This is a genomic window from Massilia litorea, assembly GCF_015101885.1.
Taxonomy (GTDB): Bacteria; Pseudomonadota; Gammaproteobacteria; order Burkholderiales; family Burkholderiaceae_D; genus Telluria; species Telluria litorea.
Genome location: NZ_CP062941.1, coordinates 4,259,780 through 5,169,400 on the forward strand (window position 1 = coordinate 4,259,780; position 909,621 = coordinate 5,169,400).

A 909,621-nucleotide genomic window follows, 5' to 3' on the forward strand; every position below is an offset into this window, starting at 1 on the left:
ACGAGCGTGCCCTGCACGATGAAGATCTTCATGATCGAACGCGGCGAGGCGCCCAGCGTGCGCAGGATGGCGATATCGGATTGCTTGTCCTTCACCGTCATCACCAAGGTCGAGACCAGGTTGAAGGCGGCGACCGCGATGATCATCGCCAGGATGATGAACATCATGCGCTTCTGCGACTGCACGGCGGCGAACCAGACGCTGTTCACCTGCGACCAGTCGCGCAGCACGAGTTCGCCGGCCAGGCTGCGCCGCAGTTCGGCCGCCACGCGCGGCGCCTGGTGCATGTCGCGCAGGCGCAGGCGCACGCCGGCGGGCCCCTCGATGCGCGCAGCCTGGATGGCATCGTCAATGTAGGCAAAGGCGAGCGTGGAATCGAATTCGTAGTGACCGGCTTCGAAGACGCCGACCACGGTGAAGGTCTGGGTCCGCGGCGCGGCCGGAGCGCCGCCAGCCTGTCCCACGCTGCCGAGCAACATGGTCACGCGTTCGCCGACCGTCACGTCCAGGGATTTCGCCAGCGCGCTGCCGAGCACGATGTTCATCGATCCCGGCGTGAGTTTGTCGAGGCTGCCCTGGCGCATCTGGTGCGCCACTTCCGACACCTTCGCTTCCTCGGCGGGCAGGATGCCGCGCAGCAGGGCCGGCTTCATCACGCCGTCGCGCAGCAGCATGCCCTGGACGTCGGCAAACGGTGCGACGGCCGCCACTTGGGGGTTGCGCACGGCCTCGCGCCCGACGGCGCGCCAGTCGGGCATGGCGCCGCGCACGTCGTAGACCTCGACGTGCGCCAGCACCGACAGCATGCGGTCGGTGACTTCTTTCTGGAAGCCGTTCATCACCGACAGCACGACGATCAGGGCCGCCACGCCGAGCGCGATGCCGGCCACGGAAATCATCGAAATGAAGGAAATGAAGCGGTTGCGGCCGCTGCGCTTGCCGGCGCGCGTATAGCGCAAGCCGACCAGGGCCTCGTACGGCAGCTTGTAGATGATGCTCATGTATTTAAGTGTTTGACAACCGACCCCGCAGTTTGCCACAAGAAGCTCATCCGTGACAGCACGCCACGCGTGGAACTTCATGCGCGCAAGACCTGTCGAACGGGTCAGTCCGCACCGAGGACGCACTGGAGCGCACCCGAGATGATGCCTCAAGCGACCGGCGAGCCGTATTTCGACCCGCACAAGCGGTGTGGCCTGGAGAGCACGCCCCGGCCTTCCGGAAGGGCGATCAATTACGCCCCGACAGCCCATTTGGCCTACAATCACGGGATGTCCCAGATTACGCTCGTCCTGCCCTTCGCCCTCCCGATTCCCGAATTCGCCCCCGACCTGGTGGGCGCCCTGCAGGCGCCGGCCCTGTCGGCGCTGCTGTCGCGCACCAGCAGCCATGCGCGCCTGCCGGCCAACGACGCGGTGCGCGCCCTGCCGCACGAGCAGTGGCTGGCGCGGGAGCTCGGCCTGGCGAACGGAGGCCGGCCCGCCTTTGCGGCGGCGGCGATGCGCGCGGCCGGCGTCGAAGCCGGTATCGAGCCCCTGGGCGGCACCTGGTTCATCGTCAACCCCATCCATATCGAGATCGCGCGCACCCACCTGATGATGGGCGACCTGCGCAATCTCGGCTTGACGGAGCCGGAGAGCCGCGCGCTGTTCGAGACGGCCCGGCCCTATTTCGAAGAGGCCGGCCATGCCCTCGTGTATGGCGACGCCGGGACCTGGTTCATGCGCGCCGACGACTGGGCCGGGCTCGACACCGCCACGCCCGACGCGGCGCTCGGCATGGACCTGACGGACTGGATGCCGGAAGGCAGAAGCGCCGCGGCCTTCCGGCGCCTGCAGAACGAAGTGCAGATCCTGTGGCATACGCATCCGGTGAACGCGGCGCGCGAGGCGCGGCGCCTGCCGCCGGTGAACGCCTTCTGGGCATGGGGCGCGGCCGAAGCCGGGACGCTGCCTGCGCCGGATGCACCGACCTTGAAGACTTTCGACGCGGGCGGCGCGGTGCAGGCGCTGGCCGGCGCGCAGCCCGATGCCCTGCCGGACTTCGGCACGCGCCTGGACGGCGACACCATCCTCTACTGCGGCAGCGCGGCTCCCTACGCGGTCGGCGCCGACTGGGGCGGCTGGGTCGCCCAGCTGCAGCAGCTTGAAGCGGCGCTGTTCGCACCCATCTTGGACGCATTGACCAAAGGCCGCGTACGCGAAGTAAGACTGGTGCTGAGCCACCGCGACGCGCATGCCGAGTTCACCACCACCGCCCTGGCGCAACGCAAGTTCTGGCGCCGCCCTACCCTGGATCGACTGCTTTGAAAACCCGTATCGCCACCCGCCCCTGCCCGTTCCGCCAGTCCGAAATGCTGCGCCAGGGCGGCGTGCACCCTGTCCTGGCCCGCATTTATGCCGCGCGCGGCCTGCTGGACGTGCGTGAACTGTCCTGCGAACTGACGGCCCTCGTGCCACCGAGCGGCCTGAAACACATCGACGCCGCGGCCGTGTTCCTGGCCGACGCGATCGCCGCGAATAAAAAGATGACGATCGTCGCCGACTACGACTGCGACGGCGCCACCGCCTGCGCCACCGCCCTGCGCGGCCTGCGCGCGATGGGCGCGAACGTCGACTACATCGTGCCCGACCGCGTGGTGCACGGCTATGGCCTGACGCCGGAAATCGTCGAGCTGACGGCGCGCGAAAAGGCGCCCGACATCATCGTCACCGTCGACAACGGCATCGCCAGCGTCGACGGGGTGCTGGAGGCGAACCGGCGCGGCATCGAGGTGGTCGTCACCGACCACCACCTGCCGGGCGACGCCCTGCCGCCGGCGCGCGTCATCGTCAACCCGAACCAGCCCGAGTGCGGCTTCCCGAGCAAGCACCTGGCCGGGGTCGGCGTGGTGTTCTATGTGCTGCTGGCCCTGCGCGCGGAACTGCGCCGGCGCGGCGTGTTCGACGCCCAGAGCCAGCCCAAGCTGGACAACCTGCTCGACCTGGTAGCCCTCGGCACCGTGGCCGACGTCGTGAAACTCGACGCCAACAACCGCATCCTGGTCGCGCAGGGCATCAAGCGCATGCGCGCCGGGCGCATGCACGCCGGCGTGGCGGCGCTGTTCCGCGTCGCCGGGCGCGAGGCGCGCTGCGCTTCTCCCTTCGACCTGGGCTTTGCCGTCGGCCCGCGCCTGAACGCGGCCGGCCGCCTGGAAGACATGGCGCTCGGGATCGAGTGCCTGACCACCGACGACGAGGGCCGCGCCTGGGCGATCGCCCAGCAGCTCAACGAAATCAACCTGAAGCGGCGCGAGATCGAGGCCGAGATGCAGGACACGGCCCTGCTGCACCTGGATGCCTTCGAGCCGAGCGACTCGAGCACCATTGCCGTCTTCGACGAAAGCTGGCACCAGGGAGTGATCGGCATCGTCGCCTCGCGCCTGAAGGAGAAATTCTTCCGCCCGACGATCACCTTCGCGCCCGGCGGGCCGGGACTGATCAAGGGCTCGGGGCGCTCGATCCCCGGCTTTCACATGCGCGACGCGCTCGACCTGGTGTCCAAGCGCGTGCCCGGCCTGATCGAGAAATTCGGCGGCCACGCGATGGCGGCCGGCCTGACGATCAGGGCGGAATCCTTCGACGCCTTCCAGCAGGCCTTCGAGGCGGTCGGGCGTGCCTGGCTGACCCAGGCCCAGCTCGAGCGCGTGGTCGAGACCGACGGCCCGCTCGAGGACGAGTTCTATTCGACCGCCTTCATCGAGCTGTGCGATGGCCAGGTCTGGGGCCAGGGCTTCGCGCCGCCGGTGTTCTGCGACGAATTCCGCGTGCTGAGCCAGCGCATCCTGAAGGAAAAGCACCTGAAACTCCTGCTGGAACGGAACGGGCGCCGCTACGACGCCATCTGGTTCGGCCGCACCGACGGCCTCGGCGAGCGCGCGCGCGTCGCTTTCCGGCTCGATGCCAACGAGTACAACGGGGTGACCAAGGTGCAGTTGCTGGTGGAGCATGCCGAGCCGGTGTGAGGCCGCGGGCCATTTGCAGGCCTTGCGGCTTGCCGGTGCGCCGTAGGGTGGGCTCTCGAGCCCACGCGTTTGGTATGGACGCACATCCGCGGCGCCGCTCATCAACCGCTATCAACATGCTAATATCGACCCGTGCCGGGTCATGTGGCCCGGCTGGTTCGAGGAGCTGCATGCATGAGCGAAGCACAGCAAGTTACCCTGGTCACGGGCGGAAGTTCCGGCATCGGCCGCGCCATCTGCGAAGCCCTGCTGGCCGAGGGCCGCACCGTCCTCAATCTCGACATCAGGGCGCCCGACTGGCGCCATGAACGGCTGATCTCGCTGCAGGCCGACCTGACGCGACAGGACCAGGTCGAGGCCATCGCCCGCGACATCGCCGCCCGCTACGCCGTCACCGCGCTCGTCAACAATGCCGGCGCCACCCGCCCCGGCAGCATCGACAGCGCGACCATGAGGCAGCTCGACGACGTCGTCGGCCTGCACCTGAAAACCCCGATCACCCTGGTGCAGGCCCTGTTGCCGGCGCTGCGCGCATGCGGCCATGGACGCATCGTCAACATCTCCTCGCGCGCCGCGCTGGGCAAGCCCGAGCGCATCGTGTATTCGGCCACCAAGGCCGGCCTGATCGGCCTGACGCGCACGCTGGCGCTGGAACTCGGTGGCGACGGCATCACCGTGAACGCCGTGGCGCCGGGTCCGATCGCCACCGAACTATTCAGGAACAGCAATCCGGAAGGCGCGCCGCAGACCCGGCGCATCCTCGACAGCATCGTCGTCAAGCGCCTCGGCACGCCCGAGGACGTCGCGCGCGCCGCCCTGTTTTTCCTGGCGCCGGAGAACGGCTTCGTCACCGGCCAGGTGCTGTATGTCTGCGGCGGCACCACACTCGGCGTCGCACCGATCTGAATTCGCAGTCCTTTCCAACACAACAACATCCCGGAGACCCACCATGCACACTCTCGTACCGAAGCGCCGCAAGCTCGCCCTGTCCATGCTCGCGACCGGCGCCCTCGCGCTGGCGCCGTTCGCCGCCCAGGCCCAGGCCTTCCCCTCGAAGGCGCTGACCATCGTGGTGCCGTTCTCCGCCGGCGGCACGACCGACATCCTGGCGCGCGTGGTCGGCCAGTACATGGCCAAGGACCTGGGCCAGCCGGTCATCATCGACAACCGCGCGGGCGCCGGCGGCAACATCGGCGCCCAGATGGTGGCGCGCGCCGCGCCCGACGGCTACACCCTGCTGATGGGCACCGTCGGCACCCACGCCATCAACCAGAGCCTGTACAAGAAGATGCCCTTCGACCCGATCAAGGACTTCGCACCGATCACGCGCGTGGCGCTGGTGCCGAACCTGCTGGTGGCGAATCCGTCGCAGCCCTTCAAGACCGTCAAGGAACTGATCGCCTACGCCAAGGCCAACCCGGGCAAGGTGAGTTTCGCTTCCTCGGGCAGCGGCACCTCGATCCATTTGTCGGGCGAGATGTTCCAGCAGATGGCAGGGGTCGAGATGCAGCACATCCCGTACAAGGGCAGCGCGCCCGCCCTGACCGACCTGCTCGGCGGGCAGACCGCGATCATGTTCGACAACATGCCCTCGGTGATCAGCCACGTCCGCGCCGGCAAGCTGCGCCCGATCGCCGTGACCACGCCGACCCGCTCGCCGGCCCTGCCGGACGTGCCGACGATCGCCGAGTCGGGCGTGCCGGGCTACAGCGCCACCTCCTGGTTCGGTATCCTGGCGCCAGCAAACACGCCGGCGCCGGTCATCGCCAAACTGAACGCGTCGATCCTGAAGGCGCTGGCCGATCCGGAAGTGAAGAAGAAGCTGGCCGAGCAAGGTGCGGAGCCGCATGGCGAGAAGCCGGAGCAGTTTGCGGAGTTCATTCGCAGCGAGACGGCGAAGTGGGGGCAGACGGTGAAGGTGTCGGGGGCGACGGCGGATTAATCAAAAACGCGTGGAGCCGGGAGGCTCGGCGCCCTCCACCCGACGTATCGCGATAATCGTAGGGTGGAGTCCTGACTCCACGCGTTACGACGCCGGCAAAAATCAGCGCCCGCAATCGCACCCGCGATCGAACACCACCCTCCAGGTCCCCGGCCCCTCCAGCCGCCAGACCGAATTGAAACGCCCGATCTGCTTGCCCGCCGCATCCCGCACCGGCCCGCTGGAAAACGCCAGCGTGCCTGAGGCCAGCACCTCGACATCGACCGGCTCCCAGGAAAACGGCGCCGCCGGCTTGTCGAAATTAGCGCGCCAGGCCTGGGCCACGGCGTCCTTGCCGCGCGTCGCGCCGCCCGGACTCATGAACACCGCCTCGCGCGACAGGTAAGCCGTGAAGGCCTCGAAGTCGCGCCGTGCCATGCTGGCGGCGAAGCCGCGCTCGGCCTCGACCACCTGCTGGCGCAAATTGCCCGGCGCCATGCGCGAGCCGCGCGCCATGCCGATGGCCGCTGCCGCCACGCAGGCCACCACCAAAAAAAGAAGTCCCGCCGACCGCAACCTCATAGGTTAACCTTTAAGTTCGAGAATTTTCCTTTCGACAACTCGGCGCCAATTCTGTCACGCCGCACACGCCTTGACAACCGTCAGTTGCGAGCACTCCGAAAACAGAGTATAAATACTCCGAAACTGGAGGAAACAATGAACCTGGCCTATTCCTATCCGAGAAGCCGCTTCGAGCCCGCGGTGCTGGTCGACCTCAATTCCCGCGCCGAACGCGCGCGCCTGTCGAAGTCGGCGCTGACGGGTTTCTTCAAGCTGGCCGCCGCCTGGCAGCTGCGCGACGAAGATGCGCGCGAGCTGCTTGGCGGCCTGTCGCCCTCGTCCTTCTACGACTGGAAGAAGAACCCGGACCGGGTGCTCGAAGTCGACCGCATCACCCGCATTTCCTACCTGCTCGGCATCTACAAGGCCTTGCACATCCTGTACGGCGACAAGCTCGCCGACGAATGGGTGACGCTCCCCAACAGTAATCTCATCTTCGGCGGACGCACGCCGCTGGCCCATATGCTGGGCGGCGGCCTGCTGGCCATGCAAACGGTGCGCCAGTTGCTGGACGCACGCCGTGGGGGCCTGTGATCTTGGCGGTACTTCCGAAACTCACGAGCCTGCGCCAGTTCGACACCTGCCGCCTGCTCCCCTCGCGCTTTGCCGACTTCGAGGATTCGGTGCTCGCTCCCCTGGCCGACAACGACGCCACCCTGCGCGACCTGTTCGACCTCGATAACGCGACCAACGAGCGCCTGCGCGGCGAAGCGGGCCTGCTGCCCGGCATCGGCATGGACGAACTCGTGTTCGGCGTCCCGAATTTTCGGATCATTAACGCGGCATACACGTATGCGCGTCCCGAGGGCAGCCGCTTCAACGATGGCCGGCGCGGCGCCTGGTATTGCGCATTCGAGGCCGACACGGCGCTGGCCGAGGTGAGCTTCCACAAGACCGTCGAATACCAGGAAATCGGCCGCTTCGACGACAGCGTCACCTACCAGGCGATGCTGGCCGATTTCAACGGCAGCTTCCACGACATCCGCGGCGTGCGCGGCTTCGCCAGATCGCTCGATCCGCGCAGCTACGTCGCCTCCCAGGAACTGGCGAATACCCTGCTCGAGCTCGGCTCGATGGGCGTCATCTACCCGAGCGTCCGGCATCCGGGCGGCACCAATCTCGCCTGCTTCCGCCCTGCCCTGGTGGGCAATGTGCGCAGGGGCCAGGCGTATCGGTTAACATGGGCGGGGTCGCCCGTTCCGACCGTCGAGATAATCTAAGTAAATACATACCAGCATGAAAACCAAGCCCGAAAACGATACCGAATTACATGACAAGATCAACCGCGAAACCGGCCGCATCCAATGGAGCGACCTGGAACGCCATTTCGCCCAGGGCAATGTAATCTATGTCAGCGAAGAACTGGACCTGATCGACGTCGCGGTGCGCGTCTCGCACGACGACAAGGAGAACATCGCGCGCTGGATGAATGAGGGCAAGGTTGCGAAAGTCTCGGACCTGCAGGCGCAGACCTGGGCGGCCGGCGAAATCGCGCTGTGGGCGGCGGTCGTCCATCCCTTCATCCTGGTGCAGCCAGAAAAGAAGCAACTGCACTGATCCGCCCTGCCGGCGGCGCCATCCGCGTGCCGCCCTCCCTGCACTATTGCATCAATACAATTATTCCATGTTGCAATTTTGCTGCATAGCATCATTTTTTGCTCCCGTGCTGGTATACTCCCTCTAAACAGCCGAGCTCAGCTGCAGTCCAGCTCCACTTGCGCCGGCCGGTCCCCGACCGTTCCGTCTTCAACCGCGGCCACCGCCGCTCATTCATCAGGAATCCAACGTGAAGAACCTCAAGATCGGCGTCCGCCTGGGCGTCGGATTCGCCATCGTCCTCGCATTGCTGCTGGCGGTCACCGTCACCGCCCTGCTGCGCATGCAGGAAGCGGGCGACATGACGAACCGGCTCGTGCAAGTGAGCATGAAGAACCAGCGCGCCGTGGCCGAATGGGGCAAGCTGATCGAACTCAACCGGGCGAGCCTGGAAACCGCCTACGTGACCGACGACAGCGCCGTGATCGAACGCGTGAGCGCGCGCATGAAGGAAGTCTCGGCGCGCTCCACGGAACTGCAGAACATGATCGAAAGCTCGCTGCGCAACGAAGCGGTCCGCGCCCAGTTCGCCCATGTGAAGACGGCGCGCGATGCCTACCTGAAGGCGCGCACCGCGCTGCTGGACGCCAAGCGCGCCGGCGATGTGCAGGGTGCAGACAGGATTTACACCGGACAGCTCACCCCGCAAAGCGATGCCTTCCTGGCCGAGATGAACAAACTGGCCAAGATGCAGATCGAAGCCTCCGACGCCGTTGCGGCCTCGATCCTCGAGTCCTACTCGAACACCCGCGTGATCCTGATCGCGCTCGGTGTGACGGCCCTGCTGCTGGGCGTCGCCTGCGCCTGGGTCATCACGCGCTCGATCACGGTGCCGCTGCGCCATGCCGTCGGCTTCGCCCAGCGCGTGGCACGCGGCGACCTCACCAGCCGCGCCGCCGCTACCGAGCGCGACGAAACCGGCGACCTGCTGCGCGCCCTCGGCAGCATGTCGAAAGCACTGGCCGAGATCGTCGGCCACGTCCGCAGCGGCACCGGCGCGATCGCCACGGCCTCGAATGAAATCGCCAGCGGTAACGCGGACCTGTCCGCACGCACCGAGCAGCAGGCCGGTTCGCTGGAAGAAACCGCGTCCTCGATGGAAGAGCTGACGTCGACCGTGCGCCAGAACGCCGACAACGCCCGCGAAGCAAACAAACTGGCCCGGAATGCCGCCGCCATCGCCGGCGAAGGCGGCGCGGTGGTGGCTGAAGTCGTGGCCACCATGGGCTCGATCAACGCATCTTCGCGCAAGATCGTCGACATCATTTCGGTCATCGACGGCATCGCCTTCCAGACCAATATTCTGGCCCTGAATGCGGCCGTGGAAGCGGCGCGTGCCGGCGAACAGGGCCGCGGCTTCGCGGTCGTCGCCGGAGAAGTGCGCAACCTGGCCCAGCGCTCGGCCGGCGCGGCGAAGGAGATCAAGGCGCTGATCGACGATTCGGTCAGCAAGGTCGCCGCGGGCACCGGCCAGGTCGATCGCGCCGGCGCCACCATGGGAGAAATCGTGCGCAGCATCGAACACGTCACCGGCATCATGGCCGACATCGCCAGCGCCAGCGAAGAGCAAAGCGCCGGCATCGAGCAGGTCAACAGCGCGATCGTCGACATGGACAGCGTCACCCAGCAGAACGCGGCCCTGGTCGAGGAAGCCGCGGCCGCCGCGGAATCGATGCAGGAACAGGCCGAGCGCCTGGCGCAGGTGGTCAGCGCCTTCAGGCTCGACGACCTGGCCGGCGCGCCGTCGCGCCCACGCTCGGCTGCCGCTGCCGGCGCACAGTTGGCGCTGGCCGCCGCCTGAAGCGGTGCTCAAGGTGCCGGCAGCGAGCTTGCTGACCGGCCCTTCGATCTGGCAGGGCCGCGGCTGCGCGAAGGGTTGCATTGATGAAATCGGTGCGCGCCCTGAGGGGCAAGTGCCTTTTTGGTAATGAAAATTGCGTAAATTGTTGTCTCGATCATCATATTTTTCCGATAGAAACGAATCCGCAGATAGATTCATCAAATCGGCTATACTTCCATAAACTGTAGGAATATTGATGAACAGCAATTTAATCGAAGAGGACCCGATCCTGACCACCAGCGCCGCCGCGCGCCTGCTCGGCGTGGCGACCAGTACCGTCCAGCTCTGGATGGAAAGCGGTGCGATCGAATCGTGGAAAACCCCGGGCGGACACCGCCGCACGCGCGAGAGCCATATCCGCGCCCTGATGAACAAGGTATCCGGCCAGTCCGGCAACCTGGAGCGCCGCCTGCCGCCGACGCCGACCGATCCGGAATTCCTGCCGAATCCCGACCCGGGCTTCCCGGTGCCGGAAGAGGAAGCGCAGCGCCTGGCCGCGCTGGCCGCGACCCGGCTGGTGGACAGCTTGCCGGAAGAGCGCTTCGACCGCATCGTGCGCCTGGCCTCGAAAGTGACCGAGTCGCCGATCGCCCTGATCTCGCTGCTGACGGCACGCCGCCAGTGGTTCAAGGCACGGGTCGGCCTGCCCGCCCAGCAAACGCCGCGCGAATGGGCCTTCTGCACCCATGCGATCCTGCAGGACGGACCCTTCGTGGTGGAAGACGCGCTGACCGACGGGCGCTTTACCGACAACCCGCTGGTGCTGGCCGACCCGCACATGCGCTTCTACGCGGGCGTGCCCTTGCGCGACCCGTCGGGCATGGCGATGGGCACCCTGTGCGTGATCGACCGCGAGCCGCGCAAGCTGCGCGCGTCGGAATTGCAGGCGCTGATGGACCTGGCCGCGATTGCCGCGAGCGAGATCGAGGCCTCGGGCGAGCATTAAGCCTGGTGGTCGCCCACAGTTGACCTGAGCATGTGTTTGGTGGGCGGGGGACCGCCCACCCTACCGGTGCTGCAGCGCATGCGCCGCCTGGCGCATCAACAGCTCCGCCTTGCGCGGATCCGGTTCGCGCAAGGCCAGTTCCTGCAGGGCCGCCGGATAACCCAGCGCGGCCGCCTCTTCCAGCCAGCGCCGTGCCGCCGCGTCATCCTGCTGCACACCCTCCCCCGCCGCCAGCATGTTCGACAGCGTGAACATCGCGGCGGGCACCTGCGCCCGCGCAGCCGCCTCGATCAGGCGCGCCGCCCGGACGGCGTCCGCAACTACACCTGTACCGTTCCGATACTTCAGTCCCAGCCGGTAATCAGCCTGCGCATCGGCGGCCTGCACGGCGCCGCAGCATACGATGGCCAGCAGCAGCGCAGCGCCTTTCATTTCGCCAGGTCCAGCGCGTACAGCGCAAACCCCTTGCCGAGGCCATCGTCGGCGCGCACCTGGCTCAGGTTGTCGAGCCCCGCGTCCTGCGCCAGGCCGAGCATGCCGGGCGCCGAATGGAACACGACCGGCCCGGCCGTCTTCACCTTCGTGAAGCGCCAGCTGCGCGTCGCGCCATGCGCCGCACGGGTCAGCTGTTTCACGTCGCGGATATAGGCGATCAGGACGTCGCGGCTGGTGTCGGGCGAAGCGAGGACCGTCTTGCTGCCGTCCAGCCCCGGGAAATTGCCGCCGCCGCTGGCCCGGTAGTTGTTCGTGGCGACGATGAATTCCTGTTCCGGCGTCACCGGCACGCCGCGCAGGGACAGCTTGCGGATGCGCGCGCCCGGCGCCTGGGTGACGTCGATCTCGTAGCTGATCTCGCCTGAAGTCGGCGTATCGAAGTTATAGCTCGGCACCGCGGCGTTGACCAGCTCCTGCGGCTCAGTCCTGCCCGGGTCGATCGTATTGAAGCGGCGCGCCGAGGTCTCGAGCCAGGCTTTCAGGCCGGCGCCGTCGATCTTCACCGCATACAGCGCATTCGGATACAGGTAGAGGTCGGCGGCGTTGTTCAGGGCGAGATTCCCGGCCGGGACGTCGGTGAAATCGAAGGCGCCGGCCAGGCCGCTCTTGAACGGCGCCGACATCGACAGCACCGGCAGCTTCGCGTACTGTGGCAGGTTGGCCGCCACATAGCTCTTCACATACCGGGTCTGGGCCGCGTTCACCACCTGCAGCGCCGAGGGGTCGCCGACATCGGCGAAATAGGTCGTCATGCGGAAGTCGGTGCTGCCGACCGGCGTCTTGACGTAGCCGATGGTAGCCTCGTGCTCCTCGCGGACCAGGTCCGACACCGCCGGGTCGGGCGCGACGAAGCTTTTATCCGCGTTCTGCGCGGCGCGCGCCTCGACCACGGTCTTGTCCTTCTCGACCGTCCAGCCCTTGCCGCTCGCCCGCAGCTGCAGCGCGATCACGCCCAGGTGCTTGCCCCACAAATTCGCCATCACGGTCGGTACGCCGTGCACCAGGCCCTTCGCCTTGTCGACGCCCGGCAGGTTGAACTGCGGCGCCGTGCTGGCGGCGTTCGGAAACAGCTGGTGCGAATGGCCGAGCAGCATGGCATCGACGCCCGGCACCTGCGCCAGGTACCAGCCGGCGTTTTCCATGGCCGGCGTGTACGGATTGGCATCGAGCCCGCCGTGGGCGATGGCGACGACGATGTCGGCGCCCTTCCTGCGCATCTCCGGGATGTATTTCAGGGCCGCTTCGCGCACGCCCGTCGTGTAGACCTTCCCCTCGAGCCAGCGCTTGTCCCAGGACATGATGGTCGGCGGCGTGAAGCCGATGATCCCGACTTTGACGAGCGCCTCGATCGGACGCCCGCTTGCGTCCGTCGCCTTGATGCGTTTTTCGATGATGCGCCAGGGTTCGAAGATCGGCTTCTTTGTCTTCACGCTGTAGACATTGGCCAGCACCTGCGGGAAGGCGGGACCGGCGCAGCGCCTGGGCTGGTCGACGCCCGCCACCTGGAAGCGCTTGCCCGTCACCTGGCTGAGGTAGGCCAGGCCATAGTTGAATTCGTGGTTGCCGATCGAGGCGCCGTCGTATTTGAGGGCGTTCATCACCTTGTAGATGCCCAGCGTCTGGTCGCAGCGCAGCGGTTTTACCAGCGCCTGCCAGTCGGCCAGCGCATTGCCCTGGATCGTGTCGCCGTTGTCGAACAGGATTGTGTTGGCGAATTCTTCGCGTGCCTGCGCGATCAGGCGCGCCGTGCGGTCCAGGCCGATCGAGGGCTCGGCGGCGAGCTTGAAATAGTCGTAGCCGACCACGTTCGAGTGCAGGTCGGTGGTTTCGAGCACGGCGAGGGTCGCGCTGGCACCCTTGGGGGCGGATGTTGCGGCCAGGGCGGGGGCGGCGAGGACGGCGCAGAGGCCGGCGATGCCGATTTGACAAGGGATGGAGTGGTGCATGAGGCTGCTTTGGTTAGAAGTTCAGATGTGATGCGCCCAATGATACGGTGGCGGCACGAACCGGGGCAAGCGCCTGGGGTATAATCGAAGGTTCGATTCAACTCATTCAAATTGCCAAGATCATGGAAGCTGAACGCATCAACGCCATCGCCGCCCTGCTGAACGACCTGACCGGTCGCGAGGCCGAACTTCGGAGGTATCTTTGACTTCGATCGGAAGGCAGAGAAACTAGAGCAGGTCAACGAAGAACTCGAGGATCCGACCGTCTGGAACGACCAGAAACGGGCGCTGGATCTCGGTAAAGAGAAAAAGGCGCTGGAAGGCGTCGTGCTGACGCTCGAGAAAGCGAAAGCCGATCTCGCCGACGCATCCGACCTGTTCGAGATGGCGCGCGAGGAAGGCGACGACGACACGATCGAAGCCGTCAGCGCCGACGCCGACGCGATCGCCAAGGTCATCGAGGGCATGGAATTCCGCCGCATGTTCGGCAACCCGATGGACCACGCGAACTGCTTCATCGACATCCAGGCCGGCGCCGGCGGGACCGAAGCCCAGGACTGGGCCTCGATGCTGCTGCGCCAGTACCTGCGCTATTGCGAACGCAAGGGCTTCAAGGCCGAGATCCTGGAACAGTCCGACGGTGAAGTCGCCGGCATCAAGACCGCGACCATCAAGGTCGAGGGCGAGTACGCCTACGGCCACCTGCGCACCGAAACCGGCGTGCACCGCCTGGTGCGCAAGTCGCCGTTCGACTCGGCCAACGGCCGCCATACCTCGTTCACCTCGCTGTTCGTGTATCCGGAAGTCGACGAATCCTTCGAGATCGAGATCAACCCGGCCGACGTGCGCATCGATACCTATCGCGCATCCGGCGCCGGCGGCCAGCACATCAACAAGACCGACTCCGCAGTGCGCCTGACGCACGCGCCGTCGGGCATCGTCGTGCAGTGCCAGAACGACCGTTCCCAGCACCGCAACAAGGCCGAGGCCTTCGACATGCTGCGCGCGAAGCTGTTCGAACTCGAGATGCGCAAGCGCATGAGCGAACAGCAGAAGCTGGAAGACTCGAAGACCGACGTCGGCTGGGGCCACCAGATCCGCTCCTACGTGCTCGACCAGTCGCGTATCAAGGACCTGCGGACCGGCTTCGAGACCGGCAACACGAAAAACGTGCTCGACGGCGACCTGGACGATTTCATCTCGGCCTCGCTGAAGCAGGGCGTAGGCGCAGGCGCAAGCGCATGACGGCACGCACCACGGCTCCTGACAAGCGCGCCCTGATCTTCGACATGGACGGCACCATCGTCGACAACATGGCCTTCCACACCCAGTCGTGGATCACCTTCTTCGAGCGCCGCGGACGCGCCATCGATGCGGACGAATTCTTCCGCACGACGGCCGGCCGCCAGGGCAAGGAGATCATCCGTTCCCACATGGGCGAGCACCTGGAAGACGACGAAGTGGCGCTGCTGAACCACGAAAAAGAGGCCGTCTACCGCGAGCTGTACGCGCCGCACCTGAAGGCGGTCGACGGGTTCGAAGACCTGATCGCCGACGCCCGCTCGCAGGGCATCGCCCTTGCGGTCGGCACGGCCGCGCCGCCGGCGAACGTCGAGTTCACCCTCGACGGCCTGGACCTGCGCCGCCATTTCGAGACCGTCGTCGGCGCCACGGACGTCCCGCGCGGCAAGCCGCATCCGGACGTGTTCCTCGAAGCGGCCAAACGCTGCGGCGCGGAACCCGCCCACTGCATCGTGTTCGAAGACGCGCCGCTGGGCGTGGAAGCGGCGCGGCGCGCCGGCATGCGCGTGGTGGTGATCACTACCACCCTGCCGCGCGAAGCCTTTGCCGAATTCGACAACGTGATCGCCATCGTCGACGATTTTTCGAGCCTGTCGCTCGAGACGCTGTTCGCCTGAGTTTGGCGCGACCATACACCAACAAGAGTTGAACCAACCATGACTACGGAAAACCAAGAGAACACGCCAGTGCCAGCAGTGGCAGCGGCCGACGAAAACAAGATCATGACCGAGCGCCGCGCCAAGCTGGCTGCCATTCGTGAACAAGGCGTCGCCTTCCCGAACGACTTCAAGCCCCAGCACAAGGCGGCCGAGCTGATCGAAGCCTACGGCGCCCTGACGCGCGAAGAGCTGGAAGAGAAAGCGATTCCCGTGGTGCTGGCCGGCCGCATGATGCTGAAACGCGAAGCCGGCAAGAAGGCGGCCTTCGCCACCCTGCAGGACGCCTCGGGCGTGCGCGCCGACGGCCGCATCCAGATCTACGTGACCCTGGACGCCACCGGCGAAGCGGCAATGGAAGCCTTCCGCAGCTACGACCTGGGCGACATCCTGGGCGTCGAGGGCACGCTGTTCAAGACCAAGGTCGACGAACTGACGATTAAGGTGTCGAAGCTGCGCCTGGTCACGAAATCCCTGCGCCCGCTGCCGGACAAATTCCACGGCCTGGCCGACCAGGAGACGAAGTACCGCCAGCGCTACGTCGACCTGATCATGAACGAAGAGACGCGCCGCACCTTCAAGGCGCGTACCGCCGCGCTGTCGTCGATGCGCCGCTTCATGGAAAAGAACGGCTTCATGGAAGTCGAGACCCCGATGCTGCACCCGATCCCGGGCGGCGCCGCGGCCAAGCCTTTCATTACCCACCACAACGCGCTCGACATGCAGATGTTCCTGCGCATCGCGCCCGAGCTGTACCTGAAGCGCCTGGTGGTCGGCGGCTTCGACCGCGTGTTCGAAGTGAACCGCAACTTCCGCAACGAAGGCGTCTCGATCCGTCACAACCCTGAATTCACGATGATGGAGTTCTACGCGGCCTATACGGACTACACCTGGCTGATGGACTTCACCGAAGCCGTGATCCGCCAGGCCGCGGTCGACGCCCAGGGCACGGCCGTGCTGTCGTACGGCGGCCGCGAGCTGGACCTGTCCAAGCCCTTCCACCGCCTGACCATCGTCCAGGCGATCAACAAGTACGCGCCGGGCTACACGGACGAGCAGCTGAACGACGCCGAGTTCATCAAGACGGAACTCAGGAAGTTCGGCGTCAAGCCGTTCGCGAATGCAGGCCTGGGCGCGCTGCAACTGGCGCTGTTCGAAGAGACGGCCGAAGCGCAACTGTGGGAGCCGACCTATATCATCGACTATCCCGTAGAAGTCTCGCCGCTGGCCCGCGCCTCGGACACCCGTGCCGGCATCACCGAGCGTTTCGAGCTGTTCATGGTGGGCCGCGAAATCGCCAACGGCTTCTCGGAGCTGAACGATCCGGAAGACCAGGCCGCGCGTTTCCTGTCGCAGGTCGAGGCCAAGGACGCCGGTGACGAAGAGGCGATGTACTACGACGCAGACTATATCCGCGCGCTGGAATACGGCATGCCGCCGGCCGGCGGCTGCGGGATCGGTATCGATCGCCTGATCATGATTTTGACGGACTCGCCGAACATCCGCGACGTGCTGCTGTTCCCGCACTTGCGGAAAGAGGACTGATCTTCTTGATCAATGAAAAACGGGGCGCTGCGGCGCCCCGTTTTTGTTGTTGGCCGCGACGCGACGCCGTGTTTATTGCACGATCGTATAGCAAGGCACATACGCCTTGCCCGGCAACTTCATCCGGCTCTGCTCGACGAACGATGCCAGCAGCGCGTCCATCGGCACCATGATGTCGCTGTCGCCGTGGATCTCGTACTTGCCGTGCTTCTCGATCTCGCGGATCCCCTCTTCCTTCACGTTGCCGGCCACGACGCCCGAGAACGCGCGGCGCAGGTTTGCGGCCAGCAGGTGGGTTTCCTGGTTCTTGTGCAGCGACAGGTTGCGCATGTTCTCGTGGGTCGGCTTGAAGGGCTTCTGGAATTCGTGGTCGATTTTCAGCAGCCAGTTGAAGTAATAGGCGTCGCTCCTCGCCTTGCGGAATTCGCGCACCTGCTTGATCCCGGCCTGCATCTCGCGGGCGACCGCGTCCGGGTCGTCGATGATGATCTTGTAGCGCGCCTGGGCGCGCACGCCGAGGGTCTGGGCGATGAAGTCGTCGATCTGCTCGAAGTATTCGCGGGCGGTGGCGGGGCCCGTGAAAATCAGCGGGAACGGCATTTCGGCATTGTCCGGATGGAGCAGGATGCCGAGGATGTACAGGATTTCTTCGGCGGTGCCGGCGCCGCCCGGGAAGACGACGATGCCGTGGCCGGTGCGGACGAAGGCCTCGAGGCGCTTCTCGATGTCCGGCATGATGACCAGGTCGTTGACGATCGGGTTCGGCGACTCGGCCGCGATGATGCCCGGCTCGGAGATGCCGAGGTAGCGCCCGACCGCCAGCCGCTGCTTCGAGTGGCCGATGGCGGCGCCCTTCATCGGGCCCTTCATCGCGCCCGGGCCGCAGCCGGTGCAGATATCGAGTTCGCGCAGGCCGAGCGCGTAGCCGACCTGTTTCGAATAGTTGTACTCGACGCGGTTGATCGAGTGCCCGCCCCAGCAGACGACCAGGTTCGGGTTGCGCTGCGGCTGCAGGATGTTCGCGTTGCGCATGATGTGGAACACCGCATCGGTGATCCCTTCCGGCTTGGCGAGGTTGAATTTCGGGTTGTCGGTGACTTCGAAGTGAACGTAGACGATGTCGCGCAGGACGGCGAACAGGTGCTCGTGGATGCCCTTGATCATCTTGCCGTCGACGAAGGCGATCGACGGCGCGCCGCGGATATCGAGCTTGATGCCGCGCTCGCGCTGGATGATGCTGATCTCGAAGCTGCTGTAGCGCTCGAGCAGTTCCTTGCCGTCGTCGATCGAACTGCCGCAGTTCAGGACGGCGAGCGCGCACTTGCGGAATATGTTGTAGAGGCCGCCCTGGCTGGTGTCGAGCAGCTTGGCCACCTCGGCCTTGGACAGGACTTCGAGCCGGCCTTCGGGGGAAATAAGGGTGTCGACGACTTCGTAGTTCATGCAGGTCTTCCTTTCAAATGCGCCGGAAATAAATGCTTCCGGAAATAGTGCTGGCTGTTTCACCAATATACGACAAAGGCGCCGCGCATGCCTGCGCTTGTGTGCGCCAATGGTGCAAGCTGGCAACGCCTTGCACCGCCCGCGCGCGTGTTTACCACAAGGCCAAATATTTTTCTTATGGTAAGAAATTTCCACTAAAATGCGTCCCAACTGGAAAGTCCGGCTGATCCCGGATTCCAACAAAACGGACATTCTCAAAACACTATTTTCGGGAGAACCCGCATGAGCGGTGCAGCAGTTTCACCAGGCAAAGAGGTTGCCATTCCAGAATTCAAACAGATCATGGGCCATCCGGCGCCGCTGTGGATGCTGTTCATGACCGAGTTCTGGGAGCGTTTCGCTTTCTACGGCATCCGTTGGGCGCTCGTGCTCTACATCGTCGCCCAGTTCTACGGCGGCGCAGCGGTCGGCCAGGCCGACGCCAACCTCACCTACGGTTCCTACCTCGCCCTGGTGTATGCCGGCGCCGTCTTCGGCGGCCTGATCGCCGACCGCGTCATCGGCTACCAGCGCTCGATCCTGATCGGTGCCGTCTTCATGGCGGCCGGCCTGTTCATGATCACGCTCCCGAACCCGGACATCTTCAAGCTCGGCCTGGCGACCATCATCGTCGGCAACGGCATGTTCAAGCCGAACATCTCGACCATGGTCGGTAAACTCTACGCGCTGAACGATACCCGCCGCGATTCCGGCTTCACGATCTTCTACATGGGTATCAATGCGGGCGCCTTCATCGCCCCGATCCTGACCCAGATCCTGGCGCAGAAACTCGGCGACGGCACGACCCCGGCCTACAAGGTCGTGTTCTTCGCAGCCGGCGTCGGCATGCTGGTCAGCCTCGTGTGGTTCTACATCGGCCGCAAGACGCTGCAGGGCATCGGCGCACCGGACGCCAACGCACGGGGCACCGGCCGTCCGATCGCCGTCATCATCGGCAGCGTCATTGCGATTCCCGGCGTGTACTTCCTGCTGAAACTCGGCGCCAACACCCTGCAGGTCATCCTGACCGTGCTCTTCGTCGCGCTGGCGCTGATGCTGATGATCGAAGGTATCCGCAACGGTAAGGTTGCGCGCGACAAGACCATCGCCATGATGATCATCTTCGCCTTCAATATCCTGTTCTGGATGTTCTTCGAACAGGCCGGCAGCTCCTTCACCTTCCTGGCCGACCAGATCGTCGACCGCAACCTGGGCGGTTTCATCTTCCCTGTGGCCTGGTTCCAGAGCGTGAACTCGATCGCCATCATCGCCTTCGCCCCGATCATCGCCGCCATCTGGGTCATGCTGGGCCGCCGCAACGCGAACCCGTCGATCCCGCGCAAGTTCGGCCTCGGCCTGATCTTCAACGGCCTCGCTTTCGGCCTGCTGATGTACGCGCTGTCGACCCTGGTCGACATGAACGGCAAGATCCCGTTCTGGACCCTGTTCACGGTCTACTTCATCCAGTCGGTCGGTGAGCTGTGCCTGTCGCCGATCGGCCTGTCGATGGTCACCAAGCTGGCGCCGGTGCGCCTGGTCGGCCTCGGGATGGGCGGCTGGTTCCTGTCGACCGGTATCGGCAACAACCTGTCCGGCATCTTCGCCTCGCACGTCTCGGGCGAATCGGGCATGTCGGTCGCTTCGGCGCTGGGAGGCTACACCTTCGGCTTCTGGTCGCTGGTGGGCGGCGGCGTGCTGCTGTTCCTGATCGCACCGCTGATCCAGAAGCTGATGCACGGCGTGAAGTAAGCGCTTTCGCTCGACACAAATAACGGCAGCTTCGGCTGCCGTTTTTTATTGTGCGTTCACGAGGACCTGGGCTTCCTGTCCAGTGCCAGCTCCATCTGCGCCATCTCCTCCTCGATCCAGGCGCGGAAGCGCTGCACCTTCCCCATGTTCTCCTTGTGCGGGTTCGCCAGGAAGCGGTAGCCGCTCTCGAAGCGCGCGCTGCGGCAGGCGATCTGGCGCAGCGCGCCCGAGGCGATGTCCTGGCAGGCGATCCCGTAGGGCACCAGCGCCACGCCCTGCCCCGCCACCGCCGCCTGCACCAGCACGCCCCAGTGGCTGTAGGCGCGCGAGAAATCGTAATTCCCCTTCAGCGCGCGATTCTCGTTGAGCAGCTGCAGCCAGCGCTCGGGCGACTTCTCGTACAGCAGCGGCCAGTCCTTGATGTCGGCCAGCGTCAGCTCGGCCTGGCCCGGCGCCAGCAGCTCCGGACTGTAGACCGGCACCAGCCGCTCGCGGAACAGGGTAGCCGGGTCGCCATCGCGCACCGGGCCGTAGCGGATCGCGACGTCGGTGCTGTCGGCCTCCATGTCGACCGGCGCGTCGTTGGAATCGATGCGGATGTCGAGTTCCGGATACAGCTTGGTAAAGCGGTGCATGCGCGGCACCAGCCACTTGATCGCGAACGAGTGCGTGGTCGAGATGCGCAGCACCGATTCCTCGTCGCCGCGCTGCAGCGCCGCCACCTTGCCGCGCAGGTCGGCCAGCATGCGGCCCACCGCGATCGCCAGTTCCTGGCCTTTCTCGGTGAGCGCGATATGGCGCGGGTGGCGCACAAAGAGCGCGAAGCCGATCGCCTCTTCCAGCTGCTTGACCTGCAGGCTGACCGCCGCCGGTGTCTTGTGCAGCTCGCGCGCGGCCAGCTTGAAGCTGCCCCAGCGCGCCGCACAGTCGAAGTCGATCAGGCCGGACAGGCTGCGCAGCGGCTTCATGCGGCCCCCATGCATAAATTTATCTTATTCATAGCGCTCGGTTTTTCTCGGTTGTGCGTTTCCACTGCTGAGCAGAAAATATACTCGATTCGTCAAGGAGAAGCCATGCACAAGGATATATTAGTGATCGGCGGGACCCGCTATTTCGGCAAGCTGCTCGTGCAGCGCCTGGTACGCGCCGGCCACCGGGTGACGATCGCCACCCGCGGCTACGCCCCCGACCCGTTTGGGGCGCGCATCGAACGCATCCGCATCGACCGCCGCAATGAGACCGCCATGCGCGGCGCCTTCGCCAATAAACGCTACGACCTCGTGTTCGACCAGATGTGCTACAGCCCCCTGGACGCGGCGATCGCCGTACGCACCTTCGCCGGCAAGGTCGGGCGCTATGTCATGACTTCCACGATCGACGTCTACCGCGGTATCCAGCCGTCCGGCGGCGCCCTCCTCGAAACCGACCTGCCTGTGCTGGCGCAGCCGATCGACACCGGCTATCCCTGGCACGATCCGAAGCGCGCCGTCGAAAGCTATGTGGCCGGCAAGGTGCAGGCCGAGGCCTACCTGTACCGCGACGGCTCGCTGCCGCTGGTGACGGCGCGCCTGGCGCACGTGCTGGGCGGGCCGGAGGAGTTCACGGGGCGGCTGTCGTGGTATGTCGACGCGTTGCGCTCGGGGGTGGCGCTGCGCTATACGGATGCGCAGGCGAAGCTGTCGTTCCTGGGCACGCAGGAGGCCGCGGCTTTCCTCGACTGGGCCGGCGCCCAGTCGTTCACCGGGCCGGTGAATGCGGCGTCGCACGGGGCCTTGTCGGCGCACGATCTGTTCGGGCGGGTGGCCGACGTGCTCGACGCGCGCGCACGCACGCAACAGGTTGGCGGTGCGGCTCCTGGGGTGTTGTCGCCGTTCGATGCGGGACAGGCGACGGTGCTCGATACGGCACGCGCGTCGTCATTGGGATTCAAGTTCAGCCAGACGGACGAGTGGCTGGATAACGTGATTCGCCAGCACGACCTGGCGTTTGTGTAGGCCGCGTATGCTCGAACGGTGAACCACATAAAAGAACGGGCGCCTCGAGCGCCCGTTTCACTTACTGCTGCGGCTTCTCGCGCGCCACCCAGTACAGCAGCAGCACGATCGCCGCATACGGTATCAGGGACAGCAGATCCGCATGCGCCCCCGCGAAGAACGGGTTCGACGACTCGGCCCACTTCGCCATCATGCTGTCGAAATTCGTCATCACCCCCGCCGTGATCGCGATGATGATGCCCGCCAGCGCACCGCCGGCGATATAGCCGGAAGCCAGCAAGGTGCCCGAGCTGCGGTCCCCGGCAGCGGTGCGCTCTTCGTCGTTCAAGGCCGCGTACTGCGGCAGCTTGTTGTTGCGGCGGTCGGCCGCCCAGCGCACCGCGCCGCCGACCGCGATCGGCAGCGTCGACACCAGCGGCAGATACACGCCCACCGAAAACGCCAGCGCCTGGATGCCGGCCATTTCCAGCACCACCGAGATCATCACGCCGAACAGCACCAGGGTCCACGGCAGCTGCTGGTCGAGGATGCCCTTGATGATGTAGGACATCAGCACGGCCTTCGGCGCGTCGTATTTCTTCACTTCGGTGCCGTCCGGACGCGTGTGGTGGTGGCCGTTGATGCCCGGGTCGACCAGGTAGGCCAGTTTGCCGTCTTCGCCCACCAGGTATTTGCCTTCCGGTCCGCCGGCGGTGCCGACCTTGCGCCAGACTTTATAGGTCTTATTGTCGCTCTCGGCCTGCGGGCCTTGCAGCTGCGCCGTCTCGGTCAGCTTCGACGCGTCGACCGTGATGCCTGGCGCAACCTGGGCGGCCGGCACGTAGACGGTGCCGGCGTCGTTCAGCTTCAGCAGGATCGGCCCCAGGATCAGCGCCGAGGCAAAGGCGCCGCACAGGATGGCGTACTGCTGCAGGCGCGGCGTCGAGCCGACCAGGAAGCCGGTCTTCAAATCCTGCGAAGTCGTGCCGGCGTTGCTGGCCGCGATGCAGACGATGGCGCCGACCGACAGGGCGGTGACGTAATAGCGTCCGCCGGTCCAGCCCATGACCAGGAAGATCAGGCAGGTGAACAGCAGCGTGGCCACGGCCATGCCGGAAATCGGGTTCGACGAGGAGCCGACTTCGCCGGTCAGGCGCGAAGAGACGGTCGCGAACAGGAAGCCGAACACGAGGATCAGGAGTGCGCCCAGCAGGTTCATGTGCAGCGGCGTGGCGAAGGTGATGATGGCGATGATGGCCAGGCAGCCGATCGCGACCCATTTGAACGGAATGTCCTGGTCGGTACGCAGCGAAGGATCAGCTCCGGCTGCAGCCGTCGTCTTCTTTGCGCCCATGCCCGCCAGGCCGCCCTTCAGGCCATTCCAGATCGACGGCAGCGAGCGCACCAGCGAAATCAGGCCGCCCGCAGCCACGGCGCCGGCGCCGATGTACAGCACATAGGCGTCGCGGATGTCGTCGGGCGACATGTCCTTGATCAGCATCGTCCCGGGCGACAGCGGCACCGTCAGCAGCTCGCCGAAGAACTTGATCATCGGGATCAGCAAGAGATAGGACAGCACGCCGCCGGCCGCCATGGTAAAGGCGATGCGCGGACCGATGATGTAGCCGACGCCCACCAGCTCGGGCGAGATCTCGGCACCGGCCGAACCGGCCTTCAGCGGCGCGCCGAATTCGAAATTGGCGACATCCTTCCAGCCCTTGAACGAGACGTTGGCCACCTTGTACAGCAGGCCGAGGCCGAAGCCGCCGAAGATGATGGCAGCGCGGCGCCGGGCGTCGCGCGCGGCGTCGGACCCCGCTTCGCGCACCTCGCCCGCCGCTTCGCGCGAGGTTTCGGTGGCGGCCGCCTTCAGCACTTCGGCGCAGGCAGTGCCTTCCGGGTATTTCAGTTCACGGTGGGCGTCGACGATCATCGTGCGCCGCATCGGGATCATCATCAGGATGCCGAGAAGGCCGCCTAGCACGCCGACCAGCATGACGCGCGAGATCTCGAGGTCGAAGCCGAGGATCATAATCGCCGGCATGGTAACGCCCAGGCCGAAGGCGAGCGACTCGCCGGCCGAGCCGGCCGTCTGCGTGATGCTGTTCTCTAAAATGGTCGACTCGCGCCCGCCCATCTTCTTGAACATGCCGAACAGGGTGATGGCGATCACCGCCACCGGAATCGAGGCGCTGACCGTCAGGCCGACTTTCAGGACCAGGTAGAGCGAGGAAGCACCGAAGATCATGCCCAGCACGACGCCCATGACGAGGGCGCGGATGGTGAATTCGGGGAGGTTCGAGTTGGCCGGTATGTACGGCTTGACGGCGGCGGGAGCGGGATCGTAGGGCATCGTATTCCTGGGTTCTTGGGGCGCCGGGCAGTCGCAGCAGACTTAAGGCAGCCTGAAGGCGTGACTATGGCATAGCCGGAGGGCGAAAGAAAGCGGATTATAATGCGCGGCCGGGCCTGCCTTTTGCGCAGGCCCACAGCAGGAGAACACTGTCTTGACCAAGTCCCCACGCGCACCGCGCCAGCTCCGCCGTTTTAACAAGCAAGGCGGTTTCATCTTCTTCATCCTCGCCGCCATCGTCCTCGCCGTTGCCTGCGCCGCAGTCTGGTTCCTCATGACGATCGTGCCGAACGTGCCTTCGATCGACGCCGTCACCGACTACAAGCCGAAGATCCCGCTGCGCATCTACACCGCCGACAACCAGCTGATCGGCGAATTCGGCGAGGAGCACCGCGACTTCGTCCCGATCGACCAGATCCCGCCGATGATGAAAAAGGCCGTGCTGGCCATCGAGGATGCGCGCTTTTATGAGCACAAGGGCATCGACTGGGTGGGCGCCGCGCGCGCCGTGAAGGCCAACGTGACGGGCGGCTTCGGCTCCGGCGGCGCCTCGACCATTACCATGCAGGTGGCCCGCAACTTCTTCCTGACGAAGGAAAAAGTCCTGTCGCGCAAGCTCAACGAAATCGTGCTGGCTTATAAAATCGAGGATGCGCTGACCAAGGACCAGATCCTCGAGCTGTACATGAACCAGATCTATCTCGGCCAGCGTTCCTACGGCTTCGCCAGCGCCGCGCGCAGCTATTTCGGCAAGAAGCTCGACCAGCTGACGATCGCCGAGACCGCGATGCTGGCCGGCCTGCCGCAAAACCCAGCCCGCCACAACCCGGCCGTGAACCCGAAGCGCGCCAAGCTGCGCCAGGAACAGGTGCTGCGCCGCCTGCGCGACCTCGGCGACATCGACGAGGCCCAGTACGCAAAGGCCGTCGCCGAGCCGCTGCGCGTGCATTCGAAGCCGCAGGAATTCGGCACCCATGCGCAGTACGTGGCCGAGCTGGCGCGCCAGGCCGTGTTCGCCCAGTACGCCGAAGAGTCGTACACGCGCGGCATCAAGGTGATCACGACGATCGATTCGAAAGCCCAGGAAGCGGCCTACGATTCGGTGCGGCGCAATGTGATCGCCTATGACAGCCGCCATGGCTACCGCGGCCCGGAAGCGCGCATCGAGCTGCCGGCGGATGCCGAAGAACGCGAAGACGCCATCGTCGAGGCGCTGCAGAAGCGCCCGTCCAGCGACGGCCTGGAGCCGGCCGTGGTGGTTGCCGCTTCCACGAAATCGGTGAAGGTCGAGACCATCGACGGCGACGCCATCACGATCACGGGCGCCGGCCTGAAGTTTGCGGCAAGCGGCCTGTCCGAGAAAGCCAAAGAGGCGCAACGCATTGCGCCCGGCGCCGTGGTGCGCATCACGAAGGCCGGCAAGGCCGAATGGGGCATCACCCAGGTGCCGCTGGTGGCGGCCGCCTTCGTCGCGCTCGACGCCGACACCGGCGCCTACCAGGCCCTGGTCGGCGGCTTCGACTACAACCTGCAGAAGTTCAACCACGTGACGCAGGCCTGGCGCCAGCCGGGTTCCGCGATCAAGCCCTTCGTGTATTCGGCAGCGGTCGAAAAGGGTTATTCGCCAGGCACCCTGATCCTCGACGAGGCACTGACCATGCCTGGCGAGAACGCCGGCGCCGACTGGTCGCCGGGGAACGACGACGGCGTCTTCAGCGGTCCGATCACGATGCGCTATTCGCTGGCGCACTCCAAGAACGTGCCGACCATACGCCTGCTGCGCGCACTGGAGGTGCCCTACACCCACGACTTCCTCGGCAAGTTCGGTTTCGACCTGGCGCGCCATCCGAAGAACATGACGCTGGCGCTCGGCACCGGCGCCGTGACGCCGCTGCAGATGGCGGGTGCGTATGCGGTCTTCGCCAACGGCGGCTATGGCGTCAAGCCCTACCTGATCGCGCGCATCGAGGACGGCGACGGCAAGGTCCTGGTCGAGAACAAGCCGCCGGCCGCGCGCCAGGAAGCCGCGCGCGTGCTCGACCCACGCAATGCCTTCGTCACCGATTCCATGCTGCGCGACGTCACGCGCTACGGCACCGGCGCCGCCGCCACCAAGCGACTCGGCCGCAGCGACATCGCCGGCAAGACCGGCACCACGAGCGACGCCATCGACGGCTGGTTCGCCGGCTATGGCGGCAATATCGTGGCCGTGGCCTGGATGGGCTATGACGAACCGCGTTCGCTGGGCGGCCGCGAATTCGGCGCCACCCTGGCCCTGCCGATCTGGATCGACTACATGCAGGTGGCGCTCGCCAAGCGGCCGGAGGCGGAGCGTCCGCAACCGGAAGGCATCATGCGCGAGAACGACGACTGGGTCTATGCGGAGTTTGCGGAGCGGCCGGAGCTGCACACGATCGACATCGATCCGGCGACCCTGAATGCACCGCAGCCCTACCTGACGGACGACGAAGAAACCGGCAGCGAGCATCCGCGCGCGGACGGTTTCGCGAAGCCGCCCGAGCCACCGGCGGCGCCGGTATTCGTGCCGGCGCAGCAGTGACAGGGCGAGCGATGCGACCGGCACTCCCGGCGGCCGGTCCGGGATGATCCCGGAACCGGCCGCCTGCCGCCTTCATCGATTGACCAGGCTAGGCGGCTGCAACAAGGCAAGCACCGAGCCCAGCAACAACGCAGCGGACACGACGTACATGCCTGCATCCGTGCTGTTGGTCACGTCCTTCATCCAGCCGATGATCGATGGGCTGACGAAGCCGGCAAGGTTGCCGATGGAATTGATCATGGCGATGCCGGCAGCGGCGGCCGTGCCGCCGAGAATGGCGCTCGGATAGGTCCAGAAGACCGGCATGGTGGCCAGCAGGCCGGCCGTACCGAGCGAGAGCGCGGCCATGGCCAGCGTGACGTTATTGCCGTAGATGGTGGCCAGCAGCAGGCCCAGGCCGCCCAGGGCGCTGGCGATGGTGAAGTGCCAGCGGCGCTCACGGGTGCGGTCCGCGCTTTTCGCGACCGCCAGCATCGCGACCACGGCGCAGCCGTAAGGAATGGCGGTCAGCAGGCCGACGTTGAGCGCATCCTTGACCCCGGCCGCCTTGATCAGCGTCGGCAGGTAGAAACCGACGCCATACAGGCCCATCATGCAGCAGAAATAGATCGCCGCCATCAGCCAGACACGGGGGTTGCCGAAGACGCCGGACAGCGCGTGATCCTCTTTCCCGGCGTTCTCCTTCGCGATATTGTCTTCCAGCAGCCGTTTCTCGTCGTTGCTCAGCCATGAAGCAGCGCGAATGCTGTCGGGCAGGTAGAAGAGCGTGACCACGCCGAGCAGCAGCGAGGGCACGGCTTCGACCAGGAACAGCCATTGCCAGCCCGGCATCCCGTGGAAGCCGTTCATGGAATTCAGGATCCAGCCCGACAGCGGCCCGCCCACCACGCCGGCCACCGGGATGCCGATCATGAACAGCGCATTCATGCGGCTGCGCCGCTGCGCCGGGAACCAGTAGGTCAGGTACAGCACGATGCCGGGGAAGAAGCCGGCTTCGGCCACACCCAGGAAGAAGCGCAGCACGTAGAACACGGTCGGGCTGCTCACGAAGATCATGGCGCCGGACAGGATGGCCCAGGTGATCATGATGCGGGCAATCCAGACGCGCGCCCCGACCTTGTGCATGATGATGTTGCTCGGAACTTCGAACAGGAAGTAGCCGATGAAGAAAATCCCGGCGCCAAGTCCGTACACGGTTTCACTGAACTGCAGGTCGCTCAGCATCTGCAACTTGGCGAAACCGACGTTGACGCGGTCGAGGTAAGCCGCGACGTAGGAGACGAACAGGAAGGGCAGCAGGCGCGCAGTCACCTTGGCATAGGTGGTGGTTTCCAGCTGCTCCCGCTGCGCGATGCCGGCCTCCTGCGAGAGGGTGGGTGAATCCATTTTATTGACCTCGCTTGATCGGATGAACAAAGCGCCGGCGGCCAATGCGGTCGCGGCGACTACACAACGCAGTGTAGAACGCCTGTTGCCATCCCAGCAAGCGGCGCACCGCAGGAAGCGCCCGGTCCCGGGCCTGTCGTTCCCCGGGCTTGCGCAGTGTGCCCTCACGGTGTCGCGGGCGGCATCTTCGCAGTACTGCGCTTCCGGATTTCCCGGTTGACCTGGTTCACCAGGAAGGCGCCGGCAATCGTCGTCGCCACCAGCACCCACCCTACCCTGTTGAATCCGTGCAGCCTGCCATCCGCCCCGATACTGACGAGATGCCCGGCAATCACGGCCGCGACGCCACCCGACAACTGCTGGATGGACGCGCTGATCGCATTGAAGGAACCGCGCATCCGCGGTTCGGGCACCGAGGCGGACATCGCCTGGTAGGGAATCATGCGTGCGAAAATTCCGAGGAACATCGTGACGTTGACCAGGACCAGTACCGGCAGGGACACGCGCCCCAGGTTCGTGTACACCAGCACCATCGCGATGCTTAACCCGCTGCCGGCCAGGAAGACCGGCATCCGTCCGACCGCATCGACCATTTTCCCGACCAGGGGCGCGGTCAGGATGGTGCACAGGCCGGTCAGCAGGTAAATGGTCGGCAAGTCCGTGCTGGCCAGGCCGACATTGTTGACGATGAATACGCTGCTGAAGGGCATGATCATGAAGCCGCCCGTCGTCAGCAGGACGGTGGTGGCAAACGCAGGCAGATGACGCCGCGACACGATCGTGTCGACCAGATGCCGGACCGGATGGACCTCGTGCGCACCGTCCAGATGGGCCGTGACCGGCTTCAGGCGCCACCCGACGAGCAGTCCTCCCAGCGCGCCCAGTCCGACCAGCAGAAAGAACGGCGCATGCCAGTCCCAGCGGGTGGACGCCAGCAGCGCCAGCGGCAGGCCCAGCACCTGGCTGGCGGAGAACGCCGTCTGGATGATCCCCATGACCCGCCCGCGCAGCGCAGGCGCGAACAGGTCGGTTGCGATGGCCAGCACCACCGAGCCGATCACGCCGCCGAACAATCCCGTCACGATACGCGCCAGCAGCAGGGACGGAAAGGTTTGGGCCAGGCCGCACCACAGGGTCCCTGCGAGAAAGCCGACATAAAAGAACAACAGCAATTTTTTGCGATCGAAGCGGTCGGCGAATCCGGCCGCCAGCAAGCCGCTCAGGCCGGCGCTGAACGCATAGGCCGAGACGATCATGCCGAAGCGCGCCGGCGTGATAGCGAGTGCGGGAATGATCAGCGCGCCAAGCGGCGCCATGACCATGAAGTCGAGGATCACCGCGAATTGCAGGAAGGCGAGCAGGCCCGCCACCAGCTTCTGGTAGCCGCTGAACTTGCCGGCGGTGGCCGGCTCGATTGTCGTTTTCGGTGCGTCGGGCATGGTATTCCTTTCAGTTCCAGGCGTCGATGATCCAGTCCGCCGCCTTGCCGCCCGGTCCGCGCGGCAAGGCGGGGCCGAAGGAAAACGCGGCCGGCCGCTCGGGCGGGCTCAAGCGTTCGGCGATCCAGCCGTCCAGTTCCTGGCGCAGTGCCGCCGTCGCGACGCCCTCGCCCGCCACCACGAAGGCTTTCAGGCGGGCGCCCTCGTCCGGACGCATCGGGCGCACGACGCATTCGCGCACGTCCGGATGCAGCGCCAGCACCTCGGCCACATAGGCTGGATACACGTTCGTGCCCCCGACCTGCACCGCCTGGTCGATGCGCCCGTCCGGCACGAAGCGCTCGGCGTCGATCCACTCGAGCCGGTCCTGCAGCGGAAAACCCTGGTCCCCGCGTTCGATCGTATTCTCCTGCGCACCCCGGCGCCAGTACGGGAGCAAGCGATACGGCGCACCGGCCTCCTCCCTCCACCCGACGCCCGCCGTCTCCGAACTGCCGTAGACCTGCAGCAGGCGCATCCCGGTTGCGGCAAGCGTGCGTGCCGTCGCATCCGCACACGGCGCGCCGGAACTGACGCCGGCCACGTCGCCGGGAAAGCCCGGCGCCAGCGCCGCCACCTGGTGCCAGAAGTCGGGATGCGCCACCACCAGGTCCCCCGGCGCCAGCTGCGCGGCCAGGGCCGCCGGCGAGGAAGCGCGCAGGTCGAGCACCGGCAGCGGCGCCGCCCCATCCTGCGGCAGCAACACGGTGAACAGGAAACCGTAGATATGATGGGCCGGCACGGCCGCCAGCACGCGGCGCCGGCCGGGCAGCAGGCGCGCCAGTTCGTCGACTTCGCGCCACAAGTCCGCGAGCGTATGCGCACAGCGCTTCGGCGCGCCCGAGCTGCCCGAGGTGCGGAAGGTCAGCACGCCGTCCTCGCGCGCCAGGCTGGCCCGGGCACAGGCGATCCAGTCGGCCAGCCCGGTCTGCGCCAGCAAGGCGTCCTCCATGCCGGCGCGCGCAAATCCCAGCAGGTCGGCCAGGCTGGTCGCGGCGCCCATCAGGTCGAGCGAATCGGCGCCGAGATCGGCCACCAGGTCGAGGCCGGGAGGCCAGGAGGACGGGACAGGAAGCGGCCGTCCGGGCCGCGCGGCCGCCAGTTCCGCCGCGACGAGGTCGCGCACGAGGCGGGCGAGTGCGGGTTCGTGCCGCCACCAGCGTGTCTTTACAGGCGCTTGCATTTGCTTCTTTCGCGACAGTTCGGGGCTGGCGATGGTGCAGCGGGCCGCCTTTTCTGTCAACATCGTGACCGCAAGCGCCCTGCACGATTGACACCCGCGCTCGTGCATGCCAACATTTGTTTCTCAAAATCAATTCGCAAATTCGTCAATTCACCAATTCGGCCATCCGGCGGAGATCCAACATGACCAGTGCACCCCCCACCTTCGACACGCGCGGCCTGGCCGACATCCTCGACGCCAGCAGCCAGGAACAGCTCGACACGCTCGACTTCGGCGTGATCGGCTTCGACGCCGACGCCAGGGTCCAGCGCTACAACGCCTTCGAATCGCAGGCCGCCGGGCTGTCGCCGCAGCGCGTGATCGGCGAGCCGCTGTTCACCAACGTCGCGCCCTGCCTGAACAACTTCATGGTGGCCCAGCGTTTCGAAGACGCCGCCTTCGACGCGGCCGAACTCGACGACACGATCGACTACGTGCTGACCCTGCGCATGCGTCCGATCAAGGTCAAGCTGCGCCTGCTGGCCAGCGCCGCCAGCGGCACCCGCTACGTGCTGGTCCAGCGCCGGTGATCGACTTCTCCAACGACGTGGACGCGAACGCGGAAAGCCTGCGCGCCGAGCACGAAGCCCTGATGCAGTTCCTGTACCTGGCCCCGGTCGGCCTGGTACAAGCCGGCATCGACGGCGAGATCGTGATGATCAACCCGATCTCGGCCCAGCTCCTGATGCCGCTGTCGCCGGACGGCAGCCTGACGAACCTGTTCACCGCGCTGGAAAGCGTGGCGCCCGACCTGCGCCTCCAGTGCGCCCAATACCCGAAAGCCAACGGCATGGTCTTCGAAGGCGAGCACATCCACCTGCGCGCCGACGACAGCATCCGCGGCACGCCGCAGATCCTGTCGCTGACCCTGCTGAAACTGGACGCCGCGCGCGTCATGGCCGTGATCCAGGACGTGACGGCCGAAGTGCGGCGCGAACGCCAGCTGCGCCAGAGCGACGCCTGGCTCAACGCCATCCTGACCCGCATCAGCGACTACGCCCTGGCCGCGGTCGATCGCGCGGGCCGCCTGTGCGACTGGAACGAGAGCATCGCGCGCGTCACCGGTTTCGGCGAGCACATCGTCGGCTCGCCCTATTCCATCTTCTATCCGCCCGACGCGATGACCGGCGAGCACCTGCTCGACCGCCTGCGCGAGGCCGACACCAACGGCTGGAGCATGGACGAAGGCCTGCGCCTGCGCGCCGACGGCAGCCAGTTCTGGTGCAGCGCGCTGATCGCGCCCTTGCCGGACCGCGAAGCCTTCGGCGACGATCCGGCCGCACCGCGCTACTGCCTGATCCTGCGCGACATCAGCGACAAGCGCGCCGCCACCGAGAAGCGGCGCCAGGCCGCCTTCTGCGACCATCTGACCTCGCTGGCGAACCGGCGCGCCTTTTTCGAAGCCGCCGAGCTCGAACTCGACCGCGCGGCCCACACCCCGCGTTCGCTGGCCCTGATCGTGTTCGACGCCGACCACTTCAAGCACATCAACGACCGCTACGGCCACCCGGCCGGCGACCGCGTGCTGTGCGACCTGGCCAACGTCCTGCGCGACACCTTCCGCGCGGTCGACACGGTGGCGCGCCTGGGCGGCGAGGAATTCGCCGTGCTGCTGCCCTCGACCGGCATCGAGCAGGCGCTGGCCGGCGCCGAGCGCCTGCGCGCGCTGGTGGCGACCCGCCTGGTCGCGGCCGACGGCGCCGAGATCGCCTACACCGTCAGCGCGGGCGTGGCGATCCTGGACGGCACGGCTGGCGGCATCGACCTCCTGATCAAGCGCGCCGACGAGGCGCTTTACCAGGCCAAGGCGCAGGGACGCAACCGCGTCGCGCCCTGGACTCCCGAACTGACTCTTCATGAAAACACTCCACAGCGAAGCCGCAATGCGGATTGAGCAGATCGACGCCTACGAGGCCCTGGTGCAGTTCCTGTACCGGGCCCCGATCGGCCTCGTGCAGACGGGGCTCGATGGCGCTGTCGAGATGCTCAATCCGATGGCCTCGAACCTGCTGATGCCGCTCGCCCGCGACGGCGGACTGGATAACCTGTTCGCGACCCTGGAAGCGGTTGCACCTCAGCTGAAACAGCTGGCGGACGCCTTCGACCAGCCTTCGGGCGTGGTCTGCGAGGCGCTGCGCGTGCCGCTCGGCGACGACCACAGCGCGCCCGGCGCGCCGCAGGTGCTGTCGATCAGCCTGTTGAAACTCGATCCGGAACGCCTGATGGCGGCGCTCACCGACGCCACCCTGGAGATGCAGCGCGAGCAGGAAAACCTGCGCCGGCGCCTGCGCAGCGCGGCGCGCACCGACGCCCTGACCCGGCTGCCGAACCGCGCCGCGGCGCGCGAGCAGCTGCAAGGCCTGCTCGACCGCGGGGCGAGCGCGGACCGCTTTGCGCTGCTGTTCCTCAATTGCGACCGCTTCCGCCAGATCAACGACACCCTCGGCCAGAGCGCGGGCGACCGCCTGCTCACCTCCATTGGCGACCGCCTGCTGGCGGCGCTGGCCGACCGCATGCGTGCCGGCGGCCTGCCCGCGAACGGCCGGGTCGACCCGGCCGCGGGCGGGACCGGCCTGGTGGCGCGCGTCGGCGGCGACGAATTCGTGGTGCTGCTGGACGGCCTGCGCCATCCGGACGAAGCCGAGCGCCTGGCCCTGCGCCTGCTCGACACGCTGGCGCGGCCGCACCAGGTCGACGGCCATGAAGTGGCCTGCCGGGCGAGCATCGGTTTGTTCTGGGGCGGTGAGCCTGGCAAGGACGGCGAGATCGCCGGCGACGCCGACGCGGCGATCGGCGACGCCAGCATCGCCATGATCGAGGCCAAGCGCGCCGGCGGTGCGCGCCACGTGATGTTCGAGGCGGCCATGCGCGAGCGCGCCGCGCGCCGCGCCGACATCGAGGCGCAGCTGCGCACGGCGCTGGCGGAAGAACAGCTGTTCGTCATGTACCAGCCGGTGGTCGGCCTGAATCCCGACGGCTCGACCGACCACTCGGCCGGCGTCGAGGCCCTGGTGCGCTGGCAGCATCCGACGCGCGGTCTGGTGCCGCCCTTCGATTTCATCGGCGTGGCCGAGGAATGCGGGCTGATCGACCAGATCGGCGACTTCGTGCTGGAACGCTCCTGCGTCGACTTCATGCGCTGGCGCGCGCAGCTGGGCGGGGCCGCGCCGCGCCTGATGGCCGTGAACCTGTCGCGCGCCCAGCTGGCCCAGCCCGACTGGACGGCGAAAGTGGCGAACGTGCTGGCCCGCACCGGCATGCCGCCCGAGAGCCTGCAGCTCGAAGTCACCGAAAGCCTGGCCGCCCAGGACGAGCAGATCCAGGTGCGCCTGCACGAACTGAAAAGCCTCGGCATCAAGCTGGCGCTGGACGATTTTGGCACCGGCTATTCCTCGCTGTCGAGCCTGCACCTGTTGCCGGTCGACACCGTCAAGATCGACCGCTCCTTCGTCTGCAAGGCCGATACCAGCCATCACCACCGGGTGCTGATCGAAGCCACGGTCAAGGTCGCGCAGAGCCTGGGCATGAACACGGTGGCCGAAGGCATCGAAACGGCCGCCCAGCTCGACGCCGTGCGCGCCCAGCTCTGCGCCAAGGGCCAGGGCTATCTGTTCAGCCGGCCGCTGGTGTCGAATGCGCTGGTGGAGTGGATCGGCGCAAATCGCTGACACCGAGGGCGGCACCGGGGCTGACGCTGTCCGGCCCGTCCTACACGGCGGGCCTCCCCCTTCCTATGGCGCCCCTTTGCGCGCCGTCGCATCATGGCAAGCGCCATCCACCGGGGGCGCGGCCATGAATCAGGCGCGCCGCGCTGACATGCGGTCACCGCTGCACATTAACTGTCCGGTATCTCCTACACGTATTAACGTTCCCTTCCTATGGCGGCGGCAAACGGGTGCTCGCATGATAAAGACCTCAAACCAATCTGGAGGGAAAAGAATATGAAACGAACCACACTGAGCATCATCCTCGCCGCCTCGATGGGCCTGGGCCTGGCCGCCTGCAAGTCGACCGACACGATGGACAGCTCGTCGGGCAGCAGCACGATGGGTTCGACGAAGAGCGGCAGCGGCGCCATGACCGAACGCGGCAACCCGACCACCGGCGCTACCGGCAGCACGCCGACCACCAGCTCGACCGGCACCACCACGGGCTCCGGCGCCTGGGGCAGCGGCACGGCGGGCGCAGCCGGCACGACGGGCACCAGCGACACCAGCGGCACCAGCGGTACGACGGGGACGACCGGCACCACCAGCACCCCGCCCACGACGGGCACGGGCACCGGCCGATAGTTCGGCTTCACCCGCGGCTTGACCGGCACGCCTCCCCTGCGAGGAGAAGTGCCGGCAGAGCGCCGGTCGCCGGCATGGCGACCGGTGCCCTACCCCAGCAAGCCATGCTCGATCGCATAGCGGGTCAGCTCGGCGTTACTTTTCATTCCCATTTTGTCGAGCACCCGCGCACGGTAGGTGGTCACCGTACTCGGGCTCAGGTGCAGCTGCCCGGCGATCCTGACCAGGCTCTCGCCTTCCGCGAGCCGCTTCAGCACCTCGAGTTCGCGGTCGGACAGCAGCGCGTGTGATCCCAGCCGGTCGCCGCCGAGCATGCCGGCAAACCGTTCCATCGTCTCCGGCGTCAGGTATCTGCCGCCGGCAGCTGCTTTGCGGACCGCGGCAACGATGACGTCGGTGCTGCTGTTCTTGTTCAGGTATCCGGCCGCGCCCTGCCTGAAGGCGCGCAGCGCGTAGGTTTCCTCGGGATAGGCCGTCAGCACGACGGCCGCGGTTTCCGGCTTCAGCGTCCGCAAGCGCTTGATGAGATCCAGTCCGCTTTTGTCGGGCAAGTTGATGTCCACGAGAACGACATCGACGTCGTGCTCGTTCGCGAACTGCAACGCGTCCTGTGCCGTCTCCGCTTCGCCGACCACTTCGATGTCGTCGGCCGTTCCCAACATCAGGCGTATGCCGTTACGCACGACGCGATGATCGTCCACCAACAAAATGCTGATCCTGTCAGTGCTCATCCGTTTCACCCCTCCCACACCCAGCTGCTCCCCGCATCATTCCGCCCACATCACTCCCCGGCCAGCTCGATCCGGTTGCGCCCGCCCGCCTTGGCGCGATACAGCGCCGCGTCGGCCAGCTGCAGCAGGCCGCTGCAGGACATGCCCTGGCCGGGGCCGGCGGCGGCGACGCCGATGCTGAGCGAACTCGGAATCGCGCCGAACCCGGTCTGTACCGGTTGCGCGGCCACCGCCGAGCGTACCCGTTCGGCGACCTCCATCGCACCGGCGGCATCGCAGGCCGGCAGCACGATCAGCAGCTCCTCGCCGCCATAGCGCCCAAGGGAATCATAGGGCCGCAGGACGCCGCCCACGCGCCGGGTCACTTCGCGCAGCACCGCGTCGCCGGCCAGGTGGCCATACACGTCGTTGGTGCGCTTGAAATGGTCGAGGTCGCCGAAAATGACCGCCACCGGCTGGTGCTCACGGCCCAGGCGCACCAGCTCCTTTTCGAGGATATCGATGACCGCGCCGCGATTGTAGATGCCGGTCAGCGCATCATGGCTCGCCTTGAGCCGTAATTGCTGTTCCAGTTCGCTGATCCGGCGCCCGGCCCGTATCCGCACCTGCAACTCCTCGACGTTGAAGGGCTTGCCGATGAAATCGTCGGCGCCGGCGTTCATTGCCTCCACCACGAACTCGGTTTCGCTGCGCGAGGTCAGCATGATCAGGTAGACATAGCGGTCCTTCACGCGGCTGCGGATCAGCCGGCACACGTCGATGCCGTCCATGCCCGGCATCATCCAGTCGATGATGGCCAACATCGGCGCGTCCGGCTCCTGCAGCCGGTCGCAGGCGCTCTGGCCGTCGGCGACGGTCTCGACCTCGTAGCCCCAGTCTTCCAGCGTGTCCTGCAAATACAGCAGCGAGAGCCGGTCGTCGTCTGCGATTAATACTTTCATAGGTCTTTCTCCGTAAGCTGTGCCAGTTCGGTGGTCAATTCCGCCGCGCGCGCCTGCAAGTCCCTGACCGCTTCCTGCACGCGCCCGGGTTCCCTGTTCTTGCCGATCTGTTCGAGCCGGTTCGCCGCCTCGGCCAGCGGCTCGGCGCTGACGGTGAACGCGGCGCCCCTGAGCCGGTGCGCCAGCCGTTCGATGGCGCGCATGTCGCCGGCGGCAATCGCCAGCTGCAGCTCCGCCAGCGAATCGGGCAGGTCCTGCAGGAACAGGGCTGCCAGCTGTTTCAGCAGCGTCAGCTTGCCCCGGGTCCGTTTCAGGGCCGATTCCAGGTCGAAGGCCGTCGGTGCGCCCGTGGGCGCGGATGGCGCAGGCAAGGCCTCCGGGCCTGGCTTGCCGGGCCTGCGCTGGGTAGCCTCCAGCCGTTCGATCAGCTGATCGGTGTCGATCGGCTTGGTCAGGTAGTCGTCCATGCCGGCGGCCAGGCAGACTTCCCGGTCATCCTTCATCGCATTCGCGGTCACCGCGATGATGTGCAAATGCCTGCCGCTCAGCTGCTCGCGGCGCCGGATCTCGGCAGTGGCCTGGTAGCCGTCCATTTCCGGCATCTGGCCATCCATCAGGACCACGTCGAATGGCTGGCCGGGCGGCTCGTGCTCGAGCAACTGCAAGACCTCCAGGCCGTTCCTGGCGATCGAGAAGGAATGGCCCAGCCCGGACAGGATGGCCGCGATCAGTACCTGGTTGATGTGGTGGTCTTCGGCGACGAGCACATTCAGTTTGCGCGCCGGGACCGCGCGCAGCGGCAATGGGTGCTCCGGCGCCCCGCCCCTGCCGGCCGGGGCGGCGCTGGCGGCCGAGGCGATCGCATCGAACAGTTCCGACTGCTTGACCGGCTTGCGCACGAAGCGGGTCACGCCCAGGGCGTTGCAACGGGCGATTTCCGCCGACGCGTCGCTGGAGGACAGCATCATCACGGTACCGCCGGCCAGGACCGGCGACGCCTTGATTGCCTTCGCCAGCTCGAAGCCGTCGAACTGCGGCATGCCGGCATCGAGCAGGACCAGCGGGAACGGGGTGCCGCGCGCCGCCTGCTCGCGCATTTCCGCGAGCGCCTGGCGGCCATCGGCCGCCAGCACCGGCTGCATGCCCCAGCTGACCAGGATCTCGGCCAGTATCAGGCGGTTCGAGCGGTTGTCGTCGACCACCAGCACCGGCATGTTCTTCAAGGCCGGCGCCTGCTGCCCGATGCCGGGGGCGGGCTGGTGTTCAGGCAGCCCGAGGCGCACCGCAAGATGGAAGGTGGTTCCCTTGCCGGGTTCGCTTTCGACCCGGATCGTGCCGTCCATCAGTGCAACCAGCTGGGAAACGATGGTCAGGCCGAGCCCGGTTCCGCCGTACTGGCGGGTGGTCGAACTGTCGGCCTGGGCGAAGGCGGCGAAGATGTGGGCCTGCTGCTCGGGCGACATGCCGATCCCGCTGTCGGCCACGCTGATATGCAACAGGGTGCCCGCGTCCCCTTGCGGCTCGCCGGCCACGCGCACCACCACCTCGCCCTGCCTGGTGAATTTGAGCGCGTTGCCGGCGAGGTTGACGATGATTTGCGCCAGCCGCCCGGGGTCGCCCACCAGCAGGGCCGGCACGTCGGGCGCGACGTGATAGGCCAGTTCGAGGCCCTTTTCGCTGGCGCTCGCCGAAAACGTCTTCAAGGTATTGCCGACCGCCTCGCGTACGTCGAACTCGACCGCATCGAGTTCCAGCTTGCGCGCTTCCATCTTGGAGAAGTCGAGGATGTCGTTCAACAGCCGCAACAGCGAATCGGCCGACGATTTCATCAAGCCCAGGTATTCGCGCTGCTGCGCGGACAACTGCGTGTTCAGCACCAGGCTGGTGAGCCCGATCACGCCGTTCATCGGCGTGCGGATCTCGTGGCTCATGTTGGCCAGGAACTCGCTCTTGGCCTGGTTGGCCGCTTCCGCCTTGTGCTTGGCATCCTCGAGCTCCTGCTCGTAACGCTTGAGCAGGGTGATGTCGTGATCGCTGCCGCGATAACCAAGCAACTTGCCGTCTTCGCTCAGCATCGGGACCGCACTCGACTGCGTGTAGCGGTCGCTGCCGTCCTTGTGGCGCCAGCGCAAGACCAGATTGGTCCAGGTGCCCTTGCCCGCGGCCAGCCTCGACAGTTCGGTGGCGACTTCCCGTTGCGCGTCCGGATGCAGGCAATCGACAATCGTCGTGCCGATCAGTTCTTCCGGCTGGAAGCCGAGGATATCGGTGACCGCCGGGTTCGCATACAGGACGCGTCCCTGCGCGTCGATCGACCAGATCCAGTCCATCGTGGTTTCGACGATCGAACGGAATTTTTCTTCGCTCTCGCGCAAGGCCTCCTCCGCGCGCTTGCGTTCGGTGACGTTCGTCAGGAAGCAGAACAGGTGCGCCTCGCCCTCCAGTTCGACCAGGTTCACCGAGATCAGCAGATCGAGCACCCTGCCGCCCTTGGCGCGCGCGCGCATCGGGAAGTCCCGGACCGAACCACGGGCCTGGATCCGCGCGACCATGGCCGCGCGTTCCTCGGGCGACAGCCAGAAATCGATGCTCAGCGACGTGTGGCCGATGACTTCGTGGCGCTCATAGCCGAGCATTTGCAACAAGGCATCGTTGACGTCGAGGAAGCCGCCGTCGGCAACACGGGTGACGGTGATTGCAACCGGGCTCAGATTGAAGACTTCGGAAAAACGCGACTCGGACTGGCGCAGGCGCGCTTCGGCCTCCTTGCGTTGGGTCACGTCCATCATCGCACCGATCGCCCTGGTCGGGTTGCCGTCCTCGTCACGGATGATGTAGGCGCGGTCGTGAATGTGCATGTAGCTGCCGTCGGCCCGGGCGAAGCGGTAGTCCTGGGCCCAGAACCGGCAGCCGCTCGCCAGCTCCCGGTCGACGACGGCCAGCAGCGCCTCGCGGTCTTCCGGATGGACCCGGTCGCGCCACCAGGCCGGGCCGCTCTCGACCTCCTCCGGCCTGTAGCCGAACTGATGGATGAGGCCTTCGTTCCACCACGTCTGTTCGGTCGCGAAATCGAGATCCCACACCACGTCGTTGGTCGCCTGCGACACCAGCCGGAAGCGCTCTTCGGCCTTGCGCATCTCCTGTTCGGCATGCCGGCGCCGGCTGATGTCGCGCACGATGCCGACGAACAGGCGCTGGCCTTCGACCCGCATTTCGCGAATCGCAATTTGCATCGGGAACTCGCTGCCGTCCTTGCGCTGGCCGTGCACGTCGATCGCCGCGCCGCCGATGATGCTGGCGGTACCGGTGCGTGCATAGTCGGCCATGATCCGGGCATGGTTGCGCCTGAAGCGCGCCGGGATCAGCATCTCGAAGTGGCAGCCCGCGGCCTCGTCCAGCTCGTAGCCGAACATTGCCGCGGCGGCCGGGTTGATCGACTCGATCCTGCCCTGTTCGTCGATGGTGATCAGGCCGTCGGCAACGTTGTCGACCACCGAGCGGATCCGCGCTTCATTGATGTCGGCCTTGCGTTTGGCTGCCAGCAAGGAGGTCACCAGCGGCACCAGCTGCCAGCGCAGCAACAGCAGGCTGGCGGCCACCAGCAGCGTCAGCAGCACCAGCAGATCGGTCATCTGCGCCCTGATCTGCGCAAACAGTTCGGCCGTATCCTGCTTCACCACCACGCCCAGGCCGAAGCCGCGTACCGGGCCGTGGGCCGCGATCACCTGCTGCCCGCGCCCGTCCGCCAGCGTGACCACACCGGCCTGCCCGTCCAGCGCACGGCTGGCGGGCCACGGCTGGCCTTTGGTTACACGGTCGATGACGGGATAGCCGGACAGCACGAGGCGGGTCGGCAGGCAGCGCATCTGCCCGGCGCTGAGCGCCGCGCACATGATGATGTCGCCGGTTTTCCCCAGCAAGCTGGCATCGGCCAGCAATTTGTCGATCGCCGGCATGGCGTTCTGCAGCACCAATGTTCCGAAACGCTTGCCCTTGTAAATGACCGGCACATCCACCTGCATGATCGCGTGCTCGTCCCAGAGCAGGGTCGCCCCCTGGCGCAAGGGCAGGGCCAGGCGCGCCTCGCGCACCAGGTGGCCGCGCTGCAGGATGGCCGCGCCGTCGGCCGCGAGCACCGCCATGCCGGCGTCCATGTCCCCCATGACGTGCAGGTCCATCTTTGCCAGCGCTGCGGCGCGGTCGCGCGCCGGGTGGGCCGCGATCTCCTGCAGCGAGGCCAGCAGGGACGGGTCGGACGCCAGCGCACGCGCCAGCTTGACCCGGTCGTCGAGGACGATTTCCAGCAATTGCGTGCGGTTGGCGAGCGCCGCTTCCAGGTTCTGCTTGAGCGACGCCTCGGTGCGCTGGATCGACAGCACGAATCCCGCCAGTCCGCCGGTGAAGGCGAGCACGAACAGGATCAGGGTGGCGAATGCGGCAATCCGCTTGTCCTCGCGGTCGGCATACACGCCGTTGAGCTTGAGTGTGCGGAACCAGAGCGCCCACAGTCCGGCACCGAGCAGGATGAAACCGATCGCCGTGTGCGGCGCCATGCGCGCAAACCGGTACCAGTTATAGAGCAGTTCGAGCTTGAGCGAATAGCCGACCAGGCTGAAGATCCCGGCCGCGAGGATACCGTGGACCAGCACCTGGAGGGCGAGCTGGGCCGCCCGCGACGAGCGCAGCCGCTGCATCAGCATCAGGCAGGCGCCGGTCAGGATGAAGCCGGCGCTGGTCAGCGGCGCCATCCGGCCCGGGTGCGGGTTGCCGTCATCGAACCACTGGGTGACGAACAACTGGTCGATGCCGAAATCCGTGCCGAGAACGTCCTGCAGCCCGATTGTGGCGGCAAGGGCGGCAACCAGCAGGCCGGCCGCCTGCTGGCCCCTTTCGCGCAGACCCGGTCGCGATTCCGGCAACACCAGCGCGCCGCCGGCCACGAAGAAGCTCAGGGCGACGTTGAACAGCATCGGGAAATAGTTGGGCGTGAGATGGACCAGGCGCGTCTGGCCGGTCCACCAGCCCGCCATGACCACCAGGCCAAGCAGTGAAACCAGGATACCTGCCGCCTGGTGCGGCCGAAGCTTGCGCATGGAGTGTACGTTTGAAATCAGGTTGGCGTGACCGACCACCGGCGCCCATCCTGAAAGGCGTGCACAGGCAGTCGGTCCACAGCGCGGAAAACACTTGCCGCGGATGATGAAGAAGGGACAGCCGTCGGTAAAGACGTCCCGCATTTTGCCCCAGCGGCCAACAAAAAGATAGCCGCAGGGCAATTTTGTAATATTTTATTCGCAGGCTTTGTAACCATTGGTGGAATGCCGGCACCGGCCCCGCACCGGCTGTCACCCCCGACCCGGCAGCATGTGCTGCGGAACAGGGACCGAAAGTAGCACCCGTTTGTTGCGGTGCAACAACGGCTGCGTCCCGCCCGATGCAATGCGGTGCGCGCCGCTAGCGCGTCCGCGCCCCCATGAAGGCGTCGATCAGGTCCGCTGCAAGTGGCCGGCTGAACAGGTAGCCCTGGAACGCGTCGCACTGGTGCTGCGCCAGGAAATCGCGCTGCGCTTCGGTCTCCACGCCTTCCGCGATCACCGCCAGCCCCAGGCTCTTTCCCAGCGTGATGATGGTGCGGGCAATCGTGGCGTCGTTGCCGCCGGCCAGCACGTCCCTGACGAAGGACTGGTCGATCTTCAGCTGGTCCAGCGGCAGCCGCTTGAGGTAGGCGAGCGAGGAATAGCCGGTGCCGAAATCGTCGAGCGAGAAGCCGACGCCCTGCGCTTTGAGCGCGATCATCCTGGCGACCGTCTCTTCGACGTTGTCGATCAACAGGCCTTCGGTCAGCTCCAGCTTGAGGCGGCGCGGGTCGGCGCCGGTCCGTTCGAGCACCGCCAGCACCTGGCGCACGAAATCCGGATGGCGGAACTGGCGCGCGCTGACATTGACGGCCATGGTCAGGCCCGCAGTCCCGGGGCGCGCGCCCCAGCTTGCCAAGTGGGTACAGGCCGATTCGAGCACCCACTGCCCCAGCGGCAGGATCAGTCCGGTTTCTTCGGCCAGCGGGATGAACTCCGCCGGCGAAACCAGGCCGCGCCGCGGGTGCCGCCAGCGCACCAGCGCCTCGGCGCCGGTGGGATCGCCCCGGGCATCCACCTGCGGCTGGTAGTGAAGCAGGAACTCGCCGCGCTCCAGGCCAAGGCGCATGTCCGCCTCCAGCGCGGCACGCGTGGCGATCGCGGTCTGCATGTCAAGGTCGACAAAGCGCAAGCTATTCTGCCCGGCCGCCCTGGCCTGGTACAGCGCGAGGTAGTGGACCGGGAGCACGCTTCCATTCTTGCTCCAGGAAACATCAGCGTCGCACCGGCCGCGACGGCCGGTGTGCGAAGCCTGGTCGCTGGGGCAGGCATGGACCGGATACGGGTCGCCATGCGCGTGCTGGTAATCCGTCACCGCGCTGTCGAACAGGCGGGCCAGGCGGCGATACTCGAGCGCCACCATCACTTGCCGTGCGAGTGTGGACAGGGCCGCGGTTTGTGCTTCGGTGAGGGTGCGCGGCACGCGGTCGATGACGGCGATGGTGCCGAGCGCGAACCCGTCGGGCGACACCAGGGGCATGCCGGCATAAAACCGGATGCCGGTCGTGCCGGTGACGAGCGGGTTGTGCGCAAACCTCGGGTCCTCATATGCGTCAGGCACCTCGAACAGTCCGGTGCCGGCAATGGCATGGGCGCAGAATGCGATCGCGCGATCGGTTCCTGCCATATCGAGTCCCGTCACGGCCTTGAACCATTGGCGCCGTTCGTCGACAAAGGTGATCGCGGCAACCGGCGCCTCGCAGATCTGGGCGGCCAGGCGCACCAGCTGGTCGAAGTCGGTCTCCCGCGGCGTATCGAGGATAGCGTATGACTTGAGTACATTCAGGCGACCTTGCTCGTCGCGTACGGCTTGGATCATGGGTCGATGCTCGCTTCAGGTTGGGCCTTGCTGCAGGCAACTCGAGCCAGGCCCGGCTCCGGCCCGGCGGCGTAGCGATTGGCGGCAGTATGCGCGCACCGGCCAGGGACCGGTATCGGCGATCCAACGACGTTTTGTAGTGGTTCAGCTACAAGCGATCTCGCCGCTGCGATCGCGCTCCTGTCGGGTAGAATCGGGGTTTGCTGGCGCCGACGGATAGCTGACGATGAAAAAATGGCTTGCACAATGGTTCGGCGGGACGCACTCCGTCCCGGTGCCTGCGGCCGTCCCCGCACCCGCGCCCCGGGCGGCGGCGCTGCGCGGCGCCGGCGCCGAGGTCGGCATCGCCTTCCTGAAGTGGCTGGCCGGCCCTGCGGCCAACGAGGCCCAGGCGCCCGCCGCGCGCCTGGTTCTCGACGAGCTCGCGCGCCTCGCGCACACGCCATCCGCCGCGGCCGGCCTGGTGCCGCGCGTCCCGGCCGTCATTCCCCAGCTCCTGCGCAGCCTGCGCGACGACAGCGTCTCGGCAGCCGACCTGTCGCGCCAGCTCTCGCAGGACGTGGTGCTGGTGGCCGAAGTGATCCGCGAAGCCAACAGTCCGTACTACCGTTCGTCGACCCCGGTGCGCACCATCGAAGGCGCCGTCGTGATGCTGGGGCAGAACGGGATGCGGATGCTGCTCGCGCGCGTTGCCTTCCGCCCGATCATCAGCATGCAGACGGGCCGCCTGGCGCGCCAGGTCGCACCGCAGGTCTGGAGCCAGTCCGAGAAATGTGCGCTGGCCGCCAGCCTGCTGGCACCCGCGCTCGGCGCCAATCCCTTCGAGGCTTACCTGGCAGGCTTGATGAAGAACGTCGGCCTGATCGTCGCCTTCCGCGTCATCGACCAGGCCGGTCCCGGCGACAGCTTGCCGCAGTCGGACGGGTTCCTGGGCGCGCTGCTGGTGTCGGCGCGCGCGCTGTCGGCTGCGATCGCGCGCGAGTGGGAATTTCCGCCCGGGGTGGTGCAGGCGATCGGGCAGGCCTGGGATGCGGAGGCGCCGCCGCTGGCGCAGGCACTCGCGCAAGGCGATCGGCTGGCCACCCTGCGCGTGCTGGCCGATGGCGGCGTGCTCGGCGACGACGACCCGCAGCTGGTGGACGGTATGGACGCCGTCCAGCGCAGCTGTTTCGACAAGCTCCATGACAAGGAAAACGATGCCGTTCCCGATTGAGCACAAGCTGGTCATTGGCGTCGCCTCCAGCGCCCTGTTCGACCTCTCCGAATCGCACCAGGTCTATCTCGACAAGGGCCCCGAAGAATACCGGCTCTACCAGGAAGCGCACCTCGACGCCATCCTCGGCAAGGGCGTGGCCTTTCCCTTCATCCGGCGCTTCCTGAACATCAATGCCTGCTTCCCGGACGAGTCCCCGGTCGAGGTGGTGCTGTTCTCGCGCAATTCGCCGGAAACGGGACTGCGCGTGATGCGCTCGATCGCCCATTACGGGCTCGACATCTCGCGCGCCGCCTTCATGGCCGGCAAGTCGCCGTACAGTTACCTGCCCGCCTTCAACGCCTCGCTGTTCCTGAGCGCGAACGAGGAAGACGTCAGGAGCGCGATCGCCGTGAATTATCCGGCCGGCCTGGTCCTGCCTTCGCAGATCGACGACGGCGAGGAGGACCTGGAACTGCGCGTGGCCTTCGACTTCGACGGCGTGCTGGCCGACGACGAATCGGAAGCCGTCTTCAAGCGCGACGGCCTCGACCGGTTCCACGCCCACGAGACCCTGCACATGGAGCGCCCGCACAGTCCGGGGCCGCTGGCGAACATGTTCCAGAAACTCGCGATGATGCAGCGCCTGGAAGAGCGCGCGCAGCGCCGGGACGCGGGCTACCGCCGCATCGTCCGCATCGCCATCATCACCGCGCGCAGCGCGCCCTCGCACGAGCGCGTCGTGACGACCCTGAAGAGCTGGGGCGTGTCGGCCGACGAAACGTTTTTCCTGGGCGGGATGGACAAGGCGCGCGTGCTCGAGGTGTTCCGGCCGCATATCTTCTTCGACGACCAGCTGACCCATTTGCGCGCGACGCCGGGCGGGACGATCCCGATGGTGCATGTGCCCTTCGGGGTGGCGAACCGCGCCGCGGCGCCCGGGCCGGAATCCTCAGTCGCCTGAGGCGACGATGCGCTTGCGGCCCTCGCCCTTGGCGCGGTACAGGCGGCGGTCGACCAGCTCGATGAAGGCCTCGGGCGCATCCTGCCCGCCAGGCACGATCGTCCCCACGCCGATGCTCACCGTCAGCACGTCGTCCACGCGCGAATTACGGTGCGGGATGGCCGCACGCGCAAGCAGGCGCGCGAAACGTGCCGCGATGGCATGCGCCGCCTCCGCATTGGTGGCCGGCAGCAGCATGACGAATTCCTCGCCGCCGAGGCGCGCGCACAGGTCGCGCGTCCGGGAAGCCGTGTCGTCGAGCAGGCCGGCGACCTGCTGCAGGCACAGGTCGCCCTGCGGATGGCCGAAGCTGTCGTTGTACTGCTTGAAGAAATCGATGTCGAGCATGACCAGCGACAGCGGCTCGCCGCAGGCGCGCGCCTTGCTCCACTCGACGTCGAGAATCCTGTCGAACATGCGGCGGTTGGCGATGCCGGTCAATGCATCGCGGTAGGACATCGTCTCGAGCTCTTTCTGCAGCTGCAGGATCTTGTCCTCGGCCGCTTTTCTCTCGGTGATGTCGAACATGAAGCCGACCAGGCAGTCGACGCTGCCGTCCGGATGGCGCTTGACGTGCACCACGTCGCGGATCCACACCAGATCGCCGTCGCGGGTCAATGCCTGGTAGTCGGCCTCGTGGTCGACGCCCTGCATCGACTGCGCCACGCAGAAGTCCACCGTCTTCTGGCGGTCGCTTTCATGGATACGGTCGGCCCAGTCGTTCACCGTCTGCCAGCTGTCCTGGCGCCAGCCGAGCAGCGTCTCGATCTGCGGCCCGATATAGGTGAAGCGCATGCTGGCCCAGTCGATCTTCCAGGGAATGGCCTTGGTCGATTCGAGCAGCGTGCGGTAGACGCCGGGGTCGTCGTAGGTGGGGCTGGAGTTCATGCGGCCTCGTGGCAAGCGGTTGGCTGGAAGCTGCCGTCGGCGAGCAGGACACGGGCAACATCGAGGAGTGCGGCGGGAGCGTCCATGCGATAGAGTCCGTGAGAATCCATGCATGTTACATCATGATAATGACAAATTCTTACAGTGAGGCAATCACGCCACACTCGGGCGCCGGAGGCGGCGCGCAAGGCCTGCCAGGACTGGTTACGACGCCGGTGCACCCGGCGCTCGCGTATGATACCCATCTTTATACGGCCCACCTTCCATTTCTTTTCGCTCCATGACCACCGATTCATCCAGCCAGGACCTCAGTTTCGACGAGATCGCCTCCGCCGCTTCCGCCCTGCAGGGCGCCGGCACGCCGGTCACCCTCGACGCCCTCGTCGACGCCCTCGGCGCCGCGCCGAGCGCCATCGGCCGCCACCTGCGCGCCTGGCGCCTCGAACACGAGCAGCCGCCCGCGCCGGCCCCGGCCGAACTGCCGCCCGCCCTCCTCGCCGACCTGGCGAAATGGGCGCAGCAGCACGCCGTCGACGCCGGCGCCGGAGCGCGCGCAATGCAGGCGCGCCTCGAAGCCGACATGGACGACCTGATCGCCGCCGGCGAGCGCCTCGAAGCCGAGCGCGCCGACCTGTCCGCGCAGGTCGAGAGCGCCAGCGACGCGCGCGACGCGGCGCAGGCGGTCGCCGATGAACGCAACGAAGAAATCGAGCGCCTGAACGCCGAACTGCGCAACGCGCGCCAGGTCGCGATGGACGCCCTGGTCAGCAAGGCCAAGGACCAGCTGGCGATCGACGGCAAGGATGCCCAGCTGGCCGACCTGCGCGGGCAGCTCGAGCGCAGCGTCGCCGCTTCGTCGGCGCAATCGGATGCGCGCCTGGCAGCCGAGATGGAACTGGTCGGCGCGACCACTGCGCGCGACAGCCTGGCGCTTGAAGTCAAGGACTTGCAGGCGCAGCTGGCGGCGGCGAAAAGCGACCGCGGCGCGCTGCGCATGGAGCTGGACGCGCTGCGCAAGAAGGCGAAATAAGCCAGGCAGGGTGGGCTCCGCCCACCCTACGGCGTCACCGACACCGTCCGCTTCAGGCAGCGCAAGGTGAACGTCGAGCGCGTGTGCTTCACGCCCGGCAGTTTATATAGCTTCTGGCGCAGGAAGCGTTCGTACCCCTCCGTCCCCGACACGGCTACCTTGATCAGGTAGTCGTATTCCCCCGACAGCAAATACGCTTCCATCACTTCCGGCAGCTCGGCCAGCGCGTCCGAAAAAGCCTGCAGGATCTCATCGTCATGACGGTCGACCGTCACCTCGATGATCACCGTGTCCGGCACGCCGAGTGCGCGCTGGTCGAGCACCGCGACGTAGCCGCTGATGTGCCCCGCTTCCTCCAGCGCCCGCACCCGGTGCCAGCAAGGCGTCGGCGAGAGGTTCACCGTCTCGGCCAGCTTCTGGTTGCTGATGCGCCCGTCGCGGCTGAGCGTACGCAGGATCTTCCTGTCGATCTCGTCGAGTATTCCTTCCTTCATCGGCAGCGCCTCCTGTCTATACGAGCATAAATGGACAATCCTCCTGCATTTTATCCGATTCGAAGAAGGACCATCCACATCGGCCCGCTTTTGGCCGGGTGAACGAAAGAATATTTTTTGTGCGCTGCAGTAAAATTCTTGTTCGCCATCCCAGCAGGATGAAGCCCCGCAATCCGACGCCAAAAGCATCGTTTTGCCCGCAATGCAGCAACCAGAATTCGGAGTAGTCGTGTCGGAAGCAGTTTCACGCGCAGGTCTGGGCTACCGGGATGATTCCCTCGGTGCCGAACTGCCGCTCATGTTGGTCACCCCCGCCCTCTTCGCCGCCAACCTCGTCGTCGCCCGCTGGGCCGAGAGCGCGGCGCTGCCGCCCTTGTTCCTGGCCTTCGGGCGCTGGGCGCTGGCCTTTGCGATCCTCCTGCCGAGCGTCGGCCCGCGCCTGTGGGCGTTGCGCGCCACGATCATGGCGAACTTCCCGCGCCTGATGCTGCTGGCCGGCCTCGGCATGGGAATGGCCGTCGGCCCCCAGTACATCGGGGCGCGCCACACCAGTGCCGCCAACATCGCCATCATCTTCGCGGCATGTCCGGCGCTCGTCATGCTGCTCGAAACCCTGGTCTGGAAGGCGCCGCTCGCGCGCAGGCAGGCCGGCGGCATGCTGCTCGCCGTGTCCGGCGTGCTGGTCGTGCTCTCGAAAGGCGACATTGCCGCGCTGGGCGGCCTGGCCTTCGGCACCGGAGATTTGTGGGTCGTGCTGGCCGCCTGCGGCTGGGCGCTCTACACGGTGCTCGGCAAGCGCCTGCCCTTGCCGGCGCTGCCGAGCACCGTCAAGCTGGCGGCCCTGATCGGCGGCGGCGCGTTGGTACTGGCTCCGTTCGCGGTGCTGGAAGCCTCGCTCGGCGACGTCGCCAACTTCCACGATCCGCGCCTGTACATCGCGCTCGGCTTTTTGGCGGTGGTGCCGAGCCTGGGCGCCTATTTCTGCTTCGACCGCCTTGTTTCGATCGCCGGTCCGGCACGGGCCAGCTTGTCCGTGTACCTGATCCCGCTGTTCGCGACGCTGGCCGCCTGGCCGCTGCTGGGCGAAGCGCCGCGGCTCTACCACGCGGCGGGCTTCGCCATCATCCTCGGCGGCGTCGCCTTCGCGGCGGGACGGCGCCGCTGAAAGGCTGGCGTGCGCGGGGGCGCGGCCGTATCGGTTCGTCTATAATGAACGACCCATCGGCCCGACCTCATACCGCACGCCTGCATGCCTTTCGATCTCAAAAAGCACCTCCCCAAGCCCGGTAACCGTTTCGTCCTGCCTGCGCTGGCGGGTTCGTCTGATGCCTATGCGCTCGCCGTCGCCGGCCTCGAATGCAAGGTCAGCAAACAGATGCTCACCGTCGTCGTGGCGAATGCCAGCGACGGCCAGCGCCTGCTCGACGAAATCGCCTGGTTCGCCGACGGCAAATTGTCCTGCCACCTGCTGCCGGACTGGGAAACCCTGCCTTACGACGCCTTCTCGCCGCACCAGGACCTGGTCTCCGAGCGCCTGGCGACCCTGCACGAGATCCGCAACGGCCAGTGCGACGTGCTGGTGGTGCCGGCGACGACCGCCCTGGTGCGGCTGGCGCCGCCCTCGTTCCTGGCGGCCTACACCTTCTTCTTCCGCCAGGGCGAGAACCTGGACGAAGCGAAACTCAAGGCCCAGCTGACCCTGGCCGGCTACTCGCACGTGTCGCAGGTGATGTCGCCCGGAGAATACTCGGTGCGCGGCGGCCTGATCGACCTGTTCCCGATGGGCTCGGCTTTGCCCTACCGCCTGGACCTGTTCGGCGACGAGATCGAAACCATCCGCACCTTCGATGCCGACACCCAGCGCTCGCTGTACCCGGTGCGCGAAGTGCGCTTGCTGCCGGGGCGCGAATTCCCGATGGACGAGGCGGCGCGTACCGCTTTCCGCAGCCGCTGGCGCGAAAGATTCGAAGGTGACCCGTCGAGGGCTCCGGTGTACAAGGACATCGGCAGCGGCATCGCCTCGGCCGGCATCGAATACTATCTGCCGCTGTTCTTCGAAGAGACGGCGACCCTGTTCGACTACCTGCCGGAAGACGGCCCGCTGGCCCTGGTCGGCGACATCGACGGAGCCATTGCCCGCTTCTGGACGGACACCGAATCGCGCTACCGCTTCCTGAAGAGCGACCGCGAACGTCCGCTGCTGGAGCCGCGCGAGCTGTTCCTCTCCAGCGAGCAGTTCTTCACCTGCGCCAAGCCGCACGGGCGCTGGAACATTCCGCGCGACCCGAACGCGCCCGCATCGGAACTGTCGGCGCCGATTCCCGACATCGCCGTCAACCGCCGCCTGGACGACCCGCTGGCCCCCCTGCGCGCCTTTATCGCACGCACTGGTTGCCGCGTGATGATCTGCGCCGAGTCGAACGGCCGGCGCGAAACGCTGCAGCAGTATTTCAACGAGTACCACCTCGACATCGTGCCCGTGGAGGGCTTCGAGGGCATGCGTGCCAGCGATGCCAGGGTGGCGCTCGGCGTGGCGCCGCTGCAGGCGGGCTTCGAGCTGCTGGAGGAATCGAGCGGCTGCATCGCCTTCATCACCGAGACCGAACTGTATGCGGGCTCCGGCCGGCGCGCCGGCAAGAAGAAGCAGGAAGCGACGAGCCAGGTCGAATCGATGGTGCGCGACCTGTCCGAGCTCAAAATCGGCGACCCGGTCGTGCACATCAACCACGGCATCGGCCGCTACATGGGCCTGATCTCGATGGACCTGGGCGAAGGCGAGACCGAGTTCCTGCACCTGGAATACGCGAAGGACACCAAGCTGTATGTGCCGGTGTCGCAGCTGCATGTGATCTCGCGCTATTCGGGCACCTCGCCGGAAGACGCGCCGCTGCACTCGCTCGGCTCGGGCCAGTGGGACAAGGCCAAGAGAAAAGCGGCCGAGCAGGTGCGCGACACCGCGGCCGAACTATTGAACCTGTATGCGCGCCGCGCTGCCCGTACCGGCCACTCGTTCGAGTATTCGGCGACCGACTACGAGAACTTCGCCCAGAGCTTCGGCTTCGACGAAACGCCGGACCAGGCCGAAGCCATTTCCAACGTCATCAAGGACATGACCTCGGGCCGGCCGATGGACCGCCTGGTCTGCGGCGACGTCGGCTTCGGCAAGACCGAAGTCGCGCTGCGCGCCGCTTTTATTGCCGTCATGGGCGGCAAGCAGGTGGCGATCCTGGCGCCGACCACGCTGCTGGCCGAACAGCATGCGCAAACCTTCGCCGACCGCTTCGCCGACTGGCCGGTAAAAATCGCCGAGCTGTCGCGTTTCCGCACGGGCAAGGAGATCAACAACGCGATCAAGGGCATGGCCGACGGCACGCTCGACATCGTGATCGGCACCCATAAACTGCTATCGCCGGACGTGAAGTTTACGCGCCTGGGCCTGGTCATCATCGACGAGGAACACCGCTTCGGCGTGCGCCAGAAGGAAGCGCTGAAGGCCCTGCGCGCGGAAGTCGACGTGCTGACGCTGACCGCGACGCCGATCCCGCGCACGCTGGGCATGGCTCTGGAGGGCCTGCGCGACTTTTCCATCATCGCCACCGCGCCGCAGAAGCGCCTGGCGATCAAGACTTTCGTGCGCAGCGAAGACGGCTCCATCATCCGCGAAGCCTGTTTGCGCGAACTGAAACGCGGGGCCAGATCTACTTCCTGCACAACGAAGTCGAGACGATCGAAAACCGTTATTCGATGCTGCGCGAGCTGCTGCCGGAAGCGCGCATCGGCGTGGCCCACGGCCAGATGCACGAGCGCGACCTGGAAAAGGTGATGCGCGACTTCGTGGCCCAGCGTTTCAATATTTTGCTGTGCACGACCATCATCGAGACCGGCATCGACGTGCCGACGGCGAACACGATCATCATGCACCGCGCCGACAAATTCGGCCTGGCCCAGCTGCACCAGCTGCGCGGCCGTGTCGGCCGTTCGCACCACCAGGCCTATGCCTATTTGCTGGTGAATGACGTGCAGAACCTGACCAAGCAGGCGCAGCGCCGGCTGGACGCGATCCAGGCGATGGAAGAACTGGGCAGCGGCTTCTATCTCGCGATGCACGACCTCGAGATCCGCGGCGCCGGCGAAGTGCTGGGCGAGAACCAGTCGGGCGAGATGCTCGAGATCGGGTTCCAGCTCTATTCCGACATGCTGAACGAGGCCGTGCGTGCCCTGAAAGCCGGCAAGGAGCCGGACCTGGCCGCGCCGCTGTCGACCACCACCGAAATCAACCTGCACGTGCCGGCCCTGCTGCCGGCCGACTTCTGCGGCGACGTGCACGAGCGCCTGTCGATCTACAAACGCCTAGCCAATTGCGAAAGCCAGGGCAAGATCGACGACATGCAGGAAGAACTGATCGACCGCTTCGGCAAGCTGCCGGAACAGGTCAAGGCCCTGATCGAGACCCACCGCCTGCGCGTCGCAGCGAAAACGGTCGGCATCGTCAAGATCGACGCCCACAGCGAGGCGGCAAGTCTTCAATTCATGGAAAAGCCGCCGATCGATCCGATCAAGATCATCACGCTGATCCAGAAGAACCGCCACATCAAACTGGCCGGCCAGGACAAGCTGCGCATCACCGCCGCCATGCCGGACCTGGCTGCGCGGGTGCTGCAGGTGAAGCAAACGATCAAACAACTACTGGCATGACGTATATGAATCTCGTGTTACAGGGGCCGCAGGCCACGCAGGACGGATTGAACTCCATCGCCGCGCTGGCGCGTCCGGCGCGTGCAAGCGCATTGTCGGCGCACGCGCTGCGTTGCGAAGATGTCGCCTCTTCGCCCGAGGTGGTGGAGGCGGTGCATGCGGCGGCCCTGGCTGCGCAGGTCGATGCGACCTTCATCGAGGCGGGCCGTTCGCTGTCCGACTTCGCGCTGGTGGCGATGGACATGGACTCGACCCTGATCACGATCGAGTGCATCGACGAGATCGCGGACATGCAGGGCCTGAAAGCCCAGGTCTCGGAAATTACGGAAGCGGCGATGCGCGGCGAGCTCGATTTCGCGGCCAGCCTGACGCGGCGCGTGGCGCTGCTCGAAGGGCTGGAAGCGACGGCCCTGGAGCGCGTCTACGGGGAACGCCTGCGGCTGTCGATGGGCGCCGAAAGCATGCTGGCCGCGGTGCAGGCAGCCGGCCTCAAAACCTTGCTGGTGTCGGGGGCTTCACCTTCTTCACGGACCGCCTGAAGCCGCGCCTGGGACTGGACTACACGCATGCGAACGTGCTCGAGATCGAGAACGGCCGGCTCACGGGGCGCGTCGTTGGCGGCATCGTCGATGCCGAGGAAAAGATGCGGACCGTGCAGCGCGTGTGCGCCGAGCTGGGCGTGCCCACCTCGCGCGCGATCGTGATGGGCGATGGCGCCAACGACCTCAAGATGATGGGCGTCAGCGGGCTGTCGGTGGCGTTTCGCGCGAAACCGGTGGTACGGGCGCAGGCGGACGTGGCGCTCAATTTCAGCGGGCTCGACGGGGTGCTGGCGGTGCTGGGCTAGCAAGCGTCCGCGTGGGCGGGGGACCCGCCCACCCCAGGTCTCTCCGGGCCTATTCTCATCCATTTCTGCGCCAGCGCAAATCCCCTGCCGTGCGTCCCTTGAGTCTCCCGCCTCTCCCCCTTTAGATTGGTCACTGTGCCGGCACCCGTACGGCGCATGTATCAGTCCAACCCCAGGTGTAACAAGCTGTAATTCCGCGCCAAAATGGACACGAAAAAACTATCATGGCGACATCAGGAGGACCGCCATGAAAAAACTTATTGTTGTATTTGCCTCAGTTGCCACCGTGGCCGCCCTGGCCGGCTGCGCCGTGCCGGGTCCGGGCCCGGCCAACTACGGCACCCGTGCCTATGCCCAGTCCAACGATCCGGACGGCTGGCAAACCGTGTCAGTGACGCCGGTGCCGATGGGTACCGGTGCCCGTGCGGGCGACGCCGGTGTGGTGACCAGCTCGAATGTCGTCGTCAACCCGGCCCCGGTCTACGCGGGTCAGCCGGTTTACGTGGCGCCGCCGGTCTACGTCGCCCCGCCGGTCTACGTGCAGGATCCGTTCTGGTACCCGCCGGTTTCGATCGGACTGGGCTTCAGCTTCGGGCGCAGTTGGGGCGGCCACCGTCATCACGGTGGATATCGCCACCGATAATCGGCAGCGCCGGCCGCGCGATCCATCGCGCTGCCGCAAAAATGCACCAGAACAGGGAGGCCGCACGGCATGTGCGGCCTCTTTTATTTTGTGCGTCCATACGCTCTTTTCCTTACCGTTTTCTTACGCTGATTTATCTGTGTTGCATGGTGCGATGCATCATAGCAATCGATTGCTGTTGGCCAATTGCTAACCTACAATGGGTCGGTCGATGGCATCGCACATGGGTATTTTCCCCCGCGGTACAACGTACGGCATGACCAAAAACACACTACGGAGACGGCAATGAATTTCAAGCTGAAAGCATTGGTTGCAGGGGTAGCACTGGGTTTTTCGATGTCTGGCATGGCCGCGGAGCCGATCAAGATCGGCGTGTCCGGTCCCTTCACGGGCGGCTCGGCGCCGATGGGCGTCTCGATGCGTGACGGCGTCAAGCTGGCCGTCAACGAGATCAATGCCGCCGGCGGCGTCCTCGGCCGCAAGCTCGAAGTGGTCGAGCGCGACGACGAGGCGAAGAACGAACGCGGCGTGCAGATCGCCCAAGAGCTGATCAACAAGGAGCACGTCGTCGCCACCGTCGGCTACATCAACACCGGCGTGGCCCTGGCCTCGCAGCGCTTCTACCAGCAGGCGCAGATCCCGGTGATGAACAACGTCGCCACCGGCTCCGTCGTTACCCAGCAGTTCGCCACCCAGCCGATGAATTTCGTCTTCCGTAATTCGGCCAGCGACGCCATCCAGTCGCAGATGATCGTCGACGAGGCCATCGGTCGCCGCGGCTTCAAGAAGGTCGCCATCCTGGCCGATTCGACCAACTACGGCCAGCTCGGCCGCGCCGACCTCGAGAAAGCGCTGGAGAAGAAAGGCATCAAGCCGGTCGCCGTCGAAAAATACAACCTGCAGGACGTCGACATGACCTCGCAGCTGCTGAAGGCCAAGCAGGCCGGCGCCGAAGCCGTGCTGACCTACGGCATCGGCCCGGAACTGGCGCAGATCGCCAACGGCATGGAAAAGCTGGGCTGGAAAGTGCCGATGATCGGCAGCTGGACGCTCTCGATGGCCAACTTCGTCGACAACGCCGGCAAGAACGGCGAAGGCACGCGCATGCCGCAAACCTTCATCCAGGATCCGAGCACGCCGAAGCGCAAGGCCTTCATCGACGCCTACGTCAAAGCCTACAACCCGCCGGGCGGCCGCATGCCGTCGGCCGTGTCGGCAGCCCAGGGCTACGACTCGATCTACCTGCTGGCCGCGGCCATCAAGCAGGCCAATTCGACCGAAGGACCGAAGATCGTCGCGGCGCTCGAGAACCTGAACACCAAGGTCGATGGCGTCGTCACCACCTACGACAAGCCGTACAGCAAGACCGACCACGAAGCCATCAACTTCAACAACACCGTGTTTGGCGAAGTGCGCGGCGGCCGCGTGGTGCAGGCCAAGTAAGGCAGCTGCAGTAACTGCCGATCGTGGCCAGCCAGGACAGTCCTGACTGGCCATTTTCTTGTTGACCGGAGGCGCGGGGGTGCAATTCCCGGGCGCCTTCTTCGGGTGAGAATCATGGATATCCTTTTGCAGCTGGTCTTCAGCGGAATCGCGCTCGGCATGATCTATGCCGTCGTCGCATTCGGCTATCAACTTACGTTCGCCACTTCCGGCACCCTCAATTTCGGCCAGGGCGAGGCGCTGATGCTCGGCGCCCTGGTCGGCCTGTCCCTGGTCGGCGGCATCCACGGCGGCCCCTACATGAGCTACTGGCTGATGATCCCGCTGGTCATCGCCTTCGGCGCTCTGCAGGGCATGTTCGTCGAATGGATCGGCGTGCGGCCGGCAATCCGCATCAAGTCCGAATTCGGCTGGATCATGTCGACCATCGCGCTCGCCATCATTTTTAAAAACGTCGCCGAGAACATCTGGGGCAAGGACGTGCTGCCCTTCCCGTCGCCGCTCTCTTCCACCCCATTCCAGTTCATGGGCGCGAACGTGCAGCCGATGCAGGTGGCCGTGATCATCGGCGCCCTGGCGATCATGCTCGCGGTCGAGCTCTTCAACCGCAAATCGATCTACGGCAAGGCCGTCGTCGCCACCTCGAACGACCGCGACGCGGCCGGCCTGATGGGCATTAACACGGGCCGCGTGATCACCTTCTCGTATGCGCTGTCCTCGGCCACGGCCGCCTTTGCGGGCGCCCTGATCGCACCCCTGACGCTGACCAGCGCCACCATGGGCGCCTCGCTCGGCCTGAAGGCCTTTGCGGTGGCGATCATCGGCGGCCTGACCTCGGGCATGGGCGCGATTGTCGGCGGCCTGATCCTCGGCATCGCGGAAACCGCGACCGGCTATTACATTTCGACCGGCTACAAGGAAGTGCCGGGACTGATCCTGCTGCTGCTGGTGCTGGCGGTGAAACCGTCCGGCCTGTTCGGCAAGGCCGCGATCAAGAAGGTCTGACATGACTAAATCGAAACCCCTCCTCATCGCCAGCGTGCTCGGATTGATCGTGCTGGCCGTGTTCCCGCACGTGTTCACCAATCCGTATTACATCCACCTAGCCGAAACCATCCTGATCTACGCGATCCTGCTGTTCGGCCTGGACATCGTGGTCGGCTACACCGGCCAGGTCTCGCTCGGACACGCCGGCCTGTTCGGCGTCGGGTCCTATGTCACGGGCGTACTGGTGATGAAGCTGGGCGCGCCCTGGTTCCTGGCGATCCCCGCCAGTATCGGCATCTCGGCCCTGTTCGGCGCGGTGCTCGCATTGCCGGCGCTGCGCGTCACCGGCCCGTACCTGGCGATGGTCACGCTGGCCTTCGGCACCATCGTCCAGATCATGATCAACGAGATGACCTTCCTCACCGAAGGCCCGCTCGGCATCATGGTCCCGAAGCCGAAAGTGCTCGGCGCGGACCTGAGCGAGACCCAGTATTTCTACATGGTCGCCGTGTTCATGGTGCTGTCGCTGGTGGTCGTGCACCGCCTGCTGAAATCGAACATCGGGCGCGCCTTTGAGGCGCTGCGCGACAGCCCGATCGCCTCGGACTGCATGGGCGTCTCGGTGTACCGCTACAAGGTCTACGCTTTCGTGATCAGCGCCGGTTTCGCCGGCCTGGCCGGCAGCCTGTACGCGTATTCGGAGCAGTACATCTCGCCGAATACCTATAACTTCGAGCTGACGATCCTGTTCCTGCTGGCCGTGATCATGGGTGGACGCAAGACCCGGGTCGGCGCCATCCTCGGCGCCATCATCGTCGTCATGCTGCCCAGCCTCTTGTCCGACATCGCCCTGTTCCGCCAGATCGCGGTGGCGGCCGCCGTGCTGGGCCTGATCGGCTCCGCAGTGGCGCTGGCAAAGAAACGGGCCACCCCGCGCAAGGTGCTCGTTCCTCTGGTCGCCACGATCGGCCTGGCCTTCTGGTCGTACCGGATCCAGAACATGACCGACTGGCGCCTGACCATCTTCGGCCTGATGACGCTGTTCGTGGTCTACTACCTGCAGGACGGTATCGTCGGCTTCTTCCGCCAGCTGCTCGGACGCCGCGTTGCGCATACGAAGTCGGTCGGGCTCGACGCGACGGCCGATGCCTTCGAGGGCGTGGCGAAAGTCGAGGCGGGCGGCGACCTGCTGCGCGCCGAAAAAATCCTGATGCAGTTCGGCGGCCTGAAAGCCCTGAACCAGGTCGACCTGAACGTCGCGCGCGGCACGGTGCACGGCCTGATCGGCCCGAACGGTTCCGGCAAGAGCACGATGATGAACGTCCTGACCGGCATCTACAAGCCGACCGCGGGCGGCGTCGTGTTTGCCGGCCAGCCGATCACGGGCCGCACGCCGTCGCAGATCGCGCTCGGCGGCGTGGCGCGCACCTTCCAGAACGTGCAGCTGTTCGGCGAGATGACGGCCACCGAGAACGTGCTGGTCGGCCTGCATCACACCTTCCGTTCGACCGTGTTCGACGCGATGGTGACCACGCCGCGCATGCGCCGCGAGGAAGCGGCGGCAAGGAAGCGCGCCGCGGCGATCCTCGACTTCGTCGGTCTCTCGGACCTGGCCGACGAGGAGGCGCGCAACCTCCCCTACGGCAAGCAGCGCCTGCTGGAGATCGGCCGCGCGCTGGGCCTGAACCCGCACCTGCTGCTGCTGGACGAACCGGCGGCGGGCCTGACGGCGCCGGACATCCGCGAGCTGATGGCGATCATCCGCAAGATCCGCGACCACGGCATCACCATCATCCTGATCGAGCACCACATGGACGTCGTGATGTCGATCTCGGACACGGTCACCGTGCTCGACTTCGGCCAGAAGATCGCCGAGGGGATCCCGGCACGCGTGCAGGCCGATCCGAAAGTCATCGAGGCCTATCTCGGCGGCGCCAGCGAAGCCACCCCACCGGCCGCGGCCGCGGTATAAGGAGACCGATCATGTTATCGATTCAAAACCTGGAAGCGGCCTACGGCAAGGTGCAGGTCCTGCACGGCATTTCGCTGGAAGTCCCGCAGGGCAAACTGGTCACGCTGATCGGTTCGAACGGCGCCGGCAAGACGACGACCATGCGCGCCATCTCGGGCATGATCAAGCCGAAGGCCGGCAGCATCACCCTCGGCGGGAAGGACATCACGGGCCTGGACTCGCACCGCATCGCACGCGCCGGCCTGGCCCATTCGCCGGAAGGCCGGCGCGTGTTCGCCACCATGAGCGTCACCGACAACCTGCTGCTGGGCGCCTTCCCGCGCTTCACGCGGGCCCGTCCGAAAGGCGACGTGCAGCGCGACCTGGAAAAGGCGATGGAGCTGTTCCCGCGCCTGAAGGAGCGGCGGAACCAGCTGGCGGGGACGCTGTCGGGGGGCGAGCAGCAGATGCTGGCGATGGCGCGCGCCGTCATGCTCAACCCGGACGTGGTGCTGCTCGACGAGCCGTCGATGGGCCTGGCGCCGATCCTGGTCGAGGAGGTGTTCCGCATCATCACGCGCCTGAAGAGCGAAGGCGTGACGATGCTGCTGGTCGAGCAGTTCGCCGCGGCCGCGCTGAACGTGGCCGATTACGGCTATGTGCTGGAGAACGGTCGCATCTCGGTGCACGGCCCGGCGGAGAGCCTGAAAAACGACCCGAAGGTGGTGGCGGCCTACCTCGGCGGCGGACAGGCGCACTGATGAGCCGCATCGATGCGTGATGCCGGGGCGCTCGAGGGCCGCGATTACGCCGCCGCCCTGTGCGTCGTGCTGGTCTGGGGCACCAACTTCGTGGCCATGAAGCTCGGCCTGCGCGAAGTCACGCCCTTCCAGCTCGGCGCCGGGCGCTACTTCTTCGCGCTGCTGCCGCTGCTGCTGTTCGTGCGTCCGCCCAAACTGGCGCCGCGCTGGGTGGTGCTGTACGGCCTGTTCCAGGGCGTTGGCCAGTTCGGCCTGCTGTTCCTGGCGCTGCGCGCCGGCATGTCGGCCTCGCTGGCGCCGGTGATGCTGCAGATGCAGGTGTTTTTTACCGCCCTGTTTGCGTGGGTCGTATTGAAAGAGCCCGTCAGCGGGCGCCTGCAGGCGGCGATGGGCATCGCCGCAGTCGGTCTTGGCTGCCTGTGCGTCGACGCGTTCGGGCGCGGCTCGGCGGTCACCTTGACCGGTTTCATCCTGAGCATCCTCTCGGCCGCGATGTGGGCAGCCTCGAACATCGTCGTGCGTATCGCCCAGCGCAGCACACCGCAATTCGACGTGCTGCCCTTCATGGTCTGGAGCTCGATGGTGCCGATCCTGCCCTTCGTCCTGCTCTCGCTCGCCTTCGACCCGCCGTCGACCAGCTGGAACTGGCGCGCCGTGTCGGGCACCGCCTGGGCCTCGATGGCCTACCTCGGCTGGTTCGCCACCATCCTCGGCTATGCGATGTGGACGGGCCTGCTGAAGCGCCACCCGGCCAACCGGGTCGCGCCCTTCTCGCTGGCGGTGCCGCCGGTCGGCATCGCGGCCGGCATGCTCGGCCTCGGCGAAGCGGTCACGCCCTGGCAATGGGCCGGCATCGTGCTGGTCGTGGCCTCGCTGGCGCTGGTCATGTTCAGGCCGCGGGTCCGCGCCGCCGCCCCGCAATGAATGCACCCTTATAATGCGGTTTTGACAGCAGGCTCCCGATGACGACTTCCAAATTTTCGCGTTACACGGCCTCCCGCATTTTCTGGTTCCTGTTCGGATGCGGCCTGGGCAGCATGGGGCTCTGGAGCGGGATGCGGCAGAACCTGATCGGCGAGACTTTCATCGGCGTCGGCCTGCTCCTGCTCGGCATCCAGGGCCTGCTGCGCCCGGTCGTATTGAGCCGGGCCGGCAAGATGAGCAAGGAAGAAATGACGCGTGAAGTGTCGATCGGTTCCGACGTCCTGCACGGCGCCCTGTCGCTGGCGATGGCGGCCTCGCTGCTGGTCGGCTTCGTGCTGAAATACGTGGTCAAGATCTGAGACGGCACAGCGGCCGGCAAATTATGCATCCTTGCCGGTAAGGTAAAGTTTCCCCGCTCGACCTACTATTTCCAGTAGCCAATTTTTCTCGACATTCCGTCGTATTTCCCCCACGACATATGCGCTCGTCAGTAAAAAACTGATGAGTTTGCCGACCAGCCGTAGATAAGCCTGCCACGATGCCGTACTCTGTAGGACATCTCCTACCCGAGGCTGCGCATGGACCGTTCGTATCCGTTTTCCCGTCGTATCGAGCAGCGTGTGCACTTCCGGCGTCGCGCGCTGGCGGCCACGTCCGCGGGAATAGCTGCCTGCGCGGTAGCGTACGGGATGCTGCCGGCGCAGGCGCCCTACGCGCCCTTGACGCTGGAGTCCGGTATGGCGGCCCTCCAGCCAATGACGGTCCCGGTCTCCGATCCCCTGCCGATGGCGCGCCGCGTCTACCGCTACTCGGTCGTGCCGGGCGGCGCGGCTGACCGGGCCGAGCTGGAACGCATCCTGCGCACCGACAAGGTGGTCGCAGCCCACTACGCCGGCTTCGAGGTGGCCCGCGCCCGTGCCGTGACGGTGTCCGCGCCACGGGCGGTGTACGTCTCCTATCGCAAGGGCGACCGGATTTACTGGACCAGCAGGAAGGTCATGCTGCAAGTGGGCGAAACCCTGCTTACCGATGGCCGCAACGAGATGCGCGCGCGTTGCGCGAACCGTATCTCGGATGTGCCGCGTTTTCCGGTCGAGCCGCACGCGCCCAACCCCGACGAGCTCGATGAGCCGGTGGACGCCACCGAGGGCGAGCTCACCCTTGTCAACGCACCCGAGCCGGATGTGGATCCGCCGGAGCTGACGGGCCAGCCCTTCAAACTGGTGTGGCCAGCCAACTCGCCCCCGACCGGCGATCCAAGGCCTGGCCGCAGGCCCTTCGGCAACGAGCCTGCGCCAGGTCTGCCATCGCCGCAGACGGGCTGGCTCGGCAGCGCGAGCATTCCGCCGCTGGCGCGTGCCACGCCAGGAGATCGGCTGCTCGCTTCGAACACGCCGCCGCCCCTGTCGCGCGCCATCACGGTGCTCCCCGAGCCGGGTGATTCCGCGCCCGGGATGCCGCCGCCCGTTACCGACATCGACCCCTTCGTCCCGCGGCCCGACCCGAGCCAGCCGGCTACGCCGTCGAACCCGCCGCTCGATGAGCAGCAGCCGGCCGATGTGCCCGAACCGGCCAGCACATGGCTGTTTGCAGGGGCACTGCTGGCGATGCTGGTGCGGCGCAAGAGGCGCTAGTTCGACCCGGCTAGTCCGAACCGAACAGGTTGCCCGCGTCCAGGATGGCCCAGGCGATCTCGGGCTTTTCCTGCAGGCGCTTGCGGACTGCCGCCGGTACCGATTGCCGCACCTTCTTGCACAGCCCCGGCTTTTCCTCGAGCACGATGATGATGCCGCGCATCGTGCGCACCTCGTTCGGCCCCGGCGCGATGCGCAGCTCGGCACCGATGTTCCGGCGGATGAGTTCCTGCACGTGCTGCAGGTCGGCATAGCTGTCGATGCGCTCGATGCGCTCGATCAGTTTCATTTCCTGCTTGCGGTCGAGCGCCAGCGGCCGGATGTCGGCACCCGGCTCGGCCAGCAGGCGCTCGCGCTCGCAGACGCAGGCGCCGGGCGGGCACTCGGCACGGATCGGAAACGGCAGTGGGGGCAAGGAGGCGGTCACGGGCGCTTGTCTGAAAATTCGCTCTTGGTGGGAGACCCTGACGATTCTAGCGCGTTCGCTGCGTCGAGCATCGCCAGCATGCGCTTGTGGTGCGAGCCTTTCCAGAATACGCGACCACAAGCGTCGCAAGTGGTGAACTCGGTGTGCTGCTCGCGCACGGATTCCGGCAGGCGCTCCAGCACCTCCTCCCTGGCAACCGGCCGCAGCGGCAGGTTGCAGTGCAGGCACAGCGTGAACGGCCGGGCCAGGGCAGCCAGTCCAAGCCGCTCGAACAGTTCCCGCAATTGCGCCTCGGGCCGGATCGTGTGCAGGTAGCAGCCGTGTTCGACCTCGCGCCGTTTCAGGAGTTCGCGGTCGCGCGTGAGCACGGTGCGCGTCTCGCGTCCGGCAATCGCCGCGATTTCCTCGTCCTGATACCCGTTCTCGTAGAGCGTATCGAAACCGGCCATGCGCAAGAGGCGCGCCAGGCCGCCGAGGTGGGCGTCGGCGACGAAGCGGATGCCGGCCGCCGCACTATCCCGAAGCGGACAGACGAGGACATCGTCGCCGTCTTCCAGCAGCCGGTCGAAGCGGCTCGCCTCGCCATTCACGAGGATGCGCCCGACTTCGGTATGCGGCACGCCCAGCGCCTCGACCATGTGCTTGGTCGTCGCGGCCCGCGCGCAGGGCGTGGCAAAGGCGCGGTCCCTGCGCTCGCGCGGCAGGAAGTCGTTCAGTTCCCCGACAAAGCGGAAGCTCGCCTGGACCATGGAAGATTCACTGCGCCGTCAGCCGCCGCCGGTGGCGCGCAGCACGTCGAGCGCGTTCGGCACCGCCTCGCCGGCGGCCGTGTTGTCGAAGATGCACCATACCTGGCGCCCGGCGGCGCGATGCACCTCCAGGTCGCGCACCAGGGCGTCCAGGTAGTCCTGCGAATACGAGGAATAATAGATGCGCGGCGCCCCGTGCAGGCGCACGTAGATGTCGTTCGTCGTCGGCACGTGCGGCCCCGGCTGGCCGGCCGCCGGATCGGCGATCACGCGCGTCACCTGCCGTTCGCGCAGCACCTCGGTGGCGATGTCGCTGAACCAGCTCGGATGCCGCCCCTCACAGGCGACCATGCAGCCGAAGCTGTCCTGCAGTTTCTGGAAGAACGCGCGCGCGGTCTCGTCGTGGAAACCGAGCTTGGGCGGCGTCTGCACCAGCAGGCAGCCGAGCTTGTCCTTCAGTTCCTTCACTTCGCCCGCAAAGCGCGCCAGCAGCTCGTCGATGTCGCGCATGGCCGCATCGTGCGTGATGGCGCGCGGCACCTTGACCGCAAAGCGGAAATCCGGCGGCACGCTCTCGGCCCAGCGCGCATAGGTCTTGGGCTGGTGCGGCTTGTAGAAGGACGAGTTGATTTCCACCACCGGGAATACGGCGGCGTAGCGTTCGAGGTGGCTGCCGGCCGGCGGAAAGGCGGCGGCGGCTTCCTTCGGGATGTTCCAGCCGGCGCAACCGATGAGGGGCGCGGCATCGCTCTGATTCATCATCGAGGCTCTTGCAATAATGTTACGCCGATTGTACGCCGCCCTTGCTTGCCGGGGCGCATGGTTGAGCCAGGGCGGCGGTCAGGCACGGGACGCCGCCCGCCTCCGGTCCGTCTTACAATAGCGCCAACGCGTTCTTTTCAAGGAGTACCCCGTGTCAGATGCCATCCACATCGTCTGCCCTGCCTGCGACGCCGTCAACCGCCTGGCCCCGGCGCGGCTGGCCGACAATCCCGTCTGCGGCAAGTGCAGCGCGCCCCTGTTTGCCGGGCGCCCGCTCGACGTCACGTCCGAACGCTTCAATAAACACATCGGCCGCAACGATATCCCCGTGCTGGTCGATTTCTGGGCCGAATGGTGCGGCCCCTGCAAGATGATGGCCCCGGCCTATGCCCAGGCGGCAACGCGGCTCGAGCCGCGCGTGCGCCTGCTGAAAGTCGATACCGAGCGCGCCCAGGACCTGTCGGCGCAGTTCGGCATCCGCAGCATTCCTACCCTCGCCCTGTTCCGCGGCGGCCGCGAGGTGGCGCGCCAGCCAGGAGCCATGGACGCCGGCAATATCGTGGCCTGGGTCCAGTCGAAGCTGTAGGCTTGCAACGTTAACGAAAATGCCACGAATGGCTGCTACAATGGCCCACAAGCGGGGTCGTCCCGCCGGTAGCACACAAGGGAGCCATTCATGTCGCAACAACTCGTTATGGACAGCGGTACCGAGGACGCCAAGCAGATGGCGCGCATCCTCTACCTGGTCCACGCCTGCACCTTCTTCTTTTCGCTGGGCATGCTGTCCTTCCTGCCGCTGATCGTCAACTATATCAAGCGCCCGGACACGAACGGCACCATCGTCTACAGCCACCACAGCTGGATGATCCGCTCGTTCTGGTTCTACGTGATCTGGATGGGCGTCGGCTTTGTCTTGTTTGCAACGATCATCGGCATCCCCGTCGCCTGGCTGGTCTGGGCCTTGGCGTGGTTGTGGAAGGCGTATCGTCTGATTCGTGGTTTTTTGGATCTGAACAGCAACAAACCGATGCCGGTCTGAGGCTTGTTCTGCGCTTTTCGGCAATTTCACGGCTAGAATACTTTCCTGATGGCACCACCACTATTCGGGATGAAATATGAAATCGGTTCAGCAGGAAGTCGACGAGCGCAGCAATCTGACGGGCACCAACAAATTCGAGCTCCTGCTCTTCCGCCTCGGCGGGGATGAGAACGGCGAGCGCAGCGAGCTGTTCGGCATCAACGTGTTCAAGATCCGCGAAATCGTGGCGATGCCGCAGATTACGGCCGTGGCCGGCTCGCCGGCCCACGTGCTTGGCGTTGTCAACCTGCGCGGCCAGATCATCCAGGTGCTGGACCTGCCGGCGATCGCCGGCGTCAAGCCCAAGACCGGCCTGAACATCATGCTGGTGACCGAGTTCGCGCGCACCACCCAGGCCTTCGCGGTCGAGAGCGTCGAAGAAATCGTGCGCCTGGACTGGAGCCAGGTGATGTCGGCCGAAAAGAGCGCCGGCAGCGGCATGGTCACCAGCATTGCACGCCTCGAAGGCGAGAACGGCGAGCCGGGCCGCCTGGCCCAGGTGCTCGACGTCGAGACCATCCTGCGCAACATGAATCCGGATTCGGGTCCCGAGATCAGCCAGCAGTCGGTCGGCGCGAAAATCCAGATCAAGCCGGGCTCCGTCGTCCTGGCGGCCGACGATTCGGTCGTCGCACGCGCCCTGATCGAACAGGGCCTGGACGCGATGGGCCTGCCCTTCATCATGACCAAGAGCGGCAAGGAGTGCTGGGACCAGCTGAACACGATCGCGAACGCGGCCGAAACCGAAGGCAAGAGCGTCTACGACCGCGTGGCCCTGGTGCTGACCGACCTCGAGATGCCGGAGATGGATGGTTTTACGCTGACCCGCAACATCAAGAAGAACGCGCGCCTGGCGAATTTGCCGGTGGTGATCCACTCCTCGCTGTCGGGTACGACCAACGAGGAACACGTCAAGAACATCGGCGCCGATGCCTATGTGGCGAAGTTCTCGGCCGAAGACCTGTCGACGACGCTGCGCCGCGTACTCAAGCAGTAAGCGAACGCTCGATCAGGACAAAGGACGCGTGGAGTTTTGCTCCACGCGCCCTTTTCGTTTTGCCGCGCCGCCCGGCGCTTGTCCTCAACGCTCGCGGGCCGCTTCGTGCCAGGCCTTCTGCATCGGCGACAGCAGGTATTCGATCACGGTGCGGGTGCCGAGCAGGATTTCGGCGTTCGCCTGCATGCCGGCGCTGAGCGGGAAGCGCGTGCCGTCGGCTTCGAGCGCCGAGGCGTCGAGCGCGACCAGCGCCTTGTAGGTCGAACGCGGCGTGGCGCCGGGCGCGGCGGCCGGCGCCCCCTCCTGCGCGGCGTCGACCGCATCGGCGCCGATGTGCTCCACCCGCCCCTGCACCATGCCGTACTTCTGGAACGGGAAGGCGGCAAACTTCATCCTGACGGTCTGCCCTTCCTTCACGAAACCGATGTCGTCGTTCGACAGCCAGACTTCGGCGCGCAGGCTTTCGTTACGCGGCACCAGGGTCAGCAGCACGGTGCCGGGCTGCACGACGGTGCCGATCGAATGGGTCGCCAGGTCCTTGACCACGCTGTCCTGGGTCGCCTTCAGTTCCATCAGTTCCTTGCGGTGGGTCTGCTTGGCCAGCTCCTGCGACAGCTGGTCGACGGCGCGCTGGGCCTCGCCGCGCTCGACGTGCAGCTGGCGCCGGTAGTCGGAGTCGATCTGGACCAGCTTCATCTCCGATTGCCGCACGCCGGCCCGTGCCGATTCGATCATGTGCGACTGGGTCGCGAGCTCCTGCTCCTTTTCGATGCGTTCGCGCCGCTTGTCGCTGACCAGCACGCCGTTCGCGAAACCGTCGCGGCCGAGCTTTTCGAAGGCTTTTTCCTGTTCGCGGTAATGCGGGAGGATGGCGCTGAACTTGTGCTCGACCTCGAGGGCGGCTGCCAGGTCCTGGCGCGCCTTGGCCAGGCGGCTGCGCTCCTCGGCCAGTGCCGCCTCGAAAGCGGCGCGGTCGGCCCGGTACTGCGCCTGCGCGGCGGCGGCGAGGTGGGCCGAATCGCCCGCCTGGCTGTGGAAAGGCGCATCGGCCAGCTCGGCATCGATACGGCGCAGCGCCAGGCGCTTGCCCTGCAGGTCGGACTGCACGGAGTTGGCGTCGGCGTCGGTCAGCAGCGTATCCATGCGCATCAACACCTGCCCGGCGCGCACGCTGTCGCCTTCGCGCACCAGGATCTCCTTGACGATGCCCGACTCGGCGGGCTGGACGATCTTCACATAGCTCTGCGGCACGAGCTTGCCCTCCGCGACCGCGACGATGTCGAGGCGGCCGACGATCGACCACACCGCCATCCCGGCCAACAGCAGCAGCAAGGCCCATAGCACCTTGCGGCCGAGCGGATTCGGCGCCTCGCCTTGCAGGCGCAGCAGCGGCGGCGAGAAATCGAGTGCGTTGGCGGGGTAACCGGACCACGCGCTGGTTTTTTTGCTGTTCACGGACGATGACTCATCTGGTTAATGTAAGGTGGCCGGGACCCGCGGTCCCGGCCTTCCGGACTTACTTGATTTTCTTCGTACCCTTGCCGAGGCCTTCGAAGCCCTTCAGCTCGACGCCGCCGATCGCGGCCAGCGAGGCCTGGCCGCCGCCGAAGGCGGTGGTCGAGCCGAGGAAGCCGCTGCTCGCCTGCGCCAGCACCGTGGTGTCGACGCCATTGCGTTCGTCGGCCCAGGTCAGCGTCTTGCTGTCCGCCTGCGCCTTCGAGACCGCGAGATCGACCGCCAGCCAGGCGCCGAAGGCCTGCGCCGAGGTCGTGTTGGCGACAACCGGGGCGGGCAGCGCGAACTCGGCGACCTTGTTGAAGTTCAGGTAGCTCGGCACCGCCGGGCCGCTGGCAGTGCCGGCAGCGGGCGCTTCGACCGCGGCGGCAACCGCGAGGGTCGCCACGCCGTTCGACGCCGTGACACCAGCCGACAGCGACAGCTTCTTGCCGCCGGCCGAACCAGGATTGCCCGGCGACGTGCCCGGGCCGTCGTTCTGGTTCGTGTCGTGGCCCGCCGGTGCGGCGTCCTCGCCATTGCCCAGGCCTTCGTTGCCGTGGCTGACCGCCAGCGTGAACACGTCCGAGGCCGACAGGCTGCCGGCCGTGCTGCCGTCGGCAGCAGCGTCGGTGGCCGTGACGCGCACGTCGATCTTGCCGACCTGCTTGGGCGAGGTGCCCGAGAAGGTGCCGGTGGCCGCGTCGAACTTCAGCCAGGTCGGCAGCGCCGTACCGTCGGCCAGGGCGGCCGTGTAGCTCAGCGTGTCGCCCTTGTCGATGTCCTTGAAGCTGCCGGCCGGGAGCGCAAACGAGAAGGCCTTGTTGAAGGTGACGTCATGGTCGGCCAGCTGCGTCACCACGATCGGTGCGTCGTTCACGCCGGCGACAGTGATGTCCAGGGTCGAGGCGGCGCCGGCGATGCCGTCGCTGGCCTTGACCACGAAGCGCTCGGTGACGCTCGCATTGCGGCCCAGCGACTGCGCAGCGGCGGTGTCGAGCTGGTAGCTGTAGCTGCCGTCCTGGGCCAGGGTCAGCTTGCCCAGGCTGCCGGTCACGGTGCCGGCGTTGGTCAGCGCCAGGCGGGTGCCGGCGTCGACATCGCGGTCGTTGGCCAGCAGGTTGCCGCTCACGCCGGCCGCGTCTTCGGTCAGGCGCGCGCTGTCGGCGGCCAGCACCGGCACGTCGTTGGTGCCGGTGATGGTGACCGCGAACTGCGAGGCGGCATTCGCCTGGCCATCGGTGGCGAGGTAGCTGAAGCTGTCGACCACGGTCTGGCCCGCGGCGAGGGCCTGCACGACCTGCGAGCCGTTGTCCAGGCTGTAGGTGTAACTGCCGTCCTGGGCCAGCACCAGGCTGCCGTAGATGCCGGCATAGGTGCCCGGCGCCGCCACTGCCAGCACGGAGCCGGCGTCGACGTCGTGGTCGTTGGCCAGCAGGTTGCCGCTGGCGACGAGCGTGCCGTCCTCGCCCACCTGGGCGGTATCGGCGCTGACCAGCGGCGCGTCGTTGGTGCCGGTGATGGTAATGGCCAGTTCCGATGCCGACTGCGCGCCGCCGTCGGTGGCGAGGTAGCTGAAGCGATCGACGACCGTCTGGCCGGCGGCCAGCGCCTGGACCGCCTGCAGACTGTTGTCCAGGTTGTAGCTGTAGCCGCCGTCCTGCGCCACCACCAGGCTGCCGTAGATGCCGGCATAGGTGCCCGGTGCCGCCACGGCCAGCGCGGTGCCCGCGTCCGCATCGCGGTCGTTGGCCAGCAGGCTACCGCTGACCGCCGGGGCCAGGTCTTCGCTGACCTGCGCCACGTCGGCGCTCACCGCCGGCGCGTCGTTGGTGCCGGTGATCGTAATGGCCAGTTCCGATGCCGACTGCGCGCTGCCGTCGGTAGCGAGGTAGCTGAAGCGGTCGACGACCGTCTGGCCTGCGCCCAGCGCCTGCACTGCCTGCAGGCTGTTGTCCAGGGTGTAGGTGTAGCCGCCGTCCTGCGCCACCACCAGGCTGCCGTAGATGCCGGCATAGGTGCCCGGTGCCGCCACGGCCAGCGCGGTGCCCGCGTCCGCATCGCGGTCGTTGGCCAGCAGGTTGCCGCTGACGGCCGGGGCCAGGTCTTCGCTGACCTGCGCCACGTCGGCGCTCACCACCGGCGCGTCGTTGGCGCCGGCGATCGTGATGGTCAGGTTCGCTGCGCTGCCGGCGATGCCGTCGGTCGCCACGTAGGCGAAGGTGTCGGTCACGGTTTCGCCCGCGTTCAGGGCCTGCACGTTCGCGGCCCCCGCGTTCAGGGCGTAGCTGTAGCTGCCGTCCTGGGCGATGGTGAGATTGCCGTAGACGCCGTCATACCTGCCCGGCGCGGCCACCTGCAGCACGGTGCCGCGGTCGATGTCGCTGTCGTTGGCCAGTACGTTGCCGGTCACCGCGGCGGCATTGTCTTCCGCCGTGGCGGCGCTGTCGCCGGCCGTCACCGGACCGTCGTTGACGCCGACGATGCGCACGTGGGCCGTCGCGGTCGAGGTTTCGCCCATGGCGTCGGCGATGGTGTAGGTGAAGCTGTCTTCCACAACCTCGCCCGCCGCCAGGCTCTGGTAAGCGTCGCCGATTTCGTAGCCGAGCATGCCGTCCTGCAGGCTCAGGTCCACGCCGAGCGCCGACTGGCCGACCGCGATCACGGTCACCACGTCGCCGGCGTCCGGGTCGGTGTCGTTGGCCAGCAGCCGGGTCACGGGGACGTTCAGCAGTCCGTCGTCTTCGCCCAGCGCCAGCAGGTCGTCCGCTGCGGTCGGCGCCGCGTTCAGCAGGCCGGCGATGCCGCCATGGTCGAGCGTGGTGCCGTCGTCGAACACGATCTCCGTCACGCCCTCGGACTGGACCAGCCAGTCGGCCAGCACGATGCTGTCGCCGGTGGCGACGATGGTCAGGACGAGGTCATTGCCGGACTGCCCGGCATGGAGGTCGGCGGCGGTGAGTCCGCCGCGGATGGCGAGCGTGCCGCTGCCTTCCGAATCGATCACGCGGTCGTTGCCGTCGCCGGCGCCGAACAGATAGGTATCCTTGCCCGCGCCGCCCAGCAGCAGGTCGTTGCCGGCGCCGCCGGCCAGGGTGTCGTTGCCGGCCATGCCGGACAGGAGGTTGTCGCCGCTGTTGCCGGTCAGGACGTTGTCCGAGGCGTTGCCGCTGCCCTGCAGGTTGGCGCCGCCGGTCAGGACCAGGTTTTCCACGTTCGCACCCAGCACGTGGCTGGCGCTGGCGTAGACCGTGTCGACGCCGTTGCCGGCCGCTTCGACGACGGTGTCGCCGGCGTTGTCGACCAGGTAGACGTCGTTGCCGGCGCCGCCCTGCAGCATGTCGGCGTCAAAACCGCCGTCCAGGCGGTCGTCGCCCGCGCCGCCCAGCAGCGTATCGCTGCCGGCGCCGCCATTCAGGATGTCGTTGCCCGCGCCGCCGTCGATCAGGTTGGCGCCGCCGTTGCCGGTGATGGTGTTGTCGAGCGCATTGCCGGTGCCGTTGATGTTGGCGCTGCCGGTCAGTACCAGGTGCTCGACGTTCGCCGACAGCAGGGTCGTCGCACTGGCCAGCACGGTGTCCACGCCCTCGCCCGCCGCTTCGATCACGACGTCGCCGGCGTTGTCGACGATATAGGTATCGTCGCCGGCAGCGCCGGCCAGGGTATCGGCGCCGAGGCCGCCGTCAAGGACGTTGGCGCCGCTCGTGCCGAGGATGCTGTTGGCCAGCGCGTTGCCGGTGCCGTTCAGGTCGCCAGTGCCTTGCAGCACCAGGTTTTCGACGTTGGCGCCAAGGGTGTAGCTGAAGCCCGCGCGCACCGTGTCGGTACCGCCGCCCGCCGCCTCGACGACGGTGTCGGCCGTGTCCACTTCATAGATGTCGTCGCCGCTGCCGCCCTGCAGGCTGTCCGCGCCGGCGCCGCCGACGAGGGTGTCGTTGCCGGCGCCGCCGACCAGGGTGTCGTTGCCGGCGCCGCCGTCGAGAACGTTGTTGCCGCCGTTGCCCGTGATGAGGTTGTCGGCATCGTTACCGCTGCCGTCGAGGTTGGCGCTGCCGGTGAGGGTCAGGTTCTCGAGCTGTTCGCCCAGCGAAGTCGAGAAGCTGGACTGGACCGTGTCCACGCCCTCGCCCGCGTTCTCGACGATGCGGTCGGCCGCGTTGTCGATGACGTAGGTGTCGTTGCCGCTGCCGCCGATGAGGACGTCGTTGCCGACGCCGCCGTCGAGCGTGTCGTTGCCGGCGCCACCGAGGATGGTGTCGTTGCCGGCCATGCCGGAGAGAACATTGGCCGCGTCGTTGCCCGTGATCAGGTTGTCCTGCGCGTTGCCGGTGCCGTTGATCGCGGCGGCGCCGGTCAGGACCAGGTTCTCGACGTTGTTCGAGAGCGTGTAGTTCGCGCTAGCATAGACGATGTCGGTGCCGGCGTTTGCCGCTTCCGTGATGAGGTCGGCCGTGTTGTCGGCGATATAGGTGTCGTCGCCGGCGCCGCCGGCCATGGTGTCGATGCCTGCGCCGCCGTCGATCAGGTTGTTGCCGGCGTTGCCGGTGATGCTGTTGGCCAGCGCGTTGCCGCTGCCGGACAGGTTGGCGGCGCCCGTCAGCACCAGGTTCTCGACATTGGCCGTCAGGGTGTAATCGATCGAGGACTGCACGGTGTCCGTGCCGGCGCCCGCGCCCTCGACGACGGCATCCTTCGCATCCTCGACCACATAGGTGTCGTTGCCGACGCCGCCCTGCATCAGGTCGGCACCGCTGCCGCCGTCGAGGATGTCGTCGCCGCCGTTGCCGACCAGCGTGTCCATGCCCGCGCCGCCGTTCAGGGTATTGGCCGCATTGTTGCCGGTGATGACGTTGTCGAGCTCGTTACCGCTGCCGTTGATGACCGCGCCGCCGGTGAGCACCAGGTTTTCGACGCTGTCGGTCAGGGTATAGGTGATCGAGGACTGGACCGTGTCGCTGCCCTCGCCCGCGTTCTCGACAACCAGATCGCCCGCATTGTCGACGACGTAGACGTCGTCCTCCGTGCCGCCGGCCATGCTGTCGGCACCCACGCCGCCGTTGAGCAGGTCCTTGCCGGCGTCGCCCTGCAGGCGGTCGTCGCCGAGGTCGCCGTTGAGGGTATCGTCGCCGTCGCCGCCGATCAGGGTGTCGTTGCCGAGGTTGCCGTTGATGGTGTCGTTGCCGGCCTTGCCGTCGAGGACGTTCGCGCCGGTGTTGCCGTTGATGATGTTGGCCAGTTCGTTGCCGTTGCCGTCGATGTCGAGCGTGCCGGTCAGGGTCAGGTTCTCGACATTGTCGGTGAGGGTGTAGGTGATGCTCGACTGGACCAGGTCGGTGCCCTCGCCCGCCGCTTCGACGACCAGGTCGCCGTTGTCGTCGACCACGAAGGTGTCGTCGCCCAGGCCGCCCGCCATGCGGTCCGCGCCCGCGCCGCCGTTCACGATGTCGTTGCCGGCGTCGCCGAAGAGCTGGTCGTCGCCCGCCTCGCCGTAGAGAACGTCGTTGCCGTTGCCGCCGCTGATGCTGTCCTTGCCGGCACCCGCGTAGACGGTGTCGGCGCCATCGCCGGCGGCGGCGGTGTTGTTGCCGCTGTTGCCGGTAATGATGTTGTTGAGCGCGTTGCCGGCGCCGTTCAGGTCATCCGTGCCGGTCAGGGTCAGGTTCTCGACGTTGGCGGTGAGCGTGTAGTCGATGCTCGAATACACGGTGTCGGTGCCGGCGCCGGCCAGTTCTTCCACGACGTCGCCCGCATTCTCGACGATGTAGGCGTCGTCGCCGTAGCCGCCCTGCATCAGGTCGGCGCCGAGGCCGCCGTCGAGGGTGTCGTTGCCGTAGAGGCCGGCCAGCGTGTCCTTGCCTTCGAGGCCGAACAGGCTGTTGTTCGCGTTATTGCCGGTGACCGTGTTGTCAAGCTCGTTACCGGTGCCGCGCGTGCCGGCGCCGCCCGTCAGCACCAGGTTCTCGGTGTTGGCGGTGAGGGTGTAGTCGACGCCGGACTGCACCGTGTCGAGGCCTTCGCTTGCGTTCTCGACCACCAGGTCCAGCACGCTGTCGACGATGAAGGTATCGTCGCCCAGGCCGCCGGCCATGCGGTCGTTACCCGTGCCGCCGTTGAGCACGTCGTTGCCGGCGTCGCCTTGCAGCTGGTCGTCCCCGCCGTCGCCGTTCAGGGCGTCGTTGCCTTCGCCGCCGATCAGGGTATCGTTGCCGAGACCGCCATTGAGGGTGTCGTTGCCTGCCAGGCCGTCGAGGACGTTGGCGCCGGCATTGCCGTTGATGATGTTGTTCAGCTCGTTGCCGGTGCCCGCGATGTCCTGGGTGCCGGTCAGGTTCAGGTTCTCGACGTTGTCGGTCAGCGTATAGCTGATGCCCGCGTTGACCAGGTCGGTGCCTGCGCCCGCGCCTTCGATGATCAGGTCGCCCGCATCGTCGAGGATGTAGGTATCGTCGCCGCTGCCGCCTTCCATGCGGTCGGCGCCGAGGCCGCCGTCGAGGAGGTCGTTGCCCGCTTCGCCCAGCAGCAGGTCATTGCCGGCGCCACCGTTGAGGGTGTCGTTGCCGGCGCCCGCCGCGAAGCTGTTGTTGCCGGCGTTGCCGGTCATGACGTTGGCCAGCGTGTTGCCGATGCCGTCCAGGTCTTCGCTGCCCAGTAGCACCAGGTTCTCGACGTTGTCGGTCAGCGTGTAGCTGATGTTCGAGCGTACCGTGTCGTTGCCGACGCCCACCGCCTCGGTGACGCGGTCGCCCGCCTGGTCGATCACATAGGTATCGTCGCCTTGCCCGCCGTCCATGGTGTCGGCGCCGAGGCCGCCGTCCAGGGTGTCGTTGCCCGCGTTACCGAAGAGGACGTCGGCGCCGTCCATGCCGAACAGCAGGTTGTTGCCATTGTTGCCGCTGATCGTGTTGTCGAGCTCGTTGCCGGCGCCGGTGCCGGCACTGCCGGTCAGCGTCAGGTTCTCGACCTCGGCGCTCAGGGTGTAGTTGACGCCCGCCAGCACCTTGTCGATGCCTTCGCCGGCCAGTTCGCTGACCACGTCGGCGCTGTTGTCGACCACATAGGTGTCGTCGCCGCTGCCGCCTTCCATGCGGTCGACGCCGGTGCCGCCGTCCAGGGTATCGTTGCCGAGGCCGCCGACCAGGCGGTCGTCGCCGCCGTTGCCGTTCAGCGTATCGTTGCCCTCCAGGCCGTACAGGACGTTGGCGCCGCTGTTGCCGTTGATGACATTGTCGAGCGTGTTGCCGCTGCCTTCGAGCACGGCGCTGCCGGTCAGCACGAGGTTCTCGGTGTTTTCCGTCAGGGTGTAGCCGATGCTCGACTGCACGGTATCGACGCCAGCGCCGGCCGCTTCGACCACCAGGTCGCCGCCGTTGTCGACCACATAGGTGTCGTCGCCACTGCCGCCTTCCATCGTGTCGGCACCCAGGCCGCCATCGATCAGGTCGTTGCCCGCTTCGCCGACCAGGCTGTCGTCGCCGGCCTGGCCGTTGAGGATGTCGTTGCCGTCGCCGCCGAAGACGAAGTCGTTGCCGGCGCCGGCATTGACGGTGTCGGCACCGGCGCCGGCCTGCACCGTATTCGCGCCGCTGTTGCCCGTAATGAGGTTGTTGAGCGCATTGCCGCTGCCGGCCAGGTCGGCCGTGCCCGTGAGCGTCAGGTTCTCGACGTTGTCGCCCAGGGTGTAGTCGATGCTCGACTGGACGGTGTCGCTGCCGCCGCCCGCCGCTTCGATCACGCTGTCGCCGGCGGCATCGACCACATAGACGTCGTCGCCGGTGCCGCCGCTCATGGTATCAATGCCGGTCCCGCCGTCGAGGGTGTCGTTGCCGGCCGCGCCAATCAGGGTGTCGTTACCGTCCAGGCCGCTCAGGATGTTGGCGCCGTTGTTGCCGGTGATGACGTTATCGAGGGCGTTACCGGTGCCGTTGACGGAACCGGAGCCGGTCAGGGTCAGGTTCTCGACGTTGTCACCCAGGGTGTAGGTCACGCTGGACTGGACCGTATCGGTGCCTTCGCCCCCGTTCTCGACCACGCGGTCGCCGGCGTTGTCGACCACATAGGTGTCGTCGCCGGCCGCGCCGATCAGCGTGTCGGCGCCGCCGCGGCCATCGAGGACGTTGGCGCCGCTGTTGCCGGTGATCGTGTTGTTCAGCGCATTACCGGTGCCGTTGATGTCGGCACTGCCCGTCAGGATCAGGTCGTCGACGGTGGACGACAGCGTGGTGGTGACGGACGAATTCGTGGTGGTCATGGGTTTCCTCTTGTTTTACGTCGGAAGGCTGGGGAATCAGGCGGCGGGTGCTTGCGCGGCGGGCGGCACGACCTGCATTTTTGCTGCGGGATGGCTGCGGGTTGCGGCGGAGCGATCGAAGCTGAACACTTCGTCGACCTGCAGGCCACGCGGAATCTGGTGCGTGATGAAGACCATCGTGACCTTGCCCTTCAGGGAGTTCACGGTACGCGCGAAGCCCTCGGCGGTCTGCTGGTCGAGGTTCGACACGGCTTCGTCGAAAATCAGGATGTTCGGGTTGCGCAGCAGTGCGCGCGCGATCGCCAGGCGCTGGCGCTGGCCGCCGGACAGGCCGGTGCCGCGCTCGCCGATCTCGGTCTGGTAGCCCTGGGGCAGCTTGTCGATGGTGTCGTGGATCTCGGCGGCCTTGCAGGCGGCGATGACGTCGTCGAAGCTGGCATGCGGATGCGCCATCACCAGGTTGTCGTAGATCGTGCCGGAAAACAGCACGGTCTCCTGGGGCACGACGCCGAAGCTGCGGCGCAGTTCATTCGCGGCCAGGAAGCGGATGTCGCGCCCATCGAGCAGGACCTGGCCGTCGCCCGGCTGGTAAAAGCCCAGCAGCAGCTTGGCGAGGGTGCTCTTGCCGCAGCCCGAAGCCCCCATCAGCACGGAGAGGCGCCCCGGCTTGAACGACAGGTTCAGGTTGCGGTACAGCCAGGGGTGGTGCTCGGAATAGCGGAAGGCCAGGTTGACCAGCTCGAGCGCGCCCTGCCCGCGGGCTTCGCGGCTCGGCACCATCGCGTGGGGCTCGGTCGGCATGTCCATCATGTCGCCCAGGCGCTTCACGGCGATGTTCGCCTGTTGGAACTCCTGCCACAGGCCGGACAGCCGCAGCATCGGCTGGCTCATGCGCCCGGCGAACATCTGGAAGGCGACCAGCATGCCGATGGTGAAGCCGTCGTTGCGCATGACCAGCAGCGCGCCCACCAGCAGGATGGACAGCGTCATCACCTGCTCGACCGCATTGGCGGCGACGTTATAGGTGTTGCCTACCTGCTTGGTCGAGAAGCCGGCTGCCAGCGACTGGGCCAGCAGGTCGCCGTACTTGCGGTCGACGTCCGGTTCCATCTGCAGCGATTTCACGGTGCCCATGCCGGCCAGGTATTCGGTCAGGAAGGCCTGGTTGCGCGCGCCCAGCATGAACTGCCTGTTCAGGCGATCGCGAAACAGCGGCGTGACCAGGATGCCCATCACGGCGATGACGCCGAGCAGGCCGAGCGCGATCAGCGAGAGCTGCCAGCTGTAGCTGAACATCACGGCCAGGAAGATCAGCAGGAAAGGCAGGTCGAGGATCAGCGTGACGGCCGCGCCCGAGATGAATTCGCGGATCGTCTCGACGCCATGCAGGCGCGCGACCAGGGTGCCGGTCGGACGCTGCTCGAAGTAAGGCAAGGGCAGGCGCAGCAGGTGGCGGAACACCTCGCTGCCGAGCACGGCGTCGATCCGGTTTCCCGTATGCAGCACCAGGTATTGGCGCAGCCAGGTCATGCCCGAGGTAAAGACCATGAACATCAGCAGGCCGACAGCCAGCACGGCAAGGGTATTCTGGGTCTGGTGCACGACCACCTTGTCGATGATCGCCTGGGTGAACAGGGGCGTCGCCAGGCCGACCAGCTGGATCGCCAGCGAGGCGAGCAGGATGTCGCGCCAGATCGCCTTGTGTTTCACCAGCTCGGGCAGGAACCAGCGGAAGCCGAAGGGCTTTTGTTCGCTGCTAAAACCGGCGATCTCCGCGTCCGGGCCGGCTTCGATCGTCGTTTCCTTGCCGAACAGGAGCAGCTCGGGCGCGAAGCGCAGGCCGGCCTCGTCGATCGCGATCGATTCGGCGAGGTCGGAACCGGCACGAAAACAGCTCAGGGTCTGGCCATCGGTCTTCAGGATGAGCAGCAGGGAATGCACTTCGCTGCCGTCCGCCTGCGGCGTGCGCAGGAAAGCGATGGCAGGCAGGGGAAGCTGTTGCCAGTCGAGGCCGGCGACGGCGCAGCTGCCCGTGCGGATGCCGACGGCGCGCGCCATCTCGTGGAAGCTGGCAACGCAATATGGGGGTGGAAATTGCTGGGCGACCAATCCACTGTCGAATGGGAGCCGATACAGGCCGCACAGGCTCCCCAATGCCCACAGGACTTCCTCACGCCGAACGATGTCGGTAAGCGCCATAAACCCCAGTTTCTCTCTGCGTTGAATGCGAAGACCATGCTGTTTCGACAAGCGGTCTTTCTAATGAGAAATATTTTATCATGGAGTTGCCGTATGGCAATGGTCTTCCTCAAGGCGCCGGGCGTGCGCGCCACCTGCCGGAGGAATGTGTTGCGCGGAGCAGACAGTGGGAAATCTAGCGAGCCGGGCCCAATGTAAAAAAACCACCGCATGCGGTGGTTTCCTTGTCCAGACCAGGTTGCTTACTTCTGCAGTTGGCCGAGCGCCTGCTCGATGTCGGCAATCAGGTCGTCCGTACTTTCAAGGCCGATATTAAAGCGTACCAGGGTCCCCTTGCCTTCCCAGTTGCGGCGGATCGCCGCCATCCGGTAGGGCATCACCAGGCTGTTCGCGCCGCCCCAGCTGTAGCCGAGGCCGAACAGCGCGAGCGAGTCGACGAAGCGGTCGGTCTGCTCCTCCGTGTAGCGCTCGTCGAAGATGACCGAGAACAGGCCGCCGGCGCCGCTGAAGTCGCGCTGCCAGGTGGCGTGACCCGGGCAGTCCTCGAAGGCGGGATGCAGCACGCTGGTGATTTCGGGACGCGCCTTGAGCCAGGCCGCGACCCGGCGTGCGCCGGCATCGTGGGCCTCGAAGCGCAGCTTCATGCTCGGCAGGCCGCGCATCACCAGATACGCGTCGTCCGCGCTCACGCCGAGGCCGAGGCGCATGTGGGCCATCGCCAGCTTGTCGTGAACGGCGCGGTCGCGCGTCATCACGGCGCCCATCAGGACGTCCGAGCCGCCCGACTGGTATTTGGTCAGCGCCTGCATGATGATGTCCACGCCCAGGTCGAAACCGCGCAATGCGAGGCCCGCCGACCAGGTGTTGTCGAGCGCGACCAGCACGCCGCGCGCATGCGCCGCGGCGCAGATCGCAGGCAGATCGGGCACTTCCATCGACACTGAACCCGGCGCCTCGGTCCAGACCAGCTTCGTGTTCGGCTGGATCAGGTCGGCGATACCGGCGCCGACCAGCGGATCATAATAGCGTGCGGTGATGCCGAAATCGTTCGACAGCCAGCGCCCCAGTTCGCGATTCGGGTTGTAGACGTTATCGGGCAGCAGGACGTCGTCGCCGGTTTTGAGCAGCGCGAAGTCCACCATCGCGATCGCCGCCAGGCCCGAGGGCGCGAGCAGGCAGTGGCGCGCGTCCTCGATCTCGGCCAGGCGCGCTTCCAGGGTGAAGGTGGTCGGCGTGCCGTGCAGGCCGTAGGTATAGGCGTTCTTCTCTTTCCACTCGCCCGAGCGCATCGCCGCGACGCTCTCGAACAGCACGGTGGAGGCGTGGTGGATGGCCGGCGGGAAGGCGGCGAAGCCGCCCGGGGCCGTGTAATCCGTGTGGATGATCTGGGTCTGGAGCGACTTCTTCGTCATGGTCGGCGCGTCCTTTAGGCCAGGGTGGCCCACAGGTCGTGGGCGTCCGCCTTCGTGACGACCACGTCGGCGAACTGGCCGACGGCCAGCTTCGATTTACCCGGCACCAGCGAGCGCTTGATGTGGACCACGCCGTCGATTTCCGGCGCGTCGGCGCTCGACCTGCCGATCGCTTCGCGCGGACCGACTTCGTCGACCAGCACGCGGATGGTCTTGCCGACCTTCGCCTGCAGGCGCTTGAGCGAGATCTCTTCCTGCAGCAGCATGACGCGCGCACGGCGCTCTTCGCGCACTTCCTGGGGCACCGGGTTGGCCAGTTCGTTGGCGGTCGCGCCTTCGACCGGCGAATAGGCGAAGCAGCCCAGGCGGTCGATCTGCGCTTCGCGCAGGAAGTCGAGCAGGTATTCGAACTCGGCTTCCGTCTCGCCCGGGAAGCCGGCGATGAAGGTCGAGCGGATCGTCAGGTCCGGATTCATCTTGCGCCAGGCCAGGATGCGGTCCAGGTTCTTTTCGCCGGAAGCCGGACGCTTCATGCGCTTCAACACGTCCGGGTGCGCGTGCTGCATCGGGATGTCGAGGTAAGGCAGCACGTGACCGTCGCCCATCAGCGGGATGACCTGGTCGACGTGCGGATACGGGTAGACGTAGTGGAGGCGCACCCAGGCGTCGTACTGGCGCGCCAGCTGGCCCAGGGCCTCGGTCAGTTGCGTCATGTGGGTCTTGATCGGGCGGCCGTTCCAGAAGCCGGTGCGGAATTTCACATCGACGCCATACGCGCTCGTGTCCTGCGAAATCACCAGCAGTTCCTTGACGCCGGCCTTGAACAGGTTTTCGGCTTCGATCAGCACTTCATGGATCGGGCGCGAGACCAGGTCGCCGCGCATCGACGGGATGATGCAGAAACTGCAGCGGTGGTTGCAGCCTTCGGAAATCTTCAAATACGCGTAGTGCTTCGGCGTCAGCTTGACGCCATGGTCCGGCATCAGGTCGATGAAGGGATCGTGCGGTTTCGGCAGGTGCAGGTGCACCGACTCCATCACTTCGGCCATCGCATGCGGGCCGGTCACGGCCAGCACCTTCGGGTGCACCTTGGTGATGATGTCGTCGCCCGCGGCGTCCTTCTTCGCGCCCAGGCAGCCGGTGACGATGACTTTACCGTTTTCGGCCAGGGCCTCGCCGATCGCGTCGAGCGACTCCTGCACCGCGGCATCGATGAAGCCGCAGGTGTTGACGATCACGAGGTCGGCACCGGCATACGACTTGGCGGTCTGGTAACCCTCGGCGCGCAGCTGGGTCAGGATCTGTTCCGAGTCGACCAGCGCCTTCGGGCAGCCGAGCGAGACGAAACCGACCTTCGGTGCGGCGGCTGGGGCAGCCGAAGGTGCACCAACTGCGGTCTCAGGGTTGGCGGCGGGGACGGGATTGCGGCGGAGTTCGAGCATGGGCAGGAGGCGACAAAGTAAACGGGCAATCTGCGATTGTACCTGAACGCACACGGGGGGACCACCGGGTGGGCGTTTCGCGGCTGTGGATTTCCACAGCTGGTGCCAGGGTGTCGTTTTCTGGAAACCACTGATACTTTCCATGTGGATATACTTTCCGGTTCCCGAACAGCCTACTCTCACCGGTTTCTCCACATGAATATCAATAAACTTGGCGTCGGCAAGCGTCTTGCCCTCGCCTTTTCCATCATGCTCGTCATCATGGTCGGCATGGCCGTCGGCAGCCTGGCCCGCATGGCCACCATCCAGGGCAAACTCGACCGCATCGTCAGCCATGACAACGTCAAGCTCGGCATGATCATGGAGATCCGCCAATCGGTCATGAACGCGATCATGAACGGCCGCAACATCGCCCTGATGCACGACCCGGCCGAGATCGAGGCCGAAAACAAGCGCCTGGCTGCGAACCGCGCAGTCTATGCCGACACCTTCAAGCGCCTCGAAGCCCTGGCCACGACGCCTGAAGAAAAAGCGGCGCTCGACAAGATCACCGCCAGCCGCGCTGCCGCGGTCGACGTGGTCACGAAGATGACCACGCTGGTCAAGGCAGGCGAGCGCGAAGCCTCGAACCGCGTGCTGCTGCTCGAACTGCAGCCGCTGCAGGCCAAGACCATCGAGGCGATGGACGCCATGGTGAAGCACGAGGAAGGCCTGGTCGCCGAAGCCGCCCGCGAAGCCGGCGCCGCCCACGAGGCCGCGCGCGTGCAGACCGCGCTGATCACCCTCGGCGCGCTGGCCATCGGCGCCCTGCTCGCCTGGACCATTACCCGCGGCCTGCTGCGCCAGCTGGGCGGCGAGCCGCTGTATGCTGCGACGATCGCCGAACAGATCGCGCAAGGCGCCCTGAACGTGCCGATCGCGGTGCGGGAAGGCGACACGGGCAGCCTGCTGTTCGCCCTGCGCACCATGCGCGACAACCTGGCCAGCCTGGTCGGCCAGGTCCGCGTTGCCACCGACAGCATCGCCCAGGCCTCCGCCGAAGTCGCCGGCGGCAGCGCCGATCTCTCGAGCCGCACCGAATCCCAGGCCGGCACCCTGGAAGAGACGGCCTCGTCGATGGAAGAACTGACCGCGACCGTGAAGCACAATGCGGACAATGCGGCGCAAGCCGACACCCTGGCGCGCGCCGCCTCGAAGGTCGCTGAACGCGGCGGCAGCGTCGTGCTTGACGTGGTCGGCACGATGGGCGCGATCAACCATTCCTCGAAGAAGATCGTCGACATCATCGGCGTCATCGACGGCATCGCCTTCCAGACCAATATCCTTGCGCTGAACGCGGCCGTGGAAGCGGCCCGCGCCGGCGAACAGGGCCGCGGCTTTGCGGTCGTCGCCAGCGAAGTGCGCAACCTGGCCCAGCGCTCGGCCGCCGCGGCCAAGGAAATCAAGGGCCTGATCGCCGATTCGGTGGACAAGGTCGACGCCGGCAGCAAGCTGGTGGACGAGGCCGGCAGCACGATGCACGAAATCGTCGACAGCATCCGCCAGGTGGCGACGCTGGTGAAAGGCATCACGGTCGCGAGCGGGGAACAGTCGCGCGGCATCGAGCAGATCAATGTCGCACTGATCGAGATGGATGGGGTGACCCAGCAGAATGCGGCCCTGGTCGAGGAAGCGGCGGCTGCGGCGCAGGCGATGCAGCAGCAGGCCGGGGCGCTGGCGCAGCTGGTCAGTGTGTTCCAGTTGGGGAATGAGACGAAGGCGCTGGGCCGGGCGGTGTCGCCGCAGCGGCAGTTACCGGCAGTGAAAGCAGCGCCGGCCCGCAAGGCGGTCGCGGCGGGTGCCGACAGCTGGGAAGAGTTTTAATTTATACGAGCGATAACGGGGCTGTTGCCTGCACCGTTATCGTTTTTTTGACTCCGCGTGGGCTCGGGAGCCCGCCCTACGGTTGAGGTCACGGGCTCGCGGCAGCGCCCGTCCGCGGCGTTTTCCGTAGGGTGGGCTCTCCGAGCCCACGCGGATCATGCGGACCAGGAATACCCCACGCAACAGCGCCGCGAAGTCCGCAGACGAGCTTACTTCTTGTCCGTCGGCGGCACCGGCGGAAACGGAAACGCGCTGAACAACACCTTGCTCTGGTTCTGCATCTGCTCCTGCATCTGCATGAACAGGTTCTTGCTCTGGTCGATGTAGTTGTTCATCATGCCCTGCATCATCGGGCCTTGCACGTTCATGAACTGGGTCCACATTTCCGGGCTGAAGGGTTTGCCTTCGAGGGCGCCGGCGGCATTGCTGGTGAACTTGTTCTGGATGTCGGTGAAGGCCTGGACGTTCTTTTCCAGGTAGGAACCCATCATCCCCTGCATCGCATGGCCGTAGTAACGGATGATCTGGGCCAGCACGGCGCTCGAGAACATCGGCGCGCCGTTCGCTTCCTCTTCCAGGATGATCTGCAGCAGGATCGCGCGGGTCAGGTCTTCATTCGTCTTGGCGTCGACCACCGTGAACTCGTCGGCGTCGAGGACCAGCTGCTTCACGTCCGTCAGGGTGATGTAGGAGCTGGTCTGGGTGTCGTAGAGACGACGGTTCGGGTATTTCTTGATCAGGCGTTCAGTACTGTTTTTTGCACTACTCATCTCAAGTTCCATGTTGCGTCCGCCTTATGGGCGGCGCTGCGAAGATTGTTCAATAGGCCGGCGTCGGTGCGTCCAGGAGGCCATGGATGTTGCCCAACAGGACGAACCAACTAAAAATACCACGTTCGATGCGCAGGTGCAGCAATTATCGCTTTTGCCACTGAATTTATTTCAAGGCAAGACACACCTGGGTCTCGCAGTTTGTCCGTTCAGTCCGCCCTTGCCTTCACATAACGGCCCGGTGCCGGTTCGGTCGGCTGGTATTGCGCATTGCCGAATGCAGTCGGCGCCGGCACTTCTTCGCCACCATTCTCCTGCAGGAAGCGGGCCCATTCCGGCCACCAGCTGCCCTTGTTTTCCTGCGCGCCGGCGAACCATTCGTCGGGCGACAGCGGCCCCTTGCGGCCCTTCTTCTCGTTCAGCTTGTCATTCACCCAGTAGCTGCGCTTGCCCTTCGAGGCCGGATTGATCACGCCGGCGATATGGCCCGAGGCGCCCAGCACGAAGCGGTTCGCCTTCGGCTTTTTCGGGTTCAGCAAATTCATCGAGGCGAACGCGGCCGGCCACGGCACGATGTGGTCTTCCTTGGAGCCGTAGACGAAGACCGGCGCCTCGATGCGCCCGAGGTCGACCGGCACGCCGCAGACCGTCAGTTGGCCCGGCACCCTCAGTTTGTTCTCGAGATAGGTGTTGCGCAGGTACCAGCAGAACATCGGTCCCGGCAGGTTCGTGCTGTCGGCATTCCAGTACAGCAAGTCGAATGCCGGCGGCACCTTGCCCTTCAGGTAGTTCTGCTGGACATAGTTCCACACCAGGTCGTTCGGACGCAGGGCCGAGAAGGTCGTCGCCAGGTCGCGTCCCGGCATGATGCCGCCCTTGGCCAGCGAGGCTTCGCGCCGCGCCACCTGGTCTTCATCGATGAAGACCTCCAGCACGCCGGTGTCGGAAAAGTCGAGCAGGGTCGTCAGCAGCGAGAGGCTGGCGGCCGGCTGCTGGTCGCGCGCGGCGAGTACCGCCAGCGCGCTGGCGGCGATCGTGCCGCCGACGCAGAAACCGAAGACGTGGATCTTGTCCTGGTTACTGATTTCGCGCGTGACCCGGATCGCCTCGATCGCACCGCGTTCGACGTAATCGTCCCAGGAGAGGTTCGCCATCGATTTGTCCGGATTGCGCCACGAGACCATGAACACGGTATTGCCCTGCTCGACGACATAGCGCACCAGCGAGTTTTCCGGCTGCAGGTCGAGGATGTAGAACTTGTTGATGCACGGCGGGATCATCAGCAGGGGACGGGCGCGCACGGTCGGCGTCGCCGGGCTGTACTGGATCAGCTGGAACAGGTCGTTTTCATAGACCACCTGGCCGGCGCTGGTGCCGACGTTCTTGCCCACCTCGAAGGCCGATTCGTCGGTCTGCGAAATGCGCCCCTTGCGCAGGTCTTCCAGCATGTTCTGCAGGCCCCTGGTCAGGCTCTCGCCCTTCGATTCGATGAGCTTGGCCTGGGCTTCCGGATTCGTTGCCAGGAAATTGGCGGGCGACATGGCGTCGACCATTTGCTGGACCGTGAAACGGATCTTCTGGCGCTCGCGCGGACCGGCCTCGACCGCGTCGGCCAGGGCTACCATGAATTCGCTGTTGAGCAGGTAGGAGGCGGCCGTGATGGCGGCGAAGGGCGTCGCCGTCCATTCGGAACTGGAAAAACGCTTGTCCTGCAGTTGCGGGGTCTTGCCGACGATGAAATCCTGCCACAAGCGCCCTGCTTTCTGCAGGTAATCCTGGCGCAAGGTGTCGAGCTTGGCCGGGGCGATCGTCACGTTGAAATCCTTGAACACGCCGGCCAGCGGATTGGCGGCGGCGGCCTGCATGCCACCGGCCGCGGGCAGGTTCAACCACCCCTGCCACGCCGAGGGATCGGTGAACTGGTTCATCCAGGTGGTGGCGAAAGCTTGTGGGTCGGGCATATTCATGTCGGCGTCCGTTAGAATCGGCTTGGTTAAGTCGCGTAGTTAAAGTCTGGCAATCAACTGGAGAAACGTATGTGGATCGTCGCAATCGGCTGGAGTTATGTCGTCATCCTGATGGCAGCGACGGAAACGTCCTTCGTCGCGGGCGTGATGACTTTCCTCGTGTACTGCATGATACCGCTGTCTGTACTTTTTTACATCACCGGTGGCAAGCGGCGCCGGGCCCGGCGTGCCGCCGCTCAGGCGGCACCGGACGCTGGACGCCCCGGCGAGCGCGTGGAGACCGGGGAGCAAACTGAGAAGTATTGATGACGCGAAAAAACGTCACTTGAGCCAGATCAAACTCGCCTGGCGTCCCGTCACGCCGTCGCGGCGATAGGAATAAAAGCGGCCGGTCTCGGTGTGCGTGCAGCGATCGCCGCCGGCGACACTGGCGACGCCAGCGCGCCCCAGCATCAGCCGCGCCAACGCAAACATGTCCGCCAGGTATTTCCCTTCGATGCCGGGACGCGGCACGAAGGCGAAACCGACGTCCACGCCCGGGAGCGCCGCGGCGAAACTGTCGAACACATCCTGCCCGACCTCGAAGGCCTGCGGCCCGATCGCCGGTCCCATCCAGGCGGTGATCTCGCCGGCGCCCGCCGCGCGCATGGCGGCCACGGTCTGCCCCAGCACGCCGCCGGCCAGCCCGCGCCAGCCCGCGTGCGCCGCCCCCACCACCTTGCCGCCGCGGTCGGCGAACAGCACCGGCAGGCAATCGGCCGTCAGGATGGCGCAGACAATGCCGGGCGCGGTCGCGATGCTGGCGTCGCCCGTGCGCACCGGTTGATCGGGGCCGACGGTGGCGGCATCGACCACGTCGGCGCCGTGCACCTGCGCGATCCAGGCCGGGCGGCCCGGCAGCAGGCCTTGCAGCCGGGCGCGATTCTCCGCCACGTGCGCCGGATCGTCGCCCACGTGCAGGCCGAGGTTGAAGCCGCCGCCGCCGCGCCCGTCGTCATACGGACCCTGCGACACGCCCCCGCGCCGCGTGCTGGCCAGCGCGCCGATATTGGCCGGCGCATCGGGCCAGTCGGGAATGACGAGCTCGGGTGCGTCCATCACACCGATTCCGGCTCGGGGATGCCGGCTTTTGCGATCAGTTCCGCAAAATCGGCGGCCAGCGGCACGACCCATTCGCACTGCTCGCCCGTGGCCGGATGGACCAGGCCGAGGCGGCGCGCCTGCAGCGCCTGGCGATGGAAGACCGGGGACAGGTGGGTTTTGCCGTAGACGGAATCGCCGACCAGGCCGAAGCCGATCGACAGCATGTGCACGCGGATCTGGTGGGTACGGCCCGTCTCCAGGCGGCACTGCACCAGGCTGACCGGGCGGCGGTCGAGCATGCCTTCGGCGACGCGGGTGTAGTGGGTGATCGCCGGTTTCGCGCCCAGGCTGGTCGAGACCGCCATCTTGACGCGGTCTTTCGGATGGCGCCCCATCGAGGCGTCGATCGTGCCCGACAACTGCGGCGTGCCCCAGACCAGGGCAAAGTATTCGCGCTTCACGGTACGTGCCTGCAACTGGCGCACCAGGTCGGTCTGGGCGGCCAGGGTCTTGCCGACCACCATCAGGCCGCTCGTGTCCTTGTCGAGGCGGTGCACGATGCCCGCGCGCGGCACCGAGGCCAGCTGCGGCGCATGGTGCAGCAGGCCGTTCAGCAGCGTGCCCGACCAGTTGCCGGCGCCCGGGTGCACGACCAGGCCGGCCGGCTTGTTGATCACGAGGATGTGCTCGTCTTCAAACACGATGTTCAGCGCGATTTCTTCCGGCGCGAATGCGGTGTCCTCGGGCGCCGGTTGCGGGCGCACTTCAATGGTTTCATCGCCATAGGCCGTGTCCTTGCCGCGCGCGGTCTTGCCGTCGACCAGGATGTGGCCGCCGTCGAACCAGAGCTGCAGGCGGCTGCGCGAGAACTGCGGCACCAGGGTGGCGACGACCTTGTCCAGACGCTGGCCGCACGCCGTTTCGTCCAGGTGCAGGGTGATCGGGGAGAGGTCGATGCCGCTGGGGGCAAGGAACGCAACTTCGTCGGCATCGATTTCATCGTCGAAATCGGGGTCCAGGGGCAAATCCGCCGAAATCGGCGCAGGAGTTAATATCACGTCAGTCCCATCGGCTATAATCAGCCGTTCGTTGAATCTCGGTAAAACTTTTCTGCAAAAAGCTATGCAAAAAAAACTGTTGGTGGTGGTTGCTATGAGTGCCCTGTTCGGTCTGTCGGGCTGCGGGCTCTTGCCTGAGAAAACCGACGAGACCGCAAAGTGGTCAGCGGAGAAATTATACGCTGAGGCACGCGAAGAGATGGCCGGCGCCCATTACGAGGCGGCGATCAAGTTGTTCCAGCGCCTCGAAGCGAGCTATCCGTTCGGCACCTACGCCACCCAGGCGCAGATGGAAATTGCGTACGCGCAGTACAAAGCCCAGGACCAGGCCGAAGCCCTGGCCTCGGTCGAGCGCTTCATCAAGCTGCACCCGAACCACCCGCAAGTCGATTACATGTACTACCTGCGCGGCCTGATCAACTTCAACGACCAGATCGGCTTCCTGAGCGTGATCTATTCGCAGGACCCGACCGAGCGCGACCCGCGCGCGACGCGCGAAGCCTTCGCCGCGTTCAAGGCCCTGGCCGACAAGTTCCCGAACAGTAAGTATGCGCCGGACGCGATCGCCCGCATGAACTACCTGATCAATGCGATGGCGTCCTACGAAGTGCACGTGGCGAATTACTACTACCGCCGCGGGGCCTACCTGGCCGCCGTCAACCGCGCCCAGAACGCCGTGTCCGATTATGCCGAAGCACCGGCACGCGAGGAAGCGCTGTTCATCATGATCCGCAGCTACGACAAGCTCGGCATGCTGCCGCTGCGCGACGACGCCCAGCGCGTGTTCACCCTGAACTACCCGAACAGCCGCTTCCTGAACCCTAACGCCAGCGGCGATGCGCCGTGGTGGAAGTTCTGGTCGAAGTCGGGACCGAAGCCGGCGCCGAAGGATGCGTTGAAATAATCCGGGGACAGGTTTCGCAAATGGGCACGCCGTGCCCATTTTACGTTTACACGCCTTCCTTGCGGCGGAACAGCCAGCTGCGTTCCGTTGACCCTTCGGGGACGAAGGCATAGCCGTCGACATCGAATTCCTTTAACGCTTCCGGATCCGTGATCGCCTTCTCGATCGCAAAGCGCGCCATCATGCCGCGGGCGCGCTTGGCGTAGAACGAGATGATCTTGTACTTGCCGTTCTTCCAGTCCTCGAACACGGGCGTGATCACCGGCGCGGCCAGCAGCTTCGGCTTGACCGACTTGAAGTATTCTTCGGAAGCCAGGTTGACCAGTGCGTCCGATTTCGTAGCGGCCAGCTCGGCGTTCAGCGCCTGCGTGATGGTCTCGCCCCAGAAGGCGTACAGGTCCTTGCCGGCAGGCGTGGCCAGCTTCGTGCCCATCTCCAGCCGGTAGGGATGGATCAGGTCGAGCGGCCGCAACAGGCCATACAGGCCCGACAGGATGCGCAAATGGCGCTGGGCGAAGTCGATGGCGGCGGGTTGCAGGCTGCGTGCATCGAGGCCGTTGTAGACGTCGCCATTGAAGGCCATCGCGGCCCGGTAGCCCTCGGCATGGTCAAGCGTCCAGCTCGCGTAGCGCGCCACGTTCAGCGTCGCCAGCTGGTCCGAGATGTGCATCAGGTCGCCGACCTGGCCGGGCGACAGGTCGCGCAGCACGCCAATCAGTTGCGCGGCGCGCTTCGTGAAATCCGGCAGGGTGTGTTCGGCGGTCGGTGAAGGAGTGTCGAGGTCGAGCGATTTGGCGGGCGATAGGACAAGCAGCATAAACATTCGTAAGGCAACAAGATCCAGCATGATACCAACTTCCGCACAGCCCATCGTCATCGACACCAATGTCTGCCTCGACCTGTTCGTGTTCCACGACCCGCGCTGGGCCCCGCTGCTGGGCGCCCTCGAACGCGGCGACCTGAAGGCGGTCACGCGCGCCGATTGCCGCGACGAGTACCGCATCGTGCTGCACTACCCGCACCTGCCGCTCGACGACGACAGCCGGGCTGCCGCCGCGGCGCGTTTCGATGCGCTGATCACGGTCGTCGCGCCCGACAGCAAACCGGTCCGCCTGCCCGTCTGTACCGACCGCGACGACCAGAAATTCCTCGAACTCGCGCGCGACGCAGGCGCTTCGATCCTGATCACCAAGGACAAGGCGCTGCTGAAACTCGGGCGCAAGACCCTGCAGGGCGGCCTCTTCCGGATCATGCTGCCCGAGGCCTGGGTCAAACTGCAAAGCGCAGCCGCGCTAGAATAGGCGTTTCGCAACCTGTCATTGACTCCATGAGCACCCCTGCCCTGCAATCGCGCCTGCCGTCGGTCGGCACCACCGTTTTCACCACCATGTCGGCGCTGGCGGCCCAGCATGGCGCCGTCAACCTCGGCCAGGGTTTCCCCGACTTCGGCTGCGATCCGAAGCTGCTCGATGCGGTGAACGAGGCCATGCGCGCCGGCCACAACCAGTATCCGCCGATGACGGGCGTGCCGGCGCTGAGGGAGGCGATTGCGGCCAAGATCGGCCAGCTGTACGGCCATGCCTACGACGCGGCCACCGAGATCACCGTCACCGCCGGCGCCACCCAGGCCGTGACCACCGCCATCCTGTGCTGTGTCCATCCGGGCGAGGAAGCCATCGTCATCGAGCCTGCCTACGACAGCTATGCGCCGGCGATCACGCTGGCGGGCGGCACCGTGGTGCCGCTGGAGATGGAAGTGGGCGAGGACGGCTACAGCGTCCCCTGGCAGAAGCTCGCGGCCGCGGTCACGCCGCGCACCCGGCTCATCGTCATCAACTCGCCGCACAACCCGACCGGTTCCATCCTGCGCCGCGCCGACCTCGAGCAGCTGGCGGCGATCGTCGCCGGCACCGACATCCTGATCCTGTCCGACGAGGTCTACGAGCACATGGTCTACGACGGCGAGCGCCATGTCTCGGTCGCCAGCCATCCGCAGCTGGCCGAGCGCGCCTTCGTCGTCTCGAGTTTCGGCAAGACCTATCACGTGACCGGCTGGAAGGTCGGCTACGTGGCGGCCCCGGCCGTGCTGTCGGCCGAGTTTCGCAAGGTCCACCAGTACAACGTGTTCACGGTGAATACGCCGATGCAGCATGGCCTGGCCAACTACATGGCCGACCCGGGGCCTTGGCTCGGGCTCTCGGATTTCTACCAGCGCAAGCGCGACCTGTTCCGCGCCGGACTGGCGGGCACGCGTTTGCGCCTGCTGCCGGCCGACGGGACGTATTTCCAGTGCGTCGACTACCGCGCGGTGTCGGATTTGCCGGAAGCGCAGTTTGCGCAGTGGCTGACGACGGAACTGAAGGTGGCGGCGATTCCGGTGTCGGCGTTCTACAGCAGCGCCAGGGAATCGGGGATCGTGCGCTTCTGCTTTGCGAAGCAGGATGAGACCCTGCGCCTTGCGCTCGAACGCCTGGCCGCGATTTAACCTGGGCTACTGCGTGGGCGCGGGGCGCCCACCCTACGACAGCGACCAGCCAGGCGTAGGGTGGGCACCCCGTGCCCACCCTGCGGCGACCAGCCAGCATCAGCGTGCCACCTGCTGCAGCCTGCGCTCCACAAAGGCCTGCAAATCGGGCGATAAAGTACCGAGCGCCTTCGCCTGGCGGAAGGCGTCCGCCGCCTCCGCGTTGCGCTTCTCCCCTTGCAGCGCCATCCCGAGCCCCATCCACCACACCGCGTTGTTCGGCGTCGTGCGCAGCGCGGTCTGGTACTGCTCGGCCGCTTCGTGAAAGCGGTTCTGGCGTTGCAGCGCGCCGCCGAGGAAGGCGTGATACTCGCCGCTGCCGGCGGCGTAAGGCAGCGTGCGCAGCAGTGCTTCGATGCCGCTCTTGCCGCGCTCGATCTGCAGGCGCGCCAGCAGCATCGCCAGCGCCGGCTGGCGCGGGTCGAGCGTCAAGGCCTGCTGGAGCTGGGTCATGGCTTCGTCGCCGCGGTTGTTTTCGATGAGCAGGCCGACCAGGGTCTGGCGCGCCGCCTCATGGCGCGGATTGACCCGCAGCGCCGCCTGCAGGCCGGCCATCGCTTCGCTCACGCGCCCGTCCTGCAGGGCGGCGAGGCCGCGCCGGTAGGCGTTTTCGGCATGCTGGCTCTCGGTCTCCATCCGCCCCTGGTTGCGGCCCGCGGCCGCGGGCGCAGGCGCCGGTGCGGCCGCCGTCCCGTCCGCCGCTTCCTTGCGCTCGAGCGCAGCCAGCCATGTCGCTTCCGCTTTCGCCTTGCTCGCGGCGCGCGCCTGTTCCTCGCGCAGCTTGCGTTCGCCCGCGCGGCGTTGCGGCGCTGGCAGCGCCGCAAGGCGCGCTGCCTCGGCCTTCCAGCGCTTGTCCAGGCGTGCCTGTTCGGCGCGGGCGCGTTCGCTGGCGACGGCCCAGGAGGTGGTGCTGCCTGCGGATTGCGGCTCGGGGTCGGCAGCCGGCGGCGCCGGGCGGACGCGCAGGGCCGGCGCGGGCTCGGGCGCGGCTTCCTTCCGGCTCGCCGCTGTGCCGGCCTTGTGCGGCTCCGTGGTCTTCTCGCGCGCGACGGGCGGCGCTTCCGTGTCCGCTTCCAGCGCGCGTTGCGCCGGTTTCTCTTCGCGCACAGCGGGCGCCGGCGCCACTTCGGCGACGCTCACCGGCGCCGCAGGTGCCGCCTTCGCCACCGGCGCCGGCTGTACGTCATAGCTCTTGCCCTTGAGCGGAAACACGACCCAGGCCGCCGCACCCAGGGCGAGCAGCACGCCGCCCACCACAAAGGCGATGCGCCGCACCGGCAGGCGGCGTTCGCCGGCCGCGACGGTCTTGATTTCCGGCGGCACCCCTTCGGCGCGCGTGGTGCCGCGCGCATCGAGGTCCTGCAGCATCTTGTTAATCAGGCTCATCGCAGGCTCATCGAGTAAACGTCCAGGCAAGCGAGGCCGCCATCCCGGCCAGCGCACCCGCACCGGCCAGCCAGGGCCACAGGCGGCGCTTGGGCGCGACCGTGTCGCGCGCGGCGCCATTCACATGGGTGGTCGCCACCTGTTGCCTGCCCTCGCCGTAGGCCAGCATCAGCGCCTTGTGCGCCATGATGTTGACCAGGCGCGGGATGCCGCCGCTGGCGCGGTACAGGGCCTTGACGGCGCCGGGCGAGAACAGGCGCGCGCCAGTGTAGCCTGCCACGCGCAGGCGGTGCGCCAGGTAGAAATCGAGGTCGTCGCGCGACAGCGGCCCGAGATGATAGTGGAAGGTGATGCGCTGGGCCAGCTGGCGGATCGAATCGAGTTCCAGCTTGCGGTTCAGTTCCGGCTGGCCGAACAGGACGATCTGCAGCAGCTTCCTCTTTTCCGTCTCCAGGTTGGTCAGCAGGCGCAGCGCTTCCAGGCTCTCGACCGGAATCGCCTGCGCCTCGTCCAGGCAGAGCAGCACGCGCTTGCCCTGGCGCGCCAGGTCGAGCAGGCGCTGCATGATCGATTTCAGCAGGCGGTGCTGGTCGACGTTGCGTTCGAGCGGCACTTCGAGTTCGTCGGCCAGCGCCAGCATCAGGGTGCGCGGCTCGAGGAAAGGGTTCGGGATATAAGCGGTGACGAAATCGTCGCCCAGGGTCGCCATGAACTTGCGGCACAGGAGGGTCTTGCCGGTGCCGACTTCGCCCGTGATCTTGATGAAGCCTTCGCCGCTACGCGCGGCGATCAGCAAGGTATTGAGCGCTTCCTGCGAGCGCGGACTGCCGAAAAAGAAGCTCGTGTCCGGGGTGATCCCGAACGGCAGTTCGCGCAAGCCGAAATGCGCCGCGTACATTACTTGCGCTCCAGGGTACGCGGGTCCAGCGTATCGATGCGGCGCGTCGTGTCCAGCAGGTCCTGGCTCCAGTTGCTGGCGCTGTCGACGATGGTCGGCTTGATCAGCACGACCAGCTCGCGCTTCTGGCTGACCTTGTTCTTGTTGCGGAACAGCGCGCCCAGCACCGGCACCTTGCCGGCGCCCGGCAGCTGGCTGGTGTCGTCGGTCGCGGCCTGGCGCATCAGGCCGCCCACGGCCACCACCTGCCCGTCCTGGCCGCGGACGATGCTGTCCAGTTCCGAGGTCGAGGACGCGGCCAGCGGCAGCGTCAGCGAACCGGCCGAACCGAGATTGATGCCCTTGGTGATGGTCGTCACCTGGCTGACCGACGGGTGCACGTGCAGCAGGATGTTGCCCTTTTCGTCGATCTGCGGCGTCACGTCCAGCACCACGCCCGAGAAGAAGGGCTGCAGCGTCACGCTCGGCGTCACCGTGTTACCGGTGGTGCTGGTGTTGGTGGTGGTAGTCACGCCGGTCACGAAGAATTCGTCGGTGCCGATCTTCAGCACGGCCTTCTGGTTATTCACCGCGGCCACGCGCGGGCTGGAAAGCACGTGCACCGTGCCCTGCTGCTCGAGCAGCGAAATCAGGGCCGCGAAATTATTCGTCTGGAAGGCAAAGCCGAACAGCGAGCCGGCCGCATTCGCCGCGTTCGAGAGCGAGAAGCCGGTGCTGGCGGCCAGGCCCTGGCCGTTGCTGATCACGGGCGGCTGGCCGCCGTTGAAGGGCAGCGGCGACAGCGAGCCGCCGGGCGAGATCACGCCGGTGGCGACGCGGTTGCTGCGCGAACTGCCGAGCGCCGAGAAACTGGCCCAGTTGATCCCGCTCTGGAACTGCTCGTTCAGCTCGACCTCGAGGATCTTCGCTTCCAGGATCACCTGGCGGTCGACCGACAGTTGGGTCGCCTTCAGGTACATGTCGACGTTGCGCAGCTCTTCCGGCATCGCGCGGATCACCAGCACGCCCGACTGCGGGCTGACGACGACGCTGCGCCCGCCCTCGGTCGAGCCGACGATGGCGCCGATCGCGAGTTTGAGGTCGCCCCAGAAATCGCTGTCGGACAGCATGTTGACGTCGGTGCTGGCGACCTGCGAGCTGTTGCCGCCGTTCTGGTTGCCGTTGTTCCCGTTCTGGTTGTTCTGGTTCGGCTGGTTGCCCTGCTGCCCCTGGTTGTTGCCGTTGTTGTTATTGTTGGCGGCATTCGCCACCGAGGTCGAGGTCACGCGCAGGTTCGAGGAGCCGCGCCGGCTGCCGACCAGGTAGTTCACGTGGAACATCCGGGTCTGCATCGTCAGCGGGCGGATCGTGATGCGGGTGCCGTCGACCTTGTAGTCGTAGCCGTACATCTCGCGCACGGCATCGAGCGTTTCAAGCAGCGTCACGTCCTTCAGGTTGGCGCTGATGCTGCCGCTGACGTCGGGGTGGACCAGCATGTTGTAGCGGGTGCCGGCCACGATCGAACGGAAGAACTGCTGGGCGGGCACGTTGTTGAAGGCGACGTTGAAGCGTTCCTCCAGCGCCGGCCGGGCTTTCGGCAATTCCCTGGCGAGGGCGCTCGCCGGCGGCAGCAAGGCATTCGCGACCGCATCGTCGACCGGCGCCGTGGCGCGGCTGGCCGCGCTTGCGCTGGCCACTTCGCGTTTGATGGCGTCGTAGGTCTGGTGCGGCGGCGTGCTCTGGCAGCCGGCGAGGAGCGCGCCGCTTACCAGGGTCGCCAGCAGGGATTGATGTCGCATGGGTGTCCTGTCCGTCATTCGTTTTTGAGCCGCTCGATGCCGCCGGCGTGTGCCGGCGCGGCCGTATTCAGTTTCAGGACCTGGCGCGTGCGTCCGCGTACCAGCTCCACTTCGTCCTGTCCGATGCGCGCCACGCGCGCACCCTTGTAACTGTCGCCCACGCGCAGCGTCTCGCCGTCGATCACGGCCACATGGCGCCCGCCCGGCTGGCGGGAAACCAGCACCGACTGCAGCTGCGGCGCGCGGTTCACCGGCGCCGCGGCCTCCTGGCCGCCAGTGCCCTGCCCTGCCATCAAGGACGCGGGCGGGCGGGTCGGGTCCTGCAGCGCCTGGGCGCCCGCCAGGTTCGCCACTGCGAACATCAGGCAAAGGCAGGCACGCTTCATAGCTTCATCCATTTCGCGTCCAGGCTCAAGGTGTACAAGGTCAGCGTGAGGCGCGAGTTCGGCCAGGTTTCGGCCTCGAGCCGGGCGCCGCCCCAGAACAGCTGGGTCGGCATCGATTCGAGCGCCGCCATGGTGCCGATCATGTCCAGGTAATTGCCGCGCACCGTCACTTCGACGCCATGCCGATACAGCAGCGCGGCGGGCTTCGCGGCAGGCTGTGTGTCCGCAGGCGGCGTGTTCGCGGCCGGCGTGCTTGCCGGTTTCGCCGCGCCCTGCACTGGTTCGACCGGCAGCGTGCGCAGCGACACCAGCTGCAGGCGGCCGTTGGCGCGCAGGATGGCCTCGACCAGCGGCGCCATGCGCTCAGGGGGCACCAGGCCGTTCTGCATCGCGCGCAGGCTGGTTGCGAGGGCCTCGGTTTGCGCGCGCACGGCGGCGATCCGTTCGCGCGTCGGCGCGTCCGGATCGACTTGCGCCGCCTTCACCTTGTCGCTGATCTCGCTGTCGATGCCTTCGAGGTTGTTCTGCTGCTGGACGATCTGGGTGCGCAGCAGCTCCTGCTTCGCAAACATCGGTCCCAGGCTGAAGAAATGCATGAGGAAGACATAGAGGGCGGTAATCGCCGCGAACAGCAGCACCCGCTCGCGCAGGCTCAGGGCGTCGACGCGGGTGGCGAGGCGCGCAAGCTGCTGCTTCATGGCCTGGCTCCTTCCGGCGTCGACAGCAGGCTGAATTCAATATACGGCGCCGGCGCCGCAACCGTCTTGCCGTCCTCGATCCGGCTGCCGGCGCTGCCCTGGCCGATCTGCAGGCTGCCGAAGGCCTTGCCGCGCATGATGGGTTCAGCCGTCAGGCGGTTCAGGTAGCCGGGCACGCGCTGCGGATCGAGGGCGCGACCGCGCACGCCGATGTCGACGCCGGCGCCGGCGATGCTGACGCCGGTCAGCCACAGGCCGTCGACGTGCTGGCGCGCCAGGGCGCGGAAGTATTCGGCATAGCCTTGCGTGTTGCCGAGTTCTCCGCGCGCGAGCACGCCCGAGACGTCGCGCAGTGCGGCAAGCTGGCTCTCCGCCTCCGCCAGTTCGGCGTCGACCGCGGGATCCTTCTGGCGCGGCGCGAATTCGGCGGCGACGCTCGCCAGGCGCGCCTGCTTCTTCGCCAGTTGGGCCGCGCCGGCGTCGGCCTGCTTCTGCAAACCCTGCAGGCGCAGCTTGCCGACCATGTCGAGCGCGGCCACGCCGATGATCAGCAGCAGCAGCGCGCCGCCCATGGTACGGGCGGAAAAAATCTTCTTCTGCTGCAGGAAGACCGGGTTGAACAGGTTGATCTGCTGGCTCACAGCACCGTCTCCTCGTGGCGCAGGGCGGCGCCGAGCGGCACCAGGAAACGCTGCTGCAGGAGCTTGTCCGCCAGTTCGGGCGTACGCTCGAAGTCGAACAGGCTTGCAAGGTCCAGGGTATCGACCGGCGTGTAGAGGTTGCTCGACAGGTATTCGTCCAGGCCCACGACCGGCGACGGCGCCAGCACCAGCTTGGCCACGCTGATGAAGGAATACTGGCGCTCGAAGTTGTCGAGCGAGCGCTGCAGTTCGAGCGTGACGCGGTCAAAAGCACCGTTGCGGCGCTCGATGTCGTCGTCGAGCAGTTGGTCGAGCCCGAGGTCGATGCGCCGGGCCAGGTACAGTTCGCCGCGCCAGGACACGGTCAGGAGGCCGCCTTCGTCGCGGAAGGAGAGCATCGCCACGCCGCGGCCCGGCGGCTCGACCAGGGCCGAGATGTTCCGCTGCGCCATCTCCGGGATATCGATCACGGCCAGCTCGACCTTCGCCGAGGTGAACATTTTCTGCCGCGCTTCGATGACGCTGTTGCGCGCGGCGATCGCGAACATCGAATGCTGGGCGCGCACGGCCGCGTTCGGGTCCACCGGCAGGTCGAGCACGTCGATGGTCGCGTCGTCGACGTGGAAATCGAGCATATCCTTCAGGCGCCAGCGCACCGCGGTTTTCAATTCGTCCGGCGCGACGTTGGGCGCGTCGACGGAAAGAATCTGGTATTCGCCCGCGTTCAGTACGGTGATCGAGCGGTAGGCGTGGGCGTGGAGTTCGCGCCCCGCTTTCTCGAGCAGCTCGGCGGCGCTTTTGCCCGGATAGAACACGGCCTGGCGCACCTGCGGCTTGATGTCGGGCGCGGTCTGCATGCTGACGGCGACCAGGCCGTCGCGCTGGAGCGCGATGGCGAGCCACCCTTCTCTTTTCTTTGCTTTTCTAAAAAAACGCATGCGGACCGTTGTCGATGTGGAGCGAGGTCGGATGGTTTGACCCTAAAAGCTTGATTATATTCAAGAACGGGTGCTTGCATCCAAAAAATCGACAAGCGTCAATACGGCTGTGCAACGGTCCGGAAAGCGGGCCGAAAAACCTCAGAAATACAGCTCGCGCACGTAGATCACGGGACTGCGATGGCTGCCGAAGTTGACGCGGCCGGTCGTGCTCGGCAGCCAGGTCCAGCCGCCGAATTCGACGCTGGCGCTGCCGCCGCGCGCCCTGCCGTTGGCCAGCTTGCCGGGCGCGCGCAGCCACAGCACGCCCGCGCCCTTTGCCAGCTTCACGAGCTGTGGGGCCGAGGCACCGATCACGTCCGCGCAAGGCTTGCCCCCGGCGAAATCGGCCGAGCACGAAACGATCTTCGTATTGCCGTTGCCGGCATCGGCTCCGAGCGGATCGGCCAGGCCTGGATTGACCAGCCAGCCGGCCGCAGCGCCTGCCCAGTATTCCGCGCGCAGGCCAAGCGGCGTGCGCAGCACGTCGGTGCCGAGCGCGTTCGGGACCTTCAGGCGGCCGTTCAGCACCAGGATGGCGCCCTCGTCCGACACTTCTCCGTTGCGCAGCGAGCTGATGACGACGGTTCCGCTCACATTGGCATCGCTGGCGACTGCGCGCACGAACACGTTCGTCGGATTGCTGGCGCCGGTGCCACGCGGCTGGGCATTGTCGTAAGCGGCAGCCAGGCGGTAGACCACCGCGTCATGGACGCCGCTCGGCTTGTCGACGATCGTCTGGGCGGCGCCGGCCGGCGGGACGAAGTCGACCGCCAGCAGCGCTTCGCCGGCGCCGCCGGCCGCATGCAGGGTGACCGGGCGGAACCAGGCGCCCGTGAAGTTCTGCAGGCGCTCGTTCCTTGCGTTGTAGGCCTCCACCGTGACCTGGAACGGCTGGCGCGAATACACGGCGCCCCTGGCGAGGCGCGGGCAGGCGTAGGCGGCGGGCAGGCTGGCCGGGCAATCGAAGGGACCGGCGACGACGGTCTTGAAATAGGACGGATAGAAGCGCCCCACCGCCACCGCTTCGCCCGGCGTCGCCACGCCGAGATAGAGACCGCTCTTGCCGGCATCGCTCGGCACCTCCGGGTCGACTAGGCCAACCGTGAAATTGATCGCACCGACTTCGCTCCACGAGGCCGTGGTTGTCAGGATGCCCTTGAGCCAGCTGCGCGTGCCGCCCTCGACCAGTTCGCCCTGGCTGACGAGGGCGACGCCGTCGATCTCCGAGCGTCCGAGGGCGATGCCGGGCCGCGTCTTCTCGTTGCCGAAATTCGGCGCATAGTCCTTTCCGCCCTCCAGCTGCGCGCCGATCTCGAGCGTCAGCGGCGCGCCGGCGGCGGCGAAGCCGGTGCCGGCGGCCGTGGTCGTGCCGGGGTTGGCGTCGGCGCCATTCCGGATGCTTTTGTAGCCGATCTTCAGGGGCGCGCTAACGAACTCGCCGGTAAAGGCCAGCTTGCCGTTTTCGTTCAGGATCAACCTGACCTGGCCGACGTCCTTGTAGACCAGGGTCTTCTCGACCGACACCACGTTCCTCAGGAAGGGCACGTCGACCGCGCCCGACCACGCCGGCGGCTGGCCGCCGGCGGCGCAGGCGGGAAGGTCCGCGCCGGCATAGGTCGACGGTACCGTACCGGCGACCGGATTGACGCATTCGAGCGCGAACCGCAGCGACGCCTTCGTATCGGCCGTCGCGCTGATCGCGGCCGGCACGCCGTTCGACAGGGCCGTGATCCAGATCGTCGTCGGGCGCCCGCCGACCGTCGACGCACTGTAGGCATTGCACTGGCCGGCGCTACCGATGGCGACGCCCGCATTGCACTTGCTGTCGGTGAAGGCAAAGGCCGCCGCTCCGGCCGACGCGGCGCCGGACGACCCGTCGGCATTGAGCGCCATACCGGTATCGGACGCGCTGTTATTACCGGCGTTGTCGTCGTTCGTGCCCTTGACGCTCGCGCTGACGGTCTTCTCGCCGCTGCCTTGCACGAGGGCCTTGACGGTGAGCGCCGGTGCGCTGGTGCCCGGCACGATCTTGCCGGTATAGGTACAGGTGCCGGTTGTGCCGCTCGCGCTGCAGCTCCAGTTGGTGCCGCTGCCGGAGACATAGCTCATGCCCGCTGGCAGGGTGCTGCTCACGGTGATCGGACCGGCCTCGGTATACGGCCCGTTGTTGGTGACGGTCACCGTGTATTCGGCATTCGAGCCGACCCGCAGCGTGCCTGGGCGCGTGATCGCAATCGACAGGTCGGCCACCGCCATGGTCGGTACCAGCAGCACCTCGGCGTTCAGCAGGACCAGGTCCTGACCGGTCCTGTATTTGGTCGTGACGGTCGCGTCGTAGCCGGACCACAGGACGACCGTGGTGTCGTAGGCGTCGAAGTCGATCCCGTAGGAGGCACTGTCGTTGTTGATGTTGCTCTTCGAGTTGAACTGGTTGCCTTCCGGGTTGTACGCGTCGGTCATCTCGTTCCCCTCGAACAGCAGGCGTTCGCCGTCGGCGGCCAGCGTCGAATCACCTTCCCAGGAGATGTGGCCGACACGCGCCTTTTCCTCGACCGGGACTGCGGTACGGTTCCAGCGGAAGTTGTTCGCTTCGACGACCACTTCGCCGTTCTGCACGTAGGTGAAGCCTTCGTAGAGGTTCAGCACGCGCTCGGGCTGGTTCGGATGCGCGTACACGACCAGCAGCGAAAAGCCGCCGAGCACGCCCTGCGCGCTGCACCAGGGGTCGCCGTTCGAGACCGTCAGGCCCGAAAAACTATAGGTGCCGCTGCCCTTGGCCTGGACGATCGCCGTCACGTCGGCCGCCCCGCCGAAGTAGTTGTAGTTGCCGACGGTGGCGGAGCTGTACTTGCGCTCGGCCGCTACGTTCTTGCCCTCGAAGGTAATGGCGTTGTCGCTGGGGCCGGAGCCCGCCCAGTACAGCTGGGCCGAGAGGACCGTCGCGCCGGAGGGGACACTCAGGCTGGCCTGGCGGATCGTGTCGGGTGTGTAGACCGAGCAGGACTTGTTGTTGCCTTTGCCGTTGCTGTTGGCCTGGGCGCGAATCGTCACCTGGGTGCCTGCAAAGTTGACCCGGCCATCGAACGATTTCCAGAGCGTGATCGGCGTGTCGGCACGGGCCACGCCGGCGGCCGCCAGCAGCAGCATGATGGCCAGCAAGCGCAGCAGCTTCATATCTGCACCTCGATATCGCGCCGCACGTAGTCGGGATTGTTCCAGTTGTCCGGGCAGGCGCCGTTCTTCGCCGGCGCGCAGGCCGTCACGCGAATGACCCAGCGGTCGAGTTTCGGCTCGCCGTCCGGCACGGCCGGCCCCTCGATCATCCTGCAATTGACGGTGACCGTGAAGCCGCCCAGCACCTCGCCTGCCAGCGCGACCGGATAAGTCGCGCCGTCGGCACAGGCGTTGTCGCGCAGCCGATGGTACAAGCCCCACTCGATGCCGGCGCGTGCCGCCTGGCCGGCACGCACACCCTGTTCGTCGAGCGCGATCGCCTGCTGCTGGCTGGTGAAGATGGTGACCAGGGCGACGCCGAGGCCGGCCAGTACCACCAGCAGGAAGATCGCGGTGACGAGGCCGACGCCCCTGCTCCTGCGCCGGCCGCGGATGATGGAAATGGATGGATGGATCATGGCGTGTTGTCGACGTGGACCTGGTGAACGAGACGCACCGCGCCGTTGCCGGCTTCGCCGGCGCCGCGCGTGTGCAGGCTCAGCGCGAGCAGCACCAGGGCGCTGCGGCGCAGTTCGACGTCGGCCGCGCCATAGCTGAACAGGTTGGCGCAGTTCGCCACGCGGCGCGCCAGCACGCCGGAGCTGGCCCCTGCCATCGGATCGGTGATCTCGGCACGGATCGCATAACCGGCGTAACGGGTCAGCACCAGGGTGCCGTTCCTGTTTTCGCAGGCGAAGGTGACCGGGGTGGCGACGACCTGGAAGCGGCGCCCCGGCGAGGGCATCGGGTCGTCGCGCGCAAAGGGGTTGTCACGCAACTTGAGCAGGGTCGCGCCGGCCTCGGCCCGTTCGCTGACCCGGGCGATATTGCGGCTGGCGCCGTTGAAGCCATAGGCGTCGCTCGGCGCCATGCCGGGGCCGAGGTTGTACACGACCACATACTCGTCCTGTTCGACGGCGGCCTGGAGGCCGCCCACGACGGTGAACTCGGTCTTCGCGGCATCGACGAAGTCGAGCACGGGCTTGTCCGGCACCGCATCCTCGACGGCGAGATAGCGCCCGCCTGTCTTGGTGAGCATGAATTCGATGGCGCTGCCGTCGTCGTTCACGCGCACGCTGTTGGGCAGCGCCAACCGGATCTCGCGCGCCATGCGGCGCAGCGCCAGGTCCGCCTCGTCGCTCGCCTCGGCGCGCGCGACGCTGTCGGCATACCCCTGGATCGGGGCGCGGATGAAGACCGCGACGATGGCGCCGAGGATGCCGATGATGACGATCACGACGATCGCCTCGACCAGGGTAAAGCCGCGCGCGCGGCGCTGGCGCAAGGCGGGACTCATTCGGACCTCGGGATCGGCGCGTAGCGCGCGCGGTAGCCGTCGAGCACTACCGGGACATCGCCGGCGAAGCTGACCGTCACGCGGATGCGCAGCGCGTCGCTGTCGGCGCCGGCCCCGGCGGGGATGTCGCCGAGCGCAGCGGGGATGACGGCGACCGTGGCGCTGTAGCCGGTCACGTCCATGCGCCGCCCGAGGGCATCGGCCAGCGCGCCGGTTCCATCGTTGAACGAGGCCACCGCCGCGCCGGCCGGGGCGCCGTAGTCGTTGACGTTGTCGAAGGGCCGCAGCGCGGAAGTGCCGGGTTCAATGCCGAAGTCTTCCTTCAGCACGCAGTCGGCGGTCTTCTGGGCCGTGTCGGCATTGCTGGAAGTGGGGTCGCAATAGGTAAACCCGGCCTGCCGCACTTCTTCCAGCAGCGCCTCGGCGATCATCAGGGCCTGCTTGCGGCGCAGCGGGTCGGCGCTGTTGGCGGTGGTCATGCGCATGACCTGCAGGATGCCGGCCAGCGCGATCGAGACGATCACCATGAACATGATCAGTTCGACCATGGTGACACCGCGCTGGCGCGCCGCGTTGATCGACATGACCCCGTTAGTCGACATAACCCGTCTCCGCGTCGATGCCGATCGTTTTCGTGATGCCGTCGCCCTTGATTTCCAGGCGTCCGCCGAAGCCGACGCTCATGCTTGCCCGTCCCAGTCCGTCGAACCTGACGCTTCCAGGCGCTGCCGCCGCATTACCCGGCAAGCCCATCGTGACGCCGGCCGGACGGCCTTCGCACATCCAGGTGCTTGAGCCACAGGCGGCGCGCGTCGACGTTGAGCCGCTGTTGGTGCCGCCGGGCGCGCGCAGGCGTGCATCGTCGCTCGCGCAGGCCGCATCGGCATCGAGGCAGACGGCGACGCGTTCGAGGGACATGTGGACGTAGACGGACCGGTTCTGGGCGAGCGCCACCTTCTGCGCATAACGCAGGGTCGATTTCACCTGTTCGGTCCAGGCGACGGTATCGAAAGTGGAGCGTTCGAAGAAACGGCCGGCGGCGATGGTGCCGAGGATGCCGATGAGGACGATGACGACGATCAGTTCCACCATGGTGAAGCCATGGTGGAACCGGGTGCCGCGGCTGGACGCAGGACGCAAGGGTCGGGAATGCGGGCCAGCCACGGGCGGTGGGGGATTACTCGCAGTCGGCGACGGCGGTCGGGCTGGTCGGGCTGCCGACGGTGATGGTCGGCGCCGTGTTGGCGGCGGTCGGCGCGGTGAACAGGACGAAGCACTTCTTGGCCGTCTTGGTGTCGACGACGCTGTTCGGGACGACGGCGAACTGATTGGCAACCACAGTCGGCTGCGTGGTGCCGCTGCCGGTGATGTACACCTTGTAATCGGCGGTCGACAGGCCGGCGGCCGCGGCCAGGGCTTCAGCCGAGGCCTGGTCGGTGACGGCTGGATAGCCCGAGGTGGTGTTCATCGACACCGCGACGCCTTCGACGGTCATGGTGGCGTTCGGCGCGACCAGGTATTTACCGTGGGTCATGGCCGCGGTGGCGTTCAAGGCACCCTTGGCTGCGTTCAGGCTGGCCAGGCGGGCTTCGCCGCTCAGGCTGGCGAACTTCGGCAGCGCGGTCGCGGCCAGGATGCCGAGGATGACGATCACGACGATCAGTTCGATCAGGGTAAAACCGCCTTGCGCTGCTTTGATGCTCTTGTTCATTACTTTTTCTCCGAGAAATGTAGGCGCGGAAGGGACCCCGCAATATTGTTTGAAGCAACCGCCTGATAGCCGGCCTGCTCGCTGGGCTGCTGATCGATTTCATTGAGAACCAGGCCAGCGCTGCCCTTTTCCTGTCGCGCTGCATTGACCGGACCGGACACGCGAACCAATTTTACCTTGAAGATCAGAACTTTTTGTATCCCAGAAGAAAAAGATTTCTGCGCAGCAGGCAGGTAAACCAGGGTCTGGGCACTGCGGTCGAAATACCAGTTTCCGCGCGGCAGCGCGTCGTTTTGGGGCGAATAGTATTCGCCGAGGTAGTTCTCGGGGCGTTTCTGTAGCCAGGACACCGGATTTTGATGTGCAAGTGCCAATAAACCGGCTTCGCCCCTTGTCGAAATGACTTGGGCCGAGCGCACCGCGAGGGCCGTACGCAGCGAACTGATGAGTTGTTTTGCCGCGACGCGCTCGCTCTCGCCCTGAACGCTGATGATGCTATTCAGCAACACTCCGGCCAGCAGGGCGGCCAGGATGGTGGCCAGGGCCAGTTCCAGCCGGGTCGCCCCGCCCTCCCTGCGAGCGCATGGCGTCTTCATCGATGCAGGGCCGCCTTGCCCAGGTCCCAGATCGGCAGGAAGATACCGAGCGCCATCACCAGCACCATCACGCCGAGGAAGGTGATCAGGATCGGCTCGATCTGGGCCGACAGGGTTTTCAATTCGTAGTCGACTTCGCGCTCGTACATCAGCGCGATCTCGTCCATCAGGTCGTCGAGCGAACCGGTCTCCTCGCCCACCGCGATCATCTGCAGCACGATCGGGGTGAACACATTCGCCGCGGTCGAGGTGCGCAGGATGCTCTCGCCGCGTTCTACGCCGTCGCGCATCTGCTCGATGCGGGCCGCCAGGTAGGCGTTGTCGGCGGTCTGGGCGACCACGGTCAGGGCCTGCACCACCGGCACGCCGCTGCGCATCGAGAGCGCGAAGCTGCGCGCGAAACGCGCCATGGTCGCCTTCAGCAGGATCTTGCCGGCGATCGGAAAGCCCAGTTTGCGCTTGTCCCAGCTGTAGCGGCCGGCCGGCGTGCCGAGCCAGGAGCGGAAGGCGACGAAGCCCCCCACCGTGGCGCCGGCCAGCAGCGGCCAGTAGTCGAGCGTGAAACGCGAGGTCGCCATCAGGATGCGCGTCATCAGCGGCAAGGTCGCGTGGAAGGTCTCGAACACCTTGGCGAACTGCGGGATCACGAACATGTTGACGATGACCAAGGCCAGCACCATCGCGATCATCACGAAGCTCGGGTAGCGCAGCGCGGCCTTCACGCGGTCGCGCATGTCGCGGTCGAATTCGAGGTGGTCGAACAGGCGCAGGAACACCTCTTCCAGGCGGCCCGTCATCTCGCCCACGCGCACCATCGACAGGTAGAAACTGCTGAAGCATTCGGGGTGGCGCCGCATCGCGCTTGATAATTCGCGGCCCGAGTCGAGCGACTCGCGCAAGTCCTTGATCACGCGCGCGAAGGCGGGGCTGGTGCTCGAGTCCTGCAGGCCGCCCAGGCCGCGCATGATCGGTACGCCCGACTTGAGCAGGGTATGCATCTGGCGGCTGAACAGCTGCACGTCCATCGACGTGACCTTCTTTTCTTTCAGGCGGCGCCAGGTTTCCCCCAGCCCGCCGCCGGTGCTGGTCCTGCGGGTCGCCACGATCTCGACGGGCGTGACGCCGGTGCCGAACAGCTGGTCGGCAATTGCGCCGCTGTCGGCGCCTTCCAGCACGCCCTGCATCAGTTCGCCGCGCGCGTTGCGGCCCTTGTAGGCGAAGAAGGGCATCTCAATCGTCCATCTGGTTACTGATGCGCATCGCTTCGCCGACCGTCGTGCGCCCCTGCACGGCCAGCGCCACGCCATGGCGGCGCAGCGTCTCGCCGCCCATTTCCTCGTGCGCGACCTTCAGGAAGTGGGCCGGATCGGGGTGGTTCGCTGCATCGGTGACGGCGCGGGTCATCTCCAGTAATTCGTACACGCCGGTACGGCCGCGGAAGCCGGTGCCGTTGCAGTGCGAGCAGCCTTTGCCGTGGAAGAACCTGGCCTGCTCGACGAAGGTGCCGAGCTCGGCGCGCAGCCAGGTCTGCTCCGGCGGGGTCGGCTGGTAAGTGGTCGAGCAGCTTTCGCAGATCACGCGCACCAGGCGCTGGGCCAGCACGGCCTGCAGCGAGCCGCCGACCATGTAGCGCGGCACGCCCATGTCCATCAGGCGCAGCGGCGTGCTTGCGGCATCGTTCGTGTGCAGGGTCGAGAGCACCAGGTGGCCGGTCATGGCGGCACGCAGGCCGATCTGCGCCGTTTCCTGGTCGCGCATCTCGCCGACCAGCACGATGTCCGGGTCCTGGCGCAGCGCCGAACGCAGCACGCGCGCAAAGGACAACTCGATCTTGTCGTTCACCTGCACCTGGTTGATGCCCTGCAGCCGGTATTCGACCGGGTCCTCGACCGTGATCAGCTTTTTTTCCACGGAGTTGAGTTCGGCCAGCGCGCTGTACAGGGTGGTGGTCTTGCCGCTGCCGGTGGGACCGGTGACCAGCACCAGGCCGTTCGGGCGCTGCACGATGGCGCGGAAGCGCTCCAGCATCTTGCGCGGCATGCCGATCGATTCCAGGCGCAGCGTATTGCCGGCCTGGTTCAGGAGACGCATCACGACCGATTCGCCGAACTGGGTCGGCATGGTCGAGATACGCACGTCGATACGCTGGTTCTTGACTTTCATGGCGAAGCGGCCGTCCTGCGGCAGGCGCTTTTCCGAGATGTCGAGGTCGGCCATCAATTTGAGGCGCAGGGCGAGCGGCGTGGCGATCTTGATGTCAGCCTCGGTCTGCAGATGCAGCACGCCGTCGATGCGAAAGCGGATCTGCAGGCGTCCTTCCTGCGGCTCGATGTGGATGTCCGAGGCGCGCACCTGGGTGGCGTCGTCGAACACCGATTGCAGCAGTTTCACGACCGGCGCTTCTTCCAGCCCCGGATTGGCGGTCATGGCGCCGAAGTCGACGAAGGCGTCGCCGATGTCGGCCTCGACCTCTTTCGCGAAGTCGGTGATCTCGCCGGTGCGGCGGTAGATGCGGTCGATCGTGTGCAGCACCTCGGTCTCGTTGACCACGGCCAGCTCGACGTTCCGGCGAAGCAGGCGCGCGATCTCGTCGTACGCGAACAGGTCGGTCGGATCGGACACGCCGACCAGCAGGCCGCCCTGGCGCTCCTCCAGGACGACGGCGCGGAAACGGCGCGCGGCCGTTTCCGGCAGCAGGCGCACCAGGGCGTCGCTGATGTTGTAGAACTTGAGGTTGATGTAGGGGATATTCAGCTGGCGCGCCAGCGCGCCCGAGATCTGTTCTTCGGTAACGAACCCGTTCTCGACGAACACGCGTCCAAGCTTGCGCCCGGTGCGTTTCTGGTCTGCGAGCGCCTGGGTCAGCTGCTCCTCGGACAGCAGCTTTTGCTGCACCAGGATTTCGCCGAGCCGGACTTTTTCTGGCCTTGCCATGCTACCCCTTCGATTGCCTACAAAATGGGAAATCATTTTAAGGCAGAACGGAGCAATATTTACCGTTGGAATTTGTTTTGTGGTTGAAAGGCAGCGCTCGGCAGCGGAGGCCGTGTAATATGAATAAGATTCGAAACGCGAGAATTGCCGAGGAGAACATGAACGACCAACCCAGCGCGCGCCGCCGCGTCTTCCTGATGCGCCACGGCAGCGTCACCTACTTCGACGCCGCCGGCCGCCCCGTCCTGCCCGAACAAGTCCCGCTGAACGAGCTCGGGCGCGCCCAGGCCGATGCCGCCGGCGCCGCCTTTGCCGCCGCCGGCATCAGCTTCGACCGCGTCATCGTCTCGGGCCTGCCCCGCACCGTCGAGACGGCGGCGCGGGTACTCGCCGTCACAAAACAGGACATCGAACCCGAAACCTGGCCCGAACTCCACGAAATCCGCGGCGGCCGCCTCTCCACCATCCCGCAGGACGAACTCAAGCGCGCCTTTACCGGCGTCTTCGAGGGCATGGTCGAGCAAGAGCAGCGCTTCCTCGGCGGCGAATCGGTGGGCGAGATGATGGACCGGGTCCACCCGGCGCTGGACCGCCTGCGCGCCGATCCCGGCTGGGACACGGTGCTGCTGGTCCTGCACGGCGGCGTCAATTGCGCGATCCTGTCGCTCGCCCTCACCGGCCAGCGCCTGTTCCTTGGCAACCTGGCCCAGGAAGCGGGCTGCATCAACGCCCTCGACGTCGGCGCGGATCCGCTGGACTGGGTGGTACGCTTCGTGAACCACGTGCCGCCCTCGCCGCTGCTGCCCGACGCCCGTAGCACGACGATGGAACAGCTGTACAGCCAATACAAACGCGCCTGACATTGTCAGCAAAATAAATAGTACGGTCGTTCGCTTCATCAGCTAAAATCGATTGCCAATGAGTTTTGAAAACAACACAGGAGGAGACGCCAGTGTACGAAGAAATGATGGGGACCAAGCCGGTCTCTGAGCGCCAGAAATTCGATGTCGAGGCGCTGGCCGGCTGGCTGCGGGCGAACGTGCCGGACTTCCCGGCCGGCCCCTTGGAAGTTGAACAATTCAAGGGCGGGCAATCGAACCCGACCTTCAAACTGCGCGCGGGAGACAAACAGTACGTCCTGCGCACCAAGCCGGGCCCGGCGGCGAAACTGCTGCCTTCGGCCCACGCCATCGACCGCGAATTTCGCGTCATGAACGCGCTGCACGGGGCCGGTTTCCCGGTGCCGCGCCAGATCGCCCTCTGCACCGACGAATCCGTCATCGGCCGCGCATTCTTCCTGATGGACTTCGTCGAAGGCCGCGTGCTGTGGGAACAGTCGCTGCCCGGCATGACGCCGGACGAACGGGGCGCCATCTACGACGAGCTCAACCGCGTGATCGCGCAGCTGCACACGGTCGACTACGCCGCCATCGGCCTCGCCGATTACGGCAAGCCCGGCAATTATTTCGCGCGCCAGATCGAGCGCTGGACCAGACAGTACCAGGCCTCCGCGACCGAACAGATCGAAGCGATGGACCGCCTGATCGAATGGCTCCCCCAAAACATCCCGCCCGGCGAAGACACCTCCATCGTGCACGGCGACTTTAGGCTGGATAACATCATCTTCCATGCGACCGAGCCGCGCGTCCTGGCCGTGCTCGACTGGGAACTGTCGACGCTCGGCCACCCGCTCGCCGATTTCTCCTACCACTGCATGAGCTGGTATATCGAGCCCGGCAAATTCCGCGGCATCGGCGGCCTCGATCTCGCCAGCCTCGGCATCCCGGACCTGGAAACCTATGTCGCGCGCTATTCCGAGCGCACCGGCAAGACGATCCGGCTCGAGGATTTCAATTTTTATCTTGCCTATAACATGTTCCGGCTGGCCGGCATCATGCAGGGCATCATGAAACGCTATGTCGACGGCACCGCCTCGAGCGCGCAGGCGCTGGAAAACGGCAAGGCCGCCCGCCCGATGGCCGAGATGGCCTGGCAATTCGCGAACCCTCAGTTGTAACTCCTAGGAGAAATTCAATGGATTTCGATTATTCCGACCGTTGCAAGGAACTGCGCAACCGCCTGCTCGCCTTCATGGACGAGCATATCTACCCGAACGAAAAAGCCTATAAACAGGAAATCGACGCCAACGGCGTGGCCGGCAACCGCTGGGTGCCGACCGAGATCATCGAGCGCCTCAAACCGCTGGCACGCGAACAGGGCCTGTGGAACCTGTTCCTGCCGAAGTCCAGGCGGGCGCCGGAAGGCCTGTCGAACCTCGATTACGCGCCGCTCTGCGAAATCATGGGCCGGGTCGGCTGGGCGCCCGAAGTGTTCAATTGCGGCGCGCCCGATACCGGCAACATGGAAACGCTGGAACGCTACGCCTCCGAAGAGCACAAGACCCAATGGCTCGAGCCCCTGCTGCGCGGCGAGATCCGTTCCGCCTTCGCCATGACCGAACCCGACGTCGCCTCCTCGGACGCGACCAACATCGCGACCCGCATCGAGCGCGATGGCGATGAATACGTCATCAACGGCCATAAATGGTGGATCTCGGGCGCCGGCGATCCGCGCTGCCAGATTTATATTGTCATGGGCAAGACCGATCCGACTGCCGCGCGCCACCAGCAGCAGTCGATGATCCTGGTGCCGGCCAACACGCCCGGCATCACCGTCAAGCGGCCGCTGCCCGTGTTCGGCTACGACGACGCCCCGCACGGCCACTGCGAAATCCTGTTCGAGAACGTCCGTGTGCCGGCCGCCAACATGCTGCTCGGCGAAGGCCGCGGCTTCGAGATCGCCCAGGGCCGCCTCGGGCCGGGCCGCATCCACCACTGCATGCGCGCCATCGGCGTGGCCGAGCGGGCCCTCGAACTGATGTGCAAGCGCCTCGATTCGCGTGTCGCCTTCGGCAAGAAGATTTCCGAACAGGGCGTCTGGCGCGAGCGCATCGCCGAGTCGCGCATCCGTATCGACACCGCGCGCCTGCTCACTCTCAAAGCCGCCTGGATGATGGACACGGTCGGCAACAAGGTGGCGGCGGCCGAGATCGCGATGATCAAGGTGCTGGCGCCGAACGTGGCCCAGCAGGTGCTGGACTGGGCGATCCAGGCGCACGGAGCCGGCGGCGTGTCGGACGACTTCCCGCTCGCTTACCAGTGGGCGGGCAACCGCACGCTGCGCCTGGCCGACGGTCCGGACGAGGTACACCGCAACGCGATCGCCAAGGTCGAGCTTGCCAAATACCTATGATTTGTTGCTGAGCATCTACAGATAAGGGGAAGGCGGCGGCGCGTGCTACCACCTTCCCCCTGTCTTCGATACCATGGCCGCTGGCGGCGCAATCGCACTGCCCCGACCTGGACACGATTTGCCACTGTTTCGCCGCACTTCCCTGCCTTCGATCCGCTCGAAGCTGTTCACCCTCGTCCTCGCCAGCGTGCTGCCGCTCCTGTTCGCGTATGTCGCTTTCGTGCGCGACGCCGGCCAGCGCGAGGCCGGGCACGTGGCGCGCGACGCCGCCACCGTCACCCGCGCGCTGGCGGCGGCGCTCGACCGCGAGCTCGAGAGCGCCGAAACGGCAGGCCGGGTCGCGGCCGCCTGGCCGACCCTGGCCCCGGGCACGCTTGCGCAGTTCCACGCCGAGTCGCGCCAGCTGCTGCTGCGTCCGGAATTCCCGGCATCGAACTTCACCCTGAGCGGTGCCGACGGCCGGCCCCTGCTCGACACCCATTGGGCCTTCGGCGCCGCCTTGCCGGCCACGCCGAACCAGGAATCGGTCGATGCCGTGCTGCGCCGCGGCGACGCCCGGATTTCCAGCCTCTACTCCCCTGGACCGGGCCAGGGCTTCGTGTTCTCGGCCGACGTCCCGGTCTGGCGCGACGGCAAGGTTGCGTATGTGCTCTCGACCCAGGTGCGCCCCAGGCGCGTGGCCGACCTGCTCGGCGCCCAGCAATTGCCGCCGGGCTGGGTGGCCGAGGTGTTCGATGCGCGCGGCCTGGTGGTGGCCCGCAATATCGACAGCGCCAGCTATGTCGGCACCCCGATGAACGGCGTGCTGGCTTCCAACGCGGCGGCCAGTCCCGAAGGCCTGGCGCACCTGCCCGAGGACTACGACGGCATGCGCCAGCATGCGGCCTGGATGCGCTCGAACAGCCATGGCTGGATCGTGGCGGTCACCTATCCGGACGACGCCGCGCGCGAACTGCTGGGCCATGCCTTGCCGGCCACCGTCGCCGCATCGAGCGCCCTGCTCGGCCTCGGCCTGCTGCTGGCCTGGATCATCGGCGGTACCATCGCACGCTCGGTGCAGGGCCTGGTCGAACCGGCCGCCGCCTTGGGGCGCGGCGAACCGCTTGGCCTGGCCCCGCCGGAAATCCGCGAGACGGCGACCGTGGCCGACGCGCTGCGCGAGGTGGAACGCGAACTGCTGCGCTACCGCAGCGACCTGGAAGCGCGTGTCGCCGACCGCACCGCCGAACTCGAACGCCTGAACGTCCGCCTGGAGACGGTGTATGCCACGGCGCCGGTCGGCCTGTGTTTTGTCGATCGCAACCTGCGCTTCGTGATGATCAACGACTGCCTGGCGGCGATCAATGCCGTGCCGGCGATCGGCCACCTCGGGCGCACCCTGCCGGAGCTGCTGGGCGAAGTGGGCGTCGCCTTCGAGGCGCCCTACCGCCGCGTGCTGGAAACCGGGCGCGCCCTGCGCGACCTCGAGGTGGCCGGCGAGGTGCCGGCCGAGCCGGGCGTGACGCGCTACTGGCTCTCCAGCTATTACCCGGTGTTCGGCCCTGAACACGAACTGGTGGGCATCAACGCGGTCGTGATCGACATCACCGAGCGCAAGATGCTCGAGCGCCAGAACCGCGACAACGAAGCGATGTTCCGGGTCCTGTTCGAAGGCTCGGGCGACGCCCAGGCGCTGCTGGCCTATAACGCCAACTTCGTCAGCGCGAACGCGGCCGCGGCCACGCTGTTCGGCTACAGCGTCGAGGAGTTGGTGATGCTGTCGCCAGTCACCGTATCTCCCGAATTCCAGCCGAACGGACGCCGCTCCGAGGACATGGCCGCGGAGCTGATGCGGCGCGCACTGGACGAAGGCGGCGTCCAGTTCGAATGGGTGCACCAGCGCCGCGACGGCAGCAACTTCCACGCCGATATCCGCCTCACCAGCGTCGACATCGGCGGCCGCGGCATGATGCAGGTGACGATCCGCGACATCAGCGAACGGGTCGCGGCCGATGCCGCCCTGCGCGCCAGCGGCGCCCAGCTGCGCCAGCGCGAGCGCTTCATCCGCACCGTCACCGACAACCTGCCGGCCCTGGTCAGCTACTGGGATGCCGACGAACGGCTGCGCTTTGCCAACCGGCCGGCCCTGGCCTGGTTCGGCGTCGTCGACGACGCCGACGCGATCGGGCGCTATGCGGCCGAACTGGTCCCGGCCGACATCCGCGCGCAACTGCTGGTCTACATACGCGGCGTCCTGGCGGGCACGCCGCAGAATTTCGAGACCGGCCTGTGCAGCCGGGACGGCACGCCGACCCACATCTGGGGCAGCTACCTGCCCGACATCGACAAGGCGGGACGGGTGCGCGGCTTCTACGCGCTGCATGCCGACGTCTCCGAGCTGAAACTGACCGAAGGCCGCCTGGTCGAGGCCCTGCGCGAAGCCGAACAGGCCAGCCGCGCCAAGAGCGAATTCCTCGGCAACATGAGCCATGAAATCCGCACCCCGATGAACGCCATCATGGGCCTGGCGCGCCTGCTCGAGGAAGCCCCGCTGGGCCGGCGCGAGCGCGCCCACGTCGCCCACATCAGGCGCGCCTCGGCGTCCCTGCTCGGCATCCTCAGCGACCTGCTCGACTATGCCAGGTCCGATGCCGGCCAGCTGGAGCTGGAACACGTGCCGCTGCAGCTCGACGCCACGCTGCAGGGGGTCGCCGTGCTGAGCGTACCGAACGCCCGGGCCAGGGGGATCGAAACCGTGTTCGCGGTGGGGCCCGGCGTGCCGCGGGTGCTGCGCGGCGATCCGACCCGGCTCGAACAGGTGCTGCTGAACCTGGTGGGCAATGCGGTCAAGTTCACCGAACGCGGCGAGATCGTCCTGTCGGTCGAGGTGGCCGCGCGCAGCCCGGGACGGGTGCGCCTGCGCTTTGCCGTGCGCGACACCGGGATCGGCATCGCGCAGGAAGACCAGGCGCGCCTGTTCGAACCCTTCTCGCAGGGCGACAGCGCGACCGGCCGCAAGTACGGCGGCGTCGGCCTCGGACTGTCGATCGCGCGCCGGCTGGTGGCGCTGATGGGTGGCAGCCTGGTCGTGGAGAGCAGCCCGGGACTGGGTTCGACCTTCCACTTCGAAGCCGGGTTCGGCGAACCCGAAGCGCCGGCCGCAGCAAGCCCGGCGCCCCTCGCGCCGCTGCGCGTGCTGGTCGCGGACGAGAATGCCAGCGCGGCCGCGGCGCTCGGCAGCGACCTGCGTGGCCGCGGCTGGGAAGTGGAATGCGCAGCGAGCGCTCCCGCAGCGCTGGCGAAGCTGGGCGGCGCACCGTTTGACCTGGCCTTCCTCGATGCCGGCCTGCCGGGCCTGGCCGGCGCCGCCGGGCTGCCGCCGACGGTGCTGCTGGTGGCCGATGCCGACGCCGCGGCGCCGGTGCTGCCGGCCGCGCCGCGCCTTGCCCTGCTGGCCAAACCCTTCACCCGCAGCGCACTCGATGCCGTCTTCGTGGAACTGGAAGGCGCCGCCGCACCCGGCAGCCCGCCGCGCACGCCGCTGGCTGCGTGCCTGGCCGGCCTGCGCGTGCTGGTGGTGGAGGACAACGCCATCAACCAGGAAGTGGCGACCTATGTGCTGACCCACGCCGGCGCGCTGGTGGCGGTGGCCGCCAACGGCCGCGTCGCGCTCGGCATGCTGAACGCGCCGGACGCGGCCTATGACGCCGTCCTGATGGACTTGCAGATGCCGGTGATGAACGGCTATGAGACGACCGAAGCGATCCGGGGGATGGGCCTGCATGCGCTGCCGGTGATCGCGATGAGCGCGAATACCCTGGACGAAGACCGCCGGCGCGCCTTCGAGGCCGGCATGGACGACCACCTGTCCAAGCCGGTCGACGTCGACGAGCTGGTGGCGACGCTGGCGCGCCTGACCGGACGCGCGACCGCGCCGGCGGCCCTGGCGGCGTCCGGCGCCCCCCTGCCGAAGCTGCCCGGCATCGACCTGAAGGCCGCGCTGCCGCGTTTCGGCGGCGGCGTCGAGGCCTTCGCCGCCGTCTTCGCCCGCTTCGCGGCCGGCGCCGGCGCCAGCGTCGAGCAGTTGCATGCGCACATCGACGCGGCCGAGCATCTGGAGGCGCTGGTGCTCGCGCACCGCCTGCGCGGCGTGTCCGCGAACCTGGGCGCGGTCGATCTCGCCGCCCACGCGCTTGCGCTGGAAGCGGCCCTGCGCGCGGGCGACGACGCGGGGGCCGCGCGCCAGCTGGCCCTGCTCGACGCCGCCCTGGCGCCGCTCCAGGCCGCCGCGCGCGACCTGGCGCCCGCGGCGCCGGCAGGGTCCGCTCCGCAGGCCGATCCGCGCGCGTTGGCACAGCTGCTGGAATTGCTACAGAATAACAATATGAAGGCGCTGGCGGTGCATGCCGCGCTGGCGGACCGCCTCGCTGCGCTGTTGGGCAGCGCGCACGCGCTGGCGCTGGCCGAGGCGGTCGGCACGCTGCGCTTCGAACACGCGGCATCGCTGCTGGAGGCTATACTGGATCAAAAGGGAGACGCATGAGCTGGAGCGAGTTGGCCCTGAACGGGCGCATCCTGGTCGTCGACGACGCCATGGAAAATATCCAGATCCTGCACGCGGCATTGCAGGACGAGCACGAGGTGCTGTTTGCCCTCGACGGCAGCAAGGCGCTCGCGCTCGCCGCCAGCCAGCGCCCGGACCTGATCCTGCTGGACGCCGTCATGCCCGGCGTGGACGGCTACGCGGTGCTGCAGGCCCTGCGCGCCGCGCCCGAGACCGGCGACACCCCGGTCATTTTCGTCACTGCCCTGTCTTCCCCGGAAGACGAAACGCGCGCACTCGACGCCGGCGCGGCCGACTTCATCAGCAAAACGGTGAACGCCGCCGTGGTGCGCGCCCGCGTGCGCACGCAACTCACCGTGAAGCGCCAGGCCGACGCGCTACGGGCGCTGACCCTGACCGACAGCCTGACCGGCGTCGCCAACCGCCGCGCCTTCAGCGAACGGATCGACGCCGAATGGCGCCGCTGCGGGCGCGGCGGGCTGCCGCTGTCGCTGATCCTGGCCGACATCGACCACTTCAAGCTCTTCAACGACCATTACGGCCACCAGGCCGGCGACGCCTGCCTGGAGCAGGTCGCGCGCGCCATGTGCCGCGCCGCGAATCGCGCCCAGGACCTGGTGGCGCGCTACGGCGGCGAAGAATTCGCAATCCTGCTGCCCGAGACGGATGCAGCAGGCGCCGAATGCGTGGCCCGGCGCGTACTGGACGAACTGGCCGCGCTGGCGATCGCGCACGCGGTCTCGCCGACCGCCCCGCTGCTCACCGCCAGCATGGGCATTGCCACCCTGGTGCCGGACCGCGCGCAGGCCAGCGCCTCGCTGATCCGGGCGGCCGACGCGCTGCTGTACCAGGCCAAGGCGGCTGGGCGCAACCGGTATTGCGCGGCGCCCGGGCTTACTGGATCTTGAACACGCCTGCGTCGATCAGTTCGGCATTCGAACGGCGCATGGCAGCGGCATAGCGTGCATTATGAAAGGCGAGCTCGAACCGGGCGATGTGCTTGTCGCCGATCCAGGCCTCGGTGAGCTCGACGGGCTGGTAATAGGTGCCGCCTGCCCGCTTCGGCTTGCGGGTCGTATAGTAGCCCGCCGTCAGCAAGGCGGACAGGATCAGCGCGCTGTAAAACAGGCTGCCGGCGACGAAACCCGGCAACAGGGCGTGCGACATCACCAGGCCCAGGAATGCGCACGAGGTGACCAGGCAATACACGATGCCTTTGGCGAGCCAGCCATGGCGCGCCCGTTTTGCCGAGCCTTTGCACCCGGCGCAATACGGGAACGATTCGGTCAGCGTCAGCTCGGTGCCGAACACGAAGAAGAAGCGCACCTGTTTCATTGGCGTGTCGACAAATTCGAGCTGCCCGTGCCCGCCGCAATTGCAGCAGCAATCCGGCGGGGTCGTCAGCGCCAGCCTGGCCGACGTATAGCTTCCGACAAACATGAGGTTCTCCCTTGACTGTTATTAGTGGTCACACCCTCCGAAGTCTACGGCAGAAGTTTATTTATAGCAACATTATGCTGTGATTCGCCAAAAGAATCACTGCGTCCGAAATCGCATATTGGACATATCATTGCCCATCCGGCATCCTGAAGCCTTCATTCGCCCGCCGCCTTCAGGAAAAACCATGCCGACTTACCGTTCCCACACCACCACCCAGGGCCGCAACATGGCCGGTGCCAGAGCCTTGTGGCGCGCCACCGGCATGAAGGACGGCGACTTCGACAAGCCGATCATCGCCGTCGTCAATTCCTTCACCCAGTTCGTGCCCGGCCACGTGCACCTGAAGGACCTGGGCCAGCTGGTGGCGCGCGAGATCGAAGCGCATGGCGGCGTGGCCAAGGAATTCAATACCATCGCGGTGGACGACGGCATCGCCATGGGCCACGGCGGCATGCTCTACTCGCTGCCCTCGCGCGACCTGATCGCCGACTCGGTCGAGTACATGGTCAATGCCCACTGCGCCGACGCCATGGTCTGCATCTCGAACTGCGACAAGATCACCCCGGGCATGCTGATGGCCGCGATGCGCCTGAACATCCCGACCGTCTTCGTCTCCGGCGGTCCGATGGAAGCGGGCAAGGTCGTGAAAGTCGTGAACAACGAGCGCAAGGTCATCAAGCTCGACCTGATCGACGCCATGATCAAGGCCGGCGATTCGACCGTGTCGGACGCCGACGTGCTCGAAGCCGAGCGCTCGGCCTGCCCGACCTGCGGTTCCTGCTCCGGCATGTTCACCGCGAACTCGATGAACTGCCTGACCGAGGCGCTCGGCCTGTCCCTGCCCGGCAACGGCACCATCGTCGCAACCCACGCCGACCGCAAGGAACTGTTCCTGAACGCGGGCCGCCTGATCGTCGACATCGCCAGGCGCCACTACGAACAGGACGACTACTCGGTCCTGCCGCGCTCGATCGCCACCAAGGCGGCCTTCGAGAACGCGATGGCGCTCGACGTCTCGATGGGCGGCTCGACCAACACCGTCCTGCACCTGCTGGCCGCCGCCCACGAAGCGCAGGTCGAATTCACGATGGCCGACATCGACCGCATTTCGCGTCTGGTGCCCTGCCTGTGCAAGGTCGCGCCGATGACCGACAAGTACCACATCGAGGACGTGCACCGCGCCGGCGGCATCTTCGCCATCCTCGGCGAACTGGCGCGGGCAGGTTTGTTCGATACCTCGCTCCCGACCGTACACAGCCCGACCTTCGAAGCGGCGATCGCGAAATACGACATCCGCGTCAGCGACGACCGCGCCGTGCACCAGCTGTTCCGCGCCGCACCGGGCGGCGTGCCGACCCAGGTCGCGTTCTCGCAGTCGGAGCGCTTCGATTCGAACGACATCGACCGCAGCCTGGGCTGCATCCGCGACCGCGCCCACGCCTACTCGCAGGACGGCGGCCTGGCGGTCCTGTACGGGAACATCGCCGCCAAGGGCTGCATCGTGAAAACCGCCGGCGTCGACGAGAGCATTCTGAAATTCTCGGGCAAGGCGCGCGTCTTCGAAAGCCAGGACGCGGCGGTGGAAGCCATCCTGGGCGACAGCGTGCACGCAGGCGACGTCGTCATCATCCGCTACGAAGGCCCGAAAGGCGGTCCCGGCATGCAGGAGATGCTGTATCCGACCTCCTACATCAAGTCGAAGGGCCTCGGCAAAGCCTGCGCCCTGTTCACGGACGGCCGCTTCTCGGGCGGCTCCTCGGGCCTGGTGATCGGCCACGCCTCGCCGGAAGCGGCCGAAGGCGGCGCGATCGGCCTGGTGGAAGAAGGCGACATGATCGACATCGACATCCCGGCGCGCACCATCAACCTGCGCGTGGGCGATGGCGAACTGGCGCAGCGGCGCGCCGCGATGGACGCACGCGGCGCCGACGCCTGGCAGCCGGTGGGCCGCGAACGTTATGTCTCGCAGGCGCTGCAGGCGTATGCGGCACTGACCACATCGGCCGACCGCGGCGCGGTGCGCGACCTGGCGCAGCTCAAGCGCTGAACCGGGAACGGAGGGGCGCCGCCCTGGCGCTCCACATAATTGGTCGTGCGCAATGGCCCCGTCAGGCTGTTGTTCGCGTGCGACGAGTGGCGCCAGCTAAAGCGGCCACAGCAAAAAGTTTATTCACAGGGCATAAACAGTGATACATTGCATTTATAGCACCGACTAACGGTTACATACGGTTGGTGCATGTCGATCCGGTTCGAATGCCCGAGCCGTGCAGGATTGCCGATAGCCAGTTTCTATCAACCTTTCCGACTGACGGTAATGAAGCCGAGCGATGCTCTTGCCCAAGGAAACGACCAGTGGACGCTGCCCCGTGCGGCCACGCGAAGCGACGATCCCCTTTTACAGTGTCTTGTCGAGCTGACGCGGCTGATCGACAAGCCGGTATCGGCCGAGACACTGACGACCGGTTTGCCGCTGGAGGACTCCGGCCTTACTCCCGAGCTCTTCATTCGCGCCGCAGCACGGGCCGGATTGCACGCCAGGCTGGCCAGGCGGCCGCTCGCAAAGATACCCGACCTCACCCTGCCCGTCGTACTGCTGCTGCGCGACCGGCAGGCCTGCATCCTGCAGGGTAAAGCGGGAGAGACGGCCTGGATCATCCTGCCCGACACCGGCGGCGTGCAGGAGATCGGACTGGCGGAACTGGAGCAGCAATATGCCGGTCACCTGCTCTTCGTACGCCCCGAGCACCGTTTCGACGCGCGCACGCAGGACAGCGCCGTGCCCAGGCCGGCGCACTGGTTCTGGGGCGTCGCGGTGCGCTCCTGGCCCGTGTATGCCGAGGTCCTGCTGGCCTCGCTGCTGATCAACCTGTTTGCGCTGGCGATGCCGCTGTTTTCGATGAACGTCTACGACCGCGTGGTACCGAACCATGCGATGGAAACGCTCTGGGCATTGTCGTTCGGCGTCATGCTCGTCATCGTCTTCGACACGCTCATCCGCGCACTGCGCGGCTACTTCATCGACGTCGCCGGCAAGAAGCTCGACGTCGTGCTCTCCGCGAATATCTTCGAGCGGGTACTGGCCATCCGCATGAGCGCCCGCCCCGCTTCGGTCGGCGCCTTTGCCAGCAACCTGCAGGAATTCGAAGCCTTCCGCGAATTCGTCACGTCCGCCACCATCACGGCGCTGATCGACCTGCCCTTCGTCGTCCTGTTCGTCGTCGCCATGTTCTGGGTCGGCGGCCCGCTCGGTTGGGCGCCCCTGCTCGCGATGCCGCTCATCATCGGCGCCAGCCTGGCATTGCAGGCGCCGCTGGCGCGCCTGGTACAGACGAGCTCCAGGCTTGCAGCCCAACGGCAGGCGACCCTGGTCGAAAGCCTGGTCGGGCTCGAAACCATCAAGGTCATGGGCGCCGAGGGAGCAGTCCAGCGCAAGTGGGAACAACTGATCGGGCAATTAGGCAAACTCGCCTTGCGCTCGCGCTTCCTTTCCGCCTGTGCCGTCAATTTTTCCTCGTTCGCTCAGCAGGCCGCTTACCTGGCGGTGATCCTGGTCGGTGTCCACCTGATCGCCGAGGACAAGCTGACCATGGGCGCCCTGATCGCGTGTTCCATCCTCACCGGCCGCGTACTGGCGCCCCTGTCGCAAGTGGCGAGCCTGCTGACGCGCTATCACCAGTCGCGCGATGCCCTGGCCTCGATCGACCGGCTGATGAACCTGCCGGTGGAGCGCCCCCCGGGAAAGGATTTCGTGCATCGCCCCGCCCTGCAAGGCGGCGTCGAATTCAGGAACGTCAGCTTCGCCTATCCGGAACAGACGGCCGAGGCGCTCAGCGAGGTGTCCTTCACGATCCGGCCCGGCGAGCGGGTCGCGATCATCGGCCGTGTCGGTTCCGGCAAGACGACCGTGGAAAAGCTGATCCTCGGGCTCTACCCGCCAAGCGAAGGCGCGGTGCTGATCGACGGCACCGACCAGCGCCAGATCGATCCGGCCGCCCTGCGCCGCGACATCGGCCACGTTCCCCAGGACATCCTCCTGTTCTACGGCAGCGTACGCGACAACATCGTGCTCGGCGCGCCGCATGCCGACGATGCCGCGGTCCTGAGGGCGGCCGATATCGCCGGCGTCACCGAGTTCACGAGCCGCTCGGCGCAGGGACTCGACCTGCCTGTCGGCGAGCGCGGCGAGAAGCTGTCGGGCGGGCAGCGCCAGGCGATCGCGATCGCGCGCGCCGAACTGATGGCGCCACCGCTGCTGCTGCTCGATGAACCGAGCAGCGCGATGGACAACCGTTCCGAGGAACTGTTCAAGGCCCGCCTCGGCGCCGAACTGGCCGACCGCACCCTGATCCTCATCTCGCACCGGGCCTCCTTGCTGAGCCTGGTGAACCGTTTGATCGTGCTCGACCAGGGACGGGTGGTTGCCGACGGTCCCAAGGAAGCCGTTCTCGCAGCGCTGGCAAAGGGGAAGCTCCATGCAGCAAGCCAATGACACTGCACACAGCGCCGGCCTGCGCGGCCTCGCGCGGCGCGCCGTGGACGCGCTGAAGCCATCGATCGACGACACCGGATTCATGCGCGAGAGCAGCGCCGCACTGCTCGAGGGCCCGCGTTATTTCACCCACTGGATCCTGTGGCTCACGCTGCTGTTCTTCATCCTCGCCCTGTGCTGGGCGGCGCTGGCCACGGTCGACGAGTTCACGGTCGGAGAAGGCAAGGTCATTCCTTCGAGCCAGGTCCAGGTCGTCCAGAACCTGGAAGGCGGGATCGTTTCGGAAATCATGGTGAAGGTCGGGGAAGTGGTGCGCAAGGACCAGCCGCTGATGCGCATCGACGACACCCGCTTCAACGCATCGTCGCGCGAGGGCCAGGCCCGCGACCTGGCCTTGCAGGCGCGCATCGCCCGCCTGTCGGCAGAAGCCGGGAACACGCCCTTCGCGCCGCCCGCGGCCCTGGAGCGGACGGCCCCGAAGCTGGTGGCGGAAGAAAAGACCCTGTTCGCCAGCCGGGCGCGCGAATTGCAGGTGAACCAGGGGGTCTTGCGCCAGCAGGCCGAGCAGCGGCGCCGGGAGCTTGCCGAAAAACGCGGGCGGGAAACCCAGCTGCAGCAAAGTTACGACCTGATCGCCAGGGAACTGGCCATGATGCGGCCGATGGCGCAGCAGGGAGCGGTGTCGGAAGTGGACCTGCTGCGCCTGGAGCGGCAGGTCAACGACCTGCGTGGCGAGCTCGACGCGACCAGGCTGGCGCTGCCGCGCCTGGAAGCGGCGTACCGCGAGGTCCAGCAGAAAATGGAAGAACTGAGCGCGCACTTCCGCGCCGACGCCATGAAGGAGCTGAATCTCGCGCGCGCCGAACAGAGCGCGCTCAGCGCCGCCAACACGGCCCTCGACGATCGCGTCACGCGCACGCTGGTGCGGGCGCCGCTGGCAGGCACCGTCAAGCAAATCAAGGTCAACACCGTCGGCGGCGTGGTCCAGCCGGGCATGGACCTGCTCGAGATCGTGCCCCTGGACGACACCCTGCTCGTCGAGGCGCGCGTGCGTCCGTCGGATATCGCCTTCCTGCGGCCGGGCCAGGAAGCACTGGTCAAGCTGTCGGCGTACGACTTTTCGATCTACGGCGGCCTGCCGGCGACGCTGGAACACATCAGCGCCGATACGCTGATGCCCGAGCGTCCCGGAGAACGGCAGGAAAGCTTTTACCAGATCCGGGTTCGCACCAGGCAGGCCAGGCCGGAGGGGAGCGCCAGGCCGTTGGCGATACTGCCGGGCATGGTCGCGACGGTGGATATCAAAACCGGCAACAAGACCGTGCTCCACTACCTGCTCAAGCCGATTATCAAAACCAAAGAAATGGCGCTTCGTGAACGATAAAAGGAGATGCCCATGATTCTGCTCGCCGGTCCAACATCCGAACTGCTGCGCTACTGGAAACAGGGGCTCGACGGTTTTCCCACAGCCACCTCGGTCGGGAACATGGAAGTGCTACTGGCGGACATGGCGCGTATCAAGCCGGACGTACTCATGCTCGATATGGACTTGCCTGATCTCGACGGTGCCAAAGGTGCCGCCCGCCTGCTGAAACTCCATGCGGCGACCAAAATCATCGCGCTCGCCAGCGAACCGTGCGACATCCGGGAACTGGGACTGTTCCGGATTGGCGTACGCGGCTGCTGCTGCCACGACATCGCACCTGATCGGGTGAAACTGGTGATCAAGGCGGTTCAGCAAGGCGAACTGTGGATCCGCAGGACGCTGACCCCGCGCCTGCTCGATGAACTGGGCGCGCGCATCCGGGCCGACAACGAAGGCCGGCGCGCCGCCATGGCCCGCCTGGCCGACCTGACGCGGCGCGAGCGCGAGATTGCGGAACTGGTCGGCAACGGCGAGTCGAACAAGCAGATCGCGCGCGAATTGACGATCACCGAGAGTACCGTCAAGGCCCACCTGACCGAGATATTCCGCAAGCTCGGCATCGCGGACCGGCTGAAGCTGGCGCTGCTCATCGTGGAACTGGCCGAAGTGTAGCAAGTCGTCCACACCGCCTTGCATCCGGCATGCGCGGTCCCGCGCATGGTTCCCTGTCGATCGGCGCCGGCGCCACGCCGGGTCCCCCGCATCCTCCCTCCCGCTGCGTCGAAACAACGAAGCGCCCTCGACTTAAGTCGGGGGTGTACCAAAGTCTACTAGTCCGCGTATTGACATTCATTTAGCCTGACTTACGGCCGACTCCGCTAATGACTTCCGACGCTTCGATCGGGAGCACGAAGACCGGCCTGGGGAAAACTGAATGCACACAACATCGCAGGAGACTACCGGCGCCCCGCCAGCGGGCGGCGGCGAAGCGGTCCGCCGGTCGGCGCCCTTCATTTCGGTTGCGGGAAATCGATCCCCCCTGCGGCAACCATCTCCTCCTATTTCAGAGCAGGGCCACAGCTTCTGCGGCACCTTGCCATCCTTCCAAAACTACCAGGAAAAGACCATGACCCAATCCCGCGAAATCGTTTTCATCGATAGTGCCGTCCCTGACCTGAATGACCTGCTTGGATGGATGCTTCCCGGTGTCGAGAAAGTCGTACTGCCGGCCATGCAGCCTCCGGTCGCAGCGATGGCAAACAGCCTGCGCAACCGCAGCGGCATTGACGCCATCCACATCATCGCTCACGGGCAGCCGGGCGAGATCGCCTTCGCATCCGGCCCGCTCTCGCTCGATACGCTCGAAGAAGCGGTCACGGACCTGGGCACGATCGGCGATGCGCTCGAGGATGGCGGCAAGGTGCTGGTGTGGAGCTGCGGCACGGCCAAGGGCGAACGTGGCGGCATCTTCCTCGATGCCCTCGCCGCCGTGATCGGGGCGCCAGTGGCGGCGGCAACGGGCCTGGTCGGGTCGGCCGAGCGCGGCGGCCGCTGGGACCTCGATGCATGGTCGGACTCGGCTGAACTGGCAGCCTCGGCACCGCTGACGCGCGCCGGACGGGAAGCCTACGCGGGCATCCTGGGTGCCAACAAGATCGTCTTCGACCTGAACGGTGCGGCGCCCGGGGTGAACGGGAGCGTGAACTACGTCGAGCAGGCCTCCGCCATCTTCCTGGCGGCGAACGCCACCGTATCGGCGTCCGGCAATTTTGCTGGCCTGAGCTTGACGGTGTCGGGCCTGTTGTCCAAGGAAGTGATCGGCCTTGCCGCCGGCGACGGCCTGACAATCTCCGGAAGCACCATCCTCATCGGCGGCAAGGCCGTCGCCACCTTCTCGGGTGGGAACGGGACGAATTTTGTCGTCAGCTTTAACAATCAGGCCGCCGCCGCCGAAGTGGCGACGGTCCTGCATCGCATTACCTATTACAACGGCTCCGATAGCCCGGTCACGCACAGCCTGACCTTTGACCTGGCCGGTATCCAGGACACGGACCTGATCAATATCACGCCGGTGAACGACGGGCCGCTGATCGGGACTGCGACCTTGACGGGCGCTGTGACGGAACAGACCGCGCCGGCGGGCAACCTGACCAGCAGTGGCAACATGGCCTTCACGGATGTCGACCTGACCGACACCCACACGGTAACGGCGGTGTCGGTCGGGACCACGCTGGGCACGATGAATGCGATCAAAACCAGCGACACCACCGGCACCGGCACCGGAGGGGCGCTGACCTGGACCTACACCGTGGCGGACAGTGCGGTCGAATACCTGGCGGCAGGCGAGACGAAGGTCGAGCAGTTTACGGTCACCGTCGACGACGGCCATGGGGGACAGGTCAGCCGGACGGTGTCGGTGACGATTACCGGTACCAATGATGCACCGGTCATCACATCGCACGGGGGTGGCGCCGCTGCGTCGATCAGTGTGGCCGAGAACACCGCTGCGGTGGGCGTGGTAACGGCCACCGATGTCGACCATGGGGCGACCCAGACATTCACGATCGTGGGCGGCGCGGATGCAGCAAAGTTCAGCATCAACGCCCAGACCGGAGCCCTGTCCTTCGTATCGGCGCCAGACTTCGATGCGCCTACGGATGCAGGAGCCGATAACGTGTACGACGTCATCGTCCAGGTGTCGGACGGAACCGCCACCGACACGCAGGCGATCGCGGTGACGGTCACCAATCTGAACGACAACGCCGTCAGCGCCGTCACCGACAGCAATGCGGCCCCCAATAGCGTAGCGGAAAACGCTGCCGCTGGAACGGTGGTTGGGGTGACCGGCTTCGCCAGCGATGCCGACGCCGGCGCTGTCGTTACCTACAGCCTGAGCGACAATGCCGGCGGCCGCTTCGCCATCAACGCCTCGACCGGCGTTGTGACCGTCGCCAATGGCGCCCTGCTCGATTACGAGACGGCAACCAGCCACAGCATCACGGTCGTCGCCAGCAGCTCGGACGGCTCGCCTCCCACCAGCCAGACATTTACGATCAGCCTCACCAATGTGAATGACAATGCCGTCAGTGTGGTCACCGACAGCAATGCCACCGCCAACAGCGTTGCGGAGAACGCGTCGACCGGCGCAGTCGTCGGCCTGACCGCCTTTGCCACCGATGCCGACAGCGGCGCTGTCGTCACATATACCTTGAGCGACGATGCCGGCGGCCGCTTCGCGATCAATTCCACGACCGGTGTCGTAACCGTTGCCGACGGCACGCTGCTCGACTACGAGACGGCGACCAGCCACAACATCACGGTCCTGGCCACCAGCACCGACGGCTCAACCAATAGCCAGGCGTTCACCATTGGCGTCACCAACGTCAACGACAACGCTGTCAGCACTGTATCTGACACCGATGGTGCCACCGGCGGAAGCGTGGCAGAGAACGCCGCGACCGGCGCCCTCGTCGGCGTGACCGCCTTCGCCACCGATGCCGACAGCGGCGCTGCCGTTACCTATACCCTCAGCGACGATGCCGGCGGCCGCTTCGCGATCAATTCCACGACCGGTGTCGTGACCGTTGCCGACGGCACGCTGCTCGACTACGAGACGGCAACCAGCCACAACATCACGGTCCTGGCCACCAGCACCGACGGCTCCACCAATAGCCAGACGTTCACCATTGGCGTCACCAACGTCAACGACAACGCTGTCAGCACTGTATCTGACACCGATGGTGCCACCGGCGGAAGCGTGGCAGAGAACGCCGCGACCGGCGCCCTGGTCGGCCTGACCGCCTTCGCCACCGATGCCGACAGTGGTGCCGTTGTTACCTATAGCCTCAGCGACGACGCTGGCGGCCGCTTCGCCATCAATTCCACGACCGGTGTCGTGACCGTTGCAGACGGCACCCTGCTCGATTACGAGACCGCGACCAGCCATAACATCACGGTCCTTGCCACCAGCACCGACGGCTCCACCAATAGCCAGACGTTCACCATTGGCGTCACCAACGTCAACGACAACGCTGTCAGCACTGTATCTGACACCGATGGTGCCACCGGCGGAAGCGTGGCAGAGAACGCCGCGACCGGCGCCCTCGTCGGTGTGACCGCTGCCGCCACCGATGCCGACAGTGGTGCCGTTGTTACCTATAGCCTCAGCGACGACGCTGGCGGCCGCTTCGCCATCAATTCCACGACCGGTGTCGTGACCGTTGCCGACGGCACCCTGCTCGACTATGAGACCGCAACCAGCCACAACATCACGGTCCTTGCCACCAGCACCGACGGCTCCACCAATAGCCAGACGTTCACCATTGGCGTCACCAACGTCAACGACAACGCTGTCAGCACTGTATCTGACACCGATGGTGCCACCGGCGGAAGCGTGGCAGAGAACGCCGCGACCGGCGCCCTGGTCGGCCTGACCGCCTTCGCCACCGATGCCGACAGTGGTGCCGTTGTTACCTATAGCCTCAGCGACGACGCTGGCGGCCGCTTCGCCATCAATTCCACGACCGGTGTCGTGACCGTTGCAGACGGCACCCTGCTCGACTATGAGACCGCAACCAGCCACAACATCACGGTCCTCGCCACCAGCACCGACGGCTCCACCAATACCCAGGTCTTTACGATCGGTGTCACCAACGTCAACGACAATGCTGTTAGCGCCGTAGCCGACAACGACACTGGCACCAATAGCATCGCTGAGAACGCAGCGACTGGCGCCCTCGTCGGTGTGACCGCTGCCGCCACCGATGCCGACAGCGGCGCTGTCGTCACCTATAGCCTCAGCGACAATGCTGGCGGCCGCTTCGCGATCGATTCCTCTACGGGGGTTGTAACGGTTGCCGACGGCACGCTGCTCGACTACGAGACCGCGACCAGCCATAACATCACTGTACTGGCTACCAGCACGGACGGCTCCACCAATAGCCAGACGTTCACCATTGGTGTCACCAACGTCAACGACAATGCTGTTAGCGCCGTAGCCGACAACGACACTGGCACCAATAGCATCGCTGAGAACGCCGCGACCGGCACCCTCGTCGGCGTGACCGCCTTCGCCACCGATGCCGACAGCGGCGCTGTCGTTACCTACAGCCTCAGCGACGACGCTGGCGGCCGCTTCGCCATCAATTCCACGACCGGTGTCGTGACCGTTGCAGACGGCACCCTGCTCGATTACGAGACCGCGACCAGCCATAACATCACGGTCCTTGCCACCAGCACCGACGGCTCCACCAATAGCCAGACGTTCACCATTGGCGTCACCAACGTCAACGACAACGCTGTCAGCACTGTATCTGACACCGATGGTGCCACCGGCGGAAGCGTGGCAGAGAACGCCGCGACCGGCGCCCTCGTCGGTGTGACCGCTGCCGCCACCGATGCCGACAGTGGTGCCGTTGTTACCTATAGCCTGAGCGACGACGCTGGCGGCCGCTTCGCCATCAATTCCACGACCGGTGTCGTGACCGTTGCCGACGGCACCCTGCTCGACTATGAGACCGCAACCAGCCACAACATCACGGTCCTGGCCACCAGCACCGACGGCTCCACCAATAGCCAGACGTTCACCATTGGCGTGACCAACGTCAACGACAACGCTGTCAGCACTGTATCTGACACCGATGGTGCCACCGGCGGAAGCATCGCTGAGAACGCAGCGACCGGCGCCCTCGTCGGCGTGACCGCCTTCGCCACCGACGCCGACAGCGGTGCTGTCGTTACCTACAGCCTCAGCGACGACGCTGGCGGTCGTTTCGCCATCAATTCCACGACCGGTGTCGTGACCGTTGCCGACGGCACCCTGCTCGACTATGAGACCGCGACCAGCCACAACATCACGGTCCTGGCAACCAGCACCGACGGCTCAACCAATACCCAGGTCTTTACGATCGGTGTCACCAACGTCAACGACAATGCTGTCAGCGCTGTCGCCGACAACGACACTGGCACCAATAGCATCGCTGAGAATGCCGCGACCGGCACCCTCGTCGGCGTGACCGCCTTCGCCACCGATGCCGACAGCGGTGCTGTCGTCACATATACCTTGAGCGACGATGCCGGCGGCCGCTTCGCCATCAATTCCACCACCGGTGTCGTAACCGTTGCAGACGGCACCCTGCTCGACTATGAGACCGCAACCAGCCACAACATCACGGTCCTCGCCACCAGCACGGACGGCTCCACCAATACCCAGGTCTTCACCATTGGTGTCACCAACGTCAACGACAATGCTGTTAGCGCCGTAGCCGACAACGACACTGGCACCAATAGCATCGCTGAGAACGCAGCGACTGGCGCCCTCGTCGGTGTGACCGCTGCCGCCACCGATGCCGACAGCGGCGCTGTCGTCACCTATAGCCTCAGCGACAATGCTGGCGGCCGCTTCGCGATCGATTCCTCTACGGGGGTTGTAACGGTTGCCGACGGCACGCTGCTCGACTACGAGACCGCGACCAGCCATAACATCACTGTACTGGCTACCAGCACGGACGGCTCCACCAATAGCCAGACGTTCACCATTGGTGTCACCAACGTCAACGACAATGCTGTTAGCGCCGTAGCCGACAACGACACTGGCACCAATAGCATCGCTGAGAACGCCGCGACCGGCACCCTCGTCGGCGTGACCGCCTTCGCCACCGATGCCGACAGCGGCGCTGTCGTTACCTACAGCCTCAGCGACGACGCTGGCGGTCGTTTCGCCATCAATTCCACGACCGGTGTCGTGACCGTTGCAGACGGCACCCTTCTCGATTACGAGACCGCGACCAGCCATAACATCACGGTCCTGGCCACCAGCACCGACGGCTCCACCAATAGCCAGACGTTCACCATTGGCGTCACCAACGTCAACGACAACGCTGTCAGCACTGTATCTGACACCGATGGTGCCACCGGCGGAAGCGTGGCAGAGAACGCCGCGACCGGCGCCCTGGTCGGCCTGACCGCCTTCGCCACCGATGCCGACAGCGGCGCTGTCGTCACCTATAGCCTCAGCGACAATGCTGGCGGCCGCTTCGCGATCGATTCCTCTACGGGGGTTGTAACGGTTGCCGACGGCACGCTGCTCGACTATGAGACCGCGACCAGCCATAACATCACGGTCCTGGCCACCAGCACCGACGGCTCCACCAATAGCCAGGCGTTCACCATTGGCGTCACCAACGTCAACGACAACGCTGTCAGCACTGTATCTGACACCGATGGTGCCACCGGCGGAAGCGTGGCAGAGAACGCCGCGACCGGCGCCCTCGTCGGTGTGACCGCTGCCGCCACCGATGCCGACAGTGGTGCCGTTGTTACCTATAGCCTGAGCGACGACGCTGGCGGCCGCTTCGCCATCAATTCCACGACCGGTGTCGTGACCGTTGCCGACGGCACCCTGCTCGACTATGAGACCGCAACCAGCCACAACATCACGGTCCTGGCCACCAGCACCGACGGCTCCACCAATAGCCAGACGTTCACCATTGGCGTGACCAACGTCAACGACAACGCTGTCAGCACTGTATCTGACACCGATGGTGCCACCGGCGGAAGCATCGCTGAGAACGCAGCGACCGGCGCCCTCGTCGGCGTGACCGCCTTCGCCACCGACGCCGACAGCGGTGCTGTCGTTACCTACAGCCTCAGCGACGACGCTGGCGGTCGTTTCGCCATCAATTCCACGACCGGTGTCGTGACCGTTGCCGACGGCACCCTGCTCGACTATGAGACCGCGACCAGCCACAACATCACGGTCCTGGCAACCAGCACCGACGGCTCAACCAATACCCAGGTCTTTACGATCGGTGTCACCAACGTCAACGACAATGCTGTCAGCGCTGTCGCCGACAACGACACTGGCACCAATAGCATCGCTGAGAATGCCGCGACCGGCACCCTCGTCGGCGTGACCGCCTTCGCCACCGATGCCGACAGCGGTGCTGTCGTCACATATACCTTGAGCGACGATGCCGGCGGCCGCTTCGCCATCAATTCCACCACCGGTGTCGTAACCGTTGCAGACGGCACCCTGCTCGACTATGAGACCGCAACCAGCCACAACATCACGGTCCTCGCCACCAGCACGGACGGCTCCACCAATACCCAGGTCTTCACCATTGGTGTCACCAACGTCAACGACAATGCTGTTAGCGCCGTAGCCGACAACGACACTGGCACCAATAGCATCGCTGAGAACGCAGCGACTGGCGCCCTCGTCGGTGTGACCGCTGCCGCCACCGATGCCGACAGTGGTGCCGTTGTTACCTATAGCCTCAGCGACGACGCTGGCGGCCGCTTCGCCATCAATTCCACAACCGGTGTCGTGACCGTTGCAGACGGCACCCTGCTCGATTACGAGACCGCGACCAGCCATAACATCACGGTCCTTGCCACCAGCACCGACGGCTCCACCAATAGCCAGACGTTCACCATTGGCGTCACCAACGTCAACGACAACGCTGTCAGCACTGTATCTGACACCGATGGTGCCACCGGCGGAAGCGTGGCAGAGAACGCCGCGACCGGCGCCCTGGTCGGCCTGACCGCCTTCGCCACCGATGCCGACAGTGGTGCCGTTGTTACCTATAGCCTCAGCGACGACGCTGGCGGCCGCTTCGCCATCAATTCCACGACCGGTGTCGTGACCGTTGCAGACGGCACCCTGCTCGATTACGAGACCGCGACCAGCCATAACATCACGGTCCTTGCCACCAGCACCGACGGCTCCACCAATAGCCAGACGTTCACCATTGGCGTCACCAACGTCAACGACAACGCTGTCAGCACTGTATCTGACACCGATGGTGCCACCGGCGGAAGCGTGGCAGAGAACGCCGCGACCGGCGCCCTGGTCGGCGTGACCGCCTTCGCCACCGATGCCGACAGCGGCGCTGTCGTCACCTATAGCCTCAGCGACAATGCTGGCGGCCGCTTCGCGATCGATTCCTCTACGGGGGTTGTAACGGTTGCCGACGGCACGCTGCTCGACTATGAGACCGCGACCAGCCATAACATCACGGTCCTGGCCACCAGCACCGACGGCTCCACCAATAGCCAGGCGTTCACCATTGGCGTCACCAACGTCAACGACAACGCTGTCAGCACTGTATCTGACACCGATGGCGCCACCGGCGGAAGCGTGGCAGAGAACGCCGCGACCGGCGCCCTCGTCGGTGTGACCGCTGCCGCCACCGATGCCGACAGTGGTGCCGTTGTTACCTATAGCCTGAGCGACGACGCTGGCGGCCGCTTCGCCATCAATTCCACGACCGGTGTCGTGACCGTTGCAGACGGCACCCTGCTCGACTATGAGACCGCAACCAGCCACAACATCACGGTCCTGGCCACCAGCACCGACGGCTCAACCAATAGCCAGGCGTTCACCATTGGCGTCACCAACGTCAACGACAACGCTGTCAGCACTGTATCTGACACCGATGGCGCCGCTGGCGGAAGCATCGCTGAGAACGCCGCGACCGGCGCCCTGGTCGGCGTGACCGCCTTCGCCACCGATGCCGACAGCGGCGCTGTCGTCACATATACCTTGAGCGACGATGCCGGCGGCCGCTTCGCGATCAATTCCACGACCGGTGTCGTAACCGTTGCCGACGGCACGCTGCTCGACTACGAGACGGCAACCAGCCACAACATCACGGTCCTGGCCACCAGCACCGACGGCTCCACCAATACCCAGGTCTTTACGATCGGTGTCACCAACGTCAACGACAATGCTGTCAGCGCTGTCGCCGACAACGACACTGGCACCAATAGCATCGCTGAGAATGCCGCGACCGGCACCCTCGTCGGCGTGACCGCCTTCGCCAGCGATGCCGACGCCGGCGCTGTCGTTACCTACAGCCTGAGCGACAATGCCGGCGGCCGCTTCGCCATCAACGCCTCGACCGGCGTTGTGACCGTCGCCAATGGCGCCCTGCTCGATTACGAGACGGCAACCAGCCACAGCATCACGGTCGTCGCCAGCAGCTCGGACGGCTCGCCTCCCACCAGCCAGACATTTACGATCAGCCTCACCAATGTGAATGACAATGCCGTCAGTGTGGTCACCGACAGCAATGCCACCGCCAACAGCGTTGCGGAGAACGCGTCGACCGGCGCAGTCGTCGGCCTGACCGCCTTTGCCACCGATGCCGACAGCGGCGCTGTCGTCACATATACCTTGAGCGACGATGCCGGCGGCCGCTTCGCCATCAATTCCACGACCGGTGTCGTGACCGTTGCCGACGGCACCCTGCTCGACTATGAGACCGCAACCAGCCACGACATCACGGTCCTGGCCACCAGCACCGACGGCTCAACCAATAGCCAGGCGTTCACCATTGGCGTCACCAACGTCAACGACAACGCTGTCAGCACTGTATCTGACACCGATGGCGCCACTGGCGGAAGCGTGGCAGAGAACGCCGCGACCGGCGCCCTGGTCGGCGTGACCGCCTTCGCCACCGATGCCGACAGCGGCGCTGTCGTCACATATACCTTGAGCGACGATGCCGGCGGCCGCTTCGCCATCAATTCCACGACCGGTGTCGTCACCGTTGCGAACGGAACTCTGCTCGATTATGAGTCAGCAAGCAGCCACAACATCACCGTTGTGGCCAGCAGCTCCGACGGTTCGCCCGACAGCAGCCAGAGCTTCACGATCAATCTTGCCAACGTCAATGACAACGCCGTCAGCGCGGTCTCCGACAGGGATGCCAGCGCCAACAGCGTGGCCGAAAATGCTGCGGCGGGAACCGTGGTTGGCCTGACCGGCTTTGCGACCGACGCCGACAGCGGTGCCACCGTTACGTACAGCCTGGCTGACAACGCTGGCGGACGCTTTGCCATCGACGCCACGAGCGGCATCGTCACCGTCGCCACCGGCGCGGTACTCGACTACGAGACGGCTACCAGCCACAGCATCACCATCGTCGCCAGCAGCTCCGACGGCTCCCCAGCCGCCAGCCAGAACTTTACGATCAATGTCGCGAACGTCAACGACAACGCCGTCAGCGCGGTCTCCGACAGCGATGCTGCCGCCAACAGCGTGGCCGAGAACGCCGCATCTGGCACGGTAGTGGGCCTGACCGGCTTCGCGACCGATGCCGATGCCGGTGCCGCTGTCACCTACAGCCTGAGCGACAACGCCGGCGGCCGTTTCGCCATCGATGCTTCGACCGGCGTCGTCACCGTCGCCAATGGCGCCGTGCTCGATTACGAAACCGCTACCAGCCACACGATCACCATCGTCGCCAGTAGCTCCGACGGTTCGCCCAACAGCAGCCAGAGCTTCACGATCAACCTCACGAACGTCAACGACAACGCCGTCAGCGCGGTCGCCGACAGCGATGCCAGCGCCAACAGCGTCGCAGAAAACGCAGCGACTGGTACTGTCGTAGGCATCACCGGCCTGGCCACCGATGCCGATGCCGGTGCGCTTGTCACTTACAGCCTGAGCGACAACGCGGGCGGCCGCTTCGCCATCGATGCCGCCACCGGTGTCGTCACTGTCGCCAATGGCAGCCTGCTCGATTATGAGGCCGCAACCAGCCACACGATCACCATCGTCGCCAGCAGCACCGACGGTTCACCCAACAGCAGCCAGAGCTTCACGATCAACCTTACCAACATCAACGACAACGCGATCAGTGCGGTTACTGACACCAATGCCGCCGCCAACAGCGTTACGGAGAATGCCGCGGCCGGAACTGTCGTCGGCGTGACCGGCTTTGCGACCGACGCGGATGCCGGCGCCGTGGTTACCTACAGCCTGAGCGACAACGCCGGCGGCCGCTTTGCCATCGATGCTTCGACCGGCGTCGTCACCGTCGCCAACGGCGCCGTGCTCGACTACGAGACCGCGACCAGCCACAACATCACCATCGTGGCCAACAGCTCGGATGGCTCGCCCGGCAAGAGCCAAACGTTCAGCGTCGCTGTCAACAACCTCGACGAGGTGGCGCCGACCATCACCTCCGGGGCGACGGCCACGGCGATCAACGAAAACAGCGGGGCCGGCCGGGTGGTGTACACGGTGGCCGCCACGGACACCGGCGACATCAGCGGTGGCCTTGGCTACAGCCTGAAAGCGGGAGGCGATGCGGCAGCATTCAGTATCAACAGCGCCAGCGGCGCGGTGACCCTGATTGGCAACCCCGACTTTGAAACGAAGTCCGCTTACACGTTCACCGTGGTGGCGACCGATGCCGCCGGCAATCACAGCGAGCAAACGGTCAGCCTTGCCATCAATGACGTCGACGAGGTCGCGCCAACCGTCACCGCGGTGACCGACAACGTGAGCGGTACGGCCGCGCTGGGCCAGGCCATCACCTTCACCGTCAGCTTCAGCGAAGCCGTCACGGGCGTGAACGCAAGCAGCTTCACCGCGACCAATGGCAGCGTGGCCAGTGTGACGCAGGTCGGCGCCAGCAATAACTATACGGTGGTGGTGAACCCGACGGCCGGCGTGGCCGCGGGAACGGTCGCCCTCAGCCTGGCGGCCGGAGTGACAGACACGGCAGGAAACGCCGCCGCTCCGGGCAGCCTGGCCAGCTTCGACAGTCAGCCGATCGACACGCTGGCGCCCGACGCACCGACGGCCATCACGCTGACGCCGGTGGGCGGCACCGTTGTCGCCAATACCGTGAACGGCACCAACACGTTCCTGAACGCATCGGCAACGATCGTCGCCGGCCAGGCCACGGGAGGAAGCGCCGCACTGTATGTAGGAAACACGCTGGTTGCCACCGATACCAGCATCGTCAGCGGCGACACCTCGGTGAACTTCACCACCAGTGACGGCAGCCCAACCAACGCCGAGCTCCAGGCCAGGATTGCGGCCGGCGGTGTGGTCAGCATCAAGCTCTTCGACGCCGCAGGCAATGTGACGACGAGCACATCGGGCAACCCGACGCTCGTCGCCGACTACAGCGCACCGGCGATTACGGCGGTGACCGACAACATCACCGGCACAGCCAAGGCCAACCAGGCGATCACCTTCACCGTCAGCTTCAACGAAGCGGTGACGGGCGTGTCCACCGGCAGCTTTACCGCGACCAATGGCACCATCACGAGCGTGGCGCGGTTTGGCAGCACCAATAACTACACGGTCGTGGTCAGCCCGACGGCCAACGTGGCCGCGGGCACGGTGGCCCTGAGCCTGGCGGCCGGCGTGACCGATACCGCAGGAAATGCGGCCCCGTCGGGCAGCCTGGCAGGCTTCGACAGCCAGGCGATCGACACGCTGGCGCCCACGGTGACCAGTGTCACCTCCGGCGGAAACGGTGGCAACCGGACCGTCACAGTGACCTTCAGCGAAGCTGTGACCGGCTTCGACAGCGCGGACGTGCAGGCGCCAGGTGCGACGATCGGCGCCGTCTCGGTGGTGTCGGGAACCTCGGGTACGACATACACGGTGGCCGTCAGCGGCATTAGTGGCGGGGGGAACAACCAACCCTTCAATATCCTCGCAAGTGGAAGCGGGTCCGCATTCTGGACCGATGCGGCAGGCAACGGGGGCGTCGGCTTCGCAGTAACCAACATCAAGCCGGCAGGTATCGCAGGACAACCCATCAACCTGGGCCTGGGTGTTCCAACCGCCGAAGTCAGCGGCATGGTGTCCATCACGGTTGCCGGACTTCCGCCGGACTGGACCCTCAATGCGGGGACACGTGCGGCCGACGGCAGCTGGACCGTGCAGGTGGCGGATCCCGCCACCCTGACGGTGACCACGCCCGCCACCTACGCCGGCGCGGCCGTGCTCAACATCACCCAATCGTGGACCGCCCAGGACGGCAGCGCCCATATGGACTTCATCGCCGACAACGTCGAAGCCTACGCGCCAGGTTCGCCGATCTTCGCGGTCTCCTCCGACGACAATCTCACCGGCTCCTCCGGCGCCGACCTGTTCGTCTTCGCCCAGCCGATCGCCACCGACACCGTGCACAACTTCGACGCCGCTGCCGACAAGATCGACCTGATCGGATTCGACGGCTTCACCAGCTTCGCCGCCGTCCAGGCCCATCTCGCAGACGACGCCAGGGGCAATGCGGTGCTGACGCTGAACAACGGCGCGACGATCACGGTGGTCGGTGTCCATGCCGCGGCACTGAGCGCGAACAATTTCGTCTTCAACCAGGAGCCGGTGACGGTCAACAGCGGCACCCTGACCATCAGCGACGGCGCAATCATGCCGTTCAGCGGTGTCATCGAGAATACGGGCACCATTGCGCTCGCGTCGACCGGCAGCGACACGAGCCTGGAAATCCTGGTGCACAGCGTCACCCTGCAGGGCGGCGGCGACCTGCGCCTGTCCGACAGCAGCGGCAACATCGTTTTCGGCGGCACCGCCGCCGCCACGCTGACCAATGTCGACAACACCATTTCCGGCGCCGGCCAGATCGGCAATGGGCAGATGACGCTCGCGAATGCCGGCACCATCCTCGCCGATGGCGCCCACGCACTGGTCATCGACACGGGCAGCCACGCGGTCACCAATACCGGCACGCTGGCAGCGACCGGTAGCGGCGGCCTGGTCATCAACGGCGCGCTCGACAATGCTGGAAGCCTGTGGGCCAACGGCGGCAACGTCACCGTCCACGGCGACGTCGGCGGCAACGGCAGCGCGACGATCAGCGGCACCGCCACGCTCCAGTTCGGCGGCGCCGCAAACGGCCATACGCAGTTTGCCGCCGACGGCGACGGCACGCTCGTGCTCGACCATTCGGCTGCGTTCACCGGTACGGTCGCCGGGTTCAATGCCGGCGACTCGCTCGTGTTCGGCGATCTCTTCGGCGACGACGTCAGGCTTGCCTACTCCGCCAATGCCACCGGGACGGGCGGCACCCTGATCCTCAGCGATGGTGCCCATACCGCCAGCATCGCCCTCGAGGGCCAGTACACCTCGGCAGGTTTCCACGACCTGCTCGGCCAGGGCAATGTAAATATCGTCAACTACAGCGCCCATGCCGGCGACCAGCTCCAGTATGGCGGCAGCGGCGACGATGTGCTGGCGGGCGGCGCGGGCAGCGATATCCTGGTCGGCGGCGCCGGCGACGACCTGCTCACCGGGGGTCTGGGGAACGACACCTTCGACTTCAACCTGGCTTCCGATGCCGGCGCCGCCGGCGACGTGGTCGGGGACTTCAGCAAGTCGGGGACCAACGGCGCGGACGTGCTCGACCTGCACGACCTGCTGCAGGGCTTTGCCGGCTACGACGGCACGAACGCGTTCACGGGCGGGTACCTGAAATTCAGCTCCGATGGCGCCAATACTGTCGTCCAGGTCGACAGCAACGGTGGCGGAGATTCCTTCGTCACGCTGGTCACGCTGAACAACGTCCTGATTACCGAGGCCGATACGCCCAATTATTTCATCTGACCGGTCATGTAGCGAAGGGGAATGGATCGGGGGCCGGGCACATGTCCGCTCCCTGATCCGGCAACCGGACATGAGCATTCATGAGGAATCCGCATCATGGAACCTATTACCGTGGCAATCGCGGCCCAGGATGGCACCGGCATGGCGCAATGCAGGAACACGCTGCGCCACGACGGTGAGATCATTGTTTTACGGCAATCGATGAATAGCGAAAACCTGGTTACCAGGATGTGTCGCCTGAAACCGCGCATCCTGTTGTTGAGCGCCGACCTGTGCACCGACGCCGAGTGCTCGCTGCTGCAAGCCTTGCGCCGCAAGTGCCCCGGGACGCTCGTCATGCTGGTCGGACCGCATGCCATCGAGGATGACCAGCTGGCCAATGCCCTTTTGGTAGGCGCGCGCGGCTATCTCGAGCAGGGCGACCTCGAGCGCCTGCTGGCAAGGGCGGTGCATGGGGTCGACCGGGGCGAAGCCTGGGTGACGCGCAAGATGCTGGGCAAAATCATGGAAATGAGCCTGTCCTAGCACCATGGCGGGCCCTGGCGTGCGATTTGGATTGAATGCGCCTTCCATCCTGTGTATTATTTTCTTGGCATCAATCGAAGACAAACAAGGACGACCCTCTGGAGCGACATGAAACGACGCACCGTCTTGCCAACGCTCGCGCTCGCATGCGGGCTCGCTGCATCCTCCTGTGCGGGGGCCGAGACGCTGCGCGACGCCGTTGCCCAGGCTGTTCACACGAATCCCGAAGTGCTGGCCGCGGCAAGCCGCCGCTATGCGGCCGATGAAGGAGTCAAGCAGGCGCGCGCGAACTATTTTCCGCGCATCGACCTGAATGTGGGCACGGGGCGCGAACACCTCGATACGCCGGACACGCGGCTGCGCGACTTGAGCGATGCGGGCTTCCGCCAGCGCGACGCCACCGTGACGCTGTCGCAAATGCTGTTCGACGGCCTGGCAACACGCAGCCAGGTGGCCGGCCAGACCGCGCGGGTCGAGTCGTCGGCCTATGGCGTCGCGGCGATCGCCGACGAGCTCGCCCTGCGCACCGTGGCCGTGTACCTGGAAGTGCTGCGGCGCCAGGAAACCGTTGCTGCCGCCGTCGACAACCTCGATGCCCACCAGCGCATCTACCAGCAAATCAAGTTGCTCAGCGAAGGAGGCGTCGGCCGCAGGGCCGACCTCGACCAGGCGGAGAGCCGCCTGGCCTTGGCGAAAGCGAACCTGCGCCAGGAACAAAGCAGCCTGCGCGATGCCGAACTTGGCTATCGCCGCCTGGTCGGTGCCGCACCCGCTGCGCTGCGCGCGCCCGAGCCGCTCGACAGGCAGCTCCCGGCAAGCGAGACGCTGGCGGTCGACGCGGCCCTGGCCGGCCACCCGTCGGTGAAATCCGCCGAAGCCGACGTCGCGTTCGCCACCGCCCTGCAATCGGGCGCCAGGTCGGCCCTGTCGCCACGCGTCGACCTCGAGCTGGCAAAGCGGCGCGCGGACGACATCGTACGCGGCTCGACGAGCGACCTGAGCATCATGCTGCGTCTTCGCTATAATTTTTCGCGCGGCGGCGCCGACCTCGCGCGCATCCGCGAAGCCGGTTTCCAGATCGAGGAAGCGCGCAACATCCTGGACCAGACCCGGCGCCGCATCGAGGAAGACGTGCAGCAGGCCTACAACGCCAACCGCACCGCCCGTGAACGGCTGGACCTGCTGAACCAGTACGTCAGCGCCGGCGCGGCCACGCGCGAATCGTACGCGCGCCAGTTCAGTATCGGACAGCGGACCTTGCTGGACCTGCTGAATGCGGAAAACGAGTATTTCAATGCCCGGATCGCCTACATGACGGGACAATACGCGCTGCTGCTCAGTGGCTACCGCATCGCTGCAGGCATGGGGCAGCTGCTCCAGCAACTGCAGATCGCCCTGCCGATCGACAGCGTCAAGGTGAGCGGGCGCCAGGGCTAGACTGGCGCCGCGGATCCGGGGGAGCCGCTCGCTGCAGCGGCAACGGCAACGGCGTCCAGCGCCCCGGTGTCGCCTGTCTCCACCATATGCCGCCGGATTTGCTGGGCCCGGGCCTGCTGGTCGTAAGTCCGGGCGATGTCGAGCGCGGTGAGCCCGGACTCCGTGGCTGCGTTTGCGTCGCTGTGGGGCAGCAACAAGGCCACGCAGCGCTCGCTACCGCTCGAGGCCGCCCACATCAGGGCAGTCCAGCCGTCCCCGTCGCGGGCCATGGGTTCACTCACCGGCAACAGCAGTTCGACACAACCGGGGTGTCCGAAGGATGCCAGCATCAGCGCCGTCTCGCCATCCCTGTCGGCGGCCATCGCGTCGCTGCATGGAAGCAGCAGCCGCACGAAGGCCTCCTCCCCCTCGATACACGACAGCATCAATGCCGTGCGTCCCCAACAATCGGTCCTGCGGGCGGCAAGCGGATCGCTTTTCAGTATCCGCTTCAGCTCGCGCAGGTTCTTCCGTTCAACCGCCGAAAAAATGTCCACCTTGTCCACCCTTCGACGCCAGCGCCGAGGCTGCCGTCCATTTCACAATAGTCGCTGCGGAGCGACTTGCAAGGGCAGCGGAGCGATAACCGAAACTCCCGAACGAAGCGCAATATTTTCTGGACAGTTAAACCACGGCTGCGCTGAACGGCTCGGGCCGACTCGCAAGCAGATGCGACAGCCGTTGAAGTCCCGCCTGCAGGCGTCCACGGTCCTTGATGCTCCCCAACGAGATCCGGATTGCATTCACCGATCCGCTGCCCGTTGCGAAGGCCTCCGCCGGCGTGACTGCGATGCCGTCGCTGGCGGCTGCACGCGCAAGCTGCGCGGAGTTCCAGTACGCCGGCAACTCGAGCCATATGTGCAGGCCGTCGCCAGGGCCGCTGTACCGCCCCGCCAGGATATCCCGCGCCATCCGGTGGCGCAGGCGCGCTTCCTTGCGCACGCCTGCCAATAATCCGTCAGCCGAACCGTCGAGGATCCACTGGGTGGCCAGTGCGGCCGTCAGCGGAGCGGCCATCAGCGCAAATGACCTGAGTGCGGCCAGGAAGCGTTCGCGTTCGTGCGGGTCGCGCACGAGCACGAAGGCGACCCGCAAGCCGGGCGTCAGGCATTTCGACAGGGTCGAGATGTAGACCACCTGTTCCGGGGCAAACCTGGCAACGGGCGGTGGCGGTGCATCGGCAAGGAGCCAGTAGGGATCGTCCTCGACGATGCGTACCTTGCAGCGCTGCGCGATGCCGGCGAGCTCCCTGCGCCGGCGTTCCGGCATGGTGACGGCGGTCGGGTTCTGCAAGGTCGGATTGAGGTAGACCAGCCCGGGCTTGTGCCGGCGGCACGCTGCCTCGAGCATCCCTGGCATCATCCCGTGCCGGTCGGCTTCCACTGCAATGATCCGCCGGCCGAACTGGGTCGCGGCGGCACGCAAGCCGGGATAAGCCGCCGGCTCTGCCAGGATCACATCGCCAGGCTGCGTCAGCGCAAGGATCAATGCGGCGATCGCCGCTTGCGCACCCGGACAGACAACCAGCTGCCCGGGATCCAGGTGTCCGAACATCGGCTCGAGCCATTTCGCGCCGGCCTGACGGTCGGAGTCGCTTCCCCCGCCCAGGTGGTAAGTCATCAGCGATGCATTATCAGACCTCATCAGTACTTGGGACAAACCCTGTTTCAACAGGTCGTCGAAGTCCACGCCATCCGGCGGCGGCGGGGTATTCATGCTCAGGTCGAGGACCGGGCTCAATTCGGCTTTCGGCGCCGCGACATAAGTACCTCGGGCGCCGCGGCCCTCCAGCAAGTTGCGGCGCCTGGCTTCGTCGTAAGCGCGCGTGATCGTCGTCAGGTCGACGTCCAGCCGTGCTGCCAGCAGGCGTTGCGTTGGCAGGCGGTCACCCGGCTTCAGCACTCCCTCTGCCACCGCCGCCTGCAAGGCATCCGCAATCTGCAAGAAACGTGGCCCGCCATGCACGGCCAGCCGCGGCAGCCAGGGTGGCGAATCTTCGTCTTGTATGGTTTTCAACTGGGACATTTTGTCTCAATGTATGGATTTTGCTTTTGAGTAGAATGCCTCAGAACGTGCAGTAAAACCATCCTCGCATGGCAGGCGCTGACGTTTTTTCCCCTCTCATCCGTATTCGGCACTTAGCCGGGAAATACTCGACATCATGGATTGGTTCCCTATCGTTGCCGTTACGTTCAAGGTTCTCGTATTAGGCACGGGCATGTTCTTCGCCATCAAGTGGCATTACGATCAGGGGGAGAAGCAGAAGGACAAGGAGCAGGAAAAGCGCGCGGTGCTGCGCGCGGCCGGCAAGGTGGCCGCAATCTTCGTGCTGTCGCTGCTGGCACTGGGGCTCGTCACCTACCTCCTCCTCAGCAGGCTCAGTCTGGACTTGCGCTTGCCGTGATGGGAACGAACGGGGTCCCTCCCCGCAACGGCAGCCGCAGCGACACGAAGGACGCGGCCAGCAGCAGCACGCCCGCGCTGCCGAAGGCCGGCAAGTGGCTGCCGAAGTGCTCGTAGCCCCAGCCGCCGAACCAGGAGCTGAGCATGGCGCCGACCTGGTGCCCGAGGTAGGCGGTGCCGTACATGACGCCGACCAGGCGCACGCCGTAGATATCGGCCAGCATCGCCGACGAGGTGGCGATGCTGCCGGCCCAGACCATGCCGCCGATCGTGGCGGCGATGTACAGTTCCCAATGCGTGCCGACCGCGAGCAGCGCGAAAAAGCCGAGGCCACGCACCAGATAGATCACGCCGAGGATGTTCCTGCGGGGGAGCCGATCGGACAGCCGGCCTAACACCAGCGTGCCGAGAATGGCGACCAGCCCGATCAGGCCGATGCCGTAAGAACTCGTCATCGCATCGAAGCCGTGGTCCATCAGCATCGGCACGCCGTGTGTGCCGAGCAGGTTCATGCTGAAGCCGCAGGCGAACAGGCCGGCCACGATCTTCCAGAAGGGCGAGGTCCGGATGGCGGCGCCGAAGGACAGGCTCGCCGGCGCCGCCCTGGGCGCCGCCGCCTGCGCGCCGGCCTGTTCGGGCAGCAGGTCGGTGCCAGGGGGCGCATGGTCGCGCATGACGAACAGCGCCGCCGGCACGGTGACCACGGTAAAGATGGCGGCAAAGGCCAGCAAGGTCGACTGCCAGCCGATGGAGCCGATGGACAGGGTCAGCGCCGGCGTCAGTACCGCCATCCCCGCCATCGAACCCGTGGACAGGAAGAACAGCGCCATGCCGCGCTGGCGCGTGAACCAGCGGCTGATGACCGGCGTGAGCGCCACCGGGCTGGTGAAGCCGAGACCGACCGACATCGACACGCCGAAGGCCAGCAGGAAGGAGAGCGGCGTGCGCGCGTTCACCGTCCAGATCACGGAAAGGACGACGATCGCCGTGCCCAGCAGGAGCACGAAGCGGGTGCCGCGGCGCGCGACCAGGTAGCCGGCGAGCGGCATGGCCAGCCCGTAGCACAGCATGCCGATGGCGATGATCGAGGCCAGCAGGCTGCGGCTGAAGCCGAGGTCCTGGCCCATGGGCAGGAAGAAGGGCCCGATCCCGAGGCGCATGCCGACGGTGAGCGTGGTCAATACGGTGGCGGCGGCAACGATGTTCCAGCCGAAGTACCAGGGGCGGCGCGTCATAGAGAAAAGCCAAAGGAAAAGACGAAAGGCGGGGCCGATGCAGGCCGACTGCGACGATTGTAGTCGAAGCCCGGGACCAGGCCCCGCGGCCTGCCCCTTTGCGCCGCCTAGCGCTTGGTCGACAGCGCCACGACTGCTGCCCCCGCCGCAAGGACCAGCGCGTCTTCGATCAGTCCGCTGCGGGTCTGGCCGATGCGCGCCATGGCCCGTTTGCGGCCCGCAAGCGTCAGGTAGGCGAGCGGGACAGCCGTGGCGACTGCGACCGCCGCGCCCGCCTTCTCGCGGCCTTTCGGTGCCAGGGCGGCGCCGGCAATCGCGGCGCTCGCCACGCGCGCCAGCAGGCCCAGGAAGACGGTACGGTCGGGCGCGGATTTCATCTTGTCGCCTGCCAGTTCGCCGGCGCCCATGGCCAGCGCGCCGTACTTGAACAGGGGCCGGTCGAGGAGGAACAGTTCGCCCGGTGTATCGCGGTGGGCCAGGCGGGCCGCGGCGATGGTGGCCATCGGCGTCATCGAGCGCGCGCTGGCGACGGCCCCGATCAGGGCGGAAGGAAGCAGGCTGGGTGTGTTCATCTTGTTTCTCTTTTCTAAAATTGGCATGAGCCGGCCTCTTCTGTGGCGGCTGTCCGATTGTATCGAGCCACCTGCGGCAATGGCGCCACACACGCGCGGGCGCCGGGCAGGGTCGCCGGCTGCGGATGCGTCAGCATTGAGGTTACAATAACGTTACCATATGGCAATGCAACAAGGATTCAATCGGTAATGGCCAGCACGAAAGAAAGAGCAATAAAGCAAGTCGGCTACGTCGCCATCACGACGCTCGTATTCCTTGCGTTTAACTGGGTCAACGAGCTCCTGTTCATTCAGTTCGAACAGAGCAATGGGATCAACTGGGTATTCATTCCCGCCGGGATCCGCCTGCTGGCCACGCTGCTGTTCGGGTTCGCCGGCTTTGTCGGCTTGCTGCTGGCCAGTTTCTACCTCAACTTCCATCACTTCGTGTTCCCGGATGCCTTTCGTGCATTGAGCGGCGCCATGGCGGGTGCGGGCGGCCCTTATCTTGCCTACCTGTTCGCCAAACACTGGTTCGACTTGCAGCCGCGTCTTGGCGGGCTGACCGTCCAGCGACTGCTGTTCACGGGGGTGCTGTGCGGGCTCATGAGTCCCGTCTTTCACCACGCACTCCTGTGGGTTCAGACAGGGCTGGTGGACTGGCTCGCGCTGACGGCGATGATCGTCGGCGATATCGTCGGCATCCTGATCGTCCTGTCCCTGGCAAAGGGCCTGCTCGCGCTGTCCGACCGCTTCGGCCCCGCCGCCCGCATCAAAACCCGGTGGACGCCGCGAGGTCCATCGGATCCGTACGATCCCTGAGACATTTTGTAACGTTTCTTACATGGACAGGCTGGTTGGGGCCAGGCTTTTCGTCTGTAATGAAAGGATTGCCCAATCCGTTCACGACGCCGATGATGACCTTCCCGCCCTTCCCTACAGTGCCCGCCTCGGTCCATCCGCATGAAAGCGACCCTCATCACGCCGTCGGTTCCGAAGCGGGGCAGTGTCGTGCCGGATGACATGAACGAGGGCGCCGAGCAGCGCTACGTGCGCTGCAATCAAACGATGTCGAGGCTGGTCTACCGGGCGCAGGTTGTCCGGCAGGTCTTCGGGACGAACGTGGCCAGGATCTTCATGCGCCTGATGCGGGTCGATGCCGGCGTGGCACGGCGCGTATTGCGCTCGCCCTCGTCCAGGCTCAGGCGCTAGCTCGTCGGCAGGCATGCGGACGCTGGCTCATATAGCGCCGACCCCTGCTCCTGCTAACTTAAGCCAATCTTATCGCGGCATATTGTTACCGACCGGATACGCTTTTGCCAATTCAGCCATGCTACACTGCGCGCCGACCATGAACAGTCCCTCTCTTTACCAATTCCTGCCGGCGCCCTGATCCTTGCGGTCGCGCCGGTGCATACCTGCGCAGGCCGATCATGCCGCTGAAATTTTTCCGCCGTCTCACCGACAACGCCACCCTGAAATCGCTGGGCCCGGGCCTCATTACCGGCGCCGCCGACGACGACCCATCCGGCATCGCCACCTATTCGCAGGCCGGCGCCCAGTTCGGCTTCAATACCCTGTGGACGCTGGTGCTCACCTATCCCTTCATGGTCGGGATCCAGCTGGTCTCGGCGCGCATCGGCCGTGTCACCGGGCGCGGACTGGCCGCCAACATCCGGCGCGCGTATTCGCCGTGGCTGCTGTACATCATCGTCGCGCTGCTGCTGGTGGCCAACGTGATCAACATCGCGGCCGACATCGCCGCCATGGGCGAAGCGGTGCGCCTGCTGACCGGCACCGGCTCCGGCCATCTGTACGCCCTCGCCTTCGGCCTGCTGTGCCTGTCGCTGCAGGTATTCCTGCCCTATGCCAGCTATGTGCGCTACCTGAAATGGCTGACCCTCGGCCTGCTGTCGTATGTCGCCACCGCTTTTGCCGTGCACATGCCCTGGACCGAGGTGCTCGCGCGCACCGTCTGGCCACATTTCACGTTCACCAAGGAATCGGTCGCACTGGTCGTCGCCGTATTCGGCACCACGATCAGTCCCTACCTGTTCTTCTGGCAGGCCTCGCAGGAAGTCGAGGAGATTCGCAATGCGCCGCACACACGCGCGCTGCGCACCCGCCCGCACGACGCCGTCGCCCAGCTCAGGCGCATCAAGGCCGACACCTTCATCGGCATGGGCTTTTCGAACCTGGTCGCCTTCTTCATCGTCCTGACGACCGCGGTGACCCTGGGCGCGCACGGCATCACGGACATCACCTCCTCGAGCCAGGCGGCCGAAGCGCTGCGTCCGGTGGCCGGCGAATTCGCCTTTCTCGCGTTTGCGCTGGGGATCATCGGCACCGGCATGCTGGCGGTGCCGGTGCTGGCCGGATCGGCCGCCTACGCGGTCACCGAGAGCTTCCGCTGGCGTAACGGCATGGACCTGAAAGTGGTCGAGGCGCGCGAGTTCTACGCCATCATCGCGCTGGCGACCCTGGGCGGCGTCCTGCTCGATTTCGCCCCGATCGACCCGATCGCCGCCCTGGTGCTGTCGGCCCAGATCAACGGCGTCATCGCCGTGCCGATCATGGTCGTCATGATGATGCTGGCCCATAACCGCAAGATCATGGGCAAGTACACGCTCAGCACGCGCCACACGCTGCTCGGCTGGTGCGGCATCGCGATCATGCTGGTGGCCGTGGTGGCGATGTTCCTGACCTTGTAGGGCCTGGTATGTTAGGACGCGAACAGTTGGCCCCCGCTGGAACGCTTACTGTGGACCATCAACTTACACAGGGAGAGCAGTCATGCGCACGAAACTTACACTTGCCATCGTATCGGCAGCATTGGTAATGGCGGCCGGTACGGCCAATGCCGGCTGCGGCAAGGGAGCACTGGCGGGGGGCGTGGTCGGTCATGTCGCCGGAAAGCATGGGGTTGCCGGCGCGGCGATCGGTTGCGTGATCGGGCACCATGCTGAAAAGAAGAAGGAAAAGCAGGCTGCGGCGGCGGCGGCAGCGCAGAACAACGCAACTGCGCAAAACAACGCAGCGGCGCAGCAACAAGTCACCAAGCCAAAGAAGTAATGTGACTGGGGAGGCCGTGTCCGGAAGTCGGACAGGGCCTCACCCCTTCCTTGCAATCATCGAAAGACGATCAAGCCTTCGTGTTGCGCTTGCGCATGACGGCGCCGGCGCCCAGCAGGGCGATGCCGAACAGGGCCAGCGAACCCGGCTCTGGCACGTCGACCGGCGGCAGGCCGTTCTCACCCAGCTTCAGTTGGCCATTATTGCTAACGAAGAAATAGCCTGGCGTATTCGCATATCCCTGGCCATTGCAACCATTCCCGCTGAAATTGGCGTACTGGCAAGCCACTTCGTCGACCAGGAGATCGGTCGGATCGCCGACCGTATTGGCGTTGGTGAAGGCAAAGGCCAGGATCGATTCCGTCGACAGGTCGGTGCCATTTTCGCGGAAGAAGTAGCCTGCATCCAGGCTCCCTTGGGCTGCCGACGCCAGCACGGTGATCTGGCCGTTATTGGTTGGCGAGCCGCTCGCATCGACCCGGCCGCCGCCGCCTGCCAGCACACTGAACTCGGCGATCTGGTTGCCGAGGTTGGCGCCATAGATACCGGCTGCGGTGCCGTACTGGTTGGTCGGGTTCTGGAACATGCGGATGGTACCGCCGGTGAACGAGAAGGCGCCGCCGAAGCTGCCGGTGCCGGTCGCTTCAAAGGTCGCGGTGATGTTGCCGCCCGGGTAGTTGATCGGGAACAGCTGGCTGTTGCTGTCGGCCTGCACGATGTTGAACACGCTGTGCTCGGCAAACGAGAAGCTGCTCGCGCCCGTCGGATTGATCTGGATGAACGAATTGCCATTCACGTCCAGGTACTCGTTGACCGTCTGGCCGGACGCAAAGCCGCCACCAGTCGGATTAAACACCCAATTGTTCAGGACGGTTTCCGCATGTGCGGCCCCGGCCATGGTCATCGTCATGGCGGCAGCGGCGCCCAGTGTTTTGAGGAGTTTCATAGATCGGCATTCCTTGCTTGAGTTGGTTGTGCACATACACAAATGTAAACAAGCAAGCGCCATGCCAATTTTTCGCAACTCATAAAAATCAATGACTTGCGCTCAATCGTTACGTGTTTCCCTGAGGAAGTGTAAAGTATTCCGGCATATCATTTAACAAATAATTCGGTGGTGAAACAGGCCGGACAACCCGGAAACGCGTGACGGGCTCCGGCCAGTGGGGCGCTCAGCGCTTGTCCTGCAAGCTCCGCCACTGCACCTTCCCCGTCCCCGACTTCGGCAGGGCCTCGCGGAACTCGACGATGCGCGGACTTTTGTACGCCGCCATGTTCGCATGCGACCAGTCGACGATGTCCTGTTCGCTGACCCGACCGTGAAAGCCGTCCTTCAGCACCACGACCGCCTTCACCGTCTCGCCGCGGCGCGCGTCCACGCCCGACACCACGCAGACCTCGCGGATCGCCGGATGGCGGTACATCAGCGCCTCCACTTCCGCCGGCCACACCTTGTAGCCCGAGGCATTGATCATGCGCTTGAGACGGTCGGTCATGAAGAAATAGCCGTCCTCGTCGACCTTGCCGATATCGCCGGTGCGGAGAAAACGCTTGCCGTCGATCTCGATGAAGGCATCCCTGCTGGCCTCTTCGTTGTTCCAGTAGCCCAGCATCACTTGCGGCCCGTGCACGACGATTTCGCCGACCTCGCCGACGGCCAGCGTGGCGAAAGTATCGGCATCGATCACGCGCGCATCGACGTCCTGGATCGGGATGCCGAGGCATTGCTTCTTCGGGCGATCCGGCGGGTTGATGTGGGTCGGGGCGATCGTCTCCGACATGCCATAGCCCTCGATGTAGTCGATGCCGAGCAGCTCGTGCATCTTGCGGGCAATGGCTTCGGGCATGGCGGCGCCGCCGCCGCTGAGGCGCTTGACGGTGGAGAGGTCGTACTCCATCACACGCGGACTCGAGAGCAGGTCGATCACCATGGTGGAAATCAGCTGGGCTGCGTTCACGCGGTGGCGGCGGATGCATTCGGCGGCCATGTCGCGGTCCCAGCGCGCCAGCAGGACGATGGTGCTGCCGAGGAAAATCGGACCGTTCATGCCGCCCTGCATGCCGGTCACGTGGAACAACGGCAGCACGCTCAGCGCAATCGAGTCCTGCTGCGTCCCGAACCACTGCTGGCCGGCCAGCGCGTTGTACATCACGCTGCGGTGGGTGTGCATGCAGCCTTTCGGCAGGCCGGTGGTGCCCGAGGTATAGGGCATGGCGCACAGGTCGTCCGGGCCGGCGCTGAGCGGCCCCGGACGGCAGCCGCGCGCCAGCATGGCGCTCCACAGGACGACGCCCTCGCCTTCGATGGCGCGGCGCGGGGCGGCGACGAATTCGGGCACGGCGAGATCGGTCGGCGTCGTCAGGTAGTCGGAATAGGCCGCGACCAGCAGGTGGCGCAGGCCCTCCTCGCGCAGCGGCGCGGCCTGCGCGTATAAATCCTGGGGCACGAAGATGGTGGTCGCGCCGGTGTCGCTGACGTAGTGGCGCAGTTCCTCGGTCAGGTTCATCGGGTTGACCGGCACCACGACGGCGTTGGCGCGCAGGATGGCGTAGTAGGCGATGATGAACTGCGGGCTGTTCTGCATGTAGAGCAGGACGCGGTCGCCCGCCTTCACGCCGCACTCCTGCTCGAGGTAGCCGGCGACGCGCTCGACCTGGTCCTTCAGTTCCGCGTAGCTGAGCGGCGTATCGTAGAACAGCACGGCCGGTTTGCCCGGGTAGCGCGTGCTGGAGACATCGAGGTTATAAAACAGGTTCGTTTGCGGGATGGTCAGGTGGCGCGGCAAACCGCGCGGCCAGAAATCGACGTGACGCTCGTGCATATCGGTGTGTCTCCTCGGCTCGTTCGATGCGGCGGGCCATTCCGGCGCCTGGCCGGAATGGCCCGCCGCAAGCTTGCTGCGTTTGCTGCGCTTATTGCCCTGCGCCTTGCGGACGGCGGCGGAACATCGCCATGCCGTCGATCGTGCACACGGGCTCGCCATTCTGGTTGGTCGCGACCCAGGTCGACTTCACGACCCCGCGGTCGGGCTTGGAGCTCGAGGGCTTGACTTCCTTCGTCACATAGCGCACCTGCAGGGTGTCGCCGGCGCGCACCGGCTGCAGCCAGCGCACGCCGTCCAGGCCGGGCGAACCCATGCTCGCTTCCTCGCAGCCCATGCCGTCCAGGACGATGCGCATCATCATCGCGCAGGTGTGCCAGCCGCTGGCGATCACGCCGCCGTAGATCGATTTGGCGGCGGCTTCCTTGTCGATGTGGAACGGCTGCGGATCGAACTGGGTGGCGAAGGCGATGATTTCCTCTTCCGTCACGGTACGCTGGCCGAGTTCGATTTCCTGGCCCGGCACGAAGTCATCGAAATACCATTGCTTTTTCATGCGGCCGTCCTTTCCATGAAACCTGGCTGGGCGATGAAGCGCGCCAGGTGGTGATCGCTGTCGCCCAGCGTCAGTTCGATCGTCGCCAGGCGCTTGAAGTAGTGGGCGGCCGGCAGTTCGTCGGTCACGCCCATGCCGCCGTGCAGCTGCACGGCTTGCTGGCCGACATAGCGTGCGGCCTGGTTGATGCGGTACTTGGCGGCGGAGACGGCGCGGCGGCGCTCGGTTGCTGCACCCTCGGCATCGGGCGAGGCCAGCTTGACGGCCGCCAGCAGCGCCATCGAGCGCGCCTGCTCCAGGTGGATGTACATGTCGGCCATGCGGTGCTGCAGGGCCTGGAACTTGCCGATCGGCGCGCCGAACTGCTGGCGGGTTTTCAGGTATTCCAGCGTCGCTTCGAAGATGGCTTCCATCGCACCCAGCGCTTCCGCGCACAGGAGGCCGGCGCCGTAGTCGAGGGCGGCGTCGAAGATGTCCGCGCCCCTCCCCTCTGCTCCCAGCAGGTTCGCACGCGGAACCTGCACCTTGTCGAAGCGGACGTCGGCGGCGCGCTGGCCGTCGAGGGTGCGATAGTCGGACACGGTGATGCCGGCCGTATCGGCAGGCAGCACGAACAGCGAGACGCCGTCCTGGCCGCGCTGCTCGCCGCTGCTACGGGCGGAGACAACCAGCATCCCGGCCTGGCCGCCATGGAGGACGACTTTCTTTTCGCCGTTCAGGACCCAGCCGTCGCCGTTCGCGTCGGCGCGGGTGGCGATGTCGAACATGTCGTGGCGCGACTGGCGCTCGCCCAGGGCGCAGGCCAGTTTCAGTTCGCCCGTTGCGACTTGCTCGAGCAGGTCGCCGCGTCCGCCGGCCAGGCGCAGGAATTCGGCGCCGAGCACGGTGGCAAAATAGGGCTCGACCACGAGGCCGCGGCCCAGTTCCTGCATCACGACGAACATGTCGACCGCGTTGCCGTTGAAGCCGCCGTGTTCTTCCGGCACCGGCAGCGCCGTCATGCCGAGTTCGGCCAGCGTGGCCCAGGCGGTATCGGAGGTGCCGGTATCGGAATGGATGATGCCGCGGCGGGTCTCGAAGCTGTAATCGCGGCCGATCCAGCGTTTCAGTGCATCCGCGAATTGCAGTTGTTCCTGGTTGAAATTGAAGTCCATGCCTTCTCCTTACAGGCCCAGGATCATCTGGGTGATGATGTTGCGTTGGATCTCGTTCGAGCCGCCGTAGATGGAGGTCTTGCGATAGTTGAAGTAGTGCGACAGCAGCGGCGCGGCGTCATCATCGTCCACCAGGCTGTGCTCGCGCTCGCCCTCGAGATAGGCCGGGTCGAAAGGCAGCGCCATCGGGCCGACGGCTTCGACCATCAGTTCGGACAGCTGCTGCTGGATGTCGGTGCCGCGCACCTTCAGCACCGAAGCTTCCGGACCCGGCCCCTTGTCGGCGCGCGACAATACCCGCAGGACCGTCGTCTCGAGCGCCATCAGTTCGATTTCCAGGCTGGCCAGTTTGGCACTGAACAGCGGGTCTTCGATCAGCGGCCTGCCGTTTTTCCGTTCGCGCGCGGCCAGGGTTTTCAGGAAGGCGAGTTCGCGCTTGCTGCGGCCGACGGCGGCGATGCCCGTGCGCTCGTGGCCGAGCAGGTATTTGGCATAGGTCCAGCCCTTGTTTTCCTGCCCGACCAGGTTCGCCACGGGAACGCGCACGTTGTCGAAGAAGACTTCGTTCACTTCGTGGTCTTCGTCGAGCATGATGATCGGGCGCACCGTGATGCCGGGGCTATGCATATTAATCAGGAGGAACGAGATGCCCTCCTGCTTGCGTACGCCGGTATCGGTGCGCACCAGGCAGAAGATCATGTCGGCGTGCTGGGCCAGCGTGGTCCAGGTCTTCTGGCCATTGACGATGTAGTGATCGCCGTCGCGAACTGCGGTGGTCTTCAGCGAGGCGAGATCCGAGCCGGCGCCCGGTTCCGAATAACCCTGGCACCACCAGTCCTCGCAGGACAGGATGCGCGGCAGGTAATGGGCTTTCTGTTCGGGGCTGCCGAAGGCCATGATGACCGGGGCGACCATGTTGACGCCGAAAGGCATGATCTGCGGCGTGCCGGCGCGCGCGCATTCTTCGTCGAAGATGTGGCGCTGGACCGGGGTCCAGCCCGGACCGCCGAACTCGACGGGCCAGCCGGGTGCAACCCATCCTTTGCTTGCCAAAATCTTGTGCCAGCGTACGCTGTCTTCCTTGTTCAGGCGCAGGTGATGGCGCACCTTGTGCTGCAGGTCCGCAGGCAAGGCCTCCGCCAGGAAGGCCCGCACTTCATCGCGAAATGCCAGGTCGTCGTCCGTGTAAGTCAGGTCCAATTCGGTCTCCTCGTTATTCGTCGCGCCGGGTGAAAAAGCACGATCGTTCACCAAAGATTCTACCCGAAAAAAAGGCGGACTTATCAAATAAAAAAGAGGATGCGATTACCCGGCGGGCAGGACTCCGTAGGGTGGGCTCCGCCCACGCGGTCGTACGTATGCGATCCGATACATGGTTCGTACAGATACCAGTGCATATCGACGCCCAAAAAAAAGAAAGCTCCCGCAGGAGCTTTCTTTGACGACCTTATTTTGCCGCGATTTACTTCTTGACCACGTCCGGGCTGGCCGGCCCCGGCGCCGCCATGTACGGCATCGTGCGCGAGGCCATGCGCGTGTCGGTCTTGAGCATGCCGGCCTCGTCGGCCAGGATGTGGGCCGCTTCCTGCAACAGCACGTCCTTCGCGTCCTTCGCTGCCTTCTCGGCGGCGATCTCGGCCGACAGGGCGCGTTCGTCGGCCTGCAGGCCGTCGTCGCGCTGGCGGCTGCTCGATGCGATCACGGTCTTGGCGGGACGGGTCGGCTCCGGCACCTTGCTGCGTGCTTCCTTGCCGCCCGGCGCCGCCGCCGGTTCGTCCGGGGTGGTGGCGCCCTTGCCTGCCGCCAGGCGTGCTTCGCGCATCTTGGCTTTCGCATCCTGGGCGTCGCGCTCCTTGCGGCGCACGGCTTCGTTCAGCGAGATCGCGTTTTCCTTACGCAGCTTCATCACTTCGGCGATGTCTTCGCGCAGGTCCTGGAATTCCTTGTCCTTGGCGATGCGCGCTTCGTGACGCTTCTGCAGCGGGGCAACGAGTTCCTTCAGGTCGCCCGAGGGCACGTAATTGGCCGGCTTGATCGACACCCAGGGCAAGGCGTTGTCGAACGAGGATTCGCCGAAGCTTTCCGGATCGGTCGTCACCGGCAGCTTGATGTCGGGCGTGACGCCGCGCAGCTGGGTGGTGCCGCCGTTGATGCGGAAGAACTGGGCGATCGTCATCTTGAGTTCGCCATAACGCGTTTTATCCGACTGCGAGAAGCGGTCGAGGTCGATCAGGGTCTGCACCGTGCCCTTGCCGAAGCTCGGTTCGCCGATGATGAGGCCGCGGCCGTAGTCCTGGATCGCGGCGGCGAAGATCTCCGAGGCCGAGGCCGAACCGCGGTTGATCAGGACGCCCATCGGGCCATCCCAGGCCAGGCCGGGCGCGGTATCGCTCTCGACCTCGACGCGGCCTTCGGCGGTGCGCTGCTGCACGACCGGGCCCTTGTCAATGAACAGGCCGGTCAGTTCGACGGCTTCCACCAGCGAACCGCCGCCGTTGTTGCGCAGGTCGATCAGGACGTTGTCGACTTTTTCCTTCTTCAGTTCGCCCAGGATGCGGGCGACGTCGCGGGTGGCGCTCTTGAAGTCCTTGTCGCCCTTGCGGCGCGCTTCGAAGTCCTGGTAGAAGGTCGGCAGCGAGATGATGCCGATGCGCTTGGCGATGCCGTTTTCCTTGACCTGGATGATCGACTTCTTGGCCGCCTGCTCTTCCATGCTGATCTTCTTGCGCACCATCGAGACGGCCACGTGCTTGGCGTCGACGCCCGCGTCGCCGGGGATGATGTCCAGGCGCACGGTCGAACCCTTCTCGCCGCGCACCAGCTGCACCACGTCGTCGATGCGCCAGCCGAGGATGTCGGTAAACGGGCCGTTGCCCTGGGCCACGCCGACGATGCGGTCGCCGACCTTCAGCTTGCCGGATTTGTCGGCCGGGCTGCCCGGCACGATTTCGCGAATCACCGTGTAGTCGTCGCGCGCCTGCAGCACGGCGCCGATGCCTTCCAGCGACAGGCGCATCGCGATGTCGAAATTGTCGGCCGAGCGCGGGCCGAGGTAGTTGGTGTGCGGCTCGATCGCGGTGGCGTAGGCGTTCATGAACATCTGGAACACGTCTTCGTTGTTCAGCTTCTTCATGCGCGAGATGTAGTTCTCGTAGCGCTTGTCGAGCGTCTCGCGGATCGCCTTTTCATCCTTGCCGGCCAATTTGAGGCGCAGCCAGTCGTTCTTGACGCGCTTCCTCCACAGGTCGCGCACCTCGTCCTCGTTCTTCGCCCAGGGGGCTTTTTCGCGGTCGAGCTGCAGGGTTTCGTCGACCGTGAAGTCGAGCTTGGTCTTGAGCAGGCTGCGCGCATAGTTCATGCGGTCGCCAAAGCGCTGCTGGTAGAGGTTGTAGATCGCGAAGGGCTGGGTCAGGTCTTCGTTATTGATGGCGTCGTCGAGCTTGGTGCGCAGTGGCGCGAAGCGGTCGATGTCGGCCTGGGTGAAGTAGAGCTTTTCGCTGTCGAGCGTCTGGAAGTAGTTGTCGAAGATCTTTTCCGACATCGCGTCGTCGAGCGGGGTCGCCTTGTAGTGGTAGCGGCCCAGCACGCGCGAGGCCCACAGCGCGGCTTGCGTCTGCGCGGCGACCGGCTTCATCTGGGTGGACGCGACTTTTTCCGGCTGGGCGGTGACGGCATGCGTCGAGACGGCGCAGGCGGCAGCCAGGGCAAGGATCAACATCTGCTTCTTCATGTAATCGTTCTCCGAACGTGAACTTGATTGACTGCTTGCGCTCGATACCGCAGGTATCCAAAGCGCGCGAACCCATTCTACAGGAACGCGGGCGCGCGTCGAGCCGGCTTGTGCGGGGCGTCGTGACAATATTAAGGCTCCCTTAAGGCTGGGTGATCAGCCTCGTACCAGGCGCAGCAATGCGTCGTGCCAGAGGTATATAGCGCCGGCCACGCCAAGTACAAGGACCCAGGGCCAGGAACGCGCGGCCAGACGCCAATCGACCGGGGACGGCCAGAAGGACAGGAACTGCGGCGCCAGCAGCACCGCCAGCAGCAGGTCGAGCGGCGCGAAGCGCCAGCCGGGACCGGTGCGCCAGGCGGCGACCGCCAGCGGCAACAATAAAATCAGCAGCGGCGCCAGCGCGGCCGGGGCGGCGTTATACCAGCGCAGGTTGGAAAAGGTGACGGAACCGAGCTCCCAGACCTTGCCCTTGCGGCGCGGGAACAGGCTGATATTGGTCGGCTCGGCATTCGTCAGCAGGCCGACGCCGAAATGCGCCAGCTCGTGGCACAGGGTACCCGGCGCGGTGAGGAGAAAAAAGGCCGGGTGCGCGCCGGACAGCATCCAGAACAGGAAAGCCGTCGCCAGCGAGGGCACCAGGTAGAGCAGGAGATCACCGTGGCTGCACAGGAATACAGGCAGGTAGGCCGTGCAGGCGGGCAGGCTCATCCTTGAATCGCGGTGTTACCGGGCGCGCTTATTGCGCATAGAAACAGCGCCCGCAAGCCTGGCGGTAGCTTTCGTTGCCGCCGATGCTGACCTGCTCGCCTTCGCGGATGCGGCGCCCGGCTTCGTCGACGCGCACGTTCATCGTCGCCTTCTTGCCGCAGGTGCAGATGTTCTTGATTTCCTCGATGTCGTCGGCCAGCGCCAGCAGGTAGGCCGAACCGGGGAAAGGATCGCCGCGGAAATCGCTGCGCAGGCCGTAGCAGATGACGGGCACGCCGCGCACCTGCGCCACCTGGTGCAGCTGCTGCACCTGTTCCTTGCTGAGGAATTGCGCCTCGTCGACCAGCACGCAAGACACCTTGGGTGCGGCGGCGAGGAAATTGGTGCCGCCATCGAAGGTATCGACCTCGCGTTGCGGGCCCAGGCGCGAGGTGATCAGGCCGACGCCGTAGCGGTTGTCGATCGCCGCCGTATACAGCTTGACGACCTGCCCCTGCTCTTCATAGTTGTGCGCCACTTGCAGCAGAGCCGTCGACTTGCCGGCGTTCATCGCCGAATACCTGAAATAGAGTTTTGCCACTGCCCTGCCCGTGCGCCAATTGGAATCCGGAAATTATAGCGGTGCAGCGGCGGTGGCGCCAGCTCAGCCGATGCTCAGTCGTTGAGGACCCTGGCAGGATTGCCGGCCACCGTCGCTCCGGCCGGCACGTCGCGCGTGACGACGCTGCCGGCGCCGACGATGGCATCGTCGCCGATGCTGACACCAGGCAGGATGATGGCGCCGCCGCCGATCCAGACGTTCTTCCCGATCGTGACGGGCACACCCTTCTCCAGGCCGCTGCGCCGGACTGCCGGGTCGCGCGGGTGATCGGCCGTGTAGATCTGCACGGCCGGGCCGATACGGGTGTCGTCGCCGATCGACACCAGCGCCGTGTCCAGGATCACGCAGTTGTAGTTGAGGAAGACCCTGGCGCCGAGGCGAAGGTTGAAACCGTAGTCGCAGTAAAAGGGAGGACGCACCATGACGCCCTCGCCTGCCGCCGGCACCCGTTCCTGCAGCAGCCGGTGCCAGACATCGGCCGGCTCGCCCATCGCCGCGTTGTAGCGCGCCAGCCAGGCGGCGCAGGCTGCGAGTTCCACCTGCAGCTCGGGAGCGCTCGGGTGATACAGCTCGCCCGCCAGCATCTTGTCCTTTTCGCTGCCTTCCATTTATTGCCCCGGCCGATAGCTGCGCTCGAGCTGTTTCTGGATGTCTTCCTTGTAGAACAGCACGTCCTTGAACTCGCCGCGGCTGTACATCTCGGCCTGGTCGGCGAAGTGTTTCGAGGCCGGATTGCCGCTCTGGCCGCCGGCCAGGATGCTCTTCGCCTTGAGCTTTGGACCGAACTCGACGACGGCGACAAAGCTGTTGCCGCGGTCGCCGTAGATGCGTTTGGTCTTCTGTTTCGCCACCATGCCGAAGGAAGCGAGCGAGCCCCAGTTGGCCGAGGTGAAGGCCACTGGCCAGCTCGGCTTGCTGTCGTCGTATTCCTGCTGCACATCGCCGCTGATGCGCTGGAAGCGGTTGATCTCGCCCCACGGGGTTTTCCAGGTGCCGAAGTCCTTCGTCAGTTTTTCGCTGGCGCGGCCCAGTGCTTCGAGGCGCTCGTCCGCGGTCAACCTGGTCGTGATGAAGTCGACGGTCGGGATATTCGCTGCCTTTGCCCGCGGCGCGTTCGCCGTCACCATTTCCTGGCCCCAGTAAACCGCCAGTGCCGTCGGCACCGAATTGGCGGCCCAGCGCAGGTCCCAGCCGCGCAGGCTGGCGACCTGCTCGGCAAGCGCCGTCTTGCGCGCGTCGCCGGCCGGCAAGGCGTCGAAGTCTTTCGCCAGCTGCGGCACCAGCGGCTCGAAGGCCGTCAGGTAGGGATCGTAGGCGGTGGCGATCAGGCTGTCGAGGGTCAGGTTCTTCGCATCCTTCAGCACCCGTTCGGCGTGGCGGCCGCGCGCGTTCTCGGGCAGCGACCACATGTAGGCCGGATAGTCCTGCAGTTTCGGGCTGTTCGCGCCCGAGGAGCTGAAGGGCCAGTTGTTGGTGTTCGAGATATAGCCGCTCGCCGGGTTGAACAGCGTGATGGTGTCGCGGATTTCGTGCAGCCCCTGCCATTCGGTAGCCGGGTTGCTGCCGTCGACCGGCTTCGACCAGTCGAACCGCGGGTCGCGTTTCGGAATGAAATTGCCGTGGAAGTAGGCGATATTTCCGTCGGCGTCCGCATACACGGTGTTGTTCGAGGAATTCGTGCGCAGCTCCATTGCCTTGTAGAAGGCGGCGTAATTCTTCGCCTTGGTGCGCGAATACGACTGGGTCAGCGCCTTCACAGGCTCGTCCATCATCCTGACTGCCACCCACTTGCCGTCCTGGCCGCGCACGATCGGGCCGTGGTGGCTGAAATAAGCGGTGATGCTGCGGCTGCCCATGCTGCCGTCCGGCTTCCTGAAAGGCAGCGTCAGCGGGACGGCGCGCAGGGCCCGCTCCTGCCCGCCGTATTTGTAGAAATACTTGCCTTTGCGCTCGACCACCGTTTCCAGGTATTCGTCGATCACGTCGCCGCCGCCCGAGGTGTGCATCCAGCCGGCGCGCTCATTGAAACCCTGGTAGATGAAGAACTGGCCCCAGGTCACGGCGCCGTAGGCGTTCAGGCCCTGCTCGCTCACCATGTGGATCTCGGGGCGGAAGTAGAAGGAGGTATGCGGATTAATCAGCAGCAGCGGATGGCCCGAGGCGGACAGTTTGGGAGCGATCGCGAAGCCGTTCGAGCCGCGCGGCTCGGCGTCCAGCAGATTCCGGTTGTCGGCGAGGGTCGGCTGTAAGGCCTTGCCGTAGAAGGCTTCCAGCTCCTTCAGGTCGATTTCCTCGATGTCGCCGCCGATGCTGCCTTCGCTGAAGGAGAGCGCCATCCACGGCTCGAAGCGGCTCAGGAGCTTCGGTTTGACTTCCGGATGCGTGTGCAGGTAAAAATTCAGGCCGTCGGCCCAGGCAATCATCAAGTCCTTGAGCCAGGCCGGGCTGGCCGCGTACTTCGCCCGCATGTCGTCCGGCCGGATGTAGAGCTTCATGCGCAGGTCGCGCCAGACTTCCTTCTCGCCCTCGACTTCGGCCAGGCGCCCCATCGCGTTGATGTAGTTCAGTTCGACGCGGTTGAAGTCGTCCTCGGCCTGGGCATAGACCATGCCGAACACGGCATCGGCGTCGCGCTTGCCGAAGACGTGGGGAATGCCCCATTTGTCGCGCATGATCGTGACCCGCCCTGCCGTCTTTTGCCAGCGCGCCAGTTCCGCGGCATTCGGCGCCGTTTTGGCGGCGACACCGATCGGCGCATCCTGCACGGCCCAGGCCGGCAGTGCCGCTCCGGCAAGGGTCAGGGCGAAGGTCGAGGAAACGAGGCGGGACAGGATCATGCGGATTCTCCGTGTGGTGATCGCTTTGGACGATCAGGCTGCGTTGTTGGCGAGCTTCTGCTTCAGTATTTCGTTCTCGGTCAGCAAAGTCGCCATGCGGTCCTTCAGCGCGGCGATCTCCGCTTTCAGGGCGGCCTTTTCGTCGATCGGCTCACCGTCCGGCCCGAATTTCTTCGGCTTCGCGGCCGCCTTCTGCTCGCGCACCTGGCGCGCGGCCTGCTGCAACTCCTTGCGTCCACCGGCGACGGCGGCAATCTGCGCCTCCTGCGGCAGCGAGGCCACGTTGGCGGCGGCGTTGATCGAGATCGTGCCGGAACGCACTGCTTCGACCAGCTGGGGCGTGGCCGCCTTCTGGATGCGTTCGATCTGGCTGATGGTATTGCTCGACACCCGCGCCGCCTTCGCGACTTCCTCGCGCGTGTTCCACGGCGGCGGCGGGCGCGTATCCATGTCGTCCGGGTTCGGCACCGGCGGCTCGTCGGCCATCTGCTGCGCCATGCGCGCGGTCACGATTTCCTTTTTCTTCAGCGCGAGCATGCCGCGCTGGAAATCCGAGACGCTGCGGCGCGCCAGGTGGTTGTCGATCATCCACAGCATGACGTCTTCGATGGACTCGAAGTTGTTGTTGTGGACGGTACGGAACGGGATGTCATGGCGGCGGCAGATCTCGTAGCGGTTATGGCCGTCGATCAGGACGTCGCGCCAGAGGACGAGGGCATCGCGGCAGCCTTCCGCCAGCAGGCTGCGCTCGAGCGCTTCGTATTCGATGGCGCTCAGCGGATCGACGAAGGCGCGCAGTTGGTCATTGATGGTGATATTCAAAATTCGGGTCCTTGCAGCTCTTGTAACGGCGCGCATTGAAGGCTTCTCTGCGCCGGGGAGCATGATACGCCATTCGATGGCTCGGCCATAGGGTGCGGATGCGAGGCCGCGCAGCGGCACAAAAAAACCCGCGTTGCCGTCGGGGCAAGCGGGTTTCGATGTGTGGTACGGCGCCATGCATTACTGGTGCCCGGAGCCGGGATCGAACCGGCACGCCCTTGCGAGCACGGGATTTTAAGTCCCGGGTGTCTACCAGTTTCACCATCCGGGCAGCGCGGCAGGATTCTAGCACAGGCGTGATATGCCGGGGTCAAAATTGCAAGTTTACCCCCGTCGACACGAGCGGCACGTCGTCGCCGTGCCGGCCCGTGCCCTGGTCGGCGCCGCAGGGCGGCTGCAGCCGCGCCCGGTCGTGCGTGGCGGCCGGATCCGCGGCGCGCCAGGCCGCGCGTGCGGGCGACGGCGAACGCGCCGGCCGCCGCGGCGGACGCGCCCGCGGGGCAAGCGCGCTGCGCTCGCGGGTACAGGCTTGAGCGCCCGTCGCGCTCATCGCGGGCCCGCCAGCGCCAGCTGGCGCGCACCGGCAGGTGCAGGCTGGACAGCACCGCTTTCCAGCTTGAACTCCCCCACCAGCGCCACCAGGGTCGCTGCCTGTTCCTGCAGGCTCTCGGTGGCCGCCGCCGCCTCTTCCACCAGCGCCGCGTTCTGCTGGGTCGCATCGTCCATCTGCACGATGGCCTGGTTGACCTGGCCGATGCCCGTGCTCTGTTCGGCGCTGGCGGCGCTGATTTCGCTGACGATATCGGTCACGCGGCGCACGCTCTCGACGACCTGCTGCATCGTCTGGCCCGCTTCGGCCACCAGCATCGAGCCCATGCCGACCTTGTCGACCGAGTCGCCGATCAGGCCCTTGATCTCTTTCGCGGCGGCCGCGCTGCGCTGGGCCAGGTTGCGCACTTCGGTGGCGACGACGGCGAAGCCGCGTCCCTGCTCGCCCGCACGCGCCGCCTCGACGGCCGCGTTCAGGGCCAGGATATTGGTCTGGAAGGCGATGCCGTCGATGACGGAGATGATGTCCACCACCTTGCGCGAGGAGGCGTCGATCGAGGCCATGGTCTGGACCACCTGGGCCACGACCTCGCCGCCGCGCAGCGCCACTTCCGAGGCCGAGGCCGCCATCTGGTTGGCCTGGCGCGCATTGTCCGCGTTCTGGCGCACGGTCGAGGTCAGTTCTTCCATCGACGCCGCCGTTTCCTCCAGTGCGCTGGCCTGCTGCTCGGTGCGGGCCGACAGGTTGGCGTTGCCCTGGCGGATTTCATTGCTGGCGCCGGCGACGCTGTCCGAACTCAGGCGCACTCGCGCCAGCACGTCCTGGATTTTCGCAACAAACGTATTGAAGCCGGAGGCAATCGTGGCCAGCTCGTCGGTGCCGCGCACTTCCAGGCGGGCCGAGAGGTCGGCGTTGCCGCCGGCAAGGCCGGTCATCGTCGCCGCCAGCGCGCGCACCGGGCGCATCAGCCGGAACAGCGTGGTGACCATGACGGCAGCGGCCAGCAGCGCGCACGCGCTCGATACCATCAGCGAATATTTCACGAGTTCGCGCGCCGAGGCGGTGGCGACCGCATGCGGGAAGCTGAGCTGGACCGCCCAGGGCGCCATCTCCGGGTGTGGACGCAGCGGCTGCAGCAGGCGCACCATGCCGTGCTCGTCGGTAAATTCGTAGGGCTTGCCCTGGCGGATGCTTTCCAGGCCGGCGGCCGGGATGTCATCGGCCTTCTTGCCGTTGCGCGCGGCAACCGGATTGCTCGCGTACAGGCCGCCGTTCGACACCAGGGTCAGCACGCCGCCTTCGATCGGCTTCATGCCGGCCAGGATGGCGGACAGTTTGGAAACCATCATGTCGCCGGTCGCCGCGCCCTTGAATTTGCCGTCGATCACGATCGGTGCCACGAGCGAGGCGATCAGCGCATCCTTGCCATTGATCGGGTAGGAATACGGTTCGGTCAGGAAGCGCTTGCCGGTGCTCTTCGGTACGTCATACCAGTCGTTCGCTCCCGGCACGGTGGTGAACACGATCGGCTCGACCCCGATCTTGCCGCCCTCGCCGCGCGTGTAATAGGGCATGTAGCGGCCGCTGGCGTCGTATTCCGGCTTCTTGCCGGCAAACTCGGCATCCTTGCCGTCCAGGGCATCGGGCTCCATGGTGACCGAGGCGCCGATCAGGTCCTCCGAGCCTTGCAGCATCGACCGGGTCACCGTGCCGACCTGGGCACGGGCCAGGGTTTCGCCCGCCGCGCCCGTCGCGCGCACGGCGTCGGCGACCGTCGAGACCGCCTTCAGGTTGGCGCCGATGCGCCCTTCGAGCACGCCGGCCGTCTCGCGCGCTGCCGTGCGGGCCAGGCGCATCGACGCTTCTTCGGCGTCGGCGCTGCCCTTGACGCCGATGAAGGCGGAGGTGATCCCGAGGCTGAGAACGACCAGCACGGTGGCGGTAGCGCTGATGCGGGTGTTGAGCGAGAACGCAAAGCGTGGGGACGGTGTGGGGCGTGGAGTGGTGTCGGAAGTCTTCATGGGAGTGCGGGAGAAATTAGAAGGTACGCACGAGGGTCAGCACGAAGCTGCCCCTGGCCGGGTTCGAGTAGGCGATGTGCCCGGCGGCATCGGGCACGCCGGTCGTGTAGCGGTCATAGGCATGGGTGGCGCCGTACGCGCGCGTATAGGCTCCGGCCACGCTCCAGCCCCCGGCCAGGGTATGTGTCAGGCCGACCTTCACGTCGCGCCAGTTCCAGTAATCGTTGCCGGCGCCGGCCACCCGGCCCTCGCCCGCGTGCAGGTTGAGCACCGTGGCGTGTCCGAGGTCGAGGTTGGCGCCGCCGTCGAAATAGCCGGTGCCGCGCGCGTTGGCGATGCCGAAGAAGTCGCGGGTGAACGTGTAGTTGTATTTGGCGTAGAGCGATTTATAGCTGAGGCCAGCCGACAGTTCGCCGTAATCGAAGCGGGTGCCGGTGGCCTTGACGACCGCGCCCGGATACTTGTAATAGAGCACGTTCAGGCTGTAGCCGGCTTCGCCCAGGCTGCCGCTGTAGCCGCCGTACAGGTCCCATTCGAGCTTGCCGTTTTCGATGTAGCGGTCGCTGACGTTCGAGACCCAGCTGCCGGCGCTCCAGCCGCTGCGGTGATTGATGTCGACGCCGGCCTGGACGGCAGGCTTGCCCCAGGTCTGGCGAAAGCCGCGCGAGATATATTGGGAGGCGAGGCCGGCGTTGCCCGTGACGGTCCAGGCCTTGTCGCTGCCTCCAGGGGCGGGTTCATCGGCATGCGCGGAGAGCGCGCACAGGAAAAGACAGGCGAGCGGCAGCTGCCGCAGGGCGAACATGGTCATGGTGGTGGTGGTGGAGCGTGGCGCTCGGTCGAGGTCTGAAAGATTCCGTAGGGCAAATTTCCTACAGGAATTTTATGCCCTCGCTTCAGCCGATCGGCGAATTGATGGCAGGATGAAAACGAGATTTATGTGTGCTGAATCATTCGCGCCACAAAGTGGCCAGAATGGCATTCGAGATTGATAACGCGGATGTGCAAACGGCGCCGCAAGGGGCGCCGTCGGGTTGCCGGCGTGCTGCAGCCTAGCTGCCCTGGTAGATCAGTACCGCGCAGGCGGCGGCGCCGATGGCGAGCAGGCCGTAGAGGAAATAACGCATCGCGGTGGCGAGGCCGGCCACCGCCTTGTCGGCATCCTTGCCGAGCATGCCGCGCTTGCGGCCGGAGTTCATCAGCATCGCGACCAGCACGAAGCCGAAGAACAGGATCAGGACGAATTTCATGGCTGCGCCTTCAGAGGGTTCATCAAGTGCGCGCCAGCACCAGGGCCAGCGCCACGAGGCCCAGCACGCCGGATGCCGCGGCGACGAAACCGATGAGGGTCAGGCGTTCGCGCGCCGCCTGCAGTTTCGCGATCAGCTGGGCGTTCTGGTCGGCCAGTTCCGCGATCAGCTTCGACGCTTCGCGCACCTGGCCATGCAGCTGGGCGATGGCGACGTCCTGCTGTTCCACCTGGGCGGCGAGCATGGCCAGGCCGTCGTCTGCCGGCATGTGCGCCACTGCTTCGTCGAGCTCGGTATTCGGCATGGGCGCGCCCTTGCGGCCGACGGTCTCCCACAGCCTGCGGGCGCTGTTCGCGACCTGCGGCGCGGCCGAGATGACCTCGCCCCAGGGAACCGATTTCAGTACTTTCAGCCAGGCAGCCGCCATGTCCCTGCTCCTTCGTTATCAGACCTGCAGGATAGCACCACCCTGCGCCTTGCCCTGCCCTGCTGCCCCGTTGCCAATCGTGCGCTGCGGGTTTTGCAGTACCATGCTTCCATGTGTGGACGATTTGACCAAAGCCAGACGGCACGATACTACGCGAGCGTATTCGGCTGGGCCGATGCCGTGTACGACAGCGAATCGGCGCCGGCCTACAACGTGCCGCCGGGGACGTATCGCCCCGTCATGCACATCCAGGACGGCGAACGCCGCATCGACGATGTGTTCTGGAGTTATCGCGCGAAATGGGCCGAGGACAAGCTGCCGATTTCCATCAACGCCCGCCTCGACAAGCTGACCAACCGCTACTGGAGCCGGCTGCTGAAGAACGGCCGCGCGATCGTCCCGGCCGAGGGCTGGTACGAGTGGACCGGAGAGAAGGGGAAAAAGCAGCCCTGGCACATCCACCGCAAGGACCGTGCGCCGCTCTACATGCTGGCGCTGGCCAACTTCGGCAGCTTTACCGAGAACCGCGCCGAGGCCGGCTTCGTGCTGGTCACCGACGACGCGGCCGACGGCATGCTCGACGTCCATGACCGGCGCCCGGTCGTGCTCGAGGCGGCCGACGCCGCCCTCTGGCTGGACCCGGACATCAGTCCCGAGCAGGCGCTCGAACTGGCGCGCCAGGCGGCCTTGCCGCCCGAGGCCTTCGAATGGTTCAAGGTCACGCCGCAAGTGAACCGGGCGGGGGCCGACAGCCCGCAGATGGCGACCCCGCTGCCCGATTAAAAGCGGCTATTCAAGCATCGTCAGCAACGCCACCAGGCCCAGGGACAAGCCGATCAGCACGCCGGCGCGGCTGCGCAGGCGCTGGCCACGCTCGACCAGTTGCTGGGCGATACGGCGGCGCGGACGGCGGCCGGCTTCGACGCCGATATTGTCTTGCGATTCGTTCGTGTTCATTTCTACAGTATCCATTGTGTACATTTCCGAAAACGGACAGTGATTGCGGGATTGCGGCCGCGACGTGGCGGCAGCGTGATCGGGGAAGCTCGGGCGCGACGCGCTGCGTCGGCCGAGCTCAGGCAAGCCGGGCGGAGTGCCCTGGAATGCGGGTACCGGCGGTGTCCGGTCGGGGTCGGCCGCGGACAGGCGCCGCGCCGTGCAAGGACGTGAAACTGGTCGACTCGTGATGCGCGATGCGTGACATGCCAGGTACCGTGTTCGATCTGTTGTCGGGAACGCCGGAATCAACCGCGCGCCACCGGGACGTCCGCCCCGACCCGCAACATGAAGCAATCGATTCTACACGATGGTGTTGACTCTGCAATGTACATTTGCCGGGCGGATTTGCGCCAGATCATGCCGCCTGGCTTTTGACCTTCCACCGATGCATCCGCACCACGTTCACGGAGCCTGGGCACGTAAAAAAGCCCGCGCGCCTTGCGGCTGCGCGGGCTAAACGGAAATTGCTCGGGACCTGCTGGTACGGCTCGGTACTGATTAGTGCTGGTAGGCGCCGATGTCGAAGCCGGCGCCCGCGTTACGCGCGCGGCCGTCGATATCGGTCGCTGGGGCATAGGTCGCGATGCCGCGGCCGATCACCGGCGAGCTGGTGCTCGGACGGAAGTTCGGCATGGCCGCGCTACGCGAGTAGCCGGCGAGCAGCGGGTCGGACGAAATGGTGCCGGTGTGGGTCAGGCCGTTGCGCAGCTGCCAGTTATAGGTCGTGTTCTTGTAGACCAGGTTATTCTTGTAGCTGTTCGCGGTGCCGGTCTTGCCCTGCTCCGAGATGCCATACTTGTTGTCGTAGACGATGTTGTTGTACACGGCGACATTGTTCGCGCCGGCCGAGGTGAAGTAATAGTCGCCACCGCCGACGATGATGCCGAACACCGAGGAGCTTACCGTGTTGTTGACGATCTTCAGGTTGTTGGCATCGTGCCAGAGGTGGATCGCGGCCGAGCCCACGCGGTAGACGACGTTGTTCTTGATCGTGCCCGAGGTGCTGTGATAGATGCCCTGGACATAGGTGCAGCCGGCCGGGCCGATATCGTGCACGACGTTACCGATGACGTCGCCCATCAAGCCCTTGTAATAGCTGTCGACGCCGATCGCCGAACCGCCGGCGCTGCTGCATGGAATCGTGTTGGCCGTGTGGTGGACGTGGTTGCCTTCGATGACGTTGTACGAACCGCCGGTGTAGATGCCGAGCGTCCACTTGGTGCCGGCCGCGATCTTGCTGCCGTCGACTTCGAAACCGATGATGCTGACGTAGTGGCCGCGGTTGTCCCAGGCGGTCTTGTTGGTCGAGCTCGCCGGCGGCACGATCTTCGCGCCCCATTTCGTGGTCGACACCCAGTAGATGCGGCCGCTTGCAGTACCGTTACCGGTGGTCTTGAAGCCGCCCGCGTAGGTCCCTGGCGCCACGAACACAGTCGTGCTCGGCTTGATCGCTGCCTTGGCGGCGCGCGCCAGCGTCCTGAACGGCGCAGCGCTGGTGCCGGCCGCGGTGTCCGAGCCGGTCGGCGACACGTAGTAGTTGTACGTGGTGCCGGGAACGGTGGTCATGCTCTGGGTGCCAGGGGTGGCGCTCAGGCTGTCGTAGCCGGACAGGGTGACGGAGGTTTGGGCGCTGGCGCCGGCGGCGATGGAGGCGATCAGGAGGACTGCGGCATTGCGAAGGATGGCGTTGGAGGCTTGTTTTTTCATGCGAAAGTTTCCCTAAACAAAAAATTGAATACGTACCTTTGAGATGCGGAAACTTCCTTAGTTCAACCTTTTTGCAGATTAATTTCTTCAAGGTATTAGAGTTACAAACATTGTTTAACGCTAGAAATAGCTCTAGGGAAATGGAGGTCTGGCCGGCCGAGCGGCGCCACGGCCGCCGCCTGGCCGCGACAAGGCCCGCGCCCCTTCCGGCTGGAGTCGCTTGTCTTCGTGGAGGAGAATTCGAACAGCTTCCTGATCTATATCTAGCCAGCCAGGCAACTAACACGCCGAGGCCGGTGTCATACCTGCAGACCGGATAACCCGATACCGACGCGCGAGGACACCGATGGGCATTTATATGCAATTACGAGATACGCTGAAGGAAGGCGAACATTACGCGGGCATCATCCTGGGCAAGGATGGGGGCCCCGACCACCACCTGATCCTGCTGCCCGGCGACGCGGCCGACGTCGGCTGGCCCGGCGCGCTCGACTGGGCTGCGGCCCAGGGCGGCGAGCTGCCGAACCGGCGCGAGCTGTCGCTGCTGTTCGCCAACCTGCGCGAGCAGTTCGAGCGCGAGTGGTATTGGTCTTCCGAACCGCACGAAACGCGTGCGCAACTGGTCTGGGGCGAGAATTTCGCCAGCGGCATCCAGACCGTGTACGGACGGCCGTTCCGGGGCCATGCCCGCGCCATCCGGCGCGTGCTGATCGAATGAGGGAAAACCGCTGCGGAGGGAAAGGCGGCAAGGCGCAAGCGGGAGTTCAGGTCGGCATCGTCGCATCAGCCTGCACGAGCCTCTGCGGCGCAGGCATGGCCGCAGAGGCCCTTGCGTGGCGGGGCGTGCAACGGTCCTTGCGATGCGCGTGGGCATCGATACCGCGCCGGGATGAACCGGGCACAGGGATCGAGCCCGCGCGGGGATGGGTGCCACGCCCGGATGGGTGCCGCGCGGGCATCGCTGCCGCGCGCGGATCGACGCCTGTTACGCCGTTGCGGAACCTGCTTCGCGGCCCGCGCTGCGCGCACCGCCGTTCTTGCGGCCGGCCGCCATCACACCGACGCCCAGCAGGGCCAGGCCGAGCACGGTGCCGAGGGGCGAACGCGGCATCCAGCGCATCGCCGCGTTCGTGACCCGGATCGGCGACTCGCGCTGCGGGTCCGAATGCCTGCGCCGCAGCGCGCCCTTGCTGGCCGGGCCGCCCGCGTACAGCTGGATCATCTCGCGCACGAAGGGGACCATGTCCTGCGGGCCGCGGCTGGTCACCAGGTTACCGTCGCGTACCACTTCCTGGTCGAGCCAGGTGGCACCCGCGTGCACCATGTCGTCGCGGATGCCGGGCCAGGAAGTCAGGGTCCGGTCCGCCAGCAGGCCGCTCGAGGCCATCACCCAGGGGCCGTGGCAGAGCGTCGCGATCGGTTTGCCGAGCTGGTCGAAGTCGCGCACGAAATCGCGGGCCTCGCTCGACTGGCGCAGCACATCGGGATTGATGAAGCCGCCAGGAACGAGCAGGCCGTCGTAGTCGCGCGCGCTGACCTGGTCGACGGTCCAGTCGACAGGGACAAGGTCGGCCGGCATGTGCAGATTCATGCCGCGGATCTTGCCCCGGTGCAGAGAGACGATGTCGACCTCGGCGCCGGCGGCACGCAGGGCCGCCACCGGCGCGGTGAGTTCCACTTTCTCGAAGCCATCGGTCGCGAGCACGGCGATGCGTTGTCCCATCAGTTTCTTCCGTCCAGCCATGGTGTCCTCCGTTGAGCGTTGGTGAGCCAGCGCAAAAGTCTACCCGAATGCGCCGGCAGGCCGCGTACGCGCGACATCGCTGCCACCAGACAAGAGAACGGTGGCAGCTTTTGCCGAAGAAGCACCCGCGTGGAGGAAACGGCGGCAGTGGCCGCGGCGACGCAAGCCGCCCGGCCGCCGCCCTGCCTTAGCGCGCCGGTACCACGGCGCGCCCGATCGGTTCCTCGATATTGGCCAGGAACCAGGCCGTGGCCGACATCAGGGCCACGTTGCGGCGCAGGAAGTCGGGGTCGACCTTGTCGAGCGTATCGGCTGCCGTGTGGTGGTAGTTGAAATAGGCCGAGGTGTCGAGCAGCGGTGCGAAGCTCGGCACGCCAAGCTTTTCCAGGCCCGACAGGTCGCCGGTCGAGAGCGCATCCTGGCGCTGGAAGACGCCGGCGCCGATCGGCTGCAGGGCTGCCTGCAGCGGTGCGAACAGGCGGTTCGAGCTCGCCGGCACGCTTGCGCGCAGGCCGAACGGGCGCCCCACCCCGTTGTCGCTTTCGATCGCGGCGACGTGGGTCGCGGCGTTGGCGGTGTTCGCCTCGAGATAGGTGCGCGCGCCGCGGGTCCCGTTTTCCTCGTTCATCCAGGCGATCAGGCGGATCGTGCGGCGTGGTCGGTAGTCGAGCTTTTTGAGCGTGTCGAACACGGCCATGGCACTGGCGACCGCAGCCGCGTCGTCGTGGGCGCCGGTGGCCAGGTCCCAGGAATCGAGGTGGCCGGACACGATGACGACTTCGTCCGCCTTGTCGGTCCCGGTCAGGTCGGCGATCACGTTGTAGCTGTCGGCATCCGGCAGGATCTGCGGCGTGAGCACGAGGCGCATGCTCAGCGGGCCGCGTTTCGCCAGGCGGCTCATCAGCATGGCATCCTCGACCGTGACGGCGGCCGCCGGAATGCGCGCGCCGTCCTGCAGGTTGGTCGCACCCGTATGCGGCAGCCGGTAGTTCGCGCCGCCCACCGAGCGCACCAGTGCCGCCGCCGCGCCCAGTTCGGCCGCCATGCGCGGACCGTTGGTACGGTAGTTCGAGCCGGCGCCATAGGCCTGGCCGGCCAGGCCGCGGTCCGCCATGTCCTGGTCGAAGGGCACGTCGAACAGCACGATGCGGCCCTTCACTTCGCTCGCGCGCGCCTTCAGTTCGTCGAAGCTCGAGACCACGATCACGGGAGCGGTGAGGCCCGCCGCCGGGGTCGCGCCCGAGCCGCCGAGGGCGCTCAGGACCACGCGCTGGCTGATGCCGTTCGGCCTGCCGCGGTAATCGACCAGTTCGCCCGTCTCCTGCCCGCGCACCCAATGCGGCACCTTCACCGGCTGCAGCGTCACCTTCGCGCCCAGCTTGCGCATGGCCTCGGCCACCTGGGTCACGGCCGCCGCCGCACCGGCCGAACCGGACAGGCGCGGACCGATCAGGTCGGTCATGTCGGCCGTGCGTTCCCAGGCGTAGTCGCTCTGCAGCGCGGTGTCGCGGATCTTCGCCAGCGCGGCCGGATCATTGCCGGGGCTGGCGGCATGGGCACTGGCGGCAAACAGGGAGGCGACAAGGAGGCCGAGGCCGGGAGGGCGAAGACGGTTCATGCGGACTATCCTTCAAATGTTGAGGATGAGAACGATAGCGCATACTGCAAGATTTGGCTGTCTTTACGCGCTTGCAGGCACCAGCCGCACCAATGTGATTTCCGACGGCGCCCCGAAACGCTTCGGCGGCCCCCAGTATCCCGTCCCGCGGCTGGTGTACACCCATAGCTGGCGCACCCGGTGCAGGCCGGCGACGAACGGCTGCTGCAGCGGCACGAACAGGTTCCAGGGGAAGAACTGGCCGCCGTGGGTGTGGCCCGACAGCTGCAAATCGAACCCGGCGTCCGCCGCGGCCGGGGCGCTGCGCGGCTGGTGCGCCAGCAGGATGCGGACCGCGAGTCCGAGCGGCGCGCCGGCGGCGGCGGCCACAGGGTCGCTGCGGTGGGCGGGATTGAAGTGATGGGCCGAATAATCGGCCACCCCGGCGATCATCAGCGAGGCGCCGCCGCGCTGGCGCACCACGTGCTGGTTCAGCAGGACGGTCAGGCCGAGGCGGCGCAGCTCGACGATCCACTCCTCGGCGCCCGAGTAATATTCGTGGTTGCCGGTGACAAAGAAGGCGCCGTCCGGAGCCGACAGGCGCGCCAGCGGCTGGGTATGCAGGGCCAGGCGCTGCACGCTGCCGTCGACCAGGTCGCCGGTGACCGCGATCGCGTCGGCCTCGAGCGCGTTGACGCGGTTGACGATCGCGTTCAGATAGGGACGCTTGATGGTCGGGCCGACATGGATGTCGGAAATCTGTGCGATCGAATAGCCGTGCAAGGCCTCGGGCAAGCCATCGATCGGCACCTCGACCGTCTTCACGCGCGCCACGCGCCGCGCGTTCACGAAGCCGATGAAGGTCACGCCCAGCGCCAGCAGCGGCACCGCCAGCGCGCTGTAATGGATGAACCCGGCGCCGGCGAGGCCGGCCAGCTTCGCCACCAGCAGCACCAGGTCGCGCACGAAAGTCGACACCAGTAAGGAAGAAAACAGGCCCATCGCCAGCAGGCCCATCCAGGCCAGCTGTTCCGACCAGCGCCGGCGCCGCAGCGAGGAAGACAGCAGGCCCACCGGCACCAGCACGGTCGAGAGGACGAGGAAGACGGTGCCGGCCAGCATGCCCGCCAGTCCGAGGCCGAGGTCGGGCATCAGGCGCAGGCCGATGTACACGTGCAGGAGGGCCAGCAGGGAAAGAACGACGAACAGGTTACGGCGTGCGGACATGAAGGCTCTTGGAAAGGGTAGTCACCCGACCCACATGGGGAGTCATGGCCGATCTGCAAGGCTTGCAAAATGAATATCAGTAAGGAAGACGACAGAGGAATGTTACAGACTGCGGATCAGTTGTAATAATCTGTATTAGCAGATGGCGATCGCGGCGAGCAGGTCTATAGTTCACTTCATGCCCCGGCGTCGCAGTGATCATGTCGATCCTCGTTGAGGCAAAAAAGGAAAAGCCATGTTGAATAAAAAATGCTTTGGTGCGGTGATCCTGGCCGCTGTCGCCGTCTCGCCCTCGGCATTCGCTGGCGACCGCGGCACCAATACGGCGGTCGGCGCGGTGCTGGGCGCGGCAATTGGCGCCAGTGCCGGTGGCGGGGGCGGTGCCCTGGTGGGCGGCGTCCTCGGCGCAGCCGTCGGCAACTCGATTGGTGGCCACGACGACCGCCGCTATTACAACAACCGCGGCTACGCCTCGGTGGGTTACTACCAGCCGGCACCTGTCTACGTGCAGCCGCGTCCGGTCTATGTCGAGCCACGTCCGGTGTATGTCGAGCCACGTCCGGTATATGTCGAGCAGCCGCGCTACTACCGCGAGCCGGCAGTCGTGTATGTCGAACCGCGCGGCCGTCACCACGGCTGGGATCGTGGCCATGACCGCGGCTGGGACCGTGGCGACCGCGGCTGGGATCGCGGCGACCGTGGCTACCACGACCGCGACGGCTATCGCCGCTGATCCGGCCCTGCTGTCCCGGCAAACAAGAACCGCGTCCCCGGACGCGGTTTTTTTGCGTCCAGCGCTTTCTGTTTCCCCCCGCTAGGCCTGGGCGGCGGCGTCCTGGCCGCGTTCTTCGGGGAAAAGCATGGTGCAAAGCGGCGACATCGTGACGCTCAAGGCGGGCCACTACCGGCTGCGCGCGCAGCTGGCGGGTTCGAGTTACGGTACGGTCTGGCGCGCCGAGCGCGACGGCCACGCGCCCGTCGCCATCAAGCTGGTCAACCGCGAGCAGATGGCCCGCGCCGAACCCGCCCTGCAAGCACGCTGGAGCGAATGCTCCGCGCGTGAAATCGCCTTCCTGAGCGCCCTCGCACCCTGGGATGCGCGCCACATCGTGCGCCTGCTCGACCACGGCAGCCACGATGGCCTGCCCGCCATGGCCCTCGAACTGCTCGACGGCGACCTCGCCGCCCACATGTCGGCGCAAGCCGCCGCCGGCCGCTGCATCGGCCTGGCGCAGGCGCTGGCCTGGATCGCCCAGGTGAATGCGGCGCTCGCGAAAGTGCACCAGCACGGCTGGCGCTACCTCGACCTGAAACCGGCCAACCTGCTGCTCGACGCCGCCACCGGCAGCCTGAAACTGGCCGACTTCGGCACCAATCGCAGCCTGGCCGACGCGGGCGCGCACTCCTACGCCGGCACCGCCAGCTGGCAGGCGCCGGAACAGTTCTTCCCTGCCCTGCCCGATGCGCCGCTGGGCTACCTGACCGACGCCAGGGCCGACTATTTCGCGCTCGGCGCCCTGTTTTATTATCTCGTCAGCGGCGGCGCGACCCTGCGTTATTCCAGTACCTGCGGCGAGGCCTTCCGGGCGCACGGCCGCGAAGGCGCGCTGAAACTGCGCGCCGCCTCCCTGCCGATCCTGGGCGAGGACGAAGCCGCGCGCTTTCTCGCCTGCGCAGCGGACGAAGGCGATGCCGGCGCCGCATTGCGCCTGCTGCGGCTGCTGCTCGCGCGCCGCCCGCAGGACCGGCCGCCGCACGCGCTGGCGATCAGCCGCCTGGTCGCGGCGGCCCAGGGGACCCGGCTGCGGAGGGCCGCGTGATGCGCGCGCACGGCCTGCGCACACTGGCCGCGGCCGCGCTCGCGCTGCTGTGCACCCTGCAGGCGGTGGCCCTGCTGCGCACGCCTCCGGCCTGGCTGCCCGCATCGATCGAGGTCGCCCTGGCACCCGATGCCGCCACTGTGCTCGGACGCGCCGAGCTGGCCGCGCCGCAGGCGGCGGCTGCCCACCTGCGCCTGCGCCGCGATGCCCAGGGCGCCTGGTTTGCCGCCAGCGCCGGCGGCATGCAGGGCCTGCGCTTCGAGCGCGGCACGCTGCGGCTGCGCAGCGGGACCCGTGTCGTCCAGGCCGGCCAGGAATTCCAGCTGGGCGCGACGCATTACCGGATCGACGCGGCGGAGCGGCACATGGTCGCCTTCAGCGATGGCCTGCACGCCTGGTCCTACGATGGCGCCAGGCTGCGGCGCGATGGCGCGCTGCTGGCCGCGTGCCCCGGTGCAGGCCCTGGCGCACGCCTGCTCGGCCTGTGGAACCGCTGGGCGCCAACCCCGCTGACCATACAACGTCCCTTGCGCTTCGGCGGCAACCTGTCCTGCGGCACCGGGGTCGGCAACGCGGACGCGCCGGCCGGCAGCGCGCAGCTCGTCTTCGAGGACGGCGTCCCAGTCCTGGCAGCGGCCACCGGCGTCGAGCGCGTGCCGCTGCTGGTCGACGAGCACGGCCTGGGGCTGGACCCAGCGGCGGACCTGGCGCTGGCGGAACAGCCCCTGGCCGGCGTCACCGCGCTGACGGTCGGGCGCACGCGCATGCTCCTCCAAGTCGAACAGGGGCTGCTGCGCCTGCAGCCAGGCGGCCGGGTCGCGCTCTTTCCGGAGGCGCGCACCGAACTGCCGCCAAACCTGCGCTGGCACTGGGAGCGGCGCGATGCCTGGGCCTGGCCGCAGGCCGCAAGCCCGTGGGCCGCCTTCTGCGGCATCGCGGGTCTCGTGGCCGCGTTGTTCGTTGCCCGCACCGGCCATCGCAAGAACCCGTTCGAAGCCGCCCGCCTGGGCGCCGCCGTCGCCCTCGCCCTGGCCGGCCTCGGCCTGCTGCTGGCCCAGCGTGCGGGTAGCGCGCCGGGCGTGGCGGTGTCGCTGCTGCTGACCTGGGCGGCCCTGTGGCATGCCTTCGGCGCACGCGGCGCCGGCGCCGTGCTGCGGATCGGCGTGCTGCTGCTCGCCAGCGGCCTGCTGCTGCAGCTGGAACTGGGCAGCGGCGCGCCCGATACCTCCTGGCTGCGCCACTTTCAGAAGACGGCCGCCGCCGCCACGCTCGGCCTGGGCCTGCTGGGCTGCGTCGGCCTGTTCGCCGGCGCCAGTTTGCCGCGCCAGGCCGGTGTCGAGTCGCTCCTGCTGCTGCTCGCCGGCGCCGCGCTCGCGGCCCTGCTGCTGCAGGTCGGCTGGGGCAACGAGACCGGCGTGTTCGACCTGCAGCCCGTGGAATTCGCGAAACTGGCCTTGACGGTGCTGACGGCGCACTGCGTCGCCCTCGGCCTGGGCACGGGCACGATCGATGCCCAGCGCAAGGGGGGCGCCATCCTGCTGCGCTGGCTGCGCCTGGCCGCGCCGGCCCTGCTGTTCGTGCTGCTGCTGGCGGTCGCCCTGGTCCAGGTGGACGACTACTCTCCCCTGATCCTGCTGCTGGTCTGGGGCGCGGCGATGCTGCTGGCCTGGTCCTGCGCGGCGCGCCAACCCGGTCCCGCCCTGGCCGTGGCGGCACTGGCCGGCGCCTGCCTGGTCGGTCTCGTCGTCCTGCGCGGCGCGGCCCCGGGCGAGGTTGCGCAGTGGAGCTTTTATGGCGAGCGCTTCGGCGTCTGGCTCGATCCGCAGGCGCATCCGCACACCGGCCAGCAACTGCTGCTGGGCGCGCAGGCGATCGCGGACGGCGGCTGGCTCGGGGCCGACGGGCGCTTCGGCCTGGCGGCGCTCGGCCAGGGCGCGCTCGAGGCGCTGGCGATCCCCGCGGTACAGGACGATTTCGCACCTTCCTTCCTGCTGCAGCGCCACGGCCTGGCGGCGGCGCTGGCGCTGTGGGCGCTGCAGGCGCTGTTCCTGTGCGCGCTGCTGGGAGCGGCATGGCAGGCGTGGCGGCTTGGGGCCACGGCGCGCGACTACCGGCAGGCCTGGCTGGGACGCTTTCGCTGCTTCGTGCTGTGCGGCGGCGCGGCCTTCGTGTTCGGCCACTTCCTGCTGTCCTGGGGCACCAACCTCGCCTTCTTCCCGATCATGGGCCAGCCGATGAGTTTCCTGTCCGCCGGCGGCTCGCACCTGCTGTTTTTCATCTTCCCCCTGCTAGCCCTGGGCAGCACAGCCCACACAATCGAGGAGAACCCGCCATGCCGGTCTACGTCCAACACGAAACCCTGAACCGCGTCAGCGACGTGTTCAATGCCGAAGCGCTGTGGCAGGCGCCCGGCCTGGCCCTGCTGAACCGCCGCCCCTTCCTGCGCGACCTGCTGGAACGGGCCCCGCGCGAACAGCGCGGCCGCGCCGCCACCCGCTGCTTTTCCCACGTCACCCTGGTGCTGCCGCAGGACGAGGTCGACGACGACCGCCACCTGACCCGCGGCGCCCGCGTGCGCGACCTGGCGCAGACCCTGCAGGCCCTGCACCAGAAGGATTTCGGCGACCTGCTGGGACAGGACGAGGTGCGCTACCACGTACTCGGTTCCGACGACCTGGAGCCGGGCCAGGTCGAAGTCAAGTTCGGGCACGCCGTCTACTTGCCGGCGCCGGGCGAAGAAGTGCTGTACACGGCCAGCGTCTCGCGCGACAGCGCCATCTGGCAGCCGGTCTGCCCGGTCTATCCGAACCAGCGCCTGACCGTGCTCGGCGCCGACAGCGCCCGCGCCACCCACGCCGTGCCGGGCTGGCCGTTCGCCGCGGACGGCAACATCCTCCTCATCAACGACGGCCCCGATGCGCCGCCCGAAGTGCAGGTCCGCCCAAAAGAAGCATTCGACTGCGCTTTCGACGCCGCCGGCGGCTACTACACGATCCGCGCCCGCGGCACCGAGACCGCGGGCGCGCCGGCCCGGCTGCTGCTGAAGCTGACGCCTGCGCGGCCGGTGCCGCTCGCCGTATCCTTACAGCCATCGCCGTCCGTGGGCGCGCCGCCGGCGCCGCGCACGCCCGCCGTCTGGAAGACGCGCGCCCCGACCCTGGACGATGCCGAGCTGACCGCGGTGCCGGTCCTGCACCGGGCTGCGGCCGCCGCCGCGCCGGTCCCGGTCGGCCAGGACGCCACCTACGCGCCGGTGATGCGCCAGCGCGTCAGCCTGGCCGCGCTGGCCCTGCCGCGCCTGTCGCGCTACCGCGACACGGGCGCCGCCGCCATCGAATTCGGCATCACGCGTGACCTCGCCGTCGGTCCCGTCGCCGCCGACGGCCTGCTCGGCTTCGCCCTCGATGCCAGCGACGCGGTCCACGCGATCACGGCCGACGGCCGCCAGCGCATCCCGGTGCCGAGCCGCTTCGCGCCGGTGGACGGGGTCGACGTGCGCGTGCTCGCCCCAGGCCCGCAGATGGCGGAGCGCTACAGCGCCATCGTCTGCCTGCCGCAGGCCCCGGGATTGCCGGTGCTCGGCGGTACGCGTCACGTCTTCGGACGGGCCGTGCCGATGCTGGCCGGCCTGCGCGTGCTCGACGCCGGCTGCCTGCGCAGCGCCGACGGCGTGGACGCGGGCGGCGCCGACCGCCTCGGCCTGTCGCGCAATGCCTTCGGCTTCGAGGCCAGCCCCGAGGGCTACCGCGTGACGCGCGAGTCGGCGACCCAGGCCCTGTACCACCTGGACGAGCGTTTCGGCTTCGTGGCGACGATCGAGCCGGCGCCGGGCGAAGCCTATGTGCTGCCGCTCGGGCACCACATCGTGGCCGGCCATTACGTGCTGCGCGTCGAGGCCTGAACATGTCCGCGCCCTCGCATCCGCCCCTGCTTCTGCTGGCTTGCGGCGGCGCCGCCCTGCTGCTGACGCTGGTGCTGGCGGCACGCTGCACGCCGCGCGCCTGGTGGCGCCGGCCGAACGCGCGCGCCTTGGCGGTACTGGTGCTGGGTACGGGCCTGATCGGCGGCGCGCTCTGGGCCTGGCTGGCACCGCGCGCGCCTGTGTCTGTGTCTGCGCCTGCGCCCGTGCAGGCCGCGCTTGCCGTGCCGGCCGCCGGGCACAGCTATCGGGTGGCCGACGCGCTCAACCTGCGCGCGGCGCGCGGGACTGGCGCCAGGCGCGTGCTCGTGCTGGCGGCCGGCTCGACGGTGCAGGCAACGGGACAGCGCGACGGCGACTGGTGGCAGGTCACGGCGAACGCGGACGGCCAGCGTTACGAAGGCTGGGCCAGCAGCCTGTGGCTGCGCCGCGCCGACGAGCGGCGGCCTAGCGGGGAATGAAGCGCATCGGGTTGAAGTACAGGCCCTTGACGCACTGGGTCGGGGCCGTCCGTTCGAAGCCGAAGGCTGCATAGACCGGCACCGCGTAGTTCGACGCGTTGACCGTGAAGACGCCGCTGCCGCCGCGTGCCAGGCTGGCGGCGCGCGCGACCTCCCATAGCCGGCGCGCCAGTCCCTGGCGATGCCAGCGCTTGTCGATAAACAGGTGGAAGACGTGGCTGTTGTCGCGGATCGCGATGAAGCCGGCGATGTCGTCGCCGTCGACGGCGACATGGTAGACGTGGCCGGCGGCGATATAGCCGCGCATGCCCGCTTCGTCGTTCTCGCGCAGGAAGGTGCATGCGCCTTCCTTGCTCGATTCGTGGACAATGAATTCGCTGGCGCTTGCGCGCAGCAGGCGTGCACAGGCGGGCAGGTCGGCGATGTCGAGCGGGCGAATCAAGGTGGGGCAGGTCACGATTGCGTGCGGGCTGTGCTAAAACGATAACTTACCATACGATATGCCACCGATGGGGACCGAAACAATGCTTGAAAGCGTGAACGGCGGGCGCTGGCTGGACCTGGCCGCGGGCAGCCGGATCGGCGCCGGCCCGGTGCAAAGGCAGGAAAACCAGGACAACTACCTGGTCATCAACGGTGCGGGCCGCGCCGACTTCCTGCGCAGCGGCCAGGGCGCATCGGCGCAAGTCGGGGGCTGGCCGCCGGGCCAGCTGCGCCTGGCCGTGATGGACGGCATGGGGGGCCACGGCCACGGACGCGAGGCGGCCGAACTGGTCGCGGCCGGCCTGCTCGCGATTCCGGCCTGTAGCGAGCTCGCCGCCCTCTCGCATCATCTCGAGCAGCTGCACTTCGCACTGCAGGGCCGCTTCGACGCCCTGCACGAAGCCGGCCCCCGTCCCGGCACCACGCTGACCATGCTCGAGATCCCGCCGTCCGGCAGCCCCCTGCTCTGGCATGCGGGCGACTCGCGCCTCTACGAAATCACGCAGGCGGCGGCCGCGCCGCTCACCGTGGACCACGTGCCGGCCACCGTGCTGGCAATGGCGGGAATGCTCGACGAAGCGGCCTGGTGGCGCCACGTGCACGGCAGCCATGCGCCCCAGATTGCCCAGGCCTTCATCCTCGGGAATACCCTGGTCGATCCCGCGCGCCTGGACGATGGCCTGGTCGGACTGGACGCCGCCACGCTGCCGCCCTGGCTGCGCGCCCTGCCCGACCGCCGCGCGATCGAACTGCGGCCCGACGCGACTTACCTGCTCGCCACCGACGGCTTCTGGTCCTGCCGCGATCCGGCGGAATTCGTCGCGCGCTGGCCACGGCTGTTCGCGCGCGGCGATGCGCAGGCCGGGCTGGAGGCCCTGTTCGCCGAGATGGAAGAACGCCCGCCGGTGGGCCTGCAGCCGGACAACCTCACCGCCATCGTGCTGCGCCTGCGCCAGGGCGGGCGCGACGAGACCGCGCTGCCGGCTTAGGTAAAGCTCGGCAGTTACTTTACAATATGAAATAATGCGTTAAATCAACTTCAAGCGGCCGCTAGCGCGCGCCACGGCTGGGCGAATCCGCGTAAGCTTCCCCGGTCCACAAGGCCCTTCCATGAACCGTTGCAGCCATCCCGATCATCCGCATTGCACCGTCTGGGTGATGCCAGGAGAGAGCGCCTGCGCGCACGGCCATCCTCAGCTGCCTGCGCAAGCCGACGCTCCCGAGGCGGACGCAGCGCTTGCCGCCCCGGCTGCCGTGCGTCCGCACCTGCACGCGAGCGGTTTCGATCCGCGCGCCGCCGGCGGCCGCCAGGTGCTGAAACTCGAGCTGCGCGGCATGCCGCCCGACTGCGCGCCCCAGGTCACCCTGCTGGCCAGTTCGCGCCTGCAGCTGGAAAACGGCGAGCGCCACACTTTCAATCGCACCGTGCGCGGCGAATGGCTGCCGGTCTTCCTCGAATTTTCCTCGCGCGGGCTGGAACACGGCCAGTACCGCATCGAAGTCGAGCTGCACAGCCGCGCGCAGGCCCCGGGCGGCAGTGCGCGCACCTGGATTGCGACCCTGCTGATCCTCGCCCCGCGCGCCGACGCCAGCCTGAGCGAAATCCACCAGACCTTCCTTGCAACCCACAAGAACGTGCGCGTGCAGGCGGACGACGCCTCGATCGCGCGCGTCAAGGCGCGCACCGGCGGCGGCCGGCTCGACATCGACCTGCGCGCGACGAACGCCGGCATCGCCCACCTCGACCTCGATGCCACCGCCGCCGGCAAGATCGACCTGGGCTTTTCCAGCATCGCCTGGGACGAAGACCTGCTCGAGATCGACGTGCCGGCCCAGGCCGCGGCCCACCCCTGCCCGGCGGCCACGGCCTGCCTGGTGCTGGGAGAAACGCCCGATGTGCAGCGCCCGCGCTACCTGCGCCTGTTCGCGCTCGACGAATGCGTGCTGGGACGCGATGAATCGGGCTTGAACGGCGCCGGTGCGATCGATGCCGACATCCGCCTGATGCACCATGGCGAAGCCGGCCTCATGCCCGAGGGCCTGACGCGGCGCATCTCGGGCCGCCACGCGCTGCTCCGGCGCGGACGCGAAGGTTTCGAGATCGAGGACGTGTCGCGCTATGGCCTGCTGGTCGACGGCGTCTGGCCGGGCAAGCATGCGCCGGTGGCCCTGCGCCCCGGCATGCGCATCGAATTCACCGCCAGCATCCCGGGGGTGGCCGTGCTCGAAGTCACGGCGGTGCTGCCGAACGCCATCATCCTGCAGCGGCTCGACGCCGGCATGGATCTGGAAGCCTTTTACCTGATGGACCCGGAGCGCAAGCCGGACATCGCGCCGCGCCTCGGCGCGCTCGGGCTGCCGCTGCTGTTTCACCGCGACGGCGGCTTCTGGCACCTCGATCCGGCCAGCGGCATCGAGACGCCGCTCACGCCGACGCTGGCAACCGGGAACCTGAGCGCCTGGCCGGCCGGGGCGCGCTTTGCCGCCCGGCCGTATCCGGAACACCGGAACGGGCCGTCCACGCTGGTGCTGCGCCAGCAGGAACGCAGCGCGCACGGGCGCCGCGCCAGCGCCTGAGGCGCCTGCGCTTCTGCCGCCGCGTCTACACTGCTAGTGCCCTTGCGTCAGCATCACGACGAAGATCAGGCCGCAGCCGGCAAGCAGCGCCGCCTGTAGCGCGAAGACAATCGCGGGGATGCGCAGCTCTTCGGGGATTTTCATGGCGCCCTCCTGGGTGCGATAAAAAGACCTTTTACACCCGATTAGCCTACTCTTGCCAGCTCCCGACCCGCGCACGCTAGCTGCAGGAAACAGCCGTCAGGACGGCTCCCCTTCGTCTGGATCCTGGGGCAACTCGCGCACGACCCGGAAACCCACGATATCGTTCGCCATCACGGCCGAAAAGCCGTTCCTCAGCGCCGAGCGCAGGTAGCGCGGGTTGTAGAGCCAGGAGCCGCCGCGCAGGATGCGGCGCGCGCGCTCGCCTCCGGTTTCCCAGGCGCTGCCGTCGAGCGGCGCGCCTTCGTAGCTGTCGTGCATCACGTCCTGCACCCATTCCCAGACATTGCCGTGCATGTCGTGCAGGCCCCAGGGATTCGGTGCGAACAGGGTGACGGGCGTGGTGCCGCGCCGGTACTCGCCGCGCGCGCCGCCGTTCCAGGTGAAATTGCCGTCGTAGTTGGCAAGCGAGGTGTCGATCGCGTCGCCGAAGCTGAAGGCGGTTCTGGTGCCGGCGCGGCAGGCGTATTCCCATTCCGCTTCGCTCGGCAGGCGGTAGCGCCGGCCGGTGCGCTCGCTGAGCCAGGCAAGGTAACGCTGGGCGTCGCCCCAGGTCACGCCGACCACCGGGTGGGCATCGGTCTGCGCGAAGCCCGGCGCGGCCCAGTCGACTTCGCCGTCGGGCTGCCAGCCGGTCGCCTCCACGAAGGCGCGCCATTCGCCGACCGTGACCGGGTAGCGCCCGATGGCGAAAGGCCGCGCGATGCCGACCCAGTGCTGGGGCGTCTCGCGCGCCAGCCAGTTCTTCTGGGCGCCGCAGGCCATGGCGATCCTGCGCTCGTGTTCCGGTGAGCCCATCTGGAAGCGGCCGGCGCGCAGCACGACCAGTTCCGGTCCCTCGCCCTCTCCTTCCAGGAAGCGGTCGCGCAGCAGCGTGGGCGGCTCGATCGCAGGCCGGGTCGGCGCGGCCGCTTCCTGGGGCGCGGGCTGGGTGCGCGACCGTTCCTGTTCGGCCAGGTAGGCCGCGGCCGCCCTGGCCTGCAGGGCCTTGCGCTGGGCCTCGTCCTGGGCCTGCCGCGTCTTCGCCACTTCCTCGGCGCGCCGTGCGGCGAGCTGCTCGCGCAGGGCTTCGCGGCGCACGCGGCGCGCGACTTCGGCTTCCGCGCGTTCGCGCTTCTGCTGTTCGCGCAGGCGCTGGCGGGCGGCCTGGGCGGCCGCTTCGATGGCCTGCCGGGCAGCAGGTTCGAGGGCCGGATCGGGTGCCGGGGCCGCAGGCGCTGCGTTCCCTGGCACGGTTTCTTCGGCCGGCGCGGCGGTCGAAGGCAGGCTTTCCTCAGGCGCCTGCGCCTGCGCGCCAAGCCGCTCGAGCAGCACCGAGACGCTTTCCGGGCGCGCCGCCGGGTCCTGCGCCAGTCCGCTGCGCAAGGCTTCCCATTGCGCGTCGTCCAGCAGCTCGGGACGCGCCGCTGCGCCGCTCGCCGGCGCCGCCATGCCCGACACCATCTGGTGCACCATCACCGCCACCGAATACACGTCCAGCGCGCGCGAGGGCACGGCGCCCGGCCTGCCCGCTTCCGGCGCGCGGTAGCCCGGCGTGCCCGACAGCGCCGGTGCCTCGGTCAGCGTGCGCCCGCCGGCACGCGCACGCGCCGCGATGCCGAAGTCGAGCAGCTTGACGTCGCCGCGCGCGGTGACGAATACATTGCCCGGCTTGATGTCGCGGTGGACCAGGCGGTGCCGCTCCCAGGCATAGTCGAGGGCGGCGGCGACGGGACGCAATATCTGCAGCGTGCGCGCCAGCGGCAGCGCGCCCTCGCGCGCCAGCAGGCTGTCGAGGTCTTCGCCCTCGAGGCATTCCATGATCACGAAATAGCTGCTGGTAGCCGGGTCCTGGGCCCAGTCGTAGACGCGCACGATGTGTTCGTGCGCCAGGCGCCGGGCGCGCGTGGCTTCCTGCACCAGCAGGCGGGCGTGGCCCGAACTTTCCGTCAGTTCCGGCGACAAGATTTTCAATGCGACCTGGGCGCTGTGGCCCAGCTCGGCGTGGGTGGCGAGATCGGTCGCCTGCCAGACCTGGCCCATGCCGCCCAGCGCGATCAGGCGCTCGAGGCGGTAGCGGCGGTTCGGCGGGCCCACCTGCTGGCCCGCCATCAGCCCGAGTTCGGTGCCGCGCGCGGGCGCGGATGCGGCCGCCGCTGCGCCTTGTGGCGAACTATGGGCGGCGTCGAGGATGGCGTTCTTGCGCTGGTCGAACTCCTGGCGGCTCAGCAAGCCGTCCTCGTGCAGGGCACGCAGTTCGCGGATCTTGTCGATGGCTGTTTGCATCGGGCCTGGGTCAGTGCAGCGGCGCGCCGCAGGCGCCGCAGAAGCGGTCCTCGCTACGCACCGGGTGGCCATGGGTGCATTGCCGGGCCTGCGCGACGCCGCTTGCGACCTGCGCCTGCGCGCCGAGGGCCGCCTTGTTCACGTCGTTCTGCAGCGCCAGCAGGTCGAGCTGGTGGCGCCGGTCCTTGTCGACCTCGATCTCGCGCCGCACCCGTTCGCGCTCGAGCGCCTCCTGCGCCAGCCGCGCCGCGTCCAGCGCGCTGACGGCGCCGCCGGCGGCCACCACCCCGGCCAGGGCCGCCAGCTGGTCCGCATCCATGGTCGCGTGCACCCGGGTTTTCAGGTAGTCGGCCAGCACGGCCGCATTCGGGGCGGCGGCCACGGCCAGCTTGGTCGTGTCGTCGAGCTGGCCGAGCGATTCGGCGCGCGCGATCTCCATCCGCGCCAGGTCCAGCGCATGCGCCAGCTGGGCCGCGCGTTCGGCGCGTTCGGCGCCCATGCGGCGCAGTTCGTGCTGCCAGTTCGCTTCCTGCTCGGCGCGGCGCTGCTGGTGGCGGCGCTCCTCGCCCAGCAGCTCCACCTCCTTCTCCGCGCGCGCCTGGCGCTGCTCGGCCTCGATCGTGCGCAGCAGCTTTTCGTGCTGGGCGAGCGCTTCCTGCTGGCCGCCGTCACGGCGCAGCGCCGCGATCTTTTGCCGGACGCCTTCCGCTTCCAGGTCTTCGCCGAGCACCTGTTCACGTACCCGGGCCTGGCCCTGCAGCTCGAGCCATTCCTCTTCGCGCTCGAGCGCGCGGCGGCGCGCCGTGTTGGCCAGCACGACCAGCTCGAACTGCGCCTTGTGTTCCTCGTCGTCGAGCGCGCGTGCCCGGCCCGCGGCGGCTTCTTCGGCTGCGCGCAGGCGTGCCAGCTCCGCACGCTGGCGCGAGGCGTCCTCGATTTCCCTGGCCTGCTCGACCTTGTTGCGGATCTGCTGGGTGAGCAGCTGCTGCGCAAAGCGCTGGCGCGCCAGGGTGCGCGCCTGCAGCGTTTCCTGCTGCGCCACTTCGAGCGCGCCGCGCATGCGGATGCCGGCCAATGCCTGCAGGTGCGCCCACTCGGCCTGTTCGCCCGCGCGCTGGCCGCGCTTCTGCGCCAGTTCGTGCTCGAGTTCCGCCAGGATTTCGCCGGCCCCGCGCTCGACGGCTTCGCGGCGCGAGGTCGATTCCGCGATGCGCGCATACAGGTCGAGTTCGCGCGCACGCACGGCCTGCGCGCGCTCGGCATTCGCCAGTGTCAGTTCGGCGCGGTCCAGGGTCTCGTCCTGGCGCAGTTCCAGGCGGCGCAGGCGCAGGCGCGCGGCCTGCTCTTCGCGCGTGATCCGGTGCCACTCGTTTTCGTCATACAGTTCTTCGAGCCGGCGCGCATGTTCCATTTTCACGCGGCGTTCGTCGGCCGCCAGCCACAGGGTGCCGATGCGCGCGCGGTTGGCGTCGAATTTGTCGTGGCGCAGGGCCAGCGTGTCGACTTGCACGACGCCGAGCCCGTAGTCAGCCAGCAGCATGCGCAGCGCGCCCTGCAGGAGCTCGTCGAACTCGGGGCGCAGCGAGTCCGTTTTCGCCATCTCGCGCAGCGAGCGGGCGCCGACGAATTCGGCTGCCAGCTGCCGCACGGCGGGCAGCAGCAGTTCGCGCAGCTGGGCAACGGTCACCGTGCCCGGCATGGTCATGAAATGGCGCGCAAAGGCGGGTACGTTCTCGATGCGCAGGCTGACGCTGAACCGGGCGCCGACCGCCAGGTGTTCCGCAGTCTGCAAATCGTCGAAGCTGAACTCGACCGGCAGCGCGTTCGTGCGCGTGACCAGGATCTCGGCGTGGCCGTCGCGCAGCAGGTGGTTCAGGCGCGAGAAGAAGCCTTCGATTTCGTACTCGCCCTGGGGCACTTCGGTGGCCTGGTCTCCCTGCAGGATATAGGCGCGCGCCGTGGCCGGCACGCGCAGGGTTTTCACGAAGATGCCCGACAGCGCGCGCACGCCGAAGAACACGGCCAGTTCGTCGGGGCCGGCGATCCAGCGGTTCTCGACCAGCACCGGCGTGCGCGGCGCGCCCAGCGTGATGCCGCAGGCCGCGCAATAGCCGGCGCCGCCCGCATTCCGGTGCTCACAACGCGGGCATTTGCTGCCGCCAAAACCGAACATCTGGACCATGATCCGACTCCATCTTCAGGTGATTTTGATTCCGAGACCGCCTGTCCGGCGCTCTAAATGATCCCGATCCGCTCGACGCAGACCAGGCTCGCGCCTTTCGCGCGCAGCGCGTCGGCCAGGCCGGGGGGCAGCTGCGCCTCCCAGGCGCGCGGCAGCAGGACGCGGTCGCCCGGCTGGGCTTCGCGCTCGATCAGCGCGCACTTGAGTCCCAGTCCTTCGACCGCCTCCACCAGTCCCGCATGCCAGGCCTGCGATGCGCCGCTGGCGACGATGCGCCCGCGCGGCACGAACTCGCGCCCGCGCGCCAGGCGGTCGGCGAGCACCAGGGCCAGCTCGTACGAGGCGCCGTGCAGGCCGTCCTGGCCGAAGCGCACCGTGGTGCGCCAGCGTGCATGCTCCTGGCCGTCGAAGTGGCGCGCGCCGCTCAAGGCCTGGCGCACGGCCTGCTGGCGCACCCCATCCAGGCCGGGCGCGGCGATCGCATCGTCCTCGATCACCTCGCCCTCGGCCAGCGGGTAGACGCTGACCTCGACCCAGCACAGGCTGTCGTTGATCCCGCCGCTGTGCAGCGGGAACCAGGCGCACGCGCTCGACACCGAGGCCGCCGCATCCGGCTGACCGGACAGGGCGCCGAGATGCTGCAGGTGGCCGGGCCCGCCGCGCAACGCCCCGGCAGGGAGATCGGGGACATCGTGCCCGTCGATGCGGCCGCGCTGCCAGTCTTCCGACCAGCCGTTCGCGACCATGCCCGGGGCCGCCGCCACCAGGCCGCGCACTGCGCGGTCGGCCAGCACCACGGCCAGTTCCCAGTCGCGTTCCTGGGAACCGGGCGCGCGGTCCATGCTGATGACGACCTGGTCGCGGCTGTCGTAGCGCGCTTCGGTATGGCGCGCCAGGCGCGCGACCAGCGCCATGCGCGCCGCCAGCTGCGGTGCGCCGGGTGCGCTGCACTTGACCTCGGCGCGGCCGGCGCGCGGCCGCCGTGTGGCGGTGACGGTGACGAAGCTGCCGTCCCGCAGGCGGCTGCGCAGGTCGACGGTGTCGGGACGTCTCGAGGCCGGGCCGTTCATGCGGCCTCCTCGTCGAGCGTCACCCGCTTGCGTTCGGCGAGCGCGCATTCGAGGTTGGCGACGATGCGGTCGGCTTCGTCGAAGAGCAGGTCCAGGCCTTCGTCGTCGGCCCGCTCGAGCCGTGCCAGCAGGGCCCAGGCTTCATCCAGCGCAGCTGCGGCACGAACGCTGTGGCGGGCCCGGCGCGCCTGGCTGTCCAGGTCGAGCGGCTGGCCGGGTGCGCCCAGGCCGAGCGCCGGCATGGTCGATGCCGCCAGGCAGACCAGGTCGAGCCGCTGCAACAGGGCCTGCTGCTGGCGGAACAGGTCCTGCCCCTGCGGCAGCGCGGCCTGGCGCACGCGGCACATGACGCAGGGCAGTTCCAGGAACAGGCGGCGCAGCGCACGCGCGTCCGCGCCGCTTGCCTCGGCCACTCCGGGCGCCGAGGCCGTAGCATGCCAGGCTGGCGCGGGCGGCACCGTCACTGCGCCGGCGACGGCACGTCCGGCGAGCTCGCGCGCGTAGTCGCGCGTCCCGGCCAGGTCGACCGGCACGCAATCGTCGACGGTGAGGCCGAAGCGGGTGTAGAGCAGCTGGTTGAAGCCGGCGCGGAAGGCGTTCCACTCGTCGAGGGTCGTGCAGGGCGGCAGTTCCAGGTTGCCTTGGGCGAGTTCGCGCTGAAGCGCCGCTTCGATGCCCGCGGCCAGCGCAGCGAGCGCCAGCTCGCCCGCCCCTTCGCTGGCCAGGAACAGGTCGAAGCGCTGCTGGGTCATGCGCGGATCCGGGCTGTCGATCGCGAAATGCAGGCGCAGCCCGATCTCGGGCGCGGCGGCAAACGGCACCAGGTCGCAGCCGTAGGGACCAGGATGGAAGCACCAGCCGGCTTCTCCTGCGGCCAGCACCATGCGCCCGCCGGCGCCGATGCGGCGCGTGTGGCCGCTCGAGGAGACCGCGACGCCGACCGCGCCGGGCGGCACGCTGCAGCCGGAAGCAATCGGACGCGCGATCGCCTCCACGCCGAGTCCCGCCGCATCGAAGGCCGGCGCGCGCGCCATGCGTTTGAAAATATCGAGCATCGTCAATTTGCCGCCTGTACGCTGAAGATTGCGCCGTGGCGCTGGAAGTGGGCGGCCGGCTCGTCCGCGCAGGGCCAGGCCGCTTCGAGCTCGCCGTCGCTGTCGAGGCGGCCCGCCAGCAGTTCGGCCCCGGCGCCGTCGACCACGCGCAGCAATGCAGCCGCGCGCAGCAGGCGGGCCGCAAAGGGCGCCTCCGGCATCAGCTGCAGGATCACGCGGCGTTCGGCCCCGCTGCCGACGAAATGCAGGCGCCAATGGCCGTCGTCGGTCGCCAGTTCGGACAAGGCCTGGCCGCTGTCGGCCGCGCGCAGCATGCCGACGCTGCCCTGCCAGGCGTCATGCGCGGCGGCGCGGCGCTCGAGCGCCAGGGTACGCAGGCGGCGCGTGGTCAGCGGCGAGGCCTGCAGCGCGGCGCGTTCGGCCGGCCGCAAGGGACGGCTGCCGTCGAGCGCGGCGCGCAGCACGGCGTCGGCCAGCATCAGGCGGTCGCCCTCGACTCGCGGCGCCAGCAGCAGGCGCTCGCGCAGCTTGCCATCGATATCGCTGGTAGTCTTCATTCGTTTCTCCCTTTCGAGGGTGCGGCTGCGCTCAGGCGCGCGATGGCCGCGTCGCGCCGCTTGCGCAGGGTCGGCAGCGAGACGGCATCGAGCGCCGCCAGCTGGGCCATGGTCGGCAGGCCATTCGTGGCGGGGTCGCGCCATGCGTCCGGATAGCTGTCGTCGTCCGGCCCGAGCAGCTTCAGATAGACCGCCAGGCGCACCGCCAGCGAGTCGTCCGCCAGCATGCGTGCACTCCAGCTGCCCGGGTCCTGGGCCGCGCCCGCCACGATTACAAAGTGGGGGGGCAGTGAAACCGACTGCGCACGCTGGGCGTGGAGCGGCTCGCCGTCGGCCGCCCCGGCCGGTTCAGCTGGTTCGGCTGCCCGCGCCGCGTCGGGTTCGTCCTCCAGCGCGTCCAGGATCAGGTCCGGCCCCGGCGTGCCGCATGCGCCAGACCCGGCCTCCGATTCGTCCAGCACCCGCCAGTAATCCTCGAGCCAGGCGGCCGAGGTGTCGGCGTCCTGCAGCCAGTCGCGGTCGCGGTTGGCGGACAGGGTTTCGTATTCGCCGATCTCGGCCAGCATCTCGCCGATCTTGACTGCATTGTCCTTCAGGCTGTCGAAGCGCTTCGAACGCGTGTGCAGCGGACCGGGCGAGCCCGTGAACCGCTCCAGCGTCGCGCTCCAGCGCAGGATCCATTCGGGACGGCAGCCGGCGATCGAGGCCAGCTGGCGCACTTCGATCGGCAGCGCCGTCTCGAGCGGCCGCCCGAGGATGGCGCCGACCTGGACCCGGTGCTCGCGCCAGTTGCCGAACAGGCGGGCGATCTCGCCATAGGCCGTGTCGAGCATGCGGTAGGCGTAGATGCGGTTCGGGCTGCAGGGACGGCCGCAGGCGGCCTGGTAATTGTCGGCGTCGACCTTGTCGCGCAGAAGCGCGAACATGTCGTTGACCTTCTTGCGCAGCAGCGCTTCGCCGCCGGGCTGGCGCCAGAAGCCGGGCACGCGTGCGTGTTCGCCGGCCAGGGCCGTTCTGAACGCCGCCCAGTCGGACGGGCGCGCCGCCAGTTCATAGGCCAGCAGCAGGGCCAGCTCGGCGACGCTGTCGCCATAGCTGTTGCCGGCCGCCTGGGCACGCACGCTGCGGCCCGCAGCGTGCAGGCATTCGGCCAGCAGGTCGACGTACAGGGCCAGCGCCTCGCCTGCGGGCGCGGGCGCCAGCAGTTCGCCCGGATCGCAGCGCTTGAAAACCTCGAGCGAGCACTGGCCAAGCAATTTGCGCACCTGTTCCCACCCCGGCTCCTGATACCGGGTTCCCGGCAAACGCATACCTTCCTCTTGTGTTGATGGCGTATCCACCCGATAAGGGATTTTGTAAATCATGCCACAGAAACACAAAAACAAGGCGCGCTGGAGAGGCTCAGTTGCCTTTCTGTTCGCCCTTTTGGGCGAGCGCGCGTAGCAGCGCCGCCACGACTGGCGCGGCATGCTCGCCACCGGTCGCCTCCGAACGGCTGACAAAGGCGGCAAACGCCAGGCGCCGGGTCTCGCCAGGGATGCTGCCCGGCTCCAGCCAGCCCGTGAACCAGACGGTGGCCTGGCCCTCGCTCCCGACGGGCGCGGTGCCGGTCTTGCCGTACAGGCCAGGACGCAGGCGGTCGAAGGCGGCGCCGCGGAAGGCGCTCGCCGCGGTGCCGCCTGCGACGACGCCATGCAGGCCGGCGCGGATGCGGTCCAGGCGAACGCCGAGCGGCGCGCCTTGCTGGGCCCCGGCCCGGCGCCCGTCGAGCGCCAGCAGCAGCCGGGGCGCGATCGCCCTGCCCTCGCCCACCGCGCCGGCGGCGAGCGCCATGTGCAGCGGGGTGGCCTGCATGCGCAGGCCGATCGCCATCTGGCGCAACTCGTGGCGCGAGCCGATCGGATCGAAGCCGGCGACGCTGGCCTGCAGCGCATCCCAGCTGCGCCAGTCGAAATCGGCGGGCAGCAGGCCGCCGTCGAGCGGCAGCGTGCGTTCGAAGCCGAGCCGGTGCGCCATGTCGAGGATGGGCCGTACCCCGCCGAGGGCCGTATCGTCGAGCGCGCGCAGGCTGGGCGCCCCGCCCTGCGCCTTGCCGAACAGGCTGCCGTCGCTCAGCTCCGCGCTCCAGGCGAACCAGGTGTTCAGGCTGTAGGTCAGCGCCTGGGCCAGCCCGAGCTTGCCGTCCTGGGCGCGGCGGTCGAGGGTCCCGTCGCGAAAGTTCGTGATGCGGGCCCCGGCGCCCTGGTAAGGATAGGTCGCGCCGTCGGTGCGGAAGGGGAAGCCGCGCGCCGCCGCCAGGGCGTTGATGTCGGCCAGCGGCATTCCGCCCAGCAGGGCGTCGAGGCGCGGATCGCGCTGGGCGGCCAGCTCGAGGCCGAGGGCGCTGACGATCTTGAAGGTCGAGCCCGGACTGCGCTCGGCGCCGCCGTCGTGCTGGAAAGCCGCCTGGCGCAAGGGACTGCGCGCCGGGTCGACGCGGTCGAAGTCGCGCAGTTCGCTCCAGTTGCCGTCCGCGAGCGGCGCGGCGCTGCTGCCGGCGGCGGCCAGGATGTCGCCGCTGCCGGTATCGATCAGCACCAGGCCGGCCTGGCGCGCGGCCGGCGGCGTCAGGCCGCCGCTACAGCGCGCGCCATCCCACTGGCCGCGGCGCATGCCGACGCAGTCGAGCACCGCCTGTCCAAGCCGCTGGAGAGGCAGGTCGAGGGTGAGCCTGGCTTCATGGGGGCGGCCGTCGGGCGCGGGCAGGCGCGCCAGCACGCCGGCCACGCTGTTCGCCTGGCCGGCATGCAGGCCGAGCAGCGTTGCCAGGCCCGCCTCGCGTGCGCCGGCCGTCGCGCTGCCTGCCTGCCACAACGGCGCGCCGCTGCGATCGGCCAACAGTACCGGCACCGGGACCACGGTGGCGGACCGCCCCGGCTGGGCAATCGCCTGCCAGGCCAGCCGGCCTTGTTTCACCTGCAGATGCCGGTACGGTGCATCGCCGCCCCCGCTCATGGCCGCGAGATCCAGCGGCAGCGCTTCGATCACGACCTGGCGTGCGCCAGGATGCGGCGCCAGCACCAGCTCGCGCACGTCGTCCGGCTCGGCACAGGCGCGCCCGGCGCAGGCCGCACGCCCGCCGGCGAGCGCGGCGCCGGCGATGGCGCGCACCCGTCCCGCCAGCATCAGTTCGATGCGCTCGTCGCCGCGCGCCGGCCGCGGCAAGCTCAAGCTCAGGCGCACGGCGGTCGCATGGCCCGCGCTGGCCGGCCAGTCGGCCAGCCGCTGCCAGGGCGCCCAGCCCTGCGGCAGGCTGGCGAACAGCCGGGCCAGGCCCAGCGGCATTGCCTCGCTGCTGCTCGCGGCACTCGCTCCGGCCTGCGCCTGCCAGGCTCCGGCGGCACCCGGCCGCACGCGCCAGGCCAGCAGGCGCCGTTCGCCATTGAAGACCCGGATCTGTTCGCGCACATAGGCGCCGTCGGCGCGCGCGTGCAGGCGCTCGAGCAGGCGCCGCCCGGCGTCGTCGAGCACGACGCCGTCCCAGGCATGCAGGTCGGCCGTGCGCTGGCCCTTGTCGGCCGCACGCCATTGCACCAGGTCGCGCGGCGCGGTCTCGATCATGCCGGACGGGGAGAGGCGCACCAGGCCGCGCGCCAGCAGGCTGTCGAACAGGGCGCCGTCTTCCAGTGCCGGCGCTGCGTCGAAGGGCACGCGATAGTCGCCGGGCGCGAGGCGGCTCGCCAGTGCCCGGCCGTGTTCGGGAAAGGCAGCGACGATGGCGCCGGGCGCGGTGCCTGGCAGGGCCTCGTACGAAGTCAGCACCAGCTCGCCGCCCTGCGCGCAGGCGGCGCCCGGACGGCGGTCGACGCGCAGCGCCCCTTTGTCGCCCCACACCAGCCAGCCCTCGCGTCCCAGCAGCGCCCTGCCCTGCACGCCGCGCGCGATGCTGCCGGCGCTGGCGTCGCCGATCCAGCGCGCGTCACCATGCCAGGCCAGCTGCAGGGACGAGCCCAGCGAGCCCGTGATGTCGACCTGGGGCATGCTCGCCCCCGCCAGCACGACATTGCGCAGGGTGACGGGACTGGCCGCCGCCGCATTGCCTGCCGCCCAGCGCGCTACATCGTGGAAGCGGTAGCCGATGCGTAAAGGCGCCAGCCGTCCGCCCGATCCTGCGAGCGCCTGGCTGCACAGGTCGATCACGACCGGGCGCCGGGCACGCATGCCGGAGACGACCAGCAAAGCGCCGCCCGGCTGGGCGCCCAGGCTCACGCCCGGTTCGCGCGGCACGCTGAAGGAGACGCCGGGGAGCGCGGCCTGGAAGGCCGGCAGCGTACGCACCGGTCCGCCGCCGGTGCTCATCCGGCCGGCCGCGGCGGCGCCCAGGGAACGCGCGTGGACTGCGATCAGCACGGCGCCGCCGGCCACGAAGCCGAGCGCCAGCAGTGCCAGCCAGACCCGCGGCCCCGCCTGCCAGCGCGTGCCGCGTACGGCTGGCAGCACCCGCCGGCCGCCCGCACGCAGGTTGCGCGCCCGGCGCCAGGCGCGGCCGTTGGCGGCCAGCCCGGCGCACACCGTGGCGAACATCTCCCCCATCGATTCCTCCTTCGCCGCCGGGATGGCCGCGTCCGCCCTGTCCTAGCGGGGGGAAGCGAAAAGCCGGGTGAAGCCGTCGGGTTGAGCGAACTTGAACGTTTCGTATCGCACCCGGTTTTGTGCAGGCCATCCCGCTTTTCATGCGCCCCGTCGCAATCCGATGGAGGTCCGCGGGGGCTTTGACTACAGTGGACACATCGCCACCCCACCCGCAAGGAGAAGCACCGTGAACATCGCCAAGCACATGGAAGCCGTTTTCGTCGTCGCCCTCGCCGCCGCCGGTTCCGCCCACTTCGTCGCCGACCAGCTGCCGCAAGCCCAGGCGCGCCCGGCCGCCATCCAGGATTCGAGCATCGCCACCGAAACCAGAATGGCCGTCGTCGTCGTGAAAGGCAAGCGTCCGGGTGCCGGGAAGCCGGTCGTGCTGGCCGCTCGCAGCGGTGCCGGGAGCCGCATTTGATTACCCGTGTGCACCGGGCCGCCTCCTGAGGCGCGCCCGGGCACCCGCCCTCGCATTTCCCCGCTTTCCCCCTCCTCATCCGCTGTTGCAACTCTGCTGCTGCAATCCTGTATCAGATGTAAGCACATGCGTCAAACGCACCATTTCACTCAAGCGATTGATATATTGAATCATCCGCTTTTGGAGATGGAGAACACCATGAAATCCCGCCTCACTCTGGTTGCCCTTGCCGCCATCGGCGCCGCTGCCTATGCACCGCTGCCCTCGATGGCCCAGAACGTCGAACTGTATATCGGCTCGGCCCCGCCGGCTCCCCTGTACGAACGCGCGCCCGCCGTGCGCCGCGGCTATGTCTGGTCGCCAGGTTACTGGGCGTGGCAGGGCCACCGCCACTACTGGGTTCCGGGCTCGTATATCGTCGAGCGTCCCGGTTATGTGTATGCACCGCCGGCCTGGCAGGAGCGTGGCGGCCGCTGGGTCATGCAGCAGGGCTACTGGAGCCCCCGCGGCGGCGACCGTTACTATGCCGGCGAGGGCTATCGCAGCCAGGGCTTCTACGACGGCGGCCGCAGCTATGCCTACCGCGACGGATACGGCTACCGCGACCGTGACCGCGACGGCGTGCCCGACCGCTACGAGCGCCATGGCGGCCGCCGCGACGCCGACCGTGACGGCATCCCGGACCGCTACGACCGCGACCGCGACAACGACGGCGTGCCCAACCGCTACGACCGCGACCGCGACGGCGACGGCGTCCGCAACGAGCGCGACCACCGGCCGGACAATCCGTACCGCCGCTGATTGCAGCCTGCACAAGAAAAGCGCCCCGCGGGGCGCTTTTTCATTGGGGCCCGCGGATTCATGAAACCGGTAAAAGCGGTTATGCTGGCGTCATGACCGAACTCGACCGCCTGCAAGGCGCCGCCAACCGCACCGAACTCGCCGCCAGCCGCAAGCTGGCCCTGCAGCGCAGCCTGCCGCTCGAGGAAGCGCTGCGCATCACGCTCGCCGCCAGCGCCGGCCCGGCCGGCCTGCCCGCGCTGCTGGCCGAACGCGGCGCCCTGCGCCAGGCCGAAGCGGCGCGCGCGCTGGCGCGGCGTTCGGCACGAGCCGCGGCACTGACCTTGCGCCAGGCCCGGCACGAGGGCGCGCCGACCGCCTGGCGCGCCTGGTTCGACGGTTCCGCGCGGCCCAACCCGGGGCGCTGCGGCATCGGCGCGCGCCTGCTCGGTCCGGAAGGACAGCTGGTCGAGCTGTCCGAGCCGGCCGGCTACGGCAACAGCAGCGAAGCCGAATACCTGGCCCTGGCCGCCGTGCTGGAAGCGGCCCTGGCCCAGGGTGCGCGCGAACTCACCGTCTACGGCGACAGCCGGGTCGTGCTCGACGACGTCGCCGCAGCGGACGCGGACAGCGCCCCGGTGCTGCGCCCCTACCGCGTTCGGGTGCAGGCCCTGCTCGCGCAACTGCCGGGCACCGTCCTGCGCTGGGTGCCGCGCCACAAGAACCTGGACGCCGACGCCCTGTCGCAGCGCGCCAGCACAGCGCCGGCGATGGAGTCGGCGATGGAGTCCCATGCAGTCCTCGTCTCCTGAACTGTCGGCCTGGCAGCCGCGCCTGGCCGCGCTTGCTGCCGCCCACGCCGGCAACGACGGCGCCCACGACGCCAGCCACCTGGAACGCGTCTGGCGCAGCGCCCGGCTGCTGCTCGATCGCCACGCGCAGGCCGATGCCCTGGTCGTGATGGCCGCCTGCTACCTGCACGACCTGGTCAACCTGCCGAAGAACGATCCGGACCGGGCCCAGGCATCGCGCCGTGCGGCGCGGCTGGCGCGCGAGGAGCTCGCGCGGCTCGGGTTCCCGGCCGAACGCCTGGACGGTGTCGCGCACGCGATCGAGGCGCACAGCTTCTCGGCCGCGATCGAACCGACGACGATCGAAGCGAAGATCGTGCAGGATGCCGACCGCCTCGATGCGCTCGGCGCGGTCGGCCTGGCGCGCATGTTCTATGTCGCGGGACGCATGGGCCGGGCGCTGGCGCACCCGCTCGACCCGCTGGCGCTCGGACGGGACCTGGATGACGGCGCCTGGACGCTCGACCACATCATGGTCAAGCTCGCGCAGCTGCCGGGCATGATGCAGCTCGATGCCGGGCGCGAGCTGGCCGAGTCGCGCCTGGCGCGCCTGCTGGCCTTCCGCGACGAATTCGCAGCCGAGTGGCTCGGAAACGGCCCGTGACCGGTGCCCAGTGCCGTCGGGCGCTTGCCGCATGGCGAAGCGCACCGGCATCGGTCTGCGGACGACACAAAGTGTGAGGGAAAATTAACAATTAATTCCTGTCGGAAAATTTTACACTCAGCAAGCATAACTTTTTTACTGCCTTCGCAAACATATGATTCGTAAGGAATTCCTCTAGCTGGCACGAGTGTTGCTTATAGGGTTGCATTCTATTAACAACACTTGGGATAAGAAAAATGACCTTTCTGAAGAAACTCGGCTGCGCTGCAGCTTTCGGCCTCGCCGCCGGCGCCTCCCAGGCATCGATCATGAATGACTGGACCTTCAACCCGGCCGGTTCCGGCCAGGCCAAGGGTCAGGAAATCAACGAGTACCTGGACGTGAACGGCAACGCCTTCATCGAGCTGAACGCGACGAGCAAAACCTCGTTCAACTTCGTCGAGCATGCCGTCTTCAACCTGTCGCAGGCAGACAGCAACGGCCAGCTGTTCCCAGTCAATTACGCGGGCGGCAACATCACCGCCACGTTTGAAGGCTATGGCGCCGGCACCTTCGGCGGCGCCTTCAAGTTCACCGGCGGCACGATCAAGATGTATCAGAATCCTGCGAACGGGCAGTACGGTTCGGTGTCGGGCATCTATGGTGCGAACCTGGGTAACCTGATCGGTACCTTTACCGTGCTGGCCGGCGGCGGCGGTACCGTGGACGGCAAGGGCAATCCAACCGACAATGGCCAGGTGAGCATTTTCCTCAAGGCCAGCAAAGGCGCCCTCGCCGCCAACTACTTCTTCGACGACCTGGGTCAGGACATGTCGGGCTTCAACGTCGAGGCATTCGCCTTTACCAATGCCAACACCGTCGGGGCGCCGACCAATCGCCTGGTAAAAGAAGTCGCTTGCCAGTTCGCGGGCTTCACTGGCCCTGGCTGCGCAGGCAACAGCCCGTACAAGAACGTCGCCGGCGATCACTTCTTCGTCAGCAACAACGGCCAGTTCAAGTTCAACGAAATCCCTGAGCCAGGTTCGGTTGCCCTGTTCGGCATCGCCCTGTTCGGCATCGGCGCACTGCGCCGCCGCGTGAAGTAAGCTTCAACGGCAGGACCCGAAACATGGCCTGGCTTTGCCGGGCCATGTTCGTTTACAGGAGCAGCCGATGAGCGCTTCCGTCATCGCCGCCGTCCTGTGCGCGGCGCTCCTTCATGCAGGATGGAATATCTTGGTAAAGATCCACGCCGCCAGCGGCGTACCGACCATGCTCGTCGTCGCCGGGTCCGGCCTCCTGTGCGCCCTCGGCCTGCCCTTCGTCGCCGCGCCGGCTCCCGCCAGCTGGCCCTTCATCGCCGCTTCCGCGATCGTCCAGACCCTGTATTACACCGTGCTTGCCGCAACCTACCGCGGCGGCGACCTCAGTCACGCCTATCCGCTGATGCGCGGCTGCGCGCCGCCGCTGGTGGCGCTCGCCGGCCTGTTCATGGGCGAGCACCTGAGCGCGCACCAATGGCTGGCGCTCGGCCTGGTCTGCGCCGGCGTGCTGACCATCTTCCTCGATGCCTCCCGGACCGCACGGGCGGCGCGCCGCACCACGATCCTCGCCCTGTGCACGGCCTGCGTCATCGCGACCTACACGCTGATCGACGGCGCCGGGGTACGGCGCTCGGGCGCGCCGGCCGGCTATACGATGTGGATCTTCGTCGCGACCGCCGTGCTGCTGCTGGCGCTGTCCTGGCGCCGCGAAGGCCAGGCCCTGCTCGCGTTCGCGCGGCGCCGCCCGGGCATCCTGCTGGGCGGCGGCGCGATGTCGGCCGGTTCGTACGGGATCGCGCTGTGGGCGATGACGACGGCGCCGGTGGCCCTGGTGGCGGCGCTGCGCGAGACCTCGATCCTGTTCGCCACCGCCATCGCGGCGCTGGTGCTGCGCGAGCGCCTCAGCCCGCTGCGCCTGCTGGCGGTCGGGCTGATTGCGGCCGGCGCGGCAGCGATGCGGCTGGCTTAAGGCTTCAGAATTTCAGCTCGAGTGTCGCGCGCAGGCTGGGCCCGGCCTCGATGCGCGCCTCGCGCAGCACCAGGCCGCGTCCTTCCTCCGCGAAACTGCCGCGGTTGACGAAGTCCTGGCCCAGCAGGTTCGACAGGGCCACGCGCAGCTGCTGCTTCGGATTGAATTTATACAGCGCATAGGCTTCCAGGTCGCGGCGCGCCTGGAGCGTGGTCGTCTGGCGCTCGGACACGCGGATCTGCCCGCCCTGCTTCCAGGCGAAGCTCGCGCCCGTGGTCAACGCGGCGCGCTTGTAGTCGATCCCGAGGTTGCCCGCCAGCGGGGCCTGGCCGTCGAGCCGGTTGTCCGGACCCGGCACGCCGTCCACGCGCGACCAGTTGGCCGACAGGCTGGCGCGCAGGTCGATCGCCGGCGCATCTTTCATCACCGCCTTCAGCGGGAACTTGGTTTCCAGTTCCACCCCGCGGGTCACGGCGCGGCCTGCGTTCATCGGCATCGCCACCCAGCGCGCGCCGTCGAAGTCGACCAGGTAGCGCGTGTAGCCGTCGATGCGGCGCGTGGACGCGCTGAGCGAGAACAGCGCGCCTTCGGCCCAGTAATGTTCGTACGAGGCGTCGAAGCCGAGCGCCAGTTCCGGCTGCAGGTCCGGGTTGCCGGCGTAGTCGGGGTCGGTCGAGCGGTTGTCGATCGAGGTCTGGCGGCGCGGGATCAGTTGCTGGAAACTCGGCGCCTTGTAGGTGCGGGTCACGGCGAAGCGGACCTGGTCGCCCTTGGTCTCCGGGATCTTCCACAGCGTCTGCAGCACCGGGCTCCAGACGCTCGAACGCGAGCGGCCGGTGGCGAAGGTATTGCCGCTGGTGGTGGTGCGGATGCCCTCCCAGCGCGCGCCCAGGTAGAGCGACCAGCGCGGCGTGAGGTTCCACTCGTCCTGGGCGTACAGCGCCAGGCGGCCGACGCGCGACTCGGATTCCTCGCCCTTCGGCAGGGCCGGGAAGACGCGGTTGCCGGCCTCGAATTCCTCGCGGCTGTCCGTACGCCTTGAGTAGCCGCCATCCCAGCCCATGCCCAGCGCATGGTCCTTCATGATGGTCTTGCTGAACTTGCCGACCGTGGTCGTGCCGCGCTCGTCGGCTTCGAGGTGCACCAGGTTGTCGATTGGGCGTGCCGCGCCGGGCGGCGTCCATCTCCGGTTGTCGGTCGTGTTCTGGCCGCCGATCAGGCTGGCCTTGACGTCGAGCTTGGCGCCGTCGGCCATCTTGTGCACCCAATTGAGTTCGGTGCGCAGGACGTCGTTGTCGGAACGGACCGCCGAGTCCAGCACCGGATAGGGTGTGGCGGGACCGAGACTGGTCGTGTTCACGTCCTGGTTGTGGTTGCGGAAGCGCGCGGAATTGACGAAGCTCTGCGAGGTCAGGGTGTCGCCACCCTCCAGCGTCCAGTTCAGGCGCGGGGCCAGGTTGAACAACTTGAGGCGGCCGTCTTCATGGCCGTCGGCGTGGCGCACCTGCACCGGCTGTCCGGCTGGGTCGAAGGCCTGCTCGTCGCTGACGCCGCGGCGGCTGAACTGCTCGGCCATCACGCTGGCGGCGACCGAATACGACATCGTGCCGAGCTTGTCCGACAGCTGCAGGTTGGCCGTCGGCCCCTGGAAACCGCTGCCGGTGCGCGCGCCTAGCTTGAATTCGCGCTGGCCGCTGCGGACCGTCTTTTTCAGGACGATGTTGACCGTGCCGGCCACCGACTGGGTCGAGAACTCGGCGCTCGCCGCGCGCAGCACCTCGATGCGCTCGATCACGTCGGGCGACAGCGAATCGATCGTGAAGCCGCCCGGCGCCCGTTCGCCGTTGATCAGGATTTGCGTGTAACCGGCGCCGAGGCCGCGCATGCGGATTTCGCCGCCGCGTCCGTTCGGCGTGCTGACGGTGATGCCGGGCACGCGCTTGAGGACGTCGACCACGCTGGTGTCGCCGTATTTCGCGATCTCCACCTGGGTGACGACGATTTTCGTCGCCGTGTCGTCGCGCCGCGCATCATAGCTGTCGGCCGTGCCGCGTACCTCGACTTTTTGCATTTTCTGGTCCGCCGCAGCGTCGGCTTTCGGTGCCGCGCCTGCGGTCTCCTGGGCCAGGGCGGGGAAAGCGCTTGCCAGCGCGGCGGCAAGCAGGGTCATGCGGAGCGATGAGAGCATATACATATCAGAAAGCCAAGTTTATGAGAATGTATTGTCCTTTAGTTCCGGCATATTTAGATGCTCATGAGAATATATTTTCGATATGCATGTATTAAGGGGATCCTGCCCGGCCCGGTACCGACGGCTGCGTCCTGGGGCGATGCGCTACACTGGGCGGGCCCTGCCAGCGAAAACAAAGATATGCACGGGCACGCCCCTTATTTATAATTCGCCATCATCACCAGCAATAAAGGTCCGCCACCGTGTCCGATCGTTTCAAAGTACTGCCGCAATATGTCCTGCCCAAGCAGGCGCTGACCTCGTTCGCCGGCCGCGTCGCCGGCCACCGCGGGGGCAAGATGACCACCCGCCTGATCCGCTGGTTCGTCGGCAAGTACGGGGTCAACATGGACGAGGCGGCCAATTCGGACATCGCCAGCTACCCGAGCTTCAACGAATTCTTCACCCGGCCCCTGAAGGACGGCGTGCGTCCGCTGGCCCAGGCCGACTTCGTCTGCCCGGTGGACGGCGCGATCAGCCAGTTCGGCGCGATCGACGACCACCACATCCTGCAGGCCAAGGGGCACAAGTTCACGACCACCCAGCTGGTCGGCGGCGACGCCTCGCTGGCGGCGCACTTCCAGCACGGCAGCTTCGCCAACCTGTACCTGAGCCCGAAGGACTACCACCGCCTGCACATGCCCTGCGACGGCCGCCTGACGCGCATGATCTACGTCCCGGGCGCCCTGTTCTCGGTGAACCCGACCACCGCGCGCGGCGTGCCGGGCCTGTTCGCGCGCAACGAGCGCGTGGTCTGCGTGTTCGAGTCCGAGGAATTCGGCACCTTCGTCATGGTGCTGGTCGGCGCGACGATTGTCGGCAGCATGGCCACGCCCTGGCATGGCGTGGTCAATCCGCAGCGCACCGGGCGCGTTTCGGAATGGACCTACGATTCGCACCCGGTCGTGCTGAAGAAGGGCGAAGAGATGGGCCGCTTCCTGCTCGGCTCGACGGTGGTCATGCTGTTCAAGGAAAAGACCATCGCCTTCAACCCGGAGTGGGCGCCGGAGCGCAAGGTGCGCCTCGGCGAAATGATGGGCAACCGGCCGGCCTGACCTCGCTCGCGGCGATGCCGCCGTGCCAGCGTCCGCACACGAAGCGGCACTATGTTAGGCAGTACACGGTCAAAACCCGTATCGCTCCCTACAGTGCTACTTCAGTGGCTGCGCTTCGCGAACGAGACGGCAAATGGCTTCGAGTGGTTCCCCATTCATCTTTGCGACCGGCATAGAAAACAGCATCCCGACCATCGCCGCCGGCAAGGTGCGCATGGACGAGATGGAAAAGTGCGGCCACTACCGCCACTGGCGGCGCGACTTCGACCTGGTGCAGGAGATCGGGATCCGCTTCCTGCGCTATGGCCCGCCGCTGCACAGGATGCTGCTCGGCGCGCGCCGCTACGACTGGTCGTTTGCCGACGAAGTGTTCCCCGACCTGCACCGGCGCAACCTGGTGGCAATCGTCGACCTCTGCCATTTCGGCCTGCCCGATTTCCTCGGCGATTTCCAGAACCCCGATTTTCCCGACATCTTCGCCGAGTACGCGCGTACATTCGCACTGCGCTACCCCTGGCTCCAGCTGTACACGCCGGTCAACGAGATGTCGATCTGCGCCCTGTTTTCAGCCCTCTACGGCTGGTGGAACGAGCAGCTGCACGACGACAAGGCCTTCGTCACCGCCCTCAAACACCTGGTCAAGGCCAACCTGCTCGCCATGCGCGCGATCCTGGAAGTGCGTCCGGATGCCCTCTTCATCCAGAGCGAATCTTCCGAGTATTTCCATGCCCAGTCGCCGGCCGCGATCGGCCCGGCCGAGACCATGAACGCGCGCCGCTTCCTGTCGCTGGACCTGAACTACGGCCGCCGCGTCGACTCCACCATGTACGAATACCTGCTCGACAATGGCATGACGCGCGAGGAATACCATTTTTTCCTGAACAACAACCTCAAGCATCACTGCATGATGGGGAACGATTACTACCAGACCAACGAGCACCACGTGGCGGCGGACGGCACGACGCGTTCATCGGGTGAAATCTTCGGCTACGCGGTCATTACCCACCAGTACTACAACCGCTACCGCCTGCCGGTGATGCACACGGAAACCAACCTCTGCCAGGGTCCCTGCGGCGACGAAGCGGTGCGCTGGCTGCGCAAGGAATGGGCGAACGTGCTGCGGGTGCGCAACAACGGCGTGCCCATCGTCGGCTTCACCTGGTATTCGCTGACCGACCAGGTCGACTGGGACACGGGCCTGCGCGAAAACAATGGCCGCGTGAACGCCCTCGGACTGGCCGACCTCGACCGCGAGCTGCGTCCGGTCGGACAGGCCTACCGCGAGCTGATCCGCGACTGGACCGAAGTGCTGCCGACCCAGAGCGTCTGCCTGCAGGTGCCGATCGCGCTGAATGAGGATTACCCGGGGCTCGACGCCCATCCTTCCAGCCGTACGCAGGACTCCGCCGTGGCCACGGGCGCGCCCAGGAACACGGAATAAGGATCGGGGATGCGGTTTACGGACAAAGTCGTGCTCGTCACGGGCGCCGCCAGCGGGATCGGCCTCGCCGCATCGATTCGTTTCGCCGCCGAGGGCGCCCATGTGGTGCTGGTCGACCGCGATGCGGCCGCCTTGCCGGCGGCGTCCGCCAAACTGCGCGAACAGGGGCCCGGGGAAACGATGGAACTGGTGTGCGACGTCAGCGCCGAGCAGAATGTCGCGCATGGCGTCGACCAGGTGATCGCCCGCTTCGGCCGGCTCGACGCCGTCGTCAACAACGCCGGACTGATGATCTTCAAACCCCTGGAAGAACTGACCGGCACCGACTGGATCGGGGTGCTGCAGGTCGACCTGCTGGGCGCTTTCTTCTTCATCAAGCAGGCCTTCCTGCACATGCGGCCCGGCGCGGCGATCGTCAACGTCTCCAGCGTGCACGCCCTGGAGACCGAGCCGAACGTGGCACCCTACGCCGCGGCCAAGGCCGCCCTGCTGTCGCTGACCCGCTCGGCCGCGCTGGAGGGCATACCGAAAGGGATCCGGGTGAACGCCATCCTGCCCGGCGCCATCGACACGCCCATGCTGTGGAATAACCCGCAGGTCAGGTCGGGGGCGGAACACATCGATCCGGCCGATGTCGGGCAGCCGCAGGATGTGGCCGGCGCGATCGCGTTTCTTGCGTCGGGCGAGTCGGCCTTCATCAACGGGGCCTCGCTGCTGGTCGATGGCGGGCGCTTGTGCCGGCTGTAGAGCGTCCAACAGAACCCCGCCCCTCCCTCGGGCACCGGGAACGGCGTCAGAACAGGGCGCCCTGCGGACTGGTAAGGCGCGCGAAACTGTCGCCGACAAAAGGCAGGATGCCGTCGGCAACGGGTTCCAGCTGTTTGACCAGGTAGTGTTCGTAGTCGATCGGCGAGCGCTTCTCTTCCATCCAGGCTTCCATCGGTTCGGGACCGGCGGTCGTCATCAGGTAGCGGATCCAGCCGCCGTTGCGGTATTGCGCTCCGCGGCCCCGGGCGATATGGAAGTCGTCGGCGATGCGGGCGGCACGCACGTGGGGCGGCACGTTGCGCTCGTATTCCTGGAGCGGCCGGCGCAGGCGCTTGCGGTAGACGAGCAGCTCGTCGAAGTCCCCGCGCAGCGTGCATGCCACGTAGTCGCGCACGTAATCCTCGTAGGGTTCGCGCCGGAAGATGCGGCCGTACAGGCCCTGCTGGAACTGCTGCGCCAGCGGAGTCCAGTCGGTGCGCACCGTCTCCAGGCCCTTGTACACGATCTCCTCGCCGCCGCCGGGCGTGCCGGCCAGGCCGGCATAGCGCTTCTTGCTGCCTTCGTCGGAGCCGCGCACGGTCGGCATCAGGAAGCGCCGGAAATGGGTGTCGTACTCCAGCTCGAGCGCACTCTCGAGCCCGAGCTCCTCGCGCAGGTGCGTGCGCCACCAGCCATTGACGTGCTCGACCAGTTCGCGCCCGATGCGCAGCGCATCGCTGTCGGCATGGGCGCCACCGAGCCACACGAAGGTGGAGTCCGTGTCGCCATAGATGACCTGGTAGCCGCGCGCCTCGATCAGCTCGCGCGTGCGGTGCATGATCTCGTGGCCGCGCATGGTGATCGAGGAAGCCAGCCGCGCATCGAAGAAGCGGCAGCCGGTGGTCCCGAGCACGCCGTACATGGCGTTCATGATGATCTTCAGCGCCTGCGACAGCGGCTGGTTCCCGGCACGCTTGGCCGCCTCCCTGCCCTCCCACACGCGCGTGACGATGCCGGGCAGGCAGTGCCGGGTGCGCGAAAAACGCGCGCCGCGAAAGCCCGGCACGGTATCGGCGTCAGGCTCTTCCAGCCCCGCCACCAGCCCCACCGGATCGATCAGGAAGGTGCGGATGATCGACGGATAGAGGCTTTTGTAGTCGAGCACCAGCACCGAATCGTAGAGGCCCGAACGCGAATCCATGACGAAGCCGCCCGGGCTGTCCGCGCCGGGCACGTCGCCGATGTTGGGCGCCACCCTGCCCAGGCGGTGCATCAGCGGAATGTAGGCGTGCTCGAACGCGGCGACCGATCCGCCGCTGCGGTCCGCCGCCAGGCCGGTGACGCTGGCGCGCTCGAGCAGGAAGGCCATCAGGTCGGTCTTCTCGAAAATGCGCGTGACCAGTTCGCAGTCCTTCAGGTTGTAGCGCGCCAGGGCCGGCTTGTCCTGCGCGAACATGCGGTCGATGGAGGCCATGCGGTCGTAGGGATTGTCGATCGATTTGCCCTCGCCCAGGAGGCTTTGCGCCACGTGTTCCAGGCTGAACGAAGGAAAGCTCCAGGTGGCCGAGCGCAGCGCCTCGATGCCGTCGATGACCAGCCGGCCCGGCAGGCCCGCGAAGTAGTGCGCTTCGCGGTCCGTTCCGGCCTTCGCGTTGGTGCGCCACTCCATCGGCGTGCCGCCGCGGCCGATACGCAGGGGATGCCGCAGGCGTTCGGCGTGCTCCTGCAGCACGCGCAGGTCGAACCCGATCACGCTCCAGCCGATGATGGCGTCCGGATCATGGCGCGCCATCCACGCTTCCAGCTTCTCCAGCAAGGCCAGGCGGCTGTCACAATACTCGAGCTCGAAGTCGAGCCCGGTCGGGTCGCCGTTCGGCGGCCCCAGCATGTACACCTGGCGCTGGCCGCAGCCTTCCAGGCCGATCGAGCGCAACTCGCCCTGCATGGTGGTCTCGATGTCGAGCGAGACGGTGCGCAGCCTTGGGCGGTAGCCGGGCGCCGGTTTCACCTGTGCGGCCAGCAGCAGCGCGGGGTCGCCAGGGGCCGGCGTGCCGGTAAACGCCACCGGCGCCGTGATGAAGCGCTCCATCAGGTAGCGCTCGGGCGGACGGATATCCGCCTCGTAGACGTCGATCCCGTGCTCGCGCAGGCGCTTCTCCAGCCGCAGCAGATGACGGTAGTGGCGGCAGTACAGCCCAAGCACAGGACGCCCGCGGAAGTCGCACAAGGCCAGCGGGCGCAGTTCGACACCGCGTTCCCGCTGCAACAGGCTCGTCACCGCCGCCTCCTGCCCGGCCGGGACAAAGGCCACCGCCTCCGCCGCCGGCAGGCGCAGGCGGCAGGGACCGTCGTCGGTGGCGAGCCAGAGCTCGACTTCGACGCCGCCGGTCCCATCGCCGTGGTTGCCGGTATCGCGCCAGTGGCGCGTCAGCAGGAAGCCCTGCCTCGGTGTGTCACTCATGGGTTTTATGTGATGCGGTGTGATGCGAGCCACCGGGGCAAAGGCGGGAGTTTATCAAATCCCCTGGAACGAACCAGCAAACCGTACGCCATGCCAGTCTGCACCCGCTCACGGCAAGAAGCGCTGCGCATGCATGGCGGAACCAGCCCAGGCGCGCCTCGCGGCAATCAGCATGCTCTTGAAAACGGTGCCCATACGCGCGAAGCCTTGGCAACAACGCGTGGGGCGGTCCGTTCTACGCGCATTAAGGGAATTGATCGAGAACGTCAGGCACGTGACATGCGTTTCGCCACGACCCACGCATTCTTCGCAGTCATCCTCGTACGCTGATCCAGCGCTGCTGGCGCTACGTTTAGTGGCGTCAGAAGGTACTTGGCCGGAAGCGCTAACGCCAGCCCGCCATTCGTTCCAATAATGCCTGCACTTCCAACCCTGGAGTCATGCCATGCACCCTCTTCACGTCAACTCGCTCGTCAACGACATACACTCGGCGCTCAACGCCACATGCGTTGCCGCCATCCACCAGCCCCGTTGCGTCGCCGAAATCCGTGATTGCATTGCGGACGCGACGCGGCGCGGCGTGTCGGTGGCGATTTGTGGTGGGCGCCATGCCATGGGTGGCCAGCAATTCGCTGCCGATGCGGTGCTGCTCGACATGCGGCACATGCGCCGCGTACTGGCTTACGACGACAAGGCCGGCCTGATCGAAGTGGAGGCCGGCATCGAGTGGCCCGAATTGATCGATTATCTCGAAACCGCGCCAACGCTACATGGCAGACGCTGGAGCATTCGTCAGAAGCAAACCGGCGCGGACAGGCTGTCGCTGGGTGGCTGCCTTTCGGCGAATATTCACGGACGTGGCCTGCGCATGCGCCCATTCATTGGCGACGTTGAATCCTTTACCCTGGTCGATGCAAACGGCGAGGTGCAGCATTGCAGCCGGACCAGGAACCGGGAGCTGTTCGCGCTGGCGATCGGTGGCTATGGCCTGTTCGGCGTTTTCGCCAGCGTCACGCTGCGCCTCGCGCCACGCCAGGTATTCCGGCGTGACGTGACGCTGCTTCAGCTGGACGAACTCATGGCCGCGTTCGAGCAGCGCATCGCCGCTGGCTATGCGTTCGGCGACTTTCAGTTCGCCATCGATCCCCAGAGCAGCGATTTCATGAATCGCGGCGTCTTCTCGTGCTACGTGCCGGTGACCGATGCCGAGGCGCCGGCCGGTGTGGCCAAAGAGCTGTCGGAACAAGACTGGCGCCATCTGCTGCATCTTGCGCACATCGACAAGACCAAGGCTTTCGAGTGCTATGCGCGCCACTACCTGGCGACCGACGGCCAGTACTACTGGAGCGACCGGCTGCAGCAGAGCACCTACCTGGACGGCTACCATTTCGGCATCGACCGCACGCTGAACCATTGCGGTTCCGAGGTAATCAGCGAACTCTATGTGCCGCGCGAGCGCCTGGTGGACTTCATGCACGCGGCTGCGGCTGACTTCAGGCAGCACGGCGTGGACCTCATTTACGGGACAATTCGCTTGATTGAACGCGATACCGAAAGCTTCCTGCCGTGGGCCCGCCAGGACTACGCCTGCATCATCTTCAACCTGCATACACGGCACACACCCGACGGAATCGATGCCACCCACCTGGCTTTTCGCCGGCTGATCGACATGGCCATCGCGCGCGATGGCAGTTTCTACCTGACTTACTCAAGAGCTGCCAGTGCAGAGCAGGTGCACGCCTGCTATCCGAACTTTGCCAGGTTCGTCGAAGCGAAACGCAGATTCGATCCACAGCAGCGCTTCCAGAGCAACTGGTATCGTCATTATTGCGCGTTGCCGACTTGCGCCCAGACGGACCTGGCGGCATGAAGCCAGATAAGCCGAGCAATACGGCCCTCATCGTTGCAGCCGGACTTCAACTGGCGCGCGGAAATGCGGCCTTGCCGGCTGACCTGATGCCGGCTGAGGCGCTGCGCTGCGGCGAACAACTGCTGCAGCGCGTACATCCACGACTGGCCGGCCTGCTGCGCAAGACGTGGTTTCGTCGCCTCTGCAATCTGCTTGAACGGGCAACGCTGCCGGGCATTTGCCTGCACTTCACGCTGCGTAAACAGATGGTGCGCCAACAGGTGCGCGCTGCGATTGCCGGTGGTTGTACCCAAGTAGTCGTGCTCGGCGCCGGACTCGACACCTTGTGCACGGAACTGAAAGCAGCCCGGCCGGAACTGTGCTGCATCGAAATCGACCACCCGGCCACCCAATCCGCGAGACGAAACGGCAGTGACGACACTGATATCGAATTCATTGCAGCCGATCTCAGGCAGCAAGAGCTTGGAGCGATGTTGAAAGCGCATCCCAACTTCTGCCGAATAGCTTCCACCCTGTTCGTGGCCGAAGGATTGCTGATGTATATGCCTCTCGATGCAGTGCGTGCGCTGTTGACACAGATGGCCGCGGCCGCACCGCACTGCGGAGTGACGTTCACGTGGTTTGAGCCGCTCGAACACGGGCTGGCCTTCCCCCATCGTCACGGACACTTCCGTTAGGCGCATTTTAGGTTTTCAAACTGTACCGGGCTGATATACCCGAGAGTGGAATGACGCCGGCGTGGATTGTAGAACCTTTCGATATAGTCGAACACGTCTGCCCGTAAATCATCCCTGGTCCGGTAGTGCTTTTTGCTCAGCCGCTCGGTTTTCAGCGTCGAAAAGAAGCTTTCCATTGCAGCGTTGTCCCAGCAGTTGCCGCGACGGCTCATGCTGCAAACGATGCCGTGCGATTCGAGCAAGCGCTGGAAGTCTTCGCTGGTGTATTGCGAGCCCTGGTCCGAGTGATGCAATACTGCCCGAGGCCGGCCGCGGCGGAAGATGGCCATCAGCAGGGCATCCATTACCAGCTGCGCTGTCATGGTCGGTTGCATCGACCAGCCCACCACACGCCGCGAGTACAGGTCAAGGACGACAGCGACAAACAGCCAGCCTTCGCCAGTCCATACGTAAGTAAAGTCAGCAGCCCATTTCTGGTTCGGGCCTGGCGCTTCAAATTGCCGGTCCAGCAGGTTCGGCGCGATGGCGTGGACTGGCGAATCGAGCTGCCCAGGTGCGCGGCGACGCTTGTGGCGGGCCTTGATGCCGGCAGCTTTCATCAGCCGTGCCACGCGGTTCTCACTGCAGGCAAAGCCAGCATCGATAAGGTCTCGCACTACGCGCGGCGAACCGTATGTGCCATCGCTGGCTTCGTGGCTGTGCTTGATCGCCTTGAGGAGCTGCGCATTCTCACGTTCATGCGCACTTATTGGTCGGCCGAGCCAGTCGTAAAAACCACTGCTCGACACACCAAGCAGACGACACATCGTTCGCGTTGGCCAGATGGCTCTATATTTGGCGATGAAGCCGTACTTCACTTGAGGTCGGCTGCGAAGTAGCCGAGCGCCTTTTTTAAGATGTCGCGCTCCGTCTTGACCTTTGCCAGCTCGCGCCGCATGCGCTCATATTCCTGGGTCGATACCTTCTCGCCCCCGCCCGTAACCTCTGCATCCACGTTGGCGTCTCTGCACCACCGCCCCAGCAAATTGGCGCCAATGCCAAGGTCGCGGGCGATCGCCGCCTTGCTTGCACCAGGCTGGCCTACCAGCTTGACTGCCTCGCGCTTGAACTCTTCTGAAAACAACCGTCTTTCACGTGCCATGTAACTCCTCCGATAGGGACATCATACCTATCGAAAGTGTCCGCGCTGGTGGGGGAATGCCAATATGCTCTTGCCAAAGCGGGATGCGACTGAAGTTCAGCGCATAACAGAGGGCACGCCGAACAGGCCGCCCGGGTTTGCTAAAACCGGCGACACGAGCGCACCATGGCAATCCACAGCGCGCTCACATAGCCGGCAATTTCCGCGCACTCTGAGGCGCCCTTGGATCAGGGGCGTGAACTCGTCGGGAACGGCCATTCTGCAGAGGCGATGACAGCCTTTGTGCTGACAGGCTTTGCATTGACAGGCGCCGATGCCAAGGGGCGTTGCATGGGCGGAGGATTGCCCGGCGGGAGGTATCCGGGTAGATCGCCCTGCAGAATCTCGGCCGCACGCTTCAACAGCGACTTTTCGGTAGGCATGCGAATCTTTTTGCGACGCTTGATCGCCTCTTCGACCAATGGACGGATCAACCAGCGGGCGTATTGCTCAGGACTTACGGACGCGAACATTTCGCGCATCTGTTCACGCAGGTCCCACTTGGTCTGCAGCTTTTGCATGACCTGGTCAGCTTCGGTCTGGGTCAGCAAGTAGTCTTGGGCTTCCTCGACGAAGACGCGCTCGAGGTGATGCATCATCTCTACCGCATCGTCCTCGATCAGGAGGTCGGTGACATGCCGTGACACCGTGCTGGCCGCGGAGCCGCCGACAACGCTTCCGATCACAGCACCTACAGCGCCACCGACCAACGCTCCGCCTGGAATCCAGCCGAGATAGGCCGCTCCCTGGGCCATACCGACCGCCCACCCGGCCATGCCGCCACCGACGCCGGCGGCGGTGTTCGTCACGTTCTTGAAGAGCTGCGCTTTCGAGATGTGACCGGTAAAAACGTTACATAGGTCGTTGGCGGACAGGACAGCGGTAGTTGCTGCGGCTGCGATCACATTCGACGAGACGGCCTTTGTAAGAAAGGTTTCGGCGGCTTTCCCGGTCACCTTGCGGCCGCTCTGCTGCAGAACCTCGGTCCCAAGGCGTTGGCCAGCGCCAAGCGTGTTGGCGATCGTCAGCGAGGCCTTTGATCCCAGTTGTTTTACCATCCAGCCGCTGCTTTCGTGGACCACGCTCTGGACCGCGCTCTTGCCGAGCTGGGCGGTCAGTACGGACGACAGCCATGCGACGCCCCCCACCTTCAAGCCAGTGGCGCAGGCAACACCCAGGGCCTCTTTCGCATCTTCGCCGTTCCACAAGGCCTGTGCATATGCGACAGCCACCGAGACGCTGCCGGCGACCGCGGCTGTAATCGTGCCGTTTGCGGCATCGAACTTCAGACTGTCGATGTTCCCAAACGCCACAATACGACGTGCGGTATCGTAATCAATATTGCCTTCGACGAGAATGCTCTTAGCTTGCTTACGGGCCAGCGCCGCCGTCACATCACCGGTTTGCAATTTCTTCGCCATCAACTTCAAGGCCTCGGGATACTGGTCCTTCGGCACCTCGATCTTCATGGCGCGACCACGGGTTTGGTAAATAAGCTTGCCGTTGCGGGCAAAACACGCGTCGACACTCGCCCGTGCGCTCGCGCAATACTTTGACTGGATCGCCACGCCGTTCACTGTTCGGTCGGGCCCCGCCTTTGCGAAGTCGTCGCCGACCAGGCGCGTGCGCTTGCCCTTGACGGTGTCGATCATATGATTCGCCCGCTCGGCAGCGAAACCGTGTCCTTGCCTTGCCCGTAGCAGCGCGTTGCTCTGGTGATCCACCGCAGCACCGGCCGAGCCAATACTATGTTCTTTGCCCTTGCTCGTCGTGGTTTTCTTCGTTGTCATTTTCGGTCTCGTACAGATCATTTAGTTGCCTGTGTGCACCGATTCTATTTTTATTTCCCGAAAGTAACAAGTGGTTTCAAACTGGTTTTCGCCACCTCTGGCTCCGGGCATTCTGAAAACGGCTTGCTTCGCATGACGACGTCGAAAACACGGGTCTTGAACAGCAAGCTTGCGTGGAGTGGATGCCTGCTTCTGGCCGATTGCGAACGATCAGAATAGCTCAGTGTGCGAGCTAGCTGCCATCACAGCGAGGAAGGGATCTTGCCAGGCTGTCCTAAGCCGGGCGACCTGCTTCGCTGCAAAACATCTCGTCCATCATGTCCAGGAAGGCGCGCGTCTTGGCCGGCATCAGGCGCCGTCCGGGGAACACGGCCCAGCCGTTGGCAGGCGGCAGATCCCATTCCGGCAGTACCCGCACCAGCTCCCCCTTCTGCACCAGCGGCTGGGCGAACAGTTCCGAACTGGCGGCTATGCCCGCGCCGCTGCATGCGATGCGCGCCAGCAGGTCGGGCGAATTGGCCGTCAGGCGCGCCGGCAGCGCGCGTTCCCAGATCACCTTGCCGCGACTGAGAATCCAGGGCGAGGGCCCGCCGCTCCGGCTGAGCAGGCAGAGCAGATCGTGGCCCAGTAGATCGTCCGGATGCTCGGGCAGGCCGCGCACGGCCGTGTAGCACGGCGATGCGTACAGGCCGAAGCGCTGCAGGGTGACGCGCCGGGCGGCCAGCGAAGCGTCGTCCGGCAAATCGCCCATGCGGATCGCGATGTCGAAGTTTTCCGCCACCAGGTCGACCCGGCGCGGCGACAAATCGAGCTCCACGCTCACCGCCGGATAGCGTTCCAGGAAGCGCCCGATCATCGCGCTCATGCCGAGATTGGCGAAATCGGCCGGCAGCGAGATGCGCAGGCGCCCGCTGGGTGCGGCCTGGCGGTGCTGGGCCAGCGCGCCGGCCGCCTCCGCTTCCTCCACCACTTTGCGCGCATGTTCCAGCAGGCTGGCGCCGAACTCCGTCACCATCAGTTTGCGCGTGGTCCGCTGCAGCAGGCGCTCGCCCAGGCGCGCCTCCAGCAGCGAGATGCGGCGCGAGACGGTCGACTTCGGCAGATTGACGCGCGTTGCCGCGGCGCTGAAGCTGCCGGCCTCGACAATGCGGGCGAAGAGCAGCAGGTCGTTCGGTTCGACTTCCATGATTGTTCCACTGACTGAATAATGTTATCCATTCTAGCGTCTTCCGACTTGATTTTGGAACTGCTAAAGTGTCTCTCATCGAAACACCGAACATCACCGAATTTCAAATAAAGGAAGACATACATGAACATCCTGCACATCACCTCCAGCCTGCGCGGCGCCGAATCCGAGTCGAGCCGCGTTACCAACAGCGTCGTCGCCAAGCTGGTCGCCGCCAACCCCGGCGCCACCGTCGTCACCCGCGACCTGGCACGCGATCCGCACCCGCAACTCGACGAAGCAGCCCTGGGCGCCCTGTTCACCCCGGCGGAATCGCGTACCGCCGAGCAGGCAGCCCGCGTCGCCCTGGACGACGCCCTGATCGCCCAGGTGCAGGCAGCGGACGCGGTCGTGATCGGTGCGCCGATGTACAACTTCGGCATCCCGGTGCAACTGAAGGCCTGGTTCGATGCGATCGCCCGTGCCGGCGTGACCTTCCGCTACACCGAGACCGGTCCGGAAGGCCTGCTGAAGGGCAAGAAGGTGTATGTCGCCACTGCGCGCGGCGGCATCTACCCGGCCGAAGCCGATCCGCAAGTGCCGTTCGTGCGCATGCTGCTGAACTTCCTGGGCATGACCGACCACACCTTCATCCACTCGCCGGCGCAGGCGATGGGTCCGGAAGCATCGGCCAAGGGCCGTGCGGAAGCCGACGCCACGATCGAAGCCGCGCTGGCGTAATGCCGTCGGGCGGCGCAAACAAAGGAGAACGAGATGAATGCAGTTGTTGAAATGCGCGTGGCGCGTCCACGCGGAGTGGAACGTGTCATCAGCGGCCAGTTCGTGATGGACGGCGCAGGCGTGAAGATCAACCGCGTCCTGACCCAGACCTTGCAGCGCCGCCTCGACCCCTTCCTGATGCTCGACGCCTTCGGCAGCGACAAGGCCGGCGACTACATCGCCGGCTTCCCGGAGCACCCGCACCGCGGCTTCGAGACCGTCACCTACATGCTGGCCGGACGCATGCGCCACCGCGACAGCGGCGGCAACGAGGGCTTGATCACGGACGGCGGCGTGCAGTGGATGACGGCCGGGCGTGGCGTGATCCACTCCGAGATGCCCGAGCAGAACGAAGGCCTGATGGAAGGTTTTCAGCTGTGGCTGAACCTGCCGGCCAAGGACAAGCTGCGCGACCCGTGGTATCGCGACATCCCGAATGCCGAGGTGCCGCGCTTCACGACGGACGCCGGCGCGACGGTGCAGGTGATCGCAGGCGTTGCCCACGGCGTCGAGGGCGCGGTCCAGCGCGAAGGCACCGAGCCGCTGTATCTCGACATCGCGTTGCCGGCCGGCGCCAGCTTCGAGCAGCCGCTGCCCGCCGGGCACAATGCCTTTATTTATGTGTTCCGCGGCGAGGCGGTGGTCGGCGGCAAGGTTGTGCCGCAGACGAAGATGGCGATCCTCGACAATGCCGAGGGTGCCGACGGAGTCGTCGTCAAGGCCTCCTCGAGCCCGGCGCGGCTGCTGCTGATCGCCGGCCGTCCGCTGAAGGAGCCGATCGCGCAGTACGGTCCCTTCGTGATGAATACCCAGGCCGAGCTGCATCAGGCCGTCGGGGATTTCAGGGCCGGTCGTTTCGCCTCGTAAGTCTTGAAGTTTTAGCGCGCCTGGGCGGTCGATGGATCGCCCGGCGCGCTTGCGTTACACTGCGAAGATGCCCCTGCTTCCCGTCCTGCTCGACCTGTTGTCGAAAGCCAGCCACAAGCTCGGTTTCGAGACGATCGACCGTTTTCCCTCCAACCACGTCCATGCGCGCACGCAGTGGGACCGCCGCTATTTCGATATCGCCTCCGACCTGAAACCGGACGCCATCGAACGCTCGCTGTGCGCCTCGATCGCGAATACGCCCTCGGTCTTCGCCCACATCGTCAACCCGACGCCGGCCATGCAGCGCACTTTATTGGGCGTGATCGATACCCGCCTGCGCCGCTCCTGCGGTGCGCCGTCCGACCTGGCCGCCCTGCTGATCGATGCTTACGACAGCCCTTCTACGCTGGAAGCGCGGCCCGGCCTGCGCGCGGCGATCGAGGCGACCGCGGGAATGGAGATGCGCGAACGCGTCCACGCGGTGCTGGCCTTCCTCGGCACGATGCCGGTGGCCTTCGACGTCATCGAAGCGCAGGACTGAACATGGGCTGTGCCAGGTTGCTCGGCACATAGCGCTCGCGTAGCGCCATGAACGGCGTCTCCACCAGCCGGTACAGCAGCCAGCCCACGAGCACCGACAAGGCCAGCAGGCTCACGATCGCCACCGGCGTCTGCGGGCCGTAGCCGAGATCCTGGATCGGGCCGGCCGCAATTTCTCCCACCGCGCGATGGGTCAGGTAGACCGCATACGACCACACCGCCAGCTGTCCGGCGCCCGGGATGCGCAGGTCGCGCAGGAGCGAGCGCTGCGACAGCGCGGACAGGATCAGCAGGCCGAAACCGATGCCCAGCAGCGGATAGCCGAACACGGTCGCGGCAAAACCATAGTGATTGTCCAGGAACAGCCAGAAAGTCGCGCCGGTCACCAGCAGGCCTGCCGCGAAGCTGCGGTTGCCGTGCCCTGTCAGGCGCGTCCACAGCGCCGGGTGCTGGTTCTTCAGCAGCGCCAGCGCGACCCCGGCCACCAGCTCGTCGAGCCGGCACAGGCTCGCGTAATAGATGAGCTTGTAATAGAAATAAATCCCGTACTTGTGGGCGTCGACATGCCCGAACCATAGCCCGGCGCGGATCGCCATGCCGGCCAGGATCACGCAGGCGATGAAGGCCCAGGCCATAGACATGCGCAAGCGCAGCGCGGCACCAAGCAGGGCCAGCGCCGGCAGCAGCAGATAAAACTGTTCCTCGATCGCAAGCGACCAGCTGTGCGAAAAGGCCGTGCCCGGCGCCAGGCCGAGGTTCTGGGTAAACGTCAGGTAGCGCCACAGCGGCGCCAGCGGCGCGTCCTCGCCCACGGCGGGCCAGGCAACGTACATCGCCAGCACCACCAGGTAATTCGGCAGCGTGCGCAGCAGGCGCCGCGCGTAGAAGGCTTTCAGGGAGAGTCCGGCGTTTGTCTTCAACGCGGCGAAGATCTGGTTGCCGATCAGGTAGCCCGACAGCGCGAAGAACAGGTCGACCCCGGCCCAGCCGATGCGTCCGATCCAGCCGAAGGTGTCGTCCTCGTTCGAGACGAACAGCGTGTAATGGTGCAGGACGACCAGCGTCACCGCGAGCGCGCGCAAGGTGTCGAGGCCATGCAGGCGGACGCTACTGGACTGGTTCATGGGATGCAGGTAAGTGAACAGTGGCGGATCATGCCACGCCCTCCCCGCACGCGCAAAGGTTTCCCGATAAAATGACGGCACCGATATTTCTCTGCGCACTTTTTTGGATATTCTCGCAATGGCTTCCGCACCGAATCTGCAGTTCAAGTTTGTCAACTATACCGGGCTCGAAGAAGGGCCGAGCGTGATCATCATGGGCGCGACCCACGGCAACGAGATCTGCGGTACCGAGGCGATCCGCCGCGTCATGGCCGAGCTCGACAGTGGCGAGCGCAAGATCGCCGCCGGCAGCGTCACCTTCGTCCCGATCGTCAATCCGCTGGCCTATTTCAAGAACGAGCGCAACGGCGACCGCAACCTGAACCGCAACCTGTTCCCGAAGGACGATCCGCAAGACTTCGAGGACCGCATCGCCAACTGGCTGTGCCCGCTGCTGGCCCAGCACGACGTGCTGCTCGACCTGCACTCCTTCAATGCCGCCCACGGCGAGCCCTTCGTGATGGTGGGCCCGGTCAACAACGACGGCCCGCTCGAACCCTTCGTGCACGCCGACAAGGAACGCGCCCTCGCCCGCCGCCTGGGCGTGCGCCGTTTCGTGACCGGCTGGATGGCGGCCTACGGCGGGGGCGTGCAGCGCCGCTCGCGCAGCAATGCGGCCGAGCTGGAGACGATGCTGCGCTACGGCGTCGGCACCACCGAATACATGCGCACCACGGGCGGCTATGCGCTGACGCTGGAGTGCGGCCAGCACATCGACCCGAAGGCGCCGCAGGTCGCCTATGACGCCATCATCAACACGCTGGCGCACCTGAAACTGATCGAGGCGCCGGAGCCGGAACCGGTCCCGTTCGAGGAAATGGAAGCGCTGCACATGGTCGCCGTGTACGACAAGCTCGATGCGAAGGACAGCTTCTCGCGCAGCTGGGCCAGTTTCGATCCGGTCGCCGAGGGCGAGCAGATCGGCACGCGCGCCGACGGCACGCCGGTGCTGGCGGAATTTTCAGGCCGCATCCTGTTTCCGGATGCCAAGGCGGGAGCGAATTCGGAGTGGTATTACCTGACGCGGGCCAATCCCGAGTTCGGGCGGTGATAACGAGGTACGCGGGCATGCGAACCCCGATCCGTCTGCGCAGGTCGCTTTTTCTGCTGCCCCTGCTGATGGGTGCCGCCGCAGCGCAGGCGGCAATCTCGTCGCCGTACTGCGACGTGGGCGAGCGGCTGGTCCGCGCTGGTAGTTTTACGGAGGGTGCCACGCTGCTCTCGACCTGTCTTGCTACCCCGGAGCTCGCAGCACCGGACCGGCGCTATGTGTTGCTGCTGCGCGCTTCAGCCTATTTCAACCTGCATGAGAATGCACTGGCCTTGCTTGACCAGGAGGCGGCGTTTGCGATCGCTGCGCCCTCCACCGTCGCGGAATACATCAATTACGGTTCCTACCTGCGGCGTGTTGCACGTTTCGAGGAAAGCCTGCAGGCGCTGCGCGGTGCCGAAGCGCTGGCGAAGCAGAAGCAACAAGTTGGCATGATGGTCCTGTTCAACCTGGGCTGGACTTTGCTGGAGCTGAAGCGTTACGACGAAGCGATCGATGCGTTCACACAGGGAATTGCGCACCAGCCCGACTTTCCCTTCTCGTACTGGCGCCGTGCCCTGGCCTATGAGGCATTAGGACGTGAAGGCGAGGCGCGCGCGGACATTGCCGCCGCGGCACGGTTCCTGCTGACTGGGAGTACTAAATTTCCAGAGGACGCGTCGGTCGCGGCACTTCGGGTGAAGGTACGCCAGTACGGCTTAGACCAGCAGTACGTTTTCTGAATGCCAACCTGGATCATCGTGCGCCGTTGTCCGCACCGCCGTTCTAGTGGATAATTCGCCACCATGACTGATACCGCAACCCTCCCCCCACTCCCAGACCGGCTCTCGATCGATCCGAGCAGCCCTTTCCACAACCGCGAAGTGTTCCAGAACGAAATCGGCATTCGCTTCAACGACAAGGACCGCCATGACGTCGAAGAGTATTGCTTGAGCGAAGGCTGGATCAAGGTCGCCGCCGGCAAGACCCTCGACCGCAAGGGCAAGCCGATGCTGATCAAACTGAAGGGCAAGGTCGAGGCGTTCTACCGCTGATCGATCCGCCGGCGCGTCACGCCTGATCGCCGGCATTTTCCACCGTTACGCTTTCCGAACCTGGCGCAGCCGCTGCGCCAGGTTTGTTGCTCGCCTGTCCACATGGCGCCCAGTCAACGCGGCGCGCCTCCCGTTTCCCTACCTGTTTCCAGCCTGATAAGCACCCTGTCGCCCTGCCACAACAGATCGCGCAAAGGGTGGCGATAGCGCTTGCCCGCCCCGATACCGGACACTAAGATGGCGCCACTGATTGCCGTACGGCAATGCTCGCCCTCAGCCTGCGCTGAATTACTGGAATACAGATGAACGCCACCAAAATTGTTTCTATCCTACTGGTCGCCTGCGCGGCCGGTTCCGTCCAGGCCCGTGAGGTCGCCGCAACCGTCGACCTCGGCACCACCGGCCTCGGCCTGCATCTCACGACCCCGCTCGCCGCGAAACTGAACGGCCGTATCGGCGTCAACATCGCCAACACGTCGTACGAGGGCAGCACCTCGGACCTGGATTACGACTTCAAGCTGAAGCTCAAAACGATCGATGCCCTGCTCGACTACCACCCGTTCGACAGCGCCTTCCGCCTGACCGGCGGCGTGGTTCACAACGGCAACAAGATCGATGCGCGTGCCAAGCCGAGCGGCGGCACCTATACCATCAACAACGTGCCCTACAACGCCGCCACCGTGGGTGACCTGAGCAGCAAGATCGAATTCCGCAAGGCGGCGCCTTACCTCGGCATCGGCTGGGGCAACGCGGTCAAGCAAGCCGGCTGGAGCTTCGGCACCGACCTCGGCGTCATGTTCCAGGGCACGCCGAAAACCCAGCTGGCGTCGAACAATTGCACGGCCTTGCCGATCCTGTGCTCCCGGCTCGCCAGCGACGTCGCTGCCGAGAACGTCAAGCTGGGCGAAGAAGTCAAGGATTTCAAGCTGTATCCCGTGATCCGCGTGGGCGTCAGCTACCGCTTCTGACGCAAGTTGCAGGAAATAAAAAAGCAGGCCGCGGCCTGCTTTTTTTACGTCCGCGCCAGGCTCAGGCCGGCGTCAGCAGCTTCAGGCCAGCGATCCCGAGGGCGATCAGGCCGATCGAGCCGATGCACAAGGCGCCGGCCGGTTCGCCCAGCATCATCATGCCGAACACGGCCGTCCCGATCGTGCCGATGCCGGTCCAGACCGCATAGGCCGTGCCGAGCGGCAGGTGGCGCAAGGCAAGGCCGAGCATGCCGACGCTGAGCAGCATGGCCAGCAGCGTAAACGCGGTCGGGATCGGTTTCGTAAAGCCTTCCGTGTATTTCAGTCCGGCCGCCCAGGCGACTTCCAGCAGCCCCGCGATTACCAAATAAATCCAGCTCATTCCATGCTCCCCGCGGGCTTGCCCGACTGCCAAAAAGTGGCCGGAAGTATAGCACCGGCCTCGGCCAAGCCTGGCTCGATGGCAAATCGAGGCGGCCTCGGCAGGAATCCTGCGCATCCCGTAAGATGCCGCGACTGACAAAAGGAATCCAGATGACCACTTTATTTGACCCGATCACCATCGGCGCCCTCGAGCTGCCGAACCGCATCATCATGGCGCCGCTGACCCGCGCCCGCGCCGTCGGCCCGGACCGCGTGCCGAACGCCCTGATGGCCGAATACTATGTCCAGCGCGCCAGCGCCGGCCTGATCCTCTCGGAAGCGACCTCGGTCACGCCGATGGGCGTCGGTTATGCCGACACGCCGGGCATCTGGTCCGACGAACAGGTGGCAGGCTGGAAAACCGTCACCGAAGCCGTGCACGCGGCCGGCGGACGCATCGTCCTGCAACTCTGGCACGTGGGCCGCATCTCCGACCCGGTCTTCCTCGACGGCGCCGCCCCGGTCGCGCCAAGCGCGGTGAAACCGGCCGGCACCGTGAGCCTGGTGCGCCCGAAGCGCGACTACGCCACGCCGCGCGCGCTGGAAACGAAGGAGATCGCCGGCATCGTCGCCGCCTACCGCAAGGGTGCCGAGAATGCGAAGAAGGCGGGCTTCGACGGCGTCGAGATCCACGGCGCCAACGGCTACCTGCTCGACCAGTTCCTGCAAGACAGCACCAACCAGCGCAGCGACGAATACGGCGGCCCGATCGAGAACCGCGCGCGCCTGATGCTCGAAGTCACGGACGCCTGCATCGCCGTCTGGGGCGCCGACCGCGTCGGCATGCACCTGGCACCGCGCCGCGACGCCCACGACATGGGCGATTCGACGCCAGCCGAGACCTTCGGCTACGTCGCACGTGAACTCGGCAAGCGCAAGATCGCCTTCATCTTCGCGCGCGAAGCCGTCGGCGAGGACAGCCTCGGCCCGCTGCTGAAGGAACAATTCGGCGGCGCCTTCATCGCCAACGAGAAGATGACGGTCGAGACCGCCGAGCGCCTGCTCACCGACGGCAAGGCCGATGCGATTGCCTTCGGCCTGTGGTTCATCGCCAACCCGGACCTGCCGCAGCGCCTGCAGCAGGGTGCGCCGCTCAATCCGCTGCGTCCGGAAGTGATCTACGGCAGCGGCGCCGAGGGCTATACGGATTACGCGGCCCTGCAGCAAGCCTCATAAAAAGTCCTCTGCTCGCATGAAGGCCGGCCCGCAAGAGCCGGCCTTTTTCATGTCCGGCGCAGCGAACGGCGCCCGTATTGACAGCATATGTACAAAATATGCATGCCTCGCTGCCCTGTTCTTTTGCCCCTGTAATTGCTGTTGCGCCCATGCTATTCTTTCGCGATTCGCAAGGTGCGCCGGCTGGCGGCGCACACAATAAAACCGGGACACATCTTGACTATTTTTGCACCACGCGCGATGACGCTCGCCATCGCGACCGCTTTCGCCGCCTCCGCTTTCGCCTTCGGTAACGCCCACGCCGCCGCTGCGGCCCCGCGCGCCGAGAACGCTTTCCTTTCGCAGGCTGACGCCGCCGCACGGTCGGCGCGCGTGTCGAACGTCGACTACGCGCTCGAATTCACGCTGACCGGCAAGGAAAGCTTCAGCGGCGTGACCACCGCCACCTTCGACCTGAGCGACAACGCCGCGCCGCTGACGATCGACCTCGACAAGGCGACCGTGAAATCGGTCACGGTCAACGGCAAGCAGGTCGACGCCAAGTACAACAACTGGTTCCTGACGATCGCCGCCGCCGACCTGGCACAGGGCCGCAACACGGTCGTCATCGCCTACGAGCGCCTGCACAGCACCAACGGCGAAGGCCTGCACCGCATGGTCGATCCGGTCGACGGCCGGGTCTATACCTACTCGCACTTCGAACCGGCAGCCGCGCACCAGATGTTCGCCGTCTTCGACCAGCCGGATCTGAAGGCAACTTACCAGGTCACGGCGACCGCGCCCGCCGACTGGCAAGTGGTCTCGACCACGCGCGAGACCCGGATCGAAGAAGCTGGAACGAGCAAGCGCTGGGTCTTCCCGAAGTCGAAAAAGCTGAGCCCGTATAACTTCTCGCTGCATGCCGGCCCCTATAAAGTGTGGGAAGACAGGAGCGGCAAGTACCCGATGCGCCTGCTGGCACGCCAGTCGGTGGCCGCCCAGGTCGCGCCGGAAGACTGGTTCCGCTACACGAAGGACGGCCTGGCCTTCTTCGACAATTACTTCGGTATCCCTTACCAGTTCGAGAAATACGACCAGCTGCTGGTGCCGGACTTCCTGTACGGCGCGATGGAAAACGCCGGCGCGATCACCTTTGCCGAGGGCGGCTTCCTGCACAAGGCGAAGATGACCGACGCCCAGCGCCAGTCCCTGGCCTCGGTGATCATGCACGAGATGGCGCACCAGTGGTTCGGCGACCTGGTGACGATGAAATGGTGGAACGGCCTGTGGCTGAACGAAAGCTTCGCCTCCTTCATGGGCACGCTGGCGACCGCCGAGGCGACCGAGTTCAAGGACGCCTGGCAGCACTTCTACTCGACCGGCAAGCAGGCCGCCTACGCGCAGGACCAGAAGTCGAACACGCACCCGATCGAAGTGCCGGTGCCGTCGACCGCGAACGCTTTCGACAACATCGATGCGATCACCTATTCGAAGGGCGCCTCCACCCTGATGCAGTTGCGCCACCTGCTGGGCGCGGAAGTCTTCCGCAAGGGCGTGCACAACTACCTGACCAAATATTCCTACCAGAACGCGAAGCTCGACGACTTCATCGGCAGCCTCGGCGAAGCGGCCGGCCGCGACCTCTCGGGCTGGACCAAAGAGTGGCTGTACCAGCCGGGCGTGAACACGATCGCCGCCAAGTTCAGCTGTGCCAACGGCAAGGTGAAAAACTTCACGCTGCAGCAGAGCGCGCCAAGCAAGGCCCTGCCGACGCTGCGCGAACAGCGCGTGCAGGTCGCGACCTTCAGGATCGAGAGCGGCAAGCTGGTGGCCCTGCAGACCGTGCCGGTCACCTATTCCGGCGTGACGACGAAGGTGCCGGCCTTGGCGGGCAGCGCCTGCCCGGACCTGGTGTATCCGAATTACCAGGACTGGGGCTTCGTGAAGGTCCAGCTCGACAAGCGCTCGTTCGACACGGCGCGCGCCAGCCTGGCCAAGGTGGACGACCCGCTGCTGCGCACCATGCTGTGGCAGAGCCTGTGGGACGGCGTACGTGACGGCAAGCTGCCGCTGAACGAATACCTCAAGACGGTGCTCGCCAACGCCCCGCAGGAAAAGGATTACACGCTGCTCGGCGACATCCTGGGCAAGGTCGCGATCTCGAAGGAATACCTCGACCTGATGGACCTGCGTTCGGCCTGGGCCACGCAGACCGGCACGGCGCTCGAGGAGATGGCGTGGAACGGCACGCTGGCGAACAAGGGCAACGAGAACTTCCAGCGCCGCTGGTTCAACACCTACCTCGGCCTGGCCAGTACCCCGGCCGCGCTCGATCGCCTGGCAGGCATCCTGGCCGGCACCGTGACGGTCGATGGCCTGGCCATCAACCAGGACCTGCGCTGGAGCATCATCGCCCGCCTGAACCGCTACAACCACGCCGGCGCGGCCGCGCTCGTCGAGCAGGAAGCGCAGCGCGACAAGTCGGACAGCGGCCAGGCCGCGGCGCTCGCCGCCACCGTCGTGCGTCCGGATCCGCAGGTCAAGGCGCAGTGGCTGGGCACGGTGGAGGACCTGAAGACGAAGCTGCCGTTCTCGAAGATCCGCACCGCGATGAACAGCCTCTATCCGGCCGAGCAGAAGGCGCTGGCCGAACAGACGGCGGCGCGGCGCCTGGCGCAACTGCCGGCGATCGACAAGGCAGCGGGCCCGGTCTACATGCGCAGCTATGCCTACTCGATGATCCCGGCCAGCTGCACGCCGGCCAGCGTCAAGCGCCTGAGCGCGGCGGCAAGCACGATGAAGGAGCTGTCGGCCGGCACCCGCCGCGCCCTGCTCGACGCCCAGCAGGAAGACCAGCGCTGCGTGACCATCAAGCAGGCCATGACGGCGCCGAAGTAAGTCTCGATGCGCGCGGCGGTCGCTTGCCCGTCGGCGCGGCCATGGACGCCGCTCGCGCTGACGCTGGGCCTGCACCTGTTGCTGGTGCTGGCCTGGCTGGCCGGCGCGCGCGGCGCCCCCGGGCGTGAGCCGGCAAGCAAGCTACCGCCCGCATCGGTCCTGGTGCTGCTGCGGCCGCCCTCCCTGCCGCGTGCCGCGCCGGGGCCGCCAGCCGCCACCGGTTACCGTTCCCTCCATCGCCGCTGCCGACGCCACCCCGGCGCCGGCCGCCTTGCCCGGCGACCTGCTCGCCACGTCGAAAGCGATGGCGGGACGCGTCGACCGCGCGCTGCGCAAGGGCGCTTCCCCCATCACGGCCGAGCCCGACCGCAAGTGGGAACGATTCGCCGACGCCTTCGCCGCTGCCCGCAAGGGCGGTTCCCGCACCGTCACGCTCGACAGCTATGCGGCGCCCGACGGCGTCATCGTGTACCGCAAGACCGTGGGCGGCCCCGGCGCTGCTGCTCGGCGATTTCAACATCCTGCCCGGTTCGCCCGAATACGCACGCCTGCTGGCCCCGTTCGAGGACGGCACGCCCGCCCTAAGCGATGCCTGGCACCTGGCCCAACCCGGGCAAGTCCACGCGCCCACGGTCGGCCTGCACGACGACGCACCGGGCGCGGGGCCGCCGTTCACCTTCGACCATGCCATCGTGACGGCCGGCCTCGGGGCGCGGATCAGGCAGCTGCGCGTGGATGGCGTCGAGGGCGGGTCGGATCACCGGCCGCTGGTGCTGGAACTCGACGAGGGAGCGCTGCCAGCGAACGCGGGCTGAGGCCGCCCGACGCGACGGCGAGCGCGCCGTCCGGCTAGAATGGCGCTTTGCCGGCGCCGTGCCGGGAAGGACCTGAATTGAACTGGGATTATCCGCAACCCTACCTGTTGCCCCTCGCTCCGAACGCCGAAGACATCGATGGGCTGAACCACACGAACAATGCCGTCTACGTGCGCTGGTGCGAGCAGATCGGTTGGGCGCATTCCGAATCGCTCGGGCTCGGCATCGAAGATTACCGGCGCCTGGACCGCGCGATGGCGATCCGGCGCGGCGAATACGATTACATCCTGCCGACGCTGCTCGGCGAAGAGCTGCTGCTCGCCACCTGGCTGGTCGGCGGCGACGGCAAGCTGTCGATGGAGCGCCGTTTCCAGCTGGTACGGGCCAGCGACGGGGCGACGGTCCTGCGCGGACGCTGGGAACTGGTGTGCATCGACATCAGCGGCGGCCGGCCGCGCCGCATGCCGCCCGAATTCCTCGATGCCTACATGCCACAGGTCGTGACGGCAAGCTGACAATGCACTGAGGCAAGCTCGGCCATGCACGCGCCTGCGCGACTCACGTTGCGCGCGCTCAAAGGCAAACTTGAGCAAACCGGGCCGGGCGACGTTCGGAGCGCGCGACACTGGACCGGTATCCGCCGTCCACGAGGTTTGCCATGTCCGGTCCATTGAAGCGCCCCGATTATTTACTGCTCGTAGCCATCTGCTGCGGCGTACTGCTCGCGCTGGGCGGCTGCCGCCTGCGCGAGGGCTCCTCCGAGCAGCTGGTCGTCGCCGAAGTCGTGCGCACCAACCTGTTCGTCGCTCCCACCGGCTCGGACGCCAATCCGGGCACCCAGTCCGAACCTTTCCGCACCATCGGACGCGCGGCCCAGGTCGTCACACCGGGCACGACCGTGTATGTGGCGCCCGGCCAGTACACGGGCGGCTTCCGCAGCACCGTCGACGGCACCCCGGAGGCCCGCATCATCTTCATGTCGTCCGAGCGCTGGGGCGCCAGGATCGTTCCGCCGCTCGATTCACGCACCACCAGCGCCTGGGACAACCGCGGCAATCATGTCGACATCATCGGCTTCGAGATCGACGGTTTTCAGTACCAGGGCGGTACCAAATGGCTCAGCGGCATCTACAACGGCGGCTCCTACAACAGCATCCGCCACAACCACGTGCACCACGTCGCGCTCGACGTGGCCTGCGAGTCGCTCGGCGGCGCGGGCATCGGCGTGGACAGCTATTACAAGGGCAAGGGAGCCGAGGTCATCGGCAACAACGTGCACGACATCGGCCCGCCCGAGTGCCGCTACCACCACGGCATCTATGTCAGCACCCAGGCGCGCATCCGCAGCAACGTGGTCTACCGGGTGTCGGGCGCCGGCATCCACCTGTGGCACGACGCCGAGCACGTCGACATCACCGGCAATACCGTGTCGTCCTCGGGCTCGGGCATCGTCGTCGGGGGCGGCGACTTCTATCATTCGAAGGGACCGAACGACCATACCTTCGTCGCCAACAACATTGTCTTCGACAACAAGTACGGCATCCTCGAGCAAGGCGCCACCGGCCATAACAACCGCTATGTCCACAACCTCGTGTCGCAGAACGTGATCAGCGACTGGCGCCTGGCGCCTGGCCGCGAGCATGAAGGAACGATCGCGGCCGAACCGGCCTTCGTCGAATACAGCCGCACCGGCACGCCGGATTTTCGCCTCAGCAGCCGCTCGCCCGCGATCGGGCGCGGCTTCGTGGTCGATGCGCCGGAACCCGACTTCGAGGGCAAGCCGCGCAGCACGGAATCCGGTTTCGACATCGGCGCCTACCAGCATGAGCGCCTGCCGGACGGAGAATTGCCGGCCAGCCAGGATCCTGAGGCAAGCCGCTGAGTGCCGTGGCCGCCGGCGAGATGCCGGCGACATGCCGGCGAGCTGCCGGCAGCTCCCTACAGGATCTCGTGCACGGTCTCCGGCGGGCGGCACAGGCGGACACCCTTCGGCGTCACCACGAAGGGACGGTTCAGCAGGACCGGATGCGCCAGCATCGCATCGACCAGGGCGTCCTCGCCGATGTCCGCGGCGTCGAGGCCGAGTTCCGTGTACAGGCTCTCCTTGGTGCGCATGGCCTCGCGCGCGCGCAGGCCGGCGGCGGCCAGCATGCGCAGCAGTTCAGCGCGCGCCGGCGGCGTGTCCAGGTAGTCGACGACCTGCGGTTCGAAGCCGGCTGCGCGGATTGCTGCGAGGGTGTTGCGTGAATTACTGCAACGCGGATTGTGGTAGATCGTGATGTCCATGATGATCATTCTGACAAACAAGCCGCCATGATACGACCCGACCCCGCAACAGACCAGTTTTTTTGCTTGTCGCTCTTGCCCTAGCGCTATAAAATCCTCCGCTTCGTTTTCCGCAAGGTAACGCTTCGCCCATGCGTGGCGCCAGCTCCTTGCGCGAGCCAATACCCAGAACAAGATGGCCGCCCAGCTGGCGGCACGACGGAGAAAGAATGAGCGACACCCTGATGCATCCGGCGGCCCTGCCCACCTGGGGCCAGCGCACCGCCTTGCGCCTGCTGAACATGATCGGCTGGAAGCTGCACTACCGCCCCCTGCCCGGCCCGCACGGCATTGCCGTGGTCTATCCGCATACCTCGAACTGGGACTTCCTGATCGGCCTGCTCGGCAAGTGGGCGCTCGGCCTGCAGTTCCGCTGGCTGGCCAAGGATTCGCTGTTCCGCGGTCCGATGGGCGCAATCATGCGCTACTGGGGCGGCGTGGCGGTCGACCGCCGGGCGCCGATGGGGGCGACGCGCCTGCTGGCGGACCGCATGCTGAGCGAGCCCTGGTGCTGGGTCGCGATCACCCCGGAAGGCACGCGCAGCTATCGTCCGCACTGGAAGAGCGGCTTCTACCACCTGGCCATGGCCGCCAAAGTGCCGCTGGTGCTGGTCTACATCGACTACAAGAAGAAGGAACTGGGCGTGGTCGACATCGTGCGCCTCTCCGGCAACCAGGATGCGGACATGGCCGCGATCGCCGCCGTCTACCACGAGCGCCAGGCCCTCCATCCGCAGGACGCGGCGCCGATCAAGCTGGCACCGCCCCACATCGGTCCCGACCGCAGGAAGGCCTGAGCCGCCATCACGCCTGCGGCCTGCCCTTGCGTTCGCGCAGGAACAGGGTTTTGTAATAGATCGCGGTGGCGCGCCAGGCGCCATCCGGCGTAGCGCAGTATTCGGGCAGTTCGCCCACCCGCGTATAGCCGAGCCGCATGTAGAAGGCTTCGGCGCCGGAACCGGCTTCGGTGTCGAGGAACAGCAGGCCGCGGCACAAGGCCAGCGCCTGCATTTCCAGCGCCTCCATCAGGGCCGTGGCCACGCCGCCGCGGCGCGCGACGCTGTGCACCAGCAGTTTCTGCACTTCGGCCCGGTTGCTGCCGTTGGGCTTCATGCACAGGTCGAGCTGCACCGTTCCCACCAGCACATGGTCGCGCCAGGCAACCAGCAAGATCCGCGAACCGGCCTCGACAGAACGTGCGACATCGCGCCAGTAGGCGTCCGCCACCGCCTCGGAAAGCGGCATGACGAACCCGACCGAGGCCCCGTGCGCGACCGCGTCCAGCAACAGCGCGCGCAACTGGGCCGCGTGCGCCGCGGCGCCGGCGGCATCCAGCATCCTTATCTGCATGATCCCCTCCTCCTGGTCGACAACAGGAGTGTGCAGGATTCGTGCCCGCCTTCCCAGCCAATCGCGCCGCAGGGCTGCACCATGCGGGTGCGGATCAAGCGTGCGCGCACCAGAACGCGCACCTCAAGAGCGCACGGCGACGGATTGCCATGCTCATTGCATCACTTCGCCGGAAGACAGTTCATTCCAGGCCATCGCCGTGCTCAGGAACAGCTTGCCGTTCAGCGCTCCCAGCAGCTCGCTGTGTTTCAGGCGGTCCATGACCGGCCCCTTCACTTCGGCCAAGTGCAGGCCGATGCCGCGCGTGCGCAGCGTTGCGTTCAGCTCGGCCAGGGCAAACAGGGCCGAGGTATCGATCGCATTCACGGCCGACAGCACCAGCACCAGGTGGCGCGTGCCGGGATGCGCGGCGATCTCGTCCTCGATGCGCTCGTTGACCGCCTCGGTATTGCCGAAAAAGAGCTGGGCATCGACCCGCAGGATGAGCAGGCCGGCGGCGGTGTCGGCCGTATAGCGCTCGATGTTGCGGAAGTGCTCGGTGCCGGGGATGCGTCCCAGCACCGCGATGTGCGGACGGCTGGCGCGCCAGATCAGCGCCCCCATCGAGAGCGCGACGCCGACCACGACGCCGGCTTCGACACCGAGCGCCAGTACGCCCGCGGCGGTCGCCAGCAGGGCCGCGGCATCGACCCGGTCGTAGCGCCACGCGGTGCGCAGGGTGGTGGTGTCGAGCATGCCCAGCACGGCCACGATGATGGTCGCGGCCAGGGTCGGCAGCGGCAGCAGCGCCAGCCAGCCGGTGGGCGCGACCAGGGCCAGCGCCAGCAGGCCGGCCGTGATCAGGCTGGCGAGCTGGCTGTTGGCGCCGGCCGCGAAATTCACCGCCGAGCGCGAGATGCTGCCGGTGACGGGAAAGCCACCGGTCAATGCGCTGCCGACGTTGGCCGCGCCCAGGCCGATCAATTCATAGTTGCTGTGCAGTTTTTCGGCGCGCTTCAGGGCCAGGGTCTGGGCGCCGGACATGCTGATCAGGAACACCATGAAGCCGATCAGGAGGGCCGGCTGCAGGAGCGCCTGCCAGTGCGCGTTCGAGGCCGCCAGGTGCAGGAAAGGCAGCCCGGCCGGCACGCGGCCCGTGGTGTGCACGCCGAGCGCCTCCAGGCCGAGGACCGGCACCAGCGCGGTCGCGCCCAGCACCACCACCATCGGCGCGAGCTTGGCGCCGATGTCGGCCGTGACGGGTTTGAACCCGAGGCGGCGCAGCAGCGGCGCCAGCCGGGATCTTGCCAGCAGGAGGAGCGACAGGGAGGCGAGGCCGAGGACGGCGCTCGGCAGGTGCACGGCCGGCAGGCGCGCGCCGAGCAGGGCCGGCAGCTGGCCGAGCGCGATCACGATCGAGGAGCCGATCGTGAAGCCGCTCATCACCGGGCGCGAGAAGAAGTTGGCGATGAAGCCGATGCGCAGCAGGCCGCAGGCCAGCAGCACCAGTCCGGACAGGAGGGCCAGCTGGGCGGCCAGGGTGGTGTACAGGGGGCTGCCGGCGGCGGCGAGCGGCGCCAGGCTGGAGGCCGTCATCAGCGAGATGATGGCCATCGGGCCGACGGACTGGGTGCTGCTGGTGCCGAACAGCGCGTACAGGGCGGGCGGCACGATGCTGGCGTAGATGCCGACCACCGGCGGCAGGCCGGCCACCAGGGCGTAGGCCATGCCCTGCGGGATCATCATCATCGCCACCACTATCCCGGCGCTGATGTCGCCAGGCAGCATGGCGCGCCGGTAGTGCCTCAACCAGTGCAGCATCGTGTTGCTCGTTTGTTTCAAAAGCGCAAGAGTAGCACGGCGGGGGTGGGCGTCGGGAGGAACGCGAGGGACGGGGGCGTTGCCTGATCCGTATGTGGTGTCTCCAATCCGCGTGGGCTCGGAGAGCCCACGCTACGCACCACACTACCGGCTCAGCCCTGCGGGCCTCGATCATGGAGGCCTGCGACGTTTCCCGTAGGGTGGGCTCTCCGAGCCCACGCGGATCATGCACAACAACAAGGGCACAGGCAACAGCCCCGACACCGTCGGCACACCCTAGCCCATCGCCAGCTCCACGCAATTGCGTCCCGCCCGCTTGGCCCGCCCCAGCGCCGCATTCACCCGCACCGTCAGCGAATCGGCGCTCTCGTGCTCCCCCAGCTGCGCCACCCCCAGGCTGATGGTCACCTGGTCGACTCCGGGCATCGACGTCCCCTCGATCGCCGTGCGCAGCTTCTCGGCCATTTTCAGGCCGTCGATCGCGCTCGTGTGCGGCGCGATCACCTGGAATTCCTCGCCGCCCGCGCGCACCAGCACGTCGCTGGCGCGCACCAGTTTCTGGGCGGCGTCGGCCACGGCGCGCAGCACCATGTCGCCGACCGGGTGGCCGTAGCGGTCGTTGACGCCCTTGAAGCGGTCGATGTCGAAGGCGATCAGGGCCAGCGGCAGCTTGTAGCGGCGCGCCCGCCTGATCTCCTGTTCGAGCAGGGTCTCGCCATGGCGCCGGTTCGCGATGCCTGTCAAGGCGTCGAGCGTCGACAGGTGGGTCACGCGCACCAGCATCTCTTCGCTCTCGCGGTTCAGGTCGGCCATACGCAGGCCTACCGCCGCCAGGTCCGATATTTCGGCCAGCGCATCGAGTTCGTCGCGCGAGAAGCTGCGCGCTGCGCGGAACAGCAGGCAGAGCGAGCCGCGCGGCGAACCCGGACCGTCGGACGGGATCGGCAGCGCCAGCACCATGCCGACACCGTGTCCGCGCAGGGCGTCGGCGAGCTGCGGCTCGCCCGCCTTATCGAGGTCGTCGAGTAGCGCGATCGTGTTCGCGGCCGCCGCCAGCAGGCCGGGGAAGGCATGCCGCAGCGGCGACTGCAGCAGGCGCTCGGCGCGTCCCAGCACCTTCGCCAGGTTCAGGTTGCGCTCGCCCGCCTGCGCCTGCAGCTGCAGGTCGCCGCCCGGCTGCAGGTAGAACAGGGCGGCGTGCAGCACGCCCGGCCAGCCGCACAGGGCCTGGCACAGGCGCTCGGCCAGCGCCGTCAAGTCCTCGCTCTCGCCCAGGGCCTGGCGCACGCGCGTGCGCAGCGCCGCCAGGGCGTCAAGCTCGCGTTCGCGCGGGCTGGGTTCCGCCTGCGGCGTCCGGCCGCCTGCCAGGCGCGCCTCGATTGCATCGGCCAGGTCTGCGTCGTCCAGCGGCGCGATCGCGTACTCGACCGGACCGCAGGCCATCAGGGCCGGCAGCCAGCGCGCGTTCGCGAAGGGGCAGACGACAAAGGTCGGGGCGCCGGCGCGCGCCGTCACCAGCCGCGCCAGGCCGGCGTGGTCGAGCTCGGGGTCGAAGTGGTCGAGATCGATGACGAGCAGGTCGACCGCCTCGATGCCGGGCAGCGCCAGCGCGGCGTCCGCACTGTCGACCAGCGCCAGGTGGGCGAACTGGCCACCGCAGACGGCCTCGAAATCGGCGCGGCGCCCGGCTGCCGGGTTGACGAACAACCCGGTACGAAGGCCTTCCGGCGCGACCTGCTGCGGCATGGTTTTCTCCTTGGCATGCATATTTGTTACATAACGATGCGAATTCTGACATAAATGACCGTCACCGAACAGGCGATCTGTGTGTGGCACCGCACCGTCGCGTCCAGGCGTGCGGCCGATACTGGTTCGACGACGAACATGCACGATGAAAGGAAGCGCGCGATGGCCAACCAGGACGATGTAGCGAACCACCAGAAGGCGATCCAGAACCGCCAGGACCAGCACGACGCCAGCGGCGACAAGGATGAAGGCCAGATGCCCGCGCAGATCGGCGCCGAGCAGCCGGTCCCGCCGATGCCCGCCCAGCACCTGGCCAAGCCGGGCCTGGAAGCGCAGATGGACGTCAAGCCGCGCTTCATGGCCGAAAGCTACAAGGGCAGCGGCAAGCTGGAAGGCCAGGTGGCGATCGTCACCGGCGGCGACTCCGGCATCGGCCGCGCGGTCGCGGTGCTGTTCGCGCGCGAAGGCGCCGACGTCGCCATCCTCTACCTGAACGAACACGAAGACGCCGCCGAGACCCAGCGCTGCATCGAGGGCGAAGGGCGCCGCTGCGTCACCATCGCCGGCGACGTCAAGGACATGGACTTCTGCCAGCAGGCGGTCGACACCGTCGTCGCCCAGTGGGGGCGCCTCGACGTACTGGTGAATAACGCTGCCTTCCAGGAGCATGCCGACTCGCTGCTCGACATCACCGAGGAACGCTTCGACGAGACGATGCGGACCAACATCTACGGCTACTTCCACATGGCCAAGGCCGCCCTGCCCTACCTGAAGCGCGGCGCCGCGATCGTGAATACCGGTTCGGTGACGGGCCTGAAGGGCTCGAAGCTCCTGCTCGACTATTCGAGCACGAAAGGCGCGATCCACGCCTTCACGATGTCGCTGGCAGCGAACCTGCTGGACAAGGGCATCCGCGTCAATTGCGTGGCTCCCGGCCCGGTCTGGACGCCGCTGAACCCGGCCGACCAGTCGCCGGACAAGATCGTTCACTTCGGCGAGAGCACGACCTACGGCCGCGCGGCGCAGCCGGAAGAACTGTCGCCGGCCTATGTGTTCCTGGCCTCGAACGCCTGCTCGAGCTACATCACGGGCATCGTGCTGCCGGTGACCGGCAGCGTCGGCGAATGAATCGCGTCGGACGATAAGGAGGAAGGCATGGCACGCAGCATGTGGAAAGGCGCGATCAGCTTCGGGCTGGTGCACATCCCGGTCGAGATGTATCCGGCAGTGAGCGACAAAGGTCTCGACCTGCACATGCTCGACCGCCGCGACTTTTCCCCGATCGGGTTCAAGCGCTACAACAAGAACACCCAGAAGGAAGTGGGCTGGGACGACATCATCAAGGGTTACGAATACGCCGAAGACGAATGGGTGGTGCTGTCGGACGAAGACCTGCGCCGCGCCAACCCGGAAGCGACGCAGACGATCGACATCCTGGCTTTCGTCGACGCCGCGGAAGTCCCCCTGATCTACTACGACCAGCCCTATTACCTCGCCCCCGGCAAGGGCGGCGACAAGGTGTATGCGCTGCTGCGCGACACGCTGAAAAAAGTGGGCAAGATCGGCATCGCCAACGTCGTGATCCGCGTCAAGCAGCATCTCGCTGCCCTGCACTGCGTCGGCAATACCATCGTGATGAACACCCTGCGCTACGCCGACGAGATCCGCGACCCGGGCGAACTCAAGATCCCGGGCAAGAACGCGAAGACGGCGATCAGCGACAAGGAACTCAAGATGGCGATGGCCCTGGTCGAGGGCATGAGCGAGGACTGGGAGCCGGAGCAGTACCACGACACCTACCGCGAAGACGTGCTGGCCCTGATCGAGAAGAAGGTCAAGGCCAAGCAGACCAAGACCATCACCATGCCCGATCCGGAGGAGAAGCCGGCCAAGGCGACCAACGTCATCGACCTGGTCTCGCTGCTGCAGGCCAGCCTGGGCAAGAAGCCGGACAAGGGCGCGGGCAAGGCCGCAGCCGCGGACGACGACGACGACGAACCGCCGCCGCCGAAGCGCGCGGGCAAGCCCGCCGAGGAGGACGAGGAGGAAGAACCGGCGCCGCGCCGCAAGACAGGCGCCGCCAGCCGCGAGGCGGTCGCCGCCAAAGCCGCGCCGAAGCGGGCGGCTGCGAAGAAGCCGGCCGCCAAGACAGCTGCGAAGACGGCCGCGGCCAAGGCGCCCGTTCGCCGCAAGAAGGCGGCCTGACGGATGGAGGAATTTCTCGACTTCCTGCAATGGCCCGCGATGGCGGTCAGCCTGTATGCCGCCTTCATGATCGGATCGAAGAACGCCCGCAAACGCATCTTCGGCTTCTGGATGTTCATCCTCAGCAATGTCATGTGGATCGTCTGGGGCTTGCACGACGAAGCATGGGCGCTGATCTCGCTGCAGGTGGCGCTGATGGCGATGAACATCCGGGGGATTTTCAAGAACGAGTCGCCGGGCTGAGGGCATCGGCGTCCCGCAAGAGCAGTACACATTCAACCGACGGCAAAGCGCCGTTCACACCAAGGAGGTTTTTATGCGCAAGATGATCATGATGGCAATCGCCGGCTTCGTCTGGAAGAAAATCCAGGCCAAGATGTCGAAGCAGACCTATAACGGCACCACCAGCGCACCACGCCGTTACTGATGTGCCACGCCGCGGTGGGAAGCCGCGGCGTTTCCTCTGCCGGTAGCTGTTAGTCAATCCCTATCGTAACAATCAAATCAATTAAGTTTATCTTTTGCTGAGCCGTACGTAGAATCTCCTCATCAATTTCATCACGCAATGAGGAGAACGCATGACCCGCATGACCACCGCTTCCGGTATTCCCGTCGCCGACAACCAGAATTCGCTCAGCGCCGGCCCGCGCGGCCCGCTGCTGCTGCAGGACTTCCACCTGATCGAGAAACTGCAGCACTTCAACCGCGAGCGCATTCCGGAACGCGTGGTCCACGCCAAGGGTTCGGGCGCCTACGGGACCTTCACCGTCACCCACGACATCCGCCATTTCACCACCGCGAAACTGTTCGGCGCAATCGGCAAGCAGACCGAAACCTTCCTGCGCTTCTCCACCGTCGGTGGCGAGAAAGGCAGTGCCGACACCGAGCGCGATCCGCGCGGCTTCGCCCTGCGCTTCTATACCGAGGAAGGCAACTGGGACCTGGTCGGCAACAACACGCCGGTCTTCTTCATCAAGGACCCGATCAAGTTCCCCGACTTCATCCACACCCAGAAGCGCCTGCCCGACAGCAACCTGAAGTCCGCGAACATGATGTTCGACTTCTGGAGCCGCGCCCCGGAAAGCCTGCACCAGGTGACGATCCTGTTCTCCGACCGCGGCACGCCGGATGGCTACCGCCACATGGACGGCTTCGGCAGCCACACCTATAGCCTGATCAATGATGCGGGCGAGCGCGTCTACGTGAAATGGCATTTCAAGACCCGCCAGGGCATCCGCAACCTGAGCAGCGCGGTTGCGACGCGCATCGCCGGCACGGACCCGGACCACGCCCAGCGCGACCTGTTCGATGCGATCGCCGCCGGCGACTTTCCGCAGTGGGACGTCAAGGTGCAGGTGGCGACGCCGCAGCAGCTGGCCGACTGGGAAGCGCGCACCGGCTGGAACCCGTTCGACCTGACGAAAGTATGGCCACATGGCGACTTCCCGCTGCAGCCGGTCGGCGTGCTGGAACTGAACCGCAATCCGCTGAACTACCACGCCGAAGTCGAGCAGGCCGCCTTCTCGCCGGCCAACGTGGTGCCGGGCATGGGCTATTCGCCGGACAAGATGCTGCAGGGCCGCCTGTTCGCCTACCACGACGCCCAGCTCTACCGCGTCGGCACCAATCACCAGCACCTGCCGGTGAACGCGCCGCGCTGCCCCTTCCACAACCAGCAGCGTGACGGGACGATGGCGATCAACAATGGCGGCGCCGCGCCGAACTACGCCACGATCGATGCGGTCGGCAAGGGCGGCACGGGCATGGGCCATGGTGAGCAGGAGCTGCCCCTCGAAGGCGGCGCCGGCCGCTTCGACTTCCGCGGGCAGGAAGACGATTACACCCAGCCAGGCAATCTGTTCCGCCTGATGACGGATGAAGCGAAGCAGAAGCTGTGCGACAACCTGGCCGGACCGCTGTCGCAGGTGACGGACGAGATCCTGGAGCGCCAGCTGCGGCAGTTCGACAAGGCCGATCCGGGCTATGGGCGTGGTGTGCGGGCGTCGCTCAAGCGCCTGGGGCGGAACGTCGACTGAGTTGCTGTACTGGGGGCTTGCCCGAATCCTTGGTGGCATGCGAACGCCGCGTGGGCTCGGAGAGCCCACCCTACGGTCGACGCCGCGGGTTCGGCAGGCCTTGCCTCGACGGGTTATGGCCGGGATGTAGCTCGTAGGGTGGGCTCTCCGAGCCCACGCGGACGATGCCTACCACGAGCGGCGCAGGCCACAGCCCCATCTGCCCGCGACCTTCCTAATCTTCGTAGCCCAGCTTCTTCATCGCCGCCGTCAGCGTCCTGGCGGCTTTTGCATAGCCCTCCCACGGATCGTTGCCCTTGTCCAGCCGCGTATGCGCGTTCTTGACGTTCCACTGGTCGCTGGCCTTCATCTTGTCGAGTTCATCCCAGGCGAGCGGCACGGAGATGCCCAGGCCCGGCCGTGCCCGCACCGACCAGGCGCAGACGGTCGTCGCGCCCTGGCCGTTGCGCAGGTAGTCGATGAAGATCTTGCCGACCCGGTTCTTGGCGCCGCTCTTGGCCGAGAAGCGGTCCGGCAAAGTCTTCGCCAGGTGGGTCACGATCGCCTGCGCAAAACCTTTCACCGTGTCCCAGTCCTTGCCGCCCTTGATCGGCACCACCACGTGCAGGCCCTTGCCGCCGCTGGTCTTGAGGAAGCTTGGCAAGCCGAGTTCGTCAAGGAAGGCATGCATGACCTTGGCCGCTTCCTGCATCGCCGGCCATTCCACGCCTTCGCCCGGGTCGAGGTCGAACACGATGCGGTCCGGCTTGTCGTAGGCCTTCTTCGTCGCATTTTGCGTGTGGAACTCGATCGCATTCCACTGCGCGGCCGACAGGATGCCAGCGACATTGTCCACTTCCAGCATCGGCGGGTGGTCGGGATCGAGCGCCTGGTCCATGTGTTTCACGCCGGGCAGTTTCTTGATATCCGCATGCTTCTGGAACACCAGCTCGGCCTTGATGCCTGCCGGCGCGCGCACCAGCGAGACCGGGCGGCCCTTCAGGTGCTCCATCATCAGCTCGCCGACCAGGGCGTAGTAACGCACCACGTCCATCTTGGTGGCGCCGCTCTGCTCGTCGACGACGCGGTCGCCGTTCGTGATTTTCAGCGTCGCAGGCAGTTTTCCTTCCGGCGATTCAGGTTCCTTCGAAGCGGCTTTCTTCGGGACGGGTTCGGCGTCTTCTTTCATTTCGACTTCCTTCACAGGTGTAGGGAGTTCGCGCGTGATGCCTTTGGCCGGCTTGTCGGTGCGCAGGCCCTGGAACACCGGATGGCGCACCGAGCCGGTATTCGTCCATTCCGAAAAGCTGACCTCGGCGATGAGTTCGGGCTTGACCCAATGGTGCTTGCGTCCCGGGACCGAGCGCGGCGGGAAGGGGCTGACGTCGGTATCGAGGGCTTTCAGTTTCGCCGTGACCTCGCGCAGGCTCTCCGCATTGAAGCCGCTGCCGACATTTCCCGCATAGCGCAGCACGCCTTCCTTGTCGTAGGTGCCCAGCAGCAGCGAGCCGACGCCGGTGCGCGAACCCTTGGGGTCGGTGTAGCCGGCGATCACGAATTCCTGGCGCTGGCCGCATTTCAGCTTGATCCATTCCGGCGAGCGACGCGACACATAATGCGAGTCGCGCCGCTTGCCGATCACGCCTTCCAGGCCGATCTTGCAGGCGGCGGCGACCAGCCCTTCCGGGTCGGTGCCGAACTCGTCGGAAAAACGCACCAGTTTCGAGGCCCGCGCCCCCTTCAGCGCCCCTTCCAGCAGCGCGCGGCGCTCGACCAGCGCCACGTTGCGCAGGTCGTAGCCGCCCAGATAAGGGGCGTCGAAGATGAAATACATGATCTCGGCCCGGTTGCTGCCGTCGAAGGCGAGCTGCAGCAGGCCGAAATTCGGGCGGCCGTTGGCGTCGTGGACGACGATCTCGCCGTCGTACCAGCCGTCGGGCAAGCCCATGTCCTCGAGCTCCTTCTGCAGCGGCACCAGCTTGTCGGTCCAGTCATTGTTGTTGCGGGTAATCAGGCGCACCTTGCCGTTCTCGATGCGGGTCAGCATGCGGTAGCCGTCGAACTTGACCTCGAACACCCATTCCTCCGGGTTGGCGGGCGGGCTGTCGACCAGGGTGGCGAGTTCGGGCGCGAACTCCTTCGGCGGCGGCGCCTCCACCGCGCCTTCGGGCAGGCTGGCGTCGCGTGCCTGGTCGGCGGCCTTGACGGCCGCGGCGTCTGCCTTCGCCTTGGTTGTCCGGGCCGACTTTGCGGCCGATCTGGCAGCAGGGCCGGCGGCGTCGCCCGCCTTGGCTTTGGCGGTGCGGCCGGCGTCCTTCGCCTTGTCCTTCACCTTCGCCGGCACTTTCTCGTCGGTGCCCGGCATCGGCAGCGACTTGACGCTGTCGGGCAGCTCGTCGACCACCGAGAACTCATCGGCCGGGCGCGCGTATTCGTCCTTTTCCTTGATCAGGAGCCAGGGTTCCTGCTTGTCGTCGCCGCGGCCCTTCATGCGCACCAGCACCCAGCGGCCGTGCATCTTGTGCCCATGCAGCTGGAATTTCAGGTTGCCCTTGCGATAGCCGTCGTGCGGGTCGCCTTCCGGTTCCCAGGTGCCCTTGTCCCAGATAATTACCTTTCCGGCGCCATACTGCTTCTCGGGAATCGTGCCTTCGAAATCGGAGTAGGAGATCGGATGGTCCTCGACGTGCACGGCCATGCGCCGGTCGTGGGTGTCGTAGCTTGGCCCCTTGGGTACGGCCCAGCTTTTCATGGTGCCGTCGAGCTCGATCCGGAAGTCGTAGTGCAGGCGGCTGGCCCAATGTTTCTGGATCACGAAGGTCAGCGCGTCCTTCCCCGGCTGGCCGCCTTCCGCGGGCTCGGAAGTGATCGAAAAATCGCGCTTGGCTTTATAGAGTTTGAGGGCGTCGGGCATGGGAACTCCTGCGTTTTCCGGTACGGCCAGTGTAGGCGGAGGGGCGCGGTGCGACTGTTCGGCAGCTAACGGTCGCGCTTGGCCCCGAGCTTGTAACCGGATGTAAAAGGACGTCAACCCTTCTGAAGCGGCCAGCGTTATCGGCACAGCAGCACCGGAACGCGTCCCAGGTTCCACTTATATTTCCACTCCTGAAGGAAAGACCACCATGAGCAAAATCGTCGCTACCCTGATCGCCGGCCTGTTCGCTACCTCGGCATTCGCCCAGACCGCCACGCATGCGACCGCACCGGCCACCAAGGCAGAAGCCAAGGAAGCCAAGGAAGTTGCGAAAGCCGATGCCAAGGTAGAGAAGGCCAAGGCCGACGCCAAGGCCGACGTCGCCGAAGCGAAAGCGGACGCAGCGAAGGACAAGGCCAAGGCAGTGAAAAAGGCCAGCAAGAAGAAAGCGGATGTAAAAGCCGACGCCGCAGAAGCGAAGGCGGAACACAAGGCAGACGCCGCTGCGCACACGACGCACACCACGACCGCCGCTGCCACCACCAAATAATTACACGCCGCTCGAGCCCCGCCATAGCCCCAAAAAAGACAGGGTCCGCCCTGTCTTTTTTTCGTCCGCCGCCACGGCCGGCAAGCCCGAAAGCAATGCGCGTTTTACCCGCAGCGGGTAAGCTGGCATCCCCGCCATCCGGGCTCGATCGAGCCGATTTCCCGTCCCATCGGGCGCATGCTCTACAATATGCGCTCCCCTCCCCCCTGGAGCGCGCCATGCACAAGATCGTCTTCCTCGACCGCGACAGCCTGCTTGCCGAGGTACGCCGTCCCGCCTTTGACCACGACTGGCTGGACTATCCGGCCACCGCCCCCGACCAGGTCCTCGAACGCCTGCGCGGCGCCACCATCGCCGTGACCAACAAGGTGCCGCTGCGCCAGGACGTGATCGAGCAGTTGCCGGAACTGCGCATGGTGGCGGTCGCCGCCACCGGCACCGACAACGTCGACCTTGCCGCCTGCCGCGCGCGCGGCATCGCGGTCGCCAACATCCGCAATTATTCGGTCGTCTCGGTGCCCGAGCACTGTTTCACGCTGATGCTGGCCCTGCGCCGCAACCTGCGCGCCTATGTCGCGGACGTGGAAGCCGGCCGCTGGGAGCATTCGAGCCGCTTCTGCCTGCTCGACCATCCGATCGGCGACCTGGCCGGCAGCCGGCTCGGCATCGTCGGCTACGGCGCCCTCGGACGGCGCGTGGCGCAGATCGGCCAGGCCTTCGGGATGCGCATCGCCACCACCTCGCGCTCGCCGGTCGAGGAGCCGGGCGTGGAACAGCTGGAGCTGGACGAACTGCTGGCCACCTCCGACGTCGTCAGCCTGCACCTGCCCCTCGTCGATTCGACGCGAAACCTGATCGGCGCGCGCGAGCTGGGCCTGATGAAGCCGAGCGCGCTGCTGATCAATACCGCGCGCGGCGGCCTGGTCGACGAGGACGCGCTGGCCGAGGCGCTGATGCGGCGCACGATCGGCGGCGCCGGTTTCGACGTGCTGAGCAAGGAACCGCCCTCGCAGGACAATCCGCTGCTGGGCCTGCGCCTGCCGAACTTCATCCTCACCCCGCACGTGGCCTGGGCCAGCAGCGGGGCGATGCAGACGCTGGCGGACATGCTGGTGGACAATATCGAGGCCTGGGAAGCGGGCCGGCCGACGAATCTGGTGGGTTAAGCCAGCATTATTCCAACCGGATCGCGACGTCGAAGATCCAGGTCCGGCGAATCTCGACCACGTCATACTGGCGCGCCAGGACCGGCGGGAAGCGTCCGTACGGCGCCTGGCTGGCCACCACGTTGCGGATCGCCTCGTCGAGCGCCGGGACGCCGCTGGACACCTCGAAGGTCAGCTTCTCGACCGATCCGTCCGCCCGCACCGCCACCGTCACCACCGGCTGGACGCGGGCCTGCTTCACCAGCTCGCGCACGGTATCGAAGGTCATGTTCATTTCGATCTTGCGGCTCATGGCCTGCGCGTAGGCGACCAGGTCGGCGTTGGCATCGGCGCGGCCGAACAGCCAGCCGCGGCGCAGGCTGCTGACCGTGGGCGGGAGAGCTGCGGCAGCGTCGCGCGCGGCCTTTTCCGCGTCGAGCTGCTTGCCGATCGCGCGCAGGCGCTCTTCGCGCTGGGCCTCCTGTTCGGCCTTCTCGCGCTGGGCCTGGGCCTGTTTTTCCTGCGCCTGGCGGGCCGATTCGAGCTGCGCCTGCCGGCCTGCTTCCTGGCGGGCCAGCTCCTGGCGGGCAGCTTCCTGGCGGGCGGCTTCCTGGCGCGCTGATTCCTGGCGTGCTGCATCGAGCTGGGCCTGCCTTGCCTGTTCCTGGCGGGCCTGCTCCTGGCGGGCAGCTTCCTGGCGGGCCGCCTCCTGCCGTGCCGCTTCCAATTGCGCCTGCCTTGCCTGCTCCTGCCGTGCCGCTTCGTTGCGCGCGGTTTCCTCGCGGGCTGCCTCGGCGCGTTCGCGTTCCTGGCGCGCGGCCTCCTGGCGTGCCGCGTCGGCCAGCCTTGCCTGCTCCTGGCGCAAGGTTTCCTGGCGTGCGAGCTCCTGGCGTTCGGCCAGGCGTGCCGCCTCGAACTGCGCCTGCCGCGCCTGTTCCTGGCGTTCCGTTTCCCGGCGTGCGGCATCCAGGCGTTGCTGCTCCTGGCGCATCAGTTCCTGGCGCTGCGCCTCCTGGCGCGCGAATTCCTGGCGCTCGGCGGCCGATCGCGCCGCGTCGAGCTGGGCCTGCCTTGCCTGTTCCTGTTTTGCCTGTTCCTGCCTTGCCGCTTCCTGGCGCTGCGTTTCCTGGCGGGCCAGCTCCTGACGCTCGGCCTGTGCACGGGTCGCCTCCGCTTCCGCCAGCCGCATCTGCTCCTGGCGCGCCTGTTCCCGGCGCTCGCTCTCCTGCCGGGCCAGCTCCTCGCGTTCGGCCGTCAGGCGCGCGGCTTCGCGCTGCGCGTCGGCCTCGAGCGCCAACTGGCGCAGGTGTCGGGCGCTCGCCTCTTCCTGTTCGCGGGCGGCCGCTGCGACCCGCTTCTGCGCCTCGGCATCGATATCCGGGGCCGGGTTTTCTTCGGACCGCACCTGGGCCCTCATGACCGGCGCCGCAGGTGCGGCGGCGATGACGGGCGCCGGCGCGGGAGGTGGTGCGGGCGCGGGCGGTGGTGCGGGCGCGGGAGCTGGGGCAGCAGGTTCAGGCAGGGGCGCCGGCGCTGCGGCGGCTTCGCTGCGCGCAGTGGTCGGAGCCGGGGCGGCCGGCGACGCTGCCGGCGCCCTGGCTGCGGGCGGCCGCTTCTGCGGCGCAGGCCGCGCCGCAGGTGCGCTTTCGACAGGCGGGGCGGGCGCCGGCGCAGGCGCCGCGGCCGGCGCGAGCTGAACCCGGAGCGCGCTCGGCGCCAGCCGCCGTTCTTCCCAGGGAAAGTGAAAACCGGGCAGGCCAAGGGTCTCGCCGCCCACGGCAATGCTGAGCAGCAGCACGTGCACCACCAGCGACACCATGAAGGCGGTGTTCAGGCGCGAAGTGAGCCGGTCGATGGAAAACGCGCGTCCCCAGCTGAAAGCGCCCTGCGCGGGCGCGAACTCAGCCATGAAGACGCGCGTCCTGTGCCGGCGCTGCGAAGGAAAACGATGTGGCCATGTCGATCAATGCAAAGATGCCGAAGAGGCAAGGAACCCGGCGATGCTATCACAGGCTTGATTCAACACATCGTTCCGTACGGGAAATGCCTTCCGTCCGCTCACCAGGTGCCGGGCAGCAGGATGTTGCGGTCGACGTCGCGCACGTCGCGCAGGCCGCAGAAGGCCATCGTCAGGTCGAGCTCGTTGCGGATGATCTCCAGGCAGCGCGCCACGCCCGCCTCGCCCATCGCGCCCAGGCCGTACAGGAAGGGCCGGCCGATGTAGACGCCCTGCGCGCCCAGCGCCAGCGCGCGGATCACGTCCTGGCCGGAGCGGATGCCGCCGTCCATGTGCACTTCGATTTGACTGCCGACCTCGTCGACGATGGCCGGCAGCGCGCCGATGCTCGACTGGGCGCCGTCGAGCTGGCGTCCGCCGTGGTTCGAGACGATCAGCGCGTCGGCGCCGGTGCGCACGGCCATGCGTGCGTCCTCCGGGTCCATGATGCCCTTGATGATCAGCTTGCCGCCCCAGCGGTCCTTGATCCAGGCCACGTCGTCCCAGGACAGGGCCGGATCGAACTGCTGCGCGGTCCAGGACGAGAGCGAACGCATGTCCGACACGCTGGAGGCATGGCCGACGATGTTGCCGAACCGGCGGCGCGGCGTGCGCAGCATGTTCCAGCACCAGCGCGGCCTGGTCGCCAGGTTCATCATGTTCGGGATGGTCAGCCTCGGCGGCGCGGTCATGCCGTTGCGGATGTCCTTGTGGCGCTGGCCCAGCACCTGCAGGTCCAGGGTCAGCACCAGCGCCGAACACCGCGCCGCCTTCGCGCGGTCGATCAGGCGGTTGATGAAATCGCGGTCCCGCATCACGTACAGCTGGAACCAGAACGGCCTCGTGGTACGCGCCGCCACGTCCTCGATCGAGCAGATGCTCATCGTCGACAGGGTGAAGGGCACGCCGATCTTCTCGGCCGCGCGCGCGGCCAGGATCTCGCCGTCCGCATGCTGCATGCCGGTCAGGCCGGTCGGCGCCAGCGCCACCGGCATCGCCACGTCCTGGCCGACCATGGTGCTTTTCAGGCTGCGGTCGGCCAGGTTCACCGCCACCCGCTGGCGAAACTTGATCTTCGCGAAATCGGCCTCGTTGGCGCGGTAGGTCGATTCGGTCCAGGAACCGGCGTCGGCATAGTCGTAGAACATGCGCGGTACGCGGCGCCTGGCCAGGACCCGCAGGTCCTCGATCGTCGTGATGATGCTCACGCGTGCATGCTCCTCTCCTCGGTGTGTGCCGGATGGCGCGCCTCCGCCGCCCTCAAGGGCAGCTCGAGGATGAAGATCGTGCCCTCTCCCGCCGTGCTCTCGACGCTGATCGCGCCGCCCAGGAGCGAGGTGGCGATGGTGTGCGCGATGTTCAGGCCAAGGCCGGTGCCGCCCTGCCCCATGCGCGTGGTGAAGAAGGGATCGAACACGCGCGGCAGGTGCTCGGGCGCGATGCCGCGTCCGTCGTCGCGGAAGGCGATGCGGACCCAGTCGCCGTCCAGCAGCGTGGCCGACAGGCGCATGCTGCCGCCGGGACCGTCGAAGGCATGCAGCAGCGCGTTGTTGACGAAGTTGATCAGTACCTGGCCGAGCGGGCCCGGGTAACTGTCCATCACGATCCCCGCCGGCACGTCCAGTTCCAGCACATGGCCGGCCAGGCGCACCTTGTTCATCAGGGTGGCGACGATTTCCTGGCAGGCGCGCGCCAGGTCGAAGCGGCGGCGCTGGGCGCTGGCCTGGTCGACCGAGACCTGGCGGAAGCTGTTCACGAGGTCGGCCGCCTGGTGCAGGCTGCGCATGATCAGTTCCGACGCCTCCTTCGCCGAACCGATGTAGCCGGCGAGCTCGGAGCGCCGCAGCGCCGCCGTGTCGAGCGCGGTCGCCAGGTCCACGGTCTTGTCGTGCAGGGTGCTGGCCATCAGCAGGCTGTTGCCGATCGGGGTATTCAGTTCGTGGGCGACGCCCGCCACCAGCGAGCCGAGCGAGGCCAGCTTTTCCTGGGCCGCGAGCTGGCCCTGCACGTCCTTGAGCCGGCGGTAGGCCTGCGCATTGTCGAGCGCGACGCCGACATACGCGGCCAGGGTGCGCAGCATGTCGAGGTGCACGCGCTGGTAGGCATGCGGCGCAAAGCTCTGTACGCTCAGGGCACCCAGCACGCGCTGGCCGACCACGACCGGCACGTAGAGCAAGGAGCGCGGCGGCCCGTAGGCCGGGGCCGCCTCCGGCGCGAAGGGCAGCGCCGCGGCCGCGACGTCATCGGGGTCGAGGCCCGGCAGGTAGCGCGCCACGTCGGCCGCCAGCTCGTTGATGAAGACTTCGCGTCCATGTTCGATGCACCAGGCGGCCAGCTGGCGCGGGTCGCCCCTGTCGCCCCCATTGCGCCCCTCGGATCGTTCGCGCGCCGGCGCGGCGCAGCGCCGGCCGTCGATGACGGCATACGGGAAATCGGGCTGCGCGCCGTCGCCGCGCGCCACCGCCACCGCGAACACGGGCGCGTCCATCAGCACCTGCACGTGTTCGTACAGGGTGTTCATGATCGCCTCGGTGTCGAGGTTGGCGGTCAGGCGGCGCCCGATGTCCGACAGCAGCGCGATGTTGCGGCGCGCGCCGTCGGCCGCCTCGCCCTGCTCCTCGGCCTCGCGCTTGCGCCGTTCGGCCGCATCCTTCTGCAGCACCAGTTCGGCGGTGCGCGCGTTGACTTCGCGCGCCAGCATGTCCTTCTGCTGGAGCAGCGCGCGGATGCGCAGGCGGTAGCCGGCCACCACGACGACGACGACCGCGGCCAGCGCCAGCAGGCGGAACCACCAGCTCTTCCACCAGGGCGGGGTGATCGTGATCGTCAGCGCCGCCGGCGCCTCGCTCCAGACGCCGTCCTTGTTACTGGCGCGCACCCGGAATACATAGCTGCCCGGATCGAGGTTGGTATAAGTGGCGAAGCGCTTGCCGGCGTCGGTATCGACCCAGCCCTGGTCGAAGCCTTCGAGCCGGTAGGAATAGCGGTTGCTGGCGGGGGCCGCGTAGTGCAGGCCGGCGAATTCGAGCGAAAACACCGATTCGCGGTGCGACAGGGTGATCTCGCGGGTGAGCTCGATCGGCGCGGGCAGGCGCTGCGGCTTGTTAAAGACGAGGAAGTCGGTGATGCGGACCAGCGGCGCATACGGATTGTCGCGCAGCGCATCGGGCATGAAGGAACTGAGGCCGTTCACGCCGCCGAAATGCATTTGCCCGTCCGGCCCGCGCGCGCTCGACCCGACGAAGAAGGTGCCGTCGATCAGGCCGTCCTTGGCCGTGTAGTGCTTGTACTGGCCGGTTGCCGGGTCGTAGCGGCTGATGCCGTCGGTCATGCTGGCCCACAGCCGGCCGCGCGCGTCTTCCAGCACGGCGCCGATCGGCAGCGGTCCGGGCGCATCGATCAGCTTCACCAGGCGGAAGGCGGGCTTGCCGTCCTTGCCTCTCTCCATGCAGTGCAGGCCGCCGGCGGTGCCGACCCACAGCGTGCCGCTGCGGCTCAGGGCCAGGCCATAGATGCGGTTGTGGCGCAGGCTGGACGGGTCGAGCGGGTCGTGGCGGTAGTGGGTGAACAGGCCGCTCTTGCGGTCGAAGCGGTCGAGTCCATTGTCGGTCCCGATCCAGAGGATGCCCTGCGCGTCCTCGACCATCTGGAACAGGGAATTGTCGCCGATCCCCTCGGGCCGGCGCGGCTCGTGGCGCCAGACCTGGCGCACGCTCAGGTCCTCGTTCAGCTGGTACAGGCCGGCGCGCGTGACCGCCCACAGCGCGCCGTCGCGGGTGCGCTGCACTTCCTGCACCGGGGCCGTGCCCAGGCCCGGCAGCTCGACCCGGTGGAAGCGGCCGCCGCGCACGTCGCTCCAGGCCAGCGCGCCGGCGCTGCCGACCCACAGCCGCCCGCTTTCGATGGAAAGGCTGTGCACCACGTCGTTCGGCAGGGTGTCGTCGCGGCCGTCCTGGTGGCGCAGCTGTTCGGTGTGGCCGGTCTCGGGATTGAGCAGCACCAGGCCGCCGCCGCTGGTGCCGACCCAGAGCTTGCCGTCCGGACGCACGGCGACGTCGCGCGCCTTTTCGTAGCCGACCCGATAGCCGTTCTCGGGACGGAAGCTGAAGTTCGAGAAACCGCCGCTGGCGAGGTCGGTACGCGAGAGGCCGCGGAAACGGGTGCCGACCCAGAGCGTGCCGCTGCGGTCGATACGGATCGAGCCGACCTGGTTGTCGGACAGGCTGTGCGGGTCGAGCGGCCGGTTGCCATATGAGACAAACCGTCCGCTGGCCGGGTCGCGCCATTTCACGCCCTCGGAATCGGTGCCGACCCAGAGCGTGCCGCCGGCGTCGTGGTACAGCGCCATCACGCGCACGCTGCCGATGCCGTCGGCAGCGCCGAGCGCGCGCCGGCGCGGCGTGCCGTCGGCGAGAATCCAGGACTCGAGGCCGGCGTCGGTGCCGACCCAGAGGGTGTCGCGCGGGCCCATCGAGAGCGAATTGATGCGCGCGCGGTGCGGATCGTCGTCGAGCGGCGCGAAGTGTTCCAGGTGCGACGCACCCGGCGCCAGCCGGCCGACGCCGCGCGCGGTGCCGGCCCACAGCACGCCGTGCCCGTCGAAGGCCAGTGCAGTGACGGTGTCGCCGCCGGGCGCGCCGTCGTCGCCCGGATGGCGGATCGTGGTAAAGGCGCCGCTGCCCGGATCGAAGCGTTTCAGGCCGTCGCTGGTGCCCAGCCACAGGATGCCCTGGCGGTCGGCGACGATCGCGTTGACGCTGCGGTTGGCGTCCTGCGACTGGCCAGGCTCGGCCAGCGGGTAGCGCACGAACCTGCCCGCGGCCTCGTCGAAACGCGCCAGCCCGCCTTTGGTGCCGAACCACAGGCGTCCCTCGGCGTCTTCGAAGGAGGCGTTGATGAAGCTGTCGGGGAGCGAACCGGGGTCTTGCGGATCGGTGCGGTAGACGGTCATCTTGTAGCCGTCGTAGCGGTTCAGGCCGGCCTGGGTGCCGAACCACATGAAACCCTGGCGGTCCTGCAGGATGTTGAGCACCGATCCCTGCGACAGGCCGTGTTCGATCGACACATGCTCGAAACGCAGGTTACGTGGCGCGGCCGCGGTGGCGATGCCTCCCAGCGCCAGCATGCCGAGCAGCGCCGCCAGCAAGGTGCGCGCCGCGGTTCGCCCTCGGCGCAAGGTGTTGCCCAGCATAGTGTCTTGGAATCGGATACAGAGCCTCCAATCTACCAGAGGAACCCATGGAGTTGTAATAAATTAAGACTTCCGCAATGCCGACGCCGCTGCTATAATGCGTCTCACGGGCGGCTGTAGCTCAGCTGGATAGAGTACTTGGCTACGAACCAAGGGGTCGTGGGTTCGATTCCTGCCAGCCGCACCACGAATATGAAGGCCAGATCGCGAGATCTGGCCTTTTTCGTTTGGGCGGCCGATCGACCGGCCGCCCTCCTTTCCTTCTCGCAAGCAGCCCTTCCCATTTTGCCGAGGCCCCGCTATAATGCGTGCTTCGGGCGGCTGTAGCTCAGCTGGATAGAGTACTTGGCTACGAACCAAGGGGTCGTGGGTTCGATTCCTGCCAGCCGCACCACGAATACGAAGGCCAGATCGCGAGATCTGGCCTTTTTCGTTTGGGCCGCGCTTCCTGGTTGCGCCTCCCCGGGCGTGCGTTGAACGCGTGGACGGCGCCGACTTGAACAAGAACCATGTGCCCGGGTATCGCCGCCGCCACGCTCTTCCCATTTTGCCAAGTCCCCGCTATAATGCGTGCTTCGGGCGGCTGTAGCTCAGCTGGATAGAGTACTTGGCTACGAACCAAGGGGTCGTGGGTTCGATTCCTGCCAGCCGCACCACGAATACGAAGGCCAGATCGCGAGATCTGGCCTTTTTCGTTTTGGCCGTCCTCGACTGCCAGGAAGCCGCCGCAACCGGCCCTTCCCATTTTGCCAAGGCCCCGCTATAATGCGTGCTTCGGGCGGCTGTAGCTCAGCTGGATAGAGTACTTGGCTACGAACCAAGGGGTCGTGGGTTCGATTCCTGCCAGCCGCACCACAGTTTCAAGAAAATGGCTCAGAAGAGATTCTGAGCCATTTTTCTTTTCCGCTTCGTTTTTTCCGACACCACTCCCACCCTCAGAAGACCTGGTCGACCATTCTGCTTTGTCGGCAACAGCTTTGACGCCGGCAACAACGGAAATACCTGCGCCGACTGCTTCACGTTTATCGTTCGCCCCGCCGCAGCCGATCAGGTCCGCAGCTTCTTGATGATGCTGCGGTTGCCCAGGATTTCCTCGATCTGTTCGAAGCGCACCGGCTTGACCATGTGGTGGTCGAATCCGGCCTCGAAGGCGAGCTGGCGGTCCTTTTCCTGGCCCCAGCCGGTGACGGCGATCAGCACCGTCATCGGGCCGCAGGAAAGCTTGCGGATGCCGCGCGCCAGGTCGTAGCCCGACATCTGCGGCAGGCCGATGTCGAGGAAAGCGTAATCCGGACAGAAGCGCGCCGCCGCCGCCAGCGCGTCCGGGCCGTTGTGGGTGATCACCACGCTGTGGCCCATGGCGGTGAGCAAGGCGCCGATGCTGTTCACGAAATCGACGTTGTCGTCGGCCAGCAGGATGCGGTAGGTCTCGGTGCTGATGAAGGCGGCCGGGGTCGGCTTGGTCGGCAGTTCCGGCTCGACCACGATCGGCAGGCGCACGGTAAACCGGCTGCCACGGCCCAGGCCTTCGCTCGCGGCGGCGATCGTGCCGCCGTGCAGTTCGACCAGCTTGCGCGCCAGCGACAGGCCCACGCCCAGGCCCGCATTCGTGCGCTCCAGGGTCGAATCGACCTGCACGAACATTTCGAAGACCGAATCGAGCATGCCTGGGGCCAGCCCGATGCCGGTATCGCTCACCTCCAGCACCAGGGTCTTCTCTTCCACGTGCGCGGACAGGGTGACGCGTCCGCCGCGGTTGGTGTACTTGGCGGCGTTGTTGAGCAGGTTCGACAGGATCTGCGCCAGGCGCGTGGCGTCGCCGTGCAGGAATACCGGCCGGTCCGGCAGGTCGATCGCCAGCTCGTGCCCGTGCAGCTCGATGTAGGAACGCACCACCTCGAGCGCGTCGTTCACCACCGCCTTCAGTTCGACGCGGCCCATCTTGATCGCGAACTTGCCGGTATTGATGCGCGAGACGTCCAGCAAATCGTCCACCAGGCGCACCATCTGGCGCAGCTGGCGTTCCATGATGTCGGTCGCGCGCTGGGTGGCCTGGGCATCGCCGCTGCGGATGCGCAGGATATCGAGGCCGGTGCGGATCGGGGCCAGCGGGTTGCGCAGTTCGTGCGCGAGGGTCGCGAGGAATTCGTCTTTCCTGCGGTCGGCCACGATCAGGGCGTCTTCGGCCTTCTGGCGCACGTCCATCTCGTGTTCGAGGGTGCGGTTGGCCGCCTGCAGCGCTTCGGCGCGGCGGCCGATCTCGGCCAGCATGTCGTTGAAGGCTTCGACCAGCACGCCGATCTCGCCGCTGTTATTGCCCGGCACCCGCAGCGTGAAATCGCGCTGCTGCATCACCTGGCGCGCGACATTCGTCACCGCTTCCAGCGGGCGGGTGATGGCCGCCTGCAGGCGCGAGGCGACCAGGGCCGCGATCACCAGCGCGCCCAGCATCACGCCGCCGAGGATGGCGCCGTAGTTGAGCAGGCGGTCGACCAGGCCGTAGCGCGAGCGCAGGAAGACGGTACCGACCGCTTCGCCGTTCTCGACGATGTTGTGCCAGACCTCGAGTTCGCCGCGCTCGATGCGGTAGCCGGCCGGCTGCGGCCGCGGCGGCAGGTTCTGCTCGGTGCCGGCCTTGGCATAGGTGGCGAAGCGGGCGCCGGTGTTCGCGTAGACGGCGCCGGCCAGGATCTGCGGACGGGCGCGCAGCACGGCCAGCTGCTGCCGGGCCGTCACGGCATCGTTGAAGGCCAGGGCCGGCGCGGTGACGCTGGCCATGATGTCTGCTTGCGTGGTCAGGTCGTCGACCCAGTAGCGCTGGAAGGTGCGCAGGTCGAGCAGCAGCATGGCGATCGAGGCCGACAGCAAGGCTGCCAGCGTGGTGAAGACGGCCATCTTGATCAGTTTGCTGCGGACGGAACCGCTGTCCTGGGAATGCTGGCGGGACTGCATCAGCTGTTTCCCTTTACCACGCGGTTGGCGACTGTAAGCAGGCGCGAACTGAGTTTCACGTTATTCCTCTCTGCCGAGTCGAGCGAGACATCGAACCGCACCCGCTCCTCGATAATCCTGAAATTGATGACGCTGCCGTTCTGCAGGCCGAGTTCGCACTCGGTGACGGGCAGCAAGGCCGTAGGCGCCGAACGCAGGATGCGCGCCGTACGCGCGCTGTCGCTGCCGGCGACGAACAGCAGATGGACCTGGACCGGATCGCCTTCGCGCAGCGTGCGCACCACGATCGGCCGCCCGCGCACCTGGCGCCCCGCCACCACCCGCGCCAGCTCCTCCGCCATGTCCTCGGAACCGATCACGCCGATCACGATCGGTGCGGCGCCGTCGGCAAAGGCGGCGGCCGGGAAGTCGGCGTAACCGAGAAACTTGTAGAGAAACGCAGCCTTGACGCGGCGCTCGAGCGCCTGGTTCGACGCGCCCTGCGCGAAGGCCGTGGACGGCGGCACGGCCACGCCCACCAGCAGCGCAGCGGCACAGGCCAGCGACCAGCCGGCCAGGCGGCCGACCGCCAACCGGCGCGTGCGCACGGTGGACGACAGCTGCGGGGTGCGGGAAAAGCGGTGTCGAATCATTGGCCGGGGTTAAGTTTGCAAGTGGCGCTCATTGTCGATGCGCCCGAACGCCTGGCGCACACCCGGGTCGCCAGACCCGGCACCCGCGTCGCAGAAATCCAACGCCGATGCCGCCATGGGCCTCGCGGCCCGCCACGCGCCGTCCATCACGCGCGTCGAGCTCATGATATCCCGGCACGGACAATTCCGACAGTGCGGGCATGGGGACGCGGCCGCACCGGACCCCTGCCGATCTCCGCCATGGCGAAGCGCGCGCGCACCCGGCACGGCTTTCCATGCTGCAAAGCCGTGAATTGTTTCGTGACATGTGTCCATGGTAAAACATTTTCTCTGATGCACCAAGCAGGTGCACGTCCCGTGCGCGGATGCACCAGCCATACGGCCCATCAATGACTGTCATCAGAAATCTAAATTGGCAATCGGTATTGCATTGCAGCATAATTCTTCCTGTCTCCTCTATTCTCTTCCAAGAAAATAGATTCAGCCCGCTCCCCTGGAGCGGGCTTTTTTTTGCCCGCTTTCTTTTTGACTGTTACGGTCCAGGCAAGCTTGCTATCATTACATCGACGCCCCAGCGGCGCAGTGGAGAGCGAGCGATGACACAGCATGGAAGGGCTCCTGCGGACCTCGAGTTCTGGTTCGAGTTCGGCAGCAACTACAGTTACCTGGCCGCGATGCGCGTCGAGGCGCTGGCGCGCGCCGCCGGCGTCCGTGTCCTCTGGCGCCCTTTCCTGCTGGGCCCGGTTTTTCGCGAACTCGGCTGGAGCACCTCGCCGTTTGTGCTGCAAGCCGCCAAAGGCCGCTACATGTGGCGCGACATGGAACGCGAAGCTGCCAAGTATGGCATCGCATGGCGCCGCCCGAGCGTCTTTCCACGCACGGCCCTGCTGCCGATGCGGGTCGCCACGCTCGGCGCGGAGGCGCCGTGGATCGGCGAATTCACCCGGCGCGTGATGCACCAGAACTGGGTCGAGGACCGCGAGATCGACGACGCGCCCGCAGTACGCGAGGCCCTGGCGGGCCTGGTTCCCGACCCGGAGGCGGTGCTCGCCGCCGCGCTCGCTCCAGACAACAAACTGCGCCTGCGCGCGAATACCGGGCTGGCCGGCGCGCGCGGCATCTTCGGCGCGCCGACCTTCTTTGTCGGCGACGAGATGTTTTGGGGAAACGACCGGCTCGAGGACGCGATCGCCTGGGCTGCGCCGGGCCAGGGGCGTGCGTGACCAGGGCCCGCGCTCTAACGCGCCGACAGGAGCCGGGCAATTAGTGTACGATTCGGCCATGTTTTTGAATACACAACAGGCCGTTTCCATGTCCGCTTCCGGTAAGTCCGCCCGCACCGCCTCCTCCTACGACTGGAGCGCCAGTGCGCTCGGCGACCCTGCCCTATGGCCGCAGCCGCTGCGCCTTGCCGCCGACCTGATGTTCAACACCCCGCTGCCGATGCTCCTCTCGTGGGGCGCGCAGCCGCTGGTGCTGTGCAACGAAGCCTACGGCGCGCTGGCCGGTCCCGCCTTCAGCCGGGTGCCCGGCGGTTCAGTGCCGGCGGTGCTGCCGCCGCCCTTCGCCGCGGCCGACGACGCCCTGGCCCGCGCCCGGCGCGGCGAGGCGGCCTTTGTTGCCGGAGCGAATGTCAATTTCGGCGCCGCCGGCGAGCGCTTCGACCTCTACTTCACGCCCATCGGCGAAGGCGGCGTCCTGTGCGCCCTGGCGCCGGCGACGCAGGAGCAGCCGGCGGCCGTCGAGGAACCGGGTATCCTCAGCATCCTGGTGGTCGAAGACAACCTCGATTCCCAGTATCTCGTGTGCGAAATGCTCAAGGCCTTCGGCTACGAGGCCGACGGCGTAGCGCATCCGGACGATGCGCTGGCCCACCTGGCCGCGCGCCACTACCACGTGCTGTTTACCGACGTCAGCCTGCCCGGCATGTCCGGCGTCGACCTGGCGCGCCAGTCCCTGGAACGCTACCCGCACCTGAAAGTGATTTTCGCGTCGGGCTATGGCGACATGCTGCTGCGCCATCTCGACTTCCCCTACCAGTCGCTGCAAAAGCCTTACGAGCTCGATCAGCTGCAAGACGCACTCGGCAAGGCGACCAGCGCGCTGCGGGCGGGCACCTGAGTGGGCTTCACCCGTGTGCAACCAAACGGGGCGGCCGGGCTAGAATGGCCAGGTGCCGCGCAGCGGCGTGCCTTCGCACGCCCTGTCCCCGCGTCCGCTGCCCCTGCGCCCCTTGCCCCCAGGTCACTTGCCCATATTCAGCCAAGCTCCGGTCCTTTCATGATCCCTGTTGAATCGATCCCCCGCCGCTTCTGCGTCCACGGAGGCGCCGCGTGAGCGAGAACCGCGACGACCTCGAACTGATGCGCTCGGCGGCGCTGCGCAATGCCGACCCGGAGCTGGCCGCGCGCCGCGAAGCCGAGGCCGAGCTGGTGGCGGCCAAGGAAGCACTGCGCCAGGCCAACGCGCGCATGGAAAACATGCTGGAAAGCCTGACCGACGCCTTCTGCGCGGTCGACTTCGATTGGCGCATCACCTATGTCAACGGCCGCGCCCTGCAACTGCTCGCGCCCCTGAACAAGACCCGCGAAGGCCTGCTCGGCAAACGCCTGTGGGACGAGTTCGAGGAACTGAACGGCAGCAACCTGGCCACCGAAATGGAGCGCGCGATGCAGTCGCGCCAGACCGGCAGCCGCGAATTCTTCTATCCCCGTCTCGCCGTGTGGATCGAGGCGCGCATGTACCCCTCGCCCGACGGCCTGACCCTGTATTTCCACGACGTCACGCGGCGCCGCGCCGACCAGCAAGCCTTGATCGACGGCAACAGCCGGCTGCAGGTGGCGCTCGCCGCCGGCCGCCTGGGCGACTGGCGCTGGGATTCGGCGAGCGACCGCATCAGCCTTGGCGAGCGCGCCGCCGAAATCCTCGGCCTGGCGCCCGAGGAGCCGCTGGCCTGGCCCGAGCTGCGCGCGCGGCTTGACGAACCCGACCGCGAAACCGTACGCCGCGAGGTGCTGCACGCCTTTGCCTCGCACACCGACCTGAACATCGAATGCCGGCTGCTGCCCGACGGCGGCCAGGCGCGCTGGATCGCCCTGGTCGGACGGGCCGACTACGCCAATCCCGCCCTGCGCGACAGCGTCACCGGCATGACCGGCGTGATGCAGGACATTTCCTCGCGCAAGAACGCCGAGGACAGCCTGCGCCAGAGCGAAGAAGTCCTGCGCGCGCTCGCCAACACGATTCCGCAACTGGCCTGGATGGCGCAGGCGGACGGCGCCATCGTCTGGTTCAACGAGCGCTGGTACGAGTACACGGGCACCACGGCCGAGAGCGCCGCCGGTTGGGGCTGGCAAGACACGGTCGAGCCGGACGCCCTGCCCGCCATGCTCGAACACTGGCGCGCCTCGATCCGCAGCGGCGCGCCCTTCGAGATGGAATACCCGATCCGCGGCGCCGACGGCCAGTACCGCTGGTTCCTGACCCGGGTGAACGCCGTGCGCGACCGCAACGGCAAAGTGGTGCGCTGGTTCGGCACGAATACCGACGTCGACCAGGTCAAGCGCGTCGAGCAGGCCCTGCGCGAAGAATCGAAAGTGCTCGAGCTGCTCAACAGCACCGGCGGCGCGCTGGCATCGACCCGCGACCTGCGCTCGCTGCTGCAGGTCGCCACCGACGCGGCCAGCGGCATTGCCGGCGCCCGCTTCGGCGCCTTCTTTTACCACGGCAAGGAGAGCGAGGGGCCGAAGTTCTCCTTGTATACCCTGTCCGGCGGCACGGCCAACGAATTCCAGAGTTTCGGCGAGCCGCAGGCGACCGCCCTGTTCGGGCCGAGCTTCCGCGGCGCCGGTGTGATCCGGTCAAGCAATATCCTCGACGACCCGCGCTACGGCCCCACCCCGACGCAGTTCAGTTTGCTCTCGGGCCAGCCGACGGTGCGCAGCTACCTCGCCGTGCCGGTCACGGCCGGCTCCGGCGAAGTATTGGGAACCATGTTCTTCGGCCATCCGGAAGCGGGCGTGTTTACCGAACGCACCGAGCGCATCGTGCGCGGGATCGCCGCCCAGGCGGCCGTTGCGCTCGACAATACCCGGCTGTACGAGGCGGCCCAGCAAGCGGCCGAGGAACGCAAGATCTTGCTCGAAAGCGAACGCGAGGCACGCGCCGAAGCCGAGCGCTCGAGCCAGATGAAGGACGAATTCCTGGCGACGCTGTCGCACGAACTGCGCACCCCGCTCTCGGCCATCCTCGGCTGGGCTCAGGTGCTGCGGCGCGGCGGCAAGGACGAAAACGACCTGCAGCGCGGCCTGCAGACGATCGAGCGCAATGCGCGCGCCCAGGCCCAACTGATCGAAGACCTGCTCGACATGAGCCGGATTACTTCGGGCAAGGTGCTGCTCGACATGCAGACCCTGAACCCGCAGGGCTTCCTCGACGCCGCCATCGAGACCGTGCGTCCGGCTGCCGACGCCAAGAACATCCGCATCGAGAAGCGCTTCGCGGTCCATCCCGGCATGCTGGTCGCGGGCGACCCGGCGCGCCTGCAGCAGGTGGTGTGGAACCTGCTCTCGAATGCGATCAAGTTCACGCCGCGCGACGGCCTGGTCACCGTCGATCTCGAGGGACGCGACGGTTCGGTGGTGGTCACGGTGCGCGACAGCGGCGCCGGCATTCGCCCGGAATTCATTACCCATGTGTTCGAGCGCTTCCGCCAGGCCGACGCCTCGATGACGCGCCGCCACGGCGGCCTCGGGCTGGGCCTGGCCATCGTCAAGCACCTGATCGAGCAGCACGGCGGCACCGTGCGCGCCGAGAGCCCGGGCGAAGGACTGGGCTCGAGCTTCTCGTTCGAACTGCCGCTGGCCAAGGCACAAACCCGCGCCGAGCGCCGCGCCAGCATGATTCTCGGCAGTACTCCGCCGCCGGCCGCGCCCGACCTGACGCTGCGCGACCTGAACGGCGCCTCGGTGCTGGTGGTCGACGACGACCGCGACGCGCGCGAGCTGATCGCCCGCATCCTGACCGACTGCCACGCCAAAGTGCGCATCGCCGCCAGCGCGCGCGAAGCGTTCTCCGCCCTGCAGCTCGAGATGCCGGACCTCCTGATCAGCGACCTCGGCATGCCTGAAGTCGACGGTTTCGAGTTATTGTCGTGGGTACGGGCCCTCCCGCGCGACCGCGGCGGCCTGCTGCCGGCCGTGGCCCTGACCGCCTTTGCCCGTTCCGAAGACCGCTTGCGGGCCCTGGAAGCGGGCTTCAGTTCCCATATTTCGAAGCCGGTCGAGCCGAGCGAATTGATCGATGTCGTCGGTTCGCTAGTACGTTCGACGGGTAACCGAAAACGATAATGAAGTTCCTACTATCGGACGCGGCGCTGTCCTACAAGAAATTTTAGAGCCTTTTGCTACACTACTTGAAGTGGGAAAGTTGGATTACTTGAATGAAATTTGTTTCCATCCAGTACCTATTTCGACGAGAAGAAGCATGCCGAGCAGACAAGAAATTTTGAACGCCAAGATCCTGGTCGTAGACGACTCGCCAGACAATATCGAATTGATGGAAGAGATATTGCGCGAGGAGGGCTACGCCAACGTCAGCTCGACCATGGAGCCGGAGCAGGTCTGCCCGCTGCATCGCGAGCACAATTACGACCTCATCCTGCTCGACCTGCAAATGCCGGGGCTGAACGGTTTCCAGGTCATGAAGAGCCTGAAGGAAATCGAGAAAGGCGGCTACCTGCCGGTGCTCGCCCTGACCGCCCAGCCGAGTTTCAAGATCGCGGCCCTGGAAGCAGGTGCGCGCGACTTCATCAGCAAGCCGTTCGACCTGCTCGAGGTGCACAAGCGCATCCACAACATGCTGGAAGTACGCCTGCTCTACAAGGAACTGGCCCAATACAGCCGCGCCCAGCAGGAACTGGCCCTGCACGACGCCCTCACCGGCCTGCCGAACCGGCGCCTGCTGGAAGACCGCATCGAGACTGCCCTGCAGCACGCGAACCGCAGCCATGCCAAGGCCGCGATCATGTACCTGGACCTGGACGGCTTCAAGGCGATCAACGACACCTATGGCCACGCGTATGGCGACGAGATCCTGAAAATGGTCTCGCAGCGCCTGCTCGCTTCGTCGCGCAAGGAAGACACGGTCGCGCGTCTCGGCGGCGACGAATTCATGGTCGTGCTGGGCGACATCCACAGCCTGGCCGACGCCCAGGGCCCGGCCGCGAAACTGGTCGAGGCGCTATGCGAGCCCTTCTTCATCAACGACCTGACGCTGCGCCTGTCGACCTCGATCGGCATCAGCATTTATCCGGACGACGCCGAATCGGTCGACGCCCTGATCAGCATCGCCGACTACGCCCTGTACGAAGCGAAGCGCGCGGGCAAGAACCGCTACTGCTCGACGGGCAGCAAGCCGCAGCAGGCGATCAAGACGCCGACCAAGCAGCCGGCACCGGAGCTGGTGCCGCACAGGTAGGGAGTACGCAAACAATAAAGGCCCAATCCGTCGCATCGGATTGGGCCTGTTTGCATTCCACGATCGCATCGATCTTGTTGTCGGCCTTCGGTATTTCGCCGCAAACGATAAGGGCATACACCCGCGTTATAGCAGGCGTATGCCCCAGGACCGTTCCCGAATCAAGCCGTCCCGACATCCTTCGACGTCTGCGCAGTGCCGACATTGGCGTGCCCGCAGGCTTCTTCATTGTGCGCGGCGATCGCGCCGGCGCCCTGGTGGTCGCGCGCGGCTTCCACCTTTTCCGGCGCCACTTCGATGCGCGTGATGCCGGCGTCCACCGAGATCGGGTCGCTGGCCGGGAAGGTCATCTCGACGGCGTCGTCGAGCAGGGTTTCCTTGGCCGTTTCGGACGCCGACAGCGAGCCGGGAGCCGCCATCATCTCGATGGCGAACGCATTGGCAATCACCTGGTGCCGGGCCAGCTGGCCAATGGTGGTCACGTTGAACGCGTCGGCGAGCGCCTTCGCCTCTTTCTCCCCGATCCCGCACAGGGCGGTCAGCGGACTATCGACCAGTTCGTGGAGCGATTTGCCCTGGTACTGCTCGGTAACAATCGTGTTCATGTTCATTTTTTGTCCTCTCAAGTAAGCAGCCTGTCCCCGGGGCGATGTGTCGCCGGGAGTCGCGTCCACTATCGCATGGACGCCTGAAGCAGTATGTGCGCTGGCGAACACGCAACACTGCGCACGATTGCGGGGCGATTGCCCATAAACACGATAAATTGCCGTGCTATCATTCGTTCGCTTCAATTGTGTCTTTACTTTGGAAAACACAGGCGCTCTGCTATCCTTTCAGTCCCGCAGAAATCTGGCCCATTACGACGAACGCAGCAGGAACGACGTGCCAACTACCGACAAACCAAAGATTCTGGTCGTCAATGACGATGCGGCCAGCCTGCTGGCCCTCACCAGCCTGCTGGACCAATGGGCCGACGAGACCGGCTATACGGTCCTGGCCGCGCGCTCCGGCCAGGAAGCGCTGCGCCAGGTGCTGTTGCATGACTTCGCCGTCATCATCCTCGACGTCAACATGCCCGGCATGGACGGCTTCGAGACGGCCGAGGCGATCCACCAGCGCGCCCGCTCCGCCGACATCCCGATCATCTTCGTGACTGCCTTCCTGGCCGACGAGATCGACCGCCTGAAGGCCTACCAGCGCGGCGCCGCCGACTTCCTGTTCACGCCGGTCATCCCGCAGATCCTGCACGCCAAGGTCTCGGTGTTCGTGGCCCTGGCCAACAAGAACGAGCAGCTGCGCCGCCAGACCGAAAAGCTGTCCCAGCGCACGCTCGAGCTGACCGCCACCAACGAGCGCCTGATGAGCGAGATCGAGGAGCGCCAGGCGGCCGAGCGCAAGAGCCACGCCAAGGACGAATTCCTCGCCATGCTGGGCCATGAGCTGCGCAATCCGCTGTCGGCAATCAGCAGCGCCGCCGCGCTGATCGACATGCCGGGCGCGCACGCCGAGATGGCCTCCAGGGCGCGCCAGATCATCCAGCGCCAGACCCAGCATTTGTCGCGCATCGTCGACGACCTGCTCGACCTGTCGCGCGCGATGTCGGGCAAGATCCTGCTGGCCAGGAAACCGGTCGACATGGCCAGCCTGGTCGGCGCCTGCCTCGACACCTTCCGCGCCACCGGCCGCACCGGCGGCTACCGCATCAACGTCGACCTGGCGCCGAACTGGGTCGACGGCGACCCGACGCGCCTGGAACAGGTTGCGACCAACCTGATCGACAATGCCCTGAAGTACACGCCGGCCGGCGGCACCATCGACATCACGATCGGCCTCGAAGGCGAGGAAGTGCTGCTGACGGTGCGCGACACCGGCGTGGGCATCGCCCCCGACCTGCTGCCGCACGTGTTCGACGTCTTCGTGCAGGGCTCGATCAGCCTGGACCGCGCACAAGGCGGCCTGGGGATCGGGCTGTCGCTGGTGCGGCGCCTGGTCGAGCTGCATGGCGGCAGCGTCAGCGCCACCAGCGGCGGCGCCAGCGAAGGCAGCGCCTTCACCATCCGCCTGCCGCGCGCTCAGGCGCCGGAGGCCGCGGCGACGCCGCATGCCGCCCAGCCTGCCGAGGCGGCCGGCAAGCCGGCGGTCCTGCTGATCGAAGACAACGAGGACGGCCGCGAAATGATGGCGACCATGCTCGACGTGTATGGCTACCCGGTGCTGCAATCGGCCGACGGCCTGGACGGCGTGGCGCTGGCCACCGCCCACCTGCCGAACGTCGCCCTGGTCGACATCGGCCTGCCCGGCATCGACGGCTACGAGGTCGCACGCCGCCTGCGCGCCAATCCGGCAACCTCCGCCATGCGCCTGATCGCCCTCACCGGCTACGGCCTGGCCGAAGACCAGCGCCGCGTGCTGGAAGCGGGTTTCGACATGCACCTGGTGAAACCGGTCGACATCGCCCAATTGCTCGGCGCGCTGGGCGAGCCGGCGCCGCTGCCCACTGCCGCCGGCTGATCAGGCAGCGCGCGAATAAAAAAGCCGCACAGTACACTGTGCGGCTTTTTTTCGTCCTGTGGCGGCCGTGGCGGCCGTGGCGGCGCGGCGGCCGCCATCCGGCACCGGCTGCGGGGCTCGCTTATTGTGCGGCTTCGATCTCCTGCTGGCGCGCCTTCATTTCCTGGCCCAGCGCTTCCAGGTCCAGCTTCAGCTCGCGCGTCTTCGGGAACATCTCTTCTTCCTCTTCCTTGACGTGGTGCTCGACCAGCTCGCCCAGCACCTTGACCTTGGCGTCGTACAGGTCGTCGCCCGGGTCCATTTCCATGATCTGGGCGATCAGGTCCTTGGCCGAGGCGTGCTCGACGACGGCCTCATCGACCATGTCTTCCGTTTCTTCGCTCGCTTCGCGGGTGGCCGGGTAATAAATCTCTTCCTCGATCGTCGTGTGCATGATCAGCGCATTGCAGATCTCGTCGGCAAGCTTTTTCTTGCTGACCTTGGCGCGGTCGGTCATGTTCTCGAAGCGGTCGAACATTTCCTTGACTTCGCGGTGTTGCTGGGTCAGCAGCTCGATTGCGTCGATGCTTCCGTTTGGTTTGGCCATGAGAACTCCCTGAAAAGTTTGTGTATTTGGTAATGCATCCAGGGCTCCAGCATCGTCCGAAACGGCGCGCCGTACTGTACGGCAGCGCACGCAGGCGCGGATGCCGATGCGCCGGCGTGCGCACTTCCGGTGCGAAGCTGTTGTATGATTTGGGAAACATTCAACCGAGCCCACGATGACCGCACCGGACCCGCATCACCTCGACCCGGACCTGGAACGGCTGGTTGCCGAACGCACCGCCGCACTGACCGAACTGGTCGCCCACCTGATGAGTTGCTGGGACGACGAGCGGCGCCTGCTGGCACGCAAACTGCACGACAGCCTGGGCTCGTCGATGACGGCGCTGACGATGCACCTGGGCCTGCTGTCGAAGGGCCTGAGCGACCCCAAGGCCCTCGAACGCGCGGGCCAGATGAAGACACTACTCAACGGCATCATCGAGACCAACCGCACAGTGCAGCTGGGGCTGTGGAACGACAAGCTCGAGTTTTTGGGGATCAAGGCGGCACTCGCTGAACTCGTGGCCGAGTTTGGCCAGGAGCACGGCGTCACGGCGCGCGTCAGCCTGCCGGACGACGACGACGCCTACCCGCGCGAACAGGGCGTGGCGCTGCTGCGCTGTGCCGAGGAAGGCTTGCGCAACGCCTTGCACCATGCGAAGGCCGGTTCGGTGGACGTGATCCTCGACGACGATGGCGAGCAACTGATGCTGACCGTGCGCGACGACGGCGTGGGCCTGCGCCAGCCGCCGGTGCCGGAGTCGCTGCGTTGCCATGGGCTGCGCCTGCTGCGCGAACGGGCGCGGGCGCTGGGGGGGAGCGTGACCTTGATGCAGTTGGACGGGGGCGGGACGGCCTTGACCATGATTTTGCCGAGGCATCGGGCCGGGTAAGATTGTCCGGGCGTTTCACGGCCCGTAAACGCGTGGGCATGCCCACCCTACGTTACGCCAGCGCCACCGTAGGGTGGGCATGCCCACGCGTTTTACGTACCAATGCGCACCGCACCGCTCAATGCAACTTGACCAGTGGCGTCGTCCTGCGAATCAGGAACCGCGCAATCGCCAGCACCCCGGTCCGCATCGCCCCCAGCACAGCCTGGTGGTGCATCAGGTGCAGGCTCGTGTACATCACGCGCCCGACCATGCCTTCGACGAACCAGCTGGCGCCGCTCAGCGAACCCATCAGGCTGCCGACGCTGGTGGTCTTGCCGAGCGAGACCAGCGAACCATAATCCCGGTACTGATACGGCTTGTCATTGTGCGGCTTGCCGGCCGCGCGCCGCACGAATTCCTTCAGCAGGTAGTCGGCCTGCTGGTGCGCCGCCTGGGCGCGCGGCGGGACCGGCTTGCCCGCGGCGTCGATGCAGGCGGCGCAGTCGCCCAGCGCGTACACGCCGGGAACGCCCTTCACACGCAGTTGCCCGTCGACTTCGATCTGGCCGCCCTTGTTGACCGGCAGGCCGAGCGTGCCGAGGAATTCGGGCGCGCGGATGCCCGCTGCCCAGACGCACAGGCTGGCCGGATAGACATGGCCGTCGTGATCGAGCACGCGGTCGGCCTCGATCTTCGTCACGCGGCAGTTGTTGACGACGCGGATGCCGCGTTCGTCCAGCAGTTTCAGGGCCGCATTCGAGACCCGTTCCGGCAGCGGCGCCAGGATGCGCGGCGCGCCCTCGAGCAGGGTGATGCGCACGTCGCGCTTGACCTGCAGGCGCGAGAACCCGTAAGTGGCATACACGCCCGAGGCCTCGCGCAGTTCGGCCGCCAGTTCGACGCCGGTGGCGCCGCCGCCGATGATGACGACGTCGAGGGCCGCCTCGGCGTCCTTGCGTTCCTCCCGCGCCTGCTCGGCGACCGCCATCAGGCGCAGCATGCGCAGGCGGAAGCGCTCGGCGTCCTCGGTGGCGTTCAGGGAAATCGTGTGTTCGCGCGCGCCGGGCACGCCGAAATAATTCGAAGTGCTGCCGACCGCGATGACGAGCGAGCCGTAATCGATGTGGCGTTCGTGAAGCACGTCTTCGCCATCGAGCGCGCGCACGGCGCCGACGGTGATCCGGCGCGCCACGTGGTCGAGCGCCGTCATCGGGCCGTAGATGAAGGTGAAACCGTTATCGTGGGCCAGCATCTGGTAAGAGAGGCCCTCCTGGTGGATGTCGAGGGTGCCGGCCGCCACCTCGTGCAGCGAGGGCTTCCAGATGTGGTACAGGCGGGTGTCGACCAGCATGACCCTGGCGGGACCCAGCTTGCGCCCCAGTTTGCAGGCCAGCTCCAGTCCGCCCGCTCCTCCACCTACGATGACGATTTCGCTTTGCAAGCCATCCTCCATTCGTTGCGCCGGCGGCGGTGCCGCGTATTGGCTACATGGCAAGTGTACACCCGGAGGAGAAACGGCGTGCGCGGCAATGGCCGCGCCGGAGGACGGGCAGCGGCTTCAGTCGCCGTGGCCGCGGCCGTGGCCTTTTCCGTGGCCGTTGCCATGACCGTTGCCGTGCTTGTCGTGCTTGTCGTGCTTGTCGTGCTTGTCGTAGCGGTCGTCATCGTCACGGCGCTCCTCGACATAGCGCACCTCGCGCACTTCGCGCACGACCGGACGCTGCTCATAGTGGCGCTCGCGGTAGCGCGGCGCATAGGTATTCGTGTACCAGTCGTCGCGCACGAACATCACCGGACGGCCGCAGGCGTCGTAGCGGCCGCAGTAGCGCGACCACTCATGGCGGTGCCGCGGCGGCACGCGCAGGTAGACCGGTTCGCTGCGCACGTGGCGCACTTCGCGCACGATGATCGGCTGCTCGGTGTAGACGACCGGGCGCTGGGCGAAATCGCCGAGATCGATGCGGCCGTAGAAGCCGGGCTGGCCGATATTGATGCTGACGTTGGTCTGCGCCAGCGCAGGAAGGGCGGCGGCAACCAGTGCGGCGCCGAGGAACAGGGAACGGAGCGGGGATTTCATGATGGGTCCTCTCATGGTGATGTCGGACGAACTTTATCATTTGCAATGCAAAATCTTTGTTCGCTGCAACACACATTTACAACTTCCCCTATCACTTTCTGCACGGATCGAAGATGCCTCGCCGTGCGCGCACCGAACCGAAAGCTCGCTATCATGGAGGAGAAGGAGGAACCGCCATGACCAAGCGTGCCCTGCGCTTCGGCGCCGTTGCCCTTGCCTGCTTGCTGGCCAGTGCCTGCAAGGGCCGCCAGGAACCGGTCAAGCCGATCGCCGCCCTTACCCTTACGCCCATCGTCTGCTTCATCGACTACTAGCGGGACTGGGCGCATCAAATTGTCCGCCGCGGCGCCGTGCGAGGTAAACTGGCGGCTGTTCATTTGTCCAAGGTTCACATGTCGTTTTCCTCGCTCGGCCTGATCGACCAGATCGCAGGCACCCTCGCTACGCTCGGCTACAGCACACCGACCCCGGTCCAGTCGCAGGCCATTCCCGCCGTCCTGGCCGGACGCGACGTCATGGCCGCGGCCCAGACCGGTACCGGCAAGACGGCCGGCTTCGCCCTGCCGCTGATCCAGCGCCTGGCCATGAAAGGCCAGCTGTCCCCCAACGCGGCGCGCGCCCTGGTGCTGGTGCCCACGCGCGAACTGGCCGAGCAGGTGCACGAGAGCGTCAAGGCCTACAGCGCCGGCCTGCCCCTGCGCACCATGGTGGCCTATGGCGGGGTCAGCATCAATCCGCAGATGATGCACCTGCGTAAAGGCGTCGACCTGCTGGTCGCCACGCCCGGCCGCCTGCTCGACCTGGAGCGCCAGAATGCCCTGAAACTGAACGGCGTGACGATGCTGGTGCTGGACGAAGCGGACCGCATGCTCGACCTCGGCTTTTCACGCGAACTCGACCAGATCCTGGCCGCCCTGCCGAAGACACGCCAGACCCTGCTGTTCTCGGCGACCTTCTCGGATCCGATCCGGGCGCTGGGCAACAGGCTGCTGCGCGACCCGGTCCGGATCGAGACGGCGCCGCGCAACACGACGGTCAAGGCCATCAAACAGTGGGTAGTGCCGGTCGACAAGAAGCGCAAGCCCGAACTCTTCCTGCACCTGCTCAAGCAGCACGGCTGGGGCCAGGTGCTGGCCTTCGTCAAGACCCGGCGCGGGGTCGACGAACTGGTCGAGCTGCTGGCGGCGAAACGCATCGATGCCGATTCGATCCACGGCGACAAGCCGCAGCCGGCGCGCCTGCGCGCGCTCGAGCGCTTCAAGGCGGGCGAGGTCCGGATCCTGGTGGCGACCGATGTCGCCGCGCGCGGGCTCGACATCGACGACCTGCCGGTGGTGGTGAACGTCGACCTGCCGATCGTGGCCGAGGATTATGTGCACCGTACCGGGCGCACGGGGCGGGCCGGCGCCTCCGGCGAGGCGGTGTCGCTGGTCTGCGCCGACGAAGTCAACCAGCTGGCGGCCATCGAGCAGCTGACCGGGCAGACCCTGCAACGGGTCGAGGAACCCGGCTTCGCGCCCGATCACCGGGTGCCGGAGACGAATGCCAGCGGCCAGGTGGTCAAGAAACCTAAAAAGCCGAAGAAGCCGAAGGGCGATGCGAAGGTGGTCAGCGAGGACGTGCGCTTCCGGCGCTGAGTTCCAGGCTGCGTCAGCGCAGCGTCAGCGTCAGCTTGCGCACGCCCTCCTCGCCCGAGGGCGAGACCGTGAAGCCGAGCTTGCGCACCAGGGCGATCATGCGGCTGTTCTGCGGCAGGACCTCGCCGACGATCTCGCGGGTGCCGCGCACCCGGCAGTAATCGATCAGCTTCTGCATCAGGATCCGGCCCAGGCCATGCCCTTTCAGGTCCGAGCGCACCGTCACCGCGAACTCGGCGCTGACGTTGTCCGGGTCGGCCACCACGCGCCCTACCCCAAGCGTCTCGGGCAACCCGTCCGGCCCGGTCCTGGTTGCGATGAAGGCCATCTCGCGGTCGTAGTCGATCTGGGTGAAGCGCGCCAGCTGCGAGGGCTGCAGTTCGCGCACGCGCACGAACATCCGGTAGCGCACGTCGTCCGGCGTCAGCGCGTCGAACAGCCGCAGGTGGGCCGGCCCGTCCTCGGGCCGCACCGGCCGCAGCAGCAGCGGCGCGCCGCACCAGTCGATGGTCTCTTCCAGTTCGCGCGGATAGGGCCGGATCGCGAGGCGGTCGAGGGTGCTGCCGGAACGGTCGGCCAGCGCCAGGCGCATGCGGGCGTCGAGCACGATGGCGCCATTGGCGTCGGCCAGCAGCGGGTTGATGTCGAGTTCGACGATTTCCGGGATGTCGCACACCAGGCGCGAGACCTGCACCAGGGTCGCGACGATCGCATCCATGTCGGCCGGCGGCCGGTTGCGGTAGCCGGCCAGCAGCCGCGCCACCCGCGTGCGGTCGATCATCTCGCGCGCCAGCACCGCGTTCAGCGGCGGCAGCGCCACCGCGTGGTCGTCCGCCACCTGCGCCGCGATGCCGCCCTGGCCGAACAGGATCACCGGCCCGAACACCGGGTCGGTCGCCGCGCCCAGGATCAGCTCATGCCCTTCCGGCCTGCGCGCCATCGCCTGCACCGAAAAGCCCTCGAAGCGCGCATCCGGGCGCATCTCGCCGAGGCGCTTGCGCACGCGCTGGGCGGCGGCGCGCACCGCCTGTTCGGAGTCGAGGTCGAGCGCCACGCCGCCGACGTCCGACTTGTGCATCACGTCCGGCGAGAGGATCTTGACGGCCACTGGAAAGCCGATGCTGCGCGCGGCGGCCACCGCGTCGTCGACGGTCTGGGCCGCGCGCGTCTCGACCAGCGCCATGCCGTAGGCACGCAGGATCGCCTTGGTCTCGGGGTCGGACAGCAGGTAGCGGCCCGCGGCCAGCGCTTCGCGCACCAGCGCGCGCGCCATGCCCCGTTCGCTGGCGGCGATGCTCGAGACCGAGGGCGGTACCTGCATCAAGAGGTTCTGGTTCTGGCGGTAGTGGACGATCTGCAGGAAGCCCGCGACCGCGTCTTCGGGCGTGTCGAAGGTCGGCATGCCGGCGCTGGATGCAATCTCGCGCGCCTCGAGGACCGAGTCGCCGCCCAGCCAGCACGAGAGGACGTTGCGCGAGGCGCCTTTCGCCAGCGGCGCGATCGCGCGCGCGACGTCGGCGCTGTCGACGGTGGCGGTCGGCGCGTGCACGACCAGCACGGCGTCGGCGTTCGGGTCCTGCAGCAGGATCTCGAGCGCCTGGCGGTAGCGTTCGGGTTCGGCGTCGCCGTGCAGGTTGACCGGATTGGCATGCGCGACCCGGCGCGGCAACACGGCGGCCAGGCGCTCGATCGTCGCCGGCGCCAGGGTCGCGGCGACGCCGCCGCCGCAGACCAGGGCGTCGAAGGCGAGCACGCCGGGACCGACGCCGTTGGCGAGGATCGCCAGGCGCTCGCCGTGCAGCGGTCTTGCGTGCGCGAGGGTCTCGACCGCTGCGAACAGCTGCTCGGTGGTGAACACACGCAGCATGCCGGCGCGCCGGATCGCCGCGTCGAACACGTCGTCCATGCCCGCCAGCGCCCCGCTCTCGCTGGCGGCGGCGCGGGGCTGGCCGAACCTTGCGGCACCGGCGCGCCCGGCCTTCAGCACCAGGGTCGGCTTGCTGCGTGCCGCCGCGCGCGCGGCCGACATGAATTTACGGGCATAGCGCAGGTGTTCCACATAGAGCAGGATCGAGCTGGTTCCGCCATCGCTGGCCAGGTAGTCGAGCACGTCGCCGAGGTCGACGTCGCTCGAATCGCCGAGCGCAATGAAATGCGAGAAGCCGATCCCGCGCGAGCGTGCCCGGTCGAGCACCCCGGTCATCAGCGCGCCCGATTGCGAAACGAAGGCAATCCGTCCAGGCAGCGCGCCGCTATTGGCGACGCTGGCGTTCAGGCCCAGGCCGGGCGCCAGCAGGCCCGCACTGTTCGGCCCGAGGATGCGCAGCAAATAGGGATTGGCCGCATCGAGCATGGCCTGCTTCAGGGAGCGGCCGCGCTCGTCGCGGGCCTCGGCCAGGCCGGCGCTGAGCACGATGGCCGCGCGCGTCCCTTTTTCGCCCAGCTGGCGGATGATCGTCGGCAGCGTTGCCGGCGGGGTGCAGATCACGGCCAGGTCGGGCGCGGCCGCCAGGTCCGCCACGCTGGCCACGGTGGGCAGTCCGGCCAGTTCGGTGTAGTTCGGATTGACCGGGTGGATGCTGCCGCGAAAGCCGCCTGCCATCAGGTTGTGCAGCAGCGTGGTGCCCAGGCTGCCGGGACGGTTCGAGGCGCCGATCAGCGCCACCGAGCGCGGCGCGAACAGTTTATTCAGGTTGCGGACGCTCATGGCGCAGCCGTGCCCGGTGAAAACGGCGAATTCGCTAGACTGGACACCAAGCTGACCTCCTGTTCGAACACGACCGAAAACAATGAACGAAACGAATGAACGAAACCGATAACGACACCAAGCCCGCCACCGACAGCAAAAAGGTGATCTATGCCGCCATCGTCGCCAACCTCGGCATCGCCGCCGCCAAGTTCGTCGTCGCCGCGTTCACCGGCAGCGCCGCGATGCTCGCCGAAGGCATCCACTCGGCGGTTGATACCGGCAACGAGCTGCTGCTGCTCATCGGCGAAAAGATCAGCGCCAGGAAACCGGACGCGCGCCATCCCTTCGGCTACGGCAAGGCCGTGTACTTCTGGGCGCTGGTCGTCGCGCTGTCCGTGTTTTCGCTGGGCGGCGGGCTGTCGATCTACCACGGCATCCAGAGCCTGCGCGCGCCGGAAGCGCTGACCGACCCCACCTGGAACTATGTCGTGCTGGGCGTCGCCTTTCTTTTCGAAGGATACAGCTGGAACGTATCTCGCCGCGCACTGAACGGCAAGCGCCGTCCCGGCGCCTCGCTCTGGCAGACGGTCAAGGCGAGCAAGGACGCGTCGACCTTCACGGTCTTCATCGAGGATACGGCGGCGCTGATCGGCATCGTGGTGGCGGCGGCCGGCATTTTCCTGGGCCACCTGTTCGACAACGTGTATATCGATCCCGCCGCCTCGATCGCGATCGGCCTGCTGCTGGTGGGCGCTTCCTTCACGCTGGCGCGCGAGACCGGCGCCCTGCTGCTGGGCGAAAGCGTCGGCGTCGAACAGACCGGCAAGCTGAAGGAACTGTTTCGCGCCGACCCGGCCATCGAGAGCGTCGGCCAGCTGATGACGATGCAGCTGGGGCCGCAGGACGTGCTGCTGACGGCGGCCGTGCGCTTCAGGCGCGGCATGCGCATCGACGAGGTCGACGTGGCGATCGCCCGGCTCGAGCGCGCGGTGGAGGAATTCGACCCCGCGATCACGCGGGTGTATTTCGAGGCCGCCGCCCTGCGCTCGGCGATGCGCTAGCCGCCCTTACGCCGCCGAGCGCGCCGTCACCGGATAGCCGGCTTCGTCGATCGCCGCCGCGATCCGCTCCAGCTCCGCGCGGCTGTCGATCCGCACCTTCTTGCTGGCCAGGTCGATGTCCACCTTCGCGCCGGCGTCCAGTGCCTGCACGGTTTTCGTCACGCGGCCCACGCAGTGGCCGCAGCTCATGCCTTCCACAGTCAGTTCATACATCGTTTTTTCTCCTGTCGATTGGGGTGCCGCACGCTCAAACTGCGTGCCGGCGGTTTTAAGATTCGTCGGCGCCGGCCGCCAGCCGCGCAGCAGCAGCGCGTTGGCGACCACGCTCACCGAACTGAGCGCCATCGCGGCGCCGGCCAGCATCGGGTTGAGCAGGCCGCAGGCGGCCAGCGGGATGCCGACCAGGTTGTACACGAAGGCCCAGCCCAGGTTCTGGCGGATCTTGCTCCAGGTGCGCTGCGAGACCGCGATGGCATCGGCCACCAGGCGCGGATCGCCGCGCATCAGGGTGATGCCGGCGGTGTGCATGGCGACGTCCGTGCCGCCGGCCATCGCAATGCCGACGTCGGCCGCCGCCAGCGCCGGCGCGTCGTTGATGCCGTCGCCGACCATCGCCACCGTGCCGCCGGCCGCGATGGCCGCACGCACGGCCTCGGCCTTTTCGCCGGGCAGCACCCGGGCCGTGTAGCGCGCGATGCCGAGCGCTTCGGCCACGGCCCGCGCCGCCCCCGCATTGTCGCCGGTTAGCATCATGGGCGTCACACCCATCGCTTTCAGGCGCGCGACGGCCTCCACAGCGCCTTCCTTGATGCGGTCGCCGAACGCGAGCAGGCCCAGGACCTCGGGTGCGCCCTGCCCGCCCTGCGTGCCCTTTGCCAGCCACGACACCGTGCGTCCGTCGGCCTCGTACCGGTCGGCGGCGGCGCGCCAGGCATCGGTATCGGCGTTCAGCTCCTCCATCAGGCGCGCGTTGCCGAGATAGACGGTCGCGCCGTCGACCTCGGCCTGCACGCCGCGCCCCGGCAAGGCACGCGCCGCGCCGGCCAGCGGTATCGGCAGGCCCTGTTCCCGTACGTGGCCGGCGACCGCATGCGCCAGCGGATGTTCGCTGTGCTGCTGCACCGCCGCGGCCAGGGTCGCCACCGCTCGCGCATCATGGCCCTCGACCGCAACGACCCGCGGCCGGCCTTCGGTCAGGGTGCCGGTCTTGTCGAACACGACCGTGTCGACGGCGTGCGCCCGCTCCAGTGCTTCGGCGTCGCGGATCAGGATGCCGTGGCGCGCGGCGGCCCCGGTGCCGACCATGATCGCGGTCGGCGTCGCGAGCCCGAGCGCGCAGGGACAGGCGATCACCTGCACCGCCACCGCATTGAGCAGGGCCGCCTGCCAGTCGCCGGTGGCCAGGCCCCAGCCGAGCAGGGTCAGCAGCGAAATGAGCAGCACGACCGGCACGAACAGCGCGCTGACGCGGTCGACCAGGCGCTGCACCGGCGCCTTGACGGCCTGCGCGTCCTCGACCTGGCGGATGATTTTCGAGAGCATGGTCTCGGCCCCGACCGCCGTCACCTCGACCAGCAGCAGGCCTTCGCCATTCACGGCACCGCCCGTCACGCGCGCGCCCGGGCCTTTCGCCTGCGGCAGGCTTTCCCCGGTCAGCAGCGACTCGTCGAGGTGGCTGCGGCCATCGAGCACGCGCCCGTCGGCGGCGACGCGCGCGCCGGGACGCACGACCAGCACGTCGCCGACGCGCAAGCTGTCGAGCGCAATCGCGGTGTCGACGCCGCCGCGGCGCACGATGGCTTCGCTCGCGCGCAGCGCTTCGAGCGCGCGGATCGCTTCCACCGTCTGCCCCTTGGCGCGGGCCTCGAGCCATTTGCCGAGCAGGACCAGGGTGATGACGGTCGCCGACGATTCGAAATAGAGGTGCGCGCTGCCGGGTCCGCCGCCCCTTGCCAGCAGCCAGACCGACAGTCCGTACGCCGCGCTGGTGCCGATCGCCACCAGCAGGTCCATGTTGCCGCTGCCGGCGCGCAGCGCTTTCCAGCCGGCCCGGTAGAAGCGCGCGCCGAGCCAGAACTGCACCGGTGTGGCCAGCAGCCATTGCAGCGCGCCCGGCAGCGACCAGTCGCGGCCCACCAGATGGCCCAGCATCGGCGCCGCCAGGGGCGCGGTGAACAGCAGCGCGAACGCCAGCGGCCACCAGGCCGGCGCGGTCCTGGCGCCTGCCGCCGGCCTGGCGGCGGGCGTCACGCTGCCCTCATAGCCGGCCTTGCGCACGGCCGCCAGCACGGCATCGGGCGCCGCCGACCCGCGCACGCTGGCCCGTTCGGTCGCCAGGTTGACGCCGGCATCGAGCACCCCGGGCACCGCACGTATCGCTTTCTCGACACGCGCGACGCAGGAGGCGCATGTCATACCGGAAATATCAAAGCTGGCCACGCCTGCATCGGCAAGCTGATCGGTTTTCTTGTCCATGGTTTTTCCTTTCGATCCACGCCAGCATAGACCTTTCCACCATGGGAAGGTCAAGCGAAAGCTCAGCCCCTCGCCCCGAGCGGGGCCATCGGCAGCACGAGGTAGCGCATGTCGGCCCGGTCTGCCTGTGCGGTGCTGCTGACGAGGAAGCTGTCGCGTCCGAGGCGCGCCGCCGCTCCTGCAGGCCCGGCCAGCTGGACAGGCCGCACTTCCTGCGCGCGCAGCACGAGCTGCACTTCGAAGCCGACCGTGGGTTCGGCGAACCTGCGCAGGATCGCACGCAGCAGCGCACTGCCGGCGCCGCTGGGCAGGAAGTGGGCAAACGCAGCCGCATCGAGCGGACCGATGCGCAGGCGCGCGCGCAGGTCGGGCCGCCAGCTGCGCGCGCCCAGCAGGACGTTTTCGCCGAGCTCGGCATTGACGCCCAGCGCGGCCTGTTCATCGGCATGCAGGCGGTCCCAGTAGCCGACCGCTTCCTCGAGTTCCACCGCGACGCCGAGATAATCGGACAGCAGGCGCGCCAGCACCACGCCCGGGCGCGGACGCTGTTGCAGCAGGCCGGCGAAATGGGCGATCAGGCCATCCGGCACCGGCGGCGCACCCGGAGGGCGGCCGGGCGGGCAACCGGCCAGGGCCAGCAGCAGCGGCCGGAAGCGGTCCGGATCGCCCTCCCTGCCGGCGGCCATGTGCTCGACCCGGCTTTTCTGCCAGGCGCGGTAGAACAGCGCCAGCATCCGGTTCGACACCAGGTCGAGGAAGGCGCGCGGCGCAGCATCGTCGCGCCCGCCCTGCCAGGCGGCGATGCGTTCGGTGACGTGCAGGGGCAGCGCGCCGTGCACGCCGAGCAGGCCCATGAAGGCCGGGGTCAGGCTGAAGCGGTCGCCTTCGGACCCGTCCGGAATGCGGGCGATGGCCTCGATCTCGGATGCGGGAAAACCCAGCCCCAGGCTGTTCTCGAAGCGCAGGCGCTCGCGCAGGGCCTGCCCGGACGGTACGCCCCGCTCGGCCAGCCAGGCCAGCAGGATCGATACCGCCTGGACGAACTCGAAGGTGTGCGGCGCCGCCAGCAGCCGCTCGATCAGGGGCGCAATTTCTCGACGCTGCGTGGGGGGCATGCGAACATCTCCTCTCCGCTCTGGTGCGAGACGATCTCGAGCCGGGTGAAGCAGTTGAGCTGGCTGTTCAGGGAAAAATAGCGGTCCATCACCTGCGCGAACACGTAGAGCGAACTGCCGGCGAAAGCCTCTTCGTCGACCGTCATGCGGATGCCCACCCCCGGCATCAGCGAGGATACCGGCCGGGTCCTGAGCCAGGCGCGCACGCTGCCGTGCTCGAGGCCGACGATGCCCGCGATCTGGCGCCGCGCGACCGGAGAACGCGGCAGGTCGTACAGGGCCAGCATCTTCTGCAGGTCCGGCAGGCCGGCCGTCGTCAGTCCCCCATGGTTCAGGGCCAGGTGCGCGATCAGGCGCCAGTGGGCGCAGTCGCTGCCGCTACCGCCACCGAAGCGCCAGCTCGGGGTCGGCTTGCGGAGCAGGCCGAAGGGCACGGCGCCGCTCGAGGATTCGGCCAGCAGGTCGCCGGCGGGCTGGCCGATGCGCAGTTGCAGGGGCAGGTCGCGGTTCGAGCAGGTCAGGTCGGTCGAGATCGTGGCGCTGGACGCCTCGTCCGCACTGAATTCCGGATCGACCAGGGCCAGCTTGAGTTCGTGCCCGGGACTGATCCGGGCCAGCGTCTCGTCGCGGCGGGCCACCCAGAAGCGGCCCGGCGCCGCTGCCGCTGCCGCTGCGCCCTCGTGGCGCACCGCGTACAGCGGGCCGAATTCGGTGACGCCGGTGTGTCCGCGCGCCTCGCGCACGACGCATACCTTGTCGATGCTGTGGATCTCGAAAGCGGCGGCGTGGGCGCCATCGGCCGCGAGCCGGTATTCGGCGCGCGTGTGCGACAGCTGGATCGGGTCGCCGGCCTTGCGAAACAGGTTCACCACCGGCGTGCAGCCGAGCAGCAGGTGGCGCGCCGCCAGCGGCGCCAGTACGCGCGCGGCATCGCAGTCGCCGCTCATGCCGGCCAGCCCGACGTGCAGCGTGCAGCGCTCGCAGCCCGGCGGCAGGCGCCCGGCAAGCGCGCCCAGGTCGATATCGATGAAGTTGAATTTTTCCGGATAAGTGAAATACTCGGTGAGCAGGCGGAAGGCCGGATGCGAACGCGCCGGCGCCGGCAGCAGCGCCTCGTCCTCTTCCAGGCCGGCCAGGCCCAGCGGTATCGTGTCGAGCGCCAGCCAGGGTTTGCCATCGCCGGCCTCGACCCAGGCGGCACGCGCCCGCATGAACAAGGCATCGATCAGGGCGGCGCGCAGCGAGGGCTCGCCGTCGACGAACACACGCAGCCGGCCCATTCCCTGGCGGCACAGGGCGGAGAGCGCCCCTTTCCATTCCAGGCAGATCGCCACGCCCGCGGTCACGCCGCGCGGCAGGCCCGCTGCGCGCGATGTTCCAGCGGGCAGCGCGAACGGGACCGCGAAGGCCGCGCGCACGATCTGGAGCGGGCCGGTCAGCACCGGATAGACGGTGCGGAACTGGCAGGCCGTGCCGCCGACCGGGCTGCTGCGCAGCGGCGTGCCGCGCGCGATGGCGGCGAACTCCCCCGCATCGCGGCCGGACTGGACAATCCGGGCCACAGAATAGGAAGGCAGCGGACGCAGGTAATGGGGATACAGGCTCTCGAGCAGGGACTCGGTGAATTTCGGATGGTCGTCGTCGAGGCGCTTGTGGATGCGCGCGCTGAGCAGCGCCACCGACTGGATCAGGCGCGCGACGCTCGGATCCTCGTAGCTCTCGCCGGCGATATGGAGCTCGCCCGCCGGCTTCGGAAAGCGGCTGCGGAACTCGCGCGCATACTGGCCGAACAGTCCCAGCTCTTCCTCGAAATACCGTAATAGCTCATCCATACGTTCTCCGCGCTTGCTGGAAACGAACCATGCTCCCATTGCGTTGCCCCTGCGGCTTTGACTGGCGATAAGAACTGCTGCGGGCTCATGCGAGGGGCGCAGCGCCACCGGACGCAAATAGCGGCAGGTTTCGCCGGGCGCCGCTTTGAGATAGCGCAAACTTGATATCGGTAGTGGAGGCACACTGGCCTGGATTCCCCCGCGCTGGCGAAGTTCCGATGGCCCCGCTCTCCTCGTCCTCCCCGCACACGGCAGCAAGCGCCCTGCGCCGCGCGCGCAAGCTCCTGTTCGTTCGCATCCACGCGCTCGCCTGCCTCCCGGACGCCGGCTTCTGTGCCGGATTCGATGCGATCGTCACCGCGATCGAGGCCGACCTGGCGCATGAGCAAATCGTCATGGAAACCCTGGCCTTCGACGGCCTGCGCGAGCGCCTGGCCGAGAATGCACTGTTGCTGGCCTCGCTGCACCGCATCGTGACCCAGGTCGAAGCCGGCAACGCCGAACTCGGCCGTGTCGCCCTGGCAGCCGCGGCCGACCTGCTCTCGCTGCATCGGTTGACGACCGACCTGGCGCTGGTACTGGCGCGGCCGGCGAGTCCTGTCCCGAATCATTCCCACGCGGCCAGACCTCCGAAGGCCGGTCCGGGGCGCAGGCGCAAACCGTGACGATCGGGACATTGCCGGCCTGAGCAGCGGGCGACGTACAGGCGGCCTGATCAGGTAGCATACGAGCAAACCCGAGATCGGAGAGCCATGCATATGTCGCGAGGTATACGGGCGGTCGCCCTGCTCGAGGGGGCCAAGGGGGCCGTCGTCCTGCTGGCCGGATTCGGCCTGTTTTCGCTGGTCCACCGGGACGTCCAGCGTTTTGCCGAGATCCTGGTCACCCATGCCCACCTGAACCCGGCATCCCGCGTGCCGCGCGTGTTCCTCGCTTTCGCGAACCGGCTCGACGATGCGCGGCTCTGGCAGCTTGCGGCGGGAGCGATGGCCTATTCGGCGGTACGCCTGGTCGAGGCGTACGGCCTGTGGTACGGGCGGAGATGGGGCGAGGCGTTTGCCGCGGCAAGCGGGGCGGTGTACGTTCCCTTCGAGGTGAGGGAACTGATTCACCGGCCCGGTCCGCTCAGCCTGGCGCTGCTGCTTGTCAATCTCGGGATCGTTGGGTACATGCTGTATGCCCTGCGGCGGCGAACGGCGCGCTGATCTCTCGGGGGTGCGAACCGGTCTGCTCCGTTCGCCGTACAGCCGAAGCGACAGCTTATTCCGGAGATCGGCCTTCCGCAGGGGCCATCTGTCCGTAGCGTGCCCGCAAGTCCTGCTCGAGCTTGCGGTCGCGGCCGTAGACATCCCTGGCAAAGCGCGGCATCCCTTCACTGTCGACGCTGGCAGTAGCGTAGAAAATCACGACGGGAATCGCGTGGACCAGGTCGACGTGCCGGGTCGGCCCCGCCTGCAGCGCGTCCTGGATCGTATCGGCATTCCATTGCCGCTGCTGGCTGAGCACGAACTGGGCCAGAGCGGCCGGATGCTCGACCCGGATGCAGCCGTGCGACAGGTCGCGCCGGCTGCGCTGGAACAACTCGCGGGCCGGGGTCGAGTGCAGGTAAATGTCCATTGGATTAGGCAGCGCGAACTTGATCGCCCCCAGTGCATTTTTCGGCCCAGGGCGCTGGCGGACGCGCGCCCGGCCGGCCCGGAGATCGGCCGCGCTGGCGCCTGGCGGCACCGTCTCCATGTCGTTCTGCGTGAGGTAGGCAGCGTTGCGCTCGAGCTTGGGCAGCATTTCCTTTTCGAGAATGCTGCGCGGGACGTTCCAGTAAGGGTTGAACTCGACATAACGCATCTGGCCGACGAAGAGCGGGGTTTCGGTCTTGACCGCGGAGCCAATCACGACGCGCATCTCGAGCGGCGCCTCGGTGCTGCCCTTGTTCAGGGCCCACAAGCGGTAAGCCGGCAGGTCGACCACGATCAGCGGGCCAGGGCCGAAGTCGGGTAGCCAGCGCAGGCGCTCGAGCGTCAGTTCGAACTGGCGCACGCGCTGGGCCGGGGGGACATTCAGCGCGTCGATCGTGCCGCGGCCGAGCACGCCGTCTTCATCCAGGCCGTGACGGGCCTGGAAGTGCCGGACGCCCTCTTCGACCGGGTCGCTGTAGATTCCCTCGGGCGGTGGCGGCGCATCGGCCGCCAGGTCGCCCAACAAGACCAGGCGCGCATACAGCGCCTTCACGGCCGGATAAGCCCCGCCGGGCAGGACCTTCGCATCCGGTCGCGGTAGCGCCGGATAAGCCTGCCCCGCCAGCTCGCGGTACTGCGCCAGGGCCGCCTTGACCCGTCCGTACTGCCAGATTTGCGGCTCGGCCGCCTGCACCGCAGCCTGCAGCTTGCCGGCGGCGAGCCCGGTACGCAGGCGCTCGACCGGGTCGTATTGCCTCAGCCGCGGATCGGGTGCGCGGCTGTGATATTCGGAGCGCACGCGGCCGACGCGCAGGTCGGCCAGGTAATGGAGCATGGCCGAGGTCAGCGCGACGTCGAAGCGGGCGGTATCGGCTTCGCCCGAGCGCAGCTGCCGCTGCAGGGAGTCCGCGCCGTAGTCGGCCGGGTTCAAGCCCTGCAGCGCGGCCCGGCGCAGCACCCACAAGGCCGCCGCGGCGGTCGACGCATTCCAGGCTGGCGCATAGTTGCGGGGGGCGTAGAACCGATCGAGCCAGCCACGTTCGTCGTAGGGACCCGCAGGCAGCGACGGAGACTGCGAAGCCTGGACCGTCAAGGCATGGATTGCGGCGGGAGCCGGCTGCGCGAGGCCGCTGGCGGGGGCGAGCGCTGCAATCGCACAAAGCGCGAGCGCAGCGCGGATTGTCTGGGTGAGCTTCATGATACTTTCGAACTTTGGGGCCTGGCTGACCGATTCGGCGGTGGTGAACCAGGCGAAAAAAGGCGGCTTGCGGTGACTGCAGCGCTGTGCACGGTGGGATTCGCCCACGTTCCGCGGGCCGCGGTTGCGCGAGTACGCGCAACCCTTCGAATCCCACCCGGAGAGCGCGCAGGCGCTCTCCTCGTCTCCGCCGAGTTACAAAAGAAAAAGCCACCTTTCGGTGGCTTTTTCTTTTGTAACCTGGCGGAGACGGTGGGATTCGAACCCACGATACGGGTATAAGCCATATGCATCCTTAGCAGGGATGTGCCTTCGGCCACTCGGCCACGTCTCCAATCAACTCCAGCAAACTGCGCTAGCGCTGAGTGCAAGCATCTTAATGGGCGGTGCCCGATTGGTCAAGGCAACGCACCCAAAAATATGGAAAAAGTTAAGCTTTTTCCAAGTCAAAAGCTTTATGCAGGGCACGAACGGCCAGTTCCATGTACTTCTCGTCGATCAGCACCGAAATCTTGATCTCGGAGGTCGAGATCATCATGATGTTGATGCCCTCGTCGGCCAGCGTACGGAACATCTGCGAGGCGACGCCCACGTGGCTGCGCATGCCCACGCCGACCGCCGACACCTTCGAGACCTTGGCATCGCCGACGACGCGGGTGTAGCCCAGCTCTTCGCGCTGGCTTTCCAGCACCGCCAGCGCACGCTGGTAGTCGCCGCGCGAGACCGTGAAGGTGAAGTCGGTCTTGCCGTCCACCGACTGGTTCTGGATGATCATGTCCACTTCGATATTGGCGTCCGAGACCGGGCCCAGGATGTGGTAGGCGACGCCCGGCTTGTCGGGCACGCCGAGGACGGTAATCTTGGCTTCATCACGGGTGAATGCGATACCGGAGATGACGGCTTGTTCCATGTTGGTTTCTTCCTCAAACGAAATCAGGGTGCCGGAGTTGGCTTCCTCGTGCAGCGGCATGTGCGGATCGGTCAGCGACGACAGCACGCGCGTCGGGACCTGGTAGTTACCGGCGAACTCGACCGAGCGGGTCTGCAGCACTTTCGAGCCGAGCGAAGCCAGTTCCAGCATTTCTTCAAAAGTAATCTTTTCCAGGCGGCGCGCCTCATCGACGACGCGCGGGTCGGTCGTGTAGACGCCGTCCACGTCGGTGTAGATCAGGCATTCGTCGGCCTTCAGCGCGGCGGCGATCGCCACGGCCGAGGTGTCCGAACCGCCGCGGCCCAGCGTCGAGATGTTGCCCTCTTCGTCCATGCCCTGGAAGCCGGTGATGATGACGATCTTACCCGCGTCGAGGTCGGCGCGCACACGCGTGTCGTCGATCGACTGGATGCGGGCCTTGGTGAAGGCGGAATCGGTGCGGATGCCGGCTTGCCAGCCGGTGTAGGACACGGCGTCCTTGCCGATGGCCAGCAAGGCCATCGCGAGCAGGCCGACCGAGACCTGTTCGCCGGTCGAGGCGATCATGTCCAGTTCGCGCGGGTCGGGCTGGTCCATGATCTGTTTGGCCAGGCCGATCAGGCGGTTGGTCTCGCCCGACATCGCGGACGGCACCACGACGATCTGGTTGCCGGCGTCGTGCCACTTGGCGACGCGGGCTGCGACGTTCTTGATGCGGTCCGTCGAACCCATCGACGTACCACCGTATTTGTGGACAATTAATGCCATAACAGGAAGCTTCCCAGCGTGGAGAGGATAAAAGGGAACACCTACTCTAGCATGTTGCACTGCAAGATCGCAATGAGGGAAGGCCGAAAAGCTATACGAAAAGAAAATAAAGTAATACGCTTTTCGAATAGAAACTATTCAGGCCTGGACTCCCAGCGCAGGGCGACGGCATCGAGCCCTGCCGCGGCAAAATGCTGGCAGTCCATGCCCAGGCCCGCCGCGAACAGCAGGTCGCGCCCGCTGCTGACGACCGGCAGGCGCACACGCTCCCAGGCCGGAATGTCGGCCGCCTGGTAATGGGCTTTCAAAGGACGGGTCGGCCGGTTGGCGGCCAGCTTGAGGCGCTCGCCGCCCTTGCGGAAATCGATGACGAGGGCGCGCTCACGCAACCAGTCCGGATCGAAACCCGGGCCGGTCCCTGCCGGGTCGAAGTGCAGCACGCCGCCGTAGGCCGGGAAGGCCAGCTGCGCTTCGCCCTGCCAGCGGAAGCTCTCCCCTTCTTTCTCCAGCACGCCTTCGTCGTCCGGGTCGCGCATGCCGGAGAGAATGGCCAGCTTCGGCGTGACGTACAGGCGGTCGCGGTGGCGCCGCAGGTGGCAGGCCGGGTGCGTCACCAGGAGCTGGGCGTCGTGGCGCGCCTCGATCAGCTGCGCCACCAGTTCCGTCAGCCAGGCGGTCGAGGGCATCGCCAGGTTCTGCTGCGCGAACCAGTGGCGCAACAGGTTGAAGACGCGGTCCAGGCTCATGGCGCGCAGACGGGCCACGTCGATGGCGCCGTCGATCAGGGTTGCCGCCAGGTCTTGCGCCGCCAGTTCGTTCAGGAGGCGCTGGGCCGACTGCGCATGCGCGGCGCTGCGCGCAAAGCGCTGCTGGAAACCGGGAAAGGCCTGCGCCAGCGCCGGCATCACCTGATGGCGCAGCGCATTGCGTGCATAACGGGTGTCGCCGTTCGATTCGTCCTCGACCCAGGCCAGCCCGTTCGCAAGCGCATGGGCTTCGAGCTCGGCGCGCGACAAGGGCAGCAAGGGCCGCGCCATGACGAGGTCCGGGTTGCCCAGCAATTCGGGCGCGGCGTTGGCCGCATCCATGCCGGACAGGCCGGCCGGACCCGAGCCGCGCAGCAGTTGCAACAGCACGGTTTCGGCCTGGTCATCGAGGTGGTGGGCGGTCAGCAGCAGGGTCGCGCCGTGCGCGCGGCACATCTCTCCCAACGCGCGGTAGCGCAGCTTGCGTGCGGCCGCCTCGGTTCCGGAGCCGCCGCCGTCGACCTGTACCTGGCGCACGTCGAAGCGCAGGCCGAGCGCGGCGCTGCTGTCCTGGACATGCCGCTGCCAGGCGCCGGCATGCGCGCTGAGACCGTGATGAACGTGGAAAACGAGGAGAGAGCTGGCTTGCGCCTGGCACCAGTTCGACGCCAGTTGCAGGAGGACCATCGAATCGAGGCCGCCGCTACAGGCAATGGCGATCGTGGAGGGGGAAAACTGTGCGCGCAGCCCGTCAAGGGCGCGCGCGAAGATGGCCGGGACGGACCCGGCTTCGCATCTACCAACTGCGCTACTCACTGATGACAACTCACTCGTCGGTCGGCGTCGTTTCCTTGAACTTACCGTAAGCCATCAGTTTTGCGTGACGGGCTTCGAGCAAATCCTTGGTCTTCATGCCCTGGAACTGGCGCAGGGTATCGGCCAGCGCGCGCTTGAGCATCTGCGCCATGTTCTTCGGATCGCGGTGGGCGCCGCCCAGCGGCTCGGTAACGATCTTGTCGATCACGCCCATTGCCTTCAGGCGATGCGCGGTCAGGCCCAGTGCGTCGGCGGCGTCGGCCGCGCGCTCCGAGGTCTTCCACAGGATCGAGGCGCAGCCTTCCGGGGAAATGACCGAATAGGTCGCGTATTGCAGCATCAGCACGGCGTCGCCCACGGCAATCGCCAGCGCGCCGCCGGAACCGCCTTCACCGATGATGGTGGCGATCAGCGGCACTTTCAGCTCGGCCATGACATAGAGGTTGTGGCCGATCGCTTCCGACTGGCCGCGCTCTTCGGCGTCGATGCCGGGGAACGCGCCCGGGGTATCGACGAAGGTGAAGATCGGCAGGTTGAACTTTTCGGCGACCTTCATCAGGCGCATCGCCTTGCGGTAGCCTTCCGGTTTCGGCATGCCGAAATTGCGCATCGCGCGCTCTTTGGTGTCGCGGCCCTTCTGGTGGCCGATGACCATGCAGGCCTGGCCGTTGAAGCGCGCGAGGCCACCGATGATCGACTGGTCGTCGGCAAAGGTGCGGTCGCCGTGCAGCTCGTGGAAATCGGTGAAGATCGCGTTCACGTAGTCCATCGTGTACGGACGCTGCGGGTGGCGCGCGATCTGCGAGACCTGCCACGGGGTCAGCTTGGCGTAGATGTCTTTCGTGAGCTGCTGGCTCTTCTTGTCGAGGCGATCGATCTCTTCCGAAATGTCAACGGCGGAATCGTCCTGGACGAAACGCAGCTCTTCGATTTTCGAATCGAGTTCGGCAATAGGCTGCTCGAAACTGAGGAAAGTTGTTTTAGTCATTGTACCTCCGGGGGTTATTCTGTTGCCATGGCGCAAGGCGTTCGCGCGGCGATTTGGCGTTATTCTACCGTACCGGAGGCCGCTGCGGACGCCAAACCTGAGGCAGCGCCGGGATCGAGACTGCGCCACAGATACCAGGTGGCGACGGTGCGCCAGGGCTCCCAGTTGGCCGCCACCTCGCGCGCATCGCTGCGCGAGACGGGCTCTCCGGAAAAATAGTTCTGGCTGATGCCCTGGATCAGGCCCGCGTCGTCGAGCGGCAGGACGTTCGGACGCAGCAGGTTGAAGATCAGGAACATCTCGGCCGTCCAGCGGCTGATGCCGCGGATCTGCACGAGTTCGGCAATGACGGCCTCGTCGTCCATCTCGGACCACAGGTTCGTGTGCACGCGCTTGGCCTTGAAATGGTCGGCCAGGTCGAGGATGTATTCGGTCTTGCGTTTGGACAGGCCGCAGGCGGACAGCTGCTCGGCGCCGAGCTTGATGATCTGGCCCGGGGTCAGCTTCGGACAGCACGCGTTCAGCTTGGCCCAGGCGGCGTCGGCCGCTTTCGGCGTGACCTGCTGGCCGACGATCGAGCGCGCCAGGGTCGTGAACGGATCGGGATGCCCCTTCAGGTGCATGTCGCCGAACTGCGGAATGAGGCGCTTCATGATGCGGTCGCGCTTCATCAGCTCGGCTTTCGCCTCGGCCCAGTACGCGGGCACCTCGAGTTCCGGCGTGCCGTTGCCGCCGTTGTCCTTTTCCGCTGCCATCATGCGCGACGCCAGTTCGTCGTCCCGTCCGGTTTGTCTTCCAGGATGATCCCGGCGGCCAGCAGCTCGGCGCGGATGCCGTCCGCTTCCGCGAAATTGCGCGCCTTCTTGGCGGCGGCACGGGCCGCGATCAGGTCGGCGATCTCGGCTTCGCCGAGGCCGCCCTGCCCGCTGCCGGCACGCAGGAATTCCTGCGGCGCACGCTGCAGCAGGCCGAGCACGCCGGCCAGGGCTTTCAGCTGGCGCGCCGTCGCGACCGACTTTGTGCGGTTGACTTCGCCTGCCAGGTCGAACAGCTCGGCCACGGCCAGCGGCGTGTTGAAATCGTCGTCCATCGCTTCGCGGAAACGGCGGGCATGGGCCTCGCTCCAGTCGACGGCGGGCGTCTCGCTACCGAGGTCGACATCGCCGAGGGCCGTGTACAGGCGCGTGAGCGCACCCTTGGCGTCGTCGATGTGCACGTCCGAATAGTTCAGCGGGCTGCGGTAGTGGGCGCGCACGATGAAGAAGCGGATGACTTCGGCATCGTATTTCTTGAGGACGTCGCGGATCGTGAAGAAATTGCCCAGGGACTTGGACATCTTCTCGTTATCGACGCGGACGAAACCGTTGTGCACCCAGTAGTTCACCATCGGCACGCCGAAGGCGCCTTCGCTCTGGGCGATCTCGTTTTCGTGGTGCGGGAATTGCAGGTCCTGGCCGCCGCCGTGGATGTCGAAGTGTTCGCCCAGGTGCGCGCAGGACATGGCCGAGCACTCGATGTGCCAGCCCGGACGGCCGCGGCCCCATTTCGAATCCCATTTCGCTTCCGCGGGTTCGGATTCCTTGGCCGCTTTCCACAGAACGAAATCGAGCGGGTCGCGCTTGCCGGTGTTGACGTCGACGCGTTCGCCGGCACGCAGGTCGTCGAGCGACTTGCCCGACAGCTTGCCGTAGTTCGGGAAGCTGCGCACCGCGTAGTTGACGTCGCCGTCCTCGCCCTGGTAGGCCAGGCCCTTCTCTTCGAGCTTTTCGATGATCGCCAGCATGCCGGGCACGTGCTCGGTTGCGCGCGGAACGACGCTCGCCGGCAGCATGTTCAGCGCGGCGAAGTCTTCGTCCATGTACTGGGTAAACCGCGTGACGAGCGAGGACAGCGTCTCGCCGTTCTCGACCGCGCGCTTGATAATCTTGTCGTCGATGTCCGTGATGTTGCGCACGTACTTGACCTCATACCCCGATTCCATGAGCCAGCGATAGATGACGTCGAAGGCCATCATCATGCGCGCGTGGCCGACGTGGCAGTAGTCGTAGACGGTCATGCCGCAGACATACATGCCGACCTTGCCGGCCTCCATCGGGACGAATACCTGTTTCTCGCGCGCCAGCGTGTTGTAGATCTTTAATTGGCTCATGGGTGGTGATGTTTCGAGAGGGGATCGGAAGCCCGGAGCAATACGAATCCCGAGCGCGTTCGCTATACAGCGCGCGCCGGGATTCGCTCTTGCGTCGGGACCGTCAGCCCTCTTTGTTGTTCTTGGATACCAAATTCTTTTGATAGAATGAGACGTTCTGCGCAAAGTATAGCATTGATAAAAACCCGGCTGGCCGCATATGGCTCAGGTTTATTTTTCTGCAAAAGACTTGACAGGCCTTGCGCCACGTCCACCGAGGAGACGCCCCATGCACGCACAAAAACAATCCCGCCGCGCCCTTCTGACGCACCTGGCCGCGGCCGCGCTGGCGATCGGCTTTGCCGGCCACGCCTTCGCCGCCGACAATCCGCAGGTGGCGATCAAGACGACGATGGGCGAGATCGTGGTCGAACTCGACGCCGAACACGCGCCGAAGAGCACGGCGAACTTCATGCAATACGTAAAGTCCGGTTTTTACAAGGGTACGGTCTTCCACCGCGTGATCGACGGCTTCATGATCCAGGCCGGCGGCTATACCGAGAAACTGGTCGACAAGCCTGGCGTGCGCAAGCCGATCCCGAGCGAGTCGAAGAACGGCCTCTCGAACAAGCCCTACACGCTGGCCATGGCGCGTACCGACAACCCGAATTCGGCGACCTCGCAGTTCTTTATCAACGTCAACGATAATGCCGGCCTCGATTATCCGGGCCAGGACGGCTACGGCTATACCGTGTTCGGGCGCGTGGTGAAGGGGCAGGAAACGGTCGACAAGATCAAGGGCGTGATGGTCGACGACATGCGCGGCATGCAGAATGTACCGGTGACACCGATCGTGATCCAGTCCACCACCGTCCTCGGTGGCGATCGGCTTGTAAAGTGAGTCCTTAAATAAGCTGTAAAATACCGGTCTTGCATTCTTCTTCAACAAATAGAACAGGATTACCCATGACCTCCGTACTGCTGACCACCAACAAGGGCAACATCACCATCGAACTCGACGCCGAGAAAGCGCCGAAGACCGTTGCCAACTTCCTGGACTACGTGAACAAGGGTCACTTCAGCAACACGATCTTCCACCGCGTGATCAAGGACTTCATGATCCAGGGCGGCGGTTTCGAGCCAGGCATGAAGCAGAAGCCGACCGACGCGACCGTCGAGAACGAAGGCAAGAACGGCCTGAAGAACGACAAGTACACCGTCGCCATGGCCCGCACCTCGGCCCCGCATTCGGCATCGGCCCAGTTCTTCATCAACACCAAGAACAACGACTTCCTGAACTACCCGGGCCAGGACGGCTGGGGCTATGCCGTCTTCGGCAAGGTCACCGCGGGCACTGAAGTCGTCGACGAGCTGAACAAGGTCGCCACGTCGCGTGCCGGCATGCACGCGGACGTGCCGGTCGAGCCGATCATCATCGAAAAAGCCGAAGTCATCTAATTAGTACCGTCTAGTACCACCCCTCGCGCGGGAGAAAGTTTTAATATGTCCACTCCCGCGCGCACGGCCGCGCTTTTCATTTCCGACCTGCACCTGCAGGAATCCCATCCGCTGACGGCAGAAGCCTTCTTCCGCTTCCTCGACGAGCAGGCGGCGCATGCGGACCAGCTCTATCTCCTTGGCGACATCTTCGAATACTGGGCCGGCGACGACGACCTGGACACGCCCTTCCACGCGCGCGTGATCGCAGCCCTGCGGGCGCTGGCCGATCGTGGTGTGGAAGTGTTCTGGATGGCGGGCAACCGCGACTTTCTCGTCGGCGCCGGTTTTGCGCAAGCGGCCGGCTTGCGGCTGCTGGACGAACCGCACGTGGCCACGATAGCCGGCCAGCGCATCGCCCTCGTGCACGGCGATGCCGAATGCACGCTCGATATCAAGTACATGGAATTTCGCGCGACGGTGCGCAATCAAGCCTGGCAGGAACAGTTCCTGGCCATGCCGCTGGCCCAGCGCAAGGCGATCATCGCCGGCCTGCGCGAAGGCAGCCGCGAAGCGCATACGACCAAGTCCTACGAGATCATGGATGTCACGCCCGCTGCGATCGACGCCCTGTTCGAGACCCTTGGGGTCGAGGTGCTGATCCACGGCCATACCCACCGCCCTGCCCTGCACCTGCATGGCGGCAAGCGCCGCTACGTGCTGCCCGACTGGGAGCTGGATGTCCAGCCGCCGCGTGGCGGCTGGATCGCCGTCGATGACCATGGCTCGGTAACGAGACATGGCATCGACGGCTCGCCCGTCCTGTCCTGATTACAGGCTGGACTGCAGCAGCGCGTAGCGCGTCATGCCGTACAGCTTGCCGCCCAGGACCGCGACGGCGCCGATGTCGGCATTGCCCCAGCCGTAGGTCGGCGACGACACCACACCTGCCGGGCTGATCTTGCGCACGCTGCCCTGGCCGCTGAGGTACAGGTTGCCCGCGTCGTCGATCGCCATGTGGTCGATTTCATAGAAACCGAGGGTAGCGACGCCCACCGCACCGTCGATATTGCCGGTTTCATTGAACGGCGTGCCAGCGAAGACGCTCAACACACCCGCGGTCGAGTACTTGTAGACGGCTGCCGTGGCGGTATCGGCAATGTAGATATTGCCGGCGGCGTCGACGACGACCGATTGCGGCGTGAACTTGACGCCGGTACGGGCAGGGAACAGGGCCGCGATCTGCGCCGTGTTGACCAGCACGGTGCGCGCGCCGGCCGGGGTAACGCGGATCACTTCGCCTGAGTTGGTACCGGTCACGACCACTGCGTTGCCGCTCGGCTCGACCGCGAGGTTGACTGCCTTGATCGAGGCATCCGGGGTCGTCACCTCGTTGTTCAGGATGCGGCGCACGCCATCCGTTTGCGCGATCCACAGGCTGCCATCCTTGCCGGCCGCGATGCGTTGCGGCGTGTTGAAGGTTGCCGTCGCCAGCGCGCCGTTGTCGTTGCCCGGCGTGCCAGCCTTGCCGCCAACCGTCGTCACGAAGCCTGCCGGCGTTGCCTTGCGCACCACGTGGCCGGCCGGGTCGACCGAGTACAGGTTGCCGTCGCTACCAGCGGCCAGCGAGCTGAAGGAGCCGAAACGTGCAGCAATGCCTGGACCGTCGACGCTGGCGCGCAGCGCCGGGGTGGATTTCACGGTGCTTACCGCGCCGGTCAGGCTGACCTTGCGCAGGATTTCCTGGCCACTGTCGACGACGATCAGGTCGGTACCGTCGAAGGTAATCGACAACAGGGTACTGAAGGACGCTGCGGCGCCTTGTCCATCCACACTGGCGCGGTTGTCGTTGCCGGCCAGGGTCGTCACGACGCCTGCGCCGGTCACTTTGCGCACCTTCGCCAGGTCGGTCACATACATGTCGCCGTTCGCGAAGGTCATGCCGGTGATGGCGCGGAAGCGTGCATTCGCGCCGGTACCGTCTTCGTACGACAAGCCGCTCAGTTTGCCGACAAACAGGACCAGCGCGCCATTGACGTCTTTCCAGATACGGTTGTTCGAGTCCGAGAAGAACAGGCCACCGTCCGGGGCGCGTGCGACCCGTTGCAGGGTGATCGTCGCCGACGGATCCGGTTGTGGGTAGGTACGGGTGGTCACCACGCCGGCTGCGCTCACGAGGCGCACGGCAGGCTGCGAAGTCTGGGAGTCGATCACGATGACGCCGCCGGCGCCGTCGGAGACGAGCGAGCCCGGGCGTTCGAAGCGGGCAGCGGTGCCGGTCGCATTGACCTGGCCCATGCTGGCCGTTGCCACGTTCTTGCAGACGACCGTGCCGCCGCCGGCGAGGGTCGAGACCGTGCCGTCCGGCGCGACTTTACGAATTTCGCCGTTGCAGCCGTCGGACAGGAACAGGTTGCCCTGTGCATCGACGACGGCGCCGCCGGCGCCGCCCAGCCAGAATTGGGCTGCGGCAGCTGCGCCGTCGGCCGTACCCGGCTTGCCGGTGCCGCCGGCGAAGGTGGAGATCTGCTGGCTGGCCTTGTCCAGCTTCAGCACGCTGTGCGGACCCGCGTCGAGCACGTACACGTTGCCGTTGGCGTCGGCGGTGACGGCGAGCGGTTCCTTCAGTGCGGTCGACAGGCCGGCGACCTGGCCCGCCACCTGGTTACCCAGGACCGGCGCGCAGGCGATGGTCGCATTGTTGAGGTTGGCGTTGATCGTGCCCGAACCGTTGCCGACCTGGCAGGTATAACCCGCAGGCGCGATCGCCTCGATGTTGTAGCTGGCACCGGCATTGAGCTTGGTGTCGAGGGTGAACGCGCCGTTGGAGGCAATGATCTTCTTCTCGCCACCGTTGGAGACGGTGACCGGCGTGCCGGCTGCCAGGCCGTACACGGTGCCGCCCAGCGTGTACTGGGTTGCAGGCGTGGTCGGGTTCGTGCCGCCGGTCGATCCGCCGCCGCCGCCGCCGCCGCCCCCGCCTCCGCCGCAACCAGCCAGTAATACGACCAGGGCCGTGGCAACTGCAAATTCAAATCGTTTGAGTTTCAATTTATTCTCCTTGAGCACTTATTGGGGCGAACTACACCGTTCGCCTATGCGACACGCAATGTGATGATGCAAAAAATACAAGAAATTTTGATAATTGATTTTCACACATTTTTCTCAACAGCGGCGCTCGATACGATTCATGCTGGAAACGTACCCAAATGAGATGAAACAATTTCCCTGCGGGGATAACGAAGCCTAACTGTTTCCTAAACGAACCTTTTGAAGCAGATTCATGTGCATATTGGGGGTAGCCTGCCAGCCTGCGTGCTGGTGCCATTTGTAACAGTTCGTTAGTTTTTAACAAGAAATTTTCTCTATCATGTCGGCATGCGCGAGCCATGAGCGCGCCGCACAGCCTGATGGGCACGGCCGGGTTGTGCGTCGAGCACTGTCGCGTTCGGCTTGCCATGCGCTTTGCGCCGTTCAGTGCCGCTTTTTTGCAGTTCATCGCATTCCGGTTTCGCCGAAAAGTGCTGGTGTCATACTTCACTACAACACCACCGCATTCGATCAACACAGGAGCCAGAGATGATTGAGCATGCTGCAGCAGCCGAGCGACAGGGAGGCCATCCATGAACATCGGCTGGAACGACAACGCACCCATTTACCGCCAGCTGAAGGACCGGGTCATCGATATGATGCTCGACGGCATCCTGAAGGCCGGCGACGCCCTGCCCTCGGTTCGCCAGATCGCGGCCGAGTACCAACTGAACCCGATCACCGTTTCCAAGGCATACCAGGAACTGGTGGACGAAAACCTAGTAGAAAAACGAAGGGGGATTGGCATGTACGTGACTGAAGGAGCGAGCGAGAAACTGCTTGCAAGCGAACGCGAGCGCTTCCTGCGCGAAGAGTGGCCGGCCATGGTGGAACGCATCCGCCTGCTGGGCCTGAACGTCGAACAGCTGCTGCACACCACGCAGCCGGGAGGTTCAGCATGAGCGCCGTGATTTCCGCCCGTGGCCTGACCAAGCGCTACGGCAAGCAGACCGCCATCGACGGCATCGATTTCGATATCCCGGCCGGACGCATCGTCGGGCTGATCGGCCCCAACGGTTCGGGCAAGACCACGACCCTGAAGGCGGCGCTCGGCCTGATCCCCTTCGACGGCGAACTGACGGTCATGGGCAAGGATCCGCGCACCCAGCGCGACGCCCTGATGCAGGACGTGTGCTTCATCGCCGACGTCGCCATCCTGCCGCGCTGGCTGCGCGTGATGGACGCGATCGACTTCGTGGCCGGCGTCCATCCGCGCTTCGACCGCTCGCGGGCCGAAAAATACATCGCCAACACCCGCCTGCGTCCGACCATGAAGGTCAAGGAAATGTCGAAGGGCATGATCGTCCAGCTGCACCTGGCCCTGGTGATGGCGATCGACGCCAAGCTGCTCGTGCTCGACGAGCCGACCCTGGGCCTCGACATCATCTACCGCAAGCAGTTCTACCAGAACCTGCTGGAAGACTATTTTGACGAGAACAAGACCATCATCATCACCACGCACCAGGTCGAGGAAGTCGAGCACATCCTGACCGACCTGCTGTTCATCCGCGACGGCAAGATCGTGCTGGCCGCCTCGATGGACGAAGTCGGCGAGCGCTATGTCGAAGTGATGGTGGCGGCCGACAAGGTGAATGCCGCCAACGCGCTGCAGCCGCTCGACCAGCGCACCGTGTTCGGCAAGAACGTGATGCTGTTCGACTCGGCCCGCGCCGGCGGCGTCTCGCGCGCCCAGCTCTCGGCCCTCGGCGAAACGCGCAATCCGAGCGTCGCCGACCTGTTCGTGGCAACCATGAAAGGAACCTACGCATGAATACGATGAAATGGCTGCTCCGCCGCGAGTTCTGGGAGCACAAGGGAGGGTTTGTCTGGGCGCCGCTGATTGCCGCGATCATCATGGTGGTGCTGGTGGGCGGCGTGCTCGGCTACGGCGTCGCAAGCGGCAAGATGGCCGCCGACAACGTCAGCATCCGGGTCGACGGCGAGGAAGTACACCACACCTCGATCGCGAACGTCATGACGAGCGAGAAGCGTGCCGAGGTGGCGAGCATGGCCGCGAATAACTACATCGCCGTCGGCGCGCCGATCTTCGTCGTGTTGCCGGTCGTGGCCTTCTTCTACTGCCTGGCCGCGCTCTACGACGACCGGCGCGACCGCAGCATCCTGTTCTGGAAGTCGCTGCCGATCTCGGACGCCGATACCGTGCTGTCGAAGCTGGTCACGGTCCTGGTGGTGGCGCCCATGATCACGATCGGCGTGGCGACCGCCGCGGCGCTGGCGATCTGGTTCCTCGGAGCGCTTGCGGCAAGCCATCTCGGGATCAGCCTGTTCGGCCCGGTGCTGACCAACGTGAATTTCTACCTCGCACCGCTGTACCTGGTCGGCATGGTGCCGGTCTACATCCTGTGGGCGCTGCCGACTGCCGGCTGGCTGCTGCTGGTGTCGAGCTGGGCCAAATCGAAGGTCTTCCTGTGGGCCGTCGGCGTGCCGCTGATCACCGCCGTGCTGCTGAAGTGGCTCGAATACCTGATCGCGATGACCTACCAGGGGCCGGCCCTCAACATCGGCCATGCCGTCCAAAAGGTGCTGGAGGCGATCCTGCTCGGCTTGATTCCCGGAACCTGGTTCATGAACGCCGGCGGCGACCTGCCGATGCCGACCCATCAAGGCGTCGACATGATGACGATGCTCGCCTACTCATGGTCGACGCTGTCCAAGCCTGAACTCTGGGCTGGCGTGCTGGCCGGCGTGGCGATGATCTTCGCGGCGATCCGCCTGCGCCGCTGGCGCGACGAGGGTTAAGCATGCGGCGCACATTGCTTGCATGTGCGCTCGGCTCCCTGCTCCTCTGCGGCCCGGCCGCGGCGGTGCCAGGGGTCGATGAGCCCTCGACGATCCACGTCAACGCCCTGCGTCATCCGGAGCTGCGCAAGTACAAGGCGATCCTGGCAGGCCTCGACAGCTTTGAGCGGCACCATGCGCTGGCCCCGAACATTCCTGCGCTGCGTTTCCGGATCGAAGCACGCCATGATTCCGGGCTGCCCGAACAGCCGACCGTACGCATCGAACGCGAGCACGATTTCATCCTGCCGCTGGCGCTCGACACCAGTAACCGCTTCACGGTGCCCCGCAGCGAAGCGGCGCTCGACGCCGGGGGCGAACTGGTGCTGAACCAGAAGCGCAAGGACTATCGGATCGTGCCGGAGGTGCGTACGCCCGGCTTGCCGGACAATATGCGGCGTCTGGGCGACCTGCGCCTGGAATGCAAGGTCACGGTTGCGATCGCGAAGGAAGAAATTCCCCTGTTCTGGGTGCTGACACTGAACAGCGTGCTGTTGAACCGGGACTGGTGCAACTTTTTCTCGGAAAAGGAACGCCGCGCAGGGTTCCGCTTTAATACCGAGACATCGATCCTCGCAGCCACGTTGCGCGAAGGTGGGCGCAGCATGGTACTGGAGACCGGAAAAAAACACTTCCTCGTAGGCCTGAGCGACGCCGAATGGAGCGACGAGGCGCTGGTGGAACTGGAATTCGGCACGGCCCCGCCCGCCTCGCCCGCGGCGCCTACTGGAACTGCTGGCGAAACGCCTCGAACTGCGCCTTGAGCTCTTCAAGTTCGGCGCGCACTGCGGCGACTTCCTCTTCCAGCTGGCCGATGCGGGAGGATGGCGCCGCCGGGGCGGCGGCGCTGCCGAATGCCGAGTCGTCGCGGGCGGTGGAGATCTCGCCGCCCAGCAGCTGGCCGTAGCGCGATTCCTTGGTGCCGGGCGCGCGCTCCAGTTTCGCCACCAGCGGCGGATATTTATCGATCAGGAACTGCAGCGTCGCCTCGACGTCGGCCACCGACTTGAACTCGTGCAGGCGGCCGGTGCGGGTGCGGATCTCGCCGGCGGTCTGCAGGCCGCGCAGCATCAGCACGGTCAGGACCGCCACCTTGTCCTGCTCGAGCGTCCATTTGATGCGCATCCGGTGCTCGTATTTCGTGACCCGGGCGCCGGCGGCGCTGATGCCGCTCACCAGGCGCCGCTCGATCAGGCGCTGCAGGGTGTCCTGCACCGTGTCTTCGGACAGCTGCATCACCGGATCGCGGCTCGACAATTGATTGCAGCCATTCACGATGGCGTTGAGCGACATCGGATAATTGTCCGGCGTGAGCGCCTCTTTTTCGGCCAGCACGGCCAGCACGCGGATCTCGAACGGGTCGAGCACGGGCGCCGTACCGACGCCGGCGATTGTTTCTTCAGTCATGGCTTCCTTAATCGACGAGCCGGTTCAGTTCGGCTGAATCGAGTTTATCACCCTCGAGCATGTTCGGGCAGGCGATGCCGGCCGCCTTGATGGTGGCCGTCAGGCGTTCGAGCTGCTCGTCCTGGCGCGCCACGTGATCGATCAGGCCGCGCAGGGCTTTCGAAACGGGATCGTCTCCGTTCGCCGCGACGCCGTAGGCCGCGAACATGCGCGCGCTGCGCGACTGGTCTTCCTTGCGGATGATGTGGGCCGGGTTGCCGACCGCGGTGGCGCCTGCCGGGACCGGTTTCACCACCACGGCATTCGAGCCGACTTTCGCAAATTCCCCTACCGTGAACGCGCCCAGCACCTGGGCACCGGCGCCGACGATCACGCCGCGCTCGAGCGTCGGATGGCGCTTGGTGCCGGCCACCAGCGTGGTGCCGCCGAGGGTGACACCCTGGTAGATGGTGCAGTCGTCGCCGACGACGGCGGTTTCGCCGATGACCACGCCGAAGCCATGGTCGATGAAGACGCGCCGGCCGATGGTCGCGCCGGGGTGGATTTCGATGCCGGTAATGACGCGCGCGAGGTAGGAAATGAAGCGGCCGAGCCACTTCAGGTTCAGGTTCCAGCAGGCATGCGCCCAGTTGTGCAGGACGATCGCGTGCAGGCCTGGATAGCAGGTCAGCACTTCCCAGCCGTTACGGGCGGCCGGGTCGCGTTCGATGATGCTCTTGATATCTTCGCGCAACGAGGAAAACATAATAAGTACAGAAGGAAAACAGGGGCAAATGGTAGCTTATACGGCTACACATTGCTTGGGAGGGGGTCAATTTGGAGGGATTGCCCGCGACGGCGGGCGTGGCCGTTGCCGGCGCATGCGTTGTGCGCTGATACGCGTGGGCTCAAGAGCCCACCCTACGTTACGCGACAGCCAGCGACTGTTGTGCACCGTAGGGTGGGCTCTTGAGCCCACGCGTCAAACAGTGCTTGCAACGAGGCTAAGGATTTAGCACCGGCTTTCAGACATTGATACCGCGCTGGCGGCGCGCTTCGTACAGGCAGACGCCCGAGGCGACCGAGACGTTCAGGCTCTCGACCGAGCCGAACATCGGGATGCTGACCAGCAGGTCGCAGGTCTCACGCGTCAGGCGGCGCATGCCCTCGCCTTCGGAACCCATCACCAGCGCCGTCGGGCCGGTGAAGTCGGCTTCGTACAGGCCCTTGTCGGCGTCGTCGGACGTGCCGATCAGCCAGATGCCGCGGTCCTTCAGCTCGCGCATGGTGCGCGCCAGGTTCGTCACCGTGATGTAGGGAACCGTCTCGGCAGCGCCGCTGGCGACCTTGGCGGCGGTGGCGTTCAGACCGACCGCGCGGTCCTTCGGCACGATGACCGCGTGCGCGCCGACGCCGTCGGCCACGCGCAGGCAGGCGCCCAGGTTGTGCGGATCGGTGATGCCGTCGAGGATCAGCAGCAGCGGCGGACCTTCGATTGCATCGAGCAGCTCGTCAAGGTTGCGCGCCAGCGCCAGCTGGCTGGCGAAGGCGATCACGCCCTGGTGCCGGCGGGTGCCGACGATCTTGTCGAGGCGCGCGGCCTCGACCGGCATGACGCGCACGCCCGCCTCTTTCGCGTTGGCGATCAGGGCCTTCATGCGGGCGTCGTTGCGCTCGGCATCGACGAAAATTTCTTCCACCGACTGCGCCTCATGGCGCAGGCGCGAGGTCACGGCGTGGAAGCCGAAAATCATTTTATTCTTCATGCGTTACTTTTCTTCTTGCTGCTCGTTTTGGATGGTGCACTCGCCGTCTTGGCGGCGGGCTTGGTGGCGACACTCTTTTTGGCGACACTCTTTTTGGCGACGCTCTTTTTTGCTGCCGGGGCGGGCACGGCAGCTTCCACTGCCGGCGCTGCTTCGACCTTGACGGCACGGGCGCGGCGCGGCTTGGCTGGCGCCTCATCCGCTACGGCGACCGGCGCCACGGCTTCGGCTGCCTTGGTGCGGCGTGCGCGTTTCGGTGCTGCTTCGGGCTCGGCCTGAACGACAGCAACTGCCTCGACCGGCGCCTCGGCGACTGCCTTGGCTTTGCGCGGACGCTTGGCGGCAACCGGCGCAGCTGCAGGCTCAGGTGCCGGCGCCTGCTCCAGGACCGGCTGCGGCGCTACCACGGCGCCCATGTCGAGCGCGGCCGGCAGTTTGCGCGAACGGCGGGCGGGCTTCGCTTGCGCGGCATCGGCGATCGGCTCAGCGGCTTGCACCGCTGGCTGCTCCACCGGGGCCGGTGCAGCATTCGCCAGCTCGCGCGCGGCGGCGCGTTCCTTGCGCTCCTTGCGCGAACGCTTGGATTTACCGCCGCCCGTCACCTCGACGCCGTTGGCGGCAGCGTCGAATTGTGGCTGGGCTGGGCTCTGGTCCTGCTCTTGCTCTTGCCCGGCTTGCGGCAGTTGCGCCGCAGCTCGCGTGCTGCCGCGCGCTCCTTGCGTCCGCGGCGCGAACGCTTCGAGCGGCTGCCCTTGCCTTCTTCGGCCAGGGCATTGCCGCCCTGGCGCGCCGCCGGCGCTGCCGCTGCTGCCGGCTGCGCGTTCGCACCGCGATTGCGGTCCGACTTGTTCTCGCCACGACGGCTTGAGCCGCCCTGCTCGCGTTGCTGCACAGGCGCCGCGCCGGCATTGGCGTCCTGCGCCAGCACCAGGTCGATCTTGCGTGCTTCCAGGTCGACCTTGGCCACCTGCACGGTGACGCGGTCGGTCAGGCCGAAGGTTTTACCCGTACGCTCGCCGCGCAGCAGGTGGCGCGCTTCGTCGTACTGGAAATAATCTTCGCCCAGGCCCGTCACGTGGACCAGGCCTTCGACATACAGCTCGTCGAGCTGGACGAAGATGCCGAAGGTCGTCACGCCGGCGACGATGCCGGTGAAGGACTCGCCCAGCTTGTCCTGCATGAAGTAACACTTGAGCCAGTTCTCGACGTCGCGCGACGCCTCGTCGGCGCGGCGCTCGTTGGCCGAGCAGTGCACGCCGAGCGCGTCCCAGATCGTCAGGTCCTTCTCGTCCTTGGCCTTGCCTTCGGCCTTGTCTTTCGCCTTCTGCTTGCGCGTGGCGTTCGACACGTTCGTGTTCAGCTTGGCGAGGTCGATTCCTTTCGGCTCGTATTTCTTGCCCGCCAGCACGGCCTTGATGGCGCGGTGGGTCAGCAGGTCGGGATAACGGCGGATCGGGCTGGTGAAGTGGGCATAGGCCTCGTAGGCCAGGCCGAAGTGGCCGACGTTGTCCGGGCTGTAGACGGCTTGCTGCATCGAACGCAGCAGCATGGTCTGCAGCAGGGTCGCGTCCGGACGCTCCTTGATCTCGCGCATCAGGGCTGCGTAATCGCTCGCCTGCGGCTTCAGGCCGCCGCCCAGGTTCAGGCCCGTCATCTTGAGGAAGGTACGCAGCTGGTTCAGCTTTTCCTCGGTCGGCGTGGCGTGGATGCGGAAGGTGCCCGGGTGCTTGTGGCGGATCAGCAGGTCGGCGGCGCAGACGTTCGCGGCCAGCATGCACTCTTCAATCAGGCGGTGCGCATCGTTGCGGGTGCGCGGGATGATCTTTTCGATCTTGCCCATCGCATTGCAGACGATATAGGTCTCGGTCGTCTCGAAATCGATGGCGCCGCGCTCCTGGCGTGCCGCCAGCAGGGCATGGAACACGCCGTTCAGGTTCTGCAGGTGCGGCACGATGGCCGGACGGCGGCCCGCCTCTTCGCCGCGCGGATCCTTGAGGATATCGGCGACCTGGTTATAGGTCAGGCGCGCGGCCGAGTGGATCACGGCCGGATAGAACTGGTAGGCCTGCACGACGCCATCGCTGCTGACGACCATGTCGCAGACCAGGCTCAGGCGGTCGACCGCCGGGTTCAGCGAACACAGGCCGTTCGACAGCTTTTCCGGCAGCATCGGGATCACGCGGCGCGGGAAATAGACCGAGGTGCTGCGCTCAATGGCGTCGACATCCAGGCCGTCGTTCGGCTTCACATAGTGGCTGACGTCGGCGATGGCGACCAGCAGGCGGAAGCCGTTCTCGCGGCCGATCTTGACCGGCTCGCAATACACGGCATCGTCGAAGTCGCGTGCGTCTTCGCCGTCGATCGTCACCAGCGGCACGTCGCGCAGGTCGACGCGGTCGGCCAGGTCGGCATCGACCACTTCGTTCGGCAGCTTGTTCGCCTGCTTGAGCGCGTTCGGCGAGAACACGTGCGGCACGCCGAACTTGCGCACGGCGATCTCGATTTCCATGCCCGGGTCGTCCAGTTCGCCGAGCACTTCGACGATGCGGCCGGTCGGCTGCTGGAAGCGGGCCGGCTGCTCGATCAGCTCGACGCTGACGACCTGGCCGGCCTTCGCCTTGCCCGGCGAGCCGGCGACCAGGATGTCCTGGTTCATGCGCTGGTCTTCGGGAGAGACGACCCAGACGCCGCCTTCGTTCAGCAGGCGCCCGATGACATGGGTATTGGCGCGTTCGACGACTTCGACGATCGTGCCTTCCAGGCGCCCGCGGCGGTCGGTACCGGTGACTTTCGCCAGCACGCGGTCGCCATGCAGCACTTTCTGCATTTCCTTATCGTTCAGGAACAGGTCGTTGCCCGGCTCGTCGGGGATGACGAAGCCGAAGCCGTCGCGGTGGGCGCTGACCTTGCCGGCGATGAAGCCGCTCTGGTCTGCCAGAGAATAAGTGCCGTTGCCGCCGCTGCGGATCTGGCCATCGCGTTCCATCGCATTCAGGCGGCGGCCGAGGACTTCTTCGGCGGCGCTCTTGACGTTCAGGGCACGTGCGAGCGTGGTCGCATCGAGCGACGTGCCTGCATCACGGAACACGCCGAGAATTTCCTCTCGGCTAGGAATAGTATGAGTAGGTTGCTTCAAATCGTTTTCTTGAATTTCTTATTAATGAGGTTCCGGACCGGCCGGCACCCTGGTTGGATTGACACCTTGTCAGGCGTAGTGTAACGGAGGACGACAGGATTCGCCTAACGAAGCGTGCCCGCGTCGATGCTGCGGCCTCGACAGGCGGGTCTTTGACTTTTGCAAACCTTCCGCTATAATCTCGGCTCTTTCGCAACGACAGTATTGTGAAGCGAAGGAAAAGCAGCGGCAGTAAAAGGATTTCTGCGCTGGAGCGACGAAAGTTGATCTAGCGAAAAACAGGAAAGCCTGATATTGTATCAGCTTCACCGTTTGACGACGTAGCCTGTGCTCCCGAGCGCAGGACTCATCACCCGAATGGTGTTGGCTGCAGCAGCAGAAATGCCCACGTGGCGGAATTGGTAGACGCGCATGGTTCAGGTCCATGTGCCGCGAGGTGTGGGGGTTCGAGTCCCTCCGTGGGCACCACTCTACTGGCAGTAAGTCCGCAGCAGTATCAGCATGTAGCCTGTGCTCCCGAGCACAGGACTGCAAAGGTAGCATGTAGTTAGATTGAGCAGTACCAGTGCCCACGTGGCGGAATTGGTAGACGCGCATGGTTCAGGTCCATGTGCCGCGAGGTGTGGGGGTTCGAGTCCCTCCGTGGGCACCATCTACTGGCAGTACTCCGCAATATCTTGTTGTACCTGGTTGTATTTGTAGGCCCACGTGGCGGAATTGGTAGACGCGCATGGTTCAGGTCCATGTGCCGCGAGGTGTGGGGGTTCGAGTCCCTCCGTGGGCACCAAAGTTTTCTGGTTGATGGCTGACCGGCGCAAAACGCCGCAATCCTTGCAAAAGGTTTGCGGCGTTTTGCGTTGTGCGCCCTCTTTCTATCCTGCCGCCAGGTCGTCGAGAATCGGGCAATCGGCGCGCTCGTCGCCGTGGCAGGACGCCGCCAGCTTGGCCAGCGTGCGCTTCATTGCCTCCATCTCGGCAATTTTCTTTTCCAGCTCTCCGATATGGCTGCGCGCCAAGGCCCGTACGTCGGCGCTGGCGCGCGCCTTGTCCTGCCACAGGGCCAGCAATTCCCGGATCTGTTCCAGCGAAAAGCCCAGCGCCCGCGCGCGGTGGATGAATTGCAGCACCTGCACATCGCGCTGCGCATACAGCCGGTAGCCGGCATCGGTGCGCCGGGCGGCATCGATCAGGCCGATGGACTCGTAATGGCGGATCATCTTGCTCGATACGCCAGAGGCTTTGGCCGCTTCGCCGATATTCAATACTTCCATGTTCGCTCCTGTTATCGGAAAGCAGGATACACCTTCCCATCGTGGGAAGCGCAAGCCAAAGCCCGGTCTGCGCAGGATATGGAGTATGCTCGGGGCACGATGAAGGCATTCGGAGCCCCTATCGGGACAGCCGTTGCGAAAAGCTCATCGTTGTTAAATAATAGGTTTAGAGCACCTAACAAAACCGTCAGGGCAAGGCGCATCGTCGAAGACAGTACGCTGGTACGGCGAGACGAATGCAACGCAGCCATGGCGGATTTGTTAGGCGCTCGTGTTAGTCCGCAGGTCGCCGATCGCTTTAACGACAAAACCGAGGAGACATTGATGTTCACGAGTCCGGAACAATTCGCATCCGCTACCAAAACCCTGTTTGACCTGCAAATGCAGACCTTCGACATGCTTGCCAACAAGACGGTGAAGGGTTTGGAGCAGGTGATGGCCCTGAACATGGCCACCGCCCGCAGCACCATGGACAAGACGCTCGAGGCCAGCCGCGACCTCTCGCAGGCACGCGACGCCCGCGCCGCGTTCGACGCACTCTCGGCGCGCATGACCCCGGATATGTCCGGCGGCGTCGAGTACCGCGACCAGATGAAGGTGATTATCGAGGAGATGCAAAGCGAATTCCGCCGCGCCGCCGACGTCCACGTGGCCGAGGCGAAAAGCACGCTGTCGGCGCTGATCTACGACGTCACGCAAAACGTCAAACCGGGTTCGGAAAACGCGGTCGAGATCATCAAGGCCGCGATCGAGAATGCCTTCAAGGGCTACGAGCAGGTGACCCAGGCCACGCGCGACGCGGTCAAGAATGTCGAGGAGCAGATCGCCAAGGCTTCTTCGCTCGTCACGCCGGGAGCGGACAAGGCCGCTTCAGGCACCCAGCCAGGTGCACAGCAAGGCGACAAGCCTGCGCAGTAAGAGATCGTCAACCGACAGGGCGGCTTGCGCCGCCCTGTCTTCCTCGTTCACCCCTGCTCTTCCCGCACGATTCCCAGCAGTTCCTCCACATGGGCCAGCGCGCCCGCGTCCTTCACGACTGCTTTCAGCCACAGGTGCAGCGGCTGCTCGCCCCAGTGCGCCGCCTTCTCGGCCAGGTAGGCGACCGGGCTGTGCGGCTCGGTCTGGCGGAAGTAGTCGGCCACCGCGCGCAGCTGGCCCAGCGCCTGGGCGCGACTCGCGATTACGCCGGCAAAGGCCGGCAAGGCCGCTGCCGCCGGAACGACGGCGCCTGATGGCGCCAGCGCCGCCGGCGCCGTCGCAGCAGCGGCAAGGACCGCGCCCGCGGCTGGCGTGACGAAATGCGCCAGGTTCTGCAATGCCGTGCGTGCGCCGCTGAAGCCGGGACCGTCGGCGCCGAGGCGCGTGTCGACCGCTTTTTCCAGCTCGGCCAGCGCAGCCAGGCAGTGGTCGCAGTCCTCGAGCAAGGCTTGCTGGAAGCCTTTCGAGGTCTTGCCGCGCGCCGCCTCGACATTGGCGATCGCCTCGGCGCCATGGGCACGCGCCGCTTCGATGTCGCGCATCGAAATGGCCGTGCCTTCGGTCACCGGACATTCGGTCACCAGCTGCGGCACGCGCGCCGCGATCCAGCACAGGTTGCCGATGCGCCGCTCGTAGCCGTCTTCGTCGGGCTGCGGATACAGACCGCCCCAATAACGCTCGCACAGGGCGGCCACGACCGACAGCGCGTCGCCGAGGCTGCGCAGCCCGCCCGTCTTCGCGCCCGCTTCGGCCAGCCAGACGGCCAGCTGCAGGTCCTTGCTGCGCGTCTCCAGCAGCAGCGCGCAGCGTTTGGTCACGAACTTCCAGTCCGCTTCCTTGAGCGTCGTGACCCAGGCGCCCTGCTCGATCGACGGATCGTCGGCCTTGCGCGCCTGGGCGATCGCGTCGATTTCGGGCGAGAACGCGAGGTCCTCGCCGCAAGGGGAAGCGGCGCTGACCGGCTTGAGTAAAGTGTCGACCTTGAACATGTTCGCTCCCTGCCTCAGGCCGCTGCATCGATCGCGTACTTGAACTTGCCCGCCCTGGTCGCCCCGACCTTGATGCGCGCGATCGCCCCGCCCTCGGCCATCTTCGCCAGCACGCTGTCGGCGATCTCGGGCAGCAGCGTGCCGTTCAGGATGGTGTCGACATTGCGTGCGCCGGAATCGACCTCGGTGCAGCGCGAGAGGACGGCATTGACCAGCGCCTCGTCATATTCAAACGTCGCGCCATGGTTGTCGCGCACGCGCTGGCCGATGCGGTTCAGTTTCAGGCGGATGATGTTGGCCAGCACCTCGTCCGCAATCGGGTAGAAAGGCACGGTCGCCAGGCGTCCCAGGAAGGCCGGCTTGAACTGCTTCATCAGCTGGGGACGGATCAGCTGCGCCAGTTCGTCGGGCTTGGGCATCTCGGCCGGCGTCTTGTTCAGGCAAGCCTGCATCATCGTACTCGACGCCGTGTTCGAGGTCAGGATGATGATCGTGTTGCGGAAATCGATCTGGCGCCCTTCGGCGTCGTCCAGTACACCCTTGTCGAAGACCTGGAAGATCAGCATGGATTTTCCCGGAGCGTTTCTAATCGAGGCAGGAACGTCCATCTTAGGAGGTATGCCGTGCGCCCTACAGACGAAAATCAAGCAGGCTCGACAAGACCAAACCTGATGTCGTCGCGCCGCGGCGCTGGAGAAGAGAATATTCTCGCGATGCTCGAACGCGATTCGGCGCGCCGCATGGGCACCCGCATGTCGGGCGTGCGGCTGGCCTGGTACGGAGCGGCGGCGGCGCTGGCCGGCGTCCTCGCCGGGGGCATCGCCTGGCTCGCCTGGGACAACCACAAGGGCGTGCAGGAGCTGCAGGCGCGGCACGACGCGGTCGTGGCGCCGGCGGCGATGACCGACGCCGTCCCGCCGCCGCAATCGCCGCCGGCGGCCGCACCGGCGCCGGTCGTCGAGGCCCCGCGCACGGCCGTGATCGTCGACGAGTCCGCGCGCAAGCGCGATACGGCGGTCGCCAGCACCGTGCCGCCGCTGGTGATGCTGCCGCCGCAGGAACTGAGTGGCGCGAAACCGGTCGCGCCGGCGCCCCGTCCCGCACAGGAAAGCGTGGTGGAGAAACCGGTGAAGGCAGAACCGGCCCGCACCGCACCGCGCAGCGCCGCCGAGAAAAAGCCCGGGAAGGCGGCCAGGCCGGCACCGCATCCTGCGAAACCGGCACGCGCCGGCAGCGTGGTGAAAGCCAGGCCGGAAGCCAAACCCGAGGCCAAACCCGCACCTGCGGCCAGGGCGCGCAAGGCCGCAACGGGCGCCGAGGCCCCGGTCGACAGCGACGTCGCCCTGATCTCGGCCATCATCCAGCAGTCCGAGCGCCACCGCGGCGAGCGGGAAGCGGCCGGCGCCTGCAAGGGCGCCAAATGCCCGCCCAAGCCCACCCGCCCCTGATGTGGCAAAAAACCACGGCCGCCCGGCCAGGCGGCCGAAAGGCTTGGGTCTTCACGCACTCGGGGTTATACTGTACATAAGCACAGTTGTAGCCTCAAAAAATGAACAGGGTTCTGGAAAACGAGTTTTATTACCTGGATAACTTCCAGAGTGTCCTGGATTGGATCGTCAAGCGCTATCGCGACTTGCTGACCGACGAAGAGCAAGCCTTCATCGCCGCCTTCCCCACGCTGCCCCAGCCAGCGCGCGCCCTGTTCGTGCGCATGGTCATGCGCAAGGGCGAGCTGTTCCGGGCCAGCAAAATGCAGTACGCGGAAATCGGCTGCCCGGTCGAGGCCGCGCACGCCTTGCTGCCCAGCGGCTGGATCGAACTCGACCCCGTGCTCAGCCTCGACGAACTGTTCGACCTGCTGGCCAAGCCCGAGATCGCCGCCGCCTTCGGCGCCCATCTGCAGCAGAAAAGTGCGCGCAAGGCCGAGCAGCTCGAAGCGCTGCGCGCGGCCTTCGGCGAGAGCCGCGCCTTTTCCAGCTGGTACGCCGGCTGCAGCGACGTCGCCCTGCGCATTTTGGTCAAGCCGCTGTGCGATCGCCTGCGCCTGATTTTCTTCGGCAACCTGCGCCAGGACTGGACCGAGTTCGTGCTGGCCGACCTCGGCGTCTACCGTTTCGAACAGGTCGAGTTCTCTCCTGCCTCGCGCGGCTTTCGCGACCGGCGCGACATCGAGCATTACCTGCAGCTGCACGCCTGCAAGGAGCGCTTCAACGCCGGTCTCGAACCGATCGAGGACGTGTTGAAGGAACTGCCGATCGACGCCTTCGACAATGACTGGCTCGACAGCCGGCGCCTGAAATTCCTGTTCCAGGTCGGCCAGCATTTCGAGAAGCAGCAGGACTGGACACGCGCCATCGAGGTCTATACGCGCTGCGGCTATCCGGGTTCACGCGGTCGCGCGATCCGGGTGCTGGAAAAGGCCGAGCGCTATCTCGACGCCTGGCAGCTGTTGCAGCAGGCCGAACGGGAACCGGAGAACGACGCCGAGCGCCAGCACCTGTTGCGGATAGGCCCGCGCCTGGCGCGCAAGCTCGGCCACCCGAAGACCATCGCCCGCCGTCCGGCCGCGCCGGTGCGCCTGGATGTCTGCCTGCCGGTGCCGGGCGATGGTCCCTGGGTCGAAGGCGCCGTGCGCGACCACCTCGGCAGCGAGGCCGCGCCCGTCTTCTATGTCGAGAACACGCTGGCGAATGCCCTGTTCGGCCTGCTGTGCTGGCGCGCGGTCTTCGCCGCCATTCCCGGCGCCTTCTTCCACCCCTTCCACCGCGGCCCGGCCGATTTGTACAGCCTCGACTTCCAGCAGCGCCGCGCCGCGGAATTTGCCGACTGCCTGGCCCAGTGCGACGATGGCCGCTACCGCGCCACCATCCTCGCCCACTTCGAGGAAAAGGCCGGCATCTCGTCGCCCTTCGTGTCGTGGGAATACCTCGACCGCGCCCTGCTGGAACTGGCGCTCGAGTGCATCCCGGCCGCCCACGTGAAACGCTGGTGCGAGCGCATCCTGGCCGACGTGAAGGCAAACCGCAGCGGCTTCCCCGACCTGATCCAGTTCTTCCCCGGCGAAGGGCGCTACCGCATGATCGAAGTAAAGGGGCCGGGCGACCGCCTGCAGGACAACCAGCTGCGCTGGATCGACTACTGCGCGGCGCACGACATGCCGGTCGCCGTGTGCTACCTGCAGTGGGAGCAGGCCGCTTGAGTTATGTCGTGGCGGTGCGGGCGCTGTGCGAATTCACGGCCAAACGCGGTGACCTCGACCTGCGCTTCACGCCTTCTCCCACCGCCCAGGAAGGCATCGCCGGCCACGCCGTCGTCACCGCGCGCCGCGGAGAAGGCTACCAGACCGAGGTCACGCTGGCGGGCGACCATGGCCCGCTGCACGTGCGCGGCCGCGCCGACGGCTACGACCCGGCGCAGAACCTGATCGAAGAGATCAAGACCTACCGCGGCCAGCTATCCTCGATGCCGGACAACCACCGCCACCTGCACTGGGCCCAGCTGCGCGTCTACGGCCACCTGCTGTGCGCCGCGCGCGGGCTGGAGCAAGTCAACCTCGCACTCGTCTACTACGAAATCGGCAGCGGCCTCGAGACCTCCCTGCGCGAAACGCGCAGCGCGCTTGAACTGAAAACCATGTTCGAGGAAGCCTGCGGACGCTTCGTCGAATGGGCCGAACAGGAACTGCGCCACCGTGAAGCGCGCGACGCGGCGCTTGCCGAGCTGCGCTTTCCGCACGCGGACTTCCGCCCGGGCCAGCGCCAGCTCGCTGAAACCGTATTCAAGGCGAACGCTAGCTCCCGCTGCCTGCTGGCCCAGGCGCCGACCGGCATCGGCAAGACCATCGGCAGCCTGTTCCCGGTGCTGAAAGCGGCGCCTGCCCAACGGATCGACAAGATATTCTTCCTCGCCGCGAAGACCCCGGGCCGCCAGCTGGCACTCGACGCCGCCGGGGCGATCCGCGCCCACGCCCCCTATCTGCCGCTGCGCGTGCTCGAACTGACCGCGCGCGACAAGGCCTGCGAGCACCCCGACAAAGCCTGCCATGGCGACTCCTGCCCCCTGGCGCAAGGTTTTTACGATCGCCTGCCCGCCGCGCGCCAGGCAGCGTTGAGCGTACCGGTGCTCGACCGCGCCGCCCTGCGCGAGGTCGGCCTCGCGCACGACGTCTGCCCCTATTATCTCGGCAGCGAGATGGCGCGCTGGACCGATGTCGTCGTGGGCGACTATAACTATTATTTCGACGGCAGCGCGATGCTGTACGCGTTGGCCCAGGCCAACGGCTGGCGCGCCAGCGTGCTGGTCGACGAGGCACACAACATGGTGGCGCGGGCGCGTTCGATGTACTCCTGCGAACTCGATCGCGTGGCCCTGCGCGCCGCCCGCGCGGCGGCACCTCCCCTGATCAAAAAGGCCTTGAGCAAGATCGGAAAGGTCTGGAGCGAGATCGACGAAGCCGCCCCGCTGCCCTACCAGGTGCTCGATGCGCCCGGCGAGAAGCTGCTCAACGCGCTGACCAACGCGACCAGCACCATCAACGACTTCGTCGCCGAACAACCGGGTCCGCTCGACCCGGCCCTGCAGCGCTTTCATTTCGATGCGATGCAGTTCGCGCGCCTGGCCGAATCCTTCGGCGAGCATTCCCTGGTCGACCTGACGCGCACGGGCAAGGACAGCGTGCTCTGCATCCGCAACGTGGTGCCGGCGCCCTTCCTGAAGCCCCGCTTCGAGGGCGCGCACTCGGTGACGCTGTTCTCGGCCACGCTCAGCCCCTGGCATTATTTCGCCGACCTGCTCGGCCTGCCCGGGAACACGGGCTGGGTGGACGTCGAGTCGCCCTTCCGTGCCGGCCAGCTGAAGGTCCACATTGCGGCCAGGATCTCGACCCGCTACCAGCACCGCACGGCTTCCCTGGCGCCGATCGCGCACCTGATGGCCGGCCAGTATGCGCAGGCGCCCGGCAACTACCTCGCCTTCTTCAGCAGTTTCGACTACCTCGAGCAGGCGGCAAACCTGTTCGCCGAGCTGCATCCCGAGGTGCCGGTCTGGCGCCAGGAACGGCGCATGAGCGAACTTGAGCGCGCGGCTTTTCTCGACCGCTTCCACCCCGACGGACGCGGCATCGGTTTCGCCGTGCTGGGCGGCTCCTTTGGCGAAGGCATCGACCTGCCGGGCGCGCGCCTGATCGGCGCTTTCGTTGCCACCCTCGGCCTGCCGCAACTGAACCCGGTGAACGAGCAGCTCAAGGCGCGCATGCAGGCGATGTTCGGCGCCGGCTACGATTACACCTATCTGTATCCGGGCCTGCAGAAGGTGGTGCAGGCCGCCGGGCGCGTGATCCGCACCGAGCTCGATCAGGGCGTGGTCTACCTGATCGACGACCGTTTCGACCAGCCGGCGGTGCGCGAGCTGCTGCCGCGCTGGTGGCAGGTCGACCGGCTCCTCACCTGATCAGGCAATCAGGTCGCGCACCTTCTGGTAGCCGCTGCGGCTGACCGGCACCCGTTTGCCGTCCTTCAGGACCGCGCACCAGCTGTCCTTGGTGGGCGCCTCGATGCGCTCGATCGCGCCGACCTTGACGATATACGAGCGGTGCACGCGCACGAACAGCGACGGATCGAGCCCCTGCTCCAGTTCCGCCATGCGCCCGTTCTTCAGGTAGGTACGCCCGCCGGCGCTGATCGAAACGTAGTCGTCCTGCGCCTCGATCCAGTCGATGCCGGCGCTCGGCACCACGTGCACGCGCGCGCCGTCGCGGATCAGGATCCGCTCCAGCGGCCCGTGGCGCCGCGCCGCCTCCTGCGCCACCGCTTCGACCTGCGCGGCCGGCGTCGCGCGCTCCCTGGCGCTCGCCAGGGCCTGTCCCAGCCGCTCGCGGCTGAAGGGTTTCAGCAGGTAGTCGATCGCGCGCACCTCGAAAGCCTTCAGCGCGAACTGGTCGTAGGCGGTCACGAACACGTACTGCGTGCGTGCGCCCGCCAGTTCGACGACTTCAAATCCGTCGAGCTTCGGCATCTGGATGTCGAGGAAGACCAGGTCCGGCTGCAGCTCGCCGATCGCCTTGACCGCCTCGAAACCGTTCGCGCATTCGGCCACGATCTCGATGTCGGGATAAGCAGCCAGGTATTCGCGCAGCAGCGCGCGCGCCAGGAATTCGTCGTCGACGAGGATGACACGCATGGCTCAACTCTCCGTAATCGGTTCGGTCTGGATCGGCAGCGCGATATCGACGCGAAAGCGCGCGTCGAATCGGGTCCAGTGCACGCTCGCCTCGTGGGCATAGGTCGCCGACAGGCGCTGGCGCACATTCGCCAGGCCGATGCCGCAGCCGGCTTTGGCATGCGCCGCATTGCCCTCGGCCTCGTCCGCGTCGGCGTCGTTCTCGACGCGGATGCGCAGCAGCGAGCCGTCGCATTCGGCGGCGATGCGCACCGTGCCGCCATCGAGCCGGTTGCCGATGCCGTGCTTGACGGCGTTTTCGACCAATGGCTGCAGCAGCATCGGCGGCAGCAGGCACTGCCCGGCCCCGGTGCCGATCGCGTCCTCGAAACGCAGGCGCTCGCCGAAGCGCACCTGCTCGATCGCGAGGAAGGCACGCACCAATGCAATCTCCTCGTCAAGGGCGACCTTGCGCTGCGCATCCATGCCCAGGCTGCGGCGCAGGAAGTCGGACAGTTGCAGGGTCATGCCGCGTGCGCGCGCGGGATCGATCGACGTCAGCGCACTGATCGAGTTCAGGCTGTTGAACAGGAAGTGCGGGTCGATCTGGGTGCGCAGCATGCGCAGTTCCGCTTCCTGCGCCGCCAGTTTCATTTCCAGCTCGCGCCGCTCGAGGCTGCGCGCGCGCTCGAATTCGAGGGCCAGGTAGTGGGCCACGGCGGTCAGGCCGTACAGGATGACGCCGAGGCCGAACATCAGGGCCGCGAACGGGCGCGTCATCGCCGGCATGCCCGGGACCAGGCCGCGCAGGGATTCGGCGAAACCGCCGCCGGCCGCGGTCCAGAGCGCGCTGGCGCACACGGCCGAACAGGTGAACACGCCCAGCACCGTCACCAGCGGCCTGGCCGCGAGCGGATAGGCGCGGCACAGGTAATACGAGGAAAACCCGCTGGCGCATCCGTAGACCAGGGCCAGGGGCACGGCGAACAGCAGGCTCGCCGTCCAGGGCGCGTCGCCGGCCGTCACCATCAGGCCGGCCAGCAGCGTCCCGAGCAGCGCCCAGGCCGCCAGGTAGAGCGCCGTGCTGCGCGCGGTGCCGGGCGCGCCGATCATCAGTTGCGTACTTCCACGCCGCCCATGATCGCGTAACCGCGCACGACCAGGCGCTTGCTGCCATCGGGCGGCTTCACGGTTTTCTCTTCGAAGCCGCCCAGGATCGGCGTGCCTTCCAACACCACGGTCCAGTCGGGCGGCACCTTGAGCGTGACCCCGCCCCAGAAGGCGAACACATGGATCACGGCTTCGCCCGTTATCGAGGCCTCGCGCAGGTCGAGCGCGCAGCCGCCCATCACCGCGGTCACCTCGCCGCCGCGGAAATCCGGGCTGTGCACACGGCGTTCGAAGCCGCCGAGGATCGCGGTCACGTCGACCGTCTGCCTATCGCCGGCAAGCGCGTCCGGAACGCCGTCCTTGCCGTCGACCACGGCCACGCCAAAGCGCACCGAGCGCTGGCCGGTCATGGCCCGGTACACCACCAGCGCACCGACCGCGATCAGGATCAGCGGCCAGGCGGCGCGCCACGAAAAATAGATGATGCCGAGGCGGTGCAGGATCATCGTCACGCCGACGCCGATGCCGGCCAGGCCGACCAGGTAGCCGTTCGGGCTGGTGGTGTCGAGCAGTTTGGCGACGCCGGCGAAGATGAAGACCAGCGGCCAGAAGGCGAGCGCGTCGCGCACTTCGATGATGTCGAGGTTATCCAGCAAAAACAGCAGGCCGATGGCGATCACCAGCACGCCCATCAGGACCTGGCTGGTCATGCCGCGGTCCGCACGGCGTGCGGCACGGCGGGCCTGGCGCGCAGCACGGCGGTCGTCGATCGTATCCTTAAGCATGGTCATTCTCCTTCGATTGCGGGAAGCGGCGGCGGAAGACGGGGGTGAGCACCAGCAGCACGCCCCACATCAGCAGGAACAGCGGCCAGCTGTTGCGGAAGGTCAGGCCGAACAGGCCTTCGAACACCGCGAACAGCCACAGGCCGGTGAAGATCGTCCACAGCCCGTTGCGGAACTGGCGCGCGCTCGGATAGCCGATCGTCTGGTTGATGCCGGCCACGACCAGCAGCAGCGGCCAATAATGCCATAGCGACTCGGCCTCGATGATATCCATGCGGTCGAGCAGGAATACGACGCCGACCACGATCAGGACCAGGCCCCACACCATCTGCTTGCGCGTCGTGTAACTGATTTCGGAACTCATCTCGTCCTCCGTGTTGTGATGGAAGGACGATAACGGGGAGCGGAGAAGAAGGAAAGCGCCTTTCGGCGAATGGCGGCGCCGGGTCGGCGAATGGCGAAGGGATCGGCGAACGGCGCTGCCGGGCGCCATCGGTCAAGAAATAAAAAAAGCCCGCCTCGGAAGGCGGGCTGTTCGCTGCCTGGAAGGAATCAGGCGGCCGATGCGGACAGGCTCATTGGCGGCTGGCCCTTGACCTGGTTGCGGTATTTGGCGCGCGCGGTGGCCTGCTTGACGGCCTCGCGTTCGATGTTGGTGCGGCGGATGTCGAGACGTTCGTCCTTGCCGCGGTGCTGTGCTTCGTGTTTGTTGCCGATACGCTTGGTCATGTGCTTCTCCTCTGTGAAATCTGTCGGTTCGAAAGCGTACGCTAGGAACGGTTGGTGGCCAGCTTCAGGTCCGCCGGCATCAGCATCCCCCACCCCAGCTGGCGCCGGATTTCCTCGGGCGTCGGCGGCGGTTGCGGATCGCGCGACCGGCGCGCGAGGTATTCGCGCACCAGGTGCTTCGGGGGATTCTTCGTCGTGGCAGACATTGGGCCTCCGCTTCCGGATTGTCATTGCCGTCGCTACAAAGCGCCGGCCTGGATCTGGTGCCGATCCTCGAGGCGACCGGCTAACCTGTTGAGGTATTTGGCAGGCCTGCAGAACGAATTCGCTGGCGCCTCACTCACACGGCTTCATCATATCGATTGCATAAGATCCGGACCGTTAGGTGGCGCACACAGGCATGGCGGATGAGCTGCCGATGCGGCGCGAGATATTGTAGGACTGGACATACACGAGTGGCTTGGACGCGAAAAAGGGGAGCCGGCGCTCCCCTTTTTCTGGTGCTGCGCTGCTACCCGATCAGAACTTGTACTTCAGGTTCAGGTAGAACTGGCGGCCGCTGACGTCCAGTTTCTGCTGCTCTTCTTCGCTGTAGCGATAGTAGGCGCGCTTGACGTTGGTCAGGTTGGTGGCGTCGAACGAGACGATCAGGTTGGGCGAGATGTTGTAGCTGGCATTGAAGGCCAGCGTCGTCACCGGCGCCGCCATCGTCGGCGCGGCGAACATCAGCTTGCCGTCGACGAGCGACTTGTTGTTCGTCGAGTTCGGCGTCGGCGCGGTCGTCGTGTTGACGTACTCGCTGCGGTAGTTCGCCACAAGGCGGGCCGAGACGCGGTCGTTCTCGAAATAGGCGCCGAGGTTGGCGCCGTATTCCGAGGCGCCGGTCATCGGACGGCCGTCGTCGACCTTGGTTTTGGCGCGGCTCACGTTCGACGTGAAGCCGAACGGGGTATTGCCGAACGGCTGCTCGTAGGACAGTTCGATGCCGGCGATCTTCGCACCCTGCTGGGTCGAGGTGTTGACTGCGAAGGTCTTGACGATGCTGTCACGCGGATCGACCAGCTGGACGGTGTCGCCGCCGGCCGAACCGGTCTTCGGATAGCCCGCGATCTTCGAGTAGAACACGTTCACGCCGACCATCGAACGGCGCGCGAAATACCAGGCCCACGAGGCGTCGATGTTCTTGGCGACCATCGGTCCCAGGTTCGGGTTCGGGCCGTTCACGGTGCAGCCCGAGACGAGGCAGTTGGCGCCGCTGTAGCCGGCGCCCAGCAGGTTGTAGTTCTGGCGGCCGACCGTCTTGCTGGCGCCGAAGCGGGCGATCATGTCCTTGTCCAGCTCATAGCGCAGGTTCAGGCTCGGCAGGACGTTATTGAAGGTCTCGTCGGTTGGCTGCTTGTAGTAGACGACGCCTGCCAGCGGGTTGAACACGGTGTCGTCATACAGCTGCACGCCTTCGCCCACCGTGGTCAGCGCAGTCGGGAAAGCCGGGCAAGGAATCGCGGGCTGGCCCGGCGCCGAACGGGCGCAGGCGCCGGTCGGCAGCGGGATCGGGACCTGAGCGTTGACGCGGGTGCGCACGAAGCGCAGGCCGACGTTGCCGGACAGGCGGTCCAGCTCCAGGTTGGCCATCACGTACGCGGCGCTCTGGCGCTCACGCATGTCGAGTTCGGTTGCGGCGCGGCGTTCCCAGTCGGCCGAGGTGGCCTTGCTGTTGGCGGCGAAGTAGGCCTTCAGCGCATCCGGGGTCAGGGTCCAGCTGGTGTTGTCCCAGCCGGCCGGGCCGTCCAGGCCGGCGCCGAAGTCCGACGGATACGCCTTCCAGGTGTCCGGACCTGTCGGCGCATTCACCGACAGGTTGCTGCTGCGCAGCTGCGGGAAGCGGCGCGCGCTGTCGCGGCGGTGGTCGGCGTAACGCACGCCGGCTTCGAGCGACTGGAACAGTCCCTTCTCGAGGCGGTATTCGGCATCGAACTGCAGGCTGTGTTCCTTGTCGGTCGTCTTCACGCCCGAGGCGGCGCGGCCGGTCAGCTTGTAGCCACTGCCGTCGGCATTCATGCCAGGGACGTTCGGACCGGTACCGTAGTACTGGACGAAAGGCGCATCGCGCAGGCTGCCCAGCGCATACGAGACGCCGGTGCCGTAGCGGGTATAGGTCAGGCCCTGGTCGAGGCCGGTCTCGCCGACGCCGCGCGTGGTCGAGAACAGGGTCTTGACCGTCAGGTCCTGGTTGACGCGGTATTTCGCGTCCAGGTCGAGGAAGGCGCTGCTCGACTTGGCCCCGTCGCGGTAAGCGCCCTCGGTCTCGCCGATATATTGTGGCGGCGTGCCGGCCGGGTACAGGATGTCCGCACTCTTGAGCACGCGCAGCTGGTCGCCGTAGAGCGTCGTTTCGTTGACGATCACCGGATTCTTGATTTGCGCATAGACGCGCTGGCCGTTCACCGAGGTCGGGGTGGTGCCGCCGGCCGGTCCTGCCTCGCCGCGCAGCATGCTGAACATCGCGCCGGCATTCAGGCGGCCGAAGTTGTTCGCTTTCATGCCCGAGTGGAAGCCGGTCATGGTCATGTCGAGGTCGTTGTTCGGCTTGAACTGGAGCGAGAACATGCCGCCCTTGCGGTCACGCACGCTTTCGACGAATTCCGTGCTCATCGAACCAGGCAGGCGCACGCCCTCGAGGTCGGCGGCCTTGTAGCCGCTGCCGGCCAGCGAAGCATCGGTAATGCCAGGCATTTTCGCGAGATTGATCACATCCCAGCCGCTGCCGCCGGCATAAGCGAAACGCGACGCGGAATCGCGCCGTACATAGCGCTTCTCGGCAAAGCCCTGGACGATCACGCCCACCGTGCCGGCCTCGTTCTTCCAGTTGACGCTGGCATTGAAGTCCGGCGCGGCCTTGCCCGGCAGCTCGGCATAGCTCATGCCGCCGCTGATGACGCCCGAGAGGCGCTCTTTCTGCGACAGCGGCTTGCGCGTGGTGACGTTGATGGTGCCGGCCAGGCCGCCGTCGACGAGGTTTGCCTGCGAAGTCTTGTAGACCAGTGCCTGGTTCAGCACGCTCGAAGGCATCAGCGACAGGCTGGTCGAGCGGCTGCTCGAGAGCTGGTCGGCGACATACCAGTCGCCGCCCGAGACCGTGTGGCCGTTGAAAATGATCAGCGTCATGTCGGCATTCGTACCGCGCATCGACACCTTTTCCGCCTCGTCGTAGTCGGTACGCACCGCCACGCCGGACAGGCGCTGGAGCGAGTCGGCCAGGTTCTTGTCGGGCATCTTGCCCACGTCTTCCGCCGTGATGACCTCGACGTTGGCGGTCGCATTCTTCTTCACGTTCAGCGATTTGGCCATCGAGGCCCGGATGCCGGTCACCTCGACGGTCTGCATCGGGGCTTCCGCTCCTGCCGTCTGCGCCATGGCGGGCAAGGCGGTCAGGCTCCACAGTGCCATCGAAACGGCGGCGGCCAGCGGCTTCTGTTTGAACATTCTCTCTCTCCTGGATATAAGTATGGTGTGCTGCGGGCGGCGGACGAGCGCTGCCATATTGGTAGTATTAGCTATAAGTTAATGACTGGAAAATTACTTGTCGTCCCGCAGCTATAACTTGAAGGAATGTTTGAGTTACGCAACAGTTGGTTATGGATGGGCGACAAATTGGTATTGTCAAATCCTGCGCGGCCGCGTTAGCGTCTTGAAAACACTACAAGGAGACCTGTTTCCATGCGCTTTGCTCCCCTGCTGCTCGTTGCGGCCACCCTCGGCGGCTGCGCCAGCCAGTCCACCCTGCCCGCTCCCGCCAGGCCGGCAGCGCCCGCCCCGCTCGCGATCGAGGCCGTGCTGCAAAAGCAGATCTATCAGATGACGCCGGTCGAAGCCGGGCGCTACATCGCCTGGGCCCACGCAGCCGAGCCGGACCTGCGCAAGCGCATCGCCGCGATCGGGCGCAAGAACCTGGGCCAGCCCTATCTGCTGAACCTGCTGGGCGAGTTTCCCTTCGAGGTACACGACGATTTGCCGATGTTCAGCCTCGAGCGCAGCGATTGCGTCGTGTTCGCGGAACACACCTATGCGATGGCACTGTCGCGTTCGTGGGAAGAATTCTTCTGGATGCTGCAACGGATCCGCTACCGCGACGGCGTGATCGGCGTCGCCACGCGCAACCACTACACCGAGATGGACTGGAACGTCGCCAACAGCTGGCTGGTCACCGACATCAGCGCGCAGCTGGCTGGATCGAATGGCCCAAGCTACGCGATGCGGGTCGACCGCGCACGCTTCCTGAAAACCCGCCACAACACCGAGCGCGCCATCCCGGTCGAGACCAGCCGCCAGAGCTATGTGCCGAAGGAACAGGTCGCGGCCATCGCCAGCCAGCTCCAGGAAGGCGATTTCGTCAACGTCATCTCGACCCGCGACGGCGAGCACTGGGCCTCGCACGTCGGCCTGGTCGTGCTGGGCGCGGATGGCGAACGCCACCTGCTGCATTCGCAGGAACCGAAAGTGCGTGAAGAAAGCTTCGACTCCTTCATCGCGCGCGCCGCCGAACGCGAAGCGCGCAATGCCCGGGAAGGCAGGAATGGCCAGCGCCTGGCCGGCTTCAAGTTCCTGCGCCTGAACGACAACATCGTGGTGCCGCCGATGGCGCCGCAGCCACGCCCGGGCAGCTGATCCGTCCTGTCTCCCGCGCGTGCCAACGGTGCGCGCCGAAGTCCCCTCCCCTCGGGCGGCATCGCGCTGCCGTCCTCGCCCGGCCCTGAGCGCGCCTGTCGCGCCTCTCTCCCATGCATCCGCGCCGGATTGCGCACGCCGGCCGCGCATAGTCGGCCCTGCCGCAACATTCTCCCGATTTATTATTTCCTGACTTTTATATTCCAATCGGAAATGTATTGCCAACTCGACTGCAATTTATTTCCGAATTACATTTCCTCAATTAAATAAATAGCCGACTTCATTTTAATTCGCAATTTTCGGTTGAGCAGGGTCAAACTCAGCAATCCGACCGGGACAGATAATTAATTTACTCAACAACGGCCAGTTCATTTTCCGCATCGGCTTCATATACGAATTCCACACCCCTTATTTCATTTCAGGCCACATTTCAGACGGTTGCTTTCTCAATTCATCTACATTCCATTTACTGCCCACCGCTTATACCACTCTTATCGCAACCACTCGATCAAGTAATGCGCGCCATGCAAACTTTCCCGCACCGAGTATTAAGCCAGTTCTGCGCCGGAATGGTATCGCTGCATCGGACTACGAAAATAGCGCTGATGATCTGCATCGACCTGGTGGCATTGCCCTTATGTTTTCTGGTCGCGATGTTATTGCGGGGCGGCGACCTGAAACTCGCGGCGCATTATGGTCCGGCCTCGTATTTGATTGTCGCGCTGGTGACGATCGCCGCCTTTTCGATGTCCGATCTTTATCGCGCGGTTATTCGCTTCATCGACGGCCGCTTATTGAGCGCCACCGGCCTGGCGCTCGGTATTGCGGTGTTGTGCGCCTATGTCGTACTGTTTGCGATTAACGACGCCATGTTTCCGCGCAGTGCGCTGGCCATTTACTGGTTCATCGCCTTTTCCTATGTGGTCACCTCGCGCATCGGCATGCGCAATTTCCTGCGCAACCACGGCAGCCGCCGGGGGAGTTCGGACGCGGTGGCCATCTACGGTGCCGGCGAAGCCGGCGCCCGCCTCGCGCAAACCATGCGCAACAGCGACGAATACCGGCCGGTCTGCTTCTTCGACGACAAGCGCGCGCTGAACGACCGCACCATTGCCGGGCTGCGCGTGTTCCAGACCGGCCGCCTGGCCGACCTGGTCGCCGCGCATGGCATCCGTACGGTCGTCATCGCGGTGCCTGGCATGCCGGCCGAACGCCTGCGCGACATCATGCAGCGCCTGGCCGGGGCTGGCGTTACCGCCAAGATCCTGAGCCGGTTGGTCGACCTGGCCGATGACCGGGCCCGTCCGCGCGACTCGATCCGCGAACTGAAGTTCGAAGACCTGCTCGGCCGGCCGGCGGTGCCGCCGCGGCTCGACCTGTTCGCCCGCTGCGTGCGCGGCAAGACGGTGCTCGTCACCGGCGCCGGCGGCTCCATCGGCAGCGAACTGTGCCGCCAGATCGTCACGCTCGGCCCGAACCGCCTGCACCTGCTCGACCACTCCGAATTCGCCCTGTACACGATTCGCCAGGAGCTCGGCACGCGCTTTCCCGAACTGCGCATCGACGCCCACCTCGGTTCGGTCTGCAATGCCGACCTGGTCGAGCGCATCCTCGCCGAAAGCCAGGTCGACACGGTCTACCATGCCGCCGCCTACAAGCACGTGCCTCTGGTTGAGACCAACATCGTCGAAGGCCTGCGCAACAACGTGCTCGGCGCCCAGGTCATCGCTGCGGCCTGCGCCAGCCACCACGTCGAAACCTGCGTGCTGATCTCGAGCGACAAGGCGGTGCGTCCGACCAATATCATGGGCGCCAGCAAGCGTATTGCCGAGCTTATCTTCCAGGCCGCGGCCGCCAAGCGCGGCACGCAGACGACCTTCTGCATGGTCCGCTTCGGCAACGTGCTCGGCTCCTCCGGCTCGGTGATCCCGCTGTTCCAGCGCCAGATCGCGCGCGGCGGACCGCTCACCATCACCCACCCCGAGGTGTCGCGCTACTTCATGCTCATTCCCGAAGCGGCGCAGCTGGTGATCCAGGCCGGCGCCATGGCCAAGGGCGGCGACGTGTTCGTCCTCGACATGGGCGAACCGGTACGCATCGTGGAACTGGCGCGCACGCTGCTGGCCATGTCCGGCCTGACCGAAAAGACGCCGCAGAATCCGGGCGGCGACATCGAAATGAAATTCGTCGGCCTGTTCCCGGGCGAGAAGCTGCACGAAGAGCTGCTCACCGATGGCACCGTCTTCCCGAGCGAACATCCGCGCATCATGCGCATGAAGGAAAACGCGCTGCGCCCGAGCGTGCTCGAGACCTGCATCACCTGCCTGATGATGGCCTGCGAAACGCACGAGCGCGGCATGATCGAATCGATGGTCAAGGCCATCGTCAGCGAGTACACACCCCAGTTGCCGGCCACCGCTCCGGCGCAACTACCCGAACCCGAAGTCGAATCGGGCAAGGCACGGCTTAGTCTCATCCACAGGTTCGTGCCCTTTCGCATCTAGCGGCTGCAACCATCTCCACCCACCCACCTACAGTTGGCGAGGAACACATGCGCGACGAAAATCAATCAGCCCACCTGCAACGGCTCACGGCCAAACTGCGCGACCGCACCGCGGTCATCGGCATCATCGGACTCGGCTACAGCGTGTTGAAATGCCCTTTCAGGTCGACCGCCGGTTCGTCGGCGCCGGCCAGGGCCGGCCGTGGATCGAAGGGGACACTCAGGATCGGCGGACTATGCGCGACATGATGCGTCAGCGGCAGGTGTTCGGCAGGCTTGGTCATGGTTTTCTCCGATGCTCACTCGCGTTCAGTGGCGCTGATTGACGCTCATTGTCTGTTGGTGACACCGACCGCGTTGGTCAGCGCGCCGGGGAATAGCAGGCTCAGTTGGCGGTTCCAGTTGGCCAGCGGCGATGCGGCGACATAGACCACGTCCTTCGGCCGCAGCTCGAAGGACTCGGCCATCGCCAGCGAGCCGGCCAGGCGGGCGTCGAGCTGGAACACGCGCGTGCGCTCGGGCGTCTTGCGCACGACGTAGATCTGGCGCGCATCGCCGCTGAGCGGGCTGATGCCGCCGGTCTCGCCCAGCGCTTCGTTCAGGGTCAGGCGGCCGTCGTGCATCGTCAGCGCCCGCGGCGTGACGACTTCGCCGGAGACGAAGACCTTGCTTTCGTCGCGCGAGTGCACCCGCACGACGTCGCCCGGGGCCAGCATGATGTTGCCCGGATTGATGCCCTTCTGGACCAGGTCGCGCAGGTTGACGCGGTAGCGCGCGTCGCCCCGTTCGACGGCGATGCGGCTCTGGTCGGCCGTGGGCAGCAGCCCGCCGGCGCGGTTCAGCGCTTCGACCAGGGTCATCGGGATGTCGTTGATCGCCTGCAGGCCCGGCTGCTTGACCTCGCCGTCGATGTAGACGCGCTTGCTGCGGTAGGACTGGACCCGCAATGTGATGTTCGGGTTGGCGATGTAGCGCGCCAGCTTCTGCGTCAGCAGCGCGCGTGCCGCCTCCTCGGTCAGCCCCTCGACCGGCAGCAGGCCGGCGAACGGGAACTGGATCCGGCCCAGGTGGTCGACCACGAAGCCCGGCTGCGGCGCGTTCGCGTTGACGCTGGCGCTCATGCCGCTGGCGTCGGCCGCGGCGGTGGCGGCCGTCATGCCGCCGCCCGCCAGCTCGGGATGATCCCAGACGACGATCGACAGGATATCGCCGCGCCCGATGGCGTAAGGCGGGGGATTCGGCACCATCAGGCGCGACAGGTCCTGCTCGGCCGGCCGTCCGCTTGCCTGCTTCTCGGCCGCGATCAGCTGCTCGGTGATCATCTCGGTCGGCGGCGGGGGCTCAGCCTTGCCCTGGCTGTCCTGTGAATTGAACTGCAAACCGGTGGCGCATCCACCCAGTAGTAGCGAAAGGAACGCAGTTGCCGCGGCGACTAAACGCCAACGCAAAATTTCTATTGGAAAATTCATGGCTTGACCTGTGAAATAGCTGCCGTTCTCTGGCTGACCGACTCAGCGTACGGCGTCCATCACAGGCGGCTTTTGCTGCATATCAAACGGCAGGCTCTGGCAACTCCGGTGCGGGCAGTTCGCACCTGCCCGGTCCATGCTTGAGTGCCGATCGTAAATGGCGTAGCCTCAACGCACTTCTTCGAGCAGCCTCAGGTTCTCGGCAAACAGCCAGATGCGGCGGATTTCGATCACGTCGAAGCGCGCCGCGACGTTCGGCGGAAAGGCGGCGTAGCGAGCATTCAGGCGCACGATGCGGCGCACGGCCTCATCCAGATCGGCGCGGCCGCTCGAGCGCACGATGGTCACGTCGTCGACGCTGCCGTCGCTGCGCAGGGCCACGCTGACCAGGGGATCGGAACGCCCCGGGCCACCTGCCAGTTGCATGCGGATCTGCGCGGCATTGCGCTCGATTTTCTGGCGGAAGCTGTCGACGTACAGGCGCAAGGGCACGTCGCGCTCGAGCGTATCGACCACGCGCCGTCGGGCGTCCGCCATCTGCTGGGCCGGCCGCAGCGCTGCAGGCGGCGTACTGGGCAAGTCGATGCCGCGCAACAGTTCGCGCGCCCTGCTCCCCAGGCTGCCGCGCTCGAGGGTTCCACGCGGCAAAGTGCCGCCGGCACCGGCGCCATTCCCCGGCACGCTACCCGGCGCGCCGCCCTCGCCCCCGTTCGCGGGCCCGGACGCCTGCGCCGCCTGGCGCGCACCATCCTTCTCTGCGGCTTCATTCGCGGCCTGCTGCGCTTGCCGGCGCGCCAGTTCCTCCTGCACCGCCTGCGCCGCCACTGCCTCGGCGCGTTGGCGGCGTTCCCGCTCTTCTTCCTCCTGCCGGCGCGCCAATTGCTGAGCGCGCTCCCTGGCGGCCTCCTCGGCCAGCCGGCGCTCACGTTCAACCGCGACCCGCCGGGCAGCCTCCTCGGCTACGAGCCGCGCGGCCTCGCGTACCCGATCCTCATCGAGTGCGCGCTGCTCGGCGAGAGCGCGGGCACGCGCCTCGTCCTCGGCAAGCCCTTGCTGCCGTTCCCGCTCCTGGCGCAACTGTTCGTCCTGGCGCCGCCGGGCTTCTGCGTCGCGCTCGGCGGCCAGCAAGCGCTCGCGCGCCGCCGCTTCGTCGAGCCGGCGCGCCCGGTCCCGCTCGGCCCGCTCCTGCTCCCGCTTCTGCTCCCGCAGCGCGGCCGCAGCTTCCTCGGCCAGACGTTGCTCCTGCGCGCGCTCGGCGGCCTGGCGCCGCAGCGACTCCTGCTGTTCCCGCTCGCGCGCTGCGCCGGCCAGGCGTTCGCGCTCAGCCTCTTGTTCACGCAATTGCGCCAGCCGCCCCGCTTCCTCGGTGGCCGCCCGTTGTTCCTCCGCACGCGCGCGGGCGGCGGCGTCCTCGTCCACGCGCGGCTCGGGTTCGGCCAGCGCCGCAGCCAGCTGAGCCGGCTCAGCTGGCTGCGGCGCTACCGGTTCCGGCTCGGCCTGCGCAGCGGCGAGCGGTACCTTGAATCTGGCGTCAGGATTGTCTTGCCGGACGATGACCGGCGTCGGTTTCGCATCGGTACGCGGCGGCTTGGGCCGGCGCAGGACACGGCGCCGCCTGGGCGGTGTTGCTGCGGCCTGGGGAGGCGGCGGCGGTGCCGACGGCGCCGGGTCGAACAGGCGGAAGCCCGAGCCAGGCGGCGGCGACGGCGCGGGTGCGGCGACTACCGCAGGTGCCGGTTCGGATGGCGCCGGGAGCGCGGGTGCCAGCAAGGGCGGCGGCGAGGATGGTGGCAGGGGCGCCAGGCTGACCGTGATCGGCACGCCGCCGCCCGCCTGCATGCCGCGCAGCCCGAATTGAATCGACAGCACCAGCGCGTGCGCCAGGAGCGACAGCAGCAAGCCGATGAGCATCCGGCGATTGGCGAGGTCGGGCGCGGATGGCTGAACGGTCGGCATGCTGGCGGCCAGTTTGACATTGTTGAGTTGACAGCATAGCGTTAACCGAACGAGCGCGTGCGCACGCTAGCAATTGACGTTGCAGTGGACGATACTGGTCAAGATCGACACGGATGGAGGCGGCAGATGCATGCAGGTTTCATTTTCGCAACGGGGATCGAGAACAGCGCACCGACCATCGGGGGCGGGCGCATCCGCATGGACGAGCTCGAAAAATGCGGTCACTATAAGCACTGGAAGCTCGATTTCGACCTGGTGCAGGAACTTGGCCTGCGCGTCTTGCGCTACGGCCCTCCCCTGCACCGCACCTGGCTCGGCCCGACCCGCTTCGACTGGGAATTCGCCGACCTCGCCTTCGCCGACCTGCAACGACGCAACATCGCGCCCATCGTCGACCTCTGCCACTTCGGCGTGCCCGACTGGATCGGAAACTTCCAGAATCCGGATTTTCCCGAATTGTTCGCGGGCTATGCCGCCGCCTTTGCCCGGCGCTATCCCTGGGTGCAGCTGTACACGCCGATCAACGAGATGTGGATCTGCGCCGTGTTCTCGACCCTGTACGGCTGGTGGAACGAGCAGATGCGCAACGATGCCGCCTTCGTCACCGCGATCAAGCACCTGGTCAAGGCGAATATCCTGGCCATGCACGCAATCCTGAAGGTGCGTCCGGATGCGCTGTTCATCCAGAGCGAATCGACCGAATACTTCCACGCCGAATCGCCCGACGCCATCGGGCCGGCGGAAATGAACAATGCACGCCGTTTCCTGGCGCTCGACCTGAATTACGGACGGCGCGTCGATTCCGACATGTACGAGTACCTGCTCGACAACGGCATGACGCGCGAGGAATACCATTTCTTCCTGCAGCACAATCTCAAGCATCATTGCATCATGGGCAATGACTACTATCAGACCAACGAGCATTACGTCTCGGCCGACGGCATGACGCGCGCGGCCGGCGAAATCTTTGGCTACGCGGTCATTACTCACCAGTACTACAACCGTTACCGGCTGCCGGTGATGCACACGGAAACGAACCTATGCCAGGGACCGGGCGGCGACGAGGCGGTGTTCTGGCTCAAGAAGGAGTGGGCGAACGTGCTGCGGGTACGCAACAACGGGGTGCCGCTGATCGGCTTCACCTGGTATTCGCTCACCGACCAGGTCGACTGGGACAGCGCGCTGCGCGTCAATAATGGCAACGTGAATGCGCTCGGGCTGTTCGACCTCGATCGCAAGATCCGCCCGGTAGGCGTGGCCTACCGCGAACTCGTGAAGGCCTGGGAAGCCGTGCTGCCGACCAAGAGCATCTGCCTGCAGGTGCCGGTCGTCATGCCGCACGAGTTCGGCGCCGAGATCACCTCGGTCGACCCCGAGGCGCCAACCAGCGGCGCCATCCAGGGTTAAGGACCAGCTTAGCGCTTGCGCGGCGTAAACGTATAGGTGTCGCCGTGCGCCAGGTAGACGACGCTGTCCTCCAGCCCCGCAGCCTTGACTTCGCGCGCAAACTCGGCGAGCGGCGACTTGAAGACGTCGTAATCGTTGTAGTGGATCGGGATGGTCTTCTTCGGTTTGACGATCTGCATCATTTGGACCCCGTCCTTGCCGTCCATCGTCACCTTGAACACGCCCAGGATACGGGTGCCGCCCAGGTGCAGCAGGGCCAGGTCGATGCCGGGGAAGCGTTGCGGAATGCTGCGGATATCGTCGTAGACCAGTGTATCGCCGCTGATGTACATCCGGTAGTCGGGCGCGTCGGCATTCGCGCCGAAATCGAGCACGCTGCCCATCACCGTCGGCAGCAGCACCGAGACCCCGGCCGCGCCATGGCGCCCGGGCACCGAGGTGACGCGCACCCGTGTGTCGCCCTTGGTCACCTCCAGCTTGTCCCAGTCGGAAAGTGCAAAACGTTGCTGGAAGCCGAGCCGCTTGAGCTTTTCGCTCGCTTCGCGCGTCGTGACGATTGGCGTGTTGCGGTTCAGGCGTTCCTGTACCAGCTTGTCGAAGTGGTCCTCATGCATGTGCGAGAGGATCACCAGGTCGATCGGCGGCAGCTTGTCGAATTCGATGGCGGGATTGGTCTGGCGCTGGGAGGTCAGTCCATAGCCGAGGTGCACGTGGTCGCCCTTGTGCAGGAAATTCGGATCGGTCAGGATGGTCAGACCCTGGTAGCGGATCAGCACCGTCGCGGTGCCGATGAACTGCACGGTGCCAGTTCCCGCGTTTGCCGTCGCCGGCTCCCCGGCCGGGAGCTTGAGCGTATAGGTATCGCCCTGGGGCGCCATGGCCTGCGGCCCGTTCTCCGCCCGGGCTGGACCGGCGAACGACAACCCGAACGCGGCCAGCAAGACGGCACGGCCCAGCAAACGATCAACACGCATACACACTCCATAAATGGCCGGGCCCGCCGGTAGCGGACCCATAGATACCAGACGTTATCATAAAGACCATCCCGGCGTCGTTCGTTTCCAAACAGACAACATACGCGAGCGCAGCGACGGACGCGCATGCATTCTGGTTCCCGAGCGCAATGCGCAGCGTTATACTCCGATGGCTTTGTTACTTCATCAACTAACGAAAACGCTTAGGCATCCACTCATGTCCCTGTCTCAACGCCTGCTTCCCCGCACCCTGTCCGCCCTGCTCGGCCTGTCGCTGGCCCTGCCGCTCGCCGCCGCTCCCGTACCCGCCGAGGTCGCGCCCGTGCTCGAGCGCATCTCGGCCGCTTCGATGCGCGGCAACCTCTCTTTCCTGGCCTCGGACGCACTCGAGGGCCGCGGCACGCCGTCGCGCGGGCTGGACATTGCCGCCGAGTTCATCGCTTCGCAGTTCCGCGCAGCCGGGCTCGAGCCGCTCGGCGACGACGGCTATTTCCAGACGGCCGACTGGAACCTGATCGATCCGAAGCGCGCAAAGAACCCGCCGGCAACACCTGCAGCCCCGGTCAAGGTGCGCAATGTGGTCGGCGTCCTGCGCGGCTCGGACCCGCAGCTGAAAGACAGCTATGTGCTGGTGACGGCGCACTACGACCACGTCGGACTGAAGCCGGGCCAGGGCGACGGCATCTTCAATGGCGCGAACGACGACGGCAGCGGGACGGTGTCCGTAATCGAGCTGGCCAGGGCATTCAGCCAGAACAAGACGCGCCCCAAACGCAGCATCGTCTTCATGACGGTGTTCGGCGAAGAACACGGCCTGGTCGGTTCGCGCTACTACGGCGCCCATCCGCTGGTGCCGATCGAGAAGACGATCGCCGGCATCAACCTGGAGCAAGTTGGACGCACCGACGACAACGAAGGCGCCCAGGTGCGGGCGGTCGGCGTCACCGGCTTCGATTTTTCGGACGTCGGCGCCATCCTGAAAAGCGCCGGCGACGACACCGGCATCCGCGTCTGGAAGCATCCCGTCAACAGCGACAAGTATTTCGCCCACAGCGACAACCAGGCGCTGGCCGACCAGGGCATCCCCTCGCACACGATCAGCGTCGCCTACGCCTTCCCCGACTACCACGGGGCGGGCGACCACTGGGACAAGATCGATTACGAGAACATGGCCGCGGTCGACCGCGCCGCCGCGCTGGCGATCTGGAACATCGCCAACGGCAGCAACACGCCGAAGTGGAACGCCCAGAATCCGAAGGCGAGCAAGTACCTGGGTATCTGGCAAGGCCGCAATACGAAGTAAGCCCGTGCCACGTTTTGCTCACTCGAGTGATAAAAATGCTCCGAACTGCGAACTGGCTAACGGACTGATGTAACAATCGGGTCGACAATTCCTCCATGAACAGCGGAGGCCCGATGGCAACGATACGACACACCTTTACGACGACAGTCCCAGCTTCCGCCGAGGAGGTCTGGGCCTGGTCGACTTCGATCAAGGGCATCAAGGCCGAGATGTGGCCTGTCCTGAAGATCACCTTCCCGAAGGGCATGACCCACATCGGCGAGGACACCACCCTGGACAAACCCCTGTGCCGCTGCCAGTTCCTCCTGCTCGGCCTGTTCCCGATCGACATGTCGAAGCTGACCTTCGTCGAACTCGAACCCGGCCGCCGCTTCGTCGAGCAATCTCCCCTGCTGTCGATGCGTTCCTGGCGCCACGAGCGCATCGTCACGCCGACGGCGGGCGGCACCCTGGTGACCGACAACCTGACATTCAAGCCGCGCGTGGCGGGGCCGATCGTCGGCTGGTTCGTGAAGCTGTTTTTCGAGCACCGGCATGCGGTGCTGGCGAAGGCGTTTGCGAAGGATGCGGCAAAGCCGGCGCCGGGGCCTGCGGTCTGAACGTCAGGGATTCCATTGGCCTGCCCAGCTGGGTTCGAACCAGCGACCCTCAGCTTAGAAGGCTGATGCTCTATCCAACTGAGCTATGGGCAGAAAGAAGCGTCGACGAATGTTGACGCAGAAATGAAAACGGGCCGTCGAAGACGGCCCGTTCGTAATGCTTGGTCGGAGTACAAGGATTCGAACCTTGGACCCCCTGGTCCCAAACCAGGTGCGCTACCGGGCTGCGCTACACTCCGAATGACTTCATTTTACTATCCCGAAGATGCCGCGTCAATGCAAGCACCCCGGGAAGGGAATTTAAAGCTCAGGCAGCCAGCTTGTCGGCGATGCGGCGCGCCATGCTGTCGGCCATTTCCGCATTTTTCGCTTCGACCATGACGCGGATCAGCGGCTCGGTGCCGGATGCGCGGATCAGCACGCGGCCGGTATCGCCCAGCTCGCGCTCGACGGCTTCTTTTTCCGCAACCATCGCCGCATCCTTGGTCCAGTCGAAGCCCGGGGTGACGCGCTTGTTGATCAGCGTCTGCGGATAGAGGGTGAGCTCGCTGCAGCAGGCTTCCAGCGACTTGCCGCTGCGCTTCAGTGCGGACAGCACCTGCAGCGAGGAAACGATGCCGTCGCCGGTGGTATGCTTGTCCAGTGCCAGCAGGTGGCCCGAACCTTCGCCGCCCAGGATCCAGCCGCGTTCCTGCATCACTTCCAGCACGTAGCGGTCGCCGACTTTCGCGCGGGCGAAGCCGATGCCGAGTTCCTTGAAGGCCACCTCCAGCGCCATGTTCGTCATCAGGGTGCCGACGGCGCCAGCCACTTCGCCGGTCGCCATGCGATCGCGCACCATCAGGTACAGCAATTCGTCGCCGTTGTAGACGCGGCCGTTGGCGTCGACCATGATCAGGCGGTCGGCGTCGCCGTCGAGGGCGATGCCGAGGTCGGCCTTGTGCTCGATCACGGCGGCGGACAGAGCTTTCGGGGCGGTGGCGCCGAAGCCGGCGTTGATGTTGAAGCCGTCCGGGGTGGCGCCGATCGAGACGACTTCGGCGCCGAGTTCATGGAACACGTGCGGGGCGATGTTGTAGGCGGCGCCGTGGGCGCTGTCGACGACGATCTTCAGGCCGCGCAGATCGAGTTCGTTCGGGAAGGTGCTCTTGCAGAATTCGATGTAGCGGCCTTGCGCGTCGCGCAGGCGGGTGGCGCGGCCGAGCTTGTCGGACGGAACGCAAGCCATCGGCTGGTCGATCGCTTCTTCGATGGCCAGTTCGACGCTGTCGGGCAGCTTGGTGCCGTGCGCGGAGAAGAACTTGATGCCATTGTCCTGGAATGGGTTATGCGAAGCCGAGATCACGACGCCGGCCTGCAGACGCAGGGCGCGCGTCAGGTAGGCGATCGCCGGGGTCGGCATCGGGCCGGCCAGCATGACGTCGACGCCGGCGGCGGAAAAGCCCGCTTCCAGTGCCGCTTCGAGCATGTAGCCGGAAATGCGGGTGTCCTTGCCGATCAACACGGTCGGACGGCTGCTGCTGGCGTAGTCCTTGGCCAGGACCATGCCGGCGGCGTAGCCGAGGCGCATCACGAAGTCAGGCGTGATCGGCGCAACGCCAACCTGTCCGCGAACACCATCCGTACCAAAATATTTGCGTGCCATGCTTGTTCTCTTTGTTGTCAATTTAATCAATAGTGGCCGCGCGCCAAACTTTCAGCGCGTCAACCGTCTCAGCTACATCATGTACCCGCAGGATTTTAGCGCCATGCGCCACCGCAGCCAACGCGCCAGCGATGCTACCGGGCAAGCGGCCTTCGACCGGACGACCAGTAACGGCGCCGATCATCGATTTGCGCGACAGCCCGATCAGTACCGGGAATCCCAGTTCTTCCTCGATGCGTGCGGTCGCGCGCAGCAAGGTGTAGTTATGTTCGACCGTCTTGCCGAAACCGAGGCCCGGATCGACGCAGATGCGTTCACGCTCGATGCCGGCCGCCAGCAAGGCCTCGATCCGTTCGCGCAGGAAAGCGGTCACCTCCCCCACCACGTCGCCGTAGACCGGTTCGGCCTGCATGTCCTGGGGCGTTCCCTGCATGTGCATGATGCACAGGCCGCAGTCGCTGCCCTGCACGGCCTCGATCGCGCCCGGCGCGCGGAAGCCGTTGATGTCGTTGATCATGTCGGCGCCGGCGATGATCGCTTCGCGCATGACCAGCGGTTTGCAGGTGTCGACCGAGAGCGCGCGCCCCACTCCCTGCAGCGCGTAGACGGCCGGCATTACGCGGCGTAGTTCTTCCTCGACCGGGACGCTCGGCGAGCCGGGGCGGGTCGATTCGCCGCCGATGTCGATCAGGTCGACACCGTCGCGCACCATCTCTTCGGCGCGCGAAATCGCGAACTCGAGCGTGCCGTAGCGGCCGCCGTCGGAAAACGAATCGGGCGTGACATTCAGGATGCCCATGACGAGGGGTCGCTGTTCCAGCCGGAAGCTGAAGCGGCCGCATTGCAGCAGTTGACGCATAAGTGATGGAGGGAAAGTCGAAGGGAAACGCGCGCGCCTCGTTAACGAGCAAAAGACATCCGGAGGGATGCCTTTTGCTGGAGAGGTGCTAGTCGATCAAGCGCGTTGACAAATCAGGACCGCGAATCAAAACCGCGGATCAGGCCGGTGCCGGCGCGTTGGTGGCCACGCCGCCCGAACCGCTGTCGCCAGGCGGCGTGCGCTTGGTCAGCAGGCCGGCTTTCGGCGGACGCGGCTCGCGGCCGGCCATGATGTCGTTGATCTGCTCGGAATCGATGGTTTCCCACTCGAGCAGGGCCTTGGTCATCATCTCGACCTTCTCGCGATTCTCTTCCAACAGACGGCGCGACAGCGCGTACTGGGTGTCGAGGATTGCGCGGATTTCAGCGTCGACCTTTTGCTGGGTCGCTTCCGAAATGGTCTTGGTGGCGCCGCCGAAGAAGCCTTCGTTCTCGCTGTCTTCGTAGACCATCACGCCCATCGTCTCGGACATGCCGAAGCGGGTCACCATCGAGCGCGCCAGCTTGGTGGCACGCGAGAAGTCGTTCGAGGCGCCGGTCGACATCTGGCCGACGAAGATCTCTTCGGCGATACGGCCGCCGAACAGGATCGAGATTTCTTCCAGCATCTTGTCCTTGTAACCGGACAGGGCATCGTGCTCGGGCAGCTGCCAGGTCAGGCCGAGGGCGAAACCACGCGGCATGATCGTGACCTTGTGCACCGGGTCAGCCTTTGGCAGCAGCTTGGCGACGACCGCGTGGCCCGACTCGTGGTAGGCCGTGTTGCGGCGCTCTTCCTCGCGCATGACCATCGACTTGCGCTCCGGACCCATGTAGATCTTGTCCTTGGCGTCCTCGAAGTCGTTCATCTCGACCAGGCGCTTGTTGCGGCGCGCGGCGAACAGGGCTGCTTCGTTGACCAGGTTGGCCAGGTCCGCACCCGAGAAGCCGGGGGTACCGCGGGCCAGGATGTCGGCCTTCACGTCGGCGCCGATCGGCACCTTGCGCATGTGCACGTTCAGGATCTGCTCACGGCCGCGGATGTCCGGCAAACCGACCATCACCTGGCGGTCGAAACGGCCCGGACGCAGCAGCGCCTTGTCCAGCACGTCGGCGCGGTTGGTGGCGGCGATCACGATGACGCCGGAGGTGGCTTCGAAACCGTCCATCTCGACCAGCAGCTGGTTCAGCGTCTGTTCGCGTTCGTCGTTGCCGCCGCCCATGCCGGCGCCGCGGTGGCGGCCGACGGCGTCGATCTCGTCGATGAAGATGATGCAAGGCGAGTGCTTCTTCGCGTTCTCGAACATGTCGCGCACGCGGGATGCGCCGACGCCGACGAACATCTCGACGAAGTCGGAACCGGAGATCGAGAAGAACGGCACTTTCGCTTCGCCGGCGATGGCACGCGCCAGCAGGGTCTTGCCGGTGCCCGGAGGACCGACCATTAGCACGCCGCGCGGGATGCGACCGCCCAGCTTCTGGAACTTGGTCGGGTCTTTCAGGAAGTCGACGATCTCGCTGACTTCTTCTTTCGCTTCGTCGCAGCCGGCGACGTCGGCGAAGGTGACGCTGTTGTTCGTTTCATCGAGCATGCGCGCCTTCGACTTGCCGAAGGAGAAAGCGCCGCCCTTGCCGCCGCCCTGCATCTGGCGCATGAAGAAGACCCAGACGCCGATCAGGAGCAGCATCGGGAACCAGGAGATGAACACTTGCTGCAGGAAACCAGGCTCTTCCGGCGGCTTGACGTCGAAGCGCACGCCGTTCTCGCGCAGGTCGCCGATCAGGCCGCGGTCGAGCATGGTGGCGGTGGCGCGTACCTTGCTGTCGTCGGTGCGGGTGGCGGTGATGTTCGCGCCTTCGATCACGACATCCTTGACGCGGCGCGCTTTCACATCGTCGAGCAGCTCGGAATAAGCGATGGTCTTGCTGCCACCGGCCGGGCTATGGTTGTCGAACTGCTTGAACAGCATGAACAACAGCAGTGCGACGACCACCCAGATGGCGGATTTGGAAAACATATTATTCACGAAAACTCCTCCGATGCGCTCCGCACCAATACCGATTTGATTTTGCCGATTTTACTCGCGATGCCACACGCGATTTTACTCGTGATTTCACTAACAGCGCGCAGGGCGTGCCATGCACAGCCCCACATGATGCCATATTGCCACCTTTTCCACACCGACAAGCGCGCGGGAAGGTTCCGGACGCATCCGAACGGAGGCGTCACGCGGTGCATGTGCGGCTGCGATCTCAAATATCAAGGGCCGCGCCGCGTTCGGATCCCGATTTGTACTCCACCGGATTCTTCAGACCGCGCCCGAGCAGGAAAATTTCCGACGATTTGTCGCGGCTTGCCTTGGGCTTGATTTGCTTGACGGTCTTGAACTCGGTGCGGAACTTCTCGACAATTTGCGTGAAACCCATATCCTTAAAGCACTTGACCAACAATGCTCCACCGGGTTTCAGGTGCATTTGAGAAAACTCAATAGCGAGATCAATCAAATGTTCCATCCGCGCAGCGTCAGCCGTTGGAATCCCCGACAGATTGGGCGCCATGTCGGAAAGGACCAGGTCTGTCTTGCGGCCTTCGAGCACGGTCGCTAGTTGGTCCAATACAACATCTTCGCGGAAGTCGCCCTGGATGTAATGGACGTCGGCGATCGGCTCCATCGGCAGCAGGTCGAGGCCGATGATGGTGCCCGTGATGCCGCCGCCCTCCTTGCCGGACAGTTTGCGCCGCGTGTACTGGGCCCAGCTGCCGGGCGTGCAGCCGAGGTCGACGATGACCTGGCCCGGCTTGATGAGTTTTTCCGCTTCGTCGATTTCTTTCAGCTTGTAGGCGGCGCGGGCGCGAAACCCGTCTTTTTGCGCCTGCTTCACGTACGGGTCGTTAATATGGTCGTGTAACCAGTTTTTGTTTAATTTGTTCTTGGCCATTCGCGTAGAATACTGCTTTTATAGGTACATCAAAAAATTATTATGCTTACACTTACACCCGGCGAACGCAGCGCGTTGCGCGCGGAAGCCCATGGCCTGAAACCTGTGGTCATGGTCGGCGAATCGGGCCTGACGGAATCCGTCATGAAGGAAATCGCCGGCAGCCTCGACGCACACGGCCTGATCAAGGTCCGCGTTTTCGGCGATGACCGCGAAGCGCGTGTCGCCATGTACGAACAGATCTGCAGCGACCTCGACGCGGCGCCGGTCCAGCACATCGGCAAGCTCCTGGTCCTCTATCGTCCGAAAGTCGAGACGGTCAAGGAACGCAGCAGCAAGGCCGGCAAGGGCATGCGCGAAGTTACCATCGTCAAGGCCAGCGCCAGCGGCACCAAGAAGCCGAGCGTCACCAAGGTCATGATCAAGGGGAATGAACGCGTTACCGCCGGCGGCAACATCAAGCGCGCCAAACCGCGCCAGGCCAGCACCAAGAAGAATGCACTGAACAAGTGATCGAAAAACCGGAGCCTGCCTCCGGTTTTTTTTTGCTTGCCGCGGTTCAGACGCCGGACCGCGTGGGCGCAGCCCGGTGAACCCGTCATCGAGGCCATTGGCCTTGACGACCCCTGCAACACCAAACGTCAGCGGCTCTTCACCACCAGGATTGCCGCCAGCACGCTTTCGATCACGTGGAACAGCTGCGACACGCCATGCAGTATGGCGAACTTCGTCCACAGCGGCGAAGCGCGGATGCCCAGCGGCCCGGCTGCCTCGCGCATCTGCGCCATCGCCGGCTGCAGGCCGACGAACATCACCAGCGCACAGGCCAGCATGGCCAGCACCACCAGGTTCAGATAGCGCCGGCGCCCTCTTTCGAGCTCGGGCGACACCTGCACCAGCACCAGCATCAGGACCGCGCAGACGATGCTGACCAGGGCCAGCCGGTGCAGCAGCACGCGCACGATGTCGCCCGCGACCGGTCCGCTCGCAACCCCGAACACGGCCGGCGCGGCGATATAGCCGAGCACCCACAGGGCGCCCGCCCACAGTGCGGCCACCAGCAGGCGTGCCGCTGCGATCCGGCTCACCGCGCGGCTGGCCAGGGCCGTCATCAGACGTAGCGTACTTCGAGGATTTCGTATTCGCGCGGGCCGGACGGCGCCTGCACTTCGACCACGTCGCCGGCGTACTTGCCGATCAGGGCGCGCGCGATCGGCGAGGTCACCGAGACCTTGTTCAGTTTGAGGTCGGCTTCGTCGAGGCCGACGATCTGGTAGCTGACCTTCTGGCCCGAGTCCAGGTCTTCGAGGTCGACGGTGGAAGCGAAGACGACACGGCCTTCGGCGTCCAGCGTGGCCGGGTCGATGATCTGGGCGGCGCTCAGTTTGCCTTCGAGTTCGGCGATGCGGCCTTCGACGAAAGCCTGGCGTTCCTTGGCGGCGTCGTATTCGGCGTTCTCCGACAGGTCGCCGTGCGAGCGCGCTTCGGCGATGGCGTCGATGACGATGCGGCGTTCCTTGGTCTTGAGCTGGTGGAGCTCCTGCTTCAGGAGCTCGGCGCCGTACTTGGTCAGTGGGATCGTATTATTCATAAATCTCTACTTAAAAAATATCGATAAACCTACTGCGCGTCGGATTGTCGGCCTGCGATGCTCGCTGTACTCAGGTACAGCGAGCATTGTCCCCTTGGGGGCTCGGCCAACACTCCTTCCGCTCGCTACGGTTTCTCGAATTTTTTGGTTATTCGTGGACGTACCAAGCGAAAACCACAGAGGCGCGCGACGCAAGCCGCGCGAGCTCTGTGGTTTGACGGGGTACTCGCAGTGCTACTTAACTGCGCTTAGTTTAAGGTTTTATGCAGCCCTTGTAAATCATAGACCCGAATCTCGTCCAGATGGCGCATGCCCTGGATCGCCGCCTCGGCACCGGCGATCGTGGTGTAGGTCACGACGCGTGCCAGCAGGGCCGAGGTACGGATGGTACGCGAGTCGGTGATCGCACTGCGCTTTTCCTCGACCGTGTTGATGACCATCTCGATCTCGTGGTTCTTGATCATGTCCACGACGTGCGGACGGCCCTCGATCACCTTGTTCACCGCCAGCACCGGCAGGCCGGCCGCGGCGATCACCGCGGCAGTACCCTTGGTCGCCGCCAGCGTGAAGCCCATCGCCACCAGGTCGCGCGCCACCTGCACCGCGCGCGGCTTGTCCGAGGCTTTCACCGACAGGAAGACGCGGCCCGAGGTCGGCAGCTTGATGCCGGCGCCGATCTGCGACTTGACAAACGCTTCGCCGAAGGTCTCGCCCACGCCCATCACTTCGCCGGTCGATTTCATTTCCGGTCCGAGGATGGTGTCGACGCCCGGGAATTTCACGAACGGGAACACGGCTTCCTTGACGCTGTAGAACGGCGGCGTCACCTCTTTCGTGATGCCCTGCTGTGCCAGGGTCTGGCCGACCATGCAGCGCGCCGCCACCTTGGCCAGCTGGATGCCGGTCGCTTTCGAGACGAAAGGCACGGTGCGCGAGGCACGCGGGTTCACTTCCAGCACGAACACCGTGTCGACCGTCTTGCCGTCGACTTCCGACTGCTGGATCGCGAACTGCACGTTCATCAGGCCGACCACGTTCAGGCCTTTCGCCATCAGCGCGGTCTGGCGCTTGAGCTCATCGATCGTCTCTTGCGAGAGCGAATACGGAGGCAGCGAGCAGGCCGAGTCGCCCGAGTGCACGCCGGCCTGTTCGATGTGTTCCATCACGCCGCCGATGAAGGTCGTTTCGCCGTCGGAGATGCAGTCGACGTCGACTTCGATCGCGTCGTTCAGGAAGCGGTCGAGCAGCACCGGCGAATCGTTCGAGACCTTGACCGCTTCGCGCATGTAGCGCTCGAGGTCGCGCTGCTCGTGGACGATTTCCATTGCGCGGCCGCCCAGCACGTAGGAAGGACGCACGACCAGCGGGTAGCCGATTTCCTGGGCCAGGGCGAGCGCTTCGGTTTCGGTGCGCGCGGTACGGTTCGGCGGCTGGCGCAGTTTCAGGTCCTGCAGCAGCTTCTGGAAACGCTCGCGGTCTTCGGCCGCGTCGATCATGTCGGGCGAAGTGCCGACGATCGGCACGCCGTTCGCTTCGAGATCCAGCGCGAGTTTCAGCGGCGTCTGGCCGCCGTACTGGACGATCACGCCGACCGGCTTTTCCAGGTCCACGATCTCCAGCACGTCTTCCAGGGTCAGCGATTCGAAGTAGAGTCGGTCCGAGGTATCGTAGTCGGTCGACACGGTCTCCGGATTGCAGTTGACCATGATGGTCTCGTAGCCGTCTTCGCGCATGGCGAGGGCCGCGTGCACGCAGCAGTAGTCGAACTCGATGCCCTGGCCGATGCGGTTCGGACCGCCGCCCAGCACCATGATCTTCTTCTTGTCGGTCGGCGCCGCTTCGCATTCCTCGTCATAGGTCGAGTACATGTAGGCGGTGTCGGTCGAGAACTCGGCGGCGCAGGTATCGACGCGCTTGTACACCGGGCGGATACCCAGCGCGTGACGGCGCTCGCGCACCGCGGCTTGCGTGGTGTGCATCAGGAAGGCCATGCGCGCATCCGAGAAGCCTTTTTGCTTGAGCTTGTACAGGGTCGGCTTGTCCAGCGATTCGAGCTTCTGGTGATCCAGCCACAGTTCGATGTCGACGATTTCCTTGATCTGGATGAGGAACCACGGATCGATCTTGGTCAGGTTGTGCACTTCTTCCAGGGTGAAGCCCTGGGCAAAGGCATCGCCCACGTACCAGATGCGTTCCGGACCCGGCTCGCCGAGTTCTTCTTCGATGACTTCGCGGTCGCGCGTCTTTTCGTTCAGGCCGTCGACGCCCACTTCCAGGCCACGCAGGGCCTTCTGGAAGGATTCCTGGAAGGTGCGGCCCATGGCCATCACCTCGCCCACCGATTTCATCTGGGTGGTCAGGTGCTTGTCGGCCGCCGGGAATTTTTCGAAGGCGAAGCGCGGGATCTTGGTGACGACGTAGTCGATCGACGGCTCAAAACTGGCCGGGGTCGCGCCGCCGGTGATTTCGTTGCGCAGCTCATCAAGCGTAAAACCAACGGCCAGCTTGGCCGCCACCTTGGCGATCGGGAAGCCGGTCGCTTTGGACGCCAGTGCGGAGGAACGCGACACGCGCGGGTTCATCTCGATGACGATCATGCGGCCGTCCTGCGGGTTGATCGCGAACTGCACGTTCGAGCCGCCGGTGTCGACGCCGATTTCGCGCAGTACCGCGATCGACGCGTTACGCATGATCTGGTATTCCTTGTCCGTCAGCGTCTGCGCCGGCGCGACCGTGATCGAGTCGCCGGTGTGCACGCCCATCGGGTCCAGGTTTTCGATCGAGCAGATGATGATGCAGTTGTCGGCCTTGTCGCGCACGACTTCCATCTCGTACTCTTTCCAGCCCAGCAGCGATTCCTCGATCAGCAGTTCGCTGGTCGGCGAGGCTTCCAGGCCGCGCTTGCAGATGGTCTCGAACTCTTCTTCGTTGTAGGCGATGCCGCCGCCGGTGCCGCCCATCGTGAAGGACGGACGAATAATGGTCGGGAAGCCCAGTTCGCGCTGCACCGTGCGTGCCTCGTCCATGCTGTGCGCCACGCCCGAGCGCGCCGAACCCAGGCCGATCTTGGTCATCGCATCCTTGAACTTCGAGCGGTCCTCGGCCTTGTCGATCGCTTCCGGCGAAGCGCCGATCAGTTCGACCTTGTACTTGTCGAGGATGCCGTGGCGGTGCAGGTCGAGCGCGCAGTTCAGCGCGGTCTGGCCGCCCATGGTCGGCAGGATCGCGTCCGGACGCTCTTTCTCGATGATCGCCTCGACCACCTTCCAGGTGATCGGCTCGATGTAGGTGACGTCCGCCATCTCCGGGTCGGTCATGATCGTCGCCGGATTGCTGTTCACCAGGATGACTTTATAGCCCTCGTCGCGCAGGGCCTTGCAGGCTTGCGCACCCGAGTAATCGAATTCGGCCGCCTGGCCGATGATGATCGGGCCTGCGCCGATGATCAGGATGCTGTTGATATCACTACGCTTTGGCATTTATTTCTTCTCCTGGGCTTGCATCAGGCCGATGAAGCGGTCAAACAGATAGGCGACGTCGGTCGGGCCGGGCGAGGCTTCCGGGTGGCCCTGGAAGCAGAAGGCCGGCTTGTCGGTGCGGGCAAATCCCTGCAGCGAACCGTCGAACAGCGAGACGTGGGTGACGCGGCAGTTGGCCGGCAGGGTCTCGGGATCGACCGCGAAACCGTGGTTCTGCGAGGTGATCAGCACCTTTTTCGAATCGAGGTCCTGCACCGGGTGGTTTGCGCCGTGGTGGCCGAACTTCATCTTCATCGTCTTCGCGCCCGAGGCCAGCGCCATGATCTGGTGGCCGAGGCAGATGCCGAAGGTCGGGATGCCCTTCTCGATCAGTTCCGCGGTGGCCTTGATGGCGTAGTCGCACGGTTCCGGGTCGCCCGGGCCGTTGGCCAGGAAGATGCCGTCCGGGTTCAGCGCCAGGGCGTCGGCGGCGGTCGATTCCGCAGGCAGGACGGTGACCTTGCAGCCGCGTTCGGCCAGCATGCGCAGGATGTTGCGCTTGACGCCGTAGTCGAAGGCGACCACGTGGTATTGCGGGTTTTCCTGCTTGCCGAAGCCCGAACCCAGCTTCCACTCGGTCTCGGTGAACTCGTACGGTTCTTTTACCGACACGACTTTTGCGAGGTCCATGCCGGCCAGGCCCGGGAAGGAGCGTGCCAGTTCCAGCGCCTGCGCTTCCGACGGCTGGTTGCCTTGCGTGCCGGTGAGGATGGCGCCGCCCTGGGCACCCTTCTCGCGCAGCAGGCGGGTCAGCTTGCGGGTATCGATGCCGGCGATGGCGACGACGTTCTCGGCCTTCAGGTAGTCGGCGAGCGATTGGGTGGAACGGAAGTTCGATGCCAGCAGCGGCAGGTCGCGGATGATCAGGCCTGCGGCGTGGACTTTGGTCGCTTCGACGTCGGCGGCGTTGACGCCGTAGTTGCCGATGTGCGGGTACGTCAGCGTGACGATCTGACGCGAGTAGCTTGGGTCGGTCAGGATTTCCTGGTAGCCGGTAATGGCGGTATTGAATACCACTTCACCGGTCGTGTGGCCGGCGGCACCGATGGAAACACCTCGAAAAATCGTTCCGTCTGCGAGGGCCAGGATGGCCGGGACGGCTGGGCCAGAAAAAAATGGCGGCAAGGGTAACTCCCAATAAAGTTACCGTAGCTGCGCCACGTCAGACCGGCATCCAAAACCTGCGGACGCGTTAAGCGTTCATAGGGTGGAAGTCGTTTTTGAATGAGGAATGGAGGGTAGGCGCTACGGCAAGTAAGTGAATGGCTAAACCTCTCAATTATAGCGCGGATTAAGCTTTGCGGCAATGCACCATCGCGGGATATCGGGGCAAAATCGCCAATTCACCTGACGGATGAGCTGTGTTTTCCTGACCGCAATTGCGCTGGGACCGTCCATGATACGACGCTTGAACGCGCGCATGGCGCACGCGTTCAAGCTCCGGGCTTCAGTCCGGCAATCAGGCGCCGACCGTGGCGATACCTGCCCTGGCGATCTGCGCATCCTCGTTCGACTTCACGCCCGACACGCCGACCGCGCCAATCACGTTGCCGTCGACGATGATCGGCACGCCGCCTTCGAGCATGCCCTTGAGGTCCGGCGCCGACAGGAAGGAGACGCGGCCGCCGTTGATGACGTCCTCATACGATTTCGACTCGCGGCGGCCGAGCGCGGCGGTGTTCGCCTTGGCCGGCGCGATGTGGGCCGAGATCGGCGGCGCGCCGTCCAGGCGCTGCAGCCACAGCAGGTGGCCGCCGTCGTCGACGATCGCAATGGTGACGGCCCAGTTGTTCTGCAGGGCTTCGGCTTCGCTGGCTGCGGCGATCTTCTTGACGTCGTCCAGGGTCAGCATCGATTTGGTTTTCATGGATTCTCCGGTTGGTTGTTAGGGTTGCTGCTTGGCTTTCAACTTCGCTTTAATTTGCGGCATCACTGCGGCGGCCGCCTGCTCGCCCGCGAGGATCGCCAGGTTGCGGCCGTTGAAGTCGGCGCTGCCCATCTTGCCCAGCGCCGGCGTGATCACGATATCGGCCTCCTTCAGCTCGAAATGGTTCAGGCGCTGGCCCATGATGCTGAAAGTCTGCATCAGCACGTCGAGCGAGCTGACCGTGGCTTGCGTGTCGGCCTGGGTCGAAATATTGACCGCGATGACGAAGTCCGCACCCATTTTATCGCGCGTGAATTTGACGGGCACCGGCGCCACCAGGCCGCCATCGACATAGGTCTTGCTGCCGATCTTCACCGGCTGGAACACGGACGGCACGGCGGACGAGGCACGCACGGCCATGCCGGTATTGCCCTTGTCGAACATGACGGCTTCGCCGGTCTTGAGGTCGGTGACGACGGCGCCGAAGCGCTTCGGCAGTTTTTCCATCGGGCGGTTGCCGACCGCCTTGTTCACGTAATTCTGCAGGGCCTCGCCTTTCAGCAGGCCGGGCGAACTGGAAAACAGCGGCATGGCCCAGTCCGAGATCGTCGCCTCGTCCATGTCCATCGCGATCTTCTGCAGCGCGAAACCGCTGTAGCCCGAGGCGTACAGGGCGCCGACCACCGAGCCGGCGCTGGTGCCGACCACGATCTCCGGCACGATGCCCTGTGCTTCCAGCGCCTTGATCACGCCGATGTGGGCGAAGCCGCGCGCGGCGCCGCCGCCGAGGGCAAGGCCGATCCTGATCTTCTTCGGGGGCGCCGGCGGGGCCTGGACCACGACCGGCGCAGGAGGCGGTGGCGGCGTGCTGCCGCAGGCGGCCAGCAGCAAGGCGCCGAGTGCAATGAGGGAGGTACGTCGAGAGAGCATGTGCGGGATTGTCGAGAGCAATTCCCGATTGTACCGCGCAATCCCGGGGACTGGATGAGACCGGGCTTAGGCGGACAGGTCCGGGATCGTCTACAATCGACGGCATCATCACGGAGGACGACCTTCCCCATCCGGGAACACGTTCGGGACGGCCCGCTTTTCAGGAGCGCCGCCATGGCCTGGATCATGCTGATCGTCGCCGGACTGTTCGAAGTCGTCTGGTCGTATTCAATGAAGCTGTCGAACGGCTTCACCCATCTTGCCGCTTCCGCCGTCACCATCGTCATGATGATGGCGAGCTTCGGCCTGCTGTCGCTGGCGATGCGCACGCTGCCGCTCGGGACGGCCTACACCATCTGGACCGGCATCGGCGCGGTCGGGGCCTTCGTGGTCGGGGTGGTATTCCTGGGCGAGCAGCTCAGCCTCATGCGGGTGTGCGCGGCCGTGCTGATCGTTGGTGGGCTGGTGCTGATGAAGCTGGCAAGTGGGCACTAGGCGCGCCCGTACGGTGCCCGACGGTCAACCTTGAAGGGATGTATTCGGCAGGGACGCAATGAACGTACTGCCCTCCCCCGGCGTCGAGCTGATCTTGAGCCTTCCACCATGGCGCAGCAGCACGTGCTTGACGATCGCCAGCCCGAGCCCCGTGCCCTGCGTCTCGCGCGAGCGGCTCTTGTCGACGCGGTAGAAGCGCTCGGTCAGGCGCGAGATGTGCTGGGGGTCGATGCCGATGCCGCTGTCGGCGACCGCGAACTGCAGGTCGTCCTCGCCGCGGCGCCATGACAGCGCAATCTTGCCGCCCTCCGGCGAATAGCGGACCGCATTCGAGGCGAGATTCGCAAAGGCGCTGCGCAATTCTTCCATGCTGCCCATCAGGTCTGGACCGTCGATCTCGACCGTGATCTCGTGGCGGCCGCCCGACAGCGCGCGCGCTTCCGCCGCCACCGACTCGACCAGTGCGGCCACGTCGACCCGTTCGCGGCGCAGCGGGAATTCGTCCGACTCCAGGCGCGACAGCGTCAGCATGTCCTCGATCAGGCGCTGCATGCGCTGGCCCTGCTCCGTCATCAGCTTCAGGTGCGCTTCGCGGGTAGCGGCGTCCAGGCCCGGATCGAGCAGCGCGATCTCGAGGAAGCCGACGATCACGGTCAGGGGCGTGCGCAGTTCGTGCGAGGCGTTGGCGATGAAGTCGCGCCGCATCGCCTCGACGCGCTCGCTATCGGTGGCGTCGTGGGTCACCAGGATCTGGCGCCGGTTTTCGAACGGGATGATGCGGCATTCGATCTTGCGTCCGCGTAGCGACAGGGTCAGCGGCTGCTCGTAGCGGCCGAGGATGATGTAGTCGATGAAGTCGGGGTGGCGCACCAGGTTGGTGACGCGCAGGCCCCTGTCGCGTTCGATCGTCAGGCCCAGGTGGCGCTCGGCCGCCGGGTTGCACCATTCCAGGAACAGGACGTCGTCCATGATCGCCACGCCTTCGGGCAGCAGGTGCATCGCCTGCCGAAAGCGCGCGAGCCATTCGGTGAGCTCGTTCTGGTTGCGCTCGTCCTCGCGCCGCAGGCGGTACAGGCGCGCGAAGACATCGGTCCAGGCGCCCCAGCCGTCGGGCAGGCGCCCGGACTGGGGGTCGTTCAGCCATTCGCCCAGCTGGTGCAAATACGTTAACTGGACGAACAGCGCGACGACGGCGCCGGCCAGCGCCAGGCCCAGCGCGGGGACCGGCCCGGCCATCCACCAGACGACGGCGGCGGCGACGAAGATGGAGCCGAGGCGCAGCAGCGCCGGCACCCAGAACAGCAGCTTGGGATTCATCGGACCCTGGGAATCGGTTATTTTTCGGACAGCATGTAGCCGACGCTGCGCACCGTGCGGATCAGGCCCTCGGCGCTTTTGAGGGCTTTGCGCAGGCGCAGCACGTGGACGTCGACCGTGCGCTCTTCGATGACGGCGTGGTCGCCCCAGACTTTATCGAGCAACTGGGCGCGCGAAAACACGCGCTCGCGATGCGCCAGCAGGAATTTCAGCAGCTTGTATTCGGCGTTGCCGATGTCGGCGTTCTGCCCCTCGATCGTCACTGTGCAGCTGCTCGGGTCGAGCACGACGCTCCCGGCGCGCAGCGGCGCTTCGGCCAGGTGCGGGCTCTTGCGGCGCAGCAGCGCGCGCGCACGGGCCAGCAGTTCGCGCGGCGAGAACGGCTTCGTCACATAGTCGTCGGCGCCCGTGTTCAGGCCGGCCAGCTTGTCCTCTTCCATGCTTTTCGCGGTCAGCATGATCACCGGGATGTCCTGGAAATCGCGGTCGGCGCGCAGCCGCGCCAGCAGGCGCAGGCCGCTCTGGTCGGGCAGCATCCAGTCGAGCAGCAGCAGGTCGGGCTTGCCGTGGCGGATGCTCTCCCAGGCCGCGCTCGTGGTGCCGACCGAGGAGATGCTCCAGCCGGCTTCGCGCAGCGAATAACTCACCAGTTCGACGATCGCCGGCTCGTCCTCGACCAGCAGTACGCTCGTAGTCGACATGCCTCAGCCTTCCTGGATTGCCGGTTTGCTGTGGCGGATGTCGCGTCCTTCGACCACGTAGATCACGTATTCGGCGATGTTCTTCGCGTGGTCGCCGATGCGCTCGATCGCTTTCGCGACCCACAGCGTGTCGAGCGCCGACGAGATCGTGCGCGGGTCTTCCATCATGAAGGTGATCAGGTTGCGCAGGATGGTGCGGAACTCGTGGTCGATGATCTCGTCGCCGGCGATGATCTGCATCGCCTGCTTGCCGTCGAGGCGGGCAAAGGCGTCCAGTGCATCGTGCAGCAGGTCGGAGGTGCCCTTGCCGATGGTGCGGATGATGTCGTAATGGGCAAAGCCCGTCACGCCGCGCTCGTGCAGGCTTTTTGCCGTGCGCGCGATCTTGCTGGCTTCGTCGCCGATGCGTTCGAGGTCGGTGATGACCTTGATCGTCGCCATCACGGTGCGCAAATCGTTCGCGGCTGGCTGGCGCTTGACGATCAGGTGGCTGCAGGCGTCGTCGAGGGAAACCTCGAGCTGGTTGACGGCGTGGTCGTCCGCCATCACCTTGTCGGCGGCGGCGATGTCGCCGACCCGGAAGCAGTTCAGGGCCTGCTCGAACTGGGTTTCCACCATGCCGCCCATCAGCAGGACCTTGGAGCGGATCGCCTCCAGTTCCTGGTCATACTGTTTTGAAGAGTGCTCGCCAATCATAACTGCTCCCTAGTGTCTTTTTTTATTGGTCAACCGAAGCGACCGGTGATGTAATCCTGCGTTTCCTTCTTGTGCGGATTCATGAACAGCTGGTCGGTCTCGCCGAATTCCACCAGTTCGCCCAGGTACATGTAGGCAGTGTAATCCGAGCAGCGCGCGGCCTGCTGCATGTTGTGGGTCACGATCGTGATCGTGTACTCCTGCTTCAGTTCGCTGATCAGTTCCTCGATCTTGGCCGTCGAGATCGGGTCCAGCGCCGAGGTCGGCTCATCGAGCAGCAGCACGTCCGGCTTCACCGCCACGCCGCGTGCGATGCACAGGCGCTGCTGCTGGCCGCCCGACAGCGACAGGCCGCTCTTGTTCAGCTTATCCTTGGCCTCTTCCCACAGCGCCGCCTTCTTCAGCGCCCATTCGACGCGCTCGTCCATCTCGCCTTTCGACAGGTTCTCGTACAGGCGCACGCCGAAGGCGATATTGTCGTAGATCGACATCGGGAACGGGGTCGGCTTCTGGAACACCATGCCGATCTTGGCACGCAGCATGTTGACGTCGACGCCCGGCTCGAGGATGTTGCGGTCGCGGTAGACGATCGAACCTTCGGCGCGCTGTCCCGGGTACAGGTCGTACATGCGGTTCAGGGTACGCAGCAGGGTCGATTTGCCGCAGCCGGAGGGGCCGATGAAGGCCGTCACCTGCTTTTCGTGGATGTCGAGCGAGACGTTCTTCAGGCTTTGCGTCTTGCCGTAGAAGAAATTCAGGCCGGAGATCTCGATGGTCTTCGTTTTTGCAGCATTTGCCGCCGCGACCGGGGTTGCCATAGCTTGAGTCATGGTTATCAGTATGAATTAACGAGGGGTCTTCTGGGTGAAGACCGTGCGCGACAGGATGTTCAGGAACAACACGGTAAAGGTCACCAGCAATGCGCCGCCCCAGGCCAGGTTGCGCCAGTCGTCATAGGGGCTCATCGCGAACTGATAGATCACGACCGGCAGATTCGCCAGCGGCGCGTTCATGTCGGTGCTGTAGAACTGGTTGTTCAGGGCCGTGAACAGCAGCGGCGCGGTCTCGCCCGAGATGCGGGCCAGGGCCAGCAGCACGCCGGTGATGACGCCCGCCTTCACCGCACGCAGGCGCACCAGCATCGCCACCTTCCAGCGCGGTGCGCCGAGGGCGAACGCCGCCTCCAGCAGGCTGTTCGGCACCAGCCGCAGCATGTTGTCGGTGGTGCGCACGACCACGGGAATGGCGATCAGCGACAGCGCAATCGTCCCGGCATAACCCGAGAAATGCTTCACGTTGGCCACGTACAGGGCGTAGACGAACAGGCCGATCACGATCGACGGAGCGGACAGCATGATGTCGGTAACGAAGCGCGTCAGCTGGCCGAAGCGGCTGGTGGCGCCGTATTCGGCAAGATAGATGCCCGCCAGGATGCCGATCGGGGTACTGATCAGGGTCGACAGGCCGACCATCATCAGGCTGCCGACGATGGCATTCCTCAGGCCGCCGCCCTCGCCGCCCGGCGCCGGGGTGTCGCCGGTGAACATCAGGGCCGAGATTGCGGACAGGCCATTGGCCAGCAGGGTCCACAGGATCCAGGCCAGGAAGGCCAGCCCGATCGCCATCGCCAGCACCGACAGCGCGATGCCGATGCGGTGCCCGAGCAGGCGCTTGCGGTAGACAGGGTTGGTGACGTTCATTTCGTGCCTTCCTTACGGGACATATTTGCCAGCATCAGTTTCGCGGCCGAGAGCACGACGAAGGTGATGCCGAACAGGATCAGCGCCAGCGCGAACAGCGAGGACACGTGCAGCGGCGAGGCGGCTTCGGCGAATTCGTTGGCCAGGGTCGAGGAAATCGAGTTACCGGCCGAGAACAGCGACCAGCTCAGCTCATGCGCATTGCCGATGACGAAAGTCACGGCCATGGTCTCGCCCAGCGCGCGTCCCAGGCCCAGCATCACGCCGCCGACCACGCCGTTACGGGTATATGGCAGCACCACCTTGCGCACCACTTCCCACTTGGTGCAGCCCAGGCCGTAGGCCGATTCCTTGAGCACGGCCGGCACGATCTCGAACACGTCGCGCATCACCGAGGAAATGAAAGGAATGATCATCACCGCCAGGATCAGGCCGGCGGTCAGGATGCCGATGCCCATGGTCGGGCCCTGGAACAGCTGGCCGATCACCGGCAGCTGGCCGAGGGTGTGCTTCAACGCCGGCTGGACGTGGTCGGCGAACAGCGGCGCGAACACGAACAGGCCCCACATGCCGTAGATGATCGAGGGCACGCCGGCCAGCAGTTCGACTGCGGTGCCCATCGGGCGGCGCAGTGGCGTCGGGCAGATTTCGGTGAGGAACAAGGCGATGCCGAAGCTGATCGGGAAGGCGACCAGCAAGGCGATCAGCGAGGTGGCGATCGTGCCCCAGATCGCGATCAGCGCGCCGAACTTGTCTTCGACCGGATCCCATTCGACGGTGCTGATGAAGCCGGCGCCGAATTCCTTGAAAGCGGGCGCCGCGCCGATCGCCAGCGAGACGATGATGCCGACCAGGGCCAGCAGCACGCTGGCCGCGAACAGCAGGGTGATCTTGTGGAAGAGGAAGTCCTGGATGCGCTGGTTGCGCATGGTCTTGCGCAGGGCGGCGTACTGGGGGTCGACGGCGCCAGCGTCGTGGACTGCCGGCTTGTCGATGGCGACGGAAGGAGGTGCGCTCATGTGCTGTTCTTATGTGTGTGCTGCGAGGAAAGCCGCCGCAGCGGGGCCGCGGCGGCGTCCGACTGCCGGGCGTGTTACCAGATCGGCTTGCCGGCGGCGTCCTTCATGTTCGCGCGCCAGGCGTCCTGCACCAGTTTGGTGACCGCGTCGGGCATCGGCACGTAGTCCAGCTCGGCCGCGGCAGCATCGCCGTTTTTGTACGCCCAGTCGAAGAACTTCAGCACTTCCTTGCCTTTGACGCCATCGGCCTGGGCCTTGTGCACCAGGATGTAGGAGGCGCCGGTGATCGGCCAGCTGGCCTTGCCCGGCTGGTCGGTCAGCACCACGGCGAAGCCCGGGGCCTTGGCCCAGTCGGCGCTGGCGGCGGCGGCCTTGAAGGCCTCGTCGTCCGGCTGCAGCCAGGCGCCGTCGCGGTTTTGCAGCTGGGTGTGCGCCATCTTGTTCTTCTTGGCATAGGCCCATTCGACATAGCCGATGCCGCCCTTGATGCGCTGCACGTTGGCGGCCACGCCTTCGTTGCCCTTGCCGCCCACGCCGGTCGCCCACTTGACGGCGGTGCCAGCGCCGACCTTCAGCTTCCAGTCGGGGCTGGTCTGCGACAGATAATTGGTAAAGAGGAAGGACGTGCCCGAGCTGTCGGCGCGGTGCACGACCGTGATGTCCTCGGCCGGGAGCTTGACGCCCGGGTTCAGCGCGGCGATCGGCTGGGCATTCCACTTGGTGATCTTGCCGAGGAAGATATCGGCCAGCACGGCGCCGGTCAGTTTGACCTGCCCCGGACCCACGCCCGGCAGGTTGACGACCGGCACCACGCCGCCCATCACGGCCGGGAACTGGAACAGGCCCGCTTCGTTCAATTCATTCGCAGGCAGCGGCATGTCGGAAGCGCCGAAGTCGACGGTCTTCGCCTTGATCTGCTTGATGCCGGCGCCGGAACCGACCGACTGGTAGTTCAGGCCATTGCCGCTCGCCGCCTTGTACATTTCCGCCCACTTGGCGTAGATCGGATAGGGGAAGGTGGCGCCGGCACCAGTGATGTTCACGGCCTGGGCCGAGACAGCGAAGGTGGAGGCGGCAAGTGCGATCGAGATCAGCCAGGGCTTCATACGCATATCAGTTCCTTTCAGTGGAGGCGCAGACCGCGCGCCGTGATAGCTGCGCAGTCTAGCGGCCGATTATGACAAGTTCATGACAGGGCCGGTCTGGCATGTCATCGAATCGATGACATGCGGCGCGTGCCTGTCATATTCATGTTTCAGTTCGATGTCGGGCCGATGACCTGCCCGCGTATTGACGGTGGCGTCATATTGCCGCGATGTGCGGACTACCGTCACACAATTGATTCGCCCCCAACAGACGGGCAGGAAAACGAGGCTCCAGGGTAGAGCGAACCCGGCCGCAAATTTACGGGCTGGCCACTCTTGTAAATACACCGGCGGCTGCTATGCTCAAGATGTAGTCATCGCAATGGAGGGGATGCTGAAGAGCGTTTGGTATCTATGTGGAATATTTTTGTGTTTGCTATTTTATCGGGCATGGTCGGCCTGATCGCCTACGAGATTTTCCAGGAGGTCGGTGGCAGTTCCGAAGCCCTGCATGACCACTATCACGAATAGTGCCCAACCCGCTACGCGGGAAACATAAAAAAGCGGCGAGGCCCCAAGGGCGCTCGCCGCTTTCATTTTGACAAGGGCTGTTAGCGCAGGAAGCGCGACAGCGCCGTCATCGCGCTGAGTTCAAGGTTCAGGAACTGAAGTCCAAGCTTGAATTCGCCATTGCTGAGAATGCAATATTGCGTGCGGGCCCTGGCCTGGATCGGGACCACATTGCCTTCGACCAGCAGGTCGAAGCGCATCTGGACCGTTTGCCCGACACCGAGCGGCTGGGGCACGCTGACGCTGACGCCGTTGGCGCTCAGGTCGGTGGTGCGCCCCATCACCCGGTCGCCGGCTTCCGGGACCAGCATCGCGCGGGTTTTCAGGATCTTGCGCGGGGACTGCCTTTGTTCGCTGTGCACGGTAACGCCATGGATGAGAAATTCAGGTCGCGATTATATGCAAGATGGGTTCACCCTGCCGGCCCGGAAGCGCTCTCCTAGTCGAGCTCGCGCAGCTTGGTGAACGCCTGGTCGATGCGCTCGACCCCGATGATGTTCATCCCCTCGATCTTCTGCTTCGGCACATTCCCCTTCGGGATCATGGCCACCGAAAAGCCCAGCTTGGCCGCTTCCTTCAGGCGCTCCTGGCCGCGTGGTGCGGGGCGGATCTCGCCCGCCAGGCCCACTTCGCCGAACACCACCAGCCCGCGCGGCAGCGGCTTGTTGCGCATCGACGAGTTGATCGCCAGCAGGACCGCGAGGTCGGCTGCCGGTTCGGCGATCTTCACCCCGCCCACGGCATTGATGAAGACGTCCTGGTCGAAGGCGGCAATGCCGGCGTGACGGTGCAGCACGGCCAGCAGCATCGCCAAGCGGTTCTGCTCGAGGCCGACGGACAACCTGCGCGCGTTCGGCAGGTGGCTGGCGTCGACCAGGGCCTGGATCTCGACCAGCAGCGGCCGGGTCCCCTCCTGGGTCACCATCACGCAGGAACCGGGCACCTGGTTGTCGTGCTGCGACAGGAACAGGGCCGAGGGATTGGACACGCCTTTCAGCCCCTTTTCCGTCATCGCGAACACGCCCAGTTCGTTGACGGCGCCGAAGCGGTTTTTAATAGCGCGCACCAGGCGGAAACTGGACTGGGTATCGCCCTCGAAATACAGCACGGTGTCGACGATGTGCTCCAGCACGCGCGGACCGGCCAGCGCGCCCTCTTTCGTCACGTGGCCGACCAGGATGATGGTGACGCCGGTCTGCTTCGCCACGCGGGTCAGTTGCGCGGCGCATTCGCGCACCTGCGACACCGAACCCGGGGCCGCGGTGAGGGCATCCGAATACAGGGTCTGGATCGAGTCGATCACCGCCACTTCGGGCTTCAGGTCGGCCAGCGTGCCGAGGATCTTCTCCAGCTGGATCTCGGCCTGGAGCTTCAGGTCCTTCGCCTCGACCTGCAGGCGGCGCGCACGCAGGGCGATCTGGGCGCCGGATTCCTCGCCGCTCACATATAAAGTACTGCGCGTGGCGGCGAGATTCGCCAGGGCCTGCAGCAGCAGGGTCGACTTGCCGATGCCGGGGTCGCCGCCGATCAGCACCACGCCGCCCGCCACCAGGCCGCCGCCCAGCACGCGGTCGAATTCCTCGATGCCGGTGCCGAAGCGCGGCACGTCGGTGGCCTCGATGTCGGCCAGGGACAGCACCGGCGCGGTCTGCGCCAGCGCCTTGTGGTTCACGGTCTGCGACATGCGGTTCACGCCGGCCGTCTCGACGGTCTGCTCGACCATCGTGTTCCAGGCCTTGCAGTCGGCGCACTGGCCGGTCCAGCGGCTGGAAACGCTGCCGCATTCGCTGCAGACGAACTGGGTCTTTGCCTTAGCCATGGGTGCCCAACCTTCCTTCCGTGACGCGCACGCGCGGGGCGAGTGCGCACATCAATTCATAGCCGATGGTGCCCGCGGCGGCGGCCACTTCGTCGATCGGCAGGCCGTCGCCCCAGAGCGTCACCTGGCTGCCGACGCGGGCATTCCGGACCGGCGTCAGGTCGACCGTCATCATGTCCATCGAGACCCGCCCGATCACGCTGGTGCGCACGCCGTCGACGATCACCGGGGTGCCGTGCGGCGCGTGGCGCGGGTAGCCGTCGGCATAGCCGCAGGCGACCACGCCGACCTGCATCGGCCCCGTCGCCTCGAAGCGGCTGCCGTAGCCGACGGTGTCGCCGGCGACGAGCTGCTGGATCGCGATGATTTCGGAGGTCAGCGTCATCGTCGGGCGCAGGCCGAAGTCCTGGGCCGTGCGCCCGCCAGGCGTGCCGCCGTACAGCATGATGCCGGGACGGACCCAGTCGTTCTGCAATTCGGCGTGCAGCACCGCCTGGTGCAGCACGCCGCCGGAATTCGACAGGCTGCGCTCCCCCTCCAGCCCTTCCGCCCCGCGCTGGAAGCGCTGCACCTGGTCGGCAATCGCCAGGCGCGGATGTTCGAGCTCGTCGGCATTCGCGAAATGGGTCATCAGGGTGATGTTGCGGATGCCGGGAATCGCGCGCAGGCGTTTATAGGCAGCCGCATATTCGCCGGGCTTGAAACCGAGCCGGTTCATCCCGGTGTTCATCTTCAGGTGCACATCGATCGGGCGGTAGAGCTGGGTGTACTCCAGCATCTTGATCTGCTCCACGCAATGCACGGTGCTGTTGATATTGTGTTCGGCCAGCAGCGGCACGTCGGACGCGTCGAAAATCCCCTCCAGCAGCAGGATCGGCTTGATCCATCCCAGTTCGCGCAGGCGCAACGCGTTTTCCGTTTCGATCAGCGCCAGGCCGTCGGCCGTCGCAAAACCCTTCATGCCGCGCTCGAGGCCATGGCCATAGGCGTTCGCCTTGACCACGGCCCAGACCTTGGCTTGCGGCGCGCAGCTGCGTGCACGGGCGAGGTTATGCTGCATCGAATCGAGATGGATGGTGGCGCAAAGGGGGCGTGGCATGGCGAGATTCGGTGAAAAAGCCGTCTAGGCGAAAGCTTCTATTTTACTGGATGGGCAGGGTTCTTGCCCGTCCGTTTCTTTGGCTTGCCGTTCTTTCATGGTATAAAGCAACCCACACTTGTTTTCAGACTCACTCGAATGAATCGTGGTTTTTATACCATCATGGCGGCGCAGTTTTTCTCGTCGCTGGCAGACAATGCGCTGCTGCTTGTAGCCATTGACGTGCTGGTGTCGATGCACGCGCCGGCCTCGCTGACGCCGCTGCTCAAGCTTTCATTCGTCCTGTTCTACGTCCTGCTGGCCGCCTTCGTCGGCGCCTTCGCCGATTCGCTGCCCAAGGGCCGCGTCATGTTCATCGCCAACCTGATCAAGGTCTTCGGCTGCGCATTGATGTTCCTGGCCGTGCACCCGCTGGTTGCCTATGCCGTCGTCGGCTTCGGGGCAGCCGTGTATTCGCCGGCGAAATACGGCATCCTCACCGAACTGCTGCCGCCCGAAAAGCTCGTGGCCGCCAACGGCTGGATCGAGGGCCTGACGGTCATGTCGATCATCTTCGGCACCGTGATGGGCGGCGCCCTGGTCAGCGTCAAGGGCTCGGCCCTGCTGCTGAGCTTTGACATCCCCTTCATCGACACCGGTATCGACACCACCAGCGAAGCGGCGATGGCCGTCGTGGTCGTGATCTACCTGGCGGCGGCGCTGTTCAACCTGCGCATCCCGGAAACCGGCGCCCGCTACGAACACCAGGAACGCAATCCGATGAAACTGGTCGCCGATTTCGCGAACTGCTCGGCCACGCTCTGGAAAGACAAGCTGGGCCAGATCTCGCTGGCCGTCACCACCCTGTTCTGGGGCGCCGGCGCGACCTTGCAGTTCATCGTGCTGAAGTGGGCCGAGCGCTCGCTGCACATGCCGCTCGACAAGGCCACCAGCCTGATCGGCGTGGTCGCAATCGGCGTGGCGATCGGCGCCGCGCTGGCCGCCAGGGTAATCCCGCTGAGGAAATCCTTGACCGTGATCCCGATGGGCATCCTGATGGGCCTGGTCGTGATGATCATGGTGTTCGTGCGCGACGTAATCGTCGCCTACCCTCTGCTGGCGCTGATCGGCTTCCTCTCGGGCTTTTTCGTGGTACCGATGAACGCCCTGCTGCAGCACCGCGGCCATGTGCTCATGAGCGCGGGCCACTCGATCGCAGTGCAGAACTTCAACGAGAACCTGTCGATCCTGACCATGCTGGCGCTGTACTCGATCATGATCACCCTGAACCTCGACCTGGACATGATCATCGTGATGTTCGGGCTGTCGATCGCGGGGATTACCTGGCTGATCATGAAGCGGCATCAGCGCAACCAGGCGCAGCATGATTCGCTGGCGCTGATCGGCGAGCACAAGCATTGATGCCGGCGGGCGCCGCGCGCCCCTGGCTTACCAGACGATATTGCGCATATCGTCCTGGGCGCTTCTCGCCTCCGCGCGCTCACGCCAGTCGTTCGGCACGATGAAGCCACGTTCGATCTCTTCCACCAGACCCGGCGTTTCGCGCACCACCGCCACCAGCACCGGCGAGGGATTCGTCTCGAACTGGGCTTCCAGCTCGGCATGCAGCTGGGCGCGGTTCAACAGCCATGCCGCCTGCGCCGCGCGGAAGGGCGCCAGCCATTGCAGCTTGGGCAGGACCAGGAAGGCGTCGGCGCCGAGCGAGTCGAGTTCGCCCAGCGCGCACCAGAAGCCGCGGCAGTGCCCGGCCGTGATGCCGCTCATCGCCGGCCAGCTGCCGGCTGGATAGAACAGCCAGCCTTTCACCAGGGCGCGCGCCGAGGTCACGGGGCGCGGCAGCAGCGGCTGGGCCGCGGGGTGCGTGCCCAGCTCCAGCTGGCGCCCGAAAATCTTGCGCATCTTCGCGCCCAGGCTGTCGGCCAGGTTGGGCCCGACCAGGGCGTCGAACTCCTGCCCGGCTTCGCCTTGCAGCAGGTAGAACTTGGTGGCGAACTCGATGTGTTCGAGGGCGTCGGGGCCATTCTCCAGCAGGAAGTCGAACTCGCCGACCGTGTCGTTGCGGTTGGCGCGGATCTGCAGGCCGTGGGCGACCAGGCGTCCCTGCTCCTGGAAATAAAAGGCCATCAGCTTTTCGGCATACAGGCCGAGGCGCCGGTAGACGCGCGGGCCGAGGGCGGCGTCGAGGCGGGCCGGATCGAAGTCGAGGTCGCGCAGCCAGCGTTCGACTTCGGGCGTCACCGGCCCGGTGGAGGCGATGCGGCCCTGCCAGTGCGGCGCGGCGGCGTCGAGCAAGTCGGGCGAATCGAGCAGCCAGGCCAGGGCGCGCACCCGGGCGCGCCGCAGGTGCCCCCAGCGGCGGTGGAAGGCGGCCTGGTAGCTATCGGCCCCGTCCTGCATTCAAACCTTCTGCATTCGAAGCTCGCGCATTCGGCGCGCCCGCGGTACGCGCACGGCACAGGTCCGCCCAGGCCAGCGCCTTGTCGGCGCCGCGGCGCAGCAGCTCGCCCGGATGCAGGGTCGCCACCAGCGCCGCCTTGCCCAAGGCGTGGGTGGTGCCGCGGGTGCCGGCCAGCGGCTCCTGCAGCGGTTTGCCGAGCAGGCCGTTGGCCGCGATCTGGCCCAGGGTCAGGACCACGCCGGCGCCGGTGAGGGCCAGTTCGCGCTCGAGGAAGGGACGGCAGGCCGCCGCTTCCTCGGCGGTGGGCGCGCGGTCGCCGCCGCTGGCGGACAGCGGACGGCATTTCACCAGGCTGGTGACGTAGACGTCCTGCTCGCGCGTCAGGTCGACCGCGCACAGCATGTTGTCGAGCAGCTTGCCGGCCTCGCCGGCCAGTGGCGCGCCCTCCGCTTCATCGGCCGCACTGGTGGCGCCGGCGGCGACCAGCCAGCGCGCCTGCAGGGCGCCGGCGCCGTACACCGGCTTGCGGCCGGCGCAGTCGCCGCAGCGCGTGCAGCGGGCGATCGCGGCGCGCAGTTCGTCCCAGTCCATGGCGGCGATCGCCTCCGGGCTGTCGCCCTGCTCTTCCTCGACCGCCGGGGGAGCGGGCGGGGTCCATGCCGGCGGCGGCGGCGCGGAGGTCATCGGGATCTCGCCCCAGGCCGGGTCGCGCGGGGGCGGCGGGATGACACCGGGAGCAGGCGCAGGTGCGCGCGCTGATTGCGCTGCCGGCTGCGGCGCCGTGGCGGCGACCGCTGCCGCTGCTTCCGCCTCGACCGGCGCGGAGTCGTCCGCAGGTTCGCGGCGCAGCCGCCACAGCGGCGTGATGCCCATCTCGGCCAAAAATACTTCGTCGCGTTCGCTCGGGTTCATAGTGCATGCCTCATCACGATGGCGTCCTCGCGCTTGCCCTCATGGGCCGGATAATATCCCTTGCGCCGGCCGATCTCGGCAAAGCCGTAGCGCTTGTACACGGCCAGCGCGCGCTCGTTCGACGGGCGCACTTCGAGCAGCACGGATTCGGCGCCCATCTCTTTCGCCCGCGCGCACAGGGTATCGAGCAGGTGCCGTCCCAGTCCGGTGCCGTGGCGCTCGCCGGCCACCGCCACGTCGAGCAAATGGGCTTCGTCCAGCGCATACATCAGCAGAAAATAGCCGGCCAGCTCGCCCGCGGCATCGCGCAGCAGCCAGGCGTCGTAGCCTGCCTGAATGGAATCGCTGAAGTTGGCGCGGCTCCAGGGATGGGGGAACACGCTGCATTCGAGCGCGTGCACCGCGTCGACGTCGTCCATCGTCATCCGCACCAGGCTCAGGCGGTTCGCTACGCTCGCGTCCATCATGCCTTCGAGCCCTCGGCCTTGGCGGCATTGATCACCTGGCGCTCGGCGCTGGTGTAGGCGACCTTGTTGCGCAGGTAAAGCGGCTGGGCCTGCGCCGCCGGCACGCCCTGCCCGGCCGCCAGCGCGGCTGCGCCGATGGCCGCCAGGTCGCGCGCATGCGGATTGACGCCGGCATCGGCCGCGGCCGCGAAGCCTTTACCGGCAAACGCGTCCGGATAGGCGGAGAAGCCGTTGCCGCAGGCGGCAAGGCCCGCGGCGGGCTGCGGCGCCACCGCCTCGGGGCCGGACAGGGTCGGCGCAACGACGACTTGCCAGGCCCCGTCGAACCGGTATTGCGCCCAATAGACTTCGTTCATGCGCGCGTCCAGCACGGCCAGCACCTCGAGCGCGCCGCTCTTCGCGCGGCACGCCTCCGCCATCGCCTCGAGCGTCACCAGGGGCAGCACCGGCAGCTCGGCCCCGAAGGCCAGGCCCTGGGCCACGCCGCAGGCAGTGCGCACGCCGGTGAACGAGCCGGGCCCGGCGCCGAAGGCGATGGCATCGACGTCGCTCAGGCGAATCTGCGCCTCGGCCAGCAGTTCCTGCACCATCGGCAGCACGGATTGCGAATGGGTACGCACGCCGCCGGACTCGCGCGACAGGACAGTGCGGCCGGCGGTCTTGCCGGGCGTGTCGCCGATGAGCAGCGCGCAGGAGGCGAGTTCGGATGAAGTTTCGATGGCAAGGATGATAGGCATGCGCTATTTTAACCCGTCACGCACGGCCCCGGCCATGGCCGGCGTGGCCCCGATTGCTGTCCCGAGGTAGAATCCGCTCATGCATTCCCTGACACTTGATACGAGCAACCGCGACCAGCTCGCCGCCTCCTTCGGCGGCGGCCGCTGGATCGTCGCCTGCCTGTGCGCCGCCTGGTGCGGCACCTGCGGCGGCTACCGCAGCGCCTTCGAAGCCCTCGCCGCCCGCCATCCGGACAAGACCTTCGTCTGGATCGACATCGAAGACCAGGCCGACGTGGTCGGCGACCTCGACGTCGACAACTTTCCGACCCTGCTGCTGCAAAAGGACGACACGGTCGCCTTCTTCGGCACCATGCTGCCGGACGCCGCCCTCGCCGAACGCCTGGTCCAGGCCCAGGCTGAACTCGCGCCGGAGGAACTGGCGCGCCTGGCCGCGTCCAGCCAGCAACGGCGCGACTGGCAGCGCGACTGCAATTTGCGAACGCTGCTGGGCCAGGCAGGTCAGCAGTGATCCGAGCGACCCGCAGGGTGGATTGAGCGTCGGGCCGGCCGGCCTTACCCCAGGCGCAGCGGCAGGCTGCGCAGGCGCCTGCCCGTCAGCTTGAACACGGCCGCCGCCACGGCCGGCGCCACCGGCGGCACGCCCGGCTCGCCCACGCCCTCGGGCGGCTCGGCGCTCGGCACGATCACGGTTTCCACGATGGGCGCGCGGTCCATGCGCAGTACCGGGTAGTCGCCGAAGTTCGACTGCTGGACCCGCCCATCCTTGATCGTGATCTCGCCGCCCAGCGCGGCGGACAGGCCGAACACGACCGCCGACTCCATCTGCTGGGCCACGATGTTCGGGTTCACCACGATGCCGCAATCGATCGCGCAGACGACGCGGTGCACGCGGATGTCGCTCCCCTCGACCGAGACCTCGGCCACCTGGGCCACGATGCTGCCGAAAGACTGGTGCACGGCCACGCCGTGGGCGCGGCCTGGGGCCGGGGCGCCGGCCTTGCTCACGGCCGCGTCGAGCACGGCGAGGTGGCGCGGGTGATCCTTCAGCAGCGTGCGCCGGTACTGGACCGGGTCCTGGCCGGCCGCATGCGCGACCTCGTCGAGGAACGCCTCCTTGAAGAAGGCATTGTGCGAGTGGCCGACCGAACGCCAGTAGCCGAGCGGCACCGCGCTGTCGACGATCACGTGGGCGATGCGCTGGTTGCGGATCTCGTACTGCATGTCGTACTCGCCCTCGGCCGTCGTCTTGTCCGGGCCCATCCCGGGCAGGCCAAGATTGCGGGGGAAGTACTGGTGGCCGATCGCGCCGCTGGCGGACTTGTTGTCCCAGGCCAGCAGGCGGCCTTGCGCGTCCAGCGATGCCTTGAAGCGCGCCAGCGCGGCCGGGCGGTAGACGTCGTGGGTAGTGTCGTCTTCGCGGGTCCAGATCAGCTGCACCGGTTTGCCCTTCGCCGCCAGCGCCACGGCCACCGCCTGCGCCACCATGTCGCCCTCCAGGCGCCGCCCGAAGCCGCCGCCGAGCAGCATCACCTCGATCGTCACGTCTTCCCGCGCGACGCCGGCCACCTTGGCCGCAACGTCGACCGCGATGCTCGGCACCTGGGTCGAGGCCCACAGGCGGACCTTGCCGTTCGCGACCTGGGCGGTACAGTTCACCGGCTCCATGGTCGCGTGGGCGAGAAAGGGCGCGCGGTATTCGGCCGTGATCGTTTTCGCCACACCGCCCACGTCCTGGGTGCCGCTTTCGTAATAGGTGAATCCGGATTCCTTGTCGAGGGCGGCGGCAAAGCCGGCGAAGATCGATTCCGACGACAGCCCCCTTCCCGCTTCTTCGTTCCACTGCACCGGCAGCGCGGCGGCGGCGGTCTTCGCCTGCCACCAGCTGTGGGCGATCACGGCGACGCCGGCGCCGGCGCCGGCATACGGCCCGAGCGAAGCCGAGACATCGGCGATGCCGACCACGCCCGGCATGGCCTTGACCGCAGCCGCGTCGAAGGAAACGACGGTGGCGCCGACGACGGGCGCCATCTTGACGGCTGCGTACAGCATGCCAGGCGGACGGGCGTCGATGCCGAAGCGCGCGCTGCCGTCGACCTTGCCCGCGGTGTCGCGGCGCGGCACCGGTTTGCCGATCAGGCGGAATTCGCGCGGCTCCTTCAGGCGCACGTCGCCGGCGTCGATGCCGGCACCGACTTCAGCGGCGCGCGCGGCCAGGCTGGCGTAGGAAGCGCGCCGGCCGTCCTTGTGGATCACGACGCCGTTCTGGGTGCGGCAGTCGGCGGCGTTCGACTTCCAGCCCTCGCATGCCGCTTTCACGAGCATGGCGCGTGCGACCGCGCCGGCTTCGCGCATCGGCTGCCAGGCGTCCTTTACGCTGGTCGAGCCGCCGGTGAACATGATGCCGAGCTCGCGCCCGACCTTGGCCAGCATCCACTGGGCGCCATCCTTCACGTTGCCGCGATCGTCGGGGTGGAAGGGCAGGTTCTCGCGCAGGACGGCCAGGTTGCCGAAGATCTTGTCGATCGGGGCCGCGGCAATGCGCACGGAATCGAGCGCGGCGTCGAGCTCCTCGGCCACCAGCATCGGCAGGGCAGTGTGCACGCCCTGCCCCATCTCGCTGCGCGGCACCACCACCGAGACCGTACCGTCGGGGTTGACCGCGATCCAGCCGTTGAGGGCGACGGCGCCGTTCGCGACGGGGAGCGGTGCGCTCGTGTGCAGGCGCTGGCGCGGCGGGCGCGTGCCCCAGCCCACCAGCAGCGCGCCGCCGGCCACCAGCCCGCCGAGCAGGAAGCGGCGCCGCGAGCGGCGTTTGCCGCGCGTTTGCCCGGGTACCGCGTCAGGTGCCGGTTTCGCGTCCGGCGTGTTCGTGTCTCTCATTCTTCTCGTTTCCCCATTCTTCGAGCAGCACGCCTGGCGCCACCGGCCGGCCGTACAGGTAACCCTGTGCACGGGTGCAGCCGTGGCGCAGCAGGAATGCCGCCTGTTCTTCGTTCTCCACTCCCTCGGCGATCACCGAGAGGTGCATGCTTTTACCGAGCTGGATGATCGCGATCGCGATCGCCTCGTCGTCCGAATCGACGGCGATGTCCTTGATGAAGCTGCGGTCGATCTTCAGGACGTCCACCGGCAGCTGCTTCAGATAGGCCAGCGACGAGTAGCCGGTGCCGAAATCGTCGATCGCCAGCCCCACGCCGATCGCATGCAGCTCGTGCACGAAAGCCAGCGCGTCGCCGGTATTCATGATCACCGACTCCGTCACTTCCAGCTGCAGCCGGCGCGGCGCCAGGTTCGTCGCCGCCAGCGCGCGCGAAACCAGCGGCGCCATCGCCCCGCGCTCCACCTGGCGCACCGACAGGTTCACCGCCATCTTCGGAACCACCAGGCCTGCCTCGTCCCAGCGCACCATCTGGCGGCAGGCCTCGAACAGCACCCATTCGCCGATCTGGTTGATGAAGCCGGTGTCCTCGGCCATCGGGATGAAACGCACCGGGCTGACCTGGCCGAGTTCGGGATTATGCCAGCGCACCAGCGCTTCGACCCCGATCAGGCGCCCACTGTCGATTTCGACCTGCGGCTGATAATGGAGAAAGATCTCCTGGCGCTCGATCGCGCGCCGCAGCAGCGCTTCCATGCGCAGGCGTTCGACGCCCTCGCCGTCCATGTCCCTGGAGTAGAACTGGTAGCCGTTCCTGCCGCGCGACTTGGCCTGGTACATGGCCACGTCCGCATTCCTGACCAGCAGGTTCGCATCCTCGCCGTCCTGCGGGAACAGGCTGATGCCGATCGAGCCGGTGACGAACAGCTCGTGGCCGGCGACGGTGAACGGCTGCTCGAACAGCGCCATCATCTTGGCCGCCACCTGGCCCGCGCCGTAGCTGCCGTCCACGTTCTCGAGCAGGACGATGAATTCGTCGCCGCCCAGCCGCGCCAGGGTGTCGCCGTCGCGCAGCCGCGCGCCGAGCGCGGTCGCCACCTGCTTCAGGAGTTCGTCGCCGACGTGGTGGCCGAGCGTGTCGTTGACGTTCTTGAAGCGGTCGAGGTCGATGAACATCACTGCCAGCTGCTGGCCTTCGCGCGCCGCGCGCCCGATCGCATGCAGCAGGCGGTCCTGGAACAGCAGGCGGTTGGGCAGGCCCGTCAAGGGATCGTGGTGCGCCAGGTAGTCGAGCTGTTCCTGCGACTCCTTCAGGCGCGTGATGTCGCTGAAGACCCCGACGTAATGGGTAACCCTGCCCTCGTCGTTGCGCACGGTCGATACCGTCAGCCACTCGAGGAAGGTCTCGCCGTCCTTGCGCGCGCTCCACAATTCGCCGCGCCAGAAGCCGGTATCGTTCAGCTGGCGCCACATGGTCCAGAACAGGTCCTGGTCGTCGCGTCCGGTATGGGTCACGCTCCACGGCCGGCCGACCACTTCCGGGGCGTCGAAACCGGTGATGTGGGTGAAGGCGGGATTCACGGTGACGATGGTGCCGTGGACGTCGACCACCATCACGCCGTCGGCGATGTGCTCGATGACGGTGGCGGACAGGCGCAACTTTTCCTCGTTCTGCTTGCGCTCGGAGATGTCGGCGAAGACCCACACATTGCCCGCTTCCGGGCGGCCGGCATCGATCGCGCTGCCGCTCACCAGGCACCACAGCAGGCTGCCGTCGCGGCGCCGGAACTGGCGTTCGTGGCTGGCGTCCTCGCCGCGCGCGAGCACCGGGAAGAATGCGTTCTCGGCCCTGGCATGCTCGCCGTTCGAGACGAACAGGATTGATGCCGGCAGTCCGACCATGCTGCCCTCGGGATAGCCGAACAGCTGCTCGGCGCGCCGGTTGACCGACACGATGTGCCGCTCGCGCGTAAACAGCACGCCGAACATGACGTTGTCGAGGATCGCGCCCTGCTCGGCCAGCAACGCCCCGATCCGCATCTCGTTGTGCTTGCGCTCGCCGATGTCGGAGATGATGCCGTCGACCCAGACGCCCTCCTCGCCAGGCAGCCGTTGCGGCTGGCCGCTTTCGAGCACCCAGCGCTCCTTGCCGTGGGCGTCAACGATCCGGTATTCGACTTCATAGCTTCTCCCGGAGGCGATCGCATCGCGCATGACCTTGCGCTGCCGCGCGCGGTCCGCCTCGCAAATCAGGTGGTACCAGGCCTCGGTGGCGCCGCGCATGATCTGGCTCGCCGGGTAGCCGCAAATACCTTCGATCGCCTCGCTGACGAAATCGATGGCGCCGCCCGGGCGGGCGCGGAAGACGGCGCCCGGCACTTGCGTGACGATCGTGCGGAACTGCTCCTCGCGCCGTGCCACGTCGACGAACAGGTCGCGGATCGCGACCCGCATGCGCTCCATCTGGGTGCCCAGGCGCCCCAGTTCGCCGTCCACGTCGAGGTCGAGGGGGGTGTCGAAATCGCCGCGCGAGAGGCGGTCGGAAAAGCCGGCAAGGGTGCGCAGCGGCGCATGCAGGCGCCGCCGCAGGAAGGCAAGGATCAGCAGCAGCGACACCGTGACCTGGACCGCCAGCACCAGCGCATAGTTGCGCTGCTTGCGGTGCAGGTCCTCTTCGCTGCGCAGGTCGTCCATCTCGATCGTCAGCTCGCCGATGCGCTCGCCCTGCACCACGATCTCGCGCCGGGCGCGCAGCACGTGGCCGCGCGCGCGCTCTGGGGCACGGGCGTCGATGAAACCGGTGCCCGGCTGGCCGCGCACCTGGATCCGTACCACCGACGGGTCGCGCATCACCGAGTCCACCAGCGAGCGCGCGGCCTCGGCATTCATGTTCCAGAGCGGCTCCTGCATTCCCAGCGCGAGGATCTCGGCATTGCGCTGCAGGGTTTCGTTGAGTTCGGCGACCGTGTTCTGGCGCTCCTGCACCACCAGCAGGAAATAGCTGGCTACCAGCGCCGGGATCATCAGGCCGCCGACGACGACCATCAGCATCGCCCCGTACACCGACTTCGTGTACAGCCGCCTGATGCGCGACGCGAATCCGCGCAGGGGTTCGCTTAACTGGGTCCGTGACATCGTCGTGGCCGCAATGGTTGGAGCCGGGCTTGCCGGCCTGGATCGGGGGAATGCTGACGCTTGGGATTATGCATGCAAATGTTGCACAGCCGCGCCCGCCGTGACGGCGGGCTTCCAGGCGGGTTCAGGTATTGCGGCGCGGGTAGCCTTCGGCCAGGATGCGCTGCCAGACGCGCTCCTTCTGTTCAGCCGGCATCGATACCCAGTGGGCCACTTCCGCCACGGTGCGCCCGCAGCCGCGGCAGACGTCGTCGAAGGTGGTCGAGCAGACGGCGACGCAGGGTGTGTCGGGACGTGGTGGAAGCACCGGCGGGTCAGCGGGCTGGTCCGACATCGAGCTTGTCCCAGCCGTCGTGGCCCAGTTTTTCCATGGTCTCGATATTCTTCTCGAAGATCTCGGCCGCGTCCGGGAAGGCCTCGACGGCGCGCTCGATGCTCTCCTCGCGCAGGATCTGCAGGATCGGGTAAGGAGCGCGGTTGGTGAAGTTCTCGATATCGTTCTTGTCGGTGTCGGCGAACTGGTAGTCCGGGTGGAAGCTCGCCACCTGCAGCTCGCCATCGAGGTGCATGTCCTCGACTGCGGCGTCGGCGACATCGAGGAACTCGTTATAGTCGAGGAAATCGTCGAGCACGAAGGGGTGGATCAGCAGGGTCGTGTCCACCTGCTCGGCCGGGGTGTCGGACAGGTGTTGCAGCTCGTCCATCAGCTGCTCGAGCAGCGCCTCGGGCGTGCGCGCCGCGGAGACGACGTAGCGCACCTGCTCTTTTACATAGACGGATTTGGCGAATGGACACAGGTTCAGGCCGATGACGGCCTTTTCCAGCCAGCGGCGGGTGGCGGCGACGATGGCGTCATCGTCGGCGTTCAGGTTGGCGGTACTCATATATATAGGTCGGTGTTCTCGGTGAGGAAGCGCGGTACAAGTCGGATTGTACGCACAGTTTGCGTGCGCTCATAGGTCAGGCATTCCAGGCGCGTAAGTTGAAGACGTGTCGGGCAGGAACGGAAAAGCGGCCGTTCATTGATAACTCGACAATATTCGGAATGGCTGAGTTGTTTCTGTGCGGAATGTATTGCCGATAGGCCAATTCGATATACACCGGGGCAGTATGCGCTTTTCAGAGGAACCGCCTCCTATGAAAATGGTCGCGGCGAACAGGATACCCCTGGCGTTTGTTATCAAATTAGTTTCATGTTGACAAAAAGGATAGACAGGAAATTTTGTAACCGCCCGGGATTAGCGCTTGACTGGCTCGTCGGCTGCTCCTTACACTGCCCCCTTAACGTCAGTCCTGCCGTTCCTGGACGCAACATACTGGAAAGCTATGTACGACATGACCCGCCAACCTTCTATCGCTGCCGCGCTGGTGCTTTTGCTCTCGGCCCCATTCGCCCACGCCATCGACAATGCGCCCGTCAACGCGCTGCAAAGCGCCGTCGCGGCACGTCCGGCCGCCGTCAACGCTCCGGCCGCTTTTGCCAACACTGCATCGCTGAAAGTCGACGACTACAAGGAAACCGATGTCTGGGGCCGGATCCGCAGCGGCTACGCGATTCCCGACATCAGCAACAACCTGGTCGAGCGCCATGTGCGCTCCTACAGCGCCAAGCCCGACTACATGGCCCGCATCTCCGGCCGCGCGTCGCTCTACCTGTTCCACGTGGTGCAGGAGCTGGAAAAGCGCGGCATGCCGACCGAGCTGGCCTTGCTGCCGGTGATCGAATCTGCCTTCAATCCGCAAGCCCTGTCGACCGCCAGCGCGGCCGGCCTCTGGCAGTTCGTGCCGGGCACCGGCAAGGACTACGACCTCAAGCAGAACATGTTCAAGGACGAGCGCCGCGGCGTGCTGGCCTCGACCGATGCCGCCCTGACCTACCTGCAGCGCCTGTACACGATGTTCGGCGACTGGCAGCTGGCTCTGGCCGCCTATAACTGGGGCGAAGGCAATGTTCAGAAGGCGATCAAGAAAAACCAGGCGCTCGGCAAACCAACCGATTTCGAAAGCCTGGCCGACCTGATGCCGGCCGAGACGCGCAACTACGTGCCGAAGCTGCAGGCCGTGAAGAACATCGTCGCCAACCCGAGCCAGTACAACGTCACCCTGCCGGTGATCGACAACCAGCCTTACTTCACGACGGTCGACAAGACCAGCGACATCGACCTCGCGATCGCCGCCCAGCTGGCGGAAATGTCGGTCGACGAATTCAAGGCCCTGAACCCGCAGTTCAAGCGTCCGGTCATCACCGGCGACGACCGCACCAAGATCCTGCTGCCGCAAAAGAACGCCGAGAAATTCCACCTGAACCTGGCGCAATGGGGCCAGGCGCTGTCGACCTGGACCACGCACAAGATCACGGGCGCCAAGGAAAGCATCACCTCGCTGGCCTCGAAATTCGGCACCACGCCGGAAGTCATCCGCCAGGCAAACAACATTCCGATGCAGACCCGCCTGAAGGCCGGTTCGACCATCCTGGTGCCGAAGACCTCGGCGTCGGTGGGCAACGACATCGCCGAGAACATCGTCGACAGCGCCGTCATGGCACTCGAGGCGGACCGTGGCGAGCCGCGCAAGTCGAAGGCGACCGCCGCGTCGAACTCGCGCATTTCGCGTAATACCAACAGCCGCCGCAAGCATCGTTGATCGGCGCCGGTCCCGGGCCTGTGCGCCCGGGACCGTGTTTCCTCCCTACTCCCTCCCGCTGCCACCGCGCACTGCAAGCCACACTTTGTGCCAGATCAAATTGGCTGGTCTGTGCAAGCATTCCCAAACTACTGTATAGTGTCGTTTGTGCGCTGCAATAAAGCGACAAACTGTCGACAGACAGCGCATCCAGAAGTATCCAAGCTAGTAACAACAAGCAGCATCGCAGCAAGGCCTGCCAAGCATGGCAGCCTTCCATAAAGCCCTCCCGCCCTGTGTGTCGACCTTTGACACCGTCCCGGCGCAAAGCTTTTGTGCCGAAATTTCTTTCATTTCTGAGTCATTTCGTTCTGTTGGTTCGCGTTGCTATTTCGCATTCCTATTTCTGCGCTCGTAAAACTATTGAGCGCTGATCACTACCGAAAGTTAGAAAACAATGAGTTTTGAAGCACTAGGCCTCCACGCCACGATCGTCAAAGCAGTCAACGAAGCCGGTTACACCGTCCCGACCCCGGTCCAGGCACAAGCTGTTCCTGCCGCCATCGAAGGACGCGACCTGCTGGTCTCGTCGCAAACCGGCTCCGGCAAGACCGCAGCCTTCATGCTGCCGGCCCTGCACAAGCTGGTCAGCGCCGAAGTCGCGCCGGCCCCGGCCCGCACCCCTGCGCAAGAAGCGCAGTCGGCCCGTTCGCGCGGCGAGCGCGTCCGTTTCACCGCAGCCAAGCCGAAGATGCTGGTGCTGACCCCGACCCGCGAACTGGCCCTGCAGGTCACCACCGCGACCGAAAAATACGGCAGCTACATGCGCCGCATCCGCGCCGTCTCGATCCTGGGCGGCATGCCTTACCCGAAGCAGATGCAACTGCTGTCGAAGAATCCTGAAATCCTGGTCGCCACCCCGGGCCGCCTGATCGACCACATGGAGTCGGGCAAGATCGACTTCTCGGAACTGCAGATTCTGGTGCTGGACGAAGCCGACCGCATGCTCGACATGGGCTTCATCGACGACATCGAAAAGATCGTCGCCGCTACCCCGGCATCGCGCCAGACCATGCTGTTCTCGGCCACGCTGGATGGCGTCGTCGGCAACATGGCACGCCGCATCACCAAGGACCCGATGGTGATCCAGATCGCCAGCGCCTCGAACCGCCACGAGAACATCTCGCAGCGCGTGCACTTCGTCGACGACCTGTCGCACAAGAACCGCCTGCTGGACCACCTGCTGCGCGACGAGTCGATGGACCAGGCAGTCGTCTTCACCGCGACCAAGCGTGACGCCGACACCATCGCCGACCGCCTGAACATCGCCGGCTTCGCAGCCGCCGCGCTGCACGGCGACATGCACCAGGGCGCCCGCAACCGCACCCTGGACAGCCTGCGCCGCGGCCAAGTACGCGTGCTGGTGGCAACCGACGTCGCCGCGCGCGGCATCGACGTGCCGACCATCACCCACGTGGTGAACTACGACCTGCCGAAGTTCCCGGAAGACTATGTGCACCGTATCGGCCGTACCGGCCGCGCCGGCCGCAATGGCCTGGCGATCTCGCTGGTAAACCACGCCGAAAACATGAACATCAAGCGCATCGAGCGTTTCACCAAGCAGCTGATCCCGGCGACCGTGGTGGAAGGTTTCGAGCCGAAGCGTTCGGCGCCACCTGCCCGTACCGGCGCCCGTCCAGGCGGCTGGAAACCAGGCGACGGCCGTAGCGCCGCCAAGCCGGGCCAGCGCAGCTTCAGCAAGCCATCGGCAGCACCGCGCGAAGGCGGTTACAACCGCGACGCTGCACCACGCGGCCCGAGCAGCGGCGCCCCACGCCGCGAAGGCAGCGGCGGTGGCTACCGCGGCACGAACCCGCGTTCGGCCGACGGCGCCCGTCGCAGCTTCGGCGACCAGTAACCGGTCCTTGTAGGCGAATGAATGAGAACGGCTGCTTCGGCAGCCGTTTTTTTTCGCCTGGCGCTCGCGTGTCTGCTGTGGCGATGCCGCGCTTCTGCACAATCAACCGTTCCCATATGCCCGACGTATAATTCCCCTCCCCGTCCAGCTCCCCTTATCTCCAGATGGTCCGCAAGCGCATCCTCATCGTCAGCCCCGCCGCCGCCCGCGACAACAACGGCAACTGGCAAACCGCCAGCCGCTGGGCGCGTTTCTTGCGCGGCCGCCACGCGGTCGACGTGGCGGGCGGCTGGAGCGCGGATGAACCCGCGCCCGACCTGCTGATCGCCCTGCACGCGCGCCGCTCGGCGCAGGCGCTGGCCGCCTTCAAGACAGCGCACCCGGAGCGCCCCGCCCTGCTGGCCCTGACCGGCACCGACCTGTATCGCGACATCGACAGCGCGCCCGAAGCGCGCGCCTCGCTCGAGACGGCCGACGCCCTGGTCGTGCTGCAGGAAGCCGGCCTGGCGCGCCTGGCGCCGCACCTGCAGGCGAAGGCGCGGGTCATCTACCAGTCCGCGCCCGCGCTGCGTCCGGCACCGGCCGCCGGCCGCCACGTCGACATCTGCATGATCGGCCACCTGCGACCGGAAAAGGATCCACTGACCTTCATGCGCGCCGCGCAGCTGGTCACGGCGCCGCGCCTACGCCTGCTGCACATCGGCGGCGCCCTCGATCCGGCGCTGCTGGAAGCGGCGCGCGCCACCGAAGCGGCCTGCCCGCGCTACCGCTGGCTGGGGCCGATGCCGCATGCGCAAACCCGCCAGCGTTTGAAACGCTGCCGGGCGATGGTGATCGCATCGGCCATGGAAGGCGGCGCCAACGTCATCATCGAGGCCGTCACCAGCGGCGTACCGGTGCTGGCATCCGATATCGACGGCAACCTCGGCATGCTGGGGCGGGACTACGCCGGCTATTTCCCGCTGGGGGACGCCGCCGCGCTGGCGCGCCTGGTGGACCGCTGCGTGGCGGAGCCGGCCTTCGACGCACTGCTGCGCCGCCAGTGCGCCGTGCGCGCCGCGCTGTTCGCGCCGCATGCCGAGCATGCAGCACTGGCCGACTTGGTGGATAATCTGCTGCTCCCGGGATTCCCACTATCCCCGCAGCCCGAACACTCATAAAGAATGGAACCGAACATGACCGCGCCTGACCACACCATCAAACTGACTTCCTTCTCGCACGGCGGCGGCTGCGGCTGCAAGATCGCGCCCGGCGTGCTCGCCGAAATCCTGAAGAAGTCGAGCGGCTTCCCGGTGCCGCCCCAGCTGATGGTCGGCATCGAGACGGCCGACGACGCCGCCGTCTACAAGCTCAACGACGAGCAGGCCCTGATCGCCACCACCGATTTCTTCATGCCGATCGTCGACGACCCGTTCGACTTCGGCCGCATCGCCGCCACCAACGCCATTTCCGACGTCTATGCGATGGGCGGCACGCCGATCATGGCCCTGGCCCTGGTGGGCATGCCGATCAACAAGCTGCCGCTGGAGACGATCGGCGAGATCATCCGCGGCGGCGAATCGATCTGTGCCGAAGCCGGCATCCCGATCGCCGGCGGCCACACCATCGATTCGGTCGAGCCGATCTACGGCCTGGTGGTCATGGGCCTGGTGCACCCGGACCGCGTCAAACGCAATGCCGACGCCCGTGCCGGCGACGTCCTCATCCTCGGCAAGCCGCTGGGCGTGGGCGTGCTGTCGGCCGCCTTGAAGAAGGACCAGCTGGGTGCGGACGGCTATGCCGCGATGATCGCCAACACGACCAAGCTGAACAAGCCGGGCCAGGCGCTGGCCGCGATGGACGGCGTGCATGCGCTGACTGACGTCACCGGCTTCGGCCTGCTGGGCCACCTGCTCGAACTGGCGCGCGGCGCCAAACTCTCGGCCGAACTCGACATGGCCGACATCCCGCTGCTCCCCGGCGTGCTGCAACTGGCGCAGGACGGCTTCTTCACCGGCGCTTCCGGACGTAACTGGGATGCCTACGGCAAGGACGTCGCGCTGTCGGAAAACATCACGCCGGCGCAGCAGGCCCTGCTGACCGACCCGCAGACCTCGGGCGGCCTGCTGGTCTCCTGCGACCCGGCGGCGGCCGAGTCCGTGCTGGCGCTGTTCGCGCGCGAGGGCTTCGGCGACGCAAAAGTCGTCGGCCGCATGGCCGCCGGCACGCCGGGCGTGGTCGTCAAGGCCTGATCCAGCCGCCGTTCCGGGAGTACGCGGCAGCGCAACGCGTTGCTGCGTAAACATTTATTTTGTCTCTATAAAACAATCCATTGCTTTTTTAAGAATTGTCGGTTGTATAATGCGGTTTGCCGGCGCAGACCGGTCTTGCAAGCCAACAACGAATTCCAGAGACAATGCCCACGCAACAGGCCGCTACGGCGGCGCTCGACTCGCCGCAACTCCCCGGACTGACCACCCGCCTGGCCGACGCCCTCCTCGGCGACGACAGCCGCCAGCGCCTGACACTGGCGCTGCTGGGCCTGGCCGCCCTGGTGACCGCCACCGTCGTCCTGCTGCTCCTGTATGCGGCCAGGATCGGTGCGGCGGACGTCCAGCAGGTCGGCGTGCTGACGGTCCTGTACTTCGTTTTCATCGGTGGCTTCTACGGCCTCATTCGCAGCGGCCTGAACCGCCACTGCGCCGACCCGACGCTGGCCATGCCGCAAACCCTCATCGCGCAGTCGCTGATCGGCGCCTCGTACGCGGTCACGGGACCGGTGCACGGGGCAACCCTGATCATGCTGTCGCTGGTCATGGTGTTCGGTATGTTCAGCCTGCGCCCGGCCTCGGTGCGCATTGCCTGCGTCTACACGGTCACGCTGATGGGGATGGTGATGGTCTGGTGCGTGCAGCACCAGCCGCTCCATTATCCGGCGCGCCAGGAAGTCTTCAATTTCGCGCTGACGGCGATCGTGATGCTGGCCATTTCCCAGCTCTCCGGCCAGTTGTCGGACATGCGCACCCGCCTGAAAACGCAGAAGATCGCGCTCGAGCAGGCGCTGGCGCACATCAAGGAGATGGCCGCGCGCGACGAGCTGACCGGGCTGCCGAACCGGCGCCGCATGATGACCCTGCTGCAGGAACACGCGACGCGCCACGCGCGCGGCGGGCCGCGTTTTTTCGTCTGCATCATCGATCTCGACCACTTCAAGAGCATCAACGATACCTACGGCCACGCTGCCGGCGACGCCGTGCTGCGCGCCTTTGCGACCCAGGCGCAGGTCGTGCTGCGCACCACCGATATGATCGGGCGCTGGGGCGGCGAGGAATTCCTGCTGCTGCTGACGGAAACCCCGCCGGGCGACCCGACGCTGGGTGTGGCGCGCCTGCGCGAGCGCCTGGCCGAGCTGCCGGCCAGCCCGGCGCTGTACGACCTGCGCGTGCGTTTCTCGGCGGGCTTTGCGCGCTACGAGGATGGCGAGCCGATCGACCAGGCTATCGAGCGGGCCGACCGCGCCCTGTATGCCGCCAAGTCGGCCGGTCGCAACCGCAGCGTCGTGCTCTAGAACCGGCCTAGTCCGGCCTGGATGGTCCCTTGTGCGGAACCGGAGGATGGACGCCGCGCCGCACGACCGCGGGCCGGCGCAGTTTGTGCAGCTGGCGCGCCAGCAGGATCAATCCGGCCAGCAGCGCGACGAATGCCAGCATCGCCGGCAGTTGCAAACCCAGGACTTCGCCAGTTTCCATCACAGCTCCCGTTCTCACGTTTATTGCCCGGCGTTATGCCGGCGCAAGAGCCTACTGTGCCACTGGCTTTCCTATATGAAATTGAGATAGAACAAGAGAAGCAACCGTCTCTTCAGGCGGTCGTCAGCGGCGCATGACCCTCGAGCTTGCCGCGGCCGACGCGCTCGTATTCGGCAATCACCTGGGCGCCGAACAGGAGCAGCGTGGCGCCGATCTCGAGGCTGAACATGACGACGATGGCCGTCGTCATCGAGCCGTACACGACGTTCACCTGGGACAGGGTCGAGAAATACCAGACCAGCACGTGGCGCGCGATTTCCCACAACAGCGCCGCCGTCACCCCGCCCACCAGCGCATGCGACAGCGACAGGCGCCCGACCGGCATCACGAGGTAGATCGAGGTCAGCACCAGGATTTCGCCGAGGAGGCCCAGCAGATATAGCAGCGCGCCCGAGACGCCGTTCAGCGACCAGGTGGCGCCGAACAATTCCACGCTCTCCCTCCCCATCACCTGCAGGGTGCCGGCCACCACCGTCACCAGCAGCACGCCCACGCCCAGCGCCAGCATGTAGCAATAAGGCAGCACGGCCGAGACGAGGAAATGACGGCGCCGCACCGCCACCCGGTGGATGAAGATGACGCTCATCGCGTTCTCCAGCACCGTGAACGCAAACGAGCTGAAGAACAGCATGGTCACGCCCAGCACCCAGGTGATCAGGTCGCGGTTGTCGAGGAAGTTGGCCACCTCGCCCACGATCGAGGCCGACTGGCCGGGCACCAGCAATTCCAGGTAGCGGCGCATCGTCACCAGCAGTTCGGCCTGGTCGATGAAATGCGAGAGCGCGACGACGACCAGCATCAGGAAGGGCACGATCGAGAGCAGCGCGTAATAGGCGACTGCGCCGGCCAGCAGCAGGCCCTGGTTGGCCCGGAAGCCCTTGATGACGCTGAGGCTGAAGGCGAGCGGATGCAACAGGATATAGGCGTTGGCGCGGCGGTTCAGGATCCGCACACGCAGGCTGCGCAAGCGCAGGCGCCGCAGGCGCAAACGGCTCAGGCCGCTCATCGCGCGAGCCTGATGCCGGTAAATTGCCAGCGCGCGCCTGCCGGGAAGAAATTGCGGTAGCTGGCACGGGCGTGGCCGGACGGCGTCGCGCAGGACGAGCCGCGCAGCACGTACTGGTTGACCATGAACTTGCCGTTGTATTCGCCGATCGCGCCCGCTGCCGGGGCATAACCGGGATAGGGTGCATAGCTGCTGCTGGTCCATTGCCAGCAGGCGCCGAACATTTGCGTCAAGCCATCGCCGGCGGAAGCGCCCGGGTGCAGGCGGCCTCCCTCGATGCTGGCCAGGCGGGCCGCGAATTCCCATTCGGCCTCGAGCGGCAGGCGCGCGCCGCACCAGCGTGCATAGGCGTCGGCTTCGTACAGCGACAGGTGGGTGACCGGGCGCGCCGGGTCGAGCGCGTGCTCGCCGTGCAGGGTGAATTCGTCCCAGCCGCCCTCCGGCCGGCGCCGCCAATACAGGGGCGCGGCCAGTTCGCCAGAGGCCACCTTGTCCCAGCCTTCGGCCAGCCACAGGGCCGGGTCGCGGTAGCCGCCGGCCTCGATGAAGGCGGCGTATTCGCCGTTCGTCACCAGGCGCGAGGCCAGCGTGAACGGGGCGACATAGCTGCGGTGGCGCGGCAGTTCGTTATCGAAAGCGAAGCCGCGCCCGTCGTGGCCGATCTCGACCAGGCCGCCGTCGAATTCCAGGAAATCCATGGGCAGCGGCGGCGCCTCAGGCGCGATTGGTTCGCCGTCGTAGGCGGGCGCGATCGGATTCTGGGCCAGCAGGTGTTTTACGTCCGTGAGCATCAGTTCCTGGTGCTGCTGTTCGTGCTGCAGGCCGAGCGTGACCAGAGCGGAAAGCGCCCCGTCATTTTCGCTCTCGAGCAGCCTCAGCATGCGTGCATCGACATCCGCGCGGTAGGCCTTGACCTCGTCCAGCGAAGGCCGCGTCAGCAGGCCGCGCTGGGCGCGCGGATGCTTGGCCCCGACGCCGTTGTAATACGAATTGAACAGTACCCGGAAGGCGGGATGAAAGGGAGAAAAGCCGGCCTCGCGCGCTTCCAGGATAAAGGTCTCGAAAAACCAGGTCGAGTGCGCCAGGTGCCATTTGACCGGGCTGGCGTCCGCCATCGACTGGGCGCAGCAGTCCTCGCTCGAGAGCGGTGCAGCCAGCTGCAGGGAACGCTGGCGTACCGCCTGGAAATCATCGCGCAACATGGCGGAATTCAGGCGATCGCCTGCGCATGAATGACCGCGAACGGGCAGCGTGGATCGGTCCACACCCGGGTGGCCTCGAAGCCCGACTGTTCGAGCAGGCCGATGGCGTCGGCCTGGCGGTATTTATAGCTGTTTTCCGTATGGATGCGTTCGCCCGCGGCGAAATCGCGCCCGCCGCCCGGCCAGCGCACCGATTGGAAACGCTTTGCCTCGAGGTGCATCTCGACCCTGCCCGCCGCCTCGTTGTAGAGGCCGACGTGGCGCCAGTTGCGAATGTCGAAGTCGCTGCCCAGCAGGCGGTTCACATGGCGCAGGACGTTCAGGTTGAAGGCGGCCGTGACGCCGAGCGCGTCGTCGTAGGCGGCGTCGAGGATGGCCTTGTCCTTCGCCAGGTCGATACCGATCAACAAGGCGCCATCCGGACCGCAGCCCCTGCGCAGGCGCGTCAGGAACACGCGTGCCTCGGGCGGCGTGAAATTACCCAGCGACGAGCCCGGATAGAAGAACAGGCGGCGCTCGGCGCGCACGCTCTCCGGCAGTTCCAGTCCGCTGGAAAAATCGAGCCCGAGGGCCTGCATGTCGATGTGCGGGAAGCGCAGCCGCAGCCTGGCGAGCGCTTCGCTGACGAATTCGGTGGAGATGTCGACCGCCACGTACTGCGCCGGGCGCAGCAGCGGAAACAAGGCCGCCGCCTTGGCGCAGTTGCCGGCGCCCAGGTCGATCAGCGTGCTGCCGATGCCGCAGGCGTGGGCGATCTCGCGGCCGTGGCGCTCGAAGATGCCGGCCTCGGTGCGGGTCGGGTAATACTCGGGCAGCTCGCAGATCGCCTCGAACAGTTTCGAGCCGAGCGCGTCGTACAGGAACTTGGGAGAAATCGCCGCCTGGCGCGCGCCAAGGCCGTCGAACAGCTCGGACGGCACGTGGGCGCTGCCTGTGCATGGCACATCGAGCTTCTCGGTTGTGCAGGTCGTCAGCATAAGGTTTATCATTCGTGCCGCCGGAGCACCCGATGCGCCCTGGCTAGGGAGGAAGTTGCTGTTTTTGCTATCATAGCGGAAGTTGCGAATCCTCCGCGCCGGGCAGCCGCCAAGCGTGCTCGCCTTCGCCCCCGTGCTATTTACAACAAGAAAGCCCCTTATGTCTCCCATGTCCGCCCTGAAGTCGCTGTTCGCCGCCTCCAGCGTCGCCCTGCTGCTGGCCGCCCCTGCCTGCGCCCAGAACACCCCGGGCGTGCTGCGCGTCTCGGCCATTCCGGACGAAGCGCCGACCGAACTGCAGCGCAAGTTCAAGCCGCTGGGCGACTACCTGGCCAAGGCGACCGGCCTGAAGGTCGAGTTCACGCCGGTGACCGACTACGCGGCCTCGGTCGAGGGCCTGATCAACCACAAGCTCGACATGGTCTGGTTCGGCGGCTTCACCTTCGTGCAGGCGAACGTGCGCAGCAAGGGCCAGGTCGTGCCCCTGGTGCAGCGGGCCGAGGACGAGAAATTCCGTTCCGTGTTCATCACCACGCAACCCGGCATCAACAAGCTGGAAGACCTGCGCGGCAAGACCCTCTCGTTCGGTTCCGAATCGTCGACTTCGGGCCACCTGATGCCGCGTTCGTTCCTGCTGGGTGCGAAGATCAACCCGGACACCGACCTCAAGCGTGTTGCCTTCTCGGGCGCGCATGACGCCACCGTCGCCGCGGTCGCGGGCGGCAAGGTCGATGCCGGCGCCCTGAACATCTCGGTCTGGGAAAAGCTGGTCGAATCCGGCAAGGCCGATCCGAAGACCACCCGCGTGTTCTACACCACCCCGGGCTACTACGACTACAACTGGTCGGTGCACGCGAGCATGGCCCCGGCCCTGCAGAAGAAGATCCGCGACGCCTTCCTGGCGCTGGATGCCTCGACTCCGCAGGGCAAGGAAATCCTGGACCTGCAGCGCGCGACGAAATTCGTGCCGACCCGGGCCGAGAACTACAAGGCGATCGAAGCGGCGGCGAAGAACGCCGGCCTGCTGAAGTAATCGCGCTGGTGGATCGACAAGGTTCCAACCGATGACGTCAAAGCCGATGAGTTTCAAGCTCGACAAACTGACCGTGCGCCACCTCACCGGCACCCGCACGGCCGCGCTGCACGAACTCGACCTGGATATCCAACCGGGCGAGCAACTTGCGCTCATCGGTCCCTCGGGCGCCGGCAAGACCACCTTGCTGTCGACCCTGGCCTGCGCCCACCAGCCGGCCGCAGGTGTGCTGGCCGTGTTCGGCGTCGATCCCTGGGCGCTGCCGCAGAAGGCGCGCCACGGCTTGCGCGCGCGCCTGTTCCTGGCGCCGCAGACGCCGCCGCTGCCGCCGCGCCAGCGCGTCGTCACCGCCGTGCTGGCGGCGCGCCTGCCGCACTGGAGCCTGGCCAGGGCACTGCGTTCCCTGTTTACGCCGGTCGACCCGGATGCCGCCTTCGAGGCCCTGCGCCGCTTCGGTCTCGGCGACAAACTGTATGCGCGCGTCGACCGCCTGTCGGGCGGCGAACGCCAGCGCTGCAGCCTGGCGCGCCTGCTCCTGTCCAGTGCCGACGCCTTCCTCGTCGACGAGCCGATCTCCGCGCTCGACCCGGCCCTGGCCCGCATCACGCTGGCCACGCTGCAGGAAGAAGCCGCCAACCGCAAGGCCACCCTGGTATGCAGCCTGCACCAGGTCGAGATGGCGCGCGCGCATTTCGGCCGCATCGTCGGCCTGCGGGACGGCCGTATCGTGTTCGACCTGCCGCGCGAGCAGGTGACCGATGCGATGATCGCCGCGCTCTACGAAAACGAACAGATCGAACCGCACCCGCCCGCCGCGCACGAGCCGCCCGAGCGCCTCGCCGTCGGCGCCTGCTTCTGACCGATGGCGGCAACCCTCCTGCACCCCGATCCGGCCTGGCGTGGCCGCCTGCTGGCCTGCGCCGCCGCGCTGCTGCTGCTCTGGCCCGCGCTCGTCTACAGCGAATTCAAGCCCTGGATCCTGTTCGACCTGCAAAGCCTGGCGGCGGCCGGCACCTTCCTGGGCGACTTCCTGCACCCCGCCCATTCACTCGAATTCCTCGCCATGGTGCTGCGCGAAACCTGGATCACGGTCGCGATTGCGACCTGCGGCCTGGTGCTGGCCCTGCTGGGCGCGATACCCGCGACGCTGCTGGTGAGCGAGCGGCTGTCGATCTCGCGCCTCGGCACCGGCCGCGTGCGCTGGCCCGCGGCGCTCGTACGCCAGGGCGTGCGCTGGGTGCTGGTGCTGCTGCGCAGCGTGCCGGAACTGGTCTGGGCGCTGCTGTTCGTGCGCGTGGTCGGCCTCGGCCCCACGGCAGGCGTGCTGGCGATTGCCCTCACCTATTGCGGCATGCTGGCCAAGGTATATGCCGAAATCCTCGAATCGAGCGACGCCCATGCCACCGATGCGCTGCTGGCGAACGGCGCCGCGCGCCTGCCGGCCCTGCTCTACGGCGCCTTGCCCGAGGCCGCAGCCGAACTGGTCTCGTACACGATCTACCGCTGGGAGTGCGCGATCCGCGGCTCGGCCATCATGGGTTTTGTCGGCGCCGGCGGACTGGGGCAGCGGATGGACGAATCGACCAGGATGATGGCCGGCGGCGAAGTGGCGACCATGCTGTTCGTCTTCGTGCTGCTGGTCGCCGCGGCCGACCTGGTCTCGACCCTGCTGCGCCGGAGGCTCGGATGAACCGCCCCCTGCCGCCGCCCCGTTCGTGGAGCACGCCGCTGCTGCTGGTGCTGCTGCTGATACTGGTGATCGCCAGCTTCGCCACGCTGCGCCTGGACCTGGCCGCCTTTTTCACCCCGGAAGCGGTCGGCACCACGATGGAATTCCTGGGCGGCTTTGCCCCGCCCGAGACGGCCACGCCGTTCCTGATGAAGACGCTCAACGCGGCGTCAGAGACGCTGTCGATGTCGGCGCTCGGCACCCTGCTGGCGGTGTTTGCCGGCCTGGTCATGGCGCTGCCCGCGGCCGGGCGCTGGGGAGGATCGGCACGCGCCGCCGTGCGCGCCGTGCTGAACGTCCTGCGCTCGATTCCGGAACTGGTCTGGGCCGCGCTGCTGCTGGTGGCCGCGGGCCTCGGTCCCTTCGCCGGTACCCTGGCGCTGGCGGCGCACACCTCGGGCGTGCTGGGGCGGCTGTTCGCCGACGCGCTGGAAAACGCCGAGCCGCAGCCGGAAGCGGCCCTGCGTACCAACGGCGCGCCCGCGCTGGCGGCCTTTTTCTACGCCACCCTGCCGCAAACGCTGCCGCAGATGCTCTCGTATACGCTGTACCGCTGGGAGAACAATATCCGCGCCGCCGCCGTGCTGGGCGTGGTCGGCGCCGGCGGCCTGGGGCAGATGCTCAAGTACCACCTGTCGCTGTTCCAGATGCAGAGCGCCGCGACCGTGGTGCTGGCGATGCTGCTGCTGGTGGCCCTGGTCGATGCGGTCAGCTTTGCGCTGCGGCGCGTCCTTACGCGTTAAGCCGATGCTGGAACTATCGAAGCTCACCAAGACCTATGGCGGACGCACCGTCCTGTCGGACCTGTCGCATGTCTTCGAGGCCGGCCGTTTCGTCGCCATCATGGGCGAGTCGGGCGTCGGCAAGTCGACTCTGCTGAACCTGATCGCAGGCCTCGATGCGCCCGACAGCGGCGCAGTCATCGTCGACGGCACGGCCATGGCCGCACTCGACGACGATGCCGCCACCCGCCTGCGGCGCACGCGCATGGGTTTTATTTTCCAGGCCTTCCACGTGCTGCCGCATTTGACGCTGCAGCAGAACGTGGCGCTGCCTTTACTACTGAATCAGGAAAATGCGCGTGAAGGCGCGGCGCACGCCGAGACCATGCTGGCGGCGGTCGGGCTGGCCGGGCGTGGACAGGACTTCCCGCGCCAGCTCTCGGGCGGAGAATTGCAGCGCGTGGCGATCGCGCGCGCCCTCGTGCACAAGCCGGCCCTGCTGCTGGCGGACGAGCCGACCGGGAACCTGGATCCGGAAACGGCGGGCGGCATCCTGCGCCTGCTGCGCGCCGAGATCAAGGCCAACGGCGCCGGGGCCATCATGGTCACCCACTCGCATGCGGCGGCGGAAATGGCCGACGAAATCCTCATCCTGAGCCGCGACGGCCTCAAGCGGGCGTGAGATTTAACGTAAATTCCGCGCGGAAATAAGCACGTTAGACACCGTTCGCGACGAATAGTGCGGCGCCAGCCGCACGGGCGTAGTAATATCACAACGACCCGAACGCGACAGCGTTTAAGCGCGACAGCAATCAGAACAATCGGGCGTCTTCCAAAACGGTCCTGTCCCCTCAACCAAAAAAGCAAGTTGGAGGAGTACATGAACGTACGCCAAAAAAAACAGGAAATGCTGGCGGCGATGCACCGCGCCCGCGCCCTCGAACCGTCGAGTTTCGTGCCGAACAAGCTGCTCGACACGCTGATCGAAAAAATGCACCTCAAGAATGATGCGGAACTGTGCCGCGTGCTCGAAGTGCAGCCGCCGATCATCAGCAAGATCCGCCACCGCAAGCTGAACGTGGGCGCGACGATCCTGCTGCGCATGCACGAGAAATCGAATATCCCGATCCGCGAACTGAAGGAGCTGACCTCGGCGGCGCTGCACTGAGCCAGGGTGACGCGAGCGTCCGCATGGGCACACCTCCGACCGCGGCCCGGCCACCCTACCCTGGCGGACGCCCGGTTTTCAGCTGCGGCAGGCTGTCGAGCACCTGGCGCAGCGTCGCCGTATCCAGGCGACCCACCAGCGCCACGCCGATGCGCAGCAATTCGCTTTTCTTGATCTCGAAGCCGGCCTTCAGGCAGGCCTGCTTCACACTCGCCAGCACCGCGTACTCGCCATCGGGCATGGTGAAGCTGTCGCGTACCAGCACCGGGCGTCCGGACTGCGGCGCCGGAGCGGCCTGGACAGCGCGGCTGCGGCCGGCCGCAGGCGTTTCCTTCGCTGCCTTGACGAGCGCCTTCGCCGCATTCTTCAGGGCGACTGCCGGACTCTTCGCGGCGACGGCCTTCGCAGCCGGCCTGGCCGCAGCCTTCGCCGCTGTCTTTGCCGGTGCTTTCGCCGCAGCCTTGACCGCGGTTTTCGAAGCAGGCCTGGCTGCAGGCTTCGGTGCCGCCTTGAGCGCGACAGGCTTCGCGGCCGCGCGCGCGACGGTCTTCGCAGCGGCCTTCACGGCAGCCGCCTTCACCGGCACGGACCTGGAGGTTTTATTGGCGCTGCCTGGCATGGCGGCGGTTTTCGTGCTTCTGGAAGCTGCCTTGGCGGGTGCCGAGGCAACTTTTGCCCGCGTCGATGCGGCTGCGGCCGCGCCCGTTGCGGGAACCGGTTTTCTGGTCATTGGGTATTCCACTGCTTAACAAGGTAAACAATATAGTCGATCAGGCGGATTCCGGGAAGGGTGCATCCTGCCGTGCGCGCCGGTGCAGCTCGCGGATCACGCCGGCGCGCAGGCCCGCCCCGACCGGCACCAGCTCCTCGATATGCAGTTCCTCGACCAGGGCCAGCAGCAGCGCGAGCCCGCCCGCCATCTGCGCCGCGCGCAGCGGCTGGTTCGACAAGGCGGCGATGCGCATGAAGCCGCCCTCTTCGACCAGCGCATGGCGCAGCGCCAGCAGGCCGGCCGCATCGGCCGCATCGGCCGCATTGGCACCGAGCGCCCCGGCCGCGTCGCCGCCGGCCAGTTCGAACAGGGCGCGCACCGTACCCGAGGCGCCGTAGGCACGGTTCCAGCCGGCCCCGCCGGCGAGCATGCCGGCGTCGGCGAAGCGGCTGCGCGAAGACGCCAGCGCGGCGTCGAAGGCGTCCGGCGAAATGCCGTCGCCGAAGAAGGCCAGGCCCTGGCGCAAGGCGCCGACACCGTAGGACTGCACCAGCTCGACGGTGTCGCCGCGGCCGACCGCAATCTCGGTCGAGCCGCTGCCGACGTCGAGCACGAGGCGGCGCTCCCCTCCATCCGGCAAGGCGCCGGCCACGCCCAGGTACACCAGGCGGCCCTCCTCCTCGCCGCCGAGGACCTCGACCGGATGCCCGATCGCGGCCTCGGCCGCAGGCAGGAAGGCGGGCGCATTGCAGGCCACGCGCAGCGCGGCGGTGGCGACCACGCGCACGGCGCGCACTTCCCACCGGGCCAGCGCCTGCCTGAACTGGCGCAGGCAGTCGAGCGCGCGGCGCACGGTCTGGCCGTCGAGGCAGCCGTCAGGCCCGATGCCCGCGCCCAGGCGGATCGGTTCGTTCAGGGTATGGGCCAGCACCATGGCGCCGTCCTCCCAGCTCGCCACGTGCAGGCGGAAGCTGTCGGACCCGAGTTCGACGGCGGCATACAGGGGAGCGGAGTGTGCGCAAGCTGGCATGGTGTGCCCTGGTTGGAAGACCCGCGCAGTATGGCCATGCTTTGTGACGCCCCGATGACGGCGCCCTGCCGCCGGTTCAGGCCTCGGGCACGGTCTCGCGCGGCGCCAGGCGGATCGCGTTGCGCCCTGCTTCCTTGGCAGCGCGCATGGCGGCGCCGGCGCGGCCGAACAGCGTCACGTTGCTGTCGTCGGGGCGGATCGTGGTGACCCCGAAGCTGGCCGTCATCGAGATCAGCGCGCGCTCGGTCTTGACGGGCGTGGCCTCGATCGCGGCGCGCATGCGCTCGGCCACCAGCATCGCTTCCTCGGCGCCGGTGCGCGGCAGCAGCAGGGCGAATTCGCCGCCCACCAGGCGCCCCAGCAGGTCGCTGTCGCGCAGCTGGCGCTTGCACAGGTCCGCCACGTGGCGCAGCACCACGTCGCCGGCCGGATGGCCGTAGCCCTCGTTCACGCGCTTGAAGCTGTCGAGGTCGAGCACGACCAGGGCGGTCGGCGAGCCGGGCCGCCGTGCCAGCGCCATCCAGGGCGCCAGCGCATTGAAGAAGCCGCGCCGGTTCGGCGCTTCGGTCACCAGGTCCAGCGTTTCCAGGCGCGCCAGGTCGGCCTGCAGGCGTTCGCGCGCCAGCAGCAGCCAGCCGAAGCCGTTCACCAGCATGAGCAAATAAAAAGCAATGGTCGAGAGCTGGCGCAGCAGGTCGTGCGAGAGCCAGCGCCAGCCGTCGGGCATGACCAGCACCAGGATGCCGCGCGCGGCCACCAGCAGCGCCAGCAGGGCCGTGACGACCGCCAGCGCGCGCTGCAGCATGCTCGCCCGGTGCCAGCCGCGCGCCAGCGCCGCCGCGCCCAGCAAATAAAAGGCGCCGAGGATCAGGGCTGCGGCCAGCGTGCGCAGGCCGAGCGGATCGATCCAGTAGGAGACGAGGAAGATGAAGACCGCGCCCAGGGCCAGCGGCACCATGGCGCGCTGCAGGCGCCGCCGGTGCGCGGTTTCCCACAGGGCCGCCGATTCGAGCGCGACGCCGCCGATCAGCAGGGCCCAGCCGCCGGGCAACGCCAGCGGTTCGGGCACGACGCGCGCGCCGCCCAGCGCGAGCAGGATCCAGGCCGCAGCCTGCACCTGTTTCGACAGGCCCCAGCTGGCCAGCGCGGGCGCACGCGGTGCGCCATAGTCGAAGAAGAACAGCATGCTGCACAGCGCCAGGTTGCCCAGCGCCAGCACCAGCACCATCGTGGTCGAGTCCATGGTCAGCATCGCGCCGCTCAGCATTCGTGCTCCACGTTCTCGGTGCCGTCGCCGACCTTGCTGGCCCAGGCGCGGGCGAAATAACGACGCTCCGCCTCGTCCGGCACCTCGTTCCAGAACACGATCAGCGTTCCCTTGTGATCGTGCAGCTGGGTCAGCTTGTCGACGAAATGGACCTTGCCGGCGCTGTCGGCCAGCGCCATCGCATAGCCATAAACGCGTTCGAGCCGCTCGATGCGGTCGGGCTCGACGTCGCTGTTGGTGGCGGTGATGGCGGGATGATCGAGAAACATGAAGAGCTCCGTGTGGCGGCATGGACCAGCTTATCAGAGTTTCATGCCTGCGAACAAGACGCAACAGGAGCGCAAAACGGCGGAGAGCGGCGGGCGAAGACGAGCGCTTTCTCTTCTATACTGGCGCCATGCCGCCGCGCTCCGAACCGACCGATCCGCCACCTTCCTCCGTGCCCCGCGTCCGCACGCACGGCAACCGGCGCACGCTCGAATTCCAGCCGGGCGACATCCAGAGCGAAATGCTGCTCTCGCACCCCGACCACCTGGTGCTCGAGTATGCGCGCGCCATGATGTGCTTCGCCCTGTTCGCGCCCCATCCGCGCCATATCCTGATGGTCGGCCTGGGCGGCGGTTCGCTGGCCAAGTTCTGCTACCGCCACTTTCCGCAGACCCGCATCACGGTGCTCGAGATCAGCGCCGAGGTGATCTCCCTGCGCGAAGCGTTCAAGGTGCCGCCGGACGACGCCCGCCTGCGCATCATCCATGGCGACGCCGCCGATTACATCCGCGCTGCGCCCGCCAGTTGCGACGTGATCCTGGTCGATGGCTTCGACGCCGCCGGCATGCCGGCCGCCCTCGGCAGCGCCGCCTTTTATCGCCATTGCCGCCAGGCCCTGCGCGAGGGCGGCGTGCTGGCGGCAAACATCCTCAGCTACGACCCCAGCCACGACGCGCTGGTCGGGCGGATTGCGCGTGCCTTTCGCGGGCGCGTCTGCGACTTTGCCGGCATCGCCGGCAACAACCACCTGCTGTTCGCCGTCCGGGCCGACGATGGCGGCAGCCGTGCGGCACGCCTGCAGGAATATGTCGCGCGTCGCCGCGGCCTGGGCTTTTCCTTCCTCAACCGGCTACTGGCGCGGGCGCTCGTTGCCTGGCTGGCATGGCGCCTTGTCTGATCGCGGCGACACGCCCTTGATCCTGGGTTCGCACGCAAGGATTTGTTTGCGCAAACGGGCCGAAAATGACACACTTGGCTGCTTTGGTGCTTTCGGGCAAATAAATTTTGGGAACAGACATGTTGCGTCGCCTGCCGTTTTCACTCACCCGCGCGGCGGCCCTCACGCTGGGGGCCGGGCTGGCCGCCTCGAGCGCCCTGTTCGTGGGCGTGAGTCACCTCGAATACGACAATCTGGCCTTGTCCTTCAACCAGCGCGCCGACCAGCGCGTTGCGACGGTGCGCCAGGGCCTGCATGATGCGGTCGAGGTTGTGACGGTCACCAACCAGCTGTTCGCCCTCGGCGCGCCGGTCACGCGCGCCCAGTTCCAGGATTTCACCACCCCGCTGCTGCTGCGCCACCCCTTCATCAAGGCATTCAATTACCACCGCATCGTGAAGGACAGCGAGCGCGCCGCGATCGAGGCGGAGCTGGGGCGCGTCATTCCCGGCACCGTCATCAGCGAGGAACGGGGCGGCCGCCGCGTACCCGCCGAGCGGCGCGCCAGCTACAGCATCGTCGACTACCTGGTGCCCCTGAAAGGCAACGAAGCCGCCCTCGGTTTCGACGCCGGGACCCGGGCGCCGATCAACGCGGCGCTGGCGCGTGCCCATGCCGAACGGCGGGTCGCCGCCACCCCGCTGTTCCCGCTGGTGCAGGACCCGAGCCCGCAGCCGAGCTTCCAGGTGATCCTGCCGGTCTACGACGCCAAGGGCCGGCTCGCCGGCGATACCGCCGTCGTGGTGCGCGCCGAGGAACTGGTGAGCATGGCGCTGGCCGGCGCCGGCCTGCTCGACGACAGCCAGATCGTGATGTCGGTGTATGCCGGCGCGCGTGCCGAGGCATCCGACCTGGTGTTCACCACCAGCGCCGGCGGCGTCCACCCCCGCCATGAACTGCTGGGCAGCTGGATCGCGCCCGAACACGCAAGTTATGTCGCGCGCACCCTGGACGTCGCCGGGCGCCCCTGGCTGGTCGAAGTCGCGGCCAAGCCGCGCCCGTTCGCGGCCGACCACCTGGCCTCGCTGGCGATGCTGGCCGGCGGCATCCTGCTCAGCCTGATGACGGCGGCCTGGGTCCAGGCTTCCGGCGCGCGCGCCCGGCGCGTGCAGCAGCTGGTGAGGAAACGCACCGCCGACCTGAAGCGCACCAACCGGCGCCTGGTCGACGACATGGTCGCGCGCGAACGCACCGAAAAGGCCTTGCAGCAGAGCGAGCAGCGCTTCCGCCAGCTGGTGTCCATGTCCTCGGACTGGTACTGGGAACAGGACAGCCATTTCCGCTTCACGATGGTGACCGGCGGCTTCAGCGAAAAGGCCGGGATCCTGGTCGAGCACCTGCTCGGCAAGACGCGCTGGGAATTCATCCCGACCCTGGGCGACACCGAGCGCGGCCGCACCCACATCGCCCAGGTGCGCGACTTCCAGCCCTTCAACGATTTCGAGTACCAGCTGCTCGACGACACCGGCCAGACGCGCTGGTTCCTGGTCAACGGCCAACCCGTGTTCGACGAGCTCGGCCAGTTCTCCGGCTACCGCGGCACCGGCAGCGACATCACCGAACGCAAGCTCACCGAACAGCGCGTGCACCACGTGGCCCAGCACGATGCGCTGACCGGCCTGCCGAACCGCTCGCTGCTGCAGGACCGCCTCGGCCAGGCCGTGGCCCATGCGACGCGCAGCGGCAGCCCGGCCTGGGTCATGCTGATCGACCTCGACCGTTTCAAGTTCGTCAACGACAGCATGGGCCACAAGGCCGGCGATGTGCTCCTGATGACGGTCGCGGCGCGCCTGCGCTCCTCGCTGCGCGACGCCGATACCGTGGCGCGCCTGTCGGGCGACGAATTCGTCGTCATCGTCTCCGAGAGCGGCGACCAGCAGCTCACCCCGGACATCGTGCAGCGCGTGATGAATGCGGTGGCCCAGCCGGTCATGCTCGGCACCAAGGAATTTTTCGTGACCTGCAGTATCGGCGTTTCCGTCTACCCGAGCGAAAGCACGGATGCCGATACCCTGATCGAGCATGCCGACATCGCCATGTACCGCGCCAAAAAACTGGGCCGCAACAACTTCCAGTTCTATACGCCGGCAATGAACGAGGAGTCGCTGGAACGGGTGCGCATCGAGAGCGCGCTGAGGAATGCCGTCGAGCGGGACGAGTTCGTGCTCTACTACCAGCCCCAGCTCGACATCAAGACCGGCAAGATCGTCGGCATGGAAGCCCTGATCCGCTGGCAACACCCGGAGCTGGGGACGGTCCCCCCAGGCCGCTTCATCGGCATCGCCGAGGAAACCGGGATGATCGTGCAGATCGGCGCCTGGGTGCTGCGCAGTGCCTGTGCCCAGAACAAGGCCTGGCAGGACGCAGGCTACGGCAAGCTGCGCGTGGCCGTGAACCTGTCGGCGCGCCAGTTCGGCGCCGCCGACCTGATCGAGAACCTGGCCAGCGTGCTGGAAGATACCGGGCTGGAGCCGGAATACCTCGAGATCGAGCTCACCGAGAGCCTGTTCATGAGCGACATCACGCCGGCCGTCGACCTGCTGCACCGCATGAAGGCGCTGGGGGTGAATTTGTCGATCGACGACTTCGGCACCGGCTATTCGAGCCTGTCCTACCTGTCGCGCTTCCCGATCGACGTGTTGAAGATCGACCGCTCATTCGTGGCCGACATCACGCGCGACGCCAACGACGAGGCGATCGTCACCTCGATCATCGCCCTGGCGCACAACCTGAAGCTGGCGGTGATCGCCGAAGGCGTGGAAACGAGCGAGCAGCTCGACTACCTGCGCCGCCACGGCTGCGACGAAATGCAGGGCTATTACTTCAGCCGGCCGCTGCCGGCGCGTGAGTTCGAGCAGCTGCTGATCGAGGGCCGCGGCCTGGCCCCCGAAGAGATGATTGCGCCCGAGCCGGCCCCTGCCCTTGCCTGAAGGATTATTCCTACAAGAATGTGGCATTTCGCACATCCTTGCTCTACAATAGTCGTGTCTCTATTGCAACGCCCAGGAACATGATGAACACGGAAGAAGTACAAACCCGCCCAGCGGCAAACTCGCGCGTGCTGAGGACCGATATGCGCACGCGCGATCTGGTGAACCAGGCGGTGGCTTCGATCCCGACGCTCGGCCTGCAGCGCGCAGCCGAGTTTCTTGCGGCAATGAACGTACCGGCCGAGATTGCCGTGCGCACGCTCGTCTACCCCAGCCGCCGCCGCCGCAACTAGCGCGTCCGAGAAAGCGCTGAGGCACCACGGCGCAAACCCTTACTATTACTTCTTCGGTTCCTGCGCCTGGATGTCGGCCAGCGACTCCAGGCCACGCGCAGTCACCTCGAAGCCGCCTTCCTCGCGCGGCGCGATGTGCGACTTGCGGACCAGGAACTGAGCGACATCGCCCGCTACCGGCGCCGCAGGATCCTGCGCAAGGCTCGTCAAGGCTTCGACACAGGCGCGCAGGAACAGCACCTGCTGGCCCTTCTCCGTCATCTCGACCTTGCCGTCACGCCCATAGGCGATCATCTTCAGGCCGGCCAGGCGCTTGGCGTTACGCCCGACGCAGGCATTGACCCGGTCGGTGCGGGCGCCGCGGCGGATGAACTCGAGGGCGTTGTATTCGTCGGTCGTCAGTTTTTCGTTCTTCATTACGGCTCGTATGGTGTCTGGGCCGTCATGGTAACCGCCGGGACAGACGGCGGCAACAAATGAAGTGCAAACCTTAGCGCATCGTGCGCAATGCTATCCACAGCAGGCCGGCGCCAACGATGGCGCCGACGGCCAGCACGCCCTGGAAACGGCGCGATGCGAAACCGGTGCTCCGGCCCAGGTAAATCTTGTTATGCAGCGAATTGCCCATCTGAGTCTCCGTCGATACGATCCAAAACCATGAGCTGATATTATAAAAAAACTCACACATTGGGAACGTTCGGCAGCGAACATAATTGTAACTTTGTGTGTAATTCAGCAAGATCGCCACACTGTCGTACTGCGCGCCGAAGGCAGGGCGCGACTGTTAGGATTGTCCCAATATTCGACCAGGGAGGAAGCACCATGACACCATCGCGACAACCGCAAGATCCGGCAGAAAAAGGCGGGGCCATCCTGCATGAGGACGACATCGGCAGCGGCGAAAAAACACCGGCGCAGAAGGAAACCGAAGAGATGATCAAGGAAATCCCGCCGCTCAGGAGCAGCACCGAGCCGCCGCAAAAGGGCTGAGGGGAGTGGTCCATTCCAACTGAAAAGCGCCACCCGAGGGTGGCGCTTTTGCTTGGGGAACCTCCATCATCCGGCGCGGATCGGCGGCTCGGGGATGACGGGTTCCTCGACGGGAGCGTGCGCCGGATCGGGCACGTCGTCGGGTACCGGAATGGTGGGTGGCGGCTGCTCGGGATCGGGCGTCGAATGCGCCTGGAGCGCGCCCCGGCCGCCGTCCTGCGGATCGGTCATGTCCATCAGCGTCCTCGCTTCAGATGGTCGTGAATAACAAGGGCGCGGCCGGGAGGACCGCGCCGTCGAGAAAGTCAGGGCGAGACAGACTGCCTGCCCTGCGACCTGTCAGTGGTTCTGCTTCTGCTTGGCACCGCCGCCGGCGCCTTCATTGGTGCTGGCCTTCTCGCGCGACATATGGTCGTGGCTGCTCTTGTGCTCCTTGCCGGCGCGCTGTTTCGCCAGATCTTCTTCCGACATATGGTCCGACTGCTTGCTACCGGTATCGTTCGCTTTCGATTCGTTCATGGAGATTCTCCCGTGGTGGTTGAAAACATTGACGTTTTGCGCAGACTAGCATGGAAGAACGGAGCAGGTTTTCAATCGTGCGCAGCGCCAAAAGATGCGTATAGTTCATGTTTTCCGTATCGGTTCCCTATGAAAATCCGACTTTTCCTGCTTGCCACTCTCATTCCGGCCCTCGCGTCGGCTGCCCCCATGAAACTTGCCGACTACATGGCCCTGAACGGCCCCGCCCCCACCGAGCACGTCGCCTACGGTCCCGCTCCTTCGCAATACGCGGAGCTGTTCCTGCCGCCGGGCGCCGGGCCCTTCCCGGTCGCGGTGCTGGTACACGGCGGCTGCTGGACGGCGGGCTTCGGCGGCATCAGCCAGCTGCGCAACATGGCCGGCGCGCTCGTCAAGCGCGGCATCGCGGTCTGGAACGTCGAATACCGCCGCGTCGACGAGGCCGGCGGCGGCTATCCGGGCATGTACCAGGACATGCACGCGGCGCTCGACACGCTCGCCGCACAGGGCAAGGTCCAGCCGCTCGACCTGGAGCGGGTCGTGGCGGTCGGCCATTCGGCCGGCGGCCAGCTGGTGCAATGGATCGCGGGCCGTGCGCGCATCCCCGCCGCCAGTCCCCTGCACCGCACGGCCATGCTGCCGGTGCGCGCCGTGGTGAGCCTCGGCGGCCTGGCCGACCTGCGCCGCGAACGCGAACTGATCAAGACCAGCTGCGGGCGCGATACGCCGGAGCTGGCCGGCCTGCCGAGCGCCAGGCGGCCGGACGTCTATGCCGACACGAATGCAGCCGAGCTGATGCCCAACGGCAGCCACACGATCCTCGTGACGGGCGAACTGGACACGATCTCGCCGCCGCGCGTGGCGCACGACTATGCGGCGCGCGCACGCGCGGCGGGCGACAATGCGGAAGTCGTGATCTTGCCGGGCGCCAGCCACTACGACGAAGTCGCAGCCAGCTCGCCTTCCTGGCCGCTCGTGGTCGCCGCCATCGAGCGCGCGCTGGCGAGCACTGCCGGCAAGGCAGAGCTCAAACCCGCCGCTTCGCCAGCGGCGCGTTGACGACCAGGTCGCTCGTCGGCACGGCGACACAAGGCAGCAGGTAGTCGTCGCGCTTTTCTTCGATCGACAGGCCGGGCCAGTCGACGAGATAGCGCACGCTGCCGGATTCGAAGCGGCACAGGCAGGTGCGGCAGGTGCCGTTGCGGCAGGAGTTGGGCAGGTCGATCCCGGCCGCCTCGAGGGCCTGGAGTACCGTGCCGGCGCCGGCGGCAACGCTGGCGCCGAGGGGCAGGAGGGTGATGGTGAAGACGTCGGCGTCGGTGGTCATGGACGCGATTGTAGCGCTGCGCGCAGCAGCACGATGCGGCTGAGCCTGAGTTCGTTTGCGCACAGACCGCCGGGTGGTGCAGCTCTACGCTGGGGTCTCCCTTAGCAAGTATTGCAGGTGCCACATGAAAAAAATCGTCGCTCCCCTCCTTCTGGCCGCCCTCTCCGGCGCCCTTCCCTTCACCGCCCACGCCGGCCAGCCTGCGCCGCAGGCGGCACCGCAAACCGCAACCCAGCAGCCGGGACAGGCCGTCAACGCGCCGGCCTCCGGTGAGCGCGCCGAATTCGAGCGCCTGCTGCGCGCCCAGGTGCTGCTCGACCGCCTGCACTTTTCGCCGGGCGAGATCGACGGCGCCTTCGGTTCGAACATGCGCCAGGCCTTGAGCTCCTTCCAGAAGTCGCGCAACCTGCCGGAAAGCGGCAAGCTCGACGAAGCGACCTGGAACGCGCTGAACGGGGACACGACGCCGACCCTGACGAATTACGTCCTGACCAACGAAGACGTGGCCGGCCCCTTCCAGCCGATTCCCGAAGACATGATGGAAAAAGCCAAGCTGCCCAAGCTCGGCTATGCGAGCCCGGCCGAAGGCCTGGGCGAGAAATTCCACGCCAGTCCAGAGCTGATCACGCGCCTGAATCCCGGCAAGAACCTGGCCAAGGCCGGCGAAACGATCGTCGTGCCGAGCGTGCACGGCGGCCCTGCCCTGCCGGCGGCGTCGAAAGTGGTCGTCAGCGACAGCCGCAAGGTGCTGATGCTGTTCGACGCATCGGAACGCCTGATCGCGCAATATCCGGCCTCGACCGGCAGCGAACACGATCCACTGCCGATCGGGAACTGGAAGATCGACGGCGTGCACCCGAACCCGACCTATCACTACAACCCGAAACTGTTCTGGGATGCCGAGCCGGGCGACAAGAAGGCGACGATTGCCGCCGGCCCGAACAATCCGGTGGGCGTGGCCTGGATCGACCTGTCGAAGCCGCATTACGGCATCCACGGCACGCCGGTACCGAAGTTCATCGGCAAGACGGAATCGCACGGCTGCATCCGCCTGACCAACTGGAGCGCCGCGGAAGTGGCGGCCGTGGTCGCGGCGGGCACGCAGGTCGTATTGCAGGAGTAATTATCCACGAGCGCCTGACAGAACCTTCAGGGCAAGGCGTGGCGCCGAAGACAGTACGAAGGTACGGCGAGGCGCCGCAACGCGGCCATGGCGATTCTGTCTGGCGCTCTAACCAAGGGGAGTGTTGCACATGAGATGGTTGATCGCTTTTCTGCTGGGCGTCGTGGTCGGTGCCGGTGGCTTGTTCGTCTATTTGCGCGAGATCGCCGACGCGCCCAATCCGATCATCACCGACGGCGGCGCGCTGCCGGCGCCGCCGAACGATGTGCCGGCAGGAGCCGCGCAGGCCGCGTCCGCGCCAGCCGGCGGCACGCCGGTCGACCGGCTCGTGCAAACCGACCTGTCCGACGCCGACCTGCCGATCCGTCCAGCTTCGCAATCGACGACGGCTACCCCGGCCAGCCCGGAATTGACGGCCGGCGGCAGCATGCCGGCCAAGTTGCTGGTGCCGGTCGAAGGCATTCCGTACGCAAAACTGACGGACACCTTCGACCAGCCGCGCGGCCAGGAGCGCCATCACGAAGCGCTCGACATCATGGCGCCGAAAGGCACCCCGGTGCGCGCGGCCGGCGACGGCAAGGTCGCGAAACTGTTCGATAGCAAGCCCGGCGGCATCACCCTCTACCAGTTCGATCCGAGCGAGCAGCACGCCTATTACTACGCCCACCTCGACCGCTACGCCGACGGCATCAAGGAAGGCATGCAACTCAAGCGCGGCGACCTGCTCGGCTATGTCGGCGCGACCGGCAATGCCGATCCGAACGCGCCGCACCTGCATTTCGCGGTCGTCGCGCTGACGCCCGAGAAGCAGTGGTGGAAGGGGACGCCGGTCAATCCGTATCCGATGTTGGGGGATTAGGTGCTGCGGGGGCAAACGAAGTGCGGATTTCGCAGTCCTGCGCTCGGGAGCGCAGGCTACGGTGCTGCGTTGGCAAACGAGTTGCAGATTTCGCAGTCCTGCGCTCGGGAGCGCAGGCTACGATGCTCTTTGGGTTAACGCATTTCAGGGCGCAGGTTCGTCGACATCCGCGCCGACGTTGATCGCGGCATAGGCCCGCTGCACGGCGATCGCTTCGCGGCTGCCGGCACCATATAACTCTTGCGCCGCTTCGACCATCTTCGCGCGTGCGTCGGCATAGTTGGTGCTCGAGGTGAACTTGGTCGTGTTGGCCTTGAACCAGATCCGGAACGCTTTATCCGTGCCGATACCGGTCATGGCGGCCGGCGCCTTGACCAGGTATTTGCTGTAGTAATCGCCCGCCTTGTCCGCCTTCGAACCCATGGCCAGGAAATAGAACATCCTGTTGTTGGGGCCGCTGCTGTAGTGCACATCGAGGCGCTTGAGCGAGCTGCTCCAGGCGTCCGGGCTGCTGCCGTCCTTGCTCGGGCGATACATCCAGCGCAGCGGCTGTCCGTCGCGGGCGATCTCGGTGCCGAGCATCCAGTCGTTGCCGTTCAGGGGAATACTCTCGCCCTTGCCGCCGGCGCGCGCATAGGCTTCCACTACTTCCCCGCCGATATCCGAACTCGATTCGTTGAGTCCGCCCGATTCGCCCGAATACACGAGGCTTGATGTGGCCGCCGTCACCCCGTGGCCCATCTCGTGGCCGATGACGTCGACCGAACCCAGGCTGTTGAAGCTCGACCCGTCGCCGATGAACATGCAGCGGCAGGTATCGCTGTAATAGGCGTTGTCGTAGGCCGTATTGACGTGCACGGCGATATAGGTCGCCGTATTCTTGCCGTCCAGCGAATGCCAGCCGAGCGCGTTCTTGAGCGCGTCGTACGTGTTCATCAGGCCCCACATGGCGTTCACCGCCGCGGTCTGGCCGTTGGCATCAAGCGTACTGCCGCCGCGGATGTACTGCCTGCCGTCGCCCCAGGTATTCTCGGTGTGCGTGTACATCTTGCCGGCGTTGCTGGTCCCGTTCGCATTCGTGATCGCCATCGCGCCATAGGTGCCGCCGGTGCCCCGTTCCGGATCGAGCATGCGGTAGCTGCCGTCGGCAAAGGTCGTGCTGATCGGCACTTCGCCGTTGTACTGGCTCTTGCCCACACCGATCACCGTCTGCAGCGCGCTCCAGCGGTCGAGGATGCGGCCGTCGTTGGCGCTGACGATGGTGTCGTGGTAGTAAGGATGGTCGCCGCGCACCATGCGGGTACGCACCAGGTAGGCCAGCTCGTAGTGGTCGACGACGTCCTGCACATCGAGCGCGTTCAACTCCTCTTCCGGCTTGGCGGCGGCGCCGGCGACGCGCTCGGATTTCATGACCGGATAGATCAGCAGTTCGGCGCTGGGCGGGGTGACGTGGGTAGCGTCCGGCCCGGCCGCGGCCAGCGTGGCGCCGACGGCGGCGTCGATCGCGGTCTTTGGCGGCATCGACGGTTTCACCCTGAAGTCGGCGGTGGCCGCGCCGAGCCGGTTGGCGGCGCCACGCCCGAGGTGCAGGCGGCGCTCGGAAGCGGATTCGGAGACGATGCTCCCTTGCGCATCGACCACCACCACCGACTCCGAGCCGAACACGCGCAAGCCTTTATAGGTATGGGCGGCGCGCACCACTTGCGTGCCCTGCACGCCCGGATGCTGCTGTGCCACCGTGAAACCGTGGTTGTTGTCGAGGCCGCGCGCCGCACGTCCCTGGGTCAGCTTCGATACCAGGGCGGCGGTGGCCGACACGGATTGCGCGGCGGGTGCACTCATCATGGGTGTGCCGACGGCGGGCGTCGGCGCGGCCGGGGGTGCGGCAGCGGCGCAGGAACTTGCGATCAGGACGCCGAGGGGCGTGGCCAGCAAGCGGGTAGGCAGCTTCATCGTCTCTCCATTCGAAGGTTCCCGGCTGCAAGAATGGGCCGGAGATCATCGAAGTGTGGACGAGCCTCAAAAAAGGAACTTGCTCAAACGCAAGAAGCCCCGCACCGTGCGCGAGTACGCAACGGGCGGGGCTGTCAGAATCGAGCTGTGCGGATCAATACCGCTCGTCGCGGTCCTTCAGCAGGAAGTAGGCCGCGGCGCCGATGGCGCCGGCAATGGCGACCTTCGTCGCCAGCCCCTTCTTGTTGTGCTCCCATTCGGCTTTGATCCCCATTTCGCCGAGGATGTTCGGCACGTGGCCGTGGGCCAGGTCATCGACGATGCCTTCGACCACATTGATGCGGTCGGCGCCGAGCAGGATCAGCCAGTGGCGGATATCGTTCTCGGTGAACTTGAAGGCGGCGCGCCGCAACATGCCCGACAGCCCGGATGGCGGCTGCCTGCTGCCGTGGAGCTGGGTGATGCCGGGGCGCTCGTTCGACACCAGGACTTCGACCTTCTGCACCTGGGCCTGGGGCGTGGGCATGTCGGCCGGCGTATAGCGCGGCGGCGTGCGTTCCATCGGCACGCCGGGACGGTTCTTGTGGTCGAGGTCGGCACCCCAGCCCTTGATGTGCGTCAGCTCCTCGCGCGACTTGCGTTGCTGTCGCAACTCGGGCTGCACCTGGTGGTGGGTGTGATCGTGGGTGTTCTCGAAGTCGTGGTCGTGGTCGGGATTGTTGTCGTGCTTGACCAGGGCGGTTCCATTATCCATGCGGTCCTCCTTATTTGGCGACGCTGGCCGCCACCGCGCGCACTTCGTGGGCGCGTGGCGGGATCAGGATCGGCTTGATGCAGTTGTCGAGCTTGCTCGAGAAGATGTGATAAGCGTCTCCCACGTCTTCCAGCGGGATGCGGTGGGTAATGATCTGTTTCGGATCGATGTGCCCGGCGCGGATGTGCTCGATCAGGCGCGGCACGTGGCGCTTGACGCTGGCCTGGTTCATGCGCATCGTGATGCCCTTGTTGAGCGCATTGCCGATCGGGACCGCATTGAAGGTTGGGCCATACACGCCGACGATCGAGACATTGCCGCCCTTGCGTACCGAGTTGATACACCAATGCAGCACGGTCGACGCGCCGGCCTGCATCTTCATCAGGCGCCCGGTGACGGTCTGCGCCATGCTGCCGGCCGCATCGCCGCCGACGGCATCGATGCAGACGTCGGCGCCCAGCCAGTCGGTCATTTTCTTGATGTGCAGCGCCATGTCGCCGACGTCCTTGAAGTTCACCACTTCGCACTGGGCGAAGCGCTTCACGAATTCGAGGCGGTATTCGACTTCGTCGACCACGATCACGCGGCCGGCGCCGAACAGCCAGGCCGATTTGGCGGCGAAGATGCCGACCGGACCGGCACCGAACACGACGACGGTATCGCCCTCCTTGATGTCGCCCATTTCGGCGGCCTGGTAGCCGGTCGGCAGTGCATCGGTGAGCAGCACGGCGTCATCGTCGACGATGTCGTCCGGGATCTTGATTGGAGCCACGTCGGCCATCGGAACACGCACGTATTCGGCCTGGCCACCGTCGTAGCCGCCCGCGGTATGGGAGTAGCCGTAGATGGCGCCGACCGCCGTCGACATCGCGTTCACGTTGTGGCAGTTACCGTAGAGTTCTTTCTGGCAGAAATAGCAGGAGCCGCAGAAGATGTTGAAGGGTACCAGCACGCGGTCGCCCACCTTCAGGGTTTGCACCTGGGAGCCGACTTCCTCGATGATGCCGATGAACTCGTGGCCGAAGGTGTGACCGACCCGGGTATCCGGCACCATGCCGTGGTACAGGTGCAAGTCGGAACCGCAAATGCAGGAGCGCGTCACGCGCACGATAGCGTCGCCCGGATGTTCGATCACGGGGTCTGACTTGTGTGTCGCACGGACGCGGTAGGGCCCCCGATAGTTCATTGCCAGCATAATTCCTCCTCGAAAGTTTGCGGTGCTTACCAATGGTGGTAAGTGCGAAAAAACTAAATTTATGTCAAAACGCTATCGAATGCGATACGCGCACGGAAATGAATTCGTGTTTTTTAGCGCAATTTAAGAGCAGGATGGCATTACGTTCGCAGCAGGAAACGTGATGTTCCTGCTGGAACGCGAATAATTGCCTGGTGATTACAACTGGCGCGCTTCGAAAGTATTGCACTGCTGCGGGTCGCCGCTCTCCATCCCTTGCTTGAACCAGCGCACGCGCTGCGCGGAACTGCCGTGGGTGAACGAATCGGGCACCACCGTGCCGCGCGACTGGCGCTGCAAGGTATCGTCGCCGATTGCCGTGGCCGTGGCCAGCGCACTCTCGACGTCGCCCTGCTCGAGGAAGGCTTCCTTCTGCTGGGTGTGGTTGGCCCAGACGCCGGCAAAGCAGTCGGCCTGCAGTTCCAGCCGCACCGACAGCGCGTTGCCTTCGGTCTCCGATGCGCGCGACTGGGCGTTATGGACCTTGTCCGATACGCCGATCAGCTTCTGCACGTGGTGCCCCACTTCGTGCGCGATTACATAGGCCTGGGCAAATTCGCCGCCGACGTGGAAGCGCTCCTGCATCAGGCGGAAGAAGCTCAGGTCGATGTACACCTTCTGGTCGCCCGGGCAATAGAAGGGCCCCGTGGCCGCGTTGCCGGTACCGCAGGCGGTCTGGGTACGGCCTTCGAACAACACCAGTTTCGGCGGTTGGTAGGTTGCGCCCTGGGCCTTGAAGATCGGACCCCAGGCATCCTCGGTATAGCCGAGCACGGTGCGCACGAAGCGCGTTTCGCGGTCGTTGGCCTGGGGTGCGCTCGGGTCGCGCTGCTGCTGCACCTGGGGCGCCGGCCCGCCGCCGCCGCCGAGCATGCCGATCACCGTGCCCGGATCGACGCCGAAGAAGATCGATGCCACCAGGGCGATGGCCACGGTGCCGAGGCCGATGCCGCGGCCGCCGATATTGAAGCCGCCGCCTCCCCCGCCACCGCCGCCGCGCTGGTCTTCGACATTACTGCTCTCGCGGTCGCCTTCCCATTTCATCGCGCCCTCCGCAGGCTGGACGAATTCATGCTCTCGCGCGCATCCTTCATGCGAAATTCGTCGTCAAGTGCGAGGCCGGCACGGGCGTCGTCGTTGAGGGTGCGTTCATGACGCTCGCGTTCGACTTCGCGGTCGACGCGGGCGTGTTCCTGGTCCTGGAAAGTTGGCTTCATGGCTGTCCTGATTATCTGCTGAGTCTGGGTTTGTTCCTGCGTCGGCACCGTTGCCAACTTGAACATGCCTGCAGTATGGACGTATCGCACGAGCCAGTATGTTCGGGTATTCACATAAGGGGCGCGCCGCTTCGTATTCTGTACGTCAGCGTACAGAGGAGGCGCAGGCCATCGGCGATGCTCACGGCATGACCGCCATCCTCCACGATCCCGATGCCCTGCTCGCGCTGGGCCAGGCCCTGCAGCAGGCAGGCTACCAGTTCACCACGGTCACACCGGCCACCCACCGCCGCGTCAACGGCCGGCCGGAGAATGCCATGGCGCGCGACTTGCGCGGGGTATTCGGCTGGAGCCGGCCATTCCGCGAAGCGACGGTGCCGGCGGCGATGCTGGCGCTGATGCGCCGCGCCGGCGTGCTGAACGAGCGCGGGGACAGGCTGTGCGCCACGGTGCGCGCCTCGACCATCGGCACGTGCCTGTACTTCCACTCGGCCTTTCCGACCCATGACGAGGATGCGGTCTTCTTCGGGCCGGATACCTACCGCTATGTCGCCGCGCTCAAGCGCGCGATGGCGGATCTGGCGCCGCCGCGCCGGGCGGTCGATATCGGCGCCGGCGGCGGGCCCGGCGCGATCGAGGTCGCGGCGTATTTCCCCGCTTGCGAGACGGTGGCGGCCGACATCAACGACCGCGCCCTGGCGCTCGCCGGCGTCAACGCGCGCCTGGCCGGAACGGCGAACGTCCAGGTGCGCCACAGCGACTTGCTCAACGACCTGGACGGCGAATTCGACCTGGTGCTGTCGAACCCGCCCTATATCCTCGACCCCGATAAACTGCGCTACCGCCATGGCGGCGAGATGCGTGGCGCCGGGCTGTCGCTGCAGATCGTCGACGCGGCCCTCGAGCGCCTGGCGGCGGGCGGGACACTGCTGCTGTACACGGGCATCGCCATCGTCGACGGGCGCGACGAATTCCTGGACACGATCCGCCCGCGGCTGGAGGCGGCCTGCGAATCGTGGTCTTATGAGGAACTCGATCCGGACATCTTCGGCGGGCAGCTCGATTGCGAGGGATACGAAGAGGTGGAGCGGATCGCGGCGGTGTGGCTGCGGGCGACGAAGCGCGGCTAAAGAATGGTAGAAATAAAAAAGGCTCCCGAGGGAGCCTTTTTTATTACTTCTGGCGGAGAGGGTGGGATTCGCCCACATCCCGCGGGCCGCCCCCGCGCTTGCAAGCGCGGGTCTTCGAATCCGACACGGGAAGCGCGCAGGCGCTTCCCTCCTCTCCACCAGTAAATAAAAAAGGCTCCCGAGGGAGCCTTTTTCATTTACTGGCGGAGAGGGTGGGATTCGAACCCACGGTACGATTTAACGTACGCCTGATTTCGAGTCAGGTACATTCGACCACTCTGCCACCTCTCCTGAATCGGTGTTGCGGTCGCTGCAAGGCTGGCATTATAGCGAGCGATCCTGTGTTGTGCAAGGGAACGATGCCAGAGGCATACAAAGACTTTAGGCAACAATGATCGGCGTTTCGCTGGGCACAGGTGCCCAGCCTTCCGTAAATGAAAAAAGCTCCCAGAGGGAGCTTTTTTCATTTACTGGCGGAGAGGGTGGGATTCGAACCCACGGTACGATTTAACGTACGCCTGATTTCGAGTCAGGTACATTCGACCACTCTGCCACCTCTCCTAAATCGGTGTTGCGGTCGCTGCAAGAGACCAACATTATAGCCACCCGCTGCCAAAAACGGAAGAGCTATTTATCCTCAGAACTCAGGCAGCCGGCGCCAGACGCTCCAGCCCGCCCATGTACGGACGCAGCACTTCCGGAATCACCACGCTGCCATCGGCCTGCTGGTAGTTCTCCAGCACCGCGACCAGCGTGCGCCCCACTGCCAGGCCCGAGCCGTTCAGCGTGTGCAGCAGTTCCGGCTTGTTCTGGGCGTTGCGGAAACGGGCGCCCATGCGGCGGGCCTGGAAGGCTTCCATGTTCGACAGCGAGGAAATCTCGCGATAGGTGTTCTGCGCCGGCAGCCACACTTCCAGGTCATAGGTCTTGGCCGCGCCAAAGCCCATGTCGCCGGTGCACAGCAGCATCACGCGATACGGCAGGCCCAGGCTCTGCAGGATGAACTCGGCATGGCCGACCATCTCGTCCAGCGCGGCATGCGACTGTTCCGGATGGGCGATCTGCACCATCTCGACCTTGTCGAACTGGTGCTGGCGGATCATGCCGCGGGTGTCGCGGCCGTAGCTGCCGGCCTCCGAACGGAAGCACGGGGTGTGCGCCGTCATCTTCATGGGCAGCGCGTCGAGCGGGACGATCTCGTCGCGCACGACGTTGGTCAGCGTCACTTCCGAGGTCGGGATCAGGTAGAAGGTCTCGCCCTCGCCTTCCGCGCCGCCCTTCTTCACCGAGAACAGGTCTTCTTCGAACTTCGGCAGCTGGCCGGTGCCGCGCAGCGAGTCGGCATTGACCATGTACGGGGTGTAGCATTCAAGGTAGCCATGCTTGTCGGTATGGGTATCGAGCATGTACTGGGCCAGCGCGCGGTGCAGGCGCGCGATGCCGCCCTTCATCACCGAGAAGCGCGAGCCGGTCAGCTTGGTCGCGGTGTCGAAGTCCAGGCCCAGCTTTTCGCCGATGTCGACGTGGTCCTTCACTTCGAAGTCGAACGACGGCGGCGTGCCGATCTTGCGCACTTCGACGTTGCCGGTTTCGTCAGTGCCGGCCGGCACCGATTCGTGCGGCAGGTTCGGGATCGCCTCCATGAACTCGGCCATCTTGCGCTGGACGTCGGCCAGCAGCCCTTCGTTGGCTTTGAGTTCATCCCCCAGGCCCGCTACTTCCGCCATCACGCTGGAGGTGTCCTCGCCCTTGCCCTTCAACATACCGATCTGCTTGGACAGCGAATTGCGCTTGCCCTGCAGTTCTTCGGTGCGGGTCTGGATCGCCTTGCGCTCGGCCTCGATGGCGTTGAAGCCGGCCACGTCGAGCTGGAACTTGCGCGCAGCCAGGCGCGCGGCGACGGTGTCGATGTCTTTGCGGAGAAGTTGGATGTCTATCATTGTCGGGCTATCGTAGTATGGGGCGGGACAGCAGTATGTCGCGCAGTTTGTCTAATCTGCAATTGTACCAAGCGGGCAGCGGATTTCGATGGCGAGATTTACGTCTCGCCGGCGTCCTCATCCAGCTGGCGCAGGAAAGCCAGTTTCTCCGCAATCTTCGCCTCCACCCCGCGCGGCACCGGCTGGTACCAGCGCGGCTCCGGCATGTTCTCGGGGAGGTAGGTTTCGCCGGCCGCATAGGCATTCGGCTCGTCGTGGGCGTAGCGGTATTCGTGGCCGTAGCCGAGCTCTTTCATGAGCCTGGTCGGGGCATTGCGCAGATGTACCGGCACTTCGCGCGACTTGTCCTTGCGGACAAACGCCATCGCCGCATTGAAGGCGTTGTAGCCGGCATTGCTCTTGGCCGCGATCGCGAGGTAGACGACCGCCTGCCCGAGCGCCAGTTCGCCCTCGGGAGAGCCGAGGCGCTCGTAGGTGGTCGCGGCATCGTTGGCGATCTGCAGCGCGCGCGGGTCGGCCAGGCCGATGTCTTCCCAGGCCATGCGCACGATGCGGCGCGACAGGTATTTGGCATCGGCCCCACCATCGAGCATGCGGCACAGCCAGTACAGCGCCGCGTCCGGATGCGAGCCGCGTACGGATTTGTGCAGGGCCGAGATCTGGTCGTAGAAATTGTCGCCGCCCTTGTCGAAGCGGCGCGAGTTCAGGGTCAGCGCGTTGTCGACGAATTCGCCGGTGATCGTGGTGATGCCCGAGGTTTCGGCCGAGGTCTTGGTCTGCTCGAGCAGGTTCAGGAAGCGGCGGGCGTCGCCGTCGGCGTAGCCGATCAGGGTCGAAATCGCGATCTCGTCGAATTTCAAATGGGCCAGCACGCGCTGCTGCGCACGGGCCAGCAACTGGCGCATCTCGTCGTCGTTCAGCGCTTTGAGCACATATACCTGCGAGCGCGACAGCAGCGCCGAGTTCACCTCGAACGAGGGATTCTCGGTGGTGGCGCCGATCAGCGTCACCAGGCCCGACTCGACGAATGGTAGCAAGGCGTCCTGCTGCGACTTGTTAAAACGGTGGATCTCGTCGATGAAGAGGATCGTGTGCTTGCCGCGCGCCAGGTACTGCTCGGCCTGTTCGACCGAGGCGCGAATGTCCTTCACGCCCGACAGCACGGCGGACAAGGCGATGAATTCGCAGTCGAAGGCGTAGGCCGTCAGGCGCGCCAGCGTGGTCTTGCCGACGCCGGGCGGCCCCCACAGGATCATCGAATGCGGTTTGCCGGATTTGAAAACCAGGTTCAGCGGCTTGCCGGGGCCGAGCAGGTGGCTCTGGCCGATGACTTCGTCGATGGTGCGCGGGCGCAGGGCTTCGGCCAGCGGCGCGGCCGGCTCGTTCTTGAAAAGGTCATCCACGGCGGACTCCAGCGGCGCGGCTGAAACAGAATGAAAAGTTGTGCATGCGGCTAGTGTAGCTGATGCGCCCAGCACCCGCGCGCGCAGGCGCCGCGCGCGGCGGCGCATGGCCGACTATTGCTTGTTGACTTCCGCGCCCTTCGGCATCTCGAACCTGAACTCCTGCGCGCCCAGCGATGGGTTGCGCTGGAAGCTGGTGAATTTCAGTACCGAGGTCTGGCCAAAGGTGTCCTTCAATTCCATCGCTTCCGGCGTGCCGTTCTTCAGGCCGATGCTGATCTGTTCGAAGGTCGTGTCCTTCGCTTTCGGCACGGCATTAAGCCATTCGAGGCCGTCGCGGGTGCCCGCCTCCGACAGGGTGAAGTTCTTTTCGAGGTCGTTGCTGCCGAACAGGATGGCGGCCGGCGAGGAGCCGAGGGCGTTCCCGAGTTTTTTCACGGTGACCTGGTTCAGGTCCTTGTCGTAGATGTAGAGCTGGTCGCCGTCGGCCTGCAGCAGCTGGTCGTAGGGCTTGGTGTAGTTCCAGATGAATTTGCCGGGGCGGGCGAAGACGAAGCTGCCGCTCGAGACGGGCGAGATCTTGCCGGTCTGGGATTTGCGCTGCTGTTGCTGGGTGAACTCGCCTTTGGCGGCCTTGGTGGTGGCGACAAAAGATTTGAACTGCTCGAGGGCGCTTGCGTGGGCGGCGCCGGAGAGTGCGAACGCGACAGTGGCGATCAGGGTGGCGATGTTCTTTTTAGCGATCATTGGGGTCCTTTTTCAGTGTGCGGTGTGCATAGGCACGAACGCGTGGGCTCAGGAGCCCACCCTACGTTACTCCGCTGTATCGGTCGGTGCGGAAGCGAACGGGTCGCTTACTCTGCCTGGGTGGCGGGCACGAGGATGTCGCGGTTGCCGTTGCTTTGCATCGGCGAGACGACGCCGCTTTGCTCCATCTGCTCGAGCAGGCGGGCGGCGCGGTTGTAGCCGATGCGCAGGTGGCGCTGGACCAGGGAGATCGAGGCGCGGCGGTTCTTCAGCACCACGGCCACGGCCTGGTCGTACATCGCGTCGGACTCGCCCCCGCCTTCGCCGGCCGGCATGCCGTCGCCGCCGGTGGCGCCCTCTTCCAGCGTGCCGCCTTCCAGGATGCCTTCAATGTAATTCGGCTCGCCCAGCGACTGAAGATGTTTTACAACTCGATGCACTTCGTCGTCCGACACGAAGGCGCCGTGCACGCGCACCGGCAGGCCGGTACCGGGCGGCATGTAGAGCATGTCGCCCATGCCGAGCAGGGCTTCGGCGCCCATCTGGTCGAGAATCGTGCGCGAGTCGATCTTCGAACTCACCTGGAACGCGATGCGGGTCGGGATGTTCGCCTTGATCAGGCCGGTGATGACGTCGACCGACGGACGCTGGGTCGCCAGGATCAGGTGGATGCCGGCGGCGCGCGCCTTCTGCGCGATACGGGCGATCAGCTCTTCGACCTTTTTACCCACGACCATCATCAGGTCGGCCAATTCGTCGATGATGATGACGATCGTCGGCAGCTTTTCCAGCGGCTCCGGATTGTCCGGCATGATCGAGAACGGATTCGGGATGTGCTCTTCGCGCTTGGCCGCATCCGCGATCTTGGTGTTGTAGCCGGCCAGGTTACGCACGCCCAGCTTCGACATCAATTTGTAGCGGCGCTCCATCTCGTTCACGGCCCAGTTCAGCGCGTGGCCGGCCTGGCGCATGTCGGTCACGACCGGCGCCAGCAGGTGCGGGATGCCTTCGTAGACCGACATTTCCAGCATCTTCGGGTCGATCAGGATCAGGCGCACGTCGGCCGGATCGGATTTGTACAGCAGCGACAGGATCGTCGCGTTGATGCCGACCGATTTACCGGAACCGGTGGTACCGGCCACCAGCAGGTGCGGCATCTTGGCCAGGTCCGCCACCACCGGTTTGCCGGCGATGTCCTTGCCCAGCGCGACCGTCAGGTTCGAGGCGCTGTCGTTATAGACCTTGGAGCCGACGATTTCCGTCAGGCGCACGATCTGGCGCTTCGGGTTCGGCAGCTCGAGCGCCATGTAGTTCTTGCCGGGGATGGTTTCCACGACGCGGATCGAGGTCAGCGACAGCGAACGCGCGAGGTCGCGCGCCAGGTTGACGATCTGGCTGCCCTTCACGCCGGTGGCAGGCTCGATTTCGTAGCGCGTGACGACCGGGCCCGGGAAGGCGGCCACGACCTTGGCTTCGACGCCGAAGTCGGACAGCTTCTTCTCGATCAGGCGGCTGGTGAATTCGAGCACGTCGACGGAGACCGTTTCCTGCGCCGGCGGCGGTTCGTCCAGCAGCGACAAAGGCGGCAGCGGCGAGTCGCCCGGCAGGTCGCGGAAGAGCGGCGTCTGCTGCTCCTTGACGGCGCGCTCGCCTTTTGGCACCGACATCATCTGCGGTTCGATCTTGATCGGTGCAGGCATCGACCCAGATTCAGCCGCCATCGTCTGGGCGGCAACGGCCGGTGCGCCGGCGGCAGGCGCGCCCAGCGAAGGCGCGGCACGGGCCGGGGCCGGCACATGCAGCGGTTCGTCGTCGTCGAGCTGCGGCTCGGCGCGCCGCGCCGGCGCAGGCTTCTCGATTTTCGCCCGTTCGGTCACCACGGCTTCGTCGCGCTGTACGGCCGCCGCTTCGCCCTGGCGCCGGTCTTCGCGGTCTTCGACCCGCATGCGGAACCAGTCCATCGTGCTTTCCGCGGCCTCGCCGATGCGCTCGGCCACGGCCAGCCAGGAGACGTGGAAGAACAGCGAGAAACCGAGGCCGAACAGCAGCAGCAGGAGCAGGGTCGCGCCCGTGAAACCGAAGGCGACCTGGGCGGCGTGGCCGAGCAGCTGGCCCAGCACCCCGCCCGGGGCGCGCGGCAATTCGACGTCCCAGGACCACATGCGCAGGTATTCGAGGCCGACGCTGCCGGCGAACATCAGGCCGAAACCGATCCAGCGGACGATGAATTCGTCCTGGTGCTCCGGTTCGGCCGGCGTGGGCAGCTTGTCGGTCAGTTTGCGGTAACCGCGCCAGACCGCGCGCATGAACAGGGCGCCCCACCACCAGGCGGAAAAACCGAAAATGAACAGCAACAGGTCGGCCAGCCAGGCGCCGGCCTTGCCGCCCAGGTTGGAAATGCTGGCGACGGTATTCGCGTGCGACCAGCCCGGATCGGCCTTGTTGTAGCTTAGCAAAATCATCACGAAATACAGGAAGCCGACGGCCATCGCGATCCAGCGCGCCTCCAGCAGGAGACGGGCGAGACGGCGCGGCATCGGCGATCGCGGGGACGGATGACGGGGTGGTGTCGTGGGCTGTGCGGGACTCTTCTTGCTCATGCTGCTGGCTGCTGATGTGTTCGCCGTGGCGGAATCCGACCATTCTAAAGCATGTCGCGTTGCGATACCCCATGATTCATGCTCGGACGCATCATCGTCTATAATCGCTGCTGTTTTCGGCGACTTGATATATGTCCGTCCTGCCCCCAGTTTCCCCTTTCTTCTCTTACTACCTCGCACCCCATGACCACTAAGAAACACGCCAAAGTCCTGATCCTCGGTTCCGGTCCTGCCGGCTACAGTGCCGCCGTCTACGCCGCGCGCGCGAATTTGAGCCCGATGCTGGTGACCGGCGTCGAACAGGGCGGCCAGCTGATGACGACGACCGATGTCGAGAACTGGCCGGGCGACCCGCTGGGCGTGCAAGGTCCGGAGCTGATGGCGCGCCTGCTGCAGCACGCCGAGCGCTTCAATACCGAGATCGTGTTCGACCACATCCACACGACCTACCTGAACGAAAAGCCGATCCGCCTGGTCGGCGACTCGCACGAATTCACCTGCGACGCCCTGATCATCGCCACCGGCGCCTCGGCCCAGTACCTCGGCCTGGAATCGGAACAGGCCTTCATGGGCCGCGGCGTCTCGGCCTGCGCCACCTGCGACGGCTTCTTCTACCGCAACCAGGAAGTGGCGGTCATCGGCGGCGGCAATACCGCGGTCGAGGAAGCCCTGTACCTGGCCGGTATCGCTTCGAAAGTCACCTTGATCCACCGCCGCGATAAGTTCCGCGCCGAGCCGATCCTGGTCGACCGCCTGATGCACAAGGTCAAGGAAGGCAAGATCGTGCTGGAACTGAACCACACGCTGGACGAAGTCGTGGGCGACAACAGCGGCGTCACCGGCCTGAAAATCCGTTCCACCGGCGACGGTTCGGCCAAGGACCTGACCGTGCACGGCCTGTTCGTGGCGATCGGCCACAAGCCGAACACGATGATCTTCGAAGGCCAGCTCGACATGCACAACGGCTACATCAAGACCCGCAGCGGCAACGAGGGCATGGCCACGGCCACCAGCGTGCCGGGCGTGTTCGCGGCCGGCGACGTGCAGGACCACATCTACCGCCAGGCGATCACCAGCTCGGGCACCGGCTGCATGGCCGCGCTCGACGCCCAGCGCTACCTGGAAGCGCTGGAAGACGGCCAGTAACAAGGAGCCCGATGGCAGGCATGAAAGACTTTGCCGAACTCAAATCCCTGCGCGACCGGCTGCAGGAAGAGGAACGCCTGCGCGCCATCGAGCAGGCCGAACGCGAAAAGCGCGAACGCATCGCCCGCGAACGCGCGGTCGAGTTCCGCAGCGCCATGGACGGCGTCAAGAAGATGCCGGAGTCGAACCGCTACGTCTATCGGCCGGTGCAGGAAGCGCTGCTGCGCGAGCAGCCCGCACGGCGCGTCCTGTCGCAGGAAGAAGACGACGCCCTGGTGCTGCAGCAGTCGCTGTCGGACATGTTCGACGTGGACGGCCTGCTCGACGACGACCCGACGCTCTCCTATTCAAAAGACGGCGTCGGTCCCGACGTCGTGAAAAAGCTGCGCAAGCGCCACTGGCCGCTACAGGACGAACTCGACCTGCACGGCATGACGCGCGACACCGCACGCGGCCAGGTCGGCGACTTCGTGCGCCGCTCGGTCCGCCGCGGCGTGCGCTGCGTGCGCATCATCCACGGGGTCGGCTACGGCTCCCCGAACGGCGAGCCGGTATTGCGCTCGGTCGTGCACAGCTGGCTGGTCCAGCTCGACGAAGTCGTCGCCTTCTGCGTGGCAAACCGGGCCGACGGCGGCAATGGCGCGCTGATCGTGCTGCTCAAGCCGGCACTCGACCGTTAATGCGGGGCGGATACAACACTCACCGCGTTGCAATACTGTCGAGGCGACATCCCTTTGTCGGCACGTTGTAGAATTGCGCCGACCCGCCGTCCATGCAGCGCCTACCATAAGGGAAGTCCATTGAAGTCCAGTCCGATCGTTCCCATGTCCGCGGCGCCCCTGGTAGACCTGCAATCCTGCGCGGACGAGCCGATTCACATTCCCGGATTCATCCAGCCCCACGGCTTCCTGCTGTTCTTCGGGCTGGACGGCAGCGTGGAAGGCTGGAGCGCGAACATCCCGGCCGAACTGGCGAACCTGCAAGCCGGCCAGCATTTCGACCACCTGCCCCTGCCGGCGCTGGCCGCCGAGCTGATCGAAGAATGCGTGGCCGGCCAGGTCGACGGCGAATGCGCGCCGGCCTTTATCGCCGTCGAGCTGGGCAAGGTCCAGTACGACTGCATCGTGCACGCCACGCATGGCCGCGTCATCGCCGAATTCGAATCGCGCCACGTGCCCGCCGACACGGTCGCCCTGTTCGCCGTCAAGGCGCACAGCTCGATCGAACGCGTGCGGCGCCAGAAGAGCATCGACACCCTGCTGGAAACCGCCGTGCGCCAGGTGCGCGAATTCACCGGCTTCGACCGCGTCATGGCCTACCGCTTCCGCGAAGACGACAGCGGCGACGTCGTGGCCGAAGCGCGCCGCGAGGACCTGACGCCGTACGTCGGCCAGCGCTACCCGGCAGGCGACATCCCGGCCCAGGCGCGCCGCATGTACATCCTCACGACCCTGCGCATGATCGCCGATGTCGGCTACCAGCCGGTGCCGATGCTGGGCGCGCCCGGCGCGCTGCCGCTCGACATGAGCTACGGCGTGCTGCGCAGCGTCTCCCCGGTCCACATCGAATACCTGCAGAACATGGGCGTGGGCGCGTCGATGAGCGTCTCGATCGTGATCAACGGCCGCCTGTGGGGCCTGCTGGCCTGCCACCACATGGCGCCGAAACAGGTGCCCTACTCGATCCGCATGGCGGCCGACGTGCTGGCCCAGGTGATGGCCTCGACCATCCAGAGCATCGAGGCGCGCCGGGATGCCGAGCAGGTCGAGCAGGCCGCGCGCGTGCGCACCAGCCTGGTCGAGTCGCTGCTGATCGACGAGGAACCGCTCGACGCCCTCGCCCGGCATGCCGAGGCCTTGCAGGAAGCGACCGGCTCGCATGCCTTGGTCTGCGTCCACAACGGCAAAGTCATCAGCTTCGGCGCGATCGAACGCGCCACGGCCGAGGCCATCGTGCGCTCGCTCCCGCTGGATGCCAGCGACCTGGTCGTACGCGATGCGCTGGACGAATGGCCGGTGGACGTGCAGCCGGTCATCGGCAAATGGGTCGGGATGCTGGCCCTGCCCTTCGACCCGCCCGGCGGCGGCTGGTGCCTGCTGCTGCGCACCGAACAGATCGAACAGGTGGCCTGGGCCGGACGCCCGGAAAAGACGAGCAGCCACGGTCCGCTGGGCGCGCGCCTGACCCCGCGCGGGTCCTTCGACGCCTGGCACGAAACCGTACGCGGACGCGCCCAGCCCTGGGAAGCGCCGGTGCAGTCGAATGCGCGGCTGATGCTGTCCGAACTGCTGCGCGCCTCGAACGCACGCCGCGCCCAGACCGAATCGACCCGCGCCCAGCTGCTGGCCATGCTGGGCCACGACCTGCGCGATCCGCTCCATTCGATCAACATGGCCGGCACCCTGCTCGAGCGCGGCAATGGCAATGGCAATGCGCAGCCGTCGCTGGGCAAGCGGATCCAGTCCTCGAGCAATCGCATGCAGCGCCTGATCGGCCAGGTGCTCGACATGAGCCGCATCGACGGCGGCCTGGGCCTGGGCATGACGCTCGATCCGATCGACCTGGCCTCGCTCACCGAAGACCTGGTCGACGAGATGCGCCTGGCTTATCCGACGATCAGCTACGAATATGCGAGCCCCGGCCCGACCATGGTGCGCGCCGACGCCGGGCGCATGGCGCAGGTGCTGTCGAACTTGCTGAGCAATGCGCGCCACCACGGGCAGGTCGGGCATCCGATCCGGGTGGCCCTGCACGCCGCCGCCGGCTGGGCGACACTCGAGGTCGCGAACAAGGGTTCGCCGATTGCCGACGACCTGGCGGCCACCCTGTTCAACCCATTCAAGCGCAGTTCCCTGCACAATCCGCTGAACCGCACCGGCATGGGGCTGGGCCTGTACATCGTCGCCACCATCGTGCGCGAGCACGAGGGCGAGATCAGCTACCGCCACGAAAACGGCCAGGTGATCTTCAGCGTGAAGCTGCCGCTGGCCGAGACCGAGCGCGCCGGCCCGACGTAGGGTGGGCACTCCGTGCCCACGCGGTTTCACCGCTCGTTTTGTGGCAACGCGCAATGCGTGACGTGACGCATGCGCACCATCAATTGCAATGCCGCCGCCGCTCATGTGCCGTACCGCGTGGGCACGGAGTGCCCACCCTACAAGGGTGGGTCCCGTGTTAGGCTAGCAACATGCCAACAGAATAGTCGCTGCATGACCCTTATCAAGTTCATCGAAATCATGGCCATCCTGGTCGGGGCGTTTTCCGGCTTCATCGAGGCGCGCCGCAAGCGCATGGACCTGGTCGGCGTGTTCACGGTCGCCTTCATCGCCGCTTTCGGCGGCGGCACCCTGCGCGACATCCTGCTCGACCGCCGTCCGCTGTTCTGGGTCACGCACCAGGAATACGCGATCCTGATCTTCGTGCTGGCCCTGATCGCCTCCCCCCTCATCCGCACCCTGCGCCACATGGTGTCCGAACGCCTGATCGTGATCGCCGACGCCGTCGGCCTCGGCCTGTTCTCGATCGCCGGGGTGTCCTCTGCCCTGGACGCCAACATGCCGCTCTTCATCGCGTCGATGATGGGCGTGATCACGGGGATTTTCGGCGGCGTGCTGCGCGACATCGTCTGCAACGAGGTGCCGATGGTGTTCCGGGACGGCAAACCGTACGCGATCTGCGCCTTCCTCGGGAACTGGATGTTCCTGCTGATGGGACTGTACACGAGCGTGTCGCACGACTTCGCGCTGTGGACCAGCGCGCTCTTCATCAGCGTGCTGCGGCTGGTCACCTGGAAATTCGACATTCAAATGGGGCGTTGACCGCCCCATTTGAACTGGTATTACACCGCGTCCGCGCCCGTCTCACCGGTACGGATACGAATCACCTGCTGCACGTCCTGCACGAAAATCTTGCCGTCGCCGATCTTGCCGGTGCGCGCGGCCTTGATGATGGCGTCGACCACCTGGTCGACCACGGCGTCGTCCACCACCACCTCGATTTTGACCTTCGGCAGGAAGTCGACCACGTATTCGGCGCCGCGATACAGCTCGGTATGGCCCTTCTGGCGGCCGAAGCCTTTCACCTCGGTGACGGTCAGGCCGGTGACGTTCACGTCGGCCAGGGCTTCACGCACTTCGTCGAGTTTGAAGGGTTTGATTACGCAGGTAATCTGTTTCATGTGTGCTCCTGTTTTGAATGGATGATTTTATTGTTGGTCGGGGATGTTCGCCAGGTCGTCGAGCCAGACCGTCGCTTCCGAGTCGCTCGGGGCGCGCCAGTCGCCGCGCGGCGAGAGCGAGCCGCCGTTGCCGACCTTCGGGCCGTTCGGCACGCAGCTGCGTTTGAACTGGCTGGTCTTGAAGAAGCGGAACAGGAAGATCGACAGGTTGCGCTTGATCGCGTCGAGTTCGTATTCGTTGCGCGCGCCATGCTCGTCCGGCCAGCGGCCCTCGTTCTTCGAGCGCCAGGCCGAATACGAAAGAAACGCTACTTTCGACGGCGTGAAGCCGTAGCGCAGGATGTAGTACAAATTAAAATCCTGCAGCTCGTAGGGGCCGATCACGCTTTCCGTGATCTGGGCCGGCTTGTCGTCGCCTTCTTTTCCCGGCACGAGTTCCGGGCTGATCTCGGTGCCGAGCACGTTCAGCAGCACTTCCGCCCCGCCCTTCACGACGGCCCCGGTTTCGGCGACCCAGCGCACCAGGTGCGTGATCAGGGTCTTCGGCACGCTGGCGTTCACGTTGTAGTGCGACATGTGGTCGCCCACGCCATAGGTGCACCAGCCCAGCGCCAGCTCCGACAGGTCGCCGGTGCCGATCACGATCGCGCCCAGGTGGTTCGCGAGCCGGAACAGGTGGTTCGTACGCTCGCCCGCCTGCACGTTCTCGAAGGTGACGTCGTACTGCTCCTTGCCTTCGGCATAGGGGTGGCCGAGGTCCTTCAGCATCTGCAGGCAGCTCGGGCGGATGTCGATCTCCTTCGCGCTGCAGCCGACCACTTCCATCAGCGCGTGCGCCTGCTGCAGGGTGCGGCCGCTGGTGGCGAAGCCGGGCATCGTGTAGGCCAGGATGTTCGTGCGCGGCAGGCCCAGGCGGTCCATGGCGGCGGCGCAGACCAGCAGCGCGTGGGTCGAATCGAGCCCGCCGGAGACGCCGATCACCACCTTCTGGATCCCGCTCGAGGACAGGCGCTGGATCAGGGCCTGCACCTGAATGTTGTAGACCTCGGTGCAGCGCTCGTCGCGCAGCGCGCGGTCGGCCGGCACATAGGGGAAGCGCTCGATCTCGCGGTTCAGGGGCAGCGTGGTCTCGAAGGGCAGCGCCAGTTTCACGCGCTGGACGCGGAAACTCGCCACTTCCTGCGCATGGCGGCGCGCCGACTGGGCGAAGGTGGTGGCGCGCATGCGCTCCTGCGACAGGCGTTCCAGGTCGACGTCGGCGAAAATGATGTGCGACTCGTCCAGAAAACGTGCCGATTCGGCCAGCATCTCGCCTTTTTCGTAGATGATGGCCTGGCCGTCCCAGGCCATGTCGGTGGTCGATTCGCCGCGCCCGGCCGAGGTGTACAGATAGGCGGCCATGCAGCGCGCCGACTGCTGGCTGACCAGCTGGTGGCGGTAGGTGCTTTTCCCGACGAGAACGTTCGAAGCCGACAGGTTCACCAGCACCGTCGCGCCGGCCATCGCCGCGAACGAGGACGGCGGCACCGGCACCCAGACGTCTTCGCAGATCTCGACGTGGAAGCGCAGCAGCGGCAGGTTCTCGACCTCGAACACCTGGTTCGGGCCGAAAGGAACCGACTCTCCGAACAGTTCGATTGCGTCGACGGCGGCGCATTCGGCCGCAGAGAATTGGCGCGATTCGTAGAATTCGCCGTAGTTCGGCAGGAAGCTTTTCGGCACCAGGCCCAGCACGCGTCCGCTCGCGACCACGGCCGCACAATTGAACAGCTGGTGATTGACCCGCAGGGGCAGGCCCACTACCATCGCCACAGGCAGCGTGTTCGATGCCTCCACGACGGCCGCCAGCGCTTCCTCGCAGGCGTCGAGCAAGGCCTTCTGGTGGAACAGGTCGTCGCAGCTGTAGGCGGACAGGCCCAGTTCCGGGAACGCGACCAGGGCCGCGCCCTGCTCTGCGGCCTGGCGCGCGAGGGCCACGGTCTGCTCGACGTTATAGGCCGGGTCGGCGATGCGGCAACGAGGAATGGCCACGGCCACGCGCGCGAATCCGTGGGAATAGAGATTGAAAAATCGGTTGTTCATGTAGTGCCCTGAATAGGTATAAGAGCAATTTTGAATTATCGCACGCATATCGCTTCTTCCCTGTCCGAGATCGGCGAACAAGCCTGGAATGGCCTGCTGGCGCAGCAGGAGGAAGCCAACCCCTTCCTTTCCTACGCCTTCCTGCATGCGCTGCACGAATCCGGCAGCGCCGCCCCCGAGACCGGCTGGCAGCCGCAATACATCGCGCTCTATGAGGACGTGGCAGGGCGCGGCGCCACGCTGGCCGCGGCCCTGCCGCTGTACGTGAAAGGCCACTCCTACGGCGAATACGTGTTCGACTGGGCCTGGGCCGACGCCTACCAGCGCCATGGGCTCGACTATTACCCGAAGCTGCTGGCCGCCGTCCCCTTCACGCCGGTCGCCGGTCCGCGCCTGCTGGCGGTCGACGATGCGGCGCGCGCGGCGCTGATCGCCGTCCTGAAAGCGACCCAGCGCGCGACCGAGGTGTCGTCGACCCACATCCTGTTCCCGCCGGAAGCGCATGCGCGCCAGTTGCAGGAGGCCGGCTTCATGCTCAGGAGCGGCGTGCAGTTCCACTGGCTCAATCCGGGCTATGCGGACTTCGAGGAGTTCCTCGCCACGCTGGAGCAAAAAAAGCGCAAGAACATCCGCGCGGAGCGGAGAAAAGTGCGCGAAGCCGGCGTGACCCTGCGCCGCGTGCGCGGTGCGGACGCGACGGACGCCGACTGGAAGCTGTTCAACCGCTGCTACCGCCACACCTATGCCGCGCACTATTCGACGCCCTACCTGAACCTGGATTTCTTCCGCCGCATCGGCAGGACCATGCCGGACAATATCCTGCTCGTGATCGCCGAGCGCGAAGGCCGGCCGATCGCTTCCTCGCTGGTGATCCACAGTGCCGACACCTTGTACGGCCGCTACTGGGGCGAACTGGAACACGTGCCCTGCCTGCACTTCGAGGCCGCCTATTATCAACCGCTCGAGTTCTGCATCGAGCAAGGCATCAAGACCTTCGAGGGCGGCGCCCAGGGCGAACACAAGATGGCGCGCGGCTTCCTGCCGACGCGCACCTTCTCGGCGCACTGGCTGGCGCATCCCTCGTTCGCCGACGCGATCGAACGCTTCCTCGAGCGGGAAGCGGGCGGGATCGATGATTACATCAGTGAGCTCAATGAAAGGAACCCATTCAAGGGCTAGAACCCGGAGCGCTTTGCGTAGGGTGGGCTCCGCCCACGCGGTGATACGCACCGGCTCCGTGTTCGTGCGCGATGATCTTGCGGTTACGTATCACCGCGTGGGCGGAGCCCACCCTACGTTACGCAACTGCCCGTAGTATCGCCAGCGCGGTCTCCAAGCGCTCAGCCGTCAGAACATAGCGCCCATATGGCACGCTCCTGATCGGCGGCAGGTCGCTATCGCGCTCGAATCCAATCGCCGTGTACATCCGCAGCGCCGAGGCCATGACGGGACTCGTATGCAGCCCCACGACCGGCGCGCCCGCGTCGCGTGCGGCTTCCAGGCAGGCCGCAACCAACAGCCGGCCGATACCGTGGCCGCGCCAATCGGGCGCCACGACCAGCATCCTGATCACCGACCAGTCATCGGGAAAGATCGCACTGCGCGGCCGCCCCGGCCCGACATGGACCACCGCACCCGCAATCACGCCATCGCGCTCCGCCACGAACAGGTCGCCATCGCCGGCGAGATCGGCCATCCGTCCGATGCCTCCGATGAAGCTGGGCCAGTCCGCGTAATGCGCCGCGTACTCGGCAAACGCGGCGCGTGCAATCGCGTTGACGGGATCCTTGTCCGCTGGCGCGAAGCGCCTGACCGCGACCTTCATACGAACAGCGAGGGCTGGCTGTCCGCGTAATCGCGCAACAGGTTCCACACCACCTTCACGCGCCGCAGCCGGTATAAATCGGTCGGCGCCGCCAGCCAGAACGAGCGCTCGGCGAAGAAGCCCGGCAGCACCGGCACCAGCTTGCCGTCGTCGGGCACCGCATACGGCGGCGCCATCATCAGGCCCATGCCCAGCGCGGCCGCCTCGATCTGCGCCGTCATGCCCGAGCAGCACAGGCGCCGGCGCGGAGTAAAGCCGAGTTCGTCCAGATAGGACAGCTCGCGGCTGGCCAGGCGGTCCTGCACGTAGTCGACGAAATAATGCTGGGACAGGTCGGACTGGTGGCGGATCGGCGGATGCCGGGCCAGGTAGTCGGGCGAGGCGTACAGGTAGAAGCGGAACGAGGCCAGGCGCGTCACCATGTAGCGCCCGGTGGTCGGGGGATCGAGCATCACGCCCAGGTCGGCCTCGCGGTTGGCCAGGTTGGCGAAGCTCGGCAGCGCCAGCAGATCGATCGTCAGCTCGGGATTGGCGTCGAGCAGGCCGACCAGCAGCGGCGCCACGACCTTTACGCCGAACACCTCCGGCACCCCGAGGCGCACCACGCCGTGGGCCGCCACTTCCGCCCCGCCGAGCTGCTCGGCCGCAGCCAGGGCCGCGCCTTCCATTGCCTCGGCATGGGGCAGCAGCGCAAGGCCCATTTCGGTCAGCTCGTAGCCCTCGCGCGAACGGTCGAACAGGGTAGTGCCCAGTTCTTTTTCGAGGCGGTCGATGCGCCGCGCCACCGTCGTGTGCTCGACATCGAGCCGGCGCGAGGCGCCCGAGAGCGTGCCGGCGCGCGCCAGCTCGAGAAAGAATCGAAGGTCGGTCCACTCAGGCAAGCTATTCATCGGCACATTGTTTGATATCAATATCCCTATTGTGCACCAGTGCACATTCATCCCGCAATCGATTCCCATATGCATGTTTGAGGGCACACAAATTGTGCAGTTGCAGCATTCCACATGCATTTTCCCTCTTTGCATAACGCACCAGACCAGTGCGCCGGCCTGTGCATCCACGCACAAGGGGTGGGCGCATTGTTATCTTTTCAGCCAGACCGAACCCGTGCACACTGCTCTGCGTGCGATTCCGAACGCATCGCCACCACCATAATTAGGAGACAAGAAATGCGCCTGACAGATAAAAAAATGAAATTGATCAATCGTTCCGCCATTTCCACCGCCGTTCTGCTGGCGATCTACGGTGGCCCGGTCGGAATCGCACACGCCCAGCAAGCCCAGGAAGCCCAGGCGAGCGGCGACACCGCCGCGGCCACCGACGGCGCCATCAACAAAGTGATCGTGACCGCCCGCCGCCGCGCCGAACTGATCCAGGATGTCCCGGGCGCCGTCACCGCGCTCTCGGGCGCCGATCTCGAAAAGCAGGCGATTCCCGACCTGACCGCGCTGACCGAAAAGGTCCCGAACACCACGCTCAAGGCCTCGCGCGGCACGAACACCACCCTGACCGCGTTCATCCGCGGCGTCGGTCAGCAAGACCCGGTTGCCGGCTTCGAACAGGGCGTCGGCATCTATCTCGACGACGTCTACCTGGCGCGTCCCCAGGGCGCCCTGACCGACATCTATGACCTCGAGCGCATCGAAGTGCTGCGCGGTCCGCAGGGCACCCTGTACGGCCGCAACACCATCGGCGGCGCGGTCAAATACGTGACCCGCAAGCTGGCCTCGAAGCCGACCTTCGACGTCAAGGCGACCGTCGGCAACTACGGCGAAAAAGACCTGGTCCTCAAGGGCAGCACCCCGGTCTCCGACATGCTGCGCCTGGGCGCTACCGTCGGCACCTTCAACCGCGACGGCTTCGGCAAGAACGTCGTCAACGGCCGCGAGAACTACAACAAGGACGTGCTGGCCGGCCGCTTCAGCGCCGAGCTGACCCCGACCAGCGACCTGTTCGTGCGCTTCACCGCCGACAAGACGGTCGACAAGTCGGAACCCAAGCAGGGCTATCGACTGACCCCTGGCCCGGCCCCGGCCAGCCTCGCACCGCTGAACGACTTCTACGACACCCGCGCCAACCTGTATGCGGTCAATGGCCACGAACAGAAGGTGACGACCGAAGGCCAGGCCCTGCTGCTCGAATACACGATCGACCCGACCCTGTCGGTCAAGTCGATCACGGCGCATCGCAAATCGCTGTCGTACGCGCCGATCGACTTCGATTCGCTCAACACGCCGACCTGGGAAGCGCCGTCGATCTACAGCGACAAGCAGACCAGCCAGGAATTCCAGCTGACTTATACCGGCTCGCGCTGGCAGGGCGTGGCCGGCCTGTTCTACATGAAGACGAATGCCTTCAACGAATTCGACGTGCTGTACAACGCACTGGGCGGCCTGTCGCTGCTGACCCGCGACGACATCGACACCAAGACCTGGGCCGTCTTCGCCGACGCCAGCTACAGCCTGACCGACACCTTCAACATCACGCTCGGCGGCCGCTACACCAGCGACGAGCGCAGCGCCGCCATCTTCAAGCGCACCTACCTCGGCCTGGCCGGCTCGCCCAACCTGGGTAATCCCGCCGCTGTCCCCCTCGCCGCCCCGAACACGGACCTCGGCCCGAACGACCTGCACCGCACCGACAAGAAGTTCACGCCGAAGGTCGGCTTCGGCTGGAAGATCGCGCCGGAACATAATATCTACAGCACCTACGCCAAGGGCTTCAAGGGCGGCATGTTCGATCCGCGCATGGACCTGGTGGCAACGGGCGGCCCGAACAGCGCCGCTTCGCTGCAGAAGCGCCAGGGCGTCGATCCGGAAGAAGTCAGCACCGTCGAACTGGGCCTGAAGTCGGCGCTGAACGGCGGCCGCGTGCAGACCAATGCCGCCGTGTTCTATACCGACTACAAGAACGTCCAGGTCCCGGGTTCGATTCCGACCTTCGGTGCGAACGGCGCGGTGAACGGCTTCGCCGGCAGCCTGACCAACGCCGGCAAGGCCAAGATCAAGGGCGTGGAACTGGAAGCGATCGCCTACCTGACCAACCAGTTGAGCATGAACGCGATGTACAGCTACATCGACGCCAACTACAAGGAATGGTTCGTCGCGAACACCACCGGCCTGGTGAACATCGCACCGCATACCGAGTTCCAGAACACGCCGAAGAACGCCGCCAACCTCGGCGTCACCTACGACTGGCCGTTCGCGGTCGCGGGCCGCAGCGGTTCGCTGAGCCTGACCAACAGCGTCTCCTACAAGAGCAAGGTGTACCAGACCGAGATCGTGAGCGCGCCCGGCATCGCCAGCCTGGACCCGACCGTCCCCGGCAACCTGGCGCTGGCCCAGAGCGGCTATTCGCTGTGGGATGCGGGCCTGGTGTGGACCAGCGCCGACCGCAAGATCCAGGTCGGGCTGCACGGCCGCAACCTGGCGGACAAGCGCTACAAGGTGGCCGGCTACAATTTCTCGGGCTTCTTCAACACCGTCACCGCGTTCTATGGCGACCCACGCACCGTGCGCGCGACCGTGAACGTGAAGTTCTGATCCGCCCCGCGTAGTAAAAAGAGGCGCACGCCGAGGTGCACGTAAATGCGCCGGCGTGCGCGTCCACCTCATCGATTACGGGGTCACATGTCCACCTACACTGAAACCAGCTTTACGAGCGACGATGGCCTGCGCCTGTATGCGCGCGATTACCCGGCCAGTGGCGGTCCGGCGCCGGTGCCGGCGCATTTGCCGGTAGTGTGCCTGCACGGCCTGACGCGCAACTCGGCGGACTTCGACGAACTGGCGCCCGAGATCGCCCGCTGGGGCCGGCGCGTGCTCGTCCCCGACGTGCGCGGCCGCGGCGACTCGGCGCGCGACCCGAATCCCGACAACTACAACCCGGTCGTGTATGCGAACGACGTCGTCAAGCTCCTGCACGACCTCGGCATCGCGCGCGCCGTGTTCATCGGCACCTCGATGGGCGGCCTGATCACGATGACGCTGGCCGTGCGCCACATCGAGCTGATTGCCGGCGCCGTGATCAACGACGTCGGGCCGGTACTGTCGGTCAAGGGCCTGGCGCGCATCGCCGGCTATGCGGGACGCTGCAGCACCCTCGCTTCCTGGATCGAGGCCGCCGCCTACCTGAAAGACATCAACGCCTGCGCCTTTCCCGACGCACCGGAGGAGGAATGGGGCAAGTGGGCACGCCGCGCCTTCGAGGAAGACGCATCGGGCAAGCTCGCCCTGCGCTACGACCCGGCTATTGCGATAGCATTGCAAACAGGTAAACTAAGACCGACTTCGCTGGCCGGCCGCCTCGCCTTCAAGCGTCTCGCGCACAAGCGCCCGACCCTGCTGGTGCGCGGTGCCCTGTCCGACCTGCTCGAGCCGGACCAGGCGGCGTGGATGCGGCGCGCCGCGCCGGCCATGCAGTACACCGAAGTGCCGAACGTCGGCCACGCCCCGATGCTCACCGAACCGGAAGCCCTGGAGGCGATACGCCAGTTCCTGGCGCAGCTTCCTTAAAAACAGCAATCAGGAGACAGCATGCACCATCTCATCAAACCCCTCAGCGCCGCCCTTCTCGTCGCCTTCGCCGCCACTGCGGCGCCGTATGCGCTGGCGGCCGGCCCCGATCTGAAAATCGCCCTCATCGCCGGCAAGACCGGCGCGCTCGAGGCCTATGCCAAGGAAACCGAGACCGGCTTCATGCTGGGCCTGGAATACCTCACCGGCGGAAAGATGGAGATCAATGGGCGCAAGCTGAAGGTCATCGTCAAGGACGACCAGAGCAAGCCGGACCTCGGCCGCACCCTGCTGGCCGAAGCCTATGGCGACGACAAGGTCGAGATCGCGGTCGGCACCAGCTCTTCCGGCTCGGCGCTCGCCATGCTGCCGGTGGCGAAGGAATACAAGAAAGTGCTGATCGTCGAGCCGGCCGTGGCCGACGCCATCACCGGCGACAAGTGGAACAAGTACATCTTCCGCACCGCGCGCAACTCGATGCAGGACGCGCTGGCCGCAGCCACCACCCTGAAAGGCGGCAGCGTCGCCTTCCTGGCCCAGGACTATGCCTTCGGGCGCGACGGCGTCAAGGCCGGCAAGGAAGCCCTGGCGGCGACCGGCAGCAAGGCCACGGTGGTGCACGAGGAATACGCGCCGGCCGCCGCGACCGATTTCACCGCGCCGACCCAGCGCCTGTTCGACGCCCTGAAGGACAAGCCGCAGCCGCGCGTGCTGGGCATCGTCTGGGCCGGCCCGAACCCGATGAACAAGATCGCCGACATGAAGCCGGAACGCTTCGGCATCTCGCTGGCACCGGGCGGGAACATCCTGCCGGTGATGAAGACCTGGAAGAACTACGCCGGCACCGAAGGCACGATCTATTATTACTATGCCTTCCCGAAGAACAAGATGAACGACTGGCTGGTGGCGGAACATACCAAGCGTTTCAAGGCACCGCCCGACATGTTCACCGCCGGCGGCTTCGCCGCCGCCAGCGCGGTGTTCAATGCGCTTTCCAAGGTCCCGAGCGGGAACGGGGACCAATTGGTCGCGGCCATGGAAGGCATGAGCTTCGAGACGCCGAAAGGCCCGATGAGCTTCCGCAAGGAAGACCACCAGGCGCTGCAGTCGATGTACCACTTCCGCATCAAGAAGGACCAGAAGAACGAATGGGACCTGCTGGAACTGGTGCGCGAAATCCCGGCCGCCGAGCTGCCGCTCCCGGTCCGCAACAAGCGCTGAGATGGCAAGCGTTCCAGTACAGCAGCCGTCGCTGTCCACGCGCGACCTGACGATCCGCTTCGGCGGACACGTCGCGGTGAACGCGGTGACGGCGGACTTCTACCCGGGCACGCTGACGGTGATCGTCGGCCCGAACGGGGCCGGCAAGACGACCTATTTCAATCTGGTCTCGGGCCAGCTGCCGGCCACCTCGGGCAGCGTGCTGTTGAAGGGCGTCGACGTCACCCGCGCCGGCGCTGCCCGCCGCACGCGGCTCGGCATCGGGCGCGCGTTCCAGCTGACGAATCTGTTCCCCAACCTGACGGTAATGGAAAACGTGCGCCTGGCCGTCCAAAGCCGGGCCGGGCTCGGCATGAACATGTTCTCGGTCTGGTTCGGCCACAAGGAACTGATCGAGCGTGCCGGACACTACCTGGAACGGGTGGCGATGGCGGGCAAGCGCGAAGCCCTCGTCGGCTCGCTCTCGCACGGCGACCAGCGCAAGCTGGAAGTGGCGATCCTGCTGGCGCTGGAACCGGACATCCTGATGTTCGACGAGCCGACCGCCGGCATGAGCGTCGATGAGGTCCCGGTCGTGCTCGACCTGATCCAGGCCGTGAAGCGCGACGCCAATAAGACCGTGCTGCTGGTCGAGCACAAGATGGACGTCGTGCGCCAGCTGGCCGACCGCATCATCGTGCTGCACAACGGCACCCTGGTCGCGGACGGCATGCCCGGCGAAGTCATGCAATCGAAGATCGTACAGGAAGCCTATCTTGGAACACCCGAAAGCGAACATGCGTGACGCGAACAGGAGCGAGGCCGCAGGACAGGCCCCACTCTTGACCCTCTCCGGCGTCCACACCCACATCGGCCAGTACCACATCCTGCAAGGCGTGGACCTGGCCGTGCCGCGCGGCGGCCTGTCGGTGCTGCTGGGCCGTAACGGCGCCGGCAAGACCACCACCCTGCGCACGATCATGGGGCTGTGGAAGGCGAGCGCCGGCGCCATCACCTTCGACGGCCAGGACATCACGAAACTGGCCACGCCCGACATCGCGCGCGCCGGCATCGCCTATGTCCCGGAAAGCATGGCCGTGTTTTCCGATCTGACCGTGCGCGAGAACCTGCACCTGGCCGCGCGCAGCGGCCCGATGGACCAGGCGCGGGTCGACTGGATCTTCGGCTTCTTCCCTGCGTTAAAAAAATTCTGGAACTACCCGGCCGGGAACCTCTCGGGCGGCCAGAAACAGATGGTGGCGATCGCCCGTGCGATCGTCGAGCCGAGAAAGCTGCTGCTGGTGGACGAGCCGACCAAGGGCCTCGCTCCCGCCATCGTGCAAAGCCTGATCGCGGCCTTCCGCGAGCTGAAGGAAACCGACACCACCATCCTGCTGGTCGAGCAGAATTTCAACTTCGTGCGCTCGCTGGGCGACACCGTCAGCGTGATGGACGACGGCCGCGTGGCCCATGCCGGCGCGATGGCGGCGCTGGCCGGCGACGACGAGCTGCAGCAGCGCCTGCTCGGCCTGTCGCTCGACTCCCACCAATAGGATTCAACGATGAGTGCAAGCCTCCCCCTCGTGCAGCCGGCCGACACGCCGCTGCCCAGCGCCCCGCGCGACATCGCGCCGCTGCTGCTCATTCCCGTGCTGGCTCTTGCGATGCTGCCGCTGGTCGGCAGTTTCCCGACCTGGGTGACGCTCACCGTCGCCGGTCTCGCGATGGGCATGATGATCTTCATCATGGCCAGCGGGCTCACGCTCGTCTTCGGCCTCATGGACGTGCTGAACTTCGGCCACGGCGCCTTCGTGTCGGTCGGCGCCTTTACGGCGACCCTGGTGCTGCTGCCGATGCGCGGCTGGCTGGAAGCCGATTCGCTGCTGTTGAACCTCGGTGTACTCGGCCTGGCGGTGACGCTGGCGATGGTCGTCACCGCCCTCCTCGGCTGGGCCTTCGAGCGCATCATCATCATGCCGGTCTACGGCCAGCACCTGAAACAGATCCTGATCACGATGGGCGGCATGATCGTCGCCGAACAGCTGATCAACGTGATCTGGGGCGCGGAAACGATCCCGCTGCCGCTGCCGGCTTCCCTGCGCGGCGCCATCTTCATGGGCGACGCCGCGATCGAGAAATACCGGCTGCTGGCGGTGGTCGTCGGGCTGGTCGTGTTCGCGGTCCTGTTCCTGGTTCTCAACCGCACCAAGATCGGCTTGCTGATCCGCGCCGGCGTCGAAAACCGCGACATGGTCGAGAGCCTGGGCTACCGCATCCGGCGCCTGTTCGTCGCCGTGTTCGCGGCCGGTTCGGCGCTGGCCGGCCTGGGCGGCGTGATGTGGGGCCTGTACAAGGAAACCCTGTCGGCCGCGATGGGCGGCGAGACCATCGTCATGATCTTCATCGTCATCATCATCGGCGGCCTGGGCTCGGTGGGCGGCTGCTTCATCGGTTCGCTGCTGATGGCGCTGGTGGCCAACTATGCCGGTTTTCTCACGCCGAAATTCGCCCTGGTCTCGAACATCGCGCTGATGATCGCAGTGCTGATGTGGCGTCCGGCCGGCCTGTATTCGACATCGCGGAGTTAAGCCAATGACCCGACTTCTTTCCGGCGACCTGCCGCGCAGCCGCATCCTGACCCTGGTCCTGCTGCTGGTCTTCCTCGGCCTGGCATTCGCACCCTTCCTCACCAGCGGCGCGCGGCCGCTGAACACGGCGGCCACGATCTGCGTCTACATCGTGCTGGTCGCCTCCTACGACCTGCTGCTCGGCTATACCGGCGTCGTCTCCTTCGCGCACACGATGTTCTACGGGATCGGGGCCTATGGCATCGGGCTGGGCTTGTCCTCAGTCGACGAGCCGACCTGGTCGGCCGCGCTCACCGGCCTCGGCCTGGCCCTGCTGCTGGCGCTGGCGCTGGCCTTCGTCGTCGGCCTGTTCGCGCTGCGCGTACGCGCCATCTTCTACGCGATGATCACGCTGGCTGTGGCTTCCTCGTTCGCCGTGCTGGCCTCGCAACTGTCGGATTTCACCGGCGGCGAGGACGGCAAGACCTTCAGCGTGCCCGAGCTGCTCTCGCCCGGCTTCACGCTGATCGAAAACGCGGTGTTCGGGCGCGCGATCGACGGCAAGCTGCTGACGTATTACCTCGTGTTCTTCGGCTGCCTGCTCCTGTTCCTGTTCCTGCTGCGCCTCGTGAATTCCCCCTTCGGGCGGGTGCTGCAGGCGATCCGCGAGAACGAGTTCCGCGCCGAGGCGCTGGGTTACCGCACGGTCGTCTACCGCATCTGGGCCAACTGCCTGGCGGCGCTGGTGGCGGCGCTGGCGGGCGCCCTGATGGCCCTGTGGCTGCGCTATGTCGGCCCCAAGACCTCGCTCGGCTTCGAGGTGATGACCGACATCCTGCTGATCGTCGTGATCGGCGGCATGGGCACGATGTATGGGGCGGTCGTCGGCGCCGCCCTCTTCATCCTGGCGCAGAACTATTTAAAGGAACTCATGGCCCACGGTTCCGCCGCGATGGAAAGCGTGCCGCTGCTGGCCGCCGCCCTGCACCCGGACCGCTGGATGCTGTGGCTGGGCGTGCTGTTCGTCCTGTCGATCTATTTCTTCCCGATCGGGATCGTCGGCAAGCTGCGCCTGCGCAGCTATCTCGCCCGGCGCTAGTATTCCCTGCCGCGGACGGCGTCCTGCCGTCCGCACCGTTTTTCCTTCCGCTCGTCTTCATGCACCGGCACGGCAGCGAACTGTCCCGCCAGGGCCGCCACGCACATTGAATGCACATCAAGGTTCCTGATTCTTCAGCTCATATGATGAATTGAGCCCGTCCGAACCTGCCTCACTGCGGGCGGTCCTAGTCATAGGGGTGGTGTATTCGCGGCGGCGCCGTGCGTGTTGCTGCGATTGCTGGCCCCTGGCCTCGGCGCCTAAGCCCATGCGCCGCAAGCCGTCGATCTGAAGCCTGAGCGGAGATCTCACCATGTCCTACATGAAATTACTCACAGTCTTGCCGTGTGCCGCCCTGTGCGGCGCCCTGCCGATATCGGTCCATGCCCAGCAGGAATCCGGGATGGTCGTCGTGCGCGATGCCCAGACCGGCGAGTTGCGCGCCCCCACGGCGGCCGAAGCCCGCGCACTGGCGCCGGCGCCCGCCGCCTCCGCGGCGATGCGCGCCGCGCCACCGGCCATGGTCACCCACCCGGACGGCGGCCGCCAGGTCAAACTCGGCGAACGCGGCCTGGTCTATACAGTCGTCACGCGCGGCGCCGACGGCAAACTGCAAGACCAGTGCGTACAAGGCGCGGCGGCGGCCGAGAAAGCCGTCCACTCCCCTGCGCCGGCTTCCTCTTCGGCCGCCGCCCATGGGGAGCATGGCCATGACTAAGTCCCCAGTGCGCCGCATTGCCGCCTTGCTGCTGTCCTGCGCCGTCCTTGCCGGCGCCGAAGCGGCGACGATCACCATCGTCAACCAGAATGCCCCCGGGATCGGATTCAACGATCCGACGCCCGCCGCACCGGTCGGGGGCAACCCCGGCACCACGGTCGGACAGCAGCGCCTGATCGCCTTCCAGCATGCGGCCGACATCTGGGGCGCGACCCTCACCAGCAGCGTGCCAATCCGCATCGGCGCGTCCTTCGTGCCGCTGTCCTGCACGGCCGACAGCGCCGTGCTGGGCTCAGCCGGCGCCAACGAGATCTGGTCCGATTTCACGAACGCGCCGCGCCCCAACACCTGGTATCCGAGCGCCCTGGCGAGCAAGCTGGCCGGCGTGGACGTCGCCACGCCGGGCGAACCTCACATCATCGCGCGCTTCAATTCGCGCCTCGGCCTGTTCCCGGACTGCCTGCCGGGTCCGGGCTTCTACCTTGGGCTCGACAACAATGCCGACAAAGCCCTTGACCTGGTCACCGTCCTGCTGCACGAGATGGCGCACGGCCTCGGCTTCCAGACCTTCACCGACGACGAGACCGGCGCCGAAATCAACGACGTCCCCTCGATCTGGGATCACTACCTGGTCGACAACCGCACCGAGCGTACCTGGGTCCAGATGACGCCCGAAGAGCGGGTGGTCTCGGCCATCAGCGACCACGGCCTGTCCTGGAACGGCCCGATCGTGACCGCGGCCGTGCCTTACGTGCTCGATCCACGCTCGCGCCTGCGCGTCTTCGGCAAGGCCGCCTCCGGCAACTACGATGTCGGCGACGCTTCCTTCGGCCCGCCGCTCGGCCGCGTCCCCGTGACCGGGGAGCTGATGCCCGTGATCGACCAGCCCGATGGTTCGGGCCTGGCCTGCGCGCCGCTGAGCCGTTTGAACGTACGCGCCGTCCGCGGCAATATCGCCTTCGTCTCGCGCGGCACCTGTCCCTTCGTCGACAAGGCGCGCAACGTGCAGGCAGCCGGCGCCATCGGCATGATTGTGGCCGACAATGCCCCTGGCCCACTCACCGGCCTGAGCGGCAGTGATCCGGGCATACGGATACCGTCGGTGCGCGTCACCCAGGCGGACGGCATGAAGCTGCGTTCTGCCATCCAGAACCGCTGGCGCAACCACTCCGGCGTGATTGCCAGCCTCGGCATCAACCGGCACCGTCTGGCCGGCGCCGACGAACGCCATCGCATCCTGATGTACACCCCGAACCCCAACCAGCCGGGTTCCTCGGTCTCGCACTACACGACGGAGGCGAAGCCGAACCAGCTGATGGAGCCTGCGATCAACTCGGACCTGACGCACACGGTGACGCCGCCGCGCGACCTGACCTTCCCGCTGCTCCAGGATATCGGCTGGTAGGCGCACCCGATAAAAGCCGCAGGGCGGCGTTGCACGGTTAGTGCGCAATAAAAAAGGCCCGGCCACCGATAAGGTGCCGGGCCTTCTCATTCGCATACGAACGATTACTGCTGTTCTTTTGCCTTGTACGCTGCGACGCCGTTGACGATTTCTTCCTTGGCGGCTTCAGGGCCTTCCCAGCCTTCGATCTTGACCCACTTGCCTTTTTCGAGGTCCTTGTAGTGCTCGAAGAAGTGCTGGATCTGCTGCAGGCGCAGGTCTTGCAGGTCTTCCGGCTTTTGCCAGTGGCTGTAGATCGGCAGGATCTTGTCGACAGGCACGGCCAGGATCTTGGCGTCGCCGCCGGCTTCGTCGGTCATCTTCAGCACGCCGATGGCGCGGCAGCGCACCACGACGCCAGGGATCAGCGGGAACGGGGTGATGACCAGCACATCGCATGGGTCGCCGTCGTCCGACAGGGTTTGCGGCACATAGCCGTAGTTGCACGGATAGTGCATCGCGGTACCCATGAAGCGGTCGACGAAGATCGCGCCGGTGTCCTTGTCCACTTCGTACTTGATCGGATCGGCGTTCATCGGGATTTCGATGATGACGTTGAAGTCGTTCGGCACATCGCGGCCGGCTGGGACGTTGTTCAGGCTCATGGGTTGGTCCTTGGTTGCTGAAGATTCAATAAAGGGGAGCATTATATCGAATAGGCATGAGCTTGTGCGGTGCAGCAGCTTGCCGTGCGGATCGATCGGTGCTTGTGTGCGGCGAGTCCAGTCGAGGCGCCTCGACCGTTCGAATGGCGTTACATGGCATGCACGTCGACACGCATCGCGTTGACGCCCTCGCCGAGATCCCGCTTTTAAAGCATCGTCGCCAGCGCACTCTGCCGATAATGATTCGCCGCCGGCTCCTCCTGCCCCAGCGCCTCGTGCAGCTGCGCCAGCTTCAGGTGAACGTCGCGCACCATGCTCGACTGGGTCGCGTCCGACAGCGCCTGCTCCAGGTAGCGCTGGGCCTTGCCCCAGAGTTTCTGGCGCAGGCAGAGGGAACCGAGCGTGAGCGCCAGTTCCGGGTCGTTCGGGCGCTCGCGCAGCCAGGCTTCGCAGTGTTCGATCTGGGCCAGCAGGGCCGGCGAACCGGCCGGTCCGGCGGCGTCGCGGTAGGCGCGCACGACGCGCTCGTCCCAGCCTGCCTTCAGGGCGTCTTCGGCGATCACGCGCGCTTCATCGTGCAGGCCGCTGGCATTGAAGGCGCCGGCGGCGCGCGCCGCGATGTAGGGCTTGGTGCGGTCGCTGGCGGGCACGCCGGCCCAGACGCGGCGGATCGCTTCCGGATCGCGTCCTTCTTCCGACAGCAGCGCCTCATAGGCCAGCTCGCGCAGGCGCGCGGCGAGCGCCGGATGCAGCGCCTTTCGCTTGTCCAGGATGCGCACCAGGCGCAGCACTTCCGGCCAGTTGCGGGCCTGCTGGTTGGCCTTCATCGACCACTGCAGCGCGTGGATGTGGCGCTGGCCGCTGGCGTTCAGTTCGGCGACCGCCGCCAGGGCCTCTTCAGGCTGGTGGTCGTCGACCAGCAGTTCGATGATCGTCATCAGGCGCGCCGTTTTCAGGGCGTTGTCGTGGGCGACGCCGGCCAGCCAGGCGTCGCGCCGGGCCGGTTCGCGCATGCGGTGCGCGGCGCGGGCGCCGATCAGGGACGCGAGACTCGCGTTCTCGGGCAGTTCGGCGGCGCGCATCGCGGCCTTTTCGGCATGGCCGAAGCGGCCTTCGAACAGGGCTTTCAATGCGTCACGCAGGCCCTTGTTGCCTTCGCGCTCACGCTTGCGCTGGCGGTAGGCGGCCACGCGCTCGGGCATGCGCAGGGTCGCATTCACCGCGCGCGCCACGCCGTACAGGATCAGGAACAGCAGCGCCAGCAGCACCACGAACAGGTTCAGCGACATGTCGATGCGGTGCGGCGGATAGAAGAACACCACATTGCCCGGATTGAAACGCGCCGTCACGGCGATGCCGATGGCCGCGGCCATCAGGGCGACTAACCAGAGAAGTAGACGCATAAATTATTCAGGGCTTCTTGTAATTGCGCACGGCGTTCAGGCTGTCGGCAAGCGTCGGCATGTCGATCGCAAGGTTGTTCGCCTGCACCTGGCGCAGCGCCGACTGGGCCTGCTGCGTGGTGCGGGCGCGCGTGTCGAAATACTTGTCCAGCGTTTCCTGGGCCGCAGTCAGGTCGCTGGCGAAGGTCGTCTCGTCGCGCGACAGCAGGGCCAGGCGCGCGTTCAGCAGGCGCAGCTTGAGGTTCTCGCGCACGAAATAATTCTGGTCGGGCGAGAGCATCAGCGCTTCCGGCGTGTTGACGCTGCGTACCCGGATCAGCTGGCGTACGTCGTCCCACATCTCCTCGCTCCAGTTGCGCCAGGTGGCGACCATGCGCTCGCCGATGCCGAGGGGCGCCGCGGGCGCGGCGGGCGCACCGCGCCGTTGCGTGTCCCGCTTCATCTCCATTTGTGCGCGCTGGCTGCGCACTGGCGCCGCCGGCAACAGCGGTTTTTCGTCCGACAGCAGGGGCAGCGTGTCGACCTGGGCGATCACGCTGTCGAGGCGCACTGCCACGCCGGCCAGGTCAACGGCCGGCGTCGCCTTCAGTTTTTCCATGTCGCCCGCAATGGCGCGGCGCACGGCGATGAATTGCGGCTTGTCCGAGCGTGCCAGCGAGCGGTCGGCGTTCTGCAGCGCGATCAGGGCGCCCTGCACGTTGCCGGCCAGCTGCAGCTGCTGGCTGGCGGTCGAGAGCACTTGCTCGACTTCCGACAGCGCCCACTCGTCGCGGCTCTTCGACAGGTCGGCATACAGCTGTTCCAGTGCCAGCTGCTGGGTCTGGTTCTCGAGCTGGCGGCTTTCCAGCACGCCGACTTTCAGCTGCAGCGCCTTCGACTGCTCGGCGATGTCGCGCGCAAGGGATGCGGTCTGCGACGCGGTTTCATTGCCCTTTTGCAGGCTGCGCGCCATTTCCTGGCGCAGCGTGTTGATGCGGCTGTGGCTCGACCAGGTTTGCGCCGCCAGCAGCACGGCCAGCGCCATCACGGCCAGCGGCAGGGGGCGTGTGAGCTGTTCGCCCATGCCCGGCCCTGCCCGGCGCTCGGGAGCGCGCGGACGATAGGATTCGGGGCCCGGGGCGGCAGAGGCCGATGCAGTTGCAGCGAGCTCGGCAGGGTGGGTGGCGGGCGGCTGCGTCGGTGGCAGCTCTGGATTGTTCGGCAGTTCGTTCATTTTTGAGATTGTAACGCGGCAAGCAATCGCTCGTCGCCCGAGCCGGTAAGCGTCACCCGCGCCAGCCCGAGTGCCTGCGCGGTGGCGGCGATCCGGGCGTGCGGCACGATGACGTGCTGCTGTTGCATCTGGTCTACCCGAGCATCGCCAAGCTGGCGCAGCAGGTCGAACAGCCCCCGCAGCGCTTCCGAGCTCGTGATTATCCAGTCGTTCTGTGTGTCCAGCAAGCTACACAAGGTCGCGCCGAGTTTCGGGCTCAAGGCCGGGCTGCTGCGCCGATAGGCCGGCACGACCGTCACCTCGGCGCCGGCGGCGCGAAACCCGTCGGCCATCAATTCGCGCCCGGACTCGCCGCGCACGATCAGGACCCGCTTGCCGGCCAGGGCAGCCAGGTCGAGCGAGGCCAGCAGGTTCTCGGAATCGCTGCGCGTCGGGTCGAGCGGGCCGAGGATGGTGGCGTTTGTGCTGTCGAGTCCATGCCGGGCCAGCGCGGCGCGGCTGCCCTCGCCCAGCACGGCCAGCGCCACCTGGCGCGGCCACTGGCCAATGTGCGCAAACGCCGCGTCGATCGCATTCGGCGACACGAAGGCGGCCAAGGCATACGCTTCCAGGCCGGCCAGCGTCGCGGCCAGCTGTGACTGGTCGGCCAGCGGCGCAATCTCCAGCAGCGGCAGCACGACCGGCGTGCGGCCGAGCGCGGCGACTGCCCGCGCCAGGCCGTCGGCCTGGGCACGGGGACGGGTGATGACGACGGACCCGGGCATCAGCGTGAAAGGCAAAGCTCAGGCATCGAGCGCGGCGTCCTGGCGGCAGACGGCCAGGATCGCCTGCGCGTCCTGCCGCTCCAGCAGCGCGGACACCTGCTCTCCCAGCAGTTCCGGCTGGTCCGCCGGCCCCGTCAGCTCGGCAAAGGCGCTGCGCGTGCCGTCCGGTGTCGCCACCATCGCGCGCAGGTGCATGCTGCCACCGTCGACGGTCGCGTGCGCCGCCAGCGGAATCTGGCAGCTGCCGCCGAAGATTTTCGAAACTTTGCGCTCGGCCAGCACGGCATGGCGCGTATCGATGTGGTTCAGCGGCGCAAGGATGGCTTGCAGGTCGACCTCGTCCGAGCGGGCGCCGCTCGCGATCTCGATCGCCATCGCGCCCTGGCCCGCGGCCGGCAGGCTCAGTTCGGGCGCCAGCACGCTGCGGATGCGCTGCGGCAGCCCGAGACGGATCAAGCCGGCGGCGGCGAGGATGATGGCCGCGTATTCGCCGCGGTCGAGTTTTCCAAGGCGGGTATCGAGGTTGCCGCGCAGCGGCTTGATGACGAGCTGCGGGTAGCGCGCGGCGACCAGGGCCTGGCGGCGCAGGCTGCTCGTTCCCACGACGGCGCCGGCCGGGAGTTCGTCGAGGCTGGCGTAGTCGTTCGAGACAAAGGCGTCGCGCGGGTCTTCGCGCTCGAGCACGGCGGCCAGCTCGAAACCTTCCGGCAGGTCCATCGGCACGTCCTTCAGCGAATGCACGGCCAGGTCGGCGCGGCCTTCGGCCATCGCGACTTCGAGTTCCTTGACGAACAGGCCCTTGCCGCCGACCTTCGAGAGCGTGCGGTCGAGGATCTGGTCGCCACGCGTCGTCATACCGAGGATGCTGATTTGGCAATCTGGATATAATGCGGCGAGACGATCGCGCACGTGCTCGGCCTGCCACATGGCGAGGCGGCTCTCGCGCGAGGCGATGATCAGCTGTGATGGCAAGCGTACTGCTGGCTGCGTCATGTCTTTGCTTTCAAAACGGATTCTTTCACTGTCGTTGCGCCGACCGGGCCAACCCAGTAACAGCTTCACTAAGGCTTCTTGCATAAGATCACAAATTTTAGCATGCGGCCTCCCCTACAACATGGCCGATCGCCATGCCCGCTTGGTGTACCTGACAATCGAGATTAGTGGCTAATATGGATAAACCCGTCGCACCCGAAACGAATGCCAGCGTCGACAAGGACGCCCCGCTGAAAGAAGACATCCGCCTGCTCGGCCGCCTGCTCGGCGACGTGCTGCGCGACCAGGAGGGCGACGCCGTGTTCGACGTCGTCGAGACCATCCGCCAGACCGCCGTGCGCTTCCGCCGCGACGCCGACCGCGAAGCGGGCGAAGAGCTGACCACGCTGCTGCACCGGCTGACGCGCAACCAGACCATCTCGGTGGTGCGCGCCTTCTCGTATTTCTCGCACCTGGCGAACATCGCCGAGGACCAGCACCACAACCGCCGTCGCCGCGCCCATTTGCTGGCGGGCTCGCGTCCGCGCGAAGGCAGTGTCGGCCACGCGCTGGGCAAGCTGCGCGGCGCCGGCGTCGACCAGAAGACGGTCGAGACTTTCCTGCGCAATGCCCTGATCGCGCCGGTGCTCACCGCCCACCCGACCGAGGTGCAGCGCAAATCCATCCTCGACGCCGAGCACGACATCGCGCGCCTGCTGGCCGAACGCGATTCTCCGCTCACGCCCAAGGAACAGGTGCGCAACCTGCAGCTGCTGCAGGCGCGCATCGCCACCCTGTGGCAGACGCGCATGCTGCGCTACACCAAGCTGACGGTGGCCGACGAGATCGAGAACGCCCTCTCCTACTACCGCATCACTTTTCTCCGCGAACTGCCCTCGCTGTACGACGACATCGAGGACGAGATCGGCGCGCAGTACCACGGCAGCGCGCCGCAGATCGACGACGCGGCCTACCTGCAGATGGGCAGCTGGATCGGCGGCGACCGCGACGGCAATCCGAACGTGAACGCCGACACCATGCGCCACGCGACGATGCGGCACGCCACCACCATCCTCGACTACTACCTCGACGAAGTGCATACGCTGGGCGCCGAGCTGTCGACCTCCACGCTGATGGTCGACGTCACGCCCGCCATGCAGGCCCTGGCCGAACGCTCGACCGACCAGTCCGAGCACCGCGCCGACGAGCCTTATCGCCGCGCCCTGATCGGCATGTATGCGCGCCTGGCCGCCAGCGCGCGCGAGCTCGGCGCCACCAACATCCTGCGCAAGGAAGTCGGCCACGCCGAGCCGTATGCCGACGCCGCCGAATTCGCGGCCGACCTCGGGACCATCGCCGAATCGCTCAAGCTCAACCACGGCGCCATGCTGGTCGCGCCGCGCCTGGCGGGCCTGATGCGCGCCGCCCACATCTTCGGCTTTCACCTGGCCTCGCTCGACATGCGCCAGACCTCGGACGTGCACGAGCGCGTGCTGGCCGAGCTCTTCGAAAAGGCGAAGGTCGAAGCCGACTACGCGGCCCTCTCGGAAGACGACAAGGTCAAGCTGCTGCTGCTGGAACTCGCCCAGCCGCGCCTCCTTTACTCGCCGTACGAAGCCTACACCGACGAGACGCAATCGGAACTGGCGATCGTGCGCGCCGCGCGCGAAATCCGCCAGCGCTACGGCGCGCGCGCGATCCGCAACTACATCATCTCGCACACCGAGGCCGTGTCCGACCTGCTGGAAGTGCTGCTGCTGCTGAAGGAAGCGGGCCTGGTGCGTCCGTCGGCGGGCGTCTCGGACGTGATGGTGATTCCGCTGTTCGAAACCATCCCCGACCTCCAGCGCGCGGGCGAGATCATGGAAGCCTGGATGGCTTTGCCCCCGGTGACGCGCATCGTCCACAACCAGGGCCGGCTGCAGGAAGTCATGCTCGGCTATTCGGATTCGAACAAGGACGGCGGCTTCCTCACCTCGAACTGGGAGCTCTACCAGGCCGAACTGAAACTGGTCGAAGTGTTCGAGCGCGCCGGCGTCAAGCTGCGCCTGTTCCACGGCCGCGGCGGCACCGTCGGCCGCGGCGGCGGCCCGAGCTACCAGGCGATCCTGGCGCAGCCGCCGGGCACGGTGAACGGCCAGATCCGCCTGACCGAACAGGGCGAGATCATCGCCTCCAAATTCTCGAATCCGGAAATCGGCCGGCGCAACCTGGAGTTGCTGGTGGCGGCCACGCTGGAGGCGAGCCTGATGCCGCACGAGCTCGAAGGCGACAAGGCCGAGCGCCTCGCCGTCTTCGAAGGCGTGATGGCCGAGCTGTCGCAGCGCGCCTACACAGCCTACCGCGACCTGGTCTACGAGACGCCGGGCTTCACGGATTACTTTTTTGCCGCGACTCCGATCGCCGAGATCGCCGAACTGAACCTCGGCTCACGTCCGGCCTCGCGCAAAAAGACGCGCCGCATCGAAGACCTGCGCGCGATTCCCTGGGGCTTTTCCTGGGGCCAGTGCCGCCTGCTGCTGCCGGGCTGGTACGGCTTCGGCTCGGCGGTATCGGGCTGGTTGAGTGAAGATACGGGCGGCGAGCGCCTGAAGACGCTGCAGGCCATGTTCGCCGAATGGCCTTTCTTCGCCACCCTGCTGTCGAATATGGACATGGTGCTGGCCAAGACCGACCTCGCCATCGCCTCGCGCTATGCGGGGCTGGTGCCGGACGTGGCGCTGCGCGAACGGATTTTCAAGCGCATCGCCGCCGAACACGGCGAGACCTTGCGCCAGCTGGAGGCGGTGACCGGCGCCAAGGAGCGCCTGGCGGCCAACCCGCTGCTGGCGCGCTCGATCCAGAACCGCTTCGCCTACCTCGACCCGCTGAACCACCTGCAGGTCGAGCTGATTCATCGCCACCGCGCGATGTCGCGCACGGCAAGCGAGGGCGGCGAGATGGATCCGCGTGTGCATCGGGGGATTCATTTGTCGATCAATGGCGTGGCGGCGGGGCTGCGCAACACGGGGTGATGCTGGAACGATCGCGTCATCCGCCGCAGGGCGGATGACGCGCCCCGTCGGGCCTGCGCCTTACTGGCAAGCGCCCGGCGTCTCACCCTTGGCAATGAACGCCTGCACCGCGCCCGGCGCCACGCAGATGGTGCCGGCACTGCCCTGACCCGGCTTGTGGCACACCGCCACTTTGCCGTCGCCGCAGCGCGCGTCGATCACGGGGACCGTCACGCTGGCCACGGCCGGACAACCGTTTTCACTGAAAGCCTGCACGGTGAACGTATAGCTGCCTGCTGCGGTCGGCGTAAACGTCGCCGTCGCGCCGTTCACCGCCAGGCCCGCGGCCGGCACCCACGCAAAGCCGGTGCCGGCGCCCGCATCGCTCGCCGTCAGCACCACACTCTGCGCACCATACCCCAGCGTGATGGCATTCACGCTCGCAGCGATTGCAGGCTGCGGCACGCGTCCGATCACGGTCACCGTGGCTTCGCCCGAGGCGCTCAATCCAGCCTTGTCGATGGCGCTCAGCACCACCTTGCGCACGCCGATGTCGCCGCAGCTGAAACTGGTCTGCGATGCGCTCAGCGATTCGATCCCCCAGTTGTCGCCCGTGCCGCCGTCGATGTCGGCAGGCTGCAGGCTGGCCGCGCCGTTCGCCAGCGTCACCGACACGTCGCGCGTGCGCACGGTCGGCGCTTCGAAGTCGTTGCTGACCACGTTCGATGGCGCGCTCTCCCGGCTCAGGCGGTTCAGTGCCGTGACCGTGTAATAGTAATACTTGCCCGCCTCGACCTTCGTGTCGGCGAAGGCGTTGCTCGCATCGTGCGTCACGCCGATCAGGTTCTGCGGCGCCTCGATGTCGATCGTGCGTTCGGCCGAACGGTAGACCGCGAACTGGCGCACCTTTTCCAGCTCGTCGCGTGCGTCGCTGCCGGTCCAGCTCAGCACGAGCGCGCTCTCGCCCTGGGTTGCCGCCAGGGCGGAAGGCGCGAGCGGCGCGACGGAGCCCTTCCACGGCATCGCGGGCACCAGGGCCGGGCGCTTGTAGACGTTCTGCTGCAGGTCCGTGCGATAGCCCAGCGGGTTCGCTTGCAGGAAGGCGTGGCGGAAGTGGATCTGGCCGGCGATATGGGTTTGTGCGCGATTCAACGCGATCTGGTTGGCGACCTGTTTCGCATCAAGCCAGCCGGCGGTGCCCATCTTGTAGTCGGCGATCCCGATGTACATGTGGCGGCCGTAGGCGTTCTCGTTCCACCAGGGGACCAGCAGCTTGTAGTCCGAGCCCGCCTGGCCCATGTACCAGTAGACCTGGGGCGCCAGGTAGTCGACCCAGCCTTCGCGCAGCCAGCTGCGGGTGTCGGCGAAATTGGTCACGAAGTGCTGGGACGCGCCGCTTGACGTCGGCGAACCGAGCGCCGGATCCGTGCTGCTGCGGTAGATGCCCGAGGGTGACACGCCGAACTTGACCCAGGGTTTGACGGCGCGGATGCGCTCGCCGACGCCGGCAATCAGGAGGTTGATGTTGTCGCGGCGCCAGTCGGCACGGCCGGCGGCGGTGGCGGGAAAACCGCGCGGGTCGGCCGCATAGGCCGCGTCGTCGTTGATGGTGCCGGCCGGGTAGAAGTAATCGTCGAAATGGATGCCGTCGACGTCGTAGCGCTCGACGATGTCCATGATCACCTTCGTCACGTGCTCGCGCACCGCCGCCAGGCCCGGGTTCAGGATTTTCACCGTGCCGACCGTCAGCATCCACTCGGGATGGGTGCGCGAGACGTGGTTCGCCGCGTACTGCGCGGTATTCGTTTCAGTCGCCGTGTTCGCCACCGCGCGGTAGGGATTGATCCAGGCGTGGAATTCGAGGCCGCGCTTTCTCGATTCGGCGATCGCGAACTGCAGCGGGTCCCAGCTCGGGGCCGGCGCACTGCCCTGGTTGTTGGTCAGATAGTAGGACCAGGGTTCGAGTTCGCTCGGATACAGGGCGTCGGACTGGCTGCGCACCTGCAGGAAGGCCGCGTTCATGCCGGTCGCCAGGTTGTGGTCGAGGATGGCGGCCAGGGCCGCGCGCTGCTGGTCCGGGGTCTGGGTACGGTTCGGCCAGTCCAGGCTCAGGTGGGTACTGATCCATACGCCGCGCAGTTCGCGTTTCGGCGACAGGTTGGCCGTATCGGCGTGCGCCAGGGACGCGGCCAGCAGAGTGGCTGCCGCGGCAAGCAAAAGTTTTTTCATGTTCTGTTTTTTGCGAGGGTTAAATGGACGCATTTGACAATGCGCCGGTGGCGGTCCCATGACGCCTCTCCACGCGTCACAGTGTTGCCATCCGCTCAACAGATTACGCGTGCGAAATCACGCCAACCAATGAAATTGGGTGCGTGTCGCATAACTTGAAAGCATGAGGCCGGCATGCCCCTGGAGCAAACTCAGAGCCGGAAAGACAATCCTACCGTCCAGCTCGCATACGGCGTGCGGTGGTTCAGGCCGCGCGAGAACATGGTGTCGATCTGGACGTCGTTCGACAGCAGCCAGGCGGCGCCGACGTCGAAACTGGCTTGCGTGCCGCCGTGGCGGCTGCTCGCGATTTGCGGCATGGCGACTTCGACGAGGCCGCGCAGGCGCCGGTTGAAGGATTTTTCGAGGACGACGCCGAGCAAACCGTAGGTGTAGCGCCCCGTGTCTTCCTGGCGCTCGACGGCAATCCCCGGCATGACGCCGAGCTGCATCTCGCCCGGCAAATCCCATTCGCCGACCACGCGCAGCGACGGCCGTACGCCGACGCCGCGCAGGCCACGCGATCCGGTCGGCAGTTCGGCGTCGACGACCACACCGACCGAGGGCCGCATGCCCTCGCCGTCCTGCGCATGCCACAGGAAGCCGACCGCGGTATCCGCATAGCCGGCCAGCGTGCTGCGCTCGCCGCTTGCCTTGTCCCGGGTGTGCTGCACTGTGCGCCCGTCGCTCTCGATGCGCAGTTCGAGCGCGTCGTTCAGCCCGAAGCGCAGCATGGACGGCATCGAATAGGTCCGCTGGCGCTCTTCGGCACTGCGCTCGCGCTCGACGAGGAAACTGGTCTCGACCTGGAAGCGGCCCTTGCCGACGGTCTCGCTGGACTCGACGAAATCGGGCCGGTCGGCATTGATCGGCTCGTCCTGTTTCGACTGTTCCTGGGCCTGGACCGGCAGCCAGGCCGCCGCCAGCAGGACAAGGGATACGTGGGACAGGCGGGATGCGAAGATTCGGGACATGCGCGGCTCCTTGGGCTCGGTCAGGCGGCGGCTCCAGCCGCCGGATGACCCGATTTTACCGCTGCCGGCTCAGCAGCCCCGCCCGATTGGGCTCATGCCGGCAGTAGGGCGTGGCCCGGTGCCGGCAGCGCAGCAGCTTCGCGCGCCTCTTCGAGCTTGAACACGCCGACCACCTGCGCCAGGGTCGCGGTCTGTTCTTCGAGGGCGCCGGCGGCGGCCGCCGCTTCCTCGACCAGGGCAGCGTTCTGCTGGGTCGCGTCGTCCATGGTCGCGATCGCCTGGTTGACCTGGCCGATGCCCTGGCTCTGCTCGGTACTGGCGGCATCGATCTCGCGCATCAGGCCGGCCACGCGGCCCACCGCCTGCACGATGCCGTCCATGGTCGCGCCGGCCGTATCGACCAGGCGTGCGCCGGTCTCCACCTTGTCGACGGAATCCTGGATCAGGCCCTTGATTTCCTTCGCGGCGGCGGCCGAGCGCTGGGCCAGGTTGCGGACCTCGCTGGCGACGACCGCGAAGCCGCGGCCCTGTTCGCCGGCGCGCGCCGCCTCCACGGCGGCGTTCAGGGCCAGGATATTGGTCTGGAAGGCGATGCCGTCGATCACGCCGATGATGTCGGCAATCTTGCGCGAACTCTGGGTGATCGAGCCCATGGTGGCCACGACTTCGCCCACCACCTGGCCGCCCTTCTGGGCCTGGTCGCTGGCCGACTCCACCAGGGTGTTGGCCTGGCGCGCGTTGTCGGCATTCTGGCGCACCGTGGAGGTCAGTTCTTCCATCGCGGCCGCCGTCTCTTCGAGGCTCGAGGCCTGGGCTTCGGTGCGGCTCGACAGGTTCATGTTGCCGGCCGCGATTTCACTCGATGCGCCGGCAATCGCATGCGTGCTGCGGCGCACTTCGCTCATCGTGTGGTTCAGCGAAGAGACGAAGCGGTTGAAGGCGTCCGCCAGGGCCCCGACCTCGTCGCTGCTCTCGACCGGCATGCGCCGCGTGAGGTCGCCCTTGCCGTCGGCGATCTCGCCCAGCATGGCCGCGGCACGCGCGACCGGCGCGGCGATCGCGCGGCTGACCAGGAAGATCACGAACAGGCCGATGCCGCCGCCGACCACGCCGGCTACCAGGGCCGCGATCATGGCCGAGCGCGCCAGGTCGCCCAGCACTTCGTCTTCCGGCACTTCGGCGATCACGTACATGTCGAGTTCCGGCACGTAGGAGGACGCCACGATCAGCTTGCCCTGCGGCGAATCGTGGGCCGCGTGGGTGAACTGCGCCTTGTTGAACAGGGTCGCAATCAAGGCCGGCGAAAACCCCGGCAATTCCTTCATGTTGTGATCGCCATCGGCCAGTTTGGCCTCGCGGTGCAGGATGATGGTGCCGTTCGGGCGCACCAGGAACACGTGGCCCGACTTTCCCACCTTGTGGGCGCGCACGGTGTCGGCCATCGCCTTGACCGACAGGCCGAGGCCGGCGACAGCCAGCTTGCCTTCGCCCGCTTCGACACGGGCATTGATGAACAGCTTCATCTCGCCCGTCTTCGGATCAGGGTCGAGGTTCAGGGCATACGGTTTGCTGGTGGCGAGGAATTCATCCATCCACTTGTCGCGCGGATTGCCCTTTTCCATCATGTAGGAGAGACCGGTCTGGTCCATGAACTTCATCTGGCTCGGCGAAGCCCAGAACACGGTCATGGCCTTGTTCAGGTCCTTCATCCGGGCCGCGTAGGCGCGCCAGGCATCGAGCCCGCTGTCGGCCAGATTGTCGCGTTCCCAGGCCTGCAGGAAGGTGTTGTGGGCCACCGCCAGCGAAGCCGTGGCGGGACCGCCGATCTGGCGCAGGATGTCGTTGCGGATTTCGCCGATCACGGCCGGCAGTTCCTGGGTGACCGCGCGCTCGCTCAGGCTGCGCCCGGTCAAGGTCACGCTAAGGGTGGCGGAAATGACAATGAACAGCAGCAGGCAGGCGGCCATGCTGAGCATGAGTTTCGTCTTGATCGACGAACGGCGAAGGAAGTGGGCGAGCATGGGAGTGTGGGAATTGGTGAGAATCGGCACAAATATTGCCGTAGCGCATGTTCACCCGGGGGTCCCAGCTCGTCAACGGGTTTACGAACAAGTGTTTATACAGTGGTAATGAACTGTTGCGATTGTGTCTGGCTGAATGAGCAACGTGGACGATTACGCAAGGTTCGGGCAAAAAAAATGCCGCTCGGTGAGCGGCATTCTTGTCAAGCAGACTAAAACTTATTTGTCGTGCAAGAAGGTCTTCAGCTTGTCCGAACGCGAAGGCTGGCGCAGTTTGCTCATCGCCTTGGCTTCGATCTGGCGGATACGCTCGCGCGTCACGTCGAACTGCTTGCCGACCTCTTCCAGCGTGTGGTCGTTCGACATCTCGACGCCGTAGCGCATGCGCAGCACTTTCGCCTCGCGCGGGGTGAGCGAGTCCAGCACTTCCTTGATCACGTTGCGCATCGAGGCATGCAGCGCGGCGTCCAGCGGGGCCAGGGTCGTGTTGTCCTCGATGAAGTCGCCCAGCTGCGAATCGCCGTCCTCGCCCATCGGGGTTTCCATCGAAATCGGCTCTTTCGCGATCTTCATGATCTCGCGAACCTTGTTCTCCGGCATTTCCATCTTCACGGCCAGGGTCGCGAGGTCCGGCTCGCTGCCGGTTTCCTGCATGATCTGGCGCGAGATGCGGTTCATCTTGTTGATCGTCTCGATCATGTGCACCGGCACGCGGATGGTACGGGCCATGTCCGCGATCGAACGCGTGATCGCCTGGCGAATCCACCAGGTCGCATAGGTCGAGAACTTGTAGCCGCGGCGGTATTCGAATTTATCCACCGCCTTCAGCAGGCCGATATTGCCTTCCTGGATCAGATCCAGGAACTGCAGGCCGCGGTTGATGTATTTCTTCGCAATCGAGATCACCAGGCGCAGGTTGGCCACCGTCATTTCGCGCTTCGCGGTGCGGGCGCGCTTTTCGCCGGCTGCCATCTGCTTGTTGATCTTGCGCAAGTCCGCCAGCGGCAGCGCGACGCGGGCCTGCAGGTCGATCATGCGCTGCTGCAGTTCCTTGATGGCCGGCAGGTTACGGCCCAGCACGGCGCTGTACGGATAGGCGCAGTCGACTTCGCGGTCGCCCCAGGCCAGGTCGGTTTCGTTGCCCGGGAAGACCTTGATGAAGTGGGCGCGCGGCATGCCGCAGCGGTTCACGCAGATGTCCAGCACGGCGCGCTCGATGGCACGCACTTCGTCCATCTGGTGGCGCAGGGTGTCGCACAGCTTCTCGACCACTTTCGCGGTGAAGCGGATGCCCAGCAGCTCGTTCGAGATGATTTCCTGCGCCTTTTCATAGGCGCTCGAGCCGTAACCGGTGGTCTTGAAGGCATGGCCCATGCGGTCGAACTGCTGTTCGATCAGCGCGAACTTTTCCAGCGCGCTCTTGCGCAGCTGCGCCAGCTGCTCGGTCGAATAGCCGGCCGCGCCGCCCGCGGCGTCGCCGTCTTCTTCCTCGACTTCTTCCTCTTCCTCTTCCTCGTCATCCGAGGCGGCCGCAGCCACGGCAGGCGCGGCCGGAGCGGGCGTGCCGCTGTCGTTGTGGTCGACGAAACCATCGACCACTTCGTCGATCTTCATCTCGTCCGCGGCGATCTTGTGCGACAGCGCGATGATTTCCGAAATCGTGGTCGGGCAGGCCGAGATCGCCTGGACCATGTCCTTCAGGCCCTGCTCGATACGCTTGGCGATCTCGATCTCGCCTTCGCGCGTCAGCAGCGACACGGCGCCCATTTCGCGCATGTACATGCGGACCGGGTCGGTGGTGCGGCCGAAGTCGGAATCGACGGTCGACAGTGCGGTCGCGGCGGCGGCCTCGACTTCGTCCTCGCTGGTCGGCGTCACGGCGTTGTCCGACAGCAGCATCATTTCCGCTTCCGGAGCGCGCTCGTAGACGGCGATGCCCATGTCGTTGAAGGTCGCGATGATGCCTTCGATCGCTTCCGGATCGATGATGTTTTCCGGCAGGTGGTCGTTGATCTCCGCATGGGTCAGGTAGCCGCGCTCCTTGCCCATGTTGATCAGGTTGCGCAGCTGGGTGCGGCGCTTTTCGAGTTCCGCTTCCGAGAAGCCGGTCTCGGTGCCCAGCGTCGGCATGCCCTTGGCCTTGCGCTCGCGCGCCTTCGACACCGCCTTCAGTTCGGCGCGCTCGACGGCGTTGAGTGCCGCCACTTCGTCGTTCTCGGGCGTGAATTCGCTCGGCTTGCGGCCGCGGCGGCCCGGCACCTTGACTTGCGGCAGCAGGTAGCCGGTGGTGTCGATCGCGGCCAGGGTGGCGGCGTCGGTGGTCTTGCTGACCGAGCTGCCGGCCGTCTGGATCACGGTCGCGACAGGATCGATGCGGCGCGCGACGCGCGGCTTCGCCAGCTTCGGCGCTTCCTCGACGGCGGCTTCAGGCTCGGCCAGGTCGGCGGCGGGCGCGGCGGCCTGGGCGTTTTCGACGGCCTTCAGGGCGGCCAGCTTCGAGCTGCGCTTGCGCACGATGACCGGCGCAGGCGCAGGGGCTGCAGCAACAGCCGGCTCGGCTTCGAATGCCTCGGCGACGTTTTCCTGGACAGGCGCTTCGACGACGGCGGCCTCGACGACCGGCGCAGCGGCGGGCACAGCAACAACCTCGGCTTCGGCCGCGGCTGCATCGGCTTTGGCGCCGGCCGCGAGCAATTCGTCGGCCTGGGCTTTCAGCGTCGCCAGGCGCGAACGCGTCTTGACCACCGTAACCTTGGCCGCCGCTTCCGTTTCGAGGAAGTAGGAGGTCGCGGTTTTAGGCACCGCCAGCTGCGCTGCGGCGCTCTTGGCCGGCGCTTTCTTTGCTGTCAGTGTCAATGTCTTGGCGGTGTTCTTCATAAAGCAACTCTCCTGTCGAGGCGGGTGCGCGCCTGCGAGGTCAAAGATTCACCACGGCCTGTCTGGGCCGGGGGAAAGGGATCGGGAAGGGCCCTAGCTAAGGGCGGACAAGCCGTAAATCAAGCACGCCTCACCTGCGGCGGCATGCGGCAGGGCCGGATGCGTCGTTGGCAGGATGAATCAAGGCAGTGGTCAGGATCGCGGTGTACATGTCGAAACGAAAAAAAGCCCGTCGGCTGGGGCGGGCTTGCATCTGGCTCTGTCGGGTTGAAGAGACGGGACAGGCAGCATTATGCCTTAAGGCAAGAATTGGTGATAATTGATATATCGGATAAGCGATATAAGCAAACCACATACTGTTGTTTTCTAGTCCACGAACGGGTCTTCGATCCGTCTGCGCCGACGCAAGCCGCGCGCAAGGCAAGAGGCGGATCATACACGATTTCGCGATTCGGGGCGCCGCCTTGCACGCCAGCATCCCGGCAACGGGCGGTCACCCTCCCGTGCTCAGCAGAAGTCACACGATTGGCAGCGCACTAGTGCGGGCCAGCATGCTATCCTTCGGATTCCTGTTATTACCATGAAGTCAATGAATACCATTAGTTCTGCCGCCGAGTCCGTCGACGCCACCACCCCTTCCCCAGAGACCCCAGCAACGGAGGCGACGAGCATCCCGGAAACCGTGTCGACTACCGCAACGGATAGCGTGCCGGACAGCGCCGCGGCCGACACGCCGGCGGCTCCGGCAGCAGCGGGCGCACCAGCACAAGGCGACGCGGCCGCTCCGGCCCCGCAGTCCGCACGTGCCCTCCTCAAACAGCTGCAACAGCAATTCCCGGCCTTCCGCGATTGCCTGCCGCTGGCGATCGGCATCGACAAGCAGCTGCTGTCGCGCGTCCCGGGCCTGGACCGCAAGACCATGCGCGCCGCGCTCGGCATCCATACCGGTTCGATGCGCTACCTGCGCTCGATGGAAAAAGCCACCGTGCGCTACGACCTCGACGGCGTGGCCGGCGCGGAAGTGACCGACACCCACCGCCTGCACGCCAAGGAACAGCTGCAACTGCGCTTCAAGAAGGAAGCCGAGCGCAAGAAGCTGGAGAAAGCCGCGGCAGCCGAAGCGGAAGCAGCCCGCCTGCGCCAGGAAAAGCTGCAGCAGCTGGCGTCGAAGTTCTCGCGCGGCTGACGCGGTCCAGGCGCAGCTGCCGATGAGTGCCGTTCCGGAAGAAGAAGACCTGCCGCCGTACGAAGGCATCACGCTCGACGACATCGTGCTGGTGAAGACCGAGGCCGAGGCGGCGCAAGCCCTTGCGGCCTTGTCGAACGCCGACGTCGTCGGTTTCGACACCGAATCGAAACCGACCTTCACCAGGGGCGAGGAATCGACCGGCCCGCACCTGGTGCAGCTGGCCACCGAGAGCAAGGCCTACCTGTTCCAGGTCGGCGCCAAACCGCAGCCTGCCCACGTCGACGTGCTGCGCGCGGTGCTGGAATCGCCCGCGATCCTGAAAGTGGGCTTCGGCCTGGGCGACGACCTGCGCCGCCTGCGCGCCAAGCTCGGCATCGAGACGCAGAACGTGGTCGACCTCTCGACCACCCTGCGCCGCCGCGGCGAACGCAACACGCTCGGCGCCAAGACTGCCGTGGCGCGCTTCTTCGGCCAGCGCCTGGCGAAATCAAAACGCATCACGACCACCAACTGGGCCTTGCCGCGGCTGTCGGAGCAGCAGATCCGCTACGCGGCCGACGATGCACATGTGGCCTTGAAGATCTACCGCCACTGGCGGGCCAATCCCCCGGCATGACCCGGCAGGCGGACCTGGGTTATCATCCTGATATTGATAACCTGGAAGCCGCATGCCGATCCCTGCACCGCTCCGTTTTTCATCCATCCTGCTGTGCGCCCTGCCCCTCATGGCCGGCGCCCAGAAACCCGTTCCCGATACCCTCGAGCAGCGCGTCGCAGCCTGCATCGCCTGCCATGCGCCGAAGGACACGCAAGGCAGCAGCATCGGCGGCGTCTACTTTCCGCGCATCGCCGGCAAGCCTGCCGGCTACCTGTACAACCAGCTGGTGAACTTCCGCGACGGCCGGCGCCAGTTCCCCTTGATGACCTGGATGGTGACCCACCTGCCCGATCCTTACCTGCACGAGATCGCCGATTATTTCTCGAGCCAGCATCCGCCGGTCCCGGCGCCGGCCGCACCGACGGTGGACGCCGGCGTGCTCGCGCGCGGTGAACAGCTGGTGCGCCGGGGCGACCCCGCATTGAAGGTACCGGCCTGCATCGCCTGCCACGGCGAGCGCCTGGCCGGCGTGGCGCCTGCGATTCCGGGCCTGCTGAACCTGCCGCGCGATTACGTCAATTCCCAGTTCGGCGCCTGGCGCAACAAGGTGCGCCGCGCCCATGTGCCCGACTGCATGGCGACCATTGCCGAGCGCCTGGGACCGGGCGACGTCGCCGCCATCTCGGCCTGGCTGGCCGGCCAGCCGACGCCGCCCGATGCGCGTCCGGCCGAACGCCTGACGCACCCCCTGCCGATCGCCTGCGGGAGCGTGCCATGAAGCGCGTCTGGCTTGGATTGCTCGTCCTGCTGATCGTGGCGGCGGCCTTCGTCGCGGCGGCCTGGCCACGCGAAGAGTTCATCGCCTCGGCCTCCAGTGCCGACCAGGCGTCCTCCGAGGCGAATATCGCGCGCGGTGCCTACCTGGCGCGCGCCGGCGACTGCATGGCCTGCCACACGGCGCGCGGCGGCGTGCCTTATGCCGGCGGCCGCGCGCTCGACACGCCCTTCGGCCGCCTGGTCGCCCCCAACATCACGCCGGAACCGACGAGCGGCATCGGCAACTGGACGGCCGACGATTTCTGGCGCGCCCTGCATAACGGAAAGTCGAAGGACGGCCGCCTGCTGTATCCGGCCTTCCCCTACACGAATTACACCAAGGTGACGCGGCCCGACGCCGACGCCCTCTTCGCCTACCTGCGCAGCCTGCCACCGGTGCGCCAGCATAACCAGCCGCACGACCTGGCCTTCCCCTACAACCAGCAGATGACGCTGGCCGGCTGGCGCCTGCTCTATTTCAGGCCCGGCGTGCAGCAGCCGGACAGCAAACGCGACGCCCGCTGGAACCGCGGCGCCTACCTGGTCGAAGGACTCGGCCACTGCAGCGCCTGCCACAGCACGCGCAACAGCCTTGGGGCGACCGAGGGCGGCCTCGGCGGCGGCCTGATCCCGATGCTTGGCTGGTATGCGCCCTCCCTGACCTCGGACGCCGAAGCGGGCCTCGGCAACTGGAGCGAAGCGCACATCGTGCAGCTGCTGGGAACCGGTGTCGCACCCGGCGCCAGCGTGACCGGGCCGATGGCGGAAGTGGTGGTACAGAGCCTGCAACACCTGACCAACGAGGACCTGGGCGCGATGGCGGCTTACCTGAAGTCCCTGCCTGCGGGAGCGCCTGCCGACCGCACAGCCGCGCCGCGTCCGTCCGAACAAACGATGCGCGCGGGAGAAAAGCTGTATGGGCAACACTGCGCCACCTGCCACGGCGAGCGCGGCGAAGGCAAGGGACCGTATCCGGCCCTGTCGAAGAACCGCGCCCTGGCGCTGGCCGAGCCGGTGAATGCGATCCGCGTCGTCCTCAACGGCGGCTTCGCGCCGGGCACCGCAGGCAATCCGCGCCCCTACGGCATGCCGCCTTTTGGTCACGTGCTGAAGGACGAAGAGGTGGCGAACCTCGTCAGCTTCCTGCGCGCCAGCTGGGGCAATGCCGCGCCCCCTGTGTCGAGCGCCGAGGTGAATCGTTACCGGAGCGTGCCGCTGGATTAGGAATGTTTATTCGACACGGGCCAAGGGGACAGCCGCTGTCGCCCCGAAGCGGACTGTCACTGGCGGCAGTGACAAGTAAGGTTCCACCGATGGAAGGTACTCATCGATGTGCGCGACGTGAAGCGGCTGATAGAAGTCAGAATCGGTGGCAAGTGCCATCCCAAGCTTGGTCCCAGGGTCTCGGGGGCTTGGCATTACGCCGAACCTTGAACACACTTCCTCTTGAGTTTCCACGGATGCTATGCAAGCTTAGACCGGGTACGTTGAACGGTTGCTCTTGGCCGATTGCAGACCCGGTGTAACGTCCGCTTCCGACCGTAAGCGGACTTTTCCAACCACTCAGTTAAGGCGGGCAGCGCTGCTGTCCCGCTTTATCACCCAGGTTAGGGAACGTAGACCATGTAGACGGTTACAAGAAATTCACTGTCCACTTCTGATACGTGCACCTGCAGCACAAGGTCGCTACTTCCTTCCTCTTCCGTCCAGAGATCAATCAGGGCGTCCCAGTGATCGCCCATCCAGATACGCACCGATGTAGCCCACGACTCTTGTGGAAGTGAAACCAGCTTCGCACCGTACTCTTGAATGTACGTACGAATCTGCGTCGCGGTCTCCTCCGATACCGGAGCGACTCCGGCAAGTCCATCTGCAAGACAGTAGTCATCACGAACGAAGGCATCAACGATGTTCTGTAGAGTCGGTCGCCATGCTGACGGTATCGGCCCTTCATTTTCCGGATCTTTGGTTACCTGAACTTCGGTGTGCTCATTGAATAGTCGCATCCATGCGTCCTTGGAAAACAATAGCGGTTGGCTTGCCGCACGTCCGCTTCCAGCCGATTACGGACCTGCTGTAGCGTCTGCTTACGCCCCAAAGCCGTCGGTCGTCTTATCGGAAGTGCATGCTTAACGTGAAGGTCGCCGGTGGAGCGCTGCATGCGCGGAGTCAACGTGAACCGTAAGGTTAGGTGCTACCGAAGCTGAGATTCATTTTTCATTATTGTTTGCATGGCTTGAAAGGATCACGTTGTCCCATGTAAAGCGGGGTGGTACAGGCGAGGGTAAAGTTTGACGTTCCGGAATTTCTCGATGCCACCACAATCGCATAGATAGTCTTCGTTCCGTAAACACCAATATCGTAAGTAACCGAGCCATTTCTCGCTGTTGTGTAAGAAACCAAGTCGACCTTTCCATTTCCACCGACCTCCTGCATCACTGTCTCGTTTTGCTTAACAAAATCCAGGGCTCGCCTCTTTTCATCCTCAGCATTGATTTTGTTTTGATTCCCAGCGATGAGACTCAACGATCCCGCGACAAAGGCAACTATTGAAAGTACTGCGACCTTGCTACTTTTCTGACTTTCAGTTTTCTGGTCATTATCATTTAGATTGCCAGGAAACATTGTTGCGTACAAAAATGCAAACACATAGACAACTAAAGACCAAAACAAGACAACGAAAAATACCGCGCCTTCGGATGCGATGCCAAGCAATTTGGCGGTATTGCCAAGAATGGCTGCGCTTAGATGAGTAACGCCGGGCGCAGTTCCATCGCCACCCACCATGAGAATGGTGGAGAAAAGGAAAAGAAAGAATATGGGCGCAAAGATAACTGCGCACTTACCCGCGGCAGCAAACGCTTTTAAAGTACGTAACAGCATAGAGACTCAATCAGTTTTATAATTGCATTATGAAATTATCGTAGTCTATGCAGTGAGCATGTTTATGTCTCCAGGCAAGATGGGATATCCGGTTTGATCTACCTTCTGGCGGATTGCAGACCTATTGTAGCGTTAGCTAACGACCCAAAGCGGACGTCCCGATAGCGACCGATTGATGCGATTTCGAAATCGAGACTGCTGGACAGGCGTTCAAGACGTCCCAACTCATAGTCAATGCCAGCCGTGACCGTTCTTGGCCGATACCAGACGGTTGGTATGGCTTAGTGTACGAGCTAGTTGCTGCCATGACAATCCGCAGTGCCCGGTAGCTCTTAGTTGTTGTGGCACTTTATCGGTTCGTGGCGGACTTTATTAACGTTCCACGGACTTGGACGTTGCCGATGCGCTGACGCCATTTGCAATGCGACACGGTCGTCCTGCAATCGTCAAACGAGGACGCACTGGGGCTCAGATGGCGATAAAGTAGCGCCGCCTCCTGAATGTCTGGCCAGCTCACGCCCTCGCCCGGATTTGCGTCGAAAATCATTCCGTCCGGCTCGCCATACCTGGTGCCGAAGGCATTTTGCGTGTGGTACTCGATCACGTTCCATTGCGCCGTAGCGATTAGCCCTTCTTTAGTCCGATCAACAGCATCGGAGGGTGGCCGGGAGGAATTTCGGTGGCATACCACGGGATCCCCTTGAGCTTGGCTGATTCGGCGTGCTTTTGGAATAATAATAGCTCGCCATCGACGCCTGCAGGCTTGCGCAGTAGACGGCACGGCCGCCTGGGCCGTATCGGCTGGTGTGCCGGACTATTTTTTGTCTGATTTCTGAGCTTGCGGTACTGCCTGGCTCTGCATGTTGCCTTGTGATGAGGCACGTTTGGCCCGGCTTTCAGAATGCATGCTCGTGCCGGCGACTTCAGAGCAAGTCTCAGCACCTCCATTGCCGCGCGTAGCTTTGCCGCCTTGCGCGCTATCCTGCTGGAGCGGACAGCGGAAACTCTTCAGTACTTCTTCTTTCTATTGCACGTCACGACCGGCTGCTTCCACCGAAACACGTGCTACCTCGTCCGCCAGTGCCTGGGCCGTATGGGACGTTTCCCGCCCGTGCAGCCGGATAACCCGTGCCAGGTCCACCTGCGACCCTGCTGCGATACTGGAAATTTTCCGCTGATAGGCGCGCATATGTTCTGACGACGGTTGCGTGTCGCGCAGGACGGTGCCAGCCACGCCGTTGGCTTGCCCGCTTGTCAGCATGCGCCGGCCGGCGCTAAGGGTTTCCTCAATCACATTCTGACTGAGCCTCAGATTCGCCTGGCATACGCTTTGAAATGAACCCGACAGCGACTGCGACAGATAGTTGAAGAATGCGAGCTGCGAGTCCAGGTGCAAGCGCAGGGCTGGGTTAAGGGATTGGTTAAATGAAAACATGAGGTACCCTTTCAGTGTTGAGTCGCACAAAATGCGCTCACTTGAAGAATAACTTGGTGGATGCCTGGCGCGCCAGGAAGGAGGCAGCGACTCGCTGCTCGGATACAGGATCTCGAAGGATCGTGCGAACAAGTCCACTATGCGCTTGTTGAAGGGCGCATCGGACAAAATAAGAAAACTATTTACGCGCAGTGGTTTTCAGCAAGTACTGCGAAATGTTGCTGCCATCGCTTGCACGCCTTATCCATAGGAATCCTTGTCCCACGATCCCCCATTTTTTTTCCTCGACGAATAACCGGCGCGAGCTTCCAACGGCGTGCTTGCCGCTACGTCGCGCCTGTACGTAGAACGCACGCAGTGCGGCAGACATCTGCTCTTGGCGCGCGATAGGGTCATGGCGCCGACAGGATCAGAGACTGTCTTGAATGGCAAGCCCTTTCGACTGGTAATGGCCGCTGCTTACAGGTGGCATAGTCGCCGCACCGTACTGACACGCTGTCGGGAAGTTCGATGTGAAGAGCCAGACTCGACCCTCGGCCTGCCGGCCAGTCTTCAGCGCTTTTCCTTGTTGATCTGCTGCAGCAGCTTGAAAGCCTCGCGCTCGATCGCCGGTTCCGCCCCCGCCAGTTCCTTGCTCGCCTGGACATACGCAGCGCGCTTGCGCTCCTTCTTCTCTTCCGGCGGGACGGCCGCGGTCATGCCCGGCATGCTGAGCTGCACGCCGCTGTTGTACTTTTTGTGGATGACCTGCTTGCCGTAGGGCGTGTTATAGAAGCGGGTCATCTCTGCGGCGGTGTCGGCGGAAATGACGGGCGCCAGCGCCGGCGCCAGGCGCTGGTAGACCTCGGCCGGCGGCGTCTTGTCGAGCTTGGCGAACACGGCCTGGCGCTGGGCGTCGCTGGCGTAGCGGCTGCGGCCGGCGACGCCGCGCAATACATTTTCAACGTGCATCGCGCCGAGCAGGTCCTGCACGGCTTTCACGTGTGCGGGACCGGCGGCCGCGGCCGCGGCTGCGGGCGCCGGGACTGCGGCAAAGGCGGGGGCGGCGACGGCCAGGGACAGGGCGAATGCGGCGTGGACTGCAAACTTCATGGGTTTCCTTTCAAGCGTGGATGGTGGCAAGTTGCGCCGATTCCACATCCTACCCTAGACCAGGTCGGCAAAGCCCACGCGATCCGTGGTCGCCGCGCGCGCATCCTCGACGCCGATCTTGTGGCTCGACAGCAGGCGCTCGAGCGAGCTGTTCATCGTGTGGCAGCCGGGATCGCGCCCGCTGTTCATGTGCTCGCGCAGGGCGCCGAGGTCGCCCTCCTCGATCAGGCGCGCCACCGTGGCGCTCGGGGTCAGGCATTCGGTCGCCAGGTGGTAGCGGTTGCCCTCGACGGACGGCAGCAGCGCCTGGCACAGTACGCCGCGCAGGGCGTGCGCCAGCGCCTGGGCCTGGGCGTCCGAATTGCCGAGCAGGCGCAGCATCTTCTGCAGGCCCATCTCGGTCGAGCGCGCATGCAGGGTCGCCAGCACCAGCGGGCCGGATTCCGCCAGGGCCAGGGCTTCCTGCGCCGTCTGGGCGTCGCGGATCTCGCCGATCATGATCACGTCCGGGCGCTCGCGCAGGGCGTCGAGCGCGCCCAGGTAGTAGCTTTCGACGTCGCCGTCGATGCCGACTTCGCGCTGGGTGATGATCGATTTACGTTGCGGAATCAGGGTTTCGACCGGGTCCTCGATGGTGATGATGTGGCCCGAGCGGCGCTTGTTGATTTCGTCGAGCATCGACGCGATCGTGGTCGACTTGCCCTGGCAGGTGTCGCCGATGATCAACACCAGGCCACTGGTGGCGCGCGCGAATTCCTGGGCGTCGGCGTCGAGACCGAGTTCGCTGAGGGGCATCGGTTCCTTCGGGAAGCGGCGGATCACGCAGCCCAGGCGCTTCTTGCCCTGGAAAGTAAAACAGTTGGCGCGGATGCGCGCCGTATGCAGGTCGATCGAGCGGTCGAAGGCGCGGTCGGCGATGCGCTCGGCCCAGTTCGGCTCGATGACTTCAAAAAATTCCTCCAGCTCCTCGCGCGTGATCGGCGAATCCGTGACCGCCACCAGGCCTTTCGGCTGGCGCAGCATCAGCGGGCTGTTCTGGTGGATGATGATGTCGGAAAACACCAGGCGCGAGTTCAGCAGGTGCAGGATCTGCTCGACCAGGGTGCCGAAGACCGGGTGGTCTTCGTTTTCGACATACGACAGCGTAGGGATTTGCGAGGACTGGTGGAATTCCATCTGGCGTGGTTTCTCTGATATTGGAAGTGTCGTTCAGACAATGCCGATCATTATAGAACCATGCTCGTCAGAAATTGCAGCTGCAATCGAGAAATTATTTACCGTCCCAAAGCAGCAACAATCCGGTCGCCGAACAAGGTCAGCGCGACGCCTGCCACCACCACCAGGGCACCGGCCATGCGGATCGCCGAAACCTTGCGGACCGCCATCTGCACCAGGCCGAAATTATCAATCGCCATCGACATGATCAACTGGCCGGCGATCACCAGCACCACCAGGTTCAGCAGGCCGATGCGCGGCGCCAGGAACACGGTGCCGAAGACGAAGGCGGCGCCCAGCATGCCGCCCGTCAGCTTCCACAGCGGCTGCTGGCCTATCAGCGCGAGCGACTCGCCCACCCCGCCGCGGGCAAAGGCGGCGATGCCGAGCACCACGGTGCCGACGGAAAACGAGATCAGGGCCGCCACCACCGAATTGGCGTGCAACGCCCCGGCCAGCTGGCTGTTGACGGCCGCCTGGACCGAAATGAAGATGCCGACGCAAAAGGCCAGGACAAACAGGGCCGCATTCATAATTACTTCCTTACCGGTGAAGCCGGAAACAAAAAGGGCAAGATTGTAGTGGAAGTGGGCCGGACGCGCACTGTACTGGTGCATCGTGCCGGCCCCGCCGCGCTGCAGTCTGGTCGCGTTCCTGCGCAGTCTGTCGCAATCCCGGCCCGTCCGGCCCGGGATTTGGTTACCTTCTCACCATCGACAACCGTGAGGACAACATCATGAACAAGGCTTTCTCCACCTTCGCCCGCCGCACCCTGCTTGCCGCCTGCATCGCCGCCGGCGTCGCCGCCAGCGCGCAAGTCGTCGCGGCGCCCGGGTTCTGGGGCGGCGAGCAGGTGCAGGGCAGCGGGCGCATCGTCAAGCAGGTGCGCCAGGTCGGCAATTTCAGCGGCCTCTCGCTCGGCCTGCCCGGCCATCTGGAACTGCGCATCGGGAACACCGAGGGGGTCACGATCGAGGCCGACGACAACCTGCTGCCGCTGGTCGAGACCGTGGTCGAAAACGGCACCCTGAAAATCCGCTCCACCCGGCGCAACCTGAACCTGGAATCGAAGTCGATCCGCATCGTCGTCCAGGCGCGTTCGATCGAGCGGCTGTCGCTGGGCGGCTCGGGCAGCATCGACGCCGACGCGCTGCGCGGACGCAAGCTCGACATCGACCTGGGCGGCTCGGGCTCGATCAACCTGAAAGGGGTCGAGAGCGAGACGCTGGCGGTGTCGCTCGGCGGCAGCGGCGACCTGAAGGCGGGGGCGGGAACGACCGGCAAGCTGACGGTATCGATCGGCGGCTCGGGCGACGTCGACCTGGGACGGGTCCAGGCCCGGAGCGCCAGCGTGACGATCGCCGGCTCGGGCGAAGCGACGGTCTGGCCGCGCAACGAGTTGAGCGCGACAATCGCCGGTTCGGGCGATGTGAATTACTACGGCGACCCGCAGATCAGCAAGACGAGCGTGGGTTCGGGCGGCGTGCGCCGCCTCGGCGCCGCGCCGCAGTAAATCGCGTTCGCAGGGCGGGCGTCAATGGTGGTGCATTGCCCCCGCCTGCGGCGCCACATAGCTCAGCGGCTTGACCTGCGCCTCGACCGTCACGCTGCTCTTCCTGTTCGCCGCATCCTGTACCACCAGCGTCACCGGCACGGTCTCGCCTTCCTTGAGCTGGCGCTTCAGGTCGAAGAACATCACGTGATAGCCGCCCGAGGCCAGGTTCACCGGCTTCCCGGCCGGCAGCTCGAGGGCGTCGACCTGGCGCATCCGCATCGTGTTGTTTTCCATCGCCATCTCATGGATCTCGGCGCGCCCGGCGACCGGAGTGCTGACGCCGACCAGGCGCGCGGCACTTGCCGACTGCACGCGCATGAAGGCGCCGGACGCCTTCTGGTTCGGCACGGTCGCGCGCACCCACGGGTCGAGGACGGTGACTTGCGCCAGCGCGCCGGTGGAAAACAGGCCGGCGGCCAGCAGGGAAAGAAGTCGGGTCATGGCGGATTCCATCGATAAAAGGAGTTCAGGCAGCGGCCTTGAAGGTCTCGCGCTCGACCAGCACGGTGTCGACGCTGTCGGTCAGCCACAGCTGCCCGTCCTGGATCGTGCACTGCAGCTGCATGGCGCGCTTGGCCAGCTTTTCCAGCGCGGCGCTGGTCTCGCTCGGGATGTTGATGACGGTGAGGTTGCGTGCGCGCTCGAGCTTGTTGGCGATGCCCTTCCACCAGATATGGCTGGTCGCGCTGTAGCAGTACACATACACGTGCTCCGCGCGGCCGCAGGCTTTCAGCAGGCGCTTCTCGTCGGGCTGGCCGACTTCGATCCAGGTGTCGATCGCGCCCGTTAAATCCTTCTGCCACAGGTCCGGCTCGTCGGTATCGAACAGGCCTTTCGTGAACGAGAGGGCCTCGTTGGCGTGCAGGGCAAAGGCGAGCACGCGGATCATGACGCGCTCGTCGGTTTCGGACGGGTGGCGGGCGATGGTGAGTCCATGCTCCGCGTAGTAGTTGCGGTCCATGTCCGCAATCTGGAGGTCGGCCTTGTAGATGGTCGCTTTGAGTGCCATGAATACTTCTTGAGCCTATGGTTATTTGAAGACCACTGTCCGGTGGCCGTTTTGCAAAATGCGGTGTTCCACGAACCACTTCACCGCGCGCGCCAGCACCACGCATTCGACGTCGCGACCGATCGCGGTCAGCTCGTCGATCGTCATCGCATGGTCGACCCGCTCGACGTCCTGCTCGATGATCGGGCCTTCGTCGAGCTCGCCCGTGACGAAGTGGGCGGTCGCGCCGATCAGCTTCACGCCGCGCGTGTGGGCCTGCGCATACGGCCGCGCGCCCTTGAAACTCGGCAGGAAAGAGTGGTGAATATTGATCGCCCTGCCCTTCAAGGCTTCGCACAGTCCCGGCGACAGGATCTGCATGTAGCGCGCCAGTACCACCAGGTCGATCCTGTGCATGTCGAGCAGCTCGATGATGCGCGCTTCCTGCGCCAGCTTCGCTTCCTCGCTCGCACCGGCCGCCAGGGGCAAGTGGTGAAACGGGATATTGTAACTTGCCGCGAGCTGGTAGAACTCCATATGGTTCGAGACGATCGCCGGAATCTCGACCGGCAGCAGGCCGCTCTTGTAGCGGAACAGCAGGTCGTTCAGGCAGTGGCCGATCTTCGAGACCATGATCAGCACGCGCGGCTTGGCGTGGGCGTCGTGCAGCTGGCCGCGCATCGCGTTCGCTTCGCACAGGGCGGCGAAGGCGGTGCGCAGGTCGGCATCGGGCACGCTCGGGTCTTCCAGCGCGAAGTGCACGCGCATGAAGAACAGTTGCGATTCCGGATCGCCGAACTGGGCCGAATCGATGATGTTGCAGCCGTGTTCGGCCAGGAAACCGGCCACGCGCAGCACGATACCGCGCTGGTCATGGCAGGACAGGGTCAGGATGTATTCCGGGTGCGTCATGGTGGGAAGGAGGTCATGGTAGAGGTCTCCGCCATTGTCGCATGCCTTGCAAAAACAGCCAGGCGGCGCCATCGATTTTAAAAACGCACGACCGTTTGTTTTTCGGTATAGTTGGCAGCTCCAACAACACGAGGGAGACACCCATGACACAAGCGACGAACGACCAATTCCTGCTGGCGGCCCGCCCCGTCGGCCTGCCGAAGGACAGCGACTGGCAGCGCGCGACGCCGCCCCTGGGCGAACTTGCCGACGGCGAAGTGCGCGTCAAGATCCTCTACATCTCGCTCGACCCGGCCATGCGCGGCTGGATGAACGATGCGCGCTCCTACGTGCGCCCGGTCGCCATCGGTGAGGTCATGCGTGCCGGCGGCGTCGGCGTGGTGGAGGAATCGAAGTCACCGAAGTTCAAGGCGGGCGACCATGTGATGGGCGTGATGGGCGTGCAGCGCTACTGGACCGGCCCGGCCGAGGACAAGGGCGCGATGCTGGCCAGGGTCGATCCGAACCTGGCGCCGCTGCCGACCTGGCTCAACGTGCTCGGCATGCCCGGCATGACCGCCTACTTCGGCCTGCTGGAAGTCGGCCAGCCGAAGGCGGGCGAAACCGTGGTGGTGTCGGGCGCGGCCGGCGCGGTCGGGATGACGGTGGGGCAAGTCGCGAAACACCTGGGCTGCCGCGTGGTCGGCATCGCGGGCGGCGAAGACAAGTGCCGCTTCGTGGTCGAGGAACTCGGTTTCGACGCCTGCATCGACTACAAGGCCGGTCCCGTGCAGGCCGGCCTGAAGCAGCATTGCCCGCAGGGCGTGGACGTGTATTTCGACAACGTGGGCGGCGACATCCTCGACGCCGTGCTCACCCGCATCAACATGAAAGCGCGCATCGTCATCTGCGGCGCGATCTCGCAGTACAACGCCACCGAAGCGGTGAAAGGCCCGGCCAACTACCTCGCGCTGCTGGTCAACCGCGCGCGCATGGAAGGCATGCTTGTAACGGACTACGCCGCCCGCTATCCTGAAGGCGTGGCGGCGCTGGCGCGCTGGATGAAGGAAGGCAGCTTCAAGAGCCGCGAGCACATTGTCGAGGGTTTCGAGACCTTCCCTTCCACGCTGCTGATGTTGTTCCGCGGCGAGAACCTCGGCAAGCTGGTGCTGAAGGTCGCCGACGCCTGAGGATTTGTCAGGTTCGCTTGCGCCAGTCGCTGGCGCAAGCGCTTTTCCTGAACTTGCACGAGTCTGGAGCGTCTACTGATACTTTATATACGCCGAGGATCTCATGCCCGCTTTTTCCCCTTCCCTACCCGACCTGCGCTCGCAACTCGGCGCCCAGGTCGATTTCCTGAGCCAGGTATCGCATCATGCGATCGACACCGCCCGCCAGCTCAGCGAACTGAACGTGCGCGCGGCGCGCCAGCTGGTCGACGACGGCGTCAGGCTCGGCCGTGCGCTGGCAAGCTGCGACGATCCCTTCCAGATCGGCACCGTGGCAATGCGCGAAGCCTCTTCCACGGCCGAGGATTGGCAGAGCTGGCAGAATTCGCTGATGGGCGTGCTCAGCGCCGGCACCGCCACCTTCGCCCACGACGCCAACGACGGCAGCTGGCAGGCCGCCCGCAGTGTAACTGCCGGCGCCGCGGCCGAGGACGTCGGCGCGGCCCACAACCCCACCTGACCCATACACTATCGAGGAGGAGCCATGGCAGCCACCGGCAAGGACCAGGATGGGGCGGCGGACGCGCTTGCACTGCTGCGCGCCGAGCATGAGCAGGTGAGCAGGATGTTCGCCCAGTGCGCGAACCTGCGCGGCCTGGAAGACGCGGAAGAAACGATCGCCGAACTGGTCGACGACCTCTGCGACGCGCTCATCATCCACACGATGCTCGAGGAAGAACTGTTCTATCCGGCGCTGCGCGCGGCGTTCGGAGACGACGAGCTGATCGATGACGCCGAGCTCGAGCACGCGGGGGCGCGCGAACTGATCAGCCAGCTCGAAGCCATGTACCCGGGGGACGAGCATTTCGATGCGACGCTCGCCGTGCTGGCCGAGGAGTTCGCGCACCACGTCGCGCAGGAAGAGACGGAGATGTTCGAGGGGGCGCGTGCGGCCGGCCTCGACCTGGTCGAACTCGGGCACCGACTGGCGCTGCGGCGCGCCCAGCTCGACGACGACATGGCGGCGCCCCCGACGAGCTTCGACGGCGCCGAACCACACGACGGCAGGCGTACGCCGCCGCGGGCACCGGACTGAACGGACGCTGCGCCGCCCTTCGAAAGCGCGGCGCAAGCGAAGTCCTCAAGAGGGAAGGAACTAACCCGGAAGCGGTCTCTCTAACCGGACGAGTGTGGCAATGCTGCGCTTACCCTTCACACTGCAGGGCAACCAGGAGAACGACATGGCGACAAGCAAGGAGAGCGGCAAGGGCGCGGGCAGCTCCGGCGGCAGCGCGCAAAAGAGCGGTGGCGGCAGCGGCAGCGGCCCTGCCAAACGCGGTTTCGCGGCGATGGACCAGAACCAGCAGCGCGAGATCGCCAGCAAGGGCGGCCAGGCCGCCCACCAGAAAGGCACGGCGCACGAATTCGATTCCGAAGAAGCGCGCCGCGCGGGGCAGAAAGGCGGGGAGGCGGTCAGCCGCAACCGTGCGCACATGGCCGATATCGGCCGCAAGGGAGGCGAGAGCCGGCAGTCGGCCAGCCGGGCGGCCGCCAGCGGTGGCGGCACCGGCACCGCCGGCAAGAGCGGCAATCGCCAGGGCGGCAAGGACGAATAGCCTTCCTGGCCGGCAGGGCGTGACGGGGCGGACTTTCCGTCCCGTTTTTTTTTGACGGCAGGCGTCCGCCCGCAAGGCCTCCTGCGACTGCGCCGCCGCTGTGGTACATTCCCGCCCCATGTCCGAACTTCGCTACCTCACCGCCTATCCCGACCAGTTGCGCCAGCAGGCCGCCTCGCTCCTGAAAGAGGGACGCCTCGGCGCCCTGTTGCGCTCGCGCTACCCGAGCCCGCACGGCCTGCGCACCGACCGCGCCCTGTACGACTACGTGCAGGACCTGAAGGACGACTACCTGCGCAATGCCGAGCCGGTGGCGAAGGTCGCCTACGACAGCAAGATCCACGTCGTCCAGCACGCGCTCGGCCTGCACACCGCGATCTCGCGCGTGCAGGGCAGCAAGCTCAAGGCCAAGCACGAGATCCGCATCGCCAGCGTGTTCCGCGACGCCCCGCTCGAATTCCTGCGCATGATCGCCGTGCACGAACTGGCCCACCTGAAGGAAAAGCAGCACGACAAGGCCTTCTACAAACTGTGCTGCTGGATGGAGCCCCAGTACCACCAGTTCGAACTCGACCTGCGGCTGTATCTCACGCATATGGAACAGACGGGCGAGCGCTTGTGGAGCGAAGGCTGAGCGTCCTGACTCCACGCGCTGCACCATCACCTCACTCGCAATGCTTCAGGCACCATGATTCGATGATCGTTGAATTATCGTAGCATCCGATATATCATCGTCCCATCCTTCTTCACGGGCACCTGGCATGAACACGCAATCGGCATTGGCAGCCCTCTCCGCGCTGGCGCAGGAAAGCAGGCTCGCCGTCTTCAGGCTGCTGATCCAGGCCGGACCTGACGGCCTGGCGGCCAGCAAAATCGCCGAACAGCTGGACATCGCCCCCTCCTCGCTCTCCTTTCACCTGAAGGAGCTGTCGCATGCCGGACTGCTCGCCTCAAAGCAGGACGGGCGCTTCGTGATCTATTCGGCCAAGGTGGAAGCGATGAATGGACTGATCGGATTCCTGACCGAGAACTGCTGCGGCGGCCTACCTTGCGCTGCCACCGACAAGAAATCATGCTGAGACCAACGACATGAACATCCTTTTCCTCTGCACCGGCAACTCCTGCCGCTCCGTCCTCAGCGAAGGCGCCTTCAACCACCTGGCGCCGGCCGGCATGCGCGCACTCAGCGCCGGCAGCCACCCCACCGGCTGGCTCCATCCGCGCGCCGTAGCGCTCCTGCAGCGCAAGGGCATCTCGACCGAGGGTTACTTCAGCAAGTCCTGGGACGCACTGCCGGTCACGCCCGACATCGTCGTCACCGTCTGCGCCAGCGCCGCCGGCGAAACCTGCCCGGCCTATCTGGGCCCGGTGCTGCGCACCCATTGGGGCCTGGACGACCCGAGCCATGTCGCCGGCACCGACGAGGAAATCGAGGCCGCCTTCGAGCGCACCTGGGCCATCATCCTGGCGCGCATCCAGGCCTTCCTGGCGCTGCCGCTGGACGAATTGAACACCGACCGCGCGCGCCTGCAGGCGGAACTCGACCGCATCGGCACGCTGCAGGCATGATGCGCGCGACGAACGGAAGCGCATTCTGCGGGGTGCGGCCATGACCCTGGCCCGGCGCCTGGTGGCCGAGGGGCTCGGCAGCGCGCTCCTGCTGGCGGTGGTGGTCGGCTCGGGCATCATGGCCGAACGCCTGGCCGGCGGTAACGTGGCGATCGCGCTGCTGGCCAATACGATTGCCACGGGCGCCGGGCTGGTGGCCCTGATCCTGATGTTCGGGACGCTCTCGGGCGCGCACTTCAACCCGGCGGTGACCCTGTCGGAAGCCTGGCAAGGCAATGTGCCGGCGCGCGAAGTGCTCCCCTATATCGCCGTGCAGGTGGTTGGCGCCTTCGCCGGCGTGGCCGCCGCGCACGGCATGTTCGGCGAGGCGCTGTTCTGCGCATCGACCCATGTGCGCACCGGACCGGCGCAGTGGTGGAGCGAATGCGTGGCGACCTTCGGCCTGCTCGGCGTGATCATCGGCTGCTCGCGCAGCCGGCCCGCCATCACGCCGTTCGCGGTGGGGGCCTATATCACGGCGGCCTACTGGTTCACCGCCTCGACCTCGTTCGCCAATCCGGCCGTTACCCTGGCGCGCAGTGCCAGCAATACCTTCGCCGGCATCCGCCCGGCCGATGCGCCGGGATTCATCCTGGCCCAGCTGGCGGGCGCTGCGGCGGCCACCCTGCTGTTCTGCTGGCTGTATCCGGCGGCGCCGGCCGCGGCCACCGTGGGCGGCACCGTCGCCCCGGGCGACTTTGCCGACACGGCCGGCCTCACCCATCTCCCCGAAGCGAGCGAATGATGCCCCTCCACGATCTACCGAATATTCAGGAACACCTGCTCGACGTGCCCGACATGGACAAGCTCGCGCCACAGGGCGACTTCTCTCATGCGCCGCGCATCCTGCTGCTCTACGGCTCCCTGCGCGAGCGCTCCTTCAGCCGCTTCCTGACCTTCGAGGCCGCGCGCATCCTCGAACACTTCGGCGCCGACGTAAGAATCTTCGACCCGATGGACTTGCCGATGGCGGGCAGCGTGCCCGAGACCCACCTGAAAGTGGTCGAGCTGCGCGAGCTGTGCCTGTGGTCCGAGGGCCAGGTGTGGTGCAGTCCCGAACGCCACGGCGCGGTGACGGCCGTGATGAAGAACCAGATCGACTGGATTCCGCTCGAGATGGGAGCGATCCGCCCGAGCCAGGGCCGCACCCTGGCCGTCATGCAGGTCTGCGGCGGCTCGCAATCGTTCAATGTGGTGAACACGCTGCGCCTGCTTGGACGCTGGATGCGCATGTTCACGATCCCGAACCAGTCCTCGGTACCGATGGCCTACAAGGAATTCGACGACGCAGGCCGCATGCGCCCCTCCGCGTATTACGACCGGGTGGTCGATGTCATGGAAGAGCTGTTCAAGATGACGCTGCTGCTGCGCGGCCGCACCGACTACCTCACCGACCGTTACAGCGAACGTAATGAGCGCGCGCGCAAGGCCATCGACAAGCAGCTGCAACAGATCTGAGCGGCAGCCCCGGAGTTAATGTCGATGCAAGCTTCGTTGCCGTCTCACAACGGTCAAGACCGCTAAATTCGTTTCCAACCGTAAATATATCGACTCCACAGGGATCGCTCGCTTACAGTCCCGTCATGCGTGCGCCATGCATGCAGCCGGCCCGGTTCCGGCACGCCAGACCCGATTGAAAGCGATCCATGTTTTTCCCCTCCACCGCCGTATCCCTTCCCGCTGCTTGCGCCGGCGCCGTCCTGCTTGCCTTCATTGGCACCGCCGGCGCGGCCAGCGCTGAAGCGACCAGTTCCACCTGGACCTTTTCCGGCTTCGGCACGGTCGGCGCGGTGCACTCCGATGAGCGCCAGGCAGACTACACCGCCTCCATCCTGAAGGCCGACGGTGCCGGCCGCACTTCGCACTGGAGCGGCGACGTCGACAGCAAGCTGGGCGGCCAGCTCGACCTGCATATCGATACGCGCTGGTCGGCCGTGCTGCAGGTCGTGACCGAGCAGCGCCTCGACTACAGCTACCAGCCGCGCGTGGAATGGGCGAACCTCAAATACCAGGTGACGCCGGAGCTGGCCTTGCGCCTCGGCCGCATCGCCCTGCCGATGTTCATCGCCGCCGACTACCGCAAGGTCGGCTATGCCTATCCCTGGGTGCGCACGCCGCTCGAGGTTTACGGTGTCCTGCCGCTCACTAACAGCGACGGCGCCGACCTCAGCTGGCAATGGAACGGCGAAGCGCTGCGCAGTACCACGCAACTGTTCTATGGCCGCACCAACATCCCCTTGTACGACGGCGCGCGCCTGCGCGGCCGCGGCATCGCCGGCGTGTCGCACACGGTCGAGCAAGGCGCGTTCAGCGCGCGCGCGTCGATCATCACCGCGCGCCTGTCGGTCGGCCTGTTTCCCGCGCTGTTCGAGGCGTTCGACGGCTTCGGGCCGCAAGGCCGCGACATCGCCCGCCGCCTGCGCGTGGACGACAAACGCGCCTCGGCAATGAGCGTCGGCCTGAACTACGATCCGGGCCAGTGGTTCGTGATGAGCGAAGCCGGGCGCAGCAAGGTCGACGGCTATCTCGGCAGCACGCGTTCCGCCTATCTGAGCGGCGGCTGGCGGCACCGCAACCTGACGCCGTATGCCACCTGGGCCCGGGTCTGGGGCCGCCTGCCCGATGGACCGACCGCGCTGACGCTGGACGGCCTGGCTCCCGCCTATGCCGCCGGCGGCGCCGCCTTGAATACGTCGCTGGCGGCGATGATGCGCGCCGTGCCCTCGCAGTCGACGCTGGGCGCCGGCCTGCGCTGGGATCTCGCGCCGAACTTCGCGCTCAAGCTGCAGCACCAGCGCGTTACCACGCGCAACGGTTCGCGCGGCATGTTCATCAATTCGGTGCCCGACTACCAGTCCGGACGCACGGCGCAGGTGACCAGCGCCGCCCTCGACTTCGTGTTCTGAGGGGCAGCCATGCGATTTCGATCCGCGAGGCTGCTCGCCTCCATCCTGCTTGCATGCTGCGCCGCCCTGGCACAGGCCAACGACCTGGTGGTGGTCGTCTCGGCACGCAGCCCGGTCGAGGCGATGCGCGCCGACCAGGTGGCGGCCATCTTCCTCGGCCAGGCCCCGCGCTTCCCGAACGGCGCCGTCGCCACCGCGCTCGACCAGCCGCTCGGCTCCGCGCAGCGCGACGAGTTCTACCTGCGCGTGGCCGGCAAGACCCCGGCCCTGTTGAAGGCCTACTGGTCGAAGATGGTGTTCACCGGCCGCGGCCAGCCGCCGCGCGAGCTGGCCGGCAGCGCCGCCGTGCGCAAGGCGGTGGCCGAGGATCCGGCCCTGATCGGCTATATCGAGCGCGAGGCACTCGACCCGTCGGTGCGCCAGGTCCTGCTCGTGCATTGAAAGGACACGCATGCTATCGCTTCCCTCCCCTCCGCGGCGCAAGGCGCCAGGCTCCCGGCTGGCGCGCTGGCTCGGGCGCGGCCTCGACACGCATATCTCGCTGCCGCTGTTCGCCGTGCTGCTGGTCATCGGCTTGTGGATCCTGACGCTGCGCGTGATCGACGCCGACCGGGCCGCCGCGACAGCCGCGGTGCATGCGGCCACGCTCGAGCGCATCGAGACCTACGAAGCGCAAATGTCGCGCAGCCTGAACGGCATCGACCAGACCCTGAAGGTGCTCAAGTACGCGGTCGAACTGAACGGCACGGCCGGCGCCCTGCCGGCCCTGCGCGAACAGGGCCTGCTGCCGCCGGGTTTGGTGTTCGTGGTGGCGATCGCCGACCGCGACGGCCGCGTCGTCGCCAGCAATCCCGAGGCCAGGGCGCACGACGTCTCGGGCACCGCCTATTTCCTCTATCATCGCGACAATAACCTCGGCCTGCCTTTTGTCGGCGCGACCGTCGGCGACAGCATCAAGTCCGAGCCGCACCTGCATTTCACGCGGCGCATCAACGATCGCGCGGGCCGGTTCGCAGGTATCGCCATCGTCGAAGCCGATCCGTCCTATTTCACCAGCGCCTACGAGCGCTCGCGCGACGGCGAGCAGGGCATGCTGGGCCTGGCCGGCCTGGATGGCCTGATGCGCGCGCTGCGCGTCGGCGACAGCGTCAGCTGGGGCCAGCGCATCGAACTGGGACATACGGATGGCGGTGTCGCCCTGCACAAGGGTCCGGACGGCGTGCTGCGCTATACCAGCGTGCAGCGCCTGCACGGCTTCCCGCTGGCGATCGTCGTCGGCCTCGCGCGCGACGAGCAGTTCGCGCCCTTCAACGAAAAGCGCCAGACCTTCCTGGCCGCAGCCAGCGGCGCCAGCGCCCTGCTGCTGCTGGTGGTGGCCGTGGTCTCGGGCTGGGCCTGGCAGCTTGCGCGGGTGCGCCGGCGCGCACGCCGCGCCCAGGAAACCTATGCCGCCGCTTCCGAAGGCAGCCTGGACGCCTTCTTCGTGCTGCGCGTGGTGCCGGGTCCGGGCGGCACGGTGGCCGACTTCGCGGTCGAGGCGACCAACTCGCGCGCCGAAGGCATCATCGGCCTGCCGCGCGCCGAGATGCAGGGCATGCTCCTGTGCGACATGCTGCCGCATTACCGCACCAACGGCATCTTCGACGACATCGCCCTCGTGGCCCTAGACGGCAAGCCGCGCGAAGGGGAGTGGCAGGCTTCCTCGCGCGAGGCGCGCGGGCGCTGGCTGCACCGCCAGGTGGTGGCGGTCGAAGACGGCGTGGTCGTGATCGTGCGCGACATCACCGAGCGCAAGCAGGTCGAGGAACGCATCTTCCACATGGCCCACCACGACGAGCTGACCGGCCTGCCGAACCGGAACCTGATGCACAACCGGATCGAGGGGGCGATCCGCAATGCCGCGCGCCAGGGCAGCGCGGTGGCGCTCGCCTTCGTCGACCTGGACGGCTTCAAGCTGGTCAACGATGGCCTCGGCCACAAGGCCGGCGACGAGCTCTTGAGGGTGGTCAGCAAGCGCATGGGCGCCTGCCTGCGCCGCAACGACACGCTCGCGCGCTTCGGCGGCGACGAGTTCGTGATCCTGCTGCCGGACCAGAGCCACGATCCGCAGGCGCTCGCGCCGCTGCTGGAAAAGATCCGGATCGCCGTCACCGAGGAGATCGAAGTCGCGGGCCAGGCGGTGCAGGTCAGCTGCAGCATGGGCGTGGTGATGTACCCGCGCGACGGCATGGATGCCAGCGCCTTGCTCATGAACGCCGACGCCGCGATGTACCGCGCCAAGGACCTGGGCAGCAACAACTTCCAGTTCTACGCGCGCGAGATGAATGCCAGCGTCGAGGAAAAGCTGGTGCTGCTCGATGGCCTGCGCAATGCCGTGCAGGCGACCTTCGAGGGCGCCGACAACAACGGCTTCCGCCTGCTGTACCAGCCGAAGGTCGACCTGCGCACCGGGCGCCTGTTCGGGGTCGAGGCCCTGATCCGCTGGCAGCATCCGGAACACGGCATGGTGCCGCCGCAGCGTTTCATCGGCCTGGCCGAAGAAAGTGGATTGATCGTGGAAATCGGCGACTGGGTGGTGCGCGAAGCCTGCCGCCAGGCGCGCGCCTGGATGGACGCCGGCCTGCCGCCGGTGACGATGTCGGTGAACGTCTCGGCGCGCCAGTTCGAGGAATCGCGGCTGGTCGATCGCGTCGCCGCCGCCCTGCGCGACAGCCGCCTGGCGCCGGAACTGCTGGAACTCGAAGTGACCGAAAGCCTGATCATGCGCGACCTGCAGAAGTCGGTCGCGAAGATGCGCGAGCTCAAAGCGATGGGCGTGTCGCTGTCGATCGACGACTTCGGCACCGGCTACTCGAGCCTGTCCTCGCTGAAGACCTTCCCGATCAGCCGCCTGAAGATCGACAAATCATTCGTGAGCGAACTGGCCGACAACCCGGACGACCAGGCGATCGCGATGGCGGTGATCTCGCTCGGCCACAAGCTGAACCTGCGCGTGATTGCGGAAGGCGTCGAGACCGAGCAGCAGCGCGCTTTCCTGCGCGAGAACGAGTGCGACGAGATGCAGGGGTATTTGTTCAGCAAGCCGGTGACGGCCAGTGCGATCGAAGATATGCTGGAGGCGTACGCGCTCGAACTGGAGATGTAGGGGTCATTGAGGCCACTGGCCTCAATGCCCCCTACGGTGCGCAACCGTCTCGTAATTTTTTCACCAGCGCATCCGCATCTGCATCCACGTGCATCAGGCCAGCATGCCCTTCACGCACGAAGCCCTCGTCCACCTGGTGCTGGGCGAATTTCACCAGTCCATCGTAGAAGCCGTCGACATTCAGCAGCCCGATCGGCTTGGCGTGAATTCCGAGCTGCGCCCAGGTCACCATCTCGAACAGCTCTTCCAGCGTACCGAAGCCGCCCGGCATGGCGATGAACCCTTCGGACAGCTCGGCCATCATGGCCTTGCGCTCGTGCATGTCCTTCACCACGAACAGCCGCGTCAGGCCGGCATGCCCCACTTCGCGCTCGACCAGGGCGCGCGGGATGACGCCCGTGGCTTCGCCGCCCAGCCGCAATACTTCGTCGGCGATCACGCCCATCAGGCCGACCTTGCCGCCGCCGTAGACGAGGGCGATGTTGTGCTCGACCAGCACGCGCGCGAGCTCGCGGGCGGCGTCGGCATACAGGGGTTTGGCGCCGTTCGCGGCGCCGCAGTAGACAGCGATCGATTTCATGGGTATCCGGTCATCAGACAGGCTCGCGGCCTTCGTCCGGCAGTTTTTTAAGGTATTCCTCGCTCAGCTTCTCGAACAGCAGGCTGGTATCGCCGCGCAGGTAAGGACCGAGCATCGACAGTACCTGGTAGCAGCCGCGCGCGAGGGCGTCGGCGATGGCCTGCTGCTCGCTGTACTTGCGCGGATTGCGCACGTATTCGTAGGACAGCCAGTAGGTCGCCACCACCACCATGTTGGTCGCCATCGCGCCGATCTGCTGGTCGCTTGCTTCGAGCGATTGTTCGCTGCGCAGGTCTTCGCACAGCTGGCGCGCGACCTTGATCTTGTGGGCGAGGATGGCCTTGAAGTGCAGTTCGAGCTTGCGGTTGCGCGACAGCAGGTCGTTCAGGTCGCGGTAGAAGAAGCGGTAGCGCCAGATCAGCTCGAACATCAGGTGCAGGTAGAGCCAGACGTCTTCCATGTTCGAGCGCCGTCCCGCCGGCACCGTCAGGATGCGCTCGATCTCGGCCTCGAACTGCACGAAGATCGAGTTGACGATGTCGTCCTTGTTGCGGAAATGGTAGTACAGGTTGCCCGGCGAGATATTCATCTCCTCGGCAATGACGGTCGTCGTGATGTTCGGCTCGCCGAACTCGTTGAACAGCCTGAGCGAGAGCTCGAGGATGCGTTCACGGGTACGGCGTGGAGCTTTTTGTAGCATGGATGGCGGTCTGAATAGGGTCACCCGCAAGCATATCATCGAACCGCACCCCAACGGCAGTGCGGCCGGGCATGGCTAGCCGGCGGTGCCGCGCTTCGCGGCGGCGGATTTGGTGGTGGGGCGCTTCGCTGCGCTCGTCTTGGCCGGGATCCTGGCGGAAGGCTCGGCGGGCGCTTTCCTGGCGGCCGGCGCCTTCTTCGCCGCGGCCTGGCGCATCTGCTCGCCCGCCAGCTCGGCCAGCATCCGTTCCAGCTCGTCGATGCGGTGGTTCAGCGCTTCCATTTCGCTGCGCGCCGGCACGCCGATGGTGGCCAGGGCGCGCGCCACGCGCTCCTCGAACACCTGCTCCAGCTTGCCCCAGGTACCCGATGCGCGCCGGCTCGAACGCTCGGCCTTGCGCGCGACGGTCTCGGTCGCATCCTCGACACTGCGCGCGCGCTTCTGCAGCTCGCTGCCGTCGCGCACCAGACGCGTAAATTCACGTCCACCCGCCTGCTGGGCCTTGGCAAAGGCGCCCAGGCCCGCCTGCCAGATCTGCTGGGCCGAGCTGCGCACCGCGCGCGACAGCTCTTCCTCTTCCTGCTCGAGTTCCTTGATATTCTTCGTCATCGCTTCGTCATCGCTTCGTCGTCAATTCGGGGCATTCATCCGCATTTTAAACGCTGGGGCGCGCTTCAAGGGCTTCACGCAGCAGCGCCAGCAAACGATCCGCGCGCCAGGGCTTGCCAACGAAGGCGTGCGCAGAGCCGTCCGTCAGCGCCGCGGCGATCTCCGGATCGTCGCCCGCGCCGGAAAGCAGGATCCGGAAAGCGCCGGGCGCCAGGCGGCGCGCCTGCGCCAGCAGCGCGGCCCCGCTCATACCCGGCATCAGGTGGTCGCTGACGATGGCCGCGACACGCTCATGCGCCAGCAGGTCCAGCGCCGCCGCGCCGGAGGCAGCCGTCAGCACGCGCCAGCCCTGCCCCTGCAGCGCGTCGGACAGCATCTCGAGCATGAAGGCGTCGTCGTCGACCAGCAGCAGCACCGGTTCCGTCTCGGCACGCGGCTGCAGCCGGCCCAGCTCCTCCATCACGGTATCGAGCACGCGGCCGTTGCAGCCGAGCGCCACATGGCCGACGCCGCCCAGCGCGATGTTGCGCGCGCCCTCCAGCACGCTCGAGGTCTGCGGCGAGACGATGTTGTCGTGGTGGCTGAAGATGGAGGTGATCAGCGCGCGCCGCGCCGCGTCCTCGCTCGCGCCGAGTTCGCGCAGCCAGTCGTTGGCCTCCCCCTTGGCACGCCGCATCTGGGCCGCGTTGGCGCCCGGTCCGAAGTTGGCGAGGCTGGTGCCGTGGTGCGGCGTGCCCAGCGTGATCAGGCGCGCCACGCGTGCGCTGCCGTGTGCCCGCATCCAGGCGCGCGCCACCAGGCCTCCCATGCTGTGGGCGACGATTGCCACCTGCGTCGCGCCGGTAGCCGCGCACAGCTCCTCGACCGCGGCCTGCAGCGCCGGCACGTAGCCGTCGATCGGGCCGCCCACCGGTTCCAGGTCGACGCTCGCATGGCTGATCGCGTTGCGGTCGAGGCGCGGCACCAGGTAGCCCCAGATGCCGCTGTTGCAGCCGTAGCCGTGCACCAGCAGCACCGGCACCGCACGCGAGTCGGGATAAATGCGGCGGCAGGCCGTGGCACGCGGGATCAGCCAGGAGGTGCACAGCATGCTGGTCCGGAATTCTTCCGCCAGCAGGCGCAGGCGCGCCGCCGGGGTCAGGTGGAAGTCCGGCGGCGTCGGGCTGGCGAAGCAGGCGCTGAGGACAAAATTGTTCATGTTGATCGCCAGCCGCACCAGCATCACGCAGGCCAGGCCGAGCGCCAGCGCCGTCCAGGGCGCGGCGCCCCACCAGTGCCGGGCCGCGAACGCGATGCCGGCGGCGCCGGCGAGCTGCAGCAGCAGCAGGCATTGTGCGATGCGGCGCGCGCTCACGTTTTTGCTCACGCTGATGCGGAGACCCGCAGTGCGGGCTTGCCGGTCAGGCTGGCCGCCAGGACGCTCGCCAGGCGCGCCGTGATGCCGTAGATCGAGAGCTGGGGATTGGCGCCGATCGAAGTCGGGAACAGCGAGCCGTCGTGCACCGACAGGTTGGCAAGGCCCCGGTAGCGGCCGTCCGGCGCCGTGACGCCGCGCCGCTCGTCGCCCGCCATCGTGCAGCCGCCCATCACGTGGGCCGACGCCACGCGCGTCATGTGCAGCTGCTGCGGCAGGGCGGCGATCTCGCGCTTCGCCTCGTTCCAGCTCGCATACTCGCGCGCCGTCTCGTGCGCTGGCCGCACGGCCCTGGCGCCGGCCGCGAACTGGATCTCGGCCATCGTCAACAGCGCGCGGCGCGCGCCGTCCCACAGGAAATCGTTGAGCGGATAGTCAAGCACCCCTGCCCCGTCCTTCAGCTGCACCGCGCCCCCTGCCGACTGATCGTGGAAGCCGTCGCGCAGCAGCGCCAGCATGCCCTGGATGTGCGGGAACTGCTGCATGAGCGCGGCATGCCCCTGCCCGAAACCGTTCAGGGTCGTCGACAGCAGCACCGGATGCAGCGGCGGCGCTTCCAGTTTGTAGCCGATGGCGCCGTCGATCGGCGCCGTGTGCAGGAAGTGATCGGAATATACGGTCTGCGGCGCGCCGGCCCAGGCGTCGACGCGCTGCGGGAAGATGCCGGCCGAGATCAGGGTCGGGTGCAGGAAGGTGCGTTTGCCCAGCAGCCGATGCGGATCGGGCGCGCCCGAACGCATCAGCAGGGCCGGGGAATTGATCGCACCTCCCGCCACCACGAAGTGTTTCGCGCGCAGCCGCAGCACGCGCCCGGTGGGCGCCACGCCGTCCGCGCCCAGTGCGCTGCACAGCAGTTCGTCGGCACGCCCGCCGCGCAGGACAAAGCGCTCGGCACGTGCACGCGTGACGAGGGTTGCGCCATGGTCGAGCGCCGATGGAATCGTCGTCACCAGCATCGACTGTTTCGCATTCGTCGGGCAGCCCATGCCGCAATAGCCCAGGTTCCAGCACCCGTTGACGTTGCGGCGGATGAAGCCGGACTTGATGCCGAGTTTATCCGCGCCGCGTTTCAACAAGTCGTTGTTCTCGTTGGGCGGCGCCTGCCAGTCGCCCACGTGCAGGCGCGCTTCCATCATCGCGAACCAGGGGGCGAGGGTCTCGCTGTCGTAGCCGTCCAGGCCGAAGTGCTCGGCCCAGTAGTCGAGCGTCGGCGCCGGCGTGCGAAAGCTCGAGGTCCAGTTGACCGTGGTCGAGCCGCCGACCGTGCGCCCTTGCAGGATCTTGATCCCCTTGTCGAGCGTCTGGCGCGCGGCCGACTCCTGGTACAGGCCAGGATAGGCATCGGCCTCGCGCATCCTGAAGTCGGACGACGAGCGCAATGCGCCCTCCTCCACGATCAGCACCCTCAGGCCCGCCAGCGTCAGGATCTCGGCCGTCACGCCGCCGCCGGCGCCGCTGCCGACGATGACGACGTCGGCCTCCAGCGTGCGGTCGGTGTCGAGCTGCGCCGCGTCGACGATCTTCCAGCCGCGCGCGAGGCCGGCGCGCACCGGGTCGGGGATGATGCCCTTGGCCACAGTCAGGGGAATGGATTTTGCGCTCATGTCAGGACAGTTCCTTCATCGGGCCGGGATAGCCGATCGCGGCCCAGGCGGCCGGCTGCGCATACCAGGCGCCGAGCGAGAGGTCGTGCAGTGCGCTGTAGGCGGTGCGCAGCAGGGCGAAGCGGTGCAGGCGCCAGTCCTGCAGGAAGGAGGCGACCTGGTGCGGATCGGCGTTCTCCCAGCCGCCGGAGACGCCCGTCAGCAGGCGCCGCGCCGGCGCCAGGGCCAGCAGGCCGAACAAATCCTGCACTTCCTTCTGCACCGCGAGCGGCAGGTTCGAAATCGCCGTATGGACGCCCTCGATGGTGCCGGCGACGGCCGCCTTGCGCCCGGCCGGGTCGAGCGGCAGCGCACCCGCCAGCATCGCCGGGACGATGGCCCCGAGCGCGGCGCGCGCTTCGCCGTCGAGGACGAAGCGCTGCGGGCGCGGCGACTGCACGGCGCGGTAGATGCCCCCGCCCGCGGCCAGCACCAGCGCGCCGAGCGCGCCGGCCTTCAGGAAGGATCTGCGGTTGGTCTCCATCTGGCGTCCTTGTTGTTGTGGACGTAGTGTACGACAGCCGGCCGCGATCGCGACGGGGCCAGACTAGAGGAAATCGTCGAGATGCGGTCAAACGGCGACGTGCAAATGTGCTGTGCATACGCCCCCGCGCCTTGCACATTTTGTTTGCATACTGCCACCGGCGCCGGATACCGCAGCGTACAAGCCTTCTCAGCGGCGCCATGGGCTTGTACCATAGCGTCATTCAGCTCGACTACGAAAGCCTTTCATGATCATCAATTCCCGCCTCAGCCTCCCCTTGCGCGCCGTTTGCCTCGCCCTCTTCGCTGCCGCCTGCGCCCTGCCGGCCCAGGCCGCGAGCACCGCGGCCTCCTCGGCGTCCAGCGCCGGCTCGGCCTCCTCGGGCAGCGTGTCCGATTCGATCGGTGCGTCGAGCAACAGTTCGGGCGACGATAAACGCGTGGCCGCCGGCCGGTACCGCGTGATCGACATCGCCGCCGCGCCCGGCAAACCGGGCACCACGCGCATGACGCTGCAGGCAGCCGACGCGGGCGCAAAGGACGCCATGCGCGAATTCACGCTCGACGTACCGAACCGCGCACTGGCGGCGCGCGAAGTGAGTAAAGGCGAACTGGTGCAGGTCAATGCGCGCGAATACGGTTACGAGTTCGCGCACGCCGACACGAAGCAATCCTTCTTCCTGGCGCTGGAAGACAGCTGGTACCGCGAACTGGGCTCGCAAAAAGTCGCGATCTGATGCCTGGACGCCTGCGGCCGCTCATTGCCGCCCTGGCCTTCTGTGCCGGCGGCAGCGCCTGGGCCGGCATCCCGACCTTCTGCGAACGTGGCAAGGAAATCAGCGCTGCCGACCAGGACCGCGTGCTGCGCTTCGCCGGCGTCGTCAAGCGTGAGCTGGAACGTTCCGGCAGCAAGGTCGCCCTGGTCTCGCGCGCCGGGCTCGACCTGAGCCGTTTCGGCCTGCTGTATTCGCATGCCGGGATCGCCCTGAAAGACAATCCCGGCAGCCCCTGGGGCGTGCGCCAGCTCTATTACGCCTGCGACGAATCGCGCCCGCGCCTGTTCGACCAGGGCGTCGCCGGTTTCGCCCTTGGCGCCGAGGCACCCGGCAGCGGCCACATGTCGCTGGTCTTCCCGCCGGATGAAGACGGCGCCCTGCTGGAACGGGCGGCGCTGGACAAGCCGCTCGCCCTGTCGCTGCTGGCCGGCCGGTACAGCGCGAACGCCTACGCCTTCGGCACGCGCTACCAGAACTGCAACCAGTGGGTGATCGAACTCCTCGCCAGCGCCTGGGGCAGGATGGACGGCGGCGGCGGCGACGCGCGCGCGCAGGCCCAGTCCTGGCTGCGGGACCAGGGCTATGCGGCCGGCCCGGTGAAAGTGCCTTCGCACGCGATGATGTTCGCCGGCCAGTTCGTGCCGCTGCTGCACGTGGACGACCATCCGCTCGACGATGTCTACGCGCTGGCGCTGCAGGTCAGCGTGCCGGCCGCGATCGAGGCCTTCGTGCAGCGCCGGCTGCCTGCGGCCAGGCGAGTGGAGCTCTGTCACGACAAGGGCCGTATTGTCGTGCATCGCGGCTGGGAGCCGCTCGGCGCCGACTGCCGTCCGATGCCCGGCGATGAGGTGATCTCGCTTGAGCCAGATCAAGTTGAAGCGCAAGTCGGGCAGCCCTGAGAGAACGCCGGCCCGTGCTTAACGGGATCTTCACACCGCGCCCCGCAGGCTGTGGCTTTTCCTCGCAAGAGACGACGCCATGAACAATCTGCAAAAGAAATACGTCGACGCGCACATCAGCCAGCAGAACGCGGACTGGACCTTCGAGAACATCAGCGCCAATTTCGACGAGCACATCCTCAAATCCATCCCCCTGTACCGCGAAGGGCACCAGCTCGTCTCCTACTACAGCGATTTTTTCCTCAAGTCCGATAGCGTGGTGTACGACATCGGCTGCTCGACCGGCACCATGCTTGCCCAGCTGGCCGGACGCCATCCGCTGAAAGAACAATTGCAGCTGATCGGCATCGATTGTGTCGCGGACATGATCGACCGCGCGAGCCGGCTGACCGAGCGCGACCCGCGCCTCTCCTTCATCGAGGCCGACGTACTCGATGTCGAGTTCCTGCCCTGCGACATGATCATCGCCAACTACACCGTCCAGTTCCTGCCGCCCCGGGTCCGCCAGGTCCTGATCGACCAGATCTATCGGGCCCTGAACTGGGGCGGGGCATTTTTCATGTTCGAGAAAGTGCGTGCGCCCGACGGGCGTTTCCAGGACTACGCGAGCCAGGTGTATGTCGAATACAAGCTGGACCAGGGCTTCACCGAAGCGGAAATCCTGAACAAGTCGCGCAGCATCAAGGGGGTGATGGAACCGTTTTCGAGCCAGGGCAACGCCGACATGCTGCGGCGCGCGGGATTCGAGGACCTCGTCACCGTGCACAAATATGTGTGCTTCGAAGGTTTCCTTGCGATCAAATGAGCAAACTGAATGTCCGCGTCGGGAACTTCCTGTTCCGCTACCGTAACGGCCTAGGCCCCCTCCTGTTCCTGCTGGCCCTGCTCGCAGGCCGGCCCGGCTTCCCCGGCGGACGCGCCGACCTGAACCTGCTGCTCGACTGTGCCGGGATCGCGCTGGCTCTGGCAGGCCAGCTGCTGCGCATCGTCACCATCGGTTTCGAATACATCGAACGCGGCGGACGCAACCGGCAGGTGTATGCCAGCAAACTGGTGCAGGGAGGGGTCTTCGCGCTATGCCGCAATCCGCTCTACCTGGGCAACCTGCTGCTGGCCGCCGGACTGGCGCTCGTCGTCCATTCGGTGGCCTTCTATCTGCTGGTCCTGCCGCTGGTGAGCTATGGCTACGTTGCGATCGTCGCCGCCGAGGAAGCGTTTCTTGGAGAGAAATTCGGTGCCGAGTATGCGCAGTATTGCAGGCGCGTCAACCGATGGCTGCCCCACCTGCACGGCTGGCGCGCGGCGGTCGGGGGCATGCGCTTCAACTGGCGCCGCGTGCTGGTGAAGGAGTACAACACGGTGTTCGTCGTGCTGTTGACGCTGGCCGCCGTCAAGCTGTGGGCGGACTACCAGGTGCTCGGCAGCCCTGCCCTGCCCCCGCCGGCCGGCATGGTAAGCGCCTTCATCGCCTGGCTGGGAGGCTATCTGGCGGTGCGCACGGCGAAGAAAACGGGCTACGTCAAACCCTGAACGGGCCGGCCCGGCGCTTGCCTCGTTATCGCCTGCGCTCGCTGAACGACGAGGACACAACCCGGTTGATCAGGGGAGCGTCGGCGCCGGCAAGCACCAGGAAGGTGCGCGCTGCCTGGGCGCCGGCGATGCGCCGGATCGCATCCGCCCGGTACACGGCTTGTGCCAGTGCATAATTTTTTCGGGCATAAGAGGAAGCGATTGGAGGCGCTTGACTGATTAGATGAGCGCCTTGGTTGGCGGCCGGGTTATAACTTGCTGTTTCCAGCTCCAGCGATAGTGCGTTCATAGCCATGTCGATGTGTTAGCCGTTAAGCCGTGGTGTTCGGAAGTTGAGCCGATTTACAGGCCCGGCAGGTCATCGAAGACAAGGCCTGCCAACTCAAAATCGAGCGCAACCGGAAACGCCGCCTGGTCCCAACCGGCTTGCCAATCAAGCCTTGTCGGGGAGCCAGACGTCGTGTGTTTGCCGGATGATAATAGTTGAGTTTTTCGAAACGCGGCGCGCGTTTGGCAGGCCGGAACATGCCGCTAGCGCTTGAGGATCTGCCTGGCGATCCCGCGCAGGATATTCACCTCTTCCGTCTCCAGCTGCGTGCGCGAAAACAGCCGTTTCAGACGGGGCATCAGCTTCTTCGGATTGTCCGCATTCAGGAAGCCGATCGATACCAGCGCTTCTTCCAGGTGCGCATACATGCCCTCGATCTGGGTCAGGCTGGCGGCCTCGCCGTGGAAGCCGACCGGGGTCTCGGGCACGGCGTCGCCAATGGCGCCCATCCGGCACTCATAGGCGAGCACCTGCGCCGCCTGCGACAGGTTCAGGGAGGAGTAGGCCGGATTGGCCGGAATGTTGATCAGCACATTGCACTTCTCGACGATGTCGTTCGGCAGCCCGACCCGCTCGTTGCCGAAGACCAGCGCCGGCCGCAGTTCGACCTGCCCTGCAACGTGTCCGGCAAAGGCGCGCGGCGTCCATACCGGCGGAGAGAATTCGCGCAGGCGCGCCGAGACCGCGGCGGCAAAGTTGCAGCCTTCGAGCGCGTCGGCCATGCTGCCGACGACCCGCGCATTGGCGAGCACGTCGCCCGCGCCGCTGGCAAAGGCGACCGCTTCCGCATCGTTCAGGAAGTCGGTGCAGCGCGGCGTGACCAGCACCAGGTCGGTAAAACCCATTGTCTTCATGGCACGGGCAACCGAGCCGATGTTGCCTGCGCGGCTGGTCTCGACGAGCACGAAACGGATGCCATGAGGCAGGCGATTGAAAAGAGACGTGTCGGTTTCGTTCGGGTTCATTTAAAATAGCGCTATCGCGCGGCGACGAGCAATTGAAATTTCGGCATCAAGGGCCGGGATTTTACCTACTTCGGCGCCGCCCTGCTCTTTAATTCAATTCATACTCGATGGCTCACGGCGTTTCATGCGCGGTGGGCGTCAGCGTTTTTTCAGGGAAAAAGCTAACATGCATCCAATGCTCAATACGGCCATCAAGGCCGCACGCCGCGCCGCCACCGTCATCAACCGCTCGTCCTTCGACCTCGACCGGATCGAAATCTCTGAAAAACAACACAATGATTTCGTGACCGATGTCGATGTGGCGTCCGAGCAGGCAATCGTCGAGACGCTGTTGAAAGCCTACCCTGACCACGCCATCCTCGGCGAAGAGTCCGGCCCGTCGCGCAACCTGAACGACGACAGCGAGTATGTCTGGATTATCGACCCGATCGACGGCACCACCAACTTCCTGCACGGCTACCCGAACTACTGCATTTCGATCGCGCTGCAGCACAAGGGCGTGATCACCCAGGCCGTCATCTATGACCCGGTCCGCAACGACCTGTTCACCGCCACCAAGGGCGCCGGCGCCTACCTGAACGACAAGCGCATCCGCGTCAAGAACCACGACCGCATCGGCAAGGCCCTGATCGCCGCCGGCCATGGTGCCGATCCGCGCGCGCTGGCCGAATACCTGCGCATGTATGAAGTCGTCGCCTCGCGCTGCCATGGCGTGCGCAGCAGCGGTTCGGCCGCGCTGGAACTGGCCAACGTGGCCGCCGGCCGCGTCGATGCCTATTTCGAAAAAGGCTTGAAGATCTGGGATATCGCGGCCGGTTCCCTCTTGGTGACCGAAGCGGGCGGCATCGTCGGCGAGTTCAACGGCGAGTCCTCGTACCTGAACAAGGGCGACATCATCGCCGCTGGTCCGAAGGTGTTTGCACAGATGATCCCGCTGATGGTCCCTTTCGCCTGATTAGCGTAAAATAGCGTTCTACCTTGCCGCCGTGACGCAGTGCACACGGCGGTATCCCATGCCTTCCAGTATTTCCACTGCGCAACAAAATCACTATAATGCTCCGGCTTGACGGCTGACCGCGCTTTGCGTGGCCCGCATGCCCTGCACCCTTTCCGATCCTGGCGCCGCTTGCGCCGGCGGCGGAATCAACCTCATCAGAAGAAGCTCACTAATGTCATTTGCTACCCTCGGCTTGTCCGATGCTATCGTTCGTGCCGTCACCGAACAGGGCTACACCGTTCCGACCCCGATCCAGGCGCAAGCCATTCCCGCCGTGCTCGGCGGCGGCGACCTGCTGGCCGGCGCCCAGACCGGCACCGGCAAGACCGCCGGCTTCACGCTGCCGCTGCTGCAGCGCCTGTCGACCGACGCCGTCGGCGCCGCGCAGAAAAGCAAGAACTCGCCGCGTGCGATCCGCGCCCTGGTCCTGACCCCGACCCGCGAACTGGCGGCCCAGGTCGAGGAAAGCGTGCGCCTGTACGGCAAGTACACCAACATGAACTCGGCCGTGATCTTCGGTGGCGTCGGCATCAACCCGCAGATCAAGCTGTTGAAGACGGGCGTCGACGTCCTCGTCGCCACGCCGGGCCGCCTGCTCGACCACGTCGGCCAGCGTACCGTCGACCTGTCGAAAGTCGAGATCCTGATCCTGGACGAAGCCGACCGCATGCTCGACATGGGCTTCATCCACGACATCAAGAAAGTGCTGGCCGTGCTGCCGCCGAAGCGCCAGAACCTGCTGTTCTCGGCCACTTTCTCGGACGAGATCAAGGCCCTGGCCGACAAGCTGCTGAACAACCCGGCGTCGATCGAAGTGGCCCGCCGCAACTCGACCGTGGAAGTCATCGCCCAGAAGATCCACCCGGTCGACCGCGACAAGAAGCACCCGATGCTGTCGCACCTGATCAAGGAAAACGACTGGAGCCAGGTGCTGGTGTTTACGCGCACCAAGCACGGCGCGAATAAACTGGTCGAGCAGCTGGGCAAGGACGGCATCGGCGCGATGGCGATCCACGGCAACAAGAGCCAGACCGCGCGTACCAAGGCCCTGGCCGAGTTCAAGGACGGCAGCCTGCAGGTGCTGGTCGCGACCGACATCGCCGCGCGCGGCATCGACATCGACCAGCTGCCGCACGTGGTCAACTACGACCTGCCGAACGTGCCGGAAGACTACGTGCACCGCATCGGCCGTACCGGCCGCGCCGGCGCCACCGGCGAAGCCGTATCGCTGGTCTGCGTCGACGAGCACCAGATGCTGAAGGATATCGAAAAGCTGATCAAGCAGACGCTGCCGCGTCACGTGATCCCGGGCTTCGAGCCTGACATGAACGCCAAGGCCCAGCCGATCCAGCTGCGCAGCGGCGCGCCTGGTCACGGTAACCGCGGCGGCCGTCCAGGCGGCGGTGGCGGCCGTAGCCAGGGCCAGGGCCAGCCGCGTAGCGCGGCAGGCGCCGGCGGCGGTGCACGTCCTGCGGGCAATGGCGGCGGCCGTCCGGCGGGTGCCGGCGGCGGCGCAGGCCGCAGTGGCAACGGCAATGGTCCGCGTCCGGCGTCCGCGCCGCGCACGGGTGGCCGCGGCCGCTAAGCCCGACGCTTTTGGCAGGAACGACAGCCCGGCATTGCCGGGCTGTTTTTATTTGTGCATGCGCCGTGACGCACGATTGCGGGTTCGGGCGCGCTTGGCGGCGTGGTGCTACGATAGCGGGCTGTCAACATTCGAGACTGCCATGCCCAAATTCGCCGCCAACCTGAGCACGCTGTTCACCGAGCTCAGCTTTCTCGACCGCTTCGCCGCGGCGCGCGAGAACGGGTTCGACGCCGTCGAATTCCTGTTTCCCTATGCCTGCGAACCGGAATGGATCACCGGCCGCCTGGCGCGCTACAACCTCGAACTGGTGCTGCACAATCTGCCGCCGGGCGACTGGGCGGCGGGCGACCGCGGCATGGCCTGCGATCCGCGCCGTATCGGCGAATTCCAGGACAGCGTCGAACTTGCCCTCGATTACGCGGAAGAACTCGGCGTCAAGCAACTTCACTGCATGGCCGGCAAGCTGCCGCCGCACGTGCCGCGCGAACGCGCCCACGCCACCTATGTGACCAACCTGCGCTTCGCCGCCGCCGCGCTGAAGGAAAAAGGGATCGCCCTGCTGATCGAGCCGATCAACGACCGCGACATGCCCGGTTATTTCCTCACCGGCTCGCGCCAGGCCGCCGCCGTCATCGCCGAGTGTGGCGTCGACAACCTGTTCCTGCAATTCGACATCTATCACATGCAGCGCATGGAGGGCGACCTCGCCCACAGCCTGCGCGAACTGCTGCCGCTGATCCGCCATATCCAGCTGGCCGACGTGCCGGGCCGGCACGAACCGGGCACGGGCGAAATCAACTACCCCTACCTGTTCCGCCTGCTGGACGAGCTCGGCTACGACGGCTGGATCGGCTGCGAGTACAACCCGCGCGCCGGGACGCTCGAGGGACTTGGCTGGCGCGATGCCGCCAAGGCCTGGACAGGCGGCACGGCCTGAGGCAACATTGTCTTCTTATAAATAAGGAGATCATCATGATCCAGGGACTGCGCACCGTCATCTATCCGGTCACGCAACTGAACGAGGCGACCGACTGGTACCGCCGCGTGCTCGACAAGGCACCGTATTTCGAGCAGCCCTTCTATGTCGGCTTCGAGGTCGGCGGTTTCGAACTGGGCCTGATTCCCGACGGCGTGCCGGGCAGCACGGGCGCGACTGCCTACTGGGGCACCCCGGATGCCGCGGCCGAGCTGGCGCGGCTGGAGGCGCTCGGCGCCACGGTCGAGTCGCCGCTGGCGGATGTGGGCGAAGGCATCCGCGTCGCCACCGTGCGCGATCCCTACGGCAACCTGTTCGGCATCATCGAAAATCCCCGCTTCGATCGCAACAAGGTCGCCTGAGTTGATCCATTGCAACGCCGCCCCGTGCGGCGTTTGCCAGAATGGGGTCTTTCCGTCCGGCATCATTGCCGCTTCGAGAGGACCCGATGAGAACCTTCCGCCTTGCCCTCGCGCTCTGCCTGTTCAGCCTGAATCTGCTGCTGGCAAGCTGCGCTTCGACCGGCGGCCCGGTCAGCCTGCAGGAAGTGCGCGAATTCGCGGACGCTTCGGCCAAACTCGGCGGCTATGCCGAGCTCTCGCGCCGCTATCGCGACACCTATGAACGCGAACAGCCTTATCTCCCTGCCTCGGCCGACAAACTGGCGCGCGAAAACGACGCCAAACGGCGCGCCGTGTACGAGGACTTCGTCAGCGTGCAAAAGGCCGTCGTGCTCTACATGCAAACGCTCAGCCTGCTCGCCGGCGATACCCGCTACGACCTCACCGAACGCATCGACGACCTCGGCAACGGCCTGAAGGCGAATGCCGAATCGGGCTTGCAGCAACGCCATATCGCCGCCTACACGGGCCTGACGCGCCTGCTGACGCGGGTGATCGCTTCCGGCTACCAGAACCGCAGCGTCGAGACCATGGTGCGCGACGGCGACGCCGACGTGCAGGTGCTGCTGGAAGCGATGATCTCGCTCACCCGCCTCTACTACAAGACCAACGAGAATGAAAAGAAGACCATCCTCGGCATCTTCGATGTCGAGTTGCCGCTCACCAAGGGTAGCAATGAACGCATGCTGGTCACCCTGGCCAAGGTGCATTACCTGAACAAGGCCAGCGAATACAAGCTGATCGACCGCCGCTACGACCTGGCCTTGCAGGGACTGACCAAGGTGGCGCTCGGGCACCAGAAGCTGCGTGAAAACCTGCACAAGCTGACGCAGGAGGATGTGAAGCGCATGCTCGGCAATTACGGACGCGACCTGCGGATGATCCGCGACGGCCTCGCGGCAGAGTGATTTTCAGGGAGGCGGCATGGGAAGCGATGCGAAGGGAAAGGTCGATCCGGCGGATGCGGCAATCGATGTGCTGGCCGGCGCGGTGGCGGGCGCGGCGACAGCCGACACGGGCGAAGCCGCCGCCGGCACGCCGGCCACCGCGGCAAGCAGCGCGAGCGAGGCGCCGGCCGCGCCGGCCGCGGGCGGCGCCAACGGCGGCCTGGCCAGCGTGCCGCAGATCGTCGAGCTGGCCGACCAGCTCTCGGCCTGCGCCGACCAGCTGCACGAGCGCATCATGCGCGACATCCGCGCCTGGGACGGCGGCATCGTGCCGGCCCATGTGCAGGCGTGCGCGCGTGCCCTGCTGGAAGACGAACTGCTGCTGCGCCAGCGCGCCAACGGCCTGTACGCCGATGCCGCCACCTTCGTCGTCAAGTCGCTCGGCAAGTCGCAGGCGGGCGTGGTGGCGCTGACCACGGCGGCCGCCGAGAAGATCCGCAAGATCGCGCTGATCGGGGACGTGACCGGCCTCGTCGCCGGCCTGTTGAGCCTGGCGGGAGCGGCGTCGACCGGGCAGGCCGCAGCCATCATCCTGGCGCTCGACAAGATCCACACCCACATCAAGGACATCGAGACCCACCGCAAGCCTGCCACGCCCGGCACCAAGAGCCTGTCCCGGTAGGTGGGAGGAACGACTCTCACCTGCCGGGATAGGCTCCAGGCCGGCTTGACCGGCGCACGCGTGCGCCCATGTTCTTCCGGCGCGCATCGCGCTACACTGGTCCCACATCAGTTCATGTGGGAGTAAGCAATGAACGGCTTTCTTACATTCCGGCCAGGCGCGCGGTTTGTCGCCGCGCGGCCATTCCCATGAACGCCCTCGATGCAGGCCAGCTGGCCCAGTTGCGCGCTGCGCTCGAGGCGCAACTGGCCGCGCTCAGCCGCACCGACGAGCCGGCCGAGGCGCATAGCGCGCGCGACCTGCCCGTCTCGGAAGTGGAAACCTCGCCGGCCGACAAGGCCACAGTACGGCTGCTGAACGATCTCGCGCTCGAGGCCGCCGGCCACCATGCGGCCCGCATGCAGGTGCTGCGCCATGCACTGGCGAAGTTCGAAGACGGCAGCTATGGGCAATGCGAGGAGTGCGGCGGCGACATCGGTTTTTCGCGCCTGCAGGCGCGTCCCGAAGCGCGCCTGTGCATCGCCTGCCAGACGCGCTACGAAAAACGCTAGAGCAGTCTGCGTCAGCGAACGATTTCGGGAGGAATCGAGGCGTCGAAATCGGCCCAATCGCCGTCCACGATATTGCCGCGGGCGCGCTCGATCTGGATCGCGCCGAGGCGGCGCAGCACGTCCACCGCGCGCGACTCGTCGCCGGTATCGTCAAAGGCAACGGCCACCAGCATGCCGGCCTTGCGCTGCTCGACCGGCGCCCGCCCGCCCTGCTCGCCTTCGCCGGCTTCCTTCATTTTGGTAAAGCTGAACAGCGAGCCGACGTGGGCGCCCACCAGGCCGCCGACGATGGGGCCGGCCGGCCCGGTCAGCGGCGCCGTCGCAGCGCCGATGGCAGCCCCGACCGCGCCACCGGTGGCGCTGCCCTGCACCACGCCCATCGGCGTTTCCTTGGCGCCCGGGGAATGAAGGTTGTCGCCGCCGATCGGGGTCATGTCGTGCTGTCCCGCCTGGCTCAGGTAAAACGTGCTGACACGTTCCCGCGTGAAGCCGGCCTGGGCCAGTGCCTGGGACGCGGCATCGGCATCGGCCTGGGTTTCAAAATGCCCTGCAATGATGGTGGACATGGGTTTCTCCTGCATTGTTGGTTACCCGAAGCATGCTCCTGCTGGGTTGCTGCCTCTGTACGCAAACGCACGCAGTCTATTGCCACTGCCCGTAGGCCATGTTTCCAAAATCCGGTTCCGGCTCCGGCGCCTGCCAGGCGCGCGGATCGACCCGGTAGTATTTGAGGAACTCCTCGTACAGGGCGGGATGGCGCGCCGCCAGGCGGTGCGGCTGCTCGAAAAAGGCTTCGGTGGCAACCGCGAAGAATTCGGCCGGGCTGGTCGCGCCGTAATGGTCGAGCACGCCTTCGTGGCCGAACCAGGCGTCGTGGCGCAGGGCCGCGAAGTCGCGAGAGAGCACTTCGGACCAGCTGCGATAGCGTTCCTGGCTGCCCAGGTAGGGGGCGCCGTTGGTAGTCCCCGATTCGCTGTCGAGCTGGTGGGCGAATTCGTGCAGGACCACGTTGTGGGAAGGCGGCTCGACCATGCCGGCGCGGCGCACGTGGTCCCAGGACAGGATCACACGGCCGTCGCCCCAGGATTCGCCCAGCAGGTCCTGGCGTTCCTCGGTAACGACGCCGGCCGCGTCGACCTGGCGCCGCGGCACCAGGAAGGCGCCCGGATAGACCAGCACCGCGTTCAGGGTCGGATAGACGGCGTCGCCGCGCGCGCCCATCAGCAGCAGGCAGGCCTGGCCGGCAATCGTCAGGCGCATCTCCTCGGTCATTTCCAGACCGGCGCAGCCGACAAAGGTTTTTTCGTGGAGGAAGCGCCGCACCAGGCGTTCGAGGCGGGCGCGCTGGCCCGCGTCCATCGCCCGGTACTGCGCCACGTTGCGTTCGAGGATGGCGAGCTCGCCGGCCGCCAGCGGCCGCGCCAGGGCGCGCCGCAGGCGCCAGCGCGGGACCGCCCAGGCCAGCAGGCCAGCCGCTGCAAGAAACGAGACCGTCAACAAGGCTTCCATCAGGCGGCTCCTGCCAGGAGAGCAAGCTTCATGCGCCGGCCAGGTGCGCGTCGAGCTCGTCGGCCCCGCCGATCAGGCGCCCGCCGATGAACACTTGCGGCCAGGTCATGCGGCCAGTGATGGCGCGCAGCACGCCGCTATTGATCTTCTGGTCCTGCGAGATATCGGTATAGCGCAACTGGCGTTCCGACAGCGCCGCCTTGGCACGCGCACAGAACGGGCAGCCGGGACGCGAGAACATGACGATCGGCTCGGGTGCGCGCGCCTCCGGATTGATATGGCGCAGCATGGTGTCGGCATCCGAGACCTTGAACGGATCGCCCTCGCCCTCTTCCTCGATGAAGACCTTCTCGATGATGCCGTCACGCACCAGCATCGAATAGCGCCAGGACCGCATGCCGAAGCCGAGATCGCGCTTGTCGACCAGCATGCCCATGCCGCGCGCGAAATCACCGTTCCCGTCAGGGATGAAGGTGATGCCGTCCGCTTCCTGGCCCTGCTTCCACTCGTTCATCACGAAGGCGTCGTTGACGGACAGGCAGAGGATGTCGTCCACGCCATTTTCGCGAAACACCCCGGAGAGTTCATTGAAACGCGGCAAATGGGTCGAGGAACAGGTCGGCGTGTAGGCGCCCGGCAGGGAGAACACGACGACGGTCTTGCCCTTGAATAGCTCGTCGGTCGTGAGGTCGCGCCACTGGTTGTCGGGACGCGCCTTGAACGTGACCTGCGGTACGGGTTTTCCTTCCAGCGATTCGGCAGTTGGCAGCATGGGGACTCCTCATATGGTCGGTGATGCGGCCAGGTTGACCGCTTCGCCCGCAGTTGGGGCCTGTTGCCGGGTTTTCAATGTTCCCCGTTCGGCGCCGGCCACGCGAACAAGGACGTAAACGGCAAACGCCGCGCAGTGCGCGGCGTTTGCTTTGACGACAGCGATCGTCGGTTACGGAAAGGCGCCCCGGGTCTCCACCGCGGCGTCTTCCGGCAGAGATTTATTTGGCGATCTGGCTCGGTGCCGGGCCAAACAGGGCGGCGACCAGCGGATCGCGGGTGACCGGGCTGCGGTTCACGCGGATGGCGTAGTGGGTGTCGTCGGCCAGGATGTGGAAGTGGCGGCCGCTGCCGGCCATGCTCTGCTCGCGCAGGCCTGGACGTTCCTTGCGCGGGGCGACGCCTTCGCGCTTCGGCTGGCAGATCGCGGCCAGGAAGGCCTTCACGCGTTCCTGGTCGGGGCAGATCTGGTAGACGGCCTTGCCCAGGTAGGTGGCGGTGCCTTCGATGTAGCGGGCCAGTTCGATCACGCCGGCTTCGCGCAGGTCGCGGATGTACTTGCGTGCGCCCGACGGCGAGAATTTCAGGAACCATGCGATTTCGTCGGCCAGCATTTCGTGGGTCGACAGTTCGTTGATCAGCTTTTGCATGTTCTCGATCCGACGCTGCGTGGCAGAGGTCGACCGCACGCGCTCGATCGGCGCCAGCGAAATGGGCGCGCGTTCGGTTGGCTGTGGCGGGACGCGTTCGATCAGCGCTGAATTGCTAGAAGTGTGCACTGCGCCGATGTCGCTTTGCACCGCGTTGTGATGAGTCGTTGCATGCATGTTGGTGTACTCCAAAAATTGAGAGAGACAGGGAGGTCCGGGTCGCTGTGTGTGGTCTGACACTCCGACAACACCTCGGGTTCCGCTTAACTGGCCTCAAGATTGCCTGCGTCAGCCCTGCCGGTCTGTGCGCCATCCCACATTGCCAAAATTCCTTTAAGCATTTTTTTAAAAATGCTTTGAGGAAACTCATCCTGGTCTTGCAAGCCGCTCAATTGTCGTAAATAAACAACATTTCTGAAAAAATATTTTACTCTCCGAAATAAATTATTCAACTGACATTTCAAGCACCCTCTATATAGAGCGATTTTTCGCCACGAACATTCTGTTGTAAATTTGTCACTCATCAGTAACCCTGAGTGCGCTAGCGCACCGATGCTTGGGAACCCAGCCTCGTATTATTCGTCCAACATCACTGTCAAGCACGCGATGTAACCCTACCTTTTCAACTAATGGGAGTTTCCTGTGAACAATACGAAGAAGATCGCCCTGGCCGTGGCCATGCTGTGCGCCGCCGGTTCCACGCTGGCCCAAGAAATCAACCCGTCCTGGTACATCCAGCCGAGCGTCGTCGGCATGAAGCCGGACGCGGACTTTGGCGTGGACGACAAGGACTGGGGCGGTGGCCTGAAGTTCGGTAAAGCCATCAACCAGTACTGGGACGTCCAGTTCGGTGGCACCCACGTCCGTACCGAAGACGGCCCGGCCCGCTATCGCCAGACCCTGGTCGGTGTTGACGGCCTGCTGATGCTGTCGCGCAACAAAGTTCGTCCGTTCATCCTGGTCGGCGCCGGCGTCGAGCGCGACAAGGTGGAAAATCCTCTGCGTAACGTGAGCAAGAACTCGCCATACTGGACCGCCGGCCTCGGCGTCCAGGCGACCCTGACCCCGCAATGGTCGCTGCAGGCCGACATCCGTTCGGTGCGCAGCAACCTGCGCCACGACGAGCTGTATGGCTTCAACAAGCCAAACAACAAGTACGTCACCATCGGCCTGAACTACGCGTTCAACCCGCCGCCAGCGCCACCGGCACCAGTGATGGCACCGGCACCAGTGGCCGAAGCCCCGGCTCCGGCACCAGCACCGGCACCGGTCGTGCCGCCACCGGCACGTTTCGAGAAGGTCACCCTGTCGACCACCGAACTGTTCGCCTTCAACAGCGCCGAGCTGAGCATGCCGCAGCCTAAGCTGGACGAGATCGCTGCCGCCCTGCAAGCCGACCCGAGCATCACCGACGTCGACATCACCGGCTACGCCGACCGCCTGGGTTCGGACAAGTACAACCTGAAGCTGTCGCAGCGCCGCGCCGACGCCGTGCGTGCTTACCTGGTCGGCAAGGGTGTCGACGGTGGCCGCCTGAAAGCCTACGGCAAGGGTGAAGCCAACCCGGTCGTGACCTGCACCGAGAAAAACCGTGCCGCTCTGATCAAGTGCCTGGAACCGAACCGCCGCGTCGAAGTCGAACAGATCACGATCGAAAAGCGCGTTCAGTAATCGGCATCTCAGCCGCCACTCCGTCCCTGCGGCGGAGCGGCGCACTGTAATGTGGCCTGAGGGGTACTCGGCCCGCTCAACCTCGCGTTGTACGACGACAGGTTGAAACGGGGCTCAGTGCCCCTTTTTCTTTTTTCGGAGAATCGGTATGGATACGGTCGATAATGACAAGAAACAGTGGTTCCCCTTCTCCCGCCAGATTGCCCACATCATGAAATGCGCGGTGACGGAGTGGATGGCGCACCGTGCCGCCAGCAAGGGCGCGGCCCTCGCCTTCTATACGCTGTTCTCGATGGCGCCGATCTTGGTGCTGGTGATTGCCGTCGCCGGCTTCTTCTATGGCGCGGAAGCGGCGCAGGGGCAGCTGCTCAACGAGTTGCGCGGGCTGGTCGGCAAGGAAGGCGCGGAGACGATCCAGGCCATCCTGGCCGGCGCGCGCAACAAGGAAAGCGGCAAGATCGCCACCATGATCGCGACCGGGCTGCTGCTGGTCGGCGCCACCAGCGTGTTTGCCGAACTGAAGGACAGCCTCGACGAAATCTGGGACGTGCCGGCGCCGAAGGATGCCAGCTGGTGGGACACGGTGCGTACCCGCGTGCTCTCGTTCGGCCTGATCCTCGTGCTGGGCTTCCTGCTGCTGGTGTCCCTCGTCATCAGCGCGGCGATGGCCGTGGTCGAGAACTATCTCGGCGGCATGTGGAAGGACTCTGCCGTGATCATGGGCTGGATTTCCTCGTGCATCGGTTTCCTGGTGATCGCCACGATGTTCGGGGTGATCTACAAGCTGCTGCCGCGCATCAAGCTGTCCTGGCATGACGTGATCATCGGCGCGCTCGGCACCGCGGCCATGTTCACGCTCGGTAAGTTCCTGATCGGCCTGTACATCGGCAACAGCGGCGCCGCCAGCAGCTTTGGGGCGGCCGGTTCGCTGATTGCACTGTTGCTGTGGGTGTATTACTCGGCCCAGATCTTCTTCCTCGGCGCCGAGTTCGCCCGCCAGTATGCGCTGCAGCTGGGGAGTTTGCGGCACAAGCCGGACCGTGAAACCGGGGCGAAGCACGTCGAACGGATGGCGTGAACGCCTGGATGGATTGAAAACGGCGCGGATCCAATGGGTCCGCGCCGTTTTTGCACGTTGGCGGAGAAGGTGATCGCCCCCCTACTCGCCCAACAACTCCGCCACGACCTCCATCCCCTCGACCCGCTCGGCCACCGTCTTGATGATCATGACGACCGGCACCCCGAGCAACAATCCCCACATCCCCCATAGCCAGCCCCAGAACAGCAGGCTGACAAACACGGCCGCCGGATTCATCTTGGCGATCTTGCCCGTCATCCAGGTGGCGACCACCATGCCGACCAGCGTGGCGATGGCCATCGAGGCGCCGGCGACCAGGATCACCATGCGCAGCGATTCGAACTGGAGGAAGGCGACCAGGCCCGTGGCAGTGGTGATCAGGAGCGGGCCGAAGTACGGCATGATGTGCGTGACGCCGGCGAAAATGGCCCAGGCCCCGGCATTCTCCAGGCCGATGGCACGCAGCGCTACCCACATCATCAGCGCCAGCAGGATGTTCGTGACCAGAAGCATGAACATATAGTTCTGCACGGTGGTATTGATGTCGTCCAGGATGTGGACCGTCACTTTTTTACGCGTCAGCGAGGGACCGGTCAGCTTGACCAGCTTGCGCTTGAAGGTGTCCCCGGCGAGCAGCAGGAAAAACACGAGGAAGAGCACCATCGTGGCCTGGGTGATGAAGGAGGCCAGGCCCACGGAGCCCGCGAGCAGCCAGTCGGTGACGCGGAAGGCCGGAGCATGCGGTTGCGACACGGTCGGGCGGCGCTGGACCAGGCGTGCGTCCTTGTTCTGGCCGACGCTGGCAGTGGCCTGTTCGATCTCGGCCGCCGCCTTCTGCACCTGCTGGATGGTCGACTGGCCGGTGGCGACGGACGCGAGCAGCTTGGTGACCTTGTGCGTCAACGTGGGCAGCTCGTCGATGATGTTGAAGAATTCGTCCTGCACGCGGTACATGGTGGCCCCGAGTCCACCGATCAAAACGGCGGTGACGAGGGTCGCGCCGATGGCGCGCTTGATATGGATGCGCTCGAGCCAGCGCACGAGGGGGCTGAGCGTGTAAGCGATGAAGATGCCGAGCAGGAGGGGCACGAAGAATTTCTGTGCCCATTGCAGGGAGAATACGAAGGCGACGGTGGCCAGGATGCCGAGCGCGACGCCGCGTGCGTTGACGTGGATGGGCAGGCGCAGGCTGCCGGATTGGAGGGCAAGTTCGTCGCCCGCGCCGGAGTGGGTCTCCGGCTGGACGATGTCGGCCACGACGGCCGACGGTGCCTCTTGGGCGGCGGGGTTGTTTGGCTCGGTGGAAACCGAGCCTGGACTGGCGAGATGCATGTGTTTGCCGATAAAAAGTTGCCAGACCGCCGCCCAGCGGCGGGGATTACTTCACGCGGATGTCGTTCTTGACCGAGGTCACACCCTTGACGCCGCGAGCGACCTGAACGGCGCGCTGCGCATCGGCTGGCTGCGACACGAAGCCCGACAGCTGGACGTCGCCCTTGAAGGTCTCGACATTGATTTCGGTTGCCTTGACGGTTGGGTCGGCAGCGAAGGCGGCCTTCACCTTGCCGGTGATGACGCTGTCGTCGACGTATTCGCCGGCGCTTTCCTTCGTTGGGCTCGATGCGCAACCGACCATGGTGAAGGCGAGCGCGCCGGTGAAGATGGCGGTGGCGAGACGTTGGGTGATTTTCATGATGTATCCCTTTCTTTCGTTGGTCAAAGTCAATTTGCTCATGTGAGCGAATCCGGTACGTTACTTGCCGTACGCGGTTTTTGCGGCGTCGACGCACTGGTCTTTCGCCGCGCCGGCAAACGCGTCGCACTTCTCGAGTGCGACCCGGTATTCCGCCGTCAGTTTGTCTTCACGCGCATTGCTGCGCGCTTCGATCATCTTGCGATCCGCGGTGGCATCGGCCTGGGCGGCGATCAGGGTCGCCTTGGCCTGCTTGATGCACACGTCACGGTTGTTGCCCGTTACCGCGCCGCAGCGCGCCTTGTCGCGATCGTAGTTCGCGTCGGCGATGCGCATGCGGGCCTGGGTATAGGCTTTCAATGTGTTCTTGTAGGCGGCGCCCGCCTCTTCTTCGACGCGCACGCGCTCGGCTTTCGCCTCGGCTACGCAGACGTCGCGCGGATTGCCGGTGACGAGGTCGCAGCGGGCACGCGCCGCCTTGTAGTTCGCGGCCGCCGTGTCGCGCGCCGTGTTGTAGGCGGTCTTGGCGTCGGGAACCGTCTGGGCCCGGCCATGCGCAGACCACAGCAGGGCTGCGCCGATGATCAGTAAAGCGTGGACATTTCTCATTTTCGTTGTCATGTTCTTGTTCTCCCGATTCTGCTTTGTTGCGTGACCTTGATTGATGTTTTACGCCGATCCCGTCGCGTTCTCTGTTCGCTGTCGAACACAACAGAACATGTTGTTTAGATAATGCCAATCTGGCAATTCACGGTGCGTCATCGCACAGACCCCCATCTTGCGCAGTCGTATTCTTGACTCACACCTTTTTGCCAGGAGAACAATATGAAGACACCACGTACCCTCGCCGCCACCGCCGTCGCCGCCGCCGCCCTACTCTCGGGCTGCGCCAGCTCGCCCTCGTACAACGATAGCTACGGCAACAATGGCTACCGCAGCGGTTACAACAACACCGCGTCGATGGGCTACGGCGTCATCGAATCGATCCAGGTGACCCAGGCCGACGGCGCACGCACGAGCGGCGCCGGTGCCATCGTTGGCGGCCTGGTGGGCGCGCTGGCCGGTAACCAGGTCGGCAGCGGCACCGGCCGTACCGCCGCCACCGTCGCCGGCGGCGTTGCCGGCGCGGCCATCGGCAACAACGTCGAGAAGAACCGCAATGCGGGCGGCGGCCAGGAGATGTACCAGGTAAACGTGCGCATGGACAACGGCGAATACCGCACCGTGGTTCAGGACAACGTCTACGACCTGCGCGTCGGCAACCGCGTGCGCCTGGTCGACGGCCGCGCCTACCGCTACTGATCGGGACGGAGCGTGCAGCCAATACCAGGCACTGCGTACGCTGCACGCATCGCTTGATGCATTGACGGGCCGGCCTTGCCGGCCCGTTTCATTTCGTGGAGGTGAAGATGGATGCATGGACCAATACCCGCCGCATGCTGGCGGCCTGCCTGTTGACCGGCGCATGCGCCATGGCCGGCGCGCAGACCAGCAACGACGCGCTGGTCGCGCCGGCTGCGGCAAGCAAACAGGCGCAGGAAATCGCACGCGGCGATCCGGCGCGCTGGTACCGGGAAGACGCGACCGCCCAGCAGCAGTGGAAGACGCGCCAGAAGGAAATCGGCGCCGCGCTCGACGAGGCGAAGCGCGCCTGCCGCCAGGAGCCGGCCGCGCAGCGCGCCGGCTGCCTGAAGGCGGCGCAGGAGACATACAAGGAAGAAATGGCCAGCGCGCGTACGGAAGCCGGCGCGCAGGCGGGATCGACAACGCGTTAGCAGCGGCGCCAGGCTGCAGGCCAGGAACGCGGTCCACAGGCGCGCTCGACAAAAAAAGACGGCGTCCAATCAATTGATTGCGACGCCGCTCAAGCCCCACCATATTCTGTGCAAAACGCGTTCGGTAGCAGCAAATCATACCAACTGCACACACCGCCTGCGCTCACTGACCTGCGTTACCGGCAAAATCTTTCGGATGACAGCCAAGGCCGCCATCCGGCCATGCTCAGATTTCCTGCTGCGCGCGGCGCCGCTTCATGTACCAGCCGGCGACACTGGCCAGCACGACACCCGCGAGCGCCTGCTTGCCCATGCGGCGCTGGCGCACGAAATTGAATGCGGTCAGCGCATACGGCATCAGCACCGAGATACTCGTGCCTGTGGGTTTCAGCAGAGCATCAGCCCGGGCCCGCAAAGCCCATGTCGCATGGTCTAGAGCAGAATGTAACATGACTTCGGGCCGCGCGCCGTGCTTTACCTGTGCCTTCGCGTAGGTGACGCCGGCACGGTAGAACTCGCCTTCGCGCAGCAGCTCGGCCTTGCGCGTCGCCGGATCGCGGCTGTGCTTGTGGCCGGCCAGTCCGGTCGGCTCGTCCCGGTCGTGCTTGTGATCGTGCTTATGATCGTGCTTATCCATGTTCCCTCCCCTGTAAGTGCCCGCTCACAGCAGCGCGTCGCGGTCGTGACGAAGTTCGTTCATCGTTTCCGGGAAGGCGAGCTTGCCTTGCTTGAGCATGGCCATTCCCTTCATCACGAGGACGATCGTGATCACCAAAAACACCAGGAACATCACCAGCAGGATCTTCCAGCCCCAGCTATCCCAGGCCAGCATCACGATAGTCGCGGTGCCATAGGCCAGCGCGAACCACACGGCGAGAACGGCGCCGGCGAAGATCGCCAGCAGCTCGATCACGTGGTTACGCACTTCCGACATCTCGAGTGCCGCCAATTCCACGCGGGACACGACGAGGCCGAACAGGTTTTTCGCCAGGCCGGAGATGCCGCCCATGAGTCCGGGACCATGCACGACGGTTTCGGTCTTTTCCATGGCGTTCTCTCCGGCGCGAATTATTTACGACCCAGGTAAATGCCGACCAGCAGGCCGACGCTCGCTGCGGCAGCGACGGTGCGCCACGGGTTGTCTTTAACGTAGACATCCGCGGTCTCTGCCAGTTCCTTGCTCTTGATGACGGCTTGACCCTGGTACTGGCTGGCCTTGCCCATTGCGCGGTCCAGCAATTCCATGCCGCGGGTGCGCAGCTCGTCGGCCTTGACGCCGGTCAGCGAAGCGGCGGCGGTCAGCAGCGCCTGGGCGTCCTTGACCAGGACCTTCATGTCGGCGCCTGCGGCCTGGATGCCGTCGTCGATCGAGCGGCTGGTGCGGGTGGTATCTAGCATGGTGAACTCCTGTTGTTGGTTATGGTTTGAAAATGAAATCGGTGTCCGGCGAATCAACGGACAAGAAAGTCGTGCATGTCGTCGGCGTGCTCTTCCTCGACCGCAAGGATCTCGATCAGCATCTGCTTCGTGGTCGGATCCTTGTCGCCGATCGCCTGGATCATCTGGCGGTAGGACTCGATGGCGACGCGCTCGGCGATCAGGTCGGCGCGCACCATGGCCTGGGTGTCTTCCGAATCGTCGTACTCGGCGTGCGAACGCGCGGTCAGCGTGGCCGGGTTGAAGTTCGGCGAACCGTTCAGCTGGACGATGCGCTCGGCGATGCGGTCGGCGTGGTCCTGCTCCTGCTGGGCATGCTCGAGGAACTCGGCCTTCAGGGCGCCGTTGTTCGGACCGCTGACGGTGAAATAGTGACGCTTGTAGCGCAGCACGCACAGCAGTTCGGTGGCGAGCGCGTCGTTCAGCATGGCGATGACCGCTTCGCGGTCGGCCGCGTAACCCTCGGTGACGGCGCCGTCATCGAGGTTGGCCGCGGCGCGGCGGATCGCCTCGATGTCGAAGCCATGCGCCAGGGGCGTCTTGCTTTGTTCCATGATGTTTCCTTAAAAGTGCAGATTGATCTTCAGCGGTTGGCCGAACGCGGCGGGATCGGCGCGTTGTCGTTCGACAGCACGATCTCGACGCGGCGGTTCAGCTGGCGGTTCGATGCCGTATCGTTGGCCGCAACCGGGAAGGCTTCACCATACGCCTTCATCGCGATGCGTTCGCGCGCCACGCCCATGCTGCCCAGTGCCATGGCGACCGCATTCGCGCGGCGCTGCGACAGGTTCTGGTTGTAGCTCGAGCTGCCGGTGCTGTCCGTAAACCCTTCGACCAGTACAGTGCGCTCCGGGTTCTGCGCCATCACGTCGGCGAGCTTGCGCAGGGTCGACATTCCGTTTGGTGTCAGGTTCGCCTCGTTGGTGGCGAACAGCACGTCGCCGATGGTAACGACCATGCCACGCTCGGTTTTCTTGGCGTTCAGATCGACCAGCAGGGCTTCGAGCTTGGCGGCGCGTTCGGCCATCATGCGGGTCTGGTCCTGGGCCGTCGCGGCCTGCTGCTGGGCAGTTGCCGCCTGCTGCTGGGCGGCGGCGGCAGCGGTCTGGGCTGCGGCGGCTTCGCGTTTCGCACGCTCGGCCTCGGCAGTGCGCGCTTCGAGGCTGATCTCGGTGCGCTGGCGCGAGGCGTCCGCGATGTTCGCTTCGGCGGCCTTGGCGCGCGCCACTTCCTGGGCAGTTGCGATCTTCTGCTTGGCGATATAGGCCAGGCGGTCGATGTCGCTCAGGCTTTCCTTCTTGGCGGCCGCGGCGTTGGCACGGTCGAGCGCATCGCTGGCTTCCTTGAACTGGAGCGGCGCATAGCTCGAGATCTGCGGATTGTTATTGGCGGCGACGAAATCGGCGCGTGCCTGGTCCAGGGTCGGCGTGGTGGTCGGCGTGGTGCTGCAGGCGGCCAGCAGGATGGCGCTGGCAAAGACGGCCGGCTTCAGGAAACGTGGTGTCATGCTCTTCCCCTTCATGTTTGGCGCGCACTGGGCGCGCCGGCGTTCTTGTGGATGCGGTGCGGCGCGCTGGCGCCGGGCACCGCGGCAAATGCGTGACGCTTACTGCGAGTTGGCGCGGTCGACTTCCTGGCGCAGCACGCGCAGGTCTTCATTGAGCGCGTTCGAGGCGGCGGTGGCCTTGGCGGACGCGGCCTTGCTCTGGGCCAGCTGGGCATCGGCCTGGGCCTGGGTCGCCAGTTCGCGCGCCAGCTTGTAGTCCTTGGCGGCCAGCGCTTCGTTAGCGCGCATCATCTTGGCGCGCGCCGCCGTGATTTCTTCCGGCGCCAGGTCGGCGGCGCCGGCCTGCACTGCGTTGGCCACTGCATTGCGCGACACCGCGACGTCGGCCGTGGCCGGTGCCTTCTGGCTGGCGCAGGCGGAGAGCGCCAGCACGGCGGCTGCCACTGCGACGCGGCCAAGCTGATGCATCGAGCGATTCATGTCCATGTCTTTCTCCTGTAGATTGTAGATGTAAGCAAGTTGTTAACGTTATAAGCCTGTTATCAGCCGAGTTCGGTTCGGTGCCGCACATAGACCGCACATCCCGCCGATGGGACCGTGCCCATCCGGCGCACCGTGCGACACCGCACATTGATGACCACCCCTTTGCGCTAAGCTTGGGCGCAAGACCGATACTCTATGAAGGATCGTCATGCCCGATACTACCGCGCAGCAAGACGCCAGCCACAAGCACGGCGGCAAGAAAAAGAAAATCCTGCTTGGCCTGCTGGCCACCCTGATCGCCATTCCGGTCATCGCCATCATTTTCATCCTCACCTTCGACTGGAACAAGGCGCGTCCCTGGCTAAACGCGAAGGTGAGCGAAGCGATCGAACGGCCGTTCGCGATCCGCGGCAACCTCGCGGTGCAATGGGAAGTGCCGGCCAAGCGCATGGCCAAGGCCGACCGCCACCTGCGCGACTGGCTGCCCTGGCCCCATCTCATCGCCAATGACGTGCACGTCGGCAACCCTGCCAGCATGAAGCAGATGGACATGGCGCGCGTGCGCCAGTTCTCGTTCTCCCTGAATCCCTTCGGCCTGCTGCACCACACGATCGGGATCCCGGTGCTGCGGTTCGAAGCGCCCTATCTCGAACTGCAGCGCACCGACAGCACCCACTACAACTGGGTCTACAGGAAGAAAGAGGAAAAATCGAAGTGGGAGCTCGACCTCGAGCGCGTGGTACTCACCGACGGCGTGGTGCGCGTGGTCGACGCCGTCACGAAGGCCGACATCACGGCCAACGTACGCACGCTCGATAACGATGCGAAATACGGCATCGGCTTCAAGGTCACCGGCACGTATAACGGCGCGCCGGTCACGGGCGGCGGCAAGGTCGGCCAGGTGCTGTCGCTGAAGGATCAGAATACGCCCTACCCGGTCCAGGCCGACATGCGCAGCGGCCCGAGCCGCATCGCAGTCGAAGGCACGGTCACCAGTCCCGCCAAACTGAAGGCGGTCGACCTGCAGCTGGAACTGGCCGGACGCAGCATGGCGCGCCTGTACAACTTTACCGGCATCACGCTGCCCGAGACCCCGGCCTTCTCGACCTCCGGCCACCTGAAGGGCGAGCTCGACCGTGAGCACGGACGCTGGACCTACGACAAGTTCAAGGGCAAGGTCGGCTCGAGCGACATCAACGGCAAGCTGGTGTTCGAGGGCGGCAAGCCGCGTCCCAAGCTGACGGGCAATGTATCGACGCACCAGTTGCTGTTTACCGACCTGGGTCCCCTGATCGGCGGCGACTCGAACGAAAGCAAGAAGGCGCGCGGCGTCGACGCCGTGCAGCCGGGCGGCAAGGTGCTGCCGGTCGAGGAATTCCGCACCGAGCGCTGGACGGCGATCGACGCCGACGTGCGCTATACCGCCGAAAAGATCATCCGCGAAAAGACACTGCCCATCAGTAAACTCTCGACCCACCTGGTCATGAAGGACGGCGTCATCACCCTCGAGCCGCTCGAATTCGGCGTGGCCGGCGGCACGCTGCGCTCGACCATCCGCATGGACGGCAGCGGCAAGGGCAAGAACACGATCGCGGCGACGGCCAAGGTCCAGGCGCGCCACATCCAGATCAAGCAGCTGTTCCCGACCATCGAAAAGATGCAGGCCACCGTCGGCCAGATCAACGGCGACGCCCAGCTGTCGGCCACCGGCAGTTCGGTCGCCGCCCTGCTCGGCTCCTCGAACGGCGAAGTCAAGGCGCTGATCAACCAGGGCACGATCAGCAAGATGCTGCTCGAGGAGATGGGCCTGAACGTGGGCAATATCATCGTCACCAAGCTGTTCGGCGACAAGCAGGTGCAGCTGAACTGCCTGGCCGCCGATTTCGACGTCAACAAGGGCGTGATGCAGTCGCAGGTGTTCGTGGTCGATACGGAGGAAGCGATCATCCGCGTGAACGGCACGGTGAGCCTGGCGAACGAACAGATGGACCTGACGATCAAGCCCGACACCAAGGCCCTGCGCCTGTTCACGCTGCGCGCCCCGCTCTACGTGCGCGGTCCGTTCAGCAAGCCCGACGTCTCGGTCGACAAGGGCGTGCTGGCACTGAAGGCTGGCGGCGCCGCCGTGCTGGCCGCGGCCGCAGCGCCGGTGGCAGCCCTGATCCCGCTGATCAACACCGGACCGGGCGAGAGCAGCCCCTGCGGCCAGCTGGTCGCACTGGCGAAACAGAAGCCGACTGCGCCGCCGCCGGGCAAGGCGAAAGCGCGATGACAGTCGCTTACAAACACTTACATCTACTGATGAGCGAAGGCGTGCATGTGTGTGTTGTCGAACAGACTCTTCCGTCGCTCCGTTTTATTCTGGAGTCATCGCTGAAACAGGTACACGGCATCAAGGACGAAGCATGACGCATTGGAAACCGGCCCTGGCCTTGCTGGGGGCTCTCATGTACGGGGGCACCCTCGCTGGCTGCGGCGGCACCGGCAGCCTGCTGGCACCAGCCGCGGCGGTGGACGATTCCACCATCACGGCCGGCGTGAAACAGGCAATTGGCCGGAGCACGGAACTCAAGGCGGCAGACATCGATGTCGCGACCCGTGAAGGTATTGTCCAGCTGAGCGGCTATGTCGGCTCGGCGGAAAACGTGGCAACCGCAGCATCGGTTGCGCGCACAGTGAAGGGCGTGAAATCGGTCAGGAATGACCTGCGCCTGAAGTAAAACCCACCCAAGGAGATCATTATGAAAAACATCAAACACCTGGCAGTGAGCGCTACCCTGGCTACCCTGGCACTGGGCCTGACCGGTTGTGCCGGCATGTCGCATCAGGACAAGGCCACCGCAGTCGGCGCCGGCGCCGGCGCAGTGATCGGCGGCGCCCTGACCGGCGGCAGTGCAGCAGGCGTGGTCGGCGGCGCAGCTGTCGGCGGCGTGGTCGGCAACCAGGCCGGCAAGACCAACTAAGTTTTCACCACGTAGCACCCCAGGCAAACACACACGAAACGCCCCGCTTGCGTACTGCGCAAGCGGGGCGCGACGTTTGTGGGGATGGTTTCATGCGTGATGGTCCGGGGCGGTGTGCCGTTGCGCATGCGCCGTACCGCGTGGAGTCGGGACTCCACCCTACGATCCGTCGCTGTTCGTAGGGTGGAGTCCTGACTCCACGCGTCAACCTTAGCGCTGTCGAGAAGCCGTTTCGACGGTGACGCTAAACGAACGCGCTCGACAGCGCCCCCGCCCCCGCATCCTTGACGATTTCGTAGCAGGTACACGCCGCCGCCGCCAGCCCTTCGGCATCGAGGATCTCGATATTGCCGCGGCTGTAGATGATCAGCCCCTGCTGCTGCAGCGCGCTGGCTGCCTTGGTGACGCCGACGCGGCGCACGCCCAGGGCGTGCGCCAGGAACTCGTGGGTCAGGTGGAATTTGTCGGACTGCAGGCGGTCGCGGGTGATCAGCAGCGAGCGCGCCAGGCGCGCCTCGAGCACGTGGAAGCGGCTGCAGACGGCGATCTGGATCGCCTGCGCCAGCAGTGTGTCGGTATACCGGTAGAGCACCCGTTGCAGGGCGCCGTTGCGCGCGAATTCGGCGCGGAAGGCGGCGCTGTCCATGCGGCTGGCGCTGCCGGGACGCTGGACCACGGCGCGCACCTGGGCCGTTTCGTGGCCGAGGGCGACGGTGGCGCCGAGCATGCCTTCGCGTCCCACCAGGCCGACCTCGAGCGTCATGCGCCCGCCTGCCACGCCCAGCAGCGAAATCAGGCAATCATGCGGAAAATAGATATACCGGATGGGTTTGCCCGCTTCGCCCAGCACTTCGCCGGCCTCGACGTGAACCTGGTCGAGCATCGGCAACACCTGGGCGAGCTCCTGCGGCGGGAGCGCGGCCAGCAGCAAATTGGCGTTGTGCTCGGCGACGTCGGGAGAAGCTGCAAAGTTCATCGAACCCTCGCGGTAAATGGCAAGCCCGGCCGAAGCCGGGGCGGAAATACGGATACATTTGCAAACAATTTCGATCAGGTTAAATGCTCTGATAGGGGAAGTATGTTCGGTGACGCACGGAATACCTTGTTGTTCCTAGGGACAATCCTTCGCATCGGCCGGCGCCTCGCAGGCCGCCGCGGAAGGCAGACGCCCCACCGCAATTTCACGGAGCACAAGCCATGAACAACACTTCCCCTCCACGCGCCCAGCACCATCCCTTGCTGCTGGTCGCCGCACTCGCCGTCCTGCTGTTCTGCCTGATCGGTACCGCAGCCATCATGGGCTGGATCCCCTCTTCGATCGGCGGCAACACGAACCGTCAGCTGAGCGAAGCCGACCGCGCCGCGCTGGCAGCAAGCATGCCGCCGACCGGCCAGGCCGCGCCTGTCGCGCCCGCCGCCGCCATGGCGCAGCTGGGACCGCAAGGCCCCGCCTACCCGGCCGCACCGGCAGCGCCCGCCTACCCGTCCCAGCAACTGGCCCAGGGCTATGCCCCAGCCCCAAGCCAGGCCTACGCACCCGAACCTGAACCGGCCCCGGCACCACGCACGACCGTGAAACCGAAGCCGGTGCAAATGGCGGCTGCGGAGCCGAAGTCGAACTGGTGCGGCAACTGCGGCAACATCGAATCGGTGCACGCGATCAAGCAGCGCGCCCAGGGCAGCGGTGTCGGCGCGGCCGGCGGCGCCATCCTCGGCGGCCTGCTGGGCAACCAGATCGGCGGCGGCCATGGTCGCCAGCTGGCCACCGTCGCCGGTGCGGTCGGCGGCGCCGTCGTCGGCAACCAGGTCGAGGGCAACATGAAAGCGACGACCAGCTATGAAATCCGCGTCCGCCTGGACGACGGCACCCTGCGCACCTTCCACCAGTCGAGCCAGCCGCAATGGCGTAGCGGCGACCGCGTGCGCATCGTCAAGGGCCACCTGCGCTCCGCCTGATCCCGCTTCAGCTGCACGCCAGAAGCCGGCGCTGCCGGCACCACGATCGAGACCGGCCGTCCCCTGGACCGCCGGTCTTGATTTTTTCCTCAGTGCAACGTGCGCCAGCGCACGGAAATACTGCTGAGCTACCCCGACAATGCGTTTTACGGTAACGCGACCATACGCTGCCGCAATTGACAACTTCGCCAATAACACAATAAGGGGAGCATCATGAACAGCCTTGCATGGATCGGCATCATCGTCTGGGGTCTGCTTATCACTGCTTTCGGACTCGTCTCGGCCACGCCGCCGCTCGAACAGACGGGCGAGCTGGCTGCGCACGACGTCTTTTTCCTCGTCAGCGGGGGGCTGCTCACCTGCCTGATCGGGATCGTCGGCCTGCTCGGTTTCATGGGCTGGATTCCGGGCCTGCAAAGCGCCGGCCGTGCGCAGCGCGGACTTGCGAAATAAACAAAAATTTTGCGCTTAATGTACGCTAGCGAACGGTTGGGTTGAGCAGTGCGGGGGATACTGGATTCACGGCGCCACACCGGCGCAAACCCCCAGTGAGGAGACTCATCATGCTTTACACCATTGCCATTGTTCTGATCGTTTTATGGCTGCTCGGCCTGGTTACCTCGTACACCGTCGGCGGCTTTATCCATATCCTGCTCGTGGTTGCCGTCATCATGATCCTGGTGCGCCTGATCAGCGGTCGAGGCATATAGCACGCCGCATGCAATACCAAATCGGTTGTACCGGGTCTTGTGGAGCGCTAAGCTTCGCATTACCGGGTACCGACCCAGCACCACCGCAGTAGTTGACCAATCCGTTTCGCGGTCGTGCCCGATGGGCGCGCCTACGAAACGGATTTTTCTTTTTTAGGAGAAAATTATGTATTCGAAACTGACCAAATCCGCCATCGCCGCCACCGTCCTTGCCCTCGGCGTCAGCGGCTGTGCCGACATGAACGCCACCCAGCGCGGCACCGCGACCGGCGCCGGCGCCGGCGCCGCCCTCGGTGCGCTGATCGGCGGCACCACCCACGGCGGCGGCGGCGGCCGTGCCGCCAAGGGCGCAGTGATCGGCGGCGCCGCCGGCGCGGTGATCGGCAATATCTGGTCCAAGCGCATGGAGCAGCAGAAGCAGGCAATGGAGCAGGCGACCCGCGGCACCGGCGTGCAAGTGAGCCAGACCTCGGATAACCGCCTGAAACTGGACATCCCGAGCGATGTCTCCTTCGACACCGGCCGCTCCGACATCAAGCCGAACTTCCAGCCGGTGCTGGAACGCTTCGCCACCACCCTGAACGAGAACCCGGCCACCAACGTGGTCATCATCGGCCACACCGACAACACCGGCGGCCCGGGCGTCAACCAGCCGCTGTCGGTCGACCGCGCCGCGCGCACCCGCGACTACCTGGCCGGCCGCGGCGTCAATCCAAGCCGCATCACGATCGAGGGCCGCGGCGAGCGCGAGCCGATTGCCAACAACAACGACAACGCCGGTCGCGCACGCAACCGCCGCGTCGAGATCTACGTCGCCGAACCAGGCCGCGGCTGATCCGCACCCATCGGCAGTGACATGGAAGCCGCCCGGTGACGCCGGGCGGCTTTTTTTACGACGTCAAAACTGTCGTATTGCTGCAAACCCTGCAGCTGCACATCACGAACGAGGACTGAACGCAAGAACGAGAAGACAGGGCGGCGGGATAGTGTTGCTTCGTTACGGCAACATTTACTCTCACCTTCATGCCCGACACCTGCGCTCCGTCCTTGCCTGACAGCGGCCACGAACCGCCTGCCCTCTGGCGTCCCTCCGCGGTCGCGCTCTGGAGCCTGTTCTTCACGCCCGTGTTCGGGTCCTGGCTGCTGATGCACAACTGGCGCGTGCTGGGACAGGCACATGCGGCCAGGGGCGCCCGCCGCTGGCTGCTCGCCAGCCTGGCCGTGCTGGCGCTGGAACTGCTGGCGGGCGCGATTACCGAGCGCGTCAACGGCAATGCGCCGTTTGCGCAGTGGCTGGCCCTGGCCTGGCTCGGCCTGTGGCTGCTGGGCGCGGCGGCGCCGCAGTGGCGCCTGGTGCGCCGCCGCTTCGGCCGGCGCTATGCGCGGCGCGGCTGGAACGGCGCACTGGGCGTGGCGGTGGCCTGGGGCCTCGTTTGCTGGGGCGCGGGCGCAACATTGACCGGCTTGCTGCTGGCGTTCACTTAAGCCTGTCTGGCAATTACCCCTACACGTACGGCCAATCGTTCTCTCATCAAGCACAGGCGTCCCTCATCGACCGAATCTGTACGCTGCCGTACCAAGCTCGGGCGGCCTCAACGCGTACACTATCGTCCATGAGGAAACGGATTTTGTATGCTTGACATTCTTGAACGCATCGACCCGCACAGCGACAGCACCGACCTGCTGATCGAGCTGGTCGACTGCCTGCGGCCGCGCCGGCGTCATCGCGGCCACGCGAGCGCAGCGGTGCGCACGCTGACGCAGCTGCTGAGGGGGAACCCGGCGCAGGCCTGGGCGCTGCGCAGCTATATCGTCACCCTGCTGGAAAAACGCCGCCACACCAGCCTGTACAGCGACATCGGCATCCTCTCGAACGACGGCTTCTTCACCGAGCTGAAGCGCCGCATTGCCTGGCGCCTGCTGCCGCCCGCGCTCGACGACCTCTACCTGTCCGATGCGCTCGACCAGGTGCTGTATGCGGAAGAGGATTACTACTGGATCCGCTCGGTGCCGGACGCCGACTGGCTGGCCCTGTTCGACGTCGTGGCCGAGGCGCGGCCGCCGCTGGACGCCGCGCCCGACCGCGCGCGCCTGGTCACGACCATGGGCATGCTCGACGCCATCCGCACCCTGTCCTGCCGCGTCTGCGCGCTGGGCCTGGAGCCGCGCCTGGTGCACAGCTACAGCGAGATCGAGGATTTCGATTCGCCCTTCCTGATGCAGAACATCGAGGTCAACCACTACCTCGACGAATACGGGCGCTTCCTGGAAGGAGCCATTCCCCGCCCCGACGATCCGCGCCACCTGCTCGTGATGCTCGACCAGTGCGACGAGGTCGTCGCCAAGATCCGCCGCAATTCGCTCTCCTTCGGCACCAGCGTGGCGCTGACCTATGTGCTGGTCGCCATTACGCAGAGTATCGAGCGGCTGCGCAAACTGCTGTTCCTGGTCGACGTCAGCGAAGCGAGCGGGGAAAGCGCGACCGCCTTGCTGGCGGCCCCGGAACAGGAAGCCGCGCGGGAAGCCGAAAGGGATGCCGAAAGCGCACCCTGCGCCAGCCGGGAGCTCGTGACCATGCCGCAGCCGGCAGGACCGCGCCCGGTCACGCCCCGGCGTGCGGCGGCGCTGGCACTGGCCCAGGAACTGGTCGAGGGCCACAACACCAAATACCGGGTGCGCGGCCTGTTCCGCGACAATATCCACCTGCTGGCCCGCAACGTCACGGAAAACGCCAGCCGTACCGGCGAGCACTACATCGCCGAGAGCCGGTCCCAGCTGCGCGACATGTTCAAGGCCGCGGCCGGCGCCGGCCTCATCGTCGGCTTCATGGCGACCTTCAAGATCCTGCTGTCGTATTTGCGTGCCGCGCCCCTGGTCGAGGCCTTCCTGTTCAGCATGAACTATTCGCTCGGCTTCATGCTCGTGCACATGCTGCACTGGACCATCGCCACCAAGCAGCCGGCCATGACGGCCCAGCGCATCGCCGCCGGCCTGCACAGCCGGGACGGGCGCAGCATCGATTTCGACAGCATGGCCGAGCTCGTGAACAAGGTATTCAGGACCCAGATCGTCTCGGTGCTGGGCAACGTCGTGGTCGCCTTCCCGACCGCGCTGGTGATCGCGATCGCCTACCAGCAGATGATGGGCCACCACCTGGTGACGCCGGAAAAAGCCATGCACCTGCTACACGACATCGACCCGATTCATACGCCGGCCCTGTTCTATGCGGCGATTGCCGGGGTCTGGCTGTTCGTGGCCGGGCTGATCTCGGGCTACTACGACAACAAGGCGCTCTACACCCGCATGGGCCAGCGCGTGCGCCAGCTGCGCTGGCTCGGCAGCCTGATCGGCATCGAGCGGCGTGACCGCGTGTCGCGCTATGTCGAGAACAATCTCGGCGGCCTGATGGGTAACTTCTACTTCGGTATCCTGCTCGGCACCACCGGCACCGTCGGCTACCTGCTCGGCCTGCCGCTCGATATCCGCCACGTGACCTTCTCCACCGCGAACTTTGCCACCGCCCTGGTCGGCCTCGATTACCGGATGAGCTGGGAGATGGCCGCCAACGCCACGCTCGGCGTGGCGCTGATCGGCGCCGTCAATTTGCTGGTGAGTTTCAGCCTGGCCCTGTGGGTGGCGCTACGCGCCCGCAAGATCCAGTTCAAGCGCAGCGTCATGCTGCTGCGCGCACTCGGCCGGCGCTTCGTGCAGGCGCCGCTCGACTTCTTCATCGGGCCAAGGGACGTCGAAGTGATCGACATTCCGGTCTTCACGAAAGAAAACAAATGAACAAACAACGGATCACACGGTGGTTGGCCTTCCTGCTCCTGGTCGGCGTGATGGCGTCCTGCCGCACCCTGCCCGACGCGGACAAGCTGCCCGATACGCCGCAGAAGGCGAACCCGACGGTGGAGACGGCGAAGGGCACCCTCCAGAAAGCACAGGCATCGCAGCTGCTGCAGCGGCGCTGGGCGAACGCGACGGGCGACCTGAAGCAGCTGGCGGTGCTGGAGGAACAGGCCACGGGCCTGCCGCTGATCGCCGGCAACCGCGTGCAGCTGCTGTTCGACGGCCCGGCCACGATGCGCGAGATGATGGCGGCCGTTCGCGCCGCGACCACATCGGTCAACCTGGAAACCTATATCTTCGACCAGGACCCGATCGGCCTGCAGTTCGCCGAACTGCTGATGGAAAAGCAGCGCCAGGGCGTGACCGTCAACATCATGTACGACAGCGTCGGCACCCTCGGCACGCCGCAGGAATTTTTCGACCGCATGAAAGCGGCCGGCATCCACATGATCGCCTTCAATCCCGTCAATCCGGCCAAGGCCCGGGGCAACTGGTCGATCAACAACCGCGACCACCGCAAGCTGATGGTCGTCGACGGCAGCATCGCGTTCACGGGCGGCATCAACATCAGCAGCGACTACGCCAACAGCTCGCTGTTCCGCTCGCGCAGGAAACCGGCTAACGTCGACAAGAGCAAGGTCGGCTGGCGCGACACCCACGTCAAGATCGAAGGGCCGGCGGTGGCGACGCTGCAATGGGCCTTCGTGAACAACTGGGTGCGCCAGGAAGGCGGCGAACTGGCGGCGCGCGATTACTTCCCGCGCCTGGCGCCCGTCGGCGACAAGTTCGTGCGCGTGCTGGCCACCGATCCGGGCAGCAATTCGGAGATCTACAAATCGCTGATGGTGGCGATCAACGAGGCGAAAAAATCGGTCCACATCACCTCGGCCTATTTCGTGCCCGACCAGCAGGTGGTCGACGCGCTGATCGCTGCCGCGAAGCGCGGGGTCGACGTGAAACTGGTGCTGCCGGGCGTGTCCGACCACGGCCTGGTGATGTATGCCGGCCAGGGCTTCTTCGAACAATTGCTCGCGGGCGGAGTCAAAATATTCCAGCTGCAGGTCGCGGTATTGCACGCCAAGACGGCGGTGATCGACGAGGCCTGGTCGACGATCGGCTCGGCCAACATCGACCGCCGCAGCTTCATCCACAACTACGAACTCAACGTCGTCGTCATCGACCCGGCCTTCGGACGCGACATGGAAAGCGCCTTCAATGAGGACCTGCGCGACTCGAAGGAAATCACCCTCGACAAATGGCGCGACCGGCCCTGGGCGGACCGCATCAAGGAATGGGCGGCGCGCCTGACCGAATACTGGATTTGATGTCCTGGAAGGCCGGCTGCATGCCGGCCTTTTTTTTTATAAACCGGCCGCCAGCATGCCCTCGGACGCCGGCGCCCAGACATTCCCGCTGCGCAGGAATTTCTCGGTAACGATGACGCGGAAGGTATTCGTCAGCATGTCCCAGCCGTAGCGGTCGACTTCGACCCGCTCGTGCTCGACGCGCAGCAGGTTGAAGGAATTGACTTCCCCCCTGCCCCGCGTCGAGGTCGCCGTGCCGGCCTGCACCACCAGGGCCGCATAGGCGTCGATCTGGTAGCGCGACGCGGTGCTGGCCGCATGGCTCACGTGCATGTGGCCGGCCAGCAGCACGTCGACGCCGCACTCCGCGAACACTTCCATCGCCATCGGCGCGCGGTCGACCAGGTCTTCTTCCTCGAAGGTCGTCGGCAGGTCGAAGGGGTGATGGGTGACGACGATGCGCGTGATCTTCGGATCGAGCCCGGCCAATTGCTCGCGGATTTTGGCGACCTGTTCCTTGTTCACGCGGCCGTCCTTGATCGTCAGCGAGCGCGCCGTGTTCACGCCCACCACCGCGATCTCCTCGTCGACATAGATCGGATCGAGGTCGTCGGTGATGTAGCGCTTGTAGCGGTCGAGCGGTTTGACGAAGCGCCGGAACACGTTGTACAGGGAGATGTCGTGGTTGCCCGGCACCACGATCTGCGGCCCCGGCAAGGTATCGAGGAAGGCCCTGGCCTCTTCGAACTGCTCGCTGCGGGCGCGCTGGGTCAGGTCGCCCGAGATCACGACAACGCTCGGTGCGATCGAATGGATCAGGTCGCGCAGCGGCCCCAGCAGGGCCTGGTCGACGCGGCCGAAATGCAGGTCGGACAGGTGGATAATGGTTCGCATCGGTATTCCTCGGTCATGAATAGTCGGATCGTCGTGCGCGCGCGGCCTGGCGCCGGCGCAGCGTCGCCACGCCGGTGACGCAGATCGCCAGCCAGGCGCAGCCTTCGAGCATGGCCGCCAGCACGTCGGTCAGGTAATGGGCGCCCAGGTAGAGGCGCGAGCCGGCTACCAGCAGCACCATGATGCAGGCGGCAAGCACGATCGCGGCGCGCGCCTGCCAGCTGCGGGCGTGGCGCACCAGGTAGCAGGCCAGCACGCCGTAGAGCACGGTCGCCGTCATCGTGTGGCCGCTCGGGAAACTATAGGTCGTCAAGCTCAGGATCGGCGCGTCGAAATGCGGACGCGCGCGCACGAAGGTGTGCTTCAGCGCCACGTTCAGCAGCATCCCGCCCGGCACCGCGCTGACCAGGGTCAGCATCCAGTGGCGCGCACCGCGCCGCGCCAGCCACCAGCCGGCAAGCGCCGTCAGGCCGAGGGCGCCGGGCGTGCTGTGCAGTTGGGTGATCCCGAACAGGAAGCTGCGCAGGAAGCTGCTGTCGTTCGCGTGCTGGTGCAGCCAGTTCGCCAGGCGCAGGTCCAGCAAGGTAATTGGCGCCCCTGTCAAGACCTCCTCCGCGATGCGCGCGAAGCCGGCCATCGCCAGCAGCAGCACCAGCACGCCAAGCGTCAGGTGCAGGCCGAACTGCTCCTGCGGCGAAAAGCGGGCGACTGTAAAACGGTGCAGGCGGGTCGTCAGGGAATCTTTCATCAAGCAGGGCAGCAATGGCAAAAAAACTACAGTTGAAAATTTTTACTGTTGTTATGTACAGTACCTGTGGATTTATACAGTAGTTGTGCTATCCTGTTTTCACTGACCAACATAATTCAAACAAGGGAAACGTCAATGACCACTCTGAACAACTCTTTCGGCCTGGAATACGCTCCTGCACCTTTTCTTATGCGCATCGGACGCCGCGAAATTCTGATCACCCGTGACTTCCGCAAACGCTTCTACCCGATCAACCCGATCATGGAATGCGATACCGGCGTCGAGCCTGGCCACGTCGAAGTGCTGCTGTTCGGCCGCTGGCTCCTGATCCTCTCCAAAGCGCACTGATAGGACCTCGAGAAACCTACTGCGCGTCGGATTGCCGGCCTGCGATGCTCGCTGTACATTCGTACAGCTGCGCTTCTTAGCCAGCACTCCTTCCGCTCGCTACGGTTTCTCAAGGCCCCGTTACGTTCCAGGCCTGCAAAGGCCATTCCAAGCACTAAAAATCGCATAACCATAGCTGAAATCATTCGTTTTCTTCGGATGGGTGGAGCCCTACCCTAGCGGTAACCCAACACCACTCATCCGGAAGAAACGCATGTTCAAGAAAATCGCCCGTTCGCTGGTAGCCGCCGCGCTGCTGGCCCAGTCCGCCGCATTTGCTCCCCTTGCCCTTGCAGCCGATGTTTCGCTGCTGAACGTCTCGTACGACCCGACGCGGGAGCTGTACCAGGATTACGACGCCGCCTTTGCCAGGTACTGGAAAACCAAAACCGGCGACAACGTCACGGTGAAGCAGTCGCATGGCGGCTCGGGCAAGCAGGCCCGCGCGGTAATCGACGGCCTCTCGGCCGACGTTGTCACCTTGGCACTGGCTTACGACATCGATGCTATCAGTGAACGCGGCCTTATCGCGCACAACTGGCAGGATCGCCTGAAGTACCGCAGCGCGCCTTACACCTCGACCATCGTGTTCCTGGTGCGTAAAGGCAATCCGAAAGGCATCAAGGACTGGGGCGACCTCGTGAAACCGGGCGTCTCGGTGATCACGCCGAATCCGAAGACCTCGGGCGGCGCCCGCTGGAACCATCTCGCGGCCTGGGGCTATGCACTGCGCCAGCCGGGCGGCAGCGAGGCCACCGCGCGCGAGTTCATCAACAAGCTGTACAAGAACGTGCCGGTGCTCGATTCGGGCGCACGCGGCGCTACCACCACCTTCGTCGAACGCGGCATCGGCGACGTGCTGCTGGCCTGGGAAAACGAAGCGCTGCTGGCGCTGCGCGAACTCGGTCCCGGCAAGTTCGAGATCGTGGCGCCGTCGGTGAGTATCCTGGCCGAGCCGCCTGTCGCCGTCGTTGACAAGAACGCGGAGAAGCGGGGTACCAGCAAGGTGGCCCAGGCTTACCTCGAATACCTGTACAGCGACGAAGGCCAGGACATCATCGCCAAGAACTACTACCGCCCGGCGGTCGAGAAGTTCTCGCGCAAGTATGCCTCGCAGTTCCCGAGCATCAAGCTGTTCACGCTCGACCAGGTCGCCGGCAACTGGACCACTGCCCAGAAGACCCACTTCGCCGATGGCGGCGTCTTCGACCAGGTTTACCAGCCGGGCAAAAAATAACTTGAAATACAGGGCATGGCCACGACTGTGTTGATTTGATATTCGTGGCCTGCCCGCCCAGGCGCCGTCCAGGCGCCCGATGCGGCAGTCCTTCCCGTACCACCCCAGGAAAGGAAGCCGACATGTCAGCAAAACTCCGCAACATTAACGAACAAGTCATCGTCATCACCGGCGCCAGCAGCGGCATCGGCCTCACCACGGCCCGCATGGCGGCCGAACAGGGCGCCAAGCTGGTGCTGGCCGCACGCAACGGCGAGGCCCTCGACCAGCTGGCCAGCGAACTGCGGCGCCAGGGTTGCCAGGTAGCGACAGTAGCCGCCGACGTCGGCAGTGCGCCCGATGTCGAGCGGATTGCCCAGACCGCGCTCGAGCGCTTCGGCCGTATCGATACCTGGGTCAACAACGCGGGCGTCGGCACCTTCGGCCGGCTGGAAGAGGTGTCGCTGGAAGACCACCAGCGCCTGTTCCAGACCAATTTCTGGGGAGTCGTCAACGGTTCGCTCGAAGCCGTGAAACGCATGAAGCAGCGCGGCGGCGGCGCCCTGATCAATGTCGGCAGCGAAGTGTCGGACGCCCCGGTGCCGCTGCAGGGCATGTATTCGGCCTCGAAGCATGCGGTGAAAGCCTTTACCGACTCGCTGCGCATGGAACTGGAAAAGGAAGAGGCGCCGATTTCCGTCACGCTGATCAAGCCGGCCGCGATCGACACCATGTTCGCCGTGCACGCGAAAAACTACATGGACAAGGAAGCGGTGCTGCCGCCGCCGGTGTATGCGCCCGAGATCGTGGCGAAAGCCATCCTGTACTGCGCCCAGCATCCGAAGCGCGAAGTCTATGTCGGCGGGGCCTCCAGGTTCATCTCCGCCAGCCGTGCGCGCATGCCGCACCTGATGGATCGCTATGTGCGCGCCACCATGTTCAGTCAGCAAAAGTCGAAGCACGACAAGATGCCCGGCCGTCCGGATGCCCTCCACGCGCCGGACCCGACGCATGCGCTGCGCGAGCGCCAGGGGATGACCGAGCGCAGCGTCAAGGAAACGTCGGCCTATACGACGCTGAGCCTGAACAAGACGCCGCTGGTGACAGCCCTGTTGGGTGGCGGGGCGCTGCTTGCGGCCTGGAAGCTGGCCGGACCGGGGGTGGCACGACGCAGGCTGGGACGCGTGTAAGCTGTCTCTGCATTCGGAACGAAAAAGACGCGCCGTGTGCGCGTCTTTTCCCGAATAACGTTGGGTGGGCTCCTGAGCCCACGCGGTGCTGAACGTGCCTGTCGAAAAATGTGCGGCGGAACGGCCGCATGGACTCAGGAGTCGACCCTATGTACTGAGCGCTCCTTGTCGATATGCACGCGTCGTACCGCGTGGGCTCGAGAGCCAACCCTGCTGTCACTTCTCCTTGCCGATCGGCGGCCGGCTGGCCAGGAAGTCCGTATCCTCTTCCGTCAGCGGCAAATCGGGAATCGACTCGATGCGGTCGGTATCGATGTCGGCGCCATCCTTGGCGACCGTGTCGCGGCCGGCCGCGGCGCGCTCGCCGGTGCCGCCCATGTCGCTGTCGCCGGAGAAATCGGCGTCGCCGACGTCAGGTCCCGCGGTGTCGCCGGCATGGCTCGCTTCCAGGTCGGAAGTCGTGCCTTCGTCCAGATGGATCAGCTGGTCGTCGTCGAGGTTGGTCGAAAAGCCGGGGCCGCCGACCACGTCGCTGCCGGTGTCGGAGATATCGCTCGGTCCCAGTGCGTCCGTGCCATGGCCCTTGCCAAGGCTACGGTCTGGACTTTCCGGGAAGTTGTCCGGATCAAGTGTGCTAATGCCAGTCATGATGCCTCCGTGAAGATGGTTGTCGGATAGTTCAGGATAGTGTCAGGCTACAGCCATTCGGCCGGGCACGTCGCAGCGCAGGGAGTGCCGCGCGGGCGCTGCCTAGAAGGCGTGGCGCATGCCGATATTGATGGCGGAATTGCCGTTTCCGCGGGTACTGGCGTTGCCGACCGTATAGCCGGCGCCGTTGCGGTTCTCGATATGCGAATAGGCCGCGTAGAAATCGGTCCGGCGCGATACCGCGTAGCTGGCGCCGAAGGCGGCCTGGATGGCGTCCTGGTTGGCCAGGTCGCGGTCGTCCTTGACGATATACGAGGCAAGCAGGGTCGTGCGCCCGCTGAGGGGCACCGCCAGGCCGAGCAGGACGTCGCGGCTGTCGGTCGAGGCGGTACGCGCGAGCCCGGCGCCGTACGGATTGTCGGGATTGAACAAGGGAGAGCTGGCCCAGCCGCGGCTCAGGCTGTAGGCCGCGTAGGCGGTGCCCCAGCCCAGGCGCAGGTTCGCCGCCAGGATCGAATTGCGCGCCACATTGTCGTTGCTGGTCTTGCTGTTGAGCTGGACGCGCACGGCGTTCAGGCTCTGGTGGGCGGCGCGCACCGTCAGCGGTCCGGCTTCGATACCGACCGTCATGCCCCAGGCACGCCCGGCCGGCGAGGTGTCGACCTTCTCCTTGAAGGCATACGAGGCGCCGGCCGAGATGCCGCGCGCCAGGGCGCCGTAGTACTGGACGCTGTTGTCGACCCGGCGCCCGCCACCGATGAGGTTGCCTGCGCTGCCGGCCATGCCGCCCTTGAACGGATCGGCGACGTCGGTCAGCGCCAGGTATTGCAGGTTGTACTGGCGTCCGATCGTGATCGCGCCGAATTCGCCGGACAGGCCGACGAAGGCCTGGCGTCCGAACGCGCGCTCGTGCTGGTCGGCGCGGCCGGTATCGACCCGCACGCCCGTCTCGAGCGCGAAGATGGCCGAGGTCCCATTGCCGACCGGCTCCCTGCCGTGGATGCCGATATGCGATTCCGATGCCACTCCGCTGCCGACCTGGGTCGCGCACGTGTTGCCGCATCCGCCCTGCCCCACCACACCGGCATCGAGCACGCCATAGGTCGTGATCCCGGTCTGCGCGCAGGCAAGCGCGGCACTTCCTCCCAGTATTGCAAACGTTATGAACGGCTTGAGCATCGGCGTATCCTCTCTACGCCTCTACATTACCCCTCTAAAGCGAGTTCATCTGTCGAATGTCGCACATACGGCTGACCATTCAGGCTCGTCTTTGTGTAGGCCGGCTCCGACAATCTTGTAAAAAAGCTCAGGCAGCGAGCGCCACGGCGTTCTTGCCGCCGCGCTTCGCGGCATACATGGCACCGTCGGCACGGGCCAGCCAGGCGTCGAGGTCCTGCGGGTCGCCGGGCAGGTGCAGGGCCACGCCGATGCTCGCGCCGACGCTCACGCCGGCGCGTTTCAGGACGTACGGGGCGCGCAGCACGGCCAGCAGACTGTCGGCTTTCTCATTCGCATCCTGGGCGTCGCTCAGCCCTTCCAGCACCACCACGAATTCATCGCCGGCCAGGCGCGCGACCATATCGGTCTTGCGCACGGCCTCGAGCAGCCTGGCGCCGAACTGGCGCAGCAGCTCGTCGCCCTCTTCGTGGCCATGGGTGTCGTTGACGCCCTTGAAGCCGTCCATATCGAGGAACAGCAAGGCGCAGGGTTTATGGGAACGCGCGGCGCGGTGCATGGCGTCGGGCAAGGTCTGCATCAGGGCGCGCCGGTTCGGCAGCCCGGTCAAGGCATCGTGCAGCAGCAGGGCCTGCAGCTCGGCGGTGCGGGCCGCGACCGTGCTCTCGAGCTGCTGGTTCATCGTTTCCAGCGCGCTGCGGTGCGCCTCTTCGCTGCGCACCAGTTCGCGCATCGCGCGCGACAGGACCTGCGCTTCTTGGAAACCGTGCACCACCGGGATGTCCTCCGCACGGGCGCCGGCACGGGTCGCATCGACCGCCTGCTCGATCGCGCCGGCCAGCGCATCCATCGGACGCGTCAGGCGCCGCGCCAGCATCGCCGCGCAGCCCGCCAGCACGCCGGCCATCAGCACGCTCAGCCCGATCATGCGCCGCTCCAGTGCGCGCGCATCGGCCAGCGCCGCGTCTTCCGTGTGGCGCACCAGCACCGCCCACCCCAGTGTCGCCGGGTCGCCGGCGGTGCCGGTCCGGCTGTAGCCGGTGAGATAGGCCTTGCCGTCCGGTCCCTCCTCGCGCAGCGAGCCGGTTTCGCCCGCCAGCGCCAGGCGCAGGCTCGGGCTGTCGAATTTCTTCTCGACCATCGCCTCCGGCCCCAGCAGGACGGTGCCGTCCGCGCGCACCACCAGCACCTCGGCGCCGTATTCGCGCAGGGCCGGCGTCAGCAGCTGGCGCGCGCGGTTGCGCACCCATTGCCAGCTCATGTGCACCCCGACCACGCCGCGCACGACGCCATCGTCGCCGGCCAGCGGCGCCGACATGTCGATGAAGCGCCACGGCTCGGCGGCCTTCGGCAGCAGTTTATTCAGCAGCAGCGCCGGATGATAGTCGGTCGCCCGCACGCCTTTGATGCCGGCCTGGAACCAGGGCCGGGCATCGACTTGCGCGCCTTCGAGCATGCGGCCGGTTGCCGCCACCACCTTGCCGTTCGCATCCGCCACGCCGATCCAGGCATAGTCGGCCACGGCGCGCTGCAGGGATTCGAGCACGCCGCGGGTCGCATCCGGATTCCCGAACGAGCGCACCTGCGGCAATTCGGCCAGCAGCCTGACGGTGACGATGGCGTTGCCGGTCACCCGGTTGAGCGAATCGCGCATCTGCCAGGACAGCTGTTGCAGGCGCAATTGCGCTTCCTTGCGCGCTTGATGGTGGGCGAAATGGCTGACCAGGGCGAAGTGCAGCAGGACCGTCAGGGTAACGGCGATGCTGACCGTGAGCATGGCCAGGGTTGCCAGGCGCAGGGGACGGCGCGTTGGGGCGCGGACAGGGCTGCGGGCCGGGTTGTTCATGCGATAGTGTTTATTAATGGCAATCGCGAATGATATCCCTGAGGTGCCATCAGAACAACGCCATTAGTGCCCAGAAGCACATATGTTGTGATATTTCGATAGAAAGTTAAAAGTTGCTGTCATAAAACCAACGGATCTTTTCGTCGTGGCGTAGCGATTTGACATATGGTTCGGTTCTGACGAGCAACCGGATCGCGGACTGAATGAAGGAGCTTGCTTCGACGTACAATCCATGAGTCAACAAAAGCTACCGAAACTCACGCGCAGACCATGGCCCATTACGAACAGAACGCAGAACAGCTAGTTGGCCAATACGAGTCTCTACGCTTCGAGGATGTGCACCCGATGCTGCTCGACTCCTTGCCACCGCCGGGTGCAACGATCCTTGACATCGGCGCCGGCTCGGGCCGGGACGCTGCGTGGTTCGCAGCCAAGGGATACGATGTGGTGGCCGTCGAGCCTTCGGAAGCAATGCGCACGCTCGCCCGCCAGCGCCACCCCTCGCCGCGCATCCACTGGGTGGCCGACAGCCTGCCTGATCTGGCTCAATCAAGGCGGCTCGGTCTCACCTTCGATCTGATCCTGCTGTCGGCGGTGTGGATGCACCTGCCGCCGGCCTCGCGCCAGCGCGCGCTGCGCAAGTTGGCCACCTTGCTATCACCGAACGGCCGTATCGCCATCAGCCTTCGCATCGGCCCGCCCGATCCCGATCGCGCCATGTATGAGGTGACGCTGCCGGAACTATCAGCCCTCGCCCAGCAATTCGGTCTGCGGCTGGTACGCACGCACGAAAGCCCGGACAAACTGGGGCGCGCGGGTATCTCTTGGACGACTGTGGTGTTGGGCCTGCCTGACGATGGCTTGGGTGCACTTCCCCTCCTGCGTCACCTGGTGCTGACGGACGGGAAGGCATCGACGTACAAGATTGCACTGCTGCGCATCCTGGCCAGGATCGCCGATAGCGCGGCAGGGGCGGCGCGCCACGAACCGGAGTTCGTCGTCCTGCCGATGGGACTCGTGGCCCTCTTCTGGCTGCGCATGTACAAGCCGCTCATCGAAGGCGGGTTGCCGCAAATGCCGATGAACAAGGCGGGCAAAGGGCCCGGCTTCGTGACCAACAGCTTTACTGCCTTGCGTCTCGTCCGACCGGTCGATCTTCGTGCGGGGATGGAGTTCAGCGACGACATCGCGCGACATCTTCACGGCAGCCTGTGGGAGATATCCAGGCTGATACGCGAGATGCCGGTCAAGTACCTGCGCTGGCCGGCCAGTGACGAGAACATCTTCCACATCGCGCACTTGCGGCGCACGCCGACACCGTCGACGCTCCGGATCGATGAACCATTCCTGTGGAGCTTTGGCGAATTCCATGTTCCGCTCGGTATCTGGGATGCGCTTAGCCATTACAACGTGTGGGTCGAACCTGTCCTCGTCGAGGAATGGGTTCGGCTAATGGACTCCTACGCCGGGCGACTCGCCCCGGACATCCGGCAAGTCGCGTATTCCCTCCTCGCATGGGCAGATCCCGAGCGCGATACCAGATTCGCGCGCGCTGCAGTCGAACGGCTCCGCACGGGAGGCAAGTCCGTCTACTGTGTGTGGTCGGGGCAGCGGCTACGGGATGACTATGACATCGACCACTGTTTTCCGTTTGCTGCCTGGCCCTGCGGGGACGCCTGGAACCTGATGCCGGCATCGAAACGGATCAATAACGAAAAGTCGAATCGCCTGGTAACGCAGGCGGCCCTGGAACGGGCCAGCGAGAGGATTACCGAATGGTGGGAGCAGGCGTTTCTGTCGACCGGGACGGATGTGCGGGATCGGTTTTTCGTCGAAGCGGAGCAGACCTTGCCAATGCTGCAGGGCTCTGCGTCGTCGCCGGAGCTGATCGATGCGATGAAGGTGCAGCGTATTCGGCTGGCGAAGGATCAGGGCTTGCGAGCTTGGGAGCCGCTGCAGTTTGCCTGAGCCAATACAGCTAGCCAGAGTTATCACGCGCGCCCTTGGCGCGCGGCGCTGCCCGCCTGGCGGGCAGCAAATGGGCGATTCGAGGAGGGCTGGGCGAAGTACGCCCAGCCCTTCGAATCTCACACGGGAAGCGCGCAGACGCTTCCCTCGCTTCCGCCAGGCCATAAAAAAACCGCCCGAGGGCGGTTTCTTTTATTTCCTGGCGGAAGCGGTGAGATTCGAACTCACGAACGGGTTCCCCCGTCGGCAGTTTTCAAGACTGCTGCCTTCAACCACTCGGCCACGCTTCCTGAAGTCCGGCATTATACATAAATCACTCTGCTGACGGCAGGCAATCGACGGGCGGCGGGACAATAAAGGAAGCACAGCGGCAAGCAGCGCTATCGATGCCGGCACGGGCCAGACGACTCGACATTTGCCTGTCACCGCGTGGGCGGAGCCGTCCGCGGCCCGGCCCACCCTGCAAAAGCGAACCGCGCCCTACTCTACCAGTAACCAGTTATCCCGCAGCCCCTGCTCGAAGCGCGCCGCCGGCAGCGGCGCCGCATACAGGTAACCCTGCACCTCGTCGCAACCCGAATCGCGCAGGAACGAGAGCTGGTCGAGCGTCTCCACGCCCTCCGCGATGACCCGGTGCCCGAGCTGGCGGCCGATGCTGATGATGGTGCTGGCAATCGCGCAGTCGCTGGCATCGAGCGGAATCCCGGTCGTGAACGAGCGGTCGATCTTCAGCGTGTGGATCGGGAAGCGTTTCAAATACGAGAGGCTCGAGTAACCGGTGCCGAAATCGTCGAGCGAGAGCGCCACGCCGAGCGCGTTGATGCGGTCCATGATACCGATCACGCGGTCGATGTCGTGCATCAGGGTGCTCTCGGTGATTTCGAGTTCGAGCCAGCACGGGTCGAGCTCGTAGCGTTCCAGGGTCGCCGCCACCCGCGTCGGCAGCGACTCGGTGAATTCGCGCGCCGAGACGTTCACCGCGAGGCGGAACGGGCGCAGGCCAGCGCGCTGCCAGACGGCCGCCTGGGCGCAGGCCTGTTCCAGCACCCATTCACCGACCTGCACGATCAGGCCCGTGGTCTCGGCCAGCGGGATGAATTCGGAGGGCGGCACCAGGCCGCGCTCGGGATGCAACCAGCGCACCAGCGCCTCGGCGCCGACGATGCGGTCGCTGCCGATCTCGAACTTCGGCTGGTAGTACAGCAGCAGTTCGCCGTGGCCGAGCGCATGGCGCAGGCCGGATTCGATGCGCATGCGTTCGTGCATGCCCTGGTTCATGTCGAGGCTGTAGAAGGCGACGCTGTGGTCCGGGTCCGCGTGGCCCTCTTTCGCGCGCGCCATCGCGATGTCGGCCATGCGCAGCAGCGCCTCGGCCTCCATGCCGTCTTGCGGGAACACGCTGATGCCGACGCTGGCGCCGACGCGCAGGTCGTGGCCTTCGATCAGGAAAGGCGCATCGAGGGCCAACTGCAGCTTCTGGGCCACCGTGGTCGCCTCGAAGTGCTGGCGGATGTCGAACAGGCCGACCGCGAATTCGTCGCCGGCCAGGTGGGCCACCACGTCTTCCTCGCGCAGCGTGCTGCGAAAACGCGCGGCGACCTGGCGCAGCAGCTCGTCGCCGACGCGCCGGCCGAGGGTGTCGTTCACCAGTTTGAACCGGTTCAGGTCGATGAACAGCACGCAGCCGGTTGCCTCGTTGCGCTGCGCGACCATCAGCGCCTGGTCGACCAGGCGCGCGAACAGGGTGCGGTTCGGCAGGCCGGTCAACTCGTTGTAGTAGGCCAGGTGGTGCAGCCGCTCTTCGGCGCGTTTGCGCTCGGTGATGTCGGTGAGGTAGGCGATCAGGCCGACCGGCCGCTCTTCCAGGTCGCGCAGGGGCGACAGCGACAGGCTGGCCCAGAACACCTCTCCCGATTTTTTCCTGCGCCGCACTTCCATCAGGCGCCCGCCGCCTTCCGCGAACACGTCCGGAATGCTCTCGTCTTCGTCGACGTACAGGAACAGGATGCTTTTGCCGACCGCCTCCAGCGAGGAGTAGCCGAACAGGCGCTCGGCGCTGCCGTTCCAGCTGGTGATATAGCCCATCAGGTCGAGCGTCAGCACCGATTCGTGGATCTGATCGAGGATCTGCGACTGGTGCGCCAGCTGCGCTTCGATGCCGGCGTAGGCGTGCGTCGCGCGCCGCGCCAGCGAATGGACCTGCAGCAGGGTGCCGGTGAGCGCCGCCAGGCCCGCCAGGTGACGACGGTCCTGTTCGTCGTAATCGATGCGGCCGCCGATTTCATAACGGCCATAATAGGCGCCGTCGGCATGGATCTCGTGCGCCAGCACGCCGGCAGGCGCCCTGAACGGCTCGAGGCCGGTCGGCGCCAGCGGGTCGGCGGCGACGAAGCATCCGTCGGGACTGGCCAGCAGCGTGCGCGCGATGCGTCCGAGTTCTGCGCACAAGGCGTCGCCGCGCAGGCGCATGACGGCCTCGCTCAGCGCCGCGCTGCAGGCGACGAAGTCGCCGCTGTGGCCGACGGCTGCGTCAGGCATCGTGTCAGACATTGCGGCCCACCTGGATCGCCCAGTGGTGCGCGTGCAGCTGGCTGTCCCACCAGGTGCCGGCATCGACGCCGGCGCGCGCCAGCGCCGCGGCATCCGGAGCCTCCTCGGCCAGCAGGAGGCGCTGGCCCAGCACCCCCTCGCGCCGCAGCAGCGCCGCACACAGGTGTTCGGGCAGGCACAGGTCGGCCAGGATCTCGGCCATCGGCATGCCGAGCAGGCGGTCGAGCAGGGAGAAGGCGCCCGTCATGAAGGCCAGGTCCTGCTCGTCGCGCTCGCCGCCGTCGCGCTTGCACAGCAGCTCGAGCTGGGCGGCGCGCAGGGCGGCCAGGGGCAGCAGCAGGTTCGGCAGCCCATCGGTACTGCTGCGCGCATACAGCAGCAGTTGCAGCCAGCGCTGCAGCTGGCGCCGGCCGAGCAGAGCGATCGCCTGGGCATAGCCGGTGATCGGGGTGTTGACGGCAAAGGCGGCCGAATTGACCAGCTTCAGCAGGTGGTAGGAGAGCGCGGGGTCCTGCTTGAGCAGCAGTTCGATGTCGCGCGAATCGGCATCGGTGACCAGCAGGGCCAGCAGGGCGAGCAGGCGCCGGCGCGAGGTGCCGTCCTGGCCGTGTCCGCCCGCGCCCATCGCCAGCGGATAGTCGCCGCAAAACCAGGTGAAGCCGGCGCGCTCGCATTCGAGCAGGCGCGCCGCGCTGTCGACCCCGCGCGCCAGGTGCGGCCCGAACAGCGCCAGCAGGCTGGCGGCGGGCGGCGCACCCTCGCGGCAATCCATGGACACGGCGCGCAAATTGGCGGGACGCGCCACGCCCGGCGGCAACGGGCCATCGAGCATCAGGCGGTAGCCGCCGTCGATCAGGCTCGAGAACTGCTGCGCCGTGCCCTCCTGCGCCAGCGCGGCGGCGGCAAAGGCCAGCACCACCCGGTTCGGCGGCAGCAGCGCCAGCAGCTTGGGCGTGAGCTGGCCCGGGTCGGCCAGCAGGAGCACGCAGTCGAGGGGAGCGATTGCCGCCAGCAAGTCCGGCGCACCGAACAGCGCCTGCACGGCCTCCGGCACGCCGTTCGCCCCCAGGTCCATTCCGAGCGCCACCCACTCGTTGCGCCCATTGGCGACGGGGTGCAGGCGCACGGTTGGGGCGGGGGGAAGGTCCAGCAAAGCCATCGGCGTCTTTTAGGTGTCGGACAATATTAGTCGAGCAATATTAGTCGACCAAATGATCAAAAGCAATGAAAATGTTTCTTTATGGATACATTTACGTTGTATTTACTACGTGTTATTACGTAGGCGAATTGGTATGACCGGCAGTTAGAATCATGCGCTTGCCGTTTCCATAATAAGGCAAGATATGGGTCGGATTGCCATCCGCCGCGCTAGCGAACTGAACAGCGTGGCGGATGCGCCGCACCCTCCGAAAAAATCTAAGGAGCCACCAATGAATCGTCTCGGAAATCGACTCGGCTGGGCGGCGCTCTCACTCCTCGGCGCCGGTGCGCTCGCTTACGTTGCCTTGCGCCGTGGCGAGTCCATCAACGCCGTCTGGGTGGTGGCGGCCGCAGTCTGCGTCTACCTGATCGCCTACCGTTTTTACAGCCTCTACATCGCCACCAAGGTGATGGGCCTCGACCCGGGCCGCCAGACCCCCGCCTATAAATACAACGACGGCCTCGACTATGTGCCGACGAACAAATACGTGCTGTTCGGGCACCATTTCGCTGCCATCGCAGGCGCAGGACCGCTCGTGGGGCCGGTCCTGGCCGCGCAGATGGGTTATTTGCCGGGCATGATGTGGATCCTGGCCGGCGTCGTGTTCGCCGGCGCGGTACAGGACTTCATCGTCCTGTTCATGTCGATGCGCCGCGACGGCCGCTCGCTGGGCGACCTCATCAAATCCGAAATGGGCGAAATCCCGGGCATCATCGCCCTCTTCGGCACCTTCATGATCATGGTCATCATCCTCGCGGTGCTGGCGCTGATCGTCGTGAAAGCCCTGACCGGCTCGCCCTGGGGCAGCTTCACCGTGATGGCGACGATCCCGATCGCGCTCTTCATGGGCGTCTATTCGCGCTATGTGCGCGTCGGGCGCATCGGCGAAATTTCCTTCATCGGCTTCATCCTGCTGATGCTGGCCATCGTCGGCGGCCAGTGGGTGCACGACTCCCCTACCCTGGGCCCGATGTTCACCTTCACCGGCACCGAACTGACCTGGATGCTGATCGGCTACGGCTTCATCGCCTCCGTGATTCCGGTCTGGCTGCTGCTGGCGCCGCGCGACTACCTGTCCACTTTTCTTAAAATCGGCACCATCTGCGCCCTCGCCATCGGCATCCTGCTGGTCGCCCCGCACATGCAGATGCCGGCCGTGACCCGCTTCGTCGACGGCTCCGGCCCGGTCTGGTCGGGCAACCTGTTCCCCTTCCTGTTCATCACCATCGCCTGCGGCGCCGTCTCCGGCTTCCACGCGCTGATCTCCTCGGGCACCACGCCGAAGATGATCGAGGACGAGACCCACGCCCGCTTCATCGGCTACGGCGCGATGCTGATGGAATCGTTTGTCGCCATCATGGCGCTGGTTGCCGCCTCGACCATCGACCCGGGCGTGTATTTCGCGATGAACGCGCCGGCCGCCCTGCTTGGCACCACGGCCGAATCGGCTGCCGCCGCGGTATCGAACTGGGGCTTCGTCGTCACGCCCGAGATCCTGACCCAGACCGCCAAAGACGTGGGCGAGCACACCATCATCTCGCGCGCCGGCGGAGCGCCGACGCTGGCAGTCGGCATGGCCAACATCCTGGCCAATGTCGTGGGCGGCAAGACGATGATGGCCTTCTGGTACCACTTCGCGATCCTGTTCGAGGCCCTGTTCATCCTCACCGCCGTCGATGCGGGCACGCGCGCCGGCCGCTTCATGCTGCAGGACCTGCTGGGCGCCTTCGTCCCGGCCCTGAAGCGCACCGAATCGCTGCCGGCCAACCTGCTGGCCACGGGCCTGTGCGTCGCGGCCTGGGGTTACTTCCTGTACCAGGGCGTGGTCGATCCGCTGGGCGGCATCAACACCCTGTGGCCGCTGTTCGGCATCGCCAACCAGATGCTGGCCGGTATCGCCCTCGTGCTCGGCACCGTGGTCCTGTTCAAGATGAAGCGCGGCCAGTATGCCTGGGTCACCGTGGTGCCGACCATCTGGCTGCTGATCTGCACCCTGAGCGCGGGCTGGCAGAAGATCTTCCACGAAAACGTGAAGATCGGCTTCGTCGCGCACGCCCGGAAGTTCCAGGCCGCGCTCGACCAGGGCCAGGTACTGGCGCCGGCCAAGTCGCTCGACCAGATGCGCCGCATCATCTTCAACGATTACGTCGACGCGACGCTGGCGGGCTTCTTCATGGTCGTCGTGCTCGCGGTGCTGTTCTATGGCATCCGCACGGTGCTCAATGCCCGCAATGACCGCAACCCGACGGTCAAGGAGTCGGCCTTCGTCGCTGCACCGGCCGCACAGGTGCAGTGATGTTCGCCACCCTCGCCCAGGCCGGCCGCTACCTCGGGCAAAGCATGCGCCTGATGGTCGGCCTGCCGGAGTACGACACCTACCTCGCGCACATGGAGCGCGAGCATCCGGACAAGACGCCGATGACCTACGAGGAGTTTTTCCGCGAACGGCAGGAAGCGCGCTATGGGTCCGGCCGCAGCGGGGGATGTTGCTAGCACAGGGACCGCATTGACCCTTGGGGTGGACGGCAGCGCCGTCCACCCTTCGTCCCGGCAACCCTCTGTTGCCGCGCCGTTGCCAATTCATCCCCTTCCCTCCTGCCTTGCGCCACCGCAAGGTCACCCCCTCCCCAGCACCGTAATATTTTTTCCTGCAGGAATTTGCATTTCTGCAAGGAGGGCATGCGCTCGCTCAACGGCGCCGGCCCGTGCCGCCATGCCGCTTCCGCAGATCGCATCCATGCTTCTATGCTGAATTCCGCGCGCTCCAGCCTGTACCGCAAGCTGACGACGATGTTGATGCTGTCGACCGGCGTCGCCCTGGCCTGCGTCTTCGTCGCCTTTACGGTCGCCTCGGTGCTGAACGGGCGCGCAAACGAGGGCCGGCAGCTGTCCTCGCTGGCCGGCGTGGTGGCCGCCAACAGCGCCGACGCGCTCGTGTTCAACGACCGCAGCCTGGCGCGCACCCTGCTCGCCTCGCTCGAAGCGAAGGGCGAAATCTCCCAGGCCGCGCTGTACGACCGCAAGGGCAAGCTGTTCGCCGCCTACAGCGCCCCCGCCCACGCCGGAGGGGACCCGGCGGCCACCCTCGAAACGATCGACGAGGAAACGCTGGCACTGGCGAACCTCGACACCGCCCGCCTGTGGTCGCCGCGCATGCGCCTGTACCGGCAGGTGGCAGGCGCCAAGGCCCAGGTCGGGGTGCTGGTGATCGAAGCCGACCTGCGGCCGATGTGGCGCGACATCCTGCGCAGCGTCGGGGTGCTGGGCGCGGCGATGTGCGCATCGCTGCTGGTATCGCTGGTGCTGGCGCGGCGTTTAACCCGCAGCATCGCGGCCCCGGTGACGAAACTGATCCAGACCGCGCAAGAGGTGTCGAGCAGCCAGAACTACACGCTGCGTGTGCCGCACGAACGGCGCGACGAACTCGGCACCCTGATCAACAGCTTCAACGACATGCTGGCCCAGATCGAAGGCCGCGGCGCCGCCCTCAGCCTGCACCGCGACGAACTCGAACGCCAGGTGTCGGTGCGCACCGAGCAGCTCGAGCGGGCCAAGAACGCCGCCGAGGCGGCCAGCCGCGCAAAAAGCGCCTTCCTCGCCACGATGAGCCACGAGATCCGCACCCCGATGAACGGCGTGCTGGGCATGACCGAGATGCTGCTCGGGACCCATCTCACCGAGGTCCAGCGCAACTACACGCGCCTGGTCAAGCGCTCGGGCGAGCACCTGCTGGTGATCATCAACGACATCCTCGATTTTTCGAAGATCGAGGCCGGCAAGCTCACCATCGAATACATCAATTTCAACCTGTGGGACCTGCTGGACGACATCCACACGGTCTACACGCCGCAGGCCCAGCACAAGGGCATCGCGCTCGACTTCGACATCGCCAACGACATCCCGGTCGCGATCTGCGGCGACCCGAACCGGCTGCGCCAGATCATGGCCAACCTGCTCGGCAACGCCATCAAGTTCACCGAGCAGGGCCGGATCGAGGCGCGCGTGCGCGTGGCGAGCGAAGACAGCCAGGCGGTGATGCTGCGCTTCGAGGTCCACGATACCGGCATCGGCATTTCGCGCGAAGCGCGCGGACGCCTGTTCGAGGCATTCTCGCAGGCCGACGATTCGACCACCCGCAAGTTCGGCGGCACGGGCCTGGGCCTGGCGATCTCCAGGCAGCTGGTGGAACTGATGGGCGGCGCGATCGGGGTCGACAACGGTGCCAAACAGGGGTCGGTGTTCTGGTTCACCGTCAGCTTCGACAAGCGCCGCGTCGATCCGGACGCGCCCGGCGGGCAGCAGCACCCCCTGAGCGGCATGCGCGTGCTGGTGGTCGATGAGGACGAAACCACGCGCGTCGCCCTGGCCCGCCACCTGGCGGACTGGGAGCTGGTGTGCGAGGAAGCCGCCAGCGCGCGTGCCGCCCTCGAGCGCCTGGCGAGCGACGCGCGCGCCGGCAAGCCCTTCGATGCCGCGGTGCTGAACATGGAGCTGAGCCAGTCGAGCGGCCTGCTGCTGGCCGCGACCATCAAGGCCGACCCGCTCACGCGTCCGACCCGCATCATCCTGCTCAGCCCCGAACGCCTGGCGGCCGACCCGGTGCAGCGGCGCGAAGCGGGCGTGGCCTACCAGCTGATCGAGCCGGCGCGCGCGGCCGACCTGTTCGCCTGCCTCGGCACCCGGCCGCGCGGGGCGACTGCGCCGGCGCCGCAGTTCCTGCCGCCGCCGCAGACGAAGGTCGAGCGCGGCGAAGGATCGGGACGCGTGCGGCGCGTGCTGCTGGCCGAGGACAATCCCGTGAACGTCGAAGTGGCGAAAGCGATGCTGGAGAGCCTCGGCCTGCAGGCGCAAGTAGCGCAGAACGGTCTCCAGGCCTTGGAGGCCGCGCGCACCACTCGCTTCGAGGCGGTGCTGATGGATTGCCAGATGCCGGTGATGGACGGTTTTGCCGCCACCGCGGCGATCCGGCGCGATGAGCAGGAGGCGGGCCGCCCGCGCACGCTGCCGGTCATCGCGATCACCGCGAATGCGCTGCAGGGCGACCGCGAAGCCTGCCTCGCGGCCGGCATGGACGACTACCTGTCGAAACCGTTCACCCAGGCCGAACTGGCCGGCGTGATTGGACGCTGGATCGCCATACCGCTGGCGGCCAGCGTGCACCACGACGAGGCCGTGCCGACCCTGCCGCCGGAAGTCCGCGAAGTGATCCAGCGCGACGTCATCAACGCCAGGGCGCTGGAGAACATCCGCGCGCTCAGCCAGCAAGGCGGCGACGCCCTGGTGCAGAAGGTGATTGCCGCCTATGTCGGCGACACCCCGCAGCACCTGCGCGCCCTGCGCCAGGCCGTCGGCGGGGAGGACGCCGATACCGTGCGCCGCGTCGCGCACAGCCTGAAGTCGGCCAGCGCGAATGTCGGCGCCGAGACGCTGGCGCGCCTGTGCAAGGACCTCGAACAGATGGGCCGCAACGCCAGCGTCGACGGCGCGGCCACCCTGCTGACCGACATGGAAGAAGAATTCCTGGCGGTGCAGCAGTCACTGAACACCATGCTAGTGAAGGAAACATGATGCCAGCCTCCCCATCCCTACAACGCGGTGTCGTGCTGGTGGCCGACGACGATCCGGTGATGCGTCTCCTGATGCTCGAGATGCTGCAGCAGGTCGGCCTGGAGGGCATCGAAGCGGCGGACGGACGCGAGGCGCTGGCCCTGGCGATGCAGCGCCGGCCCGACCTGATCCTGATGGACGTCGAGATGCCGCACCTGGACGGCTTTGCCGCCTGCCGCGCGATCCGCCGCAGCGAGGGTGCGGGCGCTTCGGTGCCGATCGTGATGGTGACCGGCGGCGACGACATCGAAGCGGTGACCAGCGCCTACGAGGCCGGCGCCACCGACTTCGTCTCGAAGCCGATCAACTGGCCGATCCTCGGCCACCGCGTGCTCTACGTACTGCGCGCCAGCGACGCCATCGCGCGCCTGAGGATTGCGGATGCCCAGAACCGCGCCGTGCTGGCGGCGATTCCGGACACCTTCTTCCGCATGAACCGCGACGGCTTTTATCTCGATTACGAACCGGGCCGCGGCTTTCCCAGCCGCGAGCGCGACGGCGCGGTGCCCTTCACCAGCGAGCGCTGCGTCGGCCGCCACATCTCGGAGGTGCTGCCGAAGGAGATCGCCGGCCGCGTGATGGAGCAGCTGCAGGATGCGCTCCGTACCCGGCAGATCCGCTCGATCGAATATGAATTGATTCGCTTCGGTGCGACCCAGCATTTCGAGGCGCGCCTGGTGGCGACCGGACCATCCGAAGTGCTGGGCCTGGTGCGCGACATCAGCGAGCGGAAGCGCAGCGAAGAGCAGATCCGGCGCCTGGCGTATTGCGACAGCCTGACCGGCATTCCGAACCGCCAGGCCTTCCTCGAGACGCTGGAACGCGAACTGCAGCGCTCGAAAGTCGGCAACAAGAAGTTCGCGGTCCTGTTCATGGACCTCGACGCCTTCAAACGCATCAACGACACGCTTGGGCACAACGTCGGCGACCACCTGTTGAAGATCGTCTCCGAGCGCCTGCGCGAGACGATCCGGCCGAGCGACCTGGTCTCGCGCAGCGAAGCGCTGCCCGAAGAGGTGAACAATGAGGTTCCCGCCCACGTGTCCTCGGCCACCAACCTGGCGCGCCTGGGCGGTGACGAATTCACGATCCTGATTCCCGACCTCGAGCGCGTCGAGCATGCCCTGAATGTCGCGCACCGGGTGAAGGAAGCGATGCGCCGCCCCTTCCTCATCGACGGCAACGAGATCTTCGTCACCGCCAGCATCGGCATCTCGCTGTTCCCGGAAGACGGCGACGACTGCAATTCGCTGCTCAAGTTTGCCGACACGGCCATGTACCACGCCAAGAACTGCGGCAAGAACAACGCCAAGCTGTACAGCTCTTCGCTGACCATGCAGATCATGAGCCATGTGAAGCTCGAAGTCGGCCTGCGCAAGGCCTTGCAGAACAACGAGCTGTACCTGCTGTACCAGCCGCAGCTCGACGTGCGTTCGCTCGAGATCGTCGGCGTCGAGGCCCTGGTGCGCTGGCGCCATCCGGAGCGCGGCATCATCTCGCCGACCGAATTCATTCCGCTGGCCGAGGAAACGGGCCTGATCGTGCCGATCGGCGAATGGGTGCTGCGCACCGCCTGCAACCAGGCGCGCGCCTGGCAGCGCGCCCTGCACCGTTCGGTGCGGATGGCGGTGAACCTGTCGGCCAAACAGTTCAAGGACGAGAACCTGTCGCAGATCGTGCTCTCCGCACTCGACGAGACGGGGCTCGACCCCAAACTGCTCGAACTCGAGCTGACCGAGGGCACGCTGATGGACGACGCCAAGGCGACCCTGGCCACGCTCGAGCAGCTGCGCGGCATCGGCGTCTACCTGTCGATCGACGATTTCGGCACCGGCTACTCATCGATGAATTATTTGAAGCGCTTCGATGTGCGCGCCCTCAAAATCGACCGCAGCTTCATCTGCGGCCTGCCGCAGGACTCGGAGAACGCGGCGATCACGCGCGCCATCATCGCCATGGCCCATGGCCTGAAAATGGCGGTGGTGGCCGAAGGGGTCGAGACCGACGAGCAGCTGGTGCTGCTCGAAGAGTACGGCTGCGACCTGGTGCAGGGCTACTTCCTCGGCCATCCGTCGAGCGCCGACACCATCACCCAGATGCTTGGCCAGCTCAAAGCGACACTGCCGGCGCTGCCGGCACTGCCATCGCCGTAGGCTGAGCGGCTCCACCCGGACGCCCGGCACCTGCGCCTGGCGCCGCCCACGCGTTAGCGCGGCAGGGTGACATCGCGCGCCGGCACCAGCGTCAGGGTATGGCGCGCCGGCCCGGGCAGCAGCGGCACGGGCCGGCCCTGCACCCAGTCGGCATGCCCGTGCAGGAAATAAGGCGACAACGGATGGCCGCTCTGCCCGCCGGGCATGTTGAACAGTCCCTCCTCCTCGTGTCCGGGCGATACCGTCATCCGTTCCGACTGTCCGAACTTCGGCCCGGCCACGCGCGGCATGTGGGCGTCGCCGGCCAGCTGGTCGGGCGGCACGCCGAGCCAGGCGCCGAGAAAGGGCAGCGCCAGCGCGATCGGATGGGCAAACGCCGCCCGGTTGCGCGCGCCCCAGGTCGCCCGCTCGAGCGGCACGCCCGCGGCCTCGAGCTCGGAGAGGACGCGGTCGATCGCGGCCAGCTGCAGCGCGCGCCAGCTGCCCTGCCCCGGCGGCAGCCAGCCGGCCGGCCCTTCGTCGAGCAGGCGCGCAACCAGGGCCGGCCAGCGCGGATTGGCCAGCGCCATCGCCGCCTTCGGGTCAAGATTCGCCAGTTGCGCATCGAGGCCTTCGAACAGGATGTCGTGCAGCGCCCACATGAAGTTGCGCGCCAGCCGGTAACCGACCGAATCGACGTCGGCATGGCCGTTCCAGCTGGTCTCCAGCAGGCGGCGGAAGGCGGCGCGGCGCGGGTGGTCCGCGATCGCCGCCTGGTCGAGCACGGCGAGCGCGCGCCGGCGCCAGTCCGCGATGAAGAGCGCGCGGTCGTCGAGCGCCACCGCAAAGGCGCCCTGTTCGTCGGTGCGCGGGCCGAGGCGGCGCAGGCGGTCGCGCAGCTGGCTGCCGCGCGCCCCGAGGTCGAAGCCGCCGTCGCCGAGCAGTGCGCTCTGCGCTCCCATCAACTGGCGATTGTTGGCCGTCGAGAGCTGGCCGTCACGCGGATTGACCACGCGCGGATAGCTTTCCGGGGCCAGCAAGCCATCCCAAGTCGGCGTGGCGGCGCCGGCGGCCAGCGGGAAGCTGGCGCCGTACGCATCGGCGGCGCGACGCGGCAGGCGGCCGGCGATCGTCCAGCCGATATTCCCGGCGGCGTCGCCGGCGACGAAATTCTGGGCCGGGATGCCGTCGCTCGCGGCGATCGCCAGCGCCGCCTCGAGCGAGGCCGCCTCCTCCAGGCGCAGGTGATTCAGGTTGACGGCGCCCGGCGCGTGCGCGACCCAGTGCAGGGCCCAGGTCTTGCCGCCGGCCTGGCGCAGCGGCCCGAGGCCGGTCTCGCGCACGGTCAGCTGCTCGGCCGGCGCGCCCTTCACGGCGATCGTCTCGACGCGTTCCACCGGCTGTTCCCAGCCCTGGGGCGTGCGCACCTGCCCGGGATGCGCGGCGTCGAACCCGACTTCGACCAGGTCCAGGTAATCGCCATAGCTGTTGGTGAAGCCCCAGGCCACCTTGCCATTGCTGCCGGCGATGACCAGCGGCGGCGCGCCCGGCAGCGTCACCCCGACCAGGCGGCGCTCGCCGCCATGCCCGTCCGGATACACGAACGCCAGCCGGTACCAGATGTTCGGCAACTGCAGGCCCAGGTGCATGTCGTCGGCGACGATCGCCGCACCCGTCGTGCTGCGGCTGCCGGCGATCGCATAATTATTGCTGCCGACGATATCGCCGCGTCCCAGCAGGGCCAGCGGCGCTGACTGCGCCGGCCTGGCGCCCCACCAGGCGGGTGCCCTCGCCGGCAGCGGCGCTTCGGAAGGTGCGCCGGCGGCATCGAGCGGCGCGTCCCAATGCGTCGCCTGCGGCAGCAGGAAGGCCAGCTGCGCGGCATCGCTGTGGTCGCGCAGCCAGCCGCGCGCGAGTTCGCGCGGCTCCTGGCTGCCCTGCAGGTCGATGAACATCGCCCACACCGCCAGCAGCGAGTCCTCGGCGCGCCAGGGCGCCGGTGCGGTGCCGGTCAACAGGTATTCGAAAGGCCGCGCACCGAGCGCGCCCATGCCTGCGTTGACGCCGGCCACGTAGCGGTCGACGAAGGCGCGCTCGGCCGGCGCCAGGTCGGCGAGCGCGCGCGCGGCACGGGCGCGGAAGCGGTGCAGGCGGCGCGCGCGGTCGAGCGGCAGCGCGCGCGGTCCGAACAGCTCGGCCAGCTCACCGCCGGCGGTGCGGCGCAGCAGGTCCATCTGGAAAAAGCGTTCCTGGGCATGGACGAAACCGGTGGCCCAGGCGACATCGAGGCGGCTGCTGCCGCGGATCAGCGGTACGCCGGCTTCGTCGCGCGCAACCGTGACCGGGCGCGCGATGCCCGCCACCTCGCGCCTGCCGTCGCCTTGCGCCAGGCTGGCGCGCAGCAGGAGCCAGGCGCCGAGGCAGGCCAGCAGCGCCAGGCCAGGCAGGATGAGCGCCAGGCGCCAGGTCCAGGCTTTCCAGCGGCGTGCTCGCATCGCTCCCCCGGTGTGTTGTTTGTCCGGATGATCTTGCCAGAAAAACCACACTTGAGATAGCCATGGCCGCGATTCCATGCGCCGCGCATGAACCTTGAAAGGTGCGCGTGAAAGGGGCGCCCGATTGGAGCGGATCGAGCAGTGTTCTGCTTCTTGCGCTAAGCTCGAATCCGGTGAAGTGTTCACCGCAAAGGAGCTCGCAATGCGTACTTACATCGTCCTTTCGGCAGTGCTACTGCTGAGCGCCTGCGCCACTCCGCAGGAACGGGCGGCGCGCAAACAGGCGGAAATGGCGGAGATGATCGCCATCTACGGACCGGCCTGCGACCGGCTCGGCTATGCCCAGCAATCCGACCAATGGCGCAACTGCATCATCAGCCTGAGCGCCAAGGATGAGATGCAGCGTTACGGCAACGGCTATCCCGGATATGGTCCGGGCTGGGGCGGACGCTACTGGGGCGGCGGATTCTGGGGGCGCGGCTGGTAAGCAGCAGGATCATCCTGGGCGCCTGACCCGGCACCCGGAACGCCAAGGTAAGGTATGCCTTCCTACGCCTGATACAGCGGCGCCGGCGACAGCGCCAGCAGGCGCCGCGCGCACTCGGCTTTCGTGACCGCCTCGCGCGTGGCCAGCATGCGCTCGACCAGGCGCTGGGCATGCGCGACCAGGTGCGGATGGCGCACGTCCGGCGGGTGCAGCGACAGGCGCATCAGCGGCCCGCCTGCCAGGCAGCGCGCGGCCGCACTCGCCAGGACCGGCGACACGGCCCTCCCCGTCCGGTTCCTCGCCGTGTACACGAGCGAAGGCGCGAACACCGAGCGGCCCTGGCGCAGCAGGTGAAAGCGCGTAAACGTGGTCGTGTACGAAAACGCGAACTCCGGCAGCACACGCCAGGCGGCCTCCCCGAGCAGCCAGGCCGGCGGCACGAAGCCGGCGACCGGCCAGTCGCGCTGGCGGAACCATTCGAGGCCGAGCGCGATCCGCTCGCGCGCCTCCTCGGCGGCCAGCGCCGCGAACTCGCCTTCGCGCTGGGTGTAGACGCCGCGCAGGAAACGCTGGCGCAAGCCATCCGCCCTGCGCGCGGTGTCGAGGTGGGTATAGCCGTGCAGCGCAAGCTCATCGCCGCGCTCCAGCGCCGCATCGAGCCCACGGCGCATCGCGTGCTCGTCCTCGACACGGTCGTGGTAGCGCGGCACGACCAGCCAGGTCAGGCGCATCTCGGCGACGCTGCGCATGGCCCGCGCCAGGCGCGCGCACTCCTCCCAGGTGCCGGGCGCGACATCGTGGATCGACACGCACAGCATGGGTGCTTCCTCGGCCGGCAGACGGCGTTCAATCGGTGACACAGATGCTCCTCGCTCCGGGTTCGTCCTGCCCGCGTGTGCCGAGCACGGCGTGGTAGCGCCGCATCACCTGCGGCAGGATCTGGTTCCAGTCGTAACACTCCGCCGCCTTGCGCCGCGCGTTGGCCCCCATCGTTCCCAGGTCGCGCGCATAGGCGGCTTCGATGGCGCCGGCCAGGCTGTCGACGCAGTTCGGCTCGGCCAGCAGGCCCGTGTGCTCGTCCACCAGCTCGGCCACGCCGCCGCCGCTGGTGGCCACGACCGGCAGGCCGCAGGCCATCGCTTCCAGCACGATCAGGCCGAAGGTTTCGCGGTCGCCCGGATGGACCAGCACGTCGCAGCTGGCCAGCAGGCGCGCCAGGTGGCGCTGGTTGCGCTTGAAGGGAACATAGGTGATCTGCGGGTAGCGCGGCAGTTCGAGTCCGCCGCCGATCATCAGCAAATGATACGGCCGGCCGAGTTTGCGCACTGCGTCGATCAGCAGCGGCAGTTTCTTCTCCGCCGTGAATCGCCCCGCATACACCAGCAGGCGCGCATTGTCGGGCAGGCGCAGGTGCGCGCGCAGGGTCTCGACCCGGCGCGCCGGATGGAAGACGCTGCTGTCGATGCCGAGCGGCTGGTGGCAGGCGTCCGGCACGCCCATCGCGTGCAGCTGCTCGACCATGACGCGGCTGGGCGCGAGCACGAGGTCGAACTGGCGGTATAAATGGGACAGGTATTTGCAGGTGACGCCCTCCGCAGTGTGGCCGAAGCGCGGCCCCACCAGGCGCGGCAGGTCGGAATGGTAGAAGGCGATCGCCGGCACGCCGAGGCGACGACGCAGTTGCAAGGCGGCCCAGGCGCTGTGGCCGGCATCGCCGGCTTCGATCAGGTCGGGTTTCGCCTGGCGCAGCAGGCGTGCGGGCGCGCGTACCGAGGTCGGCATGCGGAAGCCGTTGATGCCGGGTAGCGCAAAGGCCGGCACGCGCACCAGCGCCGGCGCATCGCCGCCGCTGTCGACGTTCGGGCTGAGGATGGTGTGCCGGACGCGGCTGTTCCGCGCCAGCCAGCGTGCCTTGGCGTTCAGGTAGGTGCTCACGCCGTTGCCTTCGGCAGCGTAGAACATCGTGATGTCGACTAGGTGCATGCTCGCAGGTCCGCTTGGATTCAGCCCACGATAGCAGCGGACTTTCGATCTGGATTGCGCGCACGCAAACGCCACTGGCGCCGCTGCTTAGTGGGATTTGTTCAAGATTATGCGCTGCGGCGGTCGAGCATGGCGCGCGCTATCGTGCCGGCGTCGACATACTCGAGCTCGCCGCCCACGGGAACGCCGCGCGCGAGGCGGCTGACCTTCAACCCGCGCGCCTTCAGCATTTCGCTGATGTAGTGCGCGGTCGCTTCGCCTTCGTTCGTGAAATTGGTCGCCAACACCACTTCGACGACGACGCCGTCCGCCGCGCGGCCGACGAGTTTGTCGAGGTGCAGGTCCTTCGGCCCGATGCCGTCCAGCGGCGACAGGCGCCCCATCAGCACGAAGTACAAGCCCTTGTAGGTCAAGGTCTGCTCGATCATGATCTGGTCGGCCGGGGTTTCGACGATGCACAGCAGCGAGCGGTCGCGCGCATCGTCGGCGCACATCTCGCAGACCTCCGTGTCGGCGAAGGTATTGCACATGGCGCAGTGGTGCACCGAGTCGACCGCCTGGTAGAGCGCGCGCGACAGCATCGCCGCCCCTTCGCGGTCGTGCTGCAGCAGGTGGAAGGCCATGCGCTGGGCGGACTTGGGACCGATGCCCGGCAGGCGGCGCAGCGCCTCGGTCAGGAAGTCGAGGGATTTGGACACGCTAGACCCCGCGCCAGGCGTCGAAGGCCTCGGCCGTCATGGTCGGGGTGAATTCGGTGATCTCGTAGCGCGCCAGGTCGGCCAGCGCGAACGGGTCTTCGCTCAGGATCCGCTCCAGCGCCCCGCGGCTGGGCGCGCGCGCGAGGATGATGCCGCCGTCGCGCGGCACCCTGGCGCCGGACATCAGAAAGATGCCGGCCGCGTACTGCCCCGCCAGCCACTCGCGATGCGCGGCCAGGCGCGCATCGATCTTGGCGAGCGGCGCGGTATAGGTGAGCGAGACAATAAACATCAGGCCGCGATCAGAACGGCATCTTGAAGCCGGGCGGCAGGCCAGGCATGCCGGCGGTCAGGCCGCTCATCTTTTCGGCGGAGGTCGCTTCGGCCTTGCGCACGGCGTCGTTGAAGGCGGCGGCGACCAGGTCTTCCAGCATGTCCTTGTCGTCGGCCAGCAGCGACGGATCGATCTGTACGCGCTTGACGTCGTTCTTGCAGGTCATCGTGACCTTCACCAGGCCGGCGCCCGACTGGCCTTCGACTTCGATGAGGGCCAGCTGCTCTTGCGCCTTCTTCATGTTGTCCTGCATGGCTTGCGCCTGTTTCATCAAGCCTGCGAGCTGGTTTTTCATCATGGTGTGGTTCTCCAGTAAATCGATTGAAAGTGGGTGTTCAGACCGGCGGACGCACCGAGCCGGGCACGACAAAGGCGCCCAGCACGCGTTCCATCTCCTGCACGAAGGGATCGCCGGCGACGATGGCTTCGGCCAGGCGCTGGCGTTCTTCGCGCGCGGCCTTGGCTTCGGCGCTGGCCGTGTACCAGACCGGACCGATCTCGGTCTCGACCGTGATGCGCTTGCCGGCAAAAATCTCCTGCAAGGCCGCCTGCAGCTTTTCGCTGTTGCCGCTGGCGCGCAGGGTGTCGACCGGCACGCGCAGGCGGAACAGGGCCGAACCCGCATCGGCATGGCAGTCGATCAGTTCGGTCTGCAGGGCCAGCTGCTGCGACACGCCGCGCAGCGGCAGCGTGGCGGCCAGCGCCGGCCAGTTACCGTCCCAGTCGAGCGCCGGCACCGGCGTGACCACGTATTCGTGCGGTGCTTTGGCTGGCGCGCGGCTGCTTGCCGGCGCGCTGACCGGTGCAGCGACGGCAGCGGCTTCGTTGGCGACGGCGGTGTCGTCGGAAAATTCGGTGACCCAGGATGGCGGTCCATCGTCGTCGCGCTCGGCCTGCTGCTGGCCCTGTGCCTGCGGACGGGCAATAGCCTGCGGCTGCTGCGGCTGAGCTCCAGCCCACGGCGGGGGCGGTGCAGCCGGACGCGTGGCCTGCGCCGCCGGCGCGGACGGCGCCGGGCCGGCGCCAGGCTGGCCGCCGGCAGGAGCGACGTTGATCGGACGCGCCGTTGCTGCCGGAGCCGAAGGCGCCGCAGGTGCTGCATCGGCGCCCGGGCGCTTGGCCGGCGCACGCTGGCCGGAGGCGGCACGGGCCGCTTCCAGCGCGGCATTGATCGCGGCGCGCGCCGAATTCATGGCGGGTGCCGGATTGGCCGGCGCCGGGCTGGCTGGTGCAGCCGGACGCTGAGGCGCTGCGGCCGGGGTGGCTGCGGTGGCTGCCGCAGCGGCCGGGCTGGCACCAGCCGCCGACGCGGCACGCGCCGCCGGTGCCGCCGCCCGTGGCGCGGCCGCGGCAGCCGGCGCAGCAATGCGCTCGGCCCCGCCCTGCCCCGGCCGGAAGGCCAGCATGCGCAGCAGGGTCATGGTGAAACCGGCGTACTCGTCCGGCGCGAGGCCGATTTCGTTCCGGCCGTGCACGGCGATCTGGTAGAACAGCTGCACTTCCTGCGGATCGAAGGCCTCGGCCAGGCGCAGGATGTCGGCGAGTTCGGGCAAATCCTGCGGCACCGCGGCCGGCACCGACTGCGCCAGCGCGATCCGGTGCAGCAAGGTGCCGAGGTCCTGCAGCGCACCGTTGTACGACAGGCTGCGGCTGGCCATCTCGTCGGCCACGGCCAGCAGGTCGGCGCCGTTCTCGTTCGCCAGGGCATCGAGCAGGCGCACCAGGTAGGACTGGTCGAGCGCGCCGAGCATGCCCTGCACGGCTTCCAGCGTCACGGCGCCGGCGGCATAGGCAATCGCCTGGTCGGTCAGCGAGAGCGCATCGCGCATCGAGCCGTGCGCGCCTTGCGCCAGCAGGCGCAGCGCCGGCTGTTCGAAGTTCACGCCTTCCTGGCCCAAAATGTTTTCCAGGTGGCCGACGATGTGGCCCGGCGGCATCTGCTTCAGGTTGAACTGCAGGCAGCGCGACAGCACCGTGACCGGGATCTTTTGCGGGTCGGTGGTGGCGAGGATGAACTTGACGTGCTCGGGCGGTTCCTCGAGCGTTTTCAGCATCGAGTTGAACGCGTGATTGGTCAGCATGTGCACCTCGTCGATCATGTAGACCTTGAAGCGTGCATTGCTCGGTGCGTAGACGGCCTGCTCGAGCAGCTGGGCCATCTCGTCGACGCCGCGGTTGGAGGCGGCGTCCATCTCTATATAGTCGACGAAGCGGCCGGCGTCGATCGCGCGGCAGGCTTCGCACACTCCGCAAGGCTGGGCCGTGATGCCGCCCGTGCCGTCAGGGCCGGTGCAGTTGAGCGACTTGGCAAGGATACGCGAGAGCGTCGTCTTGCCGACGCCGCGGGTGCCCGTGAACAGGTAGGCGTGGTGCAGGCGGCCCGTGTCGAGCGCATGGGTGAGCGCGCGCACGACGTGCTCCTGGCCGACCAGCGTTTCGAAGTTCTTGGGGCGGTATTTGCGGGCGAGGACTTGATAGGACATACCGCGATTTTACCGCAGTTGGGCCTCGGCGCGAACAATCAAGGAAGAGGTCCACTCATGCCAGGCAGACATGGCCACGCGGCAGGCGTGCAGCGGCAGCAACAGAACAGCAAGGGAATGGAGAGAGATGAAACGGAAGAGAAACGAAGGAGGCGAGCCTGATCTGCGGCACTTGCGGTGAACGGCTTTGGCTGCTTCGTTCCCGACCTGACCAGGTAAACCATGCCACAATGCGCAGGGGCCCGCCAGCGGCCATTATAACCGACCCCGCGCGTTTTGGGGCCGGTCTTTGCAACTGCCTCAGCGCCCCTGTTTCAGCAGCGCCAGCAGGGCATGCGCGCCGGGCTCGGACGATGCCGGATTCTGCCCGGTAACGAGCAAGCCGTCGGTGACCACATACGGTTCCCAATCCCCTGCCTTGCTGTACTGGCCACCGTTTTTCACCAGCATGTCCTCCACCAGGAAGGGCACGATCTCGGTCAGGCCGACGGCGGCCTCTTCCGTATTAGTAAAACCGGTGACGCGCTTGCCCTTCACCAGCGGCGCGCCATCCGGACCTTTCACGCGGCCCAGCACGCCCGGCGCGTGGCAGACGGCGGCGACCGGCTTGCCGCTGGCGGCCATCGTTTCGATCAGGCGGATCGAATCGGCATCCTGTGCCAGGTCCCACAGCGGACCGTGGCCGCCGGGATAGAAAACGGCATCAAAACTCTCTGCCGATACGCCGGACAGTTTCACGGTGGTCGCCAGCGCCTTTTGTGCGGCAGGATCGCCGCGGAAACGGCGGGTCGCCTCGGTCTGCGCATCCGGTTCGTCGCTCTTCGGGTCGAGCGGCGGCTGGCCGCCCTGCGGCGAAGCCAGGGTCAGGGTCGCACCGGCGTCCTTGAATACATAATAGGGAGCGGCGAACTCTTCCAGCCAGAAGCCGGTTTTCTTGCCGGTGTCGCCGAGGCGGTCGTGCGAGGTCAGCACCATCAGGATATTCATCGAGCCTCCTTGAGCGTTCATGATCAAAGGTCGAGTCTACCCGGACGGCGTCCCGCGCGACGCACGCAAGGCGCTCTCGTTACAAGCCCCGCCTTACAGTCCCCGCCTTACAGTCCCAATTCCTGCCAGATCGCATCCACCCGCGTCTTGATCTCCGGTGACATCACGATCGGCGTGCCCCACTCCCGGTTCGTCTCCCCCGGCCATTTATTGGTGGCATCAATACCCATCTTGCTGCCGAGGCCGCTGATCGGCGAGGCGAAGTCGAGGTAATCGATGGGCGTGTTATCGACCAGTACCGTGTCGCGCGTCGGATCGACCCGGGTCGTGATCGCCCAGATGACCTCTTTCCAGTCGCGCACGTCGACATCTTCGTCGACCACGACGATGAACTTCGTATACATGAACTGGCGCAGGAAACTCCAGACCCCGAACATGACGCGCTTGGCGTGCCCGGCGTACTGCTTCTTCATCTGCACCACGGCCATGCGGTAGCTGCAGCCTTCCGGCGGCAGATAAAAGTCCGTGATTTCGCTGAACTGTTTTTGCAGCAGCGGAATGAAGACCTCGTTCAGCGCCACGCCCAGCACGGCCGGCTCGTCAGGCGGTTTGCCCGTATAGGTCGAGTGGTAGATCGGGTCGCGCCGCATCGTGATGCGGTCGATCGTGAACACCGGAAAACTGTCCTGCTCGTTGTAATAGCCGGTATGGTCGCCGTACGGCCCCTCCAGCGCATGCTCGAAGCCCGACGGGTGGTTCGCATCCGGATAGATATGGCCTTCCAGTACGATCTCGGCCGAGGCCGGCACGCGCAGTTCGCTGCCGATGGCTTTCGTCAGCGTCGTACGCTGGCCGCGCAGCAGGCCCGCAAACTGGTATTCCGACAGGCTGTCCGGCACCGGCGTGACCGCGCCGAGGATGGTGGCCGGGTCGGCGCCCAGGGCGACGGCCACCGGATACGGCTGGCCCGGATTGGCGATCGCATGTTCGCGGAAGTCGAGCGCGCCGCCGCGGTGGGCCAGCCAGCGCATGATGACCTTGTTCGGCCCCAGTACCTGCTGGCGGTAGATGCCCAGGTTCTGCCGTTTCTTGTTCGGACCTTTCGTGATCACCAGACCCCAGGTGATCAGGGGCGCGATGTCGCCCGGCCAGCAATGCTGGATCGGCAGGCGAGCCAGGTCGACGTCATTCCCTTCCCAGACGATTTCCTGGCACGGGGCGCCCTTCACTTCCTTCGGCGCCATGTCCCAGACTGCCTTGACGAGGGAGCCGAGGCCCATGATGTCCCTGAAGCCGCGCGGCGGCTCGGGTTCCTTCAGGCGCGCCAGTACGTGGCCGATGCGGCGCAGTTCGCTGACGTCGTCCGCGCCCATGCCGAGGGCAACGCGCTGCGGCGTGCCGAACAGGTTGGCCAGCACCGGAATCGTATGCGCTACGCCGCCCGGCCCGGTCGGTTTTTCGAACAAAAGGGCCGGTCCGCCGGCGCGCAGCACGCGATCGGCCACTTCCGTCATCTCGAGATGGGTCGAAACCGGCATAGTTACGCGCTTTAGATCACCATTTAGTTGCAGTTGGGACATAAAATCCCGAAGATCTGAATATTTCATCAAGTTTTGCTTGTTTTTTCGATTGCTTGCGGTTAATCAAATTGCGCCGCCAAGTGTTTGATTTGGCAAGGTATTGCTGAGCTGTGGCTAGAAAAGTCAGATCTAAAAGTTATAAGGCGCGTTCGTGCTAGTATTGACTTGGTATAAACGACCTCCTACAATCGCACCTACTTGATGAGACGGCCATTTAAAAAGCAGATTGTAGCCGCTTCTCATAACTTCACGGGGTCGGGGCCCCAACGACATTTTTAAGGAGTGTTTCCACCAGGCGTCTGCCTGAACCCCCGAGACAGTTGTTGAGCCACTGGACCGCACCCGCCCTGGGACAACGGCCAGCTGAAGCAAAGCAATGACGGCGTTTTGGTCTTCCGCACTGGAAGCCCTGACGATTTTTCTGATGCACGGCATTGGTACCTCCGTAGCGCTCCATGCGCCGCGACGGGATCCTTTTCGCCGCGACAAAGGGGACTTCGATGATCAATCGTTTGTTCGGTTCGAGCGCAAAGCTCGTCCAATTGGCCAGCCAGCCAGTCACGTTTTCACAAGTGGCAAAAACGGCGCGTGGTTTGTTGACCACAATGCAGCACACCCTGACCGTGTTCGGTCTCTCGGCAGTGGCAGTACTGACCCTGCTCTACACGAACCCGGATGCAGCAAAAAAAGTTTCGGAACTGCTGCATTCTGAAACCGTCGCCGCCGCACCTGCTGGTGCAACCGTCGCGACCGCCACCCCAGCGCCGGCCAAGGAGGCCGCACTGGACGCAACGCAAGACCGGGCCGAGCTCAAAGTCCTCGCCAACAGCAAGCAGCAGCAGAACGTCACCTCCTGGCTCGCCAAGCGCTACCGGGTGGCCGGCGACGCGGCCAACATGCTCGTTTCGACGGCCTACACGACGGCCCATGAGATGAAGCTCGATCCCCTGCTGATCCTGGCCGTGATGGTCATCGAATCGGGCCTGAACCCGTTCGCGGAAAGCCCGATGGGCGCCAAGGGCCTGATGCAGGTGATGGCCAAGGTCCACCACGACAAGTTCGAGGAAGTCGGCGGCGCCGAGGCGGCCCTGGATCCGGTCGCCAATATCCGTGTCGGCGCGCAGATCCTGAAGGACTACGTGAAGCGCACGGGTTCGGTCGAAGGCGGCCTGAAGACCTATGTCGGCGCGGCCGACATGGAGGACGACTCGGGTTATGGCGCCAAGGTGCTGGCCGAATACAAGCGACTGAAAATGGTTGCAGGTGGCAAGAAGGTCCCGACGGTGACCCCACCGGCACCGACGCAGATGGTCGTCAAGGCGGCGCCTGCCGCGCCGGCGGCCCCGAAAGCCGCGGAACCGGCTGCGGAGCCGAAAACGGAGGCGCTGGCGACGCTGTAAGGTGAAGCTCGTACGCTCCTCACGCCACCGCTTGCGGTGGCTTTTTTATTGATGAGTCGGGACGATCGCGCACCGTAGGGTGGGCTCTTGAGCCCACGCGTTCCGTGCAGACGAATACCCATAGCTCGTGGATACTCGCCGCGGCATTTGTGCACCCATTTGTGGCCTCGCAGATACGTTATACCAATGCATGAGCACGAACGCGTGGACTCAGGAGTCCACCCTACGGTGCGCTGCTGTCAACAAAGAGCGAATACGACATCGCCTTTTCGGAGCCCACAAAAAAGCCACCGCGCCTTTCGGCAACGGTGGCTTTTCGCCAGCCCTACTATATATACAGAGGGAAATTAACGCCGCGCGTCGGCGCCGACTTCTTCCGGACGCAGTTTCGAGGCCAGTTTATCGAGCACGCCGTTGACGTACTTGTGGCCGTCGATGCCGCCGAAGGACTTGGTCAGCTCGACCGCTTCGTTAATCACGACGCGGTATGGGATTTCCGGGTGGTTCTTCAGTTCGAAGGCGCCCAGCAGCAGGACGCCGTGCTCGATCGGCGACAGTTCGCTGACCGCGCGGTCGATCAGCGGAGCGATCGTTTCGCGCAGCTCGACCGAGGTCGTGATCGTGCCGTTGAGCAGCGACGAAAAATACTCGCCGTCGGCCTTGTCGAAGCCGTGGGCGGCGCGGATGTTGTTGGCCACCTGGGTCGATGGCTCGTTATTCAGCAGCCATTGATACAGGCCCTGGAGCGCGAACTCGCGCGCGCGGTGGCGCGGGGTGCGGTTCTTGCTCGGGTTGGCGTGGGTGGTCTTGTCGGTCATGTTCGTCCTTCGATTACTCTTCTTCTTCCTCGGGGTGCAGCTCTTCCAGCGCCAGCAGCAGGTTGGCCATCTCGACCGCAACCTTGGCCGCATCGGCGCCCTTTTCCGCCATGCGCACTTCGGCCTGCTCGTCGGTCTCGGTGGTCAGCACGGCGTTGGCGATCGGGATGCCGTAGTCCAGGCCGATGCGGGTGATGCCGGCGCCCGACTCGTTCGAGACCAGCTCGAAGTGGTAGGTTTCGCCGCGGATGACGGCGCCGAGCGCGATCAGGGCGTCGAACTGCTGGGTTTCGGCCATCTTCTGCAGGGCCAGCGGGATTTCCAGCGCGCCCGGCACGGTCACGTGCAGGATGTCCTCGTCGGCCACGCCCAGGTGCTTCAGTTCGGCCAGGCAGGACGACAGCAGGCCATGCCCGACGTCGGCATTGAAGCGCGCCTGCACGATCCCGATGCGCAGGTCCTCGCCTGTCATGTTGCTCTCATAAGTTCCTACCGTCATGGCTGCCCTCTTCTTAGTGTGTTCGTATTAATAGTGTGTATGGTACCGCGTCAGGCCGATGGACTGGCGATGTAACCGGTGACCTCGAGATCGAAACCGGTCATCGACGGCATCTTGCGCGGATTGGCCAGCAGCTTCATCTTGCCGACGCCGAGGTCCTTTAGGATCTGCGCGCCGATGCCGTAGGTGCGCAGATCCATCGTCGCCGCACGGCCGGTCGGACGCGCGCCCGGCGCATCGAGCGACGTGAATTGTGCGAACAGCTGCTCGGCCGTCTCGCCGCAGTTCAGCAGCACGACGACGCCCGATTCGCTCTTCTTGATCGCTTCCATCGCCGAGGCCATGGTCCAGGAGTGGGTCGTGGCGCGGTGTTCCAGCACGTCGAGGATCGAGACCGGCTGGTGCACGCGCACCAGGGCCTCGTTGTCGCGCCCGATCTCGCCGTGCACCATCGCCAGGTGGGCGCAGCCGCTCGGCTTGTCGCGGTAGGCGACCAGCTTGAATTCGCCTTGGGCCGTGTTCAGGGTGCGCTCGGCAACGCGCTCGACCAGGCTCTCGTTTTCGCTGCGGTAGTGGATCAGGTCGGCGATGGTGCCGATTTTCAGGTTGTGTTCTTTCGCGAACTCGATCAGGTCCGGCAGGCGCGCCATGGTGCCGTCTTCCTTGATGATCTCGCAGATCACCGAGGCCGGGGTCAGGCCGCCCATTTCGGTCAGGTCGCAGCCGGCTTCGGTGTGGCCAGCGCGCATCAGGACGCCACCCTTCACCGCGCGCAGCGGGAAGATATGGCCCGGCTGGACCAGGTCGTCCGGTTTGGCGCCTTTCGACACCGCCACCTGGATGGTGCGCGCCCGGTCAGCCGCCGAGATGCCGGTGGTCACGCCCTCGGCCGCTTCGATCGAGACCGTGAAATTGGTGCCGAAGGAAGTGCCGTTGCGGGTCGTCATCATCGGCAGTGCCAGCTTGTCGCAGATTTCTTCGGACAGGGTCAGGCAAACCAGGCCGCGCGCGTGGCGGATCATGAAATTGATCGCCTCCGGGGTGACGAAGTCCGCCGCCAGGACCAGGTCACCCTCGTTCTCGCGGTCTTCTTCATCGACCAAAATGACCATGCGGCCGGCGCGAAGTTCGGCAACGATTTCCTGGGTGCTGGAGATAGACATTCGAAATTCCTTGAAACGATGACGCATCGTGCGCAATCCGCTATTTTAAAGGATTTACCGCGTTTCAACCGAGTCGATGCAGGGAACTCGGCAGAAGAAATAGAAACGGGAAGCAATATACGGAATATATCGATCGTTGCACCACTGCAACAAAGTGCCTTTGTTTAAAATAAATTGTTAAATATTATGTTTTAATAAGCAACTTTGTGGTGTTTGCGACATCCAGAAGAATATGATTCATCACAGTCAGATCTAAAGCGTCCGCGTGCTGCCGCCGGCGCATTCATGGAGTTGTCATGTTGGTTCCGATTTTTACCCGCCAGTGCACCGCCGCAGCCCGGGAGACGCACTGATGGCCACCATTCTTATCGTCGACGACCGTCCGAGCAACCGGGCCTACCTGATGGCCCTGCTCGGTTTCACCGAACACCGGCTGCTGGAAGCCGAAGACGGCGCCGCCGCCCTGCAGCTGGTGCGCGCCGAGCGTCCCGAACTGATCATTACCGACATCCTGATGCCGACCATGGACGGCTACGAGTTCGTCCAGCGCCTGCGCGCCGACCGCGCCCTGGCCGCCACCCGCGTCATCTTCTATTCTGCCGTCTATGCCGAGCGCGAGACGGTGGCGATGGCGCGCAGCTGCGGGGTGCAGACGGTGCTCAGCAAACCGTCCGACCCGCAGGACATCATGGCGGCCGTGAATGCCGAGCTGGGACTGTCGGCGGCGGCGGCTCGGGACGCACAGGTCCGGGTGCGCAGCGTCTCCGACGCCTTCCTGCCGGCGCCCGTCGCACCAGCAAGCGAGAGCCGCCTCGGGGCACGCCTCGCCGCGATCGAGGAGATGTGCCTGCACCTGGTCAACGAACGCCAGGTGGAAGGCCTGGTCGACGTTTTCCTGAAGGCCGCGGCACGCATCCTCGACGCCGACCAGTTGGCGCTGTGCCTGCTCGAAAACGACGAACGTACCGTGAGCCACCTGAATGCGCGCGGTCTCGATCCCAGCCTGCTGGCGGTGCATGCGACCGGGACCCGCCTGCCCGGCGCCCTGCTGCTGTCGCGCGAGCCGATCCGGCTGGCCGAAGGCGATCCGCTGCTGGGTACCTTGCCAAGGGGCCTGCCGCGTTGCGCTTCCTTCCTCGGCCTGCCTGTGCGCTGCCTGCGCAACCTGTACGGCTGGCTGTACTTCGTGCGCGCGCCGAGCGCCACCCACTTTTCGGCAGAGGATGAGCGCTGGGCCTCGGCCCTCGCCGCGCACCTGGCGGTGGCCTACGAAAACCTGAACCTGTATGGCGTGGTGCAGCGCCACGCGGCCCAGCTGCAGCTGGAAGCGACGGCGCGCGCCGAGGCCGATGCCGCGCTGCGCGAGAGCGAGCACCGGCTGGAACTGGCGCGCCAGGTCTTCGACAGCACCCAGGAAAGCATCATGATGACCGACGCCTGCGCGAACATCGTCGCGGTCAATCCGGCCTTCGAGCAGATCACGGGATTCCGCGAGGCCGAAGTCATTGGCCTGAACCCGCGCGTGCTGCGCTCGGGACGCCACGAAGCACCCTTCTACCGCGCCATGTGGGACAGCCTGGAACAGGACGGCCAGTGGCGCGGCGAGATCTGGAACCGGCGCAAGAACGGCGAAGTCTATCCGGAGCGCACCAGCATCAGCGCGGTGCGCGACGAAGCCGGCAAGCTGACCGCCTATGTCTCGGTCTCGACCGACCTGTCGGCGCTGAAGGCCGCCCACAACAAGCTCGACTTCCTGTCGAACCACGATGCCCTGACCCTGCTGCCGAACCGTTCGCTATTCCACGACCGGCTGCAGCAGTCGATCGCCGCGGCCCGCCGCGACGGCAGCCAGCTGGCCCTGCTGCTGGTGAACGTCGACCGCCTCTCGCGCATCAACGACAGCCTCGGGCACGCCGCCGGCGACGCCCTGCTGCGCGAAGTCGCGCGCCGCGCCAGCGCGATCGCCGGCCCCGCCGACACGGTGGCGCGCCTGTCGGGCGACGAGTTCGTGCTGCTCACCGGCTGCGAGGACACTGAGGACATCATCTTCGCCGCCCAGCGCCTGATCGAAGCCATCGCCCAGCCGTTCTCCGTCGGCGGGCACGACGTGGTCGTCACCGGCAGCGTCGGCATCAGCGTCTTTCCGCGCGACGGCAATGCGGCGGGCGACCTGCTGAAGGCCGCCGACGCCGCCCTGGCGCACCAGAAGGACGCCGGGCGCAACGGCTTCCGCTTCTTCAAGGGCGAGATGAACGACCAGGCGATGCGCTGGCTGGCGCTGGAAACGCGCCTGCGGCGCGCCATCGGCCAGGCCGAACTGGCGCTGCACTTCCAGCCGCAGGTGGCGCGCGAGGATGGCCGCGTGCTCGGCATGGAAGCGCTGCTGCGCTGGCACAGCTCGGAACTGGGCCGCGTCTCGCCGGCCGATTTCATCCCGCTGGCCGAGGACACCGGCCTGATCCTGCCGATCGGCGACTGGGTGATCCGCCAGGCCTGCCAGCAGAACAAGGCCTGGCAGGACGCCGGGCTGCCGCGGGTGCCGGTGGCGGTGAACGTCTCGGCGCACCAGTTCAAGGCGGGCACAGTGCCGCAGGTGGTGCGCGCGGCGCTGTCCGAATCCGGCCTGGAAGCGCGCTATCTCGAGATCGAGCTGACCGAAAGCGTCATGATGGGCGATACCACGGCCGCCGAAGCCCAGCTGGCCGAGCTGCGCGCGATGGGCGTGTCGCTCTCGCTCGACGACTTCGGCACCGGCTACTCCTCGCTCGGCTACCTGTCGCGCTTCTCGCTCGACAAGCTCAAGATCGACCAGGCGTTCGTGCGCAACATCACCACCGATCCGCGCAGCGCGGCGATCGCCCAGGCCACGATCGCGCTGGCCGAAGGCTTGTCCTTGCGGGTGGTGGCCGAGGGCGTCGAGACCCTGGCCCAGCGCGATTATCTCGGCAAGATCGGCTGCGAGGTCCTGCAGGGCTACCTGTACAGCCGGCCGGTGCCGGCGCGCGAGATGGCGCTGCTGCTGCAGAAGGGGCGCGTGACGGTGTGAACAAAGACGCGAGCGGCCAGTACAATGGCGGCTCGACGCCTTACAACGGAAGCCCCGATGTTCAGCCAATTCCTTCGCCACGCCTGTCTCGCCTGCACCCTCCTCCTCCTTCCCTTCGGCGCCGGCGCCGCCCTGAAACTCGATGCGCCGATTCCGGTCGGCCCGCAGGTCAAGGTCGGCAAGCTCCCGAATGGCCTGACTTACTACATCCAGAAAAACGCCCGCCCCGAGCGCAAGCTCGACCTGCGCCTGGTCGTGAAGGCCGGCTCGATCCTCGAGGACGAGGACCAGCAGGGCCTGGCGCACTTCGTGGAGCACATGGCCTTCAACGGTTCGACCAACTTTAAAAAACACGAGCTGGTCGACTACCTGCAATCGATTGGCGTCAAGTTCGGCGCCGACCTGAACGCCTACACCTCCTTCGACGAAACCGTCTACATCCTGCCGATCCCGCTGGACCGCCCGGAAAACATCGGCAAGGCGTTCCAGGTGCTGGAAGACTGGGCGCACGGTCTCTCTTTCGACGAGGACGTCATCGACAAGGAGCGCGGCATCGTGCTCGAGGAACTGCGGCTCGGCAAAGGCGCGGGCGACCGCATCGGCAAGCAGATCTGGCCGAAGATCTACAACGGCTCCCGCTACGCCGAACGCCTGCCGATCGGGAAGGAAGAGGTGCTGCGCAACTTCAAGCCCGAGACCCTGAAACGCTTCTACCGCGACTGGTACCGGCCCGACCTGATGGCGGTGGTGGCGGTCGGCGACATCGACCCCAAGGCCATCGAAAAACTGATCAAGGCGCACTTCTCGAAGCTGTCCAATCCGAAGCCGGCGCGCCCCCGCGTGTATGCGGAGATCCCGCGCCGCGAGGAGACCGAAGCGGTGGTCGTCACGGACAAGGAAGCCGGCGGCAACAGCATCCTGGTGCGCTACCCGGTGCAGCCGGTACGCGAGCCCGACACCGTGCGCGGCTACCGCGAGCAGCTGGTCGAGGGCCTGTTCACCGGCATGCTCGGCGCGCGCCTGCAGGAACTCTCGCAGCTGGCCGAACCGCCTTTCCTGCGCGGCGGCAGCGCCCTGGGCAAACTCACGCCCTTCTATAAATCATTCAATACCAGCGCCGTCATCGGCCCGGGCGGGGCGCCGAAGGCGATCGACGCCCTGGTGCGCGAGAACGAGCGGGCGCGCCGCTACGGCTTCGGCCAGGCCGAACTCGATCGCGCCCGCAAGAACATGCTGCGCAGCTTCGAGCAGCTGTACAACGAACGCGAGAAAACCGACTCCGGCGCCTACGTGGCCGAGTACCTGCGCAACTTCCTGCAGCAGGAACCGATCCCCGGCATCGCCGCCGAATACCGCTACGCCACCGAAATGCTGCCAGCCGTGACGCTCGACGAAATGAACGCCTACGCGCGGCGCACGATCCCGGCCAATTCCGGCAAGCTGGTGATCTATACCGGCATCGAGCGTGCCGACAGTCCGCCGCCGCAGGGCGCGGCGCTGCTGGCCGCGCTCGCCGCGGCCGAGCGGGCCGAAGTCGCGCCGCACGAGGAAAAGGTATTGGGCAGCCAGCTGATGGCGCAGCCGCCGAAGGCCGGCAGCATCGTGGAAGAGCGTGAAGACAAGGCGCTCGGCCTGACCTATCTGACCTTCTCGAACGGTGTCAAGGCGATCCTGAAGCCGACCGATTTCCGCAACGACCAGGTCATGATGAGCGCGGCCCGCTTCGGCGGCCAGAGCCTGTACGGCGACGCCGACATCCTCAACGCGCGCTACGCCAATGCCATCGTCGCCAGCATGGGCCTGCAGGACTATTCGCCGCTCGACCTGTCGAAAGTCCTGGCGGGCAAGGCGGCCGCGGTGACCATGGGCCTGGCCGGCTACAACGAAGTGCTCGGCGCCTCGTCGGGCGCGACCGACATCGAGACCATGTTGCAGCTCCTGTGGTTGCGCTTCGACGCCGTGCGCCGCGACGAAGACCTGTTCAAGTCCTTCATCGGCAAGCAGGTCGAAGCCGCGCGCAACCGCCTTGGCCAGCCCAGCGCGCGCTTCGGGGACACAGTGGTCGCCACGCTCTACAACAACCACCCGCGCGCACCGCGCCCGCTGCTTCCCGAGGAATTCGGCCAGATCAGCCTGGACCGCAGCATCGCCATCTACCGCGAGCGCTTCTCCAGCGCCAAAGACCTGACCTTCGTGATGGTCGGCAGTTTCGACGTCAACAAGGTCAAGCCGCTGCTGGCCACCTGGCTCGGCAGCCTGCCCACGCCCGCCATCCCGACCGAATGGCGCGACGTCGGCCTGCGTCCGGTGAAGGGCGTGGTCAAGCGCGCGGTCTACAGCGGTACCGAACCGAAGAGCACGATCTCGCTGACCTTCACCGGTGAGGCGGCGTTCTCGGAGCTGGAACAGATGCGCCTGCAGGCGCTGGTGGAGGTGCTCAACATCCGCATCATCGAGGTGCTGCGCGAGCAGCTGTCCCTGATCTACGGCGGCAACGCCGGCGGGCAGCTGGGCCGCATCCCCTACGGCCACTACAGCCTGTCGGTGACGCTGCCGACCGGACCCGAGAACGTCGACAAGGTATTGAAGGCGACCTTCGACGAATTCGAACGCCTCAAGCGCGAAGGCCCGCTTGCTGGCGACCTCGCCAAGGTCAAGCAGAACTGGATCCAGAACCACCGCAAGGCCCTGCGCGAAAACGGCTACTGGCTGGGCCGCATCCAGTCGGCGCTGCTCGACGGGACCGATCCGAAGGCGATCCTGACGCACGAGGAGCGGGTGAATGCGCTCACGGCGGGCGAAGTGCAGGAAGCGGCGCGGCGTTACCTGAACACGGAGAATTACGTGCAGGTGGTGCTGTATCCGGAGAAGAAGGCGGAGGCGGTGCAGGCCGCGAATTGACACGTAGGGTGGGCGGCTTCCCCGCCCACGCGGTGATCGTTGGCAGCAAGATCAACGCGCACGATAGCGGAGCCGGTAACAATCACCGCGTGGGCGGGAGACCCGCCCACCCTACATCTACTTCAGATACCTCTCGAACCATTCCACCGTCCTGCGCCGCTGATCCAGCTGATGCTCCGGCTTGCGAATCGCATGCCCTTCCCCATCGTAGATCACCAGCGCCGTCGGCGTCCCTACCGCACGCAGGCCGTGCCAGAACTCCATCGACTGCACCGCCGGGGTCTCGACGTCGCGCTCTCCCACGTACAGCAGGGTCGGCGTGGTCGCGTTCCGGATCGATTCGATCGGCGAGGCCGCGCGGTAGATGGCCGGGTCCTCGTACATGGTCGCGCCGAAGAAGGGCACCATCCACTGGTCGATGCCGTTCTGGCCGTAATAGCTGATCCAGTTGGCGATGCCGGCGCCCGCCACCGCCGCCTTGAAGCGCTTGCTGTGGGTGACGCCCCACATCGTCATGAAGCCGCCGTAGGAATGCCCCATCAGGCCGAGGCGCGCGCCGTCGACCGGCGCTTCCCTGAGCACGGCATCGACGCCGGCCAGGATGTCGCGCCAGTCGCCGCCGCCGAAGTCGCGCCGGTTCGCCATGCCGAAGGCCATCCCCTGGCCATAGCTGCCGCGCGGATTCGGCTGGAACACGTAAAAGCCGCGCTCGACCAGCTCGCGCACCAGCGGGTTGCCGAATTCGCCCGCCGCGACGAAGCGCGGCGTGGCGGCCGCTGCCGGCCCGCCGTGGACGATCACCACCATCGGGTGCCTGAGGCCGGCCTGCGGCTTGCGTGGACCGACCAGCCAGCCCTGGCTGCGCATGCCCTCGTTGGTCCAGCTGATGCTGCGCGCCGCCACCTGGGGGGCGAAATCGACGTTGTCGCGGGTGATCGGCCCGAGTGCGGGCAGGCGGCCGGCGACGATGCGCGGCGCCTGTTCATAGGTCTCGTGCACCGAGACGGCCGAGCTGCCATCGAGACTGAATACGAAGCGGCCGTCGGCCGAACCGTTAGCCGACACCGCTCCGCTCCACAGCGTGCGCGCCGTGCGCGCCTGGGGGTCGATCGCAAGCACGGCCATCTCGCTACCCTGCAGGCTTGAGGCCAGCAACTGCGGCCCCTTCCAGGCCAGGCCGTTGAACGAACCGGCATGGTTCGGCGTCACGTCGACCGGTTCGCCGCCTTCGAAGGGCACCGTGAACACGTCGCCGCCGACCGAGCCGAAGTCGCTCATCAGGCCGCCGACGAAAGCGACGCTGCGCCCGTCGGGCGACACGTGCGGCAGGCTGATTTGCATCTTCGGCGCCGCGATCGTCCGCAGCGCGCCGCTGGCGAGGTCCACGTGCCCGAGGGTGGCGACCCACCAGTTGTTGTCGCCGTTTCCCTTCGCGCTGGTGGCGACGAAACCGCGGCCGTCCGGCGTCCAGTCGTATTCGTAGACAAAGGAATCGGGCGGCGACACCAGGCGCAGCACCCCGCCGGCGGCGGGCGCCAGCGCGATGCGCTGCGCATCCTCGTCGACGCCTATTTCTCCGACCTGGCGCGCACCGGCTTCGACCGCGCCGGTCTGTTTCTTCGCGCCGACGGTGGCGAGCAAGGCGATGCTGGCGCCGTCCGGCGACCAGCGCGCGGTATTTGCCACCCCCTTGACGGTGGCGGCGGCCGTCAGCTTGCCGCCCTGGGCCACCCACAGGGTCGCTTCCCCGGCATCGCGGTTGGCGCCGATGAAGGCGAGGCCCTTGCGGTCCGGCGACCAGGCCGGGAAATCATAGGAACAGGTGGCGCAGGGATCGTATTCGGCAGTGATCCTGCCGCTGGCGGCGTCGCGCACGACGATGTGTCCGTGTGCGCGCCGCCCCGGAATGCCGGGGTCGCTCGATTCGATCGCGGCGACCGACTCGCCGCCGCCGCTGATCGCGACCGAGCGGTATTCGCGCATCTGCGCGCCCTGCGCGGCCGCGGCGGCCATGGCTGTCAATAAGACTGTGAATCGGGCTGCACCCAGCAGTGGCCGCAAACCTTCCTTGACGCTCATTTCTTCTCCTCGTGACGGCAGCCTTGTGCAGCTGAGTCGATGCAGGGCTGGCTCATGTTTATTGTGGGGGAGCAGTCTACGCCGTTTCTTGTGAGTCGGGAGCGCAACAGTTTGTATGCGGTATGAATAATCTTGCTCTCACTTAATAAATACGGGGTCGGACAGTTGACCCAAAGCTAGAGTGAAAGTTCGACCTCAGCAGGAGTTGACAATGATCTACAAGGACAGCGACAACAAAATGCCCGTAGTCGCGATACTGCAGCGCATGCTGGCGCTCGCCAGCCCGGACAAGAAGCCGCTGCTCGAGCGTGAACTGCGCATGATGCGGGCGGGGATGCTGGCCGAACGCGAGGCCGTCGGCCTGATCGACATCTACCTGAAGGATTCCACCAGGACCGCCGTCGTGCACGACCTGCGGCTGGTGTCGAACGACGGCCGCGCGGCGCAGATCGACCACCTGCTGATCCACCGTTCGCGCCGCTTCTACCTGCTCGACACCAGGTATTTCTCGCAGGGCCTGAAAATCACCGAGGACGGCGACTTCCTGCGCTGGGACGAACCAAACAAATGCTACGTACCGATGCCCTCGCCTCTGGCGGCGCAGGCGCGCCAGGTCTCGGTGCTGCGCGATGCGCTCGAGCCGTTCGGCCTCGACGACGCCCCGGTCGACACCCTGGTGCTGCTGGCCCCGAACGCGCGCATCGAGCGCCCGCGCCGCTTCGACAGCGCGCGCGTGATAAAGGCGGACCAGTTCATGGAAAGGCTGAACAACGGGATGGACAATGCGCCGGCCCTGGCGACGCTGGGCAACCTGCACCGGACAAGGATGTCCGCTTCGATCGGCGACATCGCGCTCAAGCTCGTTGCGCTGCACCGGCCGTCGACGGCGGACACCCTGGCCCGCTTCGGCCTGCAGCGCGCGTTCCCGCCGCAGCCAGCGCCGAGCGTCCCGCTAGCGCACAACGCGGCCGTCGGCAGCACGGAATAAACACGCCAGACGGACGCCCGCGCGTGTGCGGCCGCTGCCGCTAGGCGGCGACGCCACGCAGTATTTCCTCGAGCTCATCGACCCGATACGGCTTGGTCAGGCTCGCGTATCCATGGGCGCCCGGGCCACCCTCGGCTCGCCCGACGCCGGATGCAATGACGACCCGCAATCCAGGCTGCGCCTTGCACAATGCATCGGCCAGCGCCAGACCGGATATCCCCGGCAGATTCAGGTCCGTCACCAGTGCGTCGAACAGCCCGGGGTGGAAGGCCTGCAAGCCGTCCTCGCCGCTGCCGACGGCCGTTACGCGGTGGCCGAGCATGGTCAGGATTTCCTGCAGCAGCGAGCGGTTGTCCGGGTCGTCTTCCACCACCAGCAGGCGCAGCGATTGCGCGTCGACGGCCACCCGGCCGGCGACGTCGGCGCTGTCCTGGCGCATGCGCTCGACCTGGCGGGTATTGGCGAACACATGACGGATCTTGCGTGCCAGATCTTCTCCGCGGTAGGGTTTGCTGATGAGTTCGACGCCAGGATCGAGCCTGCCGCCGTGGACGATGGCGTTGCGCGTGTAACCCGACGTAAACAGCACTGAAATGCCGGGATGCAGCGACTTCGCAAGGCGCGCCAGTTCGGGACTGCGCACGCTGCCGGGCATGACGACATCCGTGAACAGCATATCGATGTCCTTGTGCTCGTTCAGGATGATGGCCGCCGCGTCGCCGTTGTCCGCCTTCAGCACGCGATACCCCAGCTGGGACAGCATGTCGACCGCCGTGGCCTGGACCGCGAGGTCGTCTTCGACGACGAGCACCGTTTCCGAGCCGCCCACGACCTCGCCCGCCGTCATGTCGAATGCCTGCTCTTCGGCACTGTGCGAGCGCGGCAGATAAATCTTGATGGTGGTGCCCGAACCGACTTCGCTGTAGATCTTGATGTGGCCACTGCTCTGCTTGACGAAGCCGAATGCCATGCTCAGGCCGAGGCCCGTGCCTTCACCCTCGCGCTTGGTGGTGAAGAAGGGCTCGAAAGCGCGGGCCAGCACCTCGGGCGCCATGCCGCAGCCGGTGTCCGAGATCGCCAGCAACACGTATTGGCCGGCCACGACCTCCGGTTCGACGGCGGCATAGTGGTCGTCAAGCATCGCGTTGCCGAGTTCCAGGGTCAGCTTGCCGTGCCCCTTCATCGCGTCGCGTGCGTTGATTGCCAGGTTCAGTACGACGTTTTCAAGTTGATTCGGGTCGACCAGGGTGTTCCACAGGCCTCCGGTCACCGCAGTCTCCACTTCGACGCTTTCGCCCAGGGCGCGGCGCAGCATGTCGTCCATGTCGCGCAGGACCCGCCCGAGATTCGTCGGCGCCGGTTGCAGCGGTTGACGTCGTGCAAACGCCAGCAATTGCGACGACAATTTTGCACCACGTTCGGTCGCAAATTTGGCAGTCGAAAGGCGACGCTGTGCCTCGGCATTGTCCGGCAAGGTCATCGCAAGCAGTTGCAGGTTGCCGGCGATGACCTGCAACACGTTGTTGAAGTCGTGGGCGACGCCACCGGTCAATTGGCCGATGGCCTCCATTTTCTGCGCGTGGTGCAGCTGCTCGTTCGCTCGCTGCAGTTCCAGCGAGCGCGCCGCAATGCGCTCCTCGAGCGACAGGTTCAAATCGCTCATGGCGCGTTCGACCCGGGTACGCTCCTCGACCTCATGGGTGAGCGATGCATTGCTCTGCTCCAGTTTGGCGGCGTGCTGCCCGATCTCCGACAGCATGGTGTTGAACGCATCGACCAGCATGCCGGTTTCGTCGTCGGTGGTCTTGTTCACGCGTTTCGAGAAGTCGCGCTGCGCAATCAATTCGCGTACCGCGCCGGTCATTGCCTTCACCGGCCTGGTGACGGCGGACTGCAGCCACGCCGCGACCAGTCCGGCAACGAGCAGGCTGAGCGCCAGTGCCGCGCCAAACATCTTGAGGCCACGTTCGATGCGGGCATCGAGCGGATAGGCCGAGCGCAGGTAGATCGTGCCGAGTTTTTCCGAACCGCGCTTTATCGGACGAAAAATATGCATCACGTTACCGTCGATGATATGCGCCTGTGCGCTCGGCCGGCCCGGCGGCGCCAGCAATTGCGACTGCTCGCGCCCTGTGTAGGTCACGAACAGGCTGCCATCGGCGCGGTAGATCGCGGCCGACTGCACGCTCGGCCTTGCCTGCAGGCGCCCGAGCGTCGCCTCCGCACTTGGCTTGTCTTCGAACTCCAGGGCGGCGATGCTGACCTGTGCCAGGATGTCCGCCTGGGACGTCAGTTCCTCGAGTACGCCGGTGCGGAAGTCCTCGATGTCATAGGCCAGGTTCGCCAGTCCGGAAACGAACACCGCGGTAAACGTCGTCGCCATGACGGCAACCATGAATTTGCGCGAAATCGAGCGCCGTATCGAACTGAACATTATTTGCGTTTTTCCCTGATGACGGTCGCGGCAAGCGCCAGCAGTTGTGAACTCAGTCGCAGGCCGGCTTTTTCGGCAGACTCGAGTGAAATATCGAAGCGGATCCGTTCGTCCAGCAGACGGAAATTGATGACGCTGCCGCGCGAGAGCGCATCGTCCGATTCGGTGACGACCAGGATCGAGCGTGACGCCGCCTGGTCGATCATGGCGCCGGCCCGGACGGCGTAGCCATCGCCCAGGTACAGGATATGAATATTGTCGAGCGCATCGCCGTTGCGCAGGCGCCGCACGGCGATCGTACCCTTGACCGGATCGCGCACGGCCGACATCTGGGACAGGCTGTTGGCCACGTCGTCGGCACCGACGATACCGATGACGATACGGCCGTTGGGCGGCGGCGCGGCACGAACCGGCCACTCGACATAGTTGCCCAGCTTCGACAGGTAAGCGGCCTTGACGACGCTTTCCGACGGCGGGCCGAGTTGCGCGCAGGCGTCGTGCGCCGGCAAGCCCGCGAGCACAAACGCGAACACGAGCGCGAGGGGCGCCACCAGGAAACGGCGAACCGGGCCAGCGAGCAGCCCGGTGCATGAACGGAGCATGATTACAGGCGCCACACCAGGTTCACCCCGACTGCGCGTTCATACACGCTGCGGTTCGCCCCACCGCCGAATTCCGGGTGCGCGGAGTCGAGCAGGTTGCGTCCGTTGACCGAGAGATCGAGGCCGGGACTGACGCGCCAGGTGTAGTTGATATCGAGGGCTTCGTAGGCGGGCACCTCCGGACGGCTCAACTTGCCGTGATGGCGAAGCAGCACGTCGAGGGTCTGGCCCCGGGCGACATCCCAGGAAGCGCGCAGGTTCCAGTAGTTGCTCGGGTCGCTGGTCGCCAGGCCCGTTGCCGCACTGGCGTCCCTGCTCTCCGGTTCGGTCGTGGTACGGACGTGTTGCGCCACGAAGCCGGCCGACAGCCGCAGCGCCTCGGCCGCCTCCCAGGTCGACCACATCTCGATGCCCCTGGTACGGCCGTTGGCGAGATTGCTGAACACCGATCCGGGGCCGCGCGTATTCGGTTCGAGCGTGCGCAGGCGGTCATAGTCGCTGGCAAAGGCGGTGACTGAATACGACAGTGCCGGCGTGGCCTGGATGCGGTAGCCCAGTTCGAGCACAGCGGCCACTTCCGAGCGGAAGTCGGGCCCGCCGGCCAGCGCGTAACGCGGCACGCCGCCCACGACCGGGGGATTGGACGGGCTGTAGAAATCGCGGTCGATGCGCGACGGCGCCCGTACCGTGCGCGATGCCGACGCCCAGGTGAGACTGCTTCCGGTAGGCTTCCACGCGAGCCGCAAGGTCGGCAGGAATTCGAGGCCGGTGTAGTTATTGTGTTCCAGCTTGGCGCCGGCGATCAGGCGCACGGTATCGGTCACGTCGATTTCGTCCTGCACGAAGACATTCCCCCAGTGCAGGTTCAGGTCGCCCGGCAGGAAGGCGAACGCGGCGCCATTGTCGATGCGATCGAAGGCCTGGCGGTAACCCGCGCCCCATACGACGCGGTGGCGCTCGGCCAGCATGACCGAACTTTGCAGTTGGACGTCGATCGTATTCAGATGCTCGATGAAAGCGCCGGGCTGGTTGCGCTCGGTAAAATCCCAATACGCCTGGGCAGTGAGCTCCGAGCCCCCGGACAAGCGAATCGACTTGCGGCCGAGCAGGTTCGCACCCGCAATGCGGATGTCGCGTGTGCCCTGCTGGTGCAAGGCGCCGGTGTACGCATCGCCCTGGACAGTCGCCGTGTCCGTCCCCTGCCCCCAGTCGGCGCGGAACCCGGCCTGCGAGCGTTTCCATCCGGTCGGGCTGGCCGAGCCGTTTTCGCGTCCGATGTCATCGTGCCCGGACGACTTGAGGTAGGTCCGGTAGCGAAGGCCGCCGGCAAGCGCACCGCCATACCGCACCGAGCCCGTTACCAGGTCGCGGTCGTAGCTGGCGCTGACCTGCGTGCCCTGGGTTGCGCCCGCGCCTTTGGTAATGATATTGATGACGCCGTTCACGGCGTTGGCGCCCCACATGGTTGCACCCGGACCGCTGATGACCTCGATGCGCTCCACATCTTCCAGCACCACATCCTGCGCGTCCCAGAATACGCCCGAAAACAGGGGGCTGTAGACGCTACGGCCATCGATCAGCACCAATAACTTGTTCTCGAAGGCGCTGTTGAAGCCGCGTGCGGTGACGGCGTAGTTACGTGCATCGACACGCGCAACCTGCAGGTTGGGGGCAAGCCGCAAGGCCTCCGGCAAGCTCGATGCGCCTGCGCGCCGGATACTTTCCCCGGAGATCACGAAAATCGAGGCGGCCGCATCGGCTACCGGCTCGGACCGGCGCGAGACCGAGGTCACGCGGACATTCGACAAGGCCTCGAGACTCAGACTGGCGATATCGTCGGGGTCGGTTTCCCTGGCGTGGCAAGGCAAGGCGAGCACAGTGGCTGCGACGACGACTGCTCGGCAAAAATTTTCCATAACGGGGCGAATCGATTCTTTACGATAGTGGCAGTGCAAAGGCAGTTACGGCAGGAGGTAACCGCGAGCAGGGTTCGCCGGACAGGACCGATAGCCGGCGAGCAGGTATGAGGGTGAGCCAATACAACTTGCCATTGTAGCAGTTGTATTGATAATTTAATGAAACTTTCCCAGCGGAACGGACGATGCGAGCCGCCCGGCGCTGCGAAAGCGCCGGCACGAACGCAAGCGTGAGGACGTCAACCCCGGACGCGGGGCGGGGGCGTCCGGGCGCGTGCTCCGCAGGCGGAAAGCGGGAGCGCCCGGCCGCTTGTTATCTGGCGCCGGCGGACGCCGACAGCATGCGCTCGACGTAACGCGCGATCAGGTCGATCTCGAGGTTCACCTGCGAACCGGCGCGCAGGTGTTTCAAGGTCGTGACTTCGATCGTGTGCGGAATCAGGTTGATCGAGAAGCGGCACACACCGGCGCCGTCCACGCTCAGGTCTTCCACGCGGTTGACGGTCAGCGACACGCCGTTCACCACGATCGAGCCTTTATAGGCGAGGAACTTGCCCAGCTCCTGGGGGGCGTCGATCACCAGTTCACGCGATTCGCCGACCGGCTCGAAGCTGTGCACGCGGCCCAGGCCGTCGACGTGGCCCGATACCAGGTGGCCGCCAAGGCGCTCGGCCAGGGTCAGCGCCTTTTCCAGGTTGACTTCGCCCGGCGCGTCCAGGCCGACGGTCTTGCTCAGGCTCTCGCGCGACACATCGACCGAGAAGCTCGACCCGGTCTTCTCGACCACCGTCATGCAGGCGCCGTTGATGGCGATCGAGTCGCCCAGCGCGACGTCCGCCAGCGGCAGGCCGCCGGACTCGATCTGCAGGCGCACGCCCGCGTCCAGGCCACCCGCCAGCGGCGCGACCGAATTGATTTTGCCGACAGCGGCGACGATTCCAGTAAACATGCTTAGTCCTCAGTATGGTTCTTGTTCAGTCTTGCCAGGATGCGCAGGTCGGCGCCGACCTGCGTGACGGCGTGGAAGCGCAATGCGACCTTGTCCGCCAGGCGTTTCAAAGGCGGCAGCGCGAACATGCCCTGCCCGCTGCCGATCAGGCTTGGCGCGAGATACACCAGCAGCTCGTCGACGCAGCCCTCGCGCACCAGCGAGGCGTTCAGTTTCGAGCCCGCCTCGACGTGTACTTCGTTGATCTCGCGCCGGCCCAGCTCCAGCATCAGCGCCGGCAGGTCTACCTTGCCATGCGCGTTCGGCAGCAGGATGACCTCGTGGCCAGCCGCCCGCAGCTGCGCTGCCTTCTCCGGATCCGGTACGGCCGCCACGATCCAGCAGGGATCGCCCTGCAGGATGCGCGCGTCCATGCCGATCTCGAAGCGGCTGTCGACGATCACGCGGCGCGGCTGGCGCGCGCCTTCCACGCCGCGCACCGTCAGCTGCGGATCGTCCGCCTTGACGGTACCGATGCCGGTCAGGATGACATTGGCGCGCGCGCGCCAGGCATGGCCGTCCTGACGGGCTTCGGGGCCGGTGATCCACTGGCTCTCGCCGTTCTCCAGCGCCGTCATGCCGTCCAGGCTGGCCGCCGTTTTCAGACGTACCCACGGACGGCCATGGCGCATGCGCGAGAAGAAGCCGATGTTCAGTTCATATGCCGCGTCGGCCAGCAGGCCGGATGCGGTCGCGATACCGGCCGCTTCCAGCTGCGCCATGCCGCGCCCGGCGACCAGCGGGTTGGGATCGCCCATCGCGGCCACCACGCGGCCCAGGCCCGCCTCGACCAGCGCCTTCGAGCAGGGGGGCGTGCGGCCGTAGTGGCTGCACGGTTCCAGCGTGACGTAGGCCGTGGCGCCGCGTACGTCGTTGCCGCGGGCGGCGGCATCGCGCAGGGCCTGGATCTCGGCATGCGCCTGGCCGGCGGGCTGGGTGTGGCCGGCGCCGATGACTTCGCCATCGCGCACGATCACGCAGCCCACGCGCGGGTTGGGCGCAGTGATGTACATGCCTTTTGCGGCCCATTCGAGGGCCAGCGCCATCGCGTCGGTATCGTTCGTGATCTGCACAGTGTTCTTGATTGGTTCTAGCCGGGTGCCGCCGTGCCGTCGCAATTGGCGTCGCGTTCCGGATCACAGGTGCGCGCCCGGCCCAGCATGTTAATTTTTATACGGCGGATCGCCCCGCCCTGAAACAGCGACAGCGTGCCCCAGCGTGCGGTGGCACTACCGGTTGCGCCGCAGCTGCGCCCGGCGCCATTGTAGGCGATGTAATACGGGGCTGCAGGACTCGTGAAGGCAAAGGCCGCCCTCACCCCGGCGGGCAGCGCCTCGTGCACGGACAGGATGTCGTCCCCGGCGCCTGGCGCCCCGTCGCCGTCGCGGTCCGCGAACACGGTCCAGCCTTGGGTCCAGTCGATGCCGCCGGCGTCGCGCGGCAGCAGCAGGATGCGCTGGTTGCGGGCGATCGCCTGCGCCCGCGCCAGGCTGATCGCGCCGAACAAGTCGTCCGTCGCCGCGCGCAGCTGCCGGGCGCGCAGCAATCCGGCGAGGTCGGGCAAAGCAAGACCCAGCAGGACGGCAGCGATGGCAAGGACGGTCAGCAGTTCGGGCAGCGAAAACCCCTGCCGGGCGGACGTTCGCTTCATGGCCAGCAACGCGTCGACTGCCCGCTCGCGCCCTGCTCGCCCCTGCTGCTCAGGGTCAGCGTGCCGCATTCCGGATCGGTGAAGCGGGCATCGACGTTCCCCGTGCCGGGCCGCGCCCGCAGCCGCACGCAGTCGCGCAGTTCGCTGCCCGGACAGGCCTCGGCGTCCAGTTCGTAATAGCTGGCGGCGGCGGCACTCCCCGACCACCACGGGAGTCCGTCCACCGGCTCCGCCTTCGAGAAGGCGGCATAGGTATGGTGGGTGGCGTGGTACTGCTCCTGCTGAAGCATGGCCGCGACCAGTGCGACTTTCCCCTCCATGCGGCGCGTGCGCGTCAGGTAGCCGGCATAGCTCGGCCAGGCCAGGCTGGCCAGCACGGAGACGATGAGGAGCACGACCATCGCTTCGATCAGGGTGAAACCGCGTCCCATGGCGCTCTCCTCGGTAGGGTCAATGCGATGCGGCCTGGTGCAGCTCGGGCCAGTTGGCGATCTCGCGCCAGCCCAGGCGTTTGCCGGCGGCGCCCCCGGCGGCACGCCGGTAGTAGCTCTGCAGGACGACGATCGTCGCCGGGTCGGCGCCGACGCCCAGCGCGGTGACGCGAAACACCGGATGAGTCCCCGGCAGCAGTTCGACCAGGTAGCGTGGCGCGGCGGCCGGCAGTGTGCCGGCACCCGTCGGCAGCGCGCGCCCGCTGAAGCGGCCGTATGCGACGCCGGCGCCGCCTGCCAGGTCGGCCGCCTGCCAGGCGGGCGGTGCGGCGCCGCTCGCCGCCTTGCACAGACCCGTCTTCTCGGCCCGGCCGGCGCAGCGCTCGACAAAGGCGCTTCCGTCGGGCGCGCTGAACATCGCGGTACGCGGCGATGCGGCCCCTGCAGCGCCTTCGATATCGCGTTCGGCATCGAGCAGCGCCGCTTCGGCCGCCGCGTGCGCCACCTGGCGGTCGCGTTCGTAGCGTGCCGACCGGGCGCCGGCCAGCGCGGCGCGCGTGCTCGAGAGCGACATCATCAGGAGCGCCAGCATCAGGAACAGCATGGTGATGAGCGCCGCGCCGCGCTCGCGTCGGAATGGCCTCATGGCTGGGCTACCGCAATCGCGAATACGGCCGTGAACAGCCTGCGCGCCCGTGCCGGACCTTGGCCGCGCAGCTCGGCCTGCGCCAGCTGCACGCCCTGGTCGCTCGCCCCGTGCGCGGCACTGTAGGCCAGACCGAACAATGCATAGCCGTCCGGCTGCGGCGCCGCCGACGGGTGCTCGCCATGCAGCAGCAAGGCCACCTGCACGCTGGCGACACGCTTCCACCAGGTCTTTTCCTTGCGCTCGGCGGGCAGCAGCGCGGCATCGAGCGCGGCGATCGCGCCGGCGTTCACATAGCGGTTCGGGATGCCGTCCGGCGGCGTATCGCTGTCGAGCCCATACAGCACCTGGAAGCCGTCGACGCCGGCGACGACCGCGTCCGCGCTCCAGTTGGCCGCACCCCGGTATTTGCAGCGCAGCTCGGCCAGGCCGTCGGCGTTGCGGGCGACATAGAAGATGCTCCAGCCCTCCTTCGCGCCATGCACGGGAAAGCCCGCGCAATCGATCACGCTGCCGTCGCCGTCGGGCGCAGGGCCGGCGCCCGGGTAGCGCACCGCCAGCACGTCGCTGCCGTTGACCGCATTCGCCAGCGGACCGTCGATGGCGGCACTCGTTTTGACCAGCGAACGGCTGTCGAGGCCCGCCAGCGGCGCTGGCGCGTCCTTGTCCAGTCCCGCGCTGCCATGGCTCTCCCAATCGACAAAGGCGCCCTGGCGCACCGCGCGCCCGATCAGGGCCAGCGCATAGCGGCCCCCATCGTCGACGCCGGCCGCGTCTTCATGGGCGACATAGGCCTTGTTCGCGCCCGTCATCAGGACGGCGCCGGCCAGCAGCACGCCGAGACCGAGCGCCAGCGCGACCAGCAGTTCGGCCAGGGTCATGCCGGCCTGGCGCGGCGTCGGGCGGCGCATACTCATCCCGCAACCACCATCGTCACGAAGGGCGCCGCCGCGGAGCTGCCGGGCGCGCGCCAGCCCAGCTTGACGACTACCGGCGCATTCGCGCCGCCGGTGCAGCTCCACTCAACAGCCTGCAGCGCCGCATTCCAGCCGCCGCCGTCGCGGCAGATGGCAATTCGCCCGCCGGGAAAGGCGCCCTGCACGATGCGTGCCGTGTCGTAGAGGTCGAAGGCGGCCAGTTGGGCGGGATCGCAATCGGCGCCGCCGAAGCACTGGACGGGCGGCGCGGCCGGATCGCCGCCGGCCGCGTCGTAGTCGAACTGGAGATAGGGATTGGATGCATCCGGCAGCGCCATCTGCGCCGTGTTGACGCGCATGCGCGCGCCGAGCGAGGCGGCCAGTTGCACGGCTTCCGACTCGAGCGCGGCCTGCTGGCGCAGGCGCGCCGCCGCTACCTGCGTGCTCGCGGCGCCGGCCACGCCGAGCGCCAGCACGCACATGGCGACCAGGACTTCGACGAGCGTGAAGCCTTCGATGCGGCAGCCTTGCAAGGATCACCTCCACAGTTCAGGCGCGTGAATTCGCGCGAGCTGAGAAGTTATCAGTACGTCCTCAGGCGCTCCTGCGCTGGCTCAAACGTGCGCGGGCTACGCCAACCAGGCTGATGTAGAGCGGCCTTGGGTGTCCCAGAAATATAAAAGGGGACCTAAGTCCCCGTCTAACTGCACGTTACTAAGCTTGCTTAACCTTGGCCGTCCTTATCCTGACGGTCAAGCTGAGCTTCAATTGCTGCGATACGTTCAGGTGATGGCGGCGGTCGCACTTCAACAACCAGGTTCGGATATGCACGGAACTTGTCAGGGTACGAATTGTTCAGCATCATCAACACCCACTTGCCGATCATGGTTGCCGCCTCGTCCTGGCCGCGCTCGTTCAATGCTGCCAGGCTGCTGAGGGTATCCTCGTACTCGGGCCTTTTCCGTTCAAGGGCACGACGATCAAGCAGTGTGGTATGCAGCGCATCGTCCTTCCCGTCACGGAGACTAAAGGCGATGAATGGTACATCTGGTCTCATACAACCTCCGTTCGTTAGTTTATTTAGGCCACTTCGCCTCGGCCTCTGCGCGGCAATTCTCCCACCGTTGCGCCACCTTTTTCATGCAAGCGCTGAACTCGGTTCTGGCCTCCCGGTGACGCTTGCGCTCGCCGGGTGTCAACTGCAGGCGCGCCGCCGCTACCTGCGTGCTCGCGGCGCCGGCCACGCCGAGCGCCAGCACGCACATGGCGACCAGGACTTCGACGAGCGTGAAGCCTCCGATGCGGCAGCCTTGCAAGGATCACCTCCACAGTTCAGGCGCGTGAATTCGCGCGAGCTGAGAAGTTATCAGCGAGGCGGAGCCCGCCCCTGCGCTCGCTCAAGCGTGCGCAAGCCGTCCAACGGTGTTTGATTTATTTGCGGGAGTGCCCGACTTCAGCCAGGGCCTGCTGGAACTCTGCCAGGTCCTTGAAGTCTTTATAGACGGAGGCGAAGCGGATGTAGGCGATTTCGTCGAGGCGCTTGAGCTCCTGCATCACGAGTTCGCCGACATAGCCGGTATCGACTTCGCGCCGGCCGCTGGTGAGCAGCTTTTCCTCGATCGAGGCGACGGCGGCGTCGATGGCCGCGGCCGGGACCGGGCGCTTGCGCAGCGCCAGCATCAGGCTGCCGCGCAGCTTGCTGCTGGCGAATTCGGTGCGGCTGCCGTTTTTCTTGACGATGATCGGCATCGACAGTTCGATGCGTTCGTAGGTGGTGAAGCGCTTGTCGCATTGCACGCAGCGGCGCCGGCGGCGGATGGCGTCGCCCTCCTCGGATACGCGCGTATCGAGGACCTGGGTGTCTTCATGCTGGCAGAACGGACATTTCATGGGCGCCGGTGGTACTTGGATGATGCTTGGGTGATGCTTGGGTAATGCAAAGGAACGGCACCCGTCAAACGGATTGCCGTTCCTGAACTCTACTACGTTTGCAACTGCATGGTGATTCTGCTTACTTGGCGTACACCGGGTACTTGTCGGTCAGCACTTTCACTTCCGCCTTGACGCGCTCGATGGTCGCGGCGTCGTGCGGATTGTCCAGCACGTCGGCGATCAGGTGGCCGACTTTCGTCGCGTCTTCTTCCTTGAAGCCGCGCGTCGTGAAGGCCGGGCTGCCGAGGCGGATGCCCGAGGTCACGAACGGCTTCTGCGGGTCGTTCGGGATGCCGTTCTTGTTGCAGGTCATGTGGGCCTGGCCGAGGATGGCTTCCGCTTCCTTGCCGGTGAGGCCTTTCGAACGCAGGTCGACCAGCATCACGTGCGACTCGGTACGGCCCGAGACGATGCGCAGGCCGCGTGCGATCAGCGCGTCGGCCAGGGCCTTGGCGTTCTTCACGACTTGCTGCTGGTAAGCCTTGAATTCCGGCTGCAGCGCTTCCTGGAAGGCGACGGCCTTGCCGGCGATCACGTGCATCAGCGGGCCGCCCTGGATGCCGGGGAAGATCGCGGAATTGATCTGCTTTTCGAACTCGGCCTTCATCAGGATGATGCCGCCGCGCGGACCGCGCAGCGATTTATGCGTGGTCGAGGTGACGAAGTCGGCGTATGGGACCGGATTCGGGTATTCGCCGGCGGCGATCAGGCCGGCGTAGTGGGCCATGTCGACCATGAAATACGCGCCGACTTCCTTGGCGATCTTCGCGAAGCGCTCGAAGTCGATGCGCAGCGCAAACGCCGAAGCGCCGGCGATGATCAGCTTCGGCTTGTGCTCGCGCGCCAGGCGTTCCATTTGCTCGTAGTCGATGTCTTCCTGCTCGGTCAGACCGTAGGAAATAACGTTGAACCATTTACCGGACATGTTCAGCGCCATGCCGTGGGTCAGGTGGCCGCCTTCGGCCAGCGACATGCCCATGATGGTATCGCCCGGCTTCAGCATGGCGAAGAACACGCCCTGGTTGGCCTGCGAGCCCGAGTTCGGCTGGACGTTGGCGGCTTCCGCGCCGAACAGTTGCTTGACACGGTCGATCGCCAGCTGCTCGGCGACGTCGACGTATTCGCAGCCGCCGTAGTAGCGCTTGCCCGGATAGCCTTCGGCATACTTGTTCGTGAGCTGGGAACCCTGCGCTTCCATGACGGCCGGCGAGGTGTAGTTCTCGGACGCGATCAGCTCGATGTGATCCTGCTGACGGGTGTTTTCCTTCTGGATGGCAGCCCACAGTTCCGGGTCAACCTTGGCCAGCGTGTAATCTTTTGCAAACATGAACAAAACTCCAATCGATAAGAGAACCGGACAACGGCTGTGTCGGATCGGCGCGCGGCCCAGGAAACAAACAGCTGCAGCCAGCCGCGCTGCAATGCACGCGAACCATTGTCGGCTGCCCAGGCGAACGGCGGATGAAATCTCACGTTCCCCGGTGGGTGCCCACCTTTCCCGCATCGCTGCGGTTTTCGCCAGTTACGTGAGACATAAATGGACTGGGGATTGTATGTGAAGTGCCCGCTGAGGGCAAGAAAAGCCCTGCCAGGCTGGCAACTACCTCGACCGATCTGGAAAGATGGTCTTTTCAGCTACAATCTCGAAGCACCAGCCACCAGAGGACACTTACCATGATCGTTTTCATCACCGGCGCTTCCGCCGGATTCGGCGCCGAAATGGCGCGCACCTTCGTTCGCAACGGCCACCAGGTCGTGATGGCGGCGCGCCGCATGGAACGCCTCGATGCGCTCGCGGCCGAGCTGGGCGAATCGGCGCTGCCGGTCGAGATGGACGTGACCAGCAAGAAATCGATCGACGAAGCGCTGGCCATGCTGCCGCAATCCTGGCGCCAGATCGACGTCCTGATCAACAATGCCGGCCTCGCGCTGGGCACGGCGCCAGCGCACGAGGCCCCGCTGGACGACTGGGAAACCATGATCGCCACCAATTGCCAGGGCCTGGTGACGATGACGCGCGCCCTGCTGCCGGCCATGGTCGAGCGCGGCAGCGGCCTGGTGATCAACCTGGGCTCGGTGGCCGGCCACTACCCCTACCCTGGCGGCAATGTGTACGGCGCCACGAAAGCCTTTGTCGAACAGTTTACGCTGAACCTGCGCGCCGACCTGGTCGGCACCGGCGTGCGCGCGACCAACCTGGCGCCGGGCCTGTGCGGCGGGACCGAATTCTCGAACGTGCGCTTCAAGGGCAATGACGAGGCCGCGGCGAAAGTGTATGAAGGCACGACGCCGCTGACCGCCAAGGACATTGCCGAGACGGCGTACTGGATCGCGACCCTGCCGCCGCATATCAACGTCAACAGCATCGAGATGATGCCGACCTGCCAGGGCTTCTCGCCGTTCAACATCAAGCGCGCCTGATTCGTCGCACCGGATGGCCGCAACCCGGTCAGCCGGGATGCTGCTCGACCAGGTTCCTGGAGCCGAGGGCTTCGAATGCGCGCTGCAGGAACAAGCGTGTCAACAAATACCCGCCCAGCAATCCGATCACGCCAAAATAGGTCAGGGTCGCCAGGGCAAGCGAACGGCTGCCGGGACCACCGAAGGAAGCGGCCATCTCGTTGCCGACGCCGAGCATCGCCTGGCCAACCCGGTCGCTGTTAACCAGGGATACGCCGACGATAATCTTGGTCAACCAGTCGGAAATTTGCTCCAGGTTCGTGTTGACCGCGGTTGAAGGCGCCCGGGTGTGCACGGGTTCCGGACGCGCGCCGCCTGCCGGGTTGACGGATGGCAGCGCTCTCTGGTCTTTCCCGGCAATTGCCTCGGCGTTTTTCAGTGCGTTCGTCTTCTCCAGCAAAACAGCCTCGGCATTGCGTTTGTTTTCGCGAAGTCCGGCAAGCGCCTTGCTCGAGGCCAGGACCTGCGGGTCTCCGTCCGCTCCGGCTCCGGCCGCGGTGCGCAGGCGCGCCAGGGCGGCCTCGGCGTCGGTCACCTGTTTTCCGATTCCGTCCACTTCCCGCGCCGCCTCCTCCTTTTCTCTCGCAGCAAGAGCGACTGTCCCTCTGGCCGCTGGACTCTCGTTCCAACGGGTTGAGGCCGCAACCGTCGTGCGCGCCGTGTCGGACGAGAGGGAACGCGGAATGCCGAAAATGAAGCCCAGGAAGGCGCCGACGGCGCAACAGGCAAAGGCCCACAGCAATCCGGCCCAGCGCGCCGCGTTCCTGGTTTTTCCCTCTGTAACAAGCCGTGCACGGACCGATTCGGCCTGCGCCGCCATTGCCTTCGGATCCGGCACCCTTCCCGCAGTGCCGGCCGTTCCGCCGGCCGGCGTTGCCGCCGGGGCCGGCTTTGATTCCGCCGCGGACTTCGTCGCGGGCGCCGCCACACCTGGGCCCGCCGGCGTCCCGGCAACGGTGGCCGGCACGACGACTTCGATCGAGAAAACGAGGAACAGGCCTCCGAGGAACAGGGCGCCGAGCATGGCAACCATGACATACCAGACACTTTCGTCCACACTGCCCGGCAGCATTTGTCGAACTTTCATGGTGCCTCCGCCAGTCGAGACTACCTGTACATAGTGGCGCTGCGCGCGGCCCGACGTCAATTCCGGACGCCACCGCCATCGTCGTTCTCAGGCAGAGCGCGAATGAACTCGCGAGAGTGTCGCCTTATGCAAACACTGTTTTGCCGATCAATTTCCCGCGGTTAGGTGCTGCGCCGCCGCCCTGCGCCAGTGCAGCCCCACCCACACACCCTTATCCGCATGTGCGCTCCGGATACGATAATTGTGAGAAAGTGTTACAGTTATTGTCCTGACAGCGTTGTCTCTCGTCTACTACGCCGCGCTCCACGGATTTCCGATCGAACACACCGCCGCGCTGTCCCCGGCGGTGTGTCTGCTAGCGCACATTTGTGGCGATAGCGTAAAATGTTTCTTTTTATCACTTATGGCAGAGAAGATGCCGGCGCTTTTCACCTGGACGGTACGGGTTTATTACGAAGATACGGACGCGGGCGGTATCGTGTTCTACGCGAATTACCTGAAATTTTTCGAACGTGCGCGCACCGAATGGCTGCGCGCCGCCGGCGTCGACCAGCAAGCCCTCATCGAGCGTGACGGCGTCGGCTTCGTCGTCAAGCATGCCAGCATCGATTACCACGCGCCTGCCCGCCTCGACGACGAATTGACCCTGACGCTCACCATTGAAAAGCTCGGCCGCGCCTCGGTCCAGTTCGTCCAGCAGGCCTGGAAAGGCGACTCCTTGCTGGTCGAAGCGCAGGTCAAGGTCGGCTGCGTCGACCTCGCCACCGTACGGCCGCGCTCGCTACCTGGCGACGTGGCTGATAAAATGCGTGCCGCTTGACCCATTCAACAATATTGCATATCAGATGACACCAACCCACGACCTTTCCTTCCTTGCCCTCATCAGCAATGCGCACGCGATCGTGCAGCTCATCATGCTGCTCCTGCTGGTGCTGTCCGTGGTCAGCTGGTCGTACATCTTCCGCAAACTGTTTGCCATCCGCGCCGCCCGCCGCCAGACCGAGCAGTTCGAGCGCAGCTTCTGGGCCGGCGGCAACCTGCATACCCTGCACCAGTCCGCTTCCGCACAACGCGACCAGAGCGGCCCGCTGGCCCGCATCTTCGAAGCCGGCATGGGCGAATTCATCAAGGGCAAACAAGCCTCGCGCGACGCCCTCGACATGGGCGCCGTGCTCGACGGCTCGCGCCGCGCCATGCGCGCCGCCTTCCAGCGTGAACTCGACGGTCTCGACCTGCACCTGAACTTCCTGGCCTCGGTCGGTTCCGTGTCCCCGTACATCGGCCTGCTCGGCACCGTGTGGGGCATCATGAATGCCTTCCGCGGCCTGGCCAGCGTCCAGCAGGCGACGCTCGCCGTGGTCGCGCCCGGCATCGCCGAGGCGCTGATCGCCACCGCAATCGGCCTGTTCGCCGCGATCCCGGCCGTCGTCGCCTACAACCGCTTCACGCACGACATCGACCGCCTCGCGACCCGCTTCGAGAGCTTCGTCGAGGAATTCTCGAACATCCTGCAGCGCCAGTCGCGCTGATCCGGGGAGTCGACCATGGCCTTTTCCAGCAGCATGCGCGGCGGACGCCGCAGCAAACTGAAATCCGAAATCAACGTCGTGCCGTATATCGACGTGATGCTGGTGCTGCTCATCATCTTCATGGCGGTGCCGGCCAACCAGACCCCGAACGTGGTCAACCTGCCGAACGCCGAGAAATCGGCGCTGCCGCCGGACACCTATATCCACATCACGGTGAAACCCGACGCCACGCTGTCGATCGGCGTCAGCGGCAAGGAAACGGTCGCCGCCGAATCGCTGCCGGACCGCGCCGCCCTCGTCGCCCGCCTGCGCGAACTGCACGAGAGCAATCCGGATTACCCAGTGATGATTTCCGGCGACCGCGACAGCAAATACGCCGACGTGATCGAACTGATTTCGGAATCGAAGAAGCTCGGGATTAACCGCGTCGGTCTCGCAACGAAGTAGGTAATAAAAACAAGCAATGTCTGCAATGAAGCCAGCCACCCACGGCAGTCCGTACACGGTACCGCCAGAACCGAACCGCGTGCCAGCCATCGTGCTGGCGGTGGCGGCGCACGCCCTGCTGCTGGCCTTCCTGTGGATCGGCATCAGCTGGCAGAACACCGAACCGCCCGCGGTCGAGGCCGAGGTCTGGGACATGAAGGTGCAGTCGGCCGCCGCGCCCGCATTGCCGCCTCCGCCGCCACCGGAAGCCGTCGAACCCGAGCCGCAGCCCGAGCCGGCGCCCGTCACCCCTCCTCCTCCTCCGCCGAAGGTCGTGGAACCCGAGCCCGTGAAGCCGGCCGCACCGGACATCAATCTCGAACGCGAGAAGAAGCTGGCCGAGCAGAAGAAGCAGCGCGAACGCGAACAGCTGGAAAAGAAGGAACGCGAACGCGAGCTGGCCGAACAGAAGGAACGCGAAGAGCTGAAGGCAAAAGAGTTGGCCGACAAGAAGTTGGCGGACAAGAAGAAGCTCGCCGAGAAAAAGGAACTCGAGAAGAAGGAACTCGAGAAGAAAGAGCTGGAAAAGAAAGAGCTCGCGAAGAAAGCCGAAGCCGAGAAACTGGCCGCCGAAAAAGCGGACGCGGAGAAGAAGAAAAAAGTCGCCGCCGAGAAAGCCGCCAAGGCGAAAGCCGAGGCCGCCGAGCAGGCCAAGCTCGACAAGCTGCGCGATGCCGAACTCAAGCGCATTACCGGCGCCGCCGGCAGTGGCGGCGAGGCGCAGAAATCGAGCGCGCCGAAGATCGACGCCGGCTACATCGGCAAGCTGACGGCCCTCATCAAGAGCAATACGACCTTTGCCGGCAGTACCGATGTGCCCGGCAATCCGAAAGCCGTGTTCAAGGTCGAGCTGCTGCCGACCGGCGAAATCTTGTCGGTGCGTCTGAGCAAGAGCAGCGGCGTGCCGCAGTTCGACGATGCGGTGGAGCGCGGCATTAACAAATCGTCACCACTTCCTAAAAAGAAAGATGGTACGGTGGAACGCACAATCGTGGTCAATTTCTCCATGAAAGACCTGGACTGATCGCATCTGAACAATCTTTGCCGAGAAAAGAACGCATGAAAAAACTTCATTATTTGTTATTTTCCGCCACCCTCCTGATCGGGTCGGCAGCCAATGCACAGCTGCAAGTGGAAATCGCCGGCGTCGGCAGCAACCAGATCCCGGTGGCGGTCGCCGCCTTTGCCGATGAATCGATGGCGCCGGAACAGATCTCGGCCATCGTCCGTGCCGACCTCGAGCGCAGCGGCGTCTTCAAGGTCATCAACGCCGGCCAGGCCATCAGCGACAGCGCCAGCATCGACGCCAGCAGCTGGAAGGCGCGCGGCGCCGATGCACTGGTGGTCGGCAGCGTCCAGAAGCAGCCCGACGGCCGCTTCGCCGTGCGCTATAAACTCTACGACACGGTCAAGGGCGGCCAGCTCTCGCAGCTGGGCAACGAAGTGCAGCCGCGCTTCACCCGCCTGCAGGCGCACCGCATCGCCGACGACGTCTACGAAAAGCTGACCGGCACGCGCGGCATCTTCTCGACCCGCATCGCCTACGTGAAGGAAAACCGTGCCGGCCGCGACTTCGTGCTGGCCGTGGCCGACGCCGACGGCGAGAACGAAATCATCGCCGCCCATGGCCGCGAACCGATCATCTCGCCGTCCTGGTCGCCCGACGGCGGCAAGGTCGCCTACGTGTCCTTCGAGGACCGCAAGCCGGTCATCTACATGCAGGACCTGGTCACCGGCAAGCGCCGCGTGATCGCCAACGAAAAGGGCAGCAATTCGGCGCCGACCTGGTCGCCGGACGGCAGCAAGCTGGCGATCGCCCTGTCGAAGTCGGGCAACTACCAGGTGTACATCGTCAACGCCGACGGTTCTGGCCTGCGCCGCCTGTCGAACAGCAGCGGCATCGACACCGAACCGCATTTCTCGGCCGACGGCCAGAGCATCTATTTCACGAGCGACCGCAGCGGCGGCCCGCAGATCTACAAGATGAGCGTCGCGGGCGGCAACGCCACCCGCGTCACCTTCAACGGTAATTACAACATCAGCCCGCGCGTGTCTCCGGACGGCAAGACCCTGGCCTGGATTTCCCAGCGCGACGGCGGCTATTCCCTTTACGCAAAGGACCTGGCGAGCGGCCAGGAACTGCGCCTGGCCGATGGGGCCTCCGAACCGAGTTTTTCGCCGAACGGCAAATACATCATGTATGCGAACAAGTCTGGCGGGCGTGTCGCGCTGGCGGTCGTATCGACGGATGGTCGGGTCAAGCAGCGCTTGTCCACCAAAGCGGGAAACATCAGGGAGCCCAGCTGGGGTCCCTTCATGAAGTAAAAGAACCAAGTTAGCACCCCCATCACCAACCCAAAACCAGGAGAAAAACCATGCGCAACGTTAAGAGTGTGTCCTTCATCATCGCCACCGCTGCCCTGCTCGCAGCCTGCAAATCGCCAACGCCAGTCGCCGAGCCGACCGTTGTCGAGCGTGCCCCGACCGCAGCGCCGACCACCGACCCGCGCGACGTGCGTCCAGTCGAAACCGCGACCGTCGATCCGCTGAACGATCCAAAAGGCGTCCTGGCAAACCGCAGCGTCTACTTCGACTTCGACAGCTACGTCGTGCGTGAAGACGGCAAGCCAGTGGTTGCCAACCACTCGCAATACCTGAACCAGAACAAGGGCCGCAAGATCCTGATCCAAGGTAACACCGACGATCGCGGCGGCAGCGAATACAACCTGGCCCTGGGCCAGAAGCGCGCCGAAGCCGTGCGCCGTGCGATGGCAAGCCAGGGCGTGGCCGAGAGCCAGATGGAAGCCGTCTCGCTGGGCGAAGAAAAGCCGAAGGCAACCGGTTCGGGCGAAGCCGCCTGGGCTGAAAACCGTCGCGCCGACATCGTCTATCAGTAATCCTTAAGCGTCAGTGAATTGACAGCGGGGCGGGTGCAGTGCAGACTGCTACCGCCCCGTTTTTCATTGCATCATTTGTAAAGAAAGAGCCACGACATGCCTAAATTGTTGTCCCCATCCCGCCTCGCCTGCCTGATGCTGGCCGCCTGGCTGCCGCTGCAGGCCTCCGCCGGCATCCTGGACGACGATGAAGCGCGCCGCGCGATCCTCGACCTGCGCGCGAAAGTCGACGCCATCACGCGCGATCTCACCACCCGCCTCGACGCCAAGGCGGACAAGAACGCCACGCTCGACCTGCTGAACCAGAACGAGCAGATGCTGGCCGAAGTCGCCAAGCTGCGCGGGCAGATCGAGGTGCTGGCCAATGAAGTGAGCAAGGCCCAGAACAACCAGCGCACGCTCTACTCCGACCTCGACGCCCGCATCAAGAAGCTCGAACCGCGCGCGGAAACCATCGACGGCCAGACGGCGCAGGTGCTGCCTTCGGAAAAGCAGGCCTACGACAGCGCGATGGAAGTCTTCAAAACCGGCGACTACAAGCGCGCCGCGGGCGCCCTGCAGGACTTCGTCAAGCGCTTCCCGGACTCGGCCTACGCCGCCAACGCCCAGTACTGGCTCGGCAACGCGTATTACGCCCAGCGCGACTACAAGAACGCGATCGCCGCCCAGGAAGTCGTGACCACGACCTACGCCAGCAGCGCCAAGGCACCGGACGCGATGCTCAATATCGCCACCAGCTACGCCGAGCTCAAGGACAAAGTCAAGGCGAAGAAGACCTTGCAGACCCTGGTCTCGAAGTTCCCCGATTCGCAAGCCGCGCAGTCCGCCAAGGACCGCCTGGCCACCCTGAAATAAGGTTCTTCGGCAACATCTGGACGCTGCACGTTTGACAGCACGGCGACGACGCCCTATAATCTTGCTTCTTTCGGGTCGTTAGCTCAGCTGGTAGAGCAGCGGACTTTTAATCCGTTGGTCGCAGGTTCGAATCCCGCACGGCCTACCAAGTTTCAACAAAACGCCAACCTTCGGGTTGGCGTTTTTGTTTCTGCAGTCTTCCCGTTCATTCATTTCCACCTTGCGCACCTGACGCAAGATGCCCACCCTCGCCTTCCCAGTTGGCGACCTCAGCGGCCATGTTTTGGCCCGGTGGACGATAGGTCACGGTCTTGGTGACGGCTGCATCGATTTCCTGGGGCGTCAGCAGCACCGTCGTCTTGCACGTGGTGACGCCGGAGGCATCGACCCTGAGCGCCAGCGCCGCGGCAGTGGCGTTGTCGGGAAGCTCGCCGATGATAACGACATCCCTGTCGCCGAAGACGAAATAAAAGGCTTCGACCTTCCCGCCCAGCGAGTGGAATAATTGATCGACAGCCTCGCGCCGCCGCGTGCCGCCTTCCTTCAGCAGCCCGTTGATTCCCTCGCTGAGATAGCTCGCTTCAATCAGATACCTGGCCATGTGAGGTCCTTCCAGAATGATGTTCCCGACGGAAAGATTCACTTCATGCACCTGCCAGCGGCCCTAGATCGCCGCCGTGTCGCCCGGCCGCCGGTTTGCGTGGACGATGTTTGACAGTTCGCTGGGCCCGGCGGTTCAACCGGCGCGCATGCGAGCAAAAAGTTGGAACAAAAACCGTATCATCGTGAGCGTTACTGGCAAGTTTACTCCGTTGGTCGCAGGTTCGCATCCCGCACGGCCTGCCACGAATACACAGAAAGCCCACGAATTTGCGTTCATGGGCTTTTTGCTTTTCAGAGGTCCGTCAGGCGAGCGCTGGCAGCGACTGCCGAGGCATGCCGGCCAGCTGGAAGCGCGACACCACCGCCGTCAGCTGCGCGGCCTGTTCCTGCAAGGAGGCGGCGGCAGCGGCAGCTTCCTCGACCAGGGCGGCGTTGCGCTGCGTGGTCTCGTCGATCTGGACGATGGCCTTGTTGATTTCTTCGATACCGGAATGCTGCTCGACACTGGACGCCGAGATCTCGCCCACCACGTCGCGCACACGCCGCACGCTGGCCACGACCTGCTCCATGGTCGTGCCGGCCCGCTGCACCAGCACCGTGCCTGAATCCATCTGCTGCACCGAATCGTCGATCAGGCCCTTGATCTCCTTGGCCGCCAGCGCGCTGCGCTGCGCCAGGCTGCGTACTTCCGATGCGACGACCGCGAATCCGCGTCCCTGTTCACCCGCGCGCGCAGCCTCGACCGCCGCGTTCAGCGCCAGGATATTGGTCTGGAAGGCGATGCCGTCGATGACGCCGATGATGTCGACGATCCTGCGCGAAGCGGCGCTGATGGCGCCCATGGTCGTGATGACCTCGCCCACGACCTTGCCGCCGTCGGCGGCCACGTTCGATGCCGACTGCGCCAGCTGGTTGGCCAGGCGCGCATTGTCGGCATTCTGGCGCACGGTGGCCGTCAGCTCTTCCATGGCCGACGCGGTTTCCTCGAGCGAGCTGGCCTGGCCTTCGGTGCGGGCCGACAGGTCCATGTTGCCGCTGGCGATTTGCGCCGATGCCGTGGCGATCGCATCGGTCGAGCCGCGTACCTGGCCTACCACCAGCGCCAGGCTCCGGTTCATGTCGCGCAGCGAGCTCATGACCATGCCGGTTTCATCGCGGCTGTCCACCTCGATCTGCGCCGTCAGGTCGCCGCCCGCAACCCGCTTCGCCACGCTGACCGCTTCCCTCAGCGGCCTGGCCACCATGCGCGCCATCCACACGGCCAGCGCCACGCCGACGCCGACCAGCAGCAGCAATGCACCGATGATCAGCTTGCGCGACATGTCGAACACCTGCCCGGCCACCTGTTCGGATGCACCGCTGCCCTCGTCGTTGTATTTGGCGAGCGCTTCGAATCCCTCGTTGATCTTGCGATAGACCTTGTTCGACGCGCCCTTGAACAACGCCCGCGCTTCGTCCTTGCTGCCGGCGTGCGAGAGCGCGGTCAACCTGGCGCTTTCCGCCATGTAGGCAGCCAGGTTTTCCTGTAACTCTGCATAGATGCGCTTTTCCTCGGGGTCGGACACGAGCGCAGCCAGCGCTTCCTGTTGCCTGCCCATGGTGTCGCGCCGGGTCGCGAGCGACTTGTCGACCGTCTTCATGTCGGCCTCGTCGTCCTGCAGGATGTGCGTTGCTTCCGAAATCCTGAAGCGCGCCAGCGAGGTCTGCACCTCGCCGATGTGGCGGATGGCCGGCATCCAGTTTTTGGCAATATCGCTGGATGAATTGCCGACTTTTACCAATTGAACGATTGAAAATACGCCCAACAGGCAAGTCATGCCAATGACGAGGGTAAACGCGACCAGCAGCTTGCTGGCAATCTTGAGGTGCTGGAACCAGCGCATCGATGTCTCCGATCTTGTTGATGAGGCTTTTGTTATGTAAGTGCTGACTTCGATTATTGGGGCCCCAGCCTTTCAGTTCGGTTTCAATTTCCTAAAAACAAGAAAAACGCCAACCGCGGGTTGGCGTGTCGATCTCGTTTCCCATCATCGGTTAATTGCTCATGCACAATATTGCCCCATGGAATTTCTCTACACTGGGAACCAGGGCGCCGAGACAAGCAGATCTGCGAAGTCATCGGCACCACCTCCCCCACCACTCACTGGAGACCCGCATGCCCCACTCGATCCGATTTCTGCTCGCCGCTGCCCTGCTCGCCTCTGGCGTCGCCAATGCAGCTTCCCCCGCGCCGGCACAGGCGCCGCTCCGGCCCACCCTGGAACAGATGAGCCAACTGGAAGGCGTGTACAGCCTTGCCAACGGCAAGCGGGTGCATATCGTCCAGGGGGACGACCGGCTGTATGCCGAGCTGAACAAAAACGAGCGATTCGAGCTATTCGTTGCCGGACAGGACACGCTGGCTTCGCGCAACGGCCGCGTTACCGTCCGCCTGGCGCAGCCGGGCAATGCCGAGCCCCTGCTCGCGCTGCGCCCGGCGGACGCACCCCAACTGCTGCTGACTTCCCTGTAAGCTGCGCCCGCGCCGCCTCGAAGCAAAAACGCCAACCACCGGGTTGGCGTTTTCATTTTCGTTTTCAGCCCCTCATGCCGCCTGCGCCGCCGGGTGCGCCTGCTTCCGGTACAGGAACTCCAGCACGGCGCTGCGGTGCGCCGTATAGCGTGGATCCTGCGCCAGCGCGACGCGGTCGCGCGGACGTTCCAGCCCTACCTCCTCGATCTCGCCGATGGTGGCGGCCGGCCCGTTGGTCAGCATGACGATCCGGTCCGACAGCAGCACCGCTTCGTCGACGTCGTGCGTGACCATGACCACGGTGGACTTCGTCGCGGCGACGATCTTGAGCAGCTCGTCCTGCAGGTGGGCGCGCGTCAGCGCATCGAGGGCGCCGAAGGGTTCGTCCATCAGGAGCACCTTCGGCTGCATCGCCAGCGCGCGGGCAATGCCGACGCGCTGCTTCATCCCGCCCGAGATCTCATGCGGCCGCTTGCCTTCGGCGCTCGTCAGGCCGACCAGCGCCAGCGCGTCCAGGGTACGCTCGCGCAGCCGGGCCCGCGTTTCGGTACGGCCGAAGACGCGCTCGACGCCGAGGTGGATGTTCTCGTAGCAGGTCAGCCAGGGCAGCAGCGAGTGGTTCTGGAACACCACCGCCCGCTCCGGCGAGGGTCCGGCGATTTCGCGATTCGCGCACAGCAGCACGCCCGCCGTCGGCTTCAGCAGGCCGGCGATCAGGTTGAGCAGGGTCGACTTGCCGCAGCCGGAATGGCCGATCAGGGTGATGAACTCGCCCTTGCGCACCGTCAGGTCGATGCCGCGCAGTGCCTGGAACACGCCCTTCTTCGTGGCGAACGCCATTTCCACGTTGGTGATGTCGATGAATTTTGGATGGTCCATGGTCGGCCTCTTTCAGTTGGCTGTTTGTTCGTGGGTGAGCGCACGGGCCAGCGCCATCAGCGCCTGTTCCAGCAGCAGGCCGACCACCCCGATGATGACGATGGCAATGATGATGTGCGCGACGTTCAGGTTGTTCCACTCGTCCCAGACCCAGAAGCCGATGCCCACGCCGCCGGTCAGCATTTCCGCGGCGACGATCACCAGCCAGGCGGTGCCGATCGCCAGGCGCACGCCGGTCAATATGTAGGGCAATGCGGACGGCAGCACGATCTTCGTCACGACCTTCCATTCGGACAGGTTCAGCACGCGCGCGACGTTCATGTAGTCCTGCGGCACGCGCTGGACGCCGACCGCGGTATTGATCACCATCGGCCAGATCGAGCAGATGAAGATCGACCAGATCGCCGCCGGGTCGGCCGACTTGAAGACCAGCAGGCCGATCGGCAGCCAGGCCAGCGGCGACACCGGCTTGAGCAGGCTGATGATGGGACCGAACATGCTGGCCGCAAAACGCACCCGGCCGATGACGAAGCCCAGCGGAATGCCGATCAATGCGGCCAGGCCGAAACCGAGCGCCACCCGTTTCAGCGAGGCCAGCACGTTCCAGCCGATACCCTGGTCATTCGGGGTATTGCGGTAGAACGGATCGGCGAACAGCACCAGCGCTTCCCTGAAGGTCGCCAGCGGCGACGGGAAGGCGCTGTTGCGGGCGGCAATGATTTGCCAGGCCAGCACCACCAGGGCGATGCCGGCCAGCGGCGGCAGGACCAGTTTCACCGCCGCGGAGAACGACCGGCCCGGCAGCGGGCGGCGCGCTGCCGGGGACGCCGGCCGCGGCGCCGCAGTGGACGCTGGAAGGGGCCGGGCCGGCTGCCCTGCGTTCATGGCGAGGATATCGGCTGCGGTGACCGCAGGCGGCAGTTCCTGCGCTTCGGATTTCAGCATGGCGCTCATGGTGTTTCCGTCTCTGGCGGGATCATGGTCAGACCTTGATCTTGAACGAGGCGGCGTAGGCTTTCGGGTTCCTGCCGTCCCAGACGGAGCCGTCCATCAGTTTCGAGCTGCGCAAGGGACTTTTCGGCACCGGCGTGCGCGTCATGGTGGCGGCTTCCTTGTACAGCTCGACCTGGTTGACCGCCGTGGCCACGGCCAGGTAGTCCGGATCGTCCTTCAGCAGGCCCCAGCGGCGGTGCTGGGTCATGAACCACATGCCGTCCGACAGCCAGGGGAAGTTGACGGCGCCCTCGTTGTAGAACTTCATGTGGTTCTGGTCGTCCCAGGTCCGGCCCAGGCCGTTCTGGTAGCGGCCCATGATGCGCTGGTCGATCGCGTCCTTGCTGGTGTTGACATAGGACTTGGCGGCGATGACCTCGGCCATCTTGTTCTTGTTGGCCAGCGAAGCGTCGATCCATTTGCCGGCTTCGAGGATGGCGGCCATCATGGCGCGGCAGGTATTCGGATTTTTTCTGGCGAAGTCCAGCGTGCAGCCCAGCACTTTCTCGGGATGGTCGCGCCAGATGTCCTGGGTGGTGGCGGCCGTGATGCCGATGCCGTCCATGATGGCGCGGTGCCCCCAGGGCTCGCCCACGCAGAAGCCATCCATGTTCCCGACCCGCATATTGGCGACCATCTGCGGCGGCGGCACCGTAATGACCTTGGCGTCCTTCATCGGATCGATGCCGTTGGCCGCCAGCCAGTAGTACAGCCACATCGCATGGGTGCCGGTCGGGAAGGTCTGGGCGAAGGTGTAGTCGCGTTTGTCCGTCCGCATCAGCTTCGCCAGCGAGGCGCCGTCGGTCGCGCCCTTGTCGGCCAGCGCCTTCGACAGCGTGATGGCCTGGCCGTTGTTGTTCAGGCCCATCAGCACCGCCATGGCCTTCGCCTGGCCGCCGATCCCCATCTGGACGCCGTAGAGCAGGCCGTACAGCACGTGGGCGGCATCCAGGTCGCCGTTGGACAGCTTGTCGCGCACGCCGGCCCAGGAGGCTTCCTTGCTGAGCACGAACTTGACGCCGTATTTTTTATCGAGGCCCAGGACCGAGGCCATCACGACCGACGCGCAGTCGGTCAGCGGGATGAAGCCGATCCTGATTTCCTCTTTTTCCGGCTTGTCCGAGCCCGCTGCCCACACGCCGCCGCTTGCCAGACCCAACAGGCTTCCTCCCACCAGCAGGCCTGCGCCATGCATGAGGTTCCTGCGCGTGGTATTCACCTCGTCGGCGCCCGCTGGCACGGTGTTCTTCTCTTGAAGCTTCTGATTTTCCATCGCAAATCCCACATGTAGTCACGGCAAAAAAAAACGTCCACCCCAACACGAACGGATTCATGTTTCGGTAGACGTCGTTGTCCTGTGGACCTGCCGCCATTGGCAGGACACACGTGCGCTTCATTGCGCTCGTGGTCAATATGCAATGTTCGTGCCACTGCGCTTCATACAGGAGAGCGGCATGCGGCCACCGGGCCGGCGCACCGCGCGCTTGCGCCGACGCCGCACCAGGATTGCGCAGCGCATCATTTTGGACGGGAGCTTTCCGCTTCCACCTGGGTCAAACCGCATGCACCCGTAGCGCTCCACCTTCACCGAAGGAGACTGCCATGCGTACCCTGCTCTGCCTCGTCTTCGCCTGCACCCAGGCTGCCGCTGTCGCCGCCGCACCGATCGACCAAGGAGAGGCCGAAGACCTGAAACACGATATCGCCGGCGAGTACCGGCTCGAGACGGGACGCAGCGTGCGCCTGTCGGTTCTCGATGGGACACTGTATATCGACCTTGACAATGCCGGGCGCAAGGCACTGCATCCGGTTGCGCCGAACCTGCTCGCCTCGCGCGACGGGTCCCTGACGGTGGAATACCTGCCGGCGGGTTCGGTCGAGCGCATCCGGATCCGGCACGAACGTTTCCCCGCCGGGCAACGGCTCGGTATGCTTCGCACCGCCGGACGCTAGCCCTGCGGCGGGCATCCGCCGGCAGCCACGGCGGGCGCTCAGGCGTCCTCATGGAGGGCCATGCGGCTGCGGGCGCAGTTCTTGAGCGGAACTGTTCTGTTTTCGCGTGCCGCCCTTACGCGCCTTATTGCATAATCCGGATACGTGCGCGGCTCCGCCGTGCCCTCGCTTTCCAACGCACTGACGAAGCCACATGACCCGGTTCCCACGCCTACGAGGCCAAACGATGCGTCCGAGATGACCGATCGCCACCCTTCCGCGCCCTCCGCAGCGCCGCCTCCGAAGCCCGGTCCGTATCCGCCGGCCAGCCTCAGCGCCCTCGTGGTGTTGCTGATCCTGACCCTGGTCCTCGGCACCGCGGCCATGCTCAAGGTCAGCTACGAGGACACGATGCGCCAGCAGAAAACCACGCTGCGCAACCTGGCGATCGCGTTTGCCGCGCAGACCGAAGTCGTCGCCCAGGCCGTCGACGAGACCATTCGCCAGGTCCAGCGCAGCTATGCGTCGGCATCGGGCCAGGCGCCGGTGCGGCTCGACTATTTCGACGGCCAGGGCGTCGCGCGCGAATACCTGCTGGGACTGTACGTCTTCGACCTGAACGGACGGCCGCTGGCAAGCGCCACGCCGGCCGGTGCCGCTGTGCGCGCACCCGCGCCGGCCGCTCCTGTCGCCGCGGTCCTGCGCGACGATGCGATGCACGTCGCCATCACCTCGGTCGACAAAGCGACCGGCCGCGGCGTGATCAACGTCGCCGGGCCGCTCCGCGACGCGGCCGGGCGGCCCGCCGGTTCGGTGCTGGCGCAGGTCGATTCGGAGCGCTTCGAGGACATCTACAGCCTGGTGGAACTGGGCAAAGGCGGCTCGGTGACCCTGTTGCACCGGGATGGGACGATGCTGGTGCGCGGTCCGACCCTGCCGTCCAACATCGGGCGCTCGTTCATCGATACCCCCCTGTTCCAGCAGCAGCTGCCGGCCAGCCCGCGCGGCGCGTTCGAGGCGGCGAGCCCGGTCGACGGCCTGCACCGCATCTACGGTTACGACGCCGTCAGGAATCATCCGCTCGTGATCATCACCGGCATGAACAAGTCGGTCGCGCTGGCGTCCTGGTACGGCCGGCTGTGGACGGCCGTGTCGCTGGTGGCGCTGATCTGCCTGACCCTCGTGTTCCTGGCCTGGCGCGTGGCGCGCGATACGCGGCAACAGCATGCGCTGATCGCCCGGCTGGAGGCGAGCGAGGCGCGCGCCGGCCGCAGCGCCGGTTACCTGGCGGCGATCTTGAATGCCGTGCGCACGCCGATCTGGGTGCTCGACAGCGCGCGCCGGCTGGTGATGTGGAACGATGCCTTCACCCGCTTCGTCGGGCGCGCGCCGGCGGAGATGGCCGGGCATCTCGAAGGGCAGGTGCTCGACCCGGGCGGCGCGGCCGAGCGCGAGCGGCGCTACGCGCTGGTGATGGGTAGCGGTCGTACCGACGAGGCGCTCGCCACGGTCAGGGACGGCAGCGGCGACGCGCGCAGCGTGATCCAGCAGACCGCGCAGCTGCTGGACGCGTCCGGACAGGTGCAGCTCGTCAACTTGCTGACCGACATCACCGAACGCGAACGGGCCGAGGCCCACCTGGCCTACCTGGCGAACTTCGACGCACTGACCGGGCTGCCGAACCAGAACCATTTCCGCCACCTGCTCGGGGGCGAACTGGCCGATGCCGCCGCCAAGGGCACCCTGCTCGGCACCCTGGTGGTATCGCTGGCGCGCCTGCACGAGATCAGCGACCTGCTCGGCCACGAAGCGGGCGAGGCCGCCCTGCGCGAGGTCGGCGCCCTGTTCCAGTCCCAGCTGCCGCGCGCGGCCGGCGTGGCGCGCATCAAGGGCAACGAGTTCGCCGTGGTCGTGCATGCTCACCACGGACGCGGCGAACTGGAGGAATTCGCGCAAGCGCTGCACCGCCGGCTCTCGAGCGCGCTTACCGTCAACGGCCGCGAGTTTTTCCTCGGCCCGCGCTTCGGCGTCTCGGTCTTCCCCGAAGACGGGCAGACGGCGGACGAATTGTTCCGGCGCGCCGAGAGCGCACGCAACCGCATCGACCTCGAGGGCGACGCCATCCATTTCTTCTCCGAGAGCGCACAGATCGACCTCGACGAGCGCCTGACCGTCGAGGCCCAGCTGCGGCGCGCCCTCGAGCGCGGCGAATTGCGCATGGTGTACCAGCCGAAGGTGGCGCTGGCGTCCGGGCGCATCGTCGGCTTCGAGGCGCTGCTGCGCTGGCAGAACGCGGAACTGGGCGAGGTGTCGCCGGTGCGCTTCATTCCGCTCGCCGAACGCACCGGACTGATCGTGCCGATCGGGGCCTGGGTACTGCACGAGACCTGCCGCCAGCTGGCGCGCTGGAACGCGGGCGGTGCGCGGCTGAGAGTGGCGGTGAATTTATCGCCGCGCCAGTTCGACCAGAAGGACCTGGTGCCGATGATGCAGCGCTGCATTGAGGAGACCGGCGTCGATGCCGGCTGCCTGGAGTTTGAAATTACGGAAACGGCCCTGATGAGCCGCGAGGTGGAAGTGGACGCCCTGCTGCACGCGATCCGCGCGCTCGGCGTCGAGCTGTCGATCGACGATTTCGGGACCGGCTACTCGAGCCTGGCGGCCTTGAAGCGCTTCCCGGTGCAGCGCCTGAAGATCGACCGCGCCTTCATCCGCGACCTCGGCCGCGACGAGGACAGCGCCGCCATCGTGCGCTCGATCGTCAACCTGGCGCGCAACCTGAAACTGGCAGTGGTGGCCGAAGGCGTCGAGACCGAGGAGCAGCTGGCGATCCTGCGCGGCCTCGCCTGCGACGATTACCAGGGCTTCCTGTTCAGCCGCCCGGTCGAGGCCGACGTGGTGCCGGCGCTGATCGAAGCGAACCGCGCGGTGCTCGCCTGAGCTCCGGCGAGCACGCCCTGCTTGCTTAGAACTCTTCCCAGCCGTCGGCCGCGGTCGTTGCGGCCGCTTCCTTTTGCAGCGGACGCGGCTGCGCGCGAACGGTGGGCGCGGCCGGTTTCGCGAGCTGGGCGCGGGCCGGCGCCTTCGGGGCCGCCGCACGCGCCGGCGCCGCTGCCGGTGCCGCTGCGGGCGCGGTCATGCTGCCTCCGATCCGGAACGCGCCCACCGTGCGCGCCAGCGCAGCCGCTTCGTGCTGCAGCGACTGCGCCGCCGCCGAGGCCTGCTCGACCAGGGCCGCATTCTGCTGGGTGGTCTGGTCCATCTGGACGATCGCTTCGTTGACCTGGGTGATGCCGGCCGTCTGTTCCTGGCTGGCGGCGCTGATCTCGGCCATGATGTCGGTGACGCGGCTGACGCTGGCGACGATTTCCTTCATCGTCGCGCCGGCCTGGTCGACCAGCGCCGAGCCATGCTGCACCTTGCCGACCGAATCGTCGATCAGGCTCTTGATCTCTTTCGCCGCCGCCGCGCTGCGCTGGGCCAGGTTGCGCACTTCGCCCGCCACGACCGCGAAGCCGCGGCCCTGTTCGCCGGCACGTGCGGCTTCGACGGCGGCGTTCAGCGCCAGGATATTCGTCTGGAAGGCGATGCCGTCGATGACGGCGATGATGTCGACGATCTTGCCGGCCGAGGCGTTGATGCCGCCCATGGTCTCGACCACCTGCGCCACGACTTCACCGCCCTTGCCGGCGATCGCCGATGCCGAGCCGGCCAGCGCGTTCGCCTGGCGCGCATTGTCGGCGTTCTGCCTGACCGTCGAGGTCAGCTCTTCCATCGAGGACGCGGTTTCTTCGAGTGAACCGGCCTGCTGCTCGGTACGCGAAGACAGGTCCAGGTTGCCGTCGGCGATCTCGCTCGATGCGGTGGAAATCGTGTCGGTGCCGGCGCGGACCCGGGTGACGATGTCGACCAGCGACCCGTTCATGTCGCGCAGGGCGGCCATCAGGCGGCCGGTTTCGTCATTAGCGCGCACTTCGATGCGCTGGGTCAGGTCGCCCTGGGCCACGGCGCCGGCAATCTTCACTGCCTCTTCCAGCGGACGCACGATGGCGCGCACCAGCAGCCAGCCCAGCCAGGCGGCCATCGCCAGGCCGAACACGAGGCCGGCGAAGCAGACCAGGCGCACCAGCTCCACGACTTCCTGCGAGCGCTTGAAATCCGCGGCGGCGACGTCGGTCTGGATCTTGACCAGGCCGGCCAGATGCTTGCCCATCGGGATGGCCAGGCTGTGCATCGGTCCATTCATGCGGGCGGTGGCGCGGTCGACGTCGCCTTCCTTCAGGGCGGCAACGATCGGCTTCATGGCCTGCTCGAGGAAGCGCGCGCGCGATTCCGCAAATTGTTCGCTCAGCTTCTTCTCGTCGTCGTCCATTTTGGTGAGGGCGTAGGCTTGCCAGGACTTGTCCGCCGCGGCCGTGTTCGCCTCGACCTGCTCCAGGATCGGTGCCGCCGGCGCCCCGGTCGAGATCGCCTTGGCGACCAGGATCTGGTTCAGCATGATCGAGCGCTCCACGTCTTCGAGCTGCGACAGCGCGACCAGGCGGTCGTCGTACATGCTCTTCATGGCGTCGTTCGACTTTTCCAGGTTCAGGATGCCGACGGCAAAACCGGCAATGAGTTCGATCGCGAGGAAGCCGATCACGAAGATCAGGCGGGTCCTGATGGTGAGGTTCTTGAACATGATTCGCTTGCAGTAAGTTGTCGTAGGAGGGCACGCGGCCCTGGTAATTGAATTATAGAAACTTCCGAATCTCTCAGGAAAGAGTATCCATTTTCCGTACGTGATTCCCCGTATTCGTCGTCTGAGGACAACGAAACGATAACAAGCCGGCATGCGCCCTGAACAAAACGGCAAGCCTGTCCGCCTGCGGCGTCGTGCGTTTGCCTATAAAATGCTGTGAATAAATTTCTATCGCGCCCCGCGCATAAAGGCCGTCCATGACTTTGCCCCTGATCCTGAACCTCGTCGTCGCCCTGCTGGTCTGCGCCCTGCTCTACCGCATGCAAACGAGCCACGCCTCGTTCACCAAGCGTGTGTTCACCGGCCTGGGCCTGGGCGTGCTGCTGGGCGCAGCGCTGCAGGCGGTGTATGGCGCCGGCTCACCCGTCATCAACGCCACCAACGCCTGGCTCGACGTGCTGGGCAGCGGCTACGTGAAGCTGTTGCAGATGATCGTGATTCCGCTGATCATGGTCTCGATCATCGGCGCCATCCTCAAATTGCGCGACGCGGCCTCGCTCGGCAAGATCAGCGCGCTGACGATCGGCATCCTGATCGCCACCACGGCGGTCGCCGCCATGATCGGCATCCTGATGGCGAAGCTGTTCGGCCTGACTGCCGTGGGATTGACGGCCTCGGCGGCGGAGGTGGCGCGCGGCGAATACCTGCAAGGCTCGCTGTCGACCGCCCAGGACATCTCGCTGCCGAAGATGCTGCTGTCCTTCATTCCGGACAATCCCTTCCTCGACATGACGGGCGCGCGCAAGACCTCGACCATCGCGGTCGTGTTCTTCTCCGTGTTCGTCGGTATCGCCGCGACCGGCATCGCGCAGAAGAAGCCGAACGAGTTCGCTTCCTTCAGCCACTTCGTGCACGTCGCCCACACCATCGTGATGCGCATGGTCACCCTGGTGCTGCGCCTGACGCCCTACGGCGTGTTCGCGCTGATGACGAAAGTCGTGGCCGGCTCCAGCCTGCAGGACATCCTCAACCTGCTCGGTTTCGTGCTCGCTTCCTACAGCGCCCTGATCCTGATGTTCTGCGTGCACCTGCTGCTGGTTGCCCTGTCGGGCCTGAATCCGGCACGCTACCTGAAGAAGATTTTCCCGGTGCTGGCCTTCGCCTTCACCTCGCGTACCAGCGCCGGTTCGATTCCGATGAGCGTGGCGACCCAGACCACGCGCCTGGGCACGCCGGAAGGCATCGCCAACTTCGCCGCCTCCTTCGGCGCCACCATCGGCCAGAACGGCTGCGCCGGCATCTATCCGGCCATGCTGGCGGTGATGATCGCGCCGACGGTCGGCATCGACCCATGGACCGCAAGCTTCATCCTGCCGCTGCTGGCCATCGTCGTGTTCGGCTCCATCGGCGTGGCCGGGGTCGGCGGCGGCGCCACCTTCGCGGCCCTGATCGTGCTGTCGGCGCTCGACCTGCCGGTGGCCCTGGCCGGCCTGCTCATTTCGATCGAGCCGCTGATCGACATGGGGCGCACCGCACTCAACGTGAGCGGCTCCATCACGGCCGGCACCCTGACCGCGCGGGTACTCGGCGAAACCAATATCGCGGTATTTAATAGCGACGTGGAAACCAATCTGGATAGCGAAGAACAAGCCGCCTGAGGGACAAAAAAAGTTAATAGTTTGCGCACGGAATCGTGCGCGGCCCACTTGCCGAATCTGTCTATGATGATGACATGTCAACATCAACGGCGGGCAGGTAATGGAACAGAAGTGGCCACAGGAAATCTGGCTGATCAGGCATGGGCAAAGCGCGGGCAACGTTGCACGTGACGTCGCCGAAGCCGCTGCCGGGCACGAAATCGACATCGCCGAACGCGACGTAGACGTCCCCCTGTCCGAACTGGGCATCCGCCAGTCCGAGGCCCTCGCCTCCTGGTTCGCAAGCCTGCCGCAGCACGAACGCCCGAACGTCGTCCTGCATTCGCCCTATGTGCGTGCGGCCGAGACCGCCAAGATCCTGATCCGCCGCCTCGAGCGCGAGTCGCTGCTGGCGATTAACGCCGACGAGCGCCTGCGCGAAAAGGAATTCGGCATCCTCGACCGCCTCACCACACACGGCATCGCCCACAAATATCCCGACCTATACGCCCAGCGCCAGCACGTCGGCAAGTTCTATTTCCGGCCGCCCGGCGGCGAAAGCTGGTGCGACGTCATCCTGCGCCTGCGCAGCGTGCTCGACACGCTCAGCCGCGACTGGTGCCACGAGCGCGTCGTGATCGTTGCCCACCAGGTGATCGTCAACTGCTTCCGCTACCTGATCGAGCGCCTCGACGAAGCGAGCATCCTCGCTTTCGACCGGGCCGGCGACGTCCCGAACTGCTCGGTCACCTCGTATTCCTTCGATCCGATCCAGGGCAAGCACGGCCGGCTGGTCGTGCGGCTCGTGAATTTCGTGGCCCCGCTCGAAAACACCGGCACCCCGGTCACGGTCGGCAAAGACGTGCCGACCGCACCGAAGGCCTGAGGCTCCCACCATGAATGCCATTCACGACGCTCCCGCCGTGCACGAGGTCACCACGCAGCTGCTGCGCGACTGGCCGCTGCCGATGCCCGGTGCCGAGGGGGACAAGGAAGAGCGCGGCCATGTGCTGGTGCTTGGCGGCTCGCGCGAAATGCCGGGCGCCGTGATCCTGGCCGCCACCGCCGCGCTGCGCGCCGGGGCCGGCAAGCTGACGGTGGCCACCGGTGCCAGCGTCGCCCAGCTGGTCGCGCTGGCCATGCCGGAAGCGCGCGTGATCGGCCTGGCCGAAACCGAGGCCGGCGGCTTCCTGCCGGAGGCAATCGCCAGACTCGACCCGCTGGCCGACCGCGTCAACGCCATCCTGATCGGACCGGGCATGCAGGACGAAGCAGCCGCCGCCGAACTGGTGCACGGCCTGCTGGAACGGATGCAAGGGAGTGATACGGCCGTGGTGCTCGACGCCTGCGCCATGGGCACGCTGCTGCATGCGCCGGCCGGCTGGGCGCCGGGCGAAGCCTTCCGCTTCCGGCAGCCGGTGATCGTCACGCCGCACTGCGGCGAGATGGCCCACCTGACCGGCATCGAAAAGGACGACATCGTCTCCGGCCCCGATGCGCGGGCGCTGGCATCAAGCGCGGCCTGGAACGCGGTCGTGGCACTCAAGGGAGCGCGCACCGTGATCGCCTCGCCGCAGGGAGAAATGTGGGAACACGAAGGCGGCAATGTGGGCCTGGCCATTTCCGGCTCGGGCGACACGCTGGCCGGCATCATCGCCGGCCTGGCCGCGCGCGGCGCAACGCTGGAACAGGCCGCCTGCTGGGGCGTGGCCCTGCATGCGCGCGCCGGCGAACGCCTGGCCGAGCGCATGGGCGTGCTCGGCTACCTGGCGCGGGAGATCCCGAACGAGATCCCGGCGCTACTCGAATCTGTTGCCGGCCGCGAGGCGGGCAAGTCAAAGGAGCCCTGAACAAAGAGGGCTTCTGCAAAGGCCATCCGGCTGAACGCCGGGGGACCGGATGGACGGGAAACCGTTTGACCGGTATCAAACTCCGCAAGCAGTATCGCGGAACAAAGCAAGAAGGTCACGTTTCGACGAACTGTCGGTAGTCACGACAGTCTAAATTTTTCAGTCGAATTCGTGCACTGAATTGGGGCCGCGTGTTGCGTCGGTTCCCTGGTGGCTCGGCCAATGAACACAAGGGTGCATCGATGGCGATGTTTCCGACAGAGGTTCATGGTCGAGCCGAACTAGCGTCGTTGATCTCCACCGCCTCACCTGGAGACTTCGGCACAAGATAGACGTGAACGAGGAGTGTACACAATGAACGCAATGACCAAAGCACCAAAAATCCTGTTGACCGCAGCCCTGCTGGCATCGATGCTCGGTGCCTGCAAGAAGCACGACACCGCTGGCACCGCCGGCAGTGGCGACACCTCGGCAACCTCGCCGAGCTCGACGTCGGGCACGAGCGGCACCACCGGCACCACCGGCAGCACCGGCACCACGGGTGATACCGGTACCGGCGCAACCGGCACTGGCGCTACCGGCACCGGCGCAGCAGGCACCACCACGACGACGACGACCACGGGTACCGGCACCACCGGCACCATGACCGACCAGTCTGGCGCCGGCGCAACCGGCACCACGGGCACGGGCGCAACCGGCACGACCGGCACCTCGGGCACCAGCGGCACGTCGGGCACCACGGGCACCACCACCTCGGGCGGCACCACCGGCAACACCGACTCGTCGGGCACCGGCACCACCGGCACCGGCACCACGGGTACCGGCCGCTAATCGGCTTCTCCGCCCACAAACCGGAGCCCCACAACGCGGGCTCCGCGTTTGCGCCTGGCCGGCGGCTTTCTGCCGGCGTTTTTCTGCCGGCGTTCCGCAACAACGCCAGCTTTCGGGCCGGTCCTGCTTCGCCCTTCCGTTTCGCCTTTCGATTTCCCCACGTTGCGCCTTCGCTCTTGTGGTGGCCGTTCGCGCCACGGCCGCGCACCCTGTCGTTGCGCCGCCACCCTTTCCTTCCCTTCCTGCCGCCTGCGCCGCCTTTGCTGTGTCGCTCTGTCAAACAGCGCACAGTGAATCGCACACGGCCCATGACACAATCAAACCCAGTCCCCCGCGCCGCCTGCCTTGACGCATGCGGCAGCGGCAAGCCATCGAACAAGGAGTCCCACCATGCGCACCATGAATACCCTGCCGAAGATCGTACTGACCGCTGCCTTCCTCGCCGCCACGCTCGGCGCCTGCACCAAGAAGGACTCCGGCCTCGGCGGCAACGGCGACGCCGCCCACGTGACGAGCCGGACCGAAGGCTCGGGCACCGGCGCGGCCGCCGGCGTCAGCGGCGCCACCGGCAATTCCGGCAACGCCGGCCTGTCGTCCACCGAGTACAACACGAACAACACGCCGCGCACCGTCGGCAACGGCGAGAGTACGAAGGAAACCAGCCTCGGCGCCAGCGGCGGCGCCAGCGGGGTCGACGGCGTCAAGCCGATCGACGGCAGCGGCAACACGACCGGCGGCGCCAATCCGGGCGGCTCGCCGATGCAGGCGGCACCGGCCGCGGGAACGCATACGGCCGGCCACACCGGCAATACCACCGGCACCGGGCCGGCGTCCACCAAGCCGGGCGCGGGCCAGTGACCGGCAAGCACACGATGCCATTAAAAGAAAAGCCTGCTTGCGCAGGCTTTTCTTTTTCCGTCAGGCCGAGTCCCGGAGCGGGAACCGGATCGGCCTTCAGACCCCTTCGGTCACCTTGGCAACCGGCGCCTTCGCCAGCGGCACCGTGGCCGGGTGGCCGCGGCCGGTGGCCTTGTGCACGCCGCGCATGATGACGCGGAAGATCAGGCGCACGAATACCAGGGTCAGCACCGCTTCCACCAGGGTCGCCAGGAAGGCCGGCAGCGCGTGCCAGCGCTCGGCCCGGCGATGGAACTTGGCCACCATTCGGTCGCGCGCGATCTCGATGCTGTCGTAGAAGGTCGGCACGACCAGCAGCGTCAGGAAGGTCGAGGTGATCGTGCCGCCGATGATGGCGACGGCCAGCGGCTGGTAGAACTTGCCGTCCGGGCCGAGGGCCAGCGCGACCGGCAGCATGCCGGCGATCAGCGCAAAGGTCGTCATCAGGATCGGACGCAGGCGCATGCGGCCGGCCTTCATCAGCGCGTCCTCGCGGTCGTAGCCTTCCGCTTCCAGGCCGCGCGCCGCATCGAGCAGCAGGATCGCGTTCTTCGCCACCAGGCCCATCAGCATGATGATGCCGATAAAGCTCATCAGGTTCAGCGTGCCGCCGGTGATCAGGAGGGCCAGCACGACGCCGATCAGGGACAGCGGCAGCGACAGCATCACGCCCAGCGGGGCCGTGAAGGAGCCGAACTGCATCACCAGGATCAGGTACATCAGGCCGATGCCGCCGAGCAGCGCGGTGAACATCGCGCCGAACAGTTCCTGCTGGTCCTTGCCCGCGCCGCCCAGCGCCAGGCCATAGCCCGGCGGGAAGTCGAAGGTCTTGGCCAGTTTCATGGCGTCGGCCGTGACTTCGCCGGAGGAGCGTCCCTGCGCGTTGGCCGAGACCGTGATCACGCGCTTGCCGTCCTTGTGCACGATTTCCGACGGACCTTTACCCATGTTGATGCGGGCGATCTGCTCCAGCGGCACCATCATGTTGGTGCCGGCAATCGCGATCGGCAGGCGCTCGATGTTCTCGATGTTGACGCGGTCTTCCGGATGCAGGCGCACCGCGACGTCGCGCGTCTCGCCGGTCGGGTCGACCCAGTCGCCCACTTCGATGCCGGCGAAGGCCACGCGCAGCGCGGTGGCGGCGTCGCCGACCGACACGCCCATCGAATTGGCCAGGCCGCGGTCGAGTTCGATCTGCAGCTCGTTCTTCGGATCCTGCTGCGACAGCGTGACGTCGACCGCACCGGGCACCTGGCGCAGCTTGTCCATATAGGCCGTGGTCAGCTCCATGAGCTTGCGCGAGTCGGAACCCGTGAACTCGATCTGCACCGGCTTGCCGCCGCCGTTCAGGTCGTCGAGCACGGTGTACTCGGCGCCCACCAGCTGGGCCACCTTGGTGCGCAGTTCGGCGCCGATCGCGGCCGCCGTACGCTGGCGGGTGTTGCGCTTGCCGATCTCGATATAGATCGAACCGCCGTTCGGACGGATGACGCTGTCGGTGGCGCGGGTTTCCGGGATGGTACGCGCCAGTGCCGCGGCCTGTTCCATCTTGAGCCTGGCGTACTGCAGGCTCGACGAGGCCGGGGTGCGCACGTCGATCATGATCTTGTTGCCGTCGCCCTTGGGCAGGAAGCTGGTGCCGCCGGCCTTGACCTGCAGCCCGATCGCGGCAGCGAAGCTGAGCACGGCAATCGCGCCCATCCAGCGGCGGTGGTGCAGCGCCCAGGCGATCACGTTGCCGTAGCGTGCGGCCTGGCGGTCGAACCAGTCGTTGAAGCGTCCCAGCACCTTCGAGATGCCCTTCTTCGGCGCATGGTGGTGGCCCGGAGGGTCGCCCCAGTAGGCCGACAGCATCGGATCGAGCGTGAACGAAATGCCGAGCGAGACCAGCACCGAGCAGGTGACCGTGAGCGCGAACGGACGGAACCATTCGCCGGCGATGCCCGGCATGAAGGCCACCGGGATGAACACGGCCATGATCGAGAAGGTGGTCGAGGCGACCGCCATGCCGATCTCGGAGGTACCGACCAGTGCCGCCGTGCGGCGGTCGGCGCCGTTTTCCATGTGGCGCACGATGTTTTCCCGCACCACGATGGCGTCGTCGATCAGCACGCCGATCGCCAGCGACAGCCCGAGCAGGGTCATGAAGTTCAGCGTGAAGCCGCACAGCCAGACCGCGATGAAGGCCGCCAGCACCGAGGTCGGCAGCGAGAGCGCCGTGATCAGGGTCGAGCGCCACGAGTTCAGGAAGGCGTACACCACGAACACGGTCAGCACGGCGCCGAACACCAGCGACTCGATCACGTTGTTCAGGCTGCTCTGCGCTTCGTTGCCGCCGTCGCGGGTGATGCTCAGGGTGCTGCCCTTCGGCAGTTCCTTGTTGATCTCCTCGACCAGCTTGCGCACGTCCTTGGCGATCGACACGGTCGAGGCGTCGCGGGTACGGACGATCGAAATACCGACGTTCGGCGCGCCGCTGTGGATCGAGGCGCTGTCGATGTCGGCGAAGCCGTCGCGGATCTCGGCCACCTGGTTCAGGCGCACGATGGTCTCGCCGCTGCGCTTGACGACGACCTGCGAGAAGTCTTCCGGACGCTCGATGCGGCCGATCAGGCGGATGCCCTTCTCGTCGAGGGTGCCGCGCACCTTGCCCACCGGCGCATTCGTGTTCTGGTTGCGCAGGGCATTGGCCACTTCGCCCACCGAGACGTTGTATTCGCGCAGTTTATCCGCGCGCAGCAGGACCGACAGCTCGCGCCGCAGCGAACCGTTGACGTTGACGGTCGAGACGCCGTTGATCGCACGGAAGCGGTCGGCCAGCACGTCCTCGGCCAGGCGCGACAGCTCGGCGTGCGACTGGCCGGTCGAGGACAGCGCCAGCTGCATGATCGGCTGCGAGGCCGGATCGACGCGGCGCAGGATCGGCTCGCGCATTTCCGTCGGCAGCTTGTAGCGCACCGCCGAGATGGCGTTGCGCACGTCGTCCGAGGCTTCGATCAGGTTGCGCTTGAAGTCGAACTGCAGCACCAGCGTGGCGCTGCCCTCGTTCGCATACGACTCGACTTCGGTGACGCCCGGTACGCTGAGCATCTGCTTTTCCAGGCGGTTGATGATCTCGCGCTCGCTCGTCTCGGGCGAGGCGCCCGGATACGGGATGTTGACGACGATGACCGGGATCTCGACGTCCGGGTTCTGGTTGACGCGCAGTTTCGACAGGGCCAGCAGGCCCATGGCCATCATGCCCAGGATCAGCACGACCGTCGCGATCGGCTTTTTGACGGAGAAATTGGAGAGGAACATGGCTTAGTTTCCCTCAGTTACTTTTAGCCGGCGCATTGGTGGCGCTGGCGACGGTCTTGCCGGCAACAGGGGCGCTGGCCGCGAAGACGACCTTCTGGCCGTCCTTCAGGTTCGAGCTCGGGTTGCGCAGCACGGTGTCGCCGGCGGCCAGGCCCGCCTTGATCTCGATGTTACCGGTACGCTGGTCGCGCACGCCGGTCTGCAGGTCGACTTTCGACAGCTGGTTGGCCTTGACGCGCCAGGTGTAGGTCTTGTCGCCGGCCTTCACCAGCGCACTCTCGGGCAGCATCAGCACGTTCGAGCTCTCGGCGTCGATGCGGCCTTCCGCATACAGGCCGGCCACGCGCGGCTGTTCGCCGGTCAGGCCGACCAGCACTTCGACCTGGCGCGTGATGTCGTTGGCCGAGGCATCGATGCGGCGCACCACGCCGGTGAACTGCTGGGTGCCGTAGCCGTTGATGTGGTACGAGACCTTCTGGCCGACCTTGATCGTGCTGATCTTGTCGGTCGAGACGCGCCCTTCGAAGCGCATGCTGGTCGGATCGATGACTTTCACCAGTTCCTTGCCGACCGTGGCGGTGTCGCCGCTCGAGACCTTGCGGTCGCTGACGATGCCGTCGAACGGCGCGCGCACCATCGTGCGCGCGATCTGCTGGCGCGCCAGCGCCGCACGGCTCTTCGCGGCCGACACTTCGCTCAGCGCGGTATTGCGGCGCACTTCGGCTTCGTCCTGGGCCGCGGCCGAGGTCATGCCCGAGGCACGCAGGGTTTTCAGGCGCTCGAGCTGGCGATTGGCCTGGTCAAGGGCCTGGCCGGCCGCGCGCACGGCGGCGTCGGCGGAGACCAGGGTGTCGCGGATCGCCGTCTCGTCGAGTTTCACCAGCAGGTCGCCGCGCTTGACCGGCTCGCCATTTTCCTTGAGTACCTGCAATACCACGGCCGACACCTCGGCGCGCAGGTCGGCGCGCCGTTCCGGCTGGATCGAGCCCGTGATCACAGGACCGGAGGCCAGCGCATCGCTCGAGACCGTCAGCAGGTCCTGCGGAGCGACCAGCAGCTGGCTCGGCCGGGTGTCCTTCTGGTTGGCGCCGGCGACCGCCTTGTCGTCGGGCTTGGCCGGATCCTTGGCCTCCTTGCTGCAAGCGGCCAGGGCGGACGCGATGGCAAGGACAAGTAGAGTGTTACGCAGCATTGAGGAATCTCCCGAATTGGACCGACGACGTATTTATAAAATTTAGATGAAACCTGTCAGCGCGCAGTATCCCGGAGGCGGCCCCACCCGTCAATTGAGGATCCCGTCCGTTGCTATTTTGGATGGATGAACTGCGAAATGCTGCGACGAACTGCAGACGCTCACGATTAAACGCCCGACCGGCAGCGATATGGCGCCCTGGTTAACATCCGTCGTCCCCGTGGGGACGACCCAGGGCACCGCCCCGGACTGGAACGCTGATTACCCGCCGAACAAATTGAACACGAGGAAACCCATGCCGATGCCGGTGGCGATGCCGCCGCAGATCTCGACCAGGGTATGTCCCATGCGTTCGCGCAGGGTGGTGTGATCCGCGGCACCGGCGGCGAGGCGGTTGATGGCGGCAGCCTGGCGGCCCACGTGCTGGCGCAGGCTGTTGGCGTCGATCATCACGATGAAGCAGAGCGTCACGGCAACGCCGAAGGCCGGGTGGCCGATCCCCTCGCGCAGTGCGATCAGGGTCGCCATGCTGGTGACGACCGAGCTATGGTTGCTCGGAAAACCGCCATTCCCGACGAGGTTGAAGGCCCAGCGCCGCTGGCGCGCGCTGTTGATCAGGAATTTGATGGGGCCGACGATCAGCCAGGTCAGGAAGGGGGTGATGAGGTAAGCGTAGTCCATGGAATCCTTGTCGCTAGATAAGTGCATATGCCGGCCGGAATTATCGCAGAAGCAATGCTCTACGGCGAACTGCGCTGCGCCACAGCACCCCGGCTGCGGTTAAGATACTGAAAACTGTGGCATTTCAACCAATATTAGAATTTCGGGGAAACCAATATGCGTCATTTCAGGCTGTCGTTTGCCGTTACCGTGGTGCTGATGTGCCTGTCGGGCTGGTGGGGTTACCAGCACGGCGGCACGGCCGGGCTGGTCAACGCCTTGTGGATCACGGCGGTACTCGGGGTGCTCGAGGTCTCCCTGTCCTTCGACAACGCAGTCGTCAACGCGTCGGTACTGCGCCACTGGAACGAATTCTGGCGCAAGCTCTTCCTCACCGTCGGTATCGTCGTCGCCGTGTTCGGCATGCGCCTGCTGTTCCCGCTCGTGATCGTCTCGGTGGCGACCGGCCTTGGCCTGCTCGACGTCTGGGACATGGCGATCCAGACCCCGCAGGAGTATTCGCGCCACCTGACCGAGCACCATGCGGAAGTGTCGGCCTTCGGCGGCGCCTTCCTGCTGCTGGTCTTCCTGAACTTCCTGTTCGACGAAGAAAAGGAGCTGCACTGGCTCGGCTGGATCGAGCAAAAGGTGGGACAGTACGGTTCCGAAGGCCTGGCCATCCTGCTGACCCTGCTCGCCGTGTTCGGCGCCATGAGCCTGATGCCCGAACAGCGCAAGCTGGCGGTGCTCGTTTCCGGCGTGGTCGGGGTACTGGTGTATGTCGGCGTCGACTGGATCAGCGGCCTGCTCGAGGAAGAGGAAGAAGATCCGACCATCGGCAAGATGATTTCCCAGGGCAGCATCGGCGGTTTCCTGTACCTCGAAGTACTGGACGCCTCGTTCTCCTTCGATGGCGTGATCGGCGCCTTCGCGATCACCAATGACGTCGTCATCATCATGCTGGGCCTGGCGATCGGCGCGATGTTCGTGCGCTCGCTGACCGTGTTCCTGGTCTACAAGGGCACGCTGCAGGAATTCGTCTACCTCGAGCACGGCGCCCACTACGCGATCGGCATCCTGGCGCTGATCATGTTCGCCAGCGTGCATTACGAGATTCCGGAATGGTTCACGGGACTGTCCGGGGTGGCCTTCATCCTGGTCTCGCTGTGGTCCTCGATCCGGCACCGCAGGCGCGTCGCGCTGGAAGAGGCGCACGACAGGGCCGAGATCGCCTGATCGGTGCCCCTCCCCCTTAAGCGGTACTTAAAAGGCGGGGCCGGTGTGCCCTGCCATTTTGACAATCGAGGCGTGCGTGGCAGAATGGGGCCGACCGCGCCGCTGAGCGCCCCTTTTACCTGACCGAACCGGAAATCATGCCGAAAGCCCTGCCGCAACGCGCCATCGCCATCCTGCTGTCCCTCGTCGCCGCCCTGGTCGTGATCGGCGGGCTGTACACCTGGTTCACGCTGACCTGGTCGTACTCCGAGGGCACGCGCGCCGGCTACCTGCAGAAATTCTCGAAAAAGGGCTGGCTGTGCAAGACCTGGGAAGGCGAAATCCTGCTTTCGAGCATGCCAGGTGCGATTCCCGAGCGTTTCGCCTTCACCGTGCGCGACGATGCGCTGGTGCGGAAACTGCAATCGACCATGGGCCAGCGCGTCGAGATCGGCTACAAGCAGCACAAGGGCGTGCCGACCAGCTGCTTCGGTGAGACCGAGTATTTCGTGAATGAGGTCAACACCGGGCCGGCGTCGCCGGTAGCGCCGAGCGACGCGCCGAACGTGGCGCGCTGATGCGTCAATCGTAGGGTGGGCGGGTCTTCCCGCCCGATGAAACCGTAAGCGAGGCCATTGGCCTCGCTCCCCCCCTACTCGCTCGACTTCCTCTGGTTCATGATCACCTCGGCCAGCCGTGCAGCGGCCTGCTGTGCCGATGGCATGTTCTTGAGCCGCCCCAGCACTTCGCGCGTAATGTTTTCCGAAGCGGTACGCTGACGCGCTTCGGCCTTGCGCTCGTTGACGGCGTCCTCGGTGGCCGACAGCTCGGCCGCCTGTTCTTCCAGCCGTTTCGTTTCCAGGGCCAGGAGCTCGCGCCGGGCGTCGGCCATCTGCTGGGTAGTGGCGGCCGTGCGGCGCTGCATCTCGGCGTGGGCCTGGGCGTGTTCCAGCAGGGCGCGCTGGGCGTCGCGCTTTTCCAGCGCGGCCTGCGCCGCTGCGGACTCGGCCTGCTCCTGCTCGCGCGCCAGGCGCGCCGCTTCTTCCTCGGCCTCGCAGCGCACGCGTGCGGCCAGCGCGGTTTCTTCTTCGGATGCGAGGCGCGCCGCCGCCGCGGCGTTGGCGCGCGTGTCGAAATCAAGCTGCTGGCGCTGCGCCGCCAGTTTCTGTTCGGCCAGCGCCAGCGCTTCGGCCGCGGCCGCGGCCGCCTCGCGTTCGGCCTCGAGCGCCGCTTCGGTTGCCGCCAGGCGCGCCTGTTCGGTGGCGGCCCGCTCGGCCTGCATGCGCGCCAGTTCGCTTGCTGCAAGCGCCTGGGCCTGGGCGGCGGCAGCGGCGGCTTCTTCGCTCGCTGCCGCTTCAAGCAGGCGCGCGCTCTCGGCCCGTTGCGCTTCCAGCGCCGCCTGCGCGGCCCCGGCAGCGCGCCGCTCGGCCTCCAGACCCTCGTGCAAGGACGCCATCTGCCCTGCTTCGGCCTCGGCGCGGGCGTTGGCGGCCTCGCTCAGGGCACGTTCGGCCTGCAAGGTTTCCTGCGCCTGCGCCAGCGCTGCGCTTTCGGCGTCGAGGCGGGCACGCTCGGCGGCAGCCAGTTCGAGGGCTTCCGCGGCGCGGCGTTCGGCCAGCTCGGCTGCGGCCTGTTCGTGTTCGAGGGCGGCGCTCGCCTGCGCTACTTCGGCTTCCTGCGCCGCATTGGTCCTGGCCCGGGCATCGGCCGCGGCTTGCGCCAGCATTGCGCGTTCGGCGGCCAGCGCACGTTCGCGCTCCTGCTCGCGCGCATCCTGCTCGGCCGCCGCTGCCTCCAGGCGGTCGGCCTCGGCGCGCGCGCGGGCGTGTTCGGCGGCCTCCGATTCGGCCTGCAGGCGGGCTTCGACCTGCATGCCCGCTTCGTGTTCGGCTTCGGCGCGGGCCAGCGCGACTTCGCGCAGCTTGCGGTCGGCCTCGATCCGCGCTTCGGTCGCGGCGGCGATGCGGGCCTCGGCCTCGCGCCGCGCTTCGGCGGTGGCGGCGGCGCTTTGCTCCAGGCGTTCGCGGTGGATCGCGGCGTCGCGCAGTTCCTTCTCCAGCTGCAACCTGGCGCGCAGGGTGTCGGCGGCGATCCGGGCCGAGTCGGCCTGGGACTGGGCGATCGATGCGCGTTCGTGTTCGACGTGGGCCAGGGCGCGCGCTTCTTCCAGCGCGCGTGCCTCGGCGGTGGCGCGGGCAAAGGCCGAGCTGAGGGCGACCTGGTCGGCGCGCTCGCGCTGCAGGGCCAGTTCCAGCGCTTCGGCTTCGACCTGGGCCAGTTTTTCGGCGGTCTGGCGCGCGGCCTTTTCGGCGCGCTCGCGCTCGCGCGCCAGCACGGCGACCCGGGCGTCGGCGCTGGCGCTGTGCAGCACTTCTTCGCGCGCGGCCTGGACGGCGGCGACGCGCTCGGCCGCCTGGCGCCGGGCTTCCTCGGTCTGCACCAGCAGCGCTTCGGCCGCCTGCGCGGCTTCCTGCGCCATCGCGGCCTCGGCTTCGATCTGTTCGGCGGCGCGGCGCCGCGCTTCCTCGGCCGCGCGCGAGCGCGCTTCGACCGCGAGGCGCCCTTCGGTGTCGGCCTGCACCCGCGCGCGCAGCTCGGCCGTCTCGAGGCGCATCGCCTCCAGCCGTTCGTTCGAGGCCTGGGCGGCGGCCTTCAGGGTTTCCAGGCGGTCGCGGTTGAGTTCGATGACTTCTTCCGACGCCTCGGCATTGGCCAGCGCAGCGGCCGCGGCGGCGGCGTCGAGCGCGGCGCGCTCCTCGGCCAGCGAGCGGGCGCGCGCTTCGGCATGGGCGCGCGTCTCGGCGGCCACATTCGCTTTTGCCTCGGCTTCCACACGGGCGATGCCTTCCTTGATCGCCATCTTCTCGACGGCGCCGCGGTCGGCCGCCGGTAGCGCCGGGATGACCGGGGTGGCCTTCCCTGCAGGCAGGTCGATCGTGAAGTCGGTATCGTCGTGTGGTACTGGTTCCATGGTGGTTCTCTGATCTACAGGCATTGCGAAGCGCGCATCTGCATTATCAGGCAAACCCGACAATCACGGCACGCCGAACTGCGCGATCAAATGGGCGCAATTCCCCGCTTAGACCGGCCAGAGCGGCGGCTCATCCATTAACGCGACCTGCTCGCGCAGCTCGAGGATCCGGTCCTGCCAGTAGCGTTGCGTGTTAAACCAGGGGAAAGCCGCCGGGAAAGCGGGGTCGTCCCAGCGCATCGCCAGCCAGCCGGCGTAATGGATCAGGCGCAGGGTGCGCAGGGCTTCGACCAGGTACAACTGGCGCGGGTCGAAATCGCAGAAGTCCTCGTAGCCGGCCAACACGTCGCTCATCTGGCGCACCATGTCGATGCGCTCGCCCGAGAGCAGCATCCACAAATCCTGGATCGCCGGCCCCATGCGGCTGTCGTCGAAGTCGACGAAATGGGGGCCGTCGCCGGTCCAGAGCACGTTGCCGCCATGGCAGTCGCCGTGCAGGCGCAGCAGGGGCAGGCTGCCGGCCCGCTCGTAGCAGCGCGCCACGCCGGCCAGCGCCTGTTCGACCACGCTGGCATAAGTGGCGCGCAGCTCGGGCGGAATGAAGTCGTGCCTGACGAGATACTCGAAGGGCTCGCGCCCGAAGGTGCGTGGATTGAGCTCGGGCCGCAGCGCATACGGTTTCACTGCGCCCACGGCGTGGATGCGGCCGATGAAGCGCCCCATCCATTCCAGGGTGTCCGGATCGCCCAGCTCCGGCGCCCGTCCGCCGCGGCGCGGGAAGACGGCGAAGCGGAAGCCGTCGAACTCATGCAGGGTGCGCCCATCGATGGTCATGGCCGGCACCACCGGGATTTCGTGCTCGACGAGTTCGGCCACGAACGCGTGCTCTTCCAGGATGGCCGCATCGCTCCAGCGCCCGGGGCGATAAAATTTGACCACCACCGGCTCGCCCTCGTCGCGCCCTACCTGGTAGACGCGGTTTTCATAGCTGTTCAGGGCCAGCAGGCGGCCGTCGCCGTGCAGGCCGACGCTGTCGACGGCGTCGAGCACGCGTGCCGGATCGAGGCGGGAGAACGGGTGCGCCGCATTTGTGTCGGAAGAAATAGACTCGTTGTGCATATCGTCATTGTACGGCGCGGCGCGTTATTTCGTATGCCTGGCGCCCGAGAGGCGTTAAACTGCCGGACTTCACAGAAAAGAGCACCCCATGCAACTCGAACAGCCCCTCACCGAAAAAGAATTCGACGAACTCGACCAGTTCCTCCTCTCCGAGCGCAGCCCGGAAGACGCGATGACGATGGACACCCTGCACGGCTACCTGACCGCGATCGCGATCGGCCCGGAAACCATCATGCCGGCCGAATGGCTGCCGCGCGTCTGGGGCCAGGAAGAAGGCGCCGCGCCGAAGTGGAAGAACGCGAAGGAAGAAGAACGCATCATCAACCTGATCATGCGCTTCATGAACGAAGTCCTGATCACCTTCGAAGTCGCACCCAAGGAATTCGAGCCGCTCTACTGCGAGCACGAGCACAAGGGCCAGACCTTGATCGATGCCGAAGCCTGGTGCTGGGGCTTCTGGGAAGGCATGGAATTGCGTCCGGGCTCCTGGGAGCCGATCTGGAAATCCGAAGTCGCCGAACTGATGCGCCCGCTCTATCTGCTCGGCGCCGACGAGATCGAGGAAGCCGAACTGCCGCTGGTCGAAGACCCGGTCAAGGCACATCATCTCGCGCTCGAGATCGAGGCGAACCTGCCGGCGATCTACAAATATTGGTTGCCGCTGCGCAAGGCTGCGGTGGAAACGGTGCGCCACGAGACACCGAAGGTCGGCCGCAATGACGACTGCCCTTGCGGCAGCGGCAAGAAGTTCAAGAAGTGCTGCGGCGCGGAGACGACGTGACGACATAAACCGGGGCAACCCGGTTTTTTTTCGCGAATCGTCCGGGTTTACACGCAGGCACGCCCGTTTTGCGCCGCAACATCGCGTGCGCGGCCGCCGGGCGCGTATGATCGTTTCTTTCTTTTTCGACCAGACTCCCATCCGATGAACGCGCCCTTGCCTGCCCGTACCGACCTTGATCGCCTTGCGGTGCTGAACGCCTACGGCATCCTCGATACGCCCCCGGAACGCGCGTTCGACGACATCGTCCGCCTCGTGGGCCAGCTGCTCGAGGCGCCGATCGTCGCCGTCAACCTGCTAGCCGAGGGCCGCCAGTGGTTCAAGTCGGAGATCGGGCTCGGCACGCGCGAGATGCCGCTGGACGACTCGATCTGCAAGTTCGCGCTGCTCCAGCAGGGCCGGATGGTGGTGCCCGATACCCGCCTCGATGCCCGCTTCAATTGCAACCCGCTGGTGACGGGCGCGCCGGGACTGCGTTTCTATGCCGGCGAATTGCTCACCACTCCCGAGGGCGTGGCGCTCGGCACCCTGTGCGTACTCGACCTGGAACCGCGCCCTCAGGGCTTGACGGCGCAGCAGGAAGCCGTGCTGGAAACGATGGCGCACCAGGTGATGCGCCTGATCGAACTGCACAAGGCCTTGAGCGACCAGCAACGGCTGCTGGAGCAGCAGCAGGCGATTCAGGAAGAACTGCAGCGCGAGCGCGAAGCATTGCGCGACAGCCAGGCGCAGGCGCTGGCGGTGGCCGGCCAGGCCGAGCGCGAACGCCGGCGCCTGGACGCCCTGCTGCAGGCGGCGCCGGTCGGCATCATCGTCGCCGAAGCGGGCGGCGCCGTGGTGCACGTGAATGCGGAAAACCGCCGCATCTGGGGTGCGCATCCGATGTCGCGCGACATCGCCGCCTACGCCGAATGGAAAGGCTGGTGGGCCGACGGCTCGGCGCGGCACGGACAGCGCCTGCGCGAGGACGAATGGGCAATGAGCCGTGCGCTGGCCGGCGAGGACGCGCCGCGCCACGTGATCGAGATCGAGTCCTTCGACAGGCCCGGCGTGCGCCGCATCATGCTCAATTCCGGCGCGCCGATCCGTAACGAGACCGGCGAGATCGTCGGCGCGGTGGTGGCGCAGATGGACGTCACCGAACGCGTGAAGGCCGAGGAAGCGCTGCGCCAGGCCGACCAGAAGAAGGACGAATTCCTGGCCATGCTGGCGCACGAGCTGCGCAACCCGCTGGCGCCGATCACCTCGGCCGCGGCGATCCTCTCGAACCACGCGGTCGATGTGGCGACGGTGCGCCGTACCAGCGCCATCATCGCGCGCCAGGCGAAGCACATGACCGGCCTGATCGACGACCTGCTCGACGTGTCGCGGGTGACGCGCGGCCGGGTCGACCTGACGACCGCGGAACTGGACATCAAGGACATCATCGCCGACGCCATCGAGCAGGTGCGTCCGCTCGTCGAGAAGCACCAGCACCGGCTGCTGGTGCAGCTGGCGCCCGCCCCTGCCATCGTGCTGGGCGACCGCAAGCGCCTGGTGCAGGTGATGACGAATCTCCTCAGCAATGCCGCGAAATACACGCCGCATGGCGGAGCGATCGATGTGCTGCTGGAGTCGGGATACGGCGAACTCGCGGTCACGGTGCGCGACAACGGCATCGGCATGACGCCGGAACTGATCGCCGACGCGTTTGAACTCTTCTCGCAGGGGAAACGCGGGCTGGACCGCAGCCAGGGCGGCCTCGGGATCGGACTGGCACTTGTCAAAAGCCTGCTGCAACTGCACGGCGGCACGGTGAGCGTGCATAGCGAAGGACCGGACCGCGGCAGCAGTTTCGTGGTGCGCCTGCCCGCCGTGGCGCGCAGTGCGGAAGCGGCTGCGGGGACGCCGGCACTGCCGGCCGGCGCGGCGCCGGGGCTGCTGCGCATCGGCATCGTCGACGACAACGAGGATGCGGCGGCGACGCTGTCGATGTTCCTGCAAGCCTACGGCCACGAGGTCTCGATCGCGCACTGCGCAGAACACGCCCTGGAGCTGCTGCCCGCCTTTGCGCCCGATGTCTGCCTGCTCGACATCGGCCTGCCGGAGATGAGCGGCTTCGAGCTGGCGCGCGCCCTGCGCTCACAGCCGTCCCTGCGTAGCGCGGTGCTGGTCGCGATCACCGGCTATGCCCAGGAAAAGGACCGCCAGGAGGCGCGCGGCGCCGGCTTCGACGACCTGTTCGCCAAGCCGGTCGACCTCGGCGCCCTGAACGCCCTGCTGACCCGGGTCGCGCAGCACCGGCCGCGCTGATGAGCGGCTGAGGTTCCTGAACAGGGCCGGTCTAGGCAGCCGCTTCCAGCCGCTCCTCGCACAGCGCGGCCAGCAGGTCGGACTGGCTGACGAGCCCCACCATCGCCCCGTCCCGATCGATGATGGCCACCTGGTGATAGCCGCCGTCGCGCAGCAGCGGCACCAGTTGCGCCAGCGGCGCGCCGGCGTCGAGCGCGACCACGCGCTGGCGCATGGCGTCGGCCACGCGCAGCGCGGCGCCGGGCACCAGTTGGCGCAGGCGCGCGCCCCAGCCGGTGTGGCGCAGCAGGTCTTCCTGGGCGATGACGCCGCGCAGGTGGCGCGTTTCGTCGAGCACCGGCAACGACTGCAGGCGGTAGCGCAGCAGCAGTTCGCGCGCGTGCTCGAGGGTGTCGTTCGGCGCGGCGAAGACGATGTGGGTCGACATCAGTTCGGCGCAGGTGCGTTCGTTGAAATGGCGGTGCAGCGCCAGCTGGCGCGCGTCGTCGACGATCGCCAGCAGGTCGTCGCGGCTGACGTCGAGCACCTCGCCATAGCGCGCCAGCGCCGCTTCCAGGTCGGTCTCGGTAATGCCGAGGCGCGCACCCGGCGCCGGGTCGCCGGTGGCGTGGACATTCCGGTCGGCCGCATGCTGGGCGTGCGGATAGCGTCGTCCGGTGAGGTTGTTGTAGAGCAGCGCCGCGATGACGATGATGATCGAATTCAGCGCCACCGGGCTGAGGGCGAACAGGAAGCCCGCCTCGTGCACGGCCTGCCCGCCGAGGACCGTCGTCAGGGCCACCGCACCGCCGGGCGGATGCAGGCAGCGCAGCGCGAACATGGTGCCGATCGCCAGCGCGCCGGCCAGCGGCGCGGCCAGCAGCCAGTCGGGAACGAGATGGACGCAGGCGACCCCGATCAGGGCCGACACGGTATTGCCGCCGACCACAGACCAGGGCTGGGCCAGCGGACTGGAGGGCACGCAGAACAGCAGCACGGCCGAGGCGCCCATCGGGGCGATCAGGTAAGCCGCAAGGTCCGGGGCCAGCATGTGGGAGGCCAGCGCGGTCACGAACAGGCCGATGCAGGCGCCGATGCCGGCACGGACGCGCTCGGTGTTGCCGGCAGGGAGAGGCTGCGGCAGGAAGCCGTGCAGCCATTGGGTGAAGGTGGCGCGCATAAAGATGAAACCGCGTTGAAACAGGCAAAGACTGCAATTACACCACAAGGACTCCTGCCCTGCAGGCGCGGCCGTACTTCCGGCGCCCCGGCACGGACTGCTGCGTCGTCAATTTCGTCAATGCGCGTCAACGCACGGACGGGAATATTTTCATCTGCGACCCTGATCGTCAGTAATCACGGGCGGCGCGCCGCGCTGCATGATTAAAAATTGACGAAAAGGAGTCTTTCATGAAAAAAGCCCTGCCATTGACGCTGCTCGCCGGCGCTGCCCTGCTCGCCACCAGCGCCTGGGCCAAGGACGCGGCCAAACCGCCGAAAGCCGAACCGCACATGCAGAAGGTGCTCGACGCCCACGCGGCGCTGAACCCGAAACCGATCGAGACGCTCACGCCGGAAGAAGCGCGCAAGCAGCCGACCCCGGCCGATGCGGTGAAAAAGGTCCTGACCGACATGAAGAAACCGACCGCGCCGGAACCGGGCGTGACGGTCAAGACGATGACGGTCGGCAGCGGCGCCGCCGGCTTCCCGGTCCATATCTACACTCCGGAGGGCAAGGGCCCGTTCCCGGTCATGATGTACTACCACGGCGGCGGCTTCGTGATCGCCGACACCAAGGTCTACGACGCCAGTCCGCGCGCCCTGGCGAAGATGGCGAACGCAATCATGGTTGCGGTCGACTACCGCCAGGCGCCCGAACACCCCTTCCCGGCCGCGCCGGACGACGCCTTCGCGGCTTACCAGTGGACGCTCGAACATGCGAAGGAGTTCAATGGCGACCCGACGCGTGTGGCGGTCGGCGGCGAGAGCGCCGGCGGCAACCTGGCGACCGTGGTCTCGATGATGGCACGCGACAAGAAGGTCGCCCTGCCCGTGCACCAGCTGCTGGTGTATCCGGTCGTGAACGACGACATGAACACCCCTTCCTACCAGAAGAACGCGAACGCCAAGCCGCTCAACAAGGCGATGATGGGCTGGTTCTTCAAGCACTACCAGGGTGACCCGAAGAGCCCGTATGCGCTGCCGATGAAGGCGGACTCGCTGAAAGGCCTGCCGCCGGCCACCATCATCGCGGCCGAGATCGACCCGCTGCTGTCCGAAGGCAAGGCGTATGCGGACAAGCTGAAGAAGGATGGCGTCGCGGTGAGCTACAAGGAATACACGGGCGTGACGCACGAGTTCTTCGGCATGGGGGCGGTGGTGCCGAAGGCGAAGGAAGCGGAGCAGTTTGCGGCGGACGCGTTGAAGAAGGCGTTTGCGGCGAAGAAGTGATCGCCCCGGCGTGAATGGCGCAGCGCGCGGCGTCCCGGCGCCCGCGCGCTGCCGGCTCTTGCATGCCATCGCCTGCCTTGATGTACGATATGTAAGCCTGTCATTTCGACCATCACTTCATCTACGGAGAACGAATGAAACACACCGCCCTGTCCCTGCTCATGGCCGTCTTGGTCGCCACCCCCGCCTACGCCGCCGCGCCGATGGCGAAAACCCAGGCGCCCGGCTATTACCGCATGATGCTGGGCGACTTCGAAATCACGCCGCTGTCCGACGGCACGGTCGACCTGCCGGTCGACAAGCTGCTGACGCAAAAGGCCGACAAGACCAATGCGGCGCTGGCGAAAGCCCACCTGAAGGCCCCGCTCGAGACCTCGGACAACGCTTACCTGATCAATACCGGCAGCAAGCTGATCCTGGTCGACACGGGCGCCGGCATCCTCTTCGGGCCGACCCTCGGCAAGCTCCAGGCAAGCCTGAAGGCGGCCGGCTACACGCCGGAACAGGTCGACGAAATCTACCTGACGCATATGCACAGCGACCACCTGGGCGGCCTCCTGGTCACGAAGGGCACGCCGGCTTTCCCGAACGCGGTCGTGCGCGCAGCCAAGGCGGAAGCCGACGAATGGCTGAGCCAGGCGAAGATGGACAAGGCAAAGGAAGACGACAAGGGTTCCTACCATAATGCGATGGCCGCGCTCGACCCCTACGTCAAGGCCGGCAAGTTCAAGACCTTCGAGGGCGACGTCGAGCTCGCGCCGGGCATCCGCGCCCAGGGCGGGCATGGCCATACGCCGGGCCACACGACCTATGTCGTCACGAGCGGCGGCCGGAAGATGGTCATGATCGGCGACCTGATCCACGTGGGCGCGGTGCAGTTCGAGGACCCGGCGGTGACGATCGGCTTCGACGGCGACCAGAAGGCGGCAGCGGCGGCGCGCAAGAAGCTGTTCGATGCGGCGGCCAAGGATGGGGCGCTGATCGGGGGAGCGCACCTGCAGTTCCCGGGCGTGGGCTATCTGCGCACCGAGGGTAAAGGTTACCGCTTTATCCCAGTGAACTACACCCGCATGCCATAAACTGTAGGGTGGGCTCCGCCCACGCGGTCGTACCCTTGCATACCACGACGCTTCCAGAAGCCATTGCGGTTTGCATAGGCCGTACCGCGTGGGCGGAGCCCACCCTACAAAATCAGGCGCTCTTCAGGTGCGTGGCCCGGCGCACCGTGGCCAGCACGGCACTTAGGCCGTCGAGATCCACCGGCTTCACCATGTGATGGCTGAATCCCGCCTCCAGCGCCGCCCTGCGGTCGCTCTCCTGCCCATAACCCGACACCGCGATCAGCACGCTGTGCGCCGTCTCCGGCTGCGCCCGCAGGCGCCGCGCCAGTTCGTTGCCGTCGATGTCGGGCAGGCCGATGTCGAGCAGGCAGGCGTCGGGCCGGGCGCTGCGTGCCAGTTCCAGCGCGCGCAGCGATTCGTGTTCGATGTAGACCGCGTGGCCGGCGGCTTCGAGCAGCATCGCCAGCGTCGTGGCGGCATCGACATTGTCGTCCACCACCAGCAGGGTCAGTCCCGTCGCGCCGGCGGCGCCCGTTCCCGGCGCTGGCTGGCTGGCCGCCGCCTTCGCCGCCAGCGGCAGCGTCACGGTGAAGGTACTGCCCTGCCCCAGGCCCGGACTGGCGCAGGTGACGCTGCCGCCGTGCAGCTCGACCAGGTTGCGCACCAGCGCCAGGCCCAGCCCCAGGCCGCCCTGGGAGCGGTCGGAGCTGCGCTTGGCCTGGGCAAACAGGTCGAAGGCGCGTTCGGTGAGCTCGCGTTCCATGCCGATGCCGTCGTCGCGCACGGCCAGCACCAGTTTGCCCCCGTCTGCCCCGGCATCCACCTCGATCGCGCCGTCCTCGGGCGTGTACTTGACCGCATTGCCCAGCAAATTCGACAGCACCTGCACCAGGCGCGCGCGGTCGCCCTCGACCACCAGCGGCTGCGCCGGCACATGCAGGGCCAGGCGCTGGCGCCGCGCCGCCAGCTGCGGGCGCACCTGCTCCACGGCTTCGTCGACGATGGCGCGCACGTCGAGCAGGGTGCGATCGAGTTCGATCAGGCCGCGCGTGACGCGCGAGACGTCGAGCAGGTCGTCGACCAGGCGTGTCATGTGGCGCACCTGGCGCCCGATGATGGCGCTGCTCTGGCGCACCCGGGTTTCGTTGAGCGCGCCCATGTCGAGCAGCATGGCGGCCGCGCTGATCGGCGCCAGCGGATTGCGCAGCTCGTGCGCCAGCATGGCAAGGAACTCGTCCTTGCGCTGGTCGGCCATCTTCAGGCCTTCCTCGGCCAGCTTGCGGTCGGTGATGTCGCGGAAGAACACGGCGATGCCGCCGTCCTGGGTCGGAAAGGCGCGGACTTCGTTCCAGCCCCCGCGCCCATCGGTGTCGGACAGCCGGTGGTCGACCGCGCCGGCCGCGCGCGTTTCCATCGTCCGGTGCAGCATGGCGGCGACCTCGGTACCGGCCACTTCGGGGAACAGGGCCCAGTAGTTGCGGCCGATGACCTGGTCGGCCGCCATGCGGCAGATGCGCAGGCCTTCGGCATTCATGGTGGCGATGGTCCAGTCGGCAGCCATCAGTCCGAAGCCCTCGGCAATGGTATCGAAGATGTAGCGGCTGCGGTCGCGCTCGGCCCGCAGTTCGGCCTGGGCGCGCGCCGTTTCCAGTGCGGCCCAGGTGCGTTCGGCCGTCGCGCGCGTGAAGCGCACCTCGGCGTCGCGCCAGTGGCCGGGCTGCGCGCGGTTCAGGCTGAGGAAGCCGGCCAGGCGGCCGCCGCGCATCAGCGGCACGGTCAGCACGGCGGCCGCCCCTTCCGCGCGGAAGAGCGCGCGGCAATCGCTGCAGCGCGGATCGGTCTCGACATCGTCGACGACGAAGATTTCGCCGGCACGCGTGAGCGCGGCGATCGTCGGGCCGAAGCCGTCGAGCGGGTACACCGCGCGCGACAGTTCGTGGGCGCCGCCGGCGTTCCACTGGTGGCGCACGGTAAATGCACGGCCCGCGTCGTCCACCTCGGCATAGGTGGCACGGCTCAGTCCCAGCTCCTCGCCCAGCAGGGCACTGGCCGTGGCCAGCACCTCGTCGGGCGTGCCCAGCGGGTGCAGGGCATCCGAGAGCTTCAGCTCGAGCGCGGCGCGCCGTTCGGACTGGACCCGGCTGGTCGTTTCCATGACCGTGCAATACATGCCGGCCACGCGCCCCGCGCCGTCGTGCAGCGGCGAATACGAGAAGGTGAAATAGCCCTGTTCCGGAAAGCCCTGGCGGTGGATCACCAGCGGCAGGTCTTCGTGGAAGGCGGATTTGTTCGACAGTGCGCGGTCGATGATCGGCACCAGGTCGGTCCAGATCTCGGCCCAGATCTGCCGGAAGGGCTGGGCCAGCGCGGCCGGATGCTTGGCGCCGAGGATGACCGCATAGGCATCGTTGTAGAAGAAGCGCAGGTCCGGCCCCCAGGCCACGAACATCGGAAAGGCGGAATTGAGCGACATGCCGACGGCGGTCACCAGTTCCGGCGGCCAGGTGTCGGGGTGTCCGAGCGGACAGCTGCGCCAGTCGTGCGCGGCATACAGCGCGCGCACGCCCGTCAGTGGGGTGCTTGGGTCGTTGGGGAGGAAGCCGGGCATACCCCGATTGTCCCACAGTCAGACAATTGCCGGAGCATAACTAGCTCCGGCTCGTGGCGCCGATTACAGCCTGCGCATTACAGCTTGCGCATTACAGCTTAATGAAATGCTCGCGGTAGTACTTCAGCTCTTCGACCGACTCGATGATGTCGGCCAGCGCCGTGTGTTTCTGGTGCTTCTTGAAACCGGACGCCAGTTCCGGCTTCCAGCGGCGGCACAGTTCCTTCAGCGTCGACACGTCCAGGTTGCGGTAGTGGAAAAAGGCTTCCAGCTTCGGCATGCCGCGCGCCATGAAGCGGCGGTCCTGGCAGATGGTGTTGCCGCACATCGGCGATTTGTTCGCCGGGACGAAATTCTTCAGGAAGGCGATCAGCGCCACTTCGGCGTCGGCTTCGGTCACGGTCGAGGCGCGCACGCGGTCGATCAGGCCGGACTTGCCGTGGGTGCCCTTGTTCCAGTTGTCCATCTTGTCGAGCGTTTCGTCCGACTGGTGGATCGCGAAGACCGGACCTTCGGCCAGCACGTTCAGGTGCATGTCGGTGACGACGACGGCGACCTCGATGATGCGGTCGGTGTCCGGGTCGAGCCCGGTCATTTCCATATCGACCCAGACCAGGTTCATGTCGTTGGGACGCTGGGCGGTGGAGGAGACTGCGGAATCGGTTGGGTGTGACATAATTCTCTCTTTGCCTAATCAATCCTGCATTTTCTCACAGGCACTGAATGTCTTCACTCGCGTTTTCGGTTTTGTTCGTCGTTTTCTTCGTGCTCACGCTCGGGCTGCGCTTCTGGCTGGCCAACCGCCAGATCCGCCACGTGCTGCGCCACCGCGCCAGCGTGCCCGCGGAGTTCGCCCCCAAGGTCTCGCTCGAGACCCACCAGAAGGCGGCCGACTACACGGTCGCGAAAACCCGCTTCGGCATTGCCGCCCTGCTCTGGGGCGGCCTGACCCTGGTCGGCTTCACCCTGCTCGGCGGCCTGCAGGCCCTGTCGACTGCGCTGCTGCACGTCGCCGGTCCGGGAATGCTACATCAACTCCTGCTGGTGGCCGCGTTCGCGATCCTCACGGGCCTGCTCGACCTGCCCTTCGACTGGTACCGCCAGTTCGTGCTGGAACAGCGTTTCGGCTTCAACAAGATGAGCGTCAGGCTGTGGCTCGCCGACATGGTGAAAGGCGCGCTGGTGGGCATGGTGATCGGCCTGCCGCTGGTGTGGGTTGTACTGAAACTGATGGAATCGGCCGGTTCGCTCTGGTGGTTCTGGACCTGGCTGGTCTGGAGCGGCTTCCAACTGCTGATGATGGTGCTGTACCCGAGCGTGATCGCGCCGCTGTTCAATAAATTCACGCCGCTCGCCGACGAAGGCCTCAAATCGCGCATCGAGGGCCTGATGGCGCGCGTCGGCTTCGCCTCGAAGGGGCTGTTCGTGATGGACGGCAGCCGCCGCAGCGCCCACGGCAACGCCTATTTCTCCGGCTTCGGCGCGGCCAAGCGCATCGTCTTCTTCGACACCCTGATCGAGCGCCTGGCCCCGCACGAGATCGAAGCGGTGCTGGCGCATGAACTGGGCCATTTCAAACTGCGCCACATCGTCAAGCGCATCGTCGTCATGTTCGCGCTGTCGCTGGCCTTCCTGGCCCTGCTCGGCTACCTGAAAGAGCAAGCCTGGTTCTACACGGGACTGGGCGTGACGCCGATGCTGCACGCGCCGAACGACGCCATGGCCCTGCTGCTGTTCGTGCTGGTGCTGCCGATCTTTACCTTCGTCTTCGGCCCGCTGAATGCGATCACCTCGCGCAAGCACGAGTTCGAGGCGGATGCCTTTGCGGCGAAGCACAGCGATGCGACGCACCTGGTCTCGGCCCTGGTCAAGATGTATGAAGACAATGCCTCGACGCTGACGCCCGACCCGCTGCACTCGGCGTTTTATGACTCGCACCCGCCGGCATCGGTACGGATCGCCCATTTGAACGGAGCGGCCGCATGACGCTGCGCGAACGCCATTGCACCCACGGCGCGCCGGCCCTCGAGGCCAGCGAGCTGCCCGCCCTGCTGGCGCAGGTACCCGACTGGCAAGTCGAGGACAAGCGCCTCGTGCGCAGCTTCGCCTTCACGGACTACCACGAGACCATCGAATTCGTGAACGCGCTGGCCTGGATGATCCACGCCGAAAACCACCATCCGGACCTGACGGTGCGCTACCGCCACTGCATCGTCGCCTGGACCACCCATTCGGCGGGCAATGCGGTATCGCTGAACGACATCATCTGCGCTGCGAAAGCCGACGCAATCTACGAAGAACGGACAGGCGCGTGAGCAAAGACAAGAAAATAGACACTACGCTGAGCGGCACCATCATCGCGGCGCACGGGCGCCATTACCTGGCCGACGTGAACGGCGAAAAATTCCAGTGCGTCACGCGCGGCAAGAAGACGAATGTGGCCGTCGGCGACGTCGTGCACCTGGTGCAGACCTCGAACGACCAGGCCGTCATCGAAAAGATCGCCGAGCGCACGACCCTGCTCTACCGCTCGGACCAGTACAAATCGAAGCTGCTGGCGGCGAACATCTCGCGCCTGTTCATCGTGATCGCGACCGAACCAGGTTTCGCGGACGACCTGGTATCGCGTTCGCTGGTGGCGGCCGAGGCGGCCGGCATCGAGGCCCACCTGATCCTGAATAAAACCGACGTCGCAGACCTGCTGCCGCGCGCGCGCGAACGCGCCGGCGTGTATGCGGCGCTCGGCTATCCGGTGCACGAGGTATCGGCGCGCACCAATCCCGAGCATGCGCTGGCCGTGCTGCGGCCCTTGCTGGCCGGGCAATCCTCGATCTTCATCGGCCAGTCGGGCATGGGCAAGTCCTCGCTGATCAATTTGCTGGTACCGGACGCCGACATCGCCGTGCGCGAAATCTCGGCCGCCCTCGACACCGGCAAGCACACCACGACCTTCACGCGGCTCTACTGGTTGCCGGACGGCGCGGCGATCATCGATTCGCCCGGCTTCCAGGAATTCGGCCTGTACCACCTCTCCGAGGGCATGCTGGAGCGGGCCTTCGTCGAGTTCAAGCCCTACCTGGGCGGCTGCAAGTACTACAACTGCCGCCACCTGGCCGAGCCGCAGTGCGCCGTGCTGACGGCCGTCGCCGAAGGCAAGATCGCGAAACACCGCCACGAGCTGTATGCCCAGCTGTTGCACGAGTCGGCGCAGACGCTGTATTGATCGGCGGCGGGCCTGCTTTCCCAAAAATCAAGCAAAACCCTTATAATCAAGGGGATACTCTCTTCCCAGAACACGATATGCCAGGCTCCAAAGCGATCAAGCACTTCCTGCAGTTCTCCGATTTCTCGCTCGACGAATTCGAATACGTGATCGAGCGTGCGAAGGTCATCAAGCGCAAGTTCAAGGCCTACGAGGTGTACCACCCGCTGGTCGACCGCACCCTGGTGATGGTGTTCGAGAAGAGCTCGACGCGCACGCGCCTGTCGTTCGAAGCCGGCATGCACCAGCTGGGCGGCGCCGCGATCTACCTGAACACGCGCGACAGCCAGCTGGGACGCGGCGAGCCGGTCGAGGACGCTGGCCAGGTGATGAGCCGCATGTGCGACATCATCATGGTGCGCACCTTCGGCCAGGAGATCATCGAGCGCTTCGCCGCCAATTCGCGCGTGCCGGTGATTAACGGCCTGACCAACGAACACCACCCCTGCCAGGTGCTGGCCGACATCTTCACCTTCTACGAGCACCGCGGCCCGATCGCCGGCAAGACCGTGGCCTGGATCGGCGACGCCAACAACATGCTGTACTCCTGGCTGCAGGCGGCCGAAGTGTTCGGCTTCCACCTGAACGTCTCGACCCCGAAGGGCTACGACATCGACCCGAGCCTGGTCTCGACGCAGCGCTACACCTTCTTCGACAATCCGTCGGACGCCTGCGAAGGCGCGCACCTGGTCAACACCGACGTCTGGACCAGCATGGGCTACGAAAAGGAAAACGCAGAAAGACTGAAAGCGTTTGACGGCTTCATCGTCGACGCCGCCAAGATGGGGCGCGCGTCCCCGGACGCGGTCTTCATGCACTGCCTGCCGGCCCACCGCGGCGAGGAAGTCGCGGCCGAAGTCATCGACGGTCCGCAGTCGGTGGTCTGGGATGAAGCGGAAAACCGCCTGCACGTGCAGAAGGCCCTGATCGAATACCTGCTGCTTGGCAAAATCCAGGACAACTGAACATTTTTAAGCACCACCCTTTGTTTGATCGTCGGTCCGCAAGGACCGGCTGACCACTTCAATCCCACCTCTCCTCCACACTGGAACTTCCATGAGCGACATCAAAAAAGTAGTGCTGGCCTACTCCGGCGGCCTCGACACCTCCGTCATCCTGAAATGGCTGCAAGACAATTACGGCTGCGAGATCGTCACCTTCACCGCCGACCTCGGCCAGGGCGAAGAACTCGAGCCGGCGCGCGCCAAGGCCATCAAGTTCGGCATCAAGCCTGAAAATATCTACATCGACGACGTGCGCGAAGAATTCACGCGCGACTTCGTGTTCCCGATGTTCCGCGCGAACACCGTCTACGAAGGCGAATACCTGCTGGGCACCTCGATCGCGCGTCCGCTGATCGCGAAACGCCTGATCGAGATCGCCAACGAAACCGGCGCCGACGCCGTCTCGCACGGCGCGACCGGCAAGGGCAACGACCAGGTGCGCTTCGAGCTGGGCGCCTATGCGCTCAAGCCGGACGTCAAGATCATCGCCCCGTGGCGCGAATGGGACCTGCTGTCGCGCGAAAAGCTGCTGAAATACGCGGAAGACGCCGGCATCGCGGTCGACATGAAGCACAAGAACGGCGGCGCGCCCTACTCGATGGACGCCAACCTGCTGCACATCTCCTTCGAAGGCCGCCATCTGGAAAACCCGAGTGCCGAAGCCGAGGAATCGATGTGGCGCTGGACGGTGAGCCCGGAGCAGGCGCCGAACGAAGCCGAATACCTCGACATCGAATACGAGCGCGGCGACATCGTCGCCCTGAACGGCAAGCGCATGACGCCAGCCGCAGTGCTGACCGAGCTGAACCGCCTGGGCGGCAAGCACGGCATCGGCCGGCTGGACCTGGTGGAAAACCGTTACGTCGGCATGAAGTCGCGCGGCTGCTACGAAACCCCGGGCGGCACCATCATGCTGCGCGCCCACCGCGCGATCGAATCGATCACGCTGGACCGCGAAGTGGCGCACCTGAAGGACGACCTGATGCCGCGCTACGCCAGCCTGATTTATAACGGCTACTGGTGGGCACCGGAACGCGTCGCGCTGCAGACGCTGATCGACCACACCCAGGCCACCGTCAACGGCTGGGTGCGCGTGAAGCTCTATAAAGGCAACGTGATCGTCGTCGCGCGCGATTCGAAGACCGATTCGCTGTTCGACATGAACATCGCTACTTTTGATGAAGACGGCGGCGCCTACAACCAGGCGGATGCGGGCGGCTTCATCAAGCTCAATGCGCTGCGCATGCGCATCGCGGCCAAGGCACGGGCCAAGCGCGGGCAGTAATCCATCGCGCTCGATGAAAAGCCGCCTGCGGGCGGCTTTTTTCGTTAACCGGCGCGTAACGTAGGGTGGGCACTCGTGCCCACGCGGTAACACGCCAGAATCTCGTTCCGGACGATCTTGCACACATGGTGATCATCCGTCTGTAACATCGGGGGCGCTTCGACCATCATTCGGCGTACCGCGTGGGCTCGAGAGCCCACCCTACGTTACGCTGCCGCCAACGACGCTTTCACACGTCGCGTAAATCCGCGAGCGGCTGCTTTCCGAATTGATCGGCCAACAAATAATCCACCAGCTTGCGCGCACACTCGTCCGGCCTGGCCAGCGCCCCCTCCTGCTTGAGTTGCACGAAACGCTCCTTCATCGGAAAGCGCGACTCCGGCGTGGCCCGGATTTCGGCCTGCATGCCGGTATCGATCACGCCCGGCGCCAGGCTGGTGCAGCGCACGGACGGGTCGCCGTCCTGCAGCACGGCTTCGGCATGGCGGTCGAGGGCGGCCTTGGTGGCGCAGTAGACGCTCCAGCCGGGATAGGCATTCCTGCCCGCCCCGCTCGACACGTGCAGGATGCGCCGCTCGCCGGTACTTGCCTGCACCACGCTTGCGGCCAGCGCCAGCGGCGCGGCCACGTTCAGCGTCACCGCGCGCAGCGCAGCCAGCGGATCCTGTTCGGCCAGCGGGCCGACCGGGGCGACGACGCCGGCATTGTTCACCAGCAGCGTGGTCTCGGCGTCCGCCAGCCAGTCGCGCAGCGTCGTGCCCGCCACGAAGCTGGCCAGCGCCGCGCCATCGGACAGGTCGACTTCGATTTCGGTGAGCAGCGTCGACGCCGCCGCGGCGGCCCGGCTGCGCGCCAGGCCGAGCACCGGAATCCCGCGTTCGATCAGCTCGGCGGCGATGGCGGCGCCGAGACCCTTGGTGTGGCCGGTGACGATGGCTTTCATGCGGATCTCCTCCAGAATGGGAGCCCAAGCATACTCGAAGGCGTGACACGCGCCCAGACCGTTGTAAGCGGACACTCGAAATAGACTAAATGCAACAATTCGTGAGGGGCTCAGGGTAGAATGAGACCGCCCTGTCCACCCCGCTTCGCCACCTCAGCCAAACCGATGCCCACCGCACCTGCCATTGCGCCACTGAACAGCCCTTGCCGCGTCCTGCTGGTCGGCGCACCGCCCTTTGCCGGCGCGCTGCGCGAAATGCTGGCGGACGCCGACGACATCGAACTGATGCTGACCGATGCCGCCCAGGCGCTGGAGCAGGCGGCGACGCTGCGCCCGGCCGTGCTGGTGCGCGCGCTGGGCGGACGCGACGACAGCGGCGACTTCATCCGTGCCTGCCGGGCGCATGCGGCCCTGAACGCGCTGCCCCTGGTCGTCCTTGCCCCCAACGCCGACAACGCCGGGCGCGACGCCGCCTTCGCCGCCGGCGCCAGCGATTACCTGGCCGAATTACCGACCCGGACCGAACTGCTGGCGCGCCTGCGCTACCACGCCTCGGCCAGCCAGGCGCTGCTCGAACGCGACGATGCCCTGCGCCGCCTCGTCGAGACCCAGGCGCTGCTGGCCCGTGCGCAGGGCGAACTCGACCGCATCGACGGCGTCGACGGCCTGACCGGCATCCCGAACCGGCGCCGTTTCGAGCAGGTCGCGCAAGGCGAGTGGCAGCGCGCGCGCCGCAACGGCCAGCCGCTTTCCCTGCTCGTGTGCGATGTCGACAGTTTTGGTTATTTCAATCACCGCCTCGGGCGCGAAGCGGGCGACCTCTGCCTGCGCAAGATGGCGGGCGTGCTCACCGGTCAGCTGAAGCGTCCGTCGGACCTCGCCGCACGCTACGATGGCAAGCAGTTCGCGATCCTGCTGCCCGACACCGGCCTCGATGGCGCGGTGCAGGTGGCCGAATCCTGCCGCGCGGCGCTCGAGCGCCTGGCGCTGTCGCATCCCTTGCCAGAGCGGCGCATCGTGACGATGTCGGTCGGTGTAGCCTCGACCGTGCCGTCCGACGAAGGCATGTTCGACGATGTCCTGGTGCGGGCCGGCGAAGCCGTGCAGGCGGCCAAGTCCCGTGGCCGCAACCGGGTCGCGGCTTTCCGGGCCTAGATAAAGACCGGTTCCGGCTCCAGCTCGACGCCGAACCGTTCCAGCACATCCTGCTGGATCGCGCGCGCCAGCGCCATGACGTCGGCCCCGGTTGCCCCGCCATTATTCACCAGCACCAGCGCCTGCTTCGGGTAGACGCCGGCCGCGCCCATGTTTTTCCCCTTCCAGCCGCACTGGTCGATGAGCCACCCCGCCGCCAGCTTTTCGCTGCCGTCCGGCTGCGCGTGGTGCACCAGTTGAGGGAAACTCTCCAGCAGCGCGCGGCACCGGGCGCCGGGCACCACCGGATTCTTGAAGAAGCTGCCGGCGTTGCCGATCTCGGCCGGGTCGGGCAGCTTGCGGCGCCGGATCGCGACGACGGTGTCGCTCACCTGGCGCGGCGTCGGGGCATCGATGCCCGCCGTTGCCACTGCCTGGGCCAGTTCGGCGTAGCGCAGGTTCGGCTGCCAGTCCCGCGGCAGGGCGAAGGTGACGTCCAGCACCACCAGGTTGGCGCCGCCGGCGTGCTTGAACACACTGTCGCGGTAGCCGAAACGGCAGTCCTGCCCGGTGAGGGTACGCCGCTCCCCCGTCGCCAGGTCGAAGACGGTCAGCGAGTGAAACACATCCTTGATCTCGAGGCCATACGCCCCGATATTCTGGATCGGTGCCGCGCCCACGGTGCCGGGAATGAGGGACAGGTTTTCGAGGCCGCCCAGGCCCTGGTCCAGCGTGTACTGCACGAAGGCATGCCAGTTTTCGCCGGCGCCGGCGCGCACCAGGGTCTTGCCGTCCTCTTCGCCGATGACCTCGCGGCCTTCGATGGCCATGTGCAGCACCAAGGCCTCGACGTCGCGCGTGAGCAGCACGTTGCTGCCGCCGCCGAGGACGAAACAAGGCAGGCCCGTGCCGGCGCTGTCGCCGCGCAGGCCGTCGAGCTGGTCCGCATGCGTGACGCGCAGGTAGCGGCGGGCACGCGCCGGGAGGCCGAAGGTATTGAAGGCTTGCAGCGAAACGTCGTGTTCGATCGGGAGGGTATTGGGCATGGGTCAGGACGGTCGAGGGCGAAAACCGGTCGATTATAGAGGCAAATATCGTAGCGACCCCAGCCTTGTCGGGTTAAAACGGTCGTTCTATTCGTGCTTGTCCGTTAAAATACTGCCACTTATAAATTCAGCAGCAACATCATAAAAGGAAAACTGCGATGCCATCGTTTGACGTGGTCTGCGAAGCAGACATGGTTGAAGTAAAGAACGCCGTCGAGCAATCGAACAAGGAAATCACCACCCGCTTCGACTTCAAGGGCAGCTCCGCCAAGGTCGAGCAGAAGGAAAAGGAATTGACGCTGTTCGCCGATTCCGATTTCCAGCTGAGCCAGGTGAAGGACGTGCTCGTCAACAAAATGACCAAGCGTAAGGTCGACGTCCGCTTCCTCGACGAGGAAAAAGTGGAAAAGATCGGCGGCGACAAGGTCAAGCAGCTGATCAAGGTGCGCAACGGCATCGAGACCGAGGACGCCAAGAAAATCACCAAGGCGATCAAGGAAAGCAAGATGAAGGTGCAGGCCAGCATCCAGGGCGAAACCGTGCGCGTCACCGGCGCCAAGCGCGACGACCTGCAGGCCGCGATGGCCCTGCTGCGCAAGGACATCCAGGACCTGCCGCTCGCGTTCAACAACTTCCGCGATTAATGGACGCCGCCGGGGCATGCCCCGGCCTTCCCTCGCCGCATGCCTCGCGCTACCCCCTTTTTGCTTGGGGTAGAATTGAGGCTGCACAAACTCGCTCGCCCCGCCTCGCTTTTCGAGCAAGAGCACACTGGTAGCAACTTCGGTAGTCTAAGGATAGCAATGAAACGTGTTGATGATTTCCGCCTGCGTCTGGGCAATAAGGAATATGTGCCCATCATGATTGGCGGAATGGGCGTGGACATTTCGACCTCCGAGCTCGCGCTGGAAGCGGCGCGCCTGGGCGGCATCGGCCACATCTCGGACGCGATGGTGCAGGACGTCTCGGACCGCAAGTTCGATACGACCTTCGTCAAGGACAAGACCAAGCTCTACAAGTTCAACATCAACAACATGGACAAGGCGGTGGTGCAGTTCGACCTCGAACGCCTGGCCGAAGCGACGCGCCTGCACGTGGGCGCGACCATGGCGGCGAAGAAGGGCGATGGCCTGATCTTCGTGAACTGCATGGAAAAGCTGACCATGAACGCGCCCAAGGAAACCCTGCGCACGCGCCTGGCCTCGGCACTCGACGCCGGCATCGACGGCATCACCATGTCCGCCGGCCTGCACCTCGGTTCCTTCGAACTGATCAAGGACCACCCGCGCTTCCGTGAAGCCAAGCTCGGCATCATCGTGTCCTCGGTGCGCGCGCTGCAGCTGTTCCTGCGCAAGGTCGCCAAACTCAACCGCCCGCCCGATTTCATCATCGTCGAGGGACCGCTGGCCGGCGGCCACCTGGGCTTCGGTTTCGACTGGAAGAACTACGACCTGCACCTGATCATCGACGAAATCCTCGCCTACATGCGCGCGGAAAACATCGACATCCCGCTGATCGCGGCCGGCGGCGTGTTCACCGGTTCGGATGCGGTCTCGTTCCTGGAAAAAGGCGTGGGCGGCGTGCAGGTGGCGACCCGCTTCACCGTCACCCAGGAATGCGGCATGCCCGACAGCGTCAAGCAGGAATACTTCCGCGCCAGCGAGGAAGACATCATCGTCAACGGCATCTCGCCGACCGGCTATCCGATGCGCATGCTGAAAAGCACGCCGGCCATCGGTTCCGGCATCCGCCCGGGCTGCGAATCCTACGGCTACCTGCTGGACGCCACCGGCAACTGCGCCTACATCAATTCGTACAACCGCGAAGTGCTGGCCAATCCGGACGTGAAAAACCCGCCGGTGATGGACAAGACCTGCCTGTGCACGCACATGCGCAACTATAACTGCTGGACTTGCGGCCATTACACCTACCGCCTGAAGGACACGACCCACAAACTGGCCAACGGCGATTACCAGATCCTGAGCGCCGAGCACGTGTTCAAGGACTACCAGTTCAGCGTGAACAACGAAATCGCCCTGCCGGAAAAACAGGAGAGCGCGGCCGCCTGAGCACGCCTCCTGTCCCCTTCGCAAAAAGCCACGCTCAGCCGTGGCTTTTTGTTTTTGAACAAGGGCGACAAAAGGTGGGGAACAGGAGTACGCTCGGGTAGTCCAACTGAGGTTGCCCACAACGAAAGGCGCTCAGCATGACCATGCCCATACCGACTGCCAACGCCGCTTTCCTGATTGACGAAGCGGGCATCATCACGGCATGGAACAAGGCGTGCGAGCAGCTGCTCGGCTTTCCCGCGCGCGAGGCCATCGGCCAATCCTTCGGCTCCCTGCTCGTCGGCATCGATCCCGGGGATATGACCGTGCGCTGGCGCGGCCTGGCCGAAGACCACGGCCACACCAACCGGGTCGTCCTGCGCCATGCCGACGGTACGACGGTCAAGGCGGACCTCGCCATCCTGCCGCAGGCCGGCCTCGATGGCGTCGACCGGGCCTGGGTCGCAGCCATCGACAACGTCCACAACGATGCCATGCCCGACGCGGTGCTGGTCGGGCGCATGCCGCTGGCGACGATCATCGACGTCTTGCCGGGCACCTTCTATGCACTCAACCGCGAAGGCCGCTTCCTGCTCTGGAACCGTAACCATGAGCGGATGACCGAGTACAGCTCGGAAGAAATGGGCGCGACCAATGCGCTCGAACTGTTCGATCTGCCCACCCGTCCCCTGATCGCCGAGAGTATCCGCCGCGTGTTCGAGGAAGGCGAGGAAGTCACGATCGAAGCCGATGTCGTCGCGCGCAGCGGACGCGAAACGCCGATGCTGCTGTGCGGCGCGCGCGTGGATTGCGACGGCGGCCGTTACCTGTTCGGCATGGGCATGGACATCACGGCCAGGCGCGAGCAGGAACGCGCACTGCGCCTGCGCGAGCGCGCCCTGCACGCGGCCAGCAACGGCATCGTCATCACCGGCATCGACGGCGGCAACTGCCCGATCGAATACGTCAATCCGGCCTTCGAGCGCATCACCGGCTACAGCGCGATCGAAGTCGTCGGGCGCGATTCGCGCTTCATGGCGGCGCCCGGGATGGACAACAATGAGCGCCAGCAGGTGCGCGAGGCAATCGCCGCGCGGCGGCCGGTGAACGTCGTGTTTCGCAACATGCGCAAGGACGGCGAGCTGTTCTGGAACGACCTGTCCATCACGCCGGTACAGGGCGAACATGGCGAAACGACACATTTCATCGGCGTCATCATGGACGTCACGGCCACCAAGCAGCGCACCGCCCACCTCGAGCACGAGGTCAACCACGACCCGCTCACCGGCCTGGCCAACCGCAACCTGATGTGGGACCGGCTGGAGCAGGCGCTGCACCTGTCGCAGCGCCAGAAGTCGATGGTCGGCATCGTCCTGATCGACCTGAACAACTTCAAGAACATCAACGACAGCTTCGGCCACGAGGCCGGCGACGTGGTGCTGAAGGTGGTCGCGCGCCGCCTGCAGGCCTCGGTGCGCGAGATCGACACGGTGGCGCGATTGTCCGGCGACGAATTCGTGCTGGTGCTGGTGAACCAGCCCACGCTGCGCTTCACGCTGCGCATGATCGAGCGCCTGCGCCAGAGCCTGACCCAGCCCGTCTCGTTCATGCACAAGGAAATCGCCGTCGGCGCCAGCCTCGGGGTCGCGGTCTACCCGCACGACGGCATCACCGCGCCCGATCTGGTGCGCTCCGCGGATGTCGCCATGTACCACGCCAAGGCCACCGGCCGCAACGAAATCTATTTCTTTTCGAACGATATGAAGTCGAGCAGCGAGGCGCGGGCGCGGCTCGATTCCGGCATGTCGCACGCGATCGAACGGAGCGAGCTGTTCATGCTGTACCAGCCCTGCATCGACGCGAAGAGCGGCCGGGTCTCCTGCTTCGAGGCGCTGCTGCGCTGGCGCCACCCCGAGCACGGGGTCCTGCTGCCCTCCTCTTTTCTCTCGGAAGCCGAGGAAAACGGCCGCATCGTCGAGTTCGGGGCTTGGGTGCTCGACCAGGCCTGCGCCTTCCTGCACGACCTGAAACAGCTGGGCATCACCGACGTGCCGGTGACGGTGAACGTCACGGCGCGCGAGTACGGGCAGCAGGATTTCGTATCGGGCATCGCCTCGCGCCTGAAAGCCTGGGAGCTGGCGCCGGACCTCCTTCAGATCGAACTGCGCGAGGAAACCGTGATCCGCAATCCGGGCCAGGTACGCGACCTGGCCGCCCAGCTGCGCCAGCTCGGCCTGACGCTGTCGATCGACGAATTCGGCCAGGGCATGACCGACCTCGGCTTCCTGCGCGAACTGTCCGTGGGCCAGCTGAAACTGGCAAAGGAAGCGGTGCGCGCGATTGCCGACGGGCCCGAAGGCGAAGGCGGGACGATGGCGCGCACGCTCATCGACATCGGGCACAATCTGCGCATGCCGGTGATCGGCGAGGCGGTCGAGACGCGGGCGCAGCTGGACTTCCTGACCGCGCATGGATGCGAGGTGCTGCAGGGTTTATTGCTGAGCGAGCCGGTGCTGCCGGAGGCGGCGCGCAACCTGGTGCGCGATCGGATGCCGGCGTGACGGTTATGCGACGGTTGTGGGGCTGTTGCCTGTTCGGCTATCGGTGTTCCGAATCCGCGTGGGCTCAAGAGCCCACCCTACGGTCTCCGCTGCCGGCCGTAGGGTGGGCATTCATGCCCACGCGGATTCAACGCACCGATAACGGAACAGGCAACAGCCCCACCCCGCCCGCACACCTTACCCTTCGCTCGTAATCCGCTGAATCAAGGCCCCCAGCACATCCTCCGCCATCGCGTTGTCCACCTGGCAAGTCCCCGCATTCTCATGCCCGCCCCCGCCGTACTCCAGCATCAGCGCGCCGATATTCGTCCTCGAGCTCCGGTTCAGAATCGATTTACCCGTCGCAAACACCGTGTTCTGGTTTTTCAGCCCCCACAGCACGTGGATCGAGATGTTCGTCTCCGGGAACAGCGCATAGATGATGAAACGGTTGCCGGCGTAAATCGTCTGCTCCTCGCGCAGGTCGAGCACCACCAGGTTGCCGTGCACGCGGGCGCAGCGCCGGATCTGTTCCTTGCACAGGTTGCTGTGCTCGAAATACAGCCTGGTGCGCTCCTGCACGTCGGGCAGCGCCATGATCTCGTCGATCGAATGCTGCCGGCAGGCCTCGATCAGTTCCATCATGAGCTGGTAGTTCGAGATGCGGAAATCGCGGAAGCGGCCGAGGCCGGTACGGGCGTCCATCAGGAAGTTGAGCAGGTTCCAGCCGGCCGGCTCCAGCACTTCCTCGCGCGAAAAACGGGCGCTGTCGCCCTTGTCGACCGCCGCCATCATGTCGCGCCAGGCCACGGGGAACACTTTCTCGCCGCCGTAGTAATCCCAGACCACGCGCGCCGCCGACGGCGCCTCGGGCTGGATCACGTGATTCGGGCGCGTGCCGCGGTTGCGGATGGTCTCGGACAGGTGATGGTCGAAGGCCAGGTGGGCCCCGGCGACATAGGGCAGGTTGGTCGTGATGTCGCGCTTGGTGATCGCAATTTTGCCGTCCTGCATGTCCTTCGGGTGGACAAACAAGATGTCGTCGATCAGGTTCAGGTGCTTGAGCAGGACTGCGCAGACCAGTCCATCGAAGTCGCTGCGGGTGACGAGGCGAAACTGTGCAAGAACGGCGGACATCGGCGTACCCTTTCGTCGAATGGTTGACTTTCAATACGGCAATCGTTTTCAAATCATACCGTGCAAAGTTTCCGATTTTTATTTTTTATTGAAGGGTTTGGGGGGCGACAAGGCGGCACCGGCACCGCCTTCTGCATTCCACGCCCCGCATCCTGCAGGCTGTCGCAAAGCACGCGCGGTGTCGCCGGCTGCGGGGTAAAGTTGCAACATTCCAACAATCCGAAAGCCGGACCCTGCCATTTGCACATGGCAAAACGGCACCGGGCGGCAGGGACGCGGTACACTCGCTCCCGCCCACGAATCGAAGACAAGACCCGACATGCAAGCGCGCAGCTCCTCCCACCATTATTTTTCAGGCATCCTGTCGTCGCTTTACCGCGCCTTCGATGCCGTCGCCACCTGGGTTACCCAGCTGTCGTGGTGGAAATTCTTCCTGTTCGCCGCGCTGACCCTGATCGCCGGCGCCATCCTCCAGGAAGAACTGTTTTCCGGCGGAGAGGTCGAGATCGCCGCGGCCGAGCGCGCCGCGCGCAAGGACCAGCCCAGCATCCTGATCGACGACAGCGGCATCCATTTCAACCCGCGCAACAAGCCGAAAGCCGGCAGTCCGGACGGCCCTGCGGCCGCGCACCCATCCGTGCCGCCCGCGCCCGAGGCGCCCGGCGCTCCGGCTGCGCCGGGAGCGCCCGACCCTGTCCCGGCGCCCGACCTGGCCCTGCCGAAAGGCGCCCATCCGGGCAGCGACTCGGTCCACATCGAACTGCCGCCGCAGATCGCCGAAGAGTTGTCGGTGGCGATCGAAGGCGCCGTCGACGATGCGGCAGAGGCGAAAGTGTCGCGTTATCACAAACAGGCCTCGACCTGGTTCAACAGCTTCGTGCTGCTGCTGGTCATGGCCCTGTTCGGGGTCAAGGCGCTGATGGGCGGCAAGAAGCGCGCTGAATTGCAAACCCAGTCCGCGAATGCCGCCGCCGAGCGCGAGTCGATGCAGCGCCAGCTGTCCGAGGCGCGCATGCAGATGATGCAGGCCCAGGTCGAGCCGCACTTCCTGTTCAACACGCTCGCCTCGGTCGAACACCTGATCGAGACCAACCCGCCGCGCGCCTCGGCCATGCAGCGCAGCCTGATCCAGTACCTGCGCGCGGTGCTGCCGCAGATGCGCGACAACACCCTGGTGACCAACCTCGGGCGCGAAGTCGACATGGTCACTGCCTACCTGAACCTGCTCAAGATGCGGATGGAAGAACGCCTGACGGTCGACATGCGCATCCCCGACGGCCTGCGCAGCGCCGCCTTCCCGCCGATGATGCTGCAGTCGATGGTCGAAAATGCGATCAAGCACGGCCTGGAATGCAAGCCCGAGGGCGGCACCCTGAAAATCGTGGCCGACGTCGCCGACAACAAATTGCGCGTCACCGTCACCGACGACGGCGTCGGTTTCGGGGTCGTGCCGAGCACCGGTACGGGCCTCGGCCTGCCGACCATCCGCGAGCGCCTGCGCTTGCTGCATGGCGAGTCCGGCCAGCTGCACATCGCCGCCAACAGCCCGAGCGGCGTGATCGCGATGGTCGAGGTGCCGTACCAGGTTTCGCGCTGAGCAGGTTTCCCGCTGGGGCATCGATGTCCTTGCCTGCCGCCCCGTTTCGTTGAATAATTGTCACTTCCTCTTTCCGCCAGGACCACGACCATGCCGACCGCGATTATTGCCGATGATGAAAGACTGATGCGCGACCAGCTGCGCATGCGCCTGGAGCAGGTGTGGCCGGAACTGGAGATCGTGGGCGAGGCGAAAAATGGCGAAGAAGCGGTCGAACTGGTCGGACAGCACAAGCCCGATCTGACCTTCCTCGACATCCGCATGCCGGGCAAGACCGGCATGGAAGCGGCACGCGAAATCGGCGACCGCAGCCAGATCGTGTTCGTCACCGCCTACGACCAGTACGCGGTCGAAGCCTTCGAGCGCGGCGCCGTCGATTACGTGCTGAAACCTTCCGAACCGGAGCGCCTGAAGGTCACGGTCGAACGCCTCAAAGCGCGCCTGGACAAGCCGGGCGCGGTGGTGAACGACAGCGTCACCGCGATGCTGTCGCAACTGGCGGAAAAGATCGCCGCACCCAAGCCGAAGCACCTGCAGTGGATCCAGGCCAGCATCGGCCAGGATTTGCGCATGATCCCGGTCGAGGACATCTTGTTCTTTCGCTCCGACGAAAAATACACCTGCGTGCAGACGGCCACATTCGAGGCGCTCATTCGCAAGCCGGTGCGTGACCTGGCCGACGAACTCGATCCAGCCCTGTTCTGGCAGATCCACCGCGCCACGCTGGTCAACGTCAACGCCATCGAAGGCGTGACGCGCGACATCCGCGGGCGGCACCTGGTGCTGGTCAAGGGGCGTCCGGAAAAGCTGGAAGTAAGCCGGAGTTTCCTGCATCTCTTCAAGCAGATGTAAGGCTGTCCGGGACCCGCTAGCTGCCGCGTACCGTAGGGTGGGCATGCCCACGCGGTGCGGAGCATGCAAGGTCAAGCATGTGCTCTCGCAATGAAGGCATGTTCATCATGCTGTCGTCGTTTTCAGGCAGTTCGACTCTCACTTGGCGCGCCGCGTGGGCACGAGTGCCTGGTGAACCCGTCATTGAGGCCATTGGCCTTCATGACCCCATACGTTACGCGGCTGATCCGGGTCCTGCCCAGCTTGTCCCCCCTCAAGTACGACCTTCTACGCCCGCCGTATCGTAGCGTTTGGTCCGCATGCGCGGACGATAACGCAGGCATACCCGGCAGGCATACCCACATGAAACAACAGCGCAGTGCGCGCCCGTTCGTGCGCGGCCTGGCGATGTTCGCGCTCGGCTGGTTCGGCGGCCGCTGGCTGGCCCGTGTCGACGCCGACAGCGCCGTCGATGCGCCGGCGCGCCACAGCCGGCGCGTCGTCCACAACGCCGGCGAAGCGATCATCGCGGCCGACGAGACGAGCCGCATCGTGCTCGCCAATCCGGCGGCGGCGGCCATGTTCGGGGTCACGACCCAGCAGATGCAGGGCAGCCCGCTGTCGCGCTTCATCCGGGCACCGGCCGCCGACGTCGAATCGCCGCTCGAGTATTTCCAGGCCGACGGCCGCGCCGGGCGCCGCGGTACCGATTACGCCGGCATCGGCCTGCGCGCCAATGGCGAGCCCTTCGCCATCGAAGGTTCGCTCGCCGATACCCTGCAGGACGGCCACACCGTCTACACCATCATCCTGCGCGACGTGTCCGAGCGCCAGCGGGTGCAGCGCAAGCTCGCGCGCTCGCACGACCAGTTGCGCCAGCTGTCCGCCGCGCTGCAGACCATTCGCGAGGAAGAGCGCACCCACATCGCGCGCGAGCTGCACGACGACCTCGGCCAATTGCTGGCCTCGCTGCGCATGGACCTCACCTTGCTGCGCACCGAGTGCGGCGCTTCGCCGAACCTCGGGCGCCTGATCGACGGCATGGACGGCAACCTGCTCACGGCGATTACCTCGCTGCGCCGCATCGCCACCAACCTGCGTCCGCGCGCCCTGGACGAGGGCGGGCTGTATTTCGCCCTGCAGGGCTTGCGCGAGGATTTCACGCTGCGCCACGGCATCGTCTGCGAACTGCTGGCCGACGAAGCCGAGCTGCGCCTCGACGACCAGGCCAGCACGGCGATCTTCCGCATCATCCAGGAGGCGCTCACCAACATCGCCCGCCACGCCGGCGCCAGCCTGGTAACGATGAACCTGTACCGCATCAACAGCGAACTGCTCGTCACGATCCGCGACGACGGCCGCGGCATCAGCGAGGAAGACATGGAAAAGGCCGAATCGCTGGGCCTGGTCGGCATGCGCGAACGGGTCTGGGGACTCAAGGGCGAGATCACCATCAGCGCCGACGAGTCGCCCGGCACCCGGATCGACATCGTGCTGCCGGTGGCGGACCATACCGTTTAGGACTTGTTGTTTTCGAATATCAACCTGTCATGAAGTAGAAATATTGCCCCGATAAGATGCGCTGGACCCTGAGTTTGCCAACTCAGTCCTTCGTCACCTTATTGGAGATCTTCATGCAATACAAAGCCCTGGCCGCCGCGCTGATCACGACCCTTCCGCTGTTCGCGCATGCGCAGACCAACGTCACCGTCTACGGCATCATGGACGCGGCCGTCGCCGTCGAGGACACCGACGCACCGGGCGAAAAGCGCCGCACCGTCATCAACTCGGGCAACCAGTCGAGCAGCCGCCTGGGCTTCCGCGGCACCGAAGACCTGGGCAATGGCCTGAAGGCAATCTTCAACATCGAAGCCGGCGTGTCGCTCGACACCGGCGCCGCGGACTCGGCCCTGTTCGGCCGCCGCTCGGTGGTCGGCCTGCAAGGCAACTTCGGCCAGCTGACCGTGGGCCGGGAATACAGCCCGATCGCGTCGATCGCCGCCGCCACCGACGCGCTCGGCCAGGGCTTCTACGGCAGCAACCTGTCGGCCTTCACCACCAACCGCCTGACGCGCCGCTTGAGCAATTCCGTGAACTTCAAGAGCGCCCCGATGGCAGGCTTCAGCGTGCTGGCTGCGTACTCGGCCGGGGAGCGCACGACCGACGGTCCGAACGGCAACCTGCTGGGCGTGGCGCTGGAATATGCGAACGGCCCGTTCTACGTCGGCGCCGGCTACCACCGGCTGGAGCGTGTTGCGATCAGTGACGACCGCGAACTCGCGCTCGGCGCCGGCGTCAAGCTGGGCGACTTCGACATCAAGGCCAATTACCTGGCGGCCGACCAGGCCGGCGCCAACAACAAGTTCGAGCAGATCAACCTGGGCGGTGTCTACACCATGGGTTCGAACAAGTTCTACGCGAACCTGCAGCGCAACGAAATCGACAATGGCGCCCGCGGCAACGCCTGGTCCCTGGCCTACAGCTACGCGCTGAGCAAGCGCACCAACCTGTACACCGCCTACGGCTCGATGCGCAACAACGATCGCGGCGTGTTCGGCCTGAACTCGTCGTCGAACAACGTGACGCCGGTGGCGACCGCGCTGGGTGCGGACCCGACCGCGTTCACGGTGGGTGTGCGTCACGCGTTCTGATTGGCGTAACCTGAAATGAAAAACGCGCGTGATTCACGCGCGTTTTTTATGCCACCGTCAGTTGCGCAACGTATGGGGTCATGGAGGCCAATGGCCTCCATGACCCCATACGTTACACCACGCTCCGGCTTACTTCAGGCGGCAGGTCAATATCCAGAAAAACTCGATCCGCTCGATCTTGATCTCCTTGCCGACATTGCCCAGGCGCTTACGTAACGCGCTGTCCGACTGGTAACTCTTCGGCAGCTCGAAACGCTCGCCTTCCGGCGCCGTCAGGATCTCGTAGGTCGTCCCGTCCGCATCCGTGCGCGCAATGGTTTCGCTGAAACCTTCGACGAAGGAATCGTCCAGGATCACCAGCAGCACATCCTTGCCCAGGCGCTTCTTGAGCGTCGCCAGCAGCTGTTCCTGCTCTTTTTTGTTCAGGTGCGACCACAGGAAGCTGACCAGTACCGCCGTGAATTTGCCGATGTCTTCCGGCAGGTCGAGGGCGTCGGCAACGCGGAAGGTTACTTTGCCTTCGGGCATGCCGCGCTCGCGGGCGATGTCGACCAGGTTCGCGTTGATGTCCACCGCCAGCACCGATTGCGCCGACTCGGCCGCCACTTCGGTCCAGAAACCGGTGCCGCAGCCCAGTTCCAGCACCGTATGCCCGGCAAGCACGTTGCCGAGGTGGATGCTCATGTCGTCGATGTCTTCATCCATGTCCGGCTCGAGGTATTTGTCCTCGACGGCCTCGCCCAGCAGGGCGTAATACTTTGCTACTTGTTGATTGCTCATGTTTTTCTCTGACTCTTACAGCTCGTAGTTTTCTCCGCCGCGCATTGCGGCTTCGACCATCTTGCGGTTCAGGCTCGGGGCCAGCAGCTCGATGAAGGTATAAATATAACTGCGCAGGTAAGCGCCCTGCTTCACCGCCACCCGCGACACGTTCATGCCGAACAGGTGGCCGACGGGAATCGTGCGCAGGTTGCGGTCGCGCTCGGCATCGAAGGCCATGCCGGCGATGATGCCCACGCCCATGCCAAGCTCGACATAGGTCTTGATGACGTCGGCGTCGATCGCTTCCAGCAGCACATCCGGCTTCAGTTCGCGCAGGTTGAAGGCGTGGTCGATCTTGCTGCGGCCGGCGAAGGCGGCATCATAAGTGATCAGGGGGTAACCGGCGATCTCTTCCAGCGAAATCGCCTTCGAGCGCAGCAGCTCGTGTTCCGGCGGCACCACGATCACGTGTTCCCACTGGTAGCAGGGCAAGGTCACCAGGCCGTCGATCGCCGCGATCGCTTCGGTGGCGATCGCCAGGTCGGCCTGGCCCGTTTTCACCATGTCGGCGATCTGCTTCGGATTGCCTTGCAACAGGGACAGGCGCACCTTCGGGTACTTCGCCATGAAGGCCTGCACCACTTTCGGCAGCATGTAGCGCGCCTGGGTGTGCGTGGTGGCAATGGTGAAGCTGCCGCTGTCGTGGGCCGCGTATTCCTTGCCGATGCGTTTCAGGCTTTCGATTTCCTGCATGATCAGCTCGACCGACTCCAGCACCAGCCGGCCCGGCTCGGTCAGGCCGCGGATGCGCTTGCCGTGGCGGGTGAAGATGTCGACGCCCAGCTCTTCCTCGAGCTCGATGATGGCTTTCGACACCCCCGGCTGCGACGTGAACAAGGCCTTGGCGGCGTCGGTGAGGTTGTAGTTCTGGCGCACGGCTTCGCGCACGAAACGCAGTTGGTGAAGGTTCATTCCTGTTGTTATGTGATGGTGTAAATGCCAATCCGTATTTTATGCGATTGCTTATGCCACTACCGTATATAAGCAAATAAATTGTCAGTCGTTTGGAATAAAGCTGCTGGGGTTTACCATGCGAGCTAGCTTACCGGGCCCATACCCCGATTTCCTCCAGGACAATTATGTACCGTTACGATCAATACGACCATCTCATCGTCCGCGAGCGCATTGCGCAATACCGCGACCAGGTTGCCCGCCGCCTGAACGACGAGTTGACCGAAGAAGAATTCCTGCCGCTGCGCCTGCAAAACGGCCTGTACATGCAGCGCCACGCTTACATGTTGCGCATCGCGGTTCCCTACGGCCTGCTGTCGACCGCCCAGATGCGCATGTTCGCGCACATCGCGCGCAAGTATGACCGCGGCTACGGCCACTTCACGACGCGCCAGAACATCCAGTTCAACTGGATCGAGCTGGAGCAGACCCCGGACATCCTGACCGACCTGGCTTCGGTGGAAATGCACGCGATCCAGACCTCGGGCAATTGCATCCGCAACATTACGACCGACGAATTCGCCGGCGTGGCGGCCGACGAGATCATGGATCCGCGTCCGTTCGCCGAGATCCTGCGCCAGTGGAGCACCTTCCACCCCGAGTTCATCGCCCTGCCCCGCAAGTTCAAGGTCGCGATCAACGGCGCCGTGGAAGACCGCGCCGCGATCGCGATCCACGACATCGGCCTGACCCTGGTGAAGAACGAGGACGGCGAAGTCGGCTTCCGCTTCATGGCCGGCGGCGGCATGGGCCGTACGCCGATCATCGGCAGCGTGATCCGCGAATTCCTGCCCTGGCAGCACCTGCTGACCTATACCGAAGCCGTGATGCGCGTGTACAACTCGTACGGCCGCCGCGACAACAAGTACAAGGCCCGCATCAAGATCCTGCTGAAGGCCCTGGGTGTCGAGGAATTTTCGCGCCTGGTCGAGGAAGAGTGGCAAGACCTGAAGGATGGCCCGGAAACGCTGAGCCGCGAGGAATACGACCGCGTCGCCGCCTATTTCGAGGCGCCCGCCTACGCTACCCTGGACGACAGCAATCCCTTGCTGGCGCACCCGGACAACAAGGCTTTCGGTAACTGGCTCAACCGCAACGTCAAGCCGCACAAGGTGCCGGGCTATGCCTCGGTCGTGCTGTCGCTGAAGAAGACCGGCGTGCCGCCGGGCGACGCGACCGCCGAGCAGATCGACTTCGTCGCCGACCTGGCCGATAAATTCAGCTTCGGCGAACTGCGCGTGACGCACGAGCAGAACCTGGTGCTGGCGGACGTGAAGCAATCGGACCTGTTCGAAGTCTGGACACTGGCGAAATCGAAAGGCCTGGCGACGCCGAACATCGGCCTGCTGACCGACATCATTTCCTGCCCGGGCGGCGACTTCTGCTCGCTGGCGAATGCGAAATCGATCCCGATCGCGGCGGCCATCGCCGAGCGTTTCGACAACCTCGACTTCCAGCACGACATCGGCGACATCGAACTGAACATCTCGGGCTGCATCAATGCCTGCGGCCACCACCACGTCGGTTCGATCGGCGTGCTGGGTGTCGACAAGGACGGCAGCGAGTGGTACCAGGTCTCGATCGGCGGCGCCCAGGGCAAGGATGCGGCGATCGGCAAGATCATCGGCCCGTCGTTCTCCGGCGGCCAGATGCCGGAAGTGATCGACCGCCTGCTGCAGGTGTATGTGCAGAACCGCTTCGAAGGCGAGCGTTTCGTCGAAACGGCGCAGCGCCTGGGCATCGCACCATTCAAGGAACACGTTTACGCCACGCCGATTTCCAAGGGCGAACTGGTTGGGGAAGACCATGCTTGAAGTAGTTCACGAACAAATCATCCGCGGCCGCGAAGTCGTTGCCGACGACTGGCGCGTGCTGCGCCTCGAAGAAAACGAGACGCCGGAAGGCGTGGTCGTCCCTGAAGGCAAGGTCATCGTGCCGCTGTCCGTCTGGCTGGCGCAAAAAGAGACGCTGTCGCAGCGCGCCGAACTCGGCGTCTGGATCGCCGCCGACGAGCGCTTCGAAGCCCTCAAGGGCGATGCGGACCGCTTTGCCGTGATCGCCGTCGACTTCCCGAAGTTCAGCGATGGCCGCGGCTATTCGATCGCCTTCAATGTGCGCAAGCGCCTCGGCTACACCGGCGAACTGCGCGCCATCGGCGACGTCCTGCGCGACCAGCTGTTCTCGATGTCGCGCGTCGGCTTCAATGCCTATGCGACGCGCAAGGACCGGTCGATCCATGACGCGCTGAAGGGCCTGACCGTGTTTTCCGAAACCTACCAGGCCTCGGTCGACCAGCCGCTGCCGCTGTTCCGCCGCAAGGAACGCGACGTGCCGCTCGAACACAGCGACGTCGGCGCCGGCATCTGAGGACACAGACCATGAGCGACCTCGCTACCCGCGTATCGGATACGCAGGCCATCCTGGCGCGCATCGCGGCCGAGTTCACGCCGGCCGTGTTCGCCTCCAGCCTGGCAGCCGAAGACATGGTGCTGACCGACCTGATCCTGCGTGCGAAGCTGCCGATCGGCATCTTCTCACTGGAAACGGGCCGCCTGCCGAAGGAAACCCTGGCCGTGCTGGACGCCGTCAAGGAGACCTATGGTGTCGACATCGCCCTGTTCCGCCCGGACCCGGCGGCAGTCGACCGGTATGTCACGCAAAACGGCCTGAACGCCTTCTACGACAGCGTCGAGATGCGCAAGGAGTGCTGCCGCATCCGCAAGGTCGAGCCGCTCGGCCATGCGCTGGCCGGCAAGAAGGCCTGGATCACGGGCCAGCGCCGTGCACAGTCGAGCACGCGTGCCGAGCTGGCGGTGCAGGAAGACGATCCGGCGCACGGCATGGCCAAATTCAATCCGCTGGCGGACTGGAGCGAGGCCGAGGTCTGGGAGTACATCCGCGCCAACAATGTGCCGTACAACGCCCTGCACGACCGCGGTTATCCGTCGATCGGCTGCGAACCCTGCACCCGTGCCATCCAGCCGGGCGAGGACGTGCGCGCCGGACGCTGGTGGTGGGAAAACGCCGACTCGAAGGAATGCGGCCTGCACGTGGTCGACGGCAAACTGATCCGAATTAAATCCGTGGCAGCTTGAGCCACACACGAACACAAGGCAAACATGAGCAACCTCCTGGACAACGCCGGCATCCTCGCCACCGTCAATGCGCGCCACCTCGACGCGCTCGAATCGGAAGCGATCCACATCCTGCGCGAAGTGGCGGCCGAATGCACGAATCCCGCCCTGCTGTTCTCGGGCGGCAAGGACTCGGTCGTGCTGCTGCGCCTGGCCGAAAAGGCTTTCCGCCCCGGCAAATTCCCCTTCCCGCTGGTGCATATCGACACCGGCCATAACTTCGACGAAGTCATCTCCTTCCGCGATGCGCGCGTCGCCGAACTGGGTGAGCGCCTGATCGTCGGCTCGGTCGAGGAATCGATTCGTAAAGGCACGGTGCGCCTGCGCAATCCGCAGACCGATTCGCGCAATGCGGCCCAGGCCGTGACCCTGCTGGAAACGATCGCCGAACACGGTTTCGACGCCTGCATCGGCGGCGCCCGCCGCGACGAGGAAAAGGCGCGTGCGAAAGAGCGCATCTTCTCCTTCCGCGACGAATTCGGCCAATGGGACCCGAAGGCCCAGCGCCCGGAACTGTGGGACCTGTATAACACCCGCGTCCACCCGGGCGAAAACATGCGCGTGTTCCCGATCTCGAACTGGACCGAACTCGACGTGTGGCAGTACATCGCCCGCGAAAAGCTGGCCCTGCCGTCGATCTATTTCGCGCACCAGCGCGAGGTGATTCCACGTAACGGCCTGCTTGTGCCGCTGACCCCGCTCACGCCGGCAAAAGAAGGCGAAACGGTGGAAACGCAAACGGTGCGCTTCCGTACCGTCGGCGACATCAGCTGCACCTGCCCGGTCTCCTCCGATGCCGGCACGGTCGAGGCGATCATCGCCGAAACGGCCGTCACGCAAGTGACCGAACGCGGCGCCACCCGGATGGACGACCAGACCTCCGAAGCCTCGATGGAAAAACGCAAGAAGCAAGGATATTTCTGATGAATGCCATGACCGAGAATCTTACTCAACACAGCCTCCTGCGCTTCATCACCGCCGGTTCCGTCGACGACGGCAAGAGCACCCTGATCGGCCGCCTGCTGTTCGACAGCAAGGGCATCTTCGCGGACCAGCTGGCCGCCGTCTCGCGCTCGAAGCACAAGCGCACCGTGGGCGACACGATCGACCTGTCGCTGCTGACCGACGGCCTCGAAGCCGAGCGCGAGCAAGGCATCACGATCGACGTCGCCTACCGATACTTTGCGACGCCGAAGCGCAAGTTCATCATCGCCGACACCCCGGGCCACGAGCAGTACACCCGCAACATGGTGACCGGCGCCTCCACCGCCGACGCCGTCATCATCCTGGTCGACGTCTCGAAGGTGAAGCTGCACGAGGACGGCAAGGTCGACCTGCTGATCCAGACCAAGCGCCACTCGACCATCGCCAAGCTGCTGCAGATCGAACACGTGATCGTCGCCGTCAACAAGATGGACCTGGTCAAGTACGACCAGGTTGTCTACGACCGCATCGTCGCCGCCTACCAGGAATTTGCCGATTCGCTGGGCCTGAAGGACGTCACCGCGATCCCGCTGTCGGCGCTGGCCGGCGACAACGTGGTCGAAGCATCAAGCAACATGGACTGGTACACCGGCCCGACCCTGATCGAGCTGCTCGAGTCGCTCTCGGTCTATGACGAAGCACACGACGCGCCCTTCCGCTTCCCGGTGCAGCTGGTGGCCCGCCACAACGGCCACGAAGCGAACGACTTCCGCGGCTACATGGGCCGCATCGAGTCGGGCAAGGTCTCGGTCGGCGACAAGCTGGTCGTACAGCCTTCGGGCCAGAGCGCGACGGTCAAGGAAATCCTGACTTTCGACGGTTCGCTCACGAGCGCGAATGTCGGCCAGTCGGTGACGCTGCTACTGGAAGAGTACCTGGACATCTCGCGCGGCGACACCCTCGCCGGCGCCGAAGCGCCTGCGACCCTGCTCAAGCAGGTGGTGGCCGACGTGTGCTGGATGTCGGACGAGCCGCTCGACCTGCGCCGCAAGTACTGGATCAAGCACGGCACGCGCCAGACGGCCGCCAAGGTGACCAAGGTCGACTCCATCCTCGACATCAACACCCAGCAACGCCATGCGGCCGAGGGCCTGAAGCTGAACGACATCGCGCGCATCGCTTTGTCCGTCCAGCAGCCGCTGGCGGCCGACGCCTACGACGACATCCGCGCTACCGGCGCTTTCATCCTGATCGACGAAGTCACGCACCAGACCGTTGCGGCGGGTATGATCCGCTTGGGCGAATAACAGGAGCAGCACGATGGCGGTAAAGGGCAAGGTCTATCTGATTGGCGCCGGGCCCGGCGCCGCCGACTTGATCACCGTGCGCGGCGCACGCCTGCTGGGGCAGGCCGACGTCGTGCTCTACGACGCGCTGGTGACGCCCGAGATGCTCGCGCTCTGCGGGCAAGCCGAGCTGATTTCGGTCGGCAAACGCTCGGGCCAGCGCTCGGTCGCCCAGGAGGCGATCAACGCCCTGCTGGTCGACTGCGCCTTCAAATTCGGCACCGTCGTGCGCCTGAAAGGGGGCGACCCGATGCTGTTCGGGCGCGCCGACGAGGAATTGCGTGCCCTCGAGGCCGAGGGAATCGAGGTCGAGGTCGTCCCCGGCATCACCACCGCGGTGGCCGCTGCCGCCGCCACCAAACAACCGCTGACCAAGCGCGGCGTCGCCCGCAGCGTCGCCTTCTTCACCTCCAGCACCGGTCCGGACCAGCCGGAACATGCCGCCCTGCCCCACACCGACACGATGGTCCAGTACATGGGCGGACGCGAAGCCGCGGCCACCGCCGAACGCCTGCTGGCGCAGGGGCGGCGCGCCGACACGCCGGTGGTGGTGGTGGAAAACTGCAGCCGGGTCGACGAGCGCATCGAACGCCTGACACTGACCGACCTCGCGCGCGGGCTGGAAGCGGCCCACGGTCCGGTGCTGGTGATGATCGGCGAGGCGCTGCGCCTGCGCGCGCACCAGCCGGCGCTGGCTTCGACTCCCCTGGCACAGGGCGCCTGAGGCCCTTCAGGCCCGGTCGTATTCCTCGATTTGCCCCAGCAGCCGGTCGGCTGCCGCATGGGTATCCGCATTCACCTGGTTCAGGCGCGCGATCGCCGTTTCCAGTCGCGCTCCGGCGCGCCCCGCACATTCGCGGCTGTGCCAGCGTGCCAGGTCGCGGCGCATGGCCGTCAAGTCTTCCTTCAATTCTCCCAACATGCGCCGCAGGCTGCGGTCGGCGTCGACCATGCCGGGAATGCTGCCGGCGTGCAGGCGGCCCGACAGGGTCGCGATCCTGGCGCCGATGGCGGCGATCCGGCGCGCGGTGGCGTCGATGTGGCGCGCGCAGCGGGTCTGCGCGAACAGGCCGCCCGGCAGGCGCAAGCCGGACGCCGCCCGGCCTGCGCGCGGGCGCAGGAGCGTTGCGAGGACCTGTCTGACGAAGGATGGGAGCATGGAGCGGCGTGGAGTGGATGAATGAACGCGGCTTGAAATGCCCGAGCAGTGTGGGCGGCTTCGCAGGGGCTGTCAAACCGGCCGGCGGCACTGCGAGCTGATGTGAAACAAGCATTCGTGCATTCGCCCTGATTGTTGGCACCGCGTCAAGGAAATCGCCCTCCGCGGCAAATGGCCACCTGCCCTGCATGATCGCGGCGACTCGGGTAAGCTCTTCCCACATGCATTTTCGACACGGGCGCATGGCGTCCCTCACCCATCCATCGAGGAGAATCGAATGACCGACAAACCGAGCTATGTACCGCCCAAGGTATGGACCCCGCCGCAATCGAACGGCGGCATGTTCGCCAACATCAACCGCCCGGTCGCGGGACCGACGCACGAGGCCGAACTACCGGTCGGCAAGCATCCGCTGCAACTGTATTCGCTGGCCACGCCGAACGGCCAGAAGGTCACGATCATGCTCGAGGAGCTGCTCGCCGCCGGTTATCGAGAGGCGGAGTACGACGCCTGGCTGATCAAGATTAACGAAGGGGCGCAGTTCTCGAGCGGCTTCGTCGAGGTGAACCCGAACTCGAAGATCCCGGCGCTGCTGGACCGCAGCGGCGACCAGCCGGTGCGCGTCTTCGAATCGGGCTCGATCCTGCTCTACCTGGCCGACAAGTTCGGCGCCTTCCTGCCGAAGGCGGTGGCGGCGCGCACCGAGGCCTTGAACTGGCTGTTCTGGCAAATGGGTTCCGGTCCCCTGCTGGGCGGCGGCTTCGGCCACTTCTACGCCTACGCGCCGGAGAAGCTGGAATACCCGATCGACCGCTATGCGATGGAAGTCAAGCGCCAGCTCGACGTGCTGGACCGCCAGCTGGCGGAGCACCGCTTCGTCGCCGGCGACGAGTACACGATTGCCGACATGGCGATCTGGCCCTGGTACGGCAACCTGGTGCTGGGCGAACTGTACGAGGCGGGCGAGTTCCTGTCGGTGCACGAGTACAAGCACGTGCGGCGCTGGGCCGAGGAAGTGGGTGCGCGTCCGGCCGTGAAGCGCGGGCGCAGGGTCAACAAGGTGCGCGGCAATCCGGAGGAGCAGGTGCCGGAGCGCCATTCGGCAGCGGATCTGGATTGATGGAGGTAACTTGCCGCTAACCGGTACGCACCGTAGGGGCCTTCGTGGCCAATGGCCGCGAAGGCGGGTTCACCGGGCTCTCGAGCCCACGCGTTACGCACGGTCGATAGTCGAGAATTAAACCGCGTCCGAACGCGTGGGCACAAGTGCCCACCCTACGTTACGCGACGGTCTCGATTAGATTGAACCGATGCGGTCTACCCGGTCGACCGGACACAATAGTCCGTCATAGCGGCGAGTACCCCCGGGTCCTCGCCGACGGCACCGGCCACGCTCAAGCGCAGCCCCGGATGCGCGGTCCGCAATCCCTCCGCCAACAGCGGCAGATCCCGCAGCAAATGCCCGCCCTGTCCCAAAAACACCGGCACGATCGTCACCTCGTCCACGCCCTCGGCCACCAGCGCAGCCACCGTCTCCGGCAAGCGCGGCTCCATCAACTCCAGGAAGGCCAGCCGCACCGCGCAATCCGGCAGCCGTGCCGCCGTCAGGTCGCGCAATCTCTCGAAGGGCGCGGCCCAGGACGCGGCACGCGCGCCGTGGGCAAAGAGGACGAGCGCTTTTTTCGTTTGTGCCATCAGTGCCTCTCTACCCAGCGCAGCGCGCCGATGGCCATCAGCAGCATGAGCAGACTCGGTGCCACGGCCGTGAGGAAGGCCGGCCAGGTCGAGAGCAGGCCGATGTGCGAGAACAGCGAATTGATCAGGATGAAGCCGACGCCGATCATGATGCCGATGAAGATCTTGAGGCTCACGCCGCCGCTCCTCGTATGCAGGTAGGCGAAGGGCAAGGCGAGCGCCATCAGGACGAAGATCGCCAGCGGATCAATGATCTTCTTCCAGAAGGCGATCCGGAAACGCTCGCTCTCCTGGCGGTTCTCGACCAGGTGGCGCGAATACACGGCCAGTTCGTTGGCCGACATGCGCTCCGGATCGCGGCGCGAGACCTGCAGGATCTTCGGCGTGATTTCCGAGACCAGGTCCAGGCTGGCGAGTTTACGGGTGGCGACCGCGCTGGTCTCCTGTCCGTAGGTGCTCTGGATGGTCTGGCCCTTGGGCACGGGCGCGCCCGGATCGGGCAGCGTGCGGCTGTTGGAGAACTGCGTTTCGGTGACGTCGGTAAGGCGCCAGGTGCCGTTGCCGCTGAAGCTGGCGCTGGCGGCCGTGATCAGGGCGCGCATGCGCATCGCGTTGTCGAATTCGTAGAGGCGCACGTCGAGCAGCTGGCCGTCCGGACGGATCTGGCGCGCATTGAAGAAGCGCGAGCCGACGATCGGTCCGCGCACGCCGTTCGGTCCCGGCGCGTGCACGTTATCCTTGGTCCACATCCCCGAGCGGAATTCCGAAGCGAGGGTCGAGCCCTTCGCCGACAGGCGCACCTTTTCCGCCAGCGGCGCGGTGCGCGGCGTGATCAGTTCGCCGAAGATGAAGGTGACGATGACGAACACGATGCCGATCTTGAACAGCATCCAGCCTGCCATGCGGGTCGACATCGAGGACGCCCGCATGATCGTGAATTCCGAGCTTTGCGCGAACTGCGCCATCGCGTAGATGGTGCCGATCAGGGCGGCCACGGGCATCACCTCGTACACGTGCCCCGGCAGCATCAGCAGCACGTACAGCAGCGCGTGCTGGAACATGTAGTTGCCCTTGCCGACCGAAGGCAGTTCGGTGGTCAGGTCCATGAAGGCGATCAGGCCGAGGAAGGCGAACAGCACGAAGACGACTGCCTGCGTGATGTTGATCGCGAAATAGCGCTGTAATACTTTCATGGCTGGACTTTCATCGGGCCTCGACCTGGGCATGCGCGCGGTGCAGGCGGCGGCGCTTCCAGGCATTGATCAGGACCAGCGGGTGGTAATGATGGTTCACGTTCAGGCGCCAGGCGAACAGGCCGAAGACGATCAGCGCGGCGAGCAGATGCAGCGGCCACCAGGCCATCGCGAAATCGATCTTGGCCTGCTTGACGCTGGCCTCGGCCATCTTGACCAGGTTGTTATAGGTGAAGAAGATCAGCAGCGCGAGGATCAGGTTGGCCGAACTGCCGGCACGCGGATTGACGAAGCCGAGCGGGATCGCGAGCAGGATCAGCACCAGGCAGATGATCGGCGCCGAGATGCGCGACAGCAGTTCGGAACGCGTCCACTGGTTTTCCACGGCCAGCAGTGCCGTCATGGGGAGCGCATCGAGCGGCACGTCGGCGCCCAATACCGGGACCTTGGTCGCCACGCGCATGCTGTAGCGCTCGAACTCCATCGACTGGAAATCGGCCTTGCCCGGCACGCCCTGGTAGCGCCGCCCGTTCTTCAGCACCAGGTACTGGCCGCCCTTGCCGTCCGCTTCGACCACGCCTTCGCGTGCGACGACGATGGAGCTGCCGTCCTTCTGGTTGGTACTCACGAACACGTTCTTGACCACGGTGGAGCCGTTGGTGCTGCCTTCGACGAAGAACACGCGGTCGCTCGACGAGGACTCGCGGAACTGGCCGGGCGCCACGCGCTTGAGGTCTTCGCGCTTCTCGAAGCGCTGGATGAATTCCGTGCTCTTCATCTTGGCCCAGGGCGCGACCACCATCGACAGCGCGCCCACCAGCAGCACCAGCGGCACGCCGAAGACCAGCACCGGACGAATCCAGGCAAGCAGCGACTGGCCCGAGGCGAACCAGACGACCATTTCGGAATCGCGGTAGCTGCGCGTGACCGCGACCAGCACCGAAATAAAGCTGGTGAGGATCAGGACAGTTGGCAGATAATTCAGTGACTGAAACGCAATCAATGCGACGACGTCGCCCGATGCGACGCGCCCGCCCGCAGCCCGGCCGAGGATGGCAATCAGGGTCCAGGTGACGCACACCGTGAACAATACCGTGAAGCTAGCCCCGGCTGCGCTGGCCAGTTCACGATGCAGGGCGCGTTGGAAAATCATTCGATAGTTATAATTGCAGGTTGAGCGGTCGTCGCACAGCGGTTGCACACTAAGCGCACAAAACGAAACGGAGAATCAAATGGACTTTAGCATAAAAGCATTCGACACCAAGAACACCCTGACCGCGGCCAGGACCGGTTGTGTGGCAGTGGCGGTGTTCGAAAACAAAAAACTGTCGCAGGCTGCGAAGACCCTCGATCAAACGGGTGAAATCACGGCGGCGCTGAAGTCGGGCGACATCACCGGCAAGGCCGGTTCGACCCTGCTGCTGCGCGGCGTGGCCGGTGTGGCCGCACAGCGCGTGCTGCTGGTCGGGATGGGCGCCGACGAGGCGGTGAGCGAAAAGAATTTCATGACCGCGGTCGGCGCGATGCTCAAAGCCTTCGCGTCGCTGGGCGCGGCGGACGCCATTATCGCATTTCCGATGACGGAAGTGAAAGAGCGCACGCCTGAATGGGCCATCCGCGCCATCGTCGTGGCTGCCACCGAGAGCGAATTCCGCACCGACGCGCAAAAGAGCAAGAAGGATCCGGTGCCGGCCGGCGTGCGCAAGGTCACCCTGTCCGTCCCGCTGGCCAGCAGCGAAGCCAAGGCCGCGCTGGCGCGATCGGTCGCGATCGCCAACGGCATGAACCTGACCAAGGAATTGGGCAACCTGTCGCCGAACATCTGCACCCCGACCTACCTCGCCACCATCGCCCGCAAGCTCGCCGACGACCACGGCTTCGACGTCGAAGTCCTCGAGCGCAAGCAGCTCGAAGCCCTCAAGATGGGCTCCTTCCTGTCGGTGGCCAAGGGCAGCGACGAAGCGCCGAAGTTCATCGTCCTGAAGCACATGGGCGGCAACAAGAAGGACGCGCCGGTGGTCCTGGTCGGCAAGGGCATTACCTTCGACACGGGCGGCATCTCGATCAAGCCGGGTCCCGGCATGGACGAAATGAAGTACGACATGTGCGGCGCCGGCTCGGTGCTCGGCACCTTCCGCGCGATCGGCGAGATGGGCCTCAAGTTGAACGTGATCGGCATCGTCGCCGCCTGCGAGAACATGCCGTCGGGCCGCGCGACGAAGCCGGGCGACATCGTCACCGCGATGAACGGCCTGACCATCGAGATCCTGAATACGGACGCCGAAGGCCGCCTGATCCTGTGCGACGCCCTCACCTACGCCGAGCGCTTCAAGCCGGCCGCCGTGGTCGACATCGCAACGCTGACCGGCGCCTGCATCGTCTCGCTGGGCCACCACAACAGCGGCCTGTTCACCCGCCACGACGCCGCCCACGACGCCCTGGCCGACGAACTGCTGGACGCCGGCAAGGAAACAGGCGACGGTGCCTGGCGCCTGCCGATCGGCGAGCAGTACAACGAGCAGCTGAAGTCGAACTTCGCCGACCTGGCCAACATCGGCACGCCGGGCGGCGCCTCGATCACGGCGGCCTGCTTCCTCGAGAACTTCACCCGCAACTACACCTGGGCGCACCTCGATATCGCGGGCACGGCATGGAAGAGCGGCGCAGCAAAGGGCGCGACCGGGCGTCCGGTGCCGCTGCTGACGACCTTCCTGATGAACCGCGTGTAATGCGCTGAGCGGGGATGAAAAATGGGCCGCAAATGCGGCCCATTTTTTTTGCCTGAAACGGTCGTGTACCGTTGAAATTGATTTCGGCGCGCCTACGCCACCGGCGCAAAGCGCGGCACCTTCTGCCCGTCGACCTCGACGAGTTCGAAGAACACCGATTTCGGCCGCGCCCAGATCGACCCGTCATGGGCGCGGTAGATGATCATCGGCGAGAGATCGGCCTCGAGCGTGGCCTCGCAGACCAGCTCGTAGAGGCCGCCCTTGTAGTGGCGGTACTGAATCACGGCTGATCCTTCAAGCCTGCTCGCTCAGGCCTGCTCGGCCGTGGCCTTCTGCTTCTTCTTCAGGCTCTGGATGACCTTCAGCACGCCTTCGATGCCGGTGTCTTCGTCGAGGTCGCTGAAGGCGTCGAGCACTTCATTGAGCACGCGGTTGCGTACCGCTGCTTCGTCCGGCTGGACGGCCTTGGCCGCCTGCTCGGCACCGGCGAACTTCGACGGGGCGGCGTCGGCGGTCTTGGCGCCGTGCGCCAAAGCTGCCTGCCAGATCACCCAGCGGCGCTGCGTTTCGTAGACGAGGTATTCCTCGGGCTTGTCTTCACGACGGCGAACGATGTGGCCATCACGCTGGGCCCATGCTTCAAATGCACTGCGCATCTCTGTCCTTTTCATATGGGTACAAATTATCGCTATCGAAACAGCAATATTTCGCCATAGTACCATTCCACCACGCGAAGGCTTGCACGACTGCACGCAATCGTGCGCTGCGGGCGATGCGGGCGGCGAATTGCCGCCCAGCCAAGATATTACAGCGCGAGTTATACAAAAACAACTGGATATTACCTATTAGTAACAATAGGTGTGTCACATTTTATCCGGTAATTGTTACATATTGCTAGAACTAACTGCCATCTGTGCGCAACGACAATATATTTTAAACCACAAACTTGTCGCGGAAGCACTGTATTGACGATTTAAGCAAACAAATACAACGCGACGGTTTTTAGCCGCGCGGGATGGGAAAGTTGCAGGAAATGCCCTGAGCGTCGATACTGCGCAGTCGCGGCGGACGGTCCGCTGCGCTTATCACTACGCGCCGACATGAAAATAGCAACCTGGAACGTCAATTCGCTGAAAGTCCGCCTCCCTCACCTGCTGCGCTGGCTGGAGACGAACCCGATCGACGTGCTCTGCATTCAAGAGACCAAACTCACCGACGACAAGTTCCCGGTTTCCGAAATTAATGCGGCGGGTTATCAAGTCGCCTATACCGGCCAGAAAACCTATAACGGCGTCGCCATCCTGTCGCGTTTCCCGATCCAGGACGTGGTCAGGAATAACCCGCGTTTCGAAGACGCACAGCAGCGCATCATCGCCGCCACCATCGAAGGCGTGCGTTTCGTCTGCGCGTATGTCCCGAACGGCCAGGCGGTCGATTCCGACAAATACGTTTATAAAATGGCCTGGCTGAAGTCGCTGCACGAATGGCTGGGCGAGGAGCTGCGCGCGCATCCGCAACTGGCCCTGCTGGGCGACTACAACATCGCCCCCGAGGACCGCGACGTGCACGATCCAGTCGAATGGGAAGGCAAGATTCACTGCTCCGAGCGCGAACGCGCGGCCATGGTCGCGCTGGTCGACCTGGGCCTGGTCGATTCCTTCCGCATGTTCGAGCAGCCGGAGAAGCAATACAGCTGGTGGGATTACCGCATGATGGGCTTCCGCCGCAACCGCGGGCTGCGCATCGACCACATCCTGCTGTCGCCGGCGCTGGCGCAGCGCTGCACGGCCTGCACCATCGACCGCGAGCCTCGCCGGTGGGAGCAGCCGTCCGATCACACCCCGGTGATTGCGACTATCGAGTAAGGGCAGCGCCTGCCAACAGGTCCCGCGTCGCCTCCGCATCGAGCGCACGCGCAAACAGCCAGCCCTGCACATACTGGCAGCCGTAGTCGCGCAGCAGCGCCAGCTGCGCTTCGGTCTCGACGCCCTCGGCCACCACCTGCAGCTGCAGGCTGTTCGCCAGCGCCATCACGGCTGCGACGATGGCGCGGTCTTCGCTGCTCGCCTCCAGCTCGCGGATGAAGGCGCGGTCGATCTTGATCTTCCTGACCGGGAAGCGCTTCAGGTAGGCCAGGCTGGAATACCCGGTGCCGAAATCGTCGATCGACAGGCGCATGCCCATGCGGTTGATCTGGTCGAGGATCTCGAGCGTCTGCTCGCCGTGCTGCATCAAGGCGGTTTCGGTGATCTCGAATTCGACCAGTGACGGGTCGATCCCGGTCTCCTCGACGATGCGCCTGATCGAGGCCACCAGCGCGCGGTGCATGAACTGGCGCGCCGACAGGTTGATGGCCAGCGGCACCGGCGCCAGGCCCGCGCGCTGCCAGGCCATGCTCTGCTCGCAGGCGCGCCGGATCACCCATTCGCCGACCGGCACGATCATGCCGTTCTCTTCGAGCGTCGGAATGAAATCGTCCGGCAGCACCAGGCCTTGCTGCGGATGGCGCCAGCGCAGCAGCACTTCGAGCGCGGCCACGCGCTGCGTCGCCATGTCCATGATCGGCTGATAGAACGGCTCGAACTCGCCATTGGCGAGCGCCTGGCGCAGCTTCGATTCGAGTTCGCGAATGGCAAATGCGCGCGCCACCGCGCCATCCATGCGCTCGTTGAAGAACTGGTAGTTGTTGCGTCCCGCCGCCTTGGCGCTGTACATCGCGGCGTCGGCATGGCGCATCAGGAGGTCGACGTCGGCGCCGTCGTCCGGATAGACGCAGATCCCGATCGAGGGCGAGATGTGCAGGCTGTGACCTTCGAAGCGCACCGGCGCGCCCAGTACCTCGATGATCTTGTCGCCGACCTGGCTGCATTCCTCCAGCGTGCCCGCGCCGGGCACCAGCACCACGAACTCGTCGCCGCCCAGGCGCGCCACGGTGTCGCTGGCGCGCACCGCATGGCACAGGCGGCTCGCGACTTCCTTCAGCAAAAAATCGCCGGTCGCATGGCCGAGCGAATCGTTGATCGTCTTGAAGCGGTCGAGGTCGAGGAACATCACGGCCAGGCGCGTACCCGCGCGCTGGGCGGCGGCGATCGCCCGCTCCAGGCGGTCGGCCAGCAGCGCGCGGTTCGGCAGGCCGGTCAGGCTGTCGTGGTAGGCCATGTGGTGCACGCGCGCCTCGGCCTGGCGCCGCTCGACGATCTCGTCCTGCAGGAGCGCGTTGGCGCCGGCCAGTTCGGCGGTGCGCGTCGCGACGCGCAGTTCGAGCTCGTCGCGCGCGCGGCGCACGGCGTCGGTCGCCTCGCGCTGCGCCGTCACGTCGTCGACCAGCCACAGGCTGCGCCCGCCGGGGTCGTCCAGGTCGAAGGGGCGTCCCGACAAACGGCCCCAGAAGGTCACGCCGTCGCGCCGGCGCAGCAGACGCTCGCTGACGCTCACGCGTCCGGCCGCGAAGTCGCGCGCCGTGTCCAGGCGCGCCGCCTGCCAGCCCTCGGCCTCCGGATACAGCGCGCGCACCGACAGGCCCGTCATCGAGCCCGGCGCGTGGCCGAACAGCTCTTCCATCTTGCGGTTGGCGTGCAGTGTGTGGCCGTTCTCGACGACCGCGATGCCGAGCACCGCGGTATCGAAGATGGCCTGGTTCTCCAGCAGCGCCAGGCGCAGCGCCTGTTCGTCGCGGCGCTGGCGGGTGCGGTCCTCGGCGATCCAGACATAGCCGTGCGACAGGTCGTCCGGATTGACCGGGTAGCCGATCACCTTGCTCCAGATCGGGGTGCCGTCCTTCTTCACCAGCTCGAGCTCGGCCTGGTAGGTGCGTCCCTGTGCGAACAGCGGGTGGGCTTCGGCGACGAGGCGGTCGAACGCGGCGGGACTCGGATGCAGGCAGGCCACCGGCAAGCCCTCGCATTCCCCCGGCGCGTAGCCGAACATCTCGAAGAAGCCCGCGTTGCCGCGCCGGATGGCCTGCTCGCGCGTAAACATGATCGCCAGCGAGGCATTGTTCAGGAGCGCCCGCAGTTCGCGCCGCGCCTGCCAGGTTTCGCTCACGTCCTCGATGATCCAGATGGTGCCCGCTTCGCGGCGTCCGGGCTGCACGGCGCTGGCACGCACGCGGGCCCAGAACAGCGAGCCGTCGCGGCGGCGGAACTGGCAGCCGCTTTTTTCGTAGATCGTGCCCTGCGCGAGCGCCGCGAAGGCCTCGTCGCGGAATGCGTGGTATTCCTCGATGGAGGCGAACATCTCGCCGGCATCGCGGTCAGCCAGTTCGTCGACGCTGTAGCCGATCATCTCCGCCAGGCGCGGATTGCATTCCTTGAGCAGCCCCGGCTTGGTGAAGACGATGCCGATCGGCGCGTGCGCGAGGATCGCCTGCTGCTCGACCATCGTGATACGCAGCGCCTCCTGGCCGCGCTCGTAGGCGCTGACGTTGGTGAAGACGAAGGTAGCGCCCGGCGCGCCGCCATCGCGCGGAAAGGGCTTTGAGCGCACCTCGACGGCGAGCGGCGCGCCGGCCACCGTCAGCGTGCCGCGCCAGTGGCGGTCGGCGCGCACGGATTTGCGCAGTTCGACCGCGGCCTGGCGCGCCGCGCGTCCCTCGAACAGGTCGAGCAGGGGCCGCCCGACGGGCGATTCGCCCGCCAGTTCGGCCATCGCGGCATTGGCGGCCACGACCAGCCCCGACACGTTGCAGGCGCAGGCCGGCGCGGCGACCAGGTCCAGCGCGGCGGCGACGACTCCAGGTGTGCTCGTTATTCTGTCCATTCAGGCCGATCCTCTCCCACGCGGCCTCGGTACGGACCACTCTTTGTTGCTGAATGATAAACCAGGGTGCATGGAATCTCTACCATGTACTGACAAAAAAAAAGCCCGTCCGCTACGGATGCAGCGGACGGGCCCGGGCCGGCAGGTGGCTTAGAAGCTATCGCCCGGCACCCGTACCCAGCCTTCCATCAGCACACGCGCGCTGCGGCTCATCACGGCCTTGGTGACGCTCCATTCGCCCTCAAGCTGCACCGCTTCGGCGCCGACGCGCAGGGTGCCCGACGGATGGCCGAAGCGCACCGCGTCAGGCTTGCCGCCGCCGGCCGCGATGTTCACCAGGGTGCCGGGAACGGCGGCCGCAGTGCCGATGGCGACCGCCGCCGTGCCCATCATCGCGTGGTGCAGCTTGCCCATCGAGAGCGCACGCACCAGCAGGTCGACGTCGGCGGCGGCCACCTGCTTGCCGCTCGAGGAGGTATAGGCCGCCGGACGCGCGACGAAGGCCACCTTCGGCGTGTGCTGGCGCGCGGCCGCCTCGCCTGTGTCCTTGATCAGGCCCATGCGCACGGCGCCGTGGGCGCGGATGGTCTCGAACATGGCAAGCGCACGTGGGTCGCCGTTGATCGCGTCCTGCAGTTCGGTGCCGGTGTAGCCGACGTCTTCCGCGTTCAGGAAAATGGTCGGGATGCCGGCGTTGATCATCGTCGCCTTCAGGGTGCCCAGGCCCGGCACCTCGAGCTCGTCGACCAGGTTCCCGGTCGGGAACATCGAACCACCGCCGCCCTCTTCCTCGGCCGCCGGGTCCATGAATTCGAGCTGCACCTCGGCCGCCGGGAAGGTCACGCCGTCGAGTTCGAAGTCGCCGGTTTCCTGGACCTCGCCATTCGTCACCGGGACGTGGGCGATGATGGTTTTATTGATGTTGGCCTGCCAGATGCGGACCGTGGCCATGCCGTCGCGCGGCAGGCGTTCAGGATCGACCAGGCCTGCAGTGATCGCGAACGAGCCGACCGCCGAGGACAGGTTGCCGCAGTTGCCGCTCCAGTCCACGAAAGGCTTGTCGATCGAGACCTGGCCGAACAGGTAGTCGACGTCGTGGTTGTCGCGGGTGCTCTTCGAGACGATCACCGTCTTGCTGGTGCTGGAGGTGGCGCCGCCCATGCCGTCGATCTGCTTGCCGTAGGGGTCGGGGCTGCCGATGACGCGCAGCAGGAGCTTGTCGCGCGCCGGGCCGGGGACGCGTGCGGCTTCGGGCAGGTCGTCGAGGCGGAAGAAGACGCCTTTCGAAGTGCCGCCGCGCATGTAGGTGGCCGGGATTTTGATTTGGGGAGTGTGTGCCATATTTCAGTTCCAGTTGGTAGCGCGGGCCGTAGGGTGGGCACCCTGTGCCCACGCGGTACGATGCGTCCGCTTAAGCCGCGACCTTCGACGACGCCAGGAAGTCCTGCGCAAAGCGCTGCAGCACGCCGCCGGCCTCGTAAATCGACACCTCTTCCGCCGTATCGAGACGGCAGATCACCGGCACCTCGACACGCTCGCCCGAGCGGCGGTTGATCACCAGCGTCAGCGTCGCACGCGGCGTGCGCTCACCCAGCACGTCATAGGTCTCGGTGCCGTCCAGCCCCAGCGTCAGGCGGTTCACGCCCGGCTGGAATTCCAGCGGCAGCACGCCCATGCCGACCAGGTTGGTACGGTGGATGCGCTCGAAGCCTTCGGCCACGATCGCCTCCACGCCCGCCAGGCGTACGCCCTTGGCTGCCCAGTCGCGCGACGAGCCCTGGCCGTAGTCGGCGCCGGCGATCACGATCAGCGGCTGCTTGCGCTCCATGTAGGTCTCGATCGCTTCCCACATGCGCGTGACTTGCCCTTCCGGCTCGATGCGCGCCAGCGAGCCAGCACGGACCGAACCGTCCGGATTGCGCACCATCTCGTTCTTCAGGGTCGGATTCGCGAACGTCGCGCGCTGCGCCGTCAGGTGGTCGCCGCGGTGGGTCGCGTAGGAGTTGAAGTCTTCTTCCGGCAGGCCCATCTTGAACAGGTATTCGCCCGCCGCGCTGTCCATCATGATCGCGTTCGACGGCGACAGGTGGTCGGTCGTGATGTTGTCGCCCAGGACCGCCAGCGCGCGCATGCCGGAGAGGCTGCGCTCGCCCGCCAGCGCGCCTTCCCAGTACGGCGGACGGCGGATATAGGTGCTCATCTCGCGCCAGTCGTAGAGCGGCGACACCGCTTCACCGTCGTCGGCCACGCGCGCGAACATCGGCGTGTAGACCTTGCGGAACTGCTCGGGCTTGACGCTCTGTTCGATGACGGCGTCGATCTCGGCGTCGCTCGGCCAGATGTCGGCCAGCCTGATCTCCTTGCCCGCGCTGTCGGTGCCCAGCACGTCCTTCTCGATATCGAAACGGATCGTCCCGGCGATCGCATACGCGATCACCAGCGGCGGCGAAGCCAGGAAGGCCTGCTTCGCATACGGGTGGATGCGGCCGTCGAAATTGCGGTTGCCCGACAGGACGGCGGTCGCGTACAGGTCGCGTTCGATGATCTCCTGCTGGATCACGGGATCGAGCGCGCCGCTCATGCCGTTGCACGTCGTGCAGGCAAAGGCGACGACGCCGAAGCCCAGCTTTTCCAGTTCCGGCATCAGGCCCGCTTCTTCCAGGTAGAGCGAGACCGCCTTCGATCCCGGCGCCAGCGAGGACTTGACCCAGGGCTTGCGCAGCAGGCCGAGCTTGTTGGCATTGCGCGCGATCAGGCCGGCCGCGATCATGTTGCGCGGGTTGTTCGTGTTGGTGCAGCTGGTGATGGCGGCGATGATGACGGCGCCGTCCGGCATCTTGCCCGGCTCGTTTTCGACCACACCGGAAATGCCGCGCGCGGCGAGTTCCGAGGTCGGCACGCGCTTGTGCGGGTTCGACGGACCGGCGATGTTGCGCACGACCGTCGACAGGTCGAAGTGCAGCACGCGCTCGTACTCGGCGTTCGCCAGGGAGTCAGCCCACAGGCCGGTTTCCTTCGCATAGTCCTCGACCAGTTTTACCTGCTCGTCTTCGCGGCCGGTAAGCCGCAAGTACTTGATGGTCTGCTCGTCGATGTAGAACATCGCGGCGGTTGCGCCGAATTCGGGCGCCATGTTGGAGATCGTCGCGCGGTCGCCCAGGGTCAGGTTCGAGGCGCCCTCGCCATAGAATTCCAGCCAGGTCGAGACGACCTTGGCATTGCGCAGGAATTCGGTCAGCGCCAGCACGACGTCGGTCGCGGTGATGCCCGGCTGCGGTTTGCCCGTCAGCTCGACGCCGACGATGTCCGGCAGGCGCATCCAGGAAGCACGGCCCAGCATGACGCTTTCCGCCTCCAGGCCGCCCACGCCGATCGCGATCACGCCGAGCGCGTCGACCATCGGGGTATGCGAGTCGGTGCCGACCAGGGTGTCCGGGAAGGCGATGCCGTCCTTCACCTGCACGACGGGCGACATGCGCTCGAGGTTAATCTGGTGCAGGATGCCGTTCCCCGGCGGGATCACGTCGACATTTTGAAAAGCCTTCTTGGTCCAGTCGATGAAGTGGAAACGGTCTTCGTTGCGGCGGTCCTCGATCGCGCGGTTCTTCTCGAATGCGTCGGGATCGAAGCCGCCGCATTCCACTGCGAGGGAGTGATCGACGACCAGCTGGGTCGGCACCACCGGGTTGACCAGGGCAGGATTGCCGCCCTCTTGCGCGATGGCGTCGCGCAGGCCGGCGAGGTCGACCAGGGCCGTCTGGCCCAGGATGTCGTGGCAGACCACGCGCGCCGGGAACCAGGGGAAGTCGAGGTCGCGCTTGCGCTCGATGAGCTGTTTCAGGGACGGTACCAGGGCCATCGGCTCGCAGCGGCGCACGAGGTTTTCGGCCAGCACGCGCGAGGTGTAGGGCAGCTTGTCGTATGCGCCGGCTTGAATACTGTCGACCGCTTCGCGCGTGTCGAAGTAGTGCAGGTTCGTGCCGTGCAGGGGTTTGCGGTATGCGTTGTTCATGATGTGACCAGTGATAGTTGTCGGTGCTGCTTGGCGTAATAGGTGCCGTCGTGCAGGAAAGCGTCGGGCTCCGAGCCGAACTGCCTGAAGCCGAAGCGTTCGTACAGGCGCTCGGCCGCCGTATTGCCGTCATGGACGGTGAGCGTGATCTGGCGAATCCCGCCGAGCGAACGGGCGAAGTCGACCAGGTAGGCGACCAGCGCCGCGCCGATGCCTTCGCGCTGCCGTCCGGGATCGACGACCAGCGCGTTCAGGCTGGCCGAGTGGCGGATTTTCACGCCATCCTGCGTGCGCAGGCAGATCGCGCCCACCAGGGGATTGCCTTCGAGCGCGCCATCGAAGGCGCCGAACCAGTACTCGCCCGTTGTCGACAAGCGCTGTTCGGCCCAGGACAGCGGCTGCGCCAGCGCTTCCTCGACAGCAGGGCGGAAGGCATGCGGAAAGGCGCGCAAGCCCGCCAGCCGCAGTGCACGATAGCGTTCGGCGTCGGCTGGACCGAGCCGGCGCAGCATGAGCGCGGGGGCTGGCGAGTCAGTCATTTACTTGCGATCGGCGATCGGCACGAACTGCAGGTCTTCCGGACCGACATAGTTCGCGCTCGGGCGGATGATCTTGTTGTCGATGCGCTGCTCGATGATGTGGGCAGCCCAGCCGGAGGTGCGCGAGATGACGAACAGCGGCGTGAACATCGCCGTCGGCACACCCATCATGTGGTAGGACACGGCCGAGAACCAGTCGAGGTTCGGGAACATCTTCTTCACTTCCCACATCACCGATTCGAGGCGCTCGGCGATCTCGAACATCTTCATCGAGCCGGCGCTCTGCGACAGCGAACGCGCCACTTCCTTGATGACCACGTTGCGCGGGTCGCTGATCGTGTAGACCGGGTGGCCGAAGCCGATGACGACTTCCTTGTTCGCGACGCGGTTGCGGATGTCCGCTTCGGCTTCGTCGGCGTTCTCGTAGCGCTTCTGGACCTCGAAGGCCGCTTCGTTGGCGCCGCCGTGCTTCGGGCCGCGCAGCGCGCCGATGGCGCCGGTGATCGCCGAGTGCAGGTCGGAACCGGTGCCGGCGATCACGCGCGCCGTAAACGTCGAGGCGTTGAACTCATGCTCGGCGTACAGGATCAGCGAAGTGTGCATCGCACGCACCCACTCTTCCGACGGCACCGTGCCGTGCAGCAGGTGCAGGAAGTGGCCGCCGATCGAATCGTCGTCGGTCTCGGTCTCGATGCGCTTGCCGTTGTGGCTGTAGTGGTACCAGTACAGCAGCATCGAGCCGAAGGAGGCCATCAGGCGGTCCGCGATGTCGCGCGCACCGGCGATATTGTGGTCGTCCTTTTCCGGCAGCGCGCAGCCGAGCGCCGAGACGCCGGTACGCATCACGTCCATCGGATGGCTGCCGGCCGGCAGCGCTTCCAGCGCCAGTTTCACCGCCTGCGGCAGGCCGCGCAGCATCTTGAGCTTGGCTTTATAACCCTTCAGTTCGGCGGCGGTCGGCAGTTTGCCGTGCACCAGCAGGTAGGCGATTTCTTCGAATTCGCAGGTAGTGGCGACATCGAGGATGTCATAGCCGCGGTAGTGCAGGTCGTTGCCCGACTTGCCGACCGAGCAGAGGGCCGTGTTACCGGCGGCGACACCCGACAGGGCGACGGATTTTTTTGGCTTGAAGGCTGGGGCTTGTTCAGTCATCGTGATCTCCAATTTCGGTGTCGATTATTTTTTCTGGGCAGCGAACAGGGCGTCGAGCTTCTGCTCGAAGTCGTGGTAGCCGATGCGCTCGTACAGTTCGGCGCGGGTCTGCATGGTGTCGACCACGGCCTGCTGGCTGCCGTCGCGGCGAATCGCAGTGTAGACGTTTTCGGCGGCCTTGTTCATGGCGCGGAAGGCCGACAGCGGGTACAGCACGATGCCGACGTCCGCGGTCTTTAGTTCCTCGACCGTGAACAGCGGGGTCGAGCCGAACTCGGTGATGTTGGCGAGGATCGGCACGCCGACCGCTTTCGCGAAACGCGAATACATGGCGAGATCCGTCATCGCTTCCGGGAACACCATGTCGGCGCCGGCTTCGACGCAGGCGACCGCGCGCTCGATGGCGGCGTCGATGCCTTCCACGGCCAGCGCATCGGTGCGCGCCATGATCACGAAGTTCTCGTCGGTGCGGGCGTCGACGGCGGCCTTGATGCGGTCGACCATTTCCTGTTTCGAAACGATCTCCTTGCCCGGACGGTGGCCGCAGCGCTTGGCGCCGACCTGGTCTTCGATGTGCATGGCGGCGGCGCCGAACTTGATCATCGATTTCACGGTGCGCGCGACATTGAAGGCGGACGAGCCGAAGCCGGTGTCGACGTCGACCAGCAGCGGCAGGTCGCACACGTCGGTGATGCGGCGCACGTCGGTCAGCACGTCGTCCAGGTTCGAGATGCCCAGGTCCGGCAGGCCGAGCGAGCCGGCCGCGACGCCGCCGCCCGACAAATAGATGGCCTTGAAGCCGGCGCGCTTGGCCAGCAGCGCGTGGTTCGCATTGATGGCGCCGACGACTTGCAGCGGGGATTCTTCTTGTACGGCACGACGGAACAGCGCGCCTGCGGATTGGATCATGGGGTCTCCTGGTGAATCGGGGTGATGAATACACTGTCTTTCGCAAAGAACGTGCCAGCTCTCCTGTCCATGTTCGACCTCGTAAAAACGACATCGTTTCAACTACTTAGCCAACACTTCTGCTGAGCCATGGAACAAGGCCTGTTCCATTATTCGTTTCAAGTGAAACACATGAAACACCTGTTGCATTAAAATTGCAACATGCGCCCTCTTCCTACTGCCCCGCAAGACCCCGATAAACCAGTCATCTGGACCGTCTCCGTGTCGCGCCTGTCCGCCCTGTTCCGCGACATCACGCTCGAGTACGACCACCTCGCCACGATCGAGCCGATCGACCTCGGCTTCGACGAAGCGGCGCGCCACATCCGCGAACGGATGGCAAGCGAGCGCTGCGACGTCGTGATCGCGGCCGGTTCGAACGGCGCCTACCTGAAAGGGCGGGTATCGGCGCCGGTGATCGTGGCGAAAGCAAGCGGCTACGATGTCATGGGCGCGCTGGCGCGGGCGCGCAAGGTGTCGACCCGCATCGGCGTGATCAGCTACCAGCAGCCCTTGCCGGAACTGGCCGGCTTCAGCGCCACCTTCGGCCTGACGGTTGCGCAGCGCACCTATGCGACGCGCGAAGACGCGCGCGCGACGATGGACGAGATGAAGGCGGCCGGCATCGAGGTCATCGTCGGCGCGGGGATGATCACCGACCTGGCCGAGGAAACGGGACTGACCGGCATCCTGCTGTACTCGGCCGGCTCGATCCGGCAAGCCTTCGACGATGCGCTGGAACTGGCGCGCCTGACGAACCTGGAAGCGAACCGCATCCGGCGCGGCCCGGTGAACGAAACGCGGCGCACGCGGCGCGGCCTGAACGATCTGCGCGGCGAGTCGGAGGCCATGGAGCGCCTGCGCCAGACGGTGGTGCTGTATGCGCGCTCGCCTGCCACGGTCCTGATCGAAGGCGAGACCGGCAGCGGCAAGGAACTCGTGGCGCAGGCGATCCACCGCGAGGGACCGCGCAGCCTGGGCGCGAACCGGCCTTTTGTCGCCGTCAATTGCGGGGCGATCGCGGAGTCCCTGCTCGAATCGGAACTCTTCGGCCACGAGGAAGGCGCGTTCACGGGCGCGCGCCGCGGCGGCCACGCAGGCCTGTTCGAGGCGGCCAACCGCGGCACGCTGTTCCTGGACGAGATCGGGGAAATGCCGCTGGCGCTGCAGACACGCTTGCTGCGGGTGCTGGAGGAACGCGAAGTGATGCGGGTCGGCGGCACGCGGCCGGTGCCGATCGACGTGCGGGTAATCAGCGCCACCCATTGCGACCTCGCCACGCGGGTGCGCGAAGGCCGTTTTCGGGCCGACCTGTTCTACCGGCTGGCGGTGCTGCGCCTGGCGCTGCCGCCGCTGCGTGCACGCCTGCCCGATATCGTGCCGCTGGCCGAATGGTCGCTGAAACAGTCGCTGGCGGCGCTCGGCGCCAGGCCGCATCCGAACCTGCACGCGGAGATCGCGGCCTGCGCGCCGCTGCTGACGGCCTACCCCTGGCCCGGCAATGTGCGCGAACTGCGCAACCTGATGGAGAGGCTGGCCCTGTTCCTGGCGGCCGAGCCGCTGCAGGCGCTGACGCCGAATTTTTTATTGGGGATTGCGCCGGAACTGGCAACGCCCGGCGCTGCCGTGGCGGATGCGGCGCCGGACGCGCCGCCAAGCGCGGAAAGTATCGCCGAGGTGCTGGCCCGCTTCGGCGGACAGCGCGATGCGGCGGCGCGCCACCTCGGCATCAGCCGCACGACCTTGTGGCGGCGGCTGAGGGCCGAAACCTGAGGCGTTCTTACAGGCCCAGGGTGCAGGTGACGTAGAGCTTGTTGTCGCTCATGAGCGAAGCGATCGTACCCGTCGTCGTGTCGACCGCCGAGTGGCTCGTGGCCGTGTCGGCGGTTGCGCTCCAGGTATCGCCCAGGGGCCATTCCTGGCCTGCCAGCGCACCCGAGGTCGCAAGCTCCGTCAGTTCCGAGCGGCCGGGCAGCGCCCAGCCGGTCTTGCCCTGGTAGCTGACGGCCTTGCAGTAGGCATCCGCCTCGGACCAGCTGAGCTTGACAGTCGAGCGGGGCGGCAACCAGCTCAGGCCATTACGCGTGAGGTCGCGGGCAGTGCTGTCGGGCGGAACGCACAGGCCACTCTTGTTGCGCACCGCGCCCGCGACGCAGGTGCGCTCCTTGACGGTCAGCAGCGCACTGGTCGAGGTCGGGTTGTAGCTGCCCAGGCTGCCCTGGCGCGCCGTGATGGTCGTGAAGCCGGCCGCGAGGACGGTCACCATGTTGCCGTTGATGGTCGCCACTTTCGTGTCGCTGCTCTCGAAAGAAAATGCCGCCGGGCTTTTCGAGGTCGGCGCCTTCAGTTCGAAAGGCGCATCGCCTTCGGTCTTGGTCATGGCTGGAAATTCGCCGAGCGGAACGCCATCGCCGCCGCCGCACGCGGCCAGCAGGGTCAGGGTACAGGCAGCGGCAAGGGCAAACAGGCGTTTGGTCATCATCGGATTGAGAGTAGGGAAATAGTGCTTCAGTATAACATTTACATCTGGAAAATTTGACAATTTTTAGCGCATCGGGGACGCGTGCAATGCTAGCGCCCTGCTCATCCGCACGCATGACAAAGCGCATATTCATATGCGGTTATCTTATTTTTTAGCAAGGGCGTCCCGTGCTAAGGTGGCCCGAGGGCGAGGCGCGGTCACGATACGCGCGCGTGCAAACCATCGCGCCTGAAACCGCCGTACCATGTCTTTTTCACCAAGGCCGGGTGCCCATCTGTACCCGTTATTCGCGTTCGCGGCGCCCATAAGGCGCTTCTCTGGAGGCAATATGCAACGGCATTTGCAACACGCGTCTCAAGCGGCAACTCAGGCTGCCATTTTCTCCCTGATCGGCAATACCCCGCTGGTGCAGGTCACTCGCATGGATACCGGTCCGTGCCAGCTGTTCTTGAAACTGGAATCGCAGAACCCCGGCGGCTCGATCAAGGACCGCATCGGCCGCGCCATGATCGAGCAGGCCGAACTCGACGGCAGCCTGCAACCGGGCGGCACCGTGGTCGAGGCCACCGCCGGCAACACCGGCCTCGGCCTGGCGCTGGTGGCGCGCATCAAGGGCTACCGGGTGGTGCTGGTCGTGCCCGACAAAATGGCGGCCGAAAAGATCCTGCACCTGAAAGCCCTGGGCGCCGAGATCCACCTGACCCGCTCGGACGTCGGCAAGGGCCATCCCGAGTACTACCAGGACGTCGCGGCGCGTCTGGCGAGCGAGATCCCCGGCGCCTGGTTCGCCGACCAGTTCAACAACCCCGCCAACCCGCGCGCACACGAAACCACGACCGCCCCCGAGCTGTGGGAACAGACCAGCCACGAACTCGATGCGGTCGTGCTCGGCGTCGGCTCCGGCGGCACGCTCACCGGCCTGTCGCATTATTTTGCGCGCGTCCAGCCCGAGCTCGAATTCGTACTGGCCGACCCGAAGGGCTCGATCCTGGCCGACTACATCAACACCGGGCACCTGGCGAAAGAGGCCGGCTCGTGGGCGGTGGAAGGCATCGGCGAAGATTTCATTCCGGGGATTGCCGACCTGTCGCGGGTGAAACAGGCCTACACCATCACCGACGAGGAAAGCTTCGGCACCGCACGCGCCCTGCTCCAGCACGAAGGCATCCTGGCCGGTTCCTCGACCGGCACCCTGCTCGCCGCGGCCCTCAAATACTGCCGCGCCCAGACCCGCCCGAAGCGGGTCGCCACCTTCGTCTGCGACACCGGCACGCGCTATTTGACGAAGGTGTATAGCGACGGCTGGATGCTCGACCAGGGCTTGCTGCAGCGCCCGCGGCTGGGCGACCTGCGCGACCTGGTCGGACGCCGTTTCGACGCCGGCGAAGTCGTCACGGTGGCGCCGACCGACACCCTGCTGACGGCCTTCAACCGCATGCGCTCGAGCGACCTGGCCCAGCTGCCGGTGATCGAGAACGGGCGCCTGGTCGGCATCGTCGACGAATCCGATTTGCTGCAGCACGTGACCCTGGAACCCACGCGTTTTAAAACACCCGTTGCGCGCACCATGACCAGGACACTGCAGACGCTGGCGCCCTCCGCCAGCATGGCCCAGCTGCGCGACATCCTCGATCGCGGCCTGACCGCCGTGATCCAGGACGGCGACCATTTCTACGGCCTGATCACCCGCTTCGACCTTCTCAACCATCTGCGCAGGACCCTATCGTGAGCGACCCGACCTATCACCTGTCCACCCGCGTCATCCATGGCGGCCAGTCGCCCGAACCGGCCACCGGCGCCGTGATGCCGCCGGTCTTCCTCACCTCGACCTTCGCCCAGCAGAGCCCGGGGGTGCACAAGGGGCTCGACTACGGCCGCTCGCACAATCCGACGCGCTGGGCGCTCGAGCGCTGCGTGGCCGACATCGAGAGCGGCAGCGGCGCCTTTGCCTTCGCCTCGGGCCTGGCGGCCATCTCGGCGGTGCTGGAACTGCTGCCCGCCGGCTCCCACGTCGTCGCCGGCGACGACATGTATGGCGGCACCTATCGCCTGTTCGAGCGCGTGCGCCGCAAGAGCGCCGGGCATACCTTTACCTATGTGAACCTGGCCGATCCCGACGCATTGGCCGCCGCGCTCACGCCGGAGACGCGCCTGGTCTGGGTCGAGACGCCGACCAACCCGATGCTGAAACTGGCCGACCTGGCGGCGATCGCGCAGCTGTGCCGCGCGCGCGGCATCCTCACTGTCTGCGACAACACCTTCGCCAGCCCGATCAACCAGCGTCCGCTGGAACTGGGCATCGACATCGTCGTGCACTCGACCACCAAGTACATGAACGGCCACTCGGACGTGATCGGCGGCGTGGCGGTAGTCGGCACCGCGCCGCACCATGCCGAACTGCGCGAGCAGCTCGGCTTCATCCAGAATGCGGTGGGGGCGATCCAGGGGCCCTTCGACAGCTTCCTGGTGCTACGCGGGATCAAGACCCTGGCCCTGCGCATCGAGCGCAGCAACGCCAATGCGCTGGCGCTGGCGCAATGGCTGGAGCGCGAGCCGAAGGTGCGCAAGGTGTTTTATCCGGGCCTGGAGACGCATCCCCAACACGCGCTGGCGCGGCGCCAGATGGCGGGTTTCGGCGGCATCGTCTCGATCGAGCTGGCGTCCGACCTGCCGGGCGCGCGGCGCTTCCTCGAGAGCTGCCGCGTGTTCACGCTGGCCGAAAGCCTGGGGGGTGTGGAGAGCCTGATCGAGCATCCGGCGCTGATGACGCATGCGACCATCCCGCCGGCGCAGCGTGCGGAGCTGGGGATCAGCGACACCCTGATCCGGCTGTCGGTCGGGATCGAGCATGTCGAGGACCAGCGGGCGGATCTGGCACGGGCATTGGCCGCGGTTTGATCGGGCGGTGAGACGCGTGGGCTCGGGAGCCCACGCGTCATGCGGCCTGGCTTCAATCGAGACGTCTCTGACACCTCATGCCAACGCCGGCACCGCGCTCCTCAACTTGAACGTGGCCACCAGCTGCGACAGCGCCGCCGCCTGTTCGCGCATCGAGGCAGCCGCCGCGGCCGCCTCTTCCACCATCGCCGCGTTCTGCTGGGTCGACAGGTCGATCTCGGCGATCGCCTGTCCGACCCTGGCCACGCCCTGGGCCTGCTGTTCGCTGGCGCCGTGGATCGCGCCGAGGATGCTGGCCACCTCGTGCACCTTGCCCAGCACGGCGCGCATGGTGGCGCCGGCGCCGTGGGCGATGCCCGTCCCGGCCTCGATCTCGCCGGCCGACTCGCCAATGAGCTTCTTGATTTCCTTCGCCGCCCCGGCCGAGTGCTGGGCCAGGCTGCGCACTTCGGCCGCGACCACGGCAAAGCCGCGGCCCTCGGCGCCGGCGCGCGCCGCTTCGACTGCCGCGTTCAGGGCAAGAATATTCGTCTGGAAGGCGATGCTGTCGATCATGCCGGTGATGTGGACGATCTTGTCCGCCGAGGCTTTGATCGCGCCCATCCGGTCGACCAGCTGGGCGACCGCCGCCGCACCCTCGCCCGCCACCTCGGAGGCCGACTGCGCCAAGCGGTTGGCGTCGCGCGCGCTGTTGTTGTTGCTGGCGATCGCGGCGGTCAGGTCTTCCATCGCCACCACGGTCTGGCGCAGGGCGCCGGCCTGGCGCTCGGTGCGCTCGGACAGGTCCTGGTTGCCTGCGGCGATCTCGCTCGACGCGGCGTCGATGCCGTGCGCGCCCTGCAGCACCTCGGTCACGGTGGCCGAGACGCCGCTTGTCATCCCGTTCAGGGCATCGAACAGGCGGCCGATTTCGTCGGCGCGTTTGTGGCGGATGCTTGGGCGCAGGTCGCCGCGCGCCACGGCTTCGGCCAGCGTCGCGGCCTGCTGCAGCGGGCCGACGATGCTCTTCGTGAGGATCCATCCGAGTACCGCACCGGCAGCCAGCGCGGCGGCGCCCAGCGCGAGCAGCAACAGGCGGCTGAAGCGCGAGCTTGCTGCCGAGTCGGCGGCCAGCGCGTGCGCCTGGCGCGCCTGGTGCGTCAGCAGCGCCTCCAGGCTGGCCGTGTAGCGCGCAAATGCGGGTTCGAGCGAGCGTGCCAGCAGCTCTTCGGCTTCCTGCGTGCGGCCGATGTCCTTGGCGGCGAAAACGGCTTTCGTGGCGTTCGCGAAGGCCGTCTTGTGTTCGTTCGTGGCGCGCAGCAGCGCCTGTTCCGCTTTCGATGCCGGCAGTGCGCGCATGTCTTTTTCGATGCCGGCCGCGCGCTGTTCCCCCTCGATCAGCTGCGCCTTGTAGAGGTCCGCCAGTTCAAGGCTGTCGCTGCGGGCGACCGACATGATGCGCAGGCCGTTCAGGCGCTCGACGCCGAGCAGGTCGGCGGCCAGCTGCTGCCTGGCCAGCTTGTCGTCGACGAGGTCACGTGTGATCGCATCGGCCGCGTGCATGCGCCAGAACGAGACAGCGGTAATCAGCACGATCAGGAGGGAGACGATGCAAAAGGAGCCGAGGATCTTGGCGCCGGTCCGGAGTTTGGCGAGGAGCATGCGGGTCACGGTGGGTGGAGGTGGCCGCAGTGTAGGTAGGGATTGTGACAACATCATGAACGGGTGACGCCCCCCACCGGCACGCCACGAATCCATGGCGTGCCGCTCCCACGTGACGCTTACCGCTTGATCGCCGGGATCGCCGCCGGCTTCCACGGCTTGACCGGCTGTTCCTGCATCTTCTTCTCGAGCAGTTCGAGCGCTACCTCGAGCTGGCGGTCGCGTCCCGCGAAGGTCTCGTGCGGCAGGTTGTCGACTTCGACGTCGGGCGTGACGCCGACGCCTTCGATCAGCCAGTCGCCGTCGCTCGAGAACTGGCCGTTCTCGGCGACGCGCGCCATGCCGTTGTCGAGCAGGCCGTTGCCGTCGCTGAGCCAGACGCCGGCGCCGGCGCTGCGCTTGCCGACCAGGGGCCCGAGCTTGAGCGCCTTGACGCCGGCCGCGAAGGTCTCGCCGTCGGAATAGGTCAGCTCGTCCATCAGCACCACCAGGTGGCCGCGGAAGGTGTTCTGCATGTTCGAGTACGGCTGCTTGCCGTTCGAGGCCCAGAAGGCCCAGGAGCGGCGCAACAGCTTTTCGATGATCCAGCTGTCGATGTTGCCGCCGCTATTCCGGCGCACGTCGATGATCAGGCCCTCCTTATTGATGTTGGCGTAGAAGTCGCGCGCAAAGGCGTTGATGTCGCGCGCCACCATCGCGCGCAGGTGCAGGTAGCCGATGCTGCCTTTCGACGTGGCCTCGACCTGCTGCGCCCTGCCCTGTTCCCAGTCGGCGTAGCGCAGGCTGGCGTGGCGCGCCATCGTGGCCGGCGTGACGATCACCGCGCGCGGCTTTCCGGTACCGCTCTTCACGTGCAGCAGCACCTGCTTGCCGGCCGTGTCGAGCAGCAGGTCGGCGATGTCGCGGGCTTCGACCAGCGATTTACCGTTCACCGCCGTGATGATGTCACCTTCCCGGACGTCGACGTCGGGGGCCGCCAGCGGTCCTGCCTCCGACGGCAGCTCCGGCTCGCTGCGGTAGACCCGCTCGACCCGGTAGCCCTCAGGCACGCGCGTCAGCACGGCGCCCAGGCTGGCCGGCACACCTTCGCTGGCGGCGCGGCGCACGTCGCCCGGACGGATCTGCGAATGCAGCGCGCCGACCTCGCCCACCATCATGCCCAGCACGTCGTCCAGTTCCGCGCGGTCGGTCACGCGCTCGACCAGGGGCGCGTAGCGCACGCGCACGGCGTTCCAGTCGATGCCGCGCATCTTCGCGTCATACAGGAAGTCGCGATGCATGCGCCAGGCGTCGTTGAACATCTGCTTCCACTCCAGGCGCGGATTCGAGCTCACCGCCCAGTCGTCGATCCTGACCCTGGACTTGCTCAGGTCGGCAGGAGCCTTGGCCCCGGCGTCGACGATCAGCATGTCGCCCGGCGCACCCTTGGCCCAGGTACGGTAGAAGATGTGCTTGCGGTCGTTCGACAAGCCGAATTCGCGCACGTTGGCGACAAAGGTTTCGGGCTGCGGCGCGCTGCGCGCGATCGCCACGGTCTTGAGCGTGCCTTTGCCGGGCTCCTCGCCGGCTTCGAGCAGATACAGGCGCTTGTCGTCGACCGCGAGCGCGCGGTAGTTGCCCGAATCGACAGGCACTTCGTACAGGCGCTCGCGCAGGCCGGCCCAGGCGATGGCCGGCGTCGGCTCTTTGGTCTTGTCGGGGCCTGCATTGCTGGCTGCCGCTGCCGCCGTGGCAGCTGCCACGGCGGCACCCTTGTCCCCATCTTCGGCGCCCGGTGCCTTCACCGCCGCCCTGGCCGCGGCTTCCGGCGACTTCTCTTCCGGTTTGGTCAGCTCGTCCTCGGGCTTGAAGGGGAAGCGGACATCCGGCTGCAGCGCCAACGCATACACGCCGACCCGTTTGTCGAACACGGGCCCCATGTTGCGGTCGCCCCAGGGGCCGCTATTGCTCACGTTGAAATTGCGCGCCGAGAGGAAGTACAGCCACTTCCCGTCCGGCGAGAAGGCCGGCGAGTCGGCCTCGTAGCGGTCGGTCGTGACAAAGCTCATGGCCCTGGTCGCGAGATTGAACAGGCCGATCTGCTCGCGGCGCTCCTTGCTGCCGACGCGGACGAAAGCGAGGTTGCGGCTGTCGGGCGACCAGACCACCTGGTTCGACGGGTCGAGGCCGACCTGGCCGGCGTCGTCGACGATGACATTGGTTTTACTCGCCAGGTCGAGCAGCCAGGTGCGGCCCTTCTTGTCGGTATGGGCCAGCCATTTGCCGTCGGGGGACGGATACAGGTTCAGGCGGTGGCTGGCGCCGTCGGTGGTGAGCCGCTCGCCGTGGCCCGAGCCGTCGGCGGCATAGCGCCAGATCTCGTTCTCGCCGCTGGTGTCGACGATGGCGTAGACCGATTTGTCGTCGTGGCTGAAGACGGCGCCGCGCGCACGCGCGCCCTCGGGCACCGCGATCTCGACGCGGCGATGGCTGCCCGTGCCCGCGATGGTGACGCGCCCGCGCGCGGTCAGCACGATGCGCTCGGCCTTGTTCGCCACGTCGATGCTGGTCAGGGCCTCGAGCGGCGATTTTACCCGGCGCATGCGCTGCTGGTCGAAGTCCGACACCAGGCTCGCTTTCAAGGGCGTGTCGCTGCCACTGCCGATGTCGAACACGCGCAGGTCGGCGCCAAGCTGGTAGACGATGCGGCCGTCGCCGAGCGAGGCGGTGCGCACATCCCATTCCTTGTGATTGGTGAGGACGCGCCGGTCGCTGCCGTCCGGATTCGCCGTCCAGAGATTGTCGGCCCCGCCGGCATCGCTGATGAAGTACAGCCGTCCCTGCCACCACATGGCGCGCCGGTTGTTGGCGAGGTAACTGGCAGAGTCGCCCTTGAACAGCGGCTCGGCCTCGCCTTTGCCTTGCAAGTCGAAGCGCCACAGCTGGGCATGGGCCCCGCCGCGGTAGGACTTGACGTTATCGTTGGTCATGGACAGGCCCATGCGCGTGAAATAGACGATGCGCCCGGTGTCGTCGAGCGCGGCGTCGTTGGCGTCGGCCAGGGGCAGCACGCGGCGCTTGAGGCTGCCCGGGTCGAGCGCGGCGACCACGCGGTGCTTGGCCGGACCGGTCGTATTCTCGGTGCTGACCAGCACCTCGCCCTGGGCGGTCCAGCCCAGCACCGCCACGCCGCCGTTCTCGAAGGTGATCCGCTTCGGCAAGCCGCCTTCCAGCGGCATCACATAGGCTTCCTGTGCGCCTTCGTAGGAGGCGGCAAAGGCGACGAACTTGCCGTCGTGCGAGATCGCGGCATGGGTTTCAGCGGCCGGATGGGTCGTCAGGCGCGTCGCCTTGCCGCCGCTCGTGGTCGTGCGCCAGAGGTCGCCCTCGGCGGTGAAGACCACGGTATCGCCGCGCACGGCCGGGAAGCGGAAATAAGGATCGGCGGCCACGGCCTGATTGCCGATCAGGGCCAGGGACAGCGCGAGGATGGTTCTGGGCACGTTCATGGTGGCGCAGGCAAAGGTTGCAAAAGAGCATGAGTTTGCCACAGTGCACAGACGAGTTGATGTGCTTACAAGCAAAAAAAAACCGCGCACGGGGCGCGGTTTGTGTGAGCGGATCGAGGCTTACTCGATCTCGACCGTCTCGGCCGGGGCCGGCGGCGGCAGTGCGTCGCCTTCCGGGAACTCGAGCGTGACGTCGTCCTTCTCGTTCAGGTCGACCGTGACGCGTCCACCGTTGACCAGGCGGCCGAACAGCAGCTCGTCGGCCAGGGCTTTCCTGATCATGTCCTGGATCAGGCGCGACATCGGGCGTGCACCCATCTGCGGATCGAAGCCCTTCGAGGCGAGGAACTTGCGCAGTTTCTCGGTGAAGATGGCTTCCACCTTCTTCTCGTGCAGCTGCTCTTCCAGCTGCATCAGGAACTTGTCCACGACGCGCAGGATGATTTCCTCGTCCAGCGCGCGGAAGCTGATGGTCGCGTCCAGGCGGTTGCGGAACTCCGGCGTGAACATGCGCTTGATGTCGGCCATCTCGTCGCCTGCCGCCTTCGAATCCACGAAGCCCACCGAGCGCTTGGTCAGGCTTTCGGCGCCCGCGTTCGTGGTCATGATGATGATCACGTTGCGGAAGTCGGCCTTGCGTCCGTTGTTGTCGGTCAGCGTGCCGTGGTCCATCACCTGCAGCAGGATGTTGAAAATGTCCGGGTGGGCTTTTTCAATCTCGTCCAGCAGCAGCACCGCGTGCGGCTTCTTGGTGATGGCTTCCGTCAGCAGACCGCCCTGGTCGAAGCCGACATAGCCCGGCGGCGCACCGATCAGGCGCGACACGGCGTGACGCTCCATGTACTCCGACATGTCGAAGCGAATCAGCTCGATGCCGAGGATAAAGGCCAGCTGCTTGGCCACCTCGGTCTTGCCGACACCGGTCGGACCGGAGAACAGGAAGGAGCCGATCGGCTTGTCCTGTTTTCCGAGACCCGCGCGCGCCATCTTGATGGCGGACGCCAGCGCGTCGATCGCAGGATCCTGGCCGAAAACGACGTTGCGCAGGTCGCGGTCGATCGTCTGCAGCTTGCTGCGGTCGTCCTGGTTGACCGTTTGCGGTGGGATACGGGCGATCTTGGCGATGATTTCCTCGATCTCGGTCTTGCCGATGGTTTTCTTCTGCTTCGACTTCGGCAGGATGCGCTGGGCTGCACCCGCTTCGTCGATGACGTCGATCGCTTTATCGGGCAGGTGACGGTCGTTGATGAAGCGTGCCGCCAGTTCCGCCGCGGTCGACAGCGCCGACGACGAATACTTCACGCCGTGGTGCTCTTCGAAGCGCGACTTCAGGCCACGCAGGATCTGCACGGTCTGCTCGACCGACGGCTCGTTCACGTCCACCTTCTGGAAGCGGCGGCTGAGGGCATGGTCCTTCTCGAACACGCCGCGGAATTCCGTGAACGTGGTCGCGCCGATGCACTTCAGCTGACCGTTGGCCAGGGCCGGTTTCAGCAGGTTCGAGGCGTCGAGCGTGCCGCCCGAAGCCGAGCCGGCGCCGATGATCGTGTGGATCTCGTCGATGAACAGGATGCCGTTCGGCGTATCCTTCAACTGTTTCAACACGGCTTTCAGGCGCTGCTCGAAATCGCCGCGGTACTTGGTGCCGGCCAGCAGCGCACCCATGTCGAGCGAGAACACGACGGCGTTCTGCAGGATCTCGGGCACCTCTTCCTGGACGATGCGCCATGCCAGGCCTTCCGCGATCGCGGTCTTGCCGACCCCGGCCTCGCCGACGAGCAGCGGATTGTTCTTGCGGCGGCGGCACAGGATCTGGATCACGCGGTCCACTTCCTCTTCGCGACCGATCAGCGGATCGATCTTGCCGTCGGCGGCAGCCTTGTTCAGGTTCTGGGTGAACTGGTCGAGCGGGCTCTCTTTCGTCGCGCCTTCGACTTGCGCCTCTTCCACGCCTTCCGACGCCTTCTGGCTGTCGATCTGCTGGTCCTTGCGCACGCCGTGCGAGATGAAGTTGACCACGTCGAGGCGGGTCACGCCCTGCTGGTGCAGGTAGTAAACGGCGTGCGAGTCCTTCTCGCCGAAGATCGCGACGAGCACGTTGGCGCCCGTGACTTCCTTCTTGCCGTTCGAGGCCGACTGCACGTGCATGATCGCGCGCTGGATCACGCGCTGAAAGCCGAGCGTCGGTTGGGTGTCGACCTCGCCCGTGCCGGGCACGGTCGGGGTGTTGTCACCGATGAAATTGGTCAGGGTCTTGCGCAGGTCATCGATATTGACCGCGCATGCACGCAGGACTTCAGCGGCCGAGGGATTGTCGAGGAGCGCAAGCAGCAGGTGCTCCACGGTAATGAACTCGTGCCGTGCCTGTCGAGCTTCGACAAAGGCCATGTGTAGGGATACTTCAAGTTCCTGCGCAATCATACTTCCTCCATCACGCACTGCAGGGGGTGCCCCGCCTTGCGCGCATGCGTTAAGACAAACTCCACTTTGGTACACGCTATATCTTTGGAAAACACGCCGCACACTCCTTTACCATGACGGTGCACGGAAAGCATGATCTGCGTCGCCGTCTCGCGATCCTTGTTGAAGTACTCCTGAATGATGGCCACCACAAACTCCATCGGTGTGTAGTCATCATTCAGCAACGCCACCTGGTACAGGGGCGGTGGTTTTACGACTTGCCGCTCCAGCAGCTGTTCGGTATCGTGCTTGGTTGCCATGGGCGTATTCTAAAGCGTTCCAGGATGATGCAAAGCGGAAATATCAGATCACGAGTTCAGATCGCGTCACTCAGCTCACTTCGATTCGCTTTCATCTTACTTGTTTTCCGTTGAAAGCGCAGATGGCGATCCGATTGCGGAAATCAAGAGCTGGGTTTGCACCCTGCATGCATGACGTATGAAAAAATTAACAACAGTCGCATCAAAGGGCTTGACTTCAAAATCCAGTGCATCAACAATGCAAACATTGACATGTACTTATGTACTTGTTGATAAGAAGTGAGCAGGCTGAGGAGGGGGCAAGAAGCTTCTTGCTTTTATGGCTCGTGTGATTTGTTTATATTTGAAAGTTCTTTTATGGCAACTGGTACTGTTAAGTGGTTCAATGATTCCAAAGGCTTTGGCTTCATCACTCCAGATGACGGCGGCGAGGATCTGTTCGCGCATTTCTCCGCAATCAACATGAACGGTTTTAAGACCCTCAAAGAAGGTCAGAAAGTCCAATTCGAAGTCACGCAAGGCCCTAAAGGCAAGCAAGCTTCCAACATCCAGGGCATGTAATACCGTCCTCGGAAGCGAGAAACCCCGCAGCATGCGGGGTTTTTTTTCGCCGAATAAAAAAGCCCGCCTCGACGAGACGGGCTTTATAGGCCAGGCCCGGCTTATTGCATCTGCTCGATCATGACCTCGCCAAAGCCCGAGCACGACACTTGCGTCGCGCCTTCCATCAAACGCGCGAAGTCGTAGGTCACGCGCTTCGAGGTGATCGCCTTTTCCATCGACGAGATGATCAGGTCGGCCGCTTCGGTCCAGCCCATGTGGCGCAGCATCATCTCAGCCGACAGGATCAGCGAACCCGGGTTCACGTAATCCTTGCCCGCATACTTGGGCGCGGTGCCGTGGGTCGCCTCGAACATGGCCACCGAGTCCGACATGTTGGCGCCCGGCGCGATGCCGATGCCGCCGACCTGGGCCGCCAGCGCATCCGAGACATAGTCGCCGTTCAGGTTCAGGGTGGCGATCACGCTGTACTCGGCAGGGCGCAGCAGGATCTGCTGGAGGAAGGCGTCGGCGATCGAATCCTTGATGATGATGTCGCGTCCCGTCTTCGGGTTCTTGAAGCGGACCCACGGGCCGCCGTCGATCAGCTCGGCGCCGAATTCCTTCTGCGCCAGCGCATAGGCCCAGTCGCGGAAACCGCCTTCGGTATACTTCATGATGTTGCCCTTGTGGACAATCGTGACCGATGGCTTGTCGTGGTCGACCGCGTACTGGATGGCCTTGCGCACCAGGCGCTCGGTGCCTTCGCGCGAGACGGGCTTGATGCCGATGCCCGAGGTTTCCGGGAAGCGGATTTTCCTGACACCCATTTCGTTAACGAGGAAGTCGATCATCTTCTTCGCGCCTTCCGACTCCGCCGCCCACTCGATGCCGGCATAGATGTCTTCCGAATTCTCGCGGAAGATGACCATGTCGGTCTTTTCCGGCTGCTTCAGCGGCGACGGCACGCCGGCGAAATAGCGCACCGGACGCAGGCAGACGTAGAGGTCGAGTTCCTGGCGCAGCGCCACGTTGAGCGAACGGATGCCGCCGCCGACCGGCGTCGTCAGCGGGCCCTTGATCGAGACCACGTAGTCCTTCACGACCTCCAGGGTCTCGGGCGGCAGCCAGACGTCGGGGCCGTAGATGCCGGTCGACTTCTCGCCGGCAAAAATTTCCATCCAGCTGATCTTGCGCCGGCCGCCATAGGCCTTGGCCACTGCCGCGTCGACCACCTTGAGCATCACCGGCGTGATGTCGATGCCGGTGCCGTCGCCTTCGATATAGGGGATGATCGGGTTGTCCGGCACGGTGAGCGAGAAATCGGCATTGACCGTGATTTTCTGGCCGTCGGCAGGTACAGTGATATGTTGGTACATCGTGTTTCTCCCAGGTGGTCGCAGGCGGGCGGCAGGCGCGCCATGCCAATTCCATTACAATAGCGGCGAAACCTGCCAGTCCTCTATAAGACATAAGATGGCGACTTGCATTATGCACCAGTATTTTGACAGATGCCACGACCCGGCGTCCGACGTTTTCGTTGGCATCCCCGCTTCAGCACCACCTTTTATTCATGCCGCTTATTCTCTTCAATAAACCCTTCCAGGTCCTGTGCCAGTTTTCGCCGCAGGAAGGCCGCGAATCGCTTGCGGATTACCTCTCGATTCCCGGCATCTACCCCGCCGGCCGGCTGGACGCCGACAGCGAGGGCCTGATGCTGCTGACCGACGACGGCGCCCTGCAGCACAAGATCGCGCACCCGGACCACAAGGAAGCCAAGACCTACCTGGTGCAGGTGGACGGCGTGCCGGATGCCGCCGCCCTCGCCCGCCTGCAGGCGCCGCTCGACCTGGGCGATTTCGTGACGAAACCCTGCCGCGCGGTACGCATCGCCGAGCCCGAATGGCTGTGGCCGCGCAATCCGCCGATCCGTACCCGCGCCGACAAGCCGACGGGGTGGATTGCGATCACGCTGGAAGAGGGAAAGAACCGGCAGGTGCGGAGGATGACGGCGGCGGTCGGCTTGCCGACGTTGCGGCTGGTGCGCAGCAGTATCGGGCCGTTCAGTCTGGCGACGCATCCGCTGATGCCGGGCGAGTTCGTCGAGGTGCCGGTGACCGCGATAAGGCGATGATTCGTCCGGTGGGCACAGGGTGCCCACCCTACGCCCGAGTTCACACGGTTCGAATACAAATAAAAAACCCGCCGGCCCTTTCGGGGCGGCGGGTTTTTCGTTACCAGCTGAGATAGCTTACGCGCCCAGCGACTCCAGCGCGGCGTTGAACGTCTTGCTCGGGCGCATGATCGCCTTCACCTTCGCCTCATCGGCCTTGTAGTAGCCACCGATATCGACCGGCTTGCCCTGCACTTCCAGCAGCTCGGCAACGATCCTGGCTTCGTTCTCGGCCAGGTTCTTCGCCAGCGGCGCGAAGTAAGCGGCCAGTTCGGCATCTTCCTTCTGCGCGGCCAATTCCTGGGCCCAGTACAGCGACAGGTAGAACTGGCTGCCGCGGTTGTCGAGCTCGCCGGTCTTCGGCGAAGGCGACTTGCGGTTGTCCAGCAGCTTGCCGGTCGCGGCGTCGAGCGTTTTCGCCAGGACCTTGGCCTTGTTGCTGCCGGTCTTGATGCCCAGGTCTTCCAGCGACACGGCCAGGGCCAGGAACTCGCCCAGCGAATCCCAGCGCAGGTGGTTCTCTTCGACCAGCTGCTGCACGTGCTTCGGTGCCGAACCGCCGGCGCCGGTTTCGTACATGCCGCCACCGGCCATCAGCGGGACGATCGACAGCATCTTGGCGCTGGTGCCCAGTTCCATGATCGGGAACAGGTCGGTCAGGTAGTCGCGCAGGATGTTGCCGGTCACCGAGATGGTGTCCAGGCCGCGCTTGACGCGTTCCAGCGTGTAGCGCATCGCACGCACCTGCGACATGATCTGGATGTCCAGGCCGGTCGTGTCGTGATCCTTCAGGTAGGTCTTGACCTTCTTGATCAGCTCATTTTCGTGCGGACGGTACGGATCCAGCCAGAACACGGCCGGCATGCCCGAGTTGCGCGCGCGCGTCACGGCCAGCTTGACCCAGTCGCGGATCGGTGCGTCCTTGACCTGGCACATGCGCCAGATGTCGCCCTGCTCGACGTTCTGCGACAGCAGGACTTCGCCGGTGGCGATGTCGGTGATGTTGGCGACGCCGTCTTCCGGCACTTCGAAGGTCTTGTCGTGCGAACCGTATTCCTCGGCCTGCTGCGCCATCAGGCCCACGTTCGGGACGGTGCCCATGGTCTTCGGATCGAAGGCGCCGTGCCATTTGCAGAAGTTGATGATCTCCTGGTAGATACGGGCGAAGGTCGATTCCGGGATGACTGCCTTGACTTCCTTCAGCTTGCCGTTGGCATCGTACATCTTGCCGCCGGCGCGGATCATCGCAGGCATCGACGCGTCGACGATGACGTCGTTCGGCGAGTGGAAGTTGGTGATGCCCTTGGCCGAGTCGACCATGGCCAGCGCCGGGCGGTGTTCCTGGCAGGCGTGCAGGTCGCGCTCGATTTCTTCGCGCTGCGAAGCAGGCAGGTTGGCGATCTTGTTGTACAGGTCGGCCATGCCGTTGTTGACGTTGATGCCGAGGCTGTCGAACAGGGCGCCGTGCTTCTCGAAGGCTTCCTTGTAGAACATGCGCACGCAGTGGCCGAAGACGATCGGGTGCGAGACCTTCATCATCGTCGCCTTGACGTGCAGCGAGAACAGGACGCCGGTTTCTTTCGCGTCGTCGATCTGCTGCTGGTAGAACTCGAGCAGGGCCTTGCGGCTCATGAACATCGAATCGATGATCTCGCCATCCTGCAGCGACACCTTTGGTTTCAGGACGATGGTCTGGCCGCTCTTGGTGATCAGTTCCATCTTGACGTCGCGTGCGCGGTCGAGGGTCATCGACTTTTCGCCATGGTAGAAGTCGCCGTGGGTCATGTGCGAGACGTGGGTGCGCGATGCCGGCGACCATGGCTGCATCGAATGCGGGTTCTTGCGTGCGTATTCTTTCACGGCGCGCGGTGCGCGGCGGTCCGAGTTACCTTCGCGCAGTACCGGGTTCACGGCGGAGCCGATGCACTTGCCGTAGCGTGCCTTGATGGCCTTTTCTTCGTCGGTCTTCGGGTCGGCCGGGTAGTCGGGCAGCTTATAGCCCTTCTCCTGCAGTTCCTTGATCGCGGCGGTCAGCTGGCCGACCGAGGCGCTGATGTTCGGCAGCTTGATGATGTTCGCGTCCGGCTCGAGCGTCTTCTTGCCCAGCTCGGCCAGCGCGTCAGGCACGCGCTGCTCCGGCGTCAGGGCTTCCGGGAAGGCGGCCAGGATGCGGGCCGCGACCGAAATGTCGCTCGACACGACATCGATGCCGGCGGCCTTGGTGAAGGTGCTGACGACAGGCAGGAAGGCGTGGGTCGCCAGCAGCGGCGCCTCGTCGGTCAGGGTGTAGATGATGGTCGGATTACTGCTCATGCGCTTTTTCCTCGGTTCTCGCGAACGGTCGCGATGGTTCAAACTAATAAGTAAGGCGTGTCTTCGTTCGCGCTGAACGCGACGTCCCAGGCGGTCCGCCGTTCATGCTACTCCTCCTTCACGCGAAGGGGAATGGATCGCGAAGGCGCTGCCGGGAGACCTCTGCCGCGCCTCGAGTCTTCTATAAGACATAAGACGAGCGTTTCACATTATGCACCAGTATTTTACTGTGCGCCACAGCTTTAGCAAGCCACAGGCGGCTGCCCGGCGCGCGGGCGCCTGCGAACGCGCTAGGATAGTGTCCAAAGCCCTGATGATTCCGAAGGAGTTGCCATGACCGTCCGCCAGTCCGATGCACGGATGATTCCCGAACTGCGCTCCCTCGGCTGGGCCGGCTATCTGCTGGGCTTCGGCCTGGGCGGCTTTTTTGACGGCATCCTGCTGCACCAGATCCTGCAGTGGCATCACCTGCTCTCGCTCGTCACGCGCCCGCCCTTCCAGGACATCCGCGTCCAGATCCTGGCCGATGGCCTGTTTCACCTGCTGATGTACGTGATCGCCTTCATCGGGCTATGGAAGCTGTGGAAGGCGCGCCACCAGTTCGGCGCCGTGGGCGGCGACCGCCTGCTGCTGGCCAACGCGGCGACCGGCTTCGGCGCCTGGCACATCCTCGATGGGGTGCTGTCGCACTGGCTGCTCGGCATTCATCGCGTCCGGCTCGATTCCGACAAGCTGCTGTTCTGGGACTTGCTGTGGTTCGTCGTGTTCGGCGTGGCGTTTGTCGTGCTCGGCTGGTGGCTGCGGCGATCGGACGCCAGCTTTGGAGGCCGCGGCGGCGTGGCGGCGCTGGTGCTGGCGGTGCTGGCCGGCGGGCCGGTCGCGGCGCTGCCGCCGCCGGGGGTGGATACGGTGATGGTGTTCTACAAGCCGGGCACCAGGCCGGCGACCGTGTTCGCCGGGATCGAGGCGGTCGACGGGCGCATCCTGTGGTCCTCGCCGGCGGGCGACGTGTGGGCGCTGGACGTCAAGGACAAGGAAAAAACGGCCCTGCTCTACCGCCATGGGGCCTGGATGGTCAGCAATTCGGCGCTCGCGGTCGGGTGCCTGGCCTGGACCTCGGCACGCAGTTGACCGTAGGGTGGGCTCTGCCCACGCGGTGATACGTACCGGCTCCGATTTCGTGCTCGACGATCTCGCCGTCGCGTATCACGCGTGGGCACGAGTGCCCACCCTACGGTGCACGACCGATAACGATGTTCGTCAGCGCGAATAATCGACCGAAAAAGCGGAAAAACCCGCCGGGGCTTGCGCCGGGCGGGTCTTTCTTCCACTGTACTGCCAGCGCGGCCTGGGCCGCGCGCCAACCGGTCTATCAGGCCGACAGGGCTTTCAGGGCAGCAGCCAGGCGGCTCTTGTGGCGAGCGGCCTTGTTCTTGTGGATGATTTTCTTGTCAGCGATGCTGTCGATGGTCGACACGGACGACTGGAAGATGCTGGTTGCAGCAGCTTTGTCGCCAGCCTGGATGGCTTTACGGACGGCCTTGATGGCGGTGCGCAGGGTCGAACGCTGAGCGCTGTTGTGTGCGTTTTGCTTAACTGCTTGACGAGCGCGTTTGCGCGCTTGTGCGGTATTTGCCATGGAATTTCCTAAATCGGGGTCAAGTTGCGTTTGCAAACATTAGCGAGTCAAACTGGCCCATTCCAGTGCCTGCCAAAACATTGTGTCTGCTAACAGAATTCAGTACAGCCCACGATTATAGCGAAACAACCCACTCCTGGCAAACCATTCTTCATTTTTACCACGAGAGAAACCGCGAGCGAGGTGTTGCCCAGCTATAATCTCGCCCCATGAATCTGCTCAAGACCCTCGCTGCCATTTCCAGCATGACGATGCTGTCGCGCGTTACCGGCCTGCTGCGCGAAAGCCTGTTTGCCCGTGCCTTCGGCGCCTCCGCCTATACCGACGCCTTCATCATCGCCTTCCGCATCCCCAACCTGCTGCGCCGCCTGTTCGCGGAAGGAGCTTTCTCGCAGGCCTTCGTGCCGATCCTGTCGGAATACAAAACCCAGTACGGCCAGGACGCGACCAAGGGCCTGGTCGATCATGTCGCCACCTCGCTGGTCTGGGCCACGGTGCTCACCAGCGTGGTCGGCATCATTGGCGCGCCGGTGCTGCTGCTGATGATCGCCGGCGGCCTCGAACGTAATCCGGAAGCCTTCGACGCCTCGGTCCTGATGACGCGCCTGATGTTCCCCTACATCGCCTGCATGTCCTTCGTCGCCCTGGCCGGGGGCGTATTGAATACCTGGCGCCAGTTCAAGATCCCGGCCTTTACGCCGGTGTTGCTGAACCTGTCCTTCATCTTCGCCTCGCTGGTGCTGGTGCATTACCTGGATCAGCCGATCTATGCGATGGCGATTGCCGTCTGCGTCGGCGGCCTGCTGCAGGTCGGGATCCAGATTCCGGCGCTCATCAAAATCGGCATGCTGCCGCGCATCTCCTTCAATCCGTTGTCGGGCCTGCGCGACGCCGGCGTGCGGCGCATGCTGAAAAAAATGGGACCGGCCGTGTTCGCCGTCTCGGCCGCCCAGATCAGCCTCCTGATCAACACCAGCATCGCCGCCAGCCTGGCCGAAGGCGCCGTCTCGGCCCTGCAGTACGCCGACCGCCTGATGGAATTCCCGACGGCGATGCTGGGCGTGGCGCTGGGCACGATCCTGCTGCCAAGCCTGTCGAAAGCCAGCGCCGAGAACGACACCCACGAGTATTCCTCGCTGCTGAACTGGGGACTGCGCCTGACCTTCCTGCTGGCCCTGCCTTCGGCGGTCGGGATGGCGGCGATGGCCGAGCCGCTGATCGCCACCCTCTTCCACTACGGTAAATTCACCGCCGCGGCCATCACCTCCTCGGCCATGCCTCTGATGGCCTACAGCGCGGGCCTGGTCGGCATCATCCTGGTCAAAACCCTTGCGCCGGCTTTTTATGCGCGCCAGGACATCCGCACCCCGGTGCGCATCGCCGTCGGCGTGCTGGTCGCGACCCAGCTGATGAACCTGGTCTTCGTGCCGCTGTTCGGCGTGGCCGGACTGGCCCTGTCGATCGGCCTGGGCGCCTGCATCAATGCAGCCTTTTTGTATTCGGGCCTGCGCCGGCGCGGCATCTACACGCCGCAAGCGGGCTGGGCGGTCTTCTTCCTGAAGCTGGCCGTCGCGGTCAGCGTGATGGGCGCGGTCGCCTGGTTCAGCCAGGCGCAGTTCGACTGGGCCGCACTGCGCGCCCGGCCGCTGCTGCGTATGGCGGCGCTGTTCGGCATCATCGCCCTCTCCGGCATCACCTATTTCGGCGTGCTGGTCGGCCTGGGTTTCCGTCCGCGCGACTTCAAGCGCCGCGCCAAGTAATCAGGCGCCCGAAGCGGTAGCGGGCGGAGGTGGTGGCGGTTCGTCCGGTTCGGCCGGCTCCTGTGCCGGTTCCACCGGCGGCGCTTCGGTCGGCGGCGGTTCAGTTGGCGGCGTTTCAGGTGATGAGGCGGGCGGCGGGTCGGCCGGCGATGGCGGCGGCACCGGGGTCAACGGCGGCACCGGCGCCGGCGGCGGTTTCACCGGTGCCGGCGGCGGCGGAGGTACGGGGACGCCCTGCCCCGCCGTAAACTTCCACTCCGACAGATGCTCCTTGTTCTCGAAACCCTGGAAACGCGCGTCGAAGTTCGCCACTTTCAGCGGCTGCGCCTGCGACAGGCTGTAAATCGCCAGCACCCCGACCTTGTCGCCCTGGTACTGGATGCCCCACTCGGTGCCGCCCGTCACCGGGTCCACGAAGATCTTGCGCAGGTGGCGCCGGGTGCCGGGAAAGCGCGGATCCTTCAATAAGTCGTGCAGGGCCGGCGGCACCGGGTTGGACCCCTGGGGCGTGGCGGCGGCATAGCTGCGCAGGGCCGCGCTGAAGGCGGCGCCGATCTCGAGCAGCTCCTGCTCGGCGGCCGCGCGCCGCAACAGGCCGTCGACCTCCAGCGTCGCCGCACCGACCATCCCAAGGATCGCGACGAACACCACCAGCCCGACATAGGTGAAGCCGGCCTCGCGATGAACGGGTTTCGCTACCATTCGGCGTAGGGGCGGCCGTCGCGGCCGTTCCCCGGCGCGCCGCTGTGGATGTTGTAGACGGCGCCCGGCGTACCCTCTTCTTCCGGCGGCGTGACGATCCAGCCGCTGTCGCTTTCCAGGATCGGATCCATCGGCAGGCGCGCCAGGTATTTTTTCTCGACCAGCTGCTCGAGCGAATCCGGATAGCGTCCGGTATCGGAATGAAACTGATCGATCACCGCGCGCGTGCTGCGCAGGTTATCCATCAGGATGGTTTCCTTTGCACTGTCCACGCTCGGGAAGAAGCGCGGTACGGCCAGCGTCAGCAGCAGCGCGACGATGGCCAGCACGACCAGCAGTTCGATCAGGGTGAAGCCGTTTCTGGAGCGTGGGGTTCGCATCGTCACCACCGCCGGTAAGGTATGCCGCTCAGGCCGACGCGGGTCGACGTCGAATACACGTCGTAGACATCGTCGCCCTCCTTCGGTTCTTCCGCTTCGCTGGCGTAGCTGCGCTTGCCCCAGGTCTGGGCGTCGCCCAGTCCGGGATCGGGATTGAACGGGTCGCGCGGCAGGCGGCGCAGGAAGTAGATCTTCGCGCCCTTGGGACTGCGCAGGTCGCGCACGCCGTCGACCAGCAGCTCGAGCTTTTCCGGATAGCCGCTGGCACCGGCCGCTTTCGCGATGCGGCCTTCGTCGGCGGCGCGTTTATAGGCGTCGAGCGCGCCGCGGATCTCGCGCAGGGACTGGCGCAGGACCTGTTCGTTGCGGCGCTGGACGACCGTCTGGCCGACCGGGATGACCAGGGTGGCCAGCAGGGCCAGGATGGCGAGGGTGACGAGGAGTTCGATCAGGGTGAAGCCGCGCAGCCCGGCGCGTGGACGCGGGCGTGCGTTGAACACCTGTGCGGCGAGATTCATTTGGCGGGCGGCGGCGCCGGAACCGGCGTGACCTGGACACCCGGGGGCACGGTGTACGGCGCCGCTGCGGCGCCGACAGGCTGCGAGAGCGGCACGCCGGTCACTGGCGCCGGCGCGGCGGGAACGGGCGGCTGGCCGGCCGGCGGCGCGACGGCAGGCCGTACCGCCGGCTGCGGGACCGGCTGCGGCACCGGCAGGCGCACTGCGGCATCCGGACGGCGGCGGAAGCTCGCTTCGGTGCCGGCGCCGAATTCCGAAGCCCCGGCCGGCGGCCGCTGGATCGTGCGCACCAGGTGCGGCGTGATCGACAACACGATCTCGGTCTTGTCGTTGGCATCATGCGTGCTGCCGAACAGGCGCCCCAGGATCGGCAGGCTGCCGACGCCCGGCACCTTGTTGCCGCTGCTACGCTCCTCGCTGTTGAGCAGGCCCGCCAGCACCTGGTTCTCGCCATCCTTCAGTTGCAGCATGGTCGTGGCCGAGCGGGTACCGATGCGGTAGGCGATCGAGCCGGTGTCGGTCTTGACCTCGCTGATCAGGTTGCTCACTTCGAGCGAGATGCGGATGCCGACTTCGTTGTTCAGGTAGATGGTCGGCTCGACGTTGAGGGTCAGGCCGACGTCGACATAATTGATCGCCTGCGACAGGAAGTTGCCGGTCGTGCCGGGCGAGACCGTGCTGGTGATGTTCGGTACCTTCTCGCCGATGACGACCTTGGCCTTTTCCTTGTTGCGCACGCGGATGCGCGGATTGGCCAGGGTGTTCGAATCGGCGTCGGTCTTGTTGGCGTTGACGGTGGCGCGCACTCCGGCGACACCGATCACGCTGCTGCTCAAGCCGCGCAGTTCGTCGATCGACACCCGGGCGCCGCTGGCCGCGATCAAGGGCGAGAACTCGAGGCTCTGCGGCCAGGCCACGCCCAGGTCCATGATGCGCGAGCGCTTGATCTCGAGCACCTCGACGTCGAGCATGACTTCCGGCTCGGGCACGTCCTGCAATGCCACCAGCTGGGTTGCCAGCTTGACCGCCTCCGGACTGTCGCGCAGGATCACCAGGTTCAGCTTTTCGTCGACCACGACATCGCGCGATTTCAGGATGGTCTTGAAGGTATTCGCGATGCTCTTCGCATCCGCGTTCGCCAGGTAGAAGGTCTTGACCGTCAGCTCCTGGTATTCCTTGAGCTTGGCGGCGCTGTTCGGATAGATCAGGATCGTGTTGCCGTCCATGACCTGGCGTTCGAGCTGGTTGGTCACCAGCAGGAAGTGCACGGCCGCCTCCACCGTGCTGTTCTTCAGGAAGATCGAGGTGCGCATGTCCGAGCGCACGTCCTTGTCGAAGACGAAATTCAGGCCGGAGTGGCGCGCGATGATCTCGAAGACCTGGCGCAAGGGCGCGTCGCGGAATTCGAGGCTGATCGGCTTGCGGAAGCTCGCCGCCAAAGTCGCCTCCGCGGCCGGTGCGGCCGCCTTTTCGTCGAGCTCCGCCAGCATCAGGCGCGCGCCCTCGTGGCCGGGGCGCTCGGTGTGGATGGCGGCCAGCTTCAGGCGCGCCGCCTCGACGTCCTTCTTCTCGAGGTCGGCGCGCGCGCCGTCGAACAGGGCGCTGTGGCGGCGGTCCGCCTCGATCTGGCGCAGGCCGGCGCGGCCACGCTCGTTGGCCGGGTCGATCTCGAGCGCCTCCAGATAGGCCGCGCGCGCCGCGTCGGCCCGGCCGGCGGCCAGCTCGCGCTCGGCCTGTTCCACCAGCCGCGTCGTGCTGGCATCGCGGGCGCGCAGCAGGGCCGCGCGGTAGACGGCATTGCCCGGGTCGGCGGCCACCGCCTCGCGGTACTTGACGAGGCCGGCCCCCACCTGCTGCTGCGCGACGAGCGCATTGCCTTCCTGGTAGGCGCGCTGCGCCGTGCAGCCCAGCAGCAGAGCGGTAACACACAGTGCGCTGCCGAGGGCACGAATCCGGGAAAGAACCATTACTCGAATACTCCAATGTTGAGCTGCTGGACCTGGTTCAGCGGCAGGTAGGTCAGGGTCATCAGGGGCGGCGCGATGCGCTCGATGCGCCAGGCGCCATCGAGCACGGCGCCCTCGTGCGCGATATGCGTGCGCTCGCCGCTGGCGAGATACACCTCCCACTTGCCGTCTTCGAGCGACTTGCCGATGACGGTAAAAGGCAGGGGCGGCGCGCTCGGCGGCGGGGGTGGCGCGGGTTTCGGCGGCGGCGGAGGCGGCGGGGTCCAGTCCTGGCGGCCGAACAGCGCACCCTCGGCACCCTCGGCCGCATTGAAACTGTCCTTGCCGTCGCCGATCAGGGTCGCGCGCGGCACCAGGCGCGCGATCGGCGGCACCGGCTTCGACGCGGCCGAAGTCGCCGAATTCGCCGTCCTGGCAGCCACGGCGCGCGCCGACAGCGGACGCTCGACCGCCTCGGCCACCTCCCCTTGCGGACTGCGGTCGCCGAAGACCAGCAGCCCGGCGGCCACCAGCAGCGCGGCGCCCATCGCGATGTGACGCGGCTTCATCGCGGCGCTCCCGGCGCATCGAGCAGGTAGAGGGTCAGGCGCAGGCGCGCTTCGATCGCGGTCGCGCCGATGCTGTCGCGCTTGAAGCTGACGTCGTCGAGCGAGGCATAGGGCAGCGCGCGCAGGGCCAGCAGCGCGAATCGCCAGACCTGGGCATAGCTGCCCTTCACCGGCAGGTCGATCTGGTAAGTGTGCAGATTGGCGTTGCGGTCGACGCCGCGCTTGTACTCGCCCTGGCGCAGCACCAGGCCGCTCTTCGCCGCCAGCGCAAACAGGGTCTTCAAGCCCGGCTCGACGTCGCGCTGGCGCCCGAGCGCACTGCGGAACAGCGCCAGGTTCTCGAGCGCGCCGCTTTCCGGCGCGAGCGGCACCACCACCACCGGCGGCGGCAGCGCGGCCGCGCGCCGGGCGCGCGCCCTTTCCAGCTCCAGCGCCTCGCGCGCCGGCAGCACCCAGGCCAGCGCGGCCAGGCCGGCGCCGCACAGCAGGAGCGCGGCAAACGTCACCGGGTTCGTCGCGCGCAGCGCCAGGCGCACACGGAGCCACACAGTCGTGAACCTCATGGCGCCTCCCATGCGGCGTCGAGCTGGAAGCGCAGCGGGCGGTTCGGATCCTGCTCGACGACTTCGTGGCGCACCAGCGTGACCGAGCCGAACCACTCCTCGCGCTCGAGCAGGCTCACATAGGCCAGCATGTCGTCGCTGTTCTTCGCTTCGGCGGTAATGCGCAGCACCCGTTTGCGCGCGTCCGGCTCGAGCGCCAGCAGCGCGACGCTCGGCGGCGTGGCCGCGCGCACGGCGTCGTGCAGCGCGCGCCACGGCAGGTTCAATTTCGCGATCGCGGCGTTCACGGCCACCGCTTCCTGCTCGCCGACGGGCGCACGCAGGGCCGCCGGTGCGGGCGCGGCGGACGGCGCCGGCACCGCGGCGCGCGCGCGCAGCGCCGCCAGCTGGGCGTCCACCTCTTCGCGCGCTTCGCGGTAGTCCAGCACCTGCACCAGCGCGAACGCGCACAGCGCCAGCGCGGCGATCGCCGCGACGCGGGCAGCCATGGGGGCGCGCAGCAGCGTGCGGCGCAGGCCGGACGGCGCGAAATCCAGGCGCACGCGCTTCATGCGGCGCTCCCGGTACAGGCCAGGCGCACCGCACCGGCTTCGCCCGCCGTGCCATCGTCGAGCAGAATGCAGGCGAACTGCTTTCCCGCGCCTGCCCAGGCGCGCGGTGCGGCGCCGCACAGCTGCAGCAGCTTCGGTGCGGCCAGCCCGAGGCGCAAGGCATCGCGCCCGACGTGGCCGTCCAGCCAGGCGCGGTCGGCTCCCGGCGGCACCACGGCCGTGCGCAGCGCGACCAGCACGCGCCCGTCGTAGGCGGCCAGGGTCAGGACCTGGCCGTGCACCAGGCCGAACCAGGCGCCCGGCCGGCGCAGCCGGCGCCAGCCGTTCATCGCGGCGACGAATTGCGGCACCACTTCGACCAGCGGGCAGCGCGCCTCGCGTGCGGCCAGCGCCAGGCTCTCCAGCAGCGGCGCCGGCACGGCCGCGGCCAGGAAGGGCTGGCTGGCCTGCCAGTCGGCGGCCAGCGTCCACCCGCCCGGCGCGGCCCCGAACAGGCTCGTGAACCGCATGGCGGCCGCGGCCTCGAGATCGGCGGGACTGGCGGCCTGCGGCGGCGGCGTCACCTGCCACATGCGGGCCAGTTCGTCGGCCAGCACCACGCTCAGGGGCCAGCCCGCGCATCCGGCGCCGCCCAGCAGCGTGCGCAGGCCCTGCGCCAGCGCGGCCGGCTGGTGGACGTCGACGCGCGCCTCGGCCACGAGCTCGCGCCGCGCGCCGAACAGGCGGCTGGTGCGCACCAGGGCCAGGCTGTCGTCGCCAACGCCGAGGCGCAATGCCTGCCCCGGCAACCGTGCCTTCAATTCAGGCATGCTGGGTCACCCTCCGGATTTCATCGAGGGTGGTGGCGCCGCGCCGCACCAGGTCGAGCGCGGCCAGGCGCAGGCTGCGGGTGCCGTTGGCCTGTGCGGCGGCCTTGATGCGGCGGATCGGCTGCTTGTCGACGATCAGTTCGCGGATCTCGTCGTTCAGGGTCAGGATCTCGGCGATCGAGCGCCGCCCCTTGTAGCCGGTGCCGCGGCAGTCGCCGCAGCCCTTGCCGCGCATGAAGACATAATCGCCTACCTCTTGCCGTTCGAGCCGCGCCGCCGCCAGCTCGGCGTCATCCGGATCGTACTGCACCGCGCAGTGCGGACAGTTCATGCGCACCAGGCGCTGGGCCCAGATGCCGTTCAGGGCCGAGACGAACGCATACGGGTCGATCCCCATGTGCGTAAAACGGCCGAATACGTCGAACACGTTGTTCGCGTGGACGGTGGTCAGCACCAGGTGGCCGGTCAGCGCCGACTGCACCGCGATTTCGGCGGTCTCGCGGTCGCGGATCTCGCCGACCATGATCTTGTCGGGGTCGTGGCGCAGGATCGAGCGCAGGCCTTTTGCGAACGTCAGCCCCTTCTTCTCGTTGACCGGGATCTGCAGGATGCCGGGCAGCTGATATTCGACCGGGTCTTCGATGGTGATGATTTTTTCGCGCCCGTTGTGGATTTCGGTGAGCGCGGCGTACAGGGTCGTGGTCTTGCCCGAGCCGGTGGGCCCGGTCACCAGCAGCATGCCGTAGGCTTCCTGGGCCAGCTGGCGCAGGGTCGCCAGCGAAGGCGCATCGAAACCAAGGGCTTCGAGCGTCAGCGCGCCATAGGCCTCGACCATGGCGCGCTTGTCCAGGATCCGGATGACCGCGTCCTCGCCGTGGATGCTCGGCATGATCGACACCCGCAGGTCGATCTCGCGCCCGCCCGACTCGACCCGGAAGCTGCCGTCCTGCGGGACGCGGCGTTCGGCGATATCGAGTTCGGCCAGCACTTTCAAACGCGAGATGATGTGCTCGGCCAGCTCGATGCCGCCGACGCTGGTGGCGTGATCGAGCACGCCGTCGACCCGGTACTTCACCGCCAGCCCCGTTGCCGTGCTCTCGAGGTGGATGTCGGAGGCCCCGGCCTTCAGGGCGTCGTACAGGGTCGAGTTGACCAGTTTGACCGCCGGGCTGCCCGCTTCCGAGACCGAGGCAAACGAGAGCACGGCGGCCATCTTGCCGTCGCGCCGGGCGTTGTCGTTACTCGGCGCAAGCGTATCGACCGCGCGCGCGGAAGCTTCCTGGCGCGACAGATAGGCCTGGATGTCGGAGGCCAGCGCCAGGCGCAGGTGCAGCGGCGCGCGCGGCGAACTGCCGGCCTGCGCGGCGAGCCAGGTCTGCTGGTCGAGGTCGAACGGGTCGGCAATCACGCCGGTCAGCTGACCGCCGGCGCCGCGCAACAGCAGGCAGTGGCGCGCCATGGCCTGGGCCAGCGGCAGCAGGTCGAAGGCCGGCTGCTGGCTCAGCATCTCGCTGGTCTCCATCACGGTCAGGCCGAAGGGTTCGGCCAGCGCCGCAACGAGCTGGCGCGGCTCGAGGCCCGTGAGCGCTTCGAGTTCGGCCACCAGGGCGCGCTGCGACGCGCGGCTCTGGATGCGGGCGCGCGCCAGCAATTCGGCGTCGATCTTCGTCATCAAGACATATCTCCGGCCAGGTCGAAGATCGGCATGTACAGCAGCACCACGATCGCGCCGACCACGAGGCCGATGGCCGCCATCAACAGCGGCTCGAAGGTGCGCGTGAAGCGGTCGATCCAGCGGCTGATTTCGCCGTCGTAAAAGGCCGCCGATTGGGTCAGCATCGGGCCCATGTCGCCGGTGCGCTCGCCGACCCGCAGCATGCGCAGCGAGATCGGCGTGGTGAGGCCATTCGTTTCGAAGGCATCCGACAGGGGCCGCCCCGATTCGATGGCGGCGCGCGCATTCGCGAGCGCGGTCCGCAAGGTATTCGACACCATCGGCTGCACCGTCTCGATCGCGCTCACGATCGTGATCCCGCCTTCGGTCAGCATGCCGAGCGTGAGATAGAGGCGCGACAGTTCGTAGATGCGGGCGCGCTCGCCGATGCCGGGCAGGCGCCCCACCAGGCGCGCGATGCCGCCGCTGCGCAGCAGGCGCCGCACCCCACCGACGGCCAGCGCCAGCAGCGCGATTGCGCACAGCAGGATCGCGCTGCCGTGATTCGACGCGAATTGCCCCCATTCGAGCAGGAGTTGGCTCATCCACGGCAGGTTGCGCCCTGCTCCCTGGTAGACCTCGGCGAAACGCGGCACCACGTAGCCGATCAGGAAGCTGGAGACGCCGCCGCCCACGCACAGCAGGATCACCGGATAGATCGAGGCGCTGACGATTTTCGAGCGCACGGTATCGATGCGCTGCTGGTAGTCGATGTAGCGCGAGAGCGCGCGCGGCAGGTCGCTGGTGCCTTCGGCGGCGCGCACGATGCCGACATACAGCGGCGGGAACAGGGCCGGCTGGGCGGCCAGCACGCTGGAGAAGCGCTGGCCCTCGCGCAGGCCGGCCAGCAGGCGTTCGAGCACGCCGCGCGCGGCCGGATTGGCTTCCTTTTCCAGCAGGGCCTCCAGGCCTTCGACGATGCCGAGTCCCGCGCTCAGCAAGGCCAGCAATTCCTGGCTGAACAGGACGAGCGAGAGTTTCGGTCCGCGCGCGCGCGCCAGGCGCACGCCGCCGCTGGGCTCGACCGCGCTGACGAACAGGCCGCGCGCCTCGGCCTGGCGGCGCGCGTCGGCTTCGTCGAGCGCGTCGACCAGGATGTGCGAGATCGACAGGTCGGGCGCGAGGGTGCGAACTGCAAACTGCATGAAGACGTGCCCGGGTAGGAAAATAGTCGGAGGATCAGAGCGAGGAAATATCGGCGTTGTCGCCGGCGCCGCCGGGCTGGCCGTCACGGCCGAACGACACGATCTCGTATTCTCCCTTCGCGGCGGGCGAACGGTATTGATATGGGTGTCCCCATGGGTCGGGCGGTACGCCTTTTTTCAGGTAGGGACCATTCCACTTGGCGCCGGCGCTCGCGGGCGCCGTCATCAGGGCGGCCAGGCCCTCTTCGCCGCTCGGGTAGCGTCCGACGTCGAGCCGATAGGTGTCGAGCGACTTTTCGAAGGCCTCGATTTGCGCCTTGGCGATCGTCACTTCCGACTTGCCGAGCTGGGAAAAATACTTGGGACCGACATAGGCCGCGAGCAGGCCGATGATAACGATAACGACCAGCAGTTCAAGCAGCGTAAAACCACCCGCGCGCGTACGCGGCGACCGGGCATTGCGGGTTACGACATTCATCCAGACACTCCAGAGTTGACCGTTTGATCAAACCCGTGAAGCGTATCACGGCAATATACTTCAGGCAACCAAGATCAGGGCGGCACCGCCCTGCCCGTCTCTGCATGGCGCGGCGCGGCCGGCCAGAGACTAACGGGTCGCCGCAGCCTCCGTCAGTTGGCAGGTATTCGCCCGGCAGGCCGCAACCGGCGTCGGCATCACCTGGCAATTCGAGATCATGCCGGAGCGCTGGTTGCTCGCCTGCTGCTCGCCATGGTAACGCTCGGCCAGTGCTTTGAGTTCGGCGGCGTCCGTACTGGCCGTCGAGTAGGCGAGATGGCTGGCGGGGCCGCCGCAGGGCTTGGCGCCGATCGGCAGCACCTGGCACTGGCTGTCGCTCGTGCACTCGGCTTTGCCGACGAGCGCGTGAATCCGATCCAGTGTGCCGGATGCCGCGGACCCAAGGCCGGGTGCGGGCCCCTGGACGGCAGCCGCCGGCGCAGCTGGCGTGGAAGGCGGGCCGTCGGCCCGGGTGGCGCAGGCCGTGCAGGCCAGCAATAAGAGAATGGCAAGTTGTCGCATGAGCTCATCATACTCGTGCGCTCCCGCGGGTCAAGCGTGCGCTGCCTGGAGCGCCGACATGCGGGAAAGGCGGCTACCGATCCGACCGTTGTGCAGCTGTGGCGAGCACCATGCGCGGGTGGAGTCCGGGTTGCACCTCAGCCGTTCAAGAAGATTCCACACTTAACGCGAACAGCGCAAAAAAAAAGGCACACCTGGCCGCCGCCGGTGTGCCTGTTTGCTGCCTGCGGACTTAGCGCATGCGGCGTTGGCGTGCCATCCCGGTCATGATCGCCAGGCCGAACACCAGCAGGGCCAGGGCCGCCGGCTCCGGCACTTCGGCGACGTTCACGGCTGCCGCATCGAAGGAGACGGCAACTGGCGTGTCCGGCATCAGGTCGAAGGTGGCCAGGTTGCCCGACGCGAGCAGGTATTCGCCGAAGCCCGGGCTGTACAGGGCTACTCCGAGCGTGGTCCCGTCGCCGGCCGGGCCGAGGTCGCCAAAGCGTACGTCGAAGCCGAAGCTGCCCCCGAGATTGACTTCCTGCGTGAACGCATTCAAGCCGGTGCCGTTGCCCAGCACGACACCCGAGGCGAGATCGCCGGCGGCATCGCCCTCGAACATGCTGCCGGCAGCGAAATCGCCGACAAAATTACTCAGCATCGCGCTGGCGGCCGCCGACGAATCGAGCCCGAGGAAGCTGAAGTCGAGCAAGCCCTTGCCTGCCAGCGGCGAGGTATCGACGGTGACGTGGTACATCGGTCCGGCAAGGGCCGAGCCCATCCCGCTAACGAGCATCAGCGCCAGCAGTGCGCGGGAGAACAGGTTTTTCAGGTTGATCATGTTTTTATTCCTTAGAAAGTGCCGCTGAACAGCGTCGGGGTGTAGCCGATGCTCGTTTTCGATGGGTTGGTGAAGGTGGTCGTGACGGTCACCGAGGCGCCGGCTGCCAGCGAGGCGTTCGGCAGGGTCAGGTAAGGGGCGCCGCCCTGGTCGCCGCTCTTGCCGTCGAGCGTGACGCCGGCCGTCAAGCCTTGCAGCACCAGTTGCAGCGGACCGTTCAGTGCCGCGGCGCTCTTGTTGGTGATGGTCACGGTGCCGGTGTACTTGCCGCTGACACGGTTCAGGGTAATGCCCGAACGAGCGATCGTGGTCGAGGCGGTCACGTCGGCATAGGTCGCTGCCAGGTTCAGGCTGACGACCACCGGATCGTGGTCCGATGCGCGGTAAGGGTTGGCCACGTACGGATCCTGGCCGGTCGCCTCGATGTTGTAGTCAATCGCTTCCGGCTCGTCCGCATTGTTGTGCCACTCGGTCACGCCGGCAACCTGGGCAGCCAGGCTGGTGCTCGCCAGTGCATGGTCGAGGTAGCCGCTCTCGCCGCCGAAGACATACGAATACGGGGTGCCGTTCGGACGCACGAAGCGCTCGATCTGGTTCTCGTACCCGGCGGCGTTCAGCACACGGATCGGGTCTTCCATGCCGTAGGCGTTCATGTCGCCCACGATCAGCACGTCGGCATCGTTGGCAGCCGCCTTCACCTGCGGCAGGAAGGTGTCGCGCAGGCGCTCGACCTGTGTCACGCGCGTCGCGTTCCAGCAGCCCTGGCCGTCGCCGCTGTCGGCGTCGCCGCCGCTCGAGCCGCCGCAGCCGCCCTTCGACTTCAGGTGGTTGACCACCAGCGAGAACTTGCCGCCGTTGCCCGCCTTGAAGGTCTGGGCGATCGGGGCGCGGTTGTTGATGGCGTTGCCATCCGACAGCGCGCTGCCGACCAGGCTGACCGCGTTCGGCTTGTAGATCATCGCCACGCGGATCGCGTCGGTGCCGGTTGCGGCCGGCTTCGGCACGACGGCATAGGTACCGGCGCCCATCTTGCCGTTGAGCTGATCGACCAGGTAGCCGACGGCGATGTCGTCGTTGTTCTGGATTTCCATCAGGCCGACGACGTCGGCGTTGATCGCGGCCAGCGAGTTGACGATCTTGTCGCGCTGGCGCACGAATTCCGCCATGTTGTCGGCGCCGCGGCAGTTCGATTTGCTGGTCGTGCTGCCGATCTTGCAGCCCTGGCCGGTGCGGCCCCAGGCATCGCTGCCGTCGGTGAAAGTGGTGAAGAAATTCAGCACGTTGGCGCTGGCGACCCGCACGTTACCCGCTGCCACTTGCGGTGCCGGCAGGCGCTCGTTGGTGCGCGAGAAGCGCGGCGTTGCCGTCGGCTGCAGCTTGAAGGCCGCGCCGCCACCGCCGATGGCGCCGAAATCGAGCACGCCGGTCAGGTCGTCGACGGTGTCGCCGCTACGCACGGTGCCGTCGGCGAACAGGTAAGGAATCGTGGTTGGCGTGGTGAAGATGCCGTCGTCGAGGACGACGATGTTGGCCGCATTTGCCGCCGCCTGGGCGCGCGCCTCGGCGGAACCCGGCACGTAGCGGTTGGTCGGGATCTCGCGGCGGCCGGCGGACAGGGTCAGCTCGCCGCGTTCGCCCAGGTAGGCGTTGCCGTTGACGGTCAGCGGCGTCGTGAAGCGCACCAGCATGCCCTCGAAACGGGCCAGGTCGGTCGGCATCTCGACATTGGTCGGGGCGATGCTGATGCCGCTGCCCAGTTTCGTGAGCGCGCCGATGTCCTTGAACTCGGTGTAGGAACGGGTCGCGCCGCTCGGCGTGTATTCGGTGACGGTGCCGGTGACGCGCACCAGGTCGCCGACGGCGACGCCGGCGCTCGAGCCGAACACGAAGATGCCGTCCGAGGTGGCCGGGTTGCCGTCGCCGTTCTGGTCCTGGATGAAGAAGCCGCTGCCGACCAGGGCCGTGACCACGCCCTGGGTGGTCTGGACCGTGTTGTTGTAGGCCGACTTCGGCTCCGAACCCTGGATCTGCGGAATCGTCAGCTGGCCGGCGACGCGCACGGCGATGCTGCAGCTGGCGCTCTGGCCGTCGTTGTTGCCGAAACCGATCCTGAGGGCATAGCTGCCGGCGGCGACGCTCGCGCCCACGCGCAGGGTGGCGCTGGCGTCCGCGCCGGCGCCGCTGGCGGCGACGACGTTTTCCAGGCCGATGCCCGCCACGCCGCCGGACTCGATGACGATGCTGTTGACGCTGCTGTCGCCGTCACGCGCCGACAGCAGCGCCGTGGTGCCCACGCCCTGCTCGGCCTGCAGGCTGGTCGGACACGTGGCGACGATTTCCTGGACGACCGGGCCGCTCGGCTTGCAGGCGTTCAGCGGCGTGTCCGAGCGGCGCGGCAGGAACACCGCGGCGGCCGTGAAGTCCGCCGCGTTGTTGTCGGTATCGGTGCAGCCGGCCGCCAGGCGCTGGACCGAGGTCGTCGTCGAGGGTGCAGGGGCCGGGGCGGTTTCGCTGCGGTTGGCGGCGCCATAGCCGACCAGGTCGATGATCGTGTTTTCGGTCGCGTCGGTCAGCTTGCTCGTGGTGTTGGCCAGGGCGACCCTGCCGGCCGTCGCCGCCAGCGACATCGCCCAGTTGTGGTCGATGGCGCCGATGTCGGCGCCCGCGGACTGGACATTGCCGGCCACCAGGAAATACTGGCCCGGTTTCAGGGTCACGGTCTCCGGCAAGACGCCGAACGAGGACCAGGTCGTGCCCGTTGCCGACGCATACTGCAGGCTCTTGCCCTTCAGGCTGATGTCCTCGCTGCCGCGGTTGAACAGTTCGATGAAGTCGCGGTTGTAGGTTGCGCCTGCGCTGGCGCCGCCCCCATAGACATGACTGATGACGAGATCGGCTGGCGCGGCGAGCGCGCTTCCCGACAGTCCGGCCAATAAGGCGGCCAGGACCGTGAGGCGGCCTGCCGGTGTGTTCATTGCAACGTGCATGTTCATGGGCTTCCTAGAGAGATGGGAGGGCATATTGTGTTGTCGATGCGGATAGGCATTTTATTATTAGAAATAATTTTATTGTGGAAATTTGACACGCTGATGACGCGCCGTGTTGCGCGACGGGCAACAGATGAGGTAAGGCGACAACATATTGATTCCACTCGGCAATATCAATCCAGGGCGTTCTCATTGTGACGTGGCAAACGGTTCACCAGCTTGTTCAAATCTGACCAAACCGCGCGAGACGACAGGCAAAAAAAAACGAGCGTCGCCGCTCGTTTTTCCTTGTTGCCAACGCGTCTCAGGAACGCTTGTAGATGTCCTCGAAGCGCACGATGTCGTCCTCGCCGAGATAGCTGCCCGACTGCACTTCAATGATGTGCAGCGGCAGTTTGCCCGGGTTCTCGAGGCGGTGGTTCATGCCGATCGGGATATAGGTCGATTCGTTTTCCGATAGCAGGCTGACCTTCTCGCCGCAGGTGACGCGTGCCGTGCCCGACACCACGACCCAGTGCTCGGCGCGGTGGTGGTGCATCTGCAGCGATAGCTTTTCGCCCGGCTTGACGGTGATGCGCTTGACCTGGAAGCGGTCGCCGGCATCGATGCCCTCGTAGTGGCCCCAGGGACGATAGACCTTGGTGTGGTGCAGGTGCTCGGTGCGCTCCTTCGACTTCAGGTGGTCGACCACCTGCTTGACGCGCTGCACCGCGCTCTTGTGCGCCACCAGCACGGCGTCGTTGGTCTCGACGACAACGATGTCGTCCAGGCCGACCACGGCCACGATGCGGCTCTCGGCGCGCACCAGCGAATTCTTCACGCCGTCCAGGTAGACGTCGCCGCGCTGGGCATTGCCGTTCTCGTCCTTCGGCTGCACTTCCCACAAGGCCGACCAAGAACCGACATCGCTCCAGCCGATATCGGCCGGCACGACCACGGCGTTGGCCGTGTGTTCCATGACGGCATAGTCGATCGAGTCCGACGGGCAGCTGGCAAAGGCTTCCTCGTCGAGGCGGCAGAAATCGAGGTCGCGGTAGCCGGTGGTCATGGCCTTCTCGGCCGCAGCGGCGATTTCCGGCGCAAACCTGCCCAGTTCGGCCAGGTATTGCTCAGCCGCGAACATGAACATGCCGCTGTTCCAGTAATAGCCGCCATCGGCGACGAAGGCCTGGGCGGTCGCCAGGTCCGGCTTCTCGACGAAGCGCTCGACCTGGTAGCAGCCTTCGCAGGCAGCCAGGGCGGCGCCGCGGCGGATGTAGCCGTAGCCGGTTTCCGGCGACTGCGGCACGATGCCAAAGGTGGCCAGACCGCCGTCTTTCACCAGGCTCGCGGCGCGGATCACGGCATCCTTGAATGCTTCCGTGTTTTCGATCACGTGGTCGGCCGGCAGCACCAGCATGACCGCCTCCGGATCGATCGACTTCAGGAAGTGCGCGGCCGCGGCCACCGCCGGAGCGGTATTCCGGCCGGCCGGCTCGAGCAGGATCCCCAGCGGCGTGATGCCGGCCTCGCGCAGCTGCTCGGCCACCATGAAGCGGTGGTCGTTGCCGCACACGACCAGCGGCGCCTGCAGACCCGGCAGGCCGGCGACGCGCAGCGCAGTGTCCTGGAGCATGGTCTTGTCGGCCACGATCGGCAGCAGCTGCTTCGGCAGCACGGCGCGCGACAATGGCCACAGACGGGTGCCGGCACCGCCAGAGAGGATCACTGGATAAATTTTCATGCGTTCGCTTTCTTCTATCGACTATTACTTTTCTGGCCTGCGTTTTCTCTGCGGCTGCTGCGGCGGCGATCGCGTGCGTTCAACCACTCCTCGGAACTGTATTCGGAGGCGTGCTTCATTTCCCCTGCGCGGTCCACACTATATTCTTTGAACACGATCATTTCGTTAAGTGTTACATCGTGCAACACACGAGTATATTCAAACAACACGCTGCGGACAACCTCGGCGCCTTCGCAGATGTGGCTGCCGTGGCCGATCCACGTCGGTCCGACGATGTGCACGCCCGCTTCGATTCGTACGCCCGAGCCGATATAGACCGGACCTTCGATCGTGGTGCCGTTCCAGTCGATGCTCGTGTTCAGGCCGACCCACAGGCCCGGCTCGATCTGGGTGCCGGGCACGTCCATGTGGCTGACTTCGCCGGTCAGCACGGTCTGCAGCACTTCCCAGTAGTCGGACATGGTGCCGATATCGAGCCAGTTGAACGGACGGCCCTGGGCGTAGAACGGCAGGCCGCGCTCGGCCAGCAGCGGGAACAACTCGGAGCCGATGTCGAAGGACACGCCGGACGGGATCAGGTCGATCACTTCGGGTTCGAAGATATAGATGCCGGTACTGATGAAGTTCGACTTCGCTTCTTCCTGGCTCGGCTTTTCCTGGAATTCTGTGATGCGCCCTTCTTCGTCGGTGACCACCACGCCATACGAGGACACTTTGTCCCACGGCACTTCCTTGGTGATGACCGAGGCCATTGCACCCTTGCGGCGGTGTTCGAGCAGGGCGGCCTTCAGGTCGAGGTCGATCAGCGCGTCGCCGCACATCACGATCGTGGTGTCGTCGAAGAACTGGCCGAATTCCTGGATCTTCTTCATGCCGCCGGCCGAGCCGATCGGCTCGGGCACGATGGTGCCGTCATCGGTCGTATAGCCTTCGAAGGAATAGCCGATCTGGACGCCGAACTGCTCGCCCTCGCCGAAATACTCTTCGATCTTTTCGTGCAGCCAGCTGACGTTGACCATGATTTCGGTCACGCCGTGTTTCTTCAGATGTTCGACCAGGTAAGCCATCACCGGTTTACCCAGCAGGGGAATCATCGGTTTCGGGAGGTCGTACGTGAGCGGGCGAACGCGCGTGCCCTTGCCTGCCGCGAGAATCATAGCTTTCATTTAACCCATCCTTTGGTGGGGCCTTGATAAAACCTACTGCGCGTCGGTTTCTCAAGGCCCTGTTACGTTAGTGATTGGAAGTCTGGTAGCGCCAGGTGTCGGCGCACATCTGCGCCACGTCGCGCGTGGCAACCCAGCCCAGTTCGTCGCGCGCACGCGCCGGATCGGCATAGCACTTGGCGATGTCGCCCGGACGGCGGTCGACGATCTGGTACGGGACCGGGCGGCCGCTGGCCTTCTCGAAGGCGCGCACCATTTCCAGCACGCTGTTGCCATGGCCGGTGCCGAGATTGTAGGTGACCAGGCCAGGGCCTTGCGCCAGCTTGTCAAGGGTCTTCACGTGGCCGATCGACAGGTCGACGACGTGGATGTAGTCGCGCATGCCGGTGCCGTCCGGGGTCGGATAGTCGCCGCCATAGACCGACAGTTTCTCGCGCTGGCCAGTGGCGACCTGGGCGATGTAGGGCACCAGGTTGTTCGGGATGCCGGACGGCGATTCTCCGATCAGGCCGCTTTCATGGGCGCCCACCGGGTTGAAATAGCGCAGCAGCGCGATGCGCCAGTCCGGCGCGGCCTTGATCAGGTCACGCAGGATGTCTTCGATCATCAGCTTGCTGCGGCCGTAGGGATTGGTGGCCGACAGCGGGAAGTCCTCGGTGATCGGCACCGAGGCCGGGTCGCCATAGACCGTGGCCGAGGAGCTGAACACGAGCGTCTTGACGCCGAATTTCGCCATCGTCTCGAACAGCACCACGCTGCCGGAAACGTTGTTGTCGTAATAGCGCAGCGGCTGCGCCACCGATTCGCCGACGGCTTTCAGGCCGGCGAAGTGGATCACGGCGTCGACCTTGTGGGCGGCAAAGGCCGCTTCCATGGCCGCGCGGTCGCGGATGTCGGCTTCGACGAAGTCGAAGGCCTTGCCCGTGATCTTTTGCACCTGGTCCTGGACCGAGCGCTGGGCGTTGGAGAGATTGTCGACCACGACCACGTCGTACCCGGCATTTTGCAACTCGACGACGGTGTGGGAACCAATGTAGCCCACGCCGCCCGTAACCAGAATCTTCATTGTCGTCACTCTCTTAAACAGTTGATGCGCACCTGTTTCGGCGCTCCAGAACGGCGTTCATCGCCGTCCCCCTCTTGTCCTTTGGCAGCGGTTCTATGACCGCGTCTTCCCTAATTCGGCGCGTCCCGCAAGACGCTCCGCAATTCTTTACTGCCGGCGCATCTGCGCCGCTTCCTTGATCAGCACCCAGATAAACGCCATGTCCTCGATGAAGTAGCGCCGGAACATGCGGCGCGGCTCCTGCAGGAAGCGATAAAACCATTCCAGGCCGGCCCGCTGCATCCAGAGCGGGGCACGCTTGACGCGGCCGATCGCCACGTCGAAGGCGCCGCCCACGCCCATCGCAAACGGGATGCGCATCGTTTCCTGCCTCCGCCTCGCCCTGCCAGTAGCCGTCGCGCCAGCCGCGCTCGCTCGAGCGGCGCATCGGCGCCTCGAACAGGTCGACCCCGGCGACGCGCTCCCTGAGCGGCTTGCCCAGTAAACGCGAAGCCCATACCACCGGCATGCCGTCGACATTGACCAGGGCGCGGTCGTTGATGATGCGCCGCAGTCCTTCGTCACGGCTGGCCTTGACCAGCTTGTCCACGTTCACCACCACGTGCTGATGGGGCTTGCCGGAACGGATGAATTCCCCGATACGTCCAAGGGTTTCCTCCATCGACAGGTTGTCGATCCTGCAGCCCATCATCGTGATGGAAGGGGTCATTTCCTAGCCCTTGGCCAACTCGCGTGCCAGTACTTCCACGATGCGTTCGGCGGCCTTGCCATCCCACAGGTGCGGGCGGCGGCCCTGCTTGCCCTCGCCGCGCAGGACCTTGCGCGCTTCCAGCATGATTTTTTCCGGGTCGGTGCCGGCCAGCACGTTCGAACCCTCTTCGACCGTGACCGGACGCTCGGTGTTTTCGCGGATCGTGACGCAAGGCACGCCGAGCGCCGTCGTTTCTTCCTGCAGGCCGCCGCTGTCGGTCAGCACCACGGCCGCGTCCTTCCACAGGTTGAGGAAGGCCATGTAGGCTTGCGGACCGGCCAGGATCACGTTCGGACCGAGGTCGATGCCGAATTTTTCAATATTGGCGCGGGTGCGCGGGTGCACCGGGAAGATCAGCGGCAGCTCATTCGCGATTTCCTTCAGCGCGCCGGCGATGCGGGCGAACATGACCGGGTCGTCGACATTGCTTGGACGGTGCATGGTGACGACGCCGTATTGACCGCCATCCTTTTGCGCCGCGGCTTTGAAAGCGGCGGTCTCGAAATCGGAGGTGTCGGCGCGGGTCAGCTTGTCGGCCTGGAACAGGACGTTGTCGACCATCACGTGGCCGACATAGTGCACGGCCGAGTCCGGCTTGCCTTCGCGCTTCAGGTGTTCGACGGCCGCCGGTTCGGTGGCGAAGAACCAGTCCGAAATGCTGTCGGTGACGAGGCGGTTGATTTCCTCGGGCATCGACATGTCGCCGCTGCGCAGGCCGGCCTCGACGTGGGCGACCGGGATGTTCAGCTTTTTCGCGACGATCGAGCAGGCCAGCGTGGAGTTCACGTCGCCCACGACCAGCACGGCCGCCGGACGCTCGGCCATGCACAGCTCCTCGAAACCGACCATGATCTTGGCGGTCTGCTGGGCATGGCTGCCGCCGCCGGCGGCCATGAAGACGTCCGGTTGCGGAATGCCGAGTTCCTCGAAGAATACGTCGTTCATTTCGCGGTCGTAGTGCTGACCGGTGTGGATGATCTTGAACGACAGCGCCTGTTGTGCCTGCAGCGCACGCACGATGGGGGCGATCTTCATGAAATTGGGCCTTGCGCCCGCGACCAGATAAATGAGCATTTTCAGACTTCCCTAAACAGCTATAGTAATTATGGCTACTTGTTAAAAAAACGTTATTGTAAACTTACATTCGACCGGAACGGCGGACGATACGGTCGAGATACGAAGCACGTCGCTCGGTTCCTTCGACTGGTAGCAGCGCGAATACCAGCCCAGGGGCGGGTTTTCGGCGCCGCGCACGAGTTCGAGCTTGAGGTCGGGGCCGGTCGTGTGCATCTGCAGCGCGAAGCGCTTGCCGCGCACGTGCAGGCCGGTGCTGGTGAGCCGGACGTTCAGTTCTGGAGCGAAATGCCAGAACAGCTCGATCGCATGGGACTTCTTCGCGGCAACTTCGTCGCGCACGACCAAGGTACTGGTGGCGGCGTCGTAGCGCACGCTGCGCAGGTGGCGCACCGGGTCCGACAGGCGGCTGTAGCCGTCGTGCGAGCCGCGGAAATCGAATTCATGGGGAGAAGCAGGCATGCGTTCGATGCTGGCGCGGGCCTTGCGCAGCCACATGAAACGTCCGCCTGAGACCGACTGGTCGCGCCCGTCCACGCGCACCGTGTTGTGGGCCGAGGTGCCGCGGAAGTAATCGCGCCACTTCTGCCCCTGCCAATAGGAATAGGTGCCGGGATCGACCAGCACCTGTTCGCCCGCCACCGACAGCGTCAGGGACAGGGCGTCGGCATGGCCGTGGGCGGCAATGCCGAGGTAGCCGAGCGGGCCGCAGTCGAGCATGCCCTTGATCTCGTTTTCCTCGCCGAACTGGGAACCGAACAGCAGGTAGCCTCCGTCCGGGAAGGCCCAGCCGGTGTCGGACTCGTGGGGATCGGCGTCGGGCCGTCTGCCGGGCAGCGCATGCAGCAGCCAGCGCACGCCCGGGTGGCTGGCCGGCTGGGCGCCGAACACGCTCTCGCCCAGCGCCAGCAATTGCGCCGCGCGGTCACTGCCGGCCGCGTCCAGGCGGAACACGCTGCCGTCGTCGCTGTCGCCCACGTTCGGCACATGGCCGTTGATGTCGCGCACGGAACGCAGGAAACGCAAGGCGCGCTGCAGCACGCTCCAGTAGGTGCGCGAAAAACCCACGTCGCAGGCCTGGCCTACCAGTCCTGCGACAAACAGGAACTCGGCCGAAAACACATGGTAGCCGAAGGCCTGCTCGCGGTTCACGCCGTCGAGCGAATACTGCAGGCGCGCCTGCTGCTCGAGTTCGCGCCTGGCCTGCTCCATCCAGGCGCTCGATGCTTTCCAGCAGGGCCAGACCGAGCTGGCCACGAACAGGCCGGTCAGTTCGCCGATCAGGTGGTTGTTGGCCGAGGAGTGGCGCGACAGGTTGCGCGAAATCGTGCGGCAGTGGGCGTGGATGCTATCCAACCAGTCGGCGCGCAGGCGCTGGCCCGATTCGCCGGCGAAGAGCAGGCTCGCCTCGCCGCCCACCAGTTGCCACAGCAAGGCCCAGTTGACCAGGCGGATACCCAGCTCCATCGGGCTGGTCCAGTTGGGACCCAGCAGCGGCGGGCACTGGTCGAGCCAGCTGCGCAGCTGCTGCTCGAGCGCGTGCAGCCAGCGCACGTCGCCGCTCACGCTCCAGGCCTGGGCCAGGCGCACGAGGTGCAGGTGGCGGTTCAGTTCCCAGACGTGCTTGATGTCGCCGACCAGCTCGGGATTGTCGATGGCGATGTTGTCGGAGAATATGGAAGGGCCGGTCACGCCGCTGTACGGATCGCGGTTCCAGACGGTCGGCACGCCGACGTCGAAACTGCGGTCGGCGAACAGGACTACGTGGCCGGCGCAGATGCGGTCGGCTTCGGCCAGCAGGGCATCGACCTCGCCCGGATGCATGGTGGGGGCGCCCTGGACGTTGAAGGTGCGTGCCCGCGGCAAAGGCGCCGAGGTCGGTGCGGATACCGCGCGCAAGGTGGCCCCGCGCGCCATTTTCGCGCGTGCCGCCCGGCGCACGCGGTAGCCGATTTCGGCCACCGACATGCAGCGCAGACGATTCACCCACCACACCATGCGTACTGTTGCGTTCATCAAGCCCCCGCCAAATCGTTATAGATCGCGGCCAGGCGGCCGCAGATCGCTTCTGTTGAATAGTGTTGCACCACCGTGTCGCGTGCCCGCGCCCCGAGCCGCACGCAAGTTCGCATCGTCCAGCATCCGCGCCGGCGCCGGCGTAGGGCGCGGCAGCGCCGCCACGCCGCGCGCGTCGTCTCCTGGCGCCTCGGGAATCCGGCCGACGCGGCTGGCGAATCCCGCCTTGCCGGCCGCTGGCGCGTCGAGCGGCTCGGCCATGTCTGTTGCTTGTGCCAGGGGGCCGGGGAGCACGCCACGTCCGGGCTGGCATGGCCGATGATGACTTGCGGCAGCGGCGCCACATTCGGCACCACCGCGCGCACGCCGGCCGCGCAGCCGCGCACGAAAGCGGCCCAGCCGTCGATAAGGGCGACCAGGAGCGAACTGCGCTCGAGGATGCGGGCAATGACCTGCCGGAATCCGCGCGCCGCCCCTCCCAGGCTGGCAAGGACCTTGCCTTGGCAGTGGACGCCGACATGACGCACACGCTTCTGTTCGGACAGCTCGCCGGCCCGCAGGATCGCCACCAGCGCCGCCACCCCGTCGTGCCCTTCCACGGCGATACCATGCATCGTGACGCGCGGCGCGCGCGCTGTCATGCACGCACTCCGGCGCTCAGGAGCACAGCCAATCTGTTGGAGAGGAAGGGTTTCACTATTCTTGATAAAGGCACAATATTTCGATCATACATCAACTGTTGCTGCTTCCGCGCACGGTTCAGCCTTCGCGCGCGATAAATTCGAACTTGCAGTTAGCGCGCCAATGCCGGCACCCGCTCCACTGCGACTTCTACGCCCGGTACGCCCAGCAGGATGGCCTGACCCTGTGCGGCCTCCTCAATCGCCTGCCGGGGGAGCGCGGGACACGACGACCCGCTATCGGCAACTGCCGTCGCTCGAATACAACACCGGATGCGGCTATGGCAGCAGGAGCAGGGAGTGCGGCGTGGGCCTTCAGCGCCTACGTCCCCATGGTGCCAGCATACGGCGGTAGGACAGCGCGACCTCGCGCGCCAGGATGTCGTAGGTGCGGTTTTTCCGGACCCAGGGCGGCCCCCGTTCGGCGCAGTGCGCGGCAAGGCCCGGATCGCGCAGCAGGCGCAGCGTAGCGTCGGCGAAGGCGCCCGCCTCCATCGGCACGCACATGCCCGCGCCACTCTCTTCGATGCTCCGCTGCTGGTCGGGAATGTCGTTGGCCACGCCCGGGATGCCGAGCGCCAGGTATTCGACCAGCCTGGTCGGCGACGAGACGTCGTGCAGCCTGCCGCGTGGAATCGGCGACAGGCCGACCTCGGCCCGCACCGCATAACCCAGCGCCGCCGCCTGCGGCAGCCAGCCGGTGAGCAGCACGTGGTGCCCGAGGCCGCGCGCCGCAATTGCATTACGCATCCACACCATCTCGTCGACCGAGGGCGCTTCGCCGGCGATCACCAGCAGCACCTCGGGGATCTGTTCGCGCAGGCGCAGGACGACGTCGAGCAGGAAGTCGGAACGGCGCGAGCGGGCCACGCGGCCCAGGTACAGCACGACCCGGCGCCCCGCCAGGCGCGGATCATGGCTGGGCGCGATGGTGCGGCGATCGAAGAGCGCGGCGTCGACGCCCATCGGCACCGGCGTCATGCGTTCGGGCGCGATGCCGAGGCCTGCCAGCCAATCGCGCATGGCCTCGCTCTGCACGAAGACATGGTCGGCGCGCGGCAGCACCAGCCGGTAGACGACACGGCGCGAGAGGAAGGCACGCAGCGCATGCGCCAGCCAGGCCGGCCAGCGGCCCTGGCGCGCCAGCGCATCGCGCCGCGCCTCGAAGCCTTCCACGATCGGGAAGGACATCCAGTAGACAAAGGGAATCCGCAACAGGCGTGCCGCCAGCAGGGCCAGTAGCGCGCTGGCGACCTTGTCGCGCACCTGGATGCAGTCCGGCCGTGCACGGCGCCAGGCGCACAGCAGCCCGAACGCATCCCAGAGCGGCGCGAGCAGGCTGGCGAAGCGGCTGCGCAGGCTGCCCACGACATGCATGCCGCCGGCGCGCCAGGGCCCGGCGCCGGTGCCGCCGCCCTGCCCCACCAGCTCGGTATGCACGCCGTAAGCGGGCATCTCGACGCCGAACAGGGTCGCGACGTCGGCGCGCTGCGGCGGCAGCGGGTCGCGAACGATGAAAGCAATCGAAAAGGGCCGGGTACGCATGGGAGTCTGGTCGAGATGTCGCTGTCGATACTAGCGCAGCCCCTGCGGCAGGAGACCCGCGGCGGCCCAAGCGCGCCGGGGCGCCCGATTGAGGGCAATCAAGGTGCCATGGCCGCGTGTGGGCGCCTTGGAGCGCCGAACAAAACAGTCAGGGCAAGGCGCGGCGCCGCATCGGCGGACCGCGAAGACAGTACGAGGGTACGGCGAGGCGCTGCAACGCGGCCATGGCTGTTTTGTCAGGCGCTCTTGGTCTGCCCGGTCGAGGCCGTCCCTGGCCGTGGCGCAAGCGTCCAGCCGCGCGCGCAGCGCCGCGCTGCGCACGCCTTCGAGCTTGCGGCAAAAATGGGCGCCCGAGGCGCGGATGCGCCATCACCAGCGTCTGGAGAAACATCTCGGCGTGGCCTGCAGATCCCGGCCGTTGTCGTCGAGCCTCGCCGATGCGCATGAGTTCCGGCGGCGCGTTTGACGCAAAAGGACAAACGCATCGATGCCGATGCTAATGTTCGACGGGCCGGACGATATCAGGGATTGGGAGTGAGGCTGGTCGTGCACTGGGGCACAGTGCGATGGCGGGACGCAGGGCGCGTCCGCCGTCGGGAGGCGCCACAGGCAGGCAGCCCGTGGCGCAAGTGTGGCAGGAGCCTCAGGCGTCGCCGCGCGAGCGCGCTTCGATCTTTTCCCAGCGCTCGAGGGCGTCGAGCAACAGGTCGTCGATCTCGGCGTAGCGGGCGTTGATGCGGCGCGCATCGGCCGGGTTGGTCTTGTAGAAGTCGGGCGCGTTGAGCTGGGCGGTGATGGCCGACTGCTCGTCCTCGAGCGAGGCGATGAGCTTCGGCAGTTCGTCCAGTTCGCGCTGTTCCTTGTAGCTGAGCTTGACCTTCTTCGCAGCGGTGTCGGGCGCGGCGGCCTCGGCTGCCTTGGCCGGTGCCGGCTTGGCGGCCGTGGCGGCGGGCTGGGGTGCGGTTGCCTTGACGCGCTCCCAGTCGGTGTAGCCGCCGACATATTCGCGCCACAGGCCCTGGCCTTCGGCAACGATGACCTGGGTCACGACGTTGTCGAGGAAGGTGCGGTCGTGGCTGACGAGGAAGACGGTACCCGTGTATTCCTCGAGCAGCTCTTCGAGCAGCTCCAGGGTGTCGATGTCGAGGTCGTTGGTCGGCTCGTCGAGCACCAGGCAGTTGGCCGGCTTGGCGAACAGGCGCGCCAGCAGCAGGCGGTTGCGCTCGCCGCCCGAGAGCGACTTGACCGGCGACCGGGCGCGCTCGGGCGCGAACAGGAAGTCGTTCAGGTAGGTCATGACGTGCTTGCGCTGGCCATTGACTTCGACCCAGTCGCTGCCCGGGGCGATGGTGTCGGCCAGGCTCGCCTCTTCGTTGAGCTGGGTGCGCATCTGGTCGAAATAGGCGACGTTGAGCTTGGTGCCCAGGCGGGTGGTGCCGCTGTCCGCGGTTTCCTCGCCGAGGATCATCTTCAACAGCGTGGTCTTGCCGGCGCCGTTCGGGCCGATCAGGCCGACTTTATCGCCACGCAGGATGGTGCCGCTGAAGTTCGACACGATCACTTTGTCGCCGTAGGACTTCGAGACATTCTCGAGTTCGGCGACGATCTTGCCGGAACGCTCGCCCATGCCGACGTCGAGCTTGATCTGGCCTTGGGTATCGCGGCGCGCCACGCGTTGCAGGCGCAGCGCCTCGAGACGGCGCACGCGGCCTTCGTCGCGCGTGCGGCGGGCCTGCACGCCCTTGCGGATCCAGATTTCTTCCTGGGCCAGGAATTTGTCGAACTTGGCGTTCTCGACTTCTTCGTTGGCGAGCAGTTCGCGCTTGCGTTCCTGGTAGGTCGTGAAATTGCCGGGGAAGGACAAGAGCTTGCCGCGGTCGAGTTCGATGATGCGGGTGGCGACGTTGTCGAGGAAACTGCGGTCGTGGGTGATGAACAGGACCGAGCCGCGGAATTCGCGCAGCAGGCCCTCGAGCCACATGATCGACTTGAAGTCGAGGTGGTTGGTCGGTTCGTCGAGCAGCAGCACGTCCGGCGCCGACACCAGGGCCACGGCTAGGGCGACGCGCTTCTGCATACCGCCGGACAGCGTATTCATTTTTGCTTCGGCGGCCAGGCCGAGGCGGTCGAGCGTGGTGTCGACCTTGTTGTTCAGGTTCCAGCCGTCGGTCGCGTCGAGTTTTACCTGGATGACGTGCATGCGTTCCATCAGCGCCTCGTCGTCCCCCTGGCCGAACTGGCCGGTCAGGGCCTCGTATTCGGCCAGCATGCCCTGCAGTTCGCCCATGCCGGCGGCGACGGCGTCGAACACGGTCGACTCCGGATCAAAGGTCGGCTCCTGCTCGACATAGGCGATCTTGATACCCTGCTGCATGACGAGCAGGCCGTCGTCGAGCTTGAAGCGCCCGGCAATGGTTTTCAGCAGCGAGGATTTACCCGTGCCGTTACGCCCGATCAGACCGACGCGCTCGCCGGTTTCAAGGGAAAAGTCCGCGTGGTCGAGCAGCGCGACGTGACCGAACGCGAGTTGCGCGGACGAGAGAGAAATGACAGCCATAATCTGTGAACTGGCCGCGTGCGATGGTCTCGAAGAGGCGCGGCGCGGCGGGAAAGGTAAAAGAAGCCGCTATTGTACCGATTGCGGCGCCGACAATTCCAAATAAGCTGCTTTCGTCGGCTATAATTGCACTCGGTTCACGATACCGGCCTGCCCGCAGGGTCCGCTCGCCGAACCGCAGGTGCCGCTCACGGCGGCACGCGTGTCCTCCCCGTAGCACAATGGATAGTGCACATGCCTCCTAAGCGTGGGATACTGGTTCGATTCCAGTCGGGGGGACCACCCTGCTTCTTACCCTGCAAGCATTGCCGAAGCGACATCGCCCGTGTTCCTGACGTCCTCGTCCTTGTTAAATAGGCCCTACGCCTGAGCCCGCCGCTGCACACTCGCGCCGCTGCCGGCGCCTCGCCGCCAGGCCTCTCGGCCGTGCGTGGCCCTTTCCTCATCCGCGCTATCATCCCCACTCCCGAGCCCGCCTGGAGTGTCCGATGTTCGAGTTCATCACCAATTTCCTGGAACACAGCGGCTACCTGGGCGTGTTCGCCCTGATGGCGCTGGAGAACATCTTCCCGCCGATCCCCTCCGAAATGATCATGCCCTTTGCCGGCTTCGTCGTCGCGCGTGGCGAGCTGAACCTGGTGGGCGTGCTGTTGGCAGGCACGGCCGGCTCGGTGGCGGGCGCCCTGCCCTGGTACTACGCGGCGAGAATATATGGCTGCGAGCGCCTCAAGCGCCTCGCCGCGCGCCATGGACGCTGGCTGACGGTGGGCGCCGACGATATCGATACCGCGCTCGCGGCGTTTCGCAAGCACGGCCGCAAGGCGGTGCTGTTCGGGCGCCTGATTCCCGCCGTGCGCACCCTGATTTCCGTCCCCGCAGGCCTCGGCAACATGTCGCTCGGGCAGTTCCTGCTGTATTCGGGCATCGGCTCGCTGGCCTGGACCGGGCTGCTGACGGCGGCCGGATTCCTGCTCGAAAGCAAATACCAGCAAGTGTCGAAGTATGTCGACCCGGTGTCGAAGGTGGTGCTGGGCGTGCTGCTGGCCTGGTATCTGTACCGGGTGATCACCTACCGCGCGCCGGCCCGGGCCGACAGCCGCAAGAAGGAACACGAACCGGGCTGATGCCGCCGTGGCGGCGGCTCAGGCGGGGCTGCCGCCCGCGCGCAGGGATGTCGCCTGGCGCGCGACTGCGGCCGACGCGGCCACCAGCGCCTGCGCAGCCGTGGCCGCCTGGGGCGCCGCCTCCGCCCGCGCCAGCGCCGTGGCCGCGCCGTGCAGGCCGAGCATGACGCAGCCTTCGCGCAGGCGCCGCAAACGCTCCATTGCCGCAGCCGTGTCGCCCTGCGCCAGCGCGGTCTCGATCATGCCGGCGGCTTCGGCCAGTTGCCGCTCCAGGCCGCCCAGGTAGAGCGCGAGGCGCGCCGCGTCGATCCCCAGACGTCCCAGGCTGGCCGCCGGCGTCTCGTCGGGCGCGAGCGCCATCAGGTGCGGGCGCAGGCTCTCGACCCGGAACGGCTTGACGACATAGCCGGTCGCGCCGAGGGCATCGGCCTCGCCGATCGTGGCGCCGTCGTTGGCGGCCGAGACCAGCACGAAGGGCAGCCCAGCCAGTTCCGGCTGCGCCCTTACCCGCGTCAGCAACTCGGTGCCCGACAGCCTGGGCATGCGCAGGTCGCAGAACACGATGCCCGGACGCAGCCCGGCTTCCAGCTGGCGCCAGGCATCGGCGCCATCCTCGGCTTCGAGAATCTCGTATTTGCCGCAGCTGTCGACCAGATGCATCAGCATCATGCGCGATACCACGTCGTCGTCCACCACCAGCACCTTCATCCCGCCCTCGCCAAATTTGTTGCTTTGAAGAACATTATACGATCTGCCCCCGGATCAGGCCGAGAGCCGTTCAAACGTGCCGAGCATCGCCTCGAGCGCCGGCAGCGCGTCCCGGATCTCGGCCTGCAGCCCGCGGTCGGCCGCCTCTTCCAGCCCTGTGCACAGCGCCACGAGCTCGCCCGCCCCGAGGTGGGCGGCACTGCCGCGCAGCCCGTGCAGCACGCGCGCACAGGCCTCCAGGTCCCCGCCTTCCAAGGCCGCGCGCAGTTCGGCGCGGCGGCGCGGCAAGTCGGCGGCGAAGGCGGCGCGCATGCGCGCATGCAGGGCTGCCGCCCGCATTTCGGGTGACTGCGCCGGCGGCGCTGCGGGCGGCACGTCGGCGATGCCGAACATTGCGTCCAGTTCGGCCACGCTCGGTCCGGCGGGCGGCATCGGCGCCAGCTCGATGCCGCGCTGCAGCTGGCGCTCGATGGCCCGGCTCAATTGATAGTGCAGTGCCGCCTCGTCGATCGGCTTGGCCAGGAACCCGTCCATGCCGCAGGCAAGATACCGGTCGCGGTCCTCGTCGCTGGCATTCGCCGTGAGCGCGACGATCATCACGTGCTGGTCGAGCACCGGTGCGTCGAGCGTACCGCCGGCACGGATCAGGCGCGTGGCGGTGGCGCCGTCGATTTCCGGCATGCGTCCGTCCATCAGGACGATGTCGAAGCGCGTGTGGGCGCAAGCTGCCACCGCCAGCGCCCCGTTCTCGACCACTTCGATCTGGTGCCCCATTTCCTCGACCATCATGCGGGCGATGATCTGGTTGGTGGCAAAGTCCTCGGCGCACAGCACGCGCAGGCGGTGGGTGTGCGGCATGCGCGGTACGTGCTCGACCGTTGGCGGCTCGACGCCGTCGCTAAGGGGCAGCACGAAGCTGAAGGTACTGCCCCTTCCCTGCACGCTCGTCACGCCGATCGTGCCACCCATCAATTCGACCAGCTGGCGGCAGATCGCCAGGCCAAGTCCGGTGCCGCCGTAGCGGCGCGTGGTGGTCGTGTCGGCCTGCTCGAATTTCTGGAACAGGCGCGGCAGCGCGCCGGGCGCGATGCCGATGCCGGTGTCCTGCACCGAAAACCGGATCATGTGTCCCGTTGAATCGTCCGTTCCCGGCGCCTGGTCGACGGGTCGCCGTTCCACGCGCAGGGTGACTTGTCCGCTCGGCGTGAACTTGAAGGCATTTCCGACCAGGTTGATCAGCACCTGGCGCAGGCGCGTCGGGTCGCCCACCACAAAGCGCGGCAGGTTGTCGGCGAGCTCGATTGAGAAGCCGACGCTGTGCGCGGCGGCCTGCTCGGCGAACAGGCCGACCACGTTCTGGATCGCGGCGTCGAGCGCGAAGTCGATGTTTTCGATGGTCAGCTTGCCCGCTTCGATCTTCGAAAAATCGAGCAGGTCGTTGATGATCGCCAGCAGCGACTGGGCATTCGCCTGGCCGCGCTCGATCTGTTCGCGCGTGCTCGGGCGCACGGCGTTGTCGCGCAGCGCGAACCCGAGCATGCCGATCACGCCGGCCAGCGGCGTGCGCATCTCGTGGCTCATGTTGGCCAGGAATTCCGATTTCTGGCGCGCCGCGTCCTCGGCGCGCTGCTTGGCCAGCTGCAGGCGCTGCTCGTTCTCGTACAGGGCGCGGTTGGCTTCCGCCAGTTCGCTGGTGTTGCGGCTCACTTCGCGCTCGCGCTCGCGCAATTCCTCGGTCTGGCGCTCGAGGAGGCTGTTCTGCTGCGCGATTTCGCGGGTACGGGTGCTGACCAGGCCCTCGAGGCGCTCCTTCTGGCGGCGCAGGCCGCGCACGCGCAGGGCGTAGCCGGCATACGAGCCGCCGAGCAGGAGGAAGGCGACCGCGCCGCGGAACCACCAGGTGCCCCAGACCGGCGGCTCGACCGTGATGTCGAGGGTCGCCGGGGTCTCGCTCCATACCCCGTCCTTGTTGGCGGCGCGCACCCGGAACACGTAGTGGCCCGGCTCGAGATTCGTATAGGTTGCGAAGCGTTTGCCGGCGTCCGTGTACACCCATCCCTGGTCGAAGCCCTCGAGTTTATAAGCGAAGCGGTTGCGCTTGGGCGCCGCGTAGTGCAATGCCGAGAATTCGAGCGAGAACACCGAGTGCTGGAACGAGAGCGTGATCGCGCGCGTGTTCTCGACCGGGCCCGTGAGCAGCCACGGATAGGCTTGCTGTACCGGCCGGTTGAAGATCTGGATGCCGGTGATGACGGCAGGCGGCGCGATGCCGTTGTAGCGCAGAGCGCGCGGGTCAAACGCGGTCATGCCGTTGAAGCCACCGAAATACAGGGTGCCGTCCGACGCACGCAGGGCCGCGCCGTCGAAATAGGCGCCGTCGATGGTGCCGTCGGCCGCCGTGTAGCTGCGCCAGCTGTTGTTGGCCGGATCGAAGCGCGACAGGCCGTTGTTGGTGCTGACCCAGATCACGCCGGCGGCGTCTTCCAGCATCGCCGCCACCGAATCGTCGACCAGGCCGTCGCGCGTCGTGTAGCGCACGAAGCTGACGGAACCGTCGGCGGCCGTGACCATCTTGTTCAGGCCGCCGGCGGTGCCGACCCAGACGTTGCCGGCGTGGTCTTCGAGCAGCGCGTGCACCTCGTTGTGGCTCAGGCTACTCGCCTGGTAGGGATCGTGGCGGAAATGGCGGAAGCGTTTATTGACGCGGTCGAGCAGGTCGAGGCCGTTGAACGAGCCGACCCAGAGCCGGCCGCGCCGGTCTTCCAGCACCGGGCGCACCATGTCGTCGGCCAGGCTGGCCTGGCGGTTGGGGTCGTGCCGGTAGGACTCGAGCGCGCCGCTACGCGGGTCGAGCCGGTGCAGGCCGCCGCGGGTGGCGATCCAGACCGCACCGTCGCGCCCGAGCGTCATCTTGCGGACGTTGTTGGCGTCGGCGTCTTCCGGCACCAGTACCCGGCGCGTGAAGCGGCCGCGTGCCGGGTCGAAGCGGGTGATGCCGGTGCGGCCGCCGATCCAGACGATGCCGTCGTGGTCGCGCACCAGGGCATTGACCGCGGTGTCGATCAGGCTGTTCGGATTGCCGGGGTCGTGGCGCCAGATACGGTAGGCGCCGGGTCCGCTCTTGGCCGGATCATAGTGCTGCAGCGTGGCGGCGCTGGCCACCCAGAGCTTGCCGGCGCCATCGTCCTCGATGGCACGTACCCGGTTGTCGGCGGAAATGCCGAGGCCGTCATTCTCGCGCACGATGCGCGCGAAGCCGCCACTGCTCAGGTCGACCCGCGAGACGCCGCCATACCAGGTGCCGACCCAGAAGGTACCGACGCGGTCGCGGAACAAGGCGGAAATATAGTTGTCGGCCACGCTGTGCTTGTCGGTGACGACCCGGCGGTGCGCCTCGAAGCGGTCGTGCGCCTTGTCCCAGCGAAACACACCATCGTCGTGGCTGCCCACCCAGACCTGGCCCTGGCCATCGTCATACAGGGTGGAGATCCAGGTGCGCGGGATGCCGTCCTCGGGGCCGTAGCGGCGCGGGGCAGCCGCGCCGCTCCCCAGCGGCCTGCGTTCCAGCCCGGTCAGCAGGCCGATCCAGAGGTTATCCCCGGCATCGAGCAGCAGCGACTGCACCTTCTCCTGGGGGCCCGAAGCAAGCCGGTGATGTTCGAAGCGCAGCCCCGCGCCGTCCAGGCTGTCGAGGCCGGCGCCAGTGGCGATCCAGAGGCGGCCGCGCTTGTCGAGGGCCAGCGCGTTGATGCCGTCGTCGGCCAGGCTGTCGGGGTCGCCGTCGACGTGGTGCCAGGTCGTAAAACGTCCGCTGGCGATGTCGACGTGCTGCAGGCCGTCGGCGGTACCGAGCCACAAACCGTCCTTGCCGTCGTCGACGATGGCGCGCACGTGGATGTCGCCATTGCCGCGCCGTCCCGAACCACCGGTAGGCAGGTACGGGCGGAATGTCTGGGCCGTCGGGTCGTACAGCGCCAGGCCGCCGTCGGTGCCGACCCACAAGCGTCCCTTGCGGTCCGCGTGCAGCACCCGGACCCAGTTGCTGGCCAGCGTAGTGGGGTCGCCGACGGCGTTACGGAAATTGACGAAGCGGTAACCGTCGAAACGCGACAGGCCGTTCTGGGTGCCGAACCACATGAAGCCGTCACGGTCCTGGGCCATGGCCAGCACCGATTCCTGGGCCAGGCCATCCTCGACGCTCAGGTGCTCGAAGCGCAGGGTCGGCGCCGGCCCGGCCAGGGCCGGGCCGAGCATGCCGAGACAGCCGGCCAGCGCCAGCAGCCATCCGGACAGCAGCGCCCTCATGCGGTGAAAAAACAAACAGGAAATGTCCTGCCCGCGGCTACGAGGCAGGAGCAGGAACGGACTGCCGCGCACGGCCGGAAAGCATGCTGTCCGGCGCCGGCGGCGAGGAGGAAATGATCAGGTTGGCGGTCCACTCCGCAAGGTTAGCAAACAATTCCGGACATGAGTGGATTTATTGCCCTCAAGCTACTCTTAGTTGCCCATTCATCGCCCATTAATCGCCCTTTGCAACCCCTTCGCGTCGCGGATCCGCACCACCGAACCACCAGGGCTCGCCATGGATCTGCAAGCGCATGATGCCGTGCAGGCCGGAATTCTGTTCAGTCTGGCGCACCGTGTGGCCGCGCGCCGTCAGCGCATTGACCGTCGCTTGCGGGAAACGCCCTGCTTCCAGCTCGGTCGGACCGTTGCGGCTGCCGAAATTCGGCAGCGCAATCGCCTGCTGCACGTTCAGGCCCCAGTCGAGGGTGCCGACCAGCACTTTCGCCACATAATTGATGATGGCCGGACCGCCGGGTGAACCGACCGCCAGCACCAGCTTCCCGGTTTGCTTGTCGAACACGACGGTCGGCGACATGGCGCTGCGCGGACGCTTGCCGGCCTGCACCCGGTTCGCGATCGGGCCGTCGGCGTCAACCGAATCGAAAGAAAAATCGGTCAGCTGGTTGTTCAGAATAAAGCCGTCGACCATCTGGCGCGAACCGAACGCGTCCTCGACCGTCGTCGTCATCGACAGGCCGGCGCCGTGGCTGTCGACCACCACCAGGTGCGAGGTGGACGGCGTTTCGATGGCGTTGTCCTTGCCCCAGGCCACCTCCATGCCGGGCGGATTGCCGGCCGGCGCTTCGCCCATCGAGCGTTCGCCGATCAGGGAAGCGCGCCTGGCGAGATAGGCCTTGTCGATCAGGCTCGGCAGGCCGCGGCCCGGCAGCGGCACGAAATCGGTGTCGGCCGCGTAGCGGTTGCGGTCGGCATAGGCCAGGCGTCCGACTTCGGAAAACAGGTGCACGGCGTCCGGCCCCGGCACGCCATCGATCGGGGCCAGCTTCGCCAGGTCCCGCGTCTCGAACATGCCGAGCATTTGCGCGACGGCGATGCCGCCCGAGGATGGCGGCGGCATGCCGCAGACGGTGTAGACGCGGTAATCGCTGCAAACCGGTTCGCGCACCCGCGGCCGGTAGTCGGCGATATCTTTCGCGGTCAGCAAGCCCGGATTGGTCGGGTGCGCATGGACCTTGGCCGCGATGTCGCGTGCGATATGGCCTTTATAAAAAGCGTCGGCCCCGCCTTGCGCGATCTCACGCAGGGATTTCGCCAGCGCCGGGTTTTTCAGGATGTGCCCGACCGGCCAGGCATTGCCGTCCGGGTCGTAGAAATAGGCGGCCGCGGTCGGGTCCTTGCGGATGTGGGCGTCCCAGGTCAGCAGGCCGTTCAGGCGCGGGCTGACGGCGAAGCCGCGTTCGGACAGGCGGATGGCGGGCGCAAACAGGGTTTTCCAGGGCAGCTTGCCATGCTGCTTGTGGGCCAGTTCCAGCATGCGCAGCACGCCCGGCGCGCCGACCGAGCGGCCGCCGACCACGCCGGCCGTACGCGAGAGCGGCGTGCCGTCGGGATTCTGGAACAGGTGCTCGTTGGCCGCCATCGGCGCGGTTTCGCGGCCGTCGAAGGCCTGCACCTTCTTGCCGTCGTAATGCACCAGGAAGGCGCCGCCGCCGATGCCCGAACTTTGCGGCTCGACCAGGGTCAGCACCAGCTGGGTGGCGATCGCGGCATCGATGGCCGTGCCGCCCTTTTTCAGCATCTCGTAGCCGGCCTCGACTGCGAGCGGATTGGCGGCGGCCACCATGTATTTGCGTGCGGCCCAGCCGGCCTTGTCGGCATAGCCGGTCGCGATTTCGGGGGCGCGCTGGGCGGTGTCCTGTGCCAGTGCAATCGTAGGGGGCGCGGACAGCGCCAGCAGGGCCGCCGCGCAGGCGAGCATCTTGAATTTGATGGTCATGGAGTCCTTGGAAGTAACAAGGGCGTGCCCGGCCAGCCGCCGCGCACGCCCAACATTCCTGGCATCCTACCTCAAATTGTCAGATGCAACATTCGCCGCTTACTTCGGCTGCATGCGGATGGCGCCGTCCAGGCGGATCGTCTCGCCATTGAGCATCACGTTTTCGATGATGGCTTTGGCCAGGTGCGCGTATTCCTTCGGCATGCCGAGGCGCGGCGGGAACGGCACCATCTTGCCGAGCGAGTCGCGCACTTCCTGCGGCATGCCCATCAGCATCGGCGTCTCGAAGATGCCCGGGGCGATCGTCATCACGCGGATGCCGCTGCGCGCCAGGTCGCGTGCCATCGGCAGCGTCATGCCGGCCACGGCCGCTTTCGAGGAACCGTAGGCGGCTTGCCCGATCTGGCCGTCGAAGGCCGCGACCGAGGCGGTGTTGATGATGATGCCGCGCTCGCCGTATTCGGCGCCTTCGGTATTGCCCATCGCTTCGGCCGCCAGGCGTGCCATGTTGAAGGTGCCGACCAGGTTGATGTTTACCGCGCGCTGGAACACGTCCAGCGGATGCGGACCGTCCTTGCCGACGGTCTTCACGGCCGGCGCCACGCCGGCGCAGTTGACCAGGCCGCGCAGCGTGCCCAGGGCCACCGCTGCGGCCACGACCGCCTTGCCGTCTTCTTCCGAGGTGACGTCGCACTTGACGAACTGGCCGCCGAGTTCGGCGGCGAGCGCCGCGCCCGCTTCCGCCTGCACGTCGGCGATCACGACCTTGCCGCCCGCTTCCGTGATCATGCGCGCAGTAGCTGCTCCCAGGCCCGACGCGCCGCCGGTGATGATGAACACATTGTTCTGAATTTGCATGGTTTTCCCTTTTTGCGTTCTTTTTGACGTTTACGTTAACGTCAACCCACAAGATTGTAGCGAATTTTTGAGGGAAAAAACCACGTTCGCGTTAAAAGCCTGCGCCGCGCTGCCGTCCTGCTCAGAAGCATTGCATCGTGTCGCCGCTGCGGGTGCACAGGCGGCCCTGGCCGTTCACGGCAGCGTTGCCGACACCGGTGTTGTAGGTGGCGCCGCCGGTATCACGGCAGATGCCGCCGGTGCAGCTGTTGATCTGGGCAGGACCTGGCACCACCGCCACTGGTTGCACAGGCGGCGGCGCGGCCAGCGGCTGGAAGGGACCGGGCGCGGCCGGCGGTACGATGTCGACCCGTTGCGCGGGCGACAGGCGCGCGCTGCGCTTGACGCCCTTCTTCTGCTCCTTGCGGGTATCGGTTTTCGCCGGGTCTTTTGCTTGCGGGGCGGGCCGGGCCGACGGATCGACCTCGGTCGCGTGGCCGGGCGGCAGAGCGCCGGCCTTTTCTTCCTGCGCCTGCGGGGTTTGCTCGGGCTGGGCGCCCGGCTCGGATTTCAGCGGCTGCGGGTGCAGGACCGGGCCGTAGCTGGGACCGGGCGGGGCCGGCGTCACCTGTGCGGCACGGGGTGGCGGGGTGCGCGGCTGTCCTGCAGCGGATTGCCCAGTCGTCTGCCCGGCCGCCGTGCCTGCCGCGAGTATGGCGAGAATGACGAGCGCAATCCGGGCGGCGCGTAGCGGCTTCGAATGTTTCGCGTGCTTCATGTTCGCCTCCATGGGATCGATGGGAGAATTATCTGCCGCCATGACGCCGCATGGCGCGCGCGTGCTGCCCTGGCGGGCTGTCATGTCCGCGTCAGTTTCGCAGGTTACGCTGGAGATTGATCCGCCCAGCGAGGCGACGACATCAAACATGGAGACGGCAATGGAGACGGTACAGGAACTCTACCAAGCCAGACGCGGCAGCGCCCTGGATGCCCTGGCGCACCTGCGCGACGACGACATGATCATCGTGCCGACCGGCGTCGGCGAACCGCCCACACTGCTGACAGCGCTGTCGGATCAGCGCACCCGCTGGCGCGGCGTGCGGGTGGCGCAGATCCTGGCGATGCGCAAATACGGCTATTTTGACCAGGACACGGCCCAGCACGTGCGCCACGCCGCCCTGTTCTTCGGCGGCGCCTCGCGCGCCAGCGGCCAGGGCGGCTGGTGCGATTTCATCCCCAACTATTTTTCGGAAATCCCGACCCTGATCGAACGCGAGCTGATGCCGGCCGACGTCGTCTTCGCCATGGCCTCCAGCATGAACGCCCAGGGCTATTTTGCGCTGAGCCTGGGTGCCGACTACACGATGGCGGCCGTCGCCAAGGCGCGCGTCGTCGTGCTCGAGGTAAATCCCAACGTGCCCTTCGCGCACGGACACTGCCACGTCCACATTTCCCAGGTCACGAGCCTGGTCGAAAGCAGCGACCCCATCCTGGAGGTCGGCCTGCCCGCGATCGGGCCGGTGCAGGAAGCAATCGGCAAGTACGTGGCCGACATGATCGAGGACGGCTCGACCCTGCAGATCGGCTACGGCGGGATTCCGGACGCCGTCGTGATGCAACTGACCCACAAGCACGATCTCGGCGTGCACACCGAGATGATCGGCGACGGCATCCTGAAGCTGGTCGAATGCGGCGCGGTGACCAACCGGAAGAAGACACTGCTGCCGGGGAAGATGGTCGCTACCTTCGCCCTCGGCTCGCGCCGCCTGTACGAGTTCATGCACCACAATCCGATGCTGGAGATGCATCCCTCGAATTTCACCAACGATCCGTATATCGCCGGGCAGAACGACAAGCTCATCTCGATCAATGCCAGCCTGCAGGTCGACCTGCTCGGCCAGTGCGGCAGCGAAAGCATCGCCCACCTGCCCTATTCCGGCACCGGCGGGCAGGTCGACTTCGTGCGCGCGGCGAACCGTTCGCGCGGCGGCAAATCCTTCATCGTGCTGCCCGCCACCGCGAAGGACGGCACCATCTCGCGCATCGTGCCGATGCTGACGCCGGGCACCCATGCGACCACCAGCAAGAACGACGTCAACTATGTCGTCACCGAATTCGGTGTGGCCCAGCTGCGCGGCAAGTCGGCCAAGCAGCGGGCGCAGGCGCTGATTGCGATCGCACACCCGGATTTTCGTGGCTGGCTGCGCGAGGAGGCGAACCGGATGTGCGTGTTCTGAGGCGCCCCCTCCTGCGGCGCGGCCTGCCCGCGCATCACGCCGGCGGGCGGCCCTCGTGCATGGTTGCGCGCAGTTGGTCGCGGAAGGCCGGCGTGTCCTGGTGCCCATGCACGCTGACCGCATGCTGGACCGCGACCTCCATCAACTCCTGCTCGCTGTCGGCAGCGATGGTGACAGAACAGTTCTTTTCGCTCGGAAACTCGCGGCAATCGATGTATTTGCGTGCCATGATGACCTCCTCAGCGGGGTGTCCGCTCCTTCAGTGTAAGCGCGGCCGGCCCCGATTCAAGCAAACTCGACTATTGGAGCAACGATGAGCGACAGCATCAGGATCGAAGAACATGACCATGTGCGCGGCGGGCCCGAGGCCCGGGTTACCCTGGTCGAATACGGCGACTTCCAGTGCCCCTACTGCGCCCGCGCCCATACGGCGCTGACCGAACTGATGCAAGAGCACGGCGAGCACGTGCGCCTGGTCTACCGCCACCTGCCCCTGGTCGACCTGCACCCCTTCGCCGCGCCGGCGGCCGAAGCGGCCGAGGCGGCCGGCGCCCAGGGCAAATTCTGGGAGATGCACGACGCCCTGTTCGAAAACCAGGACATGCTCGATGAGGATGCCCTGCCCGCGCTGGCTTCGAACCTGGCCATCGATGCCCAGCGCTTCGCGCGCGAACTGGACGACGGCAAGCACCGTGCCCGGGTCGAGGCCGACGCCGAACAGGCCCAGTCGCTCGGCGCGCGCGGGACGCCGACCTTCTTCATCAACGGCGAGCGCTATCACGGGGATTCGGATCACGCGTCGCTGGCGTCGGCGCTGAAGAAGGCGCTGGACGAGGCTTGAACGGCAACGGCGGGAGCGGGCTATCGCAACAGTAACGCAGGGTGGGCTCACGAGCCCACGCGGTCGCTGCATCCGGACAGTGTTGCAAATAATCCTGGATATCCGTCCAAAGATACAGCGCTGTTGTTCAAGCGGTGATGCCGCGTGGGCACAAGTGCCCACGCTACGAGCCACCTCAGTGCTGCGCGCGGGGCTCCTGCGCCACCGTGGTTGGTGTTGCCTTGCTCGCCGGCTGGACGCCACTCCGTTCGACCGGCTTGGCCGACCACTTCAGTTGCGCGATCTCCGGCGCGGAGACGGCGACCCAGCCCGCGGCCGGCAATAGCGGCACCATCAGCAGCGCGACGATGTTGATGATCTTGATGAGGGGATTGACGGCCGGGCCGGCGGTGTCCTTGTACGGGTCGCCGACGGTGTCGCCCGTCACCGCCGCCTTGTGCGTGTCCGAGCCCTTGCCGCCGTAATTGCCGTCCTCGATGTATTTCTTGGCATTGTCCCAGGCGCCGCCGCCGGTCGTCATCGAAATGGCGACGAACAGGCCGGTGATGATGGTGCCCATCAGCAGGCCGCCGAGCGCGGCGGGTCCCAGCAGCATGCCGACCGCGACCGGCACCACCACCGGCAGCAACGAGGGAATGATCATCTCGCGGATCGCGGAAGCGGTCAGCATGTCGACTGCCTTGTGGTATTCGGGTTTGCCGGTGCCGGCCATGATGCCCGGGATGTCGCGGAACTGGCGCCGCACCTCGACCACGACCGCGCCCGCAGCCCGCCCCACTGCTTCCATCGCCATCGCCCCGAACAGGTAGGGAATCAGGCCGCCGATGAACAGGCCGACGATCACCATCGGATTCGACAGTTCGAAGGCCATCGACATCCCGGCCGTGTCGAGCGCGTGGCTGTAGTCGGCAAACAGGACCAATGCCGCGAGACCGGCCGAGCCGATCGCATAGCCCTTGGTCACGGCCTTGGTCGTGTTGCCGACGGCGTCGAGCGGGTCGGTAATCGCGCGCACGGACTCCGGCATGCCGCTCATTTCGGCGATGCCGCCGGCGTTGTCGGTGATCGGGCCGTAGGCGTCGAGGGCGACGATGATGCCGGCCATCGACAGCATCGAGGTCGCCGCGATCGCGATCCCGTACAGCTGGCCCAGCTGGTAGGCCACCAGGATCGCGACGCAGACCACCAGCACCGGGTAGGCGGTCGACTTCATCGACACGCCGAGGCCGGCGATGATGTTGGTGCCGTGGCCGGTGGTGGAGGCTTCCGCGATGTGGCGTACCGGCTTGAAATCGGTGCCGGTGTAGTACTCGGTGATGTAGACCATCAGGCCGGTCAGCACGATGCCGACGATGGCGCAGCCCAGCATGCTGGCGCGCATGGCCGGGTCTTCCCAGACCATCCAGGTGACGACGATGAAGCCGAGCAGCGACAGCCCGGCGGCCCACCACAGGCCGGTGTAGAGGGCCGACATGATCTTGTGTCCTGGACGGGCGCGCACCATCGAGCAGCCGACGATGGAACCGAGGATGGACACCGCGCCCAGCAGCAGCGGGTAGATGACGGCGGCGCCGTTCTCGCCGCCGACCAGCAGCGCGCCGAGCAGCATGGTCGCGATCAGGGTGACGACATAGGTTTCGAACAGGTCGGCCGCCATGCCGGCGCAGTCGCCGACGTTGTCGCCCACGTTGTCGGCAATCACCGCCGGGTTGCGCGGGTCGTCTTCCGGAATGCCGGCTTCGACCTTGCCGACCAGGTCGGCGCCGACGTCGGCGCCCTTGGTGAAGATGCCGCCGCCCAGGCGCGCGAAGATCGAGATCAGCGAAGCGCCGAAGGCCAGGCCGATCAGCGGCGCGATGATGTCATGGCGGGTGCGGCCGCTGCCTTCGCCCATGCTGGTGAGGAACCAGTAGAACAGCGTGACGCCCAGCAAGCCCAGCCCGACGACCAGCATGCCGGTGATGGCGCCGCCCTTGAAGGCGACGGCGAGCGCTTCCTTCATGCCGGTTGCGGCGGCCTGCGCGGTGCGCACGTTGGCGCGCACGGAGACGTTCATGCCGATGAAGCCGCAGGCGCCGGAGAGCACGGCGCCCGAGAAGAAGCCGAGCGCGGTCCAGGGACCGAGCAGCGCGTAGATGGCGACCAGCAAGACCAGCCCGACGATGCCGATGGTGCGGTACTGGCGCCCGAGGTAGGCCGAGGCGCCCTCCTGGATGGCCTGGGCGATGAGGCCCATGCGTTCGTTGCCGGCGTCCTGCCGGAGGATCCAGGTACGGGCCCAGAGCCCGTAGACAACCGCGATGACGCCGCATGCCACGGCAAACGCGAGATAGTTTGCAGCCATATCGTCCCCTTTGGTTTTCGATCAAGTCACAACCACACATTGAAGAATGCCCAGCCTTCCGGCGAAGCAGTCTGACTCACTGCGTACTGCACAACTTTGATAAAAAATTATGGTGCGACGGATGGCGGCGGGGTCACCCGGGGCAAAAAAAAACGGACGTTGCCGTCCGCTTCGTGTCTTACTCGGAAAGTGCGGCGAAGGCCGCGTCCCGTACTTGTTCGACTGGTCCCACACCCGCGATCTTGCGGTACTTCGGGGCGCCCGGCAGGCCCGACTGGGCCCAGTTGTTGTAATAGCCGAGCAGCACTTCGGTCTGGTTATGGTAGACCGCGAGGCGCTTCTTGACGGTTTCTTCCTTGTCGTCGTCGCGCTGGACCAGCGGCTCGCCGGTGACGTCGTCGAGGTCGTCCACTTTCGGCGGGTTGAACTTGGTGTGGTACACGCGGCCAGAGGCCGGGTGCGAGCGGCGACCGCTCATGCGTTCGACGATCAGTTCGTCCGGCACGTCGATTTCCAGCACGTAGTCGACGTTGATGCCGTTGTCCTTCATGGCGTCGGCCTGGGCGATCGTGCGCGGGAAGCCGTCGAACAGGTAGCCGTTGGCGCAATCGGCTTCCTGCAGGCGGTCCTTGACCAGCCCGATCATGATGTCGTCCGAGACCAGTCCGCCTGCGTCCATCACCTTTTTCGCCGCCAGGCCCAGCTCGGTACCAGCCTTGATCGCCGCGCGCAGCATGTCGCCGGTGGAGATCTGCGGGATATTGTATTTTTCCTTGATGAAGTTAGCCTGGGTACCCTTACCGGCGCCAGGGGCTCCTAACAGAATGAGACGCATGAAAAATTCCTAAAACGGATGTTGAAATGTTGAAAGCTGTTATCGTGTTGGCAATGAATCGCGATTGATGCATATCTGACTACCTTGGTACGAAACTTACCACAAAAGTAAGCCCCAGCGCCAATCCCGGCGGTTGAGACCGCGGTTTTATTGAGGTAGCGCAGTTAGCCCGAGAATCAATTTCCACACCGATCAAGACGCATACTGCAGGCGTACCCGTGCCAGGTCTTCCGGCGTGTCGACGCCGGCTGGCGGGGCGCTGTCGGTGACGTGGACCGCGATCGGATAACCGTGCCAGAGCACGCGCAATTGTTCGAGCGCCTCGATCTGTTCCAGGGGCGCCGGTTCCAGCCCCGGATAGGCCTGCAGGAAAGCGTTGCTGTAGGCATACAGGCCGATGTGGCGTAGCGGTGCATAGCCGGCCGGCAAAACGTCGCGGGTGGCGGCAAAAGCGTCGCGGTGCCAGGGAATGGTGGCGCGCGAGAAATACAGGGCCCTGCCCGCCTTGTCGAGCACGACCTTGACGACGTTCGGATTGAAAACCTCGGCCACGTCGCTCAATGGATGGGCGCAGGTTGCCATTGGCACCCCGGCACTGATGCGGCCGGCGCAGGCTGCCAGCAGCGCAGGGTCGATCAGGGGCTCGTCGCCCTGCAGGTTGACGACGACTTCATCATCGGCCAGTCCCAGCGCCAGCGCCACTTCGGCGATGCGGTCGGTGCCGGACGGGTGGTCGCTGCGGGTCATGCGCGCCTCGACGCCGTGCGCCGCGCAGGCGGCCAGGATGTCGGCGTGGTCGGTGGCGACGACGATGCGGGACGCCCCGGACGCGCGGGCGCGCTCGGCGACGCGCACGACCATCGGTTTGCCGCCGAGGTCGGCCAGCGGCTTATTCGGCAGGCGGGTCGAAGCGAGGCGGGCAGGAATAATAACGGTAAAGTTCATCTTCAACGCGTCATACCGGCTCGATCTTGCGCGCCTGGTCGGCCCACATGATCGGGATGCCGTCGCGGATCGGATATGCCAGGCGGTCCGGGCGGCAAGTCAGTTCCTGGGCCTTCTTATCGTATTCGAGCGGTCCCTTGCACAACGGGCAGACCAGGATATCAAACAGGCGAGCGTCCACGACATTTCTCCACAATGAGTTCGGCCAGGGCGGCGTCGATGCGCGCCGTGACCGGGACCACCCACAGCCGTGGATCGTCCTTCAGGTTTTCAAGTTGCCCACATTTTACTGCATCCTTCTCGGTGATCAGGATGACATCGGCGTCGACGCCGGCAAATGGGTTCTCGCGGAAATCGTAGTGGTCGGGCAAGGGCAGCTCGGCAAAGTCGAGCCCGGCGCCGCGCAGCAGGCTGAAGAAGCGGCCCGGGTTGCCGATTCCGGCGGCGGCCAGCAGGCGCTGTCCGGCAAACGAGGCCAGCGGACGGCTCTGGCGTGGGTCGGCCAGGCGCTCGGCGCTATCGCCCACCAGCTGCATCCGGAATGGCGTGCCGCCGACGCTGGCCGCCAGTCGCGGGCTGATCTCGGGTGCGTTCACGACGGTGACGTCGCGCCGGCGCGAAGGCGCTTCGCGCAAGGGCCCGGCCGGCAGCAGCCAGCCGTTGCCGGCGCCGCGGCCGTCGAACAGCAGCACCTCGACGTCGCGCGCCAGGGCGTAATGCTGCAGGCCGTCGTCGGTGAGGACGAGGTCGACCTCGGGATGCGCCGCCAGCAGCGCCCTGCCCGCTTCGACCCGCTTCCTGCCGACAAACACGGGCACCCCGGCGCGGCGCGCGATCAGCACCGGCTCGTCGCCGACGTCAAGCGTGCTCGAATCCGGCGTCACCGCGCGCGGCGCCTCGCCGTCGGCGCCGTGGCCGCGCGAAATCACGCCGGGACGAAAACCAGCCTCGCGCAGGGCCTGCGCCAGCCAGATCGTCAGCGGCGTCTTGCCGGTGCCGCCGATAAAGATATTACCGACGACGACGACCGGCACCGGCAGCCGTCCCGCCTTCAGGATGCCTGCGCGGTAGAGGCTGGCACGCAGGCTTGAAACCGCGCGAAACAGCTGCGAGAGCGGCCACAGCGCGCAGGCGAGCGGGCCGCGGCGCAGCCAGGCGCGCGTCAGGGTCGATTCGAGGGAATTGTTTTTCGGCATAGGGAATGGACGCAGCACCAGGCCGGCACTGCGCCCGCCTGATGCCGAGGATTATTTCTTGCCGCCGGTCTGGGCGGCGAAGGTCAGCTTGTCGTAGCCGGCCATGCGCGCCGCTTCCAGCACGTTGATCACCATCTGGTGCATCGCGAACTGGTCGGCGTTGACGATGATGACCGGATCCTTCACCGGCTGGCCGTTCGGGCCCGAGCGCGCGGCTGCCCGTAAATCGTCGGCGAGGCCGGCGACGCCGTGGAAGGACACCGGCGTGCCGTTCACCGTGTAATTGCCCTTGGCATCGACCGTGACATTGATCTCGAAGGGTTTCTCGGCGACCTTGTCGGCGTCGGCGGTCGGCAGCGTGATCTGCAGCTCGGTGAATTTACTGTAGGTGGTCGAGACCATCAGGAAGATGAGCACGACCAGCAGCACGTCGATGAAGGGGATCAGGTTGATCTCCGGATCCTCGCGCTTGCGGCCGCGGCGGAAATCCATCATTTGCGCGCCCCGTGGACGACATCGACGAATTTCACGGCCTGCAGTTCCATGTCGATGATGAAGCTGTCGACCAGGGCGCGGAAATGGCGGTAGGCGACCAGGGCCGGCATGGCGATGGCCAGGCCGAAGCCGGTGTTGTACAGCGCCACCGAAATACCGTGGGCGAGCTGGGCCGGATTGGCGCCGCTGGCGTTCTGCGAGCCGAAGATCTCGATCATGCCGACCACCGTGCCGAACAGGCCCATCAGCGGGGCGAGCGAGGCAATGGTGCCGAGGGTGGTGAGGAAGCGTTCCAGCACGTGGGCGACGCCGCGGCCGGCTTCCTCGATCGATTCCTTCATCACGTCGCGCGGGGCGTCGACATTGCGCAGCGCGGCCGCCAGCACGGTGCCGAGCGGCGAATTCTGCTCGAGCGTGTTGATGATGTCGGGGGTCGCCTTCTTGTTGCGATAGACCTGGATGACTTCGCCGAGCAATTGCTTCGGCAAGATTTTTTCACGACGCAGGTAAATCAGGCGTTCGATGATCAAGGCCAGGGCGACGATCGATGCAATCAGCAATGGCCAGATGGGCCAGCCTGCGGCTTGAAGAATGGCGAACAAGTGAACTCCTGGGGTGAAAGGATGGATGAAGAAATTGATGAGAAGCGAATGCGGCAATGTAGCAAGTTGCCAGCGATGCGGCAAGTGCAGTTCTGCACAAGTTCTGTGGATAAAATTGTGCGCAAGGCTTTGTTCCAGATCAAAGAACCTTGATTCTTAAGGGAATTTTTCCTCTGCGCAATTATGTGGCAGCGGGGAAACTCCGCTGTTTCACCCGCCGTGTCCAGCCAACATGGACACACCCCGTGGTGCTACTTGTAAACATTTTCTGTGGATAAAATTGTGCGCAATAGGCATCCGCACGCGTTAAGTCATTGATTCAAATCAATATTGTTCTGCCGATGAAAAATGCAGCACGTTAACTTTGTTGATGAGGCTTGCGATTCGCCCGCGATGTTTCCCACATTTTTTGTGGACAAAATTGTGAGCAATGGCCTCCGCTTTCGCCCAAGTCTTTGATTTGAAAGCGCAAAGAGTTGCTGGCGCTAAATTGAGCACCCAGACTTATGCACACCGGCTGGGCTGTATAGCAGACTTTGACGGGCACATCTTGTCGGCCGCCTCGTCTTTGCACACTTTCTGTGGAAAAGAATGTGCGCAAGCCCGCTTGTGCTGCCTTAAGTGCTTGATTCGATTCAGATTAAGATGGGTGCATATTTTTGTGGCAGCCCCGGCGCTGTAATGCCTGCGGGGCCCTTCTCAGGTTCTGCACACTTTCTGTGGACAAAATTGTGAGGAAGCGTCTTGAGTTAGCACAAGCTCCTTGATTCTAAAGAGAAAAATCATGGTGCACAAAAACATCGCACGCACGCGCGGCGACCAGGGAAATGCTGCAAGGCAGGTCTGGCCGGCTCGTTGGAGGCGTCCATCGGCCTCGCGCACAGGCGCATTCGACCTCCTGTGCACATAAACTGTGGAAAACAATGTGCGCAAGCTCAGCATCCAACACCTAAGCGTTTGATTCAAAACAGGAAAGCCCTGCCTGCCCGCTTTTACGGCAGGGCCGCGGTCTTATGCATGACTTCCCCACATTTTTTGTGGATAACATTGTGTCCAAGTACATCGCGCAATCCATAAGCTTTTGATTTAAAACAATTTAATGCTCTATGCCAGCAAAAAAGGCGGTGCACAACTCTCTGCAATTCCCTACAAAAAGCCCTTGTCGTCCTGCAGCGCTTATGCCATAAGCTTTCCGCTCCACTCTCCGTCACCATGCCATGCTGAACAATCCAGATTCCGACACCACCTACGCCGCCCCGCCCGTCCTCACCGTCAGCGCCCTGAATGCGCAGGTGGCGCGCCTGCTCGAGCGTTCCTTTCCCCTGACCTGGATCGGCGGCGAAATCTCGAACTTCACGCGTGCCAGTTCCGGCCACTGGTATTTCACGCTGAAGGACGACGCGGCCCAGGTGCGCGCGGTGATGTTCCGCGGCCGCGCCCAGTACGCCGGCTTCGTGCCGCGCGAAGGCGACAAGGTCGAGGTGCGCGCCCTGGTCACCCTGTACGGCGCGCGCGGCGACTACCAGATCAATGTCGAGGCGATCCGCCGCGCCGGCGTGGGCCAGTTGTATGAAGCCTTCCTGCGCCTGAAGGAAAAGCTCAGCAGCCAGGGCCTGTTCGACCAGGACCGCAAGCGCGCCCTGCCCTTGTTTACGCGCAGCATCGGTATCGTCACCAGCCCGCAGGCAGCGGCCCTGCGCGACATCCTGACCGCCCTGAAACGCCGGGCGCCGCATGTGAACATCGTGCTCTACCCGGCGCCGGTGCAAGGCCAGGGCGCGGCCGGCAAAATTGCCGAGGCGATCATGACTGCATCGGAGCGGGCGGAAGTCGACGTGCTGCTGGTCTGCCGCGGCGGCGGCTCGATCGAGGACCTGTGGAGTTTCAACGAGGAAGTCGTGGCGCGCGCGATCGCGTCCTGCAGCATGCCCGTCATTGCCGGCGTCGGCCACGAGACCGACGTCACCATTGCCGACTTCGCCGCCGACATGCGCGCGGCCACCCCGACCGCCGCCGCGGAACTGGCGGCCACGCCGCGCGACGACTGGATGGGCTCGCTGGCGGCCGACGCCACCGACCTGCGCCGCGCGATGCGGCGCCAGCTGTCGGAAGCGAACCAGGGCCTCGACAACCTCAGCCGCCGCCTGCTCAGCCCGACCGCCCAGATTGCCCACCAGCGCCTGAAACTGCGCGCCATGGCGTCCAGCCTGACCCACGTGGTACGCGCGCCGCTGAACCGCGGCGGCGTGCTGCTGGCGCAGCTCCAGCAGCGCTGGGCCCGCCACCGTCCGGATGTGCGCTCGCTGCGTGCCCAGCTCATTTCCGAGGGCCGCCATCTGAACGCAAGCCTGTGCAGCGCGGTCAAACAGCGGCGCGACGCCCTCGAGGCCCTGTCCGCCCAGCTGGAACTGCTCAATCCGCAGCGCACGCTCGAGCGCGGCTATGCGATCGTCAGCAATGCCGAGGGCCAGGCACTGCGCTCGCCCGGCCAGATCAAGGCGCGCCAGGTGCTGACCGTGCGCCTGGCCGAAGGCAGCGCGGAAGTGAAGGTGTCGAGCGTGCAAAACCGGCTGGAATGAAGGTCGGACTGACTGCGGGCTTGTCCTTTCTGCAGCAAACATGCAGCGTCGGCCCATCCGGTTTAAAATATGCGCCGTTTCCGAAGAATTAATTCGTTTCCAACCAATCAAGGAATAAGACATGGAACATACTCTGCCACCGCTGCCGTACGCGAAAGACGCTCTCCAGCCGCACATCTCCGCCGAGACGCTGGAATACCACTACGGCAAGCACCACGCCACCTATGTGACGAACCTGAACAACCTGATCAAGGGCACCGAGTTCGAAAACATGTCGCTGGAAGAAATCGTCAAGAAGTCCTCGGGCGGCATCTTCAACAATTCGGCCCAGGTCTGGAACCACACCTTCTTCTGGAACTGCATGGCGCCGAACGCCGGCGGCGCGCCAACCGGCAAGGTCGCTGACGCAATCAACGCCAAGTGGGGTTCGTTCGACAAGTTCAAGGAAGAGTTCTCGAAGTCGGCCATCGGCAACTTCGGTTCGGGCTGGACCTGGCTGGTGCAAAAGGCCGACGGCGGCGTCGACATCGTCAACACCTCGAACGCCCACACCCCGCTGGCATCGGACGACAAGGCCCTGCTGACCTGCGACGTCTGGGAGCACGCCTACTACATCGACTACCGCAACGCCCGCGCCAAGTTCGTGGAAGCGTTCTGGAACCTGGTCAACTGGGAATTCGTCAACAAGAACCTGGCGTAATACCCTGCTCTTTCCGGCACGCGCCGGAACGACGCACTCCAGCGGCCCGCTTCAAGCGGGCCGTTTCTTTTTATATCCATTCCCCTCTCCAGCGCTGTGTCATGCGCCCTGCATGCTGTTGCCATACGGCGCTGCAAACCGACAACGCTTTCTGCCAGTCAAAGTTGACCCAAAGCAAGCCGTGACGCCAATGCGCCATTCCGGTGCGTATTCGCGCGTTTAATGGGTCCCGGAACATTTCCTGACATTCAGCAAACGTTTCCGAAACAACTGACGAGGAGAACGCGTGAACATCAACAAACTGATCGCTGCCGCATGGGTCGTGGCCGGCGCCTGCCTGACCAGCGGCTGCGCCACGCCCGACGGCGGCGGCAAGGTCGTGCTGTCGACCGACAAGATCTATCCCGCCATCGGGCCGTACTCGCAAATGATCGGGCACGGCAAGCTGATCTATTTCTCGGGCGTGATCGCCCTGAACCAGGCGGGCACCGCGATCGAGGGCACGACGATCGAGGAGCAGACGCACAAGGTGCTCGGCTACATCGGCGCCGAGCTGGCCTCGCAGGGGCTGGGCTTCGAGGACGTGTTGACCAGCACGGTCTACATGCAGGACCTGAACGAATTCGCCGCCATGAACCGCGTGTATGGCGAGTATTTCAAGAAAGATCCGCCGGCCCGCGCGACGCTCCAGGTAGCGCGGCTGCCGCGCGACGCAAAAATCGAAATCGCCATCATCGCGGCGCGCCGCTGACCGAACCACGACAACAGGAGACCAGGATGCGCAATCCCACGGAAGGACAGAGTCAATCGGCTGCGGCCGACATCGTTACGGCGCCACAGCACTGGAGCCAAAATCGGCGCGATTTCCTGCGCATCCTCAGCTCGGGCGCACTGGCGGCCACGCTGGGGCCCCTCGCCGGCTGCAGCAGCAGCCATGCCGCGAGCCGCGCCGAGGAACTGCGCGCGCTGCTGCTGGCCGACGAACGCTTCTGGGCCGACGTCAACGCGATGTTCCCCCTGAATCCGGCCAAGCGCTTCATGAACATCGGCACCGCCGGCGCGATGCCGAAGATCGCGCTCGACCTGTTCGACAGCGAAAACCGGGCCAAGGCCTTCGATTCCCTGAGCGGCTATACCAACCTGCTGACCGAACGGACCGAGGTCGCACCGGGCTTCGGCATCGATCCCGACGAGCTGGCCTTCTCGGCAAATACCTCCTCCGGCATGTGCCACGCGATTCTGGGCATCGGGTGGAACCCGGGCGACGTCGTCGTCACCACCAACCACGAGCACCCGGGCGGCAATGTCCCGCTGGCAATCGCCGAGGCGCGCTACGGCATCCAGATCGAGCGCGTTGCGCTCCCGGTCGGCAACAACCAGACCGCGCAGACCTATGTCACGCTGTTCGACGACCGCATCCGTGCATTGCGCACCCAGGGCAAGCGCGTGCGCGCGATGATGTTCTCGGCGCCGACCTACAAGACGGGTACCATGCTGCCGATCGCGGACCTGATGGAAGTGGCCAAGCGCCACGAGCTGATCAGCATCGTCGACGGCGCCCACCTGCCGGGCATGATGGCCTACCACTACGCCGACCTGGGCATGGACTTCATGTCCGGCGCCGGCCACAAATGGCAGTGCGGACCCGGCTCGACCGGCATCCTGGTGGTACGCAACAAGATCCGGGCCTCGAATCCGCTGCCGCTGCCGAACTGGTACCCGATCCACACCAGCAGCTGGGCGCCGCAGGCGCGCACCACGAACGGCACGGCCACCTACGACATCGGCTCGGTCATCACCTCCTGCGGCAGCCTGCACACCCCGATGTTCCACTCGCTGGTGTCCGCCTGCAAGTTGTGGGACCAGGTCGGCCGCAAGAAGATCGAGACCTACGACCTGACCCTGTCGGCCTACCTGAAGGAGCGCATCTGCGAAGTGTGGGGCACCGACCGCCTGTATTCGCCGAAGGACGATCCGAAGCTGGTCTCGGCGCTGACCTCGTTCAATCCGTTCGTCAAGGCGGGCGACGTCGTCAACAGCGCCAAGTCGAACGAATTCGTCGCGCGCATGCTGAGCGACTACAGCCCGGGCTTCGTGATCCGCAACGTCAACGTGCCGGTGGTCGGCGCGCCGAGCGACCATTACGTGGTGCGGATTTCGACCCACCTGTGGAGCAGCGTGGACGATATCGACAAGCTGGTGGCCGCCATGTTCGACCTCAGTAAAAAGATGGGCTAAGTTTTCTCATTCTCCCAAAGAGCCGCCGCGTGCGGCTTTTTTTGCGTCCGGCCAAATCTTCCTGCTTCTATTTGTCCCGAAAATGTATTCAACTGTCGCCAGAGTGTCCCTGTCTGTGCTTCCGAGCGATTGCTTCTATACAATATCGGAGGAGGAGAACAGCATGTACCGAGTATTACTGGTGGAAGACGATGCGCGCCTGGCCGAGCTCGTTACTGAATATTTGTCCGGCTATGAATTCGCGGTCGAGCAGGTGGCGCGCGGCGACGAGGCGCTGGCACGCTTCCAGGCCTTCGCGCCCGATGTGGTCGTGCTCGACCTGATGCTGCCGGGACTGGACGGCATGGTCGTGTGCCGCCAGATCCGCGAGATCTCCGAGGTGCCGATCCTGATCCTCACCGCGCGCGAAGATTCCTACGACGAAGTGTCGGGCCTGGAGCAAGGCGCGGACGATTTCGTGAACAAGCCGGTGCAGCCGCGCGTGCTGCTGGCGCGCCTGCGCGCCCTGCTGCGCCGCACCCAGCCGAAGGCGGCGCCAGAGAGCGGCGAACTGCTGTTCGGGGCCTTGCGCATCGTCGGCGCCGACCGCACCGTGTACTGGCGCGACGAACTGTGTGTGCTCAGCAATACCGAATACAAGCTGCTGCTGGTACTGGCCGAGGCCGCCGGGCGCGTACTCTCGCGCGACGAACTGCTCAAAAAGATGCGCGGCATCGAGTTCGACGGGCTGGACCGCAGCATCGACAACTGCATCTCCAAGCTGCGCCGCAAGTTCGACGACGCCAAATCGGAAAAGATCAAGACGGTATGGGGCGAAGGATATCTATTCTCCCCTTCGGCCTGGGGCTAAGAGGAACGGGCCTGGTAGGGCGGGCTCTCCGAGCCCACCCTACGGTACGCGGCTATTACGGCTTGATTGACTGGCACGGGGCCACCGGCCCCTGCGGATCGCCAGACACAAGTTGCCCGGCGTGTTCATGCGATTGCCTACAGCAGGCCCAGCGCCTGCAGGCTGGCCTTGCCCAGCGGTACGCGCCTGGCGCCGGTCGCATCGTCCGGGATGTCGAGATTGAGCGCGAAGGTATAGAGCTTGCCGTCCTTTTTGACCCAGCCCACCCACCAGCCGATTTCCTTGCCGTCGGGCGGCACGCCCCAGCCGGTCTTCGCGTACAGCTCGGCACTGCCCTCCTGGCGCAGGATCTCGCGCACCGCGGCCATCGCCGCTTTCGGCACCGGCAACTTGTCCTGCACCAGCTTGTCGAGGAAGACGGTCTGCTCGACAGCGCTGATTTTCAAGGGTCCCTCGAGCCAGAAGGTATCGACCACGGTGCCTGGGTCCATGTTGCCGTAGTCGAATTGGCGCAGGCTCGATCGCATGCGCTCGAGGCCGATTCGGCGCGCCAGGCCCTGGTAGACCGGCACGTTCGAGATGCGGATTGCATCGCGCAGCGACATGTCGTGCGCCCATTCGGGACGGCGCGTAGGCCCGCCGCCGTAGGGCAGCACCTGGTCGACGTTCGCCACCACGCCGGTCGCCAGGCCAATCAAACTGTTCGGGATCTTGTAGGTCGAGGCCGGGATATAGCGCGTTTCGGCGCGCCGGCGGTCGTGCACCGTGTAGCTGTCCTGGGCGAGGTCGTGCACGATGAAGGTGCCGGATACGTTTTCCTGCCTGAACAGCCGGGCCAGTTCGGGACTTTCCTTCCATTCGGCAGCCTGGCCGATCAGGCAGGCGGGCAGGAGGACCAGGGCAAGAAGGCGACGCATAGTGAATCCTTATTCGAAGAGCGGCACGATCGCCAGCGGTGGATAGGCCGTCACCACCTGCACCCGCTCGTTGCCGGCGAAGCGGTACAGCACGGTCGGGAAACTGTCGTCGGCATCGCCCGGAAACGCGACCGCCGGGGCGATCGGCAGGCTCGCATCGGAGCCGTCCGGACGGTGCACGCGCACGCCGGCCTCGGCCGCCCGCTTGGCGAACACGAAGCGCACGCCTCCGCACTGGCGCGTGCGCAACGAACCGTCGCCGTAGCGGGCAAAACCGAGCGCCTGTTCGCAGGCGGCGCGCAGCTCGCCATCCTCGTAGACGCCGTCGGACTGGGGCGCGATCGAGACCCGCGGACGCACCGCGAAGCTGCCGATCTTGCGGCTCAGCAGCAGGGCAACGTTTTCGTCGTAGGCGCCCTTGAGCAGGGGGAAAGGCGTGCGGCCAAGCGGATCGAGCGGCAGGTTGACCTGGTTGGTCTTGCCGGCCAGCGTCAGCTGCAAGCCATCGATCGAGGCGCTGCGGTCCTGGGGCGCGACCTGTAGGTGGCTTTGCAGGAAGTTCTTCGGCCCGCCATATTTCTCGAACACCACCATGGCGCGGTAGGCGTCGCGGTAGCTGACCCAGTCGCCGGCGCAGGCGGGCGCTGCCGACAGCGCGACCAGCGACAGGGTACAACAGGCAGTGAGATGGCGGGCCAGGGGCATCGTCAGAAGCGGTAGGCGATGGCGGTGGAAACCGTCAGGTTGGTGGGCCGCTCGACGAGCGGGCTCAGGCGGGCACTGCCCAGCAGGCGGGTGGCCTGCAGGCTGGAAGTCAGCATCCAGGACGGCGACCAGGCCCAGTTCCAGCGCGCACCCAGGCGCGCATCCTTGAGGCCGCCGGCCGCATCGAACATGGGCAGGCCGCTGGCATACGAATCGTCCTCGCTCACGCCGAAGAACGCCATGTTGTAGCGCCGGTTGGCAAAGCTCACGCCGGCGTCGAGGGCGATCCGGTGGTGGGGGCCGAGTGCCAGCGCCAGCCGCTGCACGCCGAGTTCGAGCTTCATGCCGTCGCGCGCGTTGTCGGCGCCGTACAGCAGGCTGCTCGTCAGGCGCCAGGCGGGCGTCAGGTAATAGTTCAGGAAGCCCCCGCCCTGCATGCGGCCGTGGATGACGGGCATGCCGGACAGCCGGTTGTCGCTGGAGGCGGCCAGCGGCATGGCGACCAGGCTGAAGCGAGCGTTGCCGATGCCGCCGAGCTGCGCGCCCTCGCCTCCCGCATCGCGCCGCGGCTGCCATTCCAGCAAAGGGCCGAATTCAAGCTGCGGACTACGCGCCAGGTGGACGCCGGCACGCATGCCGGACACGAACAAGCCGTTGCTCAGCTGGACCTGCAGCACCGGCAGCGCCTTGCGTTCGGTCTCGTGTGAACCCTGGTAGCGCGCGCCCGATATCACGCCCAGCCCGACATACATGTCGCGGCTGCCGTCGGGCATCGGGTTGGTCGCCGGCGTCTGCGCACAGGCTGTGCTCGTGACAGCGGCAAGCGCCAGGGCGAAAAACTTGGTCATGGTCGGGAGATCGGAAGCTCAGGTGCCGGTATTTTACGTTGAGGCAAGCCCAGCTCCCAAGTATCGTGTTTTGCCTGTGTGCAAAATCGTTACAAGCGGCCGCGCCGGTGGACCGGAGCGGCGGCGATCGGCGCGGCGCGGCGCGGCGCCGGCGTCACCCTGTCGGCCACGCGCCGGACCGGCGGCGGCCTGAATAAAAAAGCCCACCGACACTCGCATGTCGAGTGGGCAAACGGAAAACCTGATACGAAACATCTTAACGGGTAAAAACTTTCCGAAGTCTCATGAACTGTCGATCAATTGTCGCGAATTTGTAAGCTGGCAAGGTCATGTGTGCTCCGTTACAATGCCGATGGGAGAAAACCAATGTTTCTGAAACGAGAAGGCAACCGGCAAACAGCGGGAGTGCCCGGGTGAACCGGATCTTTTTCCGTTTCTTCATGCTGGTCATGCTGTCGATCACGGCGGCGACCTTCGTCATCTATTTCGCCATGAGCCGGCTGTTCGGCGACCCGCTGGAAGACATCGCGCGGCGCCAGTCCTCGGCCCAGATTTTCCTGATCGAACAATATGTCGACGCCGCGCCCGCCGACGAATGGCTGGCGCGCCTGAACCGGGTACGCGAGGTGTCCGGCACCCGCTTCGACCTGATCCCCCTGCCGAAGGCGCGCTCCTTCCTCCCTGCCGTCGATCTCGGCGCCCTCGACCGCGGCGAGGTCGTGCTCGATGTCGAGGGCAAGTCCTTCTACCGCCGCGTCGACCTCAAGGGCGAGCGCTATATCGGCAGCGAAGACGATGTCATCCACGTGCAGGACTTGCCGATCGACGTCAGCCTGGCCTTGCAGATGGAAGCCGTGCGCTATGTGATCGTGGCCCTGGCCCTGCTGGTGCCGATCGCCCTGTGGTCGCGCTCGCACTGGCAGGGCCTGCAGTCGCTGTCGCGCGTGGCCGACGAATTCGGCGCCGGCAAGCTGTCGGCGCGGGCGCACATGCAAGCCTCGGCCAGTATCTATCCGCTGGCCGAACGGATCGACCACATGGCCGACCGCATCGAGGCGCTGCTGGTGTCGCAAAAAAACCTGCTGCACTCGGTCTCGCACGAACTGCGCACGCCAATCGCACGCCTCGAATTCGCGCTCGAACTGCTGGACGCGAAGGCGCTCGACCCCGCCCTCAAGAAACGCATCGCCGCGATGGAGGGCGACGTGCTGGAACTGAACAGCCTGGTCAACGAATTGCTGGGCATGGCGCGGCTCGACAGCGAGCAGGCGCTCTACCTCGACACCGTGGACGTGGCCGCGCTGTTACGGTCGGCGAAGGCGGCGCTGCCGCCCGGGCAGCCTGTTGTCGGCGTCGACGCCACTCCGGATGCGGGCACGGTCGAGGCCGATGCGCGGCTGCTCGGGCGGGCGCTGTCGAACCTGCTCAGGAATGCGCAGAAATATGCGGCCTCGACGATCCGGATGACGGCGCGGCGCGAAGCCGGGCGCGTGGTGCTTGCGGTGGAGGATGACGGGCCCGGGATTCCGGTCGAGGAGCGCGAGCGGATCTTCGAGCCGTTTTATCGGCTCGATCGCAGCAGGGACCGGGCGACCGGGGGATTCGGGCTGGGGTTGTCGATTGCGCGCAAGGCGGTAGTGCGGCATGGGGGGAGCTTGACGGTGGAAGCGTCGGAGCTGGGGGGAGCAAGGTTTGTGGTGGTGTTGCCGCAGGGTTGATGCGTTTCGATGTGCCGGCGTTTGAACGCGTGGGCTCGGGAGTCCACCCTACGTTACGCGACGGCTAACGATACGTAGGGTGGGCTCCCGAGCCCACGCGGTACAGCGCCCGCATATCGAAACGCAAGTAACTATTTGCTCTCCGGTTTCACGTGCGTAAAGCCGTACCACAGGTGCTCCCACCAGTGCGCGCGCGAGCGGACGGTGTAGAGGCAGGCCTTGTCGACGCCGCTCTTGAAGACCGGGTCCTGGCACTTGTTCGTCATCAGGGCGTAGCGCTGGTTCTCCGCATTGACGAGGGCAATGCAGAGCCAGATGACGAGGCCGAACAGGATGACGGCCAGCGACCAGGCCACGTGGTTCACGTGGCTGATCTCGAACAAGTCCTCTTCGCGAGGGCGGGCGCCCTCGTACATTTCCAGGACTTTGCGTTCACCGTCGCTCATTTCGTGGCAGCTGCTTTCGCGACCAGCGCATCGAGGACCTGGAAGCTTGCCTGCAGCATCTGGTTGCGGTCATTGATCTTGAGCTTCTCGGCCACCTGGCCCGGCGAGGTCTGGTACTTGCCGTCGACGATCAGGGTCGGGGTGCCGCTGACCTGGTAGCTGGTGGCGGTCTGTCCCAGGCGGCGCAGCTTGGTCATGACGCCGAAGGAATTCCAGGTTTCCATGAACTTGGCCTTGTCGACGCCGTTCTTGGTCACCCAGTCGATGATCTGGTCGTCCTTCATCAGGCGGATACGCTGGACGTGGACCGCGTTCAGGATCTTCGGATGCAATTCGGCTTCCTTGCCCATCGCTTCGAGCGTCAGGAACAGGTGCGCTTCCGGATCGGCCACGCCCTGGAACGGCAGGTGGATGCGGCGGAAGTTGACCTTGTCGGCGTTCTTCTTCGCCCAGTCGACCATGCTCGCTTCCAGCGCGTAGCAGGCCGGGCAGTGGTAGGCGAAGAACTCGATGACTTCGACCTTCTTGCCGACAGCCTGGACCGGCTGCGGCGACGACAGCGTCGTGTATTCGACCCCGTTCTGCGGATTGGTGGGCGAAGCGAAAGCGGTGCTGGCGACCAGGCTGGCGGCAACGAGGGCGAAACGCAGGGAACGGCGCATAGTGAAGATCCTTCTTGTTTGGAATTGAAGAAAACGACGCGAGATTACCACTTTTTAGCCCCCGCCTAGAAGGAGCGCGCCGTTTTTTGCATTTGCTTACCGCTGTAACGCGCGCTTACCTGCGTGCGCGCGCCTCTTCCAGGCGCGTGCAGAGCACCGCCGCGCCATCGACCACCCGCGGTCCGGGCCGCGTGATCATTTCCTCGTCCAGCGTGAACAGGTTGTTGCGGCGCACGGCCGTCATGCCGCGGTAGGGCTGCCAGATCGACAGCCCGCGGTCCTGCGGCGTGTAGAGTTTGCCGCCGACGATGGCTTCCGGGTCCGCCTGCACGACCGCCTCGAGGCTGACCTGGGGGGCGATCGTTTTCAGGTCCCCGAAAATATTCCGGCCGCCGCAGAGGCGGATCGCGTCGCTGGCGATCTGCTCGCCGTTGAGCGTGAACAGGGGGTTGTCCCAGGCCTGGTAGAACACGGTGACTGGCGGGCGGCTCGCATAGCGCGTGCGCAGGCCGTTCACTTTGGCGCGGAACTGGGCGGCGGCGGCGGCGGCCGTCGGTTCGGTGCCGAGCAGGCGGCCGAAGCGCAGCAGGCTGCTCTCGACCGTCTCGAAACTGTGCGGCTCGCTGTAAAAGACCGGAATGCCGAGGCTCGCCAACTGGGCGATCTGGCGCGCCGTGTTCCCGCTCTGCCAGACGATGAGCAGGTCCGGTTTCAGCGCGATCACGCGCTCGAGGTCGATCTGGCTGTCCGAGCCGATCAGCGGAATCTTGCGCGCCTCGAGCGGGTAATCGCTGTAGTTCATGGCGCCGATGATGCGCGCCCCGCCGCCGGCCGCGAACAGCAGTTCGGTCACGTGCGGCGCCATCGAGATCACGCGCTGCGCCGGCCGCGCCAGCACGACCTGTTTGCCGCTGTCGTCGACCACGCTGAGCGCCGCCTGCGCGAGCGTGCTGCACAGCGCCAGCAGCGCAAACAGGATGGTTTTCATTGGGCTCTCCGTACGGGAATGGGGTTGCTCGCCGCCGGCGCGTCGGGCAGGAAGATGGTGCGTCCGCCATGTTCGATGACGGCGATCGGATGGCCGAGGCAGGCGCCGAGCAGGTCGGCGCGCATGACCTCGGCAACCGGTCCCGCGCGCCACTGGCCGTCGCCGTGCAGCAGCAGTGCGTGGGTCGCGCCGCTCCAGGCCTGGTTCAGGTCGTGGCCGACGCTGACCACCGCCCTGCCCTGCTCGCGGCACAGGCGCGCCAGCAGGTCGGTCATCGCCACCTGGTGGGCGAGGTCGAGCGCATTGGCCGGCTCGTCGAGCAGCAGCAGCGGCGTGTCCTGGGCCAGCAATGCGGCAATCGCGACGCGCTGGCGCTCGCCGCCGGAAAGCGTGCGCACGTCGCGCTGGGCCAGGTGCAGCACGTCGAGCGTGCGCAGGGCGTTTTCGGCGGCGGCGTGATCATCGCTGCCTTCCCAGTAGCGGTCGTCGTGATAGGGGTGGCGCGCCATCAGCACGGTTTCGATGACGCGGTAGGCAAAGGCGTCACCGCGCGACTGCGCCAGGTAGGCGCGCTCGCGCGCCAGCGCCGGCAGCGGCCACCCCGCGAGCGGCTTGCCGGCGAGAAGAATGCTGCCCCAGTCCGGCGCGCGCAGGCCGGCCAGCGTGCGCAGCAGCGTGCTCTTGCCGGCGCCGTTGGGGCCGATCACGCACCAGTTTTCGCCCGCGGCCACGCGCCAGTCCAGGCGCTTGACCAGCAGGCGCGCGTTCATGCGCAAGGTGAGGTCGGTCGTTTCGATCATCGCGCGCGCAGGTGAAGTTGGTGCAGCTGGAACAGGAACACGGGCACGCCGATCAGCGAGGTCAGCACGCCCACCGGCAGCTGCTGGGGCGCGAGCACGGTGCGCGCCAGCGTGTCTGCCAGTACGAGGAAGCCGCCGCCGGCCAGGGCGGCAGCGGGCAACAGGGTCCGGTGGTCGGGGCCGAAGGCATGGCGGCAGGCGTGCGGCACCACCAGGCCGACGAAACCGATGCTGCCGCCGGTCGTGACCGCGCAGGCCGTCAGCAGGCCCGAACAGGCGAAGAGAAAACGGCGCAGGCCGGCCACGTTCACGCCCAGGGTGACGGCGGCGTCGGCATGCAGGGCCATCACGTTCAGGGCACGCGCGCGGCGCATGGCCAGCAGCAAGGCAGCCAGCAGCACGACCCAGGGCAGCAGGCGCCAGGAGGTGCCCGCCAGGTCGCCGATCATCCAGAACACCATGCCGCGCAGGCGCGACTCGGGCGCCACCGACAGCATCAGGGTCACCAGCGCCATGCAGGCCGAGGCCAGCACGACGCCGGTCAGCAGCAGCACGCCAGGTTCACCCCCAAGCACGCCGCCGGACGCGCCGCCACGGCCGCCACCAAGGTCGCGCCGCGCCAGCAGATACAGCAGCAGCGAGATGAGCACCGCTCCGGCCAGCGCTCCGAAATCTACCAGCCACAGGGCCGCGCCGAACAACAAGGCGGCCAGCGCACCGACGGCGGCACCGGCCGACACGCCCAGCACGTAGGGGTCGGCCAGGGGATTCCTCACCAGCGCCTGCATCATGACCCCGGCCAGCGCCAGCGCGGCGCCGGTGACGAAGGCGCTGCTCGCGCGGCCCAGGCGCAGGTCGAGCAGGGTCGCGGCCATGCCGTCGGGAGTACCGGCAAGCAGGCTCGCGAGCGCATGCGGCAGTTCCGAAACGGGAACTGCCACCGAACCTGCCACCCCTGCCCCGACGAGCGCCAGCAGCGCGCACGCGGCCAGCAGGCCGAGCGTGGCGCACCGGCGTGTGGGAGAGGTGGCGGCCAGGGTCGTCATGACATCAGGTCAGGCGTCAGAAGTCGTAACGGGCCGACAGCTTGACCTGGCGTCCGTCGCTCGGATAGATGCCGCTGCGGCAGCCATAGGCCTGGCTGAAGTACTGGCGGTCCGCCAGGTTCAGGCCATGCACGGCGAACTCCCAGGCGCCGGCCTTGATCGCGTAGCGTGCGTCAATCGTCGTGTACGAAGGAATGCGCGCGCCGCAATCGTTGCCGAAGTCGCTGCCGTAGCGCTGGCTCGACGCGTACTGGGCGCCGACGTCGAAGCTCTGGCCATTTGCCGGCAGCCAGGCCAGGCGTGCAGTGAGCACGTTCTTCGGCACCAGCACCATCTCGCGGCCGGCGTTCGGGCCGTCCGTGAACTCGGCCTGCACGTGCTGCAGGTGGGCCGAGAGGCGCAGGCTGGCCGGCAGGTCGGCGTGGGCGTCGAGCTCGATGCCCTGGCGGCGGGTCGGATCGAGGTTGGTGTTGGCACCGAAGCCGCCGCCCAGGGTCGGATCGAAGAAGATCTCGTTTTCCAGGCGATGGCGGAAGACCCGTGCCGAGACCTGGCGCGCGCTGCCGCCGACGGTCACGCCCAGCTCGAGGTCGCGCGAGGTTTGCGGTGCGAGCAGGCCGAGCGAGGAGCGGTAACCGTTTTCGTCGGCGTTCGGGATGCGGTAGCTCTGCCCTGCCTTGGCGTGCACGGTGACGCCGGGAACCGGGTCGATGCTGCCCTCCACGCTCCAGCCGTTTTGCGACTGCTCGCCGTTCGGCACGAACAGCGCGGCGTTCGCTTCTTTCTTGTCGAAGCGTTCATGGCGCGCGCCCAGCGCCAGGCGTGCATTGCGGACGCCGCCGAAACGCATCTCGTCACGCAGGTACAGGGCTTTGGAATCCTGGCTCGTGTCCGAGCCGAAGCTGGTGCTGCGCTCCCAGTCGATCAGGTCGACACCGGCGACGAATTCGTTGAGCAGGCCATTCCAGGTCGACAGCTGGCGCAGGCGCGGCGAGAACTGGGTCTGGCGGCTGCGGTACAGGCCTTCCGAGAGGAAGCCGCCGAAATCGTACACGGACAGCACCTCGCGTTCGCGGTGCGACAGCTCGGCCGCCAGTTCGACGCTGCCGATGCGGTGCTCGGCGAAGGCGACGACGCGGTCGCTGGCCAGGGTGCCATGGTCGTTCGGCTTGTTCGACTGGTGCGGATCCTGCTCGAATTCGGCCAGGGTCAGCGCACCCGGGAAGCGCGATTTCTGGCGCGCGCTCTCGACGCGCAGGCCGAGGCGGGTCGCGTCCTGCGCCCACTGTACGCCGCCGCTGATGGTCTTCTGGCGGAAGCTGCTGTTGGCGCGGTCGTTGTCGGTCGCCTGGTGGTTGGCCGCCAGGTCGAAGGAGAGCGGACCTTCGCCATGGCGCAGCGTGGCGCGCGCGTCGTGCTGGTCGAACTGGCCGCCTTCCAGCGCCAGCGAGCCGTGGTAGCCCTGCTCGGTGCCGCGTTTGGTGATGATGTTGATTACGCCGCCGGTCGCGCCTTCGCCATACAGCACGCTGCTGCCGCCGCGCGTGATCTCGATGCGCTCGACGGTATCGACCGGGATGGTCGACAGCACGGCGCCGGCCAGTTCGTTTTCGTTGAGGCGCACGCCGTCGACCAGAATCACCATGTTCTGGCTGCTGTTGGTGCCGAAGCCGCGCAGGTCGAGACCGAAGTCGGGCGAGCCGTCCAGGCTCTGGCGGCCGTAGACGCCGCCGATCTTGCGGATGGCGGCGTTGACGTCGTTGACGCCGGCAGTCCTGATCTCGTCGGCGGTAATCACTGTTGCGCCCACCGGCGGCAAGGCGGCATCGCTTGGGAAGCGGGCGCCCGTTACGTGGACGGTGGCGATGGCCTTATCGTCGGCAACTTCGTCAGCGTGGACGGCGGAGGCGAACAGGGAAAAGGAAACGGCGCAGGCCAGCGCGAGCGGCTTCAAAGCCGGCGCGCTGTTCGAAACAGCAGCAAAAGTCATGTTGTGGTTCTTCGATAAAGTGCATCCGGCCTGCGTCCCCGCAGTTCGGATTCAACGGACGTCATCGCGACGATGCGTCCACCTGTCCTGGCCGGTATCCGGGCTAGCAAGTCGGACCGCCTCACCTTCCCATGCCGGAGCACGGTGGTGTACGAGGCGGCCAGTCGCCGAAGCGACGCTTGTTTTACCGTTGCGGGGGCAGCACACGTTGGCCGGACGCCGGAGGCGTCTTGGCTTCGTGTTTCCCGTTTAACTGCGCATGCAGATTGCGTGCGCGGGCACCAGAACGAGCGTGATTATATCGTGACAAGACTATTGTTGCGGTGTCGGTGTTCAAACGGTGATACGCGTGGGCTCGAGAGCCCACGCGTTATCGAACCGGCGAGCAATCGAAACCTGCTTACGTCCCGCGCTTGCCGCGCGCCGCCTCTTCGGCTTTCGCCGCCGCCTTCTCGGCCGCGATGCGCTCCTTCTCTTCCTTCTCGATCCGGTGCGCTTCGAGACGCGCGGCGCGCGACTCGGGCGTCTCCAGGCTGATGCGCCCGATGGCGCCGCTGCGGTAGTCGTGCAGCAGCACGTGGGCCGCCTTTTCGACGTCGAACTCGCCGCCGCGCACGCGGAAGCCGCGGCGCGCCGCCACCTGCTCGACCACGCCGATGCCGTCCAGGCCCTCGGTCTTGAAGCCGTAGCGGGCGGTGAGCAGCTGCGGGTAGCGCTCCAGCAGGATGTCGCCCAGGAAGAAGGCGACCTCCTCCTCGATCAGGGCATTGGTGCCGATCGCATGGCTGGCGGCCAGCATCAGGCCGTCGCTCGGCATCTCGATCTTCGGCCACATCAGGCCCGGGGTGTCGACCAGCACCGTGTGCTTGTCGAGATACAGCTTTTGCTGGGTCTTGGTGACCGCCGGCTCGTCGCCGACCTTGGCCACCCGCTTCTTCAGCAGCGCGTTCATCAGCGTCGATTTGCCGACGTTCGGGATGCCCATGATCATGATGCGCAGCGGCTTGGTCGGCACGCCGCGGTGCGGGGCGAGCGACAGCGCCAGCGCCGGGATGCGCGCGACGTCGGCCGGCTTCTTGGTCGTCATCGGGTAGGCCGTGACGCCGGGCCTGGCGTCGTAATAGGCCTTCCAGGCGGCGGTGGCCGCCGGGTCGGCCAGGTCGATCTTGTTCAGGATTTTCAGGACCGGTCGCTGGCGGAACTGGCGCATGCGGTCGACCAGCGGATTGCAGCTCGCCTCGGGCAGGCGCGCGTCGAGTACCTCGATCACGAGATCGATGAATTCCATCTGCTCCTCCGCCTGCTTTTTGGCGGAGTTCATGTGGCCCGGGAACCATTGTATCGACATGCTGTGCTTTCAAATTCTGCGAACGAGGCGGTATTTTACGCTGGCGCCGGGCACGGCGTCCGTGCAGCTTGTCGTTATGTTTCCACTAGGAATGATTTTGGCTTGATTCGTTGCAATATCGAATCATCGCGGACGGGCACGATGACAGGACGGCCGCTCCTGGCCGTGCAGGTAAAACGTCACGGAGAACGTCATGAAGAATATCAAGGGTATGGCACGCAACGTCGAGGTGTGGATCTTCGGCGCTTTCGGTGGGCTGGTTCTGGCGGCCTGCCTCGACAATCCGTCCGACCGGGCGGCGCCGGCGAGCCAGGTGAGTGCGGTGCAGGAAGTGGAACTGGCCCAGCCGGCAGCACCGATGTATGCGGGCGAGCCGGCGTATGTGGTGTACGTGGTTGGCAAGCGGCCGAGCGCCGCCGCGAAGCGCACGCGGCGCGAGGGTGCGGGATAGCTGCCGCGGGGATGTAGGGTGGGCACGCTGTGCCCACGCGAAACGATGCACAGTGTTAGCCAATATAGTTTGCAGTTCCGCGTGGGCACGGAGTGCCCACCCTACCGCGCCAGCATCTCCATGTCGCGCCGCACCAGCGACGTGATCCCGCCCCAGTTACCTCTCGTGTAGTGCCCGTAGTCCTCCCCATCGTCGCGGAACACGACCGAGTGGAAATTCCACTTGGCGCGCCCGCCCTGGTTCGGTCCCGAGCCGTAGGTCAGGTCGTTGCAGAACCAGTCGCCCGGATTGCACAGCGTCGTGCCGCCGCTGCCCGAAGCGCCACCGGAACTGTGGTAGGCCACCACCTCGTCGTCCTGGCCCGGCAGGGCCCACGAGTACAGGGTGCCGGCCGCCCCGGCATAGCGGTAGAACCAGACATTGCCCGTCTCGTTATGGTTGTAGAGGGCGCGCGAGGTCGACACCCGCTGCTGGTTGGCCAGCGGCTCACTCGTGGTCCAGGCGCCGATGTCGGCCAGTTCGCTGCCGCCGGAGGAGCCCGCCGCGGTGCGCACCCAGCGGATATTCCAGCCGGTCTGGGTGGCGCCGCTGCCGGCTGTGCACGCCCCCGCCGCATTCGGCTGGGCGTTCGTCACGGGACGCGGGGTGACGCTGTAGTTGGCCAGCGTATAGCCGACCAGCAGCTCGCCGGCGCTGTGGACGGCGACATAGCACCAGTTCTGGCCGGTGCAGAAGCAGTCGAGCGCATTGCGGATGATGCCGCTTTGCGAACCGACCTCGCTGCGGCCGTCCCAGTTGACCGACTTCTTGTTCACGCCCGCCGGCGTGTCGTTCGGACCGAAATAGCGGAAGTCATTGTAGTTCCCGATCGCCCCGCCGCCGGTGCGGCCGTTGACCCAGAGGCTGTAGTTGGTGGCGCCGGCCACCCCGGCGGCGAGCAGGCCGGGCAGGCACAGCAGATAAGGAAAGCGGGCAAAGCGCGCGGATCGTCCCATGTCATCCTCCATCGTTCTGGTTGCAGTGGGACGTGGCGACGGCCAACCGCGAGCGACCATTCTTGCGACAGGAAGAACGGCGCGTCAATCGCGGCGACGAAAACGTTGTTAGAACAATACTGAACAGTGGGAAGGCCCGGCCACTACTTCACAGGCCCGCAGGCGCTGGCCGGCAGCGGCTGCGAGGGATCGAATTTCGCCAGTTCCTCGGCCGCGCTCTTGCGGTCCCGGGCAAATTCCGTCAGGTGGCGCCGGCGCTCCTCGCTGTCCCATTCGGCATCCGAGACGCCCTCGAGCGTGCGCTTGCGGCTGGTCAGCACCGGCCCTTCCAGGCGCGGCATCAGCTCGCGGTCCGGGTCGGTGTTTTCCTTGAGCAGATAGCCGTCGACGTCGCGCAGGGTCAGCGGCAGCACCGCCCCGCCATCGATCATGAGTTTGCCGAACACGCTCAATTTGATGTCGTTCGGCCCTGGTCCCAGCACCTCGTTGAAGGTCGCCAGCGCGTAGGGCCGGCCCCTGGCGTCGTCGATGCGGCCGGTGACGATATAGCGGCCCGGCTGGCGCACGTCGGCGCGCAGGATGAAGGTCAGCGAACCGTTCTCCATCGCCTCGCGCGGCGGCCCGGCCCAGACCGCCGGCACCCTGGGCGAATAGATGACGTCGAAGATGACGACGCCGTTCTTGCCGCCCGCCGTGTAGCGCACCTCGGTGCGGATGGTGCCGTGGAAGCTCGCCAGGCCCGTCTGCGCCGGGGTCAGCACGCCGCCAAAGGCGCCGTCGCCGGCTGCCGCATCGGCGCCGCTGCCGTCGTCGGCAAAGGCGAGCGGCACCTGGGTGGTGGGGCGCCCGCCGACGCTGACGATGCCGGCGGCGAGCGCGCGCGTGACGACCAGCGGCACGGTGGCGCCGTTCGGTTCGACCGCGCGCAGCGAGAACGCGACCGATTCGCCGGCCGCGAGAAAGACGCGCGACTGCGAGGTCTGGAGCAGGATGTTCGGGTTGGCGCTGCGGTCGTCGCCGCGCATCGGATTGGTTTCGACGACCGGCTGGTTCGGATAGACCTGGTCGGGATTGCGCGACATCGGCTGCGAGCCGGCCGGGTACATGCTGCCCTCGCGGTAGCTGCAATAGGTGGTGTCGGTCAGCGTGAAGTTGTCGACCAGCAGCTGGCGCTGGCGGGCGCGCTCGCCGGGCAGCGGCGCGGCGCCCTGGCTGGCGACCTGGCCGAAGAACTGCGGGCCCCGGGGCGATGCGCCGCCGGCCGCCGCGACGGCCGTGCCGGCGGCCGGCGGAGTATCGCCGCGCAGCGCCAGCCAGGCGATGGCCGCCAGCAGTGCAAGGACCAGCGCCAGGGGCAGCCAGCGCTTCACTTTACGCTCAGAGGGCACTGTTCACCACGGCGCTGCGCACGACACCGACGATGCCCTGCCAGTTGCCGTTCGCGTAGTGGTTATAGGCTTCGGCGTCGTCGCGGAAGCTCACCGAGTGGTAGCTCCACTTCAGCGTTCCTCCCTCGTTGGCCGCGGTGCCCAGGGTCAGGTCGTTGCAGAACCAGTCGCTCGGATTGCAGTAGGAGCCTCCCCCGCTGCCCGAGACGCCGCCGGTGCTGTGGTAGGCGACGGCTTCGTCGTCCTGGCCCGGCAGGATGCCGGAATAGGCCGTGCCCTTGGCGCCGGCATACATGTAGAACCAGACGTTGCGCGTCGTGTTGTGGTTGTACATGGCGCGCGCGGTGGTGGTTTTCAGGTCCTGCACCAGCGGTTCGGAGGTGGTCCAGGAGCCGGCGTCCGACAGTTCGGAGCCGCCGCCGGCGCCGGAGGCGGCGCGTACCCACTTGATGTTCCAGCCGGTCTGTGCGCTGCCGTCGCTGTTGCCGCACACGCCGGCGCTGTTGGCCACGGCGTTCTTCTTGGTGCGCGCCGAGCCGCCGTAGTTGGCCATCGTATAGCCCATCATCAGGTCGCCGGCGCTGTGGGTCACGACATAGCACCAGTTGTTGCCGGTGCAGAAGCAGTCGAGGGCGTTGCGGATATAGCCGCTCTGCGAGGCGATGCTGCTGCGGCCATCCCAGTTGACCGATTTCTTGTTGACGCCGGCGGCCGTGGTACCGGGGCCCCAGTAGGTCCAGCTGTCGTAGTTGCCGATCACCCCGCCGCCGGTGCGGCCGTTGATCCAGAGCGTGTAATTCGTTGCGGCAGCGAAGCTTGACGCGGCCATGAGACAGACCGCCATTACGAGTTGTAATGCTTTCTTCACAATCTCCTCCTTTTTAGTGTGGACGCCTGTATCGGTGCCATCGCTGCCGGCTGAGCCAGGCGCTGCCGCTTCCTGCGGCTCAGCCGAATGTATGCCCGAGCTAGAAGAGAGTCAATTGAACATGCGTAAGAAGGAGATCGCGTTGTTTTGCTGCTAAAGCAAAGGATGTTTGCCTTTAATCAAGTTCCGCCAGAACTTTCAGGTGTGCGACCACGCTGCGGCCAAGTGCCGACAAGGCGTAGCCGCCCTCCAGGCAGCTGACGATGCGTCCGCCCGCGTGCTCGCGCGCGACCGTCATGATCTGGCGCGTGAGCCAGGCGTAATCCGCCTCGACCAGGGCCATGCCGCCCATGTCGTCGTCGCGGTGGGCGTCGAAGCCGGCGGAAACGAAAATCATCTGCGGCTTGAATGCGTGCAGGGCCGGCAGCCAGTACTCCTGCACCACCTGGCGCACGGCGTCGCCGCCGGAGCGCGCCGGCAGCGGAATGTTCACGTTCGTCCCGGTGACCGGTTCCGGTTCCGAAAACGGATAGAAGGGGTGCTGGAAGAAGCTCGCCATCAGCACCCGCGGGTCGTCGCGGAAGGATTCGGCGGTGCCGTTGCCGTGGTGGACGTCGAAGTCGACGATGGCGACCCGCTCCAGCCCGTGCGCCTCGAGCGCGTGGCGCGCCGCGATCGCGACATTGTTGAACAGGCAGAAGCCCATCGGCTCCGACGGCGTCGCGTGGTGGCCGGGCGGGCGGATCGAGCAGAAGGCGTTGGCGATGTCGCCGGCGATGACGGCGTCGGTCGCGGCCAGGGCGGCGCCGGCCGCGCGCAGGGCCGCGTCATAGCTGGCGTGGCACAGCAGGGTGTCGCCATCCAGTGGATAGGTGTCGCCGGGCGTGCTCGGAATGTGGTCGCGCACCAGCGCCAGCGCACCCTCGGTATGGTTGCGCAGTATGGCCGGGATCTCGGCCAGCGGCGCCAGGCGGCGCTCGATCAGGCCGTCGAGCCGGGCCAGGATCAGCTGGTCTTCGATGGCTTGCAGGCGGTCCGGGGATTCCGGGTGCCAGGCGCCCATGTCGTGCTTTAAACAGTCGGGATGGCTGAAGATTGCTGTGCTCATGTTGGTACCAGGTTGACCATTCGCCTCTTGCTGCTCAGCCATACACCGGAAACGTCCGTTCTCGCATAGAATCGTCCGGAGGTGTGCCGCTGCATGGAAAGACGTGTTGCCGATAGCGTTAATCTACCATGCCGCCTGCTGCCTCGCCTATTTGACTTATTGGAAGCCACGCATGTTCAACAAATTGCACGCGGCCGCACGCCAGGTCGGCCAGATCGTGGTCGGCAAGGACCAGCAGGTGCGTCTCGCCTTTACCTGCCTGCTGGCCGGCGGCCACTTGCTGATCGAGGACGTGCCGGGCGTCGGCAAGACCACCCTCGCCCATGCGCTGGCCCTGTCGCTGGGCCTGAAATTCAACCGCGTCCAGTTCACCAGCGACCTGCTGCCGGCCGACGTGGCGGGCATTTCCGTCTACGAGCGCGAAAAGAACGGCTTCGCCTTCCACCCCGGGCCGATTTTCACCCAGGTGCTGCTGGCCGACGAAATCAACCGCGCCACGCCGAAAACCCAATCCGGCCTGCTGGAGGCGATGGAAGAGCACCAGGTCAGCATCGACGGCATGACCCGCCCCCTGCCCGAGCCCTTCTTCGTGATCGCCACGCAAAACCCGGCGCACCAGGTGGGCACTTTCCCGCTGCCGGAATCGCAGCTCGACCGCTTCCTGATGTGCCTGTCGCTGGGCTACCCGGACGCCGCCGCCGAACGGGCCTTGCTGATGGGCGAAGACCGGCGCGAGCTGCTGCGCACGATCGAAGCCGCGATGAATCCGGAAGAACTGATCGAGGCCCGGCGCGCGCTGCGCGCGATTCACGCATCCAGTGCGTTGATCGACTACGTGCAGGCGCTGGCCCAGGCTTCGCGCGCCGGTACCCTGTTCGCCGAAGGCCTGTCGCCGCGCGCCGCGATCGCCCTGCTGCAGGCCGGCCGCGCCTGGGCTGCATTGGAGGGACGCGACCACGTGCTGCCCGAAGACATCCAGGCGGTGCTGGTGCCGGTCTGCGCGCACCGCCTGCGGCCCGTCAAATCGGCGCAGGGCATGGCGCAAGCCAGCCGCGACCTGGTGCTGCAGCTGCAGAAGTCGGTGCCGGTGTAAGCGATGGAGAGTAGCGGCCAGACCGGCGTGCAGGAAGGCGCATGGCGCACGCGCCGTGAAGCGCGCGCGACGAGCGAGCTGTTTCTCGGCCAGCGCCGCATCTATATCCTGCCCAGCGGACCGGGCCTGGGTTTCGGCGCGCTGCTGCTGGTGCTGCTGATCGGATCGATCAACTATAACCTCGGCCTGGGCTACGCCCTGACCTTCCTGGCCCTGTCCTGCGCCCTGGTCGACATGCTGCTCACCTGGCGCAACCTGGCCCACCTGCGCCTGAAGGCCGGACGCACGCCGGCCGTGTTCGCCGGCCAGGAGGCCAGCTTCGAACTCCAGCTGGTGAATGCGAGCCGGCGTCCGCGCTACGCCATCTGGATCGATAGCGCCGGCGCCGGCGAGCCGCGCCACGCGGCCGATGTGCCGGCCGGCGGCCAGGCCACGGTGCGCCTGGCGGTTCCGACCGAACGCCGCGGCTGGCTGGCCGCGCCGCGCCTGGTGCTGAGCACGCGCTTTCCGCTCGGCCTGTTCCGCGCCTGGAGCTACTGGCAGCCGGACCTGAACGCCCTGGTCTATCCGTTCCCGGAGGAAGATGCGCCGCCGCTGCCGCGCGGCACGGGAACGGCCGCGACCGGGACCGGCGGCGGCGGTGAAGACGATTTCGCCGGCGTGCGCCCTTACCAGCCGGGCGACCCACTGCGCCGGCTGGCCTGGCGCCAGATCGCGCGCCTCGATCCGGAGGACGGCGGCCAGCTCGCCACCAAGCATTTCGAGGGCGGCGCGCGCGACGAACTCGTGTTCGACCTGGCCAGCCTGCCGCCCGCGCTCGATCTCGAACTGCGCCTGTCGCGCATGGCGCGCTGGGTGCTCGAGGCCGAGAGCCGCGCCCTGCCCTATGCCTTCCGCCTGGACGCCACCTCCTTCGAGGCCGCCAGCGGCGCGCCCCATGCGGCGCTCTGCCTGCGCGCGCTGGCGCTGTATGGCCTGGGAGGCGCGCGGTGAAGGCGCTCCCGGCAAGCCCTTTTGCAACCCACCTTGCACGCCTGCAGGCCCTGCCGCGCGACAAGGCCGACACCCTGCTGCTGCTGGCCAGCGCCCTGCTGGTGCTGGCACCGCACGTGGCGCACCTGCCGGCCTGGGTCTCGGCGCTGTGCGCGCTGACCTTGTTGTGGCGTGGCGCGATCACGCTGCTGGGCAAACGCATGCCGCCCAGCCTGTTGCTGCTGCCGCTGGCGGCGGCTGCCATGTTCGGCGTCGCCCAGAGCTACCAGACCCTGCTCGGGCGCGATGCCGGGGTCGCGATGCTGGTACTGCTGGTCACCTTCAAAATGCTGGAGATGCATGCGCGGCGCGACCTGTTTGTGGTCGTGTTCCTGTGCCTGTTCCTGGTGCTGACGAATTTCTTCTACGAGCAGGGCATCGGTACCGCGCTGCTGATGGCGCTCTCCGTGCTGGCCCTGCTCACTGCCCAGCTGAGCTTCCAGTTCACGGGCGCGGTGCCGCCGCTGCGCCGGCGCTTCCTGATGAGCGCGAAGCTGCTGGGCCTGGCCGCGCCGCTGGCGCTGCTGCTGTTCTTCCTGTTCCCGCGCATCGAGGGACCGCTGTGGGGCCTGCCTGGCGACGCCATCGGCGCGCGCTCCGGCATGTCCGAGACGATGGCGCCGGGGACCATGGCCAACCTGGCGCAGTCGGGCGAGCCGGCCTTCCGCGTGCGTTTCGAGGGCCGCCCGCCGCCGCAGGAACAGCTGTACTGGCGTGGCCCGGTGCTGGGCGCCTACGACGGCCGCACCTGGACCCGGATCGACCAGCGCCTGCGCCGGCGCTCGGCGCAGCAGCCGCCCTCGCTCAGCGTCGGCGGCAAGCCGGTCACCTACGACATCACGCTCGAGCCCTCGTCGACCCGCTGGCTGTTCGCGCTCGAGATGCCGCGGCGCCTGCCGGAACTGGACGGGAACAGCGCCAACGTCTCCGGCGAATTCGAGCTGACGGCGAGCGCCCCGGTGGAGTCGCGCCTGCGCTACCGGATGAGCTCTTACCTGGACTACCGGTTGCAACCCGCCGGCCTGCCCGAGGACGCCGACCAGTGGCTGCAGCTGCCCGCCGACAGCAACCCGCGCGCCTTGCTTGCCGGCCTCGCGCTGCGCGCCGAGCCCGACCCGCGCCGACGCGTGGACGCGGTGCTGGGGCGCTTCCGGCGCGAGAACTACGTCTATACGCTCAATCCCCCGCTGCTCGGGCGCGATGCCGTCGACGACTTCCTGTACGGCAGCCGCGCCGGCTTTTGCGAACATTATTCCGGCGCCTTCGTCTTCCTGATGCGCGCCGCCGGCGTGCCGGCGCGGGTCGTCACCGGCTACCAGGGAGGAGAATTGAATCCGCTGGACGGCTACGTCACGGTGCGCCAGTCCGACGCCCACGCCTGGGCCGAAGTCTGGCTTCCAGGGCGTGGTTGGGTGCGCGTCGATCCGACCGCCGCCGTCGCGCCGGAACGGGTGCGGCGCGGCCTGGACGGCGCGATCCCGCCCCGCGCGCCCTTCGGCATCGAGGGCCTGGGGCGCTTCATGCAACTGGACGGCACGAGCAATCCGTGGATCGCGCAGCTGCGCTACGCCGCCGGCGCGGTCAACAACGGCTGGAACCAGTGGGTGCTGAACTACACGCCGCAGCGCCAGCGCGGGGTGGTCGAGCGCGTGCAGTCGTCCCTGCTCGACTGGCGCATGCCAGTCTTGCTAGCCTCCCTGACAAGTGTGTTGTTGCTGTGGAGATTCTTGCTGCGGCGCAGGTCAAGCGATCCGATCGATGCGCTATACTCCGCCCTGTGTTCGCGCCTGGCTCGCCTAGGTCTGGCGCGTTCGGCAGATGAAGGCCCGCGCGCCTATTGCGCGCGGATCAGCGCCGCGGCGACACTGGCGCCGCCCGCGCAAGCCGCGGCCGCCGAGTTCCTCGGCCGTTACAGCGACTGGCGCTATGCGCCGCGCCGCAACGACGCCCATCTGGCCGCGACCCTGAAGCGCTTACTTTCGCAAGTTAGATGAAATCCTTCGTATCAGCAATCGCAGCAGTCGCTGCACTCATTCTCGCAGCAGCCCCGACCATCGATGCCAACGCCGCGGCGAAGCATCCGCCCTCGAAGACCGGGATCGTGAAGGCCAAGGCCGGCAAGGCCAAGGCCGCCTCCTCGAAGACCTCCTCCAGGGCCCCCATGGCCCGCAAGGCGCTGGCCGTGGCCGCCGCCGTGGCAGCGGTCTCCACGATCGATTACAGCGGCGAACCGATCAATTTCGGCGAATGGCAGGCAGTGAGCGCCTTCGTCGACGAGATGGTCGCCAAGCACGGCTTCGACCGCACGGAACTGGAGGCGCAGATGCGCCAGGTGCGTTTCGTCGACTCGGCGGTCCAGCTGGTGAAACCGGCGCCGCCGGGCAAGCCGAAGAACTGGCAAGCCTACAGCGCGCGCTTCATCGAGCCGATCCGCATCAATGCCGGCCTGCGCTTCTGGAACGAGAACGCCCAGGCGCTGGCGCGCGCCGAAGCGGTCTACGGCGTGCCGGCCGAAATCCTGGTCGGCATCATCGGCGTGGAAACCGTGTATGGGCGCGACACCGGACGCTTCCGCGTGCTCGACACCCTGACCACGCTCGCCTTTGCCTACCCCGACGCGCCGAACAAGGCCGCGCGTGCCGACTTCTTCCGCAGCGAACTCGAGAACGCCCTGCTGCTCGCGCGCCACGAGAAGATCGATCCTTTCACCCTGCTCGGTTCCTTTGCGGGCGCCGTCGGCCTGCCGCAATTCATGCCGGGGAATATCCTGAAATACGGCGTCGATTTCGACGGCGACGGCCACATCGACCTGCGCAACTCGACGTCGGATGCGATCGGCAGCGTCGCCAACTTCTTGATCGAACACGGCTGGAAGCCGAGCGACCCTGCGCCGGCCGTGATGCCGGTGGACGTCGCCGCGCACCGCGCCTGGGAGCCGCTCCTCAGCCGCGGCCTGGCTGCGACCCTGCGCCCGGACGAACTGGAAGCGGCCGGTGTCATCCCTCCCGCAGCGCTGGTGCCGGGCCGGCTGTATGGCCTGATCGACCTGCAAAACGGCGCCGAGGCGACCGAGTACTGGCTGGCGACCGATAACTTCTTTGCCATCACCAAGTACAACCGCAGTTATTTCTACGCCATGTCGGTCATCGACCTCGGCCGTGCGGTGCGCGAGGCACGGATGAGCCAGGCAATGTGAGTCCTGTAGGCTGTGTGGCAAGTTTGTAACAGGTTGTAACAGCGCGACGGCCGTTTTTCCCTCCGCGTAGCGCTTCCCGAGCCGGGGTACTCCCCCGGTGTATCCTCACCCGCCCATTTTCTGTACTCTATGGAAACATTCATGGGCGCGGCATACCCCCTCCGATGTTGTTAATCATGCATATCATTTTGAAACGTGCGGCGCGCAACTTCTGTTTCCTCTAAACTTAAATTTGATCAAAAAACAATTATTTTTTTCGTGAGTTTGTGAGAGAATTGCATTGCGGCTATTGTTGCGACTAGACAACAAAGCCGAGGCTTCGCACCGAATTCTATTGCTCATAAGTACTAGAGCCTAAATTAGTTGTACAATTGAGTAGATTTTTTCGAAAGAACTTCCGGAACCGAAACGCCGCAAGACTTTCCGTAACCCACAATAGGAATTTTTGAATCATGACAAACCAAGTCGGCATTGATATGAGCAGCGATGCGGAGTCGGATGAACTGTTGCAATACAACCCGAACCGTCTGCTGGACACCCTGATCGAGAACCTGCGCCTGAAGAACGACGCAGCCCTGTCGCGCGCCCTGGAAGTAGCGCCGCCGGTGATCTCGAAGATTCGCCACCACCGCCTGCCGGTCGGCGCATCGCTCCTGATCCGCATGCACGAAGTCAGCGACCTGTCGATCCGCGACCTGCGTTACCTGATGGGCGATCGCCGCAACAAGTTCCGCATCAGCGACAAGCAGTTCAAGCCAAAAGAAGGCGCGGCACCATCGGCCTCCAGCGGCGAGTAATCCTCACGCATTCTCGCGCGGCCGGCTGATCCAGGCGGCCGTGACGGGAACGACGGACGAAAAAAAGGGGCGATGCGATCGCCCCTTTTGTCATGCCTGCCGCGCTCTTCAAGCAGGGAACACGCCCGTGGACAGATAGCGGTCGCCGCGATCGCAGACGATGAACACGATCGTCGCGTTCTCCACGGTCTGCGAAATGCGCAGCGCCACTTCGCAGGCGCCGGCGGCCGAGATGCCGCAGAAAATCCCCTCTTCCGCCGCCAGCCGGCGCGCCATCTGCTCGGCTGCCGCCTGGCTGACGTTTTCCACCTGGTCGACACGCGACTTGTCGAAGATTTTCGGCAGGTAGGCTTGCGGCCACTTGCGGATGCCCGGAATCGAGGAGCCCTCTTCCGGCTGGGCGCCGACGATGCGCACCGCCTCGTTCTGTTCCTTCAGGTAGCGCGACACGCCCATGATGGTGCCGGTGGTGCCCATCGCGCTGACGAAATGCGTGATGCGGCCGTCGGTATCGCGCCAGATTTCCGGACCGGTCGTCTCGTAGTGGGCGAGCGGATTGTCCTGGTTGGCGAACTGGTCGAGGATGATGCCCTTGCCGTCCTTTTGCATCTGGTCGGCCATGTCGCGGGCGTATTCCATGCCGCCCGTCTTCGGGGTCAGCACGATCTCGGCGCCGTAGGCGGCCATGCTCTGGCGCCGTTCGATCGACAGGTTGTCCGGCATCAGCAGGATCATCTTGTAACCGCGGATCGAGGCCGCCATGGCCAGCGCGATGCCGGTATTGCCTGAGGTTGCCTCGATGATGGTGTCGCCCGGCTTGATCTGGCCGCGCGCCTCGGCGTTCTTCAGCATCGACATCGCCGCGCGGTCTTTCACCGAGCCGGCCGGGTTGTTGCCTTCGAGCTTGCCCAGGATGATGTTATTGCGCGCGGCGGCATCCGCGCCCGGCAGACGCATCAGCTGCACCAGCGGGGTATTGCCGATCGTATCTTCGATGGTTTTATAGGGCATGCTTGCTCTCTTGCTGTTCCTCAAAACACCATTCTAAACCGGGACGCAAGAGTGCGTATGGCGAGGGCCTGGTCGAGACGCCGACGTACCGTAGGGTGGGCTCTCGAGCCCACGCGGTGCGGCCCATGCGGGTCGATCAAATGTTTCGACACGCAGCCGTGCCATCACGCGTGGGCACGAGTGCCCACCCTACGTTACACAGCCTTGTCAGGCAGGAATCAGCGCAGCGGGGCCGGATACGTCGCCGGGCTGACGTTGCCGTCCTTGTCGACCGCCTGCACGCCGAAGAAGTAATTGTCCTTCGACAGATTCACGGTCGCCTCGGTCACATTGCCGACGAACTTCGAGCCCTGCCAGCCGGCGGCAGTCGTTTCGCGCCAGACGATGCGGTAGCCTGCGACATCCGGCTCCGGATTGGCCTGCCAGACCAGCGTCGAATCGTTCACCAGCTTGTCGGTGCGCACCTTGACGCCCTGGGGCGCGGCCGGGGCCAGGGCCAGCGAAGCCAGTGCGGCGGCGTTCACCCTGGCCACCTTGGCCGTGTAGTCGTAGTCGACGAAGTCGGTCAGGTCGCCATAGACCTTGCCGTTCTCGGTGCGCAGGTTCTGGTGCTGGTGCGAGAAGTCCTCGTTCGGCTCGGTGAAGCGCAGCGCGGCATAGCCCTGCTCGAGGAAAGGCATGTGGTCGCCGCCGCGCAGGTAGCGGTCGTGGCGCTGGATGACGTTGACCTTGAAGCCCTTCACGTAGCGCTCGCCCTGCTCTTTCACATGGCGCGCGAGCTGGCGCGAAGGCGAGTCGTTCTCGCCGCCGGTGGCAACCAGCTGGCGCACGGCTTCGCTCATCTCTTTCGTTGCCGGAATGCTCTGTGCGAACAGGCGCACCTGCTTGTTGTCGATGCGGCCGTCGTCGGCGCGCGAGCTGCCGATGATGTCGTTGGTGAACATGCCGGCCACGTTCAGGTTTTTCTCGCGTGCCGTCTTCGCCCAGTGGCCGGCGCCGAGCAGGCCCTGCTCTTCGGCGGCGACCGCCATGAACACCAGGGTCGCGTCGAACTTGTACCTGGCCATCACGCAGGCCATCTCCATCACGGCGGCCGTACCCGAGGCGTCGTCGTTCGCGCCCGGCGCCTTGCCGGTCGCATCCATCACGTCGGTGTTGCGCGAGTCGTAGTGGCCGCTGACCACGTACACGCGGTCCTTCGAGGCCTCCTGGGCGCCCGGCAGCGTGGCCACGACGTTGACGATCTCGGTCGGACGCGAGATGCGTGCCGACACCGGTGCGATATGGCTGTCGAAGTCGACGCTCAAGCCGGTGCCGGCACCGCAGCGCTCGAGTTCGGCCCTGATCCAGCGGCGCGCGGCGCCGATGCCGGTCGTGTCCGAAGTCGTGTCCGACATCGTGTGGCGGGTTTCAAAGCTGACCAGTTTGCGCACGTAGTTCTCGATGCGCTTGGGCGAGATCTCGGCGACGATCTTGTCGATCTGGGCCTGGTGGCGGGAGACATCGGGAGCGGAGGATGCGGCGTGGGCGCTGATGGCGAACAGTCCGGCGATGAGGCCGGCGGCGATGCGGAGGCGAGGCATGAGGATCCTTGAAATCGTTGCTTTCGATCTCGTATCTTCTCATGCCTCCTTTACTTCTTGCAGTATTTACATGCAGAAATACCGGTGCGAAACCGAAGGCGTGGCCAGTGCAGCGCCCCGGCCGCGCCGCAATTACATGCTCTTGGACTCGGCAGGCTTGGTCTTGCTGTCCTTGGCGGACTTCGCATCCATCTTGGCTTCAGACTTGGTGTCGGTCTTGGCCGCCTTGGTGTCCATCTTCGTATCCATCTTGGCAGTCTTCGCGTCCGCCTTGGCAGCCTTGGCATCGGTTTTGGCAGCCTTGGCGTCGGTTTTGGCAGCCATCGGTGCGCCTTCCTTGGCCTTGCCGTTCACCTGCAGGCCCGCTTCGGACAGCTTGATCGCCGTCTTGTCGCCCACACCCTTGACGCGCTTCTGGAAGTCGGCCCAGTCCTTGAATTCGCCCTTGCTGCGCTCGGTCAGGATGGTTTTCGACATGCTCGGTCCCACGCCCTTGACGGAGTCGAGGGCGGCGGCGTCGGCCTTGTTGACGTCGACCTGGGCAAACGCGAAGCCGGTCGAGGCGACCAGCATGGCAATGGCAAGCATCAGTTTCTTGATCATCGGGTGTCTCCATTCAGGAATGTGGCCGGCGGGTGCCGTCCGTCCCGTATTAACGCGCATGCGCGGAAACTGTTGACGTGTTTGGTTAATCCGGATCAGAAACGTCGCGCCTGGATGCCCACCCTATGATTCAACCGGGGAAGAGCTCGGCCCGCGTGACCGTTGCGGTGCCCAGCTTGCCGACGACAATGCCGCCCGCCCGGTTCGCCGTCGCCAGCGCCACATCCAGCGGCGCACCGGCCCCCAGCATCGCCGCCATGGTCGCAATCACCGTGTCGCCGGCACCCGATACGTCGAACACCTCGCGCGCATCCGCGTGCACGTGCAGCACTTCCTTCTCCGTGTACAGGCTCATCCCCTCCTCCGAGCGCGTCAGCAGCAGGGATTCGATCCCCAGCTCGGCGCGCAGCGCCTGGGCCTTGGCGGTCAGCTGCTCCTCGGTCTTCCAGTTGCCGACGATGCGCCTGAGTTCGGATTTGTTGGGCGTCAGCATGCTGGCGCCCGCATACGGCGAGAAATCGTCGCCCTTCGGGTCGACCATCACGATCTTGCCGGCTTCACGCGCGGCGCGGATCATTTCGGCGACGTTGACCAGGCTGCCCTTGTTGTAGTCCGAGAAGATCAGCACATCGTAGTCCGGCAGCAGCGCCTTGAACTGGGTCAGCTTGTCGCGCAGCACGTTTTCGGTCGGCGCATCCTCGAAGTCGATGCGCACCATCTGCTGCTGGCGGCCGATGACGCGCAGCTTGATGATGGTGGAGATCGCTTCGTCGCGTTTCAGGTAGCTGTGGATGCTTGATTCGCGCAGCAGGGTCTCGACCTGGGTGCCGGCTTCGTCGGCCCCGACCACGCCCAGCAGGCCGCTGTGGGCGCCCAATGCGGCCGCGTTGCGGGCGACGTTGGCGGCGCCGCCGAGGCGCTCCTCGCGGCGCTCGATGCGCACCACCGGCACCGGCGCTTCCGGGGAGATGCGCGAGACGTCGCCGAACCAGTAGCGGTCGAGCATGACGTCGCCGACGACGAGCATGCGCACGTTGTCCAGCCGCGGGGCGGCGGTGTGGAGGTAGTCTGCGCCGTCGAGTACGCGGCGTGCGGTATCGGTCGTCATGCTTCCTGCTTCAATTCATCACGTTGAGTTCTTCGGTACGGCGCGGCGGGTACGTTTCCCAGCGGCTGCAACCCGGGCATTGCCAGTAATACTGGCGCGCCTTGAAGCCGCAGTGGCCGCACTGGTAGCGCGCCAGCTTGGCCGTGTAGCCGTGGATCAGGTTTTTCACCATCGACAGCTCTTCCCAGATATGGGCCGGGGCGTCCATCAGGCGCGCCTCCAGCAGTTTATCCAGGCCGAGCAGGGTCGGATTGCGGCGCAATTCGTCGAGCACCAGCTGTTTGGCAGCCTCGACGCCGTCGAGTTCAATCACGGCCTTGAAGACGACCTCGATCAGGTCGATCGAGGACGCTTCAGCCAGGTAGGAACGCAGCAGGTTGACGCCTTCCTGCGGGCGGCCGACGCGGCGGTAGCCGTCCATCAGGCGTCCGGCCACCAGGGCCACGTGCGGCACGCTTTGCTGCTCGACGCGCTTCCAGGTGGCGATGGCCGCCTCGACGTCGCCCTGGGCCAGCAGCACGTCTCCCAGCAGCATGGTCGCGCGCACGCTGTTGCGGTCGGCGTGCAGGGCTTTATCCAGCAGCGACATCGCGTCGGCCAGGTCGCTGCGCACCAGCGCATCCTGGGCCAGCTCGCAATAGAACTGGGCGATCTCCTTCTGGCGCGCACCGGCACCCGACAGCTGCAGGCCGGTCGCGGCATCGATCGCGCGGCTCCATTCCTTTTCGCGCTGGTAGATTTCCAGCAGCGCCTTGCTGGCCTGAACGCTGTACCCGCCGTCGACGAGGCCGTTGAAGGTCTCTTCGGCGCGGTCGAGGAGACCGGCCTTCAGGTAGTCCATGCCGAGTTCGTACTGGGCTTGCGTGCGCTGTTCGGGCGGCAGGTCGGGCCGCGCCAGCAGGTTCTGGTGGACGCGGATCGCGCGCTCGATCTCGCCGCGTCGGCGGAACAGGTTGCCGAGCGCGAAGTGCATGTCGGCCGTTTCCGGGTCGAGCGTGACGATTTCGATGAAGGCGTCGATCGCTTTATCCGGCTGGTCGTTCAGCAGCAGGTTCAGGCCCTTGAAATAGGCCCGCGGCAAGGTGCGCGATTCGGACAGGATCTGTTTGATGTCGACCCGGGCGGCGATCCAGCCGAGGCCAAAGAAGACGGGGACGGCGAGCAGCCACCAGGTTTCAAATTCCATGGATTGTTATTCTTGATTGATGATCGGAGCAATTACCGGGGTGCGACGGCATCCGCGGCGGGCTGGGCGCTACCGGTGCCGGCAGCGCTTTGCAGGGCCTGCACGGTGTTCTTGTGCTGCGAGGATTCGCGGCGGTGGCGGAACACGGTCGGCGACATGGCCAGGATGCCGAGTGCGGCGCCGGCGATGAAAAAGGCGAGCAGCATCAGCACCAGCGGGCCGCGCAGTTCATAGCCGAGAAAAAAGTTCAGGTCGACTTCCTGCGTGTTCTTCAGCGCGAAGCCGAAAAACAGGACGAACAGGACAAATCCTGCGAGGGTGGAGACGAATTTCATCGGGTGGGCCTGGCGGTGGGGGATGCAAAGGCGCAGTGTCGCATATCTGCACATTTATTTCAAAGTTGAGGTCCGTTTGGCGGGTGCCGGAATCGGTGGGCACGGGGGTGCCCACGCGGACATAAGCTTTCGTAGGGTGGGCGCCCCGTGCCCACCATTCGACGCAGGCAAAAAAAACGGCGCCCGAGGGCGCCGTTCTTGTTGCCTGCACGTAGCAGACGACTTCAGTCTTCGATGATCGGTTGCCCGACCATCGCGTCGACCCGCTCGCGCAACTGCTTGCCGGGCTTGAAATGGGGCACCCGTTTTTCGGGCACCATCACCTTGTCGCCCGACTTCGGATTGCGGCCGATGCGGGGTGGACGGCTGTTGAGTGCAAAGCTGCCGAAACCACGGATCTCGATGCGCTGCCCGGTCGCCAGGGCGTTGGTCATCGCATCGAGGATGGTCTTGACTGCGTACTCGGCATCCTTGGCAACCAGCTGAGAATAACGCTCAGCCAGTCGTGCAATCAACTCGGACTTGGTCATCTGGTCGCCTCAAGCGGGGTCAATTAACCCTTGTTATCGAACTTGGCCTTCAGCAGCGCGCCCAGGCTGGTCGTGCCCGATGCGGCATTGCTGTCGCTCGAGTTCGACAGCTTGCTCATCGCTTCCTGGGTCTCGACATTGTCTTTCGCCTTGATCGACAGCTGGATGCTGCGCGCTTTGCGATCGATGTTGATGACCAGGGCTTCGACCTTGTCGCCGACCTTCAGGTGGGTACCGGCATCTTCAACGCGGTCACGCGAGATTTCCGAAGCGCGCAGGTAGCCTTCGACTTCTTCGTTCAGGCCGATGACGGCGCCTTTCGGCTCAACCGACTTGACCGTACCGGTGACCAGGGAACCCTTGTCGTTCAGTGCAGCGAAGTTGTTGAACGGGTCGCCTTCCAGCTGCTTGACGCCCAGCGAAACACGCTCGCGCTCGACGTCGATGGCCAGAACGACGGCTTCCAGCTCGTCGCCCTTCTTGAAGCGGCGCACTGCCTCTTCGCCGGCTTCGGTCCACGACAGGTCCGACAGGTGCACCAGACCATCGATGTTGCCTGGCAGGCCGATGAAGACGCCGAAGTCGGTGATCGACTTGATCGAACCCTTGACCTTGTCGCCCTTCTTGTGGGTCATGCCGAAGTCGTCCCATGGGTTCGCCTTGCACTGCTTCATGCCCAGCGAGATACGGCGACGCTCTTCGTCGATTTCCAGGACCATGACTTCGACTTCGTCGCCCAGCTGCACGACTTTGTTCGGAGCCACGTTCTTGTTGGTCCAGTCCATCTCCGACACGTGCACCAGGCCTTCGATGCCCTGCTCGACTTCGACGAACGCGCCGTAGTCGGTGAGGTTCGTGACTTTACCGAACAGGCGGGTGCCTTGCGGGTAACGACGCGACAGGCCGGTCCAGGGATCGTCGCCCAGCTGCTTGACGCCCAGCGAGACGCGGTTCTTTTCCTGATCGTACTTGAGGACCTTGGCGGTGATTTCCTGGCCAACCGACAGCACTTCCGACGGGTGACGCACGCGACGCCATGCCAGGTCGGTGATGTGCAGCAGGCCGTCGATGCCACCCAGGTCCACGAACGCGCCGTAGTCGGTGATGTTCTTGACGACGCCGGTCACGACCGTGCCTTCTTTCAGCGTTTCCATCAGTTTCTGGCGCTCTTCGCCCATCGATGCTTCGATGACGGCGCGGCGCGACAGGACGACGTTGTTACGCTTGCGGTCCAGCTTGATGACCTTGAACTCGAGGGTCTTGCCTTCGAATGGGGTGGTGTCCTTGACCGGACGGGTGTCGACCAGCGAACCCGGCAGGAATGCGCGGATGCCGTTGGTCAGGACGGTCAGGCCGCCCTTGACTTTACCGTTGACGGTACCGGTGACGATCTCGCCCGATTCCATTGCTTTTTCCAGGGCCAGCCACGATGCCAGGCGCTTGGCCTTGTCGCGCGACAGGATGGTATCGCCAAAACCGTTTTCCAGCGATTCGATGGCCACGGAAACGAAGTCGCCAATCTGGACTTCCAGTTCGCCCTGGTCATTCTTGAATTCTTCGACCGGAATGAAAGCTTCCGACTTCAGGCCTGCGTTGACGATCACGAAGTTGTGATCCAGACGCACGACTTCAGCGGAGATGACTTCGCCCGAGCGCATATCTTGACGCGACAGCGATTCCTCGAAGAGGGCTGCGAAGCTTTCCATACCGGAATCTTGGGTGGTTGCAGTAGACATAGGTGATTTACATGTTAGCCAGCAGGACCGGCGATGGTGCGGTTCTGAACTGGGTCAGGTTAAAACAACACCTGCGGGGCAAAAGGCCGTCGCAGGCACCAAACAAACAACTGAGCAAACTACAGCAGCGTGTGCCAGTGGAGCACTTGCTCCACCGCTTCATCCACCGACATATCCGACGTATCGAGGATGTACGCGCCTTCCGCAGGGACCAGCGGGGCGACGGTGCGATGGGTATCGCGGTCGTCGCGCGCCTGCAAATCCGCCAGCAGATCGTCCATATTAGCAGAAAACCCTTTGCCAATCAATTGCTTATATCGGCGTTCGGCACGGGCTTCGACGCTGGCCGTCAGAAACACCTTCAGGCGTGCATTCGGGAAAATGACGGTGCCCATGTCGCGCCCGTCGGCCACCAGGCCCGGCGCCTTGCGAAAGCCCAGTTGCAGGGCGTAGAGGGCCTGGCGCACGCTTGGGAAGGCCGCGATTTTCGAGGCATTGTTGCCCACTTCCTCGGCCCGGATCAGCGCTCCCACCTCTTCGCCGGCGAGGAAAATATCGCCATTGGAGAAGCTTGCCGGCAGCACCTGTGCCAGCTGGGCCACACCCTGCTCGTCGTCGAGGGCGACGCCGGCCCGCATGGCGGACAGTGCCGTCAAGCGGTAGAGGGCGCCCGAATCGAGCAGGTGGTAACCGAGCCGGTCGGCGACGCGGGCGGCGACGGTGCCTTTGCCGGAGGCCGTCGGGCCGTCGATCGTGATCACGGGAATATGGGAGTTGGGCATTGTGTTGATGACTTCTTGTTGTTGGCGACGGGGCGCAGTTTAAAACACTTGATCAGAACAGTTCACTGCGCGCAATGCTCGCGAACGCTTCGAAATAGTCGGGGAAGGTCTTGGCCACGCATTTCGGATCGTTGATGCGCATCGCGTTGCCGCGGCGCGCCTTGCCGTCCAGGGCGGCCAGCGAGAAGCACATCGCCATCCGGTGGTCGTCATAGGTGTCGATGGTCGCCGGCAGCAGTTCCTCGGGCGGGGTGATCGTGATGTAGTCCGCGCCCTCTTCCACGATGGCGCCGACCTTGCGCAGTTCGGTCGCCATCGCCGCCAGGCGGTCGGTTTCCTTCACGCGCCAGCTGGCGATGTTGCGCAGGGTACTGGTGCCGTCCGCATACAGCGCGGCGACGGCGATCGTCATCGCGGCATCCGGGATATGGTTGAAGTCGGCGTCGATGGCTTTCAGTACGCCGTTCCCGCGCGCTTCGATCCAGTTCTCGCCGCGGGTGACGATTGCGCCCATGCGTTCCAATGCGTCGGCAAAGCGCACGTCGCCCTGGATGCTGTCCTGTCCCACCCCTTCGACCCGAACCGGCCCGCCGCCGATCGCGCCGGCCGCCAGGAAGTAGGAGGCCGAGGAAGCGTCGCCTTCGACGTGGATGCTGCCCGGCGAGACGTATTTCTGGCCCGGCTGCACCGTGAACGAGGCCCAGCCGTTCTGCTCGACCGCCACGCCGAAGCGGCGCATCAGGTTCAGCGTGATCTCGATGTAAGGCTTGGAGATCAGCTCGCCGACGACGTCGATCGTCACCGCATGCCCGCGCGCCATCAGCGGCGCGGCCATCAACAGCGCGGTCAGGAACTGGCTCGACACATTGCCGCGCACCGACATCCGATTTGCATGGATGTGGCCACGGCGAATGCGCAGCGGCGGAAAGCCCTGCTCCCCGGTGTACTCGATTTGCGCGCCGATCTCGTTGAGGGCGTCGACCAGGTCGCCGATCGGACGCTCGTGCATGCGCGAGACGCCGTGCAGGGTGTAGTCGCCGCCGATCACGGCCAGGGCCGCGGTCAGCGGGCGGATCGCGGTGCCGGCGTTGCCCATGAAGAGGTCGGCCTCGCCAGTGGGCAGCACGCCGCCGTTGCCGTGCACGACGACGGTACGCTCATCGACTTCGTCCCATTGGATGCCGAGCGAGCGCAGCGCGCCCAGCATCACCATGGTGTCGTCGGACGCGAGCAGGTCGTGGATCGTGGTCGTGCCTTCGCTGAGCGCCGCGAGCAGCAGCGTGCGATTCGAGATGCTTTTCGAACCCGGCAGGCGCACCGTGCCCTCGACGTGCATGACGGGCTCGAGGTCGATGTGCTGCGGGTAGTGTTTTTGCTGCGTCATTCGGGTTCCTGATTCTTGGGTGGCGCGGGCTCGGCCGTTTCGATGGCCTCGCTCCAGGCGCGGCGGGCGCGCTGCGCATTCGTGTAGATGAGCTCCAGCCCTGCCCCATCCCTGGCGGCCAGGTGCCCGCGCAATACTGTCAATTGTGCCAGATATGCATCGAGCTCGGTGAGGAGCGCATCGCGGTTGGCGAGGCTGATGTCGCGCCACATTTCGGGAGAAGAGCCGGCGATCCGGGTGAAGTCGCGAAAGCCGCTGGCCGCGTACTGGAACAGCTGGTCCGCATGCGGTTTTTTCGCGATGTCGTCCACCAGCCCGAACGCCAGCAAATGCGGCAGGTGGCTGACGGCAGCGAACACGCGGTCGTGCTCTTCGGGCGTGAGGGTGTGGATGATCGCGCCGCACAGGCGCCAGGCGGCCGCCACCAGGCCGACGTCGCCGGCCGCGTTTTCCGGCAGCGGCGTGATGATCGTCTTTTTGCCCTGGTAGAGCCCGGCCAGTGCCGCGTCCGGACCGTTCGACTCGCGTCCGGCGATCGGATGCGCAGGCACGAACTGCTTTGCCTTGTCGCCCAGCGCTTCGCGGGCAGAAGCGACGACGTCCGACTTGGTGCTGCCGGCGTCGGTGATCACGGTGCCGATGTCCAGGTAGGGCAGCAACTGTTTCAGGATCGGCCCGGTCTGGGCGACCGGTGCGGCCAGCAGCACGAGATCCGCGCCGGCCATCGCTTCTTCCGGCGAATCCGTGATGCTGTCGACGATGCCCAGTTCCAGCGCGCGCGCCAGGGCTTCCTGCGAGCGCCCCATACCGACGATGTGGCGCGCGGCGCCGGCCTGTTTCAAAGCCAGCGCGAACGAGCCACCGATCAGCCCGACGCCGACGACAACGACCTTGCCCAGCATTAGCTCAGCGCCTTCTTGAGTGCTTCGATGAAGGTCGCGTTCTCCTGCGGCAGGCCGATCGAGATGCGCAGCCACTGCGGCAAGCCGTAGGCGCCGACCGGACGCACGATCACGCCCTGCTTCAGCAGCGCCAGGTTGACGCGCGCACCGGCCCCGTCATCGTCGCCGACGCGCACCAGCACGAAATTGCCGAAGGAAGGAACGTATTCCAGGCCGAGTTCCTCGAAGGCGGCAGTCATCTGCCTGTAGCCCGCGGCGTTGTTCTCGGCGCCCTTCTTGAGGAACTCCTTGTCGTTCAGCGCCGCGATCGCCGCCGCCTGGGCCAGCGAATTGACGTTGAAAGGCTGGCGGATGCGGTTCATCAGGTCAGTGACTTCCGGCTGCGCGATCGCAAAGCCCACGCGCAGGCCGGCCAGGCCATAGGCCTTGGAGAAGGTGCGCGAGACGATCAGGTTCGGGTACTTGCGCACCCAGTCGGCGGATTCGAACTGGTGTTCGGCGGCCAGGTATTCGTTATAGGCTTCGTCGAGCACGACGACCACGTTCGCCGGCACCTGCTTCAGGAAGGCTTCGATCTCTTGCGCGCCGATAAACGTGCCGGTCGGGTTGTTCGGGTTGGCGACATACACCAGGCGCGTGTCCGCTTCGATCGCGGCTGCCATGCCTTGCAGGTCGTGGCCGTAGTTCACGGCCGGGACCACGATCGCGCGCCCGCCCACGCCCTGCGTGGCCAGTGCATACACCGCGAACGAGTACTGCGCGAACACGACCGACTCGCCCTTCTGGACGAAGGCATGGGCGGCGATTTCGAGGATGTCGTTGCTGCCGTTGCCGAGCGTGATCCAGTCGGCCGGCACGTCGTAGCGCGCGGCCAGCGCGGCTTTCAGTTCGAAGCCGTTGGCATCCGGATAGCGGCCGAGGTCGGCGGCGGCCTGCGCCATCGCGGCCTTGCTTGACTCGGGCACGCCGAACGGATTCTCGTTGGAGGCGAGCTTGACGATGCTGGCTTCATCTAAACCGAACTCGCGGGCGACTTCAGCGATGGGTTTGCCGGCCTGGTAAGGGGCGATGGCGCGGACGTATTCTGGACCGAATTTCGACATGGACTAGACTCAAAAAGTAGATATTAGAGGCCGACCGGGTAGGAACCCAGCAGCTTGAAAAAGGCGGCGTTGTCGTGCAGTTCCTCGAGGGCGCGCGCGACGGCTTCGTCCTGGCGGTGACCCTCGACGTCGACATAGAAGTAATACTCCCAGGTGCCGATGCGTGCCGGACGCGATTCGAAGCGCGTCATCGACACGCCATGCGTCGCCAGCGGCGCCAGCAGTTTATACACGGCGCCCGCCTTGTTCGGCACGGCCAGCACCAGCGAGGTGCGGTCGCGTCCCGACGGGCTGGTCTGCAGCGAGCCGATCACGGAAAAGCGGGTGCGGTTGTGCGGATCGTCCTGGATGTGGGCCTGGACCACGCCCAGCTGGTACTGCTCGCCCGCCATCTCGCTGGCGATCGCCGCCACGGTCGGGTCGCGGCTCGCCAGGACCGCCGCTTCCGCGTTGGAGGCCACGGCGCGGCGTTCGATGTTCGGGTGGTGCAGGTTCAGCCAGACCTGGCACTGCGCCAGGGCCTGGGAATGCGCGCAGACGACGGTGACGCCGTCCATGCTGCCGGTCTTCGTCATCAGGCTGTGGTGCACGGGGATCGAGACTTCGCCCGAAATCGCGGTGGTCGTCGCCAGCATCAGGTCGAGCGTGCGGTTGATGGCGCCCTCGGACGAGTTCTCGACCGGGACCACGCCGAAGTCGGCGGTGCCGGCTTCCGTTGCGCGGAATACCTCGTCGATCGAGGCGCAAGGCAGGCCTTCGACGGCGTGGCCGAAATGTTGGTAGACGGCCTGCTCGCTGAAGGTGCCGGCCGGTCCCAGGTAGGCGACGGTGACGCGCTTTTCCAGCGCGCGGCAGGCCGACATCACCTCGCGGAAGATGGTCTGCACGTCCTGGTTTTTCAGCGGGCCCGGATTGCGGTCGGCGACGCCGCGCAGCACCTGCGCTTCGCGCTCGGGGCGGAATACGGGGGCGGCGGTTTCGGCTTTCACGTGGCCGACTTCCTGGGCGATGCGGCCGCGCTGGCTGAGCAGGTCCAGGATTTGCGCGTCGATCGCGTCGATCTGCTGGCGCAGTGGGGTGAGTTTGTCTGTCATGGTGTGCTGATAAATGGCTGCTGTTTTATTTGGTGGCCGTTGCGTAACGTAGGGTGGGCACTCGTGCCCACGCGGTCACCGGCTGAACTGTTGCGGCTCGTCCGTGGCCCGTTACCGGGTGCAGGTGGTAAGCACCGGCACGTACGCGTGGGCTCGAGAGCCCACCCTACGGCGCACAACCGCCGCGGATTGGAAATCCACCGCCGGGTTTTACCGCCCCGCAAACTCGTTCAAATAATCGACCAGGGCCTGCACCCCTTCGATCGGCATCGCATTGTAAATGGATGCCCGCATGCCCCCGACGGACTTGTGGCCCTTCAGCTGCAGTAGCCCGCGCGCCTTCGCGCCGGCCAGGAATTGGTCATTCAGTGATTCGTCGCGCAGATAGAACGGAATATTCATGCGCGAGCGGCACGACTCCTCCACGCGGTTGCTGTAGAAATCGTCGCGATCCAGCGCCTCGTACAGCAGGCGCGCTTTCTCGATATTACGCGCTTCCATCGCCGCCACGCCACCCTGGCGCTTGAGATGGGCGAATACCAGGCCGGCGATATAGATCGCATAGGTCGGCGGCGTATTGAACATCGACTCGTGCTCGGCCACGTTCTTCCAGTGGAAGGCGGACGGACAGGCCGGCAGCGCGTACTCCAGCAAATCCTCGCGCACGATCACCAGCGTCAGGCCGGCCGGGCCGATGTTCTTCTGGGCGCCGGCGAAGATCACGCCATATTTCGACACGTCGATGACACGCGACAGGATGTGCGAGGACATGTCCGCCACCAGCGGCACGCCGTCCAGGGGCTGCGGCACGAAGTTGTACTCGACGCCGTCGATCGTTTCGTTGGTGCAAACGTGCAGGTAGGCCGCGCCGTCGGTGAGTTTCCAGGTGGCTGGATCTGGTACGCGCGTAAACCCCTCGGCCTGGCTCGAGGCGGCGACGTTCACCTGCGCATAGCGCGCCGCTTCCTTGATCGATTTGCCCGACCACGAACCCGTGTGCACGAAATCGATGGTGCCCGGCTGGGCTACGCGTCCCAGCAGGTTCAGCGGGATCACCGCATTCTGGCCCAGTCCCCCGCCCTGCATGAACAGGATCTTGTAGTTCGCAGGGACGGCCAGCAGCTCGCGCAGGTCGGCCTCGGCCTGTTTATAAATCGAGATGAATTCAGGGCCGCGATGGCTCATCTCCATCACCGACATGCCGCTGCCGTGCCAGTCGAGCATTTCGCTGGCGGCTTGTTGCAATACTTCCTTGGGGAGGACGGCAGGTCCTGCCGAAAAATTGAATACGTGGGTCATGCGGTCCTTTCGCCCTGGTTTGATTGGTTCTAAAAAAAACGCCACCCGCGCAGGGTGGCGTTCGCTGGCTTATTCCGGCGCCGCTTCGAGCTCGACCTCTTCCAGGTCCGTCTCGACGATACGTTGCAGGCCCGACAGCTTGGTGCCGTCCTCGACCGCGATGAGCGTGACGCCCTGGGTCGCACGGCCCATCTCGCGGATCTCGGACACGCGGGTGCGGATCAGCACGCCGCCGGTCGTGATCAGCATGATCTCGTCCGTGGTGTCGACCAGGGTTGCGGCCACGACTTTACCGTTACGTTCGGAGGTCTGGATCGCGATCATGCCCTTGGTGCCGCGGCCGTGGCGGGTGTACTCCGTGATCGGGGTACGCTTGCCGAAGCCGTTCTCGGTGGCGGTGAGCACCGACTGCTGCTCGTTCTCGGCCACCAGCAGCGCGATGACCTGCTGGCCCTCTTCCAGGTTCATGCCGCGCACGCCGCGCGCGGTACGGCCCATCGGGCGCACGTCGTTCTCGTCGAAACGCACGGCCTTGCCGCCATCCGAGAACAGCATCACGTCGTGCTGGCCGTCGGTCAGCGCCGCGCCGATCAGGAAGTCGCCTTCGTCCAGGTCGACCGCGATGATGCCGGCCTTGCGTGGATTGCTGAAGTCCTTCAGCGGCGTCTTCTTCACGGTGCCGAGCGAGGTCGACATGAAGACGTAATGGTCTTCCGGGAAGGTGCGGTTGATGCCCGACAGCGGCAGGATGACCGTGATCTTCTCGTTGTCCTGCAGCGGGAACATGTTGACGATCGGCTTGCCGCGCGAATTGCGCGAACCCTGCGGCACTTCCCAGACCTTCAGCCAGTACATCCGGCCGCGGTTCGAGAAGCACAGCATGTAGTCGTGCGTATTCGCGATGAACAGCTGGTCGATCCAGTCCTCGTCCTTCGTTGCCATCGCCTGCTTGCCGCGGCCGCCGCGCTTCTGCGCACGGTATTCGGCGATCGGCTGCGACTTCATGTAGCCGGTGTGCGACAGGGTCACGACCATGTCCTGCGGCGTGATCAGGTCTTCGGTATCGAGGTCGCTGGCGTTGTGCTCGATGGCCGAACGGCGCGCATCCTTGCCGTTTTCGGTGTAGTCGTTCTTGATCTGGACCATCTCGTCGCTGATGATGGTCGTCACGCGTTCCGGACGCGACAGGATGTCGAGCAGGTCGGCGATGTGGGCCATCACCTCTTTGTACTCGTTGACGATCTTGTCCTGCTCCAGGCCCGTCAGGCGCTGCAGGCGCATCTGCAGGATTTCCTGGGCCTGCTCGTCCGACAGTTTATACAGGCCGTCGGCCTGCATGCCGTAGTGCTTCGGCAGGTGCTCCGGACGGAAGGCCTCGATGCCGCCGATCGTGCTGCCCTCGGCGGTACGCAGCAGCATCTCGCGCACCAGGGACGAATCCCAGGCGCGCTGCATCAGTTCCATCTTCGCCACCGGCGGCGTCGGCGCGGCCTTGATGATGGCAATAAAATCGTCGATGTTGGCCAGCGCGACGGCGAGACCTTCGAGCATGTGCCCGCGCTCGCGCGCCTTGCGCAGTTCGAACACGGTACGGCGCGTGACGACTTCGCGGCGGTGCGACAGGAAGCACTCGAGCATCTGCTTGAGGTTCAGCAGCTTCGGCTGGCCGTTGACCAGCGCCACCATGTTCATGCCGAAGGTGTCCTGCAGCTGGGTCTGCTTGTACAGGTTGTTCAGCACCACTTCCGGCACTTCGCCACGCTTGAGCTCGATGACGACGCGCATGCCCGACTTGTCGGACTCGTCGCGGATGTCGCTGATGCCCTCGAGCTTTTTGTCGCGCACGTTCTCGGCGATACGCTCGAGCAGCGATTTTTTATTTACCTGGTAGGGCAGTTCGTCGATGATGATCGCAATGCGGCCGCCATCCTTGCCATACTCTTCGAAGTGGGTCTTGGCGCGCATCACCACGCGGCCGCGGCCGGTGCGATAACCGTCGCGCACGCCCGAGACGCCGTAGATGATGCCGGCGGTCGGGAAGTCCGGCGCCGGGATCAGCTCGATCAGCTCGTCGATCGTGCAGTCCGGGTTGCGCAGCAGGTGCTGGGCGCCGTTGATGACTTCCGACAGGTTGTGCGGCGGGATGTTCGTCGCCATGCCGACCGCGATGCCCGAGGAGCCGTTGATCAGCAGGTTCGGGATCTTGGTCGGCAGGACGGTCGGTTCCTTCTCCTTGCCGTCATAGTTCGGCTGGAAGTCGACCGTATCCTTGTCGATGTCGGCCAGCAGCTCGGCGGCGATCTTGTCGAGGCGGCACTCGGTATAACGCATTGCCGCGGCGCTGTCGCCGTCGATCGAGCCAAAATTGCCCTGCCCGTCGACCAGCGTGTAGCGCAGCGAAAAGTCCTGGGCCATCCGCACCAGCGTGTCGTAGATCGACGAGTCGCCGTGCGGGTGGTATTTACCCATGGTGTCGCCGACCACGCGCGCGCACTTCACGTAAGGACGATTGAAGTTGTAATTACTCTCGTGCATGGAGAAGAGCACGCGCCGGTGCACCGGCTTCAGGCCATCACGCACATCCGGCAACGCACGGCCCACGATCACGCTCATGGCGTAATCGAGGTAGCTCTTGCGCATCTCTTCTTCGAGGGAAATAGGGACTGTTTCTTTTGCGAATTGATCCATTGTGCGGGTCGACTGCTTTCAGGCTAATGGTTATGAGTTCCAACGGATGATTCTACCATGCACCTATACAGTGAGCGACATTTGCCGAAGAGACAATCCACCCTTGTTTCATGCACAATTGTTGAGCTGACACATGCACGTCATAAACATTCGTCAAGCTGTCGTACACTACAGGGACGTTGTTGCGCAGAAACAACGCGCACCACGCCATGCATCGTGATTGCGCAGGCGCCGGTCGTACGGATATGGCGAATGTGGCAAAATGGCCGAGAAGTTAATTGCTTGTTTCATAATGCGAAACGAACATGTCCGGAAATGATGTTAATATTCTGCCTACGTTGTCGCAAATAATGAAATTTCGCAGCGAAAAGATTTAAAACCGAAAGGAACGAAAAATATGAAGAAGATTGCAACCCTCATGCTCGCGGCTACGGCAGCGATGGCTGGCAGTGCGTTCGCTCAGAGCGCTCCGCCGTACGCGCCGCTGACCACCGACATCCAGGCGAACAAGCCGTACAGCGCGTACGTCCAGGACAGCCGCGGCGTGATCGCGCGCGATCCTTTCGGCCTGTGCTGGCGTACCGGCTACTGGACCCCGGCCGACGCGGTCCCAGGCTGCGATGCGCCGCTGTGCGTCCCGCCTGAAAAGCTTGAAAACGGCAAGTGCGTGGCCCCACCGCCACCACCGGTCGAAGCCGCACCGGCGCCTGCCCCAGCCCCTGCACCAGCACCGGCACCAGTGCCGACCTCGGAAAAGGTGAGCTACTCGGCTGACGCCTTCTTCGATTTCGACAAGGCCGTCCTGAAGCCTGAAGGCAAGAAGTCGCTCGACGAGCTGACCTCGAAGCTGGGCGACATGAACCTGGAAGTCATCATCGCCGTCGGCCACACCGACTCGATCGGCACCGATGCCTACAACCAGAAGCTGTCGATCCGCCGCGCCGAATCGGTCAAGGCTTACCTGCAGAGCAAGGGCATCGACGCCAACCGCGTCTACACCGAAGGCAAGGGCGAGAAGCAGCCTGTCGCTGACAACAAGAGCTCGGCTGGCCGCGCGAAGAATCGCCGCGTCGAGATCGAAGTCGTCGGTACCCGTACCCGCCAGCAGTAATTTGCCTGGTGGTACGAAGAACCCCGCCCTGGCGGGGTTTTTTTTCGCCCCTATATTTTTGTCGCCATGCGTCCGTCGCAGGCCAATATTTCCCGCTATTATTCCGACCTATGACTACGAACGCCGATCCTTTAGAAATCAACAAATTCAGCGAGCTGGCCCACCGCTGGTGGGACCCTACTTCCGAGTTCCGCCCGCTGCACGAAATCAACCCGCTGCGCCTGGAGTGGATCAACGCGCGCGCACCCCTGGCCGGCAAGAAGGTGATCGACATCGGTTGCGGCGGCGGCGTGCTGTCCGAATCGATGGCGCGCAAGGGCGCGAAAGTTACCGGCATCGACCTGTCGAAAAAGGCACTGAAGGTCGCCGACCTGCACAGCCTGGAAGCCGGCATCGAGGTGCGCTACAAACTCATCGCCGCCGAAGATATGGCGGCGGAAGAGCCGGGCCAGTACGACGTCGTGACCTGCATGGAAATGCTGGAACACGTGCCGGACCCCGCCTCGATCGTGCGCGCCGCGGCTGCGCTCGTAAAACCGGGCGGCCACCTGTTCTTCTCGACCATCAACCGCAACCCGAAAGCCTATCTGCTGGCCGTGATCGGCGCCGAATACGTGCTGCGCATGCTGCCGCGCGGCACCCATGACTACGGCAAATTCCTGACCCCGGCTGAACTGTCGCAATTCATGCGCGCTGCCGGCCTGCAGGTCGAAGGCATGAAGGGCCTGACCTACAATCCGCTGACCAAGATCTACTCGCTCAACAACGACACCGATGTGAACTACATGGTGGCTTGCACCAAGCCTGTGTAACCAAGCCTGTTTGATCAAGCCTCTTTCATTTCCCTGCCCTGATGACTTCCCCTGCCCTGACCCCGGCACCGCGTGCCGTCCTGTTCGACCTCGACGGCACCCTGGCCGACACCGCGCCCGATCTCGCCGCCGCCGTCAACTGGCTGCGCACCGAGCGCGGCCTCGCGCCCACGCCCTACAGCGTGCTGCGTCCAACCGCCTCGGCGGGGGCGCGCGGCATGATCGGCGCCGCCTTCGGCCTGGCGCCGGGGGACGAAGGCTACGAAGAATTGCGCCTGCAATGGTTCGACCGCTACCAGTCGAACATGGCCAATGAGAGCGGCCTGTTCGAGGGCATCGATGCACTCCTGCAGGGCATCGAGGAAGCCGGCATGGCCTGGGGCGTCGTCACCAACAAGCCGGCGCGCTTCACCGACCCGCTGATCCCGCAGATCGGCCTGGCGCACGCCGGCTGCATCGTCTCCGGCGACACCATGCCGCACGCCAAACCGCATCCGGCACCCTTGCTGGAAGGCGCGCGCCGGCTCGCTATCGCACCGGAGCATTGCTGGTATGTCGGCGACGACCTGCGCGACGTCGAGGCCGGCCGCGCGGCCGGGATGCTGACGGTGGCCTGCGCCTGGGGATACTGTGGCGCGATCGAGCCGCAGACCTGGGGCGCCGATTTCCTGTGCGCGACGCCGCTCGACCTGCTGGACCTGCTGCGCAGCTACGTCCGCATGCCTGTTGCGGCAAGGGCGTGAATACTTACATCTGATTACGATTGATACCGGTTTCTGTCTACCGTGTAACTGTCTTAATCCGTAATCTGCATCCATCGACAACGCAACAACAGATGGAGCAGACCATGAACACCACCGCAACCGCCACCCGTATTCATCCCCTGATGGCCGCAGCAGCCGCTTCGGTGATCATCGTCAGCCTGACCGGCGCCGCCGCCATCTCCGGCATGCTGCCGAGCTCGCGCAGCGCACCGGAGCCGCAAGCGGCCGTGCTGGCACCGACCGCCGCCGTGCCGCTGGCCGCACCAGGCGCGCCAAACCAGTATCAAGCCGCACTGCAAACCCAGGCGCAGTACGCCGCTCCGCAGGCCGCCGGCCAGGTGCAGGCAGGCGCCTTGAACCAGTACCCACAGGCCGCACCGACGGTCGTGAGCGCCGCTCCGGGCACGACGACTTACGTGCAAAGCCCGAACGCACCGACCGTGATCGTCAAGCAGGAAGCGGCGCCAGCGGCGAAGCCGCGTGTGGTCGAGCGTGTCGTCGAGCGCCGCGTCGTCGAGCACCGTCCGGTCCGCCACGTCGAGCGTTACGAGCAGCCGACCTACCGCCAGGCACCCGCCCCGGCACCGGCCCAGCCGAGCTATGTCGGCATCGGTACCGGCGCCGTCATCGGCGGCCTGATCGGCAACCAGGTCGGCGGCGGCAACGGCAAGAAACTGGCCACGCTGGCCGGCATCATCGGCGGCGGCTACATCGGCAACGAAGTCGCCAAGCGCAACGGCCAGTAACAACTTGGCTAAGGACGGTCGCGTAACGTAGGGTGGGCTCTCGAGCCCACGCGTTACGTGCCATCGCACACCCGACCGTTCTCATTTTCGCATCAACGACACCTCACTTTGAAGCAGATCGTAACGCCACCCGGCAAGCGTCCCGACGTACTGCACACGGTCCGCGATTGGAGTACAATGGAGTTTCGTTGGGGGCGACCTGGTTTCGACGTGGGTTGCAAAGCAGTGCAGGGCATACCGAGGACTGGTTACCTCGTAAATACATCCAGAAATCAATAACTGCAAACGATAACTCGTACGCACTCGCAGCTTAATTGCTGCTAGCTCTACACTACCTCGCCTCTGGGGTGGGCCGCAAGGCAAGTAGAGTCATTTACAGAGGCTAGGACTCAACCGGGTTACTTGGTTGCTTCCGAAATTTAAGGTAACTCGCTGGTACACAGGGTGCACATCCCCGTTGTACTGGTTAAATTAAATGATAGTGCTAAGTATGTAGAACTGTCTGTAGAGTGCTTGCGGACGCGGGTTCGATTCCCGCCGCCTCCACCAACGCACAAAAAAACACACCCCTGAGGGCGAGCCCTCAGGGGTGTGTTTTTTTGTGCGTGGTGTTCGCCGTCGGCAATCGAATCCGCGGACAGCACTGACGCGGGGCGAGGAGGGGTTTCGAGCCGCGCCAGCGGCGAGCCTCCGAGCGACGTTGCGCCTCCGGGCGCAAGGGCTCTCCGATTCGCCTGACTAAGGAAAATCGCGCAGCGATTTTTTGCCTTTCGCCTTTCTCTTGGACCCGGCTGTCTCCTTTCGAGCTCATGTCCCAATGCCAGACCTGACCTCGTTCTCGCTACGTTCTCGCTGTGTCTCCTGTTGAACTCGTGTCCGAATGTCAGACCTGAACCCGTTCCCGCTGTGACCCCGTTCCCGCTGAGCACGGCGCGCCGGCCGCCCAGCAGCCCGACCCGCCAGGCGCGACACCGCGCCAAAGCAGACGGGCTATCCTGCGTTACTGCTTGATGCCGCTGACGATAAAGCCAGCGTCCCTGTTTGCTCCCAAGGCAACCCCGTACAATCTTCTGGTAGAGGCATCGTAATAGACGCCGCCTGTAAACTTTGTATTCGGGTACACGCAGGGCGAGCCCCCAAAGGTGATGGTTGCGTTATACGCATTACCCTTTGAGCGCGGGCTGACCGTACCAGAGGACGTGCACCCGCTCGCCCCGCGCGTCGTCACTGCACCAGACCCTGAGATGGTGACGGTGCCGCTCTCAGTCCCGCGTGTCGAGCCGGCCCGAACGGAGTATGTGCCTGCGATTGTCGTCAAGCTTGGTGATATCTCGTATTTTGCATCGTACCTCGATGTGAATGTGGGCGATTGGTTGAGTGATGGGTAGGTGATGGTGCCATTGAGAGATGTTTTCAACCCATAGCTTGCAGATACGCTGACCGAAAGGACGCCGAGCCCTTCCAGGTTTATGTCCCTACCATTTGACGAGCTAAAGCTGCCGTTCAGAGCGGTGCCGGCGCCTTGCACGGCGCCGGCAATAACGCTTGGATTGTTGGTCGCCGAGTAGATCACGTAATAAGTACCGTCATCGAGAACCAGGCCGGTAACCGAGCGCCCTGTGCTGGTGGTACCCGTATATAAACCCTCTGGAATCGTTGTGTTTACCGTGGGTGGCGCCGGCGTTTGTTCTGAAGGTGCCGGTGTTTGTGTTGGCGGTGCAAGTACCGGTGCTGGCGGCGTCTGTGCTTGTACTGGTGCCTCGGATGAGCCGCCCCCACCTCCGCCTCCGCCTCCACATCCAGTCAATACGGCACCTAAGATCGACGTCGCTACCCAAGTTGCTCTCATTTGTCTCTCCCCTTATTAATAGGGGCAATCCTACCTACCCTTTATTTCGATGGGCAGTGGTAAACGTACTTTCTTGACAAGTACATTTGCACTCATCTCATGTAAGTCAATCTCTTGCATAAGATCTGCCAACTAAGCAAGCAACCAGAACAACGTTAGTCCACCGAGCCCCCGAGAGCGGACTTTTTTTCGTCAAGCATTGTGACTTTTCGAATCTTGTAAATGCCGCGTTCAGAGTCTTTGCTTCGCCTTACTAAATGATGGGTCGGGGGAGGTCAAAGTCCACACACAAAAGGCTCCCAGACCGCACTCTCCCTCACGCGCAGAAAATTTCCCCTTTTTTAGCTTAATCAAATCAGGAAACGGGGCAAGAAATAGGCGGTTTTCATAGGGCAAGCGATCGCGCACTCGCTCATTTGATTTGTTGAAAACTGAGGTGGGGATAATAAAGGGGTGTAGAGCCGGCTGCAGTGATGCCTGAACAACCTCAGCTTGCTATCGGAGCAACATATCCCATTCAATGATGATGTGAAATATCTGCAATCGGTCAAAACGGACCTTCGTTGGAAGCTGAGTGTCAAATCGTACAGCCGCGGTTGTCTAAGCCAATACAATCAACGCATGAATACCGACGCTCACTCAAACAAGCGCTTGCGCAGCGGTCAGGTCGCGTATCGCGCGATATTTGAACAGTCAGCTCTAACAGCGCACTCGTAGCCAAGCGGCGCGCCATCTAACCGGGCGAAGACCCCCTGCGGTGCCTTACCGTTATGAAATTCATGAGGCTGGGCCAGGCCATCCGGTTATTGGGACAGGATATTCGAAAAGGCTTTCAATGAGTCGCTCGACCTGGGGCCATCTCCCGTCTGTTGCGCCAGGTAATGTCAACCGCACTACGAAATCGATCGACCCACGACTATGGAAACTGCCACCTTGGACAAGCCTAAGATTCCCTATCAGGTAGTACTTAATAGGAAGGACAGACTCGGACATTAGGTTATGGACATGATCGGCATAAACATCAACAGGAACTGAGGTGCTGCCTATCACGTTACGACACCGCCCGTGGGCGCTTTTTTCCACTAGACCGATCCAGTCGCACATCTCGGCGAGTTCCGTCAGGCCTCCGGCGACCCGATCGATCACAGGACGCCCCAGTACCTCCACTTCCTCGTCCAGGAGCTCTAGCCTCGGGTCTGTATTCTCTACCGATCTGTTCGCCGGGCGCGTTTTTCGAACCGATCGAGCGACCAGTCTGGGCCTGGTGAGTGCCTCTAGGACTTGCGCGATGCCCTCCTGCTGCACAAGCTCAGCTTCGAGCAAGTCCATGTTGGCTAGAAGAAACTGGTCGAGCCGATCTCGACATGCAATGTCGAACCATTCGGTGTCACCACTGCGCCCTTTTTGGCCGCCATTCACGCTTGCTGCATCGATCCGCCAGTGTGCGAACGTCCGTTGGAGTATTGACTCGGCTCTGAATGCGGCCTGCTCATTGCAAAAGTGTAGAAGCAGACAATGCGGTAGCGCGAATATGTGAGCGCCGATCTCGCTTAGACGGGCGCTAACATTGACCGCCTTACCGATCTTCATCCGCGGCTCATCCCGATGGGGAATAATGTAGACGTATGCACTCAAGATGCCACCTCACCGGACTAGCAGATGGCGCCAAGTTAGCACGACGGCGAATAATCACGGCGCACATGGGCAGCCAGTGCGGTGGCTCAGAGGTGGCCCGTCCAAACGAACCCCAAACCAGGCAGCAACCCTGCGAGGGCACTCTCGACGGCCTTTCGTACTCTAACCGCCCGCGTCATCACTGCAAAATTTGTCGGATTCGCTCGCCTCCCATCGGTATCTCTCTCTCGACGCTGCAATGCCTTATGCACGGTGAACGGCAACCTATTGTCGTGTTTGAATACGTCATCGATACCGACGCCGAACAGGAAATCTGATCTCGCTACGCACACTCGCTAGGGGTAACTATGGGGGTAACCCAAGCCCTTGTACCCTTGACAGTAAGTAATCATGCGGGTTCCGGCAAGCTGTTCGGTAGACGCCGCCTCCACCAACGCACAAAAAAACACATCCCTGAGGGCTCGCCCTCAGGGGTGTGTTTTTTTGTGCGTGGTGTTCGCCGTCGGCAATCGAATCCGCAGAAGATTCCATCTGCGGGCCCGCGGGGAAACAAACTCCAACTGTTTTGATCCCTAACCGGTGCCGGGAGTTTCCGAATGCTTCCCATCCGACACCCGGACAAAAGTGCAGGCAAGACGATCACGCACGGAAGGCGAATCCACAGGCACGTTCACGGCGACGGCACTCAAGCCTGGGGCCGATAGATTCTTTTCCTCTTTCTGAAAGGCATTTTTCCGATGCAAACGTAATAGAATCCCATTAGCTAACGTCCACCCGCGAGAACATTCACGATGAACTTCGAATCCGCAAAATCCCTCTGCCGCACCTTCCCCGGCGTCACCGAAGACACCAAATGGGACAACGACCTGGTCTTCTCCGTCGGCGCCAAGATGTTCGCGGTCACCAACCTCGGCGAGGCGACCGGCATCAGCTTCAAGGTCGAGGACGAGCGTTTCCTCGAGCTGACGGATAGAAAAGGCATTATTCCGGCGCCCTACCTGGCGCGGGCAAAGTGGGTGCATGTGGAGGACGCGGACGCGCTGGGCGACGAGGAGGCGGCGCAGTTGCTGCGCAGGTCGTATGAGCTGGTGTTCGGGAAGTTGACGAAGAAGTTGCAGCGGGAGATCAGCGGGGCGTAGCACAGGCGGCGGCGTGCGTGAGGAGTCAGCGCCGTCGCCCATGCCGTTAGCTGCGGCTTGAATCCGCGTGGGCACGGAGTGCCCACCCTACGGGAATACGGCGCTGCTTACGACGACGCCCCCATATCTGCCATATCCGGCGAAATCAGCATCGCCTTCAACAAGGCATCGTTAAACGCCGGAATATCGTCCGGCTTGCGGCTCGTGATCAGCTTCTCGTCGATCACCACTTCCTGGTCGATCCACTCGGCGCCGGCCTTTTTCATGTCGTCCTGGATGTCCGGCCAGCTGGTGAGATTCTTCGATTCCGCGATCCCGGCGTCGATCAGGACCCACGGCGCATGGCAGATTGCTGCGATCGGCTTGTCGGTCTCGTAGAAATCGCGGATGAAGGCGATCGACTCGGGGCTCTTGCGCAATTCCAGCGGATTCTTTTCACCGCCCGGCAGCACCAGGGCGTCGAAATCTGCCGGCTTCGCATCGCTGACGTTCATCTCGACAGGGAAGGTGTCCCCTTTCTCGTCATGGTTCATTCCCTGCACGCCCTGCCCGACGCCCTTCGGCGAAATCAGGATTACCTGCGCCCCCTGCTGCTCGAGGAAACTGCGCGGCCCCGTGTACTCGACCTGTTCCACGCCATCCGTCATCAGGACCGCCACCCGCTTGCCGTCGAGCGGCCCGCGCGCCGCGTTCTCCGGCTCGGTCTGCTGCACTTGTACCTGATCCATATAACCTCCTCGATATCGATGTGATTGTTGGTGATTCCTTTGACATCGATTCTAGGAGGACCCCAGCGACCACGGCGCGCGCTTCAGGACTCCTTGAGGCCGAGCGCGCGCAGGCGGGCACGCAAGCGGCGCACCTCGTCGGCCAGGTCGATCACGAGCGCCGCCAGCTCCTCGTCGGCATCGAAATGCCGCTCCAGTTCGAGCAGGCGCCGCGCCCGCGCCAGGTCGCTGCTGCGAAAGCGCAGCTCGGTCACCTGCAGCATCTCCCCGCCGAGCACGCCCGCCTGCACATGGCGCACCACCCACTCGGGTTCGACCTGGACGGCACGCGCCAGCTCGTCCAGGTCCAGGGCGACCTCGTCGATGAGGACCCCGGTCACGGTCTGATTTCCAAACATCGCCCTCTCCTTTTCAAGCAGTCCGTGGATTGAAAGCCAGGTCGCGCGCCATCGCCTGGTACAGGGCGCGTGCCTTGTCGTTGTTGGCTGGAGGCAGCACGACGTCCAGGATCAGATACAGGTCACCCGGCGTACTTGCCGGGATGCCCTTGCCTTTCAGGCGCAGCTTGCGCCCGCTTTGCGAGCCGGCCGGAATCGTGACCTCGACCGTGCCCGAGGGCGTCGGCACCGCCACGCTGCCGCCCAGCGCCGCTTCCCAGGGCGTGACCGGCACGTTCTCGTACACGTGCGCACCCTCGACGCGGTAGCGCGGATCGGGCGCGAACTGAATTTCGAGATACAGGTCGCCCGGCCCGGCGCCGCCATGGCCCTCGTGGCCCTGCCCTGCCAGGCGCAGTTGCTGGCCCGGCGTCACGCCGCGCGGGATGTTCACGCTGAGCGTCTTTTCCTGCATCGTGGCCCGTCCCGGCCCCTCGGCCTTCGGCACGCGCAGGCTGACGGTGCGCGTCGCGCCGCGGTAGGCGTCGACCAGGTCGATGGTGATGGTGGCATGGATGTCGTCGCCGCGCATCTGGAAACCGCCACCGCGGCGCCCGCGTCCGGCCTGGGCGAACAGGTCGGCGAAGAAATCGTCGGCGCCGGCGCCGCCGAAATCGAAATGCTCGCTCCAGTCCGGCGGCGGCTGGAACTGCTCGCCGGCATGATGGCCGCGCCCGAGCGCGTCGTAGGCGGCGCGTTTTTCGGCGTCGCCCAGCACATCATAGGCCTCGTTGATTTCTTTGGTTTTCGCGTCCGCGTCCGCGTGCTTGCTGACATCGGGGTGGTATTTGCGCACCATTTTCCGGTACGCCTTCTTGATGTCGCCCGCGCTCGCGCCCCTGTCGAGGCCAAGGGTCTGGTAGTAGTCCTTGTATTCCACAGTGCACTCCCGGAAAGTTGAGATGGCAGCCATGCCATGCGCGCAATGGCTGCTATCTCTCCCAGATGGGGATCCACAACATAATTAAAAGTTCCGCGCCTACCCTCTTTACATCGCAGTGAACGATGATAAATTGAACAGGATAACCAATCGTCACTGCGGAGGCGTCGATGGGAAAGCGGATGAGATGGACGGTCTCTATCCTGGGGGGCCTTGTATTGCTTGCCCTGCTCATCGGCGCGGCGGCGCACCTGCTCAGCGCCCGCAAATTGCAGCGGACAATTCAGGTGCAGGTCGCGCCAATCGCGCTGCCCAACGACCCGGCCCGGATCGCGCGTGGCCGCTACCTGTTCAACACCCGCGGCTGCACCGAGTGCCACGGCACGAACGGAGCCGGCAAGACCGTGGTGGACAGCGACGGCATGCTGGTGGTTGCCCCGAACATCACGCGGGGAGCCAACAGTGCGACGAGCCGCTACACCGTCACGGACTGGGTGCGGACGATCCGCCATGGGGTCAAGCCGAACGGCCAGCCGGTACTCATCATGCCCAGCGAGGATTATGCCCGCCTCACCGATGAGGACACGGGCGCGCTGGTTGCCTACCTCCAGCAACTTCCCCCACAACAGGGCGAGCGCAGGCGTATCGAACTCCCGCTTCCAGTCAAGTTGCTCTACGCCGTGGGGGCGATCAAGGACGCGGCCGAGAAAATCGATCACACGCTTGCGCCGCCGCGCGCGCAGCGCGCCGCGATGACGGCAGAGTACGGCGCTTATGTGGCGCAAGCCTGTGTCGGCTGCCATGGTGCGCAATTCAGTGGCGGCGCCATTCCCGGCGCGCCGCCCTCATGGCCGCACGCAGCCAACCTGACACCCGGTCCTGGCAGTGCGATGGCGCGTTACCCCTCGGCCGACAGCTTCGTCACCATGTTGCGCAGCGGCAAGCGGCCGGATGGCAGCCCCATCAGCCCGGTCATGCCCTTCGACTCGTTCAGCCAGATGAACGACGTCGACGCGCGGGCGCTGCACGCCTACCTGGTCACGCTTCCACCAAGGCCGGCTGGTCAGCACTGACAAACCCGGCAGGGGAAAAAATAAAAGCCCTGCGATGTGCGCATCGCAGGGCTGTTGACAGCGGCAAGCTCGCTTGCTTACTTATAGTGGGCCTTCAGGTCCGCCATTGCCGTTTTTTCTTTCGCCTCGGCATCCTTCTTGCAAGCCGATTCTTCAGCGCCCTTCATTTTCTTGCAGGCTGCCTTCGCCGTTTTCTCGTCGGCCTCGATCTGCTTTTTCGCGGCCTTGTATTGCGCACGCGTCATTTTCTCCGTGGTCGTCGTCGTGGTCGCGGTCGCGGTCGCCGGCATCGTCGTGGTGCTCTGGACGGTCGTCGTCTTGGCGGTTGCAGGGGTGGCAGGGGTCGCAGTCGTGGCCGTCTGGCCGGCGGCGAAAGCGGCGCCGGAGATGAGCAACAGCGTGGCGCTTGCAATCTTGAACATCGATTTCATGATTTATCTCCGAATAGTTTTTAAAGGGGCGAGCAAGTGCTCCCTGCCTTAACGCAATTGTTCGCGGCCGCGTTGACACTCAGGCCAAACAAGCCACAACATTGGCAATTCAACAGTAAAATCATGGGTTTCCTCCCTCACCCTGCCCATGACTGTCGCCACCCACCAGCCCGCGCCCTCGCCCGTCCGCAATGAAATCGCCACCCTCTGGAAGCTCTCGTGGCCGATGCTGGTCGGCCAGCTGGCGACCGTCGGCATGGGCGTGGCAGACGTGGCGATGACCGGGCACGTCAGCGCGGCCGAGCTGGCGGCCGTGTCGCTGGGTGCCTCGGTGTGGTCGATCGTGCTGGTGACAGTCATGGGCATCATGATGTCGATAAATACCGTCGTGGCGCACGAAATCGGCGGCGGGCGCTACGACAGGATTCCGCATTCGGTGCGCCAGGCACTGTGGAAGGGCGCGGGCGTCGGCCTGATCGCCTGCTTGGCGACCAACCTGTGCACGCTGCTGTTCGACCATATCGGCATGGACCAGCTTGTCGCCGACCGGGCGTCGATGTTCCTGCATGTCATCAGCCTCGGCATGCCGGCCTTTGCCTGCTACCGCGCGCTGTACGGCTACACGACCAGCATCAACGAAACGAAGCCGATCATGGTGATCGCGATCCTGGGCCTGCTGTTCAATGTCGCCAGCAACTGGCTGCTGGTGTTCGGCAAGGGGGGCTTTCCCCAGCTGGGCGCGGTCGGCTGTGCGGTGTCGACCTCCGTCGGCATGTGGCTGATGCTGATCGCCATGCTGGTGTGGGTGAAAGTGTCCCCCGTCTACCGCATGACCTATCCGTTCACGGGCTGGGAAAGCCCGGACTGGAACGAGATCCGCACAATGCTGCGCCTGGGCATCCCGATCGGCGTCACGTATTTTGCCGAGGTCAGCGCTTTCGGTTTAATCAGCCTGCTCGTCGCGCGTTTCGGCGTGATCCAGGTCTCGGCACACCAGATCGCACTGAACTTCGCCTCGCTCGTGTTTATGGTGCCATTGAGCTTCGGCATAGGGTTGCTGACCCGCGTCGGCCAGGCGATGGGCGAAGGCAATCCGGTACGGGCGCAGTTCGTGGCGCGTGTCGGGGTCGGCATGTCGGTCGCCTTCGGCGTGCTGTCGGCGGCCTGCATCGCCCTCTTCCGCTGGGAAATCGCGCGCGCCTACACTTCGGACCCGGCGGTGCAGCAAGCCTGCGTGCACCTGTTGCTGTTCGCGGCCCTGTTCCAGCTGTCGGATGCGACCCAGGTCGCCACCGCCTCGGCGATTCGCGGCTACCAGGTGACGCGTCCGCCGATGATCATCCAGCTGGTCGCTTTCTGGGGCTTCAGCCTGCCGCTGGGCTATATCCTCGGGATCGCGCCAAGCTGGTTCGCCTGGTCGCCCGCCGCGCCGATGGAGACGACAGGCTTCTGGATCGGCCTCGTGCTGGGACTGACGATTGCCGCCGTCCTGCTGAGCTGGTCGATGGAGCGCCTGTCGCGCCAGCGGGTATTGGCGGCATCCCGCTAATACTGTGGTTTTCCCAGGGCGAAGTCAGTGGTATGTACAGCTTTTACCCTGGGACTCTGGTATCGTCTCGTCCGTTGCATAAAGCTAACTTTCAACGAGACAAACAATGCGCCTTCTCCTCTGCCTCCTGGCCGCGTTTGCGGCCGCGCCCGCTTCCGCGGAACGCCTGACGCTCGACCGCATTCACGCGGACCCGTCGCTTGCCGGTCCCGGCGTGAAAAACCTGCGCGTGTCGCCCGACGGCGAGCGCGTGACCTTCCTGCGCGGCCGCGAGGACAACCAGTTCCAGCAGGACCTGTGGGAATACAACATGAAGGACAAGACCACGCACCGCCTGGTCGACTCCAAAAAGCTGGTGCCGAGCGAGAACCTGTCGCTCGAGGAAAAGGCGCGCCGCGAGCGGGCCCGGACCGCCAGCCTGTCCGGCATCCTGACTTACAGCTGGTCGCCCGACGGCAAGCAGCTGCTGGTGCCGATCGCCGGCGATCTCTACCTGGTCGACGTGGCGAAGCCGGATGCGGCGCGCAAGGTGGCATCGGGTAACGTGCTCGATCCGAAGATTTCGCCGAAGGGCCGTTACGTCTCCTTCGTGCGCGACCAGAACCTGGTCGTGATCGACCTGAAAACCGGCGCCGAGCGCCAGCTGACCCAGGACGGCAAGGGTACCGTGCACAACGGCGAAGCCGAGTTCGTGGCGCAGGAAGAAATGGACCAGACGACCGGTTACTACTGGGCGCCGGACGATTCGGGCATTGCTTATAAACGCTACGACGAAGCGCCGGTGCCGGTGGCGCGCCGCTTCGAGATCTTTGCCGACCGCACCGAAGTGATCGACCAGCACTACCCTGCCGCGGGCGACCCGAACGTGCTGGTGGACCTGTTCATCGTGTCTCCGGAAACGGGCGTCTCGCGCAAGGTCGACATCGGCGCAGAGAAAGATATTTACCTGGTGCGCGCCGACTGGAGCGCGGACAGCAAGACCCTGGTCTACCAGCGCCAGACGCGCGACCAGAAGCGCCTCGACCTGGTCGCCGTGAACGCCGCCACCCTGGCCCAGCGTCCGCTGCTTACCGAGACCTCGAAGACCTGGGTCAGCATCCACAACGACCTGCACTTCCTGAAGAACCGCCAGGCCTTCATCTGGGCGTCCGAGCGCAGCGGCCGCAACCACCTGTATCTCTACGACCTGAACGGCAAGCTGCTGAACCCGATCTCGAGCGGCGAATGGGGCATCGACGACGTGCTGGCCGTGGACGAGGCCGCCGGCAAGGTGTATGTGTCGTCGAACAAGGATGCCGTCATCGACAAGCAAACCTATGCACTGGCGCTGAACGGCAGCACGGCCGGCAAGCCTGCACGCATCACCGCCGGCGACGGCTGGCACGAGGCGAAGTTCGCCAACAACGGCAAGATTTTCGTCGACACGTATTCGAGCCCGACGACCCCGCCGCAAGTGTCGATCCGCAAGGCCGACGGCGCGATGGTGCAATGGCTCGAGCACAATGAACTGAACGCCAGCCACCCGTTCGCAAAGTACATGCCCGACCTGCTGCCGACCGAATTCGGCACCATCAAGGCCAAGGATGGCCAGACCCTGTACTACTCGATGATCAAGCCGGCCGGTTTCGATGCGGCGAAGAAATATCCGGTCTTCCTGTTCACTTATGGCGGCCCGCACTCGCAGCGTGTGACCCGTACCTGGGGCAATTATTTTGACCAGTACATGGCGCAGCAGGGCTTCGTGGTGTTCCGCCTCGATAACCGCGGTTCGAGCCGCCGCGAACGCGCGTTCACCGACGTCATCTATAACAACCTGGGCAAGAACGAAGTCGAAGACCAGGTCACCGGCATCGACTGGCTGGGCCAGCAAAGCTTCGTCGATCCGAAGCGCGTGGGCGTGTTCGGCTGGAGCTATGGCGGCTTCATGACCCTGCGCCTGCTGGCGGCAGCCTCGGACAAGATCGCGATGGGCGTGTCGGTGGCGCCGGTCACCGACTGGGCGCTGTACGACACCCACTACACCGAGCAGTTCGTCGGCGGCACGCCGAAGTCGGACCCGGACGCCTACGCCCGCAGCGGCGTGTTCGCGCACCTGGACGGCCTGAAGTCGCCGCTGCTGCTGGTGCACGGCATGGCCGACGACAACGTCCTGTTCAGCAATACGACGCGCCTGATCGACGAACTGGTCAAGCGCAACGTGCAGTTCGAGCTGATGACCTATCCGGGCGCCAAGCACGGGATCTCGGGCCGCAGCAGCCAGCGCCACGTGTATGGCCTGATCGAATCCTTCTTCAAGAAAAACCTGGGCAGTACCGCGGCGAAGTAAGCCGACATCAACCGAAACAGGCCGGACACCGCAGTGGTGCCCGGCCTTTTTTGCGTCTTGTTAGCTCAACAGTTGCTTCTGAATCCACACAATTTCTGACAACTCAACAAAAAGTCAACTAAATTGTTGCAGATAAGAGACATTTAAAAAAATATTTTTGGCGATACATTTGCCCTCAAATGCATTGTTTTCCTAGGAGAATTGTGAATTCTGTACTCGACAGTACAGCATCTTGTAACAATTTATGTCCCCCCGGAATTAATTCCTCAAGGTATTCTCCGTGTTCCTGATCTAGCGACACGCTTTGAAGCGACACCGCTCCACCTGAGGACACACTAATGCAAGCCAACCGTAACAGCTCCACCCGTCTCTCCCTCGCCCTCACCGCCGTCGTCCTGGGTGCCGCCATCGCGGCCCCGGCCTCGGCCGCTACCCGCAGCGTCGGCTATGGCAAGACCTACGCGACGCCGTGCAAGGCCTTTGCCGCCGCCGCCGCAGGCGACGTTATCGAAATCCAGGCCGGCACCTACACTGGCGACGTCTGCTATATCGCGCCAAGCAACCTGACCATCCGCGGCGTCAATGGCCGTCCAAAGATCGCGGCTGGCGGCAAGAGCGCCGGCGGCAAGGCGATCTGGGTCGTCAGCGGCAACAACATCACGATCGACAACGTCGAAATGTATGGCGCCAAAGTGGTGGACAAGAACGGCGCCGCGCTGCGCCTGGAAGGCACCAACTTCACGATGCGTAACTCGTTCCTGCACGACAACGAGAACGGCATCCTGAGCGGCGTGAATACCGCCAGCACCATCGTCCTCGAGAACAACGAGTTCGGCCACAACGGCTACGGCGACGGCTACAGCCACAACGTGTATATCGGCAAGGCCGGCAAGCTGACCTTCCGCTACAACTACTCGCACGACGCCAACGTCGGTCATAACCTGAAGACGCGCGCGCTGTACAACACCATCGCCTACAACCGCTTCTCGAGCCTGCGTAGCGGCGAAACCGGCAGCACCGCCGCCGGCAAGCCGAGCTACGAGATCGACGTGCCGAACGGCGGAACGACCTTCATCATCGGCAACGTGATCATGCAGCCAGTGGGCGGCAACAATCCGAACATCGTTGCTTACGGCGAAGAAGGCGTGAGCGGTTATGCAACCGACCTCTACGTTGTGAACAATACCTTCATCAACGACGAAAGTTCGCGCGGCTATTTCGTGATGGTGGGCGGCGGCGTGACCACCCCGGCTAAACTGATCAATAACCTGTTCAGCGGCTATGGCCCGATGAGCACCCAGGCATCCTCGATCAAGACGGCGAACTACCAGGCACTGTCGGTGGGCTTCGTCAACAAGGCCGCCTACGACCTGCGTCCGCTGGCGAACTCGCTGATCGTCAACGCCGGTGTGGCGCCTGGCAACTCGACAAACGGCTCGTCGCTCAACGCCGCCGCCAGCTACAAGCACAGCGCGTCGGGCATCAACCGTACCATGCTCGGTACGAAGAACGACATCGGCGCCTACGAAGTTCAGTAAGCACCATTCGGTATCGCTATAAAAAAGGCCCCGGCGTGAAAACGCCGGGGCCTTTTTCGTTCGCTGCCTGCCGCGCGAAGGCGGCCACGGCATCAGTTGGTGGCGTCTTTCAGGTTTTCCTTGACGTCGCCATACTTCTCTTGCGTCTTGCCTTCGACCTGGTTCTTCAGGCCCTTGACCTGCTGCTCGGGATTGCCGACCAGCTTGCCGGCTTCTTCCTGAATCTTGCCACCGATGTCTTGCAGTTTGCCTTCGACTTGGTCCTTGTTCATGATGATCTCCTTGCTGGTGAGTTAAGGCGCGGTCGGATGACGGCGCGATGGGTTCAGATTACGCTCCCGTACGGCTGCCTTCCGTGCGTGCCTTCACATAGCTCGGCAATATCTTGTGCCGCTGAGGGCGCACGCCCTGCCCTTCAAAAAATAAAGGCGCTGTTCGCGTTAAGTGTGGAATATGCCGATTGCCGCTCGCAGCAAAGCCTCCGGCGTCTTGACGCGAGCGCCGTCGAGCGCCCAGCGCCAGCCGAGATAGTTGCCGAGGTAACGGCTGGCAATCCCGCGAAATGGCTGCAGCCAGCCGCGCAGGCGGCTGTGATAGGCGTTCACGTTCTGGACGTGGATCGCGCCGCGCACCCGGATTCCCGCCTGCAAGTTCACCGTTTGGTGGGTGATACCGGCTTCGCGTGCGAAATGCCGGTAGGCCGCATGGGCGTCCGTCACCAGCAACACGTCCGGCTCCAGTCGCACTTTCAAATGATCGTGCAATTGCGCCCGCGTCACCGGCCCCTTGCCGGGGACCCAGTCGAGCGTCTGGCCGGTCCGGTCGCGTGCGACCAGGATGCACATCTGCTCGTTCGAAATGCCGCGTTTTGTCGCTTTGCCGCCGCGCTTGCGTGGAGGTCGATCGAGCGAGCGGGAACCTTTGTGTGATTCGAGCACATACATCTCGTCGGCCTCGGCGATCCCGGCCAGGCGCTGGGGCCGGTCGTTTTGAGTGAGCGCGAGAAAGCGGTGGCGCCAGCGAAAGCTGGTGGCGCTGGCAACGCCGAGCTGGGCGGCGCTGCGCCGGATGCTGTGCGAGTCGAGCATGCCGCCCAGGTAATCGAGCCAGCGCCCTTTGTGGCGCAGGCGCGCCAGCGGCGTGCCCGTGAGCGCGTTGCAGGTCCTCCCGCAAGCGCGGCAACGAAAGCGTTGAAGGCCGTTGGCGCGGCCGTGCTTGTGAAACTGCTGCGCGCCGCAACCGGGACAGGCAAGTCGGGGCGCGCTCGCCTGCTCGATGACGTCCACCGTCCGATCGCGCTTGACCGTTGGCAGCAGCAGGCCGAGCAAACGTTCGCGCTGGCGCCGGGTCAGCGCGGCCAGGTTCTTCAGGAAATGCTCGAACTTGCGTGCCTGCATCCGAACCTCCTCTCAGGTGAAGTCTCATTTGGACCTCAGCCGTTCAAGAAAATTCCACACTTAACGCGAACAGCGCCAAAATAAAGGCGCTGTTCGCGTTAAGTGTGGAATATGCCGATTGCCGCTCGCAGCAAAGCCTCCGGCGTCTTGACACGGGCGCCGTCGAGCGCCCAGCGCCAGCCGAGATAGTTGCCGAGGTAACGGCTGGCAACCCCGCGAAACGGCTGCAGCCAGCCGCGCAGGCGGCTGTGATAGGCATTCACATTCTGGACGTGGATCGCGCCGCGCACCCGGATTCCCGCCTGCAAGTTCACCGCTTCATGGGTGATACCGGCTTCGCGTGCGAAATGCCGGTAGGCCGAATGGGCGTCCGTCACCAGCAACACGTCCGGCTCCAGGCGCACTTTCAAATGTTCGTGCAATTGCGCCCGCGTAACAGGCCCCTTGCCCGGGACCCAGTCGAGCGTCTGGCCGGTCCGGTCGCGTGCGACCAGGATGCACATCTGTTCCTTTGAAATACCGCGTTTTGTCGCCTTTCCGCCGCGCTTGCGTGGAGGTCGCTCGAGCGAGCCGGACCCTTTGTGTGATTCGAGCACATACATCTCGTCGGCCTCGGCGATCCCGGCCAGGCGCTGGGGCCGGCCGTTTTGAGTGAGCGCGAGAAAACGGTGGCGCCAGCGAAAGCTGGTCGCGCGGGCAACGCCGAGCTGGGCGGCGCTGCGCCGGATGCTGTGCGAGTCGAGCATGCCGCCCAGGTAATCGAGCCAGCGCCCTTTGTGGCGCAGGCGCGCCAGTGGCGTGCCGGTGAGCGCGTTGCAGGTCCGTCCGCAAGCGCGGCAACGAAAGCGTTGCAGGCCGTTGGCGCGGCCGTGCTTGTGAAACTGCTGCGCGCCGCAACCGGGACAGGCAAGTTGTGGCGCGCTCGCCTGCTCGATGACGTCCACCGTCCGATCGAGCTTGACCGTCGGCAGCAGCAGGCCAAGCAGCCGTTCGCGCTGGCGCCGGGTCAGCGCGGCCAGGTTCTTCAGGAAGTGCTCGAACTTGCGTGCATGCATGCGAACCTCCTCACGGGTGAAGTCCGGGTTGGACCTCAGCCGTTCAAGAAAATTCCACACTTAACGCGAACAGCGCCAAAATAAAAGCCGCGACGAATCGCGGCTTGTTTTCCAAAGACCGGGAAATCAGCGGTTACCCTTGACGATATCCTTCACGTCGCCCACTTTTTCCTGCACCTTGCCTTCGGCCTGGTTAGACAATCCCTCGGACTGCTGCTGGCGGCTGCCGACAGCTTCACCGACCTTTTCCTGAATCTTGCCGCCGATGTCCTTGGCCTTGCCTTTGATCTGGTCCTGGTTCATGGTAATCCTCTTCGGTTGAAAGCGAAGCCCCACCTTATGCCTGATTGTCACGCATCTCTGTTCGCTGGTTAACATTTGGCTTACGCCACAAACTCGCCAGCCAGGACTGCTGTTCGCGCGGCAGGCCCGGCGGACGGTAGTAATGATGCAGTGGAGTAAATCCCGCCGCCACCAGGAAGCCTTCCCAGGTCGGGTAATCGTAATAGCTGCCGTAGCGCGCCCCGTTCCACCCCTCCTCGTTGTGCCCGCGCGGGTTCGAGCTGAACAGCACGCCGCCCGGTTTCAGGCCGACGTACAGCGCCGCCAGCACCTCGGGCAATGCCGCGCTCGGCACGTGGAAGAGCGAGGCGTTGGCGAAGATGCCGTCGAAGAAGGCAGGCGGCAAGTCCAGGTGCAGGAAATCCTGGTGCCAGACCTCGCACCCGCTGTACCCGGCCGCCATGGCGACGAATTCGGCCGAGCCGTCGAGCCCGATCGCGCGGTGCCCGCGCTCCCTGAAGGTTTTTAAATCGCGCCCCGGGCCGCAGCCCAGGTCGAGCAGCGTATAGGGCGCCGGCGCCTCGATCGCGTCCAGCAGCGCGCCGATGTTCTGGCTGACGTCGTGGCCGATGGTGCCGGCAAAGAACCCGCGCGCATTGCGTTCGTAATGCGCGAGGGTGCGTCGGGAGATGTCGTCGAGGCTATCGGTCATGGCTTACCAGATCTTCACACGCTCCTGCGGCGCCAGGTAGAGCTCCTGCCCCGGTTTGACGTCGAAGGCCTTGTACCAGGCGTCCAGGTTGCGCACGATATAGGTACGGTACTGGGCCGGTGCATGGCCGTCGGTCAGCACGCCGCGGCGCAGCGAGGCTTCGCGCGCCTTGCTGCGCCAGCCCTGGGCAAAGCCGCGGAAGAAGTCCTTGTCCGCCTCAGGACTCTTGCCCGAGGCCGTCGTCTTGAAGGCGTCGTAGGCCGCCTCCAGCCCGGCCAGGTCGGCCAGGTTTTCGCTCAGCGTCAGCTGGCCGTTGACGGCCAGGTCCGGGAAAGGTTTATAGGCGTTATATTGCGCGACCAGTTTGGCGGACGCGGTCTTGAAATGCTCCAGGTCCTCTTTCGTCCACCAGTCGCGCAGGCGGCCCTGGGCGTCGAACTGGGCACCCTGGTCGTCGAAGCTGTGGCTGATCTCGTGGCCGATGATCGAACCGATCGCGCCGTAGTTGGCGGCGTCGGACGCCTTCGGGTCGAAGAACGGCGGCTGCAGGATGGCGGCCGGGAAGTTCAATGCATTCTGCAGCGGCAAGTTCACGGCATTCACCAGTTGCGGCGGCATCGCCCATTCGGTGCGGTCCGGCTTGCGCTTGAGTTTCGCCAGTTCCTGCCGGTAGTGGTATTCCTCGGCGCGGATCGCATTGCCGAAGGCGTCGCCGGCGACGATGCGCAGGCCGTCATACGATTTCCACTTCTCCGGATAGCCGATGCCGACATACAGGGACTTCACTTTCGCCTGGGCCTGGGCGCGGGTGGCCGGCGCCATCCAGTCGAGCTTGTCGATGCGGCGGCTGAAGGCGTCGATGATGTTTCCCACCATTTGCTGCACGCGTGCCTTGTTCTCGGCCGGGAAATAACGGGCGACATACACCTTGCCCACGGCTTCGTCCATCGCGGCATTGGTGGCGCCTAGCGCGCGTTTCCAGCGTGCCGACTGCTGCGGTGTGCCGGACAAGGTCTTGCCGTTGAATTCGAAACGCTGGTCGGCGAAGGCCTTCGGCAGCAGGCTGGCGTACTGGTTCAGCTTGTGGAAAGCGAGATAGTCGCGCCAGGTGGCGACGTCGGCATCGGCCAGCAGCTTGGCCGCACCCGTGATCGCCGTCGGGTGGTAGACCTGGAAGCGGTCCTGGCCGGACATGCCGGCCGCCTTGAAGAAGGCGCTCCAGTCGATGCCCGGGGCCTTGGCCGCGAAGTCCTTCAGGGTCCAGACATTGTTCGACTTCTGGATGTTCGCCGAATCCTCGCGCGTGGCATGGGTCTGCGCCAGCGCCAGCTCGAGTTCGAACACGCGCGCGGCGCGCTCGTCGGTCCTGTCCATCCCGGCCAGTTTCAGCATGGCGGCGATGTGCTGCTGGTACTTGGTACGCAGCTCGGCCATGCGCGCATTGTTTTCCAGGTAGTAGGCACGGTCCGGCAGGCCGAGACCGCCCTGCAGCACATACGGCAGGTTGCGCGAGGAATCGGTCAGGCCCTGCGCGATCCACAGGCCGAACAGGTTTTCGGTGAAGAAATTGGTGGCGTTCAGCGGGTCGACGTCGGCGCGGATCGAGCCGCCGAGGGCGCGCACCAGGGCCGCCTTGTCCTTGATGCCGGCAATTGCGTTCAGCATCGGCTTGATCGGCGCCAGGCCGCGCTTCTCGATGCCGGCCTCGTCCATGTAGGCGGCGTAGAAGTCGGCCACCTTGCGCGCTTCGCCGCTTGTCTTCTTGTCGGCGCCCAATTCCTCGATCAACTTCGCGATGCGGGTATTCGTGTCCTCCGCCAGGGCGCCCATTGCGCTCCAGGACCCGCGGTCGGCCGGGATCTCGGTCTTCGCCAGCCAGTCGCCATTGGCCCAGGTAAAGAAATCGTCGCCGGGCAGCACGGTCATGTTCGCGCTCTTGGCGGGCGCGGGTTTTTCGATCGGCGCCTTGACTTGCGCTTCCTGGGCGGCGGCAAGGCCGTGCGCGAAGCTGCCGCCACAGAGGGCGAGGACGACGGCGGTCTTGGTGAGGGTCCAACGAGTCTTCATGCTTTTCCTTTGCTTATCAACGATATCTGCAACAATCATTATTGGGCTGCCTGGAGCGCAACCCCCACTTGCGGCAGCAGGCGCGCCTTTTGCGCGGCGCGCACGCGGATGCCATTGCCCACCCGACGGGCTTCGACCAGCGCGTCGGGGCCGAAGTTCTGGCCGATATACTGCTCCATCATATCCGCATGACGCGGGTCGGACGATCCGGCAACCACCGAAGCGAGCGCGCGGTTGCGGCCGACGGCGTCGGCACTCTTGAGCAAGGCGTCGCGGTGGGCCAGGGCGAACTCCCAGGCCTGGTCCGGATGCTCGCGTCCGACGCCGGCCACGATGAGGGTGGACAGGTTGGCCGGCACCTGCGGCGACACCGCCATGTTCAGCGCGTTCGCGGCCAGGGCCGGATCCTGCACCAGGGTCAGCGCACGGCCGAAGCGGTTGCGTTCCTCGTCGGTACCGGCGGTGGCCGCAAGCCTGGCCAGCGCAGCATAGGTGGCGGGATCGGCGTAGCGGCCCACGGTGACGACGACGAAATCGAGCATGTCGGGGCTGATCGAAGCCGGGTCCGCCTGGAACCGGGCGAAGCGCTGGCGCGCCTCCCGGATCGCGCGCTCGTCGCCGGCGCGCGCCAGGGTCGTTGCCAGCAGCGCGCGCAATTGCCGGTCTTCACTCGATTCGCCAGGCTTCGGTTCCCAGCCCAGTTTGTCGAACTTCGGCTGCACCAGGCTGCGAATGAAGCCGCGAATCAGCGCCTGCTCGGGCGCACCGCGGGCGAGCCTGTCCAGCGAGCCAAGGTTCGACAGGATCGATTCCCAGACGGCCAGGCGCGGCTCGTCGCGGTATTGCGCCGCCAGGCGCGTATAGTTGTCGAGCGGCATGCGTCCGGCCGACACCAGACTCCAGGTATCGAGCAGCAGCTTCAAACGCGTCGGATCGGGCAGGCGCGCGGCATTGTTCGCCAATGCATCGAAGCTGGCGCGGTCGTACTGGATGCGGAAGAAGCCGACGCTGTAGGGATCGACCACCAGCGTGCCCTCGCAGCCGCCCTGCGTGAAGGTGGTGCTGCGGTTCGCCAGCAGCGTGTACCAGGCCTTGCCGTTGACGGTGCCGACTTGCAGCGGCACGCTCCACAGCCGCCCTTCCGGCGCCGGCTCATCCAGGCGGAACTGTTCCTGCGACAAGGTCACCTGGCGCTTGCCGTCGACGCAGGCCTGGCTCACCGAAACCAGCGGGTAGCCCGGCTGAGCGGTCCAGTCGGCCGCGAGCTTGCTCACCGGCTTGCCGGAGGCCTTTTCGATCGCCGTCCACAGGTCGGCGCTCGTGGTATTCGAATAGGCGTGCCTGGCCATGTAAGCGCGGATGCCCTTGCGGAACTGGTCTTCGCCGACATAGGCTTCCAGCATGCGCAGGAAGCCCTGGCCTTTGACATAGGTAATGGAATCGAAGGCGCTCGCGGCCTGCTCTTCGTTGTCGATGCGTGTCTGGATCGGGTGCGTGGTCTTGCGCGCATCCAGGTTGAGCACGCCCTCGCGCTCGGCGATGCCGTCGAGGTAAGGACGCCATTCCGGGTGGAAGTGTTCGGTGGCCTTGGCAGCCATCCAGGAGGCAAAGCCTTCGTTCAGCCACAGGTTGTCCCACCAGGCCATGGTGACGAGGTTGCCGAACCACTGGTGCGCCACTTCGTGGGCGTTCACCCCGAAAGTCAGCTTCTTCGTGTCTTCCGTGCTCTTTTTCGGATCGTAGAGGAGCGTGGCTTCGTTGTAGACGATGCCGCCCCAGTTTTCCATTGCACCATTGAAGCCGCCTGGAATCGCGATCTGGTCGAGCTTGGCGAGCGGATACGGCACGCCGAAGTAATTGTTGTAGTAGCGCAGCAGATCCTGCGTGGCCTGCAGGGGGAAAGCTGTCGAGCCGAGCTTGCCGGCGGTGGTCACCACGCCGATCTCGACGCCGTCCTGGCGCGCCGCCACGCGTTCCATTTCGCCCGCCACCAGCACCACCAGGTAGCTCGGCATTTTCGGCGTCGGCGCAAACGCGATGCGCTGCAGGCCGTTGCCCAACTTTTCCTGCTTCTCGACCGGGGTATTCGAATACGCCTTGAAGCTGGCCGGGACGTCGACCGTCAGCTTGAAGCGCGCGCGGAAAGCGGGTTCGTCCCAGGTCGGCAGCATGCGCCGGGCGTCGGACGGTTCCATCGTGGTGGCGATCAGTTTCTTCTCGAGCCCGCCGGCCTTGTAGCCGACCTGGAACAGGCCGCGTCCTTCGCGATTGATCTGCCCGGAAAAGCGCAGGCCGAGCAGGTAGCGTCCCGGTGCCAGCGGCGCGTCGAGTTCGAAGGCCAGGGTTTCCTGTTTCTCGTCGAGGATGGGCGCAAGGATGCGTTCGGGCAGGCCGCGGCCAGTCAGCGTGGCGCCCTCGATTTGCAAATTCGCGGCATTCAGGACGATGCGTTTCGTCGGTCGCAGGACCTCGATCTCGACGCGCTGCTCGCCCTTGAAGGTGTCGGCTGCGATGTCGGGCACCAGATGGGCGTCGTACAGCAGCGGGATCACGTCCTTCGGCAGCTTGCCGGGGGTGTCCGCGAACGCAAACGGGGCTTCGGCGCGGGCCGCGGTGACGGCCAGCGCCAGCGCAACGGCGCCAAATGCTCGGTGATGTCTCATCATTTCCTCTCTTGCTCTCTTATTATGTTGGTGGCGCGCCTGGCGCAGCAACCCAGCACGCACTCTAAGGGAAGCGGAAAAACGGAGACTGCGGAATGCGACAGACGGCGAAAACAGGCGCTGGAATGCAAAAACCCGGCAATACGGCGCGCCCTTGTCGAAGCGGTGAAAAAAAATTCAATTCTTTTTGCAAACAGCCCTAAAGTTCCGGCCTGCTCTGCCGTAAAAGGAGGACAACCGGTAATCCGGCCGAAAAAAATTGTCGCGGTGTCCACATGACCTCCAACGAAGTCCTCGCTATGTACGAAAATATTGCTGGCCTGACGGGCAAGATGGCCGCGGCGGCGCAATCGGGTGACTGGACGGGTTTCGACAGCCTGCAGGTGCAATGCGCCGTACAGGCGAGCGCGACGGCAAGCGGTGTGCCGGCCCTGGATGGCGCCAAGCGCCTGCGCAAGATCGACCTGCTGAAGCAGATCATGGCCAACGACCGCGCCGTGCGCGACGTGACCGAACCCTGGATGGGCCAGCTGGACCGCGCGATGCGCGCGCACTGAGCCGCCCTCCCCCGTCTTCAAAAAAGCGCCTGCGGGCGCTTTTTTCATGCCCGGCATAACAACACGCACAAACAAAAAGGCGCCCGAAGGCGCCTTTTGCTACGGACGGGGTCCGTATGAATTCGGAGAGCAACACCAGGAAACCCGGTGCTGCCTCTTTTGCCGGTTGCATCCGGCGTCCGCTGCCGCTGTTGGCAGGCTGACCGCTTCCGAAACAGGCGCCTTGCGGCGTACTTCCGTGTCTCGCGCCACGCTATCGGTGGTGGCTGCGCGGACTCCGTTTCGTTTTGTGGTTTTGATAACCAACGAGCCCAGTATAGCGCAAATATGCCGCTTGTGTAGACCAATTGTGCGCGGCTTATTCTGGCCGGGAAACTACCTCGGTCAGGACGGGTTCGTCGCCCGCTGCGGCGGCATCGGGGGCCGCGTCCTTCCCGCGATTCGGCATCAGGCGCGCCTTCACGGCCGCCACGAAATGCGGCTTCGGTTCGCCCGCAACTGCGCTCTCCTTGCCCGCTTTCGGCAACCTGGCCGGCTTGTGCGCGGCCGGGATCTTGCCGAAGCCGGCACGCTTGCGGCGCGCCAGCAGGGCCAGCACCAGCCCGGCAAGCGCGGCAATGCCCGCGACCGCGCCGCCGATCAGCAGCCACGGGGTCTCGGGCTCCGGCGGTTCGACCTTCTTCGGCTTGCGCTGGATGCGGGGCGCGCCCTTCGGTGCGTCCTTCTCGGCCTCCTTCGCCGCCGGGGCGGGAACAGGCTGGTGGACCGCGGCAGGCGTCCCGGCGCTGTGCGCCTTGGCGGGCGCGCCCTGCAGTGTTTTGACTTTGTCCTCGAGCCTGGCCAGGTCATGGCGCAGCGCGGCGTTTTTTTCGCCAAGCGCCACGCAGGCATCCAGGTGTTCGGTCGACGGCTGCGGCGCGCAGCTCGGCGCCTGCGCAGCCGCCTCAGGAACCGGCTTCGGCGCAGCGACCGGTTTTTTGGTGGGCGCCACCTTTGCCACCAGCTTCGCAGCTGCCTTGCGCCGGACCGGCGCCGCTTCCACGTATTCCTCGCCCGTCTGCAGGGCCGCGGCCGGACGCGCAACGGCAGCCGGCGTGCGTGCCGGAACAGGAAGTGGCGCCGGCTCGGCCTGCGCTTTCGGTGCCTCAGGCACGGGCGGCGGCGCCGGACTCGGGTCCGGCGTCAGCCACAGGGTCACCAGGCGCACGTTGCGCTGGCCGCCATCGAGCAGTTCCAGGTAGATGTGCAGGTGGCGGCTCTCTACCGGCTTGAGCGAGGTCAGATGCAGGAACTGGCGGCCGTCGCGGCGCATCACAGTCATGTTGAGGCTGGAGAGCACAGCCGGCATGGCGATGTTCGCGCCCCGGTAGACGTCCGGGTTGGCCACTCGTACCGCTACCTGCCTGCCCGGGTCGTCGAGCAGGGTCAGCTCGACGTCGGCGACGAGCGCCTGCCCGAGATGCGAACGCACCTGGGCCTCGCCCAGTTCGGCCGCATGGCCGGCGCCCGCCGTCACAGCGGCGGCAAGCAGGAATGTCGACAGGATGGTGTGTGTGCGCAGCGCCATGGCAGGAAGAATTTGTAGCCTAAGCGTAATTAACGGGTGTTCGGATACACTCTTTAGCTCCAGCCCGCAAATAACAGGAAACCCTATGGAAAACCGGATAGAAAAAGACAGTTTCGGCCCGATCGAGGTTCCGGCCGGCCATCTCTGGGGCGCGCAGACCCAGCGTTCCCTGCACCACTTCCACATTTCGACCGAACGCATGGCGCCGGAACTGGTGGCTGCGCTGGCCCAGGTCAAGCGCGCCGCCGCAGCGGTGAACCGCTCGCTCGGCAAGCTGCCGCGCGACAAGGCCGACGCCATCATCGCCGCCGCCGACGAAGTGCTCGCGGGGCGCTATCCGGACGAGTTTCCGCTGGCCGTCTGGCAGACCGGTTCCGGCACCCAGAGCAACATGAACATGAACGAGGTGCTGGCCAACCGCGCCTCCGAGATCATGGGCGGCGAACGCGGCGAAGCGCGCCTGCTGCACCCGAACGACCACGTCAACATGGGCCAGTCCTCGAACGACATCTTCCCGACCGCGATGCACGTGGCGGCCGCGCTGGCGGTCTCGAAAGAGGTGCTGCCTGCGCTGGCGCGCCTGCGCGGCACGCTGACGGTCAAGTCGCGCGACTTCGCCGACATCGTCAAGATCGGCCGCACCCACTTGCAGGACGCCACGCCCCTGACCCTCGGCCAGGAATTTTCCGGCTATGTCGCCCAGCTCGAGTTCGCCGAGCAGGCCATCCGCGCTTCCCTGCCCGGCCTGCTGTTGCTGGCGGCCGGGGGGACGGCGGTCGGCACCGGCCTCAACGCTCATCCCGAGTTCGCCCCGCGCATCGCCGCCGAACTCGGTTCGCGCACCGGCCTGGCATTCAAGACGGCGCCCAACAAGTTCATGGCCCTGGCCGGGCACGACGCACTGGTGTCAAGCCACGGCGCCTTCAAAACCCTGGCCACCGCCCTCATGAAGATCGCCAACGACGTGCGCTGGATGGCCTCCGGTCCGCGCTCGGGCCTGGGGGAAATCACGATTCCGGAAAACGAGCCGGGCAGCTCGATCATGCCAGGCAAGGTCAATCCGACCCAGTGCGAAGCGCTGACGATGTTGTGCTGCCAGGTGTTCGGCAACGACGTTGCGCTGACGATCGGCGCCTCGCAGGGCAATTTCGAGCTGAACGTGTTCAAGCCGATGATCGCCCACAATTTCCTGCAGAGCGCGCGGCTGCTGGCGGACGGCATGCGCTCGTTCGAGGAGCACTGTGCCAAGGGCATCGAACCGAACCGCGCCCGGATCGGCGAACTGATGGAACGCTCGCTGATGCTGGTGACCGCGCTGGCGCCCCACATCGGGTATGATGCCGCCGCGCAGATCGCCAAGCATGCGCAGCACGAGGGCATCACGCTGCGCGAGGCGGCCCGGCAATCGGGTCATGTCAGCGAGGAACAGTTCGACCAGTGGATCGTTCCGATCGACATGACGCGTCCCGATCCGGAATAAGCACTCCCTGCGGCCGAAGCTGGGCTTGCTGCGACCCTGTCGAGGCAAGCCCAAGCGTGCGCCCCACAATTTAACCCAAGTATATTATGCAAAACACAACTTTCGAACTGACATCCGAGTTCGTCGAACTCAACCAGCTGCTGAAACTGGTCGGCCTGTGCGATAGCGGCGGCGCCGGCAAGAACATCGTGGCCAGTGGCGTGGTGTCGGTCGACGGCAAGAAAGAACTGCGCAAGACCGCAAAGATCCGCACCGGCCAGACCGTAACCGTGGGCGACGTGCGGATCGCGGTTCGGTAGGCGGGACTGCCGGCCTCTACGGCACACGTTTGCGCGCAGACAAACGCGACCGGTAGTCCTTGTTTATATTTTAAGTGCGCCTGACTTCCCTACGGGGTAAGGCGCACTGAAACGTGATCAATCGGCTTGAGGTGAATGCCATGGAAACCCCGGAAAAAAATCCGCAAACGCAGGAACGGCTGATCGGCGATCTGCGCCTCGTCATCGAGAATGCGGAAGAACTGCTGAAGAACACGGATCAATACACGAGCGTCCTCTATCAGAACGCGCGCGCCAAGCTGGCAATGGCGCTGAACGCGGCCAACGAAGAACTCGAGCGCTTCGAAGACGCGCAGCTCAATCGCATGATGGAAGCGACACGCCAGGCCACCGAGCGCTGCGGCAGCCTGAGCGGCGAAGAGCGGATCCTGCGCGCTTTCCATTGAATGCACGGCGGCGCCAGGCTGGCGCCGCTGCCGACATGCGGTGCGAGATCTCTACGGTTGCACCGCGTGGGCGCGAGAGCCGTTCGCGGCCCGGCCCACCCTACAAACCCATCAGGCAGTGGTATTGATCTTGTTGCCGAGGTGAGCCGGCAGGTTCTGCGGCGGCTGGATACCGTCGAGGATCTGGGTCATGGCCGACTTCTGCATGTCCTGCTGCTTCTTGAGCATGGTCATGCCGACGTCCTCCTTGGTGCCGGTCTCGGCGATGGTGGTAGATAGCCTGGCGATGGCGAGGACGTCCATATCGGTCTCCTGTTGAGGGTTATCCTTCCTTAACGGCTTGTTCTACGGAAACTTTAGCCCTGGCCGCCATCCATCCGGTGAGCCAGCACAAGACATCCCCGGGCGCATTCAGGTCCAGCCAAGCCCGGCCCGCGTCGGCGGGCGCCGGACCGTCGGAGGCCACGGCCACCACCAGCGCATCGTCCGGATACAGCGGCGCGCGCCCGAGCGCGGGACGCCAGACCTCGAGCTTGGGCAGCGGCTCCCATTTATAACCTTCGACCAGGGTCAGGTCGGCCGGGGCCAGGCGCGCCAGCTGTTCGGCCAGCGGCGGTTCGGCCTCCCCGCGCAGTTCGCGCAGGATGGCATAGCGGTAGGGAGAGGCGATCATCACCTCGGCCGCGCCCGCCATGCGCAGGCGCGCGCTGTCCTTGTGCGGCGGCTCGAGTTCGATGTCGTGGTGGCTGTGCTTGACCACGTTCACGCGTAAGCCGCGCGCGGCCAGCTGGGCAACGAGGAATTCGAGCAGCGTGGTCTTGCCGCTGCCCGACCAGCCGACCACGGCCAGCACGACGGGCGCCGCGCCCGGATCAATAAGCGACACGGTAGCGGGTGCCCCGGTAATTCATGACGGCATATTTCGGCATCAGGCGCTCGAGGACCAGGCCGGGGGCCAGCTCTTCTCCTTCGCGGCGCAGCATTTTGTCGACCAGCAGCAGGCGATCGGCCGGGTTGGGCGAGTAGATGTAGCCGCCCACCGCCACCTTCGGCACTTCGCGCTGGATGGCCTCGGGCAGCTGCTGCAGCGTACGCAGGTTTTCTTCCTGAATCGGATCGGGCGCACGGGTGGGCGGCGGTGCAGGCGGCGTCGGTGCCGGCAGGTAGACCGCCTCGGGCGCCGGATCACGCGCGGCGGCCGGAGCCGGAGCCGGCGCCCGGCGTGGTTTGGTGTCTGCCGGCGGTGGCGCCGCCGGCGTGGCAGCGGCAACCGGCTCGCTCCTCCGCCTGGCAGGCTGCACGGCCGGCGCCGGGACCGGAACCGCACTCGCAGGCAGTGCTTCCGGCACAGGCGCAGGCGCGGCAACCGGTGCCGCGGCCGGCTCCTTCGAGGCCGCCGGCGCGGCGGCTGGCGCAGGCGCCGCCGGCCCCGCCTCGTTACGCGCCAGCACGGCAGGCTGTCCCGCCGGCGTCTTCGCCCGCCACACGAGCCCGGCCGCGATACCCGCGACCAGCACGCCCACGCCCAGGCCGATCAGCAGCGGCTTGCGGTTCACCGCGGCGGACGCGGCCGGAACCGGAACCGGCGCCGGCGTATGGATGTCGGGCGCATTGCCCAGCTGGCGTTCGGCTTGCGCCTTTTTGAGTGCTTCGAGAATGTACGACATTTAGTGTCCCGTCCCGGCGGCGAGCAGGCGTGGCTCGGCGACCCCGGTCAGCTGGTTGAGGCGCATGTAGGTGCGGGGGCCGGCCACGCCGTCCGCCTTCAGGTTCTGCTTCGACTGGAATGCACGCAATAACTGCCCGATGCGTGCATCGAAGGGCTGCTGCGCGGCCGGCGCCGTGACGCCGCCGAGCTGGGCCAGGCGCGCAGCGAGCCAGTCCACGTCCGCCCCCTGGTCCCCGGGCGCCAGGTTGTCGCGGAAGGCGCGCGGCATTTTCCAGAAGGTCGTGTACTCGCCGGTGAAGCGCGCCACCAGGGCGGCGAGCTCGACTTTTTCGCGCTTGCCGTCGGCGAGCAGGGTCACGCTGCGCTCGTCCATCCCGGCCAGCACGGCATAGCTGGTGCTACGTCCGTCGCGCAGGGTAATGACGGCCGGACGGTCGAGCTGGCGCAATTCGTAGATGCCGCCGCGGCCCGTATGGCAGCGCAGGTCGAGGCGGAACGCGACCTGGCAGGGTTCGCCCGCTGGAAGCGTTGCGCCCCACAGGCTCGCCAGGCTGCGCAGGGCCGGGGCTTCGTCGGCGTGCCCCTGGGGCAAGGCGGCTGCGGGCGCAGGCGCAGGCGCAGATGCAGGCGCAGGTGCAGGCAAGGCCTGCGCAATCCTTCCCTTCTTGCCGGCAGTCGGCGCCGCGACTGGCGCCGTCGTATGCGGCAATACCTGCCACGCGGCCGCACTGAGCGCCGCGCCGGCCAGCAGGCCGCCCGCCACCAGCGGCCAGCGCGCCTTGCGCGCCGGGGCCGTGGTTTCGCCCGTAAACACTTCCTCGGCCGCCTTGCGCAGGATGGTGCGCGTCACCTCGCGGCTGTTTTCGACATAGGCACCCAGCAGCGCGCGGTCGCACAGCAGGTTGATGCGGCGCGGCACGCCCTGCGTGATGCGGTGGATCGCCGGCACGATCGATGCGGGGAACACCGGCCCGCCCTGCGCGCCCGCCACCGCCATCCGGTGCGCGATATAGGCGCCCGTCTCGGGCTCGGACAGCGGCCCCAGATGGTAGCGCGCGATCACGCGCTGCGCCAGTTGTTCCAGCTCGGGACGCGCCAGCATCGTGCGCAGCTCCGGCTGGCCGATCAGGATGATTTGCAGTAGCTTGCGCTCGCTCGTCTCCAGGTTCGTCAGCAGGCGCAATTGTTCGAGAACCTCGGGCGCGAGGTTCTGGGCTTCGTCGATGACGAGCACGTTGTTCATGCCCTGGGCGTGCGAGGCCAGCAGATAGGCGTTGATCGCGTCGACATAGCCCTTCACGCCCTGTCCGCTGCCCGGCGCAGCGATGCGGAACTCTTCGCAGACCGATTGCAGCAGTTCGCCCACGGTCAGTTTCGGGTTGAAGATATAGGCGAGCCGGCAGTTCTCCGGGATCTGCTCGATGAAGCAGCGGCAGACCGTGGTCTTGCCGGCGCCGATCTCGCCGGTCAGCAGCACGAAGCCGCCGCCGCTGTTGATGCCGTACAGCAGGTGGGCCAGCGCTTCGCGGTGGCGCTCGCTCATGAACAGGTAGCGCGGGTCGGGGGCGATCGAGAACGGCGCCTGCTTCAGGTTGAAGAAATTGGTGTACATCAGAACTGGCGGCCTGGCGGGAGAGGTTTATATCTCGCGCAGTATATTTTGGATTTGCCTTTGTGATAAGCGATGACGCTGCCCGGGTTCGATACCCGCAATGGATATTGCGACATATCGGCCGTTTTATGGCGTATGCCGACGGCCGCGTGGATGGCCTCTTCCAGCTCTTCCGGCTTGCTGTCGACCACGGCCGCGATGAAGACCATCGGATTGCTGTCGTCGCTGACCATGATGTCCTGCACCTGCTTGCCCCATAAGCCAGCCTCGCCCTTGAACCAGAAGGCGCCGCCCTCGTGCTTGTAGGAAGGACCGAGGACGGTGCTCAGCCAGGAATGGAAGTACTTGTTGTCGAGCTGGCTGCGGCACAGCAGCGCATTCCCGATCACGGGGCCGAAGGTCGAGGGCAGCGCCTGCGCCGCATTCATACTCACACTGCAGGCGAGCGCCAGCAGCACGCCTGCAGTGTGAGCGTAAGTGCGGCGCGTGCGCGTCACAGCTTCGACAGCCAGTCGCGATTGGCGGCGATTTTCGCCTTGGCCGAGGCCGGCAAGGCCTCATAGCAGCCGGGATGCTGCTTCAGGGCCCCCTCGCGCACCTCTTTCTCGAGGCCATTCACGATAAACACATAAACGGTGGCGCCCTCGCTGTTCTTGCGCGTGCCCATGTAACGAATCACTTGTTTCTCCTTACTCGACCCGCCCATTATGACACCTGCCGCCGCGGGCGGCTGTGCTCGAATGCTTCAGGCCGCTTTTGGGCGCACCGGCCGCCAGGCTGAACTGTTGTGATCGAGCCACGATTCGATCAGGTGCCGATTGTCGTGCTGCCACGGATGAAAGGAGCGCGAAAAATACTGCAGCCCCGGCCTCAGCAGATGCCCAGCCAGTCCATTGCGCCCGAACCAGATCTTGATCGCACTGCCCCAGGTGCGCGGCTTGAACAGCTCGCCGTCGCGGCGCAGGTTGAAACAAGTCTGGAGAAAAGTCTCGAAGGCAAACATGAAACTGACGTGCACATACCAGAGCACGCGCCGCCAGTATCCGCCTCCGGCGGCGCGGTAGGCATCGAAGGCCACGCCCTTGTGCTCGGTTTCCTCGACCGCGTGCCAGGACCAGACGGTCTGCATCCGCGGCTCGGCGCCTTCCAGCCAGTCGGGATGGCGCAGCACGCCGTCGGCCAGCATCGCCGTGTAATGCTCGAGCGCGCAGGTGATCGCCAGCCGGCTCAGCACACTCATGCGGTCGATGCGCCGGATCCGCTTACGGGTTGCGGCCTCGCGCGTATAGGGCAGGCCCTGGCGCTCGAGCTCCTTGTTGTACTGCACGTGGACATGCCGGTGGGTCGCCTCCTGGCCGATGAAATCCCTGACTTCTTCGCGCAGCTGCGGGTCGGTCAGGCATTCCGGCGGCACGGCGCGCACGGCATCGATGAACAATTGCTCGCCGAGGGGAAAACTCATCGACAACGCGTTGAACAGCTGGGTGCGGTAGGCGTCGCCGCCATTCCAGTGGCGCCCGAAACCTTGCGCGAGGTCGACATCGATTTTCCGGACTGTCAGGGTAGACATGGGTTTCCTTTCGTCTGCCGATGGTGAACAGGACGCAGTTCGGCGCCCGACTTCGACCGTTGATACCGTGATTTTGCACGTCCATCGGTTCGGCTGCATGCACCGCTGCCGTTTGCCCTATCGTGCATGCTCTGCCCCCACAAAAACAACAAGGACACCGAATGAACATCAAGCACACCGCCCTCGCCGCCCTCGTCCTCTGCAGCGGCCTGGCCAGCATGCAGGGCGTTTCCGCCGACGACAGGCGCGCGCCCGTGATCGTCGACAAGCGCGCCGTCGGCGCATTTACCGCCATCGAACTGGCCGGCCCCTTCCGCGTCATCGTGACCGAGGGCGCGCCGCGCCTGGAATTATCGGGCGAAGCGAAGCAGCTGGCCGAGATCGAGACGGAAGTGCGCAATGGCACCCTGATCGTGCGCCAGCGTTCCTCGCGCTCGAGCTTCGGCTTCCACTGGGGCAAGCGCGAGCATGAGGAAGTCGTCGTGCGCATCGGCGCATCAAGCCTGAAGTCGCTCGCCAGCAGCGGCAGCGGCGACGTCGAGCTCGATACGGTCGGCGGCGAGCGTTTCACCTTGTCCTCGAGCGGGCCGGGCGACATCCGCGCACGGGGCGCCGCGCGTACGTTTGAAGTAAGCAGCAGCGGCAGCGGCGACCTCGACCTGCGCCAGGTGAAAGCGGGCAACGTCGCGCTGTCGATGTCCGGTCCCGGCGACGTGCAGCTGGGCAGCGTCGGCAACGAACTGACGGCGCGCGTCAGCGGCTCGGGCGACCTTGATGCGGACGAGCTGCGCCTGGCGCGCGCCGTGGCGCTGGTATCGGGTCCGGGCGGCGCCAGGTTACGCGGCACGGCGCGCGAGTTGCGGGTTGAAGTCAACGGCTCGGGCGACCTCGATGCCTGCGGCCTGCAGGTCGAAAAGCTCAACAGCGTCCAGCGCGGACCGGGCAATGCCTGCGTCGCCGGCACCATCCGCCAGTTCGAGGCCGAAGTCAACGGATCGGGCGACCTCGAAGCGCGCGGCCTGCAGGCCGGACGCGCGGTCCTGCGCATGACCGGCCCCGGCAGCGCAAGGCTCTCCGGCAGCGCCGACGAACTGCGCGCGGACCTGAGCGGCTCGGGCGAACTCGACGCTGAAAAACTCACCGTGCGCAGCGCGATGATCGACAGCGGCGGCCCCGGCGACATCAAACTGGCGCGCGTCACCGATACCCTCGACGCTTCGCTGCACGGCTCGGGCGACCTGAGCGCCTCGATCGAAGGCAAGCGCGTCATGCTGAAGCTGCGCGGCCCCGGCAACGCCCAGCTGCAAGGCCACGCCGAGCGCATCACCGCCGAACTGAGCGGCTCCGGCAGCCTGCAGGCGCGCCGTCTGACGGTGCGCCAGACGGACATCAACGTGCGTGGGCCGGGCACCGCTTCGGTGAACCAGGTGCGCGAAGGCGACGGGCGCGAGCAGCTGGTGCAGGTCGAGCGCGGTGGACGGCGTCAGGTGGACTGAACCTGGGCGTAGCGCTTGAGATGCCTGGTTCGCCCAGGGCAGGCATGCGTCTGGACGACTATCGGAATGATTCCTGAAAAGTAACATCAGGCGCCGAACAAGCGTTATGCTTGTCCTTGAAGCGACGCGCCGAAGCCTTGCCAGGTTCCCGGCATCCCGATTCGAAGGACAATCCAAATGACTAGCCTCGACCGGCCCGTGTGGGCCTCACTTGTCTCTGCACCGCAGCTCGCGGAAGGTGGTGATCTTGCCAAGCGTTTCCGGCGCGACGTCAACGTTTTCGCTGCCGCGTCCGACGATAGCCCCGCGAGTCTTGCGGCACTTGCCGGGCTCGTCTGCGATGACGAATCCATCTTTTTGCTCCAGGTCCCGACCATCCGCCTGCCCGACGGCCTTGTCGCGGTGCGCGAGGCCCAGGGAGTGCAGTTGCTGGCGGCCCGGCCCATCGCGCCCGGGACAGGCAAGGATCCGATCCTTGTCCTTGGCGATGCGGATGCGGAGGAAATGCTCGCTTTGGCGACACTGACCGAGCCGGGACCCTTTTTGTCACACACACATACGATGGGCCGCTTCGTCGGCATCCGCGTCGACGGGCGTCTGGTCGCCATGGCGGGGGAGCGCATGCGTTTTCCGGGTTTCACGGAAGTCAGCGGCGTATGTACCCATCCTGACTTTCGCGGGCGTGGCCTGGGCAGAAGACTTTCTTCCGTCGTCGCGCATGCCATCCAACAACGCGGCGAGCAGCCATTCCTTCACGCTTGGGCGTCCAACACTGCGGCAATCGCGCTGTACGAACACTTGGGATTCACATACCGAACGGCAGTACAGGTGGCCGTCGTGAAAAAACGGGCCTGAATGCACACTGCCCGAAGCAAGCCACGAATCGACCCGAAACCATGTTAACCGGACTAAATCACCTGACCCTTGCGGTGCGCAATATCGAACGAAGCGTGGATTTCTATCGACAACTGCTCGGCTTCCGCCTGCTCGCGAGCTGGGATGCAGGCGCTTACTTATCGCTTGGGGATTTGTGGCTGTGTCTGTCGCTGGATCCCCTGAGGCCGGAAGGACCCACGCCCGAGTACACGCACTACGCGTTCAGCATCACGCAGGACAATCTCGACACCTTGCGTCGGCACCTGCGCGATCACGGCGTCACCGAGTGGCGACAGAACCGCAGCGAAGGGGACTCCGTTTACTTTCTCGACCCTGACGGACATAAGTTTGAAGCGCACGTTGGCGACGTGCGCAGCCGGCTCGCCCAATGCCGCATCCAGCCTTACTCAGGCATGCGCTTCTTTGAATGAGTTCGGCAATCGTGCGCGGGCCGGGCAGCGCCGCGGTCAACCAGGTAGTCGAGGGCGGCGGGCGCGAGCAGCTGGTGCAGGTCGAGCGGGGTGGAAGGCGTCAGGTGGAGTAAGTTTTCGGCTGCTTGCTGGCGGTTCCGCATCTCCGCACTCGGCCTTATAGCGGACCTGTGCTGTTGGGATAAGCGGCGAATCAACGATGCTGCAGCTCTGAAGGCGCATCTTCGCAGTTCATCAGCATCGCGTACTTCCCCCAATGTGCATAAGGTTTGCTCCATGATGCGTTGACCGGTTGAACGCGCAGCCGATAGCGCCCCTAAGCCATTCGCTTCCTGTCCGCCAAGCGCCAGCGCAGCAAGCCCGACGTACCCACCAGGTAATAACCGGCAACCACGCCCATGATCCCCATCGTCAGCGGACTGCTGCCGAACGCCGGCACCTGCTGCGGCCCCAACGTAAACATTTCGAACATGCGATACAGCACGCGCGCAATGAAGAGCATGGCGACGACCATGCCGATCGGGGCGTAGGGAATATAGAAATAATCGCTGCCGACGCGCTCGAAACCCATGCGGCGCCAGGCGGCGAAACCGAGCGCAGTGCCGACTGCCGCGCCGCCGAGCAGCGCGCCAAGCACGGCAGGCTTGGCGAACAGCATGACGATCATGGCCAGCAAAAAGGTCGGCAGGAAGGTCACGCCGAACCAGTGGCGCCACATGCGCGATTTCTGGCGGACGGTCAGGCGCTGCACGCGCTTGTAGACGCGCCACATGATGAGGGGCGTGGCGGCGAACATGATCAAGTGCGTCTGGGTCATGGTGTAGATGATAATGTGGATGGGCTGGCGCCGAGTATCACCCATTTTTTCCATTTTGGAAATAATGGCATTGCGGTTTGTCCGGCTTCCGCCTCCTGCGCGGCGCCCGGGATATGGCGCTCAACCATACCAGTTTGCATACCAGCACCCGCTCCCGCTTTTCATAGGGTAGCATCCCCTCCGGAGCACGCCGGGCGGCCCGGCATTCAATACCACTTAAATACCTGTTGACAAGCTCAACCCGCCTCCCTATAGTGCCCTGACCTCCCCGGCACTCATTTCCCCATGATCGAATACCTCATCGGCGTCGATGGCGGCGGCACCGGCACCCGCGTGCGCCTGGCCAGCTCCGCCTCCAGCGGCGAAGAACTGGCGCAAACCAGCGCCGGCCCCTCCGGCCTGTCCCACGGCATCGACAATGCCTGGATCACCATCCTGGCCGCCATCGGCGAAGCCTGCGCGGTGGCCGATATCGGCTCCCCTCCCCTGTCCTCGATGGCGATCGGCCTCGGCCTCGCCGGCGTGCACAACAAGGACTGGGCGGCGCAATTCGTGGCCGCCGATCCCGGCTTTGGCGCCCTCGTGCTCGACACCGACGGCTTCACTACCCTGATGGGCGCCCACGGCGGCGCGCCGGGCGCGATCGTGGCGATCGGCACGGGCAGCGTCGGCGAAGCGATGCTGGTCGACGGCACCAAGGTCGAAGTCGGCGGCTGGGGCTTCCCGGCCGGCGACGAAGCGAGCGGCGCCTGGATGGGCCTGCGCGCGCTGAACCATATCGAACAGGTGCTCGACGGCCGCGTGCGCGGCGGCGACTTTGCGCGCGAGGTGATCGCAGCCTGCGGCGGCAACCGCGACGCGGTGCAGATCTGGCTCGGGCGCGCCAACCAGACGGCCTACGCCAGCCTGGCACGCTTCGTCGTGATCCATGGCGAGACCGATCCGGTGGCGCGCGCCATCCTCGAACACGCGGGGCGCGAGGTGGCGAGCATCGCCGACGCCCTCGACCCGTCCCACACGCTGCCGCTGGCCTTGTGCGGCGGCCTGGGCGACGTGCTGCTGGCCTGGCTGCCGCCGGAAACGCGCGCCCGCTGCCTGCCGGCCCAGGGCGACTCCGCACGCGGCGCCCTGCTGATGATCGAACGCTATCTGAAAGAACGCCAATGAAAGGCAATATCCTCACTCCCGACGGCTGGGTCCATGGCGAATTGCGCTTCGGTGCCCGCATCGATGCCATCGAGGGCAATCCGGTCGACATCGAGAGCAATGGCGACGACCTCATCCTGCCCGGCTTCATCGACGTCCACGTGCACGGCGGCGCCGGGCGCGACATGATGGAAGGCGGCGACGCGCCGCACGTGATCGCGGCCCTGCACGCAAAGCACGGCACCACCAGCCTGCTCGCCACCACAATGACCGCCCCGCCGGAAGACATCCAGCGCGCATTGAAGGCCATCGGCGCGGCCTGCAAGGAGCGCGGCAGCAAAGAGGCGCGCATCCTCGGCGTGCACCTGGAAGGCCCCTACATCAATGCCGCCAGGCTGGGCGCCCAGCCGCCGTTCGCCAAGGAAGCCACGCTCGCCGAGATCGAAGCCTATGAAGCCCTGGCGCCGATGCGCGTGATCACGGTGGCGCCCGAAATCCACGGCCACCTCGAACTGGTGCGGCTGCTGGCGGACCAGGGCGTGCGTGTCCAAATCGGCCACACCAGCGGTTCCTACGAAGACGGCGTCGCCGCACTGGAGCACGGCGCGGCCGGTTTTACCCACCTGTTCAATGCAATGCCGGGCCTGCACCACCGCGAGCCGGGCATGGTCGGCGCAGCGCTGGCCCATGCGCAGTACGCCGAGATCATCCCCGACCTGCTGCACGTGCATCCGGGTGCGATCAAGGTGGCATTGCGTTCGATTCCGCAGCTGTTCTGCGTGACCGATTCGACCGCCGCCGCCGGCATGCCCGACGGCGAATACATGCTGGGCCGCCAGGTGGTCCACAAATGCATGGGCGGCGTGCGCCTGGCCGATGGCACCCTCGCCGGCTCGACGCTGACGATGATTGGTGCGCTGCGCAATCTGGTGAAAATCGGACTGTCGCTGGCGGAAGCCTCGCGCCGCGTCTCGACCAACGCCGCCGACTATCTCGGCGAAACCCAGCGCGGCCGCATCCAACCCGGATGCCATGCCGACTTCGTCGTGCTCGACCGCGACCTGAACATCAAAGCTGTCTATATCGAAGGAGAAGCCGTATGACCGTCCCTGCAACCTCGCTGATGCTGCAGGAGGCCATGTCGGCCGGCGACTGCGTCGCCCTGCAACTGTCCCAGGACACCGAACGCTACGCCGAACTCGGACGTACGCTGAGGTCGACCAATTTCCACAGCGCCGTCACCGTGGCGCGCGGCAGCTCGGACCACGCGTCGAGCTATGTCGCCTACCTGATCATGTCGCGCATGGGGCGCCTCGTCACCTCGCTGCCGATGTCGCTCGTCACGCTGTATAAATCGCCGCTCGTCACGCAGGGCACGCTGGCGATCTCGATCTCGCAATCGGGCCAGAGCCCGGACGTGGTCGAGCCGATCCAGTACTTCCGCGACGGCGGCGCCACCACCGTGGCACTCGTGAATGACGCCGAATCGCCGCTGGCAAAGGCCGCCGCCTGGACCATGCCCCTGCACGCCGGCAAGGAGCAGAGCGTGGCCGCAACCAAGAGTTTTATTACGAGCCTGGTGGCGGGCGCGCGCCTGGTCGCCGAATGGCAGGACGACGCCGAACTGAAAGCGGGCCTCGCCGCACTGCCGGACGACCTGCGCGCAGCGTCCCGGGTCGACTGGTCGGCCGCCATCGAGGTGCTGGCGCCGGCCCGCAACATCATGGTGGTCGGACGCGGCATCAGCTTCCCGATCGCCCTGGAGGCGGCCCTGAAATTCAAGGAAACCTCGGCCCTGCAGGCGGAGGCCTTCTCGGGCGCCGAGATCAAGCACGGCCCGATGGCCCTGATCGAGGACGGCTATCCGCTGCTGATCTTCGCCACGCGCGGCCCGGCCCAGGCCGGCCTGGTTGCGCTGGCGACCGAGATGCGCGGGCGCGGCGCGCGCGTGCTGCTGGCGGCGCCGGAAGACATCGCCGAGCGCGACCTGACGCTGCCGGTGGCGGCCACGCCCGACCTCGACCCGATCGTCGCGATCCAGGCCTTCTATGTAATGGCCGCCCAGCTCTCGAAGGCGCGCGGGCTCGATCCGGACCGGCCGCGCCACCTGAGCAAAGTCACCAGAACAAACTGAGCCACAAGCCATGGACGACCTGAAAAAAATCGCCGGCCAGCTGATCATGGTGCGCCTGTTCGGCACCGAGCTGGATGAAGACACGGCCCGCTTCCTGGCGGCGAATCGCGTGCGCGGCGCCTGCCTGTTCCGCCAGAACATGACGGACGCGGCGCAGCTGACGCGCCTGACCGGCGCCCTGCGCGCGGTGATGGGGCCGGAAGCGCTGATCGCACTCGACCAGGAAGGCGGCGCCGTGGTGCGTTCGACCTGGGTGCCGGCGCCGCCCTCGGCGATGGCCATCGGTGCGGCCAACGATCCGATTCTCGCGCGCGAGGTCGGTGCAGCCGTGGCGCGCGCCGTGCGTTCGCTCGGCTTCAACTGGAACTTCGCGCCCGTCCTCGACCTGAACAACAATCCGCACAACCCGGTGATCGCGGAACGCTCCTTCGGCGCCGATCCCGAGACCGCCACCCGGATTGCCCTGGCCTGGATGGAAGGCAGCGAAGCGGAGGGCGTGGCCTGCTGCGTCAAGCACTTCCCCGGCCACGGCGACACCCACGTCGACTCGCACCGCGCGCTGCCGACCGTCGACAAGCCGCTGGCGGAACTGGAGCGCTTCGAGTTCGCGCCGTTCAGGATGGCGGCTCCGTTCGCCCCCGCGATGATGACGGCCCACATCGTCTACCCCGCGCTCGACCCGGACTATCCGGCCACGATGTCGCGCCCCATCCTGACCGGCATCCTGCGCGAAGGCTGGAACTACGGGGGCGTGATCATCACCGACGGCATGGACATGCACGCGATCGCGCACCGCTACGGTGTCGGCCAGGCCGCCGTGCGCGCGCTGGTGGCCGGGGCCGACATGGTGATGGCGATCGGCTCGCGCGAGACGCAGGAAGAGACGATCGAAGCGATTGCCGCGGCCATCGCCTCGGGCGAGCTGCCGATGGCGGAAGTCGAGGCCCGCCTGGCGCGCCTGGCGAAGCTGGCGGCCGCGCATCCGGCCGGCGGCATTGCGCGTCCAGCGGCGGCCGTCACGGCAGCAAACGCGCCCGAAGTCATGGGCAGCGAAGCGCCGGGCGCCGACGAAGCGCCGATCTACACGACCGATATCGAGGACCGCGCCCTGATGGCGCGCGCCTGGCAGCGCGGCCTGAGCAGCCGTGGCGCCGTGGTCCGTCCTTCTCCCGGCGCGCGCGTGCGCCTGGTCGCGCGCCAGGACGTGGTCAGCGACGGCGTCTCGGAAGCGGGCGTGCCGGCCGCCGCCATCGCCGCTTCGCTGGCGCAGCTGTTCGAGGTCGAGCTGGTGACCTTTGCGGACGCCGATACCTTCGACTGGAGCGCCCTGCCCCAGGACGGCCGCTTCACGATCCTGGCCTCGACCTCGCGCCGCCGCTACGGTCCGCATGTGCGCGCGACCTGGCGTCCCGACCTGCACCTGGCGCTCTGGAACCCCTACCAGGCGCTCGACGTCGAGGCCCCGGCCCTGATGACCTACGGCTTTGCCGCGCCCGCACTGGCGGCGGTCAATGCCTGGCTGGCGGGCGAGATCGAGGCCACGGGCCAGTGCCCGGTGCCGGGCTTCTGAGACCGTAAGCGTTACTGTGCGCCAAACACGGTAACGCAATGTAACGACATCCCCATCCCCTTTACACGTGCGGCACAATTGCGGCGCATTGTCGGACCTGTTTATGGGACAATGCGCGTTTTGCTCAAGCTTGGCAAAAATGCCATCTTGCCGCGGGATTGCACCGCTCATCTTTTTAGAAGGATCATTCATGTCCCATTTCCGCCTCGCTCGCCTCTGCCTGCTGCTGGCTGCCGTCGGCCTGAACACCGCGCCCGCCCTGATGACGAGCGCCCACGCCCAGAAGGGCGACGCCCCTGCGGCCGCGCCGTCCAACAACGTGCGCCCGGAACTGTACAAGCTGCTCGATCCGGCCCAACTGCAACCGCTGATCGCATCCAAGAACGCTGCCGAACTGCAGAACCGCGTCACCCAGGCCGAAGCGATCCCGAACAAGACGCCGTACGAAGCCTATGTTGTGAACCGTGCCAAGATGGTGCAGGCCTCCCTCGCCGGCAACGATGCGGGTGTGGCGGCCGCGGCCGAGGAAGTCCTGAAGTCGGGCTTCGAGCCGAAGGATTCGCAGCCGAAGCTGGTGCTGGCCATCGCCGACATCCAGTACAAGGCCAAGAACTACCCTGCCACCGTCGAACAGCTCAAGCGCTATGAAGCGATGGGCGGCGACATGACGACGGCCCGTCCGCTGCTGGTGCGTGCGCAGTACCTGAGCAAGGACTACGCCAGCGCCAAGCCGCAGCTGGTGCAGATCATCAGCGAGGCCGAAAAGGCGGGCAAGGCGCCGTCGCAGGAAGACCTCAAGCTCCTGCTGAGCGCCGCGAACGAGACCAAGGACACCGCCGTCTACGAGAGCACCGTCCAGAAGCTGGTGACCTACTACCCGAGCGATGAAATGTGGGGCGAAATCATCCGCGTGGGCGTGATCAAGAAGCCTGGCTTCGACCAGAACAACTTCATGCCGGTGCTGCGCCTGTACTTCGGCACCATGAAGACGCTGCGCGAGGAAGACTATGTCGACCTGGCCGAAACCGCCCTGCGCGACGGCTTCCCGACCGAAGCGAAGAACGCGCTGGACGCCGGCTACGCCGCGGGTGTGCTGGGCAAGGGTGCCAACGCCAAGGCGCACAACGCGCTGCGCGTGCGCGCCGACAAGGGCGCCGCCGACGACGCGAAGAACATCGCCGCCGGCGAAGCCTCGGCAACGAAGTCGAAGACCGGCGCCGGCCTGGTCAACCTCGGCTGGGCCTACGCGACGATGGGCCAGTACGACAAGGGCATCGGCTTCATCCAGCAAGGTATCGCCAAGGGTGGCCTGAAGCAGCCCGACGAAGCCAAGCTGCGCCTGGGTGCGGCGCAGGCCAAGGCCGGCCGCAAGGACGACGCCATCAAGACCTTCGAAAGCGTCAAGGCGGGCGGCGGCCTGTCGGACGTGGCCCGCATCTGGGTCATGACGCTCAAGCAGCCGGCCGGCGCGGCGACTGCGTCGACGGCACCTGCCGCAGGCAAGTAAGCAGCAAGGCTGCATTGAAAAGCGGGCGGACGCCACTGGCGCCGCCCGCTTTTTTATTGCCGCCACAGTTCGCCAGCGAACATCGCCGCCCCCATCCTTTGCGCATAATCGGGTTTTCTTCACGGAGCGTGCCATGACGACGGTTCGCAAGGGACAGGCGCCCGCTCGGCTCGAGCGCGACGAATTCCGCCGCAAATTCTTCGACGGCTTTTTCGATCCGGCCTATGAGACGGTCGCGCACGAACTGGCGAAGGTCGAGGAAGTGGCCTGGCAGGCCTACCAGGACAAGCGCAAGGCGCCGCGTACGCTCAAGGCCGGCGCCGGCTTCGCCGATCCGGACTACGACCTGTCGATCGAATGGAAGGCCGCGCGCGACCGCCTGCTGGCCGCCGAGATCCACCAGAAGAAGCCCGACACCCCGAGCCGCATCCTCCTGATCAACGCCTCGGCGCGCAACGACGGCAGCTGTCCCGGCGAGATGTCGAAGTCCTGGCGCCTCACGAAAATCGCGCGCGACGCGCTGGCCGCATGCGGGATGGAGGCCGACCTGCTCGACCTGTCACGCCTGACCTCCGACTACGACCGCCACATCCATCCCTGCAAGGGCTGCGCCTCGACCGCCATGCCGCTCTGCCACTGGCCCTGCAGCTGCTACCCGAACCACGCCGAGCGCCAGACCGGCGACTGGATGAACGAGATCTACGAACGCTGGGTCGCCGCCCACGGCGTCATCATCCTGACGCCGGTCTACTGGTACCAGACGCCGTCCACGCTGAAACTCATGATCGACCGCCTGGTGTGCGCCGACGGCGGCAACCCGGACCCGAGTTCCACCCACGGCAAGGATGCGATGAAAGCCAAGGAAATGGAGCTGGCGGGCTGGGACTATCCGAAGCACCTGGCCGGCCGTGCCTTCGGCGTCGTCGTGCACGGCGACGTCGCCGGCATCGAAGGCACGCGCCGTTCGCTGACGGACTGGCTGAACTGGATGGGTTTGGTCGACGCGGGCAGCTTCGGCACGCTCGACCGCTTCATCGGCTATTACGAATCGTATGCCGAGAGCCATGAGGTGCTCGACCGCGACACGGACGTGCAGGAAGAAGTGCGCAACGTGGCGCGCGCGGTGGCGCTGACGGTGCAGGATTTACGTTCGGGACGCGTGGTGCCGCAGTCGGCGAAACTGAAGGCACCGCGTCCCAAGTAAGACGGGCGCCTGCACATCAGATTGCCGTGAACCCGCCATCCACCGACAACTCGTGCCCGGTCACGAACGAGGCCTGCTCGGAACACAGCCACAGCACCGCGTTCGCGATCTCCGCCGGCTCGGCAAAGCGTCCCATCGGATGCGCGGCACGCAGCTTCTTTTCCATGGCCGGTTCGCGCCCGATGGCGCGCGCCAGCATCGGCGTGCGCACGGCGCCGGGGCACAGCGCGTTGATGCGGATGCCCTCTTTCGCGTGCTCGAGCGCGGCGCTCTTGGTGAGTCCGGCCAGCGCGTGCTTGCTGGCGGCGTAGACGCCCTGGGCCGGCGCCCCGACCAGTCCCAAAGCCGAGGACAGGTTGACGATCGCGCCGCTGCCCTGGCTCGTCATCTGGCGCAGCTGGTATTTCATCGACAGCCAGACGCCCTTGACGTTGACGTCCATGATGCGGTCGTAGACCTCTTCATCAAGCTCGGCCAGGATCGTCCCTTCTTCGGACAGGCCCGCGCTGTTGACCGCGCAGTCGAGGCGCCCGTAGTGGTGCACGGTCTTTTCGACCAGGGCCGCGACCTCCTGCGCGCGCGTCACGTTGGCCGCAACGAACAGCGCCTTGCCGCCGTTCTCGACGATCATCGCCGCCGTCGAATGGCCGCCGTCAATGGCGATATCGGCCACGACCACCGATGCGCCGGCACGCCCGAAGGCCAGGGCCACCGCCCGGCCGATGCCGCTGGCGGCGCCCGTCACCAGCACGACCTTGCCGGCAAACGAGATCCCCGCCTGCACTTGCCCCTGCTCTTTCTTGCCCTTCATGACACTACTCCCACCGCTAAATGATGCCGAAAGGCAACATTCTACCTTCCCGGCGCGGATTCACCAAATGGGTGCAGCGGCGCAGGCTCAGGGAGCGGGGTTAGCCTTTGCGCCGGCCTTGGCTTTGTCCTGGTCGCCGGCCATCACGACCGACAGTTTCGACGGGTCGATCGCCTTGCGGAAGGCGGCGTTCAGCTGGGGCAGCGTGACGGCCATCAGCTTCGCCTCGAACTGGCGCGACCACTCGTAGGTGCGGTCGCGGTACAGGTAGGAGGTCCAGCCGGCGGCCAGGGCGCCGTCGTCGGAGCGGGTCTGCTGGCGCTGCTGCATCAGGCCGGATTTGGCGCCGGCCAGCTCGGCGGCGGTGAAGCCGTCCTTCACCGCGCGCGCCAGTTCGGCGCGGATCGCCGCGTCCAGGCGTTGCAGGTTCTGCGGCGCGGCGATGGCGCTGATGCCGAAGGCGCCTGCCCGGTCGAGGTCACCGGCCTCGAGCTGCGAGCCGCCGCCATACGACAGGCCGTCCTTCTGGCGGATGCGGTCCATCAGGCGCGAACGCAGGCCGCCCTCGCCGAAGATGTAATTGGCGAGCGTGAGGGCCGGATAGTCGGGGTCGTCGATGTTCAGGTCGAGGTTCAGGCGCGCCGTATAAAACCCGTTTTCCTTGTCCGGGGTGTCGAGCGTGGTTTTCAAAGGCGCGACGTCGGCATGACGGCGCAGGATCGGCGCCACGTTCGCTTGCGGCTTCCATGCGCCGAACAGCTCGTCCACCAGCGGCGCGATGGCCGCGGCGTCGAAGTCGCCGACGATCGCCATCTCGGCCGGCACCGTGCCGTAGAACTCGCGGTGGAAGGCGCGCAGGTCTTCCAGGCGCGCACCGTTCAGTTCGGCCAGGTCTTCGTCGAAGCTGTTCGCGTGGCGCACGTCGCCCTTCGGATACTGGTCGAAATGGTGCGACAGCGCGCGCGCCGCCACGGCTTGCGGTTCGGCGCGGCTGCCCTCGAGGGCGACCAGCGACTGGCGCCGCAACTGCTCGAATTCGGCCTGCGGGAAGGCCGGTTCCTTCATCACGTGCGCGACCAGGCGCAGTGCGTCGGCCAGGTGTTCGCGCGTGGTCTGGAAATGGGTCGGGCTGCCGGCAATCCTGAGGCGGTCGAATTCGTCGGCCAGCTGCTCGCGCGTGTAGCGGCTGGTGCCGCGCATCAGCATGGCGCCGGTCAGCTCGGGCACGGCGCCCTTGCCGAACAGGTTCTTCTCGTCGCCGATGTGCTGGCGCAGGTCGACCGTGACGGCCTCGCCGCGGTTCTTCTTCGGCAGCAGCGCCAGCTTGACGCCGCCTTTCGTTACCAACTGGGTGCGTTTCAGGATGTTGTCCTGGGTCGGCTCGAAGTCTTCCGACACCCGCGTCGAGGCCTGCGGCTTGAACTCCTTCAGGATGCTCTCGACGCTCGGCGCCGGCGGGATCACGGCGCGCTGCGGCGCATCCTCGGGGAGGAAGGTGCCGGTCACGCGGTTGTCGCGCTTGAAATAGCGCTTCGCCACGGCCGCCACCTCGGCCGCCGTGATCGTCTTGATGCGCTCGCGGCCGGTGAAGAACAGGCGCCAGTCGCCGAGCGCGATGGTCTCCGACAGCGCCACGCCGACCCGCTGCGGATCGTTCAGGCTGCGCTCCATCTCGTTTTCGTACATGCGGCGGATACGCGCCATCTCGTCGTTCGTCGGCGGCTTGTCGCCGAAGCTCTCCACCGCCTCGGTCAGGGCCGCGCGCACGGGCTCGACCGGTTCGCCCTTCTTGACGACCGCGCCGACATACTGCAGGCCCGGCGCATAGCCCGTCTCGCCGAAGCTGAACACCTGGCTCGCCTTACCCGTTTCGACCAGCTGTTTGTGCAGCCGTCCGGTCGGCACGTCGCCCAGGATGGCCGAGGCGAAGGCCATCACGTCGCTGTCGTCATGCAGGCTGGACGGCACCTTGTAGCCCAGCATGACGATCTGGACATCGCCCTGGCGCCGCACGGCGAAACTGCGCTCGCCGTCCTGGGTCGGCTCGACCGTCCAGAACGCGGGGAGCGTGCGCTTCGGTTTCGGGATCGTGCCGAACAGGCGCGCGATCTTCGCCAGCGTGGCATTCGTGTCGAACTTGCCGGCCACCAGCAGCACGGCGTTGTCGGGCTGGTAGTACATGCGATAGAAGGCCTGCAGGTTGCCGATCCTGACATTCTCGATATCGCTGCGGTTGCCGATCGTCGAGCGGCCGTAGCTGTGCCAGTCGTAGGCGATGCTCTGCATGCGCTTCATGAGGACGCCGGAGGGCGAATTCTCGCCGCTCTCGAACTCGTTGCGCACTACCGTCATCTCCGAATCGAGGTCCTTCTGCGCGATGAAGGAACCGGTCATGCGGTCCGCTTCCATCTGCAGCGCCCAGTCGAGGTTGGCCTGCGAGGCCTGGAACACCTCATAGTAATTCGTGCGGTCGAGCGAGGTGGTGCCGTTGAAGTCCATGCCGCGATCGGCAAACTGGCGCGTGATGTCGGGATTCTTCTTCGCGCCCTTGAACAGCAGGTGCTCGAGCAGGTGGGCCATGCCGGTCTCGCCGTAATTCTCGTGGCGCGAGCCGACCAGATAGGTGACGTTGACGGTGACGGTGGGACGCGAGGTGTCCGGGAACAGCAGCACTTTCAGGCCGTTGGGGAGGCGGTATTCGGTAATGCCCTCCACGGAAGGGCCGAGCGTGACGCCGCTTGGAAGTGGCGCTTTCGGCGCGCTGAGCGCCGAGCCGGCGGCGAGGAAGGCAAAGGCGCCCGCGATCAGGTGCGCGGGCAAGCCGCGGCGGTACAGCGTCGAATTCATGTCATCCCGTCAGGTTCGTGCGCCGGCTACCGCGGCGCGCCAACGGCGATGGTAACAGATGGTCGGTTTCGATGATGCCGCCGCGCACTAGTTCGGTGCGCGGGTGTCTACAACGGAAAGCGTGGGCTATTAATGCCGGGCGCGTTTCTCATGGGCTTGCTGACTGCCGCTGATGCGCGACAGGTCTCCCATTTCCTCTGCCAGGAATTCGAGCAGGTCGTCGGCGCTGACGATGCCGGCGAGGCCGCCCTTGCGGTTCACCACCGGCACCCGGCGGATGCCCCGTACGCGCATGTGCTCGATGGTCTGGTAGACGTCGTCGTCTTCGCGGCAGGTCAGCAGGTCGTCGCTCATGATGTCGCCGACCAGCAGGCTTTCCGGATCGAGCCCGAGCGCGACGATGGAGACGACGATGTCGCGGTCGGTGACGATGCCGGCGGGAATGGCTTCACCGTTGGCGCCGTCGACGACGATCAGGTCGCCCACGTGGTGCTTGCGCATCAGGAGCGCGGCGCCCTGCACGGTTTCGTCGCGCGTGCAGCTGATGGTCTGGACGGTGCAGATGTCGCTGATGTTCATGGTAATTCTCCCTGCTGATCCTCAGGCTTGCGCCAGCACGATGCAGCGTTCCGCGTGGGCACGGAGTGCCCAGTGAACCCGTCATTGAGGCCATTGGCCTCAATGACCCCTACGAACCTCAAACTAATGCGGAAATTTGAAAGGCGCTTGATTTAGCTCAAACGCTTTGGGGAACTTAAAGCTTCTTGTCGCCCGGCAGCTCGACGAAGCAGGCATCCACAACTTGCAGGTCGTTGTCTTTAGCAAAGTTGACAACAAAGTGGAAGGCCAGTGGTTCGGCTTTCTTGAGCGCGTTGTTGACGACCACGGCCTTCACGCCGTTGACCACGGTCGGATGGACGTAGGGCGAAAACTGGAGGTGGGCGTGGCGCCCGCCGCTGCCTTCGGGACGAAAACAGGACATGACCCCGCACAGGCGCTCCGCCCAGTCGCTGGGGCGGAACTGCTTGCCATTGCTTGTGAGGCCCAGGATGAAGAATTCGCCGACGGCGCCTTCGGTCCCGGTATGCGGTAACTCGGCCATAGTGCTGCTTGCTGATACAAGAATGCTGCGTGGAGGAGAGCCAGTATTATATCTTATAGAAGACTTGAGGACGAAGCTTGTCTCGACAACTTTCGGGCAGCACCAAAACCACCACCTTGATTTGCGCTCTCAGTTGCGTTTACGCTGCTCAACGGGGCCTCGAGAAACCGTAGCGAGCGGAAGGAGTGTTGGTCGAGGAGCGGAGCTGTACAAGCGTACAGCGAGCACCGCAGACCGACAATCCGACGCGCAGTAGGTTTATCGAGGCCCCCTCACATCAGCCGAGCCACACCATACTGGAGAGCAGGAGCAGGAGAATCATCCATAGTATCAGGGCGCGCCACACAAGTCCTACCGTGCTTTGCAGTGCGCGCAGGCTCGGTTCTTCGCCGGGCAGCACTTCGGTGTCGGCCTCGCTCAGGTCGACCAGGGCGGCGTCGACCGGCAGCAGTTGCGGTGCGTTCTCGTTCGGGGTACCCAGGCGCACGCCCATCGCGCCGCCGCCGGCGGCCAGGATGATGCCGCGCGACTCGTCGGCCCAGCGATTGGCGAAATTGCGCCAGGCGTAGATCGCATCCTCGAAATTGCCGACCACGGCAAAGGCGATCGCCGTCAGGCGCACCGGAATCCAGTCGATCCAGTAAAAGGCGCGTGCCGCGAACTGGCCGAAGGCTTCGTTGCGCATGTGCTCGGGTTCGTTCCAGGCGCGCGCCAGGTATTCGGAAACACGGTACAGCACGGCGCACGCGGGCCCGGCCGGCATGAGGAACCAGAAGAACACCCCGAACACGCTGCGGTGGGTGGTGATGAGCGATTTTTCGACGGCGATGCGCGCGATCTCGGTGGCGTCCATGCCCACCGTGTCGATGCGCGCCCATTCGGCCAGCAGCACGCGCGCCGTGGTTTCGTCGCCGCTGTTCAGGGCCAGCTGGATCGAGGTGAAATAATGGCTGTAGTGGCGGAAACCGAGCGTCAGGTAGACGATGGCGACATTCCAGGCAAAGGCCAGGAAGACAAGGCCGAAGTATTGCAGCACCCAGTAGACGAGCGCGACCGGCACGACCAGCACTGCCATCATCAGGAACCAGCCCATGCGGCCGTTCTTCGGTTCGCCGGCATTGAACCAGCCTTCGATACGCATCGCCAGGCCCTTGATGCCGCCATAGACCTGGTTATCTGCGCGCAGCGGCTTCAGTTGCTCGATGATCAGTGCGCACAGAATGGAAAAAAATGTCATGCAAGTCCTTCTTTTGTTATGGCAATACCACGCTGCCCGCTACGATAGCGCAGGTGCCGGCCATAATCAAATCGGGACTTGTAAGTATTATTAAGCTCGCAAGTAATGGAACAGATTGCGCAGCATGCCGGCCGTTGCCCCCCAGATGAAGAAACGTTCATACGGCATGGCATAGAAATGGCGCTTGCCCTCCCCGCCCGGCAGCTCGAAGGAGAGGCGCTGGTGGTGCATGCCGTTCATCAGGAAGGCGAGCGGCACCTCGAAGATTTCGGCCACCTCGTTCGGATCGGCCCTCAGCTCGAACGGCGGTTTCACGAGGGCGACCACGGGCGCGACGCGGTAGGCGCTGCCGGTGACGTAGTCGGGCAGGACGCCGACGATGGAGATATGACGGCGGTGCAGTCCGATTTCCTCTTCCGACTCGCGCAGCGCGGTTTCGATCGGCGAGGAATCGAGTTCCTCGGCGCGGCCGCCGGGAAAGGCGATCTGGCCGGCATGGCTGCTCAGGTGGTCGGTGCGCAGGGTGAGCAGCACCGTCAGGCCCTCGGGACGCATCACCAGCGGCACCAGCACGGCGGCGCGGCGCAGCTTGAAGCCCGGCGACATCCAGGACTCGTCCGGCGTTTCCGGCTCCCAGGCCAGGCGCGAGCGGGCGAAGCGGGCGCGCAGGTTTTCTACCGTCAGCAATGCGGGGTCGATGGCGGGCTCGCCGGCAATGGCGTCGACCGGCAGTTGGGTTGGATCCAGATGAATCTTAGCCAAAAGCATTTCTCCTGGTCACTACAATGAGCGGATAAAGAAAAAGGCATCCCGGGGGATGCCTTTTTCCATTCCACAGACGCGATTACTGAGCGGCTGGGGCGGTTGCGACTTTGCGCTGTGGCAGCTTTTCTTTGATACGTGCCGACTTGCCCGAACGCTCACGCAGATAGTACAGCTTGGCGCGACGGACATCACCGCGGCGTTTCACTTCGATCGAAGCGATCAGCGGCGAGTACAGCTGGAACGTACGCTCGACACCTTCACCCGACGAGATCTTGCGAACGATGAAGTTCGAGTTCAGGCCGCGGTTACGACGCGAGATGACGACGCCTTCGTATGCCTGGGCGCGCTTGCGGGTGCCTTCGACGACGTTGACGTTGACGATCACGGTGTCGCCAGGTGCGAAATCAGGAATGGCGCGGCCGAGGCGCGCGATTTCTTCCTGCTCGAGTTGCTGAATCAGATTCATTTCTTATGACTCCATAAACCATCTTGCTGGCGCGCATTGAGACTGCTTGTCTCGCCCAGTAGAGGATGGGGTTGAACATACGAGCAACATGCCCGCATGTCTCGCACCAACTGGTGCATTTTCCGACCTTACTCCGCAGGACGGAGCGAGGTCAAAAACTTTTCGTCGGCATTTGTCAGCTGGCCCGCTGCGCGCGCCTTGTCCAACAGTTCCGGCCGTTTCTTCATGGTCGCTTCCAGCATGCGCTGGCGGCGCCATTTCGTAATCTCTGCGTGGTTCCCGCCCATCAGGACCGGCGGTACCGGTACGCCCTCATAGACATCGGGGCGGGTATAGTGCGGCGAATCGAGCAGGCCGTTGACGAAACTGTCTTCGACCGCCGAGGCATCATCGCCCAGTACACCGGGCAAGAGCCGCACCACTGCATCCATCAGGGCCATCGCCGGCAATTCGCCGCCGGAGAGCACGAAGTCGCCGAGCGAAATTTCCTCGTCGACCATGCGGTCCAGCAGGCGCTGGTCGACCGCTTCGTAGCGGCCGCAGAGGACGACCAGGCCCGGCTCGTCCTTCAGCGCCATGACGCGTTCGTGCGTCAGCGGTTTGCCCTGCGGCGACATGAACACCACGCGCGGCGGCGGCAAGCCTTGTTCGACCTGGCGCGCCTTGGCCGCATTGATCGTCGCCTCGAGCGGCCTGGCCAGCATCACCATTCCGGGGCCGCCGCCATACGGGCGGTCATCCACGGTGCGGTGGCGGTCCGTCGTGAAATCGCGTGGATTCCACAAGGTCAGGCCCCAGCGTTCCTGCTCGAAGGCGCGGCGGGTCACGCCCGACTGCGTCAACGCGGTAAACATCTCGGGAAACAAGCTCACGACGTCAAATTGCATCGGGACCTCGTCTCGACAAGACCGGGTTAATAATCCAGACCCCAGTCCAAAGTAATCTTGTTTGCCTTGAGTTCGACATGCTTGACGAACTGGTCCACAAACGGAACGAGGCGCTCGGGCGCCTTTTCCTTGCTGTCCTGCTCCGGCACGGGCTCGATACGCAGAATCGACTGCGGACCGTTGCTCATCATGTCGATGACCTTGCCGAGGGCTTCGCCCTGCAGGTTCACGACATCCATGCCGATCAGGTCGGACCAGTAATACTCGTCTTCCTCAAGCGCGGGAAATTCAGCCCGCGATACCTGCACGGCGGCGCCCTTCAGCGCCTCCGCCGCATCGCGGCCCGCCATCCCGACGAGGGTGGCGACGACGTCGCCGCCATGCATCTTCGCGGTCCGCACGGTCACGGAACGCAGGCCCGGTTTGTCGAGCCACCAGGTTTTCACATTCATCAGCGCATCGGCATCCGTCGAGAACGGCGTGACGCGGATGGCGCCGGCGATGCCATAGGCACCGGCCACATACCCGACCTGGGTCAGGTCGTCAGGGGCTTGCACCCCGCTTGCAGCTGAATCGGTCAAACCTGGAACCTTGCTTTAGGCAGCTGCGACTGGGGTCTGCTGAGCGACCAGGCGAGCGACGGTTGGCGACAGTTGTGCGCCAACGCCTTGCCAGTAGGCCAGACGGTCAGCGGTGATACGCAGGCCCACTTCGGCGCCCGAGGCCATCGGGTTGTAGAAACCGATGCGCTCGATGAAACGGCCATCGCGACGGTTACGCGAATCGGTTGCAACGATGTTGAAGAACGGGCGCTTTTTTGCGCCGCCACGTGCCAAACGGATAACGACCATAATAATTCCAAAAAGTTGTACTGGACGGAGAAAGCCGACGATTATAGCGCGCAATGCCAAAGAGCAGCAAGCGATAATGGCAAGAGCGGACAACGAGCGCGCAATCCCGGCCGAATCGGGCATTATCCGCTATTTTTCGCCCGGCCGCCACCTGCCTGCCCGGCTCGGTCAACGCCAGCAACAAGTTGATACATGGCATTTACATAAATTATGATGCTTTTGTCACGTTTATCAACGATACTCTGCCATTCGTGTAACACATCCGTTCATTCAACCGGCTTCGCATGGCACACAAGAACAAGACGCTCGCCACCGCGCTGGCGCTTTCCCTCGGCACGCTGGGGGCGCATCGCTTCTACCTGCATGGCGGCGTCGATCGCCTCGGCCTGCTGCACATCAGCAGCCTGCCGATTGCAGGGCTCATCTTCAGCCAGGCGAACGGGAGCAATCCCTTCTACGCGCTGCTGCCGCTCCTGATCTCCGCCATCGCCGCCTGTATCGAAGCGCTCGTCATCGGCCTCACGCCCGACGAGAAGTGGGACGCGCACTTCAATGCCGCAGCAAACACCCGTTCGAACTCGAACTGGATCCTCGCCGTGCTGCTGGTAGCCACCCTGTTCATCGGCGTGACGGTGCTGATCGCCACGATTTCGCGCCTGTTCGACCTGATGTACACCGGCGGCGCCTACGGCTGAACGGGCCGCCATGAAAAAAGCGGCCCGCAGGCCGCTTCGTCGAACGGAAACCGTCAGGCTCAGAACTGCTCGATGTCCAGCGCCAGCACGCCGGCGCTGCCGTCGACGATGGCCGAGCGCAGGCCGCCTGCACCGGACAGGATGTGATCGGCGAAGAAGCGCGCGGTGGCGATTTTTGCGCGCAGGAAGGATGCATCGCCCTGCCCTGCATCGAGTTTCTGCTGCGCGACCAGGGCCGCGCGCGCCATTTGCCAGCCGCCGAGAACGATGCCGGCCAGCTTCAGGTACAGCACGGAACCCGCGAACACGCCCTTGATGTCAGACTTCACGTTCGCCACGACGAAGTCGACGACTTCTTCCAGCGCCGCCGAGCCAAGCGCCAGCTGCGCGCGTATGGCAGCAAAATCGGCGCCCTGCACTTCCGCCAGCGCCGCCTCGGTCGCGCGCACCTGGGCGATGATCGATTTCGCCACCGCGCCGCCGTCGCGCACGGTCTTGCGGCCGACCAGGTCGTTCGCCTGGATCGCGGTCGTGCCTTCGTAGATGGTCAGGATCTTGGCGTCGCGGTAGTGCTGCGCCGCGCCGGTCTCTTCGATGAAGCCCATGCCGCCATGCACCTGCACGCCGTCGCGCGCGACGTTCTCGCTCATCTCGGTCGACCAGCCCTTGATGACCGGGACCAGGTATTCGTACACCGCGAGATTGGCTTTGCGGGTCGCTTCATCGGCGTGGTAGTGGGCGATGTCCGAGATGCCGGCGCCGACATAGGCCAGCGCACGTGCAGCCTCGGTCTGGGCGCGCATCGACATCAGCATGCGGCGCACGTCCGGGTGGTTGATGATGGCGACGGGACCGCTTGACCCGGCCAGGTCGCGCGACTGGATGCGGTCCTTGGCGAAGGCGACGGCCTGCTGGTAGGCGCGCTCGGCCAGGCCGATGCCCTGCATGCCGACGCCGAAGCGGGCCGCGTTCATCATGATGAACATGTATTCCAGGCCGCGGTTTTCTTCGCCGACCAGGGTGCCGATGGCGCCGCCGTTGTCGCCGAACTGCAGCACGGCGGTCGGGCTGGCCTTGATGCCGAGTTTATGTTCGATCGAAACGCAGTGCGCGTCGTTGCGCGCGCCCGGGGTGCCGTCTTCGTTGATCAGGAACTTCGGCACGATGAACAGCGAGATCCCCTTCACGCCCGGCGGCGCGTCCGGCGTGCGCGCCAGCACCAGGTGGATGATGTTCTCGGCCATGTCGTGCTCACCATAGGTGATGAAGATCTTGGTGCCGAAGATTTTATAGGTGCCGTCGCCCTGCGGCACGGCGCGCGTGCGCACGGCGGCCAGGTCCGAACCGGCTTGCGGCTCGGTCAGGTTCATGGTGCCGGTCCATTTGCCGGTGATGAGCGGCTCGAGGTACAGCGCTTTCTGTTCGTCTGAGCCTGCCGTCAGCAGCGCTTCGATGGCGCCGTCGGTGAGCAGCGCGACCAGTGCGAACGAAATCGAGGCGGCGTTCAGCATCTCGGTGCAGGGGGTGGCGACGAGCTTCGGCAAGCCCTGGCCGCCGAATTCCTGCGGGTGCTGCACGCCCTGCCAGCCGGATTCGCCGAAGGCCTGGAAGGCGACCTTGAAGCCGGCGGAGGTCGTGACCTGGCCGTCGTGCCAGAAGCTCGGCTCCTTGTCGCTCGGATGATTCAGCGGGGCGACGACTTCGCCGCAGAACTTCGCATTCTCTTCCAGCACCGCTTCGACGGTGTCGACGGTCGCATCTTCGCAGCCTGGCAGCTGGCTCACCTGCTGCAGGTTCGCCAGTTCGTTCAGGACGAACAGCATGTCTTTGATCGGGGCTTGGTAGCTCACGATATCTCCTCAGATTTGGATGTAAAACAGGCCACGGCAGCCTGGCGTGATGCCGGACCAGCGTGGCCTGTGTGTTCTTCTTGATTGGCTCCGGCCAAACGGATCGAATCGCATTCGGTAAAACGCGTGGGCTCGAGAGCCCACCCTTCCTTACACGACCGTCGTTGATAACCGATGCGCACCGTAGGGTGGGCACTTGTGCCCACGCGGTGATACGCAGCGGCCAACAATCAAATTCAGCCCAATTCCTTGACCAGCTCAGGGATGACTTCGAACAGGTCGCCCACCAGGCCATAGTCTGCCACCGAGAAGATCGGCGCTTCCGGATCCTTGTTGATGGCAACGATGGTCTTCGAGTCCTTCATGCCGGCCAGGTGCTGGATCGCGCCCGAAATGCCGACGGCGATGTACAGCATTGGTGCGACGATCTTGCCGGTCTGGCCGACCTGCCAGTCGTTCGGCACGTAGCCGGCGTCGACGGCCGCGCGCGAGGCGCCCATGGCCGCGCCCAGCTTGTCGGCCAGGGGTTCGAGCAGCTTGAAGTTGTCGCCCGAGCCCATGCCGCGCCCGCCGGAGACGATGATCTTCGCGGCGGTCAGTTCCGGACGGTCCGACTTGGCCAGCTCGCGGCCCACGAAAGCCGACTTGCCGAAATCGGCTGCTGCAGCGATCGATTCGACGGCAGCCGAACCACCGGTAGCGGCGGCAGCATCGAAGCCGGTGCCGCGCACGGTGATGACTTTTACCGCGTCGCTCGACTGCACGGTGGCGATGGCGTTGCCGGCGTAGATCGGACGCTCGAAGGTGTCAGGGGAGTCGACCTTGGTAATTTCCGAGATCTGGGCCACGTCCAGCTTGGCGGCGACGCGCGGCAGGATGTTCTTGCCGTAGGCGGTGGCCGGCGCCAGGATGTGCGAGTACGAACCGGCGATGGCCAGGATCTGCTCGGCCACGTTTTCGGCCAGGCCGTCGGCGAAATACGGCGCGTCGGCGACCAGCACTTTCGAGACGCCGGCGATCTGCGCGGCGGCTTCGGCGGCGGCGCCGCAGTTGGAACCGGCGACCAGCACGTGGACGTCGCCGCCGCACTGGGCGGCCGCGGTCACGGTGTGGTGGGTGCTGCCCTTGAGGGAGCCATTGTCGTGTTCAGCAATAACGAGTGCGACCATGATGTTTCCTTATTAGATGACTTTGGCTTCGGTGCGCAGCTTCTGCACCAGCGTGGCGACGTCCGGCACCTTGATGCCCGCCGAGCGCTTGGCCGGCTCGACGACCTTCAGGGTCTTCAGGCGGTTCGCGACGTCGACGCCCAGGTCTTCCGGCTTGATCGTTTCCAGCGGCTTTTTCTTGGCCTTCATGATGTTCGGCAGCGTGACGTAGCGCGGCTCGTTCAGACGCAGGTCGGTGGTGACGATGGCCGGCAGGGTCAAGGAAACGGTTTCCAGGCCGCCGTCGACTTCGCGCGTCACGGTGACCTTGCCGTCTTCCAGCACGACCTTGGAGGCGAAGGTCGCTTGCGGCCAGCCCAGCAGGGCCGCCAGCATCTGGCCGGTCTGGTTCGAATCGTCGTCGATCGCCTGCTTGCCCAGGATGATCAGCTGCGGCTGCTCTTTATCTGCCAGCGCCTTCATGATCTTGGCCACGGCCAGCGGCTCGGTTTCGCCGTTGGTTTCGACCAGGATGCCGCGGTCGGCGCCGATCGCCATGCCGGTGCGCAGGGTTTCCTGGCACTGCGGCACACCGACGGAGACGGCCACGACTTCGGTGACCTTGCCGGCTTCCTTCAAACGGGTCGCTTCTTCGAGCGCGATTTCGTCGAACGGGTTCATCGACATCTTGACGTTGGCGATATCCACGCCGCTGCCGTCGGACTTGACGCGGACCTTGACGTTATAGTCGACCACGCGTTTGACGGGTACCAGGACTTTCATAGGTGTGCCTTTGAAAAAATGAAAAGGTAGACGGGGCTAAAGTGGCCTAGATTATAAGAGATAAACAGAATCAAGGCTGAATTAAAGCACGATCGTGCGATTTTTGGCTAGAGGGATGCTTCCAAAACGTGCGTTCGTATAACAAAAGGGGAAGCTGGCGGGGGGCACAGCAAGCACCCCGCCGGGACGGCGCTTACTTGCGGCGCATCAGGAAGACGAACTCGCCATTGCTGTGCGAGTGGGACAGCAGCGCGTTGCCGGTCTGCTTGGCAAAAGCCTGGAAGTCACGCACGGAACCGGTGTCGGTGGCCGTGATGCGCAGCACCTCGCCGGTGGCCATTTCGGCCAGCGCCTTCTTGGCTTTCAGGATAGGAAGCGGGCAGTTCAGGCCGCGCGCGTCCAGGTCCTTCTGGAATTGAATCGTATCGGTGTCGAGAATCGTGTCGCTCATCGCATGCCTGCTTAGGTGGTGATACTAGGTTCGGAGTCTACTCCAATTCCCGGATTATGACGCGCCGCACCAAAATAGTCACGAATTGTTGCATTGCCACAACCGTAATAGATGTGCTGAGGAAAGCTTGACTGAGGAATAATTGACGAGGCGGAGGGGATTCTGCAGGATGGATGCCCCGGGTACACACACGGTGCGATGCGGAATGTGGCAACGGCGCCAAGGTTTTCCGGCACTTCTGGAATGTTAATTCAGGTGCGATCGAGCGATCGTTTTTGCACCGTTCCAGCACAGTGACGCACCGGAACGATGCCGATGAAACCTGGGTGGACGGAAAAACCGTCCACCCAGGCGTTGCTTAAGCGCGTTCGCCGACCCAGCCCGCGACTGCGGCCAGCGCGTTTGGCAGCCCCGACGGATCGGTACCACCGGCCTGCGCCATGTCCGGACGCCCGCCACCCTTGCCGCCCACCTGCTGGGCGACGAAGTTGACCAGCTCGCCGGCTTTGACTTTGCCGGTCGCATCCTTGGTCACGCCGGCGATCAGGCTGACCTTGCCATCAAGCACGCTGGCCAGCACGATAGCGGCCGTGCCCAGCTTGTCCTTGAGCTTGTCCATGGTCTCGCGCAGGCCCGTGACGTCGGCGCCGTCCATCGTCGCCGCCAGCACCTTGATGCCGTTGACGTCGACCGCCTGGTTCACCAGCTCGTCGCCCTGGCCCGACGCCAGCTTCGACTTCAGCGCTGCGACTTCCTTCTCCAGCAGCTTGACCTGATCCTGCACCTGGGCGATACGCGACGGCAGTTCGTCCGGGCCGGTCTTCAGGGCCGAGGCGGCGGCCAGCAGCCTGGCGTTGGTTTGTTGTACCCACGCCAGCGCGCCCTCGCCCGTCACCGCCTCGATACGGCGGATGCCGGCGGCGACGCCGCTCTCGGAGACGATCTTGAACAGGCCGATGTCGCCGGTGCGGGTCACGTGCACGCCGCCGCACAGCTCTTTCGAGGAGCCGATGTCGAGCACGCGCACTTCGTCGCCGTACTTCTCGCCGAACAGCGCCATCGCGCCGTGCTTCACCGCGTCGTCGAAGGACATCAGGTGCGCCTGGGTCGGATGGTTTTCGAGGATCTCGCGGTTCACGATCTGCTCGACCTGGGCGATCTGCTCGGGCGTCACCGGTGCATTGTGGCTGAAGTCGAAACGGGTTTTATCCGGATCGACCAGCGAACCCTTTTGCTGGACGTGCGAACCGAGGACTTCGCGCAGCGCCTTGTGCATCAGGTGGGTCGCGGAGTGATTGCGGATGGTGCGCGCACGCTTGGCCTGGTCGACCTGGGCGTCCACGGTGTCGCCGATCTTCAGCGAACCGCTGCGCAGCACGCCGTGGTGGCCGAAGACGTCGGCCTGGATTTTCAGGGTGTCTTCGACTTCGAACTCACCGCCAGTTGCGCGGATCAAACCGTGGTCGCCCACCTGGCCGCCCGATTCGGCGTAGAACGGCGTCGTGTCGAGCACGACGATGCCTTCCTGGCCGGCCTTCAGTTCCTGCACCGAGACGCCTTCGGAATACAGCGCCAGCACGTGGGTGTTGTGCACCAGCGATTCGTAGCCGACGAACTTCGTCTTCTCGCCTGCGTATTCGACCTTGGCGGCCATCTTGAACTTGCCGGCGGCGCGCGCGGTCTTCTTCTGCTGCTCCATGGCGGCGGTGAAGCCGGCTTCGTCGAGCGTCACGCCGCGTTCGCGGCAGATGTCGGCCGTCAGGTCGAGCGGGAAGCCGTAGGTGTCGTACAGGGTAAAGGCGGTGGCGCCGTCCAGGTTCTTCGCATCTTTCGCCAGCTGCGCTTCGAGGATCTTCATGCCGTTTTCCAGCGTCTCGCCGAAGCGCTCTTCCTCGGCCTTCAGCACCTGGGCGACGCGCTCTTTGGCTTCCGTCAGTTCCGGATAGGCGCTGCCCATCTCGGCGTCGAGGTCGGCGACCAGCTTGTGGAAGAACGGACGGGTCTGGCCCAGCTTGTGGCCGTGGCGCAGGGCGCGGCGGATGATGCGGCGCAGGACATAGCCATGGCCTTCGCTGCTCGGGATGATGCCGTCGACGATCATGAAGGAGGCCGCGCGGATGTGGTCCGCGATCACCTTCAGCGAATTGTTTTCCAGGTCGGTCGCGCCGGTTTCGCGCGCCGCTGCCTTGATCAGCGCCTGGAACAGGTCGATCTCGTAGTTGCTATGCACGTGCTGCAGCACGGCGGCCAGGCGCTCCAGGCCCATGCCGGTGTCGATCGACGGCTTCGGCAGCGGGGTCAGCACGCCCGCTTCGTCGCGGTTGAACTGCATGAACACCAGGTTCCAGATCTCGATGAAGCGGTCGCCGTCTTCCTCGGGCGAGCCCGGAGGACCGCCCCAGATGTCGGCGCCGTGGTCGTAAAACACTTCGGTGCACGGACCGCAAGGGCCGGTGTCGGCCATCTGCCAGAAGTTGTCCGACGCGTAGCGCGCGCCCTTGTTGTCGCCGATGCGGATGATGCGCTCTTTCGGCACGCCGATTTCGTTGGCCCAGATGTCGTAGGCTTCGTCGTCTTCGAAATAGACGGTGACAGTCAGCTTCTCGGCCGGCAGCATGTAGACCTTGGTCAGCAGCTCCCAGCAGTAGTTGATGGCGTCGCGCTTGAAGTAATCGCCGAAGCTGAAGTTACCCAGCATCTCGAAGAAAGTGTGGTGGCGCGCGGTGTAGCCGACGTTTTCCAGGTCATTGTGCTTGCCGCCGGCGCGAACGCAGCGCTGCACGCTGGTCGCGCGCGAGTACGGGCGCGAATCGAGACCGAGGAAGACGTCCTTGAACTGCACCATTCCGCTGTTGGTCAACAACATGGTCGGATCGTTGCCCGGCACGAGGGGGCTGGACCGTACGATCGTATGGCCCTTGGACTCAAAAAACTTGAGGAACTTTTCGCGAATTTCGGAAGATTTCATGTTGGTGGGTGCGGAAAGAGCGCAGTACGGTAGATAAAGCAACGATTATATCAGTCAGCGCTGACTTTATTTACACGCTCGCGGAACGTCCCACCGAGGGGGATTTCAGGCGAAATCCGGCTTGATCAGGTCGATGCGGTCGGTGCAAAACGCCTCGACTCCCCAGGACAGCAATTCGCGCGCGCGCACAGGATCGTTGACCGTATAGCAAAACAGCCCGTAGCCTGCCGCCCTCACCTCGCGCGCCAGCGCCGGCGTCAGGTGTTTGTGGTTGGTGTGGATGGCGATCGCCTCCACCGATTGCGCGCGGCGCTCCCAATCCGGCGCCAATTCGCTCATCAGGCAGGCGCGCGGCACCTCGGGCGCCACCTCGCGCGCTGACGCCAAAGCCAGGTGGCTGAAGGAAGACAGCAGCGGCACCGCCGCCATGTCGCCGGCCGCGATCTCGTCGGCGAACAGGGCAGCGGCGATGCGCGCCACCGTGCCGCCGGTCTCGATGTCGTACCCGGGTGCCGGCTTGATCTCCATGTTCATCCAGATCCCATGCGCCTTGCAGAACTGCGCGAACTCGACGAACAGCGGCACCGGCTCGCCTTCGTGTTCACGGGCGAACCAGCTGCCGGCATCCATCGCCGCCAGTTCAATCGCGTCGTAGTCGAAGACATTCCCGGTGCCCAGCACGGTGCGTCCAAGATAAGGGTCGTGCATCACCACCGGCACGCCGTCGCGCGCGAGCATGATGTCGTATTCGATGGCGCGGTAGCCGCGGCGCATGCCCTCGCGCAGTCCAGCCAGCGTGTTTTCCGGCGCCAGCACGCCGCCGCCGCGGTGGGCCAGCACGCGCGGGTAGCGCCAGGAGCCGGGCAGCGTCGTCATGTCGGGCCATACCCGGGCACGGCGGACAGCTGCCGGGACAGCAGGGCCGCTGCATACGTCAGGGCAACAAAAAAGAGGGGCAAATAAGGCATCTCGTCAGCTTAGCCTTGGCGCGGCGCTCGTGCAATTGCTAGTCGGCACCGATGTGGCTGTTTTATGGCCACTCGGTTCGATACCGTACCGAATCGCGCAAGCATGCGCCCTACCCTCGACCTTCATCTTGTCTCTCAGTAGTTAAAACCAAGCAGGAGGTTGTCATGGCTTTTGATTTAGGAAACCTGTTGAACCAATACATGGGCGGCGCCGCCGGTGCCGACAGCGCCCGTACCGAAGAGGACTTCGACCGTGTTGCCCAGGCCGCTCCGCGCGAAACGGTGGCCCAGGGGGTGACCCAGGCGCTGCGCTCGGACCAGACCCCGCCCTTCCCGCAGATGGTCGGCCAGATGTTCGGCCAGAGTAATCCGAACCAGCAGGCCGGCATGCTGAACCAGCTGATCGCGGCCGCCGGCCCTTCCCTCCTCGGCATGCTTGCCGGGCGCGGCGGTGCGGGCGGCGGCATGGGCGGCGGCCTCGGCGGCATCGGCGGCATGCTGGGCAACCTGCTCGGCGGCGCCACTGGCGGCCAGCCGCAGATCACGCCGGAACAGGCTTCGCAGCTCTCGCCGGAACAGGTGCAAGAGATCGCCCAAAAGGCGGAACAGGAGAACCCTGGCGTGGTCGAGCGCATGGGCGATTTCTACGCCCAGCATCCGAACGTCGTCAAAGGCCTCGGTGCGGCCGCGCTCGCCATCGCGCTCGGCCACATGGCGCAAGGCATCCAGCGTCGCTAATTACGGTTCCAACACCACCCTCAACAACAAAAGGAGCATCACATGGGCATTCTGAGCAATATCTTCAGCAAGATCTTCCCGTCCTCGCACGCGGCCAACAAGCAGCCGCAGGCGCAGCCACAGGCGCAACCGCAAGCCCAGCCCCAGGCACAGGCCCCGCAGGCCCAGCCTCAAGCTGCACCGCAGGCAGCGCCCGCCCCCGCGGCAATGGACCAGGTCGACGTCGAAGCCATCCTGACCCAGAAGCAGCAGGCGTCGGGCCAGCAGCTGAACTGGCGCACCTCGATCGTCGACCTGCTCAAATTGCTCGACCTCGACAGCAGCCTACAATCGCGCAAGGAACTCGCCGCCGAACTGCACTACACCGGCGACACTTCCGATTCGGCCTCGATGAATATCTGGCTGCACAAGCAGGTGATGAACAAGCTGGCCGCCAACGGCGGCAAGGTGCCGGCCGACCTGAAAGACTGATCGATGACGCGCCGGCCCGACGGGCCGGCAATCAGTCAGCCAGGGACGTGTTCGCGGCGGTTCCGCACGCAAAGCAGAACCGTCCGAAGGCATTCTTGCGCGCCGCGCAGCGGCCGCACCGGTCGAACAGGCCGATGCCGCAGTGCGGGCAGTAATCCGTTTTCCCGTCTTTCAGGTCGACCGGCCGCTCGCAGCCCGGGCACACGCTCTTCCCGAGCCTGGCCAGCGCCGTGTCGTAGCGCAGCGTCCGGCGCCGCTGCACATCCGGCAAGGCTTCGCTTTCCTTCTGGCGCGCCAGGTAGCGCTGCAGGGCGGCGATCGCATAGCGCCCCGCCACCACAGTGACGATGATTCCCACGATATAGCGCACATAGCCGCCGTAACTCGGCAGGTAGGGCACCAGCTCGAAGAAGAAGGCAAACAGGGCGAAAAAAATAAAACCCCAGGCGAAAGGCCAGGAAGGACTCTTTCTCTTGTGCTTGAACAGCCAGCCGGCGGCAACCAGCAGCGGCAGGGTCAGCGCCAGGCGGTAGCCGAAGATGCGCAGGGTCAGCGACTGCAGCGCCTTGTCGCGCCTGAACTCGGCCGGCAGCTCGAGCTCGTGCCGGCGCCTTGTGGCGCGCTCGCCTTGCTGGGTCGCGTCGAGCAGGGCCTGGCGCTGCGCTTCCACCGCAGCCAGGGCGCGCCGCTCGTCGGCTTCCAGCGTTTCGAGCGCCTTGGTCCGGGCAATCAGTTCGGCATCCTGGTCGGGTCGCGCGGTCACGCTGCGCGTGGCGACCCAGTTGTCGAAGCCGGCACGGGCCGACTTCGTGTTCGCCTGCGCCACGCCGTGTTTTTCGACGGCTTGCGCATAACGTTCGCTGGCGCGTGTCTGGCGCCGGTCCGCGTCTTCCTCGTCCCGGCGCACGGCGGCAAGCTGGGCCGGTTCCATGAACTGTTCCAGGGTGGGCGACCGTTCCACGTCGGCCAGGTTGTCGACGATTTTGCCGCCCAGGCCGATGAGAAAGCTGGCGAACGCAAACGCCACCAGCCACAGCGCGCGCTGCAGCCATTTCTCGGTCAGCCGCAATCCTTTGCTCATATTTTCCTCCCGTTACGATCAACGCGCGATGAGCGGCGATCTCAGGCAAAGCCGCGGGACGCAGCTTGTCATGGCTCAAAACAGGAAGCCAGCGCGAAACGTGGAGGGAGCGTGGGGCGATACCGGAGGGGGCGTTGAACGGCACGCCCCGAAGTCCTGCGCGTCCGTTACCGCAAGGACGCGCAGTGTCAAAACAATCAGAAGTAGGACAGTCCCAGCGCGCGGCGTACTTCGTCGACCGTACCGGCCGCCACTTCACGCGCCTTCATCGTGCCTTCCTTGAGCATCTGCAGCACCTGCCCCTTGTCCTGCGCGAACTCTTCGCGGCGGGCGCGGATCGGGGCCAGCATCTCCTGCAACACCAGGTCCAGGCGTTTCTTGACGATGCTGTCGCCCAGGCCGCCGCGCGTGTAATGCGCCTTCATCTCTTCCAGCGCCGCCTTGTCGGTATCGAAAGCGTCCAGGTAGAGGAAGGCGACGTTGCCTTCGACGTGGCCCGGGTCCGAAACCTTCAGGTGCAGCGGATCCGTGTAGACCTGTTTCACCGCGGCGCGGATCTGGTCTTCGCTGTCGCCCAGGTTGATGGTATTGCCCAGCGACTTGCTCATCTTGGCCTTGCCGTCGATGCCAGGCAGGCGGCCGATTTCCGGCACCAGGGCCTTGCACTCGACCAGGATGTCTTTATTGACCAGGCGGTTGAAGCGGCGCACGATCTCGTTGCACTGCTCGATCATCGGGATCTGGTCCTCGCCCACCGGCACCAGGGTCGCCTTGAAGGCGCTGATGTCGGAGGCCTGGCTGACCGGGTAAGTCAGGAAGCCGGCTGGGATATCGCGCTCGAAATTACGCAGCGCGATTTCCGTCTTGACAGTCGGGTTGCGCTCCAAACGGGCGACAGTGACGAGATTAAGATAATAGAATGTCAACTCGGCCAGTTCCGGAACCTGGGACTGGATGAAGATCGTCGACTGGCTCGGGTCGATCCCGACGGCGAGGTAATCGAGCGCCACTTCGACTACATTCCGGTGTACCTTGCCGGTGTCATCCATGTTGTCGGTGAGCGCCTGGGCGTCGGCCAGCATGATGAACTGGCGGTACTCGTTCTGGTAGGCAACACGGTTGCGCAGGCTGCCCACGAAGTGGCCGAGGTGCAGCGGGCCGGTCGGACGGTCGCCGGTCAGGATGACAGGTGCGGGGGTCTTGGTCTCTGGGGAATTCATCGGTTTTCCTTGTGTGTGCCCCGATCCCGCCGCGCCAAAAAAAACGCCACCTGAATCGAGGCGGCGTTCATTTGAGTCACATCTTCTCGTCTGGGCCGCGCGTCGTCAGCGGCGCCACCAGGTGACAAACGAGGAATGTGGGTTGAGAAATTTCATGGATGGCATGTTTGCAGGTTGACGGCGCAATGTCAACCGGAAGTCGAGCCGGACGCGACGAGGGGGAAGCGTCATCGGCCAACCATGAAGGTGCCGGACGCGCTTATCTTTTTTCACGAGCGGCGGCGAAATCAGACAGTCGATTATTCCGAACTTTATCTTTTCGGCGACCGTCTAAAAGTTTTTTGTTGTTAAAATTCTAATAAGTGGTGAAATCATGAATAACACGAGCCCGAACAGCCAATCCCGCCCACTCGAAGAGCGTGTGAAAAAAACTCCAGGGCAAGGCGCATCGTCGAAGACAGTACAGTCGTACGGCGAGACGATGCAACGCAGCCATGGAGAATTTTTTCACGCGCTCGAACTCTGGGGCGGCCTTGAATGCACGGTGAATCGCGTGCAAGACGAGTACTTCAGCCAATTGGACCGTAACGGCCACGCCCTGCGCAACTGTGACATCGGGCGCTTCGCATCGACCGGCATCCGCGCCATCCGCTATCCAATCCTGTGGGAACGCACTGCCCCGGACGGCATCGACAAGGCCGACTGGAGCTGGCCCGACGAGCGCCTCCCGCTCCTGCGCGAAGCCGGCGTCACCCCGATCGCAGGCCTGATCCACCACGGCAGCGGCCCGCGCGATACCAGCCTGCTCGACCCCGCCTTCCCGGAACGCCTGGCCGAGTACGCCGGCGCGGTGGCCGCCCGTTATCCCTGGCTCGAGTACTACACACCCGTCAACGAACCCTGCACCACCGCGCGCTTCGCCGGCCTGTACGGCGTCTGGTACCCGCATGCGCGCGACGACAAAAGTTTCATCCAGGCCCTGCTGATCCAGTGCCGCGCCGTCGTGCTCTGCATGCGCGCCATCCGCAAGGTAAATCCGAACGCCAGGCTGGTCCAGACCGACGACCTCGGCAAGACCTACAGCACGCCCGAGCTGAGCCATGTCGCCGAGTTCTACAATGAGCGCCGCTGGCTGGCCTGGGACCTGCTGTGCGGCACCGTCGGCCCGGAACACCCACTATGGAAATACCTGACGGGCACCGGCGTCGATGTCGCCGACCTGCTCTGGTTCCGCGACAACACCTGCCCGCCGGATATCATCGGCGTGAACTATTACGTGACCAGCGAGCGCTGGCTCGACCACCGTCCGGAGCGCTATCCGCAGCACCACCGCGGCATGGCCGACGGCATCCCCTGCGCCGACATTGAAGCTTCGCGCGCGCTGGCCACGCCGACGGCCGGCATCGGCCCGCTGCTCACCGAAATCTGGGAGCGCTACCGCCTGCCGCTGGCGATCACCGAAGCCCATATCGACGCCAACCGCGAGGATCAGCTGCGCTGGCTGCTGGAGATCTGGCAGGCGGCGCAAACGGCGCGCACCAACGGTGTAGACCTGCGCGCCGTCACCGTCTGGTCGCTGCTCGGCTCCTTCGACTGGAACAGCCTGGTCACGCAGAACCGCGGCTATTACGAGCCGGGGCCGTTCGACGTCCGTTCGCCGATGCCGCGCCCGACCGCGCTGGCTGCCATGATGCGCGAACTGGCGAATGGCCAGCCGCTGTCGAACCCGGTCCTGCGCGGCCAGGGCTGGTGGCGCCGTCCGGACCGCTTCCTGTGCACCCCGGTCGCTACCCCGGCGGCCCTGACCTCGATCCCGGCCCCCGCCCAGCGCCTGGCCGGCATCCGCGCCGCGCCGATCCTGATCACGGGCGCTACCGGCACCCTGGGCCGTGCCTTCGCCCGCATCTGCCAGAAGCGCAACCTCGCCTACAAACTGCTGTCGCGCCACGACATGGACATCGCCGACCCGGCCTCGGTCGAACGCGCGCTGGCCCACCACAAGCCCTGGGCCCTGATCAATACCAGCGGCTATGTGCGCGTCGACGATGCCGAGAGCGATGTCGAGCGCTGCATGCGCGACAACACACACGGCGCCGCGATCCTGGCCGAGGCCTGCTCCCGCCACGGCGTGCACCTGACTACCTTCTCGAGCGACCTGGTGTTCGATGGCCGCAAGGAAGCCCCATACGTCGAGAGCGATCCGGTTACGCCGCTGAACGTCTATGGCCGCAGCAAGGCCGAATCGGAAACCGCCGTGCTCGATCAACACCCGGGCGCCCTGGTGGTGCGTACCAGCGCCTTCTTTGGTCCCTGGGACAAGCACAATTTCGTCACGCTGGCGCTGAACGCGCTGGAGCGCGGCGAGACTTTTGTTGCGGCCGACGACATGACCGTCTCGCCGACCTATGTGCCCGATCTCGTCCACACCTGCCTCGATCTCGCCATCGACCGCGAATCCGGCGTCTGGCACCTGAACAACGGCGGCTCGGTCACCTGGTTCGAGCTGGCGAAACTGGCGGCGGAAAAGGCCGGCATCGATGCCGGCACGCTGGTCGCGCAATCTTCAGGCACGATGGGCCTGACCGCGGCGCGTCCGAACTACAGCGTCATGCACAGCGAGCGCGGCGTCCTGCTGCCGAAGCTGGAGAATGCGCTCGACCGCTATCTCGAGCTGCGCAATGTCCACGATCCGGAGTACGAGGAACTGGTCAAGACCGCGGAAACGCGGGTGCCTGTGGCCAGCGGCCATCGCCAGCAGGAAGAGACGCCGGCCGAAGCGGTGCGCGGCGGGTTCTGAACCTCAGGTGAACGCTCACGGGCGCAGGTCCGCCTGCGCCCCGAAGGTGTTCCGGTATTCCTGTGGGACCGCGTAGGGAATGAGCCGGCCCATCAAGGCCGCAACCACCAGGACCGACACGACCGCTCCCACGCACAGGGGCACGCCGACGGCGGCCGCGCGCTTGCGCGGCGCCGGACCCGCGCGGCGCGCCAGTGCACAGCCGAGGTGAACGAACACCGCCAGCACGGCCAGGACATAATAGGGCACGAAAAACAGGCTGTAGGGCCAGGCCTGCAGTCCTGCCGCGGCAAAGTGGACATTCGTGTCCAGGCCGAGCAGCGTGCGCCCGGCCAGCACCGCCGACACGTGAATCAGCAGGAACAGCGCCAGATAAGCGCCGGACCCGGCCTGCAACCAGGCGAGCCATCCCTGCCGCCTCTTCCAGCCTGATACCAACAGGCGCAGGCCGCTGCTCGCCTGCAGCACGACACCAGACAACAGCAAACTTTCGACGACCGGCTGGCGATAGACCAGCCGCGCCGTTTCCATGAAGCGCAGGTGCGCGGCGATACCGCCCAGCGCCGCCAGGTGGTTGGCCAGGTGCGCCAGCACGAAGATCGAAACGAGGACGGCGCCGAAGCGGTGCAATCTGCGTTCGGTCTTCATGGCGCCCGCCTCGCCAGCAGCAGCTTGAGCGACTCGCGCGGGCGCAGCGTGATGTGGAACTCGGGTTCGGGCGGCGCCATCCCTTCCGGCGCCGCCACTTCGAAGCGCTGCAGGAACATCGCCGCGACCACCGTCATCTCGGCCAGCGCCAGGTGCTGGCCGATGCACACGCGCGGCCCCGCACCAAAGGGCAGGTAGGCGCCGCGGATTTGTTTCCCGGCGTCGTCGGCGAAGCGCTCGGGCCGGAACGCGTCCGGCTCAGGAAACCAGCGCGCGTCGCGCTGCATCAGGCCGACCGGCACCGTGAACATGGTCCGCGCCGGAAAGCGCCAGCCGCCGAGCGCGATCGCTCCCGTCGAACGGCGGCTGAGGAGCACCGGCGCGGCCGGATACAGGCGCAGGGTTTCCTGCAAGGTGCGCTTCAGGCAGGCGAGTGCGGGCAGGTCTTCGGCGGCCGGGTCCCGTCCTCGGAGGACGGCGTCGACCTCGGCGCGCGCGGCCGCCTGCGCCGCCGGGTTGGCGGCCATGCACCAGGACCACCAGGTCAGCGTGGCGGCCGCGGTCTCGTGGCCCGCAAGGAAGGCCGTCATGCATTCGTCGCGCACCGCCTGCAAGGACCAGGCGTCAGGATCGTCCAGGTGCAGGATTAGAAGCCGCGTCAGCAAATCGCCGGGCCACAGATCGCGCGCCAGCGCCAGCCGCGTGGTCACATGGCGTTCGATCAGGCCGCGCAGCATCTTCATGGCGCGCCGTTTGGACGCCTTCCACGGCATCCAGTCGGGCCAGCTCGCCGGCCAGTACATTTCGGCGTTGCCCGCGACCGAGACTTCGTGCACGGCACGCTCGGCCAGGCGCGCGTCGGCATCGATTTCGCTGGAAAACATCGTGCGCAGGATGATGTCCATGCCGAGCGACGTAAAGGCCTGTTCGATCGGCCAGGCCGCGCCGTCCGCGCGCCATCCTGCCAGCGCCTTGCCGCTTGCTGCCGCGATGTCGGGCACGAAGGACTGCACCGCCTTCGGCGTGAAGCTGGGCTGCAGGGCCTGGCGCCTGGCGCGCCAGGGCTGGCCTTCGGCCGTCAGCACGCTGTGCCCATGCAGCTGCGCCATGACCTGGACGCCGCGCTCCCAGCGCACCAGCCCCTCGTGCTGGGCGACCAGCAGTTCGCGCACCAGGGCGGGATCGGTGAGCACGACCTGGTGCTCGGGCCGGATCCGCAGGTGCACGACGTCGCCGTGGGCGCGCCGCCACCCTTCGAGCGTGCCGAGCAGGTCGCGCGACATCGCGCGCAGCAGGCCCCAGCCGGTGAGGCCGGGCGCCGGACCGGGCGGCCAGCTGCCCGCCGGCTGCGGCGCAGGTTCGGAAGACGCCGCGCGCAGGGCGGCGTGATGGGGGCACTCGAAGGGTGTGGAAGGTTTCATGCCATCGATTCTCGGCCTTCCCTTGACACGGGTCTTGTACGAAAGCGACATCCGCAGCATGACAATTTGACAGCATTTTGTTGTTATACTTGGTTTCCATGGCTGCCCGCCCCCTCACCTCACCAATCTGCCCCTCCCCGCTCGAGCGCGCTCCCCGCGCCGCGCGCGCGGGTGGCGTCCCTTGCGAATCGCTGCGCCTGGCGCCCGCGTCCCTGCAGGGCGCACTGCTCGCACTGGTCGCGCGCGACACCAGCGCTCTGCTCCTGGACGATGCCCAGCGCCTGACCCATTTCCCGGCCTCGCCCTTCGTCACCATTTCCTGGTTCCGGGATGCGGAGGTGGGCCTGGTGACGCCCGGTCCGCACGGTCCGGCCTGGGCGCCCTTCGGCGCATCGGTCGTCGTCTCCGGCACCCAGGCGCATCCGACGGTGAGCTGGTCGCCGACGACGGGACGCGGCCATGTCGCCTGCTTCACGGCCGACGCCGCGCAAGCGCTGTTCGGCCTCGACCTGGCGGCGATCCAGGACCGTTTCGCGCCTGTCGGCGAGGTGATCGGCCCGGAATTCGCCGCGCTGTGGGACGCGCTGCTGGCGAGTGAGGACGCGGAAGTTCCGGGGGTACTGGAGCGCCACCTGGCACGCCGCTGGCAGGCCGTGCAAGGCCGCGATTCGGAACGTCCGTCGCTGCGGCAGCTGGGACGGCACTGGGTCGAACGCCTGGGCTGGCAGGCGAGCCAGTGGGCGCGCGTGCACAGCCCGCGCCACGTCGAGCGCCGGGTGAAATCCTTCAGCGGCAGGTCGCTGCGCGAATGGCAATCGATCGTGCGCACCGAAGGCCTGTTCTTCGCGGCGCGCGAGCGCTACGAGGCCGGCCTGCCTTTCGACTGGGCAGGGCTGGCGCAGGACCAGGGCTTCACCGACCAGGCGCACATGATCCGCAGCGCGAAGCGCATCACCGGTTTTGCGCCGACCGAATTCGCCCAGCGCTTCGCCGAGGACGAATCCTTCTGGATGTACCGGCTCTGGGTATAACGGGGCTGATACGCGCCGCGTTATAAAATGGCAAGGTCACCCGACAACCGCAAAGGCAGTTACCCGTGCAAGAGCAACACGCTTTCCCGTTTTTCCGGGAAATCATCCTTTTCCTGATCCTCGCCGGCATCCTCATCCCCACCCTGCAGCGCCTGCGCATCAACCAGGTGCTGGGCTTCCTGGCGGTCGGCGCCCTGGTCGGTCCGTTCGGGCTCGGCCTGCATGCGGCCGAATTCCCCTGGCTCGCCTGGCTGACCTTCCCCAGCGGCCAGGGCATCTCGATGCTGGCCGAAATCGGCGTGCTGTTCCTGATGTTCATGATCGGCCTCGAACTCTCGGCCGCGCGCCTGTGGGCGATGCGCGCCTGGGTCTTCGGCGGCGGCACGGTGCAGGTGCTGGCCAGCGCGGCGCTGATCGGCGGCGCGCTTCATTTCCTCGGCCAGCCCTTCGCCACGGCCGCCATCCTCGGTCTCGTACTCTCGCTTTCCTCGACCGCCGTCGTGATGCAGCTGATGAGCGCACAAGACAGCACCGGTAGCCGCCTCGGCCAGGCCGCGTTTTCGGTGCTGATGCTGCAGGACCTGGCCGTGGTGCCGATCCTGGTCCTGATCGGCGTGCTGGCACGCGGCGGCGGCGACGGCGCCGCGACACTGGCGATGCTGACGATGGCGAAAGCGGCCGGCGCGATCGCCCTGATCTATCTCGTCGGCGGGCGCGTCATCCATCCCCTGTTCAAAGCCTTTGCGCGTCACCGCCAGCCGGACGTGTTCATGGCGCTGATCCTGCTGAGCACCTTCGGCATCGCCGGCCTGTCGAACGCCGCCGGCCTGTCGATGGCGCTCGGCGCCCTGATCGCCGGCCTGCTGCTGGCCGAGACCGAGTTCCGGCACGAGGTCGAGCTGATGGTCGAGCCCTTCAAGGGCCTGCTCATGGGCCTGTTCTTCATGACGGTCGGGATGGGCATGGACCTGCGCCAGCTGGTCGACGCGCCGCTGTGGCTGGCCGGCGCCGTCTGCGGGCTGGTGCTGATCAAGGCTTTCGTGGTCACGCTGCTGCTGCGCGCCGGACGCTTTTCGTGGACGCGCGCGGCCGAGGGCGGCCTGCTGCTGGCCCAGGGCGGCGAGTTTGCCTTCATCGTACTGGGCGACGCGGTGGCGGCCAAACTGCTCGACCCCGGCCTCGGCGCGCGCGTGATGCTGGCCGTCGGCCTGTCGATGTTCATCACGCCGCTGCTGGCGCGCCTGGGACGGATGATCGGCGAGCGCGGCGAACGTGCCGCCCGCGAGAGCGCGGCCCAGCACGACGAAACGGCGCTGGCCGAGGCGCGCGGCAAGATCGTCATCGCCGGCTTCGGCCGGGTCGGGCAGCAGCTGGCCAAGCTGCTCGACGCCCAGCACATCCCGTATGTCGCTTTCGAAAACAACGCCACCATGGTCTCGAAGCTGCATGCGCAGGGCGTCCCGGTCTTCTTCGGCAACGCGGCGCGCCCGGAACTGCTGCGCCTCGTGAAGGCCGACCAGGCGCCGGCGATCGTGCTGACGATGGACAATCCGTCTTCGGCCCTGCAGGCGGTGCGCGGGATCCGCCGCGAATTCGCCGAGGTGCCGCTGTTCGTGCGCTCGCGCGACGAGCGGCATGCACGTTCGCTCAAGCGCGCAGGCGCGACGGTCGTGGTGCCGGAAACGCTGGAAGCGAGCCTGCAGCTGTCGGCCTTCGTGCTCGAAGCGATGGGGCTGGACGAGCGTACGGTGGACGACATCGTCGACCGCGAGCGCGACCTGTTTGCCGAGCAGCTCAACGATGCGGGTTTACGGGAGCCGGGGCACCGCGGGTGACGCCATCCCACCCGCGGGCTGTCGAGCGGGGCAGCTATAATCGCGGCTCGACAAACTTGTTCAGACCATCATGATCGATTCCGGCAATCTCAAGGGCGCGCCCAGGGCGCTGGGCCATATCCGCGTGCTCGATTTGTCGCGCGTGCTGGCCGGCCCCTGGTGTTCGCAAAACCTGGCCGACCTCGGCGCCGATGTGATCAAGATCGAGCGCCCCGGCTGCGGCGACGACACGCGCGCCTGGGGCCCGCCCTACGCGAAGGATGCGGACGGCAAGGACACGGGAGAGGCGGCCTATTACCTGTCGGCCAACCGCGGCAAGCGCTCGGTGACGGTCGATATCGCCAGCAGCGAAGGCCAGGCCCTGATCCGCGAACTGGCCCGTGAGGCCGACGTGGTCCTCGAGAATTACAAGGTCGGGCAACTGAAGCGCTATGGGCTGGACTACGCGTCGCTGAAAGCCGTCAAGCCGGACCTCGTCTACTGCTCGATCACCGGCTTCGGCCAGGACGGACCCTACGCCCACCGCGCCGGCTACGACTTCCTGATCCAGGGCATGGGCGGCCTGATGTCGGTGACCGGAGAGCGCGACGAACTGCCGGGCGGCGGTCCGCAAAAGGCCGGCGTGGCGCTGACCGACCTGATGACCGGGATGTACGCCACGATCGCGGTGCTGGCTGCGCTGACCCACCGCGACCGCACGGGAGAAGGACAGTACATCGACATGGCCCTGCTCGATACGCAAGTGGCGATGCTGGCCAATGTCGGCAGCAACTACCTCACCAGCGGCAAGGCGCCCAAGCGCTGGGGCAATGCGCACGCCAATATCGTGCCGTATCAAACCTTTGCCTGTTCGGATGGGCACATCATCGTCGCGGCCGGGAACGACGGCCAATACCAGAAGTTCGTGGAAGCCGGCGGCCGTCCCGAGCTGGCGGCCGACCCGCGCTTCGCGACCAATCCGCAGCGGGTGGCCAATCGCGACGTGCTGGTGCCGCTGCTGGCGGAGATGGTCGCCACGCGCAGCCGCAACGAGTGGATTGCAATGCTCGAAGCGGTCGGCGTGCCCTGCGGGCCGATCAACGATGTGGGCGAGGTCTTCGCCAACGAGCAGGTACGGGCGCGCGGCATGGCGGTCGAGCTGGCGCACCCGAGCGCCGGCAAGGTGACGCTGGTGCGCAGCCCGATGAAGATGTCCTCGACGCCGGCGACGAGCGACAAGGCGCCGCCGCTGCTGGGCCAGCACACCGACGAAGTGCTGCGCGATGTGCTGAAACGGAGCGGCGACGAGATTGCGGCGCTGCGCGCGCGCGGAGTGGTGTAAGCAGTACTGCCGCTTGGTACGCGGCCTTGGCGCCGCGTGATGGATTGCTCCCGCGCCGCCGGCCGCGTGCCTCGGCCGGCCTTGCGGGTGTTCGTGCTTAGTGCAGCTTGTGCTTGAAGTCCGACAGCTCGGCGTGCACGCGGGTGACGACCGCTTCCAGGTGCGCCGGCATCTGCGGTGACGACCGGCTGATGCGCTTGGCTTCGTCGCCCATGTCTTCCAGACTATCGACGCATTGCACGATGCGTGCCTCATCGTTCGACTGCATCACATCGCGCGCCTGCTTCACCTCCCTCGAAATGCGCTCGATACAGGCGCGCATCTCAGGCGGCGTATCCTGCGACGACTTGCAGGCCTGCTCGGCTTCGCCGATGGTCTGCTGCAGGTGGCTGTAGCGTTGCTGGATTTCGTTGGCTTGCAGCATGATGACCTCCTCAACATAAAGTGAGCAGATCATTTTAGCGCTGGATCAAAAAGGCGTGCGCGCGGTGTACGCTGGCTTGCAGATAGACGAAGTCGCAGCTGCCGCACGGCTACGAGACCTGATTGTTATCCCATTGCCAAATCGTACGGCCGTAGTCGGTGTCTAAGCTCGGCATTATCTCGCCCTTGTGGAATAGGCGTCGAGATTCCGTTTTGGCAGGCGTGAAGTAAAAACCGGTCTCGGGACAGGCCTCACCGGCCGGGACCTGAGCATGCTGCGTAGCTGGCGTAGGATTATCCCGCGCCCCCCCCTCCTCATCCGGAACGCGTTCAACCAGGTACCAGGTACAGTCTCGATTCTCGAATATCGGTTCCTCGGCATATTGCTCACGCGTTGTCGGGTCCAGGAGCGGTCGCATGCCAACATGCACCTTTGCGGCGGGGGCCGTTTCATATCCGATGTACAGAAATTCCGCACAGCTTGATACTACGTCGGGCACATAAATTCCGTTGCGCTCAAGCTTTTGTCCGGTTGCAACAAATATCCCCCTTTGTATTCGATAACTCGGCCACTGTGCCGGCGGATTCAAAGGTCCCCACTGCTCGTCGTAAGTTACAAGGTCGAATGGCCCCCAACCAGCCCGTTCGGTTCGACAAATATTGCTGGCAAGTGTGACCGCTTTATGCAGAAATTCCCCATACACGTTCTCATCCGCACGCTCCATCCATCCCGCCCAGAAATCCATTTGGCCCTTGAAATCAGATTTGGGTCCCCATGCATAGCTGAGCCCCCGAAGGTCCCCATGCGTCAATAGGATATAGCCAGTGTACAGTCCCTGTAGCGTGTTCCGAAAATTTGGCAATACTCGATTACCCCAAACCGCATCTGGCTGCTCTGGCAAGGGTTTGGCACGGTAATTTTTCGGGAGCCTCTGCATGAACCGTCCGAGGCATGACTCCAAGTGCTTAACCATTTCTTCCCAAGTATCGCGAAGCTCGCAAAAGTACTCGACGGATGTGTAGCGTTCGAGAAGGTAGATTTCCTGCGGATTTAGATTCTGTTGCATAAATGATTCCCTTAACGGACTTGTTTACGCTGGACTGACACCCCGACAAGACTATTAATTTTCCGAATCTCCCCATCCAGCCATTTGCGAGCGCATAGCATCCGCAAATAGCTGGCACTTGGCAACGCAACGGAACGGGGCGGCCTAAGACAAGGAAATGATCGTTGACGTCCATTGTTTCCTTGAGAGCGGATCATGTAGATGAGCGCAGTAGTGCGTTGGTTTGCTCCTGCTCAGCCGGTTAGCGATGGAAGGCCTTACTTATTTTGATCCTGATCCCACTGCCATATCGTCTTTCCATATTCGGATCGCAGCAATGGAAATTGTTCGCCGTGCTGAAAGTGACGCCGCGAATGCGCATCTGCGGGAGAAAAATAAAACCCTTCTCTTGTACAGTGCTGACCAACCTCGAAACGCCCCGTTTGCTGCGACATTTCTTCTACGTCAAGTGATGCTGGCTCGAACTCATCTTTTACGATCTCAACGTAACACCAGCGTGATGAACATGAGGTGAAAGCATTTCGTGCAACCAAGCTTGGTGCGAGTTCAGGTGTCCGTGAGTCCTCGAAAAACGGATCTTTCGATAAGTCGGGGTTTGACAAGTCGTCCAGAACGAAGCGGAGCATGGCTTCCCCATCGGTCCACAGTTTGGCCCTGCCGACTGTAGCAGCTGCTGCTCTTCCCGTTCTGTTGAACGTGGTGCCGTCTAATAACTTACCGTCCGGAGAACCAGTCCACGCGAACTGAAGGGTTGCCTCGGAGTCGTCTATTGAAACATAAACGCCAGTTCTTGGAGGTAATTGGCCGCTGTGAGCTGTTAGATCAGGTCTGGCAACGAACTTTGGAATCGTGGAAAGACGAGTGGCGTGATTTTGCCAAGCTAGCGACAGTCCAAAATCCGTCCATCGCGTTGCGCTGCTCGTACGATCCATTGTTTGATCAATGTAGCGGGCATATTGATATAACTCTGCAAACATTTTATCGAAATGTTGTTGTTCGCCCGGCGTACTCCAATGCATCGAAAACTCTGCAATACCTCGTGCACATTGATGTGCTGCGGTCTTTCCAAAGATATTTGATACACGATTCGAGATATTTTCAGCAACAGATCTCTGAAAATCTGCGAGGAATGGCCAAGCATTATTTTCCCAGTTTTCGCTTGTATTACGGTTGCCCCATTGACCGCTTCGCAGCTTGCTATCGCGGCCTTCGTGCCGACTGACGTCAAGTATCCCATCAGCGAAAGATCGTAAAGCGCGCAAGCGATCCCTCAACCCTACGAGATATTCTAAAGACGAAAAGTAGTAAAGCAAGGCTGCTTGTTTCTTCTGCCAAGCAGTAAGACTAAAATTGGTCGTCATGATTTTTGATTTGAGAATATGATAAGCGTTATAGGACGAACAGGCAGCCTCATTTCTGCGGTGCCGTAGTCTGTCCTGGCAAAGACGGCAAGCCGACCCTTCCTGAAAACCCTGCGCCCTCGAAGTCTGTGTAACCCCACCCCGTGTCGAAAGGACCGCTAATATTTGGATGGGTTATCGAATCCCTTATGGCAACGTAAGCCTTTTTTTGCTCATCACTAAGCTTACCGTACTCGGCTTGGGTTAGTGAGTCTTGCAATCTGTTTTTTTGGCCACCTTTTAGTTTGTAATAACGCATTACGTCGTTTCTTGCATCGGTTCGTGCAACATTAAAAACTATTTGTTCCCAACCGCCTTCCAAATGACTATCCGGGAGACCAGCCTTCGTCTGCCCGGAAGCCGGCCCCCGCCACACCTTTAGAGAATCGCCCGGCTTTATATCATAGAGTACAAATTGTCCATTAACGTTCCAATCGGGCCATACGGCAAGGAATTTGCGCCATGCAGCCCGGGGTCAGGGGAGTTTTGTATGTCGTTAAAAACTTTTTCGCTAATCCAGCAATCGCTCATCGCCCTACTGTTTGGTGAAAGAATCCGAATAAGACGCGCCGGGCCTTTGATCTCAGCATGGGTTAGAGAATGAAATGACTCGATGTTATGTGGTTGCAGTGGAGGCCAGCCGTCTTTTACTTTTGCTGCAACAACTGGTGCCCATGCATCGGCGTCTGCCTGCGTCCAGCGTAATGCTGAGCCATCGTTGAGCCAACTCGGCCGTGTACGCGGATTTCGCATCAACGAAATGGCCGTTGCTTCAGGTAACGCGCCTCTGTAATGAATGTTTCGTACGTCGACAATCCCCTTTTGCCTCTGTAGCGCCTCTCGCTCCAGCCGGAGAATCGCTGTGTCGACGACATCCTGTATAGGCTTTAATGCTTGAGCAAGATACCTGTTAGCTAATATCCGAATCTTTTTTACCTCAACTAAGGCATCCTTTGCTCGTCCGCCAATTAACGGCACAAACTCAACCTTGCGAACCATTACTTCGACGACCTGGACTGCTCTATCAAACGCCGAGGTCAGCTCGTCTACGCTGATCTTCGCACGGACTGCTTTGATTTCAGTTGCCAGCCATTTCAATACGTCGTCGACTTTATGTGTCTTTAAGTATTCCTGCACCTTGCGCCGACGCAAAAACGAAATAATCCAACTCATTGCAGCATCGACCGCGTCCGGAATTTTGTCTGCACCAGCGCGTCGGACGAAACCGAAGAATATTTTCAGGATACCCTTTACCAACGAACCGAGCGCCGGGAATAACCCAATAAGCGTCAAGGCGAGTGCTACCCAATTCCATATGTCGTTATGATCCCGCGAAAGCTTACGACAATTGGCGATAAGGTCGCGTAAGTCGCACACCTGATCGACGAGCGGGATCATCGAAATTCCGGCATCTACCAAAATTTGGGACGTCGTTCTGTTTTCGTTAAAGTCCCCTTCGATAGCTTCCCAAAACCATACAAAAGGGTTTTTGCTCGGTTCGACTTGGTCTTTTTCATCTGTAGCCCACGCCAACGCATCCCGCATTTGGGTCGCATTTACCTCAGCCATGGAGTTCCCCGCAAAATAAGGTAATGATTTGGGAAAAAGTGCGTATCAGCCAGTTAACTTTTCTAAGGGGTCATGTGGTTGCTCCTTTTTTGGCGTGCGGGGCAAATAGACGACCTTTTTGACAGGTCTGTTCAGCACGTTCTCATGCAGCGCTTTGCCTTCATTATCGAGTGTGCCGGTGAGCATTGGCCCTTTTTCGAAGTGGATTTGATAGTCGACCTCGGGTATCCCTTCGGCTAACTCGGGATCCAGATAGTGCAAGGCGATCCAGTGCTTTGTCTCCTCACTTAGCTCGCCTGGCAGATTCAACGAATTGGCGGCTTTGTTTGCTCCGCTATCAAAGAAATGCTTCCCGCCCTTCACCGAAAACTTCCCCGGACAAGCAAAAGTGATATTCCCGCCCTCGAGCGTGATCGCCGACTGCCCCGCCTGCAGCACGATCTTTTCCTTGGCCTTGATCTCGATGCAGTCGTTCACGGAGATCACCGTGACCTCCTTGTCTGCCACAATCTCCAGCTGATCGGTATGCGCCTGCAGCGAGACCGGCCCATTGCCGGCTATCGCCTGGATACCGCCGCCGTGCGTGAACAGACTCGCGGTGTTGGCGGCAACCGAGGACACGGTGTGCGCCGCCGTCATATGCAGGTCCGATTGCGTCGTCCAATTCAACTGCTTGCCGGCGTAAAGGATGGTCGAGGCCGGCGTGGCCCAGTTCATACTTGCGGCCGAGTCCAGCAGGACAACCGCGGAAGCGAATTTCTCGACCGGCTGCTGCGGATCGAGCTCGCGCGCCCCGCTCTTTGCCTTCTGCGCCGTCTGGCCGTTGACGGCCCCGGCATATTTCCCCTTCGCTTTGGGATCGACCTGCTCAATGAATTCCGACTGCGCCTTTGAGGCGTCCTTGCTGAACAAGGCCTGCTGCTGCGCCGCCGCGTCGCCCAGCGTCTTGCCGAGCGCCTCTGCGCCTTTCAGCAAGGAGACCGCCTCGAGCGCGTCCATCTGTGTCGAGCTCACGCCGCAGCCCTGGCGTGCACGGGCGCTCGTGGATAGCAGGACGCCCTCCCCGCCCCGCACGACGGCCCAGGCGTCGGTGCGCAATTCGAAACCGCGGCCACGGTAAGCACCGCGCTGGGCGGTACCAGGCGATTGCTGGATCAGGTAACCGAGGTTCAATTGCGTTGCTGCAGTGCTGGTGGCAAGCCGCGTGCGCACCTGGCCCGGCGTGTCGTCGAGCTGCCATTGATTGAAACCGCCGCCGTCGACGTTGTGGCTGTGGATGCCCGACAGCGTGCCCGCATGATCAATGCCGGAATCGACGCCGGCGGCAAATGGCGGCAGGTCCGCTCCGGTGAACAGCTGGGACACGATCACGGGGCGGTCGATGTCGCCCTCGACGAAATCGACCAGCACCTCGGTGCCGACGCGCGGGGTGAACAGCGTGCCCCAGTTGGGACCGGCCAGCGCTTCGGCGACGCGCACCCAGGTGCCGGAACGGTCGTCGCCCGGCGCGCAGCCCTCGCTATCGGTGTCGTGGGACAGGCCTCCGGCGTTGGGGCGACCGCCGCGCTGCCAGGCGAACTGGACACGGACCTGGTGGTCACGTGTCGTGGTCGATACCGAGTCGGCGAGCCCGACCACCAGCGCGCATTGCGCACCCGGTGCGGTAACTTTCAATGGCGCGGCCGTGAGCGCGGGTACGATCGCAACCGCATCGCGTACGCAGCCAAAGCTGTTGCGGTAGGTGCCGTTTTCAACGCCGCCGCCCGCGGCCTGTGCGATGCCGGTGTCGAAGTTGTTGCGTGCCTCGTGCTGCACCCAGAGCACCGTAAAAGCGTTCTCGCCCTCCGGATAGCGCTCGTGCTGGGTGAGTTGAAAAGCGTGGCCTGCCGCCAGCCGGCGGGCGGCGCCCATGCCTTCGAAGACCTTGTTCTCCCGCTCGAGCGCCTGCAGCATCAGTTCGCTGTGCGTGTCCGCGGCGCTCCGTTCGCTCACGATGCGCTCGCCGCTGCCGTCGTACAGCCACAGGGGCGGCAGCTCGCCCGCATCGAGGTTGGAGCGCTGTTCACATCCCGGCGCCAGCAATTGGCCCGGATCCCAGCTGCTGATCGCAACGCCGTTGGCGGCGACCCGGCGCTGGGCGCTGAAGGCGTCGATGGCGTCGTCGCGTTCGGTGGCGCGCACGCCGTGGAAGCGGATGACGTCGCCGCCCGGCGTGCCCGGCGCGATGGCCCGGCTGTCGAAGATGATCAGGCGGTGCCCGGACTCCCGGTGCTCGAAGCGCCAGTTGAGGCCTTCGGAAGCGAGCAGGCGGATAAAGAACTCCAGGTCGCTCTCGCGGTGCTGGGTGCAGATCGCGCGCTTGGGTAGCTCCTGCGTGATATCGAAGTCGAAGCGCACCTGCGGATAATCGGCCAGCAGTTCGGTGACGATGTCGCGCGCGTTCTTGTCCTGGAAGATGTAGCAGTCGCGGCGCCGGGCCAGCAGCGCCAGCGCTGGTTCGAGGCGCAGGCGGTAGCGCGCGACGCCGCCGTCGGCGCCCAGCCAGGCAGCTTCGGTACACAGTCCGTGCCACGAACGGCGGCTGCCGTCAGGCTGGAGCAGGCCGAGCGTCAGTTCTTCGCCGAGGAAATCGTCGAGATCGAGGTCGGTCGAGGTGCTGAGCGCATCGACGTCCAAGCAGAACAGTTCGTTGACTGCCTCGCGGCCAGTGAAGCCTTCGGCCGCCAGCGCTTCAGGCAGCGCGCTGTCCTGGCTGCTGGTGAGGGTGATGAGCCGTGCATGCTGGCTCAGGCCTGTGCCGAACAGGCCGAGGGTGGGGAAGCCGGGGGCGTTCATGCGCACTCCTTCGTCTGGAGGAATCGACGGCAAGCCTGGACGCTTGCCAACCGCCGATGTTACCGGACGTAAAGAGGGCGATGATGCTCGCGGGCATGACCCGCATCAAGACTGCGGCGGATTCAGCCGGGTGGCGCGCCGGCGGCGGCCGGGGCGCCGGCTTCCAGCGGCGCCAGGCCGCGCAGGCGCAATGCGATGAGCATGGCGCCGGCCAGGATCGCACCCAGCAGGCTGACGACGCCCGTCCAGCCGCCGTATTCCCAGACGAAGCCGCAGAGCCAGCCGACCACGCTCGAGCCGAGGTAGTAGAAGAAGAGGTACAAGGCCGAGGCCAGGGCCTGCGGCGCACGCGCGCGCCGGCCAACCCAGCTGCTGGCGACCGAGTGCGTGGCGAAGAAGCCGAAGGTGTAGAGGCCGACGCCGGCGACGACGGCGACCAGGTTGCCGAACAGCGTCAGCAACAGGCCTGCGAACATCACCGACATCACCAGGTACAGCACGTTGCGCCGTCCGAGCCGGTCGGCCAGGCGCCCGGCCCAGACCGAACTGAAAATGCCCAGCAGGTAGAGCACAGACAAGGCGCCGACCGCGCTCTGGCGCAGGCCGAACTCGGGGCCGAGCAGGCGGTAGCCGATGTAGTTGTACAGGCTGACGAAGGAACCCATCAGCAGGAAGGACAGGCCGAACAGCCAGGGCAGGCCCGCATCCCTTGCGTGCCTGCCGACGCCTTCCCTCAGCCCGGCGAAGCCGCCCTGCCCCGGCCGGAAGCGTTTCGAGACGGGCAGGCTGCGCCAGAATTCCCAGGCCGCGTACAGGCCCGCTGCACCCATCAGGCCGAGCGCGGCGCGCCAGGACCAGAAATCGCTGATCACCGAAGCGAGCACGCGCCCGAACATGCCGCCGAATGCGCTGCCGCTGATGTACATGCCCATCGACAGGCCGAGCGACGATCCCTCGATTTCTTCGCTCAGGTAGGCCATCGCCACGGCCGGCATCCCGCCCAGCATGAAGCCGAGCAGCGCGCGCAGGACCAGCAGCTGGGTGTAGTCGCTGGTGAAGGCGGCCAGCAGCGTGAGCAGGCCGCCGCTGAGCATGGAGGCGGCCATCAGCGGCTTGCGGCCGAAGCGTTCGGACAGCACGCTCGATACGAGCAGAGAAACGGCCAGTGCGGCGGTGGAGATCGACAGGGCCAGGCTGCTTTGCGCGGGGGTCAGGGCGAAGTCGCGCGCGAGCAGCGGCATCAGGGGCTGTACGCTGTAGAGCAAGGCAAAGGTGGAAAAGCCACCGAAGGCCATGGCGCGGTTGATGCGTTTGAAGTCGGCGCTGCCGGCGGCGATGGCGGGAGAAGACATGGGCGAATCCTGAAACTGGACTGCTCATGATAGCGAAAAACGGAAGGGCTCGTCGGCGGGGGGCTGGATTGCGAAGCTGTGTTTACGATGATGCGGGCGTTGGTTGAACGCGTGGGCGGGAAGACCCGCCCACCCTACAAGCGCTAAACCTTGGCCGGCAACGCTTTATGGATACTCGGTATCGAGCTCCGACCCCGCATAGTTCTCCATCTCCGCCAGCAGCTGGGTCATCGGCGCCTTGGTGCGGATGCTTTGCAGGACCGTGCAATGCTCGCGGTAGGACGCGACGCGCTCGGCGATGATCTCGCGGTGCGGGGCCGGCACTTTTTCCAGCAGCGCCGCCCAGCCGGTCTCGTAGTCGGGGTTATTCTTGCGGACCGACTTCACGAAGCGCTCGAAGTCCTTCTGCCCCGCCCGTGCGACGATGGTGCCGCCGTCGACGGCGAAGATGACCGCCAGCGCGATCACGCCTTCGGCGTTCAGGTCGGGGTCGGTGACCGGGCCTTCGTAGTGGTTCTTGCGCAGCCACTTGGCGGCGTTGACGATCGCCTGCACGCCCTCGCGCTGGCGCACCTGGCCCAGGTAACGGTCGTAGCCGGTCCAGGTCTCTCCCGGGTCGGCGGTGCAGATGTCGACGAACAGTTCCTTCAGGCGCCGGCCGGCGTACACCGGGTCGTTGTCGTATTCGCCGACCAGGCTGTCCTCGGGCAGCGCGGCCAGTTCGCGGATCATGCGAAAGCCCGCCTGGAACACGTATTCGGCGCCGTCCGCGATCAGGATGTCGAGCGCCGTCTCGTCGCTGTCGTCGTCGACCAGGTGTTCGAGGCCGAGCGACATGCCGCCCACGGTCAGCATCAGCGCGCGCTGGATGCCTTCGGCGGTGCGGTCGTTGGTGAACTTCTCGGCCACCATCGCGGTGATGGACGAGAGCTCGTCGGCCAGGCCGATCGCCTCGTCGGCGTCGGCCATGGTCGGCAGCAGCCTGATCGCACGCACCAGGCGCGGCAGCTTTTCAATGACGATTGAGGGCAGCATCGATGGCGATCCGGTCACGAGAAGATGTCCGTACCGATGCTCTTGCGCACGCTGCGCCTTGGCATGGTGCGCACCGACGGCACCTGCTTGCGCAGGCGGTACAGCAGGTCGCGCGTGCTTCTCTGCTGGAAGTCCGGGTCTTCGTCCGGGTCGTCCGGGAATTCGGCCTCGGCCATTTCGTTGCTATGCCTGAATTCGGGGAAGAGCTCGATCAGCGAACGCTCCCAGCCGTCTTCGCTGGCTTTCGCCAGGTCGATCGCGAGCGGAATGATGTCGCTGTCGGACGAGGTCTGGCCCGTCACGTAACGCCCTTTCAGGTTGATTTCACCGGCTACTTCCATGATCTCTTTCGGGGCCAGCGACCACAGGATGGCGAACACGGTGGCGCCGTGGTCGGTGGCGGAGGCTTCCTGCAGCAGCTCGTGGCGGCGGTCCTCGTCCTCGGTCGCGTAGACCACGCCGTGGACGTGGTTGAACAGACCCTCGGCGATGCGCTCGGGGTCGTCCTCGATCATGTTGTCGGGCCAGGTGGCGGCCATGTAGGCCAGGCTATCGGCCCAGGCCTTGGGCGGCACCAGCATGGTCGCCAGCGACGTCTTGGCGCCGTCGAAGCCGGCCAGGTGCAGGGCCGTCACTTGCGGCGGCAGGGTAGAGAGCACTTCGGCCACGGCGTAGTCGCCGTGTTCGTCGGCCGCCTTGGAGAACGCCTCTTCGGCGTGCCCCAGCGAGCCGGCCAGTACCAGTTCGCTCACCTGTCTGGTGAGCGCCGGCAGGTTGGCAGCATTGCTTGCATTGTCGCTCATTCGCGTTCTCCTTCGCCATCGAAGATCCCGGTGAAGTCGTCCGAGACCATGCCTTCTTCGTCTTCCTCGTCGTCGCCCTCGTCGTTCTTGCCGAGCTGCTCGAGCGACTGGTCGTCGTCTTCCCAGCGCTGCTGGTGCTTGAAGAGGAAGGCCGTGATGATCGCCTGGCGCGCCAGTTCCGGATGGTTTTCCGTCATCGACGCATACATCGCGGCGCCGTCTTCGCCCGTGCACTCGGCCATGGCGAACACTTTGGCCGGGTCGTCGCCTTCGTAGTCGGCCGCTTCGCGCAGCAGGCCTTTCGGGTCGGTGAACCTGATCTTGTCAACGAGGGCGAAGGCCATCAGGTTGACGTCGTCGATGCCTGAACCGCCGGCGTATTCCGAGACCAGGGCGTCGACCATCATCTGGTAGTTCTTCTTGTTCGGCGGGTCGCCCAGCGTGCCTTCGATCTGGCCCTCCAGCTCGCGCGACTGGTAGGCGAATTCGGGATGTACTCTTTTCATTATTTGTCCTGTGAATGCAGTAGATGCGGCGGTGGAGGCGGCCGCAGGCCTCAGGCCTGCAGCGTCACGCCGTTGAGCGCGAACAGCGAGCGCCACAACTCGAAGGCTTCGGCTTCGGCGTCGAGCACGATGCGGTGGTTCACGCTCTGGTTGTATTCCTCGCGCTTGCTCCGGTCCGACAGGATCTCGTAGGCCTTCGTGACGGCCTTGAAGCGCGCTTCGGCGCCCGGCGCGTCGTTGCGGTCGGGGTGATAGCGCATCGCCAGCGAGCGGTAGACCTTCTTGATCTCTTCGTCGCTGGCGTTCGGCGCGACGCCGAGGATCGCGTATAAATTTTCCACTTTGGAACTCTCCGGCTGGTGCCGAGCAAACGGCAAAACGAGATTATCCTATAGAAAACGCCAACGTGACAGCAGCGCCGGTGCGGTGCGTTGACGGACCACACCGGCGCTGGCCTTCACTTGAGCTTCCCTTGCAGGCCGGCCGATACGCCCCAAGTATGATCCCTGCATACGAAGCGGACCGTGCGCTCCACCACATAGGGGGACCGCAGCCAGGCCGTCTACGGTAAAATGCCAGCAACTTTACCTATACAAAACACCACCAATGAGTAACGACAAGAACAAGGCGGCGACGGCGAACGCGCCGTCGTCGAATTTCCTTCGTGCCATCATCGACCACGACCTGGCGGCGGGCACCCACGACCGTCCAGGCATGCCTCCGGTCATCACACGTTTTCCGCCCGAGCCGAACGGCTACCTGCACATCGGCCACGCGAAATCGATCTGCCTGAATTTCGGGCTGGCGCGCGACTACGCCGGCCGCTGCCACCTGCGCTTCGACGACACCAATCCGGAGAAGGAAGACCAGGAATACGTCGACACCATCATGGACAGCGTCAAGTGGCTCGGCTTTTCGTGGGAGCAAGGCGGCGAGGAATACCTGCACTACGCCAGCGACTATTTCGACAAGCTCTACGAGATCGCGGAATACCTGATCCAGCATGGTTTTGCCTACGTCGACAGCCAGAGCGCCGAAGACATGGCGAAGAACCGTGGCAACTTCGGTACGCCGGGCACGAATTCGCCCTTCCGCAACCGCCCGGTCGAAGAGTCCTTGAAGCTGTTCCGCGACATGAAGGCCGGCAAGTACAAGGACGGCGAGCACATCCTGCGCGCGAAGATGAGCGAGGACGCGATGTCCTCGCCGAACATGACCAACCGCGATCCGGCCCTGTACCGCATCCGCCATGCACACCATCACCGCACGGGCGACGACTGGTGCATCTATCCGATGTACGACTACACGCACCCGCTGTCGGACGCGATGGAGTCGATCACCCATTCGATCTGCACGCTCGAGTTCCAGGACCACCGCCCGTTCTACGACTGGCTGATCGCCACCGCGACCGCGGGCGGCTTCTTCCAGCCTCCGGTACCGCGCCAGTACGAGATGTCGCGGCTGAACCTGACCTACGTCGTCATGTCCAAGCGCAAGCTGCGGCAACTGGTGGACGAGAAGATCGTGTCCGGCTGGGACGACCCGCGCATGCCGACCATCGTCGGCCTGCGCCGCCGCGGTTACACGCCTGAATCGATCCAGCTGTTCTGCGAGCGCATCGGCGTCTCGAAGGCCGACGGCTGGATCGACATGAGCACGCTGGAAGGCTCGCTGCGCGACGACCTGGACCCGAAGGCGCCGCGCGCGATCGCTGTCCTCCGTCCGTTGAAACTGATCGTCGATAATTTCCCGGAGGGAGAGTCGCACGCGTGCACGTCGCCGGTCCACCCGCACCACCCGGACATGGGTGTGCGCACCTTCCCGTTCACGCGCGAGCTGTGGATCGAGCAGGAAGACTTCATGGAAACGCCAACCAAAGGCTATTTCCGCTTCACGCCGCCCGTGGGCGACCAGCCGGGCAGCCGCGTGCGCCTGAAGTACGGCTATGTGGTCGAGTGCACCGGTTTCGAGAAGGATGCCGACGGCAAGGTCACGGCCGTGCACGTGAAATACTTCGAAGATTCGAAGTCGGGCACGCCCGGGGCTGACAACTACAAGGTCAAGGGCAACATCACCTGGGTCAGCGCGGCATCGGCACTGGCTGCGGAAGTGCGCCTGTACGACCGCCTGTTCCTCGATGCGCACCCGGACGCCGGCGGCAAGGATTTCAAGGCCCTGCTGAATCCGAATGCGCTGGAAACCGTCACCGCCTACCTCGAGCCGGGCATGGCCAATGCACAGCCCGAGCAGCGCTTCCAGTTCGAGCGCCACGGTTATTTCGTGGCCGACCAGGTCGATTCGAAGCCGGGCAAGCCGGTATTCAACCGCGTGACGACGCTCAAGGATAGCTGGGGCAAGTAATCGAACCCACAGGGGCGATTACGCCTTTCCCTGCCTGCTGCGCCATGATCGAACCCGCCCGGGGCCTACCCGCGGCGGGTTTTCTTTCGTCCTGTCGGGCCGCTGCACGCAACTAGCAGTGTTGATAGGTTTCGGGCTCGCGCTATCTGAGGGATTCTGATCCAAATCAAATAGGTCCCATTCGATTGGATTGGAAATGAGAACGGCCGACCCGATCACGAAGATTAAGGCGATCAAGCCTGGTTCCTGGCTGGGCGCGCTGCTGTCGCTGAGCGTAGGCGCAGGCTTGTATGTCAGCACCAGCCAGGCGGTCGAAAACGACGCGCTGGCGCGCTTTAACCACATGGCGCGCAACGTCCAGACGATCCTGGACGGGCGCCTCAAGACCTATGCCGACGTGCTGCGCGGGACGGCCAGCCTGTTTCTTGCGGCCGACGGTATCACGCGCGATGAGTTCCGCCGCTACGTGGCCGGCCTCGACTTGCCAAATCATTTCCCGGGTGTCGAGTCGATCAACTTCGCCCGCTACGTGACCGACGCCGAACGCGAGCGGTTCGAAGCGGAAATGTTGCAAAACATCGACGGACGTGGACGCAACGCGAAGATCGTGCCCGAGGGCCGGCGCGCCGAGTACACGGTGCTCACCTTCGTCGAACCAGGCACGGCCTGGATCGAGCGGATCGGTGTGGACATGCACACCAACCCAAACGGTCCGGCGCTCCTGGCGCACGCGCGCGACACAGGCGAGGTGTTGACGTCCGGCGCCCGTTTAAAGTCCGGATCGCTGCTATTGGGCCTGACGATGCGCTTGCCGGTGTACCGCGCCGTCATGCCCCCGCAGGATATAGCCCAGCGCCGCGCCGCCTATCTGGGTACGGTCGGCATCGGCTTTCGTGTCGACGGCCTGGCCCACAGCATGCTCGACAACATGCCGAAAAACGCGACCCGACTCGTGATTTCCGGAATGACCCCGGTCGACAGCCGCGACAGGCCGTCGGGCTACCGCCGCACTGTGTTCTTCGACAACCGCCCCGGCGTGGCCCATGACGAGCAGGCCGAGTTTCGTGCACGAATGCCTGTGGGTGTAGACGGACGTGGATGGGACCTCGATTTCGCCGTGTCGAAGCGCGGCCTGTATTCCGAGCTCGACAGCATCCTGCCCTGGGTGGCGATGCTGGCCGGGACGACCGGCACCGCCCTGCTGTATGCGCTGTTCCAGACGCTCAGTTTGTCGCGCCGGCGGGCCATCGTCCTGGCCGAGGAAATGACCGGGGAATTGCGGGCGAGCGAAGCGAAGCTGCAGAAAACCAACGACAACCTGCGGCGCCTGGCGGCCCACGCGGAAAGCATCAAGGAAAGCGAACGCAAGCGCATTGCGCGGGAGATCCATGACGACCTCGGCCAGAACCTGCTGGCCCTGCGCATCGAGGTCGACCTGCTCGCGTCGCGCACCAACAAGCGCCATCCCCGCCTGCATACCCGCGCGCACTGGATGCTCGAGCAGATCGATGCGACCATCAAGAGCGTACGCCAGATCATCAACGACCTGCGGCCCCACGTACTCGACCTGGGCCTGACGGCGGCAGTGGACTGGCAGATCGCCGAATTCCAGCGGCGCACCGGCCTGGCCTGCGAACTGATTTCGCACAACCACGACCTGCACGTAAGCGACCGCTGCGCGACAACCCTGTTCCGCATCCTCCAGGAATCGCTGACCAACGTGTCGCGCCATGCCCGCGCCACCAAGGTACGGGTCGAGCTCGCCGTCGATCCCGAATCGATCTCGATGACCGTCAGCGACAATGGCATCGGCCTGAGCAAAGCCGGCGGGCAGAAACCGGGCTCGTTCGGGCTCGTCGGCATCGAGGAACGGGTCAGGATCCTCGGCGGCAGATGCATCATCACCAGCTCGGCAAATGCCGGTACGACGGTGCACGTATCGCTCCCCGCTGCGGACAACCTGCTTGCCGTGTCCCCCGCACCGGCACCTGCTTCCGCTCCCCATCCAGCCTTCGATGGTCTGTAGGCGCATCCATCGCGATCTTGTAGGCCTACTGCCCGTGCAGATGTAGTCCAATTTACGACAACATGTCTCAACTTGCGCAAAATCAACGTTTTTTGGATGCTTGAGGTAGAGAATTCATATCAATGCTTCGCGTCAATAACGACGTAAGCAGCAAAAACCGAGGAGGCCTACCCATTTGCCAGCATCACTTCATCGATTGCCCGCACGCAAGCCAAAATAACGATGCAGTAGCCAAAACAAAAGGATAGATCATGATTTCGAATAACGACTTCGCCCTCATTGCCGCTCTGGATTTGAACCCGATCAAAACAAAACTGATGCACAAGGAATCCGGCGAGGGTTGGTCTTTGGAACGCGCGAACGCCATCGAAACCGAGTACCGTCGTTTCCTTTACCTGATGGACGCCTTCCCGGAGGAGCAGGTGGCGCCGACCGTGGATGTCGACACTTTCTGGCATTACCACATCCTCGATACGATGAAGTACGCCCTCGATTGCGAGCTGACCTTCGGGCGCTTCCTGCACCACTACCCTTACCTCGGCCTGGAGGGCGAGGACGACATGGAAATGCAGCAGCAGGCGGGCGAGCGCACGCGCGCCTTGTATGAGTCCACTTTCGGCCTGTCGTATGTGCGTCCGTCGAGGGCCGACGGTGCGCTGGAAGCTGCCGACGTGCAAACGGCGTGTTTCGCCGCAATGGGCGAAGCTGCAAACTCGGCTTATTGCCTCGGCCCAGGCATCGCCAAGGCAGCTGCCGTCCGGACTGCTTATTGCCTCGGCCCAGGCATCAGGGCGGCCGCCGTCCAGACCGCTTATTGCCTCGGCCCAGGCATCAAGGCAGCCGACGTCCAGACTGCTTATTGCCTCGGCCCAGGCATCAAGGCAACTGCTGTCAAGACCGCTTATTGCCTCGGCCCAGGCATTGTCAAGGCAGCTGAAGTCCAGACCGCCTATTGCCTCGGCCCAGGCGTCCCGCAAGCAGCCTGATACCGCACATGGTCCGGTGACTGGGGCGCAGCATGCGCAGTCCGCCGGAGCCTGTATCCGGTGCGCCGGCTTCCAGGCCTCGGCCCGCCCGCGATCAGCACCGCACTACCCAGCGCTAACGCTGTTCAAGCAGCATGCCAGCCGGCGGCCCGCGCCGCCGATCGGCAGGGTGCTGTGGCGGGGCTGCGCGGAGTGTCCCAAGACGCAGATACGACGAGGCGGGAAAGGACTCAGGTTTTCTTCTGCCGTGCGCGCAGTTGCTGCCTGCCCTGGGTCTGCGCCCGGTTCTGCTTGTTCTCGTAGAGAGCGACCGCTTCCTTTTTCGCCTGCTCGAGCGTCCGCATCTCTTCGTGATCGTCATGCGCCACGAAATAATCGTCGGCTTGCGCATCCACGACCAGCTTGATGGCAGCCTCGTCGTCGAGCTCATAGAGCTCGGTGAGCAGGGTCGTTATTTCGTCCAGGAAGGCTTCGTAGGTCAGGGTCGTCATGATGTCGGCTTTTTCGTGAGGGACGTTATTGTACCAGCGCCCATTGCTCCAGGGCGCGATGGACGTCGGGATAGCGCAGCCGCACGCCGAGCTCGCGGCGCATGCGCGTGTTGTCCAAGCGGCGCGATTCCGACATGAAGGAAAGCAGCATTGGCGACACGGCCGCGCGCAGGGCTTCGCGTTCCAGGCGCGGCGGACGCGCCAGGCCGAAGGCGTCGGCAACGGCGTCGAAGTACTCTCCCATTTTCAGGCGGGTGTCGTCGGTCGCATGATAAACCCGTCCCGGCAGCGCACGGAACAAAGCCAGCGCGATAATCCGCGCCAGGTCGTCGGCCTGGATGTGATTGGTGTAGACATCGTCCTCGGGCCGCAAGGCCGGTGTGCCTTCGCGCAGGCGCTTGAGCGGCAGGCGCTCGCGCGCATAGATGCCGGGCACGCGCAGGATCGCGACACTGCCTCCGAGGCGCCGCGCCCAGCCGCGCAGCACGCGCTCGGCATCGACGCGGCGGGCGGCGCGCGCGTTTTTCGGCGCCACGCTGCGGGTTTCGTCGACCAGCGCCCCGCCGCAATCGCCGTAGACCCCGCTCGTGCTGACATAAACGAGGCGTGTCCCCTCGGGTAGAATGGCGGTCAGGTTGCGTGTGCGCACGTCGCGCGCGCCTTCCGGCCGGGGCGGCGCCAGGTGCACCACGTACGGCGCGAGCCCGCGCAGGCGCCCCAGGCTGGCCGGCTGGTCGAGGTCGGCCACGACCGGTATGGCGCCGAGTGCCCGCAGTCCGGCGGCGCGCTCCGCATCGCGCGTGACGGCAAAGACCCGGAAGCGCGGGACCAGCAGCGGCAGCAGGCGCATGCCGACATCGCCGCAGCCGACCAGCAGCAGGCGCGGGCGGCCCAGACGAAATTTATTATTGAAATTCATGTTGAGGATTGTATGACGTTCCAGATCACTGTCCAGCCCAGCGGCACCCAATTCGCCTGCGAAGCCGACGAAACCGTGCTGTCGGCCGCCATCCGCGCCGGTGTGGGGCTACCGTACGGCTGCAAGAACGGCGCCTGCGGTTCGTGCAAGGGCAAGGTGGTCGGCGGGACGGTGACGCACAAGCCGCACCAGGCGCGCGCCCTGACCGAGCAGGAAAAGCTGCAAGGCATGTCGCTGTTCTGCTGCGCCCTGCCCGAAGGCGACGTCGTGATCGAGGCGCGCGAAGTGGGCGGTAGCAGCGATTACCCGATCCGCAAGATGCCGACCCGGGTCGCCTCGATCACGCGCGCGGCACCGGACGTGGCGATCGTCACCCTGCAATTGCCGGCCAACGAGGCGCTGGCCTACCGTGCCGGCCAGTATGTCGAATTCCTGCTGAAGGACGGCAAGCGCCGCGCCTACAGCCTGGCCTGCGCGCCGACGCTCGAGCGCCCGCTGGAACTGCACATCCGCCACCTGCCGGGCGGCCTGTTCACCGACCACGTGTTCGGCGCCATGAAGGAACGCGACATCCTGCGCTTCGAAGGGCCGCTCGGCACCTTCTTCCTGCGCGAGGAATCGGATAAACCGATCGTGCTGCTGGCCTCCGGTACCGGCTTCGCGCCGGTGAAAGCCCTGGTCGAGCACCTGATGCATTTGAAGTCGACCCGTCCCGTGCGCCTGTACTGGGGCGGGCGCCGTCCGCAAGACCTGTACATGGACGAACTGTGCCAGGCCTGGACCACGACCATGCCCGATTTCGAATACGTACCGGTGATCTCGGATGCGCTCCCGGAAGACAACTGGAGCGGCCGCACCGGTTATGTCCACGCGGCGGTGATGCAGGACATTCCCGATCTGTCGGGCTGGCAGGTGTATGCCTGCGGCGCGCCGGTGATGGTCGATGCCGCGCGCAGCCAGTACACGGCGCAATGCGGGCTGCCGGCGGACGAGTTTTATGCGGATGCGTTCACGACGGAAGCGGATCTCGCCGCGGAATAAACTGTAGGGTGGGCGTAATTCCGGCCATTGGCCGAAATTACCCCGCCTACCCTACGCAGCAAACAATGAAATCAGGCACAATCGACAACTTCCCGCCAGTCAATGTGCCTCTTCAATGTCCCTGCTTTCCTCGTCCAGCGGCCTCAGTGTCCTGCGCAACCGTAATCTCTCGTTCTACCTTTCCGCACGCTTCCTCGGCACCCTTGCCGTCCAGATGCAAAGCGTGGCCGTCGGCTGGCAGGTGTACCAGATCACGGGCAGCCTGTTCGACCTCGGCCTGATCGGGCTGGCGCAGTTCGCGCCCTTCCTCGTGTTGATCCTGTGGGCCGGCCACGTCGCCGACCGCCATGACCGCCGCAAGATCATCGTCTTGTGCATGCTGACCCAGCTGCTGGTGAGCGCGCTGCTGCTGGCCTTTACCGCCAGCGGCAGCCGCGTGGTCTGGCCCGTGTTCGCGGTGCTGGTGCTGTTCGGCAGCGCGCGCGCCTTCATGATGCCGGCCTCGCAGGCCGTGCTGCGCAACCTGGTGCCGGACAAGGATTTCGGCCAGGCCGTGGCGCTCGGCTCCTCGACCTTTCACGTGGCCGTCATCGCCGGCCCCGTGCTCGGCGGCCTGCTGTATGCCTTCGGTCCGACGGTCGTCTACCTGGTCGCGGCGGCGCTGCTGCTGGTCGCCACCCTGCTGATGGCCTCGACCACCAGCGCGCCGCAGGTCCGCAGTACCGAGCCGGCGAGCTGGCATACCCTGCTGGAGGGCCTGCGCTTCGTGCGCTCGCGTCCGATCGTGCTGGGTGCGATTTCCCTCGACCTGTTCGCGGTGCTGTTCGGCGGCGCCACCGCCCTGCTGCCCGCCTACGCGCACGATGTGCTGCATGCCGGCCCGACCGCGCTCGGCTGGCTGCGCACGGCCCCGGGCGCCGGCGCCGCGCTGTGCTCGATCGCACTGGCCTTCATGCCGATCCGGCGCCATGTCGGCGCCTGGATGTTCGGCGGCGTCGCCCTGTTCGGCATGGCCACGCTGGCCCTCGGCTGGACGACCCATTTCGCGGTGGCCCTGGGCGCCCTCTTCCTGCTCGGCGCCGGCGACATGGTCAGCGTCTATGTGCGCCATTTGCTGGTGCAGTACGAAACGCCGGACGAGATCCGCGGCCGCGTCAGCGCCGTGAACGCCGTTTTCATCGGCGCCTCGAACGAGCTGGGCGAATTCGAATCCGGCGTCACTGCCGGCTGGTTCGGCCTGACGCGCGCAATTTTGCTCGGCGGCGCGGCGACGCTGGTGGTGACTGGGCTCTGGACGGTGCTGTTCCCGGTGCTGTCGAAGATGGATCGTTTCCCGCACCACAAGGATGATGGGAAATCCGCCTAGTGTGCGGAACGCGGTAAAAATGGCAAAAAGTGTAAGATCGGCTTCAAGATCTTTGATAACGGAGCCATCTATATGCAAATCAATGTCAACACCGACCGTACCATCGATAAACATCAAGGCCTGGATGAGCACGTGCAATCCGTCGTCGAAGGCGCGATCGGCCGCTTCGAGGACCAGGTCCACCGCGTCGAGGTTCACCTGAGCGACGAGAACAGCCAGAAAGGCGCCGACGGCGGCAACCGCTGCATGATGGAAGCGCACGTCACCGGCTATGCGCCGGTGGTCGTCAACGAACACGCGGCCAACCTGCACCAGGCCATCACCAGTGCCGGCAACAAGCTCAAGCGCGCGCTCGACAGCGCCCTTGGCCGCCTGACCGACAAGGCGCGCCGCGAGCCGGTACCGCTGGGCGACATCGACGGCGATCTCGCACCTGAACAGAACAAAAACCTGACCAGCGGCATGTAATTCAGCATTCTGCAGAACCGAGCGCGGCCCAGGCCGCGCTTTTTTACGTCCCCTCCAGCATCGCGCGCAACTGCCGCAGGTAACGCAGCCCCGCCAGCGCCCGGCTGCCATACCACGACATCATTTCGCCGTCGACCAGGAACACCGGAATGCCGAGCTGCTTTTCGAGCGCGTCCGCGTGCGCCTCGGTGAACCGGTAGGGCTCGGTCGACAGCAGCACGGCGTCGAGACCACCCGCGAGCCCGGCCACGAGTTGTTCCGACCAGGCGAAGCGCGGGTAGCGGCTGGTGTCCGGCAGCGCCGGCACCTTCCAGCCGAGCTCGCCGAGCATGCGCGCGATATACGTGTCGCCTGAAACGCTCATCCACGGATCCTGCCAGATGCAGTAGAGCACCGTGCACGCCGGGCCGGCAGGTGCGGCCTTCAAAGCCGCGTATTCGGTCTCGAAGTCCGTGCACCAGCGCTCGGCCGCCTCGCTGGCGCCGAAAATGCCGCCCATCAGCCGCGCCAGCGCCAGGTTGTCGCGCGGCGCCAGCGGATGCGTGACGACCAGGTGCGGCACGAAGGCGGCCAGCGCCTCGGCGGTCGGCTTTTCGTTTTCGTCGATGTTGACGATCACATGGGTCGGCGCCAGCTTGCGGATCTTGTCGAGATTCACGTCCTTGGTGCCGCCCACTTTCGGGATCTGGCTGACGATCTTTTCAGGATGGATGCAGAAGCCGGTACGTCCGACCAGCAGGTGTGCAAGGCCCAGGTCGCACAGCAGTTCGGTGATCGAGGGAACGAGCGACACGATGCGTGCATCAGGCGCCGGCTGGTGGCTTACGCCAAGGGCGTCAATGAGGTGTTCGGGAGAGGCATTCATGGGCGCTATTGAAACATTCCTGTTTCCGAAACACCAGCAGGAACGCGGTGGCGAATGGTTTATCATGAAGTCTTCATCGTCGCCATCCAGCGACCAACGCGGAGAATCGTTTTGAAACTTATCGGACCATTTCGGGATTCGGGCTACACGGTCGACAAGCTGGAGCTGTTTCGCGGCGCCGACACAGCCGCCGCCGCGGTCGCGCTGGCCGATTGCGAGGTGGTGCAACTTGCCGCGGGTGAAGCTATCGAGGATGCCGTGCGGGCGCGCCTGTATATCGTGCTGTCGGGCATGCTCGAAGTCGAAACCGACGGCCATGCCGGCACCTCGGACGGCAACGTCAACCGCATCCTGCCGGGCGAAAGCGTGGGCGAGCAGTCGGTGCTGGACGACGCCGCCAATCTCGACGCCGTCCACGCCGTCGAAGAAACGTGCTTGCTGGTGATCGAATCGCAGCTCGCCTGGGAACTGATCGACCAGTCGAACGCCGTGGCGCGCAACCTGCTGCGCCTGATGTCTTTCCGCATCCGCGCCGCCAATGCCCTGTTGCGCCGGCGCCAGAAGCTCGGCGAGTTCTACCGCCAGCTCTCGCTGAACGATACCCTGACCGGCCTCTACAACCGGGCCTGGCTGGCCGACATGCTGCCGAAACTGGTGGGCCGCGCCCGTGCCCAGGGCAGCCCGCTGTCCCTGCTCATGGTCGACCTCGACAACTTTAAAAAGTTCAACGACACCCACGGCCACCTGGTTGGCGACGCCGCCCTGTGCGCGGCGGCAAACGTCATCCGCGACGGCTTGCGGCCATCCGATTTTGCGGTGCGCTATGGCGGCGAGGAATTGATGGCCGTGCTGCCTGAAACGACCGTCGAGCTGGCCCGCATGGTGGCCGACCGCCTGTGCCATCAGATGCGCGAAGCCGTGCTGTTCCCCGACATGCGGGTGCCGATGCCGCACCTGACGGCCTGCTTCGGCGTGGCCGTGCTCGATCCGAACGGCGACGAAACCAGCCTGATCGAAGCGGCCGATGCCGCCCTCTACCGCGCCAAGGAAGCAGGCCGCAACTGTGTGAGCGTTTGATTGACGGATCGCGGCTGCGGCCCGACAATCCCTGCCATTCTTGATGCTCCATCAGGATGGCCACATACAATAAAACGATGAGCACACACACTTTCCTCTGGCACGACTACGAAACCTTCGGCGCCCAGCCGCGCCGCGATCGTCCGGCGCAGTTTGCCGCGATCCGCACCGATGCCGAGCTCAACGAGATCGGCGAACCGCTGATGCTGTTCTGCCAGCCGGCCAACGATTACCTGCCAGATCCGCAGTCCTGCCTGATCACGGGCATCACGCCGCAGCAATGCCTCGAACTGGGGGTGCCCGAGCACGAATTCGCGCGCCAGATCGAGGCGGCGTTCGCCGAGCCGGGGACGATCGGCGTCGGCTACAACACGATCCGCTTCGACGACGAAGTCACGCGCTTCCTGTTCTGGCGTAACCTGCTCGACCCGTATGCGCGCGAATGGCAGAACAATTGCGGCCGCTGGGATCTGCTCGACGTCGTGCGCATGACCTATGCGCTGCGTCCGGAAGGCATCGAATGGCCGACGCATCCGGATGGACGTCCGAGCTTCCGCCTCGAGGACCTGACCCGCGCCAACGGCCTGTCGCACGAGGCGGCGCACGACGCGCTGTCCGACGTGCGCGCCACGATCGCACTGGCGCGCCTGATCCGGAATAAACAGCCGCGCCTGTTCGACTTCTGCCTCGAACTGCGGCGCAAGGACAAGGTCGCCAGCGAAATGGGCCTGCACCTGGAACGCGCAGCGCGCCAGCCCTTCCTGCACGTATCGGGCATGTTCCCGGTCGAGAACGGCTGTCTGGCTCTGGTCTGGCCACTGGCCCAGCATCCGAGCAACAAGAACGAAATCCTGGTGTGGGATTGCCGTCACGATCCGTCGGAACTGTTTAGTCTGGATGTCGAGACGATCCGGCTGCGCATGTTCACGCGCAGCGCCGACCTGCCGGAAGGTGTCACGCGGCTGCCGATCAAGAGCGTCCACCTGAACAAGTCGCCGATGCTGGTCGGGAACCTGAAGACCCTGAGCCCGGCGATGGCGACGCGCTGGGGCCTCGACCTCGACCAGGCCAAAGCCCACGCGCAGCTGGCGGCGAACGGGCCCGACATGGCGGCGATCTGGGCGCAGGTGTACCAGAAGCCGGCCTCCGGCAACGAGACCGATGTCGATGAAGACCTGTATGGCGGGTTCGTCAGCAACAACGACCGCCGCAAGCTCGAATCCCTGCGCATGCAGACGCCTGCACAGCTGGCCACAAGCCGGCCTTCGTTCGAGGACGAGCGGCTGGCCGAACTGCTGTGGCGCTACCGGGCACGCAATTTCCCGCAGACGCTAAGCGAGCAGGAGATGGAGAGCTGGGAAGAACACCGCGCGGCGCGGCTGTTCGATGGAGCGGGCGGGGCACGCACGGTGGACCAGTTGTTTGGGGAGATCGATGCGCTGTCGGAGACGGCGGACGAGCGCGCCGAGGAGATCCTGGGTGCCTTGTACGAATACGTCGAAGCGATTGCGCCGAGCAGGTATTAAACTTGGGCGTGCCCTGCCCTGTCGCGCAGGGCGCTTCGCGGGCGGGCAGCGTGCTGCCCGAATTCCCCGCTACGCCCAACGCGGGGGTTTATCATTACCCCCGATACCGATTGATCTCATCCCGCGTCTCGCGTGCGACACGCCGTGCCGCCGCCGCAAAATCCTCGCCTTCCTGCGGCACCGCATACAAAATCGCCCGCGACGAATTGATCATCATCCCGGTCCCACCGGCGGTCCGCCCGGCACGCACGGTCGCCTCGACATCGCCCCCCTGCGCACCGACACCCGGCACCAATAAAGGCATGTCGCCGATGATCTTGCGCACCTGCGCCAGTTCTTCCGGGAAGGTCGCCCCCACCACCAGCGCGCACTGGCCGTTGCGGTTCCATTTCCCGGCCACGAGTTTCGCCACATGCTGGTACAGCGGCAGGCCGCCCACATCCAGGAACTGCAGGTCCGAACCGCCTGCATTCGAAGTGCGGCACAGCACGATCACGCCGCGGTCTTTCCACGCCATGTAGGGCTCGACCGAATCGAAACCCATGTAGGGATTGACCGTGACCGCGTCCGCGCCGTAGCGGTCGAAGGCTTCGCGCGCGTACTGGTGGGCGGTCGCCCCGATGTCGCCGCGCTTGGCGTCGAGGATCAGGGGGATGTGCGGATAAGTGTCGCGCAGGTAGGAGCAGATTTCCTCGAGCTGGTCTTCGGCGCCGAGGGCGGCGAAATAGGCGATCTGCGGCTTGAAGGCGCAGGCGAGGTCCGCCGTGGCGTCGATGATGGCCTTGCAGAACCGGACGATCGCGTCCGGTTGATCCTTCAAATGAGCAGGGAAGCGCGCCAGATCAGGGTCGAGTCCGACGCACAGGAGCGAGTCGTTGCGGGTCCAGGCCGCGGAGAGTTTATCGATGAAATTCACGTTGGGCCCCTTGTAACGGTGTCATTGCAAACCCGGTATTGTACCCGTCACGGGCTCCCTGCCCCATCGCGGGCACGACCGTGCGACCGGACTTGATGGACTCCTGTATATTTTTAATCATTCGACAACTCGCAATGGACAGGGACATCATGACGTCTTCCGCATCGGCTTCTACTTTATTCTCGCGCTGGACCCGCCTGCTGGCGCTCGCCACCCTCGCCGGCTCGCTGCTCTCGGGCTGCGGCTACAACGAATTCCAGACCAAGGACGAAGCCACCAAGGCCGCCTGGAGCGAAGTGGTCAACCAGTACCAGCGCCGCGCCGACCTGATTCCGAACCTGGTGAACACGGTCAAGGGCTATGCCACGCACGAACGCGAAACCCTGGAGGCGGTCACCCGTGCGCGCGCCGCCGCGACCAGTTTCCAGATCACGCCGGAAGTGCTGAACAATCCCGAAGCATTCCAGAAGTTCCAGCAGGTGCAGGGCGAGCTGTCGAGCGCGCTGTCGCGCCTGATGGTCGTGTCCGAGAAATATCCGGACCTGAAGGCGGACACCAGCTTCCGCGACCTGCAGTCGCAGCTCGAGGGCACCGAGAACCGCATCACGGTGGCGCGCCAGCGCTATATCGCCTCGGTGCAGGACTATAACGTCTCCGTGCGCCAGTTCCCGAACAACCTCACCGCGATGATGTTCGGCTACAAGGCCAAACCTTCGTTCACGGTCGAGAACGAAAAAGCGATCTCGACCGCGCCGACGGTCAACTTCGGCAAATAACGATGAACTTGTTTCGCACCCTGTGGCTGCTGGTGCTCTCCTTCGCGCTCAGTGGGCCGGCCCAGGCCCAGCTGAAGGAAGTGCCGGCCTTGACCAGCCGCGTGACCGACCAGGCCGGCATGCTCGACGCGACGCAAAAGCAGCGCCTGGAAGCCGTGCTGGCCGAGCATGAGGCCAAGAGCGGCAACCAGATCGCGGTGTTGCTGGTGAAGTCGACCGAGCCGGAAGCGATCGAGCAATACGGCATCCGCGTGGCCGATGCATGGAAGCTGGGACGCAAGGGCGTCGACGACGGCGTGCTGCTGATCGTCGCGCGCGACAACCCGGGTTCGCTGCGCCGCTTGCGCATCGAGGCCGGGCGCGGGGTGCAGGGCGTGCTGACGGATGCGCAATCGAAACGCATCCTGCAGGACGTGATCGCGCCGCATTTCAAACAAAACCATTACTACGAGGGCCTGGTCGCAGGCGTGGGCGCGATTGCCACGGTGCTGAACCGGGAACGATTTCCCGAGCCGGCGCCGCAGGTAGCCCCGGCAGCACCGGCAAATGCAAGTGACGCAGGACAAGGAGGCGGGATCGGTATGTTTGGCATCTTGATGTTGGTTTTCGGTTTCATGCTGTTGCGCTCGATCTTCCGGCCGCGCCGCGCGCGCCTGTCGCGCGGCGGCTGGGGCAACGGCGCGACCGGCTTCATCCTCGGCAGCATTCTCAGTAACGCCGGTCGTGGCGGCGGCGGCTTCGGCGGCTTCTCCGGCGGCGGCGGCGGCTTCGGCGGCGGTGGCGGTTTTTCCGGCGGCGGCGGCAGCTTTGACGGCGGCGGCGCCTCGGGAGACTGGTAATGGCAGAGCACATGACACATGAGTCGTTCGGCCAGCGCGTCGGCCGCGTGCTGCGTCACTGGCGCAGCACCAAGGCGGACGCCCAGCGCGCCTTCCCGGAGAGCACGCTGGCCGCGGCAGCGCAGGCGATCACGGCGGGCGAACAAACCCACCGCGGCGAGGTGCGCTTCATCGTCGAAAAATCGCTGCCGACCGACGAGGTCTGGGACGGCGTGACCAACCGCCAGCGCGCGCTGGCCCTGTTCGCCGACTACGGCGTCTGGGACACCGAGGACAATTGCGGCGTACTCATCTACGTGAACCTGGCCGAACACAAGGTCGACATCGTGGCCGACCGTGGTATCGACCGCAAGATCGATGAAGCTACCTGGCAGGCGGTCTGCCGCACGATGACCGAAGGCTTCAGGCAAGGCAAGTTCCACGACGCCACGCTGGCGGCAATCGAACAGGTGAATGCGCTGCTGCGCCAGCACTTCCCGGCCAGTGGTGCGCGGCCGAACGAGTTGCCCGACAGCCCGATCATGCTGTAGGCCGTCGAACGCTGACGCCCGGCGGCTATCGCGATGGACAGCCCTGCCCTTACAATAAGGGTCACTGCCCTTCGTGAAAGCCCCGCCATGAAACTCGAAAACAAGATCGCCCTCGTCACCGGTGCCAGCCAGGGCATCGGCCTGGCCTGCGCCCAGCGCCTGGTGCGCGAAGGCGCCCGCGTGATGCTGGCCGACGTGCGGCCGGAAGTGGCCGAGGCCGCCGCCGCGCTGGGCGAAGCCGCCCGCTACTTTGTCGCCGACGTCAGCCAGAAGTCCGACGTCGACGCACTCCTCCAGGCTACCCTCGACGCGTTCGGCCGCGTCGACATCCTGATCAACAATGCCGGCGTCACGCATGCGGCCGACTTTCTCGACCTGCAGGAAGAGGATTTCGACCGCGTCCTGCGGGTGAACCTGAAATCGATGTTCCTGTGCAGCCAGGCTGCGGCGCGCGACATGGTCAAGCGCCAGAGCGGCTGCATCATCAACATGTCGAGCGTGAACGCCGAACTGGTGATTCCAAACCAGGTGCCCTATGTCGTCTCCAAGGGCGGCGTCAACCAGCTGACGCGCGTGGCGGCGATCGGCCTCGCCCAGCACGGCATTCGCGTCAACGCCATCGGCCCGGGCACGATCCTGACCGAACTGGCGAAGCAGGCCGTGCTGGCCAGCCCGGAAGCGCGCCATACGATCCTGTCGCGCACGCCTCTCGGCCGCTGCGGCGAACCCGAGGAAGTGGCATCGATTGCCGCCTTCCTCGCCAGCGAAGACGCCTCCTACATCACCGGCCAGACGCTGTATGCCGACGGCGGGCGGATGCCGCTCAACTACACGGTCGCCGTACGCGAATAAGGGAACCGGCAGGTTCATCGGAACAGCCGAACTCGTCCATATTCACAGTTCGCATATCTGGTATCCGAATACGCAATTAGACAAATATATCGCAACGCAACATAATGAACCTGTCTCCACTATTCTCCTCCAAGAAAATAGTTTTAAGCCCGCTCATGAAGCGGGCTTTTTTTTTGCCCAGTACTTATAGATTCTCATCCGGGGAAATCGTTCGCGGTAGAGCTCGAATGCTTGCGGTAGGTCATACTCGGGTCACAATCGCTCCCTATACTGAATTCATCTGCAGTACACGCAACCGATATGCCTGATTGCAGACAGGTGTGCAGCGCAAACGCCTTGCACACCCACCGAACAATGTCTCTTGGCCCGATCTTGGGTTGTGCCCACCCTCTCTCCGGTGGGCATTTTTTTGTTCAAGATTGCCTGCCCGCATCAGACTACCCGCATTGTATAAATGTGAAGACTGGCCTTGCAGCCTGTCGACTTTTGACTATGATGAAGTTCGTGCTACCGCAAGCGGGATTGACGGCAAGATCCCAAGGCGGGCGCTGCCAACCACCAGACAAGGGAGCCAGACCGATGAATTTGCAAGCCTCTGAAAAGCATACCCACCTCAGTTCCGCCAGCCGCCGCCAGCACCAGGACGTCGATTGCCTCGTCCTCAGCGAGCTCAACCCACTTGTCGTGGTCGACCATCTCGATGGCGAACAGGCCACGCTCACTCTCCTCACCTTCGGCAACGTGCGTGAAATCTGCCCGAAATGCCAGCAAGGGAACCTCAAGCTCGTGTTGCGCCAGACTTCGGTGCGCATGGCCCATCTGTTCTGCGCCGATTGCGAGAGCTGTTTCGACGCACGGTATGCCGACGGCGCCCCGGCGCTGACCATCTGATTCCAGTTACACCCGGCCGTGCGGGCGCGCGGTCGCATGGCGTGGTATGGTTGCCGTTTTTTGCCAGCTCGTCAGCCATGCCGTCTTTCCTCTATTTTCTCCTGCTTGACCCGCGCCTCAACAAACTCCGCTATGCCGCGGCAATCCTCATGTTCCTTGCGATCGTGATTGCCGGATCGATCCCGGGCGCGCGTGCCGGGATCGGCGAATACGCGCCCGGCGTGGTGCTGCACTCGTCGGCCTACTCGGTCCTTGCCCTGCTCTGGTTTACCGCCAGCCGCGGCAATGCGGCCAGCAGGACGGTCGCGACGGTCCTCGCGATCGCCGTCATGGGCGCGATCGACGAATCGGTGCAGAGCTTCTTCCCCTATCGCGGCGCCGACGTGCGCGACTGGATGGTCGACTGCAGTTCGGCCCTGGCCACCTGCGCGATCCTGTGGATGATCCTGCCGAAAGCGGCGCTGCAGCGTAGCTGAGCCCTGCGCTGTGGCGCGTTTTTGTTTCTCCATGATCAGCTTCGCTTGATCTGGCTCATGCAAGACCTGAGCGAGCTGGAACGTTGTGCCTCGATTTCCCCTCTAACAGCAGTGGCAGACTCCATCGTCACGCATACCCACTGACAAAATCAACGGAGGATCGATCATGAAACAACAACATCAGAGCCTGGTCCTGGCGGGCCTGCTGGCCACGGCGCTCGGCCTGTCGGGCTGCTCCGGCATGCGCGGCGGCAGTGACACGGGCGGCGACACCTCGGGCAGCGGCGCCAGCGGCAGCAGCAGCTCGCCCAGTGCCACGACCGGCAGCTCGACGACCGGTGCGACCGGCAGCGACGCCGGCGGCATGTCGGGTACGGGCGCCGGCACCAGCACCAGCGGTTCGGCCGGCTGGGGCGGCGGCACCAGCTCGGGCACCTCCGGCAGCGCGGGCAGCTCGGGCACTTCGGGCACCAGCGGCTACGACCAGTCCGGCGGCGCCGGCAGCGCAACGTCGGGCAGCACGACCCAGGGCAGTTCGACCGGCACGATGTCCGACACCGCCAGCGGCAGCTCCCAGGGCGGCGCCGCCACCGGCAGCTCCGCGGCCGCCGGCGGCAGCCCGAACAGCACGGTGGTCTCGATCGAACTGGTGCCGCGTCCGTCCGGCGGCATGGGCGGCAGCGGTGCCAGCGGCAGCAGCAGCACCGGCACCACTGGCAGCTCGATGACTTCCGACCGCGTCTACCGGGTCACCCTGCGCATGGACGACGGCAGCACCCAGGTCGTCACGCAGGACACCACGCCCAGCTTCCGCAGCGGCGACCGCGTCAACCACAGCGGCGGCATGATCAAGCACTAAGTTGCTCCCGGCGTATTTCTACCCGGCAGGCGCGGGCGGGCCCGCCTGCCGCTCCTGCGGCTGCAAGGGCGCAATCGATGTCTGCAAAATGCGTGAAAACTGCGTGGAATCTGCGCAGGGATATGCGTGCGTGCGCGGCATGGCCGCGTCAAGGCAGTGACGGGCAGTGATGGTCAGTGATGGGCAATGTTGGGCGGTGATGGGCAGGAGATGGGCGGCCGGTCCAGCCGCCCATTTCCTGCGCCGCAGTGGGAGAATCAGGCCGGATCGGCCCCGTTCTCGTCCTCGGCCTTGACCGGCTTCACCTGCGCATTGCGCGTCGCCGCCGAGATCATTTCGAACGGTAATTTCGGCGTGCGGTCGGCGTTCAGCAGGCCGTTGGCCTCCTGGAAGGTATCGGCGAACTGGGTATAGCAGAAGCCGCTGAACATGAAGGTTTCGTTGACCACCTTCAGCAGGCCGCGGTACAGGTTGTGGAAGCCATCGGCCGTGGTCGAGCGCGAATAGCCCCAGGTGCCCTCTTCCGGCGTGCCCGTGGTGTCGTAGGCGATGCCGCCGAATTCGGTCAGCACGATCGGCTGGCCGCGGTGCGGGAAGCCGTCCAGGGTCAGGATGCGTCCGCCCGGACGCCGTTGATCGAACAGGGTGCGCACCGGGTCGCTGACCTCGTAGCGCGCCTTGACCTTTTCCGGATCGCAGTCGTAGTCGTGGATGCCGAGGATGTCGGTGGCCGAGGCCTCCCAGCCATCGTTGCCGATCACGGGCCGCGTCGCGTCCAGCGTGCGCGTCAGGTGGTACAGCGCCTCGACGGCATTGCGATGCGCCTGGGTCAGCGTCAGGTTCGGCACGCCCCAGGATTCGTTGAAGGCCACCCAGACGATGATGCAGGGGTGGCTGTAGTCGCGGTCGATCGCTTCGGTCCACTCGCGCACCATGCGTGTGATCGCCTTCGGGCTGAAGCGGTAGGCCGATGGCATTTCTTCCCACACCAGCAGGCCGAGCTTGTCGGCCCAGTACAGGTAGCGCGGGTCTTCGATCTTCTGGTGCTTGCGCACGCCGTTGAAGCCCATCAATTTCGCCAGTTCGACGTCGCGTTTCAGGTGGTCGTCGGACGGACCGGTGAGGAAGGATTCCGGCCAGTAGCCCTGGTCGAGCACAAGGCGCAGCTGGTATGGCCTTCCATTCAACATCAATCGGTCGCGGTTGATCGCGAACGAGCGCAGCGCCGTGTAGGACTTGATGCGGTCGACCACGCGGTCGCCGCAGCGCAGCGTCACTTCGGCGTCGAGCAGGGTCGGACGCTCCGGGCTCCACAGCAATTCGTTGCGCGAATCGTCGATACCGGGGTCGGACAGCGCGATCTTGCGGTTCGCTTCGCCGGCCAGCAGCTTGTAGTGGTCGTCGGCCAATAAATGTTCGCCGTGCCAGATCTTGACTTCGATGAACATGTCGTCGCGGATCTCGCCGCCGGCGAACACCTCGCAGCCGATCTCGAAGGTCTCGAAAATCGGGGTCCACTTCAGCTTCTGGATGAAGGTCTTTTCGACCTGCTCGACCCAGACGGTCTGCCAGATGCCGGTCGTGCGCGGATACCAGATCGAGTGCGGCTCGAGCAGCCAGTCCTGCTTGCCGCGCGGCTTGGCAAGGTCGGCAGGATCATCCTCGACATACACGGTGACGACCTGCTTGCCGTCAGCCTTCATGGCCGAGGTGATGTCGGCCGAGAACGGCGTGTGGCCGCCCTCGTGCTCGGCCACGAGATAGCCGTTGACCCAGACACGCGCCGAATAATCGACCGCCCCGAAGTGCAGGATGGTGCGGCCCTCGTTGGGCAGCACGGTGAATTCGCGCTCGTACCAGCAGACACGGTGGAAACCGGTGTCGCCGATGCCGGACATTTTCGTTTCCGGCGCGAACGGCACCTCGATCTCGTGGGTCCATTCCGGCACCTCGCCCGGCAGCTTGAAGCGCATCTCGTCGTCGAAACAGAAGCGCCACTTGCCGTTCAGGCTGATCCAGTTGTCGCGTACCAGTTGGGGACGTGGGTATTCAAACTGACTCATTGTTTTCCTTTCCTTCAGTCGGAACCGGGATCAGCAGACGACCCTGGCGCCCGTTCCTGTTGTATTCGTTAAGTGCGGCCTCGGCCGCCGCTTGGGCGTGACCGGTCTTGCACAGCGCCACGCAGGCGCCGCCGAAACCGGCGCCGGTCAGGCGTGCGCCGACCACGCCTTCCTGAGCACGCAGCAGCGCGCACAGTTCGTCGAGTTCGGGGATCGATACTTCGTAATCGTCGCGCAGGCTGAAGTGCGAGGCGTTCATCAGCTCGCCGAAGCGCTCCAGGGAGACGCCGCCGGCCGCTTCCAGCACGCGCAGGTTTTCCTGCACCACGTGGCGGGCACGGCGTTTCAATGGCTCGGGCAGGCTTTCCACCGACTCAGGGTCCGTCACGTCGCGCAAGGCCGCCACGCCAAGCTTGCGCGAGGCTTCCTCGCACTCGGCGCGCCGTTCGTTGTACTTGCTGCCGGCCAGCTTACGGGCGATGCCCGAGTCGATGACGATGATTTCGGCGCCCTGGGGCAGCGGCGCGAGACGGTGTTCGAGCGTGCGCGCGTCGATGAACAGCATGTGCGACTCGTCGGCCAGGCTGGACGCCATCTGGTCCATGATGCCGCAGTTCACGCGCGCATATTCGATCTCGGCGCGCTGGGCGATGCGCGCCAGTTTCACGTCGTCGAGTTCGAAGCCGAGCATCTGGCGCAGTGCGCGCAGGGTCGCCACCTCCAATGCCGCGCTCGAGGACAGGCCGGAACCGACCGGCACGTCCGTCGACACCCAGACCCGCAGCGGCGGCACGGTGACGCCCTCGGCTTCGACCAGGCGGATGCAGCCTTCGATATAGCTGCCGAAGCCGGCCGGCGCGCTGCCGTCGGGCGCGAAGGTGACGTTCGCATCGAGCGTGCTCGAATAGAAGACGAAGTGGCCGTCGTTGCTGCGGGAAAGCGCCACCGTCGTGCGCTGGGGCGTCGCCACCGGCAGCATGAAGCCGTCGTTGTAATCCGTATGTTCGCCCAGCAGGTTCACGCGTCCGGGTGCGGAGGCGTTGACCTCGGGCGCGCCGCCGAAGAAGGAATCGCTTGTCACCATCAGTTTGTCTCCAGCCAAAGGGGCCGCTGGCGGCCATGCACGGTCACGGCGGGCCACTGCGGATCCAGGGTCAGGTTGTCCAGTCCCTGCGGGCCGAGGAGGAAGGTATCCTCGATTTTCAGGCCCGCAAAGCTGGGGTTGAACGCAAAGGCCATGCCCTCTTCCAGTTCGGTCGCCGTACTGGGCGTGGCGACGATCTCGCGCGCCAGGTAGCCGGTGATGCCGCCCTGGTGGTGCTCGTTGATTGCGTCCAGGCGGTCGGCATGGTTGTAGGCCGCGGCGAACGCGTGATAGACGGCGGACAGCGATTTGCCGGGCGTGACAGTGGCCAGCCCCGTGGCCTCGACCTCCATCAGCGCGGCCTGGTCTTGCGGCGCCTGTCCAAAGCTGACGAAGCGCGTCAGATTCGCATACAGGCCGTGCCGGCGCGCGCAGAACACCAGCATGGCGCGCGCGCCGAGCGGTGCATGCGACGGCGTCGGATGGCGGTAGAGCGGCAGGCGCCCTTCGCCGGCCGCCAGCACCAGCGCCGGGTGGATCCCGCGCCGCCACAGGGCCGCCGCGCCGGCAGCGGCCAGCTCGTATTCGGTCCATTCGGGGCGCACGGCGCGCATGGTTTCGGTCATTGCCTCGGCCGCTTCGCGCCCCAGCACGCGGTAGCGCGCCTGCTCCGATGCACTCAACACGAGCCTGCGCTTCTGCAGGGCCGTCGGCAAGGGCTGCTCGCCGTTGCGCGGACGGTCCGACAACACCGGCCGATCGCCGGCCAGGCCCAGCACATAGCGTTCGCGCAGCTCGACCTGGGCCCAGGGCGTGACGTGGAAGGTAAAGCCTTCCGGGACCTCTTCCTCGCGCAGGCGGGCCGCCTCGATCTCGTCGGTGAGAATCACCGCGTCCTCGCGCGTGACCAGCACTTCGGCCACGCCCAGTTCGGACGTATGCAGCACGGCGCTCGATCCGCCCGCCGTGGCCCAGGCGAACCAGTCGATGCCGCGCAGGTGAATCGCGGCCGCGCCGGTGCGCTCCAGGCAGTCGCGCAGCAAGGCCAGCTTGGCCGCCACCTCGGCGGCGCGCTCGAAACCGCTCATGCGCCCTCCTCCAGCGTCACCTGCACCGCCTGCAGCTCGGCCGCCGTGTTCTCGGGCAGCACGTCCATCGCGAACATGCCGGCGCCCAGCTCGGTGCCGGCCAGGTATTTCAGGCGGTCGCGCGAGCGGTAGGGCGGATAGAACTGGGCGTGCAATTGCGTTTCCGGGTGTGCCGCGCCATCGGTCGGCGCCTGGTACCAGGCCATCAGGTAAGGGAATGGCCGGTTCCACATCGTCTCGTACTTGAGCAGCACGGTCTTCAGGCAGCGCGCGAGGCTGGCGCGCTGCACATCGGAGAGCGAGGCGAAATCCTGGCACGGCTCGGTCGGCATGACCCAGACCTCGTACGGATAGCGCGCGCAGGCCGGCACGAAGGCAATCGCATGCTCATCCTGGAACAGCACGCGGCGCCCGTCGGCCGCTTCGTTCTTCGCCATGTCGCACAGCAGGTTGGTTCCGTGCTGGAGGAAGTACTCGCGCTCCTGGGCCAGCATGCGCGCCGGCACCTGCGGCACGAAGGGGTAGGCATAGATCTGGCCGTGCGGATGGTGCAGCGTCACGCCGACCTCGGCGCCGCGGTTCTCGAACGGCAGCACGTACTCGATCTGCGCGTTCGCCCCGATGCGCCGCGTGCGGTCGCCCCAGACTTGCAGCAGCAGCTCGATACGCGACAGCGGCAGGTGCACCAGCGCCGTGGTCGGGTCCTGGGTGAACACCACCACTTCGCAGTGGCCGTTGGCGGGCGCGGTGGGCACCGTCAGGTGCGGCGGGTCGTGCGACTCGAGCGCCAGCGAAGGAAAGCGGTTGTCGAACACGGCGATCTCGTAATCGCCCTGGGGCAGCTCGGTCGGGTTCGCGGGGTCTTTCGTCACCGCCAGCGGGTTGTACTCGGGCGGCGGCAGGAAGGTACGGTTCTGGCGGAACCCGGCGTAGGTCACCCACTCGCCGCGCAAGGGATGCCAGCGCAGATGCGGGTTGGCATTCATCGGGTCGGGGAAAGGACTGGGCGCAACCATTCCCTCCGGAATCGGCCGGTTGCTGTAGAGAGTCAGGTGTCGTCCGTCGGGCTTTGTCAGTTCTTTACTATGCATGGCATCGCTTTATCTCGGGAGATCACATACGCGCGCAGGCAATTCAATCCCTGCGTACGCGGCTAGGGAGTGATCCTAACATGGCGTTTACGCCACATTTTCTTCACGGAATGTATGTTTTTTCCAACAGTTAATGACTTAACTGAGCAGTTCTACCTGATAGCGGGTCAGGCGGTCCGTCTCTCCTATGAAAACGCATTCCGTTGGGCAGTACGGCAGCTTCTTCCAGCGCTGTTTGTAGTCCCATACCTACAAAACTAATGGAAGTATTTACGGGGTTCGGCAAGACATACACTGACAAGCCCAACTGGAGCGGAGAAGATCGAAACGGCCTCTTGCAGACTGTTGTGGCAGCCAGGAAAACGCCGGCACGGGGAGCGCCGGCGTAACGAGCGCCTACTTCGCCAGTTCGGCCAGCACCGCCGTGTACATCTGCAGGTTGAGCAGCAGCTGCTTGAGCGTGATGAATTCATGCTCGGAATGGCCTGTGTAGACCTGGCCCGGCATGCCTGGCCCGAAGCTGACCGCATTCGGGAACAGGCGCGAATTGGTGCCGCCGCCGATCGCCACCGGCTTCGGATCCTTCATGCCGGTGAAGTAGGAAAACACGTTCATCAGCACCGGCAGTTGCGGCGCATCCTTGCGCAGCCAGGGTTCGCTCGTTTTCACCGTGACGTTCGCCAGCGCCAGGTTGCGGCTCTGCCAGCCTTCGAGGGCTGCATTGACCTCGCCCGTCAGCTGCTCCGCACTCTTGCCCTGCGGACGGCGCAGGTTGATCGAGACCTCGATGCCCTCGTCCTTCTGGCGGATCACGGTCGGGGCCACCGTCATCGGGCCCATGAAGCTGTCGCGGTAGGCGATGGCGCCGAATTTTTCCCCGTACAGGCCGGTGCCGACCAGCTCGTTGAGATAGTTGACGGCGGCGCCGGCCGTCGTATTCGGCCAGGGCCGCACGGCCAGCGCATCGGCCAGCATCGCCACCGCGTTCACGCCATCCTCGGGCTTCGAGGAGTGCGCCGACACGCCGCGCGCGCGCACCTCGAGCTCGCTGCCCTTGCGCGTGAATTCGTAGCGCATGCCCTCCTGCTTCGCGCCGCGCTCGCGCACCTGCGCTTCCAGGGCCGGCGTCGCATTCGCGATCGTCGCGTTCGCGTCTTCCGGAATCTGGCTGCCGAAGAAGCCGCCGCCGAAGGCCGCGAGGTAGGGTTCGCCCGCCGCCGGCACCACCGCCTTCGCTTTCGGGAAGGTGACGGCGATCGTGCCCGAGGCCTTTTCGGCGACGACCGCCGGATACTCGGCGTCGAGCGTGATGTTCATCTGCGGCGGCTCGTTCGTTTTCAGGAAATCGATCAAGGGCTGCCAGTTCGATTCCTCGCCCATGTAGACATACAGCTCGATGCGCTTCGACAGCGGCAGCTGTTGGTCCTTCAGGGCCTTCATCGCGTACAGGGCGGTGGCGATCGGCCCCTTGTCGTCCTCCGCGCCGCGCGCCAGCAGCTTGCCGGGCTCGCTGGTCTGGTCCAGCACGAAGGGCGACTTCTTCCACTTCGACGGATCGACCGGCTGGACGTCGCCGTGGGTGACGACACCGACGCGTTCATCGCCTTTGCCCATGCCGACGACGACGACCCAGCCATGGTCGGCGAAATCGAAACCGAGACGGTTTGCCTCGGTTTTCAGATAGTTCTTGAAGGCGATGTGCTGCGGGTCCTGGTCGGACGGGATCTTCGGATCGGCCACCGTGTTGAAGCTGACCAGGCTGGCGAGCGTCCTGACGACGTCGGTACGGTAGGTGGTGACGGCATACTTGGCGGCCTTGACGGCGGCCGGACTCGGCGCGGCGGTGTTCGGCGCGGCGTGTGCATGCAGCGCGCAGGCCAGCAGCAGGCTGGCGAGTATCGTTTTTTTCATGTCGCGGATGGTCTCCATTGCATAGGCGCAACGAGTCTAGCACAGGGGTCCGCGGCAGGCAGGCGCGCCAGGGCGACAGACATTACGGTATCGTGGCACTCATTGACTACATCAATCGACAAGACCAACGAGAAAGCACATGAGCGATAAACTGGTACGCCGGATTCACCCGGCGCTGCGCGACGATATCGGCGACCTGATTACCCAGCGCCCGGTCCCCACACGCCACCTGGACCAGGTCGATCCCTTCCTGTTCCTGAACCACCACGGCCCGCAAACCTACCCGCCGCACAACCGCGGCCTGCCCTTCGGGCCGCATCCGCACCGCGGCTTCGAAACCGTCACCTTCATCCTGGAGGGCATGCTGATGCACAAGGACAGCGCCGGCTATGAGAGCATCATCCGCGCCGGCGGCGTGCAGTGGATGACGGCCGGCAGCGGCCTGATTCACGCGGAGATCTCGCCGCCCGAATTCCTGCAGGCCGGCGGACCGCTCGAGATCCTGCAACTGTGGGTCAACCTGCCGCCGCACCTGAAAATGACGAAGCCCGCCTACACCGGCCTGCAGCAGGACGAGATCCCGGCGCTCGCGCTCGACGGCGGCCGGGTCACGATGCACCTGACTGCCGGCGAATACGAAGGGACGCGCGGCCCGGTGCAGTCGCTGACCGGCGTCTTCATGAGCACGATCGCCTTCCAGCCGGGCGGGCGCCTGCGCGTGCGCGCCCTGGCCGAGCGCAACGTGTTTCTCTACGTCGTGCGCGGGGCGCTGCAGGTCGGCGTGGCGGAAGACCGCGTCAGCGCCTTCCATCTCGTCGAACTCGGGCATGAAGGCGACGAACTGGAGATGACGGCGCTGGAAGATGCCGTGGTCCTGTTCGGCCATGCCGAGCCGATCGGCGCGCCGGTGGTGTCGCACGGTCCCTTCGTCATGAATTCGCGTGCCGAGATCGAGCAGGCCATTCGCGATTACCAGGCCGGACGATTCGGGGTGCCGATGTAAGGGGGTGCGCTGCGTTTTTGCCGGCTCGATTAGAGTAAACGGATACCCAACTACACGAGATCCGAGCATGAGCGCAGTTCCCCTTGCCGCCACCACGCGCGGCTATCCAGATTCCGGCTACACGATCGAAAACGTCCACGCCGGCTCGATCGCCGTCGTCGACACCGCGGGCCACCTGCTCGCCTGGGCCGGCGATCCGCACTATCAAACCTTCACCCGCTCGGCCCTGAAGCCCTTCCAGGCCCTGCCCTTCCTGCTCGCCGAAGGCCCGGCCAGATTCGGCCTGGCGGAAGAAGAACTGGCGCTGCTGTGCGCCAGCCACTCGGGCGAAGAAAAACACCTGAACGGCGTGCGCTCGATCCTCGCCAGGATCGGCCTGGACGCCGGCCACCTCGAATGCGGCTGCGGCGCGCCGCTGTACTACGAGGCGAACAACCTGCCGGTGCCGCAGGACCGCGCCTGGACCCCGCTCCACCACAACTGCTCGGGCAAGCATGGCGGCTTCCTGGCCTGGTGCCGCCAGCACGGCGCGCCGACGCGCGGCTACGTCGAACCGGACCATCCGCTGCAGCGCGCCATCCGCAGCGCCCTGGCCGATGCCGTGCACTTGCCGGAGTCAAGCCTGCCGAGCGGGATCGACGGCTGTTCGGCGCCGAACTATGCGCTGCCGCTGGCCAGCCTGGCCCACCTGTACGCGCGCCTGGCGCAGGGCGCGGCCGACCCGCTGCTCGGGACCGCGCTCGGGCCCCTGTTCGACGCCATGACGCATCGGCCGGACATGGTCTCGGGTACCGAGCGCAGCGACCTGGTCCTGATGACGGCGGGCGGCGGCGACTGGGTCGCCAAGATCGGCGCCGACGCCGTGCAGGCGATCGGCATCCGCTCGAAAGGGATCGGCATCGCGATCAAGGTCGCGGACGGGAATAACCGCGGGCTGCACACGATTACCTACAATGTGCTCGATCAATTGGGCTTGCTGGACGAGGGAAAACGCGCCGTGCTGGAACGCTTCCGCCAGCCCCTGATTCGCAATGCGCGCGGAACGGTGGCCGGTGATATCCGCACGCTGTTCACGCTGCAGCACGCGTAACGTAGGGTGGGCACTCGTGCCCACGCGGTGATACGTACTCCCTCCGATTTCGTGCTCGACGATCTCGCCGTCGCGTATCACCGCGTGGGCATGAATGCCCACCCTACGAAACCATTCGCCTCAACATCCCCGCCAGCGGCTCGAGCACTTCCTTGTCTTGCCAATAGCTGTTGTGCGACAGCGGATTCCAGCTCTTGAGCATCCACCCCACCGCCCCTTGCCCGGCATTGATGACACGGTCTTCGACCAGCGTCCGATAGCCCTCCGACAGCGGCTGCAGCGGCCAACCGAGCACGTCGTCCGGATCGTACAGGTTCAGCCAGCGAAACAGCGGGGTCGGCGGCGCGATCGGCTTGATCTGCATTTCCTTGTGCGCGGCGACGAAAATCGGAATGTTGCAACCGGTCGTCACCAGGCCGGTGCAGGTGCCGCCCGCCAGGTAGTGCTTCTCGCGCTCGCTGAGCAGGCGCCCCAGCGCCGGACGCGACCAGGCATCGATGTCGCGCCAGATGCCGGCGCCGACCCGCCCGCCGCCAAGCGCCTTCTGCCCGTCGTAGATATAGCTCGACAGCACCTGGCAGCCGAGCGAATGCGCGAGGAACACGACCGGCATGCCGGGGTTGGCGGCGCAGGCAGCCAGCAGGGCACGTGCGATCTGGCCTTGCGCCAGTTCGTAGACCGAGGCCGGGTCTTCCTTGCGGTTCTCCAGCCCGGCGGCGTCGGCGAAGCCGAACAGCATGAACTTGCGCAGCTGGTCGTAATGGACCTTGCTGCCGCCGTCGACGCGGTCCCAGACGAGCTGCTCGTTCTTTTGAAGGATGTCCTGGTAATACACCGAATACAAGGCCACGCGTTCGCGCAGCGCCGGGCCGAGGCGGTTGCGCATCTCGCCGAATACGCCGGCCGCGTAGTCGCGCGGCGTTTCGCCCATTCCGTGAACCGTGATCAATGCGACCTGGGGCATGGTGACCTCCTTCCGGACCAAGAGCCTTTTGTCAGAAACGTCCTCATGACTGAAGCCGATTCCTAACTCCAGCTTACCACCAGCCGAGGCGCAATGGATGGCCGCACGCGTCCGGAATCCGGGCGCGCACGCTTGCCCTTTACTGCATTTGTTATAGGAACTATAATTTTCTTAAACATAACTGCATTTGCTCAATTGTATGTACACACTATTGTGAACCCGCTGCTGTTTCCCGAATACGCCGATGCCATCCGCGCACTCGACCTGGCGGCGATCGGTTCACCGGCCGCCCTGCCCGAGCGCTTCCTGCTGGCGCACGAAGGCCGCTTCAGCGTGCACTACATCCCTTTCGAGTATGTGAACCCGGCGGCGCGCATCGTCGTCGTCGGCATCGCGCCGGGCTTCGTGCAGTGGAAGAATGCGATGGCGGAAACCCAGCGCCGCATGGCCGCCGGCGCCGCGCAGGACGAGGTGCTGCGCGCGGCGCGCCTGGCCGGGGCCTTCAGCGGCGCCATCCGCCCGAACTTCGTCGCCCTGCTGGACGCCATCGGCGTGCAGCGCTGGCTCGGCATCGCCAGCTGCGCTTCGCTGTTCGACCACGATGCCCACCTGGTACAGATCAGCGCCATCCTGCGCCACCCGGTGTTCGTCGACGGCCGCAACTACAGCGGCACGCCCGGCATGGCCAAACTCCCCTTCCTGCGCGAACAGGTGCTGCGCTATTTCGCGCACGAGGCGGCGCAACTGCCCGATGCGCTCTACATCCCGATGGGCGGAAGCGTCGCCGAAGGGCTCGACTGGCTGGCGCGCGAAGGCGTGATCCGGCGCGAGCGCATCCTGCACGGCTTGCCCCACCCGTCCGGCGCGAATGCCGAACGGGTCGCCTATTTCCTCGGCCGCAAGGAGCGCGCGGCCCTCTCCTCGCGCACCAACGCGCGCCAGATCGATGCCGCGCGCGCGACCTTGCTGGCGCAGATGGCCGCGCTCAGCGAAAGCTAGGAGCGCGAAGCCGCCTCTTGCAGGATGCGCACCAGGGCCCCCATATCGACCGGCTTCACCAGGTGGTGGCTGAACCCGGCGGCGCGCGCCCGGGCGCGGTCCTGCTCGCCCCCATAGCCGGTCGCCGCGATCAATACCGCATTGCGCGTGGCCGGTTCCGCGCGCAGCAGCGCGCCCAGCTGGTAGCCGTCCATGTCGGGCAGGCCGATGTCGACCACCATCGCGTCGGGCGCTTCGCGCATGGCTCGCCGCAGCGCGGCGCTTGCCGTATAGTCGACCGCCACCGTATGGCCCTGGGCGCGCAGCAGCGTGGCCAGGCCGTCGGCGGCGTCCTCGTTGTCGTCGACCACGATCACGCGCAAGGGGCGGTAGGCCGCGGCATCCATCCGGACCGCCGCGCCGTCCGCAGCGGCATCCGACTCCGCTTGCGCGCACGGCAGCTCGATCGTGAACACGCTGCCCAGCCCCACCCCGTCGCTGTGGGCAGCGACCGCGCCGCCATGCATCTCGACCAGCTTCTTCACCAGCGCCAGGCCGAGTCCAAGGCCGCCCTGCGAGCGCGCCAGCGTGCGCGCTCCCTGCGTGAACAGCTCGAACACGCCCGGCAGCAGATCGGGCGGCATGCCGGAACCGTTGTCGCGTACCTGCAGGCGCGCGCGGCCATCCTCGCGCGCGAGCGTGATGCGGATGGTGCCGGCCGGCGGCGTGTACTTGGCGGCGTTGTTGAGGATATTCGCCACCGCCTGCACCAGGCGCGTCGCATCGCCGCGCACCTGCACCGGGCACTGCGGCAGGTCGAGCTCGACGCGGTGCGCTTGTTCGTCGATCAGCGGGCGCGCCTGGTCGAGTGCGCTCCTCACCACTTCGCACAGGTCGAGCTCGTCCACCTGCAGCGTCACCAGGCCGCGCGTCACGCGCGAGACGTCGAGCAGGTCGTCGATCAGGCGGCTCATGTGCTTGACCTGGCGCCCGATGATGGCGCTGGCCTGGCCGATGCGCGGCTCGTCGCGGAACTGGATGTTGAGCAAAGCCGCCGAGCTGCTGATCGGCGCCAGCGGATTGCGCAGCTCGTGCGCCAGCATCGCCAGGAACTCGTCCTTCATCCGCGACAGGCGCTCGGCCTCGACACGCGCCGCACGTTCGCTTTGCAGCAGCGCGTCGCGCTCGATAGCCGCCTTGCGCGCCGCTTCGTACAGGCGCGCATTGTCCAGCGCGACCGCCGCCTGGGCCGCCACGCCGGCGACGATGCGTTCGGTGCGTTCGCTGAACACCCCCGCTTGCGGATGGCCGAAGAACAGGCCGCCGAGCACCGTGCCCGAGCGCGCAACCACCGGCACGGCCAGGTAGCTGCGCACCGGCAGGTGCCCGTGCGGCATGCCGTAGTGTGGGCTCGACAGGCCGTAGCGCGGGTCGCGCGTGATGTCGTCGCTGCGCACGATGCCTTCGTTGTAAAAAGTCGGATGGAAGATCGCCGTCGGACGCGGATTGCCGAAGCCTTCGAAGGCCGCGCGCGGTGCGCCGGACAGGGTGTAGAGCAGCAGGTCCTCGCCAGGATCGCCCGGCACCTTGTAGAAGAAGGCGCCGAACTTGGCCCCGCTCAGCTGGGTGCCGGCGTCCGTGATCGCCTGCAGCAGCACGTCGGCGTCGAGGGTCGAGGCGAGCGCCTGGCCGGTGCGGTTCAGGACTTCGAGAATGCGCGTTTCGTCGCGCAGCGTCTCTTCGACGCGGGCGCGGCGCACGGCCTCGCGCGTCTGGCGCGCCACGTCCTCGGCCAGCGCCGCCTCGCGCGCGCTCCACTCGCGCGGCGCCGGCTCGTGCAGATAAAAGATGGCGGCCAGCCGTCCGGCCTCGATGATCGGCACCACGATCATGGCGCGCGCGCCGATGCTCGCATAGCCGGCCGCATACGGCGCGGCCAGCGGATCGGCCGCGACATCGTCGAGCTGCAGCGTGCGCCCGGCGCGCAGTTCGGCGATCAGGGCCGGGCCGAAGCCGTCGAGCGCACGCGTCTCGCCGGCCAGGCTGGCAATCGTGCCGTCGGTCCAGTCGCGCTCGACGCTGACGGTCTGTCCGCCCGCGTCGATCTCGCCGTAGCCGACGCGTCCCACCGCCAGGTAGCGCCCGACGAGCGCACTGGCCGCTTCCATGATGGCGACCGGATCGAGCAGTTCGCGCAGGGTCGCGCCGAGCTCGCGCTGGAAGCGGTCCTGCTGCGCCGCCAGCACGCGCGTGGTGGTATCGGTCAGCACGCACAGAACGCCGGCGGGCTCGCCGCGTTCGCGCAGGGGCGAGGCCGACAGCGTGACGTAGCGGCGGGCCAACCGGTCATGCTGCGCCGCCTCCAGCGGCAGGTCCTCAGCCAGCGCCGCCTCGCCGGCCAGGGCGGCATCGAGGACAGGCATCACGCCGGCCCAGGAACCGGTGAAGGCCTGCGCCAGGGGCTGCCCGAGCCAGGCGGGATGGCGCTCGCCCAGCAGCTCGACGAAGGCGTCGTTGTAGACCAGGCGCAGGTCACGGCCCCAGGCCGCGAACATCGGGAAGCGCGAACCGAGCATCAGGTCGATCGCCGCGCGCAGACCGTCCGGCCACGGCGCGCCGACGGGGGCCGGCAAGGCGCGCAGCAGCGCGCGCACGCTGATGGCGTCGGCGTCGTGGTGGGATGCGCGCATCGCTCGGCTCATGCGGAAATGGTGCCATATCGACAAGGGAATCAGTCGATTATAGCGGCCGAACGCGCGCCGAAACAGCGAATGTCACACTGCCGTGACGATGTCATGCGCACCGGGTAGAAGCCATGCGGCGCGCATGAAAAACGGGCCGATTCGGCACAATCGGCGTGCCGGTGCCTTGCGATCAGGGCTCGATCGAAAAGCGGAACCGCGATTCGGTCGCGTAGACCTCGCCCGGCCGCAGGATCGTGTTCGGAAAGGCCGGCTGGTTCGGCGAATCGGGGAAGTGCTGCGGCTCGAGGCAAAAGCCGCTGCGGTACGCATAGACCCGGCCCTTGCCGGCAAGCGAACCGTCGAGGAAGTTCCCGCTGTAGAACTGGACGCCCGGCTCCTGCGTAAACAGCTCGAGCACGCGGCCGGAACCGGGATCACGCACGCGCGCCGCCCGGCTCATCGCGCCCGGCGCCGGTTTGTTCAGGACGAAGCAGTGGTCGTAACCGCCGCCGTTGCGCAGCTGTTCGTCGGCCTCGTCGATGCGCGCGCCGATCGGCCGGGGGACGCGAAAATCGAAGGGCGTGCCGGCCACGGGCGCCAGGTTCCCGAGCGGGATCGAACCGGCATCGATCGGGACAAATGTGTCCGCATCGATCGTCAGCTCGTGGTCCAGGATATTACCGCCGCCGGCGAGATTGAAATAGCTGTGCTGGGTCAGGTTGACCGGCGTGGCGCGGTCGGTGACGGCCGAAAAACGCACCACGATTTCGTTGTCGGCGGTGAGCCGGTAACGGACGCTGGCATCCAGCGTGCCGGGATAGCCCTGCTCGCCGTCGGGGCTGCGGTAGTCCAGCACCAGTTCGTCACCCTCGATGCGCGAGCGCCACTGCACGCGGTCGAAGCCGGGCACGCCGCCGTGCAGGTGGTTCTTGCCGTTGTTGACCGGCAGCGCGAAGTCCTGGCCGTCGAGCGTGAAGCGGCCGGCGGCGATGCGGTTGCCGTAGCGGCCAATCAGCGCGCCGAAATACGGGCTGTCGCCGCGGTAGGGTTCGAGCGTGTTGAAGCCGAGCGCCACGTCGGCGAACACGCCGTCGCGGTCGGGTACGTGGATCTCGGTGATGATGCCGCCGAAGTCCAGGATCCTGACCGTCATGCCGGCCGCGTTGGCGAGCGTGAAGACCTGCACTTGCGCGCCGTCGGGCAGCTGGGCGAAAGGGGCTTGCTGGATGCCGGGTTGCACTGGATTGCGTCCTTTCTGGGTTGGCTGTCGTGATGCCGCGATCCTAGCATGGGCGCCGCATCGCGCCGCGCCGCCTTGCGCGCCCGGCATCCCGCCACGCAAGCCGAGCGCCGGATGTATGCGGCCAGGCGCGCCGGCAAGGGCCAGGCGCTGCGAAACCCCGGCTCGCTTCAGCGCTTGACCCGCCCGAACGCATCCCCCTGCTTCCACGTCGGCATGGCCGGCGCGTTCGCCACCGCATAGCCCAGGTTCAGCGTGAACTGGGCCTGCTGCGTCATGCCCGACAAATCCCAGTTCGCGTGGTACTCGTCCGTCACCTGGTGGTAGTCGCCCTTGAAGCCGACCATGGTGGCGCTCGCGCGCGCATGGTCGTGCTCGAACTCGAAATGGCCGTCGCCCGAGAACACGGCCGAGCCGACATTAAAGGCCGGCACGCCCGCCTTGGCGAAATTGAAGTGGTCGGCGCGGAAGTAGGCGCCGGACAGGTCGGGAATGGTCGGCGCCAGGGTCAAGCCCATCTTTTTCGCCACCGCCGCCGCCGTGCCATACAGGCTGCTGCGCTCGGCGCCGGGCACGCCGATGTCCTTCGTGCGGCCGACGAAGTTCAGGCTGTCAAGGTTCAGGTCGGCGGCGGTCCTGGCCAGCGGGATCACCGGGTTGGCGACATAGGCGGCGCTGCCCAACAAACCCTGCTCTTCGGCGGCCGGCCACAGGAAGACCTGGGTGCGGCGCGCGGGTTTGCGCACCGCCTCGGCCGCCATCGCCAGCAGCGCGGCGCTGCCGGTGGCGTTGTCGACCGCGCCGTTGAAGATGCGGTCGCGCCCTTCCGGGATGTTCTGGTCGATGCCGAGGTGGTCCCAATGCGCCGAATACACGACCACCTGCTCCTTCAGCTTCGGATCCGTACCCGGCACGATGCCGACCACGTTGAAATCCTCGACCTGGCGGATCGCCGATTTCAGCTCGACGTGGGCGGCGGTCTTCAGGTCGACCGGCGTGAAGTCGCGCCGCTCGGCCTGGGCGCGCAGCTTGTCCAGATCGAAACCGGCGGCCGCGAACAGTTCGCGCGCGGTGTCTTCCTGCAGCCAGCCCTCGATGCGGTTGCCGGCGCCGGCCAGGTGGAAGCGCTCGTGCGAGAAGCTGTTGGCCGGCACGCTCCAGGCATAGGATGCCGATGGCGTGGTGTGGATCAGCAGCGCGCCGGCGGCGCCGCGGCGCACGGCCTCTTCGAATTTGTACAGCCAGCGGCCGTACCAGGTATAGGCCTTGCCGGCGAAGCGGTTCGGTTCATCAGCGGTGGGCTGCGGGTCGTTGACCATCATGACGAGGATCTTGCCCTTCACGTCGACGCCCTTGTAGTCGTCCCATTTCTCTTCCGGCGCACTGACGCCGTAGCCGACGAAGACCAGCGGCGCGTCGAAGGACAGGCCCGTTTGCCCGCTGCCGGTGCCGAACACGATGCCCTCGCCCAGCTTCGGATTCAGGCGCTTGCCGCCGGCGTCGAAACTCACCGCGCTGCCCGGCAGCAGGCGGGTGCCTTCGATGGCGACCTTCTGGCGGTAGCCGCCCGATGGCATGGGTTTCAAACCGATCGCCGCGGCCTGGGTTTCGAGGTAGCGCACCGCCAGCGCGCCGCCGCGCTGGCCGGTACCGCGGCCCTCGAGCAGGTCGTCGGCGAGGAAGGACAGGTGGGCACGCAGCGCCGCTTCGGAGATGGCGGGCGCCTCTTGCGCAAGGGCGCTGCAGGACAGGGACAAGGCGGAGAAGGCAGAGAAAGCGGCGCGGGCGGCCAGGGGGCGAAGACGCATCGATTGGTTCCGTCGGGAGTGAAAGGATGCGCAACATGTTACCGCAGCGCGAACGCGCGCGGCGGCATGACCGATTACAGCGGGACGCGTTCCAGCGCGCGCTTGAGGGCATCGAAGCAGCGCGCATCGAGGGCCGTGCCGACCGTCTTCTCCATCATCTCGAGCGCCTGCGGCACCGGAATCGCGCCGCGGTAGGGGCGCTCGGCGGTGATGGCATCGAAGATGTCGGCGGTGGTGATGATGCGCGTCTCGATGTCGATCTGGTCGCCTGACAGGCCGCGCGGATAGCCGCCGCCGTCGAGGCGCTCGTGGTGGGCGCCGGCGATGCGGCCCAGTTCCGCGAAGGCGCTGATGCGGCCCAGGATGGTTTCGGTGAATTCGGCGTGCTGGCGCACGGCGGCCCATTCCTCGCGGTCGAGGGCGCCGGCCTTGTCCAGCACACTGTTGCTGACGCCGAGCTTGCCGACGTCATGCAGCAGCGCGCCGCGCTTGAGCCAGCGGCGGCGTTCGGCGGACAAGCCGAGGGCTTCGGCGATCATGTCGGTGTAGAGCGCCACGCGCCCGCTATGGCCGCTGGTATAGGGACTCTTCGAGTCGACCACCTGGCCGAAGGCGGCGGCGATGTCGTCCAGGTAGTCGTCGTCGAGCGGGATCGTGTGCTCGGCCGGCTCCATGGCGAACACGGTCTTGTCGAGGTCTTTTGACGCGAGCATGTCCCAGAAGGCCTCATTCTTCGCGACGCGCTCGAAGGCGTCGACCAGGCGCGGGTCGAACCAGCTGCCGGCACGCATACGCGCTTCCTTCAGGGCGGCGGCGCGCCCGCCGTCGGCATGGAAGACGTCGACCACCTGCGCCAGCAGGGCGATGCGGGCGTAGACCGGAATGGCCTCCCCCGCCAGCTGGGCCGGCTTGCCCTTGCCGTTGAAATGTTCGTCGAGGCTGTAGATGCCGTTCGCGACGCGCTCGGGAAAGCGCAGCAGGCGGGCGATCTCGGCGCCGCGCGAGCAGCGGGTGGCGATCATCTCCTGGGCGATCGCGGGACCGTCGCGCAGGATCGTCATCACGCTGCGGAAGCGCTCGGCCAGGCCCGCCTTCAGGCCGGTATGCTTGAGCACGAAGCCGAGCACCTGCGGCAGGCTGTCGCCGACCGTCTTGAATTCGCGCTTGAAGTCGAGGTCGTCCGTCAGGTAGAGCTCGCAGATGCGCGCGGCGTTGCTGCTGCAGCCGAGGTCTTTCAGCAGCAGGGTGTAATACAGCTCCCACAACTGCTCCGAATTCATCCCGGCGTCGCGCCCGATGTGCATGCCGATCCAGCAGACGCGCACGCAATGGCCGGCCGGCTGGCCTTCGGTGATGTCGAGCGCATAGCTCAGCGAGCCGATCAGCTCGGACAGTTTCAGGTCCGTCGGCTGGATGGTGGCGGCTGTATGGGGGAATCGGTCCATGGCTGAATTATTGCCGTGATGAAATAAGCCATTGTACTCAGCAATATCTCCCTGTGCGCCCGGGGCTGGCGATTCGTGATGTTCGCCAGCTAAATTGTGCTGTTCTGTCGTCAGGCCGCCACGGCGCTGGGGCCGGGTGCCGCATGCAGACGCACCGACCAGGTGACGCCGAGCACCAGCAGCGCGATGGCGGCGAGTTCGAGCAGACGCGGCGCCTGCGCACGCCAGACGAAACCGTAGAGCATGGCGGACACCGTCTCGAACAGGATCAGCTGGCCTGTCAGCGTGACCGGCAGGCGCCGGCTGGCGATGTTCCACAGCTGGTTGCCGATCACCGAGGCGCCCAGCGCCAGCAAACCGTTATAAGCCCAGAACAGGAACCAGTCGCGCGCGGGCGCAGCCGCCTCGAGGACGCCGGCGTGGGAGAACAACAGGCTGGCGGCGCCGATCGGCAAGGCGACCAAGCCGCTGGCCAGGCCGTAGAGCGAGGACCACTGGCCGCCGCTGAACTGGGGGTTGCGCTTCAGGTAGCGCGCATTGTCGACGGCATACCAGGTCCAGCAGGCGAGCGCGCCGACGGCGCAGGCCAGGCCGAGCACGGTCGAGGACAAGGGCGCCCCGCCCGCTTTGGCATGCTGGAAGGCGTCGACATTGATGCAGGCGATCGCGATGCCGACGATGGCAAGCGGCGCGGCCAGGCGCCGCAGCGGCACCGCGCCCTGGTCGCGCCGGCCGAGCAAGGTAACGGCCACCGGGATCAGTCCGATGATGAGCGAGGTCGGCGCCACCCCGGCCAGTTTCACGCCCAGCGCCAGCAGCATGTAGTAGACGAGGTTGCCGCTCAGCGCCTGGCGCAGCAGGGCAAGATAATCGGGCGGGGCGAGACGGCGCAGCAGGCGGCGCAAACCCGGCAGCATCAGCCCGAAGGAGATTGCGCCATAGGCCAGGTAACGCCCGACCGCCAGTTCGACCGGGGTAAAGCCCGGCAACAATTCCGGCACGATGAACACCATGCCCCACAAGGCGCCGGCCAGCACGCCACACAATACTCCAGTCAACACATGCGCTCCAGCGACCTGCTGCGGCGCCCGAGGCATGCCGCGAAAACACGATTGTGCCAGAGTCGGCCGGCGGGCGTTGGCGTGCCTGCCGCGCATTAATGCATGGCACGCAGGATTCAGAAACGACGAAGCGCCGCACACGTGGTCGAACGACCGGTGTGGCGGCGCGTTTGCACGGTCGGAGTGGGAGTCCCCGCCGCTACCTGCATCAGCCTGCCCTGCGGCCGAGGCCGCTCAGGCAGGGTAGGATGACAACTACTTAGCGCTTGTTGTCGTTCTTGTGGCTTTGACGGCCGGCTTCGGCGTGCTGCTCGGGCGAGCCGCCGCGGGTGTTGCCACCCTGGCCGCCCTGGTTGCCGCCCTGGTTGCCCCCGCGGCCGGCCTGGTTACCGCCCTGGCCGCCGCTCTGCTGGCTGCCGCCGCCACCCGACTGGTTGTTGCCGTCGTTCTTGTGGCTCATCGAGCCGGCACGGCGTGCTTCTTCCGAGTTGAACTCGTGCGCGTTACCGGATGCGTGTGCTGCACGACCGCCTTCGCTGGCGATCTCGCGCTGGCGATCCGGATCCATCGATGCGAAGCCGCGGTTGCTGGTATCGCCGCTCTGCTTGCTGCCCTGGTTACCCTGGTTGCCGCCCTGGTTGCCCTGGTTGCCGCCCTTGTTACCACCTTGGTTGTTCGATGCCATCATTGCCTCCTGTTATGAGTGAAGTGCCAGCCTCGGAATCGGCTGAGACAGGTACATCCTAGTCATCGCGAAGCGTAGTGACCACTTAGCGCGTCCCGTCGCCGGGTAGGACTAGACCCCATTGGCTTGTCGTCCAGGACTTCCAATTTTGAGTGCAATTTTTCTCTTTCGACAGCATCGTCGCTCATCTTCTGCTCTGCGAAACACTCCATCCAGCCGAAGGCAGCGGCCGCAGCCGGTGCCCTCGGTGGGCCGGCTCAGCCCTTCCTGCGGCGGCGCGCGGCCATCACGCTCGCCATGCACAGGGCCGGCAGCAGCAGCGCAACAGTGGACGGCTCGGGGACCTCGGCGCTGATGGCGAAGGTGTCGCCGGCAGCCAGGCCGCGCGTATCGAGGAACCAATCGGTCTGGTTCGCCAGCGCCAGCGGATTACCGAAGTGGAATTCTGCCCACTCGGGTGAAGCGAAAGCGATGCCGGCGGCGTCCGCGCCATGGGTGACGCCGCCCAGCGTGCCGAAGGTTGGCGTCACGCTGCCGGCCGCCAGGTAAGAAATCCCCTGCAGGTTGAAGTAAAAACCGTTCAGCGCCGCCCCGCTCAGGTTGCGCACGATGGCATTCAGGCTCAGCGGTCCGAGCAGGTCGTCCGCCTCGATCACGAAGCGCAGCGTGGTCGGGCTCAGGTGTTCCAGGTCGAGGTCGAAGGAGACGGCGCCCGGACCGCTGTAATCGGTGACCGTATTCGCGGCCGAGCCGGTCGAACCGAGCAGGAGCGCGGCGTCGGCCGAGGTCGAGAAGGACAGCGCGGCCACCAGCGCGGCGGCATATTTGGCGAAATGCATGGAGTTTCCCTATTTTTCGATGATGATGATTACAGCGGGCCCTTGGCCCATGGGCCGGCGATCGCGAAGGTGATACCGGGCGTCTGGATGTTCACGAACAGGTAGCGGCCGGTCGGATCGAAGCAGGCGCCGGCGAATTCGTTGGCGCGGTGGTCGCCCGCCAGGCCCGCCTGCTTGCCCGCGCCCTGCAGCTGGGACGCGGTCAGCACGACATTGTTCTTGGCGAAGATATAGGCGTCGCCCTGCCCCGTGATGCCCATCAGGCGCTGGCCGAAGCCGAACGAATCGGTGGCGGCGGTCGAGGCGTCTTCGCAGATCAGGATCGCGTTGCGCGGGCTCACCGTCAGGTTGTCGCCCATGTTGCCGACCAGCGGGCTCGGGCTCGAATAGATGCAGGTCAGCACTTGGGTTGCCAGGTCCAGTTCCCAGATCGCACCGCGTTGGACGGCGCCGCCCGCGGTATCCATGATGAACATCTTGCCCTGCGCGAACCAGATGCCTTCGCCGCGGTTCATGCGCAGCGCGCCCAACTGCCAGCCCTGGACAAACGGACCGGCGGCATTCGTGATTGCGATGCCGGTCTGGCCGACGGCATTGCCGCGATTCGCGTCCGGGTCGGCAATGGTTACCCATTCCAGCTCGTAACGCGCGTTCAGCTGCGCGGTGGCCAGGTTGGCGTTGGGCATGCCCTTGACCTTGGCCATCTGCAGCACCCCACCCAGCGCCAGCGAACCTGGCGCACCCGTTTTGACGTCCGGCACGTAGCGATAGAAACCCGACTTGCCCGAGCTGTCTTCGGTCTGGTAGACGTTGCCGGTCACCGGGTCGACGGCTGCCGCTTCGTGGCCGAAGCGGCCCATGCCGACGATCGGCAGGCCGGTGGTCAGGGCCGGATCAGGATGGACTTCGAACACATAGCCGTGCTTGCGGCCCGACGCGCTGACGGCGTCCGAGCTGACTTCCTCGCAGCTGAGCCAGGTGCCCCAGGGGGTAATGCCGCCGGCGCAGTTGGTCTGCGTGCCGCCCAGGCTCGGCGTCATGCTGACCCAGTTCCCGTCGCGGAAGACCAGGTTGGTCGTGCCGCCGCCGAACTTGTTGCTCGAGCTGGCCGTGCTGTTGCCGCTGTCATAGACGCCGGGTGCGTTGATAAAATTGCCGGCCGAGGTGGCGCCGACTTCGTGGTTCCGCACCAGCACCAGTTCGCTGCTGCGGCCGACCTTGCGCGCGACGACGACGCCCATGCCGTCGTGCCCGGCCGGACAAGGCAGCCCATTGGCCATCGTATCGCCGCGCCAGCCGAAGCTTTTATAGGTAAAGCCCGGCGGCAGCTGCAGCAGCGGCAGGCCGGTCGTCATGTCGGCAACCGGGCGGATCGGGCCGTAGGGGCTGGCGATCAGTTCGGTAGCGCCGTTGGCGGCGCGGGACTGTTGCGACTGCATCGCCATGAAAGCCCCGACGAAAGGCAGCGCCGACGCGCCCTTGAGCAGATTGCGCCGCGAGGGCGAGAGGTCCTTGTTAGTCATGCTGAGCATTCTCCGAGTGGTCGAATCGAGCCGGGTCTTCCGGCGATGGAGGGCGACCGGTGACTCCGGCCCCGCCGCGCCTGGCTTGGCGCGGATGCATTCATTACAACAAACAAAAATGTCCGTTCGATGACAGCAAAATGACAAGCTTAAATATTTGCTCTTCGGTATCTGAGGCGTGGCCGTGCGGCTGGCGGTGGGAATGTGCTTGAACTGCCGAGAATTGTTGCTATAATAGGCGGCTTCGTTACGGCGAAGCATGCAGGAGAGATGGATGAGTGGTTTAAGTCGCACGCCTGGAAAGCGTGTGTAGGTTCATAGCCTACCGGGGGTTCGAATCCCCCTCTCTCCGCCAAGACAACAGTGTTCATGCGGGTTCCAGGCCCCTTCCTGGTTTCTACCCACACTTCTACCCATGTTTAAGAGCTTATAGCCGAGTTAGGTTATAAGCTCTTTGCGTTTCCATATCGCAAGCTGCCATTGGATTACGCTTAGCTCCTGGAACTAATTGGGTTTTGCCGGATCTAACATGGATGACTCCATGTGTGAAATGTGGCTCGACCGACTTCTACGTGTGGAAAGGCCACCGCAAGTGCAAAGCGTGCGCCAATGCGTACCGCAGGCACCGCTACGCGACAAACGAGCGGGAGCGAGCCGTTAGAAAAGCGTGGCAGAAGGCACACCCGGAGAAGGTAAAGGAGTACCAGAAGAAGGTCGGCCCGATGAGTGAGGCGTCACTGTCCCGACCATGCAAGGTGTGTGGCTCGACCGAGTTTTACGTACGGCCTGACGGCAGGCACCGCGAATGCAACGTGTGTAGGAAAGCCAAGCGCGCGGAGCGTTATGCCGCTGACCCGGACGCGGCCAAGCGCGCAGTGAAAGAATGGCAAAAGGCGAACCCGGAAAAGGTAGCGCAATTCTGGCGACGGTGGCTAGAAGCAAACCGCGACGTCGTGCGCGTCAGGAATCGCAACAGAAACGCTAGGAAACGCGCTAATGGTGGGCGACTGTCGCCCGACATCATCTCCAGTCTGTATTCTAGCCAGCGGGGCATGTGCGTCTGCTGTCACCAGCCGCTCGGTGACGATTACCACCTCGACCACATCATTCCGCTGTGCCAGGGCGGCACGAACACGGACGATAATGTGCAACTGCTGCGCGCGCAATGTAACCGTGAGAAAAGCCGGCTCGACCCGATCACGTTTATGCAGCGGCGTGGCTTCCTGCTCTAGCGGAGGCGACGTCCGCACCGGCACCGCCCATTAAAAGGCGGGTCACGAATTATTCTAGTTTATGTTCAAAGGCCGCAAAAATTTTGTGGATTCTTTCATCAGTCCGATCACATAATTGCAACTGAGTATCGATGGCTCGAATGTAATGATTTCCTTTTGATACCGCATTTTTGTTATTTTGGTCAATGAGGGATAAGACCCTTTCCTTCATGTCACGCAAATTTTTCCTTAGGTTGTTATTGGCTTTTAGCTCTTCATTTGGATCAAATGTCTTGCCCATACCTAAAACTATGAACGAGTGCCTAAGCCTCTGAAACGGGAATAATACAACGATGTGGCCATCGCGCTTGACCATGCGACCAAACATTTCTTTCACGCATTCATCCGGTTGCGAATCAATATAGTTTGCAACTTCGGCATCGACTTCGACGTATGGGGTTCCCCGCTCGTCAGCTTCGTGTTTGAAGGCTGTAACTCTTGACTCGGCTGCGTAAGCGTCGTGATATCCCGAGCCGACAACTTGCGTGTCGGTGTGATATACAGAGCCACGCTTAATGTAGCCTCGGCACATGATTCCGTGCCCCATTAACTCAATGACCGCGCCCCAGCAGTGGGAAATCAAGTTGATAACTCCAGCAGGGGAAACCTCGCTGGAAACAATTACGCAGTCTGAAATTTGCGTTACGCGGAAGTCCAGGTTTTTTTGAAGGCGCGGAGCCGTCGGGCAGCAAGTAGGACCATACTTCTCGAAGATACCCCGCTCTGTGCCATTACCTAATTTCCTCAAGCATGAGAGTAGGTCTGGTAGTGACATCCCTACCCCTCGCTCGCACTTAGCTTCAAGATCTTTAAACCCAAGTATGTCAACAAACGCAACGAACTTGTCGGAAAAAGTTGTCATAAGCTGAGCCTTCAAACATGCGCTGGAGAAAGCGTAGTTTATGAGGCACGTCCCTTTTGCAGCAAGCGGTTTCTTATCCACCTTTGCTAATAGGGGCCAGCCCGAGCAGCGCCGCCTGCCAACCCAATACCAGCAGATACCCATTTATCGCGGTCGGGTTGCTCCTTAAGGCACGCTGGAACGTCGCATGGGTGAGCGTGTTCAGACGCTCTAATTTCAGCGTCAGCAACTCGCTGCTGGCTTCGGCGATACCGCATTGCGCGGCCTCCACTGCAAGGCGCAGAAAGCGCCTGAGGCTGCCCTCCACCTGGCTTACGCATCCGCCGAATCGCCCGGTGCGCGTCCACCTGAGCGAAGGCACGTACTTCTTGCATGCCCGACCACCGTATTGCCACCAGCGCGGCTGGGTCCAGACGCAACACCTGCTGCCATCCAACTCAATCCCGCACTACTGGCCGCACGTACCGGCGTTTGAAACGCCAATTCGAGGGCGGCAATCCCTCGGTGGCGGGACGCCAGGTTTCGCGCGTCTTGATCTGCCGGACGGTGTTGGGCCTGATGCCGTAACGCGCAGCCAGCACGATAGTCCGCTCGTCGCTGAGGTAGATGGCGGCCGCCTGTTCGCGGGTTAGCTTGGCCCCCGGCCGCCGTTCCATCAGCGGGAAGGTGCCGTGCCGCTTGGCGTCCGCGATGTTGTCGGCGCGGGTGCCGTAGGCTAGGTTACTGAGCCGGTTGTTCAGGTAATCCCCGTCGAGGTGCCGCACTTCGATGCCTTTGGCCTGCGGGCCAATGAACGCGCGCATGACGAGCTGGTGAACCGGGCGCTCATGGACTTTGGGATGGACGTACAAGCAGGCGTTCAGGTAGTTCCCCTTTCGGTCCATCTTGAGCTTGAGGATTTTGCCGACGTAACTGCCAGGGCACGGCAAGCGACGACGCACGCGCCCGAGGTCGCTCACTTCGTATGCGTGGAAGCCGACGACCGGATGCCATTGCTCATCGAACAGGTCGGCAATGTACATGCGACTTACTGCTTGCAAGTGCGTGGAAACCACAATTTTAGCCTGGCCGACGCCGTCACGCTGGTGTCCAGTTGTCTCGTACTTGATGACCCCTTACAAAGCGGCCGATGCGACCAGCGAGACCAAGCGCCGGGGCGTGTTCAACTGGTATCAGAACACCTTGAGTTCTCGCCTAAACTCGCCCGAGACGCCTATCATAGTACCTGACCGACCGCTACAGCGAGCGCAGCAAGCGGGCGCGAAAGGGATCAACCAACAAATCGAAAAGCTGTAGGGCGTCGTCTGCCCGCGATTTATACCGATAGCAGGGCGGCTGGCAAAGGGCACATACCAAGCCGCGCCGCATAATAACAAGCCACATTCTTACTTGGCGCGTTTGCGACTGGCATCCAGTCCGAGCAGCGCCGCGCGCTGGTCCAATATCAGCAAATACGCATTAAGCGCCCCAAGGTCGCCCGCTATGGCACGTTGGTATATCGCCAGCGTCAGGGCGTTCAGACGCTCTAATTCCAACGTCAGCAGCTCGTCCTTTGCTCGGGCGATGACAGCGTGGCCTAGCCCCCTCCGCAGCGCGAAAAAGGCGCCTGAGCGACTGCGGTAGCCGAGCTTGATGGCGATTTCGGAGTAGGTATGCCCGGCTTTGCGCATCTGAAGTGCCGCGAGCTGCTTGCTGGCAGCGCACAGCCGCCGTTGGGACGTTTTGCTTTCGCCGCGTCGCACTTTAGGCCTCCGTGCCGACACCGTTATTGTGGCGTGCCTGCTTCGTGAAAGGACCGTCGGCTTCCCCGGACGGAATTGGGAGCCTGTCTATATCGAGGGCCATGAAAATCGGCGCGGCGACGAACCCTGCGGCGTGATGGGAAGCGGGCGGCATACAGGTGGGAGTGGTCATCGGGAGGTATCGGTCAGGTAGGCCAACAGGTTGGGAACGAGGGACACGCGGCGGTCAGCATAGCGGCACAGTTTGTGAAACGGACCTAGCGAAACTGTGAACCCTACAGAGCATTGGGTTCTCGTCCGCCAGGTCATGGGGCGATGGCCTACACCCGTTTTGGCATCGGCCTGGTCATCGTCTTCACGAATGCGCTCGGCGCTTTGTACGGCACGGGCACCGGCAAGCCGAGCACCGCCAGCAACGGCGCCGGGTTTTGCAGATGCGGTTCCAGCAGCACGCCCAAGACCGCGTCTGACAGCGCGTGGCCTTGCAAGGCGGCGAAGGTGCGCTCAAGCGCCAGGCGGTTCGCAAAGCGGTAGGTATCGAGCATGGTGGCCTTCGTCATCAGGCCATAGCGTTTTCCTACCTTGTCGTGGAAGTCGGCCAGCATGCCGCGCAGTTTGGCCTTGTTCCCGTACAACTCGGAACCGATCATGCGACCCTTCACTAAGGGCAGGACGAGGATGTGGCAGTGCGGTGCCGCCTCGTCGCGGTGCGTCACCGCGCTGAGCACCGGGGCGTTGAAGTGGCTCTCGGTCCACTTCACGGCGTCCGAGAAAACCGCATCTTGCAACTCGGCGTCCATTTCGGGCGGCAAACTGACGAGGACTTCCAAGCCGAGGACGGCATCCTTCCTCAAGCTACCGATACCGGCTTCGCGCATCAGGCGCTGCGCGAGCCGGGCGACCTCCACCGCTTCGCACGGACCGGCAATCACCTGGTTGAGGTGGCTGCGGCGGCTGTCGATCTTGGTAGCGGGCGAACGCCATTCCGCAGCGATCTCGCGCAAGTTGTGGCGTGCGGCCACCTCGATGATGTTTTTTTCTTTCAGCCGTTTGAGCGACACGAATTGGTGGTGGCTCATGGCCTAGACCCTCCCGACGTAGGTATAACGGCGCACGCGGACGAGTTTGCCGAAACGGGTGGGGACACGCTCCCAGCTCGCCAGGAACAGGTAGCCCTGGGCGCGCAAGCCCGCGATGGTGGAGGGGAGCACATGGTCGCCGAGCACCTCGGCCTCGAAGCGGTTCAGGCTTTTCCCGGCCCGCATCACGCGCAGGATCGTCTCGACCTTGTTGATCGACACTTCTGCCGTATCGCGCATGTTGTCCATGTTACTTCCCCCCGTTAACGAGGGTCGCGATGTCCTCGGCGCGCCACGCGGTCACGCGGGTCGAGAGCTTGACGCCTGCCGGGTAACGACCGGACTTGACGCCGGCCCACCAGGTCGATTTCGAGACCGGATAGACCTTGAGAACCGCGGACAGGCGCAGGTAAACGGGGATGTGGAGAGGGTCGGTCATGATTTCCTTTCAGTTGGATGTTGATGGACATCTTGGTGCCCGGTAGGGCCTGAAAGGAGTCTGCAAGGCAATTGCCAAGTAACGACGTTACTTGGCAATTGAGTTCATTTTTCGTTGTTAATGACGTTGTGAATGGTCGTACGGCTGACGCCATATTGGCGCGATAAACCCTGGGTCACGTTATACGTTGACCCGCATTTTTGGGCGTCTCGATAGGTTCGGATGATCCGGCGTTTTTCTGCTTCTGTTAGCTTGCCCTTCTTTTCTCGATTAGCCGCATTTGCCGACGATTGCTTAACAGCCTGGTTAAGGGCGTCGAAAATCGGCACGTCGCCATATTCTTGGGCGAGAATACAAGCTCGCAGCAGTTTCACGGCCTGCTGCTCCGTCTCGGTTGGGTCATACTTTTCTACCAAGCCGCAAAAACTTACGGCTTCGTCATCGTGGTACAAACTGGCCGCGTCGGCGTCCAAGCGCCAAACTGGAGACATGCCGCGCTTTCGATATTCGGCCAGAATGCGGTCGGAGGCCATAGGGATACGCGCGGCCACATTCAGCAGTTGTAACGCCGCGCTGGTGCGTAACTGCGCGACGAGGGCAAGACGGGCGGACGTTGTCCTCGCTTTGGCCATCCGCACGGCGATGTCAGGGTCGGTGAAAAAAGGTTGTGCCATCCTAACTGCCTGCTCGACGCCAAATCGCCGCCGTACCGGCGCATGTGCCGGTTTGTTTTCCAACTCGTTGATTGCTACCTGATCGGCCTGGGCAGTTTCAGGCTCTGCTTGATCTTGTTTTTGCACGCCACCCTCTCGCTTTGAGTGTGAATTGTGTAATGACAGCTTTATGCCGGCTCACGCACACGGATAGGAACAACTTCGCCCATCGCCTCGCCCTTCTTGGCGCAATGGGTAGCCCATGTTTCCATTAACGCCCGACGCTTTTCAAAAAGGTCACTCCTGAAATAGGCCGCTTCCGTCGAGTCCTTGATGGTATGAGCCAGGGCCGCCTCGCATACCTCGCGCGGGTAGGACGTGCGCTCGGCACACCAGTCCCGGAAAGTAGAACGGAATCCGTGGGCGGTGAACGTATAACCGAACCGGCGCAGCAGCATGGTGAAAACCATGTTGCTCAACATGCGTCCTTTTTGGTTGGCGAATACCAACTCGGAGCCAGTGTCGCGCCTGTGGGCCAGGATTTCCAGGCAGCGCGGGGCCAGGGGAATGCGGTGTTCGCGTGACGCCTTCATCCTTTCAGCAGGGATCACCCAGCGTTTTTGGGCGAAGTCGATTTCGGACCAGCGCGCCCCAAGGACTTCGCCTGTGCGGGCCGCTGTCAAGATGAGGAACTCGAAGGCGTCCCGGACCACTTCTTCGGCGCCCGACATGCGAACGGCATTGATGACTTCGTTGACGACCAGGTAGGGACATGCCTCGAAATGCTTGGGCTTCTTGGCCTCGCTCGCACTGGGCAGCGCGCGGCTGATTTGATCCCACATATGCGGATCATGGTTCTGGCGATAGTCGCGTGCGGCAGCCCAATCCAGTACCGCCCTGATGCGCTGGCGTACGCGGGCAGCAGTCTCCGGCTTCGTAGTCCAGATCGGCTCCAGCGCCCGCAGCACATCGGCTTTGGACACGGCCGTGACATCCTTTTTGCCGAACACCGGGTAAGCGTATGTCGTCAGAGTGTTAATCCATTGATCGCCGTGTTTAACATTCTTCCAGGACGACCGCTTCAGCACATGAAGCTCGGCCGCGCATTGCTCAAAGGAGCGGCGCTGGGCGGCCGCCAGCATGATTTTGGCGTGCTCGGCATTACGGTGGTCAATGGGGTCGATCCTTTGCGTCAGCAGCTTGCGATAGCCTTGGGCCATTTCGCGGGCCTGTGCGAGGCCATAAAGCGAAGCCGAGCCAAGGCCCATTTCCCTGACACGTTTATTCAGGCTGTAGCGCAGTACCCAGGACTTTGCGCCTGAGGCAGATACCTGCAAATACAGGCCGTCGCCATCGCCGTAATAGCCCGGTTTTTTCTTCCCGTTGATGGCCAAGGCCGTGAGTTTGTTCCGCTCTCTACCCACACTTCTACCCATGTTCCGAAACCGGATTTCAGTGTACTCCGATGAATCTCATTGGACAATGAGATTTTATTTTTTCTTTAAATACAATAACTTAAGTGTAAACTTTGGGCGATATTGGACAAAATGGACGATGGTTATAAAGACCCTCTCTCCGCCAGGACAACAATGCAAAAAGGCCACCCTCGGGTGGCCTTTTTGCATTGTTTCCTGTCGGAGAGAAGCAGAGCCCCTGCGGGCTCTGCGTGGGGGATTCGAAGGGCTGGGCATACTTGCCCAGCACTCTTCGAATCGCCTGACTGCCGTCGCCCTTGGGCGACGGCGCCGCGCGCCGAGGGCGCGCGCCGTACCTCTGACTCTCAGTCCTCACTCAACCAGCACCGTTACCCACACGAAGCAAACGCGTGGGCACAAGTGCCCACCCTACGTGACGCTCAGCCCCCGGTCATCCTCACCGCCCCGCCCTGCTCAACACCGTCTCCTCCGACTCCGCCAGCCTCCTCGCCACTTCCCTGCTCGCCTCGCTCCACGACTCCACATCCGCCCCGCGAATCCGCGCCGCCACATTCGCAATATGATGCCGCGCCGCCTCGCGCGCGCCCTCCACATCCTGCCGGTCGATGGCCGCGGCCACCGCATGGTGCTCATCATGCAGCTGCGCCTCGATGTCCCCGAAGCGCGGCTCGCTCATGCGCCCCAGCGTGACGGCTTCACGCAGGAACTGGCGCAAAAAGCCCAGCAGCGAGGTATACAAAGGATTGCCCGTCGCGTCCGCGATCGCGTTGTGAAACGCCAGGTCCTCGTCGACGCCGTTGTGTCCGGCCGCCACCGCGGCGTCGATCGCGTGCAGGGCGCGCTGGATCGCGGCGTTCTGGGCCGCGGTGCGGCGCTGCGCCGCCAGGGCCGCCACCTCGGCTTCGAGCCCGCTGCGCAATTCCATCACGCGCAGCACCGCCGGCACCGAACCGCCGGCGTCGACATCGATCTGGAAACGCGCCGACTGGCTGGGGCCGATGATCAGCGTGCCCTTGCCCTGGCGGGTTGCCACCACCCCTTCGGCTTTCAGCCGCGACACCGCCTCGCGGATCACGGTGCGGCTGACGCTGAAACGCAGCGCCAGCGCCGCCTCGGACGGCAGGCGGTCGCCGGCGGCGAATTCGCCGCTGCGGATTTTCCCCAGGAGTACGTCCGTCACGCGGTCGGCCAGCGTGGCGGGCAGGCCGATCGATTCGTTCGGTGGACCTTCATTTTCCATACGTGACTCTCCTACAACATCGTTTCTTAGTGCGACAACACGATTGACAATTATAAATGCTGTTGCCTACACTGTGGTTTCAAACTTGTATGACAAGTTATCGTCATACAAGCGGAAACACGATAAAAAGCACGATCCAGCCACGACGCCGCGATCACCAGCCCCTTACAACAACCACAGGGCTGGCCGAATGACTTTCTGAGGAGACCCAGCAGTATGTGGAGCCAAATTTATAACCCGTTCAACAACGCCGTGCTATCGACCCTGGCGGCGGCGATTCCCGTCGCCGTGATGCTGGCGGCGCTCGCCTTCTTTCATATCAAGGCGCACATCGCCGCCCTTCTCGGCCTTGCCGCCGCGCTGCTGGTGGCGATCTTCGCCTACGCGATGCCTGCCAATACCGCGGTCGCGGCCGCCCTGTACGGCGCCGCGAACGGCCTGCTGCCGATCGGCTGGATCATCCTGAACGTGATCTTCCTGTACCAGCTGACCGAACGGAAGGGCTATTTCAAGGTGCTGCAGGAGTCGATCACCACCGTGACCACCGACCGCCGCCTGCAGCTGCTGCTGGTGGCGTTTTCGTTCGGCGCCTTCTTCGAGGGTGCCGGCGGTTTCGGCACGCCCGTCGCCGTTACCGGCGCGATGCTGATCGGCCTGGGCTTCGCGCCGCTGGCCGCGTCCGGCCTGTCGCTGATCGCCAATACCGCGCCGGTCGCCTTCGGCGCGCTGGGTTCGCCGCTGATCGCGCTGGCCGGCGTCACCGGCCTCGACCTGCTCCAGCTGTCGGGCATGGTCGGGCGCCAGCTGCCCTTCTTCTCGATCATCGTGCCGTTCTGGCTGATCTGGGCCTTCTGCGGCTTTGCCGGCATGGCCGCGATCTGGCCGGCCATCCTGGTCGCGGGCGCCGCCTTCGCCATCCCGCAATACCTGATCTCGAACTTCCACGGCCCGTGGCTGGTCGACGTCGGCGCATCGATCTCGTCGATGTTCTTCCTGACGATGTTCCTGAAAATGTGGAAGCCGGCCACGATCTGGACCAACGCCGCCGGCAAGTTCACCGGCAGTGAACACGCCGTCGCACCCGAGTCGATCGCCTACGACCACTCGCGTTCCGCCGTGCTCAAGGCCTGGACGCCCTGGCTGATCCTGTCGGTGCTGGTGTTCCTGTGGGGCGTGCCAGAGTGGAAGAAGCTGCTCGACAGCCTGTCGGTCTTCAAGTTCGAATGGCCTGCCCTGCACAAGATGGTGCAGAAGATGCCGCCGGTCGTGACCAAGCCGACTGCGGAAGCTGCGGTGTACACCCTGAACTGGCTGTCGGCCACCGGCTCGGGCATCCTCATCTCGGCCCTCATCTCGGGCCTGGTCATGGGCTACAAGGTGCGCGAGCTGTTCGCGGTGTACTGGGACACGATCAAGCTGCTGCGCTTCTCGCTGCTGACGATCGCCGCCATGCTGGCCCTCGGCTACACCACCCGCTACTCGGGCCTCGACACGACGCTCGGCCTGGCCTTCTCGCACACCGGCGTGCTGTACCCGTTCTTCGGCACCCTGCTCGGCTGGCTCGGCGTGGCCCTGACCGGCTCCGACACTGCGTCCAACGTCTTGTTCGGCGGCCTGCAGAAAACCTCGGCCACCCAGCTCGGCCTCGATCCGGTGCTGATGGCGGCGGCCAACTCCTCGGGCGGCGTGATGGGCAAGATGATCGACGCCCAGTCGATCGTGGTGGCCTCGACCGCGACCAAATGGTATGGCCACGAGGGCGACATCCTGCGCTACGTGTTCTTCCATTCGATCGCCCTCGCCTGCCTGGTCGGCATCCTGGTGACGCTGCAGGCTTACGTTTATCCGTTCACCGCGCTGGTCCATTAAGTAGCCGATCAAGCGCAGCACTACCAAGAAGGAAACAGCATGAAGATGTCACCCGATCCGGACAACCTGGCCGCGCGCCGTCAACAGGTGGTCGAGGCCCTGCGGCCGGTGCTGCCGGCCGGCTCGCTGCTGGCCGACGTGGAGGACACCCGTCCCTACGAATGCGATGGCCTGTCGGCCTACCGCCAGCTGCCGATGGTGGTGGCCTTGCCGGAAAACGAGCAGCAGGTCATCGACGTGCTGGAAGTCTGCCGCCGCTTGCAGGTGCCGGTCGTGCCGCGCGGCGCCGGTACCGGCCTGTCCGGCGGTGCGATGCCGATCGTGGACGGCCTGGTGCTGTCGACCGCAAAGCTGAACCGCATCGTGCGCATGGATCCGGTCAGCCGCACGGCCATCGTCCAGCCGGGCGTGCGCAACCTGGCCATTTCCGAGGCGGCCGCGCCCCACGGCCTGTATTACGCGCCCGATCCCTCCTCGCAGATCGCCTGCAGCATCGGCGGCAACGTGGCCGAGAACTCGGGCGGCGTGCACTGCCTGAAATATGGCCTGACCGTGCACAACGTGCTGCGCGTACGCGTCGTCACGATCGACGGCGACGTCGTCGAACTGGGCAGCGAGGCCCCGGATGCACCGGGCCTCGACCTGCTGGCCGTGTTCATCGGCTCGGAAGGCATGCTGGGCATCGTCACCGAAGTGACGGTGAAACTGGTGCCGAAGCCGGCCGCCGCCCAGGTGATCATGGCCTCGTTCGACGACGTCGTCACCGGCGGCAATGCAGTGGCCAGCGTGATCGCGGCCGGCATCATCCCGGCCGGCCTGGAGATGATGGACCGCACCTCCTCGCGCATGGTCGAACCCTTCGTCAAAGCCGGCTACGACACCGATGCCGCCGCCATCCTGCTGTGCGAGGCCGACGGCACCGCGCTCGAAGTGGCCGAGGAAATCGAGCGCATGTCCGAGGTGCTGCAGGGGGCCGGGGCGACCGCGATCGCGGTCTCGCAGAACGAGGCCGAGCGCCTGCGCTTCTGGTCGGGGCGCAAGAACGCCTTCCCGGCCGCCGGCCGCATTTCGCCCGACTACTACTGCATGGACGGCACCATTCCGCGCAAGCAGCTGGGCCATGTGCTGACCAGCATCGAGCAGATGGAATCCGTCTACGGCCTGCGTTGCGCGAACGTGTTCCACGCGGGCGACGGCAACATGCATCCGCTGATCCTGTTCGATGCGAACCAGCCGGGCGAATTCGAACGCGCCGAGGAATTCGGGGCCGCGATCCTGGCCCTGTGCGTGGAAGTGGGCGGCACCATCACCGGCGAGCACGGGGTCGGCATCGAGAAGATCAATTCGATGTGCGTGCAGTTCTCGAGCGCCGAACTGGAAGCCTTCCACGCCGTCAAGCGCGCCTTCGACCCGCACCGCCTGCTCAACCCGGACAAGGCGATTCCGACGCTGAACCGCTGCGCCGAGTTCGGCCAGATGCACGTCCACGCCGGGCACCTTCCGCACGCGCACCTGCCGCGCTTCTGAAAGCACGCCTCTCAAGCTCTACTTCAAGGTTTTAAAGAATGGAACAGGTACTTCAGCAATTCCGCGACCGCATTGCGGCCGCCCATGCCGCGCGCACCCCGCTGCTCCTGCGCGGCGGCGGCAGCAAGGACTGGTACGGACAGGCGAGCGAGGGCGAGGTGTTCGATACCCGCGCCTACCACGGCATCGTCGACTATGAACCGTCCGAACTGGTGGTGACCGCGCGCTGCGGCACGCCGTTGGCCGAACTCGAGGCGGCACTCGCCGCGCAGAACCAGATGCTGGCCTTCGAGCCGCCCCATTTCGGGCCAGGGGCCACCGTCGGCGGCATGGTCGCTGCCGGCCTGTCCGGACCACGCCGCCAGGGCGCCGGTGCGCTGCGCGACTTCGTGCTCGGTGTCGACCTGGTCGACGGACGCGGCGAGCTGCTGCACTTCGGCGGCCAGGTGATGAAGAACGTCGCCGGCTACGACGTGTCGCGCCTGATGGCCGGCGCGCTCGGCACACTGGGCCTGTTGACCAGGGTGTCGCTCAAGGTCCTGCCGCGACCCGTGCGCGAGACGACGCTGGTGTTCGAGCTCGGCCAGCAGGAGGCGCTCGACAAGCTCAATGCCTGGGGCGGCCGTGCGCTGCCGCTGTCGTCCAGCGCCTGGCAGGACGGGCGCCTGGCGCTGCGCCTGTCGGGCGCGAACGCGGCCGTCAGTGCCGCCACGCGTGAGCTGGGTGGCGAAACAATGCCTGAGCCCGACCGTTTTTGGCACGACCTGCGCGAGCAGCGCAGCGCGTTCTTCGCCGGCGCCGGCGAAGGCAATGGCCTGTGGCGCCTCGCCCTGCCCACGATTTGCCCGCCGCTGGCCCTGCCGGGGCGCCAGCTGATCGAATGGGGCGGTGGCCAGCGCTGGCTGCGCAGCGAGGATGGCCTGGACGCCGGCGCCATCCGCGCCGCGGCGGCGGCACACGGCGGCCACGCGACCCTGTTCCGCGGCGGAGATAAACGGCTCGGCGTGTTCGCGCCCTTGCAACCCGCGCTCGCGCGCGTCCACCAGCGGCTGAAGGAAAGCTTCGACCCGGCCGGCATCTTCAATCGCGCGCGCATGTACAACGAACTTTGACTGTCTTTTATTATGCAAACCAATCTGGCTGATTTCATCAAGGGCACGGCCGACGGCGACCAGGCCGAGTCCATCCTGCGCAGTTGCGTGCATTGCGGCTTTTGTACGGCAACCTGCCCGACTTACCAGCTGCTGGGCGACGAGCTCGATGGCCCGCGTGGGCGCATCTACCTGATCAAGCAGGTGCTCGAAGGTGTGCCCGCCACCGCCAAGACCCAGCAGCACCTGGACCGCTGTCTCACCTGCCGCAATTGCGAAAGCACCTGCCCGTCGGGCGTGCAGTACGGGCGCCTGCTCGACATCGGACGCAAGGTGGTCGACCGCCAGGTGCAGCGCCCGCTGCGCCAGCGCGTCGCCCGCGCCGCACTCGCCGAACTGCTGCCGCGGCGCTGGATCTTTTCGCCGGCGATGAAAGCCGGCCAGGCGCTGCGCCCGCTGCTGCCGGCCGCCCTGAAACAGAAGGTGGGCAAACGCACCGCGCCCACGGCCTGGCCCGGACGCGCCCACGCGCACCGCATGCTGGTGCTCGACGGCTGCGTGCAGCCGTCGATGGCGCCGAACATCAACGCCGCCGCCGCGCGCGTGCTGGACAGCCTGGGTGTGCAGCTGGTCGTGGCGCCGAAGGCAGGCTGCTGCGGCGCGCTGCGCCACCACCTCGACGAACAGGAAGCGGCGCTCGCCGATATCCGCCGCAACATCGACGCCTGGTGGCCGTATGTCGAAGGCGTTGACGGCGGCGGCGCGGCGGTCGAGGGGATCCTGATGACGGCCTCCGGTTGTGGCGTGATGGTCAAGGACTACGGCCACCTGCTGGCGCAGGATCCGGCGTATGCGGACAAGGCGGCGCGCATCTCGGCGCTGACCCTCGACTTGTCCGAAACGCTGGCGCGCTTCGAGCCGGAACTGCGGGCGCGCCTGGCCGGACGCCAGGGCCCGCGCGTGGCCTACCATCCGCCCTGCACGCTGCAGCACGGGCAGAAGATCCGCGGTAGCGTGGAACGCCTGCTGGGGCTGGCGGGCGTCGACGTGAAGCTGTGCCAGGACAGCCACCTGTGCTGCGGCTCGGCCGGCACCTATTCGGTACTGCAGCCGGCCTTGTCGACCCAGCTGCGCGACCGCAAGATCGCCAACCTGGAGGCAACCGGCGCGCAGGAGATCGTCTCGGCCAACATCGGCTGCCAGAGCCACCTGCAGGGCGGAACCGACTTGCCGGTGCGTCACTGGATCGAAGTGATCGACCAGGCGCTGGCGGCCCAGCCTGTGCCGAAGGCTGCCTGATTCGATCAACACCAGGCTGTTGAACACGCCCGTCATCGATGGCAAACTGGGGGCTGAAGCAGTCACCCACTCAGGAGATTTTCCATGGCCACCATGACGGGCGGTAAGTTACCAGCAGCTAAACTCTCCGGTAAAAGCCTGCTGCGCATCGCGCTCGTCACGGCCGTGATCCTGCTGGTGCCGCTGGTCGCCATGCAGTTTACGCGCGAGGTGAACTGGACCTTGGGCGATTTCGTGGTCGCCGGCGGGTTGCTGATGGGGACCGGCTTGCTGTTCGACCTGGCAGTGCGCAAGATCCGGACCCAGAAGGCGCGCTTGATTACCATCGGCGCCATCGCGCTGGGCTTCCTGTTTGTGTGGACGGAACTGGCTGTGGGCATCGTCGGCAGCCCGTTCGCCGGATCCTGAGCCTCTCGAGAAGGCTGATGCCGGTCAGTTAAACTAGAACTGTCAGGTTGACTGTCGCGTAACGTAGGGTGGGCTCCCGAGCCCACGCGTGATACGTGCCGGCTCCGATGTCGTATTCGACGATCTTGAGGGCACGTATCACGCGTGGGCACAAGTGCCCACCCTACGGTACTCGACGGCCAACGACACCGGTCATGGCCAGGGAAGGCCGCCTGTTTCATTCACGACGCCCTTACAAGTCGTACTTCAGCTCCGCCAGGAAGGTCCGCTGCGGGTAGGGATGGAAATTCCAGTACTTGTAATTGTTCAGGTTATCGATCCCCAGCGCGACGCTCCACTGCGCATTGAGCCGATACGTCGCGCGCAAGTCGGCCGTGAAATACTTGCTCGCGCCCTGGTACGCGAACCCGTTCGGGTCCGAATTGTCCAGGGTCGAAAACTGGTTGCCGCTATAGCGCGCGGCCAGGGTCACGGCGAGCTTGTCGTTGAAGCGATAGCTGGCCACGCCGGTGGCGCGCCACTTCGGAATACGCGGCTGGCGCTTGCCCACGCTGGCCGGAAACTTGTCGTTGCGCTCGATCGTCGAATCGGTCCAGGTGAGACTCGCGTTCAGATCGAATCCCGGCCGCAGCACATCGGTCGCGCCATAGGCCAATTCGACACCTTGCGTGTCGATGCGTCCGACGTTCTGCACATTCGTCACGTTCGGCGTCACCAGCACGTTGGTCTGCGAATACAGCGCGTCGCGCGTGCGTTCGCCGAAGGCGGTCAGGCGCAGCGAGCCGGTCTCGAGCTTGCGCTCGGCCGTCAATTCTCCGGTCCAGGAGCGTTCCGGCGCCAGGTCCGGGTCGTTATTGATCAGCACGCCCGCGCCGTTCACGCCGCCCTGGTAGAGCTCGGACACGGTCGGCATGCGCACCGCGCGCCCGAGCGAAGCTTTGAGGGTCCAGTCGGGCGTCGCCTGCCAGGCCAGCGCCGCTTTCGGCGACGCGTAGTTTCCGCTGCGCTCGGGGTGCGTCACGGTAGCGGTCGCGTTCGCCGTGCGGCCTTCGCTCGCGTCCCAGCGTTCCATGCGCAAGCCGAGTACGGCTTTCCAGTCGGGTGCGAAGCGCCAGGTGTCCTGGGCATACAGGGCCTGGGTCCGGGTGCGTCCGCCGAAAGCCGCGTTACGCGCTGCCGGGGCGCCGTCGATCCAGTCCGGCGTGGCGTTCTCGATGCTGGCCAGCTTGTAGCCTTCGCGCTGGTAGCCGAATTCGACCACATGCTTGCCGCCCGGCCGCCACACGCCTTTTGCGGCAAACGTGTTCCAGCCGGTACCGCTGCCGTCGACGATGCGCCCTGCCCCGCCACCTAGCGCGCCCGGCACCGCTACCGTGGCGGCACGCAGCAGGTCCTGGTCGTAATCATAGAGGCTGGCCGCCAGCTCCCAGTCGAACACGCCTTTCGTGTTGCTCTTCACCGAGAGGCCATGCATCACATGGCGCAAGGCTTCGTTCGACACATTGAAGTCGGTCTGGCCGAGCGTGTACCTCCGTCCACCCACCGTCACCGGTCCGCTGTAGACGGGCTGGCCGCTGCCGCCCCGCAGATAGCTGTCGGGCCGGCCTTCGGATTCGTTGCGCCACAAGCCCAGCACATAGGTCGCGCGCAGGGTCGGCGAAAAGTCGTAGGCGAGCTTGGCTTTTACATGATCCTGCACCGTGTGGTATTGGGTGGCCGTCCCGAGTACGAGCCAGTCGCGGTAGCTGCGGTCCTGGCCGGGCACGGCGCCGCTCACGCTGTCGGGGGCGTTTGTTGCGACGCCGGCCGACGGCAGGCGGGTGACGAAAGTCTGGGGCTGGCCATCGCTGTCGTTGCGGCTCAGGTCGACAAACCAGGACCACGCACCCTGCCGGTTGCCGAGCGAGACACTCCCCTGGTGCCCGTTGAAATCATCGCGCGTGTTGTAGAGCCGGAACGGCTGATGCGACAGCGACAGCCTGGCGTGGGCTTCGAAGCGGCGCGGCATGCGCGTGACGTAATCGACGACGGCGCCGACGGAATTGCCGCCATAGGCCGCCGAGAAAGGCCCGTACAGCACGTCGACGCGCTCGATTTCGCTGGGAGTGACCATGCCCCAGCGCGGCGCGAAGGTGGCGCCATTGCCGAGGTAGTTCGAGAGCAGGATGCCGTCGGCGTACACGGCCGAGCGCGCGCTGTTGCCGGTACCCGAGGCGCGCGTCGACAGCACTGCGTGGTTGTAATCGCCGATATAGCGCTTGCGCACCAGCAGGCTGGGCAGGTATTTGAGGGCATCTTCGGCGTCAAGGGCATTGACGGTGCGCGCGATGTCGGCGGCGGTAATGCCTTCGATCGTAGTCGGGATCTGGGTCGGCAGCGAGGTCGGGCGGTTGCCGGTGACGATCACAGTGCCCATCTCTTTCTCGGGGGCTTCCTGGGCCTGCACACCGGTGGCGAAAGCGCCCGCGATGGCGAGCGCGATGATCGATTTGCTTGGTTTCATTTTTTTCCTGTTCAGTACGGTCACGCAAGGAAGGTGCGTGAACCTTAGATGCTGTGACGCGGGCGCGCGTGCCGGCGACGGTCGAAAAAACGCGGTCGCCTGCGCAGGCTGCGCGAGCCGGTGCATTCCATTCAGATGCAACATACCAAGAGGCATGTGCACCCGGTCAGCGGAAGATCAGGAAAGGCGCGGTGGCGCCCGCGACTGGGGCGCGGCCCAGTGGAACAGCGGCGTCGGCGCCGAATAGAACAGGGGAGGCAGAATGTGCCCGCCAATGGCAACGAAGGCGGCAGGCGCCTGCGGCAACAGGCCGGGCGCGTGGTGCTGGTCGATGCAATACGGACAGTGTTTGGATGGATCGGCAGCCGGCTCGGGAAGACCGGGCAGCTTGACGCCGGCCGTGTGGCCCACGGCGCTGCAAATCGGAAACTCGAGCGACTGCGCCGCCGCTGGCGCAAACGCATGCGACAGCGCCGGCGCGAGCGCACCGAACAGGATCGCCAGCACGGCGATCCAGGCAGTCAGCGCACGTTGAAGAATCCGGGTCATGCGCAAAGTATAACGAAAGCGGCCCGCGCACGGTGCGCGGGCCGTCTCCTCTGCAAGGATTACGCCGATTCCTTGAGCTGATCGAGGATCGCCGGATTTTCCAGCGTCGACACGTCCTGGGTGATCGCTTCTCCCTTGGCCAGCACGCGCAACAGGCGGCGCATGATCTTGCCGGAACGCGTTTTCGGCAGGTTGTCGCCGAAGCGGATTTCCTTCGGTTTCGCGATCGGGCCGATTTCCTTGCCGACCCAGTTGCGCAGCTCGGTCGCGAGTTTCTTCGCTTCCTCGCCGGTCGGACGGGCCTGCTTCAGGACGACGAAGGCGCAGATCGATTCGCCCGTCGTCTCATCCGGCTTGCCGACCACGGCCGCTTCGGCCACGATCGGGTTCGCGACCAGGGCCGACTCGATTTCCATCGTGCCCATGCGGTGGCCGGAAACGTTCAGCACGTCGTCGATGCGGCCGGTGATCGTGAAATAGCCGGTGTCCTTGTTGCGGATCGCGCCGTCGCCGGCCAGGTAGTACTTGCCGCCCAGTTCTTCCGGGAAGTAGCTCGTTTTGAAACGCTCCGGATTGTTCCAGATGGTGCGGATCATCGACGGCCATGGACGTTTCACCACCAGGATGCCGCCCTGCCCGTTCGGCACGTCGGCCCCGGCTTCGTCGACGATGGCCGTCATGATGCCCGGCAGCGGCAGCGTGCAGGAACCCGGCACCATCGGTGTCGCGCCCGGCAGCGGGGTGATCATGTGGCCGCCCGTTTCCGTCTGCCAGAAGGTGTCGACGATCGGGCAGCGTTCCTGGCCGACGTTCTTGTAGTACCACATCCAGGCTTCCGGATTGATCGGCTCCCCCACCGAACCCAAGAGGCGCAGCGAGGACAGGTCGTAGTTCTTCGGATGCACTTTTTCGTCGACGTCGGACGCCTTGATCAGCGAACGGATCGCGGTCGGCGCAGTGTAGAAGATACTGACCTTGTGCTTGGCGATGGTGTCCCAGAAGCGGCCGGCGTTCGGGAAAGTCGGAATACCCTCAAACACGATCTCGGTGGCGCCGACGGCCAGCGGACCGTAGGCGATGTAGCTGTGGCCGGTGACCCAGCCGATGTCGGCCGTGCACCAGAACACGTCGTCCGGCTTGATGTCGAAGGTCCATTTCATCGTCAGCGCGGCCCACAGCAGGAAGCCGCCGGTCGAGTGCTGGACGCCCTTCGGCGTGCCGGTCGAGCCCGACGTGTAGAGGATGAACAGCGGGTGCTCGGCGTCGACCCATTCCGGCTCGCACTCTGCGCTCTGGTTCTCGACCAGTTCGTGCAGCCAGATGTCGCGCCCTTCGGTCCAGGCAATGTTGCCGCCCGTGCGCTTGTAGACGATCACGTCGCGGATGGTGTCGCAGCCGCCCATGGCAAGCGCTTCGTCGACGATGGCTTTCAGGGGCAGCGACTTGCCGCCACGCTGTTGCTCGTCGGCCGTAATGACGGCCACGGCGCCGGCGTCGATGATGCGTTCCTGCAGCGATTTCGCCGAGAAGCCGCCGAACACGACCGAGTGGGTCGCGCCGATGCGGGCGCAGGCCTGCATTGCAGCCACGCCTTCGATCGACATCGACATGTAGATGATGACGCGGTCGCCCTTTTTAATCCCGCGCGATTTCAGGCCGTTGGCGAACTTGCAGACGCGCTCATGCAATTCACGATAGGTGGCGCGGGTAACCGTGCCGTCGTCGGACTCGAAGATGATCGCGGTCTTGTCGGCGTTGCCGTTCTGCAAATTGCGGTCGAGGCAATTGTACGAGGCGTTCAACTGGCCGTCGGCGAACCATTTATAGAAGGGCGCGCTGGACTCGTCGAGGGTGCTGGTGAAAGGCTTGTGCCAGTCGAGGTGTTCGCGGGCCAGGCGGCCCCAGAAGCCTTCGTAGTCGGCGGCGGCTTCGTCGCACAATTTGTTGTACGCGTCCATGCCGGAGATGGCCGCGTTCGCTGCGAACTCGGCAGGCGGCGGGAATACACGGTGTTCGTGCAGTGCGCCGTGGTCTTGATTGGTCTCGGTCTCGGCCATGCTAGTCTCCATAATAGTAATAGTTTTGCCATACCTTAGGCGTGCCCGCTTACTGAAGCCTTACGTCGTTGCGAGGCAGCCCTTCCCTATTCAGATGCGATTCTACCAACCTGCGGGCAAACCGATGCGGTCATCTGCAAGCGCGCGCGAGAGGTGTAAAATGATGGGCTGTATTTTGCCCGGCACTCTGGAGTCGTACTCGATGTCCCAACAGCTTCCCCCGAACCACACACCCAAGCTCACCCCGCTCAATCAGCTGATTTTCTCCAGCCGCTGGCTGCAATTGCCGCTTTACCTGGGCCTGATCCTTGCGCAGTGCGTCTATGTGTTTCATTTCTGGGTCGAACTGAAGGACCTGATCGGCGCCGCGATGGGCAACATCGATTCGCTCAACCACATCCTCGACGTCGTCACCGTCCCCGGTTCGATCCGCCCGACCAAGCTGACCGAAACGACCATCATGCTGGTCGTTCTGGGCCTGATCGACGTGGTCATGATCTCGAACCTGTTGATCATGGTGATCGTCGGCGGCTTCGAAACCTTCGTGTCGCGCATGAACCTGGAAGGCCATCCCGACCAGCCCGAGTGGCTCTCGCACGTGAACGCCTCCGTGCTGAAGACCAAGCTGGCGATGGCGATCGTCGGCATTTCGTCGATCCACCTGCTGAAAACCTTCATCAACGCCGGCGCCTACGATCCCAAGGTGCTGATCGCGCAAACCATCATCCACACCGTGTTCCTGCTGTCGGCGCTGGCGATCGCCTATACCGACCGCATCGTCACCTCCACGTACAACCAGTCCAAGCCTCATTAACACCTCCACTTCTGAGAATCGTCATGACCGTCATCAAACAGGAAGACCTGATCGAATCCGTCGCCGCGGCGCTACAATACATCAGCTATTACCACCCGGCTGACTACATCCAGCACCTGGCGCGCGCCTACGAGGCCGAGCAAAGCCCGGCGGCAAAGGACGCGATCGCGCAGATCCTGACCAATTCGCGCATGTGCGCCGAAGGCAAGCGCCCGATCTGCCAGG

General features: G+C 65.7%; 784 protein-coding genes, 17 tRNA genes, 2 other RNA genes, 4 pseudogenes and 2 riboswitches (2 of these 809 only partly in view). Of the genes and pseudogenes, 349 read left to right on the top strand and 458 right to left on the bottom strand.

Annotation, left to right across the window (positions count from 1 at the left end; genetic code table 11):
• Nucleotides 1-1,001 carry the 5' portion of a lipoprotein-releasing ABC transporter permease subunit gene (locus LPB04_RS19195; RefSeq protein WP_193686080.1) on the bottom strand. It extends 268 nt beyond the left edge of the window, so the window shows 1,001 of its 1,269 coding nt (coding positions 1-1,001); its start codon is at nt 999-1,001; its stop codon lies beyond the left edge, outside the window.
• 270 nt (nt 1,002-1,271) lie between these two features.
• Here LPB04_RS19195 and LPB04_RS19200 point away from each other — a divergent pair, with 270 nt between their 5' ends.
• The 4 genes from LPB04_RS19200 (at nt 1,272) to LPB04_RS19215 (ending at nt 5,945) form a co-directional block, all read left to right on the top strand.
• Nucleotides 1,272-2,309, top strand: a complete 1,038-nt coding sequence (locus tag LPB04_RS19200) for a hypothetical protein (protein ID WP_193686081.1) — start codon at nt 1,272-1,274, stop codon at nt 2,307-2,309.
• A 44-nt stretch (nt 2,310-2,353) separates the two neighbouring features.
• Nucleotides 2,354-4,003 carry a single-stranded-DNA-specific exonuclease RecJ gene (recJ, locus tag LPB04_RS19205; protein WP_193689094.1) on the top strand — a complete coding sequence of 550 codons (1,650 nt, stop codon included), beginning with the start codon at nt 2,354-2,356 and terminating at the stop codon, nt 4,001-4,003.
• A 174-nt stretch (nt 4,004-4,177) separates the two neighbouring features.
• Complete coding sequence (locus LPB04_RS19210) at nt 4,178-4,909, top strand: SDR family NAD(P)-dependent oxidoreductase (protein ID WP_193686082.1); 732 nt, start codon at nt 4,178-4,180, stop codon at nt 4,907-4,909.
• A gap of 43 nt (nt 4,910-4,952) precedes the next feature.
• Nucleotides 4,953-5,945 carry a Bug family tripartite tricarboxylate transporter substrate binding protein gene (locus LPB04_RS19215; RefSeq protein WP_193686083.1) on the top strand — a complete coding sequence of 331 codons (993 nt, stop codon included), beginning with the start codon at nt 4,953-4,955 and terminating at the stop codon, nt 5,943-5,945.
• A gap of 102 nt (nt 5,946-6,047) precedes the next feature.
• Here LPB04_RS19215 and LPB04_RS19220 read toward each other — a convergent pair whose 3' ends face one another.
• Nucleotides 6,048-6,506, bottom strand: coding sequence for a YybH family protein (locus LPB04_RS19220; RefSeq protein WP_193686084.1), 459 nt, complete (start codon nt 6,504-6,506; stop codon nt 6,048-6,050).
• A 135-nt stretch (nt 6,507-6,641) separates the two neighbouring features.
• Between LPB04_RS19220 and LPB04_RS19225 the strand changes: the two genes are divergently transcribed.
• From LPB04_RS19225 to LPB04_RS19245, 5 genes are all read left to right on the top strand, one after another.
• Entirely contained in the window at nt 6,642-7,079 is a 438-nt protein-coding gene (locus LPB04_RS19225; RefSeq protein ID WP_193686085.1) for an antitoxin Xre-like helix-turn-helix domain-containing protein, read from the top strand.
• A 2-nt stretch (nt 7,080-7,081) separates the two neighbouring features.
• Complete coding sequence (locus tag LPB04_RS19230; protein WP_407943866.1) at nt 7,082-7,765, top strand: RES family NAD+ phosphorylase; 684 nt, start codon at nt 7,082-7,084, stop codon at nt 7,763-7,765.
• Between the two features lie 16 nt (nt 7,766-7,781).
• Nucleotides 7,782-8,102, top strand: a complete 321-nt coding sequence (locus LPB04_RS19235; protein WP_193686087.1) for a DUF2288 domain-containing protein — start codon at nt 7,782-7,784, stop codon at nt 8,100-8,102.
• Nucleotides 8,103-8,331: 229 nt separating this feature from the next.
• A complete protein-coding gene (locus tag LPB04_RS19240) occupies nt 8,332-9,942 on the top strand; it encodes a methyl-accepting chemotaxis protein (RefSeq protein WP_193686088.1) in 1,611 nt (536 codons plus the stop codon).
• Between the two features lie 235 nt (nt 9,943-10,177).
• Entirely contained in the window at nt 10,178-10,927 is a 750-nt protein-coding gene (locus LPB04_RS19245; protein WP_193686089.1) for a GAF domain-containing protein, read from the top strand.
• Nucleotides 10,928-10,987: 60 nt separating this feature from the next.
• Here the strand turns inward: LPB04_RS19245 and LPB04_RS19250 are convergent, their stop codons facing one another.
• Entirely contained in the window at nt 10,988-11,359 is a 372-nt protein-coding gene (locus tag LPB04_RS19250; protein WP_193686090.1) for an SEL1-like repeat protein, read from the bottom strand.
• On the bottom strand, nt 11,356-13,368 hold the full coding sequence (locus LPB04_RS19255; protein WP_193686091.1) for a bifunctional 2',3'-cyclic-nucleotide 2'-phosphodiesterase/3'-nucleotidase: 2,013 nt from the start codon (nt 13,366-13,368) through the stop codon (nt 11,356-11,358). The genes LPB04_RS19250 and LPB04_RS19255 overlap by 4 nt, the downstream gene beginning before the upstream one ends.
• Nucleotides 13,369-13,490: 122 nt before the next feature.
• Here LPB04_RS19255 and prfB point away from each other — a divergent pair.
• From prfB to lysS, 3 genes are all read left to right on the top strand, one after another.
• Nucleotides 13,491-14,613, top strand: a protein-coding gene (gene prfB, locus LPB04_RS19260; RefSeq protein WP_193686092.1) for a peptide chain release factor 2 whose coding sequence is annotated in 2 segments (ribosomal slippage) — nt 13,491-13,571 and nt 13,573-14,613 — 1,122 coding nt in all. Because the reading frame shifts where the segments join, the coding sequence is not laid out codon by codon here.
• Nucleotides 14,610-15,287 (top strand): HAD family hydrolase, encoded by a 678-nt coding sequence (locus LPB04_RS19265; RefSeq protein WP_193686093.1) that lies wholly within the window; start codon nt 14,610-14,612, stop codon nt 15,285-15,287. Before prfB ends, LPB04_RS19265 begins: the two co-directional genes overlap by 4 nt.
• 39 nt (nt 15,288-15,326) lie before the next feature.
• Complete coding sequence (gene lysS / locus LPB04_RS19270; RefSeq protein ID WP_193686094.1) at nt 15,327-16,871, top strand: lysine--tRNA ligase; 1,545 nt, start codon at nt 15,327-15,329, stop codon at nt 16,869-16,871.
• 72 nt (nt 16,872-16,943) lie between these two features.
• Here the strand turns inward: lysS and ppnN are convergent, their stop codons facing one another.
• Complete coding sequence (ppnN, locus tag LPB04_RS19275; RefSeq protein WP_193686095.1) at nt 16,944-18,314, bottom strand: nucleotide 5'-monophosphate nucleosidase PpnN; 1,371 nt, start codon at nt 18,312-18,314, stop codon at nt 16,944-16,946.
• Between the two features lie 282 nt (nt 18,315-18,596).
• Between ppnN and LPB04_RS19280 the strand changes: the two genes are divergently transcribed.
• Nucleotides 18,597-20,102, top strand: coding sequence for a peptide MFS transporter (locus LPB04_RS19280; RefSeq protein ID WP_193686096.1), 1,506 nt, complete (start codon nt 18,597-18,599; stop codon nt 20,100-20,102).
• 56 nt (nt 20,103-20,158) lie between these two features.
• On the opposite strand, the gene LPB04_RS19285 is transcribed toward LPB04_RS19280, so the two are convergent.
• Nucleotides 20,159-21,070 (bottom strand): LysR substrate-binding domain-containing protein, encoded by a 912-nt coding sequence (locus tag LPB04_RS19285; protein WP_193689095.1) that lies wholly within the window; start codon nt 21,068-21,070, stop codon nt 20,159-20,161.
• A gap of 105 nt (nt 21,071-21,175) precedes the next feature.
• Between LPB04_RS19285 and LPB04_RS19290 the strand changes: the two genes are divergently transcribed.
• Nucleotides 21,176-22,096 (top strand): NAD-dependent epimerase/dehydratase family protein, encoded by a 921-nt coding sequence (locus tag LPB04_RS19290; RefSeq protein WP_193686097.1) that lies wholly within the window; start codon nt 21,176-21,178, stop codon nt 22,094-22,096.
• A 61-nt stretch (nt 22,097-22,157) separates the two neighbouring features.
• Here LPB04_RS19290 and LPB04_RS19295 read toward each other — a convergent pair whose 3' ends face one another.
• Complete coding sequence (locus LPB04_RS19295) at nt 22,158-24,428, bottom strand: OPT family oligopeptide transporter (protein WP_193686098.1); 2,271 nt, start codon at nt 24,426-24,428, stop codon at nt 22,158-22,160.
• A 154-nt stretch (nt 24,429-24,582) separates the two neighbouring features.
• On the opposite strand from LPB04_RS19295, the gene LPB04_RS19300 reads away from it, so the two are divergent.
• Nucleotides 24,583-26,988, top strand: a complete 2,406-nt coding sequence (locus tag LPB04_RS19300; protein ID WP_407943867.1) for a penicillin-binding protein 1A — start codon at nt 24,583-24,585, stop codon at nt 26,986-26,988.
• Nucleotides 26,989-27,060: 72 nt separating this feature from the next.
• On the opposite strand, the gene LPB04_RS19305 is transcribed toward LPB04_RS19300, so the two are convergent.
• From LPB04_RS19305 to LPB04_RS19315, 3 genes are all read right to left on the bottom strand, one after another.
• The gene (locus LPB04_RS19305) at nt 27,061-28,374 is read right to left on the bottom strand and encodes an MFS transporter (protein ID WP_193686099.1); all 1,314 of its coding nucleotides are present in this window, start codon (nt 28,372-28,374) and stop codon (nt 27,061-27,063) included.
• A 164-nt stretch (nt 28,375-28,538) separates the two neighbouring features.
• Nucleotides 28,539-29,813 (bottom strand): MFS transporter, encoded by a 1,275-nt coding sequence (locus tag LPB04_RS19310; protein ID WP_193686100.1) that lies wholly within the window; start codon nt 29,811-29,813, stop codon nt 28,539-28,541.
• Nucleotides 29,814-29,823: 10 nt separating this feature from the next.
• Entirely contained in the window at nt 29,824-31,035 is a 1,212-nt protein-coding gene (locus LPB04_RS19315; protein ID WP_193686101.1) for an AMP-binding protein, read from the bottom strand.
• A 182-nt stretch (nt 31,036-31,217) separates the two neighbouring features.
• Between LPB04_RS19315 and LPB04_RS19320 the strand changes: the two genes are divergently transcribed.
• The 4 genes from LPB04_RS19320 (at nt 31,218) to LPB04_RS19335 (ending at nt 35,366) form a co-directional block, all read left to right on the top strand.
• Nucleotides 31,218-31,604: a PAS domain-containing protein gene (locus LPB04_RS19320; RefSeq protein ID WP_193686102.1), complete on the top strand. Its 387-nt coding sequence runs from the start codon at nt 31,218-31,220 to the stop codon at nt 31,602-31,604.
• Nucleotides 31,601-32,968, top strand: coding sequence for a sensor domain-containing diguanylate cyclase (locus tag LPB04_RS19325; protein WP_227496487.1), 1,368 nt, complete (start codon nt 31,601-31,603; stop codon nt 32,966-32,968). The genes LPB04_RS19320 and LPB04_RS19325 overlap by 4 nt, the downstream gene beginning before the upstream one ends.
• On the top strand, nt 32,931-34,742 hold the full coding sequence (locus LPB04_RS19330; protein WP_227496488.1) for a putative bifunctional diguanylate cyclase/phosphodiesterase: 1,812 nt from the start codon (nt 32,931-32,933) through the stop codon (nt 34,740-34,742). The genes LPB04_RS19325 and LPB04_RS19330 overlap by 38 nt, the downstream gene beginning before the upstream one ends.
• 273 nt (nt 34,743-35,015) lie before the next feature.
• Nucleotides 35,016-35,366, top strand: a complete 351-nt coding sequence (locus tag LPB04_RS19335) for a hypothetical protein (protein ID WP_193686103.1) — start codon at nt 35,016-35,018, stop codon at nt 35,364-35,366.
• An 89-nt stretch (nt 35,367-35,455) separates the two neighbouring features.
• Here LPB04_RS19335 and LPB04_RS19340 read toward each other — a convergent pair whose 3' ends face one another.
• The 4 genes from LPB04_RS19340 to LPB04_RS24375 form a co-directional block, all read right to left on the bottom strand.
• A complete protein-coding gene (locus tag LPB04_RS19340) occupies nt 35,456-36,097 on the bottom strand; it encodes a response regulator (protein WP_193689099.1) in 642 nt (213 codons plus the stop codon).
• Nucleotides 36,098-36,147: 50 nt separating this feature from the next.
• Nucleotides 36,148-37,038: a GGDEF domain-containing response regulator gene (locus tag LPB04_RS19345; protein WP_193686104.1), complete on the bottom strand. Its 891-nt coding sequence runs from the start codon at nt 37,036-37,038 to the stop codon at nt 36,148-36,150.
• Complete coding sequence (locus tag LPB04_RS19350) at nt 37,035-42,131, bottom strand: PAS domain S-box protein (RefSeq protein ID WP_193686105.1); 5,097 nt, start codon at nt 42,129-42,131, stop codon at nt 37,035-37,037. The genes LPB04_RS19345 and LPB04_RS19350 overlap by 4 nt, the downstream gene beginning before the upstream one ends.
• Before the next feature lie 361 nt (nt 42,132-42,492).
• A complete protein-coding gene (locus tag LPB04_RS24375) occupies nt 42,493-43,992 on the bottom strand; it encodes a sensor domain-containing phosphodiesterase (protein ID WP_307727252.1) in 1,500 nt (499 codons plus the stop codon).
• A gap of 226 nt (nt 43,993-44,218) precedes the next feature.
• Here LPB04_RS24375 and LPB04_RS19365 point away from each other — a divergent pair, with 226 nt between their 5' ends.
• Together LPB04_RS19365 and LPB04_RS19370 are read left to right on the top strand one after the other, a co-directional pair.
• Nucleotides 44,219-45,205, top strand: a complete 987-nt coding sequence (locus tag LPB04_RS19365) for an HDOD domain-containing protein (RefSeq protein ID WP_193686106.1) — start codon at nt 44,219-44,221, stop codon at nt 45,203-45,205.
• On the top strand, nt 45,189-46,148 hold the full coding sequence (locus tag LPB04_RS19370; RefSeq protein WP_193686107.1) for a 5'-nucleotidase: 960 nt from the start codon (nt 45,189-45,191) through the stop codon (nt 46,146-46,148). Before LPB04_RS19365 ends, LPB04_RS19370 begins: the two co-directional genes overlap by 17 nt.
• Here LPB04_RS19370 and LPB04_RS19375 read toward each other — a convergent pair.
• The gene (locus LPB04_RS19375) at nt 46,137-47,075 is read right to left on the bottom strand and encodes a diguanylate cyclase (RefSeq protein ID WP_193686108.1); all 939 of its coding nucleotides are present in this window, start codon (nt 47,073-47,075) and stop codon (nt 46,137-46,139) included. The genes LPB04_RS19370 and LPB04_RS19375 overlap by 12 nt on opposite strands.
• Nucleotides 47,076-47,355: 280 nt before the next feature.
• Here LPB04_RS19375 and LPB04_RS19380 point away from each other — a divergent pair, with 280 nt between their 5' ends.
• Complete coding sequence (locus tag LPB04_RS19380; RefSeq protein ID WP_193686109.1) at nt 47,356-48,105, top strand: DNA-binding protein; 750 nt, start codon at nt 47,356-47,358, stop codon at nt 48,103-48,105.
• A 26-nt stretch (nt 48,106-48,131) separates the two neighbouring features.
• Here LPB04_RS19380 and LPB04_RS19385 read toward each other — a convergent pair whose 3' ends face one another.
• A complete protein-coding gene (locus tag LPB04_RS19385) occupies nt 48,132-48,599 on the bottom strand; it encodes an Lrp/AsnC family transcriptional regulator (protein WP_193686110.1) in 468 nt (155 codons plus the stop codon).
• A 298-nt stretch (nt 48,600-48,897) separates the two neighbouring features.
• Between LPB04_RS19385 and LPB04_RS19390 the strand changes: the two genes are divergently transcribed.
• From LPB04_RS19390 to LPB04_RS19440, 11 genes and pseudogenes are all read left to right on the top strand, one after another.
• Complete coding sequence (locus LPB04_RS19390; protein ID WP_227496489.1) at nt 48,898-49,764, top strand: DMT family transporter; 867 nt, start codon at nt 48,898-48,900, stop codon at nt 49,762-49,764.
• A gap of 84 nt (nt 49,765-49,848) precedes the next feature.
• Nucleotides 49,849-53,294 (top strand): annotated as a pseudogene (gene mfd, locus LPB04_RS19395) (transcription-repair coupling factor).
• Between the two features lie 5 nt (nt 53,295-53,299).
• Nucleotides 53,300-54,141 (top strand): annotated as a pseudogene (gene serB / locus LPB04_RS19400) (phosphoserine phosphatase SerB).
• Between the two features lie 247 nt (nt 54,142-54,388).
• The gene (locus LPB04_RS19405; RefSeq protein WP_193686112.1) at nt 54,389-54,784 is read left to right on the top strand and encodes a hypothetical protein; all 396 of its coding nucleotides are present in this window, start codon (nt 54,389-54,391) and stop codon (nt 54,782-54,784) included.
• 285 nt (nt 54,785-55,069) lie between these two features.
• Entirely contained in the window at nt 55,070-56,227 is a 1,158-nt protein-coding gene (locus LPB04_RS19410; RefSeq protein WP_193686113.1) for an ABC transporter substrate-binding protein, read from the top strand.
• Between the two features lie 114 nt (nt 56,228-56,341).
• Nucleotides 56,342-57,232: a branched-chain amino acid ABC transporter permease gene (locus LPB04_RS19415; protein WP_193686114.1), complete on the top strand. Its 891-nt coding sequence runs from the start codon at nt 56,342-56,344 to the stop codon at nt 57,230-57,232.
• Nucleotide 57,233: 1 nt separating this feature from the next.
• A complete protein-coding gene (locus LPB04_RS19420; protein ID WP_193686115.1) occupies nt 57,234-59,186 on the top strand; it encodes an ABC transporter permease subunit in 1,953 nt (650 codons plus the stop codon).
• An 11-nt stretch (nt 59,187-59,197) separates the two neighbouring features.
• Complete coding sequence (locus tag LPB04_RS19425; protein ID WP_193686116.1) at nt 59,198-59,926, top strand: ABC transporter ATP-binding protein; 729 nt, start codon at nt 59,198-59,200, stop codon at nt 59,924-59,926.
• Between the two features lie 12 nt (nt 59,927-59,938).
• The gene (locus LPB04_RS19430) at nt 59,939-60,850 is read left to right on the top strand and encodes an EamA family transporter (protein WP_193686117.1); all 912 of its coding nucleotides are present in this window, start codon (nt 59,939-59,941) and stop codon (nt 60,848-60,850) included.
• Nucleotides 60,851-60,888: 38 nt separating this feature from the next.
• Nucleotides 60,889-61,209 (top strand): hypothetical protein, encoded by a 321-nt coding sequence (locus LPB04_RS19435; RefSeq protein ID WP_193686118.1) that lies wholly within the window; start codon nt 60,889-60,891, stop codon nt 61,207-61,209.
• A gap of 219 nt (nt 61,210-61,428) precedes the next feature.
• A complete protein-coding gene (locus LPB04_RS19440) occupies nt 61,429-62,484 on the top strand; it encodes a PEP-CTERM sorting domain-containing protein (RefSeq protein ID WP_193686119.1) in 1,056 nt (351 codons plus the stop codon).
• Between the two features lie 10 nt (nt 62,485-62,494).
• Here the strand turns inward: LPB04_RS19440 and LPB04_RS19445 are convergent, their stop codons facing one another.
• Genes LPB04_RS19445 through LPB04_RS19455 form a run of 3 tightly spaced genes read right to left on the bottom strand, consistent with a single transcriptional unit; the run spans nt 62,495 to nt 64,422 of the window.
• Nucleotides 62,495-62,911 carry a hypothetical protein gene (locus LPB04_RS19445; RefSeq protein ID WP_227496490.1) on the bottom strand — a complete coding sequence of 139 codons (417 nt, stop codon included), beginning with the start codon at nt 62,909-62,911 and terminating at the stop codon, nt 62,495-62,497.
• Nucleotides 62,908-63,660, bottom strand: a complete 753-nt coding sequence (locus tag LPB04_RS19450; protein ID WP_193686120.1) for a Mut7-C RNAse domain-containing protein — start codon at nt 63,658-63,660, stop codon at nt 62,908-62,910. Before LPB04_RS19450 ends, LPB04_RS19445 begins: the two co-directional genes overlap by 4 nt.
• Before the next feature lie 18 nt (nt 63,661-63,678).
• On the bottom strand, nt 63,679-64,422 hold the full coding sequence (locus tag LPB04_RS19455) for a DUF72 domain-containing protein (RefSeq protein WP_193686121.1): 744 nt from the start codon (nt 64,420-64,422) through the stop codon (nt 63,679-63,681).
• A gap of 151 nt (nt 64,423-64,573) precedes the next feature.
• Here LPB04_RS19455 and trxC point away from each other — a divergent pair, with 151 nt between their 5' ends.
• The 3 genes from trxC (at nt 64,574) to LPB04_RS19470 (ending at nt 66,497) form a co-directional block, all read left to right on the top strand.
• Nucleotides 64,574-65,008: a thioredoxin TrxC gene (trxC, locus tag LPB04_RS19460; RefSeq protein WP_193686122.1), complete on the top strand. Its 435-nt coding sequence runs from the start codon at nt 64,574-64,576 to the stop codon at nt 65,006-65,008.
• Nucleotides 65,009-65,098: 90 nt separating this feature from the next.
• On the top strand, nt 65,099-65,461 hold the full coding sequence (locus LPB04_RS19465; protein WP_193686123.1) for a DUF4870 family protein: 363 nt from the start codon (nt 65,099-65,101) through the stop codon (nt 65,459-65,461).
• 76 nt (nt 65,462-65,537) lie between these two features.
• Nucleotides 65,538-66,497, top strand: coding sequence for a chemotaxis protein (locus LPB04_RS19470; protein WP_193686124.1), 960 nt, complete (start codon nt 65,538-65,540; stop codon nt 66,495-66,497).
• 84 nt (nt 66,498-66,581) lie between these two features.
• On the opposite strand, the gene LPB04_RS19475 is transcribed toward LPB04_RS19470, so the two are convergent.
• The 5 genes from LPB04_RS19475 to rimO all read right to left on the bottom strand — a co-directional run bounded on the left by LPB04_RS19475 (nt 66,582) and on the right by rimO (nt 81,292).
• Nucleotides 66,582-67,952 (bottom strand): HlyD family type I secretion periplasmic adaptor subunit, encoded by a 1,371-nt coding sequence (locus LPB04_RS19475; protein WP_193686125.1) that lies wholly within the window; start codon nt 67,950-67,952, stop codon nt 66,582-66,584.
• Nucleotides 67,953-68,013: 61 nt separating this feature from the next.
• Nucleotides 68,014-76,239: a beta strand repeat-containing protein gene (locus tag LPB04_RS24320; protein ID WP_193686126.1), complete on the bottom strand. Its 8,226-nt coding sequence runs from the start codon at nt 76,237-76,239 to the stop codon at nt 68,014-68,016.
• A gap of 36 nt (nt 76,240-76,275) precedes the next feature.
• Nucleotides 76,276-78,438 (bottom strand): peptidase domain-containing ABC transporter, encoded by a 2,163-nt coding sequence (locus LPB04_RS19485; RefSeq protein WP_193686127.1) that lies wholly within the window; start codon nt 78,436-78,438, stop codon nt 76,276-76,278.
• A 242-nt stretch (nt 78,439-78,680) separates the two neighbouring features.
• Nucleotides 78,681-79,850: a cystathionine beta-lyase gene (locus LPB04_RS19490; RefSeq protein ID WP_193686128.1), complete on the bottom strand. Its 1,170-nt coding sequence runs from the start codon at nt 79,848-79,850 to the stop codon at nt 78,681-78,683.
• A gap of 14 nt (nt 79,851-79,864) precedes the next feature.
• Nucleotides 79,865-81,292, bottom strand: coding sequence for a 30S ribosomal protein S12 methylthiotransferase RimO (gene rimO, locus LPB04_RS19495; RefSeq protein ID WP_193686129.1), 1,428 nt, complete (start codon nt 81,290-81,292; stop codon nt 79,865-79,867).
• A 195-nt stretch (nt 81,293-81,487) separates the two neighbouring features.
• Here rimO and LPB04_RS24380 point away from each other — a divergent pair, with 195 nt between their 5' ends.
• Nucleotides 81,488-83,155: a methyl-accepting chemotaxis protein gene (locus LPB04_RS24380; RefSeq protein ID WP_193686130.1), complete on the top strand. Its 1,668-nt coding sequence runs from the start codon at nt 81,488-81,490 to the stop codon at nt 83,153-83,155.
• A gap of 209 nt (nt 83,156-83,364) precedes the next feature.
• Here the strand turns inward: LPB04_RS24380 and phaR are convergent, their stop codons facing one another.
• Nucleotides 83,365-83,925: a polyhydroxyalkanoate synthesis repressor PhaR gene (gene phaR / locus LPB04_RS19505; protein ID WP_193686131.1), complete on the bottom strand. Its 561-nt coding sequence runs from the start codon at nt 83,923-83,925 to the stop codon at nt 83,365-83,367.
• Between the two features lie 209 nt (nt 83,926-84,134).
• Complete coding sequence (gene phaC / locus LPB04_RS19510; protein ID WP_193686132.1) at nt 84,135-85,892, bottom strand: class I poly(R)-hydroxyalkanoic acid synthase; 1,758 nt, start codon at nt 85,890-85,892, stop codon at nt 84,135-84,137.
• Between the two features lie 69 nt (nt 85,893-85,961).
• Here phaC and LPB04_RS19515 point away from each other — a divergent pair, with 69 nt between their 5' ends.
• A complete protein-coding gene (locus tag LPB04_RS19515; protein ID WP_193686133.1) occupies nt 85,962-86,198 on the top strand; it encodes a hypothetical protein in 237 nt (78 codons plus the stop codon).
• A 15-nt stretch (nt 86,199-86,213) separates the two neighbouring features.
• Here LPB04_RS19515 and pgeF read toward each other — a convergent pair whose 3' ends face one another.
• Together pgeF and LPB04_RS19525 are read right to left on the bottom strand one after the other, a co-directional pair.
• Nucleotides 86,214-86,990: a peptidoglycan editing factor PgeF gene (pgeF, locus tag LPB04_RS19520; protein WP_193686134.1), complete on the bottom strand. Its 777-nt coding sequence runs from the start codon at nt 86,988-86,990 to the stop codon at nt 86,214-86,216.
• Nucleotides 86,990-88,033, bottom strand: a complete 1,044-nt coding sequence (locus LPB04_RS19525) for an RluA family pseudouridine synthase (protein ID WP_227496491.1) — start codon at nt 88,031-88,033, stop codon at nt 86,990-86,992. The genes pgeF and LPB04_RS19525 overlap by 1 nt, the downstream gene beginning before the upstream one ends.
• Before the next feature lie 64 nt (nt 88,034-88,097).
• Between LPB04_RS19525 and LPB04_RS19530 the strand changes: the two genes are divergently transcribed.
• Complete coding sequence (locus LPB04_RS19530; protein WP_193686135.1) at nt 88,098-88,937, top strand: outer membrane protein assembly factor BamD; 840 nt, start codon at nt 88,098-88,100, stop codon at nt 88,935-88,937.
• A 46-nt stretch (nt 88,938-88,983) separates the two neighbouring features.
• Here LPB04_RS19530 and yaaA read toward each other — a convergent pair whose 3' ends face one another.
• On the bottom strand, nt 88,984-89,754 hold the full coding sequence (yaaA, locus tag LPB04_RS19535) for a peroxide stress protein YaaA (protein WP_193686136.1): 771 nt from the start codon (nt 89,752-89,754) through the stop codon (nt 88,984-88,986).
• A 28-nt stretch (nt 89,755-89,782) separates the two neighbouring features.
• Here yaaA and LPB04_RS19540 point away from each other — a divergent pair, with 28 nt between their 5' ends.
• Complete coding sequence (locus tag LPB04_RS19540; RefSeq protein ID WP_193686137.1) at nt 89,783-90,238, top strand: putative toxin-antitoxin system toxin component, PIN family; 456 nt, start codon at nt 89,783-89,785, stop codon at nt 90,236-90,238.
• Nucleotides 90,239-90,264: 26 nt separating this feature from the next.
• The gene (locus tag LPB04_RS19545; protein ID WP_193686138.1) at nt 90,265-91,422 is read left to right on the top strand and encodes a pyridoxal phosphate-dependent aminotransferase; all 1,158 of its coding nucleotides are present in this window, start codon (nt 90,265-90,267) and stop codon (nt 91,420-91,422) included.
• Between the two features lie 99 nt (nt 91,423-91,521).
• Here the strand turns inward: LPB04_RS19545 and LPB04_RS19550 are convergent, their stop codons facing one another.
• From LPB04_RS19550 to LPB04_RS19625, 16 genes are all read right to left on the bottom strand, one after another.
• Nucleotides 91,522-92,847 carry a tetratricopeptide repeat protein gene (locus tag LPB04_RS19550; protein ID WP_193686139.1) on the bottom strand — a complete coding sequence of 442 codons (1,326 nt, stop codon included), beginning with the start codon at nt 92,845-92,847 and terminating at the stop codon, nt 91,522-91,524.
• 7 nt (nt 92,848-92,854) lie between these two features.
• Nucleotides 92,855-93,745: an ExeA family protein gene (locus LPB04_RS19555; protein ID WP_193686140.1), complete on the bottom strand. Its 891-nt coding sequence runs from the start codon at nt 93,743-93,745 to the stop codon at nt 92,855-92,857.
• Entirely contained in the window at nt 93,745-95,523 is a 1,779-nt protein-coding gene (mshL, locus tag LPB04_RS19560) for a pilus (MSHA type) biogenesis protein MshL (protein ID WP_193686141.1), read from the bottom strand. The genes LPB04_RS19555 and mshL overlap by 1 nt, the downstream gene beginning before the upstream one ends.
• Nucleotides 95,524-95,537: 14 nt before the next feature.
• Complete coding sequence (locus LPB04_RS19565; protein WP_193686142.1) at nt 95,538-95,909, bottom strand: hypothetical protein; 372 nt, start codon at nt 95,907-95,909, stop codon at nt 95,538-95,540.
• Complete coding sequence (locus tag LPB04_RS19570; RefSeq protein ID WP_193686143.1) at nt 95,906-96,607, bottom strand: hypothetical protein; 702 nt, start codon at nt 96,605-96,607, stop codon at nt 95,906-95,908. Before LPB04_RS19570 ends, LPB04_RS19565 begins: the two co-directional genes overlap by 4 nt.
• Complete coding sequence (locus LPB04_RS19575; RefSeq protein ID WP_193686144.1) at nt 96,604-97,248, bottom strand: PilN domain-containing protein; 645 nt, start codon at nt 97,246-97,248, stop codon at nt 96,604-96,606. Before LPB04_RS19575 ends, LPB04_RS19570 begins: the two co-directional genes overlap by 4 nt.
• Complete coding sequence (locus tag LPB04_RS19580) at nt 97,245-98,186, bottom strand: type IV pilus biogenesis protein PilM (protein ID WP_193686145.1); 942 nt, start codon at nt 98,184-98,186, stop codon at nt 97,245-97,247. The genes LPB04_RS19575 and LPB04_RS19580 overlap by 4 nt, the downstream gene beginning before the upstream one ends.
• Nucleotides 98,187-98,327: 141 nt before the next feature.
• Nucleotides 98,328-101,402: a DUF6701 domain-containing protein gene (locus tag LPB04_RS19585; RefSeq protein ID WP_193686146.1), complete on the bottom strand. Its 3,075-nt coding sequence runs from the start codon at nt 101,400-101,402 to the stop codon at nt 98,328-98,330.
• The gene (locus LPB04_RS19590) at nt 101,399-101,860 is read right to left on the bottom strand and encodes an agglutinin biogenesis protein MshP (RefSeq protein WP_193686147.1); all 462 of its coding nucleotides are present in this window, start codon (nt 101,858-101,860) and stop codon (nt 101,399-101,401) included. Before LPB04_RS19590 ends, LPB04_RS19585 begins: the two co-directional genes overlap by 4 nt.
• Entirely contained in the window at nt 101,857-102,738 is an 882-nt protein-coding gene (locus tag LPB04_RS19595; RefSeq protein ID WP_193686148.1) for a PulJ/GspJ family protein, read from the bottom strand. Before LPB04_RS19595 ends, LPB04_RS19590 begins: the two co-directional genes overlap by 4 nt.
• Nucleotides 102,735-103,340 (bottom strand): prepilin-type N-terminal cleavage/methylation domain-containing protein, encoded by a 606-nt coding sequence (locus tag LPB04_RS19600; RefSeq protein ID WP_227496492.1) that lies wholly within the window; start codon nt 103,338-103,340, stop codon nt 102,735-102,737. Before LPB04_RS19600 ends, LPB04_RS19595 begins: the two co-directional genes overlap by 4 nt.
• A complete protein-coding gene (locus tag LPB04_RS19605; protein ID WP_407943868.1) occupies nt 103,330-103,902 on the bottom strand; it encodes a pilus assembly FimT family protein in 573 nt (190 codons plus the stop codon). The genes LPB04_RS19600 and LPB04_RS19605 overlap by 11 nt, the downstream gene beginning before the upstream one ends.
• Before the next feature lie 13 nt (nt 103,903-103,915).
• On the bottom strand, nt 103,916-104,449 hold the full coding sequence (locus tag LPB04_RS24385) for a type II secretion system protein (protein WP_193686150.1): 534 nt from the start codon (nt 104,447-104,449) through the stop codon (nt 103,916-103,918).
• Nucleotides 104,449-105,045, bottom strand: a complete 597-nt coding sequence (locus tag LPB04_RS19615; RefSeq protein WP_193686151.1) for a hypothetical protein — start codon at nt 105,043-105,045, stop codon at nt 104,449-104,451. The genes LPB04_RS24385 and LPB04_RS19615 overlap by 1 nt, the downstream gene beginning before the upstream one ends.
• Nucleotides 105,042-106,274 carry a type II secretion system F family protein gene (locus LPB04_RS19620; protein ID WP_193686152.1) on the bottom strand — a complete coding sequence of 411 codons (1,233 nt, stop codon included), beginning with the start codon at nt 106,272-106,274 and terminating at the stop codon, nt 105,042-105,044. The genes LPB04_RS19615 and LPB04_RS19620 overlap by 4 nt, the downstream gene beginning before the upstream one ends.
• Nucleotide 106,275: 1 nt before the next feature.
• A complete protein-coding gene (locus tag LPB04_RS19625) occupies nt 106,276-107,979 on the bottom strand; it encodes a GspE/PulE family protein (protein ID WP_193686153.1) in 1,704 nt (567 codons plus the stop codon).
• Nucleotides 107,980-108,137: 158 nt separating this feature from the next.
• On the opposite strand from LPB04_RS19625, the gene LPB04_RS19630 reads away from it, so the two are divergent.
• The 5 genes from LPB04_RS19630 (at nt 108,138) to LPB04_RS19650 (ending at nt 116,682) form a co-directional block, all read left to right on the top strand.
• Nucleotides 108,138-108,839: a histidine phosphatase family protein gene (locus LPB04_RS19630; RefSeq protein WP_193686154.1), complete on the top strand. Its 702-nt coding sequence runs from the start codon at nt 108,138-108,140 to the stop codon at nt 108,837-108,839.
• Between the two features lie 107 nt (nt 108,840-108,946).
• The gene (locus LPB04_RS19635; RefSeq protein ID WP_193689104.1) at nt 108,947-109,996 is read left to right on the top strand and encodes a phosphotransferase; all 1,050 of its coding nucleotides are present in this window, start codon (nt 108,947-108,949) and stop codon (nt 109,994-109,996) included.
• A 17-nt stretch (nt 109,997-110,013) separates the two neighbouring features.
• Nucleotides 110,014-111,231 carry an acyl-CoA dehydrogenase family protein gene (locus LPB04_RS19640; protein WP_193686155.1) on the top strand — a complete coding sequence of 406 codons (1,218 nt, stop codon included), beginning with the start codon at nt 110,014-110,016 and terminating at the stop codon, nt 111,229-111,231.
• A 118-nt stretch (nt 111,232-111,349) separates the two neighbouring features.
• Nucleotides 111,350-115,753: a PAS domain-containing protein gene (locus LPB04_RS19645; protein WP_227496493.1), complete on the top strand. Its 4,404-nt coding sequence runs from the start codon at nt 111,350-111,352 to the stop codon at nt 115,751-115,753.
• On the top strand, nt 115,750-116,682 hold the full coding sequence (locus LPB04_RS19650) for a diguanylate cyclase (protein ID WP_193686157.1): 933 nt from the start codon (nt 115,750-115,752) through the stop codon (nt 116,680-116,682). Before LPB04_RS19645 ends, LPB04_RS19650 begins: the two co-directional genes overlap by 4 nt.
• On the opposite strand, the gene LPB04_RS19655 is transcribed toward LPB04_RS19650, so the two are convergent.
• Complete coding sequence (locus LPB04_RS19655; protein WP_193686158.1) at nt 116,669-117,214, bottom strand: hypothetical protein; 546 nt, start codon at nt 117,212-117,214, stop codon at nt 116,669-116,671. The genes LPB04_RS19650 and LPB04_RS19655 overlap by 14 nt on opposite strands.
• A 184-nt stretch (nt 117,215-117,398) precedes the next feature.
• Between LPB04_RS19655 and ilvD the strand changes: the two genes are divergently transcribed.
• The 7 genes from ilvD to LPB04_RS19690 all read left to right on the top strand — a co-directional run bounded on the left by ilvD (nt 117,399) and on the right by LPB04_RS19690 (nt 140,410).
• Entirely contained in the window at nt 117,399-119,261 is a 1,863-nt protein-coding gene (gene ilvD / locus LPB04_RS19660; protein ID WP_193686159.1) for a dihydroxy-acid dehydratase, read from the top strand.
• Nucleotides 119,262-119,528: 267 nt separating this feature from the next.
• On the top strand, nt 119,529-121,703 hold the full coding sequence (locus LPB04_RS19665; protein ID WP_193686160.1) for a type I secretion system permease/ATPase: 2,175 nt from the start codon (nt 119,529-119,531) through the stop codon (nt 121,701-121,703).
• The gene (locus LPB04_RS19670) at nt 121,687-123,087 is read left to right on the top strand and encodes an HlyD family type I secretion periplasmic adaptor subunit (protein ID WP_227496494.1); all 1,401 of its coding nucleotides are present in this window, start codon (nt 121,687-121,689) and stop codon (nt 123,085-123,087) included. Before LPB04_RS19665 ends, LPB04_RS19670 begins: the two co-directional genes overlap by 17 nt.
• Before the next feature lie 12 nt (nt 123,088-123,099).
• Nucleotides 123,100-123,741, top strand: coding sequence for a LuxR C-terminal-related transcriptional regulator (locus LPB04_RS19675; RefSeq protein WP_193686161.1), 642 nt, complete (start codon nt 123,100-123,102; stop codon nt 123,739-123,741).
• Nucleotides 123,742-124,195: 454 nt separating this feature from the next.
• A complete protein-coding gene (locus LPB04_RS19680) occupies nt 124,196-138,448 on the top strand; it encodes a cadherin domain-containing protein (protein WP_193686162.1) in 14,253 nt (4,750 codons plus the stop codon).
• A 96-nt stretch (nt 138,449-138,544) separates the two neighbouring features.
• A complete protein-coding gene (locus LPB04_RS19685) occupies nt 138,545-138,973 on the top strand; it encodes a response regulator transcription factor (protein ID WP_193686163.1) in 429 nt (142 codons plus the stop codon).
• A gap of 108 nt (nt 138,974-139,081) precedes the next feature.
• Complete coding sequence (locus LPB04_RS19690; RefSeq protein ID WP_193686164.1) at nt 139,082-140,410, top strand: TolC family outer membrane protein; 1,329 nt, start codon at nt 139,082-139,084, stop codon at nt 140,408-140,410.
• Here LPB04_RS19690 and LPB04_RS19695 read toward each other — a convergent pair.
• Together LPB04_RS19695 and LPB04_RS19700 are read right to left on the bottom strand one after the other, a co-directional pair.
• Complete coding sequence (locus LPB04_RS19695) at nt 140,407-140,955, bottom strand: ankyrin repeat domain-containing protein (RefSeq protein WP_193686165.1); 549 nt, start codon at nt 140,953-140,955, stop codon at nt 140,407-140,409. The genes LPB04_RS19690 and LPB04_RS19695 overlap by 4 nt on opposite strands.
• 118 nt (nt 140,956-141,073) lie before the next feature.
• The gene (locus LPB04_RS19700) at nt 141,074-142,474 is read right to left on the bottom strand and encodes an aminotransferase-like domain-containing protein (protein WP_193686166.1); all 1,401 of its coding nucleotides are present in this window, start codon (nt 142,472-142,474) and stop codon (nt 141,074-141,076) included.
• 136 nt (nt 142,475-142,610) lie between these two features.
• Here LPB04_RS19700 and LPB04_RS19705 point away from each other — a divergent pair, with 136 nt between their 5' ends.
• The gene (locus LPB04_RS19705) at nt 142,611-142,853 is read left to right on the top strand and encodes a hypothetical protein (RefSeq protein WP_193686167.1); all 243 of its coding nucleotides are present in this window, start codon (nt 142,611-142,613) and stop codon (nt 142,851-142,853) included.
• Here the strand turns inward: LPB04_RS19705 and LPB04_RS19710 are convergent.
• A complete protein-coding gene (locus tag LPB04_RS19710) occupies nt 142,828-144,087 on the bottom strand; it encodes an MFS transporter (protein WP_193686168.1) in 1,260 nt (419 codons plus the stop codon). The two genes, LPB04_RS19705 and LPB04_RS19710, sit on opposite strands and share 26 nt — an antisense overlap.
• Before the next feature lie 107 nt (nt 144,088-144,194).
• The gene (locus tag LPB04_RS19715; protein ID WP_193686169.1) at nt 144,195-144,659 is read right to left on the bottom strand and encodes a hypothetical protein; all 465 of its coding nucleotides are present in this window, start codon (nt 144,657-144,659) and stop codon (nt 144,195-144,197) included.
• A 189-nt stretch (nt 144,660-144,848) separates the two neighbouring features.
• Here LPB04_RS19715 and LPB04_RS19720 point away from each other — a divergent pair, with 189 nt between their 5' ends.
• The 4 genes from LPB04_RS19720 to LPB04_RS19735 all read left to right on the top strand — a co-directional run bounded on the left by LPB04_RS19720 (nt 144,849) and on the right by LPB04_RS19735 (nt 147,710).
• Nucleotides 144,849-145,460: a hypothetical protein gene (locus LPB04_RS19720; protein WP_193686170.1), complete on the top strand. Its 612-nt coding sequence runs from the start codon at nt 144,849-144,851 to the stop codon at nt 145,458-145,460.
• 141 nt (nt 145,461-145,601) lie between these two features.
• Nucleotides 145,602-145,850 (top strand): hypothetical protein, encoded by a 249-nt coding sequence (locus LPB04_RS19725; protein WP_193686171.1) that lies wholly within the window; start codon nt 145,602-145,604, stop codon nt 145,848-145,850.
• Between the two features lie 221 nt (nt 145,851-146,071).
• The gene (locus tag LPB04_RS19730) at nt 146,072-147,349 is read left to right on the top strand and encodes an NRAMP family divalent metal transporter (RefSeq protein ID WP_193686172.1); all 1,278 of its coding nucleotides are present in this window, start codon (nt 146,072-146,074) and stop codon (nt 147,347-147,349) included.
• Between the two features lie 127 nt (nt 147,350-147,476).
• Nucleotides 147,477-147,710, top strand: a complete 234-nt coding sequence (locus LPB04_RS19735) for a hypothetical protein (RefSeq protein WP_407943907.1) — start codon at nt 147,477-147,479, stop codon at nt 147,708-147,710.
• Between the two features lie 70 nt (nt 147,711-147,780).
• On the opposite strand, the gene pepA (LPB04_RS19740) is transcribed toward LPB04_RS19735, so the two are convergent.
• The 16 genes from pepA (LPB04_RS19740) to LPB04_RS19815 form a co-directional block, all read right to left on the bottom strand.
• Nucleotides 147,781-148,656, bottom strand: a complete 876-nt coding sequence (gene pepA / locus LPB04_RS19740; RefSeq protein WP_193686174.1) for a flocculation-associated PEP-CTERM protein PepA — start codon at nt 148,654-148,656, stop codon at nt 147,781-147,783.
• 226 nt (nt 148,657-148,882) lie between these two features.
• Nucleotides 148,883-150,532 carry a long-chain fatty acid--CoA ligase gene (locus LPB04_RS19745; RefSeq protein WP_193686175.1) on the bottom strand — a complete coding sequence of 550 codons (1,650 nt, stop codon included), beginning with the start codon at nt 150,530-150,532 and terminating at the stop codon, nt 148,883-148,885.
• Nucleotides 150,533-150,623: 91 nt separating this feature from the next.
• Complete coding sequence (locus LPB04_RS19750; protein ID WP_193686176.1) at nt 150,624-151,088, bottom strand: MaoC family dehydratase; 465 nt, start codon at nt 151,086-151,088, stop codon at nt 150,624-150,626.
• Nucleotides 151,085-152,242: an acyl-CoA dehydrogenase family protein gene (locus tag LPB04_RS19755; protein WP_193686177.1), complete on the bottom strand. Its 1,158-nt coding sequence runs from the start codon at nt 152,240-152,242 to the stop codon at nt 151,085-151,087. Before LPB04_RS19755 ends, LPB04_RS19750 begins: the two co-directional genes overlap by 4 nt.
• Nucleotides 152,243-152,251: 9 nt before the next feature.
• Nucleotides 152,252-153,442 carry an acyl-CoA dehydrogenase family protein gene (locus LPB04_RS19760; RefSeq protein ID WP_193686178.1) on the bottom strand — a complete coding sequence of 397 codons (1,191 nt, stop codon included), beginning with the start codon at nt 153,440-153,442 and terminating at the stop codon, nt 152,252-152,254.
• Nucleotides 153,443-153,704: 262 nt separating this feature from the next.
• A complete protein-coding gene (locus LPB04_RS19765) occupies nt 153,705-155,972 on the bottom strand; it encodes a carboxy terminal-processing peptidase (protein ID WP_193686179.1) in 2,268 nt (755 codons plus the stop codon).
• 156 nt (nt 155,973-156,128) lie between these two features.
• Nucleotides 156,129-156,683, bottom strand: coding sequence for a hypothetical protein (locus LPB04_RS19770; RefSeq protein ID WP_193686180.1), 555 nt, complete (start codon nt 156,681-156,683; stop codon nt 156,129-156,131).
• A 28-nt stretch (nt 156,684-156,711) separates the two neighbouring features.
• Nucleotides 156,712-157,263, bottom strand: a complete 552-nt coding sequence (locus LPB04_RS19775) for a thymidine kinase (protein WP_193686181.1) — start codon at nt 157,261-157,263, stop codon at nt 156,712-156,714.
• Nucleotides 157,264-157,337: 74 nt separating this feature from the next.
• Nucleotides 157,338-157,892 carry a sugar O-acetyltransferase gene (locus tag LPB04_RS19780; RefSeq protein WP_193686182.1) on the bottom strand — a complete coding sequence of 185 codons (555 nt, stop codon included), beginning with the start codon at nt 157,890-157,892 and terminating at the stop codon, nt 157,338-157,340.
• Nucleotides 157,893-160,121, bottom strand: a complete 2,229-nt coding sequence (locus tag LPB04_RS19785) for a penicillin acylase family protein (protein WP_193686183.1) — start codon at nt 160,119-160,121, stop codon at nt 157,893-157,895.
• Nucleotides 160,122-160,154: 33 nt separating this feature from the next.
• Entirely contained in the window at nt 160,155-160,943 is a 789-nt protein-coding gene (locus LPB04_RS19790; protein ID WP_193686184.1) for a hypothetical protein, read from the bottom strand.
• A 184-nt stretch (nt 160,944-161,127) separates the two neighbouring features.
• A tRNA-Leu gene (locus LPB04_RS19795) sits at nt 161,128-161,214 on the bottom strand.
• Between the two features lie 275 nt (nt 161,215-161,489).
• On the bottom strand, nt 161,490-163,514 hold the full coding sequence (locus LPB04_RS19800; protein WP_193686185.1) for a methyl-accepting chemotaxis protein: 2,025 nt from the start codon (nt 163,512-163,514) through the stop codon (nt 161,490-161,492).
• Nucleotides 163,515-163,530: 16 nt separating this feature from the next.
• Complete coding sequence (locus LPB04_RS19805) at nt 163,531-164,325, bottom strand: TorF family putative porin (protein ID WP_227496495.1); 795 nt, start codon at nt 164,323-164,325, stop codon at nt 163,531-163,533.
• A 241-nt stretch (nt 164,326-164,566) separates the two neighbouring features.
• Complete coding sequence (locus LPB04_RS19810) at nt 164,567-164,764, bottom strand: hypothetical protein (protein ID WP_193686186.1); 198 nt, start codon at nt 164,762-164,764, stop codon at nt 164,567-164,569.
• A gap of 22 nt (nt 164,765-164,786) precedes the next feature.
• Nucleotides 164,787-165,191 (bottom strand): hypothetical protein, encoded by a 405-nt coding sequence (locus LPB04_RS19815; RefSeq protein ID WP_193686187.1) that lies wholly within the window; start codon nt 165,189-165,191, stop codon nt 164,787-164,789.
• Nucleotides 165,192-165,302: 111 nt separating this feature from the next.
• Between LPB04_RS19815 and LPB04_RS19820 the strand changes: the two genes are divergently transcribed.
• Nucleotides 165,303-165,974, top strand: coding sequence for an SOS response-associated peptidase (locus LPB04_RS19820; protein ID WP_193686188.1), 672 nt, complete (start codon nt 165,303-165,305; stop codon nt 165,972-165,974).
• Nucleotides 165,975-165,980: 6 nt separating this feature from the next.
• Here the strand turns inward: LPB04_RS19820 and LPB04_RS19825 are convergent, their stop codons facing one another.
• Together LPB04_RS19825 and LPB04_RS19830 are read right to left on the bottom strand one after the other, a co-directional pair.
• A complete protein-coding gene (locus tag LPB04_RS19825; protein ID WP_193686189.1) occupies nt 165,981-166,148 on the bottom strand; it encodes a hypothetical protein in 168 nt (55 codons plus the stop codon).
• Between the two features lie 540 nt (nt 166,149-166,688).
• The gene (locus LPB04_RS19830) at nt 166,689-167,897 is read right to left on the bottom strand and encodes a right-handed parallel beta-helix repeat-containing protein (RefSeq protein ID WP_227496496.1); all 1,209 of its coding nucleotides are present in this window, start codon (nt 167,895-167,897) and stop codon (nt 166,689-166,691) included.
• Between the two features lie 358 nt (nt 167,898-168,255).
• Here LPB04_RS19830 and LPB04_RS19835 point away from each other — a divergent pair, with 358 nt between their 5' ends.
• Nucleotides 168,256-168,615 carry a DUF1566 domain-containing protein gene (locus LPB04_RS19835; RefSeq protein ID WP_227496497.1) on the top strand — a complete coding sequence of 120 codons (360 nt, stop codon included), beginning with the start codon at nt 168,256-168,258 and terminating at the stop codon, nt 168,613-168,615.
• 267 nt (nt 168,616-168,882) lie between these two features.
• Here LPB04_RS19835 and LPB04_RS19840 read toward each other — a convergent pair whose 3' ends face one another.
• The 3 genes from LPB04_RS19840 to LPB04_RS19850 form a co-directional block, all read right to left on the bottom strand.
• On the bottom strand, nt 168,883-169,641 hold the full coding sequence (locus LPB04_RS19840; protein ID WP_193686191.1) for a type 1 glutamine amidotransferase domain-containing protein: 759 nt from the start codon (nt 169,639-169,641) through the stop codon (nt 168,883-168,885).
• A 187-nt stretch (nt 169,642-169,828) separates the two neighbouring features.
• A complete protein-coding gene (locus LPB04_RS19845) occupies nt 169,829-171,259 on the bottom strand; it encodes a M20/M25/M40 family metallo-hydrolase (RefSeq protein WP_193686192.1) in 1,431 nt (476 codons plus the stop codon).
• 63 nt (nt 171,260-171,322) lie between these two features.
• Complete coding sequence (locus tag LPB04_RS19850) at nt 171,323-172,465, bottom strand: metallophosphoesterase (RefSeq protein WP_193686193.1); 1,143 nt, start codon at nt 172,463-172,465, stop codon at nt 171,323-171,325.
• 235 nt (nt 172,466-172,700) lie between these two features.
• On the opposite strand from LPB04_RS19850, the gene LPB04_RS19855 reads away from it, so the two are divergent.
• The 5 genes from LPB04_RS19855 to LPB04_RS19875 all read left to right on the top strand — a co-directional run bounded on the left by LPB04_RS19855 (nt 172,701) and on the right by LPB04_RS19875 (nt 178,665).
• Nucleotides 172,701-173,198: a PXPV repeat protein gene (locus LPB04_RS19855; protein ID WP_193686194.1), complete on the top strand. Its 498-nt coding sequence runs from the start codon at nt 172,701-172,703 to the stop codon at nt 173,196-173,198.
• A 127-nt stretch (nt 173,199-173,325) separates the two neighbouring features.
• Nucleotides 173,326-174,285: a protein kinase domain-containing protein gene (locus LPB04_RS19860; protein WP_193686195.1), complete on the top strand. Its 960-nt coding sequence runs from the start codon at nt 173,326-173,328 to the stop codon at nt 174,283-174,285.
• On the top strand, nt 174,285-176,648 hold the full coding sequence (locus LPB04_RS19865) for an FtsW/RodA/SpoVE family cell cycle protein (RefSeq protein ID WP_193689108.1): 2,364 nt from the start codon (nt 174,285-174,287) through the stop codon (nt 176,646-176,648). Before LPB04_RS19860 ends, LPB04_RS19865 begins: the two co-directional genes overlap by 1 nt.
• Nucleotides 176,618-178,186: a hypothetical protein gene (locus tag LPB04_RS19870; protein ID WP_193686196.1), complete on the top strand. Its 1,569-nt coding sequence runs from the start codon at nt 176,618-176,620 to the stop codon at nt 178,184-178,186. The genes LPB04_RS19865 and LPB04_RS19870 overlap by 31 nt, the downstream gene beginning before the upstream one ends.
• Before the next feature lie 2 nt (nt 178,187-178,188).
• Entirely contained in the window at nt 178,189-178,665 is a 477-nt protein-coding gene (locus tag LPB04_RS19875; RefSeq protein ID WP_193686197.1) for an SH3 domain-containing protein, read from the top strand.
• On the opposite strand, the gene LPB04_RS19880 is transcribed toward LPB04_RS19875, so the two are convergent.
• Nucleotides 178,652-179,122 (bottom strand): GNAT family N-acetyltransferase, encoded by a 471-nt coding sequence (locus LPB04_RS19880; protein WP_193686198.1) that lies wholly within the window; start codon nt 179,120-179,122, stop codon nt 178,652-178,654. The two genes, LPB04_RS19875 and LPB04_RS19880, sit on opposite strands and share 14 nt — an antisense overlap.
• 52 nt (nt 179,123-179,174) lie before the next feature.
• On the opposite strand from LPB04_RS19880, the gene LPB04_RS19885 reads away from it, so the two are divergent.
• Both LPB04_RS19885 and LPB04_RS19890 read left to right on the top strand, forming a co-directional pair.
• A complete protein-coding gene (locus LPB04_RS19885; protein WP_227496498.1) occupies nt 179,175-180,137 on the top strand; it encodes a PP2C family protein-serine/threonine phosphatase in 963 nt (320 codons plus the stop codon).
• A gap of 121 nt (nt 180,138-180,258) precedes the next feature.
• Nucleotides 180,259-181,725: an FHA domain-containing protein gene (locus LPB04_RS19890; RefSeq protein WP_227496499.1), complete on the top strand. Its 1,467-nt coding sequence runs from the start codon at nt 180,259-180,261 to the stop codon at nt 181,723-181,725.
• A gap of 240 nt (nt 181,726-181,965) precedes the next feature.
• Here the strand turns inward: LPB04_RS19890 and LPB04_RS19895 are convergent, their stop codons facing one another.
• The 7 genes from LPB04_RS19895 to LPB04_RS19925 form a co-directional block, all read right to left on the bottom strand.
• Complete coding sequence (locus LPB04_RS19895) at nt 181,966-184,191, bottom strand: SUMF1/EgtB/PvdO family nonheme iron enzyme (protein WP_193686199.1); 2,226 nt, start codon at nt 184,189-184,191, stop codon at nt 181,966-181,968.
• A gap of 10 nt (nt 184,192-184,201) precedes the next feature.
• Nucleotides 184,202-186,373 carry a hypothetical protein gene (locus LPB04_RS19900; protein WP_193686200.1) on the bottom strand — a complete coding sequence of 724 codons (2,172 nt, stop codon included), beginning with the start codon at nt 186,371-186,373 and terminating at the stop codon, nt 184,202-184,204.
• 53 nt (nt 186,374-186,426) lie between these two features.
• A complete protein-coding gene (locus LPB04_RS19905; protein ID WP_193686201.1) occupies nt 186,427-187,443 on the bottom strand; it encodes a hypothetical protein in 1,017 nt (338 codons plus the stop codon).
• On the bottom strand, nt 187,440-188,498 hold the full coding sequence (locus LPB04_RS19910) for a hypothetical protein (protein WP_193686202.1): 1,059 nt from the start codon (nt 188,496-188,498) through the stop codon (nt 187,440-187,442). Before LPB04_RS19910 ends, LPB04_RS19905 begins: the two co-directional genes overlap by 4 nt.
• A gap of 2 nt (nt 188,499-188,500) precedes the next feature.
• The gene (locus LPB04_RS19915; protein ID WP_193686203.1) at nt 188,501-189,055 is read right to left on the bottom strand and encodes a hypothetical protein; all 555 of its coding nucleotides are present in this window, start codon (nt 189,053-189,055) and stop codon (nt 188,501-188,503) included.
• The gene (locus LPB04_RS19920) at nt 189,052-190,320 is read right to left on the bottom strand and encodes a hypothetical protein (RefSeq protein ID WP_227496500.1); all 1,269 of its coding nucleotides are present in this window, start codon (nt 190,318-190,320) and stop codon (nt 189,052-189,054) included. The genes LPB04_RS19915 and LPB04_RS19920 overlap by 4 nt, the downstream gene beginning before the upstream one ends.
• Before the next feature lie 136 nt (nt 190,321-190,456).
• On the bottom strand, nt 190,457-193,627 hold the full coding sequence (locus LPB04_RS19925; RefSeq protein WP_307727257.1) for a penicillin-binding transpeptidase domain-containing protein: 3,171 nt from the start codon (nt 193,625-193,627) through the stop codon (nt 190,457-190,459).
• A 226-nt stretch (nt 193,628-193,853) separates the two neighbouring features.
• Between LPB04_RS19925 and LPB04_RS19930 the strand changes: the two genes are divergently transcribed.
• The 6 genes from LPB04_RS19930 to LPB04_RS19955 all read left to right on the top strand — a co-directional run bounded on the left by LPB04_RS19930 (nt 193,854) and on the right by LPB04_RS19955 (nt 198,314).
• Nucleotides 193,854-194,087: a hypothetical protein gene (locus LPB04_RS19930; protein WP_193686205.1), complete on the top strand. Its 234-nt coding sequence runs from the start codon at nt 193,854-193,856 to the stop codon at nt 194,085-194,087.
• 198 nt (nt 194,088-194,285) lie between these two features.
• Nucleotides 194,286-194,888 (top strand): YXWGXW repeat-containing protein, encoded by a 603-nt coding sequence (locus LPB04_RS19935; RefSeq protein WP_193686206.1) that lies wholly within the window; start codon nt 194,286-194,288, stop codon nt 194,886-194,888.
• A gap of 92 nt (nt 194,889-194,980) precedes the next feature.
• Entirely contained in the window at nt 194,981-195,679 is a 699-nt protein-coding gene (locus tag LPB04_RS19940) for a reverse transcriptase-like protein (RefSeq protein WP_193686207.1), read from the top strand.
• A complete protein-coding gene (locus LPB04_RS19945; RefSeq protein ID WP_193686208.1) occupies nt 195,660-196,322 on the top strand; it encodes an HD domain-containing protein in 663 nt (220 codons plus the stop codon). Before LPB04_RS19940 ends, LPB04_RS19945 begins: the two co-directional genes overlap by 20 nt.
• A gap of 236 nt (nt 196,323-196,558) precedes the next feature.
• The gene (gene pepA, locus LPB04_RS19950) at nt 196,559-197,407 is read left to right on the top strand and encodes a flocculation-associated PEP-CTERM protein PepA (RefSeq protein WP_193686209.1); all 849 of its coding nucleotides are present in this window, start codon (nt 196,559-196,561) and stop codon (nt 197,405-197,407) included.
• 67 nt (nt 197,408-197,474) lie between these two features.
• Nucleotides 197,475-198,314 (top strand): EamA family transporter, encoded by an 840-nt coding sequence (locus LPB04_RS19955; protein ID WP_193686210.1) that lies wholly within the window; start codon nt 197,475-197,477, stop codon nt 198,312-198,314.
• 4 nt (nt 198,315-198,318) lie between these two features.
• On the opposite strand, the gene LPB04_RS19960 is transcribed toward LPB04_RS19955, so the two are convergent.
• Nucleotides 198,319-200,502 carry a TonB-dependent receptor plug domain-containing protein gene (locus tag LPB04_RS19960; RefSeq protein WP_193686211.1) on the bottom strand — a complete coding sequence of 728 codons (2,184 nt, stop codon included), beginning with the start codon at nt 200,500-200,502 and terminating at the stop codon, nt 198,319-198,321.
• Between the two features lie 245 nt (nt 200,503-200,747).
• Between LPB04_RS19960 and asd the strand changes: the two genes are divergently transcribed.
• From asd to LPB04_RS19975, 3 genes are all read left to right on the top strand, one after another.
• On the top strand, nt 200,748-201,599 hold the full coding sequence (gene asd, locus LPB04_RS19965) for an archaetidylserine decarboxylase (protein WP_193686212.1): 852 nt from the start codon (nt 200,748-200,750) through the stop codon (nt 201,597-201,599).
• A gap of 133 nt (nt 201,600-201,732) precedes the next feature.
• The gene (locus LPB04_RS19970) at nt 201,733-203,040 is read left to right on the top strand and encodes a family 1 glycosylhydrolase (RefSeq protein ID WP_193686213.1); all 1,308 of its coding nucleotides are present in this window, start codon (nt 201,733-201,735) and stop codon (nt 203,038-203,040) included.
• Nucleotides 203,041-203,049: 9 nt separating this feature from the next.
• A complete protein-coding gene (locus tag LPB04_RS19975) occupies nt 203,050-203,787 on the top strand; it encodes an SDR family NAD(P)-dependent oxidoreductase (protein WP_193686214.1) in 738 nt (245 codons plus the stop codon).
• A 46-nt stretch (nt 203,788-203,833) separates the two neighbouring features.
• On the opposite strand, the gene LPB04_RS19980 is transcribed toward LPB04_RS19975, so the two are convergent.
• On the bottom strand, nt 203,834-206,248 hold the full coding sequence (locus LPB04_RS19980) for a DNA polymerase II (RefSeq protein ID WP_193686215.1): 2,415 nt from the start codon (nt 206,246-206,248) through the stop codon (nt 203,834-203,836).
• 445 nt (nt 206,249-206,693) lie between these two features.
• Between LPB04_RS19980 and LPB04_RS19985 the strand changes: the two genes are divergently transcribed.
• Entirely contained in the window at nt 206,694-208,118 is a 1,425-nt protein-coding gene (locus LPB04_RS19985) for an FAD-binding oxidoreductase (protein WP_193686216.1), read from the top strand.
• Complete coding sequence (locus LPB04_RS19990; protein ID WP_193686217.1) at nt 208,115-208,795, top strand: class I SAM-dependent methyltransferase; 681 nt, start codon at nt 208,115-208,117, stop codon at nt 208,793-208,795. The genes LPB04_RS19985 and LPB04_RS19990 overlap by 4 nt, the downstream gene beginning before the upstream one ends.
• On the opposite strand, the gene LPB04_RS19995 is transcribed toward LPB04_RS19990, so the two are convergent.
• From LPB04_RS19995 to LPB04_RS20005, 3 genes are all read right to left on the bottom strand, one after another.
• A protein-coding gene (locus LPB04_RS19995) for an IS3 family transposase (protein WP_193686218.1) occupies nt 208,792-209,936 on the bottom strand; the annotation gives its coding sequence in 2 pieces (ribosomal slippage) (nt 208,792-209,678 and nt 209,678-209,936; 1,146 coding nt in all). The genes LPB04_RS19990 and LPB04_RS19995 overlap by 4 nt on opposite strands.
• A gap of 227 nt (nt 209,937-210,163) precedes the next feature.
• Nucleotides 210,164-211,765, bottom strand: coding sequence for a hypothetical protein (locus LPB04_RS20000; protein WP_193686219.1), 1,602 nt, complete (start codon nt 211,763-211,765; stop codon nt 210,164-210,166).
• Between the two features lie 274 nt (nt 211,766-212,039).
• Nucleotides 212,040-212,951, bottom strand: coding sequence for a LysR family transcriptional regulator (locus tag LPB04_RS20005; protein ID WP_193686220.1), 912 nt, complete (start codon nt 212,949-212,951; stop codon nt 212,040-212,042).
• A gap of 123 nt (nt 212,952-213,074) precedes the next feature.
• On the opposite strand from LPB04_RS20005, the gene LPB04_RS20010 reads away from it, so the two are divergent.
• The 3 genes from LPB04_RS20010 (at nt 213,075) to LPB04_RS20020 (ending at nt 215,118) form a co-directional block, all read left to right on the top strand.
• Nucleotides 213,075-213,671: an FMN-dependent NADH-azoreductase gene (locus LPB04_RS20010; protein ID WP_193686221.1), complete on the top strand. Its 597-nt coding sequence runs from the start codon at nt 213,075-213,077 to the stop codon at nt 213,669-213,671.
• 33 nt (nt 213,672-213,704) lie between these two features.
• Complete coding sequence (locus LPB04_RS20015) at nt 213,705-214,577, top strand: pirin family protein (RefSeq protein WP_193686222.1); 873 nt, start codon at nt 213,705-213,707, stop codon at nt 214,575-214,577.
• 67 nt (nt 214,578-214,644) lie between these two features.
• Nucleotides 214,645-215,118, top strand: a complete 474-nt coding sequence (locus LPB04_RS20020; RefSeq protein WP_193686223.1) for a hypothetical protein — start codon at nt 214,645-214,647, stop codon at nt 215,116-215,118.
• Here the strand turns inward: LPB04_RS20020 and LPB04_RS20025 are convergent.
• Nucleotides 215,099-216,241: an acyltransferase family protein gene (locus LPB04_RS20025; protein WP_193686224.1), complete on the bottom strand. Its 1,143-nt coding sequence runs from the start codon at nt 216,239-216,241 to the stop codon at nt 215,099-215,101. The genes LPB04_RS20020 and LPB04_RS20025 overlap by 20 nt on opposite strands.
• A gap of 118 nt (nt 216,242-216,359) precedes the next feature.
• On the opposite strand from LPB04_RS20025, the gene LPB04_RS20030 reads away from it, so the two are divergent.
• The 4 genes from LPB04_RS20030 (at nt 216,360) to LPB04_RS20045 (ending at nt 219,333) form a co-directional block, all read left to right on the top strand.
• Complete coding sequence (locus tag LPB04_RS20030; RefSeq protein ID WP_193686225.1) at nt 216,360-217,331, top strand: succinylglutamate desuccinylase/aspartoacylase family protein; 972 nt, start codon at nt 216,360-216,362, stop codon at nt 217,329-217,331.
• A gap of 17 nt (nt 217,332-217,348) precedes the next feature.
• A complete protein-coding gene (locus tag LPB04_RS20035) occupies nt 217,349-218,053 on the top strand; it encodes a tetratricopeptide repeat protein (RefSeq protein WP_193686226.1) in 705 nt (234 codons plus the stop codon).
• Nucleotides 218,054-218,116: 63 nt separating this feature from the next.
• On the top strand, nt 218,117-218,365 hold the full coding sequence (locus tag LPB04_RS20040; protein WP_193686227.1) for a DUF3297 family protein: 249 nt from the start codon (nt 218,117-218,119) through the stop codon (nt 218,363-218,365).
• A gap of 302 nt (nt 218,366-218,667) precedes the next feature.
• On the top strand, nt 218,668-219,333 hold the full coding sequence (locus LPB04_RS20045; protein ID WP_193686228.1) for a hypothetical protein: 666 nt from the start codon (nt 218,668-218,670) through the stop codon (nt 219,331-219,333).
• Nucleotides 219,334-219,394: 61 nt separating this feature from the next.
• Here LPB04_RS20045 and LPB04_RS20050 read toward each other — a convergent pair whose 3' ends face one another.
• Entirely contained in the window at nt 219,395-219,715 is a 321-nt protein-coding gene (locus LPB04_RS20050; protein ID WP_193686229.1) for a DMT family transporter, read from the bottom strand.
• A gap of 152 nt (nt 219,716-219,867) precedes the next feature.
• Here LPB04_RS20050 and LPB04_RS20055 point away from each other — a divergent pair, with 152 nt between their 5' ends.
• The 5 genes from LPB04_RS20055 to LPB04_RS20075 all read left to right on the top strand — a co-directional run bounded on the left by LPB04_RS20055 (nt 219,868) and on the right by LPB04_RS20075 (nt 226,506).
• Entirely contained in the window at nt 219,868-220,932 is a 1,065-nt protein-coding gene (locus LPB04_RS20055; protein ID WP_193686230.1) for an alkene reductase, read from the top strand.
• 216 nt (nt 220,933-221,148) lie between these two features.
• Nucleotides 221,149-223,809 carry an aminopeptidase N gene (pepN, locus tag LPB04_RS20060; protein ID WP_227496501.1) on the top strand — a complete coding sequence of 887 codons (2,661 nt, stop codon included), beginning with the start codon at nt 221,149-221,151 and terminating at the stop codon, nt 223,807-223,809.
• A 443-nt stretch (nt 223,810-224,252) separates the two neighbouring features.
• Nucleotides 224,253-224,624 carry an endonuclease/exonuclease/phosphatase family protein gene (locus LPB04_RS20065; RefSeq protein ID WP_193686231.1) on the top strand — a complete coding sequence of 124 codons (372 nt, stop codon included), beginning with the start codon at nt 224,253-224,255 and terminating at the stop codon, nt 224,622-224,624.
• Nucleotides 224,625-224,701: 77 nt separating this feature from the next.
• Complete coding sequence (locus LPB04_RS20070) at nt 224,702-225,139, top strand: acyl-CoA thioesterase (RefSeq protein WP_193686232.1); 438 nt, start codon at nt 224,702-224,704, stop codon at nt 225,137-225,139.
• 143 nt (nt 225,140-225,282) lie between these two features.
• The gene (locus tag LPB04_RS20075; protein WP_193686233.1) at nt 225,283-226,506 is read left to right on the top strand and encodes a right-handed parallel beta-helix repeat-containing protein; all 1,224 of its coding nucleotides are present in this window, start codon (nt 225,283-225,285) and stop codon (nt 226,504-226,506) included.
• 56 nt (nt 226,507-226,562) lie between these two features.
• On the opposite strand, the gene arsC is transcribed toward LPB04_RS20075, so the two are convergent.
• Nucleotides 226,563-226,910: an arsenate reductase (glutaredoxin) gene (gene arsC, locus LPB04_RS20080; protein WP_193686234.1), complete on the bottom strand. Its 348-nt coding sequence runs from the start codon at nt 226,908-226,910 to the stop codon at nt 226,563-226,565.
• 209 nt (nt 226,911-227,119) lie between these two features.
• On the opposite strand from arsC, the gene LPB04_RS20085 reads away from it, so the two are divergent.
• Nucleotides 227,120-227,746 carry a 1-acyl-sn-glycerol-3-phosphate acyltransferase gene (locus LPB04_RS20085; protein WP_193686235.1) on the top strand — a complete coding sequence of 209 codons (627 nt, stop codon included), beginning with the start codon at nt 227,120-227,122 and terminating at the stop codon, nt 227,744-227,746.
• 7 nt (nt 227,747-227,753) lie between these two features.
• On the opposite strand, the gene LPB04_RS20090 is transcribed toward LPB04_RS20085, so the two are convergent.
• The 3 genes from LPB04_RS20090 to LPB04_RS20100 form a co-directional block, all read right to left on the bottom strand.
• Entirely contained in the window at nt 227,754-228,299 is a 546-nt protein-coding gene (locus LPB04_RS20090; RefSeq protein ID WP_193686236.1) for a GNAT family N-acetyltransferase, read from the bottom strand.
• Between the two features lie 153 nt (nt 228,300-228,452).
• Entirely contained in the window at nt 228,453-230,099 is a 1,647-nt protein-coding gene (locus LPB04_RS20095; RefSeq protein WP_193686237.1) for a SulP family inorganic anion transporter, read from the bottom strand.
• A 276-nt stretch (nt 230,100-230,375) separates the two neighbouring features.
• Nucleotides 230,376-231,845 carry a GGDEF domain-containing protein gene (locus LPB04_RS20100; protein ID WP_193686238.1) on the bottom strand — a complete coding sequence of 490 codons (1,470 nt, stop codon included), beginning with the start codon at nt 231,843-231,845 and terminating at the stop codon, nt 230,376-230,378.
• A 162-nt stretch (nt 231,846-232,007) separates the two neighbouring features.
• On the opposite strand from LPB04_RS20100, the gene LPB04_RS20105 reads away from it, so the two are divergent.
• From LPB04_RS20105 to LPB04_RS20120, 4 genes are all read left to right on the top strand, one after another.
• A complete protein-coding gene (locus LPB04_RS20105; RefSeq protein WP_193689113.1) occupies nt 232,008-232,973 on the top strand; it encodes an SDR family oxidoreductase in 966 nt (321 codons plus the stop codon).
• Nucleotides 232,974-233,000: 27 nt separating this feature from the next.
• Nucleotides 233,001-234,050 (top strand): non-homologous end joining protein Ku, encoded by a 1,050-nt coding sequence (gene ku / locus LPB04_RS20110; RefSeq protein ID WP_193686239.1) that lies wholly within the window; start codon nt 233,001-233,003, stop codon nt 234,048-234,050.
• A gap of 3 nt (nt 234,051-234,053) precedes the next feature.
• A complete protein-coding gene (locus LPB04_RS20115) occupies nt 234,054-234,293 on the top strand; it encodes a hypothetical protein (protein WP_193686240.1) in 240 nt (79 codons plus the stop codon).
• 335 nt (nt 234,294-234,628) lie between these two features.
• Nucleotides 234,629-236,086, top strand: coding sequence for a catalase (locus LPB04_RS20120; protein ID WP_193686241.1), 1,458 nt, complete (start codon nt 234,629-234,631; stop codon nt 236,084-236,086).
• 214 nt (nt 236,087-236,300) lie between these two features.
• Here LPB04_RS20120 and ligD (LPB04_RS20125) read toward each other — a convergent pair whose 3' ends face one another.
• A complete protein-coding gene (ligD, locus tag LPB04_RS20125; RefSeq protein ID WP_193686242.1) occupies nt 236,301-238,979 on the bottom strand; it encodes a DNA ligase D in 2,679 nt (892 codons plus the stop codon).
• A gap of 208 nt (nt 238,980-239,187) precedes the next feature.
• Here ligD (LPB04_RS20125) and LPB04_RS20130 point away from each other — a divergent pair, with 208 nt between their 5' ends.
• Nucleotides 239,188-239,529: a hypothetical protein gene (locus LPB04_RS20130; protein WP_193686243.1), complete on the top strand. Its 342-nt coding sequence runs from the start codon at nt 239,188-239,190 to the stop codon at nt 239,527-239,529.
• Nucleotides 239,530-239,747: 218 nt separating this feature from the next.
• Complete coding sequence (locus LPB04_RS20135) at nt 239,748-240,695, top strand: D-2-hydroxyacid dehydrogenase (RefSeq protein ID WP_193686244.1); 948 nt, start codon at nt 239,748-239,750, stop codon at nt 240,693-240,695.
• Between the two features lie 7 nt (nt 240,696-240,702).
• Here the strand turns inward: LPB04_RS20135 and LPB04_RS20140 are convergent, their stop codons facing one another.
• The 3 genes from LPB04_RS20140 to LPB04_RS20150 all read right to left on the bottom strand — a co-directional run bounded on the left by LPB04_RS20140 (nt 240,703) and on the right by LPB04_RS20150 (nt 247,861).
• A complete protein-coding gene (locus LPB04_RS20140) occupies nt 240,703-242,583 on the bottom strand; it encodes a TonB C-terminal domain-containing protein (RefSeq protein WP_193686245.1) in 1,881 nt (626 codons plus the stop codon).
• A gap of 149 nt (nt 242,584-242,732) precedes the next feature.
• Nucleotides 242,733-243,878, bottom strand: coding sequence for an alpha-hydroxy acid oxidase (locus LPB04_RS20145; protein ID WP_193686246.1), 1,146 nt, complete (start codon nt 243,876-243,878; stop codon nt 242,733-242,735).
• A complete protein-coding gene (locus tag LPB04_RS20150) occupies nt 243,875-247,861 on the bottom strand; it encodes a sensor histidine kinase (RefSeq protein ID WP_227496502.1) in 3,987 nt (1,328 codons plus the stop codon). The genes LPB04_RS20145 and LPB04_RS20150 overlap by 4 nt, the downstream gene beginning before the upstream one ends.
• A gap of 110 nt (nt 247,862-247,971) precedes the next feature.
• Here LPB04_RS20150 and LPB04_RS20155 point away from each other — a divergent pair.
• The 4 genes from LPB04_RS20155 (at nt 247,972) to LPB04_RS20170 (ending at nt 248,716) form a co-directional block, all read left to right on the top strand.
• Nucleotides 247,972-248,048, top strand: a tRNA-Arg gene (locus tag LPB04_RS20155).
• Between the two features lie 130 nt (nt 248,049-248,178).
• Nucleotides 248,179-248,255, top strand: a tRNA-Arg gene (locus tag LPB04_RS20160).
• A gap of 185 nt (nt 248,256-248,440) precedes the next feature.
• Nucleotides 248,441-248,517: transfer RNA gene (locus LPB04_RS20165), tRNA-Arg, on the top strand.
• A 122-nt stretch (nt 248,518-248,639) separates the two neighbouring features.
• Nucleotides 248,640-248,716 (top strand) — tRNA-Arg (locus tag LPB04_RS20170).
• Between the two features lie 192 nt (nt 248,717-248,908).
• Here LPB04_RS20170 and LPB04_RS20175 read toward each other — a convergent pair.
• Genes LPB04_RS20175 through LPB04_RS20185 form a run of 3 tightly spaced genes read right to left on the bottom strand, consistent with a single transcriptional unit; the run spans nt 248,909 to nt 251,610 of the window.
• Entirely contained in the window at nt 248,909-250,813 is a 1,905-nt protein-coding gene (locus tag LPB04_RS20175) for a hybrid sensor histidine kinase/response regulator (RefSeq protein WP_193686247.1), read from the bottom strand.
• Nucleotides 250,813-251,445, bottom strand: a complete 633-nt coding sequence (locus tag LPB04_RS20180; RefSeq protein ID WP_193686248.1) for a YfiR family protein — start codon at nt 251,443-251,445, stop codon at nt 250,813-250,815. Before LPB04_RS20180 ends, LPB04_RS20175 begins: the two co-directional genes overlap by 1 nt.
• Before the next feature lie 9 nt (nt 251,446-251,454).
• Nucleotides 251,455-251,610: a hypothetical protein gene (locus tag LPB04_RS20185; RefSeq protein WP_193686249.1), complete on the bottom strand. Its 156-nt coding sequence runs from the start codon at nt 251,608-251,610 to the stop codon at nt 251,455-251,457.
• Between the two features lie 431 nt (nt 251,611-252,041).
• Between LPB04_RS20185 and LPB04_RS20190 the strand changes: the two genes are divergently transcribed.
• The 4 genes from LPB04_RS20190 (at nt 252,042) to LPB04_RS20205 (ending at nt 257,922) form a co-directional block, all read left to right on the top strand.
• Entirely contained in the window at nt 252,042-252,668 is a 627-nt protein-coding gene (locus LPB04_RS20190) for a 2-hydroxychromene-2-carboxylate isomerase (RefSeq protein WP_193686250.1), read from the top strand.
• Nucleotides 252,669-252,756: 88 nt separating this feature from the next.
• Nucleotides 252,757-253,566: a response regulator gene (locus tag LPB04_RS20195; protein ID WP_193686251.1), complete on the top strand. Its 810-nt coding sequence runs from the start codon at nt 252,757-252,759 to the stop codon at nt 253,564-253,566.
• A gap of 212 nt (nt 253,567-253,778) precedes the next feature.
• A complete protein-coding gene (locus LPB04_RS20200) occupies nt 253,779-256,793 on the top strand; it encodes an ATP-binding protein (RefSeq protein ID WP_227496503.1) in 3,015 nt (1,004 codons plus the stop codon).
• Nucleotides 256,794-256,929: 136 nt separating this feature from the next.
• A complete protein-coding gene (locus tag LPB04_RS20205; protein ID WP_193686252.1) occupies nt 256,930-257,922 on the top strand; it encodes a GGDEF domain-containing response regulator in 993 nt (330 codons plus the stop codon).
• A 161-nt stretch (nt 257,923-258,083) separates the two neighbouring features.
• Here LPB04_RS20205 and LPB04_RS20210 read toward each other — a convergent pair whose 3' ends face one another.
• Nucleotides 258,084-258,527 (bottom strand): hypothetical protein, encoded by a 444-nt coding sequence (locus LPB04_RS20210; protein ID WP_307727260.1) that lies wholly within the window; start codon nt 258,525-258,527, stop codon nt 258,084-258,086.
• Between the two features lie 277 nt (nt 258,528-258,804).
• Here LPB04_RS20210 and LPB04_RS20215 point away from each other — a divergent pair, with 277 nt between their 5' ends.
• Nucleotides 258,805-260,433 carry a response regulator gene (locus LPB04_RS20215; protein WP_193686253.1) on the top strand — a complete coding sequence of 543 codons (1,629 nt, stop codon included), beginning with the start codon at nt 258,805-258,807 and terminating at the stop codon, nt 260,431-260,433.
• 121 nt (nt 260,434-260,554) lie between these two features.
• Here the strand turns inward: LPB04_RS20215 and LPB04_RS20220 are convergent, their stop codons facing one another.
• Entirely contained in the window at nt 260,555-261,019 is a 465-nt protein-coding gene (locus LPB04_RS20220) for a hemerythrin domain-containing protein (protein ID WP_193686254.1), read from the bottom strand.
• A gap of 175 nt (nt 261,020-261,194) precedes the next feature.
• On the opposite strand from LPB04_RS20220, the gene LPB04_RS20225 reads away from it, so the two are divergent.
• Complete coding sequence (locus LPB04_RS20225; protein WP_193686255.1) at nt 261,195-261,911, top strand: sensor histidine kinase; 717 nt, start codon at nt 261,195-261,197, stop codon at nt 261,909-261,911.
• 118 nt (nt 261,912-262,029) lie between these two features.
• On the opposite strand, the gene LPB04_RS20230 is transcribed toward LPB04_RS20225, so the two are convergent.
• Both LPB04_RS20230 and LPB04_RS20235 read right to left on the bottom strand, forming a co-directional pair.
• The gene (locus tag LPB04_RS20230) at nt 262,030-263,334 is read right to left on the bottom strand and encodes an NAD(P)/FAD-dependent oxidoreductase (protein ID WP_227496505.1); all 1,305 of its coding nucleotides are present in this window, start codon (nt 263,332-263,334) and stop codon (nt 262,030-262,032) included.
• Between the two features lie 117 nt (nt 263,335-263,451).
• A complete protein-coding gene (locus LPB04_RS20235) occupies nt 263,452-263,970 on the bottom strand; it encodes a hypothetical protein (RefSeq protein WP_193686257.1) in 519 nt (172 codons plus the stop codon).
• A 176-nt stretch (nt 263,971-264,146) separates the two neighbouring features.
• Between LPB04_RS20235 and LPB04_RS20240 the strand changes: the two genes are divergently transcribed.
• Both LPB04_RS20240 and LPB04_RS20245 read left to right on the top strand, forming a co-directional pair.
• Complete coding sequence (locus LPB04_RS20240; RefSeq protein WP_193686258.1) at nt 264,147-264,284, top strand: hypothetical protein; 138 nt, start codon at nt 264,147-264,149, stop codon at nt 264,282-264,284.
• A gap of 78 nt (nt 264,285-264,362) precedes the next feature.
• Nucleotides 264,363-265,607 carry a DEAD/DEAH box helicase gene (locus LPB04_RS20245; RefSeq protein WP_193686259.1) on the top strand — a complete coding sequence of 415 codons (1,245 nt, stop codon included), beginning with the start codon at nt 264,363-264,365 and terminating at the stop codon, nt 265,605-265,607.
• A gap of 13 nt (nt 265,608-265,620) precedes the next feature.
• Here the strand turns inward: LPB04_RS20245 and LPB04_RS20250 are convergent, their stop codons facing one another.
• Nucleotides 265,621-268,314 carry a bifunctional acetate--CoA ligase family protein/GNAT family N-acetyltransferase gene (locus LPB04_RS20250; protein ID WP_193686260.1) on the bottom strand — a complete coding sequence of 898 codons (2,694 nt, stop codon included), beginning with the start codon at nt 268,312-268,314 and terminating at the stop codon, nt 265,621-265,623.
• 95 nt (nt 268,315-268,409) lie between these two features.
• On the opposite strand from LPB04_RS20250, the gene LPB04_RS20255 reads away from it, so the two are divergent.
• Nucleotides 268,410-269,357, top strand: a complete 948-nt coding sequence (locus tag LPB04_RS20255; protein ID WP_193686261.1) for a cation diffusion facilitator family transporter — start codon at nt 268,410-268,412, stop codon at nt 269,355-269,357.
• Nucleotides 269,358-269,363: 6 nt separating this feature from the next.
• On the opposite strand, the gene LPB04_RS20260 is transcribed toward LPB04_RS20255, so the two are convergent.
• The 3 genes from LPB04_RS20260 to tssF form a co-directional block, all read right to left on the bottom strand.
• A complete protein-coding gene (locus LPB04_RS20260) occupies nt 269,364-271,832 on the bottom strand; it encodes a heavy metal translocating P-type ATPase (RefSeq protein WP_193686262.1) in 2,469 nt (822 codons plus the stop codon).
• Between the two features lie 62 nt (nt 271,833-271,894).
• Nucleotides 271,895-272,947, bottom strand: coding sequence for a type VI secretion system baseplate subunit TssG (gene tssG, locus LPB04_RS20265; protein WP_193686263.1), 1,053 nt, complete (start codon nt 272,945-272,947; stop codon nt 271,895-271,897).
• Nucleotides 272,911-274,779, bottom strand: a complete 1,869-nt coding sequence (gene tssF / locus LPB04_RS20270) for a type VI secretion system baseplate subunit TssF (RefSeq protein WP_193686264.1) — start codon at nt 274,777-274,779, stop codon at nt 272,911-272,913. Before tssF ends, tssG begins: the two co-directional genes overlap by 37 nt.
• 218 nt (nt 274,780-274,997) lie before the next feature.
• Here tssF and LPB04_RS20275 point away from each other — a divergent pair, with 218 nt between their 5' ends.
• Together LPB04_RS20275 and LPB04_RS20280 are read left to right on the top strand one after the other, a co-directional pair.
• On the top strand, nt 274,998-275,444 hold the full coding sequence (locus tag LPB04_RS20275) for a hypothetical protein (RefSeq protein WP_193686265.1): 447 nt from the start codon (nt 274,998-275,000) through the stop codon (nt 275,442-275,444).
• Nucleotides 275,445-275,537: 93 nt separating this feature from the next.
• A complete protein-coding gene (locus tag LPB04_RS20280; RefSeq protein WP_227496506.1) occupies nt 275,538-275,984 on the top strand; it encodes a DUF2127 domain-containing protein in 447 nt (148 codons plus the stop codon).
• A gap of 55 nt (nt 275,985-276,039) precedes the next feature.
• On the opposite strand, the gene LPB04_RS20285 is transcribed toward LPB04_RS20280, so the two are convergent.
• The 7 genes from LPB04_RS20285 to cysS all read right to left on the bottom strand — a co-directional run bounded on the left by LPB04_RS20285 (nt 276,040) and on the right by cysS (nt 284,030).
• A complete protein-coding gene (locus LPB04_RS20285) occupies nt 276,040-277,761 on the bottom strand; it encodes a L,D-transpeptidase family protein (protein WP_193686267.1) in 1,722 nt (573 codons plus the stop codon).
• Between the two features lie 133 nt (nt 277,762-277,894).
• Nucleotides 277,895-277,987, bottom strand: a tRNA-Ser gene (locus LPB04_RS20290).
• A gap of 96 nt (nt 277,988-278,083) precedes the next feature.
• Nucleotides 278,084-279,331 carry an aspartate kinase gene (locus LPB04_RS20295; RefSeq protein ID WP_193686268.1) on the bottom strand — a complete coding sequence of 416 codons (1,248 nt, stop codon included), beginning with the start codon at nt 279,329-279,331 and terminating at the stop codon, nt 278,084-278,086.
• A 134-nt stretch (nt 279,332-279,465) separates the two neighbouring features.
• On the bottom strand, nt 279,466-280,893 hold the full coding sequence (gene tilS / locus LPB04_RS20300; protein WP_193686269.1) for a tRNA lysidine(34) synthetase TilS: 1,428 nt from the start codon (nt 280,891-280,893) through the stop codon (nt 279,466-279,468).
• Between the two features lie 10 nt (nt 280,894-280,903).
• A complete protein-coding gene (locus tag LPB04_RS20305; protein WP_193686270.1) occupies nt 280,904-281,881 on the bottom strand; it encodes an acetyl-CoA carboxylase carboxyltransferase subunit alpha in 978 nt (325 codons plus the stop codon).
• A 59-nt stretch (nt 281,882-281,940) separates the two neighbouring features.
• Nucleotides 281,941-282,636, bottom strand: coding sequence for a DNA-3-methyladenine glycosylase family protein (locus LPB04_RS20310; protein ID WP_193689116.1), 696 nt, complete (start codon nt 282,634-282,636; stop codon nt 281,941-281,943).
• The gene (gene cysS, locus LPB04_RS20315; RefSeq protein WP_193686271.1) at nt 282,636-284,030 is read right to left on the bottom strand and encodes a cysteine--tRNA ligase; all 1,395 of its coding nucleotides are present in this window, start codon (nt 284,028-284,030) and stop codon (nt 282,636-282,638) included. Before cysS ends, LPB04_RS20310 begins: the two co-directional genes overlap by 1 nt.
• A 268-nt stretch (nt 284,031-284,298) precedes the next feature.
• Between cysS and LPB04_RS20320 the strand changes: the two genes are divergently transcribed.
• The 3 genes from LPB04_RS20320 (at nt 284,299) to LPB04_RS20330 (ending at nt 286,277) form a co-directional block, all read left to right on the top strand.
• Nucleotides 284,299-284,910 carry a peptidylprolyl isomerase gene (locus tag LPB04_RS20320; protein WP_193686272.1) on the top strand — a complete coding sequence of 204 codons (612 nt, stop codon included), beginning with the start codon at nt 284,299-284,301 and terminating at the stop codon, nt 284,908-284,910.
• A gap of 65 nt (nt 284,911-284,975) precedes the next feature.
• Complete coding sequence (locus tag LPB04_RS20325) at nt 284,976-285,467, top strand: peptidylprolyl isomerase (protein WP_193686273.1); 492 nt, start codon at nt 284,976-284,978, stop codon at nt 285,465-285,467.
• A gap of 45 nt (nt 285,468-285,512) precedes the next feature.
• Nucleotides 285,513-286,277: a UDP-2,3-diacylglucosamine diphosphatase gene (locus LPB04_RS20330; protein WP_193686274.1), complete on the top strand. Its 765-nt coding sequence runs from the start codon at nt 285,513-285,515 to the stop codon at nt 286,275-286,277.
• Here the strand turns inward: LPB04_RS20330 and LPB04_RS20335 are convergent, their stop codons facing one another.
• Together LPB04_RS20335 and LPB04_RS20340 are read right to left on the bottom strand one after the other, a co-directional pair.
• The gene (locus LPB04_RS20335; protein ID WP_193686275.1) at nt 286,278-288,497 is read right to left on the bottom strand and encodes an NHL repeat-containing protein; all 2,220 of its coding nucleotides are present in this window, start codon (nt 288,495-288,497) and stop codon (nt 286,278-286,280) included. It lies immediately after the preceding gene.
• Nucleotides 288,498-288,528: 31 nt separating this feature from the next.
• Nucleotides 288,529-289,071, bottom strand: coding sequence for a hypothetical protein (locus LPB04_RS20340; protein ID WP_193686276.1), 543 nt, complete (start codon nt 289,069-289,071; stop codon nt 288,529-288,531).
• On the opposite strand from LPB04_RS20340, the gene LPB04_RS20345 reads away from it, so the two are divergent.
• The 4 genes from LPB04_RS20345 to LPB04_RS20360 are packed head-to-tail and all read left to right on the top strand — an operon-like array spanning nt 289,070 to nt 292,099.
• Nucleotides 289,070-289,438, top strand: a complete 369-nt coding sequence (locus LPB04_RS20345; RefSeq protein ID WP_193686277.1) for a GntR family transcriptional regulator — start codon at nt 289,070-289,072, stop codon at nt 289,436-289,438. The two genes, LPB04_RS20340 and LPB04_RS20345, sit on opposite strands and share 2 nt — an antisense overlap.
• Nucleotides 289,435-290,307, top strand: a complete 873-nt coding sequence (locus LPB04_RS20350) for an ABC transporter ATP-binding protein (protein WP_193686278.1) — start codon at nt 289,435-289,437, stop codon at nt 290,305-290,307. Before LPB04_RS20345 ends, LPB04_RS20350 begins: the two co-directional genes overlap by 4 nt.
• On the top strand, nt 290,304-291,296 hold the full coding sequence (locus LPB04_RS20355; RefSeq protein ID WP_193686279.1) for an ABC transporter permease subunit: 993 nt from the start codon (nt 290,304-290,306) through the stop codon (nt 291,294-291,296). Before LPB04_RS20350 ends, LPB04_RS20355 begins: the two co-directional genes overlap by 4 nt.
• A 2-nt stretch (nt 291,297-291,298) precedes the next feature.
• Nucleotides 291,299-292,099, top strand: a complete 801-nt coding sequence (locus LPB04_RS20360) for a hypothetical protein (protein WP_193686280.1) — start codon at nt 291,299-291,301, stop codon at nt 292,097-292,099.
• Here LPB04_RS20360 and LPB04_RS20365 read toward each other — a convergent pair.
• The 5 genes from LPB04_RS20365 to rnr form a co-directional block, all read right to left on the bottom strand.
• Complete coding sequence (locus LPB04_RS20365) at nt 292,059-292,742, bottom strand: YceH family protein (RefSeq protein ID WP_193686281.1); 684 nt, start codon at nt 292,740-292,742, stop codon at nt 292,059-292,061. The genes LPB04_RS20360 and LPB04_RS20365 overlap by 41 nt on opposite strands.
• A 7-nt stretch (nt 292,743-292,749) precedes the next feature.
• Nucleotides 292,750-293,487: a serine O-acetyltransferase gene (gene cysE, locus LPB04_RS20370; protein ID WP_193686282.1), complete on the bottom strand. Its 738-nt coding sequence runs from the start codon at nt 293,485-293,487 to the stop codon at nt 292,750-292,752.
• A gap of 259 nt (nt 293,488-293,746) precedes the next feature.
• Nucleotides 293,747-294,487, bottom strand: coding sequence for a 23S rRNA (guanosine(2251)-2'-O)-methyltransferase RlmB (gene rlmB / locus LPB04_RS20375; RefSeq protein WP_193686283.1), 741 nt, complete (start codon nt 294,485-294,487; stop codon nt 293,747-293,749).
• On the bottom strand, nt 294,484-295,089 hold the full coding sequence (locus tag LPB04_RS20380; RefSeq protein ID WP_193686284.1) for a hypothetical protein: 606 nt from the start codon (nt 295,087-295,089) through the stop codon (nt 294,484-294,486). The genes rlmB and LPB04_RS20380 overlap by 4 nt, the downstream gene beginning before the upstream one ends.
• Entirely contained in the window at nt 295,086-297,623 is a 2,538-nt protein-coding gene (gene rnr / locus LPB04_RS20385) for a ribonuclease R (protein WP_193686285.1), read from the bottom strand. The genes LPB04_RS20380 and rnr overlap by 4 nt, the downstream gene beginning before the upstream one ends.
• A gap of 383 nt (nt 297,624-298,006) precedes the next feature.
• Between rnr and LPB04_RS20390 the strand changes: the two genes are divergently transcribed.
• From LPB04_RS20390 to LPB04_RS20400, 3 genes are all read left to right on the top strand, one after another.
• A tRNA-Leu gene (locus LPB04_RS20390) sits at nt 298,007-298,091 on the top strand.
• A gap of 99 nt (nt 298,092-298,190) precedes the next feature.
• Nucleotides 298,191-298,275: transfer RNA gene (locus LPB04_RS20395), tRNA-Leu, on the top strand.
• 50 nt (nt 298,276-298,325) lie between these two features.
• A tRNA-Leu gene (locus LPB04_RS20400) sits at nt 298,326-298,410 on the top strand.
• A gap of 85 nt (nt 298,411-298,495) precedes the next feature.
• Here the strand turns inward: LPB04_RS20400 and cueR are convergent.
• Nucleotides 298,496-298,885 carry a Cu(I)-responsive transcriptional regulator gene (cueR, locus tag LPB04_RS20405; RefSeq protein WP_193689117.1) on the bottom strand — a complete coding sequence of 130 codons (390 nt, stop codon included), beginning with the start codon at nt 298,883-298,885 and terminating at the stop codon, nt 298,496-298,498.
• 333 nt (nt 298,886-299,218) lie between these two features.
• On the opposite strand from cueR, the gene LPB04_RS20410 reads away from it, so the two are divergent.
• Nucleotides 299,219-299,812: a phasin family protein gene (locus LPB04_RS20410; RefSeq protein WP_193686286.1), complete on the top strand. Its 594-nt coding sequence runs from the start codon at nt 299,219-299,221 to the stop codon at nt 299,810-299,812.
• Nucleotides 299,813-299,859: 47 nt separating this feature from the next.
• On the opposite strand, the gene tssA is transcribed toward LPB04_RS20410, so the two are convergent.
• Together tssA and LPB04_RS20420 are read right to left on the bottom strand one after the other, a co-directional pair.
• The gene (gene tssA / locus LPB04_RS20415) at nt 299,860-300,861 is read right to left on the bottom strand and encodes a type VI secretion system protein TssA (protein WP_193686287.1); all 1,002 of its coding nucleotides are present in this window, start codon (nt 300,859-300,861) and stop codon (nt 299,860-299,862) included.
• Nucleotides 300,862-300,875: 14 nt separating this feature from the next.
• Nucleotides 300,876-301,424, bottom strand: a pseudogene (locus LPB04_RS20420) (AAA family ATPase); the annotation flags it as partial.
• A 108-nt stretch (nt 301,425-301,532) separates the two neighbouring features.
• Between LPB04_RS20420 and LPB04_RS20425 the strand changes: the two are divergent.
• The 3 genes from LPB04_RS20425 (at nt 301,533) to LPB04_RS20435 (ending at nt 306,309) form a co-directional block, all read left to right on the top strand.
• Entirely contained in the window at nt 301,533-302,309 is a 777-nt protein-coding gene (locus LPB04_RS20425) for a hypothetical protein (RefSeq protein WP_193686289.1), read from the top strand.
• Nucleotides 302,310-302,410: 101 nt separating this feature from the next.
• Nucleotides 302,411-304,060, top strand: coding sequence for a VRR-NUC domain-containing protein (locus tag LPB04_RS20430; protein ID WP_193686290.1), 1,650 nt, complete (start codon nt 302,411-302,413; stop codon nt 304,058-304,060).
• Nucleotides 304,057-306,309, top strand: a complete 2,253-nt coding sequence (locus LPB04_RS20435) for an ATP-dependent DNA helicase (protein WP_193686291.1) — start codon at nt 304,057-304,059, stop codon at nt 306,307-306,309. The genes LPB04_RS20430 and LPB04_RS20435 overlap by 4 nt, the downstream gene beginning before the upstream one ends.
• On the opposite strand, the gene LPB04_RS20440 is transcribed toward LPB04_RS20435, so the two are convergent.
• From LPB04_RS20440 to LPB04_RS20470, 7 genes are all read right to left on the bottom strand, one after another.
• On the bottom strand, nt 306,310-307,038 hold the full coding sequence (locus tag LPB04_RS20440; protein ID WP_193686292.1) for a LytR/AlgR family response regulator transcription factor: 729 nt from the start codon (nt 307,036-307,038) through the stop codon (nt 306,310-306,312).
• 3 nt (nt 307,039-307,041) lie between these two features.
• Nucleotides 307,042-308,130, bottom strand: coding sequence for a sensor histidine kinase (locus LPB04_RS20445; RefSeq protein WP_193686293.1), 1,089 nt, complete (start codon nt 308,128-308,130; stop codon nt 307,042-307,044).
• Entirely contained in the window at nt 308,130-308,912 is a 783-nt protein-coding gene (locus LPB04_RS20450) for a LiaI-LiaF-like domain-containing protein (RefSeq protein WP_227496508.1), read from the bottom strand. Before LPB04_RS20450 ends, LPB04_RS20445 begins: the two co-directional genes overlap by 1 nt.
• Complete coding sequence (locus tag LPB04_RS20455; protein WP_193686294.1) at nt 308,905-309,276, bottom strand: LiaF transmembrane domain-containing protein; 372 nt, start codon at nt 309,274-309,276, stop codon at nt 308,905-308,907. Before LPB04_RS20455 ends, LPB04_RS20450 begins: the two co-directional genes overlap by 8 nt.
• A gap of 188 nt (nt 309,277-309,464) precedes the next feature.
• Nucleotides 309,465-309,641 (bottom strand): hypothetical protein, encoded by a 177-nt coding sequence (locus tag LPB04_RS20460; RefSeq protein WP_193686295.1) that lies wholly within the window; start codon nt 309,639-309,641, stop codon nt 309,465-309,467.
• Between the two features lie 41 nt (nt 309,642-309,682).
• Nucleotides 309,683-309,847, bottom strand: a complete 165-nt coding sequence (locus tag LPB04_RS20465) for a hypothetical protein (protein ID WP_193686296.1) — start codon at nt 309,845-309,847, stop codon at nt 309,683-309,685.
• Between the two features lie 313 nt (nt 309,848-310,160).
• Entirely contained in the window at nt 310,161-313,124 is a 2,964-nt protein-coding gene (locus LPB04_RS20470) for a TonB-dependent receptor (protein ID WP_193686297.1), read from the bottom strand.
• Between the two features lie 234 nt (nt 313,125-313,358).
• Here LPB04_RS20470 and LPB04_RS20475 point away from each other — a divergent pair, with 234 nt between their 5' ends.
• A complete protein-coding gene (locus tag LPB04_RS20475) occupies nt 313,359-314,306 on the top strand; it encodes an N-acetylmuramoyl-L-alanine amidase-like domain-containing protein (RefSeq protein ID WP_193686298.1) in 948 nt (315 codons plus the stop codon).
• 605 nt (nt 314,307-314,911) lie between these two features.
• Nucleotides 314,912-316,810 (top strand): polysaccharide biosynthesis protein, encoded by a 1,899-nt coding sequence (locus LPB04_RS20480; protein ID WP_227496509.1) that lies wholly within the window; start codon nt 314,912-314,914, stop codon nt 316,808-316,810.
• Between the two features lie 136 nt (nt 316,811-316,946).
• On the opposite strand, the gene LPB04_RS20485 is transcribed toward LPB04_RS20480, so the two are convergent.
• From LPB04_RS20485 to LPB04_RS20495, 3 genes are all read right to left on the bottom strand, one after another.
• The gene (locus LPB04_RS20485; RefSeq protein WP_193686300.1) at nt 316,947-317,093 is read right to left on the bottom strand and encodes a hypothetical protein; all 147 of its coding nucleotides are present in this window, start codon (nt 317,091-317,093) and stop codon (nt 316,947-316,949) included.
• A 45-nt stretch (nt 317,094-317,138) separates the two neighbouring features.
• Nucleotides 317,139-318,188, bottom strand: a complete 1,050-nt coding sequence (locus tag LPB04_RS20490) for a polysaccharide biosynthesis/export family protein (protein ID WP_227496510.1) — start codon at nt 318,186-318,188, stop codon at nt 317,139-317,141.
• 258 nt (nt 318,189-318,446) lie between these two features.
• Nucleotides 318,447-320,234: a TonB family protein gene (locus LPB04_RS20495; protein WP_193686302.1), complete on the bottom strand. Its 1,788-nt coding sequence runs from the start codon at nt 320,232-320,234 to the stop codon at nt 318,447-318,449.
• A gap of 126 nt (nt 320,235-320,360) precedes the next feature.
• Between LPB04_RS20495 and LPB04_RS20500 the strand changes: the two genes are divergently transcribed.
• A complete protein-coding gene (locus LPB04_RS20500; protein WP_193686303.1) occupies nt 320,361-321,641 on the top strand; it encodes a family 1 glycosylhydrolase in 1,281 nt (426 codons plus the stop codon).
• Nucleotides 321,642-321,649: 8 nt separating this feature from the next.
• On the opposite strand, the gene LPB04_RS20505 is transcribed toward LPB04_RS20500, so the two are convergent.
• Nucleotides 321,650-322,615, bottom strand: a complete 966-nt coding sequence (locus LPB04_RS20505; protein WP_193686304.1) for an MBL fold metallo-hydrolase — start codon at nt 322,613-322,615, stop codon at nt 321,650-321,652.
• Nucleotides 322,616-322,832: 217 nt separating this feature from the next.
• On the opposite strand from LPB04_RS20505, the gene LPB04_RS20510 reads away from it, so the two are divergent.
• Complete coding sequence (locus LPB04_RS20510) at nt 322,833-323,918, top strand: M28 family peptidase (protein WP_193686305.1); 1,086 nt, start codon at nt 322,833-322,835, stop codon at nt 323,916-323,918.
• 113 nt (nt 323,919-324,031) lie between these two features.
• Nucleotides 324,032-324,517 carry an SRPBCC family protein gene (locus tag LPB04_RS20515; protein WP_193686306.1) on the top strand — a complete coding sequence of 162 codons (486 nt, stop codon included), beginning with the start codon at nt 324,032-324,034 and terminating at the stop codon, nt 324,515-324,517.
• Nucleotides 324,518-324,533: 16 nt separating this feature from the next.
• On the opposite strand, the gene LPB04_RS20520 is transcribed toward LPB04_RS20515, so the two are convergent.
• The 6 genes from LPB04_RS20520 to LPB04_RS20545 all read right to left on the bottom strand — a co-directional run bounded on the left by LPB04_RS20520 (nt 324,534) and on the right by LPB04_RS20545 (nt 329,960).
• A tRNA-Arg gene (locus tag LPB04_RS20520) sits at nt 324,534-324,610 on the bottom strand.
• A gap of 69 nt (nt 324,611-324,679) precedes the next feature.
• Nucleotides 324,680-324,756, bottom strand: a tRNA-Pro gene (locus LPB04_RS20525).
• A 68-nt stretch (nt 324,757-324,824) separates the two neighbouring features.
• Nucleotides 324,825-326,162, bottom strand: a complete 1,338-nt coding sequence (gene glmM / locus LPB04_RS20530) for a phosphoglucosamine mutase (protein WP_193686307.1) — start codon at nt 326,160-326,162, stop codon at nt 324,825-324,827.
• Between the two features lie 22 nt (nt 326,163-326,184).
• A complete protein-coding gene (folP, locus tag LPB04_RS20535) occupies nt 326,185-327,021 on the bottom strand; it encodes a dihydropteroate synthase (protein WP_193686308.1) in 837 nt (278 codons plus the stop codon).
• 139 nt (nt 327,022-327,160) lie between these two features.
• Nucleotides 327,161-329,047: an ATP-dependent zinc metalloprotease FtsH gene (gene ftsH / locus LPB04_RS20540; RefSeq protein WP_193686309.1), complete on the bottom strand. Its 1,887-nt coding sequence runs from the start codon at nt 329,045-329,047 to the stop codon at nt 327,161-327,163.
• 226 nt (nt 329,048-329,273) lie between these two features.
• The gene (locus LPB04_RS20545; protein ID WP_193686310.1) at nt 329,274-329,960 is read right to left on the bottom strand and encodes an RlmE family RNA methyltransferase; all 687 of its coding nucleotides are present in this window, start codon (nt 329,958-329,960) and stop codon (nt 329,274-329,276) included.
• Between the two features lie 42 nt (nt 329,961-330,002).
• On the opposite strand from LPB04_RS20545, the gene yhbY reads away from it, so the two are divergent.
• Nucleotides 330,003-330,473: a ribosome assembly RNA-binding protein YhbY gene (yhbY, locus tag LPB04_RS20550; RefSeq protein WP_193686311.1), complete on the top strand. Its 471-nt coding sequence runs from the start codon at nt 330,003-330,005 to the stop codon at nt 330,471-330,473.
• A gap of 128 nt (nt 330,474-330,601) precedes the next feature.
• On the opposite strand, the gene LPB04_RS20555 is transcribed toward yhbY, so the two are convergent.
• From LPB04_RS20555 to LPB04_RS20580, 6 genes are all read right to left on the bottom strand, one after another.
• Nucleotides 330,602-331,072 carry a DUF4149 domain-containing protein gene (locus LPB04_RS20555; protein WP_193686312.1) on the bottom strand — a complete coding sequence of 157 codons (471 nt, stop codon included), beginning with the start codon at nt 331,070-331,072 and terminating at the stop codon, nt 330,602-330,604.
• Nucleotides 331,072-331,551 carry a transcription elongation factor GreA gene (gene greA, locus LPB04_RS20560; RefSeq protein WP_193686313.1) on the bottom strand — a complete coding sequence of 160 codons (480 nt, stop codon included), beginning with the start codon at nt 331,549-331,551 and terminating at the stop codon, nt 331,072-331,074. Before greA ends, LPB04_RS20555 begins: the two co-directional genes overlap by 1 nt.
• Before the next feature lie 248 nt (nt 331,552-331,799).
• A complete protein-coding gene (gene carB / locus LPB04_RS20565; protein WP_193686314.1) occupies nt 331,800-335,030 on the bottom strand; it encodes a carbamoyl-phosphate synthase large subunit in 3,231 nt (1,076 codons plus the stop codon).
• A complete protein-coding gene (gene carA, locus LPB04_RS20570) occupies nt 335,031-336,194 on the bottom strand; it encodes a glutamine-hydrolyzing carbamoyl-phosphate synthase small subunit (protein WP_193686315.1) in 1,164 nt (387 codons plus the stop codon).
• Nucleotides 336,195-336,528: 334 nt separating this feature from the next.
• Nucleotides 336,529-336,936 carry a GlcG/HbpS family heme-binding protein gene (locus tag LPB04_RS20575; protein ID WP_193686316.1) on the bottom strand — a complete coding sequence of 136 codons (408 nt, stop codon included), beginning with the start codon at nt 336,934-336,936 and terminating at the stop codon, nt 336,529-336,531.
• Nucleotides 336,937-336,954: 18 nt separating this feature from the next.
• Entirely contained in the window at nt 336,955-337,866 is a 912-nt protein-coding gene (locus LPB04_RS20580) for a patatin-like phospholipase family protein (RefSeq protein ID WP_193686317.1), read from the bottom strand.
• A gap of 174 nt (nt 337,867-338,040) precedes the next feature.
• Here LPB04_RS20580 and LPB04_RS20585 point away from each other — a divergent pair, with 174 nt between their 5' ends.
• Nucleotides 338,041-338,361 (top strand): DMT family transporter, encoded by a 321-nt coding sequence (locus LPB04_RS20585; protein WP_193686318.1) that lies wholly within the window; start codon nt 338,041-338,043, stop codon nt 338,359-338,361.
• 24 nt (nt 338,362-338,385) lie between these two features.
• Here the strand turns inward: LPB04_RS20585 and phoR are convergent, their stop codons facing one another.
• The 10 genes from phoR to alr form a co-directional block, all read right to left on the bottom strand.
• On the bottom strand, nt 338,386-339,678 hold the full coding sequence (gene phoR / locus LPB04_RS20590; protein WP_193686319.1) for a phosphate regulon sensor histidine kinase PhoR: 1,293 nt from the start codon (nt 339,676-339,678) through the stop codon (nt 338,386-338,388).
• 17 nt (nt 339,679-339,695) lie between these two features.
• Nucleotides 339,696-340,379, bottom strand: a complete 684-nt coding sequence (locus LPB04_RS20595; protein ID WP_193686320.1) for a response regulator — start codon at nt 340,377-340,379, stop codon at nt 339,696-339,698.
• Between the two features lie 3 nt (nt 340,380-340,382).
• Nucleotides 340,383-341,075, bottom strand: a complete 693-nt coding sequence (gene phoU, locus LPB04_RS20600) for a phosphate signaling complex protein PhoU (protein ID WP_193686321.1) — start codon at nt 341,073-341,075, stop codon at nt 340,383-340,385.
• A gap of 29 nt (nt 341,076-341,104) precedes the next feature.
• A complete protein-coding gene (pstB, locus tag LPB04_RS20605) occupies nt 341,105-341,893 on the bottom strand; it encodes a phosphate ABC transporter ATP-binding protein PstB (RefSeq protein ID WP_227496511.1) in 789 nt (262 codons plus the stop codon).
• 27 nt (nt 341,894-341,920) lie between these two features.
• On the bottom strand, nt 341,921-342,775 hold the full coding sequence (gene pstA / locus LPB04_RS20610; RefSeq protein WP_193686323.1) for a phosphate ABC transporter permease PstA: 855 nt from the start codon (nt 342,773-342,775) through the stop codon (nt 341,921-341,923).
• A complete protein-coding gene (pstC, locus tag LPB04_RS20615; protein WP_227496775.1) occupies nt 342,772-343,704 on the bottom strand; it encodes a phosphate ABC transporter permease subunit PstC in 933 nt (310 codons plus the stop codon). The genes pstA and pstC overlap by 4 nt, the downstream gene beginning before the upstream one ends.
• A gap of 164 nt (nt 343,705-343,868) precedes the next feature.
• A complete protein-coding gene (pstS, locus tag LPB04_RS20620) occupies nt 343,869-344,906 on the bottom strand; it encodes a phosphate ABC transporter substrate-binding protein PstS (protein ID WP_193686324.1) in 1,038 nt (345 codons plus the stop codon).
• A gap of 584 nt (nt 344,907-345,490) precedes the next feature.
• A complete protein-coding gene (locus LPB04_RS20625) occupies nt 345,491-345,811 on the bottom strand; it encodes a PilZ domain-containing protein (protein ID WP_193686325.1) in 321 nt (106 codons plus the stop codon).
• Nucleotides 345,812-345,888: 77 nt separating this feature from the next.
• Nucleotides 345,889-347,268 (bottom strand): DNA repair protein RadA, encoded by a 1,380-nt coding sequence (radA, locus tag LPB04_RS20630; RefSeq protein WP_193686326.1) that lies wholly within the window; start codon nt 347,266-347,268, stop codon nt 345,889-345,891.
• A complete protein-coding gene (gene alr, locus LPB04_RS20635; RefSeq protein WP_193686327.1) occupies nt 347,261-348,367 on the bottom strand; it encodes an alanine racemase in 1,107 nt (368 codons plus the stop codon). Before alr ends, radA begins: the two co-directional genes overlap by 8 nt.
• A gap of 138 nt (nt 348,368-348,505) precedes the next feature.
• On the opposite strand from alr, the gene lplT reads away from it, so the two are divergent.
• Nucleotides 348,506-349,768 (top strand): lysophospholipid transporter LplT, encoded by a 1,263-nt coding sequence (gene lplT, locus LPB04_RS20640; protein ID WP_193686328.1) that lies wholly within the window; start codon nt 348,506-348,508, stop codon nt 349,766-349,768.
• A 27-nt stretch (nt 349,769-349,795) separates the two neighbouring features.
• Here lplT and LPB04_RS20645 read toward each other — a convergent pair whose 3' ends face one another.
• From LPB04_RS20645 to tsaB, 4 genes are read right to left on the bottom strand one after another with little or no spacing between them, the layout of a single operon-like run.
• A complete protein-coding gene (locus tag LPB04_RS20645) occupies nt 349,796-350,764 on the bottom strand; it encodes a DUF1853 family protein (protein WP_193686329.1) in 969 nt (322 codons plus the stop codon).
• On the bottom strand, nt 350,745-351,677 hold the full coding sequence (locus tag LPB04_RS20650) for a uracil-DNA glycosylase (protein ID WP_193686330.1): 933 nt from the start codon (nt 351,675-351,677) through the stop codon (nt 350,745-350,747). The genes LPB04_RS20645 and LPB04_RS20650 overlap by 20 nt, the downstream gene beginning before the upstream one ends.
• A complete protein-coding gene (gene rimI, locus LPB04_RS20655; protein ID WP_227496512.1) occupies nt 351,674-352,144 on the bottom strand; it encodes a ribosomal protein S18-alanine N-acetyltransferase in 471 nt (156 codons plus the stop codon). Before rimI ends, LPB04_RS20650 begins: the two co-directional genes overlap by 4 nt.
• On the bottom strand, nt 352,141-352,881 hold the full coding sequence (gene tsaB, locus LPB04_RS20660; RefSeq protein ID WP_193686331.1) for a tRNA (adenosine(37)-N6)-threonylcarbamoyltransferase complex dimerization subunit type 1 TsaB: 741 nt from the start codon (nt 352,879-352,881) through the stop codon (nt 352,141-352,143). Before tsaB ends, rimI begins: the two co-directional genes overlap by 4 nt.
• 79 nt (nt 352,882-352,960) lie before the next feature.
• Between tsaB and LPB04_RS20665 the strand changes: the two genes are divergently transcribed.
• On the top strand, nt 352,961-353,392 hold the full coding sequence (locus LPB04_RS20665) for a thioredoxin family protein (protein WP_193686332.1): 432 nt from the start codon (nt 352,961-352,963) through the stop codon (nt 353,390-353,392).
• Between the two features lie 44 nt (nt 353,393-353,436).
• On the opposite strand, the gene LPB04_RS20670 is transcribed toward LPB04_RS20665, so the two are convergent.
• From LPB04_RS20670 to LPB04_RS20685, 4 genes are all read right to left on the bottom strand, one after another.
• Complete coding sequence (locus LPB04_RS20670; protein WP_193686333.1) at nt 353,437-355,764, bottom strand: xanthine dehydrogenase family protein molybdopterin-binding subunit; 2,328 nt, start codon at nt 355,762-355,764, stop codon at nt 353,437-353,439.
• On the bottom strand, nt 355,724-358,897 hold the full coding sequence (locus LPB04_RS20675; protein WP_193686334.1) for an EAL domain-containing protein: 3,174 nt from the start codon (nt 358,895-358,897) through the stop codon (nt 355,724-355,726). Before LPB04_RS20675 ends, LPB04_RS20670 begins: the two co-directional genes overlap by 41 nt.
• Before the next feature lie 124 nt (nt 358,898-359,021).
• Entirely contained in the window at nt 359,022-359,231 is a 210-nt protein-coding gene (locus LPB04_RS20680; RefSeq protein ID WP_193686335.1) for a DUF1289 domain-containing protein, read from the bottom strand.
• A complete protein-coding gene (locus LPB04_RS20685; protein ID WP_193686336.1) occupies nt 359,212-359,781 on the bottom strand; it encodes a DUF1415 domain-containing protein in 570 nt (189 codons plus the stop codon). Before LPB04_RS20685 ends, LPB04_RS20680 begins: the two co-directional genes overlap by 20 nt.
• A gap of 442 nt (nt 359,782-360,223) precedes the next feature.
• Here LPB04_RS20685 and LPB04_RS20690 point away from each other — a divergent pair, with 442 nt between their 5' ends.
• The 5 genes from LPB04_RS20690 (at nt 360,224) to LPB04_RS20710 (ending at nt 366,984) form a co-directional block, all read left to right on the top strand.
• Nucleotides 360,224-361,540 (top strand): transglycosylase SLT domain-containing protein, encoded by a 1,317-nt coding sequence (locus LPB04_RS20690; RefSeq protein ID WP_407943869.1) that lies wholly within the window; start codon nt 360,224-360,226, stop codon nt 361,538-361,540.
• Nucleotides 361,541-361,976: 436 nt separating this feature from the next.
• Complete coding sequence (locus tag LPB04_RS20695) at nt 361,977-363,437, top strand: DEAD/DEAH box helicase (protein ID WP_193686338.1); 1,461 nt, start codon at nt 361,977-361,979, stop codon at nt 363,435-363,437.
• Between the two features lie 164 nt (nt 363,438-363,601).
• Nucleotides 363,602-364,597 (top strand): selenoneine biosynthesis selenosugar synthase SenB, encoded by a 996-nt coding sequence (gene senB, locus LPB04_RS20700; protein ID WP_193686339.1) that lies wholly within the window; start codon nt 363,602-363,604, stop codon nt 364,595-364,597.
• Nucleotides 364,598-364,612: 15 nt separating this feature from the next.
• Nucleotides 364,613-365,668, top strand: a complete 1,056-nt coding sequence (gene selD, locus LPB04_RS20705; RefSeq protein ID WP_193686340.1) for a selenide, water dikinase SelD — start codon at nt 364,613-364,615, stop codon at nt 365,666-365,668.
• Between the two features lie 164 nt (nt 365,669-365,832).
• Nucleotides 365,833-366,984: a GGDEF domain-containing protein gene (locus tag LPB04_RS20710; protein WP_193686341.1), complete on the top strand. Its 1,152-nt coding sequence runs from the start codon at nt 365,833-365,835 to the stop codon at nt 366,982-366,984.
• Between the two features lie 7 nt (nt 366,985-366,991).
• On the opposite strand, the gene LPB04_RS20715 is transcribed toward LPB04_RS20710, so the two are convergent.
• The 4 genes from LPB04_RS20715 to egtD all read right to left on the bottom strand — a co-directional run bounded on the left by LPB04_RS20715 (nt 366,992) and on the right by egtD (nt 370,410).
• On the bottom strand, nt 366,992-367,165 hold the full coding sequence (locus LPB04_RS20715) for a hypothetical protein (protein WP_193686342.1): 174 nt from the start codon (nt 367,163-367,165) through the stop codon (nt 366,992-366,994).
• A gap of 112 nt (nt 367,166-367,277) precedes the next feature.
• Nucleotides 367,278-368,231, bottom strand: a complete 954-nt coding sequence (locus tag LPB04_RS20720; RefSeq protein WP_193686343.1) for a YihY/virulence factor BrkB family protein — start codon at nt 368,229-368,231, stop codon at nt 367,278-367,280.
• The gene (egtB, locus tag LPB04_RS20725) at nt 368,228-369,433 is read right to left on the bottom strand and encodes an ergothioneine biosynthesis protein EgtB (RefSeq protein ID WP_193686344.1); all 1,206 of its coding nucleotides are present in this window, start codon (nt 369,431-369,433) and stop codon (nt 368,228-368,230) included. The genes LPB04_RS20720 and egtB overlap by 4 nt, the downstream gene beginning before the upstream one ends.
• An 8-nt stretch (nt 369,434-369,441) precedes the next feature.
• Entirely contained in the window at nt 369,442-370,410 is a 969-nt protein-coding gene (egtD, locus tag LPB04_RS20730) for an L-histidine N(alpha)-methyltransferase (RefSeq protein WP_227496513.1), read from the bottom strand.
• A 160-nt stretch (nt 370,411-370,570) separates the two neighbouring features.
• On the opposite strand from egtD, the gene LPB04_RS20735 reads away from it, so the two are divergent.
• From LPB04_RS20735 to LPB04_RS20760, 6 genes are all read left to right on the top strand, one after another.
• Nucleotides 370,571-371,443, top strand: coding sequence for a putative selenate ABC transporter substrate-binding protein (locus LPB04_RS20735; protein ID WP_193686346.1), 873 nt, complete (start codon nt 370,571-370,573; stop codon nt 371,441-371,443).
• A 46-nt stretch (nt 371,444-371,489) separates the two neighbouring features.
• The gene (locus LPB04_RS20740; RefSeq protein ID WP_193689121.1) at nt 371,490-372,302 is read left to right on the top strand and encodes a phosphonate ABC transporter ATP-binding protein; all 813 of its coding nucleotides are present in this window, start codon (nt 371,490-371,492) and stop codon (nt 372,300-372,302) included.
• A gap of 3 nt (nt 372,303-372,305) precedes the next feature.
• Entirely contained in the window at nt 372,306-373,133 is an 828-nt protein-coding gene (locus tag LPB04_RS20745) for a PhnE/PtxC family ABC transporter permease (protein ID WP_193686347.1), read from the top strand.
• On the top strand, nt 373,130-373,915 hold the full coding sequence (gene phnE / locus LPB04_RS20750; RefSeq protein ID WP_193686348.1) for a phosphonate ABC transporter, permease protein PhnE: 786 nt from the start codon (nt 373,130-373,132) through the stop codon (nt 373,913-373,915). Before LPB04_RS20745 ends, phnE begins: the two co-directional genes overlap by 4 nt.
• A gap of 4 nt (nt 373,916-373,919) precedes the next feature.
• Nucleotides 373,920-374,576, top strand: coding sequence for an ABC transporter ATP-binding protein (locus LPB04_RS20755; protein ID WP_193686349.1), 657 nt, complete (start codon nt 373,920-373,922; stop codon nt 374,574-374,576).
• 198 nt (nt 374,577-374,774) lie between these two features.
• The gene (locus tag LPB04_RS20760; protein ID WP_056339789.1) at nt 374,775-375,062 is read left to right on the top strand and encodes a hypothetical protein; all 288 of its coding nucleotides are present in this window, start codon (nt 374,775-374,777) and stop codon (nt 375,060-375,062) included.
• A gap of 55 nt (nt 375,063-375,117) precedes the next feature.
• On the opposite strand, the gene LPB04_RS20765 is transcribed toward LPB04_RS20760, so the two are convergent.
• From LPB04_RS20765 to LPB04_RS20780, 4 genes are all read right to left on the bottom strand, one after another.
• Nucleotides 375,118-375,792, bottom strand: a complete 675-nt coding sequence (locus tag LPB04_RS20765; protein WP_227496514.1) for a hypothetical protein — start codon at nt 375,790-375,792, stop codon at nt 375,118-375,120.
• Nucleotides 375,793-375,832: 40 nt separating this feature from the next.
• Complete coding sequence (locus LPB04_RS20770) at nt 375,833-376,804, bottom strand: Ppx/GppA phosphatase family protein (RefSeq protein WP_193686350.1); 972 nt, start codon at nt 376,802-376,804, stop codon at nt 375,833-375,835.
• Between the two features lie 76 nt (nt 376,805-376,880).
• The gene (locus LPB04_RS20775) at nt 376,881-378,071 is read right to left on the bottom strand and encodes a GGDEF domain-containing protein (protein ID WP_227496515.1); all 1,191 of its coding nucleotides are present in this window, start codon (nt 378,069-378,071) and stop codon (nt 376,881-376,883) included.
• Nucleotides 378,065-378,340, bottom strand: a complete 276-nt coding sequence (locus tag LPB04_RS20780) for a hypothetical protein (RefSeq protein ID WP_193686351.1) — start codon at nt 378,338-378,340, stop codon at nt 378,065-378,067. Before LPB04_RS20780 ends, LPB04_RS20775 begins: the two co-directional genes overlap by 7 nt.
• A gap of 170 nt (nt 378,341-378,510) precedes the next feature.
• On the opposite strand from LPB04_RS20780, the gene LPB04_RS20785 reads away from it, so the two are divergent.
• The 3 genes from LPB04_RS20785 to LPB04_RS20795 all read left to right on the top strand — a co-directional run bounded on the left by LPB04_RS20785 (nt 378,511) and on the right by LPB04_RS20795 (nt 382,498).
• On the top strand, nt 378,511-379,236 hold the full coding sequence (locus tag LPB04_RS20785) for a fused MFS/spermidine synthase (protein WP_307727262.1): 726 nt from the start codon (nt 378,511-378,513) through the stop codon (nt 379,234-379,236).
• Between the two features lie 119 nt (nt 379,237-379,355).
• The gene (locus LPB04_RS20790; protein WP_193686353.1) at nt 379,356-382,205 is read left to right on the top strand and encodes a bifunctional diguanylate cyclase/phosphodiesterase; all 2,850 of its coding nucleotides are present in this window, start codon (nt 379,356-379,358) and stop codon (nt 382,203-382,205) included.
• Between the two features lie 80 nt (nt 382,206-382,285).
• A complete protein-coding gene (locus tag LPB04_RS20795; protein WP_193686354.1) occupies nt 382,286-382,498 on the top strand; it encodes a hypothetical protein in 213 nt (70 codons plus the stop codon).
• Between the two features lie 45 nt (nt 382,499-382,543).
• Here the strand turns inward: LPB04_RS20795 and LPB04_RS20800 are convergent, their stop codons facing one another.
• Both LPB04_RS20800 and LPB04_RS20805 read right to left on the bottom strand, forming a co-directional pair.
• Nucleotides 382,544-382,915 carry a hypothetical protein gene (locus tag LPB04_RS20800; RefSeq protein ID WP_193686355.1) on the bottom strand — a complete coding sequence of 124 codons (372 nt, stop codon included), beginning with the start codon at nt 382,913-382,915 and terminating at the stop codon, nt 382,544-382,546.
• Nucleotides 382,916-382,988: 73 nt separating this feature from the next.
• Complete coding sequence (locus LPB04_RS20805) at nt 382,989-383,126, bottom strand: hypothetical protein (protein ID WP_193686356.1); 138 nt, start codon at nt 383,124-383,126, stop codon at nt 382,989-382,991.
• 194 nt (nt 383,127-383,320) lie between these two features.
• Between LPB04_RS20805 and LPB04_RS20810 the strand changes: the two genes are divergently transcribed.
• Nucleotides 383,321-383,488, top strand: a complete 168-nt coding sequence (locus LPB04_RS20810; RefSeq protein ID WP_193686357.1) for a hypothetical protein — start codon at nt 383,321-383,323, stop codon at nt 383,486-383,488.
• Nucleotides 383,489-383,554: 66 nt separating this feature from the next.
• Here the strand turns inward: LPB04_RS20810 and LPB04_RS20815 are convergent, their stop codons facing one another.
• Entirely contained in the window at nt 383,555-383,725 is a 171-nt protein-coding gene (locus tag LPB04_RS20815) for a hypothetical protein (protein ID WP_193689167.1), read from the bottom strand.
• A gap of 102 nt (nt 383,726-383,827) precedes the next feature.
• Nucleotides 383,828-384,007, bottom strand: a complete 180-nt coding sequence (locus LPB04_RS20820; protein ID WP_193686358.1) for a hypothetical protein — start codon at nt 384,005-384,007, stop codon at nt 383,828-383,830.
• A gap of 189 nt (nt 384,008-384,196) precedes the next feature.
• On the opposite strand from LPB04_RS20820, the gene LPB04_RS20825 reads away from it, so the two are divergent.
• Complete coding sequence (locus LPB04_RS20825) at nt 384,197-385,066, top strand: alpha/beta hydrolase family protein (RefSeq protein WP_193686359.1); 870 nt, start codon at nt 384,197-384,199, stop codon at nt 385,064-385,066.
• Here the strand turns inward: LPB04_RS20825 and LPB04_RS20830 are convergent.
• On the bottom strand, nt 385,035-385,334 hold the full coding sequence (locus tag LPB04_RS20830; RefSeq protein WP_193686360.1) for a 2Fe-2S iron-sulfur cluster-binding protein: 300 nt from the start codon (nt 385,332-385,334) through the stop codon (nt 385,035-385,037). The two genes, LPB04_RS20825 and LPB04_RS20830, sit on opposite strands and share 32 nt — an antisense overlap.
• Before the next feature lie 124 nt (nt 385,335-385,458).
• Between LPB04_RS20830 and LPB04_RS20835 the strand changes: the two genes are divergently transcribed.
• Nucleotides 385,459-386,457, top strand: coding sequence for a L,D-transpeptidase family protein (locus LPB04_RS20835; protein ID WP_193686361.1), 999 nt, complete (start codon nt 385,459-385,461; stop codon nt 386,455-386,457).
• Nucleotides 386,458-386,587: 130 nt separating this feature from the next.
• Nucleotides 386,588-387,316, top strand: a complete 729-nt coding sequence (locus LPB04_RS20840) for a M23 family metallopeptidase (RefSeq protein ID WP_193686362.1) — start codon at nt 386,588-386,590, stop codon at nt 387,314-387,316.
• A 144-nt stretch (nt 387,317-387,460) separates the two neighbouring features.
• Here LPB04_RS20840 and LPB04_RS20845 read toward each other — a convergent pair whose 3' ends face one another.
• The 5 genes from LPB04_RS20845 to LPB04_RS20865 all read right to left on the bottom strand — a co-directional run bounded on the left by LPB04_RS20845 (nt 387,461) and on the right by LPB04_RS20865 (nt 392,474).
• Entirely contained in the window at nt 387,461-389,269 is a 1,809-nt protein-coding gene (locus LPB04_RS20845; protein WP_193686363.1) for a M4 family metallopeptidase, read from the bottom strand.
• Nucleotides 389,270-389,423: 154 nt separating this feature from the next.
• The gene (locus LPB04_RS20850) at nt 389,424-390,023 is read right to left on the bottom strand and encodes a hypothetical protein (RefSeq protein WP_227496516.1); all 600 of its coding nucleotides are present in this window, start codon (nt 390,021-390,023) and stop codon (nt 389,424-389,426) included.
• 10 nt (nt 390,024-390,033) lie between these two features.
• A complete protein-coding gene (locus LPB04_RS20855; protein WP_193686364.1) occupies nt 390,034-391,218 on the bottom strand; it encodes a zinc-dependent alcohol dehydrogenase in 1,185 nt (394 codons plus the stop codon).
• Nucleotides 391,219-391,416: 198 nt separating this feature from the next.
• Entirely contained in the window at nt 391,417-392,301 is an 885-nt protein-coding gene (gene ypfJ, locus LPB04_RS20860) for a KPN_02809 family neutral zinc metallopeptidase (protein WP_193686365.1), read from the bottom strand.
• Entirely contained in the window at nt 392,298-392,474 is a 177-nt protein-coding gene (locus LPB04_RS20865) for a hypothetical protein (protein WP_193686366.1), read from the bottom strand. Before LPB04_RS20865 ends, ypfJ begins: the two co-directional genes overlap by 4 nt.
• A 188-nt stretch (nt 392,475-392,662) precedes the next feature.
• Between LPB04_RS20865 and LPB04_RS20870 the strand changes: the two genes are divergently transcribed.
• Entirely contained in the window at nt 392,663-393,604 is a 942-nt protein-coding gene (locus LPB04_RS20870) for a N5-glutamine methyltransferase family protein (protein WP_193686367.1), read from the top strand.
• A gap of 201 nt (nt 393,605-393,805) precedes the next feature.
• Here LPB04_RS20870 and LPB04_RS20875 read toward each other — a convergent pair.
• The 6 genes from LPB04_RS20875 to LPB04_RS20900 form a co-directional block, all read right to left on the bottom strand.
• Nucleotides 393,806-393,895, bottom strand: a tRNA-Ser gene (locus tag LPB04_RS20875).
• Between the two features lie 180 nt (nt 393,896-394,075).
• Nucleotides 394,076-394,165 (bottom strand) — tRNA-Ser (locus LPB04_RS20880).
• An 83-nt stretch (nt 394,166-394,248) separates the two neighbouring features.
• Nucleotides 394,249-395,544, bottom strand: coding sequence for a serine--tRNA ligase (serS, locus tag LPB04_RS20885; RefSeq protein WP_193686368.1), 1,296 nt, complete (start codon nt 395,542-395,544; stop codon nt 394,249-394,251).
• Between the two features lie 98 nt (nt 395,545-395,642).
• A complete protein-coding gene (locus tag LPB04_RS20890) occupies nt 395,643-396,947 on the bottom strand; it encodes a replication-associated recombination protein A (RefSeq protein WP_193686369.1) in 1,305 nt (434 codons plus the stop codon).
• 114 nt (nt 396,948-397,061) lie between these two features.
• The gene (lolA, locus tag LPB04_RS20895) at nt 397,062-397,694 is read right to left on the bottom strand and encodes an outer membrane lipoprotein chaperone LolA (protein ID WP_193686370.1); all 633 of its coding nucleotides are present in this window, start codon (nt 397,692-397,694) and stop codon (nt 397,062-397,064) included.
• A 107-nt stretch (nt 397,695-397,801) separates the two neighbouring features.
• On the bottom strand, nt 397,802-400,294 hold the full coding sequence (locus LPB04_RS20900) for a DNA translocase FtsK (RefSeq protein WP_193686371.1): 2,493 nt from the start codon (nt 400,292-400,294) through the stop codon (nt 397,802-397,804).
• Between the two features lie 183 nt (nt 400,295-400,477).
• Here LPB04_RS20900 and trxB point away from each other — a divergent pair, with 183 nt between their 5' ends.
• From trxB to LPB04_RS20920, 4 genes are all read left to right on the top strand, one after another.
• A complete protein-coding gene (gene trxB, locus LPB04_RS20905; RefSeq protein ID WP_193686372.1) occupies nt 400,478-401,440 on the top strand; it encodes a thioredoxin-disulfide reductase in 963 nt (320 codons plus the stop codon).
• An 11-nt stretch (nt 401,441-401,451) separates the two neighbouring features.
• Entirely contained in the window at nt 401,452-402,120 is a 669-nt protein-coding gene (locus tag LPB04_RS20910; RefSeq protein WP_193686373.1) for a Smr/MutS family protein, read from the top strand.
• A gap of 144 nt (nt 402,121-402,264) precedes the next feature.
• Complete coding sequence (locus tag LPB04_RS20915) at nt 402,265-404,457, top strand: ATP-binding protein (protein WP_193686374.1); 2,193 nt, start codon at nt 402,265-402,267, stop codon at nt 404,455-404,457.
• 192 nt (nt 404,458-404,649) lie between these two features.
• Nucleotides 404,650-405,258, top strand: a complete 609-nt coding sequence (locus LPB04_RS20920; protein WP_193686375.1) for a trimeric intracellular cation channel family protein — start codon at nt 404,650-404,652, stop codon at nt 405,256-405,258.
• Nucleotides 405,259-405,278: 20 nt separating this feature from the next.
• Here the strand turns inward: LPB04_RS20920 and LPB04_RS20925 are convergent, their stop codons facing one another.
• Complete coding sequence (locus tag LPB04_RS20925; protein ID WP_192054780.1) at nt 405,279-405,617, bottom strand: P-II family nitrogen regulator; 339 nt, start codon at nt 405,615-405,617, stop codon at nt 405,279-405,281.
• Nucleotides 405,618-405,644: 27 nt separating this feature from the next.
• A complete protein-coding gene (locus tag LPB04_RS20930; protein WP_193686376.1) occupies nt 405,645-407,699 on the bottom strand; it encodes an NAD(+) synthase in 2,055 nt (684 codons plus the stop codon).
• A gap of 30 nt (nt 407,700-407,729) precedes the next feature.
• Between LPB04_RS20930 and LPB04_RS20935 the strand changes: the two genes are divergently transcribed.
• A complete protein-coding gene (locus tag LPB04_RS20935; protein WP_193686377.1) occupies nt 407,730-408,878 on the top strand; it encodes a GNAT family N-acetyltransferase in 1,149 nt (382 codons plus the stop codon).
• A 118-nt stretch (nt 408,879-408,996) separates the two neighbouring features.
• On the opposite strand, the gene LPB04_RS20940 is transcribed toward LPB04_RS20935, so the two are convergent.
• Together LPB04_RS20940 and LPB04_RS20945 are read right to left on the bottom strand one after the other, a co-directional pair.
• A complete protein-coding gene (locus tag LPB04_RS20940) occupies nt 408,997-409,524 on the bottom strand; it encodes a GNAT family N-acetyltransferase (RefSeq protein WP_193686378.1) in 528 nt (175 codons plus the stop codon).
• On the bottom strand, nt 409,521-410,414 hold the full coding sequence (locus LPB04_RS20945) for a LysR family transcriptional regulator (RefSeq protein ID WP_193686379.1): 894 nt from the start codon (nt 410,412-410,414) through the stop codon (nt 409,521-409,523). The genes LPB04_RS20940 and LPB04_RS20945 overlap by 4 nt, the downstream gene beginning before the upstream one ends.
• A 300-nt stretch (nt 410,415-410,714) precedes the next feature.
• On the opposite strand from LPB04_RS20945, the gene LPB04_RS20950 reads away from it, so the two are divergent.
• The 9 genes from LPB04_RS20950 to LPB04_RS20990 all read left to right on the top strand — a co-directional run bounded on the left by LPB04_RS20950 (nt 410,715) and on the right by LPB04_RS20990 (nt 421,027).
• Nucleotides 410,715-413,066, top strand: coding sequence for a TonB-dependent receptor (locus LPB04_RS20950; protein ID WP_227496517.1), 2,352 nt, complete (start codon nt 410,715-410,717; stop codon nt 413,064-413,066).
• 87 nt (nt 413,067-413,153) lie between these two features.
• Nucleotides 413,154-414,038, top strand: a complete 885-nt coding sequence (locus tag LPB04_RS20955) for an alpha/beta fold hydrolase (RefSeq protein WP_193686381.1) — start codon at nt 413,154-413,156, stop codon at nt 414,036-414,038.
• Nucleotides 414,039-414,059: 21 nt separating this feature from the next.
• Entirely contained in the window at nt 414,060-415,259 is a 1,200-nt protein-coding gene (locus LPB04_RS20960; protein ID WP_193686382.1) for a substrate-binding domain-containing protein, read from the top strand.
• 1 nt (nt 415,260) lies between these two features.
• A complete protein-coding gene (locus tag LPB04_RS20965; protein WP_193686383.1) occupies nt 415,261-416,043 on the top strand; it encodes an ABC transporter ATP-binding protein in 783 nt (260 codons plus the stop codon).
• Nucleotides 416,036-416,791, top strand: a complete 756-nt coding sequence (locus tag LPB04_RS20970; protein ID WP_193686384.1) for an ABC transporter ATP-binding protein — start codon at nt 416,036-416,038, stop codon at nt 416,789-416,791. Before LPB04_RS20965 ends, LPB04_RS20970 begins: the two co-directional genes overlap by 8 nt.
• Before the next feature lie 9 nt (nt 416,792-416,800).
• A complete protein-coding gene (locus tag LPB04_RS20975) occupies nt 416,801-417,826 on the top strand; it encodes a branched-chain amino acid ABC transporter permease (protein ID WP_193686385.1) in 1,026 nt (341 codons plus the stop codon).
• A gap of 4 nt (nt 417,827-417,830) precedes the next feature.
• Nucleotides 417,831-418,904: a branched-chain amino acid ABC transporter permease gene (locus tag LPB04_RS20980; protein WP_193686386.1), complete on the top strand. Its 1,074-nt coding sequence runs from the start codon at nt 417,831-417,833 to the stop codon at nt 418,902-418,904.
• 322 nt (nt 418,905-419,226) lie between these two features.
• Entirely contained in the window at nt 419,227-419,622 is a 396-nt protein-coding gene (locus LPB04_RS20985; RefSeq protein WP_193686387.1) for a post-PEP-CTERM-1 domain-containing protein, read from the top strand.
• Nucleotides 419,615-421,027, top strand: a complete 1,413-nt coding sequence (locus tag LPB04_RS20990) for a PA domain-containing protein (protein WP_193686388.1) — start codon at nt 419,615-419,617, stop codon at nt 421,025-421,027. Before LPB04_RS20985 ends, LPB04_RS20990 begins: the two co-directional genes overlap by 8 nt.
• 104 nt (nt 421,028-421,131) lie before the next feature.
• On the opposite strand, the gene ppa is transcribed toward LPB04_RS20990, so the two are convergent.
• The 5 genes from ppa to hemC all read right to left on the bottom strand — a co-directional run bounded on the left by ppa (nt 421,132) and on the right by hemC (nt 426,044).
• Nucleotides 421,132-421,671, bottom strand: a complete 540-nt coding sequence (gene ppa, locus LPB04_RS20995) for an inorganic diphosphatase (protein ID WP_193686389.1) — start codon at nt 421,669-421,671, stop codon at nt 421,132-421,134.
• 206 nt (nt 421,672-421,877) lie between these two features.
• On the bottom strand, nt 421,878-423,074 hold the full coding sequence (locus LPB04_RS21000) for a heme biosynthesis protein HemY (RefSeq protein WP_193686390.1): 1,197 nt from the start codon (nt 423,072-423,074) through the stop codon (nt 421,878-421,880).
• 7 nt (nt 423,075-423,081) lie between these two features.
• A complete protein-coding gene (locus LPB04_RS21005; RefSeq protein WP_193686391.1) occupies nt 423,082-424,287 on the bottom strand; it encodes a uroporphyrinogen-III C-methyltransferase in 1,206 nt (401 codons plus the stop codon).
• Nucleotides 424,284-425,051, bottom strand: coding sequence for a uroporphyrinogen-III synthase (locus tag LPB04_RS21010; RefSeq protein WP_193686392.1), 768 nt, complete (start codon nt 425,049-425,051; stop codon nt 424,284-424,286). Before LPB04_RS21010 ends, LPB04_RS21005 begins: the two co-directional genes overlap by 4 nt.
• Nucleotides 425,052-425,069: 18 nt before the next feature.
• Nucleotides 425,070-426,044 carry a hydroxymethylbilane synthase gene (gene hemC, locus LPB04_RS21015; RefSeq protein ID WP_193686393.1) on the bottom strand — a complete coding sequence of 325 codons (975 nt, stop codon included), beginning with the start codon at nt 426,042-426,044 and terminating at the stop codon, nt 425,070-425,072.
• A gap of 176 nt (nt 426,045-426,220) precedes the next feature.
• Between hemC and ppc the strand changes: the two genes are divergently transcribed.
• Nucleotides 426,221-429,037 (top strand): phosphoenolpyruvate carboxylase, encoded by a 2,817-nt coding sequence (gene ppc, locus LPB04_RS21020; protein WP_193686394.1) that lies wholly within the window; start codon nt 426,221-426,223, stop codon nt 429,035-429,037.
• A gap of 60 nt (nt 429,038-429,097) precedes the next feature.
• Here ppc and LPB04_RS21025 read toward each other — a convergent pair whose 3' ends face one another.
• The 4 genes from LPB04_RS21025 to rpoD form a co-directional block, all read right to left on the bottom strand.
• Nucleotides 429,098-431,245, bottom strand: a complete 2,148-nt coding sequence (locus LPB04_RS21025; RefSeq protein ID WP_193686395.1) for a family 10 glycosylhydrolase — start codon at nt 431,243-431,245, stop codon at nt 429,098-429,100.
• A 191-nt stretch (nt 431,246-431,436) separates the two neighbouring features.
• Nucleotides 431,437-432,258 carry a transporter gene (locus LPB04_RS21030; protein WP_193686396.1) on the bottom strand — a complete coding sequence of 274 codons (822 nt, stop codon included), beginning with the start codon at nt 432,256-432,258 and terminating at the stop codon, nt 431,437-431,439.
• 92 nt (nt 432,259-432,350) lie between these two features.
• Complete coding sequence (locus LPB04_RS21035; RefSeq protein WP_193686397.1) at nt 432,351-434,234, bottom strand: methyl-accepting chemotaxis protein; 1,884 nt, start codon at nt 434,232-434,234, stop codon at nt 432,351-432,353.
• A gap of 264 nt (nt 434,235-434,498) precedes the next feature.
• Complete coding sequence (gene rpoD, locus LPB04_RS21040) at nt 434,499-437,156, bottom strand: RNA polymerase sigma factor RpoD (RefSeq protein ID WP_193686398.1); 2,658 nt, start codon at nt 437,154-437,156, stop codon at nt 434,499-434,501.
• A gap of 682 nt (nt 437,157-437,838) precedes the next feature.
• Between rpoD and LPB04_RS21045 the strand changes: the two genes are divergently transcribed.
• From LPB04_RS21045 to LPB04_RS21060, 4 genes are read left to right on the top strand one after another with little or no spacing between them, the layout of a single operon-like run.
• Nucleotides 437,839-438,342 carry a ProQ/FINO family protein gene (locus LPB04_RS21045; RefSeq protein WP_227496518.1) on the top strand — a complete coding sequence of 168 codons (504 nt, stop codon included), beginning with the start codon at nt 437,839-437,841 and terminating at the stop codon, nt 438,340-438,342.
• A gap of 22 nt (nt 438,343-438,364) precedes the next feature.
• Complete coding sequence (locus LPB04_RS21050) at nt 438,365-438,961, top strand: 3'-5' exonuclease (RefSeq protein ID WP_193686399.1); 597 nt, start codon at nt 438,365-438,367, stop codon at nt 438,959-438,961.
• A gap of 52 nt (nt 438,962-439,013) precedes the next feature.
• Nucleotides 439,014-439,721, top strand: a complete 708-nt coding sequence (locus LPB04_RS21055) for a c-type cytochrome (protein ID WP_193686400.1) — start codon at nt 439,014-439,016, stop codon at nt 439,719-439,721.
• Nucleotides 439,718-440,983, top strand: coding sequence for a c-type cytochrome (locus LPB04_RS21060; RefSeq protein WP_193686401.1), 1,266 nt, complete (start codon nt 439,718-439,720; stop codon nt 440,981-440,983). The genes LPB04_RS21055 and LPB04_RS21060 overlap by 4 nt, the downstream gene beginning before the upstream one ends.
• Before the next feature lie 6 nt (nt 440,984-440,989).
• Here LPB04_RS21060 and LPB04_RS24520 read toward each other — a convergent pair whose 3' ends face one another.
• The 8 genes from LPB04_RS24520 to LPB04_RS21090 form a co-directional block, all read right to left on the bottom strand.
• A complete protein-coding gene (locus LPB04_RS24520; protein ID WP_456238200.1) occupies nt 440,990-441,178 on the bottom strand; it encodes an immunity protein Imm33 domain-containing protein in 189 nt (62 codons plus the stop codon).
• A gap of 188 nt (nt 441,179-441,366) precedes the next feature.
• The gene (locus LPB04_RS21065; RefSeq protein WP_227496519.1) at nt 441,367-441,765 is read right to left on the bottom strand and encodes a DUF7668 domain-containing protein; all 399 of its coding nucleotides are present in this window, start codon (nt 441,763-441,765) and stop codon (nt 441,367-441,369) included.
• A gap of 214 nt (nt 441,766-441,979) precedes the next feature.
• Nucleotides 441,980-442,642 carry a hypothetical protein gene (locus LPB04_RS21070; protein ID WP_193686402.1) on the bottom strand — a complete coding sequence of 221 codons (663 nt, stop codon included), beginning with the start codon at nt 442,640-442,642 and terminating at the stop codon, nt 441,980-441,982.
• A gap of 349 nt (nt 442,643-442,991) precedes the next feature.
• Nucleotides 442,992-443,423: a non-homologous end-joining DNA ligase LigD gene (ligD, locus tag LPB04_RS24475; protein WP_407943870.1), complete on the bottom strand. Its 432-nt coding sequence runs from the start codon at nt 443,421-443,423 to the stop codon at nt 442,992-442,994.
• Between the two features lie 243 nt (nt 443,424-443,666).
• Nucleotides 443,667-444,077, bottom strand: a complete 411-nt coding sequence (locus tag LPB04_RS21075; RefSeq protein ID WP_193686403.1) for a phasin family protein — start codon at nt 444,075-444,077, stop codon at nt 443,667-443,669.
• A gap of 552 nt (nt 444,078-444,629) precedes the next feature.
• Nucleotides 444,630-445,169: a hypothetical protein gene (locus tag LPB04_RS21080; protein WP_193686404.1), complete on the bottom strand. Its 540-nt coding sequence runs from the start codon at nt 445,167-445,169 to the stop codon at nt 444,630-444,632.
• A gap of 54 nt (nt 445,170-445,223) precedes the next feature.
• The gene (locus LPB04_RS21085; RefSeq protein ID WP_193686405.1) at nt 445,224-446,345 is read right to left on the bottom strand and encodes a type IV pilus twitching motility protein PilT; all 1,122 of its coding nucleotides are present in this window, start codon (nt 446,343-446,345) and stop codon (nt 445,224-445,226) included.
• 98 nt (nt 446,346-446,443) lie between these two features.
• Complete coding sequence (locus LPB04_RS21090) at nt 446,444-446,917, bottom strand: DMT family transporter (protein ID WP_193686406.1); 474 nt, start codon at nt 446,915-446,917, stop codon at nt 446,444-446,446.
• A gap of 203 nt (nt 446,918-447,120) precedes the next feature.
• On the opposite strand from LPB04_RS21090, the gene LPB04_RS21095 reads away from it, so the two are divergent.
• Nucleotides 447,121-447,897, top strand: coding sequence for a head GIN domain-containing protein (locus tag LPB04_RS21095; RefSeq protein WP_193686407.1), 777 nt, complete (start codon nt 447,121-447,123; stop codon nt 447,895-447,897).
• A 21-nt stretch (nt 447,898-447,918) separates the two neighbouring features.
• Here the strand turns inward: LPB04_RS21095 and LPB04_RS21100 are convergent, their stop codons facing one another.
• Genes LPB04_RS21100 through purU form a run of 3 tightly spaced genes read right to left on the bottom strand, consistent with a single transcriptional unit; the run spans nt 447,919 to nt 449,839 of the window.
• Nucleotides 447,919-448,380 carry a copper chaperone PCu(A)C gene (locus tag LPB04_RS21100; protein ID WP_193686408.1) on the bottom strand — a complete coding sequence of 154 codons (462 nt, stop codon included), beginning with the start codon at nt 448,378-448,380 and terminating at the stop codon, nt 447,919-447,921.
• Between the two features lie 25 nt (nt 448,381-448,405).
• Entirely contained in the window at nt 448,406-448,948 is a 543-nt protein-coding gene (locus LPB04_RS21105) for a YaeQ family protein (protein WP_193686409.1), read from the bottom strand.
• A gap of 21 nt (nt 448,949-448,969) precedes the next feature.
• A complete protein-coding gene (gene purU, locus LPB04_RS21110) occupies nt 448,970-449,839 on the bottom strand; it encodes a formyltetrahydrofolate deformylase (RefSeq protein WP_193686410.1) in 870 nt (289 codons plus the stop codon).
• 143 nt (nt 449,840-449,982) lie between these two features.
• On the opposite strand from purU, the gene LPB04_RS21115 reads away from it, so the two are divergent.
• The 12 genes from LPB04_RS21115 to LPB04_RS21170 all read left to right on the top strand — a co-directional run bounded on the left by LPB04_RS21115 (nt 449,983) and on the right by LPB04_RS21170 (nt 460,262).
• A complete protein-coding gene (locus LPB04_RS21115; protein WP_193686411.1) occupies nt 449,983-451,008 on the top strand; it encodes an NADP-dependent oxidoreductase in 1,026 nt (341 codons plus the stop codon).
• Nucleotides 451,009-451,111: 103 nt separating this feature from the next.
• The gene (locus LPB04_RS21120) at nt 451,112-451,507 is read left to right on the top strand and encodes a phasin family protein (RefSeq protein WP_193686412.1); all 396 of its coding nucleotides are present in this window, start codon (nt 451,112-451,114) and stop codon (nt 451,505-451,507) included.
• Between the two features lie 24 nt (nt 451,508-451,531).
• Nucleotides 451,532-452,083 (top strand): hemerythrin domain-containing protein, encoded by a 552-nt coding sequence (locus LPB04_RS21125; RefSeq protein WP_193686413.1) that lies wholly within the window; start codon nt 451,532-451,534, stop codon nt 452,081-452,083.
• Nucleotides 452,084-452,228: 145 nt separating this feature from the next.
• On the top strand, nt 452,229-452,603 hold the full coding sequence (locus LPB04_RS21130) for a KGG domain-containing protein (RefSeq protein WP_193689127.1): 375 nt from the start codon (nt 452,229-452,231) through the stop codon (nt 452,601-452,603).
• A gap of 118 nt (nt 452,604-452,721) precedes the next feature.
• Nucleotides 452,722-453,237, top strand: coding sequence for a YgjP-like metallopeptidase domain-containing protein (locus LPB04_RS21135; RefSeq protein WP_193686414.1), 516 nt, complete (start codon nt 452,722-452,724; stop codon nt 453,235-453,237).
• A gap of 127 nt (nt 453,238-453,364) precedes the next feature.
• Entirely contained in the window at nt 453,365-453,682 is a 318-nt protein-coding gene (locus LPB04_RS21140; RefSeq protein WP_193686415.1) for an ArsR/SmtB family transcription factor, read from the top strand.
• A 10-nt stretch (nt 453,683-453,692) separates the two neighbouring features.
• On the top strand, nt 453,693-454,172 hold the full coding sequence (locus LPB04_RS21145; protein WP_193686416.1) for an arsenate reductase ArsC: 480 nt from the start codon (nt 453,693-453,695) through the stop codon (nt 454,170-454,172).
• Nucleotides 454,173-454,212: 40 nt separating this feature from the next.
• Nucleotides 454,213-454,956, top strand: coding sequence for an aquaporin (locus LPB04_RS21150; RefSeq protein ID WP_193686417.1), 744 nt, complete (start codon nt 454,213-454,215; stop codon nt 454,954-454,956).
• Nucleotides 454,953-455,669: an arsenical resistance protein ArsH gene (gene arsH, locus LPB04_RS21155; RefSeq protein WP_227496520.1), complete on the top strand. Its 717-nt coding sequence runs from the start codon at nt 454,953-454,955 to the stop codon at nt 455,667-455,669. The genes LPB04_RS21150 and arsH overlap by 4 nt, the downstream gene beginning before the upstream one ends.
• Before the next feature lie 188 nt (nt 455,670-455,857).
• The gene (locus LPB04_RS21160) at nt 455,858-457,117 is read left to right on the top strand and encodes a hypothetical protein (RefSeq protein ID WP_227496521.1); all 1,260 of its coding nucleotides are present in this window, start codon (nt 455,858-455,860) and stop codon (nt 457,115-457,117) included.
• A 9-nt stretch (nt 457,118-457,126) separates the two neighbouring features.
• A complete protein-coding gene (locus LPB04_RS21165; protein ID WP_193686418.1) occupies nt 457,127-457,558 on the top strand; it encodes a type 2 periplasmic-binding domain-containing protein in 432 nt (143 codons plus the stop codon).
• Between the two features lie 10 nt (nt 457,559-457,568).
• Nucleotides 457,569-460,262 carry a bifunctional diguanylate cyclase/phosphodiesterase gene (locus LPB04_RS21170; protein WP_193686419.1) on the top strand — a complete coding sequence of 898 codons (2,694 nt, stop codon included), beginning with the start codon at nt 457,569-457,571 and terminating at the stop codon, nt 460,260-460,262.
• A gap of 31 nt (nt 460,263-460,293) precedes the next feature.
• Here the strand turns inward: LPB04_RS21170 and LPB04_RS21175 are convergent, their stop codons facing one another.
• The 6 genes from LPB04_RS21175 to LPB04_RS21200 form a co-directional block, all read right to left on the bottom strand.
• Nucleotides 460,294-460,842 carry an LOG family protein gene (locus LPB04_RS21175; RefSeq protein WP_193686420.1) on the bottom strand — a complete coding sequence of 183 codons (549 nt, stop codon included), beginning with the start codon at nt 460,840-460,842 and terminating at the stop codon, nt 460,294-460,296.
• Nucleotides 460,843-460,855: 13 nt separating this feature from the next.
• Nucleotides 460,856-461,542 (bottom strand): TetR/AcrR family transcriptional regulator, encoded by a 687-nt coding sequence (locus LPB04_RS21180; protein WP_193686421.1) that lies wholly within the window; start codon nt 461,540-461,542, stop codon nt 460,856-460,858.
• Between the two features lie 75 nt (nt 461,543-461,617).
• Nucleotides 461,618-462,151, bottom strand: coding sequence for a phasin family protein (locus LPB04_RS21185; protein WP_193686422.1), 534 nt, complete (start codon nt 462,149-462,151; stop codon nt 461,618-461,620).
• A 46-nt stretch (nt 462,152-462,197) separates the two neighbouring features.
• A complete protein-coding gene (locus LPB04_RS21190; RefSeq protein WP_193686423.1) occupies nt 462,198-463,505 on the bottom strand; it encodes an alpha/beta fold hydrolase in 1,308 nt (435 codons plus the stop codon).
• Nucleotides 463,506-463,513: 8 nt separating this feature from the next.
• Entirely contained in the window at nt 463,514-465,169 is a 1,656-nt protein-coding gene (locus LPB04_RS21195; RefSeq protein WP_193686424.1) for a GMC family oxidoreductase, read from the bottom strand.
• A gap of 1 nt (nt 465,170) precedes the next feature.
• Nucleotides 465,171-465,692 (bottom strand): twin-arginine translocation signal domain-containing protein, encoded by a 522-nt coding sequence (locus LPB04_RS21200; protein WP_193686425.1) that lies wholly within the window; start codon nt 465,690-465,692, stop codon nt 465,171-465,173.
• Nucleotides 465,693-465,939: 247 nt separating this feature from the next.
• Between LPB04_RS21200 and LPB04_RS21205 the strand changes: the two genes are divergently transcribed.
• The 4 genes from LPB04_RS21205 (at nt 465,940) to LPB04_RS21220 (ending at nt 468,896) form a co-directional block, all read left to right on the top strand.
• Entirely contained in the window at nt 465,940-466,428 is a 489-nt protein-coding gene (locus LPB04_RS21205) for a hypothetical protein (RefSeq protein WP_193686426.1), read from the top strand.
• A complete protein-coding gene (locus LPB04_RS21210) occupies nt 466,428-467,366 on the top strand; it encodes a DUF2145 domain-containing protein (RefSeq protein WP_193686427.1) in 939 nt (312 codons plus the stop codon). Before LPB04_RS21205 ends, LPB04_RS21210 begins: the two co-directional genes overlap by 1 nt.
• Before the next feature lie 79 nt (nt 467,367-467,445).
• A complete protein-coding gene (locus LPB04_RS21215) occupies nt 467,446-468,171 on the top strand; it encodes a methyltransferase domain-containing protein (RefSeq protein WP_193686428.1) in 726 nt (241 codons plus the stop codon).
• Entirely contained in the window at nt 468,168-468,896 is a 729-nt protein-coding gene (locus tag LPB04_RS21220; protein WP_193686429.1) for a methyltransferase family protein, read from the top strand. Before LPB04_RS21215 ends, LPB04_RS21220 begins: the two co-directional genes overlap by 4 nt.
• Before the next feature lie 25 nt (nt 468,897-468,921).
• Here LPB04_RS21220 and LPB04_RS21225 read toward each other — a convergent pair whose 3' ends face one another.
• Together LPB04_RS21225 and LPB04_RS21230 are read right to left on the bottom strand one after the other, a co-directional pair.
• Nucleotides 468,922-469,185, bottom strand: a complete 264-nt coding sequence (locus tag LPB04_RS21225; RefSeq protein ID WP_193686430.1) for a hypothetical protein — start codon at nt 469,183-469,185, stop codon at nt 468,922-468,924.
• Between the two features lie 242 nt (nt 469,186-469,427).
• The gene (locus LPB04_RS21230) at nt 469,428-470,189 is read right to left on the bottom strand and encodes an RNA methyltransferase (RefSeq protein WP_193686431.1); all 762 of its coding nucleotides are present in this window, start codon (nt 470,187-470,189) and stop codon (nt 469,428-469,430) included.
• Between the two features lie 175 nt (nt 470,190-470,364).
• Here LPB04_RS21230 and LPB04_RS21235 point away from each other — a divergent pair, with 175 nt between their 5' ends.
• The 7 genes from LPB04_RS21235 (at nt 470,365) to LPB04_RS21265 (ending at nt 476,271) form a co-directional block, all read left to right on the top strand.
• Entirely contained in the window at nt 470,365-471,144 is a 780-nt protein-coding gene (locus LPB04_RS21235) for an inositol monophosphatase family protein (protein ID WP_193689130.1), read from the top strand.
• Between the two features lie 214 nt (nt 471,145-471,358).
• Nucleotides 471,359-472,771, top strand: a complete 1,413-nt coding sequence (locus tag LPB04_RS21240) for a DEAD/DEAH box helicase (RefSeq protein ID WP_193686432.1) — start codon at nt 471,359-471,361, stop codon at nt 472,769-472,771.
• Nucleotides 472,772-472,913: 142 nt separating this feature from the next.
• Complete coding sequence (gene otnI, locus LPB04_RS21245; protein WP_193686433.1) at nt 472,914-473,711, top strand: 2-oxo-tetronate isomerase; 798 nt, start codon at nt 472,914-472,916, stop codon at nt 473,709-473,711.
• Between the two features lie 35 nt (nt 473,712-473,746).
• Nucleotides 473,747-474,112, top strand: coding sequence for a VOC family protein (locus LPB04_RS21250; protein WP_193686434.1), 366 nt, complete (start codon nt 473,747-473,749; stop codon nt 474,110-474,112).
• Between the two features lie 86 nt (nt 474,113-474,198).
• Nucleotides 474,199-475,059, top strand: coding sequence for a hypothetical protein (locus LPB04_RS21255; RefSeq protein ID WP_193686435.1), 861 nt, complete (start codon nt 474,199-474,201; stop codon nt 475,057-475,059).
• Between the two features lie 16 nt (nt 475,060-475,075).
• On the top strand, nt 475,076-475,720 hold the full coding sequence (locus LPB04_RS21260; protein WP_227496522.1) for a hypothetical protein: 645 nt from the start codon (nt 475,076-475,078) through the stop codon (nt 475,718-475,720).
• A gap of 188 nt (nt 475,721-475,908) precedes the next feature.
• Nucleotides 475,909-476,271 (top strand): TraR/DksA family transcriptional regulator, encoded by a 363-nt coding sequence (locus LPB04_RS21265; RefSeq protein WP_193686436.1) that lies wholly within the window; start codon nt 475,909-475,911, stop codon nt 476,269-476,271.
• Nucleotides 476,272-476,282: 11 nt separating this feature from the next.
• Here LPB04_RS21265 and LPB04_RS21270 read toward each other — a convergent pair whose 3' ends face one another.
• The 5 genes from LPB04_RS21270 to LPB04_RS21290 form a co-directional block, all read right to left on the bottom strand.
• Entirely contained in the window at nt 476,283-476,837 is a 555-nt protein-coding gene (locus LPB04_RS21270; protein WP_193686437.1) for a hypothetical protein, read from the bottom strand.
• Nucleotides 476,838-476,913: 76 nt separating this feature from the next.
• Nucleotides 476,914-477,780 carry a M90 family metallopeptidase gene (locus LPB04_RS21275; RefSeq protein WP_193686438.1) on the bottom strand — a complete coding sequence of 289 codons (867 nt, stop codon included), beginning with the start codon at nt 477,778-477,780 and terminating at the stop codon, nt 476,914-476,916.
• Between the two features lie 28 nt (nt 477,781-477,808).
• Nucleotides 477,809-478,552, bottom strand: coding sequence for a glutathione peroxidase (locus tag LPB04_RS21280; RefSeq protein WP_193686439.1), 744 nt, complete (start codon nt 478,550-478,552; stop codon nt 477,809-477,811).
• 220 nt (nt 478,553-478,772) lie between these two features.
• Nucleotides 478,773-479,378: a winged helix-turn-helix domain-containing protein gene (locus LPB04_RS21285; RefSeq protein WP_193686440.1), complete on the bottom strand. Its 606-nt coding sequence runs from the start codon at nt 479,376-479,378 to the stop codon at nt 478,773-478,775.
• An 86-nt stretch (nt 479,379-479,464) separates the two neighbouring features.
• Nucleotides 479,465-479,725, bottom strand: coding sequence for a hypothetical protein (locus tag LPB04_RS21290; RefSeq protein WP_193686441.1), 261 nt, complete (start codon nt 479,723-479,725; stop codon nt 479,465-479,467).
• Nucleotides 479,726-479,843: 118 nt separating this feature from the next.
• On the opposite strand from LPB04_RS21290, the gene LPB04_RS21295 reads away from it, so the two are divergent.
• Both LPB04_RS21295 and LPB04_RS21300 read left to right on the top strand, forming a co-directional pair.
• Complete coding sequence (locus LPB04_RS21295; protein WP_193686442.1) at nt 479,844-480,872, top strand: OmpA family protein; 1,029 nt, start codon at nt 479,844-479,846, stop codon at nt 480,870-480,872.
• A gap of 148 nt (nt 480,873-481,020) precedes the next feature.
• Complete coding sequence (locus LPB04_RS21300; protein ID WP_193686443.1) at nt 481,021-481,950, top strand: YihY/virulence factor BrkB family protein; 930 nt, start codon at nt 481,021-481,023, stop codon at nt 481,948-481,950.
• A gap of 81 nt (nt 481,951-482,031) precedes the next feature.
• On the opposite strand, the gene LPB04_RS21305 is transcribed toward LPB04_RS21300, so the two are convergent.
• From LPB04_RS21305 to LPB04_RS21315, 3 genes are read right to left on the bottom strand one after another with little or no spacing between them, the layout of a single operon-like run.
• The gene (locus tag LPB04_RS21305; protein ID WP_193686444.1) at nt 482,032-483,282 is read right to left on the bottom strand and encodes an AI-2E family transporter; all 1,251 of its coding nucleotides are present in this window, start codon (nt 483,280-483,282) and stop codon (nt 482,032-482,034) included.
• A gap of 46 nt (nt 483,283-483,328) precedes the next feature.
• Nucleotides 483,329-483,643: a BON domain-containing protein gene (locus LPB04_RS21310; protein ID WP_193686445.1), complete on the bottom strand. Its 315-nt coding sequence runs from the start codon at nt 483,641-483,643 to the stop codon at nt 483,329-483,331.
• Between the two features lie 60 nt (nt 483,644-483,703).
• Nucleotides 483,704-484,264 carry a hypothetical protein gene (locus LPB04_RS21315; protein ID WP_227496523.1) on the bottom strand — a complete coding sequence of 187 codons (561 nt, stop codon included), beginning with the start codon at nt 484,262-484,264 and terminating at the stop codon, nt 483,704-483,706.
• 204 nt (nt 484,265-484,468) lie between these two features.
• On the opposite strand from LPB04_RS21315, the gene LPB04_RS21320 reads away from it, so the two are divergent.
• Both LPB04_RS21320 and LPB04_RS21325 read left to right on the top strand, forming a co-directional pair.
• Nucleotides 484,469-484,945 carry an outer membrane lipoprotein gene (locus LPB04_RS21320; RefSeq protein WP_193686446.1) on the top strand — a complete coding sequence of 159 codons (477 nt, stop codon included), beginning with the start codon at nt 484,469-484,471 and terminating at the stop codon, nt 484,943-484,945.
• Between the two features lie 107 nt (nt 484,946-485,052).
• Nucleotides 485,053-485,418 (top strand): hypothetical protein, encoded by a 366-nt coding sequence (locus LPB04_RS21325; RefSeq protein WP_193686447.1) that lies wholly within the window; start codon nt 485,053-485,055, stop codon nt 485,416-485,418.
• Nucleotides 485,419-485,644: 226 nt separating this feature from the next.
• Here the strand turns inward: LPB04_RS21325 and LPB04_RS21330 are convergent, their stop codons facing one another.
• The 6 genes from LPB04_RS21330 to LPB04_RS21355 form a co-directional block, all read right to left on the bottom strand.
• Entirely contained in the window at nt 485,645-486,055 is a 411-nt protein-coding gene (locus tag LPB04_RS21330) for a hypothetical protein (RefSeq protein ID WP_193686448.1), read from the bottom strand.
• Between the two features lie 24 nt (nt 486,056-486,079).
• Nucleotides 486,080-486,466, bottom strand: a complete 387-nt coding sequence (locus LPB04_RS21335; RefSeq protein WP_227496524.1) for a phage holin family protein — start codon at nt 486,464-486,466, stop codon at nt 486,080-486,082.
• Nucleotides 486,467-486,486: 20 nt separating this feature from the next.
• Complete coding sequence (locus LPB04_RS21340) at nt 486,487-486,816, bottom strand: DUF883 family protein (protein WP_193686449.1); 330 nt, start codon at nt 486,814-486,816, stop codon at nt 486,487-486,489.
• 53 nt (nt 486,817-486,869) lie between these two features.
• Nucleotides 486,870-487,409 carry a ferritin-like domain-containing protein gene (locus LPB04_RS21345; RefSeq protein WP_193686450.1) on the bottom strand — a complete coding sequence of 180 codons (540 nt, stop codon included), beginning with the start codon at nt 487,407-487,409 and terminating at the stop codon, nt 486,870-486,872.
• 29 nt (nt 487,410-487,438) lie between these two features.
• Nucleotides 487,439-488,362 carry an OmpA family protein gene (locus LPB04_RS21350; protein WP_193686451.1) on the bottom strand — a complete coding sequence of 308 codons (924 nt, stop codon included), beginning with the start codon at nt 488,360-488,362 and terminating at the stop codon, nt 487,439-487,441.
• Between the two features lie 99 nt (nt 488,363-488,461).
• Nucleotides 488,462-488,842, bottom strand: coding sequence for a DUF4398 domain-containing protein (locus LPB04_RS21355; RefSeq protein ID WP_227496778.1), 381 nt, complete (start codon nt 488,840-488,842; stop codon nt 488,462-488,464).
• 211 nt (nt 488,843-489,053) lie between these two features.
• Here LPB04_RS21355 and LPB04_RS21360 point away from each other — a divergent pair, with 211 nt between their 5' ends.
• The 3 genes from LPB04_RS21360 (at nt 489,054) to LPB04_RS21370 (ending at nt 491,808) form a co-directional block, all read left to right on the top strand.
• Complete coding sequence (locus LPB04_RS21360; RefSeq protein ID WP_193686452.1) at nt 489,054-491,117, top strand: AsmA family protein; 2,064 nt, start codon at nt 489,054-489,056, stop codon at nt 491,115-491,117.
• 133 nt (nt 491,118-491,250) lie between these two features.
• The gene (locus LPB04_RS21365) at nt 491,251-491,565 is read left to right on the top strand and encodes a BON domain-containing protein (RefSeq protein ID WP_193686453.1); all 315 of its coding nucleotides are present in this window, start codon (nt 491,251-491,253) and stop codon (nt 491,563-491,565) included.
• A gap of 21 nt (nt 491,566-491,586) precedes the next feature.
• Nucleotides 491,587-491,808: a prenyltransferase gene (locus LPB04_RS21370; protein WP_193686454.1), complete on the top strand. Its 222-nt coding sequence runs from the start codon at nt 491,587-491,589 to the stop codon at nt 491,806-491,808.
• Nucleotides 491,809-492,052: 244 nt separating this feature from the next.
• Here LPB04_RS21370 and LPB04_RS21375 read toward each other — a convergent pair whose 3' ends face one another.
• On the bottom strand, nt 492,053-492,784 hold the full coding sequence (locus tag LPB04_RS21375) for a Crp/Fnr family transcriptional regulator (protein ID WP_193686455.1): 732 nt from the start codon (nt 492,782-492,784) through the stop codon (nt 492,053-492,055).
• A gap of 221 nt (nt 492,785-493,005) precedes the next feature.
• Between LPB04_RS21375 and LPB04_RS21380 the strand changes: the two genes are divergently transcribed.
• From LPB04_RS21380 to cls, 7 genes are all read left to right on the top strand, one after another.
• Nucleotides 493,006-493,764 (top strand): glycine zipper 2TM domain-containing protein, encoded by a 759-nt coding sequence (locus LPB04_RS21380; RefSeq protein ID WP_193686456.1) that lies wholly within the window; start codon nt 493,006-493,008, stop codon nt 493,762-493,764.
• Nucleotides 493,765-493,977: 213 nt separating this feature from the next.
• Complete coding sequence (locus LPB04_RS21385; RefSeq protein ID WP_193686457.1) at nt 493,978-494,217, top strand: hypothetical protein; 240 nt, start codon at nt 493,978-493,980, stop codon at nt 494,215-494,217.
• A 110-nt stretch (nt 494,218-494,327) separates the two neighbouring features.
• Nucleotides 494,328-494,474 carry a lmo0937 family membrane protein gene (locus LPB04_RS21390; protein ID WP_193686458.1) on the top strand — a complete coding sequence of 49 codons (147 nt, stop codon included), beginning with the start codon at nt 494,328-494,330 and terminating at the stop codon, nt 494,472-494,474.
• A gap of 166 nt (nt 494,475-494,640) precedes the next feature.
• Nucleotides 494,641-495,309 carry an OmpA family protein gene (locus tag LPB04_RS21395; RefSeq protein ID WP_193686459.1) on the top strand — a complete coding sequence of 223 codons (669 nt, stop codon included), beginning with the start codon at nt 494,641-494,643 and terminating at the stop codon, nt 495,307-495,309.
• Between the two features lie 188 nt (nt 495,310-495,497).
• Nucleotides 495,498-495,959 (top strand): hypothetical protein, encoded by a 462-nt coding sequence (locus tag LPB04_RS21400; RefSeq protein ID WP_193686460.1) that lies wholly within the window; start codon nt 495,498-495,500, stop codon nt 495,957-495,959.
• A 147-nt stretch (nt 495,960-496,106) separates the two neighbouring features.
• Nucleotides 496,107-498,263: a site-specific recombinase gene (locus LPB04_RS21405; RefSeq protein ID WP_193686461.1), complete on the top strand. Its 2,157-nt coding sequence runs from the start codon at nt 496,107-496,109 to the stop codon at nt 498,261-498,263.
• Nucleotides 498,260-499,648, top strand: a complete 1,389-nt coding sequence (gene cls, locus LPB04_RS21410; RefSeq protein ID WP_193686462.1) for a cardiolipin synthase — start codon at nt 498,260-498,262, stop codon at nt 499,646-499,648. Before LPB04_RS21405 ends, cls begins: the two co-directional genes overlap by 4 nt.
• A gap of 36 nt (nt 499,649-499,684) precedes the next feature.
• On the opposite strand, the gene LPB04_RS21415 is transcribed toward cls, so the two are convergent.
• Both LPB04_RS21415 and LPB04_RS21420 read right to left on the bottom strand, forming a co-directional pair.
• A complete protein-coding gene (locus LPB04_RS21415) occupies nt 499,685-500,521 on the bottom strand; it encodes a metallophosphoesterase family protein (protein ID WP_193686463.1) in 837 nt (278 codons plus the stop codon).
• Between the two features lie 13 nt (nt 500,522-500,534).
• Complete coding sequence (locus LPB04_RS21420) at nt 500,535-501,269, bottom strand: phosphatase PAP2 family protein (RefSeq protein WP_193686464.1); 735 nt, start codon at nt 501,267-501,269, stop codon at nt 500,535-500,537.
• Nucleotides 501,270-501,404: 135 nt separating this feature from the next.
• Between LPB04_RS21420 and LPB04_RS21425 the strand changes: the two genes are divergently transcribed.
• The 3 genes from LPB04_RS21425 (at nt 501,405) to LPB04_RS21435 (ending at nt 504,062) form a co-directional block, all read left to right on the top strand.
• Nucleotides 501,405-501,617: a hypothetical protein gene (locus tag LPB04_RS21425; RefSeq protein WP_193686465.1), complete on the top strand. Its 213-nt coding sequence runs from the start codon at nt 501,405-501,407 to the stop codon at nt 501,615-501,617.
• 253 nt (nt 501,618-501,870) lie between these two features.
• Nucleotides 501,871-502,893, top strand: coding sequence for a sulfate ABC transporter substrate-binding protein (locus LPB04_RS21430; RefSeq protein WP_193686466.1), 1,023 nt, complete (start codon nt 501,871-501,873; stop codon nt 502,891-502,893).
• 122 nt (nt 502,894-503,015) lie between these two features.
• Nucleotides 503,016-504,062 carry an SDR family oxidoreductase gene (locus LPB04_RS21435; protein ID WP_193686467.1) on the top strand — a complete coding sequence of 349 codons (1,047 nt, stop codon included), beginning with the start codon at nt 503,016-503,018 and terminating at the stop codon, nt 504,060-504,062.
• A gap of 216 nt (nt 504,063-504,278) precedes the next feature.
• On the opposite strand, the gene LPB04_RS21440 is transcribed toward LPB04_RS21435, so the two are convergent.
• The 3 genes from LPB04_RS21440 to LPB04_RS21450 all read right to left on the bottom strand — a co-directional run bounded on the left by LPB04_RS21440 (nt 504,279) and on the right by LPB04_RS21450 (nt 507,732).
• Nucleotides 504,279-504,710: a hypothetical protein gene (locus LPB04_RS21440; RefSeq protein ID WP_193686468.1), complete on the bottom strand. Its 432-nt coding sequence runs from the start codon at nt 504,708-504,710 to the stop codon at nt 504,279-504,281.
• Between the two features lie 102 nt (nt 504,711-504,812).
• Nucleotides 504,813-505,889, bottom strand: a complete 1,077-nt coding sequence (locus LPB04_RS21445; RefSeq protein WP_193686469.1) for a porin — start codon at nt 505,887-505,889, stop codon at nt 504,813-504,815.
• 127 nt (nt 505,890-506,016) lie between these two features.
• On the bottom strand, nt 506,017-507,732 hold the full coding sequence (locus LPB04_RS21450; protein ID WP_193686470.1) for a sensor domain-containing diguanylate cyclase: 1,716 nt from the start codon (nt 507,730-507,732) through the stop codon (nt 506,017-506,019).
• Nucleotides 507,733-508,002: 270 nt separating this feature from the next.
• On the opposite strand from LPB04_RS21450, the gene LPB04_RS21455 reads away from it, so the two are divergent.
• Complete coding sequence (locus LPB04_RS21455) at nt 508,003-509,700, top strand: class I SAM-dependent methyltransferase (RefSeq protein WP_193686471.1); 1,698 nt, start codon at nt 508,003-508,005, stop codon at nt 509,698-509,700.
• Nucleotides 509,701-509,900: 200 nt separating this feature from the next.
• Here LPB04_RS21455 and LPB04_RS21460 read toward each other — a convergent pair.
• The 3 genes from LPB04_RS21460 to LPB04_RS21470 form a co-directional block, all read right to left on the bottom strand.
• Nucleotides 509,901-509,990, bottom strand: a tRNA-Ser gene (locus LPB04_RS21460).
• A 190-nt stretch (nt 509,991-510,180) separates the two neighbouring features.
• Nucleotides 510,181-512,250, bottom strand: coding sequence for a putative bifunctional diguanylate cyclase/phosphodiesterase (locus tag LPB04_RS21465; protein WP_227496525.1), 2,070 nt, complete (start codon nt 512,248-512,250; stop codon nt 510,181-510,183).
• On the bottom strand, nt 512,243-513,409 hold the full coding sequence (locus LPB04_RS21470; protein WP_193686472.1) for an HDOD domain-containing protein: 1,167 nt from the start codon (nt 513,407-513,409) through the stop codon (nt 512,243-512,245). The genes LPB04_RS21465 and LPB04_RS21470 overlap by 8 nt, the downstream gene beginning before the upstream one ends.
• Nucleotides 513,410-513,680: 271 nt before the next feature.
• Here LPB04_RS21470 and LPB04_RS21475 point away from each other — a divergent pair, with 271 nt between their 5' ends.
• The 4 genes from LPB04_RS21475 (at nt 513,681) to LPB04_RS21490 (ending at nt 521,211) form a co-directional block, all read left to right on the top strand.
• Complete coding sequence (locus tag LPB04_RS21475) at nt 513,681-515,747, top strand: carbon starvation CstA family protein (protein WP_193686473.1); 2,067 nt, start codon at nt 513,681-513,683, stop codon at nt 515,745-515,747.
• The gene (locus LPB04_RS21480; RefSeq protein WP_193686474.1) at nt 515,747-515,944 is read left to right on the top strand and encodes a YbdD/YjiX family protein; all 198 of its coding nucleotides are present in this window, start codon (nt 515,747-515,749) and stop codon (nt 515,942-515,944) included. Before LPB04_RS21475 ends, LPB04_RS21480 begins: the two co-directional genes overlap by 1 nt.
• Nucleotides 515,945-516,196: 252 nt before the next feature.
• Nucleotides 516,197-519,019, top strand: a complete 2,823-nt coding sequence (locus LPB04_RS21485) for a response regulator (protein WP_193686475.1) — start codon at nt 516,197-516,199, stop codon at nt 519,017-519,019.
• On the top strand, nt 519,019-521,211 hold the full coding sequence (locus tag LPB04_RS21490; protein ID WP_193689136.1) for a putative bifunctional diguanylate cyclase/phosphodiesterase: 2,193 nt from the start codon (nt 519,019-519,021) through the stop codon (nt 521,209-521,211). The genes LPB04_RS21485 and LPB04_RS21490 overlap by 1 nt, the downstream gene beginning before the upstream one ends.
• 53 nt (nt 521,212-521,264) lie before the next feature.
• Here LPB04_RS21490 and LPB04_RS21495 read toward each other — a convergent pair whose 3' ends face one another.
• Entirely contained in the window at nt 521,265-523,685 is a 2,421-nt protein-coding gene (locus LPB04_RS21495) for a penicillin acylase family protein (protein WP_193686476.1), read from the bottom strand.
• A 202-nt stretch (nt 523,686-523,887) separates the two neighbouring features.
• On the opposite strand from LPB04_RS21495, the gene LPB04_RS21500 reads away from it, so the two are divergent.
• The gene (locus tag LPB04_RS21500; RefSeq protein WP_193686477.1) at nt 523,888-524,172 is read left to right on the top strand and encodes a hypothetical protein; all 285 of its coding nucleotides are present in this window, start codon (nt 523,888-523,890) and stop codon (nt 524,170-524,172) included.
• Between the two features lie 62 nt (nt 524,173-524,234).
• On the opposite strand, the gene LPB04_RS21505 is transcribed toward LPB04_RS21500, so the two are convergent.
• The 9 genes from LPB04_RS21505 to ubiD all read right to left on the bottom strand — a co-directional run bounded on the left by LPB04_RS21505 (nt 524,235) and on the right by ubiD (nt 532,264).
• Nucleotides 524,235-525,032 (bottom strand): polysaccharide deacetylase family protein, encoded by a 798-nt coding sequence (locus tag LPB04_RS21505; RefSeq protein WP_227496526.1) that lies wholly within the window; start codon nt 525,030-525,032, stop codon nt 524,235-524,237.
• Nucleotides 525,019-526,155 carry a glycosyltransferase family 4 protein gene (locus tag LPB04_RS21510; protein WP_193686478.1) on the bottom strand — a complete coding sequence of 379 codons (1,137 nt, stop codon included), beginning with the start codon at nt 526,153-526,155 and terminating at the stop codon, nt 525,019-525,021. The genes LPB04_RS21505 and LPB04_RS21510 overlap by 14 nt, the downstream gene beginning before the upstream one ends.
• Nucleotides 526,156-526,262: 107 nt before the next feature.
• A complete protein-coding gene (gene recR / locus LPB04_RS21515; protein ID WP_193686479.1) occupies nt 526,263-526,853 on the bottom strand; it encodes a recombination mediator RecR in 591 nt (196 codons plus the stop codon).
• A gap of 1 nt (nt 526,854) precedes the next feature.
• Nucleotides 526,855-527,145 carry a YciI family protein gene (locus LPB04_RS21520; protein WP_193686480.1) on the bottom strand — a complete coding sequence of 97 codons (291 nt, stop codon included), beginning with the start codon at nt 527,143-527,145 and terminating at the stop codon, nt 526,855-526,857.
• Nucleotides 527,146-527,155: 10 nt separating this feature from the next.
• A complete protein-coding gene (locus LPB04_RS21525; protein WP_193686481.1) occupies nt 527,156-527,485 on the bottom strand; it encodes a YbaB/EbfC family nucleoid-associated protein in 330 nt (109 codons plus the stop codon).
• Between the two features lie 37 nt (nt 527,486-527,522).
• On the bottom strand, nt 527,523-529,670 hold the full coding sequence (locus tag LPB04_RS21530; RefSeq protein ID WP_193686482.1) for a DNA polymerase III subunit gamma/tau: 2,148 nt from the start codon (nt 529,668-529,670) through the stop codon (nt 527,523-527,525).
• A gap of 148 nt (nt 529,671-529,818) precedes the next feature.
• An RNA gene (ffs, locus tag LPB04_RS21535) (signal recognition particle sRNA small type) lies at nt 529,819-529,917 on the bottom strand.
• Nucleotides 529,918-529,970: 53 nt separating this feature from the next.
• Complete coding sequence (locus LPB04_RS21540; RefSeq protein WP_193686483.1) at nt 529,971-530,657, bottom strand: type 1 glutamine amidotransferase domain-containing protein; 687 nt, start codon at nt 530,655-530,657, stop codon at nt 529,971-529,973.
• A 107-nt stretch (nt 530,658-530,764) separates the two neighbouring features.
• Nucleotides 530,765-532,264 (bottom strand): 4-hydroxy-3-polyprenylbenzoate decarboxylase, encoded by a 1,500-nt coding sequence (ubiD, locus tag LPB04_RS21545; protein ID WP_193686484.1) that lies wholly within the window; start codon nt 532,262-532,264, stop codon nt 530,765-530,767.
• A 569-nt stretch (nt 532,265-532,833) separates the two neighbouring features.
• Between ubiD and LPB04_RS21550 the strand changes: the two genes are divergently transcribed.
• Nucleotides 532,834-533,637, top strand: coding sequence for a transglycosylase SLT domain-containing protein (locus LPB04_RS21550; protein ID WP_227496779.1), 804 nt, complete (start codon nt 532,834-532,836; stop codon nt 533,635-533,637).
• Between the two features lie 347 nt (nt 533,638-533,984).
• On the opposite strand, the gene nusB is transcribed toward LPB04_RS21550, so the two are convergent.
• The 3 genes from nusB to ribBA are packed head-to-tail and all read right to left on the bottom strand — an operon-like array spanning nt 533,985 to nt 536,117.
• Complete coding sequence (gene nusB / locus LPB04_RS21555) at nt 533,985-534,455, bottom strand: transcription antitermination factor NusB (protein WP_193686486.1); 471 nt, start codon at nt 534,453-534,455, stop codon at nt 533,985-533,987.
• A 13-nt stretch (nt 534,456-534,468) separates the two neighbouring features.
• Nucleotides 534,469-534,954: a 6,7-dimethyl-8-ribityllumazine synthase gene (gene ribH / locus LPB04_RS21560; RefSeq protein ID WP_056339428.1), complete on the bottom strand. Its 486-nt coding sequence runs from the start codon at nt 534,952-534,954 to the stop codon at nt 534,469-534,471.
• A gap of 50 nt (nt 534,955-535,004) precedes the next feature.
• Nucleotides 535,005-536,117: a bifunctional 3,4-dihydroxy-2-butanone-4-phosphate synthase/GTP cyclohydrolase II gene (ribBA, locus tag LPB04_RS21565; RefSeq protein WP_193686487.1), complete on the bottom strand. Its 1,113-nt coding sequence runs from the start codon at nt 536,115-536,117 to the stop codon at nt 535,005-535,007.
• 352 nt (nt 536,118-536,469) lie between these two features.
• On the opposite strand from ribBA, the gene LPB04_RS21570 reads away from it, so the two are divergent.
• On the top strand, nt 536,470-539,163 hold the full coding sequence (locus LPB04_RS21570; RefSeq protein WP_193686488.1) for a two-component system response regulator: 2,694 nt from the start codon (nt 536,470-536,472) through the stop codon (nt 539,161-539,163).
• Nucleotides 539,164-539,220: 57 nt separating this feature from the next.
• The gene (locus LPB04_RS21575) at nt 539,221-542,064 is read left to right on the top strand and encodes a M16 family metallopeptidase (RefSeq protein WP_193686489.1); all 2,844 of its coding nucleotides are present in this window, start codon (nt 539,221-539,223) and stop codon (nt 542,062-542,064) included.
• 117 nt (nt 542,065-542,181) lie between these two features.
• Here the strand turns inward: LPB04_RS21575 and LPB04_RS21580 are convergent, their stop codons facing one another.
• Nucleotides 542,182-544,143: a S9 family peptidase gene (locus LPB04_RS21580; RefSeq protein WP_193686490.1), complete on the bottom strand. Its 1,962-nt coding sequence runs from the start codon at nt 544,141-544,143 to the stop codon at nt 542,182-542,184.
• Between the two features lie 211 nt (nt 544,144-544,354).
• On the opposite strand from LPB04_RS21580, the gene LPB04_RS21585 reads away from it, so the two are divergent.
• Nucleotides 544,355-545,131 carry a nuclease-related domain-containing protein gene (locus tag LPB04_RS21585; protein ID WP_193686491.1) on the top strand — a complete coding sequence of 259 codons (777 nt, stop codon included), beginning with the start codon at nt 544,355-544,357 and terminating at the stop codon, nt 545,129-545,131.
• A 40-nt stretch (nt 545,132-545,171) separates the two neighbouring features.
• On the opposite strand, the gene LPB04_RS21590 is transcribed toward LPB04_RS21585, so the two are convergent.
• The 14 genes from LPB04_RS21590 to glyA all read right to left on the bottom strand — a co-directional run bounded on the left by LPB04_RS21590 (nt 545,172) and on the right by glyA (nt 557,975).
• Nucleotides 545,172-547,565 (bottom strand): response regulator, encoded by a 2,394-nt coding sequence (locus tag LPB04_RS21590; protein WP_193686492.1) that lies wholly within the window; start codon nt 547,563-547,565, stop codon nt 545,172-545,174.
• Nucleotides 547,565-548,167 (bottom strand): YfiR family protein, encoded by a 603-nt coding sequence (locus LPB04_RS21595; protein WP_193686493.1) that lies wholly within the window; start codon nt 548,165-548,167, stop codon nt 547,565-547,567. Before LPB04_RS21595 ends, LPB04_RS21590 begins: the two co-directional genes overlap by 1 nt.
• A gap of 2 nt (nt 548,168-548,169) precedes the next feature.
• The gene (locus LPB04_RS21600) at nt 548,170-550,044 is read right to left on the bottom strand and encodes a TonB-dependent receptor plug domain-containing protein (RefSeq protein ID WP_227496527.1); all 1,875 of its coding nucleotides are present in this window, start codon (nt 550,042-550,044) and stop codon (nt 548,170-548,172) included.
• A 352-nt stretch (nt 550,045-550,396) separates the two neighbouring features.
• Entirely contained in the window at nt 550,397-551,032 is a 636-nt protein-coding gene (locus LPB04_RS21605; protein ID WP_193686495.1) for a riboflavin synthase, read from the bottom strand.
• A gap of 2 nt (nt 551,033-551,034) precedes the next feature.
• Nucleotides 551,035-552,144, bottom strand: coding sequence for a bifunctional diaminohydroxyphosphoribosylaminopyrimidine deaminase/5-amino-6-(5-phosphoribosylamino)uracil reductase RibD (ribD, locus tag LPB04_RS21610; RefSeq protein WP_267878228.1), 1,110 nt, complete (start codon nt 552,142-552,144; stop codon nt 551,035-551,037).
• Nucleotides 552,145-552,161: 17 nt separating this feature from the next.
• The gene (locus LPB04_RS21615) at nt 552,162-552,722 is read right to left on the bottom strand and encodes a GspH/FimT family pseudopilin (RefSeq protein ID WP_193686496.1); all 561 of its coding nucleotides are present in this window, start codon (nt 552,720-552,722) and stop codon (nt 552,162-552,164) included.
• Nucleotides 552,719-553,153: a type IV pilin protein gene (locus LPB04_RS21620; RefSeq protein ID WP_193686497.1), complete on the bottom strand. Its 435-nt coding sequence runs from the start codon at nt 553,151-553,153 to the stop codon at nt 552,719-552,721. The genes LPB04_RS21615 and LPB04_RS21620 overlap by 4 nt, the downstream gene beginning before the upstream one ends.
• Nucleotides 553,154-553,172: 19 nt before the next feature.
• The gene (locus LPB04_RS21625; RefSeq protein WP_193686498.1) at nt 553,173-553,799 is read right to left on the bottom strand and encodes a pilus assembly protein; all 627 of its coding nucleotides are present in this window, start codon (nt 553,797-553,799) and stop codon (nt 553,173-553,175) included.
• Nucleotides 553,796-554,716, bottom strand: coding sequence for a PilW family protein (locus LPB04_RS21630; RefSeq protein ID WP_227496528.1), 921 nt, complete (start codon nt 554,714-554,716; stop codon nt 553,796-553,798). The genes LPB04_RS21625 and LPB04_RS21630 overlap by 4 nt, the downstream gene beginning before the upstream one ends.
• Nucleotides 554,713-555,249, bottom strand: coding sequence for a type IV pilus modification protein PilV (pilV, locus tag LPB04_RS21635; protein WP_227496529.1), 537 nt, complete (start codon nt 555,247-555,249; stop codon nt 554,713-554,715). The genes LPB04_RS21630 and pilV overlap by 4 nt, the downstream gene beginning before the upstream one ends.
• Nucleotides 555,250-555,440: 191 nt before the next feature.
• Nucleotides 555,441-555,773, bottom strand: coding sequence for a hypothetical protein (locus tag LPB04_RS21640; RefSeq protein WP_193686499.1), 333 nt, complete (start codon nt 555,771-555,773; stop codon nt 555,441-555,443).
• A 19-nt stretch (nt 555,774-555,792) separates the two neighbouring features.
• Nucleotides 555,793-556,032 (bottom strand): type IV pilus modification PilV family protein, encoded by a 240-nt coding sequence (locus LPB04_RS21645; RefSeq protein WP_193686500.1) that lies wholly within the window; start codon nt 556,030-556,032, stop codon nt 555,793-555,795.
• A gap of 115 nt (nt 556,033-556,147) precedes the next feature.
• A complete protein-coding gene (nrdR, locus tag LPB04_RS21650; protein ID WP_193686501.1) occupies nt 556,148-556,606 on the bottom strand; it encodes a transcriptional regulator NrdR in 459 nt (152 codons plus the stop codon).
• Between the two features lie 121 nt (nt 556,607-556,727).
• Nucleotides 556,728-557,975: a serine hydroxymethyltransferase gene (gene glyA / locus LPB04_RS21655; protein WP_193686502.1), complete on the bottom strand. Its 1,248-nt coding sequence runs from the start codon at nt 557,973-557,975 to the stop codon at nt 556,728-556,730.
• A gap of 110 nt (nt 557,976-558,085) precedes the next feature.
• Nucleotides 558,086-558,184: riboswitch (ZMP/ZTP riboswitch) on the bottom strand.
• A gap of 138 nt (nt 558,185-558,322) precedes the next feature.
• Here glyA and LPB04_RS21660 point away from each other — a divergent pair.
• Nucleotides 558,323-559,069, top strand: coding sequence for an SDR family oxidoreductase (locus LPB04_RS21660; protein ID WP_193686503.1), 747 nt, complete (start codon nt 558,323-558,325; stop codon nt 559,067-559,069).
• Between the two features lie 28 nt (nt 559,070-559,097).
• Here LPB04_RS21660 and LPB04_RS21665 read toward each other — a convergent pair whose 3' ends face one another.
• Nucleotides 559,098-560,195, bottom strand: a complete 1,098-nt coding sequence (locus LPB04_RS21665; protein WP_193686504.1) for a hypothetical protein — start codon at nt 560,193-560,195, stop codon at nt 559,098-559,100.
• A 415-nt stretch (nt 560,196-560,610) separates the two neighbouring features.
• On the opposite strand from LPB04_RS21665, the gene ybgC reads away from it, so the two are divergent.
• The 8 genes from ybgC to LPB04_RS21705 all read left to right on the top strand — a co-directional run bounded on the left by ybgC (nt 560,611) and on the right by LPB04_RS21705 (nt 566,110).
• On the top strand, nt 560,611-561,015 hold the full coding sequence (gene ybgC / locus LPB04_RS21670) for a tol-pal system-associated acyl-CoA thioesterase (RefSeq protein ID WP_193686505.1): 405 nt from the start codon (nt 560,611-560,613) through the stop codon (nt 561,013-561,015).
• Between the two features lie 25 nt (nt 561,016-561,040).
• Complete coding sequence (gene tolQ, locus LPB04_RS21675) at nt 561,041-561,724, top strand: protein TolQ (RefSeq protein WP_193686506.1); 684 nt, start codon at nt 561,041-561,043, stop codon at nt 561,722-561,724.
• A 15-nt stretch (nt 561,725-561,739) separates the two neighbouring features.
• Entirely contained in the window at nt 561,740-562,171 is a 432-nt protein-coding gene (locus LPB04_RS21680; RefSeq protein WP_193686507.1) for a biopolymer transporter ExbD, read from the top strand.
• A gap of 25 nt (nt 562,172-562,196) precedes the next feature.
• Nucleotides 562,197-563,234, top strand: coding sequence for a cell envelope integrity protein TolA (gene tolA / locus LPB04_RS21685; RefSeq protein ID WP_193686508.1), 1,038 nt, complete (start codon nt 562,197-562,199; stop codon nt 563,232-563,234).
• Nucleotides 563,235-563,269: 35 nt separating this feature from the next.
• Complete coding sequence (tolB, locus tag LPB04_RS21690) at nt 563,270-564,535, top strand: Tol-Pal system beta propeller repeat protein TolB (protein ID WP_193686509.1); 1,266 nt, start codon at nt 563,270-563,272, stop codon at nt 564,533-564,535.
• A 50-nt stretch (nt 564,536-564,585) separates the two neighbouring features.
• Nucleotides 564,586-565,107: a peptidoglycan-associated lipoprotein Pal gene (gene pal, locus LPB04_RS21695; RefSeq protein WP_193686510.1), complete on the top strand. Its 522-nt coding sequence runs from the start codon at nt 564,586-564,588 to the stop codon at nt 565,105-565,107.
• A gap of 96 nt (nt 565,108-565,203) precedes the next feature.
• Entirely contained in the window at nt 565,204-565,962 is a 759-nt protein-coding gene (gene ybgF / locus LPB04_RS21700) for a tol-pal system protein YbgF (protein WP_193686511.1), read from the top strand.
• Between the two features lie 72 nt (nt 565,963-566,034).
• Nucleotides 566,035-566,110: transfer RNA gene (locus LPB04_RS21705), tRNA-Lys, on the top strand.
• A gap of 57 nt (nt 566,111-566,167) precedes the next feature.
• Here the strand turns inward: LPB04_RS21705 and LPB04_RS21710 are convergent.
• Both LPB04_RS21710 and LPB04_RS21715 read right to left on the bottom strand, forming a co-directional pair.
• On the bottom strand, nt 566,168-566,605 hold the full coding sequence (locus tag LPB04_RS21710; protein WP_227496530.1) for a GYD domain-containing protein: 438 nt from the start codon (nt 566,603-566,605) through the stop codon (nt 566,168-566,170).
• A gap of 262 nt (nt 566,606-566,867) precedes the next feature.
• A complete protein-coding gene (locus LPB04_RS21715; protein ID WP_193686512.1) occupies nt 566,868-568,448 on the bottom strand; it encodes a methyl-accepting chemotaxis protein in 1,581 nt (526 codons plus the stop codon).
• A 272-nt stretch (nt 568,449-568,720) separates the two neighbouring features.
• Between LPB04_RS21715 and LPB04_RS21720 the strand changes: the two genes are divergently transcribed.
• Nucleotides 568,721-569,077 (top strand): hypothetical protein, encoded by a 357-nt coding sequence (locus LPB04_RS21720; protein ID WP_193686513.1) that lies wholly within the window; start codon nt 568,721-568,723, stop codon nt 569,075-569,077.
• A 72-nt stretch (nt 569,078-569,149) separates the two neighbouring features.
• Here LPB04_RS21720 and LPB04_RS21725 read toward each other — a convergent pair whose 3' ends face one another.
• From LPB04_RS21725 to LPB04_RS21735, 3 genes are read right to left on the bottom strand one after another with little or no spacing between them, the layout of a single operon-like run.
• Nucleotides 569,150-569,956, bottom strand: coding sequence for an ABC transporter ATP-binding protein (locus LPB04_RS21725; RefSeq protein WP_193686514.1), 807 nt, complete (start codon nt 569,954-569,956; stop codon nt 569,150-569,152).
• 12 nt (nt 569,957-569,968) lie between these two features.
• Entirely contained in the window at nt 569,969-570,910 is a 942-nt protein-coding gene (ntrB, locus tag LPB04_RS21730) for a nitrate ABC transporter permease (RefSeq protein WP_227496531.1), read from the bottom strand.
• A gap of 28 nt (nt 570,911-570,938) precedes the next feature.
• Nucleotides 570,939-572,144, bottom strand: a complete 1,206-nt coding sequence (locus LPB04_RS21735; protein ID WP_193689143.1) for a CmpA/NrtA family ABC transporter substrate-binding protein — start codon at nt 572,142-572,144, stop codon at nt 570,939-570,941.
• Nucleotides 572,145-572,551: 407 nt separating this feature from the next.
• Between LPB04_RS21735 and LPB04_RS21740 the strand changes: the two genes are divergently transcribed.
• Together LPB04_RS21740 and LPB04_RS21745 are read left to right on the top strand one after the other, a co-directional pair.
• Nucleotides 572,552-572,902, top strand: a complete 351-nt coding sequence (locus LPB04_RS21740) for a hypothetical protein (protein ID WP_193686515.1) — start codon at nt 572,552-572,554, stop codon at nt 572,900-572,902.
• Between the two features lie 237 nt (nt 572,903-573,139).
• Nucleotides 573,140-575,821 (top strand): bifunctional diguanylate cyclase/phosphodiesterase, encoded by a 2,682-nt coding sequence (locus LPB04_RS21745; protein WP_193686516.1) that lies wholly within the window; start codon nt 573,140-573,142, stop codon nt 575,819-575,821.
• Between the two features lie 25 nt (nt 575,822-575,846).
• Here LPB04_RS21745 and LPB04_RS21750 read toward each other — a convergent pair whose 3' ends face one another.
• Complete coding sequence (locus LPB04_RS21750; RefSeq protein ID WP_193686517.1) at nt 575,847-577,562, bottom strand: methyl-accepting chemotaxis protein; 1,716 nt, start codon at nt 577,560-577,562, stop codon at nt 575,847-575,849.
• A gap of 257 nt (nt 577,563-577,819) precedes the next feature.
• Here LPB04_RS21750 and LPB04_RS21755 point away from each other — a divergent pair, with 257 nt between their 5' ends.
• The 5 genes from LPB04_RS21755 to LPB04_RS21775 all read left to right on the top strand — a co-directional run bounded on the left by LPB04_RS21755 (nt 577,820) and on the right by LPB04_RS21775 (nt 582,738).
• Nucleotides 577,820-579,220 carry an L-cystine transporter gene (locus LPB04_RS21755; RefSeq protein WP_193686518.1) on the top strand — a complete coding sequence of 467 codons (1,401 nt, stop codon included), beginning with the start codon at nt 577,820-577,822 and terminating at the stop codon, nt 579,218-579,220.
• Between the two features lie 100 nt (nt 579,221-579,320).
• Nucleotides 579,321-580,085: a histidine phosphatase family protein gene (locus LPB04_RS21760; protein WP_193686519.1), complete on the top strand. Its 765-nt coding sequence runs from the start codon at nt 579,321-579,323 to the stop codon at nt 580,083-580,085.
• A 10-nt stretch (nt 580,086-580,095) separates the two neighbouring features.
• The gene (locus tag LPB04_RS21765; RefSeq protein ID WP_193686520.1) at nt 580,096-581,049 is read left to right on the top strand and encodes an NAD(P)H-hydrate dehydratase; all 954 of its coding nucleotides are present in this window, start codon (nt 580,096-580,098) and stop codon (nt 581,047-581,049) included.
• A 354-nt stretch (nt 581,050-581,403) separates the two neighbouring features.
• Nucleotides 581,404-581,880, top strand: a complete 477-nt coding sequence (locus LPB04_RS21770) for a hypothetical protein (protein ID WP_227496532.1) — start codon at nt 581,404-581,406, stop codon at nt 581,878-581,880.
• A gap of 390 nt (nt 581,881-582,270) precedes the next feature.
• Nucleotides 582,271-582,738 carry a hypothetical protein gene (locus tag LPB04_RS21775; protein ID WP_193686521.1) on the top strand — a complete coding sequence of 156 codons (468 nt, stop codon included), beginning with the start codon at nt 582,271-582,273 and terminating at the stop codon, nt 582,736-582,738.
• Between the two features lie 96 nt (nt 582,739-582,834).
• Here the strand turns inward: LPB04_RS21775 and LPB04_RS21780 are convergent, their stop codons facing one another.
• From LPB04_RS21780 to LPB04_RS21790, 3 genes are all read right to left on the bottom strand, one after another.
• Entirely contained in the window at nt 582,835-586,077 is a 3,243-nt protein-coding gene (locus LPB04_RS21780; protein WP_193686522.1) for an efflux RND transporter permease subunit, read from the bottom strand.
• Nucleotides 586,078-586,090: 13 nt separating this feature from the next.
• Nucleotides 586,091-587,269, bottom strand: a complete 1,179-nt coding sequence (locus LPB04_RS21785; RefSeq protein WP_193686523.1) for an efflux RND transporter periplasmic adaptor subunit — start codon at nt 587,267-587,269, stop codon at nt 586,091-586,093.
• Nucleotides 587,270-587,530: 261 nt separating this feature from the next.
• The gene (locus tag LPB04_RS21790; protein WP_193686524.1) at nt 587,531-587,950 is read right to left on the bottom strand and encodes a divergent PAP2 family protein; all 420 of its coding nucleotides are present in this window, start codon (nt 587,948-587,950) and stop codon (nt 587,531-587,533) included.
• Between the two features lie 156 nt (nt 587,951-588,106).
• On the opposite strand from LPB04_RS21790, the gene LPB04_RS21795 reads away from it, so the two are divergent.
• Both LPB04_RS21795 and LPB04_RS21800 read left to right on the top strand, forming a co-directional pair.
• On the top strand, nt 588,107-589,165 hold the full coding sequence (locus tag LPB04_RS21795) for a DUF475 domain-containing protein (RefSeq protein WP_193686525.1): 1,059 nt from the start codon (nt 588,107-588,109) through the stop codon (nt 589,163-589,165).
• Nucleotides 589,166-589,302: 137 nt separating this feature from the next.
• Complete coding sequence (locus LPB04_RS21800; protein ID WP_193686526.1) at nt 589,303-589,722, top strand: hypothetical protein; 420 nt, start codon at nt 589,303-589,305, stop codon at nt 589,720-589,722.
• A 74-nt stretch (nt 589,723-589,796) separates the two neighbouring features.
• Here LPB04_RS21800 and LPB04_RS21805 read toward each other — a convergent pair whose 3' ends face one another.
• Both LPB04_RS21805 and LPB04_RS21810 read right to left on the bottom strand, forming a co-directional pair.
• On the bottom strand, nt 589,797-592,115 hold the full coding sequence (locus tag LPB04_RS21805) for a coiled-coil domain-containing protein (RefSeq protein WP_193686527.1): 2,319 nt from the start codon (nt 592,113-592,115) through the stop codon (nt 589,797-589,799).
• A 108-nt stretch (nt 592,116-592,223) separates the two neighbouring features.
• On the bottom strand, nt 592,224-593,234 hold the full coding sequence (locus tag LPB04_RS21810; protein ID WP_193686528.1) for a serine/threonine protein kinase: 1,011 nt from the start codon (nt 593,232-593,234) through the stop codon (nt 592,224-592,226).
• An 88-nt stretch (nt 593,235-593,322) separates the two neighbouring features.
• Here LPB04_RS21810 and LPB04_RS21815 point away from each other — a divergent pair, with 88 nt between their 5' ends.
• Nucleotides 593,323-594,015: a UPF0149 family protein gene (locus LPB04_RS21815; protein ID WP_193686529.1), complete on the top strand. Its 693-nt coding sequence runs from the start codon at nt 593,323-593,325 to the stop codon at nt 594,013-594,015.
• A 144-nt stretch (nt 594,016-594,159) separates the two neighbouring features.
• Entirely contained in the window at nt 594,160-596,307 is a 2,148-nt protein-coding gene (locus tag LPB04_RS21820) for an ATP-binding protein (RefSeq protein ID WP_193686530.1), read from the top strand.
• A 31-nt stretch (nt 596,308-596,338) separates the two neighbouring features.
• Here LPB04_RS21820 and LPB04_RS21825 read toward each other — a convergent pair whose 3' ends face one another.
• Complete coding sequence (locus LPB04_RS21825; RefSeq protein WP_193686531.1) at nt 596,339-597,466, bottom strand: HPP family protein; 1,128 nt, start codon at nt 597,464-597,466, stop codon at nt 596,339-596,341.
• 230 nt (nt 597,467-597,696) lie between these two features.
• On the opposite strand from LPB04_RS21825, the gene LPB04_RS21830 reads away from it, so the two are divergent.
• A complete protein-coding gene (locus tag LPB04_RS21830; protein WP_193686532.1) occupies nt 597,697-598,737 on the top strand; it encodes an alpha/beta hydrolase in 1,041 nt (346 codons plus the stop codon).
• 134 nt (nt 598,738-598,871) lie between these two features.
• Entirely contained in the window at nt 598,872-599,816 is a 945-nt protein-coding gene (locus LPB04_RS21835) for an MBL fold metallo-hydrolase (protein ID WP_193686533.1), read from the top strand.
• A gap of 112 nt (nt 599,817-599,928) precedes the next feature.
• On the opposite strand, the gene LPB04_RS21840 is transcribed toward LPB04_RS21835, so the two are convergent.
• Together LPB04_RS21840 and orn are read right to left on the bottom strand one after the other, a co-directional pair.
• Nucleotides 599,929-602,406 (bottom strand): hybrid sensor histidine kinase/response regulator, encoded by a 2,478-nt coding sequence (locus tag LPB04_RS21840; RefSeq protein ID WP_193686534.1) that lies wholly within the window; start codon nt 602,404-602,406, stop codon nt 599,929-599,931.
• Between the two features lie 91 nt (nt 602,407-602,497).
• On the bottom strand, nt 602,498-603,082 hold the full coding sequence (orn, locus tag LPB04_RS21845; protein WP_227496533.1) for an oligoribonuclease: 585 nt from the start codon (nt 603,080-603,082) through the stop codon (nt 602,498-602,500).
• Between the two features lie 47 nt (nt 603,083-603,129).
• Between orn and LPB04_RS21850 the strand changes: the two genes are divergently transcribed.
• The 5 genes from LPB04_RS21850 (at nt 603,130) to LPB04_RS21870 (ending at nt 607,957) form a co-directional block, all read left to right on the top strand.
• Nucleotides 603,130-604,392, top strand: coding sequence for a M48 family metallopeptidase (locus tag LPB04_RS21850; RefSeq protein ID WP_193686535.1), 1,263 nt, complete (start codon nt 603,130-603,132; stop codon nt 604,390-604,392).
• Entirely contained in the window at nt 604,389-604,721 is a 333-nt protein-coding gene (locus tag LPB04_RS21855) for a 4a-hydroxytetrahydrobiopterin dehydratase (RefSeq protein ID WP_193686536.1), read from the top strand. The genes LPB04_RS21850 and LPB04_RS21855 overlap by 4 nt, the downstream gene beginning before the upstream one ends.
• On the top strand, nt 604,718-605,629 hold the full coding sequence (rsgA, locus tag LPB04_RS21860; RefSeq protein WP_193686537.1) for a ribosome small subunit-dependent GTPase A: 912 nt from the start codon (nt 604,718-604,720) through the stop codon (nt 605,627-605,629). The genes LPB04_RS21855 and rsgA overlap by 4 nt, the downstream gene beginning before the upstream one ends.
• Nucleotides 605,630-605,706: 77 nt before the next feature.
• Nucleotides 605,707-606,633, top strand: coding sequence for an ornithine carbamoyltransferase (gene argF / locus LPB04_RS21865; RefSeq protein ID WP_193686538.1), 927 nt, complete (start codon nt 605,707-605,709; stop codon nt 606,631-606,633).
• Between the two features lie 91 nt (nt 606,634-606,724).
• Entirely contained in the window at nt 606,725-607,957 is a 1,233-nt protein-coding gene (locus tag LPB04_RS21870) for an argininosuccinate synthase (protein WP_193686539.1), read from the top strand.
• Nucleotides 607,958-608,186: 229 nt separating this feature from the next.
• Here the strand turns inward: LPB04_RS21870 and LPB04_RS21875 are convergent, their stop codons facing one another.
• Complete coding sequence (locus LPB04_RS21875; protein WP_193686540.1) at nt 608,187-608,900, bottom strand: SDR family oxidoreductase; 714 nt, start codon at nt 608,898-608,900, stop codon at nt 608,187-608,189.
• Nucleotides 608,901-609,065: 165 nt separating this feature from the next.
• Here LPB04_RS21875 and LPB04_RS21880 point away from each other — a divergent pair, with 165 nt between their 5' ends.
• Entirely contained in the window at nt 609,066-610,055 is a 990-nt protein-coding gene (locus LPB04_RS21880; protein WP_193686541.1) for a diguanylate cyclase domain-containing protein, read from the top strand.
• Here LPB04_RS21880 and murB read toward each other — a convergent pair.
• Nucleotides 610,052-611,080: a UDP-N-acetylmuramate dehydrogenase gene (murB, locus tag LPB04_RS21885; protein ID WP_193686542.1), complete on the bottom strand. Its 1,029-nt coding sequence runs from the start codon at nt 611,078-611,080 to the stop codon at nt 610,052-610,054. The two genes, LPB04_RS21880 and murB, sit on opposite strands and share 4 nt — an antisense overlap.
• A 158-nt stretch (nt 611,081-611,238) precedes the next feature.
• Here murB and LPB04_RS21890 point away from each other — a divergent pair, with 158 nt between their 5' ends.
• From LPB04_RS21890 to LPB04_RS21900, 3 genes are all read left to right on the top strand, one after another.
• Entirely contained in the window at nt 611,239-611,724 is a 486-nt protein-coding gene (locus tag LPB04_RS21890) for a YajQ family cyclic di-GMP-binding protein (RefSeq protein WP_193686543.1), read from the top strand.
• Nucleotides 611,725-611,883: 159 nt separating this feature from the next.
• Nucleotides 611,884-613,149 (top strand): nitronate monooxygenase, encoded by a 1,266-nt coding sequence (locus tag LPB04_RS21895; protein ID WP_193686544.1) that lies wholly within the window; start codon nt 611,884-611,886, stop codon nt 613,147-613,149.
• Between the two features lie 137 nt (nt 613,150-613,286).
• Nucleotides 613,287-615,689 carry a sensor domain-containing protein gene (locus LPB04_RS21900; protein ID WP_193686545.1) on the top strand — a complete coding sequence of 801 codons (2,403 nt, stop codon included), beginning with the start codon at nt 613,287-613,289 and terminating at the stop codon, nt 615,687-615,689.
• 177 nt (nt 615,690-615,866) lie between these two features.
• Here LPB04_RS21900 and LPB04_RS21905 read toward each other — a convergent pair whose 3' ends face one another.
• Entirely contained in the window at nt 615,867-616,805 is a 939-nt protein-coding gene (locus LPB04_RS21905) for a DHH family phosphoesterase (protein ID WP_193686546.1), read from the bottom strand.
• A gap of 319 nt (nt 616,806-617,124) precedes the next feature.
• On the opposite strand from LPB04_RS21905, the gene LPB04_RS21910 reads away from it, so the two are divergent.
• The 4 genes from LPB04_RS21910 (at nt 617,125) to LPB04_RS21925 (ending at nt 621,884) form a co-directional block, all read left to right on the top strand.
• Nucleotides 617,125-618,402: a sensor histidine kinase gene (locus LPB04_RS21910; protein ID WP_193686547.1), complete on the top strand. Its 1,278-nt coding sequence runs from the start codon at nt 617,125-617,127 to the stop codon at nt 618,400-618,402.
• Nucleotides 618,403-618,492: 90 nt separating this feature from the next.
• Nucleotides 618,493-619,254, top strand: coding sequence for a LytR/AlgR family response regulator transcription factor (locus tag LPB04_RS21915; RefSeq protein WP_193686548.1), 762 nt, complete (start codon nt 618,493-618,495; stop codon nt 619,252-619,254).
• Nucleotides 619,255-619,596: 342 nt separating this feature from the next.
• On the top strand, nt 619,597-620,754 hold the full coding sequence (locus tag LPB04_RS21920) for a PAS domain-containing sensor histidine kinase (RefSeq protein ID WP_227496534.1): 1,158 nt from the start codon (nt 619,597-619,599) through the stop codon (nt 620,752-620,754).
• A gap of 113 nt (nt 620,755-620,867) precedes the next feature.
• A complete protein-coding gene (locus tag LPB04_RS21925; RefSeq protein ID WP_193686549.1) occupies nt 620,868-621,884 on the top strand; it encodes a porin in 1,017 nt (338 codons plus the stop codon).
• 129 nt (nt 621,885-622,013) lie between these two features.
• Here the strand turns inward: LPB04_RS21925 and LPB04_RS21930 are convergent, their stop codons facing one another.
• Both LPB04_RS21930 and LPB04_RS21935 read right to left on the bottom strand, forming a co-directional pair.
• Nucleotides 622,014-622,664, bottom strand: a complete 651-nt coding sequence (locus tag LPB04_RS21930; protein ID WP_193686550.1) for a class I SAM-dependent methyltransferase — start codon at nt 622,662-622,664, stop codon at nt 622,014-622,016.
• 15 nt (nt 622,665-622,679) lie between these two features.
• Nucleotides 622,680-623,618, bottom strand: coding sequence for a CysB family HTH-type transcriptional regulator (locus LPB04_RS21935; protein WP_193686551.1), 939 nt, complete (start codon nt 623,616-623,618; stop codon nt 622,680-622,682).
• Between the two features lie 167 nt (nt 623,619-623,785).
• Here LPB04_RS21935 and LPB04_RS21940 point away from each other — a divergent pair, with 167 nt between their 5' ends.
• Genes LPB04_RS21940 through cobA form a run of 6 tightly spaced genes read left to right on the top strand, consistent with a single transcriptional unit; the run spans nt 623,786 to nt 629,785 of the window.
• The gene (locus tag LPB04_RS21940; RefSeq protein ID WP_193686552.1) at nt 623,786-625,471 is read left to right on the top strand and encodes a nitrite/sulfite reductase; all 1,686 of its coding nucleotides are present in this window, start codon (nt 623,786-623,788) and stop codon (nt 625,469-625,471) included.
• Nucleotides 625,464-626,024 carry a DUF934 domain-containing protein gene (locus tag LPB04_RS21945; protein ID WP_193686553.1) on the top strand — a complete coding sequence of 187 codons (561 nt, stop codon included), beginning with the start codon at nt 625,464-625,466 and terminating at the stop codon, nt 626,022-626,024. The genes LPB04_RS21940 and LPB04_RS21945 overlap by 8 nt, the downstream gene beginning before the upstream one ends.
• Before the next feature lie 11 nt (nt 626,025-626,035).
• Entirely contained in the window at nt 626,036-626,752 is a 717-nt protein-coding gene (locus LPB04_RS21950; protein WP_193686554.1) for a phosphoadenylyl-sulfate reductase, read from the top strand.
• Between the two features lie 24 nt (nt 626,753-626,776).
• Nucleotides 626,777-627,715, top strand: coding sequence for a sulfate adenylyltransferase subunit CysD (gene cysD, locus LPB04_RS21955; protein ID WP_193686555.1), 939 nt, complete (start codon nt 626,777-626,779; stop codon nt 627,713-627,715).
• Nucleotides 627,715-629,022 (top strand): sulfate adenylyltransferase subunit 1, encoded by a 1,308-nt coding sequence (locus LPB04_RS21960; RefSeq protein ID WP_193686556.1) that lies wholly within the window; start codon nt 627,715-627,717, stop codon nt 629,020-629,022. Before cysD ends, LPB04_RS21960 begins: the two co-directional genes overlap by 1 nt.
• Before the next feature lie 13 nt (nt 629,023-629,035).
• Complete coding sequence (gene cobA / locus LPB04_RS21965) at nt 629,036-629,785, top strand: uroporphyrinogen-III C-methyltransferase (RefSeq protein ID WP_193686557.1); 750 nt, start codon at nt 629,036-629,038, stop codon at nt 629,783-629,785.
• Between the two features lie 6 nt (nt 629,786-629,791).
• Here cobA and LPB04_RS21970 read toward each other — a convergent pair whose 3' ends face one another.
• Nucleotides 629,792-630,220 carry a magnesium transporter CorA family protein gene (locus tag LPB04_RS21970; protein ID WP_193686558.1) on the bottom strand — a complete coding sequence of 143 codons (429 nt, stop codon included), beginning with the start codon at nt 630,218-630,220 and terminating at the stop codon, nt 629,792-629,794.
• A gap of 277 nt (nt 630,221-630,497) precedes the next feature.
• Between LPB04_RS21970 and yghU the strand changes: the two genes are divergently transcribed.
• Nucleotides 630,498-631,340, top strand: a complete 843-nt coding sequence (gene yghU / locus LPB04_RS21975) for a glutathione-dependent disulfide-bond oxidoreductase (protein ID WP_193686559.1) — start codon at nt 630,498-630,500, stop codon at nt 631,338-631,340.
• Nucleotides 631,341-631,537: 197 nt separating this feature from the next.
• Here the strand turns inward: yghU and LPB04_RS21980 are convergent, their stop codons facing one another.
• Genes LPB04_RS21980 through lptF form a run of 3 tightly spaced genes read right to left on the bottom strand, consistent with a single transcriptional unit; the run spans nt 631,538 to nt 634,261 of the window.
• Nucleotides 631,538-631,915, bottom strand: a complete 378-nt coding sequence (locus LPB04_RS21980; protein ID WP_193686560.1) for a sirohydrochlorin chelatase — start codon at nt 631,913-631,915, stop codon at nt 631,538-631,540.
• Nucleotides 631,915-633,108: an LPS export ABC transporter permease LptG gene (gene lptG, locus LPB04_RS21985; protein WP_193686561.1), complete on the bottom strand. Its 1,194-nt coding sequence runs from the start codon at nt 633,106-633,108 to the stop codon at nt 631,915-631,917. Before lptG ends, LPB04_RS21980 begins: the two co-directional genes overlap by 1 nt.
• Before the next feature lie 10 nt (nt 633,109-633,118).
• Nucleotides 633,119-634,261, bottom strand: coding sequence for an LPS export ABC transporter permease LptF (gene lptF, locus LPB04_RS21990; RefSeq protein WP_193686562.1), 1,143 nt, complete (start codon nt 634,259-634,261; stop codon nt 633,119-633,121).
• 79 nt (nt 634,262-634,340) lie between these two features.
• Between lptF and LPB04_RS21995 the strand changes: the two genes are divergently transcribed.
• Entirely contained in the window at nt 634,341-635,837 is a 1,497-nt protein-coding gene (locus tag LPB04_RS21995; protein WP_193686563.1) for a leucyl aminopeptidase, read from the top strand.
• 92 nt (nt 635,838-635,929) lie between these two features.
• Here the strand turns inward: LPB04_RS21995 and LPB04_RS22000 are convergent, their stop codons facing one another.
• Both LPB04_RS22000 and LPB04_RS22005 read right to left on the bottom strand, forming a co-directional pair.
• Nucleotides 635,930-636,118, bottom strand: coding sequence for a DUF1653 domain-containing protein (locus LPB04_RS22000; RefSeq protein ID WP_193689146.1), 189 nt, complete (start codon nt 636,116-636,118; stop codon nt 635,930-635,932).
• 27 nt (nt 636,119-636,145) lie between these two features.
• Nucleotides 636,146-636,493, bottom strand: a complete 348-nt coding sequence (locus tag LPB04_RS22005; protein WP_193686564.1) for a hypothetical protein — start codon at nt 636,491-636,493, stop codon at nt 636,146-636,148.
• A gap of 444 nt (nt 636,494-636,937) precedes the next feature.
• On the opposite strand from LPB04_RS22005, the gene xth reads away from it, so the two are divergent.
• Nucleotides 636,938-637,702, top strand: a complete 765-nt coding sequence (xth, locus tag LPB04_RS22010) for an exodeoxyribonuclease III (protein WP_193686565.1) — start codon at nt 636,938-636,940, stop codon at nt 637,700-637,702.
• On the opposite strand, the gene LPB04_RS22015 is transcribed toward xth, so the two are convergent.
• The 6 genes from LPB04_RS22015 to prpB form a co-directional block, all read right to left on the bottom strand.
• Nucleotides 637,692-640,595 carry a sensor domain-containing protein gene (locus LPB04_RS22015; RefSeq protein WP_193686566.1) on the bottom strand — a complete coding sequence of 968 codons (2,904 nt, stop codon included), beginning with the start codon at nt 640,593-640,595 and terminating at the stop codon, nt 637,692-637,694. The two genes, xth and LPB04_RS22015, sit on opposite strands and share 11 nt — an antisense overlap.
• 150 nt (nt 640,596-640,745) lie before the next feature.
• Nucleotides 640,746-641,936 (bottom strand): 2-methylaconitate cis-trans isomerase PrpF, encoded by a 1,191-nt coding sequence (gene prpF / locus LPB04_RS22020; RefSeq protein WP_193686567.1) that lies wholly within the window; start codon nt 641,934-641,936, stop codon nt 640,746-640,748.
• A gap of 70 nt (nt 641,937-642,006) precedes the next feature.
• Nucleotides 642,007-644,607, bottom strand: a complete 2,601-nt coding sequence (acnD, locus tag LPB04_RS22025) for a Fe/S-dependent 2-methylisocitrate dehydratase AcnD (protein WP_193686568.1) — start codon at nt 644,605-644,607, stop codon at nt 642,007-642,009.
• Complete coding sequence (locus tag LPB04_RS22030; RefSeq protein ID WP_193686569.1) at nt 644,604-645,146, bottom strand: GNAT family N-acetyltransferase; 543 nt, start codon at nt 645,144-645,146, stop codon at nt 644,604-644,606. The genes acnD and LPB04_RS22030 overlap by 4 nt, the downstream gene beginning before the upstream one ends.
• Nucleotides 645,147-646,298 carry a bifunctional 2-methylcitrate synthase/citrate synthase gene (prpC, locus tag LPB04_RS22035; protein WP_193686570.1) on the bottom strand — a complete coding sequence of 384 codons (1,152 nt, stop codon included), beginning with the start codon at nt 646,296-646,298 and terminating at the stop codon, nt 645,147-645,149. It abuts the gene before it with no gap.
• A gap of 24 nt (nt 646,299-646,322) precedes the next feature.
• A complete protein-coding gene (prpB, locus tag LPB04_RS22040) occupies nt 646,323-647,207 on the bottom strand; it encodes a methylisocitrate lyase (protein ID WP_193686571.1) in 885 nt (294 codons plus the stop codon).
• Nucleotides 647,208-647,408: 201 nt separating this feature from the next.
• Between prpB and prpR the strand changes: the two genes are divergently transcribed.
• A complete protein-coding gene (gene prpR, locus LPB04_RS22045; RefSeq protein ID WP_193686572.1) occupies nt 647,409-649,019 on the top strand; it encodes a propionate catabolism operon regulatory protein PrpR in 1,611 nt (536 codons plus the stop codon).
• Between the two features lie 7 nt (nt 649,020-649,026).
• On the opposite strand, the gene LPB04_RS22050 is transcribed toward prpR, so the two are convergent.
• Nucleotides 649,027-649,728: a hypothetical protein gene (locus tag LPB04_RS22050; RefSeq protein ID WP_193686573.1), complete on the bottom strand. Its 702-nt coding sequence runs from the start codon at nt 649,726-649,728 to the stop codon at nt 649,027-649,029.
• Nucleotides 649,729-650,056: 328 nt separating this feature from the next.
• Between LPB04_RS22050 and LPB04_RS22055 the strand changes: the two genes are divergently transcribed.
• Entirely contained in the window at nt 650,057-651,457 is a 1,401-nt protein-coding gene (locus LPB04_RS22055) for a pyridoxal-phosphate dependent enzyme (RefSeq protein WP_193686574.1), read from the top strand.
• Nucleotides 651,454-652,626, top strand: coding sequence for a trans-sulfuration enzyme family protein (locus tag LPB04_RS22060; protein WP_193686575.1), 1,173 nt, complete (start codon nt 651,454-651,456; stop codon nt 652,624-652,626). Before LPB04_RS22055 ends, LPB04_RS22060 begins: the two co-directional genes overlap by 4 nt.
• Nucleotides 652,627-652,701: 75 nt before the next feature.
• Here the strand turns inward: LPB04_RS22060 and LPB04_RS22065 are convergent, their stop codons facing one another.
• The 4 genes from LPB04_RS22065 to clpS form a co-directional block, all read right to left on the bottom strand.
• Nucleotides 652,702-654,267, bottom strand: a complete 1,566-nt coding sequence (locus LPB04_RS22065; protein WP_193686576.1) for a methyl-accepting chemotaxis protein — start codon at nt 654,265-654,267, stop codon at nt 652,702-652,704.
• 119 nt (nt 654,268-654,386) lie between these two features.
• Nucleotides 654,387-657,755: a S41 family peptidase gene (locus LPB04_RS22070; protein ID WP_193686577.1), complete on the bottom strand. Its 3,369-nt coding sequence runs from the start codon at nt 657,753-657,755 to the stop codon at nt 654,387-654,389.
• A 120-nt stretch (nt 657,756-657,875) separates the two neighbouring features.
• Nucleotides 657,876-660,176, bottom strand: coding sequence for an ATP-dependent Clp protease ATP-binding subunit ClpA (gene clpA, locus LPB04_RS22075; protein WP_193686578.1), 2,301 nt, complete (start codon nt 660,174-660,176; stop codon nt 657,876-657,878).
• Nucleotides 660,173-660,475, bottom strand: a complete 303-nt coding sequence (clpS, locus tag LPB04_RS22080) for an ATP-dependent Clp protease adapter ClpS (RefSeq protein ID WP_056339252.1) — start codon at nt 660,473-660,475, stop codon at nt 660,173-660,175. Before clpS ends, clpA begins: the two co-directional genes overlap by 4 nt.
• Nucleotides 660,476-660,832: 357 nt before the next feature.
• On the opposite strand from clpS, the gene cspE reads away from it, so the two are divergent.
• Nucleotides 660,833-661,036 carry a transcription antiterminator/RNA stability regulator CspE gene (gene cspE, locus LPB04_RS22085; protein WP_020653506.1) on the top strand — a complete coding sequence of 68 codons (204 nt, stop codon included), beginning with the start codon at nt 660,833-660,835 and terminating at the stop codon, nt 661,034-661,036.
• A 101-nt stretch (nt 661,037-661,137) separates the two neighbouring features.
• Here cspE and icd read toward each other — a convergent pair whose 3' ends face one another.
• Nucleotides 661,138-662,394, bottom strand: a complete 1,257-nt coding sequence (icd, locus tag LPB04_RS22090; protein WP_193686579.1) for an NADP-dependent isocitrate dehydrogenase — start codon at nt 662,392-662,394, stop codon at nt 661,138-661,140.
• Between the two features lie 194 nt (nt 662,395-662,588).
• On the opposite strand from icd, the gene LPB04_RS22095 reads away from it, so the two are divergent.
• Entirely contained in the window at nt 662,589-663,149 is a 561-nt protein-coding gene (locus LPB04_RS22095) for a pseudouridine synthase (RefSeq protein ID WP_193686580.1), read from the top strand.
• Nucleotides 663,150-663,266: 117 nt separating this feature from the next.
• Here LPB04_RS22095 and LPB04_RS22100 read toward each other — a convergent pair whose 3' ends face one another.
• The gene (locus LPB04_RS22100; protein WP_193686581.1) at nt 663,267-665,501 is read right to left on the bottom strand and encodes an NADP-dependent isocitrate dehydrogenase; all 2,235 of its coding nucleotides are present in this window, start codon (nt 665,499-665,501) and stop codon (nt 663,267-663,269) included.
• A gap of 333 nt (nt 665,502-665,834) precedes the next feature.
• Between LPB04_RS22100 and LPB04_RS22105 the strand changes: the two genes are divergently transcribed.
• Entirely contained in the window at nt 665,835-666,632 is a 798-nt protein-coding gene (locus LPB04_RS22105; RefSeq protein ID WP_227496535.1) for a DUF2243 domain-containing protein, read from the top strand.
• Nucleotides 666,633-666,873: 241 nt separating this feature from the next.
• On the opposite strand, the gene rpsT is transcribed toward LPB04_RS22105, so the two are convergent.
• Nucleotides 666,874-667,140, bottom strand: a complete 267-nt coding sequence (gene rpsT / locus LPB04_RS22110; RefSeq protein WP_056339242.1) for a 30S ribosomal protein S20 — start codon at nt 667,138-667,140, stop codon at nt 666,874-666,876.
• Between the two features lie 209 nt (nt 667,141-667,349).
• Between rpsT and murJ the strand changes: the two genes are divergently transcribed.
• On the top strand, nt 667,350-668,900 hold the full coding sequence (gene murJ / locus LPB04_RS22115) for a murein biosynthesis integral membrane protein MurJ (protein ID WP_193686582.1): 1,551 nt from the start codon (nt 667,350-667,352) through the stop codon (nt 668,898-668,900).
• Here the strand turns inward: murJ and LPB04_RS22120 are convergent, their stop codons facing one another.
• From LPB04_RS22120 to LPB04_RS22230, 24 genes and pseudogenes are all read right to left on the bottom strand, one after another.
• The gene (locus LPB04_RS22120) at nt 668,901-669,602 is read right to left on the bottom strand and encodes a type II secretion system protein (RefSeq protein ID WP_193686583.1); all 702 of its coding nucleotides are present in this window, start codon (nt 669,600-669,602) and stop codon (nt 668,901-668,903) included.
• Nucleotides 669,596-669,982, bottom strand: coding sequence for a type II secretion system protein (locus LPB04_RS22125; protein WP_193686584.1), 387 nt, complete (start codon nt 669,980-669,982; stop codon nt 669,596-669,598). The genes LPB04_RS22120 and LPB04_RS22125 overlap by 7 nt, the downstream gene beginning before the upstream one ends.
• A gap of 2 nt (nt 669,983-669,984) precedes the next feature.
• Nucleotides 669,985-670,500 carry a prepilin-type N-terminal cleavage/methylation domain-containing protein gene (locus LPB04_RS22130; RefSeq protein WP_193686585.1) on the bottom strand — a complete coding sequence of 172 codons (516 nt, stop codon included), beginning with the start codon at nt 670,498-670,500 and terminating at the stop codon, nt 669,985-669,987.
• Nucleotides 670,497-672,467 (bottom strand): secretin N-terminal domain-containing protein, encoded by a 1,971-nt coding sequence (locus tag LPB04_RS22135; RefSeq protein WP_193686586.1) that lies wholly within the window; start codon nt 672,465-672,467, stop codon nt 670,497-670,499. The genes LPB04_RS22130 and LPB04_RS22135 overlap by 4 nt, the downstream gene beginning before the upstream one ends.
• Entirely contained in the window at nt 672,467-673,015 is a 549-nt protein-coding gene (locus LPB04_RS22140; RefSeq protein ID WP_193686587.1) for a hypothetical protein, read from the bottom strand. Before LPB04_RS22140 ends, LPB04_RS22135 begins: the two co-directional genes overlap by 1 nt.
• Nucleotides 673,012-673,578, bottom strand: coding sequence for a hypothetical protein (locus tag LPB04_RS22145; protein WP_193686588.1), 567 nt, complete (start codon nt 673,576-673,578; stop codon nt 673,012-673,014). Before LPB04_RS22145 ends, LPB04_RS22140 begins: the two co-directional genes overlap by 4 nt.
• Entirely contained in the window at nt 673,575-674,129 is a 555-nt protein-coding gene (locus LPB04_RS22150; protein ID WP_193686589.1) for a PilN domain-containing protein, read from the bottom strand. Before LPB04_RS22150 ends, LPB04_RS22145 begins: the two co-directional genes overlap by 4 nt.
• Nucleotides 674,126-674,938: a hypothetical protein gene (locus LPB04_RS22155; RefSeq protein WP_227496536.1), complete on the bottom strand. Its 813-nt coding sequence runs from the start codon at nt 674,936-674,938 to the stop codon at nt 674,126-674,128. The genes LPB04_RS22150 and LPB04_RS22155 overlap by 4 nt, the downstream gene beginning before the upstream one ends.
• Entirely contained in the window at nt 674,931-676,610 is a 1,680-nt protein-coding gene (locus LPB04_RS22160; protein WP_193686590.1) for a GspE/PulE family protein, read from the bottom strand. Before LPB04_RS22160 ends, LPB04_RS22155 begins: the two co-directional genes overlap by 8 nt.
• Nucleotides 676,610-677,797 (bottom strand): type II secretion system F family protein, encoded by a 1,188-nt coding sequence (locus LPB04_RS22165; RefSeq protein ID WP_193686591.1) that lies wholly within the window; start codon nt 677,795-677,797, stop codon nt 676,610-676,612. The genes LPB04_RS22160 and LPB04_RS22165 overlap by 1 nt, the downstream gene beginning before the upstream one ends.
• 34 nt (nt 677,798-677,831) lie before the next feature.
• Nucleotides 677,832-678,275, bottom strand: coding sequence for a type II secretion system major pseudopilin GspG (gene gspG / locus LPB04_RS22170; RefSeq protein WP_193686592.1), 444 nt, complete (start codon nt 678,273-678,275; stop codon nt 677,832-677,834).
• Nucleotides 678,276-678,404: 129 nt separating this feature from the next.
• Entirely contained in the window at nt 678,405-678,836 is a 432-nt protein-coding gene (locus LPB04_RS22175) for a hypothetical protein (RefSeq protein ID WP_193686593.1), read from the bottom strand.
• A 232-nt stretch (nt 678,837-679,068) separates the two neighbouring features.
• On the bottom strand, nt 679,069-679,659 hold the full coding sequence (locus LPB04_RS22180; RefSeq protein WP_193686594.1) for an NF038129 family PEP-CTERM protein: 591 nt from the start codon (nt 679,657-679,659) through the stop codon (nt 679,069-679,071).
• 11 nt (nt 679,660-679,670) lie between these two features.
• A complete protein-coding gene (locus tag LPB04_RS22185) occupies nt 679,671-682,652 on the bottom strand; it encodes an ExeM/NucH family extracellular endonuclease (RefSeq protein ID WP_307727285.1) in 2,982 nt (993 codons plus the stop codon).
• Between the two features lie 298 nt (nt 682,653-682,950).
• Complete coding sequence (locus tag LPB04_RS22190) at nt 682,951-684,369, bottom strand: mannose-1-phosphate guanylyltransferase/mannose-6-phosphate isomerase (RefSeq protein WP_193686595.1); 1,419 nt, start codon at nt 684,367-684,369, stop codon at nt 682,951-682,953.
• 14 nt (nt 684,370-684,383) lie between these two features.
• On the bottom strand, nt 684,384-685,535 hold the full coding sequence (locus LPB04_RS22195) for a sugar phosphate nucleotidyltransferase (RefSeq protein WP_193686596.1): 1,152 nt from the start codon (nt 685,533-685,535) through the stop codon (nt 684,384-684,386).
• Nucleotides 685,536-685,602: 67 nt separating this feature from the next.
• Entirely contained in the window at nt 685,603-686,601 is a 999-nt protein-coding gene (gene galE / locus LPB04_RS22200) for a UDP-glucose 4-epimerase GalE (protein WP_193686597.1), read from the bottom strand.
• 147 nt (nt 686,602-686,748) lie between these two features.
• Complete coding sequence (locus LPB04_RS24390; RefSeq protein WP_307727287.1) at nt 686,749-686,961, bottom strand: WecB/TagA/CpsF family glycosyltransferase; 213 nt, start codon at nt 686,959-686,961, stop codon at nt 686,749-686,751.
• A gap of 97 nt (nt 686,962-687,058) precedes the next feature.
• Nucleotides 687,059-687,310 (bottom strand): annotated as a pseudogene (locus LPB04_RS24395) (WecB/TagA/CpsF family glycosyltransferase); the annotation flags it as partial.
• Nucleotides 687,311-687,313: 3 nt separating this feature from the next.
• Nucleotides 687,314-688,426 (bottom strand): non-hydrolyzing UDP-N-acetylglucosamine 2-epimerase, encoded by a 1,113-nt coding sequence (gene wecB / locus LPB04_RS22210; RefSeq protein ID WP_193686598.1) that lies wholly within the window; start codon nt 688,424-688,426, stop codon nt 687,314-687,316.
• A 42-nt stretch (nt 688,427-688,468) separates the two neighbouring features.
• Entirely contained in the window at nt 688,469-690,442 is a 1,974-nt protein-coding gene (locus tag LPB04_RS22215; RefSeq protein ID WP_227496537.1) for a heparinase II/III family protein, read from the bottom strand.
• Complete coding sequence (locus LPB04_RS22220) at nt 690,442-691,083, bottom strand: hypothetical protein (RefSeq protein WP_193686599.1); 642 nt, start codon at nt 691,081-691,083, stop codon at nt 690,442-690,444. Before LPB04_RS22220 ends, LPB04_RS22215 begins: the two co-directional genes overlap by 1 nt.
• A gap of 354 nt (nt 691,084-691,437) precedes the next feature.
• Complete coding sequence (locus LPB04_RS22225) at nt 691,438-692,667, bottom strand: glycosyltransferase (RefSeq protein ID WP_193686600.1); 1,230 nt, start codon at nt 692,665-692,667, stop codon at nt 691,438-691,440.
• Between the two features lie 643 nt (nt 692,668-693,310).
• Nucleotides 693,311-695,224: an ATP-binding cassette domain-containing protein gene (locus tag LPB04_RS22230; protein WP_193686601.1), complete on the bottom strand. Its 1,914-nt coding sequence runs from the start codon at nt 695,222-695,224 to the stop codon at nt 693,311-693,313.
• 207 nt (nt 695,225-695,431) lie between these two features.
• On the opposite strand from LPB04_RS22230, the gene LPB04_RS22235 reads away from it, so the two are divergent.
• Nucleotides 695,432-695,506 (top strand) — tRNA-Arg (locus tag LPB04_RS22235).
• Between the two features lie 206 nt (nt 695,507-695,712).
• The gene (locus tag LPB04_RS22240) at nt 695,713-696,348 is read left to right on the top strand and encodes a DedA family protein (RefSeq protein WP_193686602.1); all 636 of its coding nucleotides are present in this window, start codon (nt 695,713-695,715) and stop codon (nt 696,346-696,348) included.
• 18 nt (nt 696,349-696,366) lie between these two features.
• On the opposite strand, the gene LPB04_RS22245 is transcribed toward LPB04_RS22240, so the two are convergent.
• The 5 genes from LPB04_RS22245 to LPB04_RS22265 form a co-directional block, all read right to left on the bottom strand.
• Nucleotides 696,367-697,056, bottom strand: coding sequence for a response regulator (locus LPB04_RS22245; protein ID WP_193686603.1), 690 nt, complete (start codon nt 697,054-697,056; stop codon nt 696,367-696,369).
• Between the two features lie 54 nt (nt 697,057-697,110).
• Nucleotides 697,111-701,376, bottom strand: a complete 4,266-nt coding sequence (locus tag LPB04_RS22250) for a hybrid sensor histidine kinase/response regulator (RefSeq protein WP_227496538.1) — start codon at nt 701,374-701,376, stop codon at nt 697,111-697,113.
• 199 nt (nt 701,377-701,575) lie between these two features.
• Nucleotides 701,576-703,360 carry a gamma-glutamyltransferase gene (gene ggt, locus LPB04_RS22255; protein ID WP_193686604.1) on the bottom strand — a complete coding sequence of 595 codons (1,785 nt, stop codon included), beginning with the start codon at nt 703,358-703,360 and terminating at the stop codon, nt 701,576-701,578.
• 99 nt (nt 703,361-703,459) lie between these two features.
• Nucleotides 703,460-704,218: a 3-hydroxyacyl-CoA dehydrogenase gene (locus LPB04_RS22260; protein ID WP_193686605.1), complete on the bottom strand. Its 759-nt coding sequence runs from the start codon at nt 704,216-704,218 to the stop codon at nt 703,460-703,462.
• Between the two features lie 121 nt (nt 704,219-704,339).
• Nucleotides 704,340-704,975 (bottom strand): hypothetical protein, encoded by a 636-nt coding sequence (locus tag LPB04_RS22265; protein ID WP_193686606.1) that lies wholly within the window; start codon nt 704,973-704,975, stop codon nt 704,340-704,342.
• A 160-nt stretch (nt 704,976-705,135) separates the two neighbouring features.
• Here LPB04_RS22265 and LPB04_RS22270 point away from each other — a divergent pair, with 160 nt between their 5' ends.
• A complete protein-coding gene (locus LPB04_RS22270; RefSeq protein ID WP_193686607.1) occupies nt 705,136-706,434 on the top strand; it encodes an acetyl-CoA hydrolase/transferase family protein in 1,299 nt (432 codons plus the stop codon).
• A 34-nt stretch (nt 706,435-706,468) separates the two neighbouring features.
• Here the strand turns inward: LPB04_RS22270 and LPB04_RS22275 are convergent, their stop codons facing one another.
• Entirely contained in the window at nt 706,469-706,663 is a 195-nt protein-coding gene (locus tag LPB04_RS22275; protein WP_193686608.1) for a DUF1059 domain-containing protein, read from the bottom strand.
• Nucleotides 706,664-706,747: 84 nt separating this feature from the next.
• Between LPB04_RS22275 and LPB04_RS22280 the strand changes: the two genes are divergently transcribed.
• Nucleotides 706,748-707,275 (top strand): DsbA family protein, encoded by a 528-nt coding sequence (locus LPB04_RS22280; RefSeq protein WP_193686609.1) that lies wholly within the window; start codon nt 706,748-706,750, stop codon nt 707,273-707,275.
• Nucleotides 707,276-707,450: 175 nt separating this feature from the next.
• Here LPB04_RS22280 and LPB04_RS22285 read toward each other — a convergent pair whose 3' ends face one another.
• The 7 genes from LPB04_RS22285 to LPB04_RS22315 all read right to left on the bottom strand — a co-directional run bounded on the left by LPB04_RS22285 (nt 707,451) and on the right by LPB04_RS22315 (nt 713,692).
• Complete coding sequence (locus tag LPB04_RS22285; RefSeq protein WP_193686610.1) at nt 707,451-709,619, bottom strand: sodium-translocating pyrophosphatase; 2,169 nt, start codon at nt 709,617-709,619, stop codon at nt 707,451-707,453.
• A gap of 178 nt (nt 709,620-709,797) precedes the next feature.
• A complete protein-coding gene (adk, locus tag LPB04_RS22290) occupies nt 709,798-710,454 on the bottom strand; it encodes an adenylate kinase (protein ID WP_193686611.1) in 657 nt (218 codons plus the stop codon).
• Nucleotides 710,455-710,646: 192 nt separating this feature from the next.
• Complete coding sequence (kdsB, locus tag LPB04_RS22295; protein ID WP_193686612.1) at nt 710,647-711,399, bottom strand: 3-deoxy-manno-octulosonate cytidylyltransferase; 753 nt, start codon at nt 711,397-711,399, stop codon at nt 710,647-710,649.
• Nucleotides 711,400-711,409: 10 nt separating this feature from the next.
• Nucleotides 711,410-711,580, bottom strand: coding sequence for a Trm112 family protein (locus tag LPB04_RS22300; protein ID WP_193686613.1), 171 nt, complete (start codon nt 711,578-711,580; stop codon nt 711,410-711,412).
• Nucleotides 711,561-712,595 (bottom strand): tetraacyldisaccharide 4'-kinase, encoded by a 1,035-nt coding sequence (lpxK, locus tag LPB04_RS22305; protein ID WP_193686614.1) that lies wholly within the window; start codon nt 712,593-712,595, stop codon nt 711,561-711,563. Before lpxK ends, LPB04_RS22300 begins: the two co-directional genes overlap by 20 nt.
• Nucleotides 712,596-712,646: 51 nt before the next feature.
• Nucleotides 712,647-713,087 (bottom strand): ExbD/TolR family protein, encoded by a 441-nt coding sequence (locus LPB04_RS22310; RefSeq protein ID WP_193689152.1) that lies wholly within the window; start codon nt 713,085-713,087, stop codon nt 712,647-712,649.
• Nucleotides 713,087-713,692: a MotA/TolQ/ExbB proton channel family protein gene (locus LPB04_RS22315; protein WP_193686615.1), complete on the bottom strand. Its 606-nt coding sequence runs from the start codon at nt 713,690-713,692 to the stop codon at nt 713,087-713,089. The genes LPB04_RS22310 and LPB04_RS22315 overlap by 1 nt, the downstream gene beginning before the upstream one ends.
• 1,217 nt (nt 713,693-714,909) lie before the next feature.
• Between LPB04_RS22315 and xseA the strand changes: the two genes are divergently transcribed.
• From xseA to LPB04_RS22340, 5 genes are all read left to right on the top strand, one after another.
• Entirely contained in the window at nt 714,910-716,271 is a 1,362-nt protein-coding gene (gene xseA / locus LPB04_RS22320; protein WP_193686616.1) for an exodeoxyribonuclease VII large subunit, read from the top strand.
• A 121-nt stretch (nt 716,272-716,392) separates the two neighbouring features.
• On the top strand, nt 716,393-716,971 hold the full coding sequence (locus LPB04_RS22325) for a superoxide dismutase (RefSeq protein WP_193686617.1): 579 nt from the start codon (nt 716,393-716,395) through the stop codon (nt 716,969-716,971).
• Nucleotides 716,972-717,257: 286 nt separating this feature from the next.
• Complete coding sequence (locus LPB04_RS22330; protein WP_193686618.1) at nt 717,258-717,722, top strand: Rid family detoxifying hydrolase; 465 nt, start codon at nt 717,258-717,260, stop codon at nt 717,720-717,722.
• Nucleotides 717,723-717,748: 26 nt separating this feature from the next.
• Nucleotides 717,749-719,209, top strand: a complete 1,461-nt coding sequence (locus tag LPB04_RS22335) for an aminotransferase class V-fold PLP-dependent enzyme (protein ID WP_193686619.1) — start codon at nt 717,749-717,751, stop codon at nt 719,207-719,209.
• Nucleotides 719,210-719,372: 163 nt separating this feature from the next.
• Complete coding sequence (locus LPB04_RS22340) at nt 719,373-720,059, top strand: response regulator transcription factor (RefSeq protein WP_193686620.1); 687 nt, start codon at nt 719,373-719,375, stop codon at nt 720,057-720,059.
• Between the two features lie 137 nt (nt 720,060-720,196).
• On the opposite strand, the gene blaOXA is transcribed toward LPB04_RS22340, so the two are convergent.
• From blaOXA to LPB04_RS22355, 3 genes are read right to left on the bottom strand one after another with little or no spacing between them, the layout of a single operon-like run.
• Nucleotides 720,197-720,976, bottom strand: a complete 780-nt coding sequence (gene blaOXA / locus LPB04_RS22345) for a class D beta-lactamase (RefSeq protein ID WP_193686621.1) — start codon at nt 720,974-720,976, stop codon at nt 720,197-720,199.
• Between the two features lie 9 nt (nt 720,977-720,985).
• Nucleotides 720,986-721,681, bottom strand: coding sequence for a hypothetical protein (locus LPB04_RS22350; protein WP_227496539.1), 696 nt, complete (start codon nt 721,679-721,681; stop codon nt 720,986-720,988).
• Between the two features lie 2 nt (nt 721,682-721,683).
• A complete protein-coding gene (locus LPB04_RS22355; RefSeq protein WP_193686622.1) occupies nt 721,684-722,529 on the bottom strand; it encodes a MipA/OmpV family protein in 846 nt (281 codons plus the stop codon).
• 413 nt (nt 722,530-722,942) lie between these two features.
• Between LPB04_RS22355 and LPB04_RS22360 the strand changes: the two genes are divergently transcribed.
• Entirely contained in the window at nt 722,943-724,247 is a 1,305-nt protein-coding gene (locus LPB04_RS22360) for an ATP-binding protein (RefSeq protein ID WP_193686623.1), read from the top strand.
• 131 nt (nt 724,248-724,378) lie between these two features.
• On the opposite strand, the gene LPB04_RS22365 is transcribed toward LPB04_RS22360, so the two are convergent.
• The 7 genes from LPB04_RS22365 to ylqF all read right to left on the bottom strand — a co-directional run bounded on the left by LPB04_RS22365 (nt 724,379) and on the right by ylqF (nt 731,500).
• Nucleotides 724,379-724,693 (bottom strand): hypothetical protein, encoded by a 315-nt coding sequence (locus tag LPB04_RS22365; protein ID WP_193686624.1) that lies wholly within the window; start codon nt 724,691-724,693, stop codon nt 724,379-724,381.
• A complete protein-coding gene (locus LPB04_RS22370; protein WP_193686625.1) occupies nt 724,690-725,355 on the bottom strand; it encodes a thiol:disulfide interchange protein DsbA/DsbL in 666 nt (221 codons plus the stop codon). The genes LPB04_RS22365 and LPB04_RS22370 overlap by 4 nt, the downstream gene beginning before the upstream one ends.
• A gap of 115 nt (nt 725,356-725,470) precedes the next feature.
• Entirely contained in the window at nt 725,471-726,343 is an 873-nt protein-coding gene (locus tag LPB04_RS22375) for a cobalamin-binding protein (RefSeq protein ID WP_193686626.1), read from the bottom strand.
• Nucleotides 726,340-727,143 (bottom strand): ABC transporter ATP-binding protein, encoded by an 804-nt coding sequence (locus LPB04_RS22380; RefSeq protein WP_193686627.1) that lies wholly within the window; start codon nt 727,141-727,143, stop codon nt 726,340-726,342. The genes LPB04_RS22375 and LPB04_RS22380 overlap by 4 nt, the downstream gene beginning before the upstream one ends.
• A complete protein-coding gene (locus LPB04_RS22385) occupies nt 727,140-728,189 on the bottom strand; it encodes a FecCD family ABC transporter permease (RefSeq protein ID WP_193686628.1) in 1,050 nt (349 codons plus the stop codon). The genes LPB04_RS22380 and LPB04_RS22385 overlap by 4 nt, the downstream gene beginning before the upstream one ends.
• Before the next feature lie 16 nt (nt 728,190-728,205).
• Nucleotides 728,206-730,179 (bottom strand): TonB-dependent receptor family protein, encoded by a 1,974-nt coding sequence (locus LPB04_RS22390; RefSeq protein WP_193686629.1) that lies wholly within the window; start codon nt 730,177-730,179, stop codon nt 728,206-728,208.
• A gap of 72 nt (nt 730,180-730,251) precedes the next feature.
• Nucleotides 730,252-730,480, bottom strand: a riboswitch (cobalamin riboswitch).
• 99 nt (nt 730,481-730,579) lie between these two features.
• Complete coding sequence (gene ylqF / locus LPB04_RS22395; protein ID WP_229514991.1) at nt 730,580-731,500, bottom strand: ribosome biogenesis GTPase YlqF; 921 nt, start codon at nt 731,498-731,500, stop codon at nt 730,580-730,582.
• Between the two features lie 220 nt (nt 731,501-731,720).
• Between ylqF and LPB04_RS22400 the strand changes: the two genes are divergently transcribed.
• The gene (locus tag LPB04_RS22400) at nt 731,721-731,978 is read left to right on the top strand and encodes a hypothetical protein (RefSeq protein ID WP_193686631.1); all 258 of its coding nucleotides are present in this window, start codon (nt 731,721-731,723) and stop codon (nt 731,976-731,978) included.
• 101 nt (nt 731,979-732,079) lie between these two features.
• On the opposite strand, the gene LPB04_RS22405 is transcribed toward LPB04_RS22400, so the two are convergent.
• From LPB04_RS22405 to LPB04_RS22420, 4 genes are all read right to left on the bottom strand, one after another.
• Entirely contained in the window at nt 732,080-732,973 is an 894-nt protein-coding gene (locus LPB04_RS22405; RefSeq protein WP_227496540.1) for a hypothetical protein, read from the bottom strand.
• A gap of 143 nt (nt 732,974-733,116) precedes the next feature.
• Nucleotides 733,117-734,343, bottom strand: coding sequence for a choice-of-anchor X domain-containing protein (locus LPB04_RS22410; RefSeq protein ID WP_193686632.1), 1,227 nt, complete (start codon nt 734,341-734,343; stop codon nt 733,117-733,119).
• A 7-nt stretch (nt 734,344-734,350) separates the two neighbouring features.
• The gene (locus LPB04_RS22415) at nt 734,351-735,190 is read right to left on the bottom strand and encodes a hypothetical protein (RefSeq protein WP_227496541.1); all 840 of its coding nucleotides are present in this window, start codon (nt 735,188-735,190) and stop codon (nt 734,351-734,353) included.
• A 214-nt stretch (nt 735,191-735,404) separates the two neighbouring features.
• On the bottom strand, nt 735,405-736,337 hold the full coding sequence (locus LPB04_RS22420) for a histone deacetylase family protein (protein ID WP_193686633.1): 933 nt from the start codon (nt 736,335-736,337) through the stop codon (nt 735,405-735,407).
• Nucleotides 736,338-736,509: 172 nt separating this feature from the next.
• Between LPB04_RS22420 and LPB04_RS22425 the strand changes: the two genes are divergently transcribed.
• The 5 genes from LPB04_RS22425 to LPB04_RS22445 all read left to right on the top strand — a co-directional run bounded on the left by LPB04_RS22425 (nt 736,510) and on the right by LPB04_RS22445 (nt 742,455).
• Entirely contained in the window at nt 736,510-737,430 is a 921-nt protein-coding gene (locus LPB04_RS22425; protein ID WP_193686634.1) for an AAA family ATPase, read from the top strand.
• A gap of 3 nt (nt 737,431-737,433) precedes the next feature.
• The gene (locus LPB04_RS22430) at nt 737,434-738,423 is read left to right on the top strand and encodes a DUF58 domain-containing protein (protein ID WP_193686635.1); all 990 of its coding nucleotides are present in this window, start codon (nt 737,434-737,436) and stop codon (nt 738,421-738,423) included.
• Nucleotides 738,420-740,456 carry a transglutaminase TgpA family protein gene (locus LPB04_RS22435; protein WP_193686636.1) on the top strand — a complete coding sequence of 679 codons (2,037 nt, stop codon included), beginning with the start codon at nt 738,420-738,422 and terminating at the stop codon, nt 740,454-740,456. Before LPB04_RS22430 ends, LPB04_RS22435 begins: the two co-directional genes overlap by 4 nt.
• Nucleotides 740,453-741,658: a lytic murein transglycosylase B gene (mltB, locus tag LPB04_RS22440; RefSeq protein ID WP_193686637.1), complete on the top strand. Its 1,206-nt coding sequence runs from the start codon at nt 740,453-740,455 to the stop codon at nt 741,656-741,658. The genes LPB04_RS22435 and mltB overlap by 4 nt, the downstream gene beginning before the upstream one ends.
• Nucleotides 741,659-742,110: 452 nt before the next feature.
• A complete protein-coding gene (locus tag LPB04_RS22445; RefSeq protein WP_136219512.1) occupies nt 742,111-742,455 on the top strand; it encodes a hypothetical protein in 345 nt (114 codons plus the stop codon).
• A gap of 108 nt (nt 742,456-742,563) precedes the next feature.
• On the opposite strand, the gene cysM is transcribed toward LPB04_RS22445, so the two are convergent.
• The 15 genes from cysM to gyrA form a co-directional block, all read right to left on the bottom strand.
• A complete protein-coding gene (gene cysM / locus LPB04_RS22450) occupies nt 742,564-743,466 on the bottom strand; it encodes a cysteine synthase CysM (protein ID WP_193686638.1) in 903 nt (300 codons plus the stop codon).
• Nucleotides 743,467-743,684: 218 nt separating this feature from the next.
• Entirely contained in the window at nt 743,685-745,049 is a 1,365-nt protein-coding gene (locus LPB04_RS22455; RefSeq protein WP_193686639.1) for a M20/M25/M40 family metallo-hydrolase, read from the bottom strand.
• Nucleotides 745,050-745,181: 132 nt separating this feature from the next.
• The gene (locus tag LPB04_RS22460; RefSeq protein ID WP_193686640.1) at nt 745,182-745,652 is read right to left on the bottom strand and encodes a ComEA family DNA-binding protein; all 471 of its coding nucleotides are present in this window, start codon (nt 745,650-745,652) and stop codon (nt 745,182-745,184) included.
• 130 nt (nt 745,653-745,782) lie between these two features.
• Complete coding sequence (rfaE1, locus tag LPB04_RS22465; protein ID WP_193686641.1) at nt 745,783-746,760, bottom strand: D-glycero-beta-D-manno-heptose-7-phosphate kinase; 978 nt, start codon at nt 746,758-746,760, stop codon at nt 745,783-745,785.
• Nucleotides 746,761-746,770: 10 nt separating this feature from the next.
• The gene (gene lapB / locus LPB04_RS22470) at nt 746,771-747,946 is read right to left on the bottom strand and encodes a lipopolysaccharide assembly protein LapB (protein WP_193686642.1); all 1,176 of its coding nucleotides are present in this window, start codon (nt 747,944-747,946) and stop codon (nt 746,771-746,773) included.
• Nucleotides 747,947-747,978: 32 nt separating this feature from the next.
• Nucleotides 747,979-748,281: a LapA family protein gene (locus LPB04_RS22475; protein WP_193686643.1), complete on the bottom strand. Its 303-nt coding sequence runs from the start codon at nt 748,279-748,281 to the stop codon at nt 747,979-747,981.
• A 224-nt stretch (nt 748,282-748,505) separates the two neighbouring features.
• A complete protein-coding gene (locus LPB04_RS22480; protein WP_056344442.1) occupies nt 748,506-748,811 on the bottom strand; it encodes an integration host factor subunit beta in 306 nt (101 codons plus the stop codon).
• A 23-nt stretch (nt 748,812-748,834) separates the two neighbouring features.
• Nucleotides 748,835-750,547: a 30S ribosomal protein S1 gene (rpsA, locus tag LPB04_RS22485; protein ID WP_193686644.1), complete on the bottom strand. Its 1,713-nt coding sequence runs from the start codon at nt 750,545-750,547 to the stop codon at nt 748,835-748,837.
• A 119-nt stretch (nt 750,548-750,666) separates the two neighbouring features.
• Nucleotides 750,667-751,329: a (d)CMP kinase gene (gene cmk / locus LPB04_RS22490; RefSeq protein ID WP_193686645.1), complete on the bottom strand. Its 663-nt coding sequence runs from the start codon at nt 751,327-751,329 to the stop codon at nt 750,667-750,669.
• A gap of 52 nt (nt 751,330-751,381) precedes the next feature.
• A complete protein-coding gene (gene aroA / locus LPB04_RS22495; protein ID WP_193686646.1) occupies nt 751,382-752,713 on the bottom strand; it encodes a 3-phosphoshikimate 1-carboxyvinyltransferase in 1,332 nt (443 codons plus the stop codon).
• The gene (locus tag LPB04_RS22500) at nt 752,710-753,615 is read right to left on the bottom strand and encodes a prephenate dehydrogenase (RefSeq protein WP_193686647.1); all 906 of its coding nucleotides are present in this window, start codon (nt 753,613-753,615) and stop codon (nt 752,710-752,712) included. The genes aroA and LPB04_RS22500 overlap by 4 nt, the downstream gene beginning before the upstream one ends.
• On the bottom strand, nt 753,615-754,718 hold the full coding sequence (hisC, locus tag LPB04_RS22505; protein ID WP_193686648.1) for a histidinol-phosphate transaminase: 1,104 nt from the start codon (nt 754,716-754,718) through the stop codon (nt 753,615-753,617). Before hisC ends, LPB04_RS22500 begins: the two co-directional genes overlap by 1 nt.
• Before the next feature lie 23 nt (nt 754,719-754,741).
• Nucleotides 754,742-755,812 (bottom strand): prephenate dehydratase, encoded by a 1,071-nt coding sequence (pheA, locus tag LPB04_RS22510; protein WP_193686649.1) that lies wholly within the window; start codon nt 755,810-755,812, stop codon nt 754,742-754,744.
• Between the two features lie 210 nt (nt 755,813-756,022).
• On the bottom strand, nt 756,023-757,111 hold the full coding sequence (serC, locus tag LPB04_RS22515; protein ID WP_193686650.1) for a 3-phosphoserine/phosphohydroxythreonine transaminase: 1,089 nt from the start codon (nt 757,109-757,111) through the stop codon (nt 756,023-756,025).
• A 69-nt stretch (nt 757,112-757,180) separates the two neighbouring features.
• Nucleotides 757,181-759,799 carry a DNA gyrase subunit A gene (gene gyrA / locus LPB04_RS22520; RefSeq protein WP_193686651.1) on the bottom strand — a complete coding sequence of 873 codons (2,619 nt, stop codon included), beginning with the start codon at nt 759,797-759,799 and terminating at the stop codon, nt 757,181-757,183.
• Between the two features lie 397 nt (nt 759,800-760,196).
• Between gyrA and ompA the strand changes: the two genes are divergently transcribed.
• From ompA to ssrA, 5 genes are all read left to right on the top strand, one after another.
• Nucleotides 760,197-760,910, top strand: a complete 714-nt coding sequence (gene ompA / locus LPB04_RS22525) for an outer membrane protein OmpA (RefSeq protein ID WP_193686652.1) — start codon at nt 760,197-760,199, stop codon at nt 760,908-760,910.
• A 110-nt stretch (nt 760,911-761,020) separates the two neighbouring features.
• Nucleotides 761,021-761,722, top strand: a complete 702-nt coding sequence (gene ubiG / locus LPB04_RS22530) for a bifunctional 2-polyprenyl-6-hydroxyphenol methylase/3-demethylubiquinol 3-O-methyltransferase UbiG (protein WP_193686653.1) — start codon at nt 761,021-761,023, stop codon at nt 761,720-761,722.
• A 41-nt stretch (nt 761,723-761,763) separates the two neighbouring features.
• Nucleotides 761,764-762,465, top strand: coding sequence for an HAD family hydrolase (locus tag LPB04_RS22535; protein WP_193686654.1), 702 nt, complete (start codon nt 761,764-761,766; stop codon nt 762,463-762,465).
• Between the two features lie 104 nt (nt 762,466-762,569).
• Entirely contained in the window at nt 762,570-763,232 is a 663-nt protein-coding gene (locus tag LPB04_RS22540) for a hypothetical protein (RefSeq protein WP_193686655.1), read from the top strand.
• 190 nt (nt 763,233-763,422) lie between these two features.
• Nucleotides 763,423-763,781: a transfer-messenger RNA gene (gene ssrA, locus LPB04_RS22545) on the top strand.
• Nucleotides 763,782-765,858: 2,077 nt separating this feature from the next.
• Here ssrA and LPB04_RS24480 read toward each other — a convergent pair.
• On the bottom strand, nt 765,859-766,716 hold the full coding sequence (locus LPB04_RS24480; protein ID WP_227496542.1) for a GIY-YIG nuclease family protein: 858 nt from the start codon (nt 766,714-766,716) through the stop codon (nt 765,859-765,861).
• A gap of 791 nt (nt 766,717-767,507) precedes the next feature.
• Between LPB04_RS24480 and LPB04_RS22555 the strand changes: the two genes are divergently transcribed.
• Entirely contained in the window at nt 767,508-767,855 is a 348-nt protein-coding gene (locus tag LPB04_RS22555) for an MmcQ/YjbR family DNA-binding protein (RefSeq protein WP_193686657.1), read from the top strand.
• 107 nt (nt 767,856-767,962) lie between these two features.
• Here the strand turns inward: LPB04_RS22555 and LPB04_RS22560 are convergent, their stop codons facing one another.
• The 3 genes from LPB04_RS22560 to LPB04_RS22570 all read right to left on the bottom strand — a co-directional run bounded on the left by LPB04_RS22560 (nt 767,963) and on the right by LPB04_RS22570 (nt 769,900).
• A complete protein-coding gene (locus tag LPB04_RS22560; RefSeq protein WP_193686658.1) occupies nt 767,963-768,583 on the bottom strand; it encodes a type 1 glutamine amidotransferase domain-containing protein in 621 nt (206 codons plus the stop codon).
• A gap of 83 nt (nt 768,584-768,666) precedes the next feature.
• The gene (locus LPB04_RS22565; protein WP_193686659.1) at nt 768,667-768,981 is read right to left on the bottom strand and encodes a MerR family transcriptional regulator; all 315 of its coding nucleotides are present in this window, start codon (nt 768,979-768,981) and stop codon (nt 768,667-768,669) included.
• A gap of 13 nt (nt 768,982-768,994) precedes the next feature.
• Nucleotides 768,995-769,900, bottom strand: a complete 906-nt coding sequence (locus LPB04_RS22570; protein ID WP_193686660.1) for a DnaJ C-terminal domain-containing protein — start codon at nt 769,898-769,900, stop codon at nt 768,995-768,997.
• 218 nt (nt 769,901-770,118) lie between these two features.
• On the opposite strand from LPB04_RS22570, the gene LPB04_RS22575 reads away from it, so the two are divergent.
• A complete protein-coding gene (locus tag LPB04_RS22575) occupies nt 770,119-770,973 on the top strand; it encodes a c-type cytochrome (protein WP_227496543.1) in 855 nt (284 codons plus the stop codon).
• Nucleotides 770,974-771,050: 77 nt separating this feature from the next.
• Here the strand turns inward: LPB04_RS22575 and LPB04_RS22580 are convergent, their stop codons facing one another.
• Complete coding sequence (locus LPB04_RS22580) at nt 771,051-771,404, bottom strand: hypothetical protein (RefSeq protein ID WP_193686662.1); 354 nt, start codon at nt 771,402-771,404, stop codon at nt 771,051-771,053.
• A 148-nt stretch (nt 771,405-771,552) separates the two neighbouring features.
• Between LPB04_RS22580 and LPB04_RS22585 the strand changes: the two genes are divergently transcribed.
• From LPB04_RS22585 to LPB04_RS22595, 3 genes are all read left to right on the top strand, one after another.
• On the top strand, nt 771,553-772,953 hold the full coding sequence (locus tag LPB04_RS22585; protein WP_193686663.1) for an MATE family efflux transporter: 1,401 nt from the start codon (nt 771,553-771,555) through the stop codon (nt 772,951-772,953).
• A gap of 106 nt (nt 772,954-773,059) precedes the next feature.
• Nucleotides 773,060-775,279 (top strand): S9 family peptidase, encoded by a 2,220-nt coding sequence (locus tag LPB04_RS22590; protein ID WP_193686664.1) that lies wholly within the window; start codon nt 773,060-773,062, stop codon nt 775,277-775,279.
• A 338-nt stretch (nt 775,280-775,617) separates the two neighbouring features.
• On the top strand, nt 775,618-776,817 hold the full coding sequence (locus LPB04_RS22595) for a right-handed parallel beta-helix repeat-containing protein (protein ID WP_227496544.1): 1,200 nt from the start codon (nt 775,618-775,620) through the stop codon (nt 776,815-776,817).
• A gap of 92 nt (nt 776,818-776,909) precedes the next feature.
• On the opposite strand, the gene LPB04_RS22600 is transcribed toward LPB04_RS22595, so the two are convergent.
• The 7 genes from LPB04_RS22600 to LPB04_RS22630 form a co-directional block, all read right to left on the bottom strand.
• Entirely contained in the window at nt 776,910-777,089 is a 180-nt protein-coding gene (locus LPB04_RS22600) for a CsbD family protein (protein ID WP_193686665.1), read from the bottom strand.
• 168 nt (nt 777,090-777,257) lie between these two features.
• Nucleotides 777,258-778,214, bottom strand: coding sequence for an IS1595 family transposase (locus LPB04_RS22605; RefSeq protein ID WP_193686666.1), 957 nt, complete (start codon nt 778,212-778,214; stop codon nt 777,258-777,260).
• 98 nt (nt 778,215-778,312) lie between these two features.
• The gene (locus tag LPB04_RS22610; protein ID WP_193686667.1) at nt 778,313-779,269 is read right to left on the bottom strand and encodes an IS1595 family transposase; all 957 of its coding nucleotides are present in this window, start codon (nt 779,267-779,269) and stop codon (nt 778,313-778,315) included.
• Between the two features lie 126 nt (nt 779,270-779,395).
• Nucleotides 779,396-779,572: a CsbD family protein gene (locus tag LPB04_RS22615; protein WP_193686668.1), complete on the bottom strand. Its 177-nt coding sequence runs from the start codon at nt 779,570-779,572 to the stop codon at nt 779,396-779,398.
• Between the two features lie 34 nt (nt 779,573-779,606).
• Nucleotides 779,607-780,263 carry a class I SAM-dependent methyltransferase gene (locus tag LPB04_RS22620; RefSeq protein WP_193686669.1) on the bottom strand — a complete coding sequence of 219 codons (657 nt, stop codon included), beginning with the start codon at nt 780,261-780,263 and terminating at the stop codon, nt 779,607-779,609.
• A 3-nt stretch (nt 780,264-780,266) separates the two neighbouring features.
• Entirely contained in the window at nt 780,267-782,330 is a 2,064-nt protein-coding gene (locus LPB04_RS22625; RefSeq protein ID WP_193686670.1) for a M13 family metallopeptidase, read from the bottom strand.
• Nucleotides 782,331-782,368: 38 nt separating this feature from the next.
• Nucleotides 782,369-784,996 (bottom strand): M1 family metallopeptidase, encoded by a 2,628-nt coding sequence (locus tag LPB04_RS22630; protein WP_193686671.1) that lies wholly within the window; start codon nt 784,994-784,996, stop codon nt 782,369-782,371.
• A gap of 272 nt (nt 784,997-785,268) precedes the next feature.
• On the opposite strand from LPB04_RS22630, the gene LPB04_RS22635 reads away from it, so the two are divergent.
• On the top strand, nt 785,269-785,550 hold the full coding sequence (locus LPB04_RS22635; protein WP_193686672.1) for a flagellar protein FliT: 282 nt from the start codon (nt 785,269-785,271) through the stop codon (nt 785,548-785,550).
• Between the two features lie 358 nt (nt 785,551-785,908).
• Here LPB04_RS22635 and LPB04_RS22640 read toward each other — a convergent pair whose 3' ends face one another.
• Nucleotides 785,909-787,117 carry a FimV/HubP-related protein gene (locus LPB04_RS22640; protein WP_193686673.1) on the bottom strand — a complete coding sequence of 403 codons (1,209 nt, stop codon included), beginning with the start codon at nt 787,115-787,117 and terminating at the stop codon, nt 785,909-785,911.
• An 85-nt stretch (nt 787,118-787,202) separates the two neighbouring features.
• Between LPB04_RS22640 and fumC the strand changes: the two genes are divergently transcribed.
• From fumC to LPB04_RS22655, 3 genes are all read left to right on the top strand, one after another.
• A complete protein-coding gene (gene fumC / locus LPB04_RS22645; RefSeq protein WP_193686674.1) occupies nt 787,203-788,597 on the top strand; it encodes a class II fumarate hydratase in 1,395 nt (464 codons plus the stop codon).
• 86 nt (nt 788,598-788,683) lie between these two features.
• Entirely contained in the window at nt 788,684-788,896 is a 213-nt protein-coding gene (locus LPB04_RS22650) for an RNA-binding S4 domain-containing protein (protein WP_193686675.1), read from the top strand.
• Nucleotides 788,897-789,036: 140 nt separating this feature from the next.
• Nucleotides 789,037-789,321, top strand: a complete 285-nt coding sequence (locus tag LPB04_RS22655; RefSeq protein WP_193686676.1) for a DUF883 domain-containing protein — start codon at nt 789,037-789,039, stop codon at nt 789,319-789,321.
• A 111-nt stretch (nt 789,322-789,432) separates the two neighbouring features.
• On the opposite strand, the gene LPB04_RS22660 is transcribed toward LPB04_RS22655, so the two are convergent.
• From LPB04_RS22660 to LPB04_RS22690, 7 genes are all read right to left on the bottom strand, one after another.
• Complete coding sequence (locus LPB04_RS22660; protein WP_193686677.1) at nt 789,433-789,624, bottom strand: YjfB family protein; 192 nt, start codon at nt 789,622-789,624, stop codon at nt 789,433-789,435.
• Nucleotides 789,625-789,643: 19 nt separating this feature from the next.
• On the bottom strand, nt 789,644-790,207 hold the full coding sequence (gene mobB, locus LPB04_RS22665) for a molybdopterin-guanine dinucleotide biosynthesis protein B (protein ID WP_227496545.1): 564 nt from the start codon (nt 790,205-790,207) through the stop codon (nt 789,644-789,646).
• Nucleotides 790,194-790,988, bottom strand: coding sequence for a general secretion pathway protein GspB (locus tag LPB04_RS22670; protein ID WP_193686678.1), 795 nt, complete (start codon nt 790,986-790,988; stop codon nt 790,194-790,196). The genes mobB and LPB04_RS22670 overlap by 14 nt, the downstream gene beginning before the upstream one ends.
• Nucleotides 790,989-792,602, bottom strand: coding sequence for an ExeA family protein (locus tag LPB04_RS22675; RefSeq protein ID WP_193686679.1), 1,614 nt, complete (start codon nt 792,600-792,602; stop codon nt 790,989-790,991). It abuts the gene before it with no gap.
• A complete protein-coding gene (locus LPB04_RS22680) occupies nt 792,602-793,030 on the bottom strand; it encodes a hypothetical protein (RefSeq protein ID WP_227496546.1) in 429 nt (142 codons plus the stop codon). Before LPB04_RS22680 ends, LPB04_RS22675 begins: the two co-directional genes overlap by 1 nt.
• A 65-nt stretch (nt 793,031-793,095) precedes the next feature.
• On the bottom strand, nt 793,096-793,281 hold the full coding sequence (locus LPB04_RS22685; protein ID WP_193686681.1) for a hypothetical protein: 186 nt from the start codon (nt 793,279-793,281) through the stop codon (nt 793,096-793,098).
• Between the two features lie 66 nt (nt 793,282-793,347).
• Entirely contained in the window at nt 793,348-794,172 is an 825-nt protein-coding gene (locus LPB04_RS22690) for a metal-dependent hydrolase (RefSeq protein WP_193686682.1), read from the bottom strand.
• 161 nt (nt 794,173-794,333) lie between these two features.
• Between LPB04_RS22690 and LPB04_RS22695 the strand changes: the two genes are divergently transcribed.
• The 3 genes from LPB04_RS22695 (at nt 794,334) to fos (ending at nt 796,975) form a co-directional block, all read left to right on the top strand.
• Entirely contained in the window at nt 794,334-795,668 is a 1,335-nt protein-coding gene (locus tag LPB04_RS22695; RefSeq protein ID WP_193686683.1) for a GIN domain-containing protein, read from the top strand.
• Nucleotides 795,669-795,845: 177 nt separating this feature from the next.
• Nucleotides 795,846-796,523: a GNAT family N-acetyltransferase gene (locus LPB04_RS22700; protein ID WP_193686684.1), complete on the top strand. Its 678-nt coding sequence runs from the start codon at nt 795,846-795,848 to the stop codon at nt 796,521-796,523.
• 41 nt (nt 796,524-796,564) lie between these two features.
• Nucleotides 796,565-796,975 (top strand): fosfomycin resistance glutathione transferase, encoded by a 411-nt coding sequence (gene fos / locus LPB04_RS22705; RefSeq protein WP_193686685.1) that lies wholly within the window; start codon nt 796,565-796,567, stop codon nt 796,973-796,975.
• Nucleotides 796,976-797,291: 316 nt separating this feature from the next.
• Here the strand turns inward: fos and LPB04_RS22710 are convergent, their stop codons facing one another.
• Complete coding sequence (locus LPB04_RS22710; protein WP_193686686.1) at nt 797,292-797,792, bottom strand: hypothetical protein; 501 nt, start codon at nt 797,790-797,792, stop codon at nt 797,292-797,294.
• Between the two features lie 285 nt (nt 797,793-798,077).
• Between LPB04_RS22710 and LPB04_RS22715 the strand changes: the two genes are divergently transcribed.
• The 6 genes from LPB04_RS22715 (at nt 798,078) to LPB04_RS22740 (ending at nt 805,353) form a co-directional block, all read left to right on the top strand.
• Nucleotides 798,078-798,959, top strand: coding sequence for a BadF/BadG/BcrA/BcrD ATPase family protein (locus LPB04_RS22715; protein WP_193686687.1), 882 nt, complete (start codon nt 798,078-798,080; stop codon nt 798,957-798,959).
• Nucleotides 798,956-800,041, top strand: a complete 1,086-nt coding sequence (nagA, locus tag LPB04_RS22720) for an N-acetylglucosamine-6-phosphate deacetylase (protein WP_193686688.1) — start codon at nt 798,956-798,958, stop codon at nt 800,039-800,041. The genes LPB04_RS22715 and nagA overlap by 4 nt, the downstream gene beginning before the upstream one ends.
• Nucleotides 800,038-801,072, top strand: coding sequence for an SIS domain-containing protein (locus LPB04_RS22725; RefSeq protein WP_227496547.1), 1,035 nt, complete (start codon nt 800,038-800,040; stop codon nt 801,070-801,072). The genes nagA and LPB04_RS22725 overlap by 4 nt, the downstream gene beginning before the upstream one ends.
• Before the next feature lie 10 nt (nt 801,073-801,082).
• Nucleotides 801,083-802,642: a glycoside hydrolase family 3 protein gene (locus LPB04_RS22730; protein ID WP_193686689.1), complete on the top strand. Its 1,560-nt coding sequence runs from the start codon at nt 801,083-801,085 to the stop codon at nt 802,640-802,642.
• A gap of 190 nt (nt 802,643-802,832) precedes the next feature.
• A complete protein-coding gene (locus LPB04_RS22735; protein WP_193686690.1) occupies nt 802,833-804,149 on the top strand; it encodes a tetratricopeptide repeat protein in 1,317 nt (438 codons plus the stop codon).
• A 133-nt stretch (nt 804,150-804,282) separates the two neighbouring features.
• Nucleotides 804,283-805,353: a flavodoxin family protein gene (locus tag LPB04_RS22740; protein ID WP_193686691.1), complete on the top strand. Its 1,071-nt coding sequence runs from the start codon at nt 804,283-804,285 to the stop codon at nt 805,351-805,353.
• Between the two features lie 16 nt (nt 805,354-805,369).
• On the opposite strand, the gene LPB04_RS22745 is transcribed toward LPB04_RS22740, so the two are convergent.
• The 10 genes from LPB04_RS22745 to rpsP all read right to left on the bottom strand — a co-directional run bounded on the left by LPB04_RS22745 (nt 805,370) and on the right by rpsP (nt 814,319).
• Nucleotides 805,370-806,164 (bottom strand): SDR family oxidoreductase, encoded by a 795-nt coding sequence (locus LPB04_RS22745; RefSeq protein WP_193686692.1) that lies wholly within the window; start codon nt 806,162-806,164, stop codon nt 805,370-805,372.
• An 87-nt stretch (nt 806,165-806,251) separates the two neighbouring features.
• Nucleotides 806,252-809,011: a M16 family metallopeptidase gene (locus LPB04_RS22750; RefSeq protein WP_193686693.1), complete on the bottom strand. Its 2,760-nt coding sequence runs from the start codon at nt 809,009-809,011 to the stop codon at nt 806,252-806,254.
• Between the two features lie 129 nt (nt 809,012-809,140).
• Nucleotides 809,141-809,590: a CBS domain-containing protein gene (locus tag LPB04_RS22755; RefSeq protein ID WP_193686694.1), complete on the bottom strand. Its 450-nt coding sequence runs from the start codon at nt 809,588-809,590 to the stop codon at nt 809,141-809,143.
• A gap of 175 nt (nt 809,591-809,765) precedes the next feature.
• On the bottom strand, nt 809,766-810,113 hold the full coding sequence (locus tag LPB04_RS22760) for a DUF3579 domain-containing protein (RefSeq protein WP_193686695.1): 348 nt from the start codon (nt 810,111-810,113) through the stop codon (nt 809,766-809,768).
• A gap of 277 nt (nt 810,114-810,390) precedes the next feature.
• Entirely contained in the window at nt 810,391-811,350 is a 960-nt protein-coding gene (locus LPB04_RS22765; protein WP_193686696.1) for a CobD/CbiB family protein, read from the bottom strand.
• Between the two features lie 90 nt (nt 811,351-811,440).
• Nucleotides 811,441-812,118, bottom strand: coding sequence for a CoA pyrophosphatase (locus tag LPB04_RS22770; protein ID WP_193686697.1), 678 nt, complete (start codon nt 812,116-812,118; stop codon nt 811,441-811,443).
• Nucleotides 812,119-812,194: 76 nt separating this feature from the next.
• Nucleotides 812,195-812,581 (bottom strand): 50S ribosomal protein L19, encoded by a 387-nt coding sequence (gene rplS, locus LPB04_RS22775; RefSeq protein ID WP_193686698.1) that lies wholly within the window; start codon nt 812,579-812,581, stop codon nt 812,195-812,197.
• A gap of 128 nt (nt 812,582-812,709) precedes the next feature.
• On the bottom strand, nt 812,710-813,468 hold the full coding sequence (trmD, locus tag LPB04_RS22780; RefSeq protein ID WP_193686699.1) for a tRNA (guanosine(37)-N1)-methyltransferase TrmD: 759 nt from the start codon (nt 813,466-813,468) through the stop codon (nt 812,710-812,712).
• Between the two features lie 26 nt (nt 813,469-813,494).
• Nucleotides 813,495-814,025, bottom strand: coding sequence for a ribosome maturation factor RimM (gene rimM / locus LPB04_RS22785; protein ID WP_193686700.1), 531 nt, complete (start codon nt 814,023-814,025; stop codon nt 813,495-813,497).
• Nucleotides 814,026-814,064: 39 nt separating this feature from the next.
• Complete coding sequence (rpsP, locus tag LPB04_RS22790; RefSeq protein ID WP_192054370.1) at nt 814,065-814,319, bottom strand: 30S ribosomal protein S16; 255 nt, start codon at nt 814,317-814,319, stop codon at nt 814,065-814,067.
• Nucleotides 814,320-814,603: 284 nt separating this feature from the next.
• Between rpsP and LPB04_RS22795 the strand changes: the two genes are divergently transcribed.
• Entirely contained in the window at nt 814,604-815,014 is a 411-nt protein-coding gene (locus LPB04_RS22795) for an NINE protein (protein ID WP_193686701.1), read from the top strand.
• A gap of 59 nt (nt 815,015-815,073) precedes the next feature.
• Here LPB04_RS22795 and LPB04_RS22800 read toward each other — a convergent pair whose 3' ends face one another.
• From LPB04_RS22800 to ugpQ, 6 genes are all read right to left on the bottom strand, one after another.
• On the bottom strand, nt 815,074-816,864 hold the full coding sequence (locus LPB04_RS22800) for an acyl-CoA dehydrogenase (RefSeq protein WP_193686702.1): 1,791 nt from the start codon (nt 816,862-816,864) through the stop codon (nt 815,074-815,076).
• A 236-nt stretch (nt 816,865-817,100) separates the two neighbouring features.
• Nucleotides 817,101-818,033 (bottom strand): electron transfer flavoprotein subunit alpha/FixB family protein, encoded by a 933-nt coding sequence (locus LPB04_RS22805; RefSeq protein WP_193686703.1) that lies wholly within the window; start codon nt 818,031-818,033, stop codon nt 817,101-817,103.
• Between the two features lie 12 nt (nt 818,034-818,045).
• Entirely contained in the window at nt 818,046-818,795 is a 750-nt protein-coding gene (locus tag LPB04_RS22810) for an electron transfer flavoprotein subunit beta/FixA family protein (RefSeq protein WP_193686704.1), read from the bottom strand.
• 193 nt (nt 818,796-818,988) lie between these two features.
• On the bottom strand, nt 818,989-819,246 hold the full coding sequence (locus LPB04_RS22815) for a sulfurtransferase TusA family protein (RefSeq protein ID WP_193686705.1): 258 nt from the start codon (nt 819,244-819,246) through the stop codon (nt 818,989-818,991).
• A 358-nt stretch (nt 819,247-819,604) separates the two neighbouring features.
• Nucleotides 819,605-822,214, bottom strand: a complete 2,610-nt coding sequence (gene alaS / locus LPB04_RS22820; RefSeq protein WP_193686706.1) for an alanine--tRNA ligase — start codon at nt 822,212-822,214, stop codon at nt 819,605-819,607.
• A gap of 105 nt (nt 822,215-822,319) precedes the next feature.
• Nucleotides 822,320-823,090: a glycerophosphodiester phosphodiesterase gene (ugpQ, locus tag LPB04_RS22825; RefSeq protein WP_193686707.1), complete on the bottom strand. Its 771-nt coding sequence runs from the start codon at nt 823,088-823,090 to the stop codon at nt 822,320-822,322.
• Between the two features lie 257 nt (nt 823,091-823,347).
• Here ugpQ and LPB04_RS22830 point away from each other — a divergent pair, with 257 nt between their 5' ends.
• Both LPB04_RS22830 and LPB04_RS22835 read left to right on the top strand, forming a co-directional pair.
• Nucleotides 823,348-823,920, top strand: coding sequence for a hypothetical protein (locus LPB04_RS22830; RefSeq protein ID WP_227496548.1), 573 nt, complete (start codon nt 823,348-823,350; stop codon nt 823,918-823,920).
• Between the two features lie 42 nt (nt 823,921-823,962).
• Entirely contained in the window at nt 823,963-824,391 is a 429-nt protein-coding gene (locus LPB04_RS22835; RefSeq protein WP_193686708.1) for a DUF3597 domain-containing protein, read from the top strand.
• A 31-nt stretch (nt 824,392-824,422) separates the two neighbouring features.
• Here the strand turns inward: LPB04_RS22835 and LPB04_RS22840 are convergent, their stop codons facing one another.
• Both LPB04_RS22840 and trpS read right to left on the bottom strand, forming a co-directional pair.
• On the bottom strand, nt 824,423-825,472 hold the full coding sequence (locus tag LPB04_RS22840) for a zinc ribbon domain-containing protein (RefSeq protein ID WP_193686709.1): 1,050 nt from the start codon (nt 825,470-825,472) through the stop codon (nt 824,423-824,425).
• Nucleotides 825,473-825,669: 197 nt separating this feature from the next.
• A complete protein-coding gene (trpS, locus tag LPB04_RS22845; protein WP_193686710.1) occupies nt 825,670-826,692 on the bottom strand; it encodes a tryptophan--tRNA ligase in 1,023 nt (340 codons plus the stop codon).
• Between the two features lie 481 nt (nt 826,693-827,173).
• Between trpS and LPB04_RS22850 the strand changes: the two genes are divergently transcribed.
• Nucleotides 827,174-829,489, top strand: a complete 2,316-nt coding sequence (locus tag LPB04_RS22850) for a family 1 glycosylhydrolase (RefSeq protein WP_193686711.1) — start codon at nt 827,174-827,176, stop codon at nt 829,487-829,489.
• 15 nt (nt 829,490-829,504) lie between these two features.
• On the opposite strand, the gene LPB04_RS22855 is transcribed toward LPB04_RS22850, so the two are convergent.
• Both LPB04_RS22855 and LPB04_RS22860 read right to left on the bottom strand, forming a co-directional pair.
• Nucleotides 829,505-830,137, bottom strand: a complete 633-nt coding sequence (locus LPB04_RS22855) for a hypothetical protein (RefSeq protein WP_193686712.1) — start codon at nt 830,135-830,137, stop codon at nt 829,505-829,507.
• Nucleotides 830,134-831,558 carry a cytochrome P450 gene (locus LPB04_RS22860; RefSeq protein WP_193686713.1) on the bottom strand — a complete coding sequence of 475 codons (1,425 nt, stop codon included), beginning with the start codon at nt 831,556-831,558 and terminating at the stop codon, nt 830,134-830,136. Before LPB04_RS22860 ends, LPB04_RS22855 begins: the two co-directional genes overlap by 4 nt.
• A 98-nt stretch (nt 831,559-831,656) precedes the next feature.
• On the opposite strand from LPB04_RS22860, the gene LPB04_RS22865 reads away from it, so the two are divergent.
• The 3 genes from LPB04_RS22865 (at nt 831,657) to LPB04_RS22875 (ending at nt 835,745) form a co-directional block, all read left to right on the top strand.
• The gene (locus LPB04_RS22865) at nt 831,657-832,589 is read left to right on the top strand and encodes an AraC family transcriptional regulator (RefSeq protein ID WP_193686714.1); all 933 of its coding nucleotides are present in this window, start codon (nt 831,657-831,659) and stop codon (nt 832,587-832,589) included.
• A gap of 65 nt (nt 832,590-832,654) precedes the next feature.
• Nucleotides 832,655-834,424: a cation:proton antiporter domain-containing protein gene (locus LPB04_RS22870; protein WP_193686715.1), complete on the top strand. Its 1,770-nt coding sequence runs from the start codon at nt 832,655-832,657 to the stop codon at nt 834,422-834,424.
• Nucleotides 834,425-834,494: 70 nt separating this feature from the next.
• The gene (locus tag LPB04_RS22875; protein WP_193686716.1) at nt 834,495-835,745 is read left to right on the top strand and encodes a CaiB/BaiF CoA transferase family protein; all 1,251 of its coding nucleotides are present in this window, start codon (nt 834,495-834,497) and stop codon (nt 835,743-835,745) included.
• A gap of 97 nt (nt 835,746-835,842) precedes the next feature.
• Here LPB04_RS22875 and LPB04_RS22880 read toward each other — a convergent pair whose 3' ends face one another.
• From LPB04_RS22880 to LPB04_RS22925, 10 genes are all read right to left on the bottom strand, one after another.
• Nucleotides 835,843-836,169 (bottom strand): hypothetical protein, encoded by a 327-nt coding sequence (locus LPB04_RS22880; protein ID WP_193686717.1) that lies wholly within the window; start codon nt 836,167-836,169, stop codon nt 835,843-835,845.
• 109 nt (nt 836,170-836,278) lie between these two features.
• Nucleotides 836,279-837,235 (bottom strand): hypothetical protein, encoded by a 957-nt coding sequence (locus LPB04_RS22885; protein WP_193686718.1) that lies wholly within the window; start codon nt 837,233-837,235, stop codon nt 836,279-836,281.
• A 257-nt stretch (nt 837,236-837,492) separates the two neighbouring features.
• Nucleotides 837,493-838,596: a hypothetical protein gene (locus tag LPB04_RS22890; protein ID WP_193686719.1), complete on the bottom strand. Its 1,104-nt coding sequence runs from the start codon at nt 838,594-838,596 to the stop codon at nt 837,493-837,495.
• A gap of 435 nt (nt 838,597-839,031) precedes the next feature.
• Nucleotides 839,032-840,204, bottom strand: a complete 1,173-nt coding sequence (locus tag LPB04_RS22895) for a hypothetical protein (protein ID WP_227496549.1) — start codon at nt 840,202-840,204, stop codon at nt 839,032-839,034.
• A 45-nt stretch (nt 840,205-840,249) separates the two neighbouring features.
• Nucleotides 840,250-843,039, bottom strand: coding sequence for a type VI secretion system Vgr family protein (locus tag LPB04_RS22900; RefSeq protein WP_193686720.1), 2,790 nt, complete (start codon nt 843,037-843,039; stop codon nt 840,250-840,252).
• 122 nt (nt 843,040-843,161) lie between these two features.
• Nucleotides 843,162-844,391, bottom strand: coding sequence for an MFS transporter (locus tag LPB04_RS22905; RefSeq protein WP_193686721.1), 1,230 nt, complete (start codon nt 844,389-844,391; stop codon nt 843,162-843,164).
• Nucleotides 844,392-844,556: 165 nt separating this feature from the next.
• Nucleotides 844,557-845,426 (bottom strand): hypothetical protein, encoded by an 870-nt coding sequence (locus LPB04_RS22910; protein ID WP_193686722.1) that lies wholly within the window; start codon nt 845,424-845,426, stop codon nt 844,557-844,559.
• Nucleotides 845,427-845,440: 14 nt separating this feature from the next.
• Nucleotides 845,441-846,229: a hypothetical protein gene (locus LPB04_RS22915; protein WP_193686723.1), complete on the bottom strand. Its 789-nt coding sequence runs from the start codon at nt 846,227-846,229 to the stop codon at nt 845,441-845,443.
• A complete protein-coding gene (locus tag LPB04_RS22920) occupies nt 846,226-846,735 on the bottom strand; it encodes a hypothetical protein (protein WP_193686724.1) in 510 nt (169 codons plus the stop codon). The genes LPB04_RS22915 and LPB04_RS22920 overlap by 4 nt, the downstream gene beginning before the upstream one ends.
• A gap of 50 nt (nt 846,736-846,785) precedes the next feature.
• Nucleotides 846,786-847,076, bottom strand: a complete 291-nt coding sequence (locus tag LPB04_RS22925) for a DnaJ domain-containing protein (protein ID WP_193686725.1) — start codon at nt 847,074-847,076, stop codon at nt 846,786-846,788.
• Nucleotides 847,077-847,341: 265 nt separating this feature from the next.
• Here LPB04_RS22925 and LPB04_RS22930 point away from each other — a divergent pair, with 265 nt between their 5' ends.
• The 3 genes from LPB04_RS22930 to LPB04_RS22940 all read left to right on the top strand — a co-directional run bounded on the left by LPB04_RS22930 (nt 847,342) and on the right by LPB04_RS22940 (nt 852,108).
• Nucleotides 847,342-849,096 (top strand): glutamine--tRNA ligase/YqeY domain fusion protein, encoded by a 1,755-nt coding sequence (locus tag LPB04_RS22930; protein ID WP_193686726.1) that lies wholly within the window; start codon nt 847,342-847,344, stop codon nt 849,094-849,096.
• Between the two features lie 196 nt (nt 849,097-849,292).
• Nucleotides 849,293-851,122 (top strand): CHASE domain-containing protein, encoded by a 1,830-nt coding sequence (locus LPB04_RS22935; RefSeq protein WP_193686727.1) that lies wholly within the window; start codon nt 849,293-849,295, stop codon nt 851,120-851,122.
• Nucleotides 851,123-851,373: 251 nt separating this feature from the next.
• Complete coding sequence (locus LPB04_RS22940; protein ID WP_193686728.1) at nt 851,374-852,108, top strand: glycine-rich domain-containing protein; 735 nt, start codon at nt 851,374-851,376, stop codon at nt 852,106-852,108.
• 230 nt (nt 852,109-852,338) lie between these two features.
• Here LPB04_RS22940 and LPB04_RS22945 read toward each other — a convergent pair whose 3' ends face one another.
• Entirely contained in the window at nt 852,339-852,599 is a 261-nt protein-coding gene (locus tag LPB04_RS22945; protein WP_193686729.1) for a hypothetical protein, read from the bottom strand.
• 25 nt (nt 852,600-852,624) lie between these two features.
• Complete coding sequence (locus tag LPB04_RS22950; protein WP_193686730.1) at nt 852,625-853,518, bottom strand: SDR family oxidoreductase; 894 nt, start codon at nt 853,516-853,518, stop codon at nt 852,625-852,627.
• A gap of 12 nt (nt 853,519-853,530) precedes the next feature.
• On the opposite strand from LPB04_RS22950, the gene LPB04_RS22955 reads away from it, so the two are divergent.
• The 3 genes from LPB04_RS22955 (at nt 853,531) to LPB04_RS22965 (ending at nt 856,393) form a co-directional block, all read left to right on the top strand.
• Complete coding sequence (locus tag LPB04_RS22955; RefSeq protein ID WP_193686731.1) at nt 853,531-854,559, top strand: CDP-6-deoxy-delta-3,4-glucoseen reductase; 1,029 nt, start codon at nt 853,531-853,533, stop codon at nt 854,557-854,559.
• A gap of 115 nt (nt 854,560-854,674) precedes the next feature.
• Nucleotides 854,675-855,925, top strand: a complete 1,251-nt coding sequence (locus LPB04_RS22960) for an MFS transporter (RefSeq protein WP_193686732.1) — start codon at nt 854,675-854,677, stop codon at nt 855,923-855,925.
• A gap of 72 nt (nt 855,926-855,997) precedes the next feature.
• The gene (locus LPB04_RS22965; RefSeq protein ID WP_193686733.1) at nt 855,998-856,393 is read left to right on the top strand and encodes an HPF/RaiA family ribosome-associated protein; all 396 of its coding nucleotides are present in this window, start codon (nt 855,998-856,000) and stop codon (nt 856,391-856,393) included.
• A gap of 43 nt (nt 856,394-856,436) precedes the next feature.
• Here the strand turns inward: LPB04_RS22965 and LPB04_RS22970 are convergent, their stop codons facing one another.
• Nucleotides 856,437-857,258 carry a helical backbone metal receptor gene (locus LPB04_RS22970; RefSeq protein WP_193686734.1) on the bottom strand — a complete coding sequence of 274 codons (822 nt, stop codon included), beginning with the start codon at nt 857,256-857,258 and terminating at the stop codon, nt 856,437-856,439.
• A gap of 111 nt (nt 857,259-857,369) precedes the next feature.
• Between LPB04_RS22970 and LPB04_RS22975 the strand changes: the two genes are divergently transcribed.
• Together LPB04_RS22975 and sbcB are read left to right on the top strand one after the other, a co-directional pair.
• Complete coding sequence (locus LPB04_RS22975; protein WP_227496550.1) at nt 857,370-858,335, top strand: GGDEF domain-containing protein; 966 nt, start codon at nt 857,370-857,372, stop codon at nt 858,333-858,335.
• Between the two features lie 77 nt (nt 858,336-858,412).
• Nucleotides 858,413-859,861: an exodeoxyribonuclease I gene (gene sbcB, locus LPB04_RS22980; protein WP_193686736.1), complete on the top strand. Its 1,449-nt coding sequence runs from the start codon at nt 858,413-858,415 to the stop codon at nt 859,859-859,861.
• A 94-nt stretch (nt 859,862-859,955) separates the two neighbouring features.
• On the opposite strand, the gene pyrF is transcribed toward sbcB, so the two are convergent.
• A complete protein-coding gene (pyrF, locus tag LPB04_RS22985) occupies nt 859,956-860,777 on the bottom strand; it encodes an orotidine-5'-phosphate decarboxylase (RefSeq protein WP_193686737.1) in 822 nt (273 codons plus the stop codon).
• Nucleotides 860,778-860,926: 149 nt separating this feature from the next.
• On the opposite strand from pyrF, the gene LPB04_RS22990 reads away from it, so the two are divergent.
• The 7 genes from LPB04_RS22990 to LPB04_RS23020 all read left to right on the top strand — a co-directional run bounded on the left by LPB04_RS22990 (nt 860,927) and on the right by LPB04_RS23020 (nt 866,000).
• Nucleotides 860,927-861,553, top strand: a complete 627-nt coding sequence (locus tag LPB04_RS22990; protein WP_193686738.1) for a LemA family protein — start codon at nt 860,927-860,929, stop codon at nt 861,551-861,553.
• Between the two features lie 2 nt (nt 861,554-861,555).
• Complete coding sequence (locus LPB04_RS22995; protein ID WP_193686739.1) at nt 861,556-862,392, top strand: TPM domain-containing protein; 837 nt, start codon at nt 861,556-861,558, stop codon at nt 862,390-862,392.
• An 11-nt stretch (nt 862,393-862,403) separates the two neighbouring features.
• The gene (locus LPB04_RS23000; RefSeq protein ID WP_193686740.1) at nt 862,404-862,922 is read left to right on the top strand and encodes a TPM domain-containing protein; all 519 of its coding nucleotides are present in this window, start codon (nt 862,404-862,406) and stop codon (nt 862,920-862,922) included.
• Nucleotides 862,923-863,009: 87 nt separating this feature from the next.
• Nucleotides 863,010-863,774 carry an SDR family NAD(P)-dependent oxidoreductase gene (locus LPB04_RS23005; protein WP_193686741.1) on the top strand — a complete coding sequence of 255 codons (765 nt, stop codon included), beginning with the start codon at nt 863,010-863,012 and terminating at the stop codon, nt 863,772-863,774.
• A gap of 579 nt (nt 863,775-864,353) precedes the next feature.
• Nucleotides 864,354-864,665, top strand: coding sequence for a hypothetical protein (locus LPB04_RS23010; protein ID WP_193686742.1), 312 nt, complete (start codon nt 864,354-864,356; stop codon nt 864,663-864,665).
• A gap of 149 nt (nt 864,666-864,814) precedes the next feature.
• On the top strand, nt 864,815-865,141 hold the full coding sequence (locus tag LPB04_RS23015) for a VanZ family protein (RefSeq protein WP_193686743.1): 327 nt from the start codon (nt 864,815-864,817) through the stop codon (nt 865,139-865,141).
• Between the two features lie 166 nt (nt 865,142-865,307).
• Nucleotides 865,308-866,000, top strand: coding sequence for a hypothetical protein (locus LPB04_RS23020; protein WP_193686744.1), 693 nt, complete (start codon nt 865,308-865,310; stop codon nt 865,998-866,000).
• Nucleotides 866,001-866,257: 257 nt separating this feature from the next.
• Here the strand turns inward: LPB04_RS23020 and LPB04_RS23025 are convergent, their stop codons facing one another.
• The 5 genes from LPB04_RS23025 to LPB04_RS23045 form a co-directional block, all read right to left on the bottom strand.
• The gene (locus LPB04_RS23025) at nt 866,258-868,063 is read right to left on the bottom strand and encodes a glycoside hydrolase family 2 protein (RefSeq protein WP_193686745.1); all 1,806 of its coding nucleotides are present in this window, start codon (nt 868,061-868,063) and stop codon (nt 866,258-866,260) included.
• The gene (gene galK, locus LPB04_RS23030; protein ID WP_193686746.1) at nt 868,050-869,147 is read right to left on the bottom strand and encodes a galactokinase; all 1,098 of its coding nucleotides are present in this window, start codon (nt 869,145-869,147) and stop codon (nt 868,050-868,052) included. The genes LPB04_RS23025 and galK overlap by 14 nt, the downstream gene beginning before the upstream one ends.
• A complete protein-coding gene (locus tag LPB04_RS23035; protein ID WP_193686747.1) occupies nt 869,147-870,235 on the bottom strand; it encodes a M24 family metallopeptidase in 1,089 nt (362 codons plus the stop codon). The genes galK and LPB04_RS23035 overlap by 1 nt, the downstream gene beginning before the upstream one ends.
• Nucleotides 870,232-871,251, bottom strand: a complete 1,020-nt coding sequence (galT, locus tag LPB04_RS23040; RefSeq protein WP_227496551.1) for a galactose-1-phosphate uridylyltransferase — start codon at nt 871,249-871,251, stop codon at nt 870,232-870,234. Before galT ends, LPB04_RS23035 begins: the two co-directional genes overlap by 4 nt.
• Before the next feature lie 471 nt (nt 871,252-871,722).
• Nucleotides 871,723-873,237, bottom strand: coding sequence for a dipeptidase (locus tag LPB04_RS23045; protein WP_193686749.1), 1,515 nt, complete (start codon nt 873,235-873,237; stop codon nt 871,723-871,725).
• 139 nt (nt 873,238-873,376) lie between these two features.
• Here LPB04_RS23045 and LPB04_RS23050 point away from each other — a divergent pair, with 139 nt between their 5' ends.
• Both LPB04_RS23050 and LPB04_RS23055 read left to right on the top strand, forming a co-directional pair.
• Nucleotides 873,377-874,240, top strand: a complete 864-nt coding sequence (locus tag LPB04_RS23050; protein ID WP_193686750.1) for a pirin family protein — start codon at nt 873,377-873,379, stop codon at nt 874,238-874,240.
• 67 nt (nt 874,241-874,307) lie between these two features.
• Complete coding sequence (locus LPB04_RS23055) at nt 874,308-875,330, top strand: asparaginase (RefSeq protein WP_193686751.1); 1,023 nt, start codon at nt 874,308-874,310, stop codon at nt 875,328-875,330.
• Nucleotides 875,331-875,433: 103 nt separating this feature from the next.
• Here the strand turns inward: LPB04_RS23055 and LPB04_RS23060 are convergent, their stop codons facing one another.
• Nucleotides 875,434-876,294, bottom strand: coding sequence for a hypothetical protein (locus LPB04_RS23060; protein WP_193686752.1), 861 nt, complete (start codon nt 876,292-876,294; stop codon nt 875,434-875,436).
• Between the two features lie 213 nt (nt 876,295-876,507).
• On the opposite strand from LPB04_RS23060, the gene LPB04_RS23065 reads away from it, so the two are divergent.
• Nucleotides 876,508-877,293 carry a hypothetical protein gene (locus LPB04_RS23065; protein WP_227496552.1) on the top strand — a complete coding sequence of 262 codons (786 nt, stop codon included), beginning with the start codon at nt 876,508-876,510 and terminating at the stop codon, nt 877,291-877,293.
• Here LPB04_RS23065 and LPB04_RS23070 read toward each other — a convergent pair.
• The 8 genes from LPB04_RS23070 to LPB04_RS23105 all read right to left on the bottom strand — a co-directional run bounded on the left by LPB04_RS23070 (nt 877,290) and on the right by LPB04_RS23105 (nt 888,557).
• A complete protein-coding gene (locus LPB04_RS23070; RefSeq protein WP_227496553.1) occupies nt 877,290-879,962 on the bottom strand; it encodes a hybrid sensor histidine kinase/response regulator in 2,673 nt (890 codons plus the stop codon). The two genes, LPB04_RS23065 and LPB04_RS23070, sit on opposite strands and share 4 nt — an antisense overlap.
• A 184-nt stretch (nt 879,963-880,146) precedes the next feature.
• Nucleotides 880,147-881,196: an aldose epimerase family protein gene (locus tag LPB04_RS23075; RefSeq protein ID WP_227496554.1), complete on the bottom strand. Its 1,050-nt coding sequence runs from the start codon at nt 881,194-881,196 to the stop codon at nt 880,147-880,149.
• Nucleotides 881,197-881,366: 170 nt separating this feature from the next.
• Entirely contained in the window at nt 881,367-883,004 is a 1,638-nt protein-coding gene (locus LPB04_RS23080; RefSeq protein WP_193686755.1) for a M28 family peptidase, read from the bottom strand.
• Nucleotides 883,005-883,078: 74 nt separating this feature from the next.
• Nucleotides 883,079-884,449: an HD-GYP domain-containing protein gene (locus LPB04_RS23085; protein ID WP_193686756.1), complete on the bottom strand. Its 1,371-nt coding sequence runs from the start codon at nt 884,447-884,449 to the stop codon at nt 883,079-883,081.
• A 110-nt stretch (nt 884,450-884,559) separates the two neighbouring features.
• Entirely contained in the window at nt 884,560-885,546 is a 987-nt protein-coding gene (locus tag LPB04_RS23090) for a DMT family transporter (protein WP_407943871.1), read from the bottom strand.
• Between the two features lie 223 nt (nt 885,547-885,769).
• Nucleotides 885,770-886,195, bottom strand: coding sequence for a KGG domain-containing protein (locus LPB04_RS23095; protein ID WP_193689161.1), 426 nt, complete (start codon nt 886,193-886,195; stop codon nt 885,770-885,772).
• Between the two features lie 257 nt (nt 886,196-886,452).
• Nucleotides 886,453-887,034, bottom strand: coding sequence for a PEP-CTERM sorting domain-containing protein (locus LPB04_RS23100; protein ID WP_193686758.1), 582 nt, complete (start codon nt 887,032-887,034; stop codon nt 886,453-886,455).
• A 29-nt stretch (nt 887,035-887,063) separates the two neighbouring features.
• Nucleotides 887,064-888,557 (bottom strand): PhoX family protein, encoded by a 1,494-nt coding sequence (locus LPB04_RS23105; RefSeq protein ID WP_193686759.1) that lies wholly within the window; start codon nt 888,555-888,557, stop codon nt 887,064-887,066.
• Between the two features lie 264 nt (nt 888,558-888,821).
• Here LPB04_RS23105 and LPB04_RS23110 point away from each other — a divergent pair.
• Nucleotides 888,822-888,912: transfer RNA gene (locus LPB04_RS23110), tRNA-Ser, on the top strand.
• A gap of 217 nt (nt 888,913-889,129) precedes the next feature.
• Nucleotides 889,130-889,789 carry an HNH endonuclease gene (locus LPB04_RS23115; RefSeq protein ID WP_193686760.1) on the top strand — a complete coding sequence of 220 codons (660 nt, stop codon included), beginning with the start codon at nt 889,130-889,132 and terminating at the stop codon, nt 889,787-889,789.
• Between the two features lie 49 nt (nt 889,790-889,838).
• Here the strand turns inward: LPB04_RS23115 and LPB04_RS23120 are convergent, their stop codons facing one another.
• The 10 genes from LPB04_RS23120 to LPB04_RS23165 form a co-directional block, all read right to left on the bottom strand.
• Nucleotides 889,839-890,690, bottom strand: a complete 852-nt coding sequence (locus tag LPB04_RS23120; protein ID WP_193686761.1) for a hypothetical protein — start codon at nt 890,688-890,690, stop codon at nt 889,839-889,841.
• Nucleotides 890,691-890,763: 73 nt separating this feature from the next.
• On the bottom strand, nt 890,764-890,997 hold the full coding sequence (locus tag LPB04_RS23125) for a hypothetical protein (RefSeq protein ID WP_193686762.1): 234 nt from the start codon (nt 890,995-890,997) through the stop codon (nt 890,764-890,766).
• Nucleotides 890,998-891,127: 130 nt separating this feature from the next.
• Nucleotides 891,128-891,712: an NUMOD4 motif-containing HNH endonuclease gene (locus LPB04_RS23130; RefSeq protein WP_193686763.1), complete on the bottom strand. Its 585-nt coding sequence runs from the start codon at nt 891,710-891,712 to the stop codon at nt 891,128-891,130.
• A gap of 363 nt (nt 891,713-892,075) precedes the next feature.
• On the bottom strand, nt 892,076-892,432 hold the full coding sequence (locus LPB04_RS23135) for a hypothetical protein (protein ID WP_193686764.1): 357 nt from the start codon (nt 892,430-892,432) through the stop codon (nt 892,076-892,078).
• A 320-nt stretch (nt 892,433-892,752) separates the two neighbouring features.
• Nucleotides 892,753-893,511 carry a plasmid recombination protein gene (locus LPB04_RS23140; protein WP_193686765.1) on the bottom strand — a complete coding sequence of 253 codons (759 nt, stop codon included), beginning with the start codon at nt 893,509-893,511 and terminating at the stop codon, nt 892,753-892,755.
• Between the two features lie 3 nt (nt 893,512-893,514).
• A complete protein-coding gene (locus LPB04_RS23145; protein WP_193686766.1) occupies nt 893,515-893,760 on the bottom strand; it encodes a hypothetical protein in 246 nt (81 codons plus the stop codon).
• A gap of 1 nt (nt 893,761) precedes the next feature.
• Nucleotides 893,762-893,950 (bottom strand): helix-turn-helix transcriptional regulator, encoded by a 189-nt coding sequence (locus LPB04_RS23150; RefSeq protein WP_193686767.1) that lies wholly within the window; start codon nt 893,948-893,950, stop codon nt 893,762-893,764.
• A gap of 104 nt (nt 893,951-894,054) precedes the next feature.
• Entirely contained in the window at nt 894,055-894,750 is a 696-nt protein-coding gene (locus LPB04_RS23155) for a hypothetical protein (RefSeq protein ID WP_193686768.1), read from the bottom strand.
• Nucleotides 894,751-894,791: 41 nt separating this feature from the next.
• Nucleotides 894,792-895,997, bottom strand: coding sequence for a tyrosine-type recombinase/integrase (locus LPB04_RS23160; protein WP_229514995.1), 1,206 nt, complete (start codon nt 895,995-895,997; stop codon nt 894,792-894,794).
• A gap of 478 nt (nt 895,998-896,475) precedes the next feature.
• Nucleotides 896,476-897,279: a FadR/GntR family transcriptional regulator gene (locus LPB04_RS23165; RefSeq protein ID WP_193686770.1), complete on the bottom strand. Its 804-nt coding sequence runs from the start codon at nt 897,277-897,279 to the stop codon at nt 896,476-896,478.
• Between the two features lie 216 nt (nt 897,280-897,495).
• On the opposite strand from LPB04_RS23165, the gene LPB04_RS23170 reads away from it, so the two are divergent.
• The 5 genes from LPB04_RS23170 (at nt 897,496) to LPB04_RS23190 (ending at nt 903,473) form a co-directional block, all read left to right on the top strand.
• Nucleotides 897,496-899,148, top strand: coding sequence for an L-lactate permease (locus LPB04_RS23170; RefSeq protein WP_193686771.1), 1,653 nt, complete (start codon nt 897,496-897,498; stop codon nt 899,146-899,148).
• Between the two features lie 39 nt (nt 899,149-899,187).
• The gene (locus tag LPB04_RS23175; protein ID WP_193686772.1) at nt 899,188-900,675 is read left to right on the top strand and encodes an FAD-linked oxidase C-terminal domain-containing protein; all 1,488 of its coding nucleotides are present in this window, start codon (nt 899,188-899,190) and stop codon (nt 900,673-900,675) included.
• A gap of 38 nt (nt 900,676-900,713) precedes the next feature.
• The gene (gene glcE, locus LPB04_RS23180) at nt 900,714-901,787 is read left to right on the top strand and encodes a glycolate oxidase subunit GlcE (RefSeq protein ID WP_193686773.1); all 1,074 of its coding nucleotides are present in this window, start codon (nt 900,714-900,716) and stop codon (nt 901,785-901,787) included.
• Nucleotides 901,788-901,799: 12 nt separating this feature from the next.
• A complete protein-coding gene (gene glcF / locus LPB04_RS23185) occupies nt 901,800-903,065 on the top strand; it encodes a glycolate oxidase subunit GlcF (RefSeq protein WP_193686774.1) in 1,266 nt (421 codons plus the stop codon).
• Between the two features lie 84 nt (nt 903,066-903,149).
• Nucleotides 903,150-903,473: a hypothetical protein gene (locus LPB04_RS23190; protein WP_227496555.1), complete on the top strand. Its 324-nt coding sequence runs from the start codon at nt 903,150-903,152 to the stop codon at nt 903,471-903,473.
• Nucleotides 903,474-903,705: 232 nt separating this feature from the next.
• Here LPB04_RS23190 and LPB04_RS23195 read toward each other — a convergent pair whose 3' ends face one another.
• The 3 genes from LPB04_RS23195 to acs form a co-directional block, all read right to left on the bottom strand.
• Nucleotides 903,706-905,976, bottom strand: a complete 2,271-nt coding sequence (locus LPB04_RS23195) for a TonB-dependent receptor (RefSeq protein ID WP_193686775.1) — start codon at nt 905,974-905,976, stop codon at nt 903,706-903,708.
• Nucleotides 905,977-906,153: 177 nt separating this feature from the next.
• Entirely contained in the window at nt 906,154-906,525 is a 372-nt protein-coding gene (locus LPB04_RS23200; RefSeq protein WP_193686776.1) for a DUF2946 domain-containing protein, read from the bottom strand.
• A gap of 59 nt (nt 906,526-906,584) precedes the next feature.
• Nucleotides 906,585-908,582, bottom strand: a complete 1,998-nt coding sequence (gene acs, locus LPB04_RS23205) for an acetate--CoA ligase (protein ID WP_193686777.1) — start codon at nt 908,580-908,582, stop codon at nt 906,585-906,587.
• 202 nt (nt 908,583-908,784) lie between these two features.
• Between acs and LPB04_RS23210 the strand changes: the two genes are divergently transcribed.
• Together LPB04_RS23210 and LPB04_RS23215 are read left to right on the top strand one after the other, a co-directional pair.
• Nucleotides 908,785-909,396, top strand: coding sequence for a TIGR00645 family protein (locus LPB04_RS23210; RefSeq protein WP_193686778.1), 612 nt, complete (start codon nt 908,785-908,787; stop codon nt 909,394-909,396).
• Nucleotides 909,397-909,419: 23 nt separating this feature from the next.
• Nucleotides 909,420-909,621 carry the 5' portion of a fumarate hydratase gene (locus LPB04_RS23215; RefSeq protein ID WP_193686779.1) on the top strand. Its footprint extends 1,331 nt past the window's final position, so 202 of the gene's 1,533 nt are visible here — the first part of the coding sequence; its start codon is at nt 909,420-909,422; the stop codon falls past the right edge of the window.

What these genes read in the sequence shown, in the direction of transcription:
- LPB04_RS21925 (WP_193686549.1), top strand. Translation starts at nt 620,868, where the DNA reads ATGCAATACAAAGCCCTGGCCGCCGCGCTGATCACGACCCTTCCGCTG.
- LPB04_RS23150 (WP_193686767.1), bottom strand. Translation starts at nt 893,950, where the DNA reads ATGACCGACCCTCTCCACATCCCCGTTTACCTGCGCCTGTCCGCGGTT.
- LPB04_RS19925 (WP_307727257.1), bottom strand. Translation starts at nt 193,627, where the DNA reads ATGGGGGAGATGTTCGCCACGGTGTGCGCCGGGCTGGCCGCCAACGGC.
- LPB04_RS20840 (WP_193686362.1), top strand. Translation starts at nt 386,588, where the DNA reads ATGAGATGGTTGATCGCTTTTCTGCTGGGCGTCGTGGTCGGTGCCGGT.
- LPB04_RS24385 (WP_193686150.1), bottom strand. Translation starts at nt 104,449, where the DNA reads ATGAACAAGAGCATCAAAGCAGCGCAAGGCGGTTTTACCCTGATCGAA.
- LPB04_RS22270 (WP_193686607.1), top strand. Translation starts at nt 705,136, where the DNA reads ATGGAGACGGTACAGGAACTCTACCAAGCCAGACGCGGCAGCGCCCTG.
- serC (WP_193686650.1), bottom strand. Translation starts at nt 757,111, where the DNA reads ATGACCCACGTATTCAATTTTTCGGCAGGACCTGCCGTCCTCCCCAAG.
- LPB04_RS22445 (WP_136219512.1), top strand. Translation starts at nt 742,111, where the DNA reads ATGACAAACCAAGTCGGCATTGATATGAGCAGCGATGCGGAGTCGGAT.
- LPB04_RS21510 (WP_193686478.1), bottom strand. Translation starts at nt 526,155, where the DNA reads ATGCACCTAGTCGACATCACGATGTTCTACGCTGCCGAAGGCAACGGC.
- rlmB (WP_193686283.1), bottom strand. Translation starts at nt 294,487, where the DNA reads ATGAAGAATAAAATGATTTTCGGCTTCCACGCCGTGACCTCGCGCCTG.
- galK (WP_193686746.1), bottom strand. Translation starts at nt 869,147, where the DNA reads ATGGTGACAAGCGATTCCTTCTTCGGCGGCGCGCCCGAGGTCAACGCC.
- cspE (WP_020653506.1), top strand. Translation starts at nt 660,833, where the DNA reads ATGGCAACTGGTACTGTTAAGTGGTTCAATGATTCCAAAGGCTTTGGC.
- LPB04_RS22830 (WP_227496548.1), top strand. Translation starts at nt 823,348, where the DNA reads ATGGCTTTTGATTTAGGAAACCTGTTGAACCAATACATGGGCGGCGCC.
- LPB04_RS22475 (WP_193686643.1), bottom strand. Translation starts at nt 748,281, where the DNA reads ATGAAATTCGTCTCCACCCTCGCAGGATTTGTCCTGTTCGTCCTGTTT.
- LPB04_RS20555 (WP_193686312.1), bottom strand. Translation starts at nt 331,072, where the DNA reads ATGACGGCCCTGGCCAGCCGCGCGGTGAGCCGGATCGCAGCGGCACGC.
- LPB04_RS19295 (WP_193686098.1), bottom strand. Translation starts at nt 24,428, where the DNA reads ATGCCCTACGATCCCGCTCCCGCCGCCGTCAAGCCGTACATACCGGCC.
- LPB04_RS19290 (WP_193686097.1), top strand. Translation starts at nt 21,176, where the DNA reads ATGCACAAGGATATATTAGTGATCGGCGGGACCCGCTATTTCGGCAAG.
- LPB04_RS21745 (WP_193686516.1), top strand. Translation starts at nt 573,140, where the DNA reads ATGACCGATCGCCACCCTTCCGCGCCCTCCGCAGCGCCGCCTCCGAAG.
- LPB04_RS22260 (WP_193686605.1), bottom strand. Translation starts at nt 704,218, where the DNA reads ATGCAAATTCAGAACAATGTGTTCATCATCACCGGCGGCGCGTCGGGC.
- LPB04_RS19830 (WP_227496496.1), bottom strand. Translation starts at nt 167,897, where the DNA reads ATGAAAAAACAAGCCTCCAACGCCATCCTTCGCAATGCCGCAGTCCTC.
- rpsT (WP_056339242.1), bottom strand. Translation starts at nt 667,140, where the DNA reads ATGGCAAATACCGCACAAGCGCGCAAACGCGCTCGTCAAGCAGTTAAG.
- LPB04_RS22185 (WP_307727285.1), bottom strand. Translation starts at nt 682,652, where the DNA reads ATGAACATGCACGTTGCAATGAACACACCGGCAGGCCGCCTCACGGTC.
- blaOXA (WP_193686621.1), bottom strand. Translation starts at nt 720,976, where the DNA reads ATGCGTCGCCTTCTTGCCCTGGTCCTCCTGCCCGCCTGCCTGATCGGC.
- LPB04_RS21875 (WP_193686540.1), bottom strand. Translation starts at nt 608,900, where the DNA reads ATGAAAGCCATCGTCACCGGCCACACCAAGGGTCTCGGCGCCGCCATC.
- LPB04_RS22005 (WP_193686564.1), bottom strand. Translation starts at nt 636,493, where the DNA reads ATGCGCAGTGCATTTGAAGCATGGGCCCAGCGTGATGGCCACATCGTT.
- LPB04_RS21910 (WP_193686547.1), top strand. Translation starts at nt 617,125, where the DNA reads ATGCAAGCGCGCAGCTCCTCCCACCATTATTTTTCAGGCATCCTGTCG.
- lplT (WP_193686328.1), top strand. Translation starts at nt 348,506, where the DNA reads ATGAATCGTGGTTTTTATACCATCATGGCGGCGCAGTTTTTCTCGTCG.
- LPB04_RS20135 (WP_193686244.1), top strand. Translation starts at nt 239,748, where the DNA reads ATGCACAAGATCGTCTTCCTCGACCGCGACAGCCTGCTTGCCGAGGTA.
- LPB04_RS20455 (WP_193686294.1), bottom strand. Translation starts at nt 309,276, where the DNA reads ATGAGTTCCGAAATCAGTTACACGACGCGCAAGCAGATGGTGTGGGGC.
- LPB04_RS21130 (WP_193689127.1), top strand. Translation starts at nt 452,229, where the DNA reads ATGGCGACAAGCAAGGAGAGCGGCAAGGGCGCGGGCAGCTCCGGCGGC.
- LPB04_RS19440 (WP_193686119.1), top strand. Translation starts at nt 61,429, where the DNA reads ATGGACCGTTCGTATCCGTTTTCCCGTCGTATCGAGCAGCGTGTGCAC.
- LPB04_RS21750 (WP_193686517.1), bottom strand. Translation starts at nt 577,562, where the DNA reads ATGTTCAAGAACCTCACCATCAGGACCCGCCTGATCTTCGTGATCGGC.
- LPB04_RS23010 (WP_193686742.1), top strand. Translation starts at nt 864,354, where the DNA reads ATGAATTTGCAAGCCTCTGAAAAGCATACCCACCTCAGTTCCGCCAGC.
- LPB04_RS21220 (WP_193686429.1), top strand. Translation starts at nt 468,168, where the DNA reads ATGAGCAAACTGAATGTCCGCGTCGGGAACTTCCTGTTCCGCTACCGT.
- trpS (WP_193686710.1), bottom strand. Translation starts at nt 826,692, where the DNA reads ATGAATTCCCCAGAGACCAAGACCCCCGCACCTGTCATCCTGACCGGC.
- LPB04_RS23130 (WP_193686763.1), bottom strand. Translation starts at nt 891,712, where the DNA reads ATGTACATTGCCGACCTGTTCGATGAGCAATGGCATCCGGTCGTCGGC.
- LPB04_RS20745 (WP_193686347.1), top strand. Translation starts at nt 372,306, where the DNA reads ATGGCGGCAACCCTCCTGCACCCCGATCCGGCCTGGCGTGGCCGCCTG.
- phaC (WP_193686132.1), bottom strand. Translation starts at nt 85,892, where the DNA reads ATGAATATGCCCGACCCACAAGCTTTCGCCACCACCTGGATGAACCAG.
- LPB04_RS19550 (WP_193686139.1), bottom strand. Translation starts at nt 92,847, where the DNA reads ATGAGCCTGATTAACAAGATGCTGCAGGACCTCGATGCGCGCGGCACC.
- LPB04_RS22965 (WP_193686733.1), top strand. Translation starts at nt 855,998, where the DNA reads ATGCAAATCAATGTCAACACCGACCGTACCATCGATAAACATCAAGGC.
- LPB04_RS19670 (WP_227496494.1), top strand. Translation starts at nt 121,687, where the DNA reads ATGCAGCAAGCCAATGACACTGCACACAGCGCCGGCCTGCGCGGCCTC.
- LPB04_RS20460 (WP_193686295.1), bottom strand. Translation starts at nt 309,641, where the DNA reads ATGACCAAGCGTATCGGCAACAAACACGAAGCACAGCACCGCGGCAAG.
- LPB04_RS23195 (WP_193686775.1), bottom strand. Translation starts at nt 905,976, where the DNA reads ATGAAACCAAGCAAATCGATCATCGCGCTCGCCATCGCGGGCGCTTTC.
- LPB04_RS21135 (WP_193686414.1), top strand. Translation starts at nt 452,722, where the DNA reads ATGTCCGAACTTCGCTACCTCACCGCCTATCCCGACCAGTTGCGCCAG.
- lolA (WP_193686370.1), bottom strand. Translation starts at nt 397,694, where the DNA reads ATGATCGCTAAAAAGAACATCGCCACCCTGATCGCCACTGTCGCGTTC.
- tolA (WP_193686508.1), top strand. Translation starts at nt 562,197, where the DNA reads ATGAAGCCAGCCACCCACGGCAGTCCGTACACGGTACCGCCAGAACCG.
- LPB04_RS20970 (WP_193686384.1), top strand. Translation starts at nt 416,036, where the DNA reads ATGCGTGACGCGAACAGGAGCGAGGCCGCAGGACAGGCCCCACTCTTG.
- serS (WP_193686368.1), bottom strand. Translation starts at nt 395,544, where the DNA reads ATGATAGACATCCAACTTCTCCGCAAAGACATCGACACCGTCGCCGCG.
- LPB04_RS22865 (WP_193686714.1), top strand. Translation starts at nt 831,657, where the DNA reads ATGGCTGCCCGCCCCCTCACCTCACCAATCTGCCCCTCCCCGCTCGAG.
- LPB04_RS21440 (WP_193686468.1), bottom strand. Translation starts at nt 504,710, where the DNA reads ATGACTGGCATTAGCACACTTGATCCGGACAACTTCCCGGAAAGTCCA.
- LPB04_RS22895 (WP_227496549.1), bottom strand. Translation starts at nt 840,204, where the DNA reads ATGGCTGAGGTAAATGCGACCCAAATGCGGGATGCGTTGGCGTGGGCT.
- LPB04_RS19870 (WP_193686196.1), top strand. Translation starts at nt 176,618, where the DNA reads ATGCCGGTCTACGTCCAACACGAAACCCTGAACCGCGTCAGCGACGTG.
- LPB04_RS23100 (WP_193686758.1), bottom strand. Translation starts at nt 887,034, where the DNA reads ATGCATTTCGCCAAATATGCCGCCGCGCTGGTGGCCGCGCTGTCCTTC.
- LPB04_RS22590 (WP_193686664.1), top strand. Translation starts at nt 773,060, where the DNA reads ATGCGCCTTCTCCTCTGCCTCCTGGCCGCGTTTGCGGCCGCGCCCGCT.
- argF (WP_193686538.1), top strand. Translation starts at nt 605,707, where the DNA reads ATGCCAGGCTCCAAAGCGATCAAGCACTTCCTGCAGTTCTCCGATTTC.
- rpsA (WP_193686644.1), bottom strand. Translation starts at nt 750,547, where the DNA reads ATGTCTACTGCAACCACCCAAGATTCCGGTATGGAAAGCTTCGCAGCC.
- LPB04_RS21180 (WP_193686421.1), bottom strand. Translation starts at nt 461,542, where the DNA reads ATGCTACAAAAAGCTCCACGCCGTACCCGTGAACGCATCCTCGAGCTC.
- LPB04_RS19900 (WP_193686200.1), bottom strand. Translation starts at nt 186,373, where the DNA reads ATGGTCCAGATGTTCGGTTTTGGCGGCAGCAAATGCCCGCGTTGTGAG.
- ilvD (WP_193686159.1), top strand. Translation starts at nt 117,399, where the DNA reads ATGCCGACTTACCGTTCCCACACCACCACCCAGGGCCGCAACATGGCC.
- LPB04_RS21485 (WP_193686475.1), top strand. Translation starts at nt 516,197, where the DNA reads ATGCTGAATTCCGCGCGCTCCAGCCTGTACCGCAAGCTGACGACGATG.
- LPB04_RS19970 (WP_193686213.1), top strand. Translation starts at nt 201,733, where the DNA reads ATGGCTTCGAGTGGTTCCCCATTCATCTTTGCGACCGGCATAGAAAAC.
- LPB04_RS22905 (WP_193686721.1), bottom strand. Translation starts at nt 844,391, where the DNA reads ATGTCTTCTCCCGCCATCGCCGCCGGCAGCGCCGACTTCAAACGCATC.
- LPB04_RS22350 (WP_227496539.1), bottom strand. Translation starts at nt 721,681, where the DNA reads ATGCCCCTGGCCCGCCATCTCACTGCCTGTTGTACCCTGTCGCTGGTC.
- LPB04_RS23095 (WP_193689161.1), bottom strand. Translation starts at nt 886,195, where the DNA reads ATGGCATCGAACAACCAAGGTGGTAACAAGGGCGGCAACCAGGGCAAC.
- LPB04_RS21900 (WP_193686545.1), top strand. Translation starts at nt 613,287, where the DNA reads ATGACCATGCCCATACCGACTGCCAACGCCGCTTTCCTGATTGACGAA.
- LPB04_RS20450 (WP_227496508.1), bottom strand. Translation starts at nt 308,912, where the DNA reads ATGCTTAAGGATACGATCGACGACCGCCGTGCTGCGCGCCAGGCCCGC.
- LPB04_RS21495 (WP_193686476.1), bottom strand. Translation starts at nt 523,685, where the DNA reads ATGCGAGCACGCCGCTGGAAAGCCTGGACCTGGCGCCTGGCGCTCATC.
- LPB04_RS21060 (WP_193686401.1), top strand. Translation starts at nt 439,718, where the DNA reads ATGAAGCGCGTCTGGCTTGGATTGCTCGTCCTGCTGATCGTGGCGGCG.
- LPB04_RS19425 (WP_193686116.1), top strand. Translation starts at nt 59,198, where the DNA reads ATGTTATCGATTCAAAACCTGGAAGCGGCCTACGGCAAGGTGCAGGTC.
- LPB04_RS21290 (WP_193686441.1), bottom strand. Translation starts at nt 479,725, where the DNA reads ATGAGTGACAAATTTACAACAGAATGTTCGTGGCGAAAAATCGCTCTA.
- LPB04_RS22915 (WP_193686723.1), bottom strand. Translation starts at nt 846,229, where the DNA reads ATGAGCGACAATGCAAGCAATGCTGCCAACCTGCCGGCGCTCACCAGA.
- LPB04_RS21105 (WP_193686409.1), bottom strand. Translation starts at nt 448,948, where the DNA reads ATGGCACTCAAAGCGACCATCTACAAGGCCGACCTCCAGATTGCGGAC.
- LPB04_RS20900 (WP_193686371.1), bottom strand. Translation starts at nt 400,294, where the DNA reads ATGAGCAAGAAGAGTCCCGCACAGCCCACGACACCACCCCGTCATCCG.
- LPB04_RS19915 (WP_193686203.1), bottom strand. Translation starts at nt 189,055, where the DNA reads ATGAAGACTACCAGCGATATCGATGGCAAGCTGCGCGAGCGCCTGCTG.
- LPB04_RS21630 (WP_227496528.1), bottom strand. Translation starts at nt 554,716, where the DNA reads ATGAGTATGCGCCGCCCGACGCCGCGCCAGGCCGGCATGACCCTGGCC.
- LPB04_RS21325 (WP_193686447.1), top strand. Translation starts at nt 485,053, where the DNA reads ATGGATGCATGGACCAATACCCGCCGCATGCTGGCGGCCTGCCTGTTG.
- LPB04_RS20825 (WP_193686359.1), top strand. Translation starts at nt 384,197, where the DNA reads ATGAAACTTGCCGACTACATGGCCCTGAACGGCCCCGCCCCCACCGAG.
- LPB04_RS19860 (WP_193686195.1), top strand. Translation starts at nt 173,326, where the DNA reads ATGGTGCAAAGCGGCGACATCGTGACGCTCAAGGCGGGCCACTACCGG.
- LPB04_RS23140 (WP_193686765.1), bottom strand. Translation starts at nt 893,511, where the DNA reads ATGAGCCACCACCAATTCGTGTCGCTCAAACGGCTGAAAGAAAAAAAC.
- LPB04_RS19755 (WP_193686177.1), bottom strand. Translation starts at nt 152,242, where the DNA reads ATGGACTTCAATTTCAACCAGGAACAACTGCAATTCGCGGATGCACTG.
- LPB04_RS20485 (WP_193686300.1), bottom strand. Translation starts at nt 317,093, where the DNA reads ATGACCAAGCCTGCCGAACACCTGCCGCTGACGCATCATGTCGCGCAT.
- LPB04_RS21780 (WP_193686522.1), bottom strand. Translation starts at nt 586,077, where the DNA reads ATGTTCCTCTCCAATTTCTCCGTCAAAAAGCCGATCGCGACGGTCGTG.
- alaS (WP_193686706.1), bottom strand. Translation starts at nt 822,214, where the DNA reads ATGAAATCTTCCGAAATTCGCGAAAAGTTCCTCAAGTTTTTTGAGTCC.
- LPB04_RS19365 (WP_193686106.1), top strand. Translation starts at nt 44,219, where the DNA reads ATGAAAAAATGGCTTGCACAATGGTTCGGCGGGACGCACTCCGTCCCG.
- LPB04_RS21360 (WP_193686452.1), top strand. Translation starts at nt 489,054, where the DNA reads ATGCCCGATACTACCGCGCAGCAAGACGCCAGCCACAAGCACGGCGGC.
- LPB04_RS19515 (WP_193686133.1), top strand. Translation starts at nt 85,962, where the DNA reads ATGTGGATCGTCGCAATCGGCTGGAGTTATGTCGTCATCCTGATGGCA.
- tssA (WP_193686287.1), bottom strand. Translation starts at nt 300,861, where the DNA reads ATGTTCAAGGTCGACACTTTACTCAAGCCGGTCAGCGCCGCTTCCCCT.
- lpxK (WP_193686614.1), bottom strand. Translation starts at nt 712,595, where the DNA reads ATGCCGAAAAACAATTCCCTCGAATCGACCCTGACGCGCGCCTGGCTG.
- LPB04_RS22890 (WP_193686719.1), bottom strand. Translation starts at nt 838,596, where the DNA reads ATGACGACCAATTTTAGTCTTACTGCTTGGCAGAAGAAACAAGCAGCC.
- LPB04_RS20250 (WP_193686260.1), bottom strand. Translation starts at nt 268,314, where the DNA reads ATGAGCGTCCGCAACCTGAATAAACTGTTCGCGCCGCGCTCGGTGGCG.
- LPB04_RS22930 (WP_193686726.1), top strand. Translation starts at nt 847,342, where the DNA reads ATGAGTAACGACAAGAACAAGGCGGCGACGGCGAACGCGCCGTCGTCG.
- LPB04_RS20240 (WP_193686258.1), top strand. Translation starts at nt 264,147, where the DNA reads ATGACCAAGCGTGCCCTGCGCTTCGGCGCCGTTGCCCTTGCCTGCTTG.
- LPB04_RS22100 (WP_193686581.1), bottom strand. Translation starts at nt 665,501, where the DNA reads ATGAGCAGTAATCCGACCATCATCTACACCCTGACCGACGAGGCGCCG.
- LPB04_RS21400 (WP_193686460.1), top strand. Translation starts at nt 495,498, where the DNA reads ATGCCCGACACCTGCGCTCCGTCCTTGCCTGACAGCGGCCACGAACCG.
- LPB04_RS19665 (WP_193686160.1), top strand. Translation starts at nt 119,529, where the DNA reads ATGAAGCCGAGCGATGCTCTTGCCCAAGGAAACGACCAGTGGACGCTG.
- LPB04_RS21380 (WP_193686456.1), top strand. Translation starts at nt 493,006, where the DNA reads ATGAACAACACTTCCCCTCCACGCGCCCAGCACCATCCCTTGCTGCTG.
- LPB04_RS22220 (WP_193686599.1), bottom strand. Translation starts at nt 691,083, where the DNA reads ATGACAGCGCGCGCGCCGCGCGTCACGATGCATGGTATCGCCGTGGAA.
- LPB04_RS19650 (WP_193686157.1), top strand. Translation starts at nt 115,750, where the DNA reads ATGAGCTGGAGCGAGTTGGCCCTGAACGGGCGCATCCTGGTCGTCGAC.
- LPB04_RS20925 (WP_192054780.1), bottom strand. Translation starts at nt 405,617, where the DNA reads ATGAAACAGATTACCTGCGTAATCAAACCCTTCAAACTCGACGAAGTG.
- LPB04_RS22770 (WP_193686697.1), bottom strand. Translation starts at nt 812,118, where the DNA reads ATGCTTTTGGCTAAGATTCATCTGGATCCAACCCAACTGCCGGTCGAC.
- LPB04_RS19215 (WP_193686083.1), top strand. Translation starts at nt 4,953, where the DNA reads ATGCACACTCTCGTACCGAAGCGCCGCAAGCTCGCCCTGTCCATGCTC.
- tssF (WP_193686264.1), bottom strand. Translation starts at nt 274,779, where the DNA reads ATGGATGAGCTATTACGGTATTTCGAGGAAGAGCTGGGACTGTTCGGC.
- LPB04_RS21265 (WP_193686436.1), top strand. Translation starts at nt 475,909, where the DNA reads ATGAACGCCCTCGATGCAGGCCAGCTGGCCCAGTTGCGCGCTGCGCTC.
- icd (WP_193686579.1), bottom strand. Translation starts at nt 662,394, where the DNA reads ATGTACCAACATATCACTGTACCTGCCGACGGCCAGAAAATCACGGTC.
- LPB04_RS22660 (WP_193686677.1), bottom strand. Translation starts at nt 789,624, where the DNA reads ATGGACGTCCTCGCCATCGCCAGGCTATCTACCACCATCGCCGAGACC.
- LPB04_RS19735 (WP_407943907.1), top strand. Translation starts at nt 147,477, where the DNA reads ATGGCGGCCGGTACGGCCAATGCCGGCTGCGGCAAGGGAGCACTGGCG.
- lysS (WP_193686094.1), top strand. Translation starts at nt 15,327, where the DNA reads ATGACTACGGAAAACCAAGAGAACACGCCAGTGCCAGCAGTGGCAGCG.
- glmM (WP_193686307.1), bottom strand. Translation starts at nt 326,162, where the DNA reads ATGGCACGCAAATATTTTGGTACGGATGGTGTTCGCGGACAGGTTGGC.
- LPB04_RS19470 (WP_193686124.1), top strand. Translation starts at nt 65,538, where the DNA reads ATGAAATCGGTTCAGCAGGAAGTCGACGAGCGCAGCAATCTGACGGGC.
- arsC (WP_193686234.1), bottom strand. Translation starts at nt 226,910, where the DNA reads ATGGACATCACGATCTACCACAATCCGCGTTGCAGTAATTCACGCAAC.
- folP (WP_193686308.1), bottom strand. Translation starts at nt 327,021, where the DNA reads ATGCGTCAACTGCTGCAATGCGGCCGCTTCAGCTTCCGGCTGGAACAG.
- prpF (WP_193686567.1), bottom strand. Translation starts at nt 641,936, where the DNA reads ATGGCACACACTCCCCAAATCAAAATCCCGGCCACCTACATGCGCGGC.
- xth (WP_193686565.1), top strand. Translation starts at nt 636,938, where the DNA reads ATGAAAATAGCAACCTGGAACGTCAATTCGCTGAAAGTCCGCCTCCCT.
- LPB04_RS22400 (WP_193686631.1), top strand. Translation starts at nt 731,721, where the DNA reads ATGAAGAATATCAAGGGTATGGCACGCAACGTCGAGGTGTGGATCTTC.
- LPB04_RS22885 (WP_193686718.1), bottom strand. Translation starts at nt 837,235, where the DNA reads ATGCAACAGAATCTAAATCCGCAGGAAATCTACCTTCTCGAACGCTAC.
- LPB04_RS19595 (WP_193686148.1), bottom strand. Translation starts at nt 102,738, where the DNA reads ATGAGTCCCGCCTTGCGCCAGCGCCGCGCGCGCGGCTTTACCCTGGTC.
- prpC (WP_193686570.1), bottom strand. Translation starts at nt 646,298, where the DNA reads ATGACTGAACAAGCCCCAGCCTTCAAGCCAAAAAAATCCGTCGCCCTG.
- LPB04_RS21370 (WP_193686454.1), top strand. Translation starts at nt 491,587, where the DNA reads ATGAAAAACATCAAACACCTGGCAGTGAGCGCTACCCTGGCTACCCTG.
- LPB04_RS22460 (WP_193686640.1), bottom strand. Translation starts at nt 745,652, where the DNA reads ATGATCAAGAAACTGATGCTTGCCATTGCCATGCTGGTCGCCTCGACC.
- LPB04_RS21275 (WP_193686438.1), bottom strand. Translation starts at nt 477,780, where the DNA reads ATGGAAGCCTTGTTGACGGTCTCGTTTCTTGCAGCGGCTGGCCTGCTG.
- LPB04_RS23210 (WP_193686778.1), top strand. Translation starts at nt 908,785, where the DNA reads ATGTCCCAACAGCTTCCCCCGAACCACACACCCAAGCTCACCCCGCTC.
- LPB04_RS21310 (WP_193686445.1), bottom strand. Translation starts at nt 483,643, where the DNA reads ATGAAAATCACCCAACGTCTCGCCACCGCCATCTTCACCGGCGCGCTC.
- LPB04_RS21035 (WP_193686397.1), bottom strand. Translation starts at nt 434,234, where the DNA reads ATGCTCAGCATGGCCGCCTGCCTGCTGCTGTTCATTGTCATTTCCGCC.
- galT (WP_227496551.1), bottom strand. Translation starts at nt 871,251, where the DNA reads ATGGTTGCGCCCAGTCCTTTCCCCGACCCGATGAATGCCAACCCGCAT.
- LPB04_RS20505 (WP_193686304.1), bottom strand. Translation starts at nt 322,615, where the DNA reads ATGCGTGTTGATCGTTTGCTGGGCCGTGCCGTCTTGCTGGCCGCGTTC.
- LPB04_RS20915 (WP_193686374.1), top strand. Translation starts at nt 402,265, where the DNA reads ATGTCCGCGGCGCCCCTGGTAGACCTGCAATCCTGCGCGGACGAGCCG.
- LPB04_RS21590 (WP_193686492.1), bottom strand. Translation starts at nt 547,565, where the DNA reads ATGTTCAGTTCGATACGGCGCTCGATTTCGCGCAAATTCATGGTTGCC.
- LPB04_RS20305 (WP_193686270.1), bottom strand. Translation starts at nt 281,881, where the DNA reads ATGACTAAAACAACTTTCCTCAGTTTCGAGCAGCCTATTGCCGAACTC.
- LPB04_RS22135 (WP_193686586.1), bottom strand. Translation starts at nt 672,467, where the DNA reads ATGGTTCTTTCCCGGATTCGTGCCCTCGGCAGCGCACTGTGTGTTACC.
- LPB04_RS19315 (WP_193686101.1), bottom strand. Translation starts at nt 31,035, where the DNA reads ATGCAAGCGCCTGTAAAGACACGCTGGTGGCGGCACGAACCCGCACTC.
- LPB04_RS19545 (WP_193686138.1), top strand. Translation starts at nt 90,265, where the DNA reads ATGAGCACCCCTGCCCTGCAATCGCGCCTGCCGTCGGTCGGCACCACC.
- LPB04_RS22275 (WP_193686608.1), bottom strand. Translation starts at nt 706,663, where the DNA reads ATGGCACGCAAATACATCGATTGCCGCGAGTTTCCGAGCGAAAAGAAC.
- xseA (WP_193686616.1), top strand. Translation starts at nt 714,910, where the DNA reads ATGCTGAACAATCCAGATTCCGACACCACCTACGCCGCCCCGCCCGTC.
- LPB04_RS19905 (WP_193686201.1), bottom strand. Translation starts at nt 187,443, where the DNA reads ATGAACGGCCCGGCCTCGAGACGTCCCGACACCGTCGACCTGCGCAGC.
- LPB04_RS22560 (WP_193686658.1), bottom strand. Translation starts at nt 768,583, where the DNA reads ATGGATCAGGTACAAGTGCAGCAGACCGAGCCGGAGAACGCGGCGCGC.
- LPB04_RS19235 (WP_193686087.1), top strand. Translation starts at nt 7,782, where the DNA reads ATGAAAACCAAGCCCGAAAACGATACCGAATTACATGACAAGATCAAC.
- LPB04_RS21775 (WP_193686521.1), top strand. Translation starts at nt 582,271, where the DNA reads ATGCGCACCATGAATACCCTGCCGAAGATCGTACTGACCGCTGCCTTC.
- LPB04_RS22910 (WP_193686722.1), bottom strand. Translation starts at nt 845,426, where the DNA reads ATGCTGCCCTCAATCGTCATTGAAAAGCTGCCGCGCCTGGTGCGTGCG.
- LPB04_RS21205 (WP_193686426.1), top strand. Translation starts at nt 465,940, where the DNA reads ATGATCATCAATTCCCGCCTCAGCCTCCCCTTGCGCGCCGTTTGCCTC.
- trmD (WP_193686699.1), bottom strand. Translation starts at nt 813,468, where the DNA reads ATGCAATTTGACGTCGTGAGCTTGTTTCCCGAGATGTTTACCGCGTTG.
- LPB04_RS21905 (WP_193686546.1), bottom strand. Translation starts at nt 616,805, where the DNA reads ATGTCCGCCGTTCTTGCACAGTTTCGCCTCGTCACCCGCAGCGACTTC.
- LPB04_RS20645 (WP_193686329.1), bottom strand. Translation starts at nt 350,764, where the DNA reads ATGCAGGACGGGGCCGATAGCTACCAGGCCGCCTTCCACCGCCGCTGG.
- cysD (WP_193686555.1), top strand. Translation starts at nt 626,777, where the DNA reads ATGAGCAACCTCCTGGACAACGCCGGCATCCTCGCCACCGTCAATGCG.
- LPB04_RS21120 (WP_193686412.1), top strand. Translation starts at nt 451,112, where the DNA reads ATGCCCGCTTTTTCCCCTTCCCTACCCGACCTGCGCTCGCAACTCGGC.
- LPB04_RS20325 (WP_193686273.1), top strand. Translation starts at nt 284,976, where the DNA reads ATGACCTCCGTACTGCTGACCACCAACAAGGGCAACATCACCATCGAA.
- cls (WP_193686462.1), top strand. Translation starts at nt 498,260, where the DNA reads ATGAACAAACAACGGATCACACGGTGGTTGGCCTTCCTGCTCCTGGTC.
- LPB04_RS21430 (WP_193686466.1), top strand. Translation starts at nt 501,871, where the DNA reads ATGTTCAAGAAAATCGCCCGTTCGCTGGTAGCCGCCGCGCTGCTGGCC.
- LPB04_RS21980 (WP_193686560.1), bottom strand. Translation starts at nt 631,915, where the DNA reads ATGGCACAAACGAAAAAAGCGCTCGTCCTCTTTGCCCACGGCGCGCGT.
- LPB04_RS22735 (WP_193686690.1), top strand. Translation starts at nt 802,833, where the DNA reads ATGTCCCATTTCCGCCTCGCTCGCCTCTGCCTGCTGCTGGCTGCCGTC.
- LPB04_RS20180 (WP_193686248.1), bottom strand. Translation starts at nt 251,445, where the DNA reads ATGATTCGACACCGCTTTTCCCGCACCCCGCAGCTGTCGTCCACCGTG.
- LPB04_RS20780 (WP_193686351.1), bottom strand. Translation starts at nt 378,340, where the DNA reads ATGTTTCTCGATCATCCCGCCATCACCGCCACCAACAGCGACGTCGAG.
- LPB04_RS20950 (WP_227496517.1), top strand. Translation starts at nt 410,715, where the DNA reads ATGAAATTGATCAATCGTTCCGCCATTTCCACCGCCGTTCTGCTGGCG.
- LPB04_RS22310 (WP_193689152.1), bottom strand. Translation starts at nt 713,087, where the DNA reads ATGGATTTCCGCCGCGGCCGCAAGCGCGAGGATCCGGAGATCAACCTG.
- LPB04_RS19680 (WP_193686162.1), top strand. Translation starts at nt 124,196, where the DNA reads ATGACCCAATCCCGCGAAATCGTTTTCATCGATAGTGCCGTCCCTGAC.
- nusB (WP_193686486.1), bottom strand. Translation starts at nt 534,455, where the DNA reads ATGACCGACAAGACCACCCACGCCAACCCGAGCAAGAACCGCACCCCG.
- LPB04_RS19815 (WP_193686187.1), bottom strand. Translation starts at nt 165,191, where the DNA reads ATGGCGGCTGCCTGGCTGAAAGTACTGAAATCGGTTCCCTGGGGCGAG.
- LPB04_RS21005 (WP_193686391.1), bottom strand. Translation starts at nt 424,287, where the DNA reads ATGAACGAACTGCCGAACAATCCAGAGCTGCCACCGACGCAGCCGCCC.
- LPB04_RS19210 (WP_193686082.1), top strand. Translation starts at nt 4,178, where the DNA reads ATGAGCGAAGCACAGCAAGTTACCCTGGTCACGGGCGGAAGTTCCGGC.
- LPB04_RS20355 (WP_193686279.1), top strand. Translation starts at nt 290,304, where the DNA reads ATGAATACGATGAAATGGCTGCTCCGCCGCGAGTTCTGGGAGCACAAG.
- LPB04_RS21575 (WP_193686489.1), top strand. Translation starts at nt 539,221, where the DNA reads ATGTTCAGCCAATTCCTTCGCCACGCCTGTCTCGCCTGCACCCTCCTC.
- LPB04_RS22130 (WP_193686585.1), bottom strand. Translation starts at nt 670,500, where the DNA reads ATGAATCTCGCCGCACAGGTGTTCAACGCACGCCCGCGTCCACGCGCC.
- senB (WP_193686339.1), top strand. Translation starts at nt 363,602, where the DNA reads ATGGTCCGCAAGCGCATCCTCATCGTCAGCCCCGCCGCCGCCCGCGAC.
- LPB04_RS20775 (WP_227496515.1), bottom strand. Translation starts at nt 378,071, where the DNA reads ATGCTGAGCGGCGCGATGCTGACCATGGACTCGACCACGATGGTGCTG.
- LPB04_RS21055 (WP_193686400.1), top strand. Translation starts at nt 439,014, where the DNA reads ATGCCGATCCCTGCACCGCTCCGTTTTTCATCCATCCTGCTGTGCGCC.
- LPB04_RS19430 (WP_193686117.1), top strand. Translation starts at nt 59,939, where the DNA reads ATGCGTGATGCCGGGGCGCTCGAGGGCCGCGATTACGCCGCCGCCCTG.
- LPB04_RS20095 (WP_193686237.1), bottom strand. Translation starts at nt 230,099, where the DNA reads ATGCTGCACTGGTTGAGGCACTACCGGCGCGCCATGCTGCCTGGCGAC.
- LPB04_RS23045 (WP_193686749.1), bottom strand. Translation starts at nt 873,237, where the DNA reads ATGAAAAAAACGATACTCGCCAGCCTGCTGCTGGCCTGCGCGCTGCAT.
- LPB04_RS22695 (WP_193686683.1), top strand. Translation starts at nt 794,334, where the DNA reads ATGAACATCAAGCACACCGCCCTCGCCGCCCTCGTCCTCTGCAGCGGC.
- LPB04_RS20120 (WP_193686241.1), top strand. Translation starts at nt 234,629, where the DNA reads ATGACCCGCATGACCACCGCTTCCGGTATTCCCGTCGCCGACAACCAG.
- LPB04_RS22230 (WP_193686601.1), bottom strand. Translation starts at nt 695,224, where the DNA reads ATGGCTGTCATTTCTCTCTCGTCCGCGCAACTCGCGTTCGGTCACGTC.
- LPB04_RS20205 (WP_193686252.1), top strand. Translation starts at nt 256,930, where the DNA reads ATGCCGAGCAGACAAGAAATTTTGAACGCCAAGATCCTGGTCGTAGAC.
- LPB04_RS21065 (WP_227496519.1), bottom strand. Translation starts at nt 441,765, where the DNA reads ATGCGACTATTCAATGAGCACACCGAAGTTCAGGTAACCAAAGATCCG.
- LPB04_RS21870 (WP_193686539.1), top strand. Translation starts at nt 606,725, where the DNA reads ATGAGCGACATCAAAAAAGTAGTGCTGGCCTACTCCGGCGGCCTCGAC.
- LPB04_RS22740 (WP_193686691.1), top strand. Translation starts at nt 804,283, where the DNA reads ATGACGACGGTTCGCAAGGGACAGGCGCCCGCTCGGCTCGAGCGCGAC.
- orn (WP_227496533.1), bottom strand. Translation starts at nt 603,082, where the DNA reads ATGTCACACCCAACCGATTCCGCAGTCTCCTCCACCGCCCAGCGTCCC.
- pstA (WP_193686323.1), bottom strand. Translation starts at nt 342,775, where the DNA reads ATGAACGTCACCAACCCTGTCTACCGCAAGCGCCTGCTCGGGCACCGC.
- LPB04_RS21825 (WP_193686531.1), bottom strand. Translation starts at nt 597,466, where the DNA reads ATGCGCGCCACCTTCACCCAATGGCTGCACGGCTTCCTGCCGCAGCCT.
- LPB04_RS19570 (WP_193686143.1), bottom strand. Translation starts at nt 96,607, where the DNA reads ATGAAGCAGCAGCTTGCGCGCCTCGCCACCCGCGTCGACGCCCTGAGC.
- LPB04_RS21680 (WP_193686507.1), top strand. Translation starts at nt 561,740, where the DNA reads ATGGCCTTTTCCAGCAGCATGCGCGGCGGACGCCGCAGCAAACTGAAA.
- LPB04_RS20185 (WP_193686249.1), bottom strand. Translation starts at nt 251,610, where the DNA reads ATGAGCTCGACGCGCGTGATGGACGGCGCGTGGCGGGCCGCGAGGCCC.
- LPB04_RS19540 (WP_193686137.1), top strand. Translation starts at nt 89,783, where the DNA reads ATGATACCAACTTCCGCACAGCCCATCGTCATCGACACCAATGTCTGC.
- fumC (WP_193686674.1), top strand. Translation starts at nt 787,203, where the DNA reads ATGGAAAACCGGATAGAAAAAGACAGTTTCGGCCCGATCGAGGTTCCG.
- LPB04_RS21915 (WP_193686548.1), top strand. Translation starts at nt 618,493, where the DNA reads ATGCCGACCGCGATTATTGCCGATGATGAAAGACTGATGCGCGACCAG.
- LPB04_RS22370 (WP_193686625.1), bottom strand. Translation starts at nt 725,355, where the DNA reads ATGCGCCGTTCCCTGCGTTTCGCCCTCGTTGCCGCCAGCCTGGTCGCC.
- ggt (WP_193686604.1), bottom strand. Translation starts at nt 703,360, where the DNA reads ATGACCATCAAATTCAAGATGCTCGCCTGCGCGGCGGCCCTGCTGGCG.
- LPB04_RS21490 (WP_193689136.1), top strand. Translation starts at nt 519,019, where the DNA reads ATGCCAGCCTCCCCATCCCTACAACGCGGTGTCGTGCTGGTGGCCGAC.
- LPB04_RS21405 (WP_193686461.1), top strand. Translation starts at nt 496,107, where the DNA reads ATGCTTGACATTCTTGAACGCATCGACCCGCACAGCGACAGCACCGAC.
- LPB04_RS19730 (WP_193686172.1), top strand. Translation starts at nt 146,072, where the DNA reads ATGCCGCTGAAATTTTTCCGCCGTCTCACCGACAACGCCACCCTGAAA.
- LPB04_RS19710 (WP_193686168.1), bottom strand. Translation starts at nt 144,087, where the DNA reads ATGACGCGCCGCCCCTGGTACTTCGGCTGGAACATCGTTGCCGCCGCC.
- ppa (WP_193686389.1), bottom strand. Translation starts at nt 421,671, where the DNA reads ATGAGCCTGAACAACGTCCCAGCCGGCCGCGATGTGCCGAACGACTTC.
- LPB04_RS22875 (WP_193686716.1), top strand. Translation starts at nt 834,495, where the DNA reads ATGATCGATTCCGGCAATCTCAAGGGCGCGCCCAGGGCGCTGGGCCAT.
- LPB04_RS21330 (WP_193686448.1), bottom strand. Translation starts at nt 486,055, where the DNA reads ATGGATAAGCACGATCATAAGCACGATCACAAGCACGACCGGGACGAG.
- LPB04_RS20440 (WP_193686292.1), bottom strand. Translation starts at nt 307,038, where the DNA reads ATGCGTGTCATCCTCGTCGACGACGAATTCCTGGCGCGCGCGCTGCTG.
- LPB04_RS19585 (WP_193686146.1), bottom strand. Translation starts at nt 101,402, where the DNA reads ATGAAGCTGCTGCGCTTGCTGGCCATCATGCTGCTGCTGGCGGCCGCC.
- LPB04_RS21340 (WP_193686449.1), bottom strand. Translation starts at nt 486,816, where the DNA reads ATGCTAGATACCACCCGCACCAGCCGCTCGATCGACGACGGCATCCAG.
- LPB04_RS21115 (WP_193686411.1), top strand. Translation starts at nt 449,983, where the DNA reads ATGACACAAGCGACGAACGACCAATTCCTGCTGGCGGCCCGCCCCGTC.
- fos (WP_193686685.1), top strand. Translation starts at nt 796,565, where the DNA reads ATGTTAACCGGACTAAATCACCTGACCCTTGCGGTGCGCAATATCGAA.
- ybgC (WP_193686505.1), top strand. Translation starts at nt 560,611, where the DNA reads ATGCCGGCGCTTTTCACCTGGACGGTACGGGTTTATTACGAAGATACG.
- LPB04_RS19810 (WP_193686186.1), bottom strand. Translation starts at nt 164,764, where the DNA reads ATGAAATTCGTCCTGATCCTGTTCTTCGGCTTCGTGCTGGTCGCGATG.
- rfaE1 (WP_193686641.1), bottom strand. Translation starts at nt 746,760, where the DNA reads ATGACGACCGATACCGCACGCCGCGTACTCGACGGCGCAGACTACCTC.
- LPB04_RS19285 (WP_193689095.1), bottom strand. Translation starts at nt 21,070, where the DNA reads ATGAAGCCGCTGCGCAGCCTGTCCGGCCTGATCGACTTCGACTGTGCG.
- LPB04_RS22190 (WP_193686595.1), bottom strand. Translation starts at nt 684,369, where the DNA reads ATGAAAATTTATCCAGTGATCCTCTCTGGCGGTGCCGGCACCCGTCTG.
- LPB04_RS19220 (WP_193686084.1), bottom strand. Translation starts at nt 6,506, where the DNA reads ATGAGGTTGCGGTCGGCGGGACTTCTTTTTTTGGTGGTGGCCTGCGTG.
- LPB04_RS22415 (WP_227496541.1), bottom strand. Translation starts at nt 735,190, where the DNA reads ATGGCCGCGTCAAGCTTCGCTGCCGCAACGAATTACACGCTCTGGATC.
- LPB04_RS19765 (WP_193686179.1), bottom strand. Translation starts at nt 155,972, where the DNA reads ATGAAGAAGCAGATGTTGATCCTTGCCCTGGCTGCCGCCTGCGCCGTC.
- LPB04_RS21300 (WP_193686443.1), top strand. Translation starts at nt 481,021, where the DNA reads ATGGATACGGTCGATAATGACAAGAAACAGTGGTTCCCCTTCTCCCGC.
- LPB04_RS22405 (WP_227496540.1), bottom strand. Translation starts at nt 732,973, where the DNA reads ATGGGACGATCCGCGCGCTTTGCCCGCTTTCCTTATCTGCTGTGCCTG.
- LPB04_RS22600 (WP_193686665.1), bottom strand. Translation starts at nt 777,089, where the DNA reads ATGAACAAGGACCAAGTCGAAGGCAAACTGCAAGACATCGGTGGCAAG.
- LPB04_RS21520 (WP_193686480.1), bottom strand. Translation starts at nt 527,145, where the DNA reads ATGTTTATTGTCTCGCTCACCTATACCGCGCCGCTCGCCAAGATCGAT.
- LPB04_RS21160 (WP_227496521.1), top strand. Translation starts at nt 455,858, where the DNA reads ATGTTTTTCCCCTCCACCGCCGTATCCCTTCCCGCTGCTTGCGCCGGC.
- LPB04_RS20220 (WP_193686254.1), bottom strand. Translation starts at nt 261,019, where the DNA reads ATGGCCAAACCAAACGGAAGCATCGACGCAATCGAGCTGCTGACCCAG.
- LPB04_RS19420 (WP_193686115.1), top strand. Translation starts at nt 57,234, where the DNA reads ATGACTAAATCGAAACCCCTCCTCATCGCCAGCGTGCTCGGATTGATC.
- LPB04_RS19250 (WP_193686090.1), bottom strand. Translation starts at nt 11,359, where the DNA reads ATGAAAGGCGCTGCGCTGCTGCTGGCCATCGTATGCTGCGGCGCCGTG.
- LPB04_RS20150 (WP_227496502.1), bottom strand. Translation starts at nt 247,861, where the DNA reads ATGCTGGGCAACACCTTGCGCCGAGGGCGAACCGCGGCGCGCACCTTG.
- prpB (WP_193686571.1), bottom strand. Translation starts at nt 647,207, where the DNA reads ATGATCCAATCCGCAGGCGCGCTGTTCCGTCGTGCCGTACAAGAAGAA.
- ku (WP_193686239.1), top strand. Translation starts at nt 233,001, where the DNA reads ATGGCACGCAGCATGTGGAAAGGCGCGATCAGCTTCGGGCTGGTGCAC.
- LPB04_RS19640 (WP_193686155.1), top strand. Translation starts at nt 110,014, where the DNA reads ATGGATTTCGATTATTCCGACCGTTGCAAGGAACTGCGCAACCGCCTG.
- LPB04_RS22620 (WP_193686669.1), bottom strand. Translation starts at nt 780,263, where the DNA reads ATGACCGATAGCCTCGACGACATCTCCCGACGCACCCTCGCGCATTAC.
- LPB04_RS22715 (WP_193686687.1), top strand. Translation starts at nt 798,078, where the DNA reads ATGATCGAATACCTCATCGGCGTCGATGGCGGCGGCACCGGCACCCGC.
- LPB04_RS20975 (WP_193686385.1), top strand. Translation starts at nt 416,801, where the DNA reads ATGAGTGCAAGCCTCCCCCTCGTGCAGCCGGCCGACACGCCGCTGCCC.
- ntrB (WP_227496531.1), bottom strand. Translation starts at nt 570,910, where the DNA reads ATGAGCGCCATGCTGAAATCCGAAGCGCAGGAACTGCCGCCTGCGGTC.
- LPB04_RS21970 (WP_193686558.1), bottom strand. Translation starts at nt 630,220, where the DNA reads ATGCTCCCATCCTTCGTCAGACAGGTCCTCGCAACGCTCCTGCGCCCG.
- LPB04_RS20735 (WP_193686346.1), top strand. Translation starts at nt 370,571, where the DNA reads ATGTCTCCCATGTCCGCCCTGAAGTCGCTGTTCGCCGCCTCCAGCGTC.
- LPB04_RS22055 (WP_193686574.1), top strand. Translation starts at nt 650,057, where the DNA reads ATGCAACGGCATTTGCAACACGCGTCTCAAGCGGCAACTCAGGCTGCC.
- LPB04_RS23090 (WP_407943871.1), bottom strand. Translation starts at nt 885,546, where the DNA reads ATGCCTCGGGCGCCGCAGCAGGTCGCTGGAGCGCATGTGTTGACTGGA.
- egtB (WP_193686344.1), bottom strand. Translation starts at nt 369,433, where the DNA reads ATGTTGCGCGATGATTTCCAGGCGGTACGCCAGCGTTCCCTGCAGCTG.
- radA (WP_193686326.1), bottom strand. Translation starts at nt 347,268, where the DNA reads ATGGCTAAGGCAAAGACCCAGTTCGTCTGCAGCGAATGCGGCAGCGTT.
- LPB04_RS22625 (WP_193686670.1), bottom strand. Translation starts at nt 782,330, where the DNA reads ATGAAGACTCGTTGGACCCTCACCAAGACCGCCGTCGTCCTCGCCCTC.
- LPB04_RS20870 (WP_193686367.1), top strand. Translation starts at nt 392,663, where the DNA reads ATGACCGCCATCCTCCACGATCCCGATGCCCTGCTCGCGCTGGGCCAG.
- ypfJ (WP_193686365.1), bottom strand. Translation starts at nt 392,301, where the DNA reads ATGAAATGGGAAGGCGACCGCGAGAGCAGTAATGTCGAAGACCAGCGC.
- LPB04_RS22970 (WP_193686734.1), bottom strand. Translation starts at nt 857,258, where the DNA reads ATGAATGCCTCTCCCGAACACCTCATTGACGCCCTTGGCGTAAGCCAC.
- LPB04_RS20835 (WP_193686361.1), top strand. Translation starts at nt 385,459, where the DNA reads ATGAAAAAAATCGTCGCTCCCCTCCTTCTGGCCGCCCTCTCCGGCGCC.
- LPB04_RS22995 (WP_193686739.1), top strand. Translation starts at nt 861,556, where the DNA reads ATGAACTTGTTTCGCACCCTGTGGCTGCTGGTGCTCTCCTTCGCGCTC.
- LPB04_RS22120 (WP_193686583.1), bottom strand. Translation starts at nt 669,602, where the DNA reads ATGGTAGCGAAACCCGTTCATCGCGAGGCCGGCTTCACCTATGTCGGG.
- LPB04_RS24390 (WP_307727287.1), bottom strand. Translation starts at nt 686,961, where the DNA reads ATGCGCATCCCGTTTGCGATGGGCGTGGGCGGCGCCTTCGACGTGGCG.
- LPB04_RS23025 (WP_193686745.1), bottom strand. Translation starts at nt 868,063, where the DNA reads ATGAGTCAGTTTGAATACCCACGTCCCCAACTGGTACGCGACAACTGG.
- rimI (WP_227496512.1), bottom strand. Translation starts at nt 352,144, where the DNA reads ATGATGGACGCGAGCGTAGCGAACCGCCTGAGCCTGGTGCGGATGACG.
- LPB04_RS19675 (WP_193686161.1), top strand. Translation starts at nt 123,100, where the DNA reads ATGATTCTGCTCGCCGGTCCAACATCCGAACTGCTGCGCTACTGGAAA.
- LPB04_RS22240 (WP_193686602.1), top strand. Translation starts at nt 695,713, where the DNA reads ATGTTCGAGTTCATCACCAATTTCCTGGAACACAGCGGCTACCTGGGC.
- ubiG (WP_193686653.1), top strand. Translation starts at nt 761,021, where the DNA reads ATGACTACGAACGCCGATCCTTTAGAAATCAACAAATTCAGCGAGCTG.
- LPB04_RS23020 (WP_193686744.1), top strand. Translation starts at nt 865,308, where the DNA reads ATGAAACAACAACATCAGAGCCTGGTCCTGGCGGGCCTGCTGGCCACG.
- pal (WP_193686510.1), top strand. Translation starts at nt 564,586, where the DNA reads ATGCGCAACGTTAAGAGTGTGTCCTTCATCATCGCCACCGCTGCCCTG.
- LPB04_RS21225 (WP_193686430.1), bottom strand. Translation starts at nt 469,185, where the DNA reads ATGAACGCACTATCGCTGGAGCTGGAAACAGCAAGTTATAACCCGGCC.
- LPB04_RS21150 (WP_193686417.1), top strand. Translation starts at nt 454,213, where the DNA reads ATGACCCTGGCCCGGCGCCTGGTGGCCGAGGGGCTCGGCAGCGCGCTC.
- LPB04_RS20330 (WP_193686274.1), top strand. Translation starts at nt 285,513, where the DNA reads ATGTCCACTCCCGCGCGCACGGCCGCGCTTTTCATTTCCGACCTGCAC.
- cobA (WP_193686557.1), top strand. Translation starts at nt 629,036, where the DNA reads ATGGCGGTAAAGGGCAAGGTCTATCTGATTGGCGCCGGGCCCGGCGCC.
- wecB (WP_193686598.1), bottom strand. Translation starts at nt 688,426, where the DNA reads ATGCTCATTTATCTGGTCGCGGGCGCAAGGCCCAATTTCATGAAGATC.
- rpsP (WP_192054370.1), bottom strand. Translation starts at nt 814,319, where the DNA reads ATGGTCGTTATCCGTTTGGCACGTGGCGGCGCAAAAAAGCGCCCGTTC.
- LPB04_RS22940 (WP_193686728.1), top strand. Translation starts at nt 851,374, where the DNA reads ATGATTTCGAATAACGACTTCGCCCTCATTGCCGCTCTGGATTTGAAC.
- LPB04_RS19335 (WP_193686103.1), top strand. Translation starts at nt 35,016, where the DNA reads ATGAAACGAACCACACTGAGCATCATCCTCGCCGCCTCGATGGGCCTG.
- LPB04_RS22755 (WP_193686694.1), bottom strand. Translation starts at nt 809,590, where the DNA reads ATGAACATCAGCGACATCTGCACCGTCCAGACCATCAGCTGCACGCGC.
- LPB04_RS22365 (WP_193686624.1), bottom strand. Translation starts at nt 724,693, where the DNA reads ATGAGCGACGGTGAACGCAAAGTCCTGGAAATGTACGAGGGCGCCCGC.
- lapB (WP_193686642.1), bottom strand. Translation starts at nt 747,946, where the DNA reads ATGGAATTTGAAACCTGGTGGCTGCTCGCCGTCCCCGTCTTCTTTGGC.
- LPB04_RS21605 (WP_193686495.1), bottom strand. Translation starts at nt 551,032, where the DNA reads ATGTTTACTGGAATCGTCGCCGCTGTCGGCAAAATCAATTCGGTCGCG.
- LPB04_RS20945 (WP_193686379.1), bottom strand. Translation starts at nt 410,414, where the DNA reads ATGAATAGCTTGCCTGAGTGGACCGACCTTCGATTCTTTCTCGAGCTG.
- LPB04_RS21615 (WP_193686496.1), bottom strand. Translation starts at nt 552,722, where the DNA reads ATGAAGCGAACGTCCGCCCGGCAGGGGTTTTCGCTGCCCGAACTGCTG.
- LPB04_RS19725 (WP_193686171.1), top strand. Translation starts at nt 145,602, where the DNA reads ATGAAAGCGACCCTCATCACGCCGTCGGTTCCGAAGCGGGGCAGTGTC.
- LPB04_RS20850 (WP_227496516.1), bottom strand. Translation starts at nt 390,023, where the DNA reads ATGGATAATGGAACCGCCCTGGTCAAGCACGACAACAATCCCGACCAC.
- LPB04_RS20670 (WP_193686333.1), bottom strand. Translation starts at nt 355,764, where the DNA reads ATGAGAGACACGAACACGCCGGACGCGAAACCGGCACCTGACGCGGTA.
- LPB04_RS21530 (WP_193686482.1), bottom strand. Translation starts at nt 529,670, where the DNA reads ATGTCCTATCAAGTCCTCGCCCGCAAATACCGCCCCAAGAACTTCGAA.
- LPB04_RS22030 (WP_193686569.1), bottom strand. Translation starts at nt 645,146, where the DNA reads ATGACTGACTCGCCAGCCCCCGCGCTCATGCTGCGCCGGCTCGGTCCA.
- LPB04_RS20020 (WP_193686223.1), top strand. Translation starts at nt 214,645, where the DNA reads ATGCCCCTGCTTCCCGTCCTGCTCGACCTGTTGTCGAAAGCCAGCCAC.
- LPB04_RS20445 (WP_193686293.1), bottom strand. Translation starts at nt 308,130, where the DNA reads ATGATCGGCGCGCCCGGCACCGCGCGCAGCACGGCGCTCTACCTGGCG.
- LPB04_RS21390 (WP_193686458.1), top strand. Translation starts at nt 494,328, where the DNA reads ATGCTTTACACCATTGCCATTGTTCTGATCGTTTTATGGCTGCTCGGC.
- LPB04_RS19785 (WP_193686183.1), bottom strand. Translation starts at nt 160,121, where the DNA reads ATGATCCTGTCCCGCCTCGTTTCCTCGACCTTCGCCCTGACCCTTGCC.
- LPB04_RS21255 (WP_193686435.1), top strand. Translation starts at nt 474,199, where the DNA reads ATGAGAACCTTCCGCCTTGCCCTCGCGCTCTGCCTGTTCAGCCTGAAT.
- LPB04_RS23120 (WP_193686761.1), bottom strand. Translation starts at nt 890,690, where the DNA reads ATGACAACTTTTTCCGACAAGTTCGTTGCGTTTGTTGACATACTTGGG.
- greA (WP_193686313.1), bottom strand. Translation starts at nt 331,551, where the DNA reads ATGAATAATACGATCCCACTGACCAAGTACGGCGCCGAGCTCCTGAAG.
- LPB04_RS20025 (WP_193686224.1), bottom strand. Translation starts at nt 216,241, where the DNA reads ATGAACCAGTCCAGTAGCGTCCGCCTGCATGGCCTCGACACCTTGCGC.
- LPB04_RS20990 (WP_193686388.1), top strand. Translation starts at nt 419,615, where the DNA reads ATGACTAAGTCCCCAGTGCGCCGCATTGCCGCCTTGCTGCTGTCCTGC.
- LPB04_RS20295 (WP_193686268.1), bottom strand. Translation starts at nt 279,331, where the DNA reads ATGGCATTAATTGTCCACAAATACGGTGGTACGTCGATGGGTTCGACG.
- LPB04_RS19855 (WP_193686194.1), top strand. Translation starts at nt 172,701, where the DNA reads ATGTTGAATAAAAAATGCTTTGGTGCGGTGATCCTGGCCGCTGTCGCC.
- LPB04_RS20665 (WP_193686332.1), top strand. Translation starts at nt 352,961, where the DNA reads ATGCATTCCCTGACACTTGATACGAGCAACCGCGACCAGCTCGCCGCC.
- LPB04_RS20475 (WP_193686298.1), top strand. Translation starts at nt 313,359, where the DNA reads ATGCGCTTTGCTCCCCTGCTGCTCGTTGCGGCCACCCTCGGCGGCTGC.
- LPB04_RS21815 (WP_193686529.1), top strand. Translation starts at nt 593,323, where the DNA reads ATGCAACTCGAACAGCCCCTCACCGAAAAAGAATTCGACGAACTCGAC.
- LPB04_RS19255 (WP_193686091.1), bottom strand. Translation starts at nt 13,368, where the DNA reads ATGCACCACTCCATCCCTTGTCAAATCGGCATCGCCGGCCTCTGCGCC.
- LPB04_RS24375 (WP_307727252.1), bottom strand. Translation starts at nt 43,992, where the DNA reads ATGATCCAAGCCGTACGCGACGAGCAAGGTCGCCTGAATGTACTCAAG.
- phoR (WP_193686319.1), bottom strand. Translation starts at nt 339,678, where the DNA reads ATGAATCCCAAGCTGCTGTTCTGGGTGCCGGCGCTGCTGCGCCTCGGC.
- LPB04_RS22635 (WP_193686672.1), top strand. Translation starts at nt 785,269, where the DNA reads ATGACCTCCAACGAAGTCCTCGCTATGTACGAAAATATTGCTGGCCTG.
- LPB04_RS21585 (WP_193686491.1), top strand. Translation starts at nt 544,355, where the DNA reads ATGATCTACAAGGACAGCGACAACAAAATGCCCGTAGTCGCGATACTG.
- LPB04_RS21170 (WP_193686419.1), top strand. Translation starts at nt 457,569, where the DNA reads ATGCTATCGCTTCCCTCCCCTCCGCGGCGCAAGGCGCCAGGCTCCCGG.
- LPB04_RS19655 (WP_193686158.1), bottom strand. Translation starts at nt 117,214, where the DNA reads ATGTTTGTCGGAAGCTATACGTCGGCCAGGCTGGCGCTGACGACCCCG.
- LPB04_RS21260 (WP_227496522.1), top strand. Translation starts at nt 475,076, where the DNA reads ATGGGAAGCGATGCGAAGGGAAAGGTCGATCCGGCGGATGCGGCAATC.
- LPB04_RS21140 (WP_193686415.1), top strand. Translation starts at nt 453,365, where the DNA reads ATGAACACGCAATCGGCATTGGCAGCCCTCTCCGCGCTGGCGCAGGAA.
- LPB04_RS20985 (WP_193686387.1), top strand. Translation starts at nt 419,227, where the DNA reads ATGAAATTACTCACAGTCTTGCCGTGTGCCGCCCTGTGCGGCGCCCTG.
- LPB04_RS22540 (WP_193686655.1), top strand. Translation starts at nt 762,570, where the DNA reads ATGAACACCACCGCAACCGCCACCCGTATTCATCCCCTGATGGCCGCA.
- LPB04_RS20340 (WP_193686276.1), bottom strand. Translation starts at nt 289,071, where the DNA reads ATGGATGGCCTCCCTGTCGCTCGGCTGCTGCAGCATGCTCAATCATCT.
- LPB04_RS21840 (WP_193686534.1), bottom strand. Translation starts at nt 602,406, where the DNA reads ATGCCCGGCTTCCTCCCCAACGACCCAAGCACCCCACTGACGGGCGTG.
- LPB04_RS22810 (WP_193686704.1), bottom strand. Translation starts at nt 818,795, where the DNA reads ATGAAAGTCCTGGTACCCGTCAAACGCGTGGTCGACTATAACGTCAAG.
- LPB04_RS21445 (WP_193686469.1), bottom strand. Translation starts at nt 505,889, where the DNA reads ATGCTCAAGCCGTTCATAACGTTTGCAATACTGGGAGGAAGTGCCGCG.
- LPB04_RS22355 (WP_193686622.1), bottom strand. Translation starts at nt 722,529, where the DNA reads ATGACCAAGTTTTTCGCCCTGGCGCTTGCCGCTGTCACGAGCACAGCC.
- LPB04_RS23085 (WP_193686756.1), bottom strand. Translation starts at nt 884,449, where the DNA reads ATGGACCGATTCCCCCATACAGCCGCCACCATCCAGCCGACGGACCTG.
- LPB04_RS20595 (WP_193686320.1), bottom strand. Translation starts at nt 340,379, where the DNA reads ATGTCGACTACGAGCGTACTGCTGGTCGAGGACGAGCCGGCGATCGTC.
- ppc (WP_193686394.1), top strand. Translation starts at nt 426,221, where the DNA reads ATGGATAAACCCGTCGCACCCGAAACGAATGCCAGCGTCGACAAGGAC.
- LPB04_RS20770 (WP_193686350.1), bottom strand. Translation starts at nt 376,804, where the DNA reads ATGCCAGCTTGCGCACACTCCGCTCCCCTGTATGCCGCCGTCGAACTC.
- pheA (WP_193686649.1), bottom strand. Translation starts at nt 755,812, where the DNA reads ATGACAGACAAACTCACCCCACTGCGCCAGCAGATCGACGCGATCGAC.
- LPB04_RS19890 (WP_227496499.1), top strand. Translation starts at nt 180,259, where the DNA reads ATGAACCGTTGCAGCCATCCCGATCATCCGCATTGCACCGTCTGGGTG.
- nrdR (WP_193686501.1), bottom strand. Translation starts at nt 556,606, where the DNA reads ATGAAATGTCCGTTCTGCCAGCATGAAGACACCCAGGTCCTCGATACG.
- LPB04_RS20040 (WP_193686227.1), top strand. Translation starts at nt 218,117, where the DNA reads ATGACTGATACCGCAACCCTCCCCCCACTCCCAGACCGGCTCTCGATC.
- alr (WP_193686327.1), bottom strand. Translation starts at nt 348,367, where the DNA reads ATGCCACGCCCCCTTTGCGCCACCATCCATCTCGATTCGATGCAGCAT.
- LPB04_RS20820 (WP_193686358.1), bottom strand. Translation starts at nt 384,007, where the DNA reads ATGAACGAATCGAAAGCGAACGATACCGGTAGCAAGCAGTCGGACCAT.
- LPB04_RS19490 (WP_193686128.1), bottom strand. Translation starts at nt 79,850, where the DNA reads ATGACGAAGAAGTCGCTCCAGACCCAGATCATCCACACGGATTACACG.
- LPB04_RS19265 (WP_193686093.1), top strand. Translation starts at nt 14,610, where the DNA reads ATGACGGCACGCACCACGGCTCCTGACAAGCGCGCCCTGATCTTCGAC.
- LPB04_RS20050 (WP_193686229.1), bottom strand. Translation starts at nt 219,715, where the DNA reads ATGAGCTGGATTTATTTGGTAATCGCGGGGCTGCTGGAAGTCGCCTGG.
- LPB04_RS22855 (WP_193686712.1), bottom strand. Translation starts at nt 830,137, where the DNA reads ATGAAGACCGAACGCAGATTGCACCGCTTCGGCGCCGTCCTCGTTTCG.
- LPB04_RS22835 (WP_193686708.1), top strand. Translation starts at nt 823,963, where the DNA reads ATGGGCATTCTGAGCAATATCTTCAGCAAGATCTTCCCGTCCTCGCAC.
- phoU (WP_193686321.1), bottom strand. Translation starts at nt 341,075, where the DNA reads ATGATTGGCGAGCACTCTTCAAAACAGTATGACCAGGAACTGGAGGCG.
- LPB04_RS21455 (WP_193686471.1), top strand. Translation starts at nt 508,003, where the DNA reads ATGGCCCATTACGAACAGAACGCAGAACAGCTAGTTGGCCAATACGAG.
- galE (WP_193686597.1), bottom strand. Translation starts at nt 686,601, where the DNA reads ATGAAGATTCTGGTTACGGGCGGCGTGGGCTACATTGGTTCCCACACC.
- yaaA (WP_193686136.1), bottom strand. Translation starts at nt 89,754, where the DNA reads ATGCTGCTTGTCCTATCGCCCGCCAAATCGCTCGACCTCGACACTCCT.
- LPB04_RS21125 (WP_193686413.1), top strand. Translation starts at nt 451,532, where the DNA reads ATGGCAGCCACCGGCAAGGACCAGGATGGGGCGGCGGACGCGCTTGCA.
- clpA (WP_193686578.1), bottom strand. Translation starts at nt 660,176, where the DNA reads ATGATTGCGCAGGAACTTGAAGTATCCCTACACATGGCCTTTGTCGAA.
- LPB04_RS19450 (WP_193686120.1), bottom strand. Translation starts at nt 63,660, where the DNA reads ATGGTCCAGGCGAGCTTCCGCTTTGTCGGGGAACTGAACGACTTCCTG.
- LPB04_RS19850 (WP_193686193.1), bottom strand. Translation starts at nt 172,465, where the DNA reads ATGTCCGCACGCCGTAACCTGTTCGTCGTTCTTTCCCTGCTGGCCCTC.
- LPB04_RS22105 (WP_227496535.1), top strand. Translation starts at nt 665,835, where the DNA reads ATGACCGTCCGCCAGTCCGATGCACGGATGATTCCCGAACTGCGCTCC.
- LPB04_RS21050 (WP_193686399.1), top strand. Translation starts at nt 438,365, where the DNA reads ATGAGTGCCGTTCCGGAAGAAGAAGACCTGCCGCCGTACGAAGGCATC.
- LPB04_RS21350 (WP_193686451.1), bottom strand. Translation starts at nt 488,362, where the DNA reads ATGACACCACGTTTCCTGAAGCCGGCCGTCTTTGCCAGCGCCATCCTG.
- LPB04_RS22125 (WP_193686584.1), bottom strand. Translation starts at nt 669,982, where the DNA reads ATGCGAACCCCACGCTCCAGAAACGGCTTCACCCTGATCGAACTGCTG.
- LPB04_RS21100 (WP_193686408.1), bottom strand. Translation starts at nt 448,380, where the DNA reads ATGACCCGACTTCTTTCCCTGCTGGCCGCCGGCCTGTTTTCCACCGGC.
- cmk (WP_193686645.1), bottom strand. Translation starts at nt 751,329, where the DNA reads ATGCCCAACTCCCATATTCCCGTGATCACGATCGACGGCCCGACGGCC.
- LPB04_RS23055 (WP_193686751.1), top strand. Translation starts at nt 874,308, where the DNA reads ATGAGCGCAGTTCCCCTTGCCGCCACCACGCGCGGCTATCCAGATTCC.
- adk (WP_193686611.1), bottom strand. Translation starts at nt 710,454, where the DNA reads ATGCGTCTCATTCTGTTAGGAGCCCCTGGCGCCGGTAAGGGTACCCAG.
- LPB04_RS22710 (WP_193686686.1), bottom strand. Translation starts at nt 797,792, where the DNA reads ATGACCCAGACGCACTTGATCATGTTCGCCGCCACGCCCCTCATCATG.
- LPB04_RS19385 (WP_193686110.1), bottom strand. Translation starts at nt 48,599, where the DNA reads ATGAAGGAAGGAATACTCGACGAGATCGACAGGAAGATCCTGCGTACG.
- LPB04_RS21785 (WP_193686523.1), bottom strand. Translation starts at nt 587,269, where the DNA reads ATGCTGCGTAACACTCTACTTGTCCTTGCCATCGCGTCCGCCCTGGCC.
- LPB04_RS19690 (WP_193686164.1), top strand. Translation starts at nt 139,082, where the DNA reads ATGAAACGACGCACCGTCTTGCCAACGCTCGCGCTCGCATGCGGGCTC.
- LPB04_RS19805 (WP_227496495.1), bottom strand. Translation starts at nt 164,325, where the DNA reads ATGACCATGTTCGCCCTGCGGCAGCTGCCGCTCGCCTGTCTTTTCCTG.
- LPB04_RS19485 (WP_193686127.1), bottom strand. Translation starts at nt 78,438, where the DNA reads ATGGCGCTTACCGACATCGTTCGGCGTGAGGAAGTCCTGTGGGCATTG.
- LPB04_RS22430 (WP_193686635.1), top strand. Translation starts at nt 737,434, where the DNA reads ATGGAGAGTAGCGGCCAGACCGGCGTGCAGGAAGGCGCATGGCGCACG.
- LPB04_RS19390 (WP_227496489.1), top strand. Translation starts at nt 48,898, where the DNA reads ATGTTGGTCACCCCCGCCCTCTTCGCCGCCAACCTCGTCGTCGCCCGC.
- LPB04_RS22945 (WP_193686729.1), bottom strand. Translation starts at nt 852,599, where the DNA reads ATGACGACCCTGACCTACGAAGCCTTCCTGGACGAAATAACGACCCTG.
- LPB04_RS22065 (WP_193686576.1), bottom strand. Translation starts at nt 654,267, where the DNA reads ATGCTCCTCGCCAAACTCCGGACCGGCGCCAAGATCCTCGGCTCCTTT.
- LPB04_RS24520 (WP_456238200.1), bottom strand. Translation starts at nt 441,178, where the DNA reads ATGCCAAGCCCCCGAGACCCTGGGACCAAGCTTGGGATGGCACTTGCC.
- LPB04_RS22815 (WP_193686705.1), bottom strand. Translation starts at nt 819,246, where the DNA reads ATGAGCGACACGATTCTCGACACCGATACGATTCAATTCCAGAAGGAC.
- arsH (WP_227496520.1), top strand. Translation starts at nt 454,953, where the DNA reads ATGATGCCCCTCCACGATCTACCGAATATTCAGGAACACCTGCTCGAC.
- LPB04_RS19770 (WP_193686180.1), bottom strand. Translation starts at nt 156,683, where the DNA reads ATGAGCCTGCCCGCCTGCACGGCCTACCTGCCTGTATTCCTGTGCAGC.
- LPB04_RS21540 (WP_193686483.1), bottom strand. Translation starts at nt 530,657, where the DNA reads ATGAATATCCTGATGGTGCTGACCTCGCACGACCGCCTCGGCGACACC.
- LPB04_RS20005 (WP_193686220.1), bottom strand. Translation starts at nt 212,951, where the DNA reads ATGGAAGTCGAACCGAACGACCTGCTGCTCTTCGCCCGCATTGTCGAG.
- rimO (WP_193686129.1), bottom strand. Translation starts at nt 81,292, where the DNA reads ATGCTCGAACTCCGCCGCAATCCCGTCCCCGCCGCCAACCCTGAGACC.
- LPB04_RS19280 (WP_193686096.1), top strand. Translation starts at nt 18,597, where the DNA reads ATGAGCGGTGCAGCAGTTTCACCAGGCAAAGAGGTTGCCATTCCAGAA.
- yhbY (WP_193686311.1), top strand. Translation starts at nt 330,003, where the DNA reads ATGCTTACACTTACACCCGGCGAACGCAGCGCGTTGCGCGCGGAAGCC.
- LPB04_RS21715 (WP_193686512.1), bottom strand. Translation starts at nt 568,448, where the DNA reads ATGCGCTGGTTCCAGCACCTCAAGATTGCCAGCAAGCTGCTGGTCGCG.
- LPB04_RS21525 (WP_193686481.1), bottom strand. Translation starts at nt 527,485, where the DNA reads ATGATGAAAAACCAGCTCGCAGGCTTGATGAAACAGGCGCAAGCCATG.
- LPB04_RS22145 (WP_193686588.1), bottom strand. Translation starts at nt 673,578, where the DNA reads ATGAGGTTCACGACTGTGTGGCTCCGTGTGCGCCTGGCGCTGCGCGCG.
- LPB04_RS19435 (WP_193686118.1), top strand. Translation starts at nt 60,889, where the DNA reads ATGACGACTTCCAAATTTTCGCGTTACACGGCCTCCCGCATTTTCTGG.
- LPB04_RS22335 (WP_193686619.1), top strand. Translation starts at nt 717,749, where the DNA reads ATGCGCAATCCCACGGAAGGACAGAGTCAATCGGCTGCGGCCGACATC.
- LPB04_RS21030 (WP_193686396.1), bottom strand. Translation starts at nt 432,258, where the DNA reads ATGTCCCGAATCTTCGCATCCCGCCTGTCCCACGTATCCCTTGTCCTG.
- LPB04_RS20015 (WP_193686222.1), top strand. Translation starts at nt 213,705, where the DNA reads ATGAATGCAGTTGTTGAAATGCGCGTGGCGCGTCCACGCGGAGTGGAA.
- LPB04_RS20465 (WP_193686296.1), bottom strand. Translation starts at nt 309,847, where the DNA reads ATGTCTGCCACGACGAAGAATCCCCCGAAGCACCTGGTGCGCGAATAC.
- LPB04_RS19330 (WP_227496488.1), top strand. Translation starts at nt 32,931, where the DNA reads ATGAAAACACTCCACAGCGAAGCCGCAATGCGGATTGAGCAGATCGAC.
- purU (WP_193686410.1), bottom strand. Translation starts at nt 449,839, where the DNA reads ATGACGCACCCGGAATACATCCTGACCCTGTCCTGCCATGACCAGCGC.
- LPB04_RS20350 (WP_193686278.1), top strand. Translation starts at nt 289,435, where the DNA reads ATGAGCGCCGTGATTTCCGCCCGTGGCCTGACCAAGCGCTACGGCAAG.
- LPB04_RS22745 (WP_193686692.1), bottom strand. Translation starts at nt 806,164, where the DNA reads ATGAAGGGCAAGAAAGAGCAGGGGCAAGTGCAGGCGGGGATCTCGTTT.
- LPB04_RS19750 (WP_193686176.1), bottom strand. Translation starts at nt 151,088, where the DNA reads ATGAAAAAGCAATGGTATTTCGATGACTTCGTGCCGGGCCAGGAAATC.
- LPB04_RS19415 (WP_193686114.1), top strand. Translation starts at nt 56,342, where the DNA reads ATGGATATCCTTTTGCAGCTGGTCTTCAGCGGAATCGCGCTCGGCATG.
- LPB04_RS20280 (WP_227496506.1), top strand. Translation starts at nt 275,538, where the DNA reads ATGTCGCGAGGTATACGGGCGGTCGCCCTGCTCGAGGGGGCCAAGGGG.
- LPB04_RS23070 (WP_227496553.1), bottom strand. Translation starts at nt 879,962, where the DNA reads ATGCGCGCATCCCACCACGACGCCGACGCCATCAGCGTGCGCGCGCTG.
- ribBA (WP_193686487.1), bottom strand. Translation starts at nt 536,117, where the DNA reads ATGTCTATCTCCAGCACCCAGGAAATCGTTGCCGAACTTCGCGCCGGC.
- egtD (WP_227496513.1), bottom strand. Translation starts at nt 370,410, where the DNA reads ATGCTGACGACCTGCACAACCGAGAAGCTCGATGTGCCATGCACAGGC.
- LPB04_RS19705 (WP_193686167.1), top strand. Translation starts at nt 142,611, where the DNA reads ATGGATTGGTTCCCTATCGTTGCCGTTACGTTCAAGGTTCTCGTATTA.
- LPB04_RS21070 (WP_193686402.1), bottom strand. Translation starts at nt 442,642, where the DNA reads ATGCTGTTACGTACTTTAAAAGCGTTTGCTGCCGCGGGTAAGTGCGCA.
- LPB04_RS22165 (WP_193686591.1), bottom strand. Translation starts at nt 677,797, where the DNA reads ATGCAGTTTGCAGTTCGCACCCTCGCGCCCGACCTGTCGATCTCGCAC.
- LPB04_RS20965 (WP_193686383.1), top strand. Translation starts at nt 415,261, where the DNA reads ATGGCAAGCGTTCCAGTACAGCAGCCGTCGCTGTCCACGCGCGACCTG.
- LPB04_RS20755 (WP_193686349.1), top strand. Translation starts at nt 373,920, where the DNA reads ATGCTGGAACTATCGAAGCTCACCAAGACCTATGGCGGACGCACCGTC.
- LPB04_RS20045 (WP_193686228.1), top strand. Translation starts at nt 218,668, where the DNA reads ATGAACGCCACCAAAATTGTTTCTATCCTACTGGTCGCCTGCGCGGCC.
- LPB04_RS21315 (WP_227496523.1), bottom strand. Translation starts at nt 484,264, where the DNA reads ATGACAACGAAAATGAGAAATGTCCACGCTTTACTGATCATCGGCGCA.
- LPB04_RS22725 (WP_227496547.1), top strand. Translation starts at nt 800,038, where the DNA reads ATGACCGTCCCTGCAACCTCGCTGATGCTGCAGGAGGCCATGTCGGCC.
- mshL (WP_193686141.1), bottom strand. Translation starts at nt 95,523, where the DNA reads ATGCGACATCAATCCCTGCTGGCGACCCTGGTAAGCGGCGCGCTCCTC.
- LPB04_RS20310 (WP_193689116.1), bottom strand. Translation starts at nt 282,636, where the DNA reads ATGGCAGCGGAAAAGGACAACGGCGGCAACGGCACGCCGGAACTCGAG.
- aroA (WP_193686646.1), bottom strand. Translation starts at nt 752,713, where the DNA reads ATGACGCAGCAAAAACACTACCCGCAGCACATCGACCTCGAGCCCGTC.
- LPB04_RS22420 (WP_193686633.1), bottom strand. Translation starts at nt 736,337, where the DNA reads ATGAGCACAGCAATCTTCAGCCATCCCGACTGTTTAAAGCACGACATG.
- LPB04_RS19305 (WP_193686099.1), bottom strand. Translation starts at nt 28,374, where the DNA reads ATGGATTCACCCACCCTCTCGCAGGAGGCCGGCATCGCGCAGCGGGAG.
- LPB04_RS20470 (WP_193686297.1), bottom strand. Translation starts at nt 313,124, where the DNA reads ATGTTCAAACAGAAGCCGCTGGCCGCCGCCGTTTCGATGGCACTGTGG.
- phaR (WP_193686131.1), bottom strand. Translation starts at nt 83,925, where the DNA reads ATGAGTAGTGCAAAAAACAGTACTGAACGCCTGATCAAGAAATACCCG.
- LPB04_RS21025 (WP_193686395.1), bottom strand. Translation starts at nt 431,245, where the DNA reads ATGAAAAAACTTTTGCTTGCCGCGGCAGCCACTCTGCTGGCCGCGTCC.
- LPB04_RS22805 (WP_193686703.1), bottom strand. Translation starts at nt 818,033, where the DNA reads ATGGTCGCACTCGTTATTGCTGAACACGACAATGGCTCCCTCAAGGGC.
- LPB04_RS19955 (WP_193686210.1), top strand. Translation starts at nt 197,475, where the DNA reads ATGAGCGCTTCCGTCATCGCCGCCGTCCTGTGCGCGGCGCTCCTTCAT.
- LPB04_RS20430 (WP_193686290.1), top strand. Translation starts at nt 302,411, where the DNA reads ATGAACAGGGTTCTGGAAAACGAGTTTTATTACCTGGATAACTTCCAG.
- LPB04_RS20760 (WP_056339789.1), top strand. Translation starts at nt 374,775, where the DNA reads ATGAACGTACGCCAAAAAAAACAGGAAATGCTGGCGGCGATGCACCGC.
- LPB04_RS22920 (WP_193686724.1), bottom strand. Translation starts at nt 846,735, where the DNA reads ATGAAAAGAGTACATCCCGAATTCGCCTACCAGTCGCGCGAGCTGGAG.
- LPB04_RS19960 (WP_193686211.1), bottom strand. Translation starts at nt 200,502, where the DNA reads ATGCTCTCATCGCTCCGCATGACCCTGCTTGCCGCCGCGCTGGCAAGC.
- LPB04_RS21880 (WP_193686541.1), top strand. Translation starts at nt 609,066, where the DNA reads ATGCCCACCGCACCTGCCATTGCGCCACTGAACAGCCCTTGCCGCGTC.
- LPB04_RS21080 (WP_193686404.1), bottom strand. Translation starts at nt 445,169, where the DNA reads ATGAAGTTTGCAGTCCACGCCGCATTCGCCCTGTCCCTGGCCGTCGCC.
- LPB04_RS22765 (WP_193686696.1), bottom strand. Translation starts at nt 811,350, where the DNA reads ATGACATTTTTTTCCATTCTGTGCGCACTGATCATCGAGCAACTGAAG.
- LPB04_RS19875 (WP_193686197.1), top strand. Translation starts at nt 178,189, where the DNA reads ATGTCCGCGCCCTCGCATCCGCCCCTGCTTCTGCTGGCTTGCGGCGGC.
- LPB04_RS21620 (WP_193686497.1), bottom strand. Translation starts at nt 553,153, where the DNA reads ATGGGACGCGGTTTCACCCTGATCGAAGCGATGGTCGTGCTCCTCATC.
- LPB04_RS21725 (WP_193686514.1), bottom strand. Translation starts at nt 569,956, where the DNA reads ATGGACCATCCAAAATTCATCGACATCACCAACGTGGAAATGGCGTTC.
- LPB04_RS21395 (WP_193686459.1), top strand. Translation starts at nt 494,641, where the DNA reads ATGTATTCGAAACTGACCAAATCCGCCATCGCCGCCACCGTCCTTGCC.
- ribH (WP_056339428.1), bottom strand. Translation starts at nt 534,954, where the DNA reads ATGACGGTAGGAACTTATGAGAGCAACATGACAGGCGAGGACCTGCGC.
- LPB04_RS19345 (WP_193686104.1), bottom strand. Translation starts at nt 37,038, where the DNA reads ATGAAAGTATTAATCGCAGACGACGACCGGCTCTCGCTGCTGTATTTG.
- LPB04_RS19310 (WP_193686100.1), bottom strand. Translation starts at nt 29,813, where the DNA reads ATGCCCGACGCACCGAAAACGACAATCGAGCCGGCCACCGCCGGCAAG.
- LPB04_RS21000 (WP_193686390.1), bottom strand. Translation starts at nt 423,074, where the DNA reads ATGCGTCTACTTCTCTGGTTAGTCGCCCTGATGGCCGCGGCCATCGGC.
- LPB04_RS21250 (WP_193686434.1), top strand. Translation starts at nt 473,747, where the DNA reads ATGATCCAGGGACTGCGCACCGTCATCTATCCGGTCACGCAACTGAAC.
- pstS (WP_193686324.1), bottom strand. Translation starts at nt 344,906, where the DNA reads ATGCGTATGAAGCCCTGGCTGATCTCGATCGCACTTGCCGCCTCCACC.
- LPB04_RS19895 (WP_193686199.1), bottom strand. Translation starts at nt 184,191, where the DNA reads ATGCAAACAGCCATCGACAAGATCCGCGAACTGCGTGCCCTGCACGAG.
- glcE (WP_193686773.1), top strand. Translation starts at nt 900,714, where the DNA reads ATGGAACAGGTACTTCAGCAATTCCGCGACCGCATTGCGGCCGCCCAT.
- LPB04_RS19370 (WP_193686107.1), top strand. Translation starts at nt 45,189, where the DNA reads ATGCCGTTCCCGATTGAGCACAAGCTGGTCATTGGCGTCGCCTCCAGC.
- LPB04_RS20765 (WP_227496514.1), bottom strand. Translation starts at nt 375,792, where the DNA reads ATGACCAGAAAACCGGTTCCCGCAACGGGCGCGGCCGCAGCCGCATCG.
- LPB04_RS21475 (WP_193686473.1), top strand. Translation starts at nt 513,681, where the DNA reads ATGAATCGTCTCGGAAATCGACTCGGCTGGGCGGCGCTCTCACTCCTC.
- LPB04_RS22555 (WP_193686657.1), top strand. Translation starts at nt 767,508, where the DNA reads ATGAACTTCGAATCCGCAAAATCCCTCTGCCGCACCTTCCCCGGCGTC.
- kdsB (WP_193686612.1), bottom strand. Translation starts at nt 711,399, where the DNA reads ATGAACTTTACCGTTATTATTCCTGCCCGCCTCGCTTCGACCCGCCTG.
- LPB04_RS22615 (WP_193686668.1), bottom strand. Translation starts at nt 779,572, where the DNA reads ATGAACCAGGACCAGATCAAAGGCAAGGCCAAGGACATCGGCGGCAAG.
- LPB04_RS22015 (WP_193686566.1), bottom strand. Translation starts at nt 640,595, where the DNA reads ATGGACAGAATAACGAGCACACCTGGAGTCGTCGCCGCCGCGCTGGAC.
- LPB04_RS21810 (WP_193686528.1), bottom strand. Translation starts at nt 593,234, where the DNA reads ATGCACAACGAGTCTATTTCTTCCGACACAAATGCGGCGCACCCGTTC.
- LPB04_RS21765 (WP_193686520.1), top strand. Translation starts at nt 580,096, where the DNA reads ATGAATGCCATTCACGACGCTCCCGCCGTGCACGAGGTCACCACGCAG.
- LPB04_RS21415 (WP_193686463.1), bottom strand. Translation starts at nt 500,521, where the DNA reads ATGCGAACCATTATCCACCTGTCCGACCTGCATTTCGGCCGCGTCGAC.
- LPB04_RS22655 (WP_193686676.1), top strand. Translation starts at nt 789,037, where the DNA reads ATGGAAACCCCGGAAAAAAATCCGCAAACGCAGGAACGGCTGATCGGC.
- LPB04_RS22050 (WP_193686573.1), bottom strand. Translation starts at nt 649,728, where the DNA reads ATGATGACCAAACGCCTGTTTGCCCTTGCCGCTGCCTGTACCCTGACC.
- LPB04_RS20000 (WP_193686219.1), bottom strand. Translation starts at nt 211,765, where the DNA reads ATGACAACGAAGAAAACCACGACGAGCAAGGGCAAAGAACATAGTATT.
- LPB04_RS22690 (WP_193686682.1), bottom strand. Translation starts at nt 794,172, where the DNA reads ATGTCTACCCTGACAGTCCGGAAAATCGATGTCGACCTCGCGCAAGGT.
- LPB04_RS23190 (WP_227496555.1), top strand. Translation starts at nt 903,150, where the DNA reads ATGGCCACCATGACGGGCGGTAAGTTACCAGCAGCTAAACTCTCCGGT.
- LPB04_RS22840 (WP_193686709.1), bottom strand. Translation starts at nt 825,472, where the DNA reads ATGAGCAAAGGATTGCGGCTGACCGAGAAATGGCTGCAGCGCGCGCTG.
- LPB04_RS21660 (WP_193686503.1), top strand. Translation starts at nt 558,323, where the DNA reads ATGATCGTTTTCATCACCGGCGCTTCCGCCGGATTCGGCGCCGAAATG.
- LPB04_RS22140 (WP_193686587.1), bottom strand. Translation starts at nt 673,015, where the DNA reads ATGAAGCCGCGTCACATCGCGATGGGCGCCGCGCTGCTGGTGGCCGCC.
- LPB04_RS21895 (WP_193686544.1), top strand. Translation starts at nt 611,884, where the DNA reads ATGAAACGTGTTGATGATTTCCGCCTGCGTCTGGGCAATAAGGAATAT.
- LPB04_RS20580 (WP_193686317.1), bottom strand. Translation starts at nt 337,866, where the DNA reads ATGCTCTCTCGACGTACCTCCCTCATTGCACTCGGCGCCTTGCTGCTG.
- LPB04_RS21755 (WP_193686518.1), top strand. Translation starts at nt 577,820, where the DNA reads ATGACTTTGCCCCTGATCCTGAACCTCGTCGTCGCCCTGCTGGTCTGC.
- LPB04_RS19590 (WP_193686147.1), bottom strand. Translation starts at nt 101,860, where the DNA reads ATGATCCATCCATCCATTTCCATCATCCGCGGCCGGCGCAGGAGCAGG.
- gspG (WP_193686592.1), bottom strand. Translation starts at nt 678,275, where the DNA reads ATGAATGTCGTAACCCGCAATGCCCGGTCGCCGCGTACGCGCGCGGGT.
- LPB04_RS21500 (WP_193686477.1), top strand. Translation starts at nt 523,888, where the DNA reads ATGCGTACTTACATCGTCCTTTCGGCAGTGCTACTGCTGAGCGCCTGC.
- LPB04_RS20810 (WP_193686357.1), top strand. Translation starts at nt 383,321, where the DNA reads ATGACACCATCGCGACAACCGCAAGATCCGGCAGAAAAAGGCGGGGCC.
- LPB04_RS20710 (WP_193686341.1), top strand. Translation starts at nt 365,833, where the DNA reads ATGCCCACGCAACAGGCCGCTACGGCGGCGCTCGACTCGCCGCAACTC.
- LPB04_RS21075 (WP_193686403.1), bottom strand. Translation starts at nt 444,077, where the DNA reads ATGTTTTCATTTAACCAATCCCTTAACCCAGCCCTGCGCTTGCACCTG.
- gyrA (WP_193686651.1), bottom strand. Translation starts at nt 759,799, where the DNA reads ATGGATCAATTCGCAAAAGAAACAGTCCCTATTTCCCTCGAAGAAGAG.
- LPB04_RS22880 (WP_193686717.1), bottom strand. Translation starts at nt 836,169, where the DNA reads ATGCTGCAAGCCAACGAAATCCAGCAACGCTACAGCCACCTGCAGCAG.
- recJ (WP_193689094.1), top strand. Translation starts at nt 2,354, where the DNA reads ATGCTGCGCCAGGGCGGCGTGCACCCTGTCCTGGCCCGCATTTATGCC.
- LPB04_RS20715 (WP_193686342.1), bottom strand. Translation starts at nt 367,165, where the DNA reads ATGGAAACTGGCGAAGTCCTGGGTTTGCAACTGCCGGCGATGCTGGCA.
- LPB04_RS21230 (WP_193686431.1), bottom strand. Translation starts at nt 470,189, where the DNA reads ATGAACCCGAACGAAACCGACACGTCTCTTTTCAATCGCCTGCCTCAT.
- LPB04_RS22650 (WP_193686675.1), top strand. Translation starts at nt 788,684, where the DNA reads ATGCAAAACACAACTTTCGAACTGACATCCGAGTTCGTCGAACTCAAC.
- LPB04_RS21890 (WP_193686543.1), top strand. Translation starts at nt 611,239, where the DNA reads ATGCCATCGTTTGACGTGGTCTGCGAAGCAGACATGGTTGAAGTAAAG.
- LPB04_RS21145 (WP_193686416.1), top strand. Translation starts at nt 453,693, where the DNA reads ATGAACATCCTTTTCCTCTGCACCGGCAACTCCTGCCGCTCCGTCCTC.
- cysM (WP_193686638.1), bottom strand. Translation starts at nt 743,466, where the DNA reads ATGCCCTATAAAACCATCGAAGATACGATCGGCAATACCCCGCTGGTG.
- LPB04_RS22070 (WP_193686577.1), bottom strand. Translation starts at nt 657,755, where the DNA reads ATGAACGTGCCCAGAACCATCCTCGCGCTGTCCCTGGCCCTGATCGGC.
- LPB04_RS22630 (WP_193686671.1), bottom strand. Translation starts at nt 784,996, where the DNA reads ATGATGAGACATCACCGAGCATTTGGCGCCGTTGCGCTGGCGCTGGCC.
- LPB04_RS20695 (WP_193686338.1), top strand. Translation starts at nt 361,977, where the DNA reads ATGAGTTTTGAAGCACTAGGCCTCCACGCCACGATCGTCAAAGCAGTC.
- LPB04_RS20685 (WP_193686336.1), bottom strand. Translation starts at nt 359,781, where the DNA reads ATGAGTACCGCCAACCTGAACGCCGACGATGACGCCATCGTCGCCGCC.
- hisC (WP_193686648.1), bottom strand. Translation starts at nt 754,718, where the DNA reads ATGTCGAAATTCGGTCCAGAATACGTCCGCGCCATCGCCCCTTACCAG.
- LPB04_RS22610 (WP_193686667.1), bottom strand. Translation starts at nt 779,269, where the DNA reads ATGCATGCACGCAAGTTCGAGCACTTCCTGAAGAACCTGGCCGCGCTG.
- LPB04_RS22595 (WP_227496544.1), top strand. Translation starts at nt 775,618, where the DNA reads ATGCAAGCCAACCGTAACAGCTCCACCCGTCTCTCCCTCGCCCTCACC.
- LPB04_RS22760 (WP_193686695.1), bottom strand. Translation starts at nt 810,113, where the DNA reads ATGGCCGAGTTACCGCATACCGGGACCGAAGGCGCCGTCGGCGAATTC.
- LPB04_RS22480 (WP_056344442.1), bottom strand. Translation starts at nt 748,811, where the DNA reads ATGACCAAGTCCGAGTTGATTGCACGACTGGCTGAGCGTTATTCTCAG.
- LPB04_RS22950 (WP_193686730.1), bottom strand. Translation starts at nt 853,518, where the DNA reads ATGAATTTCAATAATAAATTTCGTCTGGGCCGCCCGCGCCTGCTGCTG.
- LPB04_RS21995 (WP_193686563.1), top strand. Translation starts at nt 634,341, where the DNA reads ATGGACTTTAGCATAAAAGCATTCGACACCAAGAACACCCTGACCGCG.
- ppnN (WP_193686095.1), bottom strand. Translation starts at nt 18,314, where the DNA reads ATGAACTACGAAGTCGTCGACACCCTTATTTCCCCCGAAGGCCGGCTC.
- LPB04_RS24320 (WP_193686126.1), bottom strand. Translation starts at nt 76,239, where the DNA reads ATGACCACCACGAATTCGTCCGTCACCACCACGCTGTCGTCCACCGTC.
- LPB04_RS22675 (WP_193686679.1), bottom strand. Translation starts at nt 792,602, where the DNA reads ATGTACACCAATTTCTTCAACCTGAAGCAGGCGCCGTTCTCGATCGCC.
- LPB04_RS19555 (WP_193686140.1), bottom strand. Translation starts at nt 93,745, where the DNA reads ATGTACGCGGCGCATTTCGGCTTGCGCGAACTGCCGTTCGGGATCACC.
- LPB04_RS21435 (WP_193686467.1), top strand. Translation starts at nt 503,016, where the DNA reads ATGTCAGCAAAACTCCGCAACATTAACGAACAAGTCATCGTCATCACC.
- LPB04_RS21185 (WP_193686422.1), bottom strand. Translation starts at nt 462,151, where the DNA reads ATGACGAAGAATATCAAGGAACTCGAGCAGGAAGAGGAAGAGCTGTCG.
- LPB04_RS21760 (WP_193686519.1), top strand. Translation starts at nt 579,321, where the DNA reads ATGGAACAGAAGTGGCCACAGGAAATCTGGCTGATCAGGCATGGGCAA.
- LPB04_RS21425 (WP_193686465.1), top strand. Translation starts at nt 501,405, where the DNA reads ATGACCACTCTGAACAACTCTTTCGGCCTGGAATACGCTCCTGCACCT.
- rplS (WP_193686698.1), bottom strand. Translation starts at nt 812,581, where the DNA reads ATGAATCTGATTCAGCAACTCGAGCAGGAAGAAATCGCGCGCCTCGGC.
- LPB04_RS20910 (WP_193686373.1), top strand. Translation starts at nt 401,452, where the DNA reads ATGGCAGGCATGAAAGACTTTGCCGAACTCAAATCCCTGCGCGACCGG.
- LPB04_RS21280 (WP_193686439.1), bottom strand. Translation starts at nt 478,552, where the DNA reads ATGCTGCCAACTGCCGAATCGCTGGAAGGAAAACCCGTACCGCAGGTC.
- LPB04_RS23000 (WP_193686740.1), top strand. Translation starts at nt 862,404, where the DNA reads ATGACACATGAGTCGTTCGGCCAGCGCGTCGGCCGCGTGCTGCGTCAC.
- LPB04_RS22160 (WP_193686590.1), bottom strand. Translation starts at nt 676,610, where the DNA reads ATGACGAAGATCGACGCCGAATTGCTGGCGCGCGCCCGCATCCAGAGC.
- LPB04_RS19865 (WP_193689108.1), top strand. Translation starts at nt 174,285, where the DNA reads ATGCGCGCGCACGGCCTGCGCACACTGGCCGCGGCCGCGCTCGCGCTG.
- LPB04_RS23080 (WP_193686755.1), bottom strand. Translation starts at nt 883,004, where the DNA reads ATGCGTCTTCGCCCCCTGGCCGCCCGCGCCGCTTTCTCTGCCTTCTCC.
- LPB04_RS20035 (WP_193686226.1), top strand. Translation starts at nt 217,349, where the DNA reads ATGCGAACCCCGATCCGTCTGCGCAGGTCGCTTTTTCTGCTGCCCCTG.
- LPB04_RS22580 (WP_193686662.1), bottom strand. Translation starts at nt 771,404, where the DNA reads ATGAAATCGATGTTCAAGATTGCAAGCGCCACGCTGTTGCTCATCTCC.
- LPB04_RS20115 (WP_193686240.1), top strand. Translation starts at nt 234,054, where the DNA reads ATGGAGGAATTTCTCGACTTCCTGCAATGGCCCGCGATGGCGGTCAGC.
- LPB04_RS20140 (WP_193686245.1), bottom strand. Translation starts at nt 242,583, where the DNA reads ATGGCTGAGTTCGCGCCCGCGCAGGGCGCTTTCAGCTGGGGACGCGCG.
- LPB04_RS19375 (WP_193686108.1), bottom strand. Translation starts at nt 47,075, where the DNA reads ATGAACTCCAGCCCCACCTACGACGACCCCGGCGTCTACCGCACGCTG.
- LPB04_RS21580 (WP_193686490.1), bottom strand. Translation starts at nt 544,143, where the DNA reads ATGAGCGTCAAGGAAGGTTTGCGGCCACTGCTGGGTGCAGCCCGATTC.
- LPB04_RS21210 (WP_193686427.1), top strand. Translation starts at nt 466,428, where the DNA reads ATGCCTGGACGCCTGCGGCCGCTCATTGCCGCCCTGGCCTTCTGTGCC.
- mltB (WP_193686637.1), top strand. Translation starts at nt 740,453, where the DNA reads ATGAAATCCTTCGTATCAGCAATCGCAGCAGTCGCTGCACTCATTCTC.
- LPB04_RS20365 (WP_193686281.1), bottom strand. Translation starts at nt 292,742, where the DNA reads ATGACTGAAGAAACAATCGCCGGCGTCGGTACGGCGCCCGTGCTCGAC.
- LPB04_RS20090 (WP_193686236.1), bottom strand. Translation starts at nt 228,299, where the DNA reads ATGCAGATAAGGATGCTGGATGCCGCCGGCGCCGCGGCGCACGCGGCC.
- hemC (WP_193686393.1), bottom strand. Translation starts at nt 426,044, where the DNA reads ATGACGCAGCCAGCAGTACGCTTGCCATCACAGCTGATCATCGCCTCG.
- LPB04_RS21960 (WP_193686556.1), top strand. Translation starts at nt 627,715, where the DNA reads ATGAATGCCATGACCGAGAATCTTACTCAACACAGCCTCCTGCGCTTC.
- glyA (WP_193686502.1), bottom strand. Translation starts at nt 557,975, where the DNA reads ATGTTTGCAAAAGATTACACGCTGGCCAAGGTTGACCCGGAACTGTGG.
- LPB04_RS21480 (WP_193686474.1), top strand. Translation starts at nt 515,747, where the DNA reads ATGTTCGCCACCCTCGCCCAGGCCGGCCGCTACCTCGGGCAAAGCATG.
- LPB04_RS19340 (WP_193689099.1), bottom strand. Translation starts at nt 36,097, where the DNA reads ATGAGCACTGACAGGATCAGCATTTTGTTGGTGGACGATCATCGCGTC.
- murJ (WP_193686582.1), top strand. Translation starts at nt 667,350, where the DNA reads ATGAATCTGCTCAAGACCCTCGCTGCCATTTCCAGCATGACGATGCTG.
- LPB04_RS20190 (WP_193686250.1), top strand. Translation starts at nt 252,042, where the DNA reads ATGACACAGCATGGAAGGGCTCCTGCGGACCTCGAGTTCTGGTTCGAG.
- LPB04_RS20225 (WP_193686255.1), top strand. Translation starts at nt 261,195, where the DNA reads ATGACCGCACCGGACCCGCATCACCTCGACCCGGACCTGGAACGGCTG.
- LPB04_RS19685 (WP_193686163.1), top strand. Translation starts at nt 138,545, where the DNA reads ATGGAACCTATTACCGTGGCAATCGCGGCCCAGGATGGCACCGGCATG.
- LPB04_RS20855 (WP_193686364.1), bottom strand. Translation starts at nt 391,218, where the DNA reads ATGCTGGCAATGAACTATCGGGGGCCCTACCGCGTCCGTGCGACACAC.
- LPB04_RS21805 (WP_193686527.1), bottom strand. Translation starts at nt 592,115, where the DNA reads ATGGAACCAGTACCACACGACGATACCGACTTCACGATCGACCTGCCT.
- LPB04_RS20575 (WP_193686316.1), bottom strand. Translation starts at nt 336,936, where the DNA reads ATGAAAACCAAATCGATGCTGACCCTGGACGACGTCAAGAAGATCGCC.
- LPB04_RS21375 (WP_193686455.1), bottom strand. Translation starts at nt 492,784, where the DNA reads ATGAACTTTGCAGCTTCTCCCGACGTCGCCGAGCACAACGCCAATTTG.
- LPB04_RS19910 (WP_193686202.1), bottom strand. Translation starts at nt 188,498, where the DNA reads ATGCTCGATATTTTCAAACGCATGGCGCGCGCGCCGGCCTTCGATGCG.
- LPB04_RS20800 (WP_193686355.1), bottom strand. Translation starts at nt 382,915, where the DNA reads ATGAAGAACGAAAAACTGACGACCGACGAATACAACGCCCTCGAGTTC.
- LPB04_RS23035 (WP_193686747.1), bottom strand. Translation starts at nt 870,235, where the DNA reads ATGAGCGGTTTCGAGCGCGCCGCCGAGGTGGCGGCCAAGCTGGCCTTG.
- LPB04_RS20260 (WP_193686262.1), bottom strand. Translation starts at nt 271,832, where the DNA reads ATGGACAAGAAAACCGATCAGCTTGCCGATGCAGGCGTGGCCAGCTTT.
- LPB04_RS19350 (WP_193686105.1), bottom strand. Translation starts at nt 42,131, where the DNA reads ATGCGCAAGCTTCGGCCGCACCAGGCGGCAGGTATCCTGGTTTCACTG.
- LPB04_RS21355 (WP_227496778.1), bottom strand. Translation starts at nt 488,842, where the DNA reads ATGAATCGCTCGATGCATCAGCTTGGCCGCGTCGCAGTGGCAGCCGCC.
- LPB04_RS21365 (WP_193686453.1), top strand. Translation starts at nt 491,251, where the DNA reads ATGACGCATTGGAAACCGGCCCTGGCCTTGCTGGGGGCTCTCATGTAC.
- LPB04_RS22565 (WP_193686659.1), bottom strand. Translation starts at nt 768,981, where the DNA reads ATGTTTGGAAATCAGACCGTGACCGGGGTCCTCATCGACGAGGTCGCC.
- LPB04_RS20255 (WP_193686261.1), top strand. Translation starts at nt 268,410, where the DNA reads ATGAACGAAACCGATAACGACACCAAGCCCGCCACCGACAGCAAAAAG.
- LPB04_RS22670 (WP_193686678.1), bottom strand. Translation starts at nt 790,988, where the DNA reads ATGTCGTACATTCTCGAAGCACTCAAAAAGGCGCAAGCCGAACGCCAG.
- LPB04_RS20010 (WP_193686221.1), top strand. Translation starts at nt 213,075, where the DNA reads ATGAACATCCTGCACATCACCTCCAGCCTGCGCGGCGCCGAATCCGAG.
- LPB04_RS20245 (WP_193686259.1), top strand. Translation starts at nt 264,363, where the DNA reads ATGTCGTTTTCCTCGCTCGGCCTGATCGACCAGATCGCAGGCACCCTC.
- LPB04_RS23105 (WP_193686759.1), bottom strand. Translation starts at nt 888,557, where the DNA reads ATGACTAACAAGGACCTCTCGCCCTCGCGGCGCAATCTGCTCAAGGGC.
- tssG (WP_193686263.1), bottom strand. Translation starts at nt 272,947, where the DNA reads ATGCCCCCCACGCAGCGTCGAGAAATTGCGCCCCTGATCGAGCGGCTG.
- LPB04_RS20920 (WP_193686375.1), top strand. Translation starts at nt 404,650, where the DNA reads ATGACCCTTATCAAGTTCATCGAAATCATGGCCATCCTGGTCGGGGCG.
- LPB04_RS21665 (WP_193686504.1), bottom strand. Translation starts at nt 560,195, where the DNA reads ATGAAAGTTCGACAAATGCTGCCGGGCAGTGTGGACGAAAGTGTCTGG.
- LPB04_RS20495 (WP_193686302.1), bottom strand. Translation starts at nt 320,234, where the DNA reads ATGCCGACCGTTCAGCCATCCGCGCCCGACCTCGCCAATCGCCGGATG.
- LPB04_RS22195 (WP_193686596.1), bottom strand. Translation starts at nt 685,535, where the DNA reads ATGAAAGCTATGATTCTCGCGGCAGGCAAGGGCACGCGCGTTCGCCCG.
- LPB04_RS20500 (WP_193686303.1), top strand. Translation starts at nt 320,361, where the DNA reads ATGCATGCAGGTTTCATTTTCGCAACGGGGATCGAGAACAGCGCACCG.
- LPB04_RS19380 (WP_193686109.1), top strand. Translation starts at nt 47,356, where the DNA reads ATGACCACCGATTCATCCAGCCAGGACCTCAGTTTCGACGAGATCGCC.
- glcF (WP_193686774.1), top strand. Translation starts at nt 901,800, where the DNA reads ATGCAAACCAATCTGGCTGATTTCATCAAGGGCACGGCCGACGGCGAC.
- LPB04_RS21800 (WP_193686526.1), top strand. Translation starts at nt 589,303, where the DNA reads ATGCCGAAAGCCCTGCCGCAACGCGCCATCGCCATCCTGCTGTCCCTC.
- pstB (WP_227496511.1), bottom strand. Translation starts at nt 341,893, where the DNA reads ATGGCAACCCCGGTCGCGGCGGCAAATGCTGCAAAAACGAAGACCATC.
- LPB04_RS21940 (WP_193686552.1), top strand. Translation starts at nt 623,786, where the DNA reads ATGTACCGTTACGATCAATACGACCATCTCATCGTCCGCGAGCGCATT.
- LPB04_RS22730 (WP_193686689.1), top strand. Translation starts at nt 801,083, where the DNA reads ATGGACGACCTGAAAAAAATCGCCGGCCAGCTGATCATGGTGCGCCTG.
- clpS (WP_056339252.1), bottom strand. Translation starts at nt 660,475, where the DNA reads ATGGCAACCAAGCACGATACCGAACAGCTGCTGGAGCGGCAAGTCGTA.
- yghU (WP_193686559.1), top strand. Translation starts at nt 630,498, where the DNA reads ATGACCGACAAACCGAGCTATGTACCGCCCAAGGTATGGACCCCGCCG.
- LPB04_RS23200 (WP_193686776.1), bottom strand. Translation starts at nt 906,525, where the DNA reads ATGACCCGGATTCTTCAACGTGCGCTGACTGCCTGGATCGCCGTGCTG.
- LPB04_RS19405 (WP_193686112.1), top strand. Translation starts at nt 54,389, where the DNA reads ATGAAAAAACTTATTGTTGTATTTGCCTCAGTTGCCACCGTGGCCGCC.
- LPB04_RS20275 (WP_193686265.1), top strand. Translation starts at nt 274,998, where the DNA reads ATGGCCCCGCTCTCCTCGTCCTCCCCGCACACGGCAGCAAGCGCCCTG.
- LPB04_RS21385 (WP_193686457.1), top strand. Translation starts at nt 493,978, where the DNA reads ATGAACAGCCTTGCATGGATCGGCATCATCGTCTGGGGTCTGCTTATC.
- ylqF (WP_229514991.1), bottom strand. Translation starts at nt 731,500, where the DNA reads ATGAACTCCGCCAAAAAGCAGGCGGAGGAGCAGATGGAATTCATCGAT.
- pepA (WP_193686209.1), top strand. Translation starts at nt 196,559, where the DNA reads ATGACCTTTCTGAAGAAACTCGGCTGCGCTGCAGCTTTCGGCCTCGCC.
- LPB04_RS20815 (WP_193689167.1), bottom strand. Translation starts at nt 383,725, where the DNA reads ATGGACATGACCGATCCGCAGGACGGCGGCCGGGGCGCGCTCCAGGCG.
- LPB04_RS22225 (WP_193686600.1), bottom strand. Translation starts at nt 692,667, where the DNA reads ATGCGTACCCGGCCCTTTTCGATTGCTTTCATCGTTCGCGACCCGCTG.
- pgeF (WP_193686134.1), bottom strand. Translation starts at nt 86,990, where the DNA reads ATGGACGCACCCGAGCTCGTCATTCCCGACTGGCCCGATGCGCCGGCC.
- LPB04_RS22605 (WP_193686666.1), bottom strand. Translation starts at nt 778,214, where the DNA reads ATGCAGGCACGCAAGTTCGAGCATTTCCTGAAGAACCTGGCCGCGCTG.
- LPB04_RS23175 (WP_193686772.1), top strand. Translation starts at nt 899,188, where the DNA reads ATGAAGATGTCACCCGATCCGGACAACCTGGCCGCGCGCCGTCAACAG.
- LPB04_RS19720 (WP_193686170.1), top strand. Translation starts at nt 144,849, where the DNA reads ATGGCCAGCACGAAAGAAAGAGCAATAAAGCAAGTCGGCTACGTCGCC.
- tsaB (WP_193686331.1), bottom strand. Translation starts at nt 352,881, where the DNA reads ATGCCTATCATCCTTGCCATCGAAACTTCATCCGAACTCGCCTCCTGC.
- LPB04_RS20195 (WP_193686251.1), top strand. Translation starts at nt 252,757, where the DNA reads ATGTCCGCTTCCGGTAAGTCCGCCCGCACCGCCTCCTCCTACGACTGG.
- trxB (WP_193686372.1), top strand. Translation starts at nt 400,478, where the DNA reads ATGACCACTAAGAAACACGCCAAAGTCCTGATCCTCGGTTCCGGTCCT.
- LPB04_RS20085 (WP_193686235.1), top strand. Translation starts at nt 227,120, where the DNA reads ATGAGCGACACCCTGATGCATCCGGCGGCCCTGCCCACCTGGGGCCAG.
- LPB04_RS22095 (WP_193686580.1), top strand. Translation starts at nt 662,589, where the DNA reads ATGCCGCTTATTCTCTTCAATAAACCCTTCCAGGTCCTGTGCCAGTTT.
- rpoD (WP_193686398.1), bottom strand. Translation starts at nt 437,156, where the DNA reads ATGAAGAACACCGCCAAGACATTGACACTGACAGCAAAGAAAGCGCCG.
- LPB04_RS19630 (WP_193686154.1), top strand. Translation starts at nt 108,138, where the DNA reads ATGAACGACCAACCCAGCGCGCGCCGCCGCGTCTTCCTGATGCGCCAC.
- LPB04_RS23015 (WP_193686743.1), top strand. Translation starts at nt 864,815, where the DNA reads ATGTTCCTTGCGATCGTGATTGCCGGATCGATCCCGGGCGCGCGTGCC.
- ybgF (WP_193686511.1), top strand. Translation starts at nt 565,204, where the DNA reads ATGCCTAAATTGTTGTCCCCATCCCGCCTCGCCTGCCTGATGCTGGCC.
- LPB04_RS19845 (WP_193686192.1), bottom strand. Translation starts at nt 171,259, where the DNA reads ATGAACCGTCTTCGCCCTCCCGGCCTCGGCCTCCTTGTCGCCTCCCTG.
- pepA (WP_193686174.1), bottom strand. Translation starts at nt 148,656, where the DNA reads ATGAAACTCCTCAAAACACTGGGCGCCGCTGCCGCCATGACGATGACC.
- LPB04_RS21305 (WP_193686444.1), bottom strand. Translation starts at nt 483,282, where the DNA reads ATGCATCTCGCCAGTCCAGGCTCGGTTTCCACCGAGCCAAACAACCCC.
- LPB04_RS19940 (WP_193686207.1), top strand. Translation starts at nt 194,981, where the DNA reads ATGACCGAACTCGACCGCCTGCAAGGCGCCGCCAACCGCACCGAACTC.
- LPB04_RS20845 (WP_193686363.1), bottom strand. Translation starts at nt 389,269, where the DNA reads ATGAAGCTGCCTACCCGCTTGCTGGCCACGCCCCTCGGCGTCCTGATC.
- LPB04_RS21770 (WP_227496532.1), top strand. Translation starts at nt 581,404, where the DNA reads ATGAACGCAATGACCAAAGCACCAAAAATCCTGTTGACCGCAGCCCTG.
- LPB04_RS20865 (WP_193686366.1), bottom strand. Translation starts at nt 392,474, where the DNA reads ATGAAGCCAACTTTCCAGGACCAGGAACACGCCCGCGTCGACCGCGAA.
- LPB04_RS22750 (WP_193686693.1), bottom strand. Translation starts at nt 809,011, where the DNA reads ATGAATTCGACGCTGTACCGCCGCGGCTTGCCCGCGCACCTGATCGCG.
- LPB04_RS20930 (WP_193686376.1), bottom strand. Translation starts at nt 407,699, where the DNA reads ATGAACAACCGATTTTTCAATCTCTATTCCCACGGATTCGCGCGCGTG.
- LPB04_RS22390 (WP_193686629.1), bottom strand. Translation starts at nt 730,179, where the DNA reads ATGACTTTTGCTGCTGTTTCGAACAGCGCGCCGGCTTTGAAGCCGCTC.
- LPB04_RS22175 (WP_193686593.1), bottom strand. Translation starts at nt 678,836, where the DNA reads ATGCGACAACTTGCCATTCTCTTATTGCTGGCCTGCACGGCCTGCGCC.
- ompA (WP_193686652.1), top strand. Translation starts at nt 760,197, where the DNA reads ATGAAGAAGATTGCAACCCTCATGCTCGCGGCTACGGCAGCGATGGCT.
- LPB04_RS22935 (WP_193686727.1), top strand. Translation starts at nt 849,293, where the DNA reads ATGAGAACGGCCGACCCGATCACGAAGATTAAGGCGATCAAGCCTGGT.
- ubiD (WP_193686484.1), bottom strand. Translation starts at nt 532,264, where the DNA reads ATGAAATATTCAGATCTTCGGGATTTTATGTCCCAACTGCAACTAAAT.
- LPB04_RS19565 (WP_193686142.1), bottom strand. Translation starts at nt 95,909, where the DNA reads ATGAAGCGTGCCTGCCTTTGCCTGATGTTCGCAGTGGCGAACCTGGCG.
- LPB04_RS19840 (WP_193686191.1), bottom strand. Translation starts at nt 169,641, where the DNA reads ATGGCTGGACGGAAGAAACTGATGGGACAACGCATCGCCGTGCTCGCG.
- LPB04_RS20515 (WP_193686306.1), top strand. Translation starts at nt 324,032, where the DNA reads ATGGCAACGATACGACACACCTTTACGACGACAGTCCCAGCTTCCGCC.
- LPB04_RS19455 (WP_193686121.1), bottom strand. Translation starts at nt 64,422, where the DNA reads ATGATGAATCAGAGCGATGCCGCGCCCCTCATCGGTTGCGCCGGCTGG.
- LPB04_RS21085 (WP_193686405.1), bottom strand. Translation starts at nt 446,345, where the DNA reads ATGGAATTCCACCAGTCCTCGCAAATCCCTACGCTGTCGTATGTCGAA.
- LPB04_RS21195 (WP_193686424.1), bottom strand. Translation starts at nt 465,169, where the DNA reads ATGAGCGCAAAATCCATTCCCCTGACTGTGGCCAAGGGCATCATCCCC.
- LPB04_RS19635 (WP_193689104.1), top strand. Translation starts at nt 108,947, where the DNA reads ATGGGGACCAAGCCGGTCTCTGAGCGCCAGAAATTCGATGTCGAGGCG.
- LPB04_RS22860 (WP_193686713.1), bottom strand. Translation starts at nt 831,558, where the DNA reads ATGAAACCTTCCACACCCTTCGAGTGCCCCCATCACGCCGCCCTGCGC.
- LPB04_RS21820 (WP_193686530.1), top strand. Translation starts at nt 594,160, where the DNA reads ATGAACGCGCCCTTGCCTGCCCGTACCGACCTTGATCGCCTTGCGGTG.
- LPB04_RS20830 (WP_193686360.1), bottom strand. Translation starts at nt 385,334, where the DNA reads ATGACCACCGACGCCGACGTCTTCACCATCACCCTCCTGCCCCTCGGC.
- LPB04_RS20680 (WP_193686335.1), bottom strand. Translation starts at nt 359,231, where the DNA reads ATGTCGGACCAGCCCGCTGACCCGCCGGTGCTTCCACCACGTCCCGAC.
- LPB04_RS19975 (WP_193686214.1), top strand. Translation starts at nt 203,050, where the DNA reads ATGCGGTTTACGGACAAAGTCGTGCTCGTCACGGGCGCCGCCAGCGGG.
- LPB04_RS21850 (WP_193686535.1), top strand. Translation starts at nt 603,130, where the DNA reads ATGTCTTCACTCGCGTTTTCGGTTTTGTTCGTCGTTTTCTTCGTGCTC.
- LPB04_RS20795 (WP_193686354.1), top strand. Translation starts at nt 382,286, where the DNA reads ATGATGAACACGGAAGAAGTACAAACCCGCCCAGCGGCAAACTCGCGC.
- LPB04_RS19715 (WP_193686169.1), bottom strand. Translation starts at nt 144,659, where the DNA reads ATGAACACACCCAGCCTGCTTCCTTCCGCCCTGATCGGGGCCGTCGCC.
- LPB04_RS19625 (WP_193686153.1), bottom strand. Translation starts at nt 107,979, where the DNA reads ATGGCAAGGCCAGAAAAAGTCCGGCTCGGCGAAATCCTGGTGCAGCAA.
- LPB04_RS19580 (WP_193686145.1), bottom strand. Translation starts at nt 98,186, where the DNA reads ATGCGTTTTTTTAGAAAAGCAAAGAAAAGAGAAGGGTGGCTCGCCATC.
- LPB04_RS19780 (WP_193686182.1), bottom strand. Translation starts at nt 157,892, where the DNA reads ATGGAAGGCAGCGAAAAGGACAAGATGCTGGCGGGCGAGCTGTATCAC.
- LPB04_RS20055 (WP_193686230.1), top strand. Translation starts at nt 219,868, where the DNA reads ATGACCACTTTATTTGACCCGATCACCATCGGCGCCCTCGAGCTGCCG.
- LPB04_RS20030 (WP_193686225.1), top strand. Translation starts at nt 216,360, where the DNA reads ATGGCTTCCGCACCGAATCTGCAGTTCAAGTTTGTCAACTATACCGGG.
- selD (WP_193686340.1), top strand. Translation starts at nt 364,613, where the DNA reads ATGACCGCGCCTGACCACACCATCAAACTGACTTCCTTCTCGCACGGC.
- LPB04_RS22955 (WP_193686731.1), top strand. Translation starts at nt 853,531, where the DNA reads ATGACGTTCCAGATCACTGTCCAGCCCAGCGGCACCCAATTCGCCTGC.
- LPB04_RS21950 (WP_193686554.1), top strand. Translation starts at nt 626,036, where the DNA reads ATGAGCGACCTCGCTACCCGCGTATCGGATACGCAGGCCATCCTGGCG.
- LPB04_RS21720 (WP_193686513.1), top strand. Translation starts at nt 568,721, where the DNA reads ATGCCCCACTCGATCCGATTTCTGCTCGCCGCTGCCCTGCTCGCCTCT.
- LPB04_RS22535 (WP_193686654.1), top strand. Translation starts at nt 761,764, where the DNA reads ATGACTTCCCCTGCCCTGACCCCGGCACCGCGTGCCGTCCTGTTCGAC.
- LPB04_RS20105 (WP_193689113.1), top strand. Translation starts at nt 232,008, where the DNA reads ATGGCCAACCAGGACGATGTAGCGAACCACCAGAAGGCGATCCAGAAC.
- LPB04_RS21595 (WP_193686493.1), bottom strand. Translation starts at nt 548,167, where the DNA reads ATGCTCCGTTCATGCACCGGGCTGCTCGCTGGCCCGGTTCGCCGTTTC.
- LPB04_RS22150 (WP_193686589.1), bottom strand. Translation starts at nt 674,129, where the DNA reads ATGAAGCGCGTGCGCCTGGATTTCGCGCCGTCCGGCCTGCGCCGCACG.
- LPB04_RS21795 (WP_193686525.1), top strand. Translation starts at nt 588,107, where the DNA reads ATGCGTCATTTCAGGCTGTCGTTTGCCGTTACCGTGGTGCTGATGTGC.
- LPB04_RS19990 (WP_193686217.1), top strand. Translation starts at nt 208,115, where the DNA reads ATGAAGCCAGATAAGCCGAGCAATACGGCCCTCATCGTTGCAGCCGGA.
- LPB04_RS22385 (WP_193686628.1), bottom strand. Translation starts at nt 728,189, where the DNA reads ATGACGACCCTGGCCGCCACCTCTCCCACACGCCGGTGCGCCACGCTC.
- LPB04_RS21095 (WP_193686407.1), top strand. Translation starts at nt 447,121, where the DNA reads ATGAACAAGGCTTTCTCCACCTTCGCCCGCCGCACCCTGCTTGCCGCC.
- pstC (WP_227496775.1), bottom strand. Translation starts at nt 343,704, where the DNA reads ATGCGCAACCAGCGCATCCAGGACTTCCTCTTCCACAAGATCACCCTG.
- tolB (WP_193686509.1), top strand. Translation starts at nt 563,270, where the DNA reads ATGAAAAAACTTCATTATTTGTTATTTTCCGCCACCCTCCTGATCGGG.
- nagA (WP_193686688.1), top strand. Translation starts at nt 798,956, where the DNA reads ATGAAAGGCAATATCCTCACTCCCGACGGCTGGGTCCATGGCGAATTG.
- LPB04_RS22155 (WP_227496536.1), bottom strand. Translation starts at nt 674,938, where the DNA reads ATGCCTGAATTGAAGGCACGGTTGCCGGGGCAGGCATTGCGCCTCGGC.
- LPB04_RS23165 (WP_193686770.1), bottom strand. Translation starts at nt 897,279, where the DNA reads ATGGAAAATGAAGGTCCACCGAACGAATCGATCGGCCTGCCCGCCACG.
- LPB04_RS19745 (WP_193686175.1), bottom strand. Translation starts at nt 150,532, where the DNA reads ATGCACGAGCGTCACGTCGATTTCTGGCCGCGCGGTTTGCCGCGCCAC.
- LPB04_RS21215 (WP_193686428.1), top strand. Translation starts at nt 467,446, where the DNA reads ATGAACAATCTGCAAAAGAAATACGTCGACGCGCACATCAGCCAGCAG.
- LPB04_RS22265 (WP_193686606.1), bottom strand. Translation starts at nt 704,975, where the DNA reads ATGAAGCACGCGAAACATTCGAAGCCGCTACGCGCCGCCCGGATTGCG.
- LPB04_RS22375 (WP_193686626.1), bottom strand. Translation starts at nt 726,343, where the DNA reads ATGAAAACCATCCTGTTTGCGCTGCTGGCGCTGTGCAGCACGCTCGCG.
- LPB04_RS20320 (WP_193686272.1), top strand. Translation starts at nt 284,299, where the DNA reads ATGCACGCACAAAAACAATCCCGCCGCGCCCTTCTGACGCACCTGGCC.
- LPB04_RS20740 (WP_193689121.1), top strand. Translation starts at nt 371,490, where the DNA reads ATGAGTTTCAAGCTCGACAAACTGACCGTGCGCCACCTCACCGGCACC.
- carB (WP_193686314.1), bottom strand. Translation starts at nt 335,030, where the DNA reads ATGCCAAAGCGTAGTGATATCAACAGCATCCTGATCATCGGCGCAGGC.
- LPB04_RS21570 (WP_193686488.1), top strand. Translation starts at nt 536,470, where the DNA reads ATGGCCACCATTCTTATCGTCGACGACCGTCCGAGCAACCGGGCCTAC.
- LPB04_RS21465 (WP_227496525.1), bottom strand. Translation starts at nt 512,250, where the DNA reads ATGTCTGACACGATGCCTGACGCAGCCGTCGGCCACAGCGGCGACTTC.
- murB (WP_193686542.1), bottom strand. Translation starts at nt 611,080, where the DNA reads ATGCCCAATACCCTCCCGATCGAACACGACGTTTCGCTGCAAGCCTTC.
- LPB04_RS21420 (WP_193686464.1), bottom strand. Translation starts at nt 501,269, where the DNA reads ATGAAAGATTCCCTGACGACCCGCCTGCACCGTTTTACAGTCGCCCGC.
- LPB04_RS20130 (WP_193686243.1), top strand. Translation starts at nt 239,188, where the DNA reads ATGAGCAAAATCGTCGCTACCCTGATCGCCGGCCTGTTCGCTACCTCG.
- LPB04_RS19885 (WP_227496498.1), top strand. Translation starts at nt 179,175, where the DNA reads ATGGGGACCGAAACAATGCTTGAAAGCGTGAACGGCGGGCGCTGGCTG.
- LPB04_RS19935 (WP_193686206.1), top strand. Translation starts at nt 194,286, where the DNA reads ATGAAATCCCGCCTCACTCTGGTTGCCCTTGCCGCCATCGGCGCCGCT.
- LPB04_RS21320 (WP_193686446.1), top strand. Translation starts at nt 484,469, where the DNA reads ATGAAGACACCACGTACCCTCGCCGCCACCGCCGTCGCCGCCGCCGCC.
- LPB04_RS24380 (WP_193686130.1), top strand. Translation starts at nt 81,488, where the DNA reads ATGAATATCAATAAACTTGGCGTCGGCAAGCGTCTTGCCCTCGCCTTT.
- LPB04_RS21640 (WP_193686499.1), bottom strand. Translation starts at nt 555,773, where the DNA reads ATGAGACCAGATGTACCATTCATCGCCTTTAGTCTCCGTGACGGGAAG.
- LPB04_RS20425 (WP_193686289.1), top strand. Translation starts at nt 301,533, where the DNA reads ATGTCGTCGCGCCGCGGCGCTGGAGAAGAGAATATTCTCGCGATGCTC.
- ugpQ (WP_193686707.1), bottom strand. Translation starts at nt 823,090, where the DNA reads ATGACGACGCTGCCCGGCTCCTGGCGCTACCCGCGCGTGCTGGCCCAC.
- LPB04_RS23050 (WP_193686750.1), top strand. Translation starts at nt 873,377, where the DNA reads ATGAGCGATAAACTGGTACGCCGGATTCACCCGGCGCTGCGCGACGAT.
- LPB04_RS21010 (WP_193686392.1), bottom strand. Translation starts at nt 425,051, where the DNA reads ATGCCCGGGTCCGTCGTCATCACCCGTCCCCGTGCCCAGGCCGACGGC.
- LPB04_RS19410 (WP_193686113.1), top strand. Translation starts at nt 55,070, where the DNA reads ATGAATTTCAAGCTGAAAGCATTGGTTGCAGGGGTAGCACTGGGTTTT.
- LPB04_RS19835 (WP_227496497.1), top strand. Translation starts at nt 168,256, where the DNA reads ATGCAATTACGAGATACGCTGAAGGAAGGCGAACATTACGCGGGCATC.
- LPB04_RS20955 (WP_193686381.1), top strand. Translation starts at nt 413,154, where the DNA reads ATGTCCACCTACACTGAAACCAGCTTTACGAGCGACGATGGCCTGCGC.
- LPB04_RS19945 (WP_193686208.1), top strand. Translation starts at nt 195,660, where the DNA reads ATGCAGTCCTCGTCTCCTGAACTGTCGGCCTGGCAGCCGCGCCTGGCC.
- LPB04_RS21175 (WP_193686420.1), bottom strand. Translation starts at nt 460,842, where the DNA reads ATGAAATCGATCGCTGTCTACTGCGGCGCCGCGAACGGCGCCAAACCC.
- LPB04_RS20100 (WP_193686238.1), bottom strand. Translation starts at nt 231,845, where the DNA reads ATGCCGCAGCAGGTCGCGCCGGAAGGCCTTCGTACCGGGTTGTTCGTC.
- LPB04_RS22680 (WP_227496546.1), bottom strand. Translation starts at nt 793,030, where the DNA reads ATGAATGCGGCGCAGGCGCTGCCCTCGACCTTCGGCCCCGTGATCGGG.
- LPB04_RS20210 (WP_307727260.1), bottom strand. Translation starts at nt 258,527, where the DNA reads ATGAACACGATTGTTACCGAGCAGTACCAGGGCAAATCGCTCCACGAA.
- LPB04_RS21625 (WP_193686498.1), bottom strand. Translation starts at nt 553,799, where the DNA reads ATGAGGCCATTCCGACGCGAGCGCGGCGCGGCGCTCATCACCATGCTG.
- ligD (WP_193686242.1), bottom strand. Translation starts at nt 238,979, where the DNA reads ATGCCCGACGCCCTCAAACTCTATAAAGCCAAGCGCGATTTTTCGATC.
- cysE (WP_193686282.1), bottom strand. Translation starts at nt 293,487, where the DNA reads ATGTTTTCCTCGTTGCGCGAAGATATCAAGAGCATCATCGAACGCGAC.
- LPB04_RS20650 (WP_193686330.1), bottom strand. Translation starts at nt 351,677, where the DNA reads ATGAACCCGAGCGAACGCGACGAAGTATTTTTGGCCGAGATGGGCATC.
- LPB04_RS22280 (WP_193686609.1), top strand. Translation starts at nt 706,748, where the DNA reads ATGAGCGACAGCATCAGGATCGAAGAACATGACCATGTGCGCGGCGGG.
- LPB04_RS19200 (WP_193686081.1), top strand. Translation starts at nt 1,272, where the DNA reads ATGTCCCAGATTACGCTCGTCCTGCCCTTCGCCCTCCCGATTCCCGAA.
- LPB04_RS21740 (WP_193686515.1), top strand. Translation starts at nt 572,552, where the DNA reads ATGCGTACCCTGCTCTGCCTCGTCTTCGCCTGCACCCAGGCTGCCGCT.
- lptG (WP_193686561.1), bottom strand. Translation starts at nt 633,108, where the DNA reads ATGAAAGTATTACAGCGCTATTTCGCGATCAACATCACGCAGGCAGTC.
- LPB04_RS20360 (WP_193686280.1), top strand. Translation starts at nt 291,299, where the DNA reads ATGCGGCGCACATTGCTTGCATGTGCGCTCGGCTCCCTGCTCCTCTGC.
- LPB04_RS19530 (WP_193686135.1), top strand. Translation starts at nt 88,098, where the DNA reads ATGCAAAAAAAACTGTTGGTGGTGGTTGCTATGAGTGCCCTGTTCGGT.
- LPB04_RS21735 (WP_193689143.1), bottom strand. Translation starts at nt 572,144, where the DNA reads ATGCATGGCGCAGGCCTGCTGGTGGGAGGAAGCCTGTTGGGTCTGGCA.
- LPB04_RS19980 (WP_193686215.1), bottom strand. Translation starts at nt 206,248, where the DNA reads ATGAGTGACACACCGAGGCAGGGCTTCCTGCTGACGCGCCACTGGCGC.
- LPB04_RS19985 (WP_193686216.1), top strand. Translation starts at nt 206,694, where the DNA reads ATGCACCCTCTTCACGTCAACTCGCTCGTCAACGACATACACTCGGCG.
- LPB04_RS21835 (WP_193686533.1), top strand. Translation starts at nt 598,872, where the DNA reads ATGAAACACACCGCCCTGTCCCTGCTCATGGCCGTCTTGGTCGCCACC.
- LPB04_RS19700 (WP_193686166.1), bottom strand. Translation starts at nt 142,474, where the DNA reads ATGTCCCAGTTGAAAACCATACAAGACGAAGATTCGCCACCCTGGCTG.
- LPB04_RS19800 (WP_193686185.1), bottom strand. Translation starts at nt 163,514, where the DNA reads ATGAAGACTTCCGACACCACTCCACGCCCCACACCGTCCCCACGCTTT.
- LPB04_RS21930 (WP_193686550.1), bottom strand. Translation starts at nt 622,664, where the DNA reads ATGAGCAATCAACAAGTAGCAAAGTATTACGCCCTGCTGGGCGAGGCC.
- LPB04_RS22585 (WP_193686663.1), top strand. Translation starts at nt 771,553, where the DNA reads ATGACTGTCGCCACCCACCAGCCCGCGCCCTCGCCCGTCCGCAATGAA.
- LPB04_RS21450 (WP_193686470.1), bottom strand. Translation starts at nt 507,732, where the DNA reads ATGAACAACCCGGCCCGCAGCCCTGTCCGCGCCCCAACGCGCCGTCCC.
- LPB04_RS21470 (WP_193686472.1), bottom strand. Translation starts at nt 513,409, where the DNA reads ATGGCTTTGCTGGACCTTCCCCCCGCCCCAACCGTGCGCCTGCACCCC.
- LPB04_RS21285 (WP_193686440.1), bottom strand. Translation starts at nt 479,378, where the DNA reads ATGCATGCAACGACTCATCACAACGCGGTGCAAAGCGACATCGGCGCA.
- lptF (WP_193686562.1), bottom strand. Translation starts at nt 634,261, where the DNA reads ATGATTTTCCAACGCGCCCTGCATCGTGAACTGGCCAGCGCAGCCGGG.
- LPB04_RS21945 (WP_193686553.1), top strand. Translation starts at nt 625,464, where the DNA reads ATGCTTGAAGTAGTTCACGAACAAATCATCCGCGGCCGCGAAGTCGTT.
- LPB04_RS20585 (WP_193686318.1), top strand. Translation starts at nt 338,041, where the DNA reads ATGGCCTGGATCATGCTGATCGTCGCCGGACTGTTCGAAGTCGTCTGG.
- LPB04_RS21240 (WP_193686432.1), top strand. Translation starts at nt 471,359, where the DNA reads ATGTCATTTGCTACCCTCGGCTTGTCCGATGCTATCGTTCGTGCCGTC.
- LPB04_RS19465 (WP_193686123.1), top strand. Translation starts at nt 65,099, where the DNA reads ATGTCGCAACAACTCGTTATGGACAGCGGTACCGAGGACGCCAAGCAG.
- LPB04_RS22425 (WP_193686634.1), top strand. Translation starts at nt 736,510, where the DNA reads ATGTTCAACAAATTGCACGCGGCCGCACGCCAGGTCGGCCAGATCGTG.
- LPB04_RS22850 (WP_193686711.1), top strand. Translation starts at nt 827,174, where the DNA reads ATGCAACGCAGCCATGGAGAATTTTTTCACGCGCTCGAACTCTGGGGC.
- LPB04_RS21235 (WP_193689130.1), top strand. Translation starts at nt 470,365, where the DNA reads ATGCTCAATACGGCCATCAAGGCCGCACGCCGCGCCGCCACCGTCATC.
- LPB04_RS19320 (WP_193686102.1), top strand. Translation starts at nt 31,218, where the DNA reads ATGACCAGTGCACCCCCCACCTTCGACACGCGCGGCCTGGCCGACATC.
- LPB04_RS20345 (WP_193686277.1), top strand. Translation starts at nt 289,070, where the DNA reads ATGAACATCGGCTGGAACGACAACGCACCCATTTACCGCCAGCTGAAG.
- LPB04_RS22500 (WP_193686647.1), bottom strand. Translation starts at nt 753,615, where the DNA reads ATGCTGGGCAAGGTCGTTGTCGTCGGCGTCGGGCTGATCGGTGGCTCG.
- tolQ (WP_193686506.1), top strand. Translation starts at nt 561,041, where the DNA reads ATGACACCAACCCACGACCTTTCCTTCCTTGCCCTCATCAGCAATGCG.
- LPB04_RS21790 (WP_193686524.1), bottom strand. Translation starts at nt 587,950, where the DNA reads ATGGACTACGCTTACCTCATCACCCCCTTCCTGACCTGGCTGATCGTC.
- LPB04_RS20790 (WP_193686353.1), top strand. Translation starts at nt 379,356, where the DNA reads ATGTTGCGTCGCCTGCCGTTTTCACTCACCCGCGCGGCGGCCCTCACG.
- LPB04_RS19600 (WP_227496492.1), bottom strand. Translation starts at nt 103,340, where the DNA reads ATGTCGACTAACGGGGTCATGTCGATCAACGCGGCGCGCCAGCGCGGT.
- LPB04_RS21345 (WP_193686450.1), bottom strand. Translation starts at nt 487,409, where the DNA reads ATGGAACAAAGCAAGACGCCCCTGGCGCATGGCTTCGACATCGAGGCG.
- LPB04_RS19615 (WP_193686151.1), bottom strand. Translation starts at nt 105,045, where the DNA reads ATGAAGACGCCATGCGCTCGCAGGGAGGGCGGGGCGACCCGGCTGGAA.
- LPB04_RS20075 (WP_193686233.1), top strand. Translation starts at nt 225,283, where the DNA reads ATGTCCGGTCCATTGAAGCGCCCCGATTATTTACTGCTCGTAGCCATC.
- LPB04_RS20235 (WP_193686257.1), bottom strand. Translation starts at nt 263,970, where the DNA reads ATGAAATCCCCGCTCCGTTCCCTGTTCCTCGGCGCCGCACTGGTTGCC.
- prpR (WP_193686572.1), top strand. Translation starts at nt 647,409, where the DNA reads ATGCGCCCTCTTCCTACTGCCCCGCAAGACCCCGATAAACCAGTCATC.
- LPB04_RS20510 (WP_193686305.1), top strand. Translation starts at nt 322,833, where the DNA reads ATGTCCCTGTCTCAACGCCTGCTTCCCCGCACCCTGTCCGCCCTGCTC.
- LPB04_RS20675 (WP_193686334.1), bottom strand. Translation starts at nt 358,897, where the DNA reads ATGTCACGGACCCAGTTAAGCGAACCCCTGCGCGGATTCGCGTCGCGC.
- LPB04_RS21090 (WP_193686406.1), bottom strand. Translation starts at nt 446,917, where the DNA reads ATGAATGCGGCCCTGTTTGTCCTGGCCTTTTGCGTCGGCATCTTCATT.
- LPB04_RS22700 (WP_193686684.1), top strand. Translation starts at nt 795,846, where the DNA reads ATGACTAGCCTCGACCGGCCCGTGTGGGCCTCACTTGTCTCTGCACCG.
- LPB04_RS22640 (WP_193686673.1), bottom strand. Translation starts at nt 787,117, where the DNA reads ATGGCGCTGCGCACACACACCATCCTGTCGACATTCCTGCTTGCCGCC.
- sbcB (WP_193686736.1), top strand. Translation starts at nt 858,413, where the DNA reads ATGAGCACACACACTTTCCTCTGGCACGACTACGAAACCTTCGGCGCC.
- acnD (WP_193686568.1), bottom strand. Translation starts at nt 644,607, where the DNA reads ATGAACAACGCATACCGCAAACCCCTGCACGGCACGAACCTGCACTAC.
- LPB04_RS22795 (WP_193686701.1), top strand. Translation starts at nt 814,604, where the DNA reads ATGGCACACAAGAACAAGACGCTCGCCACCGCGCTGGCGCTTTCCCTC.
- LPB04_RS20805 (WP_193686356.1), bottom strand. Translation starts at nt 383,126, where the DNA reads ATGGGCAATTCGCTGCATAACAAGATTTACCTGGGCCGGAGCACCGGT.
- LPB04_RS21270 (WP_193686437.1), bottom strand. Translation starts at nt 476,837, where the DNA reads ATGTCCACCATCATTGCAGGGCATTTTGAAACCCAGGCCGATGCCGAT.
- LPB04_RS20175 (WP_193686247.1), bottom strand. Translation starts at nt 250,813, where the DNA reads ATGCAGTCCCGCCAGCATTCCCAGGACAGCGGTTCCGTCCGCAGCAAA.
- LPB04_RS23145 (WP_193686766.1), bottom strand. Translation starts at nt 893,760, where the DNA reads ATGGACAACATGCGCGATACGGCAGAAGTGTCGATCAACAAGGTCGAG.
- LPB04_RS21935 (WP_193686551.1), bottom strand. Translation starts at nt 623,618, where the DNA reads ATGAACCTTCACCAACTGCGTTTCGTGCGCGAAGCCGTGCGCCAGAAC.
- LPB04_RS22285 (WP_193686610.1), bottom strand. Translation starts at nt 709,619, where the DNA reads ATGGCTGCAAACTATCTCGCGTTTGCCGTGGCATGCGGCGTCATCGCG.
- LPB04_RS22380 (WP_193686627.1), bottom strand. Translation starts at nt 727,143, where the DNA reads ATGATCGAAACGACCGACCTCACCTTGCGCATGAACGCGCGCCTGCTG.
- LPB04_RS19820 (WP_193686188.1), top strand. Translation starts at nt 165,303, where the DNA reads ATGTGTGGACGATTTGACCAAAGCCAGACGGCACGATACTACGCGAGC.
- cysS (WP_193686271.1), bottom strand. Translation starts at nt 284,030, where the DNA reads ATGAGCCAATTAAAGATCTACAACACGCTGGCGCGCGAGAAACAGGTA.
- LPB04_RS21920 (WP_227496534.1), top strand. Translation starts at nt 619,597, where the DNA reads ATGAAACAACAGCGCAGTGCGCGCCCGTTCGTGCGCGGCCTGGCGATG.
- LPB04_RS22180 (WP_193686594.1), bottom strand. Translation starts at nt 679,659, where the DNA reads ATGATCAACCTGAAAAACCTGTTCTCCCGCGCACTGCTGGCGCTGATG.
- LPB04_RS21830 (WP_193686532.1), top strand. Translation starts at nt 597,697, where the DNA reads ATGAAAAAAGCCCTGCCATTGACGCTGCTCGCCGGCGCTGCCCTGCTC.
- LPB04_RS20065 (WP_193686231.1), top strand. Translation starts at nt 224,253, where the DNA reads ATGCGGCGCCCGACGGCGTCATCGTGTACCGCAAGACCGTGGGCGGCC.
- acs (WP_193686777.1), bottom strand. Translation starts at nt 908,582, where the DNA reads ATGGCCGAGACCGAGACCAATCAAGACCACGGCGCACTGCACGAACAC.
- LPB04_RS22215 (WP_227496537.1), bottom strand. Translation starts at nt 690,442, where the DNA reads ATGAACGCAACAGTACGCATGGTGTGGTGGGTGAATCGTCTGCGCTGC.
- LPB04_RS21200 (WP_193686425.1), bottom strand. Translation starts at nt 465,692, where the DNA reads ATGGAGACCAACCGCAGATCCTTCCTGAAGGCCGGCGCGCTCGGCGCG.
- LPB04_RS21335 (WP_227496524.1), bottom strand. Translation starts at nt 486,466, where the DNA reads ATGGAAAAGACCGAAACCGTCGTGCATGGTCCCGGACTCATGGGCGGC.
- otnI (WP_193686433.1), top strand. Translation starts at nt 472,914, where the DNA reads ATGCCCAAATTCGCCGCCAACCTGAGCACGCTGTTCACCGAGCTCAGC.
- LPB04_RS23005 (WP_193686741.1), top strand. Translation starts at nt 863,010, where the DNA reads ATGAAACTCGAAAACAAGATCGCCCTCGTCACCGGTGCCAGCCAGGGC.
- LPB04_RS19825 (WP_193686189.1), bottom strand. Translation starts at nt 166,148, where the DNA reads ATGAACACGAACGAATCGCAAGACAATATCGGCGTCGAAGCCGGCCGC.
- LPB04_RS22900 (WP_193686720.1), bottom strand. Translation starts at nt 843,039, where the DNA reads ATGAACGCCCCCGGCTTCCCCACCCTCGGCCTGTTCGGCACAGGCCTG.
- LPB04_RS19620 (WP_193686152.1), bottom strand. Translation starts at nt 106,274, where the DNA reads ATGCCCTTCTTCGCCTACAAGGGCCGCAACGCGCGCGGCGAACTGATG.
- LPB04_RS22455 (WP_193686639.1), bottom strand. Translation starts at nt 745,049, where the DNA reads ATGCCTCGCCTCCGCATCGCCGCCGGCCTCATCGCCGGACTGTTCGCC.
- LPB04_RS20980 (WP_193686386.1), top strand. Translation starts at nt 417,831, where the DNA reads ATGACCCGACTTCTTTCCGGCGACCTGCCGCGCAGCCGCATCCTGACC.
- LPB04_RS22325 (WP_193686617.1), top strand. Translation starts at nt 716,393, where the DNA reads ATGGAACATACTCTGCCACCGCTGCCGTACGCGAAAGACGCTCTCCAG.
- LPB04_RS19245 (WP_193686089.1), top strand. Translation starts at nt 10,178, where the DNA reads ATGAACAGCAATTTAATCGAAGAGGACCCGATCCTGACCACCAGCGCC.
- LPB04_RS21855 (WP_193686536.1), top strand. Translation starts at nt 604,389, where the DNA reads ATGACGCTGCGCGAACGCCATTGCACCCACGGCGCGCCGGCCCTCGAG.
- LPB04_RS23170 (WP_193686771.1), top strand. Translation starts at nt 897,496, where the DNA reads ATGTGGAGCCAAATTTATAACCCGTTCAACAACGCCGTGCTATCGACC.
- LPB04_RS22340 (WP_193686620.1), top strand. Translation starts at nt 719,373, where the DNA reads ATGTACCGAGTATTACTGGTGGAAGACGATGCGCGCCTGGCCGAGCTC.
- LPB04_RS20960 (WP_193686382.1), top strand. Translation starts at nt 414,060, where the DNA reads ATGCACCATCTCATCAAACCCCTCAGCGCCGCCCTTCTCGTCGCCTTC.
- LPB04_RS20480 (WP_227496509.1), top strand. Translation starts at nt 314,912, where the DNA reads ATGATCTGCATCGACCTGGTGGCATTGCCCTTATGTTTTCTGGTCGCG.
- LPB04_RS20545 (WP_193686310.1), bottom strand. Translation starts at nt 329,960, where the DNA reads ATGGCCAAGAACAAATTAAACAAAAACTGGTTACACGACCATATTAAC.
- LPB04_RS22990 (WP_193686738.1), top strand. Translation starts at nt 860,927, where the DNA reads ATGACGTCTTCCGCATCGGCTTCTACTTTATTCTCGCGCTGGACCCGC.
- LPB04_RS19225 (WP_193686085.1), top strand. Translation starts at nt 6,642, where the DNA reads ATGAACCTGGCCTATTCCTATCCGAGAAGCCGCTTCGAGCCCGCGGTG.
- LPB04_RS21165 (WP_193686418.1), top strand. Translation starts at nt 457,127, where the DNA reads ATGCGATTTCGATCCGCGAGGCTGCTCGCCTCCATCCTGCTTGCATGC.
- LPB04_RS20940 (WP_193686378.1), bottom strand. Translation starts at nt 409,524, where the DNA reads ATGAAGGTCGCGGTCAGGCGCTTCGCGCCAGCGGACAAGGATCCCGTC.
- LPB04_RS22960 (WP_193686732.1), top strand. Translation starts at nt 854,675, where the DNA reads ATGTCCCTGCTTTCCTCGTCCAGCGGCCTCAGTGTCCTGCGCAACCGT.
- phnE (WP_193686348.1), top strand. Translation starts at nt 373,130, where the DNA reads ATGAACCGCCCCCTGCCGCCGCCCCGTTCGTGGAGCACGCCGCTGCTG.
- LPB04_RS20720 (WP_193686343.1), bottom strand. Translation starts at nt 368,231, where the DNA reads ATGAGCGGCCTGAGCCGTTTGCGCCTGCGGCGCCTGCGCTTGCGCAGC.
- LPB04_RS23060 (WP_193686752.1), bottom strand. Translation starts at nt 876,294, where the DNA reads ATGCCCCAGGTCGCATTGATCACGGTTCACGGAATGGGCGAAACGCCG.
- LPB04_RS20410 (WP_193686286.1), top strand. Translation starts at nt 299,219, where the DNA reads ATGTTCACGAGTCCGGAACAATTCGCATCCGCTACCAAAACCCTGTTT.
- LPB04_RS22245 (WP_193686603.1), bottom strand. Translation starts at nt 697,056, where the DNA reads ATGAAGGTGCTGGTGGTGGACGACGACGTGGTATCGCGCATGATGCTG.
- LPB04_RS20690 (WP_407943869.1), top strand. Translation starts at nt 360,224, where the DNA reads ATGTACGACATGACCCGCCAACCTTCTATCGCTGCCGCGCTGGTGCTT.